811 protein-coding genes, 20 tRNA genes, 5 pseudogenes and 2 riboswitches (1 of these 838 only partly in view) are annotated in these 902,737 nt (G+C 62.9%); of the genes and pseudogenes, 465 read left to right on the plus strand and 371 right to left on the minus strand.

The window, feature by feature from the left end; translation table 11 throughout:
• Positions 1–62: the final stretch of a PEP-CTERM sorting domain-containing protein gene (locus tag MRBLMS1_RS10745; RefSeq protein ID WP_485879403.1), read on the plus strand. 535 nt of this gene lie to the left of the window's left edge; 62 of the gene's 597 nt are visible here — the last part of the coding sequence; the start codon falls outside the window, past its left edge; it ends in the stop codon at positions 60–62.
• Positions 63–158: 96 nt separating this feature from the next.
• Here the strand turns inward: MRBLMS1_RS10745 and MRBLMS1_RS10750 are convergent, their stop codons facing one another.
• The 3 genes from MRBLMS1_RS10750 to MRBLMS1_RS10760 form a co-directional block, all read right to left on the minus strand.
• The gene (locus MRBLMS1_RS10750; RefSeq protein WP_034758768.1) at positions 159–671 is read right to left on the minus strand and encodes a YgjP-like metallopeptidase domain-containing protein; all 513 of its coding nucleotides are present in this window, start codon (positions 669–671) and stop codon (positions 159–161) included.
• A gap of 178 nt (positions 672–849) precedes the next feature.
• The gene (locus MRBLMS1_RS10755; protein ID WP_128139969.1) at positions 850–1,230 is read right to left on the minus strand and encodes a KGG domain-containing protein; all 381 of its coding nucleotides are present in this window, start codon (positions 1,228–1,230) and stop codon (positions 850–852) included.
• A gap of 47 nt (positions 1,231–1,277) precedes the next feature.
• Positions 1,278–1,790 carry a phasin family protein gene (locus MRBLMS1_RS10760; RefSeq protein ID WP_139090957.1) on the minus strand — a complete coding sequence of 171 codons (513 nt, stop codon included), beginning with the start codon at positions 1,788–1,790 and terminating at the stop codon, positions 1,278–1,280.
• 344 nt (positions 1,791–2,134) lie between these two features.
• On the opposite strand from MRBLMS1_RS10760, the gene purU reads away from it, so the two are divergent.
• Both purU and MRBLMS1_RS10770 read left to right on the plus strand, forming a co-directional pair.
• Positions 2,135–3,016 (plus strand): formyltetrahydrofolate deformylase, encoded by an 882-nt coding sequence (gene purU, locus MRBLMS1_RS10765; RefSeq protein ID WP_034758753.1) that lies wholly within the window; start codon positions 2,135–2,137, stop codon positions 3,014–3,016.
• 39 nt (positions 3,017–3,055) lie between these two features.
• A complete protein-coding gene (locus MRBLMS1_RS10770; protein ID WP_070291303.1) occupies positions 3,056–3,598 on the plus strand; it encodes a YaeQ family protein in 543 nt (180 codons plus the stop codon).
• A gap of 60 nt (positions 3,599–3,658) precedes the next feature.
• On the opposite strand, the gene MRBLMS1_RS10775 is transcribed toward MRBLMS1_RS10770, so the two are convergent.
• Complete coding sequence (locus MRBLMS1_RS10775) at positions 3,659–4,444, minus strand: head GIN domain-containing protein (protein ID WP_485879404.1); 786 nt, start codon at positions 4,442–4,444, stop codon at positions 3,659–3,661.
• A gap of 185 nt (positions 4,445–4,629) precedes the next feature.
• On the opposite strand from MRBLMS1_RS10775, the gene MRBLMS1_RS10780 reads away from it, so the two are divergent.
• On the plus strand, positions 4,630–5,265 hold the full coding sequence (locus tag MRBLMS1_RS10780; RefSeq protein WP_034758744.1) for a class I SAM-dependent rRNA methyltransferase: 636 nt from the start codon (positions 4,630–4,632) through the stop codon (positions 5,263–5,265).
• Positions 5,266–5,317: 52 nt separating this feature from the next.
• On the opposite strand, the gene MRBLMS1_RS10785 is transcribed toward MRBLMS1_RS10780, so the two are convergent.
• Both MRBLMS1_RS10785 and MRBLMS1_RS10790 read right to left on the minus strand, forming a co-directional pair.
• Entirely contained in the window at positions 5,318–6,592 is a 1,275-nt protein-coding gene (locus tag MRBLMS1_RS10785; protein ID WP_485879405.1) for a c-type cytochrome, read from the minus strand.
• Positions 6,589–7,311 (minus strand): c-type cytochrome, encoded by a 723-nt coding sequence (locus MRBLMS1_RS10790; protein WP_181877870.1) that lies wholly within the window; start codon positions 7,309–7,311, stop codon positions 6,589–6,591. Before MRBLMS1_RS10790 ends, MRBLMS1_RS10785 begins: the two co-directional genes overlap by 4 nt.
• A gap of 156 nt (positions 7,312–7,467) precedes the next feature.
• Between MRBLMS1_RS10790 and MRBLMS1_RS10795 the strand changes: the two genes are divergently transcribed.
• Together MRBLMS1_RS10795 and MRBLMS1_RS10800 are read left to right on the plus strand one after the other, a co-directional pair.
• A complete protein-coding gene (locus MRBLMS1_RS10795) occupies positions 7,468–8,889 on the plus strand; it encodes an aminotransferase-like domain-containing protein (RefSeq protein ID WP_485879406.1) in 1,422 nt (473 codons plus the stop codon).
• A gap of 90 nt (positions 8,890–8,979) precedes the next feature.
• The gene (locus tag MRBLMS1_RS10800) at positions 8,980–9,327 is read left to right on the plus strand and encodes a DUF4870 domain-containing protein (RefSeq protein ID WP_139090962.1); all 348 of its coding nucleotides are present in this window, start codon (positions 8,980–8,982) and stop codon (positions 9,325–9,327) included.
• Positions 9,328–9,348: 21 nt separating this feature from the next.
• Here MRBLMS1_RS10800 and MRBLMS1_RS10805 read toward each other — a convergent pair whose 3' ends face one another.
• From MRBLMS1_RS10805 to MRBLMS1_RS10815, 3 genes are read right to left on the minus strand one after another with little or no spacing between them, the layout of a single operon-like run.
• Entirely contained in the window at positions 9,349–9,774 is a 426-nt protein-coding gene (locus MRBLMS1_RS10805) for an SMI1/KNR4 family protein (protein WP_485879407.1), read from the minus strand.
• A gap of 20 nt (positions 9,775–9,794) precedes the next feature.
• The gene (locus MRBLMS1_RS10810) at positions 9,795–10,442 is read right to left on the minus strand and encodes a 3'-5' exonuclease (RefSeq protein WP_485879408.1); all 648 of its coding nucleotides are present in this window, start codon (positions 10,440–10,442) and stop codon (positions 9,795–9,797) included.
• Between the two features lie 9 nt (positions 10,443–10,451).
• Positions 10,452–10,961, minus strand: coding sequence for a ProQ/FINO family protein (locus MRBLMS1_RS10815; protein WP_485879409.1), 510 nt, complete (start codon positions 10,959–10,961; stop codon positions 10,452–10,454).
• A gap of 580 nt (positions 10,962–11,541) precedes the next feature.
• Between MRBLMS1_RS10815 and rpoD the strand changes: the two genes are divergently transcribed.
• Positions 11,542–14,100 carry an RNA polymerase sigma factor RpoD gene (gene rpoD, locus MRBLMS1_RS10820; protein ID WP_485879410.1) on the plus strand — a complete coding sequence of 853 codons (2,559 nt, stop codon included), beginning with the start codon at positions 11,542–11,544 and terminating at the stop codon, positions 14,098–14,100.
• Between the two features lie 65 nt (positions 14,101–14,165).
• Here the strand turns inward: rpoD and MRBLMS1_RS10825 are convergent, their stop codons facing one another.
• From MRBLMS1_RS10825 to ppc, 3 genes are all read right to left on the minus strand, one after another.
• Positions 14,166–15,305, minus strand: coding sequence for an HAF repeat-containing protein (locus MRBLMS1_RS10825; protein ID WP_485879411.1), 1,140 nt, complete (start codon positions 15,303–15,305; stop codon positions 14,166–14,168).
• Between the two features lie 55 nt (positions 15,306–15,360).
• Complete coding sequence (locus MRBLMS1_RS10830; protein ID WP_485879412.1) at positions 15,361–17,157, minus strand: PAS domain-containing sensor histidine kinase; 1,797 nt, start codon at positions 17,155–17,157, stop codon at positions 15,361–15,363.
• A 181-nt stretch (positions 17,158–17,338) separates the two neighbouring features.
• Entirely contained in the window at positions 17,339–20,188 is a 2,850-nt protein-coding gene (gene ppc / locus MRBLMS1_RS10835) for a phosphoenolpyruvate carboxylase (RefSeq protein WP_485879413.1), read from the minus strand.
• Positions 20,189–20,431: 243 nt separating this feature from the next.
• Between ppc and hemC the strand changes: the two genes are divergently transcribed.
• From hemC to MRBLMS1_RS10855, 4 genes are read left to right on the plus strand one after another with little or no spacing between them, the layout of a single operon-like run.
• Positions 20,432–21,436, plus strand: a complete 1,005-nt coding sequence (hemC, locus tag MRBLMS1_RS10840) for a hydroxymethylbilane synthase (protein WP_485879414.1) — start codon at positions 20,432–20,434, stop codon at positions 21,434–21,436.
• Positions 21,429–22,211, plus strand: coding sequence for a uroporphyrinogen-III synthase (locus tag MRBLMS1_RS10845; RefSeq protein ID WP_485879415.1), 783 nt, complete (start codon positions 21,429–21,431; stop codon positions 22,209–22,211). Before hemC ends, MRBLMS1_RS10845 begins: the two co-directional genes overlap by 8 nt.
• The gene (locus tag MRBLMS1_RS10850) at positions 22,208–23,356 is read left to right on the plus strand and encodes a uroporphyrinogen-III C-methyltransferase (protein ID WP_436484055.1); all 1,149 of its coding nucleotides are present in this window, start codon (positions 22,208–22,210) and stop codon (positions 23,354–23,356) included. Before MRBLMS1_RS10845 ends, MRBLMS1_RS10850 begins: the two co-directional genes overlap by 4 nt.
• 4 nt (positions 23,357–23,360) lie before the next feature.
• Positions 23,361–24,557 carry a heme biosynthesis protein HemY gene (locus MRBLMS1_RS10855; RefSeq protein ID WP_128139954.1) on the plus strand — a complete coding sequence of 399 codons (1,197 nt, stop codon included), beginning with the start codon at positions 23,361–23,363 and terminating at the stop codon, positions 24,555–24,557.
• A 73-nt stretch (positions 24,558–24,630) separates the two neighbouring features.
• Here MRBLMS1_RS10855 and MRBLMS1_RS10860 read toward each other — a convergent pair whose 3' ends face one another.
• Entirely contained in the window at positions 24,631–27,057 is a 2,427-nt protein-coding gene (locus MRBLMS1_RS10860) for a membrane-bound PQQ-dependent dehydrogenase, glucose/quinate/shikimate family (protein WP_485879416.1), read from the minus strand.
• A gap of 611 nt (positions 27,058–27,668) precedes the next feature.
• On the opposite strand from MRBLMS1_RS10860, the gene ppa reads away from it, so the two are divergent.
• On the plus strand, positions 27,669–28,211 hold the full coding sequence (ppa, locus tag MRBLMS1_RS10865) for an inorganic diphosphatase (RefSeq protein WP_034786159.1): 543 nt from the start codon (positions 27,669–27,671) through the stop codon (positions 28,209–28,211).
• 52 nt (positions 28,212–28,263) lie between these two features.
• On the opposite strand, the gene MRBLMS1_RS10870 is transcribed toward ppa, so the two are convergent.
• Positions 28,264–29,397, minus strand: coding sequence for a GNAT family N-acetyltransferase (locus tag MRBLMS1_RS10870; RefSeq protein WP_485880068.1), 1,134 nt, complete (start codon positions 29,395–29,397; stop codon positions 28,264–28,266).
• A 91-nt stretch (positions 29,398–29,488) separates the two neighbouring features.
• Here MRBLMS1_RS10870 and MRBLMS1_RS10875 point away from each other — a divergent pair, with 91 nt between their 5' ends.
• Positions 29,489–31,105: an NAD+ synthase gene (locus MRBLMS1_RS10875; RefSeq protein WP_485879417.1), complete on the plus strand. Its 1,617-nt coding sequence runs from the start codon at positions 29,489–29,491 to the stop codon at positions 31,103–31,105.
• Positions 31,106–31,279: 174 nt separating this feature from the next.
• Complete coding sequence (locus MRBLMS1_RS10880; protein ID WP_034758685.1) at positions 31,280–31,618, plus strand: P-II family nitrogen regulator; 339 nt, start codon at positions 31,280–31,282, stop codon at positions 31,616–31,618.
• A gap of 151 nt (positions 31,619–31,769) precedes the next feature.
• On the opposite strand, the gene MRBLMS1_RS10885 is transcribed toward MRBLMS1_RS10880, so the two are convergent.
• From MRBLMS1_RS10885 to trxB, 3 genes are all read right to left on the minus strand, one after another.
• Positions 31,770–32,399, minus strand: coding sequence for a trimeric intracellular cation channel family protein (locus MRBLMS1_RS10885; RefSeq protein WP_034758680.1), 630 nt, complete (start codon positions 32,397–32,399; stop codon positions 31,770–31,772).
• Between the two features lie 135 nt (positions 32,400–32,534).
• Positions 32,535–33,209, minus strand: coding sequence for a Smr/MutS family protein (locus MRBLMS1_RS10890; protein WP_485879418.1), 675 nt, complete (start codon positions 33,207–33,209; stop codon positions 32,535–32,537).
• Between the two features lie 7 nt (positions 33,210–33,216).
• Complete coding sequence (gene trxB, locus MRBLMS1_RS10895; protein ID WP_034758671.1) at positions 33,217–34,170, minus strand: thioredoxin-disulfide reductase; 954 nt, start codon at positions 34,168–34,170, stop codon at positions 33,217–33,219.
• A 215-nt stretch (positions 34,171–34,385) separates the two neighbouring features.
• Here trxB and MRBLMS1_RS10900 point away from each other — a divergent pair, with 215 nt between their 5' ends.
• The 3 genes from MRBLMS1_RS10900 (at position 34,386) to MRBLMS1_RS10910 (ending at position 38,787) form a co-directional block, all read left to right on the plus strand.
• A complete protein-coding gene (locus tag MRBLMS1_RS10900) occupies positions 34,386–36,746 on the plus strand; it encodes a DNA translocase FtsK (protein ID WP_070304042.1) in 2,361 nt (786 codons plus the stop codon).
• 6 nt (positions 36,747–36,752) lie between these two features.
• Positions 36,753–37,409, plus strand: coding sequence for an outer membrane lipoprotein chaperone LolA (gene lolA, locus MRBLMS1_RS10905; RefSeq protein ID WP_485879419.1), 657 nt, complete (start codon positions 36,753–36,755; stop codon positions 37,407–37,409).
• A 70-nt stretch (positions 37,410–37,479) separates the two neighbouring features.
• Complete coding sequence (locus MRBLMS1_RS10910) at positions 37,480–38,787, plus strand: replication-associated recombination protein A (RefSeq protein ID WP_139090973.1); 1,308 nt, start codon at positions 37,480–37,482, stop codon at positions 38,785–38,787.
• Between the two features lie 2 nt (positions 38,788–38,789).
• Here MRBLMS1_RS10910 and MRBLMS1_RS10915 read toward each other — a convergent pair whose 3' ends face one another.
• Positions 38,790–39,527, minus strand: coding sequence for an NAD-dependent epimerase/dehydratase family protein (locus MRBLMS1_RS10915; RefSeq protein ID WP_485879420.1), 738 nt, complete (start codon positions 39,525–39,527; stop codon positions 38,790–38,792).
• Positions 39,524–39,814, minus strand: a complete 291-nt coding sequence (locus MRBLMS1_RS10920) for a DUF2917 domain-containing protein (RefSeq protein ID WP_157808911.1) — start codon at positions 39,812–39,814, stop codon at positions 39,524–39,526. Before MRBLMS1_RS10920 ends, MRBLMS1_RS10915 begins: the two co-directional genes overlap by 4 nt.
• Positions 39,815–39,994: 180 nt before the next feature.
• On the opposite strand from MRBLMS1_RS10920, the gene MRBLMS1_RS10925 reads away from it, so the two are divergent.
• The 6 genes from MRBLMS1_RS10925 to hisC all read left to right on the plus strand — a co-directional run bounded on the left by MRBLMS1_RS10925 (position 39,995) and on the right by hisC (position 45,315).
• Complete coding sequence (locus MRBLMS1_RS10925; protein ID WP_485879421.1) at positions 39,995–41,416, plus strand: aminotransferase-like domain-containing protein; 1,422 nt, start codon at positions 39,995–39,997, stop codon at positions 41,414–41,416.
• Positions 41,417–41,565: 149 nt separating this feature from the next.
• Positions 41,566–41,769, plus strand: coding sequence for a hypothetical protein (locus MRBLMS1_RS10930; protein ID WP_128139947.1), 204 nt, complete (start codon positions 41,566–41,568; stop codon positions 41,767–41,769).
• Positions 41,770–41,904: 135 nt separating this feature from the next.
• Entirely contained in the window at positions 41,905–43,194 is a 1,290-nt protein-coding gene (serS, locus tag MRBLMS1_RS10935) for a serine--tRNA ligase (protein WP_072454834.1), read from the plus strand.
• A 76-nt stretch (positions 43,195–43,270) separates the two neighbouring features.
• A tRNA-Ser gene (locus MRBLMS1_RS10940) sits at positions 43,271–43,360 on the plus strand.
• 267 nt (positions 43,361–43,627) lie between these two features.
• Positions 43,628–43,717: transfer RNA gene (locus tag MRBLMS1_RS10945), tRNA-Ser, on the plus strand.
• 539 nt (positions 43,718–44,256) lie between these two features.
• Entirely contained in the window at positions 44,257–45,315 is a 1,059-nt protein-coding gene (hisC, locus tag MRBLMS1_RS10950) for a histidinol-phosphate transaminase (protein WP_485879422.1), read from the plus strand.
• A 48-nt stretch (positions 45,316–45,363) separates the two neighbouring features.
• On the opposite strand, the gene MRBLMS1_RS10955 is transcribed toward hisC, so the two are convergent.
• Positions 45,364–46,017: a PEP-CTERM sorting domain-containing protein gene (locus MRBLMS1_RS10955; protein ID WP_485879423.1), complete on the minus strand. Its 654-nt coding sequence runs from the start codon at positions 46,015–46,017 to the stop codon at positions 45,364–45,366.
• Positions 46,018–46,275: 258 nt separating this feature from the next.
• Between MRBLMS1_RS10955 and MRBLMS1_RS10960 the strand changes: the two genes are divergently transcribed.
• The 10 genes from MRBLMS1_RS10960 to MRBLMS1_RS11005 all read left to right on the plus strand — a co-directional run bounded on the left by MRBLMS1_RS10960 (position 46,276) and on the right by MRBLMS1_RS11005 (position 58,046).
• Positions 46,276–47,145 (plus strand): NAD(P)-dependent oxidoreductase, encoded by an 870-nt coding sequence (locus MRBLMS1_RS10960; protein WP_485879424.1) that lies wholly within the window; start codon positions 46,276–46,278, stop codon positions 47,143–47,145.
• A gap of 205 nt (positions 47,146–47,350) precedes the next feature.
• Positions 47,351–48,415 (plus strand): YeiH family protein, encoded by a 1,065-nt coding sequence (locus MRBLMS1_RS10965; protein ID WP_080698798.1) that lies wholly within the window; start codon positions 47,351–47,353, stop codon positions 48,413–48,415.
• A 16-nt stretch (positions 48,416–48,431) separates the two neighbouring features.
• Positions 48,432–49,814, plus strand: a complete 1,383-nt coding sequence (locus MRBLMS1_RS10970; RefSeq protein WP_485879425.1) for a D-amino acid dehydrogenase — start codon at positions 48,432–48,434, stop codon at positions 49,812–49,814.
• Positions 49,811–50,626: a thiazole synthase gene (locus tag MRBLMS1_RS10975; RefSeq protein WP_485879426.1), complete on the plus strand. Its 816-nt coding sequence runs from the start codon at positions 49,811–49,813 to the stop codon at positions 50,624–50,626. Before MRBLMS1_RS10970 ends, MRBLMS1_RS10975 begins: the two co-directional genes overlap by 4 nt.
• A 70-nt stretch (positions 50,627–50,696) precedes the next feature.
• On the plus strand, positions 50,697–51,707 hold the full coding sequence (locus MRBLMS1_RS10980) for a porin (RefSeq protein ID WP_485879427.1): 1,011 nt from the start codon (positions 50,697–50,699) through the stop codon (positions 51,705–51,707).
• 225 nt (positions 51,708–51,932) lie between these two features.
• Positions 51,933–53,747 (plus strand): sulfoacetaldehyde acetyltransferase, encoded by a 1,815-nt coding sequence (xsc, locus tag MRBLMS1_RS10985; protein ID WP_128139940.1) that lies wholly within the window; start codon positions 51,933–51,935, stop codon positions 53,745–53,747.
• Between the two features lie 215 nt (positions 53,748–53,962).
• Entirely contained in the window at positions 53,963–54,964 is a 1,002-nt protein-coding gene (gene pta / locus MRBLMS1_RS10990) for a phosphate acetyltransferase (RefSeq protein ID WP_485879428.1), read from the plus strand.
• A gap of 1 nt (position 54,965) precedes the next feature.
• A complete protein-coding gene (locus MRBLMS1_RS10995; RefSeq protein WP_485879429.1) occupies positions 54,966–55,727 on the plus strand; it encodes a TSUP family transporter in 762 nt (253 codons plus the stop codon).
• A gap of 292 nt (positions 55,728–56,019) precedes the next feature.
• On the plus strand, positions 56,020–56,907 hold the full coding sequence (locus MRBLMS1_RS11000) for an RNA ligase family protein (RefSeq protein WP_485879430.1): 888 nt from the start codon (positions 56,020–56,022) through the stop codon (positions 56,905–56,907).
• The gene (locus MRBLMS1_RS11005; protein WP_485879431.1) at positions 56,904–58,046 is read left to right on the plus strand and encodes an AAA family ATPase; all 1,143 of its coding nucleotides are present in this window, start codon (positions 56,904–56,906) and stop codon (positions 58,044–58,046) included. The genes MRBLMS1_RS11000 and MRBLMS1_RS11005 overlap by 4 nt, the downstream gene beginning before the upstream one ends.
• Before the next feature lie 4 nt (positions 58,047–58,050).
• Here MRBLMS1_RS11005 and MRBLMS1_RS11010 read toward each other — a convergent pair whose 3' ends face one another.
• From MRBLMS1_RS11010 to MRBLMS1_RS11020, 3 genes are read right to left on the minus strand one after another with little or no spacing between them, the layout of a single operon-like run.
• Positions 58,051–59,781 (minus strand): cobaltochelatase CobT-related protein, encoded by a 1,731-nt coding sequence (locus MRBLMS1_RS11010; RefSeq protein ID WP_485879432.1) that lies wholly within the window; start codon positions 59,779–59,781, stop codon positions 58,051–58,053.
• Positions 59,778–60,752 (minus strand): AAA family ATPase, encoded by a 975-nt coding sequence (locus MRBLMS1_RS11015; RefSeq protein WP_485879433.1) that lies wholly within the window; start codon positions 60,750–60,752, stop codon positions 59,778–59,780. The genes MRBLMS1_RS11010 and MRBLMS1_RS11015 overlap by 4 nt, the downstream gene beginning before the upstream one ends.
• A gap of 40 nt (positions 60,753–60,792) precedes the next feature.
• A complete protein-coding gene (locus MRBLMS1_RS11020; RefSeq protein ID WP_374106902.1) occupies positions 60,793–61,629 on the minus strand; it encodes an IclR family transcriptional regulator in 837 nt (278 codons plus the stop codon).
• A gap of 213 nt (positions 61,630–61,842) precedes the next feature.
• On the opposite strand from MRBLMS1_RS11020, the gene xsc (MRBLMS1_RS11025) reads away from it, so the two are divergent.
• The 11 genes from xsc (MRBLMS1_RS11025) (at position 61,843) to MRBLMS1_RS11075 (ending at position 76,537) form a co-directional block, all read left to right on the plus strand.
• On the plus strand, positions 61,843–63,651 hold the full coding sequence (gene xsc / locus MRBLMS1_RS11025; protein WP_485880070.1) for a sulfoacetaldehyde acetyltransferase: 1,809 nt from the start codon (positions 61,843–61,845) through the stop codon (positions 63,649–63,651).
• A gap of 242 nt (positions 63,652–63,893) precedes the next feature.
• Positions 63,894–64,310 (plus strand): nuclear transport factor 2 family protein, encoded by a 417-nt coding sequence (locus MRBLMS1_RS11030; RefSeq protein ID WP_072454822.1) that lies wholly within the window; start codon positions 63,894–63,896, stop codon positions 64,308–64,310.
• Positions 64,311–64,335: 25 nt separating this feature from the next.
• Positions 64,336–65,775 carry an NAD(P)/FAD-dependent oxidoreductase gene (locus MRBLMS1_RS11035; protein ID WP_485879434.1) on the plus strand — a complete coding sequence of 480 codons (1,440 nt, stop codon included), beginning with the start codon at positions 64,336–64,338 and terminating at the stop codon, positions 65,773–65,775.
• Positions 65,776–65,889: 114 nt separating this feature from the next.
• Positions 65,890–66,939: a taurine ABC transporter substrate-binding protein gene (gene tauA / locus MRBLMS1_RS11040; protein WP_485879435.1), complete on the plus strand. Its 1,050-nt coding sequence runs from the start codon at positions 65,890–65,892 to the stop codon at positions 66,937–66,939.
• 84 nt (positions 66,940–67,023) lie between these two features.
• Complete coding sequence (locus tag MRBLMS1_RS11045; protein WP_035828937.1) at positions 67,024–67,839, plus strand: taurine ABC transporter ATP-binding protein; 816 nt, start codon at positions 67,024–67,026, stop codon at positions 67,837–67,839.
• Positions 67,840–67,918: 79 nt separating this feature from the next.
• Entirely contained in the window at positions 67,919–68,713 is a 795-nt protein-coding gene (locus MRBLMS1_RS11050; protein ID WP_051959683.1) for an ABC transporter permease subunit, read from the plus strand.
• Positions 68,714–69,013: 300 nt separating this feature from the next.
• Positions 69,014–70,441, plus strand: coding sequence for an amino acid permease (locus MRBLMS1_RS11055; RefSeq protein ID WP_338681561.1), 1,428 nt, complete (start codon positions 69,014–69,016; stop codon positions 70,439–70,441).
• Complete coding sequence (sorA, locus tag MRBLMS1_RS11060; RefSeq protein WP_485879436.1) at positions 70,434–71,660, plus strand: SorA family sulfite dehydrogenase catalytic subunit; 1,227 nt, start codon at positions 70,434–70,436, stop codon at positions 71,658–71,660. The genes MRBLMS1_RS11055 and sorA overlap by 8 nt, the downstream gene beginning before the upstream one ends.
• Before the next feature lie 10 nt (positions 71,661–71,670).
• Positions 71,671–72,285 carry a SorB family sulfite dehydrogenase c-type cytochrome subunit gene (sorB, locus tag MRBLMS1_RS11065; RefSeq protein WP_485879437.1) on the plus strand — a complete coding sequence of 205 codons (615 nt, stop codon included), beginning with the start codon at positions 71,671–71,673 and terminating at the stop codon, positions 72,283–72,285.
• A 300-nt stretch (positions 72,286–72,585) separates the two neighbouring features.
• Positions 72,586–74,043: a glycoside hydrolase family 19 protein gene (locus MRBLMS1_RS11070; protein WP_485879438.1), complete on the plus strand. Its 1,458-nt coding sequence runs from the start codon at positions 72,586–72,588 to the stop codon at positions 74,041–74,043.
• 103 nt (positions 74,044–74,146) lie between these two features.
• A complete protein-coding gene (locus MRBLMS1_RS11075; protein ID WP_485879439.1) occupies positions 74,147–76,537 on the plus strand; it encodes a chitinase C-terminal domain-containing protein in 2,391 nt (796 codons plus the stop codon).
• A 120-nt stretch (positions 76,538–76,657) separates the two neighbouring features.
• Here MRBLMS1_RS11075 and MRBLMS1_RS11080 read toward each other — a convergent pair whose 3' ends face one another.
• Positions 76,658–77,959, minus strand: a complete 1,302-nt coding sequence (locus MRBLMS1_RS11080; protein ID WP_485879440.1) for a carbohydrate porin — start codon at positions 77,957–77,959, stop codon at positions 76,658–76,660.
• A 309-nt stretch (positions 77,960–78,268) separates the two neighbouring features.
• Here MRBLMS1_RS11080 and MRBLMS1_RS11085 point away from each other — a divergent pair, with 309 nt between their 5' ends.
• From MRBLMS1_RS11085 to MRBLMS1_RS11120, 8 genes are all read left to right on the plus strand, one after another.
• Positions 78,269–79,573: an ABC transporter substrate-binding protein gene (locus tag MRBLMS1_RS11085; protein ID WP_278318369.1), complete on the plus strand. Its 1,305-nt coding sequence runs from the start codon at positions 78,269–78,271 to the stop codon at positions 79,571–79,573.
• A gap of 115 nt (positions 79,574–79,688) precedes the next feature.
• On the plus strand, positions 79,689–80,549 hold the full coding sequence (locus MRBLMS1_RS11090) for a carbohydrate ABC transporter permease (RefSeq protein WP_070306090.1): 861 nt from the start codon (positions 79,689–79,691) through the stop codon (positions 80,547–80,549).
• Positions 80,550–80,559: 10 nt separating this feature from the next.
• On the plus strand, positions 80,560–81,378 hold the full coding sequence (locus MRBLMS1_RS11095; RefSeq protein ID WP_034758454.1) for a carbohydrate ABC transporter permease: 819 nt from the start codon (positions 80,560–80,562) through the stop codon (positions 81,376–81,378).
• 15 nt (positions 81,379–81,393) lie between these two features.
• Entirely contained in the window at positions 81,394–82,440 is a 1,047-nt protein-coding gene (locus MRBLMS1_RS11100; RefSeq protein ID WP_485879441.1) for an ABC transporter ATP-binding protein, read from the plus strand.
• A 1-nt stretch (position 82,441) separates the two neighbouring features.
• Positions 82,442–83,917, plus strand: coding sequence for a mannitol dehydrogenase family protein (locus tag MRBLMS1_RS11105; RefSeq protein ID WP_485879442.1), 1,476 nt, complete (start codon positions 82,442–82,444; stop codon positions 83,915–83,917).
• Positions 83,918–83,932: 15 nt separating this feature from the next.
• Positions 83,933–84,850, plus strand: a complete 918-nt coding sequence (locus tag MRBLMS1_RS11110) for a helix-turn-helix domain-containing protein (protein ID WP_485879443.1) — start codon at positions 83,933–83,935, stop codon at positions 84,848–84,850.
• 55 nt (positions 84,851–84,905) lie between these two features.
• Positions 84,906–85,832, plus strand: a complete 927-nt coding sequence (locus tag MRBLMS1_RS11115) for a helix-turn-helix domain-containing protein (RefSeq protein ID WP_314607816.1) — start codon at positions 84,906–84,908, stop codon at positions 85,830–85,832.
• A 71-nt stretch (positions 85,833–85,903) separates the two neighbouring features.
• Positions 85,904–87,955: an esterase-like activity of phytase family protein gene (locus tag MRBLMS1_RS11120; protein ID WP_485879444.1), complete on the plus strand. Its 2,052-nt coding sequence runs from the start codon at positions 85,904–85,906 to the stop codon at positions 87,953–87,955.
• 160 nt (positions 87,956–88,115) lie between these two features.
• Here the strand turns inward: MRBLMS1_RS11120 and MRBLMS1_RS11125 are convergent, their stop codons facing one another.
• Positions 88,116–90,200 carry a S9 family peptidase gene (locus tag MRBLMS1_RS11125; protein WP_485879445.1) on the minus strand — a complete coding sequence of 695 codons (2,085 nt, stop codon included), beginning with the start codon at positions 90,198–90,200 and terminating at the stop codon, positions 88,116–88,118.
• Positions 90,201–90,318: 118 nt separating this feature from the next.
• Entirely contained in the window at positions 90,319–91,026 is a 708-nt protein-coding gene (locus tag MRBLMS1_RS11130) for a glutathione S-transferase family protein (RefSeq protein ID WP_485879446.1), read from the minus strand.
• Positions 91,027–91,141: 115 nt separating this feature from the next.
• Here MRBLMS1_RS11130 and MRBLMS1_RS11135 point away from each other — a divergent pair, with 115 nt between their 5' ends.
• The 3 genes from MRBLMS1_RS11135 (at position 91,142) to MRBLMS1_RS11145 (ending at position 94,042) form a co-directional block, all read left to right on the plus strand.
• The gene (locus MRBLMS1_RS11135) at positions 91,142–91,507 is read left to right on the plus strand and encodes a winged helix-turn-helix transcriptional regulator (protein WP_436481695.1); all 366 of its coding nucleotides are present in this window, start codon (positions 91,142–91,144) and stop codon (positions 91,505–91,507) included.
• A gap of 61 nt (positions 91,508–91,568) precedes the next feature.
• The gene (locus MRBLMS1_RS11140; RefSeq protein ID WP_485879447.1) at positions 91,569–92,159 is read left to right on the plus strand and encodes a hypothetical protein; all 591 of its coding nucleotides are present in this window, start codon (positions 91,569–91,571) and stop codon (positions 92,157–92,159) included.
• A 239-nt stretch (positions 92,160–92,398) separates the two neighbouring features.
• Complete coding sequence (locus MRBLMS1_RS11145; RefSeq protein ID WP_485879448.1) at positions 92,399–94,042, plus strand: methyl-accepting chemotaxis protein; 1,644 nt, start codon at positions 92,399–92,401, stop codon at positions 94,040–94,042.
• Here the strand turns inward: MRBLMS1_RS11145 and MRBLMS1_RS11150 are convergent.
• From MRBLMS1_RS11150 to MRBLMS1_RS11160, 3 genes are all read right to left on the minus strand, one after another.
• Positions 94,014–94,862, minus strand: coding sequence for a DUF2071 domain-containing protein (locus MRBLMS1_RS11150; protein ID WP_485879449.1), 849 nt, complete (start codon positions 94,860–94,862; stop codon positions 94,014–94,016). The two genes, MRBLMS1_RS11145 and MRBLMS1_RS11150, sit on opposite strands and share 29 nt — an antisense overlap.
• Positions 94,863–94,924: 62 nt before the next feature.
• Positions 94,925–95,707, minus strand: a complete 783-nt coding sequence (locus tag MRBLMS1_RS11155; RefSeq protein WP_070306111.1) for a 3-hydroxybutyrate dehydrogenase — start codon at positions 95,705–95,707, stop codon at positions 94,925–94,927.
• A 92-nt stretch (positions 95,708–95,799) separates the two neighbouring features.
• Positions 95,800–96,861, minus strand: coding sequence for an AraC family transcriptional regulator (locus MRBLMS1_RS11160; RefSeq protein ID WP_485879450.1), 1,062 nt, complete (start codon positions 96,859–96,861; stop codon positions 95,800–95,802).
• 139 nt (positions 96,862–97,000) lie between these two features.
• Here MRBLMS1_RS11160 and MRBLMS1_RS11165 point away from each other — a divergent pair, with 139 nt between their 5' ends.
• The 5 genes from MRBLMS1_RS11165 (at position 97,001) to MRBLMS1_RS11185 (ending at position 104,622) form a co-directional block, all read left to right on the plus strand.
• Positions 97,001–98,611, plus strand: coding sequence for an FAD-binding oxidoreductase (locus MRBLMS1_RS11165; RefSeq protein WP_485879451.1), 1,611 nt, complete (start codon positions 97,001–97,003; stop codon positions 98,609–98,611).
• Complete coding sequence (locus tag MRBLMS1_RS11170; RefSeq protein WP_485879452.1) at positions 98,608–100,176, plus strand: glycerol-3-phosphate dehydrogenase/oxidase; 1,569 nt, start codon at positions 98,608–98,610, stop codon at positions 100,174–100,176. Before MRBLMS1_RS11165 ends, MRBLMS1_RS11170 begins: the two co-directional genes overlap by 4 nt.
• Before the next feature lie 116 nt (positions 100,177–100,292).
• Positions 100,293–100,520 (plus strand): hypothetical protein, encoded by a 228-nt coding sequence (locus MRBLMS1_RS11175; protein ID WP_485879453.1) that lies wholly within the window; start codon positions 100,293–100,295, stop codon positions 100,518–100,520.
• 3 nt (positions 100,521–100,523) lie between these two features.
• The gene (locus tag MRBLMS1_RS11180; protein WP_485879454.1) at positions 100,524–102,101 is read left to right on the plus strand and encodes an FGGY-family carbohydrate kinase; all 1,578 of its coding nucleotides are present in this window, start codon (positions 100,524–100,526) and stop codon (positions 102,099–102,101) included.
• A 247-nt stretch (positions 102,102–102,348) separates the two neighbouring features.
• Complete coding sequence (locus MRBLMS1_RS11185) at positions 102,349–104,622, plus strand: TonB-dependent hemoglobin/transferrin/lactoferrin family receptor (RefSeq protein ID WP_485879455.1); 2,274 nt, start codon at positions 102,349–102,351, stop codon at positions 104,620–104,622.
• 206 nt (positions 104,623–104,828) lie between these two features.
• On the opposite strand, the gene MRBLMS1_RS11190 is transcribed toward MRBLMS1_RS11185, so the two are convergent.
• The 3 genes from MRBLMS1_RS11190 to MRBLMS1_RS11200 form a co-directional block, all read right to left on the minus strand.
• Positions 104,829–106,187, minus strand: coding sequence for a diguanylate cyclase domain-containing protein (locus MRBLMS1_RS11190; protein WP_485879456.1), 1,359 nt, complete (start codon positions 106,185–106,187; stop codon positions 104,829–104,831).
• 290 nt (positions 106,188–106,477) lie between these two features.
• The gene (locus MRBLMS1_RS11195) at positions 106,478–107,671 is read right to left on the minus strand and encodes an aminotransferase-like domain-containing protein (protein ID WP_128139910.1); all 1,194 of its coding nucleotides are present in this window, start codon (positions 107,669–107,671) and stop codon (positions 106,478–106,480) included.
• A gap of 176 nt (positions 107,672–107,847) precedes the next feature.
• Positions 107,848–108,759, minus strand: coding sequence for a DMT family transporter (locus MRBLMS1_RS11200; RefSeq protein WP_485879457.1), 912 nt, complete (start codon positions 108,757–108,759; stop codon positions 107,848–107,850).
• Positions 108,760–108,896: 137 nt separating this feature from the next.
• Between MRBLMS1_RS11200 and MRBLMS1_RS11205 the strand changes: the two genes are divergently transcribed.
• The 3 genes from MRBLMS1_RS11205 to MRBLMS1_RS11215 all read left to right on the plus strand — a co-directional run bounded on the left by MRBLMS1_RS11205 (position 108,897) and on the right by MRBLMS1_RS11215 (position 113,111).
• Complete coding sequence (locus MRBLMS1_RS11205) at positions 108,897–110,330, plus strand: aminotransferase-like domain-containing protein (protein ID WP_485879458.1); 1,434 nt, start codon at positions 108,897–108,899, stop codon at positions 110,328–110,330.
• 89 nt (positions 110,331–110,419) lie between these two features.
• Positions 110,420–112,339 carry a molecular chaperone HtpG gene (htpG, locus tag MRBLMS1_RS11210; RefSeq protein WP_485879459.1) on the plus strand — a complete coding sequence of 640 codons (1,920 nt, stop codon included), beginning with the start codon at positions 110,420–110,422 and terminating at the stop codon, positions 112,337–112,339.
• Positions 112,340–112,547: 208 nt separating this feature from the next.
• On the plus strand, positions 112,548–113,111 hold the full coding sequence (locus tag MRBLMS1_RS11215) for a TetR/AcrR family transcriptional regulator (RefSeq protein WP_485879460.1): 564 nt from the start codon (positions 112,548–112,550) through the stop codon (positions 113,109–113,111).
• A 15-nt stretch (positions 113,112–113,126) separates the two neighbouring features.
• On the opposite strand, the gene MRBLMS1_RS11220 is transcribed toward MRBLMS1_RS11215, so the two are convergent.
• Positions 113,127–113,543 (minus strand): hypothetical protein, encoded by a 417-nt coding sequence (locus MRBLMS1_RS11220; protein ID WP_485879461.1) that lies wholly within the window; start codon positions 113,541–113,543, stop codon positions 113,127–113,129.
• An 80-nt stretch (positions 113,544–113,623) separates the two neighbouring features.
• Here MRBLMS1_RS11220 and MRBLMS1_RS11225 point away from each other — a divergent pair, with 80 nt between their 5' ends.
• Positions 113,624–114,253 carry a TetR/AcrR family transcriptional regulator gene (locus tag MRBLMS1_RS11225; protein WP_485879462.1) on the plus strand — a complete coding sequence of 210 codons (630 nt, stop codon included), beginning with the start codon at positions 113,624–113,626 and terminating at the stop codon, positions 114,251–114,253.
• Here MRBLMS1_RS11225 and MRBLMS1_RS11230 read toward each other — a convergent pair.
• The 4 genes and pseudogenes from MRBLMS1_RS11230 to MRBLMS1_RS11245 all read right to left on the minus strand — a co-directional run.
• Positions 114,250–114,951 (minus strand): DsbA family oxidoreductase, encoded by a 702-nt coding sequence (locus MRBLMS1_RS11230; protein WP_485879463.1) that lies wholly within the window; start codon positions 114,949–114,951, stop codon positions 114,250–114,252. The genes MRBLMS1_RS11225 and MRBLMS1_RS11230 overlap by 4 nt on opposite strands.
• A 61-nt stretch (positions 114,952–115,012) precedes the next feature.
• Complete coding sequence (locus MRBLMS1_RS11235; RefSeq protein ID WP_139092567.1) at positions 115,013–115,345, minus strand: carboxymuconolactone decarboxylase family protein; 333 nt, start codon at positions 115,343–115,345, stop codon at positions 115,013–115,015.
• 63 nt (positions 115,346–115,408) lie between these two features.
• Positions 115,409–115,729: pseudogene (locus MRBLMS1_RS11240) on the minus strand (OsmC family protein); the annotation flags it as partial.
• A gap of 12 nt (positions 115,730–115,741) precedes the next feature.
• A pseudogene (locus MRBLMS1_RS11245) lies at positions 115,742–116,836 on the minus strand (alkene reductase); the annotation flags it as partial.
• A gap of 165 nt (positions 116,837–117,001) precedes the next feature.
• Between MRBLMS1_RS11245 and MRBLMS1_RS11250 the strand changes: the two are divergent.
• Positions 117,002–117,367: a hypothetical protein gene (locus tag MRBLMS1_RS11250; RefSeq protein WP_485879464.1), complete on the plus strand. Its 366-nt coding sequence runs from the start codon at positions 117,002–117,004 to the stop codon at positions 117,365–117,367.
• Here MRBLMS1_RS11250 and MRBLMS1_RS11255 read toward each other — a convergent pair.
• Complete coding sequence (locus MRBLMS1_RS11255; protein WP_485879465.1) at positions 117,344–118,075, minus strand: alpha/beta fold hydrolase; 732 nt, start codon at positions 118,073–118,075, stop codon at positions 117,344–117,346. The two genes, MRBLMS1_RS11250 and MRBLMS1_RS11255, sit on opposite strands and share 24 nt — an antisense overlap.
• 134 nt (positions 118,076–118,209) lie before the next feature.
• Here MRBLMS1_RS11255 and MRBLMS1_RS11260 point away from each other — a divergent pair, with 134 nt between their 5' ends.
• The gene (locus tag MRBLMS1_RS11260) at positions 118,210–119,247 is read left to right on the plus strand and encodes a hypothetical protein (protein WP_485879466.1); all 1,038 of its coding nucleotides are present in this window, start codon (positions 118,210–118,212) and stop codon (positions 119,245–119,247) included.
• A gap of 1 nt (position 119,248) precedes the next feature.
• Here the strand turns inward: MRBLMS1_RS11260 and MRBLMS1_RS11265 are convergent, their stop codons facing one another.
• The 5 genes from MRBLMS1_RS11265 to kynU all read right to left on the minus strand — a co-directional run bounded on the left by MRBLMS1_RS11265 (position 119,249) and on the right by kynU (position 125,141).
• Positions 119,249–120,274, minus strand: coding sequence for a leucine-rich repeat domain-containing protein (locus MRBLMS1_RS11265; RefSeq protein WP_485879467.1), 1,026 nt, complete (start codon positions 120,272–120,274; stop codon positions 119,249–119,251).
• 2 nt (positions 120,275–120,276) lie between these two features.
• The gene (locus MRBLMS1_RS11270) at positions 120,277–122,331 is read right to left on the minus strand and encodes a hypothetical protein (protein ID WP_485879468.1); all 2,055 of its coding nucleotides are present in this window, start codon (positions 122,329–122,331) and stop codon (positions 120,277–120,279) included.
• 102 nt (positions 122,332–122,433) lie between these two features.
• Positions 122,434–122,979 (minus strand): RBBP9/YdeN family alpha/beta hydrolase, encoded by a 546-nt coding sequence (locus MRBLMS1_RS11275; protein ID WP_485879469.1) that lies wholly within the window; start codon positions 122,977–122,979, stop codon positions 122,434–122,436.
• Positions 122,980–122,994: 15 nt separating this feature from the next.
• On the minus strand, positions 122,995–123,882 hold the full coding sequence (kynA, locus tag MRBLMS1_RS11280; protein ID WP_485879470.1) for a tryptophan 2,3-dioxygenase: 888 nt from the start codon (positions 123,880–123,882) through the stop codon (positions 122,995–122,997).
• An 8-nt stretch (positions 123,883–123,890) separates the two neighbouring features.
• Entirely contained in the window at positions 123,891–125,141 is a 1,251-nt protein-coding gene (kynU, locus tag MRBLMS1_RS11285; protein WP_485879471.1) for a kynureninase, read from the minus strand.
• A 607-nt stretch (positions 125,142–125,748) separates the two neighbouring features.
• Between kynU and flhD the strand changes: the two genes are divergently transcribed.
• The 15 genes from flhD (at position 125,749) to MRBLMS1_RS11360 (ending at position 139,364) form a co-directional block, all read left to right on the plus strand.
• On the plus strand, positions 125,749–126,066 hold the full coding sequence (gene flhD, locus MRBLMS1_RS11290) for a flagellar transcriptional regulator FlhD (RefSeq protein ID WP_034758381.1): 318 nt from the start codon (positions 125,749–125,751) through the stop codon (positions 126,064–126,066).
• 60 nt (positions 126,067–126,126) lie between these two features.
• A complete protein-coding gene (gene flhC, locus MRBLMS1_RS11295) occupies positions 126,127–126,687 on the plus strand; it encodes a flagellar transcriptional regulator FlhC (RefSeq protein ID WP_128139896.1) in 561 nt (186 codons plus the stop codon).
• Between the two features lie 81 nt (positions 126,688–126,768).
• Positions 126,769–127,575 carry a class I SAM-dependent methyltransferase gene (locus tag MRBLMS1_RS11300; protein ID WP_485879472.1) on the plus strand — a complete coding sequence of 269 codons (807 nt, stop codon included), beginning with the start codon at positions 126,769–126,771 and terminating at the stop codon, positions 127,573–127,575.
• Between the two features lie 218 nt (positions 127,576–127,793).
• A complete protein-coding gene (motA, locus tag MRBLMS1_RS11305; RefSeq protein WP_128139895.1) occupies positions 127,794–128,654 on the plus strand; it encodes a flagellar motor stator protein MotA in 861 nt (286 codons plus the stop codon).
• 58 nt (positions 128,655–128,712) lie between these two features.
• A complete protein-coding gene (motB, locus tag MRBLMS1_RS11310; RefSeq protein ID WP_128139894.1) occupies positions 128,713–129,678 on the plus strand; it encodes a flagellar motor protein MotB in 966 nt (321 codons plus the stop codon).
• Between the two features lie 46 nt (positions 129,679–129,724).
• Positions 129,725–130,273 (plus strand): hypothetical protein, encoded by a 549-nt coding sequence (locus tag MRBLMS1_RS11315; protein WP_034758366.1) that lies wholly within the window; start codon positions 129,725–129,727, stop codon positions 130,271–130,273.
• Between the two features lie 83 nt (positions 130,274–130,356).
• Positions 130,357–130,722 carry a response regulator gene (locus tag MRBLMS1_RS11320; RefSeq protein ID WP_034758362.1) on the plus strand — a complete coding sequence of 122 codons (366 nt, stop codon included), beginning with the start codon at positions 130,357–130,359 and terminating at the stop codon, positions 130,720–130,722.
• A gap of 43 nt (positions 130,723–130,765) precedes the next feature.
• On the plus strand, positions 130,766–132,967 hold the full coding sequence (cheA, locus tag MRBLMS1_RS11325) for a chemotaxis protein CheA (protein ID WP_128139893.1): 2,202 nt from the start codon (positions 130,766–130,768) through the stop codon (positions 132,965–132,967).
• Between the two features lie 30 nt (positions 132,968–132,997).
• Positions 132,998–133,504 (plus strand): chemotaxis protein CheW, encoded by a 507-nt coding sequence (locus tag MRBLMS1_RS11330; protein WP_034758356.1) that lies wholly within the window; start codon positions 132,998–133,000, stop codon positions 133,502–133,504.
• 195 nt (positions 133,505–133,699) lie between these two features.
• The gene (locus tag MRBLMS1_RS11335; RefSeq protein ID WP_485879473.1) at positions 133,700–135,427 is read left to right on the plus strand and encodes a methyl-accepting chemotaxis protein; all 1,728 of its coding nucleotides are present in this window, start codon (positions 133,700–133,702) and stop codon (positions 135,425–135,427) included.
• A 70-nt stretch (positions 135,428–135,497) separates the two neighbouring features.
• Positions 135,498–136,370, plus strand: coding sequence for a CheR family methyltransferase (locus MRBLMS1_RS11340; RefSeq protein WP_092712375.1), 873 nt, complete (start codon positions 135,498–135,500; stop codon positions 136,368–136,370).
• 9 nt (positions 136,371–136,379) lie between these two features.
• Entirely contained in the window at positions 136,380–136,988 is a 609-nt protein-coding gene (gene cheD / locus MRBLMS1_RS11345; RefSeq protein ID WP_034758343.1) for a chemoreceptor glutamine deamidase CheD, read from the plus strand.
• A gap of 108 nt (positions 136,989–137,096) precedes the next feature.
• Positions 137,097–138,167, plus strand: a complete 1,071-nt coding sequence (locus tag MRBLMS1_RS11350) for a protein-glutamate methylesterase/protein-glutamine glutaminase (RefSeq protein ID WP_035826603.1) — start codon at positions 137,097–137,099, stop codon at positions 138,165–138,167.
• Between the two features lie 147 nt (positions 138,168–138,314).
• Entirely contained in the window at positions 138,315–138,713 is a 399-nt protein-coding gene (gene cheY / locus MRBLMS1_RS11355; protein WP_026132837.1) for a chemotaxis response regulator CheY, read from the plus strand.
• Between the two features lie 198 nt (positions 138,714–138,911).
• On the plus strand, positions 138,912–139,364 hold the full coding sequence (locus MRBLMS1_RS11360) for a hypothetical protein (RefSeq protein ID WP_485879474.1): 453 nt from the start codon (positions 138,912–138,914) through the stop codon (positions 139,362–139,364).
• 39 nt (positions 139,365–139,403) lie between these two features.
• On the opposite strand, the gene panC is transcribed toward MRBLMS1_RS11360, so the two are convergent.
• The 5 genes from panC to metG all read right to left on the minus strand — a co-directional run bounded on the left by panC (position 139,404) and on the right by metG (position 144,217).
• Positions 139,404–140,243 (minus strand): pantoate--beta-alanine ligase, encoded by an 840-nt coding sequence (gene panC / locus MRBLMS1_RS11365; protein ID WP_070219724.1) that lies wholly within the window; start codon positions 140,241–140,243, stop codon positions 139,404–139,406.
• A 54-nt stretch (positions 140,244–140,297) separates the two neighbouring features.
• Positions 140,298–141,230, minus strand: a complete 933-nt coding sequence (locus MRBLMS1_RS11370; RefSeq protein ID WP_034758323.1) for a segregation and condensation protein A — start codon at positions 141,228–141,230, stop codon at positions 140,298–140,300.
• Between the two features lie 17 nt (positions 141,231–141,247).
• Positions 141,248–141,457 carry a DUF3460 family protein gene (locus MRBLMS1_RS11375; protein WP_035826611.1) on the minus strand — a complete coding sequence of 70 codons (210 nt, stop codon included), beginning with the start codon at positions 141,455–141,457 and terminating at the stop codon, positions 141,248–141,250.
• Between the two features lie 107 nt (positions 141,458–141,564).
• Positions 141,565–142,044, minus strand: coding sequence for a GNAT family N-acetyltransferase (locus MRBLMS1_RS11380; RefSeq protein ID WP_034758490.1), 480 nt, complete (start codon positions 142,042–142,044; stop codon positions 141,565–141,567).
• Positions 142,045–142,063: 19 nt separating this feature from the next.
• Complete coding sequence (metG, locus tag MRBLMS1_RS11385) at positions 142,064–144,217, minus strand: methionine--tRNA ligase (protein ID WP_485879475.1); 2,154 nt, start codon at positions 144,215–144,217, stop codon at positions 142,064–142,066.
• 160 nt (positions 144,218–144,377) lie between these two features.
• On the opposite strand from metG, the gene apbC reads away from it, so the two are divergent.
• The 3 genes from apbC (at position 144,378) to MRBLMS1_RS11400 (ending at position 147,845) form a co-directional block, all read left to right on the plus strand.
• Positions 144,378–145,466, plus strand: coding sequence for an iron-sulfur cluster carrier protein ApbC (apbC, locus tag MRBLMS1_RS11390; protein WP_034758315.1), 1,089 nt, complete (start codon positions 144,378–144,380; stop codon positions 145,464–145,466).
• Between the two features lie 148 nt (positions 145,467–145,614).
• Positions 145,615–146,022 carry a DUF4399 domain-containing protein gene (locus tag MRBLMS1_RS11395; protein WP_485879476.1) on the plus strand — a complete coding sequence of 136 codons (408 nt, stop codon included), beginning with the start codon at positions 145,615–145,617 and terminating at the stop codon, positions 146,020–146,022.
• 140 nt (positions 146,023–146,162) lie between these two features.
• Positions 146,163–147,845 (plus strand): alkaline phosphatase family protein, encoded by a 1,683-nt coding sequence (locus tag MRBLMS1_RS11400; protein ID WP_485879477.1) that lies wholly within the window; start codon positions 146,163–146,165, stop codon positions 147,843–147,845.
• A gap of 221 nt (positions 147,846–148,066) precedes the next feature.
• Here the strand turns inward: MRBLMS1_RS11400 and MRBLMS1_RS11405 are convergent, their stop codons facing one another.
• Positions 148,067–149,629 carry a phospholipase D family protein gene (locus MRBLMS1_RS11405; RefSeq protein ID WP_485879478.1) on the minus strand — a complete coding sequence of 521 codons (1,563 nt, stop codon included), beginning with the start codon at positions 149,627–149,629 and terminating at the stop codon, positions 148,067–148,069.
• Positions 149,630–149,701: 72 nt separating this feature from the next.
• Positions 149,702–150,946, minus strand: a complete 1,245-nt coding sequence (gene lysA, locus MRBLMS1_RS11410; RefSeq protein ID WP_485879479.1) for a diaminopimelate decarboxylase — start codon at positions 150,944–150,946, stop codon at positions 149,702–149,704.
• Between the two features lie 148 nt (positions 150,947–151,094).
• Between lysA and MRBLMS1_RS11415 the strand changes: the two genes are divergently transcribed.
• From MRBLMS1_RS11415 to aqpZ, 17 genes are all read left to right on the plus strand, one after another.
• Positions 151,095–152,006, plus strand: a complete 912-nt coding sequence (locus tag MRBLMS1_RS11415; protein ID WP_139092551.1) for a LysR family transcriptional regulator — start codon at positions 151,095–151,097, stop codon at positions 152,004–152,006.
• 153 nt (positions 152,007–152,159) lie between these two features.
• Positions 152,160–153,566 carry a glutamate--tRNA ligase gene (gltX, locus tag MRBLMS1_RS11420; RefSeq protein WP_128139883.1) on the plus strand — a complete coding sequence of 469 codons (1,407 nt, stop codon included), beginning with the start codon at positions 152,160–152,162 and terminating at the stop codon, positions 153,564–153,566.
• A 124-nt stretch (positions 153,567–153,690) separates the two neighbouring features.
• Positions 153,691–153,766, plus strand: a tRNA-Ala gene (locus MRBLMS1_RS11425).
• Between the two features lie 67 nt (positions 153,767–153,833).
• A tRNA-Glu gene (locus MRBLMS1_RS11430) sits at positions 153,834–153,909 on the plus strand.
• Positions 153,910–154,042: 133 nt separating this feature from the next.
• Positions 154,043–154,118 (plus strand) — tRNA-Ala (locus tag MRBLMS1_RS11435).
• 36 nt (positions 154,119–154,154) lie between these two features.
• A tRNA-Glu gene (locus tag MRBLMS1_RS11440) sits at positions 154,155–154,230 on the plus strand.
• Between the two features lie 47 nt (positions 154,231–154,277).
• Positions 154,278–154,353, plus strand: a tRNA-Ala gene (locus MRBLMS1_RS11445).
• A 393-nt stretch (positions 154,354–154,746) separates the two neighbouring features.
• Positions 154,747–154,822, plus strand: a tRNA-Glu gene (locus tag MRBLMS1_RS11450).
• A gap of 124 nt (positions 154,823–154,946) precedes the next feature.
• Positions 154,947–155,022, plus strand: a tRNA-Glu gene (locus tag MRBLMS1_RS11455).
• A 56-nt stretch (positions 155,023–155,078) separates the two neighbouring features.
• Positions 155,079–155,154 (plus strand) — tRNA-Glu (locus MRBLMS1_RS11460).
• Positions 155,155–155,249: 95 nt separating this feature from the next.
• Positions 155,250–156,419, plus strand: a complete 1,170-nt coding sequence (gene earP / locus MRBLMS1_RS11465; RefSeq protein WP_485879480.1) for an elongation factor P maturation arginine rhamnosyltransferase EarP — start codon at positions 155,250–155,252, stop codon at positions 156,417–156,419.
• A gap of 135 nt (positions 156,420–156,554) precedes the next feature.
• Complete coding sequence (locus tag MRBLMS1_RS11470) at positions 156,555–157,130, plus strand: elongation factor P (protein WP_034758247.1); 576 nt, start codon at positions 156,555–156,557, stop codon at positions 157,128–157,130.
• A gap of 200 nt (positions 157,131–157,330) precedes the next feature.
• Positions 157,331–158,437, plus strand: coding sequence for an amidase family protein (locus MRBLMS1_RS11475; protein WP_485879481.1), 1,107 nt, complete (start codon positions 157,331–157,333; stop codon positions 158,435–158,437).
• Between the two features lie 29 nt (positions 158,438–158,466).
• On the plus strand, positions 158,467–158,877 hold the full coding sequence (locus MRBLMS1_RS11480; RefSeq protein ID WP_219329826.1) for a hypothetical protein: 411 nt from the start codon (positions 158,467–158,469) through the stop codon (positions 158,875–158,877).
• A gap of 65 nt (positions 158,878–158,942) precedes the next feature.
• Positions 158,943–159,401, plus strand: coding sequence for an Ivy family c-type lysozyme inhibitor (locus MRBLMS1_RS11485; protein WP_189396718.1), 459 nt, complete (start codon positions 158,943–158,945; stop codon positions 159,399–159,401).
• The gene (locus MRBLMS1_RS11490) at positions 159,401–159,826 is read left to right on the plus strand and encodes a GNAT family N-acetyltransferase (RefSeq protein ID WP_485879482.1); all 426 of its coding nucleotides are present in this window, start codon (positions 159,401–159,403) and stop codon (positions 159,824–159,826) included. The genes MRBLMS1_RS11485 and MRBLMS1_RS11490 overlap by 1 nt, the downstream gene beginning before the upstream one ends.
• Positions 159,827–160,039: 213 nt before the next feature.
• A complete protein-coding gene (gene aqpZ / locus MRBLMS1_RS11495; RefSeq protein WP_485879483.1) occupies positions 160,040–160,729 on the plus strand; it encodes an aquaporin Z in 690 nt (229 codons plus the stop codon).
• A gap of 159 nt (positions 160,730–160,888) precedes the next feature.
• Here aqpZ and MRBLMS1_RS11500 read toward each other — a convergent pair whose 3' ends face one another.
• Entirely contained in the window at positions 160,889–161,719 is an 831-nt protein-coding gene (locus tag MRBLMS1_RS11500; RefSeq protein WP_485879484.1) for an AraC family transcriptional regulator, read from the minus strand.
• Positions 161,720–161,936: 217 nt separating this feature from the next.
• Here MRBLMS1_RS11500 and MRBLMS1_RS11505 point away from each other — a divergent pair, with 217 nt between their 5' ends.
• The 4 genes from MRBLMS1_RS11505 to MRBLMS1_RS11520 all read left to right on the plus strand — a co-directional run bounded on the left by MRBLMS1_RS11505 (position 161,937) and on the right by MRBLMS1_RS11520 (position 165,859).
• Positions 161,937–163,088 carry an MFS transporter gene (locus MRBLMS1_RS11505; RefSeq protein WP_252866992.1) on the plus strand — a complete coding sequence of 384 codons (1,152 nt, stop codon included), beginning with the start codon at positions 161,937–161,939 and terminating at the stop codon, positions 163,086–163,088.
• A gap of 238 nt (positions 163,089–163,326) precedes the next feature.
• On the plus strand, positions 163,327–164,703 hold the full coding sequence (gene cysS / locus MRBLMS1_RS11510) for a cysteine--tRNA ligase (protein ID WP_485879485.1): 1,377 nt from the start codon (positions 163,327–163,329) through the stop codon (positions 164,701–164,703).
• 42 nt (positions 164,704–164,745) lie between these two features.
• Entirely contained in the window at positions 164,746–165,315 is a 570-nt protein-coding gene (locus MRBLMS1_RS11515) for a hypothetical protein (protein WP_485879486.1), read from the plus strand.
• Positions 165,308–165,859: a hypothetical protein gene (locus MRBLMS1_RS11520; RefSeq protein WP_485879487.1), complete on the plus strand. Its 552-nt coding sequence runs from the start codon at positions 165,308–165,310 to the stop codon at positions 165,857–165,859. Before MRBLMS1_RS11515 ends, MRBLMS1_RS11520 begins: the two co-directional genes overlap by 8 nt.
• Here MRBLMS1_RS11520 and dbpA read toward each other — a convergent pair.
• From dbpA to MRBLMS1_RS11550, 6 genes are all read right to left on the minus strand, one after another.
• Positions 165,846–167,270, minus strand: coding sequence for an ATP-dependent RNA helicase DbpA (gene dbpA / locus MRBLMS1_RS11525; RefSeq protein ID WP_485879488.1), 1,425 nt, complete (start codon positions 167,268–167,270; stop codon positions 165,846–165,848). The genes MRBLMS1_RS11520 and dbpA overlap by 14 nt on opposite strands.
• A 110-nt stretch (positions 167,271–167,380) precedes the next feature.
• Positions 167,381–167,617, minus strand: coding sequence for a hypothetical protein (locus MRBLMS1_RS11530; RefSeq protein ID WP_034758223.1), 237 nt, complete (start codon positions 167,615–167,617; stop codon positions 167,381–167,383).
• A gap of 212 nt (positions 167,618–167,829) precedes the next feature.
• Complete coding sequence (locus MRBLMS1_RS11535; RefSeq protein WP_072454770.1) at positions 167,830–169,494, minus strand: acid phosphatase; 1,665 nt, start codon at positions 169,492–169,494, stop codon at positions 167,830–167,832.
• Positions 169,495–169,599: 105 nt separating this feature from the next.
• A complete protein-coding gene (locus MRBLMS1_RS11540) occupies positions 169,600–172,095 on the minus strand; it encodes a TonB-dependent siderophore receptor (RefSeq protein WP_485879489.1) in 2,496 nt (831 codons plus the stop codon).
• Positions 172,096–172,196: 101 nt separating this feature from the next.
• A complete protein-coding gene (locus MRBLMS1_RS11545) occupies positions 172,197–173,207 on the minus strand; it encodes a FecR domain-containing protein (RefSeq protein WP_485879490.1) in 1,011 nt (336 codons plus the stop codon).
• 1 nt (position 173,208) lies between these two features.
• Positions 173,209–173,727: a sigma-70 family RNA polymerase sigma factor gene (locus MRBLMS1_RS11550; protein WP_128139868.1), complete on the minus strand. Its 519-nt coding sequence runs from the start codon at positions 173,725–173,727 to the stop codon at positions 173,209–173,211.
• Positions 173,728–173,955: 228 nt separating this feature from the next.
• Here MRBLMS1_RS11550 and MRBLMS1_RS11555 point away from each other — a divergent pair, with 228 nt between their 5' ends.
• Positions 173,956–174,624, plus strand: coding sequence for a hypothetical protein (locus MRBLMS1_RS11555; protein WP_456149163.1), 669 nt, complete (start codon positions 173,956–173,958; stop codon positions 174,622–174,624).
• 68 nt (positions 174,625–174,692) lie between these two features.
• Here the strand turns inward: MRBLMS1_RS11555 and MRBLMS1_RS11560 are convergent.
• From MRBLMS1_RS11560 to MRBLMS1_RS11585, 6 genes are all read right to left on the minus strand, one after another.
• Positions 174,693–174,769, minus strand: a tRNA-Met gene (locus MRBLMS1_RS11560).
• A gap of 62 nt (positions 174,770–174,831) precedes the next feature.
• Complete coding sequence (locus MRBLMS1_RS11565; protein WP_485879491.1) at positions 174,832–175,323, minus strand: hypothetical protein; 492 nt, start codon at positions 175,321–175,323, stop codon at positions 174,832–174,834.
• Between the two features lie 107 nt (positions 175,324–175,430).
• Positions 175,431–175,507 (minus strand) — tRNA-Met (locus tag MRBLMS1_RS11570).
• A gap of 56 nt (positions 175,508–175,563) precedes the next feature.
• Positions 175,564–176,775, minus strand: a complete 1,212-nt coding sequence (locus tag MRBLMS1_RS11575) for a methyltransferase (protein WP_485879492.1) — start codon at positions 176,773–176,775, stop codon at positions 175,564–175,566.
• A gap of 25 nt (positions 176,776–176,800) precedes the next feature.
• The gene (locus MRBLMS1_RS11580; RefSeq protein WP_485879493.1) at positions 176,801–177,658 is read right to left on the minus strand and encodes a hypothetical protein; all 858 of its coding nucleotides are present in this window, start codon (positions 177,656–177,658) and stop codon (positions 176,801–176,803) included.
• Between the two features lie 60 nt (positions 177,659–177,718).
• Complete coding sequence (locus MRBLMS1_RS11585; RefSeq protein ID WP_034755039.1) at positions 177,719–177,928, minus strand: hypothetical protein; 210 nt, start codon at positions 177,926–177,928, stop codon at positions 177,719–177,721.
• Positions 177,929–178,104: 176 nt separating this feature from the next.
• On the opposite strand from MRBLMS1_RS11585, the gene MRBLMS1_RS11590 reads away from it, so the two are divergent.
• Positions 178,105–178,272, plus strand: coding sequence for a hypothetical protein (locus MRBLMS1_RS11590; protein ID WP_166449232.1), 168 nt, complete (start codon positions 178,105–178,107; stop codon positions 178,270–178,272).
• A 4-nt stretch (positions 178,273–178,276) separates the two neighbouring features.
• Here the strand turns inward: MRBLMS1_RS11590 and MRBLMS1_RS11595 are convergent, their stop codons facing one another.
• The 3 genes from MRBLMS1_RS11595 to MRBLMS1_RS11605 all read right to left on the minus strand — a co-directional run bounded on the left by MRBLMS1_RS11595 (position 178,277) and on the right by MRBLMS1_RS11605 (position 186,402).
• Positions 178,277–182,035 carry an AAA family ATPase gene (locus tag MRBLMS1_RS11595; protein WP_485879494.1) on the minus strand — a complete coding sequence of 1,253 codons (3,759 nt, stop codon included), beginning with the start codon at positions 182,033–182,035 and terminating at the stop codon, positions 178,277–178,279.
• Positions 182,036–182,051: 16 nt separating this feature from the next.
• Positions 182,052–183,278 (minus strand): exonuclease SbcCD subunit D C-terminal domain-containing protein, encoded by a 1,227-nt coding sequence (locus MRBLMS1_RS11600; RefSeq protein ID WP_485879495.1) that lies wholly within the window; start codon positions 183,276–183,278, stop codon positions 182,052–182,054.
• Between the two features lie 103 nt (positions 183,279–183,381).
• Positions 183,382–186,402: a PAS domain-containing protein gene (locus tag MRBLMS1_RS11605; RefSeq protein WP_485879496.1), complete on the minus strand. Its 3,021-nt coding sequence runs from the start codon at positions 186,400–186,402 to the stop codon at positions 183,382–183,384.
• 282 nt (positions 186,403–186,684) lie between these two features.
• Here MRBLMS1_RS11605 and MRBLMS1_RS11610 point away from each other — a divergent pair, with 282 nt between their 5' ends.
• Both MRBLMS1_RS11610 and MRBLMS1_RS11615 read left to right on the plus strand, forming a co-directional pair.
• Complete coding sequence (locus MRBLMS1_RS11610; RefSeq protein WP_034755042.1) at positions 186,685–187,056, plus strand: YajD family HNH nuclease; 372 nt, start codon at positions 186,685–186,687, stop codon at positions 187,054–187,056.
• 21 nt (positions 187,057–187,077) lie between these two features.
• Complete coding sequence (locus MRBLMS1_RS11615; RefSeq protein ID WP_128139862.1) at positions 187,078–187,746, plus strand: response regulator; 669 nt, start codon at positions 187,078–187,080, stop codon at positions 187,744–187,746.
• Positions 187,747–187,809: 63 nt separating this feature from the next.
• On the opposite strand, the gene MRBLMS1_RS11620 is transcribed toward MRBLMS1_RS11615, so the two are convergent.
• On the minus strand, positions 187,810–189,954 hold the full coding sequence (locus tag MRBLMS1_RS11620) for a TonB-dependent receptor domain-containing protein (RefSeq protein WP_485879497.1): 2,145 nt from the start codon (positions 189,952–189,954) through the stop codon (positions 187,810–187,812).
• A 170-nt stretch (positions 189,955–190,124) separates the two neighbouring features.
• Here MRBLMS1_RS11620 and MRBLMS1_RS11625 point away from each other — a divergent pair, with 170 nt between their 5' ends.
• Positions 190,125–191,480 carry a sensor histidine kinase gene (locus MRBLMS1_RS11625; protein WP_485879498.1) on the plus strand — a complete coding sequence of 452 codons (1,356 nt, stop codon included), beginning with the start codon at positions 190,125–190,127 and terminating at the stop codon, positions 191,478–191,480.
• A 33-nt stretch (positions 191,481–191,513) separates the two neighbouring features.
• Here the strand turns inward: MRBLMS1_RS11625 and MRBLMS1_RS11630 are convergent, their stop codons facing one another.
• Positions 191,514–194,726: a di-heme oxidoredictase family protein gene (locus MRBLMS1_RS11630; protein WP_485879499.1), complete on the minus strand. Its 3,213-nt coding sequence runs from the start codon at positions 194,724–194,726 to the stop codon at positions 191,514–191,516.
• Positions 194,727–195,010: 284 nt separating this feature from the next.
• Positions 195,011–195,979, minus strand: a complete 969-nt coding sequence (locus MRBLMS1_RS11635; RefSeq protein WP_485879500.1) for an IS1595 family transposase — start codon at positions 195,977–195,979, stop codon at positions 195,011–195,013.
• A 188-nt stretch (positions 195,980–196,167) separates the two neighbouring features.
• Between MRBLMS1_RS11635 and MRBLMS1_RS11640 the strand changes: the two genes are divergently transcribed.
• From MRBLMS1_RS11640 to MRBLMS1_RS11675, 8 genes are all read left to right on the plus strand, one after another.
• Positions 196,168–197,445 (plus strand): winged helix-turn-helix domain-containing protein, encoded by a 1,278-nt coding sequence (locus MRBLMS1_RS11640; protein WP_485879501.1) that lies wholly within the window; start codon positions 196,168–196,170, stop codon positions 197,443–197,445.
• Positions 197,442–198,434, plus strand: coding sequence for a DUF2804 domain-containing protein (locus MRBLMS1_RS11645; RefSeq protein WP_485879502.1), 993 nt, complete (start codon positions 197,442–197,444; stop codon positions 198,432–198,434). Before MRBLMS1_RS11640 ends, MRBLMS1_RS11645 begins: the two co-directional genes overlap by 4 nt.
• A 106-nt stretch (positions 198,435–198,540) precedes the next feature.
• Positions 198,541–201,207 (plus strand): bifunctional acetate--CoA ligase family protein/GNAT family N-acetyltransferase, encoded by a 2,667-nt coding sequence (locus tag MRBLMS1_RS11650; RefSeq protein ID WP_485879503.1) that lies wholly within the window; start codon positions 198,541–198,543, stop codon positions 201,205–201,207.
• Between the two features lie 116 nt (positions 201,208–201,323).
• Positions 201,324–201,956 (plus strand): hypothetical protein, encoded by a 633-nt coding sequence (locus MRBLMS1_RS11655; RefSeq protein ID WP_485879504.1) that lies wholly within the window; start codon positions 201,324–201,326, stop codon positions 201,954–201,956.
• Between the two features lie 190 nt (positions 201,957–202,146).
• Positions 202,147–204,726 carry a DUF349 domain-containing protein gene (locus MRBLMS1_RS11660; RefSeq protein WP_485879505.1) on the plus strand — a complete coding sequence of 860 codons (2,580 nt, stop codon included), beginning with the start codon at positions 202,147–202,149 and terminating at the stop codon, positions 204,724–204,726.
• On the plus strand, positions 204,723–205,196 hold the full coding sequence (moaE, locus tag MRBLMS1_RS11665) for a molybdopterin synthase catalytic subunit MoaE (protein WP_070304178.1): 474 nt from the start codon (positions 204,723–204,725) through the stop codon (positions 205,194–205,196). Before MRBLMS1_RS11660 ends, moaE begins: the two co-directional genes overlap by 4 nt.
• 121 nt (positions 205,197–205,317) lie before the next feature.
• A complete protein-coding gene (gene clpB, locus MRBLMS1_RS11670; protein WP_070304179.1) occupies positions 205,318–207,924 on the plus strand; it encodes an ATP-dependent chaperone ClpB in 2,607 nt (868 codons plus the stop codon).
• A gap of 185 nt (positions 207,925–208,109) precedes the next feature.
• Positions 208,110–209,225 (plus strand): polyamine ABC transporter substrate-binding protein, encoded by a 1,116-nt coding sequence (locus MRBLMS1_RS11675; protein WP_139091292.1) that lies wholly within the window; start codon positions 208,110–208,112, stop codon positions 209,223–209,225.
• A 71-nt stretch (positions 209,226–209,296) separates the two neighbouring features.
• On the opposite strand, the gene MRBLMS1_RS11680 is transcribed toward MRBLMS1_RS11675, so the two are convergent.
• The 3 genes from MRBLMS1_RS11680 to ppk1 form a co-directional block, all read right to left on the minus strand.
• A complete protein-coding gene (locus MRBLMS1_RS11680; RefSeq protein ID WP_256267160.1) occupies positions 209,297–209,425 on the minus strand; it encodes a hypothetical protein in 129 nt (42 codons plus the stop codon).
• 246 nt (positions 209,426–209,671) lie between these two features.
• Positions 209,672–210,130, minus strand: coding sequence for a phosphohistidine phosphatase SixA (gene sixA / locus MRBLMS1_RS11685; RefSeq protein ID WP_034755059.1), 459 nt, complete (start codon positions 210,128–210,130; stop codon positions 209,672–209,674).
• 25 nt (positions 210,131–210,155) lie between these two features.
• Complete coding sequence (gene ppk1 / locus MRBLMS1_RS11690) at positions 210,156–212,249, minus strand: polyphosphate kinase 1 (RefSeq protein ID WP_485879506.1); 2,094 nt, start codon at positions 212,247–212,249, stop codon at positions 210,156–210,158.
• A gap of 271 nt (positions 212,250–212,520) precedes the next feature.
• Here ppk1 and pstS point away from each other — a divergent pair, with 271 nt between their 5' ends.
• From pstS to MRBLMS1_RS11765, 15 genes are all read left to right on the plus strand, one after another.
• Positions 212,521–213,570 (plus strand): phosphate ABC transporter substrate-binding protein PstS, encoded by a 1,050-nt coding sequence (gene pstS, locus MRBLMS1_RS11695; RefSeq protein WP_128139855.1) that lies wholly within the window; start codon positions 212,521–212,523, stop codon positions 213,568–213,570.
• Positions 213,571–213,779: 209 nt separating this feature from the next.
• Complete coding sequence (gene pstC / locus MRBLMS1_RS11700; protein ID WP_223278949.1) at positions 213,780–214,751, plus strand: phosphate ABC transporter permease subunit PstC; 972 nt, start codon at positions 213,780–213,782, stop codon at positions 214,749–214,751.
• Positions 214,748–215,635 carry a phosphate ABC transporter permease PstA gene (pstA, locus tag MRBLMS1_RS11705; protein WP_139091291.1) on the plus strand — a complete coding sequence of 296 codons (888 nt, stop codon included), beginning with the start codon at positions 214,748–214,750 and terminating at the stop codon, positions 215,633–215,635. The genes pstC and pstA overlap by 4 nt, the downstream gene beginning before the upstream one ends.
• A gap of 38 nt (positions 215,636–215,673) precedes the next feature.
• Entirely contained in the window at positions 215,674–216,456 is a 783-nt protein-coding gene (pstB, locus tag MRBLMS1_RS11710) for a phosphate ABC transporter ATP-binding protein PstB (protein ID WP_373631409.1), read from the plus strand.
• Positions 216,457–216,504: 48 nt separating this feature from the next.
• Complete coding sequence (phoU, locus tag MRBLMS1_RS11715; protein ID WP_034755071.1) at positions 216,505–217,215, plus strand: phosphate signaling complex protein PhoU; 711 nt, start codon at positions 216,505–216,507, stop codon at positions 217,213–217,215.
• 5 nt (positions 217,216–217,220) lie between these two features.
• Positions 217,221–217,910: a response regulator gene (locus MRBLMS1_RS11720; protein ID WP_034755074.1), complete on the plus strand. Its 690-nt coding sequence runs from the start codon at positions 217,221–217,223 to the stop codon at positions 217,908–217,910.
• 11 nt (positions 217,911–217,921) lie between these two features.
• The gene (gene phoR, locus MRBLMS1_RS11725) at positions 217,922–219,238 is read left to right on the plus strand and encodes a phosphate regulon sensor histidine kinase PhoR (RefSeq protein ID WP_128139852.1); all 1,317 of its coding nucleotides are present in this window, start codon (positions 217,922–217,924) and stop codon (positions 219,236–219,238) included.
• 76 nt (positions 219,239–219,314) lie between these two features.
• Positions 219,315–220,511: a selenoneine synthase SenA gene (gene senA / locus MRBLMS1_RS11730; RefSeq protein WP_485879507.1), complete on the plus strand. Its 1,197-nt coding sequence runs from the start codon at positions 219,315–219,317 to the stop codon at positions 220,509–220,511.
• 35 nt (positions 220,512–220,546) lie between these two features.
• Positions 220,547–222,493, plus strand: coding sequence for a UvrD-helicase domain-containing protein (locus MRBLMS1_RS11735; protein ID WP_485879508.1), 1,947 nt, complete (start codon positions 220,547–220,549; stop codon positions 222,491–222,493).
• Between the two features lie 93 nt (positions 222,494–222,586).
• A complete protein-coding gene (locus MRBLMS1_RS11740) occupies positions 222,587–223,501 on the plus strand; it encodes an NAD-dependent epimerase/dehydratase family protein (protein ID WP_485879509.1) in 915 nt (304 codons plus the stop codon).
• Positions 223,502–223,609: 108 nt separating this feature from the next.
• A complete protein-coding gene (locus MRBLMS1_RS11745) occupies positions 223,610–223,891 on the plus strand; it encodes a hypothetical protein (protein WP_175560504.1) in 282 nt (93 codons plus the stop codon).
• 2 nt (positions 223,892–223,893) lie between these two features.
• A complete protein-coding gene (locus tag MRBLMS1_RS11750) occupies positions 223,894–224,277 on the plus strand; it encodes a LiaF transmembrane domain-containing protein (protein ID WP_485879510.1) in 384 nt (127 codons plus the stop codon).
• Entirely contained in the window at positions 224,267–225,082 is an 816-nt protein-coding gene (locus MRBLMS1_RS11755) for a LiaI-LiaF-like domain-containing protein (protein WP_219329801.1), read from the plus strand. The genes MRBLMS1_RS11750 and MRBLMS1_RS11755 overlap by 11 nt, the downstream gene beginning before the upstream one ends.
• 6 nt (positions 225,083–225,088) lie before the next feature.
• Positions 225,089–226,165 (plus strand): sensor histidine kinase, encoded by a 1,077-nt coding sequence (locus tag MRBLMS1_RS11760; RefSeq protein WP_485879511.1) that lies wholly within the window; start codon positions 225,089–225,091, stop codon positions 226,163–226,165.
• 11 nt (positions 226,166–226,176) lie between these two features.
• Entirely contained in the window at positions 226,177–226,914 is a 738-nt protein-coding gene (locus MRBLMS1_RS11765; RefSeq protein WP_485880074.1) for a LytR/AlgR family response regulator transcription factor, read from the plus strand.
• Here MRBLMS1_RS11765 and MRBLMS1_RS11770 read toward each other — a convergent pair.
• From MRBLMS1_RS11770 to MRBLMS1_RS11780, 3 genes are all read right to left on the minus strand, one after another.
• Positions 226,900–229,155, minus strand: coding sequence for an ATP-dependent DNA helicase (locus tag MRBLMS1_RS11770; protein WP_485880076.1), 2,256 nt, complete (start codon positions 229,153–229,155; stop codon positions 226,900–226,902). The two genes, MRBLMS1_RS11765 and MRBLMS1_RS11770, sit on opposite strands and share 15 nt — an antisense overlap.
• 5 nt (positions 229,156–229,160) lie before the next feature.
• Complete coding sequence (locus tag MRBLMS1_RS11775; RefSeq protein ID WP_485879512.1) at positions 229,161–230,813, minus strand: VRR-NUC domain-containing protein; 1,653 nt, start codon at positions 230,811–230,813, stop codon at positions 229,161–229,163.
• Between the two features lie 95 nt (positions 230,814–230,908).
• A complete protein-coding gene (locus tag MRBLMS1_RS11780) occupies positions 230,909–231,613 on the minus strand; it encodes an SMI1/KNR4 family protein (protein ID WP_485879513.1) in 705 nt (234 codons plus the stop codon).
• Positions 231,614–231,769: 156 nt separating this feature from the next.
• Between MRBLMS1_RS11780 and MRBLMS1_RS11785 the strand changes: the two genes are divergently transcribed.
• Positions 231,770–232,999 carry an MFS transporter gene (locus MRBLMS1_RS11785; protein ID WP_456149187.1) on the plus strand — a complete coding sequence of 410 codons (1,230 nt, stop codon included), beginning with the start codon at positions 231,770–231,772 and terminating at the stop codon, positions 232,997–232,999.
• 175 nt (positions 233,000–233,174) lie between these two features.
• Here the strand turns inward: MRBLMS1_RS11785 and phaP (MRBLMS1_RS11790) are convergent, their stop codons facing one another.
• The 4 genes from phaP (MRBLMS1_RS11790) to MRBLMS1_RS11805 form a co-directional block, all read right to left on the minus strand.
• On the minus strand, positions 233,175–233,786 hold the full coding sequence (gene phaP / locus MRBLMS1_RS11790) for a TIGR01841 family phasin (protein WP_128139842.1): 612 nt from the start codon (positions 233,784–233,786) through the stop codon (positions 233,175–233,177).
• A gap of 108 nt (positions 233,787–233,894) precedes the next feature.
• The gene (locus MRBLMS1_RS11795; RefSeq protein WP_034755105.1) at positions 233,895–234,089 is read right to left on the minus strand and encodes a hypothetical protein; all 195 of its coding nucleotides are present in this window, start codon (positions 234,087–234,089) and stop codon (positions 233,895–233,897) included.
• 47 nt (positions 234,090–234,136) lie between these two features.
• Positions 234,137–236,377 (minus strand): ATP-binding protein, encoded by a 2,241-nt coding sequence (locus MRBLMS1_RS11800; RefSeq protein ID WP_485879514.1) that lies wholly within the window; start codon positions 236,375–236,377, stop codon positions 234,137–234,139.
• Positions 236,378–236,479: 102 nt separating this feature from the next.
• Entirely contained in the window at positions 236,480–236,908 is a 429-nt protein-coding gene (locus tag MRBLMS1_RS11805; protein ID WP_485879515.1) for a winged helix-turn-helix transcriptional regulator, read from the minus strand.
• A gap of 116 nt (positions 236,909–237,024) precedes the next feature.
• Here MRBLMS1_RS11805 and MRBLMS1_RS11810 point away from each other — a divergent pair, with 116 nt between their 5' ends.
• Positions 237,025–237,876 (plus strand): SDR family oxidoreductase, encoded by an 852-nt coding sequence (locus MRBLMS1_RS11810; protein WP_485879516.1) that lies wholly within the window; start codon positions 237,025–237,027, stop codon positions 237,874–237,876.
• Positions 237,877–237,967: 91 nt separating this feature from the next.
• On the opposite strand, the gene MRBLMS1_RS11815 is transcribed toward MRBLMS1_RS11810, so the two are convergent.
• The 4 genes from MRBLMS1_RS11815 to MRBLMS1_RS11830 all read right to left on the minus strand — a co-directional run bounded on the left by MRBLMS1_RS11815 (position 237,968) and on the right by MRBLMS1_RS11830 (position 238,758).
• A tRNA-Leu gene (locus tag MRBLMS1_RS11815) sits at positions 237,968–238,052 on the minus strand.
• A gap of 82 nt (positions 238,053–238,134) precedes the next feature.
• Positions 238,135–238,219: transfer RNA gene (locus MRBLMS1_RS11820), tRNA-Leu, on the minus strand.
• A gap of 67 nt (positions 238,220–238,286) precedes the next feature.
• Positions 238,287–238,371 (minus strand) — tRNA-Leu (locus tag MRBLMS1_RS11825).
• Between the two features lie 302 nt (positions 238,372–238,673).
• A tRNA-Leu gene (locus MRBLMS1_RS11830) sits at positions 238,674–238,758 on the minus strand.
• Positions 238,759–239,178: 420 nt separating this feature from the next.
• Between MRBLMS1_RS11830 and rnr the strand changes: the two genes are divergently transcribed.
• From rnr to MRBLMS1_RS11850, 4 genes are all read left to right on the plus strand, one after another.
• Positions 239,179–241,740, plus strand: a complete 2,562-nt coding sequence (gene rnr, locus MRBLMS1_RS11835; protein WP_485879517.1) for a ribonuclease R — start codon at positions 239,179–239,181, stop codon at positions 241,738–241,740.
• Between the two features lie 14 nt (positions 241,741–241,754).
• On the plus strand, positions 241,755–242,498 hold the full coding sequence (rlmB, locus tag MRBLMS1_RS11840) for a 23S rRNA (guanosine(2251)-2'-O)-methyltransferase RlmB (protein WP_128139836.1): 744 nt from the start codon (positions 241,755–241,757) through the stop codon (positions 242,496–242,498).
• Positions 242,499–242,670: 172 nt separating this feature from the next.
• On the plus strand, positions 242,671–243,420 hold the full coding sequence (cysE, locus tag MRBLMS1_RS11845) for a serine O-acetyltransferase (RefSeq protein WP_034784004.1): 750 nt from the start codon (positions 242,671–242,673) through the stop codon (positions 243,418–243,420).
• Between the two features lie 10 nt (positions 243,421–243,430).
• Positions 243,431–244,141 (plus strand): YceH family protein, encoded by a 711-nt coding sequence (locus tag MRBLMS1_RS11850; protein WP_485879518.1) that lies wholly within the window; start codon positions 243,431–243,433, stop codon positions 244,139–244,141.
• Between the two features lie 14 nt (positions 244,142–244,155).
• Here MRBLMS1_RS11850 and MRBLMS1_RS11855 read toward each other — a convergent pair whose 3' ends face one another.
• Positions 244,156–244,524, minus strand: a complete 369-nt coding sequence (locus MRBLMS1_RS11855) for a tetratricopeptide repeat protein (RefSeq protein WP_485879519.1) — start codon at positions 244,522–244,524, stop codon at positions 244,156–244,158.
• A gap of 315 nt (positions 244,525–244,839) precedes the next feature.
• Here MRBLMS1_RS11855 and udk point away from each other — a divergent pair, with 315 nt between their 5' ends.
• Positions 244,840–245,484 (plus strand): uridine kinase, encoded by a 645-nt coding sequence (gene udk / locus MRBLMS1_RS11860; protein ID WP_070303044.1) that lies wholly within the window; start codon positions 244,840–244,842, stop codon positions 245,482–245,484.
• Between the two features lie 12 nt (positions 245,485–245,496).
• Here the strand turns inward: udk and MRBLMS1_RS11865 are convergent, their stop codons facing one another.
• The 7 genes from MRBLMS1_RS11865 to MRBLMS1_RS11895 all read right to left on the minus strand — a co-directional run bounded on the left by MRBLMS1_RS11865 (position 245,497) and on the right by MRBLMS1_RS11895 (position 260,245).
• Positions 245,497–246,666 carry an HlyD family type I secretion periplasmic adaptor subunit gene (locus MRBLMS1_RS11865; protein ID WP_485879520.1) on the minus strand — a complete coding sequence of 390 codons (1,170 nt, stop codon included), beginning with the start codon at positions 246,664–246,666 and terminating at the stop codon, positions 245,497–245,499.
• Complete coding sequence (locus MRBLMS1_RS11870) at positions 246,663–248,795, minus strand: ATP-binding cassette domain-containing protein (RefSeq protein WP_485879521.1); 2,133 nt, start codon at positions 248,793–248,795, stop codon at positions 246,663–246,665. Before MRBLMS1_RS11870 ends, MRBLMS1_RS11865 begins: the two co-directional genes overlap by 4 nt.
• Positions 248,796–248,823: 28 nt before the next feature.
• Complete coding sequence (locus MRBLMS1_RS11875; RefSeq protein WP_485879522.1) at positions 248,824–250,095, minus strand: TolC family protein; 1,272 nt, start codon at positions 250,093–250,095, stop codon at positions 248,824–248,826.
• 135 nt (positions 250,096–250,230) lie between these two features.
• A complete protein-coding gene (locus MRBLMS1_RS11880; RefSeq protein ID WP_485879523.1) occupies positions 250,231–257,238 on the minus strand; it encodes a hypothetical protein in 7,008 nt (2,335 codons plus the stop codon).
• Between the two features lie 759 nt (positions 257,239–257,997).
• On the minus strand, positions 257,998–258,999 hold the full coding sequence (locus MRBLMS1_RS11885) for a hypothetical protein (protein ID WP_485879524.1): 1,002 nt from the start codon (positions 258,997–258,999) through the stop codon (positions 257,998–258,000).
• On the minus strand, positions 258,996–259,868 hold the full coding sequence (locus tag MRBLMS1_RS11890) for an ABC transporter ATP-binding protein (RefSeq protein ID WP_485879525.1): 873 nt from the start codon (positions 259,866–259,868) through the stop codon (positions 258,996–258,998). Before MRBLMS1_RS11890 ends, MRBLMS1_RS11885 begins: the two co-directional genes overlap by 4 nt.
• Positions 259,865–260,245: a GntR family transcriptional regulator gene (locus MRBLMS1_RS11895; RefSeq protein ID WP_485879526.1), complete on the minus strand. Its 381-nt coding sequence runs from the start codon at positions 260,243–260,245 to the stop codon at positions 259,865–259,867. Before MRBLMS1_RS11895 ends, MRBLMS1_RS11890 begins: the two co-directional genes overlap by 4 nt.
• A gap of 225 nt (positions 260,246–260,470) precedes the next feature.
• Between MRBLMS1_RS11895 and MRBLMS1_RS11900 the strand changes: the two genes are divergently transcribed.
• The gene (locus MRBLMS1_RS11900) at positions 260,471–262,747 is read left to right on the plus strand and encodes an NHL repeat-containing protein (protein ID WP_485879527.1); all 2,277 of its coding nucleotides are present in this window, start codon (positions 260,471–260,473) and stop codon (positions 262,745–262,747) included.
• On the opposite strand, the gene MRBLMS1_RS11905 is transcribed toward MRBLMS1_RS11900, so the two are convergent.
• The 4 genes from MRBLMS1_RS11905 to MRBLMS1_RS11920 form a co-directional block, all read right to left on the minus strand.
• Positions 262,744–263,493 carry a DUF72 domain-containing protein gene (locus MRBLMS1_RS11905; RefSeq protein ID WP_485879528.1) on the minus strand — a complete coding sequence of 250 codons (750 nt, stop codon included), beginning with the start codon at positions 263,491–263,493 and terminating at the stop codon, positions 262,744–262,746. The two genes, MRBLMS1_RS11900 and MRBLMS1_RS11905, sit on opposite strands and share 4 nt — an antisense overlap.
• A 69-nt stretch (positions 263,494–263,562) precedes the next feature.
• Entirely contained in the window at positions 263,563–264,309 is a 747-nt protein-coding gene (locus MRBLMS1_RS11910) for a UDP-2,3-diacylglucosamine diphosphatase (RefSeq protein ID WP_485879529.1), read from the minus strand.
• A gap of 86 nt (positions 264,310–264,395) precedes the next feature.
• A complete protein-coding gene (locus tag MRBLMS1_RS11915; protein ID WP_034756945.1) occupies positions 264,396–264,887 on the minus strand; it encodes a peptidylprolyl isomerase in 492 nt (163 codons plus the stop codon).
• Between the two features lie 73 nt (positions 264,888–264,960).
• Positions 264,961–265,590: a peptidylprolyl isomerase gene (locus MRBLMS1_RS11920; RefSeq protein ID WP_181877859.1), complete on the minus strand. Its 630-nt coding sequence runs from the start codon at positions 265,588–265,590 to the stop codon at positions 264,961–264,963.
• 278 nt (positions 265,591–265,868) lie between these two features.
• Between MRBLMS1_RS11920 and cysS (MRBLMS1_RS11925) the strand changes: the two genes are divergently transcribed.
• From cysS (MRBLMS1_RS11925) to MRBLMS1_RS11950, 6 genes are all read left to right on the plus strand, one after another.
• Positions 265,869–267,266, plus strand: coding sequence for a cysteine--tRNA ligase (gene cysS / locus MRBLMS1_RS11925; RefSeq protein ID WP_485879530.1), 1,398 nt, complete (start codon positions 265,869–265,871; stop codon positions 267,264–267,266).
• Positions 267,266–267,979, plus strand: coding sequence for a DNA-3-methyladenine glycosylase family protein (locus MRBLMS1_RS11930; protein ID WP_128140838.1), 714 nt, complete (start codon positions 267,266–267,268; stop codon positions 267,977–267,979). Before cysS (MRBLMS1_RS11925) ends, MRBLMS1_RS11930 begins: the two co-directional genes overlap by 1 nt.
• Before the next feature lie 54 nt (positions 267,980–268,033).
• The gene (locus tag MRBLMS1_RS11935) at positions 268,034–269,008 is read left to right on the plus strand and encodes an acetyl-CoA carboxylase carboxyltransferase subunit alpha (RefSeq protein WP_034784047.1); all 975 of its coding nucleotides are present in this window, start codon (positions 268,034–268,036) and stop codon (positions 269,006–269,008) included.
• 151 nt (positions 269,009–269,159) lie between these two features.
• Positions 269,160–270,578, plus strand: coding sequence for a tRNA lysidine(34) synthetase TilS (gene tilS, locus MRBLMS1_RS11940; protein ID WP_485879531.1), 1,419 nt, complete (start codon positions 269,160–269,162; stop codon positions 270,576–270,578).
• A gap of 196 nt (positions 270,579–270,774) precedes the next feature.
• A complete protein-coding gene (locus MRBLMS1_RS11945) occupies positions 270,775–272,022 on the plus strand; it encodes an aspartate kinase (protein ID WP_034756957.1) in 1,248 nt (415 codons plus the stop codon).
• Between the two features lie 110 nt (positions 272,023–272,132).
• Positions 272,133–272,225, plus strand: a tRNA-Ser gene (locus tag MRBLMS1_RS11950).
• Between the two features lie 280 nt (positions 272,226–272,505).
• On the opposite strand, the gene MRBLMS1_RS11955 is transcribed toward MRBLMS1_RS11950, so the two are convergent.
• Genes MRBLMS1_RS11955 through tssK form a run of 4 tightly spaced genes read right to left on the minus strand, consistent with a single transcriptional unit; the run spans position 272,506 to position 278,959 of the window.
• Complete coding sequence (locus tag MRBLMS1_RS11955) at positions 272,506–272,958, minus strand: hypothetical protein (RefSeq protein WP_485879532.1); 453 nt, start codon at positions 272,956–272,958, stop codon at positions 272,506–272,508.
• A 41-nt stretch (positions 272,959–272,999) separates the two neighbouring features.
• Positions 273,000–276,821, minus strand: coding sequence for a type VI secretion system Vgr family protein (locus MRBLMS1_RS11960; protein WP_485879533.1), 3,822 nt, complete (start codon positions 276,819–276,821; stop codon positions 273,000–273,002).
• Entirely contained in the window at positions 276,821–277,603 is a 783-nt protein-coding gene (icmH, locus tag MRBLMS1_RS11965; RefSeq protein WP_139091268.1) for a type IVB secretion system protein IcmH/DotU, read from the minus strand. Before icmH ends, MRBLMS1_RS11960 begins: the two co-directional genes overlap by 1 nt.
• Before the next feature lie 9 nt (positions 277,604–277,612).
• The gene (tssK, locus tag MRBLMS1_RS11970) at positions 277,613–278,959 is read right to left on the minus strand and encodes a type VI secretion system baseplate subunit TssK (protein ID WP_485879534.1); all 1,347 of its coding nucleotides are present in this window, start codon (positions 278,957–278,959) and stop codon (positions 277,613–277,615) included.
• A gap of 290 nt (positions 278,960–279,249) precedes the next feature.
• On the opposite strand from tssK, the gene MRBLMS1_RS11975 reads away from it, so the two are divergent.
• From MRBLMS1_RS11975 to tssH, 8 genes are all read left to right on the plus strand, one after another.
• The gene (locus tag MRBLMS1_RS11975; RefSeq protein WP_485879535.1) at positions 279,250–279,825 is read left to right on the plus strand and encodes a hypothetical protein; all 576 of its coding nucleotides are present in this window, start codon (positions 279,250–279,252) and stop codon (positions 279,823–279,825) included.
• 73 nt (positions 279,826–279,898) lie between these two features.
• The gene (gene tssB, locus MRBLMS1_RS11980; RefSeq protein WP_058047866.1) at positions 279,899–280,408 is read left to right on the plus strand and encodes a type VI secretion system contractile sheath small subunit; all 510 of its coding nucleotides are present in this window, start codon (positions 279,899–279,901) and stop codon (positions 280,406–280,408) included.
• Position 280,409: 1 nt separating this feature from the next.
• Entirely contained in the window at positions 280,410–281,894 is a 1,485-nt protein-coding gene (gene tssC / locus MRBLMS1_RS11985) for a type VI secretion system contractile sheath large subunit (RefSeq protein ID WP_139091264.1), read from the plus strand.
• Positions 281,895–281,927: 33 nt separating this feature from the next.
• Entirely contained in the window at positions 281,928–282,419 is a 492-nt protein-coding gene (locus tag MRBLMS1_RS11990) for an Hcp family type VI secretion system effector (RefSeq protein ID WP_035817450.1), read from the plus strand.
• Between the two features lie 95 nt (positions 282,420–282,514).
• On the plus strand, positions 282,515–283,006 hold the full coding sequence (tssE, locus tag MRBLMS1_RS11995) for a type VI secretion system baseplate subunit TssE (protein ID WP_058047868.1): 492 nt from the start codon (positions 282,515–282,517) through the stop codon (positions 283,004–283,006).
• A 2-nt stretch (positions 283,007–283,008) separates the two neighbouring features.
• Positions 283,009–284,853, plus strand: a complete 1,845-nt coding sequence (gene tssF, locus MRBLMS1_RS12000; RefSeq protein WP_139091263.1) for a type VI secretion system baseplate subunit TssF — start codon at positions 283,009–283,011, stop codon at positions 284,851–284,853.
• Positions 284,817–285,902: a type VI secretion system baseplate subunit TssG gene (tssG, locus tag MRBLMS1_RS12005; protein WP_485879536.1), complete on the plus strand. Its 1,086-nt coding sequence runs from the start codon at positions 284,817–284,819 to the stop codon at positions 285,900–285,902. Before tssF ends, tssG begins: the two co-directional genes overlap by 37 nt.
• A gap of 53 nt (positions 285,903–285,955) precedes the next feature.
• Positions 285,956–288,616: a type VI secretion system ATPase TssH gene (gene tssH, locus MRBLMS1_RS12010; protein ID WP_485879537.1), complete on the plus strand. Its 2,661-nt coding sequence runs from the start codon at positions 285,956–285,958 to the stop codon at positions 288,614–288,616.
• A gap of 13 nt (positions 288,617–288,629) precedes the next feature.
• Here the strand turns inward: tssH and tssA are convergent, their stop codons facing one another.
• From tssA to MRBLMS1_RS12045, 7 genes are read right to left on the minus strand one after another with little or no spacing between them, the layout of a single operon-like run.
• The gene (gene tssA / locus MRBLMS1_RS12015) at positions 288,630–289,661 is read right to left on the minus strand and encodes a type VI secretion system protein TssA (RefSeq protein ID WP_485879538.1); all 1,032 of its coding nucleotides are present in this window, start codon (positions 289,659–289,661) and stop codon (positions 288,630–288,632) included.
• A 48-nt stretch (positions 289,662–289,709) separates the two neighbouring features.
• On the minus strand, positions 289,710–290,519 hold the full coding sequence (locus MRBLMS1_RS12020) for an OmpA family protein (RefSeq protein WP_485879539.1): 810 nt from the start codon (positions 290,517–290,519) through the stop codon (positions 289,710–289,712).
• A gap of 2 nt (positions 290,520–290,521) precedes the next feature.
• Entirely contained in the window at positions 290,522–291,505 is a 984-nt protein-coding gene (tagF, locus tag MRBLMS1_RS12025; RefSeq protein ID WP_139091258.1) for a type VI secretion system-associated protein TagF, read from the minus strand.
• Positions 291,502–295,254 (minus strand): type VI secretion system membrane subunit TssM, encoded by a 3,753-nt coding sequence (gene tssM, locus MRBLMS1_RS12030; protein ID WP_485880078.1) that lies wholly within the window; start codon positions 295,252–295,254, stop codon positions 291,502–291,504. Before tssM ends, tagF begins: the two co-directional genes overlap by 4 nt.
• 53 nt (positions 295,255–295,307) lie before the next feature.
• Entirely contained in the window at positions 295,308–296,741 is a 1,434-nt protein-coding gene (locus MRBLMS1_RS12035) for a hypothetical protein (RefSeq protein ID WP_485879540.1), read from the minus strand.
• A 31-nt stretch (positions 296,742–296,772) separates the two neighbouring features.
• On the minus strand, positions 296,773–297,042 hold the full coding sequence (locus tag MRBLMS1_RS12040) for a PAAR domain-containing protein (protein ID WP_456149211.1): 270 nt from the start codon (positions 297,040–297,042) through the stop codon (positions 296,773–296,775).
• Between the two features lie 11 nt (positions 297,043–297,053).
• A complete protein-coding gene (locus tag MRBLMS1_RS12045) occupies positions 297,054–297,896 on the minus strand; it encodes a M15 family metallopeptidase (RefSeq protein WP_485879541.1) in 843 nt (280 codons plus the stop codon).
• A gap of 217 nt (positions 297,897–298,113) precedes the next feature.
• On the opposite strand from MRBLMS1_RS12045, the gene MRBLMS1_RS12050 reads away from it, so the two are divergent.
• The 5 genes from MRBLMS1_RS12050 to MRBLMS1_RS12070 are packed head-to-tail and all read left to right on the plus strand — an operon-like array spanning position 298,114 to position 305,061.
• A complete protein-coding gene (locus MRBLMS1_RS12050; RefSeq protein WP_485879542.1) occupies positions 298,114–298,911 on the plus strand; it encodes a hypothetical protein in 798 nt (265 codons plus the stop codon).
• The gene (locus tag MRBLMS1_RS12055) at positions 298,908–301,817 is read left to right on the plus strand and encodes a type VI secretion system Vgr family protein (RefSeq protein WP_485879543.1); all 2,910 of its coding nucleotides are present in this window, start codon (positions 298,908–298,910) and stop codon (positions 301,815–301,817) included. The genes MRBLMS1_RS12050 and MRBLMS1_RS12055 overlap by 4 nt, the downstream gene beginning before the upstream one ends.
• Before the next feature lie 2 nt (positions 301,818–301,819).
• Positions 301,820–302,755, plus strand: coding sequence for a DUF4123 domain-containing protein (locus tag MRBLMS1_RS12060; RefSeq protein ID WP_485879544.1), 936 nt, complete (start codon positions 301,820–301,822; stop codon positions 302,753–302,755).
• The gene (locus MRBLMS1_RS12065; protein WP_485879545.1) at positions 302,752–303,414 is read left to right on the plus strand and encodes a hypothetical protein; all 663 of its coding nucleotides are present in this window, start codon (positions 302,752–302,754) and stop codon (positions 303,412–303,414) included. Before MRBLMS1_RS12060 ends, MRBLMS1_RS12065 begins: the two co-directional genes overlap by 4 nt.
• Positions 303,415–303,417: 3 nt before the next feature.
• Positions 303,418–305,061 carry a T6SS phospholipase effector Tle1-like catalytic domain-containing protein gene (locus tag MRBLMS1_RS12070; protein ID WP_176390242.1) on the plus strand — a complete coding sequence of 548 codons (1,644 nt, stop codon included), beginning with the start codon at positions 303,418–303,420 and terminating at the stop codon, positions 305,059–305,061.
• Between the two features lie 18 nt (positions 305,062–305,079).
• Here MRBLMS1_RS12070 and MRBLMS1_RS12075 read toward each other — a convergent pair whose 3' ends face one another.
• The 12 genes from MRBLMS1_RS12075 to MRBLMS1_RS12130 form a co-directional block, all read right to left on the minus strand.
• Positions 305,080–306,183, minus strand: a complete 1,104-nt coding sequence (locus tag MRBLMS1_RS12075; protein WP_485879546.1) for a hypothetical protein — start codon at positions 306,181–306,183, stop codon at positions 305,080–305,082.
• Positions 306,184–306,194: 11 nt separating this feature from the next.
• Positions 306,195–307,016, minus strand: coding sequence for a PoNe immunity protein domain-containing protein (locus tag MRBLMS1_RS12080; RefSeq protein ID WP_485879547.1), 822 nt, complete (start codon positions 307,014–307,016; stop codon positions 306,195–306,197).
• Between the two features lie 2 nt (positions 307,017–307,018).
• Positions 307,019–307,936 (minus strand): PoNe immunity protein domain-containing protein, encoded by a 918-nt coding sequence (locus MRBLMS1_RS12085; protein ID WP_485879548.1) that lies wholly within the window; start codon positions 307,934–307,936, stop codon positions 307,019–307,021.
• Complete coding sequence (locus MRBLMS1_RS12090; protein ID WP_485879549.1) at positions 307,933–309,009, minus strand: type VI immunity family protein; 1,077 nt, start codon at positions 309,007–309,009, stop codon at positions 307,933–307,935. The genes MRBLMS1_RS12085 and MRBLMS1_RS12090 overlap by 4 nt, the downstream gene beginning before the upstream one ends.
• Positions 309,009–310,034, minus strand: a complete 1,026-nt coding sequence (locus MRBLMS1_RS12095; RefSeq protein WP_485879550.1) for a PoNe immunity protein domain-containing protein — start codon at positions 310,032–310,034, stop codon at positions 309,009–309,011. The genes MRBLMS1_RS12090 and MRBLMS1_RS12095 overlap by 1 nt, the downstream gene beginning before the upstream one ends.
• On the minus strand, positions 310,031–311,353 hold the full coding sequence (locus tag MRBLMS1_RS12100; protein WP_485879551.1) for a type VI immunity family protein: 1,323 nt from the start codon (positions 311,351–311,353) through the stop codon (positions 310,031–310,033). The genes MRBLMS1_RS12095 and MRBLMS1_RS12100 overlap by 4 nt, the downstream gene beginning before the upstream one ends.
• Complete coding sequence (locus MRBLMS1_RS12105) at positions 311,340–312,494, minus strand: PoNe immunity protein domain-containing protein (protein WP_485879552.1); 1,155 nt, start codon at positions 312,492–312,494, stop codon at positions 311,340–311,342. The genes MRBLMS1_RS12100 and MRBLMS1_RS12105 overlap by 14 nt, the downstream gene beginning before the upstream one ends.
• Positions 312,445–313,470, minus strand: a complete 1,026-nt coding sequence (locus tag MRBLMS1_RS12110; protein ID WP_485879553.1) for a PoNe immunity protein domain-containing protein — start codon at positions 313,468–313,470, stop codon at positions 312,445–312,447. The genes MRBLMS1_RS12105 and MRBLMS1_RS12110 overlap by 50 nt, the downstream gene beginning before the upstream one ends.
• 90 nt (positions 313,471–313,560) lie before the next feature.
• Positions 313,561–314,586: a PoNe immunity protein domain-containing protein gene (locus MRBLMS1_RS12115; protein WP_485879554.1), complete on the minus strand. Its 1,026-nt coding sequence runs from the start codon at positions 314,584–314,586 to the stop codon at positions 313,561–313,563.
• 137 nt (positions 314,587–314,723) lie between these two features.
• A complete protein-coding gene (locus tag MRBLMS1_RS12120) occupies positions 314,724–315,977 on the minus strand; it encodes a type VI immunity family protein (RefSeq protein ID WP_485879555.1) in 1,254 nt (417 codons plus the stop codon).
• The gene (locus MRBLMS1_RS12125; protein ID WP_485879556.1) at positions 315,974–316,864 is read right to left on the minus strand and encodes a VRR-NUC domain-containing protein; all 891 of its coding nucleotides are present in this window, start codon (positions 316,862–316,864) and stop codon (positions 315,974–315,976) included. Before MRBLMS1_RS12125 ends, MRBLMS1_RS12120 begins: the two co-directional genes overlap by 4 nt.
• Positions 316,864–320,061, minus strand: coding sequence for a type VI secretion system Vgr family protein (locus tag MRBLMS1_RS12130; protein WP_485879557.1), 3,198 nt, complete (start codon positions 320,059–320,061; stop codon positions 316,864–316,866). Before MRBLMS1_RS12130 ends, MRBLMS1_RS12125 begins: the two co-directional genes overlap by 1 nt.
• A gap of 401 nt (positions 320,062–320,462) precedes the next feature.
• On the opposite strand from MRBLMS1_RS12130, the gene MRBLMS1_RS12135 reads away from it, so the two are divergent.
• Positions 320,463–320,999: a DUF2325 domain-containing protein gene (locus tag MRBLMS1_RS12135; protein ID WP_485880080.1), complete on the plus strand. Its 537-nt coding sequence runs from the start codon at positions 320,463–320,465 to the stop codon at positions 320,997–320,999.
• On the opposite strand, the gene MRBLMS1_RS12140 is transcribed toward MRBLMS1_RS12135, so the two are convergent.
• A complete protein-coding gene (locus MRBLMS1_RS12140; RefSeq protein WP_485879558.1) occupies positions 320,992–322,002 on the minus strand; it encodes an alpha/beta fold hydrolase in 1,011 nt (336 codons plus the stop codon). The two genes, MRBLMS1_RS12135 and MRBLMS1_RS12140, sit on opposite strands and share 8 nt — an antisense overlap.
• Positions 322,003–322,176: 174 nt before the next feature.
• Here MRBLMS1_RS12140 and MRBLMS1_RS12145 point away from each other — a divergent pair, with 174 nt between their 5' ends.
• From MRBLMS1_RS12145 to MRBLMS1_RS12165, 5 genes are all read left to right on the plus strand, one after another.
• Positions 322,177–323,001, plus strand: coding sequence for a redoxin family protein (locus tag MRBLMS1_RS12145; protein WP_485879559.1), 825 nt, complete (start codon positions 322,177–322,179; stop codon positions 322,999–323,001).
• Between the two features lie 76 nt (positions 323,002–323,077).
• Positions 323,078–323,353, plus strand: a complete 276-nt coding sequence (locus MRBLMS1_RS12150; RefSeq protein ID WP_034784058.1) for a metal/formaldehyde-sensitive transcriptional repressor — start codon at positions 323,078–323,080, stop codon at positions 323,351–323,353.
• A 10-nt stretch (positions 323,354–323,363) separates the two neighbouring features.
• Entirely contained in the window at positions 323,364–324,335 is a 972-nt protein-coding gene (gene dmeF, locus MRBLMS1_RS12155) for a CDF family Co(II)/Ni(II) efflux transporter DmeF (protein ID WP_485879560.1), read from the plus strand.
• 91 nt (positions 324,336–324,426) lie between these two features.
• Positions 324,427–324,768: a zinc ribbon domain-containing protein YjdM gene (locus MRBLMS1_RS12160; protein ID WP_034756972.1), complete on the plus strand. Its 342-nt coding sequence runs from the start codon at positions 324,427–324,429 to the stop codon at positions 324,766–324,768.
• Positions 324,769–324,831: 63 nt separating this feature from the next.
• Positions 324,832–325,860, plus strand: coding sequence for an RNA methyltransferase (locus MRBLMS1_RS12165; RefSeq protein WP_485879561.1), 1,029 nt, complete (start codon positions 324,832–324,834; stop codon positions 325,858–325,860).
• A gap of 84 nt (positions 325,861–325,944) precedes the next feature.
• Here MRBLMS1_RS12165 and MRBLMS1_RS12170 read toward each other — a convergent pair whose 3' ends face one another.
• The gene (locus tag MRBLMS1_RS12170) at positions 325,945–326,349 is read right to left on the minus strand and encodes a hypothetical protein (RefSeq protein ID WP_485879562.1); all 405 of its coding nucleotides are present in this window, start codon (positions 326,347–326,349) and stop codon (positions 325,945–325,947) included.
• 220 nt (positions 326,350–326,569) lie between these two features.
• Here MRBLMS1_RS12170 and MRBLMS1_RS12175 point away from each other — a divergent pair, with 220 nt between their 5' ends.
• The gene (locus MRBLMS1_RS12175; RefSeq protein WP_485879563.1) at positions 326,570–327,247 is read left to right on the plus strand and encodes a phosphoribosylanthranilate isomerase; all 678 of its coding nucleotides are present in this window, start codon (positions 326,570–326,572) and stop codon (positions 327,245–327,247) included.
• On the opposite strand, the gene MRBLMS1_RS12180 is transcribed toward MRBLMS1_RS12175, so the two are convergent.
• From MRBLMS1_RS12180 to MRBLMS1_RS12210, 7 genes are all read right to left on the minus strand, one after another.
• Positions 327,244–328,140, minus strand: a complete 897-nt coding sequence (locus MRBLMS1_RS12180; protein ID WP_139092418.1) for a LysR family transcriptional regulator — start codon at positions 328,138–328,140, stop codon at positions 327,244–327,246. The genes MRBLMS1_RS12175 and MRBLMS1_RS12180 overlap by 4 nt on opposite strands.
• 198 nt (positions 328,141–328,338) lie before the next feature.
• Positions 328,339–328,854, minus strand: coding sequence for a 4'-phosphopantetheinyl transferase family protein (locus MRBLMS1_RS12185; protein ID WP_485879564.1), 516 nt, complete (start codon positions 328,852–328,854; stop codon positions 328,339–328,341).
• A gap of 21 nt (positions 328,855–328,875) precedes the next feature.
• Positions 328,876–332,931, minus strand: coding sequence for a Pls/PosA family non-ribosomal peptide synthetase (locus MRBLMS1_RS12190; protein ID WP_485879565.1), 4,056 nt, complete (start codon positions 332,929–332,931; stop codon positions 328,876–328,878).
• Positions 332,932–333,079: 148 nt separating this feature from the next.
• Positions 333,080–333,787, minus strand: a complete 708-nt coding sequence (locus tag MRBLMS1_RS12195; RefSeq protein WP_485879566.1) for an anaerobic ribonucleoside-triphosphate reductase activating protein — start codon at positions 333,785–333,787, stop codon at positions 333,080–333,082.
• Entirely contained in the window at positions 333,777–333,977 is a 201-nt protein-coding gene (nrdD, locus tag MRBLMS1_RS12200) for an anaerobic ribonucleoside-triphosphate reductase (protein WP_092610345.1), read from the minus strand. The genes MRBLMS1_RS12195 and nrdD overlap by 11 nt, the downstream gene beginning before the upstream one ends.
• Positions 333,974–335,722: a ribonucleoside triphosphate reductase gene (locus MRBLMS1_RS12205; RefSeq protein WP_485879567.1), complete on the minus strand. Its 1,749-nt coding sequence runs from the start codon at positions 335,720–335,722 to the stop codon at positions 333,974–333,976. The genes nrdD and MRBLMS1_RS12205 overlap by 4 nt, the downstream gene beginning before the upstream one ends.
• A 118-nt stretch (positions 335,723–335,840) precedes the next feature.
• Entirely contained in the window at positions 335,841–336,257 is a 417-nt protein-coding gene (locus tag MRBLMS1_RS12210; RefSeq protein WP_456149239.1) for a hypothetical protein, read from the minus strand.
• 162 nt (positions 336,258–336,419) lie between these two features.
• On the opposite strand from MRBLMS1_RS12210, the gene ubiU reads away from it, so the two are divergent.
• The 3 genes from ubiU to ubiT all read left to right on the plus strand — a co-directional run bounded on the left by ubiU (position 336,420) and on the right by ubiT (position 339,034).
• Positions 336,420–337,457, plus strand: a complete 1,038-nt coding sequence (gene ubiU, locus MRBLMS1_RS12215; RefSeq protein ID WP_436835957.1) for a ubiquinone anaerobic biosynthesis protein UbiU — start codon at positions 336,420–336,422, stop codon at positions 337,455–337,457.
• A 127-nt stretch (positions 337,458–337,584) separates the two neighbouring features.
• A complete protein-coding gene (gene ubiV / locus MRBLMS1_RS12220; RefSeq protein WP_485879568.1) occupies positions 337,585–338,487 on the plus strand; it encodes a ubiquinone anaerobic biosynthesis protein UbiV in 903 nt (300 codons plus the stop codon).
• Positions 338,488–338,506: 19 nt separating this feature from the next.
• Positions 338,507–339,034: a ubiquinone anaerobic biosynthesis accessory factor UbiT gene (ubiT, locus tag MRBLMS1_RS12225; RefSeq protein ID WP_456149241.1), complete on the plus strand. Its 528-nt coding sequence runs from the start codon at positions 338,507–338,509 to the stop codon at positions 339,032–339,034.
• An 18-nt stretch (positions 339,035–339,052) separates the two neighbouring features.
• Here the strand turns inward: ubiT and MRBLMS1_RS12230 are convergent, their stop codons facing one another.
• On the minus strand, positions 339,053–339,316 hold the full coding sequence (locus MRBLMS1_RS12230; RefSeq protein ID WP_485879569.1) for a heavy-metal-associated domain-containing protein: 264 nt from the start codon (positions 339,314–339,316) through the stop codon (positions 339,053–339,055).
• A gap of 249 nt (positions 339,317–339,565) precedes the next feature.
• On the opposite strand from MRBLMS1_RS12230, the gene MRBLMS1_RS12235 reads away from it, so the two are divergent.
• The 8 genes from MRBLMS1_RS12235 to MRBLMS1_RS12270 all read left to right on the plus strand — a co-directional run bounded on the left by MRBLMS1_RS12235 (position 339,566) and on the right by MRBLMS1_RS12270 (position 350,677).
• The gene (locus MRBLMS1_RS12235; RefSeq protein WP_485879570.1) at positions 339,566–340,435 is read left to right on the plus strand and encodes a substrate-binding periplasmic protein; all 870 of its coding nucleotides are present in this window, start codon (positions 339,566–339,568) and stop codon (positions 340,433–340,435) included.
• Between the two features lie 273 nt (positions 340,436–340,708).
• Positions 340,709–342,391: an aspartate-alanine antiporter gene (aspT, locus tag MRBLMS1_RS12240; protein ID WP_485879571.1), complete on the plus strand. Its 1,683-nt coding sequence runs from the start codon at positions 340,709–340,711 to the stop codon at positions 342,389–342,391.
• A 44-nt stretch (positions 342,392–342,435) separates the two neighbouring features.
• Positions 342,436–344,124, plus strand: a complete 1,689-nt coding sequence (gene aspT, locus MRBLMS1_RS12245; protein ID WP_485879572.1) for an aspartate-alanine antiporter — start codon at positions 342,436–342,438, stop codon at positions 344,122–344,124.
• A gap of 45 nt (positions 344,125–344,169) precedes the next feature.
• Positions 344,170–345,780 (plus strand): bifunctional aspartate transaminase/aspartate 4-decarboxylase, encoded by a 1,611-nt coding sequence (locus MRBLMS1_RS12250; protein WP_070304267.1) that lies wholly within the window; start codon positions 344,170–344,172, stop codon positions 345,778–345,780.
• A 177-nt stretch (positions 345,781–345,957) separates the two neighbouring features.
• On the plus strand, positions 345,958–347,367 hold the full coding sequence (locus MRBLMS1_RS12255) for a TolC family protein (RefSeq protein WP_485879573.1): 1,410 nt from the start codon (positions 345,958–345,960) through the stop codon (positions 347,365–347,367).
• A 2-nt stretch (positions 347,368–347,369) separates the two neighbouring features.
• On the plus strand, positions 347,370–348,344 hold the full coding sequence (locus tag MRBLMS1_RS12260) for an HlyD family secretion protein (RefSeq protein ID WP_485879574.1): 975 nt from the start codon (positions 347,370–347,372) through the stop codon (positions 348,342–348,344).
• Between the two features lie 6 nt (positions 348,345–348,350).
• The gene (locus MRBLMS1_RS12265; protein WP_485879575.1) at positions 348,351–349,532 is read left to right on the plus strand and encodes an ABC transporter permease; all 1,182 of its coding nucleotides are present in this window, start codon (positions 348,351–348,353) and stop codon (positions 349,530–349,532) included.
• On the plus strand, positions 349,529–350,677 hold the full coding sequence (locus MRBLMS1_RS12270; protein WP_485879576.1) for an ABC transporter permease: 1,149 nt from the start codon (positions 349,529–349,531) through the stop codon (positions 350,675–350,677). The genes MRBLMS1_RS12265 and MRBLMS1_RS12270 overlap by 4 nt, the downstream gene beginning before the upstream one ends.
• A gap of 59 nt (positions 350,678–350,736) precedes the next feature.
• Here the strand turns inward: MRBLMS1_RS12270 and MRBLMS1_RS12275 are convergent, their stop codons facing one another.
• Complete coding sequence (locus tag MRBLMS1_RS12275) at positions 350,737–351,600, minus strand: LysR family transcriptional regulator (RefSeq protein ID WP_485879577.1); 864 nt, start codon at positions 351,598–351,600, stop codon at positions 350,737–350,739.
• Positions 351,601–351,699: 99 nt separating this feature from the next.
• Here MRBLMS1_RS12275 and MRBLMS1_RS12280 point away from each other — a divergent pair, with 99 nt between their 5' ends.
• From MRBLMS1_RS12280 to MRBLMS1_RS12320, 9 genes are all read left to right on the plus strand, one after another.
• On the plus strand, positions 351,700–352,557 hold the full coding sequence (locus MRBLMS1_RS12280) for an alpha/beta fold hydrolase (RefSeq protein WP_485879578.1): 858 nt from the start codon (positions 351,700–351,702) through the stop codon (positions 352,555–352,557).
• Positions 352,554–353,159, plus strand: a complete 606-nt coding sequence (locus MRBLMS1_RS12285; RefSeq protein ID WP_485879579.1) for a glutathione S-transferase — start codon at positions 352,554–352,556, stop codon at positions 353,157–353,159. Before MRBLMS1_RS12280 ends, MRBLMS1_RS12285 begins: the two co-directional genes overlap by 4 nt.
• Before the next feature lie 74 nt (positions 353,160–353,233).
• Positions 353,234–354,814: an AAA family ATPase gene (locus tag MRBLMS1_RS12290; protein ID WP_485879580.1), complete on the plus strand. Its 1,581-nt coding sequence runs from the start codon at positions 353,234–353,236 to the stop codon at positions 354,812–354,814.
• The gene (locus MRBLMS1_RS12295; protein ID WP_139092402.1) at positions 354,811–355,278 is read left to right on the plus strand and encodes a hypothetical protein; all 468 of its coding nucleotides are present in this window, start codon (positions 354,811–354,813) and stop codon (positions 355,276–355,278) included. The genes MRBLMS1_RS12290 and MRBLMS1_RS12295 overlap by 4 nt, the downstream gene beginning before the upstream one ends.
• Positions 355,279–355,287: 9 nt before the next feature.
• Entirely contained in the window at positions 355,288–356,259 is a 972-nt protein-coding gene (locus MRBLMS1_RS12300; RefSeq protein WP_485879581.1) for a hypothetical protein, read from the plus strand.
• Positions 356,256–358,013 (plus strand): VWA domain-containing protein, encoded by a 1,758-nt coding sequence (locus MRBLMS1_RS12305; RefSeq protein ID WP_485879582.1) that lies wholly within the window; start codon positions 356,256–356,258, stop codon positions 358,011–358,013. Before MRBLMS1_RS12300 ends, MRBLMS1_RS12305 begins: the two co-directional genes overlap by 4 nt.
• Before the next feature lie 83 nt (positions 358,014–358,096).
• Positions 358,097–358,690: a hypothetical protein gene (locus MRBLMS1_RS12310; protein ID WP_485879583.1), complete on the plus strand. Its 594-nt coding sequence runs from the start codon at positions 358,097–358,099 to the stop codon at positions 358,688–358,690.
• Positions 358,687–360,066: a phenylacetate--CoA ligase family protein gene (locus MRBLMS1_RS12315; RefSeq protein ID WP_485879584.1), complete on the plus strand. Its 1,380-nt coding sequence runs from the start codon at positions 358,687–358,689 to the stop codon at positions 360,064–360,066. Before MRBLMS1_RS12310 ends, MRBLMS1_RS12315 begins: the two co-directional genes overlap by 4 nt.
• On the plus strand, positions 360,063–361,103 hold the full coding sequence (locus MRBLMS1_RS12320) for an AAA family ATPase (RefSeq protein ID WP_485879585.1): 1,041 nt from the start codon (positions 360,063–360,065) through the stop codon (positions 361,101–361,103). The genes MRBLMS1_RS12315 and MRBLMS1_RS12320 overlap by 4 nt, the downstream gene beginning before the upstream one ends.
• A gap of 77 nt (positions 361,104–361,180) precedes the next feature.
• Here the strand turns inward: MRBLMS1_RS12320 and MRBLMS1_RS12325 are convergent, their stop codons facing one another.
• Positions 361,181–361,738 carry a TetR/AcrR family transcriptional regulator gene (locus MRBLMS1_RS12325; protein ID WP_485879586.1) on the minus strand — a complete coding sequence of 186 codons (558 nt, stop codon included), beginning with the start codon at positions 361,736–361,738 and terminating at the stop codon, positions 361,181–361,183.
• A gap of 165 nt (positions 361,739–361,903) precedes the next feature.
• On the opposite strand from MRBLMS1_RS12325, the gene MRBLMS1_RS12330 reads away from it, so the two are divergent.
• A complete protein-coding gene (locus MRBLMS1_RS12330; protein ID WP_485879587.1) occupies positions 361,904–362,713 on the plus strand; it encodes an SDR family NAD(P)-dependent oxidoreductase in 810 nt (269 codons plus the stop codon).
• Here the strand turns inward: MRBLMS1_RS12330 and MRBLMS1_RS12335 are convergent.
• The 11 genes from MRBLMS1_RS12335 to MRBLMS1_RS12385 form a co-directional block, all read right to left on the minus strand.
• Complete coding sequence (locus MRBLMS1_RS12335) at positions 362,710–363,996, minus strand: O-acetylhomoserine aminocarboxypropyltransferase/cysteine synthase family protein (RefSeq protein ID WP_139092394.1); 1,287 nt, start codon at positions 363,994–363,996, stop codon at positions 362,710–362,712. The two genes, MRBLMS1_RS12330 and MRBLMS1_RS12335, sit on opposite strands and share 4 nt — an antisense overlap.
• 93 nt (positions 363,997–364,089) lie before the next feature.
• Positions 364,090–365,001 carry a carbohydrate kinase family protein gene (locus MRBLMS1_RS12340; protein WP_139092393.1) on the minus strand — a complete coding sequence of 304 codons (912 nt, stop codon included), beginning with the start codon at positions 364,999–365,001 and terminating at the stop codon, positions 364,090–364,092.
• Complete coding sequence (locus MRBLMS1_RS12345; protein ID WP_485879588.1) at positions 364,998–366,632, minus strand: alpha-amylase family glycosyl hydrolase; 1,635 nt, start codon at positions 366,630–366,632, stop codon at positions 364,998–365,000. The genes MRBLMS1_RS12340 and MRBLMS1_RS12345 overlap by 4 nt, the downstream gene beginning before the upstream one ends.
• 1 nt (position 366,633) lies before the next feature.
• Positions 366,634–367,524, minus strand: coding sequence for a maltose ABC transporter permease MalG (gene malG, locus MRBLMS1_RS12350; RefSeq protein WP_034757081.1), 891 nt, complete (start codon positions 367,522–367,524; stop codon positions 366,634–366,636).
• A gap of 9 nt (positions 367,525–367,533) precedes the next feature.
• Complete coding sequence (gene malF, locus MRBLMS1_RS12355; protein WP_072454706.1) at positions 367,534–369,045, minus strand: maltose ABC transporter permease MalF; 1,512 nt, start codon at positions 369,043–369,045, stop codon at positions 367,534–367,536.
• A 162-nt stretch (positions 369,046–369,207) separates the two neighbouring features.
• On the minus strand, positions 369,208–370,428 hold the full coding sequence (malE, locus tag MRBLMS1_RS12360) for a maltose/maltodextrin ABC transporter substrate-binding protein MalE (RefSeq protein WP_051991836.1): 1,221 nt from the start codon (positions 370,426–370,428) through the stop codon (positions 369,208–369,210).
• Positions 370,429–370,537: 109 nt separating this feature from the next.
• Complete coding sequence (locus MRBLMS1_RS12365) at positions 370,538–371,623, minus strand: ABC transporter ATP-binding protein (RefSeq protein ID WP_128139790.1); 1,086 nt, start codon at positions 371,621–371,623, stop codon at positions 370,538–370,540.
• Between the two features lie 84 nt (positions 371,624–371,707).
• Positions 371,708–373,345, minus strand: a complete 1,638-nt coding sequence (locus MRBLMS1_RS12370; RefSeq protein ID WP_485879589.1) for an alpha-amylase family glycosyl hydrolase — start codon at positions 373,343–373,345, stop codon at positions 371,708–371,710.
• Between the two features lie 330 nt (positions 373,346–373,675).
• Positions 373,676–374,686 (minus strand): substrate-binding domain-containing protein, encoded by a 1,011-nt coding sequence (locus tag MRBLMS1_RS12375; protein ID WP_485879590.1) that lies wholly within the window; start codon positions 374,684–374,686, stop codon positions 373,676–373,678.
• Between the two features lie 411 nt (positions 374,687–375,097).
• Entirely contained in the window at positions 375,098–376,318 is a 1,221-nt protein-coding gene (locus MRBLMS1_RS12380) for a maltoporin (protein ID WP_128139788.1), read from the minus strand.
• A 222-nt stretch (positions 376,319–376,540) separates the two neighbouring features.
• The gene (locus MRBLMS1_RS12385) at positions 376,541–378,100 is read right to left on the minus strand and encodes an MFS transporter (protein WP_485879591.1); all 1,560 of its coding nucleotides are present in this window, start codon (positions 378,098–378,100) and stop codon (positions 376,541–376,543) included.
• Between the two features lie 115 nt (positions 378,101–378,215).
• Here MRBLMS1_RS12385 and MRBLMS1_RS12390 point away from each other — a divergent pair, with 115 nt between their 5' ends.
• From MRBLMS1_RS12390 to MRBLMS1_RS12400, 3 genes are all read left to right on the plus strand, one after another.
• Positions 378,216–379,142: a LysR family transcriptional regulator gene (locus MRBLMS1_RS12390; RefSeq protein ID WP_485879592.1), complete on the plus strand. Its 927-nt coding sequence runs from the start codon at positions 378,216–378,218 to the stop codon at positions 379,140–379,142.
• Positions 379,143–379,455: 313 nt separating this feature from the next.
• Positions 379,456–380,574: a patatin-like phospholipase family protein gene (locus MRBLMS1_RS12395; protein WP_485879593.1), complete on the plus strand. Its 1,119-nt coding sequence runs from the start codon at positions 379,456–379,458 to the stop codon at positions 380,572–380,574.
• 84 nt (positions 380,575–380,658) lie between these two features.
• Positions 380,659–382,305 (plus strand): methyl-accepting chemotaxis protein, encoded by a 1,647-nt coding sequence (locus tag MRBLMS1_RS12400; RefSeq protein ID WP_319992694.1) that lies wholly within the window; start codon positions 380,659–380,661, stop codon positions 382,303–382,305.
• Between the two features lie 23 nt (positions 382,306–382,328).
• Here MRBLMS1_RS12400 and MRBLMS1_RS12405 read toward each other — a convergent pair whose 3' ends face one another.
• On the minus strand, positions 382,329–382,766 hold the full coding sequence (locus MRBLMS1_RS12405) for a GFA family protein (protein ID WP_338681791.1): 438 nt from the start codon (positions 382,764–382,766) through the stop codon (positions 382,329–382,331).
• A 40-nt stretch (positions 382,767–382,806) separates the two neighbouring features.
• Positions 382,807–383,223 (minus strand): hypothetical protein, encoded by a 417-nt coding sequence (locus MRBLMS1_RS12410; protein WP_485879594.1) that lies wholly within the window; start codon positions 383,221–383,223, stop codon positions 382,807–382,809.
• 133 nt (positions 383,224–383,356) lie between these two features.
• On the opposite strand from MRBLMS1_RS12410, the gene MRBLMS1_RS12415 reads away from it, so the two are divergent.
• The 6 genes from MRBLMS1_RS12415 to phaP (MRBLMS1_RS12440) all read left to right on the plus strand — a co-directional run bounded on the left by MRBLMS1_RS12415 (position 383,357) and on the right by phaP (MRBLMS1_RS12440) (position 387,950).
• A complete protein-coding gene (locus MRBLMS1_RS12415; protein WP_485879595.1) occupies positions 383,357–383,827 on the plus strand; it encodes an SRPBCC family protein in 471 nt (156 codons plus the stop codon).
• 142 nt (positions 383,828–383,969) lie between these two features.
• Positions 383,970–384,863, plus strand: coding sequence for a creatininase family protein (locus MRBLMS1_RS12420; RefSeq protein WP_485880082.1), 894 nt, complete (start codon positions 383,970–383,972; stop codon positions 384,861–384,863).
• A gap of 54 nt (positions 384,864–384,917) precedes the next feature.
• The gene (locus MRBLMS1_RS12425; RefSeq protein ID WP_331777747.1) at positions 384,918–386,189 is read left to right on the plus strand and encodes a YncE family protein; all 1,272 of its coding nucleotides are present in this window, start codon (positions 384,918–384,920) and stop codon (positions 386,187–386,189) included.
• 115 nt (positions 386,190–386,304) lie between these two features.
• On the plus strand, positions 386,305–386,676 hold the full coding sequence (locus MRBLMS1_RS12430; protein WP_485879596.1) for a VOC family protein: 372 nt from the start codon (positions 386,305–386,307) through the stop codon (positions 386,674–386,676).
• A 27-nt stretch (positions 386,677–386,703) separates the two neighbouring features.
• The gene (locus tag MRBLMS1_RS12435) at positions 386,704–387,039 is read left to right on the plus strand and encodes a hypothetical protein (RefSeq protein WP_051991844.1); all 336 of its coding nucleotides are present in this window, start codon (positions 386,704–386,706) and stop codon (positions 387,037–387,039) included.
• Between the two features lie 275 nt (positions 387,040–387,314).
• Positions 387,315–387,950, plus strand: a complete 636-nt coding sequence (phaP, locus tag MRBLMS1_RS12440; RefSeq protein WP_034757122.1) for a TIGR01841 family phasin — start codon at positions 387,315–387,317, stop codon at positions 387,948–387,950.
• A gap of 118 nt (positions 387,951–388,068) precedes the next feature.
• On the opposite strand, the gene MRBLMS1_RS12445 is transcribed toward phaP (MRBLMS1_RS12440), so the two are convergent.
• Entirely contained in the window at positions 388,069–389,097 is a 1,029-nt protein-coding gene (locus MRBLMS1_RS12445; RefSeq protein WP_485879597.1) for an alpha/beta hydrolase, read from the minus strand.
• Positions 389,098–389,202: 105 nt separating this feature from the next.
• On the minus strand, positions 389,203–390,093 hold the full coding sequence (locus MRBLMS1_RS12450; protein ID WP_485879598.1) for a LysR family transcriptional regulator ArgP: 891 nt from the start codon (positions 390,091–390,093) through the stop codon (positions 389,203–389,205).
• A gap of 202 nt (positions 390,094–390,295) precedes the next feature.
• Between MRBLMS1_RS12450 and MRBLMS1_RS12455 the strand changes: the two genes are divergently transcribed.
• From MRBLMS1_RS12455 to MRBLMS1_RS12480, 6 genes are all read left to right on the plus strand, one after another.
• Positions 390,296–390,901, plus strand: coding sequence for a LysE/ArgO family amino acid transporter (locus tag MRBLMS1_RS12455; protein ID WP_034757131.1), 606 nt, complete (start codon positions 390,296–390,298; stop codon positions 390,899–390,901).
• Positions 390,902–390,988: 87 nt separating this feature from the next.
• A complete protein-coding gene (trxC, locus tag MRBLMS1_RS12460) occupies positions 390,989–391,438 on the plus strand; it encodes a thioredoxin TrxC (protein WP_485879599.1) in 450 nt (149 codons plus the stop codon).
• 70 nt (positions 391,439–391,508) lie between these two features.
• On the plus strand, positions 391,509–392,018 hold the full coding sequence (locus tag MRBLMS1_RS12465; RefSeq protein ID WP_485880084.1) for a MarR family winged helix-turn-helix transcriptional regulator: 510 nt from the start codon (positions 391,509–391,511) through the stop codon (positions 392,016–392,018).
• Positions 392,015–392,761: a HEAT repeat domain-containing protein gene (locus MRBLMS1_RS12470; protein WP_485879600.1), complete on the plus strand. Its 747-nt coding sequence runs from the start codon at positions 392,015–392,017 to the stop codon at positions 392,759–392,761. Before MRBLMS1_RS12465 ends, MRBLMS1_RS12470 begins: the two co-directional genes overlap by 4 nt.
• A gap of 16 nt (positions 392,762–392,777) precedes the next feature.
• Positions 392,778–393,113 (plus strand): DUF6616 family protein, encoded by a 336-nt coding sequence (locus tag MRBLMS1_RS12475; protein ID WP_485879601.1) that lies wholly within the window; start codon positions 392,778–392,780, stop codon positions 393,111–393,113.
• Between the two features lie 62 nt (positions 393,114–393,175).
• The gene (locus MRBLMS1_RS12480; protein WP_485879602.1) at positions 393,176–393,766 is read left to right on the plus strand and encodes a DUF1287 domain-containing protein; all 591 of its coding nucleotides are present in this window, start codon (positions 393,176–393,178) and stop codon (positions 393,764–393,766) included.
• On the opposite strand, the gene pdxR (MRBLMS1_RS12485) is transcribed toward MRBLMS1_RS12480, so the two are convergent.
• Positions 393,735–395,207, minus strand: coding sequence for a MocR-like pyridoxine biosynthesis transcription factor PdxR (gene pdxR / locus MRBLMS1_RS12485; RefSeq protein ID WP_485879603.1), 1,473 nt, complete (start codon positions 395,205–395,207; stop codon positions 393,735–393,737). The two genes, MRBLMS1_RS12480 and pdxR (MRBLMS1_RS12485), sit on opposite strands and share 32 nt — an antisense overlap.
• 105 nt (positions 395,208–395,312) lie before the next feature.
• Here pdxR (MRBLMS1_RS12485) and MRBLMS1_RS12490 point away from each other — a divergent pair, with 105 nt between their 5' ends.
• Both MRBLMS1_RS12490 and MRBLMS1_RS12495 read left to right on the plus strand, forming a co-directional pair.
• Positions 395,313–395,753 (plus strand): carboxymuconolactone decarboxylase family protein, encoded by a 441-nt coding sequence (locus MRBLMS1_RS12490; protein WP_485879604.1) that lies wholly within the window; start codon positions 395,313–395,315, stop codon positions 395,751–395,753.
• 80 nt (positions 395,754–395,833) lie between these two features.
• On the plus strand, positions 395,834–396,130 hold the full coding sequence (locus MRBLMS1_RS12495) for a hypothetical protein (RefSeq protein WP_128139773.1): 297 nt from the start codon (positions 395,834–395,836) through the stop codon (positions 396,128–396,130).
• A gap of 80 nt (positions 396,131–396,210) precedes the next feature.
• Here the strand turns inward: MRBLMS1_RS12495 and MRBLMS1_RS12500 are convergent, their stop codons facing one another.
• Positions 396,211–397,386 carry a multidrug effflux MFS transporter gene (locus MRBLMS1_RS12500; RefSeq protein WP_034757161.1) on the minus strand — a complete coding sequence of 392 codons (1,176 nt, stop codon included), beginning with the start codon at positions 397,384–397,386 and terminating at the stop codon, positions 396,211–396,213.
• Between the two features lie 188 nt (positions 397,387–397,574).
• Between MRBLMS1_RS12500 and epsC the strand changes: the two genes are divergently transcribed.
• Positions 397,575–398,528, plus strand: a complete 954-nt coding sequence (epsC, locus tag MRBLMS1_RS12505; RefSeq protein ID WP_128139772.1) for a serine O-acetyltransferase EpsC — start codon at positions 397,575–397,577, stop codon at positions 398,526–398,528.
• A gap of 69 nt (positions 398,529–398,597) precedes the next feature.
• Here epsC and MRBLMS1_RS12510 read toward each other — a convergent pair whose 3' ends face one another.
• The 9 genes from MRBLMS1_RS12510 to MRBLMS1_RS12550 form a co-directional block, all read right to left on the minus strand.
• Positions 398,598–399,077: an META domain-containing protein gene (locus MRBLMS1_RS12510; protein WP_485879605.1), complete on the minus strand. Its 480-nt coding sequence runs from the start codon at positions 399,075–399,077 to the stop codon at positions 398,598–398,600.
• Between the two features lie 72 nt (positions 399,078–399,149).
• Complete coding sequence (gene bla / locus MRBLMS1_RS12515) at positions 399,150–400,040, minus strand: subclass B3 metallo-beta-lactamase (protein WP_485879606.1); 891 nt, start codon at positions 400,038–400,040, stop codon at positions 399,150–399,152.
• A 65-nt stretch (positions 400,041–400,105) separates the two neighbouring features.
• Positions 400,106–400,864 (minus strand): hypothetical protein, encoded by a 759-nt coding sequence (locus tag MRBLMS1_RS12520; protein WP_485879607.1) that lies wholly within the window; start codon positions 400,862–400,864, stop codon positions 400,106–400,108.
• Between the two features lie 76 nt (positions 400,865–400,940).
• On the minus strand, positions 400,941–401,675 hold the full coding sequence (locus MRBLMS1_RS12525; RefSeq protein ID WP_485879608.1) for an ABC transporter ATP-binding protein: 735 nt from the start codon (positions 401,673–401,675) through the stop codon (positions 400,941–400,943).
• 15 nt (positions 401,676–401,690) lie between these two features.
• The gene (locus MRBLMS1_RS12530) at positions 401,691–402,515 is read right to left on the minus strand and encodes an ABC transporter permease (protein ID WP_485879609.1); all 825 of its coding nucleotides are present in this window, start codon (positions 402,513–402,515) and stop codon (positions 401,691–401,693) included.
• Between the two features lie 6 nt (positions 402,516–402,521).
• Entirely contained in the window at positions 402,522–403,511 is a 990-nt protein-coding gene (locus tag MRBLMS1_RS12535; protein ID WP_485879610.1) for an aliphatic sulfonate ABC transporter substrate-binding protein, read from the minus strand.
• A 28-nt stretch (positions 403,512–403,539) separates the two neighbouring features.
• Positions 403,540–404,931: an LLM class flavin-dependent oxidoreductase gene (locus MRBLMS1_RS12540; RefSeq protein WP_128139764.1), complete on the minus strand. Its 1,392-nt coding sequence runs from the start codon at positions 404,929–404,931 to the stop codon at positions 403,540–403,542.
• 3 nt (positions 404,932–404,934) lie between these two features.
• Positions 404,935–405,762 carry a MetQ/NlpA family ABC transporter substrate-binding protein gene (locus MRBLMS1_RS12545; protein ID WP_456149285.1) on the minus strand — a complete coding sequence of 276 codons (828 nt, stop codon included), beginning with the start codon at positions 405,760–405,762 and terminating at the stop codon, positions 404,935–404,937.
• Between the two features lie 148 nt (positions 405,763–405,910).
• Positions 405,911–407,125, minus strand: coding sequence for an acyl-CoA dehydrogenase family protein (locus tag MRBLMS1_RS12550; RefSeq protein ID WP_485879611.1), 1,215 nt, complete (start codon positions 407,123–407,125; stop codon positions 405,911–405,913).
• Between the two features lie 254 nt (positions 407,126–407,379).
• Here MRBLMS1_RS12550 and ssuE point away from each other — a divergent pair, with 254 nt between their 5' ends.
• The 5 genes from ssuE to MRBLMS1_RS12575 are packed head-to-tail and all read left to right on the plus strand — an operon-like array spanning position 407,380 to position 411,866.
• On the plus strand, positions 407,380–408,000 hold the full coding sequence (ssuE, locus tag MRBLMS1_RS12555; RefSeq protein ID WP_128139761.1) for an NADPH-dependent FMN reductase: 621 nt from the start codon (positions 407,380–407,382) through the stop codon (positions 407,998–408,000).
• Positions 408,001–408,024: 24 nt separating this feature from the next.
• A complete protein-coding gene (locus MRBLMS1_RS12560) occupies positions 408,025–409,035 on the plus strand; it encodes a sulfonate ABC transporter substrate-binding protein (RefSeq protein ID WP_485879612.1) in 1,011 nt (336 codons plus the stop codon).
• A 21-nt stretch (positions 409,036–409,056) separates the two neighbouring features.
• Positions 409,057–410,217 (plus strand): FMNH2-dependent alkanesulfonate monooxygenase, encoded by a 1,161-nt coding sequence (gene ssuD, locus MRBLMS1_RS12565; RefSeq protein ID WP_070279091.1) that lies wholly within the window; start codon positions 409,057–409,059, stop codon positions 410,215–410,217.
• A gap of 1 nt (position 410,218) precedes the next feature.
• Entirely contained in the window at positions 410,219–411,010 is a 792-nt protein-coding gene (gene ssuC / locus MRBLMS1_RS12570) for an aliphatic sulfonate ABC transporter permease SsuC (protein ID WP_485879613.1), read from the plus strand.
• Positions 411,011–411,035: 25 nt separating this feature from the next.
• Positions 411,036–411,866: an ATP-binding cassette domain-containing protein gene (locus MRBLMS1_RS12575; RefSeq protein ID WP_139092365.1), complete on the plus strand. Its 831-nt coding sequence runs from the start codon at positions 411,036–411,038 to the stop codon at positions 411,864–411,866.
• Here the strand turns inward: MRBLMS1_RS12575 and MRBLMS1_RS12580 are convergent.
• Positions 411,823–412,533 carry an HAD-IA family hydrolase gene (locus MRBLMS1_RS12580; protein WP_485879614.1) on the minus strand — a complete coding sequence of 237 codons (711 nt, stop codon included), beginning with the start codon at positions 412,531–412,533 and terminating at the stop codon, positions 411,823–411,825. The two genes, MRBLMS1_RS12575 and MRBLMS1_RS12580, sit on opposite strands and share 44 nt — an antisense overlap.
• Before the next feature lie 132 nt (positions 412,534–412,665).
• Here MRBLMS1_RS12580 and MRBLMS1_RS12585 point away from each other — a divergent pair, with 132 nt between their 5' ends.
• Complete coding sequence (locus MRBLMS1_RS12585; protein ID WP_485879615.1) at positions 412,666–413,085, plus strand: hypothetical protein; 420 nt, start codon at positions 412,666–412,668, stop codon at positions 413,083–413,085.
• Positions 413,086–413,104: 19 nt separating this feature from the next.
• Here MRBLMS1_RS12585 and MRBLMS1_RS12590 read toward each other — a convergent pair whose 3' ends face one another.
• Positions 413,105–413,560 carry an META domain-containing protein gene (locus tag MRBLMS1_RS12590; protein WP_485879616.1) on the minus strand — a complete coding sequence of 152 codons (456 nt, stop codon included), beginning with the start codon at positions 413,558–413,560 and terminating at the stop codon, positions 413,105–413,107.
• Positions 413,561–413,702: 142 nt separating this feature from the next.
• Between MRBLMS1_RS12590 and MRBLMS1_RS12595 the strand changes: the two genes are divergently transcribed.
• From MRBLMS1_RS12595 to MRBLMS1_RS12615, 5 genes are all read left to right on the plus strand, one after another.
• Positions 413,703–414,653: a hypothetical protein gene (locus tag MRBLMS1_RS12595; RefSeq protein ID WP_485879617.1), complete on the plus strand. Its 951-nt coding sequence runs from the start codon at positions 413,703–413,705 to the stop codon at positions 414,651–414,653.
• Positions 414,650–416,119: a MocR-like pyridoxine biosynthesis transcription factor PdxR gene (gene pdxR / locus MRBLMS1_RS12600; protein WP_485879618.1), complete on the plus strand. Its 1,470-nt coding sequence runs from the start codon at positions 414,650–414,652 to the stop codon at positions 416,117–416,119. The genes MRBLMS1_RS12595 and pdxR (MRBLMS1_RS12600) overlap by 4 nt, the downstream gene beginning before the upstream one ends.
• 122 nt (positions 416,120–416,241) lie before the next feature.
• Positions 416,242–417,420, plus strand: coding sequence for a benzoate/H(+) symporter BenE family transporter (locus MRBLMS1_RS12605; protein WP_456151062.1), 1,179 nt, complete (start codon positions 416,242–416,244; stop codon positions 417,418–417,420).
• 85 nt (positions 417,421–417,505) lie between these two features.
• Entirely contained in the window at positions 417,506–418,237 is a 732-nt protein-coding gene (locus tag MRBLMS1_RS12610) for a CPBP family intramembrane glutamic endopeptidase (RefSeq protein WP_485879619.1), read from the plus strand.
• 35 nt (positions 418,238–418,272) lie between these two features.
• Positions 418,273–418,812 carry a gamma carbonic anhydrase family protein gene (locus MRBLMS1_RS12615; protein ID WP_485879620.1) on the plus strand — a complete coding sequence of 180 codons (540 nt, stop codon included), beginning with the start codon at positions 418,273–418,275 and terminating at the stop codon, positions 418,810–418,812.
• A gap of 4 nt (positions 418,813–418,816) precedes the next feature.
• Here MRBLMS1_RS12615 and MRBLMS1_RS12620 read toward each other — a convergent pair whose 3' ends face one another.
• The 9 genes from MRBLMS1_RS12620 to MRBLMS1_RS12660 form a co-directional block, all read right to left on the minus strand.
• On the minus strand, positions 418,817–419,176 hold the full coding sequence (locus MRBLMS1_RS12620) for a hypothetical protein (RefSeq protein ID WP_485879621.1): 360 nt from the start codon (positions 419,174–419,176) through the stop codon (positions 418,817–418,819).
• A complete protein-coding gene (locus MRBLMS1_RS12625) occupies positions 419,158–419,553 on the minus strand; it encodes a helix-turn-helix domain-containing protein (protein WP_485879622.1) in 396 nt (131 codons plus the stop codon). Before MRBLMS1_RS12625 ends, MRBLMS1_RS12620 begins: the two co-directional genes overlap by 19 nt.
• Positions 419,554–419,635: 82 nt before the next feature.
• Positions 419,636–420,550, minus strand: coding sequence for an acyl-CoA desaturase (locus MRBLMS1_RS12630; RefSeq protein ID WP_485879623.1), 915 nt, complete (start codon positions 420,548–420,550; stop codon positions 419,636–419,638).
• Positions 420,550–420,867 (minus strand): DUF3144 domain-containing protein, encoded by a 318-nt coding sequence (locus tag MRBLMS1_RS12635; protein WP_034782889.1) that lies wholly within the window; start codon positions 420,865–420,867, stop codon positions 420,550–420,552. The genes MRBLMS1_RS12630 and MRBLMS1_RS12635 overlap by 1 nt, the downstream gene beginning before the upstream one ends.
• Positions 420,868–420,938: 71 nt before the next feature.
• A complete protein-coding gene (locus MRBLMS1_RS12640; protein WP_485880086.1) occupies positions 420,939–421,433 on the minus strand; it encodes a gluconokinase in 495 nt (164 codons plus the stop codon).
• 7 nt (positions 421,434–421,440) lie between these two features.
• Positions 421,441–421,944, minus strand: a complete 504-nt coding sequence (gene yfiB / locus MRBLMS1_RS12645) for an outer membrane lipoprotein YfiB (protein ID WP_485879624.1) — start codon at positions 421,942–421,944, stop codon at positions 421,441–421,443.
• A gap of 16 nt (positions 421,945–421,960) precedes the next feature.
• Positions 421,961–423,220 (minus strand): diguanylate cyclase DgcN/YfiN, encoded by a 1,260-nt coding sequence (gene dgcN, locus MRBLMS1_RS12650; RefSeq protein ID WP_181877856.1) that lies wholly within the window; start codon positions 423,218–423,220, stop codon positions 421,961–421,963.
• A gap of 8 nt (positions 423,221–423,228) precedes the next feature.
• Positions 423,229–423,810 (minus strand): regulatory sequestration protein YfiR, encoded by a 582-nt coding sequence (gene yfiR / locus MRBLMS1_RS12655; RefSeq protein WP_485879625.1) that lies wholly within the window; start codon positions 423,808–423,810, stop codon positions 423,229–423,231.
• 195 nt (positions 423,811–424,005) lie between these two features.
• Positions 424,006–425,658 (minus strand): Na+/H+ antiporter, encoded by a 1,653-nt coding sequence (locus MRBLMS1_RS12660; RefSeq protein WP_046683790.1) that lies wholly within the window; start codon positions 425,656–425,658, stop codon positions 424,006–424,008.
• A gap of 190 nt (positions 425,659–425,848) precedes the next feature.
• Here MRBLMS1_RS12660 and MRBLMS1_RS12665 point away from each other — a divergent pair, with 190 nt between their 5' ends.
• The 4 genes from MRBLMS1_RS12665 (at position 425,849) to MRBLMS1_RS12680 (ending at position 430,745) form a co-directional block, all read left to right on the plus strand.
• On the plus strand, positions 425,849–427,147 hold the full coding sequence (locus tag MRBLMS1_RS12665; RefSeq protein WP_485879626.1) for a cytochrome c: 1,299 nt from the start codon (positions 425,849–425,851) through the stop codon (positions 427,145–427,147).
• Between the two features lie 15 nt (positions 427,148–427,162).
• Positions 427,163–427,630 (plus strand): (2Fe-2S)-binding protein, encoded by a 468-nt coding sequence (locus MRBLMS1_RS12670; protein WP_034757277.1) that lies wholly within the window; start codon positions 427,163–427,165, stop codon positions 427,628–427,630.
• Positions 427,623–429,941 (plus strand): xanthine dehydrogenase family protein molybdopterin-binding subunit, encoded by a 2,319-nt coding sequence (locus MRBLMS1_RS12675; RefSeq protein ID WP_485879627.1) that lies wholly within the window; start codon positions 427,623–427,625, stop codon positions 429,939–429,941. The genes MRBLMS1_RS12670 and MRBLMS1_RS12675 overlap by 8 nt, the downstream gene beginning before the upstream one ends.
• Positions 429,942–430,079: 138 nt before the next feature.
• Positions 430,080–430,745, plus strand: coding sequence for a dienelactone hydrolase family protein (locus tag MRBLMS1_RS12680; RefSeq protein WP_139092353.1), 666 nt, complete (start codon positions 430,080–430,082; stop codon positions 430,743–430,745).
• 36 nt (positions 430,746–430,781) lie between these two features.
• On the opposite strand, the gene MRBLMS1_RS12685 is transcribed toward MRBLMS1_RS12680, so the two are convergent.
• From MRBLMS1_RS12685 to MRBLMS1_RS12720, 8 genes are all read right to left on the minus strand, one after another.
• Positions 430,782–432,026 (minus strand): hypothetical protein, encoded by a 1,245-nt coding sequence (locus MRBLMS1_RS12685; protein WP_485879628.1) that lies wholly within the window; start codon positions 432,024–432,026, stop codon positions 430,782–430,784.
• A 72-nt stretch (positions 432,027–432,098) separates the two neighbouring features.
• The gene (locus tag MRBLMS1_RS12690; protein WP_485879629.1) at positions 432,099–432,482 is read right to left on the minus strand and encodes a hypothetical protein; all 384 of its coding nucleotides are present in this window, start codon (positions 432,480–432,482) and stop codon (positions 432,099–432,101) included.
• A 298-nt stretch (positions 432,483–432,780) separates the two neighbouring features.
• Positions 432,781–433,653 carry an S-formylglutathione hydrolase gene (gene fghA, locus MRBLMS1_RS12695; RefSeq protein ID WP_485879630.1) on the minus strand — a complete coding sequence of 291 codons (873 nt, stop codon included), beginning with the start codon at positions 433,651–433,653 and terminating at the stop codon, positions 432,781–432,783.
• A 56-nt stretch (positions 433,654–433,709) separates the two neighbouring features.
• On the minus strand, positions 433,710–434,573 hold the full coding sequence (locus tag MRBLMS1_RS12700; protein WP_485879631.1) for an NAD-dependent protein deacetylase: 864 nt from the start codon (positions 434,571–434,573) through the stop codon (positions 433,710–433,712).
• 48 nt (positions 434,574–434,621) lie between these two features.
• Positions 434,622–435,293 carry a signal peptidase I gene (gene lepB / locus MRBLMS1_RS12705; protein WP_070304325.1) on the minus strand — a complete coding sequence of 224 codons (672 nt, stop codon included), beginning with the start codon at positions 435,291–435,293 and terminating at the stop codon, positions 434,622–434,624.
• A gap of 172 nt (positions 435,294–435,465) precedes the next feature.
• On the minus strand, positions 435,466–435,708 hold the full coding sequence (locus MRBLMS1_RS12710; RefSeq protein ID WP_070304326.1) for a hypothetical protein: 243 nt from the start codon (positions 435,706–435,708) through the stop codon (positions 435,466–435,468).
• Positions 435,705–435,956, minus strand: coding sequence for a hypothetical protein (locus tag MRBLMS1_RS12715; RefSeq protein WP_034757293.1), 252 nt, complete (start codon positions 435,954–435,956; stop codon positions 435,705–435,707). Before MRBLMS1_RS12715 ends, MRBLMS1_RS12710 begins: the two co-directional genes overlap by 4 nt.
• A gap of 131 nt (positions 435,957–436,087) precedes the next feature.
• Positions 436,088–436,627, minus strand: coding sequence for a GNAT family N-acetyltransferase (locus MRBLMS1_RS12720; RefSeq protein WP_485879632.1), 540 nt, complete (start codon positions 436,625–436,627; stop codon positions 436,088–436,090).
• An 83-nt stretch (positions 436,628–436,710) separates the two neighbouring features.
• Between MRBLMS1_RS12720 and MRBLMS1_RS12725 the strand changes: the two genes are divergently transcribed.
• Positions 436,711–437,103, plus strand: a complete 393-nt coding sequence (locus tag MRBLMS1_RS12725; protein ID WP_485879633.1) for a VOC family protein — start codon at positions 436,711–436,713, stop codon at positions 437,101–437,103.
• A gap of 1 nt (position 437,104) precedes the next feature.
• On the opposite strand, the gene MRBLMS1_RS12730 is transcribed toward MRBLMS1_RS12725, so the two are convergent.
• Positions 437,105–437,689 carry a DinB family protein gene (locus MRBLMS1_RS12730; protein ID WP_485879634.1) on the minus strand — a complete coding sequence of 195 codons (585 nt, stop codon included), beginning with the start codon at positions 437,687–437,689 and terminating at the stop codon, positions 437,105–437,107.
• A gap of 151 nt (positions 437,690–437,840) precedes the next feature.
• On the opposite strand from MRBLMS1_RS12730, the gene MRBLMS1_RS12735 reads away from it, so the two are divergent.
• A complete protein-coding gene (locus MRBLMS1_RS12735) occupies positions 437,841–438,836 on the plus strand; it encodes an HDOD domain-containing protein (protein ID WP_456149300.1) in 996 nt (331 codons plus the stop codon).
• 27 nt (positions 438,837–438,863) lie between these two features.
• Here MRBLMS1_RS12735 and MRBLMS1_RS12740 read toward each other — a convergent pair whose 3' ends face one another.
• From MRBLMS1_RS12740 to MRBLMS1_RS12790, 11 genes are all read right to left on the minus strand, one after another.
• The gene (locus tag MRBLMS1_RS12740; RefSeq protein ID WP_128139739.1) at positions 438,864–439,565 is read right to left on the minus strand and encodes an ABC transporter ATP-binding protein; all 702 of its coding nucleotides are present in this window, start codon (positions 439,563–439,565) and stop codon (positions 438,864–438,866) included.
• Positions 439,558–440,271, minus strand: coding sequence for an ABC transporter ATP-binding protein (locus MRBLMS1_RS12745; RefSeq protein ID WP_456149301.1), 714 nt, complete (start codon positions 440,269–440,271; stop codon positions 439,558–439,560). The genes MRBLMS1_RS12740 and MRBLMS1_RS12745 overlap by 8 nt, the downstream gene beginning before the upstream one ends.
• Entirely contained in the window at positions 440,264–441,226 is a 963-nt protein-coding gene (locus MRBLMS1_RS12750; protein ID WP_128139737.1) for a branched-chain amino acid ABC transporter permease, read from the minus strand. Before MRBLMS1_RS12750 ends, MRBLMS1_RS12745 begins: the two co-directional genes overlap by 8 nt.
• A complete protein-coding gene (locus tag MRBLMS1_RS12755) occupies positions 441,223–442,095 on the minus strand; it encodes a branched-chain amino acid ABC transporter permease (RefSeq protein ID WP_034757323.1) in 873 nt (290 codons plus the stop codon). The genes MRBLMS1_RS12750 and MRBLMS1_RS12755 overlap by 4 nt, the downstream gene beginning before the upstream one ends.
• 109 nt (positions 442,096–442,204) lie before the next feature.
• Positions 442,205–443,371: an ABC transporter substrate-binding protein gene (locus tag MRBLMS1_RS12760; protein ID WP_034757328.1), complete on the minus strand. Its 1,167-nt coding sequence runs from the start codon at positions 443,369–443,371 to the stop codon at positions 442,205–442,207.
• 60 nt (positions 443,372–443,431) lie between these two features.
• Complete coding sequence (locus tag MRBLMS1_RS12765; RefSeq protein WP_485879635.1) at positions 443,432–444,970, minus strand: class I adenylate-forming enzyme family protein; 1,539 nt, start codon at positions 444,968–444,970, stop codon at positions 443,432–443,434.
• 11 nt (positions 444,971–444,981) lie between these two features.
• A complete protein-coding gene (locus MRBLMS1_RS12770) occupies positions 444,982–446,136 on the minus strand; it encodes an acyl-CoA dehydrogenase family protein (RefSeq protein WP_485879636.1) in 1,155 nt (384 codons plus the stop codon).
• Between the two features lie 52 nt (positions 446,137–446,188).
• A complete protein-coding gene (locus MRBLMS1_RS12775) occupies positions 446,189–447,013 on the minus strand; it encodes an IclR family transcriptional regulator (protein ID WP_035817702.1) in 825 nt (274 codons plus the stop codon).
• A gap of 285 nt (positions 447,014–447,298) precedes the next feature.
• Positions 447,299–448,228 (minus strand): alpha/beta hydrolase, encoded by a 930-nt coding sequence (locus MRBLMS1_RS12780; protein WP_485879637.1) that lies wholly within the window; start codon positions 448,226–448,228, stop codon positions 447,299–447,301.
• On the minus strand, positions 448,225–449,085 hold the full coding sequence (locus tag MRBLMS1_RS12785) for an alpha/beta fold hydrolase (protein WP_485879638.1): 861 nt from the start codon (positions 449,083–449,085) through the stop codon (positions 448,225–448,227). The genes MRBLMS1_RS12780 and MRBLMS1_RS12785 overlap by 4 nt, the downstream gene beginning before the upstream one ends.
• A gap of 13 nt (positions 449,086–449,098) precedes the next feature.
• Positions 449,099–450,160 carry a sugar phosphate isomerase/epimerase family protein gene (locus MRBLMS1_RS12790; protein ID WP_485879639.1) on the minus strand — a complete coding sequence of 354 codons (1,062 nt, stop codon included), beginning with the start codon at positions 450,158–450,160 and terminating at the stop codon, positions 449,099–449,101.
• Positions 450,161–450,300: 140 nt separating this feature from the next.
• On the opposite strand from MRBLMS1_RS12790, the gene MRBLMS1_RS12795 reads away from it, so the two are divergent.
• Positions 450,301–450,909 (plus strand): TetR/AcrR family transcriptional regulator, encoded by a 609-nt coding sequence (locus tag MRBLMS1_RS12795; protein ID WP_485879640.1) that lies wholly within the window; start codon positions 450,301–450,303, stop codon positions 450,907–450,909.
• Positions 450,910–450,925: 16 nt separating this feature from the next.
• Here MRBLMS1_RS12795 and MRBLMS1_RS12800 read toward each other — a convergent pair whose 3' ends face one another.
• Entirely contained in the window at positions 450,926–451,297 is a 372-nt protein-coding gene (locus tag MRBLMS1_RS12800) for a flagellar basal body protein (RefSeq protein ID WP_034757354.1), read from the minus strand.
• 266 nt (positions 451,298–451,563) lie between these two features.
• Between MRBLMS1_RS12800 and MRBLMS1_RS12805 the strand changes: the two genes are divergently transcribed.
• The 4 genes from MRBLMS1_RS12805 (at position 451,564) to MRBLMS1_RS12820 (ending at position 455,913) form a co-directional block, all read left to right on the plus strand.
• Positions 451,564–452,652 (plus strand): dienelactone hydrolase family protein, encoded by a 1,089-nt coding sequence (locus MRBLMS1_RS12805; RefSeq protein WP_485879641.1) that lies wholly within the window; start codon positions 451,564–451,566, stop codon positions 452,650–452,652.
• Between the two features lie 111 nt (positions 452,653–452,763).
• Positions 452,764–454,236, plus strand: a complete 1,473-nt coding sequence (locus tag MRBLMS1_RS12810) for an NYN domain-containing protein (RefSeq protein WP_485879642.1) — start codon at positions 452,764–452,766, stop codon at positions 454,234–454,236.
• A gap of 86 nt (positions 454,237–454,322) precedes the next feature.
• The gene (gene trhA, locus MRBLMS1_RS12815; protein ID WP_128139727.1) at positions 454,323–454,940 is read left to right on the plus strand and encodes a PAQR family membrane homeostasis protein TrhA; all 618 of its coding nucleotides are present in this window, start codon (positions 454,323–454,325) and stop codon (positions 454,938–454,940) included.
• Between the two features lie 91 nt (positions 454,941–455,031).
• Positions 455,032–455,913 carry a LysR family transcriptional regulator gene (locus tag MRBLMS1_RS12820; protein ID WP_128139726.1) on the plus strand — a complete coding sequence of 294 codons (882 nt, stop codon included), beginning with the start codon at positions 455,032–455,034 and terminating at the stop codon, positions 455,911–455,913.
• Positions 455,914–455,929: 16 nt separating this feature from the next.
• On the opposite strand, the gene MRBLMS1_RS12825 is transcribed toward MRBLMS1_RS12820, so the two are convergent.
• On the minus strand, positions 455,930–458,815 hold the full coding sequence (locus MRBLMS1_RS12825) for a bifunctional diguanylate cyclase/phosphodiesterase (protein ID WP_485879643.1): 2,886 nt from the start codon (positions 458,813–458,815) through the stop codon (positions 455,930–455,932).
• Between the two features lie 154 nt (positions 458,816–458,969).
• Positions 458,970–459,746: a spermine/spermidine synthase domain-containing protein gene (locus MRBLMS1_RS12830; RefSeq protein WP_485879644.1), complete on the minus strand. Its 777-nt coding sequence runs from the start codon at positions 459,744–459,746 to the stop codon at positions 458,970–458,972.
• Between the two features lie 157 nt (positions 459,747–459,903).
• Between MRBLMS1_RS12830 and MRBLMS1_RS12835 the strand changes: the two genes are divergently transcribed.
• Both MRBLMS1_RS12835 and MRBLMS1_RS12840 read left to right on the plus strand, forming a co-directional pair.
• The gene (locus MRBLMS1_RS12835) at positions 459,904–460,179 is read left to right on the plus strand and encodes a hypothetical protein (protein ID WP_034757372.1); all 276 of its coding nucleotides are present in this window, start codon (positions 459,904–459,906) and stop codon (positions 460,177–460,179) included.
• A 37-nt stretch (positions 460,180–460,216) separates the two neighbouring features.
• Positions 460,217–461,368 carry a GGDEF domain-containing protein gene (locus MRBLMS1_RS12840; RefSeq protein WP_485879645.1) on the plus strand — a complete coding sequence of 384 codons (1,152 nt, stop codon included), beginning with the start codon at positions 460,217–460,219 and terminating at the stop codon, positions 461,366–461,368.
• 21 nt (positions 461,369–461,389) lie between these two features.
• On the opposite strand, the gene MRBLMS1_RS12845 is transcribed toward MRBLMS1_RS12840, so the two are convergent.
• Positions 461,390–461,734 carry a hypothetical protein gene (locus MRBLMS1_RS12845; RefSeq protein ID WP_485879646.1) on the minus strand — a complete coding sequence of 115 codons (345 nt, stop codon included), beginning with the start codon at positions 461,732–461,734 and terminating at the stop codon, positions 461,390–461,392.
• A 305-nt stretch (positions 461,735–462,039) separates the two neighbouring features.
• Here MRBLMS1_RS12845 and MRBLMS1_RS12850 point away from each other — a divergent pair, with 305 nt between their 5' ends.
• The 4 genes from MRBLMS1_RS12850 (at position 462,040) to fdhD (ending at position 466,416) form a co-directional block, all read left to right on the plus strand.
• Positions 462,040–463,122 carry a calcium:cation antiporter gene (locus tag MRBLMS1_RS12850; protein ID WP_485879647.1) on the plus strand — a complete coding sequence of 361 codons (1,083 nt, stop codon included), beginning with the start codon at positions 462,040–462,042 and terminating at the stop codon, positions 463,120–463,122.
• 163 nt (positions 463,123–463,285) lie between these two features.
• Positions 463,286–464,743, plus strand: coding sequence for a Ppx/GppA phosphatase family protein (locus MRBLMS1_RS12855; protein ID WP_139092521.1), 1,458 nt, complete (start codon positions 463,286–463,288; stop codon positions 464,741–464,743).
• A 100-nt stretch (positions 464,744–464,843) separates the two neighbouring features.
• A complete protein-coding gene (locus MRBLMS1_RS12860; RefSeq protein WP_485879648.1) occupies positions 464,844–465,521 on the plus strand; it encodes a hypothetical protein in 678 nt (225 codons plus the stop codon).
• Between the two features lie 67 nt (positions 465,522–465,588).
• Entirely contained in the window at positions 465,589–466,416 is an 828-nt protein-coding gene (gene fdhD / locus MRBLMS1_RS12865; RefSeq protein WP_485879649.1) for a formate dehydrogenase accessory sulfurtransferase FdhD, read from the plus strand.
• On the opposite strand, the gene MRBLMS1_RS12870 is transcribed toward fdhD, so the two are convergent.
• Positions 466,392–468,716 (minus strand): FdhF/YdeP family oxidoreductase, encoded by a 2,325-nt coding sequence (locus tag MRBLMS1_RS12870; RefSeq protein WP_485879650.1) that lies wholly within the window; start codon positions 468,714–468,716, stop codon positions 466,392–466,394. The two genes, fdhD and MRBLMS1_RS12870, sit on opposite strands and share 25 nt — an antisense overlap.
• A gap of 144 nt (positions 468,717–468,860) precedes the next feature.
• Here MRBLMS1_RS12870 and MRBLMS1_RS12875 point away from each other — a divergent pair, with 144 nt between their 5' ends.
• Entirely contained in the window at positions 468,861–469,622 is a 762-nt protein-coding gene (locus tag MRBLMS1_RS12875; protein WP_034757395.1) for a GNAT family N-acetyltransferase, read from the plus strand.
• Here MRBLMS1_RS12875 and MRBLMS1_RS12880 read toward each other — a convergent pair.
• From MRBLMS1_RS12880 to MRBLMS1_RS12890, 3 genes are all read right to left on the minus strand, one after another.
• Positions 469,555–475,020 (minus strand): DUF7379 domain-containing protein, encoded by a 5,466-nt coding sequence (locus MRBLMS1_RS12880; protein ID WP_485879651.1) that lies wholly within the window; start codon positions 475,018–475,020, stop codon positions 469,555–469,557. The two genes, MRBLMS1_RS12875 and MRBLMS1_RS12880, sit on opposite strands and share 68 nt — an antisense overlap.
• A 271-nt stretch (positions 475,021–475,291) precedes the next feature.
• The gene (locus tag MRBLMS1_RS12885; RefSeq protein WP_034757399.1) at positions 475,292–475,579 is read right to left on the minus strand and encodes a hypothetical protein; all 288 of its coding nucleotides are present in this window, start codon (positions 475,577–475,579) and stop codon (positions 475,292–475,294) included.
• A 180-nt stretch (positions 475,580–475,759) separates the two neighbouring features.
• On the minus strand, positions 475,760–476,452 hold the full coding sequence (locus tag MRBLMS1_RS12890) for an ABC transporter ATP-binding protein (protein ID WP_070219534.1): 693 nt from the start codon (positions 476,450–476,452) through the stop codon (positions 475,760–475,762).
• A 323-nt stretch (positions 476,453–476,775) separates the two neighbouring features.
• On the opposite strand from MRBLMS1_RS12890, the gene egtD reads away from it, so the two are divergent.
• Complete coding sequence (gene egtD, locus MRBLMS1_RS12895; protein ID WP_485879652.1) at positions 476,776–477,768, plus strand: L-histidine N(alpha)-methyltransferase; 993 nt, start codon at positions 476,776–476,778, stop codon at positions 477,766–477,768.
• Between the two features lie 7 nt (positions 477,769–477,775).
• Positions 477,776–479,008 carry an ergothioneine biosynthesis protein EgtB gene (gene egtB / locus MRBLMS1_RS12900; RefSeq protein ID WP_485879653.1) on the plus strand — a complete coding sequence of 411 codons (1,233 nt, stop codon included), beginning with the start codon at positions 477,776–477,778 and terminating at the stop codon, positions 479,006–479,008.
• Between the two features lie 5 nt (positions 479,009–479,013).
• On the opposite strand, the gene MRBLMS1_RS12905 is transcribed toward egtB, so the two are convergent.
• From MRBLMS1_RS12905 to MRBLMS1_RS12920, 4 genes are all read right to left on the minus strand, one after another.
• Entirely contained in the window at positions 479,014–480,615 is a 1,602-nt protein-coding gene (locus MRBLMS1_RS12905) for a methyl-accepting chemotaxis protein (RefSeq protein WP_485879654.1), read from the minus strand.
• A gap of 169 nt (positions 480,616–480,784) precedes the next feature.
• Positions 480,785–482,491 carry a 2-isopropylmalate synthase gene (gene leuA / locus MRBLMS1_RS12910; RefSeq protein ID WP_128139714.1) on the minus strand — a complete coding sequence of 569 codons (1,707 nt, stop codon included), beginning with the start codon at positions 482,489–482,491 and terminating at the stop codon, positions 480,785–480,787.
• A 353-nt stretch (positions 482,492–482,844) separates the two neighbouring features.
• The gene (locus MRBLMS1_RS12915; RefSeq protein WP_485879655.1) at positions 482,845–483,132 is read right to left on the minus strand and encodes a barstar family protein; all 288 of its coding nucleotides are present in this window, start codon (positions 483,130–483,132) and stop codon (positions 482,845–482,847) included.
• Positions 483,133–483,188: 56 nt separating this feature from the next.
• Entirely contained in the window at positions 483,189–483,632 is a 444-nt protein-coding gene (locus tag MRBLMS1_RS12920; protein ID WP_456149322.1) for a hypothetical protein, read from the minus strand.
• Positions 483,633–483,816: 184 nt separating this feature from the next.
• On the opposite strand from MRBLMS1_RS12920, the gene MRBLMS1_RS12925 reads away from it, so the two are divergent.
• From MRBLMS1_RS12925 to MRBLMS1_RS12950, 6 genes are all read left to right on the plus strand, one after another.
• Positions 483,817–484,728: a patatin-like phospholipase family protein gene (locus tag MRBLMS1_RS12925; protein ID WP_034757417.1), complete on the plus strand. Its 912-nt coding sequence runs from the start codon at positions 483,817–483,819 to the stop codon at positions 484,726–484,728.
• A gap of 59 nt (positions 484,729–484,787) precedes the next feature.
• Complete coding sequence (locus tag MRBLMS1_RS12930) at positions 484,788–485,192, plus strand: GlcG/HbpS family heme-binding protein (RefSeq protein ID WP_034757420.1); 405 nt, start codon at positions 484,788–484,790, stop codon at positions 485,190–485,192.
• A 295-nt stretch (positions 485,193–485,487) separates the two neighbouring features.
• Positions 485,488–486,666 (plus strand): glutamine-hydrolyzing carbamoyl-phosphate synthase small subunit, encoded by a 1,179-nt coding sequence (gene carA / locus MRBLMS1_RS12935; protein WP_034757422.1) that lies wholly within the window; start codon positions 485,488–485,490, stop codon positions 486,664–486,666.
• Positions 486,659–489,889, plus strand: a complete 3,231-nt coding sequence (carB, locus tag MRBLMS1_RS12940) for a carbamoyl-phosphate synthase large subunit (protein WP_034786033.1) — start codon at positions 486,659–486,661, stop codon at positions 489,887–489,889. Before carA ends, carB begins: the two co-directional genes overlap by 8 nt.
• A 163-nt stretch (positions 489,890–490,052) precedes the next feature.
• Positions 490,053–490,529: a transcription elongation factor GreA gene (gene greA, locus MRBLMS1_RS12945; protein WP_485879656.1), complete on the plus strand. Its 477-nt coding sequence runs from the start codon at positions 490,053–490,055 to the stop codon at positions 490,527–490,529.
• Complete coding sequence (locus tag MRBLMS1_RS12950) at positions 490,529–490,978, plus strand: DUF4149 domain-containing protein (protein ID WP_485879657.1); 450 nt, start codon at positions 490,529–490,531, stop codon at positions 490,976–490,978. Before greA ends, MRBLMS1_RS12950 begins: the two co-directional genes overlap by 1 nt.
• Before the next feature lie 180 nt (positions 490,979–491,158).
• On the opposite strand, the gene MRBLMS1_RS12955 is transcribed toward MRBLMS1_RS12950, so the two are convergent.
• A complete protein-coding gene (locus MRBLMS1_RS12955; RefSeq protein WP_010397237.1) occupies positions 491,159–491,629 on the minus strand; it encodes a YhbY family RNA-binding protein in 471 nt (156 codons plus the stop codon).
• A gap of 42 nt (positions 491,630–491,671) precedes the next feature.
• On the opposite strand from MRBLMS1_RS12955, the gene MRBLMS1_RS12960 reads away from it, so the two are divergent.
• The 6 genes from MRBLMS1_RS12960 to MRBLMS1_RS12985 all read left to right on the plus strand — a co-directional run bounded on the left by MRBLMS1_RS12960 (position 491,672) and on the right by MRBLMS1_RS12985 (position 497,102).
• Complete coding sequence (locus MRBLMS1_RS12960) at positions 491,672–492,355, plus strand: RlmE family RNA methyltransferase (RefSeq protein ID WP_128139708.1); 684 nt, start codon at positions 491,672–491,674, stop codon at positions 492,353–492,355.
• 202 nt (positions 492,356–492,557) lie between these two features.
• Positions 492,558–494,438: an ATP-dependent zinc metalloprotease FtsH gene (gene ftsH, locus MRBLMS1_RS12965; RefSeq protein WP_034757438.1), complete on the plus strand. Its 1,881-nt coding sequence runs from the start codon at positions 492,558–492,560 to the stop codon at positions 494,436–494,438.
• Positions 494,439–494,553: 115 nt separating this feature from the next.
• Complete coding sequence (gene folP / locus MRBLMS1_RS12970; protein WP_485879658.1) at positions 494,554–495,387, plus strand: dihydropteroate synthase; 834 nt, start codon at positions 494,554–494,556, stop codon at positions 495,385–495,387.
• A gap of 39 nt (positions 495,388–495,426) precedes the next feature.
• The gene (gene glmM, locus MRBLMS1_RS12975; RefSeq protein ID WP_070304355.1) at positions 495,427–496,764 is read left to right on the plus strand and encodes a phosphoglucosamine mutase; all 1,338 of its coding nucleotides are present in this window, start codon (positions 495,427–495,429) and stop codon (positions 496,762–496,764) included.
• A gap of 93 nt (positions 496,765–496,857) precedes the next feature.
• Positions 496,858–496,934 (plus strand) — tRNA-Pro (locus MRBLMS1_RS12980).
• A gap of 93 nt (positions 496,935–497,027) precedes the next feature.
• Positions 497,028–497,102: transfer RNA gene (locus tag MRBLMS1_RS12985), tRNA-Arg, on the plus strand.
• Between the two features lie 81 nt (positions 497,103–497,183).
• Here MRBLMS1_RS12985 and MRBLMS1_RS12990 read toward each other — a convergent pair.
• The 3 genes from MRBLMS1_RS12990 to MRBLMS1_RS13000 form a co-directional block, all read right to left on the minus strand.
• A complete protein-coding gene (locus tag MRBLMS1_RS12990; RefSeq protein ID WP_034757449.1) occupies positions 497,184–497,363 on the minus strand; it encodes a hypothetical protein in 180 nt (59 codons plus the stop codon).
• A gap of 160 nt (positions 497,364–497,523) precedes the next feature.
• Positions 497,524–498,090 carry a PEP-CTERM sorting domain-containing protein gene (locus MRBLMS1_RS12995; protein ID WP_485879659.1) on the minus strand — a complete coding sequence of 189 codons (567 nt, stop codon included), beginning with the start codon at positions 498,088–498,090 and terminating at the stop codon, positions 497,524–497,526.
• A 320-nt stretch (positions 498,091–498,410) separates the two neighbouring features.
• Complete coding sequence (locus tag MRBLMS1_RS13000; RefSeq protein WP_175560510.1) at positions 498,411–498,962, minus strand: GbsR/MarR family transcriptional regulator; 552 nt, start codon at positions 498,960–498,962, stop codon at positions 498,411–498,413.
• Positions 498,963–499,101: 139 nt separating this feature from the next.
• Here MRBLMS1_RS13000 and cydD point away from each other — a divergent pair, with 139 nt between their 5' ends.
• The 5 genes from cydD to cydX all read left to right on the plus strand — a co-directional run bounded on the left by cydD (position 499,102) and on the right by cydX (position 505,409).
• Positions 499,102–500,778 (plus strand): thiol reductant ABC exporter subunit CydD, encoded by a 1,677-nt coding sequence (cydD, locus tag MRBLMS1_RS13005; RefSeq protein WP_485879660.1) that lies wholly within the window; start codon positions 499,102–499,104, stop codon positions 500,776–500,778.
• Positions 500,775–502,457: an amino acid ABC transporter ATP-binding/permease protein gene (locus MRBLMS1_RS13010; RefSeq protein ID WP_485879661.1), complete on the plus strand. Its 1,683-nt coding sequence runs from the start codon at positions 500,775–500,777 to the stop codon at positions 502,455–502,457. Before cydD ends, MRBLMS1_RS13010 begins: the two co-directional genes overlap by 4 nt.
• 67 nt (positions 502,458–502,524) lie before the next feature.
• Complete coding sequence (locus tag MRBLMS1_RS13015; protein ID WP_128139704.1) at positions 502,525–504,102, plus strand: cytochrome ubiquinol oxidase subunit I; 1,578 nt, start codon at positions 502,525–502,527, stop codon at positions 504,100–504,102.
• A gap of 13 nt (positions 504,103–504,115) precedes the next feature.
• Positions 504,116–505,270 (plus strand): cytochrome d ubiquinol oxidase subunit II, encoded by a 1,155-nt coding sequence (cydB, locus tag MRBLMS1_RS13020; protein ID WP_485879662.1) that lies wholly within the window; start codon positions 504,116–504,118, stop codon positions 505,268–505,270.
• A 22-nt stretch (positions 505,271–505,292) separates the two neighbouring features.
• On the plus strand, positions 505,293–505,409 hold the full coding sequence (gene cydX / locus MRBLMS1_RS13025; protein WP_034757467.1) for a cytochrome bd-I oxidase subunit CydX: 117 nt from the start codon (positions 505,293–505,295) through the stop codon (positions 505,407–505,409).
• 67 nt (positions 505,410–505,476) lie between these two features.
• Here cydX and MRBLMS1_RS13030 read toward each other — a convergent pair whose 3' ends face one another.
• Positions 505,477–505,701, minus strand: a complete 225-nt coding sequence (locus MRBLMS1_RS13030) for a hypothetical protein (RefSeq protein WP_034757471.1) — start codon at positions 505,699–505,701, stop codon at positions 505,477–505,479.
• A 182-nt stretch (positions 505,702–505,883) separates the two neighbouring features.
• On the opposite strand from MRBLMS1_RS13030, the gene MRBLMS1_RS13035 reads away from it, so the two are divergent.
• On the plus strand, positions 505,884–506,852 hold the full coding sequence (locus MRBLMS1_RS13035; protein WP_485879663.1) for an IS1595 family transposase: 969 nt from the start codon (positions 505,884–505,886) through the stop codon (positions 506,850–506,852).
• A gap of 213 nt (positions 506,853–507,065) precedes the next feature.
• Here the strand turns inward: MRBLMS1_RS13035 and MRBLMS1_RS13040 are convergent, their stop codons facing one another.
• Positions 507,066–507,257: a hypothetical protein gene (locus MRBLMS1_RS13040; RefSeq protein WP_485879664.1), complete on the minus strand. Its 192-nt coding sequence runs from the start codon at positions 507,255–507,257 to the stop codon at positions 507,066–507,068.
• Positions 507,258–507,421: 164 nt separating this feature from the next.
• On the opposite strand from MRBLMS1_RS13040, the gene MRBLMS1_RS13045 reads away from it, so the two are divergent.
• Positions 507,422–508,141, plus strand: coding sequence for a hypothetical protein (locus tag MRBLMS1_RS13045; protein WP_139092481.1), 720 nt, complete (start codon positions 507,422–507,424; stop codon positions 508,139–508,141).
• A gap of 2 nt (positions 508,142–508,143) precedes the next feature.
• Here MRBLMS1_RS13045 and MRBLMS1_RS13050 read toward each other — a convergent pair whose 3' ends face one another.
• Both MRBLMS1_RS13050 and MRBLMS1_RS13055 read right to left on the minus strand, forming a co-directional pair.
• Complete coding sequence (locus MRBLMS1_RS13050) at positions 508,144–508,518, minus strand: DUF1294 domain-containing protein (protein ID WP_139092482.1); 375 nt, start codon at positions 508,516–508,518, stop codon at positions 508,144–508,146.
• A gap of 59 nt (positions 508,519–508,577) precedes the next feature.
• Complete coding sequence (locus tag MRBLMS1_RS13055) at positions 508,578–509,144, minus strand: methylated-DNA--[protein]-cysteine S-methyltransferase (protein WP_128139698.1); 567 nt, start codon at positions 509,142–509,144, stop codon at positions 508,578–508,580.
• A 93-nt stretch (positions 509,145–509,237) separates the two neighbouring features.
• Between MRBLMS1_RS13055 and MRBLMS1_RS13060 the strand changes: the two genes are divergently transcribed.
• Positions 509,238–509,987 carry a nucleotidyltransferase domain-containing protein gene (locus tag MRBLMS1_RS13060; RefSeq protein ID WP_485879665.1) on the plus strand — a complete coding sequence of 250 codons (750 nt, stop codon included), beginning with the start codon at positions 509,238–509,240 and terminating at the stop codon, positions 509,985–509,987.
• On the opposite strand, the gene MRBLMS1_RS13065 is transcribed toward MRBLMS1_RS13060, so the two are convergent.
• A complete protein-coding gene (locus MRBLMS1_RS13065) occupies positions 509,984–512,218 on the minus strand; it encodes a TonB-dependent siderophore receptor (RefSeq protein ID WP_485879666.1) in 2,235 nt (744 codons plus the stop codon). The genes MRBLMS1_RS13060 and MRBLMS1_RS13065 overlap by 4 nt on opposite strands.
• A 325-nt stretch (positions 512,219–512,543) precedes the next feature.
• On the opposite strand from MRBLMS1_RS13065, the gene MRBLMS1_RS13070 reads away from it, so the two are divergent.
• Entirely contained in the window at positions 512,544–513,404 is an 861-nt protein-coding gene (locus MRBLMS1_RS13070) for a hypothetical protein (RefSeq protein ID WP_485879667.1), read from the plus strand.
• A 3-nt stretch (positions 513,405–513,407) separates the two neighbouring features.
• On the opposite strand, the gene MRBLMS1_RS13075 is transcribed toward MRBLMS1_RS13070, so the two are convergent.
• The 4 genes from MRBLMS1_RS13075 to MRBLMS1_RS13090 all read right to left on the minus strand — a co-directional run bounded on the left by MRBLMS1_RS13075 (position 513,408) and on the right by MRBLMS1_RS13090 (position 517,222).
• Entirely contained in the window at positions 513,408–513,806 is a 399-nt protein-coding gene (locus MRBLMS1_RS13075; RefSeq protein WP_070304367.1) for a bacteriohemerythrin, read from the minus strand.
• Positions 513,807–514,104: 298 nt separating this feature from the next.
• Positions 514,105–514,260 (minus strand): hypothetical protein, encoded by a 156-nt coding sequence (locus tag MRBLMS1_RS13080; protein WP_161781522.1) that lies wholly within the window; start codon positions 514,258–514,260, stop codon positions 514,105–514,107.
• 151 nt (positions 514,261–514,411) lie between these two features.
• Positions 514,412–514,597 carry a hypothetical protein gene (locus tag MRBLMS1_RS13085; protein ID WP_485879668.1) on the minus strand — a complete coding sequence of 62 codons (186 nt, stop codon included), beginning with the start codon at positions 514,595–514,597 and terminating at the stop codon, positions 514,412–514,414.
• A 111-nt stretch (positions 514,598–514,708) separates the two neighbouring features.
• Positions 514,709–517,222, minus strand: a complete 2,514-nt coding sequence (locus MRBLMS1_RS13090) for a PepSY domain-containing protein (RefSeq protein ID WP_485879669.1) — start codon at positions 517,220–517,222, stop codon at positions 514,709–514,711.
• A gap of 195 nt (positions 517,223–517,417) precedes the next feature.
• Between MRBLMS1_RS13090 and MRBLMS1_RS13095 the strand changes: the two genes are divergently transcribed.
• From MRBLMS1_RS13095 to MRBLMS1_RS13105, 3 genes are all read left to right on the plus strand, one after another.
• Positions 517,418–518,518: a branched-chain amino acid aminotransferase gene (locus MRBLMS1_RS13095; RefSeq protein WP_139092487.1), complete on the plus strand. Its 1,101-nt coding sequence runs from the start codon at positions 517,418–517,420 to the stop codon at positions 518,516–518,518.
• A gap of 67 nt (positions 518,519–518,585) precedes the next feature.
• A complete protein-coding gene (locus MRBLMS1_RS13100; RefSeq protein WP_485879670.1) occupies positions 518,586–519,302 on the plus strand; it encodes a ribonuclease T2 family protein in 717 nt (238 codons plus the stop codon).
• Between the two features lie 81 nt (positions 519,303–519,383).
• A complete protein-coding gene (locus tag MRBLMS1_RS13105) occupies positions 519,384–520,790 on the plus strand; it encodes an MFS transporter (protein ID WP_485879671.1) in 1,407 nt (468 codons plus the stop codon).
• Between the two features lie 4 nt (positions 520,791–520,794).
• Here MRBLMS1_RS13105 and MRBLMS1_RS13110 read toward each other — a convergent pair whose 3' ends face one another.
• Entirely contained in the window at positions 520,795–522,429 is a 1,635-nt protein-coding gene (locus MRBLMS1_RS13110; protein WP_485879672.1) for an acyl-CoA synthetase, read from the minus strand.
• 114 nt (positions 522,430–522,543) lie between these two features.
• On the opposite strand from MRBLMS1_RS13110, the gene MRBLMS1_RS13115 reads away from it, so the two are divergent.
• From MRBLMS1_RS13115 to bla (MRBLMS1_RS13170), 12 genes are all read left to right on the plus strand, one after another.
• Positions 522,544–523,245 (plus strand): Crp/Fnr family transcriptional regulator, encoded by a 702-nt coding sequence (locus MRBLMS1_RS13115; RefSeq protein WP_485879673.1) that lies wholly within the window; start codon positions 522,544–522,546, stop codon positions 523,243–523,245.
• 62 nt (positions 523,246–523,307) lie between these two features.
• Positions 523,308–523,901, plus strand: a complete 594-nt coding sequence (locus MRBLMS1_RS13120) for a helix-turn-helix domain-containing protein (RefSeq protein ID WP_139092492.1) — start codon at positions 523,308–523,310, stop codon at positions 523,899–523,901.
• 35 nt (positions 523,902–523,936) lie between these two features.
• Entirely contained in the window at positions 523,937–524,323 is a 387-nt protein-coding gene (locus tag MRBLMS1_RS13125; RefSeq protein ID WP_436482020.1) for a DUF2946 domain-containing protein, read from the plus strand.
• Positions 524,324–524,385: 62 nt separating this feature from the next.
• Entirely contained in the window at positions 524,386–524,982 is a 597-nt protein-coding gene (locus MRBLMS1_RS13130; RefSeq protein WP_485879674.1) for an SCO family protein, read from the plus strand.
• A 19-nt stretch (positions 524,983–525,001) separates the two neighbouring features.
• Complete coding sequence (locus MRBLMS1_RS13135; RefSeq protein ID WP_485879675.1) at positions 525,002–525,472, plus strand: copper chaperone PCu(A)C; 471 nt, start codon at positions 525,002–525,004, stop codon at positions 525,470–525,472.
• Positions 525,473–525,595: 123 nt separating this feature from the next.
• Positions 525,596–526,270, plus strand: coding sequence for a TetR/AcrR family transcriptional regulator (locus MRBLMS1_RS13140; RefSeq protein WP_485879676.1), 675 nt, complete (start codon positions 525,596–525,598; stop codon positions 526,268–526,270).
• Positions 526,267–527,475 (plus strand): multidrug effflux MFS transporter, encoded by a 1,209-nt coding sequence (locus MRBLMS1_RS13145; protein ID WP_485879677.1) that lies wholly within the window; start codon positions 526,267–526,269, stop codon positions 527,473–527,475. Before MRBLMS1_RS13140 ends, MRBLMS1_RS13145 begins: the two co-directional genes overlap by 4 nt.
• A 121-nt stretch (positions 527,476–527,596) precedes the next feature.
• Positions 527,597–528,943, plus strand: a complete 1,347-nt coding sequence (locus MRBLMS1_RS13150) for a DUF3422 family protein (RefSeq protein ID WP_128139682.1) — start codon at positions 527,597–527,599, stop codon at positions 528,941–528,943.
• A gap of 73 nt (positions 528,944–529,016) precedes the next feature.
• The gene (locus tag MRBLMS1_RS13155) at positions 529,017–530,537 is read left to right on the plus strand and encodes a hypothetical protein (protein ID WP_485879678.1); all 1,521 of its coding nucleotides are present in this window, start codon (positions 529,017–529,019) and stop codon (positions 530,535–530,537) included.
• A gap of 62 nt (positions 530,538–530,599) precedes the next feature.
• Entirely contained in the window at positions 530,600–530,992 is a 393-nt protein-coding gene (locus tag MRBLMS1_RS13160) for a BlaI/MecI/CopY family transcriptional regulator (protein ID WP_034757543.1), read from the plus strand.
• Complete coding sequence (locus tag MRBLMS1_RS13165) at positions 530,989–532,746, plus strand: M56 family metallopeptidase (RefSeq protein WP_485879679.1); 1,758 nt, start codon at positions 530,989–530,991, stop codon at positions 532,744–532,746. Before MRBLMS1_RS13160 ends, MRBLMS1_RS13165 begins: the two co-directional genes overlap by 4 nt.
• Before the next feature lie 57 nt (positions 532,747–532,803).
• Positions 532,804–533,766, plus strand: a complete 963-nt coding sequence (gene bla / locus MRBLMS1_RS13170; protein WP_485879680.1) for a subclass B3 metallo-beta-lactamase — start codon at positions 532,804–532,806, stop codon at positions 533,764–533,766.
• Positions 533,767–533,771: 5 nt separating this feature from the next.
• On the opposite strand, the gene MRBLMS1_RS13175 is transcribed toward bla (MRBLMS1_RS13170), so the two are convergent.
• Positions 533,772–534,095: a tetratricopeptide repeat protein gene (locus MRBLMS1_RS13175; protein ID WP_046683746.1), complete on the minus strand. Its 324-nt coding sequence runs from the start codon at positions 534,093–534,095 to the stop codon at positions 533,772–533,774.
• Positions 534,096–534,166: 71 nt separating this feature from the next.
• Positions 534,167–535,153, minus strand: a complete 987-nt coding sequence (locus tag MRBLMS1_RS13180; protein WP_485879681.1) for a zinc-dependent alcohol dehydrogenase family protein — start codon at positions 535,151–535,153, stop codon at positions 534,167–534,169.
• 118 nt (positions 535,154–535,271) lie between these two features.
• On the opposite strand from MRBLMS1_RS13180, the gene MRBLMS1_RS13185 reads away from it, so the two are divergent.
• From MRBLMS1_RS13185 to MRBLMS1_RS13195, 3 genes are all read left to right on the plus strand, one after another.
• On the plus strand, positions 535,272–536,192 hold the full coding sequence (locus tag MRBLMS1_RS13185; RefSeq protein WP_485879682.1) for a LysR family transcriptional regulator: 921 nt from the start codon (positions 535,272–535,274) through the stop codon (positions 536,190–536,192).
• A gap of 54 nt (positions 536,193–536,246) precedes the next feature.
• On the plus strand, positions 536,247–538,349 hold the full coding sequence (locus MRBLMS1_RS13190; RefSeq protein ID WP_485879683.1) for a TonB-dependent siderophore receptor: 2,103 nt from the start codon (positions 536,247–536,249) through the stop codon (positions 538,347–538,349).
• Between the two features lie 178 nt (positions 538,350–538,527).
• On the plus strand, positions 538,528–539,691 hold the full coding sequence (locus MRBLMS1_RS13195) for an acetyltransferase domain-containing protein (RefSeq protein ID WP_485879684.1): 1,164 nt from the start codon (positions 538,528–538,530) through the stop codon (positions 539,689–539,691).
• A 6-nt stretch (positions 539,692–539,697) separates the two neighbouring features.
• Here MRBLMS1_RS13195 and MRBLMS1_RS13200 read toward each other — a convergent pair whose 3' ends face one another.
• The 3 genes from MRBLMS1_RS13200 to MRBLMS1_RS13210 all read right to left on the minus strand — a co-directional run bounded on the left by MRBLMS1_RS13200 (position 539,698) and on the right by MRBLMS1_RS13210 (position 543,173).
• Positions 539,698–541,569 (minus strand): transthyretin-like family protein, encoded by a 1,872-nt coding sequence (locus tag MRBLMS1_RS13200; protein ID WP_485879685.1) that lies wholly within the window; start codon positions 541,567–541,569, stop codon positions 539,698–539,700.
• Between the two features lie 105 nt (positions 541,570–541,674).
• Positions 541,675–542,205 carry an isochorismatase family protein gene (locus tag MRBLMS1_RS13205; protein WP_230519502.1) on the minus strand — a complete coding sequence of 177 codons (531 nt, stop codon included), beginning with the start codon at positions 542,203–542,205 and terminating at the stop codon, positions 541,675–541,677.
• Between the two features lie 50 nt (positions 542,206–542,255).
• Entirely contained in the window at positions 542,256–543,173 is a 918-nt protein-coding gene (locus MRBLMS1_RS13210; RefSeq protein WP_034757572.1) for a LysR family transcriptional regulator, read from the minus strand.
• Between the two features lie 122 nt (positions 543,174–543,295).
• Here MRBLMS1_RS13210 and MRBLMS1_RS13215 point away from each other — a divergent pair, with 122 nt between their 5' ends.
• The 3 genes from MRBLMS1_RS13215 (at position 543,296) to mmsB (ending at position 547,041) form a co-directional block, all read left to right on the plus strand.
• Entirely contained in the window at positions 543,296–544,510 is a 1,215-nt protein-coding gene (locus MRBLMS1_RS13215; protein WP_485879686.1) for an ABC transporter substrate-binding protein, read from the plus strand.
• A gap of 113 nt (positions 544,511–544,623) precedes the next feature.
• Complete coding sequence (locus MRBLMS1_RS13220) at positions 544,624–546,138, plus strand: CoA-acylating methylmalonate-semialdehyde dehydrogenase (RefSeq protein ID WP_485879687.1); 1,515 nt, start codon at positions 544,624–544,626, stop codon at positions 546,136–546,138.
• A gap of 9 nt (positions 546,139–546,147) precedes the next feature.
• Positions 546,148–547,041 (plus strand): 3-hydroxyisobutyrate dehydrogenase, encoded by an 894-nt coding sequence (gene mmsB / locus MRBLMS1_RS13225; protein ID WP_485879688.1) that lies wholly within the window; start codon positions 546,148–546,150, stop codon positions 547,039–547,041.
• Here mmsB and MRBLMS1_RS13230 read toward each other — a convergent pair.
• The gene (locus MRBLMS1_RS13230) at positions 547,038–547,430 is read right to left on the minus strand and encodes a DUF1090 family protein (protein ID WP_230519499.1); all 393 of its coding nucleotides are present in this window, start codon (positions 547,428–547,430) and stop codon (positions 547,038–547,040) included. The genes mmsB and MRBLMS1_RS13230 overlap by 4 nt on opposite strands.
• A gap of 134 nt (positions 547,431–547,564) precedes the next feature.
• Here MRBLMS1_RS13230 and MRBLMS1_RS13235 point away from each other — a divergent pair, with 134 nt between their 5' ends.
• From MRBLMS1_RS13235 to MRBLMS1_RS13255, 5 genes are all read left to right on the plus strand, one after another.
• On the plus strand, positions 547,565–548,191 hold the full coding sequence (locus MRBLMS1_RS13235) for a tetratricopeptide repeat protein (protein WP_485879689.1): 627 nt from the start codon (positions 547,565–547,567) through the stop codon (positions 548,189–548,191).
• Positions 548,188–549,189: a tetratricopeptide repeat protein gene (locus MRBLMS1_RS13240; RefSeq protein WP_485879690.1), complete on the plus strand. Its 1,002-nt coding sequence runs from the start codon at positions 548,188–548,190 to the stop codon at positions 549,187–549,189. The genes MRBLMS1_RS13235 and MRBLMS1_RS13240 overlap by 4 nt, the downstream gene beginning before the upstream one ends.
• Positions 549,190–549,257: 68 nt before the next feature.
• Positions 549,258–550,472 carry an AGE family epimerase/isomerase gene (locus MRBLMS1_RS13245; RefSeq protein ID WP_485879691.1) on the plus strand — a complete coding sequence of 405 codons (1,215 nt, stop codon included), beginning with the start codon at positions 549,258–549,260 and terminating at the stop codon, positions 550,470–550,472.
• Positions 550,469–551,389 (plus strand): carbohydrate kinase family protein, encoded by a 921-nt coding sequence (locus MRBLMS1_RS13250; RefSeq protein WP_485879692.1) that lies wholly within the window; start codon positions 550,469–550,471, stop codon positions 551,387–551,389. The genes MRBLMS1_RS13245 and MRBLMS1_RS13250 overlap by 4 nt, the downstream gene beginning before the upstream one ends.
• 199 nt (positions 551,390–551,588) lie before the next feature.
• The gene (locus MRBLMS1_RS13255; RefSeq protein ID WP_485880089.1) at positions 551,589–552,041 is read left to right on the plus strand and encodes a hemerythrin domain-containing protein; all 453 of its coding nucleotides are present in this window, start codon (positions 551,589–551,591) and stop codon (positions 552,039–552,041) included.
• 19 nt (positions 552,042–552,060) lie between these two features.
• On the opposite strand, the gene MRBLMS1_RS13260 is transcribed toward MRBLMS1_RS13255, so the two are convergent.
• Positions 552,061–553,119: a LacI family DNA-binding transcriptional regulator gene (locus MRBLMS1_RS13260; RefSeq protein WP_485879693.1), complete on the minus strand. Its 1,059-nt coding sequence runs from the start codon at positions 553,117–553,119 to the stop codon at positions 552,061–552,063.
• Positions 553,103–555,016 carry a glucokinase gene (locus tag MRBLMS1_RS13265; protein WP_230519493.1) on the minus strand — a complete coding sequence of 638 codons (1,914 nt, stop codon included), beginning with the start codon at positions 555,014–555,016 and terminating at the stop codon, positions 553,103–553,105. The genes MRBLMS1_RS13260 and MRBLMS1_RS13265 overlap by 17 nt, the downstream gene beginning before the upstream one ends.
• A 346-nt stretch (positions 555,017–555,362) precedes the next feature.
• On the opposite strand from MRBLMS1_RS13265, the gene MRBLMS1_RS13270 reads away from it, so the two are divergent.
• The 5 genes from MRBLMS1_RS13270 (at position 555,363) to MRBLMS1_RS13290 (ending at position 561,281) form a co-directional block, all read left to right on the plus strand.
• Entirely contained in the window at positions 555,363–556,682 is a 1,320-nt protein-coding gene (locus MRBLMS1_RS13270; RefSeq protein ID WP_485879694.1) for a carbohydrate porin, read from the plus strand.
• 357 nt (positions 556,683–557,039) lie between these two features.
• Positions 557,040–558,293: an ABC transporter substrate-binding protein gene (locus MRBLMS1_RS13275; RefSeq protein ID WP_034757604.1), complete on the plus strand. Its 1,254-nt coding sequence runs from the start codon at positions 557,040–557,042 to the stop codon at positions 558,291–558,293.
• 112 nt (positions 558,294–558,405) lie between these two features.
• Positions 558,406–559,290, plus strand: a complete 885-nt coding sequence (locus tag MRBLMS1_RS13280; protein WP_034777935.1) for a carbohydrate ABC transporter permease — start codon at positions 558,406–558,408, stop codon at positions 559,288–559,290.
• Positions 559,287–560,162: a carbohydrate ABC transporter permease gene (locus MRBLMS1_RS13285; RefSeq protein ID WP_034757607.1), complete on the plus strand. Its 876-nt coding sequence runs from the start codon at positions 559,287–559,289 to the stop codon at positions 560,160–560,162. The genes MRBLMS1_RS13280 and MRBLMS1_RS13285 overlap by 4 nt, the downstream gene beginning before the upstream one ends.
• A 9-nt stretch (positions 560,163–560,171) precedes the next feature.
• Entirely contained in the window at positions 560,172–561,281 is a 1,110-nt protein-coding gene (locus MRBLMS1_RS13290; protein ID WP_070303050.1) for an ABC transporter ATP-binding protein, read from the plus strand.
• Between the two features lie 65 nt (positions 561,282–561,346).
• Here MRBLMS1_RS13290 and MRBLMS1_RS13295 read toward each other — a convergent pair whose 3' ends face one another.
• The 6 genes from MRBLMS1_RS13295 to MRBLMS1_RS13320 form a co-directional block, all read right to left on the minus strand.
• The gene (locus MRBLMS1_RS13295) at positions 561,347–562,375 is read right to left on the minus strand and encodes a ParB/Srx family N-terminal domain-containing protein (RefSeq protein ID WP_485879695.1); all 1,029 of its coding nucleotides are present in this window, start codon (positions 562,373–562,375) and stop codon (positions 561,347–561,349) included.
• Positions 562,376–562,474: 99 nt separating this feature from the next.
• Positions 562,475–563,710 (minus strand): carbohydrate porin, encoded by a 1,236-nt coding sequence (locus MRBLMS1_RS13300; RefSeq protein ID WP_456149364.1) that lies wholly within the window; start codon positions 563,708–563,710, stop codon positions 562,475–562,477.
• Between the two features lie 91 nt (positions 563,711–563,801).
• A complete protein-coding gene (locus MRBLMS1_RS13305; protein WP_485879696.1) occupies positions 563,802–564,935 on the minus strand; it encodes an ABC transporter ATP-binding protein in 1,134 nt (377 codons plus the stop codon).
• A gap of 10 nt (positions 564,936–564,945) precedes the next feature.
• Positions 564,946–565,785, minus strand: a complete 840-nt coding sequence (locus MRBLMS1_RS13310) for a carbohydrate ABC transporter permease (RefSeq protein ID WP_046684851.1) — start codon at positions 565,783–565,785, stop codon at positions 564,946–564,948.
• Positions 565,786–565,793: 8 nt separating this feature from the next.
• Positions 565,794–566,708 carry a carbohydrate ABC transporter permease gene (locus MRBLMS1_RS13315; RefSeq protein WP_485879697.1) on the minus strand — a complete coding sequence of 305 codons (915 nt, stop codon included), beginning with the start codon at positions 566,706–566,708 and terminating at the stop codon, positions 565,794–565,796.
• Positions 566,709–566,822: 114 nt separating this feature from the next.
• Entirely contained in the window at positions 566,823–568,085 is a 1,263-nt protein-coding gene (locus MRBLMS1_RS13320) for an ABC transporter substrate-binding protein (RefSeq protein WP_485879698.1), read from the minus strand.
• Between the two features lie 355 nt (positions 568,086–568,440).
• Between MRBLMS1_RS13320 and MRBLMS1_RS13325 the strand changes: the two genes are divergently transcribed.
• Genes MRBLMS1_RS13325 through MRBLMS1_RS13335 form a run of 3 tightly spaced genes read left to right on the plus strand, consistent with a single transcriptional unit; the run spans position 568,441 to position 571,913 of the window.
• Positions 568,441–569,769 (plus strand): ABC transporter substrate-binding protein, encoded by a 1,329-nt coding sequence (locus MRBLMS1_RS13325; RefSeq protein ID WP_485879699.1) that lies wholly within the window; start codon positions 568,441–568,443, stop codon positions 569,767–569,769.
• Positions 569,744–570,457, plus strand: a complete 714-nt coding sequence (locus tag MRBLMS1_RS13330) for a response regulator (RefSeq protein ID WP_072454592.1) — start codon at positions 569,744–569,746, stop codon at positions 570,455–570,457. The genes MRBLMS1_RS13325 and MRBLMS1_RS13330 overlap by 26 nt, the downstream gene beginning before the upstream one ends.
• Entirely contained in the window at positions 570,450–571,913 is a 1,464-nt protein-coding gene (locus MRBLMS1_RS13335; RefSeq protein WP_139092695.1) for an ATP-binding protein, read from the plus strand. The genes MRBLMS1_RS13330 and MRBLMS1_RS13335 overlap by 8 nt, the downstream gene beginning before the upstream one ends.
• 6 nt (positions 571,914–571,919) lie before the next feature.
• On the opposite strand, the gene MRBLMS1_RS13340 is transcribed toward MRBLMS1_RS13335, so the two are convergent.
• Entirely contained in the window at positions 571,920–573,146 is a 1,227-nt protein-coding gene (locus MRBLMS1_RS13340; protein WP_485879700.1) for a hypothetical protein, read from the minus strand.
• A 248-nt stretch (positions 573,147–573,394) separates the two neighbouring features.
• Between MRBLMS1_RS13340 and MRBLMS1_RS13345 the strand changes: the two genes are divergently transcribed.
• Both MRBLMS1_RS13345 and MRBLMS1_RS13350 read left to right on the plus strand, forming a co-directional pair.
• Positions 573,395–573,772, plus strand: coding sequence for a type II toxin-antitoxin system RelE/ParE family toxin (locus MRBLMS1_RS13345; RefSeq protein ID WP_436835955.1), 378 nt, complete (start codon positions 573,395–573,397; stop codon positions 573,770–573,772).
• Positions 573,773–573,779: 7 nt separating this feature from the next.
• Positions 573,780–574,076 carry an addiction module antidote protein gene (locus MRBLMS1_RS13350; protein ID WP_185982153.1) on the plus strand — a complete coding sequence of 99 codons (297 nt, stop codon included), beginning with the start codon at positions 573,780–573,782 and terminating at the stop codon, positions 574,074–574,076.
• Between the two features lie 15 nt (positions 574,077–574,091).
• On the opposite strand, the gene MRBLMS1_RS13355 is transcribed toward MRBLMS1_RS13350, so the two are convergent.
• The 3 genes from MRBLMS1_RS13355 to MRBLMS1_RS13365 are packed head-to-tail and all read right to left on the minus strand — an operon-like array spanning position 574,092 to position 577,000.
• On the minus strand, positions 574,092–575,114 hold the full coding sequence (locus MRBLMS1_RS13355) for a Gfo/Idh/MocA family oxidoreductase (RefSeq protein ID WP_485879701.1): 1,023 nt from the start codon (positions 575,112–575,114) through the stop codon (positions 574,092–574,094).
• 34 nt (positions 575,115–575,148) lie between these two features.
• Positions 575,149–576,141, minus strand: coding sequence for an inositol 2-dehydrogenase (gene iolG / locus MRBLMS1_RS13360; RefSeq protein ID WP_485880091.1), 993 nt, complete (start codon positions 576,139–576,141; stop codon positions 575,149–575,151).
• Positions 576,134–577,000 carry a MurR/RpiR family transcriptional regulator gene (locus MRBLMS1_RS13365; protein WP_034757651.1) on the minus strand — a complete coding sequence of 289 codons (867 nt, stop codon included), beginning with the start codon at positions 576,998–577,000 and terminating at the stop codon, positions 576,134–576,136. Before MRBLMS1_RS13365 ends, iolG begins: the two co-directional genes overlap by 8 nt.
• Positions 577,001–577,248: 248 nt before the next feature.
• Between MRBLMS1_RS13365 and MRBLMS1_RS13370 the strand changes: the two genes are divergently transcribed.
• From MRBLMS1_RS13370 to MRBLMS1_RS13445, 16 genes are all read left to right on the plus strand, one after another.
• Entirely contained in the window at positions 577,249–578,298 is a 1,050-nt protein-coding gene (locus MRBLMS1_RS13370) for a sugar ABC transporter substrate-binding protein (RefSeq protein ID WP_034757655.1), read from the plus strand.
• 174 nt (positions 578,299–578,472) lie between these two features.
• The gene (locus MRBLMS1_RS13375; protein WP_139092705.1) at positions 578,473–579,606 is read left to right on the plus strand and encodes an ABC transporter permease; all 1,134 of its coding nucleotides are present in this window, start codon (positions 578,473–578,475) and stop codon (positions 579,604–579,606) included.
• 3 nt (positions 579,607–579,609) lie between these two features.
• A complete protein-coding gene (locus MRBLMS1_RS13380) occupies positions 579,610–580,395 on the plus strand; it encodes an ATP-binding cassette domain-containing protein (RefSeq protein WP_070303058.1) in 786 nt (261 codons plus the stop codon).
• Between the two features lie 8 nt (positions 580,396–580,403).
• A complete protein-coding gene (locus MRBLMS1_RS13385) occupies positions 580,404–582,350 on the plus strand; it encodes a bifunctional 5-dehydro-2-deoxygluconokinase/5-dehydro-2-deoxyphosphogluconate aldolase (protein WP_485879702.1) in 1,947 nt (648 codons plus the stop codon).
• Positions 582,347–584,179 (plus strand): 3D-(3,5/4)-trihydroxycyclohexane-1,2-dione acylhydrolase (decyclizing), encoded by a 1,833-nt coding sequence (gene iolD, locus MRBLMS1_RS13390; protein WP_485879703.1) that lies wholly within the window; start codon positions 582,347–582,349, stop codon positions 584,177–584,179. The genes MRBLMS1_RS13385 and iolD overlap by 4 nt, the downstream gene beginning before the upstream one ends.
• Positions 584,176–585,096 carry a myo-inosose-2 dehydratase gene (gene iolE / locus MRBLMS1_RS13395; RefSeq protein ID WP_456149375.1) on the plus strand — a complete coding sequence of 307 codons (921 nt, stop codon included), beginning with the start codon at positions 584,176–584,178 and terminating at the stop codon, positions 585,094–585,096. Before iolD ends, iolE begins: the two co-directional genes overlap by 4 nt.
• Positions 585,093–585,890: a 5-deoxy-glucuronate isomerase gene (gene iolB / locus MRBLMS1_RS13400; RefSeq protein WP_485879704.1), complete on the plus strand. Its 798-nt coding sequence runs from the start codon at positions 585,093–585,095 to the stop codon at positions 585,888–585,890. The genes iolE and iolB overlap by 4 nt, the downstream gene beginning before the upstream one ends.
• A gap of 14 nt (positions 585,891–585,904) precedes the next feature.
• Positions 585,905–587,404 carry a CoA-acylating methylmalonate-semialdehyde dehydrogenase gene (locus tag MRBLMS1_RS13405; protein ID WP_485879705.1) on the plus strand — a complete coding sequence of 500 codons (1,500 nt, stop codon included), beginning with the start codon at positions 585,905–585,907 and terminating at the stop codon, positions 587,402–587,404.
• 74 nt (positions 587,405–587,478) lie between these two features.
• A complete protein-coding gene (locus MRBLMS1_RS13410) occupies positions 587,479–588,117 on the plus strand; it encodes an ANTAR domain-containing response regulator (protein WP_070303064.1) in 639 nt (212 codons plus the stop codon).
• A 157-nt stretch (positions 588,118–588,274) separates the two neighbouring features.
• Complete coding sequence (locus tag MRBLMS1_RS13415; protein WP_485879706.1) at positions 588,275–589,453, plus strand: CmpA/NrtA family ABC transporter substrate-binding protein; 1,179 nt, start codon at positions 588,275–588,277, stop codon at positions 589,451–589,453.
• 14 nt (positions 589,454–589,467) lie between these two features.
• A complete protein-coding gene (gene cobA, locus MRBLMS1_RS13420; RefSeq protein ID WP_485879707.1) occupies positions 589,468–590,247 on the plus strand; it encodes a uroporphyrinogen-III C-methyltransferase in 780 nt (259 codons plus the stop codon).
• Positions 590,248–590,389: 142 nt separating this feature from the next.
• Positions 590,390–593,422: a CHASE domain-containing protein gene (locus MRBLMS1_RS13425; RefSeq protein ID WP_485879708.1), complete on the plus strand. Its 3,033-nt coding sequence runs from the start codon at positions 590,390–590,392 to the stop codon at positions 593,420–593,422.
• Positions 593,423–593,497: 75 nt separating this feature from the next.
• Complete coding sequence (recC, locus tag MRBLMS1_RS13430) at positions 593,498–596,929, plus strand: exodeoxyribonuclease V subunit gamma (RefSeq protein ID WP_485879709.1); 3,432 nt, start codon at positions 593,498–593,500, stop codon at positions 596,927–596,929.
• On the plus strand, positions 596,926–600,585 hold the full coding sequence (gene recB, locus MRBLMS1_RS13435) for an exodeoxyribonuclease V subunit beta (protein WP_485879710.1): 3,660 nt from the start codon (positions 596,926–596,928) through the stop codon (positions 600,583–600,585). The genes recC and recB overlap by 4 nt, the downstream gene beginning before the upstream one ends.
• Complete coding sequence (recD, locus tag MRBLMS1_RS13440) at positions 600,575–602,548, plus strand: exodeoxyribonuclease V subunit alpha (RefSeq protein WP_485879711.1); 1,974 nt, start codon at positions 600,575–600,577, stop codon at positions 602,546–602,548. The genes recB and recD overlap by 11 nt, the downstream gene beginning before the upstream one ends.
• A gap of 149 nt (positions 602,549–602,697) precedes the next feature.
• Positions 602,698–604,617: a methyl-accepting chemotaxis protein gene (locus MRBLMS1_RS13445; protein ID WP_485879712.1), complete on the plus strand. Its 1,920-nt coding sequence runs from the start codon at positions 602,698–602,700 to the stop codon at positions 604,615–604,617.
• A 7-nt stretch (positions 604,618–604,624) separates the two neighbouring features.
• Here MRBLMS1_RS13445 and MRBLMS1_RS13450 read toward each other — a convergent pair whose 3' ends face one another.
• The gene (locus MRBLMS1_RS13450; protein WP_139092679.1) at positions 604,625–605,524 is read right to left on the minus strand and encodes a LysR family transcriptional regulator; all 900 of its coding nucleotides are present in this window, start codon (positions 605,522–605,524) and stop codon (positions 604,625–604,627) included.
• Between the two features lie 119 nt (positions 605,525–605,643).
• On the opposite strand from MRBLMS1_RS13450, the gene MRBLMS1_RS13455 reads away from it, so the two are divergent.
• Positions 605,644–606,579 (plus strand): DMT family transporter, encoded by a 936-nt coding sequence (locus MRBLMS1_RS13455; RefSeq protein WP_485879713.1) that lies wholly within the window; start codon positions 605,644–605,646, stop codon positions 606,577–606,579.
• 67 nt (positions 606,580–606,646) lie between these two features.
• Here the strand turns inward: MRBLMS1_RS13455 and MRBLMS1_RS13460 are convergent, their stop codons facing one another.
• Positions 606,647–607,525 carry a serine hydrolase gene (locus MRBLMS1_RS13460; RefSeq protein ID WP_139092677.1) on the minus strand — a complete coding sequence of 293 codons (879 nt, stop codon included), beginning with the start codon at positions 607,523–607,525 and terminating at the stop codon, positions 606,647–606,649.
• Positions 607,526–607,941: 416 nt separating this feature from the next.
• Here MRBLMS1_RS13460 and MRBLMS1_RS13465 point away from each other — a divergent pair, with 416 nt between their 5' ends.
• Positions 607,942–609,201 carry a sensor histidine kinase gene (locus MRBLMS1_RS13465; protein WP_485879714.1) on the plus strand — a complete coding sequence of 420 codons (1,260 nt, stop codon included), beginning with the start codon at positions 607,942–607,944 and terminating at the stop codon, positions 609,199–609,201.
• Positions 609,198–609,947: a LytR/AlgR family response regulator transcription factor gene (locus MRBLMS1_RS13470; RefSeq protein WP_485879715.1), complete on the plus strand. Its 750-nt coding sequence runs from the start codon at positions 609,198–609,200 to the stop codon at positions 609,945–609,947. The genes MRBLMS1_RS13465 and MRBLMS1_RS13470 overlap by 4 nt, the downstream gene beginning before the upstream one ends.
• A gap of 23 nt (positions 609,948–609,970) precedes the next feature.
• On the opposite strand, the gene MRBLMS1_RS13475 is transcribed toward MRBLMS1_RS13470, so the two are convergent.
• Entirely contained in the window at positions 609,971–610,189 is a 219-nt protein-coding gene (locus MRBLMS1_RS13475; RefSeq protein WP_034757699.1) for a TOBE domain-containing protein, read from the minus strand.
• Between the two features lie 173 nt (positions 610,190–610,362).
• Here MRBLMS1_RS13475 and MRBLMS1_RS13480 point away from each other — a divergent pair, with 173 nt between their 5' ends.
• On the plus strand, positions 610,363–610,848 hold the full coding sequence (locus MRBLMS1_RS13480; RefSeq protein WP_128139639.1) for a hypothetical protein: 486 nt from the start codon (positions 610,363–610,365) through the stop codon (positions 610,846–610,848).
• 56 nt (positions 610,849–610,904) lie between these two features.
• On the opposite strand, the gene MRBLMS1_RS13485 is transcribed toward MRBLMS1_RS13480, so the two are convergent.
• Positions 610,905–611,960 (minus strand): sulfate ABC transporter substrate-binding protein, encoded by a 1,056-nt coding sequence (locus tag MRBLMS1_RS13485; RefSeq protein WP_485879716.1) that lies wholly within the window; start codon positions 611,958–611,960, stop codon positions 610,905–610,907.
• Between the two features lie 301 nt (positions 611,961–612,261).
• Between MRBLMS1_RS13485 and MRBLMS1_RS13490 the strand changes: the two genes are divergently transcribed.
• Entirely contained in the window at positions 612,262–612,792 is a 531-nt protein-coding gene (locus MRBLMS1_RS13490) for a GNAT family N-acetyltransferase (protein ID WP_485879717.1), read from the plus strand.
• A 65-nt stretch (positions 612,793–612,857) separates the two neighbouring features.
• Here the strand turns inward: MRBLMS1_RS13490 and MRBLMS1_RS13495 are convergent, their stop codons facing one another.
• The gene (locus tag MRBLMS1_RS13495) at positions 612,858–613,682 is read right to left on the minus strand and encodes a class II glutamine amidotransferase (protein ID WP_485879718.1); all 825 of its coding nucleotides are present in this window, start codon (positions 613,680–613,682) and stop codon (positions 612,858–612,860) included.
• 232 nt (positions 613,683–613,914) lie between these two features.
• Between MRBLMS1_RS13495 and MRBLMS1_RS13500 the strand changes: the two genes are divergently transcribed.
• A complete protein-coding gene (locus tag MRBLMS1_RS13500) occupies positions 613,915–614,751 on the plus strand; it encodes an EAL domain-containing protein (protein ID WP_485879719.1) in 837 nt (278 codons plus the stop codon).
• A 100-nt stretch (positions 614,752–614,851) separates the two neighbouring features.
• Positions 614,852–615,601 carry a YcbK family protein gene (locus tag MRBLMS1_RS13505; RefSeq protein ID WP_436481138.1) on the plus strand — a complete coding sequence of 250 codons (750 nt, stop codon included), beginning with the start codon at positions 614,852–614,854 and terminating at the stop codon, positions 615,599–615,601.
• 132 nt (positions 615,602–615,733) lie between these two features.
• Here MRBLMS1_RS13505 and MRBLMS1_RS13510 read toward each other — a convergent pair whose 3' ends face one another.
• Positions 615,734–615,937 carry a DUF3460 family protein gene (locus tag MRBLMS1_RS13510; protein WP_485879720.1) on the minus strand — a complete coding sequence of 68 codons (204 nt, stop codon included), beginning with the start codon at positions 615,935–615,937 and terminating at the stop codon, positions 615,734–615,736.
• A gap of 81 nt (positions 615,938–616,018) precedes the next feature.
• Between MRBLMS1_RS13510 and MRBLMS1_RS13515 the strand changes: the two genes are divergently transcribed.
• Positions 616,019–616,900, plus strand: a complete 882-nt coding sequence (locus tag MRBLMS1_RS13515) for a LysR family transcriptional regulator (protein ID WP_485879721.1) — start codon at positions 616,019–616,021, stop codon at positions 616,898–616,900.
• Here MRBLMS1_RS13515 and MRBLMS1_RS13520 read toward each other — a convergent pair.
• On the minus strand, positions 616,876–617,343 hold the full coding sequence (locus MRBLMS1_RS13520; protein ID WP_034757742.1) for a PACE efflux transporter: 468 nt from the start codon (positions 617,341–617,343) through the stop codon (positions 616,876–616,878). The genes MRBLMS1_RS13515 and MRBLMS1_RS13520 overlap by 25 nt on opposite strands.
• 182 nt (positions 617,344–617,525) lie before the next feature.
• On the opposite strand from MRBLMS1_RS13520, the gene MRBLMS1_RS13525 reads away from it, so the two are divergent.
• Both MRBLMS1_RS13525 and MRBLMS1_RS13530 read left to right on the plus strand, forming a co-directional pair.
• On the plus strand, positions 617,526–617,975 hold the full coding sequence (locus MRBLMS1_RS13525) for a hypothetical protein (protein ID WP_485879722.1): 450 nt from the start codon (positions 617,526–617,528) through the stop codon (positions 617,973–617,975).
• A 108-nt stretch (positions 617,976–618,083) separates the two neighbouring features.
• Entirely contained in the window at positions 618,084–620,258 is a 2,175-nt protein-coding gene (locus tag MRBLMS1_RS13530) for a putative bifunctional diguanylate cyclase/phosphodiesterase (protein WP_485879723.1), read from the plus strand.
• On the opposite strand, the gene MRBLMS1_RS13535 is transcribed toward MRBLMS1_RS13530, so the two are convergent.
• From MRBLMS1_RS13535 to flgB, 13 genes are all read right to left on the minus strand, one after another.
• The gene (locus MRBLMS1_RS13535) at positions 620,243–621,343 is read right to left on the minus strand and encodes a glycosyltransferase family 9 protein (RefSeq protein ID WP_485879724.1); all 1,101 of its coding nucleotides are present in this window, start codon (positions 621,341–621,343) and stop codon (positions 620,243–620,245) included. The genes MRBLMS1_RS13530 and MRBLMS1_RS13535 overlap by 16 nt on opposite strands.
• A 151-nt stretch (positions 621,344–621,494) precedes the next feature.
• Positions 621,495–622,538 carry a hypothetical protein gene (locus MRBLMS1_RS13540; protein WP_485879725.1) on the minus strand — a complete coding sequence of 348 codons (1,044 nt, stop codon included), beginning with the start codon at positions 622,536–622,538 and terminating at the stop codon, positions 621,495–621,497.
• Positions 622,539–622,543: 5 nt separating this feature from the next.
• A complete protein-coding gene (gene flgL, locus MRBLMS1_RS13545; protein ID WP_485879726.1) occupies positions 622,544–623,455 on the minus strand; it encodes a flagellar hook-associated protein FlgL in 912 nt (303 codons plus the stop codon).
• A gap of 10 nt (positions 623,456–623,465) precedes the next feature.
• Entirely contained in the window at positions 623,466–624,827 is a 1,362-nt protein-coding gene (gene flgK / locus MRBLMS1_RS13550; protein WP_139092667.1) for a flagellar hook-associated protein FlgK, read from the minus strand.
• Between the two features lie 81 nt (positions 624,828–624,908).
• Positions 624,909–625,301 carry a rod-binding protein gene (locus MRBLMS1_RS13555; protein ID WP_485879727.1) on the minus strand — a complete coding sequence of 131 codons (393 nt, stop codon included), beginning with the start codon at positions 625,299–625,301 and terminating at the stop codon, positions 624,909–624,911.
• Positions 625,298–626,410: a flagellar basal body P-ring protein FlgI gene (locus MRBLMS1_RS13560; protein WP_034757769.1), complete on the minus strand. Its 1,113-nt coding sequence runs from the start codon at positions 626,408–626,410 to the stop codon at positions 625,298–625,300. The genes MRBLMS1_RS13555 and MRBLMS1_RS13560 overlap by 4 nt, the downstream gene beginning before the upstream one ends.
• A 9-nt stretch (positions 626,411–626,419) precedes the next feature.
• Positions 626,420–627,082, minus strand: a complete 663-nt coding sequence (gene flgH / locus MRBLMS1_RS13565) for a flagellar basal body L-ring protein FlgH (RefSeq protein ID WP_230518686.1) — start codon at positions 627,080–627,082, stop codon at positions 626,420–626,422.
• An 11-nt stretch (positions 627,083–627,093) separates the two neighbouring features.
• Positions 627,094–627,882, minus strand: a complete 789-nt coding sequence (gene flgG / locus MRBLMS1_RS13570; protein ID WP_170846442.1) for a flagellar basal-body rod protein FlgG — start codon at positions 627,880–627,882, stop codon at positions 627,094–627,096.
• Positions 627,883–627,914: 32 nt separating this feature from the next.
• Positions 627,915–628,643, minus strand: a complete 729-nt coding sequence (locus MRBLMS1_RS13575) for a flagellar basal body rod protein FlgF (RefSeq protein ID WP_485879728.1) — start codon at positions 628,641–628,643, stop codon at positions 627,915–627,917.
• Positions 628,644–628,669: 26 nt separating this feature from the next.
• Complete coding sequence (locus tag MRBLMS1_RS13580) at positions 628,670–629,848, minus strand: flagellar hook protein FlgE (RefSeq protein WP_230518684.1); 1,179 nt, start codon at positions 629,846–629,848, stop codon at positions 628,670–628,672.
• A gap of 58 nt (positions 629,849–629,906) precedes the next feature.
• On the minus strand, positions 629,907–630,560 hold the full coding sequence (locus tag MRBLMS1_RS13585; protein ID WP_230518683.1) for a flagellar hook capping FlgD N-terminal domain-containing protein: 654 nt from the start codon (positions 630,558–630,560) through the stop codon (positions 629,907–629,909).
• Between the two features lie 3 nt (positions 630,561–630,563).
• Positions 630,564–630,980, minus strand: a complete 417-nt coding sequence (gene flgC, locus MRBLMS1_RS13590; protein ID WP_034757795.1) for a flagellar basal body rod protein FlgC — start codon at positions 630,978–630,980, stop codon at positions 630,564–630,566.
• An 8-nt stretch (positions 630,981–630,988) separates the two neighbouring features.
• The gene (gene flgB / locus MRBLMS1_RS13595; protein WP_034758109.1) at positions 630,989–631,351 is read right to left on the minus strand and encodes a flagellar basal body rod protein FlgB; all 363 of its coding nucleotides are present in this window, start codon (positions 631,349–631,351) and stop codon (positions 630,989–630,991) included.
• A 281-nt stretch (positions 631,352–631,632) separates the two neighbouring features.
• Here flgB and flgA point away from each other — a divergent pair, with 281 nt between their 5' ends.
• Complete coding sequence (flgA, locus tag MRBLMS1_RS13600; protein ID WP_485879729.1) at positions 631,633–632,253, plus strand: flagellar basal body P-ring formation chaperone FlgA; 621 nt, start codon at positions 631,633–631,635, stop codon at positions 632,251–632,253.
• 5 nt (positions 632,254–632,258) lie between these two features.
• On the opposite strand, the gene MRBLMS1_RS13605 is transcribed toward flgA, so the two are convergent.
• From MRBLMS1_RS13605 to fliE, 17 genes are all read right to left on the minus strand, one after another.
• Positions 632,259–633,011, minus strand: coding sequence for a glycoside hydrolase family 73 protein (locus MRBLMS1_RS13605; protein ID WP_128139626.1), 753 nt, complete (start codon positions 633,009–633,011; stop codon positions 632,259–632,261).
• Positions 632,998–633,438 (minus strand): flagellar export chaperone FlgN, encoded by a 441-nt coding sequence (gene flgN, locus MRBLMS1_RS13610; RefSeq protein ID WP_485879730.1) that lies wholly within the window; start codon positions 633,436–633,438, stop codon positions 632,998–633,000. Before flgN ends, MRBLMS1_RS13605 begins: the two co-directional genes overlap by 14 nt.
• The gene (gene flgM, locus MRBLMS1_RS13615) at positions 633,435–633,725 is read right to left on the minus strand and encodes a flagellar biosynthesis anti-sigma factor FlgM (RefSeq protein WP_034757812.1); all 291 of its coding nucleotides are present in this window, start codon (positions 633,723–633,725) and stop codon (positions 633,435–633,437) included. Before flgM ends, flgN begins: the two co-directional genes overlap by 4 nt.
• A gap of 16 nt (positions 633,726–633,741) precedes the next feature.
• Positions 633,742–634,803 (minus strand): flagellar motor protein MotB, encoded by a 1,062-nt coding sequence (locus tag MRBLMS1_RS13620; protein WP_128139624.1) that lies wholly within the window; start codon positions 634,801–634,803, stop codon positions 633,742–633,744.
• Entirely contained in the window at positions 634,730–635,644 is a 915-nt protein-coding gene (gene motA / locus MRBLMS1_RS13625; RefSeq protein ID WP_034757817.1) for a flagellar motor stator protein MotA, read from the minus strand. The genes MRBLMS1_RS13620 and motA (MRBLMS1_RS13625) overlap by 74 nt, the downstream gene beginning before the upstream one ends.
• A 56-nt stretch (positions 635,645–635,700) precedes the next feature.
• Complete coding sequence (locus tag MRBLMS1_RS13630; RefSeq protein ID WP_046684903.1) at positions 635,701–636,444, minus strand: FliA/WhiG family RNA polymerase sigma factor; 744 nt, start codon at positions 636,442–636,444, stop codon at positions 635,701–635,703.
• Positions 636,445–636,477: 33 nt separating this feature from the next.
• Positions 636,478–636,942 carry a flagellar basal body-associated FliL family protein gene (locus MRBLMS1_RS13635; RefSeq protein WP_317617251.1) on the minus strand — a complete coding sequence of 155 codons (465 nt, stop codon included), beginning with the start codon at positions 636,940–636,942 and terminating at the stop codon, positions 636,478–636,480.
• A gap of 11 nt (positions 636,943–636,953) precedes the next feature.
• Entirely contained in the window at positions 636,954–638,120 is a 1,167-nt protein-coding gene (locus tag MRBLMS1_RS13640) for a flagellar hook-length control protein FliK (protein ID WP_485879731.1), read from the minus strand.
• Entirely contained in the window at positions 638,117–638,395 is a 279-nt protein-coding gene (locus MRBLMS1_RS13645) for a hypothetical protein (RefSeq protein WP_223279150.1), read from the minus strand. Before MRBLMS1_RS13645 ends, MRBLMS1_RS13640 begins: the two co-directional genes overlap by 4 nt.
• A 31-nt stretch (positions 638,396–638,426) precedes the next feature.
• Positions 638,427–638,816, minus strand: coding sequence for a flagellar export chaperone FliS (gene fliS / locus MRBLMS1_RS13650; protein WP_035818009.1), 390 nt, complete (start codon positions 638,814–638,816; stop codon positions 638,427–638,429).
• Positions 638,817–638,867: 51 nt separating this feature from the next.
• Entirely contained in the window at positions 638,868–640,295 is a 1,428-nt protein-coding gene (gene fliD, locus MRBLMS1_RS13655) for a flagellar filament capping protein FliD (RefSeq protein ID WP_485879732.1), read from the minus strand.
• An 89-nt stretch (positions 640,296–640,384) separates the two neighbouring features.
• Positions 640,385–640,822, minus strand: coding sequence for a flagellar export protein FliJ (locus MRBLMS1_RS13660; RefSeq protein ID WP_051991901.1), 438 nt, complete (start codon positions 640,820–640,822; stop codon positions 640,385–640,387).
• Between the two features lie 8 nt (positions 640,823–640,830).
• On the minus strand, positions 640,831–642,141 hold the full coding sequence (fliI, locus tag MRBLMS1_RS13665) for a flagellar protein export ATPase FliI (protein WP_128139619.1): 1,311 nt from the start codon (positions 642,139–642,141) through the stop codon (positions 640,831–640,833).
• Positions 642,138–642,827 (minus strand): flagellar assembly protein FliH, encoded by a 690-nt coding sequence (gene fliH, locus MRBLMS1_RS13670; RefSeq protein WP_034787861.1) that lies wholly within the window; start codon positions 642,825–642,827, stop codon positions 642,138–642,140. The genes fliI and fliH overlap by 4 nt, the downstream gene beginning before the upstream one ends.
• Complete coding sequence (locus tag MRBLMS1_RS13675; RefSeq protein WP_128139617.1) at positions 642,824–643,864, minus strand: flagellar motor switch protein FliG; 1,041 nt, start codon at positions 643,862–643,864, stop codon at positions 642,824–642,826. Before MRBLMS1_RS13675 ends, fliH begins: the two co-directional genes overlap by 4 nt.
• Positions 643,842–645,575 carry a flagellar basal-body MS-ring/collar protein FliF gene (gene fliF, locus MRBLMS1_RS13680; RefSeq protein WP_485879733.1) on the minus strand — a complete coding sequence of 578 codons (1,734 nt, stop codon included), beginning with the start codon at positions 645,573–645,575 and terminating at the stop codon, positions 643,842–643,844. Before fliF ends, MRBLMS1_RS13675 begins: the two co-directional genes overlap by 23 nt.
• A 60-nt stretch (positions 645,576–645,635) precedes the next feature.
• Positions 645,636–645,974, minus strand: a complete 339-nt coding sequence (gene fliE, locus MRBLMS1_RS13685) for a flagellar hook-basal body complex protein FliE (protein WP_139092657.1) — start codon at positions 645,972–645,974, stop codon at positions 645,636–645,638.
• 551 nt (positions 645,975–646,525) lie between these two features.
• On the opposite strand from fliE, the gene MRBLMS1_RS13690 reads away from it, so the two are divergent.
• From MRBLMS1_RS13690 to MRBLMS1_RS13720, 7 genes are read left to right on the plus strand one after another with little or no spacing between them, the layout of a single operon-like run.
• Positions 646,526–647,404, plus strand: coding sequence for a FliM/FliN family flagellar motor switch protein (locus MRBLMS1_RS13690; RefSeq protein WP_456149408.1), 879 nt, complete (start codon positions 646,526–646,528; stop codon positions 647,402–647,404).
• Position 647,405: 1 nt separating this feature from the next.
• The gene (locus MRBLMS1_RS13695) at positions 647,406–647,771 is read left to right on the plus strand and encodes a FliM/FliN family flagellar motor switch protein (protein WP_034757866.1); all 366 of its coding nucleotides are present in this window, start codon (positions 647,406–647,408) and stop codon (positions 647,769–647,771) included.
• On the plus strand, positions 647,768–648,538 hold the full coding sequence (fliP, locus tag MRBLMS1_RS13700; protein WP_485879734.1) for a flagellar type III secretion system pore protein FliP: 771 nt from the start codon (positions 647,768–647,770) through the stop codon (positions 648,536–648,538). The genes MRBLMS1_RS13695 and fliP overlap by 4 nt, the downstream gene beginning before the upstream one ends.
• A gap of 3 nt (positions 648,539–648,541) precedes the next feature.
• Complete coding sequence (locus tag MRBLMS1_RS13705) at positions 648,542–648,814, plus strand: flagellar biosynthetic protein FliQ (RefSeq protein ID WP_034757874.1); 273 nt, start codon at positions 648,542–648,544, stop codon at positions 648,812–648,814.
• An 11-nt stretch (positions 648,815–648,825) separates the two neighbouring features.
• On the plus strand, positions 648,826–649,626 hold the full coding sequence (locus tag MRBLMS1_RS13710) for a flagellar biosynthetic protein FliR (protein WP_128139614.1): 801 nt from the start codon (positions 648,826–648,828) through the stop codon (positions 649,624–649,626).
• Positions 649,616–650,755, plus strand: coding sequence for an EscU/YscU/HrcU family type III secretion system export apparatus switch protein (locus MRBLMS1_RS13715; RefSeq protein ID WP_128139613.1), 1,140 nt, complete (start codon positions 649,616–649,618; stop codon positions 650,753–650,755). The genes MRBLMS1_RS13710 and MRBLMS1_RS13715 overlap by 11 nt, the downstream gene beginning before the upstream one ends.
• Entirely contained in the window at positions 650,752–652,839 is a 2,088-nt protein-coding gene (locus tag MRBLMS1_RS13720) for a flagellar biosynthesis protein FlhA (protein ID WP_485879735.1), read from the plus strand. Before MRBLMS1_RS13715 ends, MRBLMS1_RS13720 begins: the two co-directional genes overlap by 4 nt.
• A gap of 48 nt (positions 652,840–652,887) precedes the next feature.
• Here the strand turns inward: MRBLMS1_RS13720 and MRBLMS1_RS13725 are convergent, their stop codons facing one another.
• The 12 genes from MRBLMS1_RS13725 to MRBLMS1_RS13780 form a co-directional block, all read right to left on the minus strand.
• Positions 652,888–653,988 (minus strand): hypothetical protein, encoded by a 1,101-nt coding sequence (locus MRBLMS1_RS13725; protein ID WP_485879736.1) that lies wholly within the window; start codon positions 653,986–653,988, stop codon positions 652,888–652,890.
• Positions 653,989–654,028: 40 nt separating this feature from the next.
• Positions 654,029–654,883 (minus strand): flagellin N-terminal helical domain-containing protein, encoded by an 855-nt coding sequence (locus MRBLMS1_RS13730; protein ID WP_485879737.1) that lies wholly within the window; start codon positions 654,881–654,883, stop codon positions 654,029–654,031.
• 191 nt (positions 654,884–655,074) lie between these two features.
• The gene (locus MRBLMS1_RS13735; protein ID WP_139092766.1) at positions 655,075–655,926 is read right to left on the minus strand and encodes a flagellin N-terminal helical domain-containing protein; all 852 of its coding nucleotides are present in this window, start codon (positions 655,924–655,926) and stop codon (positions 655,075–655,077) included.
• A gap of 164 nt (positions 655,927–656,090) precedes the next feature.
• Entirely contained in the window at positions 656,091–657,110 is a 1,020-nt protein-coding gene (locus MRBLMS1_RS13740) for an aromatic ring-hydroxylating oxygenase subunit alpha (protein WP_139092767.1), read from the minus strand.
• Complete coding sequence (locus MRBLMS1_RS13745; protein ID WP_485879738.1) at positions 657,107–657,739, minus strand: NeuD/PglB/VioB family sugar acetyltransferase; 633 nt, start codon at positions 657,737–657,739, stop codon at positions 657,107–657,109. The genes MRBLMS1_RS13740 and MRBLMS1_RS13745 overlap by 4 nt, the downstream gene beginning before the upstream one ends.
• A gap of 8 nt (positions 657,740–657,747) precedes the next feature.
• Positions 657,748–658,503: an SDR family NAD(P)-dependent oxidoreductase gene (locus MRBLMS1_RS13750; RefSeq protein ID WP_411268350.1), complete on the minus strand. Its 756-nt coding sequence runs from the start codon at positions 658,501–658,503 to the stop codon at positions 657,748–657,750.
• A gap of 6 nt (positions 658,504–658,509) precedes the next feature.
• Positions 658,510–659,565: a ketoacyl-ACP synthase III gene (locus MRBLMS1_RS13755; protein WP_485879739.1), complete on the minus strand. Its 1,056-nt coding sequence runs from the start codon at positions 659,563–659,565 to the stop codon at positions 658,510–658,512.
• Between the two features lie 2 nt (positions 659,566–659,567).
• On the minus strand, positions 659,568–659,786 hold the full coding sequence (locus MRBLMS1_RS13760) for an acyl carrier protein (RefSeq protein WP_121669196.1): 219 nt from the start codon (positions 659,784–659,786) through the stop codon (positions 659,568–659,570).
• A 44-nt stretch (positions 659,787–659,830) separates the two neighbouring features.
• The gene (locus MRBLMS1_RS13765; RefSeq protein ID WP_139092771.1) at positions 659,831–660,847 is read right to left on the minus strand and encodes a ketoacyl-ACP synthase III; all 1,017 of its coding nucleotides are present in this window, start codon (positions 660,845–660,847) and stop codon (positions 659,831–659,833) included.
• Between the two features lie 43 nt (positions 660,848–660,890).
• Positions 660,891–662,006, minus strand: coding sequence for a DegT/DnrJ/EryC1/StrS family aminotransferase (locus tag MRBLMS1_RS13770; protein WP_139092772.1), 1,116 nt, complete (start codon positions 662,004–662,006; stop codon positions 660,891–660,893).
• A complete protein-coding gene (locus MRBLMS1_RS13775; protein ID WP_485879741.1) occupies positions 662,003–665,215 on the minus strand; it encodes a tetratricopeptide repeat protein in 3,213 nt (1,070 codons plus the stop codon). The genes MRBLMS1_RS13770 and MRBLMS1_RS13775 overlap by 4 nt, the downstream gene beginning before the upstream one ends.
• 268 nt (positions 665,216–665,483) lie before the next feature.
• On the minus strand, positions 665,484–667,160 hold the full coding sequence (locus MRBLMS1_RS13780; RefSeq protein WP_175444538.1) for an electron transfer flavoprotein-ubiquinone oxidoreductase: 1,677 nt from the start codon (positions 667,158–667,160) through the stop codon (positions 665,484–665,486).
• 264 nt (positions 667,161–667,424) lie between these two features.
• Between MRBLMS1_RS13780 and MRBLMS1_RS13785 the strand changes: the two genes are divergently transcribed.
• Complete coding sequence (locus MRBLMS1_RS13785) at positions 667,425–668,201, plus strand: SDR family oxidoreductase (protein ID WP_034752351.1); 777 nt, start codon at positions 667,425–667,427, stop codon at positions 668,199–668,201.
• Between the two features lie 7 nt (positions 668,202–668,208).
• Positions 668,209–669,084, plus strand: a complete 876-nt coding sequence (locus MRBLMS1_RS13790) for a class I SAM-dependent methyltransferase (protein WP_485879744.1) — start codon at positions 668,209–668,211, stop codon at positions 669,082–669,084.
• A gap of 163 nt (positions 669,085–669,247) precedes the next feature.
• Here MRBLMS1_RS13790 and MRBLMS1_RS13795 read toward each other — a convergent pair whose 3' ends face one another.
• On the minus strand, positions 669,248–669,808 hold the full coding sequence (locus MRBLMS1_RS13795; protein WP_485879746.1) for a LuxR C-terminal-related transcriptional regulator: 561 nt from the start codon (positions 669,806–669,808) through the stop codon (positions 669,248–669,250).
• Between the two features lie 147 nt (positions 669,809–669,955).
• On the opposite strand from MRBLMS1_RS13795, the gene MRBLMS1_RS13800 reads away from it, so the two are divergent.
• From MRBLMS1_RS13800 to MRBLMS1_RS13810, 3 genes are all read left to right on the plus strand, one after another.
• Complete coding sequence (locus MRBLMS1_RS13800; protein WP_070303098.1) at positions 669,956–670,657, plus strand: CoA transferase subunit A; 702 nt, start codon at positions 669,956–669,958, stop codon at positions 670,655–670,657.
• Between the two features lie 20 nt (positions 670,658–670,677).
• Positions 670,678–671,328, plus strand: coding sequence for a CoA transferase subunit B (locus MRBLMS1_RS13805; RefSeq protein ID WP_072454554.1), 651 nt, complete (start codon positions 670,678–670,680; stop codon positions 671,326–671,328).
• 155 nt (positions 671,329–671,483) lie between these two features.
• Positions 671,484–672,695, plus strand: a complete 1,212-nt coding sequence (locus MRBLMS1_RS13810) for a phospholipase effector Tle1 domain-containing protein (RefSeq protein WP_485879748.1) — start codon at positions 671,484–671,486, stop codon at positions 672,693–672,695.
• Positions 672,696–672,704: 9 nt separating this feature from the next.
• Here MRBLMS1_RS13810 and MRBLMS1_RS13815 read toward each other — a convergent pair whose 3' ends face one another.
• Both MRBLMS1_RS13815 and MRBLMS1_RS13820 read right to left on the minus strand, forming a co-directional pair.
• Positions 672,705–673,118, minus strand: coding sequence for a DoxX family protein (locus MRBLMS1_RS13815; protein ID WP_485879750.1), 414 nt, complete (start codon positions 673,116–673,118; stop codon positions 672,705–672,707).
• 233 nt (positions 673,119–673,351) lie between these two features.
• Positions 673,352–674,689, minus strand: coding sequence for a dicarboxylate/amino acid:cation symporter (locus MRBLMS1_RS13820; RefSeq protein WP_252866964.1), 1,338 nt, complete (start codon positions 674,687–674,689; stop codon positions 673,352–673,354).
• 248 nt (positions 674,690–674,937) lie between these two features.
• Here MRBLMS1_RS13820 and MRBLMS1_RS13825 point away from each other — a divergent pair, with 248 nt between their 5' ends.
• Genes MRBLMS1_RS13825 through MRBLMS1_RS13835 form a run of 3 tightly spaced genes read left to right on the plus strand, consistent with a single transcriptional unit; the run spans position 674,938 to position 678,509 of the window.
• Positions 674,938–675,819 (plus strand): alpha/beta fold hydrolase, encoded by an 882-nt coding sequence (locus MRBLMS1_RS13825; protein ID WP_219328396.1) that lies wholly within the window; start codon positions 674,938–674,940, stop codon positions 675,817–675,819.
• A gap of 47 nt (positions 675,820–675,866) precedes the next feature.
• Positions 675,867–676,217 carry a RidA family protein gene (locus MRBLMS1_RS13830; RefSeq protein WP_034752339.1) on the plus strand — a complete coding sequence of 117 codons (351 nt, stop codon included), beginning with the start codon at positions 675,867–675,869 and terminating at the stop codon, positions 676,215–676,217.
• Positions 676,218–676,256: 39 nt separating this feature from the next.
• Entirely contained in the window at positions 676,257–678,509 is a 2,253-nt protein-coding gene (locus MRBLMS1_RS13835; protein ID WP_034752338.1) for a RelA/SpoT family protein, read from the plus strand.
• A 60-nt stretch (positions 678,510–678,569) separates the two neighbouring features.
• Here the strand turns inward: MRBLMS1_RS13835 and MRBLMS1_RS13840 are convergent, their stop codons facing one another.
• The 3 genes from MRBLMS1_RS13840 to MRBLMS1_RS13850 all read right to left on the minus strand — a co-directional run bounded on the left by MRBLMS1_RS13840 (position 678,570) and on the right by MRBLMS1_RS13850 (position 681,187).
• A complete protein-coding gene (locus MRBLMS1_RS13840; protein WP_485879753.1) occupies positions 678,570–679,520 on the minus strand; it encodes a cation diffusion facilitator family transporter in 951 nt (316 codons plus the stop codon).
• A gap of 116 nt (positions 679,521–679,636) precedes the next feature.
• The gene (locus MRBLMS1_RS13845) at positions 679,637–680,512 is read right to left on the minus strand and encodes a pirin family protein (RefSeq protein WP_485879755.1); all 876 of its coding nucleotides are present in this window, start codon (positions 680,510–680,512) and stop codon (positions 679,637–679,639) included.
• A 75-nt stretch (positions 680,513–680,587) separates the two neighbouring features.
• Entirely contained in the window at positions 680,588–681,187 is a 600-nt protein-coding gene (locus MRBLMS1_RS13850; RefSeq protein WP_139092782.1) for an FMN-dependent NADH-azoreductase, read from the minus strand.
• A 115-nt stretch (positions 681,188–681,302) separates the two neighbouring features.
• On the opposite strand from MRBLMS1_RS13850, the gene MRBLMS1_RS13855 reads away from it, so the two are divergent.
• Entirely contained in the window at positions 681,303–682,208 is a 906-nt protein-coding gene (locus tag MRBLMS1_RS13855) for a LysR family transcriptional regulator (RefSeq protein ID WP_485879757.1), read from the plus strand.
• A 17-nt stretch (positions 682,209–682,225) separates the two neighbouring features.
• Here MRBLMS1_RS13855 and asd read toward each other — a convergent pair whose 3' ends face one another.
• The gene (asd, locus tag MRBLMS1_RS13860; RefSeq protein ID WP_128139596.1) at positions 682,226–683,074 is read right to left on the minus strand and encodes an archaetidylserine decarboxylase; all 849 of its coding nucleotides are present in this window, start codon (positions 683,072–683,074) and stop codon (positions 682,226–682,228) included.
• 374 nt (positions 683,075–683,448) lie between these two features.
• Here asd and MRBLMS1_RS13865 point away from each other — a divergent pair, with 374 nt between their 5' ends.
• The 6 genes from MRBLMS1_RS13865 (at position 683,449) to MRBLMS1_RS13890 (ending at position 690,685) form a co-directional block, all read left to right on the plus strand.
• Complete coding sequence (locus MRBLMS1_RS13865) at positions 683,449–685,530, plus strand: TonB-dependent receptor plug domain-containing protein (RefSeq protein ID WP_485879759.1); 2,082 nt, start codon at positions 683,449–683,451, stop codon at positions 685,528–685,530.
• A 119-nt stretch (positions 685,531–685,649) separates the two neighbouring features.
• Complete coding sequence (locus MRBLMS1_RS13870; RefSeq protein WP_485879761.1) at positions 685,650–686,888, plus strand: DEAD/DEAH box helicase; 1,239 nt, start codon at positions 685,650–685,652, stop codon at positions 686,886–686,888.
• Positions 686,889–686,954: 66 nt separating this feature from the next.
• Entirely contained in the window at positions 686,955–687,572 is a 618-nt protein-coding gene (locus tag MRBLMS1_RS13875; RefSeq protein ID WP_485879763.1) for an LON peptidase substrate-binding domain-containing protein, read from the plus strand.
• 142 nt (positions 687,573–687,714) lie between these two features.
• Positions 687,715–688,458, plus strand: coding sequence for a DNA-binding protein (locus MRBLMS1_RS13880; RefSeq protein ID WP_034752328.1), 744 nt, complete (start codon positions 687,715–687,717; stop codon positions 688,456–688,458).
• A 231-nt stretch (positions 688,459–688,689) separates the two neighbouring features.
• Positions 688,690–689,682: a chemotaxis protein CheB gene (locus MRBLMS1_RS13885; protein WP_456149423.1), complete on the plus strand. Its 993-nt coding sequence runs from the start codon at positions 688,690–688,692 to the stop codon at positions 689,680–689,682.
• A 52-nt stretch (positions 689,683–689,734) separates the two neighbouring features.
• Positions 689,735–690,685, plus strand: a complete 951-nt coding sequence (locus MRBLMS1_RS13890) for a cupin-like domain-containing protein (protein ID WP_485879765.1) — start codon at positions 689,735–689,737, stop codon at positions 690,683–690,685.
• Here the strand turns inward: MRBLMS1_RS13890 and MRBLMS1_RS13895 are convergent.
• Positions 690,677–691,588, minus strand: coding sequence for a DMT family transporter (locus MRBLMS1_RS13895; protein ID WP_485879767.1), 912 nt, complete (start codon positions 691,586–691,588; stop codon positions 690,677–690,679). The genes MRBLMS1_RS13890 and MRBLMS1_RS13895 overlap by 9 nt on opposite strands.
• 51 nt (positions 691,589–691,639) lie before the next feature.
• Between MRBLMS1_RS13895 and MRBLMS1_RS13900 the strand changes: the two genes are divergently transcribed.
• Positions 691,640–692,197, plus strand: coding sequence for a helix-turn-helix domain-containing protein (locus MRBLMS1_RS13900; protein WP_485879769.1), 558 nt, complete (start codon positions 691,640–691,642; stop codon positions 692,195–692,197).
• 119 nt (positions 692,198–692,316) lie between these two features.
• Here MRBLMS1_RS13900 and MRBLMS1_RS13905 read toward each other — a convergent pair whose 3' ends face one another.
• The 3 genes from MRBLMS1_RS13905 to trpS all read right to left on the minus strand — a co-directional run bounded on the left by MRBLMS1_RS13905 (position 692,317) and on the right by trpS (position 696,422).
• On the minus strand, positions 692,317–693,558 hold the full coding sequence (locus MRBLMS1_RS13905) for a voltage-gated chloride channel family protein (protein ID WP_485879771.1): 1,242 nt from the start codon (positions 693,556–693,558) through the stop codon (positions 692,317–692,319).
• A gap of 36 nt (positions 693,559–693,594) precedes the next feature.
• Positions 693,595–695,184 (minus strand): pyridoxal-dependent decarboxylase, encoded by a 1,590-nt coding sequence (locus MRBLMS1_RS13910; RefSeq protein ID WP_485879773.1) that lies wholly within the window; start codon positions 695,182–695,184, stop codon positions 693,595–693,597.
• Between the two features lie 161 nt (positions 695,185–695,345).
• Positions 695,346–696,422 carry a tryptophan--tRNA ligase gene (gene trpS, locus MRBLMS1_RS13915; RefSeq protein ID WP_223279169.1) on the minus strand — a complete coding sequence of 359 codons (1,077 nt, stop codon included), beginning with the start codon at positions 696,420–696,422 and terminating at the stop codon, positions 695,346–695,348.
• Between the two features lie 317 nt (positions 696,423–696,739).
• Here trpS and MRBLMS1_RS13920 point away from each other — a divergent pair, with 317 nt between their 5' ends.
• Positions 696,740–698,692 carry a CocE/NonD family hydrolase gene (locus MRBLMS1_RS13920; RefSeq protein WP_485879775.1) on the plus strand — a complete coding sequence of 651 codons (1,953 nt, stop codon included), beginning with the start codon at positions 696,740–696,742 and terminating at the stop codon, positions 698,690–698,692.
• Here the strand turns inward: MRBLMS1_RS13920 and MRBLMS1_RS13925 are convergent.
• The 4 genes from MRBLMS1_RS13925 to MRBLMS1_RS13940 all read right to left on the minus strand — a co-directional run bounded on the left by MRBLMS1_RS13925 (position 698,689) and on the right by MRBLMS1_RS13940 (position 702,565).
• Positions 698,689–699,546, minus strand: coding sequence for an EamA family transporter (locus MRBLMS1_RS13925; protein ID WP_485879777.1), 858 nt, complete (start codon positions 699,544–699,546; stop codon positions 698,689–698,691). The two genes, MRBLMS1_RS13920 and MRBLMS1_RS13925, sit on opposite strands and share 4 nt — an antisense overlap.
• Before the next feature lie 6 nt (positions 699,547–699,552).
• Positions 699,553–700,338 (minus strand): substrate-binding periplasmic protein, encoded by a 786-nt coding sequence (locus tag MRBLMS1_RS13930; RefSeq protein ID WP_485879779.1) that lies wholly within the window; start codon positions 700,336–700,338, stop codon positions 699,553–699,555.
• 136 nt (positions 700,339–700,474) lie between these two features.
• Entirely contained in the window at positions 700,475–701,758 is a 1,284-nt protein-coding gene (locus tag MRBLMS1_RS13935; protein WP_128139585.1) for a TCR/Tet family MFS transporter, read from the minus strand.
• A 156-nt stretch (positions 701,759–701,914) separates the two neighbouring features.
• On the minus strand, positions 701,915–702,565 hold the full coding sequence (locus MRBLMS1_RS13940) for an HD domain-containing protein (RefSeq protein WP_485879781.1): 651 nt from the start codon (positions 702,563–702,565) through the stop codon (positions 701,915–701,917).
• A 177-nt stretch (positions 702,566–702,742) separates the two neighbouring features.
• Here MRBLMS1_RS13940 and MRBLMS1_RS13945 point away from each other — a divergent pair, with 177 nt between their 5' ends.
• From MRBLMS1_RS13945 to MRBLMS1_RS13960, 4 genes are all read left to right on the plus strand, one after another.
• Positions 702,743–703,279, plus strand: a complete 537-nt coding sequence (locus tag MRBLMS1_RS13945; RefSeq protein WP_485879783.1) for an energy transducer TonB — start codon at positions 702,743–702,745, stop codon at positions 703,277–703,279.
• Positions 703,280–703,483: 204 nt separating this feature from the next.
• The gene (locus tag MRBLMS1_RS13950) at positions 703,484–703,975 is read left to right on the plus strand and encodes a chemotaxis protein CheW (protein ID WP_034752308.1); all 492 of its coding nucleotides are present in this window, start codon (positions 703,484–703,486) and stop codon (positions 703,973–703,975) included.
• A 322-nt stretch (positions 703,976–704,297) separates the two neighbouring features.
• Positions 704,298–705,905 (plus strand): methyl-accepting chemotaxis protein, encoded by a 1,608-nt coding sequence (locus tag MRBLMS1_RS13955; RefSeq protein ID WP_485879786.1) that lies wholly within the window; start codon positions 704,298–704,300, stop codon positions 705,903–705,905.
• Positions 705,906–705,986: 81 nt separating this feature from the next.
• On the plus strand, positions 705,987–707,624 hold the full coding sequence (locus MRBLMS1_RS13960; protein ID WP_485879788.1) for a methyl-accepting chemotaxis protein: 1,638 nt from the start codon (positions 705,987–705,989) through the stop codon (positions 707,622–707,624).
• On the opposite strand, the gene MRBLMS1_RS13965 is transcribed toward MRBLMS1_RS13960, so the two are convergent.
• From MRBLMS1_RS13965 to mgtA, 3 genes are read right to left on the minus strand one after another with little or no spacing between them, the layout of a single operon-like run.
• Positions 707,621–708,088 carry a ribonuclease HI family protein gene (locus MRBLMS1_RS13965; protein WP_485879790.1) on the minus strand — a complete coding sequence of 156 codons (468 nt, stop codon included), beginning with the start codon at positions 708,086–708,088 and terminating at the stop codon, positions 707,621–707,623. The genes MRBLMS1_RS13960 and MRBLMS1_RS13965 overlap by 4 nt on opposite strands.
• Positions 708,089–708,129: 41 nt before the next feature.
• Positions 708,130–708,483 (minus strand): hypothetical protein, encoded by a 354-nt coding sequence (locus MRBLMS1_RS13970; RefSeq protein ID WP_485879792.1) that lies wholly within the window; start codon positions 708,481–708,483, stop codon positions 708,130–708,132.
• 36 nt (positions 708,484–708,519) lie between these two features.
• Positions 708,520–711,204 (minus strand): magnesium-translocating P-type ATPase, encoded by a 2,685-nt coding sequence (gene mgtA, locus MRBLMS1_RS13975; RefSeq protein WP_485879794.1) that lies wholly within the window; start codon positions 711,202–711,204, stop codon positions 708,520–708,522.
• A gap of 480 nt (positions 711,205–711,684) precedes the next feature.
• Here mgtA and MRBLMS1_RS13980 point away from each other — a divergent pair, with 480 nt between their 5' ends.
• Complete coding sequence (locus tag MRBLMS1_RS13980) at positions 711,685–712,023, plus strand: hypothetical protein (RefSeq protein ID WP_485879796.1); 339 nt, start codon at positions 711,685–711,687, stop codon at positions 712,021–712,023.
• Positions 712,024–712,069: 46 nt separating this feature from the next.
• Here the strand turns inward: MRBLMS1_RS13980 and MRBLMS1_RS13985 are convergent, their stop codons facing one another.
• Complete coding sequence (locus MRBLMS1_RS13985) at positions 712,070–712,675, minus strand: TetR/AcrR family transcriptional regulator (RefSeq protein WP_485879798.1); 606 nt, start codon at positions 712,673–712,675, stop codon at positions 712,070–712,072.
• 25 nt (positions 712,676–712,700) lie between these two features.
• The gene (locus MRBLMS1_RS13990) at positions 712,701–713,918 is read right to left on the minus strand and encodes a Bcr/CflA family efflux MFS transporter (protein WP_485879800.1); all 1,218 of its coding nucleotides are present in this window, start codon (positions 713,916–713,918) and stop codon (positions 712,701–712,703) included.
• Between the two features lie 145 nt (positions 713,919–714,063).
• On the opposite strand from MRBLMS1_RS13990, the gene MRBLMS1_RS13995 reads away from it, so the two are divergent.
• Positions 714,064–714,231 carry a hypothetical protein gene (locus MRBLMS1_RS13995; RefSeq protein ID WP_189396736.1) on the plus strand — a complete coding sequence of 56 codons (168 nt, stop codon included), beginning with the start codon at positions 714,064–714,066 and terminating at the stop codon, positions 714,229–714,231.
• Positions 714,232–714,457: 226 nt separating this feature from the next.
• On the opposite strand, the gene gcvP is transcribed toward MRBLMS1_RS13995, so the two are convergent.
• The 3 genes from gcvP to gcvT form a co-directional block, all read right to left on the minus strand.
• Positions 714,458–717,358, minus strand: coding sequence for an aminomethyl-transferring glycine dehydrogenase (gcvP, locus tag MRBLMS1_RS14000; protein WP_485879802.1), 2,901 nt, complete (start codon positions 717,356–717,358; stop codon positions 714,458–714,460).
• Positions 717,359–717,476: 118 nt separating this feature from the next.
• Positions 717,477–717,857 carry a glycine cleavage system protein GcvH gene (gene gcvH, locus MRBLMS1_RS14005; RefSeq protein WP_034752282.1) on the minus strand — a complete coding sequence of 127 codons (381 nt, stop codon included), beginning with the start codon at positions 717,855–717,857 and terminating at the stop codon, positions 717,477–717,479.
• 69 nt (positions 717,858–717,926) lie between these two features.
• On the minus strand, positions 717,927–719,048 hold the full coding sequence (gene gcvT, locus MRBLMS1_RS14010) for a glycine cleavage system aminomethyltransferase GcvT (protein ID WP_485879805.1): 1,122 nt from the start codon (positions 719,046–719,048) through the stop codon (positions 717,927–717,929).
• 74 nt (positions 719,049–719,122) lie between these two features.
• Positions 719,123–719,228, minus strand: a riboswitch (glycine riboswitch).
• A gap of 27 nt (positions 719,229–719,255) precedes the next feature.
• Positions 719,256–719,342, minus strand: a riboswitch (glycine riboswitch).
• Positions 719,343–719,511: 169 nt separating this feature from the next.
• Between gcvT and MRBLMS1_RS14015 the strand changes: the two genes are divergently transcribed.
• From MRBLMS1_RS14015 to def, 7 genes are all read left to right on the plus strand, one after another.
• Positions 719,512–720,084, plus strand: coding sequence for an ATP-dependent Clp protease proteolytic subunit (locus tag MRBLMS1_RS14015; protein ID WP_223279162.1), 573 nt, complete (start codon positions 719,512–719,514; stop codon positions 720,082–720,084).
• Between the two features lie 143 nt (positions 720,085–720,227).
• Positions 720,228–720,863 (plus strand): phosphatase PAP2 family protein, encoded by a 636-nt coding sequence (locus tag MRBLMS1_RS14020; RefSeq protein WP_485879807.1) that lies wholly within the window; start codon positions 720,228–720,230, stop codon positions 720,861–720,863.
• Positions 720,864–721,047: 184 nt separating this feature from the next.
• Positions 721,048–724,575: a chromosome segregation protein SMC gene (gene smc / locus MRBLMS1_RS14025; protein WP_485879809.1), complete on the plus strand. Its 3,528-nt coding sequence runs from the start codon at positions 721,048–721,050 to the stop codon at positions 724,573–724,575.
• Complete coding sequence (locus MRBLMS1_RS14030) at positions 724,572–725,732, plus strand: cell division protein ZipA C-terminal FtsZ-binding domain-containing protein (RefSeq protein WP_485879811.1); 1,161 nt, start codon at positions 724,572–724,574, stop codon at positions 725,730–725,732. The genes smc and MRBLMS1_RS14030 overlap by 4 nt, the downstream gene beginning before the upstream one ends.
• A gap of 14 nt (positions 725,733–725,746) precedes the next feature.
• Positions 725,747–728,098 carry an NAD-dependent DNA ligase LigA gene (gene ligA / locus MRBLMS1_RS14035; RefSeq protein WP_485879813.1) on the plus strand — a complete coding sequence of 784 codons (2,352 nt, stop codon included), beginning with the start codon at positions 725,747–725,749 and terminating at the stop codon, positions 728,096–728,098.
• A 24-nt stretch (positions 728,099–728,122) separates the two neighbouring features.
• Positions 728,123–729,016 (plus strand): UTP--glucose-1-phosphate uridylyltransferase GalU, encoded by an 894-nt coding sequence (galU, locus tag MRBLMS1_RS14040; protein ID WP_485879815.1) that lies wholly within the window; start codon positions 728,123–728,125, stop codon positions 729,014–729,016.
• The gene (def, locus tag MRBLMS1_RS14045) at positions 729,013–729,549 is read left to right on the plus strand and encodes a peptide deformylase (protein WP_034752265.1); all 537 of its coding nucleotides are present in this window, start codon (positions 729,013–729,015) and stop codon (positions 729,547–729,549) included. The genes galU and def overlap by 4 nt, the downstream gene beginning before the upstream one ends.
• A 177-nt stretch (positions 729,550–729,726) precedes the next feature.
• On the opposite strand, the gene MRBLMS1_RS14050 is transcribed toward def, so the two are convergent.
• The 4 genes from MRBLMS1_RS14050 to map all read right to left on the minus strand — a co-directional run bounded on the left by MRBLMS1_RS14050 (position 729,727) and on the right by map (position 734,844).
• Entirely contained in the window at positions 729,727–730,491 is a 765-nt protein-coding gene (locus tag MRBLMS1_RS14050) for a flagellar brake protein (protein WP_139092745.1), read from the minus strand.
• Positions 730,492–730,636: 145 nt separating this feature from the next.
• Positions 730,637–731,386, minus strand: coding sequence for a pseudouridine synthase (locus MRBLMS1_RS14055; RefSeq protein ID WP_034752263.1), 750 nt, complete (start codon positions 731,384–731,386; stop codon positions 730,637–730,639).
• Positions 731,387–731,427: 41 nt separating this feature from the next.
• The gene (locus tag MRBLMS1_RS14060; RefSeq protein WP_456149449.1) at positions 731,428–733,995 is read right to left on the minus strand and encodes a [protein-PII] uridylyltransferase; all 2,568 of its coding nucleotides are present in this window, start codon (positions 733,993–733,995) and stop codon (positions 731,428–731,430) included.
• Between the two features lie 36 nt (positions 733,996–734,031).
• On the minus strand, positions 734,032–734,844 hold the full coding sequence (gene map / locus MRBLMS1_RS14065; RefSeq protein WP_035826955.1) for a type I methionyl aminopeptidase: 813 nt from the start codon (positions 734,842–734,844) through the stop codon (positions 734,032–734,034).
• Positions 734,845–735,243: 399 nt separating this feature from the next.
• Here map and rpsB point away from each other — a divergent pair, with 399 nt between their 5' ends.
• The 17 genes from rpsB to MRBLMS1_RS14150 all read left to right on the plus strand — a co-directional run bounded on the left by rpsB (position 735,244) and on the right by MRBLMS1_RS14150 (position 752,223).
• Positions 735,244–735,996, plus strand: a complete 753-nt coding sequence (gene rpsB, locus MRBLMS1_RS14070; protein ID WP_086137733.1) for a 30S ribosomal protein S2 — start codon at positions 735,244–735,246, stop codon at positions 735,994–735,996.
• A 158-nt stretch (positions 735,997–736,154) separates the two neighbouring features.
• The gene (gene tsf, locus MRBLMS1_RS14075; RefSeq protein ID WP_034752260.1) at positions 736,155–737,066 is read left to right on the plus strand and encodes a translation elongation factor Ts; all 912 of its coding nucleotides are present in this window, start codon (positions 736,155–736,157) and stop codon (positions 737,064–737,066) included.
• 148 nt (positions 737,067–737,214) lie between these two features.
• Positions 737,215–737,931, plus strand: coding sequence for a UMP kinase (gene pyrH, locus MRBLMS1_RS14080; protein WP_076569768.1), 717 nt, complete (start codon positions 737,215–737,217; stop codon positions 737,929–737,931).
• 169 nt (positions 737,932–738,100) lie between these two features.
• Entirely contained in the window at positions 738,101–738,661 is a 561-nt protein-coding gene (gene frr / locus MRBLMS1_RS14085) for a ribosome recycling factor (RefSeq protein WP_034752256.1), read from the plus strand.
• Positions 738,662–738,760: 99 nt separating this feature from the next.
• Positions 738,761–739,528, plus strand: coding sequence for a polyprenyl diphosphate synthase (uppS, locus tag MRBLMS1_RS14090; protein ID WP_456149450.1), 768 nt, complete (start codon positions 738,761–738,763; stop codon positions 739,526–739,528).
• Positions 739,528–740,361 carry a phosphatidate cytidylyltransferase gene (locus MRBLMS1_RS14095; RefSeq protein ID WP_485879822.1) on the plus strand — a complete coding sequence of 278 codons (834 nt, stop codon included), beginning with the start codon at positions 739,528–739,530 and terminating at the stop codon, positions 740,359–740,361. Before uppS ends, MRBLMS1_RS14095 begins: the two co-directional genes overlap by 1 nt.
• An 8-nt stretch (positions 740,362–740,369) precedes the next feature.
• Positions 740,370–741,554, plus strand: coding sequence for a 1-deoxy-D-xylulose-5-phosphate reductoisomerase (gene ispC / locus MRBLMS1_RS14100; RefSeq protein WP_485879824.1), 1,185 nt, complete (start codon positions 740,370–740,372; stop codon positions 741,552–741,554).
• On the plus strand, positions 741,551–742,912 hold the full coding sequence (gene rseP, locus MRBLMS1_RS14105; RefSeq protein ID WP_485879826.1) for an RIP metalloprotease RseP: 1,362 nt from the start codon (positions 741,551–741,553) through the stop codon (positions 742,910–742,912). The genes ispC and rseP overlap by 4 nt, the downstream gene beginning before the upstream one ends.
• Before the next feature lie 83 nt (positions 742,913–742,995).
• Positions 742,996–745,332: an outer membrane protein assembly factor BamA gene (bamA, locus tag MRBLMS1_RS14110; RefSeq protein WP_139092751.1), complete on the plus strand. Its 2,337-nt coding sequence runs from the start codon at positions 742,996–742,998 to the stop codon at positions 745,330–745,332.
• Positions 745,333–745,384: 52 nt separating this feature from the next.
• Positions 745,385–745,903 (plus strand): OmpH/Skp family outer membrane protein, encoded by a 519-nt coding sequence (locus MRBLMS1_RS14115; protein ID WP_046684967.1) that lies wholly within the window; start codon positions 745,385–745,387, stop codon positions 745,901–745,903.
• A gap of 149 nt (positions 745,904–746,052) precedes the next feature.
• The gene (gene lpxD, locus MRBLMS1_RS14120) at positions 746,053–747,108 is read left to right on the plus strand and encodes a UDP-3-O-(3-hydroxymyristoyl)glucosamine N-acyltransferase (RefSeq protein WP_485879829.1); all 1,056 of its coding nucleotides are present in this window, start codon (positions 746,053–746,055) and stop codon (positions 747,106–747,108) included.
• Entirely contained in the window at positions 747,105–747,599 is a 495-nt protein-coding gene (gene fabZ / locus MRBLMS1_RS14125) for a 3-hydroxyacyl-ACP dehydratase FabZ (protein ID WP_034752234.1), read from the plus strand. The genes lpxD and fabZ overlap by 4 nt, the downstream gene beginning before the upstream one ends.
• Position 747,600: 1 nt before the next feature.
• Positions 747,601–748,392, plus strand: coding sequence for an acyl-ACP--UDP-N-acetylglucosamine O-acyltransferase (gene lpxA / locus MRBLMS1_RS14130; protein ID WP_485879831.1), 792 nt, complete (start codon positions 747,601–747,603; stop codon positions 748,390–748,392).
• Positions 748,376–749,551: a lipid-A-disaccharide synthase gene (gene lpxB, locus MRBLMS1_RS14135; RefSeq protein WP_485879833.1), complete on the plus strand. Its 1,176-nt coding sequence runs from the start codon at positions 748,376–748,378 to the stop codon at positions 749,549–749,551. Before lpxA ends, lpxB begins: the two co-directional genes overlap by 17 nt.
• Positions 749,552–749,588: 37 nt before the next feature.
• On the plus strand, positions 749,589–750,227 hold the full coding sequence (rnhB, locus tag MRBLMS1_RS14140; RefSeq protein WP_139092755.1) for a ribonuclease HII: 639 nt from the start codon (positions 749,589–749,591) through the stop codon (positions 750,225–750,227).
• Positions 750,224–751,009 (plus strand): TrmH family RNA methyltransferase, encoded by a 786-nt coding sequence (locus MRBLMS1_RS14145; RefSeq protein ID WP_139092756.1) that lies wholly within the window; start codon positions 750,224–750,226, stop codon positions 751,007–751,009. The genes rnhB and MRBLMS1_RS14145 overlap by 4 nt, the downstream gene beginning before the upstream one ends.
• A gap of 11 nt (positions 751,010–751,020) precedes the next feature.
• Positions 751,021–752,223 carry an aminotransferase class V-fold PLP-dependent enzyme gene (locus MRBLMS1_RS14150; RefSeq protein ID WP_485879835.1) on the plus strand — a complete coding sequence of 401 codons (1,203 nt, stop codon included), beginning with the start codon at positions 751,021–751,023 and terminating at the stop codon, positions 752,221–752,223.
• 34 nt (positions 752,224–752,257) lie between these two features.
• Here the strand turns inward: MRBLMS1_RS14150 and ppsR are convergent, their stop codons facing one another.
• Positions 752,258–753,106, minus strand: a complete 849-nt coding sequence (ppsR, locus tag MRBLMS1_RS14155; protein ID WP_072453992.1) for a posphoenolpyruvate synthetase regulatory kinase/phosphorylase PpsR — start codon at positions 753,104–753,106, stop codon at positions 752,258–752,260.
• A 152-nt stretch (positions 753,107–753,258) separates the two neighbouring features.
• On the opposite strand from ppsR, the gene ppsA reads away from it, so the two are divergent.
• The 5 genes from ppsA (at position 753,259) to MRBLMS1_RS14180 (ending at position 758,742) form a co-directional block, all read left to right on the plus strand.
• The gene (gene ppsA, locus MRBLMS1_RS14160) at positions 753,259–755,691 is read left to right on the plus strand and encodes a phosphoenolpyruvate synthase (protein ID WP_034752367.1); all 2,433 of its coding nucleotides are present in this window, start codon (positions 753,259–753,261) and stop codon (positions 755,689–755,691) included.
• Positions 755,692–755,836: 145 nt separating this feature from the next.
• On the plus strand, positions 755,837–756,334 hold the full coding sequence (locus MRBLMS1_RS14165) for a Dps family protein (protein ID WP_046684974.1): 498 nt from the start codon (positions 755,837–755,839) through the stop codon (positions 756,332–756,334).
• A 176-nt stretch (positions 756,335–756,510) separates the two neighbouring features.
• Complete coding sequence (locus MRBLMS1_RS14170) at positions 756,511–756,927, plus strand: NfeD family protein (protein ID WP_034752222.1); 417 nt, start codon at positions 756,511–756,513, stop codon at positions 756,925–756,927.
• A gap of 15 nt (positions 756,928–756,942) precedes the next feature.
• Positions 756,943–757,887 (plus strand): SPFH domain-containing protein, encoded by a 945-nt coding sequence (locus MRBLMS1_RS14175; protein WP_034752220.1) that lies wholly within the window; start codon positions 756,943–756,945, stop codon positions 757,885–757,887.
• 546 nt (positions 757,888–758,433) lie between these two features.
• Positions 758,434–758,742 carry an H-NS histone family protein gene (locus tag MRBLMS1_RS14180; protein WP_035818192.1) on the plus strand — a complete coding sequence of 103 codons (309 nt, stop codon included), beginning with the start codon at positions 758,434–758,436 and terminating at the stop codon, positions 758,740–758,742.
• Positions 758,743–759,048: 306 nt separating this feature from the next.
• Here MRBLMS1_RS14180 and smpB read toward each other — a convergent pair whose 3' ends face one another.
• On the minus strand, positions 759,049–759,498 hold the full coding sequence (gene smpB / locus MRBLMS1_RS14185) for an SsrA-binding protein SmpB (protein WP_034752217.1): 450 nt from the start codon (positions 759,496–759,498) through the stop codon (positions 759,049–759,051).
• 93 nt (positions 759,499–759,591) lie between these two features.
• Here smpB and MRBLMS1_RS14190 point away from each other — a divergent pair, with 93 nt between their 5' ends.
• Positions 759,592–760,023: a type II toxin-antitoxin system RatA family toxin gene (locus MRBLMS1_RS14190; RefSeq protein ID WP_034752216.1), complete on the plus strand. Its 432-nt coding sequence runs from the start codon at positions 759,592–759,594 to the stop codon at positions 760,021–760,023.
• Positions 760,016–760,312: an RnfH family protein gene (locus tag MRBLMS1_RS14195; RefSeq protein ID WP_436481055.1), complete on the plus strand. Its 297-nt coding sequence runs from the start codon at positions 760,016–760,018 to the stop codon at positions 760,310–760,312. Before MRBLMS1_RS14190 ends, MRBLMS1_RS14195 begins: the two co-directional genes overlap by 8 nt.
• Here MRBLMS1_RS14195 and MRBLMS1_RS14200 read toward each other — a convergent pair.
• From MRBLMS1_RS14200 to MRBLMS1_RS14245, 10 genes are all read right to left on the minus strand, one after another.
• Positions 760,309–760,605, minus strand: coding sequence for an addiction module antidote protein (locus MRBLMS1_RS14200; protein WP_072453990.1), 297 nt, complete (start codon positions 760,603–760,605; stop codon positions 760,309–760,311). The two genes, MRBLMS1_RS14195 and MRBLMS1_RS14200, sit on opposite strands and share 4 nt — an antisense overlap.
• Positions 760,606–760,614: 9 nt before the next feature.
• On the minus strand, positions 760,615–760,905 hold the full coding sequence (locus tag MRBLMS1_RS14205) for a type II toxin-antitoxin system RelE/ParE family toxin (RefSeq protein WP_485879841.1): 291 nt from the start codon (positions 760,903–760,905) through the stop codon (positions 760,615–760,617).
• Positions 760,906–761,098: 193 nt separating this feature from the next.
• Positions 761,099–762,208 (minus strand): Arm DNA-binding domain-containing protein, encoded by a 1,110-nt coding sequence (locus tag MRBLMS1_RS14210; protein ID WP_485879843.1) that lies wholly within the window; start codon positions 762,206–762,208, stop codon positions 761,099–761,101.
• A gap of 5 nt (positions 762,209–762,213) precedes the next feature.
• Positions 762,214–762,549 (minus strand): hypothetical protein, encoded by a 336-nt coding sequence (locus MRBLMS1_RS14215; RefSeq protein ID WP_485879845.1) that lies wholly within the window; start codon positions 762,547–762,549, stop codon positions 762,214–762,216.
• Positions 762,546–763,562, minus strand: a complete 1,017-nt coding sequence (locus MRBLMS1_RS14220) for a hypothetical protein (protein ID WP_485879847.1) — start codon at positions 763,560–763,562, stop codon at positions 762,546–762,548. The genes MRBLMS1_RS14215 and MRBLMS1_RS14220 overlap by 4 nt, the downstream gene beginning before the upstream one ends.
• Positions 763,562–763,795, minus strand: a complete 234-nt coding sequence (locus MRBLMS1_RS14225; RefSeq protein WP_485467012.1) for a hypothetical protein — start codon at positions 763,793–763,795, stop codon at positions 763,562–763,564. The genes MRBLMS1_RS14220 and MRBLMS1_RS14225 overlap by 1 nt, the downstream gene beginning before the upstream one ends.
• 112 nt (positions 763,796–763,907) lie before the next feature.
• A complete protein-coding gene (locus MRBLMS1_RS14230) occupies positions 763,908–765,662 on the minus strand; it encodes a DEAD/DEAH box helicase (protein ID WP_485879849.1) in 1,755 nt (584 codons plus the stop codon).
• Positions 765,659–766,030 (minus strand): hypothetical protein, encoded by a 372-nt coding sequence (locus tag MRBLMS1_RS14235; RefSeq protein WP_485879851.1) that lies wholly within the window; start codon positions 766,028–766,030, stop codon positions 765,659–765,661. Before MRBLMS1_RS14235 ends, MRBLMS1_RS14230 begins: the two co-directional genes overlap by 4 nt.
• The gene (locus tag MRBLMS1_RS14240) at positions 766,027–766,461 is read right to left on the minus strand and encodes a hypothetical protein (protein WP_485879853.1); all 435 of its coding nucleotides are present in this window, start codon (positions 766,459–766,461) and stop codon (positions 766,027–766,029) included. The genes MRBLMS1_RS14235 and MRBLMS1_RS14240 overlap by 4 nt, the downstream gene beginning before the upstream one ends.
• Positions 766,458–767,189 carry a hypothetical protein gene (locus tag MRBLMS1_RS14245; protein ID WP_485879855.1) on the minus strand — a complete coding sequence of 244 codons (732 nt, stop codon included), beginning with the start codon at positions 767,187–767,189 and terminating at the stop codon, positions 766,458–766,460. Before MRBLMS1_RS14245 ends, MRBLMS1_RS14240 begins: the two co-directional genes overlap by 4 nt.
• A gap of 38 nt (positions 767,190–767,227) precedes the next feature.
• On the opposite strand from MRBLMS1_RS14245, the gene MRBLMS1_RS14250 reads away from it, so the two are divergent.
• Positions 767,228–767,788: a hypothetical protein gene (locus MRBLMS1_RS14250; RefSeq protein WP_485879857.1), complete on the plus strand. Its 561-nt coding sequence runs from the start codon at positions 767,228–767,230 to the stop codon at positions 767,786–767,788.
• Positions 767,789–767,799: 11 nt separating this feature from the next.
• On the opposite strand, the gene MRBLMS1_RS14255 is transcribed toward MRBLMS1_RS14250, so the two are convergent.
• From MRBLMS1_RS14255 to MRBLMS1_RS14360, 22 genes and pseudogenes are all read right to left on the minus strand, one after another.
• The gene (locus MRBLMS1_RS14255; RefSeq protein ID WP_485880093.1) at positions 767,800–768,216 is read right to left on the minus strand and encodes a DNA translocase FtsK; all 417 of its coding nucleotides are present in this window, start codon (positions 768,214–768,216) and stop codon (positions 767,800–767,802) included.
• Positions 768,217–768,351: 135 nt separating this feature from the next.
• Positions 768,352–769,275: pseudogene (locus tag MRBLMS1_RS14260) on the minus strand (recombination-associated protein RdgC); the annotation flags it as partial.
• 9 nt (positions 769,276–769,284) lie between these two features.
• Entirely contained in the window at positions 769,285–769,698 is a 414-nt protein-coding gene (locus MRBLMS1_RS14265) for a recombination protein NinB (RefSeq protein WP_485879859.1), read from the minus strand.
• Positions 769,699–769,726: 28 nt separating this feature from the next.
• The gene (locus tag MRBLMS1_RS14270) at positions 769,727–770,413 is read right to left on the minus strand and encodes a hypothetical protein (protein WP_485879861.1); all 687 of its coding nucleotides are present in this window, start codon (positions 770,411–770,413) and stop codon (positions 769,727–769,729) included.
• Positions 770,410–770,658 (minus strand): hypothetical protein, encoded by a 249-nt coding sequence (locus tag MRBLMS1_RS14275; protein WP_485879863.1) that lies wholly within the window; start codon positions 770,656–770,658, stop codon positions 770,410–770,412. The genes MRBLMS1_RS14270 and MRBLMS1_RS14275 overlap by 4 nt, the downstream gene beginning before the upstream one ends.
• Positions 770,655–771,365, minus strand: a complete 711-nt coding sequence (locus MRBLMS1_RS14280) for a KTSC domain-containing protein (protein WP_485879864.1) — start codon at positions 771,363–771,365, stop codon at positions 770,655–770,657. Before MRBLMS1_RS14280 ends, MRBLMS1_RS14275 begins: the two co-directional genes overlap by 4 nt.
• 27 nt (positions 771,366–771,392) lie before the next feature.
• Positions 771,393–772,664 carry a hypothetical protein gene (locus tag MRBLMS1_RS14285; RefSeq protein WP_485879866.1) on the minus strand — a complete coding sequence of 424 codons (1,272 nt, stop codon included), beginning with the start codon at positions 772,662–772,664 and terminating at the stop codon, positions 771,393–771,395.
• Positions 772,661–773,308, minus strand: a complete 648-nt coding sequence (locus MRBLMS1_RS14290; RefSeq protein ID WP_102293746.1) for a lambda exonuclease family protein — start codon at positions 773,306–773,308, stop codon at positions 772,661–772,663. Before MRBLMS1_RS14290 ends, MRBLMS1_RS14285 begins: the two co-directional genes overlap by 4 nt.
• Positions 773,305–774,444 carry a RecT family recombinase gene (locus MRBLMS1_RS14295; protein ID WP_485879869.1) on the minus strand — a complete coding sequence of 380 codons (1,140 nt, stop codon included), beginning with the start codon at positions 774,442–774,444 and terminating at the stop codon, positions 773,305–773,307. Before MRBLMS1_RS14295 ends, MRBLMS1_RS14290 begins: the two co-directional genes overlap by 4 nt.
• Before the next feature lie 124 nt (positions 774,445–774,568).
• Positions 774,569–774,802, minus strand: a complete 234-nt coding sequence (locus MRBLMS1_RS14300; RefSeq protein WP_485879870.1) for a hypothetical protein — start codon at positions 774,800–774,802, stop codon at positions 774,569–774,571.
• Positions 774,799–774,930 (minus strand): hypothetical protein, encoded by a 132-nt coding sequence (locus MRBLMS1_RS14305; protein WP_485879872.1) that lies wholly within the window; start codon positions 774,928–774,930, stop codon positions 774,799–774,801. The genes MRBLMS1_RS14300 and MRBLMS1_RS14305 overlap by 4 nt, the downstream gene beginning before the upstream one ends.
• A complete protein-coding gene (locus MRBLMS1_RS14310) occupies positions 774,927–775,358 on the minus strand; it encodes a hypothetical protein (protein ID WP_485879874.1) in 432 nt (143 codons plus the stop codon). Before MRBLMS1_RS14310 ends, MRBLMS1_RS14305 begins: the two co-directional genes overlap by 4 nt.
• 481 nt (positions 775,359–775,839) lie before the next feature.
• Positions 775,840–776,019 (minus strand): hypothetical protein, encoded by a 180-nt coding sequence (locus MRBLMS1_RS14315; protein ID WP_485879876.1) that lies wholly within the window; start codon positions 776,017–776,019, stop codon positions 775,840–775,842.
• 145 nt (positions 776,020–776,164) lie between these two features.
• Entirely contained in the window at positions 776,165–776,398 is a 234-nt protein-coding gene (locus MRBLMS1_RS14320) for a hypothetical protein (RefSeq protein WP_485879878.1), read from the minus strand.
• Positions 776,395–776,619: a hypothetical protein gene (locus MRBLMS1_RS14325; RefSeq protein ID WP_485879880.1), complete on the minus strand. Its 225-nt coding sequence runs from the start codon at positions 776,617–776,619 to the stop codon at positions 776,395–776,397. The genes MRBLMS1_RS14320 and MRBLMS1_RS14325 overlap by 4 nt, the downstream gene beginning before the upstream one ends.
• Positions 776,620–776,854: 235 nt before the next feature.
• Positions 776,855–777,133, minus strand: coding sequence for a hypothetical protein (locus MRBLMS1_RS14330; RefSeq protein WP_485879882.1), 279 nt, complete (start codon positions 777,131–777,133; stop codon positions 776,855–776,857).
• Between the two features lie 99 nt (positions 777,134–777,232).
• Positions 777,233–777,739, minus strand: coding sequence for a hypothetical protein (locus tag MRBLMS1_RS14335; RefSeq protein WP_146012317.1), 507 nt, complete (start codon positions 777,737–777,739; stop codon positions 777,233–777,235).
• Positions 777,736–778,071: an STAS-like domain-containing protein gene (locus tag MRBLMS1_RS14340; RefSeq protein WP_102293741.1), complete on the minus strand. Its 336-nt coding sequence runs from the start codon at positions 778,069–778,071 to the stop codon at positions 777,736–777,738. Before MRBLMS1_RS14340 ends, MRBLMS1_RS14335 begins: the two co-directional genes overlap by 4 nt.
• On the minus strand, positions 778,043–778,957 hold the full coding sequence (locus tag MRBLMS1_RS14345) for a hypothetical protein (RefSeq protein ID WP_485879885.1): 915 nt from the start codon (positions 778,955–778,957) through the stop codon (positions 778,043–778,045). The genes MRBLMS1_RS14340 and MRBLMS1_RS14345 overlap by 29 nt, the downstream gene beginning before the upstream one ends.
• Positions 778,958–779,203: 246 nt before the next feature.
• Entirely contained in the window at positions 779,204–779,527 is a 324-nt protein-coding gene (locus MRBLMS1_RS14350) for a hypothetical protein (protein ID WP_102293740.1), read from the minus strand.
• Entirely contained in the window at positions 779,524–779,835 is a 312-nt protein-coding gene (locus MRBLMS1_RS14355; protein WP_485879887.1) for a hypothetical protein, read from the minus strand. The genes MRBLMS1_RS14350 and MRBLMS1_RS14355 overlap by 4 nt, the downstream gene beginning before the upstream one ends.
• Positions 779,832–780,617: a LexA family transcriptional regulator gene (locus MRBLMS1_RS14360; protein WP_485879889.1), complete on the minus strand. Its 786-nt coding sequence runs from the start codon at positions 780,615–780,617 to the stop codon at positions 779,832–779,834. The genes MRBLMS1_RS14355 and MRBLMS1_RS14360 overlap by 4 nt, the downstream gene beginning before the upstream one ends.
• Positions 780,618–780,700: 83 nt before the next feature.
• Between MRBLMS1_RS14360 and MRBLMS1_RS14365 the strand changes: the two genes are divergently transcribed.
• The 8 genes and pseudogenes from MRBLMS1_RS14365 to MRBLMS1_RS14400 all read left to right on the plus strand — a co-directional run bounded on the left by MRBLMS1_RS14365 (position 780,701) and on the right by MRBLMS1_RS14400 (position 785,739).
• Positions 780,701–781,036, plus strand: coding sequence for a helix-turn-helix domain-containing protein (locus MRBLMS1_RS14365; protein ID WP_485879891.1), 336 nt, complete (start codon positions 780,701–780,703; stop codon positions 781,034–781,036).
• Positions 781,037–781,233: 197 nt separating this feature from the next.
• Positions 781,234–781,521, plus strand: a complete 288-nt coding sequence (locus tag MRBLMS1_RS14370; RefSeq protein WP_485879893.1) for a hypothetical protein — start codon at positions 781,234–781,236, stop codon at positions 781,519–781,521.
• 17 nt (positions 781,522–781,538) lie between these two features.
• Positions 781,539–781,754 (plus strand): hypothetical protein, encoded by a 216-nt coding sequence (locus MRBLMS1_RS14375; RefSeq protein WP_485879895.1) that lies wholly within the window; start codon positions 781,539–781,541, stop codon positions 781,752–781,754.
• A gap of 76 nt (positions 781,755–781,830) precedes the next feature.
• Positions 781,831–782,070, plus strand: a pseudogene (locus MRBLMS1_RS14380) (helix-turn-helix domain-containing protein); the annotation flags it as partial.
• A gap of 20 nt (positions 782,071–782,090) precedes the next feature.
• A complete protein-coding gene (locus MRBLMS1_RS14385; protein ID WP_485879897.1) occupies positions 782,091–782,258 on the plus strand; it encodes a hypothetical protein in 168 nt (55 codons plus the stop codon).
• A gap of 27 nt (positions 782,259–782,285) precedes the next feature.
• Positions 782,286–783,068, plus strand: a complete 783-nt coding sequence (locus MRBLMS1_RS14390; RefSeq protein WP_485879899.1) for a KilA-N domain-containing protein — start codon at positions 782,286–782,288, stop codon at positions 783,066–783,068.
• Positions 783,065–783,499 (plus strand): hypothetical protein, encoded by a 435-nt coding sequence (locus MRBLMS1_RS14395; RefSeq protein ID WP_485879901.1) that lies wholly within the window; start codon positions 783,065–783,067, stop codon positions 783,497–783,499. The genes MRBLMS1_RS14390 and MRBLMS1_RS14395 overlap by 4 nt, the downstream gene beginning before the upstream one ends.
• Positions 783,496–785,739, plus strand: coding sequence for a DNA cytosine methyltransferase (locus MRBLMS1_RS14400; RefSeq protein ID WP_485879903.1), 2,244 nt, complete (start codon positions 783,496–783,498; stop codon positions 785,737–785,739). The genes MRBLMS1_RS14395 and MRBLMS1_RS14400 overlap by 4 nt, the downstream gene beginning before the upstream one ends.
• A 2-nt stretch (positions 785,740–785,741) precedes the next feature.
• Here the strand turns inward: MRBLMS1_RS14400 and MRBLMS1_RS14405 are convergent, their stop codons facing one another.
• Complete coding sequence (locus MRBLMS1_RS14405; RefSeq protein ID WP_485879905.1) at positions 785,742–786,341, minus strand: hypothetical protein; 600 nt, start codon at positions 786,339–786,341, stop codon at positions 785,742–785,744.
• 14 nt (positions 786,342–786,355) lie between these two features.
• Between MRBLMS1_RS14405 and MRBLMS1_RS14410 the strand changes: the two genes are divergently transcribed.
• Positions 786,356–786,781 carry a hypothetical protein gene (locus tag MRBLMS1_RS14410; protein WP_485879907.1) on the plus strand — a complete coding sequence of 142 codons (426 nt, stop codon included), beginning with the start codon at positions 786,356–786,358 and terminating at the stop codon, positions 786,779–786,781.
• 14 nt (positions 786,782–786,795) lie between these two features.
• Here MRBLMS1_RS14410 and MRBLMS1_RS14415 read toward each other — a convergent pair whose 3' ends face one another.
• Positions 786,796–787,449, minus strand: coding sequence for a DUF4145 domain-containing protein (locus MRBLMS1_RS14415; RefSeq protein ID WP_485879909.1), 654 nt, complete (start codon positions 787,447–787,449; stop codon positions 786,796–786,798).
• A 29-nt stretch (positions 787,450–787,478) separates the two neighbouring features.
• Between MRBLMS1_RS14415 and MRBLMS1_RS14420 the strand changes: the two genes are divergently transcribed.
• Positions 787,479–788,471: a phosphoadenosine phosphosulfate reductase domain-containing protein gene (locus tag MRBLMS1_RS14420; protein WP_485879911.1), complete on the plus strand. Its 993-nt coding sequence runs from the start codon at positions 787,479–787,481 to the stop codon at positions 788,469–788,471.
• 110 nt (positions 788,472–788,581) lie between these two features.
• Here MRBLMS1_RS14420 and MRBLMS1_RS14425 read toward each other — a convergent pair whose 3' ends face one another.
• Positions 788,582–789,205 (minus strand): hypothetical protein, encoded by a 624-nt coding sequence (locus MRBLMS1_RS14425; protein ID WP_485879913.1) that lies wholly within the window; start codon positions 789,203–789,205, stop codon positions 788,582–788,584.
• A gap of 71 nt (positions 789,206–789,276) precedes the next feature.
• Between MRBLMS1_RS14425 and MRBLMS1_RS14430 the strand changes: the two genes are divergently transcribed.
• The 3 genes from MRBLMS1_RS14430 (at position 789,277) to MRBLMS1_RS14440 (ending at position 791,567) form a co-directional block, all read left to right on the plus strand.
• Positions 789,277–789,750 (plus strand): nuclease domain-containing protein, encoded by a 474-nt coding sequence (locus MRBLMS1_RS14430; RefSeq protein ID WP_485879915.1) that lies wholly within the window; start codon positions 789,277–789,279, stop codon positions 789,748–789,750.
• A 105-nt stretch (positions 789,751–789,855) separates the two neighbouring features.
• On the plus strand, positions 789,856–790,755 hold the full coding sequence (locus MRBLMS1_RS14435; protein WP_485879917.1) for a hypothetical protein: 900 nt from the start codon (positions 789,856–789,858) through the stop codon (positions 790,753–790,755).
• Entirely contained in the window at positions 790,752–791,567 is an 816-nt protein-coding gene (locus MRBLMS1_RS14440) for a hypothetical protein (RefSeq protein ID WP_485879919.1), read from the plus strand. Before MRBLMS1_RS14435 ends, MRBLMS1_RS14440 begins: the two co-directional genes overlap by 4 nt.
• A 42-nt stretch (positions 791,568–791,609) precedes the next feature.
• Here MRBLMS1_RS14440 and MRBLMS1_RS14445 read toward each other — a convergent pair whose 3' ends face one another.
• Both MRBLMS1_RS14445 and MRBLMS1_RS14450 read right to left on the minus strand, forming a co-directional pair.
• Positions 791,610–791,849 carry a hypothetical protein gene (locus tag MRBLMS1_RS14445; protein ID WP_485879921.1) on the minus strand — a complete coding sequence of 80 codons (240 nt, stop codon included), beginning with the start codon at positions 791,847–791,849 and terminating at the stop codon, positions 791,610–791,612.
• Between the two features lie 5 nt (positions 791,850–791,854).
• The gene (locus tag MRBLMS1_RS14450) at positions 791,855–792,097 is read right to left on the minus strand and encodes a hypothetical protein (RefSeq protein WP_485879923.1); all 243 of its coding nucleotides are present in this window, start codon (positions 792,095–792,097) and stop codon (positions 791,855–791,857) included.
• A 95-nt stretch (positions 792,098–792,192) separates the two neighbouring features.
• Here MRBLMS1_RS14450 and MRBLMS1_RS14455 point away from each other — a divergent pair, with 95 nt between their 5' ends.
• From MRBLMS1_RS14455 to MRBLMS1_RS14475, 5 genes are all read left to right on the plus strand, one after another.
• Entirely contained in the window at positions 792,193–792,624 is a 432-nt protein-coding gene (locus tag MRBLMS1_RS14455) for a RusA family crossover junction endodeoxyribonuclease (RefSeq protein WP_485879925.1), read from the plus strand.
• Positions 792,621–793,046 (plus strand): hypothetical protein, encoded by a 426-nt coding sequence (locus MRBLMS1_RS14460; RefSeq protein WP_485879927.1) that lies wholly within the window; start codon positions 792,621–792,623, stop codon positions 793,044–793,046. The genes MRBLMS1_RS14455 and MRBLMS1_RS14460 overlap by 4 nt, the downstream gene beginning before the upstream one ends.
• Positions 793,047–793,123: 77 nt before the next feature.
• Positions 793,124–793,666 (plus strand): hypothetical protein, encoded by a 543-nt coding sequence (locus MRBLMS1_RS14465; protein WP_485879929.1) that lies wholly within the window; start codon positions 793,124–793,126, stop codon positions 793,664–793,666.
• A gap of 612 nt (positions 793,667–794,278) precedes the next feature.
• On the plus strand, positions 794,279–794,473 hold the full coding sequence (locus MRBLMS1_RS14470) for a hypothetical protein (protein ID WP_485879931.1): 195 nt from the start codon (positions 794,279–794,281) through the stop codon (positions 794,471–794,473).
• A 569-nt stretch (positions 794,474–795,042) separates the two neighbouring features.
• A tRNA-Gly gene (locus tag MRBLMS1_RS14475) sits at positions 795,043–795,116 on the plus strand.
• Positions 795,117–795,155: 39 nt separating this feature from the next.
• Here the strand turns inward: MRBLMS1_RS14475 and MRBLMS1_RS14480 are convergent.
• On the minus strand, positions 795,156–795,782 hold the full coding sequence (locus tag MRBLMS1_RS14480) for a DUF6988 family protein (RefSeq protein WP_485879933.1): 627 nt from the start codon (positions 795,780–795,782) through the stop codon (positions 795,156–795,158).
• 195 nt (positions 795,783–795,977) lie between these two features.
• Here MRBLMS1_RS14480 and MRBLMS1_RS14485 point away from each other — a divergent pair, with 195 nt between their 5' ends.
• The 12 genes from MRBLMS1_RS14485 to MRBLMS1_RS14540 all read left to right on the plus strand — a co-directional run bounded on the left by MRBLMS1_RS14485 (position 795,978) and on the right by MRBLMS1_RS14540 (position 806,341).
• Complete coding sequence (locus tag MRBLMS1_RS14485; RefSeq protein WP_485879935.1) at positions 795,978–796,223, plus strand: hypothetical protein; 246 nt, start codon at positions 795,978–795,980, stop codon at positions 796,221–796,223.
• Positions 796,224–796,488: 265 nt separating this feature from the next.
• Positions 796,489–796,659 carry an HNH endonuclease gene (locus MRBLMS1_RS14490; protein ID WP_485880095.1) on the plus strand — a complete coding sequence of 57 codons (171 nt, stop codon included), beginning with the start codon at positions 796,489–796,491 and terminating at the stop codon, positions 796,657–796,659.
• Positions 796,660–796,665: 6 nt separating this feature from the next.
• Positions 796,666–797,307, plus strand: coding sequence for a putative metallopeptidase (locus MRBLMS1_RS14495; RefSeq protein WP_485879937.1), 642 nt, complete (start codon positions 796,666–796,668; stop codon positions 797,305–797,307).
• A gap of 30 nt (positions 797,308–797,337) precedes the next feature.
• Positions 797,338–797,799, plus strand: coding sequence for a DUF2280 domain-containing protein (locus tag MRBLMS1_RS14500; RefSeq protein WP_139089442.1), 462 nt, complete (start codon positions 797,338–797,340; stop codon positions 797,797–797,799).
• Positions 797,786–799,066, plus strand: a complete 1,281-nt coding sequence (locus MRBLMS1_RS14505) for a terminase large subunit domain-containing protein (protein WP_338678927.1) — start codon at positions 797,786–797,788, stop codon at positions 799,064–799,066. The genes MRBLMS1_RS14500 and MRBLMS1_RS14505 overlap by 14 nt, the downstream gene beginning before the upstream one ends.
• A gap of 14 nt (positions 799,067–799,080) precedes the next feature.
• Positions 799,081–800,448, plus strand: a complete 1,368-nt coding sequence (locus MRBLMS1_RS14510) for a DUF4055 domain-containing protein (protein WP_485879939.1) — start codon at positions 799,081–799,083, stop codon at positions 800,446–800,448.
• Positions 800,449–801,633, plus strand: coding sequence for a structural protein (locus tag MRBLMS1_RS14515; protein ID WP_485879941.1), 1,185 nt, complete (start codon positions 800,449–800,451; stop codon positions 801,631–801,633). It begins immediately after the preceding gene.
• A gap of 14 nt (positions 801,634–801,647) precedes the next feature.
• Positions 801,648–801,944 carry a hypothetical protein gene (locus tag MRBLMS1_RS14520; RefSeq protein WP_485879943.1) on the plus strand — a complete coding sequence of 99 codons (297 nt, stop codon included), beginning with the start codon at positions 801,648–801,650 and terminating at the stop codon, positions 801,942–801,944.
• 148 nt (positions 801,945–802,092) lie between these two features.
• Positions 802,093–802,902, plus strand: coding sequence for a DUF6651 domain-containing protein (locus tag MRBLMS1_RS14525; protein ID WP_485879945.1), 810 nt, complete (start codon positions 802,093–802,095; stop codon positions 802,900–802,902).
• 161 nt (positions 802,903–803,063) lie between these two features.
• Positions 803,064–804,236, plus strand: a complete 1,173-nt coding sequence (locus MRBLMS1_RS14530) for a P22 coat - protein 5 family protein (RefSeq protein ID WP_485879947.1) — start codon at positions 803,064–803,066, stop codon at positions 804,234–804,236.
• Between the two features lie 72 nt (positions 804,237–804,308).
• Positions 804,309–804,710: a hypothetical protein gene (locus MRBLMS1_RS14535; protein WP_485879949.1), complete on the plus strand. Its 402-nt coding sequence runs from the start codon at positions 804,309–804,311 to the stop codon at positions 804,708–804,710.
• 62 nt (positions 804,711–804,772) lie between these two features.
• Positions 804,773–806,341, plus strand: a complete 1,569-nt coding sequence (locus MRBLMS1_RS14540; RefSeq protein WP_485879951.1) for an SGNH/GDSL hydrolase family protein — start codon at positions 804,773–804,775, stop codon at positions 806,339–806,341.
• A gap of 62 nt (positions 806,342–806,403) precedes the next feature.
• Here the strand turns inward: MRBLMS1_RS14540 and MRBLMS1_RS14545 are convergent, their stop codons facing one another.
• A complete protein-coding gene (locus tag MRBLMS1_RS14545; protein WP_485879953.1) occupies positions 806,404–807,231 on the minus strand; it encodes a hypothetical protein in 828 nt (275 codons plus the stop codon).
• 60 nt (positions 807,232–807,291) lie between these two features.
• Here MRBLMS1_RS14545 and MRBLMS1_RS14550 point away from each other — a divergent pair, with 60 nt between their 5' ends.
• The 17 genes from MRBLMS1_RS14550 to MRBLMS1_RS14630 all read left to right on the plus strand — a co-directional run bounded on the left by MRBLMS1_RS14550 (position 807,292) and on the right by MRBLMS1_RS14630 (position 824,557).
• Positions 807,292–807,807, plus strand: a complete 516-nt coding sequence (locus tag MRBLMS1_RS14550) for a DnaT-like ssDNA-binding protein (RefSeq protein WP_485879955.1) — start codon at positions 807,292–807,294, stop codon at positions 807,805–807,807.
• On the plus strand, positions 807,804–808,175 hold the full coding sequence (locus tag MRBLMS1_RS14555; RefSeq protein ID WP_485879957.1) for a hypothetical protein: 372 nt from the start codon (positions 807,804–807,806) through the stop codon (positions 808,173–808,175). The genes MRBLMS1_RS14550 and MRBLMS1_RS14555 overlap by 4 nt, the downstream gene beginning before the upstream one ends.
• Positions 808,175–808,549 (plus strand): hypothetical protein, encoded by a 375-nt coding sequence (locus MRBLMS1_RS14560; protein ID WP_485879959.1) that lies wholly within the window; start codon positions 808,175–808,177, stop codon positions 808,547–808,549. Before MRBLMS1_RS14555 ends, MRBLMS1_RS14560 begins: the two co-directional genes overlap by 1 nt.
• A 20-nt stretch (positions 808,550–808,569) precedes the next feature.
• Positions 808,570–809,046 (plus strand): HK97 gp10 family phage protein, encoded by a 477-nt coding sequence (locus tag MRBLMS1_RS14565; RefSeq protein ID WP_485879961.1) that lies wholly within the window; start codon positions 808,570–808,572, stop codon positions 809,044–809,046.
• Positions 809,043–809,444, plus strand: coding sequence for a DUF4128 domain-containing protein (locus MRBLMS1_RS14570; protein ID WP_139089428.1), 402 nt, complete (start codon positions 809,043–809,045; stop codon positions 809,442–809,444). The genes MRBLMS1_RS14565 and MRBLMS1_RS14570 overlap by 4 nt, the downstream gene beginning before the upstream one ends.
• Positions 809,445–809,511: 67 nt before the next feature.
• Positions 809,512–810,714, plus strand: coding sequence for a phage tail tube protein (locus MRBLMS1_RS14575; protein ID WP_485879963.1), 1,203 nt, complete (start codon positions 809,512–809,514; stop codon positions 810,712–810,714).
• Between the two features lie 133 nt (positions 810,715–810,847).
• Positions 810,848–811,321, plus strand: coding sequence for a hypothetical protein (locus MRBLMS1_RS14580; RefSeq protein ID WP_139089426.1), 474 nt, complete (start codon positions 810,848–810,850; stop codon positions 811,319–811,321).
• An 80-nt stretch (positions 811,322–811,401) separates the two neighbouring features.
• Positions 811,402–811,668, plus strand: coding sequence for a phage tail assembly chaperone (locus MRBLMS1_RS14585; RefSeq protein ID WP_485880097.1), 267 nt, complete (start codon positions 811,402–811,404; stop codon positions 811,666–811,668).
• A complete protein-coding gene (locus MRBLMS1_RS14590) occupies positions 811,668–817,394 on the plus strand; it encodes a phage tail length tape measure family protein (RefSeq protein ID WP_485879965.1) in 5,727 nt (1,908 codons plus the stop codon). The genes MRBLMS1_RS14585 and MRBLMS1_RS14590 overlap by 1 nt, the downstream gene beginning before the upstream one ends.
• A complete protein-coding gene (locus MRBLMS1_RS14595; RefSeq protein ID WP_485879967.1) occupies positions 817,391–818,860 on the plus strand; it encodes a hypothetical protein in 1,470 nt (489 codons plus the stop codon). Before MRBLMS1_RS14590 ends, MRBLMS1_RS14595 begins: the two co-directional genes overlap by 4 nt.
• Positions 818,857–819,915, plus strand: a complete 1,059-nt coding sequence (locus MRBLMS1_RS14600) for a hypothetical protein (RefSeq protein ID WP_485879969.1) — start codon at positions 818,857–818,859, stop codon at positions 819,913–819,915. The genes MRBLMS1_RS14595 and MRBLMS1_RS14600 overlap by 4 nt, the downstream gene beginning before the upstream one ends.
• A 318-nt stretch (positions 819,916–820,233) precedes the next feature.
• Positions 820,234–820,932 (plus strand): hypothetical protein, encoded by a 699-nt coding sequence (locus MRBLMS1_RS14605; protein WP_139089421.1) that lies wholly within the window; start codon positions 820,234–820,236, stop codon positions 820,930–820,932.
• A gap of 4 nt (positions 820,933–820,936) precedes the next feature.
• The gene (locus tag MRBLMS1_RS14610; protein ID WP_485879971.1) at positions 820,937–821,767 is read left to right on the plus strand and encodes a hypothetical protein; all 831 of its coding nucleotides are present in this window, start codon (positions 820,937–820,939) and stop codon (positions 821,765–821,767) included.
• A complete protein-coding gene (locus tag MRBLMS1_RS14615; protein WP_485879973.1) occupies positions 821,767–823,011 on the plus strand; it encodes a tail fiber domain-containing protein in 1,245 nt (414 codons plus the stop codon). The genes MRBLMS1_RS14610 and MRBLMS1_RS14615 overlap by 1 nt, the downstream gene beginning before the upstream one ends.
• Before the next feature lie 174 nt (positions 823,012–823,185).
• On the plus strand, positions 823,186–823,515 hold the full coding sequence (locus MRBLMS1_RS14620; protein WP_485879974.1) for a hypothetical protein: 330 nt from the start codon (positions 823,186–823,188) through the stop codon (positions 823,513–823,515).
• A complete protein-coding gene (locus MRBLMS1_RS14625; protein WP_485879976.1) occupies positions 823,512–824,036 on the plus strand; it encodes a glycoside hydrolase family 19 protein in 525 nt (174 codons plus the stop codon). Before MRBLMS1_RS14620 ends, MRBLMS1_RS14625 begins: the two co-directional genes overlap by 4 nt.
• Positions 824,033–824,557 carry a hypothetical protein gene (locus MRBLMS1_RS14630; protein ID WP_485879978.1) on the plus strand — a complete coding sequence of 175 codons (525 nt, stop codon included), beginning with the start codon at positions 824,033–824,035 and terminating at the stop codon, positions 824,555–824,557. The genes MRBLMS1_RS14625 and MRBLMS1_RS14630 overlap by 4 nt, the downstream gene beginning before the upstream one ends.
• Positions 824,558–824,587: 30 nt before the next feature.
• Here MRBLMS1_RS14630 and MRBLMS1_RS14635 read toward each other — a convergent pair whose 3' ends face one another.
• Entirely contained in the window at positions 824,588–824,959 is a 372-nt protein-coding gene (locus MRBLMS1_RS14635; RefSeq protein WP_485879980.1) for a hypothetical protein, read from the minus strand.
• Between the two features lie 202 nt (positions 824,960–825,161).
• On the opposite strand from MRBLMS1_RS14635, the gene MRBLMS1_RS14640 reads away from it, so the two are divergent.
• Positions 825,162–825,863, plus strand: a complete 702-nt coding sequence (locus MRBLMS1_RS14640) for an SOS response-associated peptidase (RefSeq protein ID WP_485879981.1) — start codon at positions 825,162–825,164, stop codon at positions 825,861–825,863.
• 666 nt (positions 825,864–826,529) lie between these two features.
• Here the strand turns inward: MRBLMS1_RS14640 and MRBLMS1_RS14645 are convergent.
• Positions 826,530–826,709, minus strand: a complete 180-nt coding sequence (locus MRBLMS1_RS14645; protein WP_485879983.1) for a hypothetical protein — start codon at positions 826,707–826,709, stop codon at positions 826,530–826,532.
• Between the two features lie 364 nt (positions 826,710–827,073).
• On the opposite strand from MRBLMS1_RS14645, the gene guaB reads away from it, so the two are divergent.
• Positions 827,074–828,534, plus strand: a complete 1,461-nt coding sequence (guaB, locus tag MRBLMS1_RS14650; protein ID WP_034752206.1) for an IMP dehydrogenase — start codon at positions 827,074–827,076, stop codon at positions 828,532–828,534.
• Positions 828,535–828,600: 66 nt separating this feature from the next.
• Positions 828,601–830,211 (plus strand): glutamine-hydrolyzing GMP synthase, encoded by a 1,611-nt coding sequence (gene guaA / locus MRBLMS1_RS14655; protein WP_485879985.1) that lies wholly within the window; start codon positions 828,601–828,603, stop codon positions 830,209–830,211.
• Between the two features lie 220 nt (positions 830,212–830,431).
• Here the strand turns inward: guaA and MRBLMS1_RS14660 are convergent, their stop codons facing one another.
• Complete coding sequence (locus MRBLMS1_RS14660; protein ID WP_485879987.1) at positions 830,432–830,869, minus strand: helix-turn-helix domain-containing protein; 438 nt, start codon at positions 830,867–830,869, stop codon at positions 830,432–830,434.
• A 113-nt stretch (positions 830,870–830,982) separates the two neighbouring features.
• On the minus strand, positions 830,983–831,591 hold the full coding sequence (locus MRBLMS1_RS14665) for a DUF4291 domain-containing protein (RefSeq protein WP_485879989.1): 609 nt from the start codon (positions 831,589–831,591) through the stop codon (positions 830,983–830,985).
• Positions 831,592–832,059: 468 nt separating this feature from the next.
• Here MRBLMS1_RS14665 and MRBLMS1_RS14670 point away from each other — a divergent pair, with 468 nt between their 5' ends.
• The 3 genes from MRBLMS1_RS14670 to MRBLMS1_RS14680 all read left to right on the plus strand — a co-directional run bounded on the left by MRBLMS1_RS14670 (position 832,060) and on the right by MRBLMS1_RS14680 (position 855,527).
• Positions 832,060–833,832, plus strand: a complete 1,773-nt coding sequence (locus tag MRBLMS1_RS14670; protein WP_485879991.1) for a ShlB/FhaC/HecB family hemolysin secretion/activation protein — start codon at positions 832,060–832,062, stop codon at positions 833,830–833,832.
• Positions 833,833–833,935: 103 nt separating this feature from the next.
• A complete protein-coding gene (locus MRBLMS1_RS14675; protein ID WP_485879993.1) occupies positions 833,936–854,311 on the plus strand; it encodes a two-partner secretion domain-containing protein in 20,376 nt (6,791 codons plus the stop codon).
• 430 nt (positions 854,312–854,741) lie between these two features.
• Positions 854,742–855,527, plus strand: a complete 786-nt coding sequence (locus MRBLMS1_RS14680) for a hypothetical protein (RefSeq protein WP_485879995.1) — start codon at positions 854,742–854,744, stop codon at positions 855,525–855,527.
• A gap of 496 nt (positions 855,528–856,023) precedes the next feature.
• On the opposite strand, the gene MRBLMS1_RS14685 is transcribed toward MRBLMS1_RS14680, so the two are convergent.
• A complete protein-coding gene (locus MRBLMS1_RS14685) occupies positions 856,024–856,557 on the minus strand; it encodes an ankyrin repeat domain-containing protein (RefSeq protein WP_485879997.1) in 534 nt (177 codons plus the stop codon).
• Positions 856,558–856,784: 227 nt separating this feature from the next.
• On the opposite strand from MRBLMS1_RS14685, the gene MRBLMS1_RS14690 reads away from it, so the two are divergent.
• Complete coding sequence (locus tag MRBLMS1_RS14690; RefSeq protein ID WP_223279024.1) at positions 856,785–857,144, plus strand: cupin domain-containing protein; 360 nt, start codon at positions 856,785–856,787, stop codon at positions 857,142–857,144.
• Between the two features lie 23 nt (positions 857,145–857,167).
• On the opposite strand, the gene MRBLMS1_RS14695 is transcribed toward MRBLMS1_RS14690, so the two are convergent.
• Positions 857,168–858,367 (minus strand): YbfB/YjiJ family MFS transporter, encoded by a 1,200-nt coding sequence (locus MRBLMS1_RS14695; protein WP_485879999.1) that lies wholly within the window; start codon positions 858,365–858,367, stop codon positions 857,168–857,170.
• Between the two features lie 264 nt (positions 858,368–858,631).
• Between MRBLMS1_RS14695 and MRBLMS1_RS14700 the strand changes: the two genes are divergently transcribed.
• The 4 genes from MRBLMS1_RS14700 to MRBLMS1_RS14715 all read left to right on the plus strand — a co-directional run bounded on the left by MRBLMS1_RS14700 (position 858,632) and on the right by MRBLMS1_RS14715 (position 861,098).
• A complete protein-coding gene (locus MRBLMS1_RS14700; RefSeq protein ID WP_128139521.1) occupies positions 858,632–859,306 on the plus strand; it encodes a CsgG/HfaB family protein in 675 nt (224 codons plus the stop codon).
• 17 nt (positions 859,307–859,323) lie between these two features.
• Entirely contained in the window at positions 859,324–859,683 is a 360-nt protein-coding gene (locus tag MRBLMS1_RS14705) for a DUF4810 domain-containing protein (RefSeq protein ID WP_205602385.1), read from the plus strand.
• Positions 859,680–860,342, plus strand: coding sequence for a DUF799 domain-containing protein (locus MRBLMS1_RS14710; protein ID WP_436481012.1), 663 nt, complete (start codon positions 859,680–859,682; stop codon positions 860,340–860,342). The genes MRBLMS1_RS14705 and MRBLMS1_RS14710 overlap by 4 nt, the downstream gene beginning before the upstream one ends.
• Before the next feature lie 126 nt (positions 860,343–860,468).
• Positions 860,469–861,098, plus strand: a complete 630-nt coding sequence (locus MRBLMS1_RS14715) for a hypothetical protein (RefSeq protein WP_139091931.1) — start codon at positions 860,469–860,471, stop codon at positions 861,096–861,098.
• Here the strand turns inward: MRBLMS1_RS14715 and MRBLMS1_RS14720 are convergent.
• Positions 861,095–862,201, minus strand: a complete 1,107-nt coding sequence (locus tag MRBLMS1_RS14720; protein WP_485880002.1) for a tryptophan 7-halogenase — start codon at positions 862,199–862,201, stop codon at positions 861,095–861,097. The genes MRBLMS1_RS14715 and MRBLMS1_RS14720 overlap by 4 nt on opposite strands.
• Entirely contained in the window at positions 862,198–864,063 is a 1,866-nt protein-coding gene (locus tag MRBLMS1_RS14725; RefSeq protein WP_485880004.1) for a LodA/GoxA family CTQ-dependent oxidase, read from the minus strand. The genes MRBLMS1_RS14720 and MRBLMS1_RS14725 overlap by 4 nt, the downstream gene beginning before the upstream one ends.
• 186 nt (positions 864,064–864,249) lie before the next feature.
• On the opposite strand from MRBLMS1_RS14725, the gene MRBLMS1_RS14730 reads away from it, so the two are divergent.
• Together MRBLMS1_RS14730 and MRBLMS1_RS14735 are read left to right on the plus strand one after the other, a co-directional pair.
• Entirely contained in the window at positions 864,250–864,915 is a 666-nt protein-coding gene (locus MRBLMS1_RS14730) for a response regulator transcription factor (RefSeq protein ID WP_034754799.1), read from the plus strand.
• Positions 864,909–866,219 (plus strand): ATP-binding protein, encoded by a 1,311-nt coding sequence (locus MRBLMS1_RS14735; protein WP_485880006.1) that lies wholly within the window; start codon positions 864,909–864,911, stop codon positions 866,217–866,219. Before MRBLMS1_RS14730 ends, MRBLMS1_RS14735 begins: the two co-directional genes overlap by 7 nt.
• A gap of 57 nt (positions 866,220–866,276) precedes the next feature.
• Here the strand turns inward: MRBLMS1_RS14735 and MRBLMS1_RS14740 are convergent, their stop codons facing one another.
• Together MRBLMS1_RS14740 and MRBLMS1_RS14745 are read right to left on the minus strand one after the other, a co-directional pair.
• A complete protein-coding gene (locus tag MRBLMS1_RS14740) occupies positions 866,277–866,915 on the minus strand; it encodes an NAD(P)H-dependent oxidoreductase (RefSeq protein WP_070306009.1) in 639 nt (212 codons plus the stop codon).
• A 123-nt stretch (positions 866,916–867,038) separates the two neighbouring features.
• A complete protein-coding gene (locus MRBLMS1_RS14745) occupies positions 867,039–868,037 on the minus strand; it encodes an aldo/keto reductase (protein WP_485880008.1) in 999 nt (332 codons plus the stop codon).
• Between the two features lie 102 nt (positions 868,038–868,139).
• Here MRBLMS1_RS14745 and MRBLMS1_RS14750 point away from each other — a divergent pair, with 102 nt between their 5' ends.
• Positions 868,140–869,024, plus strand: a complete 885-nt coding sequence (locus MRBLMS1_RS14750; RefSeq protein WP_485880010.1) for a LysR family transcriptional regulator — start codon at positions 868,140–868,142, stop codon at positions 869,022–869,024.
• Here MRBLMS1_RS14750 and MRBLMS1_RS14755 read toward each other — a convergent pair whose 3' ends face one another.
• Together MRBLMS1_RS14755 and MRBLMS1_RS14760 are read right to left on the minus strand one after the other, a co-directional pair.
• The gene (locus MRBLMS1_RS14755; protein ID WP_034754789.1) at positions 869,025–870,110 is read right to left on the minus strand and encodes an ATP-binding protein; all 1,086 of its coding nucleotides are present in this window, start codon (positions 870,108–870,110) and stop codon (positions 869,025–869,027) included.
• A complete protein-coding gene (locus MRBLMS1_RS14760; protein WP_072453865.1) occupies positions 870,110–870,865 on the minus strand; it encodes a response regulator in 756 nt (251 codons plus the stop codon). The genes MRBLMS1_RS14755 and MRBLMS1_RS14760 overlap by 1 nt, the downstream gene beginning before the upstream one ends.
• A gap of 134 nt (positions 870,866–870,999) precedes the next feature.
• Between MRBLMS1_RS14760 and MRBLMS1_RS14765 the strand changes: the two genes are divergently transcribed.
• The 3 genes from MRBLMS1_RS14765 to MRBLMS1_RS14775 are packed head-to-tail and all read left to right on the plus strand — an operon-like array spanning position 871,000 to position 876,709.
• Complete coding sequence (locus MRBLMS1_RS14765; protein WP_485880013.1) at positions 871,000–872,163, plus strand: efflux RND transporter periplasmic adaptor subunit; 1,164 nt, start codon at positions 871,000–871,002, stop codon at positions 872,161–872,163.
• Positions 872,164–872,189: 26 nt separating this feature from the next.
• On the plus strand, positions 872,190–875,336 hold the full coding sequence (locus MRBLMS1_RS14770; RefSeq protein ID WP_485880015.1) for a multidrug efflux RND transporter permease subunit: 3,147 nt from the start codon (positions 872,190–872,192) through the stop codon (positions 875,334–875,336).
• A complete protein-coding gene (locus MRBLMS1_RS14775; RefSeq protein WP_485880017.1) occupies positions 875,336–876,709 on the plus strand; it encodes an efflux transporter outer membrane subunit in 1,374 nt (457 codons plus the stop codon). The genes MRBLMS1_RS14770 and MRBLMS1_RS14775 overlap by 1 nt, the downstream gene beginning before the upstream one ends.
• A gap of 12 nt (positions 876,710–876,721) precedes the next feature.
• Here MRBLMS1_RS14775 and MRBLMS1_RS14780 read toward each other — a convergent pair whose 3' ends face one another.
• Both MRBLMS1_RS14780 and MRBLMS1_RS14785 read right to left on the minus strand, forming a co-directional pair.
• Complete coding sequence (locus MRBLMS1_RS14780) at positions 876,722–877,291, minus strand: Hcp family type VI secretion system effector (RefSeq protein WP_485880019.1); 570 nt, start codon at positions 877,289–877,291, stop codon at positions 876,722–876,724.
• A 21-nt stretch (positions 877,292–877,312) separates the two neighbouring features.
• Positions 877,313–877,600 (minus strand): 7(1) septoil knot domain-containing protein, encoded by a 288-nt coding sequence (locus MRBLMS1_RS14785; RefSeq protein WP_034754781.1) that lies wholly within the window; start codon positions 877,598–877,600, stop codon positions 877,313–877,315.
• Positions 877,601–877,794: 194 nt separating this feature from the next.
• Between MRBLMS1_RS14785 and MRBLMS1_RS14790 the strand changes: the two genes are divergently transcribed.
• The 9 genes and pseudogenes from MRBLMS1_RS14790 to MRBLMS1_RS14830 all read left to right on the plus strand — a co-directional run bounded on the left by MRBLMS1_RS14790 (position 877,795) and on the right by MRBLMS1_RS14830 (position 886,119).
• Positions 877,795–879,444: a DUF4394 domain-containing protein gene (locus tag MRBLMS1_RS14790; RefSeq protein WP_485880021.1), complete on the plus strand. Its 1,650-nt coding sequence runs from the start codon at positions 877,795–877,797 to the stop codon at positions 879,442–879,444.
• Between the two features lie 118 nt (positions 879,445–879,562).
• Positions 879,563–880,843 carry an arsenic transporter gene (locus MRBLMS1_RS14795; protein ID WP_485880023.1) on the plus strand — a complete coding sequence of 427 codons (1,281 nt, stop codon included), beginning with the start codon at positions 879,563–879,565 and terminating at the stop codon, positions 880,841–880,843.
• 59 nt (positions 880,844–880,902) lie between these two features.
• Positions 880,903–881,487, plus strand: a complete 585-nt coding sequence (locus MRBLMS1_RS14800) for a TetR/AcrR family transcriptional regulator (RefSeq protein WP_252866954.1) — start codon at positions 880,903–880,905, stop codon at positions 881,485–881,487.
• A 73-nt stretch (positions 881,488–881,560) separates the two neighbouring features.
• Complete coding sequence (locus MRBLMS1_RS14805; protein WP_485880025.1) at positions 881,561–882,661, plus strand: alkene reductase; 1,101 nt, start codon at positions 881,561–881,563, stop codon at positions 882,659–882,661.
• A 31-nt stretch (positions 882,662–882,692) separates the two neighbouring features.
• Complete coding sequence (locus MRBLMS1_RS14810; protein WP_128139507.1) at positions 882,693–883,076, plus strand: nuclear transport factor 2 family protein; 384 nt, start codon at positions 882,693–882,695, stop codon at positions 883,074–883,076.
• Between the two features lie 58 nt (positions 883,077–883,134).
• A complete protein-coding gene (locus tag MRBLMS1_RS14815) occupies positions 883,135–883,764 on the plus strand; it encodes a Rossmann-fold NAD(P)-binding domain-containing protein (RefSeq protein WP_485880027.1) in 630 nt (209 codons plus the stop codon).
• A gap of 47 nt (positions 883,765–883,811) precedes the next feature.
• Positions 883,812–884,234 (plus strand): annotated as a pseudogene (locus MRBLMS1_RS14820) (GNAT family N-acetyltransferase); the annotation flags it as partial.
• A 3-nt stretch (positions 884,235–884,237) separates the two neighbouring features.
• Positions 884,238–884,834 carry a flavin reductase family protein gene (locus MRBLMS1_RS14825; RefSeq protein WP_485880099.1) on the plus strand — a complete coding sequence of 199 codons (597 nt, stop codon included), beginning with the start codon at positions 884,238–884,240 and terminating at the stop codon, positions 884,832–884,834.
• A complete protein-coding gene (locus MRBLMS1_RS14830; RefSeq protein ID WP_485880029.1) occupies positions 884,818–886,119 on the plus strand; it encodes a glycosyltransferase in 1,302 nt (433 codons plus the stop codon). The genes MRBLMS1_RS14825 and MRBLMS1_RS14830 overlap by 17 nt, the downstream gene beginning before the upstream one ends.
• Positions 886,120–886,128: 9 nt before the next feature.
• Here MRBLMS1_RS14830 and MRBLMS1_RS14835 read toward each other — a convergent pair whose 3' ends face one another.
• The 7 genes from MRBLMS1_RS14835 to MRBLMS1_RS14865 all read right to left on the minus strand — a co-directional run bounded on the left by MRBLMS1_RS14835 (position 886,129) and on the right by MRBLMS1_RS14865 (position 892,454).
• On the minus strand, positions 886,129–887,076 hold the full coding sequence (locus MRBLMS1_RS14835) for a DUF2145 domain-containing protein (RefSeq protein ID WP_485880031.1): 948 nt from the start codon (positions 887,074–887,076) through the stop codon (positions 886,129–886,131).
• Entirely contained in the window at positions 887,073–887,504 is a 432-nt protein-coding gene (locus tag MRBLMS1_RS14840) for a hypothetical protein (protein WP_034754765.1), read from the minus strand. The genes MRBLMS1_RS14835 and MRBLMS1_RS14840 overlap by 4 nt, the downstream gene beginning before the upstream one ends.
• A 92-nt stretch (positions 887,505–887,596) precedes the next feature.
• Positions 887,597–888,394, minus strand: coding sequence for an HDOD domain-containing protein (locus MRBLMS1_RS14845; protein ID WP_485880033.1), 798 nt, complete (start codon positions 888,392–888,394; stop codon positions 887,597–887,599).
• A 170-nt stretch (positions 888,395–888,564) separates the two neighbouring features.
• Positions 888,565–889,662: an acyl-CoA dehydrogenase family protein gene (locus MRBLMS1_RS14850; RefSeq protein ID WP_485880035.1), complete on the minus strand. Its 1,098-nt coding sequence runs from the start codon at positions 889,660–889,662 to the stop codon at positions 888,565–888,567.
• Between the two features lie 61 nt (positions 889,663–889,723).
• A complete protein-coding gene (locus MRBLMS1_RS14855; RefSeq protein WP_485880037.1) occupies positions 889,724–891,280 on the minus strand; it encodes an FAD-dependent monooxygenase in 1,557 nt (518 codons plus the stop codon).
• 285 nt (positions 891,281–891,565) lie between these two features.
• Positions 891,566–892,180: a glutathione transferase GstA gene (gene gstA / locus MRBLMS1_RS14860; protein WP_485880039.1), complete on the minus strand. Its 615-nt coding sequence runs from the start codon at positions 892,178–892,180 to the stop codon at positions 891,566–891,568.
• 112 nt (positions 892,181–892,292) lie between these two features.
• Positions 892,293–892,454, minus strand: coding sequence for a hypothetical protein (locus MRBLMS1_RS14865; RefSeq protein WP_485880041.1), 162 nt, complete (start codon positions 892,452–892,454; stop codon positions 892,293–892,295).
• Positions 892,455–892,478: 24 nt separating this feature from the next.
• Here MRBLMS1_RS14865 and MRBLMS1_RS14870 point away from each other — a divergent pair, with 24 nt between their 5' ends.
• Positions 892,479–892,688 carry a hypothetical protein gene (locus MRBLMS1_RS14870; RefSeq protein WP_128139501.1) on the plus strand — a complete coding sequence of 70 codons (210 nt, stop codon included), beginning with the start codon at positions 892,479–892,481 and terminating at the stop codon, positions 892,686–892,688.
• A gap of 338 nt (positions 892,689–893,026) precedes the next feature.
• On the opposite strand, the gene MRBLMS1_RS14875 is transcribed toward MRBLMS1_RS14870, so the two are convergent.
• A complete protein-coding gene (locus tag MRBLMS1_RS14875) occupies positions 893,027–893,887 on the minus strand; it encodes a LysR substrate-binding domain-containing protein (protein ID WP_485880043.1) in 861 nt (286 codons plus the stop codon).
• A gap of 146 nt (positions 893,888–894,033) precedes the next feature.
• On the opposite strand from MRBLMS1_RS14875, the gene MRBLMS1_RS14880 reads away from it, so the two are divergent.
• The 8 genes from MRBLMS1_RS14880 (at position 894,034) to MRBLMS1_RS14915 (ending at position 901,767) form a co-directional block, all read left to right on the plus strand.
• Positions 894,034–895,551: an MFS transporter gene (locus MRBLMS1_RS14880; protein ID WP_485880045.1), complete on the plus strand. Its 1,518-nt coding sequence runs from the start codon at positions 894,034–894,036 to the stop codon at positions 895,549–895,551.
• Between the two features lie 60 nt (positions 895,552–895,611).
• Positions 895,612–896,412, plus strand: a complete 801-nt coding sequence (locus MRBLMS1_RS14885; protein WP_485880047.1) for a TOTE conflict system archaeo-eukaryotic primase domain-containing protein — start codon at positions 895,612–895,614, stop codon at positions 896,410–896,412.
• 53 nt (positions 896,413–896,465) lie between these two features.
• The gene (locus tag MRBLMS1_RS14890) at positions 896,466–896,915 is read left to right on the plus strand and encodes a VOC family protein (protein WP_034754749.1); all 450 of its coding nucleotides are present in this window, start codon (positions 896,466–896,468) and stop codon (positions 896,913–896,915) included.
• 109 nt (positions 896,916–897,024) lie between these two features.
• Positions 897,025–897,465 (plus strand): hypothetical protein, encoded by a 441-nt coding sequence (locus MRBLMS1_RS14895; protein ID WP_485880049.1) that lies wholly within the window; start codon positions 897,025–897,027, stop codon positions 897,463–897,465.
• Between the two features lie 200 nt (positions 897,466–897,665).
• Entirely contained in the window at positions 897,666–898,643 is a 978-nt protein-coding gene (locus MRBLMS1_RS14900; protein WP_485880050.1) for a hypothetical protein, read from the plus strand.
• Between the two features lie 455 nt (positions 898,644–899,098).
• Entirely contained in the window at positions 899,099–900,340 is a 1,242-nt protein-coding gene (locus tag MRBLMS1_RS14905; RefSeq protein WP_485880052.1) for a hypothetical protein, read from the plus strand.
• Positions 900,341–900,805: 465 nt separating this feature from the next.
• Positions 900,806–901,162: a hypothetical protein gene (locus tag MRBLMS1_RS14910; protein WP_485880054.1), complete on the plus strand. Its 357-nt coding sequence runs from the start codon at positions 900,806–900,808 to the stop codon at positions 901,160–901,162.
• 347 nt (positions 901,163–901,509) lie between these two features.
• Positions 901,510–901,767 (plus strand): hypothetical protein, encoded by a 258-nt coding sequence (locus tag MRBLMS1_RS14915; protein WP_139091907.1) that lies wholly within the window; start codon positions 901,510–901,512, stop codon positions 901,765–901,767.
• A gap of 257 nt (positions 901,768–902,024) precedes the next feature.
• Here the strand turns inward: MRBLMS1_RS14915 and MRBLMS1_RS14920 are convergent.
• Positions 902,025–902,737 (minus strand): hypothetical protein (locus tag MRBLMS1_RS14920; RefSeq protein ID WP_485880056.1); only part of this gene is annotated, 713 nt, incomplete at its 5' end.

The raw sequence follows: 902,737 nt of genomic DNA on the forward strand, positions 1-902,737 counted from the left end.
GCATGCTGCTGGGCGGTCTGGGCCTGCTGGGCTTCATGCTTCGCCGCAAGAACGCCGCCTGAGCTTGAACATGGTGCCGGTCATGCCGGCGCATCAGTAAAAATGCCGCCCAGTTGTATGCCGGGCGGCATTTTTACGTGGATGTCATGACCAGGACTTCATGACCACAGGCGCTGGCCTGACAGGTCGAGCTGTGTCAGGTACAGGCGCACGTCGAATTCGTACTGGTGGTACTGCGGTTCCATATACGTGCACAGCTTGTAGAACGCCTTGTCGTGCTGCTTTTCCTTGACGTGCGCCAGTTCGTGCACGGCGATCATGCGCAGGAATTCCAGCGGCACTTCCTTGAACATGGTGGCCACGCGGATTTCATGCTTGGCCTTGAGCTTGCCGCCCTGCACGCGCGAGATCGAGGTATGCAAGCCCAGCGCATGCTGGATCACATGGATCTTGCTGTCGAACGCCACTTTGTTGATGGGCTCGGCATTGCGCAGGAATTCATTCTTCAAATCCTGCACGTACTGGTATAAAGCCTTGTCGTTGCGCACATCGTGCGCGTTCGGATAGCGTTTCAACAGGACGTCGCCCAGCTTGTCTTGTGCGATCAGTTGCTGCACTTGCGCTTGCGTTTGCTCGGAATAGGCGCTCAGGTATTTCAGGGATGGCTGCATGCGGGGAAGGGCGGGGCGTGGCGCGGAGGTGTCGGTAAGGCGAGAATGTACCATACCGCCGTGCCACGCGCTGCGCCAGCCCTTGCACGGGGCCGCCAAAGCCGCCCCGTGCCTTCCTGCGTCAAGCCGCGCGCTGCCGGGCCAAGCCGCTCAGCCCGGCCATTCGCGCCAGTCCCGGTCAGCCCTTGTCGTCTTCGTCCTTGCCACCTTGCCGGCCAGTGCTGCCGCCGCGCGCCGCCGTGCTGCGGCTTTCATTGGCGCGCTGGGCCGATTGCCGGCTTTCGCCGCCTTTGCGGCCGATTTCCGCCATGTGTTCGCGGTTGCGGCTGACGGCTTCGCCGCCTTTCTGCCCGGCCCGGCGTGCTTCTTCCGAATCGAATTCATGCGCCGTGCCCTTTTGATGGGCTGCCTGGCCGCCCTTGCTGGCAATTTCGCGTTGCTGCTCCTCATTCATGGCGGCGAAACCGCGTTTGCTCGTGCCTTTGGCGCTGCCCGATTCGCTGGTTTTCTGGCTGCTGCCAGCGCCTTTGCCCTGTTCATTACCTTGATTGCTAGCCATGTCGCTCTCCTTGCTGTCGAGTGGGGTCAAGTGGTCAATGCAGACGCTCAATGCGCCTGCTCGGATTGCCTGCTGGTATCGCGGCTGCTGCCCGAACCGTTGCGGTGGCCCGTGGCATGCATCTTTTCAATCATTTCACGCTGGCGCTGCGTGGCTTTTTCCGTTTCTTCCGCCGTTTTTCGCACCAATTCGTCAGCGAAGGCCACGGCCGTGCGGCCCGCTTCGGGCAGGTGATTTTCTGCCGTGCGGTTCATCTCGACATTGGCGTTGGCGACGAGATTGCCGAGTTGCTGCTGGTACTGGCGCAGCTTGTTGCCGCTTGGCTGCAACTGGCCGGCGGCCATCGACATGAACTCGCCCGTGTCGCGCGCACACAGCAGTTGCTGGCTGGCGCTGCTCCATTCTTGCAGCAGGTCTTGCGCCAGCCGCAGATGCAGCTCGCTCAATTGCTGCACCGTATCGAACATCTTGCGCGATAGTTCCGTGGCGAAATTGCACTGGGCCTCGAGATGGGACTTCAGGGCGGGGCTGAGACTGGGGGAAATACTGTTTGGGAACATGTTCTACCTCAATGAAAAACTGATCCGGGAAACACCCGGTGCACCGGGTGCGACGTATGGTGAAACAAGCAAAGAGATAGACGCCCAATGGCGTGCCAGGTTCCACGCCTGATGCCGGTTTGACGCGAGAATGGGGCCCGTCAGGTGAGAAAAAGAGATGACTTTGTGTCAGATCAAATGAACGTCAATTGGCTTGCCGCCGCCAGCAGCCATGCCGCTTGTGTGGAAAATGCATGTTTACAGGCCCGGCCGTGCGACAATAGCCGGCTCGCGGCAGCGCAGCCGATGGCCGGCGCGCGTGGCTGAGCCGAGCATCGCCTTACTTTTTACCTGATTCCGCGACCATGACGCATCCCGAATACATCCTGACCCTGTCCTGCCTGGACCAGCGCGGCATCGTGCACCGCGTCTCCGGCTTCCTGGCCGAACACGGCTGCAACATCCTCGATTCCGCCCAATTCGGCGACCAGGAATCCCAGCTGTTCTTCATGCGCGTGCATTTCGCGCTGGAAGACGGCGCCGTCAGCGACGCCCAGTTGCGCAGCGACTTCGCCGACTTGTCGCAAGCCATGCAGCTGAACGGCGCCTTCCATGGCCAATTGCACGATGCGCGCGTCAAGCCGCGCGTCATGCTGATGGTGTCGAAGATCGGCCACTGCCTGAACGATTTGCTGTTCCGCTACAAGAGCGGCTTGCTGAACGTGGAAATTCCCGCCATCGTGTCGAACCACATGGAGTTCTACCAGCTGGCGGCCAGCTACAACATCCCGTTCCACCACCTGCCGCTGGCCACCGGCGCGCCGGAAGCGGCCAAGCTGGCCCAGGAAGCGAAGATCATCGACCTGATGGACACGCACAAGATCGACCTGGTGGTGCTGGCGCGCTACATGCAAATCCTGTCGCCAGGCCTGTGCCAGGCGCTCGATGGCCGCGCCATCAATATCCATCACTCCTTCCTGCCCAGCTTCAAGGGCGCCAAGCCGTATGCGCAGGCGCATCACCGCGGCGTCAAGCTGATCGGCGCGACGGCCCATTTCGTCACGGGCGACCTCGACGAAGGCCCGATCATCGAGCAGGACGTCGAGCGCGTCGACCATGCGATGGATGCGGAAACCCTGACGGCCATCGGCCGCGACGTCGAGTGCGTGGTGCTGGCGCGCGCCGTGAAATGGTTCGTCGAGCACCGCATCCTGAAAAATGGCGACAAGACGGTGGTTTTCCGCTGATACCGACTTCACTATTCACTTTACCGAGACAGAAACACGATGGCCCTCAAAGCAACAATTTTCAAAGCCGATCTGCAGATCGCCGACATGGACCGCAATTACTACCAGGATCACGCGCTGACCCTGGCGCGCCACCCGTCCGAAACGGACGAGCGCATGATGGTGCGCCTGCTGGCGTTCGCCATCCATGCCGACGAGGCGCTGACGTTCACCAAGGGCCTGTTCGACACGGAAGAGCCCGACCTGTGGCAGAAAGACTTGACGGGCGCCATCCAGCTGTGGATCGAAGTGGGCCAGCCAGACGAAAAGCGCATCCTCAAGGCGTGCGGCCGTTCGGAACAGGTCATCGTCTACAGCTATGGCGCAACCAGCCACATCTGGTGGAAGCAGATTGCCAACAAGCTGGAGCGGGCGAAGAACCTGACCGTGATCAACCTGCCATCCGAGGCGGCGCAGGACATGAGCAAGCTGGCGCAGCGCACGATGCAGCTGCAATGCACGATCCAGGATGGCCAGATCTGGCTGACGGACAGCGTCAACACGGTCCTGATCGACCGCGAACCGGTCAAGCCGGCCCGCTGATTTGACTGTTGGAAATGCAAAAAGCCCGGAGCGTTCCGGGCTTTTTTTCCTTGTGAATGATTAGTTCGGTGCCGCGCCGAGGCGGCGGATGCTGCTCGAACGCTGCATGCTGCGGCTGATGCGCGGGTCGCCGTAGTAGCTCACTTCGCCAGAACCGCCGATGCTGATGGCCAAGTCTTGCTTGGCCCACACGGTGGCTTCGCCCGAGCCGCCGATGCTCACCTGCACCTCGCGCGCGGCCAGGCGGCCCGCCTCGATATTGCCGGAGCCGCCGATCGATGCCGTCAGCTGCTCCGTCTTGCCGCTGGCCTTGAAGCTGCCGCTGCCGCCGATGGCGATGGACACCTGGCGGCTGTCAAGGTCGCGCGCGTGGATGGAACCGGAACCGCCCACGTCGAAGCGCAGGTTCTCGGCGCGCAAGCCCGTTGCCGTGATGTTGCCCGAGCCGCCCACGCTGACGCGCTCCACCTGGCGCGCCTGGATGACGATGGTCAGGCTGCTCTGGCGGAAGTTGGCGTTGCGCTTGGCGGGGCGGATGCGCAGGGTGCCGTTTTCCACGGCCGTGTCGATCAGCGGCAGGATATTGTCGTCCGCTTCGATGGTGACGCTGTCCGTGTTGCCGATGCGCAGTTCGACCGTGCCCGGCACGTTCAGCGCCACGGCATGGAAGCTGCCCACGTCGCGCGTCTGCTTTTGCAGCTTGCCGCTGCCCTGGATGCTGTTGCCGGAAATCCAGTCGAGCGGCGACGCCAGCGCCGGCGCGGCCGGAATGGCCAGCGCGCAGGCGGCCAGCAGCAGGGCGGTCGCGACGCTGGCATGGCGACGGTGGAAAAGTATCGGTGTCATTCTTGCTCCCTGTTGGAATTGGTATGAGAGCATGGTATGCCAGCCGGCCGCGTCTGCGTACCGTCCTGCGACAGACTGCGCCAGCAGCGGCATGGAATGCAGGAGGCTGCGACAGGATGGCATGAGGTATCATGTCGGTGGGACATACGACGAGCGGCACGTGCCGCTCACACTACTGGAATTACATGCTGATCATCACCATCAAACAGGGCAAGGAAAAGAGCTTGCTGGGCCAATCGTGGATTTACGCATCCGCGATTGAAAAAGTCGAAGGCAAGCCGCAGGAAAAAATGAAGCCCGGCTCGACGGCCATCGTGCAAAGCTCCTCGAAGCAGTTCATCGCCCGCGCCGCCTATAATTCGAAGTCGCAGATCCGCGCGCGCATCTGGAGCTTCAAGGAAGACGAACCGGTCGACCACGCGCTGATCAAGCGCAGGGTCAAGGCCGCCATCGAGAAAAAACTGCCAGCCATCAAGAAAGCGGGCGAAAACCAGCTGCTGACCCTGATCAAGGGCGAGGACGAGGGCTTGCCGGGCCTGGTGGTGCAGCTGTTCGGCGGCGTGCAAGGCTATCTGATCTGCGAATTCAACGCCGGCGGCGTCGACGCGTGGAAAGTGGCCATCGTGCAATCGCTGATGGCGTCCACCGGTTGCGCGAACGTGTACGAGCGCTGCGACGACCTGATGCGCAAGGGCGAAGGCTTGCCTTTGATCGACGGCGCCCTGGCCGGCGAAGAGCCGCCCGATGAAGTCATGCTGACGGACAATGGCGTGCGCTATGCGCTGGATTTGAAGACGGGGCACAAGAGCAAGTTCCGCTGAGGATGGCTGTGGTTCATGAAAAAGCCGGCGCGAGCCGGCTTTTTCATGTCTCCTATTCCAGCGGCACGCTGCGGTATTTATTGACTTCCAGCGCAGAAACCGCCGGCGCATCATTGCCCCACGACGCCCGCAGATAGGTGACCACGGCTGCCACTTCCGCATCATCCATGACGGGGCCGAACGGCGGCATGCCGTAGGGACGCGGGTTGCCGCGGGTGCCGGGCGCGAAGCCACCGTTGAGCACGAGGCGGATGGCGTTCACGGCCGACTGCGTCGTCAGCGCGCGGTTGCCGGCCAGCGGCGGGTAGCCGGGCGGCACGCCCTTGCCGTCGGCCTGGTGGCAGCTCGCGCATTGCGCCTCATACAGTTTCGCGCCCAGCGCCAGTTGCTGCCTGGCTTGCTCCGACGTGTCGCGTGGCGCCCGTTGTGCGGGCTGCGCGGGGCCGGGCAGGCTTTTCAGATAGACGGCCATCGCCTGCACATCGGCTGTGCTCATGTGCTGCAAGCTTTGCCGCACGACTTCGGCCATGGGGCCGAAGACGGTGGCGCGCGGCGACACGCCCGTTTGCAGCAATTCCACGATATGCGCCGTATCCCAGTCGCCGAGGCCCGCTTCCGCATCCGACGTCAGCGACGGCGCGTACCAGCCCAGCACGGGGATCAGGCCGCCCGACAGGCCATCGTCGCTGCCGCCCAGGGTGGTGCGGCTGCTATGGCAGGCGCTGCAGTGGCCCAGGCCTTGCACCAGGTAGGCGCCGCGGTTCCATTCCATGCTTTTGTTTGTGAGCGGCTGGTACACGCCCGGCTTGAAATACAGGGCGCGCCAGGCGGCCAGCGCGATCTGCTGGTTGTAGGGGAAGCGCAGCGCGTGCGGCGCGTTCGCCTGCTTGTGCGGCGGCACGCTCTGGAAATACGCATACAGGGCGTCGCTGTCTTCGCGCCGCACCTTGGTGTAGCTGGTGTAGGGGAAGGCCGGATACAGCAGCCGGCCATCTTTCGACTTGCCGTTGTGGATGGCGCGCCAGAAATCGTCGGCCGTCCAGCTGCCGATGCCCGTTTCCTTGTCCGCCGTGATGTTGGGCGAGAGCACCTTGCCGAACGGCGTCTGCAAGGCCCGTCCGCCCGCGTAGGGCACGCCGCCGCGCGTCGTGTGGCAAGCCATGCAGTCGCCCGCCTTGGCCAGGTAGGCGCCGCGCGCGACCAGCTGTTCCTGGCTCAGGGGGCTGGCCACGGCGGGTGGTCCCAGGTCGTCCGCTGGATACAGCAGGAATGTGGCGCTGCCGCCGGCAATCAGCAGCAAGCCCGCCGCGATCATCCATTTTTTCATGGCGCCACCTGCGCGCTGGAACCTGGCACGCCGCCGCAATGCAGCGGCAAGGGCACGGTGATGCTGCTGGCGGGACGTGCGTCGGCGCTGGCCACCTGCGTACCCAGCCAGGCCGAGACGGCGCCGACATCCGCGTCCGACAGGCGCTGCGCCACTTGCGCCATGCAGTCGGGAGAGTGGGCGCGGCGGACGCCGTTCTTCCACGCGCCCAGCTGGGCATTGATATAGTCACGCGGCAAGCCCAGCAAGCCGGGGATGGCGGGCGCCACGCCGGCCAGCTGCTGGCCGTGACAGGCGATACAGGCGGGAATCTTTTTGCCGGCGTCACCGCGCAGCACCAGTTGCTGTCCCCGCGCCAGGGCCGTCGCGCCGGCGCTGCTGGGCTGGGCCGGCGGCGGGGCAGGGTGCTGTGCCGCAAAATACTCGGCAATTTCGCGCAGGTAATCGTCAGGCAAGTGTTCAACCATATAGTTCATCAGCGGATACTGGCGCCGTCCCTCGCGAAAGTTCAGCAGCTGGTTGTACAGGTAGCCGGCAGGCTTGCCGGCGATGCGGGGAAAGAAGGCGTCGTGCTTTTCCTCTTGCGCATGGCAGGAGGTGCACGCCTTGATGCGCTGCTCCAGGCTGTCGTGGCTGGCGGAGATGGCAGCGGGCGCGGCCAGTGCCATGCCGGGCAGCGCGAGGGTCAGCACCAGCACGAGGGGGGAATGCAGTAGCATGGAGAGTTGCATGGGAAAATAGCCTGTCTCGTCGGTCGGTATTGTGTGCCGGTGTTGCTGCCCGGTTAATTTTTATGAGCCTAGCATATACCGGGCGCTGTCACTGTGACAGGATCAGTTGTGCAATAAAACTACGGATCAGTTTGAGGAGCAGGGTTGAAACGATATGAGGAGTTGGCGGAAGAAGTCGCCGCCATGATCAGCGCGCAGCTGTTGCTGCCTGGCGATAAGTTACCGTCCGTGCGCCAGCAGCATGCGCGCAGGGGCGTCAGTCCGTCGACGGTGTTCCAGGCCTATTATTTGCTCGAAGCGCGCGGCATGATCGTCTCGCGCCCCCGCTCCGGCTATTACGTGGCGCCGCAGCGCGCCGCGCTGGCGCCCGAGCCGGACAGTTCCCATCCGCTGGCCGCCAGCACCACCGTCGACGTCAGCGACCTCGTGTTCGAAGTACTGGGCGCCGTCGGTGCGCGCGATATCGTGCCCTTCGGCTCGGCGTTTCCCAGCCCGCATCTGTTTCCCATGGAACGGCTGGCGCGGGCCGTGTCGGCCAGCATGCGCCGCCTCGACCCGTGGAGCACCGTCACGGATTTATCCTTGGGCAATGCGGAACTGCGCCGCCAGATCGCGCTGCGCTACCAGCTCGACGGCGTGCCCGTGTCCAGCGACGACATCGTCATCACGAATGGCGCGCTGGAAGCGCTGAACCTGTGCCTGCAAGCCGTCACGCGGCCCGGCGACACGGTGCTGATCGAGTCGCCCAGCTTCTATGCCTGTTTGCAGGCGCTGCAGCGGCTGGAACTGAAGGCCGTGGAAATTGCCACCAGCCCCCGCGATGGTGTAGACCTGGCCGCGCTGGAAGAGCTGTTGCAGCGCCACCAGCCCAAGGCGTGCTGGCTGATGACGAGTTTCCAGAATCCCCTGGGCAGCCTGATGCAGCCGGAAAAGAAGCGCGCGCTGGTTGAGCTGCTGGCGCGCCATGGCGTGCCGCTGATCGAGGATGACGTGTATGGCGAGCTGTACTTTGGCAAGCAGCGCCCGGGCCTGACGAAAAGCCACGACAGCGCGGGCTTGGTGATGCATTGCAGTTCGTTTTCCAAGACCCTGGCGCCCGGCTTTCGCCTGGGCTGGGCCGTGGCGGGCCGCTATGCGCGCCAGGTCGAGCGCCTGAAACTGACGACCAGCCTGTCGGCGCCCATTCCCCTGCAGATGGCGCTGGCCGATTACCTGGCGCAGGGCGGTTACGACCGCCATTTGCGCCAGCTGCGCCTGACCCTGGCGGCGCAGCAAAACACCATGCTGCAAGCCATCGCCGTGCATTTTCCGCCCGGCACGCGGGTGACGCGGCCGCAGGGCGGCTATTTTGTCTGGGTGGAAATGCCTGTGGGTATCGATGCGCTGGCCTTGCACCGCAGCGCGCTGGTGGCCGGCATCAGCATCGCGCCCGGCCCCATCTTTTCCGCCACGCGCGCGTTTCGCCATTGCATCCGCCTCAATTACGGCCACCCGTGGAGTCCGCAACTGGAAGAGGCGATTGCCACCCTGGGGCGGCTGGCGCAGGCGGCAACAAGCGGTACATGAAAAAAAGTCCCTTGCGGTAGCACATGTTTCATTCCAAAAAGAAATATTGCTGTTATATTGAAGTATCTATAACTAATGATGGGAATGATAATGGATAACACGCAGCCGGAAGTGGGTCGTACGCAAGATACGACGATCGCCATTCTGTCCCATGTTGGCGGCCTGTTCACCAGCTGGGTGGCGCCGCTGATCATTTACTTGATCAAGAAAGATGATGCGGATAAATTCTCGGCCGAGAACGCCCGCGAAGCGCTCAATTTCCAGATCACCCTGATTATCTGGTATTTCGCCTGCTTCATCCTGTCGTTCGTGCTGATCGGCCTGTTCCTGTTCTGGATCGTGGCGCTCGCCAATCTGGTGTGCTCGATCGTCGCGGCCGTCAAGGCCAGTAATGGCATCACTTACCGCTATCCGCTGACCTTGCGCCTGGTCAAATAAGGCTGCGCCGGCCGCCGGGTTTCAGTCCGGCCGGCCGGGCAGTATGAGGAATGACGCAAAGTCGGGTGCCACCGTGCTGGTGGCGCCTGTTTCATGCGACCACAGCACGACCACCGGTTCGCCCGATGGCCCCGTTTGCGCATAGTCAAAACAATAGTAATCGCCCGTGCCGAACTGGGCGAAGGGCAGCAGGGCGCTGGCCTCGTTGCCGCCACCCACATTCCCCAGCCATTCCTGCCAGCCCGTGTTGTAGTGGCGCTCGATTGATTCCCACGTCTTGCGCGCATTGGCCGCGTCGTAGACGGGAAATATGCTCAAGGCGCCCAGCGCGCGGCCATTGTTGACCAACAACCATTGCACGTAGGACGCGGGCAGCGAACGCCCCAGCGCCTGTTCGGCGGCGGCGATCGCCTCAAGCGTGGTGCCGATGGACTTGTTCTTGTTCATGCTGCGGAAAGGCGCCAGCTTCAGGCAGGAGCGGGCGGCGGGGCCGGTGGCGTGCTGGCGCGCGGGGCTTTTTGCGGCGTGACTTTACCGCCTTCGGCGATCCAGCGGCGGTACACGCGCAGCGCCACTTGTGCATCGTCGGCTGCGTACAGGATCTGCTTTTCCGTCAGGCGCGACGTGGCCCAGTTGGTGGTGGAGATCTTTTTCGATTTTTGCAGGTGCAGGCCGAAGAACTTGGCCACGGCCGTCTTCGCGCCCAGGTCGTTGCGCTGGCCGCCGCGCAGGGCGACGGACAGGTCGAGCACCTGGGCTGGGGCGATACCAAGCTTGTTGCGCAGGCGCTTGACGTCGTCGGACAGGCCAAAACCCACCTTCAGGGTGGTGGTCGATTCGAGGATGGCTTTGAGTTCGGCCAGGGCCGGCGCCGGCGTGCTGCCCACCTGGAACAGGTAGGCGATGTCGTCGGTGGCCAGCTGGATCAAATGCGGTCCCGTGGAAGACTCGCCCTTGACGAACGTCGGCTTCGATTCCGTATCGAAGCCGATGGCGTCCGCTGCCAGCAGGGCGGCCATGGCCGCTTTTGCATCATCGATGGTGCGTACCAGCTTGACGTGCTCGAGGGCGATGCCTTGATACGGGGGGAGTGGCGGTGCGGCAGCTGTGTCCATGAAACCGGATCAGCCTTTGCGCGAGAATTTCGCGGTCAGCAGATTCAGTTTTTCCAGGCGCAAGCGGTTCGCTTCTTCGGCGGCGGCCGCATCGCGCTCGGCTTTCTTGCGCTCGGCTTCTTTCTTGAAGCGCTGCTGCAATACTTGCGTGGCGTGGTCGCGGTGGGTTTGCGTCACTTCCGCGCCGGCGGTGCCGTCGAGGTCGTAGCGTACCTTGGCTTTTTCCATCACGCGCAGGTAGCGCAATGAACCCGTGTGGATGCCCAGCGCCGTGCGCATCAGCTTGCGGTCCAGGTCCGGCAGGCGTGCCAGGATCTGCTTGTCGATACCGATCGACAAGGGCAGGCAATCGCGGAATGGCGGGAATTGCTCCTGGAACTGCTTCAGCAGGGCGCGCGCGGTCAGGCCGGCAGGCGCCGGCGTGGTCGCTGCGGCCGGTGCCGCCGCTGGGGCTGCATCGACTGGCGTGTCAGGAGTGGTGGCTTGCTGGTCTGGCGTGGAGCTGGTCATCGACATCATTGGTTGGGCTATAAAAGGGGAGCATAGCACGCGCCACAGGCAAGTGCATTGTCTTTTTTGGCAACTTGACCTGCGATAAACGGCTTCGCGCTACAGCGTGCGCAGCGCGAAATGCGGGAAATGTGTATAATGTCGGCTTGCGCTGATGACTGGGCCCTGTTTTTGACGGTCTGGCTCAGGTGTGCAGGGGATAGGAGCAGTGCGGTACAGGCCATCACTATTAGTATTTTTGATATCGGATATTCCGCTTATCAATTATCCAGATAACTGGCCTTCGTGCATAATCTTGCTCTCCGCTGTGTCTTCACTGAACAACAATAGATTCAAGCCCGTTCTGGTACGGGCTTTTTTTCATTCCGCAATGTACATCGCTTATTTATCTGACCCGGCTCCGGCCTCGCCGTACGGTCCGCCGCTCCGCATGACGGATGCGCGGGCTTTGAACGTCCCGATAGACAGGCGCCGCTGCCGTTAACACGGCAGCCGCAACAATACGCTCCATCGAGTCCGGTTTCGCAGGCTTAGGTGGAATCATTCACTTCGCGCCGACACCATCTGGTCTCGCATTAAGAGATATCTCATGAAGAATACGCCAAAAACTTTAACGTTGTCCGCCAAGGCGCCACGCCCAGCCGCGGCACCACTTGCCGTACCCAAAACGACTTTATCTTACTTCATCGATAATGCGCAAGCGAATCCGGAAGCGACCGTCACGACGGCGCCGACCGTCGTCACCGTGGTGAAGAAAAGTCGCTCGCGCCTGGCCGCCGTGCCACCGGCCGATACGGCTGCGGAAGCGGACGTCAGCGCACCAGCCGCCGAGGCTGTTGCCGACGTGACCGAGGCCGCTGAAGCTGCCCCGGCGAAGACGCCAAGCGTGAAGATCGCCCCCGGTGCCAAGGCCCCGGCCGCGCCGCGCAAGGTCAGCGAAAGCGCCGCCACGAACAAAGTGGTGACGGCAGCCCGTTCGAAAGTCGTGCGCGCCAAGCCGGAAGCGGCGCCCGTGACCATCATCACCGGCGCGCAAGTGGTCAGCAAGACCACTGACGCCGATGCCCTGGCCGCCATCGATACCTCGAATTACTTCCTGCCAACGGTCAAGGTGCCAGGCCGCCGTGGCCGCAAACCAAGCGAATTCACGCCGGAAAACGATGAAGTGGCAGCACTGAACGCCGTCGAACGCGCCGAACTGAAGGCCGTGTCGAAAGCGCGCGACCGCAAGGCCAAGGGCGGCCTGGCCGATGCATTGGGCGATCCGGAAGCATCGGCAGCGGACCTGGAACGCCGCCGCAAGCAGATCACGGGCTTGATCAACATGGGCAAGGAACGCGGTTTCCTCACCTATGCCGAGATCAATGACCAATTGCCGGAAAACATCATCGATCCGGAAGCGATCGAAGGCATCATCGCCACTTTCAACGACATGGGTATCGCCGTCTACGAGCGCGCTCCTGATGCGGAAAGCCTGTTGTTGACTGACAACGTCGCCACCGTCACCAGCGACGATGAAGTGGAAGCGGCTGCCGCGACCGCCCTGTCGACCGTCGACTCCGACTTCGGCCGCACCACCGACCCCGTGCGCATGTACATGCGTGAGATGGGCGCCGTGGCGCTGCTGACGCGCGAAGGCGAGATCGAGATCGCCAAGCGCATCGAAGGCGGCCTGAAAGACATGATCCAGGCCATTTCCGCCTGCCCGACCACGATCGGCGAAATCGTTGCGCTGTCGCAAAAAATCGCGCGCGACGAAATCAAGGTCGATGAAGTGGTCGACGGCTTCGTCGATCTGAACGAAAGCAATGCCCCGGCGCCCGCCGCTGCCGCCGCGCCTGCCGCCGCCAGCGGTGACGACGAGGAAGAGGAAGAGGAAGCCGAGGAAGAAGACGGCGACGCCAATGGCGGCGCGGCCGGTTTCTCGAGCGAGCAATTGGCGCAGCTGAAAAAGAATGCGTTGGAGAAATTCAACGTCATTTCGACGCAGTACGACAAGATGCGCAAGGCGCCCGAGGGTTACAACTCGAAAGCCTACATCAAGGCGCAGGAAGCCATTTCGCAGGAATTGCTGGGCATCCGCTTCACGGCCAAGGTCGTGGAAAAGCTGTGCGACACCCTGCGCGGCCAGATGGAAGAAGTGCGCCACATCGAGCGCGCCGTGCTGGAACTGTGCGTGAACAAATGCGGCATGCCGCGCGCCCACTTCATCAAGGTGTTCCCGGGCAATGAATGCGACCTGGAATGGGTCGACCGCGAAGTCGATTGCAAGTATCCGTACAGCGCCATCCTCAGCCGCAACGTGCCTGCCGTCAAGGAACTGCAAAAGAAGATGATCGACCTGCAAGCGCGCGTGGCCTTGCCGCTGGCTGACTTGCGCAAGATCAACAAGCAGATGGCTGCCGGCGAAAAGCGTGCCCGTCACGCGAAACGCGAAATGACGGTCGCCAACTTGCGTCTGGTCATTTCGATCGCCAAGAAATACATCAACCGCGGCTTGCAATTCCTCGATCTGATCCAGGAAGGCAACATCGGTCTGCTGAAGGCCGTCGACAAGTTCGAATACCGCCGCGGCTACAAGTTCTCGACCTACGCCACCTGGTGGATACGCCAGGCGATCACGCGTTCGATCGCCGACATGGCCCGCACCATCCGCGTGCCGGTGCACATGATCGAAACGATCAACAAGATGAACCGCATCTCGCGCCAGATCATGCAGGAAACGGGCAGCGAGCCGGACCTGGCGACCCTGGCCGTCAAGATGGAAATGCCGGAAAACAAGGTGCGCGAAATCATGAAGATCGCGAAAGAGCCGATTTCCATGGAAACGCCGATGGGCGAAGATGGCGATTCGCAATTGGGCGACTTCATCGAAGACAACACGACCCTGGCGCCGCTGGACGCCGCGCTGCACGCATCGATGCGCAACGTGATCAAGGAAGTGCTGGACTCCCTGACGCCGCGCGAAGCGAAAGTGCTGCGCATGCGTTACGGCGTGGAAATGTCGAATGACCACACCTTGGAAGAAGTGGGCAAGCAGTTCGACGTGACGCGCGAGCGCATCCGCCAGATCGAAGCGAAAGCCATGAGCAAGCTGCGCCAGCCTTCGCGTTCGGACAAGCTGAAAACCTTCCTGACGCAAAACTAAGCGTAGGGCAAGCAACAAAAAAAGAGGCGCAAGCCTCTTTTTTTTCGTCCATCCCCAGCGTTGGCTTACATGAAATACGTACGCTGGCCTTGCAGGCCGGCGCGGTGATGGCGCTGCAGCTTGTACAGCGCCACGCCGCTGGCGCCGACGATGACGGTCATGAAGAACCAGTCCAGCGGGTTGCGGCGCGGCGGCGCCGGCGACGCTTGCGACGGCACGGCGAAGGCCTGGAACTTATGCCCCGTGTAGACGGCGCCCACCACCAGCCCGGCGTCCGTGATCTTGTTGGTCAGGTACAGGCCGTCGTCGCGGCGGCGCACCGTCATCACGCCTTCCTTGTAGACAAAGGTCATCGGTTCAAAGCCGTTGATGTTGACGCTGCCGACCACGTGTCCGGCCGCATTGACTGCCGTGGCGTAGCTGTCGCCCTGGCCGATCATGGCGCCCAGGTCGAGCATGCGCTTGCCGTCCCAGGCAAAAGCGTGCCAGCGCCGTTTCTCCGTTTCCGAGGCGCCCACGATCAGGCCTGCGTCATTGATGGCGGTGGCCGAGCTGATGCGTCCGCCGGGCAAGGTGCCGATTTCCTGCATGCCCGCGCCGGGGCGGTAGACGAAGGCGCGGCGGTAGCCGTCGTCGCGCTGGGCCGTACCCACCACCACGCCATGGCTGTTCAGGCCGCTGGCATAGCTGCTGGCGCCGCCCAGGGTGCCCAGGTCTTGCAGGCTGTGGTCGGCTTTCGTCACAAAGGCGTGGAAATCGCCGCCGCTCGTATCGGCGTAGCCGGCCACCTGGCCGCCGCGCGCGATGGCCGTGGCATAGCTGCTGGTGCCGCCCAGGGTGCCCAGGTCGCGCATGCCGCCCGCCGCGTCGTAGCGGAAGGCGTGCCAGGCGCCGCTGGCCGTCTGCGCCGAACCGACCACCACGCCATGGATATTGATGGCCTTGGTAAAACCTTCATCGCCGCCCAGGGTGCCCAGCTCGCGGATGCGGCCATGCTGATATGTCACGGCGCGGCGTCGTCCTTCTTCTTCCATGATGATGCCGGCCACGAGGCCCGCCGGGTTCAGGTCGGACGCGATGCTGCCGTTGCCATCCCTTTCACCAAAGCCCCGTTCGGCATAGATGGTGGCGCTGGCGATGGGGGCGGCGGCCAGCAGGCACAGGCCAAGCAGTGGGGAGCGGAAGCGGGAGAACCGTGGCAGCATGATAGTTTCCTCAAAGAAAAAACTTGCTATACTTTTTAATGTTGAAAATGCATACTTAATTTTCTACTGTTTTTGCCAATTCTTGTGTTGCGTCATGGTTGACTGGCGCGCCTTTCCTGGCCCGCGACAGGTGGATGGCCAGCACCGTGCCCTGGCCGGCCTGGCTGTCGATACGCAGTTCGCCGCCCAGCGCGTGGACACGTTCGCGTATGCTTTTCAGTCCGAAGGCGGCCCGCTTGCCATGGTCGCCCGGCTGCATGCCGATGCCGTTGTCGCTGATGCGCAGCACGATGGCGTCCGCGTCCTGCGCCAGCGCCACTTCCACTTCGCTGGCCTGGGCATGGCGCACGATGTTCGACAGCGATTCCTGCAGCACGCGGAAGATGGCCGACGTCTGGCGGTGGTCCAGGCCCAGGTCGGGCGCTTCACTGTCGAGCGTGAGCCGGTAGCGGATGGCGCCGCGGCCCTCCATCTGGCGGATCAGCCATTCGGCCGCCGGGCCCAGTCCCAGTTCGAGGGTACTGGGATGCAAGTCATTGATGATGGTGCGCACGGAGCGGATGGTCGTATCGATGGTGTCGAGCACGCGCTGCGCGTGGCGGTGCAGGCGCGAGTGGCCCTTGGCCGTGCGCGCGTGCAGCAGCGATACATCGATACGCAGCACCATCAGGTTCTGGCCCAGATCGTCATGAATGTCGAGCGCGATGCGGCGGCGCTCTTCTTCCTTGATGGTTTGCTGGTGGTCGGTCAGTTCGCGCAGCTGGGCCAGGGTGCGTTCCAGGTTTTCCTCGTTGCGCTTGCTGTCGGTGATGTCGATGGCCATGGCGATGATCATCTGCGGCCGGCCGTTGGCGTCAAACACGGGTTTCTTGTGCGTCTGCACCAGGCGGTTTTCCTGCAGCTGCGCGTTCCATACCAATTCTTCGCGGATCACCACCTTGCGGCTGGCAAACGCTTCCCGGTCCGCCGCGTGGAAGCCCACGTTCTGATCGCTGGGGAAGTGCTGCAGGTCGCGTCCTTCGGCGATGTCCTGCTGGCGCACGCCCCATTGCTGTTCGCAGGCCTGGTTCATCAGCAAAATGCGCGAATCGGCATCCTTGAGGAACAGCGACAGGGGCATCATGGAAATGATGTCCTGCAGCCGCTCTTCGCTGCGCGCCAGGGCCGCTTCCGTTTGCGCGCGCATGGCGATTTCCGCGGACAGCTGGAGATTCACGTCGAGCAACTGGGCCGTGCGCAGGGCCACGCGGCTTTCCAGTTCCGCATGGGCGACGCTCAACGCGAGTTCGGCCCGCTTTTGTTCCGTGATGTCGTTGGCCAGCACGAGCGCGCCCGTCAAGGTGCCCAGCTGGTCGTACAGGCAGCGGCCGCTGATCATGGCCCAGCGTTCCGAGCCGTCGCTGTGCCAGTACTGCAGTTCGCCCATGCAGCTGTGTTCCTGCGTGCGCCTCAGCGGGCACAGGCGCAGCAAGGTCGCTTCATCGTGGAATTCGCTCATCTTGTGGCCCAGCAGCTTTTCCGCCGGGATGCCCAGCATGTCGCACAGGCGCTGGTTGAGATGCAATATCGTGCCTTCCGCATCCGTTTGCCACATCCCGTCCTGCGCCGTCTCGCTCAGGTCGCGGTAGCGCATGACGCTGGCGTCGAGCTGCAGTCGCGTGCTGGCCAGGTGGTTGCGCAGCACGCGCAGCAGCCACAGTGCGATGCCGCCAGCGGTCGCCAGCAGCAGCGACAGCCAGACATGTTCCCAGAAGTTGAGTTCCTGCCAGGCCGCGCCCGCCAGCCAGCCCAGCACGACCAGGATGAGGGCGGCGCATGCCGCACCCAGCGTTTCAATCGACCATTTGCTCATCCGCGTTCCTGGCGTCGTGGTTGGCCGCTGCGGTGCGCCTGGCGCCGGAGTGGGGGGGGAGGATATTCCACGCTAGTGTAATACCAAATGTTGCTTTCTTGAGAATATTTTTCCATTGAGCAAGCAAAAGGGCCGGCCCTTGCGGTGCCGGCCCCTGTCTGCCGATGGCAATGTGGTGCGATCAGCCCGTGTTGCGCAAGCCTGCCGCCACGCCATTGATCGACAGCTGGATGCCGCGGTGCACGCGTTCATCGACTTTACCGGCGCTGGACAGGGCGCGGTTGCGCTTGATCAATTCCACCTGCAAATGGTTCAGCGGGTCGAGATAGGCGAAGCGGTTCTGGATCGAGCGGGCCAGCAGGGGATTGCCCGCCAGGCGCTCGGTATTGCCGGTGATCAGCTCCAGGCAGCGCAAGGTGTTGCCATGCTCGTCCGTGATGCGCTTGTAGATGCGTTCGCGCAAGTCCTGGTCCGCCACCAGTTCCGCATAGCGCGAGGCGATCGCCAGGTCCGTCTTGGCCAGCACCATGTCCATGTTCGACAGCAGGGTGGCAAAGAATGGCCATTCGGCGTACATGGCGCGCAGGGTGGCGATTCTGTCATCTTTCGCGGCCCCTTCGGCTTGATTGATCCAGGCTTCGATGGCGCTGCCGAAGCCGAACCAGCCCGGCAGCAGCAAGCGGCACTGGCCCCAGGAAAAGCCCCAGGGAATGGCGCGCAAGTCTTCGATACGCTGGTTGGCCTTGCGCGAGGCGGGGCGCGAGCCGAGGTTCAGTTCGGCAATTTCCGCAATCGGTGTGGCCGAGAAGAAATACTCCGTAAAGCCCGGCGTTTCATACACGAGGTGGCGGTAGGCGTGGTAGGCGAGGTCCGACAGTTCCGCCATCACGGCTTCGAACTGCACCAGCTGGCTGTTGCGGGCCGGATTGGCTTCGTGCGGCGCCAGGCTCGCTTCCAGGGTGGCGGCGACCAGCAATTCCAGGTTGCGCCGGCCGATTTCCGCGTTGGAAAACTTCGAGGCGATGATCTCGCCCTGTTCCGTCAGGCGGATCTGGCCGTTGACGGTGCCCGGCGGCTGGGCCAGGATGGCTTCGTAGCTGGGTCCGCCGCCACGTCCTACGGTACCGCCGCGGCCGTGGAACAGGCGCAGTTTGACGCCGGCCTTTTGAAAGTCGGACACGAGCGCCAGTTCCGCCTTGTACAGTTCCCAGTTCGACGTGAGGAAGCCGCCATCCTTGTTCGAGTCGGAATAGCCGAGCATGACTTCCTGCAACTGTCCCTGTTTGGCGATCAATTGTTTTACCAAGGGCAAGGCCATGACCTGGCTCATGATGCCGGCCGCGCGCTGCAGATCGGGTATCGTTTCGAACAGGGGGATGACCATCAGCTCGCACGTGCTGTCGCCGTCGCCTCCGGCCTTCCAGTCGGTGCGCAGCAAGCCTGTTTCTTTTTGCAGCAGCAATACTTCCAGCAAGTCGGACACGGTTTCCGTGTGCGAGATGATGTAGTTGCGGATGGCCCGCGCGCCGTAGCGCTGGCGGATGTCGCGCGCCGCGCGCAGGATCGCCAGCTCGGAATCCGTCTCCGTGGCGTAGGCAATGTAGGGCGAGTACAGCAAACGCGGCTGGGCCAGTTCGTTCAGCAGCAGCGCTTGCTTGTCTTCCTCGGACAGGGACGTGTAATCGGCGGCCACGCCGCTTTTCGCGAACAGGTCGGCCAGCACGCGCTCGTGTACGTCCGAGGTCTGGCGCATGTCGAGCGACGCCAGGTGGAAGCCGAAGATGTCGGCCGCGCGTGCCAGGGTCGCCAGGCGCGGGCGCACGAGGGCAGCGCCGTGGTGCGATTCGAGCGAGGCGACGATGGTGCGCAGGTCGGCCACAAAGGCGGCCGCGTCAGGGTAGGCGGCCGCCGCGCCCACTTCCTTGCGCAGGATGTTGGTGGCGCCCAGCGCGCGGGCCGTGGCGGCCAAGCGCGCATAGATGCCGATCAGGGCGCGGCGGTAGGGCTCGTCGCTGCGGTGCGGCGAAGCGTCCGGCGACTGGTCGGCCAGCGCCTGCAGTTCGGCGCTCACGCCCACCATCAGGGTCGAGACGGACAATTCCGCGCCCAGCGCGTGCACTTCGTCGAGGTAGAAATCGAGGATGGTGGTGGCGTGGCGCGCCAGTGCGTGCTGCATGGTGCCCGCGTTGACGTTCGGGTTGCCGTCACGGTCGCCGCCGATCCAGCTGCCCATCTGCACGTAGGCGGCATTGATCGGTTCTACCGTACCGTCGCCGTTCGGGTACTCGGCGGCGATGTCGTCCTCGATATCGTCATACAGGCCCGGCAGTTCGCGCAGGAAGGTGATGCGGTAGTAGGACAGGGCGTTTTCGATCTCGTCGGCCACCGTCAGCTTCGAGTAGCGCAGCATGCGCGTCTGCCACAGGGTGGCCACGCGCGAGCGCAACAGCTGCATGTTGGCTTGCCGTTCTTTTGGCGTCTGCGGCAGGTCGCGCTCGGCCAGCAGGCGGGCGATGTCGTGCTCGGCGTCGAGGATGCTCTTGCGCTGCACTTCCGTCGGGTGGGCCGTCAGCACGGGCGCGATCAGGGCGTCCTGGAAGAAGGTGTCGACGGTCTTGCGCGGCACGCCGGCCATGCGCAGTTTTTTCAGCGCGAAGCTGACGCTGCCCTTTTGCGCTGGCGAGCCGGCCAGCAGGTGGGCGCGGCGGCGGCGGATGTGGTGCTGGTCCTCGGCAATGTTGGCCAGGTGCGAAAAGTAGGAAAAGGCGCGCACGACGGAAATCGTCTGTTCGCGGCTCAGTTCCTTGAGCATGGCGTCCAGTTCCAGGGCCGCGTCCGCGTCCGCTTCGCGGCGGAAGCGCACGGAAGTCTGGCGTATGGTTTCCACCACATTGAAGACGGCGTCGCCTTCCTGCTCGCGCAGCACGTCGCCCAGCAGGCGGCCCAGCAGGCGGATGTCTTCTTTCAGCGGCGCGTCCTTGTCGGAGCCGGCCGCTGGAACTATTTCTGGTGCTACTGCGTCATTGAGCATAATAAAGAACCAAAGTAAGTGTAAAAGCAAGGGAATGTGGATCGCACCGGGCGTTTGGCCGCAGAGGGGAGGGGGCGCATGATAAAATTTGTGGTCTTCAACATGGACGCTAGCCTGACTTGGCCTTCTAGGCCAAGGGATAACGATTATAGCGACGCCGGGCACCATTCCGATACAAATTGATATCGGACGGGCGAATTGGCAACGATAATGACAACGACAGCCACAGCGAAAGAACTTGTTTTGAAAGCATCCGAATTGACCCCGAACGAATTGAATATTCCTGCCCGCCTGGTGATCGCCACGCGCGAGAGCCGTCTGGCCATGTGGCAAGCTGAACATGTGCGTGCGCGCCTGGCCGCCCTGTATCCGCAGTGTAGCGTTGAAATTCTCGGCATGACCACACGCGGCGACCAGATTCTGGACCGCGCCCTGTCCAAGGTAGGCGGCAAGGGCCTGTTCGTCAAGGAACTGGAAGTGGCGATGGAAGAGGGCCGCGCCGACCTGGCCGTGCATTCGCTGAAAGACGTGCCGATGGAGTTGCCTGAAGGCTTTGCCCTGGCCGCCATCCTCGAACGCGAAGACCCGCGCGACGCGTTCGTGTCGAACGATTACGCCAGCCTGGCCGAGCTGCCGCATGGCGCCGTCGTCGGCACCAGCAGCCTGCGCCGCCAGTCGCTGATCGCCGCGCGCTATCCGCACCTGACGATACTGCCTCTGCGCGGCAACCTCGATACGCGTTTGGGCAAGCTCGACCGTGGCGACTATGCCGCCATCATCCTGGCCGCCGCCGGCCTGAAGCGCCTGGGCCTGGCTTCGCGCATCCGCGCCGTGCTGGCGCCGGAAGACAGCCTGCCGGCGGCGGGCCAGGGCGCCATGGCGATCGAAATCCGCAGCGGGCGTGCGGACGGCGCCGACCTCGTGCGCCTGCTGGCGCCGCTGAACCACACGGCCACGGCGCAAGCCGTCACGGCCGAGCGCAAGGTGTCGAAGATTTTCGGCGGCAGCTGCCAGATCCCGCTGGCCGCGTTCGCCACCGTCGAGGGCGAACAGATGCGCTTGCGCGCCATGGTCGCCACGCCGGACGGCGCGCGCATGGCCAACGCCGACGTCAGTGGTCCGGCTGGCGCGCCGGAACTGCTGGGCGAACAGGTGGCCGAACTGCTGCGCGGGCAAGACGCCGCCGGCATCCTCGCCTCGTGCGCCGTCACACCCGACAACCATGAAGGCCTGGCGCCGCATGCCTGACACCGTGGTGATCACGCGGCCCGCGCAACAAGCGGGGCCGCTGGCCGCCCACATCGCGGCGCTGGGCTTGCCCGTGCAGTTGCTGCCGCTGCTGGAAATCCACGCGCTTGAGGGCGAGGACGAATGCGCGCACTTGCAAGCCGTACTGGCGCGCCTGCGCGATTTTGACCTGGTGGCCTTCGTTTCACCGAACGCCATCGACTGCGTCTTTGCGCACTTGCCCGCGTGGCCGCCAGGTGTGCCGCTGGCCGTGGTGGGCGAGGGCAGCAAGATGGCCCTGGCCGCGCATGGCGTGACGGACGCCAACGCTACCATCACCAGCCCGCTGGACACGGCGCGCAGCGATTCCGAACATTTGCTGCTGGCGCTGGACTTGCCGGCCCTGCGCGGCAAGCGCGTGCTGATCGTGCGCGGCGATGGCGGACGCGATTACCTGGCCGACGGCTTGCGCGCGGCCGGCGCCGAAGTCGAGTTCGTCACGGCCTACCGCCGCAAGGTGCCGACGCTGACGCCGGCCTTGCGGGCGACCCTGGAAAACCTGTTGCAGCATAATAATGACTGGATCATCACCAGCTCGGAAGCGCTGCGCGGTTTGCTGGCGCTGCTGGGCGAAATGGATGCTGAAAAGACGGCTGTTGTGAAAATGCAACAGCAGCATCTGATCGTGCCGCACGCCCGCATTGCACAAACGGCGGCGGCCCTGGGTTTTGCCCGTGTCACCCTGACAGGATCAGGCGACGCAGGAGTGCTCGCCGCGTTACAATCACGACCATGAACGAAATGCCTACACTCTCCGAACCGAATGCAACGCCTGGCGGCGCCGTGAAGACGGCGCCGCAGGCGGCCGACCAACCTGCCGGCCGCGCGCCGACCTTGCTGGAACAGCTGCAAAAGCCCATGAGCATCGCCGTCATCGTGCTGGCCGTGCTGCTGGCTGCGCAAAGCTGGTCGACCAGCAAGCAGATCCGCAACCTGCGCGAAGAAGTGGCCAAGCGCCTGCAAAAGGGCGATGTCAGCAATGCCGAAACGGGCGTGCTGGCGCGCAACGTGCAAGAAGGCACGAAAGAGCTGGAAATCAAGGTGGGCGCGCTGGAAAACCGCCAGAGCGAAACGCAAAGCCAGCAGCTGGCGCTGGAACAACTGTATAACGACTTGTCGAAGAACCGCGACGAGTGGGCGCTGACGGAAATCGAGCAAGTGCTGTCGACGGCCAGCCAGCAGCTGCAACTGGCCGGCAACGTGCCCGGCGCGCTGATCGCCCTGCAAAACGCGGACCGCAGCCTGTCGCGCTCGGACAAGCCGCAATTCATCACCATCCGCCGCGCCATCGGGCGCGACATGGAAAAACTCAAGGCCCTCCCTAGCGTCGATTCGACGGGCGTGGCCCTGCGCCTCGACGCCGTGATCGCCCAGATCGACTCCTTGCCGATGCTGTCCGACGAAACGCCGGCCTTGCCGGCCGCGCCGGAAAAACCGGGCAAGGCCAAGCCCGTGCGCGATGCCGCCGGCAAGCTGGTAGGTCCACCTGCGCCGGAACCGATGCTGCAAAAAGTACGCGACGGCTTCAATACCTGGAGCGGCGACATGTGGGCCGACGTGCGCCAGTTGATCCGCATCCGCCGCGTCGATACGCCGGAAGCGCTGATGCTGTCGCCGACGCAATCGTATTTCTTGCGCGAAAACGTCAAGCTGCGCCTGCTCAATGCCCGCATGGCCTTGTTGTCGCGCAATGAAACGGCTTTCCGTAACGACTTGATCGCTGCGCAGGATGCGCTGGCCAAGTATTTCGACACCCGCGCCAAGAGCACGCAGACGGCGCAAGCGCTGCTGCGCCAGGTGCAGGGCAGCAACCTGGCCATCGAAATGCCAACCTTGTCCGACAGCCTGACGGCTGTGCGCAACTACAAAGCGAAGTCCTGAGCCCATGCGTCTATTTCTCTGGTTACTCGCCCTGATGGCCGCGGCGATCGGTATCGCCGTGACGGCCCGTTTCAACCCTGGCAACGTGGTGCTGTTCTATCCGCCATACCGCATCGACTTGTCGCTGAACTTCTTCCTGCTGCTGCAGGTCGTGCTGTTCGTGCTGCTGTACCTGCTGGTGCGCGCCGTGCGCGCCACCGTGCGCATGCCGGCGCAAGTGGCGGCCTACCGCCAGCGCAAGCGTGAGCGCGATGGCAACAAGGGCTTGCGCGAAGCCTTGAAAGCCCTGTTCGAAGGCCGTTTCGGTCATGCGGAAAAAGCTGCCTTGCGCGCCGCCGAGCTGGAAGAAAACGCCGGCCTGGCCGCGCTGATCGGCGCGCGCGCCGCGCACCGCATGCGCCAGTCCGAACGCCGCGACAGCTGGCTTTCCCGCGTCGAAGGCGATGCCAGCCTGAAGACGGCCCGGTTGATGACGGTGACGGAATTGCTGGTCGACGACCACCAGCCTGAAGCGGCGCTGGCCGCCGTGCGCGAACTCAATGCCAGCGGCACGCGCCATATCCACGCGCTGCAATGGTCGCTCAAGGCCGAGCAGCAGGCGAAGAACTGGCCGGAAGTGCTGCGCCTCGTGCGCTCGCTCGACAAGCACCGCGCCCTGCATCCGGCCCTGTCGTCGCGCCTGCGCGAGCTGGCCTACGATCATTTGCTGTCCGACCCGTCGCATGACGCGGAATCGCTGATGCGCGTCTGGTCCACCGTGCCGAGCGCGGATCGGGTCAAGCCGTACATCGCCTGCCGCGCCGCCACGGCCCTGAATGCGCGCGGCCTGCATGATGAAGCGCGCCTCGTGTGCGAAGAGTCGCTGGCCGCCGACTGGGACGACAGAGTCGTGCGCGCCTACCGCGAAGCGGCGGCGCCAAGCGGCACGCCGGCCTTGCTGCTGCAGATCGAGCATTGCGAGCAATGGATGAAACAGCGTCCGCTCGATGCGGAACTGGCGCTGACCCTGGGTACCTTGTGCCTCAAGCAAAAACTGTGGGGCAAGGCCCAGCGCCACCTGGAGCAGGCCTTGTCGGACGCGAACGAGCCGCAAATGGTGCGCGACGCCCACCTGAAGCTGGCGCAGATGCACGACGCCTTGCAGCAGACGGAACAGGCTGCCGCCCATTACCGGCAGTGCGCTTTGGCAACCATCCTGTAAACTGTTTCTCCAGACGTAAAAAAGCCGTTCAGTGCAGACTGAACGGCTTTTTTTTGCGCTGCTACTTTGCTATTTACTTCTTCGGTGCGGCGGCGCCTTCCGGCAAGGCATACGCGACCAGGGTGTCGCTCATCTTCGTGCCCAGCGAACCGTGGCCGCCGGCCATGACGACGACGAACTGGCGTCCCGACTTGTTCGACACATAGCTCATCGGCGTAGCCTGGCCGCCGGCTGGCAAGCGGGCTTTCCAGATCACTTTGCCGTTGCTGACGTCGTAGCCGCGGATGTAGTAGTCGAGCGTGCTGCTGAGGAAGGTCACGCCGCCACCGGTGGTGACCATGCCGCCCAGGCTGGGGACGCCCAGTGGCAGCGGGATCGGCACGGGGCCGCTGTCGCGCGTGGTGCCATTTTTGTGCATCCACACTTTTTTCATGGTGCGCAGGTCGACGGCGGCCACATAGCCCCATGGCGGTGCCTGGCACGGGAAGCCCAGCGGCGACAAGAAGGCTTTGATTTCCACGGCGAACGGGACGCCCGTCTGCGGCTGCAAGCCCATTTCGCCGCCGGTGCCGCCCTTGGCCGTCGTTTCCGCGCGCGGTACGAGTTTTTCCAGGAAGCCCATGTAGTCGGGGTTGACGATCAACAACTGGCGCACGGGATCGATGGCCGCGCCACCCCATTCGAAGATACCCAGTGGGCCCGGGGAGATGACGGCGCCCTTGCCAGCCGTTTGCGGCGTGAACGGGCCTTCATAGCGGCGTTCCTTGAAGATGATGCGGCAGGCGAGCTGGTCGAACGGCGTCGTGCCCCACATGTCCGCTTCGCTGATATTGCGCTCTGGCAGGAAGGTCAGGGCCGAGAACGGCTGCGTGGGCGACAGGGTGTCGCCGGCGGCAGGATTGCTCGTCGGCACGGGTTTTTCCGGCGCCGGCACGACCAGGCTGCCGTCGCGGCGGTCGATCACGTAGATGTCGCCGCGCTTGGTGGTGGCCACGACGGACGGCACTTTGCCTTTCGGTGTGTCGATGTCGACCAGGCTAGGCTGGCCGCCGATATCCATGTCCCAGATATCGTGGTGCACGGTCTGGTAGACCCAGCGCACTTTACCCGTTGCCAGGTCCAGCGCGACGATGGCGCTGTTGAATTTCTCGCCATTCTTGTTGCGGTTGCCGCCCCAGGTGTCGGGGGTTTCATTGCCCATCGGAATGTAGACCATGCCCAGCTTTTCATCGATGCTGGCCACGCCCCACGAGTTGGGCGAGTTGTTGGTGTAGTTCTTGCCTTCAGGGAAGGGCTGCGTATCTTCCGGCGTGGCAGGGTCCCAGTTCCACATCAGCTTGCCGGTGACGGGATCGTAGCCGCGGATGACGCCCGATGGCTCTTCCGTCGAATGGTTGTCCGTCACGCTGGCGGCGATCACGGCCATTTTCTGCGACACGGCCGGCGGCGAGGTCGGCATCAGGAAACCGCGTTTGATCATCGCCATGTTCTTGTACAGGTTGACGACGCCATTGTTGCCAAAGCTCTTGCACGACTCGCCCGTATCGGCGTTGACGGCGATCATGGTGCCGTCCATGGTTGGCGCCAGGATGCGGCGCGGACATTCCATGCCGGCAGCTTCGGGGGCGGGATTGTTCTTCGCGCGGCCCGCGTTCACGTCCCAGTACGCCACGCCACGGCAGATCATGTGCTGGTAGCTGGCCGCGTCGCGGTTGATCTTTGGATCGTGGCGCCAGATTTCCTTGCCCGTGTCCGGGTTCAGGGCGATGACGATATTGTGCGGCGTGCACAGGTACAGCATGTCATTGACCTTCAGCGGCGTCACTTCGTTGGCGATTTCACCCGGGTCGTTCGGTCCCTTGAAGTCGCCCGTGTGGTAAGTCCAGGCTTCTTTCAGGCCGGAAATATTCGCAGGCGTAATCTGCGCGGCCGGAGCATAGCGGTCGCCATAGCCGGAACGGCCATATGCGGACCAGTCATTGTGCTCGACGCCGGGCGCCAGGTCGCCCGTGGCGGTGGCGGCCATGTTTTCGGCAGGTACGTCGCCATGCAGGTCATCGTAGTCCTGGAACAGGGCAATGACGCCGGCGATGACGGTCAGGGCCACGGCGGCGGAAAGCGCCGTCTTGCCCGCTTGTCCCTGTTTCGCCGCGGCGGCTGGCGCCAGGCGGCGGTTGACGAAGGGCAGCAGCAGCCAGACGGCGGCGGCAAACCAGATGTCGAGGCGCGGCAGTAATTGCCACCAGTCGAATTTCACTTCAATGACGGACCAGATGAGAGTGGCGATCAGCAGCAGCGCCATGAAGGCTTGCGCGCTGCGCTTGCCCTGGAACACCAGAGCGCCGGCAACGAGCATGCCGATACCGGCCAGCAGGTAGTACCAGGAGCCGCCCAGAGAGGCCAGCCAGATGCCGCCGCCCAGCAGGGCGAGGCCAAACAGAATGAAAATAACGCCGGTGACCTTTAATAAAGGCCCGGGCCGGAAAGAGGGAATCATCATATTCCTTTTTGCAAGGATTTATCGGTGGCGCGTGATGCGCCATATTGAATCTAGCGAAGGCTTTGTTTGCAGAGTATGCGAAGTTTTGGAAACACCAGAATGTGACAGTTTATCAGAATTGATGAATGTCTTCTGGTCGCGCCATTTTTTGGCAGGGCCGCCATTTGAATAAATAAATGCTTCAAATAAGCGCAAATATTATGCTGGAAGAGGGAATTCCCGGGCTGGAGGAGTGTGTTGATGCGGCGACGTCGTCATGCGCCCGCATTGCGGGGAGAATAAGATTGACGCTGTTGTTATAAGTGGCTGCATAAAATGCAATATCAAATATAATAACCATGTTTGCCGCATGGTGATATTGAAATGAAAATAGGCGGATATTGATGGTATTAACTCGGGACTGACCGTAGTAATGCTTAAGTGTTTCTACTTATTATTTCCGGCGACCTTTTTATACTCTCGACGGCAGGCTGCGCAGGCCAGCGGGCCGGGCGCGCCACTGTTGCTGGCAGGACGCGCAAAACGCCGGCGGGCCGCTGCTGCGTCGCACAAGCGGCCTGTACTTCGCTATAATTGCGCGGTTAAAACACCACCCGCTAATGAGGAATCCCATGAGTTTGAATAACGTCTCTTCCGGCCGCGACCTGCCGAACGATTTCAACGTCGTCATCGAAATCCCGATGAATGCCGATCCGATCAAGTACGAAGTCGACAAGGAAAGCGGCGCGATCTTCGTCGATCGCTTCATGGGTACCGCCATGCATTACCCGTGCAACTATGGCTACGTGCCGAACACCCTGTCGCCGGACGGCGACCCGGTTGACGTGCTGGTCATCACCCCGTTCCCGCTGATCCCGGGCGTGGTCGTGCGCTGCCGTCCTATCGGCGTGCTGAAAATGACCGACGAGTCGGGCGAAGACGCAAAAGTGCTGGCCGTGCCTGTCGACAAGGTCCTGTCGATCTACAGCCACTGGCAAAAGCCGGAAGACTTGAACGAACTGCGTCTGCGCCAGATCCAGCATTTCTTTGAGCACTACAAGGATCTGGAAAAAGGCAAATGGGTCAAGATCGATGGCTGGTATGGCCCTGAAGTGGCCAAGGAAGAAATCCTGAACGGCGTTGCAGCGTTCAAGACCGACGCCGCCAAAGCCTAAGAACACCGAGTAAGAAGAACGCTCCCCGCCAGTCATGGCCGGGAGCGTTTTTTTATGCGCGAAACGGACTGTGCTCGTTCAATTCATCGAGGTAGGCATCGATGCCGCCCCGTTCGCGTTCGAGGAAGCGCTGCACGGCGTCGGCAAAGGCAGGGTGCGCCAGCCAGTGGGCGGACCATGTCTTTTGCGGCAGGAAGCCGCGCGCCATCTTGTGCTCGCCCTGGGCACCCCCTTCGAAGGTGGCGATGCCATTGGCGATGCAAAACTCCAGCGGCTGGTAGTACGCCGTCTCGAAATGCAGACAGGGCACGTGCTCGAGCGCGCCCCAGTAGCGGCCATACAGGGTGTCAGCCGTGTGGATCACCAGCGAGGCGGCAATGGCCCGGCCCTCGCGCTCGGCGATCACCAAGAGAATGTTTTCCGGCATGCTGGCGCCTATGCGCCGGAAGAAGTCCAGCGACAGATAGGGCGAGGAGCGGTGTTCCGCATAGGTATTGCTGTAGCAGCGGTGGAACAGTTTCCAGTCCGCGTCCGTGGCGTTCGCTCCGCGCACCTGGCGCATGGTGACGCCCGCTTCCCGCACCTTGCGCCGCTCGGCGCGGATATTCTTGCGCTTCTTGTGTTCCAGGGTGGCGAGGAATTGCTCGAAATCCGTGTAGCCGGGATTGAGCCAGTGAAACTGCACGCCACTACGCATCAGGTAGCCAGCTTCCTCCAACTGGCGCGCTTCGCTTTCCGGCGGGAACAGGATGTGGCATGACGAGACGTCGGCCGCTTGCTGCTGGGCTTGAAGATAGGCCAGCAGGGCGGTGCGCGCCTCGCCATCGCGGGCCAGCAGGCGCGTGCCGCTGACGGGCGTAAACGGTATCGCGGACAGCAGTTTCGGGTAATATTCAAGGCCATGTTGCCGATAGGCGTCGGCCCAGGCCCAGTCGAACACGTATTCGCCATACGAGTGCATTTTGAGGTACAGGGGCAGGGCGGCGGCCAAGGTTTCGCCTTGCCACAGCACCAGGTAATTCGGCTGCCAGCCCGTATCCGCGCTGGCGCAGCGGGACTCGTGCAGCGCGTGCAAGAAGGCGTAGGAAAGGAAGGGAGTGGCGTCCGCCTGGCTTGCCAGCAGTTCAGACCAGGCCGCTTCGCCAATTTCAGCCAGGGTAGTGACGATAGCCGTGCGATAATTCATTGTTGTAGTGTGCATTCATCACTCTCGGGGCGCCGCCACCGGCCTGCGCGCCCCTGTCTTGTTTAATAGAACGAAAATATCCATCATCATCATGACAGTCAAAGTCGCAATTGCTCAAATGAATAGTACGGTCGGCGATCTGGCCGGCAACCGTGCCAAGATCTTCGACCTTTCCCGCCGCGCCTTTGAAGCGGGCGCCGATATCGTGCTCACGCCGGAACTGTCGCTGGTCGGCTATCCACCCGAGGACTTATTGCTGCGCAATGCATTCTACGCAAAAACGCAGGAAGCGTTTGCGGGACTGGCTGCCGACCTGGCCCAGTTCAAGGATCTGCACGTGGTGGTGGGCTTGCCCCTGCAAGACGAGAAGGGCGTGCGCCGCAACGCCGCCTCCGTGTTGCTGAACGGCGAAGTGCTGGGCACCTACCGCAAGCATGATTTGCCGAACACGACCGTGTTCGATGAGAAGCGTTACTTCACGTCGTCGGACCAGGCATTCGTGTTTGGCGTGAAAGGCGTGCGTTTCGGCATCAATATCTGCGAAGACACGTGGTTCGAGCACGCGCCGATGCGCGCCCGCGCGGCCGGCGCGCAAGTGCTGCTGGTGCCGAACGGCTCGCCGTACCATATGAACAAGCAGCATCTGCGCTATGACACCATGCGCAAGAATGTCAGTGCGCAAGGCATGGCCTTGGTCTACGCCAACCTGGTCGGTGGCCAGGATGAACTGATCTTCGATGGCGACTCGTTCGTCATGGATGCGGCCGGCACGATGTGCGCCCAGCTGCGCCACTTCGAGGAAGACTTGCAACTGGTCGAGTTCGACGGCGCCACGCCCGTGCCGCAGCCGCTGGCCGCGCCGTTGACCACCGAGGCGCAGGTGTACCAGGCGCTGGTGCTGGGCGTGCGCGACTATATCGGCAAGAACGGTTTTCCTGGCGTGCTGATCGGCATGTCGGGCGGTGTCGATTCCGCCCTGACCCTGGCGATTGCCGTCGATGCGCTGGGCGCCGACAAGGTGCGCGCCGTCATGATGCCATCGCAATTTACGGCCGATATCTCGTGGATCGATTCGCGCGACATGGTAAAACGCCTCAATGTGCGCTACGATGAAATTCCGATCAAGCACACCTTCGATGCCTTCCGCGCCACCCTTGCTGACGAGTTCGCCGGACTGGCGGAAGACGCGACGGAAGAAAACATCCAGGCGCGCATCCGCGGCACCTTGCTGATGGCCCTGTCGAACAAGCATGGCAGCATCGTGCTGACGACGGGCAACAAGAGCGAGATGGCTGTCGGTTATTGCACCCTGTACGGCGACATGGCGGGCGGCTTTGCCGTGATCAAGGATATCGCCAAGACGCTCGTGTACCGTTTGTGCGCCTGGCGCAACAGTGTGTCGGACGTGATACCCGAGCGCATCCTGACGCGCGGACCGTCGGCTGAATTGCGCGCCGACCAGCTGGACCAGGATTCCTTGCCGCCATACGACGTACTCGACGGCATCATGCAGCTGTACATGGAAGAAAACCGGCCGATCGCCGACATTATCGAGGCTGGCTACCCGCCGGCCGACGTGGCGAAAATCACGCGCCTGATCAAGATCAATGAATACAAGCGGCGCCAGTCGCCGGTGGGCATCCGCGTCACGCACCGGGGCTTCGGCCGCGACTGGCGCTACCCGATCACCTCCAAGTTCTACGAATAACGAGGGGAACCCCGCCAAACCTGCTGCGCAGCTCACTACCGGGCATCCGTTGCTCACCGTACTTAAAGTACGGCTCCGCTACTCAGCCCGGTATTGAACTTGCTCGCTACGGTTTTGCGGGGTCCCGTTAAGCCAGTTGGTGAAGAATTGTCGATTATCAATAAGGAGAAAGCCATGAAACAGATTACCGCCATCATCAAACCATTCAAGCTCGACGAAGTACGCGAGGCCCTGGCCGATGTGAACGTGACGGGCTTGACCGTGACGGAAGTGAAGGGCTTTGGCCGCCAGAAGGGGCATACCGAGCTGTACCGCGGCGCCGAGTACGTGGTCGACTTCCTGCCGAAAGTCAAAGTCGAAGTGGTGGTCGACGACAGCGTATCGGAACTGGTGGTCGACGCCATCATCAAGGCAGCCCGCACGGGCAAGATCGGCGACGGCAAGATTTTCGTGCGCGACGTGGAGCAGGTGATACGCATCCGCACGGGTGAGACAGGTCCGGACGCGGTGTAAGTCTGGGCCAGCAATGGTGTCGGATTACGGCTCTTTGAGCCTAATCCGACCTACGCGTAGCAAGGTGTCATGCCGTAGGTCGGCTTAGCGCGCCAGCGCGTAAGCCGACGCTGCTGAGCCAAAAAACCGCCGAATTAGCCCTCAGCGCGCTTCAGCGTCCCAGCCGCATATCGAATTTCCAGCAAATCAGGCGCAGAATCGTGATGCCGCTGGCGCTGGTCCACAGCGCGAAGTCATGCTCGGCGCCGAAGTGCATCTGCAGCAGATAAGCCCAGCAACCGAAAAACGCGCAGATCGCGTACGGTTTCCCGTCGCGAAACACCATCGGCACTTCGTTGCAGACGATGTCGCGCATCACGCCGCCAAAAATCCCCGTAATCACCCCCATCATCGATGCGATGAACAGCGGCATGCCGGCGCGCGTAGCTTCGGCCACGCCCGCGATGGCGAACATGCCCAGGCCGATGGCGTCGGCGATGACGATCAGGCGTTCCGAGACGATCTGGCGCAAGTGCTGGATCAAGGGCGCGGCCGTCAGGGCCAGCACGAAGATGAGAATCGCGTATTCCTGGTGCGAAACCCAGAACAATGGCCGCTTGTCGAGCAGGATGTCGCGCAAGGTGCCTCCGCCGAATGCCGTGATGAAGGCCACGACGAACACGCCGACCAGGTCCATGCGCTTGCGGCGCGCTTCGATGAAGCCGGAAAACGCGCCCACCAGGATGGCGATGACCTCAATGATCTTGATCAGCGAGCCAGGCGGCAATTGGGGTGGCATCATGGGTGGAGCGCGTGCACGAGACGCTAAGCAGGAAATAATTGTCACAGGTTAACATGACACGGCCCCGAATGGTGACAAACGGGGCCGTGTGCGTGAGCTAACTTGTTACTGAATTGTGATTTCTTGCTGCGGTGCTCAGCGGATGGGCTGCAGGGCGGAAGAAAGCAGTACGACGAGCGCGCCATCGCCCCCTTCGGAACGGCGCGCCTGGCAAAAGGCGATGACTTCATCCTTTTGCACGAGCCAGCTGTGCACCATCGATTTCAAGACCGGTTCCTGGCCTTTCGAGCCGAAACCCTTGCCGTGGATCACGCGCACGCAGCGCAGCTTGCGCCGCGTGGCCTGGTTCAGAAAGGCGCCGATGCCGTCGCGCGCCTCGTCGCGGCGCAAGCCGTGCAAGTCCAGCTCATCCTGGATGGGCCAGTGGCCTTTGCGCATCTTTTTGATCACGTCCGGTCCCACGCCGGGACGGGCGTAGTTCAGGGCCGGATCGTTTTCCAGGTAATGGTCGACTTCGAACAAGTCCGACAGCGACTCGCGCAGCACGGCCGCATCGTCCTCTTCCGGAGACAACTTGCGGGCCGGTTGCTGGGCCGCCATGGTGCCCGTCTTGGGCAGGCTGGGCACGTAGCGGTCCGACTCGGGCAGGCGCTTGACGCCGCCGATGCTGGCCTTGAACAGATTGCTCTCCACGGCCTGCACCTTGACCTGTTTGGCGCGCTCAGCTTCAGCCTGGGCGCGCGCATCGGCCTGCTCCTTGAGTTGCTTGCTGACCGCTTTCAGGTCGGCAAAGTCTTTCATCGACGCCATGCGACGCTTACTCCTGGCCTTCCAGGTAGCGCTGGGCGTCCAGTGCTGCCATGCAACCCGTGCCGGCGCTGGTGATAGCCTGGCGGTAGATGTGGTCTTGCACGTCGCCGGCGGCAAACACGCCCGGTGCGCTGGTGGCCGTGGCCATGCCTTCCAGGCCCGTCTTGGTCTTGATGTAGCCGTTGTGCATGTCCAGCTGGCCTTCGAAGATGCCCGTGTTCGGCTTGTGGCCGATGGCGATGAACACGCCATGCACGGAGAGCGCCTCGACCTTGCCGTCGATGGTCGACTTGATGTTCAGGCCCGTCACGCCGCCTTCGTTGCCCGTCACTTCGTCCAGGGTGTGGTTATATTTCAACACAATTTTGCCTTCGGCAACCTTGGCGTTCAGGCGGTCGATCAAAATCGCTTCCGCGCGGAACTTGTCGCGGCGGTGGATCAGCGTGACTTTATTGGCGATGTTGGACAGGTACAGCGCTTCTTCGACGGCCGTGTTGCCGCCGCCGACAACGGCCACTTCCTGGTTGCGGTAGAAGAAACCATCGCAGGTGGCGCAGGCGGACACGCCCTTGCCCATGAATTCCGCTTCCGATGGCAGTCCCAGGTATTGCGCCGATGCGCCCGTAGCGATGATCAGGGTGTCGCACGTGTATTCGTGGCTGTCGCCCTTCAGGCGGATCGGTTTTTCATTGAGGAACGTCGTGTGGATGTGGTCAAACACGATTTCTGTATTGAAGCGCTCTGCGTGCTGCAACAAGCGCTGCATCAGGTCCGGGCCTTGCACGCCCATCGGGTCGCCAGGCCAGTTTTCCACGTCGGTGGTGGTCATCAACTGGCCGCCTTGTTCCACGCCGGTGACCAGCATCGGGTTCAGGTTGGCGCGGGCGGCGTAGACGGCGGCGCTGTAGCCGGCTGGGCCGGAGCCGAGGATCAAAACGCGGGCGTGTTTGGTAGTGGTCATGGGAGGCTTCTCTATGAGTGGGGTCTATCCGAATTGGGGGCATACGCGCGAAGAACAAGGGCGTATTGCGCTTGCGCAAGCAATCCACGATTATAGACCAAGCCGCCTGTAGCGACGAATCGTGGGGCCGTCCGGGGCATATATGGCTTAGAATACTTCCTTATTATGGGAAATTCCCTTTCAGAAACATTTTTCACCTTGCAGCGCTTCCCAGAATGACTAAACCAGCCCAGGCCAATCAAAATAGCTACACCCGAAAACCGGTCGAACGCCGGCCCCTGCCCAACCGGCTGGTGCGGCTGCTGTCCGAGGCGCGCTGGTTCGCGCTGGCCGCGTTTGCCTTGTATTTCGTGCTGATCCTGGCCAGCTTCAACAAGCTCGACCCCGGCTGGTCGCACGCCACCAATGTCGACAAGGTGGCCAACCTGGGCGGCAAGCTCGGCGCGACCTTCTCCGATTTGCTGCTGTATATCTTCGGCTTTTCCGCCTGGTGGTGGTGCGTGTGGCTGCTGCGCACGGTGTGGCATGGCTATCGCCGCCTGAGCAAGCGCTTCCTGCTGGAAGAGGAAGAGGTGGAGCGCGAGCACCATGTCGAGATGCTGATCCGCATCGTCGGCTTCTCCATCATGCTGATCGGCAGCATGGGGCTCGAATACCTGCGCATGGCAAAAAGCTTGCACGTGCAGCTGCCGCGCGATCCGGGCGGCGTGCTGGGCCAGCTGGTCGGGCACTCGGCCCACGTGGCCTTTGGCTTCACGGGCGCCACCTTGCTGCTGTTGCTGCTGTTCGGCCTGGGCTTTTCCCTGTTCTTCCATGTGTCGTGGCTGCAAGTGGCCGAGCGCATCGGCGGTGCCATCGAAGACGCCGTCAACTGGTTCGTGCTGCGCTACCAGGACCGCGAAGACCGCCGCCAGGGCGAAGTGGCCGCCGTGCGCCGCGACGAAGTGGTGGTCATCGAACGGGCCAAACACGTGGAGAAACATGTGGCCGCGCCGCCCGTGAAGATTGAACCGCAGGTGGTGACGGTGGTGAAATCGGAGCGCGTGGAAAAGGAACGCCAGGCCCATCTGTTCGAGAACCTGGGCGATGGCAAGCTGCCGCCGCTGTCCTTGCTCGATGAAGCGCCGCCCGTGGTGGAAACGGTCTCCGTGGAAACCCTGGAGTTTACGAGCCGCCTGATCGAAAAGAAATTGTCGGACTTTGGCGTCGATGCCAAGGTAGTGGCCGCTTACCCCGGCCCCGTCGTCACGCGCTATGAAATCGAGCCGGCCACGGGTGTCAAAGGCAGCCAGATCGTGGGCCTGGCGCGCGACCTGGCCCGTTCGCTGTCGCTGACTTCCATCCGCGTGGTGGAAACCATTCCCGGCAAGAATTACATGGCGCTGGAGCTTCCGAACACCAAGCGCCAGATCGTGCGCCTGACGGAAATCCTCGGTTCCAAGGTCTACAACGATGGCGTCTCCAGCCTGACGATTGCGCTGGGCAAGGATATCGCGGGCAAGCCCGTCGTGGCCGACCTGGCGAAGATGCCGCACTTGCTGGTGGCCGGTACCACCGGTTCCGGTAAATCCGTGGGCATCAATGCGACGATTTTGTCGCTGCTGTACAAATCCGACCCGCTCGACGTGCGGCTGATCCTGATCGATCCGAAGATGCTGGAAATGTCCGTCTATGAAGGCATCCCGCACTTGCTGGCGCCCGTGGTGACCGACATGCGCCAGGCCGGCCACGCGCTGAACTGGGCCGTGAACGAGATGGAGCGCCGCTACAAGCTGATGAGCAAGATGGGCGTGCGTAACCTGGCTGGCTACAACGCGAAGATTGCAGACGCGAAAAAACGCGAAGAACATATTCCGAATCCGTTCAGCCTGACGCCGGATTCGCCGGAACCGCTGGAAAAACTGCCGACCATCGTCATCATCATCGACGAGCTGGCCGACTTGATGATGGTGGTGGGTAAAAAAGTCGAGGAATTGATCGCGCGTATCGCGCAAAAGGCGCGCGCCGCCGGCTTGCACTTGATTCTTGCCACGCAGCGCCCATCTGTAGACGTGATCACGGGCTTGATCAAGGCGAACATCCCCACGCGTATCGCGTTCCAGGTGTCGTCGAAGATCGACTCGCGCACCATTCTCGACCAGATGGGCGCGGAAACCTTGCTGGGCATGGGCGACATGCTGTACATGCCGCCCGGCACCGGTTTGCCGATGCGCGTGCACGGCGCGTTCGTGTCCGATGAAGAAGTCCACAGAGTCGTCAGCCATTTGAAGCTGCAGGGCGAACCGAATTACATCGAGGGCATCCTCGAAGGCGGCACCCTGGAAGGCGACGGCGCCGAAGGCGGCGTACCGGGCGAGGGCGGCGGCGAGGCCGATGCCCTGTACGACCAGGCGGTGGCGGTGGTGCTGAAAAACCGCCGTGCCTCGATTTCGCTGGTGCAGCGTCATTTGCGCATCGGCTACAACCGCGCCGCCCGTCTGCTTGAGCAGATGGAGCAGAGCGGGGTGGTATCAACCATGCAATCCAATGGCAACCGGGAAATCCTGGTGCCGGCGGCCAGTAGTGAACAAGGGTAAAACAGAATGAAGAATACGACTTTCGCAGCAAAAATGATGATCGGCGCGGCCAGCGTCGCCTGCGGCCTGCTGTTCGCGGCCAGTGCCTCGGCCAGCGCCCTCGAACAATTCAAGAGTTTTGCGGCCGGCACCAAGTCGGCCAAGGGCGAGTTCGTGCAGCGCCAGGTCAAGAAGGCTGACGCCAGCGGCAAGGCCAAAGTGTCGACGCCAGCCAGCGGCACGTTCGAGTTTGCCCGCCCAGGCAAGTTCATCTGGACCTATCTGAAGCCGTACGAGCAGCTGCTGCAAGCCGATGGCGACAAGCTGTACATCTATGACAAGGACTTGAGCCAGGTGACGGTCAAGAAACTGGGCGACGCGCTCGGCTCCTCGCCAGCGGCGATTTTGTTCGGCAGCAACGACCTGGAAAAGAATTTCACCTTGGCCGAAGCGGGCACGCGCGATGGCCTGGAATGGCTGAAAGCGACGCCGAAAGCCAAGGACACGACGTTCGACGAAATCACCATCGGCCTGCGCAATGGCGTGCCGGAAGCGATGGAGTTGCGCGATTCGTTCGGGCAGACGTCGGTGCTGGCGTTCAAGAATTTTCAGAAAAACCCGGCCCTATCTGCCAATCACTTTCAATTTGTCATGCCCAAGGGCGCGGATGTCATCAATAATTGATTCTTGACGTTTTGTTTTTGACCGGCCTCGCAGCGATGCGGGGCCTTTGCATTCTTACCCGGTAAATATTATGGCGGATCTCTTTTCCACCGCACCGCGCCAGCCGCTGGCCGAAGCCTTGCGGCCGGCTACCCTGAATGAAGTCATCGGCCAGACGCATCTGCTGGGCGTGGGCAAGCCGCTGCGCCTCGCGTTCGAGGCGGGCAAGGCCCATTCGATGATCTTGTGGGGGCCGCCTGGCGTGGGCAAGACGACTCTGGCGCGGCTGATGGCGAACGCCTTCGACAGCGAATTCATCGCCCTGTCGGCCGTGTTTGCTGGGGTAAAAGATATCCGCGCGGCCATGGATCAGGCACGCCACAGCCTCGACCAGTTTGGCAAGCACACTTTATTGTTCGTTGACGAGATCCACAGGTTCAACAAGTCGCAGCAGGATGCCTTGCTGCCCTTCGTCGAATCGGGCCTGGTGACGTTTATTGGCGCCACCACTGAAAACCCCAGTTTTGAAGTGAACTCGGCGCTGCTGTCGCGCGCGCAAGTGTATGTGTTGAAATCGCTCAACGAAGACGAGATGAAACAGTTGCTGGCCAAGGCGCAGTCCACGGCCCTGACGCATCTGACGTTTGATGAGGCTGCCGCCGACACCCTGATCGGCTATGCGGATGGCGATGCGCGCCGCTTTCTGAACTTGCTGGAACAGGCCGAGACGGCCGCCAGCTCGACGGGTACGACCAGGATCGACGCGGCCTTCGTCGACAACGCACTGACCCTCAATTCGCGCCGCTTCGACAAGGGTGGCGACAATTTCTATGACCAGATTTCCGCGCTGCATAAATCCGTGCGCGGCTCGAACCCTGATGCGGCCCTGTACTGGTTTTGCCGCATGATCGACGGCGGCGCCGATCCGCGCTATTTGTCGCGGCGCATCGTGCGCATGGCCTGGGAAGACATCGGCCTGGCCGATCCCCGTGCCTTGACCATGGTCAATGACGCGGCAGAAACGTATGAACGCCTGGGTTCGCCCGAAGGCGAGCTGGCGCTGGGCCAGGCCGTCATCTACCTGGCCATCGCCGCGAAAAGCAATGCCGGCTATAACGCGTTCAATACGGCCATGGCGTTTGTGAAGAAAGACAAGTCGAAGGAAGTGCCCGTGCACTTGCGCAATGCGCCGACGAAGCTGATGAAGGAACTCGGCTACGGCCACGCCTACCGCTACGCGCACGATGAGCCCGATGCGTATGCGGCTGGCGAAACCTACTTTCCGGACGGCATGGCCGAACCGGGCTGGTACCAGCCCGTGCCGCGCGGTCTGGAAAGCAAGATTGCCGATAAATTGGCCTGGCTGCGCGAGCTGGATCGCAAAGCGGGAAAAGGCTGAGGTTATAAACCCAGTAAGGTAAAACCGTCATCCTGCGGTGCGTAGCCGACCAGCTGGCGCGTCGCCGCGATCGACAGCCGCTTGTAGCGGTTGTCCGACACCCCATGCACGACGTGGTAACCGGCCGGTACGTCCGCCGTCACGCAGCGGGCCAGCAATTGCACCACGTCACGCTCGCTGATGAAGGCGGCGATGTCGCGCGCGCTGTGCTCTTGGCCTGGCGCAAAGTCGGCCACGTTGGCGATGCGCACGGCAATCGCCGTCATGCCATGCTGGTGCGCAAAGGCCGAGGCCACGCCTTCGCCAAAGGCCTTGCTGGCGCCATACATGTTCGCGGGGCGCGCCGGCATGCTTTCCTGCACTTGCACGTCCAGCGGATAGCCTTCGATGGCTTGCGCGCTGCTGGCAAGCACGACTCTTTTCACTCCCTGTTCCTGTGCCGCGCGGAAGATGTTGTGCGTGCCGACGATGTTCGGCTGCAGCAGTTGTGCATCGAAATCGGCGCTGGCGTGCGGCACGCCGGCCAGGTGCAGCACCACGTCGATATCCATGCAGGCAGCCAGGCAGGCGGCATAGTCGGCGACATCGAGCTGAATCGCGGGACAGGGTGCTTCGGCCAGCTTGCCTGTGTGCAGGTCGGCCAGGCGCAGGGAGAATTCCCCGTGCCGGCGCTTCCAGAAAGCGGTGCCGATGATGCCGGCGGCGCCCGTGACGAGGACGCGCAGTGGAGCTTGTGTCATGTATTCCTTGTGATCAGTGTGTGAGGCAGTGCCAGGTTCAGCCAGCGCAGCAGGGCAGGGCGCGGAGCGGCGGTCCCATGCACGCGGATGTGTCCGCTACCCACGGCTTCGACGAGCACCAGGCCGTCGTTCGGTATCGTATAGCGTTCGCCGCTGCGCAGCACGCAATCCTCGAACTGGGCGTAGGCCGTGATCCACGCCGTGCCGGACAGGCATTCGATGACCCTGGCGTGCGCGTTTTCCAGGCGTAAGGGCCGTTCGCTGCGTAATTCGTGGTCGGTATGCATGGCATCGCTCCTGTTGTGCTGACAGGAACAGCTTAGGCGCTTGCCGTAAACCATGACAGATGCAGGAAAACGAAATTGTCATGAGCACAGTGTCCCTTGTCGTACACTGTGCTTGTCAAAAAAATCGGCAACTGTATCTGTGCCGGCCACGCGCGCCGGCCGCATACTGAAGGGATGAACATGAGCGCGCATTTGAATCTGTACGAGCACCTGGCCAACGAGCTCGGCGCCTTGATCGACGCGCGCGTCTTCGCGCCCGGCGACCGCCTGCCATCGATCCGCCACCTGGCGCAGCAAAAGCGCATCTCCGTCAGCACGGTGATGCAAGCCTTGCGCCTGATGGAAGACCGGGGGCAAGTCGATGCGCGGCCCCAGTCCGGCTATTTCGTGCGCCACCGCGCGCCGCGCCGCCCGTGCAGCGCGGACGCCCAGCATTTGAAGGAGCCGGCCTTTGTCGGCATCAACAACCTATTGATGCGCGTGCTGAAGGAAAACGAGGCGCCCGATATCGTGCAGCTGGGCACGGCCTGGCCGCCCGACGAGATACTGCCCATCAAGCGCATGCAGCGCACCATCAGCGCCGTGGCGCGGCGCGAGCCCGCTTTATTGAGCAAGGTCAGCTGTTACGACGTCAGCGAAAGCAATTTCCTGCGCCAGGTGACGCGCCGCGCGCTGGACTGGGGCAAGCTGGACCCGCACGAGATCGTCGTGACGAATTCCTGCACGGAAGCGATCAGCCTGTGCCTGCGCGCCGTCGCCAAGCCCGGCGACACGATCGCCATCGAGTCGGCCACGTATTTCGTGCTGCTGCAGATGATCGAAAGCCTGGGCATGAAGGCGCTGGAAATTCCCACCGACCCGAAGACGGGGCCGTCGCTCGACGCGCTCGAGCTGGCCCTGCGTGCCGGCCTCGTGCAAGCGTGTTTGTTCGTGCCGAACGCCAACAACCCGCTCGGTTGCGTCATGCCGGAAGAAAACAAGAAGCGCCTGGCGGGGCTGCTGTCGGAATTTAATATTCCGCTGGTGGAAGACGATGTATATGGCGACCTGTGCTTTGCCCCGCAGCGGCCGTGGCCCGTGAAAGCCTACGATACGAGCGGCAATGTGTTGTTGTGCTCCTCGTTTTCCAAGGCGATTACCCCTGCGTCGCGCGTCGGTTACGTGCTGGCCGGGCGTTTCGCGCAGGAAGTGGCCTTGCTGAAAACCGTGTCGAGCGGCGCCACCAGCCATTTCTTCCAGGCCGTGCTGGCCGATTTTCTGGAGGGCAGCAGCTACGACCAGCAATTGCGCAAGATGCGGCGCACCCTGGTGCAGCGCATCGCCCGCATGTCCGACGCCGTGGCGGCCAGCTTTCCGGCGGATTGCATGCTGTCCGAGCCGCAGGGCGGTTTCGTGCTGTGGGTGCAGATGCCGCCGCAAATCGATGCGCTGGCCTTGCATGGCTCAGCCATCGCGGAAGGCGTGGCGTACATGCCTGGCCAGCTGTTCTCGGCCTCGGGCAAGTTCGGCAATTATCTGCGCCTCAATTGCGGCAATCCGTGGACGCCGCGCATTGAGCAGGCTATCAGCCGGTTAGGGCGTCTCGTCAAGGACGCCTTGTAACTATTCTGCGCGCTTCAGTCCCCGTTTTTCACCGTTCGCTCCCTGTTTTTCGCCGCTGGTCGCAAGCCGGTGGCCTTGTTCGCGGCCGTTGGCTAAAGTAGCACCATACCAGCAGCAGTCAACGAAACAAACCAACCAGGAGTCACATCATGCACGCACTGAAAAACATGGAAATCACCTTTGTCGCCGCCGCCATCATCGCCATCGGCGCCAGCTTCGCCACCGCCGGCGCGAACACTCTGGAAGTGAGCGCCAGCAGCACCGTGATCGCCCAGGCTGCCGACAGCACGATGCCTGTCGTCACCGTCAGCGCCCGCCGCCTGACCGCTGCCGAAAAAGCCGCCTTTATCTAAGCGCTGGATGTAAAGCGGGCGCGAGTGCCCAGCCATGCCGCCATGACGATGGCCGGCCATGTGCAAAACTCATAAAGAACTGAACGGGTCTTGGTACAATGAGTGCTTTCGATACATCGGCACCGCCATCCACCCATGATAGATATCCAACTTCTCCGTAAAGACATCGCCACCGTCGCAGAACGCCTGGCGACGCGCAAATTCCAGCTCGACGTGGCAGGTTTTACCGCCCTCGAAGCCGAACGCAAGGCGATCCAGACGCGCACCGAAGAGCTGCAGGGCAAGCGCAACGCGCTGTCCAAGCAAATCGGCATGTTGAAAGGCAAGGGGGAAGACACCTCGGCCGTGATGGCACAAGTGGCCGGCCTGGGCGATGAGTTGAAAGCCGATGAAGCGGCCCTGACCGTGGTGCAAGCCAAGCTGAGCGATTTCATCATGGCCGTGCCGAATTTGCCGCACGAATCGTCGCCCTTGGGCACGGACGAGTCCGGCAACGTGGAAGTGCGCAAGGTCGGCACGCCGCGCACTTTTGACTTTGAAGTCAAGGATCACGTCGACGTGGGCGGCCCGCTGGGCCTCGATTTCGAAGTGGCCACCAAGCTGACCGGTTCGCGCTTCTCCGTCATGAAGGGCGGCATCGCCCGTCTGCACCGCGCGCTGGCGCAATTCATGCTCAACACCCACGTGGACGAGCACGGCTACACGGAATGCTATACCCCGTACATGGTCAACGCCGATTCCTTGCGCGGCACGGGCCAGCTGCCGAAATTCGAAGCCGATCTGTTCTCGGTGAAAAAAGGCGGTGCGGAAGGCGAGGGCGAGACCTTCTATCTGATCCCGACGTCGGAAGTATCGCTGACGAATATCGCCCGCGATGAAATCCTTGCGCTCGACCAATTGCCGCTGAAAATGACGGCCCATACGCCATGCTTCCGTTCGGAAGCGGGCAGCTATGGCCGCGACACGCGCGGCATGATCCGCCAGCATCAGTTCGATAAGGTGGAAATGGTGCAAGTGGTGCATCCGGATACCTCGTACCAGGTGCTGGACGAAATGGTCGGCCATGCGGAAACGATTTTGCAACGCCTGGGCTTGCCATACCGCGTGATGTCGCTGTGCACGGGCGACATGGGTTTCGGCGCCACCAAGACCTTCGACCTGGAAGTATGGCTGCCGGCGCAAAACACCTACCGCGAAATCTCGTCCCTGTCGAACTGCGAGGCCTTCCAGTCCCGCCGCATGCAGGCGCGTTTCCGCAACGCCGCCGGCAAGCCGGAACTGGCGCACACCCTGAACGGCTCCGGCCTGGCAGTAGGCCGCACCCTGGTGGCCGTGCTGGAAAACTACCAGCAGGCAGACGGCAGCGTCGAGATCCCGGCCGTGCTGCGCCCGTACATGGGTGGCCTGACGCATCTGAAGGCCTAAAATAGTCCTTTTCTTTTCGCTGCGGGCTGCTATAATCTTGCCTTCTCGCAGCAATGCGGGAAAGACCGCAGCAAATGGAGAGGTGGCAGAGTGGTCGAATGTACTTGACTCGAAATCAAGCGTACGTTAAATCGTACCGTGGGTTCGAATCCCACCCTCTCCGCCAGAACAAATAGAGAAAGCTCCCGCAAGGGAGCTTTTTTTATTTGTGGCGGCGGAAAGGAGTACGCCCCCTGCGGGGCGTACGCGTGGGATTCGAAGACGAGCGCGTACTTGCGCGAGGCTCCCCGAATCGTCAAATTGGGTTTGGTTCTAAATGCCAGCCTCAATTGCAAATCACCAATAAACCCCTACCCAACCCAACAACACCCATGCTAAAATAGCGCCTCGTTCAAACCGGCACGCCAGTTTGAATGAATAGACCGCAGTAAACGGAGAGGTGGCAGAGTGGTCGAATGTACTTGACTCGAAATCAAGCGTACGTTAAATCGTACCGTGGGTTCGAATCCCACCCTCTCCGCCAGAATACATAGAAGAAGCTCCCGCAAGGGAGCTTTTTTTATACCCACCACATATGCAAGCCACCAGCCCAACAAGGTCAGGTAGAAAAACCGCCCAAAGCGCGCAGCGCAAGGCGTTTTTTCCTCCATTCAGCATTGAAAGCCAGCGTCCCCGTTAACGCAAGCCAGTGGCAAGCTAGTGCACTAGCCTAGCCACCGCAAACGCCGCGACCGACATGGCAATTATCGTCCCCACGCACCATAAAATCATGGCCGATCTGGCCGCAGCCACATCGCTTTTGGTCGCGTAATCGGCATGCTCCATTTTCATAAAGCCGTATCCCGCTCCTGTGTGTCGCGCCGTCCGCTCATGACCGCATCTCCTCGTTGTCCACCCCATGCTCCGCGCTTTTTTCAGCGCTGTCAAACCGTATCCCGACGGTATCGTGCACTATCGGCTATTGCGCTGTAGCATATCTGGCTTCAACACCTTCGTCCCACCTTGACCCTGCTCAGCCTATGGTAATCTACCCCTCCTATCCCGACCCCACCAATAAAAGCAATGAGCCGATTCTGGAGCAACATCGTCAGCGAGCTGACCCCCTATATCCCTGGCGAGCAACCGAAACTGCCCGACTTGGTCAAACTCAACACCAACGAAAATCCCTACGGTCCATCGCCCCACGTCTTGGCCGCACTGCACGAAGCCAGTAACGACAGCCTGCGCCTCTACCCCGATCCCTCTGCCAGCGAACTGAAGCAAACCCTGGCCGACTACCACGGCTTGAACAGCGCGCAAGTGTTCGTCGGCAACGGTTCCGACGAAGTGCTGGCGCTGGCCTTCATGGCCTTGCTCAAGCACGATGCGCCGCTGCTGTTCCCGGACATCAGCTACAGCTTCTATCCCGTGTATTGCAAGCTGTACGGCATCGATTACCGTACGGTAGCGCTCGACGAATCCATGCGCATCCGCCCGCAAGACTACCAGGGGCCGTGCGGCGCCATCATCTTCCCGAACCCCAATGCGCCGACTGGCGTCGACTTGCCGCTGGCCGGTGTGGAAACCCTGCTGCGCGACCATCCCGACGCCGTGGTGGTGGTTGATGAAGCGTATGTGGATTTCGGCGGGGAAAGTGCCGTGGCCCTGGTCGAGCGTTATCCGAACTTGCTGGTGGTGCAGACGTTCTCGAAATCGCGTTCGCTGGCCGGCTTGCGCGTCGGCTGTGCCTTCGGACATCGGGACCTGGTCGAGGCGCTGGAAAGAGTGAAGAACAGTTTCAATTCGTATCCGCTGGACCGGGTGGCGCTGGCCGGCGCCGTGGCGTCGCTGCACGACGAAGCGTATTTCCAGCAGACGCGCCAGGCCGTGATCGCCAGCCGTGAGCAGCTGACGGCGGACCTGGAGGCGCTGGGTTTCGAGGTGCTGCCGTCGGTGGCCAACTTTGTCTTTGCCCGCCACCCGCAGCATGACGCGGCGCAACTGGCGGCCGGCTTGCGCGCCCGTTCCGTGATCGTGCGCCATTTCAATGCACCGCGCATCAGCCAGTATCTGCGCATCAGCATCGGTAACGTGGGCGAGTGCGCGGCCTTGATGGCGGCCTTGCGCGAGATATTGTCGTGATGGCAGGCCTGGTACGGCTGCCGGCAGCCGTACCAGGCGCCAGTTTGCTTACTGCTGGCTGGCCCGGCGGCGGCGTGCCATGAAGCCGAGCAAGCCCAGGCCGCCCAGCAGCATGCCGTAGGTGGCTGGTTCCGGTACGGCCGACACGGACAGGTTATTGATGGTTGGCCAGATGCCGACCTGTCCGGCCGTGCTGACGGCCAGGTCCGAGAAGGCGCCCGTCGACAGGAAGCCGACAAACGATGCCTGTGTCGGTAAGGCCAGTTCATAGGTGAGCAGCTCGCCCAGTGCATTGCGCGCTGTCAAAGTGATGCTCTGAGCGTTGGCATAGCCACCGGCAGAGTTCGAGCCGAAGAAGAATCCCCCCACACCGCGTACGGCGCTGGAAAAGTTGGAGAACACCACGCTGTCATTGCGGTTGTTCGTGCTCAGCCAGTTGTCGCTGCCCGTGCCTGCGCCATACAGGATGGGCGAGGCGCCAACGCTGCTTGCCGTGTAGGCATAGCTGCCGGCATTGCGGAACAGCGGGCTGTCGAGCGCATCGATGGGCAAATCATCAAAGGTATCGACGCTGGTATTGCCTGCCGCTGCCAGATAGGCGGACTGGCTGGTGAAGACCGTGATGTCGGCGTGGGCAACGCTGGCGGCGAGCAGCAAGGCGGCGGCGCTGATGATTTTCATGCGGGTGAGTGAGGTTTGCAAGATCGACTCCTTAACGAGGGTTGGGAAAAGGATGTGGCAAAAGTTTCCTTATTTGTAATGCCAGTTCAATGTAATATTAAATAGAAAAAAATACAACATAAATCATTTATGATAATTTTGATCTTGCATATGTAAATCGCTGATGTTTGCCAATTGCTAATGTATGGCGACCAGAGTTGGCGTCTGGCGGCACGATGCTGCTGGCGCGGGCCATTTGTGCAACAATAATCGGATTCATTCATCGACAGGACGGACAATATGGCAAAAGTGGCATTCATCGGTTTGGGCGTCATGGGTTTCCCCATGGCAGGCCATCTGGCGGCGGGCGGGCACGACGTCACCGTGTACAACCGCAATCCGGCCCGCGCGGCCGCCTGGCTCGAGCAGCACAAGGGCAGCAGCGCCGCCACGCCGGCCGCCGCCGCTGCCGGTGCCGAGTTCGTCTTCACCTGCATCGGCAACGATAACGACCTGTACCAGGTCATTTTGGAAGAGGGCGGCTTGCTGTCCGCCATGGCGCCGGGCAGCATCCTGATCGACCATACGACGGCCTCGGCCGAAGCTGCGCGCACCATCCACGCGGCGGCGGAAGAGAAGGGCGTGTTCTTCCTCGATGCCCCCGTGTCCGGCGGCCAGGCTGGTGCGGAAAACGGCAAGCTGACGGTGATGGTGGGTGGGGACGCGGAAGCGTATGCACGCGCCGAGCCCGTCATCGCCCTGTTCTCGCGCGCCGTCACCTATATGGGCGCGTCCGGTTCCGGCCAGCTCACAAAAATGGTCAACCAGATCTGCATCGCGGGACTCGTGCAGGCCTTGAGCGAAGGCATCGCCTTCGCTGAAAACGCGGGCCTGGACGCGGCCCTGGTGGTTGACGTGATTTCCAAGGGCGCGGCGCAGTCGTGGCAGCTGGAAAATCGGGGCAAGACCATGATAGAGCGCAAGTTCGACTTCGGTTTCGCCGTCGACCTGATGCGCAAGGATCTCGGTATCTGCCTCGCTGAGGCCAAGCGCAACGGGAGCGACTTGCCCGTGACGACCTTGACGGACCAGTTCTATGGCGAAGTGCAGCAGGCGGGCGGCAACCGTTACGATACGTCCAGCCTGATTACCCGTTTGAATAAAAAGTAAAGTTTAACTCGTCATTAGCGAGCGGCGCGTCCCTGCAAAGGGCCGCGCCGCTTGTCGTTTACGGTGCTGGAAAGTAAAAAACGTCAGTTTCCGGAACATCAGGTTTCGATTTTCATGGAAAAGCATGGACTTCGCGAGCTCATCGTGTATTATTAAAAAACGAGATGAAATGTCCCAATTTTTAAAACATTATGAGTGGACCCGCATGAAAACCAACTCCTCAGCGATAACACGCGTTGTCGACAAGAACATTCCCTACCTGTCTTCCGCCGTTGCCATCTGGCGTCCCCGCGCCGTGCTGCGCAGCTGGCCCGGCGTGGCCATCGCGCTGGTGATCGCCCTGTCGGCCACCTTCATTTCCAGCAATTACGGCGGCCCCCAGTTGCTGTACGCGCTGTTCTTTGGCCTGGCTTTTCACTTCCTCGCGTCGGACCCTACCTGCAAGCCCGGCATCGAGTTTTGCAGCAAGGTGCTGCTGCGCACGGGCGTGGCCCTGCTGGGGGCGCGCATCACCTTCAACCAGATCGCCTCGGTCGGTGTGACGCCGTTATTGATCGTCGTCGGCGGCCTGGTGGCGACTTTGGGCTTCGGCTATCTGCTGGCCAAGTGGCTCAAGCGGCCCATCACGGAAGGGATTTTGTCGGGCGGTTCCGTCGCCATCTGCGGCGCGTCGGCCGCGCTGGCCATTTCCGCCGTGCTGCCGCAAACCAAGGAAAACGAAAAATTCACTTTGCTGACGGTGGTGGGCGTGACGACCCTGTCGACCCTGGCCATGATCGTCTACCCGCTGCTGGTCAAGCTGCTGGGCTTTGACCCGACCGAGGCGGGCGTGTTCATCGGCGGCACCATCCATGACGTGGCGCAAGTGGTGGGCGCCGGCTACCTGGTCAGCAACCATACGGGCGACGTTGCCACCTTCGTCAAACTGACGCGCGTGGCTTGCCTCGTGCCTGTCGTGCTGGGCCTGTCGATCATGTTCAAGCGCAAGGAAGGCAAGAGCGAAGTCGATGCGCCGCCGCTCGTGCCCTTTTTCCTGATCGGCTTTGTCTGGCTCGTCATTACCAACAGCCTGGGCCTGATTCCGCAGGAAGTGAATGGCTGGATCAACAATGCTTCGCGCGCCTGCCTCGTCATCGCCATTGCCGCGCTGGGCGTCAAAACGTCGTTCCAGTCGCTGGCCTCGCTGGGCTGGCGCCCCGTGATCATGCTGGTGATGGAAACCGTGTGGATCGCCGCTTTTGTCGCCATCGCCGTCCTGCTGACCCGTTAAGCGAGCCGAGCCCGCCATGAAGATCCTTGTCCTCGGCGCCGGCGTGGTCGGTACGGCATCGGCCTGGTATCTGCGCCAGGCGGGCCACGACGTGCGCGTGCTCGAGCGCCAGGCGGGCGCCGCGCAGGAAACGAGCTTCGGCAATGGCGGCCAGATTTCCGTCTCGCATGCGGAACCGTGGGCCAATCCCGCCACCTTGCGCAAAGTGTTGACCTGGCTGGGCAAGGACGACGCGCCGCTGCTGTTCCGTCCCCGTCTCGATACGCTGCAATGGCAGTGGGCGCTGCATTACCTGCGCGAATGTTTGCCATCGCGCGTGTCGCGCAATATGCGCCAGATCGTCGCCCTGGCCGAGTACAGCCGCCAGAGCCTGCAAGCCTTGCGCCGCGAAACGGGCATCGAATATGACCACCTCGAGCGGGGCATATTGCATTTCTATACGGACCAGCAGGAGTTTGACAAATCGCAGTCGGGCGCCGCGCTCCTGCGCGAGCTGGGCTGCCCGCGCAATACGGTCAGCGCCGATGAAGTGATCCGACTGGAACCGGCCCTGCGCCACGCGCGCAGCCAGATCGTCGGCGGCGATTTCACGGCCAGCGACGAGTCGGGCGACGTGCATTTGTTTACCACGGCGCTGGCGGCCCGCGCGGCCGCGGCCGGCGTGGATTTTCAGTATGGCACGACGGCGACGCGCTTGCTGGCCGATGGCGAACGCATCACGGGCGTGGAATGCATCGATGTCTACGGCCGTCACCGCCTGGAATACGCGGACGCCGTGGTGGTAGCCATGGGCAGCTTTTCCGCGCCCTTGCTGCGGCCGCTGGGTATCCGCCTGATGCTGTATCCGGGCAAGGGTTACTCGGCTACTTATCCGATCCTCGATTCCGCTGCCGCACCCACCGTCTCGCTGACGGACGATGGCCACAAACTGGTGTTTTCGCGCCTGGGCGAGCGTCTGCGCGTGGCCGGCACGTGCGAGCTGAACGGCTACACGCGCGAACTGAACCCCGTGCGCTGCGCCGCCATCACGCGCAGAGTGCAAGCGCTGTTTCCTGATGCCTGCGATTACAGCGACCCCGTCTACTGGGCCGGCTTGCGTCCCCTGACGCCATCGAACGTGCCGTACATTGGCGCCACGCGCTACCGCCAGCTGTTCCTCAACACGGGCCACGGCACCCTGGGCTGGACCATGGGCTGTGGCGCGGGCAGGGCGATCGCCGACCTCGTGTCGGGACGGCGGCCGGAAGTCGATTTTGCGTTTTGCGGGGAAACCCAAGGAAAAAGGCTGGGGTCGGTCCCACCGGGAGCGGAATGTGGCCCATTGGGCCACGTTCCCCCTCAGGGTCCGACCCCGGATTTTGCTTCTGGTTTAAATGAATTGCACAGGAGATCAAGATGAGAGACGACGCCACCCCCAGCCAACCACCGGCCGGCCTGACCCTGGCTGGTACCACCTACCAGTCGCGCCTGCTGGTGGGCACGGGTAAATACAAGGATTTCGAGGAAACGCGATTGGCCATCGAAGAGAGCGGCGCCGAGATCGTCACCGTCACCATACGGCGCGTGAATATCGGCCAGGAAAAGGGCGAGCCGAACTTGCTCGACTTCATCCCGCCGTCGAAATACACGATCCTGCCCAACACGGGCGGCTGCTACAACGCGCGCGACGCCGTCTACACCTTGCAGCTGGCGCGCGAGCTGCTGGGCGGGCACCAGCTGTGCAAGCTGGAAGTGCTCGGCGATGAAAAGACCCTGTTCCCGAACATGCCGGAAACATTGAAGGCGGCGCAGGAACTGGTGCGCGACGGCTTCCAGGTGATGGTGTATTGCAGCGACGACCCCATCCAGGCGCGCATGCTGGAAGACATCGGCTGCATCGCCGTCATGCCGCTGGCATCCCTGATCGGCTCGGGCATGGGCATTCAGAATCCGTGGAATTTGTCGCTGATCATCGAGCAAGCCAAGGTCCCCGTGCTGGTCGACGCCGGTGTCGGCACGGCGTCGGACGCTGCCATCGCCATGGAACTCGGTTGCGACGGCATCCTGATGAATACCGCCATCGCGGCGGCGCGCGAACCGGTGCGCATGGCGCGCGCCATGAAATTGGCAGTGCAGGGCGGACGCGAGGCCTATCTGGCCGGGCGCATGCCCCGGAGAGCAGGCGTCATGAGCGCCTCGCCGTCGTCGCCGATGGCCGGGCTGATCGCCTGAGCCCGATTTGTAGCAAGGCAGTTGATGATTGTTTCAAGCGTTTATAAAAACCACAATACCTGGAGATGACATGAAACACACACTCGTAGCGGCAGCCATCCTGGCCTCCTTCTTCGCCGGCAACGCCAGCGCCCAATCGTCCGTCACCGTGTACGGCTTGCTCGACGCGGGCCTGACGTCCGAACACGGCGGCGCTGACGGTTCCGTCACCAAGCTGGCCACCGGCGTGCAGTCGGGCAGCCGCATCGGCTTCAAGGGCACGGAAGACCTGGGCAACAACCTGAAGGCCAATTTCGTGCTGGAAAATGGTCTCGACGTGGATACGGGCGCCAACCGCCAGGGCGCGCTGTTCGGACGCAAGGCTTACGTGGGCCTGTCGGGCGGCTTCGGCGCCGTGAACCTGGGCTTGCAGCACAACCCGCTGTTCACCGCGCTGGACAATATCGACCCGTTCGAGACTGGCATGACGGGCGCCTCGATCAACCTGATGAGCGTGGCCAGCCTGCGCACGAAAAATTCCATCATGTACGAGACGCCGAAGGTGAACGGTCTGTCGGCCGCCGTGATGTACGGGCTCGGCGAAAAGCCGGACAGCAACACCCTGGGCCGCACCATCGACTTTTCCATCGATTACGCCAACGGCCCGCTCGTGCTGACCCTGGCGCATGACAACCGCAAGGACACGCCGCTGAACACGGCCAAGGTCACCTTGCTGGGCGGCACCTACGACTTCGGCCCCGCCAAGCTGCACGCCGCGTATGAAACGGACAAGGATGACGCGGGCACGGATTTCCGCAGCTACATGCTGGGCGCGTCGGCCCCCGTGGGCGCGGCGGGCAGCGTAATGGCGTCCTATATCAAGAAGGATGACCGCACGAATGCGCGCCGCGGCGGGCGCCAGCTGGCCATAGGCTACACCTACGCCTTGTCCAAGCGCACGAATCTGTACACCTCGTACGGACGCATCAACAACGATGGCGCTGGCACCAATTTCGTCGGCGACGCATCGAGCGGCGGCAGCGTGCCTTTGCCTGGGCATAACTCGAGCGCCTTCACGGCCGGCATGCGTTTGAAGTTCTAAGCACGGCGGGGCAGGGAACGATGGCGGCTTGTCTGTTGCGGATAAGCCGCCATTGTTGTTTCAGCAGCGGTGCACATGAATGGATTCCGGATTCAGGAATGAAACAGTCCGATTTTTCATGAATTTTCATTGACAGCGCATTTCGCAACCGTTAAATTGAACACGTATTTCAAATATCGGAACAAAATATACCGATTTTTTATAAAACCGTAAGGAGACTGAGCCATGACCGATTTGTCCGACCAAAAAGCCGCCGCAGCCGCGATACCTGTTGGCCCGCAAAAGATGACGCCTTCCGAAGCGTTCGTGGAAACCCTGGCCGCCAATGGCGTGACCGACATGTTCGGCATCATGGGCTCGGCCTTCATGGACCCGATGGATATCTTTGCCCCGGCCGGCATCCGCTTGATTCCCGTCGTGCACGAGCAGGGCGCCGGCCACATGGCCGACGGCTATGCCCGCGTCTCTGGCCGCCATGGCGTGGTCATCGGCCAGAACGGTCCCGGCATCAGCAATTGCGTCACAGCGATTGCCGCCGCCTACTGGGCGCACACGCCCGTCGTGATCATCACGCCGGAAACGGGCACCATGAGCATGGGCCTGGGCGGCTTCCAGGAAGCGAACCAGCTGCCGATGTTCGAGGAATTCACGAAGTACCAAGGCCACGTGACCAATCCGGCCCGCATGGCCGAGTTCACGGGCCGCTGTTTTGACCGCGCCATGTCCGAAATGGGTCCGACGCAACTGAACATCCCGCGCGACTATTTTTATGGCGAAATCAAGGCGGAGATTCCAAAGCCGAACCGCCTGGACCGTGGCGCCGGCGGCGAGCAAAGCCTGAACGATGCGGCCGAATTGCTGGCCAAGGCCAAGTTCCCCGTCATCATCTCGGGCGGCGGCGTCGTCATGGGCGAAGCGATCGAGGAGTGCAAGGCCCTGGCCGAGCGCTTGGGTGCCCCGGTCGTCAACAGCTATCTGCACAACGACTCGTTTCCTGCCAGCCACCCGCTGTGGTGCGGTCCGCTCGGCTACCAGGGTTCCAAGGCAGCAATGAAACTGATCGCCAAGGCCGACGTCGTCGTCGCTTTGGGTTCGCGCCTGGGCCCGTTCGGCACCTTACCGCAGCACGGCATGGATTACTGGCCGAAAAACGCCAAGATCATCCAGATCGACGCCGACAACAAGATGCTGGGCCTGGTGAAAAAGATTTCGGTGGGCATCTGCGGCGACGCCAAGGCGGCCGCCAAGGCGATTCTTTCCCGCCTCGATGGCAAGACGCTCGACTGCGACGCCACGCGCGACGAGCGCTATGCCACCGTGCAAGCCGAGAAGGCGGCATGGGAAGAGGAGCTGACCAACTGGACGCACGAAAAAGATGCGTACAGCCTGGACATGATCGAAGAGCAAAAGAAAGAGCCGGGCAACTATCTGCACCCGCGCCAAGTGCTGCGCGAGCTGGAAAAAGCCATGCCGGAAGACGTGATGGTGTCGACCGACATCGGCAACATCAACTCGGTGGCCAACAGCTATCTGCGCTTTGAAAAGCCGCGCAGCTTCTTTGCGGCGATGAGCTTTGGCAACTGTGGTTACGCATTCCCGACCATCATCGGCGCGAAAGTGGCCGCGCCGCACCGTCCGGCCGTGTCGTATGCGGGCGATGGCGCCTGGGGCATGAGCCTGATGGAAACGATGACGTGCGTGCGCCACAACATTCCCGTGACGGCCGTGGTCTTCCACAACCGCCAGTGGGGCGCGGAAAAGAAAAACCAGGTCGATTTCTACAACCGCCGCTTCGTTGCCGGTGAACTCGACAACCAGAGCTTTGCCGAGATCGCGCGCGCCATGGGCGCCGAAGGCATCACGGTCGACAAGCTGGAAGACGTGGGGCCAGCGCTGAAAAAGGCGATCGACATGCAGATGAATGAAGGCAAGACGACCATCATTGAAATCATGTGCACGCGCGAGCTGGGCGACCCGTTCCGCCGCGATGCGCTGAGCAAGCCTGTGCGGCATTTGGATAAATATAAAGATTACGTTTGATTTGCTGGTGTTGTTGGATTACGCCCTCTGGGCTAATCCAACCTACGCACACGGATGGCGCGTGTGTAGGTCGGATTAGCCGGGCGCAAGCCCGGCGTAATCCGACACCACCCTGACCGATCCTTGTATGACCCCGGCCATGCCGGGTTTTATGTGCCGGAACCATGCCTCATGCTTCCATGGTTCCGGCATTTTTTTACCGAATTGGAGTCGCCATGAAAGCCCTGCACCGCATCATCGCGCAAGCCCGCGCCGTGCCGAAACATATCGTCTTGTGCGAGGGCGGCGATGCGCGCGTATTGCAGGCGGCCGCGCGTGCCGCTGCCGAAGGCCTGGCGCATATCACCATCGTCGGCCAGCCGGCCGCCATCTTGGCGTTGGCGCAGGAACACGCGCTGGACCTGGACGCCGTGCGCCTGGTCGACCCGGCACAGTCCAGCGAGTCGGAACATTACGCCCAGCAATTATTCGTGTTGCGCCAGGCCAAGGGCATGACGGTGGAGCAGGCGAGAAAAGCCGTTCAGGATCCGCTGTGCTACGCCAACCTGATGGTGCGCCTGGGCGACGCGGATGGCTGCGTGGCGGGAGCCGTGCACACGACGGCCGACGTGGTGCGCAGCGCCATCCAGATCATCGGCGTCGATCCGGCCTTTAAGCTCGTATCGAGCTTTTTCCTGATGATGCTGTGCGAACCTTTCCACAGCCTCAAGGGTGGTTTCATCTTTTCCGACTGCGCCTTGGTGGTCGATCCGAAAGCCGAGGAATTGGCCGACATCGCCATGGCCGCCGCCGACAGCGCGCAAGCCTTGCTGATGGAAGAACCGCGCGTCGCCATGCTGTCGTTTTCCACCAGCGGCAGCGCCCACCACGCGGCCGTCGACAAGGTGCATGCGGCAACAGACCGGGTCAAGGCCCAGCGTCCGCTGCTGGCCATCGATGGCGACGTGCAGCTGGACGCGGCCATCGTGGCCGAGATTTCCCAGCGCAAGGTCAAGGATTCCGTCGTCAACGGCCGCGCGAACGTGCTGGTGTTCCCGAACCTTGACGCGGGCAATATCGGCTACAAGCTGGCCGAGCGCATGGGCGGCGCCGTCGCCATCGGCCCCTTGCTGCAAGGCTTGAAGAAGCCGGCCAACGATTTGTCGCGCGGCTGCAGCGCCGACGATGTCTATAACGTGATTGCCGTCACGTCGGTGCAGGCCCAGGGTGGACGCTGAGTTGTTCAGCTTGCCCGTGCTGGCGCTGCTGGGCGTGGTGGCGGCGGGCACGTACTTCCAGACCGTCACGGGCTTTGGCCTGGGCATGATCGTCATGGGCGTGGCCAGCGGCCTGGGCCTGGCGCCCGTGCCGGCGCTGGCGGCCCTCGTCAGTTTGCTGTCCCTGGCCAATTGCCTAGTGGCCTTGCCGGGCGCCTTGCACCACCTGGACTGGCGCGCCATCCGCGCGGCCAGCATCGGCTTGCTGCCGGCCATGGCGGCCGGCGTCTTGCTATTGGGATACCTGGACCAGGCGTACGCGCCGCTGCTGCATCTGTTGCTGGGCGCGGCCATCGTGTATGGCGGCGTCAGCATTTTGCTGCAGGCGCCGCCTGGCCCCGGCGCGGCCGACAGGCGCAGCTTCTTCATCAGCGGCGTGTGCGGCGGCCTGTTCTCGGGCCTGTTTTCGCTGGCCGGGCCGCCGCTCGTGTACCAGTTCTACCGCCAGGAAATGAGCTTGAAAACCATCCGCTACAGCCTGATCTTTTTGTTCGCCATCAGCGCGGGCGGACGTTCGCTGATGGCGGGCAGCCAGGGCCAGCTCGACGCGAAAGTGCTGCTGCTGTGCGCACTGGCCTTGCCCGTGGGCGTGCTGGCCACGATGGCCGGCAAGCACTACCCGCCGCCGATCGCCCAGCGCGGCATGCGCCGCATCGCGTTTGCCGTGCTGACCCTGATCGGCATTTCGCTGATGGCGGCGGCCGTGCCGCAATTGCTCGTCTAATCGTGCTGCGCTTGCAAAATAGTCAAACAGCCGTTATATTTCCCGTTCTTTCTCGAACCTCTTCCTTATTGGAGCCAAAAGTGCCTCGCTTCTTCGCCATCACCTGCTAACGCTGACGAAATGCTCTTTGCAGCATCGTTCGGCGCGTTGACGCCCCCGATTGCTGCGGCACTGCTCTTGCTCTTCCCGCACACGTATCCGAGACCCTGGTCTTGATCGTCCACGCCCGAACACGTCGTCAGCACCCCTGACCCTGTATGGACACGCCCCGGTGAACGCGGCGTGGGACGCTATGTTTTTACAATCTTTACCCTTATTCAAATACCCGCGCACGCCGCACCTGGAAGGCTCGCGCCTGCAGGATGGCGACGACGGCTCGGACCAGATGCCCCTGAAAAAGCTGGCCGGCCAGTACGTCGTCATCGAGGAAAAAATCGATGGCGCCAACTCCGCCGTGTCGTTCAGCGACGCGGGCGAGGTGCTGCTGCAGTCGCGCGGCCATTACCTGGCGGGCGGCGGCAGCGAACGCCAGTTCAACCTGTTGAAACCGTGGGCGCATGCGCACGAACACGCCTTGCTGCACCTGCTGGAAGACCAGTATGTGCTGTTTGGCGAATGGTCCTACAGCAAGCACTCCGTGTTTTACGACCGGCTGCCCCATTACTTCAACGAGTTCGACGTGTATTGCCGCCGCAGCCAGATGTTTTTGTCGACGGCGCGCCGCCACGCCATGCTGGCCCGCTCGCCCGTGCTGTCCGTCCCCGTGCTGTATGCGGGATTGATGCCGGCCACGCCGAAGCAGTTGTGGCAGCTGCTGCGCCATTCGCTGGCCAAGTCCCGGCTGTGGCGCGACGCCTTTGAGCACGCGGTGGCGCGCGAGCGCCTGCCGCTGGACCTGTGCTGGAAGCAGACGGACAAGTCCGACCACGCGGAAGGCCTGTATCTGAAAGTGGAGGACGACGAGCAAGTGCTGGCCCGCTACAAGCTGGTGCGCCATGACTTTACGCAAACCATCCTCGACAGCGGTTCGCACCACAGCACGCGGCCCTTGATCCCGAACCAGCTGGCCGAGGGCGTGGACTTGTACGCGCCGCAGCCGCTCGTCACGTGGGAAAGCCTGGGTTTGCATACCTGCCGTTCGCTCGACGAACTGGCAGCTTTCTCAAGGAGTACAAAATGATGCACTGGAAAACCCTGCAGCAACTGGTGCCGCCAGCGGGCCAGTCGCCCGATTTCAACGCCTGCCTGGCCGCCTTCCCGCAGCTGGAACTGGCCAAGACGACGCCGCAAAACCCCGTGTACCACGCGGAAGGCGATGTGTGGACGCATACGATGATGGTGGTGGAGTCCTTGCTGGCCATGCCCGACTACCAGCAAGCCACGCGCGCGGAACAGGAAATCGTGTTTCTCGCCGCCTTGCTGCACGACGTGGCCAAGTGCAGCACCACGGTGATCGACCCGGTGACGGGCGCCATCGGCCAGCCCGGCCACTCGCGCAAGGGCGCGCTCGATGCGCGCATCGCCTTGTGGGATTGCGACGTGCCGTTTGCCGTGCGCGAGGAAATTTGCCGCCTGATCAATGTGCACCAGGTGCCGTTCTTTGCGCTGGAGTCGTCGCGGCGCGGCGTCACGCCCGAGTTCACCGTGCGTGAGCTGTCGTGGCAAGTCGATATCCGCTTGCTGGCCATGCTGGCCGAGGCGGACATACGCGGGCGCATCTGCCCCGATCCGCAGCGTATTCTGGATGCCATCGAGCTGTTCCGCGAACTGGCGCGCGAGGAAGGATGTTATGGCCAGCGACGCGCTTTCGTTGACGATCACACGCGCGTCAAATATTTTCGCGGCGCCGAGGCGCATCCCGACTATCCGCTGTTCCAGGAAGCGGGCTCGCGCGTGATCGTCATGTCGGGCTTGCCTGCGTCGGGCAAGAATACGTGGGTGGAGAAGCACCATCCGCGCTTGCCCGTCGTGTCGTTTGACGATGCACGGACGGCCCTGGGCTTGAAGCACGGCAAGAACGAGGGGCAGGTGGGCGACTATGCGGAAGAGCGGGCGCGCGAATTGTTGCGCAAGGGCGAACCGTTCGTGTGGAACGCCACGCATCTGTCGAAACTGATGCGCGAAAAGACGCTCAACCTGCTGTACAAATACCATGCGCAGGTGGAGCTCGTGTACCTGGAACAGCCGCGCAAGGAGTTACTGCGGCGCAACGGCCAGCGCGACACGTCGCTCAGCAACAAGAAGCTGCAAGCGATGCTGTGGAACTGGGAAATCCCGCTGCCGATGGAGGCGCACGCGGTGCGCTACGAAGTGAGCTGAAGGCTTAGCGCTTGCGTCCACCGAGCAACTGCGCGATTTCGCTGAACAGCTCATTGTTCAGCGAGGCGGGCAGGGTGGTAGCCAGGCTGCGGCTGTAGTAGGCACCCAGGTCCAGGCCCAGTCCCAGCCCGCAAATTTCCACGGCGCCCTGCGCTTCGCGGCGCGCCACCACTTGTTTCAGATGTTGCGCCAGGTAAAACTCGTCGTTGGCGAGATTCGTTGCTGTATCCATCGGGCAACCATCGGACACGACGAGCAGGATGCGCCGCCGTTCCGGGCGTGCCAGCATGCGCGTGCACGCCCAGTCCACGGCTTCGCCATCGACGCCTTCGCGGTACAAGTCCGCCTTCAGCAGGGCCGCGATGTCGGGCCGCGCGCGGCGCCAGCTGGTATCGCCATCCTTGAAGACCATGTGCACGAGTTCATTCAAGCGGCCTGGATTCGCGGGCGAGCGGGCTCGTAGCCAGTCGCGCTTGACTCTTCCCCCGTTCCACGCGCCCGTCGTAAAACCCAGCAACTCCGTGGCAACGCCGGCCTGGTCCAGTGCGCGCAGCACAATGTCGAGTAGCACGGCCACGGATTCCGCATGCGTCTTCATGGAGCCGGAGCAGTCGACGAGGAAGGTGACGAGGCAGTCGGCTTGCGGCAGGAATTGTTCCTTGCGAAACAGCCTGCGCTCGGATGGTGAGCTGATCAGTTGCGCCAGCCGCCGGCCGTCGATATACCCCTCTTCTTCGCCAAACGACCAGCCGTCGCGCTCGGGCACGGCCAGCAATTGCGTGAACCGCCGCGCCAGGCGGGCCGTGTTGATGCCCAGGCTGGCGATGCGGGCATCCATGCGTTCGCGGTATTCGAGCAGCAGGGCGCGGCGCACGAGTTCGCCCGCTCTTTCCTCTCGGTCATACGCCGTGGAATAGGCGCGGTAGCCGCTATCGCCATCGCTGAAGGCGCGGCTCTCGCCCAGCGGGGCGGCATCGGGTAGATTGTCGTTATCGCTGTCGAAATCGAGCAGCAGTTTGAAGGCGGCCTGCGCCTTGGCGTCGCCTGCCTCGTCCTGGCCGCCATCGCGCGCGGCCTGCGCGTCTTTCAGCATGGCGTCGACGGCGTGGCTGATGGCCAGTGCATGGCGCGCAAAGGCGGCCTGGTCGGCGCGGTGGCGGCGCAATCCCGCCAGGTCGCCGCTCAATTGCGACGACACCGACCAGCGTGTCGCCTCGATAAAATCTTCCGTCTTTTCCAGCACGGGCCTGGCCGTCAGGCGCGACCAGCACATCTGGAATACCGTGTACAGCAGCAAGCCCGACGCACCCTCGGCCAGGCCGGAATCGTAGAACGCGTGCGACCATGCGGTAAAACGGTGGCGCAGGTTGCCGATCACGCCAGCTTGCTGCTCGGGCGCCAGCGTTTCCACCCTTAACTGTTCCAGCAGTTCGAAGACGAGGCGCGCCACGGGTTCGAGCGGGCAGAGTGACTTGTGCAGGGCCGCATCCGTATGCAGCAGGCGCAGGGCCACGCTGTCGGCCGCACCGCGCAAGGACGGCAAATCCTGCAGCGCTGCATCGGGCTGCAGATGGGCTGCGTGGATGGGCAGGGGACGGTGGCCGTCGTGCAGGCGCCGGCCCCGGTAGCGTATCGAGGGAGAACCGCTGAGGGCGCGGATGGCGCCTGCGCACAGTTCATCCGTTTCCTGCTGCTCGCGCGTGTAGGCGGCAGGCGCCGTCGTTTCCGTACTCATGCCTGGCTCGCCAGCAACTCCTCATTGAAGCAGCGCTGATAGTACTCGGCCACCATGGGCCGCTCGGCCTCGTCGCATTTGTTGAGGAAGGACAGGCGGAAGGCCAGCGCCGGGTCGCGGAAGATCTGGCAGTTCTCGGCCCAGGTGATCACCGTGCGTGGCGACATCAGACAAGCCAGGTCGCCCGCCGCATAGCCGTGGCGCGTGAGGCTGGCCACGGCCACCATGCTGCTGGCCAGTTGGCGCCCCGCCTCGTCGTTCATGGCGGGAACACGCGCCAGGACGATCTGCGTCTCTTCCGCCTGCGGCAGATAGTTCAAGGTGGCAACGATGTTCCAGCGGTCGATCTGCGCGTGATTGAGCACTTGCGTGCCGTGGTACATGCCGTTCAAGTTGCCCAGGCCCACCGTGTTCGAGGTGGCGAACAGGCGGAAGTGCGGATGGGGCGTGATGACCCGGTTCTGGTCGAGCAGGGTGAACTTGCCGTCGCGCTCGAGGATGCGCTGGATGACGAACATCACGTCGGGGCGGCCCGCGTCGTATTCATCGAAGATCAGGGCCACGGGCCGTTGCAAGGACCAGGGCACGATGCCTTCCTGGAATTCCGTCACTTGCTGCTGTTCGCGCAGCACGATGGCGTCCTTGCCGACCAGGTCCAGGCGGCTGATGTGGCCGTCCAGGTTGACCCGCACGCAAGGCCAGTTCAGGCGCGCCGCCACTTGCTCGATATGCGTGGACTTGCCCGTGCCGTGCAAGCCCTGCACCATCACGCGGCGGTTGTGGGTGAAGCCGGCGAGGATCGCCAGGGTCACATCCTTGTTGAAGCGGTAGGCGGGATCGATGTCGGGCACGTGCGGATCGCGCTCCGTGAAGACGGGCACGAGCAGGTCGCTGTCGATATCGAACAGGCTGCGCACGGACTGCAAGGTTTGCGCCGCTGCGGCGGGGGGATGTTGGCGTGAATCTGGCACCTTGTTCTCCTGTGAAACCGCAGCATGGGCGCTACGGCGGTTATGAATGACCGGTTTGCAACGCGTCGTCGTCCCCGCCCGTCGTCGGCATGGTTTCCGATTCGATGGCGGCCAGGGCTTGCGCGGCGCGCTGCAATGCTGGCAAGAAATGTAAAGCCTTGTCGTGCGTCAAACGGATGATGGGTGCCTGGATGGCCACGGCCAGATTCGAGCGGCCGTTCGGGTTCGGCACCAGCACGGCCACGCACAGCAGGCCGGGCAGGAATTCCTCGTCGTCCAGCGCATAGCCGTTGCGGCGCACCAGTTCCAGTTCGCGTTCGAGCTTGACGGGGTCCGTTTCCGTCTTGTCCGTAAAGCGCGTCAATTCCATGTGGCCCAGCAGGCGGCGCCGTTGCACGGGCGTCATTTGCGCCAGGAACAGCTTGCCGCTGGACGAGCAGTGGGCCGGCACCCGCGAACCGGGATGCAGATAGAAGCGCAGCGGGGCCGCCGTTTCCACGCGGTCCAGGTACACCACTTCGCTGCCGCTGAAGGCCGTCAGGTTGCAGCTTTCGCCCACTTCCTCGACCAACTGGCGCAAGACCATGCGGCGGGCGCCATGGAAAGTGTTGTTAATTAGCAGGTTCGACGCCAGGCGGCGCAGGCGCACGCCCGTGCTGTAGTGGCGGCCATCGCTTTCGCGCTGCAGCACGCCCACGCTTTCCAGCTGCTGCAGCATGCGGTGCAGGGTGGGCTTCGGTAGCCCCGTTTCTTCCACCAGCGCCTGCAGCGACAGCAACTGGTCTTTTTCGGCAATCACTTCCAGCAAGGCAAACAAACGCATCGTGGGCGTGTCGCCTTCCAGTTTTTCCGGCTCAAGTTTTGGGGATGAAATCATGTCCATGGTGGCCTCGGTTGTCTGTCTGAGTGTTATTTCATTTTCGAACTCAAATTGTACCGTTTCCTCGAAATTCTGTTTGACTTTTGATTGCCGAACGCTTAAATTGAATTGTATATCAAATTTCGGAACAAAATATACCGATTTTTGATAAATAAGTTGCTCACTACACTGCAGTTCATTACAACAGACCAGGAGACACCCATGAATGACATGACCGACCAAAAAGCCGCCGCCGCAGCGGCCATCCCCACCGGCCCGCAAAAGATGACGCCTTCCGAAGCGTTCGTGGAAACCCTGGCCGCCAATGGCGTGACCGACATGTTCGGCATCATGGGCTCGGCCTTCATGGACCCGATGGACATTTTTGCGCCGGCCGGTATCCGGCTGATTCCCGTCGTGCACGAGCAGGGCGCCGGCCACATGGCCGACGGTTACGCCCGCGTCTCGGGCCGCCATGGCGTTGTCATCGGCCAGAATGGCCCTGGCATCAGCAATTGCGTGACGGCGATTGCCGCCGCCTACTGGGCGCACACGCCTGTCGTGATCATCACGCCGGAAACGGGCACCATGAGCATGGGCCTGGGCGGCTTCCAGGAAGCGAACCAGTTGCCGATGTTCGAGGAATTCACGAAATACCAGGGCCACGTGACGAATCCGGCCCGCATGGCGGAATTCACGGGCCGCTGCTTTGACCGCGCCATGTCCGAAATGGGCCCGACGCAACTGAACATCCCGCGCGACTATTTTTATGGCGAAATCAAGGCCGAGATTCCGAAACCGAACCGCCTGGACCGTGGTGCCGGCGGCGAACAAAGCCTTAACGATGCGGCCGAGCTGCTGGCGAAAGCCAAGTTCCCCGTCATCATCTCGGGCGGTGGCGTCGTCATGGGCGAAGCGATCGAGGAGTGCAAGGCCCTGGCCGAGCGCCTCGGTGCGCCCGTCGTCAACAGCTACCTGCACAACGACTCCTTCCCCGCCAGCCATCCGCTGTGGTGCGGCCCGCTCGGCTACCAGGGTTCCAAGGCAGCGATGAAACTGATCGCCAAGGCCGACGTCGTCGTCGCTTTAGGCTCGCGCCTGGGCCCGTTCGGCACCTTGCCGCAGCACGGCATGGATTACTGGCCGAAAAACGCCAAGATCATCCAGATCGATGCGGATAACAAGATGCTGGGCCTGGTCAAGAAAATCTCCGTCGGCATCTGCGGCGACGCCAAGGCAGCCGCCAAAGCTATCATTGCCCGCCTGGACGGCAAGACGCTCGACTGCGACGCGACGCGCGACGAGCGCTATGCCACCGTGCAAGCCGAGAAGGCCGCGTGGGAAGAGGAGCTGACGAACTGGACGCATGAAAAAGATGCGTACAGCCTGGACATGATCGAAGAGCAAAAGAAAGAGCCGGGCAATTACCTGCACCCGCGCCAGGTCTTGCGCGAGCTGGAAAAAGCCATGCCGGAAGACGTGATGGTGTCGACCGACATCGGCAACATCAACTCGGTGGCGAACAGCTATCTGCGCTTTGAAAAGCCGCGCAGCTTCTTTGCGGCGATGAGCTTTGGCAACTGCGGTTACGCATTCCCGACCATCATCGGCGCGAAAGTGGCCGCGCCGCACCGTCCGGCCGTGTCGTATGCGGGCGACGGCGCCTGGGGCATGAGCTTGATGGAAACGATGACCTGCGTGCGCCACAACATTCCCGTGACGGCCGTGGTCTTCCACAACCGCCAGTGGGGCGCGGAAAAGAAAAACCAGGTGGATTTCTACAACCGCCGCTTCGTTGCCGGTGAACTCGACAACCAGAGCTTTGCCGAGATCGCGCGCGCCATGGGTGCCGAAGGCATCACGGTCGACAAGCTGGAAGACGTGGGCCCGGCCTTGAAGAAAGCCATCGACATGCAGATGAATGAAGGCAAGACCACCATCATTGAAATCATGTGCACGCGCGAGCTGGGCGACCCGTTCCGCCGCGATGCGCTGAGTAAACCAGTGCGGCATCTGGACAAGTATAAAGATTACGTTTGATTGCTTGAGCCAGCGACAAAAAGCTGGGGTCAGACCCGGCGGGTCTGACCCCGGAATTTGCGACTTTGGTGTTGTGACGAAATTCTCACACATTGTCACGGAAGTATCATAATTTCACTAAAGAATACAAGGCGTCCCGTTTTTTGGATTATTTGATTTGACAAGCCCATGCTTAAGGCTTAAATTCAATAAAAGACAAAAAACGGAACGTAGCGTATCAAAAACGATTTACGGAGACCACCATGAACCACCCTGTACCGCACACCGACGCCGTCACCACTGACTTCCTGCAAGCGTTCGGCGATGCCTGGAACCGCCACGATATCGAGGCCCTGATGGCCGCCATGGCCGACGATTGTGAATTCCATGCCGTGGCCGGCCCTGACTTGCTGGGCAAGAGTTTTATTGGCCGCGACGCCGTGCGCGCCGGCTTCGAATTGGCCTGGCAAACCTTCCCCGACGCCGCCTGGCTGAATCCAGAACACTTCGTCAGCGGCGAGCGCGGCGTGACGGAATCGACGTTTGCCGGCACCAAGGCGGACGGCACGCGCATCGAAGCGCGCATGGTCGACATCTTCACTTTCCGCGACGGCAAGATCGCCGTGAAGAATGCCTTCCGCAAGGATCGCCCACCGGTTGCTACCGGCAACAAAGCCTGAGCCAGTACGTTCACCAGGAATGATCATGAACAAACCTGTCGACACCCCATCTGACGTATTGGGCAACAGCACCGCCGCCCGCACGTCCTACGATCCCGCCTACGATCCGCTGGTAGCCCAGCGCCCCGGCCACGGCAATGCCTACGCGCCCACCTACTGGATCGGCACGGCCGGCGAGCCGCCCGCCGACGACGGCCCCATCACGCATGATATCGACGTCGACGTGGCCATCATCGGCTCGGGTTTTACCGGCCTCTCCTGCGCCATCTTCCTGGCCCAGGAACACGGCATCAAGGCGACCGTGCTGGAAGCGAACCGGGTCAGCTGGGGCTGCAGCACGCGCAACGGCGGCCAGGCGCAATGCACGACGGGCCGCCTGAAACGCTCGCAGTGGATAGACCGCTATGGGCCGGACACGGCCCTGAAACTGCACGCGGAAGTGTGCGACGCGATGCAAACGTTCAAGAAGATCACGGCCGACATCGATTGCGAGCCGCAGCCGGGCGGCCATCTGTACATCGCCCACAAGGCGAAAGCCATGCCCGCGCTGGAAAAAGAAGCCAAGATCATGCGCGAGATATTCAAGTACGACGCGCGCATCCTCGACGCCGACACCGTCAAGCGTGAGTATGTGGACGACAAGGAAGCGGCCGGCGCGCTGCACGAGCCGGAAGGCATCGGCATCCACGCGGGCAAGCTGGCGTTCGGCTACCTGCGCAAGGCCCGTGCGCTGGGCGCCAAGGTGCACCCGTCCAGCCCCGTGATGGGCTGGGAAACGCGCAACGGCGTGCATTATCTGCAAACGCCGGGCGGTGTGGTGCGTGCGCGTTCCGTGGCCGTGGCCACGGGCGGCTACACCTCGCCCCATCTGCATCCGCAAGTGAAGAACCGCCTGCTGCCGATTCTGTCGAACTCGCTCGTCACGCGTCCGTTGACCCCGGCGGAAATCGAGGCGTGCAACTTCCGCACCCACCAGGTGATCACCGATACGCGCATTCTGCGTCACTACTACCGCCTGATGCCGGACAACCGTGTGCAGATCGGCAGCCGCAGCGCCATCACGGGCGCCGACGCGCCGGACGACAAATACAAACAGTTTTTGATCAACGATCTGCACCGCAAGTTCCCCGCGCTGACGGGTATCGCCATCGATTATTCGTGGTGGGGCTGGGTCGACGTCAGCCACGACATGATGCCGCGCATCGTGCAACCGGACCCGAAGCAATCGATCTTCTATTCGCTCGGTTACGGCGGCAACGGCGTCATGTACTCGGCGCAGGCGGGCCGGCGCATGGCCGAGCGCATCGCGGGCAAGGCCAGCGACACGGGCTTGCCGATCTTCAATTCGAAACTGCCGTACCCGAACATGATGGAACTGGTCGAGTCGCAAGCGTTCGCCCCGTTCCGCCGCCTTGGCCAGCGCTTCCTGTACCGCTGGTATCACTTGAAAGATGAAGTTTTCTAAAAGCAGCACTGCAGTTCAAGTCGTCGCATGAGCTGGCATAGACCGGCCAGCGGCGCCATCCGCAAGGATGTTATTGCCCGAACGTTCACACATAACAATAACTTGGAGTGAGACATGAACACTAATACGAGCAAAACAGGTTTTTCATCGATGCGCCGCGCCGTCCTCGGCACCCTGGTGCTGGCCGCCGCCCTGGCTTCCAGCGGTACCGCCTTTGCGCAAAGCAAGGAAGTGACGATTGCCTACCAGGAAATCAACGGTCCCTTCCTCGTGGCCATCGCCAGCGGCGAAGTGGAAAAAACCACGGGCTATAAAATCAACTGGCGCAAGTTCGACTCGGGCGCCAAGGTAGCCACCGGCATGGCGTCCGGCGACGTGCAGATCGGCGTCATCGGTTCCAGTCCCCTGACGGCGGCCGTCAGCCGCGGCGTCGACCTGCAGCTGTTCTGGATCATCGACGACATCAATGAAGCGGAAGCGATGGTGGCCCGCAATGGCGCCGGCATCGCCAAGCCCACGGACTTGCGCGGCAAGAAGATCGCCGTGCCATTCGTGTCCACCACGCACTTCCACACCATGTTCGCGCTGGAAACGTGGGGCATCAAGCCGACGGAAGTGAAACTGCTCAACATGCAGCCGAACCAGATCGCCGCTGCCTGGGAACGGGGCGACATCGATGCGGCCTTCGTGTGGGACCCGGCCTTGAGCAAGCTCAAGCAAAACGGCAAGGTGCTCGTCACGTCCGGCGAGCTGAGCAAGAAGGGCAAGGCCACGTTTGACGGCATGGCCGTCGAGCGCGCCTGGGGCGAAGCGAACGCCGACTTCATGGCCAAGTTCGTCAAGGTGATGGCCGCTGCCGACGCCGACTACCGCGCCAATCCGAAGGCGTGGACCATCGATTCCCCGCAAGTGAAAGCCAACGTCAAGCATTCGGGCGCGGCCGCCAAGGACGTGGCCGCTTCCGTGGCCCTGTACGCCTACCCATCGCTGCAGGAGCAGGCGTCGCCAGCCTGGCTCGGTGGCGGCGCCAAGGGAGGCGTGGCGCAAGCTTTGCTGGCCACGGCGCAATTTTTGAAGGGCGAAGGCAAGATCGACACCCTGGCAACAGATTACGCCAAGTATGTGACACCCAGGTATGCACAGGCCGCCGGCCTGCTGAAGTAAACGTTGTGCGATGGCGCGCCTGCGGGCGCGCTGACTGAACAGAATGCGTTGAACTGAAGTGACTACACCTATGCGGGGCACATGATGGAAAATCTCTACGTCAAGGATGTCAGCGTGATTTATCCGGGCAAGACGGCCGGTGAACGCGTACATGCCTTAAATAATATCAATCTCACCATCAATAGCGGCGACTTCGTCGTCGCGCTGGGCGCCTCGGGCTGCGGCAAGACCACCTTGCTGAGCCTGATGGCGGGCTTTATCGCCCCATCCAAGGGCGAGATCATGTTGGGCAGCAACAAGGTGGAAGGGCCGGGCGCCGACCGTGGCGTCGTATTCCAGAAACATGCCTTGCTGCCGTGGCTGAACGTGATGGAAAACGTGGAATTCGGCCTCAAGCTGCAAGGCGTGGCCAAGGCCGTGCGGCGCGAACAGGCGGCCAAGAACCTGGCGCTGGTCGGCTTGAAGGACTTTCACGACAATATGATTTATCAATTGTCGGGCGGCATGCAGCAAAGGGTGGGCATCGCCCGCGCCCTGACCAGCAATCCCGCCATGCTGCTGATGGATGAACCGATGGCCGCGCTCGACGCGCTGACGCGTGAAACCATCCAGGAATTGCTGCTCGATATCTGGGCCAAGTCCAGCACCATGTTCTTCTTCATTACCCACAGCGTCGACGAGGCGCTGTTCCTGGCGAACCGGCTGATCGTCATGTCGCCCCGTCCGGGCCGCATCACGCACACGTATGAACTCGATTTCAACAAGCGCTTCCTCGAATGCCGCGATGCGCGCGCCGTGAAATCGAGCCCGGACTTCATCAAGATGCGCGAAACGGTGCTCAACATCATTTATGGCGACGAGCGCGCTGTCAATAAAGAGCTGGAGGTGTCCCATGCATAGCCCATCCGCCGTGGGATTTCCTCCCGCTGCCGCCAAGCGCGCCGGCTTCTTTGGCCGCCTGTTCGCTCCCCGCTGCGCCATGCCCGGCGAAGCGTTCGGCGCGCCGGGGCAGGGCAATTCCAGCCGCATCGCTACCGTCACCGTCATCGCTGTATTGCTGTTGTGGTTCGGCGTGACGGCCAGCGGCATGGTCAAGCCGCTGTTCCTGCCGTCGCCGCAAGCCGTCTATGAAAAGTTCATCATGGCGGCGACCACCGGTTTCGGCGGCGCCACCCTGTGGGAACACACCGTCGCCAGTCTGGTGCGTGTGTTCGGCGCCTTTGGCCTGGCGTGCCTGTTCGCCATTCCCATCGGCGTGATGATGGGCGTCAACCGCGTGGCACGCGGCATCTTCGATCCCTTGATCGAGTTCTACCGCCCGCTGCCGCCGCTCGCTTATTTGCCACTGGTCATCATCTGGTTCGGCATCGGCGAGTTTTCGAAGGTCTACCTGATCTTCCTGGCCATCTTCGCACCGATGGCCATCGCGGCCCGCGCCGGCGTCAGCTCCGTGTCGCTGGAGCAAATCCACGCGGCGTACTCGATGGGCGCTACCCGTTTCCAGGTCATCGTGCACGTGATCCTGCGTGCCGCGATTCCGGAAATCCTCACCGGCATGCGTATCGGCATCGGCGTGGGCTGGACCACCCTGGTGGCCGGCGAAATGGTGGCGGCCACGCGCGGCCTCGGCTACATGGTGCTCAGCGCTTCCGAGTTCCTGGCCAGCGACGTGGTGATCATGGGCATTATCGTGATCGGCTTCTTCGCTTTCCTGTTTGATTTGATGATGCGTTACCTCGAACGTACCCTCGTGCCATGGAAGGGCAAGGTGTAATACGTTCCCGGGAGTGGCGCTTACGCCACAAGTGTTGCCGCCGCTCCCATTTTTTAAGCAGCAATAGATCAGCAATACCCAGCAATACCCCGTACTTACTCTCCAGCGCGCTTGCCCCTTGGCGACCGCGCCGGGCCGCTGCATTTCCAGATTGACTTATGGCATGCAGCCAACCAGACTGATTTGATGATGTATCGATGCTGCTTGACGGTGTTGCCTAAATAAAACAAAGCCGCGCGGCAGAAACATGCCGCAGCAGGCCAGGGCGCACCGAGCTTCAGATATTACTAGGAGACACACATGATTAGCGACAACCACAACAATACCGGCTTGCAGCACTCGCTGAAGCAACGCCACATGAGCATGATCGCCATTGGCGGCGTGATCGGCGCCGGCCTCTTTGTCGGCAGCGGCGTCATCGCCAAGGCCGCCGGCCCGGCCGCCATCCTATCCTTCCTGCTCACGGGCGGCCTCGTCGTCCTGATCATGCGCATGCTGGGAGAACTGGCTTCGTCCCTGCCCGTGGTCGGCTCCTTTTACGAATATGCGCGCCTGGCCTTCGACGACAAGCCGAAGGTCTCGAAATTCCTCGGCTTCATGAGCGGCTGGATGTACTGGTATTTCTGGGTCGTTGTCGTCGCCCTGGAAGCCATCGCCGGCGCCAAGCTCGTCAACTTCTGGCTGCCCGACGTGCCGTCGTGGTCGATCAGCCTGGTGCTGCTCGTCTCGATGACTATCCTTAACCTGTTTTCGGTCAAGGCGTTTGGCGAATTCGAATTCTGGTTCGCCTCGATCAAGGTGGTCGCCATCATCGTCTTCCTGTTCGTCGGTGCCCTGTTCATCACGGGCAGCTTGCCCAACAGCATCCCGACCCTGGGCTTTTTGACCAGCAACGGCGGCTTCATGCCCCACGGCTGGGGACCGGTGCTCAGCGGCGCCGTCGCCGCCACGGCCTTTTATTCGGGCGCCGAGATCGTCACCATCGCCGCCGCCGAAACGTCGGACCCGGCCAAGGCCATCGCCCGCGCCACCAATTCCGTCATCACGCGCGTGCTGATGTTCTATGTCGGTTCCATGTTTGTCGTCGTCTGCATCGTGCCCTGGGATTCGCCGGCCATCGCCACGCCCTTCGTCAGCGCCCTGACCGTCATGAACATCCCGTACGCGGCCCACATCATGAACGCCATCATTTTGACGGCCGTGCTGTCGGCCCTCAATTCCAGCCTGTACGCCTCGTCGCGCATGATCTTCGCGCTGACGCGCCGCGGCGATGCACCGACGGGCCTGGTCAAGCTGAGCAAGAACGGCGTACCGATCCGCGCCATCCTGTTCAGCACCTTGTTCGCCTATTTCGCCATTGCCGTATCGTATGTGTCGGCCGACCTCGTGTTCCCCTTCATCGTCAATTCCTACGGCATCCTGATCCTGTTCGTCTACCTGCTCATTGCGATATCTCAATTGCGTTTGCGCCGCCGCCTGGAACGCGAATGCCCGGAACGCATCAAGGTGCGCATGTGGCTGTTCCCCTACCTGACGTATTTCACCATCTTCGCCATGCTGGTGATCCTCGGCGCCATGAGCGTGTCGTCCGATACGGAACAGCGCGTGTCGTTCTGGTTTGGCCTGTTGAGCGTGGTCATCATGAGCGTCATGTACTACATCAAGAAGCTCGTCAACGACGACCGCAACGGCGACAACGAAGCCAAGGTGGAGCTCAAACATGTCTGACACGACCTTGTTGCCCGCAGGCCGGCGCCGCTTCCTGCGCACGACGGCCGCCCTGGGCGTCGCCGCCGTGGCGGGGCCATCCTTGGCGGAGTCCGCCTCAGTGACTTTGCCGTTTGAAAATGGCGAGCGCGAACTGGTGGCTTTCCCGCAAAAGCGTCCGCTGATCCTGCTGACCAGCCGTCCGCCCCAGCTGGAAACGCCGTTCAGCGTCTTCAGCGAGGGTGCGATCACGCCCAATGACGCGTTCTTCGTGCGCTACCACTGGAGCGGCTTGCCCGCCAGCATAGACGGCGGCAGCTACCGCTTACGCATAGCCGGCCTTGTCAAAACGCCGCTCGAGCTGTCGCTGGCCGAACTGAAGCAGCTGGCCGAGCCCGTCGATGTGGTGGCCGTGACCCAATGTTCGGGCAACAGCCGCGGTTTCTTTTCCCCGCGCGCCAATGGCGGGCAGCTGGGCAATGGCGCCATGGGCAATGCTCGCTGGACGGGTATCCCACTGAAAACCGTGCTGGAAAAGGCCGGTATCGCGGCCAGTGCCGTGCAGGTCGCCTTCAATGGCCTGGAAACGCCGCCCGTGGGCGACGGTCCCGACTTTCAAAAAGCCTTGTCCGTCGAGCACATCATGGCTGGCGACGTCATGCTGGCCTGGGCCATGAATGGCGAGGACATTCCTTTCCTCAACGGCTATCCGTTGCGCCTGATCGTGCCGGGCTTCTATGGCACCTACTGGGTCAAGCACCTGAGCGAGATCACGGTGCTCGACAAACCGTTCGACGGCTTCTGGATGAGCACGGGCTACCGCATCCCCGACAACGGCTCCGGCTTCATCGAACCGGGCACGCCCGTGGGCAAGACGACGCCGATCAGCCGCCTCAACGTGCGCTCCTTCATCACCAGCGTGCACGATGGCGCGCAAGTGAAAGCGGGGCGCGACCTGGCTCTGCGCGGCATCGCTTTTGACGGCGGCCAGGGCATCAGCGAGGTGACCGTGTCGGTGGACGGCGGCCAGACGTGGCAGGAGGCGAAGCTGGGCAAGGACCTGGGACGCTTTTCGTTCCGCGAATGGACGATGGTCATGAAGGCGCCGCGCAAGGGCAAGCACCTGCTGATGGTGCGCGCCGTCAACCGCATCGGCCAGAGCCAGCCCATGAAAGCCCTGTGGAATCCCATGGGTTATATGCGCAATGTGGTGGAAACCACGCGCATCCAGGCAGTCTGAGGAGAACCATATGAAGATATTGTTTGCCGCGCTGGCACTGTCGGCGGCGGGCGGCGCGTGCGCGCTGGAAATCCATTTACCGCCGGAAACGGCGACCTATAAAGCCAGCGAATTGCCCGGCTACCAGCTGGTGCAGCGCAATTGCATGACGTGCCACGCGGCCCAGTATGCATCGAGCCAGCCGCCCGCTTCGCCGCGCGCCTACTGGGAAGCGACCGTCAAGAAGATGAAAAAGCCGTTTGGCGCCCAGTTTGACGACGCGGACGTGCCGGCCATGGTCGATTACCTGGTGAAAACCTATGGCGTGGAGCGGGGCGCCGCAGCAGCGGGCGCGGCCGCCGCCAAACCCGTGGCAGCCGCTGTCCCGGCCGCCAGCGGCAAGGATGTCAAAACCTTGCTGGCGGCGAACGGCTGCATGGCTTGCCATGCGCTTGACCAGAAAGTGGTCGGCCCCGGCTTTGCGGAAGTGGCGGCCAGGTACAAGGGCAAGGACGGAGTCGCCGCCGTGGCGGCCAACATCCGCAGTGGCGGCACTGGTAAATGGGGGCCCGTGCCCATGCCGCCATTCAGCCAGCTCAGTGCAGCCGACGCGGCGGCCCTGGCGAAGTACGTGCTGAACCGATAAGTTCGTCCCGGACGCGCGGCAACCCTTAATACCACTTGCCGCCACCCATACTGCGCGGTATTGCCCGCTGCCATGACGCAGCGGGCTTTTTTTTACCTGTCCCATTCGCCGCCGCATTGCTTGCCAATGCAGCGCTCACATGCACTGGTACTGTAAAAAACACCGTTATATAAAACCACTTGACTACCAATTTAGGGCGTCGCATTCTCTGTGCAGAAAGCCGATGCTTCGCTGTGCTTTCTTTACGTACAACATAAAAAAGCTACTTCGATAGTTTTCGTATAACGTTCAGGAGACATTGTGAAGACACGGCAAATTAGCCGGCTGGCCTCGCCTTTGATGGCTGGCCTGCTGGGCAGCGCGCTGCTCGCTTGCGGCGGCAATTCCACCACCGAACCCCCATCGACCCTGCTGGCTGCCACGGCCGCCAGCGACAGCTGCGCGGCCTGGAGCGCCAGCGCCGTCTACACGGCGGGCCAGTGCGCCGTCTACGACGGCAAGGTGTACCGGGCCAAATGGTGGGTGCAGGGCACGGCGCCCAACAACGACCAGTGGGGACCATGGAGCCTCGATACGACCACTCCAACCCCGACACCCACGCCCACGCCGACACCCACGCCGACCCCGACCCCAACACCGACCCCAACACCCACGCCGGCGCCAGGCGTGCCCACCAAGGCCCAGGCCGAGGCGAACGAAGCGGCGCTGACGAACAACGATTTCTTCCGCAAGGTCAAGGCGTCGATCCGCACCCTGGGCAATACGGCCGTCGAGGCCGTGCAGCCGGGACTGGCCAGCAACCCGCTCAACGTCAAGCGGGTCGAGCGCCTGCTGCCGGCGGCGAAGTGGGATTACTATTTTGCCGCGCGCGATGCCAGCTATACATATCAGCGCTTCCTGCAAGCCGTGGCCAAGTTTCCCGCCGTGTGCGACGACTACAGCGACGGGCGCAATGCTGACGCCATCTGCCGCCACAGCCTGAGCACCATGTTCGCCCACTTCGTGCAGGAAACGGGCGACCATAACGCCAGCAGCCCGCTGCCGCAATGGCGCCAGGGCTTGAAGTATTTACGGGAGCTGGGCTGCGACGAGACGGGCGCCGGCTGCGGCTACAACGTCGAGTGCGCCGACCCCGTCTTCAACAAGGTGTGGACCTGCGGCAAGAACGCTGATGGCAGCTTCAAGAAATATTTCGGCCGCGGCGCCAAGCAGCTGTCCTATAACTACAACTACGGCCCCTTCTCGCAAGCCATGCATGACGGCGACCAGTCCGTGCTGCTGAAGAATCCGGACCTGGTGGCCTCGACGTGGCTGAACCTGGCGTCGGCCACGTTCTTCTTTGTCTATCCGCAACCGCCGAAACCGTCGATGCTGCACGTGCTTGACGGCACGTGGGTGCCGAACGCGGCCGATACGACGGCTGGCGCCGGCAATAATTTCGCCACCACCATCATGATCATCAACGCCGAATGCGGGCAGGGCACGGAAAAACAGGCCGCGCAAAACCGCATCGATTACTACAAGCAGTTTGCCGCCGACATGGGCTGGGATTATTCCGGCGAACAATTGTCTTGCGCCAACATGCAGCGCTTCACCCCGGCCAGTTCCGCTTCCTACAACATCTATTGGGAAAAGAACTGGAGCGCTGGTGGCGAGAACCAATGCCAGCTGGTCAGCTATCAAACCCCGTACAGCGCATTGCTGGCCGGGAACTACGTGAAATGCGTGGAAGCCAACTGGAATGTGAAGTTGCAGTAGCAGTAAAGGAAGGACCAGCCAGCCAGGGATAACAGTTGACAAGAGCCCCTCGAGGGGCCTGCAACAGCTCTCGATGTAAAACCATAACGGAGACCAATACAACATGAAATCGAATGCATTATTGATGGCCCTGCTCAGCGGCGTGCTCGTCGCTTGCGGAGGCGGCGGCCAGGACGGTACGACCGCCACCCCGAACACCTTGCTCGCCGCCGTCGAGGCGTGCGCCGTCTGGGATGCCGCCACCGTCTACACGGGCGGCCAGTGCGTGCTTTACCAGGGTGTCACCTACAAGGCCAAGTGGTGGACGCAGGGCAATGTCCCCAGCGCCACCGACCAGTGGGGACCCTGGGCCGTGATGGATACGACGCCAACGCCGACCCCGACCCCGACCCCGACCCCGACCCCGACCCCGACGCCGACGCCGACGCCGACGCCGACGCCGACGCCGACACCGACACCGACACCGACACCGACACCGACACCAACCCCGACCCCGACGCCCACGCCCACGCCCACGCCAACGGCTTGCCGTCCGGACGGCCTGATTTCGGCCGTGCCGAATGTGCCGTATTGCAAGGTGTACGACGCGAATGGCCGCGAAGTGCTGAGCAATGGCTTGAACCGGCGCATCGTCGGCTACTTTGCCAGCTGGCGCACGGGCGTCGATGGCAGCCCAACGTATCTGGTGAATAACCTGCCGTGGGACAAGATCACCCACCTGAACTATGCGTTCGCCACCGTCGATCCGGCCACGTCAAAAATCGCCATCGGCAGCGGCGCCGCCAATCCCGATACGGGCCTGACGTGGCCAAACGTACCGGCCGCGGCCATGGACCCGTCCTTGCCGTACAAGGGCCACTTCAACTTGCTGTCGCAATACAAGAAGAAGTATCCAGGCGTGAAACTGATGATTTCCGTGGGTGGCTGGGCCGGCAGCGGCGGCTTCTACACGGCCACGACGAACGCGGACGGCAGCATCAACACGGCCGGCATCAATACCCTGGCCGATTCCATGGTGGCCTTCGTGCGCCAGTACAACTTCTTCGATGGCGTCGACGTCGATTACGAACACCCGACCACCAACAATGAAGCGGGTAATCCGAACGACTTCGCCGTCTCGAAGCCGCGCCTGGCCGGCTTGATGACGAGCTACAACGTGCTGCTGAAGGTGCTGCGCCAGAAGCTCGACGAAGCGGCCGTGCAAGACAATAAATACTATCTGCTGACCATCGCCGGCTCCGCCTCGGGCTGGGTCTTGCGCGGCGAGGAAAATATGTCGGGGTTGAAATATCTCGATTACGCCAGCCTGATGAGCTACGACTTGCACGGCGCGTGGAACCAGTACGTGGGACCAAACGCGGCGCTGTTTGACGACGGCAACGATGGCGAACTGCGGGCCGGCAATGCCTACCAGTTTCAGAACATCGGCTATCTGAACACGGACTGGGCTTACCGCTACTACCGGGGCGCCATGCAGGCGGGACGCATCAATATCGGCGTGCCGTTCTACACGCGGGGCTGGAAGGATGTGACGGGCGGCACCAACGGCCTGTGGGGCACGACGCCGCTGATCAGTTCTACGGTCACCTGCGCCGGCACCAAGACGTGCGGCACGGGCGCAACGGGCATTGACAACGTGTGGTTCGATCTCGATTCCCAGGGCAAACCCACGCCGGGCGGCGGCAATCCGATCTGGCATGCGCTGAATTTGCAGAACGGTATCGTGCCTAGCTATCTGGACGCCTATAAAGTCACGGACAAGGCGCTGGTGGGCACCTATGTGCCGCATTACAGCAGCACCATGGTGGCGCCGTGGCTGTGGAATGCAACCAAGAAAGTGTTCATTTCCACGGAAACCACGCAGTCGATCGCGGCCAAGGCCCAGTACATCGTCAACAACAATATCGGCGGCGTGATGATCTGGGAAATGGCGGGCGACTATGCCTGGGATGCCACGCGCAACGGTGGCAAGGGCGAGTATTTCATGGGCACCACCCTGACGGACGTGCTGTACCAGGCCTTCCGCACGGCTGGCGCGTATGGCAACAAGCGCGCCGAAATCGCCATGCCGGGCACGGCGGCCAACGTCAGCATCACCCTCGGTGGCTGGAAGCTGGGCGACAGCAACTTCCCCATCAACCCGGTGATGACGGTGAAGAACAACACGGCCACGACCTTGCCGGGCGGCACCGTGGTGGAGTTCGACTATCCCGTCTCGGCGCCATCGGACATGAGCGACCAGTCCGGCTTCGGCTTGACGGTCATCAATGCCGGCTACACGGGCCCGAACAATATCGGCGGCTTCACGAAGAACTACAACCGGGCCCGTTTCGCGATTCCCGCTTGGCAATCGCTGGCGCCGGGCGGCTCCGTGGCGCTGACCTTGAACTACCGCCTGCCGATCTCGGGACCGGCCAACTACACGGTTACCGTGGGCGGTACCAAGTACGCGCTGACGCAGGAGTACCCGGAACTGCCGGTGGCCTTGCCGTAAGTTGAATCCTGCAGGGTAAAAAAAGAAGGGCGGAACCGAGGTTCCGCCCTTCTTTGACCCGAATGCAAGTACTGGGGTCGGACCCTGAGGGTCCGACCCCGGCGTGCTTTTGGGTTTAGCTTAGAACCAGGTTTCTACCTGGAAACCGTAGGAAGTGCCGCTGGTATTGTTGTTATAGATCGGGCCGCCATTGTTCGACGCATTGACCGAGGCGGTGGCCGCATCGTTCCATTTGCCGTAGGTAACAAAAGCGCGCAGTTCAGGACGCGACCACAGGCCAGGACCGGCCGAGATCGTCGGTGCGATGGTCAGCTTGGTCAAGCGCTTGGCCGGCTGGCCGCCCGATTGCGTCACGCGGTCCGTGCCCAGTTCGCCCACCAGCTTGAAGTTGTCGGTGAACGCGTACACAGGACGCACGCCGACCGAAGTCCAGGTCGAGGAACCGGTAGCTTTCGACTCGTCTTTTTGCCACAGGGCGACAAATTCCATGCCGAAGTTGGCCATCGGCTGGATCGCCATGTCATTGAAGACGCGTGTACGCTTGCGGTCCGAACCGAAACCGGTGTCGCCCGAGGCGCCGAACTGGCCGTTGCCGGCGCCGCCGACACCAGGACCGACGCCGTACTGCACGCCGAAGGTGTTGCCGCCGCCGAAGACTTTCGCCTGACGGTGGAATGCCGACAGCTGCCAGCCGTTATTGCGCTTGCCCAGGATGGCGTCATCCTTGCCTTCGCCGACAATGTAGGTCGCGGCCAGGTCCAGGGTGCCGTTTTCATTGACGGGAATTTCGCCGTAGATGAAGTTCTGGCGCACGGCCGATTTCGTGCCCAGGTAGGCGCCAGGTACGCCGCTGCGCGAGCCTTTGTCGTCATCGCGCTGGGCGATGTCGTTGTCCTTGAAGAAGGCGTACGAGAATTTACCGGGGCCCGCAGGAATGCGGTCCAGGCCGGCGCCCGTGCCGTTCATGTTGATGTATTGCAGATCCAGCATGTGGATGTCAGGACGGTAGTAGAAACGTTTACCGATCCAGGCCGTGCCGCCGTTGAGGAAATCGAGTCCCTGCGCTTCGACGTAGGCTTTGACGATGCCCAGCTTGTTGTCGCCGAAATCGGAGTTTGGCGCGTAGGCGTTGACCCAGATGGTGGCCAGGTAGTTGACGCCGCCGGACTTGGCGACGGACTTGGTGTAGCCGAATTCCGTGTAGGCGTCGCACTCATTGCCCAGACGATATTTCATGGTGTTGCCGCCCAGACCGAAGCAGCCTTGCGAACCGCCGCCGCTCGAGGTATTGCTGCCGGCGCCAGCGCGCAGGTAGCCGTGGAAGCCTTCGGCGTCGCTTGGGTACATGGGGTCGGCCATGGCGGAAGCGCTGGCGATGGCCAGCAGCAGGGCAGGTAAAGTTTTCAATGCAGTGCGATTCATGCGGTCTCCAGAAGAATGTTGGTGGTAGCGGTGGCGCCCCGGAAGGCGGCACCGCACACGGTCTAATGCCGAAAACCAAGTCTAGCAGCGCTTTTTTGACCACCCTGATACAAAACGTGCAAGTACTGATACTTTCTTTCAGAGTGTTGTTTTTGCTACATATCGATACTCTTGCGCATGATGGGCTTGCAAAAGAGTATCGAATTGCGGTTTTGGAGTATCAGAAAGTATCAAAGTCCGGTGCTACATTGTGGTCGTGGTGCCAAGTAATCGGGCATTGCCAACGACAAAAAACACTGGAGACACACAATGAAACGTTCCGCCATTGCCGCGCTGATCGCCGGCTGCCTCAGCTCGTCCGCTTTTGCCGCCACCGACCTGGTCATCGCCACCGTCAACAACGGCCACATGATCGAAATGCAAAAGCTCAGCAAGTTCTTCGAGCAGGCCAATCCCGACATCAAGCTCAAATGGGTGACCCTGGAAGAGGGCGTCTTGCGCCAACGCATGACCACCGATATCGCCACCAAGGGCGGCCAGTTCGACGTGATGACCATCGGCCTGTATGAAACGCCTATCTGGGGCAAGAAAAACTGGCTGATTCCCATCAAGCCGGACGCCAAATACGATATCGACGACTTGCTGCCCGCCATCCGTGAAGGCCTGTCCGGCGACGGCAAGCTGTACGCGTCGCCGTTCTATGGCGAAAGCTCGATGATCATGTACCGCAGCGACCTGGTGAAAAAAGCGGGCGTGACAATCGAGGACCGCCCGTCCTGGAACCAGCTGCGCGACGTGGCGGCCAAGCTGCACGATCCGGCCAACGGCGTGTACGGCATCTGCCTGCGCGGCAAGCCGGGCTGGGGCGACAACATGGCGCTGATCACCACCATGGCCAATTCCTACGGCGGCCAGCTGTTCGACATGAAATGGAAGCCGCAATTTACCAGCAAGCCGTGGAAGGACGCGGTCACCATGTATGTCGACCTGATGAAGAAATACGGCCCGCCGGGCGCGGCCGCCAACAGCTTCAATGAAAACCTGGCCCTGTTCAACCAGGGCAAGTGCGGCATCTGGATCGACGCGACGATCGCCGCCTCTTTCATCACGGATCCCAAGCAAAGCAAGGTGGCCGACAAGGTGGCGTTTGCCCAGTCGCCCGTCGGCGTGACGGAGCGGGGCGCCAACTGGCTGTGGATCTGGTCGCTGGCGATTCCTGCAAGCTCGAAGCACCCGAATGAAGCGCAGCGCTTCATCAACTGGGCCACCTCGCCCGACTACGTGAAACTGGTGGCCAAAGAAACGAGCTGGGCCAACGTGCCGACGGGCACGCGCAAGTCGACGTATGCGAGCCCCGAGTTCCAGAAAGTGGCGAAATTTGCCGCCGCCGAAGGCAAGGCCCTGGCCACCACGCGCGCCGTGCAAAGCACCTTGCCGCCATCGCCATATGTAGGCGTGCAATTCGCCTCGATTCCCGAATTCCAGGTGATCGGCGTGGCGGCAGGCCAGCAGATGGCGGCAGCGCTGCTGGGCAAGGTGACGGTGGACCAGGCGCTGGAGTTGTCGCAGCAGACGGCGGAGCGGGAGATGCGCAAGGGCGGGTACTACAAGTAGGCCTGCTGCATAGTTTGCGTACCCCAATAGCGTAAATCTGGGGTCGGACCCTGAGGGTCCGACCCCGGTACTTTAGCTTTGCGGGTTATCGGTTCACCTGCCCCAAGAGAACACTATGAAACGCATTATCCCCCGGACTTTGCTGACGCCGGCCGTGGTCGCCGTCTCCGTCATTTCCGTGATCCCGCTGCTGATCACCCTGTACTACGCGTTCGTGCGCTATTCCATGCTCGATCCGAGCGGCCATCCTTTCCATGGGCTGGCCAATTTCCACTTTTTCTTTACCGATGCCTCGTTCCTGCCGGCCTTGCAGAACACGTTTACCCTGCTGTTTTCCGTCATGCTGGTCACGGTGGTGCTGGGCACGGCGCTGGGGCTGTTGATCAATGAAGCGTTCCCGGGGCGCGCCATCGTGCGCGTGCTCCTGATTTCGCCTTTCCTCATCATGCCGGCCGTGAATGCCCTGATGTGGAAGAACATGCTGCTCAACCCGATCTACGGCCTGTTCGCGCAAATCAGTCTGTTCTTTGGCGCCACGCCCGTCGACTGGCTGTCGGCGCATCCCCTGTTTTCCATCATCATGATGGTCTCGTGGCAATGGCTGCCGTTTGCCTGCCTGATCTTCATGACGGCCCTGCAATCGATGGACCGCGAGCAGCTGGAAGCGGCGCGCATGGATGGCGCCACGTATCTGCAGCAGTTGCGCTACCTCTACATTCCCCACCTGGGCCGCGCCGTCTCGGTGGTGCTGATGATCGAAATGATTTTCCTGCTGTCGATTTTTGCGGAAATCTTTACCACGACGGGCGGCGGTCCCGGCTTCGACACGACCACCATCACCTTCATGATCTATCAGCAGGCGCTGCTGTCGTATGACGTGGGAGCGGCCTCGGCCGGCGCCCTGTTCGCCGTGCTCATCGCCAACATCGCCGCCTTCTTCCTGATGCGCGTCATCGGCAAGAATCTGTCGAAATAAGGAGACCTTGATGCATAGCAAACTCAATCTATACGGCCGCACAGCCGCCGCCTGGCTGTTCGCGCTGCTGCTGTTCTTTCCCATCTTCTGGCTGGGCCTGATGGCCTTCAAGACGGAAGGGCAAGCCATTTCCACGCCGCCGCTGCTGTTTTTCACGCCGACCCTCGACAGCTTCCGCGAAGTGCTGGCGCGCGACAATTACTTCGGCTACGCGTGGAACTCGCTGTTTACCAGCGTGCTGTCGACGGCCATTGGCCTCTTGATCGCCATTCCGGCCGCGTATTCGATGGCTTTCTTTCCCACGAGCGGCACCATCGGCTTGCTGAAATTCATGCTCAGCTCGCGCTACATGCCCGGCGTGGGCGCCCTGATGCCCATCTATATCTGCTACCAGTACTTCGGCCTGCTCGATACGCGCATCGGCCTGACCATCATGTTCATGCTGATGAATTTGCCCATCATGATCTGGCTGCTGTACACGAGCATGAAGGAGCTGCCGCGCGAAATCCTCGAAGCGTCGCGCATGGATGGCGCCACCGTGTGGGATGAATTCCGCCACGTCGTGCTGCCTTTGTCCGTGGGCGGCATCGCGTCCACGGCGCTGGTCTGCATGGTGTGGTCGTGGAATGAATCGTTCTGGTCGCTGAACCTGGGCGCGTCCAACGCGGGCACCCTGGCCTGGCTCATCGCCTCGTATTCCAGCCCGGAAGGCCTGTTCTGGGCCAAATTGTCGGCCGCGTCGCTGATGGCCATCGCTCCCATCATGGCGCTGGGCTGGTTCTGCCAGAAACAATTGGTCCAAGGGATGACCTTTGGCGCTGTCAAGTAAATTTAGGATCACATCATGGCTTACCTTCAACTGAGCAATATCGAAAAATTCTTTGGCGAGCACCGCGCCATCAAGGGCATCGACCTGGAAATCCAACAGGGCGAGTTCGTCGTCTTTGTCGGGCCGTCCGGCTGCGGCAAGTCCACCCTGCTGCGCCTGATCGCAGGCCTGGAACCGATCGACGGCGGCAAGCTGTCGCTCGACGGGCGCGACATCACGGCCCTGCCATCGTCCAAGCGCGACTTGGCGATGGTCTTTCAATCGTATGCGCTGTATCCGCACATGACGGTGTTCCAGAACATGTCGTTCGCGCTGAAACTGGCCGGCGTCGATCCGGCCATCATCCGCGAGAAAGTCGACAAGGCGGCCGCCATCCTCGACCTGGGTAAATACCTGGAGCGCACGCCGAAGGAGCTGTCGGGCGGCCAGCGCCAACGGGTGGCCATCGGCCGCGCCATCGTGCGCGACCCGAAAGTGTTCCTGTTCGATGAACCGCTGTCGAACCTCGACGCGGCCCTGCGCGTGCAGACGCGCATCGAGATCGCCAAGCTGCACCGCGAACTGGGCGCCACCACGATTTATGTGACCCACGACCAGGTCGAAGCGATGACCCTCGCCGACCGGGTCGTGGTGCTGCGCGACGGGCAGATCGAGCAGCATGGCTCGCCATTGGAACTGTATGACCGTCCCGCGAACCGTTTTGTCGCACAATTCATCGGCACGCCCAGCATGAACGTGGTGCCGGCCGATGCGGCGCCGCGGCTGCTGGCGCAGGCGGGCAGCGCGGCGCAGGCGGACGGTTTTGTCGGCATCCGCCCTGAGCACGTGCACCTGGGCGTGGCGCAGCCGGGCAGCGTGCCCGTCACCGTCGACCTGGTGGAGTCCCTGGGTGTGGAAACCCTGACCTATGTGCGCTTGCCGAACAATGTGCAGGTGGTCTCGCGCGGCGCCGAGCGCAGCAGCCTGCAGCCGGGCCAGCAGACGCATTTGACGTTCGAGCCGGGCTTCGTCCATTATTTTGACCGCGCCGGCAAGACCTATGCCGCCGCCAAGGGAGTTTGAAATGAGCGCCATTGAACTGAAACAGACGAACCTGGCCAAGCTGGCAGGGAACGTGGCCGTGCCCGCGTATGTGCGCGAGACGCTCGTGCCCAGCATCGTGCATATCGGCGTGGGCGGTTTTTTCCGGGCCCACCAGGCCGTCTACCTCGACGATTTGCTGGCCTTGCCCGGCAACGTGGAATGGGGCTATTGCGGCGTGGGCTTGCTGGCGATTGATGCGGCCATGCGCGACGCCATGCGGGCGCAGGATGGCTTGTACGCGGTGGTCGAGCGCAGCGCGGCCGGCGATCGCGCGCGCATCATCGGCTGCATCGGCGACTACCTGTATGCGCCCGACGACCCGCAAGCCGTGCTGGAAAAGCTGGCCGACCCCGGCACGCGCATCGTCGCACTGACCATCACCGAGGGCGGCTACTATGTGAACCAGGGCACGGGTGAATTCGATGCGCAACACCCCGACATCGTGCATGAACTGGCGCATCCCGAAGCGCCGCGCTGCTCGTTCGGCTACCTGGCCGCCGCGCTGGCCCTGCGCCGCCAGCGGGGACTGCCGCCGTTTACCATCATGTCCTGCGATAACCTGCAAAACAATGGCGACGTCACGCGCAAGATGCTGCTGGCCTTTGTCGCCCTGCGCGACCTCGATCTGGCGCGCTGGCTGGCCAGTGATGGCAGCTTCCCCAACAGCATGGTCGACCGCATCACGCCTGCCACCACGGATGAACACCGGGCGCTCGTGCGCGACAGCTTCGGTATCATCGACGCCTGGCCCGTCGTCTGCGAGCCGTTCCGCCAGTGGGTCATCGAAGACGAGTTCCCGCAGGGCCGGCCGGCCTGGGAAAAGGTGGGGGCACAGATGACGCACGACGTGCTGCCGTACGAGAAAATGAAGCTGCGCCTCCTGAATGCCAGCCACCAGGCCCTGTGCTACATCGGCATGCAGCTCGGTTACACGTTTGCGCACGAAGCGATGAATGATCCTGGCATCCGCGCGCTCGTGCGGCGCATGATGGATGACGAGGTCACGCCTTTGCTGGATGAAGTGGAAGGCATCGATCTGGCCCGCTATAAAGATACCCTGATCGTGCGCTTCTCGAATCCGGCCGTGCGCGACCAGCTGGCGCGCATCGGCACGGAGGGCTCCGCGCGCATCCCGAAATTCGTGCTGCCGTCCGTGCGCGAAGCGCTGGCGCAGGGCGGCGCCATCAAGCTGCTGGCGTTTACCGTGGCCTGCTGGTTCCGCTACCTGGAAGGCCATGACGAGCAGGGGCGCGAGATGCCCTTGAACGACCCGTATGCGGTGCGCTTGCGCGTGCTGGCGCTGCAGGGCGGGGCGGATGCTGCGGCGCTGCTGTCCCTGCGCGAGCTGTTCGGCGACTTGAGTGACACGCCAGCGTTCACGCAGGCGGTGGCGCAAGCGCTGGCCAGCCTGTACGGGCTGGGCGCACGCGGGGCGCTGGAACAGATTGTGGCCTGACGGGGAGGGCGCGCCATGCCACGCAAAGCCGGCGCTTGCTTGCCGCAGATGGAGCTGGAACAGCAGCGCGACGCCACGCCCGGCTTCGAGCCGAAAGGCAGTTTCGGCTTCATCCGCTACCTCGAGCACGGCTTTCCGAATGCGCTGGTGCGCTGGCATTACCACGATGAGTACGAACTGCACCTGATCGTCGAGAGCAGCGGCAAGGTCTTCGTCGGCGACTACATCGGCCAGTTTACGCCCGGCCATCTGGTGCTGACGGGGCCGCGCGTACCGCATAACTGGGTCTCGCTCGATACGCCACCCGAAGGCGTGGTCTTGCGCGACATGGTGGTCCAGTTTTCGCATGCGCCGCTGGCGTCGATGGCCGCCGCCATTCCAGAGCTGAAGGATGTTTTTCCGCTGCTGCAGCGGGCCTTGCACGGAGTGGAATTTTTTGGCGTCAGCGAACAGTCGCTGCGGCGCTTCCGGCGCATCCGCGACAGCAGCGGCCTGCCGCGCTTCATTGAATTTTTGACCTTGCTGGGCGAGCTGGCGCAGACCAGCGACTACCAGCTGCTGTCGACGGTGCCCATGCAGTCGAGCGACGACGACGTGGCGCTGGCGCGCATCAGTTCCGCCATCAACTTCATCGTGCACAATTACAGCAGCCAGTTCTCGCTGAAGCAGCTGGCCGAGCAGGTGGACATGCCGGAGCGGACGTTTTCGCGCTTCTTTCGCCACGCCACGGGCAACAGCTTTACGGACTTTGTCAACCGCCTGCGCATCAACAAGGCGTGCCAGCTGCTGATGGAGACGGAGCGCTATGTCAGCAACATCTGCTACGAGGCGGGGTTCAATAACGTGGCCAATTTCAACCGTCGCTTCCTGGAGCTGAAGGGCATGACGCCGAAGGAATTTCGCCAGCAGGCGCTGGGCCGCTTTGGCGAGTGACGCTTTTTGAGGTACATTGGATGGCACAGGCGGGGACAGCCTGGGAGAGACGAGCATGGAATACCGATGGCAGAAGGACGGCGAGCGCAAGGCTCCCGAACTGGAACGCGAAAGCTACGACGGCATCATCAATTACCTGGAACATGGTTATCCCAGCTCGCGCGTGCGCTGGCACTGCCATGAAGAGTATGAGCTGCACCTGATCGTCGCCACCAGCGGGCGCTTGTTCGTGGGCGACTATATCGGCGAGTTTTCACCGGGCCACCTGGTGCTGACGGGGCCGCGCCTGCCGCACAACTGGATATCCAACGTCATGCCGGAAGGCGGCGTGGCCCTGCGCGACATGATCGTGCAATTCGCCCATGCGCCGCTGGCCGGCGCCGCGCGCGTCATTCCCGAATTGCGCGAGCTGCTGCCGCTGCTCGAACGCTCCAGCTATGGCGTGGAGTTTTTCGACATGGGCCACGAGGCCGAACAGCATCTGGCGCGCATCCGCGCCACGCACGGCGCCGAGCGCTTCGCCGAATTCGTGCAATTAATGAGCAAGCTGGCGCGCACGGCCAATTACCGCTTGCTGTCGAGCGCCTCCTTGCGTTCGTACGACGATGACGCCACCCTGGCCAAGGTCAATGCCGTCCTCAACTACATTACGGACAATTACCGCGAGCCGATTTCGGCGGAAATGCTGGCCGAGCAGGTGGGCATGTCGCTGAGTAAATTCTCGCGCTTCTTCCGCAAGGCGACGGGCAACAGCTTCACGGATTTCATGAACCGCCTGCGCATCAACAAGGCTTGCCAGCTGCTGATGGACACGGATCAATACGTATCGAATGTCTGCTACGACGTGGGTTTCCAGAACGTGGCCAACTTCAACCGGCGCTTTTTGCAGGTGAAAGGCGTCACGCCCAAGGAATTCCGGCGCCAGGCCGATGGGCGCTTTGGCGGCATCGGCGGGCCTGTTGCGGATACGCCACCACCGTAATGCCTGTCATGGGCTTGTCACTTTGAACAGTTATCCTCCACGGCTTCAACCCCACCCTAGCCGAGGAATGCATGAAGACTGCCGTAACGTCCACCCCGAAACTGACCCTGCTGGCCATCGCCGCCGGCCTGGCCCTGGCCGCCTGTGGCGGCAGCGACAGCCACAATGAGCAGGCCAAGCCCGTGGCGCAGACGGGCGTGTTCCTCGACGGCGCGGTGGAAGGACTCGATTACGTGGCCGGCAGCGCGGCCAAGGCCAGCACCAATGCCAAGGGCGAGTTCATTTGCAACCCGGGCGATACGGTAGCCTTCAGCGTGGGCGGCCTGGCCCTGGGTTCGGCCCCATGCGGCGCCGTCGTCACGCCGCTGGCGCTGGCCGCCAGCACCAACGTGGGGGACGACAAGGTCGTCAACCGCCTGCTGGCGCTGCAACTGCTCGATGAAGACAGCGATCCGTCGAACGGCATCAAGCTGACGGCGGAAGTGAAGGCCGCGCTGGCCGGCAAGACCCTGGACTTTGCCGCCGTCCCGGCCGTCTTCAACGCGGCCCTGTCCGCGCATCTGGCGGCCGTGGGCGCGAAGTTCGCCGGCCGCACGGTCGATGCGGAACGCCGCGCCCTCGCGCGCGAGCATTTCGAAGATACGCTGGCATCGAAAGCGGGCGCGCCCGTCAACGAGGCGCTGACGCAAGCCAACCCGGTCGGCGAAGTCAAAGTGACGGTGACGCGCTACCAGATCCAGGCGGACAGCAAGTTCTACGTGCAGTACGAAGGCGCGAACGCCAAGATCAAGGGTGAATTCCCGAACGGTTTTTTGCCATCGTACGGCTCGGGCCTGGCCTACAAGGGCAAGAACGCCAACGGCGACCTGGAATTCTATGGATTGACGGACCGCGGCCCGAACGGCGATGGCCCGCTGGTGCCAGATCCATCGGGCAAGGGCACGATCGGCAGCAAGATATTCCCGTCGCCGAGCTTCACGCCCTCGTTTGGCGTGCTCACGGTGGGCAAGAACGGCGCCGTCCTGAGTTCGTCGACGCCGATCAAGGTGTCGGCCACCGTCAACAGCTCGGGCTTGCCCGTGCCAGTGGGCGCCGTCGGCAATTCGGCCGAGATTCCCGTCATGGATGCGATGAAATTCGACGCGGCAGGCAAGGCCGTCTTCAATGCGGGCGGTCTCGATTCGGAGTCCATCGTCGTCGATGCCAAACGCAACGCGCTGTGGGTGTCCGACGAATACGGCCCGTTCATCGTCAGGATCGATGCGGCCACGGGCATCATCCAGGCCAAATACGAGCCGGGCAAGGGCTTGCCGGCGCTGTTCGCCAAGCGCCGCGCCAACCGCGGCATGGAAGGCATGACGCTCGATACGAGCAATGACAAGCTGTACGCGTTCCTGCAAAGCCCCCTGTCCGACGGTACTGCGCCGTACTCGGTGACGAAGAAGAATGAACAGGTCGAGCGCTTCGCCCGCTTCACGCGCTGGATCGAATTCGACCCGTCGACGGGCAGCAGCGGCAAGATGTATGCGTATCCGCTCAATGCGGCCGACTACCAGGATGGCCGCACGGGCAACGCCAAGCTGGGCGACATGGTGGCGCTGGGCGGCGGCAAATTCCTCGTCATCGAGCAGGGCGCCGCGCCGTCGGGCAAGGTGTTCAATAAACTGATGCTGGTCGAACTGAAGGGCGCCACGGACATCGCGGCCGCCGCCTTCAATGCGGCGACGTCGGATCTGGAAAAAAGCAGCATGGGCGGCGCGGCCGTCAATGGCGCCGACTGGGCCGCCGTCACGCCGCTGAAGAAAACCGTGCTGCTGGACTTGAACGCCATTGGCTGGGCGGCTGAAAAAGCGGAAGGACTGACCCTGATTGACGACTCCACCATCGCGCTCGCCAACGACAATGACTTCGGCCTGAAAACCAAGGTCTTTGACGCGAATGGCGTGGAAGTCGATGGCGCCGACGTGAGCAAGTGCACGGTCGATGCGAACGGCACCATCGTCACGAGCAGCACCGCCGGCTGCAACGCCGCCAACACCATCCGCGTGGCGCGCGGCGACGACCGCGAGCGTCCAAGCCGCTTGTGGATCGTGAAGTTTGCCAAGGCGCTTAATACGTATTGATGTGTTGCTGTGTCGGATTACGCGGCGCTGCGCGCCGCTAATCCGACCTACATGAAAAAGCCGCGCGGTGCATCTCTGCACCGCGCGGCTTTTTTAACCCCTGAAGGCGAAATACCGGGGTCGGACCCTGAGGGTCCGACCCCAGCCCTTTCGCTTGGGTTTACTTCTTCGTGTAGGTATTCAACCAATCCAAAACGGTGTGATGCCACAGCAGCGAATTGGCCGGCTTCAGTACCCAGTGGTTTTCGTCAGGGAAGACCAGCAGCTTGCTCGGGATGCCCTGGCGCTGCAGCGCCGTGAAGGTGCCCAGGCCTTGCGCGGTCGGGATGCGGAAATCGAGGTCGCCCTGGACCACCAGCATCGGCGTCTTCCAGTTTTTCACGAAGTTGACGGGGTTGAACTGCTCGTGCTTGGCCGGTGCGTCGTAGTACGGGCCGCCGTTTTCCCATTCCGTGAACCACAGTTCTTCCGTCGCGTACGCCATGCCGCGGTTGTCGAACACGCCGTCGTGGTTGACCAGGCACTTGAAGCCGTCCGGCCAGTTACCGGCGATCCAGTTCATCATGTAGCCGCCGTACGAGGCGCCCAGCGCGCAGCTGCGCTCGCGGTCCAGCCATGGGAACTTCTTGGTGGCCGCTTCCAGGCCCTTCTGCAAGTCGACCAGCGGCTTGCCGCCCCAGTCGCCGCTGATGGAGTCCGTGAACTTCTGGCCATAGCCGGTCGAACCGTGGAAGTCGATGAAGACGGTGGCGTAGCCGGCGCCCGCATACACTTGCGGGTTCCAGCGGTAGCTCCAGCTGTTGCCAAAGCTGCCTTGCGGGCCGCCGTGAACGAGGAAAGCGATTGGATACTTTTCACCGGCCTTGGCATTCCACGGCTTCATGACGTGGCCGTAGACGGTTTCGCCATTCGCGCCGGCGAACGAAAACTGTTCATATTCGCCGAAACGCACGTCGGCCAGGGCAGCCGCATTCTGTTTCGTCAGCTGCACCATCGGCGCGTTTTCCGACTTCGGGTCGAGTTTGCGCGTGTACAGCTGCGCGCCCGATGCCAGGTTGGCTTGCGCCAGCACGATGGTATTGCCGCGTACGTCGAAGTCGCCCACGGCGCCCTTGCCCGTCAGCGCATTGACCTTGCCGCTGGCAGCATCGATGTGGAACAGACGGTGCTGGCCCACGTCATCGGCGGCGACGAGGAAAGCCTTGCCGTCCGGCGTCCAGCGGAAGTCGGCCACGGAACGGTCCCAATCGTCGGCCACGGTGCGCTTTTTGCCGGTGGCGACATCCATCAGCACCAGATGAAAACGGTCCGCTTCGAAGCCCGGCTTGGTCATGGCGACATAGGCGAGGGTGCGGCCATCGGGCGACCAGGTGGCTTTCGCGTCCCAGGCCGGATTGTCGGCCGTGAGGTTGCGCGGCGCCTGGCCGCCGGCGGCGGGAATCGTGTAGACGTCGAAGTTGGTCGACCACGATTCCGTGCGGCCGGCCACGCGCACGGAGAAGGCGACGGTCTTGCCGTCGGGGCTGAAATGGTATTCGCCGTTGTCGCCGAACGGTTTCGATGGCGCGTCGCCATCGAGGGTGCCGCTCAGGCTCACGGGCGCGGCGCTGACCTTGCCGGTCGAATCGATCGGCGCCGAATACAGCGCGTTGCGGCGGCCATCGGCCCAGGTATCCCAGTGGCGCACGAACATCTGGTCGTAGACCATGCCGCTCGCCTTGTTCCTGGCTTTTTCATCGAGGCGCTTTTTCGTGCAGGCGAGGTCCGCGCAATCGAGGAAGACGCCCATGCTGAAGGCCAGGCGGTCGCCCTGCGGCGACAAGCGGTAGGTGTCCACGTCCAGCGCCAGGTCGGTGACCTTGGCCGCTTCGCCGCCGTTCAGGGGCAGCTGCCACACTTGCGAGGAGCCGGAACGGCCGGACAGGAAGAAGATGGCGTCGCCGTTCGGCGACCATTGCGGATCGCTGGCGCTGGCGTCGCCGCGCGTGAGCTGGCGTGGCGCCGCGTTCGGCGCGCGCAGGTCGATCATCCACAACTGCGTGTTGCCACGGTTTTTGTCCAGGTTAGTGGTGCGTACCGTGTAGACGACGCGCGTGGCGTCCGGCGACAGCACGGGGCTGCCCACGCGTTCCATGGCCACCATGTCTTCCACGGTGAAACCGCGTGGCGCGGCCAATGCCGGCACGGCGGCGGTGGTGGCCATGGCGGCACTGAATGCTCCCAAGAGCAGCAGACGTAAACTCATTCAAACTCCCGTTTTATATTGCGACGTTATCGATATGGTATTGACGTGGCCGGCTGTACCGCCGGCAACCCGACATCATAGCAATAAAGACGCGTCTGCTGCGGGAGTTGACCGCCGGTTAGCCGGCCTTTGCTGCCAGTTGGTCGAGCGCCACGTGGCCCAGGAAACCGCCCCGGCTGGTGGCCGGCAAGCCGTCTTCGATGGCGTGGGCAAAGCGGATGCCGGGGTCTTGTTCCAGCGCGGCCAATACGCGCGCCGTGTTCGGGTAATCGGCCAGGCTGGCCAGCTGCAGCGGTTCGGCCCAGCGCGCCGTGGCGGCCAGGTAGGCGTCGGCGATGGTCGGTGCGGCATCGGAGGCGAGCCATGCGCGGCCCTCGAGCAGGCGCTCCAGGTGGGCCAGGCTCTTGTTCACCTTCTCGACGGCCATCTCGCGCCAGATGGCCGCGCGCGCATCGCTGGCGGGCGCGCGCGAGGCCTGGAAGGCGGGCATGAAGGCCGCGTGAAACGTCGTGTGCAAAAAGGACAGCACGCTGTTCAGGCGGTCGTAGTCTGGCGTGCCTTGTGCAAAGCCCAGGTTGCTGCTTGGCGCACGAGCGGCCAGGTGCAGCAGGATCGCCATGCTTTCCAGCAGCGGCATGCCCGTGTGCGTGAGCAGGGCCGGCGTCTGGCTCAGGGGATTGATGGCGAGAAAGGCCGGATGCTGCTTGCTGGCCGGGTCGCGTGCTTCCACGCGAGCCAGACGATACGGCAGGCCGCTCCATTCGAGGGCGGCGATGGCGGCAAACGAGCAGCCGAACGGCACGCTGTAGATCAGGGTGGTTTCCAAGTCAAGACTCCAAGTTGGGTGAGGGAAGGGCAGTCTAATCGCGATGGTTACTATTTGGAAGAAGACAGAATAATGTGGTATAGGTACATTTTTTATACCAAGTGGGAAGCGAAGCATGAAAGACAATGTCTCCGGCTGCGCCGTGGAAGAGGCCATGCGCTTGCTGGGCGGGCGCTGGCGGGTGGTGCTGCTCAGCTATCTGATGGCGGGGCCTAAGCGCTTCAGCGAAATCCGCCGCGCCGTGCCGAATATCTCGCAGCGCATGCTGACCCTGGACTTGCGCGCGCTGGAAGAAGCGGGCTTGTTGACGCGCACGATCTACGCGGAAGTACCCGTCAAGGTGGAATACCGGCTGACGGACGAGGGCTTGCGCTTGCGCGAACTGGTCGAAATGTTGCGGGCCATCGGCTTACGCCTGCGCGGACAGGCGGACGCGGGCGGCGCCTTTCTCGCGCCCGATGTCGTGGATAATTCCCTATAGAAACAGCTGTTTTTATGCAAAGTGCTAGACTGCCGGCCTTTGATCACTACTTTTGATACTCATGCGCCTGACTTCCATCGCCCTGACCGCCGCCGCCCTGTTCGCCGCCCTGCCGGCCCATGCCGCCACCATGCCCACGCTCGAGCAAATCCACGCTGCCGTGCAGGCAGGCGTGGCCAAGACACAAGCGAAGACGCAGTCAAGCATGCCGTTCGTCATCAAGGTCACCAGCCTGGCCGGCTGCCAGGACTCGCAGGAAGTGCCGGGCGAAGTGGTGTGCCTGGTGGGCATGAGCGCCGGCATGCGCGATGGTTTTAATGTCCTGCCCTTGCGGAAAGAGGGCGATACCTGGGTCGGCGTCGAACGCAAGAACGCCAAGTTCGCAGGACCGTCGCCGGCCGAGGCGCAAACGATGATACGCGCGTGGGCCAAGGAAGAAGTGGCGCGCAATCCGGAAGCGGCCAAGGACGTGCAGATGCAGGAAGCGCAAAGCACAATGCAGGTCAAGGCCGTCAACGAATGCGACGTCAAGCGCAAGACGGGCTACCTAGCATGCGATACGGAATTGAGCGTGCCGAGCCGTTCGGAAGCCATCAAGACGGAACTGACGTTCATGCTCGAGAGCGGCAACTGGCGCTACGTGCCCCGTTAAACGTTTTTCTGCCGGGACAGCCACGCTGTTCCGGCATCATTCCTGCCATTCCCCGCGGCCACGCCGCCGTCTGCAATATTTGCAGATCCACAAGGCAATCTCCTCCGTGAAAATTGCCGATTTAAATTAATAATTAAATATTAAAATTAATGTATCGGTGCAGATTGCAGCCGGCTTGCTGCCGTGCCGCATTTGACCGTTCCCCCGTGCCAGCAAGGGCTACAGCCAAGGATCCGACCATGCGACTCAATCTTCCCGTCAGCGATACCGAAATCAATTTGAGCGATACCGAGACCATCGTCTCGACTACCGACTTGCAAGGCAATATCACCTATGCCAACCCGTATTTCATCGCCGTCAGCGGTTACAGCGCGGAAGAATTGATCGGTGCTCCGCAAAACATCCTTCGGCATCCGGACATGCCGGTCGAGGCGTTTGCCGATTTCTGGGCCACCATCCGCTCGGGCCGTTCGTGGAGCGGCATGGTGAAAAACCGCTGCAAGAATGGCGATTACTACTGGGTGCTCGCGAACGTCACGCCCGTGGTCGAGGATGGCGTGGCCGTCGGCTACATGTCCGTGCGCACCAAGCCCACGCGCCAGCAGGTGGCGCAGGCATCCGCCCTGTACGCGCGCATCAAGGCGGGGCAGGCCGATGGCATCGTCATCAGCCAGGGCGCGGCCGTGCGCACGGGCTGGCTGGCCAGGCTGGCGAGCTTGCGCGACCTGCCGCTGGGCAAGCGCATCGGCTGGAATCTGGGCTTGCTGAGCCTGGTATTGTTGCTGCAACTGGCGTGGAATACGGGCGTGCTGCCGGCCGGCGCGGGCGGCTGGCTGACGGGCCTATCCGTGCTGGCCTTGGGCGCGACCCTGTATTTCTGGCACAGCCTGCACCGCGCCGTGCTGCAACCGTTGCAGCAGGCGCGCCAGGCCTGCGACGTGATGGCGGGCGGCGACCTGACGGGGGAACTCGACACCACGCGGCGCGACGAGATGGGGCAGCTGCTGCGTTCCTTGCGCCAGCTGCGCGTGAATTTGCATTCCATCGTCGGCGACGTGCGCGGCAATTTCCTGCGCATCAGCATGGCCAGCCAGGAAATCGCCGCCGGCAATATGGACTTGTCGGGTCGCACGGAAGCGCAGGCGTCGGCCCTGCAGCAGACGGCGTCGAGCATGGAGCAACTGGCAGCCACGGTGCAGCAAAACAGCGGCAACGCCGTGCAGGCGAGCGACATGGCGGGCAAAGTCCACGGCCTGGCCGGGCGCGGCGGCGAACTCGTCGGCCAGATGGTGAGCATGATGGCGGACATTAACGCGTCATCGAAGAAGATCGGCGACATTACGGGCATTATCGAAGGCATCGCCTTCCAGACGAATATCCTCGCCCTGAACGCGGCCGTGGAAGCGGCGCGCGCGGGCGACCAGGGTCGCGGCTTTGCCGTCGTGGCCGGCGAAGTGCGCAGCCTGGCCCATCGCAGCGCGGCGGCGGCCACGGAAATCAAGCAATTGATCACGGCGTCTTTGGCGCAGGTGCAGGCGGGCGCGAAGCTGGCGCAGCAGGCAGGCGCCAGCAGCGCCGAGATGCTGGGCGCCGTGCAGGGCGTGCACGGCATCATGGAAGAGATCGCCTCGGCTTCGCGCGAGCAAAGCCACGGCATCGGCCAGGTCAACATGGCCGTCACGCAGATGGATGAAGTGACGCAGCAGAACGCGGCGCTGGTCGAGGAATCGGCGGCCGCCTCGGCGTCGCTGCAAGACCAGACCTTGCAGCTGGAGCAGGCGATGGCCCTGTTCAAGCTGGAACGGCGGCGCGGCGGCCAGGCCGCGCCTGTACGCCCACCCGAGCGCCGCCGCGCTACAGCAGGCGCTCTGACAGCGCCTTGAAGGCAACCTCGGGTACGACAAAGGCAAATGGTGCTGACAGGGGCGGCAACTGCCCCAGCAAGCCGCAGTCGGCGCGCAAGGCCGTCAGCGCTTGCACTTGACCCACATCGACGGGCAAGTCGATTTCGCCAAAGACGAGCTTGCCGTTGCGCGGCACGTGGGCGATGGCCGCATCCTGGCAGGCGAGAAAGGCGACGGCGTCGTGCCAGTTGCCGAACAGCTGCTGCCAGCCGGCATCGAGGCCATGCTCCGCCATGATGTCCGCCTGCACATCGAGCAGCGGGGCGCTGCCGGCGCCGCTGGCAATGGTGCAGCGGGCCTGCGTGGCCGTGACCTCATGCGTCATGCCGGCGGCCAGGTGCGTCGGAAGGATGTCGCTGAACAGCCGCGTCCCCAGCGCGTGCGGCAGGCTGTCCATGATGTTTTTCAGAAAATACACGCAGGGCACGGCGGGCGCCCCCGGCGGCGTGTGGTCCAGGTACAAGCGCCAGTTGCTTTGCAGCGGAGACGGCAGCAGCTTGCGTAAGGGACCGAGCAGGGCCGGGCCGAAATGCCCGTGGCGGTAGGTCAGCACCGTGAATGGCGTCTTGCCGCCGCGCTGCCACAGGGTCACGCCCGCAGGCAGCAGCCGCTGTGCGGCCTCTGCGTCGACCAGCCAGCTCACGTAGACGACGTCGCGCACGTCGCTGTGCAAAGTGAGGAAGGGCAGGCGCGACATGACGGCCTGGCGCACCTTGGCTAAGCGCGTGCAATTGGCGAGCGCGGCAAAGAGCCGCCCCGGCCAGCCCGCGTTTGGGTGGCGGTAAGTGTTGTCTTGCAATTGGGAACCTTCAGATGCGGTGATGCAGGCGGACGGCGCCGCCTGCCGGAGACGCTGCGTGTTTACTGCATATGCCAGCCGTGGCTGACCACAATCGATTGGCCGCTCAGTGCCGTCGACGGGAACGCCGCCAGGAAGACGGCAGTTTGCGCCACGTCTTGCGTGGTGGTGAATTCGCCGTCGATGGTGTCTTTCAGCATCACTTTCTTGATCACGTCTTCTTCGCTGATATTCAGCTGGGCCGCCTGTTCGGGGATTTGCTTGTCGACCAGCGGCGTACGCACGAAGCCCGGGCAGATGACGTTGGCGCGGATGCCGTCTTTCGCGCCTTCCTTGGCCACCACCTTGGCCAGGCCCAGCAAGCCGTGCTTGGCGGCCACGTAGGCGCTCTTGAACGGCGAGCCTTCGTGCGAGTGCACGGAACCCATGTAGATGATGGCGCCGCCGCGGCCCGCCTTGATCATTTCGCGCATGCAGGCGCGCGTGGTGAGGAAGGCGCCGTCCATGTGAATGGCCAGCATCTTTTTCCATTGCTCGAACGGATAGTCGACGACGGGGCTGATGATCTGGATGCCCGCATTGCTGATCAGGATATCGATGCCGCCGAAGTGGGCCACGGCATCGGCCACGCCCTTGTCGACCTGTTCTTCGCTCGAGACATCCATGGCGACGGCAAACGCCTGGCCGCCCGACTGCTTGATTTCCTCGGCCGTCTTGCTGGCCGCTTCCAGGACCAGGTCGGCGATGACGACCTTGGCGCCCTGTTTTGCGTATTCGATGGCCATTTCCTTGCCGATGCCACTGGCGGCGCCGGTAATCAGTGCGACTTTGTCTTTGAGTTGCATATTAATCCTTTGCATTGCGGGTTGGAGTGATCGTGGAAAACCTGACTTTGCCAGTATAGCGAGAAAACGGGGCGTGCATGCCCCGCGCACGTCTATGAGGCTTGCTGCCTGTCAAGGATTTCCTGTAGCCGCCAGGCGCCGGGATTGGTGCCCGCCCACGTGCGAAACGCGTGGTTGAACGCGCTTTGTTCCTGGTAGCCGAGCAGGAAGGCGATGTCGACCAGCGACAAATGCGGCTCGCGCAGATAGTCGCGTGCCAGGCCGTACCTGGCCTGGTCCAGCAGGGCCTGGAAGCTGGTGCCCGCGTCGGCCAGCTTGCGCTGCAAGGTGCGTGGCGTCACGGCCAGGCTGGCGGCAACGGTGGCCAGCCGCGCAGAACCCTGGCGCAAGCCTGCCACGATGGCCGCGTGCACTTGCGCATCGATGGCGCCGCCAGTGTCCGTTTCAGCCTCGCGCTGCGCCAGCAATTGTTCCGCATGCTGGCACAGCACGGGGTAGAGGCTGACGTCGGCGTTCGGCACTGGCCAGTCCAGCAATTGCGCGTCGAAAGTGGCCGTGTTGGCACCCGCGCCAAAGGCGGGCAGGCTGCCCAGCACGCGCACGTATTCGTCGCGGTGGGCCGCGTGGCGCAGCAGGTCGCCGCCGCCATCGTGGGTGAATGCCAGCCGGGCCGGCGGCAGCGGCATGCCGGCCAGCCAGTCGCCGCTGACACGGATGCCGGCAAAGACGCTGTCGACCAGGTGCCGGCTGGCGCCCGGGTAGTTGCTGGTCCAGCGGTAATGTGCGACGGCGCCATCGCGCTGCAGGGCCGACTGGCCCAGGTCGTGCGCCAGCCGTTCATAGCGGGCCGTCTGTTCCAGCACCTGGCCCACGTTGCTGCAACTGAGTAAGATCAAGCCATATGCGCTGTACGTGCCCATGCGCACCCGCTGGCCCACGTGCAGGCCGAAATGCGCATCGCCCGCCAGCATCGCGCCCGCATCGAGCAGGCGCACATAGTCGCGCGCGGCCAGGTTGGGTGCGGACGCTTCCAGGCTGTGCGGCGCCACGCCGGCCGCTTGCGCCAGAGTGGCTGCTGCGATGCCGTGCGCGCCGGCCGCTTCGAGCAGCGGCAGCAGATAGGCGCCGGCGACCCGGCCTTCAGTGCTTGTCATGATGGAACAATGCGATTGTCATGAAAAACCAATACCCTTCGTCTGTGGCGGCATATGCTATTGATCTAGCAAGAAAATCAGGCAAGCACAGTATAGCAAGCCGCCGTGGCGCGCAACTGGCCGAATACAGGGGATGTCGATGCAACGCTGGAATGGCTGGGGAGACGAGAGCATCACGTATGCGCTGAGCGGGGACGCGCTGGCATTCCTGCGCGAGCGCCTGGGGCCGGGCAGCGGCATCGTCGATGCCACCTTCGACGACGCCTGCGCGCAAGTACCGGTTTCGCGCCTGGCGCCGCATCCGCTGATCGACACCCAGCCTGCCACGCGCGTGCGCCATGCGCTCGGCCAAAGCCTGCCCGACTGGTTCAAATTGCGCCATGGCCGCATCGGCGCGGTGCCCGATGGCGTGGCCTTTCCCGACAGCGCGCTGCAGGTGCGCCAGCTGCTCGCGTATGCGCGCCAGGCCTGCGTGGCCGTCATCCCGCACGGCGGCGGCACCAGCGTGGCCGGGCATTTGACGGTAGCGGCGGGACCGCGCCCCGTGCTGTCGGTCAGCCTCGCGCGCCTGTGCGCGCTGGGCCACCTGGACCGCGAAGCGCAGCTGGCCACTTTCGGCGCCGGCGTGTATGGCCCCGACCTGGAAGCGCAGCTGCGCGCGCATGGCTACACGCTGGGCCACTATCCACAGTCGTTCGAGTATTCGACCCTGGGCGGCTGGATCGCCACGCGCTCGTCGGGCCAGCAATCGTTGCGCTACGGCCGCATCGAGCAGCTGTTCGCGGGCGGCGAAGTGGAAACGCCGGCCGGCACCTTGAGCATCCCCACGTTTCCCGCTTCGGCGGCCGGCATCGACCTGCGCGAAATGGTGCTCGGCTCCGAAGGGCGGCTGGGCATCCTGACACAGGCGACGGTGCGCGTCTCGCCGCTGCCACCCTACGAAGCATTTCACGCCGTGTTTTTCGTGGACTGGGGCCAGGCGCAGGCGGCCGTGCGGGCGCTGGCCCAGTCGCGCCTGCCCCTGTGCATGCTGCGCCTGTCGAATGCCCTGGAAACGCAAACCATGCTGACCCTGGCCGGCCACAAGAAACTGGTGGGACTGCTGGAACGTTATTTGTCGCTGCGCGGCTGCGGCGACGGCAAGTGCATGCTGATGCTGGGCGTCAGCGGAGAGGAAAAACTGGCCCGCGCGGCCCTGCGCGGCGCCCTGGCGCTGGCGCGGCGGCACGGGGGCGTGCACGTGGGACGGCACATGGGCGACAAGTGGAAGCAGGGGCGCTTTCGCAATGTCTACCTGCGCAATGGCGCGTGGGAGCACGGCTATGTGATCGACACGGTGGAGACGGCCGTCGACTGGCCCCGCGTGGCCCCGATGATGGCGGCGCTCGAGCAGGCGGGCGCCAATGCGCTGGCCGCGCACGGCGAGCAGGTGCACGCGTACACGCATCTGTCGCACGTGTATGCGCAGGGCGCCAGCGTCTACACCACCTATGTATACCGGCTGGCGTCCACCTTTGAAGAAAACATGGCGCGCTGGCGTGCCCTGAAAGACGCGGCCGGCGCCGCCATTGTCGCCAACGGCGGCACCATCAGCCACCAGCATGGCGTGGGCACGGACCACGCGCCGTGGCTTGCGGCGGAAAAGGGAGAGCTGGGCATCGCCGCCATGCGCGCGCTGCTGCGCCAGTTCGACCCGCAGGGCATGATGAACCCGGGCAAACTGCTGCCTGACGCGGGAAGCGGATTGTGAACAGGGAGGATTTGCCCGGCATCCTGGCGCGCGAGTGGGACGTGCTGATCGTCGGCGGCGGCATCACGGGCGCCGGCATCTTGCTCGAAGCGGCGCGGCGCGGTTTGACGGCGCTGCTGGTGGAGCAGCGCGATTTCGCCTGGGGCACGTCGAGCCGCTCATCAAAGCTCGTGCATGGAGGCTTGCGCTACCTGAAACAGGGCCAGTTCGCGCTGACGCGCGAGTCGGTGCACGAGCGGGTAGCCTTGCTGACGGATGCGGCGGGGCTGGTCGAGCCGCAAGGATTTGCCTTTGGCGACTATACGGGCAGGAAGCCGGGGCGGCGCCAGTTCATGCTGGGGCTGGCCATCTACGACGTGATGGCGGGCCGGCGCACGCGCCGCTATGTTGATGCGGCGGATTTTGCCATGCTGGCGCCGCACATCCGGCGCGACGGCCTGCAGGGCGGCATGCTGTACCAGGATGCCAAGACGGACGACGCTCGCCTGGTGCTGCGCGTGCTGCAGGAAGCGCGCCGCCATGGCGGCGTGGCCGTCAATTACCTGGGCGTGGCGTCCTTGCTGCGCGACGGTGGCAAGGTCGCCGGCGCCAGCTTGACCGATGTGCTCGATGGCAGGGCATTCACCGTGCGCGCGCGCCTGGTGATCAGCGCCACGGGCGCCTGGGCCGACGCCTTGCGGGGGCAAGTGGGAGAAAAGCCGAAACTGCGGCCCCTGCGCGGCAGCCATCTGCTGCTGCCCGCCTGGCGTTTGCCGCTGGCGCAAGCCGTCAGCCTGATGCACCCGCACGATGGTCGCCCCGTGTTTGCGTATCCGTGGGAGGGTGTGACCCTTGTGGGCACCACCGATGTCGACCACGGCGCCAGCCTGGACGTGGAGCCGGCCATCACGCGCGGCGAACTTGCGTATCTGCTGGCCGCCTTGCAGTGGCAGTTCCCGCAGCTGGCGCTGGGCGAGGGCGATGTGCTGGCCACGTTTGCCGGCGTGCGTCCCGTGATCGGCAGCGGCCAGCTTGACCCGTCGAAGGAAGCGCGCGAACATGCGCTATGGCTGGAAAACGGCTTGCTGACGGTGGCGGGCGGCAAGCTGACGACGTTTCGCGTGATCGCCCTCGACGCATTGCGCCGCGCCGCGCCGCTGCTGCCGGGCTGGCAGGCGGATTTGCGGCCCTTGCCGATTTTCGATGCCACGCCGCCCTTGTCGGGCAAGGCCCTGGTGCTCGATGGCGAGCAGCGCGAACGCTTGCTGGGCCGTCATGGCGCGGGGGCGCAAGCGCTGTGCGATGCGGCGCAGGACGGCGAGCTGGCACCGATTCCCGGCACGCAGACCCTGTGGGCGCAGCTGCGCTGGGGCGCGCGCACGGAAGACGTGCAGCACCTGGACGACTTGCTGCTGCGGCGCACGCGCCTCGGTTTGCAACTGGCAGGCGGCGCGCTTGCTATCATGCCGCGCCTGCGCGCCATCTGCCAGCGTGAACTGGGCTGGGACGACGCGCGCTGGGAAAAAGAGCAGCAGCGCTACCTGGCCCTGTGGCGCCGCCATTACAGCGTGCCGCAAGGCGAATGAAACAACCATAAAATAAGGAGAGCATCATCGAGACCATCCTGTTTGGCCAGCCCCTGGCACTGGGCGACGCGCGCATCACCTATGACAGCCTGTCGCCGCTGGACTTGCGCCAGAGCGTGGACGTCCTCGTGGACGACCTGGGCGAAGACCTGCTGCAAATCACGTGCGCGAATGGCGACATCGTCGACGTGGGCTGGTATCCGGCGTGGAACGAACAGGGGCGCTTGCGCGTGGTGGCAGTGCGCGGGCAGGACTGGGAAGCGCCTGTCTTCAGCGCCCGGCCGGAAAAAGATCCGCAGGCGCTGCTGCAGGCGCTGCGCGCCGCGCTGGCCAGCCTGGCATAAGCCATGGCCAGCGCAGCCGGCCCCGGGCCGTACATTCTCGCCATCGACAATGGCACGCAAAGCGTGCGCGCGCTGCTGTTCGACCGCGATGGCAATCTGGCGGCGAAGGCGCAAGTGTTCCTCGAAGCGTATTACTCGGAGCACCCCGGCTGGGCCGAGCACGACGCCGACGGCTACTGGCAAGCCGTGTGCGCAGCGTGCCAGCAGCTGTGGCGCGGCACGGACATAGTCAAATCGTCGGTAGCCGGCGTGGCCGTCACGACGCAGCGCGGCACGGTCGTCAACGTGGATGAAGAGGGGCAGCCCTTGCGGCCCGCCATCACCTGGCTGGACCAACGCAGCACGCGCGACATCCCCCAGTTGGCGCCATGGTGGCGCGCCGCCTTCCGCGCCACGCGCCTTGATGGCACGATCACGTACTTCCGCCGCGAGGCCGAGATCAACTGGATCAGCGCGCACCAGCCCGACATCTGGCGCCGCACGCACAAATTCCTGCTGCTGTCGGGCTTTTTGAACCACCGCCTCTGCGGAAAATACATCGATTCGACGGGCTCGCAAGTGGCGTACATCCCGTTCGACTACAAGCGCCATGCGTGGGCCGGGCGCTTCGACTGGAAGTGGCAGGCGCTGGCGATCAAGCCGTCCATGCTGCCCGAGCTGGTGACGCCGGGCACGCGCATGGGCGCCATCACGGCATCGGCCGCCGCGGCGACGGGCATCCTGGAAGGCACGCCCTTGCTGGCGGCGGCCGCCGACAAGGCCTGTGAAGTGCTGGGCGCCGGCTGCGTCGAACCGCACGTGGCGTGCCTCAGCTACGGCACCACGGCCACCATCAACACGACCAACCGCAAGTACGTGGAAGTGACGCGATTCATTCCGCCGTATCCGGCCGCCATGCCGGGCGCCTACAGCACGGAAGTGCAGATCTTCCGCGGCTACTGGATGGTCAACTGGTTCAAGGAGCAGTTCGGCGACCGCGAACGGGCGGCGGCGGCCGAAGATGGCACGGGCTTGTCCGCCGAAGCGCTGTTCGACCGCCTGGTCGACGCCGTGCCGCCCGGTTCCATGGGCCTGATGCTGCAGCCGTACTGGAGTCCCGGCATCAAGGTGCCGGGGCCGGAAGCGAAGGGCGCCATGATCGGTTTTGGCGACGTGCATACGCGCGCGCATATCTACCGCGCCATTCTCGAAGGCCTCGCGTATGCGCTGCGCGAAGGCAAGGAGCGCATCGAGCGGCGCAGCGGCATTGCCATCACCGAGCTGCGCATCGCGGGCGGCGGTTCGCAAAGCGACGCTGCCATGCAGTTGACGGCCGACATCTTCGGCTTGCCGGCCGCGCGCGCCCACGTGTATGAAAGTTCGGGCCTGGGCGCGGCCATCGCCGCTGGCGTGGGCCTGGGCTGGCATGCGGATTTCCCCGCCGCCGTGCTGGCGATGACGCGCAAGGGCAAGGTATTCCAGCCCCATCCCGAGCACCGCAAGATCTACGAGCAGCTGTACCGGCGCGTGTACCAGAAGATGTATGCGCGGCTGCAGCCCCTGTACCGCGAGATTGCCGACATCACCGGCTATCCGGAATAGCTGGCCATTAAATCGTATTGCGAATCATTCGCATCCAGTATATGATGTGTTCCGCATTTCACTAAGGCAACTTATCCGGTGACTGCAGTGCGCCGCCGGCCATGCGCCGGCGGCGTGTCCGCGCGGGCAGAGTTCGCCGCAACGCTTCCTTCAACGCCGCCGCTTGATCGTGCACCGCTGTCCTCTGCCCCTGCATTTTTTCATTCCACAAGCATCGAGCAGCAAGCAAACCCAGGCAAGGATAGCGATGAAGAGCAGCAGCAAACAACGATTGACCCCGCTGGCGGCCGCGCTGGCGCTGGCATTGGGCGGCGCGCACGGCCACGCGTGGGCGGCGGCGATGGCCGACAAGGCCGAGAAGGCCGACGCCGTGCAGATGCCGGCCATCAGCGTGTTCGGCGACGCCATCAGCGCCGGCACGGCCGGACGCTCGTATATCAACAGCGCCGACATCGAACGCCAGCAGGCCGACAATGTCGCGTCCCTGCTCGACACCTTGCCCGGCGTGGACCTGGCCGGCACGGCCCGTCCCAGCGGCCAGAGCCTCAATATCTGGGGCTTCAATAAAGTGCAGGACGTGAAAGTCATCCTCGATGGCGTGCCCAAGGGCTTCGAGAAATACCGCCAGGGTTCCATCTTCATCGAGCCGGAACTGATCAAGCAGATCGAAGTGAACAAGGGTGCGCATACGAGCTTGTATGGCAATGGCGGTTTCGGCGGCGTCATCACGGTCGAGACCAAGGATGCGCAGGACTTGCTGGAAGACGGCGAGAAAGCGGGCGCCATGCTCAAGTACTCGCGTCACTCGAACAATGGAGAAAACGATGCCACCGTGGCCGTCTATGGCCGCACGGAAGATGGCCGTTTCGATGCGATGGCCTTCACCACGCAGCGCAAGTCCGACGATTTGCGCAAGCCCGATGGCAAGCCATTCCGCTTTTCCGCCATCGATGCGCCATCGAGCCTGGCCAAGCTGAATATCCGGCTGACGCCGGAGCAGCTCTTGACCCTGACGGCGATGAAGAGCGGCAGTTCGGGCTGGGGCCCGTTCGCCGCCATGGGCGAGGACGTGCCCACGCCGACCGAGGCGGAAATCAAAAAATATGGACTGGAAGAGGCGTGGCAGCGCAAGGCCGTGTACCGCGACCAGGACGACGATACCTATTCCGTGAAGTGGCAGTACGCGCCGCAGAACAACCGATGGATCAAGCTGACGGCCAGCGCCGGCTATTCGCACACGGACCAGCATGACAAGCGTTTGCCGTCCGCTTCGCTCGGTTCCTACCTGGGGTCACTGGGCAACGAGAGCTGGGCTTCGTACGTGGACCGCATCGCCGAGGTGCGCAACGAAAGCGTGTTTAGCACGGGCGCCGTGTCGCACGTGCTGCTGACGGGCCTGCAATGGCACAAGAACGTGCGCGACACTCTGATGTACTACCCGTCGTCGACGGCGCTGAAGGACCCCAGCTACAACTATGGCTACTTCCAGCCCTACTACATGCCGGCCGGGCGCCAGGAAACCACGGGCCTGTATCTGCAGGATGCGATGACGTATGGCGACGTGACGGTGACGGCGGCCCTGCGCCACGACAGAGTCGTTTCCGAGGGCGTGCCGAACAAGGCATCGCGCTACAACAGCACGCTGGCGGCGGCTGGCCACGACTTCAGCGAAAAGGCGCACGAAGACTGGTCGCCCCGCCTGGGCCTGTTCTGGAAGGCGTCCAGCACGCTGGCCTTGTTCGGCGACTTGAGCCGCAGCTGGCGCGCGCCGACGATCGACGAGATGTATTCGAATGAATACTATGTATCGGCCAGGCAGGGTTCATCGACGCCGGGTACCAGCCGCGACCTGGCCGTCGAGCGCGTGACGGCCGTGCGCACGGGCGTCATGCTGCACCGGCAAAACGTGTTCATGGAACGCGACGACGTGCAGTTGCGCCTGACGGCGTACCAGAACCGCGTCAGCGACAATATCGGCCCCCGCCTGGGTATCCTGATCGAAGGCTATGTGCCGGGATCGGGCAAGGTGCCGCCGGCCCTGTCGTCCTACCGCAACCTGGCCGGTTTCCGCACGCAGGGCGTGGAGGTCGAGTCTTACTACAATTCGCCGCGCCTGTTTGCCAGCGCGTCGCTGTCGAAGCAGCGCGGCACGCGCACCGGTTCCCAGCGCGACCCGTGGGGCCAGGACGAAGCCGTGTCGACCATCGCGCCCGATAAATTGATGGCGGGCCTGGGCTGGCGCATGCCCGACCTGGGCGCCAGCATCGGCTGGCAGGGCCGCTTCGTGGCGAAGCAGGAGCGCGTCTTGCCGGTGGGGAATGTGTACCGCCTGCCGCCATCGAAAGGCTATGCGCTGCATACCGTGTTTGCGTCGTGGAATGGCCGGCAAGGCATGTGGCGCGGCACGGAGGTGCGGCTGACGGTTGATAATGTCTTCAACCGCAATTACATGCCCTATTTGAGCGAAGCGGTTACCGGCGTGGGGAGGAATGCGAAGTTGAGCGTGTCGCGTAAGTTTTGACCAGTTTTAAGAATGGCGGGCCGGAGACGCGGGCCTGACAAAATGCCGATGGCGGCGTTGCAGCTTCCTTGCCGTACTTGCGTACTGTCTGCGTCGCTGCGCCTTGCCCTCGACATTTTTCAGGCTCGCTTGGCCCGGAGTGCCTTTTTTTGTGACTTGGGCCTACTCTTTGTTCGCTGCATGTTCAGTTAGACTTCCTTCAAACGTCAACGTAACACCAACGCCTTGACCGTTTCCCAGGCCGTGCTGCCCGAGTGCGTGGCGCGGACCTGGTTGCGGCCCGCTTCCTTGGCCACGTACAGGGCGCGGTCGGCGGCGACGAACAGGGCTTCGCGGTCGTCCAGCTGGTGCGGGCGGATGGTGGCCACGCCGATGCTGACGGTGATCCATGGGGAAGTGCTTGAGCGCGGGTGCGGCAGTTGCAGCGCCTCGATGCCGGCGCGGATGGCCTCGGCCAGGTGCAGGGCGCTGTCGGCATCCGTGTCGGCGAACAGCAGCACGAATTCCTCGCCGCCGTAGCGGGCCGCCAGGTCGCCGGAGCGGCTGGCGTGGGCGGCGATCGCTTGCGCCACTTGCTGCAGGCAGATGTCGCCGGCCGGGTGGCCCAGGCTGTCGTTGTACAGCTTGAAGTGGTCGACGTCGAGCACCACCAGCGACAGGGCACCGCCGCCGCGCACGGCGCGCTGCCACTCTTTTTCCAGGAAACTGTCGAAATGCCGGCGGTTGGCGATCTGCGTCAGCGGGTCGAGATAGGCGGCGCGCTGCAGCGCGTCTTCCGACTGCTTGTGGTGCGTGATGTCGTGCAGCAGGCCGATATACAGGGGCTGGCGCAGATACATGGGCGTGAGGGTCAGGTCCATGCTCAGCGCCGCGCCGTTGCGGTGGCGGATCGCCACTTCGCGCGTGCCGTGGTTGTGCGCTTTTTCCGGATTGGCTGCGTGCATGGCGAAGTAATCGAGGTATTCCTGCGTCACGAGGGGGCTGAGCAGCTCGCCGATGAAGCGCCCGGCCAGTTCGTTTTCGCGGTAGCCCAGGTACTGGTCGCAGGCCGGGTTGGTGTACTGGATGCGGCCATCGGCCTCGATGATCAGCAAGCCCTCGGCCATGTTGTTGACGATGGTGCGCAGGCGCTCGGCCTGTTCCTGCTGGGTTTCATTATTGCTGCGGATTTTCAGCTGGGCGCGCACGCGCGCGCACACTTCGGCCATGCGCAGCGGCTTGCTGATGTAATCGACGGCGCCGCAGTCGAGACCGGCCACCACGTCTTCCGTTTCCGTCTTGGCGCTCATGAAGATGACGGGGATGCGCTGCGTCAGCGGATGCTGCTTGAGGCGGCGGCATGTTTCGATGCCGTCCATGTCCGGCATCAGCACGTCGAGCAGGATCAGGTCGGGCTGGGCGCGCTGGGCGATCGCCAGCGCCCGCTCGCCGGACGTGGCGACATAGGTTTGATAACCCTGTTCGCTCATCAGCTTGCGCAGCAGCTCAAGGTTGGCCGGCGCATCGTCGACAATCAAAATGGCGGCTTCATACCGCTGGGAATGCTCCACACTGCCTGGACTCATTGCTTCCGGCCTTCTCGATGTACTCTGCGCTGCCTGCGTTTGCTGCATATTCGGTGATGCTGACCGGGTTCAAATCTGATACAGCGGTCAAATCATACCGCCTCGCCATTTTTTTGGGTGAAAAAATCGATGTTGCACGAGCAATGAAAGTATTATTTTTATGATATTTTTAAAAATAAATACACGCAATTGCTATCATGAAAGCGGTTTTTAGGCGGAAAAGACGCGTGCCCCTGGTGCAGGGGCAGCGGGGGAGACGCCCCGCGTCAGGCGGGGCGTGGAGAGTGCAATTACATTTTTGCGGCGATCAGTTTGCCCAGGATGGCGATGCCCTCGCGGATGCGTTCCGGCGGCACCGTGACGAACGACAGGCGCAGGGTGTGCGTGTCCGGCGTGTTCGCGTAGAACGGCGCGCCCGGCACGAATGCCACTTTATTGGCGATGGCTTCGTCAAGCAGTTTCATCGCGTCGATGTGTTTCGGCAGGGTGACCCAGATGAACATGCCGCCTTCCGGCTTCGTCCACGTGACGCCGGCCGGAAAGTGTTCTTCCAGCGCCGACAGCATGGCCTGGCACTGGTTGCCATACAGGCTGCGGATGCTGGGAATATGCCGGTCCAGGAAGCCATCCTTGATCACTTCATGCACGACCATCTGCGTCAGCTGCGACGTGTGCAGGTCGGCCGCCTGCTTGGCCAGTTCCAGACGGCGCACGAGCGGCATCGGCGCCACCACGTAGCCGAGGCGGATGCCGGGCGTGAGCACCTTCGAGAACGAGCCCATGTAGATGACGCCGTCCGGGTTCATGTTGATCATCTTCGGATACGGCTCGCCGCTGTAGCTGAGGGCGCCGTACGGATCATCCTCGATCAGCGGCAGGCCGTGGCGGGCGCAGGTTTCCACCAGTTCCACGCGGCGCGCCACGGAAAGGCTGCGGCCCGTCGGGTTCTGGAAGTTCGGCAGCGCGTACAGCAGGCGCGCGCCATCGGCGACGGGGTTGATCGACGCCGGCACCAGGCCTTCGTCATCGGTATCGACGGAAACGAATTCGGGACGGTAGACGGAAAACGCCTGCAGGGCGCCCAGGTAGCTGGGGGTTTCCACCAGGACCTTGCTGCCTTCGTCGATCAGGACCTTGCCCAGCAAGTCCAGCGCCTGCTGCGAGCCGGACGTCATCAGCACTTGCTCGGGCAGGATGGTGCTGCCATTACTGGAGAGCGAGTCGGCGATCCACTGGCGCAGCGGCAGGTAGCCGTCGGTGGGGCCGTATTGCAGGGCCACCTTGCCATTGTTCGACAGGACCTTGTCGAAGGCGGTCTTCATTTCTTCCACGGGGAAGGTGGCGGGCGAGGGCAGGCCGCCGGCAAACGAGATGATCTCGGGACGCTGCGTGATCTTCAGGATTTCGCGGATGAACGAGCTTTGCAGCTGTTCCGCGCGTTCGGCAAAGCGCCATTGGATCGGATTCGGATTTTCAATTTTCATACGAGTCTCACGGAAGATGCCGAGCTGCGCCGGCTGGATTTGTTGGCCCGCTTGTGGCGGTGCGTTCGCAAGCGGCGCCGGATAGGCGCCGCCATGGTGCTGCGGTATTGTACGGCTTGCACGCCGCTGTGCCCATCCGCACGCGCCACGGCGTTGCAAATGGGCGTCAAGAAACCTTACTTGAGCTTGCGTCCGATGGCCACCACGGCGATCACGGCGCCGGCAAACAGCAGGCTTTCGCCCGTCAATGGCTCGTGCAACAGCACGGCCGCGCCCACCAGGGTCAGGAAGGGCTGCAGCAGCTGCGTCTGTCCCACGCGCGCCACGCCCCCCAGCGCCATGCCCCGGTACCAGAAAAAGAAGGCGATAAACATGGAAAACACGGAGATGTAGGCAAAACCCAGCCAGGCCGCGCCGCTGGCCTGCGCCATCAGCGCGCGCTGGGGCCACGCGTTCCACAGGACCACGGGCAAGACAAAAGGCACGGCCAGCAGCAGCGCCCAGCAAATCACATGCTGGCCCGGCATGGCTTGCGCCAGGCGTCCACCTTCCGCATAGCCGAGTGCGGCCAGCAGCACGGCGGCAAAGATCAGCCAGTCGGCCACGTGGAAGCTGCCGCCGCCCTGGCGCAATGCGAACGCCACCACCAGCGCCGTGCCGAGCAGGGCCATCAGCCAGAAGCCGACCGAGGGGCGTTCCTTGCCGCGCAGTACGGCAAACACGGCGGTGGCCAGCGGCAAAATGCCCACCAGCACGGCGCCGTGCGAGGCGGGCAGGCTGCGCATGGCGATCGACGTCAGCCACGGGAAGCCCACCACGCAGCCCAGCGACACCAGGGCCAGCGGCAGCCATTGTTCGCGGCGCGGCAGCGGTGCGCGCTGCTGCCACAGCCACAGGCCGGCCAGGCAGGCGGCGACCAAGGCCCGGCCCAGGGCGACAAAGGTGGGATCGAGTTCGGCCACGGCCAGCCGCGTAAAGGGCAGGGTCAGGCTGAAGAGGGCGACGGCGATCAAGCCCAGCAGCAGGCCTTTGCGGTCGGCGCCGAGGCGCAGGGAATGGCTGGGGGAAGGTGTGGCGTGCGATGGCATGGCTGTCCTGGTGCGGGTGGTGTGGAATAAAGGCGGGCAGATGTGGATGAATGCGCCCGGTACTGCTATCCTAGGGTGCAATAGCAATACAGTACAAATACACTTTCACGCATAATTCCACATACTGTCATGGTCATATGAGCAATACACCCGCCTCTCCGTCCCTGCCCTTGCTGTCGCGCGCCTCGGGCGAAACCCTGATCGACCAGATCGCGCGTTCGCTGGCGGCGCGCATTGATGACAAACTGCTGCGCGGCGGCGCCCGCATGCCGTCGATCCGCCAGTGCGCGGCCAGCCTGGACGTGTCGTGCGCCACGGTGGTGGCCAGCTACGACAAGCTGGTGGCGCGCGGCTACCTGGAATCGCGGCGCGGCGCGGGCTTTTTCGTGCGCGAGCGCTCGCCCCTGAACACGCCGGCGGCGCCCGCTGGCGCGCAGGAAGCAGCGGCGCAGCCGATGGACGTCGTGTGGCTGATCCGTAATATGTTCCGCCAGACGCCGGCCATTCCCGCGCCCGGCATCGGCATGCTGCCCGCCGAGTGGCTCGATGGCGACCTCGTGGCGCGCGCCTTGCGCGACGTCAGCCGCCAGCCCGGCAGTTTGCTGCTGGGCTATGGCATGCCGCAGGGTTTCTTGCCGCTGCGCCAGCAATTGCAGCTGAAGCTGGCGGGGCTGGAAATCGCCTGCCCGCCCGAGCAGATCGTCACCACGGTGGGCGTGATGCAGGCGCTGGACCTGGTGGCGCGCGAGTTTGCCCGCCCCGGCGACACCATTTTCGTCGACGACCCCGCGTACTGGCTGATGTTCGGCGCCTTTGCCGCCATGGGCGTGAATGTCATCGGCATCCCGCGTCTCGGCGATGGCCCCGATATCGCCGTGCTGGCGGAACTGGCGGCCCTGCACCGTCCCAAGCTGTACGTGATCAACTCGGTGCTGCACAACCCCAGCTCGACGTCGCTGTCGGCGGCCAAGGCTTTCCAGGTGCTGCGCCTGGCCGAACAGCACGATTTCCTCATCGTCGAAGATGACATCTATTGCGACATGCACCCGGGCGGCGCGGTGCAGCCGGCCACGCGCCTGGCCGCGCTGGACCAGCTGCGCCGCGTGATTTACCTGGGCGGCTTTTCCAAGAGCCTGGCGGCGAACCTGCGCGTGGGCTTCATCGCCACATCAAATGAGCGGGCGCAGCGCCTGGCCGACCGCAAGATGCTGGCGACCCTGACCACCAGCGACATCGGCGAAAGGGTCGTGTATAAAATCCTCTCGCAGGGGCTGTACCGCAAGCATGCGGAGCGCCTGCGCGCGCGGCTCGACAAGGTGCGCGAGGGCACGTACCGCAAGGTCGAACAGGCGGGCTTGCGCTTCGATCCCGCGCCGGCCGGCATGTTCGTGTGGGCCGATGCGGGCTGCGACACGAATGTATTGGCCGAAAAGGCGCTGGCCGAGGGGCTGGTGCTGGCGCCGGGCAGCCTGTTCTCGCCGCGCCAGCTGCCGTCGACCCGCATGCGCCTGAACCTGGCCACGGTGCAGGACGAGCGGGTGTGGGCGTTTTTCGCCCGCGCGCTGGGCTAACACAGCACATTTTCCGGGTGCTCTTGAAATCGCATGTACCATCCCCAACTCCGTAGAATCCGTCCCATCCACAAGACTATGAGGTAAAAATGGCTGTCTCCGAAAAGCAAACCCTGGGTTTTCAGACCGAAGTGAAGCAAATGCTGCACCTGATGATCCATTCCCTGTACTCGAACAAGGAAATCTTCCTGCGCGAATTGATTTCGAACGCGTCCGACGCGGCCGACAAATTGCGCTTTGAAGCGATCGATAACGACGCCCTGTATGGCAACGATCACGAATTGAAGATCGAGGTCAGCTTCGACAAGGATGCGCGCACCATCACCATTTCCGACAACGGCATCGGCATGACCCGTGACGAGGCGATCTCGCACCTGGGCACCATCGCCAAGTCGGGCACCAAGGAATTCTTCGGCAAGCTGTCGGGCGACCAGCAGCAGGACGCGGCCCTGATCGGCCAGTTCGGCGTGGGCTTCTATTCGGGCTTCATCGTCGCCGACAAGATCACCGTCGAAACGCGCCGCGCCGGCGCGGACGCCTCCGAGGGCGTGCGCTGGGAATCGGCCGGCGAAGGCGATTACAGCATCGAGAACATCGAAAAAACGGGCCGTGGCACGGACATCATCCTGCACCTGCGCGAAGGCGAGGACGAACTGCTGTCGAGCTGGAAGATCAAGTCCATCATCCGCAAATACTCGGACCATATCTCGCTGCCGATCGTGATGCAGAAAGAAGAGTGGGACGACGAGAAAAAAGAAACCGTCCTGAAAGACGAATTCGAAACCGTCAACCAGGCCAGCGCCCTGTGGGCCCGCAACAAGGCCGACATCACGCCGGAACAGTACGACGAATTCTACAAGCACGTGTCGCACGACTTCCAGTCGCCGCTCACGCACACGCACAACCGCGTGGAAGGCCGCAGCGAATACACGCAGCTGCTGTACATCCCGGCCAAGGCGCCGTTCGACATGTGGGACCGCAACAAGCGCGGCGGCATCAAGCTGTACGTCAAGCGCGTCTTCATCATGGACGATGCCGAGCAGCTGATGCCGACCTACCTGCGCTTCGTGCGCGGGGTGATCGACTCGGCCGACCTGCCGCTGAACGTGTCGCGTGAAATCCTGCAGGAGTCGCGCGACGTCAAGGTCATCCGCGAAGGCTCGACCAAGCGCGTGCTGGGCATGCTGGAAGAACTGGCGAACGCGGACGAGCAGGACAAGAAGGACAAATACGCCGTCTTCTGGAAAGAATTCGGCCAGGTGCTGAAAGAAGGCATCGGCGAAGACGCGGCCAACAAGGAACGCCTGGCCAAGCTGCTGCGCTTTGCGTCGACCGCCAACGACAGCGACGAGCAAATCACCTCGTTCGCCGACTACGTGGCGCGCATGAAGGAAGGCCAGGACAAGATCTATTACGTCACGGCCGACAATTACGCGGCCGCGAAAAACAGCCCGCACCTGGAAATCTTCCGCAAGAAGGGCGTCGAAGTGCTGCTGCTGACGGACCGTGTCGATGAATGGATGCTGTCGTTTATTCAGGACTTCGAAGGCAAGGAACTGGTCTCCGTCGCCAAGGGTGGCCTGGACCTGGGCGCGCTGGAAGACGAAGCGGAAAAGAAAGAGCACGAAGAAACGGAAACCTCGTACGCCGACCTGGTTGGCAAGATGAAGACCGTGCTGGCCGACAAGGCCAAGGACGTGCGCGTCACGTTCCGCCTGACCGATTCGCCAGCCTGCCTGGTGGCCGATGAAAACGAATTGTCGGGCAACCTGCTGCGCATGCTCAAAGCGGCTGGCCAGAGCGCGCCGGAATCGAAGCCGATTTTGGAAATCAACCCGAACCACCCGCTGGTGACGCGTCTGAAATATGAAGATGCGGAAGGCGGCAAGTTCGGCGATTGGGCCAACATCCTGTTCGACCAGGCCATGCTGGCCGAAGGCGGCTCGCTGGCCGACCCGGCCAGTTTCGTGAAACGCCTCAACGAATTGCTGCTCAATTCGGCGAAGTAATTCCTTTGCCGTGGTACGTAGGTCGGATTAGCGCAAGCGTAATCCGACACGGCGGCTGATGTATCCAGGCCGGCCCTTTCCTCGTGAAAGGGCCGGCTTTTTTCATGCGCATGCCCCAAGCCCTGGCCGCGGCGACTTCAGGCATAATTGCCCCTTGTTGAATTTAATCCATCAATGGCCGGCATGGCCGTTGATGCAGGAGCCTGTCATGTCAGTGAGTACCCGCGACGCCCTTTTGAAAAGTGCAGAGATCCACCTGCGTTCGAAAGGCTACGCCGCTTTCAGTTATGCCGATTTGTCGGAAGAAATCGGCATACGCAAGGCCAGTATCCACCATCATTTCCCCACCAAGGAAAACCTCGGCGTGGCCTTGATCACGCAATATATCGAGGTCTTTACCGCGAAGCTGCAGGCGATCGATGCGGCGCATGCCGATCCGGTCGAACGCCTGCGTGAATTCGGCGGGCTGTTCCTGGCCAGCGCCAACGACCATTTGCTGCCGCTGTGCGGCGCGCTCGCGGCCGAAATGGCGGCGCTGCCCGAATCGCTGCAGGCCCTGGGTAGGCAGCTGATGGCGCAGCAGCTGGACTGGATGGAAAGCAATCTCGTGCAGGCGGCGCAGCTGCATGGCTGGACCTTGCGGAAAGCGCCGAAGGATTACGCCTTCATGCTGCTCAGCGCTCTGGAAGGCGCCAGCTTTATCGGCTGGGCCCTGGGGCCATCGACCGATCCGCTGGCCGCTTTCCATTACATGCTCGACAATCTGGCGTAGCGCGGGCCAGCCCGCTCAGGAAAACAGGGCGGGCTTGGCGATCATGAGCGCGCAGATGCTTACAAACACGGCCAGCTTGATGCACAGCCAGGTTTTCAGCCTGGCGCCCGCCTGCGCGTATCCCTGTTCCACTTCTTCTTCCACCTTGTCCGCCCAGAAATGGTCGATGGCTTGCGCGCCGATAAAAAGCGCGAGGGACAGCTGCATCCAGCCCATGTGCAGCCAGGCCCATTCTTGCTGGTACAGCAGGACCAGCCCGCCGGCAAGCAGTATCCAGCCTGCGACGGCGATCTGCTGATGGAGCTTATGCAAGGTGTCGCGGCCGGCAGGCTCGCATATCAGGTTCAGCAGGCGCGGCGTCAGCATCATCGGGCCGATGAAGGCGATGGCGGCGACAACGTGCAGTATCAGCAGGAATGTGTAGGTGTGCATGGCGTTCTCGTATCGGCAAGGACGGTTGTTTGTGGAACGTTTAGAATAAGTTTTACTACCCACTTCCGCTACTCGCATTCATGGCAAAAACTGCAGCGCATGCGGAACCCCGCAAGCGGCCATCCCAGGCCAGATCGGCTGCCACCGTCGCGGCGATGGTGGAGGCGGCTGCTCGCATTATCGAGGTGCGGGGCTGGGCCGCGTTGACGACGAATCACGTTGCCGAGCTGTCCGGCGTCAGCATCGGCTCCCTGTACCAGTACTTCCCGTCGAAAGAGGCGCTGCTGGCCGAACTGGTACGCCGCGAACGCGCAGTGCTGCTGCACGACGTGGGTCTAGCCATGGCGCTGGAGGGTGAATTGCCGTTCGCGATAGAGCAAGGTGTGATGGCCGGCCTGGCGCACCAGTTCAGGCGGCCCGCGCTAGCCCTCGCGCTGGAATCGGCGCCGTCGTCGCCATCCTTGCAGCGTGAGGACGAGGCCTTGCGGCAGGCGCTATCGGGCCAGCTCGCAGGGCTGCTGGCGCGTCATGGCATAGCCGATCCGGATATGGCCGCCGCTGACGTGATTGCGCTATGCCGCGGCATCATCGACGCCGCGGCGTTGCGGGGAGAAACGGATATGGCGTCGCTTGCGCGGCGCCTGGGGCGCGCGGTCCACGGCTACCTGGACACGGCGGGATCTGCCAGGGAAGCCGCCGCCAGCGCTTAAGGCAGGATGCAGCCGTCCAGGCCACACATTTCCCCGGCCGATGCGGCCAGATTCTCCTGGGACCTGGCATGCATTTTTTCCAGTGCCTGCAGGAATACCTCTTGCGGCTGTGCGCCGGAAATGTGCGCTCCATTGCCGAAAACGAACAGCGGCACGCCGGAAGCGATGCGCGAGGCGCTGCGCTCATCGTCCTGCACCTGCTGGCGCAATTGCGGTGTCGACCACGCGCGCTGCACCGCCTCGGCAGGCACGCCCGCCTGCGCCGCGAGCAGGGCGAGGGAATCGCGGTCGAACAGCGATTTTCCGTGCGAAATACTCTGCGCATACAGCACTTCGACCAGGCGCTGTTGCAAAGCCTCGTCGCTGACGGCCTTGACGAGCATGTGCGCGTCCATGGTGTCGCCAAACAGCATGCTGTCGAAGCGGTAGTCCAGGCCTTCGGCCGTTCCATGCGACTGCACCGAATACAGCATGCCCTCGGCGGCCATCGGATCGCGAAATTTTTTCAGCAAGGCTGCCTTGATCGGTTCGGCCTGATGGTTCGGTGCGATGCGGTAAGCGCGCAGCCTGACCTGCACGGCGTCCCTGTGTTCGAAAGCGGCAAGGGCCTTCTCGAAGCGGCGCTTGGCGATCCAGCACCAGGGGCAGACGAAATCGGACCAGATGTCGACGACCAGCGCTTGTGTGTTGTTTTTCATGGTTGCTCCTTGAGTGGCCGGCCCGGCGTGCACGCATGCCAGGCCGGCTGATGCGGCAGTATCAAGCCTTGTCGAACGCGTCCAGCACGTGGGTGCTGTACACAACGGCGGCGCCGGCATTGAGGTTGATCGCCACGCCGAGCGCCTCGCCAATTTCTTCCACGGTCACGCCCAGTTTCTTGGCGGCGGCAGCGTGGAAGGCGATGCAGCCGTCGCAGCGCGTGGTGACGGCCACTGCCAGCGAGATCAGTTCCCGCGTTTTCGCATCGAGATGGTTGGTCTTGTCGCCGGCGCCGCCCAGTGCGGCGATGCCTTTCATGGTGTCGGGCGTCAGTGCGTTCAATTGCAACGCACGTGTGTTGATGTCTTGCCGAGCTTGTTTCCAGTCTTCCATGATTTCCTCGCTATGTAGGCGCTTGCGCGCGGGTTGGTGGCTAGATGATTCCCGGGATGGGTATCAGGCCTCGATTACTTCCAGGGTGGGCAGCATGCGGATGGCCTTCGAGAAATTGGCCAGGTTGACCGACGTTTTGGTGACGGCCTGGTGCAGCGCCTCGACGCGCTCGCGCGAGGCATCCGTGCGCAGCCGCACCACGTAGCTGACTTCGTCGTAGCCGGGATTGACGTTCTCGTCCAGGCCGAGGAAGCCGCGCAGGTCCAGCTTGCCGTCCGTTTCGATTTCCAGGCTGTGCACGGTGATGCCCATGGCCGCCGCATTGGCTGCGTAACCGACTGACAGGCAGGCGTTGAGGGCGGCCATCAGCAGTTCTTGCGGATTGGGCGCCGCGCCATACGCGGGATAGTCGGTATAACCGTGGGACGGGGCGCCGCTGGCGCCGTAATAGGTCGAACGGTCGCTGTCGGCCAGCGGCCAGTTGTTTTGCATGCGCTCCACCAGATCCGGGTTGGAGATGAACGGCATGCCGAAGGCGATCAGGTCGAGGTCGCCTTTTTCCAGCTCGCTGCGCGCCAGTTCCTGCGTGAAGCCGCCCGCGCCGATCAGGGTGCCGTGATAGTCCTGGCGGAATTGCGCGCCAAAGCCGGCTGGCACTTCCGCCGCCGTGATGGTCGGCTGGTAGTTCAGGTGCACATAGGCCAGCTGCCTCGTATCGAGTGCCTGCGCCACGCTGCTCCACACCTGCGCTTCATCGGCATAGGCGCGCATGTCGTACAGGCGGCCGAATGGGGAGATGCGCACGCCGACCTTGCCGCTGCCGATGGCGGCCGACAGGGCGTCTATGGTCTCGAGCAAAAAGCGCTGGCGGTTGGCGATGCTGCCGCCGTACTGGTCGGTGCGCGTATTGACGGCGCTGCTGAGGAACTGGTCGAACAGGAAGCCGTTGGCCGCCATGATCTCGATCCCGTCAAAGCCAGCGTCGATAGCGACTTTTGCCGCATGCACGAAGTCGGCGGTGACGCGGGCGATTTCGTCGACGCTCAGCGCGCGCGGCACGCTGGGCAGCACCGGTCCCGCCTTGCCCGGTTCGATCCAGGCGTAGACGGTGGTGTTTTCCGCCGCCACGTCGCTGGGGCCCACGGGCGCCGCGTTGCCAGGCTGGATCGATACGTGCGACATGCGGCCCACATGCCACAGCTGGGCGAAGATCTTGCCGCCCTTGGCATGCACGGCATCGGTGACCTGGCGCCAGCCCTGGCCCTGCGTGCTGCTGTAGATGCCGGGCGTGTACAAATAGCCGCGGCCTTCATCGGAGACGGGCAAGCCTTCGGTGACGATCAGGCCGGCCGAGGCGCGCTGGGCGTAATACAGCGCGGTGAGCGCATCGGGATTGTTTTCGAGCGTGCGCGTGCGCGTCATCGGCGCCATGACGACGCGGTTGGCCAGGGAAATGCCGGACAGGTCATAAGGGGTGAACAGTTGATGCATGTGATGCCTCGCAAAGGTCGAATGCGCCGTGGCGCGGAAGGATTGCCGGGTGAAATACCGGGTTCGAAATAAGTCTACCATCTAGTAGGTAGACAAGTCAACCGGTCGCATTGCCGGCAAAATCGCTATGATGCGGCTTTGCACGGGACGATACGGATGATGGCCATGAAGAAGCGCCTGATGGCGGGCCTGGGCGCGCATGCGCTGGGCTGCCTGTTGTTTATTGTGTTGAGCTGGCTGGGATTTTTCCTGTACACGCAGCTGTTCGGCAGCCTGGGCTCGCGCGGCGTTGCCGGCGGCCTGGCCCTGCTGCTGGTGTTTTACGTGTACGCGGGCACGAATCTGCTGCTGGCGCTGCTGCCGCCCGGCTGGTGGAAGCCTGCGTTGTGCGCCTTGCTGGGCGCGGCCGTGCTCGCGTATCTGCTGCCCCAGCATCCGCTGCGGGCGATCTACTTCAGTGTGCTGGCGGGCGGCTTGAGCTGGCTGGCCGTGCTGGCCAGCGCGCGGTTAAGCGGGTATCTGCGCGGCTGACAGGCCCGTAATAAAAGCGGCGACGGCGATGGCGGCCGCTTCCGGCGCCGCCTGCAGCAGCATGTGCGGCGCGGCGATGTCGACCAGTTGCGCGCCCGGCGCCTGCCGCAGTATCTGCACGGCGTTCGCGGGCGGCACCAGGCGGTCGTGGCGGGCGCGCAGATACAGCACGGGCAGGCTGCCGCGCGCGAAGCTGCGCGTGGCGTCCGTTTCCAGTACGGCGCGCAAGCGTTGGCGCAGCGTTGCCGGTGGCACTTGCGCCAGCGCAGCGGCCAGTTCATTCTGCAACTGCGGCGTGGAGAAGGGCGCCAGCAGCGCCTGGCGCAGGGCGAAGCCGGGCATCGTGCCGAAGGGCACGAGGCCCAGCAGGTGGCGCAGCGGCGCCAGCACCGGGCGCGGATTGCGCACGAACGAACAGCACAGGACCAGGGCGCGCATGCCGGGCGGTGGATCGGCGCGCAAAGCCGCCCCCAGCGGTCCCGAAAACGATTCGGCCAGCACGACGAAAGGGCGGTCCCGCGGCAAGCGTTCGCGCACGAATGCTTCCAGCGCCGCATAGTCGAGTGGCGCGGCCGGGTAGGCGATGGCCAAGGTATCGATGGCGCTGTGCGCGCGCAAGGCGGCGTCGAAATGGTGGAACAGACTGGCCGTGCCATCCATGCCGGGCAGGAGGACAAGCAGGGGCGAGGCGTGGGTTGATGTCGTCATTGCGGCCATCATAACAGCCGCGCCGGCGCACGCGCCGTCCGCCAGCCGCACGGCATGGGGGCTGGCGCCATGCTAGAATCGCCGGCGCGCCATGCGTGGCCGCAAGAGCGGCCAAATCCCCGACAGACAGAATCATGCATATCATTTTTTCGAATTACCGCACCCTGGGCGGCGCCTTGCTGGCAGCGGCCTGCATCCTTTCCCAGCCCGCCCGCGCCACGGCGGCGCCCTCTGCGCCGGCCGGGAAAAGCCTGTCGTCCTTGCTGGCCGGCGGTGCCTTGCCGCGCCTGAGCGAAGACCCGCAAGTGCGCGCGGCCCTGTTCGATTTCTTCGGTTACGCGCGCGGCAGTTACACGGAGGACGATGAATTGCTGCTGGCGCAGGCGCTCGAAGCGATCAGCGAAAAGCGCGACGCCACGCGCACCGTGCTGGCCGATGGCCGCCAGTTGCTGGCGTCGATGAATGACCGCAAGCAGGGCCGCGAACGCGGTGCCATGCTGCTCGACAAGCGCGGCACCATCATCGCCTTTGGCCTCGTCAATGGGCATTGCCGCCTGGAGGGCCAGCCGCTGGCGAAAGTCTGCAATCCCGATCCGAATGCGGTGCTGACCGTGTTCCACCGCAAGGGCATGCTGGTCGGCGATGCGGCGCCCTTGCTGGCCTGGGCCCGGCAATTGCCGCCCATGCTGGCGCTGATCGCGGGCGACAAGGAAGCGGGCGCCGACGGGCAAAAGATCGCCACCGTCGAATATGTGCTGGCGCAGCCGGCCCTGCCGGGCTGGAACCGCACCCAGTTGCCGCCCGCGTATCCGCCGGCGCTGCTGCCGCTGCTGCTCGATAAATCGACGGTGCTGACGTCGGCCGGCGCGGGCGTGTTTGCCTATCCGCTGACGCTCAAGGGCAAGAAACAGAACAATGTGCTTGACCATGCCGAAGGCCGCCCGCCGCGCGACCTGGAAGTGGCGCTGCGCAGCTATGCCAGTTTCGACACGGTGGTCGAGCGCTACCGCCAGCTGGCCAAGGGCGCCAGGCTGCAGCGCAACGAACGCACGGCCTACCTCGATGGCAACATGGGGCAGGGCAGCTACCGCGTCTACATCCGCAACACGGGCGCCGATGGCGTGATGATCGACGTGGCCTTGTGGCAGCGCAAGCTGGCCGCCAGCCGCTGATCTAGCAGGGGCCTGGCTGCTCGTAGCCCAGTTGCGCCAGCTGCGCGGCGATGGCGTCGTCGCGGGTTTTTTTGCCCGTGCGCAGGCGCGCATGCGTGAGGGACGCGGGCAAGCCATGCGCCAGCAAGGCGTCTATGTCGAGCATGGTTTCGGATGCCGACAGCTGGCGCAGGGCGGGCAAGGCGGCGAGGCCGGGCAGGCTGTCGAGCGTCTTGCAGGTGTGCAGATGCAGGCGTTCAAGCACGGGATTGGGCCCCAGCGCGATCTGCCGCAGCTTGATCTGGTCTTCCACCCATAGCGCCTGCAGCAGCGGGAAACGGCCGATGTCGCCCAGGGTTTCCAGGCCGCGCACGCGTATCACTTCCAGTTTCCGCAACAGGGGCGCCTCGATGTGCGCGAGCGATTCGCGCCCGCCCAGCTGCAACAGCAGCCGGTCCAGGCGGGCCATCTCCGAGATGAAATCGAGCGCTACCTTGTTCTTGATGCGGTACAGCGACAGCTCGTGCAGCGCCGGCAGGCCAGCCACAGTGTCGATATGCTGGTCGTGGCCCTCGATGACCAGGCTGGCCAGCTGCGTGTAGTGGCGCAGCGGGGCCAGGTCGATATTGTTTTTGGCCGACTCGCCCAGGTTCAGGTATTCGAGGCCGCGCAAATTATCGAGCTGCAGGATGTCGGCCTGCGCCAGCTTGTACACGCCCAGGCTCAGGCGCTTCAGGTGGCGCAGCTCGCCCAGGGTTTCCAGATGGATGGCTTGCCAGTGGCAATCGATGGACAGGCTGGCCACATGCGGCAGCGCGCGCAGGATGCGGGCATCGAACACCCTCGGGTCGTAACCGTAGATGCGGATGGTCAGCGCCGTGCCGCAGGTGGCGGCCAGGGCGTCGAGGTCGGCCAGCAGCGGCTCCGGCTCGCCCAGGGTATCGAACTGCACCAGTACCTGCTGGCCGCCCGCGATGGCGGTGCGGATCGCCCTGGCGTCGATGCGCCCGGGGTTCTGGATGCGTAGCGGCTGTGTTGCTTGTGTCATGCTCATAGTCCTATCGGATAGTCCACTTTCCTGGGGGGAGGGCAGCCTTCCGGCCCCGGAAACGTCTGCTTGCCCGTGTCGTCGTAGCGTTTGCCGCACTCGACGAGCACGCGCTTGCGGAAGGTGTAGATGCTGGCCACCTTGCCATTCGGGTGGTAGCAGATATTGTCGCCGTCGCGGTCGGCCGAAGCGTAGCTGATCATGGTCTCGCCGTTGACCGTGCGCGTGCTGTGGCCGCTGCGCGGCTCCGTGCATTTGAGCTGGCCGCTTTCGTAATAGACGTTCAAGACCGAGGTGTCGGCGGCGCGGTCGACCAGCAGTTCATCCTTGCGCTTGCCGTTCGGGTAGTTCGAATAGCCTTCCTGGCGCTGGCCGTACTGGAAGGCGTAGTAATACTGCGGCTTGCCGTCCGGGTAGTACATATGGTGGTACTCGCATACGTCGTCGCGCGTGCTGCCGTATTCCTTGAAGGTGCAGCGGTGGATGTCGTTGAGCAGCTGGCCGTCTTCATAGTACTCGCGCAGGTGCGTGAGCAGGCGGCCCTGGTCGATGACGGCCAGGCGCTCCGGCTTGCCGTTCGGGTAGTAGCGCGCGTCCAGGCCCTGCTTCTTGCCCATGTCCCACAAAGTATCGAGGCGCAGGATCTTGCCGCTGTCGTCGAACGCCTGTTCACGCCCATCGAGCTGGCCGTTGCGGTAGGTGGCCGTGTAGACCACGTATTCCTTGCCGGCCGGGCCCAGATAGCGCGTGCGGCTGCCTTCGAGCACGCCGGCCTGGTAATGGTCGCGCAGGCGCAGCGCGCCCTGCGCATCCGTGTCGATCGCTTCGCCCTGTTTTTTGCCTTGCACGAAAGTGACGCGTTGCGTGGCCTTGTCCTTGAGCTTGAGCTTCCACGGCCCGTCGCGCAAGCCTTCGATGAAGCTGCCGTCGCCGTCTTCCGTGATCCACGCGCCATGGCGCGAGCCGTTCACGTAGTTGCCGCGCGTTTGCAGCTTGCCGCCCATGCTGCGTTCGTGCGGGCCGTTCAGCTGGCCGCCCGCGTAGGTGTCGAAGCCCGTCACTTCCTCTGCATCGGCATAGTTGACGACCGTCCAGCGGCCTTCGCGCTTGCCGGCCCGGTACATGCCGCTCTCGTTCTGTTTTGGATAATTGAAGTACCACATGCCTTCCTGCAGGCCGTCGACGAAATGGCCTTTTTCGCTGCCTTCGTGCATGCCTTCGCGCACCCACAGGCCCTGGCGCTTGCCTTTCGCGTACTGGCCCCGCTCGACCACCGAGCCGTCGTCCCAGGCCAGGCTGTAGATGACGGAAGGGCCTTCCTGGCTGCCCGTGAACTGCTTCGGCGCCGTTTCCCACGTTACTTGCCACAGGCGGTAATTGCGCAGGATGCCGGCGCCCGCATCGCTGTACAGGGTGTAGCTGGCGGTGAGAAAACGCTCGCCTTTTTTCTCGAAGGTTTTCTTGTAGATGATGGCGTCCTGGCTGCCAGCCTCCACGGGCTTGCCCTCATCGCTGTAGTAGCCGACGATGGTGCCCTGCGTATGGTCGATGGCGTCGAAGTCCGCATTGCCGCTCTTGCCGCGCGCGACGCTGTAGTCCATCGGCGCCAGCTTGGCCAGCGCCGCCTTGACCTGGCCCGCGTTGGGCGCGGCGCTTTGCGCCACGATGCGGTTCAGGGCCGGCTGCAAGCCGTCGAGGCGCCGGTACTTGCCGGAACTGCGGTGGTAGCGGTAGGCGCGCAAGCCGTTCTTGCCGTCCTGGCGGAACAGCACCAGCATGGTTTGCACGCTGTCGTCCGATTCCTTGTCCAGCGAGGCGTAGAAGACGGAACGGATGACGGCGTTGCCGAACTGGTCGAGCAAAATGGGCTTTGAATTGCTGCCCTTGCACTCGCAGTAATAGCCGTTGACGCCTTCTTTTTCCTTGAGAAAGGCGATGTCGAAGCCGCTGTCCTGCGAGGCGGTGATGGCGGGATGGGCGAGGGTCTTGCCTTCGTAGAAGGGCGCGCCGTGGGCGAAGGCGGAGCAAAGCAGCAAGGGCAGAAGCAGACGTTTCATCGTGATACTGGCGCCGGGGCGCCGCAATGGAAAGGCCACGATTCTGCCTGCGTTCTTACTTGTGGGCAAATGGGCGCGCGTCTATCGTGTGCGCGCCCTGGTTCAGGGCTGGTGCGCGGCGCAGAAGTCCAGCAGCAGCTGCTCACCGTCCGGCCACGGGCCGTAGCCGGCGTCGCCGTTGATATGGCCGGCGTCGCCGATCATGGTGAAATCGCTGCCCCAGGCGGCGGCAAACGCGCGTGCCCGCGCGAAGCTGACGTAGGGATCATCGCCGCTGGCGACCACCAGGCTGGGAAACGGCAAGGCTTGCAGCGGCATCGGCGCAAAGCCCGTCGTGCCGGACGGGTAGGAGGGCGCTTCCACATCGCTGGGGGCGACGAGGAAGGCACCGGCGATCTTGTGCGGCGAGCCGCTGGCCGCCCAATGGGCCACCAGCGTGCAGGCCAGGCTGTGCGCTGCCAGCACGGGCGGGCGCTCGCAGCCGGCGATGGCACGGTCGAGCTCCGCCACCCATTCGTCCTTGTCCGGCGTCTGCCATTCCCGGTGCGGCACGCGCGACCATTGCGGGTGGCGCGCTTCCCAATGGGTTTGCCAGTGCTGCGGCCCGGAATTCCACAGGCCGGCCAGGGTCAGGACGAGAGGCGACATCAATGCTCCTTAAAGTTATAACTCCGTGCGTAGGGCGAATAGCTCGGGGAACAATACCACGTCGAGCATCTTGCGCAAATAGCTGACGCCCGCCGTGCCGCCCGTGCCCGTCTTGAAGCCGATGATGCGCTCGACCGTCGTCACGTGGCGGAAGCGCCAGAAGCGGAAGGACGTTTCCAGGTCGACCAGCTTTTCGGCCAGCTCGTACAGGGCCCAGTGTTTCGACGGGTCGCGGTAGACTTCCAGCCACGCCGCCTTGACGGAGGCGTCGGCGCTGGTCGGCAGGGTCCAGTCGGCGTCCAGGCGCTCGGGGGCGATATGCAGGCCGCTGCGCGCCAGCAGCTTGATCGATTCATCGTAGACGGAGGGCGTGCGCAGGGCGGCGTCGAGCACCTTGTAGGTGTCGGGCGCCGTCGTGTGCACGTTGAGCAGGGCCGCGTTCTTGTTCCCCAAAATGAATTCGATCTCGCGGTACTGGAAGGACTGGAAGCCGGACGAGGCGCCCAGGTAGGGACGGATGGCCGTGTATTCGGGCGGCGTCATGGTGGCCAGCACGTCCCAGGCGTGCACCAGCTGGTCCATGATGCGCGCCACGCGTGCCAGCATTTTAAAGGCGGGCGCCAGGTCGCCGCTTTGCAGGTTGGCGCGCACGGCGTGCATTTCGTGCAGCATCAGCTTCATCCACAATTCGCTCGTCTGGTGCTGCACGATGAACAGCATTTCGTTGTGGTTCGGCGACAGCGGATGCTGGGCCGTGAGGATGCGGTCCAGCGCCAGGTAGTTGCCGTAGCTCATCGATTCACTGAAATCCATTTGCGCGCCATGCCATTGCGCATCCTGGCCGCCCGCATGCATGGGGCAGCCGCTGGTGTTTTCCTTGTTCATATTCTTGTCGTCGCTCATGGGGTGATTCAGGTGACGGCATCGCGCTTGGCGGCGATGTCGTAGGCTAGTGTGTCGAGGATGTCGCGCAGGATTTCCACGGCATCCCACACGTCGGCAAAGCTCGTGTACAGGGGCGTGAAGCCGAAGCGCATGATGGCCGGTTCGCGGTAGTCGCCGATGACGCCGCGCGCGATCAGTGCCTGCATGACGGCATAGCCATGCGGGTGCGTGAAGCTGACCTGGCTGCCGCGGCGCGCATGCTCGCGCGGCGTGACGAGACCCAGCGGATGGCTGGCGCAGCGCTGCTCCACCAGCGCGATGAACAGGTCTGTCAGGGCCAGCGACTTGCGCCGGATGGCTTCCATGCTTGTTTGCGCAAAGATATCGAGGCCGCATTCGACGAGGGCCAGCGAGAGTATCGGCTGCGTGCCGCACAGGGCGCGGGCGATGCCGTCTGCCGGCGCAAAGCCCGGGTCCATGGCGAACGGTGTGGCGTGGCCCCACCAGCCGGACAAAGGCTGGCGGAAGCGCGCCTGGTGTTTTTCCGGCACCCAGATGAAGGCGGGCGAGCCGGGGCCGCCATTCAGGTATTTGTAGGTGCAGCCGACGGCCAGGTCGGCGCCGGCGCCGCTCAGGTCCAGCGGCACGGCGCCGGCCGAATGGGCCAGGTCCCACAGTGCCAGCGTGCCCTGCGCGTGGCAATGGCTGCTGATGGCGGCCATGTCGTGCTGGTAGCCGGTGCGGTAGTTGACGTGCGTGAGCATGGCGACGGCGCAATCGGCATCGATCGCTTGCGCCAGTTCCTCGGGACTGTCGACCAGACGCAGCTGGTAGCCGCGGTCGAGCCAGGCGGACAGGCCTTGCGCCATGTACAGGTCGGTGGGGAAGTTGCTGCGTTCGCTGACGATGATGCGCCGCGCGGCATGCGCGGGATCGCTGGCCTGCATCTGCAGGGCGGCGGCCAGGGCCTTGAACAGGTTGACGGACGTGGTGTCGGTGATCACCACTTCGCCCGTGCCGGCGCCCAGCAGCGGGGCCAGGCGGTCGCCCAAGCGCTTGGGCAGGTCGAACCAGCCGGCCGTATTCCAGCTGCGGATCAGGTCCGTGCCCCATTCTGCCGTGATGACGTGCTGGGCGCGGGCCAGGGCCGCTTTCGGCCGCGCGCCCAGGGAATTGCCGTCGAGGTAAATCACGCCTTGCGGCAAGTCGAACTGCTGGCGCAAGGGCGCCAGGGGATCGTCGAGGTCGCGCGCGCTGCAGTCATGTCGAGAAATCATGGTGGCTTTCATGTTGGTACTTGTGTCAATGGCACGATATTGCTTGAAGCTTAAAGTATTGTGCGGAAGCAGGCAGTGTAGCAAATCCACGCCGGAAAGCGGAATTTCCGCGCTCGATGAGGCGCGCGAAGTGCCTGCCTGCGGGGCGTCAACGAAAAAAATCACGATTTTTAAAAATATTTTTCAAATAGCCCTAAAGTTTTCCCAGACACCGCCGTCAACGAATACATGAACGGTGTCAAACCGGCCGAAAAAGAATGCGGATCTTTGAAATATTTTTCAAAAAAGCCCTAAAGTTCCTGTCCAGGCAGCCGTTATCTAGGTAGACAGGCTTGATTCCGATCAAGTTGTTGTAAAAAAGTGATATTTTTTACAGGCCAAAAATTGGCTAAATCCGGCATGCAGCCAACCACTCACATCCGCGCCGTTACTGGCGTGCGACCATGATCGAGCAGTGTTTGTCAGACAAACACCTACGATCGCATCCGCCATTTCCCGACCAAAAATACAGCGCTGCGCCTCTGTTGCGTTTAATGTTGCTCCTGCAGAATGTATCTCACTGGCAACAAACAATGCCAGCTGAATTCAACGGATTGAGGAGATGGAAATGACTGCTAACGACATGATGGCTGAGATTCGCGACGCTAACCTGAGCTACCTGATGCTGGCCCAGCAAATGATTCGTGCGGACAAGGTAACGGCCATCTTCCGTTTGGGCATTGCCGCCGAAATCGCCGAACTGATCGAAGGCATGAGCAATGCGCAGATCCTGAAGCTCGCTGGCGGCAACATGATGCTGGCCCGCTTCCGCTTCGACGACAGCGCCATCCTGGGCATGTTGACGAACTACAATAAAGACCGCTCGCTGGCCCAGTCGCACGCAGCCATTCTGATGGCAGGCCAAGGCGTCGAAGAAATCGCTTGATTCAGCAAGCTTTCAGTCAGTAGCAGTTAGTTAGCATCAGTCAGTCGCGGAGTACACAGCATGGCCAAGAAAAGTGTCGTATCGGAAGCGCAGGAAATCCAGCTGGCCATCGAATTGATACAGCTGGGTGCCCGTTTGCAACTGCTGGAGACGGAAGTCTCGCTGTCGCGCGAACGCCTGCTGAATCTGTACAAAGAATTGAAGGGCGTATCGCCGCCCAAGGGCATGTTGCCGTTTTCTACCGACTGGTTCATCACCTGGCAACCGAATATCCATTCCTCGCTGTTCATCAATATCCACAAATTCCTCGTTGATCACGCCGGCGCCACGGGCATCGAAGCCGTGATGAAGGCCTATAAACTGTATCTGGAACAGATGCCGCCCGAAGCGGGCGAAGAGCCGCTGTTGTCGCTGACGCGGGCCTGGACCCTCGTGCGCTTTTTCAGCAGCAAAATGCTGGACATGGCGCCCTGCGGCAAGTGCGGCGGCAAGTTCGTCGTCAACTGCCTCGACCTGAACGCCGATTATGTATGCGGCCTGTGCCACATGCCTTCGCGGGCCGGCAAGACCAAGAAGGCGCGCGATGAAGCGGCCGCTGTCGCGCCGGGCGCGCTTGCCTGAGTCGTAGATCTGAGTCGTACATATATATATAAGACAGAGAGCAAGCCGGAGCCGGTCGCCTGACCGCACTCCGGCTTTTTCATGTCTCCATCGCTTACACTGGCGTTTTCCTCCTTCGACTACCCCATGCTGCAACAAATCCTGCGCGCGCCCGCGCTCAAGGCCATCCTGATCCAGGTGCTGGCCTTTCCCTTGATGTTGCTATTGGTATATGGCCTGGCGCGCGCCGGCGTCGCCATGTCGCTGCCGGCCGTGGCGCTGGTGCAGGGCGTGCTGGCGGCGCTCATCACGTGGCGCGCGGGACTGGCGCGCTGGTGGTGCGCCATCGGCCTGCTGTTTGCGCCCGCCTTGCTGGCCGCCAGCCTGCTTGATTTGCCCCCGGCCGTGTTCCTGGCGGCCTTTGTTTTCCTGCTGAGCCTGTACTGGTCCACATTCCGCACGCAAGTGCCGTTTTATCCGTCGGGGCCAAAGGTATGGCAGGCCGTAGCCGGGCTGATCGCGGACCGTCCCGGCGTGCGCCTGATCGATATCGGCAGCGGCCTGGGCGGCCTGGTGCTGGACCTGGCGCGGCGCCGGCCCGACGGACAGTTTTCCGGTATCGAACTGGCGCCGCTGCCGTGGCTGGCAAGCCGCTTGCGCGCGAAGCTGGCGGGCAGTCGCGCGCGCTTCCTGCGCGGCGACTACGAAGCGCTCGATTTCGGCCGCTACGATGTCGTGTTTGCCTACCTGTCGCCGGCGGCGATGGCAGCCCTGTGGAGCAAGGCGGAAAGGGAAATGTTGCCCGGTAGCATGCTTTTTAGTTACGAATTCCAGATTGCGGCACGCAAGCCCGATAAGACCATCGCCGCCACAGAGGGTGGTCCTTTGCTTTACATATGGTGCTTTTAAGCAATTGTCTGCGTTATTTGCTTGCCCGTGGGGCAATCTCACGTTATTGTAGTTCCACACGGCATTTTCTCGGAATTGCGTTGAAAAGCAGAGCATTTCAATTAACTTTCAGTTACTTTTTTGCCACTGTCCTTGCCGGCGGCGCAGCCGCCAGGAGACAGGAACAGGTTTGAACATGCCGGGCACACAGCCCCGGCCATTATTGGGAGTCAGGGCACTTGTTAGTCATAATCGGATACATCATCGTTTGCGCCTCGGTCTTTGGCGGCTTCGCAATGGCCGGCGGCCATCTGGCGGCGCTGTTCCAGCCGCTGGAGTTGCTGATGATCGGCGGCGCCGCCCTGGGCGCCTTCCTTGTTGGTAACAATAACAAGGCCATCAAGGCAACGATCGCCGCCTTGCCCAGCCTGTTCAAGGGTTCGCGCTATACCAAAGAGCTGTATATGGAACTGATGTCCTTGCTGTTCGAAGTGCTCAGCAAGGTGCGCAAGGAAGGCTTGATGTCGATCGAAGGCGATATCGACAAGCCGGAAGAAAGCCCGCTGTTTTCCAAGTACCCGGCCGTGCTGGCCGACCACCACATCGTCGAATTCATGACCGATTACCTGCGCCTGATGGTGTCGGGCAATATGGATGCGTTCCAGATCGAAAACCTGATGGACAACGAAATCGAGACGCACCATCACGAAGGCGCCGTGCCGGCCCACGTGATCGCCAAGGTGGGCGATGGCTTGCCTGCGTTCGGTATCGTCGCCGCCGTGATGGGCGTGGTGCACACGATGGAATCGGTGGGCCTCCCGCCGGCAGAACTGGGCATGCTGATCGCGCACGCGCTGGTCGGCACCTTCCTCGGCATCTTGCTGGCCTATGGTTTCGTCGGCCCGCTGGCCAGCCTGCTCGAACAGAAGCTGGAAGAGTCGAGCAAGATGTTCCAGTGCGTGAAAGTGACCTTGCTGGCCAGCCTGAACGGCTATGCGCCGGCGCTGGCCGTGGAGTTCGGCCGCAAGGTGCTGTTCTCGACCGAGCGCCCGACGTTCAATGAGCTCGAAGACCACATCAAGAAATCGAAAACGAAGTAAGCAGTGAATATACGCCTGGATACCATGAGTCATTTGCAGCACACGGAAGGGGGACGCCATGGCCGATGAAGGCATGCGCCCGATTATCGTCAAGCGTATCAAGAAGACAGCTGGCGGCCACCATGGCGGGGCGTGGAAGATCGCCTACGCCGACTTTGTCACGGCCATGATGGCCTTCTTCCTGCTGATGTGGCTGCTGGGCTCCACGTCGAAGGGCGACTTGAACGGCATTTCCGAATTCTTCAAGACGCCGCTGAAAGTGGCGATGGCGGGCGGCTCAGGCAGCGGCGAGAGCAATTCCGTGATCCAGGGCGGCGGCCAGGACTTGTCGCGCCAGGATGGGCAGGTGCGCAAGGCGCAGGAAGAGCAGCAGCGCAAATCGTTCGACCTCAATTCCGCCAAGGCCGCGCTCGAACGCGAAGAGGGCAAGCGCCTGCAGGCGCTCAAGGCACGCATCGAAGCGACCATCGACGCCAATCCCCTGTTGAAAAAATACAAGAACCAGTTGCTGCTCGATATCACCAGCGAAGGCTTGCGCATCCAGATCGTCGACGAGCAGAACCGTCCAATGTTTGCGCTCGCCAATGCGAATCTGCAACCGTACACCAAGGAAATCCTGCACGCGATCGGCTTCGTGCTCAACGAAGTGCCGAACCGCATCGGCCTGTCCGGCCATACGGATTCGACGCCTTACATGAGCGATGCCGGCTACAGCAACTGGGAATTGTCGGCCGACCGCGCGAATGCGTCGCGGCGCGAACTGGTGATCGGCGGCATGAAGGAAGAAAAAGTCTTGCGCGTGGTGGGCCTGGGCTCGGCCGCCCACCTGGACAAGCTCGACCCCTTCAATCCGATCAACCGGCGCATCAGCATCATCGTCATGAACAAACGCACGGAAGAAAATGTCCTGCGCGATGGTTCGGCGATAGAGCTGCCGGTGACCGATGCCGCTTCCGCCGCTGTCGCGTCAGGGCTGGCGGCCGGTGCGCCGCCCGCTCCCGCCCCGGCAGCGGCGAAAAAATAACACGCAAGGCTGTCGACGCGTGGTGTACTGAAACAATGAGACCTTTATGACAAGAAAGAAAATACTTGGCTCGCATGTAAAACGCCTGCTGTCTGGCGTGTCGGACCATGGCCGCAAGCACTTGACGGAGGTGGAAACCGACCTGGTGCAGACCGGCATCTTGCTGGAAGAGGCGATCGAGAAGCTGTCCTTCAATTTCATGGCGATACACGCAGCCGTTGCTGCGCAGCAAGACACCATCGCCTTGCTGCTCGACGGCGGTATTCCGGCCGAGCAGCAGCGCGAAAAACTGCTGGCGTTGCAGGATGAGGTGGGGGGCTATGTGAATGCGGCCATCACCAGCCTGCAATTCCAGGACATGACCAGCCAGCTGATCGAGCGCACCTTGAAGCGCGTGACGGGCTTGCGCGAGTTCCTCGGGACCCTGGGCGAGCATGGCGCGGAGATGTTGCCGGAGAGCGACAATGAAGAAATTGTCGCCTTGCTGGGACGGGTCAGCATGGCGCTGGCGATTCAAAGCCTGGAGTTGCGCAGCGTGCTGCGCAAGGCTGTCAGTCAACAGCATTTGGAAAGTGGCGACATCGAGCTGTTCTAGCATGCCAGTGCGGAGCGCTTGTGGTTGCATGGATTGATTAATCAAATACTCGGGCAGGATGCCCGGAATAAGTGGGAGCAAAGATGGCCAAAACGATACTTGCAGTGGACGATTCCAGCTCATTGCGCCAGATGGTGGCGTTCAGCCTGAAAGCCGCCGGTTACCAGGTGGTGGAGGCCGTCGACGGCCAGGACGGACTGGAAAAAGCCAAGCTGCAAACCGTGGACCTGGTATTGACGGACCAGAATATGCCGCGCATGGATGGCCTGGAACTGATCAAGCTGCTGCGTGAACTGCCGACCTACCAGAAGGTACCCATCCTGATGCTGACGACGGAGTCGTCGGACGAGATGAAATCGAAAGGACGTGCCGCCGGCGCCAATGGCTGGCTGGTCAAGCCGTTCGATCCGCAACGCCTGATCGAAGTGGTCAAGAAGGTGATCGGCTGATGCCAGCCGCGCAGTGCAATGATGCAATTGACGGAGTCACCCTATGACCATCGATATTAGCCAGTTTTTTCAGGTCTTTTTCGATGAGGCCGAAGAACTGCTGGCTGAAAAGGAACGGCTGCTGCTGGCCGTTGATATTGCGGCGCCCGACGCCGAAGACCTGAATGCCATTTTCCGCACCGCCCATTCGATCAAGGGCGGCGCGTCGACGTTCGGCCTCTCCGACATGAGCGAGGTGACGCACATCCTCGAGTCGCTGCTCGACCGCATCCGCCAGGGCCAGATGGCGCTGACGGCGGAACACGTCGACGCCTTCCTGGCGGCCAAGGATATCCTCAAGATGCAGCTCGACGGCCACCGTCTGGGCAGCGCCGTCGACCAGGATGCCGTGGCCAATGTGCGCATGATGCTGCAGTCGTTCTCGCAGGACGTGCCCGTGGCTGCGCTCACGCCCGTCGCGCCGGCCTTCCATACGGCGGAAAAAGCCGCCGTCAGCCATGCCGGCGGCCATCGCATCCGCCTGGAGCTGCCAGCCATGGAGCCGCGCGAAGTCGATGCGCTGGCGGCCGAACTGGGCTTGCTGGGCGATGTCGCCGTGTCCGCCTTGCCCGACGCGCGCAAGGTGCTGGAAGTGACGACGCATGAAAGCCTGGACGATATCCTGGCCATCTGCTCGTTCGTGCTCAATCCCGACGACATGGTCATCACGCAGGCGCCGCCACTGGCGCCAGGCGAAGCCGAAGCGGCCCGCGCGGCGCAGGAAAAAGCCCAGGGCTACGGTTTCTTCGACCCGCTGCCAGGCACGCCAGCCGCGCAGGGCGCGACGGACCCCGGTTATGGCTTCTTCCAGCCGCTCGAGGATATCCGCGCCGCCGCCGGCGTGCAGAGCGACGCCGAACAGGGCTACGGTTTCTTCCAGCCCCTCGAACAGATACGCGCCGACGCCGCCAAGGCGGGCAACGCCAGCGCTGCCGCCGCGCCGGCCGTGGCCAGCGCCGTGGCCGAAGCGGAGCAGGAAAAGAAACCGGCCAAGAAAGAAGGCGACAAGGCCGGCGCCGAATCGTCGTCGATCCGCGTCTCGATCGAGAAAGTCGACCAGCTGATCAACCTGGTGGGTGAACTGGTGATCACGCAGGCGATGATCGAGCAGCGCGCCAGCGCGCTCGACCCGATGCTGCATGAAAAGCTGCTCGACAGCGTCAGCCACCTGACGCGCAACACGCGCGACTTGCAGGAAGCGGTGATGTCGATCCGCATGATGCCGATGGATTTCGTCTTTTCGCGCTTCCCGCGCATGGTGCGCGACCTGGCCACGAAACTGGGCAAGAAGGTCGATTTCATCACGAATGGCGCCGCCACGGAACTGGACAAGGGCCTCATCGAGCGCATCGTCGATCCGCTCACGCACCTGGTGCGCAACAGCATCGACCATGGCGTGGAAATGCCGGCCGCCCGCGTGGCCGCCGGCAAGACCGAAGCGGGCCGCTTGTTCCTCTCGGCCAGCCACCAGGGCGGCAACATCATCATCGAAGTATCCGATGATGGCGCGGGATTGAACCGTGAACGCATCCTGGCCAAGGCTGCGCAGCAGGGGCTGGACGTGTCCGAGTCGATGAGCGACGCCGACGTGTGGCAGCTGATTTTCGCACCCGGCTTTTCCACCGCCGAAGCCGTCACCGACGTATCGGGCCGCGGCGTGGGCATGGATGTCGTCAAGCGCAATATCAGCGCCATGGGCGGCGTCGTCGACATCCGTTCGGCAAAAGGCTTCGGCACGACGATTTCCATCTCGCTGCCGCTGACCCTGGCCATCCTCGACGGCATGTCGATCAGAGTCGGCGACGAAGTGTATATTTTACCGCTGGGCTTTGTCATCGAATCGCTGCAGCCAGCCGTTGAAGATATCAAGGACATCAGCGGCAAGGGGCAAGTGGTGAAAGTGCGCGGCGAATACCTGCCATTGATCCCGCTGTACCAGATGTTCGACATCGCGCCGCGCTTTACCAGCCCTTCGGAAGGCATCTGCGTGATCCTCGAGACGGAAGGACGCAAGGCGGCCCTGTTTGTCGACGACCTGGTGGGACAGCAGCAAGTCGTGGTGAAAAACCTCGAATCGAATTACCGCAAGGTGGTGGGCATTTCCGGCGCCACCATTCTGGGCGATGGCGGCGTGTCGCTGATTCTCGATGTCGCCGCCCTGATCCGTTCCTCGCGCCAGCTGGCTGACGAGTCCATTTTTTCGTAATACCGATAGATAAAGATAGGAAAACGCACCATGTCAGATACTCAACAAACATCCGGAAGCAATGCGGGCGACGGCAAGGATATCGCCGGCCGTGAATTCCTGGCCTTCACCCTGGGCTCCGAAGAGTACGGCATCGATATCCTGAAGGTCCAGGAGATCCGCGGCTACGAAGCGGTCACCCGCATCGCCAACGCGCCTGAATTCATCAAGGGCGTGATCAACCTGCGCGGCATCATCATTCCCGTGGTCGACATGCGCATCAAGTTCAACCTGGGCACGCCCGTGTACGACCAGTTCACGGTGGTGATCATCCTGAACATCGGCGGCCGTATCGTCGGCATGGTGGTTGACAGCGTTTCCGACGTCACCACCCTGACGCCGGAGCAGGTGAAGCCGGCGCCGGAAATGGGCACCGCCTTCTCGACCGACTACATGATCGGCCTGGGCACCATCGACGAGCGCATGCTGATCCTGGTCGACATCGACAAGCTGATGTCGAGCAGCGAGATGGGCCTGATCGACAAGCTGGCGGCGTAAGCCTCCGCATGGCAGCAAGGCGGCGCCCGGTGCGCCGCCGTTTTACCACGCAAAGAATCACTACAGATATGCATGTACCGGCGCGAGCAGTCGCTAGAGGCGCGCCGGCAGGCTGCAAGGTCCGACAGAGACCAGGCCATAACACGGCGCCGTCCGGTTGAACGGGCGCCGTTCACATAAATATTGGAGACTGTAATGAGTTTGCGCGATTTCAAGATAGGCACCCGGCTGGGGATAGGTTTTGGCAGCATTCTCGCCATCCTGGTGGTGGTGATCGTTTCGGCGAATGCACTGAATTACCGTAACAAGGCCCAGCTGCTCACGGGTCTGGAGCTGGCAAGCGAAAAGAATACGCAGGCGTCGCTGATGAAAAGCGCGATGCTGGAAACGGGTATCGCCATGCGCAATATCGGCTTGCAGGGCGATGTGGCCCTGATGCAGGCGGAAGAGGGCAAGGTGCGCGAGCAGCGCAAGCTGTACGACGGCGCGCGCGGCAAGCTGGCCACCCTGGGCCTGTCCGATGGCGAGAAGGCGCTGCTGGCCAATATCGCCAAGGTCGACGGCGAAGTCGATGCCGCCTTCAAGGAAGCGATGGGGCAGGTGCTGGCGTTTAACAGCGAGGGCGCGGCGAAGGTGATCGCCACCCGCATCGATCCCTTGAACAAGACGACCCTGGCCGATATCAACAAGCTGCTCGACTTGCAGCACGTGGCGCAGCAAAGCTTCATGGACGACTCGCTGGCGGCCGATGCGCGCCTGATGACTGTATTGTTCATCCTGGGCGGCGCGGCGGTGGCGATCGGCGCCTGGTGCGCCATCTTCATCACGCGCTCGATCACGGTGCCGCTGTCCGGCGCGGTGGCCGTGGCGCAGAAGGTGGCGGCCGGCGAACTGACGTCGCGCGTGGTGGTCGAAGGCAAGGATGAAACGAGCGCGCTGCAGCAGGCGCTCAAGGACATGAACGAGAGCTTGGTGCAGACGGTCAGCGACGTGCGCAAGGGAACGGAAACCATCACCGTGGCCTCGCGCGAGATCGCCAGCGGCAATGCGGACCTGTCGGCGCGCACGGAAACGCAGGCCAGTTCGCTCGAAGAGACGGCCTCGTCGATGGAAGAGCTGACGTCGACCGTGAAGCAGAACGCGGACAACGCGCGCCAGGCCAACCAGCTGGCCGTGTCGGCGTCGTCGGTGGCGGAGCAGGGCGGCAAGGTGGTGGCGCAAGTGGTCGATACCATGGGTTCCATCAAGGACAGCTCGCGCAAGATCGTCGACATCATCGGCGTCATCGACGGCATTGCGTTCCAGACGAATATCCTGGCATTGAATGCGGCCGTCGAAGCGGCGCGCGCAGGCGAGCAGGGACGCGGTTTTGCGGTGGTGGCGTCGGAAGTGCGCAATCTGGCGCAACGATCGGCTGGCGCAGCGAAGGAAATCAAGGGCCTGATCGGCGACTCGGTCGACAAGGTCGATGCCGGCAGCCGCCTGGTGGACGAGGCGGGGCAGACCATGGGCCTGATCGTCACGTCGATCCGGCAGGTGGCCGACATCATGGGCGAGATCACGGCGGCGACGCAGGAACAGAGCCACGGTATCGAGGAAGTGAACCAGGCCATCGCGCAGATGGACCAGATGACGCAGCAAAATGCGGCACTGGTCGAGGAAGCGGCGGCGGCCGCCGAAAGCATGCAGGAGCAGGCGCAGAATCTCGGCAACGCCGTCAGCATCTTCAAGCTCGACGGCGAGAGCGCGGCGCAGGCGGCCATGCCCGCACCCGCGCCAGCGCCGGTAGTAAAAGCGGCGATACGGCCGGCAACGAGTGTGGCGGCAAATACACGGCGATTGGCACAGACGGCGCAAGCCGGCTCGCCACCGCCCGCGAAAAAGCTGGCGGCGGCCGGCGGCGACGATTGGGAAGAGTTCTAACGCCAACCCGGTCCCGCTAGTTATACTTGCAAAGGCATTGGTCAGAGTAGTCATAGAGAGGTAAAAACAAATGCCGCAAACTAAAACGGATTCGGTCAAGGAATTTGATTTCACTGGCAAGGACTTCGAACGGGTCCGCGCCATGATTTACAAGCGGGCCGGCATCGCGCTGGCCGACAGCAAGCAGGAAATGGTCTACAGCCGCCTGGCCAGGCGATTGCGCGCGACCGGCATCTCCTCGTTCGTCCGCTACCTGGACGACCTGGAAGCTGGCCGCATGGGCGACGAGTGGGAAGCGTTCACGAATGCGCTGACGACCAACCTGACGTCGTTCTTCCGCGAGGCGCATCACTTCCCGCTGCTGGCCGAGCATGTGAAAAAACTGAGCGGGCCGATCACCATCTGGTGTTCGGCCAGTTCCACCGGCGAGGAGCCGTACTCGATCGCCATGACGGTGTGCGAGGCGTTCAATACGCTCACGCCGCCCGTCACCATCATCGCCACGGACATCGACACCAACGTGCTGGCCACGGCCGCCAATGGCGTCTACAACCTGGACCGGCTCGACAAGATGCCGGCCGACCGGGCGCGGCGCTTTTTCTTGCGCGGCAAGGGCGACCGCGAAGGACAGGTGCGGGTGCGCCCTGAACTGCGCCAGATGATCACCTTCAAGCCGCTCAACCTGCTGGCCGACAGCTGGCCGGTGACGGGGCAGTTCGACGTCATCTTTTGCCGCAACGTGATGATTTATTTTGACAAGGCGACGCAGCGCAAGATCCTGTCGCGCTTTGTGCCACTGATGAAGCCCGATGCCCTGCTGTTTGCAGGCCATTCGGAGAATTTTCTGTACGTGTCGGATTCATTGAAGCTGCGCGGTAAAACAGTCTATGAGCTCGACCAGCCCCGGGGCGCCGCGCCCAAGGCAACGTCGCATCGTACATGAGAGTGAAATATGAGCCTGGAATCCAAAGAGCAATTCGCCACTAACGTCTATTACGACAGGACGTTCAACTGTGACGCCGCCAAGATCTTGCCTGGTGAGTACTACTTTACCAACAAGGACATGCTGATCGTCACCGTGCTCGGCTCCTGCGTCTCGGCCTGCATCCGCGACCGCGTCACGGGCCTGGGCGGCATGAACCACTTCATGCTGCCCGATGGCGGCAGCGATCCGAACAGCCCGATTTCCGCGTCGATGCGCTATGGCACCTACGCCATGGAAATCCTGATCAACGATTTGCTGAAGGCGGGCGCGCGGCGCGAGAACATGGAAGCGAAAGTGTTCGGCGGCGGCGCCGTGCTGCGCGGCTTCACGGCGATCAACGTCGGCGAACGCAATGCGGCCTTCGTCATCAACTACCTGAAAGCGGAAAAGATGCGCGTGGTGGCCGAAGACCTCAACGACATCCACCCGCGCAAGGTCTACTTCTTCCCCCGCAGCGGCAAGGTGCTGGTGAAAAAGCTGATGCAGACGCATAACGATACCCTGGTACGCCGCGAACTCGATTACGCCAGCCGCCTCAAGGTCGCGCCGGTCGGCGGCGAAGTCGAACTGTTCTGACAAACACCATGCCAAACCTGCTGCGCGTCGCGCTGTGCGGCTTGCGGCGGTTTGTCCGGTGTACTAATTTAATAAAGAATACGGGCCGCAAGGCCTGGAAGGATAACTATGAAGATCAAGGTATTGATCGTGGATGACTCGGCGTTGATCCGCAGCGTCATGACGGAAATCGTGAACAGCCAGCCCGACATGGAAGTGGTGGGTGCGGCGCCCGATCCGCTGGTGGCGCGCGAGATGATCAAGCAGACCAACCCCGACGTGCTGACCCTCGACGTCGAGATGCCGAAGATGGATGGCCTCGATTTCCTGGAAAAACTGATGCGCTTGCGCCCGATGCCGGTGCTGATGGTGTCGTCCTTGACCGAGCGCGGTTCGGAAATCACCATGCGCGCGCTGGAACTGGGCGCCGTCGATTTCGTCACCAAGCCGAAGATATCGATCCAGAGCGGCATGCGCGAGTACACGGACATGATCGCCGACAAGATCCGTGCCGCCTCGAAAGCACGCATCCGCGCGCGCACCCTGCCGTCGGCCGGCGACAAGGTGGCAGCACCGTTGCCTGCCCTGCGCAGCCCATTGACGTCGAGCGAAAAGCTGATCATCGTGGGCGCCTCCACGGGCGGCACGGAAGCGATCCGCGAATTCCTCATGCAGATGCCGTCCGATTGCCCCGGCATCCTGATCACGCAGCACATGCCGGAAGGCTTTACGCGCTCGTTCGCGCGCCGCCTCGATTCGCTGTGCAAGATTTCGGTGCAGGAAGCGGCGGGCGGCGAACGCGTGCTGCCCGGGCACGCCTACATCGCGCCCGGCCATTCGCACCTGACCCTGACGCGCAGCGGCGCCAACTACATGACCAAGATCGACCAGGGCGAACCGGTCAACCGGCACCGTCCGTCCGTCGATGTGCTGTTCCGTTCAGCCGCGCAATCGGCCGGTAAAAACGCCGTCGGCGTGATCCTCACCGGCATGGGCAAGGATGGCGCACAAGGCATGTTGGAGATGAAGGCCGCAGGAGCGTATAATTTTGCGCAGGATGAAGCCAGTTGCGTGGTGTTCGGCATGCCGCGCGAGGCGATCGCTGTCGGCGCTACGCATGAGGTCGGCGCTTTGACGGCGCTGCCTGGCATGGTGCTGGGACACCTGGCGGCGCACGGTATGCGTGCTTTGCGCGTGTAAGCCACGTTTTATATGATCTCAGGCAAGTTTGTTCGCCTAAAAGCAACGAAAATGCTATCCTACAACTTGCTGCCGTAGTGTCGACCATAATGTCGGCATTCATGTCGATATTATTAACAAACCGCTACAGAAACAACGGAGTTATTCATGGCTGATCCAAAGATGAAATTTTTAGTCGTTGACGATTTTTCGACGATGCGCCGCATTGTCCGGAATCTGTTGAAGGAACTGGGTTATGCCAACGTCGATGAGGCGGAAGACGGCGTGATGGGCCTGGCCAAGCTGCGCGCGGAATCGTTCGATTTCGTCGTGTCGGACTGGAACATGCCAAACATGGATGGCCTGACGATGCTGCAGCATATCCGCGCCGATCCCGCACTGGCCAAGCTGCCTGTGCTGATGGTCACCGCCGAAGCGAAAAAAGAAAACATCATCGCCGCCGCGCAAGCTGGCGCCAGCGGTTATGTCGTCAAGCCGTTCACGGCCGCGACCCTCGATGAAAAGCTGAACAAGATTTTCGAGAAGCTGGAAAAAGCCGGCGCCTGATCCAGGCTTGACCGTTATCAAGAAAAACGCTGCCCGTGCAAACCGGCAGCGTTTTTTTCGTCCGCTTGCGCCGATCACATGAGATTGCGCAAAAGAATGAAATATTTCCTAAAGTTAACTTTACACGTCAAATAATTTGGCCCATGATCGCTGCAGTATTTCCCCTTTGTCCCCGACCCCGACAAGAAGGAGCGCGCGATGCGCCGAGCACCCGTATTATTTTTCGCCCTGAGCACGGCCCTGTTGGCGGCCTGTGGCGTGAGCCTTGAACAAACCGCCGTTGCGCCTGTCGCGTCTGTCGAGATGCAGGAGCCGGCCGCGCAGGCGAAAGCCGAAGGTGATGACAGGCATGCCTATCTGCACCGCGTGGGCGGCCATGATTATGTCAGCCTGAGCCAGCACGGGCCCGAGGGCGGCTTGCCCATCCTCACGGGCACGCAGCGCCACGCGCGCGCCATCCGCCTGCTGGCGGCCGATCCGGCCCAGGCAAGGGCCATCCTGCGCAGCCTGAGGCTGCCTGCGAGCCAGCGCAAACTGTGGGCAGGAGAGGAAATCGTGCTCGACACGGCCAGCTACGACATGTTGCAAGCGGCCCGCGGCAGCAACAAGCCGCTGTTTGCCGAACTCAAGCTGGTAGGGATGGAGAAGTAGAGAAAGAAACGGGGCCGAATGGCCCCGTTGTGATTGCGCTTAGATTTCCAGGTTGTCGATGAGTCGGGTCTGCCCCAGCTTGGCGGCAGCCAGCACCACCAGCGGTTCGCCGGCGGCCAGCTCGGCGGCGCTCGGTGCTTGCAGGTTGGCGCGCTTGCGCACGGCGATGTAGTCCGATTTCCAGCCGCGGCTGTTCAACAGCTGCATGCTGGCCTGTTCCAGTTCGCCCACGGCCAGATTGCCCTTGCGCACTTCCTCGGCCACGAAATTAAGTCCCTTGAACAGTTCCGGCGCTTCCGCGCGTTCGCTTTCCGATAAATACATATTGCGCGACGATAAGGCCAGGCCATCGTCCGCGCGGTAAGTTTCGGCGGCGATGATTTCCGTCGGCAGGGCGAACTGGCGTGCCATGTTGCGGATGATCATCAGCTGCTGGTAATCCTTCTTGCCGAACACGGCCACGCGCGGACCCACGCACGAGAACAGCTTGGTGACGACCGTGCACACGCCTTCAAAGAAGCCGGGGCGGAATTCGCCTTCCAGGGTATTGCCCAGGTCATCGGGCGGGCGTACGCGGTATTCCTGCGGTTCCGGGTACAGTTCCTTTTCCGTCGGCGCGAACAGCACGTACACGCCTTCCTTTTCCAGCTTGGCGATGTCGGCCGCCATGGTGCGCGGATATTTTTCGAAGTCTTCGTTCGGGCCGAATTGCAGGCGGTTCACAAAGATCGAGGCGACGACGGGGTCGCCATGCTTGCGCGCCAAACGCATCAGCGACAGATGGCCTTCGTGCAGGTTGCCCATGGTGGGGACGAACGCCGTACGCAGCTGTCCGCTGAGCTGGTCGCGCAATTCTTCGATGTCGGAAATAATTTTCATGGATTGCTTTCGCTAAAACCCCGTTGTACGGTGGTCAGTGACAAAGGGAAGGGGTCAGGCGGGCGAATAGGCCAGCCGGACGTAGATGGGGGCAAACGGTTCTGCCTGCGTGATTTCGATCAGGGTTTCCTTGGCCAGTTCCAGCAGGGCCACGAAGTTGACCACCACCACGGGCACGCCGCCGGCAATGTCGAACAGTTCGCTGAACTCGACGAAGCGCGATGATTGCAAGTGGCGCAGGATGCTTGACATGTGCTCGCGCACGGACAGTTCCTGGCGGCTGATGCGGTGGTGCTGGGTCAGCTTGGCCCGCTTCAGCACGTCGAGCCACGCCTGCTGCAAGTCCACCGGTTCCACGTCGGGCCAGGTGGGCGTCAGGCTTTGCTCGATGAAAATCTGCGTGCGCACGAAATCGCGCTCGAACTGGGGGATGGCGTTCAGGTCGTAGGCGGCCAGCTTGATCTGCTCGTACTCGAGCAGCCGGCGCACCAGTTCGGCACGGGGGTCACCACCATCTTCCTCGACGTCGCTTTTGCGCGAAGGCAAGAGCATGCGCGACTTGATCTCGATCAGCATGGCCGCCATCAACAGATACTCGGCGGCCAGTTCCAGGTTGCGCACGCGGATCTGGTCGACATATTTCAGATATTGCAGGGTCACCTGCGCCATCGGGATATCGAGAATGTTGAAGTTTTGCTTGCGGATCAGGTAGAGCAGCAAGTCGAGCGGGCCTTCGAAGGCTTCGAGGAAGATTTCCAGCGCGTCCGGCGGAATGTACAAATCCGTCGGCATGCGCATCATCGGCTCGCCATACAGGCGGGCGATGCCCAGCGGGTCGGCGGCGGGCGCCGCGTCCGTTACTGCCGTGGCGGATGCTGCAGGGTCGCCGCTGCCGTCGCCGTCAGCGACAGGTGGGGGCGACTCGATGACTGCGCCGGCACCGGAAGCGTCGGCTTCCGGCGTGACTGCAGACTCTTCAGGCAACATCGTGCCGGTTCCAGATCTTAGTTCTTGTTCTGGTAAACGTAAGCCTGTTGCTTGACGGCCGACGCCAGCTGGCGTTCCTGCTCATCGATGCTGACGGCCGGCTTGTCCCACAGCAGGGCGCGGCCCGCTTGCTGGCCCGCTTCCATGCCAGGATTCTTGGCCTTCAGTTCGGCGATGAACAAGGTGTGATCGGATACGTAGTTGGTGTGTTTTGCAGGCAGTTTCATATTCTTTTCTGAGTGTCTTATGGGTAAGGTCAGCCGGCCGTATTTTACCGCGCCGTGCGGCCTGGCGGGTTGTTGTATCGGCAAGTACGGGGCGAAATTGCTAAAAATCAATAACGCAGCAAACGCCGCATCACCATCGGTGCCGGTTCTGCGGGGTTGGCGTGCGAATATTCCAGTTCTTCGGCCAGGTCGAATTCGAAGGCCGCATAAAAATCGATCAGCTTGCGCTGGTCGCGCCGCACGGCCAGGCGCAATTCCTCGGCCTGGCATGACAGGCCATGATGAATGATGGCTTCGAGCAAGTGCTGCGAGACGTGGCTGCCCCGGTAGGCGGGCAGCACGCCCATGCGTGAAATCTTCCAGATGGCGGGGTCGCTGTCGAGCGGCATCCAGCGCAGCGAACCGGCTGGAATGTCGTCGATCAGCAACAGAAAGCCGCCGCCGTGGCGCAATTGCTCCGCCACTTGCTCTGCCGTCTCGTGGTGTCCGCTAGACGAGGCGGCCACCTTGCCGGCCCACGCGGCGCGGGTCAGCTCGGCCATCAGCTGTGCATCGGCATTCGTTGCTTCGCGCACCACGATATTCATCATCGGTCCTTGTGGAGGCTTAGCGGATGCGCATGCCAGGTTCGGCACCCGGCCACGGGTTCAGGATGTAGATGCCGGGATTCGCCTTCTCGTCTGCGGCGGACGCGGCCATGACCATGCCTTCCGAAATACCGAATTTCATCTTGCGCGGCGCCAGGTTGGCCACCAGCACCGTCAGCTTGCCGATCAGTTCTTCCGGCTGGTAAGCCGAGCGGATGCCGGAGAACACATTGCGCAAGCGGCCTTCGCCCGCATCCAGGGTCAGGCGCAGCAGCTTGTCGGAGCCGTCGACCAGTTCGCAGTTGACGATTTTCGCGATGCGCAGGTCGATCTTGAGGAAGTCGTCGATCTTGATTTCGGGTGCCAGTTCCTCGATGGCGGCAGCGGCTGCCACTGGAGCGGCGGCGTCATTGGCGGCGTCGCCGGCCGGCGCGGCAATGGCAGCAGCTTGCGGCGCGTCGAACAGCGCTTCGATCATCTTCGCATCCATGCGCGTCATCAAATGGCTGTAGGCGCCGATGGTACGGCCCAGCATGCTGTTCGAGACGGCGTCGCCGAACACTTGCGTGTCGGCCCAAGTAAACTCGGCGTCGTTGAGGAACGATGCCACGTTCTTCGCCACGCCCGGCAGGACCGGCGACAGCAAAATCGTCAGCTGGCGGAACAGGATCAGGGCCGTGGTGCACACGTCGTGCAGTTCCGCCGTCTTTTCGGCGTCCTTGGCCAGAATCCACGGCTTGTTTTCATCGACATACTGGTTGGTGATGTCGGCGATTTCCATGATTTCGCGCAAGGCCTTGCCGAATTCGCGGTTCTCGAAGTGCGCAGCGATGCTGGCCTGGCGCTCGACGATGACGCCGTTGACGTCCACCGTCAGCGCGCGGTTGATCCAGCTTTGCGCGCCTTCAGACAGCGTCGATGCCAGCTTGCCATCGAAACGCTTGGCGATGAAGCCGGCGCAGCGGCTGGCGATGTTCACGTATTTGCCGATCAAGTCGCTGTTCACGCGGGCAACAAAATCTTCGCCGTTGAAGTCCAGGTCTTCCACTTTCGAGTTCAGCTTGAAGGCGATGTAGTAGCGCAGCCATTCCGGGTTCATGCCCAGGTCCAGGTAGCGCAGCGGCGAAATGCCCGTGCCGCGCGACTTCGACATTTTTTCGTTGTTGACCGTCAGGAAGCCGTGGACGTTGACTTTCAGTTTGTCGATCACCGGGTGATTGGCGAACTTCAGCATGGCGGGCCAGAACAGCAAATGGAAGGAAACGATGTCCTTGCCGATGAAGTGGATCTGTTCCGTCGACGGGTCATTCAGGAAGGCGTCAAAATCGATGCCTTTCTTGTCGCAATAGTTTTTCAGGCTGGCCAGGTAACCGACGGGCGCATCCATCCACACATAGAAGAATTTACCCGGTGCATCAGGAATCGGGATGCCGAAGTAGGGCGCGTCGCGCGAGATATCCCAGTCGGCCAGCTTTTCACCGGCTTCGCCCAGCCATTCGCTGACCTTGTTGACCATTTCCGGCTGCAAGCGGCCTGGCGTGTTGAGCCAATCCTTGAGGAATTCGAAGCAGCGCGGATCGGACAGCTTGAAGAAATACTGTTCCGACGGCTTCATCACGGGCGTCGCGTTGGTAAACACCGAGAACGGGTTGACCAGGTCGGTCGGCTGGTAAGCGGCGCCGCACACTTCGCAATTGTCGCCGTACTGGTTCTTGGCGCCGCATTTCGGGCATTCGCCCTTGATGTTGCGGTCGGCCAGGAACATGCCTTTGACCGGGTCGAAGAAGCGGTCGACGGTTTTCGTGACGATCAGGCCCGTATCGCGCAGCTTGCGGTAGATCGATTGCGACAGGTCGACGTTTTCCGGCGAATCGGTCGAATACCAGTTGTCGAAGGCGATATGGAAGCCATCGAGGTACTGGGCGCGGCCGGCCGCGATGTTGGCGACGAATTGCTGCGGCGTGATGCCTTCCTTTTCGGCGGCGATCATGATCGGCGTGCCATGCGTATCATCGGCGCCCACAAAGTGCACTTCACGGCCGGCCGCGCCATCGCGTTGCATTCGCTGGAACCGGACCCAGATATCGGCCTGGATGTATTCCATGATATGGCCAATGTGAAAAGCGGCGTTTGCGTAAGGCAGGGCAGTGGTGACGAACAGCTTGCGAGTCATGATTGATGCACTTTTGGGATGGATAATAGGACATTTTAACAGCGGAAAGGCAATGTGAGCAGATGCAGGGCCGGCAAGTGATGCTTTTGCCGCCATCGCACCATGCAAATTTGCGCTAGACTGCGCGTATTGCACATATGTAGTACACACGGAGATTTACATGAGCATCACAGTAGAAGACGTCAAGGCCGCGCTGGCCCAGGTTATTGATCCAAATACACATAAAGATTTCGTTTCCAGTAAAACCGTCAAGAATCTGAAGGTCGATGGCGATGATATTTCGCTCGACATCGAGCTCGGCTACCCCGCTAAAAGCCAGATCGACCTGATCCGAAAATCCGTGCTGGCCGCCCTGCGCGTGCTGCCGGGCGTGGGCAACGTCAGCGTGGGCGTGTCGTCGAAAATCATTTCGCACACGGTGCAGCGCGGCTTGAAGCCGATGAGCAACGTGAAAAACATCATTGCCGTCGCTTCCGGCAAGGGCGGTGTTGGTAAATCGACCACAGCCGTCAACCTGGCCCTGGCCCTGGCGGCTGAAGGCGCCACCGTCGGCATGCTCGACGCCGATATCTATGGCCCGTCACAACCGATGATGCTGGGCATCAGCGGCCAGCCGAAGACGCTCGACGGCAAGAGCATGGAGCCGATGGAAAACCACGGCCTGCAAGTGTCATCAATCGGCTTCATGATCGATCCGGACGAGCCGATGGTGTGGCGCGGCCCCATGGTCACGCAAGCCTTGCAGCAATTGCTGGACCAGACCAACTGGCGCGACCTCGATTATTTGATCGTCGACATGCCGCCAGGCACGGGCGACATTCAATTGACCCTGTCGCAGAAAGTGCCCGTCACGGGCGCCGTGATCGTCACGACGCCGCAGGACATCGCACTGCTGGATGCGCGCAAGGGCTTGAAAATGTTCGAGAAAGTCGGCATTCCTATCCTCGGCGTGGTGGAAAACATGAGCACGCACATCTGCTCGAACTGCGGCCATGCGGAAGAAATCTTCGGCGCCGGCGGCGGCGCGAAGATGTGCGCGGACTTCGGCGTGGAATTCCTCGGCGCCTTGCCGCTGACCATGGCGATTCGCCAGCAGACGGATTCGGGTACGCCCACCGTCGTGGCCGAGCCGGAAGGCCCCGTCGCCGTGATCTACAAGCAGATCGCCCGCACCATCGCGATCAAGGTGGCGGAAAAGGCGAAGGATATGACCAGCAAGTTCCCGAGCATCGTGATCAAGAACGATTGATCGATAGCCAGCTTAAGCCCAAGGCAAAAACTGGGGTCGAACCCTCAGGGTTCGACCCCGGCCCTTCATGGGTTAACAATCCTGCGCCATGGTCGCCAGGAATATGGTTTCATGCAGTCCGTGTTGTTATTTAACAAGAGGAGACATCATGCAATTGACCACCGTATTCCTGCGTAAAACCGCCTTCGTGATCGCCGGCAGCCTGCTGGCCGCCAGCGCGTTTGCGCAATCCGTTTCCTTCGTCGAGCCAGCCGATGGTGCGACAGTGACGAGCCCGTTCAAGGTCAAGTTTGCCATCAAAGGCATGGACGTCAAGCCGGCCGGCGACATGACGGCCAAGACGGGCCACCATCATCTGCTCATCAATACTGGGCCGATGAAGGAGGGCGAGATGATACCCATGGACGAAAAGCATTTGCATTTCGGCAAAGGACAAACGGAAACGGACGTCACCTTGCCGCCGGGCCAGTACACCCTGACCATGCAGTTCGCCAACGGCGCGCACCAGTCGTATGGGCCGGAGCTGGCCAAAAGCATCAAGGTGACGGTCAAGTAAGCCAGGCATCGTCATCTGTTTCGGCATCAGGCCGGGTTCCAGCAATGGGGCCTGGCCTTTTTCTTGTTATTGCTTTTTGTCATTATTGTGTCATATAGTCGGCGTATGCTGCCCGGTGGCCTAACTTTTGATGAGCGGATATGACGAAACATTTCTCCCTTTCCCGACAACTGGCGCAGGCGCTGCTGCTGGTCGCTGGCGTGGCGGCGTGCCAGGCGCATGCGGCCAAGGCGGTGCCTGCTGCTGCCTCTGCGGCGCAGCCGAAGCTGGTCGTCGTGTTGGTAGTGGACGGCTTGCCGCAAGAGCAGGTGACGCGCTACCGCGACCAGTTCGGCCAGGGCGGGTTCCGCCGCCTGCTGGAGCAGGGCGCGTGGTTCAGCGATGCGCACCAGGCGCACGGCATCACGGTCACCGCCATCGGCCACTCGGCCGTGCTGTCGGGCGCCTATCCTTACCAGCATGGCGTGATCGGCAATAACTGGATCGATCCCGTCACGAAAAAATCCGTGTACTGCACCGAGGATGGCAATTTCCATTACATCGGCGAAGAAACGCAACCCGACGACGGCACGGCGCCGACCAGGCTGCGCGTGAGCACCCTCGGCGACGAACTGCGTTATTCCACGGGCGACAAGGCCAAGGTCGTCACCGTGTCGGGCAAGGACCGGGGCGCCATCCTGCTGGCCGGGAAAACGGGCACGGCGTACATGTACATGGAAAAGACGGGCAATTTCGCCAGCAGCACCTACTATATGCAGCAGCATCCGCAATGGGTGCAGCGCTACCAGGCCGCCAAGCCGCAGGGCCGCTATTACGGCAAGAGCTGGACGCCGCTGCTGGCCGATGCGGCCTATGTCAATGATGCCCGCGATGACATCGTGGCGGCCAAGCCGGGCACGCGCAACACCTTCCCGTTTGCCTACTACAGCGACAGCGGCAAGCTTGATGGCGAGTACTACAGCCGCCTGAAATCCGGTCCCTTCCTCGATGAGCTGACCCTGGAATTCGCCCGCGCCGCCATCGATGGCGAGAACCTGGGCCGCAACCCGGCCGGCGTGCCCGATATCCTCGGCGTGAGCCTGTCTGCGCACGACTACGTGAACCATGCCTACGGCCCGGAAAGCAAGATGTCGCACGACCACCTGCAGCGCCTGGACCGCATGCTGGCCGGCTTCTTTGCCGACCTGGATAAAAAAGTCGGCATGGATAACGTGCTCGTGGTGCTGACGGCCGACCATGGTTTTGCCAACGTGCCGGAATTTTCCGAAACGCGCGGCTTCTCCGCCAAACGCATCGACGGCGCCAAACTGGTCGATGCGCTGAACCAGCACCTGGCCGCAACCCTGGGCATCGACAAGCTGGTGACGGCGTCGTCACTGCCGAATATCTACCTCGATTACGCGCTGGCGGAAAAGCGCGGCGTCCATCGCGCCGCCCTGGAAGACGCGGCGGCCCGCTTTCTGATGCAGCAGGACGGCCTGGCCCAAGTCTACACGCGCACGCAGATGGAAACGGGAGCCGTCGCCACGCGCATGGACACCCTGATGCGCCGCGCCTGGAACCGCCAGCTGTCGGGCGACCTGATGCTGGTGACAAAACCGGCCTGGTACTTCGGCAAGGGCAGCGGTGGCACTTCGCACGGCACGCCCTACACGTATGACACCAACGTGCCGCTGATGGTCTTCGGCCCCCGCTGGATCAAGCCGGGCGCCTATGGCCAGTACGCGGAAGTGGTCGACATCGCGCCGACCTTGGCCCACCTGCTGCGCATACGCCAGCCGTCGGCGTCGGAAGGGCGGATTTTGACGGAAGCGGTGCGGTAAAAGGGAGGTGCTACGCGCTTGTCGGGTTACGCGCTTTGCGCTAACCTGACCTACGATGACCTTGCGTAGAGCGTAGGTCGGATTAGCGGGGCAAAGCCCCGCGTAATCCGACAACAAAGTTGGCCAGGTTTGTGGTGTTGTCGGCTTACGCGCTGCGCGCTAAGCCGACCTACAATGACCTTGCGAAGAGCGTAATCCGACAACAACGTTGGCAAAACCGCTTACAGCAACCAGTCGATCGGCAGCACCGACAGGATCGCCACGCCCATGCGCTTCCACACGCTGGTGCCTGGTTCCGTGTCGTAGCGCGTGGTGGCGCCGCTGGCGTCGCGGGCGAGCCAGTACAGCGCGCCGTCGTCGCCCAGCAGCACCTGGTAGGCGCGCTGCGGGATCGTGGTGCGCATGGCTAGCCCCAGCTGGCTGGCCAGCGCGGGGCTGTCGATGACGAGGCCCATTTCCGTATTCAGCTCGATCGAGCGCGGGTCGAAGTTGAACGAGCCGACAAAGATGCGCTGGTCGTCGACGGCAAAGGTCTTCGCATGCAGGCTCGATGCGGAACTGCCGAAGCGGCCCGTCTGTTCGCGCGCATCGCCTGCTTCCCACGAGCGGCGCGATTCATACAGCAGCACGCCCGCTTCCAGCAGCGGTTTCCTCCACTTCGCATAACCGGCATGCACGGCCGCCACGTCGGTCGCTTCCAGCGCATTCGTCAGGATGCGCACGCCCACACCCTTTTTCGCCAGGTCGGCAAAGGCTTGCGTGCCCGATTTGCCGGGCACGAAATACGGCGACACCAGGTCCACTTCCTTTTCCGGCACGCCCAGCAGGTTTTGAAGGTTTTCCGCCACGCCCGTGCCGGGCCTGGCCTTGTCCAGCACCTTGGCCGGGTCGTCGCTGACCATGCGCGTCCTGGCCCATTCGAAGGGCAAGGTGCGTTCCATCATCTGCTTGACGAAGGGCGAGGTGCGCAGCGCCTGCACGTATTCCTCGGCCGCCTTGGTGTCGTCGATGCGGTCCGCCTCGGCGGCGATGGTGGCCGCGTCGCCTTCGACTGGGCTCGTCAGCAGCAGCCTGGCCGGGTAGGCCGAGGCACTGTTCCAGTAGCGGTCGAAATCGTGCGAGACGTCATCGACGACGGGGCCGATGGCCAGCACGTCCAGGTCGGCGAACAGCACGTCGCCGGCCGCGCCAAAATATTCGTCGCCCACATTGCGCCCGCCAACGATGGTGGCCTGGTTGTCGGCCGTGAACGATTTGTTGTGCATGCGCCGGTTGAGGCGCGAAAAATCCGTGGCAAATGCCAGCGCGCGCGGCGTGCGGGGAATAAAGGGATTGAACAGGCGGATTTCCAGATTCTGCTGCTTGCCCAGCATGGTCAGGGTCTGGTCCAGTCCCCCCGTGTTGTTATCGTCGAGCAGCAGGCGCACGCGCACGCCCCGTTCGGCCGCCTGGCGCAAGGCATCGAACAGCAAGGTGCCCGTGATGTCCTTGTGCCAGATGTAGTATTGCACGTCCAGGCTGCGCTGCGCCGCGGCGGCCAGCAGGGCGCGCGCGGCAAACGCATCGCGCCCGTCCACCAGCGGATAGATGCCGGACACGCCCGGATGCTGCGCCACCATGGGCGCAATGGCCGTGGCCAATTGGGTATGCTTTGTGTCGGCGATGACGTTGGAGGGGATGCGGCTTTCCAGCGAGGGCAGTGAAGCGCAGCCGGCGAGGATGGCGGACAGCAGCAGGGGCAGCAAGAAACTGCCGCTGCGGCGGGCAAGGGTGGTGGCGGGCATGGCGGGCTTTCATCGAGTTGCCCCGATGTTAGCAGATGCGCATGCCCGCACGCGGCGCGCTGTTGAAGCCGCTTAGAGTTGTTCCAGCGCGATCAGCTCGGCCACCGTCTGGCGGCGGCGGATCAAGCGGGACTGCTCGCCATCGACCAGGTATTCGGCCGCATGGGGGCGGCTGTTGTAGTTCGACGACATCGACGCGCCATACGCGCCCGCGCCTTCAAAGACGACGTAGTCGCCCACCTGCGCTGCTGGCAGCAGACGTGTTTCGACCACGCCGCCATCACGCTGGGTAAACACGTCGCCCGATTCGCACAAGGGGCCGCCGACGACGGTGGCGCATGCGGGGCTGGCGTCCAGTGCGCGGCCATCATGCGCGATCACCGACATTTCATGGTAGCTGCCGTACATGGCGGGGCGCATCAGTTCATTGAAGCCCGTATCGAGCAGGGTGAAGTGGTTGCCGCCCATTTGCTTGGTGGCGCGCACTTCGGCCACCAGCAGGCCCGCGTCGGCCACGAGGAAGCGGCCCGGTTCGATTTCCAGGTGCACGGGATGGCCCAGGTGCGCCTCGATCTGCTTGCGTGCCGCATCCCACAGCTCGAAATAATGATTCGTGTCGACGGGCTGCTCGCCTTCGCGGTAAGGCACGGACAGGCCGCCGCCCGTGGAAATGGCTTCCAGGTCGTGGCCCATGTTCTTGACCAGGTCGACCATGGTGCCGCAGACGGTTTCCAGGTGGCTGTAGTCGACGCCCGAGCCGATGTGCATGTGCAGGCCCACCAGGTGCAATCCATGCGCGCGGATGACGGCCAGCGCCTCCGGCAGCTCTTCGTGCCAGATACCGTGCTTGCTGTTTTCGCCGCCTGTGTTGGTCTTGTTGCTGTGGCCATGGCCATAGCCGGGATTGATGCGCAGCCAGACGCGGTGGCCTGGCGACACGGGGCCCAGCTGGCGCAGCATGTCAACGGAGCCGCAATTGACTTCAATTTTTGCTGCCGCCACGCGCGCCAGGGTGGCGCGGTCGAACAGGTCGCAGGTAAACACCACGCCAGCGGCGCCATGCGTTTGCGCCGGCGTAAAGCCTGCCTGCAGCGCGCGTTCGATTTCGCCCAGCGAGACGGCATCCACGTGCACGCCCGCTTCGCGCATCAATGTCAGCAGGTGAATGTTCGAATTGGCCTTTTGCGCGAAGCGCACGGTGTCAAACTGCGCCAGTTGGGCGATGCGCGCGCGGATGGTGGCCGCGTCATACACCCACAATGGCGTGCCGTGTTCCTGGGCGAGTTGGGCGAGGGAGGCGTCTGGCACTGGTTTCATGGTGGTTGTCTTTGTCATGTTGTGGGGTGGTGTCGGATTACGCGGGCTTTGCCCGCTAATCCGATCTGCGAAGCTGGCCATGATGCGGTTTTTTTGGTTAAACATAAAATATCCATTTAAGCTGACCTTATTCATTTATGATATGGCCATGACTATCTCCCTGCGCCATATCGAAGTCTTTCGCGCCATCATGACGACGGGCAGCGTGACGGCCGCCGCCGCCATGCTGCACACGTCGCAGCCCACCGTCAGCCGCGAGCTGGCGCGCCTCGAGCATTTGACGGGCTTGACCCTGTTCGAGCGCGAGCGGGGACGGTTGCGTCCGACGGCCCAGGCGCTGCAGCTGTTCGAGGAAGTGCAGCGCGCGTACTTCGGCCTCGAACGCATCGTCAGCACGGCGGCGGCCTTGCGCCAGTTCGACCAGGGGCAGTTGTCGATCGCCTGCCTGCCCGTGTTTTCCCAGTCCTTGCTGCCGCAGGCGTGCAAGCGCTTCGTCGCCGATTTTCCCAAGGTGAGCATCAGCATCACGCCGCAGGAGTCGCCGCTGCTGGAAGAGTGGTTGTCGGCGCAGCGCCACGATATCGGCCTGACGGAAGTGGGCAATGCGCCGCCGGGCACCGCGCTCGCCACCCTGATGTCCGTCGATGAAGTGTGCGTGCTGCCCGACGGCCATGCGCTCGCCGGCAAGGCCGTGCTGCAGCCGGCGGACTTCGCGGGCCAGCCTTTCATCAGCCTGGCCGCCGTCGACCCGTATCGCCAGCAGATCGACGCCATCTTCGCGCAGGCCGGCGTGGAGCGGCGCATGGCGCTCGACACGCACAGCGCCGCTTCCGTGTGCGCGATGGTGCGCGAAGGCGTGGGGCTGGCCATCGTCAATCCGCTCACGGCCCTCGACTATGCGGGGCAGGGCTTGCAGATCCGCCGCTTTGCCGTGTCCTTGCCGTTCACCGTGAATCTGGTCAAGCCTTTGCACCGGCCCTTGTCGCAACTGGTGGCCCTGTTCGAGCAGGCGCTGCATGCGCAGGCGGACGAGGTGAAAAGGCGGCTGCTGGCACTATAAGACAAGCCCCTTGAAGGACCGGGGTCCGACCCTCAGGGGAAATGGGACCCAGTGGGCCCCATTTCGATCACGAAGTGACTGACCCGGGGTTTGCCTTAGGGCTTTGCTTAGGTAGTAAAATGGCGTTTTACTTATTCAAGCCTGATTACTTCGATGACCACAACCGCTACTCCCGTCCGTACCCGTTTCGCTCCCAGCCCGACCGGCTATCTGCACCTGGGCGGCGCCCGCACCGCTTTATACAGCTGGGCGTATGCCCGCCACTTCGGCGGCACCTTCGTGCTGCGCATCGAGGACACGGATGTGGAGCGTTCCACGCCGGAAGCCGTGCAAGCCATCATCGAAGGCATGAAGTGGCTGGGTCTGGACCACGACGAAGGCCCGTTCTACCAGATGCAGCGCATGGACCGCTATCGCGAAGTGGTGGCGCAGATGCTGGCCGAAGGCACGGCATACCACTGCTACTCGTCGCCGGAAGAAGTCGAAGCGATGCGCGAGCGCATGCGCGCCGCTGGCGAAAAGCCGCGCTACGACGGCACCTGGCGCCCGGAGCCGGGCAAGACCCTGCCGGCCATTCCTGCCGACCGCAAGCCCGTCGTGCGTTTCAAGAATCCGCTCGATGGCGACGTGAGCTGGGACGACGTGGTCAAGGGCACGATCACGATCTCGAACCGCGAGCTGGACGATCTGGTGATCGCGCGTCCGGACGGCACGCCGACGTACAACTTCTGCGTGGCAGTCGATGACTGGGACATGCAGATCACCCACGTGATCCGCGGCGACGACCATGTGAACAACACCCCGCGCCAGATCAATATCCTGCGCGCCATCGGCGCACCGCTGCCGCTGTACGGCCACCTGCCGATGATCCTTGGTGCGGATGGCGAAAAGCTGTCGAAGCGCCACGGCGCCGTCAGCGTGATGGATTACCCGGCGCAAGGCTTCCTGCCGGAAGCGATGCTGAACTACCTGGCGCGCCTGGGCTGGAGCCATGGCGACGATGAGGTGTTCTCGACCGAGCAGTTCTGCCAGTGGTTCAACCTGAACCACCTGTCCAAGTCCGCCGCCCAGTTCAACAATGAAAAACTGGCCTGGCTGAACAATCACTATATCAAGCAGGCCGACAACACGCGTCTGGCCGACCTGGCCCGTCCGCAAATGGTCGCTGCCGGCGCCGTCTTCGAAGGCGCGCCGGACCTGGCACAAGTGCTGGGCATGATGAAAGAGCGCGCCAACACGGTCAATGAACTGGCTGCCGCTTCGATGTTGTTCTTCCGCGAGCCGCAGCCGGAAGCGGAACTGGTGGCGCAGCACATCACGGATGCCATCAAGCCCGTGCTGGCGCAGTTTGCCGAGCGCATCGCCACGGTGGAGTGGAGCAAGGAAGCCGTGGCCGCCATGATCAAGGAAGTGCTGGCCGCCAATACCATCAAGATGCCGCTGCTGGCCATGCCTTTGCGCTTGATTTTGACGGGCCAGTTGCAGACCCCGGCCATCGACCAGGTAGTGGTGATCTTCGGCCGCGACACCGTGCTGGCGCGCCTGGCAAAGTGGCTGTAATCGCCGCTCTTAAATACGCGTAAAAATACGGTGCGGAAACCGCCCCTATGAAAAGTTGCTCATAGACGAAAAAGGGTATTTGCAGAGTGAAACTTCTTTGCTATACTCTTGTTTCTGCACCAACGGGGGTATAGCTCAGCTGGGAGAGCGCTTGCATGGCATGCAAGAGGTCAGCGGTTCGATCCCGCTTACCTCCACCAGCAGCAAAATCGCAGTCAGGTTTTGTTAGTCGTTGAAGTGGTGCAGATGTTGTTTGGAAGTTCCGCGGTCCCCATCGTCTAGAGGCCTAGGACATCACCCTTTCACGGTGAGTACAGGGGTTCGAATCCCCTTGGGGACGCCAGGTTGTTGTGGTATAGTAGTGGCAGTTGTTTGTACTGATTGTTGTAAGTTCAGGCCCGTAAAAACGGAATCTGGATGGAAAGCAAGTAGTGGAACAAAGTCGCCAAGTGCGGCTTTTATTATTTCTGCGCCCGGGGGGTATAGCTCAGCTGGGAGAGCGCTTGCATGGCATGCAAGAGGTCAGCGGTTCGATCCCGCTTACCTCCACCAACAGCGCAGAGGTAAAGAAGTAAATGTAGTGCCGAGGTCCCCATCGTCTAGAGGCCTAGGACATCACCCTTTCACGGTGAGTACAGGGGTTCGAATCCCCTTGGGGACGCCAGTTCAGTCTGGTGTTGTAGTAAAGAAGTAGCAGTGTTTCTGCGCCCGGGGGGTATAGCTCAGCTGGGAGAGCGCTTGCATGGCATGCAAGAGGTCAGCGGTTCGATCCCGCTTACCTCCACCAACAGCGCAGAAACAGGTAGTGAATAAATCAAAGTCGCCTCGAGCGGCTTTTTTTATTTTGGCAAAGTATTTCCACCATACCCTCGGGGGAATGTGGCGTAGGTCGGATTAGCGCAGCGTAATCCGACAACACCGTCGACCCAAATCAACATCCATATTCATGTCGAGTCGCTTATGCGGCTTTTTTTGCGCCTGCTGAAATCGCAATAACGCAGTATTGCCATATCGCACGAGCATCTTCTGCCTCATAGCGAGATCCCTGCAAATAAGATGCAAAATAAAACCCTTGGCAGTTGATTTCGTGAATCACCCCATGCTATACTTCGCGCACGCTTTTTTGAGGGGCTAAGCAAAGCCTTCAACGAAGAGTCCGCTGAGAGTAAAGCCAGCACAGGTCCCCATCGTCTAGAGGCCTAGGACATCACCCTTTCACGGTGAGTACAGGGGTTCGAATCCCCTTGGGGACGCCAGGATTTCGTTGTAAAGTAAGAGTGCAGTGCTGAACGGGCCTGACAAGTCAGGCTTTTTTTGTTTCTGTCATATCGCTGCAGTACCGGGTCAGGATGCGAAGTAGTGCATTCAGGACAGATTTCTGTCCCCATCGTCTAGAGGCCTAGGACATCACCCTTTCACGGTGAGTACAGGGGTTCGAATCCCCTTGGGGACGCCAGATTCGCGTAGTAACAAGGTCGGGATGCAGAGCAGCGCATTCAGGACAGATTTTCTGTCCCCATCGTCTAGAGGCCTAGGACATCACCCTTTCACGGTGAGTACAGGGGTTCGAATCCCCTTGGGGACGCCAGACCGGCTGAATCAGCCAACAACAAAGCCGCCTGGTAACAGTGCGGCTTTTTTGTTATGGGCTGCCATGTCACGTTTTTCTCTTCTCCTTTGAATATGCCATTAGCTACCGATCGCGCGCCATCCCTGGCCATCTTCTGCAAAGTCGTCGACAACTACGGCGATATCGGCATTTGCTGGCGCCTCGCGCGGCAGTTGGGCGGCGAGCACGGCGTGGCCGTCACCCTGTGGGTCGACGATCTGGCCAGTTTCCAGCGCATTTGCCCCGCGATCGACGTGGCAGCCGAAGCGCAGCAGGTGTCCGGTGTTATGGTCCGCCATTGGCGCGGCCAGGATGGCGTGTTTGCGCCAGCCGATATCGCCGACATCGTCATCGAATTCTTTGCCTGCGACATTCCGCCCGGCTATATCGCCGCCATGGCGCAGTGCGCGCCCCAGCCCGTGTGGCTGAACCTGGAAGGCTTGACGGCGGAAGAGTGGGTCGAGGGCTGTCATGCGCTGACGTCGCCGCGCCACGGCATGATCAAGCATTTCTTCTTCCCCGGCTTCACGGATAAAACGGGTGGCTTGCTGCGCGAAGCGGCGCTCGACGAGCGGCGTCTGGCGTTCCAGTCCGATGCGTCCGCCATGGCGGCATTTCTCGGGCGATTCGGCGTGACGGCGGCGGAAATGCGCGCCTTGAAAGTGTCGCTGTTCTGCTATCCATCCGCTCCCGTCGCCGAGCTGTTTGCGGCTTGGCAGGCGGGCAGCGAACCCGTGACATGCCTGGTGCCGGAAGGCGTCGCGTTCGATGCCGTTCAAGCGTTTATCGGCGACGATGCGGCGATGGCCGGGGCGGCGCGCACGCGCGGCGCGCTTACCGTGCGCGTCCTGCCTTTCGTGCCGCAAGACGATTACGACCGTCTGCTGTGGGCTTGCGACGTGAACCTGGTGCGTGGCGAAGACTCGTTTGTACGCGCGCAATGGGCGGGCCAGCCGTTTCTCTGGCACATCTATCTGCAGGATGAAAACTTGCATCACGTGAAATTGCGCGCCTTCCTGCAGCGCTATGCCGTGGACGCGGACGGCCCCATCGACAGCCTGGTGCAGGCGGCGCTGGCCTGGAATGGCGCCAGCGCGGACGCCTTGCCATGGGCCCAGCTGTGGCACGCATTGCAGGCCGATCTGCCGCGCATCCGGGCGCGTGCACATGATTGGCAGCGGCAGATGCAGGCTAATGGCGATCTGGCAAGTAACCTGCTGGCGTTCGCTGGCGCGACGAGATAGGCGCTTGCCCAAAATTAAGGTAAAATGCCCGGTTATTTCTAACGTATTTTTAACCGATCAAACGCAAGCTTGCGGCGCTGATGGCGCACAGGCGGCAGATGGTCTTCATGCAACCCACTTTTTACGTACATTCCTATGAAACCCGCAAAAGAAATTCGTGTTGGCAATATCATCATGGTCGACAGCAAGCCTATGATCGTGTTGCGTTCTGATGTCAACGGTTCGAGCCGCACGGGCTTCACCTACAAATGGAAGATGAAAAATCTTCTGACGAACACCCCGATGGAAAACGTGTTCCGCGGCGACGACAAGTTCGACGTTGTTGTTCTGGATAAAAAGCCAGTGACGTATTCGTACTTCGCCGACCCGCTGTTCGTGTTCATGGACACCGAGTACAACCAGTACGAAATCGAAGAAGAAAACCTGGGCGAAGCGCTGAACTACCTGAAAGATGGCATGGAATGCGAAGCCATTTTCTACGACGGCAAAGCTATCTCCGTTGAACTGCCTACGACCATCGCCCGTCAAGTGGTGTACTCGGAGCCAGCGGTCAAGGGCAACACTTCGGGCAACGTCCTGAAAGAAGCCAAGATCGAAAACGCCATCGACGCGCACCGCCACACCGTGCAAGTGCCACTGTTCGTGGCACAGGACGACGTCATCGAAATCGACACCCGTACCAACGAATACAAGCGTGTCGTACGCAACTGATTTGCTCCAGTACTGGACCATCAAGAAACGCTGCCTTCGGGCGGCGTTTTTTTTTGCTTGGAAAATAATTCCTTATCACAACTATTAGCTTGCAAGGACTGCTATGCTATGGCTAGCACATTATTGCGGTAGAAACATTGAAGTTTCTTGGAGATACGATGCAGCGCAGTCAGATGTTACGCAGTGGCGCGTCCCGGAGCGTGTCGCGCCCCGTACTGGCCCGAGCCACGGCGCCGGCCAGTCCCATGGCCCATCTGCTCGACGCCGGCGTATTGCCGCAACAGCAGATGATGCAGGCAGGCAAACTCAGTTCCCATGCGCTGACGTCGCAATACCTGGCCCGCATCCGCTCCCTGTGCAGCATCGGCGCGCGCGCCTATCCCGGCATTGAAATCAATCCCGACGCCTTGAAAATCGCCCTGGAAATGGACCGCGAGCGGCAAGTGCACAAGGTGCGCGGCCCCTTGCACGGCATCCCCGTCGTCTTGCGCGACAACATCGCCACGGGCGACCGCATGAAGACGCGCACCCAGGCGCCCCTGGCCACGCACGCCAGCTGCGATTCCTTCGTGGCGGCGCGCTTGCGCGCGGCCGGCGCCGTCATCATCGGCAAAAGCAATTTGCGCCAGTGGGCGGCCGTCAGCGTGCCGCATGCCAGTGCCAGCTGGGCCGGGCTCACCATCCTGGCCGTCGACAGCGCGGCGGATGGCTCCATCGTCGCGCCTGCTTCAAACTGCGGCCTGGTTGCCATCAAACCCACGGGCAGGGCCGCTGGCGGGCAGGGCGGTGAGCCAGCCACTGCCGGACCGATGGCGCCCAGCGTGCGCGAGGCGGCCTGGCTGCTCGCTGCCTTGAGCGGCGAGCGCCTGGCCGATGGCATGGTGTTTGATGCCGCCGGCCTGCACGGGCGCCGCATCGGCGTGGCGCGCAGCCTGTTCGGCCTGTGCGCCGGGACCGATGCCGTGATCGAGCAGGCGCTGAACGTGCTGCGCGAGCAGGGCGCGGAACTGATCGAATTGCCTCCCGCGCCCGGGCCGGGCGGCATCGACGCGCTGCTGCGTTCGCATGGGTTTGATGCGCTGGTGGGGCCGACTTGCCACGGCGTAGCGCAGCCGCAGCCCGACTTGCCGCACATCACGGTGCCCGCTGGCGTGGCCGGGGGCTTGCCGGTCGGCTTGTCTTTCATCGGCCCTGCCCACGGCGAGAAGCCGCTCATTGCGATGGCATATGCCTATGAGCAGGCGACTTTGCACCGGCGCACGCCCGCACTGCCATCGAGCATCACCCTGGCGCTGCGCCGACCATGATGATTCCTTTCGTTTTCTTTCGATAAACTATGCTTGCAACCTTGCTGCTGAGTGCCGCCGTGGCCGCCACCCCGACTCCTTTCGATGCCGAGCAATTGTCCGGCAGCTGGTCCGACAGCGTGAATACGAATAGTGTGTGCGAAGAAGCACGCCACTTCACGCGCATGCAGCTGTCTGACGACCATCAGCGGCTGGCGATCTTCAACGACCGCACGTGGAAAAGCAAGCTGGGCGAAACCAACCGCTTTGCCGCGACGGTCGTGGCGGAAACGGAGCATAGCCTGACGCTACGCTATGACAATGAAACCCGCCTCAATGCCGCTGGCAAGCTGGTGGAATGGCAATTGATCATCGTCGCGCCCGGCGTGTACCGCTGGCGCGAGACGGGCTGGCCGGAAGGCAAGGTCAACGGGGTGGTCGGCATCCGCTGTTCTCCCTGAGGCGCGCACACAAGCATGCCATTCTGCTATGCTTTCGGCATTACCCGATGTTTTTAGGAGATTGCATGTCCGCACGTTTGCTCTTGCCCCTGTTCCTGGGCGCTGCCGTGGCGCTGGCCGCCATGCCGGCGCAAGCGCGTACGCCCAGGCTGTCGCTGATCGAGCAGGCGCAAAGCTGTGACGGCGGCGCTACCTGTCCTTATTTCCCCGACGTCTACAAGGCGGACTACGCCTTTCGCAAGGCCTTCAATGTGGGCTTGAAAAAGGCGGGCCTGAAGCGGCAGCGCTGGGTGCCCGATGGCGTGGCCAGCCCGCTCAAGCCCGTCGAGATCGACGGCAAGGCACGCCTGCTGAGCAGCGTCTGCGAACCGCACAATTGCGGCCACCATTACACCATCCTGTACGACCCGGCCGCGCGCAGCATGACGGGCGTGTACATGGGCAGCGATGCCAAGGGCGTCGCGCGCACCGTCTACTTCGGCGAGCCCAGCATCGCCGAAGCCGACTTGCTGTCCAAGAACTGATGCACGCGCCACTGCACATTTCCAGCGAGCGCGACGAGCTGGACGTGCCCATGATCCACCGCTACCTGAGCGAGCAGTCGTACTGGAAGCGGGGCGTGGCGATCGAAACCGTACGCAAGGGCATCGCCAACGCGCTGTGTTTCGGCGGCTATGTGGATGGGCAGCAAGTGGCGTTCGCCAGGGTCGTCACCGACTACACGGATTTTGCGTACCTGCGCGACGTGTTCGTTCTGCCTGCCTTCCAGGGCAGGGGATATGGCAAGCAGATGGTGGCCGCCGTGCTCGGCGATGAGCGCTTGCGCGATGTCGCCTGGATGCTGGGAACGGATGATGCGCACAGCCTGTATGCGGACTTTGGTTTTACGCCGCTGGAGGCGCCGCAAAAGTACATGCGCCGCCCAGCGCCAGTAAAATTATCAAAATAATAGTTGATTCCATAAAAACTATTGATATTGTCGTATCATATTAATATTGCCTTGATAATGACAATATGTCATTATGCGCGCTCTGCTGCGATTGCGCAGCCGTACTTTGCTGGTGTTTTGCCTTGCCATCGCCATACGGTGAGGGCGAGCTCAATGAGCGGTCTGACTGGTCGTCCCCTGGGTACGTTTTTTCGACAATGTAAAGGAATAATCATGAAACAATATGGCGCCGAATTTCTCGGCACGTTCTGGCTGGTACTGGGCGGTTGCGGCAGCGCCGTGCTGGCTGCGGCCTTCCCCGGCCTTGGCATCGGCTTTGCCGGCGTGGCGCTGGCGTTTGGCCTGACGGTGCTGACCATGGCTTACGCCATCGGCCACATCTCGGGCTGTCACCTGAATCCCGCCGTCTCGATCGGCCTGTGGGCCGGTGGCCGTTTTCCCGCCAATAAACTTTTGCCGTACATCATCGCGCAAGTGTTGGGCGCCATCGTGGCCGGTGGCGTGCTGTACGTGATCGCCAGTGGCCAGGCCGGTTTCGACGTGAGCAAGGGCTTTGCCTCGAACGGCTTCGGCGCCCATTCGCCGGGCGGCTATTCGATGCTGTCGGCGCTGGTCATTGAAATCGTGCTGACGATGTTCTTCCTGATCGTCATCCTGGGCGCCACCGACAAGCGCGCGCCAGCCGGCTTCGCCCCGCTGCCGATCGGCCTGGCGCTGACCCTGATCCACCTGATCAGCATCCCCGTCACCAATACCTCCGTCAACCCGGCCCGCAGCACGGGCGTGGCCCTGTACGTGGGCGATTGGGCGACAAGCCAGCTGTGGCTGTTCTGGCTGGCACCGATCATCGGCGCCTTGCTGGGTGCGCTGGCCTACCGCCTGATCGCCGGCGAGAAGGAATAAGCGTAAGCCGACAATGCCGGCAACGCAGCTTGTCGGCTTACGCGCGCCGTTGCCACGCTAAGCCGACCTACGTGGCGCCCGTCATTGGCGCCTTGCCCGGTGTGTCGACAATGCCGGCAAACGCCTTGACGAAAGCAGCCCACGGGCTGCTTTTTTCGTTTACTCGGCGGCGCGCCACTCGCTCAGGTAGTGCTGCGGCGTGCGGCCCAGGATGCGGCGGAACATGGCGCTGAAGGCGCTGGGGCTGGCGTAGCCCAGCGCATAAGCGATGGCCGCCACGCCTTCGCCCCGGTCCAGGCGGCAGAAGGCCTCGGCCAGGTGGACTTGCTGCAGCCATTGACGGTAGTGCAGACCCGTTTCCTTGGGAAATAAGCGGATCAGGGTGCGCGCGCTGGCGCCCGCGTCCTGCGCCCAGTCCTCGATACTGCGCCGGCTGCCGGGCGCGTCCATGATGGCCGAGCAGACTGCCACCAGGCGCCGGTCGCGGGGCCAGGGGATGGCGAGGGGGACGGTATCGGCCGCCGCCAGTTCCGACAGGATCAGGTGCGCCAGCCAGTCGCCGCGCCCCTCTAGCGCATATTCGACCGGTTCGGCCAGCAAGGCCAGGATCAGCTCGCGCAGCAGCCGGCTCACTTCCAGCACCTTGCAATCGTCGCCATATCGGGCCGCCACCTGCGCATCGATGTACACGGTACGCATGCTCAGTTCGCTCAAGATGTGGACTTCGTGCACGACGCCCACGGGAATCAGCAGGGCGCGCCGCGGCGGCAATATCCACACGCCATGCTCGGTGGACACGCGCATCACGCCTTCCGTCGCATACAGCAGTTGCGCCCGCACGTGGCTGTGCGGCGCCGTATAGTCGCCCGCCGCATATTGCCTGGACATGGCCGTCACGGGGCGCGGCACGTGCTGGTAATCGTGCGAGCTGGTGCTGCGGCTGAACGGCACCCCATCAGGGTGAGTCTGGATCAGTGGTTGGGTGTACATGCTGGTCGTTGGATTGTCACTTGGTTGTCACTTGGGCGACGATTATTGGAAGTTATCAGTTCAGTGACCATACTATACTGGCTTCTTTGCCGGGCCGCCCGCCGAGCCCGATTATTGCGGATGACACATGCACACAACCACAACTGCTCCAGCATTGGCCAAGTCCGTGCCGGCGGCTCCTTCGCTTCATAGTTCCCAACAACAATCCGGTCTGGCCATGCACATCCTGGGCGCCGTCGCCTTCGTGCATTTGCTCAATGACTTGATCCAGGCATTATTGCCGTCGATTTATCCGATGCTGAAAGCCGAGTTTTCACTCAGTTTTACCCAGGTCGGCCTCATAACCCTGACGTTCCAGTGCACGGCCTCGTTGCTGCAGCCATGGATCGGCTTGTACACGGACCGCCGTCCGCTGCCATTTCTGCTGCCCGTCGGCATGTGCTTTACCCTGGCTGGCGTGCTGATGCTATCCGTCGTGTCGACCTTCCCGACCCTGCTGATCGCCTCGGGCCTGATCGGCGTCGGCTCCTCGACCTTCCACCCCGAAGCGTCGCGCGTGGCGCGCATGGCCTCGGGCGGACGCTACGGCTTCGCCCAGTCGCTGTTCCAGGTGGGCGGCAATGTCGGATCCGCGCTGGGTCCGCTGCTGGCGGCCGCCGTCATCGTCAACCGTGGCCACGGCAATATCGCCTGGTTCGGCCTGCTGGCCGTGCTGGCCATCGGCGTGCTGTACAAGGTCAGCCACTGGTACAGCGGCCACCTGGCCAGCTTCAAGCCGAAGGCGGGCGGCCACGGCCCTAATTTGTCGCGCAACAAGGTGATGGGCGCGCTGGGCGTGCTGGCCCTGCTGGTATTTTCCAAGTACATCTACATGGCCAGCCTGTCGAGCTACTACACGTTTTACCTGATCGACAAATTCCACCTGTCGCTCGGCGATGCCCAGCTGTATTTGTTCCTCTTCCTCGCCGCCGTGGCAGCAGGCACCTTCATGGGCGGCCCCATCGGCGACCGCATCGGCCGCAAGCGCGTGATCTGGATTTCCATCCTGGGCGCCGCGCCATTTACCCTGCTGCTGCCCTACGTCGACCTGTTCTGGACGGCCGTGCTGACGGTGATTATCGGCTTCGTGATTTCATCCGCGTTTTCCGCCATCGTCGTCTTCGCGCAGGAACTGGTGCCGGGCAAGGTGGGCATGATCGCGGGGATTTTCTTTGGCCTGATGTTCGGCGTGTCCGGCATCGCCGCCGCCGCGATGGGTCACCTGGCCGACGTGGCGGGCATCGCCTATGTGTACAAAATATGCTCCTACCTGCCGCTGCTGGGCATCCTGACGGTGCTGCTGCCGCATATCGAGCAGGCGAAAAAGTAAGCCAGCGCCGCGGGAGGGCTTGACGGCCCGCCCGCGCGCATGCGATATTGTCTCCATGATCTCTTCCATCCTCCCTCCAGTCCTTGCATACCGCGCCGCCGCTGCGCTGTGTCCGTGTACCTGGCTTCGCGAGGATGCGGCCCGGCGCCGTTAAACTTTTTATTCCTCATTCCGATGGCCACAGCGTTGAAAAACCTGTGGCCATTTTCTTTTTCCGCAACGCGCATGAAAGTCCCGCATGACACTTCATTTGTACGACACGTATAGCCGCAGCTTGCGGCCCTTCGAGACCATCGCCCCGGGCCAGGCGGGCCTGTACGCCTGCGGGCCCACCGTCTACGACTACGCGCATATCGGCAACCTGCGCACCTATCTGTTCGTCGACGGCTTGCGCCGCGCGCTCGAATTCAACGGCTTGCAGGTGCGCCACGTGATGAACATCACGGACGTCGGCCATCTGACGTCGGACGCGGACAGCGGCGACGACAAGATCGAGGCGCGCAGCGCCCGCAGCGGCAAGTCGGCCTGGGACATCGCCGCTGAATTTACCCGCGCGTTCGAGGGCGATCTGCGCCAACTCAATATCCTGCCGCCCACCGTCTGGTGCCGCGCCACCGACCACATCGCCGAGCAGATCGCCTTCATTCTCGACCTGGAAGCGAAGGGCTATACCTACCGCACGGACGACGGCATTTATTTCGACACGACGCGCCAGGACAGCTATGGCAAACTGGCGCGCCTGAACCGCGACGGCCTGCAGGCGGGGAAAAGGGTGGACCTGGGCGAGAAGCGCGACATCTGCGACTTCGCGCTGTGGAAGTTCAGCGGCGTGCCTGGCCAGCGGCAAATGGAATGGGACAGTCCGTGGGGCCTGGGTTTCCCCGGCTGGCATATCGAATGCTCGGCCATGGCGGAAAAGCACCTGGGGACATATTTCGACATCCATTGCGGCGGCGAGGATCACGTGGCCGTCCACCACAGCAACGAGATCGCACAAACGGAAGCGCGCCACGGCACGCGCCTGGCCAACTTCTGGCTGCATGGCGCCTTCCTGAAAACACAGGATGCGAAGATGTCGAAATCGTCGGGCGAATTTTTACGCCTGCAAAGCCTGGTGGAGCAGGGCATCGATCCGCTGGCCTACCGCTACCTGTGCCTGGGCGCCCACTACCGCAGCAGCCTCAATTTCACGGACGAAGCGTTGCGCGCCGCCAGCAGCGGCCTGGCGCGCCTGCGCGTCAGCGTGCATGGCCTTTGCGAAGCACAGGGGGAGGCTGATCCCGCGTGGCTGGCGCGCTTTGCGGCGCAGGTCAACGATGACCTGAACTTTCCGCGCGCGCTGGCCGTGGCCTGGGAGCTGCTGAAAAGCAGCCTGCCGGACGCCGTGAAAAAGGCCACCATGGCCCGTTTCGATGTGGCCCTGGGACTCGATCTGCTGGCCTGGCAGCCGGCGCAGGTGGCCGTGCCGCAGCCGGTGCAGGCGTGGATGGCGGAACGGGCCATCGCCCGCGCGCAGCGCCAGTGGGCCGAGGCGGACCGCTTGCGCGCACTGGCGCGCGCGGCCGGCTATGACATCGACGATACGCCGCAGGGGCAACAGGCACGGCCTTTGTGACGATGTCCGGCATAATGGCCGCCTGATGAAACTGGAGATGCCGTGAAGCGCCGTTTGCTGATACTGAGTTGTTGCCTTGTCTTTTCTGCCGCCCGGGCGGCCAGTGAGTGTCCGGGCTTTCCCGCGCTTGCCACCTCCGGCGAGGCGCTGCTGGCGCAAGTGCGCGCGCTGCCGCCCGTCGGCATCGACCGCGAACGGCAGGCGTGCGCGCCGGCGACCGTGATCGATTTCGCCTACAGCGGCGGGGTGCTGTGCAGTTTTGGCAGTGAAGTGGATGCGGCGACATCCGCCGTCACGCGCCTGGCCGATGGCGGTGAACTGGTCGAATACCTGTATCTGTTCCCGTATGCGCCGGCCACGCACGCGCGCTTGCTGGCGCTGCTGGCCGCGCGTTTCACGCCAGTGGGCAAGGCAGCCTGGCCCGCCTTCCTGCAAGCCGCCAGGCCGGGCAAGGAAACCACGGCCCTGTTCACGCATGGCGGCTTTTATATTTCGCTGGGCAAGCCCACCGAAGGCGATCCTGCCGAATGGTATTCGAATGTGATCTTTGAAAAGATGGACAAGCCCGCGCTGGGCGTGCGCAAGGTGTGCAAGGAAGCTCGCGATGGCTGAAGCGGATGCCTTTCCGGCCGCGTTGGCCGGCACTGTGGCGCAGCTGCTGCCCGTGCTTTCATCAGGCCAGCTACATGCACCGTCGGCACCGTTTGACGTGCATCAGGATGGCAGGCTGCTGCGCATCCCCGTGCGCACGTATTACGACGGCAAGCAATTGTTGGCCTGTACGCAGCTGCCCGGCGACGCGGGCGTGATTGCCCTGTGCCTCGGCACGCGCCACCATGACGGCCATGTGCGCGAAGCGTGTGCAAGGCAGCTGCTGCTGCAGGAGCGGGCGTGGACGGTGCCTTTCGTCGTGCACCTGTGCGGCGAATACGTGCTGGAGATTATCGAGGCAATTGGCGCGGCGCTGCCGGCCTGGAATGCCGATGCGCTGGCGGGCTACCTGCGGGAGAACCCCGCGTATGTGGACACGCTGGAGCGGCGCAGCATCAGTTACTGGAGCTGCTACTACCGCCGGCGCCATCCCGCGTGGGATAGCTACCCGGGACGCAGGACCATGGCGGCCCTGCGTGCATTGCAGCAGCTTACGCCTCGATAAAGCGCATCTTGAAGCTGCGGCCCTTGATGTTGCCGAAGTCGCGGCCCAGGGTATTGCCCGCGTTCAGGCGCTTGAACGCGGCTTCGGCCACCTTGCGGTCCAGCGCCACGTAGGTCATGAACTCGAACACGTTGATCTTGCCCACTTGCTCCTTGGTGAGGCCAGCGTCTCCCGTCAGCGCGCCCAGCAAGTCGCCCGGGCGCAGCTTGTCCTTCTTGCCGCCCATGATGCACAGGGTGACCATCGGTGCCGGCAGCACCTCCATGCCGTCATCTTCCGCCAGCTCCTTCAGGTCGTGCCATTCGGCCGCGCTGTTCTGGTATTGCTCGATCAGCTTGACCCATTTTTTCTCGTTCGGCGCGCACAGCGACAGGGCCAGGCCCTTCTTGCTGCCGCGGCCCGTGCGGCCGATGCGGTGGATGTGCACTTCCGTGTCCTTCGACACGTCGACGTTGATCACGGCACCCAGGTCGGAAATATCGAGGCCGCGCGCGGCCACGTCGGTGGCCACCAACACGGAGCAGCTGCGGTTGGCGAACAGCACGAGGATTTCATCGCGCTCGCGCTGTTCCAGCTCGCCGTACAGGGCCAGCGCGGAAAAGCCTTGCTGGCGCAGTTCGTCGGCCAGCTCGCGGCAATGCACCTTGGTGTTGCAGAAGGCCAGCGTGGATTCCGGCTTGAAGTGTTTCAACAGCTTGCCGACGGCGCTATTGCGCTCATCGAAGCCGATTTCATAGAAGCGCTGCTCGATCTTGTCGTTGTCGTGCTGCGCCTCGACCGTCACTTCCAGCGGATTGACGAGGAACGACGCCGTGGCGCGGCGGATATCTTCCGGGTACGTGGCCGAGAACAGCAGGGTCTGGCGACGCGCCGGGCAGGCGCTGACGATGCCGGCGATTTCCTCGTAAAAGCCCATGTCCGTCATGCGGTCCGCTTCATCGAGCACCAGGGTTTGTACGTGGTTCAGGTTGATGGTGCCGCGCCCCAGGTGGTCGCGCAAACGGCCCGGCGTGCCCACGACGATGTGCGCGCCGTGTTCCAGCGAGGCGATTTGCGGGCGCATCGGCGCGCCGCCCGTCAGGGTCAGGATCTTGATGTTGCCGGCCGCGCGGGCCAGGCGGCGCAGCTCATTGGCCACCTGGTCGGCCAGTTCGCGCGTGGGGCACAGCACCAGGCCCTGCACGGCAAACCAGGCGGGATTGAGCTTGTGCAGGATGCCGATGCCGAAGGCAGCCGTCTTGCCGCTGCCCGTTTTCGCCTGGGCGATCAGGTCGCGGCCATCGAGTACCGCCGGCAGGCTTTGCGCCTGGATGGTGGTCATCTCGTGGTAGCCGAGCGAATCCAGGTTGGCCAAAAAGGCGGGCGTCAGCGGCAGGCTGGAAAAAGAAGTGGTGGCGGATGTGGTGTTCATAAGGGCGGAGCCGGTAAAAAGCGGGTGGATGGGCACAGTCTACAGGCGTTATACGCCCTTGTGCGGATGGTTGTGGAAGCTGGCGGCAAACGGCCGCCGGCGTTGGGATACTAGTTGTCGGGCGCCCAGATGGGCAAGCCGGTCAGATCGAGGCCAGCGTCGCGCGTCCATACGGGCAAGCCCGTGGCGTCGGTCGGCTCCAGCAATTCAAGCTGCACCTGCTTCAGCGCCACCTTGCGCGCGCGCGTGCGGCGTTGCGGTTCCGGCGCCGGCTCTGGCGCCTCGTGCGCTGGCGGCGGGCCGAAACCGGGCAAGTCGATGGTGGCGTTGTCTTTTTTATCTCTCATTTCTGAACCTCTGGTCCCCGGCCGCGAAAACATGGCGCCGGGGAGCGGGCAAAAAGCTGTCCGCGGTGTGAATACTCTGTACGCTTCGTCCACAAAACAAAAGCCCGGCTACTGGAGTCGGGCTCATTGTTGGAACAACCGTCAGGAATACCTGTCCTGCGGATTTAAGTGCGGCACGCAGTGTATCACAGGCGTGCCGCATTGTGGGTGGCTTAGCGGAAGCTCAGAGCGCCCGTCAGGTCGCCCGGCGGCAGCGCACCGCGCGACGCAAACGCGTCGTTGCGCACCTTCAGGCCCTCGAGCAGCGGCAGGTCGTGCAGGCGCGTGATCAGGCGCAGGATCGACGTCGTGTCATAAAAACTGTGATCGACGGCGCCTTTCTTCGCGTACGGCGAGACGACGATGGCGGGAATGCGCGTGCCCGGGCCCCAGCGGTCGCCTTTCGGCGGCGCCACGTGGTCCCACCAGCCGCCGTTTTCATCGAAGGTGATCACGACGATCATGTCCTTCCACTGCGGCGATTCCTTCAAATGCTGGATGACGTTGGCCACGTGCTGGTCGCCCGATTCGATATCGGAATAGCCGGCGTGCAGGTTCAGATTGCCCTGCGGCTTGTAGAAGGTCACGGCCGGCAGCTTGCCCGCCACGGCGGCGGCGAGGAATTTGTTCGAGATCGGGCTGTCGCCTGTGCCACCGTCGCGCAGGTGCTCGGCGCGCGCAGCCGTGCCGGGCGCGAACTGCTTGAAGTAGTTCAGTGGCTGGTGGTGGAACTGGAAGTTCGGCTTGCTGCCGCCGCCTTTTTGGTCGAGCGCCGCTTGCCAGCCGCCGCCATACCACGCCCAGCTGACGCCCTTGCGCGACAGCAGGTCGCCGATGGTGTCATAGGTTTGCGGCGGCAGGGTGTTCGCGTCGGCCGGGTCGGCATGCAGCGGGTCGCCGTCGAAGGCGGGGCGGATGTAGCTCGGTTGATATGGCGGGGCCATGGTGTTGACGGCATAGCCGTCCGGCGTGATGGCGCCGTCGTTCACATATTTCGGCTTGCCGTCCAGCGCGGAGGCGGGGCAGTCGGGCGAGATCGCCAGGCGCACGCCTTGCGGGCCGTCGGACAGCACGGCGATCTTTTTCTTCGCCGCCGTTTCGGATGCATTGAAATATTCGTTGGCGCGGCCCGTGACGAGGAACTGGTGGTTCATATAGGAGCCGCCGAAGGCCGCCATGAAGAAGTTGTCGCACAGCGTGTATTGCTCGGCGATCTGCCACAGGTTCAGGTTTTTCGACGTTTCGCCGTAATGGCCCATCACCAGGCCGCCGCTGTCGGCCCACGCGGCAAAGCCGTCGTTCTTGCCGCCGTTGATCTGCATCTGGTTGTTATAGAAGCGGTGCACGAGGTCGCGCGTGATGATGCTCTCGGGCAGGGGCTTGCCGGCCGCGTCGCTCAATTTGTAGGGCGCGTTGGGCAGGCCGGAAATCTGGTCTTCCTTGATCAGGTAATCGGTGCCGCCGATATTTTGCTGGTTCGGCACGAGGCCGCCCCAGATCTTCGGCAGCGTGGCCAGCGGCTTGCCGTCGCGGTCCAGCTGCTGCGCCTGTTCGGCCGTGACGGCGGACAGGGGCGCGCTGGTGCCGGGGAAGTTGGCGAACAGGTTGTTGAAGCTGCGGTTTTCCAGGTAGATCACGACCACGTTCTTGACGTGCGCCTTGAGTTTCGCGTCGAGCGAACCCTTGGCGATGGTCTTTTTGGCGGGCGCGGCGTCGGCCAGCGCCGGCAGGCTGGCGGCCAGGCCGACTGCGGAAGCAGCCTGGAAAATGCGCCGGCGCGAGGGATTGGCGGGTTGGTCGGCCGGATCGGCTGGCAGGGCGGGGGCGAGGTCCTTCACACATTCTCCTTGGGTGTCTCTATGGGCACGGGCGTTGGCGGCAATGGCCGGCAACGCCCGTGAAGCGGGAAAATTGTATCACCGGCCCTGCGCCGGTGTGAAATGCTAGAACTGGTAACGCACGCTCAACGCCACCTTGCGCGCCGGACCATACATGCCCGAGTACCACCAGTCCGACACGGACGCCGTGTATTTTTTGTCGAACAGGTTGGCCACGTTGACGGTGGCAGACAGCTTCTCGTTGACGTCGTAGCGCGCCATCAGGCTGGCCACCGAGTACGCCTTCTGTTCCCAGTGCATGGTGCTGTTGATCTGCCACGCGTCGATGTCCGAATACACGCGGCTTTGCCAGTTCACGCCGCCGCCGATGGTCAGGCGATTGAGGTCGCCGGGCAGGCGGTAAGTCGTCCACAATTTCACCAGGTGGCGCGGGAAGGTGGTCAGGATGGCCTTGCCGGCATTGTTTTCCGTCTGGCTGTACGACCACGAGGCAGACACGTTCCAGTCCGGCGTGATGGCGCCCGTCGCTTCCACGTCCACGCCCTGGGTCTTGGCGCCCTTGATGGTGCGGTTGGCAGGATTGTTCGTGCCAGGCACGGTGTAGCCGGGGTCCGATTCGGACAGATTGCTCTGGCGGATCTGGTACAGCGCGGTAGAGGTGTTCAGGCGGCCATCGAGCCAGCCGCTCTTGATGCCCGCTTCAAAGGTCTTGCCTTCGCGCGGCGCCAGCAGCTTGCCGTAGCGGTCTTGCGATGCTTGCGGCTGGTAGATGGTGGAGTAGCTGGCGTAGGCGCTGTGCGTGCCGTCGATATCGAATACGAGGCCGCCATACGGCGTGAAGACACGGCTCTCCGAGGCGGGGGACGCGCTGTAAAAATTCACGGAAGGCGCGTCCGAGATGTAGTTCTCGCTGTAGCGCAGCACCTTGGCGCCGGCGATCAGTTTCAGGCGTTCGGAGAGGTTGAAGCGGCTGGCCGCGTAGGCGCTGGCCTGGCGGCGCGTGCTGTCGTAGATGACGGTGGTACCGCCAAACACGGGTGTTGCCGTGCGATTCCAGCTGTACAGGTTGACGGGCGTGTTTTCGACGCCCCTGTCGAAACGGCCATCGGTCGTGCTTTGAAATTCGCTGTAGTCCATGCCCAGCACCAGCTCGTGCTGGCGGCCGAATGCGCTGAACGGCCCGCGCACATTGACGTCCACGCTGTTGACCTGAAGCTGGTAGTCGCGGTAGTCGGCGTTCAAGCTCAGGCCATCGCCCGTGGCCTGGTCGGGAAAGCCGCCACTCACGCTCAGGTAGACGGCGCGTTCTTCCTGCGACGATTGCACGCGGTTGGCCGAGATTTTCAGTTTCCAGTCGTTGGCCAGCGCGTGCTCCACGGTGGCGAAGAGGTCGGTCGAATTGGTGTCGAAGCGGTTCGACTTGGCGGCCGGGCTGAAAGAGCGCGGCAGGTCCGTCATGACGCCATTGCTGTAGAAGAGGGGGAAGCCCAGGTAGGACAAGGATCCGTTCGAGCGCTTGCGCTGGTGCGTGACGCCGGCCGTCAGCTTCGTGTCGCGTGACAGATCCGCTTCGACCACGCCGTAGACCACTTTCTTGTTGCGGCTGTAGCCGTCGATGATGCTGTCGCCTTCTTCGTACACCGTCACCAGGCGGCCGCGCACGCTGCCAGTCTCGTTCAGCGGACCCGAGACGTCGGCCATGGCGCGCCGCTCATCGTAGGAAGCCAGCTCGCCCTCGACGGAGGCCTGGAACTGCGCCGTCGGCTTCTTGCGCACCATGTTGATGGCGCCCGAGGCGTCGCCCGCGCCCGTCATCAGGCCCGAGGCGCCGCGCAGCACTTCGATGCGGTCGTACAGCGCCATGTCGGCCAGGCTTTGCGACGGTATCGCATTGAGGCCCAGGTTTTCCGAATGCGTGCTGACGCCATCGAGCTGGTAATTGGTGATCGAATAGCCGCGTGAAGTAAAGCCCGTGCGTTCGCTGCCCAGCGAGAACAGCGTGATGCCCGGCGTCTGTGCCATCACTTGCGCGATCGTGTTCAAACCCTGGTCCTGCATGCGCTGCTGCGTGATGACGCTGACCGACTGCGGCGTTTCCCTGATCGACAGGCCCAGCGGCGTGGCCGTGGCGATCGGCAGGGGGGAGACATACGCGCCCGAGCCTTCCGTCGCATCCTGCTGCGCCTTGACCGACACTTCCGGCATCATCGCCATCGCTTCGCCACTCGCCGCCGGGTCGGCCGGGCGCAGCACATAGCTGCCGTTGGCACTGCGCTCGGCCTTCAGGCCCGTGCCGCGCAGCACGCCGTTCAGGGCGGCCAGCACGTCGTGGCGGCCGCTCAAGCCGGCCGAGGTCTTGCCGCGCGTCTGCTCCGGCGTGAAGCTGAGGATGACACGCGACTGGCTGGCGACCTGGCGCAGCGCGGTGGCCAGGTCGCCGGCGGGCACCTGAAAGTCGAGGCTGGCCGCAGTGGCGGCCGCGCTTTCCTGCGCCAGGGCTGGCGCCTGGACGTTCAGCAGCAGGGCCGAACCGATGAAGACGAGCTCGATGGCATACGCCATGGGTTTGATACGCGGCTTGGAATGAATGGCAGGAGACATGGTTACCTTGTGTTGTAGTCGTCAAAAAGAACGTTGCCTACACAGGTCACGCGAGAATCGAAAGCGGGTACTTTTTTTTGCGCCGGCGTCAAAATATATTTTCAGCGCGGCTGGCGCGCCTCGACCTGCACCCAGTAGCGAGTGCGCAGGCGCACGTCCACGGGCAGGGAATCGGGCAGCGACAGCAGCACGGCATCCAGGTCTGCCAGCGGGAAGACGCCGGAGATGCGCAGGCCGGCGACGGCGTCGTCGCAGCCCAGCAAGCCGTGGCGGTAGCGGCTCAGTTCATGCAGGAAGTCGCGCAGCGGCATGGCGTCGGCCAGCAGCAAGCCCTGGCGCCAGGCCCAGACATCGGGCGAGACGGCGTGCGCGGGCAAGGTATTCTGCGCCGTCATGCCGCCGCCCTGGCCCGCGCGGAGCACCGGGCTGGCGTTGCCATGGCGCGGCATCAGCCGCACGGCGCCTTCCTCGACGGCGACCAGGGTGCTGCCGTCCGCCTGGCGTACCGAGTAGCGCGTGCCCAGCGCCTGTGCGTGGCCTTGCGCCGTTTCGACGAGGAAGGGGCGGTAGGGCATGCCCGTTTCGCGGGCCGTGGCGATGAACACTTCGCCCTGCACCAGTTGCAGCAGGCGTTGCGTGCCCGTGTAGCGGATGTTGACGGCGCTGCCGCTGTTCAGGTGCAGGCGGCTGCCGTCGGGCAGGGTCAGCTCGCGGCGTTCGCCCACGCCGGTGGACAGGTCGGCCAGCGCGGCGCGGGCCATGTCGGGCGCGTATTCCGAGCGCGCGCCGAACCAGCCCGTGAGGCCGATGGCCGATACCCACGCCAGCAACTGCAGGCTGCGGCGGCGCGAGATGGTCGAGGCAGGGCGGGAGCGCTGTGTCAACGCCGTGCGGCTGGCCTGCGCATCGAGTTCGCGCAAGCCGCCGCTGACGCTTTCGATGTGTTTCCACGCCCGTTCATGGTCGGGGTGCGCCTGGCGCCACTGCTGCCAGGCCGTTTTTTCCGCCGGCGTCGTTTCGCCGCTCATCAGGGTGGCCAGCCATTCTGCTGCCTGCATGGCGATGACCAGATCGATGGGCTGGCCCTGTGCGTAGACGGTGGCGCCGCGCATGTCAGGAGGCGGCAAAATCGGGCACGGCAAAAAAGCACAGCAGGTTGGCCTTGCTCAGGTATTTTTTGACGGAATGCGTGGTGGTGCCCAGCTCGGCGGCGATCTCGGCGTAGGTCATGCCGTCCAGGTGGGCCAGCAGGAAGGCGGCCCTGGCCTTGGCGGACAGCTGGTCCAGCGCGCGGTCGACCAGTTGCAGCGATTCGAGCAGGATGGACATCGCTTCCGGCGACGGCGTGCACGCTTGCGGCTGGTGCAGCAGGGCGTCGAGATAGGCCCGTTCCAGCTCTTCGCGCCGGCAGTGATTGGCCAGCAGGCGCTTGGCGATGGTGGCCAGGAAGGGGCGCGGCTGCGCGATCCCCGCACTGCTGCGCGCAACGAAAATCTTGATGAAGGTATCCTGCGCCAGGTCGCCGGCCAGCCCCGCATCGTGCAGGCGGCGCTTCAGCCAGTGCAGCAGCCAGGAATGGTGCTCGGCATACAGGGCCTGGAAGTCGGATGGCGGGGAAGGGGCGGACAGCATGCGAAGAGGGTGGGATAGCTTAATCTAAATGAGAATTGTTCTCATAATAACGCAGCGGCGTGCGCCAGGCAATCAGGAAAACGCGGCGTTGCTGAAATGCGACTGCGCGCCCGGGCCACGCGCGGTGCCGGATTTGCGCCTGCGCACGGCAGATGTAAAAGTTTCCTTTACGCAAGCTTTCATGTGAGAAAATGCGGCTTGTCGATGTGGTGCGGAGCGGAGCGAAAAATGATGTGGATGGTTGGCGGTGCCCTGGTTCTATTGGTCGCCAGATTTTTATGGCTGGCCTATTTTCATCGGGTCAACGCGATGTCGCGCCAGGCGGAATTGATGAACTGGCTCGATATCGGCCGGGTGTCGAACCCCGATGGCGGCAAGGATATTCTGTTGGCGAGAAACGAACGCGGCGCGCGGATAGACTGGCGCACGGGCGAAGTCTGGCTGATGAATCCCAAGGTGGCCGAGCCGTTTGCCGATTTCCTCGCCGTCGAGCGCTGGCTGACGATGCGCGACATGCCTGCGGCGGGCAAGCCGGCCGCAGCCACGCCTGCGCCAGTGGAGCCGGAACCGGAAGCGGCGCCGGACGCCGGACCCGTGCGCGATACCTTGCCGGCCTTCCAGCAAAAAGTCGATGCCTGCCTGGCCAAGGCCGAAGGCGGCCAGGAATTGCTGGAAACCAAGCAGGCGTTCGAGGCGGGCAGCGAGCCCTATCTCGAGGCGTCGACGGAACTGAGCAAGACGGCGCTCGAGCTCGAAGTGTCGCCAGCCATGGTGGCGACGTTTCATATCAGCGCCTTTGCCGCCCTGTCCGAAACGGCGGGCGCCGACAAGCTGGAACGGGTAGCGGCCAGCCTGCACGCGGCGGCCAGGCAGATCAGGGCCAGCGTCGCCGTGTAAAAAGCGGGCCTGACCCGGAATGAAAAAAACCGCTGACTCCCTTGCAGGAATCAGCGGTTTTTATGTATTGGTTGCGGGGACAGGATTTGAACCTGTGACCTTCGGGTTATGAGCCCGACGAGCTGCCAGACTGCTCCACCCCGCAGGCGAATTATATACCAGTTTGCTGCGCTGCGGGAATGATCTTCGGCATGCCTGCCGCACCGCTTACTTTTGCTTGAAAACCGTGGCCGTTCCCTGGCGTGCAAACGGCGTGCCCATATGGACTTTCTTGCCGCGCACTTCGTATGGCAGGAAGGTGATGATCGAATAGCCATCGCGGTGGTCGAGCGCCACGGCTATCGCATCCGATTGTTTGCCGGACGAGGGCAGGGGGACGGTAGCGTCATATGCGAGGGCGGTTGTCTTGTATTCGCCATCGGCGGCGCCTTGCACAAGGGCTTCCTGTATCAGCTTGATCATGTCGGCCGGCAGTAGCGACATCGCAGCTGTGCTTGCGGGCATGAGGACGAATTTGTCGGTCTGCTTCAGGGCCGCGCCCAGCGGGAGGAAATGGCCTTGCCTCTCAAGTTGCAGCTTGGCCAAAGGAACGATGAACTCTTGCAGATATTCGACATCTCGCTGCGCCTGGGACTGGGCTTGTGCCGTGGCGGAAAAGCACAGGACGGCAAGCAGGGTAACAGTGTGGCATGATTTCAAGGTGTGGCCCTTGTACATTTAAAGTATGAATTTAACATGGCTGTACAGAATGGACCAGAATGAAAAAGCCGCTGATCCCTTTGCAGAAATCAGCGGCTTTCAGATATTGGTTGCGGGGACAGGATTTGAACCTGTGACCTTCGGGTTATGAGCCCGACGAGCTGCCAGACTGCTCCACCCCGCAGGCGAATTATAGCGGGGTTTGCTGCAATGCGCAATGGCGGGGTTTCAGACCCTCGATTACGCCGCCGCCAGGCGCCACAGCGAGGTGACTTCCTTCGAACGGGCCGCATGCAGGCTGTCGGTGGCGTCCTGTGCGCGCGGGTGCGTGGGTTTCACATCCAGGCGGTCGATGACTTTCAGGCCCGCCTGTTGTATCCATTCCAGCAATTGCGCGCGAGGGCGCAAGCCCAGGTGCTCGGCCAGGTCTGACAAGATCAGCCAGCCTTCGCCGCCTGGTTCCAGGTGGTCGGCCAGGCCGGTGAGGAAACCGCGCAGCATGCGGCTGTCCGGATCGTAGACGGCGTATTCGATCGGCGAGCTTGGACGGGCTGGCAGCCATGGCGGATTACACACGACGAGCGGCGCGCGGCCCGCAGGGAACAGGTCGGCCTGCACCACGTCGACCTTGTCGATCACATCGAGGCGCGCCAGGTTTTCGCGCGCGCAGGACAGGGCGCGCGGGTCCTGGTCGGTGGCGACGATGCGGGCGACGCCGCGCTGCGCCAGCACGGCGGCCAGCACGCCCGTGCCGGTGCCGATATCGAAGGCCAGGCTGGCGCGCGCGGGCAGCGGCGCTTCCGCCACCAGGCCCACGTATTCGCCGCGGATCGGCGCGAACACGCCGTAGTGCGGATGGATGCGCTGGCCCAGGGCCGGCAGTTCCACGCCCGTGCGGCGCCATTCGTGCGCGCCGATCAGGCCCAGCAGTTCGCGCAAGGAGGCGATAAACGGCTCTTCGCCGCGGCCATACGCTTCATTGCACGCCAGTTTCACGTCCGGCGCGCGGCGCAGCGGGATCGTGTAGTCGGCGTCGAACGGCAACAGAAGCATGGCCAGGGTGCGGGCGCGTTGCGACTGGGCCTGGCGGTGCAGATGGAACGCTTCTGTGGCGGTCGGTTCCGGCTTGGCCAGCTTGGCGGCCTTGGCCTTCTTGCTTGGCTTGTCGTTCTTGTGGTCGGCGCGGCGCGCCAGCGCCTGCAGCAGCTGGCGCGCGTTCTGGAAGTCGCCGCGCCACAGCATGGCCGTGCCTTCGCAGGCCAGGCGGTAAGCCTGGTCGGCCGTCGTGCGGTCATCGGCGATGACGACGCGCTTGGGCGGCGGCATGCCGCTTTCCGAGCGCCAGCGGGCCGCGTGTTCGGCGCCGTTTTCGCTCCAGTGGATCTGCGGATGAACGGTAGGTGAAGAAGTGTCGGACATGGGATTCAATCGATAGAAGGGGGCGCGCGGCATGGTCGCCTGCGCAGGCCGTCTTCCATTATACGTTGCTGGCCGTGCCGTCTGTGCTGCCGGCGCTGTCCGTGCCATAGGCGAGTGCCAGCGCGCGGGCGCGCGCCTGGTCTTCCGGCGTGGCTTCCACGGTTTTCTTGCCGGTTTCGACCGCTGCGTCCGGCTGCACCAGCTTGAGCAAGCGCAAGCTCAGGCTGCCCGCCAGGTCGCCATCGTTGCCGCTGGCGCTGGAGCCATCGGACATGTCCTGATAGAGATTGCTTTGCAACTGCTGGCCCAGCAGCTTGAACAGGTCGTGCAGATTGCCGCCGAAATGCGTGTCGGGCAACTGTTTGGCGGGCAGGACGCCGTCATCGGATGCCGGGGCTTCCGGCGTTTCGTTTTGCGTTTGCTCAAGCACGCCCGCGCTGATGTTCGATTGATATTGCACTTCCACTTCGAAGTCGAAGGTCTGGCCGTCGGCCGTCGTGATCTTGCCCTTGCCGATGAAATGCGCGTTTTCATCGAGGCTGAAGGCGGCTGCGCGGCTGCTGCCATTGGGGCCCGAGACGCTGGCGCCGCCGCTGCTGAAACTGGCTCCCGCCTGCAGGTCGACGGAATCGAAGGCAATGGTGGCGCCGTCGCCGAACAGCTGGCGCGTCATGTTGCTCAGAAAATCTTGCGCCACGTCGACGGTGGCGTTGCCCAGCGCATCGGTCCGTTGCGACAGCCCCTTGGCCGACAGGTCCAGGCCATTCTTCGACAGGGCCACGACGTCTTGCGCCGTGCGCTGCATCAGCGGTGAGCCGGCCAGGCCCGTGGCGCCGTTGCCCGTGCGGGACGGCTGCTGGCCAGCCAGCGTATTCGAGGCGGGTTGACGGCTGGCAAGGGCGGGAAGCTGGGACATGGTCGGTTCAAATGGGGAAGATATGCGAATTAACGGCAATATCTTCCCATTCTTTAACCATTAGTGGTGGTGCGACCAGCTACCGTCCGCCGACTCCAGGTAGGACTTGACGGCATCGGCCTGGCCCGTGGCGTGGCGCTTGAGTTCGCCGCATGCGCAAATGCCCTGGTATGGCTGGATATGCGAGCAGGCGGAGACTTTTTGCAGGTAGACCTGCATGGATTTGTGACATTTGACGCACTTGAAGGTGAGGCTGCGGGCGGCTTTCATGGGCTTCCTTGAACTGTTGCGGGGCATACGGGAACATATGCGAAGGGCGGGATTTTACCCCACTCCGCCTGCTGTTACATACTGTTGCAACTGCGCCACGCGGAAGTCAACTGAATCAGGTCTATCACGTTGAGAGAGTACGGAGGCCATCTGGTATCCATTGACGAGGTAGCACCATGGACAAGCATGACAAGGAAAAGCCTGCACAGCCCGCCAAGGAGCTGGTCAGAAAATGGCTGAAAGCGGAGCTGGAACAGCGCCGGCCGCCGCCCGACCCCGAGCAGATCCGCCGCGAGCTGGGCTGGGATATGCTCAGGCTGTGCCGGGAGCCGGCCAGCCGTTAGCGACCTAACGTACCGTCACCACGCTCTTGCCGCCGGATCCCGGCTGCACGAGGATGCGGGTGGCGATGCGCTCCGTCATTTCCTGTACGTGCGAGATGACGCCCACCTTGCGGCCCATCGCTTGCAAGCCGTCGAGCGCATCCATGGCCACGCGCAGGGTTTCCGTGTCCAGGCTGCCGAAGCCCTCGTCGATGAACAGCGATTCCACGCGCACGCGGTTCGATGACAGCGAGGCCAGGCCCAGCGCCAGGGCCAGCGAGACGAGGAACGATTCGCCGCCCGACAGTGAGTGCACGGAGCGCAGCTCGCCGCCCATGTCCTGGTCGCGCACCATCAGGCCCAGCGATGGATTGTTCGGGTTGTCGATGCGTTCCAGCTGGTAGCGGCGCGCCAGGTGGTTCAGGTGCGCGTTGGCATAGCCGAGCAGCACTTCCAGGGTGAATTGCTGCGCGTAGTTGCGGAATTTCTTGCCGTCGGCCGAGCCGATCAACTCATTCAGGCTGGCCCAGCGCCGCTCGATGACGGCTTGCGCCTCGATCTGTGCCAGCATCGCTTGCGCGCTATGGCGCCGGGCGTCGTCCTGCGCGATGGCCAGGCGCAAGCGCGTCGCTTCCTCGTTCGCGGCCTGGCGTTCTTGCAGCAGGGCGTCGAGCGCGGCCTGCAGCGTAGCCACGTCCATTTCCAGCGCTTCGGGCGGCTGCTGCACGTGCGCTGCCAGCTGCTGCCGCCGTTCGGCCAGCACGGAAACGGCCGCCGTGTGGCGGTCGGCGATCATTTGCAGGGCGTCGCGTTCGGCACGCATGGCGTCCGGCGCGATGGCCAGGCGCGCGCGCAAGCCGGCCATGTCGGCGGGCGCTTGGGCCGGATGGGCATCCTGGAACTGGCGCAGCCAGTCGTGCAGGGCGGCGGCGGCGCCGTGTTCCTGTTCGCGCAAGGCGGCCAGGCGCTGCGACAGCTGCGCGCACGCTTCGTCCAGGCGCGTGCGCTGTTGGCTGGCCGATTGCGCTGCCGTTTGCTGCTGCGCCAGCTGTTCTTTGGACTGCGCGATGGCCGCTGCCAGGCTGCGCTCGACCTCGGCCACGCTCTGGCCCTGCCATAGCGCGTTGCGCTGCGCTTGCAGCGCCGTGCGTTGTTTGTCGGCGGCGGCAAAGGCGGCATGGGCTTCCTGCGCCGTGTGCTGCGCCTTGCCGGCGGCCAGCAGCGCCGCTTCCAGTTGCGCGGCCAGGGTCGCCAGCGCGTGGCCGCGCTTGTCCTGGTCCGCCTGCTGCTTCAGCCATTGCCGGCTTTCCGATTCACGCGCGGCGCGGAAGGCGGCCGGGCCAGCGCGCCAGCCCTCTTTCCAGTCCTCGGCGCCGTCGGCGTCGGCAAAGGCGCCATCGAGCTGCGCCAGCAAGGCATCGAGCGCGGCGCGCGCCGTCTCGCCCTTGTCGGCGTTGCCCGCTTGCTGCGCCTGCAGCTGGGCCAGCCGCGCTTGCGCATCGGCGACGGCGCTTGTGCAGCGCGCGTGCTCGCTGGACGCCAGTTCGTGCGCCGCCTGCGTCTGCTCGCGCCGCGCGCCGGCCTGGCGCAGCGCCGTTTCCTGTTGCGCCAGCGCCTGCAAGCCTGCCGCATTGGCCGCCAGCTGCCGCGTGAACCAGTCCGTGCGCTCGTCTTCCTGCGGCAGCTGCAGGGTATCCGCATGCGGTTGCCACTGTGCGTTCAGGCTATCGATGGCGGGCGGCAGGGCAGATAGTTCTTCCGCCGTTTGCGCCTGTTCGCGCATATGGGCTGCCAGTGCCGCCTTGTGCGTGGCCAGTCGTTCCAGATTGCCGCGCACCTGCGTGCGGCAGGCCAGCACGTCATCCTGCAAGCTGGCCAGCATCGCCTGCAAGGCATCGTCGGCGTGGCTGTACGGGTGTTCCAGCGCGCCGCAGACGGGGCAGGGCTGCTCGTCCTGCAAATTGGCGCGCAGCTGCTCGACGCTGGCCGCGCATGCCGCTTCGGCGCCCTTCAACGATTTTTCCGCCTGCGCCAGGCGTGCTTCCAGCAGCGCCGTTTGCGCCGCTTCCGCCGCCAGTGCCGTGCTTTCCGTTTGTGCGGCCTGCGCCAACTGGGCCGCCTTCGCTTGCCAGTGCGCCAGCGCCTGCCGCTGGCGTGCCAGTTCGCTCCAGGTTTTTTCCGCGCTGCTCAAGATGCGCGCGTGCGCCTCCAACTGGCCGCGCTGTTCCTGCAGCCCCTGGCCATCGATGGCTTGCACGGCCGCCAGTGCCTCGCGCCGTTCGGCATCGCGCAGCGCCAGCGCGGCAGCGGCGCTGGCCAGCGCTGCTTGTGCCGCCTGTGTGGTGTCAAGGGCCTGGCGCACCTGCCGCGCCGATGCGGCCATGCTGGCGTCGGCCGCATCGGCTTGCGCGGCCGCTTGCCCGGCCTGGACAAACAATTGATCCCACAACTGCCACGATTGCGCCAGTGCCTGCCACTGCTGATGCGACGCCAGCCACTGGCGACCCGCTTCCTGTTCCCCCTGCGCGGTCTGCTGGCGCTGCTGCAGCGCGTGCAGCGCGGCGCGCGCCGCCTCGTTGGCCTGGTCGGCACCTTGCGCCGCTTGCTTTGCCTGCTCATGCGCGGGCAAGTGTGCCGCAATGCCGGCATCGAGCGCCTTGGTCTGGTCGAGCAGGGGCGCCGCATCGCGCTGCGCCGCTTCCTTCGCCAGCAAGTCCGCTGCGGCCAGCTGCACGGCCTGCGCCAGTTGCGCTTCGCTGGCCACTGCCTGCGCCGCCTGCGCGCGCGACGCTTCCAAGGCCGCGTCCGTGCTGGAGATCTCGCCGGCCAGACGCGCCACGTCGTCGATCAGGGGCCGTGCCGGCTGCAGCAATTCCCACTGCGCCAGCGCCGCACGGCGTTCTTCGGCGGCGGCCCGTTCTGCATCCGCGCTGTCCAGTGCTTGCTGCGCGGACGCCACCTGGGCTTGCAGCTTGTGCGTTTCCTGGTGCCAGCGCTGCTGCAGTTCCAGCACGGCCTTGCGCAAGTCGATGGTGTGCAGGACGGTGTCGGCCGCGCTGCACAGCGCTTCGGTCTCCGCCCGTTCTTCCGGCGACAAGGGCCGCTGGTCGGCCAGTTTTTCACCCAGGCGCTCGAGGACCTGCTTTTCCTTTTTCGCCCGCTCGAAGGCGCGCATGGAGATATCGGTATAGATGCTGCTGCCCGTCAGGGTTTCCAGCAACTCTCCCCGTTCATTGTCTTCCGTCTTGAGGAAGGTGGAAAACTCGTTCTGCGCCAGCAGCACGGCGCGCGTAAACTGGTCGAACGACAGGCCGATGCGCTTTTCGATCTCTTCCTTGACTTCCGTCTTGGTGCCGCCGATGGGCTGCAGCGCGGGCAGCTGGTGCAAGCTCATGGCGGTGGCCTGCAGCGCGCCTTCCGCCTTGGTGCGCGAGCGGCGCACGCTCCAGCGCGCGCGGTAGCTTGCGCCATCGTTGCCGACGAAGTCCACTTGCGCGTAACCGTCAGGCGTGCCGCGGCGCAGCAGGGTGCGCGTATCCTGGGCGTTGACGGTTTCCTTGCCCACGTCGGGCAGGGCGCTGCCCCGTCCCAGCACTTTCAGCAAACGCGGCGTGGCGTCGTACAGGGCCAGGCACAAGGCGTCGAGCAAGGTGCTCTTGCCCGCGCCCGTGGGGCCGCTGATGGCGAACAGGCCGGAAGACGCCAGCGGCTCCTGCTGGAAGTCGACTTCAAATTCGCCGGCCAGCGAGGCCAGGTTCTTGCCGCTGATTTTCAGTATTTTCATGGTTCTTCAGTTGCGCTCACGCGCCGGGCAGCAGCAGTTCGGCCAGGGCCGACAGTTGTTCGGGTGGCGCTTCCTTGCCATATTTTTGCAGGTACAGGCGGCGGAAGATATCGTCGGGCTGTAGCTGGGCCAACTGGTCGAGCGTCAGGTTCTCGGGCGCGCTGCTGCGCGCGGCGCTCGACGTTTCGATTTTCGCCAGGCGCACGGGCTTGCCGTCGAGCGCCGTTTCGATGCGCGTGCGCAAGCCCGGTTCCGGTGCATCGAGACGCACGCGCACTTCCAGGAAGGGCTGCGCTTCCGGTGGCGCGGCGGGCACGTCGAGGGCGGCCAGCTGCGCCAGTACTTCGTTGATGGGCGCCGGCGTGGCGGGCACGCGCAGCAGGGGCACGGCGCGCGGCACTTCGATGGCGCGCACGGATTGCAGCGCTTCGCCGTCGATATCGAGGCACAGCACCTGGTGGCGGTAGTGTACTTCGGCGAACGACAGGGGAATCGGGCTGCCGCAGTAGCGGATGTGCTCCTGGTCACCCACGGCCTGCGCCTTGTGCAAATGGCCCAGCGCCGCATAGGCGATGGCGGTATCGAAAATACCTGAGGGCAGCATTTCCGTGCCGCCGATGACGATGCGCCGTTCGGAGTCGTTCGACATTTCGCCGCCCACCATGTGGCAGTGGCCCATGGCGACGATGGCTTGCCCTGGCTGGCGGCGCGCCAGCGCCAGGTCCGTCAATTGCCGGTACAGCAGGGCGATGCCGCCCAGGTAGGCGTCCTGCGTGTCGCCGGCCGGGAGTTTCGGCACGTCGCCAGGGCGCAAAAAGGGCATGGCCAGACACCATGCCTGCACTTGGCCATCGCTGCCGGCGAGCGGCAGCAGCAAGCGCTCCAGGTCGATATTGCCCGCCTCGTCGCGCAGCAAATGGCCGATCACGTGTGTGCCGTGCGCGGCCAGCAGGGGGCCGGGTGCTTCGAGACGGCCGGCCGAATCGTGGTTGCCGGCGACGACGACGAGCTGCAGCGCGGGCAGGCGCGCGCGCGCCTGCTGCAGGAAGACATATAACTGCTTTTGCGAGGCGGCCGACGGGTTGGCGTTGTCGAATACGTCGCCCGCGACCAGCAGCACGTCGGCCTGTTCTGCCACGAGCGTGTCGAGCAGCCAGTCGAGGAAGCGCTGGTGTTCGTAGCCCCTTTCAAAATTGTGCAGGGTCTGGCCCAGATGCCAGTCGGAAGTGTGCAGCAGGCGCATGGTGTGGCAACGGTAGGGAGGACAGGCGCCAATATAGCAGGAATGATAGGGGTCAGACCCGTTGGGTCTGACCCCAGCCTTCAGTTGGGCTTGCTCTCAGCCATCAAGCCGTCAATGCGCCAGCTCTGTATGTATTGCGCCCATCCTGCTTGGCCTTGTACAGCAGCACGTCGGCGCGCTGCAGCAGCACGGCGGGGGAAATGTCTTCGTCGCGGTAGAAGGCCAGGCCGATGCTGGCCGAAATGCGCACGGTGATGCCATCGAGTTCGAACGGCTGCTGCATGGCGGCGACGATTTTTTCCGCCAGCACGGCCGCGTCGTCGGGGCGGGTGATCTGTTCCATGATGATGGTGAATTCGTCGCCGCCCAGGCGGGCGATGATGTCGGTGGCGCGCATGGTGTGCGTCAGGCGCTGGGCGAACGCGCGCAGCAGGGCGTCGCCGGTGCCGTGGCCGTGCGTGTCGTTGACGGGCTTGAAGCGGTCGATATCCATGTACATGACGGCCATCAGGTGCTGCTGCTGGCGGCTCGCGTGCATGGCGTCGCTGAGTTTTTGCTGGAAACCGGCGCGGTTCGACAATCCCGTCAGCGCATCGACCTGGGCCAGCTTCAGCAAGCGCTGTTTTTCGCGCTTTTGCACGGTGATATCCTGGCGCATCACGTGAAAGCCCACCACCTGCAGCTTGTCTTCGCCGATTTGCGGGATGTAGATCACTTCCATACAGCGCTCGATGCCTTCCTTCTCGTCTTCTTCCTCGAAGCTCAAGGTTTCGCCGGCCAGCACTCTTTCGATATACGGCGCCACGGTGCGGTAGCGCGCCTCGCCCACCGTGTCGCGCACGCGCTTGCCCAGCGCCTGGCGGCCCGTCAGGCCGAATTCGCGTTCATAGGCGATGTTCAGGAAGCGGTAGACCTGGTCGGCGTCGATGTAGGCGATCATGGCCGGCAAGGTGTCGGCGATGGTGCGCAGGCGCGCTTCGCTTTCCAGCAGCGCCACTTCCGATTCGCGCAAGGTGGTAATGTCGTCCAGGGTTCCCACGTAGCCTTCGATCTTGCCGTCGATGAGGATGGGGGCAATTTTGACGGATACCCACACCAGCCGGCCGTCGCGCTGCAGGCAGCGCAGGGTCGACTGGAATGGCGCATGGCTGCGCGTGAGCTGTTCCAGCGCCACGTGCATCAGCGGATAGTCGTCCGGATGCAGGGCGCTGGTCCAGCCGGCGCCCAGGGCGGCCGCGCGGGGCAGGCCCGTGATCGATTCGAAGGTGCGGTTGACGTAGGTGCAGCGGCGCTGGCGGTCCAGGCGCACGAGCCCCAGCGGCGAGGCGTCGTTGACGGCGGCCAGCTCGGCCTGTTTCTGGCGCAGTTCCAGTTCCTGCTGGCGGCGCTGCGAGATATCCTCGGCGATGCACAGGATATGTTCGATCTGCTGGCGCTCGTCGAACACGGGCACGGAGACGGCGCGCAGGTAGCGCAGGCTGCCATCCGCCAGGCGCAGCGGCTTTTCCGTATGGTCGATGACGCCGTGCTCGGCCAGGATGGCGCGGTCGTCCTCGGCGTCGTGCAGGCCGAAGTCGGGCGGGAATGCCTGGCAATCGGTCTTGCCGATGACGTCGGCGGCCAGGTGGCCGGTGATGTCCTCGGCCGCCTTGTTCCACACTTCCATCTGGCCGAAGTTTTCCGGCCGTGCGCTTTTCACGTAGACCAGCACGGGCAAATGGTCGATCAGCGACTGCAGGAAGCTGCGGTTGTCCTGCAGCGCCAGTTCGTCGTGCTTGCGCGCGCTGATGTCGCGCGAGGTCACGGCCACGCCGTCGGTGATTGGCACCACCTGGTGGCGCAGCCAGCGCGTGGCGCCCGAGGCCAAGGTCAGTTCGAATTCATCCTCCAGCGGCTGGCGCGTTTCCATCACCAGCACGAAGCGCTGGAAGAAACGCTCGCCGCGCAGCAGCGGCATGTGCGCCAGCACGCGCTGGCCCAGCAGTTCGGAGCGCGGCTTGCCCAGCATATCGGCGGCCCGCTCATTGACGTCGGCGAAAATGAAGTCTTCCACCGGCTTGCCCTGGGCAGGGCGCCAGGCTTTCAGCAGCAGCACGGAGTCGAGGCTGCCGTGATGCGCCGCGCGCAGCAGCGCCTGCGTTTCCGTGGCCTGGCGGATGCTGCGGCGCAGGCGTGCGCTCTGGCGCATCAGCAGGGCCGTAAAGCCGGCAATGAGCACGGTGGCGGCGAGCAGCGCGCCCACATACAACAGGCGGCGGTGTTCGAAGCGGGCCAGGGCGGCGGCGCGGCTCACGCCCACCACGGCCAGCAGCGGGTAGCGCGGCAGCTCGCGGTAGCTGTAGATGCGCGGCGTCGCGTCGACGGGCGGCTCGATCAGCAGTTCCTCGGGGGCGTGCCGCGGCGGACCCGGCATGCGGAAGTCGATGCGGTCGCTGAGGATCAATTGCTCGCCGATGCGCCCCACCGTCAGGCCGCTGTCGCGCGCCACCAGCATCAGCGCGCCATGCTCGTCGAGGTTCAGGCGGTCGTAGTCGTCGACAAAATACGTGGGGTCGACGTGGATGACGATGGCGCCGGCGAAGCGGCCCCGCGCATCGTTCAGGCGGCGCGCCAGGCGGATGGTCCAGCGCTTGCCGTCCGCGTCGAGCATCGGTGTGTCGACCAGGGCCGTGTCGGATGCGTTGGCGGCCAGTGCCCTGAAAAATGGCTGCGTGGCCAGGCTTTCCGGCAAATAGGCGTGGGCGCTGTCGATTACATTGCCCTGCGCGTCGATGAGGGCGATCGGCAGTTCCAGCTTCGATGGCAGCACGCTGTCGAGCAGCCCCTGGCGGCGTGTGAATTCATTGAGGCGCAGGCCGCCGTCCGTTTCCTCGTATTTGAGCTTGAACAATTGCGTGGCATGGTCCGTCTGGCGCAGGGTGAAACTGGTATGGTCGGCCAGGGTGCGCGCCAGCGACTGGCTGACGGCCACGGCGTCGCGCACGGCGCTGGCCCGCTCCTGGCCCACCTGATAGTAGACGGCCGCCCACAGTGCCAGCAGCAGGACGAGCGCGAACAGGGGCACCAGACTGATGCGGTACAGGCGGCGGGCAAGGCGTTGCAGGGGTCTCGTTATCGCTATCACGGGCGCTTGCAGGCTAGATTCATGGAAAAAGGGAGGGGCGGCGTGGCGCGCATGATAGCCGAAATCGGCTGCCTTGCGCATAAGCCCGTCGCCGCCACGCCCATCGTCTGTTCGCGGTCTGTCGCTGGGCTTATTTTGCGTTAAATCAAGCATCTGTGGCGCGGTGCATGCTAAAAAAAACACGCCGGCGGCGACACGGGCTAGCGGCGTGGCAGAAAAAGTACAATTGCGCCCCCATCCTCATTAAAATGGATGCTTCCACCTCCCATATCGAAAGTTGTCATGCAGAGTAAAAAGCCCGACGCGGCAAGACTGGACAAGATCGTGGCCGAAGCGCGCCGCGCCGCCGACCAGCGCGAGAGCGGCTACCGCGAGCGCTCGCTGAAGATGTATCCGTGGGTCTGCGGCCGCTGCATGCGCGAATTTACGCGTGCCAACGTGCAGCAGCTGACCGTGCATCACCGCGACCATAACCACGACAACAACCCACCCGATGGCAGCAACTGGGAACTGCTGTGCCTGTATTGCCACGACAATGAACACTCGCGCTATCTGGAAGCGGACCGTGGCGCCGGCCTGCTGTCGGCCGAGGTGGCGCCGGCCACGCATAATCCGTTTGCCGCGCTGGCGGGCCTGATCAAGAAGAAGGACTGAGCGGGCTGCGCCGCTTTCCCCATGCGCATCTTGCTGACCGAAGACGACCCGCAGCTGGGCCGCGCCACGCAGATCGGCCTGGAACAGGGCGGCTACGCCGTCGACTGGGTCACGAGCGCCGAACACGCGCACACGGCCGTGCGCCTGCACGACTATGGCTGCATCCTGCTCGACCTGGGCTTGCCCGGGCAGGACGGCATGCAGGCGCTGGGTGTGCTGCGCGATAACGGCTACAGCGGCGCCGTGCTGGTCGTCACGGCGCGCGACAAGGTGGGCGAACGCATCGCCGGCCTCGACGCGGGCGCCGACGACTTCATCGTGAAACCGTTCGACCTCGACGAACTGGCCGCGCGCATCCGCAGCGCCTGCCGCCGCGCCGCCGGCCGCCTGCGCGAAAACCTCGTGCACGGCGACCTGGTGCTCGATATCGCGGACCGGCAGGTGACGCAACGGGGCTTGCCCGTGACCCTGACGGTGAAGGAATTTCGCATCCTGCAACTGCTGCTGGAGCACGGCGGCCGGGTGCTGAGCCGGGAACAGCTGGAGAAAAACCTGTACAGCTGGGGCGGCGAGGTGGAAAGCAACGCCGTGCAAGTGCACATCCATCACCTGCGCAAGAAGCTGGGGCGGGACTTGATACGCACCGTGCATGCGATCGGTTATTGCATCGACAAGCCCAAAGCGGCCTGACAAGGAAAACGGGCCGCCCTGAGGCAGCCCGCTGTGCTCTATGGCTGGTCAGCCATCAACTCATCAGAAATCGACGGTGGCCGACAGCCACAGACGGCGTCCGTCCAGGCTGTTGACATAGCGGTTGGCGTAGTTCAATGCCGGTGCGCGGTACGGCTGGTAGTCGATGAAGTCCTTGTTGAGCAGGTTGTACACGGCCGCGTTCAGGGTCACGCGCTTGTTCAACTGGTAGCTGGTGCCCAGGTGCAGCATGGTGTAGCCCTTGTAGTCGCCCAGCGCAGCCTTGGCGGCGCGCGTGGAAGCCGAGGTGCCCGGATCGCGGAAGCGCTCGCTGCGGTACTCGGCGCGCAGCCAGCCGTTCCATTCGCGCGAGATATCCCACGACAGGCGCGCATTGACGGCGTGCTTGGGCGTGTCGCTCAAGGGTTTGCCCGCGTTGCTGCCACTCTTCTGTTCGCTTTCCGTGTACGTGTAGTTGGCGCTGGCCGACAAGGTCTTGCCCAGCGGGAAGCGCGTGTTCAGCTCGACGCCGCGTGTGACGGCCTCATCCACGTTGACGGACTGGCCAAACGCATCGACGTTGGGCCAGTTGCCGAAGCTGACGCAGCCTGGACGGTTCGGCGACGGACGATAGTCGCAATTGACGAGGCCGGTGCCCGTCGTGATCTTGTCCTTGAATTCGTTGTTGAACAGGGAGCCGCTGGCCGTCCAGCCGGCCAGGTTGTCGAAGTAGGCGCCGATTTCCGTCGTCGTGCTCGTTTCCGGCTTCAAGTCCGGGCTGCCGACGAGGGGGATCGTGCCCTGGCCGCCGAAACCGTTGATGCCTGGCGACAGTTGCTCCACGCGCGGCGTCTTGTAGCCCTTGCTGATGCCGCCTTTGACGGTCCAGCTCGGCGTCGCGTTCCACACGGCATACGCGCGGGGGCTGGTCTGGCCGCCGAAGATGCTGTGATCGTCATAACGGGCGCCGAAGGTCAGCGTGACGTTCTCCAGCACCTGCCATTCGTCTTCCACGAACAGGGCTTTTTGCGTGAATTCGAATTTTTTCGGCGCCACGCCATCCGTCATTTCCGCCTTCCACCATTGCGCGCCGACGGTCGCCATGTGCTTGCCTAATGGCATGACCAGCTTGGTGTCGAATACCTGGCTTTCCACTTCCAGCGTACGCGCGCTGCCAGCGACGGCGCCGGGCGTGCCTGGCGGAATCGTGCGGCCCAGGGTTTCCGTCTTGTTCACCATATAGCTGCTGTCCAGGGTGCCGAAGCCGAAGCGGCCCGTGTGCGACAGGGTCCACTGGTCACGGTTATATTTTTGTTCCGGGCCGTAGCCGCCCTGTACGGTCTTGGTGCCGAGCTGGCCGTTCGAATTGTCGTAGGTCTGGCGGCCCGCGTCCGCGTCGAGGATGACGGTGTGGTAGCGGTTCGGCGTGAAGGCCAGGCGCGCGCCAAAGTTTTCAATGTCCGCACGCACGGGGTTCGCGCCCATGCTGGCTGCCGTACTCCCGCCGGCCGCATTCGGGGAGCGGATATCGGCCGCGTCGCGGCGCTGCTTGCTGCCGCGCAGGGACAGGCCCAGCAGGTCGGTGGCGATGGGGCCGCTCAGGTAGAAGCGGCCAGCCTTGACGTCGCCAAAGTCCGATTCCTGCTGCACGGTGTAATCGGCTGAAACGGAACCCATCCACTGCTTGCCCACCTTGCGCGTGATGATGTTGATCACGCCGCCCATGGCGTCCGAGCCGTACAGGGTCGACATGGGGCCGCGGATGATCTCGATGCGCTCGATGGCAGCCAGCGGCGGCATGAAGCTCGTTTGCGTGCCGCCGAAGCCGTTCGGCGTGACGTTGCCGGCCGCGTTCTGGCGCCGTCCGTCAATCAGCACCAAGGTGTAGTCGCTGGGCATGCCGCGGATGCTGATATTCATGCCGCCCGTCTTGTCGCCCGCCGCGCCCACGTCGATGCCTTCCACGCTTTCCAGCGCCTGCGTCAGGTTGCCGAAGCGCTCCTTCGACAGTTCCTGGCGCGTCAGCACCGTGATCGAGGCGGGCGCCTGCTTGATGTCCTGCTCGAAACCGGAGGCGGAAACCACCACTTCCGGCATGCTGGCAGGCGCGCCCGTCTGGGCGTGCGCCGGCAGGCAGGACAGGGCGGCCAAGGCCAGGGCCAGGGTGGTGGGACGCGGCAGGCGCGCGCGGCGGGTGCTGTTGGACATGCAAACTCCTGAGGGTGGATGAGTTATTGGCGTATGTTGCTGGTGCAGGCTAATGGGAATCATTGACGCAATAAGAATCATTTACAATTGCGCCCATGGCTACCCAAAAAATATTTCGCTCCGGATCTTGCGCAGAAGTTCTTAAGAGATTCTTAACGGCTGGCGGCGGCGTGAAAACCTGGTCCTTGCGGCGCACCCTGCTGGCCGTGCTGCTGGGCCTGACCCTGGCCCTGTGGGTGGGCAGCGCCGCCATCGTGTACGTGGAAGCGCGCCGTGAAAGCCAGGAATTGTTCGACCAGTCGCTGATCGAGACGGGTCATCTGCTGCTGTCGCTGGTGGAAAAGGATGCGCGCAAACACGGCTTGACGGGGCCCATCGACGTGCCGCTGCGCGGCCATCCGAATCCCCACCAGTATTTGCTGTTCAAGGTGCGCGACGCGCAGCAGCGCGTGCTGTACCGCAATGACGCGGCGACCGACATCGCCCTGTCGCGCAGCGCGCCGGACGGCCTGTCCTGGACCAGCATAGCCGGCCAGCGCTGGCGTCTGTTTTCGCTGTGGGACCCGCAGCGCAGCCTGCAGCTGCTGGTGGCCGAGCCGACCAGCCACCGCGACGACATCAGCCGCGGCTTCTTTTACCGCATCGCGCTGTTCGGCCTGCTGCTGGTGGCGCTGGCCACGATTGCCATCTGGTGGAGCATCCACCGCGTGTTTCGCGTGCTGCAGGCGTCGGCCGATGAAGTGTCGGCGCGCACGCCCGATGAACTGGCCGACGTCAGGCTCGCGGGCGCGCCCGCCGAACTGCACCCGCTGCTGCTGGAAATTAACCGCCTGTTTGGCAGGGTGCGTCAAAGCCGCGACAACGAGCAGCGCTTCACGGCCGATGCGGCGCACGAATTGCGCACGCCACTGGCCGCCATCAAGACCAATCTGCAAGTGCTGCAGCGGGCTCGCAGCGCGGACGAACGCGAGGAATTCATCGCCGCCCTGGGCGCCAGCGTGGAGCGCGCCACGCGCCTCGTCAACCAGTTGCTGGCGCTGGCGCAGCTCGATCCCCAGTCGCAGGCGCAGGATACCGTACTGGCGCTGGCGCCGTGGGACCTGGCGCACTTGCTGGCGCAGCAGGGCGCCCAATGGCAGGCGCAGGCCGCGCCGTATCGGCTGTCGCTGAGCGTGAACATGGCGCCGGCGCCGTGCGCGCTGCATGCGGACAGCTTGCACATGCTGCTGCGTAACCTGGTCGAGAATGCGCTGCGCTACACGCCTGCACCGGGCTTTGTGGCCGTCAGCTGCGGCGTGGAGGAGGGGCGCAGCTATTTGCGCGTGGCCGACACGGGGCCGGGCATCGCCGAAGACCTGCATGAGCGCGTGTTCGAACGCTTCGTGCGCCTGGGCAGCGGACAGCTGCCCGGCAGCGGCCTGGGGCTGTCCATCGTGCGCCGCATCGCCGAACGGCATGGCGCGGACATCGTCCTTGGCGAAGGCCTCCAGGGGCGGGGGCTGGCGGTGACCGTCGTGTTTCCATGACGGCCCCGCCAGGGCAAGGTGCTTAGACCGACTTTATAGCGACTTCAGGAAAGCCAGCAGTGCGTCGCGGTCCGTCTTCGACAGGTTCTCGAAACGCTGGCGCGCCTTGGTCCCTTCGCCGCCGTGCCACAGGATCGCTTCCGTCAGGTTGCGCGCGCGGCCGTCATGCAGGTAGCCGGCCTTGCCGCCATTGCCCATGACTTTTTCCGTGTAGCCGATGCCCCACAGGGGCGCCGTGCGCCACATGCTGCCTTGCGCCTGGCCTTCCGTGAAGGTGTCGGCCAGTTCGGGGCCCATGTCGTGCAGCAGCAGGTCGGTGTACGGGCGGATGGTCTGGTTGCGCAGTTCCGCAAACAGATGTCCGGCGCCCGTCTTCATTTCCACCGTGTGGCAGGCGGCGCAGCGCATGCCCTGGAACAGCTTCGAACCGGCGGCCACTTGCTGCGGGTCGACCTTGAGTTCCTCGATCGGCGCCACGCCTTTCGGGAAACCGCTGGCGATGCTGCGCTGTGCCGGCACGGCCACCAGGGCCAGGTATTGCGTGATCGACTGCAGGTCCGCTTCCGAAATGCCCGGTTGGGCGCCGCCCGCCGCGCAGGCCACCGGCCCCGCCATGCAGGCGCGGTTGCGGTACACGGGCGAGGTGACGGCCATGTCCAGCAGCAGCGCGTCGGCGGCCTGGTGGCGCAAGGTGGCTTTCGCTGCTTTCCAGCCGAAGCGGCCCAGGCGCACGGCGCCCGTCTCCGGTTCATACACATAGTTGGGCAGGCCCATGACGCCGTCGGCATCCGGCGTGCTGCGCGCGCGCGCCAGGATGTCGGCTTCCGGCACGGCTTCCAGCAAGCCCGTGCCGATCATCGGCGGCGCCGCGCGCAGCGAGACGATTTGCGGCACCGGCCCTTCGAAGGCCAAGGTCGGCTTGCGCAGTTCGACCTGCGTGCCATCGGCCAGGGTAGTCTTGCGTGTCGTAAAACCGCCCACGCTGACGCTGTTGCCCCAGTTTTGCGGCACGCCGGACGGCGACACGGCATTCATCTGGATCGCCGTGCCGTATTGCGGGTGCGGCACCTGCTGTCCCGCCGCATTGATGCTGGCGACGCGCACGGCCATCGTGTCGAGGCGCTGGTTCACGGCCATCGGCGCGGGGCTGCGGCCATTGTTGACGTGGCAGGCGATGCAGGCCGACTGCCCGTAGCGCTGTCCCTGCAGCCCGATGGCGGGCGCGTAGCGGTCGTTGCCGCCTTCGTTGTGGTCACCGGTGGTGAAGTTGGTGTGCACCAGGCGGCGGCCCTCGACGAAGCGCTGCATGTTCTGCATGCCGATGTTGTTGTGCGGCTGCTGGAACATGAACAGGGCGTTGTCCGAGTAGTTATACGACACGGAACCGAGGCCGCCGGACAGCGTTTCTTCCGGCAGGGGCACGCCATTGAGGCGCGGTTGCACGCCATACCACGGCCGCAGTCCCGCGCCCACGACATACGTCCATTCGTACGAGTAGTAGCGGATGCCGCCATCATCGCCTTTCGATGCCATCGACGCGGTGGTGGAAAACATCGATGGCGACACTTCGATGATGTCGCCGGCCGTCAGCGCGCGCGCCTTGACGTCGGTGCCGTTCGGCATGCCGCCGGCATCGAGGCCGCCATGGCCCGGGTACTCCTTGATCAGCAAGGTGCAGGCGCCGTTGATGCCGTTGGCGTTCGTCAGCCTGTCGTTGGCCGGATAGGCCATGGGCTTGCAGACGGGGACGTTGCGGTCCACCAGTTCGCCGGGCGACATCCAGCCATAGCCCGTCACGCCGGGACGGTCGAAGCCACGGAAGAAAGCCACGCCGCCGGAGAGGAAATCGACGGTGGTGTACTGGTTGACGATCAGGGTGGGCTTGGTGACGCCGCTTACCTTGCTGTTGTCGATGATTTCCACGCCCCAGGTGCGGTTCTTGAAGTACTGCGGCACGAAAGTCAGGTAGTTGCCCGGACCCTTGTCTTGCGGCAGACCCGTGACGGGATCGACCGTTTCATTCGGGCCGTAGCCGATCTCATTCCATTCCTCGCCCCGCTCGCGGCCATGGCGCGCCAGGCCGCGCGCGCCGAAGCGCGTCACCAGGGTGCCGTCGGCCAAGGTGAATTGCAGGCTTTCCAGCGGCTGGGCGGCGGCGGGCAGCGGCGTCCAGCCGGCGCCGTTGGCGGGGAATTTCAGCGCCGACGTCGCGGTCGACGGCAGGCTGTTGTCGCTGCCCGGCGTCTTGAAGCTTACTTCCAGCAGCGAGTAGCCATACTGCGTGGCGCGCGCCACGCCCTGCAGGCGGATGTAGCGGGCATGGATGCCCAGGTTGAAGAATTCCTCGGTGCCGCCGTGGCCATTGCTCACGTAGCGCACTTGCGACCAGTTCTGCCCGTCGTCGGACACCTGCAGCGCGTACTGCTTGCCGTACGCGTTTTCCCACAGCAGTTTCATGTAGCCGACGGGCGTCTTCGCGCCGAAGTCGAACTGTATCCAGGCGCCGTCCTCGAACTTGCTGGCCCAGCGCGTACCCGTCTTGCCGTCGATCGCCATGGCGGCCGACATGCCGTTGTTTTCCACGGGAGAGGAAGTGGCGGCCACGGGCGAGATGGCCACGCCGGGCTGGCCCGGATCGATGGTGACCGGGGGCGGTTCGGTGACGGGCGGCGTCACGGGCGGCAGTATGGGGGTGCCCGAAAATGCCTGGATTTCAAAGATGGAGTAACCATACTGGCCCGCGCGTTTGAGGCCCTGCATGCGCAGGTAGCGTCCTTGCGCGTCGAACCCCGTGATGTCCTCGATGCCGCCCTTGCTGTCGCTGACGTTCTGGATGGTGGTCCAGTGCGTATTGTCGTCCGATACCTGCAGCAGGTAGGCGCTGGCGTGCGCGTTTTCCCAGGCGATATGCACGCGGGTGATGCGTTGCGAGGTGCCGAAATCGAGGGTCAGGTATTCATTGTCGGAGAACGCGCTGCCCCAGCGCGTGCCGTCGTTGCGGTCGATCGCGGCGCTGGCCGACAGGTCGCCCCGTTCCGCCGAGCTGGCCGTGGCGGCGACTGGCGTCAGCGCCGTTTCGGCCGATGTCTGCGCCAGCAGGTGCTGCGCCATGGCGGGCGTGGCCGGTTTGTCGCCGCCACCGCCGCACGCCGCCAGCAGCAGGGCCAGGGCCAGTGGCAAGCGCCGCCTGGAAAAGTGGATAAAGCCGGCCTGGTGCTGCCGGGGCCGAAGCAGGGATGTGTGCATGCGATCTTCCTTGTTTTTATTGATGATGCAAGATTGGACTGGCTATCTCCGCATCCCCGCCTGTGGTGTTGCGTTTGCCTCACCGCCACGGCAGCGCCTTGCGGGCAAAGATAGGGGAGTGGTTTAATTGCTGTGCGGCAATATTGTTCTTAAGTTATAGAAGCACATACGGCATGTCAAGAAGTCTCGTGCGCTTGTCATCAACTGTTCATATAGCCCGGGTTTTTTGCACCTTGCTGGTGCGCAAGGTGAGTAAAAATGTGCGATGGCATGAATAAAATTGGCTATGTCACCGTTAGATGTGGAAATGCACCCAGCGTTGCTTTCAACAGCGTTTCCGGTGAACGGATACGCCTGGCGTCGAGTATCCAGCGCCATCCCAGATAGTTCGGCAGGTAGCGCGTCGCCACGCCGTGAAACGGCCCCATCCATTGTCGCAAACGGCTGTGATAGGCGTTGACGTTCTGCACGTGGGCGGCGCCCTGCACGCGGATGCCGGCGCGCAGGTTGACGGCCTGGTGGCTGATCCCCGCTTCCCTGGCGAAGGCCCGATAGGCTGCATGACCATCGGTGACCAGCAGCACATCCTTGTCGATGACGGGCAACAAACAGTGATGCAACTGCGCCTTGGTTAGCGCTCCTTTTCCCGTGACGAAATCGAGGGTCTGTCCCGTACGGTCGCGCGCCACCAGGATGCAGACCTGTTCGTTCGATATGCCGCGTTTATGGGCATGGCCGCCCCGGCGGCGGGGTGGACGCGTCATGTCTCTGGATCCCTTTTCCGATTCCAGCAGATATAACTCGTCTGCCTCGGCGATGCCGTGCAGGCCATGCGGCCGGTCCGTCTTTGCCAACGATAAAAAACGGTGGCGCCAGCGAAACGTGGTATTGCGGTGTACGCCCAGATGTAACGCCGCCTTGCGCACGGAATCCGATGCCAGCAGACAATCGGCGTAATCGAGCCACAGCGATTTATGGCGCAAGCGCGCCAGCGGCGTGCCGGTGAGTGCATTGAAGGTGCGGCCGCAGGGCACGCAACGGTAGCGCTGCAGTCCGTGCGCATGACCATGCCGGTGCAGGTGCGCCGAGTCGCAGGCGGGACAGGCCAATCGCGGCTGCGCCACATTTTCCAGCAGCGCGACGGTCGCGTCGTGTGGCGCGTTGCCACGCAGCAGGGCTATGCCTGCCTGCCGCTGGCGTCTGCTCAAACGAGCAAACTGCGCAATCAAGGTGATCCATTCGGCTGACCGCATGATCTGCTCCTGCAGGGTAAGTATGCAGAGTCAGACAAGACATCCGAGGGAAGATTCCGGCATTTCCCCTACTTGCCGATGACAGAGCCATAAAATTCAAGAAAAAATGCATGGCGCGCGACGGGAATGCGGTATCTTCCTGAAATGTCTGCCGCCGACGCGTCCCCTTTTTTGAGGAAGAACTGACCTTGCCGATTCCGCCCGCCGCACCGATACTCGCGCCGCTCTCCCTGGCCGCCGCGCGCGCCTTGCACCTGGCCGCGCAGGGCTTGCTGCAGGCGAGGCGTAAAAAGGCCGTGAAGGCCGACGTGCTGGCCGCCATCCGCCAGATGGGCGTGCTGCAGATCGACACCATCCATGTGGTGGCGCGCAGTCCCTACCTGGTGCTGTGGAGCCGGCTGGGCGACTATCCGCAGCCGTGGCTCGAGCAATTGCTGGCCGAGGGCGCGCTGTTCGAATACTGGGCGCATGAAGCGTGCTTCGTGCCCATCGAAGACTATGGCTTGTACCGCCACCGCATGCTGGACCCGGCCGCCATGGGCTGGAAGTATTCCGTCAAATGGATGGCCGAGCAGGGCGACGCCGTCGCTTCCGTGCTCGAACATATCCGCGCCAACGGCGCCGCGCGCTCGGCCGATTTCGAGCGCACGGATGGCAAGGCCGGTGGCTGGTGGAGCTGGAAGCCGGAAAAGCGCTCGCTCGAAGTCTTGTTTACCTCGGGCGTGCTGATGATCGCCAAGCGCCATCAGTTCCAGCGCTATTACGACCTGGCCGAACGGGTGTTGCCGGGCTGGCACGACGGCTTGCTGCCGCCCGAAGAACAGGTGCGCCGGCGCCTGCTGCTGGCCAGCGTGAAGGCGCTGGGCCTGGCGCGCGCCAGCTGGATCAGCGACTACTTCCGCACCAAACAGCCGCGCGCCAGCCTGGCGCACGATTTGCAGGCGCTGGTGGACGAGGGGGCGCTGCTGCGCTGCACGGTAGCTGGCTGGGACGATGCGGTTTACGTACATGCCGATCACGCGGAACTGGCGCGCGCGGCGGCCGCCGGCAAGCTGGCGCCCACCCTGACGACGATTTTATCTCCGTTCGATCCCGTCGTCTGGGATCGGCGCCGCGCGCTGGAATTGTTCGGCTTCGACTACCGGCTCGAATGCTATACGCCCGCTGAAAAACGCCGCTACGGCTACTTCACCTTGCCGATCTTGCGCCGCGGCGCGCTCGTGGGGCGCCTGGACGCCAAGGCGCACCGCGCGCAGGGGCGCTTCGAGATCAAGTCGCTGGCGCTGGAAGACGGCGTGCGCGTCAGCCCCCGCCTGGTGCAGGACGTGGCTGGCGCCGTGCGGCGCCTGGCGCTCTGGCATGCCTGCCCGGATATTGCGATAGCCCAGGCGCAGCCGGCCGCTTTTGGCGCGCTGCTGACCGAGGCGCTGCACGACGGCGGCGCCGCCGCAAGGCAGGCCGCATGATGCTGCCGCCGGCTCCTTCCCACCTGCTCGACGCCGGTGGCCAGCCATGTTTCGGCCGCTATACAGGCCAGCTGGACGCCTTCGACTGGGCCGCGCTGGCGCCGCCCTATGCGCGCGGCGGCCTCTGGCGCTTGTTCCACCACAAGTGCTGGCATTACGTGGCCCTGTCGACACCGGCCGTATTTTGCGGCGTGGCCATCGTCGACCTGGGCTGGACCAGCACGGCCTTCGCGTATGCCTTCGACCGCCACAAGGGCAAGATCGTGGCCAGCTTTTCGCAGGATGGCATCCCCGGCCTGTGCGCATCGGTGGCGCCGCATGCGGGCGCCAGCAGCCGTTTCCGTTTTTTGTCGCAAAAAATCAGCATCGAGGCCCAGCCCCAGCAGCGTTACCGTTTGCGGCTCGATTGCGGTCATTTCGGCATCGATGCGGAATGGGGCCCGCCCGTCGCGCCCACCTTGCTGGCCATCGGCCCCGTAGGCGAGGGCGGCAGCGTGCATGCGACGCAAAAGTCGGGCGGTTTGCCCTTGTGGGGCACCGTGCGCTGCGGCGCCGTCGGCTACAGTTTGGACGATGGCGTGGCCAGCTTCGATTATTCGAACGGGTTGCTGGCGCGCGAGACGGAATGGCGCTGGGCTTCGGCGCACAGCCTGGACCTGGGATTCAATCTGCAGGCCGGCTATTTCGGCGCGCATGAAAACGCGCTGTGGCTCGATGGCCAGCTGTATGCGCTGGGCCGCGCGCATTTCGACTTCAATCCCGACAACCCGCTGGCGCCGTGGCATGTGTGGACGGACGACGATTTGCTCGACCTGCACTTCAAGCCGGAAGGCGCGCGGCGCGAGGACAAAAACCTGTGGATCGCCGCCAGCCGCTACATCCAGCCCATCGGCACTTTCAGCGGCTGGGTGCGCACCAGCGCGGAGTCTCCCAAGCGCATCGTGGCGCAGCTGGCGGGCGTCACGGAAAGCCACCGCTCGCGCTGGTAGGCGCGTGATTTTTTGCGAAACGCGTGACAAGGTCAAGTTTTTTTGGCAACGCATCCTATACACTGGGACGTGACCAAGCCGCTCCGGCAAACCATGAGGCCAGAACATGAGTATCCGTAATCTCGACAAGCTGTTCAAGCCGGCCTCGGTGGCCCTGATCGGCGCCACGGCGCGCGAGCGCAAGCTGGGCGCCATCGCCCTGTACAACCTGCTGGGAGGCGGCTACCAAGGGGAGATTTGGCCCGTCAATCCCAAGTACGACGAGCTGATGGGCCTGAAATGCTACCGCAAGCTGGCGCACTTGCCGAAGGCGCCGGACCTGGCCATCATCTGCACGCCGCCCGCCACCATCACGGCGCTGATCCGCGAACTGGGCGCGCTGGGCACGCGCGCGGCCATCGTCATGACGTCGGGCCTCGATCCCGTGCGCGAGCAGTCGCTGCGCCTGGCCATGCTGAAGGCGGCCAAGCCGCATTTGCTGCGCATCCTGGGCCCCAAAAGCATGGGGCTGCTCGTGCCGAAACTGGGCTTGAACGCCAGCTTCGCGCATGTCGGCGCGACGAGCGGCAAGATCGCCTTCGTGTCGCAATCGGGTGCGCTGGTGTCGGGCGTGCTTGACTGGGCCAACGCGCACGGCGTGGGCTTTTCCAAGTTCATTTCGCTCGGCGCCAGCTACGACATCGATTTTGGCGACCTGCTCGACTACCTGGCCGGCGACATCGACACGGCCGCCATCCTGCTGTACATGGAAGACATCCAGGCCGCGCGCAAATTCATGTCGGCCGCGCGGGCGGCCGCGCGCAGCAAACCCGTGATCGTCCTGAAAGCGGGGCGCGAGGCGGAAGGCGCGGCCATGGCGGCCTGGCACACGGGCGCGCTGGCCGGTTCCGATGCCGTCTACGACGCGGCCATCCGCCGCGCCGGCATGCTGCGCGTGTATTCGGCCGAAGAACTGTTCGACGCCGTGGAAACGCTCACGCACATCCGCTCGCAGCGCGGCGAGCGCCTGGCGATCCTGTGCAACGGCGGCGGCCTGGGCGTGATGGCCACCGATGCGCTGGTGAGCAGCGGCGGCAAGCTGGCCGAGCTGTCGCCCGATACCGTGATCGCGCTGGAAAAGGCGCTGCCACGGGGCTGGTCGCACGACAACCCCGTGGGCTTGCCCGGCGACGCGGCCGTGCAGCGCTATGCCGACGCCATCAAGCCGCTGCTCGACGAGCCGCAGGCGGACGCCTTGCTGTTGCTGCACGCGCCCACGGCCATGGTCTCGTCGATCGACATCGCCGAAGCCGTCACGCCGCTGATCAAGGCCACCTCGCGCACGGTGCTGTCATGCCTGCTGGGCGGCACCACCGTGGCGCCCGCGCGCCAGGTCTTCAACCGGGCCGGCATTCCCACCTACGACACGCCGGAAAAGGCCGTGCATGGCTTCATGCAGATCGTGCAGTACCGGCGCAACCAGGAAACCCTGATGCAGGTGCCGGCGCAGCTGCCCATGTCGGCTACGCCGCGCCGCGCGCGCGTGCGCGAAATCGTCGCCGCCGCGCTGGCGGCCGGCCAGACGGTGCTCGGTGAATGCCGCTCAAAAGAGATTTTGGCCGCCTACGGCATTCCCGTCGCCATCACGCGCATGGCGGCCGACGTGGAAGAGGCGCTGGCCGTGGCGGCCGACATCGGCTATCCCGTCGCGCTGAAGATCCATTCGCCCGACATCGCCCATAAATCCGACGTGGGCGGCGTGGCGCTCGACCTCGACACACCCGACATCCTGCGCACGGCCGCCGCCGCCATGCTCAAGCGCGTGCGCCGCATGCGCCCCGATGCACTGATCGACGGCTTCACGGTGCAGCAGATGGCGCGCCGGCCGCAATCGCATGAATTGATCGTCGGCGTGACGACGGACGCCGCTTTCGGCCCCGTGATCCTCGTGGGGCAGGGCGGCATCGCCGTGGAAGTGACGGCCGACCATGCGATCGGCCTGCCGCCGCTGAACATGGTGCTGGCGCGCGACATGCTGGCGCGCACGCGCGTGTCGAAACTGCTGGCCGGCTACCGCAACCAGCCGCCGGCCGACATCGACGCCATCTGCTACACGCTGATACAGGTGGCCGAACTGGTGGCCGACATCGGCGAACTGGCCGAACTCGACATCAATCCGCTGGTGGCCGACGCCGATGGCGTGATCGCCCTTGACGCGCGCATCCGCTTGCAACCGGGCCAGCAGCGCGACCGCCTGGCCATCCGCCCGTATCCGCAGGAACTGGAAGAGCAGGTGACGTGGATGGACCAGCCGATTTTGCTGCGCCCCATCCGCCCCGAAGACGCGCCGCAGCACATGGACCTGTTCCACGCGCTGGACCCGGACGACGTGCGCCTGCGCTTCTTTACGTCCATGCGCGAGCTGCCCGTGTCGCAGCTGGCGCGCCTGACACAGATCGATTACGACCGCGCCATGGCCTTCATCGCCACGCACACGGGGCCGGACGGCAAACCGGAAACCCTGGGCGTGGTGCGCGCCGTGGCCGACCCGGACAACATCCACGCCGACTTCGCCATCGCCGTGCGCTCGGCCCTGAAAGGCAAGGGCCTGGGCCACATCCTGTTTGAAAAGCTCGTCGACTACTTCCGCAGCCGCGGCACGGAAGCGCTGGTGGGCGAGGCCATGGCGCGCAACAAGGGCATGCAGCGGCTGGTGAAAAGCTTTGGCGGCGAGGTCACGCCATCGGAAGAGCCTGGCGTTGTCAATCTGCATATCGGCTTGCACGCGCCGTAAAAGAAAGCGCGGCTGGCCCGCCGCGGGTTTGTGCAGGATCAAACCGGCCGCTGTCGGTAGTCTTTACACTTTCACTTCCAGGATCAGACATCCAGCCCATTTTCGGGAGTGAGTGCATGCTTACGGCAACATATATATTGGTTTCCCTGTCGGTGGAACAGGCCAGCATCCGCATGAGCCTGCTGGCTTTTCAGAAATACATGCATGTGCAGCTGCGCCACCAGAGCAGGCTCAATCTGGCCCAGCTGCAGTATGCGGGCGACTGGCTGAGCCGGCTGTACCAGGGCGGCTACTGGCGCAAGGTGGAGATGTATCTGATCCCCGCCATCCGCCAGGCCGCGCCGCATGCGGACGGTTTGCTCAATGAGCTCAACGGCTTGAACCATGCGGCGCTGGAAAGCATCAACGTCGTGCAGCAGCGCGCGGGCGCCGCCATCGACCATTCCGAATCGCAGGCCGAGCAGCTGTGCGCCGCCATCGACGCCTTTTGCGCGGCCTTGCTGCAGCGCCTGGAAAAAGAAGAGCGCGAGCTGTTCGCGCTGGCGCGCAAGGTCATCGTCGGCGAAACATGGTTTGCCATCGCCTACCAGTTCCTCGCCCACGATGCGCGCGCGCAGGAAGCGCGCCGTGGCAAGGCGCAGGTGCTGCCCTTTGTTTTGCCGGCAGCCGGCGGCAGCGCCGAAACGATAGCGGATGGCACAGAGTCCGCGTCGCCCGTGCCGCCGCAGCCTCTGCGCGCGCAGGCTTGAACGCGGAGCGAGCGCACACCCCGTTCACCCGTTTGCGCCGGGGCCGCGTCCGTGGTTTTGCACTGGCGCTCTCATAGGAGAAATGCCAGCTTGCTTACTATGTTACTGATTTGGTAACTTGTACATACCTGTCCGATGCAATACCCCGGGCTTTGTTATGATGGTGGTTTTGATCCACGCGAAACCCGTCATGTTCGAATTTCTCTTCAAGCGTTCTGCCAGCAAGACTGCCGCACCCGATCCTGCCGTGGCAGAACAGGCCGCCGCCTCGGCGCAGAGCGCATCGCGCCGCGCCGAACAGGTTGCGCGTGCCCATGCCGTGGCCGGCGACGAAGCCGCCGCTGCCGATTTCATCATGTCCAGCGAATTTGCCGATGCCCGTCTGATCGCGGCCGAACACGTCTATGCCTTGCCCCTGCTGGAAAAAGTCCACCACGCCATGCGCAACACGGATCGTCGCGTGGCCAAGCTGATGCAGGGCCGCATCGACCTGATCCGTCACCAGGCCGCCGAGACGCAACGCGCCCAGGCCAGCATCGCCACGGCCCAGCGCCTGTTGAACGATGAAAAACTGAGCCCGAACCAGGTGGCCGAGCTGGACCGCCAATGGCAAGTCATCAAGGCCACGCCCGAGCTGGCGACGGCGTTTGCCGCCGCGCGCGCCGCGCTGGCCGCCCGCCTGGAAGCGCAAGTGGCGCTGCAGCGCGCCGTGATCGACGCCGTCGCCGCCGCGCGCGCCTTGGCTGCCAGCGGCCAGTCCGCCGGCGAGCTGGCGCAGGCGCTGGCCCGCCTCGATGCGGAACATGCGCAGCATGCGCAATCGCCCGAGCGCGCTTCCGTGCCGAAACACCTGGAAACCGATTTCACGCAGGCGCGCGAGCAGGCGCAGTCCGCCTTGCAGGCACTGCAGCAGCACCAGACCGTGTTCGACGCGCGCCAGGCCGCGCTGGCCGAATGGCAGGCGCAGGACGCCGCCACTCTGGACGTGGATCTCTTGAAACGCGCATGGCAAGCCTTGCCGCGCCTGCCCGAGTCGCCATTGTCCGACAGCTTGCAGCAGCAATTTGTGGCCGTGCTGGCCAGCGCTCCGGCGCCCGTGCACGCGGTGCCAGAGGCCGCAGCGGCCCATGCCGAGCCTGTACCTGTACCGCGCAAGCCGCGCCAGGAACACGCGCCCGTGTCGAAAGAAGCGACGGAGCAATTCTTCAAGACGCTCGACGCCATGGAAGCGGCCCTGCAGGATGGCTTGCTGCACGTGGCGTCCGAGCACGACAAGACTTTGCGCGACACCAAGCACGGCCGATTGACGCCGGCGCAAGCGGATCGCCTGGCCCACGTGCGCGCGGAGTTCAAGCGCCTGGCCGATTGGGCGCGCTGGGGCGGCAACGTGTCGCGCGAGGAACTGGTCAAGGCGGGCGAGGAATTGCCGGCGCAGCAACTCCCCATGGCCGAGCTGGCCAAGAAAGTGGGCAGCTTGCGCGAGCGCTGGAAGTCGCTCGACACCTTGTCCGGTCCCGCACCGAAGTCCCTGTGGGAGCGTTTCGACGCGGCATGCAGCGTGGCCTATGCGCCGGCGGCCCAGCATTTCAAGCAGCTGGCCGAAGAGCGCCACGGCAATGCGGCCAAGGCCCAGGAATTGATCGCGGAAACGGCGGCCCTGGCGGCCGAGGAGAGCACCGACTGGAAACACGTCGCCTCCGCCTCGCAGCGCTTGCGCCAGGCGTGGACGCGACTGGGCACCATCGACCGCAAGGAAAAGAAACGTCTGGACGCGGAATTTGGCGCCGCGCTGGATGCCCTGTCGAAGCCGCTCGATACGCAGCGCCAGATCGAGACGGCGCGCCGCGAACAATTGATCGTCGAAGTGGGCTTGCTCAAGCCGTCAGAGCGCAACACGGTCGACATGCTGAAAGCCTTGCAGGATAAATGGCAGGAACTGGCGAAAGCCTTGCCGCTCGAGCGCCGCGCGGAACAGGCGCTGTGGCAGCGCTTCCGCGCCGCCTGCGACGACATCTTCGCCAAGCGCAAGGAAACGGCCCACGCGGCCGACCACGAGCGCCGCGAACACCTGCATGCGCGCGAAGCGCTGTGCGCCGCGCTGGAAACGGCCGTCGTGCCCGAGGGCGACGACAAGAGCCGCACCGCCTTCATCAACCACTTGCTGCGCGACACGCGCGCCGCATGGAACGCCACGGGTCCCGTGCCGCGCGCCAGCGAAGCGAAGATCGAGCAGCGCTACCAGGCGGCCGTCGCCGGCGTGCAGGCGCAGGCGGACGCCATCGCCGAACGGGCTGGCGCGGCCCAGGCCAATGCCCTGCGCGACAAGCTGCGATTGGTGCAATCGCTGGAAGTTTCACTGGCTGATGGCGCTGGCACCGATGCGCAAGCATGGAGCGAGCGCTGGAGCGCCTTGCCGCCGCTCGACGCGCAATACGAACGCAGCCTGCAGCAGCGCTTTGCCGCCGCCCAGGCCGCGCTGGGCGAGGGCAGCGCCGCCTACGTGCGGCAATTGCAGGCCAACCAGGAGCGCTTGCTCGATGAAGTGTTGCGCCTGGAAATCGTCGCCGGCGTCGACAGCGGCGCCGAATTTGCCCGCGATCGCCTGAAAATGCAGGTGGAGGTGCTGCAATCGTCGCTGAAATCGGGCCAGAAGCCGCTCACGCAAGCGTCGCAGCTGATGCAGCTGTGCGCGATCGCGGCCGCCACCGATGCGCGCACGGCCAGCCGCATCGAAACCTTGCTGCGCCGTATCGGAGGAAACGTCAAATGAGTACCACCGTCCGCGTCCAGCAAGCCGATTTTGACTTGAGTCAAGAAATCGCACAATTGCGTGCAGGCAATCCCAAGGTGGGCGCCGTCGTCGGCTTCGTCGGCACGGTGCGCGACATGAACGAAGGACTGGACGTGGCGGCCATGGAGCTCGAGCACTATCCGGGCATGACGGAAAAGTCCATTGTAGCCATCGTCGAACAGGCGCGGGGCCGCTGGCCGCTGTCCGGCGCGTTGGTGATCCACCGCGTGGGGCCCCTGCTGCCGCAGGAGCAGATCGTGCTGGTGGCGGTCTCGTCCGCCCACCGGGGCGAGGCCTTCGCCGCCTGCGAGTTCATCATCGATTACTTGAAGACGGAAGCGCCATTCTGGAAGAAGGAAGACACGCCCGAAGGGGCGCGCTGGGTCGATGCGCGCGACAGCGATGAGACCGCGTTAAACAAGTGGGCCGCAAAAGCAAGCGCCATTTGAATCGTACGGGGCCCGCACCGTAGCTTTTGCCCAAATGCATCGGTTTTCTGCTTTGTGTATGCTTGAAAAGTACTCTCTCACCCCAATTTGGTTAACAACTAATTAACCGGGAGCGCTTTTCATGCGACAAGACAAACTCACTACCAAATTACAGGAAGCCCTGGCCGATGCGCAAAGCTTGGCCGTGGGCAACGACAACCCCTATATCGAACCAGTCCATTTGCTGACGGCCCTGTTGAACCAGGACGACGGCGGCGCCCGCTCGCTGTTGCAGCGGGCCGGCGTCAACGTGGGCGGCCTGTCCAAGGCCCTGGGCGCCTCGATCGAACGCTTGCCCAAGGTATCGGGCACGGGCGGCGACGTGCAGGTCAGCCGCGAATTCGTCGCCTTGCTGAACCTGGCCGACAAGGAATCGCAAAAGGCGGGCGACCAGTTCGTCTCCAGCGAAATGGTCTTGCTGGCGATGACGGACGACAAGTCCGACTGCGGCAAGCTGGCGCGCGAAAACGGCCTGACCCGCAAGGCACTGGAAGCGGCCATCGACGCCGTGCGTGGCGGCAACAAGGTCGACTCGCAAGAGGCCGAAGGACAGCGCGAAGCCCTGAAAAAATATACGTTGGACCTGACGGAGCGGGCGCGCAAGGGCAAGCTCGACCCTGTCATCGGCCGCGACGATGAAATCCGCCGCACCATCCAGATCCTGCAGCGCCGCAGCAAGAACAATCCCGTGCTGATCGGTGAACCGGGCGTGGGCAAGACGGCCATCGTTGAAGGCCTGGCGCAGCGCATCGTCAATGGCGAAGTGCCCGAGTCCCTGAAAGGCAAGCGCGTACTGTCGCTGGACATGGCCGCCTTGCTGGCCGGCGCGAAATTCCGCGGCGAATTCGAGGAACGCCTGAAATCCGTGCTGAAGGAACTGGCCATGGATGAAGGGCAAACCATCGTCTTCATCGACGAGATGCACACCATGGTGGGCGCGGGCAAGGCCGAAGGCGCGATGGACGCGGGCAATATGCTCAAGCCGGCGCTGGCGCGCGGCGAGTTGCACTGCGTGGGCGCCACCACCTTGGACGAGTACCGCAAGTACATCGAGAAGGATGCCGCGCTGGAACGCCGCTTCCAGAAAGTGCTTGTCGACGAGCCGACCGTGGAAGCGACGATTGCCATCCTGCGCGGCTTGCAGGATAAATACGCGCTGCACCACAAGGTGGAGATCACGGACGCGGCTATCATCGCGGCCGCCGAGCTGTCGCACCGCTACATCACCGACCGTTTCCTGCCCGACAAGGCGATCGATCTGATCGATGAAGCGGCGGCGAAGATCAAGATCGAGATCGATTCGAAGCCGGAAGTGATGGACAAGCTGGAACGCCGCTTGATCCAGCTGAAGATCGAGCGCGAAGCCGTCAAGAAGGAAAAGGACGAAGCGTCGTTGCGCCGCTTGGGCCTGATCGAGGAGGAGATCGTCAAGCTGCAGCGTGAATACAATGACTTCGAGGAAATCCTGAAGGCGGAAAAAGCCGTGGTGCAAGGCAGCACGCACATCAAGGAAGAGATCGAAAACGTCAAGCTGCAGATGGAGCAGGCCACGCGCGAGAGCAACTGGCAGAAAGTGTCGGAGCTGCAGTACGGCAAGCTGCCGCAGCTGGAAGCCCAGCTCAAGCAGGCTGACAGCGGCATGCCGAAACTCGACCCCGACCAGCCGAAGCTGCTGCGCACGGAAGTGGGCGCCGAGGAAATCGCCGAAGTGGTGTCGCGCGCGACGGGCATACCCGTGTCGCGCATGATGCAGGGCGAACGCGACAAGCTGCTGCACATCGAAGAGAAGCTGCATGAGCGCGTCGTGGGCCAGGATGAAGCGATCACGGCCGTCGCGGACGCCATCCGCCGCTCGCGCGCCGGCTTGAGCGATCCGAACCGTCCGTATGGTTCCTTCATGTTCCTGGGACCGACGGGCGTCGGCAAGACGGAATTGAGCAAGGCGCTGGCCACCTTCCTGTTCGATACGGAAGAATCGATGATCCGCATCGACATGAGCGAGTTCATGGAGAAGCATTCCGTGGCCCGTCTGATCGGCGCGCCACCGGGCTACGTGGGCTACGACGAGGGCGGCTACCTGACGGAAGCCGTGCGCCGCAAGCCGTACAGCGTGATCCTGCTCGACGAAGTGGAAAAGGCGCATGCCGACGTCTTCAACGTGCTGCTGCAAGTGCTCGACGACGGACGCATGACGGATGGCCAGGGCCGTACGGTGGACTTCAAGAATACCGTCATCATCATGACCTCGAACCTGGGTTCGCATAAAATCCAGGCCATGGAAAGCGATGATCCCGGTGTCGTGAAGCTGGCCGTGATGGCCGAGGTACGCTCGCACTTCCGTCCCGAGTTCGTCAACCGTATCGACGAAATCGTCGTGTTCCACGGCCTCGACGAGAAAAACATCGGCGCGATCGCGAAGATCCAGCTGAAGATTCTCGAAGAACGCCTGGCGCGCATGGACATGCAGCTGAGCCTGACCGACGCGGCCTTGCAGCAAATCGCCGAAGCGGGCTACGACCCGGTGTATGGCGCCCGTCCATTAAAACGGGCGATCCAGCAGCAGATCGAAAATCCGCTGTCGAAGCTGATCCTGGAAGGCAAGTTCGGCCCGAAAGACGAGATCCGCATCGACGCCCAGAACGGCAACCTGGTGTTTACGGGCGCGCAGGTGGGGCTGGATAAGGTGTAATTTTTACCCCAACGGCAAAGTGCCGGGGTCAGACCCGTCGGGTCTGACCCCAGTTTTACGCTGTGGGGTGTTGGCACAAGCTAACATCGGGATAATCTAAAGCAAGGGCGCGATCAGGCTAGACCTGATCGCGCCCTTCTTGCTATCATCGTCACTATTTTCTGACTAATTCCGGAGGCGGTACGATGGCAAACACATGGCAAGCAGGGCGGCGCATTGGAGTGGGATTGGCCTTGGCGGCGGCCGTACTGGCCTTGCCTGCGCACGCTCAGGAAGAGAAAGTCCTGAATATCTATAACTGGTCGGACTATATCGGCGACGATACGATCAAGAATTTTGAGAAGGAAACGGGCATCAAGGTGCGCTACGACGTTTTCGACAACAACGAAATCCTCAATGCGAAACTAGTGGCGGGCAAGTCCGGCTACGACATCGTCGTGCCGACGGCCCAGTGGGCGCGCTTGCAGATCGATGCGGGCCTGCTGCGTAAACTCGACAAGAGCAAGCTGACGAACCTGGGCAACCTCGACCCGAACCTGCAGGCCAAGCTGTCGAAGATCGACCCGAACAACGATTACCTGGTCGACTGGCTGTGGGGCTACACGACGGTGGGCATCAACGTCAACAAGGTCAAGGCCGCGCTGGGCGGCATGCCCATGCCCGACAATGCGTGGGAACTGATCTTCGACCCGAAATATGCAGCCAAGCTGAAATCGTGCGGCGTGTCCTTCCTCGACTCGCCGTCGGAAGTGCTGCCGGCCGCCCTGCAATACCTGGGCAAGCCCGCGTACTCGAAAACGGCCGCCGATTACCAGGAGGCGGGCAAGGTGCTGCAGGCGATCCGTCCCTACGTGACCCTGTTCAGCTCGTCAGGCTACATCAATGACATGGCCAACGGCTCTGTCTGCGTGGCGCTGGGCTGGTCGGGCGACATCAATATCGCGCGCCAGCGCGCCATCGACGCGAAGAACGGCAACGTGATCCAGGTGCTGGTGCCGAAGACGGCCGCCTTGATGTTCGACACCATGGCCATCCCGGCCGACGCGCCGCACCCGAACAATGCGCACCTGTTCATCAACTACATCCTGCGCCCGCAAGTGCATGCCAGCCTGAGCAACAAGGTGTTTTATGCGAACCCGAATCTGGCCAGCATCAAATATGTGCGCAAGGACATCGGCGAGAACAAGGCCATCTTCCTGTCGGACGCGGACAAGCAGCGCATGGCTGCGCCGGAAGCGACCACGGCCGATATCCGCCGCTTGATGACGCGCATCTATACGAAGTTCAAAACGGGAGTATAAAAACGATGATGGCGCGAGGGACGGGCCTGTTTGGCCGTCGCTGGCGCCATGCGATAGTGCCGGGGTGAGCGCTACTCGTGATAGCGGTCCATCAGCTTATGGTGGCTGCCGCGCATTTCTTCGACCAGTTCAAAGGCGACAAAGCCGATGATGGCGGCGAAGATGGCGATGAAGAGAAAAACGAGGAAGGTGATTAACATGGTCTTTCAGCCGCCGTTGGACGGCTGTCCGCTGGGTTGCTCAATGTGCGGGAGCAGGGCTCTTGCACGTAGTTGATGCAATTAAACTCTAGCAGATCGGCAGCGCTTTACAAGGCTGCTGAGTTGCGAACGCCACTAGTATTTGTCCCAGCGCACTTTATGCGCATTTCAATCCGGGGTCTGTCACTGCGTGATCGGAATGCGTCCCATTGGGACGCATTCCCCCGGCGGGTCTGACCCCGTGGCCTATTTCACCACCAGATCATGTGCCATCACCGCCTTCAAATAGATGCTGACGGGGTCGCCTGGCTCGCGCTGTGAAAACCACCAGGCGCTGGCCTTGCGCATTTCCCATTCCTGTTCCTCGCCCGTCAGCAGCAGGGCGGCGGCCTGGCCCAGGGTCGGCTGGTGGCCGACGATGAGTACGGTTTCCTTGCCGCCGGGCCAGTTGGCCGCCTTGAGGATGTCTTCCGCCTCGGCGCCGGGTGCCAGTTCCGGCATCAGCTTGAACTTGCGCCCTAGCGCTTCCGCCGTTTGCAGGGTGCGCAGGGCGGGGCTGACGAGGATGCGGCAATTTTCCGGTAGTTGCGAGGCCAGCCATTCCCCCATGCGGCGCGCCTGTTTCTGGCCTTTGACGGTCAGGGCGCGTTCGAGGTCGGGGACGCCCGGCTCGGCTTCTGCGTGTCGCCACAAGATGAGATCCATGCTGTACTCCTCTGTGTAGAATTGCCTATTCGCCGACCTCCGCGCCCGGCGTGCCCAGTGTGTGCATCAGGTATTGCTGGGCGCTGAACGGCGTTTGCTTGCCGCGCGGCTTGCGGCGCGCGTAATGGCCGGTCGGCTCCAGTTCCCATGCATTTGTATTATCCTTCAAATACGGATTCAGGCCCTCGGCGATCACGCGCCGTTTCAGCGCCCGGTCAAGCACGGGGAACGCCACTTCCACACGGCGGAACAGGTTGCGGCTCATCCAGTCGGCGCTGGCCAGGTAGACATCGTGCGCCAGGTCGTTGCGGAAGTAATAGATGCGGCTGTGTTCGAGGAAGCGGCCGATCACGGAGCGCACCTTGATGTTTTCCGACAGGCCAGGCACGCCCGGCTTCAGGGTGCAGGCGCCGCGCACGATCAGGTCGATCTTCACGCCATCGGTCGAGGCTGCATACAGGGCGCGGATCACGGATTCGTCGACCAGCGCGTTGACTTTCACGATGATGCGTCCGCGCCGGCCCGAACGGGCGATCTTCGCCTCGTTGCGGATGGCCTTGATGATCTCGCTTTGCAGGCCGAACGGCGCCAGCCACAAGTGGTTCAGGTTGTGCGGCTTGGTCAGGCTCGTCAGGTGGATGAAGACTTCATTGACTTCCACGGCCAGGTCCTGGTTGGCCGTCAGCAAACCGAAGTCCGTGTACAGCTTGGTGGTCGTCGGGTGATAGTTGCCGGTACCCAAGTGGGCATAGAAGCGCAGCGCACCTTCTTCGCGGCGGATGACGAGCGCCACCTTGGCGTGGGTTTTCAATCCCACGACGCCGTACACGACTTGTGCGCCCGCCTGTTCCAGCTTGTCGGCCCAGTTGATATTGGCTTCTTCGTCGAAACGCGCCATCAATTCCACGATGACGGTCACTTCCTTGCCCATCTTCGCCGCCGTGATCAGCGACTCCATCAAGTCCGAGTTCATGCCCGTGCGGTAGATCGTCTGCTTGATGGCGACGACGGACGGATCGTAGGCTGCGCTGCGGATGAAGTCGATCACCGTCTGGAACGACTGGTACGGGTGGTGCAGCAGGATGTCGTGTTTGCTCAGCGCGGCAAAGATGTCGTTGCCGATGGCTTTGTGTGCGAGGCCGGGGAAGAACGGCGGGAAGCGCAGCTCGGGCTGCTTGACGTGGTCGATCATTTCCGACAGGCGCACCAGATTGACGGGGCCGTTGACACGGTACAGCCGGCTTTGATCCAGGCTGAACTGGTCGAGCAGGAATTGCGACAATTCTGGCGGGCAATTGCGCGCCACTTCCAGGCGTACGGAAGTGCCGAACTGGCGGCCGACCAGCTCGCCTTTCAGGGCCTGGCGCAGATTCTTGACTTCGTCCTCGTCCACCCACAGGTCGCTGTCGCGCGTGACGCGGAATTGCGAATAGGCAATCACTTCGCGCCCGGCGAACAGGTCGGAAATGTGCGCATGGATGACGGACGACAATAAACAGAAGGACACGCCATCGCCGGAAATGTCGTCCGGCAGCTTGATGACACGCGGCAAGACGCGTGGCGCCTTGACGATGGCGATCGCCGTGCCGCGCCCGAACGCATCCTTGCCGCTCAGCGAGACGATGAAATTGAGGCTTTTATTGACTACCTGCGGGAACGGGTGGGCCGGGTCGAGGCCGATGGGCGTCAGCAGGGGCCGTACTTCGCGGTCGAAATACTGCTTGACCCACGCGCGCTGCGCCTCGTTGCGGTCGCTGTCGCGCAGCAAATGCACGCCCGCTTCGCGCAGGGCCGGCAAGACCTCGCTATTTAATATCTCGTACTGGCGTTCCACCAGCGCATGGCATTCCTTGCCGATACGCTCCAGATTGGCCGCCAGGGCAGGGTGGCCGGCCAGCGAACCGCCGATGCTGCCGGCCGCCAGGAGGCTGGCCACGCGCACTTCGAAGAACTCATCCATATTGCTGCTGACGATGCACAGGTAGCGCAGGCGCTCGAGCAGCGGAATGTTCGGGTCTTCCGCCTGGGCCATCACGCGCCGGTTGAAAGTCAGTTGCGACAGCTCGCGGTCAAGCAGGATGCCCGATTTGGTCACTTCCGTGTGCAGTTCAGGTTTCATATTCTTTTGTCTTTGCAGATAGTTAATTCTAGCCGTATTTCATCATGTATGACGCGTTGTGAGTGTAATCATGAAATATGACGTAAGCGTGACATAAGCTGTCATAAAGCGTCGCCCGCGCTGTCATTTTTCGCGCCGAAAATGGCAATTCCCCGGGCGTAGGCAATTATTTCAGGATTTTTTACCCATGTCATAAAGCTGTCATATTCGCTTGCTAGACTGCGCAGCATTCAACCGGGACTTTGAGCCCTAACAACCCTGAGGACTTGATATGCAAATGAAGCAAATGTTCAAATTTATCGTCGTGGGTGCTTCGGCAGCGATGGCATTTTCTTCCGCTTCCGTCATGGCGGCAGATATGACAGGTGCTGGTGCAACCTTCCCGTACCCGATCTACGCCAAATGGGCCGAGACGTACAAAGCCAACACGGGCAATGGCCTGAACTACCAGTCCGTCGGTTCCGGCGCTGGCATCAAGCAAATCAAGGCCAAAACTGTTGAATTCGGCGCTTCGGATATGCCTTTGAAGGCGGAAGAGCTGGAAGAAGCGGGCCTGATGCAGTTCCCGGCCATCATGGGCGGCGTGGTCACCATCGTCAACCTGGACGGCGTGGCCCCAGGCCAGCTGAAAATGACGGGTAAAGTCGTTGCCGACATCTACCTGGGCAAGATCACCAAGTGGAGCGCGCCTGAAATCGCCGCACTGAACAGTGGCGTCAAGCTGCCTGACTCGGAAATCACCGTGGTGCACCGCGCCGACGGTTCGGGCACCTCGTTCCTGTTCACCGACTTCCTGTCGAAAACCAACCCGGAATTCAAATCGAAAATCGGCGCTGGCTCGGCTGTGAAATGGGCCGTGGGCGTGGGCGGCAAGGGTAACGAAGGCGTCGCCGCCAACGTGCAGCGTATCAAGGGTTCGATCGGCTACGTCGAGTGGGCTTACGCCAAGAAAAACAAGATGTCGCACACCCAGCTGCAAAACAAGGACGGCAACTTCCTGCAACCTGACGACGAAAACTTCAAGGCAGCAGCCGCTTCGGCACCTTGGACGCAAACCCCAGGCTTCGGCGTGGTCCTGACCGACCAGGCTGGCAAGAACAGCTGGCCTATCACCGGCGTGTCGTTCATCCTGATGCACAAAGTCCAGGCTGACGCAGCCAAGGCCAAAGAAGTCCTGAAATTCTTCGACTGGGCCTACAAAAACGGTGGCGCCGCTGCCGTTGAACTGGACTACGTGCCTATGCCGGCATCGGTCGTGAAACTGGTGCAGGAATCGTGGAAAGCCAACCTGAAAGACGCATCGGGCAAAGCCATCTATTGATTCGATAGCTTGACCATGTAAGTTCCTGACATCCTTGGCCCGCCAGCAGCACGGCGGGGCAGGGAGTTAGCCAGGACCGCCCGCAAGCCCTTGCAGGCGTTCCCGGCTAAAAGAGCACGATAAAAATAGCAGTACCTGCAGTACCACCCATATGGCACACTATGAGCGCACAATCTACCTCCTCCACGATCCCCATGCCAGGCGGCACCATGACCGATTCCATCAGTCACGCGCAAATGCTTTCCACCATGCGCAAGCAGCGCTTCCAGGATTTCATGTTCCACAAGGTGACGATGCTGTTCGCCCTGTCGGTGCTGATCGTCCTGGTCGGCATCATCATTTCGCTGATCATGGAATCGATACCGGCCTTCAAGACCTTCGGCCTGCATTTCATCGTGTCCGCGGAATGGGACCCCGTCAATGACCAGTACGGCGCCCTGATCCCCATCATCGGCACTCTGGTGACGTCGATCATCGCCTTGCTGATCGCCTTTCCCGTCAGCTTCGGCATCGCCCTGTTCCTCACGGAAATCTGCCCGGCCTGGCTGCGCCGCCCGCTGGGCACGGCTGTCGAGCTGCTGGCCGGCGTGCCATCGATCATCTACGGCATCTGGGGCCTGTTCGTGTTCGCGCCCCTGTTTGCCGACCACGTCCAGCCCATCCTGAAAGCCACTTTGGGCAACGTGCCCGTCATCGGCCAGCTGTTCAGCGGCCCCATGATGGGCATCGGCTTGCTGACGGCCGGCCTGGTGCTGGCCATCATGATCATCCCCTTCATCGCTTCCGTGATGCGCGACGTGTTCGAGATCGTTCCTGCCGTGCTGAAGGAATCCGCATACGGCCTGGGCTGCACTCGCTGGGAAGTGGTGCGCAAGATTGTCTTGCCATACACTAAGACCGGCGTCGTCGGCGGCGTCATGCTGGGCCTGGGCCGCGCGCTGGGCGAAACCATGGCCGTGACCTTCGTCATCGGCAACGCGAATAAACTGTCGTGGTCGCTGTTTGCCGCCGGTAACAGCATCACCTCCTTGCTGGCGAACGAATTTGGCGAAGCGCAATCGGCACTGCACGTATCCTCGCTGTTCTCGCTGGCCCTGATCCTGTTCGTCATCACCTTTATCGTCTTATCCGCCGCCAAGCTGATGCTGGCTGGCATGTCCCGCAAGGAAGGCACGAAATGAGCCAAGTAAGCACTCTCGACGTTCCGGCCAAGCCGGCCATGAACCCCGTCTACCGCAAGCGTTTGCTGATGCACCGTGTCGGCATCGCCCTGTCGGTGGCCGCCATGGCCCTGGGCCTGGCCGTGCTCGTGTGGATTCTGTTCACCCTGGTGATCAAGGGTTTCGGCGCCTTGTCCATCGACCTGTTCACGCAAACGACGCCGGCTCCCGGCAGCGAAGGCGGCGGCTTGATCAATGCCATCGTCGGCAGCGCCCTGATGGTGGGCCTGGCGACTGTTGTCAGCACCCCGATCGGCATCCTGGCCGGCATCTACCTGGCCGAATACGGCGAAGAAAACAAGCTGGCGCAAGTGACGCGTTTTGTGACGGACATCATGCTGTCGGCGCCATCGATCGTCATCGGCCTGTTCGTGTATGCGCTGTACGTGGCACATGTGAAACACTTCTCCGGTTACGCGGGCGCCATCGCGCTGTCGCTGATCGCCGTACCCGTGGTTGTGCGCACGACGGACAATATGCTGCGTCTGGTGCCTAACAGCCTGCTGGAAGCCGCGTTTGCCCTCGGCGCGCCGCGCTGGAAGGTCGCCACCCTCGTGCGCTTGCGCGCCGTCAAGGCTGGCGTGATCACCGGCGTACTGCTGGCATTGGCCCGCATCGCCGGCGAAACGGCGCCGCTGCTGTTCACGGCCCTGAATAACCAGTTCCAAAGCTTCAACATGAATGCACCGATGGCCAACCTGCCATCCGTCATCGCATCGTTTGCGATGAGCCCGTACGACAACTGGCGCTCGCTGGCCTGGGGCGGCGCACTGCTGATCACCTTCAGCGTGCTGGCCTTGAATATCCTGTCGCGCACCGTGTTCAGCCAAAAAGTCCCTAATTAAACAGATACCGAGCGAAGCGAACCCATATGAATACGCAAATGAATCCAGCACAAGACCTGGCACCAAAGAAAAAAACCATCGAGATTTCGGGCCTGAACTTTTTTTACGGCAAAACGCAAAGCTTGCATAACGTCAACCTGGACATCCACGAGAAGAAGGTCACGGCCTTCATCGGCCCGTCCGGTTGCGGCAAGTCGACCCTGCTGCGCACGCTGAACCGCATGTACGACCTGTACCCGGGCCAGCGCGCGGAAGGCTCGATCCTGTACCGCGGCCGCAACGTGCTCGACGCGGACCAGGACGTCAACATGCTGCGCGCCAAGGTCGGCATGGTGTTCCAGAAACCGACGCCGTTCCCCATGTCCGTCTACGACAACATCGCCTTCGGCGTGCGCCTGTATGAAGACCTGTCGAAGGGCGAGATGGACGAGCGCGTCGAGTGGGCCCTGAAAAAGGCCGCGCTGTGGGGCGAAGTCAAGGACAAGCTGACCAAAAGCGGCCTGTCACTGTCGGGCGGCCAGCAGCAGCGCTTGTGCATCGCGCGCGGCGTGGCCGTCAAGCCTGACGTCTTGCTGCTCGATGAGCCGACCTCGGCGCTGGACCCGATCTCGACCTCGAAAGTGGAAGAACTGATCAGCGAACTGAAACAGGATTACACGATCGCCATCGTGACGCACAATATGCAACAAGCGGCGCGCTGCTCCGACTATACGGCCTATATGTATTTGGGCGAGCTGGTGGAATTCGGCGAAACGGACCAGATCTTCATGAATCCGGCCCGCAAGGAAACGCAGGATTACATCACGGGCCGCTTCGGCTGATCCGCCCAGAATAACGACATACAAGACAACTGAATACGGAGAGACAGCATGATAGGCGAACATTCATCCAAGCAATACGACAACGAACTCGAAGCGATCCGCTCGAAAGTGCTCCTGATGGGCGGCATCGTTGAAACCCAGTTCCTCGACGCGATGACCTGTTTCCGCATCGGCAATGCCGAGCGCGCCGACCGCGTGATGCGCGAAGACGACGTCGTCAACCAGCTCGAAGTGTCGCTCGACGACGCCTGCAGCCATCTGATCGTGCGCCGCCAGCCGGCCGCCAACGACTTGCGCACCATCATGGCCACCATCAAGGTGATCACCGACCTCGAGCGCGTAGGCGACGAGGCGACGAAAATTGCCCGCGTGGCGAAGAATCTGCACAAGCGCGGCAACGGCGTCGTCAATCACTACGAGATGGTGCGCGGCATTGCCAATACGGCCACCGACATGCTGCACGACGCGCTCGACGCATTCGCGCGCAACGATGGCAAACAGGCATTACAATTAATTGCGCAAGACGCCATCATCGACCACGAGTTTCGGTCTATCATGCGCAACCTGATTACCTTTATGATGGAAGACCCGCGTACGATCTCGGCGGCGCTCGACACCCTGTGGGTGGCCAAGGCCATCGAACGGATCGGCGACCATGCGAAAAACATCGCCGAATACGTGATTTACGTGGTTGAAGGCAAGGACATCCGCCACACCAAGGTGGCTGCTCCCGCCATTTCCGAGGAGCTCCCTGAGTAAGCTTTATGGCATCTGATAAAACCACGGTATTGATTGTTGAAGATGAGCCGGCCATCGTTGAACTGGTGACCTATTCGCTGCGCGAATCCGGCTGGAATTGCTGTTCCGTACAAAACGTCGCCGATGCCTGGGAATTCATCCAGCACCGCACGCCGCACCTGATCCTGCTGGACTGGATGTTGCCGGATCAAACAGGCTTGCGTCTGCTGTCGCGCATCCGCGCCGACCGCAATTTCGCCGCCATCCCCGTCATCATGCTCACCGCCAAGAGCATGGAAGAAGATAAGCTGGCCGGCCTGAACAGCGGGGCCGACGATTACGTCACCAAGCCGTTCTCGCCGCGCGAGCTGCTGGCCCGTGCCAAGGCTCTCTTGCGACGCAAGAGTCCGGAACACGCGCAGGCGCCTATGCGCGCTGGCAACGTGGCCCTGGATCCCGTCAGCTGCACGGTGATGATGGATGAACAGAAGATCGATATCGGCCATGCCGAATACAAGTTGCTGAAATTCCTGCTGGCCCATCCGGAGCGCGTGTTTTCGCGCAGCCAGCTGCTCGACAAGGTGTGGGGCGACCATGTGGTGATCGAGGAACGCACGGTCGATGTCCACGTATTGCGCTTGCGCAAAGCCTTGAAAGAGGCGGAAAGCCTGATCAAGACGGTGCGCAGCGTCGGCTACATGTTGTCTGAAAAGTAAAGCTTGACTCTATGAATCCGAAATTGCTGTTCTGGGTACCGGCCGCCTTGCGCATGGTGCTGGCGCTGCTGGGCGTGGCCGTCGTCTGGTATCTGTTTGGCGCCACGTATGCGCTGGGCATCGCCTTCGTGCTGATGGCCATGATGGTGTTCGTGCAGCTGTCGTATCTGTTCCAGCTGAGTAACTGGCTGGACAATCCGCAAAGCGCCAAGCTGCCCGACGGCTGGGGCGCCTGGACCAGCATTTTCGCGCGCCTGTACCGCATGCGCCGCGACGACGAGAAAAACCAGGCCGAGCTGACGGAATGGCTGGCGCGTTTCCGCCAGGCCATGCACCTGTTGCCCGACGGCGTCGTCATTATGGACGACGTGCTGTTCCTCGAATGGTGCAACCCGGCCGCCGAGAAACACCTGGGTCTCACGCACGAGCGCGACAAGGGTATGCGCGTGACCAACCTGATCCGCAGCCCCGAGTTCATGGATTACATCATCCTGGGCCGCTACGACCAGCCGCTGACGATCACTTTCCGCAACCGCAAGCTGATCGTGCAAATCATTCCCTTCGAGAACCGCCGCCAGATCCTCGTCACGCACGACGTGACGGAGACGGAACGCATCGAAATGATGCGCCGCGACTTCATCGCCAACGCCTCGCACGAACTGCGCACGCCGCTCACCGTCATCGTCGGCTTCCTGGAAATCGCTTCCGCCGAGCTGGATCTGGACGCCACCACGCGCGCCTCCCACCTCAAGCTGATGACGGAGCAGGGCCATCGCATGCAGCATCTGATCGAGGACATGCTGACCTTGTCGCGCCTGGAATCGGTCGACTACCCGCTGCGCCCCGAGCCCGTGGATATCAAGAAACTGATGCAGCAAGTCTTGCGCGATGCCAAGGGCTTGTCAGCCGGCAAGCATGAAGTGACCATGGAATGCGACGGTCCCGACGTGCTGGGCAGCTACGACGAGCTGTACAGCGCCTTCGGCAATCTGGCGTCGAACGCCGTGCGCTACACGCCGGCGGGCGGCACCATCACCCTGCGCTGGCAGGATGGTCCGGCCGGACCGCAATTCATCGCGCAAGATACGGGCATCGGCATCAGCCAGGAGCATATTTCGCGCCTGACGGAACGTTTCTACCGCGTCGACAAGAGCCGCTCGCGCGAAACCCAGGGCACGGGCCTGGGCCTGGCCATCGTCAAGCACGTGCTGCTGCGCCACGGCGGTTCCCTGGCCATCCAGTCCGTGGCCGACAAGGGCAGCAGCTTTATCGTCAGCATGCCCAAGTCCGTCGTCACGCCGCTGCAGGGCGAATTGCTGGTCAAGTAGGCCGCAGGGGGACCAGTTTCCCCCTTGTTTCCCCGGCGACTGGTGCAAGATTGGCATAAGTCGTTACAATCAGGCCATGACTTTAATCAACGCCTCTTTTCGCCACGCCGGCGCGCAACAACTGGCCCAGTCGCTGCAGGCTGCGCGCCATGCTACTTTATCGCTGTTCGACTGTTACGTTACTGCCGGCCTGGACGTGGTGGCAGGCATGCCCCGTCATCCGCGCCTCAATCCGCCCTTGTGGCAACTTGCGCACATCGCCTGGTTTGCCGAGTGGTACATCCTGCGCGAAGCCGCTTCCAGCCATCCGGCCGACGCCATTTATAACTCGCTGCTGACCCGCGGCGACGATTTGTTTGATGCCAATATGGTGGGGCACCGCGTGCGCTGGAAGCTGGAACTGCCCAGCCCGGGCGCCGTGAAGACGTATTGCCGTGAAGTGCTCGACCGGGTGCTCGATAAACTGTCGCGCGAAGCCAATGTCGACAGCGCCCTGGCGCCGTACCGGCTGGCCTTGGCGCATGAAGACTTGTGTGGCGAGGAAATGCTGGCCGGTTTGCAATGGCTGGGCCTGGAAGCGCCGGAATCGCTGGCGGCCAGCCCGGCTTTGCCGCCGGGGGCGGGCGAGATCGCTTTTCCAGGTGGCACCATTGAACTGGGCTCGCCGCGTGGGGCCGGGTTTGCCTTCGACAATGAATCGCCGCCTTATGCCTGCTACGTGCCGCCATTTTCCATCGATGCCTGCGCCGTATCGAACGCCCAGTTTGCCGATTTTGTCGCCGACGGCGGCTACCAGAACCGCCAGTTCTGGAGTGCGGCCGGCAGCGCCTGGCTGATGCAGCAGGAGCGCTCGTCGCCCCTGTACTGGCTGCGCGAAGCAACACAGTGGCGCACCATGCGTTTCGGCCAGCGCACGACCTTGCCGCCGAATGAAGCCGTGCGCCACATCAATCTGTATGAAGCGCAGGCCTACTGCGCCTGGGCGGGGCGCCGCCTGGCGACCGAGGCGGAATGGGAGTATGCTGCGCTGTCCGCCCATCCGCGCTTCCACTGGGGCCAGGTGTGGGAGTGGACGGCGACGCCGTTCGAACCGTATCCGGGCTTTGCGGTCGATGCCTGGCGCGAATATTCGGCGCCGTATTTCATGCAGCACCAGGTGCTGCGCGGCGCCGCCTTCGCCACGCCGCCACGCCTGCATTCGCCCCGCATGCGCGCCTTCCATGCGCCCGAACGGGGCGACGTCTTTGCCGGCCTGCGCACTTGCGCCTGGTAACGGCGCAGAGAGTAGCAACCATTTCAGGAATTCTTTTGAGTACAGATAACGCCCCGCAGTTCATTCCCAAACGCATCACGCCCACGCCGGAACAGGTGGCCATCCAGACGGCGCAAAAGAAAGTGGTCTTGATCGACGCCAATGCCGGCGCGGCCAAGACGACGACCCTGGCCCTGCGTCTGGCCGAAGCCTTGCACCGGGGCCGCGCGCCCGAACGCATGCTGGCCCTCGTCTTCACGGAAGCGGCGCGCGTGGCCCTGCGCCAGCGCCTGCTGGAAGTGGGCGTGCCGCTCGGTGTCGTCAAGCGCCTGACCATCGACACCTTCGACGCCTTTGCCGCCAAGGTGCTGCTGCAGATGGAAAACATGCAGGTGGCAGCCATGCGCAGTGATGAAGAGCTGCGCCCGGTGGCCTGGGAAGCGCTGGAAGTCGTGTCGGAAAAGTATGCTCACCGCTATCCGCTGGAAATCAACACGACGAACGGGGCGATTGCCGAGTTTTTGAAATTGCAGCTGCGCACCAAGGCGCGCCTCGATTTCCAGAATCCTGACTTCGAAAGCAATTCCCTGGACGACAACCTGGAAATGCTGGGCATGTCGCGCACGCATTATCTGTGGCTGCGCGAATACGAAGGCTTGCGCGGCGCCGACACGGGCGATATCCAGTTCCGCGCGCCGTTCGATGCCACCTACGACCTCGTGCGCATGCTCGATGGCGACGAGCCGCTGCGCCAGCAATTGCCGGCCTTCCAGATCATCGTGGCAGATGAATTGCACGATTTGAATGAAGCATCGTTCCGCCTGCTGACCATGCTGATACGCCGCGGCAACGCGTTTTTCTGCGGCGCCGGCGACAAGGATCAAGTGATCTACACGTGGTCGGGCGCCGACCACCGCTTCCTGCGCCAGCGCTTCGAGCAGGAATTCCCCACCTTGCAGCGCTTGCCGCTGACGGCATCCTACCGCTACGGCCCGCAGCTGGCGCAGGCCGTGGGCGTGTTGAAAAACAAGGCCAGCGTGTCGGCTCTCACGCGTGCCACCCACATCGAGCTGCTCGAGTACGACCACGCGCAGCCGCAGGCATGCAGCGCCCAGCTGATCGCCGCGCTTGAACACGCGCATGCGGGCACGACGGCCATCTTGCTGCGCGACCGCGACCAGGCCATCCGCGTGGAAACGGCGCTGTTCCAGAGCGGTATCGCTTATGGCCTGGTGGACATGAACAGTTATCTGCTGAGCCTGGAAGTGCTGATGCTGCGCGGCATGGTTGCCATCGCCCGCAAGGATTTGCACGCGATCAGGAGTGGCCCGCGCCGCGGCGAGATCCTCGAAGCCCTGGTGGCGTTCGCGGAAATCCCTTTTACGCGCGCGGAACTGCAGCAAGCCAAGGCTGACGTGGCCAACTATCCGGACTTGCTGGAAGGCTTCTTGACGAACCAGCTGGCCAAATCGCAGAACCAGGACAAGGCGGCGCTGACCCTGGCCGCCGTCGATTACCTGCGCGCGCTGCCTTCCGATGCCCTGGCGGGCGACGCGCTGCGGCACATCTTTGGTCTGATGCAGCTGGAACAGACGGCGCGCCGCATCTACGTCGACCCAGCCCAGGCGCGGGTCGTGGCCCGCTCCCTGCACGGTTTTATCGCCGTGTGCAGCGAAGCGGGCGTGGCGCTGGGCGGCTTTGCGGGCTGGCTGGGCGAGATGGAAGAAGCGGTGACGGTCTCGACTGGCAAGGCCAAACTGCTCATCGCCTGCATCGACCAGATCAAGGGCCTCGAATACAACCACGTGATCTTGCCCTACCTGGCAGTCGATGAATTCCCGCGCAGCAAGACCGACCCGCTGGAAGAAGAGAACCGTTTCTATGTGGCCGCCACGCGCGCGCGCGACAGGCTGACCTTGCTCACGCCGGAAGACCCCGCCTACCGTAGCCGCTACATCGCCGTCCTGCAGCTCAAGCAGAAGATTGTTGCGCCGAAGTCATAGATCTTTTGCTGTGTGGCCGCTTTTTGCGAAAGACGAAAGCGGGCATACTGGACTGGTGTGATTGACAGCAATCTAACCAGACAGGAGCAAACAATGAAGATATTTGTGACGGGCGCAGCGGGATTTATCGGCAGTTCCATCGCGTCAGGCCTCGTGCGGGCCGGCCATCAGGTGACGGGGCTCGTGCGCAAACCGGAGCAGGTGGCCGAGCTGGCCACCATCGGCGTGTTGGGCGTACACGGCGATTTGAACGACCGCGAGCTCATCATCGAGCAGGCGAAGGCGGCGGACGCCGTCATCAATGCGGCCAGCAGCGACCACCGGGGCGCCGTCGAAGCCATCCTTGAAGCGCTGGCCGGCACCAACAAACCTTTCCTCCACACCAGTGGCTCGTCCATCGTGGGCGACGCGTCGGGCGGCGAGGGCACGGAACAGATTTATTTTGAAGACAAGCTGCCGGCACCGACGGCCGACAAGGCGGCCCGGGTCGCCATCGATGACCTGGTGCTGGCCAGCGCAAGCCAGGGCGTGCGCGCTAGCGTGCTGTGCAACACCCTGATCTACGGCCACGGCGCCTTGCCGCGCGACAGCGTGCAATTGCCCCGCTTGTTGAAACAGGCGCGCAAGAGCGGCATCGTGCGCCACGTGGGGCCGGGCCGCAATGTTTGGTCCAACGTGCACATCGACGACGTCGTCAGCCTGTATCTGCTGGCGCTGGATAAGTCGCCCGCCGGCACGTTTTACTTCGTCGAATCGGGCGAAGCGGTTTTCCGCGACATGACGGCCGCCATTGCCACCGCACTGGACCTGGGTCCCGCACAGGACTGGCCATTGCCGGAAGCCATTGCCGAATGGGGCTACGAGATGGCTTCCTACGGCCTCGGTTCCAACAGCCGCGTGCGCGGCGAGCGGGCACGCAAGCTGCTGGGCTGGCAGCCGCAGGGGCCGTCCGTGCTGGCATGGATCGAGAACGATATGCTCAATCCGCCGCACGCCACCGCCGGTTGATGCAGCTCAGCAAAACCGCACCAGTGTGCGCTAGCGAACGGTGCTGTTTTGCGATCGGGAGTATGATTGCTTTGCTTGGTTGAGACGCACTGCCGTGAAGTTGGCGGCATGTTCGATCTTCCAGCAGGTCAGCCGGTCGCCTCAAGGATCGGCACCAGATTTCCGCCGCCGGCGCCGTTTGCGCTCTGCGGCTGTGCACTGCAACTCCAGGTCGCGGTGTGTGCTGCGAACCCCTTCAAGGCCGGCCTAGCCGGTCTTTTTTTTGCCTGTTTTTGGCTGTTGTTTCTGCCGTTGCGCCATTCACCGCCACCTGTCCGCCATTCGCCGAAGCGCTGTTTTCGCGCGCCCGAAATCCGCGTATCTTTACGATCAACCAACTTCAAGGGGTGACCGTGAAACCTGAACCAGCGTATTACCGCCGTACCCAGCTGCTGTGGGGCGTGCTGCTGATCGCCATCGGCACCATCATCCTGCTGGACCGGCTCGATGTGATCTATCTCCATGACTACTATGCACTATGGCATTATTGGCCGGTGATACTGGCCGTCTTCGGCCTCAACAAGCTGCTCACGCCCGTGTCCGCCAAGCAGGTGCTGAGCGGCCTGTGGCTGATCTTCTTCGCCGCCTGGTGGTATGTGTCGTATGAAGAACTGTGGAACTTGAATTTCTACAATAGCTGGCCCGCCTTGCTGATCGCCTGGGGCGTGGGCCTCGTGCTCGAACCGCTGCTGAACAAACATTTTATTGCCTACCGGGAGTCCGAGCATGAAAAATAGACCGCCGCTGCACTCGCCATCGCAGATCGTGCTGGGCGTCATCGTCATCGGCCTGGGGCTGCTGTTCCTGCTCGATAACCTCGGCTTCATCAATGTGCGCTATACCTTCCGCTTCTGGCCCACCATCCTCATCATTTTCGGCTTGCTGAAAATATCGCAAAGCCATTCCCGCTCCGGCTACATCGTCGGCGGCGTGATGGTCTTGCTGGGCCTGAGCTGGACCTTGAAAGCCATGGGCTTGTTCTATATCAACTGGAGCATGCTGTGGCCGCTGCTCATCATTGCCGCCGGCGTGGCCGTCGTGTCGAAATCCCTGCCCGGCGGGCGGCAGCGGCAGCGCCGCCGTCACTTTGCCGCGCCGCCCGATGCCAGCGCCGCGCCTGATGCATTCGGCCAGGCCAGGAATGGCGCCGTATCGCTCGACAAGGAAGTCGCTGGTGCCACTGCGGCGCCCGGTACCGGCGCCCAGGCGGACGACGACAGCATCATCGAAGTGACGGCCATCCTGGGCGGCTATGTGCGGCGCGTGTCGTCGCAGCGCTTCAGGGGCGGCGATATCAACGTCATCATGGCCGGCTGCGAAATCGACTTGCGCCAGGCATCGATCGAAGGCGAAGCCGTGCTCAACGTATTTGCCCTGTGCGGCGGCGTCACCATCAAGATCCCGCCCGACTGGAGCGTGGTCCTGCAGGGCACGCCGATCCTTGGCGGCTTCGAAGAAAAGACCATCGTGCCGCCGAACCAGAACAAGCGTTTGTACGTGACGGGCTACGCCATCATGGGCGGCCTGGAAATCCGCAACTAGGCGCGCATGTCCGGACCCTTGTCGAAGCGGCGCGGCGCCGTGGTGGTGTTCCTGGTCTGCATCGCGCTGGGCCTGGCCCTGGCCTCCATCCTGGCCAGGGTGGCGCACGCGCCCTGGCTCAATGCGATGCTGTTGGTGGTGCCTGCCACGCTCGTGTATGCGATCGGCTCGGGGTTTTCCGCGTTTTATTTGTGCCGCGCCTATCCCTTGCACGCCCGCCATCCGCTCGCCATTGCCAGCGTGATGGGCGTGGCGGCCCTGTTCGCGGGCTTGCTGTGGGCGACCCTGCTGCAATTTTTGAACAGCGTCAGCCTGTTGATGGAGCAGCACTGGCTGGGCGTGAACCTGACGCCATCGCTGCTGGCCCTGTTCTTCGGCCTGGGGGCGCTGCTGTATTGCCTGGCTGCCGCCGTCCATTACCTGCTGCTCGAATTCGTGCGTGCCAGGATGGCCGAGCAGCGAGGCCTGGAAGCGCAGCTGATGGCGCAGGAAGCGCAACTGCGCATGCTGCGCACGCAGATCGATCCGCATTTCCTGTTCAACAGTCTGAACTCCATCAGCGCCCTGACGTCTATCGATGCGACGGGCGCGCGCCAGATGACGGTGCAACTGGCCAGTTTCTTTCGCCAGAGCCTGAGCCTGGAAGCGCACAAGCACATCACCGTGCAAGAGGAACTCGTGCTGATCCGCCACTTTCTCGCCATCGAACAAGTGCGTTTCGGCGCGCGCCTGCAGGTGGCGGAAAGCATCGACACTGCCGCGCTGGCGTGTCTGTTGCCGCCCATGCTGATACAGCCGCTCGTGGAAAATGCCGTCAAGCATGGTATCTGCGGCTTGACGGAGGGCGGCCTGATCGTCATCGAGGTCCGGCGCGCAGGCAGCCTGCTGCAGATCGCCGTGCGCAACCCCGTTGATGCGGATCAAGGGCCGGCGCGCGGCAACGGCGTAGGTCTGGAGAATGTGCGCCAGCGACTGGCCGGTGCGTATGGCCACGAAGCGGGCGTGCACTGGACGCGGCGCGGCGCGACGTTTGAAGTAGTGCTATCGATGCCGGCACAGACCGGCGACACGGAGGAAGCATGATACAGGCAAGAATGCGGGTGGCCATCGTCGATGACGAATTGCTGGCGCGCAGCGTGCTGCGCGAATATCTGGCGCGCCACGACGATATCGAGATCGTCGCCGAGTGCGCCAATGGCTTTGACGCCGTCAAGGCCATCGCGGAACTGGAACCGGAGCTGGTGTTCCTCGACATCCAGATGCCGCGCCTGGACGGCTTTGAAGTGGCCGAGCTGATCGGCGCGAAGACGCGTTTGATCTTTGTCACGGCCTACGACCAGTACGCCTTGAAAGCGTTCGAATGCCATGCGCTCGACTATCTGTTGAAACCGTTCAGCGAACAGCGCTTCGACCAGGCGCTGGCCCATGCGCGCACCAACCGCAGCACGCCCGCCGCGTCCACTGCTGTGCAAACGCTGGCGCGCGAGGCGGCCACGCGCGCCGCGCCTTTGGACCGCGTGCTGATCCGCGACGGCGCCAAGGTCCACGTCATCGCCAGCGCGCGCATCGACTACATCGAGGCGCAGGACGATTACATCAGTATCCGTTCCGAAGGCAAGTCCTACCTGAAAAGCCAGACTTTAGCAGAACTGGAAACCCAGCTCGATCCCGCCAAGTTCCTGCGCGTGCATAGATCATATCTGCTCAATATCGACGGCATCCGCCGCATCGAGGCGGCAACGAAAGACAGCCACGTGGCCATCCTGCGCGATGACACGCGCATTCCCGTGAGCAAGGCGGGCTACCAGAAGCTGAAGTTACTGGTTGGCTAGCTGCACATCCCACCACGTGGGCAAGAGTTGCCGGATTTCCGGGCGCGAAAAACGGTCGTCGATCAGGTAGACGACGCCCTTGTCCGACTGCGTGCGGATCACCCTGCCGGCAGCCTGCACCACCTTCTGCATGCCCGGATACAGATACGTGTAGTCGTAGCCTGCGCCGAAGATGTCGCCCATGCGCTGGCGGATCTGCTCGTTGACGGGATTGATCTGCGGCAAACCCAGGGTGGCGATGAAGGCGCCGATCAGGCGTGCGCCGGGCAAGTCGATGCCTTCGCCGAACGCGCCGCCGAGCACGGCAAAGCCGATGCCGCGCGTGTCCAGGCCGAAACGTCCGAGGAATTGTGCGCGGGCACTGTCATCCATGCGGCGCGGCTGTTGCCACAGGGGCACGTCCGGATAATGCTGGGCGAACAAGTGGGCCGTCTTTTCCATGTAGTCGAAGCTGCTGAAGAAGGCCAGGTAGTTGCCCGGCGTTTCCGCGTATTGCTTCGCCATCAGCTGGGCGATGGGCAGCAAGGAGGCGGCGCGGTGCTGGTAGCGCGTGGAAATCGTGTCGGCCACGCGCACGGACAATTGTTCCGCCTGGAATGGCGATTCCACGTCGACCCAGGCCGTGTCGGCCGGCATGCCCAGGGTGTCGCTGTAGTAATTCCACGGACTCAGGGTGGCGGAAAACAGGGCCGTGCTGTGACTGGCCGCGAAGCGTTCCTTGAGAAACGGTGCCGGCACGATGTTGCGGATGCAGACGGTGGAGCCAGTGTCTGTTTTGCTGACGTCGAACAGCGAATGCTCGCCGAAACTTTCCGCCAGGCGGTTGATCAGCAGCACGTCAAAGTAAAAGCGCTGCAAGTCCTCGTCCAGGGCCGTAGCGTGTTCGGCCATGTAGTCGCCGATGGCCGTGGCCACGCCTTGCAGGGCGCCAAAGAATTTGTCGGGCAAGGCCGCATGCACGTGGTAATCGCCATCCTGCTCTTTCAACAAAGCCGTCCACTGGCGCGAGAGGCGGTCGAGCGGTTTTTTCAACGCTTCGGGAGCGAACTTGCGCAGCATCTTCAGGTCGATCTGCGCCAGCTCGGCCGAATACATGCTGCGCGCGCGCGACACCATATTGTGCGCCTCGTCGACCAGCACATTGACTTTCCAGTCGTGGACCAGGGTCATGCCGTACAGCATGGCGCTGAGGTCGAAATAGTAATTGTAGTCGCCGATGACGACGTCGCTCCAGCGCGCCAGCTCCATGCCCAGGTAGTAGGGGCAAATACCTTGCTGCAAGGCGACGGCGCGCACGGCTTCCTTGTCCAGGATCAAACCGCTGGCCAGCGCCACTTCGCGTGCCAGCGGCAGGCGGTCGTAAAAACCCTTGGCCAGCGGGCACGATTCGCCGTGACACGCTTTGTCCCGATGTTCGCAGGCGCTGGTCTTGGCGCTCAGTTCCAGCACGCGCAAGGGCAGCAGCGGGGCGCTGTCCTTGAGGATGGCACAGGCGTCGAGCGCCATCTGGCGGCCGGGCACCTTGGCGGCCAGGAAAAACAGTTTATCGAGGCCATGCGCGGCCGTCGCTTTCAGCATGGGGAACAGGCTGCCCACTGTCTTGCCGATGCCGGTCGGCGCCTGCGCCAGCAAGCCGCAGCCGCGGCTGCTGGCCTTGTACATGGCTTCGGCCAATTGTCGCTGCCCCGGGCGGAAGTCCGCATGGGGAAAGGCCATGGCCGCGAGCTGTGCGTCGCGGCTGGCGCGGTGCGCCATTTCCTGCTCGGCCCAGTCGAGGAACAGGGCGCAATGCTGTTCGAAGAACAGACGCAGCGCCTCGGCCGTGCACTCCTCGTGCATGACGGTTTCCTTCTGGCTCACGATATCGAAATACACGAGCGCCACGCGCAGCATGGGCAGGTTCAGCTGCTGGCACAGCAAGTGGCCGTAGATGCGCGCCTGCGCCCAGTGCAACTGGCGATGGTTGGCGGGCATCGTGTCGAGTTCGCCCCGGTAGGTCTTGATCTCTTCCAGCTGGCGCCGCGCCGGGTCGTAGCCATCGGCGCGGCCCCGCACGTGCAGGGGGCCGAAGTCGCCGGACAAGCTGATTTCACGCTGGTAATTATCGTCGCGCCGGCTCGTCACGGTGGCGTGCCCGGCCATGCCTTCCTGCGCCGTGGGGGACGGTGTGAAACGCAAGTCCAGGTCGCCCACCTTGGCCGTGAATTCGCACAGGGCGCGCACGGCGATCGTGTACTTCATGCCGCTCATGTGGCCACCTGCCATTGCAGGTAGCACACGCTGACGGGCATCGTATGTTCGGCGCAATACGCGATCCAGCGCAGCTGGTTGTCTTGCAAGCGGTCGCCCGGACCCTTGACTTCGATCATGCGGTAGCGCCGTTCGGCCGGCCAGAACTGGATCAGGTCGGGAAAGCCGCTGCGGTTGCTTTTGATGTCGAGCAAGATGCGCTCGAACGCCTTCTTCAAGTGCGCGGCCGGGATGCAGGCCAGCGCCAGGTCCAGCAAGCCGTCGTCCAGCACCTCCCAGCTGACGAAGGGCGAAACGATGCCGTGCTTGGCGGCAAGCGTGGCGCGGATGGCCGCGTGGTAGCTGCCGTCGTCCAGTTGCGCCAGGCAGGCGGCAAAGTCCTTGCTGCGGCGCTGGTAAAAATCGGCGCTGTGCAAGTCGGCCGGGCCACGGTGGAACGGGTGGAAGAAGGCGCCCGGCATGGGCTTGAAGATGGCGGGCCAGCACAGCAGGCCGAACAGCGAGTTGATCAGGGTGTTTTCCACGTAATACACGGGCGCGCCGTCCTGCATCAAATGCTGCTGCACCACGCCTTCCACGTAGCACGCCTGTTCAGGATAGGGCAGCAGCAGGTCGATGCGCTCCACGGCGGCGGCCGCATTGGCCGCCTGTTTGGCATGGCCCAGCTTGCGCCGCAAACGGGGCGCCATGCGCAGCAGCAATTGCTGTTCCGCTTCGCTTTCCGGCGCCGCCAGGGCGATCAGCAGGCGCTCATAGGCCGCTTGCGGCTGTTCATCTTTTTCCAGCACGCGGATGGCGCGGCCCCGCGCGCCCGGATAGCGGCAATCGGCGTAGGCGCGGTAGGCAGCCGGCCAGTCCTGGCATTTTTCCAGGTGCTGGGCGATCTGGAAGCGCAGCTTGTCGCGCCGGCTGGCCAGCCAGGTATTGTCCTCGGACAAGGGCAGCGCAGCCAGTTCCTGCAGCACCTCGTCGGCTGGCGCGCTGTCGTTGTAGCGTTCGCGGCACTGGTGCAGCACTTCATAGTGCTCGATATCCTGGCGTGTGCGAAAACCGCGCGACTGCGGCGAGAATTCCACTTTTTCATATTGATACACGCCGAGGTCGGACAGCACGAATTCCGACCAGTCCTGGTGGTAGTTGCCAAAGTAAATCAGCCGCAGGCGGTCGCACAGCGCTTGCAGGCCGATGCGGTACAGCACGTCAGTGCAGGCCGGATGCCATGCTGAGAATGGTTTACTTTCCGTATGCTGCTCGCGCAAGGCGTCCAGTTGCTCGGCCTTGCGCGCCGTCTTCAGCGGTGCGGCGAGCTCGAAGGCCTGGATGATCTCCGCTTTTAGCAGCAAGTCGAACAGTTCGTCGAGCGCAATGGCGGGATCGGCATCGACCCATTCCAGGGCCAGCAAGGGCAGGGCGGCCGCACGCGTGTCGCCGATTTCCGGGTAATTGAGCTTGCTGGCACGAAACAGGCACCCTTTGCGCATGACGAGGCGCACGAACAGGGCGCGCGAGGGCTGCGGCAATGCGCCGAAGGCGGCAATGAACTGCGTTTCTTCAGGACTCAGCAGATCGGCGTAACGCGCGCTGATCCAGCTCAGCACGTCCTGGAAATTATCCAGATAGTACAGGGGATTTTCCAGGACTCTCAACATGGGGATGGCAATAGGGCAAGATGCAAGGTGATGGGTTTTACTGTGTTTATATACAGTTTAAACCTTCAGCCGCCGCTTGCCCAGTGATTTTATGTTCAGTCAGCCGTGCTGTAGGCAAAATAGCTGTCGAACTTTTCACAGGGAATCAGTTCTGCGCGCAGACTGGCCAGTTCGATATCGGTCAGCAATCCCCTGTGCGTTTCCGTGCGTCCCTTCGGCAGCGCCACCTCGTAATCGATGATGTCCCTGGCCAGCAAGGCGTGCAACACTTCGGCTTGCCGCGCCGTCAGGTAGCGCGCGTGCGTGCCCAGGGTTTTTGCCAGTTGCTCCTTGAATGCCTCGTCGCTGACGTCGTTGTATGTATCCTGGTCGGCCATGCTGTTCAACAACATGTGAACCATGAAATCTTGCAGGTTTTTCGCCAGGTACTGGGCTTCATTCTCGTCATGCCACAGCAGCACGATGGGCATCTCGCCGTCTTGCGCGCTTGACGCGAAAAAGCAGTAGTGGTCGCCTGCGCCCGTTTGCGCAAACGGGATGAACTGGAAGGCCGGATCGATCTGGCGGTAATCGTCCGTATCCAGCAACGCTTCCACTGCCGCGGCGACGGCTTCGATGTTGAGCAATTCGAAATCGTCCGCATGCAGCAGCAGGGTGGGCCGGTCCGTCAAGGTGGGATAGACGAGCTTGTACCAGTCGGGGCCGTATTCGCCCACGGCCAGCATGCCGTCGCGCTCCAGCTGCCGATACAATGCGGGATAGGTGAAGCCGTGCTGCTGTTCAATTTCTGACAGTGTCATGTTTGCCCCGTTCAACGTGATTCGTGTGGGCATGATAGCCGAGGCCGTGCCTCGCACGCTTCACGGCAGCAATGATGGACATCATTAATAAACATTTAAGTTTGCTTATGTGGCATGGTCACGTATGCTTGCCAGACTAACATCCGCCGAACCCGCATGAAAAACATCATCCTGATTTCTGCCGCCTGTCTGCTGGCGCTGCTGTCGACCATCGGCGCCTCGCTGCCATACCCGATCCTGCCGCCCCTGTTCGCGGCCGAGGCGCCGAATGCCTTCAACAATTTCCTGGGCTTGCCGTCGAAATTGCTGTTCGGCCTGGCGCTGACCATCAACCCGCTGGGCTTGCTGATCGGCTCGGCCTTGCTGGGCCCCTTGTCGGACCGCTATGGCCGCCGTCCCTTGCTGATGCGCACGGCCGTGGGCGCCGCCATTGGCCACGCCATCACGGCCTGGGCGCTGGTGATCCAGTCCTATCCTCTGTTCATCGTGGCTCGGTTCATCACCGGTTTGCTGGAAGGGAACGGCGCCGTGGCGCGCGCCATGCTGGCCGACCAGCTGACGGGGCCGCTGCGCCTGCGCGCCATGTCGTGGCTGAACGGCGCGTTTTACCTGGGCTGGCTGGTGGGCCCGATCCTGGCGGGCGCAACTCTGCATTGGGGCGTGACGGTACCGTTCTGGATCGCCGCCGCCGCCCTGATGCTCGTCGCCGTGCTGGTGGCCGTGGGTTTGCAGCGTGAAACGCCCTCGCTATTGACAACGTCGTGGTGGCAAGTGGCGCGCGACCGCCATTCGCTCAATTTGCTGCGCCATGAGGAGCTGCGCACTCTGTTCATCGTGCAATTGGCATTTACGTGCGGTGTGGCCAGCTTTTATGAGTTCTATCCGCTGTGGCTGGTCGAGACGGCCAATTACCATGCACAGGAGATTGCCTGGGTGAATGTGGGCCTGTGCGGCACGATGACCATCACGTCCTTGCTGGCGGGCGGTCCCAGCCGCCATGCGCCGCTACTGCGGGCCTGCTGGTATGCGTGCGGCGTGGCGCTGGCCGTAGGGATCTTGGCGTTGGGTAATATCTGGGTGGGCATCGCCGCCATCGTGCTGTTCGGCATTCCGAATGCGTTGTACAACACGGTGATACAGGGCTGGTGCGCCGAGCGCTTCAGCGCACACGGACAGGGCGCCGTGATGGGTTTGCTGGCCACGACGTTTTGCATCGCCAACATCGTCGTCGCCCTCAGTGGTTCCGTGCTGACCCTGATCGACACGCGGCTGATACTCGTCGCGGGCGCCTTGTCCGCCGCCTGGGCCGCGTGGCGCATGATGGCCTGGCGCCGCCAGCTGGACGGCGCCGTCGAGGCGAAGGCGTGCCAGGATTTCTGCAGCTAGGCTCAGGCTATTTCGGGGGTATGGGAGGGTGGCGGTGCGTGTACCGGATACGGCCGGTGAATTCTTGTAGGTCGGTAGGCCGGATTAGCGCGCAAGCGCGTAATCCGACATCACCATGAGCGCCAACAATGCGTCGGATTACGCGCGGCCTTGCCGCGCTAATCCGACCTACGGCTTACTTTTTGGCAGCCTTCGGCTTGGCGGCCGGCGCCGCTTTTTCAGCCGCGGCGGTGGCGCCGTTTGTCGCCTTTTCCGTGGCCTGCGCCACTTGCGCGCTGGCCTTGGCGATCTGCTCTTCCACGGTCTTCACGGCCTGTTTCGTGGCCTTGGTCACTTGTTCGTAGCCGAGGAAGGCATTGTCGATGGCGGCCTTGACGATGGCGACGGCGTTTTCCGAGCCTGGCGGCACGTTTTTCGTGACGTCGTAGATCAGGGCGCTCAGATTGCTTTTCGCTTCGGCCACGTGGGCTTCTGCGGCCGTGGTGAATTCCGTGTGGATTTCCTTGATGATGTCGTCGAGTTGCTGTTTATACGCTTTGGCGCCGGCCACGCCCGGTTGCAGCTGGGCAGCGGCGGCGGCCATGGCGGCCTTCGGATCCTTGGCCTGGCTGATTTCCTTGCCGGCGGCGATGCCATCCTCGATGCCGGACTTGGCGGTGGCCATGTTCAATGCCAGCACCTGTTCCACGCCTTGCACGGCCTTCGAGGTGAGGGTGTTGAAGGTCATCAGCTGGAATTCAAACAGGGCCTTGGTGGCCGTTGCGAATTGTTCGGGATTCGTAAACATGTGGTCTCCTCGGTTTGAATAGATACGTTCTTATCGTTCCATACTCTTTCGACGCCGCAATGCCATCGCTTGCAATCAAGCCGGTGCCCCCGTGTGGTCATGGCCCCATTATTTAACAAGCGCCGGTTTTTCGCAACGGCTATCTTTGTACGGTCCCGAGGCCAGTTCCCAGCCAAATCCCAGGGTGGATTGGGCGCACGACAGCGTGCCGTCGATCTTGCTGCGCCATTTGTACCAGGGGGCAGGTCCGGCCATTGCGCAGGCGCACACTGCCAGCAGGGCCGTGGCGATCAGGTATTTCATGGGTGCTCCGAAAGAAATGCTTGAGGGCATTGTAGCGCGCTTGCCGTTCAGGGCGCGGGCGATTGCGGCGCCACGGCGGGCAGTTGCAGGGTGAAGGTGGTGCCGCTGGCGTCGCCCGTGCTGCTGGTGGCGTCGATATGGCCGCCCAGCACGCCCGTGATGATGTTGTGCGCCACATGCAGGCCCAGGCCCGAGCCGCCGGAACCGAGCTTGGTCGTGAAGAAAGGGTCGTAGACGTGCACGAGATCGTCGGCGGCGATACCCACACCCGTGTCGGCGATGGACATGGTGATCGTCTTGCCGTCGTCGCTGCCGCGTGCCCTGATGTGAATGGTGCCGCTGCTGCGGCCCTCGAAGGCGTGGCGCAGGCAGTTTTCCAGCAGGTTGCTCAGCACCTGGCCCAGCGGACCCGGATAGCTGTCCATGGCCAAGCCCTCGGGCACGTCCTGCGTCAGGCTCAGGCCGGCGGCCTTGAGCTGCGTGCACAGGGGCAGCATCAGCTCGGCCACGAACTGGCGCAGCAGGAAGTGGCGACGCTGCGAACTGGCGCGGTCGACGGCGATCTGCTTGAAGCTCGAGACGAGGTCGGCCGCGCGCTGCAGGTTGCGCAGCATGATGGCGTCCGCCTCGCTGGCCTGGGTCAGGTAGGCGCCCAGTTCGGAACGGCGCAAGCCATCGAGGAAGCTGGCCTGGATTTCGCGCGTGCGTTCGGCCATCGTGGTGGCCACCACCAGGCCGTTGCCGATCGGCGTATTGAGTTCGTGCGCGATGCCGGCCACCAGCGCGCCGAGCGCGGCCAGCTTGTCGCGGCGCACCAGTTCTTCCTGCGTGATGGACAGGTTTTCCAGCGCGGAGGCCAATTCGCGGTTCGTTTGCTCCGATTGTTCCTTGGCCTGCGTCAGGGCCGCCGTGCGTTCGGCCACCAGCTCTTCCAGGTGGGTGCGGTGGCGCTGCAGCTCGCGTTCGTGGCGCATGCGGCCAATCGCGATGCCGGCCAGGTCGGTCGCCGTGTCGATCAGCTCCAGGTCGCGCGCATCGGGCTTGCGCACCTCGCGGTAGTACATGGCGAACGAGCCGAGCACGGTGCCATCCTGGCCGAAGATGGGCTGCGACCAGCAGGCGCGCAAGCCGAATGGCGCGGCCAGTTCGCGGTAGGGCGCCCACAGCGGATCGCACATGATGTCGCTGACCACCACCGGTTCGCGCAGGGACATGGCCGTGCCGCAAGAGCCTACGCCGGGGCCGATGGCCACGCCTTCGAGCAGGGCCATGTATTCGGGCGGCAGGCTGGGGCCGGCCGCGCTGTGCATGTGGACGCCGTCGTCGTCGAGCAGCATGATGGAGCAGAGCACGCCGCGCGACTGGCCTTCAATTAACAGCAGCAGCTGGTTCAGGGTGGGGATCAGGGGCGCGCCCTTGGCGACCATTTCCAGCAGGGCGCTCTGGCCCGAGCGCATCGCTTCGGCGAGGTTGCGTTCGGTCAAGTCGATGATGCGCGCATGCACGAGCTGGCGGCCCGGCACGGACAGGCGCATCAGCCGGATTTCGCAGGCGATCGGGCGGCTGTCTCGGTGGCAGCAGCTGGCGCGGAAGACGACGATCTTGCCTTGCAAGGTATCGCGGATCTTTTCTTCCAGCAGCTGCGGCGAGGCGCGGCCATCGCTCTGATGCTGGGGGAACAGCGGTTCCATGCCGCCTTGCAGCAGCTCGGCCAGCGGCATGCCGAACAATTCTTCGGCCAGGTGGTTGGCGTCGATCAGCAGGCCGTTGTCGATATCGAACAGCAGCACGGCGTCGGGCGAGCCGGCCAGAATCGAGTGGTAATTGACTTCCAGCGTTTGCGGATGCAGGGGGCGCGGCGGCGTGGTGGCGCGCGGCGCGGGCGTCTCTGCCTTGTGCAGCGCCAGTTCCATGAGGATTTTTTCCGCCACGTCGCGCGCATTGAAGGGCATCTTGATGTAGTCGGAGGCGCCGGCGCCCACGCTGCGGCCCTGTTCCTCGGCGCTTGGCGTGGCCGACATCAGCAGCAGGGGCACGCCGTGGCGTCCGCCCGCATTGCGCAGGCGCATGCAGGTGGCGCCGATATTCGAGCCCGCCAGGGCCGCGTCGAGCAGGATCAGGTCCGTGCCGCCGGCCGCCAGTTCCACCCCTTCGTCGATATCGCCCGCCAGTCCCGTGCCCAGGTTATGCCTGTCCAGCACATACAGCAGTTCGCGCACATCGTTCGGCGAATTGCTGACCAACAGCACATTGGCCCGGTCGGTGATGGAAGAAATCAACTGGTTCATGGTGTCGCGCCCTTACGCGTTTCATGGGGCTAGTATTACATCAAGGCAAGTAGGAGTAAACGATAATTCTTGATGATTAAAAGCAATGCGGATGGGTCTCGTTTACGCGGCGTTTTGCGCTGCGGGCGCCGTGGCCAGCTCGGCGCGCGCCTGTTCGATGCGCGGGTAGTTATCTTCGATCCAGTCGACCAGCACGGCCAGGCGTTCGGCCGCCTCGCGTCCCAACGGCGTGAGACTGTATTCCACCTTGGGCGGTATCACCAGATACGCCTGGCGCAGCACGAAGCCGTCGCCGGCCAGCGCTTCCAGCGTTTGCGCCAGCATTTTTTCGCTGACGCCGCCCACTTCGCGGCGCAGCTCGCTGAAGCGCCGCGTGCCGCTCAGCAGCAGTACCAGCACCAGCACGGCCCAGCGGCTGGTCAGGTGGCTGAGCACGGCGCGCGACGGGCAGGTGGCCGCCAGCAGGTGGGCGTCCTGGGTTTGCCGGGCGAGGGCGGCGCGCAGGTTGGCGCCGGGAGTGTCTGTGGACATGATAGTTGGCCTTGTTAAGGTGGATTGCATTCATACTTACCAAAAGGTACGTACTTACAATAAGTAAGTAATAGTCCTATTATAGGGTTTTACCACCCGCGTACCAAGGAGAAATCATGATCGTCATCACCGGCGCCACAGGCAATCTGGGCCAGCACGTCATTGCCAGCCTGCTTAAATCTGTCCCCGCAGCCAATATCATCGCCGCCGTGCGCAACCCGGCCAAGGCCGCCGACCTGGCCGCCCGGGGCGTGCAAGTGCGCCAGGCCGATTACAACGATGGCGCCAGCCTCGACGCGGCATTCAAGGGCGCGACGAAGATACTGCTGATCTCGTCGAGCGAAGTGGGCCAGCGCGCGCAGCAGCACCAGAACGTCATCGATGCGGCCAAGCGCGCCGGCGTATCTCTGCTGGCCTATACCAGCGTCTTGCGCGCCGATACGTCGCCGCTGGGCCTGGCCGCCGAGCACGTGATCACGGAAGCAGCCATCCGCGCGTCCGGCCTGCCGTACAGTTTCCTGCGCAACGGCTGGTACCTGGAAAACCATACGGAACACCTGGCGCCCGTGCTCGAGCATGGCGTCGTGCTGGGCGCGGCGCAAAACGGGCGTTTCTCGTCGGCCGCGCGCGCCGACTACGCCGCGGCCGCCGCTGCCGTCTTGACAGCGGATAAACCGCAAGCCATCTATGAACTCGCTGGCGACCAGGGCTTTACCCTGGCCGAGTACGCTGCAGAGGTGGCGCGCCAGTCGGGCAAGGCGATTGTGTACAAGGATTTGCCGCAGGCGGATTTCAAGGCGGCGCTGGTGAGCGTGGGCGTGCCGGAAGGCTTTGCCGATCTGCTGGCCGACTCCGATGCGGGCACGGCCAAGGGCGGCCTGGAAGATAATGGCAAGCAATTGAGCGCGCTGATCGGCCGTCCGACGACGAGCCTGCTTGACGCCGTCAAGGCGGCGCTGGCCAAGTAAGGCGAGGGAGGATGCCGTGGCAGCACGGCATCCGGAAATGAAAAAAGCCGCAAACTCGTGAAAGTTTGCGGCTTTTTTGCGAATTAGGTAATGGTGCCCACGAAGGGACTCGAACCCCTACACCCGAAGGCACATGGACCTGAACCATGCGCGTCTACCAATTCCGCCACGTGGGCACTGATGCTGCTTGTTGCTTACTGCTATATCTCACTACTTACTACTGTACTGCGGACTACAACGAAAACAACTCGTTGCTGGTGGTGCCCACGAAGGGACTCGAACCCCTACACCCGAAGGCACATGGACCTGAACCATGCGCGTCTACCAATTCCGCCACGTGGGCATTGTGCTGCTTTTGCTGCTATTTACTACTGTACTGCGGATCACAACAATCGACAACTTGTTGCTGGTGGTGCCCACGAAGGGACTCGAACCCCTACACCCGAAGGCACATGGACCTGAACCATGCGCGTCTACCAATTCCGCCACGTGGGCATTGTTACTGCTTGCTGCTTGTCGCTGCGTGTTCTGCAGCGAGGACAAAATCATAAGGGCTGGCGCGCATTCGGTCAATCAACATTTTGCACTTTTCTTCAAGAAACATGTTTTTTCGCCTGAAAAGGGCTGTTCCCTATGAAAAAGGGCTGAACTTGCCTCTTTTTTCAGCGGTTTTCAGTCGCTTTCCATCCGCAGGCATGTCAGGTGAGTCGGCTGCCGGGAGGGGAGGGCTTTTCGCTGCGGAAATGAAAAAAGCCGCAAACTCGTGAAAGTTTGCGGCTCTTTTGCGAATTAGGTAATGGTGCCCACGAAGGGACTCGAACCCCTACACCCGAAGGCACATGGACCTGAACCATGCGCGTCTACCAATTCCGCCACGTGGGCACTGATGCTGCTATTACTTACTTTACTGCTTACTACATTGCTGCTCGAGTACTTGTTGCCAAATAACTTAGCAACAATTCTGCTATTATAGCGACTTGAAGAGTTTTGCGCCAGATGAGCTTTCGCTCCATACTGCACATCAACCCTGTACCGCTTTCCTGCAACTGCATTCCCGTGAAGGTTTGTCGCTGCAAGAGACCGAGATTATAGAGCAATATTTGCCGAAGTCAAATGCATTGCGCAGCTTTTCTGCTTTTTTTCATCGGCGGGGCACTTGTTCGGTTTCCGCTACGCTGTCCGTTAGGCAAACCAAGGCGTCCTCCGGTACACTACCGGACATCACCGTGTCAATATTGACGGTGATGTCATCGGTCTTTGTCTTCCGTTTGATCACTGTCAATAACAACTATAGAAATACTTTTGAGCCAAAATACCCACACCATCCCCAGCCGGGAGGACATTCTCGGCATATTCCGCAGCGTCAACGCGCCTCTCGACCCGCAGTCTCTCGGGAAAACGCTGCAAGTGCATGCCGATTCCATGGATGTCCTGGTCCGTCGCCTGAAGGCGATGGAGCGCGACGGCCAGCTCAAGTCTGACGCCAGCGGTGTTTTCAGCCTGGCCGACCAGAGCGCGCTTGTCGCCGGTCGCGTCACCAGCCACCGCGATGGCTTCGGCTTTGTCATTCCCGATGACGCCAGCGCCGACCTGTTCCTGCCTGAGAAAGAAATGCAGAAAGTACTGCATGGCGACAAGGTCATGGCCCGCATCGTCGGCACGGACCGCCGCGGCCGCCCGGAAGGCACGATCGTCGAAGTCACCTACCGCGCCAATACCCACGTCATCGGCCGCCTGATCCAGGAAAACGGTACCTGGGTCGTGGCGCCGGAAGACCAGCGCATCGGCCAGGATATTCTCGTCACCGGTTCGGTGGGCAAGGCAAAAGCCGGCCAGATCGTCAGCGTCGAGCTGACCGAGCAACCGATGCGCTTCAAGCAGCCGGTCGGCAAGATCGTCGAAGTGCTGGGCGCTTTGGATGATCCCGGCATGGAAATCGAAATTGCCGTGCGCAAATTCAACGTGCCGCACATCTTTTCCGCCGCCGCCCTCAAGCAAGCTGAAAAGCTGCCGTTCGAAGTGCGCGCCGCCGACCTGAAAGACCGGGTCGACTTGCGCGACGTGCCTTTGGTGACCATCGATGGCGAGGACGCGCGCGATTTCGACGATGCCGTGTATTGCGAGCCCGTCAAGATCGGCCGCGCCAACTGCTTCCGCCTGATCGTGGCGATTGCCGACGTCAGCCATTACGTGAAACCGAACGACGCGCTCGATATCGACGCGCTCGAGCGCAGCACGTCCGTCTACTTCCCGCGCCGCGTGATCCCGATGCTGCCGGAAAAGCTGTCGAACGGCCTGTGCTCGCTGAACCCGGCCGTCGACCGCCTGACCCTCGTCTGTGATGCCGTCGTCAGCGACAAGGGCGAGCTGAAGGCTTACCAGTTCTACCCGGCCGTCATCCATTCTGCCGCGCGCCTCACGTATGACGAAGTCGCTGCCGTGCTGGGCAACACCAAGGGACCCGAAGCGGCACGCCGCGCGGACATCCTGCCACACCTGCAAAACCTGGAAGCCGTCTACCGCGCCTTGCTGAAAGCGCGCACTGAGCGGGGCGCCATCGATTTCGAGACGACGGAAACGTATATCGTCTGCAATAGCGCGGGCAAGATCGAAAAGATCATTCCCCGCACGCGCAACGAAGCGCACAAGATCATCGAAGAGTGCATGCTGGCGGCCAACGTTTGCGCGGCCGATCTGTTGCTGCGTAACAAGCACCCAGGCACCTACCGCATCCACGCCAGCCCGACCAAGGAAAAGCTCACGCAAGTGCGCACTTTCCTGAAACAGGTTGGCCTGAACCTGACGGGCGGCGACACGCCATCGGCATCCGATTACCAGACCCTGATGCAGCAGATCAAGGAGCGTCCCGACGCGGCCCTGCTGCAAACGATGCTGCTGCGTTCGATGCAGCAAGCCGTCTACAGCCCGGACAATATCGGCCACTTCGGCCTGGCGTACGAGGCGTATGCCCACTTCACCAGCCCGATCCGCCGCTATCCCGACCTGCTGACGCACCGCGCCATCAAGGCCATCTTGCAGGGCAAGAAATACGAGCCGAAACTGTCCGACAAGGTTGTGCTGAACACCAATGTGTCGAACGCCACGCGCAAGCAGCAGGCGAAGGACAAGGCCGACGGCAAGCCGAAGAAGACGGACCTGACGATATGGGACGCACTGGGCGTGCATTGCTCGGCCAACGAGCGCCGCGCCGACGAAGCATCGCGCGACGTGGAAGCCTGGCTGAAGTGCTACTTCATGCAGGACAAACTGGGCGAAGAGTTTACCGGCACGATCACCGGCGTGACCACCTTCGGCGTCTTCGTGCAACTGGACACCCTGTTTGTCGAAGGCCTGGTGCACGTCACCGAGCTGGGCACCGACTACTTCCAGTACGACGATGCGCGCCATGAATTGCGCGGCGAACGTACGGGCAAGCGTTATCAATTGACCGACCGTCTGACGGTGCAAGTGGCGCGTGTCGACCTGGAAACGCGCAAGATTGACCTGCGCCTGGTCACCGATGCGGAACTGGCGGGCGAAGATGCGCCAGCCAAGCAAGCTGGCGGCAAGCGCAAGGGCGAAAAGAAATCGATGGTCAAGCCCGGTCCCGCGACCGAGCAGCGCCACGAGATCAAGGCCAGCGTCAACACCGGCGGCAACAACGGTGGTAAACCCGGCAAGGGTTCCGGCGGCCGTTCCAACGGCGCCAAGGCGCAAGCCAAGCCTGCAGCCAAGGAAGCCCCCAAGGCGGCAGCCCCCAAGGCCGCCGCGCCGAAGCGCAGCAAGAAACCAGCCGCGGCACCCGCTGCGGCGGCACCACGTGCAGCAAAAACTGTATCAAAATCAAGCAAGAACAAGCGATAAGCGATAGATAGATAATGAAGAATAAAATGATTTTCGGCTTCCACGCCGTCACCTCGCGTCTGCGTCATGAAGCGTCGTCCGTGGAAGAAATTTTCGTCGATGCCAGCCGCGTCGACGGCCGCATGAAGGACATGATCGCCACCGCCAAGGCTGCCAACGTGCGCGTCATGCCCGTCGACTCGTCGCGTCTGGACAAGATCGTCGGCACGCGCCGTCACCAGGGCGTGATCGCGTTTGCCTCGCAACTGTCGCTGGCGCGCAATCTCGATGAGCTGCTGGACGCCATCGACGGCCCGCCGCTGCTGTTGATACTCGACGGCATCACCGACCCGCATAACCTGGGCGCCTGCCTGCGCGTGGCCGATGGCGTCGGCGCACATGCCGTCATCGTGCCGAAGGACCGCGCCGTGGGCTTGAACGCCACGGCCGCCAAGGTCGCCAGCGGCGCCGCCGAAACCGTCCCGTACATCACGGTGACGAATCTGGCGCGCACCATGCGTGAACTGAAAGAGCGCGGCATCTGGCTGATCGGCACCTCGGACGACGGCGAAAAAGGCTTGTACGAAGCCGATTTCACGGGCCCGACGGCTCTCGTCATGGGTTCCGAAGGCGAAGGCATGCGCCGTTTGACGCGCGACACCTGCGACATCCTCGTCAGCATCCCGATGTTCGGCTCCGTCGAGAGCTTGAATGTGTCGGTCGCTTCTGGTGTATGTCTCTACGAAGCCCGCCGCCAGCGGATTGCTTTAGAAGCATAAGTTAGCGTCACTTGGGGTCAGACCCGTCGGGGTGATGCGTTCCAATGGAGCGCATCACGATTCCGAAGGAACTGACCCCAGCTTGCCGTTGAGGGGCCTCTCGACGTCAGCCCCTCCAGCATTCCCCCGCCGAATACGCTACCATTTGCGTTCCACCTTATCCATTTTCATTATGTTCCACCACCTGCGCGAAGACATCAACAGCATCATCGAACGTGACCCGGCCGCCCGCAATGGCTGGGAGGTGCTGACCTGTTATCCGGGCTTGCACGCCATCGTCATGCATGGCTGGGCGCACTGGTGCTGGACGCGGCACATGAAGTGGGTGGGGCGCTTCATTTCCTATATCGCCCGCATCATCACGGGCATCGAGATCCATCCGGGTGCGGTCATCGGCAGGCGCGTCTTCATCGACCATGGCTTTGGCGTGGTGATCGGCGAGACGGCCGTCGTCGGCGACGATTGCACCATCTACCAGGGAGTGACCTTGGGCGGCACGTCGCTGCACAGTGGCGCCAAGCGCCATCCGACCCTCGAACGCGGCGTCATCGTCGGCGCCGGCGCGCAGGTGCTGGGCAGCTTCACGGTGGGCGAGTACGCCAAGGTGGGTTCGAACGCCGTACTGCTCAAACCCGTGCCGTCCGGCGCGACGGCCGTGGGCAACCCCGCGCACATCGTGCAAAAGGATGTCAGCGCCTTGCGCGAGGGCAGCACGGCCCATTTGTTCGCCGCGTATGGCGTCACGCCCAACGGCGACGATCCGCTGTCGAAAGCCCTGCAAGGCCTGATCACGCACGCCGTGGCGCAGGAACAGCGCATCGAAACCATCCTCGCCACCCTGAAGGCGGCGGGCATCTGCTGCCAGGGCGTGCCCGAGTGTGATAAATTCGATTCCGAGCAAATGAACAAGCTGGTTGATTAAGGATACAGGCATGACTACAGACGTACACATAGCTGAAAACGCAGCAGAAAAAAGCAGTGACAATCCGAATCTGCTCGACCCCTTCGAGATCCGCGTGCTGGCCGTGCTGGCGGAAAAGGAAGCGCTGACGCCGGACAGCTATCCGCTCTCGCTCAACGCGCTGACGAACGGCTGCAACCAGCTGTCCAGCCGAGATCCCGTCATGGCCCTGTCCGAAGAAACCGTCTACGACGTGCTGCAGCGCCTGATGCAACGCAAGTTCGTCAACGGCATCACGCAGGCCGGCGCGCGGGTCGCCAAGTACGAACACCGCATGCGCATCAAGTGGTCGCTGGAACAGGACAAGCTGGCCATCCTGACGATCCTGATGCTGCGCGGCTTGCAGACGGCGGGCGAAATCCGCAGCCGCAGCGGCCGCGTACATGAATTCAAGTCCGTGGCGGAAGTGGAGTCGGGCCTGCAGTTCTTGATCGACAAATATCCGCCGCTGGTGGCCAAGCTGGCCGTCGCACCCGGTGCCAAGGAGCCACGCTACGGCCACTTGCTGGGCGGTGAAGGGGCGCTCGCGCAGATCGAGACGGCGGCAGGCTACGCCGGCGCCGTCAGTGCGCCGCAGCAGGGCAGCAGGGTGGCCCAGCTGGAACAGGAAGTGCTGCAATTGCGCAGCGACTTCGATGGCCTGGCGGCGCAGTTCGAGGCGTTCCGCAAGCAGTTCGAGTAATTTTCCGGATACGCCTATTGGGCTTGCGGGTCGAAATAGGCGGTCCAGCTCAGGCTGGATGCGGCAAGGTCCTGCGCCTTGCCAAATTGCGCCATGGCCTTGCGCGGTTTTGCCAGTCCCGCCAGAGCCACCCCCAGGTTGTAATGGGTATGGCTGTCCGTCGAGCCCAGCGTGAGCGCCGTTTCCAGCACGTTGACGGCTTCCCTGTACTTGCCCTGGTCACACAGTACGGCGCCCAGGCAAGTGAGCAGGGTGGTATCTTGCCGATCCGCTTGCAGGGCGCTGCGCAGCACGGCTTCCGCTGTCGCCATGTGCGCATCCCATTGCCCGGCATCGCTTTCGGCCAGTTTGATATATGCCTTGCTTGCGGCGATGGCGTCCATTGCCGTTAGCTGGGCCAGGCGGTGGAATTGTTTCCGTCTTCCAGGGCTTCACGGCCGATTTGCTCTATCAGTTGCCAACATTTTTCTTCGTTCATTGTTCATTTCTCGTCAATGGCCAATCGATGCTGAAAGAGGTCAGGCATGCAATGCCGGCGCGATGCGTCCCGTCCGCGTACCTTGAGCTTGTTGAGAATACCATCTTGCCAAGCGTTCGCCTATCGGCCCCTTCTTCGGCTGGCTTGTGCCTGCCGCGTGACAGGCCCGGCTTTGCCGCCGTTCCCTGTCAGTCCGGCCCCGTTTCCGGTATCATTCGGCATGAATAATATTTCCTTCCAACCGTTTGTTATTGGTGTCGCTGGCGGAAGCGGCAGTGGCAAGTCCACCGTATCCCAACAAGTGCTCGCGTCTTTCGGTGCCGACATGGTCTCGGTCGTGATGCAGGACGACTACTACTGCGACCAAACCCATCTTTCCCCTGAAGTCCGGCGCCAGCAGAATTACGACCATCCGCAGGCGTTCGAGTGGCCATTGCTGGTGCAGCACATCCAGGCCTTGCGCAATGGCGAAGCGATCGAGATGCCCGAGTACGACTTCACGCTGCACAACCGCTCCAACCGGACCATCCCCGTCAAGCCGGCGCCCGTGATCGTGATCGAAGGCCTGTTTGCCTTGTATGACGAAGACTTGCGCAACATGATGTCGCTGAAGATCTTTGTCGACACGGCTTCCGACGTGCGCTTCATCCGCCGCATGCAACGCGATATCACGGAACGCGGCCGCTCGGTGGAAAGCGTCATCGAGCAGTATCTGGAAACGGTACGCCCGATGCACAAGCAATTCATCGAGCCGACCAAGCGCAATGCCGATGTCATCTTGCCGCATGGCGCCAACGGCCCCGCGGTCGACATGATCACGGCCAAGGTGGCCAGCGTCATCGGCCGCCTGAAGCCTGCCGGTTAACAGCCCGCCAGCTTACCGCTCTCCCATCGATTCCGAGAACGTCTTGGTGATCGGTTTCGTCAGGTAGCGCAAGACCGTCTTGCGGCCCGTGTTGATTTCCACGGTGGCCGTCATGCCGGGCTGGATCAGGATCGGCTCGCCATTCTTGCCCATCAGATTGCGCCCGCTGGTCTTGATCTGCACGCGGTAGTAGGGCTGTTCGTTGCCCTTGTTGTCTTCATTTAAGGTGTCCGCGCTGATGTAGCTGACGGTGCCGCGCAGGCGTCCGTAGATGCCGTAGTCGTAGGCATCGAGTTTCACGGCCGTGGGCAGGCCGGGCTTGATGAAGGCGATGTCGGCCGGCTTGACTTTCGCTTCGATGATCAGGTCATCGTCCGTCGGCACGATCTGCAGGATTTCCTCGCCCGGCTTGGCCACGCCGCCCAGCGTAGTGAGGCGCACATTGCGCACGATGCCGTCCGTGGGCGCGTAGATATCCGTCGAGCCCAGCTGCTCTTTGCGCTGGGTCACCGTCTGCAGTACGCCGGCCAAGTCTTCCTGGGCTTTCACCAGGTCCGTCTGGCTGTCTTGCAAATATTTGTTGCGCCGGTTGGTGATCTGCGCCTGGATGTCGACCACTTGCCGCCGCAGTTTCAGCACTTCGGCGCGGCTGACGTCTCCCGTTTCCAGCAGCGGCAGATTCATTTCCAGTTCTTCCTTGATCAGCTTCATGGCGCTTTCCAGCGAGCCCACCTCCGCTTGCACGGCGCCCTGGCGCTTGCTGAACAGGGCCAGCTGGTTGGCGCGAAATTCCGGAAACGCCTGCAGTTCGGGCGGGAACTTGGGCGCGCCGCCAAACACTTCCGCCTGCAGGCGCGCCACGGCCGCCTTCAGGCCGGCCGCCTTGGCCGTGCTTTCCAGGTAGCTCGTCTCGGCCCGCGTGCGGTCGAAGCGCGCCAGCAATGCTCCTTTTTTTACCATGCTGCCTTCGTGCACGCGCAGTTCGGCCAGCACGCCGCCATCGGCCACCTGGATGATCTGGTTGCGCGAACTGGCGATCACCTGGCCGTTGGCGCGCGTGACCTGGTCCAGCTCCGCCCACGAAGCCCAGGCGATGATACCTGCCAGGGCCGCCGTGCAGCTCCAGATCAGCACCCGTCCCCGTTTCGCTTCCTCTTTCGCTTCGACCTTGGCCAGTTTCATGCGACGGCTCCTTGCGCTACCGGCGCCGTTGCGGAACTGGGCACGGCCTGCGGCTTGCCCGACAGCTTGGCCAGGACAAAGTCGCGCGGGCCGTCGAGCAGCGCCCGTCCCGCCTGCAGCACCACCAGGCGGTCGAGCAGGGGCAAGAGGGCGTTCTTGTGCGTGGTGGCGACCATGGTCACGCCTTCGGCCGCCAGTTCTCCCAACAGTCCCACGATGCGCGCCTCCGTCTTCGCATCCATGGCGCCCGTCGGTTCATCGAGCAGCCAGATGCGCGGCTTGGCCAGCAGCAGGCGCGTGACGGCGATCAATTGCCGCTGGCCGCCAGACACGCCGCGCCCGCCTTCGGTGATGCCCAGTGCCAGGCCCCTTGGCTGGCCCAGTATCAGCTCGATCAGGCCCGTGCGCCTGGCCGCCGCCAGGATCGCTTCCTCGCCCGGGTCGGCCAGTCCCAATAACAGGTTGTCGCGCAGGGTGCCGCTGAACAGCCGCGTTTCCTGCGGCAGGTAGCCGACCATTTCGCGCACCACTGCCGGCGCCAGCAGGGCCATGTCGACGTCGCCCAGGTACACCTTGCCCTCGGCCGGCTGGTACAGGCCCGAGGCCAGCTTCAGCAGGGTGCTCTTGCCCGAGCCGATGGCGCCCACCAGGCCGACCCGTTCGCCGGGGCGGATGGCCAGGTTTTCCACTTCCAGCGCCACCTTTTGCGCGCCGCCATACGTAAAGCGGATGCGCTCGAAGCGCAACCCCGTGTCGAGACTGCGCGGCGTCAGCGCGAACTGCGCGGTGTCGGCTTCGTTGGGCAGGCTGATGACCTGTTCCAGGCCGTCGATCGAGGCGCGCGCGTGCGCCCACTGCACCATCACGGCGGGCAGCTGCACGATGGGCATCAGCGCGCGGTTGCTGATGATGGTGCACGCCATCAGGGCGCCCATGGTCATCTGGTTCTCGGCCACGAACCACGCGCCCATGGAGATCAGCGCCACGTTGGTCAGCTGCTGGAAGGCGGCCGTGATGTTTTGCGACAGGGCAGCATAGTCGCGGATATTCTGTTCCGCGTGGCTCGTTTCGGCCACCAGTTCTGCCCAGCGCGCCTGCATCATCCATTCGGCGCTGCTGCCCTTGAGCGTTTCCACGCCATCGACGGCTTCGACCAGCAAGCCCGCCTTGCGGTTGCTGGCGTTGAGGTTCTTGCGCGTATGGCTCTGGATGGCGCGCTGGAACATCAGCCCGCACACGAGAGCCAGCGGCAGGGCCACCAGCGGCACCACCACGAGCCAGCCGCCGATGATGGTGATCATGCCGAGGAAAATCAGGGCGAAGGGCACGTCCGTCAGCACGAACAGCGAGGTCGACGTCAGTACGCCTCGCACCATTTCAAAGCCCTTCACTTGCGCCGCCAGGGTGCCGACGGAAGCGGGGCGCGCCTCCATGCGGATGCCCAGCATGCGCTGGAAAAACCATTCGGACAATTCATGGTCGACGTCATTGCATGAGTGGTCAACGATGCGGCTGCGCACCTGCTTGAGGATGAATTCCAGGCCGATCGACAGGGCCACGCCTACCACCAGCACCCACAGGGTGCTGAAGCTCTGGTTCGGGATCACGCGGTCGTACACCTGCATGGAAAACAGCGAGGTGGCCATGGTCAGCAGGGTCACCAGCGCGGTGGCCAGCACGGCATCGACGAACACGCTTTTCTTCAGCCACAGGGCCTTGCGCACCAGGCTTAGCGCGCCGGGGCGGGCATCGCTTTTTTCGCTGCGGCGCGGCAGGCCCACGCATGCGAGGCCTGCCAACGAGGCCAGTTGCAGGGCGCGCCCGTCGATGCCTTCGCCGCGCCAGGCGCCGTCGGCGCCGCGCGACTGCAGCAAGCCCCAGCCCGTGCTGGCGCTGTAGACAGCGAACGGCAGCTCGCCCGGCGTGGGCTCGTGCAGCGGGCGCGCCGCGCCTTCCAGCCCGGCCGCCTGCCAGATGGCGGTAAGCACCATGGCGGGCGCGCCGCTGTCGTCGATATCTTCGAGCTGGCGCTGCAGGTCGGCCAGGCGCGCAGCCGCCAGATGCTGGCCTGTCAGGCGGGCGGCCCGTTCGACGAGTGTCAGCAAGCCATGTTTGATGGAGTTATCCACGCTGTCTCCTGTGTGCATCATGTCGGTGTCAATTCGCGCGCGCCAGGCCCGGCGGCGCCGTGCGCCCGGCCAGGGTGCCCGTCTGCGCGGCCAGGCGCAGGCTGGCGGCAATCGCCTGCGCGCGCGTGTCTTCCAGCGAAAACCGCGCCTGGGTTGCTTCGCGCACGGCGTTGAGCACGTCGTTCCAGCTCTTGCGGCCGATCACGTACTGGCGCGCATACGATTCGAATACCTGCGTCGAGGTGGTGCTGGCCTCGCCCGCATTGTCCAGGCGCTGGCGGCTCGCTTCGGCCTCGTTCCAGTCCAGGGTGAAACGCTCGCGCACGTCGCGCTCGGCCGCATCGTGCGCGGCGCGCGCGCCTTCGCGCCGTGCCACGGCCGCGTCCACGCCGGCCTTGGCCGACAAGCCGGCGCCCGGCTGCGCCTGCAGCACCAGCATGGCGCGCGCGCGGTTGTCCGCATTGATGCCGCCGCCCGTGGGCTTTTCCATGCGCAGCACCACCTTCGGCATGTAGGCCGAGCGCTGCATGGTGATCTCGGAATCGGCTGCCTGCGCCTCGAAATCGAGGCGCTGCAGGGTGGGGGAGTAGCCGATGGCCTGGCGCATGACCCGTTCCAGGCTGGCGTCGGGCAGCGGTTCGCCCACGCCGATGCCGGTGGCAGTGACGAGGCGCACGGGTTTGCCGGCCAGCTGCGACAGCTGCGCCAGCGCGTTTTCCTGCGCCTGGCGCGCATTCGACACGTCGTTGGCCGCCTGATAGGCGCGCGATTCGGCCAGGCGCTGGTCCGTTTGCGAACTGACCGACTGCGCCACGCGGCGCTTGATCATTTCCAGCAGGCGCTGGTGCTCGGCCAGCCCCTCTTCGGCCGAGCGCATGCGCGCCGTCTGGCGCAGCGCTTCCGTGTAGGCGGCGATCACGCGCAGCGAGAGGGTCAGGCGTTCTTCCTCGATGGCGGCGCCGGCCGCGTCGACCCGGCTGCCGGCCGCATCGATGCCGGCGTCGATGCGCCCGCCGCTCCACAGCGGCTGCTCGATGCGCACCACGCCGCCCGTTTCCTGCGAACCGGTGGGGACTTCGGCCGACAGGCTGGGGAAGCGCTGCCACTGCGCGCCATCGAGGTCGGCGCGCGCGGCCGCCTGCGCCGAACGTTTGCCCTGCACGGCGGGATGGCTTTGCAGCGCCTGCTGCAAGACCTGGTCGAAGCTCCAGGCGGTGCTGCCCTGGGCCTGGGCGAAAGAGTTGATGGATGCCATGGCCATGGCCGCCAGTACGGCCGCGATGCGTGGCAGTGAAAACAAGGCTGGGGAACCGCGTAATCTCATCCCGTATTTTTCCGGCACCAGGCCTGACGCATTTCAAGGTAGGGGCGGGAGCGCGCTGCCGCACGCTCCCGCTGCCGTGCCAGGCGCGGCGCCTGGCGTGGGTGGCCTGCTTCAGACGACGAAGTTGGCGCCCGTCAGCTGCGTGATGTTCACGCCGCTGAGCAGCACCAGCGCCGTGTCGATGGCGTTGGCGTTGCTCAGGTCAGTCGAGTGATACACGGTCACGGCGCCGCTGTTTTGCGCATCGGCGATGACGATGTAGCCCTGTCCCGACAAGACGCTGTCGTCGGCCGCGATGGCGCTGGCGGCCGCGCCGATCGACACGGACGTGCCGTCGAAGATGAACAGGTTGTTGTTGCCAAAGTCCGTGCTCACGTTGACGCCCACGGCCACCGATGCCGTCAGGTCGGCGATGGCCGACATGTCGATCACGTCGCCGCCGGCGGCCGGCAAGCCCGTGCTGAAGTCGGCCACCGTCAACGGGTTGTGCAGGGCATTCTGGCTCAGCACGAACAGCTGGCTCGCGTCCGTCAGGTCGGCCTGGGCCTGGGCCGCCGCTGCCGCCGCGGCATCGGCATTCGCCGCCACCGTCAGCGAGCCAGCGTCCGTCAGATCGGCCTGTGCCTGGGCCTGCAGGGCGGCGGCCGCGGCCGCGTCGGCTGCCAGTTGCAGGGCGCTGGCGTCCGTCAGGGCCGCTGCCTGCGCCGCTGCCAGCGCCGCTGCCGTTGCCGCATCGGCGGCCTGCGTGAGGGCCACGGCATCGGTCTGGTCGGCGATGGCTTGCACGGCGGCGGCGTTGGCCGCATCCGCATTCGCCACGACGGCCAGGGCGCTGGCGTCGGTTTGCGCGGCGATGGCGTTTGCTTGCACCAGGGCGGCATCGGCTGCCTGCGCATCGGCATTGGCCTGAGCTGCCGCCGCGTCGTCCGCCTGCGCGGCATCCGCATTGGCATGCGCTTGCGCCGCAGCCGCTGCCGCGCTGGCGGCGGCCGCATCGTCGGCTTGCGCCGCTTGCAGGGCCAGCAGCGAGGCCGCGGCCTGCGCCTGCGCCAGCGGCGCGGCCGCATCGGCCGCATGGGCTGCCGCTGCCGCTGCTATCGCATTATTGGCGTTGACGGTGGCCGCCGCTGCCGCCGCATCGTCGGCCTGCGCCGCCTGGGTGATTGCCAGCGAGGCTGCGGCCTGGGCCGCTGCGGCCGCGGCCGCATCATCGTCGTTCTGCGCTGCCGTGGCCGCTGCCAGTGCGCTGGCAGCTGTTGCCGCCGTGCTGACGGCCAGCGCGTCGGCGGCGATGGCCGCCGTGTGCGCGGCGGTGGCGGCAGCGGCATTGGCCGCTGCCTGGTTGGCGGCCGTGTCGTCAGCCTGCGCCGCCTGGGCTGCAAGCAGCGATACCGCCGCTGCTGCGGCGCTGGCGGTGGCGGCAGCATCGGCGGCTGCCGCTGCCGTGGCAGCCGCTTGCGCCAGCGCGGCGGTTGCGGCGGCATCGGCGGCGGCCTGGTCGTCGGCGACGGCGGCATCGTGCGCCGCCTGGGCGTTGGCGGCGTTGGCTGCCGCCAGCGCGGCAGCCGCGTCATCGGCCTGCGCCGCCTGCGTGGCGGCCAGGGTGATGGCAGCCGCAACGGCTGCTGCCGCTGCCGCAACATCGGCGTCATGCGCGTTTTGCGCCGCCAACTGGGCTGCCGCTGCCGCGGCGGCCGTGGCGGCGACGTCGGCGTCGGCTGCCAGCGCTGCATCGAGCGCCAGTTGCGCATTGGCGGCGGCTGTGGCGGCTGCTGCCGCGGTGGCGTCGTCCGCCTGGGCATTGAGAGTGGCGGCCAGGGAAATGGCCGCTTGCGCCGCTACCGCTGCCGCAGCGGCATCGGCGTTTTGCGCCGCGACGGCCGCTGCATGCGCGGCAACCGCATTGGCGGCAGCGGTGGCTGCCGCCGCATCGTCCGCCTGGGCCGCCGCCAGCGCCGCATGGGCGGCAGCCGCATTGGCATTGGCCTGGGCCGCGTCATCGGCCGCACTCTGGGCGGCAAGGAGGAGGTTCAGTTTCAGGGTCTTGTCATTGTCCGCATCCGTGGCATTGACATCGGCCGTGACGGCTGCAGTCAGATTGGCGATGGCCACGTTGAGCGCGATCTGGGCATTGGCGGCTGCCGTGTCGGTCAATTGCGCCGCCAGCGCAGCCGCCGCGGAGAGGGCGGCCGTGTGCGCGGCATTGGCGGCCGCATCGTCAGCGGCCAGGGCCAGGCTGGCCGCGTTCAGTGCGTTGTTGGCCGCCGTGGCGAGGGTGGCCAGCGCGCTATCGGCCGCCAGCGCCGCGTCGGAAAGAAGCTGTGCCGCGGCCGCGGCCGCTGCCGTGCTTGCCGCCGTGGCGTCGTCGGCCGCGGCGGCATTGGCGGCAGCGAGCGAGGCGCTGGCCGTCACTATCGCCGCGTTGAGTGCGGTCGTGGCGTCATTCAGGGCCGTTTGCGCGTTGGCCGCTGCCGTGGCTGCCGTAGCGGCGAGGCTGTCGTCGTTCAGCGCCTGGTTCAGCGCGGCCAGTGCGCTCGCTGCCGCTGCCGCAGTCGTTCCAACGGCGGCATCGGCGGCCAGGGCGGCCTGCGTGGCGGCCAGCGAGATCGATGCCGTGAGGGCGGCAGTGGCAGCGGCAATATCGTCCGCTTGCGCGTGCTGCGTGGCGGCGGCCGAGATGGCAGCAATGGCGGCGGCCGCCGCAGCGGCCGTGTCGGCGGCGGTGGCGGCAACGGCGGCGGCCGTTGCATTGGTAGCGTTCAGCGCAGCCGCAGCGGCCGCCGTATCGTCGGCCAGGGCCGCATTCAGGGCGGCCAGCGCGTTGGCGGCGATGGTAGCGGCGCTGGCGGCGGCGTTGTCGGCCAGTTGTGCCGCCTGCGCGGCCGCTTGCGAGACGCTGGCAACGGTGGCGGCCGTTGCAGCGGCCAGATCGTCGGCGACGGCGGTGGCAGCGGCCGCGCTTGCCGTCACGGCGGCAGCGGCCGTGGCGGCCGCGTTCGCGTCCGCCTGCAAGGCCGCATTCAGGGCGGCCAGGGCATTGGCCGCTGTTGCTGCCGTTGCGGCGGCGGCGGCATCGGCCGCCTGTGCCGCCTGGGCCGCGGCCAGCGAGGTGGCGGCCACCCCGGCGGCGGTGGCCGCGAGCGTGTCGTCCAGCGCCGCCGCCGTGGCCGCCGCCTGGGAAGTCAGGGCCAGGGTCGCGGCGGCGGTGGCTGCACTGTCGGCCGCGAGCGCATTGTTCAGGGCAGTCAGGGATGCCGCCGCTGCGGCTGCTGTTGAAGCGGCTGCAGCATCATCGGCCTGCGCCGATTGTGCGGCGGCGAGCGACAAGGATGCCGTGGTGGCGGCGACCGTGGCCGCCAGCGCTGCCGTCACGTTTAATGGATGGGCCTGCGAATAAGCGGCCAGGGCGGCCGCATTCGCGGCGTCGGTGTTGGCGATGGTGGTCAGGGCGGCAGCATCCGTCAGGGCGGCCTTGGTGGCCGCCACGGTGGCGGCCGTGACGTTGAGCGTGTGGGCGGTACCGAGCAGGACGGCATCCGTGAGGCCGGCGACGGTGGCAGCGGCCGTGGCGGCGGTGGCATTGACGGTCGCAGCCAGGCCCAGGGCGACGGCGTCCGTCAGGTTGGCTGTCGTCTGTGCTGCCGTGGCGGCAGCGGCGTCGACGGTCGCTACCAGGCCCAGGGCGACGGCGTCCGTCAGTGCGGCGGTGGCGGCAGCTGTGTTGGCGGCACCCGTGGCGGCCGTCGACACGGTGCCCAGGGCCACCGCATCGGTCAGGTTGGCAACAGCGGCGGCGGTGCTGGCGGCCGTGTTGGCGGCCGTCGAGACGAGGTTCAGTGCCACGGCATCGGTCAGGTTGGCCGTCGTTTGCAGGGCGGCAGCGGCAGCCGCATCGGCCGTGGCGACCAGGCCCAGTGCGGTGGCGTCCGTCAGCGCGGCGGTGGCGGCAGCCGTATTGGCGGCCGTGGTGGCCGCTGTCGACAGCGTGCCCAGGGCCACCGCATCGGTCAGGTTGGCAACATTCGTCGCCGTATTGGCGGCTGCTGCGGCGGCCGTGGCGAGCAGGCCCAGGGCGGCGGCGTCCGTCAGGTCGGCCGTTGCCTGCAGGGTGGCGGCCACGGTGGCGTCGGCGGTCGAGATCAAGCCCAGCGCCGTGGCGTCCGTCAGCGCCGCCAGGCTGGCGGCGGAGCTGGCGACCAGCGCATCGGCATTCGAGATGAGGCTCAGCGTGGTGGCATCGGTCTGGCCCGCCGTCGTGACGGCCAAGGCTGCGGCCGCGTCGGCTGCGGAAGAGACCAGGCCCAATGCCACGGCGTCGGTCAGATTGGCAACGGATTGTGCCGCCGTCAGCGCGTTTTGTGCCAGCGTATTGGCAGCCGTCAAGGTGCTGACAGCCGTTTGCGCGGCAAGTTCAGCGGCGGCGTCGGTGGTGGAAATGAGGCCCAGCGCGCCGGCATCGGTCAGTGCGGCCGTGGCGGCGGCGGCGGTGGCGGCGGCTTGCGCGGCCGCGGCGGCACTCACTGCCGAGATATCGATCCCGCCAAGGGCGGCAGCGGCTTCTGCCGCCGAGACGGCGGAAGCGGCCGCCGCGGCGAGCGCTACTGCATCGGTCAGGTTGGCTGTCACTTGCAAGGCGGCTGCCGCCGCCGCGTCGGTGGTGGCGGTCGCGGCAAGGGTGATGGCATCTGTCAGGCTGGCAGTGATTTCGGCGTTATCGGCATCGGTCTGCAAGGCATTGACGGTGGCCGTCAGATCGAGCACGCTGGTCTCGCCGGCCGTCACGTTGGCGGCCAGGGCGGCGAGGTTGGCGAGGTTGAAGGCGTTGAGTGCAACGTTGACGTCCAGCAAGCTGGCTTGCGCATTGGCGGCCGCCGCGTCGGCATCGGCCTGGTCGGCCGCTTGCTGCAGGGCGACGACATCGGTCTGGTCGGCCACTGTCTGGGCATTGGCGGCATCGCTGGCTGCGGCTGCGTCGGCAGCGGCCAGGGCCGCCGCATCCGTCTGGTTGGCCGTCGTTTGCGCGGCCAGCGCGGCGGCCGCATCGGCGTCGGAAACCACTTGCAGGGCGGCCGCGTCCGTCAATGCTGCCTGCGCGGCGGCGGCGATGGCGGTATTGGCGGCCGCATCGGCCGTGATTTGCAGGGCTGCCGCGTCGCTCAGGCTGGCTGTGACGACGGCGTTGGCCGCCACAGTGGCGGCAAGGGCTGCTGCGGCGTCGAGCGCGGCGGCATCGCTACTGGCGGCCAGGGTGGCGGCGGCCGCCGTGGCAGCGTCGGCATCGGAAATCAGGGCCAGCGCAGCCGCATCCGTCAAGCCGGCCTGCAGCTGCGCCGCGTCCGACGCCAGAGTGGCGGCATCGGCGATCAGGCCCAGGGTGGGCGCGTCCGTCATGTTCGCTTGCGTCTGGGCATTGGCGGCGTTCGTCGCGGCGGCATTGGCGGCCGCTTGCAGGGCGACGGCGTCCGTGGCATTGGCGATGGCGGCGTCCTGGGCGGCAACGCCGGCGTCGGCGTCCGCTGCCATCGTCAGGGCGACGGCATCGGTGAGGTTTGCCTGTGCATCGGCGGCAATGGAGGCATTCGCGGCGGCGGTGGCGGCAATGCCCAGTGCCGTGGCGTCGCTGGCATTGGCAGCGGTCGCTGCATCAGCCGCAGCGGTGGCCGCGGCGTTCGCGGCGGCAGCCAGGGCGGCGGCATCGGTGACATCGGCCAGTTCGGTCGCAGCGGCAGACGCGGCGGCATCCGCATCCGAGACGAGGGCCAGGGCAGCGGCATCGGTAAAGCTGGCCTGGATGCCGGCCGAGACGGCGGTGTTGGCGGCGGCGGTTGCCGCCAGGTCCAGCGCGGCAGCGTCCGTGGCATTGGCCAGCGCCGTGGCGGCGGCGGCAGCGGCGGCATCATTGGCCGAAATGACGCCAAGTGCTGCCGCATCGGTCAGTGCTGCTTGGGTGTTGGCTGCGGCGGCGACCACGTCGGCCGCATCGGCGATGGCTTGCAGGGCAGGGGCATTGGTCTGGTCCGCTTGCGTTTGCGCCGCATCGGCGGCGGCCTGCGCGGCGGCGGCGTTGGCGGCGGCCGTGGCGGCAGCCGCATCGTCATTTTGTGCCGAGGTGGCGGCAGCCTGGGATATGGCGGCGGTAGCAGTCGCCGCAGCGGCAGCGTTGTCGTCATTCGTGGCGGCGTCAGCGGCCGCTTGTGCGCCGGGGACGACAGCGGCCGTGCTGACCGCCAGCGCATCGTCGCTGGTGGCGCTATTGGCGGCGAGCAAGGCTGCGGCAGCGTCAGCGGCCGCTTGCGCCGCCAGCTGGTCGGCCAGGAGGGCCGCATTTGCAGCGGCCAGCGAAGCTGCGGCCGTGGCCGCTGCAGCCGCCGCCGCGGCGTCATCGGCCAGGGCATTGGCGGCGGCCGCGGCGGCGGCGGCGGCGGCCAGCACGGCTGCGTCGGTCACGACGGTGGTGGTGGATTGATTGCCAGTGCCACCGCCGGTCGAGCCGCCTGTGCCACCGGTACCGCCCGTGCCGCCTGTCCCCGTGCCGCCTCCGGTGCCGGAACCGCCAGCCGCAGCGCCACCGCCTCCGCCACCGCCTGCCGCTGCGGCAACGAGGCCAAGGCCGCCGAGCGCGCCCAGCACGCCAAGTCCGCCCAGGCCGCCCGCAGCGCCCGCGCCGGCGCCGGCACCGCTACCGGCGCCAGCCGACGCTCCGGCAACATCCACGACACTGCCGCTGGGGATGCCGGCCGCGCCCGCCCCCGCGCCTGTGCCCGTCGCGCCTGCGGCGCCACCATTGTTATCGCTTTGCGGCGTGCCGAGGTCGGCACTGCCATTGCCGGCCTGGCCTGTGGCCGCGCCACTGCCACCGGCTGCCAGGGCGGCTGCCGCCACAGCGGCCGCCGCGCCCACGGCGCCGGCATTGCCGCTGGCGGCGCTTCCCGTGACTTCCACGACATTTTCAGGCGGCATGGTCGCGCTGGCATCGTCCCCCTTGATCAGTTCATCTTCGTCATACTGCTTGCGGTCACCGTTTTTCGGGTCGACGGTTTTTTTTACAGGCGTCGCGAGCTTGGCGCCAGCGCCTTCGGCATTGACGGGAACTTGTGCTGGATTTTGGGTGGTGGCCATTTGAAAAGTCTCCGGAAAAGGTTAAGTATTCGTGCAATTTTCTAAAATAATAAAAAATCAATAATCTGCTGCGATTCCTTGCTTGCTCCGGCGAGGCTTGGGCCGTGGTTGAATGCTGGTGTTTCCGATGTTGATAGTGGCAAGTAAAACATAATTGGGAAAAAAACGCTGGGGCAAAAGAGCGCTACTTCGGCAATATTTAAAATGTTATTTTCATATTTGTTTTATGCGTCGACGCTTTCCTGTGTTTTGTTGCACCGGCAACTGGCTTGTCCGGCGGGACGCAAGGGCAAGGTACAGCCTTTGCACAAAATGGGCAGCGCCTCTCACTCTGAGGATAGTTTCAATTTTGAAACTTCCAATTTCATTTTGATCACGTTCTATGACATTATTTTCTCTGGCGTCATGCAGCTGAATAATCACGAATTGTCACGAAGCAGGTGTTTTCGGCTGAGTCTGCTGTCTTGCCCGCGTATTTCTGCGTCTTTTATCCAAAAAACCACCTTGCTATCGAATTGCTAGTTGTTGTTTTTTGAATGCCGATTATCAAATATGATTGGTAATAAAATACGATAGAAATAATTATTTGTAATTTTAGTATCGAATTAATGCTATCGAGTGAATAGTCTTGTTGTGGCGGGAGGGGATTTTTATAATAACTATCGCTAAGGTAGTTATTATCTTGGGGGCTGAATGGAGTAGAAATGAAAAACGCCCCGGCGGGCGGGGCGTTTCGTATGGGGCAGTGAAATTGCGCTGTCAGCCTTCCTCGCGCCAGCGGCGCAGGCGGATGGCGGCGTAGATCAGCGCCGCGCCTGCCGCCGCACCCAGCCAGACGGCTGGCAAAGCCAGGCTGGACCAGGAATTGCTGAACACATCGATGCGCGTCATGTGCGATCCCCCCTCTGCCAGGGCGTGCATGTGCGACAGTAGTTGCGGCTCGAACAGATACCAGCTGCCGGGAAGGGTGCCCAGCAGGGCGCGTCCGATGACATTCATCTGTATCCAGCTGACATTGCTTTCCGTCTGCGTCAGCTTGCCGGCCCACACTGTCAGGATGAGCAGCAGCAGCGGCACGCCGACGGCCCACAGGAAGACTTTCGATTTGGCCCAGCTCGAGACCATCAGCAGCCAGCCGACCGTCGGCAAGGCCCACAGGCAATACACAGGCAGCAAGCCGAACACGCGCAGCGGTCCCAGGTACAGACCGGGGGTGGCGAGCAGTTCGGCAAACACGTGGATGCCGTTGGCCGCCAGCACGCCGCTGAGTATCAGGATCAGGGCCAGCGAAGTCAGGCTGGCGGCGGCGGCCACGATCAACGGCGCGACCAGCAGGGCGATGGCCGCTTTCGACAGCACTGTCTGCGCATCCGAGATGGGCAGCGATTTCCAGAACAGCACGCTGCGGTCGCGGCGGTCGTCATGCAGGGCGCTCAGGCAATAGAAGAACACGAGGAAACCCAGCGCCAGGAACAGCGGCGCGGCCGCGTACGTGTAGTTGTTGGCGACGGCGTCGATGATTTCCGTGCGGCGCGGGCCGAAAGTGCGGGTATTGAAGACGGTGCTCCAGGACACTTCCTCGCCATTGACGATGAGCGCCGTGCGCATCTTGGTCTTGGCGATGGTGCCTATCGTCATCAAGGCGCCCAGCACAGTCATGACGATGCCGATCAGGGCGGGTGTCCATACCAGCATGCCCTTGTGTTCCCACAGTTCACGCCGGATCAGCCATTGCAGCTTGTTGGCAGGGGAAATACTCATTGGTACGATCCTTTCATGGTCGCGACAAACAGGTCAGCCAGGCTGGGTGTGCGTACTTCGCCCAGGGCGGCCAGCTGGGTGCGGGCGACGCCGTCGAACAGCATCACCGACTTGCCGAATACGCTGCGTTCGCTGATCGGCTGCAGCGCGCGCGCCGGATTGACGTGCTGCGGGCCCACCATCACTTCGATATAGCGCTCGCCCACTTCTTCCATGCTCGAGGCCAGCACGATCTTGCCGTCGCGAATGAACATCAGGTCGCTGAGGATGTGTTCCACTTCCTCGATCTGGTGCGTGGTGATGACGATGGTCTTGTTTTCATCGAAATAGTCTTCCAGCAAGTTCTGGTAGAACTGCTTGCGGTACAGGATGTCCAGGCCCAGGGTCGGCTCGTCGAGCACCAGCAGTTTGGCGTCGATGGCCATCACCAGCGCCAGGTGCAGCTGCACCACCATGCCTTTCGACATGGCCTTGACCTTCATCTTCGGCGACAGCTTGGTGTGGGCCAGGTAGCGTTCGGCCTTGCTGCGGTCGAAACGTGGATGCACGCCAGCGACGAAATCGATGGCGTCGGCCACGCGCAGCCAGCCCGGCAGGATGGCCACGTCGGCGATGAAGCACACGTCGTCCATCAGCGCATCGCGCTGCACACGGGGATCGCGCCCCAGCACCGACAAGTCGCCTTCGAAGCCCGTCAGGCCCAGGATGGCTTTCAGGGTGGTGGTCTTGCCGGAACCGTTCGGCCCGATCAAGCCGACGATGCGTCCCGGCGCGATATCGAAGCTGATGCCAGCTATGGCCACCTGCTTGCCATATTGCTTGTGCAAGCCGCGCGCGCTGATGACGCTGTCCTTGTTCAATGCATTCATGCGTTCTCTCCATGTGCGCCGCTGTCGCGGCTCGCTTGCAGTAGTTGTTCGAGGTTCAGGCCCAGTTGCGAGATGCGTTCCAGCATCGCTGGCCATTCTTCGCGCATGAAGCGCTCGCGTTCACTGGCCAGCAATTTGTCGCGGGCGCCTTCCAAGACATACATACCGAGTCCTCTGCGTTTTTCCACCAGGGCATCGTCGACCAGTTCCTGATAGGCGCGCGACACGGTGATGGGATTCAATTGATAGTCGGCCGCCACCTGGCGCACCGAAGGCAGGGCGTCGCCCGACTGCAGCACGCCATCGAGCATCATGCCCACCACCCTGGCCTTGAGCTGGCGGTAGATGGGGCTATTGTCGTTCCATTCGGCGCTCATGGGATGCGCTCCCATAAGGGTGGTGCGGCGCGGCGCGTGAAAAATGCGGTAGGCATTGAAGCTCCGTGATGTATTGAGTTGGTGTTGTGGTTAACTATAACAGTGAAAATCAAAATGTCAACATATACATGTTTTTATATCCACAAGGAAATTATAATGTTGCGTGTTTGAGAAACTTACTTGATAACTTTTGGCGAACATGTCGCCACAACCATGAAAGCAGAAATGATAAATTGCTTTGGAGAAGTACAAAACCTGTTCAGGCGTGCTGGTAGCGGCGCCGCCCTGTTGGCGCTATTGAGCGCCTGCGGCGGCGGTTCCGGCGGCGCGTCCACGCCGCCACCAACGCCGGTGGCGCCGGTCGAGACGCCGCGCTATCTGCTGGGCGGCACGGTCAGTGGCTTGTTGCCTGGCGCCAGCGTCGTGCTGGCAAACGGCACGGATAAAGTGACCGTCACTGCCAACGGTGCTTTCAGTTTTGCCGGCAAGCTGACGGTGGGCGCCAGTTACGAAGGCAAGGTCGACAGCGCCTCCGCGGGCCTGGGCTGCAGCATCGCGCAAGGCGCGTCGACCATGGGCACTGCGGACGTCAACACCTTGGCCGTGCGTTGCCTGCCCATCGTACTGGCCGGCGTGCAGGAACATATCCAGCGTGTCGATGGCATGGTGCGGGATGGCGCGGGCAATTATTACATCGCCGATGTTCCCTCGCAAGTGATCCACAAGCTGGCCCCTGACGGCAGCCTGAGTATCTACGCCGGGATGCCAGGCAAGGCTGGTGCCGTTGATGGGCCTGCTGCCAGCGCGACTTTCTACATGGGGGGCGGCCGCGCACCGCTGGCGATCGACGGCGAGAAGAATCTGTATGTTTCCGACAGCTGCAATGGTCAGATAAGAAAAATTACGCCGGCTGGCGTGGTCAGTACACTGGCCGGCAAGCGCCGCGCCAATTGCAGTGCAACACAGGCCGAGCCGGATGGCGTGCCTGTGTATGCCGACGGACCGGGGGCGCAAGCCCGGTTTGGCGTGATCGCCAGCATGGCCATGGATCCGAACGGTGATTTGCTGCTCGTCGATGATGGACAGCTCCAGGTTCGCCGGGTGACGCCAGCTGCCGTGGTCAGTTCCTACAAGGTCATGTTGGCCGAGCCGAATGGCCTGCCGCGCGCAGGACGAGTGAGCCAGATGGCAGTCGATACCAGCGGCGTCATTTACTTGAGCAACAGTAACGGCAGCAAGATATATCGCCTTGATAATAATGGCGTGGCCTCCCTGGTTGCCGGAAATACGAGGACGACTGGCTATGACGGCAAGGGCGTCAATGCCAGTTTCAGTGGCGTGCGTGGCATGGTGTTCGAGCGCAGCGGCAATTTGTTGCTGGCCGACCGCGATGCCATCCGCCGCATGACGCCCGGTGGCGAGGTGACGACGGTGGTGGGCCGGTATGTGCCTGACGCGGGAGGGAATTATCTCGACTGGAAAAACCTGGCCCAGATATTGATCGGCGATGCAGGCAGCATGCTGGTCTACGATTCCACCTTGCAGCGCCTGAGCTGGGTGGATGCCGGCAACAGGATTGCGACTATCCCTGTCATGCTGGGCAATACGGGGCAGGCGGATGGCGTGGGTGTTGCGGCTCGCGTGGGCAATGTCAAGGCATCGGACATGTGCAGCGATCCCGCCGGGAATGTCTACCTGCTCGATGCGGCCAGCAAGGTGCTGCGCCGGCTGGCGCCCAATGGCAAGCTCGAAGTCTATGCGGGGATTGCCGGCCGCGCCGGCAGCGATGACGGCCCGCGGCTCAGCGCGACCATGCAAAGCCCCGTGGCGATCGCTTGCGGCGCGGATGGGGCCGTGTATGTGGCGGACAGGGCGGCGACTTCCTCTTCATTGAATTTGCGCAAGATCAATGCTGAAGGGGCCATGTCCACCGTCGAGCCATTGCCGGCAGGTAGCTTTGGCCTTCAGCAGTATATCCTGGCGGTTGACAAGGATGGCTATATCACATGGACGGAGGCTTTGGGCGAAGGGATTTATCGTCGCCCGCCCGGTGGCGTATTTTCCCTGTTTGTGTCCTTTGAGACGCTCGCGCGCTCCTTCGGTGACAGCGTTCTCGGCTTGCAAGATATTCTGCCCTACAGCATGGTGTTTGACAGCAAAGGCAATATGTATTTTGATGATTTCTATCATCAAGTGATCTTCAAGGCGGATCGTGCCGGCGCCGTGACCGTATTTGCCGGCACCTTGTACTCGACTAAAAATGCCGACGGTGCGCCTGGCGTAGGCAGCCTGTCCTTTGCCGGCATGCCCAGCCTGGCCATCGACAAGGCCGACAACCTGTACCTGAGCGGCCAGGATGGCGTGCGCAAGATCGATACGGCCGGGGTCATTTCCACGCCGCAACTGGCATGGGGCAATCCCATCGTGGAGGTCCTGGCTTTTGGCAACGGTACCTTGTATGGCTATACCGCCCGCGCCATTGTCCAGACGCCTGTGCCTTAAGTGGAGCGATGCGCAGGCGCGGCTGGCGACTCCCTCAGCCACGCCTGCAAGTCCAGCGCATTGAACAGGGCGGCCCCGGCCGCCGTGTTATCGAAGATGCACCAGTTGTCCGCCTGCACCGATGCGTGCAATTCAGCGGCCAGCGCCGCCAGGTAGTCGGCCGGGTAGTCGGAATAATATATTTTCGGGCTGCCGTGCAGGCGCACGTAGGCCACGTTGGTCGTTGGCACGTGCGGTCCCGGCTGGCCGGCAGGCGGGTCGGCGCGCACGCGTGTGATGCGCTGCATTGTTAACAGCTCGGTCGCCCCTTGCTCGAACCAGCTGGGATGGCGCGCCTCACACGCGAGCATGCCGTCGAAGCGCTGGCGCAGGGCGGTGAAAAATGCGGCAGCCACGTCCGCTTCGAATCGCAGGCTGGGCGGCAGCTGCACCAGTACGCAGCCCAGCTTGCTTCCCAATTCCCCCACTTCCGATGCAAAGCGATCGAGTTCGGCCTCACCATCGCGCAAGCGCCGCTCGTGCGTGATGCTGCGCGGCAATTTCACGCTGAAGCGGAAATGCTCGGGCACGCTGGCGGCCCAGCGCGCATAGGTGGCGGGCTGGTGCGGGCGGTAGAAGGAGCTGTTGATTTCCACGCAGTCCAGTACCTGCGCATAGCGCTGCAGGTGGCTGCCATCGAGGGGGAAGTGGCTGGCGGCGGCGCTGGAAATACTCCAGCCGGCCGTGCCGATGTAAACAGTATGCATGGCGCCATTACAGCAAGGCCAGGCGGGCCCGGCTATCGGACAAATGCCCGTGCCGCCGTCGGCGCAGACCTAGTCGATGATGTTGCCGTTCAGGTCGTGGCGCGTGATGTTGCCGCGCGCATCGATGGCGATCCAGCCGCCGCGCGGCGGCGTGACATCGCATTCCCAGTCGGGCAAGACGTAGCGCAAGGTATTGTCGACCCGGTGCAGGGCAGGGCGGTGCGTGTGGCCGTGGATCATGACGGTGCTCGCGTGTTCGGCAAACACTTGCGCGACAGCATCGGGCGTGACATCCATGATGTCCATGGATTTTTCGCCATTATGCTCGCGGCTGCTCTTGCGCAAACCGTCGATGATGGCCTTGCGCTGCGCCAGCGGCATGGACAGGAACTGTTTTTGCCAGGCGGGCTGGCGCACCATGGCGCGAAACTCCATGTATTGCACGTCTTTCGTGCATTCGGCGTCGCCATGCAGCAGGACGATGCGCTGGCCCGCGATCGTGGCCACGTGCGGTTCGCTGAGCAGGGTGGCGCCAGCGGCGGCGGCAAAGCCGGAGCCGACAAGAAAGTCGCGGTTGCCGGCGATCCAGTAGACGTGCACGCCAGCATCGCTGACGGCGCGGATGGCGGCCGTCATGCGCGCATTGAACGGGTCTTCCAGATCATCGTCGCCGGCCCAGTATTCGAACAGGTCGCCCAATAGATACAGCGCTTGCGCATATTGCGCATGGTGTTCCAGGAAAGAAAGAAACGCCGCGCTCGTGCGCGGGTGCGAACTCTGCAGATGCAGGTCGGAAATAAAGAGTGCGGCAGGCATTGTCATCGTTCAACGCTCCCAAAAAGTGATGTGCATGGAAAAGCGCAAACGCGGCAATGCCTGTTATTCATGATGCTGAAGCCTGATTACGCGGCTTCTACCTTCTCGATGATCACGTCCGTCACTGGTACGTCGGCGAACATGCCGGCGCGCGAGGTTTTGACGGCGCGGATGGCGTCGACGACTTCCTTGCCTTCGGTGACTTTGCCGAACACGGCGTAGCCCCAGCCGTCCTGGCCTGGATAGTCGAGGAAGCTGTTGTTCTTGATGTTGATGAAGAACTGGGCCGATGCCGAGTGCGGATCCGACGTGCGGGCCATGGCCAGCGTGTAGGTATCGTTTTTCAGGCCGTTCTTGGCTTCGTTTTCCACGGTGGTGTCGGCTGGCTTTTGTTTCATGCCTGGCTCGAAACCGCCGCCCTGGATCATGAAGCCGTCGATGACGCGGTGGAAAATCGTGTTGTCGTAGTGACCGGCTTTCATGTAGGCCAGGAAGTTGGCAACCGTTTTCGGCGCTTTTTCGGCGTCCAGTTCAGCGGTGATCTTGCCCAGATTGGTGGTGATGATGACGGAGGTCATGATGATCCTTAATAAATTGGATGAATAATTGATTCAGCGGCGCCAGGCAGGCCGGCGCCGCAAAAACGCTATTTTACAGTTTTGCGGGCGCGGATTTGAGTAAAGTCGCCGATTCGATCACCACGGGGGTGACCGGCACGTTCTGGTGCGGGCCCTTGTCGGCAACGGGCACGGCCTTGATCTTGTCGACCACGTCCATGCCGCTGACGACTTTGCCGAACACCGTGTAGCCGAAACCGTCTCGGCCAGGGTAGTCGAGCGCGCCATTGTCGTTGACGTTGATAAAGAATTGCGCGGTGGCCGAATGCGGGTCGCCCGTGCGCGCCATGGCGATGCTGTAGGTGACGTTTTGCAAGCCGTTTTGCGCTTCATTCTTGATCGGCGCCTTGGTGGCTTTCTGCTTCATGTTCTTGTCGAAGCCGCCGCCCTGTATCATGAAGCCGTCGATGACGCGGTGAAACACCGTGCCCTTGTAGTAACCGCTTTTGACGTACTGCAAGAAATTGGCCACGCTGTGCGGCGCTTTTTCCTGGTTCAGTTCCAGCACGATCTCGCCCATGCTGGTTTTCAGGGCCACGTGGGGCGTGGGGTCGAGGGCGGTCGCCGGAGCGGCTGCCACGACGGCGCTGCCCAGGGTCAGGCCGGCAAACAGGGTGCAAAAACGGGCCAGGAAAGACAGGCGTTTCGATTTGATTTCTTGCATGAAGGCGTCCTTGATCGTTATTTTTCTCTAAACTTGCTTTAATTGTAAAGAAATGAAAATTCGGTTGAACATCGTAAAAACCTGATTCATATCGGGCCAGTATGGTTTTTATCAATGTTATACTTGACCGCTAACGCCCTAATTCTAACAAACAAGAACAACAATACAGCGGGTCGTCCCGTCTCGGCGCACACGGCAGTTCTGTGGCGCGGCACCCCCGGTGTCCGCGCCTGTCTGTCGTTTTGCCAGGCTGGCGGCCGCTCCACTTGCAAAGTACGATGAGCAATCTAAAGATTTACAACACCCTGGCGCGCGAGAAGCAGGTATTCGTTCCGATGGAAGCGGGCAAGGTACGCATGTACGTGTGCGGCATGACCATCTACGATTATTGCCATATCGGCCATGCGCGCATGATGATGGCCTTCGACGTCATCTACCGCTGGCTGAAAGCGTCCGGTTTCGACGTTACCTATGTGCGCAACATTACGGACATCGATGACAAGATCATCCGCCGCGCCGTGGAAAACGGCGAGACGATTTCCCAGCTGACGACGCGTTTCACCCAGTACATGGATGAAGACACGGCCGCGCTGGGCATCCTGACGCCCGACCACACGCCGCGCGCCACCGAATACGTGCCGCAGATGCTGCGCCTGATCGAGCAGCTGGAAGCGAAGGAACTCGCTTACCAGGGCGCGGATGGCGACGTGAACTATGCCGTGCGCAATTTCCCCCATTACGGCAAGCTGTCGGGCAAGTCGCTCGACGACCTGCGCGCGGGCGAACGGGTCGACGTGAACACGGGCAAGCGCGATCCGCTCGACTTCGTGCTGTGGAAGTCGTCGAAGGATGCCGAGCCGGAAGAAGTCAAATGGGATTCGAAGTGGGGCAAGGGCCGCCCGGGCTGGCATATCGAGTGCTCGGCCATGTCGTGCGCCTTGCTTGGTGAACAGTTCGACATCCATGGCGGCGGCGCGGACTTGCAATTCCCGCACCACGAAAACGAGATCGCCCAATCCGAGGGCGCGTTCGGCCACACCAGCGTCAATTACTGGATACATAACGGTTTCGTGCGCCTGGACAATGAAAAGATGTCCAAGTCGCTCGGCAATTTCTTCACCATCCGCGAAGTGCTGCAAAAGTTCGATGCCGAAGTCATCCGCTTCTTCATCCTGCGCGCGCACTACCGCAGCCCCCTCAATTACTCGGACGTGCACCTCGACGATGCGCGCTTGTCCCTGACCCGTTTGTACACGGCGCTGGCCGACGTGGCGGTGGAAGAGGGCGCCATCGACTGGAACGAGGCGCACGCCGTGCGCGTGCGCGAAGCGATGGACGACGATTTCAACACGCCGCTGGCCGTGGCCGCCCTGTTCGACCTGGCAACGGAAGTCAACAAGAGCAAGTCGCCAGCCCTGGCGCGTCAATTGAAGGGCCTGGCGGGCGTATTCGGCTTGCTGGAACGCACGCCGCAGCAATTCCTGCAAGCGACCGTCGGCGCCGCCGCTGGCGGCCAGGACGAAGCGGCCGGCATCGAAGCGGCCATCGCGGCGCGCAGCGCAGCGAAAAAGGCGCGCGACTTTGCGCAATCCGACAAGATCCGCGCCGACTTGCTGGCAGCGGGCATCATTCTCGAAGACAAGCCTGACGGCTCGACCAACTGGCGCCGCGCATGATGCCAACGTCCAGGGAAAACGGGGAAGCGCCGGTAATAGCCGCGCAGGTGATCCAGGTGCCACATTACTGGGAAGAGGCGAAGATCGAGCTGATGAAGCGCGACCGCATCATGAAAAAGCTCATCCCGCAATTTGGCGACCTGCACCTGGTCGGCCACAGCGACCCGTTTACGACCCTGGCCCGTTCGCTGGTGGGGCAGCAGATCACGCCCAAGGCGGCCGACGCTGCCTGGAAAAAGCTGCTGCTCGCTTGCCCGAAATGCACGCCGTCGCAAGTATTGAAGGCGGGCGCCGAGCAGTTGTCCGCCTGCGGCTTGTCCAAACGCAAGACCGAATACATCCTCGACCTGGCCGACCATTTCAAGGCCAAGCGCGTGCACGCGAGCCAGTGGGACCAGATGGATGACGAAGCCGTCATCGCCGAGCTGGTGCAGATCCGCGGCATCGGCCGCTGGACAGCCGAGATGTTTCTGATATTTAATCTGCTCCGGCCGAATGTCTTGCCGCTCGACGACCCCGGTTTGATTCAGGGCATCAGCGTCAATTATTTCTCCGGTGAACCAGTTTCCCGCAGCGATGCGCGCGAAGTTTCCGCCAATTGGGAACCGTGGCGCACCGTGGCGACGTGGTATTTGTGGCGCAGTCTCGACCCTGCAGCCGCCCCTGCCGCACCCGATGCAGCCCCCGGCGCAGCAGCCGGTACGGTAAAATAAACATAGATGACGCCGCGCGCCCTGGCGCCGTGGCCGGTAAAACCTGGAGGTACAATGACTAAAACGACTTTCCTCAATTTTGAACAGCCGATCGCGGAACTCGATTCCAAGATCGAAGAGTTGCGCTTCGTGCAAGACGATTCGGCCGTCGACATCTCGGAAGAGATCGACCGCCTGGCCAAGAAGAGCCAGCAGCTGACCAAAGATATCTACGCCAAGCTGACCCCTTGGCAAGTGGCGCAGATCGCGCGCCACCCGCAACGCCCCTACACCATGGATTACGTGAATGAAATCTTTACCGATTTCCACGAATTGCATGGCGACCGCAGCTACGCGGACGATCTGTCCGTCGTCGGCGGCCTGGCCCGCTTCAACGGCCAGCCGTGCATGGTCATCGGTCACCAGAAGGGCCGCGACACGAAAGAGCGCGCCATGCGCAATTTCGGCATGCCGAAGCCGGAAGGCTACCGCAAGGCCATGCGCCTGATGAAAGTGGCTGAAAAGTTCAACTTGCCCATCTTCACCTTCGTCGACACGCCAGGCGCCTTCCCCGGCATCGATGCGGAAGAGCGCGGCCAGTCGGAAGCCATCGGCCACAACCTGTACGTGATGGCCGAGCTGAAAGTGCCGCTGATCGCCACCATCATCGGTGAAGGCGGTTCCGGCGGCGCGCTGGCCATTGCCGTGGGCGATGCCGTGCTGATGCTGCAATACTCGACCTATGCCGTGATCTCGCCGGAAGGCTGCGCCTCGATCCTGTGGAAGAGTGCCGAGCGCGCCTCCGACGCGGCCGAAGCGCTGGGCCTCACCGCCCACCGCCTGAAAGCCATGGGCCTGATCGACAAGATTATCAACGAACCATTGGGCGGCGCCCACCGCGATCCGAAACAGATGGCGACCTTGCTCAAACGCGCACTGGCCGACACCCTGCGCCAGTTCCAGGGCATGAAAACCAAGGACCTGCTGGCCGCGCGCCATGAAAAACTGCTGAGCTACGGCAAGTTCAAGGAAACGACGCCGAGCGAGTAATATTTAAACCCAACGGCAGAGTCTGGGGTCAGACCCTCACGGTCTGACCCCGGCTTTTCAAGGTCTTGGGTTAAAACGACACCAGGGACAGTCCGCTAAACGACACCATCCGTTTAGCAGCCTGTCCCTCTTTGCATTCCCGGAGTCCTGATTGAAAAAGCAACAAACCGCCACCGTCGCCGACATTTTCGCCAGTGCGTTGGACGCCTGCGCGCCGCCAGCGGGCGGCCCCATCGCCATCGCCCTCAGCGGCGGCCTCGATTCCTCGGCCCTGCTGCACCTGGCGCATGCCTGGGCGCAAGAGCACGGCGTGGCTCTGCACGCCTTTCACGTGCACCACGGTCTGAGCCCGAATGCTGATGCGTGGCTGGCCCACTGCGAACAATTGTCCGCCGGCATGGGCATCGCTTTCGAGGCGCGCAAGGTCACCCTGGAGAAAAATGCGAAGACGGGCACGGAAGAGGCGGCCCGCAAGCGCCGTTACGCGGCCCTGGGCGAGCTGTGCGCCGCGCACGGCGTGCGCCTGCTGCTGACGGCCCACCACCAGGATGACCAGGCCGAGACGGTGTTGCTGCAATTGTTGCGCGGCTCAGGCACGGCGGGCTTGTCCGGCATGGATGGCGCCAACAGCGCGCCCGAGCTGCTGGGCAACCCGGGCCTGGTGATGGCGCGCCCCTTGCTGCCCGTGTCGCGCAAGCAGCTGGAAAGCTACGTGGAAAAACATGCGATCACGCACATCCATGACGAATCGAACGACGATCCCCGCTTTGCCCGCAATGCCCTGCGGCACCAGGTGATGCCCGTGCTGGCGCAGGCCTTTCCCGGTTTCCAGGAACGTTTCGCCCGCAGCGCCCAGCATGCGCAATCGGCGCAGCGCCTGCTGACGGAACTGGCGACGCAGGATTTGGCGGCGTGCCTCGATGGCGACTGCATCGAGCTGGCGAAATTGCGCGAGTTGAGCGCGGACCGCTGCTACAACCTGCTGCGCCACTGGTTCGGCACGCGCGGCTTGCGCATGCCGTCGACGGCGTGGCTGGCGGAAATGCTGGCGCAATTGCTGGAAGCGCGGCCCGATGCGCAACTGCTGGTCACGCATCCCGAATGCCACGTGCGGCGCCACCGCGACCGTTTATATCTGACGCCGAAGCTCGATGATCTGGCCGGCATGCGCGACAAGAGCGACGCGGGCATTCCCGGCCTGGAAAAGGCCAGCCAGGAATTTACGTGGCAGGGCGAAGCGAGCCTGGCCTTTCCCGCGTATGGCGGCGTGCTGCATTTCGATGCGGTGGAAGAGGGCGGCCAGGGTATCGACATTGCCTGGTTGCAATCTCAAACCTTGACCATCGATTTCCGCCAGGGTGGCGAGCGCCTGAAACTGGCCTTGAACCGTCCCACCAAGAGCTTGAAATACCATTACCAGGCGTTTGACGTGCCCGCCTGGGAGCGCGAACGCCTGCCGCTTGTCTGTGCGGCGCGACAATTGCTGTTCGCGGCCGGTATAGGCCTCGATTGCCATTGCCTGAGTCTGCTGGATCGCCCCCGCGTCGCCTTGCGCTGGCTCTCCTGCTGAGCGTAGGGGCAGCTGCCACGGCCACTCCCGGGGTGGCTGGCAAGTGGCTGTCCAAGCCAGCTGGACTGCATGGATTGGTTATTTCCATATGCGCAATCGGTATGAGCTAATGCGCTTTTTAGCTTGTTATTTTGCATTGCGGCATGTAGAGTAAAGCCCTCCTTTTTTATTCTTCTTGAGCGGAAACTTCACTCTTATGGCTTTAATCGTCCACAAATATGGCGGTACGTCGATGGGCTCGACTGACCGTATCAAGAATGTCGCCAAGCGCGTTGCCAAGTGGCACGACGCTGGGCATCAAATCGTGGTGGTGCCATCCGCCATGTCGGGCGAAACCAACCGCCTGATTGGACTGGCCAAGGAAATCATGGATCAACCCGATCCCCGTGAACTTGACATGATCGCCTCGACAGGCGAACAAGTGTCCGTCGGCCTATTGTCGATGGCACTGCTGGCGATCGGCAAACAAGCCGTATCCTATGCTGGCTGGCAAGTCGCGATCAAGACCGATTCCGCCTTTACCAAGGCACGCATCCAGTCGATCGATGACGAAAAAGTCAAACGCGACCTCGATGCGGGCAAGATTGTCATCATTACCGGTTTCCAGGGCGTCGACGAACACGACAACATCGCGACCCTGGGCCGCGGCGGTTCGGACACGTCGGCCGTGGCGATCGCCGCCGCCATGAAGGCGTCCGAATGCCTGATCTTCACGGACGTCGACGGCGTCTACACGACCGACCCGCGCGTGGTCTCCGAGGCGCGCCGCCTGAAGACCATCACCTTTGAAGAAATGCTGGAACTGGCTTCGCTGGGCTCCAAAGTGCTGCAAACGCGTTCGGTGGAATTCGCCGGCAACTACCGCGTTCCCACGCGCGTGCTGTCGTCGCTGACCGACCCGATGTTGCCGCTGGAAATAGAAGCCAATTCAGGCACCCTGATTTCGTTTGAGGAAGATACAAACATGGAACAAGCAGTCATCTCCGGCATCGCCTTCAACCGCGATGAAGCCAAAATCACCGTGCTCGGCGTGCCCGACCGCCCAGGCGTGGCGTACCACATCCTGGGACCGGTGGCGGACGCGAACATCGAAGTCGACATGATCATACAGAATCAGTCGGTCGACGGTAAAACGGACTTCACCTTCACCGTCTCGCGCGGCGAATACACGCGCGCGCTGGCCGTGCTGGAAGCGAACCGCGAATCGCTGGGCGCGGCCAGCATCACGGGCGACGCGAAAGTGTCGAAACTGTCCGTCGTCGGCGTGGGCATGCGCAGCCACGTTGGCGTCGCATCGCAAATGTTCCGTACCCTGTCGGAAGAGGGCATCAACATCATGATGATCTCCACTTCCGAGATCAAGATCTCCGTGCTGATCGATGAAAAGTACATGGAACTGGCCGTGCGCGCGCTGCATAAAGCGTTCGAGCTGGAAAAAGCTTAAATATCCAAAAATATTGCCCCGCGCCCTTGACCAAAGGGGGGGCAATCGATATTATGACGTTCGTCGCTGCAGCGCAGTTAGCTACAGAGACATAGTTGAGTAATCAGCTAGGAGACGTGGCCGAGTGGCCGAAGGCACATCCCTGCTAAGGATGCATACGGCTTATACCTGTATCGTGGGTTCGAATCCCACCGTCTCCGCCAGAATCAAATAAAAAAGCCTCCCCTGCGGGAGGCTTTTTTATTTGTCTGGACGGAACGGTGGGATTCGAAGACGGAGCGCCCTAAGGGGCGCGAGGCTATTCGAATCGCCATTCTGCCGCGCCCCGCGCGGCCCCGCTGGCCGCGCAGCGGCCAGCGCCGTCCCCTCATCTCAAGCCGTAGCGGCCAGCGCCTACGCATCGCCTCCCACAGCCAGCATAGCCAGCATCACGCAGTCCCCCCGGCATCACCCAGAGGACAAACATCACCCAGAGGACAAACATCACCGCTTCGCCTCCCGCTCCAGCGTATCCCTGCCAATAATCTTCAAGCTTGTCCCTCCCTTGAAGGGCAGCGCTTCCTCGCTGCCAGCCGTCCGGATCCCCGCCGAGACGCCGATTTCAGCCGTCACATCGACGAATTCCTTGCGGAACAGCAGCAGCTCCGTATGCTTGATGATGGTTTGCAGCGCCACCGACTGCCCCGGCGCGATGGTGGTGAAGGCGCGCTTGAGCGCATGGTCCGCCAGGCTCGTCTTCAGGACCTGGCTTTGTTCGCTCACGTTGTCGATCAGGCGCAGGTTGGGTCCGCGCTGCTGGATGTAGTCGAGCGGATAGCCGACGGCCGCGGTGCCGGTATTCTTGATGACGACCTCGATGCGCATGTCGCTGCCCGTGAAAATGCAGGCCGGGTTGTCGAGGCAATGGGCGCTGACGGAAAGTACGTCGTTCGGCATGGCGTGTCCTGTGAGGTGTAGGGAGGTTGCAAACAGCCCGGTCACGAGCCATTGAGGATGATATCGCATTTGATTTTCCGTCCTATTTTCGCCCGCAGCAATTCTTGCACTTCGATCGCGATTTGCCAGCCGTGCCGCTTGAGGACAATCACGGAGCCGTAGGCACTCATGATGTTGGCCACTGCCGGGTCCGGTTCCGTGCCGTCCGCCAGGGCCGGCACGGGCGCATCCCAGCTGCCGTCTGGCTTCATGTACTTGACGGTTTCGTCATCGCCGTCGACATAGGAATATTCGTCCGGTATGCCATAGCAATGGCCGAATTCATGCGCATGGGTTTGCCCGTTGGTGGCCATCGATACGTCGATCACGGTGCCGGTCACGCCTTCGCGGTCGTAGCGCTTGTGGATCTGCATGGTGTAGTGCTCCCTGCTTTCCACGTACTCCACGCGGTAGACGATGGGCAGTACGCGCGTGCCGCATTCCGGATCGACGATCTCCATGCGGAATTTATTGTTCCAGTGTTGTTCCAGGCCCGTCCTGGCGACTTCCTTGACGTACTTGATGACGGCGGCGCGCTGCTTGGCTCGTGTGGCGGCCTGTGGGGTGCCTTTCTCGCGGTCTTCCAGCGCCTGGTCTTCGGCCGACAGCACCGTCACCACCTTGACGCGCAATTCGGCGATGATGCTGGTATTCGACTTGACGGGCACGTAGATCTTGTAGCGCACGGTGTCGAAATAGTTATGCGGCGCGCCATTGGCGCCGAAGGTGTTGTTGTAGCGCGGCACGCTGGAGACGTCGATCTCCTTTTCATAGTCGTCGATCCAGCAGGCGGGGCGCTTGATCAGCACTTCCTTGCGCTGCTTGTTGTCGACGGGGCTGGTGCTCGACGTACCCGTTTCCTTGAATTTCGGCTCGGGCTTGGGCGGCGCCTTGGCCGTCGTGCCGCGCGCTGGCGTCTTGGCGCGCGTGTCTGGCGCGGGGGCAGGCGCGGGCGCAGGGCTGTCCGGCGTCTCGGGCAACTGGCCCGGCGATTTGAGCAGTTCGATCACGAGCGCTTCGACGGCGGCGGCGGCCACGACGTGGGTCAAGCCCCTGGCGTCCGTCATGCCCGTTTCGATACTGCCATCGGCGCGCTTGATGCGGTAGGGCTGGCGCGGCATCAGTTCGCCCGTGTCGCGGTCTTTCAGCACGAAGCCTTCGTCGAACAGTTTCAGGCGGCTGTCGGGCAGCGGCGGCAGGCCGGCGGCGGCGCTGGCGCCGCCATTGAAGACATGCTGCCCGCCCTTGACCGTAAAATGGCCCGGGCAGCGGAAGGTGATGTCGCCGCCCTCGAGCGTGATCGACGATTGTCCCGCCTGCAGGACGATCTTCTGGTTGGCCTTGATGTCGATGCTGTCGCTCACGGAGATCACCGTGATGGCTTGATCGGCGAGGATTTCCAGCTGGTCGGTATGCGCTTCGAGCGAGACGGGGCCGTTGCCCGCGACAGCCTTGATGCCGCCTTCCTGGCTGAACAGCGTGGCCGCGTTGGCTGCCACCGAGGCGACCGTCTGGCCGGCCATCATGTGCAGGTCGGCCTGCGCCGTCCAGTGCAGCTGCTGGCCCGCGAACAGCACGGTCGAAGCGGGCGTGGCCCAGTTGATGCTGCTGGGCGACTCCATCAGCACGAGCGGCTGGGCGTAGCGTTCCACGGGCTGCGCCGTATCGGGCGCGCGCGTGCCGCTGCCCGCCTTGCTGGCTTCCTGGCCGCCGACTGCGGCCTGGTACTTGCCATCCTGCTGCGGGTCGATCTGCGCCGCCATGTCCAGCTGCGCCTGGTTCGCATCCTTGCTGACGAGGGCTTTTTGCTGGTTTGCCGACGTCGCCACCGTCTTGCTCAGCTCACAGGCGCCGCGCAGCAGGGCCAGCGCTTCCTTCGTGTCGAGCTGGCTCGACGCCACGCCGGCGCCCTGGCGCGCGCGCGCCGTGGTCGAGATCAGCATGCCTTCGCCGGCGCGCAGCATGGCCCAGGCATCGGTGCGCAATTCAAAGCCGCTGCCGCGGTAGCTGCCCCGTTGCGCCGTGGTGGCGTCTTGCTGCACCAGGTAGCCCAGATTGAGCTCGGTGGCGGCGCTGCTCGAAGCGAGCCGGGTGCGCAGCTGGCCCTGGGTATCGTCGAGCACCCACTGGTTGTAGCCGGCGCCGTCGAAATTGTGGCTGTGCATGCCCGACAGGACGCCTGCATGGTTGACGCCCGACTCCTCGCCGGCCGCATACGGCGGCGTGTCGCTGCCCGTGTAGAGCTGGGCGACGACCAGCGGGCGGTCCATGTCGCCTTCGATGAAATCGACCAGTACTTCCGTGCCCAGGCGCGGCGTGAATTGCGAGCCCCAGTTCGGGCCGGCCAGCGCTTCGGCCACGCGCACCCACGCGCCGGACGCCTCGTTGCCGGGCGCGTTGCCCTGCTGGTCGGTGTTGTGCGCCAGGCCGCCCGGATTGGCGGCGCTGCCGCGCTGCCAGGCAAACTGGATGCGCACCTGATGGTCGCGGCCTGTGGTGGCCACGCTGTCGGCCAGACCCACCACCAGCGCCGTCTGCGGACCCAGCGCCACGGCCGGTGCGCGCGCGGCGGTGGCGCGCGGCACGATGGCCACGCTGGCGCGCACGCAGCCGAAGCGGTTGCGGTAGGTGCCCGGTTCGATCTGGCCGGCGATCCAGTCGGCCACGCCGCCCAGGCCGGCCGTTCTGGCCAGCTGCGACAGCATGCCGCCCAGGCTGGCGCCGGCCGGTCCCGCATTGTTGCGCGCCTGATGCTCGGCCCACAGCACGGTGAATGCGTTGGCGCCATCGGCATGCTGCTCGTGCTGCAGCAGGCGCATGGCGTGGCCGGCGGCCAGGCGGCGCACGGCGCCGGCGCCGTCGAACTGCTTGTTGTCCAGTTCCAGCGCTTGCAGCATGCGCTCGCTGTGCGGCCCCGCCGCCGCGCGGTCGGCATGCAGGCGCTCGCCGGCGCCGTCATACACGGCCAGCTGCGGCAATTGCCCGGCCTCCAGGCTGGAGACTTGCTCGGCGGCGGGCGCCGTCACCTGTTCCGGGTGCCAGCTGCTGATGCTGACGGCATTCGACTGCACCTGGCGGCGCGCGCCGAAGCGGTCGATGGCGTCGTCCGTATCGGTGGCGCGCACGCCGTGAAAGCGCATGTCGGCGCCGCCCGGCGTCTGCGGCGCCGTGGCCTTGCTGTCGAAGATCACCAGTTTGTGCCTGGCCTGCGCCTGGCCGTCGCCGCCTTCCTGCGCGCCGCCAGGCTGGTCGTGCTCGAAACGCCAGCTCAGGCCTTCGGCGGCCAGCAGGCGCGCGAAGAAATCGAAGTCGCTTTCGCGGTACTGGGTACAGATGGCGCGCGTGGCCAGCGCCTGGCTGACGTCGAATTCGAAGCGCAGCTGCGGGTAGTCGGCCAGCAGCTCGGTGACGATGTCGCGCGCATGCTTGTCCTGAAAAATATAGCTGTCGCGGCGCAGCCGCAGCAGGGCCAGGGCCGGTTCGAGGCGCAGCCGGTAGCGCGCCACGCCGCCGTCGGCGCCCAGCCAGGCGCAATCGGTGCAGATGCCGTGCCAGGCGCGCTGGCTACCGTCGGGCTGAAGCAGGCACAGCGTCATTTCCTCGCCGATGAAGGAGGCCAGGTCCAGGCTGGCCGCAGTGCTCAGGGCATCGACTTCGAAGCGGAACAGTTCATTGACGGCCTCGCGGCCCTCGAACTGTTCCGCCATCAGCGATTCCGGCTGCCCCGACTGCTGCGCCGTGGCCAGGGTGATGAGCCGCGCATGCTGGCTCAGGCCGGTGCCGAACTGGCCCGTGTCGGCGGGGGCTTGTTGTGCGCCGCCCATCACGGCAGGGTAATGCTCAGGTTGGCCACGCGCGGCGCCAGCTTGACGATGTCGTTGTAGGCATTGATCTGCGCTTCCGTCTGCTTGGCCAGCATGGTGCGCAGCCCCAGGTAGCCCAGCGCGCAGATCAGGGCGAACACCGAACACAGCACCCATGGAGGCACGTTGTTGCGCAGCTTGTGGATGATCTGGTCGGGCCGCTCCGCATGCGGGGCGAAGCCGGTTTTCTTGCCCTTCATCTGGGCGATTTCGTCGCCCAGGCGCGCCGTCAGGTAGTTGAGTTTTTCCGGGCCTTCCAGGATGTAGCGGCCCTGGAAACCCAGCAGCAGGCACATGTGGAATACCTCGAGCGCCTGCAGGTGCGCGCTGCCGCGCGCGCGCAGCGCTTCGAGGCGGATGAAGAAGTTTTCGCCGGCCAGCTGGTCGCCGAACAGCACCAGCTGCAACGGCCGCCGTGCCCATTCGTCGCGGATGCTGTAGGGCGAGCGCAGGATGATTTCATCGACGGCTGCGCAGAACGCATATTTTGCGGCGTCGATATCGTCCGCCGACGCGCCCTGTTTTTTCGCTCCGCGGCTGAACTCATCGAGGAAGTGCGTCATCTTGCTGATGAAATCGGCATTGTCTTGCGGCCCGCTGCCGTTCTTCAGCATGAACAGGGCGTAAAACCCGTCGTACATCAGGTCCATCAAGGTGTGTTCCGTGCCGGGACCGGCAGCCATGCTGGAGGCATAGGCGGCCTGGCCGCCGGACATCAGGGAAGGAGGAGCGCTGGAATGCATCGTTGGACCTCAGGAAGTGACGGCGACAAGTTCGAGTTTCAGTTCACGCATGCCGGAAGGGACATAGACCAGCAGCGACTGCGCCTGCAGCATGCGTTCGTACATCTGGCCCTTGGCCTCGATGGTGAAGTAAAACATGTCGGGGCGCACCGGCACGGCGGCCGGCACCTGCGGCGCGTGCTGCAGGCGCACTCCGGGCAGGGCGGACAGGACGAACTTTTCCACGTCGTCCGGCGCGCCCACCTTGAAGCGCAGCGGCACCACGTCGACCAGTTCCACACCGGCCATGTCGGCCGACACGCCCAGGTAGAACGCCGTCTTGGCGTCGATCTTTTCCGAGTCCAGCTTGCCGTGGTGGTAGGACGGCTTGGTTTCCGTCAGCGCGATGGCGAAGTATTTCGACGAGATCACGGTGTCGAGCAATTCGCGGATCATGGCGTGCAGCTGGGCGAACGGCGGGCCGGGATCGGCATGCCGGTATGGCGGCAGGTCGGCCAGCGCATGGCTTCTTGAAAATGTCATCAAGCCGCCCGCCAGGGCCAGCAGCTGTTCGTACAGCCGCTCCGGATGCAGCGCCGGATGATGGTAGTAGTGGCTGAGCGAGGCGTAGGCCGCGCTGGCCGTATGCAGCAGCCAGAACGAGGACATGTCGCCCGAGCGGAATTCGATCACGCTCTTGCTCGGCTCGCGGTGATGCCCGTACAGCGCATTGACCTTGGCTTGCAGCGCGTCGATCAGGCGGCGCAATTGCAGGAACAGCAGGGGCGCGCTGCGGATGGACAGGCTGGGGGGCACGAAGGCCGGATCCTGCTCGAAGCCGCCCGTCGACAGGCGCCGCAGGCGCAGCAGGGGGAAGCTGACGTAGGAATCGCGCGGTTCGGAATCGGCCACCAGGCGCAGGGTTTTTTTCAGGTAGGTCAGTTCGGCCTGCGCGGCCTGGGTGTACAGGTCCGGCGTGCTGAGATTGGCCTGGGCGTAGCGCGCCGCGTTGTTGGACTGGCCGCTGGCGGCGAAGTTGCCGCCGAATGGCTTGAAGGCCGGCAAGGCGGCGTGGAAGGTCACCGATTGCAGCGACGACGGCAAGTTGCCCAGGTCGAGCGCCTCGGGCAGTTCATCGCCGCCGGCCGCATTGTAGATTTCGCCGTCCTGGAAGACCAGCGACAGTTCCAGCAGGCGCAAGCTGTTGTTGGCCAGCGCATCGCGGTCGATCTGCAGCTGGTTCACCCCCCACGCATACGGGTGCAATGCCTTGACGCTCTCGTGCAGGCGCTGTTCGTGGTACTGGTCTTGCTGCTGGAAATGCTGGGGCCGCAGGAACAGGCCTTCGCCCCATAACAATTTGTTTGCCATGCTCATGAATTGCCCTCTATGCCAGACACAGTGAGGCGCGCGGCGGCGACTGAAAAACATGCTTCGCATCGCGCAACTTGGTGCTTTTTTCGCAACTGCAAGAACCTTAACATTATCTTGAGGAATGGTGCGTACTGTACGTTTTTAGCCTCAGTAGTGTGAGTTTTCGCGTATTTTCTATTGAACGCAGTAAATTTTCAAATCATGCTACGCTCCGAAAAATAAACAATTAACAACTATAAAAAGCAACTTTTCAGTCGTCAAAAACGGTCTTCTTTTTTGAAGGAACGCTCAACATGACACGCTCGGTTTCGCTACGCACTCTTGCCGTTATCACCTGTGCTTTTGCCCTCGGCGCCTGCAGTACGGCGCCGGTGGCCAAACCGCCAACCGTCGTGGCGCCGCCGACGCTGGAGGAGCTGATGGCCAAGGCCACGCAGGCGGTGGATACGGGCAACAAGGCGGCGGCGCTGGCGCTGTGGCAGGAGGCCGCCGCCGCCGCGCCCGCCGACAAGCAGCCCTGGGTACGCATGGCGCAAAGCCGCTACGATGCGGGCCAGTATGGCGAAGCCATTCTCAATGCCCAGGAAGTGCTGGTGCGCGATCCTGCCGACAAGCTGGCCAACAGCGTGATCGCCATCAGCGGACTGCGCCTGTCGACGCGGGCGCTGGCTGACCTGAGCCGCCAGAACAACCTGTCCGGTCCGCTGCGCGCGGAATCGCAGGATCTGGCCAAGCTGCTGCGCGAGAGCCTCGGCGAAACCGTGCTGGTGCCGCCGCCGGACAAGCCGCCCGTGCGCCAAGCCCGCAAGCAGCCAAGCAAGCGCGCTGCCGATGAGGGCAGCGCCAATCCATTCAATGCCCTGAAGTAGTCAGCCAGGCACAGGTACGCCGCAGTTCAACAGGCGCATCGCCGATGCCGCCAACATTTGGGAAGGGGATGTCATGTCGAAAAAAGATAGTGTGCAGAAGCGCTTGCAAAAGGTACGCCCGCCACGCGTGCAGATGACCTATGACGTCGAGATCGGCGACGCCATCGAAAACAAGGAGCTGCCCTTCGTGGTGGGCGTGGTGGGCGATTTCGGCGGCAATTCGGAACTCGAGCAGAAGCGCCTGAAGGACCGCAAGTTCGTCGATATCGACCGCGACAATTTCGATGAAGTGATGAAGGGCATCGAGCCGCGCGCCACCTATCGCGTGCCCAATGAACTGGGCGCCGGTGGCGGCCAGTTCGGCGTCGAGCTGAAATTCCGCTCGATCGCCGATTTCCGCCCGGAAGCGGTGGTCGAGCAGGTCGAGCCGCTGCGCAAGCTGCTCGAGGCGCGCACCAAGCTGGCCGACCTGCGCAACAAGCTGGCCGGCAACGACAAGCTGGAAGACATCCTGAATGACGTGCTCAACAGCACGGAAAAACTGGCCCAGCTGGAACAACATTCCCACGTCAGGAAAGATTGATATGTCCGCACAACTGACCCCCGCATTGAGCGCTGCCGGCACCGCCGAAATCGACTTGCTCGACCAGATCGTCGAGCAGAGCAAGGTGGCCAAGTCCAGCGTCGAACACGCCCGCGCCAAGGATCTCATTTCCGAACTGGTCAGCCAGGTCATGGATGGCACGGTGGTGGTGTCGAACAACCTGGCCGCCACCATCGACGCCCGCGTGGCCGAACTGGACCAGCTCATTTCCGCGCAGCTCAGCGCCATCATGCACGCGCCCGAATTCCAGAAGCTGGAAAGCAGCTGGACGGGCTTGCATTACCTGGTGAAGAACACGGCCACCGGCACGAACCTGAAAATCAAGCTGATGAACGCGACCAAGCGCGAACTGGTCAAGGATTTCCAGAGCGCGCTGGAGTTCGACCAGTCGACCATGTTCAAGAAGGTCTACGAAGAGGAATTCGGCACCTTTGGCGGCGCGCCGTTCGGCACCTTGCTGGGCGACTTCGAATTCAGCCGCCAGCCCGAAGACATGTATTTCATCGAACAGATGTCGCATGTGGCCGCCGCCGCGCACGCGCCGTTCATCTCGTCCGCGTCGCCGGAACTGTTTGGCCTGGAAAGCTACAGCGACCTGGGCAAACCGCGCGACCTGGCCAAGGTATTCGATACGGTCGAGTATGCGAAGTGGAAATCCTTGCGCGAATCGGAAGACGCGCGCTACGTGGGGCTGACCTTGCCCCGCTTCCTGGGCCGGCTGCCGTTCAATCCGCTCGATGGCGCCACCGTCGACGGCTTCAATTTCGTCGAGGACGTGGATGGCACCGATCACCAGAAATACCTGTGGTGCAACGCCGCCTACGCTTTCGGCACCAAGCTGACGGCCGCCTTCGAGGATTACGGCTGGTGCGCGGCGATCCGCGGCGTGGAAGGGGGCGGCCTGGTGGAAGACTTGCCGACGCATACCTTCAAGACGGACGAGGGCGAGGTGGCGCTGAAATGCCCGACCGAAATCGCCATCACGGACCGCCGCGAAAAGGAATTGAGCGACCTGGGCTTCATCTCGCTCGTGCACTGCAAGAACACCGACTATGCCGCGTTTTTCGGTGCCCAGTCGGCGCAGAAGGCGAAAAAATACAATACGGACGCGGCCAACGCGAACGCCGTGCTGTCGGCGCAGCTGCAATACATCTTTGCCGTCTCGCGCATCGCCCATTACATGAAGGCCATGATGCGCGACAAGATCGGCAGCTTTGCCGCCGCCTCCAACGTGGAAGATTTCCTCAACCGCTGGCTGACGCAGTACGTGCTGCTCGACGATAACGCCAGCCAGGAACAGAAAGCCCAGTTTCCGCTGCGCGAAGCTTCGGTGCAGGTGGCGGAAGTGCCGGGCCGGCCCGGCGTGTACCGCGCCGTGTCCTTTTTGCGTCCGCATTTCCAGCTGGACGAATTGTCCGTTTCACTCCGTTTGGTCGCGGAGCTTCCGCAGTCGACCAAATCGTAATGTATTTTTCTTTACACTATTGAAAGGAATAACATGGCAATCGACGTATACTTGCAAATTGATGGCATCAAGGGCGAATCCACGGATAACAGCCACAAGGATTGGATCGAATGCAAGTCGGTCCAGTGGCAAGTGCTGCAACCCAAATCGGCGACCGCCTCGACGGGTGGCGGCCATACCGCCGAACGTACCGAGCACAAGGATATCGTCATCGCCAAGATGGCCGATCTCGCCAGCCCCTTGCTGCTGCAAACTTGCTCCTCCGGCAAGACCATCCCGAAAGCCAAGCTCGAGTTCCTGCGCGCCGATGGCCAGGGCGAACGCATCAAGTACTTCGAAATCGAACTGGAGAACGTGATGATCAGCAGCGTGGCGCCATCGGTGGCCGCGGGCGACATTCTCGGCGAAGACCTGGCGCTCAAGTATTCGAAGGTCAAGTGGAAGTACACCCAGCAAAAAGTGGGTGGCGGTTCGGGCGGTAACACCTCTGGCGGCTGGGACCTGTCGGCCAACAAGACGGCTTGATCGTATCCGACCGCGTACGCCAGCGGCGCGCTGCCGCCGCTGGTTTTCCTGGCCGCCGGCCGCAGTGTCCACGCCACCCATGAAACGGAAAGCCCATGAAAGGTTTTACGCCGGGCCTGTTCGACCGCCTGATGGATACGCCCGTGCACGGCGCCTCCAGCGGCACCGTCTCGCGCCTCTCGCTCGAGGATTTGAAGGACACCGTGGCGCGCGATCTCGAAGCGCTGCTCAACACGCGCGCCGTGCTGCCCGAGGCGCTGCTCAAACCCTTTCCCGAGTGCGGCAAGTCGATCATCACGTACGGCTTGAACGATTTCGCCGGGCTTAGCCTGTCGAGCACGGACGACCGTGCCCATATCTGCCAGTGCCTGGAAAAGGCCATCGCCCGCCACGAGCCGCGCTTGCGCCAGGTGCGCGCATCGCTGGAAATCGAGGAGGGCTCGATCAACCGCCTCAATTTCGCCATCAGCGCATTGCTGGTGGTGCATGCGGCGCACGAACCGGTCAGCTTCGACGCCATCCTGCAGCCTTCCAGCCTGCATTACACGATCAGCAAAGGGCGCCGCGCCGCGTCCACGGGAGCCTGACCTTGGAAGAATTGCTGCCCTACTATGAGCGCGAACTGGGTTTCCTGCGCCGCTATTCGCGCGAGTTTTCCGAGCGCTACCCGAAGATCGCCGGCCGCCTGCTGATGGGCGGCGAGGTGTGCGAGGACCCGCACATCGAGCGCATGATCCAGTCGTTCGCGCTGCTCAATTCGCGCATCTCGAAACGCATCGACGACGATTATCCCGAGTTTACCGAAGCGCTGTTCGAAGTGCTGTACCCGCATTACCTGCGGCCGTTTCCCTCGTGTTCGATCGCGCGCATGGATAGCGGCGCCGCGGCGGCGCAGCTGACGGCGCCTGCCGAAATCGCCCGCGGCACGGAGCTGACGACGCGTCCCGTGAAAGGCGTGGCCTGCACCTTCCGCACGGCCTACCCCGTGACGGTGGCGCCGCTGGCGCTCACGCACGCGGCGTTTTGCGCCATCATCGAGGCGCCGGAACAGGTGCTGCTGCCGGCGAATGCCACCTCGGGCGTACGCATCACCATCGAGTCGAGCGCCGCCCAGCTGGCGCTGGGCCAGCTGGGACTGGCCTCGCTGCGCGTGTTCATCGATGGCCAGCCTTCGTTTTGCGCGGCGCTGCGCGACGCCCTGTTCATGCGCACCGTGAAAGCTTACGCGGAGGCGGACGGCAGCGGCAGCTGGGTCCCGCTCGACGGCATTCCCGTGCGCAGCGCCGGCTTTGCCGAGGACGATGCGCTGATCCCGTTTTCTGCCCGCTCGCATCCGGCCTACCGGCTGCTGACCGAGTATTTCTGCTTTCCCGAGAAATTCAATTTTTTCGACATCGACCTCGGCGCGCTGTGCGCCGCGCTGCCGGCCGGCTGCCGCCGCATCACCTTGCACCTGGCGCTGAGCGGCCTGCGCACCGATTCGAACACGGCGCGCCTGCTGGGGACGATGAACACGCACAACCTGCTGCTGGGCTGCACGCCGGTGGTCAACCTGTTCCGCCAGCGCGGCGAGCCTATCCGCCTCACGCACACGGCCGCCAGCTATCCCGTGCTGGCCGATGCGCGCCGCGCCTATGCGTTCGAGGTGCAGTCCATCGACTCGGTCAAACTGGTGCGGCAGACGCCGCAGGGCGAATCCGTGGTGGAATTCCGTCCGTTCTATTCGCTGCGTCATGGCGAGTCGCCGGCCAGGGATGGCCACTACTGGGTCATGCGGCGCGACGAGATCATCGCCGGCAAGAGTCCCGGCTACGAAACGCAGATCTCGATCGTCGACATCGATTTCGATCCGGCCGCCGTGGAAACGGACACGCTCAGCCTGGAGCTGAGCTGCACCAACCGCGACTTGCCGGCGCAGCTGACCTACGGCTTGCACGGCGGCGACCTGTTCCTCGAAGGCGGTTCCAGCGTGCGCAGCATCAGCCTGCTGCGCAAACCCAGCGAGTCGCACCGTTTCGAACGGGGACGTGGCGCCCACTGGCGTCTGATTTCGCATCTGTCGCTGAATCACCTGTCGCTGGCCGGCAGCGGCCTGGAAGCGTTCCAGGAAATGCTGACCCTGTACGATTTGCCGCGCTCGGCCACGTCGCAGCGGCAAATCCGCGGCATCACCGCCATCGCCCACCAGGCCGTCAATGCCTGGCTGCCGGGCAATCCCTTCGCCTGCCTGGTGCGCGGCGTCGAAGTGCGGCTGACGATAGACGAAGAGGCCTTCGTCGGCAGCGGCATCCACGCCTTTGCGCACGTGATCGAGTGCTTCCTGGGCTTGTATGTGCATGCGAACAGCTTCACGCAGCTGGTGGTGCTGGCCAAAAAATCAGGAGAGGAGCTGTGGCGATGCAAACCACGCAGCGGCGATTCGAGCCTAGTGTAATCGAGCGCCTGTTTGCCCAGCCGTGCCGCTTCCAGTACTTCCAGGCGGTGCGCATGCTGGAGCTGTGGCTCAGGCGCAATGGCTTGCCGCACGATGATGCGGTGGCCAGTTTCCTGCGCTTCCAGAATTCCATCTCGCTCGACTTCGCCCCCAGCCAGCTCGAAGCGCTGGCGCCCGAACCGCGCGAACTGGCGACAGACGCCAGCGCCCTGGGCGCGGCGCTGCGCGGCGGGCAGCTGAAATACGTGCGCGTCACGCCGGCCTTCATGGGCTTTCTCGGCGTCGCCGGCGCGCTGCCGCTGCACTATACGGAACGCATCGCCACGCACCAGCTGTATGAAAAGGACGAGGGGCCGCGCGCCTTCCTCGACACGTTTTCGAACCGTGCCCTGGCCCTGTTCTATGAAGCGTGGCGCAAGTACCGGCTCGAGCTCAAATACCAGCTCGACGGCAAGGACCAGTTCCTGCCGCTGCTGCTGTCGCTGGCGGGACTGGGCAACGCCTCGCTGCGCCAGCGCCTGGCCGGGGACGGCGCCGGCGTGCTCGATGAATCGGTGGGTTTTTTCGCCGCCGCCATGCGCCACCGGCCGCCGTCTGCCGTGCTGATCGGCCAGGTGCTGTCCGAGTATTTCGGCCAGCGCATCGCCGTCAGCCAGTTTGTCGGCTGCTGGTACGACGTGCCGCGCGAGCAGCAAAGCACGCTGGGCGGCAGCAACGCCTTGCTGGGCGCCACCGCCATGGTCGGCGCACGCGTGTGGCAGCGCGACCTGCGCCTGCGGCTGACCATCGGCCCGCTGGCACGCTGCCACTTCGACGCGTTCCTGCCGGGCGGCGCGGCCGCCCTCGCGCTCGAGAAGATGCTCGCCATGTTTACCGGCTTGACCCTGGAATACGAAGTGCAGCTGGTGCTGCGCGCCGCCGACGTGCAGGGCATTGCGCTGGCAGTGCCGGGCAGCGGCGGGCGGCTGGGCTGGGACAGTTTTCTGATCACCGGCGGCGAGGCGCGCGACCGCGCCGATGTCCGCTATGAACTGCATGCGCTGGCTTGAGCGCGCCACTTCACCGATTTCGCCAACCATCACCCGACAAGGACCGCCTCCCCATGAGCATCAACCTGAAAACATTGATCAGCAAGTTGAACGACACCTGCCGCACGGCCGCCACGCGCGCGGCCAGCCTTTGTGTCGGCCTGGGGCAGTATGAAGTCGACTTGGAGCACGTCTTCCTCGCGTTGCTGGAGCAGCCGCGCAGCGATTTCGTGCTGATTGCCCGCAGTAGCGGCGTCAGCGTGAGCATGCTGGAAGCGGATTTGCGCGCCGAAGTGGCGCGCCTGCAGACGGGCAACACGCGCACGCCCGTGTTTTCCGTGCGCCTGCCGAAGCTGTTCGAGCATGCCTGGCTGATCGCTTCGCTCGATTTGCGGGCCGGGCGGCAGGTGAGCATCCGCAGCGGTCACCTGCTGCAGGCGCTGCTGACCGAGCCGGAACTGGCGCAGCTGGCTTACCGGGGTTCGGCGCTGTTCCATGAATTCAAGCTCGACGAGATCAAGCACGGGCTCGACAAGCTGACCGAGGGTTCGCAGGAAGCCGGCGTGGCGGCCGCAGGGCAGGAGGAAGCGAGCGATGCCGGCGGCGATCCCGTTGGGGAATTGGCCGGCGCGGCGGCGGCGTCGAAAACGCCGGCGCTGGACCAGTTCACCGTCAACCTGACGGCGCGTGCGCGCGCCGGCAAGGTCGATCCCGTGATCGGGCGCGACATGGAAATTCGCCAGGCGATCGACATCCTGATGCGGCGGCGCCAGAACAATCCCATCCTGACGGGCGAGGCCGGGGTCGGCAAGACGGCCGTGGTCGAGGGCCTGGCCTTGCGCATCGTGCAGGGCGACGTGCCCGACATCCTGCGGGGCGTGGAGATCCATACGCTGGACATGGGTCTGCTGCAGGCCGGCGCCAGCGTCAAGGGCGAGTTCGAGAACCGCCTGAAAAACGTCATCGCTGAAGTGGGCAAGAGCGCGCACGCCATCATTCTCTTCATCGACGAGGCACACACGATGATCGGCGCCGGCGGCAGCGCCGGCCAGAACGATGCGGCCAACCTGCTGAAACCGGCGCTGGCGCGCGGCGAGCTGCGCACCATTGCCGCCACCACCTGGGGCGAATACAAAAAATATTTTGAAAAGGATGCCGCGCTGGCGCGCCGCTTCCAGGTCGTCAAGATCGAGGAACCGAGCGAAGAACTGGCATGCGCCATGCTGCGCGGCATGGCGCCGCTGATGGAGCAGCATTTCAAGGTGCGCATCTTCGACGAGGCCATCACCGAGGCCGTGCGCCTGTCGCACCGTTACATCGCGGGCCGCCAGCTGCCGGACAAAGCCATCAGCGTGCTCGATACGGCCTGCGCCAGGGTGGCGCTGGGGCAGAGCGCCACGCCGGCCCTGCTCGACAGCGTGGCGCGCCGGCGCGAGCGCATCGATGCGGAAGCATCGGCCCTGGCGCGCGAGGAGAGCGGCGGCGCCCGCCATGGCGCGCGGCTGCAGCTACTCGACGCCGAACGCGGCGCCGCCACGCAGGAGCACGCGCAGCTGGCCGCGCGCTGGGACAGCGAAAAGACGCTGTCGGAACAGATCCAGGCGATCCGCCGCCAGCTCGAGGACGGCACGCCGGCCGACGCGGGGCAGGGGCGCGAGCTGCTGGCGCTGCAGGCCGAACTGGCGTCGCTGCAGGGCGAGACGCCGCTGGTGCCGGTGCAGGTCGACGGCCACGTGGTGGCGGAAATCGTCGCCGGCTGGACCGGCATCCCGCTGGGCAAAATGGTCAAGGATGAACTCAAGACCGTGCTGCGGCTGAAAGATTTGCTGCAGGAGCGCGTGCTGGGCCAGCCCCACGCGATCGAGGCGGTGGCGCAGCGCGTGCGCACGGCGCGCGCCAACCTGGACGACCCCGACAAGCCGAAAGGCGTGTTCCTGTTCGTCGGCCCGTCCGGCATCGGCAAGACGGAAACGGCGCTGGCGCTGGCCGACGTGCTGTACGGCGGCGAACGCAAGCTCATTTCCATCAACATGAGCGAATACCAGGAAGCCCACAGCGTGTCGGGGCTGAAGGGTTCGCCGCCCGGTTATGTCGGCTATGGCGAGGGTGGCGTGCTGACCGAGGCGGTGCGCCGCAATCCGTACAGCGTGCTGCTGCTCGACGAGGTGGAAAAGGCGCATCCCGATGTCATGGAGCTGTTCTTCCAGGTCTTCGACAAGGGCGTGATGGACGATGCCGAGGGACGCGAGATCGATTTTAAAAATACCATCATCATCCTGACCTCGAACGTGGCGTCGGCCACCATGATGCAGGCGTGCCTGAACTTGCCGCAAGAGCAGCTGCCGACGCCGGAGCAGCTCGAGCTGGCCATCCGCCCGCAACTGCTGAAGGTCTTCAAGCCCGCTTTCCTGGGGCGCCTGAAGGTGATTCCCTATTATCCGATCGGCGACGACGTGCTGGCCCGTATCATCGGCTTGAAGCTGGGCCGCATCGCCGCCCGCATCGCCGCCAATCACCAGGCCGAGTTTATCTACGACGAGGCGCTGGTCGAGGCGGTGCTGGCGCGCTGCACCGAAGTCGATTCGGGCGCGCGCAATGTCGACAATATCCTCAATGGCAGCCTGCTGCCGGAGATCGCCGAAGCCGTGCTGGCGCGCATGGCGGAAGGGCAGGGCATCAGCCGTATCAAGGCCAGCGCCGGCAAGCAGGGGCAGTTCCGGTATACGATCAAATAGGCGCCAAACCGGTTCAGTGGCCGCTGCCGGGCGCGATGCCCAGCAGCTCCTCGATGTGGGCCAGCGAGGCGCCGTCCTTGACCACGCCGCGTAGCCATTCGTGCAGGTTCTGCTCGCCCGCGTTGGCGGCCTTGTCGGCGAAGTACGAGACGGGGCTGTGCGGCTCCGTCTGGCGGAAGTACTGCGCCACCTGGCGCAGCTGCGCCAGCGCCTGGGCGCGGCTGTGCAGCTCGCCGGGCGCCGCCGGCGGCAGCGCCGGCACGGCGGCCACCGCCGCCTGGCTGCCAGCGGGCACCGGTGCGGCCGCGACGCTGGCGGCAGGGCTGGCCGCGGCCGGCAGGGCCAGCTGCATCGTTTGCAGCGCTTCGCGCGCCATGGAAAAGCCCGGGCTGTCCTTGCCCAGGCGGCTATCGGCGGCCTGTTCCAGTTCGGCCAGCGCGTCCAGGCAGAACTGGGCATCGGCCGCAAAAGCGGCGCGGAACTGCGCCGACGTGCCGCGCCGCGCCGCCTCCATGTCCACCAGCCTGGTGCCGTTGACGCCGTCCTGGTTGCTGGCGGCCCGCTTGCGCGCCGTCTCGAAGTCGATCGTCGACCAGCCGCCCGACTGCTTGTCCGTCAGCGCCATGGCGCGCACGAGCGACGGCGTGCGCGCCAGGATCCAGCTCAGGTTGCCGATGCGCTGCTCGTGCTCGTCGCCATCGGGCTGCGGGTACAGGCCCAGGTCCCAGTACTGGCGCAGCAGGCCCGCCAGCAGCCGATAGCCTTCGCCCAGTCCGCGCAGATGGTCTTGCCTGGCGCTGGCTTCGGTCAGCCAGGCGGCGAGCCGCAAGTCCTTGCTCTTTTCCCCCAGCAGGGCGGCGCAGCGCTGCAGTACGAAGGCCCAGTCGGCTTCCTTCAAGTCGGTGACCCACTCGCCCTGGTCGAGGGTGGGGTCGTCGAACTTGCGCGCCTGGCCGATGGCGTCGAAGTCGGTGGAGAAAGACAGGTCGACGCCGCATGGCTGTTCGGCGCTGATGGGAAGCAGGAGCTGGTCGGCTGAAATCATGTGTGTTCTCGGCAGTGGGGCGGATGGTTTGCTCGGGGCGGCGCGGTCTTACTGGACCATGCGAAATTCGATGCGGCGGTTGCGCGCGCGGCCGTCGGCGCTGTCATTGCTGGCGATGGGACGGTCCGGGCCCTGTCCGGAAGCGCTGAGCAGGTCGCCGTCGATGCCCTTGCCGGCCAGGTAGGTCTTGACCGCCTCGGCACGCGCCTGGCTCAGGTTCTGGTTGCTGGCGCGCAGTCCCAGGTTGTCGGTGTGGCCGATGATGTCGACCTTGCGGCCCGCCAGCTTGTGCAGCGCCGCGCTCATTTCGTCGAGGATGGCGCGGCCCGACGGCGTCAGCGTGGTCTTGCCGCTCTCGAATTCGATGGTGCGGTTGGCCAGTGCGCCGTCGAGGATGTTCTGCTCGGAGGCGGACACGCGCAAGCCGTTGTTGACGGTGTACGTGGGATTGAGGCTGGTGGCGAAGTCGCTGGCGATCTTTTGCCGCTGCGCCTCGTTGGCCACTTCGCCGCGCACGCTGACTACGCTGCCTTCGATCTTCAGCTGGCCGCGGCGGATCTGCTTGAGGTCCGCCGTCAGCAGCTTTTGCACATAGGCGTTCCAGTTTGCCGGCTGCGCGACCTGGCCGACGGCGATCTGGTCGACTACCTTGTCGGCGCCATACAGTTCGCGCAGGCGCACCAGCACCGCCGCCTTGGCCGCTTCGTCCGGCACCGTGCCGCTGGCCAGTACCTGGCCCGGTTGCGGCGTGGCGGCGGCCGGTACCGAGACAGCGGCCGCCGGCGCGGCGGCGTTTTGCGCATTGGCGCCGGCCAGCGCGCATGCGAGGCCGAGAAGGAGGGCAAGGCGGATGTGCATGATCAGCTCCCGATGAAGGCCGCACGGAACGTGTCGTGCGCCGATTTGAGTGACAGGTTGGCCTGCGCCAGATAGGTCGAGGCTTTCTTGATGGCGTAGTCGCTGTCGGCCTGTTCCTCGACCCAGGCCAGGTCGTCGAAGGCGATATGGTGCTCCAGCGCCGCCTGTGGTTCCATGATGGCGTGCAGGGTTTGCGCCGAGGCGCCGCAAAAACCCAGCACCAGCGCATGGCGGCCGCGGATGCGGGTGATGAACAGCGCCAGTTCGAAGTCGGCGCGCGCCAGGAACGGGGCGATCAGGTGCATCCAGAAGGCCGCCACCAGGTTGCGGTAGAGCGGATCGGCCGGCAGCGGCAGTTCCAGGCTTTTTTCCAGCCGGCTGGAGCTGCTGGCCATGACGGGCTGCAGCAGCATGCCCAGGGCCAGCAGCACCTGGCGCACGGAACCGCCAAAACCCGTGGGCGCCAGCAGGGCGTCGAGCGCGCCCACCGTCTGCAGGCCGAGGAAGTCGTCGAAGGCGGCCTCGTAGGCGCTGCCGCGCAAGTCCAGTTCGATGCTGGCGCCCGCGGCGGCGGCCGGCAGCGCGGCGCCGGCCGCCGCGCCGCACATCTCGGCGCTCATGGCATCGAGGCGGTTCCACAGGCGCGACAGTACCAGCGGACTGGTCGGCACGAAGCCGGCCGGCTGCGCCACTTCCATGGCGCCCATCATCAGGAAGGGAAAGCGGCGCGACGAGGCATCGCTGCTGGCGGCGATATGCCCGGCGATGGCGCGGCCGCGGCGCGGGCCGATGAAGGCGAAATGCAGCGGCGGCAGCGCATCGTAGGTGAGCTTCCAGCGTGCATCGGCCGTCATCAGCTCCATGGCGTTGGCCAGCCAGTCGTCGAGCATCTTCAGCAGGGCCGGGTTGTCGCCGTGCTTGATGAAGTCGCCGCGGCTGGGAATCTTGCCGAAATAGCCGATCTGGGTAGCGGTAGGGCGGCTCATGGCGTGTTCCCGGCGATGGCGGTGGCCGTTTCGGGCGCGCCGATGGCTACCGATTCCGGCAGTTTCAGGCCACGGAAACCCTGGTTGCCGGCGGAGGCGGGCGCCGGTGCGGCAGCGGCCACGATCTTCAGGTTGGCCGTCACGGTGACGCCGCTGTTTTCCCAGCTCAGTTCAAATACGCCGCCCTCCTTGCGCGTGCGCCTGGCCGAATCGATCATCTTCTTCAGGCCGAAATGCCCGGGTTCGTTCAGCAGCACCACGGTGCGTCCTTCCGGCGTGATGGCGCTGATGCGCGAGCCTGGCACGCCCTGCGGGTTGGGCCAGACCATGTGCACCCAGGGCTGCGGCTGGCCGCGCCAGCGCAGCGCCTGGCCGTCGATCTCGATCGTGTATTCGGTGGCGCCGGGCGCGCTCAGCGCCTGCAGGTCGAAGCGCGTCTGCGCTTCGGCGGCGCCAGCCGCCGTGGCCACGCCGTTGGCGCTGAGCGGCGCGACCCAGCCGGGCAGGCTGGCCACCACCGGCGGCGCCAGGGTGATGCCCATCGCGGCCCAGGTCCTGGCACTGATGGCGTCGCCGCGCCGCACCACCAGCGGGCCGATGGTGGTGTTGAAGAACTTGGCGATGGCGCCTTCCGGGCCGAATACCTGGCCGATGTCCGCATTGCTCGCCTCGATGCGCGAGTCGGGCGCGAACGGATATTTCGGCGCCAGGGTTTTCTGGAACGGTTCGAGTACCTGGGCCAGCCATACCTTGTTGATCTCCGTCTCGGTGGGTTTGATGATGACGGCGAAGGTCTGCATCAACGGGCGCACCAGCAGCGGGCGGATGGCCTGCTTTTGCTGGTCACTCATGCCGGTCAGCATCTGCTCGTCCACGTATTTCAGCGCGTCGGCCAGTTCCGAACCGCTGCCGTCGAGCGTCTGCTGCATCAGCTGCTTGGCGCCGGGACCCGTGTCGCCCTGGTTCTTGATCTGGTTGAAGCGCACGCGCAGCTTCGACAGGGCCGCCAGGTAGCCGCGCATGGGCGACGCTTCCTTGTCGCGCGCCACCACCAGGCGCGCCACGCCGGAAAATTCGCGGCCGACAGGGCCCATCGGCATGGCGCCGCCGGCCTGGCCCGCCACCGTGGCGGCGGGTTTCTGGCGCAGCACCGTTTCGCGGAACCAGTCCATTGCCCCGCGCTGTGCCCGCTGCAAGCCCTGGCCCAGCAGCGAAGGGTTGTCCCACGAGGTTTCCTGGTACACCGTCTCGATCAGCTTGTTGAGGGGCGAGGCTTGCGGATCGCCGAGGCGGTTCATCGCCTGCGCCGCATTGTCGAAACCGTTCAATTCGCGGATGCTGACGCCCTGGATGAATTTCTGCCACTCCCTGGCGTAATCGGTCTTGTACAGTTCCACCAGCGCCTTCTGGATCTGTTCCGGGCTGCCTTCCAGGGTCAGGTCATCCTTCGACGCCGTCTTGAGCACCCAGTCGGCGCTTTGCAGTTCGCGGTTGGCCGCTTCCTGGAATGCCTGCTGGATGTATTTTTCCCAGGCGTCGCGCGTGAAGGTGCCGGGGATGGCGTAGCTGCCCAGCACCAGTTCCTTGTCCTGCTCGCCGACGATGCGCGCCACCGTCATCGACGGAAAGCGCGTGGCGGCGCGCGCCTTCACGTCCGCATACACGCGGTCGCGCGCCGGCATGCCGCGCACCACGCGGCGCAGGCTGTCGCGCGACTGGTCGGCCAGGGCCCGCTGGTTCTCGATCTGCGGCCAGGACGGGTCGTCGATCTGCGTCAGGTAGAACGAGATCAGGCGCTCGGCGCTGCGGATCATCTGTTCGCGCGGCATGTTGCCCCGGTTGGCGTCGAGCCAGCCGCGCCAGTAGCGGGTCAGCTGGTCGTTCAGGTGACCGGCTTCGGCGCGCGACTTGTCGCCCAGCATCAAGTAGGTTTTCAGGGCATTGTAGGCATCTTCCACGTTCGTCGGCGCGGCATCCTTGAAGGGCTGGCCTGTGGTGCTGGCCGCCGGGCTGACTGTGGTGGTGGCCGTCGTGCCGGCCGGCACTGCCGCCAGCGGCTGCAGCCGGTCGGCGCCCGCGTTCACTTCCGCGAGGAACGATTCCAGCGACTGCGCCACCGGCGCGAGCATGACTTCCTTGAGGCCGGAAAAATACTCTTCGCGCAGTTTGCGTTCCAGCAAGTCACCCTGGTACAGGCCCAGGCTGAGCGCCAGCGGCCGCTTGCTGCGGTACGATTCCAGCTGCTCGATGCGGTCCTGCAGGATTTCCAGGGCCTGGAAGCGCGACTGCAGGTCCAGCCGCTTGTCCTGCACCTTGATGGCCTGCTCCAGGTCGGCCTGGACATTGGCCGCCAGCTGGCGGTTGGCCAGGTAGGACCAGCTCCAGCCGCCCAGCGCCAGGCCGGCCAGCGCGATGGCGGTGAAAAACGTGGCATAGCGCAAGCGCGTCTTGCGTGGACTGGCGTATTGCGCCACCAGCTCCCTGTCGGCGAAGATCACCTTGCGAAACAGGTTCAGCAGGAAGTAGCCGTGCTGGTCCTGCACCTGGACCGTCTTGTGTTCCTGCTGCTGCGGTTTGAGGTCGAAGCGCTGCGCCACCCGTTCCGACGAGGCGGAGACGGAAGCGCCTTCCTGCAGGGCGCTGGTGAAATAGAAACCGCGGAAGACGGGCTTGAACTGGAACGGGTTTTCCTCGAACAGCGTGGCGATGAAGGCGCGCAGCGGCCCCTTCACGGAACTGAATTCCAGCGGGAAGGTGAAGACGCCGGGCGGCATGCGCTCGCGTCCCAGCAGCGACATGTTGGCCAGGCTGAGGTCCTTCAGGCCATCGTACAGCTCGTCGAAGCGCTGGTCGAACTGCTCCAGCACGTCCTGCTTCGAGCTGTTGACGCTGTAGGGCAGGGTGGCGCCCCAGACCTTGTCGCGTTCGCTGCGCTCGGCATCGTGGAAAAATTCGCTGAAGCCGGTGATCAGGTCGGCCTTGGTGAATACCACGTACACGGGCGCATGGACTTCCAGCTTCTCCGTCAGTTCCTGTACGCGCTGGCGCAGGTTCTTGGCCAGTTCGATGGCGAATTCGGGCTTGCTGCCGGTCAGCTCGGCAATGCTGACGGCGATGATGATGCCGTTGATCGGCGCGCGCTTGCGGTGTTTTTTCAGCAGGGCGAGGAAGCCGAACCACTCGGCGCGGTCTTCATCGCTGATGGCGTAGCGCCCGGCCGTATCGAGCAGGATGCCGTCGGTGGTGAAAAACCAGTCGCAGTTGCGGGTGCCGCCCATGCCTTGCACGATCTTGCTGTCGACAAAAGGAAACTGCAGGCCCGAATTGGCGATCGCCGTGCTCTTGCCGGCGGCGGGATTGCCGATGATCATATACCAGGGCAGTTCATACAGCGCCGCATCGCCCGACAGCTGGCCCAGGCGCGATGTCTTGATGGTATTGATCGCTTCCAGCATGCGCTTGCGGATGGCTTCGGTTTCCTCGCGCTGCACCAGGCCGGCCTTGGGCGCGGCGCCGGCCGCCTGCTGCTCGAGCATGCTGTTGAAGCTGGCGCCCTCGCGCCGGCGCCGGCGGCGTCGCAGCCACCACACGATGGCGCCCAGCAGCGCCGCCGCAGCCAGCAAGGGCAGCAGCCGGGCGGCCGGCCAGTCGAAAATGACGGCGCAGGCGAACACCAGCAGGACGGCGGCCGCGATGCCGAGGATGATCAGGCTGGTGCGTGAGGTCAGGGAGTGCCAGAATCGTTGCATCATAATTTTGTAGTGTGCAAACCGTTAATGTGCGTGGAGGGGACGTCGCCGTATCAGGTGGTGCTGTGACTGCTTTCCGCAGGCGGACCAATGACGAGGGCGCCGCGCTGGAGTGGATCGAGGTTGCTGAGACATAAGACTTGCGCGCCATCGTCGGCCGCCGCTTGCCGCGCCATGGCCAATGCGGCCAGTGTCGTGACGGCGCCGCACTGGCCGCATGCGGCGCCGACGCCCAGCACCTGTTCGCCAAGGTCGAGCTGGGGCAAGAGGGCGCCGGCGCATTGCATCAGTTCGAGCATGCGGGGGGCGCGCTGGTCGGTATCGGCACTGACCAGCACGATGCCGGCCGCCGCATCGTCGCCGGCTGCGGCCAGCGCCTGCCGGCCCAGGTCCGCCAGCAGGTTCTTGTCCGTTTCGCCGCGCCGGCTGGCGCCTTGTGGCAGTTCGCCCGTGGCGGCGCGGTGCAGCAGCACTGGCGCCGCCTCGTCCAGCGGCGCCGTTGCGTCAGGGCCGGCCAGCAGCAGGCCGGCCGCGCCTTCGCCGGGGATCTGTCCGTTCGCCTGAGCGGCGCTGAACAGCTGGCCCTGGCTTGCCAGTGCATGCACGCGCAGCTCGCCCAGGTGCGAATCGCAAGCCAGCACGATGGACAGGCAGGGCCGCTGCGGTGGCGCGTCTCCGGCAAGCGCATTCAACAGCGCAAACGGCGCCGGCTGCCCTGTGGCTGGTTCGGCGGCCGGCAGCAATTTCTGCGCCGGCCAGCCCTGCTCGCGCGCCAGGTGGCGCAGCCAGGCGTCGCCGGCCTGGCGCTGGGCGGCACTCCACGAGGCCGGCGTCAGCAGGTGCAGCCGCAGCATGGGCAGCGCGCTGGCCGGCGAGGCCGGTGCGCCTGCCGACAGCGCATGCTGCAGGGCTTCGTCCACCAGTTCGGCCAGCACCACGGCGCCCAGGGCCAGCGCGCGCAAGTCTTCCGGATTGAAGGGAAACGGTTCGCTGGCCAGGCCGGCCTGCGGATGCTCGCGCAGCCAGGCGGCCAGCAATTGCTGCTGCAGTTCTTCGTCGATGCCGTCTACCCTGGCGCACAGCAGGGGATAGCCGTCCGCATCGAGCAACTGGCCGTCGAGCGCTGGACGGCATTGGCGCGAGCGCATGGCGGCCAGCAATTCTGACGGCGTGGCGCCGCCCGGCATGCGCAGGCTGGCGGCCACGATATGCAGCGGCACCGCCGCCGCGGGAGGTGTCGCCGCATCGGCCTGCAGGGGCGCGGCAGGGCCCGGCGCCGCCAGGACTGGCCCGGCCAGCAGACTGGCCAGCACTTTTTTACTCAGCCATAGCATGAATAGCAGGGCCAGCGGCAGCGCCAGCATGGCGCCGGCCAGCTCGCCCGGCGTCGGCATGCGCGTGCTGTCGCGCCAGTAGGCGATGGCGCCCGTCCAGCTCAGCGCAAAGACGGACACGGTCAGCAGGCAGCGCCGCAGCCAGGGGCGCATCAGCGGTCTCCTCCGCATACGGGCAGGGCCGTCATGCCTGGTCGGTGGTGGCTTGCTGGCTGGCGATCAGCAGCGCACCGCAGGCGGTCTTGTCGCCGTGGCGCGCCACGGGCTTGCCATCGACGATGAGGCTGGGGTCGCCGCTGACGATGGGGCAGACGCCATGGCCGGGCAGGGGACACGCTACCTTGTCGCCGACCCGAGCCATGCCGATGCCGCCGCTGTCGCTCACCGCCGATGCTTCCAGCACGGTGCCGCCATGCGATGTCTTGTCGCCTAATCTGATTACGGGACCGGCCATATGCGCTCCTCTCAGTGTTTTTTCATTACGCCGGGCAGGCGCAGCTCGGTATGCCCGAAATCCATCATTTTCCAGCGTCCGCCCCACGTCATGCCGACCGATTCGGCCACTTCGCCATACAGCTGGTAGCCGCGCATGGCCCACGGATCCTTCTCGGAAATGATCAGCTTGCCATTGCGCAGGAAGGCGCAGTCGGCCGCCAGGCCGTACTGGTGCCAGCTTTGAAAGGCGGCCGCGTTGCTGACGTTGGGCCCCATGCCCGCCAACATGGTTTGCCGCTCGGGGCTGCGGTAGCCTTCCAGCAGCGCCATCTCGTAGCCATGTTTTTCCTTCATGATCTTGAAGACCAGCAGCAGGCGCTGCGCATATTCCACATTCAGCAAGGTCCAGTTGCGGCTGGCCGATACCAGCAGCGGGCGCTCCTGGCGCACTTCTTCCGTGGCAAACACGAGCGGCGGCAGGTCGACGGGGGGCACCAGCTGTTCGCCCTGCAGCAGGCTGGCCACCTGCGTATTCATTTCACGCGTCGATACATCGTAGGCGCCCAGCATGGATTTGCTGTCGGCCATCAGGGCCAGCAGGGTCGGCAGGCTGATCGCGGCCACGCCCGCGAGACACAGCAGGTAATGACGGCGCAGCAGGTCGGCAGTGCGGGCCAGCAGCGTGGCGATGCGCTGTCCCAGGCTGGCCATGCCCGTCTGCTGGCGCCTGGCCACGCGCTGCAGGCAGGCGGCGAGGCGCTGCTCCGCGCCATCGACGGCGTGCAGCACGAAATCGCGCCCGGCAGGGAACAGGACCAGCCAGCTGATCAGGCATGCCAGTATGAAATACAGCGCTACCGCGAGTAGGAACACGCTAACCTCAATCAAAAATGTTTGGCTGCGGAACGGTGCTGTCCATCGGGCGAAAACAGGGAATCGATGGATATTGCCTGGAAGTATATCTTACAAAACTGATAATTAAGGCGGGCGTTTTTCAATTGTGCGGGGGGGCGCACTGTTGATTTTATGGCACGCGTCATGATTTTGTTGAATAGCGTAAAGTCTTGCAAATATTACAGGAGCGCACATTTTGCGAACTCATGACGATAGCCCCCGGCTCCCGGCCCGGCCCAGCCTGTTGACGCAGGCGCAGCAGGCGGAGGCCGACCGTAACCGCATCCTGACCACGCTCGAGGGTGGCAATACCGGCTCGTCCGCCAGGAGCAGGCGTGGCAGGCTGTCCCTGCGCAAGGGCATGGGAGCGGGGGCCGCGCTGCTGCTGTTGGTGGCCGCTGGCGTCTGGCTGGGACAGCGCGGAGAACGGGCTGGAGACGACGATGGGCTGGCGGCGCCGGTTGCCCTGCCCGTCGCCACCACCGCGCCCGCCATCGTGGAAGCGCCGCCGGCGGCCGCCAGCATCCATGACGAGGCGCCGTCCGCCGCCGTACCGCAGCAGAGCCTGAGCGACATGCTCGATGCCGGCGCGGCAGCCACTGTCGCCACTGCCGCTGCCAGTAACGCGAGTGCCGCGCACCCCGGCGATGTGCTGAGCAAGGCGCTGGAAACGCCATCGCCACCGGCCGCTGCGGCGAAACAGGTGGCCAGGGCGGCTCGCCCCACGGCCAAAAAAACGCCGGCGAAAGTGCCTGCGGCAACGCCCGCCCGCCGCGCGGAAGACAGCGATATCGCCTTGCTGTCGGCCCTGCTGGCCCATGCGCAGGCCGCGCCGGCGCCAAAGAAAACCGCTGCGGGCCTGCGGGCCCAGTTGCGGCAATGCGCGGCGCTCAAGCGCGATGCCGCCGTGGCGTGCCACGCGCGCGCCTGCCAGGGCCATGGCGACAACGCGCAATGCCAGGCCGGGCAAGCTGCCGCGAAAGGCGGGAAATGAGTGCGGCAAGCGCCGATCAGGTCAACGCCTCCCTGGCTGGTTTCAGCAGCGTGACGCGGCTGTACGAGCTGTCGCTGGACGGCGGCGAGGGCGGGACGGCACAGTGGCTGGTGGAAGCGTTTGCCGCCGACGAGCAGTTGCAGGCGGTGGGCGTGCGCGACATCATCGTGCTGTCGACAGATGCCAACGTGGCGCTGGCGCCGCTGCTGGGCAAGCCGGCCGCGCTGCACGCCAGCCTGGCCGACGGTAGCCGTGCCGTCTTCAGCGGCTATATCAGTGAAGCGGCGATGCTGGGCAGCGACGGCGGACTGGCCCGTTTCCGGCTGCGCCTGACGCCGTGGCTATGGCTGTTGAGCCAGGTACGCAACAGCCGCGTCTGGCAAGACAAGAGCGTGATCGAGATCGTCGACAGCGTGTTCCAGGCCTACGCGCCGCAAGCCGACTGGCGCTGGAGCGGCGACACGGGGCCGTTCATGGCCGAGGCGCAGCCGCGCAGCTATTGCTGCCAGTACCGCGAGTCGGACCTGGCCTTCGTCACGCGGCTGCTGAGCGAAGAAGGCCTGGCCTGGCGTTTCGAAGAACACGATGGCGGACATTGCCTGGTACTGTTCGCCGACAGCAGCGCCTTGAGCGCGGTGCCGGAAGACGCCAGCAGCGCGCAAGGCGGCGGCATCCGATTTCATGGCGCGCGGGCCATGGAACAGGCCGACTCCATCCAGGCGCTCGGCCGGTCACGCGCTTTGTGCACGGCGGTGGCGACAGTGCTCAGCTATGACTACAAGGCCAAGAAAGCCGTCAGCGCCAGCGTGCCGACGCGGCTGGCGCCGGGCGGGAAAAACGCGCCCGCGCTGGAAAGCTATGATGCGCCAGGCCAGTATTTCTATGCCGATGCGGCCCAGGCCGAACGCTATGCCTTGCTGCAGATGCAGGCGATCGAAGCGCGCGGCGAACGCTGGCACGCCCGTTCGACCGTGCGCACCTTGCGTGCCGGCACTCGCTTTACCTTGACGCAGGGACCGCTTCAGCAGGACGGTGCCGAGGCGCCGGCGCTGGTCGTGCTGCGCGTGTGCAGCGTAGGCGTGAATAACTTGCCGGCGCCCGCCAGGCAGGGCCTGGCTGAACTGTTCGGCCCGATCCCGGAACTGTTGCAGGAAACCTTGCAAACAGCGTTCGCCGGCCTGGCCTCGCCGTCGATGGGCGTGGCGCCTCTCGCCCAGGTGATCGCGCAGGCCTTCGAGAGCGGCTATGCCAATCATCTTGACGCCATCGCGGCCGACACGCCATGGCGGCCGCTGCAAGATACGGACGATATACGCCATCACCCGAAGCCGACGGCCTGCGGCAGCCAGAGCGCCATCGTCGTCGGCGCCGACGGCGGCGCCAGCGCGAGCGGCGGCAGCGAAATCCATTGCGACAAGCTGGGCCGGGTGCGCATCCGTTTCCACTGGCAACTTGACGGCAGCGCCACCTGCTGGGTGCGCGTGGCGCAGCGCGCGGCCGGCGGCGGCATGGGCAGCCAGTTCCTGCCACGCATCGGCCAGGAAGTGCTGGTGCAATTTCTGGAAAACGATATCGACCGGCCCATCATCGTTGGCGCCCTGTACAACGGGCAGGGCGAGGGCGGCGTCGCGCCCACGCCGGGCGGCATCACGGATAAACCCGCGGACGCCAGCGTGTTCGAGCCGGCGCGCGACCATGCGCCCTCGGCCCAGGGCAACGTGGCGGGCGGCAACAGCCCGCTCTGGCATGGCGCGGCCGGCGGCAGCGCCGGCCACCGCAACGGCGCCGCGCAATGGGGCATCCGCAGCAAGGAATTCGGTACCGCCGGCTCCGGCTCTGGCTATAACCAGCTGCTGTTCGACGATACGGACCAGCAAGGGCGCATCGAGCTCAAGAGCAGCCATGCGGCCAGCGCGCTCGGTCTTGGTCACCTGATCCATGCGGCCGACAATTACCGGGGCAGCCTGCGCGGCCTGGGCGCCGAACTGCGCACCGACGATTACGGCGCCGTGCGGGCCGGGGCCGGGCTCTTGATTTCCAGCTACCTCGTCAACCACGACGCGCAGGCGCGCGATCCGGCCGGCGACAATGCGCCGGGCATGGTCCTGCTCAAGCAGGCGGCCAAGCTGGGCGAAACCTTCAGCGCCGCCGCCGTCACGCACAAGACGGTCGCATATGCCAGCCACCTGGGCCCGGCCAAGGCGAACACCAGCGTGCTGGACGAAAAGGCGGCGCCCCTGCAAGCCTTTCTCACCACCGCTTCCGGCATGCTGAGCCAGGACAGCACCGCCGCCGCGCGGCGCGACGCGGCGGGCAAGCCGACCAGTCCCGGCGACGACAAGCTGCCGCACAGCAGCGACGCCATCATCGCCATCGCCGCGCGCGCCGGCCTGGGCGTGCTGGCGGGCCAGGATATTCAGTTGGCGAATGGCGAAACCACTTCCCTGATGAGCGGTCAGGACACCCAGTTCGTCGGCGGCGGCCAGCTGCGCGTGCACAGCGGCCAGGCCATCGGCGCGCTGGCTGGCGTCGTCAAGGCGGGCGAGAACAATATCGGCCTGCAACTGATCGCCGCCAAACAAGCCATCGACCTGCAGGCGCAGGCCGACGTGCTCAACGTGCAGGCGCGCGAGGAAGTCAATATCATCAGCGCCGCCGCGCACATCGACTGGGCGGCGGCCAAAAGCATCCGCCTGTCGACGGCGGGCGGGGCGAATATCACGATCGAGGGCGGCAACATCACCGTGCAGTGTCCGGGCAAGATCACGGTGCATGCTGGCAAGAAGAGTTTTGACGGGCCATCCCGTGCAAGCTATCCACTGCCGGTAATGCCTCGCAGTATTTGCAAGGAATGTCTGTTAAATGCGGCCAGGAGCGGCTCGCCCTTTGCCGCGAAGGGGGAGTGATCATGCGCGAAAACGATGGCGGGACCCCCGCGTGTGGTTTGCAGTTGCTTGCGCTGCTCGATAGTCCTGCTCTCGACAAGGGGGAGTCCCTCTACAGCTTGATTGATGGCGCCAAGTTGGATGGTGTGGCCCGTATCCGCTTGCCTGGCGATCACAGCGTTGAGTTGTATTCCCTGTTGGGTGAATTGGCTGAGCCGGACGCCCTGTACGCTGGCCCGATATTGTTGCGGCATATGCAGCGCGAGAAATGTCCCTTGCTCGCCAAATTGCTGTGCACTGCCGGCAGCGCCAATTTTATGTCGCTGATTGTTTCTGGCCAGCCCCTGCAGCAATTGTTAGAACGGCTGACCTGGTTGACAGAGGTGGTGCACGATGATGGTACCGAGTGGATCATGCGCTACTACGATCCGCTTATCCTGCCGCACTGGCTGGACGTGCTGAAAACGGCGCAGCGCAAGATTGCACTCGCAGGCATCACGGGCTGGTTGTACAAGGACGTGCGTGGGGTGCTACAAATTGTACATGGAGAGAAAAATGAGGCGCCTGCCCCGCCTGGCAGTGAATGCATGCTTTTGACACAACATCAATATCTCGAACTGATGAATAGAGCATCGCCGTACATGCTGATGAAGCAAATGGAGAGCGATGATCCGCAGGCGCTCGATGGTTTGCCTCCGGATCAGCGCTACGACTTTTTTTTTGAACAACTGGGCAGGGCGCAGGCATATGGATTAAGTTCGCCCACAGACTTGAAAAGTTACTGCATGTTGTCGCTCATGTTAGGCGCCGATTTTCATCTGGCGCCACTCGCCGCCATCGCTTTGCAGGCCGAAGGAACGGCGCAGTCCTTCAGTGACCGGATCCTGGCCTGGACTCCTGGGCAATGGGCTGCGCTCGAAGAAGTTTCCGCTTCCAATATGAATGCGATCCCGACATGAAAAAACTGACCTCCATCGTATTATGTCTATTTATTTTGGCCGCTTGCGATTCCAGGGCGAAGGAAGAACGCTTGCAACAGGAATTAAACGAGAAAACCTTCACTACCACGTCATATAACTACACGCCGTACGATATTTATTCGATCGCATTCAAGGGCATTTCACTGCCATTCAATGTCGATGAAGCGCCCAGCGGTGGTTCCATTTTTTTTCGCGACGCAAGCGAGGCGGAAATGGACAATGGTGAAAAAGTCAGTTTCAGCAGTGGAAATTGCTGTTTCATCTGGGATAGTCCTGTGGATAAACCGCTGCGCGTGCGCGTGGTTTGGAGCGTGGTTTTCGATACTACCTACCACGATGGAAAATCGAGTGTCGACTATGACGAACGCACTTCCAGGATGAGTGCTCCTGGAAGCCGCTGGTGTCAGGCTACTGTTGACATCCTGCCCGCCAAAGGGCCCGAGCGCCCAACCATCGTGCTTTTGCACTTTCTTGCCGATGGTACGGTTCAGGCACATCTGGGCACATTCAAGACGCAGGCGCCGCTTGCTGCCGAGCAGGTAAAACTGCATTCGGCGCACCTTCCCCAAGGCCAGTTCTGCAAGCAGGAAATCGAGAATCCTTTTTATGGCATACCGCGGACACCGCACAGGGAATAGACCATGAGCAATCCAACGATACGCCGGCTTAGCGACGTCACGAAGAGTGAGCGGCTTGCGCGAGGAATATATCGCAAGGAACTGGAAAAATGTGCGAAGGAATCGGATTGCCGAAAGCCCGTCTGGATCAGTTGTTTTTTTGACGGAACTGGAAATAATTTCAAAAAAGATGGTAATGGCTCGCTGGCTTCGTCGAAGGTGAAGTACAGCAATATTGCGAAATTGGGAAAATTTGCGCATACGGCTGAAGATGAAAAAAACAAGACCTACGCGATATATGCGCCAGGGGTCGGCACGCCGTTTCCAGAGGTTCAGGATAGTGGTGATGGAATCGATGGGGCGCTCGGCATGGCATCTGCTGCAAAAGGGCAGGCCCGGATCAGCTGGATGCTGAAGGAGTTCAAGATGCGGGTGGACAAACACATGCCGCATGTAAATCAAATCAATGTTGCGGTGTTTGGCTTCAGCCGGGGGGCAGCCCAGGCGCGGGCCTTTGTACGTCAGTTGGCTGGACAATGTTATCAGCAAGGAGATGGGCTGATCTGGACCAAAAGTGGCGGATTTATTCAGCCGCGTCTGGTGATCTACTTCCTCGGCATTTTTGATACCGTGGCCTCGGTGGGGTTTGGCGGCAGTCGCCTTGAGTCCGATCTCAAATATTACCTGGGGCCTGTGTGGGGGGGCGTGATGTATTTGGCAGACGAGGGCGGCCATGCGGAATGGGCCGCCGATCTGCGTATTCCACCATACGTGCGCTTCTGCGAACATTATGTCGCAGCGCATGAAGTGCGGGAGAAATTTCCATCCGATTCTATTCGAATCGATCAGGCCACTGACTCAAACTGCCGGGAAACCCTTTATCCCGGGGCACACTCCGACGTGGGCGGCGGTTATGACGACATGAATCAGGAGGGACGCTCAAACGAGTTGTCGCGCATTCCGCTGTGCAATATGTATCTGTCGGCATATGCGGCGGGGGTGCCGTTCAAGTCTCCCGAAGAGGTTCTTCAGGATTATGGCTCGCTGTTTAACATCAGCAGCGAATTGCAGGGATGCTTCGACACCTACATGAAGCACGTCAGCGCAGACAAGCGGCTCGAGAAACAAGTCATCAGCCACATGAACAATTACTATCATTGGCGCTGGGGGCGCACGGAACGCCAGCGCGCGGCGCGCAAAGAACGCGAAGCCATCATCGCAAAGGGGCAGTCCGTCATGTATGCCACGCCGGATAAATACATGACCACGACGGACAGCGAATGGGAACGCGACGTGCAGAACATCGCAGAAAAGAAGACAGGCTTTTTTCGTAGTGCGACGGAACCGCTGGAAGACGCGATCTACGATGCCTGGAAAGGCAAGCTCCGAAAGTCGATGTCGGTTGCGGAGCGGACTTTATTTGACAAATTCTTTGATCGTTATGTGCATGATTCTGTTGCGGGATTCAAGAATCAGATGACTGACGCCAGTATCGGCTTTGTTGAAGCCAGTCGCTGGTCCCGAAACCGGCAGTATTTCATGGGGAAACGAGGCAAGAAATATCTTTACTGGCGATATGAGGGTTCAAAACCGGAATTGGGCGGCGTAAAAGAGGCGATGCTGGTGCCGAAAGAAGCGTCGGCAGGTGGCGATACGGCGATAGCCTAGCAGAAACGGGCTTTGCCGCTATCTGGCGCGGACCGCCGCCCTGGCTTGCTTGTCGCACTCGCGCACGGCCGCTTTGCATGCGGAAAACGCTTCCAGATAGGTCACGGCGCTCTGCCGCTCTGCGACCTGTTCAGCCACCTGCTGTGTGAGCTGCATCGCTGTCGTCGCGGGCATTTTCTCCAGTTTCCTGGTGATGTCTTGTAGCGAATTTTTTTGACGCGCCAGTTCCGCGGCCAGCACGGCCTTGCGCTCGGCGGCGGGCAGGGCCGGATACAGCCGGCCATTGCCCGCCTCGACACTGCCATCGGCCGTCATCGACAGCGACGCGTGCGGGGCGCGAAATTCCAGCGCCAGCTTGCCATCGGCCTGCACGATGACCAGCAGTTCCTCGGTGGCAGTGCCGGCCGGCAGCGGCAAGGTGCGCGTTTCCGGCTTGCCGTCCGGCAGCCAGCGGTACTCGATGTTGAGCTGTACCGGCTTCTGTGGGGCGGCTGGCAGGTAGAAACAGCAATTGGCGGCGCTGCTCATGTAAGGGTTCAGGGGATCGGTATCGACGGCGTTGGCCGGATTGCCGGCATCGCTGACGCCGACCTGGATGGAGCGGGCGCTGTAGTTCAAGGTGCTGACCGCTATCTTTGCCTCATTGGCCCCGGGCCGGTAGTCATGCTGGCCGCGCTCGCCCCGTTCGGCATGGCCTGCCAGCAGCGGACGGCGCTGCATGAACTTGATGCCGATGGCAAAGATATGGCTCAGGTAGCCGGTATCCGAGCGGCCGTCGCGCGAATAACTTCCTCCGGGCGTGTAGTAGAGGTAGCCGATGTCCTCTATCGCCAGGGCGCGCACCTTGCCGTCCTGAGGGAATAATGGTTCCGCCAGGTAGCGATCCTTGGCGCCCATGACCTTGGCGGAGAGCACTCCGGCCCATGCCCGTTCGCCCGCGAAACGGGGAAAGACGTTGAATTCGCCATCGATGAAGGGTTTGATCTTCAGCACATCCTGTGTCATGCCCGTGACGGGATCGATGACGGAGTAAATGCCGGGGAAAGGCGTGTCGGCGGCGAGCGACAGCGCGGGCGTGGCGAAGATGAGGCAGGCTGCGATCACGGCGGGTTTGCTGCGCATGCTGGCTCCAATCATATAGAGAGTGGCTGACGGTGGAATGCCACCAGGTCGGCGGGATAGAATTCGGCATCGCGATAGCAGCTGTCGTCGATATCGAGCAGGCAGGTGATGGCTGCCGCTTCCCATGACCAGTAGCCTGAAAATGACGTGTCACGCTCGTGGCTGCCATAGTAGGGTTCGCGGCGGCTGGCGTTATACCATTTGTCCAGATAGTCCTGCATCAGCGCCGGACGCGCCTGTTTTTCTGCCGCGAATATCTTGAGTGTCTTGAAATAGGGCAGGCGGCGCGTGCATGCTGGCCAGGCGGTCTCCCTGCCATCGACGGAAAATGCCAGCAAGCGTTCGACCAGCCCATCTTTTTCAGGGTTGTTGAAATCGATGACAGGCGCCAGGCGCGGTAGCAAATTGCCCCAACCCAGGAGAATGCCAAGGCAGATCATCCGGTTGACCTGCTCGTAGCCGTCACCAGGCAGGGCGAAGTGGGGAAACCCCCGTTCCGCAGCGCCGGCCTGCACGTCAAAAGCCCTGTCATAGCTGGCATACTCTTCCCAGTATTCCAGTACCGTGGGGTACAGCGCGCGCAGATCGGCTGTCGTATGGCCAGCGCTGTAAGCCAGGCTGAGCAGGTCGATGCCATCCCATGCCCGCTGGCGCGTGGCCGTCATGAAGTTTTCTGGCGGGATATTTTGCAGTACTTCAGCAGGCTGTTGCAAGCCTGCCTCCACCATGTCGAAGCACTCGTCCTGGCTGTCTTTGCTTTCAAGGTAAATCGCGTAGGACAGCAGCGGTTCCCTGCGCCTCGCCAAAAAAGTGTGTTCGTCCAGAGTCTGCATGCTTACTCCCGAAAATCCGTGTCATGGCAGGGCTGTTTGCTTTCGACATGTCCGACATCGTCCGCCGCATTCATATCTATGCTGGTATAACGGTTTTCCTCGCGCAGTGCACGCCCATACGCAACGATATCTGTCGGGTAGGCGAAATGATCGATACCGCTGTCATCGAGGTCAAGTAAAAAAACCGTCGCACCCGCTTCAAATGCCCAGTAACCGTAATAGGGAGCGTAGCCTTCGTCGCTAATGCGCAGATGGCCGTTGTACCAGCGTGGATGATCCTTCATGGCAGGGTACCACTGCTTCAAATATTTTTTAATGAGAGTTTGTGCCGCACCTTCATCGCTTTCATATACCGTCTGCAGCAACGTCTCGTAGGGCTGGCCCAGTACGCAGGTATCGAGGGGCATCTCATCGTCCACATATGCGCCAATTAGTTGTTCAAACAGGCCGTCCTGTCCTCGGTGACTGCGAAATATGCGGATGATGCGCATGACCGAGCGCTGATCGCGCAATAATATCGCAATGCTGAGTAGTTGTAGCGTGTTCTCGTAATTTGCAAGGGTGGAAAAGTCCGGCGCTCCGTTGTATTCGTACGGTCCATAATCCGGAAACTCAAGCGCCGCTTCCTGTTGACAGAATTGATCGATCTCATTCCATCCTTCAAACCTGTCCACGATGCTGGGGATACGCGGCGCCAGTGCATCGATCGGTTCACCCGCTGTGTAGTCCAGCATCCAGATCAAGAACGCTTCCAAATACAGAAACTGATGCGCCACAGAGTTTTTCAGCGTTGATTCCACTATCTTTTTATTTGCAAGTCGGACTTCAATTAATGCGAGCAGATTTTCCCGTGTTTTATGGTAGAGATCTTCGTAGAGAAATTTCTGCCGGCGCCGCACGTTGAACGTGGCGGTGATCATTGTTTTTCCGTCGTTTTTGCTGCTCGCTGGCGCAGTTCGACGCTGGGCCAGTCGCTGTCGGCGTCGAAGCGCCGCATCCAGCGCAGCGAGTCGGCGTCATTGAAGCGCTCGTTGGGGTCGCCATCCCATTGGGCGCCACTTAGCAGGCCCATATGATCATGACGTATCGGCTTGAGCAATTTGTTGAGTAATACCGGCAGTGCCGGGACACCATCTTCAACCGGGTAAAGCGACGGCTCTTCGCCCAATTCAATCCATAGCCCCACGCTGAGTTCTTCTATTTTGATGTTTGGATGATGGAGGCTGAGCTTGACCTGGCCGCGGGTGATATCCAGTTTCTCGCGCCAGGTGTCCGACAGCAGAAAGCCCCACGTGGGGGGACGGATACCTACCGCCAATTCACCGTGCATGCCGAGATAATCATCGATATCAAGTCCGTAAAAATGGGTTGTCAGAGAACGTTCCCAGACTGAGACTTCCGATCGGGAGCCATACGCCAATGGCGTCGCCATGGCAAAGCCGCTGTATACCTGTGCAGCATCAAGGATTCCAGCCGTTTGAAGGACAAATTGTCTCCAGGCGTCTTTATTTTCGAGCCACCATGACCAACGATAGTAAAACTGAATCGACGAATAGGTTCTGTTTGAAGGCACCGCGTCGTCGTTCATATAGTCCCGAACTTTCCAAAAATATCCTGCCGTGGCAGGTGAGGAAATATGATTTTTCTGATCGGTAAAATTGAAGGCGAAATAGTCTTCTTTTTTTGTTTTTCGGGCAAATTCACGCAGATCTGGCAAACGCTTTGAGCCGTAAGGGTGAGGACGTTCCGAATCGGGATGCGTGCCGACAAGATAGGGGTTTCCCGTCAGGTGCTCAAATTTCTCATGTATATCCACCATCAGCAATGACGTATCAAGATGATGCTTGCTATCGTAGAGAAAATAAAAGCTGACGAAAGGGCTGACATTATGTGTGACCTGGTCATTTCCATAAGATGAATTCGGCCACTCCTTGAGATCGGAAACAAATCCTTCGATATCGTCATTGCCAAGAAAACTGTCCCTTGTACTCATTATTGTTCTTCACTCCAGTACCAGATGGTTTCGCCATGTGCCGCATCGTCAAAAACAGGCATGATTTGGCCTTGCTCAAAATGGCTACGGCTGTGCAACTTTGATGGGGTTTCCCAGAAACCGGTTTGCGGGCAGGTCAGGCCGCCCTCGACATGCCCCTTGCGTATCAGTGGCTCTGTATCCTGACTGGTATAGCGGCCTTCTTCCCATAGTTTTCGCGCATAGTCGACCAGGTCTTTGGGGTAGACCAGATGGCCGATCTGGCTGTCGTCCAGGTCGAGTATAAAGACGGTCGCCCCCGCTTCAAAGGCCCAGTAACCGTAATACGCGGCATAGCCTTCCTCGTTGATGTGGAGATGCTCATCGTACCAGCGCGGATGATTTTTCATGGCCGGATACCACTGTTTCAAATACTTCTGGAGCAGGGCTAAGGCAGCGTTGTCGTCTTCCTCATAGAATACTTGCAGCAGCGTGTCGTAGGGCTTGCTGATAATGCAGGTGTCCAGGTCTTGACTGTCCTCGACATATGCGCCAATCAATTGCTCGAACAGCCCATCGTGGCCACGGTGGCTGCGCAGCACGTGGATGATGCGTCGCACCGACCGCTGATCGCGTAGCAGGATGGAGATGCTGAGCAGTTGAAGTGTATCTTCATAATCGGAAAGGGTGGAAAACTGCGGCGCACCCTCGTATTCATATGGCCCATCTTCTGAAAAATCGAGCGCCGCTTCCTGCTGATAGAGTTGATCGACTTCATTCCATTCTTCAAATTTATCCACGATACCCGCGATGCGCGGCGCCAGTGCCTCGATTGGCTCACCAGCGGTATAGTCGAGCATCCAGATCCAGAATTCTTCTAAATGCAAAAAATGATGGACGGAAGCATTTCCCTGCATTGAGTCGGCTATTCTTTTATTTTCGAGTTCAACATCTATTATCGCGAGTTGATTTTCCCGCGTTTTATGGTAAAGATCTTCGTAGAGAAATTTCTGCCGGCGCCGCACGTCGAACGGGGCGGTGATCATTGTTTTCCCGTCGTTTTTGCTGCTCGCTGACGCAGTTCGGCGCTGGGCCAGTCGCTGTCGGCGTCGAAGCGCCGCATCCAGCGCAGCGAGTCGGCATCGTTGAAGCGTTCGTTGGGATCGCCGTCCCATTGGCCAAAGCCCAGCAGCGCCATGTGATCGTCGCGAATCGGCTTGAGCAGCTTGTTGAGCAGCGCCGGCAATTCCGGCACGCCGTCCCCTACCGGGTAGAGCGCCGGCTCCTCGCCCAGTTCGATCCATAGGCCGGAGTCGAGCTCGTCGATCCGGATTTGCGGATGCTGCAGGCTGAGTTTTATCTGGTTGCGGCTGAGGTCCAATTTTTCACGCCACGTATCCGATAGCAAAAAGCCCCAGGTTGGCGGGCGGATGCCGTCTGCCAGCGAGCCGCTCATGGAAAAAGGGTAATCAATGTCCAAACCAAAAAATCGAGGTGCCAGAGAGCGTTCCCACACGGTCACCTCCGAGCGGGTGCCGAAAGCAAGCGGATTGGCCATCGAAAAGCCGCTGTAAACCTGATCAGGTTTTAGTTTTACCATGGTTTCCAGAACAAACTGCCGCCATGCATTCTTGTTATCCTTCCACCATGACCAGCGATAGTAGAATTGAATGAATGAGTAATCCCTGTTTGATGGATCTGAATCATCGTTCATATGATCTCGCATTTTCCAGAAATATCCAGCAGTAGAAGGAGACGAGTTATGTTTTTTCTGATCGGTAAATTTGAAAATGAAATAGTCTGTTTTTTTTGTTTTTCGAGCAAATTCACGCAGATCTGGCAAACGCTTTGAGCCGTAAGGATGAGGACGTTCCGAATCGGGATGCGTGCCAATAAGATAGGGATTCCCTGTCAGTCGTTCAAATTCCTCATGAATACCCACCATCAGCAGTGACGTATCAAGGTGATGCTTAGTGTTGTAGAGGAAATAGAAAGTAATAAATGGAGACACACCTAGATCTTGATTTCCATCGTCACAGGACATGTTTGGCCATTCCTTGAGGTCCGCAACCATTCCCTCTACATCTTCGGCAGTAAAAAAACGTTCCGTTGTGCTCATCTTTTCTCCTCTCACGTCGTTGTTTTTTATACCTTCAGAAAATGCCACACCGTCAAGCCACAGGCAGCATCCAGATTGCTCATGATCTCGCCCTGTTCCAATCTGCGGGTTAGCAGCCGAATGTCCAGTGCTTGCCGCTGACCGGCCTGCGTAGGTGCGCCGTTCCAAAGGCTCATGCGCTGACGAAGCTCGGCGCTGGGGCAGTCGCTGGCTGTGCCAGATGGGAAATTGGTTATTGTTCTTCACTCCAATGCCAGATGGTTTCACCGTATGCCGCATCATCAAAAACAGGCATGATTTGGCCTTGCTCAAAATGGCTACGGCTGTGTAATTTTGCTGGGGTTTCCCAGAAGCCAGTTTGGGGGCAGGGTTGGCCGCCCCCGACGCGTCCCTTGCGCATTAGCGGTTCTGTGTCCAGGCTGGTATAGCGGCCTTCTTTACGCAACTGGCGTGCGTAGTCGACCAAGTCCTTGGGATAGACAAGATGGTCGATCTGGCTGTCGTCCAGGTCGAGTAAAAAAACCGTCGCACCCGCTTCAAATGCCCAGTAACCGTAATAGGGCGCGTTGCCTTCGTCCCGGATTCTTAGATGTCCGTCGTACCAGCGGGGATGATTTTTCATGGCCGGATACCACTGTTTCAGGTATTTTTGGAGCAGGTCGAGCGTGGCCTTCTCATCTTCCTCATAGAACACTTGCAGCAGGGTGTCATAGGGCTTGCCGATGATACAGGTGTGGAGGGCTTGTCCATCTTCAACATAGCCATCAACTAGTTGCTCGAATAATCCATCGACGCCACGATGACTGCGTAGGATGTGAACGATACGTTTGACCGTATGTAGATCGCGCAGCAAGATGGCAATACTGAGCAGTTGCAGTGTGTCCTGATAGTCGGAAAGAATGGAGAAATCTGGCGCTCCACTGTATTCGTAAGGCCCATAATCTGGAAATTCGAGCGCTGCTTCCTGTTGACAGAATTGATCGACCTTATTCCACTCTTCAAACTTATCCACGATGTCTGCGATGCGCGGCGCCAGTGCAGCGATCGGCTCGCCCGCCGTATAGTCGAGCATCCATATCCAGAACGCTTCTAAATATAAAAACTGATACACTGAGGAATTTTCCAGCGTCGAGTCGGCTACTTTTTTGTTTTCAATGCCCGCATTAATTAACGAAAATTGATTTACCCTCGTTTTGTTATAAAGATATTCGTAGAGAAATTGCTGTCGGCGACGCATGTCGAACGGGGTTGTCATCATTGTTTTTCCGTCGTTTTTTCTGATCGCTGGCGCAGCTCGGCGCTGGGCCAGTCGCTGATTGTGCCAGATGGAAAATTGGCTATTGTTCTTCACTCCAATGCCAGATGGTTTCACCGTATGCAGCGTCATCAAAAACAGGCATCACTTGGCCTTGCTCAAAATGGCTACGGCTGTGCAACTTTGCTGGGTTTTCCCAGAAGCCTGTTTGCGGGCAGGGCAGGCCGCCCTCGACACGCTCCTTGCGTATCAGTGGCTCTGTTTCCTGACTGGTGTAGCGGCCTTCTTCCCATAATGTTCGCGCATAGTCGACCAGATCTTTGGGGTAGACCAGATGGTCGATCTGGCTGTCGTCTAGGTCGAGTATAAAGACGGTCGCACCCGCTTCAAAGGCCCAGTAACCGTAATACGCGGCATAGCCTTCCTCGTTGATGTTGAGATGCTCATCGTACCAGCGTGGATGATTTTTCATGGCCGGATACCACTGTTTCAAATACTTCTGGAGCAGGGCTAAGGCAGCGTTGTCGTCTTCTTCATAGAATACTTGCAGCAAGGTGTTGTAGGGCTTGCTGATAATGCAGGTGTCCAGGTCTTGACTGTCCTCGACATTTTCGCCAATTAATTGCTCGAACAGCCCATCGCGGCCACGGTGGCTGCGCAGTACGTGAATAATACGTCGCACCGATCGCTGATCGCGCAGCAGGATGGCGATGCTGAGCAGTTGTAGTGTGTCCTCATAGTCGGAAAGGGTGGAAAACTGCGGCGCACCCTCATATTCATATGGCCCATCTTCTGGAAAATCGAGCGCCAATTCTTGCTGATAGAGTTGATCCACCTCGTTCCATTCTTCAAATTTATCCACGATGTCTGCAATGCGCGGCGCCAGTGCATCAATCGGGTCACCTGCCGTATAGTCGAGTATCCATATCCAGAACGCTTCCAAATACAAAAACTGGTAAATGACAGTTTGACTTTGTGCCGACTCAGCGATATTTTTTTTGAGAAGTTGTCCTTCGAATAATTTGAGTTGGTTTTTTCGCGTGTTATGGTAAATGTCTTCATGGAGAAATTTTTGCCGGCGCCGCGCATTGAATGGACTGGTACTCATTGTTTCCCTGTAAGCTAAACACCTTGGAACGTTAATTTATCTCAGCGCCGACGAATTTCGAGGGAAGCTTCTCCCATGCTGTAATGGCGGCTACTGTTCCGTACTCCAATACCAAATGGTTTCTCCATATTTAGAGTCATTGAAAATTGGCAATCTGTCACCTTGCTCAAAATGGCTACGGCTGTGTAACTTTGCTGGTGTTTCCCAGAACCCAGTTTGCGGGCAGGGTTGGCCGCCCTCAATACGACCGGCCTTATTTATTAAGTCTGTATCCATACTGGTGTAACGGTGTTCCGCGCGTAACTTGCGGCCATAATTGACCAGGTCTTTGGGGTAGACAAGATGATCAATAGCGCTGTCGTCCAGGTCGAGAATAAAGACCGCCGCTCCGGCTTCAAATGCCCAATAGCCATAATAGCCGGCATAGCCCCCTTCGCTGATTCTAAGATGCTCGTCATGCCAGCGTGGATGATCCTTCATTGCCGGATACCACTGTTGCAGATATTTCTTGAGCAAGGTGAGTGTGGCCGTCTTGTCTTCTTCATAAAACACACGTAGCAAGGTGTCATAAGGGGCGCCAAGTACGCAGGTATCGCGCTCGACGACGTTGTCGGTATAAGCACTGATCAATTGCTCGAACAGGCCATCTTGACCGCGATGGCTACGTAGTACGTGGATGATGCGTTGGACAGAACGCTGATCGCGCGCCAAAACGGCAATGCTCAGCAGTTGCAGCGTGTCTTCGAAGTCGGAAAGTATCGAGAAATCGGGCGCCCCCGAATATGTATGCGGCCCATATTCAGGCAGCTTCAGCGTACACTCCTGCTGATACTTTTGATCCACTTCGTTCCACTCTTCAAATTTGTCCACAATATCGGCGATTCGAGGCGCCAGTTGATCGAGGGCTATGCCTGCCGTGTAGTCAAGCATCCATATCCAGAGCAATTCCAGATACAGAAAATGATGAACGGAGGAACTTTCGCCAATCGAATATGCATCCTTTCTGTTTTCCTCTCCTCCCCGGATCAAGGAAAGTTGATTTGTCCGTGTTTTTTGATAAAGTTCTTCATGGAGAAAATGCTGTCTACGTCGTTGATGAAACGGTAAATCTTCCATGGCTACGTGCTTTTTTCTTGCGTAAATTGTATTCGTGTCAAAGAAGGTATGCGCATGCTCGAACCGCAATGCATGATTGCCTTTTCCAGTCGAGCATCAGGTCGATGGTCTCGAACATCACTACTGTCGCTGTTTCTTCATGCGTTCAGGAAGCGCCACACCGTCAAGCCATAGGCGGAATCGAGATTGCTCATGATCTCGCCCTGTTCAAATCGCCGGGTTTGCGGTGGAATGTCCAGCGCTTGCCATTGTCCGGCCTGCGGGCAGGCCTCGCTGGCGTAGGCGCGCAATTCCAATGGCTCCTGTGCTGACGCGGCGTCATCCGGGCCGCCGTCATCGCGGCGCTGACGCAGCTCGGCGCTGGGCCAGTCGCTGTCGGCATCGAAGCGCCGCATCCAGCGCAGCGAGTCGGCATCGTTGAAGCGTTCGTTGGGATCGCCGTCCCATTGGCCAAAGCCCAGCAGGGCCATGTGGTCGTTGCGGATCGGCTTGAGCAGCTTGTTGAGCAGCGCCGGCAATTCCGGCACGCCGTCCTCTACCGGGTAGAGCGCCGGCTCCTCGCCTAGTTCGATCCATAGGCCGGAATCGAGCTCGTCGATCCGGATTTGCGGATGCTGCAGGCTGAGTTTTATCTGGTCGCGGCTCAGGTCCAATTTTTCACGCCACGTATCCGATAGCAAAAAGCCCCAGGTTGGCGGGCGGATGCCGTCTGCCAGCGAGCCGTTCATGGAAAAAGGATAATCAATGTCCAAACCAAAAAATCGCGGCGCCAGAGAGCGTTCCCACACGGTCACTTCCGAGCGGGTGCCGAAGGAAAGCGGATTGGCCATCGAAAAGCCGCTGTAAACCTGATCAGGTTTTAGTTTTTCTATGGTTTCCAGAACAAACTGCCGCCACGCATTCTTGTTGTCCTTCCACCATGACCAGCGATAGTAGAATTGAATGGATGAGTAAACCTTGTTTGATGGTTCGGGATTGTCATTCATATAGTCCCGCATTTTCCAGAAATATCCAGCAGTAGAAGGAGACGAGTTATGTTTTTTCTGATCGGTAAAATTGAAGGCGAAATAGTCTGTTTTTCTTGTTTTTCGAGCAAATTCACGCAGATCTGGCAAACGCTTTGAGCCGTAAGGGTGAGGACGTTCCGAATCGGGATGCGTGCCAATAAGATAGGGATTCCTTGTCAGTCGTTCAAATTCCTCATGAATACCCACCATCAGCAGTGACGTATCAAGGTGATGCTTAGTGTTATAGAGGAAATAGAAAGTAATAAATGGAGACACACCAAGATCTTGATTTCCATCGTCACAGGACATGTTTGGCCATTCCTTGAGGTCCGCAACCATTCCCTCTACATCTTCGGCAGTAAAAAAACGTTCCGTTGTGCTCATCGTCTATTCCTCAATCTGGTTTCCTGTTCGTTCTTTTTCTCTTTAGGTTCCTTCGCTGCGACGCCTATGCAGTCTTCCGGTACACGCAGCAATGCGACCCGGTCCTGGCCGATTTTTTCCCTGGCGATGCCGCTCTTGGGCGTCATTAGCTCCACATAATCTCTCATCTGCTTTACCTGCACCCAATCATTCGGAAACTTGATCTCCACCGCCGCGAATACATTGTCGATTTCCCATGGCATTTGCCGGTATTCCGGAATCACGAGGTCGGGCGCCAGGCTGCCGCGCGGGCGGGGCCAGAATGGGAAGACTTCACTGAGCCGCTGCGGGCGCGTGGGTGGCGTGCCCAGATACGCCTTCTGGGTTGCGCGGCTGTAGTTCGGCTCGGCTTTTAAAGGGCTTTTCCAGTCGAGCATCAGGTCGATGGTCTCGAACATCAGCGACGCCGTGGTTTGCTTCAAGGTGACTTCAATCATACCTTCGGGAATGGCCCCTCCAAGCTTCCTGCGCATACGCCGCGGCACTTTGATCGGTGACTCCAGCGCCAGCTGGCACACGATGCTGATAGCGGGACGGAAAGGGATCTTGCGCTCGATGTATTCTTTCCACTCGATATTTTCGCCGCCCCTGCGCGATACGGTGCTTTTTCCGCCGGGATCGACCAGTGCAAAGGTCGAACACTTGACGTCGATTTCTTGCGACATGCTATCGATGACGCCGCGAATCTTCTGCTTGATCAGTTCCTTGCTCTGCGCAATCGACTTGGCCATTTCGGCGGCCTCCAGCGCCGTTTGCACCGTCTCATAGGCCCGATAGCCGCGCCACGCCCATGCGCCGGCCTGCAATGCGATTTCACCCAGCGCAACAACAACGAGTGGGATTGGCATCAGACGTCCTCTCCGTACTGGTCGAGATAGTCGTCAGCCAACGCATCTGCCGCACCGCCGACATCGTCAGGCCGGGTGGCGGTTGCACGCTCCAGTGCTGCGGCCCACGGCTCATGAATTTTCTGATCGTCGCGCATGATGGCCTTGTAGACTTTCACCATGCTGCGCTGTGCGGTATCAACGAACGAGGTGTATCCCGCCTTGTCCGTCTTCCCTTGAGCCAGCAGTTGTTTATTCGATTCGATCTTGTAGCGATATCCCTGGAACGTATTATCGATATTCTTGTTCAGGGCATAACGGCCGGTGTAGGGGCCGGCGGCATTGATGGAGGACATGGCCGACAGGCTGGGCATCGCCGGCAAGGTGAGCTGGCTGCTCGCCGGCCCCGTCAATTCCTTCATGCTGGCGTTGAAATCGATTTTTCCGGGGCCATGCAGCATGATGTTGCCGCCTTCGAGGCGGATGTACGCGCCCTGGGCCGTCATCAGGATGTGCTGCTTGGCCGCCGCCGTGACGCTCTTGGCAGTGCTGCTGACGGTAACGGCCTTGTCCGCCGTCAGCCGTGTCGCATCGGACTGGCTTTGGCTGCTGACCTTGCCGCTTGCCGCATGCAGGCGGATGCCCGTTTCCTGGTTGGGCTTGTCCTTGCTGTTGGCCTTGCCGTAGGTGAACAGGCTGATGCCCTTGCCCAGCGCGTACAGGCTGTTGCCCTGCGCGGCAAAGTTGAGATCTGCGCCCGCCGCCAGACTGCCATTGCCGCCCGCGACCAGCACGGCGCTGGCCGGCGTGGTGGCGGCGATGCCGGACGGGCTGGATAATTGCAGCAGCGGGTCGCCATACGCGCTGGCCTGGCCTTCGCCGCCCGCCGCCTGCTGGTCCTGGCCCGCAGCGGCGGCGCCCTCGGCCGTCGCGCCCAGGGCCTCGATGCTGTGCTGCATCTGGGCGAGGGCGGGGAGCTGGGCGGCTGGCGACGGCGTCTCCGGCGTCTCCGGCGTGGCCGGGGGGGGCGGGGCGGCTGTCCCGGCGGTATCCGGGCTGGCCATCTCGAGCGCGAAATGTTTTTGCGCCTGCTCAGCCAGCGAGGTCTGCAGCTGCAAGCTGTGCGTGAGCTGTTCCAGCGCTTCCTTCGCATCCATGTGGCTGCCGCTGGCATCGCGGCCATGGGCCGACAGCAGCATGCCCGCTCCCGCGCGCAGGGCGGCGCTGTGTTCCGTTTTCAGCTCGGCGCCGAAGCCGGCAGGCGCCAGCCGCTGGTTGTCGCTCTGGTGGCGCAAATGGCCCAGGTTCAGTTCGGCCGTGCCCTGATGGGGGCCGGCGTGGCGCTGCAGGGCGACGCGGCCCTGGCCCGGGCTGTCGTCGAATACCAGCTGGCTGTAGGCGCCGCCGCCGCCCTGGCTCGTTGGCAATGCCTGCGTCTTGATGCCCGACAAGGCCGCCGGATGGGCATGGGCGCCGGCCTGGCCGGGAAACCAGGCCGGCGCGTTGCCCGTTGCCGCGCCCGTGCCTTGGCTGACCTGGTTGTTTTGCGCGTCCGCCTGGCCGCGGCCGTTGTACAGCGTGCCGATGACGACGGGGCGGTCGATATTGCCTTCCAGGAAGTCGACGAGCACTTCCTGGCCCACGCGGGGCAGGGCGTTGCTGCCCCAGTTGGCGCCGGCGACGGGCGCCAGCGGCGTGGCCACCCTGACCCAGGTGCCGGCGCTGTCGTCGCCGGGCGCGCCCGTGTGGCCGTCGGCGGCCGGATGCGCCAGCCGGCTATGGCTTTGCGCCCCGCGCTGCCAGTGGAATTGCACTTTGATGCGGTGGTCGCGGTCCGTATGCAGCTGGGCGCCGGCCGGGCCGACGACTATGGCCGTCTGCTGGCCCATGATGACGGGGCGCGGATGCAGCAACTGGCCGTGGCCGTTGGCATAGGTGCTGCGGTAGGGGATTTTGCTGCGGATGGCGTCGATGCGGTTGCGGTAGGGCGGGCGTTCGCTGATGGAGTCGCCGACGGCGTGCAGGCTGCCGGCCGCCTCTTCGCCGATCAGCGCGTCGAGCAAGCCCCGGCCGAAGCGCTGCAGCATACCGCCGCCCAGTTCCGCATCGAGGTTGTTATGCATCAGGTGCACCGTGCGGGTGACGAGGAAGCTCGCTGCGTCGCCACCGCCCGCCGCATCCGTTTGCGCCTGGCCGCTTAGAGTAAACGTGGTGCCGGGCGCCAGGGTGCGTACGGTGCCGGCGCCGGTAAACACTTCCCTGGCCGCCGTCAGCGCCTGCAGCTGGCGTTCGGCCAGCCGTTGGCCGTGCTCGCGCGACGGGTAGGCATAGGCGCCGGGCGCGTCGCGGCTGACCAGTGCCATCGTTCCGTCATGGGCGCCAGTGGCGCTGATGGGCCGTCCGCCCAGCGCGCGGTAGTCCCAGCTGGACAGTTCGATGCCGTTGGTTTGCTGGCGCAGCTGCATGCGCCAGCGGTCCATCGTGTCTTGCGGCATGACGGCGCCGGGCTGGCTGTAGGCGATGCTGGCCTGGGCGTTGGGCTTGAAGCTGCCGTTGTGGTCGGCGATGACGAGGGTATGGCTGCCCAGGCTGGCGCTGCCCGCGTCGCCCGTGTGTTCGGCATAATAAAAAAGGCCTTCCTCGCTCATCAGCCGCTCGGCAAAGGCCCAGTCGCTTTCCTGGTACTGGCTGCAGATGCTGCGTTTCGGATAGGCCGCGCGGTCGAGCAGGTCGAAGCGCCAGGCTGGCGCCAGCATGCCCTGGCCCTGGTAGCGGGTAAAGACGACTTCGAGGATGTCCGGTACCGCCAGGTCCTGGAAGACGCGGCTGTCGCGGCCGTGTGCCAGGAAGGCCGTCCACGGCTGCATGGTCAGGTTGTAGCGGGCAAAGCCGCCGTTCGCGCCCGCCAGTTCGGCCGCAGTGACATGGCCATGGAAAGGGCGCCAGTTCTCGGCGCCAGCGGCCGTGCGCAATTCCAGCAGGATGGGCTGGCCGATCAGCGACTTGAGAGGAATGGCCGCATCGAGCGACAGGGCGGCGATGTGGAAGACATAGCCCAGTCCCAGGCCTTCCTCGCCGCGCACGCATTCGGCCAGCAGCACATCCTGGCCCAGCGGCGTGCTCAGCTTCAGCAGGCGCGTGGCCTGCGAAAAGCCGCCCGCCGGCGACGGCGAACTGGATGAGGAGGATGCTGCGCTTGCGTGGGTGGTATCGGACATTGCCTGGCGCTCCGTGTGGCGGATGATACGGATTTGCAGTGGACGCGATGATTTATTTGTAAGATTACACCCTAGAAATAATTATTTAACAAGCGCGATTCGATTGAAATGCATATATGCAAGGATGGGTATCTCACTGGCTATACCCATGCCAGCAGCGCGGCTCAAGCACAAATAGAAATGATTCTCATTTATAATTCAGGCAAGGTCGTGAACGATGGGCGGGCGCCAGCGCGCCGCGGGCAGTGGAGGAGGGCACAATGGACAGTTTGTATGGTATCGAGGAGAGCATCGCGCACGAGCATCGCGTGCTGATGGGGGAGTACGGCCGCGCGCAGGCGCGTTGCAGCTCGATGCAGGCCGAACAGGCGACCCGCATCGCGCAGCTGGAGTCGGAATTGATGCGCGCGCGGGCGCAGGTGGTGATCCGCGATACACAGCTGGCGCTGGCGCGCGACGAGCTGGCCGAACTGGCGGCCAGCGTGCCGGGCTTGCCGACGCGGGCACGGCTGGCGCGCAAGGTCGAGTGGCTCAGCGAGCGCGTGCAGGACCTGATGCGCGAGCTGCTGCGCCTGCAGTGGCTGCCCGTGCCAGCCATGCAGGCCGACGTGCGCGAAAAAGCCGTGCTGTATGTGGGCAGCTATCTGGACCCGAATGCGGGCCAGCAGGCCGCCGGCGCCAACGTGGCGCAGCAGGCCATCGAGCAGGCCGGCGGGCGCTTCCTGCACCATGCGGGCGGCGACGACGGCGCCGATGATGTGGCCGCCCTGGAAGCGGGCCTGGTGGCGGCCGACCTGGTGATTTGCCAGACGGGCTGCGTCAGCCACGACGCCTATTGGCGCGTGCACGACCACTGCAAGCGCACGGGCAAGCAGTGCGTGCTGGTGGACCAGCCGCAAGCCATGCATTTCGTGCGCAAGGAGGCGCTGCTTACCTGACGCCTGTTGCTTCCTGGCCGAGTCCGATGCCGGCGTCGTATCCGACGCGCGCCGTTTCGCGCAGCAGGGTGGGTTGCGACAGGTGCTGGATCATGTGGCCTGCGCCGGGCAGCAAGGTCAGTTCGCTGTTGTCCAGCTCATCGTGCAGGCGCGCGGAGTGGTAGCTGGCGCTGACGATCGCATCCTCGCGTCCTGCCACGATGGACACGGGCATGCGCAGTTCCGGGTAGTGTTTGCGCAGCACCGCCGCGCTCGGGATCATCATGGCCGTTTCTTCCGCCTCGGCGCGTAGCTGGCCGGGACGCAGCATCATCCACGGCGACAGGCGTTTGAAACTGTCCGGCACTGCCGAGGGTGCGAACGCGCGTTTGACCAGCAGGGGCCACATCAGGCGTCCCAGCAGCGGCGATACGGTATGGCTGAGCACATCGCCGATGACGGGGATGGCCGGCGTTGCCGTGAGTACATCGAAGCGCACGCTGGGATAGTAGTAGCCGGAAGCGAGCACCAGGGCTTGCACCAGCTGCGGCTGCTGCAGGGCCATCGAGATCGCCACCAGGGTGCCCCACGAGTGCGCCAGCACGACGGCGCGGTGTACGCCCAGCTGCTCCAGCGCGGCCGCCAGCAGCGCGGCCTGGGCGGCCGGCGTCCACAGCGTGCCGCGCGGCCGGCTGCTGTAGCCGAAACCGGGCCGGTCGAAGGCGATTACGCGGTGCGTGCGCGCCAGCTGCTCGAACAGGCCCGCATGGCGAAAATCCTCCGCGATCACGCCGTTTCCATGCAACAGCACGATGACGGGACCTTCACCCTGGCTCAGGTAGTGCAGGCGGGTGCCGTGCACATCGAGAAATTGGCCTGCCGGCGGATGCGCGCGCTCCGCCTGCCGGCTGCGGCTGCGGACCAACAGCCACGCCGCGCCCAGGGCCAGCGCACCGAGGGTCCAGCCCGTATGTGCCGACGCCGGCGCACCCTTCGCCACCACCTTGTTGATGTCTTTGTTCATCTCTTGCTCCCGTGCGAGTGTGCCAGGCATCCATGATGCCCATGGCAGCCCGCCGGCACGGTAGGCGCGCTGCGGTGCATGGCGTAGGAAAAAGGCCCGCTCGTCTTTGCCGCGTGGCGCTGCCCGGCGGAGCTTGATGCACAATGGGCGCCTTGACTGTTGATGAAAGCGCCCATGCTGTCCCTGCAAATCGGTCCCCTGGCCCTGCCCACGGGCCTCGTCCTGCTGTTCGTTTCCCTGTGCGTCGCCTACGGCGTGGCGTGGTGGTTGCGCAGATCCCGCCAGTTGCTGGACGCCGGTCCCCTCGTTTCCGACATGCTGATCGCCGGCCTGCTGGCGGCGCGGCTGGCATTCGTCTTGCGCTGGCACGAGCAGTACCTGGCGGCGCCCTGGTCCATCATCAATATCCGCGATGGCGGCTTCCTCGCGCCGGCCGGCATCGCGGCCGCGCTGGTCATTGCCGCGTGGCGCTGCCGGCGTACCGCCATGGCGGCCATGCGCCGTCCGCTGGCCATCAGCGTGGCGGCCGGCGCAATGGCCTGGGGCGTGTTGAACGCGGGGATCTCACTGGCCTACGACAAGCCGACGGCCTTGCCGGCCGTGGCCCTGCATGCGCTCGACGGTGCGCCAACGAGCCTGGCCGCGCTGGCCGGCGGGAAGCCGTTGGTGGTGAACCTTTGGGCCAGCTGGTGTCCGCCATGCCGGCGCGAGATGCCCGTGCTGGCCGCCGCGCAGCAGGCGCGCGCCGATATCTCCTTCGTGTATGCGAACCAGCGCGAGGATGCGGCTGCCGCCAGCGCTTTCCTGGAGCGGAGCGGCGTGACCCTGCGCAATGTGGTGCTCGACAGCGGGGCGGCGCTCGGCAAGGCGGCCGGTTCCTCGGCCCTGCCCACCACCCTGTTCTACGACGCGCGGGGGCGCCTGGTCGATACGCATCTGGGCGAACTGTCCGATGCCTCGCTGGCCAGCAAGCTGCAAAAGATCGCGCCTGCTCCTTGAGGCGGGCATGCCTTGTCGATGTAGTGTGGTGCTTTCTGATAGTATACCCCCCTATAGTATTTATCAGGGTGGAATCATGGGACACACGGCGCACAACAAGACGAAGCTGCTCAATCGCGTGAAGCGTATTCGGGGGCAGGTGGAAGGCCTGGAGCGGGGCCTGGAAGAGGGGCGCGACTGCGGCGAAGTGCTGCAGCTGATCGCCGCCGTGCGCGGCGCCGTCAATGGCCTGATGGCGGAAGTGATCGAAGAACACTTGCGCGAGCACGTGGCCAGTCCCGATATCTCCGGCGACGAGCGGGCCAGGGGCGCCGACGACATCGCGGGCATCCTGCGCACCTACCTCAAATAAGGAGAACGTCATGAAAACACAATCCCTCGGCGAAGACCTCTCCGTCTGGCAACACGAACACGTTTTTGACAGCAGCAATGGCAAGGCCGAACGTCGCGCGCGCATCGTCATGTGGATCACGCTGGCCACCATGGTGCTGGAAATCGTCGCCGGCTGGTGGTACAACTCCATGGCCCTGCTGGCCGATGGCTGGCATATGAGTTCGCACGCGCTGGCCATCGGCCTGGCCGCGTTTGCGTATGCGGCCGCGCGCCGCTATGCGCGCGACCCCCGCTTTGCCTTCGGCACGTGGAAGATCGAAGTGCTGGCCGGCTACACGAGCGCCATCCTGCTGCTGGGCGTGGCCGTGCTGATGGTCGTGGCCTCGCTCGAGCGCCTGTTCTCGCCGCAACCCATCCACTATCCGCAGGCGATGGCGGTGGCGGCCTTCGGCCTGGCCGTGAATCTGGTGTGCGCGCTGATCCTCGGCGGGCACCATGACCACCACCATGGCCATGGGCACGATCATCACGATCATCACGGCCACCACGACCACCATGGCCATGGCGAAGACTTGAACATGAAAGCTGCGTACATCCACGTGCTGGCCGATGCCGCCACATCCGTGCTGGCCATCGTCGCGCTGGGCGGCGCTTGGGCTTACGGCTGGCAGTGGCTCGATCCCCTGATGGGGATCGCGGGCGCCGTGCTGGTGGCCCTGTGGGCGAAAAAGCTGATGCAGGAGACGGGCAAGGTCTTGCTGGACCGCGAGATGGACCACCCCGTGGTGGATGAAATCCGCGAGGCCGTGGAAGTGGAAAGCGCCGGCGACACGCCGCGTATCGTCGACCTGCACGTCTGGCGAGTTGGCAAGCAGCTGTATTCGTGCGCCTTGTCCGTCGTCAGCCGCGATGCAGCATTGACGGCCGCCGAGCTGCGCGCGCGCATCGGCATCCACGAGGAAATCGTCCACAGCACCATCGAGATTATTCGCCGGCCTTGACAATGATGGTGAAACAAGCCCGCTGATGCGGGGCGTAGGCAGTATAATGTCGGCTTTTACAGCACGCGCTGTTCACCAGACAGAGAAGAAAATGAGCACATTACCTCCATGCCCGCAATGCAAATCCGAATTCACGTACGAAGATGGCAGCCAGTTGATCTGCCCTGAATGCGCGCATGAATGGTCGGCCACGGCCGGCGAAGCGGTGGAAGAGGGCGCCAAGGTGTACCGCGATTCGGCCGGCAACATCCTGCAGGACGGCGACACGGTCAGCGTCATCAAGGACTTGAAATTGAAGGGCGGCGGCGGTGTCGTCAAGATGGGCACCAAGGTCAAGAACATCCGCCTGGTCGACAGCGACCACGATATCGACTGCAAGATCGACGGCTTCGGTTCCATGAGCCTGAAAACGGAATTCGTCAAGAAGGTCTAAAGCTTTTACCCGTAACACGGCGCGCTGGTTTCATTCCGGCGCGCCGTTTTTTATTCAGACGCCATGCAAATCGATACCATCCGCCAGCGCCTGCGCGCCCTGGGCGCCAAGCCTCTGCACGAACAGCGCGTGCTGCGCGACTGGATACAGGGCCAGCCGCACGACCAGGGCCGGCGCCGCGCCGAGGATTTTTTGCCGCTGCCCGTGCGCGTGGCCTTGCCCGCGCTCGACCTGGAATTGCAGGGCATGCTGAAGCTGCTCAGCACCCATCCGGGCGCCGACGGTTCCGCGCGCCTGCTGGTGGGGTTGCACGACGGCCAGACGGTGGAAAGCGTGCTGCTGCCGCGCGACGGCCTGTGCGTATCGAGCCAGGTTGGTTGCGCCGTCGGCTGCCAGTTCTGCATGACGGGCCGCGACGGCTTGATCCGGCAAGTGACCAGCGGAGAAATTGTCGCGCAGGTGGTACTGGCGCGCACCCTGCGCCCCGTGAAAAAAGTCGTCTTCATGGGCATGGGGGAGCCGGCGCATAACCTGAACAATGTGATGGAAGCGATCGAGTTGCTGGGCACCGAGGGCAATATCGGCCACAAGAATCTCGTGTTTTCCACGGTGGGCGACCCGCGCGCCTTCGAGCGCCTGCCGCAAGGTCGTGTCAAGCCGGCGCTGGCCCTGTCGCTGCACACGACCAAGCCGGAGTTGCGCGAACAGTTGCTGCCGCGCGCCCCCAAGCTCACTCCGCGCGAACTGGTGGACTTCGGCGAGTCGTATGCGCGCCTGACCGCCTACCCGGTGCAGTACCAGTGGACCCTGATGGAAGGCGTCAACGATGGCGAGGACGAGATGGATGGCATCGTGGAACTCCTGAAGGGCAAGTACGCGGTGCTCAACATGATCCCGTATAACACCATAGCCGACTTGCCGTTCAAGCGCCCCAGCTGGGAAAAGGCGCGCGCCATTGCCGCCGCCCTGCACGCGCGTGGCGTGCTGACGAAGCTACGCGATTCGGCCGGGCAGGATGTGGAGGGCGGCTGCGGGCAGTTAAGGGCGCGCGAAGCGAAGGGCAAGAAAGTGATCGAGATACACGCAGCGTAGAGCCGGGGTCAGACCCCCGGATACGTTGGCACTGAGCTTGACGCTAACAGTGTTGAGGGTCTGACCCCAGCCTTTGCCCTCGGGTTAAATCCCACCGAGCAAATCGTTTTCATTCAAGATCGCAAACGCGATCTCGGGGTGCGCGGCCAGGCAGCGGCGCACGGCGGCCGGAATGGCGGCGCGCGTCTTGCGGCACAGGCCGGGCCGCTCCAGCAGGCGGATCTGGAAGCCGCGCACGGTGCGCACTTCGGCGCTGCCCGGCGTAATCTGCAGTTCCACGCCCAGGTTTTTCTTCAGTAGCAGTTGCAGCTTCCGCAACTGCGCATGGGTGGCGATGTCCTCGATGTGCGCGAGCAGGCGCTTTTCTTCCGTCAGGTTCAGGCGCAGGATGGACAGGTCCGCCTGCGCATCGCCGAGCAGGCGCTCGCGTTCGCAGTCGCACAACTGCGGCGGACACTCCTTGCGGACTTCAAAGTCGACGATACGCATGTACGGCTTCCAATGGCGATTCCGGATAAATCAAGTATCGTCCGCCGCCTGGCGCATGTCAATCAGCGCGGACTGGCGATCAGGCGCGTCACAGGATCGGCCCTTGTTCGCTGCCGTGCGGCGGCATGGCACACAATCGTGCGCGGCCTTGACCGCGTGTCTTGGCGCGCGTGCCGCCCTGTGTTGTAATGTTGATCATCCCGACTGAGCACGCAAGGCCATGAGAACCCGCATCAAGATCTGCTGTATCGCTTCCATCGACGAAGCGCAACTGGCCATTGCCGCGGGCGCCGACGCGCTGGGCCTGGTGGCGGCCATGCCGTCCGGCCCCGGCCCGATTCCCGACGCGCGCATCGCACAGATCGCCGCCTGGACGCCGCCGCCCGTGGCCACGTTTCTGCTGACGTCCGAGACGACGGCGCAAGCCATCGCCGAACACGTGCGCGCCACGCAGCCGTCCACCGTGCAGATCGTCGGCCATATCGACCCGAGCGAGGTCGAGAAACTGGCGCGCTTGCTGCCGCACGTGCGGCGCGTGCAGGTAATCCACGTGGAGGGGCCGGAGGCGCTGGATCTGATTCCCGCCTACGCGCCCCACATCCATGCTTTCCTGCTCGATTCGGGCCGTCCTGGCGCGGTGGTCCCGGAACTGGGCGGCACGGGCCGCACGCACGACTGGTCCGTCAGCGCGCGTTTCGTGCGCGCCAGCCCCCGTCCCGTTTTCCTGGCCGGTGGGCTGGACGACACCAATGTGATGGAAGCGCTGCGCCAGGTGCGCCCCTACGGTATCGACCTGTGTTCGCGCGTGCGCACGGATGGCCAGCTCGATGTCATGAAGCTGGCCTTGCTGATGGCGGCCGTGCGCGACGTCGATGCGGCGCTGTATGCGGAAGGCTAGAGTGTATTCATCTCGCGCACGAACGCTTCCGTAAACGCGGCCACCATGCCGCTGGCCGCGCGCGGCGAGATCAGGCCGACGGCGGAATGTGATTCCTCGTCCGGCAGCGCGATGAAACGCACGCCGGGCGGCGCCACCAGGCGCATGCTGTCGGGGACGATGGCGATGCCCATGTTGGCCTCGATCAGGTTCAGCTGCGACGTCTTGCGCGACAGGGCGCGCGCCGCCTTCGGAAAGAAACCCTGCGCCAGGCACAGGCCCGCCACCAGGTAGCTGAGGCCTCCCCGGTCCTTGTGCGGGATCGAGACGAACGCTTCGTCGCGCAGGGCGGCAATCGTCGTGCGTTCCAGCGCGGCCAGCGGCGACGCCGCCGACACGGCCACCACCAGCTTTTCCGCAAACAGTTCGCGCACGACGATGTTGGCGTGCTTGCGCAAGGTGGGCAGGCGTACGAGACCCAGGTCGGCGCGGCCTTCCTCGATGTCGGCAGCCTGGTTTTCCGACGATCCCTTCGACACATCGAGCGAAACGCCGGGGAACTGCGCCAGCAGGCGGTTCAGCACGGCGCCGATGGCGGGCGTGAGGGTCACCGAACTTGAATGCAGCAGGCGGATGATGCCTTGCGCGCCTTGTCCCACGTGGCGCGTCTGGCGCACGGTTTCGTCGATGTCGTCGAGGATGCGTTTTGCTCGCTCATAAAAGACTTGTCCCGCGGGCGTGAGCTCGATATGGCGAGCGTCGCGCGTCAGCAGCAGCGCCTGCACTTCGCCCTCGAGTTCCTTGATTTGCCGGCTCAGGGCCGACTGCGCGATGTACAGCTTTTCCGCCGCGCGCGAATAGCTGCCCGCATCGACGACTTCGACAAAGTAGCGGAACTGTCTGATGGAAATCAATCGTATGCCTTTTCGAGATCGGAGACTGCCTGATTTGATATTGGCCCGGCACTGCCATTCGCGCTACAGTGGCCTGGTCTGCTGCCATTGCAAAGGAAAAGCCATGCTGGAATTGATCGGGGTGCTGGGACTGCTCGTCAGTATTATCGTAAAACTGATTTTCGTCCAGATCGGCGGTAGCGATAAAGGGAAAGAAGATTAATATGCCAGGGTCGCGACGTAGGGTGCAGGCAGGGGCAGGGCGTGCGAGCGGCAAGCCGGTGCTGCCCCATCCCACTCCATCAATTGTAAACCCGCGCACTTGAGCGCCGCCTCGCGCGCCGTCCACGCTTGCGCCAGCGCCGATGGGCGCTGCGCATCGGGGTAGGCGGCCAGCTCCTCGGCCACCAGCGGCCCCAGATAATCGCGCGCTAGATGGAACCAGTCGCCAATGTCCTGCACGCGCATCACGTCGATGCCGACAGGACCATGCAGGCTGATGGCGGCCAGCGACAGTCCCTCGTCATGGCTGAACGACAGACTGGCCGCGCGTCCGGCCAGCAGCAAGCGGGGAGGGGCGCCCGGCGTCGACTCCACCGAGATCGTCTCGATATCCAGCGCCAGCCACTGTGCGACGGCCTCGCGCGCGGCAGCGCGGATGCGTAACCGGGCCTCCAAGCGCGGCAGCACGGCGGCGACGCCGATCACCAGCACGCCATCCCCGGACCAGAGCACCGTAGAGTCCATCAGCTGCGATCAGTTGCGCAAAGGCGCGGCCGGGCAGCCCGCCCAGTTGCTGCCGGCGGGGATGTGCTCGCCCTTCATCACCAGGGTCAATGGTCCCAGGCGCGCATTGTCGCCCACCTTGGCGCTGTACAGCACGGAGCTGCGCGGCCCCATGTAGACGCGCTGGCCGATCTCCACGTGGTCGATCTTCATCACGCGGTCTTCGAACAGATGCGTTTGCGGGCAGGTCAGCGCGTTCAGTTCGCTGTAGTCGCCGATGTGCACGCAGTCGAATTCCGTGATGTCCGTCGTGTCCATGTAGACGCCGCGACCGATCTTGCAGCCGAACAGCCGGAAGGCCAGCGGCAGCCACGGCGTGCCGCGCAGGTAGCGCATGAAGTTGGGCACGGCGATGCCTTCATACAGATTGGTCACGCCTTCGGAAATCCATACGAACGGCGTCCACATGGGCGCCGCGTGCTTGCGGTAGCGTCCCAGCAGCAGCCACTTGAACAGCACGACCACCAGGAAATTGCCGATGCCGTAGGCCAGGCCGGCAATCGCCAGGTCGCTCACCACTTCACCCCAGCGCCCGGCACCCGCGATCGGCATTACGTCCAGCACGAGGGTGTAGCCGACGGCGATCACCACGGCGTGCGGCGCGACGATGCGGAACGCTTCGATCAGGCTGCGGCCCAGGCGGCGCAACAGCGATGGCTTGAACGTCAGGTGCTCGGCAAAGCCGCTGACCTGTTCGCGCGCGGGCAAGTGCATGGGCGGGGAGCCCAGCCACGTATCGCCGCTGTGCATCTGTTCATTGCGCGGCGCATGCGTGTGCACGCCGATCAGCACGTGCTCGGGCAGGGTGGTGCCGTCCGGGATATAGCTGCCGTTGCCGACGAAGCTGCGGTGCGAGACGACGGTGGGGCGCATGGTCATCCAGCCGCCGTCGATCTGCTCGTCGCCCAGCATGACGGCATCGGCGATGAAAGTGTCGTCGCCCAGGGTCAGCATGTCAGGCACCACGCCCAGGGCCGTGGAAATCTCGGCGCCCTTGCCTACCTTGGCGCCCAGCAGGCGGTACCAGTACGGCGCGTACACGGTGGCGTAGATGCCGTGCAGGACGTTCAGGCTCGATTCCTGGATATGGCTGACCAGCCACTTGGCGCAATAGATATTGCTGTGCACGGGTGAGCTGCCTGGCTTCAAGCGGGGCAGCGCGCCCCAGCGGATGGCGGCCGACAGCAGGGCGGTGAGCACGATCAGCACGGCGCTGGCGGGGAAGGCCAGCAGGAAGTAGCGGGCCAGCTGGGTCGTCACGTCGCGTCCCTGCAGCCACGGCATCATTTCGCGCTCGTCGAACCAGTCGATCAGCACGAAGCTGGGGAAGACGGGCATGAAGAACAGCACGGCGATCAAGACCATGCCGAAGCAGAAGAACACGGTTTCGCTTGTCAGGCGCAGGCGCGAGACGGCGGGGCGCGGCGGCTGGCTGGCCACGTTAAACGCGCCTGTGTCGCGCGCGGGCGAGCCCGTGTACACGCGGCCAGCCGGTACCGCGGCGCCATCGGCCAGTGCGGACTGGCCTTCCAGGTGGCCAAACGCGCCCACCGTGGTATTGCCTTCCAAAATCGCGTAAGAGCTGATGCAGGCGTCGTCGCCGATGTCGATCTGGCCCAGCAGCAAACGGCCCCGCTCGACCCGGGCGTTTTCAAAGTTGACGGCATTGCCCACGCTGACGTTGTCGCCGATGACCAGCAGGTCGGGCGCGCGCAGGGTCATCGAGCCGATGACGACTTCCTTGCCCACTTTCGCGCCGAGCGCGCGCAGCCACCAGCTGTTCAGGGACGAGCCGCTGAGCAGGTAGGCGGGCGCCGATTCGACCAGTCGGTCGGCCAGCCACCAGCGGTAGTAGGTGACACCCCACAGCGGATAGCTGCCTGGCTTCAAGCGTCCGGCGATCAGCCACTTGCCGGCAATCGCAATGGCAAATTCGGCCAGGGTCGCCAGCAGGAACACGGCGATCGAGGCGGCGATGGCGCGCGGCACGGTGTCGCCCGTGTCGCCCGTGAAGAAGTGATAGGTGAAGAAGGGCGCCATCCACTGCGCCATGCGCAGGGTGACGAGGCCCGGCACGGCCGCCGCCTGGGCCGCGCCGCAGGTCCAGCGCTTCAGGGTCGACGGCGGCGTCCATTGCGCTTCCGGCGTGGCCAGCGCGGGCGCCTCATTGAGCACGGCGGCGATCTTGCCGATCTGGCGGTTCTGGTAAATGTCGCGCACCGTCATGTGGGCGTAGGCCGGATCGGCGCGCAGGGCAGATGCCAGGCGCGCGGCCAGGAAGGAGTGGCCACCGAGGTCGCTGAAAAAGTCCAGCTGGCGCAAGATCGCCTGGCCCGGGAACAGCTTGGCCAGCGCCGCGAACAGGGCCGCTTCGGCCGGCGTTTCCGGCACGTCTGACTCTCCCGCTTCGCCCGGCGGCGGCGCGGACAGCGGCATGGCCTTCAGCGCCTTCCTGTCGATCTTGCCCGAGGTCAGGCGCGGCATCAGCGGCAGCAATTCAAAACGGCCCGGCACCATGTAGGGCGGCAGGCGCAGGTTCAATGCCGCGCGCAGGGTTTTCGCGGCCAGGGCGTCGGCGGGCGCCTCGTCGCTGCCGACGATGTAGGCCACCAGCTGGTCGATGCCGTCATCCTTGCGCAGCAAGACGGCCACCGTGCCCACGCCAGTTTGCTGCGCCAGCACGGCTTCGATCTCGCCCAGCTCCACGCGGAAGCCGCGGATTTTCACCTGGTCGTCGGCGCGGCCCAGGCACAGCACCTGGCCATCAAGATCGATGCGGGCCAGGTCGCCCGTACGGTACAGGCGCGCATCGTCGGGGCCCGTGCTCCAGGGATTGGGCAGGAATTTTTCCACCGTCAGGTCGGGTCGGCCCAGGTAGCCCTCGGCCAGGCCCGGGCCGATGATGCACAGCTCACCCGTCTCGCCGCGCGCCAGTAAAGTCAAGGGACGGTTTTCTCCCGGCTCGGCCACCTGCAGCACCAGCAAGCCGTAGTTGGGCAGCGGCGTGCCGATGGTCACCGGCTCGCCGGGCCGCAGGCGCGCCAGGCTGCACGAGACGGTCGCCTCCGTGGGACCATAGGTGTTGAACATGGCGCGGCCCGGGCGCGACCAGCGCTCGACGAGCGATTCCGGGCACATTTCGCCGCCCAGGTTGATCAGGCGCAGGCTCGGCACTTCTTCCGCGAACAGGGCCAGCAAGGTCGGCACGGCGTGCAGAACGGTGACCTTGTTGTCGGCCAGCGCGCACGGCAAGGCTTCCGGGTCGCCCGACATCTCCTTGGGCCCCAGCCACAGGGTGGCGCCCACCAGGTAGGCGATCCAGATTTCCTCGAACGACATGTCGAAGGCGACGGAAAAGCCCTGGTAGACGGTGTCGGCTTGCGTCACTTTCAGCACGGCGTTTTCGCTGCGCAGGAAGTGGCAGATGCTGCGCTGGTTAATCAATATGCCTTTGGGTTTGCCCGTGGAGCCGGATGTGTAGATCACGTAGGCCGGGTGTTCGGGCAGCACGGCGCCGCGCGCGGGCAGCACTTCTCCCGGTGCGGCGGGGGCCAGCAGGCTTTCCGCCGTCCACACGGGACGTTTGACGCCGGCGTCAAACAGGCGCGGCGCGAACTGCGCGCAGCTGACGACACCAAAGCCATTCGCATCATCGAGGCACACCTGCAGGCGCTCGACGGGCGTATCTTCATCGACGGGCAGCCAGGCGGCGCCCGCCTTGGCGATGGCTGCCTGCATCAGCAGCAGATGGGCGCCGCGCGGCAGCCACAGGCCCACGATGTCGCCGGGCTTGACGCCGGCCGCCACCAGGCGCGCTGCGGCCAGGCTGGCTTGCGCATCGAGCTGCGCATACGTGATGCGGCGTTCGCCATCGATCAGGGCAATTTGCTCGGGACAGCGGCGGGCCGTCGCTTCCAGCAGGTCGGCCAGTACTTCCTCGCGCAGCAGATCCGGTCGCGGCGGGCCGTACAGGATGTCGGCGTGGGTGGAAGGGATGCCTGGACTGACTGCGGTGAAATCGTTCATGGATGACGCTTATCTGTAATGCGGAGTGAGGAATCTGATGGGCTGCGCATGGCGCGCGGCACAGTTGATACATTACAGTACGCAAGACATTTCAGCGTTGCAGAACGGGGAATTTTGTGAAGCTTTGAGCAATTTTTGGGCCGCAGAATCAACTGCCATGATTACGGAATGTAAATCGCGGAAACATGGCGCCGATTTGCGCCAAAGTCGTCGCCGCCGGATAGCCGTGCAGGGGGCGGCCGGACAGCGCCGCGTCCGCGCAGCCTTCGGCGCGGAACTGCTGCAGCACGTAGTTGTCGACGCCTTTCGCGGCCAGGGTGCTGGCCAGGGCCAGCAACTGCTCGTCCGGCAGCAGGTCGGGGTGGGTGGTGGTACGGCATTCGTAGGCCACGCCGCTGGCGAGGATGGCATCGAGGCAGGCGCGCGCCGGGTCGCCGCTGCCGGCCACGCGGGTCACATGACGATAGTCGGCGAACGGCGCCTTGATGTCGAAGCCGACCCAGTCGACCAGGGGCAGCACTTCCCGCAGGCGCTGCGGATAGATGCAGGCCGTGTGCAGGCCGATGCCGAAGCCCAGCGCCCTGACGTCCTGCATGGCGCGCGCCAGCGCCGGATCCATGCACGCCTCGCCGCCGCTGAAGACGACGGCGTCGACCAGGCCCGTTCTGCGGCGCAGCCAGGTCAGTACGTCCTGCCACGGCATGGCGCCTTCCGGCGTGCGCGCCTGCAAGTGCGGATTGTGGCAATAGCCGCAGCGCCAGGGGCAGCCCTGCACGAACACCACGGCCGCCAGCTTGCCCGGGTAGTCTGTGGCGGAAAAGGGCGTCAGGCCGCCCACTTTCAGTTCAAGCGCCATGGCAGGCGGGCTGGCCCACGCGGGCGCTCGCTTCCGTAAAATACTGGCGCTCGTGGAACTCTCCCTGTTTGCCGATGTTGAACGAGGCGACGGGGCGGTGATAGCCCATTACGCGCGTCCAGATTTCGCAGCGCTGGCGTTCCGTGTCGAGCAGGGTGATGGCGGGAGTGAAGTCGGGACGTGCGTTCATGGCGTTTCCTTGAGTGGGTGAGCGAGATCGGACTGCTTGCGGGCGATCAGTTCCGCGTCGCAGGTGGGACAGAATTCATGTTTGCCGGCCAGGTAGCCGTGGCGCGGGCAGATGGAAAACGTGGGCGTGACAGTGATGTAGGGCAGCGAAAAGCGGCTCAGCGCGCGTTTCACCAATTCGCGGCAGGCGTTGGCGTCGGACAGCGCTTCCGTCATGTACAGGTGCAGCACCGTGCCGCCCGTGTACTTGCGCTGCAGCGCGTCCTGCAATTCCAGCGCTTCGAACGGGTCGTCCGTATGGCCGACAGGCAGCTGCGACGAATTCGTGTAATACGGATTGTCGACCGTGCCCGCCTGCAGGATGGCGGGATAGCGCTTGCGGTCTTCGCGGGCGAAGCGGTAGGTCGTGCCTTCGGCCGGTGTCGCTTCCAGGTTGTACATATGGCCCGTCTCTTCCTGGAATTGCACCATGCGGGCGCGCACGTGGTCGAGCAGGCGCACGGCCAGCGCATGGCCTTCCGGCGCCGTGATGTCGTAAGCGTCGCCGCTGAAGTTGCGGATCATCTCGTTGATGCCGTTCACGCCCAGGGTGGAAAAGTGATTGCGCAGGGTGCCCAGATAGCGTTTCGTGTATGGGAACAGGCCTTGCTGCATCAGTTCCTCGATGGTGCGGCGCTTGATTTCCAGGCTGGTCTTGCCCAGTTCCAGCAGGCGGTCCAGGTCCGCCATCAGCGCTGGCTCGTCGCCGCGCCACAAGTGGCCCAGGCGCGCGCAGTTGATGGTGACCACGCCCAGGGAACCCGTCTGCTCGGCGGAACCGAACAGGCCATTGCCCCGTTTGAGCAGTTCGCGCAAGTCCAGCTGCAAGCGGCAGCACATGGAACGTATCATGTTCGGCTTGAGTTCCGAATTGATGAAATTCTGGAAGTAGGGCAGGCCGTAGCGGGCCGTCATCTCGAACAGGCGTTCCGCGTTGTCGCTGTGCCAGTCGAAATCCTCGGTGATGTTATAGGTGGGGATGGGGAAGGTGAAGACCCGGCCCTTGGCGTCGCCCGCCATCATGATCTCGATATAGGCGCGGTTGATCATGTCCATTTCCGCCTGCAGCTCGCCATAGCTGAAGGCCATCTCCTGGCCTGCGATGACGGGAATCTGCTCGCGCAAGTCGTCCGGGCAGACCCAGTCGAAGGTGAGGTTGGTGAACGGCGTCTGCGTGCCCCAGCGCGATGGCACGTTGAGGTTGAAGATCAGCTCCTGCATGTACTGGCGCACGTCTTCGTAGCGCAGGCTGTCCTTGCGGATGTAGGGCGCCATGTAGGTGTCGAAGGAGCTGAACGCCTGCGCGCCGGCCCACTCGTTTTGCAGGGTGCCGAGGAAATTGACGATCTGGCCGATGGCGCTCGACATGTGTTTCGGCGGGCCCGATTCGATCTTGCCCGGCACGCCATTCAAGCCTTCGTGCAGCAGGGTGCGCAGCGACCAGCCGGCGCAATAGCCGGCCAGCATGTCGAGGTCGTGGATGTGCAGCGCCGCTTCGCGGTGCGCCGCGCCCACTTCCGGCGGATACACCTGGTCCAGCCAGTAGTTGGCGATGACCTTGCCCGACACGTTGAGTATCAGGCCGCCCAGCGAGTAGCCCTGGTTGGCGTTGGCGTTGACACGCCAGTCGCGCCGGTCCAGGTATTCATTGATGGACGCGGCGACGTCGACCTGGCCGCGTGTGGGGGAAACTGCATTTTTCGTCATGAAACCTCCAATAAACACAACATGCGGTGTTTTTATGGAGATTAATCACTAAATATAGTGGCGTCAAAGGGCGCGTGCAGTTGCGTGATGAATCCTTGATGCAGGTGAAGAAAGCGCGTCAGCGGCTTTTTTTTGCGCGGCCCAGGCGCGGGATGAAGCAGCTCAGGCCAAAGTACATGGCGCCGCAGACGGCGATGCTGACGACGGAGGCGGGCAGCACGTGCGCCCAGATTTCCCGCGCCGAGAAGGTGCTCCAGCTGGCCACGCGCGCGTCGAACGTGACGTAGTTCGCCAGCAGCCAGTAGACGGCCAGCAGGCCCGTGCAGATGGCGGCCTGGCGCAGCACGGGCATGGCGCGGCGGGCGAAGACGGCTTGCAGGAACAGCAGCAGCACGCCGGCCCAGACGCCCAGCGCCTCGGGCGAGAGCACGGAGAGCGTTTCTTCGACATAGCCGTCGGCGGGCGAAGCCCACTGTATTTGCAGCACGGTGAGGAACAGGGTGAGCAGGAATAGCAGCAGCGGTTTGCGGGGCATGGCGGGCAATCGGTGAGGAAGAAAAGTGGGGCATTTTACAGCCAGGTCAAGCAAGTTGAACGCGCGCCAGCCATGCATGCATTCCTTCACCTGCGTCAAGGACTGGGCGGTAAGGGCGGGGCTATAGTCTGCACCCTGAGCCGCTACAGGACTGTGAACACCATGATGCTTGAATCAACCACCGCCACCCGCGTGGCCGGACCGCTGGAACTGGTCTGCCCCGCCGGCAGCCTGCCTGCCTTGAAAGCGGCCGTCGACAATGGCGCCGACACCGTGTACCTCGGTTTTCGCGACGCCACCAATGCGCGCAATTTCGCCGGCCTCAATTTCGACGAGAAGGCCATCGCCGAGGGCGTGCGCTATGCCCACCAATATGGACGCAAGGTGCTGCTGGCGCTGAATACCTATCCGCAGCCGCACAACTGGGCCGTGTGGCGCAGCGCCATCGACCGCGCCGCGCAGGCCGGCATCGACGCCATGATCGTGGCCGATCCGGGCCTGATGGCGTATGCAAGCGAACACCACCCGCAACTGCGTTTGCACCTGTCCGTGCAGGGCTCGGCCACCAACTATGAAGCGATCAATTTTTACCATGAACACTTCGGCATCGCCCGCGCCGTGCTGCCGCGCGTGCTGTCGATGGCGCAGGTGGAGCAACTGATCGCCAAGACGGAAGTCGAGATCGAAGTCTTCGGCTTCGGCAGCCTGTGCGTGATGGTCGAAGGGCGCTGCGCGCTGTCGTCATATGCGACGGGCGAGGCGCCGAACACGCACGGCGTGTGCTCGCCGGCGAAATCCGTGCGCTGGCTGGAAACGCCGAACGGCCTCGAATCGCGCCTGAACGGCGTGCTGATCGACCGCTATGCGCCAGGCGAAAACGCCAGCTATCCGACCCTGTGCAAGGGACGTTTCGAAGTCAACGACGAAGAGTATTACGCGATCGAGGAGCCGGCCAGCCTGAACACGCTGGCGCTGCTGCCGCAGCTGATCGCCATGGGCGTGCGCGCGGTGAAGATCGAAGGACGCCAGCGCAGCCCCGCCTACGTGGCGCAGGTCACGCGCGTGTGGCGCGAAGCGATCGACGCCTGCCGCGAAGGCAATGCGCGCTACGCCGTCAAACCGGCCTGGATGGCGTCCATGGACAAGCTGGCCGAGGGCCAGCAGCACACATTAGGTGCCTACCACCGCTCCTGGAAATAGCAAAACCTGCTGCGCGTCACGGGGCGCGGCCTGCGATGCTCGCTGTGCTCTGGCACAGCTGCGTTTCTCGGCCTCGCCGCAGGCCGCTCGCTACAGTTTTGTCAACTTTAAAAATACTGGAAAAGGCATGTTAAAACTCTCTTTGGGCCCCTTGCTCTACTACTGGCCGCGCGCCACCGTTTTCGAGTTTTACCAGCAGATCGCGACCACGGCCGTCGATATCGTCTACCTGGGCGAAACCGTCTGCTCGCGCCGGCACGAGGTGCGCCTGGCCGACTGGCTCGATATCGCCGACATGCTGGCCGCCGCCGGCAAGGAAGTGGTGCTGTCGACGCAGGCGCTGATCGAGGCGGGCGCGGAACTGGCGACCCTGCGCCGCATCACGGGCAATGGCCGCTACGGCGTCGAGGCCAACGACATGGGCGCCGTGCACTGCATGGAAAAGGGCACGTCCTTCGTCGCCGGCCCCCATCTGAACCTGTTCAATGGCCCCAGCTTGCAACTGCTGGCGCGCCTGGGCGCGCGGCGCTGGGTAATGCCGCTGGAAATGGGACAGACGGCGCTGGCCGAGATGCAGCGCCAGAAACCGGAAGGGCTGGAGACGGAGGTATTTGCCTACGGCCGCATGCCGCTGGCGTTTTCCGCGCGTTGCTTCACGGCGCGCAACCGCAACCTGCCGAAGGACGATTGCGGCTACAGCTGCCTGGAAGAGCCGGACGGCCTGCTGCTGCGCACGCGCGATGAAGTGCCGTTCCTCGTGTTGAATGGCACGCAGACGCAGTCGGCACTCGTCTACAACCTGGTGCGCGAACTCGACGCCATGCGCGACATGGGCGTGTCCGTGGCGCGCATCAGCCCGCAAGCCATGCATACGGAACAAGTCATCGCCATCTTCGACCGCGCCCGCCGCGGCCAGGTCAGCGGCATCGGCGCCCAGGCCCAGCTGGCGGCTTGCCAGCCGGCCGGCGCTTGCGACGGCTACTGGCACGGCCAGCCCGGCATGGAACAGCACCAGCACGCCGCCCATTGAACGCATCGAAAGGAAGCACATGCAAGACCAACTGGAAAGATTGCCCGTCCCCGCCAAACCCGGCACGAGCAAGCCCGCCGCGTCATACCGGCTGCCCGAACCGCTGGCCGAATTGCTGTCCAAGCTGCCGCCGTATCCCGCCTCCTGGCTGTTCGTGCAGGGCTTGAACCGCCTGCTGGCGCCGCAATTGCCCGACGACGTGCGAAGCAGCCTGGAAGGGCGCAGCCTGCGCCTGCGGTTGCTGGACGCGGGCATCGCCTTCGATTTCGAGTGGCAGGGAACGGTGTTCGTGGCCGAGCGCTATGTGGACGTGCCGGATCTGTGCATCGCCGCCAGCGTGCATGATTTGATGCTGCTGGCGCGGCGCCAGGAAGATCCGGACACCCTGTTCTTCAGCCGCCGTTTGAGCCTGGAAGGCGATACGGAGCTGGGCTTGCTGTTCAAGAATACGCTCGACGCCATCGAGCTGCCGCCGTTCGACCTGCAGGCGCTGGGACCGCGCCGCGTGCTGGCGCATTTGCGCGACCGGGGCGCGCGGGGAGGGTAAGTTGGAAGCTGGCGGGCTTCAATGACGGCAGTGGCCGCAGGCGCCGCTGCACGAGGCCAGCTGTACTTCATCCGTCGCTTCGCCCATGAAGCCGGCGTCGTTGACGGCGGCCAGCAGGCGTTCCTGCGTGGCCAGGCGTTCGTCGAATTGCACCTTGGCGCCGTGGCGCGCCAGCGAGACGCAGACGGTCGCCACGCCCGTGACGGCTTCAAGCGCGCCCGTCAGCCTGTCGGCGCAGCCTTCGTGATCCATTCCAATGATATTCAAGCGCGCTGTCTGCATGGGTTCCTCTTGTTTTTCAGATAAAAAAAGAGCGTAGGCGAGGGGCAAGCATGCCGTCCAGAGCCGCACGCAAGATTTATTTTCTATTTGCGGTTTTATTGATCTGGATTAATTTCAACCGCTGCTGGCCAGCCTGAAAGTGCTGTTGTTTTATACACAGTTGCCGTATTCCAGTCGACAAGCGTACTCTGCTGCGCGATACTGTCATTCTGATAAGAACGCTGATGAAAGCGCTGGAAAGGAGGGGCCATGCAGCGCCGCCCCCTGCTCAAGCTTGCCGCCCTGTGGCCGTTGGGCGCTGCCGCCGCCGGCAAGTCGTCGCCGCTGCCGCTCGTGTATCCGCGCCACCAGGCGATCGATGATCCGCAGCAAGGCTATGTGACGGCCCTGCTGCTGCAGGCGCTGGCCCGTTCGGGCCAGGCCTATGCCTTGCGCCGCTCCGCGCTGCGCATGGTGCAGACGCGCGCCATGCAGGAGATCGCCACGGCGTCGGGCAGCGTCGACGTCGTCTGGACGATGACGAGCCGCGCGCGCGAAACGCAATTGCTGCCGGTGCGCATCCCCATCGACCGCGGCCTGATCGGCTGGCGAGTGGCCCTGATCCGGGCGCGCCAGCGGCAGCTGCTGCGCGACGTGCGCAGCATCGCCGCCCTGGCGCGGCTGTCGGCCGGCCAGATGAGCGACTGGCCCGATTCCGCCATCCTGCAGGCGAACGGCTTGCGCCTCAATACCTCGAGCACCTATGAAGGCCTGTTCCAGCAACTGGCGGCGGGGCGCATCGATTACTTTCCCCGTTCCGTGATCGAGGCGCAAAGCGAGCTGGCCAGCCATGCGCAATTGCCGCTGGCGCTCGATACTCACCTAGTCATCCGCTACCCGGCCGCGCTGTACTTTTTTGTCGGCAAGCACCGGCCGGAACTGGCGCGCCATATTGAAATCGGGCTGGAGAAAATGCTGGCCGATGGCAGTTTCGCGCAGCTGTTCCAGCGCCATTTCGGCCGCTTCGCCGATGGTTTGAAATTGTCCCGGCGCCACGTGCTGGAGCTGGTCAATCCGGACCTGCCCGAAGAGACGCCTCTGGCGCGCAAAGCACTTTGGTATCGTCCAAAACATTACTAATAGTTTTATTGATCAGTGTCAAACAGGCGCTTCAATCGTGCGCATGATGTTTGATGAAACGCAAAGCGAGTTCAACAGAACACCTGTTGACACTTATAAAATTTTCGCCGAACATAATTCCACGTTGCAACACTTTTGCAATACGTTCCCAGCACAAGCGGTGATACGCCGGTGCCGTGCCGGATCCGTGCGCCCGTTCAACAGCCAGCTGCCGCCAGCCGCCGAACGCTCTGTTCCCTTGTAACCATCCGTTATCTTTTCGAAGGTTTGCCCATGCTCGAGTCGATCACGTCGGTATTGCACCAGGTGCCGGAACTGGCCCTGTTCCTGGCGCTGGCGCTCGGTTACGGGGTAGGGCAGATACGCTTCGGTCCCATCCAGCTGGGCGGCGTGTGCGGCACCCTGATCGCCGCGCTGCTGATCGGCCAGCTGGGCATCACCCTGGACGCCAGCGTCAAGAATGTCTTCTTCATGCTGTTCATCTTTGCCCTCGGCTATGCGGGCGGTCCCCAGTTCTTTGCCAACCTCAACGCCAAGGGTTTGCGCCTGGGCTTGTTGTGCCTGATCGAAGTGGTGGTGGTGCTGGCGCTGGTGCTGCTGGCCACGCGTTTCCTGGGCCTGGACCAGGGCACGGCGGCTGGCATGATGGCGGGCGCGGCGACGGAATCGGCCGTCGTCGGCACGGCCACGGACGCCATCTCGAAGCTGGCGCTGCCGGCTGCCCGCATCGCCGAGCTGCAGGCCAACGTGGTCACCGCGTATTCGATCACGTATATCTTCGGCCTGATCGCCATCGTCATCGTCACCAGCCAGATTTTTCCACTGCTGCTGCGCGTCAATTTGCGCGAGGAAGCCGATAAATTGTGGGAAAAGATGGGCGGCGCGCAGACCGATGGCGACGGCGTGCAGGCGACGCCGGAAATGGTGGGCCGCGCGTACCGCATCAGCCGCGGCGCGGGACGCCGTCTCGACGCCTTGCAGCATATTTTCGCGGGCCGCGCCAGCATCACGCGCGTGCGCCGGCATGGCAAGGTATTGGCTCTGGAGCCCGAGCTGCGCCTGCGCAACAACGACGAAGTGCTGGTGATCGGCCACCGTCCCGCGCTGGTGGCGGCCGAAGCCATCCTGGGCGAGGAATTTGCCGACACGACGGGCTTGAACATGGCGGTCTCCGCCGTCGAAGTGGTGCTGCAGAAAGCATCGCTCGTGGGCCAGCCGCTGCGCCAGCTGGACTTGCCTTCGGGCGTGCACGTGGCGGCCGTCGTCCGTGGCGAGCACAGCATGCCGCCGCTGCCCGACCTGGCATTGCAGCGTGACGACGTGCTGCGCCTGTATGGCACGACGGAAGGGCGCGAACTGAACACGGCGCTGGCCGCCATCGGCAAGCGCGTGCCCACGGGCGACCGCAGCAATATCGTCTACGCCAGCATCGGCATCGTGCTCGGCGTGTATATCGGCGGCTTCAGTGCCAAGCTGGGCGGCATCCCGTTTTCGCTGGGCACGGGCGGCGGCGCCTTGCTGACGGGCCTCGTGTTCGGCTGGTACCAGGCGCGCAAACCGGGCATGCCGGGCATCCACCCCAGCGCGCTCGACATGATGAAGGATATCGGCCTGGCCACCTTCATCGCCTGCGTGGGCCTGGCGTCGGGGCCGCAGGCGATCGATCTGATCCGCCAGTACGGCCTGTCGCTGCCGCTGATGGGCGTGCTGATCGCCGTCATCCCCGCTTCGCTGTCGCTGCTGGTGGGCCACTTTTTCCTCAAGCTGGAAGCGCCCGTGCTGCTGGGCGCCATCGCCGGCCAGCAGTGCAGCACGCCGGCCCTGTCCGCCGTGCAGAACGCGGCCGGCAATTCCACGCCCTTGCTGGGCTACACGATTACCTATGCCATTTCGAACGTGGTGCTGCCCCTGTTGGGGCCGCTGATCGTGGCCCTGGCCGGCTCGGTGCACGCATGAGGCAGATGCAGTAAAGAATTCCTTCAACATGAAAGGCGGTCCGCATGGAATGGTTGCATGAGTTATTCAAGAAGTCGCCTGAAATTGCCTTGTTTCTCTCCCTGGCAGTGGGTTACTACATCGGCAAGATCAAGTTCGGCTCGTTTCAGCTGGGCGGGGTAGCCGGTTCATTGCTGGTGGCGGTACTCGTCAGCCAGGTGGGCGTCGCCATCGATCCTGGCGTCAAGTCGGTGCTGTTTGCGCTGTTCATTTATGCGGTCGGCTATGAAAGCGGACCGCAGTTCTTCAATTCCCTGGGGCGCCAGTCCGTGCGCGAAATCATCCTGGCCGTCGTGCTGGCCGTGACGGCGCTGCTGACGGTAGTCATCCTGGCCAAGATGTTCGACCTGGACAAGGGCCTGGCGGCCGGCGTGGCGGCGGGCGGTTTGACGCAGTCGGCCATCATCGGCACGGCCGGCGACGCGATCACCAAGCTGGGCCTGGCGGCCGACGAAGTGGCGCGCTTGCAGGGCAATGTGGCCGTCGGCTATGCCGTCACCTATGTGTTCGGCTCGTTTGGCGCCATCATCGTTTGCGTCAACATCTTGCCGAAACTCATGGGCCGCACCATCCGCGAAGATGCGATCAAGGCGGAAACGGCGCTGCAGGCGGGCGTGCAAGTACTGGGGCCGGGCCAGACGCCGGCCGCACCGGACTTGATCGGCCGCATCTATGAAGTGGGCCCCGGTGCCGGGCGTTCCGTGGAGGAGATCGAAAGCGCCCATCCGAACATGGCCATTACCATCGAGCGCGTGAAACGCAATGGCCAGATCATCGACGTCAGCCCGGACCTGGTGCTGGCGGCCGACGATATCGTGCTGCTGGTGGGCCGGCGCGAAGCCATGCTCAGCGTCTCTTCCCAGCTGGGCAAGGAATTGCTTGCCGTCGAAGGCATGGAACTGGTGATGCAGCGCCGCGACATGGTGCTGACCAACAAGGCTTACCACAACAAGACGGTGGGCGAAATCCGCAGCGCGACGGCGCCAGGCGTGCGTCACGGCATCTTTGTCGTGCAGCTGAGCCGCATGGGCAAGATTCTGCCCATGCAGGCGGAAACCGTCGTGCAGACGGGCGACGTGGTGACCATCTATGGCGCCGAGCAGGACGTCAAGCGCGTGGCGGCCGAAGTGGGCTACATGATCGTGCCGAGCGCCAAGACGGACTTCGTCTACATGGGCGCCGGCCTCGTCGTCGGCCTGCTCGTGGGCTTGCTGGTGGCGCGTATCGGCTCGATTCCGCTGACCCTGGGCAGCGGCGGCGGCGTGCTGCTGTCGGGCCTGGTATTCGGCTGGTTCCGCGCCAAGCGCCAGACGTTCGGCTACATGCCCAGCGGCGCCGTGCAAATCCTCAAGGATCTGGGCTTGGCCGGCTTCGTTGCCGTCGTCGGCCTCACGTCCGGCCTGCAAGCCGTGCAAACCGTGCGCGAACATGGCCTGACACTGTTCGGCGTCGGCGTGGTGGTCACCATCCTGCCGATGATTTTGACCATGCTGATCGGGCGCTACATCTTGCGTTATGACAACGTGGCCGTGTTCGCGGGCGCCTTGTCCGGCTCGCGCAGCGCCAATCCTGCGTTCGGCGAAGTGCTGAACGCGGCGCAAAACTCGATTCCCACCGTACCGTTTGCCATCACGTATGCCTTGGCCAACGTTTTCCTGACTTTGCTGGGGCCGCTCATCGTGGCCTTCGTTTGAGTCTGCAAGAACCCTGCACATTGTCTGTCTAAAGGAGTAGCAAAAATGGATTTCAGTAACCCAAGCAAACTCGCCCTGTTGAGCCCATTCGAATTGAAAGATGCGCTGATCCAGACGGCCAAACAAAGCAACCGTTTGATGCTCAATGCGGGCCGCGGCAACCCGAATTTCCTGGCCACCACGCCGCGCCACGGCTTCTTCCAGTTCGGCCAGTTCGCCATGACGGAAGCGGAACGTTCCTATGTGTACATGGACGACGTGGGCGGTTTCCCCACGCGCGACGGCATCGAGGCGCGCTTTGAAATCTTCGTGCGCAAGCATGAAGGCAACCCTGGCGTGCATTTCATCGAGGCGGCCGTGTCGTACGTGCGCGACCAGCTGGGCTTGAGCGCGGGCGACTTCCTCTACGAGATGTGCGAAGCCATCCTCGGCTGCAACTATCCCGTGCCGGACCGCATGCTGCGCCTGTCCGAGAAAATCGTCGGCCAGTATATCCACCGCGAAATGGTGGGCGACCATCCCTTCGTCGGCAACTTCGACATGTACGCGGTCGAAGGCGGCACGGCCGCCATGACGTATCTGTTCGCCAGCCTGAAATCGAACCACATCATCCAGGAAGGCGACACGATCGCCCTGGGCATGCCGATCTTTACGCCGTACATCGAAATTCCCCAGCTGAATGATTACAAGCTGAACACCGTGCACATCGATGCGCCGCAATCGAACAACTGGCAATTCACGAAGAAGGAACTGGACAAGCTGCTGGACCCGAAAGTGAAAGCTTTCTTCCTCGTCAACCCCAGCAATCCGCCATCCGTCAAGATTGATGACGACACCCTGGAATACATCGCCAAGATCATCAAGAAGCGCCCGGACCTGATCATTTTGACCGATGACGTGTATGGCACTTTTGCCGACAATTTCGTCTCGCTGTTCGCCATCTGCCCGTTCAACACCATCCTCGTGTATTCGTTCTCGAAATACTTCGGCGCGACGGGCTGGCGCATGGGCGTGGTGGCCACGCATGAAGACAATGTGCTCGACGCCAAGATTGCCAAGTTGCCGGAAACTATCAAGAAGCAGCTCGATGCGCGCTATCACTCGATCACGACGGAGCCGCGCGCGCTGAAATTCATCGATCGCCTGGTGGCCGACAGCCGCACCGTGGCGCTGAACCACACGGCCGGCCTGTCCACGCCGGTGCAGGCGCAGATGACCTTGTTCTCCCTGTTCTCGCTGATGGATGAAGAGCAAAAGTACAAGCAGTCGATGAAGCGTATCGTGCTGCGCCGCAAGGAAGCGCTGTACCGCGAGCTGGGCTTGCCGATGGTGCACGACGCCAATTCCGTGCGCTACTACCACTTGCTGGACATGGAATCGCTGGCCGCGCAGATGCATGGCGTGGAATTTTCGCAGTGGCTGCTGAAAAAACTGAAACCCAACGAAGCGCTGTTCCGTCTGGCCGAGGAAACGGGCGTCATCCTGCTGCCGGGCCGCGGCTTCGGCACGACGCACCCGTCCGGCCGCGTATCGCTGGCCAACCTGAACGAATACGACTACGCCAACATTGGCCGCGCCATCCGCAACATGGCGTCCGAGTTCTTTGCCGTGTTTGAAAAGGAAAAAGAGAAGGGCGGCAAAAAGGCCAAGAAATAACTAGCTTGGTAGAGGCTTGACCGCAACGGGTGCCCCGCAAGAGGCGCCCGTTTTTATATGCCAGTCCCGGTAACCAATAGTGCAGGCTGGAATGGACATCCGTAGATATAATTGCTATTGTGAAAGTATAAACATGGCAACCCCGTGCTTTCCCCTCATTCATTGACTGGACGCTACATGGGCAGATTGCAAGGACACTTATCATTATTGCTGGCGGGCGCGCTGGGCGCGGCCATGCCCGCCCAGGCGGAACCGCTGACCTTTAACGAAGCGCTGCAGCAAGCGGCCAGGGCTTCGGGCGCCGTGCAGGGCGCCGCGCTCGACGTGCGCGCAAAAACACTGAAGGCGGAAGCCTTGTCGAATATCGATGGTCCTTCCGTCGACTTGACGGCGTTTCGCGGCCGTTTGTCGACGGACTTGAATATCGATACGAGCGGCCTGGCCGGCGTGGTGGGCGGCATCGAATCCGTGCTGCCGCCGATTCCCGGCTTGCCCACGCCGCACATTCCCAATTCCCTGAACCGCGAAGTGGTAACGGACCTGACGTCGTTCGGCTTGCTGGGCATGTGGCCCATCTACACGGGCGGGCGCCTGGACGCCGTCAAGGGCCTCGCATCGAGCCTGACCCTGGCCGCGCAGGCCGAGCGCACGGAAGCGGAAGAGCAGCTGGCCACCCTGGTGGCGCAGCGCTATTTCCAGTTGCTGCTGGCAAAAAGAGTGGTGGCCGTACGGGCCGAAGTGACGGCCGGCGTGACGCAGCACCAGCGCGACGCGGCCAGGCTGGAAAAGGGCGGCCTGATTTCACGGGCAGAACGCCTGCGCGCCGACGTGGCCCTGGACAGCGCCCGCAGCGACGAAGCGCAGGCGCGCAGCGACGAGGAAATCGCCCAGGTGGCGCTCGACCGCTTGCTTGCCGTCAATACACAAGTGCTGCCCAGCACGCCGCTGTTCGTCAACAGCTTGCCCGTCGGCACCTTGCAATCGTTTATCAGCACGGGCATGCGCGAAAACGCGAACTGGAAAAAGATCGACAGCAAGCGCGTGCAGGCCGAGCAAGCGTTGAAGCTGCATGGCAAGGAATACGCACCCACCGTGTTTGCCATCGGTAACTACAACTTAAATCGCGGCAACGAAAAGCTCGTGCGCTCGAACTGGGCCATCGGCCTGGTCGTGTCCGTGCCGCTCGTGCACCGTATCAATACGGGCAAGATGATCGCCGCCGCCAAGCTGGACCAGGAGCGGGTGGAAGTGGTGGCGCGCCAGGCCGAGCGCGACATTCCCACCCTGATCGAGAAGAACTGGCGCGCGCTGGAAAACGCCCGCATCCAGTATTTGTCAACGGCCTCGTCGGTTGAACTGGCGCGCGAAAATATCCGCTTGCAAACGGTGGCTTTCCAGCAAGGGCAAGTGACGTCGCTGGAAGTGGTCGACGCGCGCCTGAACCTGGCCAAGGTCGAGACCCAGCGCGCGCAGACGGCTTATAACTATGTGATGGGGCTGGCGCAATTGCTGGAAGCGACGGGCGAAACGCAACGCCTGGGCAGCCTGGCCGCCGCGGCCGATATCCAATTACCTGTGGACAAATAATAATGAGTACCTCCAAAAAACCATTGGCCATCGGCGCCGCCGTCATTGTTCTTGCCTTCGTCGGCTGGGGCTTGTACCAGGCATTCCAGCCGCAGCGCCTGCCTTTGCAGGGACAGATGGATGCGCAGGAAGTCAATGTCTCGTCGAAAGTGCCGGGCCGGGTGGGCGAGCTGTACGTCAAACTGGGCCAGACGGTGCCAAAAGGTGAGCTGCTGTTCCAGCTGACGAGCCCGGAAGTGGATGCGAAGATCGCTCAGGCGACGGCCGCCACGCAAGCGGCCGATGCCGTGGCGCAAAAGGCGCAAGCGGGTGCGCGTCCGGAAGAAGTCGCGGCCGCGAAAGCCAACTGGGAGCGGGCCCAGACGGGGGCGACCATCGCCAAAACGACGTACACCCGCGTCAACAATATGTACGAGCAAGGCGTGATCGCCCAGCAGAAACGCGACGAGGCGCAAGCGCAATGGCGCGCCGCCGACCAGCTGGCGCAGGCTGCCCGCGCGCAATATGACATGGCGCAAAAGGGCGCCCGTCCGGAAGACAAGACGGCCGCCGCCGCCCAGGCGCGCCAGGTGGGCGCCGTGCTGACGGAAGCGCAGATCGCCCTGGCCGAAACAAAGATCGCCGCGCCTGTAGCGGGCCAGGTCAGCAAGATCCAGATACAGCCGGGTGAACTGGCGCCGCAAGGTTTTCCCGTGATCACCCTGGTGAACCTCGATGACGCCTGGGCCGTGCTGCAAGTGCGCGAAGATGAAATGGCCGCGTTTGGCATGGGCAGCACCCATACGGCCAATGTGCCGGCGCTGAAACAGCAACTGAGTTTCAAGGTCAGCTCCGTGGCCGTGCTGCCGGACTTCGCCACGTGGCGCGCTGCACGTCCGGGCGGCACGGATTTGCGCACGTTTGAAATCCGCTTGCGTCCCGCCATCAAGGTCGAGGGTTTGCGCCCGGGCATGTCGGTCGTGTTTCCACCGCTCTGATACTAGATGAACGAAGCGGATAAAGAGCCGGTTTCGGCGCTGGCACGCGAGTGGCGACGCTTGCGCGGCGACTTCTGGGACTTTGGCATGCTCAGCTGGATTCCGGTCGTGCTGTGCGGCATGCTGTGGCTGGTGTTTTCCGCCGGCATCGCGCGCGACTTGCCCATCGTCGTCATCGACAACGATAACTCCACCTTGTCGCGCCAGCTCACGCGCTGGCTCGACGCCTCGCCCGGTGTCCAGGTGGTGGCGAAAGTGGCGTCCAGCGACGAAGCCTTGCATCGCTTGCGCGAGCGCACGGCGTTTGGCTACCTGCTGATCCCGAACGATTTCGAGCAGAAATTACTGGGCGGACGCCAAGCCACCGTGCAATGGCTGTACAACGCGCAATTTTCCTCGCACGCGGGTGCCTTGCTGCGCGACGTGCGCACGGTCAGCACGACCTTGTCTGCCGGCATCAAGATGACGGCGCGCGCGAAAAAAGGCATGTCGGGCGTGCAGGCGGCCGCCCAGTTCGAACCGATACGCACGACCTTGAACAGTTTGTACAACGAAAACATCAGCTATGAAGCGTTCCTGACCCTGGCCCTGATGCCGGCCATGCTGCAGATTTTCATCGTCGTCGCCATCGTCACGAGCATAGGACGCGAGTTGCGCGACGGCACGGTGCCGCAATGGCTGGCCTCGGCCGATGGCAGCTGGCTGCGCGCCATCGGCGCCAAGCTGCTGTTTCCCCTCATCGCCTACTGCGCGCTGGCGCTGCTGTACTTGCTGATCTTCAGTCTGGCGCGTGGCTGGGCCGTGGCGGGCAGCTTGCCGGCTTTGCTGTTGAGCATGCTGCTGCTGGTACTGGCCTATTGCGGCCTGGCCACCTTGCTGATCGCCGCCACTTTGTCTCTGCGTCTGGCCCTGTCGGGCGCGGCCTTCATCACGGCGCCGGCGTTCGCGTTTGCGGGCCAGGCTTTTCCCTTGATGGCCATGCCGGCGCTGGCGCGCGCTTGGGCGGAAGCCTTGCCGCTCACGCATTATCTGCAATTGCAAACGAAGTACTGGCTGGCCGGCGCGCCGTGGCGCTATGGCGTGCAGGAAATGCTGATCTTGGCCGGTTTTGCCATCGGCTGCGGCGCCATCGGCGCCTTCCTGCTGGCGCGCCGCGCGAATGCGCCTGCCGCCTGGGGGCGCACATGATGTGGTCTGCGTTTACCTCCACCTGGCGCGCCATGCTGACGGACAAGGGCGCGCTGACCTTGCTGTTCATCGGCGGCATCATCTATTCCTTCTTCTATCCTTTGCCGTACTCGACGGAAATCGTCCAGCGCGTGCCCGTGGCCGTCGTCGACCAGGATCGCAGCGCCATGTCGCGCCAGTTGACGCGCTTTGCCATGGCCCATCCGTCGCTGCAGGTGATCGCCGTCACGCCGGACCTGCCCGTGGCGCAGGACCTGCTGTGGCGCGACAAGGTCATGGGCGTGCTGATCATTCCCGACGGCTTGCAGACGGACGTGCTGGCCGGCCGCGCCGCCCACGCGCAAGTGGCGGGCAATGGCTTGTATCTGATGCTCAATAAGGTGGCCTTGAACGGCCTGGCCGAAGTGGTGGGCACGGTGTCGGCTGGTATCGAATTGAAACGTCTGGGGGCGGGTACGCCATCGGGCATCCAGGCCAATGCGCAGCGCTCGCCCATCGCCTTTGACGCCGTGCCCCTGTTTAACGTCAAGGAAGGCTATGGCGCCTATGTCGTGCCCGGCGTGGCGACCTTGATCGTGCAGCAGACCTTGCTGATCGGCATGACCATGCTGTTCGGCACCTGGTACCAGCGCAAGAGTTTCCCTGTGGCGGGCAAGCGCACGGCGGGTGGATATATGGGCATGCTGCTGGCGTTTGCTTGCGTGGCTTTCCTCAACTGCTGCTATTTCTTCGGCTTTGTCTTCTGGTTCCAGGATTACCCGCGTGGCGGCAACTTTGGCGGCATGCTCCTGCTGCTGGTACTGTTTTCGCTGGCGGAAGCGGCTTTCGGCATGCTGCTGGGCATGTTGTTCCGCACGCGCGAGCGGGGTACGCAGCTGATGATCGCCACCTCGATGCCCGTGCTGTTCCTCGCGGGCCTGACCTGGCCCGTGTCGTCCATGCCCGTCGTGCTGCAATGGCTGCGCTGGCTGCTGCCATCGACGGCCGGCATCCAGGGCTTTGTCGCGCTCAACCAGATGGGGGCCTCGCTGTATGAAATCCGCCATGAAGTGGCGGGCTTGCTGGCCTTGCTCGTGGCCTGCGTGGCGCTGGGCTGGTGGCGCTGGCGCGCCGAGGCGCCAGCGCCCGTCATCCAGCAAGGATGAGCATGAAACCAGGGAAAGAGCTGGAGCCCCAACTGCCGCATCGTTAGCGACGGGCTCCATCACGCTTTCTGCAATGCCGCCAGCAGCAGCTGGCAAAAACCGTCACGCACCGGGTCGGGCAAGTTGTCATTGGCCCGCAGCAGGCTGTCGACGCGAGGCAGCGGTGCCAGCCGTTCCAGTGCCGCGTGCCGGTGCACGCCCGGGCCCAAGTTGCGTTCATTGACCACCGCCATGCCCAGGCCGGCGGCAATCGCGGTCAGCATGCCCGCCACCGATGGGCATTCCAGGCCCACGCTCCAGGCCATGCCGGCCTGGCCCAGCTTTTCTTCGGCCAGCCGGCGGTAAAAACAGTGCGGCCCGTAGGTGATCAGCTTGACGGTCTCTCCCGGCAAAGCCTGCTCTGCCGTGGCTGCGCACCAATGCAGCGTTTCTGTCCATAACAGCGTGTCGCCCGGCGCCGCCTTGCCGGCAAAATCCTGGTGCAAAATCACATCAAGCACGCCGTCGGCAAAGCGTTCGCGCAATACCTGGCTTTGCTCCACCACCAGTTGCACATCGACCTTGGGGTGGTGATGCGAGAACTGCGACAGCACCGCGCACACGTCGGCCAATGAAATCTGCTCCGTCACGCCGATGCGCAGCCGGCCTTGCATCGCCGATGGCGAAAAATGGGCGACGGCGTCATCGTGGGCGTCGAGTATGTTGAGCGCATGCCGCAGCAGCACGGCTCCCTGGTCGGTCGTGCCAAACAGCCCGCCGCTGCGCGCCAGCAGCTGGCAATCGAGCTGCTGCTCGAGCCGCTTGATTTTCCAGCTGACGGCCGACTGGCTCAGATGGAGCAGGCTGGCGGCCTGGCTCATGCTGCCGGTTTGTACCACTGCCCTGAACACACGCAGGGCGTCGACGGATAGACGTAAATTCATGGGTTATGACAAAAGTTGGATTAAAAGTAAAAAGAATGTCACTGGCGTCATGTTCAGTCTAGCCTTAGCCTGCAGGTTCTGCAAACAAAAGGACATCTGATGACGAGTCAAGAATCGCTGTTGAATGGCCACGCCCTGATCCACGGCCAGCGTATCGCCACCGGCATCCATGGCGCAGGCGCGCCGCTGGTGCTGGTGCATGGCACGCCGGCGCACAGCATTATCTGGCGCGAACTGGTGCCGCTGTTCGTCGATGCCGGTTTCCACGTGCACCTGTATGACTTGCTGGGCTTCGGACGATCCGAGCGGCCCGTCGAGGCCGATACCTCGGTAGCGGCGCAGGTGACCGTGCTGGCGGCCTTGCTCGACCACTGGCAACTGCCGACCACCCACTTGTTCGGCCACGATATCGGCGGCGCCATTGCGCTGCGCCTGGCGTTCGACCATGCGGCGCGCCTGCGCAGCTTGAGCATCGCCGACGCGCCCAGCTACGATTCCTGGCCATCGCCTACCTGGAAGCATCTGCGCGATGACTTCGCCCGGTGTGCGTTGATGCCGGCCAGCGAGCATCGCGCCACGATGGCGCGCCAGCTGGGCATGGCCGTTTTTCACAAGGACAGGATGCAGGGCGAGCTTCTGCGGTGTTACCTGAAGCCGCTGTGCGGCGTGGTGGGCCAGCCCTCGTTTTACCAGCACCAGGTGGCGCACTATAACGCCTGCTATACGATGGACTTTACCGAAAAACTGCCGCAGTTGACCTTGCCGGTACAGGTCTTATGGGGCCGGCAGGACGAGTGGCAGCCGGTCGCTTATGGCCATCGCCTGCAGCGCGATATTCCCGGCGCCACCTTGCACCTGTTTGACGAGGCCGGGCACTTCCTGATGGAAGATGCGCCAGCGGCCGTCGCGGCACAAGTGATCGCGTTTATTCATCAGATGGAGAGGAGGGGGCCATGATATTGATCGGAATGCTCGATTCGCCTTACGTCAGGCGCGTTGCCATTGGCATGAAAGTGCTGGGCCTGGAACATGAACACCGGCCCTTGTCGGTGTTTTCCGATTTCGACCAGGTACAAGCGATCAATCCTGCCGTCAAAGTGCCGACCCTGGTCACCGGCGACGGCCAGGTGCTGATGGACTCGACCCTGATCCTCGCATATCTGGAGGAGCTGGCCGCGCATGCGTCCCGCATCAGGCCGGAGCCGGAGCCTGCACGCCTGCGCGCGCTGTGCCACACCAGCTATGCTTTGGCGGCATGCGACAAAGCCGTGCAGATCGTCTATGAGCGGCGCTTGCGCCCGCAGGAAAAGCAGCACCAGCCCTGGCTGGACCGGATCCAGCTGCAGTTGCATGGGGCCTGGCGGCAGCTGGAAGCGTCATTGCGCGAAGAGGCGCCGGACTGCCTGAGTATGGCCGGCATCACCGTTGCGGTGGCCTGGAGTTTTGCTCAGCAGATGGTGCCCGACGTGATGGCGGCCAGCGACTGTCCGGCCGTGGCCGCGCTGACGGCGCTGGCCGAGCGGCAGCCGGTGTTTCTGGCTACGCCGATGGCGGGCTAATCTGCTTTCATCCGAACCGGTAATTGCAGGCGGCTTGTGCAATAATTTCATTTCCTTAACGGAAGAGTATTGCCATGCCGTCTTTTAATCTGTTCCAGCGCCTGTCCCAGGCCCCCACCAAACCCAAGTCCGCGCCCGTTGCGCGGCAGTTCGACGTGGCGGACCTGTACCAGGGACCCATCGCGCTGGGAGCGGAAGGCGAGGCGCAGGCGCGGCCTTTCGATGAAAAGCTGCGCCAGGCCTACTTCTGGATCGTCAACCACGCCATCATCAGTCCCCATTACGACATCGAGTACAACGATGGCCCGTCGCAGACGTATTCCGTGGGCGACAGCCGGCGCACCCTGAATCTGCCGTCGGCGCAAAGCTATTCGAGCTTCATTTTGCTGCCGCTGCTGACGTTTGCTACGCGCCGCAAATGCCTGTTCGTTGGCGGGCCTGGACGGGGCAAGACGGCCAGCGCCCTGTTGATGGGCGTGCTGGCCGGCTCCACCGTCAAGGAAGTCAAACGCGCCATGCAGCATGGCCATCCGCAGATGACGGTGGCCGACTTGCTCGGCAATCCGCTGCCGGCCGATCTGGTCAACGCGCAAAGCATGGACGATATCCGCATCGCCTGGCGCGCCTGGCTGGGCATGCGCGTGAAAATCGTCGATGAATACAACCGCATCCCCACGCGCACGCAAAGCGCGCTGCTCACCGTCATGGGCGACAATTATGCGGAAGTGCTGAACCATATTTACGAATGTCCGGAGGCTGCCTGGTATCTGACGGCCAACGACGACCAGGGCGGCGGCACCTACCAGGTGATCGAGGCGCTGCGCGACCGGGTCGACGTGACGGTGCAGGCGCTGGCCTTCAACCCGCGCTTCCTGAACGAATTGCTGCTGCGCGTGGAAGAAAACGTGCGCCCCGAAGAATTGGTGCCGCCCGATATCATCTTCACGGAAGGGGAGGTGGACCAGATCGGCGAAGCGATCCGCCAGGTGGGCATACCCGACGAAGTGCGCCGGCGCCTGGAATTCTTCGCCAGCCAGTTCGAGCTGTTCGAGACGGCCGGCGGCCAGTTCGAATACATGACCAAGGACACGGCCCGCCTGGCCGGCGCCGACCGGGGGCAGGCGCAGGCCGCCGACAATGGGCGTGACCGTCTGAAAGACCTCGGTTGCCAGACCCTGAACGGCATCTCCGTGCGCACCTTGATGGCGCTCATGATCTACGCCAAGGCCATGGCTTACTTCCGCGGCAATGGCGAGGTGGAACTGGAAGACTTGCGCCAGGTGCTGCCATTCGTCCTGCATAACAAGCTGCAGCCGGACCCGGACGCGCCATTTTTCGCGCTGCCGGAAAACGCCGCCTACCGCAGCGACAGGCTGGGCTGGCTGCGCCGTTTGTTCGATCTGTCGAACGATGAATTCAACCGCCTGGACCTGGACCGCGACGATCCTGTCGGCGTGCTGTCGGCCGAATTCGACCTTGGCCTCGACGGCGTCAGCGAACGCGAAACCCTGGCGCGTTTGAACCGCATCGAAAAGCTGATCGCCGAACGCACGAAAGGAAGAAAACTATACGGTCCCCTGTACGACGACCTGTTGAAACTCAAGTACCTGCACCAGCGCTATACCAACTACCGCAGCTGGCTGCGTTCGCAATGAGCGTCCTGCGTTGTCAAGGCTTCCTGGAAGCGCTGGCCCTGCTCAATGGCGAAGCCAGTGACCTGTGCGCGAGCTACGAGTTGCAGCGCCTGCCCGATGCACCCGATCTCTCCACGGCGCTGGGCTTGCGCGTCGAAGACTATGCCTTGCACGTCATCGCACCCGCGCGCGACTTGCCGGCCGCCCTGTGGCATATCCACGCGGCGCCGTGCGCGCGCGCGGAATTGGAACAAGTGTGCCAGCGCTGGTTTTTCTCGTCGCGGCACATGCAGGCGGCACCACCGGGGCGCTTCCGCGCGCAGCTGGTGGCCGCCTTCCTCGAGTCGCTCGACGACGCGCTCGGTGGATTTTCCCTGCACGCCGTGACGATGACGCCACCAATGTGGTACGCAATCCACTGGGACGAGATCGCGTTCGAGCGCGATGGCGAACGCTATCTGCTGCACTTTTCGCACAGCGACTGACGGGCCGCGATGATTTCTCCTGCTTTTGCCTCGATACTTGCCAGCGGCCGCGCCCAGTTCAATGCGCGCGCGGCGGAAGCGCGCCGGCGTTTTCCCTCGCTCGACATGGCCGCCTTCGGCGCCTTCTTGCACGACGGCGTCGATCCGCTGGTGCTGGGCGTGGCCGCTGCCGCACCCGAGCGCGTGGGCGGCGTCACGCTGGCCGCCTACGACATGGCACTGGAACTGGTGGGCCATGGCCTGGCCGGCCCGGCCGCGAAAAATACCTTCTTGAATACCGTGTGGCGCGAACTGGCGCCGCTGTTTGCTCCGTTGCTGGTCACCGCGCCTGTCGACGTGCTGGGCATGCTCAGCAACGCCGCCATCCACCTTGGCGCCTTGGCCGGGGCGCGGCCCGCGCAGTGGCAGGCCGGGATGGCTGCCGTGGCGCCGCAAGTGGGCAGCGTCGCGCAGCTGCGCGCCGTGGGCCAGGTGCTGGCCTGGCGCGCTGGCGTCGCGCATTTCCGCCAGGGCGCGCTGGCCGCCGCCGACACCTTGCCACCGGCGCTGGCGCTGGCCGCGTTTGACGAGCCGGGTGCGCAATGGCCGCAGGTGCATGCCCAGTTGCTGGACTATCCCTGGCGCGGCAATGCCGAGGGCAGGGAGTTCGGCAGCTTCAGCGGCCTCGGTGGCGATTTCGGCACGCCGCCGCAAGTGCGCGCAACAAACGACGGTTTTGTCGTGCGCAGCGCCGAGCGCCATTACCTGCTGGTGGCCGACGCCTATGGCGCCGTGCTGCACAGCGCCACGGCGCAGGAGTATGAACAGGCCACTACCGGCATGCCATCGTCCGTGCGCCTCGATGGGGCCACCGTGCACGTCGGCGCGCGCAGCATCGCGCTCGACCTGCCGGCCGGTGACATCGCCATCGCCGCGAATGCGCATACGCTGGCCATTACTTCACCGTGGACGCACGCGATCCGCCTGTTGCCGCTCGCATGAAGACGACCGCCGATACCGCGCTGATTGATAGCTGGCGCGCCGCCTGGCCCGAGGCCCTGGCCGTGTGGAGCAAATTTACGCGCTTGCGCGACCCGAACCTGTGCGCCAGCCGTGTCGAAGCCAGCAAGCAGGGCTTGTCCGGCAGTTTCGCCATGATCCGGCTGCTCGATCAGAGCGTCGTGGTGGACTTGCCGCTGGTGACGGAGCTGGGCCTGGACGACTATGCGCTGGAAGTGCTCGCCCATGAAATCGGCCACCACATCCTCGCGCCGGGCAGCGCCAGTGACCAGTTCCGCCTGCTGGCGCGCATGCGCCGTGCCTTGCCCACCCTGGAGCAGCACGCGCCCATGGTGGCCAATCTGTACACGGACCTGTTCATCAACGACCGTTTGCAGCGCCAGGCGAACCTGCGCATGGCCGACATCTACCGCAAGCTGGAGCAGGGACGCACTGTGGAAGCCAAGGCCAGCGGCGGTGTATGGACCTTGTACATGCGCATCTATGAAAACCTGTGGCAGCTGGAAAAGGGTGAGCTGGGCGGCGGCGAGGCCGACGAGCGGCTGGACACGGATGCCTGGCTCGGTGCGCGCCTGATCCGCGTCTACGCGAACGACTGGATGCTGGCGGCAGGCCGCTTCGCCACCTTGCTGCTGCCTTACCTGGTCGAGGATACGGATGCATTGAGCCCGAGCCGCTATCTGCTCGACACGCGCGATGCGGCCCGTGGCTGCCAGACGTATGGCGCGCAGCAGATCGAGGATGACGAAGAGGACGGCGCCATCCATCCTGTGCACGACAAGCGCATCTCGGGTCTCGATGGGGATGAGCCGCCTGCCGAGGCGCCGGCCAGGCAGGGCGGCGGCCAGCTGCGCGAACCGTTCGAGCTGGGCGACATTCTAAAGGCGTCGGGCGTGAACCTGAGCGACCATGAAATCGCCATCCGCTACTACCGCGAGCGGGCCTTGCCGCACCTGGTGGCGTTCCCCAGCCGCCCCGCGCCCGAATCGCAGGAGCCGCAGATGGAAGGGCTGGAACCGTGGGAAATCGGCGACCCGCTGGAAGACATCGACTGGCTGCAATCGGTGATGCAGTCGCCGCGCCCCGTGCCGGGCGTGACCACCGTGCGCCGCGTGTATGGCCGCGAACCGGCGCGCGCCATCGATGCCGTGCCCGTCGACCTCGATATGTACGTGGACAGTTCCGGCTCCATGCCGAACCCGCAGGCCCATACTTCGTTTTTGACACTGGCTGGCGCCGTCATCGCGCTATCGGCCTTGCGCGCCGGCGCGAAAGTGCAGGTGACCCTGTGGAGCGGCAAGAGCGAAGTGATGCAAACGCCGGGTTTCGTGCGCGATGAAGACATGATCCTGGGCGTGCTGACGGAATTTTTTGGCGGCGGCACCTGCTTTCCCATCCACCGCCTGCGCCAGACCTATGCGGCAAAGCGCGAACGGCCCGCGCACATTCTGATGATTTCCGACGACGGCATCACCACCATGTTCGACAACGATGAGCTGGGCAACAGCGGCTGGGATATCTCGGCGAAAGCGCTGGCCCAGGGCGGCGCGGGCGGCACCATGGCCCTGAACCTGGAGCGCGAATGGGAGGGCACGGCGGCCAACAAGTGGCTGCAGAAAACCTATGACGATTTAAAGCGCGCGCGCCGCGAGCAGGGCTGGGACATCCACGCCGTCGAGCGCTACGAGGACTTGCTGGACTTTGCGCGGGCGTTCAGCCGGCGCCACTATGTTTAAATCCGGGGTCAGACCCGCCGGGTCTGACCCCAGCCTTTGCTTTTGGGGCTAAATTTGCGCATCACTGTATTAAGAAAAGGCCCATGAATATCTCTGGTCCCCACCTCGAAATATTAACCCACCGCCTGGCCGATACGCCCGTCGAATTCCTCGCCGAGCCCCGCATCGCCGGCGTCGCCAATGCGCAGGCCGTGGCCGTTGCCGCGCTGGTCAACGACATTTTGCTGCTGCATGGCGCCCGTGCGCCGGCCGCGTCCCTGCACGGGTTTATCGGCGCGCAAGTGAAGGCGGACCGCAACCGGCTGGCGCTGGCCATGATCGTGTGCTGGCTGCTGGCCGACGACTGGTTCACCGGCCAGCAGTTGCCGCAGCCGGCCTTGCTGCAGGTGCTGGGCGAGGCGGCGCGCGAACTGGCGGCCGCCACGCCGGCCCACCAGTTCACGCAAGACCCCGAGCGGCGCGAGGAACTGGCGCGCATCGTGCTGGCGCGCCTGGGCTTTCGACCGCGCGACGAAAGCATGGCGCAGGCGACGGACAGATTGTCGGCCATCAGCGGCACGGAACGCCGACGCCTGCTCGAAGCGAGCCGGCTGGCCGAGCAGCGCGCGCGCGAAATCCGCGAAGCGCTGGCGAAAAAGGCGGCCGAGGAATCGGCCGACAAGTGGTCGCGCGAATGACGCTCGCTGGCAAACCTGACGTCAACCTGCCTGGCGGCGCCTGGGAATCGGACCGCGACTACTGTCCCACCCTGACACCGGCCGGCGCGCGCATGCTCGCGCACTTGCGCAATCATCCTAGCGCCCCTGTCTACCGCAACCGCAGCGGCAACAAGCTGCTGGCAGCGGAGGTCGAATCACTGCGCGCCTACGAGCAGGAAGTCATGGACGCGGTAGTCGCTTGGGGCGCCGATGCGCCGCCACCCTGGCTGTCGGATTTTCTTAGGACGGTCTACGCCACGGTGCCCCATTACCGCGCCTGCGGCTCGCCACCCGCGCGCCTTGTGGACGTGGCGCCCATCAGCCGCGCCGAACTGGCGCACGACATCGCCGCCTTCGTGCCCGACGATGCGGACCTGGCGCGCATGATCAATTTCCAGACGACGGGCACCACGGGCCACCCGCTGCTGATCGCTTCGCACCCGCTGGTGGCGGGGCGCTACCTGGCCTTCCACAAGCGCGCGCTGCGCCGCTTCGGCGTGACCTTGCGCCATGGGGCGGGACAGGTGGGCGTGATGCTGCTGGGGCACCAGCGCCGCTGCTTCACTTATGTTTCCGTCACGCCCACCATGAACGAATCGGGCCTGGCGAAGATCAATCTGCACGTGGACGACTGGCGCGACCCGGACGACCGCGCGCGCTACCTCGATGCCATGGCGCCCGAGCTGATCGCGGGCGACCCCATCTCGTTTGCCGAACTGCTGACCCTGCCCATGACGCACAAGCCGGCCGCGCTGATGTCCGTGTCGATGATGCTGTTGCCCGGCATGCGCGCACGCCTGGAAGCGCGTTTTGGTTGTCCCGTGCTCGATATCTATTCGCTCAATGAAGTGGGGCCCGTCGCCGTCTACGACGAACAGGCGGGCGGCCATGTGCTGCTGCAGCACCGGCTGTACGTGGAAATCCTCGATGGCGCGGGCCAGCCCGTGCCTGACGGTGCGCGCGGCGAAATCACGGTGACGGGCGGCTTCAATTTCTGCCTGCCCCTCGTGCGCTACCGCACGGGCGATTACGCTTCGCTGGCGCATGGCCCGCACGGCCCCGTCCTGGTGGGGCTGGCGGGACGCAGCCCTTTGCGCTATCGCACTATCAACGGCGAATGGATCAATAATATCGACATCACGCATGCCTTGAAACCGCTGGCCATCGCTCTGTTCGGCGTGCATCAGCATGGCGACGGCGCCATCGCGCTGCGCCTGGCACCGGGCGCCATGCCGCAGGCTGACCGGGCGCGCGCCTTGCTCGCGCCTTTTTTTGGCGCCATCACGGTCGAGACTTTGCTGGCGGAAGACAAGATCATTCAATACACCTCGGATTTGCAGGAAGCGGCAGCATGAACCTTTACAAGCGCGGCCTCGTGGTCGGCAAATTTTGCCCGCTGCACCAGGGCCACGAACTATTGCTCCATCGTGCGCAAGACGCCAGCGAAGAACTGCTGGTGGTCAGCTACACGAAACCTGAATTTCCCGGCTGCGCGCCGGCGCGCCGGGAAGGCTGGCTGCGCGCGCAGTTCCCCCAGGCGAACATCGTCGTGCTGGACGATGCGCGCCTGGCTGCGCTGTGTGCCGCGCGCGGCGTGCCTGCGCGGACCTTGCCGCACAACGATGCCGATGGAGACGCGCATCGCCACTTCATGGGCTGGCTGTGCTGGACGGTGCTGGAGCGGCCCGTCGATACCGTGTTTACCAGCGAAGATTATGGCCCCGGCTTTGCGCGGGTGCTGGAACGGCATTATGCGAGCGGGCCTGTGGCGCACGTGAGCGTGGATCAGGCGAGAACGTTGGTGCCCGTGTCCGGCACCGTGGCGCGGCAAGATCCACATGCGCACAGCGCCTTCCTGTCGCCCATCGTGCGCGCCGATTTTGTCACGCGCGTGTGCGTGCTCGGTGGCGAATCGAGCGGCAAGACGACCTTGGCGCAAGCGCTGGCGGCCCATTTCGAGACGGCCTGGGTGGCCGAGTATGGCCGCGAATTGTGGGAAAGCCAGGATGGCGTGTTGGCGTATGATGATTTGCTCAAGATCGGCCGCGAGCAGCTGCGCCGCGAAGCGCAGGCGCTGTTGGCCGCGCGGCGCTGGCTGTTTTGCGATACCTCGCCCATGACCACGTATTTCTACTGCGTCGAGATGTTCGGCAAGGCCGAACAGGAACTGGCGCAACTGGCCGAACACCGTTACGACCTGGTTCTGTTGTGCGCCCCCGACTTCCCGTTCATCCAGGACGGCACGCGCCGCGACGAGGATTTCCGCGCGCGCCAGCACGCGTGGTACCAGGCCGAACTGGCGCGCCGGGGGATCGCCTATGTCAATGTGTCAGGCATGGTCGCAGACAGGGTCGGACAAGTCGCCCAGTTGCTCGCGCGTAGGTCGGATTAGGCCCGAAGGGCCGTAATCCGACAACACCACATACGTCAACAATGTTGTCGGATTACGCGCTCGCGCGCTAATCCGACCTACGTCGTAAAAGCTGTGTTCACGGTTTTCAGGATTTCATCGGAAAACGCGTCATCATCGACGGCGCGCGCCAGCGCCACGGCGCCGACCATGGCCGACAGCATGACGATGGCGTCCTGGCGCGCGTTGCGCTTTTTCTGCCACGGAAAATGCGCTGCCAGCTTGCCGATGATGGACTTCAGGTGGAAGGTGAAGGCAGGGCGCACGGCAGGCTGCTTGCGCGCGTCGCCGGCCAGCGCCGCCAGCAGACAGCCATCGCCCGGTGCGTCGCGGTGGGCCGCGCTCACGTAATCGCGCACGTACTGGCGCATGGCTTCCGGGCTGATGGTCGCCGCATCGAGCGCCATGCGCGAATGTTCCGAGCCGTGCAGGGTGCTTTCCGCCATCAGCGCTTCCTTCGAGGCGAAGTGGTTGTAGAAGGGGCCGTGCGTGAGTCCCGTCGCCTGCATGATCTGCCCCACGCTGACACCGTCGTAACCCTTTTCACGGAATAGCCGCGCCGCCTGCGTCAGGATGCGCTGGTGCTTTTCGGCGGTTTCTTCGGCGGGATAACGCATGGCAGGCTCCTGATCGCGATTCAAAAAATAATGGTTGACATCATACATGATGTTCGTCATGCTTCAACACATTAAACATGATGACCGTCATATTTAATGTGTTGAAGCATGATGGCTGTCATGTTTGATGGCCTCAACCTACCCCATACTGAAGAAGGAATGATCATGAATGCAGTTACTACCCAAGGCACGGCCCTCATCACCGGCGCATCGTCGGGCCTGGGCGCCGTGTATGCCGACCGTCTGGCCGCGCGTGGCTTCGATTTGATCCTCGTGGCGCGCCGGGTCGAGCGCCTGGGCACCCTGGCTGCCTCGCTGGCGGAAAAATATGGCGTGGCCGTGCGCGCCATGGCGGCCGACCTGGCCGCACCGGCCGACCTGCAGCGCGTGGCCGAAGAACTGGCCGGCAACCCTGCCATCACCATGCTGGTCAATAACGCGGGTGTCTCGACCCTGGGTGCCGTGGTGGACTCGCCGCGCGAAGGCATCGCGGCGATGGACAAGGTCAACGTGGCGGCGCTGGCGCAACTGACGTACGCCGTGCTGCCGCAGTTCAAGCAGCGCAACAGCGGTACCATCATCAACATCGGCTCCGTGCTGTCCTTCCACATCCTGCCCGTCAGCACGATCTACAGCGCCACCAAGGGCTATGTGATGAATTTCACGCGGGGCTTGCAGCAGGAACTGGCCGGCACGGGCATCACGGTGCAGCTGGTGCTGCCCGCGTCGACGGCGACGGAGATCTGGGAATTGAGCGGCGTGCCGCTGTCGCAGCTGGATCAGGCTACCATCATGCGCGCGGAAGATTGCGTCGATGCGGCGCTGGCGGGCCTGGACCAGGGCGAGCTGGTGACTTTGCCTTCCGTGGAAGACCAGGCCTTGTGGGAGCAGTTCGATGCGGCCCGCCTGGCCCTGTTCGCGGGCGCGATGCGCGGCAAGCCGGCATCGCGCTATGGGGTCAAAGCCAGCGCTTAAGCGGCATTGAGCGCCTGTTCCAGGTCTTCGCGCAAGTCGTCGATATGCTCGATGCCGACGGACAGGCGCAGCATGTCTTCGGACACGCCCGCCTTGGCCAGTTCCTCGGGATTGAGCTGGCGGTGCGTGGTGGACGCCGGGTGGGTGGCCAGCGACTTGGCGTCGCCGATGTTGACCAGGCGCGTGAACAGCTGCAGGGCGTCGAGCACGCGGGCGCCTGCCGCGCGCGGATCCTCGCCAGCCGCCAGTTTCAGGCCGAAGGACAAGATGCCCGAGGCGCGCCCGTGCATGTATTTTTTCACCAGCGCGTGGTCCGGATGGTCTTCCAGGCCCGCGTAATTGACCCACGCGACCTTCGGATGCTGTTTCAGGTGCTTGGCCAGCGCCAGGGTGTTGTCGCAGATGCGGTCCATGCGCAGGGCCAATGTCTCGATGCCCTGGATCAGCTGGAAGGCGGATAGGGGCGAAATGGCCGCGCCCATGTTGCGCAGCGGGACGACGCGCGCGCGGCCGATGAAGGCGGCGGGGCCGAACGCTTCCGTGTAGACGACGCCGTGATACGACACGTCCGGCTCGTTCAGGCGCTTGAAGCGCTCCTTGTGTTCAGCCCACGGGAACTTGCCGCTGTCGACGATGGCGCCGCCCACGGTGGTGCCGTGGCCGCCCAGGTATTTGGTCAGCGAGTGGACGACGATGTCGGCGCCATGCTCTATGGGGCGGAACAGATAGGGGCTCGGCACCGTGTTATCGACGATCAGCGGGATGCCGTGCGCGTGCGCGATTTCGGCCAGCTTCGCCACGTCCGTTACGTTGCCCAGCGGGTTGCCGATCGATTCGCAGAAGATGGCCTTGGTGCGCGAGTCGATCAGGGCGGCGAAGGTCTCGGGCTGGCGCGCGTCGGCGAAGCGCACCTCGATGCCGATCTGCGGCAGGGTGTGGGCAAACAGGTTGTAGGTGCCGCCATACAGCTGGCTGGCGGAGATGAAATTGTCGCCCGCTTCGGCAATCGTCTGGATCGCATAGGTGATCGCCGCCATGCCCGAGGCCACGGCCAGCGCGGCCACGCCGCCTTCCAGCGCCGCGACGCGCTTTTCCAGCACGTCCTGCGTGGGGTTCATGATGCGCGTGTAGATATTGCCTGCCACCTTGAGGTCGAACAGGTCGGCGCCATGCTGGGCATTGTCGAAGGCGTAGGCCACCGTCTGGTAAATGGGGACGGCGGCTGCCTTGGTGGTCGGGTCGGGGGTGTAGCCAGCGTGCACGGCCAGGGTTTCGATTCTCATGTGGTCTCCGGTTTCAATAATCTGTGTGGTGAAATCCGCAGCCATTGTGCCATGCGCCCCTTGGCGCGTTGCTACGCTTGATAGAATATTAAGTCATAAGCTAGTGCGGACTTGATATAAGTCATGCAGCTCCGCCGGTCCGATGAAACGTTCATGCGTGCCATGCTGGGCGCAGGCAAACGCGCCGCCGATGGCGCCGCGGCGCATGGCGGTGTCGATGCCCGCGCCATCGAGCCAGGCGTGCAAAAAGGCGGCGACAAACGAGTCGCCGGCGCCATTCGTGTCCACCACGGGCAGCGTCAAGCCTGCCGTCGGATAGTGGCGCACTTCGCCGCTGGTGCGTTCCAGCAGGTAGGCGCCGTGCGCGCCCGCCATCGCGATCACGGCCTGCGCGCGGCCTTCCGAAATAATCGCGTGCATCACGTCGTCCCGACGCTCGCCCAGCGCCGCCGTGCTGAGGAAGACCAGGTCGGCGCGCAGTGCGAATTTCCTGTGGTGCGGGTTGACGCCATCCCAGTCGTGCAGGTCGGTCGACACCGTGGTGCCGCATACCTGCGCATCGTCAAACAGTTCGGCCACCCAGCCCATGATGGAAAAGTGCGCGTGGCGAGCCGGGCCCAGGTAGGGCAGATAGAAGGCGGCCGGCATGCGCACGTCTTCCGGATGGCGGCCGTCGTACAGCGACAGCCGGCGCCCTTGCGGATCGACGAGGTTGACGCTGCGCCGCGTGCCCGAAGGCTCGACGATGTGCGAGAAATCGAGTTTGGCTTCCTTGTAACGCTGCAGGATGGCCGCGCCTTGCGCATCGTCGCCGATGAAGTCGATGAACTTGCAGCGCAAGCCCAGCGCGTGGCAGCCGAGCGCCACGCCATTGCCAGTGTGCGCCACGTAGTCGCGGATGGGCGGCACGTGGACGGAGTCGGCGACGGGCAATTGCAGGTCGGGGACGCGCACGATGGTGTCGATGCCGGCGCCGCCGACAACCAGAATGTCATAGGTACTCATGGTGCTGCCTTTTCTAACAGGACGGTGCCGGCCGCGCTCACGGCGACGGCACCCTCCTTGACGATATAAGTTTGATGCGTGTAGGCGTCGCGCAGTTGTGTGCCATCGGCGAAGACGCCGTGCACCTTCAGTTCGAGCGCGCCTTGCGCTTCGGGCACGGCGATGACGGCGTCACCATCCATTACGCGGGCGAATGCATACGGCTTGTCGTTGATGAACCGGTGTTCGCCGCGCGCCAGGGCAGGGTGGCGCAGCCGGAACTGGCCCAGCTTGCGCGCATGCGCCAGGGTGGCCGTATCGAGCTTGTCCCAATTCATGTCGGAGCGGGTCGCCTGCTGTTCGTCGCCGATGGGCGCCGCACCAGGCTGGCGCGCGCTTTCATCGCCATAGAACAGCTGCACGCCGCCCGGCGCCAGCAGCAGGGCGGACAAGCCATGCTTCAATTGATCGCGCGGGAACAGGCTGGTGTCGTGCGACGAGATATACGACAGGATGTCGTAGCGGGGCCCCGAGGCTTTGTTCAGCAAGCCCGCGTACTGGCGGTATACGCCATCGATGCTTTTCCAGTCGCCGCCTGCGCGGTTCTGGAAATCGAAATTGATCATCGAGTCGAAGCCCGCATCATGCCAGCTGCTGCGCTCGGGGCCATGGCCCCACGCTTCGCCCGTCATCCAGAATGGTGCGTCGTCGATTTTCTGCTGCGGGTGGCGCGCCTTCCAATCCTTGAGGGCATCGGTGGCCGCCGCGCGCAGGGCCAGCCAGCTGGCCGGCTCCACGTGCTTGACGGTGTCGGCCCTGAAACCGTCGACGCCGAATTCGCGCACCCAGTCTGCCAGCCAGTGGACCAGGTAACCGCGCACGGTGGTGTCGGGCAGGGCCACGGCGCGTGTGTCGGCTTTGTGTTGCAGGATGGGCGGCAAGCCCACGGCCTTGCCGCTTTCCGTGCGGAAGTCGGGCAGGTAGGCCAGCTGCATGGTGAAATCATCTTTGCCGCCGTCCGGGTAGCCAGGCAAGCCCGCGCGCACCCAGTCCGGACCCCACCATTGCTTGAATTCGAAGTTGTTGTAGTCGATGAAGCTGTGATAGTCGCGCAGCACGGCCTTTTCGTGGCCCGGCCACAGCACGGGCACTTTGTATTCGGACAGGGTGCGCAGGTCCGCATAGCCGGGGTGGTTCAGCACCACGTCGAACAGCACGCGGATGCCTTGCGCATGGGCCGTATTGATCATTTCGCGCAACTCGTCGCGCGTGCCCATGTTGGCGTCCATCGTCGTGTAGTCGAGCGCCCAGTAGCCGTGGTAGGCGTAATGCTGGAATTGCTGCTTGCCGCCCACCACCCAGCCGTGTATCTGTTCGTACGGCGCCGTGATCCACAGGGCGTTGACGCCCAGTTCCCTGAAATAGCCGGCTTTGAGCTGCTGCGTGATGCCGGCGATGTCGCCGCCGTGGAAGCTGCCGACGTCGCCGCCTGCTGGGTCGGCGGCGCGGCCATAACTGTGGTCGTTGCCGGGATTGCCGTTGGCGAAACGGTCCGTCACGGCGAAGTAGACGATGGGATTCTCTGCAAAGCTGCCCGCTTGCGCCGGCAGGCTGACGAGCAAAGCGGCGAGGGCGGTCAGCATGGTCTTCATGTCAGCCCTTCACGCCGCCAGCCGTCAGGCCGGAGATCATCCATTTTTGCGCCAGCAGGAACACGGCCGTGATGGGCAGGCCGGACAAGATGGCTGCCGCGGCGAAGTCGCCCCACAGGTATTTTTGCTCGTACAGGAACAGCTTGGAGCCGACGGCCAGGGTCAGGTTGTTCTGCTCATGCAGCAGCACGGACGCGATCGGGTACTCGATGATGGCGCCGATGAAGGACAGCAGGAACACCACCATCAGAATGGGCACCGTCATCGGCAGCAGCACGTAGACGAAGGCCTGCCACTGCGTGGCGCCGTCGACCTTGGCCGCTTCCTCGATCTCGATGGGGATGGTTTGATAGTAGCCCTTGATGGTCCAGATATGCAGGGCGATGCCGCCCGTGTAGGCCAGCACCAGGCTGCCGTGGTGGTCGATGCCCAGCCACGGCACGTAGCTGCCCAGCACGTCGAAGATGGCGTAGATGGCCACCAGGGCCAGCACGGCGGGGAACATCTGCAGCAGCATCAGCGCGGACAGCGTCTGCGACTTGAAGCGGAACTGCATGCGCGCGAACGCATAGGCGCAAGTGGTCGACAGCAGCACGGTGACGGTGGCGCTCATGCTGGCCACCTTGATGGAATTCCACAGCCACAGCAGCACGGGGAAGTCCGGCTCGACGAGGGCGCCGTTGGGCGCCTGGTAGGACATGCCCAGCGCCAAACGCCAGTGCTCGAAGCTGATCTCGGGCGGTATCAGACTGCCCGAGGCGAAATTGCCTGGCCGCAGGGAGATTGACAAGATCATCAGGAAGGGAAACATCACCAGCGCGATCAGTGCGATCACGGCGACGTGGGCCGCCAGGATGCGCCAGCGGTTGGAACGGTCGACAACGATAGCCATGGCTGTCCTTTATGCTTTGTTCATGCGCGTCAGGCGCATGTTGACCAGCGAAATCGCGGCCACGAGGAAGAAGATCAGGGTCGAGATGGCGGCGGCCAGGCCAAAGTTCTGGCCGGAATCCTCGAACGCGATGCGGTAGGTGTAGGACACGAGCAAGTCCGTCGTGCCGGCCGGCAAGGTGGTGTCGAGGAAATCGGGACGCCCGCCCGTCAGCAAGCTGATCAGCACGAAATTATTGAAGTTGAAACCGAGGCTGGCCACCATCAAGGGCGTCAACGGCTTGATGATCAGGGGCAGGGTGATCTTGAAGAAATTCGTCAGCGGTCCCGCGCCGGCCAGGGCCGAGGCTTCGTACAGGTCCGACGGAATCGCCTTGATCAAGCCCATGCACACCACCATCATGTAAGGGTAGCCGAGCCAGGTATTGACGATCAAAATCATGGCCTTGGCCAGGGTGGTGTCCGAGAACCAGGCGGGCTTGATGCCGAACAGGGCATCGAGCACGAGGTTGATTTCGCCAAAGTTGTTGTTGAACAAGCCCTTGAAGACGAGGATGGAAATGAAACCGGGCACGGCGTACGGCAGGAACAGCAGGGTGCGGTACAGGCCGCGGAAGCGCAGCGCATCCCAGTTCAGGAGCACGGCCAGCACCATGCCCAGGCCCGTCGTCGTGGCCACGCTGATCAGGGCGAAAACGATGGTCCAGACGAAAATGCGCAGGAAGGGGCCGCGGAACGCTTCATCGGAGAAAATCTTGACGAAGTTGGCGAAGCCGACGTTCACCTTGAAGCCCGGTTCCAGTTTCGTGCCGTCCGGCATTTCATAAAAGCCCGTCTTGAAGTTCGGCGTCACCAGTTCGCCCGTGGCGATCTTTTTCAGGGTCTTGTCCGGCAGTTGCTTGTAGACGTGCGCGACGGGGCCGAATTCGCGCAAGCCCACCATGCGCAGCTCGATCTTGTTCGGCAGCACGAGGGTGAGCAGTTTCAAATCCTTTTGCAGGGCGATGATGTCCTTGATGCCCAGCGGCGCGGCCAGCACGGGCGCCTGCACGGGATCGACCGGTGCGACCTCCACGTTCAGGGGCACGGCGCGCTTCAGGGCCAGCGGCTGCGTCAAGAGCACTTCGCCCGTGTCCGGGCTTTCCAGGCGCAAGCGGTATTCCTTGTTGTCGGCATGCACGGTCATCGCATAGCCGGCGCTTTCCACCCGCTGCGTTTCGTCCAGCAAATATTGCGTGGCCCGTTCATAGGTGAGCAGGTTGCGCGAACTGAAATTGGTAAAGCCGATCGACACCGTGTACACCATCGGCAGCAGCACGAAGACGATGACCGCCGTGATGCCGGGAAACAGATAACGGTAGGCATAGGCGCGCGGCGACGTGAAGACAAACGTCGTCAGGGTCAGCAAGCCGAGGAAAACGGCGGCCAGCATGGTCTGGCCGGAAATGTACAACATGAAGAGCAGATACAGACCCAGCGCCATGCTGATGGTCAATACCGTAGGGCCGATAAACTTGCGCACGATGGATACCTGTGAAGATGGATGCTGGATGAGGGCGTTGTGGTGTAGGTCGGATTAGGCCCAAAGGGCCGTAATCCGACAACATTGTTGGCTGCACATGTCGGATTACGCGCAAGCGCTAATCCGACCTACGCGAAGTTACGTGATGCAGCGCGACATTGATTAATTCGCCGTCGTAATCCGCTTCGCCGCCGCATCGAGGCCATCCTTGGTCGTCTGGCGGCCTTGCGTGATGTTTTCCAGTGCCGATTGCATCGACGACCAGAAGCGGCCCATTTCCGGGTTGTTCGGCATCGGGCGGCCCGCTTGCGCGCTTTCCATCGTCGCCTGGATGTTCGGGTTGGCTTTCAGCTCCGCGAACAGCACCTTGTTAGCTGGCGTGCCCAGCGGGACGTCGGCGTTGATGGTTTTCAAGCCATTGAGCTGCAGCATCTGGTTTTCCAGGAATTCCGTGGCCAGGTCCTTGTTCGGGCTGGCCTTGGAAATCATCGCGCCCAGCACGCCCACGAATGGCGTAGCCGTCTTGCCTGCCACGGTAGGGATCGTTGCCACGCCGAAATTGATCTTCGACTTGCGCGCATTGTCCCACGACCATGGGCCGTTGATCATCATGGCGATCTTGCCCTGGTTGAAGCCCGCTTCCATCTCGGCATAGCCGGCGCCCTTCGGCATGGCGCCGCTGTTGATCAGGGTCATCAGCGCATTCACGCCTGCCTGCGAACCGGCATTGTTCACGCCCGTTTTCGCTGCATCGTAGCGGCCGTCGGACTTGACTTCAAACGGGAAGCCGCCGCCCGCGCCCAGCAATGGCCACGTGAAATAGGTATTCGTGTAATCCCACAGGATGGCTTTCTTGCCTTGTGCGGACAATTTCTTGTCCAGCGCGGCGATTTCCTCGAAGGTTTTTGGCGGCGTCGGCACCAGGTCCTTGTTGTAGACGAGGGCGACGGCTTCGATGGAGATCGGGTAGCCCCAGGTCTTGCCGCTCACCGTAAAGGCATTCCAGGCCAGCGGCAGGATGGCGGCGCGCGCTTCTTTGCTTGGCGTCAATGGTTGCAGCAAGCCGGCGTCGATCCAGGTGCCGATGCGGTCATGCGGCCAGATCCAGATGTCCGGGCCCTTGCCGGCGGCGGCCGCTTGCTGGAATTTGTTTGGCGCATCTTCCGGATGCTCGACGACGACCTTGATGCCCGTCTTCTTGGTGAATTCTTCGCCGACCTTGGCCAGGCCCTTGTAGCCTTTGTCGCCATTGATCCAGATCAGCAGGGTGCCTGCTTCGGCCGCGTTCGCCATGCTGACGGCGGCCAGGTTGCCGATGCCGGCCAGGGCGGCGGCGATCAGGGTGGTTTTGATGAAGCTGCGTTTCGGGTGCGTGAAGGACATGTCAATCTCCAGTATCTTTTTTTATGCTAAGTTTATGTTGAGTATCAAGGCTGAAACGATACAACCAGGCCAGGCGGCGCCTGTAGCGCCTGGCCCTTTAAATGCGGAATCAGGTACGGGTCTGGCCGTGCTCGTCGAACACGTGGACGCGGGCGGGTGCCACTTGCAGTGCCACGGATTGGCCAATGGCCCAGTCCGTTTCCGCATCGGCGCGCACCACCAGCGGCTCGTCGCCGCCTGCTACGTGCACGTACAGATAGCTGATGTCGCCGAGTTTTTCGACGGCCTGCACGGTGGCCGTGATGGCTGCCGTGGCGCCGGGCGCGCATGCCTGCACGTGTTCGGGACGCGCGCCGACGGTGACGGGGGTGCCGCTGGCCAATGGCTGCGTCAACACGGCTTGCAGCATGCCGCCCGCGTTGGTGGCGATGGTGGCCACGCCGTCGGCGTAGCTGTGGATCTTGCCCTTGAGGAAGTTCATGCGGGGCGAACCGAGGAAGCCGGCCACGAACAGGTTGGCGGGGTGGTGATACAGCTCGAGCGGCGCGCCCACTTGCTCGATGCGGCCCGCGTTGAGCACGACGATGCGGTCGGCCAGGGTCATCGCTTCGACCTGGTCATGCGTGACGTAAATCATGGTCGAGCGCAATTCGCGGTGCAAATTCGCCAGTTCGATGCGCATCTGCACGCGCAGCGATGCGTCCAGGTTCGACAGCGGTTCGTCGAACAGGAAGACGTCGGGCTTGCGCACGATGGCGCGGCCGATGGCCACGCGCTGGCGCTGGCCGCCCGACAAGTCTTTTGGTTTGCGCTCCAGCAAAGGTTCGATGCGCAGGATTTGCGCAGCGCGCTGCACGGCGTCGGCGATTTGCACCTTGCTCATGCCGGCCAGTTTGAGACCGAAGGCCATGTTCTGCGCCACGCTCATGTGCGGGTACAGTGCGTAGCTCTGGAACACCATGGCGATGCCGCGCTTGGCGGGCGGCACGTCGTTCATGCGCGTCTTGCCGATGAATAAGTCACCGCCGCTGATTTCTTCCAGGCCGCAGATGCTGCGCAGCAAGGTGGATTTGCCGCAACCCGACGGGCCCACGAAGACCATGAATTCGCCATCGGCGATCTCCAGGTCGATGCCGTGCAGGGTTTGCACGTCGCCATATGCCTTCTTCAGCCCTGCTAATTTCAGTCCTGCCATGTCGTCCTCATCATCTCAATTTGGCCCCGCTGATGCGCGGGGCTCGTTATTGTAATTGGCGGCATGGCCGCCAAAGCCTGCGATTTACACCAGGGTGCCGAACCAGCCGCCATGCGGGGGCAGGCTGAGCTGTTGGTTATCTTTACTACCCGGCAAACCATGACCTGCCAGGTCGGCCGCTGGCGCCGCGTCTGGCCAGGTGAAGGTGACGGCCTCCGTGCCCAGGTTGAAGGCAGCCAGGACCGACGGTTGGCCGGGCAAGTCGCGGCGCAGGGCCAGCACGGGTTCCGGCGCATCGAAGAAACTGATGTCGCCGCGCAGCAATTGCGGCAGGGTGCGGCGCCAGGCGAGGATGTTTTGCGCAAAGCGCAGCGCCGAGCCGCTATCGTGTTCTTCCACGTCAGCGGCGCGCGCCAGGTGTTCCGGCGGCACGGGCAACCACGGCGTGGTGGTGCTGAAGCCGCCATGCGGCGCTTCGGCCACCCACGGCATCGGCGTGCGGCAGCCGTCGCGGCCCTTGAACTGGGGCCAGAACGGGATGCCGTACGGATCTTGCAGCGCCTCGAAAGGAATGTCCGCTTCCGTCAGGGCCAGCTCGTCGCCCTGGTACAGGCACGGCGTGCCTTTCAAGGCGGCCTGCACGGCCAGCACGACCTTGGCCAGCGAGGGGGATGGGTTATCGCCGCCCCAGCGCGTCATGACGCGCACGCTGTCGTGGTTGCCCACGGACCAGGAAGCCCAGCCGTCGGCCACTTGCGCTTCGAACTCTTCCACTTGCTTGCGGATGTGCGCGGCGGAAAACTCCGCCGTCAGCAAGTTGAAACTGTAGGCCATGTGCAGCTTGTCGGCCCCCGTGTAGGCCGCCATCGTGGCCAGCGCATTGTCGTCGCCCACTTCGCCGATGGAAACGGCCTTGTATTCGTCGAGCACGGCGCGCACGCGCTGCAGGTAGGCGATGTTTTCCGGCTGCGTCTTGTCGTACACGTGCGCTTGCATGCCGTAGGGGTTGATGGCCGACACGCTGCTTGCATCGCGCTGCGCGGCTGGCGGATTGTCGCGCAGCAACTGGTCGTGATACGGGAAGTTGCAGGAATCGAAGCGGAAGCCGTCGACGCCGCGTTCGAGCCAGAAGCGCAGGTTGTCCAGCTGTGCCTGCTGCACGGCCGGATTGTGAAAGTTCAGGTCGGGCTGGCTGACGAGGAAATCATGCAGGTAATACTGGCTGCGGCGCGGCTCCCATTGCCAGGCCGAACCGCCGAACACGGACAGCCAGTTGTTTGGCGCCGTGCCATCCGGTTTCTGGTCGGCCCACACATACCAGTCGGCCTTGGGATTGTCGCGGCTTGAGCGGCTCTCCACGAACCACGGGTGGTTGTCGGACGAGTGCGACAGCACCTGGTCGATCATCACTTTCAAGCCCAGTTCATGGGCGCGCGCCACGAGGCGGTCGAAGTCGGCCAGGGTGCCAAACATCGGGTCGACGTCGCAGAAGTCGGCCACGTCGTAGCCGAAGTCTTTCATCGGCGACGTGAAGAAGGGCGATATCCACACGATGTCGGCGCCCAGGGCGGCGATGTAATCGAGTTTGGAGGTAATGCCGGGCAAGTCGCCGATGCCGTCGCCATTGCTGTCGAGGAAGCTGCGTGGATACACCTGGTAGATGACGGCGCTGCGCCACCAGTCGGCGGGCAGGTGGGCGAGATTGTTCTGGATGGTCGGCATGAATGATTTCTTAAAAGGTGCCTGTAGCGTTGGCTATCAGGGCGGCGCTGCTGGTTGGTAGGCGAACGTCTTATTTTAAAATTCAAAGCGCTTTGGGTATGAAATGAGTATAGTTCAAAGCGCTTTGAAAAGTAAAGCGATACACGCGCCAGACATACGATTTTTTTATGAGGGTGATTCAGGAAGGGAAAAACTGCGCGAAGAGGGCGTTTACGACCCCCCCAGCGGAGGCTGGGGTCGGACCCTGAGGGGGAATGGTCCCAGTGGGACCCATTCCGATCACGCAGTGACTGACCCCAGCTTTCTGCTGCGGGCCAATGCAATATTTAGCTACCTAATTACCGGCCCCGCCGACTCGCCCGGCAACAGTTCGCACGGCCACAGTTCCTGCAAGTCGGTGACGGGCGTGCCATCCATCAGGGCCAGCAGCATGTTGATCATTTTTGCTCCTGCGCCGCGCGGGTCGGGCTGGACGATGGTGGTGACGTTGTGGCCGGCCAGGGAATCTTCCATCACGCCCCAGACGATCAGCGACATCTCGCGGCCGATGCTGATGCCCGCGTCGAGCAGCGCGCGCACGGCGCCCACGCCCGACATGTGATTGTCGACGATGACGGCGGTAGGGCGGGGCGAGCGGGCCAGCAGGCGCTGCATGGCCTGATAGCCGGCGCGGCGGTCGTGGGCGTTGTCGACCAGGTTGTCGGGGTCGACGGCCAGGCCGCTCGCCTGCATGGCGTGCTGAAAACTCTCGACGCGCTGGCGCACGAAGTTCAGGTCCGGCGTGGCGCTGATCAGGCCGATGCGCTGGTGGCCCAGCTGCGTCAGGCGCTCGACGGCCAGGCGCATGCCCGCCTCGTTGTCGTAATCGAACCAGGCGTGCGGCTGGTTCAGCTGCGTGCGGCCATGGGCGACAAACGGCATGCCCTGCTGCGCCAGGTAGGCGATGCGCTCGTCGAACGGTTTCGTGCGCCCGACGATCAGACCGTCGATACGGCGGCCCTTGACCATGCGTTCATACGTGTGGAATTCATTGGTGGCCGAGGCGGGCGCGATCATCATGTCCATCTGCTGAGCTTCCAGCGCTTCCGACATGCCGCCCACGATGTCGATGAACATGGGGTCGGCCAGGTCGTTAGGCATCAGCGGGTAGATGATGCCGACGATATTCGTGCGCCCCACGGCCAGGCTGCGCGCCATGGGATTGGGACGGTAGCCGGCCGCCTGCGCGGCGGCCAGCACCCGCTCGCGCGTGCGTTCGCTCACTTCCGGATAGCCATTCAAGGCGCGGCTGACGGTGGTTTCGGATATTCCTAGCGTTTTGGCGAGATTTTTGAGGTTCATGAATGCTGCAGTCGGGGTCTATCCAGGGTGGGTCGGGGGCGGTGCGATGACGGGTAGTTTATCTGATAAATGCCGGAATGATCAGGGGTCTGACAAGCGGCGGCAGCGCCCAAAAAAATACGCGGGCAAACCCAGGGGCGCCCGCGCTAAAAGAGGATACTGCTGAATCACTACATTGAAGCTGCCGGCCATCGCGTGCAGCGGCGAAATGGTGGGTCCGGTTACTACCTGCCCCGAAATGCGGGCGGTGCTGCTGCCAGTGGCTGGCGCCTTGCGGCATCAGCCAGTGTTGGATGCCTCTGGTCAATAAAGAGCGTCTGATAAAACGTTCAGGGCAAGGCGCACGGTCGCAGACAGTACGCTAGTACGGCAAGACCGTGCAACGCCGCCATGGACGTTTTTCAGATGCTCTTACCACCACGACTCGACCTGGAAACCGACCGAGCTGCCATTGGTCTTGCCACCAAACACGCCCGTCGACGACAGCGCCGTTTCCGCGGCGGCGGCCGACTGGGCTGCCTTGTTCCATTTGGCGTAGGTGTAGAAGGCGCGCAGTACGGGACGCGACCAGAAGCTGTTGCCGGCCGACAGTTGCGGCGCGAACGTCAGCTTGGTCAAATTGCGGCTCTCGCCGCCTTCCGGCTTGACGATGTCGTGGCCCAGTTCCACGGCCAGGCTGTAGTTGTCCGTGAAGTGGTAGATGGGGCGTGCGCCGATCGACGTCCACTTGCTGCTCACGCCTGCCGTTTCCTTGTCTTCGTAGACGAAGGTGCCCATGCCCGACCACGCGCCTTTGGGCTGGATCATGATCTGTTCCGTCAGACGCACGACCTTGTCATCCTTGCTGGCGCCCAGGCTGAAGCCGCCCGTGTTGGCGGCGCTGCCTTTGCCGTACTGCAATGCCACCTTGTTGAAGCCGCCCAGTAGATTGCCTTGCGTATGCATGATGGTCAGCAAGTGGCCGCTGGCGATGGGGGCCGCGCCTTGCGCGTTGCGTTTCTGGTTGAATTGCAGGCCCAGGGTCAGTTCGCCATCGGGGTTGACCTTGATGCCGGAGAAGCGCAAGTCGTGGGACAGGCCCATGCGCTTGCTGTCGCCGTCATCGGCCGTGCGCACGATGGCGTAGGCCAGCTTGGCGGGGCCCAGGTCGATGTTTTCCAGGCCGGCGCCAGGGCCGCTGTTATTCCAGAAGTAGTAATCGGTGATGTGCACGTCCTGGCGGTCGTAGTAGCGCTTGCCGACCCAGGCGCGCGCTTCGGCGAAGGCGCCCGTGCCGATCTTGTCGGCCACCACGTTCATTTCGCGCCACGCCGGATCCGATTGTTCCCAGTCCTGGTTCTGGTTGACGGAAAACGCCACCAGAGTGTTGATGCGGAAAGTGGTGCCGTTGGCTGCCTTGAAGGCTTCGCCGCCGAATTTCAGCTCGCCGTAGGTTTCGCACTCATTGCCCAGACGATACTTGGACGAGGCGCCAGCCAGGCCGAAACACGCTTCTTTGCCGCCTTCGCTGCTGGTGCCGAGGCCCGAGCGGATATAGCCGCCGAAGTCGATTGGCAGGGCGGCCTGGGCGGCCGAAGCGCTCAAGGCCAACGCCACGGCGGCAGGCAAAGTTTTCAAGAAATGTTTGTTCATTGCGTCTCCAGTGTTTTTATAGGTGTGGGATCGGTGCGCATAACTTTGCACAACCAAAGCGCTTTAGTTATGTTTCAAAGCGCTTTGAGTATAGTTCAAAGCGCTTTGATAAGTAAACTCGTTTTATTCTTGAAAATTTTGCGGATGTTGCGGAGAAACATCAGGGAGGGCAGGCGGCGCGTGGGCGCCGCCGTGTACGGCAGACGGAATGATGGTCGTGAATTATTGCTGCGCCTTGCAGGCGGGCAGGGCGGCCGTGTCCGTTGTCACGGTCGCCGGATGACGCAGGAAGGCCAGTATCAGCAGGGCCGAGGCCGTCGTAATGCTGGCAAGCACATACAGCAAGTGGCGGAAAGCGGCGCCATACGCTTGCGCCAGTTCGGCGGCGCCGGCCTGCGGCAACAGAGCGCCTGCATGGCGTAATTCTCCCAGCGCCAGGAAGGGCGCCGCCAGCGCCGCCTGCTCCGTGGCGAGGCCGGGCACCTTGCCCAAGGCCGCCATCGTGAGCGTGCCCAGCAGCGCGCTGACGATGGCCAGCGCCAGGCCTTCACCCGCCACGCGCGTCGTATTGAAGATGCCGGCCGCCATGCCGGCCCGCTCGACGGGCACGACGCTGATGGCCAGGCCATCCATCAAGCCCCACGGCAGACTGATGCCGCAGCCGATCAGCAGCAGCGGCCCGATCAAGGTAGCGGGCGCCTGGCCCGGTGCGCAGGTCGATAGCCACAGCAAGCCGCCCGCCGCCAGCAGCAAGCCGCTGGCGCAGATGTGCGCAGCGGCCAAGCGCTGCGCTGCCATGCCGGCCAATATCGGCAGCACCAGCATGGGCGCCGACAGGGCGATCATCATGCGTCCCGCCTCCAGTGCGCTGTAGCCTTCGATGCCGATGAAGCGGGCCGGCAGCAAGACCAGCAGCACGACAAAGGAAAACGCGGGCGCGGCAGCCAGCAGTTGCACACCGGCAAAGGCCGGCAGGCGGAACAGGGTCAAATCCAGCATGGGCCGCGCCGCGCGCCGCTCCACGCGGATGAAAACGGCCAGCAGCAAGGCCGCGCCACCGAGCAGCCCCAGGCTGGCGGCGCTGCCCCAGCCACTATCAGGCGCTTGCAGCAAGCCATAGGTAAACAAGGAGAGTGCTCCGGTAAACGTCAGGGCGCCGGGCCAGTCGACGCCTTGCGCCTGCGGGTCGCGCGATTCGCGCATGGCCCGCGCGGCGGCCAGCAGGGCGGCCAGGCCAGCCGCGGCCGTGGCCGCAAAAATGGCGCGCCAGCCCGTGTGGGCGATGAGCGCACCCGCGAGGAAGGGGCCGAAGGCCAGGCCCACGCCGAAGGCCGTGCCGATCAGGCTGAAGGCGCGCGCACGGGCGGGGCCGTCGAATTCCTGCGCCAGCGCTGCCAGTCCGCTCGACAGGGCCATGGCGCAGCCCAGGCCCTGGACGGCGCGCAGTATGTCGAGCCACACAATGCCGGGCGCGGCCGCCAGTGCCAGCGCGGCGGCGGAAAACACGGCCATGCCCAGCAGGAACACGCGCTTGCGGCCATAGCGGTCGGCCAGCGCGCCGGCCACCATCAGGCAGCCGCCAAAGCTGAGCATGAAGGCGTTCGTGATCCACGCCAGCGCCAGCGGCGTGCCGTGCAGGTCGGCAGCGATGGAGGGAATGGCGATGGCCGGCCCTGTAAAACTGAGCGGCATGCATAGCGCGGCCAGGCAGACGGCTGCCAGCACCAGCGTACGCCGTGCAGTCGCTGGTTCCGGGGCTTGCGCGGGGAGATTCGTATCCATGGGAATGATTCCAGAAAGAGGGAATCCGATGATAATATGGACGTAATCTGTGAAAAAGTGGCTGAAAATCCGCTCATAACGGACAAATATTCCCTAATAGAGATGACGAGGTCGCATGGATAATCTGAATGGCATTGCCGCCTTCGTACGCGCGGCGGAAACTTCCAGCTATGTGGCGGCCGGGCGGCTGCTCGGCGTGTCGGCTTCGGCCGTGGGCAAGAGTGTGGCGCGGCTGGAAGAAAAGCTGGGCGTGCGCCTGCTCAACCGCAGCACGCGGCGCATCAGCCTGAGCAACGAGGGCGCGCTGTTTTACGAGCGTTGCCAGCGCATCCTGGCCGACCTCGGTGATGCCGAGGCGGAACTGTCGCACCTGGCCGAGGCGCCGCGCGGCAAGCTGCGCGTCAGCCTGCCCGTGATCGGCTACCGCATCATCCTGCCCCTGCTGGCCGAGTTTACGCGGCTGTATCCGGAGATCGAACTCGACCTCGATTTCAACGACCGCCTCGTCGACGTGGTGGCCGAAGGCGTCGACGTGGCCGTGCGCAGCGGTACGCTCACCGATTCGCGGCTGATGGCGCGCGAACTGGGGCCGTTTGCCTTTGCCATCGTCGGCTCGCCCGCGTATTTCGCCCGCCACGGCGTGCCGGCCACGCCGCGCGCGCTGGAAGGGCACGCTTGCGTGCGCTATAAATTTCCCACCACGGGCAAGCTGCAGGAATGGGCGCTGCGGCGCGCCGAGGGCGACAGCGGCGGCGAGTTGCGCTTGCCGACCGCCTTGACCTGCAACAATATCGAAGCCTTGATCGGTGCCGCCACGCAGGGCGTGGGCCTCGCCTATTTACCTGACTTTATCGTGCGTGACGCCATTGCCCGCGGCGAACTGCAAGCCGTGCTGGCGAGCTACTTACTACATTCGAGCAAGTTCTGGGTGCTGTGGCCGTCAAGCCGCCACCTGTCGCCCAAAATTCGCGTCTTTGTTGACCATTTGTGTACCCACTTGCATTTTTCCTCGTCCCCTCCCGACCCTGTATCTATCGCTTGATGTCCCTGGCCGCCGCCCTGGCGGCTGTTTGGGGAATATTCCTACCCCAAAGCGATTAATCCTAATGCCGCCGAATTTATATTTGCTGCACCGCATCAAGCTATGCCGCACGGCGTCAACTTATACCCTTTCTGAATACCCATCATTCGTTATGGAAATTGCCATAAGGAATTTATTTATGTTAATTTCATATCTGTTTCTGCAACGTTGCATCGGCTGGTCGCTGGCGGGGACCTGTGCAGAATTAGGCGCCATAAGCGTGTAGTAACCAACAATTAAGGGATGGTAACCCCGTTCCGTTCAGGGAGTGTGCATGAAGACAGTCACGACGACGCCGGATCCGGCGCCAGCTACGACAGCGAAACCGGCCCGCAAAACGGGGCTGCTGCTTGGTGGCGGCGCACCAAATTCCACCCTGATCGCCGGTGCCTTGGCCGCTTTTCTCGACGAGGGCATCGAGTTCGACGTCATTTCCGCCTCGGGCGCCGGCGTGTTGATGGGTTTGCTTTACACGACGCCGCACGAGGCCACGCCGCGCCAGGCCTTGCAAAGCTGGGCCGACACGGGCGTGGCCGACAGCATCTACAAGATGATCCCGATCAACTACAAGGTCTTCCAGAAGCCGGGCATGCACGCGAGCACTTTCCGCGACGCCTTCCAGCCGCCAGCCAACAATCCTTTTTTTCAGGCCTTCCAGCAAACGTTTGCGGGCGTGCCCACGGCCTGGTCCGACTGGGGCAAGCTGATGGTGTCGTCGCTGTCGCCATCGGACTTGTCGGCGAAAAGCTTGGGCCTGTGCGCGCATTTGCCTTTCCTTGAAAAAGCCGTGGATTTCTCGGGCGTGGCGCGCATGCGCCCCGATTTCTACATCAATGCCTACAACCTCAGCGAGCACCGCATGCAAATCTGGGGCAAGCACGAGATCGAACCGATCCACGTGCGCGCGGCCCTGTCGTTCCCGTTCCTGTATGCACCGACGACCATCGCTGGCGACGACTACATCGAAGGCGCGGCCCTCGATACGCTCAATTTCGACCCGTTTATCGAAGGCAAGGGCGAGCACCATGACGCCGATACCCTGGTCATCCTCGATATCCTCGGTGACGAACGCTTGCTGCGCAAGCCGCGCAACCTGTACGACGCCTGGGTGCGCTCCATCATCACGCCGCTCGTGAAAATTTCCAAGAGCGAGCTGCGGCTGTTCGAACTCGAGCACAACACAGATGCTCGCACGGGCCAGCCCAAGCGGCGTTTGCTCAAGCTCGACCTGATGGGCGGCATCCCGGAGCAGCACTGGCCCGACACCCTGGACTGGTCCAGTTCGAACATGCAGCTGCTATTCGACGTGGGCCACAAGGCGGGCCTGGCGTTTTGCCGCCAGCATGGCGACTTGCTGCGCCGCGCGCCTGACGCCGCCCCAATGGCAGCTTAGCCGCTTGCAAGCGATCCCGGCCACCTGATCGGCAGCTCTTATCCCGCCTGGCCTTGCCAGGCTACCTTTTTACTGTGACACACCATGAATCTCACCAAGCAATTAATTCTGACCCTCACCATCGCCTTGCTGGCCCTGCTATTGCTGGGCGCCGGCGGCGCCATCCAGCTGCAGCGCGCCCAGGAGCGTTTTGACACCGTGCAAAACCGTATCATTCCTAGCATCCAGGGCTTGAATGCGGCCAAGGGTTTCCTCGCCGATTCGCGCCTGGCCGGCTACCGCCTGTCCGTGTTCTCGAACCTGGCCGACAAGACGGCGCTGGACAAGGCCGTGGCCGATGCCAACACGAATTTCGACAAGGTCATCGCCACCTACCGCGCCGAGCGCCTGTATGACGCGACGGACAGCAAGATGCTCGACGCCGACCAGGCCGCCATGGAAGCCTACCGCCGCGCGCTGGCGCCATTCTTTGCCGCCGCCTACGCGGGCGACATGGATGGCGTGCGCGCCACCTTGCTGGCCGGCACGCCGCTGGCCATCACGGCCGCCGCCGCGAAAAAGAGCATGGATGACCATATCGCCTACAACAACAAGCTGGTCGATGACGTGAAGGCGGAAAGCCTGGCCGCCTACGACACGGCGTTCAGCACCATGCTGGCCGTGCTGGGCCTGGCCGTGCTGCTGACGGGCGCGCTGGCCTGGCATATCTACCGCACCATCAGCGGCGGCCTGGGCAATATCGAACATACATTGGAAAGAGTCAGCGCCTCGCTGGACCTGTCCGCCGCCATGCCCGTCGAGCGCATGGATGAGGTGGGCCGCACGGCCACGGCCTTCAACAAGTTCCTCGAGCGCATCGTCGGCGTGATCGCCACCGTGCGCGCCTCGGCCGATACGGTCAGCGTGGCGGCCGCGCAGATTTCCGCCGGCAACGCGGACTTGTCCGTGCGCACGGAACAGCAGGCGTCATCGCTGGAAGAAACGGCGTCGAGCCTGGAAGAGCTGACCTCGGCCGTGCGCCAGAATACGGACAATGCGCGCCAGGCGAACTCGCTGGCCGTGTCCGCCTCGGACGTGGCCCGCAAGGGTGGCGCCGTGGTGGCGCAAGTGGTGGGCACGATGGGGTCGATCAACGAATCGGCGAAGAAGATCGCCGACATTATCGGCGTAATCGACGGCATTGCCTTCCAAACCAATATTCTGGCGCTGAACGCGGCCGTGGAAGCGGCCCGTGCAGGCGAGCAGGGCCGTGGCTTCGCCGTGGTGGCCACCGAGGTGCGCAACCTGGCGCAGCGCTCTGCGGCTGCCGCCAAGGAAATCAAGGGCTTGATCGAGGATTCCGTGGATAAAGTCAACACGGGCAGCGCGCTGGTCGACCAGGCGGGCGCGACGATGGAAGAAATCGTCGCCAGCATCCGCCGCGTGACGGACATCATGGGCGATATCGCCAACGCCAGCCACGAACAAAGCGCCGGCATCGAACAGGTCAACCAGGCCATTTCGCAAATGGACCAGGTCACCCAGCAAAACGCGGCCCTGGTGGAAGAGGCCGCCGCCGCCGCATCCTCGCTGCAAGACCGCGCGGTCGAGCTGGTCGACGTGGTGGCCGTGTTCCGCCTGCGCGGCGACGCCCAAGGGACGGCGTTGAAAGTGGCGGGCGGCTTGCCGGCCCCGGCAACAACTGCCGCCAGCCGGCGGGTGGCGCTGCCGGGACGTAGTGCTCGCGGCTAAATCTTTTGACCGCTCCGGTTCATTTAAGGGGCGGTATTAGGAAAAAAGCGCAGGTATCCAGCGATGTCAGGTCCGCCTCCAGCACTTTTGTCTTTTGGATGGAGTCGGCCTTCGTTGACTGCTACCTCTTCAAAGTCAAACGGACTGATTCCTTCCAGGCAGGCTACATTGATCCCGAATTGATCGGGTTTTGACCGGCGTTGGTGATGTGTGTATATCCCGCATTTTGAGCAGAAATAGTGCTTCGCTTGCATGGTGTGAAACTGATAGAGGGTGAGTAATTCCTCTCCAGAAGTGATCTCTATATCCTGAAGCGCCGCAGAAACCGCTATCGCACCGCGCATGCGGCAATAGGAGCAGTTGCAGCGCCGTGCTGTCTTGAGTCCGTCGCTAAGTCGAACTTGAAATCGTACAGATCCACAATGGCATGAACCTTGTAACTTCCCATCCGTGCTGTTCATTTTTTTCCTTTCAATGACGGCTTCTGGTCGAACACGGCCTTCAATCAAAGACAATCCGCTGCCCCAGCTCGAATTGATTCTCATGGCAATAAAACAGGATAAGCGGCGTGTCCTTCGAATAGATCATCGCGTCGTCACGTGACGGCACAAAAATATCCGGCCAGTTCTCGATCAGGAACGCACTGCTGCAGACGAAGCATGCGTCTTCTCCAAACACCACGACGACCTGCTGAATTCCCGGCACACGAGCACGTAACCAGCTGCTTGCGACGGCCACATCGTCTCCGGAGGCGAGCCGCTCGATTGAATCGACGGTGTCAACGTTCAGGCCCGGATGCGTCTTCGAGTCATGAAGACCGACCAAATCATAGGCACGGCGAGCTTCCTCGGCATCCAGCCAGGCAATATCGGCCGAGTGATGCTGTAGCTCCTGAATCCTCCAATGTGTTGCATTCATAATTTTCAAAATCTAAGGGCTCTTGGTCAGCGTTTCTAGGGTAGCATCGTGCCCAGGTGTGGATACATGCCTTGTCATTTGTTTGTACAGCCAGAATGCAATTATATTGATATTAATAGGGAGATACCCACTGATGCAAATTGAAGAAAGCATCCACATTGCAGTCCCGCCCACGGTCGTCGATCAGATTTGGAGCGAGGTCGACCGATGGCATCAGTGGGATCCGGACACCAAGCAAGCCCGGCTCAATGGGCCATTTGCGGTGGGCACACATGGCCGTATCGTTCCCAGCAAGGGGATGGGCATTCCCATGCTCGTCACGGAGCGCTCTGCAGGCCGTTCGTTCACCGTCGAAGGCTACATCCCTTTGTTCCGCATCCATTTCGAGCACACGGTGGTTGCCGCAGATGGCGGATCGGAAGTCGTTCACCGCGTGTGGTTTACGGGAGCGCTTGCCTTTTTGTTCGGGCCAGGCGTTGCCAGGCAAGTCCGGGACGGGCTTCCCAGGACAATGCGCTCGCTCAAGGCCTATGCCGAGAAGCGCAACGAGACTCCCCATGATGGTGAAGCGGCGGGGCCAGCGCGACAACAGCCTGATGGATAGTTTCCCCTCGTCAATTCCTTGCAAACTGCCGCGTCAAATTAACGTGCCGTTCCCCTCATGATGGAATACAATTCTTGCGTGGCAGCCAGCTTGCCTGGCAATGCCGGGCACGGCGCCTTTGACCTCGGAAAGATGTTTGCTTATGACTCTGCAGTTCCCCCTGCCGAATGTACCTCTTGCGCCTTGCGCGCCATCGAGTCGGTCCCAGCCACTCGGCTCCCTGTTTGCCCTGACCCTGTTCTGCCTGATTCCAGCCGCGTCCGTGATGGCGGCTGCGCCCGCCAGCAGCAGCGTGATGCTGGAAGAGCTGACGAGCACGGAGTTGCGCAGCCGTATCGACCACGGCGCCACGACCGTGTTGGTGCCGATAGGTGGCGTCGAGCAGAGCGGGCCGTATATCGCGCTGGGCAAGCATAATGTGCGTGCCGGGCTGCTGGCGCGGCAGATTGCGCAAAAGCTGGGCAATACCATAGTCGCGCCCGTCGTTTCCTATGTGCCCGAAGGCGCGATTGTTCCGCCGGCCGGCCACATGCGCTTTGCCGGCACGATCTCGATACCGCCAGCCGCCTTCGAAGCCGTGCTGGAGGGGGCGGCCGCCAGCCTGCGCCAGCATGGTTTCCGCGACATCATCTTCCTTGGCGACCATGGCGGCTATCAAAAGAACGAGCAGAACGTGGCCAGCAAGCTCAACCGTGCCTGGGGCAAAGCCGCCACCGCCAAGGATGCGCGCGCTTACGCCTTGCTCGACTACTATGACATCACGCAATCGGCGTATATTGCCGAGCTGCAAAAGCGCGGCCACAGCAGCGCCGAGATCGGCCTGCATGCGGGCTTGGCGGACGCGGCGCTGATGCTGGCGACGGACCCGTCGCTGGTGCGCAGCGAGGCCATGGCGCACGGGCCGAAGCCTGGTGTGGCGGACGGCGTGCGCGGCGATGCCTCGCGGGCGACGGCGGAGCTGGGCCAGATCGGTATCAAGCTGCAGGTGGACACGTCGGTGGCCGCCATCAAGCAGCTGCTGCAACGTACTAAATAATTCCGCTGGAAGTGCTGAACTTCCAGCTTTTGCAACGAAACGACGCGAAATTACATGAAAAAATCTCAACGACGCACCATCGTCACCTTGTCCGCCCTGGCTGCCGCATTGGCCGGCCTGGGCGTGGCCAGCCAGGTCATCGGCGCCAGCACGCCGGCCCCGGCCGCCGTAGCGCCGGCCGCCGCCTATTCGCCGCTGCCGGGCATGCCGCCGCTGGTGGATCCGAAAAACGTGTACGGCAGCATCGCCAGCAGCAATATGAGCCCCGTCGTCAAGGATCATTTGCGCCGCGTCTATGTGCCCAATCTGCGCTCGAACGATGTGTACGTGATCGACCAGGAGAGCCTGAAAGTGGTCGACAAGTTCAAGGTCGGCAGCGGCCCGCAGCACGTCGTGCCGTCGTGGGACTTGCGCACCCTGTGGGTGGCGAACAATGCCGAGCGCACGGACAAGGGCAGCTTGACGCCAATCGACCCGTTGACGGGCAAGCCGGGCAAGGAAGTGCCCGTCGATGACCCCTACAATATGTACTACACGCCCGATGGCAAGTCCGCCATCGTCGTGGCCGAAGCGCGCCACCGCCTCGATTTCCGCGATCCGAAGACCATGGCCGTGCAGTATTCGATCGACACGCCCCAGTGCGGCGGCATCAACCATGCGGACTTTTCGAATGACGGCCGCTACGCCATGTTCACCTGCGAGTTCGACGGCACCATCGCCAAGATCGATCTGGTGGGCCGCAAGGTCGACGGCTACCTGAAATTGCAGATGCCGGCCAAGCGCTTTGCCGAGTCCGGTCCTGTGGGCGGCCCGGCGAATGAAATCTGCAGCGTCAAGAAGGGCATGCCGCAAGACATACGCATCTCGCCAGACGGCAAGAAATTCTTTATCGCCGACATGGACGCCGACGGCGTGCACATCGTCGATGGCGCCACCCTGAAGGAAATCGGCTTCATCCAGACGGGCGTGGGCGCGCACGGCCTGTACCCTAGCCGTGACGGCAAGAAATTGTACGTGGCCAACCGCGGCACGCACCGCATCCATGGCAAGCCGAAGGGCAAGGGCAGCGTCAGCGTGATCGATTTCGCGACGGAAAAAGTCGTGTCGAACTGGCCAATTCCCGGCGGCGGCAGCCCGGACATGGGCAATGTGTCCGCCGACGGCAAATACCTGTGGCTGTCCGGCCGTTTCGACGACGTGGTCTACCGCATCGATACGAACAGCGGCGACGTTGCCAAGGTCAAAGTCGGCCAGGAGCCGCACGGCCTGACCGTGTGGCCGCAGCCGGGCCGCTATTCGCTCGGCCATACGGGCAACCTGCGCTAGGCTGGCGCATGGCGCTTCCTGGAGTAACTGCGGCGGATATATAGTCGTGATTGCCTAAAAGGCAATATTGGCGCATACTGTATTTTCTATTCCACTACCTCCAGGGAGCGCCACCATGATTCTTGATCACATCGGTTTGAATGTCAGCGATGCACAGGCCAGCAAGGCCTTCTTTTCGGCCGCCCTGGCGCCACTGGGCGTATCGGTGGTGATGGAAGAGCAGGGCTGGGTTGGCATGGGCAAGGATGGCAAGCCCGATTTCTGGTTCGGCGTGGGCGACAAGCCGCATGCCGGCATGCATCTGGCCTTCGCGGCGGACAACCGTGGCCAGGTGGACGCATTCTACAAGGCCGCGCTGGAAGCGGGCGGCAAGGATAATGGCGCGCCAGGCATCCGCGCCCTGTACCACCCGAATTACTATGGCGCTTTCGTGCTGGGGCCCGATGGCCACAATGTCGAAGCCGTCTGCCACCGTCCCGAGTCTTGACGCCGGGCATTACCTGAAGAGAGCAGCATGAAGCACAGCGCCACCCTGTTTGCCGACGATGCCGGCCGCTATGCCTACGTCAAAGCGGGTTTTTCCTGGCCGGCCCTGTTCCTGGGCTCGTTCTGGGCCGTCGCCAAGCGCCGCTGGTGGCTGTTGCTGCTCATGCTGGCGATGGATGCCTGCCTGTGGTTTGGCAGTCATCTCGCCACCGGAATGCGCATCGGCCCGATGATGCTGCTGATGGCCGGCGCGGAACTCAGTTACCTGCTGGCGCGCGGCTGGTATGGCAACCGCTGGCTGGAAGCCTCGCTGCGCAGCCATGGCTACAAGCCCGTCGTGCCAGGCACGGGCGCCGTTGGCTGAGCCTGCCTGGCACAAATATCTCCCTCTGTTACTGACGTTTGCCAAGGGCAAGCTGTCCAGTACAAACTTTCTGCGCTGCCTGGCGCACCTTTGATCCAGATCATCCCTCACCTGCGGTGCTCACGTAGCCTTGGGACTCGCGTTGCAAAGCATCTTCCCACCAACCGGATATGTTTTTTCGCGTTTCGTGGCGTAGCCCGGCCGTCTGCCTCACCCGTTCGACAGCCGGTGGTGCCGCCATATGTCCACCCAACCGCTATTTAATGAGGAACTCCATGTATCCATATTCCCGTAGTGTTACCCCCGCCGCCAAAAACCACCTGGAAGCACAACTGGCTTTTTTCAATGGCCTGTCGAAGTCGCTGTTTCAATCGATGCAGCAGTTCAGTGACCTGAACATGCAGCTGGCGCAAGGCTTGCTGGAAGAAACCACGGTTACCAGCCAGAACCTGCTGACGGTCGAGCGCGCTGAAGATGCGTTCCAGGTGGCTGCCGCATCGGGCCAGCCAGCCGCCGAGCAATTGCGCAAGTACCAGCAACAGGTGTCGCGCCTGGCCGCCGATACGCAGGTCGAACTGGCCAATGTGGCAGAGCGTCATGTGAATGAAACGAGCCGTACCGCCAAGGCCCTGGCCGAAGAAGTGGCCCGCACCGCTTCGGAAGAAACGGAGAAAAACGTGCGCAAGCAGCAGGAAGCGATGCAGCGCATGGCCGAACCGTTCCAGGCTTATCAGCAAAACGGCGCCAACCGCGACCAGCAACGTGGTGCGCAAAGCCGTGACGGTCAAAGCCTGCAAAGCGCCAGCCACCAGGGCAGCCAGCAGTCGGCCGGCAGCGAAGGCTCGGCCAGCGGCAGCGCCTCGCAAGCGGGCTCTGCACAAAGCAAGAGCGGCGCCAGCCGCAAAGAGTAAGCACGAGGCTGCTTGCAGCTGAGCTGCATCGCGAGGGCCGAGCCTTGCTTTGCGGCTGGCTATGCGGCCAGCCAGCACGCGGCATCGTGCGTATTGGTTCGGGCAGAGCGCCCGTCCTTCACGGGGCGGGCGTTTTGTCGTAGGCGTGCGGCTCAGGCGCCGGCGTGGCCGCGCCAGGTGCGCGTGGCTGCAAGGCCATGCCTGCCGGCAAGGCTGTATCTGACAAGACCGCGGGCAAGACCGGGGACGAGACCGCGTCACCGCTCCCGGTCCCGCTGTTCGCATCGATGAAGGCGCTGACGGCATCCAGGGTGGGCGCCAGCCTGCGCAAGGGGCCGGCCAGCGTAGCGACCAGGGTGGCGTGGCCCACGTGGTCGAAATAGGTTTCCGTCACGGGCCGGTGCAGCGCCCGCAAGGCGCTGGCCAGGCCGCCCGTGTTGCGTTGCGGATTGACCAGCTTGTCCTTGCCGGGCAGCGGGGCGATCAGCAGAGCGGGCGGGGCGTCGGCCGTCACATGGTGAATCGGCTGCGAAGCGGCGGGCGTGTCCGGGTAAAAGAAAACGGGCCGGGTGGTGGTGTTTTCGATGGGCAGGAAATCATAGGGGCCGGCCAGGCCTATCCAGCCCCGCAAGTCGTGCGGGCGCATGCCGTGGCGCGCCAGCAGGCTGGCGTCGAGCGCCAGCATGGCCGCATTGTAGGCGCCGGCGCTATGGCCCATGACGAACAGGCGCGTCGGGTCGCCGCCATGGCGGCGCGATTCCATCGCGGCCCAGGCCACGGCGCGGGCCGCATCCTGCAAGATCTCGGGGTAGTGCACGTCCGGATACAACCGGTAATCGGCGATCACGGCCAGGTAGCCGCGCGCAGCCAGCGCGTGGCCGACGAAGGCATAGTCGGCGCGCTTGCCCGTCGTCCAGTTACCGCCATAAAAGAACACCACCACGGGCACGGGTCCGGTGCGGGTCTTGGGGGCATACACATCGAGTTTCTGCCGTGGCAGGGGGCCGTAGGCCAGGCCCCGCGTCACTTGCGAGGCACCGCCGGACGACAGGGCATTGATGGCGGTCAACGGCGAGCAGGCGGCCAGGCCGGCAGCGAGCGGGATGGCCGCCAGCACGCCGAGCAGGGTGGTACGCAAGATCGTCATGCAAGCTCCCGGTGGTGATGGCTGATGCTTGCAGTGTAGGCCAGGCAGGGCAGGGCGCACACGGGGAAGTTGCTTTCTAACATAGATAAATGTTGCATACGTCAATCAATCCTGTAACAGCCATTTGCGCGCCGTGGCGATGACGGCGTCCGACAGGGTGCGCGTGAGGGGCGTCTGAATATCCCAGGCATGCCAGGTCAGGGGCACGTCGAGCGCCTGCCCGGCCGCCACGTCGATGAGCCTGCCGGCGGCCAGCGCCGTTTCCGCCTGCAGCAAAGGCACCATGCCATAAGCATAACCCGCTTCGATGAAGCGCACGAAGTCGCGCGCCGAACCGAGCACATGGTGCGGATAGCGGCCCGTGTAGCCGAGCCGGTGCTGCAGGTAGCGTTCGTGCAGTGCATCCTTGCTGCCGAACGTGATGGCGGGCGCCTGGCTGACGGCTTCCACCGTAAAACCATGGGGAAACCATTGCTGCGCGAAGCCTGGCGAGGCCACGCACAGGTAGCGCATGCCGCCCAGCGGCGTGGCCGTGGTGCCAGCCACCAGATCGTTGGCGCTGGTGACGCAGGCAAACACGCGCCCTTCGCGCAGCTGGCTCAGGGTATGGTCCTGGTCGTCGAGGCGGATATCAAGCAGGCAGGACGGCGGCGACAGCAGCGGCCCCAGCGCTTCCGGAATCCAGGTGGCGGCGCTGTCGGCGTTCACGGCGATGGCCAGGGCCGGCAATTGCGTCGTGGGGCCGGGCTGGGCGTCGAGCGCCGCTTCGAGCAGCTTGACTTGCCGGTAATGGGCGATCAGGCGCTGGCCCGCTTCCGTCGGCATGGGCGGGTGGCTGCGGATGATCAACAGGGTGCCTTCCAGGTTTTCCAGGGTGCGGATGCGCTGCGACACGGCCGGCTGGCTGATCGCCAGCGCCTGCGCGGCCTTTTCAAAGCTGCCCAGGCCGATCACGGCGTCGAGGGCGGCCAATCCACGGTAATCGACGACGCGCATAAGTTTCTCTTATATATGGTTAGAATCATTCATTATACTTATATTTACTTTTTCTTTACACTGTTGAAATAGGGTAACAACTCCACTCTGCCGCGCGGTCCTCCTGGTTCCGCACCACCCTCCACCTACCTCTGATGACTTTGCCGTTGCCGGCAGAGCGTGGGCGGCCGTGCGCGTGATGGAAAGCAATAAAGGAATCGATATGGACAGCGCAATCTTCTTGAAAGGCATGGGGCTCGGCGCGAGCCTGATCGTGGCCATCGGCACGCAAAACGCATTCTTGCTCAAACAGGGCTTGAAGCGCCACTACGTGCTCACCTGTATCCTGGTTTGCCTCGTGTGTGACGCGATGTTGATCACGGCCGGCGTGGCCGGCATGGGTACTTTCATCGCCGACAACCCGAATTTCCTGCTGTGGGCCAAGGCCGGCGGCGCCACCTTCCTGATCGCTTACGGCTTGCGCGCGGCCAAGTCCGCCTGGCGCCCAACGGCCCTGACGGTGTCGGCCGCCAAGTCGCCCGAAGGCTACTGGGCCGTGATCGGCGCGGCGCTGGCGTTCAGCCTGCTGAATCCGCACGCCTTCCTCGACACAGTCATCCTGCTCGGCTCGATCGGCGGCCAGCATGAAGGCGTGGGACGCTTCTACTTCGCCGGCGGCGCCATCATGGCGTCGGCCCTGTGGTTCTTCCTGCTGGGCTTTGGCGCCCGCTACCTGGCGCCCGTGTTTGCCAAGCCCATGGCCTGGCGCGTGCTCGACGGCATCATTGCCCTCGTCATGTGGGCCATCGCCGCCTCGCTGTTCCTGTAAGCGGGACAAGCGCCGCAGCCTGCCTGCGGTGCGCGGCAATTCCCCGTAGAATAGCCGTCAACTTGACGCTATGCTTTCAGGAATGCCATGACCACCACGCCAGACTCCCTGCACATCGTGTGCCCCCATTGCGACGCCGTCAACCGCTTGCCGGCTGCGCGGCTCGCGGAACAGCCCACTTGCGGCAAGTGCCAGAAGGATTTATTCACGGGCCAGCCCGTGGACCTGGCCAGCGCCCGTTTCCTCAAGCATATCGAACGCAGCGACATTCCTGTGCTGGTCGATTTCTGGGCGCCCTGGTGCGGCCCGTGCCGCAGCATGGCGCCATTTTATGTTCAGGCTACCAAGACCCTGGAGCCGGCGTTTCGCGTCGTCAAGGTGAATACGGAAGCGTCGCCAGACTTGGGCAGTCGTTTCAATATCCGCAGCATTCCCACTCTGGCCCTGTATCGCAAGGGCGTGGAAGTGGCGCGCCAGCCGGGCGCCATCGATGCCAATGCCATCGTCGCGTGGGCGAGGGACAAAGCCCGCCTTTGAGCCGACAGGAAAACCAGTACGGTTTTCCATTTGACATTTAATATGGCGCCATATTATATTGCGCCATATGATAAAACTCGAACAGAAATACACGGCCTTGCTCGGTGACGTGCAGCGCCGCGCCAGCGGTCTCGACATGATCCAGTCCACGGCGCGCTTGCGCCTGTGCTTTGAAGTGCTGGGCCTGGCGTCCGCCATCGATGGCGATTGTGCCGCGCGCCTGGGCCGGCATGGCTTGTCGGAAGGGAAATTTGTGCTGCTGTCTCTGTTGCGCGACGTGCCCGACGGACTTTCGCCGCACGAACTGGCCGAGCGGGCAGGCGTGACGCGCGGCACCATCACGGGCTTGCTCGACGGCCTGGAACGCGACGGTTTCCTCGCGCGCCATGCTGACCAGCTTGATAGGCGCAAGCTGCTGGTGCGCCTGAGCGCCAAGGGAGAAGCCGCCGCCGCGACCCTGGTCGATGAGCACGCGCAGTGGATCGCCAGCCTGTTTGCCGATTTCACGCCGGCAGAAATGCAGCTATTGAGTGCGCTGCTGGAAAAAGCCTGGCGCAAGACGGACCGGGGTGCCGCATGAGCCGCGGCGTCGCCGACATCGCGCCAGCGCGCCTGGCCCTGCTGAACGGGGGCAATGTGCCCAGCGCCACCCTGACGGAAGGGCTGGCCATCGATTTCGCCCAGCTGCTTGCCGCGGCCGTGCCTGGTATTGGCGCCGCCCACCTGGAGCAGATGCGCGCGCAGGCGGCAGACGGCATCACCAGGCGCATGGCGCTGGCGGCGCAATTGCTGCTTGACGCCAAGGCCGATCTGGCTGTGCTGCAAGCCCACCCATCCGACATGGTACGGGGCTGGGCCTGCTTTGCCATCGCCGCCCAGGCTGGATTGAGCTTGCCGCAGCAGCTGGCAGCCATGCGGCCGCTGGCCGACGATGGCCACTTCGGCGTGCGCGAATGGGCCTGGCTGGCGCTGCGCCCCCATCTGGCGGCGCATCTTGACGAGGCCATCAGCTTGCTGGCGCCGTGGACGGCGGACCCGTCGGAACGAGTGCGCCGCTTCGCCTGCGAAGCGCTGCGCCCGCGCGGCGTGTGGTGCGCGCATATCGCCCAGCTAAAAGCGCAGCCGCAGCTGGCCTTGCCCGTGCTGCAAGCCTTGCGCGCCGATCCGGCCGTCTATGTGCAGGATTCCGTGGCCAACTGGCTCAACGATGCGGCCAAGACTCAGCCGGACTGGGTGCGCAGCCTGTGCGCGCAATGGCTGCAGGAAAGCCCTGCTGCCGCGACGCAACGCATCTGCAAGCGCGCCCAGCGCTCGCTTTCTTAATTCTTGGGAGGAAAACATGCATTATCTGTTAGAACTGTACAGCCCGAAACCGGCCTGGCTGGCCCTCGATGGCGCAGCGCGCCAGGTGTATTTCGACAGGGTCGGCGCCGACATGGCGGCTTTGTCCGGCATGGGCGCCGAAGCGCTGGCCATGGGCGCTATCGATGGCGGCAAGCTGCACGCGGCTGCCCGGCAATTCTATGCCGTCTGGCGCTTCCCGGACGAGGCGGCACTGGACGCCTTGCTGGCCGGCATCGCCGCCACTGGCTGGCATGATTACTTCGACACCATCAACGCGGCTGGCACGGCCGTGGATTTCCCTGGCCACCTGGCGCAGCTGGCGGCGGTCTAAGTGTACGGCGTTTTCCTTGCCACTGAGGTAAAGTTGGCATTTCCATCCGAACACTGACGTTGATGCCGACCAAATTGCTCTCCACCCTGTTGCTTGCCCTGGCGCCCATGCTGGCGTCGGCAGTCCCCGCCACCCCGCAAGCCCTCGTCGTCGCCGCCCGCAAGCAGGTGGGCGTGACCGTGCAGTACGATCCGCGCTACGAACGGCTCGCCTATCCGGGCGGCGACGTGCCGATGGAGCGGGGCGTGTGTACGGACGTGATCGTGCGCGCCTACCGCCAGCTGGGGCAGGATTTGCAGGTGCTCGTGCACGAAGACATGCGCAAGGCGTGGCAGGTGTACCAGCAGCAGGGACGCTGGCAGATGAAGGGTCCGGACCGCAATATTGACCACCGCCGCGTGCCGAACCTGAGCACCTACTTTGCCCGCCACGGCACCAGCCTGCCGCCAAGCAAGGAACAGAAGGCCTACCGCGCGGGAGACATTGTCACGTGGCGCCTGCCGGGCAACCTCACGCACATCGGCATCGTCAGCGACAAGCAGTCGTGGGGCGGCGTGCCGCTGATCATCCATAACATCGGCGAGGGCGCGCGCGAGGAAAATATTCTGTTCAGCTACCCGATTACGGGACACTACCGCTGGCAGCCCCGTTGATGGCCAGCGGCGCTATTTCCTGCAGAATCGCCAGCACCTTGGCCAGCGCCGTGTCGATATCGAGCTTGTCGATGGCACCATAGCCGAGGAACAGGCCTTCATGGCGGGCGGGGCCATGGTAAAAGCTGGCCAGCGCATACAGGCTGATGTCGGCCAGGCGCGCGCGGCGCTGCAATTCGGCGATATCGAGCGGCGCTTGGGCCAGCGCCGCCACGTGAAAGCCGGCGCTGGCCGGCACGAGGCGGAACCATGGCGTCAGCGGGCCGTTGAACCAGTGCAGCAGCCGCTCTCGCCGCCCCGCATAGATGTCGTGGCAGCGGCGGATGTGGCGCAGCAAATGGCCGTCGCCGATGAACTTGGCCAGCGCATGCTGGCCCAGGCTGGCCGTATGGCAATCGCTCAGGTATTTCACCGTCTGCACGGCGGCCACGATGGCTTGCGGCAGCACCACATAGCCGAGCCGCAGTTCCGGCAGCATAATCTTGGAAAAGCTGCCCACGTGCGCGACGATGCCGTAGCGGTCCATGCTTTGCAGCGCATCCTCGGGCCTGCCCTCGTAGCGGAAGGCGCTGTCGTAATCGTCCTCGATGATGATGGCGCCCAGTTGCTGCGCCCGCTCCAGCAAGGCATGGCGGCGCGCCATGCTCATCGGCATACCGAGCGGAAATTGATGCGCGGGCGTGACATAGATCAGCCGCGTGCCATCCGGGATTTGCCCGACGATCAGGCCATCCTCGTCCACTTCGATGCCCACCACGCGCGCGCCCTGGCTGGCGAACACGGCGCGCGCCACCGGGTAGCCGGGTTCTTCCACGGCAACCATGTCGCCCGGTTCCAGCAGGGTTTGCGCCAGCAGGTGCAAGCCTTGCTGCGCGCCGCTGGTGACGAGCACCTGTTCTTCTGTGCAATGGATGCCGCGGCTGAAGGCGGCATGGCCGGCAATCGCCGCGCGCAAGGCGGGCAAGCCTTCCACGGGGCCATAACGGCCGCGCGCCTGGCCACCCTGGCGCAGCGCGTGCAGCATGCAGGCGCGCCATTCATCCTGCGGGAAGTGCGCGGGCGTGGCGCGCCCGCCGATGAAGGCGTAGCGCGCCGGCGTTTCCTGGCTGGCGCGGCGCAAGGGTGTGGGCGTCGCTTCCCAGCGGGCGATGCGCTGCGCGCTGGCCAACGGCGTGCTGGCGTGGCGCCGTTGCGGCGAGGCGTGCGGCGTCTGCACGAAGCTGCCCACCCCCACTTTGCCGACCAGCAGCTTTTCATAACCGAGCTTGTCATACACGTCGGACACCGTCTTGCGCGACAGGCCCAGCTGGCTGGCCAGCAGGCGCGAGGGCGGCAATTGCTGGCCGTCCGCCAGCCGGCCCGAGCGGATGGCCTCGCTGAGCTGGCGGTACAGCTGGCCGCCCAGGTCGCGCGTGCCGTCGATCAGGATATGTAATTCCATGGTGTGCCTGCTGGTGGTCTGCTGTTTTTCGGGGAGATTGGCCTGCCGCACGTACTTCTTGCGCTTCTACAATGATGCATCTCTACTTTATCAAGGAATGCCATCATGACACAGCAACGACTCGATTTCATGCAAGCCTCGCCCGATGCCATCAAGGCCATGTACGCGCTGGAAGCGGCGATTGCCAAGCTGGGCGTGGAACACTCGCTGCTCGAGCTGATCCGCCTGCGCGCCTCGCAAATCAATGGCTGCGCCTTTTGCGTGGACATGCACACGAGCGACGCGCGCAAGGCGGGCGAAACGGAACGCCGCCTGTATGCCGTGTCCGTCTGGCGCGAAACGCCGTTCTTCACGCCGCGCGAGCGGGCCGTGCTGGCCTGGGCGGAAGCGCTGACCCTGCTGCCGCAGAATCACGCGTCCGACGCAGACTATGCGGCGCTGGCGGAACAATTGACGCCGGCGGAAATGGTCAACGTGACCCTGGCCATCGGCTCCATCAATACCTGGAACCGCCTGGCCGTGGGCTTTCGCAAGATGCCGGAATAAGTTCTTTGTTCGTTCGCGAACAGACGCATGGCTTGTCCCTGCGTAGGCTGGCAGGACGATTGATCAGCCAGGGAGCAGCCATGCAAGTACCTATCGGGGAGGGCGCCGACAAGACGCCCGAGCAACAGGAAGAAGCGCGCCGCGAATTCATCGCCGAACTGTGGCGGCGTTTCGAAGCCTTGCAGGAGTGGGCCGTCAGCCACTGGCCAGACCAGCAGCACCCGCTCAGTTCCGCCGACTTCGTCGAAACGCGCAAGGAGATCTTGAGTTTGCGTTCGCCGGCCGGGTCGTTGAACCAGCCGTCGCAAAAGGATGAAGCGGAACCGGAGCAGGGCGGGGCACAATATGTTGACGTCACCCCTGCGCCGTGGCCGTAGGTCGGATTAGCGCTTGCGCGTAATCCGACGCCACCCGCCAATAATGTTGTCGGATTACGGTCCTCCGGGCCTAATCCGACCTACGCGTTGCTCTTCCCTTGCGCAAACACCCAGCAAACCAAACTCACCAGCAATCCCGCCATCACGCCATACGCCAGGTTCAAGGCGCTGTCGAACAGCAGCGGCGCCACCAGGCCCGAGACCAAGGCGAACAGCAGCATCTGGATGAACGATTGCATCGACGAGGCCAGGCCGCTGTTGTTAGGGAAGTGGTTCAAGGCCATCAGGGTCATCGGCGGCATGGCGATCGACAGGGCGAATGAATAGAAGAACAGCGGCAGCACGGCCCACGGCACTTCGGCGGCAAAGACATAGTTGTAGCCGATGTTGGCGGCGGCCGCCACCAGCATCAAGATGAAGCCGGCCCAGATCATCTGGCGCTGGCTATAGCGGTGGGCGATTTTCGCCGACAGGGCCGAGCCGAACACCATGCCGCTGATCAGGGGAATGAACAGCCAGGCAAACGCCGTTTCCGGCAGGTGCAGGATGTTGATGATGAAGTAGGCGGCCGAGCCGATGTACAGGGCGAAGCCGCCAAAGGCGGCGCCGATGGCCGTCGACAGCAGCAGGAACTGGCGGTGGCACAGTACTTTCCAGTAATTGACGGCGATGTCGCCCAGGTGGAAGGCTTGGCGCTGCTCCTTAGGCAAGCTTTCCGGCAGCGCGCGCCAGACGACGACGAACATCAGCACGCCGAAGGCTGTCAGGAACCAGAATATCCAGCGCCAGCCCAGGCCCACCTGCAGCCAGCCGCCCAGCACGGGCGCGATGGCCGGCGCCAGCGCGAACACCATCATGATGTGCGAGAGGATTTTCTGCGCGGCGGCGCCCGAATAGCGGTCTTGCACGATGGCGCGGCCGATCACGGAACCGGCACCCGCCGAGAGTCCCTGCAGCACGCGCCAGGCCAGCAGCCAGCCCAGCGACGGCGCCAGCGCGGCGCCCACGGAGGCGATCACGTACAGCACCAGCGAGACGAGGATCACAGGACGGCGGCCGAACGAGTCGGACAGGGTGCCGTAAAACAGCATCATGAAGGCGAACGTGAACAGGAAAAAGCTCAGGGTTTGCTGCACCAGCAGGGGGCTGGCATTGAAATCTTGCACGATGGCGGGGAACGACGGCAGATAGGTGTCAATTGCAAGCGGTCCGACCATCGCCAGGCCCGCCAAGATCCATGTTAATAATTTAGTCATGTTAAACAGTGTTTTTGTTAGTCCGTCATTTTACGCTAGTGGCAACAATCGGGTTTGATCGCTGGCCGCCACGTGGTCGATATTCGTTTTTCGTATATGTAATCTTGGAATTCTTCGTTGGAATCGCAGTGCCTGGCCGCTAAGCTGGGGCGACCCGGCTTGTTTGCCGTTTTCTGGAAGCGATACCCATGCACAGCATTTATCCCGCGGCGCCCGCCGACGACACGGCCCAGTGGAACCTGGGGCCCGTGATCCAGGCCTTGCGCAGCTCGCGCGAAGACAAGCACAAGATCCGCCATAACGGCAGGGTGCGCGAACTGCCGTCGCGCGAAGCGCTGACCACCATCGTCAACGGCCTGTCGGCGGCCTTGTTCCCCACCCATTACGGGCGCCCCAACCTGACGGACGAAAGCATCGACTACTTTGTCGGCGACACCCTCAACACCACTTTGAACCGCCTCAGCGAACAGGTGCGGCGCGGCCTGCTGTTCTCGGCTCCGGCTCACGCCGTTCCGGCCGGCGATGAGGGCGATGCCGCCAGCGACGATGCGGCCCTGGCGCAGCAGGCGCGCGACATTACGCGCGCCTTCGCCGCCAGCCTGCCCGATATCCGCGCCTTGCTGGTGTCGGACGTGCAGGCCGCCTACGCGGGCGACCCTGCCGCCACCTCGGTGGCCGAGATCATGCTGTGCTATCCGGGCACCATCGCCATCCTGTACCACCGCCTGGCGCACCGCCTGCACGCGCTCGGTGCGCCATTCCTTGCGCGCCTGATCGCCGACATCGCGCATACCCTGACGGGCATCGACATCCATCCGGGCGCGCACATCGGCGCCTCCTTCTTCATCGACCATGGCACGGGCGTCGTGATTGGCGAGACGGCCATCATCGGCCAGCGGGTGCGCCTGTACCAAGCCGTGACATTGGGCGCCAAGCGCTTTCCGGCCGACGCAAGCGGCGCGCTGATCAAGGGCACGCCACGCCACCCGATCGTCGAGGACGACGTGGTCATTTACGCGGGCGCGACGGTGCTGGGGCGCATCACCATCGGCGCGGGATCGACTATCGGGGGGAATGTGTGGCTGACGCAAAGCGTGCCGCCGGAGAGTAATGTATCGCAGGCGCAGATGCGTAATGACTAGGTGCGGCGGAAGGGGTGTAACCCCAGAGTTAGGGCTGGGGTCAGACCCGACGGGTCTGACCCCACAGTTTTACTTCACCGTCAAGACTTCATACCGCGCCACGGGCACGCCATCCTTCAGCAGCAGCAATTCCTGGTCGGCGTAGCGGTAGCCGTTGACTTCGCCCAGAGTGGCCAGCAGCAGGCGCTCGAGGTCCATGTCCTGCGGCTGGCACATCATCATGGTGCCGGCCATCTGTCCAAAGTTCAAGGTGCTGATGCCATCGCTGGTGTAGCCGCCCATCATCTGGTTGCAGCCGCTGTTGCCGCTGGCGCGGCCTTCGGCCAGCTGCAGGGTCACTTCGCGCTGCTCGGGCGCCTTGCGTACCACTTGCTTGCCCTTCAATTCCTTCAGCTTCCACTGCGTGCCCGTCAGCTTCGGCGCCGGCTTGGCGGGCGAGGTGGCGCCTGGCGCGGCGGCGGCAGCGTCGCTGCGCACGGGCGTTTGCGCGCAGCCGGCCGTGATGGCGACGATGGCGGCGAGAGGAATCAGTCTGGCGAGTGTGAACATGGCAATCCTTCTTCAATTGAATGGCGCCAGCGTAGCAGATCGGCGCCATGCCAGCGTGCACGGTTGACAAGCTCACTGCTGTTTTTCCTGCTCCAGGCGGGACTCGAGCACGGAGCGCGCCGCCGCCACATAGGCGCGGCAAGCCTGCGGGTCGATGAACGCCTCGCTGCCGGCCGTGGCACTTGCTTCCAGCCTTTCCCACAGCTGCGACGCTTCCGGGTGGGACGAGATCAGCACGTCGCACGGCAGTTTTTCCAGGGTCTCGAAGCTGTGGCGCAAGTCCGCCACCGCGTTCGGATACTCGCTGCTGGCGCTGAACTTGAAGCCGGGACGCGAGACGGCGTTGAGGCTGTCCGCGTAGACCATGTTCAGGCAACGGGGGCCGTCGCACGATTGCCATGTCCAGCTCAGGCCTCCGGGCGTGTGGCCCGGCGTGGCGTGCGCCGTCACGTTGACGGGACCGACATTGAACTGGCCGCCGTCGCGCGCCAGGCGCATGTCCTTGACGGGCGGGTACTTGGGCAGCGCGTGGTATTGCGGATCGTCCGGGCCCACTTCGCCCGACGCCAGGTCCAGCGCGGCCGACGGGCTGGCCGCCACCAGCGCATCGCTGCGCCGCTGCAGTTCGGCCAGGCCGCCCGCATGGTCGATATGGCCGTGCGAATTGAGGATCAGTTTCACGTCCTCGATGCGAAAACCCAGGGCGGCGATATTGGCGATGATCTTGGGCGCCGATTCCGGCAAGCCGCCGTCGACCAGCACGTGGCCTTCCGGCGACGTCACCAGCACGGAGCTGAGGCCCTTCACGCCCACATAATAGGTATTGCCGAAGATGCGGAACGGCGCCTGGTCCGCGTTCCAGGTGGCGCAGACGTCGCAGCCCGGCGTCTGCGCCTGGGCGACGGGGCCGGCCAGCAGCAGCGCCAGTGCCAGCGCCAGCGCGCGTGTAAGTGTGAGGGGCATTGCGATTCCTTATCCGTGTTGCCAGGGTGGCATATGCTGACATGGAACGGGGCTGGACGCAAACGTCACAACGATGCGGGCGGCGCATCGCCAGTGTCCTTGTACACCAGTTCGATCAGGGTATCGTCCGCATAGCGGGTATCGCCGACGGGCGCCAGGAAGGACGTGCCGCCATTTTTTACCTGCAGCGCGACGCGGCGCTCCCCATCGAGCAGGGTGGCGCTGGCGATGGCAGGATCGCTGTGCGTGCCCATCTTGAGCGCGTCGGCGGAACACCAGTCGGTGGTGCGCAGCTTGGTGGCGACCAAGGTGCGTATCAAGAAGGGCGTCTCTTTCTTTGCAATGGCGACCATCACCTGGCATTGCAGGCGCAAATCGCCCAGGCGGCGCATACCGGGTGGCACATCGTCGCTGCGGACGCTGGCCTGCCAGCGGAACTGGCCTTGCTTCCTGTTGGTGACCAGGTCCGCATCTTCGCTGTCGGCTTGCGCGCTGCGGGGCAGCACAAAGCTGCCATCGGCCGACAGGGGCACGGTGATCGTGGTGTCGTTGCCGGCGATGCGCAAGGCCACGTCCTGCATGATGTCCGCCGGAGTGCCGGGGCCCGGAATCAGCTGGAAGCGCACTTCGCGCGCCTTGGGCGCGAGTGCATGGTGGTCGTCAAAGGCATCGAGGCCGGCCGTCATCACGCGATATGATTTCAATTCCGGATTGCGAATGCTGTTGACGTGGATGGACTGGCCGGTGTCGGCCGGCGCGTCGGCGTGCGCCGCGCTGTGGCCGAGGGCCAGGATGGCGAGGACGGTAAGTAAGGAAAAGTGCACGTAGCCGCCTGTTTGTTTTTACCATGGCAAGCTAACATGAATAACAAGGCTTGTCACTGGCGGCGGCGCGCCAGCGTCAGATCGCGTGCGCGGCGTGCAGTTCGCCGAGGATGGTCTCCTTCAATGCGGCCTGCGCTGCCGGCGTGCGCAGGCGGGGGCGGGGTGCGGTTACGTCGTAATGGGCGCGTGGCGGTCCGGCGCGCGTATCGAGCATGACGATGCGGTCGCTCAGATACAGCGCTTCGTCGATATCGTGCGTGACCAGCAGCACGCTCAAGCCATGGCGCGCGGCGACGGCGGCCAGCAAGTCCTGCAGCTTCATGCGCGTAAAAGCGTCGACGGCGGAAAACGGTTCGTCCAGCAGCAGGATGCGGGGCTGGCCGAACAGGCCGCGGGCAATCGCCGCGCGTTGCGCCTGGCCGCCCGACAGCTGCTTGGGCAAGCTGTGGGCATGGCCTTGCAAGCCCACTTCCTCGAGCAATTGCGCGACGCGGGGATCGTTTTCGCCACCGGCACCAAGGCCGAAGGCGATGTTTTGCGCCACCGTCAGCCAGGGAAACAGGCGCGGTTCCTGGAAGATCAGGCCGATGTCCGCGTGTACCCCGGCCAGAGGCTTGCCGTCGAGGCGCAGCGTGCCGCGAAAGTCCGTATCGAGACCGGCCACGATGGACAGCAGGCTGCTCTTGCCGCAGCCGCTGGCGCCGATCAGGCTGACGATTTCGCCCCGGTGCAGCTGCAACTGCAGATTGTGCAGCACGCGCCGCGCGCCATAGGATTTGTCGTGGATGGCAATGTCAAGCAGGGCAGTCATGCGTGGGGGCTTTCGTCAGGGAGTGGCATAGCTGTCGCGCCAGGCGAGCAAACGGCTTTCCAGGCGCTGCATCAGGCTGTCGCTGGCCTTGCCCAGCACGGCCAGCAGCACGATGGCGGCCAGCACGATGTCGGCGCGGCTCGTTTCGCGCCCGTCGCTGAGCAGATAACCGAGGCCCCGGCTGGCGGCGATCAGTTCAGCCGCCACCATGAACATCCAGGCCAGGCTCAAACCATTGCGCAAGCCCGTGAAGATGGCCGGCAGTGCGGCTGGCAGCAGCACGCGCCACGCCAGCGCGGGACGGCTCAAACGGTACATGCGGGCTGCGTCGATCAACTTGCGGTCCACGTCGCGAATGCCCGACGCCACGCCCATGTAGACGGGGAAGAAGGCGCCGATACCGATCAGTACCAGCTTTGGCGCCTCATCGATGCCTAGCCATAGCAGCAGCAAGGGCACCCAGGCCAGCGAAGGAATGGCGCGCAAGGCCTGGAACGTGGGGTCGAGCAGCGCCTCCATCGTGCGGTTCAAGCCCACGGCCGCGCCGAGCATGATGGCCAGCAGCGCGCCGCCCGCAAAGCCGATGGTCACGCGACCGGTACTGGCCAGCACATGGCCAGCCAGGCCCTGGCGCGCCAGATCGGCGATGGTGGCGCCAATGTCGCTGGGCGCCGGCAGCAGGTTGGCGGGAATGGCGCCCGTGCGCACACCCAGTTCCGCCGCCAGCAGCGCCAGGGCGGGCAGTAGCAGGCCAAGCGCCGCGCGCGGCAAGGGAGGAAGCTTGCGCCGGACGCCGGTTTCGTTGGCCTGTACCGGCGCGGCGAGCGTATCTCTGGCCATGGCCGCTTACGCCTTGCCGATGAAGGGGGCGGCAAAGCGCGTGTCGACCAGGTCCGCGATGGCGCGGTTCAAGTCGGTGCCGGGCTTGACCAGCGCTTCATCGACGAGGATGGGCGCGGCCACCAGCAGGGCCTTCACATGTTCGTTCGACGGCCGCGGATTGCTGAAGTCACTGCGCAGTTTCACCTGCAGCAGCGCCACCGGCAGGCTGACCTTGGCTTCCTCCGACAGGATCTTCGCCGCCTCGGCCTGATTGGCGCGTATCCAGGCGCGCGCCCGTTCGTAGGCCTGTATCACCTTGCCCACTTCGGCGGGGCGGCTGGCGAGGAATTCCTCGCGCACGTTCAGGAAGCCGTAGGTATTGAAGGCGACGTTGCGGTAGATCAGGCGCGACCCCGCTTCCAGTTCGCTGGCGGCCATGTGCGGATCGAGGCCGGCCCAGGCATCGACCTTGCCTTGCTCCAGTGCCGCGCGGCCATCGGCATGCTGCAGGCTCACGTGTTCGATATCGCCGCGTTTCAGGCCCGCCGTCTTCAATGAGCGCAGCAGGAACAGATACGGGTCGGTGCCCTTGGTGGCGGCCACCTTCTTGCCCTTCAAGTCGGCGAGGCTGCGGATGGGGCTATCCTTGCGCACCACCAACGCCGTCCATTCGGGACGCGAAAAAATATACGGCGCGCGGATAGGGTTGCCATTGGCGCGGGCAAGCAGGGCGGCCAGGCCGGCGCTCGAACCGATGTCGATGCTGTTGGCGTTCAGGTATTCGAGCGCGCGGTTGCTGCCCGCGCTGAGCACCCACTTGATGCTGGTGCCGTCCGGCTTGAACGCTTCTTCCAGCCAGCCGAAGCGGCGCAGCACCAGGCTGGTGGGCGAATAATAGGCGTAGTCGAGGCGCAGCTCCTTCAGCGGTGCTTGCGCGGCGGCGCTGGTGAGGCCGGGCAAGGCGGAGAGGGCGGCGCCGCTGGCGGCCAGTTGCAAGATGGTTCTGCGTTTCATGGTGTCCTTGAATGGGAAATTGGATGTGTCAGGCCGCCGCCAGGGCGGCGTCTGCGGGCGCGATGCTGACCAGGCGCCCCGCGTGATCGGCGGGCAGGCGCGGGCCTTGGCCGAAGACTTTGTGGCGCAAGCTGCCTTCCTCGTACTGGGTGCGGTAGCGGCCGCGCCGCTGCAGTTCCGGTACGATGTGGGCCACCACGTCTGCCATGCTGTCGTGGGCGACGGCGAAGGCGAGGTTGAAGCCGTCGATGCCCGTTTCATCGAGCCAGCTTTCCAGCTGGTCGGCCACCTGGCGCGCATCCCCCACCAGCACGGGGCCGCGCCCGCCCAGGCCGATGTATTCGGCTGCTTCACGCACCGTCCACGTACGGTCCGGGTCGGCCTGGCTGAACGAGGCCAGCGCCGAGCGGCCGGCGGGGGAATCGATGTAGTCGATGGTGGCGTCGAGCGGGTAGCGGCTGAAATCGACGCCCGTCCAGCCGGACAGCAGCACGAGCGCCGCCTCGATATTCACGTGGCGCAGGTAGCCGGCATGCTTGGCGCGCGCTTCTTCTTCCGTGGCGCCTGTGATCACGAGCGCCTGCGCGTAGATCAGCAGCGCGTCGCCATCGCGCCCGCTTTGCCGCACGGCGGCGCGCAAATCGTCGGCGTAGAGCTTGACCACCGTCTTGCTGGGGCCACTGACGAAGGTCGCTTCCGCATGGCGCGCCGCGAAGCGCGTGCCGCGCGGAGAGGTGCCCGCCTGGTACAGCAGCGGCGTGCGCTGCGGCGACGGCTCGCACAAATGGATACCGGGCACCTGATAGTGGCGCCCGGCATGGTTGATCGGATGGACTCTGGCCGGATCGGCGTAGATGCCGCGCACCTTGTCGTTGACGACGGCGTCGTCGTCCCAGCTCTTTTCCCACAGCTTGTAGACGACATCGAGGTATTCGTCGGCCAGGTCGTAGCGCTCGTCGTGGCCCAGTTGCTGGCTCAAGCCCAGGTTGCGCGCCGCGCTATCGAGGTAGCCGGTGACGATGTTCCAGCCGATGCGCCCACCCGTCAGGTGGTCGAGCGTGGAGATGCGCCGCGCGAACGTGTACGGGTGTTCATAGGTGAGGGCGCAGGTGACGCCGAAACCCAGGTGCGTGGTCGCCTGCGCCATGATGGGCACGAGCGCCAGCGGATCGTTCAGCGGCACTTGCACGCCGTGTTCCAGGGCCGCATCGAGGCTGCCCCGGTACACGTCGTACACGCCCAGCACGTCGGCCAGGAACACCGCGTCGAACAGGCCCGCTTCCAGCAGCTGCGCCAGTTCCGTCCAGTGTGCGGGATCCGTGTAGCGGTGGCTGCGGTCGCGCGCATGCGTCCACAGCCCCGGCGACTGGTGGCCGACGGTATTCATCTGGAAGGCGTTGAAGCGTATCGTCTTTGCCATGGTTTATTTGGCTGCCGTCTGCAACGCTTGCTGGTAATCGGGTTTCGAATAGCCGGCAAAGTGCTTGTTTGTGATGTCGAGGAACTCGCGCGAGCGGTAGGCGGCCGCCAGGTCCTTCGCGAACTGCTTGTCCTTGTCGGCCGTGCGGATGGCCACCAGGTTGATGTAGTTGGGCGAGATTTTCTCGGCCACCAGCGCCTCCGTCAGTTTCAGACCTGACGCCAGCGCGTAATTGCCGTTGATGAAGGAGTAATCGGTGTCGCCCAGCGAACGTGGCAGCTGCGCCGCTTCCAGCGGCAGCAGCTTGATTTTCTTCGTGTTGACGGCGATATCCTTTTCCGACGCGCGCACGGGGTCGAAGCTGGCGCGCAGCTTGATCCATCCCAGCTGGTCGAGCAGCACCAGCGCGCGAGCCTGGTTGGTCGGATCGTTCGGCAAGCCCACCGTCGTGCCTTCCTTCACGTCGTCCAGGGTCTTGTGCTTCTTGCTGTAGATGGCAATCGGCGCCGTGGGGATCGTGATCAGGTCCGTCAGGGCCAGCTTGTGCTCCAGCGCGAATTTCTTCAGGTAGACGATGTGCTGGAACACGTTGGCGTCGAGCGAACCCTCGGCCAGCGCGAAGTTCGGCTGGATGTAGTCATTGAACTCGACCAGCTTGACCTTGTAGCCCTGCTTTTCCAGGATAGGCTTGATGCCCAGCTTGATCTGGTCCGCGTACGGCCCGGCGCTGGTGCCGATGGTGATGTCTTTCGGGTCCTTGGCGTGGGCGCAGCCGCCAGCCAGGGCGAGTGACAGGGCGGTGAGGATGATGCTGCGGCGGGTGATGGACATGTTAACTCCTGCTTAGTGAAGAACTGGGGTCAGACCCGCCGGGGGAAATACGTCCCAATGGGATGTATTCCGATCGCGAAGCGACTGACCCCGGAAGTCCGCTGAATAGCCTACTGCGTAAATGTATCGATTCGCCCAAGCCGTGGTTTTACGAGTACGCCGTCGGCTCGGGTACCGTGCCGTTCAAGGCAAAGCGTCCCAGGTCGCGCAGCTTGTAGTCGATGGGGTCGTGCAGGGTATGCACGCGCACGTTGCGCCAGTAGCGGTCGAATCCATACTGGGCCGAGGTGGAACGGGCGCCCGTCAGTTCGAACATCTGGCTGCTGATCTCGAGTCCCGCCTTGTGCGCCAGGCATTTGGCTTCGGCCACGGAGACGGCCAGCAAGCCCCGTTCGCGCGCCGTCACCAGCGCGCCTTTGCGAAATACCGTTTCCAGCTCCTGCGCTGCCAAGTCGGCCAGCACTTGCGCGGGGCGCAGCAACAGCCATAGCTGGCCATAGCGGTGCTGCACCAAGGGGTCGTCCGTTGCCTTGGCCACGCCCGAGGCAAACCAGGCTTTCGTCTGTTCGTCCGTGTACTGGCGCGCCGCCTCGAACGCGCCTTCGGCGATGCCCAGATAGAGGTTGCTCATGATCAGCTGCGCGATCTGCGAGCGCACGGTCGCTTGCGGCGTGGGGGCCTGCGCGGGCGCCTGCAGCACGAGGTCGCGCGGCAGGGCGACATTCTGGAAGTGCACGTTGCCGCTGTCCGTCTGGCGCTGGCCGAAGGCGTCCCAGTCCGCCTGCACGGTCACGCCGTCCTGGCGCGTGGGCAGGGCGGCGATCAGCGCCGTCTGCGTGGGCGCGTGCCAGGCGGAGACGGTCAGCCAGTCGGACCCCACGGAACCGGAGGAAAAACTCTTGATGCCGTCGAGGATATAGCCGTCGCCGCTGTCGGCGGCCGTGACCCGTTTGTCGAGGGGATTCAAGGCATTGCCCCAGAACAGGCGCTCGTCGACGGTCAAGGTGAGCAGGCGGCGCTGCTGCTGCGCGCTGCCATACAGCTGCAAGCCGGCCAGCTGCAAATGGTGGAAGCCGAAGACGTGCGCCAGTGCGCTGTCGGCGCGCGCCAGGATGCGGATCACTTGATAGACGAGAGGCCACGACGCGCCCTGGCCGCCGAATTCCACGGGAATCGACAGGGTCAGCAAGCCCGACTCGCGCAGCCATTCGCGTTCCTGCGCCGCATGGCCGCCGGCCTGGTCGCGGGCATTGGCCGTTTCAGCCAGGCGTGCGGCCAACGACGTGGCGATGCTGATGGCGTCCTGCAGGGGTTCCGGCACAGGCGGCTGGGGACGGGCGGCATGGAGAAAAACGCTAGACATGAGTGAGGTTCCAGAAAGACGATGACGCCGATATTGCACCGCCCCGCGTGCGCCGTACACGAAGAAAACCGCGCATGGATATGCGAAAAAAACCATGCGGGGATGAGCGCCTTCGCTTGCGGGGCGTCAGGCCCGGATAGTCAAAAAACGCATATCGAAGCGCGAAAGCATTCGTTTTACTGGGCTTCTGATGGCGATAGGCTGCAAGCATCCGAGCAACGCCACTTTCGACAACCTACAGGGACGGGCATCACATGAGCATCTTGTTATTGGGCGGTAGCCCGCAACTCCCATCGAGTTCCAGCCGCCTGCTGCTGCATATCGGCGAACAGCTGGTGCTGCAAGGCCACAGCTACGCCCAGCTGCATGTGCGCGACTTGCCGGCGAGTGCCTTGCTGCTGGCCGACTACGACGATGCGGCAATCGCCCGCGCCGTGCGCGCCGTGGCCGACGCCGACGCCATCGTGATCGCCACGCCCATCTACAAGGCGTCCTATACAGGGCTGCTGAAAGCCTTCCTCGACTTGCTGCCGCAAGATGGCCTGGCCGGCAAGCTGGTGCTGCCGCTGGCCACGGGCGGCGGCCATGCCCACACCCTGGCGCTCGACTATGCGCTGCGTCCCGTGCTCCATGCGCTGGGCGCCAAGCAAGTCTTCACCAGCATCTATGCCAATGCGCAGCAGCTGGCGTGGCGCGAAGAAGGGGGCCTGAGCCTGGACGCGCCGATCGCCGACCGCGTGCAAGCCGGCATCGAGGAACTCTCCACGGGCCTGTTCGTGCTGCAGGGGCAGCGTCCGCCCGCGCCAGCCGAGATCCCGCACCCCGTGCGTTCGCTGCAAGACCAGCCGTATGCGCCCCACTATCAAGCCGCCTGATTATTCACCGACCAAGGAACTGCCATGACACACCGCCACGCACAACGACTTTCGCGCCGTACCACCCTGGGCCTGCTGTTTGCCGCCGCTGCCGGCGTGATGGCGGCCGGCATGCCGGTCGCGGCGCAGGCGCAGGCCAAAGGGGAGGTCCAGGTGCAGGTGCGTATCGGCTACCAGAAATACGGCACCTTGACCCTGCTGAAAGGGCGCGGCACCCTGGAAAAACGCCTGGCCGAACAGGGCGTGGGCGTGAAATGGACGGAGTTCCCGGCCGGCCCCGTGCTGCTGGAAGGCTTGAACGTGGGCAGCATCGATTTCGGCACTGTGGGCGAGGCGCCGCCGATCTTTGCCCAGGCGGCCGGCGCCAACCTGGTCTACGTCGGCAATGAGCCGGCGTCGCCGGCCAGCGAAGCCATCGTCGTGCCCAAGGGTTCCGGCCTGCGCACCCTGGCCGATTTGAAGGGCAAGAAAATCGCCTTGAACAAGGGTTCGAACGTGCATTACCTGTTATTGAAGGCGCTGGAAAAGGCCGGTGTCGCGTACGCCGATATCCAGCCCGTGTTCCTGCCGCCGGCCGATGCGCGCGCCGCCTTCGAGCGGGGCAGCGTGGATGCGTGGGCCATCTGGGACCCGTTCCTGGCGGCCGCCGAAAAGCAGCTGGGTGCGCGCGTGCTGGCCGATGGCAAGGGCCTGGTGGCGAACTACCAGTTCTACCTGGCTTCGCGCACGTATGCGGAAAAAAATCCCGAGATCCTGCGCATCGTGCTCGATGAAGTGGCCAAGGTCGATGACTGGGGCCGCAACAACCCGGACGAAGTGGCGACGATCCTGTCGGCACAGACGGGGCTGGGCAAGGATGTCGTGGCGCTGGCCGCCTCGCGCTATGCGTATGGCGTCAAACCCGTGTCGGTCGACGTCATCGCTTCGCAGCAAAGGGTGGCCGATGCGTTTTCCAGCCTGAAGCTGATCCCGAAACCGATCGTCGTCAAGGACGCGCTGCTGCCGGCGCGCCAGCTGGCCACCAGCACAAAATAAACAAGCAAAGGAAAGCGCACCATGTCATTGAATGTCTTCTGGTTTATCCCTACCCACGGCGACAGCCGCTATCTGGGCACGTCGCAGGGCGCGCGTCCCGTCGATGCCGATTATTTGCGCCAGGTGGCCGTGGCCGCCGACACGCTCGGCTACGACGGCGTGCTGCTGCCGACGGGCCGCTCCTGCGAAGATGCGTGGGTGGTGGCGTCGTCGCTGATCAGCGTGACGCAAAAGCTCAAATTCCTCGTCGCCATCCGTCCCGGCCTGTCCACGCCCGGCCTGGCCGTGCGCATGGCGTCCACGTTCGACCGGCTGTCGAACGGGCGCCTCCTGATCAACGTCGTCACGGGCGGCGACCAGGGCGAACTGGAAGCGGACGGCCTGTTTGCCGACCACGCCAAGCGTTATGAAATCTCCGATGAATTCATCAAGGTGTGGCGCGCCACGCTGGCGGGCGAGGGCGGCGCAGCCGGCTACGATTTCGAGGGCAAGCATATCCAGGTGAAGGGTGCAAAAACCCTGTATCCGCCCGTGCAAAAGCCGTATCCACCGCTGTATTTCGGCGGCTCGTCGGAACCGGCGCATGAACTGGCGGCCGAGCAGATGGACGTCTACCTGACGTGGGGCGAGCCGCCGGCCGCCGTCGCGGAAAAGATTGCCGACATCCGCGCGCGCGCGGCAAAAAAAGGCCGCACGGTCCGGTTTGGCATCCGATTGCACGTGATCGTGCGCGAAACGAACGAAGCGGCCTGGCGCGCGGCCGATGAACTGATCAGCCACCTGGACGACGACATCATCGCCAAGGCGCAGGCGGCGTTCGGCAAGATGGATTCCGTGGGCCAGCAGCGCATGGCGGCCCTGCATGGCGGGCGGCGCGACAAGCTCGAAGTGTCGCCGAACCTGTGGGCCGGCGTGGGCCTGGTGCGCGGCGGCGCGGGCACGGCCCTCGTCGGCGACGGCCCGACCGTGGTGGCGCGCATGCAGGAATACGCGGACCTGGGCATCGACACCTTCATTTTCTCGGGCTACCCGCATCTGGAAGAGTCGTACCGCTTCGCCGAACTGGTGTTTCCGCTACTGGGCAAGGGCAAGGCCGTGGGTGAGCAGTCACTGACGGGTCCCTTCGGCGAAGTCATGGCCAGCAATATCGTGCCTGCCGCACCGCAGAAAAAGGCGGCCTGAGATGGCGGCCGGCTCCATACGACGGGCAGGCGGCGAGCCGTGGCGTGATTCGCTGGCGCCGTGGGCCTTGCCCGTGGCGCTGCTGCTGGCCTGGCAACTGGCGGCGCAGTGGGGCTGGCTGTCGAGCCGCATCCTGCCCGAGCCGTGGGCCGTGGCGAAAGCGTTCTGGCACCTGGCCGTGTCGGGCGAACTGTGGCTGCACCTGAAAACGAGCTTGTGGCGCGCGACGGTCGGTTTTGCCGTCGGCGCGGGACTGGGCTTGCTGCTGGGGCTATTGACGGGCAGTTTCCGCCACGCGGAAACCCTGCTCGACACAACCCTGCAAATGGTGCGCAACATCCCCGCGCTGGCCCTGATTCCGCTGGTGATCCTGTGGTTCGGCATCGACGAAACGGCCAAGCTGTTTTTGCTGGCCGTCGGCGTCTTCTTTCCCGTCTACCTGAATACCTTCCACGGCATCCGTTCGGCCGACCAGGGCTTGATCGAAATGGCGAAAAGCTATGGCTTGTCCGGCTGGCCTTTGTACCGCGACGTGATCCTGCCGGCCGCCATGCCCTCGATTCTGGTCGGCGTGCGCTTTTCGCTGGGCCTCGTGTGGGTGCTGCTGATCGTCGCCGAAACCATCTCGGCGCAGGCCGGCATCGGCTACATGACCATGAATGCGCGCGAATTTTTGCAAACGGACGTGGTGCTGGTGGGGATTTTGCTGTACGCCTTGCTGGGCAAGCTGGCCGATCTGTTCTCGCGCCGGCTGGAGCGCCACTGCCTGCGCTGGAATCCCGCTTACCGATAGTGACGAAATGACGAAGGAAGACACCATGCTGCTTGCCCCCATCCAGATCGAAACGGATTTTTTGTCGCACTTCGTGCAATACGACCCGGCCAGTGCGCCGCCGCAGGCCAAGGCCGCGCCGCAAGCTCCCTTGGCGCGCCGTGGCGTGCCTTTGGAGCTGACGCAATTGAGCAAGGCCTATGGCGAACGTCCTGTTTTGAAGAACGTCGACCTGCAGCTGGAAGCGGGAGAATTTGTCGCCATCGTCGGGCGCAGCGGCTGCGGCAAGAGCACCTTGCTGCGCTCGATCGCAGGACTGGAAAGTGCCGATGACGGCAGAATCGCCATCGGCAGCGGCGTGGGCGCGCCCGATATCCGCATCATGTTCCAGGAATCGCGTCTGCTGCCGTGGAAAACGGTGCTCGATAACGTGGCCCTGGGCCTGCCCCGTTCCGTCGGCGCGGCGGCCGCCTCGCTGTGGACGGTGGGCCTGGCCGAACGGGCCGACGACTGGCCGTCGGCCCTGTCGGGCGGGCAGAAACAGCGGGTGGCGCTGGCGCGCGCCCTCGTGCACGAGCCGCAACTGCTGCTGCTCGACGAACCTTTGGGCGCGCTCGACGCCCTGACGCGCATCGAGATGCAGCAACTGATCGAGTCGCTATGGCTGGCGCGCGGTTTCACGGCCGTGCTGGTGACGCATGACGTGGCCGAAGCCGTGGCCCTGGCCGACCGGGTGCTGCTGATCGAGGATGGCCAGATCACCATGGACGTGCAGGTGGACTTGCCGCGCCCGCGACAGCGCGGCCATGCGGCCTTCGCCGCGCTGGAGCAGGCTATCTTGTCGCGCGTACTGCAGCCGTCTCGGCCAGGACAATAAAGCCGTCGCCATCGACGCTTGCCACGATGGCTTCATAATTGTCGATGGCCGGGTGGCGCGTGGCCAGCGGGTGCGCATGCGTGGCCGTGACGACGATGACCTTCGCACCGGCCGCTTCGCCCGCCTCGATGCCCACCGACGCATCTTCGAACACGAGGCAGTCGGAGGGCGCCACGCCCAGTTTTTCAGCCGCCAGCAGGTAGCAATCGGGTTTCGGCTTGCCCGCCTTGACGTCTTCCGCCGTCACCATGATGGCCGGTATCGGCATGCCGGCCGCCTTCAGGCGCGCCGTGGCCAGCGCGCGCGGCGCCGAGGTGACGATGGCCCATTGCGCGGGCGGCAGCGATTCCAAAAAGCGCAGCGCACCCGCGATTTCAATGATCCCTTCCACATCGATGATTTCCGCATCCGTGATGCCCTGCGACTCGCGCTGCGCGTCGACGCCGGGCAAGCGCAGTTTGGCGATGGTGTCGACCGAGCGCGCGCCGTGGATGGTGGGCAAAAAGGCCGCCACGTCGAGGCCCTGGCGCTGCGCCCACGTGCCCCAGATGCGTTCGGCGGCGGCGATGGAATTGATGACGGTGCCGTCCATGTCGAACAGAAAAGCGCGGTAGCGGCCAGCGGCCGATGGTGTCGGGGATGAAGACGGCGAGGGCAGTGCGGACATGGCTTCCTTCCAGGCAGGTTGGTCGAGGCTTTTTTGCAAGCGCCCATTGTAAGGTGAAAGCGCAATATGCGTGCTGTGCTACATTCAGCGCACCGGTCATCGTGGCCGGCAAGATACGGACAAGGACAGATAGTGGCAATCGAGTTTTCGTTGGAAGCGGATGCGCAGCTGGAGCAATGGGTATTGACCGACGTATTGATGCGCTGCGGGGCGCAGGACGTCGAGCCGAGCGACAGGGGCTTCAATGGCTGGTTCCCCGAGCCAGGCCTGAGTTTTTATGTCCGTATCAGGAGCATTGAGCAAGGTATGGGAAGCGCCAGCCCTGACTGCGTGCTTGCCGAATTTCTGCCGTCGCCGCAGGACTGGCGGGTGGAATACAGGATCAATTTCCGCTACAACAGCGATGAATACGATGCCTGCAGCAGCACCTTGCGCGAAGTCGTTGCCTGCCTGGTGGAATCGAGCCCCTGCAAATTTGTCGTCTCATTTCAATCTGAGCAAGTGTACTGCTTGCGCAATCAGCGGGGGCTGGAAATCTTCAAGGTCATCTGACCTGCTGCCGGATGACAGCCTACAGGTACACCGATTCAAACCTGGCCACGGGCGCGCCATCCTTGAGCAGGATCAGCTTCTCGCCTTCGAGCTGGTAGCCCGTCACGCTGTTCAAATTGGCCAGCACGGCGCTTTCCAGCTGCATCAAAGGGGGCGGGCAGGCCATGCGCGTGCCGGCCAGCTGGGTGAAGCGCAGGGCCGTGCCGGCCACGGTATAGCCGCCCATGACGCGGTTGCAGCCCGTGAAACCGGTGACTTTGCCATCGGCGGTAAGGGTGATGCGCACTTCGCGCTCCTGCTGCGGCGCCATCGCCACCGGCGCGCCATCGAGCTGTGTGAGCTTCCAGTAGGTGTTCGTCAGGCTGGCCTGCGGCGCCAGGCTGGCGTTCGGCTTGGCGCTGTCGCTGGTGGCCGCGCAACCACCGGCCATGGCGATGGCGGCGGCAAGAGGAAGGTATTTCAGGCGATGCGGCATGGGATGCTCCTGTGAGGGGGAATGCCTGCAGACTAGCAGGTTTTTCGCGCCGCTCAGCGCACGGCAGCGGTGATTGTTTCCATTTTGCCAGTCCTGGCATTAAACTCATGCTTTCTTTAACGTTGATCGGGGAGCCGGGCCGATGCTGCAAGCGCAAGCGCTGGATAATCGACTGGTCGCCACCACTGACGACGACGTGCTGGTCGACCGCATCGTGCCCGGCGCGCCGCTGGTGATCGCCTTCGGTTTCGTCTCGTGGACCACGCGTCCCGCCTTCGATTTTTACGGGCGCCTGAGAAAGCTGGAGCAGGCCAGCGGCCAGCACCTGAACAAGATCTTCGTACGCGATTCGGGCAATGCCTGGTACCACCGCCGCATCGCAGGCCTGGGCAATCATGTCGACGAGACGGCGCAAGCCTTGCGCGAACTCGTGCGCCGCATCGCGCCCAGCCAGGTCACGACCATCGGCCAGTCCATGGGCGCGTACGCGGCCGTCATGTATGGCTTGCTGCTGGACGTGCAGCAGATCGTCGCCTTCGGACCGCTGTCCTTCCTCGACGTGCAGCAGGCGCGCTTGTACCATGAGCTGCGCTGGCTGCCCGTGATGGAATCGCTGGCGCAAGACCCGCCAGCCTCCGGCTATTACGACCTGGCGGCCCTGTGCCGCGCCAGGGCAACCGAGCATACGCAGCTGCACCTGGTGTTCGGCACGCGGCCTGACGCGGCCCGACCGGATGTAGCTAACCCTGGCGCCAGCGCCAGCGAATCGGTCAACCTCGACGCCATGCACGCGCAGCGCCTGGCCGCCTATGGTCAATGCACCCTGCACCCGTTTCCCCAGTCGGGCCACGCCGTGGTGCAGCACCTGATCGACACGAAACGCATCAACGGCTTGCTGGCCAAATGCATACTCGGCCTCACGTTGGCGCCCGAGCCCATGCAGGAGATCGGTGCGGCCTGGCAGGACTGGGTGGCGGAAAACCTGCGTTTGGGCTGCGCCGGCGAACAGCTGGTGGCCGTGCTGCAGCAGCACGGTTTTTCGTTGGACAGCAGCATGGCCGCCGTGGATGCCGTCCGCGCCAAGGCCCTATGACGCCGCAGTTCGAACTCGACACGCTGAAAATCCGCATCGCCGCGCCCGAACTGGCGGCGCTCGATTTGCGCGTGCGCGTGCAGCGCGCGCTGCGCCAGCTGATACTCGATGGCGTGCTGCCACCGGGCCTGCGCCTGCCGGCCACGCGCGCGCTGGCGCAGTCGCTGGGCGTGTCGCGCGATACGGTGGAAATGGCGTACGCGCAGCTGCGCCTGGACGGTTATATCCAGCGCCAGGCGGGATCGGGCAGTTTTGTCTCGCCGACGATAGGCGCGAGCTTGCTGGGCAAGCCGGCGGTGGCGCCGTTGTCCATGCCGGCGCAGCCGGTGGCGCTCAGCACACGCGGCGCGCAGATTCTCGCCAGCGGCGGCGTGGCCGACCAGCAGAGCGTGAAGGCGTTTGCCACGGGCTTGCCGGAAACGCGGGCTTTTCCGCTTGACGTGTGGGAGCGCTTGCGGCGCCAGGCGGCCAGCGAACACCATGTGCTGCTGCACGGCGACCCGCAAGGGGCCGAGCCTTTGCGCCAGGCCATCGCCGACTATGTGAACCTGGAGCGGGGCGCGCGGGCCACGGCCGGCCAGGTGCTGGTGCTGAGCAGCACGCGCCAGGCCCTGTACCTGTGCGCGCAAGTGCTGGCCGATGCGCATGGCCCCATCCTGATGGAAGACCCCGGCTATTTCGGCGCGCGCAAGGCGTTCGAGATGGCGCAGCTGCGCGTCGTGCCCGTGCCCGTCGATGCGCATGGCTTGTCCATCGCACACCTGCGAGCGGACCGCAGCGGGGCCAACACGGTATACGTCACGCCGTCGCATCAATACCCGACGGGCGCCACCCTGGCGCTCGAGCGCCGCCTGGCCCTCACTGCCTGGGCGGCCGAGCGCCAGGGCTGGATCATCGAGGACGATTACGACAGCCAGTTCCACTACGCGGGCATGCCGACGGCGTGCGTGCAGGGGCTCGACACGCAGCAGCGCACGATTTACCTGGGCACCTTCGCCAAGTCGCTGTATCCGGGCCTGCGCATCGGCTACATGGTGCTGCCGCCCGCGCTGGTGAAACCGATGACCCATGCGCGCAGCATTCTCGACGGCCATACGCCGCAACTGGACCAGCTGACACTGGCCCGTTTCATCGCCGATGGCCATTTCGCGGCCCATGTGCGCGCCATGCGCAAGGTCTATGCCGTGCGCCGCGATGCGATGGCGCAGGCCGTGCAGCGGCACCTGCCGCACGTGGTCACGGCGCAGCTGCCGCCGGGCGGCTTGCAGATGCCCTGTCTGCTGCACGAGGGCAGGGTGGAGCTGGACACGATACGCCTGGCGGCGCAGGCGGGCATCGTGCTGCCGGGCCTGAGCCGCTTGTACGCGACGCCGCCGGCGCGCGGCGGCTGGCTGCTGGGTTTTGCGGCCTTGACCCCGCACGAGATCGACAGCGGCATCGTCCGCCTGGCCCGCGCGCTGGGTTGATTATCCAAGTGGTCTGTTGGATGTGAATAAATTGGCATGCTTGAGCAGTCCATACAACCATTAATATGCTGGCTTTCAATGGCAGAGGCATATACATGACAACAACCACAACAACCGCCGCCATGGCCGACCGGGCGCGCTGGCGCGACCTGGCGTCCCCCGCCATGGCTGCCTTCATTTCCGTCCTCGTCAACTATGGCGGCACCTTCGTGCTGGTGTTCCAGGCGGCCCAGCTGGCCCAGCTGAGCGCGGCGCAGACGGCATCCTGGGTCTGGTCGCTGAGCATCGGCGTGGGCGTGACGGGCATCTGGCTCAGCTACCGCTACCGCGCGCCCATCATCACGGCCTGGTCCACGCCCGGCGTGGCTTTTCTCGCCACCGTCATGCCGCATACGCCGTATGCCGAGGTGATCGGCGCCTATATCATTTCCGCCATCGCCTTCATTCTGCTGGGCATGTCCGGCGCCTTCGAACGTCTCGTGCGGCTGATCCCCGGTGGCATCGCGGCCGGTCTGCTGGCCGGCATCCTGCTGCAGTTCGGCGTGAACGCGTTCGGCGGCGCCAGCGCCGATCCCGTGCTGGTGGTGGTGTTGCTGTTGTCGTACGCGGTGCTGCGCCGCTTTACGGCACGCTTTGCCGTGGTCGGCATCATGCTGATCGGCCTGGCCCTGCTGCTGGCGCAGGGGCGCATCGATGCGCAAGGCATCGAACTGGCCTTGGCCGCGCCCGTGTTCGAGATGCCGCGCTTTTCCGTGGCGTCCCTGCTGGGCGTGGCGCTGCCCCTGTTCCTGATCACCTTGACTGGGCAATACATGCCCGGCATGCTGGTGCTGCGCAATGACGGCTACCAGGTCAGCGCCAATCCCATTCTGACGGTGACGGGACTCGGTTCGCTGCTCATGGCGCCATTTGGCGCGCACGCTTTCAACGTGGCCGCCATCACGGCCGCCATCTGCACGGGCAAGGATGCCCATGCGGACCCGTCGAAGCGCTATGTCGCAGGCCTGGCTTGCGGTGTGCTGTATATCCTCGTGGGTGTCTTCGGCGTCACCCTGGCCAGCCTGTTCATGGTCTTGCCGCGTCCCTTCATCACGGCGCTGGCGGGCCTGGCCTTGCTGGGCGCCATCGGCAACAGCCTGGCGCAGGCGATGGCGGACGTGCGCATGCGCGAAACGGCCTTGATTACTTTCCTGGCGACGGCTGCGAACGTGACCCTGCTGGGCGTGGGCGGCGCCCTGTGGGGGCTGGCGGCGGGACTGGCGGCACACGGGCTGATGCATTGGGGGCGCAAGGCGGCATAGCCTGGATATTTGCCCATTTTGCCAGCCGCCGCATACAATTGCTGCGCCCGTGCCCGTTGGCACCGTCCTTTTCCCGATGTGAACGATGGCCGACCTGACTTCCCTGGCGCAGTATCTGCTGGCGATCACGCCCGCCTTCCTCGTCTGCGCCGCCTTGCTGCTTGCCGTTCCCCGGACGGTGCCGCTGCTGCGCGTGCTCGTGCACATCATGTTTTTCGTGCTGGCACGCGACGCGATGACGGCGCACGGCTACTGGCAAGTGGCGGCGGGCGGCTTGCGCTTCACGGCACCGCCGCTGGTCTTGCTGGCGCTGGGCGCCATGTCGCTGGGGCTGGTGACCAGCACGTGCTGGCTGGAAAGCGAGGCGCGCCGCCAGATCCACTGGCTGGGCATGCGGCCGGTCCTGTCCGTGCTGCTGGGCGTGGCGGGCGCTTGCGTGATCATCGCGCTGGCGACGGGCTTGAAAGCGCTGTTTGGCTTGCCGTCCCTGCCGCCCGTCGCGCCATCCATGCTGCCCTTGCTGCTGGGCTTTGCGCTGGCGGCCAACTGTTATGAAGAATTGCTGTTTCGCGGCTTGCTGCAGCAGCAATTGCGCGCCTGGCTGCCGGCCTGGCGCGCGGCGCTCGTGTCGGGCCTGCTGTTTGGCCTGTGCCACGCTTTTCTTGCCACCACCGTCACGCAGGTGGGTGCGCCCATCGTCGTCTTTACCGTGATCGAAGGCGTGGTGGCGGGGCTGGTATATTGCCGTGCCGGTTTGTTGGGCGCGTCCCTGGCCCATGGCCTGGCGATTTTTGCGCTGGCCGCCGGCTGGGTGTGAATCCTGTTGTTTAATATTGAAGAAACGAGAAGACTATGCCCATAAGTTCCTATCTGAATACCCGCCCCGTCGTGGGCGAGCGCGTCTACCTGCATGACACGGCGCAAGTGATTGGCGACGTACAGATCGGCGACGACTGCTCGATCTGGTGCAACAGCGTGCTGCGCGGCGACGTCAACCGCATCGTCATCGGCGAAGGCAGCAATATCCAGGACTTTTCCATGGGTCACGTGTCGCACAGGAATGCGGCCAAGCCTGACGGTTCACCGTTGACCATCGGCAAATACGTGACCATCGGCCACTCCGTCATCTTGCACGGCTGCACGATTGGCGACGAGTGTTTGATCGGCATGGGCAGCATCGTCATGGATGACGTGGTGGTGGAAAAACACGTAATGCTGGGCGCGGGCAGCCTCGTGTCGCCGGGCAAGGTGCTGGAAAGCGGCCACCTGTACGTGGGCCGCCCCGCCGCCAAGGTGCGCGCGCTGACGGAAGCGGAAATCGCCTACCTGCGCTATTCGGCCGAGCACTATGTGCGCGTGAAGAACAACTATCTGGTTGGCGAACCGGACTGATGCTTCAGGCTGGCGCCATGGCCAGCGCATTGATGCGCGCCGCCATGGCGCGTGCATCAGGCACGCCCAGCACCAGGCGCGCCCATTTTTCGCCTTGCAATTCGATGACCAGTGGCTGCATGCCGCGCGTCATGAAGACGAACTGGCGGTCGCCGCCCTTGTGATAAGTGCCTGCCGAAATGACTCCCGGCAGGTTGGTGCCCGGTGCGCGCAAGCCAAGGGCCGCGCCGCGGAATCCGTCATCGTCGGTGGCTCCACGCACATGCTGCAGGGGAATGCACAGGTTGCCCTGAAAGGACGCCAGTTTTTCCCGCAGGGCCAGGCGGATGGTCAGTGCATCGTCGTTCAATTCGAGGCTAGGCATGGTGTCTCCTTCGGTGGTTGATCCAGATGGCTTAACAGGCGTTCGCCCAGCAGGCGGGACGTATCGGCGCCCGTGTCCAGTACGGCGGCACGGCACAGCGCCGTGATGGCGGCGTCAGAGGGCGCCAGTTCCTTCAATGCGATGATCAGCAAATCGACCGCTTCTTCCCGCGCCGGCCAGCCAGGCTGCAGTGCTTGCGTCAGCACGCGCTCAAACAGATGGCGTTTGGAGCCGAAAGCCTTGTACAGGCTGCCGCGCAGCAAACCCGTAGCCTTGACCAGGTCATCGACCGACGCGGCGTTGTAGCCCAGGCTGCCAAAGACGGCGGCGGCCTGGCTGGTGACGGTGGCTTCATCAAAATTGCGCGGTCTGGCCATGGTAGGTAGGCGATGGGTGCGACGGGGCGGGATGCCCTGTTTCTGGCACCACTATATGCATTGGTGAACGATTGGTCAATAACTATCTGCGGCCAGCGGTTTCGCGCAGTTCCGGCCGCGGCGCCAAGTCATCCGGCAGGCGCAGGGCGGAGACGAGGCCCAGGCGCCGCAACAGCAGCAGCATCCACCAGCCCGGGTCCCATTCCCCCGGCAGCAGGCCCAGCCTGGCTGAGCCCGGATACGCGTGATGGTTGTTGTGCCAGCATTCGCCCATGGTCAGCAGCGACGTCAGGCGGATATTCCGGCCTTGCACGGCGGCGCCGTCGACGTGGAAGTGCATCTGGCCATGGTTGTGGGCGAAGTAGCCGATCAGCCAATGGCCGAGCACGCCGGCGCTGACCCGCGCGCAGACGCCCCAGCAGACCAGGCCCCAGCCGCCCCAGGCGAAGAACAGCACGGCCCATGGCAGTTGCTGCAGCATCCAGCTTCTTTCCAGGAAACGGTAAAAGCGGTCGTGCGCGATGCGCGGCTCGATGGCGATGTGCGGCGGGTGGTCGAGTTCCAGGCGGCAGAATAATTGCCACCAGGCATCACGCCAGAAGCCGGCGCCGTGGCGCAAATAGGGGTGGCAATCGGGCAGGCGCTGCGCATAGTCGCGCAGTTCGTGCTGGCGCAGCAGGCCCAGCGGGCCGCTGAGGCCCACCAGCACGCCCAGGTAGACGAGCGCATATTCCAGCCATTGCGGGCATTCAAAGCTGTCATGGATCAGCTTGCGGTGGCTGCCCAGCGAGTGGCCGAACAGCAGGACGATGGCCGTGCCGGCCGCAAACAGCAGCAGGCCGGTCCAGCTGAAGAAGCACAGGGCGCCCGTCACGGCGCCGGCCAGCATGGCCGTCAGCCATAGCGATGGTAAAGGCGCAAAGCGCACCGTGCCGTGCAACACGCTATCGGCGTGGGTGGCGCGGGCGCGGTGCCTGTCCAGGCTGGCCGCCGTCATCAGCCCTTGGGAGCCGACGACGGTTGCGTGTATTTGTCGAAGTTGGTGATGTAGTCGTTGAAGTTGTCGGTCAGCATGCGCTTGTACTGTTCCGTGAAGAAGGCCACGGCGCCTTCCTTCTCTTCCTGCATCTTGGCCACGTCGTTGCTCTTGCTGGCGACGAGGAAGGCGTTGAAGCGGGCAGCTGCGTACAGCAGCGAGGTGGCCACTTCATTGCCGCCGCTGTGCATGCATTGCTCATTGGCCAGGGCGATGACCTGGTCGGCGCGTTCCCAGAATTCCGGGCCCGGTGCTGGTTTTGTCGTTGGTGTGCTCATAAAAATCCCTCATGAAAGTGCGCGCCAGTCTACACAGGGGGCCGCGGGCTGTCCAGCCGCGCGGCTGCCTGTCAGGGCGCCTGCAGGATTTGTTCCAGCAAAACGGGCAGCGGCTGGCGGATGTCGAGCACCATGCCGGCCTCGTCCGCCTGCAGTGGCTGCAGGGTGGCCAGCTGGCTGTCGAGCAGGCTGGCCGGCATGAAATGGCTGGGGCGCTGCAAGCGGCTTTCCAGCACGGCACGCGGGCCGTCCAGGTGGATAAAGCGCAGGGCCGGGTCGCCCTCGCGCAGCACGTCGCGGTAGGCGCGCTTCAGGGCCGAACACGAGACGACGAGGCCGCTGCCTTGCGCGCGGGCCGTGGCGATGCGCTCGCGCAGGGCGGCCAGCCAGCCGGCCCGGTCGGTATCGTCGAGGGGTATGCCGGCCGCCATCTTGGCCACGTTTTCCGGCGGATGCACCTCGTCGCCTTCCACGTAGGGTACGTGCAAGGCGTCGGCCAGCAGGCTGCCGACGGCGCTCTTGCCGCAGCCGGACACGCCCATCACGACCCAGCGCACGGCGGGCACGCCCACCTCAAGGCGCCGAAACGATGACGGTGACGCGGCGGTTTTCCGCCTTGCCCGTCTTGCTGGCGTTCGAGGCCACGGGCTTGCTCATGCCCAGGCCCTTGACCGTGATGTTCTCGCGCGGAATGCCCGATGCGCTCATGGCGTCGGCCACCACGTTGGCGCGCGCCAGCGACAGCTTGTTGTTGTACGCTTCCGTGCCTTCGTTATCCGTATGGCCTTCCACGCGCATGTGCGTGATGCCCACTTTCAGCAGGGCGGCGCTGATTTTCTGGATGGCGTTGCGGCTGGGCGGGACCAGCTTGGCGGCGTCGAATTCGAACAGCAGCTTGTCGGTAAAGCTCAGTTCCCAGCCTTCGTCCGTCTGGTTGAAGCCTTGTTCCTTCAAGGTGGCCACTTGCTCGGCGTTGAACAGCGGTTTGATTTCTGGCGTGCTCTGGCAGGCGGCCAGCAGGCCCAGCATGAACAAGCCGAGTAAGCCGCGGCGTAATTGCGTGTAGATGAATTGCATGGTGTTGCTCCTTGGTTCAGGGATGAATATGGGGTTGTGGCAGGCGCGCCACCTGGCGCGTGCCGCGCTGCGCCTGCTTGGCGCGGTACATGGCTTCGTCCGCCGCGCCGACGAGCGAGATGGCGTCGATGGCGTGATCGGGAAAGACGGCCACGCCGATGGTCAGCGAGCTGACGATGCTGTTGCCAGTGGGCAGTTCAATGGCTTGCGCCATGGCGGCGATGATGTTGTCGGCGATGTGCATGGCGTCGCTGCTGTTGCGCAGCGGCTTGAGCACGATGGCGAATTCGTCGCCGCCCAGGCGCGCCACCAGGTCGCCTTCGCGCAATTGCTGCTTGATGCGCGCGGCGATCGTCACCAGCACGCGGTCGCCCGAGGCATGGCCGAAGGTGTCGTTGATGTACTTGAAGCGGTCGCTGTCGAGGAACAGCACGGCCACCTTGCCATTGCCGACCCGCGCGTCGAGGATGGCGCGTTCCAGTTCCGCTTCCATGAAGGCGCGGTTCGACAGGCCCGTCAGGCTGTCGTGGTTGGCGCGGTGCGACAGCGAGGCGTGTTCCTTCTGCAGATGGCTTTGCCATGCTTCCAGTTCGTCGAGCAGGGCGTTGAAGTCGTCATTGATCTGGTTCAGTTCGGCAATATTGGCCGGCGGCACGCGCAGTTCGAACGAGCGGTCGCGCCGCACGCGGTGGGCCGTTTCCGCCAGGTGGCGCAGGGGCGACGTGATTTCCGTTTCCATGCTGCGCGACAGGCGCACGGCAACGACCAGGCTCAGCACCAGGCAGGCGAGCAGGCAGGAGAGGCCGCTGAGCAGGAAGGGCAGCAGGCTGCGGCTGTGCGGCACCAGCTTGATGCTGCCGATGGCCTGGTCATTGCGCATGATGGGGAAGGTCAGCGAATCGGGCAGCATCCAGCCCGTCAACGCACGCTCGATGTAGTAGCGCGTGCCGTGTTCGCCCCGTTCCCAGCGGGCCAGCACCTTGCCGTCCTGGTCGCTCACCTGCGCCTGGTCGATATCTTCATTGACGCCGATCAGGGCCAGCGCTTCCCTGGCGGCCATGGAGTCGCCAAAGACGACGGCCCCTTCCACCGTATAGCTCATCGAACGGGCCACCAGGCGCAGGTTCTGGTCCGAATACACGCGCAGGGCCAGCAGCGCCACGGCCGTCAGGGTCAGGCCGGCCGCCAGCACGGCGATCAGCGACACGCTCAGGTGGGCGCGCCGCAGCACGCTGTCGAGCGTGCGGCGGGGTTGGCGGGCAGGCTTGTTGCTCATGCGGGCGCTCATGGCGGCGGTCCCTTGCGACGTGCAATTTGCAAGGCGTTCGGATGCACGCGCAGGCCGCTGCGGGCAATGGCGTCGAGATTGACGTCAAAACCAATCTGCGCCTCGGTCAGGCGCAGGCAGAACATGGTGCCCACGGTACAGGACGTGCCCGGTTCGGCGACCGATAGAATCGGTTTGCCGATGATCTGCGCCAGCAGGTGCTCGCGTTCGCTCTCGGGCAGGCTGCCCAGGTAGACGACGTCGCATTCGCTGGCCGCGCTGGCCATCGCCGGGCTTTTCACGCGGATGCGCTGGCTCAGGCTGGAAGCGGGCGTGTCGACGATGGCCGCGCCGTAGCGGGGTGCGCCGAGCATGCAGATGCGCACTTCCTGGCGCGCCACGGGCCAGCGCACATAACTGATGATGCCAAACAGGACCTGGGCCACTTCGGCGGGGCGCCTGGCATCGGCAGCCGCGCCCGTTTGCGCCCCCGCCGCGCACGGCGCCAGCGCAGCGCAGGCGAGCAGCGAGGCCAGCAGCACGACAGCGAGCAGGACGGGCGGCGCGGGGCGCTGCCGGTGGCGGGGAGAGAAGGGCACGGCGTCGGTGTCTTTATGCAGGTCGGGTGGCTATTCAAATAGTTACTCTGCAACACATACTCTACGGAAGTCCATGTTGAAAGTAAATCACGGCATGACGCCATAAAACCTTGCATTATAAACACGAATGTGGAAACTTGCATTCTTTGCCATGAGAATTACCTGATCAACATTGTTTCCTGCAACAGATCGTTGTTATTCTTCCAATGTCGCTTCCAGCAAGTCGATTTCGCGCAGCAGGCGCAAGTGGATGGTGTCGTCCAGCTCGCCCGAGATGCGGCGGCGGAACAGCTCATCGCGCTCCGCATTGAGCGCTTCCAGGCGCAGCGAGCGCTCGGCCCTGGCCAGTTCCTGCAGCCGCATCGCCTCGTCGTTGCTGCTCTCGCCATACGCGAGGCGGCGCCGGTAGGCTTCGATCAGGCGGTTGGCCGCTTCCGTGACGACTTGCTGCTTGTCATTCTTGTCGATGCCTTCGCACACTTTTTCCAGCCGCGCGATGGCCGCTTCGGCGGCAGCGGCGCGGGCATTGCGCTCTTCCGTTGAACGGCGCGCGGGCGGCGCGAAGACGAGGCCCTTGGTCAGCAGGGGCAGGGTGACGCTGGCCAGCAGCAGCGACAGCAAAATCACGCCCATGGCCAGGAAGATGACGAGGTCGCGCGCGGGAAAGCGCGTGCCATCGGGCAGGAACAAGGGCAGGGTCAAAATGCCGGCCAGGGTCAGCGCGCCGCGCACGCCCGCGAACGACGCCACCAGCAGCAATCGCAGGCTGGGGCGGGCCAGCAGCGCCGCGTCCTTCGGTTCGCCGGCCACCTTCTTGTGGTGCTTGAACAGGGTCAGTTTCATGGAAATGAAGACCCAGAGGAAGCGCATGAAGGTCAGCCCCACCGTGATGGCGATGACGAACAGCGGCAGTTTCCAGGCGCTGCCGGCGCCGATTTCGGCCGATGCGGCCGGCAAGCCGGCAACGGTGGTGGGCAGCTGCGCGCCCAGCATGACGAAGATCACGCCATTCAAGACCAGCTGCACCGTATCCCACACGGCCTTGCGCTGAGTGCGCGTGGCGGCCAGCGGGCGGCCGATCAGGTCGGCGTAATGCATGGACACGCCCGCCGTGGCGGCGGCCAGGATGCCCGAGCCGTGGATTTGCTCGGCGCCCAGGTAGGCGGCAAACGGGATCAGGATGCTGATGAGGATTTGCAGGCCCGGCTCTTCGCCCACCTTGCTCACCAGCCACTTATTCGCCAGGCCCACGCCCCACGAGATGGCCAGACCGATGACGATGCCGCCACCCGCTTCCTGCAGGAAACTCAGCGAGGCGGCGCCGATGGAAAAGCCGCCCGTCATCATGGCGCCCACGGCAAACGTGAAGCAGACGAGGCCCGACGCGTCGTTGAGCAGCGATTCGCCTTCGAGGATGTGCATCAGGCGCGGCGGGATCGGATTGCCTGCGGCGATTGCCGAGACGGCCACGGGATCCGTCGGCGACAGGATGGCGCCCAGCGCGAAGGCGACGGCCAGCGGCACGCTGGGAATCAGCCAGTCGATGAAAAAGCCCATGCCCAGCACGGTAAACAGCACGAGGCCGATGGCCAGCATCAGGATCGAACGCGCGTCGGAAAAGAAGGCGCCCTTGGGAATGCGCCAGCCATCGAGAAACAGCAGCGGCGGAATGAAGAGCAGGAAGAAGATGTCGGGATCGAGCGGCACTTGCACGCCAAACACGGCCAATCCCGTGCCGCCGGCGATCTGGATCAGTGGCAGCGGCAGTTTGACCCAGCGCGAGCGGGCGAGAAAGCCGCACAGGACGACGGTCAACACGAGGATGAGGATGATGGTAACGGTATGCATGAAGGAGCGGCGGCGTGCTGAAACGCTGATTATAAGGCGCAGCCCGCCTGCAGGCGGCACCTGCGTGTCATTGCGTACATACAACAAGTCACAATCGCGGTAAGATTCTCCCATTCATTGCCACAATCTGCCCTGCTGCTGCCGTCCGTGCGCGGCAGGCGCGTGCCTGGCCTTTTACCGGACTCCTGTTTTGCTCAAGAAAATCTTCACCGGCCTGCTGCTGTCGCTGGCATTGCTCATCGTGGCGGCCCTGGCCGCGTATCTGTATTACTGGCGACCAGCGCTGGCGCCCATCGATCCTCCTGCCGTCACGGCATTTTCCCCGCAAGTGGTGGAGCGGGGCCGCATCCTGGCCGGCATGGGCAATTGCGCCGCCTGCCATATGGCCAAGGGCGGCGCCGAGTACGCGGGCGGCCACGGCCTGGCCACGCCGTTCGGCACCATCTATGCGACGAATATCACGCCCGACCGGCAAACGGGCATCGGCCGCTGGTCGCAGGCTGCCTTCCAGCGGGCCATGCGCGAAGGCGTGGGCCGCGACGGTGCCCATTTGTATCCCGTCTTTCCGTACACCCATTTCAACCTCGTCTCGGATGCGGACCTGGCGGCCTTGTACGCGTATTTCATGACGCGCCCGCCCGTGTATGCGGTGGCGCCCGCCAACAGCGTGCCTTTCCCGTTGAACTTGCGGCCGCTGCAGGCAGGCTGGAAGGTGCTGTTTTTCAAGCCGGCCAGCTATCAACTCAATCCCGCGCAAGGCCTGGACTGGAACCGGGGCCGCTACCTGGCCGAAGGCCTGGCCCATTGCGCCGCCTGCCACACGCCGCGCAATGCGCTGGGCGCCGAGCTTGCCGGCTCATCCTATCTGGGCGCGGCCATCGACCACTGGTATGCGCCGGCCTTGACCAGCGCCAACACGGCCCCGCTGCCGTGGACGCAGGACGAGCTGTACGCCTTTTTGCGCACGGGGGCGACGTCCCTGCACGGCGTGGCGGCCGGGCCCATGTCGTCCGTCGTGCACGAAGGCATGGGCGTCTCGCCCGATAGCGATATCCGTGCCTTGTCCGTGTATTTTGCGGACCTGGCCGGCGCCGAACAACGCCAGGTCGATACCGATACCGTGGTAAAAGCCGGCATCAAGCGTTCGCAGCGCGTCAGCCTGGTCGACAACGACCGTGGCGCCAGCCTGTACGTGGCCGCCTGCGCGTCGTGCCATTCGAACAGCGATGGCCAGCCTGCGGCGCTGCGGCCGGAACTGAGCCTGAACAGCGCCGTCAGCGCGCCCGATCCCGCCAACCTGATCCAGGTGATATTGCACGGCTTGAGCAAGGACGAAGCCATGCCCGGCGTGCTGATGCCCGGCTTTGCCGCCTCGCTGACGGACAACGACGTGGCTCAGCTGGCCGCCTATTTGCGCCGCAGCCGCAGCCACCAGCCGGCCTGGACGAATCTGGAAGCGGCCGTGGCACGCGCCCGCGCTGGCAAGTAATTACTGAAAGACTCTATGTACAACATGACCGTGAATGGCCAGCCCTTCGGCACCGAGGTTGACGCCGAGACGCCCCTGCTGTGGGTGCTGCGCGACGAAGTTAAATTAAAAGGCACGAAGTTTGGCTGCGGCATCGGCATGTGCGGCGCCTGCACCGTGCACGTGGATGGCCGCGCCATGCGCTCGTGCATCACGCCGATTGCCGCCGTGGCCGGCTGCGCCATCACCACCATCGAAGGCCTGTCGCCCGATGGCACGCACCCGTTGCAGCGGGCGTGGCTCGCCACGCAGGCGCCCCAGTGCGGCTATTGCCAGTCGGGCCAGATCATGCAGGCGGCCACCCTGCTGAAAGATTACCCGCAGCCGACCGATGCGAATATCGACGCCGTCATGAGCGGCAACCTGTGCCGCTGCATGGCGTATGTGCGCATCCGCAAGGCGATCAAACTGGCGGCCGGCATGCAGGAGGCGCCCGGTGTTTAAGTTACCGAAAGAAAATTCAGCTGCCCGCCCCAGCGCGCTGGGCCGGCGCGGTTTCCTGATTGCCGCCGCCGGCACGGGGTTTACGCTCGCCTTCTTGCGCGCCGACAGCACCCTGGCCGCAGGCAAGGCGGCGCCCGTGCAGTCTAAGCAAAGCGCCGCGCCCGTGTTCGATCCCGGCATCTGGTTCCAGATCGGCCGCGACGGCATCGTCACCGTCAACATCGCCAAGGCGGAAATGGGCCAGCACATTGGCACGGCCCTGGCGCGCATCGTGGCCGAGGAGCTGGAAGCGGACTGGAGCAAAGTACGCCTGCATTACGTGGACACGGACCCGAAATGGGGCTTGATGGTGACGGGTGGCAGCTGGTCCGTCTGGCAGAATTTCGATCCGCTCAGCCGAGCCGGCGCGGCCGGGCGCCTCGCGCTGGTCGAGGAAGGCGCGCGCCTGCTGCGCGTGCCCGTGTCGGCCTGTCACGCGAGGCTGGGTGTCGTGCATGGCCGGGGGCGGTCGATCAGCTATGGCGACATCGTGCGCCGTGGCAAGCTGGCGCGCCAGTACACGCCCGAGCAACTGAAAGCCATCGTGCTGAAAACGCCGCAGCAGCGCAGCCTGGTCGGCCAGCACGTGCAGGCGCTCGACATCCCCGCGAAAATCAATGGTACGGCCGTGTACGGCATCGATGCGGAAGTCGAGGGCATGCTGTTTGCGCGCCCGAAGATCCCGCCGACCCGCTACGGCTCGAAAGTGGTCTCCATCGATGATACGGCCGCGAAAAAGGTGCAAGGTTATCTGCGTTCGTTCGCCTTGCAGGATCCCAGCGGCACGGTGCCCGGCTGGGTCATGGTGGTGGCCGAAACGTATGCGGCCGCCATGCGCGCGGCCGAGCTCGTGCAAGTGAAATGGCGGGCCGGCGCGGCGGCCCACGTGGCGGAGCAGGATATTGTCAACTACGCCGGCAAGCAGTTGGCCGATGCGAGCCTGGGCGCCCGCGTCGTCGATGACGATGGCGTGGAGCAAGCGTTCAACGATGCCAGCCTGCAGCTGGAGCGCCACTACACGACCAGTACCGTGTTGCATTTCCAGCTGGAACCCGTGAATGCCCTGGCGCAGGAAATCGACGGCGTCTGGCACATTCATGCGGGCAACCAGTGGCAATCGTTGATACTGCCCGTGCTGGCGCAGGCGTTGAAGGTGCCCGAGAGCCATGTCATGCTGCATACCTATCTGCTTGGTGGCGGTTTCGGGCGGCGCCTGAATGGCGATTATTGCGTGCCGGCCGCGCTGGCGGCGCAAGCTGTGGGGCGGCCCGTCAAGATGATTTGTACGCGGGCCGACGACACCCGTTTCGATTCGCCCCGTTCGCCATCGGTGCAGCACGTGCGCATGGCGTTCGACGACGCGGGCAAGGTGTCGGCGATGGTGCACGAGGCCAGCGCGGGCTGGCCCACGCAAGTGATGATCCCCGCCTTCCTGGCCAAGGATAAGCAGGGCCATCCGTATGACACGTTCGCCATCGCCGGCGCCGACCACTGGTATTCGGTGGGCGCGCAGCGCGTGCGGGCCGTGTCGAACGACCTGGCCAACAGCAGTTTCCGCCCCGGCTGGCTGCGTTCCGTGGGGCCCGGCTGGACGAATTGGGCTGTGGAAAGTTTCATGGATGAGGCGGCGCAGGCGGCCAAGGTCGATCCGCTGGCGTTCCGTCTGTCGCTGTTGCAGGCGACGGGGCGCAATGCGGGCAGCGCGCCGAACGCCGTCGGCGGCGCCGCGCGCCTGGCCCATGTGCTGCGGCGCGTGGCGGACAAGGCAGGCTGGGGCACGGCCATGCCGCCCGACACGGGCCTGGGCATTGCCGCCACGTTTGGCCAGGAACGCGACATGCCGACCTGGACGGCCTGCATTGCCCGGGTGAAAGTGGACCGCAGCACTTGCATGGTGAAAGTCGAAAAGCTGTTCATGGTGATCGACGCGGGCAGCATCGTCGACCCTGATGGCGCGCTGGCGCAGGCGGAAGGGGGCGCCCTGTGGGGCGTGAGCATGGCCTTGCATGAAGGCACGGCCTTCCTCAACGGCCAGGTGAAGGATACCAACCTGAATAGCTACACGCCGCTGCGCATGGCCGACGTGCCCGAGCTTGACATTGAATTTGTTGCCAGAACGCAAACATCGACGGGCATGGGCGAGCCGCCCACGACGGCCGTGGCGCCGGCGATCGGCAACGCCATCTTTGCCGCCGTGGCCTCGCGCGTGCGGCATTTGCCGATCCGCCCGGAAGCCGTGCTCAAGGGGCTGGACCGGCACGGCGCCGTCTGATGGGCGCGCGTGGCGAATTTGACGTGCGCCGCGCGGGAACTGGCGCAGGCTGGTACACTGATGATTGCCGATCAGCGCATTAGCAGCGTGATTTCAGCTTGATGTCAGCGTCATTCCAGCTCGATAGCGGAGGCAGCCATGCAAGAACAATTTGTCAGCATCACGGCCGATGAACTTCAAATGGACGGCGTGCTTGAAATGCCCGAGCGGCCTGTGGGCATCGTCCTGTTTGCCCACGGCGCGGGCGCCGATAGCGACTATCTGGGCGCTTCCAGCCACGCCACCTCCCAAGATTTTTTGCGAGCGGGCATCGCCACCTTGCGCTTCGACCAGGGTGGTGTCGAGCCTGGCGGCGGCAGCAATGGCCACGCGTATTTCGTGCGCAGCGATATCGTGCTGCTGGCGCGCCAGCTGGAAAAAGCCCTGGGCTGGCTGCAAGTGGACCCATCCACGCGGCGCTTGCCCTGCGGCCTGTATGGCTATGGCACCAGCGCGGCCGTCGTGATGCAGCTGGCGGCCTGGCGCAGCGCGGAAATCGCTGCGCTGGCCGTCTGCGATGGCCAGGTGGAAATGGCCGGCAAGGCGGCGCTGGAAAACGTGCGCGTGCCGTCGCTGCTGATCGTGGGCGGACGCGACCCCGACGTGGCCGGCTTGAACCGCATGGCATTTGCCACCTTGCGTTGCGACAAGCAATTGGAACAGATCGCCGCACCCAGCGGCCCCGACACGCGCCACCAGGCGGCGCTGCTGGCAACAGACTGGTACACGCGCCATTTCAACGGGCATACCAGTACGGCGCAGTAGCGATCACTGTCCGCTTGCTGTGGAGGCAAGGCCTTGTCAGCTTGGCGAGCCGGCATTGCGCCGTGGGGTGGGCGTCAGGCATTCACATTGCCAGGAAACCGCTTCGTAGGTCAGATCCTTGACGTCGGGAGGAAGAGCCGCGTTTTCGAAAAGTTTCATCTTGTAGTAAATCGTGACTGCCCGCAGCGCTGTTTCCTTGAAGTCACGGTGGCGATCGTATATGGCACGCGGTGTGATCTCGAAGCCGCGCTTGCTCATCTGCTCGTAAACTTCTTGCGTCGAGGTCCCTTCATTGAACTCACCCGTAAAGATGGGGGTTTTTTTATCTTGAGATTGCTGCAAGACTTCCACTGTGCCGCCACATAGCATGCCTACCCAGCTAGCCAGGGAGCCTTGAAAAACCCGGAATCGTACGGTGTATGCATGCAAACGGGCAAAAAAAAGATGTACCTTGGCTGGGTTTTCTATTTCCGCAAGATCAATGATGGCAAAGCTGTTTTTCGTACTGGCCATGTTATTGACATCCGTTTCTTTCCTCTTATTTTCGGATAACAAGCGTATCGTCTTATCAGAGATTTCCACGATTTTTCTGATGTTTTCCACGCTCACGTCTGCCGCTTGCGTGCCCAGTTTTACCTGGCGCCGTATGTGGTCGCGCAGCACATTGAATTCGCAAAGCAGTGCGAGGCGTGGCAGGAATTCCGGCGCATGGCAGGATGTCAAGGCGGCACCGGGATGCTTGACGCTTTTCAGCACGCCCATCCTGGACAGCCAGGCAAAGCAATCGATGGGCGCGGCAATAAACTCAAAAGCAAACATGCGCTCCATCAAACGGTAGCGCACGGTGGATGGTGCCGGTGCGTATTTTTCCAGCAAATTGTTCGTGATGTCGATGATCACGTCCTTGTCGCACGCATGGGCCTTGCTCAGAACGGCGAGTACATACCCTTCAAAAAAGTTCAGCTTGTATCTTTCGCTTTCCTCAAGCCGCTCCATGGTGGTGTCTTCGGGCAGTGGCGGAACATTGTCCGGATAAGTCTCTTTCAGTAAAAATAGCGAGTCGGACAATTCTGCTTCCATCAGGCACAAGACGCCATGTTTGACGACCTGCCGTTGTACGCCGGCCATGCCCTTGTCCGTAAGCTCACGATCCAGATCCTCGGCGAGACTCCTCAGCCAGCGACGTTCCTGGTTAAAAAGGCAATGCACCAGAATCTGGTTGAAGAATAATTGATCCAGCAGATCCAGGCCAGCCGTGTGAGATGCCGATATGCGGCCCATGCCATGCTCCAAAGTGAAGGCGGCTCAGTGTCCGCCCTGATTGTATTTCATGAAGGTTTGGCGCGGTACAGCTCAGGTGGCAGCGGCCGCCACCGCGCCGGAAGCCGCCGCTCCCAGCGTCGCTCCGCCTGCGCCGACAACCAGCGTGCCCGCCGCCATGCCTCCGCCACCAGCAGCGAGAGCACCGCCGCCCAAGGCTGCCAAGGACCCGTTGACCAGTGCGGCGCCAGCCGTGGTGCTGATGAGCGTTCCGGTACTGGCGGCCCCCAGCAAGCCTGTCGTGCCGATCACGCCGGCAATCGGGCCGGCAAACGCCAGCGCGGTACCACCGGTGGCGACCGTGGCGACACCGATCGCAATGGATTTGACGGGATTTTCCGCGATTGTGTCCACGGCAGAGCCTATGGCATCCACGGTTGCATCCATGATCTCGCCAATAAAATCAAACATACCCATGACCTTCTCCTATGTAGTGAGCAGAATATCGAGCAGAAAAAGACGGTCTTTTCCTGAACTGCTGCTCGCATTGTAGGAGCGGAGGTATTGCCGGTCTATTTGCTATTCGGGTGTACCGTTTTACACAATCGGGCATCTTGAAAACAGCTTGCGGCACCCGAATCGGTCCCTGCAGTCTGGCGTGCAAGTTTGCTTCGACTAGCCAGGCTCAAGCTGATCCGATTCGTCACGGGCCGTGAGCGAGGAATCGAAAAAATCAGGTATTGATGGCATTAACGTGTTCCGGCGCCTTGCTGGCTTATGCCATCAGGGCGCGCAAGTTGCGTGCATGGAAGCGCACATGCTCTTCCATGAAGCTGGCGATGAAGTAATAGCCGTGGTCGTAGCCGGCATGGCGGCGCAGCCTTAATGGCTGGCCGGCGTCGCGGCACGCCGCTTCGAAGATGTCGGGGTGCAGTTGTTCGGGCAGGAATTTGTCGGCCAGGCCCTGGTCGATCAGGATGCCTTCGGGGAACAGCGGCGGCTGGCCCTGCAGGCCGCGCATCAGCGCGCTGGCGTCGTACTGCTGCCAGCTGGCGGCATCGCTGCCCAGGTAGCCCGCGAATGCTTTCTTGCCCCACGGACATTGGCTCGGTGCGGCGATGGGGGCGAAGGCGGACACGGAGCGGAACAGTTCCGGGTTGCGCAAGGCCAGTACCAGCGCGCCATGGCCGCCCATCGAGTGGCCGAAAATGCCCGTGCGTTGCGCATCGATCGCCAGTTCCTGCTCCAGCAGGGCGCGCAGTTCCAGCAGGTAGCTGTACATGCGGTAGTGGCTGTTCCATGGCGTTTCGGTGGCGTCCACGTAAAAGCCGGCGCCCACGCCGAAATCCCACGAGTCGCTTTCGCCTGCGATGTTCGCGCCACGGGGGCTGGTGTCGGGCGCGATCAGGATCAGGCCTTCCTCGGCCGCCACGCGCTGCGCGCCGCCCTTGATCATGAACGTTTCTTCCGTGCAGGTCAGGCCCGCCAGGTAAAACAGGGCGGGGCGCCTGGTGGTGACCGTGGCGCCTGGCGCCGTGTCGGGAATGAAGGCCGAGAAACGCATGGGCAAGCCGATGGCTTGCGCGTCGTGGCGATAAAAGCGTTGTACGCCGCCAAAACAGGCGTGTTCACTCAACAGTTCCAGCATGAATTCTCCTCGTTAATGCCACAGTATAGCCAGAGCGGCGCAGGGCCGGCGCGGGATCAGCCCAGCATGGCCGCTAATGCAGGCAAGATGTCTTGTGCCGGGGCATCGGTCTTGAATGCCAGCAAATGGTCGGCGCGCGTCTTGCCCATGTTGATGGCGGCCACGGGCTTGCCCGTTTCGGCCGCCATGCGGCACAGGCGAAAGCTCGAATACACCATGACGGACGAGCCCACCACCAGCAGGGCGCTGGCCGCGTGCATCTTGCTTTCGGCCTCGGCCGCGCAGGCGGCGGGGACGCCATCGCCGAAAAACACCACGTCGGGCTGCAGGGGGCCGCCGCAGCGGGGACAGACGGGCACGTGGAAAGTGGCCAGCTGAGACGGCTCGAGCAAGGCGTCGCCATCGGGCGCCGGCGTGGCCGTGGCGCCCAGCAGTTGGGGATTGTCGCGTTCGAGCTGCTCCTGGATCAGGCGGCGCGTGTGGCGGGTACGGCAATCGAGGCAGACGACGCCATGTATGCTGCCGTGCAACTCCGTGACGGCGGCGCTGCCGGCCTGCTGATGCAGGCCATCGACGTTTTGCGTGACCAGGCCGCCGACTTGCTGGCGCTGGGCCAGTTGCGCGATGGCCAGGTGACCGGGATTCGGCGTGGCGCGCGCCAGGGTTGGCCAGCCCACCATGCTGCGCGCCCAGTAGCGGCGGCGCACGGCTTCCTGGCGGCGAAAATCGGGTCCTTGCACGGGGGCATTGCCGCGCCGCACGCCTTCCGTATCGCGGTAGGCGGGTATGCCGGACGCCGTGCTGATGCCGGCGCCCGTCAGCAGCAGCACGTCGGGATGGCGCTGGAGGAACTGCGCCAGCTGCTCGAGGGGACGATTGTCGCTGGCGGACTGCTGGCTGGCTGAGGGAAAGTTTTGCATGATGCGCCATGCTAACCGAAAAGCATGGCGCCGTTGCAAGGGTAACGTTTATTCCAGCTTCATGCCGAAACGCTGCAGCCGCGGCTGCCAATGCTCCTGGATATTGGCTGAGACGAGGATGCGCTCGGCCTTGCCGATCAGCAATGCGCGTGGCACGAAACCGAAGTAGCGCGAATCGGCGCTGTTGTCGCGGTTATCGCCCAGCATGAGGAAATGGTCGGCCGGCACCGTCACGGGGGCAAAGCTGCGGGCCGCGCCTGCGATTTGCGGCAAGACCTGGATGCGGTGCTGTTCCGTCTGGTTGCGTTCGCTGATCCGCTGGGCCGTCAGCTGACCCACGTGGGCGATGGTTTCAGGCGCCGTGTCGAGCGCCGTGTACTGGGCGGGCTGGCCATTGATGACCAACTGTTCATTGCGCATTTCCACCGTGTCGCCGGGCAGGGCGATGATGCGCTTGATCAATCGTGTGCCGTCTTTCGGCGAGGAAAAGGTGACGATGTCGCCCCGCTGCGGTTCGCCCAGGCGCTGCAGCACGATATCGGTGAGCGGCACTTTCAGGTTGAAGGCGAGGCGGTTGACGAAGACGACATCACCCTCGAGCAGGTTGGGGCGCATGGATGCCGACGGGATAGGATTCCAGTCTGCCACGGCCGTGCGGAACACGCCGAACAGCAGGAGAAACATCAAAAAACCTTTGTTGGCGCGCATCCATGTGCTCATGTCGGCTCTTTCGCTGGGCTGTGCCCGTGATGGTGAAGGGAAACGCCATGGCTGCTGGCGACCTGTTCACGATGCATGGCGAGGCTGAAGCCAGTCTTAAATAGAAGCACTGCGCAGGCAAATGGCAGGCATGGCGTGACTGCTGTTGCGTGTACGCATCACCATGGCGGTCTCAAGGATGGCGGCACGGTGACTGCGTATCGTCGCCATTGTGCAGGCGCTTGCCGTGCATGTCATCCCACAGCTCACCGAGCGCCACCAGCAAGCCGCCACCGACGAAGGGGATGGCCACCAGCCATGGAATGCTGTCGAGCCAGGGACCCAGCACGATGGCCGAGGCCACGGCGATGACGATGGCGCTGCACCAGAAGCGGCGCGGATGCCGGAGCGTCAGCAGGTAGTGAAGATCATTCATAAATCCTCCTTGGTGAGCATGCGGAACAGCCGGGCGGCCAGGATGCTGCTGACGGCGATGACGATGCAGCCGTCCAGGAAAAACAGCACCTTGCCCACCAGGTGCATGCCCTGCACGAGATAGGCGGGCAACTCCCGCGCTTCCGCCCACTGTGTCATGCGCGCCAGCACGATGGCGGCGGCAAAGATGACGACGGCCAAGGCCAGCACCAGCAGCACATGTTCGAACAGGCGTAGCCGCAGTTTCATGTTGGACTTGGCAAGGTTGGGAAGATTCCCGAGCTTTGACGTTATCAGTCCATCATGGTGCGGCTTTGCGCTGTGACAAAGTCGCCCCTGATAGGAGAAAAGTCGCGTTGCTGCCGGAAAAATGCGGCATCTCAGGCCATGGCTTGCGTGTTGCGCCGCTCAAAATACAGCAAGTCCGACCAGGCATTCTGGAAAAACATGGCTTGTTCCGACTTGCCATATTGATGAAAACCGTTGCGCTGCATGACCGCGACCGAGCCCAGGTTTTGCGGCCGCGCCGTCGCTTCCAGGCGCCACAGGTCCAGCGCGCCAAACGCTTCATCCAGCAGCAGGGCCACCACGCGCGTGGCGTAGCCGCGTCCGCCGAACCGTTCGCCGATGCGGTAGCCGAGCGCTGCCTTGTTGAAATAGGGGCGCGTGATGCCCGTCAGGTTGACCCTGCCGATGATCTGCCCGTCCAGCTTGGCCAGGTACTGGTAGGCGCGGTCCTGTTCGCGCTCGCGCTGCGCCTGCTCGATGGCGGCGGCGATGGCTTCCTGGTGATAGTAGGACGGCGCGCGCGCCGTGACCCAGTGTTCAAAATACGCGCGGTTTTCCAGTTCGAAGGCCAGCAAAGCGGGAAGGTCGGCGCTGGAGGGTGGGTGCAGCTGAAGGCGGTCGAGGTCTGGCATGGGAGCGTGTCGGAAAGCGATGCGCCATTATAATCAGCTCGCGCATTGCGCCGCACACCCGTTTGAACTCATGAAGGAGCAGCATGCTATCCCATATTTGTCTCGGCACCAACGATTTTCCCCGCGCCTACGCTTTCTATACGGCCCTGCTGGAAGAACTCGGTCTGATCGAAAAATTTCATGACCCTGCCAAGCCCTGGGCGGGCTGGATGGCGCAGCAGGCGCCGCGGCCGCTGTTCGTGCTGACGGCGCCGCATGACGGCTTGCCGGCCGCGCCCGGTAATGGCCAGATGACGGCCTTGCTGGCCGCCAGCCGTGCGCAGGTGGATCGCTGCTACCAGGCCGTGCTGGCGCTGGGCGCCGCGTGCGAAGGGCCGCCCGGTTTGCGCCCGCATTACCACGCCCATTACTATGGCGCCTATTTCCGCGACCTCGACGGCAACAAGCTGTGCGTCTGCTGCCACGCCGAGGAATAACTCAGCGCGGTCCCCAGACGTCGTCTTCCGTCCAGCCCAGTTCCAGGAAATCCTGCGCCCGCTCGCTTGCCTCGCCGGCGCAATAAAATTCATCGAGCTGGGGCGGCGCGATGCGCGTGCCGGCCAGCATGGCATGCACTTGCCCCCGGTGGTGGATCTGGTGCTGGAACAGGTGTGCCAGCAGGCGCTGGCGCGTGTCGACTTGCGGCGTGTCGCGCAATATCGTCACGGGCCGCGCCAGGTCCGTGTCGCACAGGCTGCGGCAATGGGCGATCAGGCGCTGGTCCGACGCGCGCTGCGCCGCATGCAGGGCCGCGAAATCGGTGAACGGTTCATCGTGTTCAAAGAAGACGTAGCAGTCGGCATGCGGTGCTTCGCCGCGCAGCTCGCGTTCGAGCGCATCGAGATAAAACCAGTCGCAGGTGAGAATGTGGTTCAGGGTGAACTGGATGGTGGGGAAAAAACTGACGCGCTTGGCCTGGAATTCGGCCTGGGTCAGCTGTCCGCAAGCCTTCAGCAGGCGGTGGTTGGCCCAGCCGTTGTTATACGCCTGGCTGGTGAGGTAGTGCGCAAGTGGATTGTTCATGATTGATCGCTTGTCGGGCAGGGCAGGGGGCATTCAATGCCACTTTAGCATGTTGCGGCAGATGGACAAAGCGCTCACGCCAGCCGCACCAGCGCTGCCATCATCAAGTAAAATCATGGAGCGGATTGCGCGATAGTGATGCAGATAGGGCTTGGATAGCAATATGGGCTGGATAGGAAAATTACTGAACGGCGGCGACGAAAAAAGCAAGCCTGCGGCAGTCGCGGCAGCGGCCGCTGCCGAGGCGGCACGGCAGCCAGCCACCATCACCGAAATCGATGCCATGTACTACCGCTGGCTGGCGGCCGCGAGTGCGGCGCAGGCGCCGGATGAGACCGAACAGCAGATTCTGGACGAATTGGCGCGCCTGACCCGTGAACCGATCGCTGGCGCTGCGCTGGTACCGCGCATTCCTGCCATCATTCCGCAGTTGATGCGTACCTTGCAAGATGAAAACATGAGCGCGGCCAAGCTGTCGGCCCAACTGGCCCAGGACGTGCTGCTGGTCGCCGAGGTCTACCGCGAAGCGAACCGGCCCTGCTACCAGTCGCGCTATAACGCCAGCCCGTCGATCAGCAATATGGAAGGCGCCATCATGCTGCTCGGGCAAAACGGCATGCGCATGCTGCTCGCCCGCGTCGCCTTCCGTCCCATCGTCAGCATGCAAAGCGGTGGGCTGACCGTGCGCACGGCGCCGCTGATCTGGCGCCAGTCCGAGAAATGTGCGCTGGCGGCCAGCCTGGTCGCGCCGGCCATGCATGCCAACGCATTCGACGCCTATCTCGCGGGACTGATGGCCAATGTCGGCCTGGTGGTGGCGTTCCGGCTGATCGACCAGATGCATGCGCCCGATGTCTTTCCGCAATCGGACGCCTTCATTGCCCAGGTGTTTGCGCAAGCGCGCATCCTGTCGGTGCGGATCGCCGAATTGTGGGAGTTTCCCCAGTCCGTGACCCGCGCGATCGGACAGGTGGGGCAGGCCGATGCCGATCCGCAGGCGCAAGCGCTGGCACTGGGCGAGCGCTTGAGCAAGCTGCGCATGCTGGCCGATACGGGCCGCTTCCCCGCCGACGATCCTTTCGTGACGAGCGGACTCGACAAGAGTGCCTTGCTGGCGTTTGGCAAACTGGCCGACGACGAGGACTGATGGCCGGCCGCGTGCGGCCGATATCGCTCAGCGCGCAAAATACAGTTCGTGCAGGTGCTCGAGGTCGACCTCATCGGCTTTTTGCGACAGCGCCACCTTACCGCTTTGCATCAGGTAGACGTGATCGGCCACGCCCACGGCCCGCGCCGTGTTTTGTTCCACGAGGATGATGGTGCGCTTGCCGTCGTTCAGGCGCGCGAGGATCTCGAACAGTTCGTTGACCACCAGCGGCGCCAGGCCCAGCGATGGCTCGTCGATGATCAGGAGCGACGGGTCCGACATCAGGCCCCGCGCCATCGCCAGCATCTGCGCCTCGCCGCCGGAGAGCGAGCCGGCCAGCTGCTTGCGCCGTTCGTGCAGGCGCGGGAACATGGCGTAGGCTTCGGCCAGGCGCGCCGGCATGTAGCTGCGGTGCTCTTTCGGAAACGCGCCCATGATCAGGTTTTCTTCCACGCTCATGTCGCGGAACGTCATGCGCCCCTCGGGTATCATCGTCACCCTCGCATCGCTCATCTTCCACGTCGGCGTGCCGTTGATGGGCCTGCCATCGAGCGCGATGCTGCCCGCGCCCACGGGCAGCAAGCCCATGATGGCGCGCAGCAGGGTCGTCTTGCCGGCCCCGTTCGGGCCGATGATGGTGGTCAGCTTGCCCTTCTGGATAGCCAGCGACACATCCCACAGCACATTGATGGCGCCATAGCCGGCGCGCAGGTTTTCAATTTTAAGCATGGGCTGCCCCTGTATAGCTTTCGATGACGGCCGGGTCGCGGAAGACGGCGTCGGGCGTGCCGTCGGCGATCAGCTGGCCAAAATTGAGCACGGCTACGCGCTGGCACAGATTGCTGATGGTTTCGATGTCGTGCTCGATCATGACGATGCCCACGCCAAAGGCCGCGTGCAAGTCCTTCAGCATGCCCATGAAGCGGCGCTTGCCGTTCGTTTCCAGGCCCGCCAGCACTTCGTCGAGCAGCAGCAGTTTCGGGTTCGTCGCCAGCGCCTTGGCCACTTCCAGCGCTTTCAATTCCGTCAGCGCCAGTTCGCTGGCCGCGTCGCGCTCGGCCTTGTCCGCCAGGCTCGTGAAATCGAGGATTTCATCGATCTTGCGCTGGTCCACCTTGCCCGTGCCGAAGCGCTGCGCCACGACGAGGTTCTCGCGCACCGTCAATTCATGCATCGGTTGCGGAATCTGGAAGGTGCGGCCCAGCCCCAGGCGTGCGCGCTGGTACATGGGCGTGGCCATGATGTCGCGCCCCTCGAAGCGGATGCCGCCGCTGGTGGGGCGCACGAGGCCCGAGATCGCATTGAACAGGGTGGTCTTGCCGGCGCCATTCGCGCCCACCAGGCCGATCACGTCGTGGCTGGCCACTTTCAAGGTGACGGAATCGACGGCCGTCAGGCCGCCGAAGCGCACGGACACATTATCGAGTTCAAGCATGTGCTTTCTCCTTCGCTTTGAACGTCTTGCGTAGCAGCGGCAGCAAGCCGTTCGGACTGAAGACGATCATCGCCACCAGCAGCACGCCCAGCACCAGCTGGTGGCCCGTGGGGATCAGCGACTTGAAAATCAGCTGGTCGACCAGGTAGACCACCACGGCGCCCAGCACGGGGCCGAGTATCGTACGGTAGCCGCCGAAGATGGCCGCCACGATCGGCAAGGTCACCCACAGGCTGTTGAAGGCGTAGTCCGGTTCCAGGAAGTTGATGTAGTGGGCGTTGAAGGCGCCGAACAGGCCAGCCATGAAGGCCGACACGAGCAGCATCGCGCCTTTCAGCAAGGTGCTGTTGACGCCGACGACGCGCGTGGCGTCTTCGCTGTCGTGCATGGCGCGCAGGGCGATGCCGTAGTGGCTGGCGCGGATGCGGCTGTAGGCAAACGCGCACGCCACCACCAGGGTCAGCACGACCAGGTAGGCGCCCGTCTTGCTGGCCAGATCGAAGCCGAAGACGGTGGGCAAGGTGGGAATATTGTTGATGCCGCCGGCGCCGCCCGTCACCGAGCTCCATTCTGTCGCCAGGATGCGGAAGATGTGGGCGTAGGCGAGGATGGCCAGCGCAAAATACGGCCCGCGCAGGCGCAGCACGGGCAGCATGATGACGGCGGCGATGGCAGCCCCCGCGCCGCCCAGCAGCATGGCGGCAAACACGGGCAAGCCCAGTTTCACGGTGGCCAGCGCGGAAACATATGCGCCCACGCCGAAGAAGGCCGCATGGCCGAAGCTGACCATGCCGCCCAAGTTACCCAGCAGGGCCCAGGACATGGCCACGCCGCCGATGACCAGGGCCGCCACCACCATGCTCATCACATACTGGTTTGCGCCCAGGGCCAGCGGCACGGCGATATAGGCGGCCAGCAGCAGGCCCGCCGTGGAAATCAAAGTCGAGCGCTTCATCCGCGCCTCCGTTGTGCGCCGAACAAGCCGTTCGGCATGATGAACAGCACCAGCAGGAACAGCACCATGCCCGACAATTCCTGCAGCGCGGAGCTGGCCAGGGTGACGGTCAAGGCTTCGGCCACGCCCAGCAGCACGGCGGCCAGCAGCACGCCGGGAATCGAACCGATGCCGGCCAATACCGTGATGATGAAGGCTTTGACCGTCAGCGCGCCGCCGTAGGCAGGCTGGATCACGCCATAGCTGAACAGGGCGACGCCGGCGAAGGCGGCCAGGATGCCGGCGACCAGAAAGGACACGAGTTCCGTGCGGCCCGGGTCGATGCCCATCAGCTTGGCCGCGTCGCGGTTGCTGGAAACGGCGCGCACGGCGCGGCCATACCAGCTGGTCGACAGCCAGCGCCACAGGGCCGCCATCAGCACCAGGCTGACGCCAAAGAAAATCACTTCGCTGCGCATGCTGAAAAACGGGCCGATCTCGATGCCTTCCTGCAGCCAGCTCGACGACGTCGAGCGGATGTCCGCCTTCCATACGAGCAGGATGAAATTGGTGAGGATCACGCCGATGCCGTAGGTGAGGATCAGCGAATTGATTTCGCGGTCTTTCTTGATGCGGCTGACGATCAGGTACACGCCCACGGACGTGAGGCTGACGATCACCAGCGCGATGGGAATGGCGAACATGGGACCGAGTCCCAGGCCTGATTCCACGCTGTAGGCGATGTAGGCGGCCAGCAGCACCAGTTCGCCGTGCGCCAGGTTGATCACTTTCATGGTGCCGAAGACCAGCGCCAGTCCCAGTGCGATCAGAGCGTAGGAGCCGCCCTGCAGCAAGCCCGAATACAGGGCTTGCAAAATTAATTCTGTCATGTCGTCATCCCGTCAGGCCACCCTGGCGCATCGCGAAGCATGCGCCATGGCCGCCGTTCATCGGTGCGCGTCCGTGCGGGCGCGCGCGTGTGCAGCGGGAGGCTGCCGTTTACCAGGGCAGGGCTGGATAGGCCAGCTTGCCCGTCGCGTGTTCCTTCGGCCAGACGATGACCACTTTCTTGTCCTGGTGCTGCGCCATGCGGTGCACGAAGTTCTGGTTGTCGCCATTGGCGGCAAACTGCACGCGGCCGATCAGGGTTTCGCGGTCCGTCTTGCGCATCTCGTCGGCCACGCCGCCTTTCTTGATGGTGCCCTTGTCGGCTGCGCGCGCGATCGCTTCGAACAGCAGCATCGATTGCACATAGCCGAACTGGCCCAGGTAGTCCGGCTCCTTCTTGTACAGCTGCTTGTAGGCGTCGCTGAAGGCCTTGCCGTCGGCTGTCTTGAATTCCGTGGGGAAGGGCAGCAGTGCCGTGCCGAACACGTTCGGCATCAGGTCGGGGAAGTCGGCCGCCATCTTCGGCGTGGCCAGCGACCACACGCCCACCATGGCCTTGATCTTCGGTTTCAGCACGCGCGCGGCGCGGATGATGCCCACGTAATCGTTTTCGTAGCCGACCATGGCCACGACTTCCGATTTGTCCTGCAGCTTGATCTTGTTGATGATGGGCTTGAAGTCGGTAATGGCCGGGTCGAACGAGTGCGTCGTCACTTTCACGCCCTTGGCAGCCAGGGCTTTTTCCACGTCTTTCGCCAGGCCCGTGGTGGCGTCCTTGGTCGAATACACGATGGAGACGGACTTGGCGCCCACGTCCTGCAGCAATCCCAGCATGGCTTTTTCGTAGCCTGCCGTGTTATTGATGCGGAAAAAATTCTTGCGCCCGCTGGTCACCAGGCTGTCGTCCACGCCGCCCGAAGTGATGTAGACGAGGCCCAGTTTATTCGCCGTGTCCGAGGCGGGCGAGATATTGTTCGAGCCGTAGCCGCCCGTGATGGCCACCACACCCTGGCTGGCCAGCTTTTCCACGGCGGCGATGGCCTTGGCGGGGGCCGATTCGTCGTCGACGGTGATGATCTTGATCGTGTGCTTGCCGTTGGTCTTGTTGAATACCTCGGCCGCGACCATGATCCCTTCCTGCATGCCGGCGCCGACGCGCGCCAGGTTGCCCGTCAGCGGGATTTCCGCGCCGACCAGGAATTCGTCGGCGCTGGCGTTTGCCATCCAGGCGCTGGCAACCAGCGCTGCCATGGCGATGCGTGTGTAGGTGCGTTTCATCGTGTCTCCTCCGGTGATGTGGCTTGGTTTTATTGTCGGGTCTGGTACAGCAGGGTTAATTCACAGGGTATTCTGCGCCATTTGCCGCAGCTGCCCCTTTAAAATCTTGCCCGTGGCGGCGGCCGGCAGCGCTTCCATGACGATGATGGCGGACGGGCACTTGTACGGCGACAGCGTTTGCGCCAGCCAGGCCTGCAATTGTGCCACGCTGGCGGGCTGGCGCGGGTCGAGTTCCACGTAGGCGATGACGTCCTCGTTGCCATCGGCGAGGGTGCGTCCCACCACGGCCGACTGCACCACGGACGGGTGGGCGTTCAGGGCCGTTTCCACTTCCAGCGGATACACATTGAAGCCGGAGCGGATGATCAGTTCCTTGGTGCGTCCCACGATGAACAGCGCGCCGTCGGGATCCTGGCGCGCCATGTCGCCCGTGTTCAGCCAGCCGCCGTCGCGCATGGTGGCCGCCGTCATGGCCGGTTCGCGGTAGTAGCCGGCCATGATGTTCGGCCCGCGTATCCACAATTCGCCCGCTTCGCCTGGCGCCATGTCCAGGCCAGCGACGTCCACCACGCGCACTTCCACGCCGGGGATCGGCATGCCGACGGAATCGTCGCGGCGTGGCGTTTCCAAGCGCGTCTGGCTGATGGTGGGCGCGCTTTCCGTCATGCCGTAGCCATTGTGCAGCGCGGTGCCCAGCAGTTTTTCCACCTCGTGCTTGAGCGACGGCGCCAGCGGCGAGCCGCCCGCATACGCAAAGCGCAGCCGCGTGGGCAGCGGCGTATCGGCCCCGCCCAGGGTTTGCAGCAGCTTGGCGTACATGGCGGGCACGCCCTGCACGATGGTCAATTCATCGTCCTTCAGTGCCGAGAGCAGGCCGTCGACGGAAAAGCGCGGCACCAGATATAAGGCGGCGCCCGCATACAGCGTGCCCAGCGCCACTGAAGCGAGGCCGTACACGTGCGAAATCGGCAGCACGCCGTAGGCGCGGTCGCTGCGCGTCAAGCCCCGCAAGGTGCTGGAGACGGCGGCGATGAACAGCAGGTTGCGGTGCGTGAGCATCACGCCTTTCGACTGGCCCGTCGTGCCCGTCGTGTAGATCAGCGCGGCCACCTGTTCGTTGCCGGGGACCGTGTCTTCCGCGATGGCTGCCGCGTTCAATTCACCTGCCAGCAGCTCGCCCATGCCATCGACGGTGACGGCGCTGGCCCCGCGCCGCGCCGCATGCGCGGCCGCTTCCGGCGAGGCGCCGGCCAGGAACAGCACGCGCCGTGCGGAACTGTGCGCAGCGATGGTGTCGATTTCGCGCGCCGACAGGCGGGCATTGACGTTGACGATCCACGCGTCGATGCTGGCGGCCGCGAAGATCAGCGCCACCTGCAGCGCGCCATTTTCGCCCACCACCATCAGGCGGTCGCCGGCGCGCACGTCCAGCTGGTGCAGCAGCAGCGCCGCATGTTCCACACTGTGTTGCAGCTGCGCATAGGTCCAGAGGCGACCACCTTCATGCAGCGCCGGCGCATCGGGCGCGCGCGCCGCCCAGTAGGCGGGGATGGCCGACAGGCGCACCGGCAAGCCGGCCAGCAGGGCGGGGATGTCCATCGCGGCCTCCTTCACTTTTGCGCCGCCTTGATCATGTTGCGGGCGATGACGATCTGCTGGATCTGCGTCGTACCTTCGTAAATACGGAACAGGCGCACGTCGCGGTAGAAACGCTCAGCCGCATATTCGCTGATGTAGCCGGCGCCGCCGTGGATCTGCACGGAGCGGTCGGCCACGCGGCCGCACATTTCGGAGGCGAACAGCTTGCAGCACGACGCTTCCGTCGAAATGTCTTCCTTGTTGTCGCGCCGGCGCGCCGCGTCGAGTACCATGCTGCGCGCCGCATAAATCTCGGCCTTGCTGTCGGCCAGCATGGCCTGAATCAGCTGGAATTCCGCGATGGGCTGGCCGAACTGCTGGCGCTCCATGGCGTAGGCGAGGGCATCGGCCAGCATGCGTTCGGCCGCCCCCACGCAGACGGCGGCGATGTGCAAACGCCCCTTGTCGAGCACTTTCATGGCTGTTTTAAAACCCACGCCTTCCTTGCCGCCGATGATATTCGCGGCCGGGACACGGCAGTTTTCAAAGATGACGTCGCAGGTATGCGCGCCTTGCTGGCCCATTTTTTTATCGATTTTTCCCAGCGAGAGGCCTGGCGTATCCTTTTCCACGATGAAGGCGGAAATGGCCGAGGCGCCGCGCTTGACGGGGTCCGTGCGGGCCATCACCGTGAAGATGCTCGCTTCGGGTGCGTTGGTGATATAGCGCTTGCTGCCGTTGAGGATATAAAAGTCGCCATCGCGCACGGCCGTCGTGCGCAGCGAGGCCGCATCGGAACCGGAACCCGCTTCCGTCAGGGCGAAGGAGCCGATGATCTCGCCGGCCGCCAGCTTGGGCAGGTAGTGCTGTTTCTGTGCTTCAGTGCCGTCGATGACGATGCCTTGCGAGCCGATGCCGTTGTTGGTGCCGATCAGCGAACGGAAGGCGGGCGAGGTACGGGCGATCTCGAAAGCGACGCGCACTTCCTCTTCCATGCTCAGTTCCAGGCCGCCGTACGCTTCCGGAATCGACAGGCCGAACAGGCCCAGTTCGCGCATCTGCGCCACGATGGCCGGCGGTATCGTATCTGTTTCAGCCACCAGCGCCTCGTTCGGCACCAGCACTTCGCGCACGAAACGGGCGATGCTGTCGAGCAGGATGTTCAGGGTTTCTTCGTCGCGTATCATCGGTTTCCTCGGCGCTTAGATTTGAGCTGTCGTTGAGAGGGGGGCGCGCAGTCTAACCGCGGCCCAGGTTTTTTTCCACTGTCTTGACGAGGGCCACCAGGCGCGGTCCCAGGTCCGATTCGAGTTTTTCACGCGACAGCAAAAAGGCGGGGCCGCCGCAATTGAAGGCCATCACCTGTTCGCCATCGGCGCCCAGCATGGGCACGCCCACGGCATGCACGTCGTTCTGCCACTCACCGGCCGAGATGCAAAAGCCCCGGTCCTGGTAATCCTTGAAGCCTTGTTCGATGCCGGCCTTGATGCGGGGCCAGCGTTCCGTCTCGTGCACCCTGGCGTGGTCCATCAGGTAGTCGCGTTCGGCCTGCGGCAGGATGCACAGCAGGGCCTTGCCCATGGCCGTCGTCATCAGCGGAATGCGCGAGCCGACGTCGAGGCGCAAGGTGACGTTGGCGCTGCTGCGGCACGTTTCCACGTAGACCATGCTGAGACGGTCGCGCGTGCCCAGCGAGACTGACGCCTGCGCGTGTTCCGCCAGTTCCTCCATCAGCGGGCGCGCCATCTTGCGCACGTCGAGATTCGACAGCATGCGGTAGCCGAGGGCCAGCACGCCGGCGCCCAGCTGGTACTTGCCCAGGCTGTCCGAATAATTGAGGTAGCCGAGTTTGGTGAGGGTGTAGGTCAGGCGCGAAATCGTCGGTTTCGGGATGCCCGTGCGCTTGGCCATGTCCGCGTTCGACAGATAGACTTCGCCGGGACGAAAGCAACGGAGCACTTCCAGTCCACGCGCCAGCGCGTTGACGAACTGGCGGTCCTTGCCTTCCTCGTCATCGCCAAAGACGATCAGTTCCGGATCTGCCGCGGTCTGAATATTGGTCATATTTGCATTCATTGTCAGGCTCCCTGGAAACCAGTTTGCCTAGCCAAATTGTGCGTGTCAATCGTTTTGTGAAACATTCGTTCGCACAGCGAAATGCTGCGGTGCATGAAATGGTGCGGGAAAAATGTCTGAAAAATTGACGTGCGCAAGCGTTTCGGCGCTTGTGCTTGAGCATCGCCAAACAAGACGATATGCGGCGGAAGAGAACACCATGGCTATTGGAGACGCCGTGATGCTCGCGCAGCAGGCCGCCGCCGTGGAGCCATCCCCGGCGGCGGATTTTTCTTACATTGCCAGCGCTATTCGCATCGCCTGGCCTGCCACGTCGAACAATCCCCGCGCCGTCGGCGTCAAGCCCGGCATGTGCATAGCCGCATGGATCATGCCGTCGAGCTGCACGCATTCGGCCTCCACGTCATTGTCGCGCAGGCGCTGCGCATATGCGACGCCTTCGTCATGCAGCGGGTCGTACTCGCATACGAGCACGGTTGCCGGCGGCAAGTCCTTGAGCGAAGCTGCCCGCAGCGGCGCGGCATAAGGCTGCATGCCGTCGGCCGGCTCGTTCAGGTAGGCCGACCAGCAAAAACGCATGGCTTCCCGGGTCAGCGAAAAACCTTCCGCATGGCGCTGATACGAAGCTGTGTCGAAGGCGAAATCGAGCGCCGGGTACAGCAGCAACTGGTGCGCCAGTGCGGGCCCGGCCTGGTCGCGCGCCATCAGCGCCGCCGCCGCGGCCAGGTTGCCGCCCGCGCTGTCGCCTCCCACGGCCAGCCGTTTCGCATCGATGCCCAGCGCCGCCGCATGCTCGGCGACCCAGCACACTGCCCGGTAAAAATCGTCGAGCGGCACGGGAAACTTGTGCTCGGGCGCCAGCCGGTAGTCGACGGAAAAGATCACGCAGCCGGTGGCGTTGGCCAGCGCGCGGCACGGATTGTCGTACAGGTCCAGCGAACACAGACACCATCCACCGCCATGCGCAAAGACGATGGCCGGCAAGGGCTGGCCAGTCTGCGCGCCGGCCGGTACATAGGCGCGCACGGTCAGTGCGTGCTCGCCCGGCAGCACGTAATCCTTGATGGCCGCGACGTCTTCCAATGGCCCGTGCAGCTGGCGCAAGCCCGTTTCCGTGGCCGCCCGCAGCGCTGCCAGCGAGGCGGGCGGCGGCGCATCTTTTGTCTGTTCCAGCCAGGCGGCGATCAGCGGATCGAGGCTCACGCCACCTCTCCTGCCAGGAAGGGCAGCAAATGGGCGATGAACGCTTCCGGCTGTTCTTCCATGATGAAGTGGCCGCATTCGGCGACGATGGCGCCTTGCAGATTGTCCGCCTTGCCCTGCATGGTCAGCAGGGGCGCGTCGTTGGTCGCATGGTCGGCGCCGATGGCCAGCACGGGCATGGCCAGGCTGCGCTTGGCCCGCTCGAGGTTTTGCTTGATGGTTTCGGGGATGGCGCGGTAGTAGGCGAAACCGGCGCGCAGGGCGCCCGGCGTGGCGTAGGCGTCCGCATACACGTCGACGGCCACCTTGTCGCGGCGGTACGACCAGCGGTCGAAAATGAAGCGGATGTACTCGCGCTCCTTGCCCGCCGTGAGCATTTCCGGCAAGTCCAGCACCTGGTTGAACATGAAGTGCCACAGGAATATGTTGTCGGACGGCGCGACAAAAATCGGCGGCGCGGGTGCCAGGCCGGGAATGACGGCTTCCGTCAGCGCCAGTTTCGTCACGGCTTGCGGGAAATCGCTGGCCAGCGCATAGCCGACCCACATGCCGATGTCATGGCCGACGACGTCGTACTGCGCATGGCCCAGGGCCAGCATGGCGCGATGCAAGGTGGTCGCCACGGCGCCCGTGTCGTAGCCGCCGGCCGGGCGATCCGAATGACCGCTGCCCGGCGGATCGATGGCGATGGCCTGGTAGCCGCTGGCGGCCAGCGCCGCCATCACGTGGCGCCACGCATACCAGGTCTGCGGCCAGCCGGGGATCAGCAGCACGGGCTTGCCGTTGCCGGTACCCGCGATGACGCAATGGAGGCGCTGGCCGTCGATGCGGACGTAGTCGTGAATGAAGTCGTTCATATGGTTTCCTTGATTAGTTGTGCCGGATGCCCAGCAATTGATGGATCTGTTGCGCGCTGACGGAGGCGCCGGCGAAGTCGTCGAAGATTTTGTCGGTCACGGGAATGATGTGGGCATTGATGAAGGCCACGCCTTCGCGCGCGCCCACTTCCTGGTCTTTCAGGCAGCACTCCCATTCCAGCGTCGCCCAGCCCGCGTAGTCGTTCTGCGCCATCTTCGAGAAGATCGCCTTGAAGTCGACCTGTCCGTCGCCGAGCGAGCGGAAACGCCCGGCGCGGTTTTCCCACGACTGGTAGCCGCCGTAAATGCCTTGCCGTCCCGTCGGATTGAATTCCGCATCCTTCACATGGAACATGCGGATGTGGTCCTTGTAGATGTCGACGAATTCCAGGTAGTTCAGTTGCTGCAGCACGAAGTGGCTGGGATCGAACAGCATCTTGCAGCGCGGGTGGCGGCCCACGCGTTCATAAAACATCTCGAAGCTGATGCCGTCATGCAGGTCTTCGCTCGGGTGGATTTCGTAGCACAGGTTGACGCCCTGTTCCTCGCACACGTCGAGGATGGGCAGCCAGCGGCGCGCCAGTTCATCGAAGGCCGTTTCGATCAGGCCGGGCGGGCGCTGCGGGAACGGGAACAGGTAGGGCCAGGCGAAGGAACCGGAAAACGTGCCCATGTCCGTGAGGCCCAGGCGTTTCGACGCCATGGCCGCCAGCTTGACTTGCTCGATGGCCCACGCCGTGCGCGCTTCTGGCTGGCCATGCAGGTGTGCCGGCGCGAAGCTGTCGCACAGCGCGTCATAGGCCGGGTGCACGGCCACCAGTTGGCCGAAGATGTGCGTCGTCAGTTCGCTGATGACGAGGCCATGGCCGGCCAGCATGGCGACCAGATCGTCGCAGTATTGCTGGCTGTGCGCGGCCTGCGCCACGTCGAACAGGCGCGCATCCCAGGCGGGAATCTGCAGGGCCTTGAAGCCCATGCCGGCCGCCCATGCGGCGATGGCTGGCAGGGTGTTGAAGGGCGCCGTGTCGGCGGCGAATTGGGCCAGGTGCAGGCTCGGTCCTTGGATGGTTTTCATATCGGCTCCTATTGTTTGTCGATCGACAAAGAATAGGCGAAATTTTTTGCGCGGTCAAGGCGGCCATGCAAAATAAATCGCGAATGCGCTGCGGGTGCCAGGCGTTATACTGGCCGCCAGTTCGCAAGCAGAGGATAAAAATGGCAGGAAGACCGAGGGAATTCGACCGCGCGCTGGCGCTGGCAAAGGCGCGCGACGCGTTCTGGACGCGCGGCTACGAGGGCGTGTCGATGGCCGACCTGGTGGCGGCGCTGGGCATCGCCTCGGCGCGCATCTATGCGGCGTTCGGCTCGAAGGAGCAGCTGTTCCGCGAAGCCGTGGAATTGTATGAAACGGGCGAGGGCGCGTTCGCCGTGCACGCGCTGGCGGCCAGCCTGAATGTGCGCGACGCGGTGGCGCGCATGCTGGAAGAAGCCGTGCTGCTGTACACGCGCAGCGGCCAGCCGCAAGGCTGCATGGTGGTCACGGCCGCCACGAATACGAGCGCGGAAAACGCGGGCATCGCCGACTGGCTGGCGCAGCACCGCCGTGCGCGGACGCAAGCCCTCATCGAGCGCCTGCGCGCGGCGCAACTGGCGGGAGAGTTAAAAGGAGAAGCAGACGTGCAGGCGCTGGGCGACTACTATGCGGCCTTGCTGCATGGCTTGTCGGTGCAGGCGCGCGACGGTATTTCCGCCGAACGGCTGCTGGCGCTGATCCGGCCGGCCATGGCGCCGCTAGCGCTGGAAATGAAAAACCAGGCTACCTAGTCGATAGCCGCTGCGGTCAGGTCTTGACGTCGATCAGGCTGCCCAGGGCCTGGTCGGCTGCCTTGACGACATTCGCCGACAGGTTGAAACCAGCCTTGTAGACGAGGTTATCCGTCAGTTCGGACGCCAGGCCCACGCCGTTTGGCCGGCTTTCGGCCGCCTTGGCCGCATTCGCATTGGCGCCGCTGACGCTTTCGCTGGCAGCCAGCTTGCGTCCTTCGACGGACAGGGTGACGCCCGTGCCGGCCGGGCTGGCTTCCTGGAACTGGGCTTGCTGCGGCTGGAAGCCCGGCGTATTCGCATTGGCGATATTGTTGGCGGCCACATCCAGCGCGCGCTGGTTGGCGGTCAGCCCCGAAGTACCGGTGGTAAGGGCGGATATGGACATGGCAACTCCTTCAGTATGCGCCTAGTGTACTCCCGTCAACAGGAAAAGTGGTTGGTGCAAGGCAACAATTTGCCCGCAGGTGATTGCCGCAAAAAATATGTGCCTCACGTAATTTTTTTATATTGCCCTGTGGCATTTCACTGTCTAGACTGGCAGGGAAGTCATCCACGGAGCCCGCTATTTTTCACCTGTTTCGCCCCATTTTGCTGGGTTTGCTGCTCAGCCTGCCTTGTCTGCCACTGAAAGCCCAGCTTGTCCCCTCGCCGTTGCCGCTCGACGCTCGCCTGAACGAGCAAGTCATCATGGTGCCGGCCGGCGACGGTTTGCGCGAGGTGCTGGAGACGACGGTGTTTCGTCCCGCCGGCCCCGGCCCGTTCCCCCTGCTGCTGATGAATCATGGCAAGCAGGTCGGCCCGGCCCGGCTGCAGCAGCGCGAGCGCTTTATCTATATGGCCACGGAATTCGTACGCCGCGGCTATGCGGTGATGCTGCCCATGCGCGCCGGCTTTGCCCGTTCCACGGGGGCCTACCGCGATTTCGGCTGCGACATGCTGGGCAACGCCCAGGGCCAGGCGCGCGACATGCTGGCCGCGCTCGCATATGCGCGCCGCCAGAGCTGGGTCGACCCGCAGCGCATCGTCGTCGCGGGCCAGTCGTATGGCGGCATGGCGGCGCTGGCGCTGGCCACCCGGGTGGTGCCCGGCGTGCGCGGCGTGCTCAATTTTTCCGGCGGCTTGCGCGTCGACATGCCCGGCTGCGACTGGCAAGGGGCGCTGGCGAAGACCTTTGCCACCCTGGGCGCGTACAACCATATTCCCAGCCTGTGGCTGTATGGCGCCAACGATTCCTATTTCGGGCCGGTCCTGGCGCAGCGGCTGTTTCGCTCGTTCACGGGTTCCGGCGGCCAGGCGCAACTGGTCGCCTATGGCCCGTTCAAGCGCGATGCCCACCTGACCCTGGGTAGCCGCGACGGGGTGGCCGTGTGGCTGCCGGCCACCGAGCGCTTCCTGCAGAAAATCGGCATGCCGGTGCGCCAGGTCTACCGCGTGGCCGATGCGCCGTCGCCGCCCGCCACGCATTTCGCGCCGCAGGACGATATCGCCGCCGTGCCCTATCTGGAAGAGCAGGGGCGTGCGGGCTACCGCGACTTCCTCGAGAAAACCGCGCCGCGCGCCTTCGCCCTGTCGGCCAGCGGTGCCTGGGCCTGGGCCGAGGAGGGCGAAAGCCCCGATGTGCGTGCGCTCGCTTCGTGCCAGCGGCGCAGCAGCGTGCCGTGCCAGCTGTATTCGGTCGATGAAAGCGTCGTTTGGCCCGTCGACGGCGCCAGCGCGAGCGCCGCCGGCGGCGCGCAATAGGCTGCCGCGCACGATAGTTGTCGCCGAAACGGGGGATGGGCGAATATACTAGGGGAAAAGGGAGGCGTTGCGCTTCCCGTCCGCCCTTATCATCAGCGAGAATTCACCCTTATGGCGTCATCCCCAGAAAACCTCAGCATGGCCGTGTTTTGCGACTTCGAGAACGTTGCGCTCGGCGTGCGAGATGCAAATTACGAAAAATTCGATATCAAGCCCATCCTCGAACGCTTGCTGCTCAAGGGCAGCATCGTTGTCAAGAAGGCATATTGCGACTGGGACCGTTATAAAAGTTTCAAGGGCACCATGCACGAAGCGAACTTCGAGCTGATCGAAATTCCCCACGTGCGCCAGTCGGGCAAGAATTCGGCCGACATCCGCCTGGTGGTCGATGCGCTGGACCTGTGCTACACCAAGGCTCACGTCAACACCTTCGTTATCATCAGCGGCGATTCCGACTTTTCGCCGCTCGTGTCGAAACTGCGCGAAAACGCCAAGCAGGTGATCGGCGTGGGCGTCAAGCAGTCGACTTCCGACCTGCTGGTGGCCAACTGCGACGAATTCATTTTCTACGATGACCTGGTGCGCGAGAGCCGCCGCACGGCCGCCAAGCGCGATGCGCGCGAAACCCCGGCCGCCAAGCGTTCGCCCGACGAAGAAGTGCGCCGCAAGGAAAAATACGAGTCGCGCAAGACGGAAGCGATCGAAATGGCCGTTGCCACCTTCGATGCGCTGGTCTCGGAGCGCGGCGACAGCGGCAAGATCTGGGCCTCGATGCTGAAAGAAGCGATCAAGCGCCGCAAGCCGGACTTCAGCGAATCGTATTACGGTTTCCGCACCTTCGGCAACCTGCTGGAAGAAGCGCAGACGCGCGGCTTGCTGGAATTTGGCCGCGATGAAAAATCGGGCGCCTATGTCTACCGCAGCAGCGGCCTGGTGCCTGTCGCCGCGCCCGTGAACGGGGAAGTCGCCAGCGAAGCCATCGTCACCGGCGAGACCGGCGTGGCGGCGGAAGAGGGCAATCAGCGCGAAGGCGGCAGCCGCCGCGATTCGCGCCGCAATGGCCGTGGCGGCCGCAAGCAGAATGAACAGCGCCGTGGCGAGTCCGCGCCACAGGCCTTCGTGCCGGTGGCCGATGTCGAAACAGTCGTCGAGCAGTATGCGCCGGCGCCGCAGCCGGAAGTACAACACGAAGTAGCCGAAGCCGCCGCCGAGGTGGTGGCGGAAGAAGGCAACGCCAAGCGCGGTTCGCGCCGCAATGGCCGTGGCGGCCGCAAGAATGGCGATGGCGCCCGCGAAGCGCGCGCCGAAGTTGTCGAAGTCGCTGCTGTGGAAGCCATGCCTGAGCCGGTAGTTGAAGCGATCGTGGAAGCCGTCGCCGAAGCGAAGCCGAAGGCCAAGCCGCGCACGCCGGCCCGCAAGGCGGCAGCGGCGAAGAAGCCTGCCAAGAAGGCGGTCGATGCCGTGGTCGAAACCATCGAGCCTGCTCCGGTCGAAGTGGCTGTCGTGGCCGAAGACAAGCCGGCCAAGGCGCCACGCAAGACGCCAGCGCGCCGTCCCGCGCGCAAGAAGGCGGAAGCGGCTTGATTGAACCCCGCAGAGTAAAGCTGGGGTCAGACCCGGCGGGTCTGACCCCGGGTGTCTGCTGTGTCTTGGCAAAGCGGTATTAAGCCATGTACCACGGCGAACGCTTCAACAGCATTTCCCATACGGTGGGCGCCGCGCTGGCGGCCATCGGCGGCGTCATCCTGATCGTCGTGGCGGCCCGCACGGGCGACCCCTGGAAAATCGTCAGCTGCAGCGTGTATGCGGCCATGCTGCTGACCTTGTACCTGACGTCCACCCTGTACCACAGCGTGCGCGGAAAGGCCAAGGCCGTGCTGCAGCGGCTCGACCACTGCGCCATCTACCTGCTCATCGCGGGCACCTACACGCCCTTCATGCTGGTGACCCTGCGCGGGCCGTGGGGCTGGTCGCTGTTCGGCGTCGTCTGGGGCCTGGCCCTGTTTGGCATCGTGCAGGAATATGTGTACGCGAAAGGCGCGCGCATCCTGTCGCTCGTAATTTACGTGGCCATGGGCTGGCTGATCGTCGTCGGCATCAAGCCGCTGCTGGCGGCGCTCGAGTGGAACGGTTTCCTGTGGCTGGTGGCGGGCGGCCTGTGCTACACGGGCGGCATCGCTTTCTATGCCACCGACCACAAGCTGCGCCATGGCCACGGCATCTGGCATCTGTTCGTGCTGGCCGGCAGTAGCTGCCATTTTGTCGCCATTTTGTTCTACGTTGCCTGACGTTGTTGCCTGCCCTCACTGTTGCCTTGGTTCCATTATAATGGCGCGATATGTGAAGATCGCGCAACAATGCGACAATAATAAGGCAACAATGGATATCAATTCGGACGACCTGAAAATCTTCGTCACCGTCATCGACAGCGGCACCCTGAGCGCGGCCGCCGTGCACCTGGGGCAAACCACGTCGGGCGTCAGCCGCGCCCTGTCGCGACTGGAAGACAAGCTGGCCACCTCGCTGCTGACCCGCACCACGCGGCGCATGGAGCTGACGGAAGAAGGGCAGCTGTTCCTGGACAAGGCGCGCGCCATTCTCGCCTCGATGGAAGACGTGGAAGAGTCGATCCGCATCCGCCGCCAGAAACCGGCCGGGCGTCTTTCCGTCGATGCCGCCTCGCCCTTCATGCTCCATTGCGTGGTGCCGCACGTGGCCGAATTTCGTGCCATGTATCCGGACATCCGCCTGGAGCTGACCAGCAACGACCAGATCGCCGACCTGCTCGAGCACCGCACCGACATCGCCATCCGCATCGGCGCCCTGGTCGATTCGACCCTGCATGCGCGCGCCTTGACTGCCAGCCCGCTGCACGTGCTGGCCACGCCCGCCTACCTGGCGCGCCATGGCGAACCGGCCACGCCGGAACAGTTGTCCGGCCACGCGCTGCTGGGCTTTGCTCAGTATGACCTGGGCAACAACTGGCCGCTGCGCCACGAAGCGGGCAACAGCCTGCAGATCGTGCCCGCGCTGGCCGCCTCCAGCGGCGAAACCCTGCGCCAGCTGGCCCTGCAGGACCAGGGCATCGTCTGCCTGTCCGACTTCATGACGAAGGACGACATCGCGGCCGGCCGCCTGGTGAAAGTGCTGCAGCCGTTCTATACAGGCTACCGCCAGCAGATTCACGCCGTCTACTACCGCAACACGCAGCTGGCGCAGCGCATCAGCTGCTTCCTCGAATTCCTGCAGCAGAAGCTGTAAGGCCCGCGCCGTACGCTCAGGACAGGACGCCGCTGTCCTGCACCGCCGTATGCAGCAGCGCTTCCACTTCGTGCGCCGGCAGCGGGTGGCTGAAGTAATAGCCTTGCGCCTCGTCGCAGCCATGGCGGCGCAGGTAATCTAGCTGCTCGGCCGTTTCCACGCCTTCGGCCACCACGCGCAGTTTCAAGTTGTGCGCCAGAGCGATGATGGAGACGACGATGGCCGCGTCGTCCGCGTCGCGCGCCACGTCGCCGACGAAACTGCGGTCGATCTTCAGCACGTCGATGGGGAAGGTGCGCAGGTAGGCGAAGCTGGAATAGCCGGTGCCGAAGTCGTCGATCGACAGCTGCACCCCCAGCGCCTTCATGTCGTGCAGCTGGCTGACGGCCAGCGCCACGTCGTGCATGAACAGGCTTTCCGTCAGTTCCAGTTCCAGGCAGGCGGGCGGCAAGCCCGTTTCCAGCAGCACTTCGGCGATCGTGGCGACCAGGTTCGGTTCGTTGAACTGGCGCGCCGACAGGTTCACGGCCAGGCGCAAGGTATCGAGTCCCGCCGCATGCCAGCGTTTCACCTGCGCGCACGCTTCGCGCATGACCCAGGCGCCGATCGGCACGATCAGGCCCGTGTCTTCCGCCAGCGCGATGAAGCGCTGCGGCGCCACCATGCCCAGGTCCGGATGCTGCCAGCGCAGCAGCGCTTCCACGCCGACGATGCGCCCGCTGGCCAGGTCCACCTGCGGCTGGTAATGCAGCACGAACTGTTCGCGTTCGAGCGCGTTGCGCAGCGCCGTCTCGATGCGCAGGCGCTCCAGGGTGGCCTGGTTCATGGCCGTCGTGTAGAACTTGATGTTGTTGCGGCCCTGTTTCTTGGCGCAGTACATGGCGATGTCGGCCTGCTCGATCAGGTTCTGCGTCTCGCCATTCAGGGTCACGTCGCCGGGCACGTCGTAGCGCGAGATGTCGTAGACGGCCACGCCGATGCTGCAGGTGACGAAGAATTCCTTGCCATCCAACAGTACCGGCTGGGCCACGGCATCCATCACGCGCTGCACGATGGCGCTGCTGAGCACTTCGTCCGCCTGTTCGCACAGGATGGCAACGAATTCGTCGCCCGACAGGCGCGCCACCGTATCGCTTTCGCGCAGGCTGGCCTGCAGGCGCGTGGCGATGGTTTTCAGCAGCAGGTCGCCAGCCTTGTGACCGAGGCTGTCGTTAACGAACTTGAACCGGTCGAGGTCGATCAACAGTACCCACAGCGCGCGGTTCTTGCGGCGCGACAGAGCCATCGCTTGCGCCAGGCGGTCGCGCAGCAGGGCGCGGTTGGGCAAGCCCGTCAGCACGTCGTGGTGGGCGATGTGCTGGATTTGCTGCTCGGCCAGCTTGCGTTCCGTGATTTCGGAACCCGTGCCCCGGTAGCCGCGGAATTCACCGAGTTCGTTGAACAGCGGCTCGCCATTGATGCTGAACCAGCGCAGCTGACCATCGCGGTCGTGCATCGCATATTCGAGGTTGGAAAAGGGCAGGTGCGCTTCCAGGTTGGCGATATGCTGCTTGCCCCAGCGCGAGTTGCGCATTTCCGGGTTGTTGTCCCAGCGCGTCATGCCGATGAAGCGTTCCAGCGGCATGTTCGACTTGTCCGTGAAGCCGCTGGTGATGTGGGTGAAGCAGAAGTTGGCATCCTGTTCCCAGTACCAGTCCGAGGACAGGGCCAGCAGGCGGCGGAAGCGCTTTTCGCTTTCCTGCAGGGCGCGCTCCGTGCGCTGGCGCGCCCGTACGTCGGCACTGAGCAGCTCGTTGCTGCGCTTGAGGTCGGCCGTGCGCTGCTCCACCAGCAGCTGCACGCGGCGCGAGCGCTGCGTCAGCGATTGCACGAAGGCGGCCGTCAGTGTGCTGAACAGCAAGCCCGTGATCAGGGTGAACAGGGAGCCAAGGTGGTCGGCCAGGAAGGGGCGCGGATGGGCCACCACGCGCACGTGCCAGGGCCGGCCGGCGGAAGCAAAGGCCCGGTCATAATGGTTGTGGTAGGCAAAGTGCAGCCAGCGGGGCAAGGATTCCCAGGCGCCGCCCCGTTCATCGGCGGGCGCCTGGCCATGCCGGAAGATCAATTGGCGCGGGTCGGCGCTGGCGTCCGCGTAGACGCTCAGTTCGAGTTGCGGGTCGCCCAGCAGGTCGGCGCCGGCGAGGATTTTCTGCACCAGTTCCCCGGCCAGGATGACGGCCGCCGTATCGCCGATCAGCGCCGCGCGCCGCTGCTGCACCGTCTGCAGGGGCATGCCGTGGCGGTACACGGGATGCACCATGACGAAGCCTTGCTGCGGTCCCTGCGCCAGGGCCAGCAAGCCGGTGGCGGTGGTCTGGCCGCTGATGATCGCCTGTTCCAGCGCGCGCGCCAGCACCCCGTTCGGGCTGACGTTCAGCCCGAAGGCGGGGCCGTTGCCCTGCAAGGGTTCGAGGTAGTCCACCACCAGGTAGCTGGCGCGCGTCGTTGCGGGCACGACGACGCCATCGCGCATTTCCGTCATGGCGTAGTCGGGCACGATGCGCCGCAGCTCCGCTTCGAATGCGGCGCGCTGCGCATGCGGCACGACGCGGTGGAAATTGAAGGCCTGGATGAACGGGTGGCGCCGCAGCAGCGGCGTGGTGAAGTCGTGGAACTGTTCGCGCGTGACGGGCACGACGGCGGCAAACAGCTGGTTCGTCGTGGTCAGCACCTCGACCGCATCGTCGAGTCCCTGCTCGATGGCGGCCACCCTGGCGCCGGCGCGCTGCTGCAGGCTCAGGCTCATCTTGTCGTATTCGAGCTGGCTGATGGCGGCGAACAGCACGGCCGTCACGCTGACGCCGCAGGCAAAGGTCAGCGCGGCCGCGGCGGAAATCGACAATGGCAGGCGGCCACGCAGCATGGTTTTTCCTATCTCACTTCATGGACACTTGGGTTCGGCGGCGCCTGCCGGCCCCACGCAGGCCGTAGTTTGTCATAAACCACATCCAGCATGCTGATTTTGCACCAAAACACTGCAAATAAGCAACAATATCTATGGCCGGGGAAGACGACTTTCAGTCGCTTCCGGCGCCAGACTGGCGGCGCAAACGCCACAATTGCCATGCCGGCAGAAAGCGGTTCAGGAATGCCAGGCCGGCCATCCGGCGCCAGCGCACCAGGCGCACCACGCGTACGGCGCGGCCGTCGGTACCTTGGCCTTGCCCGGGCTTGGCGGCGAAGACGATGCGGTTATTGCCGGCGATGCCGTCGAAGTGGCAGACGGCGCCGCGGAAGGTGAGCATCAGCCGCGCCAGCATGGCGGGGTAGTGCTCGTCATAGCTGAACAGGTTGGCCACCAGCACGCCTCCGGGCAGCAGGGCGCGCAGGCAGTCCGCATAGAAGCGCGCGCTGCCGAGGGCGGGCGGCAAGCCCGTTTCGTCATAGCCATCGAGCAGCAGCACGTCGGCGCAGCCCGGATGCTGGCGGATGTAGCTGACGGCATCCGTCTCGATGATGCGCAGGCGCGCGTCGTCGGGCGGCAGCATGAACTGCTCGCGCAGGGCAATCACGTCGGCGCGCAGTTCCACCACCGTGATGCGCGTGTCGGGCAGGTGGCGGTGGCAGAATTTCAGCAGCGAACCGCCGCCCAGTCCCACCATCAGGATGTGCCGCGGGCGCGGCACGAACAGGGTAAAGCACATCATGGCGCGCGCATAGCGCAGCAGCAGATGGTCGGGGCGCGACAGCAGCATTTCGCTCTGGATCATGCCGGGCTGGAATTCCAGGCGGCGCCGGTCGCCACAGGTATGCACCTGCGGGGCAAGTGGGGTGGTGCTTTTGTTTTCCGGCATGGGACGACTTCGCTGAGTAGGCTGGGGGAGATGCTTTGTTGCATTCAGAGAAATCTGATAAGCTCCCGTGAGCATACCCGATTAATCCGCGCCGAGCATGCGTATATGTACGGCGCGCGGCGGCACGGCCGCGCAGTCGGGCACCATGGAGACAAGCATGTTTTTGGATCACCCCATCATTACGGCGACGAACAGTTTCACGGAGCCTGACCGCATCGAGCGGCTGACGCGCGTGTATGGCTACGCGGCGGCGCTGGCCGACCAGGCCGCCAATGTCGGATTCATTGAAAAAGTGGCGCAGATTCACGACCACAAGGGCACCCTGATCGTGTTCTGGCACGAGGCGCCCAGCGAAGTGGAAAAGCAGTATTTCGTGCAGGCGTGGGCCAGCAAGATCGGCGACGGCAGCACCAATGTCGAACACGAAATCTGATCTGGCGCGCCGCGCCTGCGCATCGATCGCGTAGCCCATGGATATCAAGACCCTGGTACTGGCCCTGGCGCTCGGCAACCTGAGCCTGTGCGCGGCCCTGTTCTTCTTCGAGTACGAGCGCAAGAAGTCGCTCAGCATGTCCACCTGGGCGGTGGCCAAGCAATGCCAGGCCGTGGCCTGGTGTCTGCTGTATTTCCGCGGCGTGCTGCCCGATTTCCTCTCCATCCTGCTCGGCAACAGCCTGCTGTTTGCCGGCATGGCGCTCGATGCGGGCGCGCTGTGGCAGGCGGCCGGGCGCAGCGGCTGGCGCCGCACCGTTCTGCCGGCGCTGGGCCTGTCGGTGGCGCTGTTTGCCGCTTGCTACCTGTTCGACGTGGCGCCGCTGCTGCGCAGCGCCGGCGGTTCGCTGATCGTGGCCGGCTTCTTCCTCTCCGGCGTGGCCGCCCTGTGCCTGAAGTGGCGCGAGGCGAGCATGCTGCGCCGCTTCCTCGTCGTCAGCATGGGCATCCTGTCGCTGCTGATCGCCGCGCGCGGTGTGCTGGCCGCCGCCGTCCCCGGTTTTGACGCGGAGCTGATGCAGCTGGCCGGCTTCGGCGCCCTGTACCTGATGATGCTGACGAACGCCTTCGGCTATCTGCTGCTGTCGCGTGAAAAACTGGGCGGCGAGCTGGCGCGTCTGGAAGTGCTCGATGCGGCCACGGGCGTGCCGAACCGGCGCGGTTTTTACCAGGCGCTGGCGCCATGGATGGCGCTGGCGCGCCGGCCCGGTTTGCCGACGGCGCTGGTGGTGCTCAATATCGACCACTTCAAGCGAGTCAACGACAGCTATGGCCATCCCGTAGGCGATGCGGTGCTGAAAACCATCGTCGACACCTGCCGTCAGCAACTACGCGACAGTGACCTGATGGGCCGCCTGGGCGGCGCCGAATTCGCCATCCAGCTGCCGCGCACGACCCTGGTCGATGCGATGATGGTGGCCGAGCGCATTCGCGCCGCCGTCGAAGCGCTGCCCGTCAAGACGGAGCGCGCCGTGCTGCAGCTGACGGCCAGCCTGGGCGTGACCACCATCCGCGCCGAAGACAGCACCGTCAGCCTGTTCAAGCGGGCCGACGAGGCGCTGCAATCGGCCAAGCAGGCGGGCCGCAACAGGATAGTGGAAGCGCAGGGCGCCAGCACCCTGGACGTGTAAATCAGCTTACTTTTTATCAGCTTACTTTTTGCGCGAGCCCAGCCAGCTCGGTTCCTTGCCGCATTCCTTGGGCAGGAACAGGGCATCGAGGCCCGGATCGCAGCGCCGGTCGGGCGCCTTCATCGGCTCGACGGTCAGCCATTCGCTCTTGGGCAGTATCTTTTCTTCGCGTGGCGCCACGGGCGGCGCGGGCGGGAGGCTGTCTTGCCAGCGTGACTCTGACGCTGTTGCCGGCGCGGCCGCAGTGGCCCAGTCCGCGTCAACTTGCGCGGCGTCCGCTGGCGGCGTGTCCGCGTGCGCGGCGGCGCACAGCAAGCTGCCCGTGAAGAAGAACGCGCGCATGGCTGTGCTGTTTAGGGAAATCATGGTCTGTCCTTGGTCGGTGCCGGGAAGGCGGACCCTGCATTATGACGGCAGCCGGAAGCAAAAAGGCAAGGAAATTGCAACGGCATGTTACCAAAGGGACTATAGTTGCTGGTATCAGGCAGGTGCACCGCGGCAAGGTGATTGAATGGTGAACCAGGCGCGGGGGCGCCGTCACCGGAACATGTGTATCCCCTAACTTTCATTTAAGCTAGGCAAGTTATGCTGTGGCATGCACGCCAGGCTGCCCTTGTTGTCCTTTGCTGTCCGCACCGCAGTTCCCCTTTTTTACTCTTGCCAGGCCCATAATGAAAATACTTAAATCCCTGCCTGTATGGCCGCTTGCCGCCCCGCTTGCCGGCTGGCTGTTCCTGTTCGGTTCCACTTTCAATGTCGGCGGCGCCTACCAGATCCTGCTGGTCGCTGGCCTGATCGGCAGCGTGCTGGCCGCCGTGTACCACGCGGAAGTGGTGGCGCACCGCATCGGCGAACCGTACGGTACCCTGGTGCTGGCGCTGGCCGTGACCCTGATCGAGGTGGCATTGATCGTCTCGCTGATGCTGGCCGGCGGACCGGAAACGACGGGCCTGGCGCGCGACACCGTGTTTGCCGCCATCATGATCATCCTGAACGGCATCGTCGGCATCTGCCTGCTGCTGGGCGCCGGGCGCCACCGCGAACAGACCTTCGGCCTGCTGGGCGTGAGCGCTTCGCTGGCCACGCTGGCGGCCATCGCCATTCTGACCCTGGTGCTGCCGAACTACACGTCGAGTGCCGCCGGCCCGTACTACAATTCGAGCCAGCTGATCTTCATTGCCGTCATTTCGCTGGTCCTGTACGGCACCTTCGTGCTGGTGCAGACCGTGCGCCACCGCGATTACTTCCTGCCCAAGGAAGCCGTCGGCGACGAGGAGGTGCATGCGGCGCCGCCCACGCCCGCCGTCGCCTGGATCAGCGCCGGTGCGCTGCTGGTGTGCCTGGGCGCCGTGGTGCTGCTGGCCAAGTCGCTGGCGCCCGCGCTGGAGACGGCGATTGCCGCCATGGGCGCGCCGAAAACCCTGGTCGGCATCGTCATCGCCGCCATCGTGCTGCTGCCAGAGGGCCTGGCCGCCGTGCGCGCCGCACGGGCGAACCGTTTGCAAACGAGCTTGAACCTGGCGCTCGGTTCCGCGCTGGCCAGCATCGGCCTGACGATACCTGCCGTGGTCGTGGTGTCGCTGGCCACGGGCCTGACGATTACCCTGGGGCTCGATATCAAGTCGACGGTGCTGTTGCTGCTGTCGCTGATGGTGGCTACCCTGTCGCTGGGCACGGGCCGTACCACGGTCATGCAGGGCACGGTGCATCTGGTGATTTTCGCGGTATATTTATTCACCACCATCGTGCCGTAAGCTGCCGCACGGCTGCCGTTTTGTCACAATCCTGTCACGCCGCTGTCATACGATGGCGGTAGTGTGGTAGGATTTTTAAATCGTTTAAATGATTTATATAGTTTAGCAACTGAGTTCGCCAATTTTTCCAGTTGGCACAGCAATGACAAGACAAGAGGCCAGTATGTATGCAGCGGTGGACCTGGGGTCCAACAGTTTTCGTTTACACGTCGGCAAGCATGATGGCGACACGATCCGCGTGGTCAAGAGCGTGCGCGACCCGATACGCCTGGCCGCCGGCCTGGACGCCAATGGCGACCTGACCGACGCGGCCATGCAGGGCGCGCTGGCCTGCCTGCAGCGCTTTCGCGCCATCCTCGCGGGCTTCGAACTCGATGCCGTGCGCGTGGTGGCCACGTCGGCCATGCGCGTGGCGCGCAACGGCGCCGTCTTCCTGCCGCTGGCCGAGCAAGCCATCGGCTACCCGATCGAGATCATCTCGGGCGAGGAAGAGGGGCGCTTGATCTACATGGGCGTGGCCAATGCGCTGGCCATACCCGGCGAACGCCGGCTGGTGATGGATATTGGCGGCGGCTCGACGGAACTGATACTGGGGCGCGGCAACGATATCGAGCGGGTCGAGTCGTTCAGCCTGGGCACCGTCAAGCAAAGCCTGTCGTTCTTCATCGGCGGGCGCATCGACGCGCCGTCGTTCGAGGCGGCCATCCTGTCGGCGCGCAGCCATTTCGAGGATGCCGCGCCGCCATACCATCCGCAGCACTGGAAGACGGCCTACGGCTCTTCCGGCACCATCCGCACCATCGCCGACATCATCGCCCGCAACAAGCTCGGTGACGGCTTGCTCACGAGCGCCAGCCTCGACGCGCTGGCGCGCCGCTTCATCGAACTCGGTCACACGAGCCGCATCGACATGCCCGGCTTGCGGCCCGACCGCGCCAGCACCATCGTCGGCGGCCTGGCCATCTTGATCGGCCTGTTCCGCGAACTGGCCATTCCCGCCATGACGCCGATCGAGGCGGGTTTGCGCATGGGCGTGATGTGGGATTTGTACCTGCGTTCGACCAAGCGCGACCGCCGCGAGCAGTCGGTGCAGGGCTGCATGGAGAAATTCCATATCGACCAGCAGCGCGCCGGCAGGGTGGCCGAGCAGGCGCTGGCCATGTATGCGCAGCTCAAGCCCACGTCCGACGCTCTCGTGAAATGCCTGCGCTGGAGCAGTCTGCTGCACGAAGTGGGCCTGGCCGTGTCGCAGACGGGCTACCACAAGCATGCCTCCTACATAGTGGAAAACGCGGACTTGCCCGGTTTTACCACGCGCGAACAGAAGACCATGAGCCGGCTGATCCTGGCGCAGAAGGGCAATTTGCGCAAGATCGGCGAAGTGCTGTCCGACCCCGATTTCGCCAAGGCCGTGCTGGCGCTGCGCCTGTCGATTTTGCTCATGCATGCGCGCATTGAAGCCGATTTCAGCGAACTGCGCCTGCGCATGAAGAACCGCATCGAGCTCGATATCAAGCGCGGCTGGGTGGCGCACCATCCGACCGTGTCGTTCTGGATCGAGAAGGAGCAGGAGTTCTGGGACGAGGTGGGGGTCGATTTCACCATCCGCGCCAGCGCGTAAGGGGTCATTGGGTCATGCCATTGCATGACTTGATGTGTGGCAAGCAAGTTTTCAAAAAACAGTATATATTGTTTATATTATTTACTAGATTGGAAAATCCATGAGCAAAACCGTCCCGGCGAAAAAAGCCGACACCGCGTCCGTTTCGATGTTCCCCACCAGCGCCTCGATCAACGCGGCAGCGGCCAAGGCCGCACCGGCCGCCAAGCCTGCAGTAAAGCCCGCAGCCAAGCCGGTGGCAAAAGCCGCCGTCAAGCCAGTGGCCGCCAAACCTGCCGCTGCGAAGCCGGCAGCAGTGAAGCCAGTAGCAGCGAAGCCAGTAGCAGCGAAACCTGTCGCCGCCAAGCCTGCCGCTGCCAAGGCGCCAGCCGCCAAGCCGGCGGCCAAGGCCGTCGTCGCCAAGCCAGCGGCCAAAGTCGCTGCGAAACCCGCCGCAAAGCCTGCCGCCAAGCCGGCAGCGAAAGCCGCCGTCAAACCGGTAGCCAAACCAGCCGCCAAGCCTGCGCAAGCGAAAAAAGCGCCGGCCGCCAAGGTCGCCGCCGTCAAGGAAAAAGCCCGCAAGCCGAAACTGGTGCGCGACAGCTTCACCATGCCGGAAGCGGAATACGAAGTCCTGGGCCAGGTGAAGAAAGCCTGCCTGAAGGCCGGTTTCGAAATCAAGAAAAGCGAATTGCTGCGCATCGGCGTGGCGCTGATCAGCCAGATCGACCTGGCCACCCTGCAAAATGTGCTGGCCGGCTTGCCGCAGCTGAAAACGGGCCGTCCGAAGAAGGATTGATGGCGCGGGCAGGGGCCGCCCCCTGCCTGGCCGTTCTGGTTTACCATGGGGCCTGTGAAAGTTCCCCATGGTTGCCATGTCAGAAGATACAGAGATCGAACGCGCCGGCTTCGTCGAGCGCGCCATCGTCCGCCACCAGGCGGGCGCTGCTACCCCCGCCATCGACCACGTCGCCGAGGAAATCCCCGTCGCGCTGGTCTTCAATGGCATTTCCCACGTCGTCATGATGGCCACGCCGCGCGACCTGGAAGCGTTTGCCTACGGCTTCGCGCTGACGGAAGGCGTGGTCGCTTCCGCCGATGCCATCTTCGATTGCGAAGTATTTTTGCGTCCCGACTCCGCCGAAGTGGCCTTGCGCATCGCCCAGGAAGATTTCGTGCGCCTGAAGGACCGGCGCCGCCAGCTGACGGGCCGCACGGGCTGCGGCGTGTGCGGCATCGACAGCATCGACATGCTCGACTTGCAGCCGGCGCCGCTGCCGCCATCCCTGATCCGCGTCGACCTGCCGGCCGCGCTGGCGCGTGCCTCCGCCGGCTTGCGCGAGCACCAGACGCTGATGCGGGAGACGGGCGGCGTGCACGCGGCCGCGTGGTGCACGCCCGATGGCGATATCGTGCACGTGTTCGAGGATGTCGGCCGCCATAACGGCCTCGATAAACTGATCGGCCACCTCGCGCTGCACGGTATCGACATGCGGCGCGGCTTCGTCTTCCTGTCCAGCCGCGGCAGCTACGAGCTGGCGCGCAAGGCGGCGCGCATGCAGATTCCGCTGCTGGCGACGATCTCCGCCCCCAGTTCGCTGGCCATTTCCATCGCCACGCAGGCGGGCATGAAGCTGGCGGGTTTCTGCCGCCAGGATGCCTACGTCGATTACACACCCGGCGTCACCTTGTAGCTTCCGCTGCGTTCCAGCAGCACGGGCACGGACTTCGACGTGGGCGTGCCGGCGCCGTCGGCCGTGCTGGCCAGCGGCACCAGCGCGTTCGTCTCCGGGTAATATGCGCCCAGGCAGCCGCGCGGGATGTCGTAGGCGACGAGACGAAAGCCGTCGGCGCGGCGCGCCACGCCATCGTCCCAGGCGCCGATCAAGTCGACCAGCTCGCCATCGGCAAAGCCCAGCATGGCGATATCGTCCGCATTGGCGAAGACGACCTTGCGCGTGCCGTACACGCCCCGGTAGCGGTCATCCATGCCGTAGATCGTGGTGTTGTACTGGTCGTGCGAACGCGTGCTCATCAGGACCATCAGGCGCTCGCCGTGGCGCGCTCTAGCGCGGTGCAGCGGCGTATCGAGATCCAATGGGGCGACGAGGAAGCTGGCCTTGCCGCTGGCCGTCTTCCATACGCGCTCGCGCGACGCCACCGTCAAGTGAAAGCCGCCCGGCTGCGCCACCCTGGCGTTGTAGTCGTAAAAGTCGTCAAACACCTTTTCGATGTCGTCGCGGATGCGCGCATAGTCGGCCGCATAGGCGCGCCAGTCGACCAGGCTGTTGCCCACCGTTGCTTCCGCCATGCCGGCCACGATGGCCACTTCCGAGCGCAGCTGCGGTGAAGCGGGCGCATTGCGGCCGTACGAGATATGCACCATGCTCATCGAATCTTCCACCGTCACACCCTGCGCCACGCCGCCTTGCACGTCGATTTCCGTGCGCCCCAGGGTGGGCAGCAGCAGCGCTTCCTTGCCGATGACCAGGTGGCTGCGATTGAGCTTGGTGGCCACCTGCACCGTCAGCGCGCACTGGCGCAGGGCGGCAAAGGTCAGCGGCGTGTCGGGCGTGGCGGCCGCGAAATTGCCGCCCAGCGCAATGAACACTTTTACCTCGCCGCGCTGCATGGCTGCGATGGTGGCCACCACGTCGTGGCCATGCGCGCGCGGCGGCGCAAAACCATACACCTGGCCCAGGCGGTCGAGGAAGGCCGCCGTCGGCTTTTCCTCAATGCCCACCGTGCGGTCGCCCTGCACATTGGAGTGGCCGCGCACGGGACATAGCCCGGCGCCCGGCTTGCCGATTTGTCCGCGCAGCATCATCAGGTTCGACAGCATGCGGATGGCCGCCACGCTGTGCTTGTGCTGCGTCAGGCCCATGCCCCAGGTGGCGATGATGCGCTGGCCTTTGACGAAGATGTCGGTCAATGCCTCGATCTGCGCGCGCGCCACGCCCGACTCCCGCACCAGCAGTTCCCAGTTTTCCGCGCGCAGGTCGTCGCGGAAGGCGTCGAAACCGCTGCAGTGTTCAACGATGAAAGCATGGTCGATGACGGCGGGCGCGCTGGCCGCCTGCGCCGCATCGTCATGCTCGACGACGCGTTTGGCGACGGCCTTGATCAGGGCGAAGTCGCCGCCCAGCGTCGGCTGGACGAACAGGCCGGCCAGGCGCGTGCTGCCCAGGGTCGCCATTTCCAGCGCGCTTTGTGGGTCCATGAAACGCTGCAAGCCCCGTTCGCGCAGGGGATTGATGGAGACGATGCTGCCGCCGCGGCGCGCGCAGTCGCGCAGTTCGCCCAGCATGCGCGGGTGGTTGGTGGCGGGATTCTGGCCGAAGATGAGGATGGTGTCGGCCAGTTCGAAGTCGGCCAGGGTCACCGTGCCCTTGCCGATGCCCACGGTGGCCGGCAAGCCGCGGCTGGTCGCCTCGTGGCACATATTGGAGCAGTCGGGGAAGTTGTTGGTGCCGTACAGGCGCGCCATCAGCTGGTACAGAAAGGCGGCCTCGTTGCTGGCGCGCCCCGACGTGTAGAAGGCGGCCTGGTCCGGGTCGGGCAGGGCACGCAGGTGGCGCCCCACGAGGGCATAGGCGTCGTCCCAGGAAATCGGCACATAGCGGTCGCTGGCAGTGTCGTACACCATCGGTTCCGTCAAACGGCCGTGCTGTTCGAGCGCGTAGTCCGATTGCTCCAGCAGCTGCGTGACGGTATGGCTGGCAAACAGCTCGGGGCCGGCGCGGCGGCTGGTCGCTTCGGCGGCGACGGCCTTGGCGCCGTTTTCGCAAAAGGCAAACGTGGACGCGTGGTTGCGGTCGGGCCAGGCGCAGCCGGGGCAATCGAAGCCGTCCGGCTGGTTTTGCGCCAGCAGCGCCTTCAGATTTTCGGGCGCGACCCGCTCCTGGCGCAGGCTGATGGCCACGTGTTTCAGGGCGTCCCAGCCGGCGGCCGGCTTGGTGTAGGGCGTGATGTGCGGTGCGTCCTGGTCTTTCATGGGCTCTTTCGGCTGGGCGAGTGTGGTAATTATGCACGATCCCCGAATGACATTGACTTGCGTCACGGAAATGACATTCGGCTGTCATTTTCCTGACATATTAGGCAAGTACGCTGGAGTCGTCTTGATCACAGGGATGAAACCATGCAAAACATAATCGCATCAAACGAAGCCAAGGCCCGTCCGGTCCAACTGGTGCTGAGCCAGGCCACGACAGCGTCGGAATTGCGCGAAGTGCAGCGTTTGCGTTACAAAGTGTTTATCGAGACCATGGGGCTGACGTCGCTGGCCAACGCCGATGGCCTCGACAGCGATGAATTCGACGCGCACTGCGATCACCTGATCGTGCGCGACGCCGATACCCTGAAAGTGGTGGGCACCTACCGCGTGCTGAGCGCGGCCAAGGCGGCCAAGATCGGCCGGCTGTATTCGGAAAACGAGTTCGACCTGAGCCGCCTGAAGAACCTGCGCGGACGCATGGTCGAAGCGGGCCGCGCCTGCATCCACCCGAAATACCGGGGCGGCAGCGTGATCATGCTGCTGTGGTCGGGCCTGGCCGAGTACATGCGCCGCGAGCGCTGCGACTACCTGGTCGGCTGCGCCAGCATCAGCCTGGCCGATGGCGGCCATAACGCCGTCGCCGTGTACCAGGCGCTGGCCGAAAAGCACATGGCCCCAAGCGAATACCGCGTCACGCCGCACCTGCCTTTCCCCATCCACCAGGTGGAAGCGGCGCACAAGCCGCAAGTGCCGCCGCTGATCAAGGGCTATCTGCGTTCGGGCGCCTGGATTTGCGGCGAACCGGCATGGGATCCTGATTTCGAAAGCGCCGACATGTTCATGATGATGCCGCTGGCGAATCTGGACGAACGCTATGCGCGCCACTACGGGGTAGTACCTGGCTGATAGCGGGGAATGATGCCTGCAGCTGGCCGGCCAGCGCCTGCACGGCGCTGCGCAAGGCGGTGTCCGGGCTGTCGGATGGCAGCAGTTCGAGCAGGAAGCGCAGCGGCGTCGTGATCGTTTCGGGTTCGCCGATGCTGCCGTGGCGCCGCACGGCGTCGTGGTACAGGGCCAGAAAGGCGGCGCGCGCGGGCGCGTCGAAGGGCTGGCCGTCCGGCACCTGCCACAGGGCCGCCAGCAGGGCGGCGCGCACGGGGGCGCCGGCATCGATGGCGCGGTGTTCGTCCGCGTGGCGCTGGCGCGCATAGGCGATGGCGTCGTGCAGCAAGTCGCCCAGCTGCGGGTCGAGCGCGCGCCAGGCGCCGCCGTCGCCATGGGCTTTCAGCAGCAGGGCACCCGCCAGCACCTGAAAAATCAGGTCGCAGTCGGCCACGCCGCTGCGCCGCCGCGCTTCTTCCAGCGCGGCCAGGCAGGCATCCGTCATGGCGCGCAGGGCCGGCGCGCCCGAGTTCCCTTCACGGCAGGCCAGGCGCGCCTGCAAGGCCCAGTAGCGTCCCAGCAGGGCCAGGCGCTGTGCCGTGGGCGCCAGCGCCACCAGCAGGTCGATATGCTGTTTTCCATCCTGCAGCAACTGGCGTCCCTGCGCCATATCGGGCACGGCCGGCACCTCGATGCCGGCACCCGCATCGAGGCCGCACAGGGCCGCGCCCTGGCGTATTTCCAGTTCCGCCCAGTGCGCCAGCGCGCGCAAGCCCACCTTGCCGTCGGCCGCGCTGTGCGCCGCCCGGTAATGTTCGATGGCGCGCAGGGTGTTCTCCAGACCACCGAGGCCGGCGCGCGTGGCGGCCATGTTTTCGCGGATGTCGGCGCAGCCGAAGAAGCGCGCGCGCACGGCTTCCTCGATGCTGCCCAGCTTTTCCTCGATGGCCGCGCGGCGCCCAGGATCGGCGCCGGCCAGACGCGCGTGCAGGGTTTCCAGGTCGGCCAGCAAATGGCCGTGGTAGTGGTAGTCGGGCGCTTGCCAGGGCCGGCTCTGGGTGTTCGGAAAGCGGTAGCGGTCGTCGCCATACGCCTGGTAGGCGCCCCAGGTGTTCGACGCGGGGAACTGCAGGTATGCCGCTTCGCGCGCCAGGCGCACGGCGTCGCCGAAATATTCGCCGCTCAGCATGGCGTGATAAAAGCTGTGCGCAAAGATGCTGGCGGCCTGGTCGTCGATGCGCCAGCCGGCCGCGATCACGGCCTGCGAGCCCATTTCAATGAAGGCCGTGGCCAGGCTGGCGGCCAGTTTCGACCATGGCGCGATGGCGTCCGGGCGCATGTCGCCCAGGTGGCAGCAATTGATGAAGACGAATTGCGGCACGCGCTTCAATTTGCCCACCTGCGCCGCCGTCAGCCGCGTCTTCGGTCCCAGCACCAGGCCCGTATGGGCGATGCCGGGGCCGGCCACTTCGCCATGGCCGGCCAGGTGGATGGCGAAATAGCGCTCGTCGAACAGGTGCACGAGCACGCGCTGGGCCTGCGGGCGCAGCAGCTCGCGCACCTGGTAGCCGTACGTGCCGAACATGTGCGCCACGTCCTGCGCCTCGGCCTGCGCGGCGGGCAGTTCGGGCAGGCCGGAATCGGTGTCGCCGATCACCAGCACGCTGTTGCTGGGCGGGCTGACGGCGGACGGCTGTTCGCGCAGGCTGGCCAGCTGGCGCACCATGCCGATGCGCGTCGACAGCGGGCTTTCCTCGCTGCCCGCCTCGTCGCGCATCAGTTCCCACGGATAGATGGCGGCGCTCTGGTCGACGGCCAGGATCAGGCCGCGCATTTCGGGAATGGCCGCCTTCAGGCCATTGGGCAGCATCAGTTCGTACAGGGCGCGCGACAGGCCCGGCTGGTCGGTGGTGTTGTCGGTGGCATCCATGATCAGGCCATCGACGGCTTGCCGCTGGTTCGGCTCCTCGTCGACGCTGTTGTGGGCGCGGTCCGTCAGCACGGTGAAGCGCAGGGCGCCGGAGAGGTCGGCGGCGACGATCTGCACGCGGCGCCAGCCATTGTCGCCGCTCAGGCTGGGCAGGATGCGCCGGTAGCCGCCCGGGCTGTGACGGATGCGCCGCTCGAACGTGAAGCTGCCCTGGTAGCGCGCTTCGGCCATGATCTGCTCGATGGCCACGGCGGCGGCGATGGCGCGCGCCTCGGACTGTTCATAGATGGCGATGTGGCCGATGCGGCACGCCATGCCCGCGTCTTCCAGGCGCCGGTTGGCGCTGCGCGCGCCGTCGATCAGGGCCCGCGCGCACAGGGCGATGCTCAAGCCGCCGTAGCCGGAACCGGATAGCAGGCTGGCCACGCGCAAGCCGTGTTCACCCATCGGCGGCGCGGCCACGTGGCCGGCGGCGCGCACCTGCAGGCAGACGCACGCGTATTCGAGCAGGCCGCCGGCAAAGGCACGCGCCAGTTCGCCCGGCGTCAGTTCGCCCAGCGCGCCCAGGCCGATGACGATGGCGCCGCCGGGACGGCGCGCCGCATCGGGCTGCAGCACCACGAGGGCGGAGTCGGGGCGCTGCGGAAAGCGGCCCAGCGCGTGGATTTCCTGCAGCTTGCCCGCCAGCAGGCGGTCGAGAAAACTCATGCTGCCGCGCAGCGATTCGGACGCGTAGCAGCCGCTCATGACGGGCGCGTCGGCCGAGGCCATGCTGCCGTGGATGACGGATAGGCTCAGCTGCGGCGCGCGGCTTTCCGGCGCGCTGGCCGGGCCGGCGGCGCCGATGGCCGCGTCGAGCAATTCCTGCGGCTGCGGGTACAGCGGCGTCGCCTCTGGCACGTAGGGATGAAAGCGGGGCGGGGCGCCGCCGGGCGCGTGCGGCGGGTGGCGCGGCAGGGTGGCGGCATGGCCGTTGTCGAGCAGCTGCGCGATGGCCGGATAGTAGTCTTTTTGCAGCAGCAGATCGCCATGCGCGACCGGCAGGTAGCAGGCCGCCACGCCGTCGGGCACCGCGCCTTGCCAGGCCGTGCGGCCATCGCCGTCCGGCGACCAGGCCGTCTCGATGCCGCCGTCGCGCAGGCGCAGCGCCACCGGCGTGGCGGCGCAGCCGGCCAGGTAGCTGCAAAGGCGGGCCTCGAGCGGTGCCGCTTCCAGCAGGGCCACGGTGGCGCGCGCCGCCGCCAGCGCTTGGGCCTCGGGCGCCTGCCAGCCGCCGGGCAGGTTCGCTTGCGCGTCGCCGGCGGCCAGCTGCGCCCATGTATTGGCGTCGAAATAATCGACACCGCCTGCCGTTTGCGGCCACGGCAGCATGTCCAGCACGCCGGGAAAGGCGCGCACGAAGCCGAGAAACTGGCGCCGCGTGTGCTTCCAGCCTATCCAGCACGCCAGCATCTGCACCAGCCGGTCGCGCCCCAGCAGCACTTGCACCATCGCCTGCGTGCCGCGGTTGGCCGTGCCCACCTGCAGCAATCGGCTGCCGGGCAGGGCGCCGAAGCGCTGCCAGCGGTCTTTCAGGGCCAGGCGCGCCACCAGCCCGCCCATGCCGTGGGCAACGATGCGCAACGGTTGGCCGCGCTGTTCCGCGTCGCGCATGGCGTCGTCGAGCACGGGCAGGAAGGCGCGGCACGACTCCTGCAGCGAGAGGCGCCAGTCATAGGTAAAGGGCCGCACTTCCTGGCTTTGCGCGAGAAAACGGGCAAACGGTTCATAGCAGGACTCGATCCAGCCGGCGCTGACGATGTGCGGCTGGCCCACTGCCAGGCGTTCGATGCGCCCTTCGACGAGGTTGACGGGGTCGAACCAGATGCGGTTGCTGCCCACTTGCAGATGGCTGCCCATGATGTCGGGCAGCAGCAGCACGATGGGCGCGTGCGCGCGCCGTTTCGGCACTTCGCCGCCGCGCGCCAGCGGGCCGTGCTCGATGCCGGGCAGCGGCTGGTAGGCTGCCTCGTCGCCGGTCAGCGCCCGCACGGCGGCCTGGCTGGACGGCGCGCGCTCGAAGTAGTTCATGTGGTGCGTGTGCGGCCCGCGCAGCAGCAGTTGCCGCACCGGCGTGCTGCGCGTGGCGCCGCCGGCCATCGAGGCGCAATTGACCACCAGGTCGTTCTGCCCGCCGTACAGCTGGTCGCCGAGGCAGTCGCCCAGCCAGCCCAGCAAGCCATCGCCGCTGCAGGCGCCGGCCAGCACGTGCAGCGGACTGGCCACGCGCACGTCGGGCGCGTTGAGCAGCGCCACCAGCGGCGAGTCGGGCATCATCGCTTCCAGGCCGGGCAGGATGCGCGCGTCGCAGCGCTGCCGCACCACGGCCAGCAGGAAGGCCATGGCGCCATCGGGAACGCCGCCGTGCAGCAGCAGGTTGAACATCACGCTGGCCCAGCGGTCGAGGCGGCCCGACATCAGGGTGGTGCCGCGCGCCGGGCAAGCCACGCGCACGAAGCGGGCGATGCGGATGGCGCGCGTCTTCAGTTCCACGCTGAGTGCGCGCAGGCGCGCCGCATCCTCGTCGTAGCCGCCGCGTCCGCCCAGCCGCGCCTGCGCCGTGAAATGTTCGATATCGTGGCTGTTGAACGCTTCGCCGCCCACCGTGTTTTCGCTCAACCGCTCCAGGCCGTCGCCGGCCAGGTCGACGGCGCCGCGGCTGTCGATGCGCTGCGCGCGCGCCAGCAATTCGCCCACCAGACCGCCGCGCGAATGGGCCAGCAGGTGCAGCACGGCGCCGTGCGGCAACTGGCGCACGAGGGCCAGCGCATTCTCGATGGGGCTGTCGCTGAGGCTGCGGTGTTCATAGCCGTAGATGCGGTTGCCGTACTGCGCCGCCAGTTGCGGCGCCAGGCCGTTGTGCCACAGGCCGCCAAAGCTGCGCTGAGTCGACGAGGCTGTGCCGTGCAACAGCAGCAGTACCGGTTCCGGCCCGGCGGGCAGGCTGGCGACAGACGTCATGCTGCCCGCCTCGATGCCGCAGCGGTACAGGCCCAGGCGCTGTTCCAGCTGGCGGTCCTGGAAGGCGCCCGCCGCCGCCAGCGCCGTCATGGCGGCGGCGCCGCAGCGGTACACGCGCACGGCCCGCAGCATCCAGGCGCCCAGGCCGTCGCGGCTGGCGCCGGGCGGCTGGCGCGCCGCCTGCGGGCGCAGGGCCAGCCCCACTTCGATGCTGGCGGGCGCACCGTCGCGCGCCACCGTGGCCGGACCCAGGTAGCGCGGCAGGTCGAGGCTGCCCGCCAGCAGCGAACTGCCGTCGCACAGCAGCAGTTGCACCACGTCGTCGGGGCCGATGTCGAGCACGGTGCGGCAACTGCCGATGCCGCGCGCGCTGGACAGCACGTGGGTTTCGGCGTGCCAGCCGGGCGCGGCGGGGCAGTCGCCGGCGCTGGCGAGAGGGTCGCGCGTGAGCGTCAGGCGCAGCACGGGCGGCGCAAGGGGATCACTGGACATGCGGTTGGGATCGCTGGTTAAAAGCTGACCTTGATGCCTGCGGGGACTATGCGTGTTGTGTCAGATCAAGTTTGAGTGGAAATGCAGGGGGGGGGAGAAGCCGGGAGGGCTGGAGCGGCAGGGCAGAGAAACGGTCAGCATGGTTTGGGCTGGGTCTCTTCGCTATCGTGCTCGGATGTTGTGCGGTGAGCGAACTACGCGAATTGTATGGCAAAAGTTCATTGCGCCGGGAACCTGGGGTACCTGGCATGGCATTACAACAGCGGGCAAGTTAATGGACTGGCGTGGCGGACAGTTCCTTCAGTTCGCGGATGGTGATGTCCGATTTTTCATGCATGCGCAATAAAATCGTTGCACCGACCGACAGTTTGCCGTGTCGAATCTTGCTGATGATGGGAGGCTGAACTTCCAGGACACGGCACAATTCCGCATCATTTTTCAAGTTCAACTTCTCGATCAAGGTATCGAGCAGCTTGTTGGGGACAAAACTCGATGGTTCGAGCGCACGCGCCCGGTTCATCGCTTCAATCATTTCCAGCTTCTTTTGCCGAACGTTCATTTACTCCTCCTTCAGGTTATGCAAGGGACGAGACCACTGTATGCGGTCCCGGCTAAAGTTCGTCATCGCAGTACGGCTGTCTGAGGTGACGTGACAACATGCGCGTTACAACATTGATAACCAGGCAAGTGTTTTCAATAATACTACGATAACAAAACTTGTGACAGATGGTCAGTTAAATTAACTGATTGTTTGATCAATTTGGTTGACCGTTGTTGTATTTTGTAAGCCGCTTTTCGTCAGAATCATGGTCCGGTCCGCCATTTCAGCGGCGGCCAGCGAATGCGTGACCATGATGGCGCAACTGCCGTTGGCCTTGATTTCGGCGCGCAGCAATTGCAGGATGCTGTGCGCCGTGTCAGGGTCGAGGTTGCCGGTGGGCTCGTCGGCCAGCACCAGCGCCGGTTTGTGCACGAGCGCGCGGGCAATGGCCACGCGCTGCATTTCGCCGCCCGACAACTGCTGCGGAAAATCGCCGCCGCGTCCGCCCAGACCGACGGCCTCGAGCATGCTGGCGGCACGCTCCTGGGGCAGTCCGTTGAGCAGCAGCGGCAGGGCCACGTTTTGCAGCAGGGTCAGGTGCGGCAAGACGTGGAAGGCCTGGAAAATAAAGCCCATGCGGGCGCGACGCAGCCGGGTCGCGGCGGCGTCATCGAGGCTGGACATGGCAATGCCGTCCACCAGGATAGGGTGCGCTTCGGCACCCGCATCGGGCGTATCGAGGCCGGCGATCAGGTTCAGCAAGGTCGACTTGCCCACGCCCGAATCGCCCATGATGGCGATGAATTCCCCGGCCTTGAAGCGGCAGGAAATGTTGGCCAGCACGGGACGGGCGTTGGCATAGGACTTCGACAGATGGCGCAATTCGAGCATGGTTGATCTTGATTAATAACGGCTATCGTAAAGGGAGGCACGCGGGGGAGAGGGGGGCCTGGGAACTGCAATGGCGCGCGGATTGTTTGGCCGGCAATGTGTAGTATACGACAGGCTTATGCTTTTTGCTTGGTAATACCAATTTTGTGTGCACGCTGCCGGTTTGACCTTAAGTTACCTGCCGCACGGCTGGCTTGTGCGGATTCCGTTATGATGGAAAAAAGTCATCGGCAAGGCGCCTGCAAACCGCTATGGCAGGGGCGGCGCGCCCGTTGGCTGACCGTGCAAGCCCTTCGTGAACCTAACATTGACGACGCCAGCCCATGACCATGCCACTTGCGCAACAGCAGTCCAATTTGTATCCCGCCAGCAACGCAGAAGCGGCCAGCGCCACTCCTGCCACGATAGCCGAGATCAGCAGCGGCCTGCTGGCGCGCGATGCCTGGACCTCGCCCAAATACCTGTACGACGCGCTCGGTTCGAAACTGTTTGAAGCCATCTGCGCCTTGCCCGAGTACTATCCGACGCGCACGGAAGCGGCCATCTTCGCTCGCCACGGCGCCGAGATCGCGCACGCCGTGGGGCCGGGCAGCACCCTGATCGACCTGGGCGCGGGCAATTGCGCCAAGGCTGCCAGCCTGTTCCCTTTGTTGCACCCGGCCCAGTACGTGGCCGTGGATATTTCCTACGATTTCCTCAGCGAATCGCTGAGCCGGCTGCAGCAGCGCTTTCCGCACATCGAGATGACGGGCCTGGGCCTGGATTTCTCCAGCCGCCTGGACTTGCCCGACAGCGTGCGCGACGCGCGGCGCCTGTTCTTCTATCCGGGCTCGTCGATCGGCAATTTTGCGCCCGAGCAAGCGATCGCCTTTTTGCGCCGCCTGCGCGCGAATGCGGACGGCGATGGCGGCCTGCTGATCGGCGTCGACCTGATCAAGGATGACGCCATCCTCGACGCCGCCTATGACGATGCGCTGGGCGTCACGGCCGCCTTCAACCTGAACATGCTGCGCCACGTGAACGGTCTGATCGGTGCCGATTTCGACGTGCGCGCGTGGCAGCACCATGGCTTTTTCAACGCCGACGAGCGCCGCGTCGAAATGCACCTGGAAGCGCGCAGCGAGCAGTTTGTGCATTGGAAAGGCGGCCAGCGGCGCTTCGCGAAAGGCGAGCGCATCCATACAGAAGACAGCTACAAATACACGCGCGCCACCTTCGTTGGCTTGCTGGAACAGGCCGGATTTTCCACCGTACAAGTCTGGACGGACCCGCAGCAGTGGTTTGCCGTCATCTACGCGCGGGTTATCAGGGATTAAGAAACAGATGCTCATCGATCACTATAACAAGGTGCGCCAGCACTCGCTGCTGCTGGCCGAACCGCTGTCCGACGAGGATTGCGGCGCCCAGTCCATGCCGGACGCCAGTCCCGTGAAATGGCATCTCGCGCATACGACCTGGTTTTTCGAAACGTTTATTCTGGAAAGCATGGAAGCGGCGTTCGCGCCATTCCACCCGGCCTTCCGCGTGCTGTTCAACTCGTATTACAACGGCGTGGGCGAGAAGCACCCGCGCGCCCAGCGGGGCTTGCTGACGCGCCCCGGCATGGCCCAAGTGCGCGCTTACCGGGCCGATGTCGATGCGCGCATCGCGCGTTTGCTGGCGGGCGAACTGGCGCGCGACGAGCGAGAACGGCTGACCATGCTGCTGGCGCTGGGTCTCGAGCACGAACAGCAGCACCAGGAGTTGCTGTTGACGGACGTCAAGCACCTGCTCGCGCAGAGCGCCCTGTTTCCCGCTTACCTTGACACTGCGCCTGCGCCTGCGCAAGAACACGCGCAGCCCACGGCCTGGCTCGCGTTCGATGGCGGCCTGGCGCAGATCGGTCATGCGGGCGATGGCTTCTGTTTCGATAATGAATTGCCGCGCCACCCGCAATACGTGGCGCCGTTCGAACTGGCCAGTGCGCTCGTGACGAATGGGGAATTTCTCGCCTTCATCGAGGCGGGCGGTTACCGCACGGCGCATTTGTGGCTGGCCGAAGGCTGGGACTGGGTACGCAGCCAGCAGCTGGCATGCCCGCTGTACTGGCAGCGCGATGACGCCGGACACTGGCAGGAATTCACCTTGTTCGGTTTGCGCCCGCTCGACCTGCGGGCGCCGGCCACGCATCTGTCCCTGTTCGAGGCGGACGCCTATGCGCACTGGGCTGGCGCGCGCCTGCCGACGGAAGCGGAGTGGGAGCTGGCGGCGCAAGGCATCGCCGTGGAAGTGGGTCAGCTGCATCCGGAGGCGGGCGCCCCAGGGGCTGGATTGCGGCAAATGTTCGGCCACTGCTGGCAATGGACCAGCAGCAGCTACGCGCCGTATCCGGGCTACCGCACGGCGCCCGGGGCGCTCGGTGAATACAACGGCAAGTTCATGCTGAACCAGTATGTGTTGCGTGGCTCGTCCTGCGCCACGCCGGCCGGCCATGCACGCGCCAGCTACCGCAATTTCTTCCCCGCCGGCGCGCGCTGGCAATTTTCCGGCATCCGCCTGGCACGCCAGGTGGAGTAATCGGCTTAGTTTAAGCGCGGGGCGGACGGAGCAGGGCGGGGCGGAGCCTTGTCCTTGCCGCCTTGTTCCAGCTTGAACTGGCTGACGAGGGTTTCCAGTTCGCCCGCCTGTTCATGCATGGCCGCCGCAGCCGCGGCCGCTTCCTCGACGAGGGCCGCATTTTGCTGCGTCGTCTGGTCCATCTGCATGATGGCGGCATTGATCTGTTCGATACCTTCGCTTTGCTCGTGGTTGGCGACGCTGATTTCACCGACGATGGCGCTGACCCGGCCCACGCTGGCCACCACTTCATCCATCGTGGCGCCCGCCTGGCTGACCAGCTGCGCGCCCTGGCCGACCCGGTCGACGGAGTCGGCGATCAGTTCCTTGATTTCCTTCGCAGCCGCGGCCGAGCGTTGCGCCAGGTTGCGCACTTCGGAGGCCACGACGGCAAAGCCGCGTCCCTGTTCGCCGGCACGCGCTGCCTCGACGGCCGCGTTCAAGGCCAGGATATTCGTCTGGAAAGCGATGCCGTCGATGACGGCGATGATGTCGACGATCTTGCGCGACGATGCATTGATGGCGTCCATGGTGCCGACCACTTCCGCCATGGCCGAGCCGCCGCGCTGCGCGATGGCCGACGCCGAGCGGGCCAGGCTGTCGGCCTGGCGCGCATTGTCGCTGTTGCTGCGCACGGTACCCGTCAATTCGATCATCGACGAGGCCGTCTCTTCGAGCGCACTGGCCTGTGCTTCCGTGCGGGCCGACAGGTCGGCATTGCCGCTGGCGATCTGGCTCGACGCCACGGCAATCGTGCCCGTGCCGCCGCGCACTTGCCCCACCAGGGTGGCCAGGTTGGTGTTCATGTCGCGCAGCGCCTGCAGCAGCTGGCCCGCTTCATCCTTGCCGTCGGCCACGATTTTGCTGCTCAAGTCGCCTCCGGCCACGGCTTGCGCCACGCGCAGGGCATACGCGATCGGCGTGGTGATCGAGCGCGTGACCCGCCACGCAAAGAGCACGCCCAGCAGCAGGGCGGCCGCGCCCAGGCTGGCCATCAGCACATTGGCTGCGGAAATATTTTGTTTGATTTGCTGGCCGCCCTGCACGACCACTTCGCGCTGGAGTTCATTGAGGCGGTTCACGGACTTTTGCAATTGATTCAGGGCGGGCAGGGTATCGTCGCGCACGTGCGTGGCCGCTTCCGCCCGCTGTCCTGCCACCAGCAGCTTGTCGGCCTGGCTGAACGAGACGACATAGGCCTTGCGCTGCTGCTTCAGCGTGGCCAGCAGTTCCTTGCCTTCAGGCAGCACGATCAGGCGGTCGAGGATGACCAGCGCATCGGTGATGGTGGCCTTGTTGGCGTCGATTTCACCGTGGATGGCGTTGGCGCGGGCCGGATCTTCATGGATGAACAGTTCCAGCACCAGTGCCGCGTTCGAACGCGTGGTGCTGCGGATGGTGGCGATGGCGTCGGCCTTGGCCCAGTCTTTCTCGATGATGGCTTCGCTGAGCGCACCGATCTTGTCCAGGCGCAGCAGGCCCGTGCCCACCAGCACTGCCATCAGCAGCAGCACCACGCCAAAACCGGCGCCCAGGCGCACGCCTATCTTCATATCCGTCAATTTCATACTGATTCCCTCGGTAGCTAATGATCTGTCTCCGGTGGTCTTGTTATGAAACAATTATACGGCTGGCGATACCTGATTTGCACTACTAATTGCCTTATAGAAATGAAAAAGCGGCACGGCGATCAAGCCGTACCGCTTTTTCTCCCTATGAGGGATGCTTGATCCGTGTTCAGGCGGCGCTGGCAGCCACGTCGGTTGCTGTTGTTTTTTCGGCGTCCGTCTGCTTGATGCGGCGGTTCACGGCCGACAAGACAGCCTTGAACGAGGCAGTGACGATATTGCTGTCGATGGCGGCGCCGAACAGGGTCGGACCGTTATCGAGGCGCAATTCCACGTAGCAAGCCGCTTGCGCGTTGGCGCCGGAACCGATCGAGTGCTCATGGTAATCCATCAGCTTGATGTCGAGACCGAGTGCGTTGACGAAGGCATCGATGGGGCCGTTGCCGCCGCCTTGCAGGGCCAGCGGCGTCTGGCGGTGCGACAGGCTGATGTCGATTTGCACGGATTCGTCGCTGCTCGTGTCTTCCACCATGCGGTGCGAAGCGTAGGCGTACGGCGCCGTCTGCTCCAGGTATTCCTTCTGGAAGATTTCATGGATATCCTGCGCGGCGATTTCGCGGCCCGTGGCGTCGGCCACCGCTTGCACGGCGCGCGAGAATTCGATCTGCAGGCGGCGCGGCAAGACCAGGCCGTATTCCTGTTCCAGCAAGTACGCCATGCCGCCCTTGCCGGACTGGCTGTTGACGCGGATCACGGCGTCGTAGCTGCGGCCCAGGTCGGCCGGGTCGATCGGCAAGTACGGCACTTCCCAGATGCTGTCCGGTTGTTGCTTGGCGAAACCTTTCTTGATCGCATCCTGGTGCGAGCCGGAGAAGGCCGTAAATACCAGGTCGCCCGCATACGGGTGGCGCGGGTGGACGGGCAACTGGTTGCACTCTTCCACGCATTTGCGCACGCTGTCGATGTCGGAGAAATCGAGGCCCGGATGCACGCCTTGCGTGTACAAATTCATCGCCAACGTTACCAGGTCGACGTTGCCCGTGCGCTCGCCATTGCCGAACAGGCAGCCTTCCACGCGGTCGGCGCCCGCCATCACTGCCAGCTCGGCCGAGGCGACGGCCGTGCCGCGGTCGTTATGCGGATGCACGCTGATGATGATGGAATCGCGGCGCGCCAGCTTGCGCGACATCCATTCGATCTGGTCCGCATACACGTTGGGCGTGCTGCATTCCACGGTCGATGGCAGGTTGATGATCATCTTGTTGGCCGGCGTCGGCTTCCAGATGGCGCTGACGGCGTCGCAGATATGCTTGGAGAAATCGAGTTCCGTCGTCGAGAACGATTCCGGCGTGTATTCAAAGCCCCATTCCGTTTGCGGATGCTGGGCCACCAGCTGTTTGACGAGGGTGGTGCCGGTGGTGGCGATATTCGTGATTTCTTCACGCGACATGCCGAACACGACCTTGCGGAACACGGGCGCCACGGAGTTGTACAGGTGGACGATGGCGCGCTTGGCGCCGACGACGGATTCCACCGTGCGGCGTATCAGTTCTTCACGCGACTGTGTCAGCACGATGATGGTGACGTCGTCCGGGATGCGGCCTTCATCGACGAGCTTGCGCACGAAATCGAAATCCGTCTGCGATGCCGATGGGAAACCCACTTCGATTTCCTTCAGGCCGATGGCGATCAGCATCTCGAAGAAACGCAGCTTCTTTTCCGCGCTCATCGGCTCGATCAGCGACTGGTTGCCGTCACGCAAGTCGGTGCTCATCCAGATAGGCGGTTTGCTGATGATCTGGTTCGGCCATTGACGGTCGGTCAATTTAACTGGAGGAAAGGCGCGGTATTTGGAAGCTGGGTTTTGCAACATCATGATCGGGTACTCCTGAAGATAGGGGGGAAATCAATGGTTGTGGCGCAAGCTTGCCGGGCGGCCACGAGACACTAGGCCAGGCAAGCGATCGGTAGCGGTAGCAGAGCGGCTGCGATGCCAGCGGGGGCGGTCGCAGTGGGGATTACGTGTACGAATGGGGATGGTGCAAACATCATCAAACCTTCCAGGGTTTTTGAAACACGCCGGCGTGTGGCCAGGCGAAGCAAAGCGGCAAACTTATGCGCGTGCTAGCAGTAGTCGCGATAGCGACAGCAGGGAAGGGGATGGATGTTTGAAGGAGGACATGCACTTAATGTAAGGGAAGTCGGGCCGGGCTGTCAAGCGTTTCCGCTTTACATGTAATGCACATGCGCTGCCTCGTCTGGCATTTCCTGCGTCATGCGCGCCAGGATGCGCTGCAGGATGGCGGCTTCGCCGGGCAGCCGTGCCGCGAACGCTGGCCATCCGCGCAGCTCGATCTGTTGCGGCATGTCCACGAGGCCCGTGATGGCATCCCAGAACGCATCCCAGTTCATGCCATAGAAGGAAGGGAAGCCCAGTGCGGCCGCCAGGGCCGCATGCAGCTGGCGCGGCGAGTTGATCTCGCTCAAGTCGATTGTCACGAGGGCTTGTTGATTCATGCTATTTCCTTGAGCAAGTTCCGCAGGTCCGTTTCGGTAAAATGGACTGGACACCGCTACGGCGCCGATTTTTGGCAGCGTGCGGAAAATTGCATGGCGGCGCTGTTTTCAAACGGGGAATTGAACTCGCCCTTTACCTGCGTCAAGTTGCTGCTAAAGCGCATGGTCAGCGGTCCGCTGGCGGGCCCCGCGTCGTATGTGCAAGACAGGCTGTCGCCGCTTTGCCGGCAGCCGTAGAAGTTCCCCGCTTTGCCGCGCCCGTCAACCAGGTGGGTGCCTTGCGCGCCGTGCCGGTCGGGAGCGTCGAAGCTGAGCTCAATCGTGTGCTCCTCCTGATCATTGGGAATCTGCAGCTTCCCCGTACACGTAAATCCCTCCATTTTTGCCGCGATGCTATCCGGGTGCTCCGTCGCCGCGGCGGCGTTGGCGCAGCTTGCAGTCAGCAGGGCGGCAGCGAGCAAGCATGGGGGCGCGATGAGGCGGAACAGGTCTGTTTTCATAAGCCGCTAGTAGAGGTGGGGGAGGAGGAAGCCAGGCGCCAGTTTAGCAGCCGCAGGGGCGCGCACGGTTCGGAACATTGTCATTTGTAAACATTTAAGACCACCTTCAGTGCGGGCGGCCCCGCTTGCGCTACAATCGGCTCTCCTTTATTGCCACTGCCGCGCGCGGTTTCCCCTCTCCACCATGTTCCCTAAACGCCTGACCCTGCTTGCCCTGGCCGCCTTCGTGCTGGCCGGTTGCGATACCACCGCCCCGAAACCGATACAAGTATTGACGCCGCCCGAACCCATCGTCGTCACGCCGCGCAAGATCAAGATCGGCCTTGCTCTGGGCGGCGGCGCGGCGCGCGGTTTCGCGCATATCGGCGTGATCAAGGCGCTCGAGTCGCAGGGTATCCAGGCCGATATCGTCACCGGCACCAGCGCCGGCAGCGTGGTGGGCGCCATGTATGCGGCAGGCAATTCCGGCTTTGCCCTGCAAAAGATGGCGTTCGACATGGACGAGGCGGCCATTTCCGACTGGGCCTTGCCCCTGTTCGGCAAGTCGTCCGGCGTGCTCAAGGGCGAAGCACTGCAAAGCTATGTCAACAAGGCCGTCGGCGGCGTGCCGCTGGAAAAACTCAAGATTCCATTCGGCGTGGTGGCGACCGATCTGAAAAATGGCCAGCCGATCCTGTTCCAGCGCGGTAACACCGGCATGGCCGTGCGCGCTTCGTCGGCCGTGCCCGGCGTGTTCCAGCCCGTGACGATTGCCGGCCACACCTATGTCGACGGCGGCCTCGTCGCTCCCGTCCCCGTGCGCTTTGCGCGCGACATGGGCGCCGATTTCATCATCGCCGTGAATATTTCGTCGCAAACGGATACCCAGAAGGCCATCAGCTCGATGGAAGTGCTGATGCAGACGTTCGCCATCATGGGCCAGCGCATCAATCAGTTTGAATTGAAAGATGCGGACGTGGTGATCCAGCCCAGCCTGGGCACCATGAAGGGCAACGATTTCAATAGCCGCAACCAGGCCATCCTGGCGGGCGAGCAGGCGACCTTTGCCGTGATGGCGCAGCTCAAGCAAAAGCTGAAAGCGAAGCGCGAGCAGTAAGCGATCGCGCCGCTGCGCATTTCGTATACAATTTTGTTTCAACATAACAAGGATGCACCATGCAATCGAAACCGATTTTGACCCTGGACGACGTAAAGAAAATCGCTGCTGCCGCCGAAGCGGAAGCGGTCAAGAATAACTGGGCGGTCACGATCGCCATCGTCGACGACGGCGGCCACCTGCTGTGGCTGCAGCGCATGGATGGCGTGGCGCCGATCTCGTCGCACATCGCCCCATCGAAAGCCAAGACGGCCGCGCTGGGCCGCCGCGAATCGCGCATCTATGAAGAGATGATCAATGGCGGCCGCGTGTCGTTCCTGAGCGCGCCGGAAATCGACGGCTTGCTCGAAGGCGGCGTGCCCATCGTGTTCGATGGCCACTACGTGGGCGCCGTCGGCGTTTCGGGCGTGAAATCGGCGGAAGATGCGCAAATCGCGAAAGCGGGCATTGCAGCCTTAGTGTAAGTAGTAACCGATATTGCTTTGCAAGCCGCTCCGCGCAAGCCGGGCGGCTTTTTTCATGGGGCAGGGGATTTATGCTGCTGCGCAAAAAAATGCCGGGGCTTCTGTATTTTCTTCCTTGTGGAAAAGCTTCCTTTTGGTTATAATTCAAAGGTTTAGCCAATCACACATATACCGTAGCGACTACCCATCCCCTCATTCAAAATGACCGTTGAAACACCCTGAGTGCATCTGGCTCGGGTATCTAGGCGGTCGGTCTGACGTGGCGCAGCTACGGTAACTTTATCAGGAGTTGCCCTTGCCGCCATTTTTTTCTGGCCCTGCCGTTCCAGCCATATTAGCGCTTGCTGATGGAACGATCTTTAAAGGTTTTTCGATCGGTGCCGCCGGTCATACCACGGGCGAGGTTGTTTTCAACACCTCGATGACCGGGTATCAGGAAATCCTTACCGACCCAAGCTATTGCCGCCAGATGGTCACCCTGACCTATCCGCATATCGGCAATACCGGCGTCAATCCGGAAGACGTCGAATCTTCCAAGGTACACGCCGCTGGCCTCATCATCCGCGATCTGCCATTGCTGGCATCCAATTTCCGTTCCACCCTCTCCCTGTCCGATTACCTGAAAGCTGAAAATATCGTCGCCATCGCCGGCATCGATACACGCAAGCTCACGCGCATCCTGCGTGAAAAAGGTGCGCAGGGCGGCGCCATCCTCGTCGGTACGCAAGGCAACGAGCCATCCGCCGCGCAAGCGCTGGAACTGGCCCGCTCCTTCCCCGGCCTGGCCGGCATGGACCTGGCCAAGGTAGTCTCAAGCAAGGATGCCTACGAATACCGCGAAACGGAATGGACGCTGGGTGCAGGCTATGGCCAGCTGGCTGACGCGGACGCGAAATACCACGTGGTCGCCTTCGACTACGGCGTCAAGCGCAACATCCTGCGCATGCTGACGGCACGCGGCTGCAAAGTCACCGTGCTGCCCGCGCAAGCGACGGCCGCCGACGCCCTGGCCCTGAACCCGGACGGCATCTTCCTGTCGAACGGCCCCGGCGACCCGGAACCGTGTGACTACGCGATCGCGGCCACCAAGGAACTGATCGAGAAGGGCATTCCGACCTTCGGCATCTGCCTCGGCCACCAGATCATGGCGATCGCTTCCGGCGCAAAGACGCTGAAGATGAAGTTCGGCCACCACGGCGCCAATCACCCGGTGCAGGACCTGGAAACGAAACAGGTCTTGATTACCTCGCAAAACCACGGTTTCGCAGTCGACGCGGCAACCTTGCCCGCGAATTGCCGTGTGACCCATGAATCGCTGTTCGACGGTTCCCTGCAGGGCTTTGCCCGCACGGACAAGCCGGCCTTCTGCTTCCAGGGCCACCCTGAAGCGTCGCCGGGCCCGATGGATGTTGCTTACCTGTTTGACCGCTTCATCAACTTGATGGCTGCGGAGGAGAAAAAGAAAAATGCCTAAACGTTTAGATATTAAAAGTATTCTGATTATTGGCGCTGGCCCGATCGTGATCGGCCAGGCCTGCGAATTCGATTATTCCGGCGCGCAAGCGTGCAAGGCCCTGCGCGAAGAGGGCTACAAAGTCATCCTGGTCAACAGCAATCCTGCGACCATCATGACGGACCCGGAAATGGCCGACGTCACCTACATCGAACCGATCACCTGGTCGGTCGTTGAACGCATCATCGCCAAGGAGCGTCCTGACGCGATCCTGCCGACGATGGGCGGTCAGACTGCGCTGAACTGCGCGCTGGACCTGTTCAACAATGGCGTGCTGGCGAAATACAACGTCGAGCTGATCGGCGCGTCGCCGGAAGCCATCGACAAGGCGGAAGACCGTTCGAAATTCAAGGACGCGATGACCAAGATCGGCCTCGGTTCGGCCCGTTCCGGCGTGGCGCACTCGATGGAAGAATCGTGGGCCGTGCAGCGCACCTTGGGCTTCCCGACCATCATCCGTCCATCGTTCACCATGGGCGGTTCCGGCGGCGGCATCGCCTACAACGAAGAAGAATTCGAAACCATCTGCAAACGCGGCCTGGAAGCGTCGCCGACGAAAGAACTGCTGATCGAAGAATCGTTGCTGGGCTGGAAAGAGTACGAGATGGAAGTGGTGCGCGACAAGGCGGACAACTGCATCATCATCTGCTCGATCGAAAACCTCGATCCGATGGGCGTGCACACGGGCGACTCGATTACCGTCGCTCCTGCACAAACCCTGACGGACAAGGAATACCAGATCATGCGCAATGCCAGTCTGGCAGTGCTGCGCGAGATCGGCGTCGACACCGGTGGTTCGAACGTGCAATTTTCGATCAACCCGGTCGATGGCCGCATGATCGTCATCGAGATGAATCCGCGCGTCTCGCGTTCGTCGGCTCTGGCATCGAAAGCGACGGGTTTCCCGATCGCCAAGATCGCCGCCAAGCTGGCCGTCGGTTTCACCCTGGACGAGCTGCGCAATGAAATCACGGGCGGTGCCACGCCGGCATCGTTCGAACCGTCGATCGATTACGTCGTCACGAAGATCCCCCGTTTCACGTTCGAGAAATTCCCGACCGCCGACCACCACCTGACGACGCAGATGAAATCCGTCGGCGAAGTGATGGCCATTGGCCGTACCTTCCAGGAATCGTTCCAGAAAGCCTTGCGCGGCCTGGAAGTGGGCGTGGACGGCATGAACGAAAAGACCAAGGACCGCGAAAAGATCGAAGAAGAACTGGGCGAGCCTGGTCCTGAGCGCATCTGGTACGTGGGCGATGCATTTGCCCAAGGTTTCACTTTGGAAGAAGTGCACCAGCTGACCAAGATCGACCCATGGTTCCTGATTCAGATCAAGGAAATCGTCGATCTGGAACTGTGGCTCGATACGCAGAAACTGGAAAACCTGGACAAGAACACCCTGTACAAGTTGAAACAGAAGGGCTTCTCCGACCGCCGCCTGGGCTTTTTGCTGCAGACGACCGACACGGCCGTGCGCCAGCAGCGCCATGCGCTGAACATCCGTCCCGTCTACAAGCGCGTCGACACCTGCGCGGCCGAGTTTTCGACCGACACGGCGTACATGTATTCCACGTACGACGAAGAGTGCGAATCGAACCCGACCGACAAGAAAAAGATCATGGTGCTGGGCGGTGGCCCGAACCGTATCGGCCAGGGTATCGAGTTTGACTATTGCTGCGTCCACGCTGCCCTCGCCATGCGCGAAGACGGCTACGAAACCATCATGGTCAATTGCAACCCGGAAACCGTGTCGACCGACTACGATACCTCGGACCGTTTGTATTTCGAATCGCTGACCCTGGAAGACGTGCTGGAAATCGTCGCCATCGAAAAACCGGTCGGCGTGATCGTGCAGTACGGCGGCCAGACGCCTTTGAAACTGGCGCTGGACCTGGAAGCGAATGGCGTGCCGATCATCGGCACCTCGCCCGACATGATCGATGCGGCCGAAGACCGCGAGCGTTTCCAGCAAATGCTGCACAAGCTGGAACTGCGCCAGCCGCCTAACCGCACCGCGCGCACGGAAGCCGACGCTCTGGCGCTGGCGCAGGAAATCGGTTACCCGCTGGTCGTGCGTCCATCGTACGTGCTCGGTGGCCGCGCCATGGAAATCGTCCACGAGCAACGCGACCTCGAGCGCTACATGCGCGAAGCCGTCAAGGTCTCGCACGATTCGCCGGTGCTGCTGGACCGCTTCCTGAACGACGCCATCGAGTGCGACGTCGATTGCATCTCCGACGGCGAAACGACGTTCATCGGCGGTGTGATGGAACACATCGAACAGGCTGGCGTCCATTCGGGCGACTCGGCTTGCTCGCTGCCACCATACTCGCTGGCACCGGAAACGATTGAAGAACTGAAACGCCAGACGGCGCTGATGGCCAAGGGCTTGAACGTGGTTGGCCTGATGAACGTGCAGTTCGCGATCCAGAAGCAAGAGATCGATGGCGAAATGAAAGACGTCGTCTTCGTGCTGGAAGTCAATCCGCGCGCGTCGCGCACCGTGCCTTTCGTCTCGAAAGCCACCGGTCTGCAACTGGCGAAGATCGCCGCGCGCTGCATGGTCGGTCAATCGCTGGCCTCGCAAGGCATCACGCAGGAAGTCGTGCCGCCTTACTTCAGCGTCAAGGAGGCCGTGTTCCCGTTCGTCAAGTTCCCTGGCGTGGACACCATCCTGGGCCCTGAAATGAAATCGACGGGCGAAGTCATGGGTGTAGGCCTGACGTTCGGCGAAGCGTTTGTGAAATCGCAATTGGGCGCCGGCGTCAACCTGCCAAAATCGGGCAAGGTCTTCATCAGCGTGAAAGCGTCGGACAAGCCACGTGCCGTGCAAGTGGCGCGTGACCTGGTCGAGTCCGGTTTCACCGTGGTCGCCACCAAGGGTACCGCCGCCGTGATCGCTGCTGCCGGCATCGCCGTCACGCCAGTGAACAAGGTGATCGAAGGCCGTCCGCACGTGGTCGACATGATCAAGAACCATGAAATCGTGCTGGTGATCAACACCGTGGAAGAAAAACGCAGCGCCATCGTCGATTCGCGGGCCATCCGCACCTCGGCACTGGCGTCGCGCGTGACGACCTACACCACCATCGCGGGCGCGGAAGCGGCCGTCGAAGGCATCCGTCACCTGGATGAGCTGCGTGTGTACGATTTGCAAGGCCTGCACAAGACCTTGAACTAAGTGCGTTTGCAGTGACCGCCGTTAGGCGGTACACTGCATGCTTATCAACCACAGAGTTCCGTGCAGAGCAGCGCGCGGCCTCTGTGGTTTTCACTTGGTAAGTCCGTTAACCGTGGCACAACACGGACAACGGCGCCGATAACTAGCAGATAGTAGAGATAACATGACCTCAGTCCCATTGACCAAATACGGCGCAGAACTCTTGAAAGAAGAGCTGCATCATTTGAAGACCAAGGAACGCCGCATCGTCATCGATGCGATCGCCGAAGCGCGTTCGCACGGAGATTTGTCGGAAAACGCCGAGTACGATGCCGCCAAGGAACGCCAGGCATTCGTCGAAGGCCGCATCGCCGAACTCGAAGGCAAGCTGGGCGCAGCGCAAATCATCGACCCGACCGCGCTCGACGCGGAAGGCCGCGTGGTGTTTGCCTCGACCGTGAACCTGGAAGACCTGGAATCGGGCCAGAAGGTCACGTACCAGATCGTCGGCCTCGATGAAGCGGACCTGAAAATGAACAAGGTTTCCGTGACGTCCCCGATCGCCCGCGCGATGATCGGCAAGTACGCTGGCGACGTGGTGGAAGTGCAGGCGCCGTCCGGCCCGCGCGAATACGAAATCCTGGAAGTGCTGTACATCTGATGCTTGCCCGCGTGCGCATCCTCGTTGCCACCCTGTGGGCTGGCAGCTTGTGGACCATCGGCTTCATCGTGGCGCCGACCTTGTTCGCTACCTTGAGCGACCGCGTGCTGGCAGGCAATATCGCGGGCAGCATGTTCCGTGCCGAGGCCTGGCTGTCGATCGTTTGCGCCTTGATACTGCTGGCCCTGCTGCAATGGGCGCCCGGCGCGCTGGAACTGAAACGCCGTCGCCTGCTGGGGGCGCTGGTGCTGTCGATGCTCGTGTGTGCGCTGCTCAGCCATTTTGGCATCTCGCCGCTGATGGCCGAACTCAAGGCGCAAGTACAGGGTTCATCCGGCATCATGGACGAGGCCATGCGCAGCCGCTTCGGCATGCTGCATGGCGTGTCGACCGTGATCTTTGCCGTGCAGAGTGTGCTGGCGGGCGTGCTGATCTGGAAGCAGCAATAAGCGTTGGCGGTGTTGTCGGATTACGCGCGGCGCGCTAATCCGACCTGCCGATCGATGCCGCAGGTCGGATTAGCGGCGCCCTGGCGCCGCGTAATCCGACAAGCAATAAAAAAGCGGAGCAGGGAAGATCCCGTGCTCCGCTTCTTGTTTCAACAGCCTTGCGGCTGCTGAACGACAGGCTTACTTGCTGCCCAGTGCGCTTTTCTTGGCGCTTTTCTGACGTGGCTTGGCACGCTTGATGGAACCGCCTTCGGTAACGCGCTCATTGCCCTTGATCATGACTTTCGTCACGCTCGGGCGCTTGGTGCCGCTGGCGCTGGCCTTGACGATGGTCACTTCGCGCATGCCTTTGCCGGCGCTGACCTTCTCCTTAACCACTTCTTTTTTCGGACGGTAGATTACCAGCAGTTTGCCAATATGTTGTACCGGGGCGGCGCCGAGATTGCCGCAAATCGTATCGTACATTCCGACGCGGGCTTCGCGGTCGTCGCCGAACACGCGGACTTTAATCAGGCCGTGCGAATCCAGGCCAAGGTCGATCTCTTTGAGGACAGCAGGTGTCAAGCCCGCTTCGCCAATGATGACGATAGGCTTCAGCGCGTGTGCTTCGGCGCGCAGTGCGCTGCGCTCTACGGGTGTAAGTTTTAGCATAATAATATTTAGTAATTCCCTTAAAAGCAGTATTCTACGCGAATGGCAAAGAAGAAATTAAACAAAAACTGGTTGCACGACCACATAAATGATCCTTATGTGAAGTTGGCGCAAAAAGAGGGCTACCGCGCCCGGGCAGCATACAAGCTCAAAGAAATCGATGAAGACGAGAAACTGATCAAACCTGGCCAGGTGATCGTCGACCTTGGTTGCACTCCTGGCAGCTGGGCCCAGTACACGCGGCGCAAGCTGGCCGGCAAGGACGGCGGCGGGGTCAATGGTACCCTGATTGGCCTGGACATGCTGGAAATGGAACCGATCGCCGATTTCCACTTCATCCAGGGTGACTTCCGCGAAGCGCGCGTGCTGCGCCAGCTGGAAGTGGTGCTGGAAGGGCGCAAGGTCGACCTGGTCCTGTCGGACATGGCGCCCAACCTGTCGGGCATTGCCACGGCGGACGCCGCGCGCATGGAGCACTTGATCGACCTGGCCATCGAATTTTCGCAATTGCACCTGAAGCCGTCTGGCGTGCTGCTGGTGAAATGCTTCAAAGACATGGGTTTCAGCCAGATCGTGGAGAAATTCCGTGCTGAATTCAAGGTCGTGGTGCAGAAAAAGCCGAAGGCCAGCCGCGATAAATCGTCGGAAATTTTCCTGATGGGGCGTGGAATCAAGAATCCGCTGAAAAATGCCGTTGAAGAAGATGATTCCGCCCTTGATATTTAAGAGGGAATCCGCACATGGGAACGAGAAGTGCAGTAGCGTCTGATGGTATAAAAGCCTAAATTGTTTATACTGCATTTTTTTGCGTGAACGCGATTTTTTCGCGCGCACGGATCGGCGGGCTTTGGCACGGCCCGCTTATTGCGAGTAAAATCGTGTTTCTAGCTATAGGTAAAGAGATGCGCACTGCATCCAAGGAGTCTTCGTGAATAACATGTTTTCCAAATCTGCCATCTGGGTAGTCGTATTGCTGCTGTTGTTCATGCTGTTCAAGCAATTCGACAGTCATGGCGCCACAGGCGGCAGCAAGGCCATCGCTTATTCCGATTTGCTGGATGAAGTCAAAGCCAAGCGCGTCAAGGATGTCGTGATCGAAGGTTCGTCGATCACCGCCAAGCTGATGGACGACACCAAGGTGCGTACCACCGCCACCAGCCTCGACAAGGGTCTGATCGGCGACCTGCGCGACAATGGCGTGCATTTCGATGTGCGTCCGCCTGAGGAAGCGTCTTTCCTGCAAACTATTTTTGTTTCCTGGTTCCCCATGCTGCTGTTGATCGGCGTGTGGGTATTCTTCATGCGTCAGATGCAAGGCGGCGGCAAGGGCGGGGCATTCTCGTTCGGCAAGTCGAAGGCGCGCATGATGGATGAAGCCAGCAACACCGTCACCTTCGCCGATGTCGCCGGTTGCGACGAAGCGAAAGAAGAAGTTAACGAAGTGGTCGACTTCCTCAAGGATCCGAGCAAATTCCAGAAACTGGGCGGCCGCATTCCCCGCGGCGTGCTGATGGTCGGTCCTCCTGGCACGGGTAAAACCCTGCTGGCGCGCGCCATCGCCGGCGAAGCCAAGGTGCCGTTCTTCTCGATTTCCGGTTCCGACTTCGTGGAAATGTTCGTCGGCGTGGGCGCCAGCCGCGTGCGCGACATGTTTGAAAACGCGAAAAAGCATTCGCCATGCATCATCTTCATCGATGAGATCGACGCTGTTGGCCGTCACCGCGGCGCCGGCATGGGCGGCGGCAATGACGAGCGCGAACAGACCTTGAACCAGTTGCTGGTCGAGATGGACGGTTTTGAAGCGAACTCCGGCGTGATCGTCGTGGCCGCCACCAACCGCGCCGACGTGCTCGACAAAGCGCTGCTGCGTCCGGGCCGTTTCGACCGTCAGGTGTCCGTCGGCTTGCCCGATATCCGCGGCCGTGAACAGATCTTGAACGTGCACATGCGCAAAGTACCTATCGGTACCGACGTGAAGGCTGATATCCTGGCCCGCGGCACCCCTGGTTTCTCGGGCGCGGACCTGGCCAACCTGGTCAACGAGGCAGCCCTGTTCGCGGCACGCCGCAGCAAGCGCCTGGTGGAAATGATCGACTTCGAAGATGCGAAAGACAAGATCTACATGGGTCCTGAACGTAAATCGATGATCATCCGCGAGGAAGAGCGCCGCAATACGGCTTACCATGAGTCCGGTCACGCCGTCGTCGCCAAGCTGCTGCCGAAGGCCGATCCCGTGCATAAAGTCACGATCATGCCGCGCGGCTGGGCCCTGGGCCTGACGTGGCAGCTGCCGGAACACGACAATCTGTCCGCCTACAAGGACAAGATGCTGGAAGAAATTTCCATCCTGTTCGGTGGCCGTATCGCCGAAGAGATTTTCGTGGGACAAATGTCCACCGGCGCGTCGAACGACTTCTCGCGTGCCACCAAGCTGGCCCGCTCCATGGTGACCCGCTTCGGCATGTCCGACAGCATGGGCGTGATGGTCTACGAAGACAGCGAAAACGAAGGTTTCTTCGGTGGCGCCACCAAGACGATCTCGGAAGCGACCCAGCAAAAGGTCGACGCTGAAATCCGCAACATTCTCGACAAGCAATATGCTTTGGCGCGTACCTTGCTGGAAAGCAACCGCGACAAGGTGGAAATGATGACCAAAGCCTTGCTGGAATGGGAAACCATTGATGCAGAGCAAATCAATGACATCATGGCCGGCCTGGAGCCGCGTCCACCGAAAGTCATTCCGCCACGCCGCAATGCGGGCGACAGCGGCACGGGCGGCATCTCGCCAAACGTGACGGCGCCAGCCTGATAAGGGCCGCCCCGACCGGCGGCGCGCAAGGGTATGGCAAGAACGAGGGTAAGGAGCAATCCTTGCCCTTTTTCGTTGCCGCAGCAGTTTTTTCCTGACGACTACAAAGATTCACATGCGACACTATTTGCAATTCGGCCGTTTCGGCTTCAACCTGCAGGGCACGCAGGCGCTGGTGATGGGCATCCTGAACATCACGCCCGATTCGTTTTCCGATGCGGGCCAGTACCAGCACCTGGAGTTTGCCATCTCGCGCGCCGAGCAGATGATTGTTGACGGCGTCGACATCATCGATATCGGCGGCGAATCGAGCCGCCCCGGCGCGCCACCGCTGCCGCTGCAGGACGAGCTTGCGCGCGTCATGCCGGTGCTGTACGCCTTGCGCGACTGCGGCAAGCCCCTGTCCGTTGACACGTACAAGCCCGAAGTGATGCGCGAAGCCATCCTGGCGGGCGCCGACATGATCAACGACATCAACGGTTTCCGCGCGCCGGGCGCCATCGAGGCCGTGCAGGGCAGCGACTGCGCGCTGTGTATCATGCACATGCAAAGCGTGCCGCAAACCATGCAGGACCAGCCGCAGTATGAAGACGTGGTGCGCGAAGTGATTGCCTTCCTGCGCGAGCGCATCGACACGATGACGGCGGCCGGCATCGCCCGCGAACGCCTGTGCGTCGATCCCGGTTTTGGCTTTGGCAAGACGGTGGAGCAGAATTACGCCTTGCTGCGCGCCACGCGCCAGTTGCGCAGCGAACTGGACCTGCCTGTGCTGGCCGGGCTGTCGCGCAAGTCCATGATCGGCGCCGTCACGGGGCGTCCCGTCGAGCAGCGCCTGGCCGGCAGCGTTGCCGGTGCGCTTGCTGCGGTAGCGCAAGGTGCGGAAATCATCCGTGTGCATGATGTGGCGGAAACCGTCGATGCACTGAAGGTCTGGCGCATGGCGCACTGAGCCTGTAAGATTTATTATAAACAACAAAAAGAGAAAACTATGACGCGTAAATATTTTGGCACCGATGGCATCCGCGGCCTGGTGGGCACGGCTCCGATCACCCCCGATTTCGTCATGCGCCTCGGCTATGCGGCCGGCAAGGTGCTGGCCAAGTCGCAAGGCGGCAAGGCGCGCCCGACTGTGCTGATCGGCAAGGACACGCGCATTTCCGGCTACATGCTGGAAGCGGCGCTGGAAGCGGGCCTGTCGGCCGCCGGCGTGGACGTGATGCTGGCCGGCCCCATGCCGACGCCGGCGATCGCTTACCTGACGCGGGCGCTGCGCCTGGCGGCCGGGGTCGTCATTTCCGCCTCGCACAATCCGTACCACGACAACGGCATCAAGTTCTTTTCCGGCCAGGGCACCAAGCTGCCGGACAGCGTGGAACTGGAAATCGAGGCGGCGCTCGACGAACCCATGGCTTGCGTGCCATCGGACAAGCTGGGCCGCGCCAAGCGCCTGGACGATGCCCAGGGCCGCTACATCGAATTTTGCAAGAGCACCTTCCCGAACGAGCTGGACTTGCGCGGCCTGAAGATCGTCGTCGATTGCGCGCACGGCGCCGCCTACCATATCGCGCCGCACGTGTTCCATGAGCTGGGTGCGGAAGTCATCGCCATCGGCAACAAGCCCGACGGCTTCAATATCAATGCGGGCTTCGGCGCCACGGCGACCAAGGCCATGGCCGAAGCCGTCATCGAGCATGGCGCGGATCTGGGGATCGCGCTCGATGGCGACGCCGACCGCCTGATCATGTGCGACGCCACGGGCCGTATGTACAACGGCGACGAGTTGTTGTACGTCATGGTCAAGGACCGCCTGGCGACGGGTCCCGTGGCCGGTGCCGTCGGCACCTTGATGACGAACATGGCGCTGGAAGTGCTGTTCAAGCAGCAGGGCATCGGCTTTGCGCGCGCCAAGGTGGGCGACCGCTACGTGCTGGAAGTCATGAAGGAAAAGGGCTGGATACTGGGCGGCGAAGGCTCGGGCCATTTGCTGTGCCTGGATCGCCACACGACGGGCGACGGCATCGTCTCCGCGCTGCAAGTGTTGTCCGCGCTCAAGCGCAGCGGCCAGAGCCTGCAGCAATGCCTGGCCGAACTGGTGCTGTTCCCGCAAACCCTGATCAACCTGCGCGTGGCGCCCGGTTTCGACTGGCAGAAAAATGCCGCCATGGTGGCCGAGAAAGAGCTGGTCGAGGCCGAGCTGGGCGACACGGGCCGCGTGCTGATCCGCGCTTCGGGCACGGAACCGCTGATCCGCGTGATGGTGGAAGCGAAGGACAAGGAAAAGGCCGAGAGCATGGCGCGGCGCATCGCCGATAAAGTCGGCGCTTAAAGGGGCAGGCACGGGGCAGCGCCGATAGTTATTTCCATCTAATTCGTCTATGGCAATTGACGAAATTGGGTGGGGGCGTTATTATCTTGTCTTCGGAGTGTGGCGCAGCCCGGTAGCGCACCTGGTTTGGGACCAGGGGGTCCAAGGTTCGAATCCTTGTACTCCGACCAAAGTCATAAGCGGGCTGTCAGAAATGACAGCCCGTTTTCTATTTCGCGCTGGCATTTCATTGCTGGCGCGCATGGATTAAAATACTGCACCTTCCGCCCATCGTTCAACGGATAGGACAACGGTCTTCTAAACCGTGAATGGGGGTTCGATTCCCTCTGGGCGGACCAGCTCATGCTGGCCATGCATGCGACAGCCTGTCGCATTGCCATCACTTTTCATCTCTGTTCATCGCTCGCCTGCAAGCCGTGTCACGGCTGCGCAAACAGCACCACGCTCAGCAAATACAACAGCGGCGCCGCGCACAGCAGCGCCGAGCATGCCGAAATGATTTTTCTGTTGGCCAGTCGGGCCAGGCGCAGCCGTTCCCGCACGGGCAGGTGCTGGCGGATCACGCTGCGCGCGCGTGGCTGAAACGGTTGTTCATGCATGAGTACTCCCTCGTCGGTCAGCAGTGGATGCCGTCGAGCATAGCGAGGGGCGTCTAAAGATAGTGTAAAAAGCGGGACTTTCGCCGCAAGCGCGGCGTAAACGGGCCGCTGGCGTTGAGGGCGGCAGCGGGCGCCGGTGCGCCGCTGCCGCAGATGAGGCTTACTTTCCCTGGCGACGGCGTGCCATAAAGCCCAGAAGGCCCAAGCCGGCGAGCAGCATGGCATAGGTTCCAGGTTCCGGCACGGCGGAAATGAAGGCCCGGTAGTTGCTCAGGTCCTTGGGCAGGCCCGAGATCGTGAAGGTGGTGCCGGCAGCCACGGGAGCGGCCCAGTGGAACACCAGTTCGCCCTGGCCGAAGTGGATGGCCAGGTAATCATAGGCGGCCGCACTCGTATACGAATTGACGCCGCCGCTCACGTCTGCCGTGGTGCCGGCAGTGCAGCCCGCGGTGGCGCTTTCGCAAAACGACACGGCGGTGCCCAGGCTGGTACCGAACACGCCATTGATATAACCTTGGATGTCCGAGGGATCCTGTGGCACGAGATTATCGTCATAATATTTCACCTGCAGTGCCGGCGATGGCGAATAAGTGACGGTGCTGCCGGCGATGACGAAACCGCTGGCCGGGCCCACATCCACCCAAGTGGCGGCTTGGGCCGCACTTGCCAGTACGGTCATTGCGGCCAGCATGGATGCCCTGATGGCAATGCTCTTTATGCTTTTCATGAAAATCCCCTTGTGCTTGAGACAGTCGCTTCATAGTGTTGGGAGGCGTCCCTGCATACCGGGGAAGTCATCCCATTGCCCGTTTTTAGCTGCTTTTAGTTCTTTCCTGCACGTAGCGAGTACGCAAATGCAAGCTTACTCTTGATATAAATTAATACAATTTAAATAATACTATTGGTTTTGTTGACAACATCGCATACGGCTATGTCCGCTTGTGTTAACGACAGACAACATGACGTCAGGAAATGGCGTGACAAGACGCGCCAGCTTGTGCTAGCGGCGTCTCGGCTTTTTGTGGGAGGTGAGGGGAGGCGGGTGCTTCAGTCGTTGTTGTTGCTGACGCCAAACAGGCGATCCTTAGCGTTGAGCAACTTTTGTACCTTGGCGCCCATTTTCATCAGCTGCGCCATCGATTCGGGCGACAGGCGCTGCAAGTCGTCGAACCAGGTATTGGCCAGGTCGACCAGTTCATACATTTCGCGCATGCGTTCCTGCGCATATTGATCCACGGGTTCCGTGGCCGGCGCCAGCAGCGATTCGCGCAGCACCGTCAGGGTAGGCGCCACTTCGCGGCGGCGGCGCTCGGCGGCCACCACGCGGAAGATTTGCCACACATCGCCCAGCGAGGAAAAATATTCGCGCCGGTCGCCAGGGATGCGTGACTGGCGGATCAAGCCCCAGCCCTGCAGTTCCTTGAGGCCGATGCTCACGTTCGAGCGTGAAAAACTCAGGTGCTCCGCGATTTCATCCGCGTGCAAAGGGTGCTCCGCGACAAATAACAAGGCGTACACTTGCCCCACTGTACGGTTGAAGCCCCAGCGGCTGCCCATCTCGCCGAAATGGCTGACGAAGGTCAGGATCAGCGGCGTCATTTGGATATGTTGAGTTTTCATAATTATCTGAATTTTTTCACGCCATACTGGTGGGGTCAATTGATATATGTCATGTTTCGCAGTATTATACAAAATATCGAATTTACAGAAAATTCTGAAAACTCAAGAAGTATAAAAGATGCCGACCACGCCCTTGTCCTTGCCCCGCTTTATTCTTCCCCGTCTCCCCAGCCTGGCGCAAGGCGGCGCCGCCTTGCTGTGGTTGCCGCAAGCGGCTTTGCTGGCCTGGGCCGTGCAAGCCATGCAGGGCGGCGCACCCTGGCGCGCGGCCCTGCTGCCGGCCGCTGGCGTGCTGCTGCTGGGCGTGCTGCGCGCCGGCTGCGAAGCGTGGGGCGCGCGGCGCATGTATGCGGCGGCGCGCGCACACCTGTCCACCTTGCGCGCGCAAGTGGCGCAGGCGCTGGCGCAGCGTTCGCCGCTGGACCGCCAGCGTGCCCAGTCGGGCCAGGCGGCCAGCGTCATCGCCGAGCAGGCCGAAGCCATCGTGCCGTATCTGGTGCGCTACAAGCCTGCGCGCTGGAAAGTGATGCTCGTGCCGCTCGTGATCCTCGCCGTGGTGACGCCGCTGTCGTGGATCGCCGCCTTGATCCTGCTCATCGCCGCCCCCTTGATTCCTGTCTTCATGGCCCTCGTCGGCATGGGCGCGCAAGCGGCCAGCCGCGCGCAGATGGTGGAAATGGGCAGCATGAATGCCTTCCTGCTGGACCGCCTGCGCGGCCTGGCCACCTTGCGCGCGCTCGACGCCGTCGACGCCACGGCCGAACGGCTCGATGCCTCGTCGCAATCCGTACGCCGGCGCACGATGGTGGTGCTGCGCATCGCCTTTTTGTCGTCGGCCGTGCTTGAACTGTTTTCCGCGCTCGGCGTGGCCATGGTGGCGGCCTTCATCGGTTTCTCTCTGCTGGGCAGCATCAATTTCGGCACCTGGGGCCGCGAGCTGAGCCTGGGGCAGGGCTTGTTCATCCTGCTGCTGGCCCCCGCGTTCTTCGAACCGCTGCGCGAACTGGCCGCCGTCTGGCACGACAAGGCGGCCGGCGAAGCGGGCCTGGCCGGTTTGCACGACCTGGCGGCTGATGGCGTGCCCCTGCCTGGCGCCAGCGTGGAAGTCGCGGCCGTTTCCGCCGCCGCCATGGCCGTGGCGGCGGCGCCCGCCGTGGAACTTCGGCAATTGCGCTTTGCCCATCCCGGCGAGGCGCCCGTGTTCGACGGCTTCGACCTGTCCGTGCATGCCGGCGAGCACGTGGCCCTGCTGGGCGCCAGCGGCGCCGGCAAGACCACCTTGCTGTCCCTGCTGGCCGGCTTGCTGCCCGCCAGCGGCGGCGACATCCGCATTGGCGGCGTGCGCCTGACCGACAGCACCGTTAATACCTTGCGCCAGCGCATGGCGTGGATGGGCCAGCGTCCGCACGTGTTTGCCGCTTCCGTCAGCCAGAACGTGACCCTGGGCCGCGTGGGGGCGAACGCCGCGCAGGTAACGCAGGCGCTGCACCTGGCCGACCTGGCCAAGGTGGCGCAGGCGCAGCCGGCCGTCATGCTCAGCGATGGCGGCCAGGGCTTGTCCGGCGGCGAAGCCGTGCGCCTGGCCCTGGCCCGCGTGGCCCTGCATCCGCATGCGGATTTGCTGCTGGTCGATGAACCGACGGCCCACCTGGACAGCGAAACGGCGGCGCGCGTGACGGATGCCCTGCTGGCACTGGCAAAAGGCAAGACGATGATCGTCGCCACGCACGACCCCGTGCTGGCGGGCCGGCTGCAGCGCACGGTGCATGCCCAAGTGCAGGAGTTGCGCGCATGAAAAACTCACTTGGCTTGAACCCCGTCCTGCGGCAATTGCTGCTGGCCCAGCCCCGCAAGCTGATCGTGGGCGCCTTGCTGGCGGCCCTGACGGCGGTGGCCGGCATGGCCTTGCTGGGCTTGTCCGGCTGGTTTATCACGGCCACGTCGATTGCCGGCCTGCACGCCTCGACGGCCATCGTCTTCGACGTCTTCGGCCCGTCGGCCGGCATCCGCCTGCTGGCCATCGGCCGCACGGGTTCGCGCTATGCGGAGCGGCTCGTCACGCACGATGCCACGTTCGCCGCGCTGGCCAGCATCCGCGTGCGCCTGTTCCGTGGCTGGTCGCGTCCGGAAGCGGCCAGCCGCTTGCTGCGCCAGCCCGCCAAGCTGCTGTTCCGCCTGACGGCCGATATCGACGCGCTCGAATCGCTGTACTTGCGCCTGCTCGTGCCCGCCTTTACGGCCTTGTGCGCGGCCTTGCTGGCCGGGGTGGCGCTGGGCGTCATGCAGTGGCAGCTGGGCCTGGGCCTGGCCGTGTGGCTGCTGGCCGCCGGTGGCGGCATTAGCTGGCTTGTGGCGCGTGGCGCCCGCCGTCCCGCCATCGTGCGCTCGCGCGCCATCGAAAAACTGCGTTCCGGCACCATTGACCTGGTGGCGGGCCAGACGGACCTCGTGATGGCGGGCCGCATCGACGCCCAGTGCGCGGCGCTGGGGCAGATCGACCGCTCGCTGGCGCAAGCCGATTTTGCCCTGCTGCGCCTCGAGACGGCGGCGGGCGCCGCGTATGGCGTGGCCGGCAGCGCAACCCTGGCTGGCGTGCTGCTGGCCGTGGCCGTGCTGGTGGAGCAGCAAACGATGAGTTTGCCGCTGGCGGCCCTGGCCTTGCTGATCGCCCTGACGGCCGTGGAACCATTTGCCGGACTGCGCCGCGGCGCGCTGGAAGCGGGGCGCATGCTGCTGGCCGTACGGCGTCTGGCGCCGCGCCTCGATGGAGAATATGTGCCTGCGCCGCCTGTCGACGCCGCACCGGGCTTGCGCCTGGAACACGTCAGCGCCGCGCATGCGGGCAGCAATAATGCCATCTTGCATGACGTATCGCTGCACATCGCGGATGGCGAGCGCGTCGCCTTGATCGGCCCCAGCGGCGCGGGCAAGTCCACCTTGCTGGCCATCGCCGCGCGCGAACTGGCGCCCTTGTCGGGCACGGTGGCCGCGCCGCGCGCCTGCCTGTTTACGCAGAAGACGGAATTGTTCCAGGACAGCTTGCGCGACAACCTGCGCCTGGCCGACCCGTCCGCCAGCGATGCACAGCTGTGGGAAGTGCTGCAATCGGCTGGCCTGGACGACGAGGTGCGCGCGTTTGCGGGCGGCCTCGACACCATGCTGGGCGAGGGCGGTCTGGGCTTGTCCGGCGGCCAGGCGCGGCGATTGGCGCTGGCGCGGCTGTTCCTGCATGAATCGACCTTGTGGCTGCTGGACGAAGCGACGGAAGCGCTCAATGCGCAGACGGCGATTGACGTCTTGCAGCGCCTGCGGGCCCGCAGCGCAGGGCGCAGCTTGCTGATCGCAACCCACTTGCGGCGCGAAGCGGCGCTGGCGGACCGGCTGGTCAGCCTGCGCGATGGCCGTATCGTGGGCGATGCACGCCGTGGCACGGATGCCTTCGAGACTGCTCTGGCGGGCTTGCGGGGGGACTGACGGGCAACCGGTCAGTATTGGAAAGGTAGCAAATTTACACACAGTAGGGTAACACCAAGGAAATCATATGGACTTCGATATTGTCGCTTTATCCAGACTGCAGTTCGCGCTGACAGCTCTGTACCACTTTATATTTGTTCCGCTGACGATAGGCCTGTCAGTGCTGCTCGCCATCATGGAGACGGTCTACGTGATGACGAACCGTCCCATCTGGCGCGACATGACCAAGTTCTGGGGTGTCTTGTTTGGCATCAACTTCGCCATGGGCGTGGCGACGGGTGTCGTCATGGAATTCCAGTTCGGCATGAACTGGAGCTATTACAGCCATTATGTGGGCGACATTTTCGGCGCGCCGCTGGCCATCGAAGGCTTGATGGCTTTCTTCCTGGAAGCGACCTTCGTCGGCCTGTTTTTCTTCGGCTGGGACAAGCTGTCGAAGCGGGGCCATCTGGTCACGACCTGGCTGGTGGCCATCGGCTCGAACTTCTCGGCCCTGTGGATTCTGATCGCCAACGGCTGGATGCAAAATCCCGTTGGCGCGGCCTTCAATCCGCAGACCATGCGCATGGAAGTGACGGATTTCGGTGCCGTGCTGACGAACCCGGTAGCGCAGGCGAAATTCGTGCACACGGTGTCGGCCGGTTACACGGCAGCATCGATTTTCGTGCTCGGTATTTCCGCCTGGTATCTGCTGAAGGGCCGCCACGTGCAGCTGGCCAAGCGCTCGATGACGGTGGCCGCCTCATTCGGCCTGGCCGCCACCTTGTCGGTGGTGGTGCTCGGCGATGAAAGCGGCTATCTGTCGTCGGAGCATCAAAAGATGAAACTGGCCGCCATCGAAGCCATGTGGACGACGGAGCCGGCCCCTGCCGCCTTTACGGCCATCGGCTTCCCCGACGCGAAAGCGCGCGAGACGCATTACGCCGTGCACATCCCGATGGTGATGGGCTTGATCGGCACGCGTTCGCTGACGACAGAAATTCCCGGCATCGAGCAGCTGGTCGACCGTGGCGAACTGCTGATCCAGGATGGCATCAAGGCGTATGACGCGTTGCAAACCATCCGCAGCGTGGCGCCGGGCAGCCCCGTGCCGCAGGACGCGAAGGACGTGTTTGAATCGAAAGGGCAGTCCATGGGCTATGCCTTGCTGCTGAAACGCTATGTCGACGACCCGCGCCAGGCCACGCCCGAGCAGATCCGCAAGGCCGCGCTCGATACCGTGCCGCCCGTGGGGCCATTGTTCTGGTCCTTCCGCGTGATGGTGGGCCTGGGCATGTTCTTTATCCTGTTGACCGGCACGTTCTTCGTGCTGTCGACGCGCCGTACGCTGGACAAGCACCGCTGGCTGCTGAAGCTGGCAGTGTTCGCCATCCCGCTGCCGTGGGTAGCGATCGAGGCGGGCTGGATCGTGGCCGAAGTGGGCCGCCAGCCGTGGGTCATCGAAGGCGTGCTGCCGACGGCCGTGGCCGTCTCTAATCTGGGCGCGACGACCTTGCTCATCACCATTGCCGGCTTTGCCGCCATCTATACCGTGCTGTTGATTATCGAAATGAAGCTCATGCTCAAGGCCATCCGCAAGGGGCCGGAAGAGACGGCGCCGGCCCCCGTGCCAGCGGCCGCAGCCATTCATACTCAACGCGCCTGAGGAGGACCAGACCATGATTTTGCATGAAATGATTTCTTATGAAACCCTGCGCCTGATATGGTGGCTGCTGATCGGCATCTTGCTGGTGGGCTTTGCCATCACGGACGGCTTCGACCTGGGCACGGGCATCTTGCTGCCGTTCGCCGGCAAGACGGACCTCGAGCGCAGAGTCATCATCAACAGTATCGGCCCCGTGTGGGAAGGCAACCAAGTGTGGCTGATCCTCGGCGGCGGCGCCATCTTTGCCGCCTGGCCGCAGCTGTACGCCGTCTCGTTCTCGGGCTTTTACCTGGCCATGTTCGTCATCCTCGTGGCGTTGATCGTGCGTCCCGTGGCGTTCAAGTTCCGCAGCAAGCGCGAAGATCCGCGCTGGCGCGCCCGCTGGGATGCGGCCCTGTTCGTGGGCGGCTTCGTGCCGGCCCTGATCAGCGGCGTGGCGATCGGCAACGTGCTGCAAGGCGTGCCGTTCCGCTTCTCGCCGGACATGCACATCTTCTATGACGGCAGTTTCTTTGCGCTGCTCAACCCGTTCGCCTTGCTGTGCGGCCTCGTCTCGGTCGCCATGCTGGTGATGCACGGCGCCACCTGGCTGCAAGTGAAAACGGACGGTGCCGTGGCTGAACGCTCGCGCCGCTACGGCAGCGTGGCGGCAATCGCCACCGTCGTGCTATATGCGCTGGCCGGCGTGGCCCTGTGGCTATGGGTCGATGGCTACCGCATCACCAGCGCCGTCGTCGTCGACGGTCCATCGAACCCGATGCTGAAAACGGCGCAAGTGCACGTGGGCGCCTGGTTCCTCAACTTTACCGCCCATCCATGGACCTGGATCGCCCCTGCGCTGGGCTTGCTCGGCCCCTTGCTGGCGTTCGCCTTGCTGCGTGCGCGCCGCGAAGTGCCCGCCTTGCTGGCCAGCGCGGCCGGCATCGCCGGCATCATCCTCAGCGTGGGCGCGGCCATGTTCCCGTTCATCCTGCCATCGTCGATCGACCCGCGCGCCAGCCTGACGGTGTGGGATTCCTCGTCCAGCCACATGACCCTGTTCATCATGCTGGTCGTCACGGCCGTCTTCATTCCCCTCATCGTGGCCTACACGACGTGGGTGTATAAAGTGCTGTGGGGTAAGGTTGATGCAAAAGCCATCAACGACGACAGCGGTCACGCCTACTAAGAATTTACGAAAGGAATTAACTATGTGGTATTTCGCCTGGATACTGGGTCTGCCGCTGGCGGCGACCTTCGCCGTACTCAATGCGATGTGGTATGAAATCGCTGATGGCGACACGACGCCCGAGCAGTACCGCGACTAGATCTACTGGCCGCAGTACGGACTGAACAGCCCCGCCTGGCGCAATGCCCGGCGGGGCTTTTTGCTTGCTATAGCAAGATGAATTCGCCACGGATGCGCAGTTTCATGCCGCGCGGCGCGTCGGCACCCGCCGCCACGGCCCAGGCGGTAATCCAGCGTGCACAGCGTTCGCGCGCCGCCGCATCGGCCAGCGCCTCGTTCAGTCGCCGCAGGCGCGCATCGGCACGGTCGATGCGCTGGGCCAGGTACAGGCGCTGGTCCATGGGATCCGTCTTTTTGCTGTAATGCTGCATGGCTTCCTCTTTCCGGGTGGTAACAAATCAGGTGATGGCATAGCCATCTACGCACGGGAGCGTCATTTGGATGTGGTGCAGGCATAAAAAAAGGCTCTGTCATCGACAACTAGGGGAAATACCGGAATTTTCCTGTGGTTGTGCTGTCTGACTCTGCATACTCACCACGCAGGGAGCAGATCATGCAGCCAGCCGAATGGATCACCTTGATTGCGCAGTTTGCTCAGTTGAGCCAGCGTCAGCGGCAAGCAGGTATTGCCCTGCTGCGTGGCAGCGCGCCACACGACGCGACCGTCGCACTGCTGGAAAATGTGGCGCAGCCGCGATTGGCCTGTCCCGTCTGCCATTCAGACCACTTGCACCGACATGGTCACGCGCACGGCTTGCAGCGCTACCGCTGCGTGCCCTGCGGACGCACCTTCAATGCGCTCACCGGCACGCCGCTGGCCCGCTTGCGCCATAAATCGTTGTGGCTCGACTATGCCGATTGCCTGCTGGCATCGGATTCCGTGCGCAAGGCGGCCAGTCAGTTAGGAGTGCACCGCAACACCACGTTTCGCTGGCGCCACCGGTTTTTATCGCTGGCAAAGACCGACCGGCCGCATGGCCTGCACGGTATCGCCGAGGCCGACGAGTTATATCTGCTGGAATCGGAAAAGGGAGCGCGGCAGATGACGCGTCCGCCCCGCCGCCGGGGCGGTCATGCCCACAAGCGCGGCATATCGAATGAACAGGTCTGCATCCTGGTGGCGCGCGATCGCACGGGCCAGACCCTCGATTTCGTCACGGGCAAAGGGGCGTTGACGAAGGCGCAGTTGCATCACTGTTTGTTGCCCGTCATCGACAAGGACGTGCTGCTGGTCACCGACGGCCATCCCGCCTATCGGGCCTTCGCCAGGGAAGCTGGCATCAGCCACCAGGCCGTCAACTTGCGCGCCGGCATCCGCGTGCAGGGCGCCGCCCACGTGCAGAACGTCAACGCCTATCACAGCCGCCTGCGGCAATGGCTTGGTCCGTTTCATGGCGTGGCGACGCGTTACCTGCCGAACTACCTCGGATGGCGCTGGATACTCGACGCCAGGCGCATCCGCTCCCCTGAAACGCTGTTGAAAGCAACTTTGGGCGCATTCCCCCATCTGACGGTGACATAGCCTAAAAAAACCACCATGGCGGTGGCTTTGCGAGCTTGCACTGGTGGCGTCGTCGGCTTACGCGCTGCGCGCTAAGCCGACCTACGGGCTGGCGGACGGGCTGCTGCCGGTGGGGAGGTAGGTCGGATTAGTGGGGCCGCCGAGGCGCGCAAGCGCGTAATCCGACAATATTGTTGACCGCGACGCTGGTGTCGTCGGCTTACGCCCTGCGGGCTAAGCCGACCTACCGGCAGGTGGCTTGCTCGGCGTTTTGGGTGTTGCAATGGCAATCGGGTCGCTGGCCGGAAAGCTTTCCTTGAGTGCTTCATCGAGGACTTCCTCGGCGTGGCTTTCGTTGGCCGGCGTAGGTGAATCCCGCTCAGGCGGCGGGGCGGGTGCTGTCGCGGCGTTGGTGCTCGAATGCATGATGATCTCCTCGCGGTGGTGCGCCACGCTGCCGAGGTGGCCGTGGCGCGTGCTGCTGTTTCCAGCCTAGCACATCGCGCAGGAATGGCGCGCTGGATGCGCCTGCCGAAGCGATGATGGCGGCGTCTGCTACACTGCGCTCCACTTTTATCGATGGAACCGCCATGACCTCCCTTTCCCTGCCATACCGCGCTACCGCACTTGAGGCCTGTGCCTGGCTGGCGCAACAGACGGGCACGCCGTGGACGCTGGCGCGTCTGCTGGAGCAGGGCGGCTTGCCGTACGTCTGGCTCGATTACAGTGTAGCGTGGGCCGAGCTGTTCCATGACGGCGTGACGCGCTATGCGGCGCCCGTCGTGTTCATCGGCGACAAGCAGCACCTGGCGTCCGGCGCCGATGACGTGTGGCTGCGTTTTACGCGCGATTCAAGCAACATCGCCATCGAACTGAAGGCGCCGGGACTGCGCGTGCCGCTGGACGGCCTGCATTTCCAGGAGCGCGATCTGTTGCGTTTGCTCAAGGACTTGCAGCACCCGCAGCCGGCCGAAGCGGAAGCGGAGAAGGCGCCCGTCGTTCTGCCCAGCGCCCTGAAGGGTCTGGGGCGCGAACAGATTCTGATTGCCTTTGCCGGCGTGGGCAAGGTCGACCTGGAGCAGGGGCTGGCCAGTGGCGTGGGTATCTTTGGCGACGATGGCGCGCGCGTGCGCAAGAATTCGCGCGGCGGCAAGAATAGCCACCTGTGGCATCCGGTGACCCTGGCATTCGGCTTGCACGACGTGCACCGCGTACCGATGGCACATTTGAAAAAGGCGTTCGCCACGCAACCATTGCTGCGCGAGTGGAAGGCGGACTGGCTGGAATCGCTGCGCCTGCTGGGCGAGTAGGTCTACAGCTCGATCGGTGCGACTTCCGTGCCGATATCGGGCGCCGCGTAATGCATGCTGAAATACACGAAGGCCCCGATATTGATGGCGACCGTGAGCCAGAACAGTACGCGGAACGAGCGCTTGCTGGATTTGTGGCGCAGCCATTGCTGGGCCAGTACGGCGCCGGGCCAGCCGCACAATAAGCCCAACAGCAGCAAGGTGCGCTCCGATGTGCGCCAGCGGCCCTCTTTGGCGGCCGACTTGTCGATCGCATAGGCAACGAAGCAGCTCAGGCTCAGCACGCCATACACGAGGGCGACCAGGACGGGGATGTGGAAAAAGAACGTGGCCAGTAAATACAGAACGACAAAGAACAGGATGACAAGGTAGGGCATAGGATGTGTTTGCTTGAGCGAAGGGCGTGAGTATCCCACAAGGGGCGCCATGCCGCAGCCTAAAACAGACAGCCTTGCGCCGTATCTATTTGAACAGCGCGGCGCCGGGCATGGCCCGTCTTCAGCGCTTCGCGGTCGCTGGACAGGGAAATGCCTTCCAGCGCCAACAAGGTTTCCTTTGCATGCAGGCCGCCCGCAAAGCCCGTCAACTCGCCCGTGGCGCCGATGACCCGGTGGCAGGGGGCGATGATGGAGATGGGATTCTTGCCGTTGGCGGCGCCCACCGCGCGTACGGCGGCGGGGCGGCCGATCTGGCGCGCGATCTCGCCATAGCTGCGCGTCTGGCCGTACGGTATCGTCAGCAGCGCGCGCCACACTTCCTGCTGGAATGGCGTGCCGGCAAAGTCGAGCGGCACGTCGAATTGCTGGCGCGTGCCGGCGAAATATTCAGCGAGCTGGCGCGCCGTTTCCTGCAGCACGGCGCAACCGTCATCGACGCGCATGGCGCCCAGACGCACGCGGTTCGGCTTGTCATTTTCCCACAGGATGGCGGTCAGGGCTTCCCCACGCGCCACCAGGGTCAGCTCGCCCACGGGCGAGGGCACCACGATGCAGTCGTATTCCATGTTTGTTCCTCGGTCAGATGACGCCAGTGTAGCAGGATGGCGGCATGCCGCATATTGCGTGTAGGATGGCGTTTTCGGCATGGAGCACAGGCTTTGACGACGATCCCCACTTATGACGCCATCCGCGCGATTGCCCTGCGGCTGGTGCACGAACGCTATCCCTCGGCCATGGCGGCCATCATCGGCGGCTCGTTCGCCACGGGCCGGCAAACGGCCACGTCCGATATCGACTTGCTGCTGTTGTTCGACCACGTCGACTGCGCCTGGCGCGACACGCTCGTGGCCGAAGGACGCACGGTGGAACTGTTCGGGCATGACATGGCCACGTTCACGTATTTTTGCCATGAGATGGATGCGCCTCGCGGCACGGTGCCGCTGGCGATGATGGTGGTCGAAGGGGAAAACATCGTCGCTGCCGGCGATGCCTACGCCCGGCTGCATGCGCTGGCGCACGCCATCGATACGGCCGGACCGCCCGTGCTCGACGTGGAAAACCTGCAGCGCCGCCGCTATGCGATCACCACCGCGCTGGAAGACCTGGTCGACAGCACGCATTCGGGCGAGGCGCTGGCCGTCGCTTGCCAGCTGTACGAAGCGCTGGCCGACCTGCACTTGCGCGCGGCCGGCGAATGGAGCGGCGGCGGCAAGCATTTGTTCCGGCGGCTGCAGACATTTGACGCCGCCATCGCCGCGCAGCTCGACGGCGCGCTGCGCCTGGTCGCCAGCGACTTGCCGGCCGGCCAGCGCGCCTTCGAGCAAGTCGCCGCCGCCGTGCTGGCGCCGGTCGGCGGCCCCTTGCTCGCAGGCTTTACCTTACCCGCGCCTGCGCACTGGCGTACTTAAAACGCCGTGCGCACGTTCAGGCTGATGTTGCGCGGTTCGCCCCAGAACACCCCGTCAAAGAAGCCCACGTTGCGGTAGTACTTTTTGTCGAGCAAGTTATTCACGTTCAGCTGCACGCTGGCATGCCGGTTGAGCGCGTAGCTGGCCATGGCGTTGACCAGCGCGTAGCCGGCTTGCGGGATATTCGTGATCGCGTTCGATGGCGGGCGGCCATACCACGATTCGCTGTAGGTGGCGCTTTGCGCCGTCATGCTGGCGCCCGCCCTCAAGCTGGCCAGCTTGCCGTCGAAACGGTAGCTGGTGGCCAGGCGCAGCAAATGGCGCGGCTGCGTGGTGGCGGCGCGGCGGCCATCGGCCTCGGCCGCGTGCAGATAGGTATAGCCGCCGCTCGCTTCCCAGGCGGGCGTGATCTGGCCGGCAACGTCGAACTCGACGCCCTTGGCCGTCACGCCTTTGCCGTTGGCCACCATGGCCTGGCCGCCGTCGGGCAGCAAGAAGCCGGGTGGCACCGTGCGGTCGAGTTCTGCCAGGTTCTTTTTCTTCGTGTGGAACAGGGCGGCCGATGCGTTCAGCTTGCCTTCATAGAATTCGCCCTTGATGCCCAGTTCCGCGTTGTCGCCCGTTTCCGGCGGCAAAAACTTGTCGTTGCGGTCCTTGCTCGATTGCGGGTTGAACAGCTGCGTGAAGCTGGCGTAGGCCGCATACTGCTTGTCGATGTCGAACACGGCGCCCACATAGGGCGTCACTTCATTGCGCGTCTCGGCAAAGTCGCTATTGTCCGTGTGTACGCCGCGCGTATCGTAATTGCGCGTGTCGGTGCGGTAAGTGCTCGTGCGCGCGCCGATGATGACGTGCAGCGGGTCGGCCAGGCTCAAACGCGTGGCCACGTAGCCGCCCGTCAGGCGCGTGACGGTTTCCGAGTGCGAACCGTCCGGATGGAAGACGGGGCGGGGAATGTTGCCCGTCCAGCTGCGGTAATCGGGAACGAAGGCCTGGTAATCGATGTCCGCCTCGCCTCCCAGCGAACGGGCGCGCTGGTTGCCGCCGTTCCAGCCGACGATGGCCGTGTGCTTGCGCCCCAGCAAGGTGAACGGGCCGCTGGCGTACAGGTCGAAGTTGTCGTTGGTGGTCTTGCCCGGACCATAGGCGCCCGTCCACAGGAGCATGCCTGCGCCCGTGGCCGGTTCTGGATGGCCGCCACCCGCATAGGCGACCGTGGTGCGGTTCGTGCTTTCCGTGCGCGCGTAGCCCAGATGCATATTCCAGTTGCCGGGCAGGCGCTGGTCCAGCGAGGTGAACAGCGTGTGCTGCTTGTTGGCCCAGGTGCTCCATGGTGTCGTGAAACTGGTGTTGCGCGGCAAGTTTGCCAGGCTGCCATCCGCATTCCAGTACGGCACGGCGCCCCAGGTGGCGCCCGTGGGCTTGTTGTCCTGGAAGTCGACGCCGGCCGTCAGCAGGGTGCCCGGGCGCAAGTCCGCCTCGACGATGACCATGCCTACCGTCTTGCGCTCGTGATACATGTCCAGGTAGGAATCGCGTTTTTGCCAGGCCAGGGCCGTGCGCGCCCGCACGCTGCCCTCCGCGTTCAGCGGCGTGGACAGGTCGGCCTCGAAGCGCTGGTCGTCCCAGCGGCCCATGATCAGGCCGGCGCTGGCCTGGAACTCCTTCGTGGGCCGCTTGCGTATCATGTTGATGGTGGCCGACGGGTCGCCCGTGCCGCCCATCAAGCCCGTGGCGCCGCGCACGACCTCGATGCGGTCGTACAAAATCGTGTCTTGCAGCGGCGCATTGCCGCCGCGCGCCATGCCGTCGATCTGGAGATTGTTGATGCCGAAGCCGCGTGCATAAAACCGCGTGCGTTCCGTGTCGTTCTGGCCCACCTGGATACCCGTCGTCTGCGCCAGCGCCTGGTCCAGCCGCACGGCGCCCAGGTCATCGAGCAGCTGGCGCGTGATGACGCTGACCGATTGCGGCGTCTCACGCAAAGTCAGCTCCATGCGCGTGGCGCTGCGCGCTTCGCCTGCCGTGTACGACTGCGTACCTTCCGTCGTCGCCGTCGACTGGCCCAGCACGGTGACGGCCGGCATGGTGACGTCGGCCGCGGCGGCGTCAGTTGCGTGTGCCGGCAGGGCCACGCCGGCCGCAAGGCTCAGCAGGGCAAGGTGTAACAGATGGGGGAGGGGGCGCAAGGCGGGCTGGCGCGAAGAAGGGAGGACTGTCGTTGATTGCATCATTTTCCTGGAATATTTTTAGTCGTGAGTGTTCCTATCTCGTCTGGCGAGGTGCGCAGTAGCTGGGGGGATGGCGTGACGCTGGCCCGTGGTCTGGCTTGGATAGCAGTTCCACCGCAAGGCCCGGCGCGGACGGGCAGTGGAAAGGAAGGGCGCGCGATTCCCGTTAATTTCTTGAATAGGAATCATTATCAATATAGGTGGTATTTGCCAAATAATCAAGCGTGCGCACCAAAACTGTGCAGAAAGCCCATGGCGGCGTAAGGTCTGGCCTTCTGCGATAATGCAGGCGCTGACAAAATATTTTCCTCATTGAAAGAAATGCATGCGTACATGGATCGCTTGTGCCGGATGGTTGTGTGTAGCGTCGCTGGGCCAGGCTCAGGAACACGCGACGCCGCCGGCTGTTCCCGCGCCGCTGCAGAGCGCCAGCGTGCCGCCCGCCGCCGATACCGTGTCGCCACCCCTTGCGCCAGCCATACCCGCAGCGTCAGCGCCCGAGGTAACGGCGCCCGCCGAGGAAGCCTCGCCTGCGCAAACGGTGACGATCACGGCCAGCAGCGACGCCAAGGCGCCGCGCGTGCGCTTCACGGCTTACCGCGAAAGCTATCTGACGGCCAGGAAAGTGTGGCAAGTGTCGAGCGGCAGCGTGGTCATGGCCCTGCGCCTGATTCCTGCCAAGCTGAGCGCTACCATCGACGACGTGCGCGTGGCCTTGCAAGGCAATGGCGCGCCCATGCCGATCAAGGTATCGGACGGCGGCGTGTTTGTCGTGCCTCTCAATGACGATATCGCCGCGCAGGATGGCACTTTCCTGGTGAACAAGGGCAGGGGCGAGCTGACGGCGAATATCGTCCTGCAGCCCGCCGTGGCGCGCGATGCGTGGAACGTCACGCGCGTGGGGCAAGTCTTGCGCGACGCGCGGCGCGCCGTGCGGGCCATCACGCCGTGGTACAAGCGGCCGTTCGCCAGCGACGTGCAATCGCTGGCCTTTTGCGCGGCCGAGCGGGGCAGCGCCTTGCAGTTGATGGATGGCGAGCAATTGATTGCTACCTTGCCCATGAACGAGCAGGCCGTCAACGACATCAACCAGCCCGTGTTTTGCAAGATTTTCGATGGCGAAGACAAATACCCGGGACACTACCGCGTGGTCATGCCCGAGCAGGCGACGGTGCTGTTGTTGTAGAGGCTAATTGGGCTGGCGCTGCACCAGTTCCAGCGCCGCCGCCAGGGCCAGGTCCATGGTGGCCTGGTGGAAGATCAGCCATTGCGGCAACAGCGACAGCGCATGGCGTCCCTGTTCCAGGTCGCCTTCATCGACGGCGGCCCAAGCATGGTGCAGGCCGCTGAGCACGCGCGCATGCTGTTCGCGGTGGTTGGCCAGCGAGGGAAAGGCGATTTGTTCCATCAAATCCTCTTCCTCGCGGAAATCGCGTTCGACGGCCGCAATCAGCTCGCGAAACGCCACGCTGAAATGCTGGTCGCCCAATTGCTGCAGCCGCGCCAGCTCCTGAAACAGCGCCTCATGCGCCTCGTCGATGACGGGAACACCCAGCGCCATCTCATCCTTCCAATGCGATTTACCCATGCCGATGCTCCCGGTTAAGTCCGTCGCGGTGCGAAGCGGACTGTTCCAGTGTGGGCGCAGCGAAGAGGGAAATCCATGACCTGGATCAAAAGTATGGTGAAGAGGGGGCGAGGAAAACAAAGCAAAAACAAATGGATGTAGGAACCAATTTCCCCTCCGTAATAAAGCGATTTCAGCGATGCGCCGCGTTACCGAGCGCCGCTGAAAAACGCCGCTGGCAAGGCGCCGTGCCGAAGGCAGTACGAATGTACGACGAGGCACTGCAACGCGGTCAGCGGTGTTTTCTCAGCCACGCGTCTTATTGCCGAGGCCAATGGCTCCACATGGCATGCGCATCGACATTGGGAACCTGCAACTGCTGCCCGGCGGATAGCTGCATCGTATCCCTCAACACGAGGGGGGCAAGCATCAGGGCCGACAGGGCAAGGCAGGCCAGCACTTTGAGCGTCAACATGGTCGTCTCCCGGTGTCCCGGCGGCGGCGCGGGGATGCGGCGTCTGCCGGTCACTTCCTTATGTACTACCATGCTTGCAGTTTAGTTCATCTGGTCGTAACTTCAACTTATTGCTGTGGTGCACTGCACCAGTTCGCCTGCTGTCAGGGGCCTATTTGCCCTTGCGGCTGCGCCGTGGCTTGCTTGCGGGAGGCAGCAAGGAATCGAACCACACTTGCGTCAACTGCCGCGTATTTTTCGCCGCCTCGCGCTTGACGGCGGCCGTGGCGTGGCCGCGCGCCGTGTTGGCGATGCGGTTGGCGGCGCTCAGGTACATGCTCATCCAGGGGTTTTTCATGGCTAGCCTCGCAGGCAGTGGGTGGGAATGCCTCCACTCTAGTCCGATGGCTGGTGCTGACCGTGCGCCTGCCCACATAGTCGGGCGGCGCGGGCGGCAGGCTGATCTAAGTCAATACACGTCGCGGCGGTAGCGTCCGGCCGCCAGCAGGGTGTCGAGGCCGTCCTGTCCCAGCACTTCTTGCAGTACAGCATCGATTCCTGACGCCATGCCTTGCAGGCTGCCGCACACGTAGACGATGGCGCCTTGCGCCAGCCACTCGCGCAGCTCGTCAGCGTTGGCGCGCAGGCGGTCCTGCACGTATTGCCGGGTTTCACCATCGCGCGAAAAGACCCTGTCCAGGCGCGCCAGGTGGCCAGCGTCTAGCCAGTCTTGCAACTCTTTGCCGCAGACGCTGTCAAAAGCTTGCTGGCGCTCGCCGAACAGCAGCCAGTTGCGGGCCAGCCCCGCCCGCTGGCGCGCGCGCAAATGCGCACGCAGGCCGGCCAGGCCGGAACCGTTGCCGATATAAATGCAGGGCACGTCGACCAGGGCGGGCGCGAAGGCGGGATTGGCTTGCAGGCGCAAGCGGATACTGGCGCTTAGCGGGGCGAAGCGCGTGAGCCAGCCGGAACAGACGCCAAATCCCTGGTTCTCAATGCCCGCATGGCGCTCCTGGCGCACCAGCAACTGCAGTTCGCCATCGGATGGCAGCGAAGCGAGCGAATAGCTGCGGGGCGCGTGGTGGGTATGGTCCGCATCGCCCTCGCTGCCATCCGCGTTGCAGGCGATGATTTCGGCCAGCGCGCCCGCTTCCCAGGTAGCGCCGGACGGGCCCGTCAAGGTGATTTCATGCAATTCTCCACCCAGGCTGCCCGGGTTGAGCAGCACGCGCCGCGCCAGGCGCCACTCGGCATACGACGCTTCTTCCTGCACGCCGATGGCGTCGATGGCGCTGCCGCTGCAGCGGGCCAGTGCTTGGGACCAGCCGGCCAGGGCAGCGGGGTCGTGCTTGTCCACTTCGATCAGCGGGAATAATGGATGGGCGCCCAGCGTTTGCAATTGCTGCGCCAGCGCATGGCCAAAGCCGCAGAAGGCGCTGTAATGGCGGTCGCCCAGGGCCAGCATGCCGAATTCCAGGCCCGCCAGCGGCGTGCCCGATGTTGCGTGCAGCAGGCGCGCGAAGCGGCGCGTGCCGTCCGGCGCCTCGCCTTCGCCAAAGGTGCTGGCGATGATCAGGGCCCGTTCGTACTGGCGCAATTGCGCGGGGTCAAACCGGTCCAGCGACTGCACGTCGACGGCGACCCCGGCCTGCTGCAGGGCGCGCGCGCTTTCCAGGGCGAGGCGCTCGGCCTGTCCCGACTGGCTGGCGTAGGCGACGAGGGTGGGCAAGCCGGTATTTTGCTTGTCCGCTGCGCCGGCGCCCAGCATGGCGCGCTGCGCCTGGACAGCTCGCTTGGCCTTGCGGCGGCCCAGGTACAGCATCCAGCCCGTGATGGCGAACAGGGGCAGGCCCAGGCTGGCCAAGGTAACGATGATGCGGCCCGGCAAGCCGAAATACGTGCCCATGTGCAGCGGATAAATGATGTTGACGAGGCGCGCACCGAGACCCTGCTGGCCGTACGGTTCGTTTTCCGTGACCGTACCGTCGGCCGGTGCAATGCTCATGCGGCTGCGCGCCCGCTCGTGCGGCGCGTCGCTGGCCAGCCACGTGAATTGCACGGCTTCGCCGGCGCGCGTGGGCAGGCGCACGCTGGCCAGGGTCCAGCCGGCGGCGTGCTGCTGGAAGCTGGTCCAGGCCAGGCTGATGTCGGCGGCGGGCTCCTTCTCCTTGCCACCACTTTTTTTCAGGGGCGCCTGTGCCATCCTTGGCGGCTTGCCGGCCCAGGCATCGATATTGTCGCGCACCACGTCATAGCTCCAGTAAATGCCCGTCAGGGTCAGCGCCACGTAGACGACCAGGCACCAGGTGCCGGCCACGGCGTGCAAATTCCACAAAAAGGAGCGGCCCTTCAGGGCGGGATCGAAGGTCAGCCATGTGCGCCAGTCCAGCGGACGGCGGGGCCAGCGCAGATACAGGCCCGACAATGCCAGGCCCAGCAGGCACAGGGCCAGCGCACCCGCCACTTGCCGGCCCGGATCGCGCGGCAGCAGCAGCCAGCGGTGCAGCGATTCCGTCCACTCGAAAAATTCCGCACCCGCCAGCGCAGGCTGGGTCGCGCCCGTGTACGGATGCACATAAATGGATACACCGCGCCGCTGGCCGTTCTTCGGCGCGAAGAACAGCCGTGGCGCCGTGCCCGCTTGCGCATACATGGCGATCGATGCCACGCGCTGGCCGTGTTCGGCAGCGGCAATGTTGCTCAGCTGGGCCGGCGTCAGCGGCGCCCGCGTTTCCACGGGCACATGGCGCACGCCGGGGTTCATGACATCGAGCAATTCATCCTTGAAGGCCAGGGTGGCGCCGCTCAGGCCAATGATCACCAGCACCGTGCCGGCCGTGATGCCGATAAACCAGTGCAATTGAAACCATACCTGCTTCCAGGTCCAGTGCCAGCGCCGTTGTTGCGGGGCCGCGCTTGGCTGGCGCACTGCGGACACGGCGTCGGTGCTGGCGCGCAGCTGGGGGAGGGAGGAAGTGGTCATGGCGGCTTTCGATAGCGCCGCCATGCAGTGCGTCAGGCATGGCGGGAAGAAGGAAGGCTGACATTTTAACGCAAACGAGAATCATTCGCAAATGATGGCAGCCTGTGCTCACGTGGCGGGGGCCATCCCCGTTTGCCTGATCAGGCACCATAGGCGCTACAATAGGAATACTGTTCACTAGTTCCCATTGCTGCCATGACCACTTCCACACCGAATCTCGTCGTCACTCCATCCGCCCACCCCTTGTCCGACGCCGAGCGCGCCGCACGCATGGTCAATCCCGCCTTTGGCCGCATCTTCACCGATCACATGGTGGTGATTCCTTACCGTGACGGCAAGTGGCAGCAGGGCGAACTGAAGGCTTACGGCCCGCTGATGCTGGACCCATCCGCTTCGTCCCTGCACTACGGCCAGGCCATCTTCGAAGGTTACAAGGCGTTTGCCCAGCCGGACGGCAGCATCAAGACTTTCCGCCCGGAACAAAACGCGGAGCGCTTCAACCGCAGCGCCGCGCGCCTGGCCATGCCGGCCATTCCTGTCGAGCTGTTCCTGGAAGCGGGCGATGCGCTGATTGCGCAAGACCGCAACTGGGTGCCGAAGAACACGGGCGAGAGCCTGTACATGCGTCCGCTGATGATCGCCACCGACCCTTACCTGGGCGTGCGCCCATCGGAAGAATACCTGTTTGTGCTGTTCGCCTCGCCGGCCGGCGCCTACTTCCCGAAAGGCGTGAAACCTGTCACCGTGTGGATCAGCGAAGACTTCGTGCGCGCCGCGCCGGGCGGCACCGGTGAAGCCAAGTGCGCGGGCAACTACGCGGCCAGCCTGATGGCCCAGTCGCAAGCGCAAGAGAAGGGCTGCGACCAGGTCGTGTGGCTGGACGCCGTGCACCGGGAATTTATCGAGGAAATGGGCGGCATGAATTTGTTCTTCGTCTACAAGGATGGCGAAAAGATCACGGTGGTGACGCCGGAACTGACGGGCACCTTGCTGCCAGGTATCACCCGCCGCAGCCTGCTGGAAATGGCGAAAGACCTCGGCTATGCCACGGAAGAGCGTAAATTGTCCGTCCAGCAATGGCGCGACGACATCGCCTCGGGCCGCATGACGGAAGTGTTCGCCTGCGGCACGGCCGCTGTCATCACGCCGGTGGGCGTGGCCAAGGCCAATGGCTTTGAAATGACCATCAACAACAATGAAAACGGCGCCGTCACCCTGGCCCTGCGCGAAGCGCTGCTGGGTCTGCAGCATGGCACGGCGGCCGATACGCATGGCTGGATGCACAAGGTCTGCTGATCAGCTTGTTTGATTGATACCGCGCCGGCACCCAGTTGCCGGCGTTTTTATATCCTGAAGGAATATGATGAAAATTCACTCTGTCCTGCCCGCGCTGGCCGCCGTTTTCCTCAGCCTGTCCGCTGGTGCCGTCCATGCGGCAGACGCCAGCTGCGCCATTCCCCGCAACGTCAGTTACTACGATTACGACGTCAAGCCGTCGGACGAGAAAAACACGTGCTACAAGCAAAGCACCAACGTGCCCACCGATTACTTCATGCTGGCGCTGTCGTGGTCGCCAGGCTTTTGCGACAGCCAGCGCCGCCGTGGCGCCGTGTCGAAAAAAGCCGCCTTCCAGTGCGCCGAGAGCAACCAGTTCGGCTGGATCGTGCATGGCTTGTGGGCGCAATCGAACAATCCCGCCACGTGCGAAGACATTTCCGTGACGCCGCCGCGCAAGACGGACATGCATCCGCGCTACTGCAAGGGCAATTTGCCGAAACTGGCGCCGTCGGAGATTCTGCCCTACATGTGCATGCAGCCGGGCGAAGCCTTGCTGCAGGGCGAATGGGAAAAGCATGGCGCCTGCGATTTCGATACGGCGAAGGAATATTTCGAGAAGGAACGCGAACTGTTCCAGGCCTTGAAGCTGCCAGACTCCACCATGCCGAAAAACGAGCTGTTCCAGTGGATGAAGCAGCACAACCCACAGCTGAAAGGCCGCTGGCTCGGCTATGAAAAGCATTCGGGCGAATTGCGCATCTGTTATTCGAAAGATTTTAAAGTGATCGACTGTCAGAAGTGATGGACCTTGCCTGCCCGGCAGAGTCCGCCCATCCATGCTAGTGTATTGCCCGGATCAGCAAGATGAACAGGTAGTGTATTTATGCAGAAGCAGCACACGCAAGCCGTCATGGTAGGCGAGGACGGCTTGCCGCCCGGCGCCCGTTTATGGGCCATGCTGGCGCTGGCCATCGGCGTGGGCATGGCCTCGCTCGATACGGCGATTGCCAACACGGCCTTGCCGGCCATCGCCAGCGAGCTGCACACGACGCCGGCCGCCTCCGTCTGGATCGTGAATGTCTATCAACTGGCCATGGTGGCGACCTTGCTGCCGTTCTCCGCACTCGGCGAAATCGCCGGCTACCGGCGCGTGTTTATCTCCGGCATGTTCCTGTTTACCTTGGCCTCGCTCGCCTGCGCACTGGCCTGGTCCTTGCCGTCGCTGGTGGTGGCGCGGCTGTTTCAAGGCGTCGGCGCCAGCGCCATGATGAGCGTCAACACGGCGCTGCTGCGCGCCCTGTATCCGAAACATTTGCTGGGCCGCGCGTTTGGCAACAATGCGCTGGTGGTAGCCGTCGCGTTCGCCATCGGGCCCACGGCCGCGTCGCTGATCCTGGCGACGGCCTCGTGGCCGTGGCTGTTCGCCATCAATGTGCCGCTGGGCGTGGCCGGTTTTTTCCTCGCCAGCCGCATGCTGCCGGCCACCAGGTTGTCTGGCCACATCCTCGATGCGCGCACGGCGCTGTACAACGTGGGCGCCTTCGGTTTGCTGATCCTGTTGTTTGGCGACGCGGCCCATCACGCGGCCCTGTCGACCTTGCTGCCGGAACTGGTGGCCGTGGCGGTCTTCTTTGTCTTGCTGCTGCGCCGCCAGGCGGGGCATGCGGCGCCCATGCTGCCGATCGACCTGTTCCGCCGTCCATTATTCCTGCTGTCGTCGCTGACGGCCATCTGCACGTTTGCCGCGCAGGGGCTGGCGTTCGTCTCGCTGCCATTCTATTTTGAAGTGACACTGGGCCGCTCGCCCGTCGAGACGGGCTTCCTGATGACGCCATGGGCCGTGCTGGTGGCCGTGATGGCGCCTGTCGCCGGGCGTCTGAGCGACCGCTATTCGCCGGGTGTGCTGGGCGGCATCGGCCTGGCGGCGCTGGCTGGCGGCTTGCTGACCCTCGTGTGGATACCGGCGCACCCGAGCGTCTTTGACATCGGCTGGCGCATGGCCTTGTGCGGCATCGGTTTCGGCTTTTTCCAGGCGCCCAATTTGAAAGCCATCATGGGCAGCGCGCCGCCCGAGCGGGCAGGCGGCGCCAGCGGCGTGGTGGCCACGTCGCGCCTGATCGGGCAAGCCACGGGCGCGGCGCTGGTCGCATACTGCTTCACCGTTTCGGCCAGCCGGGGCACGACGTATGCGCTGTGCCTGGCGGCAGGGTTCGCCGCCGTGGCCAGTATCGCCAGCTTCTCGCGCCTGGTGGTGGCGCAGCCGGCGTGGCTGAGCGGCAAGGGCAGTTAAGCGCCTAGACGTCGATGGCCTTGTCCGACTGCATGCGCTTGCGCAGTTCGAACTTCTGGATCTTGCCCGTCGACGTGCGGGGCAGGGGGCCGAAATAAATGGCTTTCGGCACCTTGAAACCGGCCAGGTTGTTCTTGCAAAAGGCGATCAATTCCGCTTCCGTCACGGTGCCACCTTCGCGCAGTTCGACGAAGGCGCACGGCGTCTCGCCCCACTTCTCGTCCGGCTGAGCGATGACGGCGGCGGCCAGCACTTGCGGGTGGTGGTACAAGGCGTCTTCCACTTCCACGCTGGAAATGTTCTCGCCACCGGAAATGATGATGTCCTTGCTGCGGTCCTTCAGCTTGATATAGCCGTCCGGATACATGACGCCGAGGTCGCCCGTGTGGAACCAGCCACCGGCGAACGCTTCCTGCGTCGCCTTTTCATTTTTCAGATAGCCCTTCATGCAGATATTGCCACGGAACATGATCTCACCGATCTGCTCGCCATCGGCCGCCACGGGCTCCATCGTTTCCGGATCAAGCACGGCGACGGCGCTTTGCAAGTGGTAGCGCACGCCCTGGCGCGATTTCAATACGGCGCGCTCTTCCTGCGACAGCGCCGCCCACTCGTCCTGCTCGGCGCAGATGGCGGCCGGGCCATACACCTCCGTCAAGCCATACGAGTGGATTAAGTCAAAGCCCATGGCTTCGATCTTTGCCACCATGGCCGCTGGCGGCGGTGCACCGGCCACCATGCCGCGCACGGTCCAGGCTATGCCGTCGCGCCAGTTGGCGGGCGCGTTGGCCAGGGCCGCATGCACGATGGGCGCGGCGCAATAGTGGGTGATGCGCAATTCGCGCATCAGGTCGAACACGAGTTTCGGTTCGAACTTGCGCAGGCACACGTTCACGCCGGCGCGCGCGGCGATCGTCCACGGGAAGCACCAGCCATTGCAGTGGAACATCGGCAAGGTCCATAGATACACGGCGTGCTTGGGCATGTCCCATTCCAGGATGTTCGATAGCGCGTTGAGGGCCGCGCCGCGGTGGTGGTAGACGACGCCTTTCGGATCGCCCGTGGTGCCGGACGTGTAGTTCAATGCAATGGCGTCCCACTCGTCCGCCGGCGGCTGCCAGTCGTAATCGGGGTCGCCGCTGGCCAGCAAGCTTTCATAGTCGAGGTCTGCAAATGGTTCCACTTCAGGTCCCAGCACGTCGTTGACCTGGATCACGCGCAAGCCGGGAATCTGCGCCGCCATCTGGCGCGCCAGTTCGGCAAATTCCGTGTCGGCCAGCAAGACTTTCGCCTGGCCATGGCGCAGCATAAAGGTCAATGAGGCCAGGTCGAGGCGGATATTCAAGGCATTGAGGACGGCGCCAGCCATGGGGACGCCAAAGCTCGCTTCCACCATGGCGGGCGTGTTCGGCAACATCACGGCCACCGTATCGCCCGTGCCCACGCCCAGCTTGATGAGACCGGAGGCGAGGCGGCGCGTGCGCGCATACGTCTCGCGCCACGTCTGGCGCAGGCTGCCATGTGCAATTGCCAGGCGATTGCCATATACTGCGGCTGCCCTGGCGATATAGTCGAGCGGGGTGAGGGCGGCGTAGTTGGCGCTGTTTTTGCCGAGGCCGGTGTTGAAATCAGCTGTCATGCTTGTCTCCTGGTAAAAGAATCTTGTAGCTCCCTGTTTCGGGATTGATACCGGTTAGCATAGCACCGGTGCTGGAAAATCACTGTCATCTTAGTGACAGGTCTGAAGGATGGAATGGATAGCAACGATAGTGTAGAACGTGCGATGCCGGAACTCGACAGCCACGACTGGTTCGCGGCCCTTGATCCCCGGCATCAGACCCTGTTGCGTGCCGGCAGCGTGCTCCGGCATTACGAGGCGGGCGCCGTCATCACGCGGCGCGGCGAACCGTCCGCGCACTGGATCGGCGTGCACACGGGCTTGATCAAGCTGGCCGTCTACAACGCCGATGGGCGCGGCGCCACCTTTTCCGGCGTGCCGGCCGGCGGCTGGTGCGGCGAGGGCAGCGTGCTCAAGCGCGAACTGCGCCGCTACGACGTGGTGGCCGTGCGGGCTGCGGACATCCTCCTCGTGCCGGTGGACCTGTTTCATCTGCTGCTGGCCGAGAGCCTCTCCTTTAACGCCTTCGTCATCCGCCAGCTGAACGAACGCATGGGGCAATTCATCGCCACCATCCAGAACCAGCGCCTGCTGGCCGTCGATGCGCAAGTGGCGCAAGCCATCGCGCAGCTGTTCCACCCCATGCTATATCCGCGCACCTCCAGCGTGCTTGAGCTGTCACAGGAAGAAATCGGCTTGCTGACCGGCATTTCCCGCCAGCGCGTGAACCAGGCGCTGGGCCATCTGGCCGAATTGAAACTCATCAGTATTGCCTACCAGTCGATCCGCGTCGTCGACCTCGACGGCTTGCGCCGTTATGGCGTAGCGTCGCTGTGATGACAGACCGGCCGCGCGATGTGTGGCATCCTGGCGGCTCGTTCACCATATTGACCTGACGCATGGCCCTCGTTTCCGATCATCCCTTGCACTTGCTGGGCTTGCGCTTTCCGCTCCGGCTGCGCGTCACCGTGCGCCAGGGTTTTGTGACCTTGCATAATGAAATCACCACCAAGAAACTGGCCAGCGGCGACAGTTTCGTCGTGCCCGCCTTCTTGCGCTTCGCCTGCGACGTGATGCCGGGGCGGGGCAAGCCTGCCGTGTTCACCCTGGCGCTGGAAGACGATGAGCCTGATGGCGGCCACGGCGGCGGCAAGCGCTGGAGCCAGGCGCTTGCCCAGCATATCTTTGATACGCCGCAAGGCAAATGGACGGCGGCGCGCCTGGCCACCCTGTGGCAAGTGACGCCGCACAAGGCCAGGGCGCGCCTGTTTGCCGAGGGCGAGGCATTGCTCAGCCTGGTGCGCGAGCAGCGCCTCGCGCACGCGCTGCACACGGCGGCGCAAGCGGGCGCCGATGGCGAAGATGGCGAGCGCGACCTGGCACAAGTGGCGGCCGGCTCCGGTTTTGCCTCGATCCCCGCGTTTTGCGACGCCTGCGTGGATGTGGCCGGGGTGCGCCCCAGCCTGTTCCTGCGCGGCCAGGCGCCCGGATAGCCAGACTCCGTTATAATCGGGCCATGGGATATTTATTGAAGCGCAAACAGTGGCACATGTGGTTCGCCTGCCTGGCGATACTGCTCAATGCGCTGTCGCCGTCCCTGTCATATGCGTTTGCCTCGCAGCATGCGAACGCGAACAACGCCGCCGTCGACATCTGCTCGGCCAGCGGCGCCGTCTATACGCAGGCCGATCTGGCGCCTGCCGCCACATCCACCACCGGTTCCGTGCTGCACCACATCGAGCATTGCCCGTTCTGCATCAGCCATGCGGGCAGCGTGGGCCTGCCGCCGCCGTCTTCATCGCCGCTGCCCGTCATCACGGGCCACGACGACTATCCGCCCTTGTTTTACCAGGCGCCGCGAGCCCCGTTCGCGTGGCTGGCCGCCAGCCCCCGCGGTCCGCCTTCGGCTGCCTGAACACACCAGTCACGCCTTCCCCGTCTTACCTGTCTCCACTACGCCCCTCGGGCCAGAATGCCATGAAACGTCGTCTTTTCCTTCTCGCCGGCACGGCGGGATTGCTCACGCTTGCCGCTTGCGAACAAGCGCCGAAACCCCATTACAACGGCCTCGACTTGACGGGAGGCGATTACAAGCCCGACTTCAAATTGAGCGGCCCCGACGGCAAGGTGTATACCCTGGCCGACTTCAAGGGCAGGTATGTGATGGTCTTCTTTGGCTTCACGCAATGTCCGGACGTGTGCCCGACAGCCCTGTCGCGCGCGCTGGAAATCCGCCAGAAGCTGGGGCCGGACGCCGATAAGCTGCAAGTGATCTTCATCAGCATCGACCCCGAGCGCGATATACCAGAGTTGCTGGGAGAGTACATGCGCGCCTTCGACCCCAGCTTCCTCGGATTGCGCACGGACCCGCAGGCGACGGCGCAGACGGCCTTCAATTACAAGGTCTTCTACCGCCGCGTGCCCAGCGGCAGCTCGTACACGATGGACCACACGGCCATCAGCTATGTGCTCGACACCGAGGGGCGCATGCGCCTGGGCTTGAAGCACCAGTTGACGGGCGACGAGTGCGTGCAGGACATCAAGACCCTGATGAAATCGAAATACACCTTATAACCATTGCGAGGAAATAATCATGACCCATCTGAAAACCCTGCTGGCCACGGCCCTGGCCGTGCTGTCCTTCTCCGCCGCTGCCCAGACTTCCGTGCAGATCACCGACCCGTGGGTGCGCGCCACCGTGCCGCAGCAAAAAGCCACGGGCGCCTTCATGCAGATCACGGCGCCAAAAGCCATGCGTTTGCTGGAAGTGCGCTCGCCCGTGGCCGGCGTGGCGGAAATCCATGAAATGAGCATGGCGGACAATATGATGCGCATGCGCCAGGTCAAGGAAATCGCCTTGCCAGCCGGAAAGGCCGTCGAACTGAAGCCGGGCGGCTACCACGTCATGTTGCTGGACCTGAAAGGGCAGGTGAAGGCGGGCGACAAGATTCCGCTGACCCTCGTCGTCGAAGGCGAGGACAAGCGCCGTGAAACCATCGAAGTCCATGCCATGGCCCGTCCGCTGGGCGCGACTTCGGCTCCGATGCCGGCGATGAAGCACTAAGCTTTTCCGCTACCCCCTTGAAAGCCCGGTTCGCCGGGCTTTTTTGCGCCCGCCTGAAAGTTAAACGACTGTTTGATATAATTTCGCACAATATTAAACAGATGTTTAAACGATGGGGATGGCATGAGGCAAGACAAGGGAAATGAAAGAGAAAGCGAACCGGCGCGCACGCGCATCCTGCAGGCGGCCGTCCAGCTGTTTGCCGATGAGGGCTACAAGCTCGCGTCCGTGCGCAGGATCTGCGAGGCGGCCCACGTCAACGTGGCGATGGTTAATTATTACTTTCATGGCAAGGAAGAGCTGTATCTGGCCGCCTTCGACCATGCGCGCGCGCTGGCGCGTGCCTCGGCCGCTGCCGCGCCGGATGCGGGCCCAGCGGTGGCCGTGACGCCCGTGGAGCAGTTGCGCCTGGCGATAGAAGCGATGGTATGCGACATGCTGCGCCCGGGCGCGGCTTCGCTGTTCAGCCGCCTGGTGGCGCGCGAACTGATCGAGCCGACGGCCGCCATCCACCTGCTGGCCGAACGCGATGTGCGCGCGCATCATGCGCTGTTTACTGGCTTGATCCGTGGCGTGGTGGGGGAGGCCTTGCCGGACGACGTGGTGCAGAAATGCGTGTTCAGCGTGATCGGCCAGGCCGTGTTCTATGCCCGTTCGCGCATCGTGCATGAGCTGGTGGCGCCCGAGATCACCTATTACGAGGCGGGCACCGCCAGCATCGCGCGGCATGTCGCCGCGTTTTCGCTGGCGGCCCTCGACGGCTTGTGCCGCCAATATGCTGCGCAGGCGGACGCATGAAGACGAGAAACCTGACCCTCGTGCTGGCCGGGCTGGCCATGCTGGGCCCGTTCGCCACCGATACCTTCTTGCCATCGTTCCCCGCGATCGGCACGCATTTCGACGTCAGCAGCGTCCTGGTGCAGCAGACCCTGAGCGTCTACCTGGCCGCCTATGCCTTCATGACCTTGTTCTACGGCACCTTGTCCGACTCGTTTGGCCGCCGTCCCGTGATCCTCGCTTCCCTGCTGATCTTTGCGGCCGGCTCCATCGGCGCCGCGTTCGCGCCCAGCTTTGGCTGGCTGCTGTTCTTCCGCGGCATGCAGGGCGCCTCGGCGGGGGCGGGCAGGGTGATCGGCCAAGCCATCGTGCGCGACAGCCTGTCGGGCGCTGCCGCGCAAAAGATGCTGGCCAATATCATGATGGTGTTCGGCATCGCGCCCGCCATCGCCCCCATCATCGGCGGCTGGCTGCATGTGGCCTACGGCTGGCAATCGACGTTCGTGTTCACCTTTTCCGTCACGGTGCTGCTGTTGCTGGCCTGCCTGAAAGGCTTGCCGGAAAGTTTGGCCGTCGAACAGCGCCAGCCTTTTCATCCGGGCAACATCGCGCGCAATTACTGGCTGGCCTTGCGCCACCGGGCTTTCCTCTTGCGTTCGCTGGCCGTCGCCTTCGCCTTTGGCGGCTTCGCCCTGTACATCGCGTCGGCACCGCATTTTATTTTGGAACTGCTGCGCCTGCCGGAAACGGCGTTCGGCTGGATGTTCATCCCCATGGTGGCGGGCCTGGTGGGCGGCTCGGCGCTGTCGGGCAAGCTGGCCCACGCGGTGAAAAGCACCGTGCTGGTGCGCTGGGGCTTGCTGGCCATGGCGGCCACGGGCGCGCTCAATATTGCTTACAACCACTGGTTCGCGGCCAGCATCCCGTTCGCCGTCGTGCCCGTGATGCTGTACGCGTTCGGCATGTCGCTGGCCTTGCCGGGCATGACCATGTCGACGCTCGACATATTTCCGCAGATGCGGGGCCTGGCCGCCTCCTTGCAAAACTTCGTGCAAATGCTGGTGTTTGCGCTGGTGTCCGGTTTTGTCGCACCATTGCTGTTCGACAGCGCATTCAAGCTGGCGCTGGGGCAAGCCTCGGCCGTGGCGCTGGCCGCGTTTTTCTGGTGGCTGGGCACGCGCCAGAACGCGGCGCACGGTGCGACTGGGGTTGCCAAAGCGGCATGATCGGGGTTTGAAAAGGTAGGCATGCTTCCTGCTTTGTTACACTGTGACAATCAGACTCCTGCTGCGGCAGCGCAGCACCCGCGTGGGTCTAAGCAGTTTTGCAACTTTACCTTTGGCTATCATGCACTTGATTAACTCCAGTTTGAACCACGCCTTGCGCGTGCCGCTGGCTGCGGAAATCCACTCGCGGCCGTTTTTGCAGCTCGACGCCCCCGAGCTGATCACCCATCTGGCCGTGTATAAAGATGACAGCGCGGCGCCCGGTGCGTCGAATATGGCGGCTCAGCACGCCACCCTGGCGGCCCTGTGCACGCATTTTGGCGTCACGCCGCCCGCTGCCGAAGCCAAGTACTTCTATTACGACTTTGGCCGCTTCCGCCTGAAATGGGAATGCCACACGGAATTTGCCACGTTTACCTTTGCCGAGCATCCTGGTGCCGCCTTGCCCCTGGAACAGGCGTTCGAGCGCATGCCCCTGGAGCAATTGCCGCAGCAGTGGCTGGTGGGCTTGAAGGGCAAGCTGATGGTGGCGGCCCACGTGGTGCTGGAGCAGGCGACAGAGCCGGCCGAGATCTTCATGCAGGGCTTGTCGCGCGTGTTCGAGGGCAATACCCTGGCCGGCAGCAAAGTGCTGCAGGGCGGCGAATTGTGGACGGATTTCACGATCCAGTCGGACGGCTTCAGCCGTTTCGTCATCCGCGACGCGGGCATGCGCTCGCAGCAGTCGGGCCGTTTGGTGCAGCGCGTGCTGGAAATCGAAACCTACCGCATGATGGCCTTGCTGGGCTTGCCCTACGCCATGCAGGCCGCGCCATCGCTGAACGCCATCGAAAATGAGCTGGCCACCCTGGCCGCCGCCATGGTCGACACGGACGACGCACCGGGCCTGGCCAAGACGGACGACGGTGTCTCCGAGCAAGGCTTGCTCGACCGCATCACGCGCCTCGCCGCCCGCATTGAAAAGCTGTCACTCGATAATAGCTACCGTTTTTCCGCGTCGAAAGCCTACATGGGCCTCGTCAAGGCGCGCATCGACGAGTTGCGCGAAGTGCGTATCGAAGGCATCCCGACGGTCGAGGAATTCATGGACCGCCGCCTGACACCGGCGATGAACACGTGCGAAGCGATGGCCAGCCGCCAGGAAGCGATGGCGCAGCGCATTGCCAACACGAATGACTTGCTGCGCACGCGCGTGGGCATCGTGCAGGAATTGCAGAACCGGCAAATCCTGCAATCGATGAACGCGCGCGCCGCGCAGCAGCTGCGCTTGCAGCAAGCCGTGGAAGGCCTGTCGGTTGCCGCCATTTCCTATTACGTGATCGGCCTGTTCAGCTATACGGGCAAGGCGGCCAAGGTGATGGGACTGCCCGTGAATCCGGAAATCCTCGTCGGCGCCCTGGTGCCGTTCGTGGCGGCCGCCGTCTGGCTGGGCCTGCGCCGCATGCACCACAAGCTGCACGCGGACTGAACAGGACGACGCTGCGCTGTCATATTTGCTATCTTTCAACATTCGACCGTCAGGTGTTTTGAAAGGAAGTTGCGTGCTACCGAATGTTGGCGATGTTTACAGTGTGTTTTCGTCCGAGCTGCAGCAGTATGTGGCTTGCCAGGTCACTCGCATCAAGGATGCGTCCTCGTCTCGGCCCGTAGCTGCCGTGCTGGAGCTGGACTGGACCGGCGACGCCTTGCCCGATGCGTCGGCCGTGCAAGCCATGCGGCCGCTGCTGTGCGATTATTTCTTCTGGAATAATCGCCACGACCACTGCTATGCCACGGCAAACGTGCCGCCTGGCCATACCCTCGTGGGCAATATCGCGCCGCTGGTCGATGTGGAAGTCAACAGCTACCGCAGCGGCTGGAACGTGGGCGACAGCGTGCTGCGCCAGCGCAACTGGGAGCGCATCGACCCGTTGCGGCGCCAGCAATTCAAGGCTGCATCGGACGAGCGTGAAGTGACGATCGGCGGCCAGGTCTTGCGGCAGGACGCGACGAAAATCGATGACAGCATCTTGCAGGCGCTGGACGACATGTCCGAGCTGGAGCAACTGCCTTGCCTGATGTCGATCGAGACCGCCGATGGCTCGCAAGCCTTGATGGAGTTTATCCAAGGCAACCCCTTCATCAATGAGCTGCACTGGCAGTCATCGACGGTGCATGCGCTCGATTTCAGCGGCAGTGGCTTGAACCGGCTGATCCTGCAGCCCGATGGCGTTACCAGCCTGGTCTTGAACAAAGGCTTGAGCCTGCTCGCGTTGCGCGGCGCGCCATCGCCGGCGCTACGCATCGACGATGGCGCCGATGGCCGCCATCTGACACTGCAGTGCACGCAGACGCTGGCGCCATTCCACGGTCTCGGCCAGCTGGGCGGCCTGTCGCTGGTCAGCATGAAGGAAGTCGACCTGGCGCAAGTGGCGCAGCGCTTTCCCCATCTGACGGCCTTGCGCATCTGGGGCAAGCCGGGGCTGGCGTCGCAGATAGCCAGCCTGGCGCAGCTGAGCCAGCTGCAGATGTTCACCGCCTATGACCTGTTCGGTTACACAGCGGAGGAGTTTCCATCGGCCACGCAATTGCCGCAGCTGTCGGCCTTGTGGCTGACCAGCTTGCCGGCCGATGTGGCCAAGGCCATCAAGACCGGCTACAAGAGGGCGGCGGCGCTGGGACTGGACTTGTCGGTGACCAAGGCGCGCAAGCCGGAATGGCTGGCGGACAACCTGCTCAACCCGTTTCGCGACTGGGATGGCCGCGAACATATCTCTCCTGCGTATGCAAAAAAGGCGGCGCTGGCCTACAAGAACATGCTGGCCGTGACGCGCGGCATCGATGCCGCCATGGACGTGACGGTGGCCGCCACCGCGCTGGAGGCGATGGTCGCCGCCTATGTCGATGCATTCAACAAGATCGAGCGGCGGGCCAGCATCATCGAAACGGTTGAGCGCGAGGAAATCTACGCGGTGCTGGCGGAACTGCTGGCGCAGCTGCGGCAGCAATTGGGCGGGCAGGGGGCGGCGCTCGTCGATGAGGCGGCCTTGCTGGAGCTGTTCGACCGCTTGCGCGAATTTTAGTTTTTTCACGAACTAGAAAAAAAGTTCTAGACATAGAGTTCTAGAATCGGTATTCTGGCTGCATGTTAAAAAATACCTCCACTCCCCATCCCACTGCCGCCGAACTGGACCTGCTGCGCATCCTGTGGCAGCGCGGTCCGTCCGACGCCCGCGCCGTGTATGACGCCCTGGCCGCCGAGCGTGCCGACGCCAGTTACGCCACCGTGCTGCGCCAGTTGCAACTGATGCATGGCAAGGGCTTGCTGAGCCGCGATGAAAGCCAGCGTCCGCAACTGTATGCGGCCGTCGAAGCGCAGGAAAAGTTGCAGACCAGCTTGCTCAAGGACTTGATCGGCAAGGTGTTTTCCGGTTCCGGCAAGGCGCTCGTGCTGACGGCGCTGCGCGAGCACGTGAGCGACGCGGAACGCCTGGAAATCGAAAAAATCCTGCGCAGCAAGGACGGCGGCGCGCCATGAGCCTGGACATGGGCTTGGGCATTGAGTTGGGCAAGCTTGTCCCTGCGCTGGGCTGGGTCTTGCTGTATTTTGTCTGGCAGGGCGTGATCGTCGGCGCCGTGTCCGCCGTCCTGCTCTGGCTGCTGCGTCACGCCAGCGCCCGCTGGCGCTATGCCGTGTGCGCGCTGGCGCTGCTGCTGTGCCTGTGTATTCCCTCGCTCCACCTGTTGTCTCTGCTGTCGGGCACATCACTGGCCCAGCTGCCGGTGGCCGCGCCGCCCGCCTGGCGCGCCGCGCTGCAAGCGTGGATGCCGGCCCTGGTGCTGGCCTGGAGCGCCGGCGTTGGCTTGATGAGCTTGCGCCTGTGCCTGGGCCTGGCCTGGGTCGGCAAGCTGCGCCGCCAGGCCGTAGCCGCCCCGGCCGTCTGGCAGGCGCGCCTCGATGCGCTGGCGCAGCGCATGGGCTTGCACCGGCTGCCGCCGCTGAAGCTGCATGCGGGCTTGTCCAGCCCCGTCACCGTAGGCTTCTGGCGCCCCGTCATCCTGCTGCCGGCCGCCTTGCTGAGCGGCATGCCCGTCGCCTTGCTCGAAGCGCTGCTGGCGCATGAACTGGCCCACGTGCGGCGCTGGGATTACCTGGTCAACTTGCTGCAAAGCGTGGCCGAGGCGCTGCTGTTCTTTCACCCCGTCGTGTGGTGGCTGTCGGCGCGCATGCGGGCCGAGCGCGAACAGGTGGCCGACGCCCTGGCTGCGCAAGCACTGCAGGATCCGCAGCGGCTGGCCACGGCGCTGCATGCGCTGTCCTTGCGCACTGCCGCGCCGCAGCATGAAGGCTTGCTGATGTCGGCCCGGGGCGGGGCGTTGCTCACGCGCATAGAACGCTTGATGGCGCCCGGCCTTGATACCGGCAGCTGGAAGATGGCCGTGCCCGCCTTGCTGCTGGCCTGCGCCACCTTGCTGCTGCAGACGCAGGGCAAGCCCGAAGTCAGCGGGGCGACCCTGGCCGAAGCCGCCGCCGGCATGCTGGACTTGCCCGTCAGCGCCAAACACATGCTGGTGTTTGATGACGCCAGCGGCAAGGTATTGATGGCGAAAGACGCGGACGCCGTCGTGCCCATCGCCTCGATCACCAAGCTGATGACGGCCATGGTGGTGCTCGACGCGGGGCAAGATAGGGATGAGCAGGTGCGCATCGTGCGCGCTGATGGTGGTGCGTCCTTGCAACGCCGCAGCCTGCTGGCCGATGGCGTTGCCGTGTCGCGCGGCGCGCTGTTGCAACTGGCGCTGCTGCCGTCCGAAAACCGCGCCGCCGCCGCGCTGGCGCGCACTTATCCTGGCGGCAGCGCGGCTTTTAATGACGCCTTGCAAGCGAAGATCCGCAGCCTGGGCTTGCGCCATACCACCTTGCTGGACCCCGTCGGCAGTTCGCCCGCGAATAAGTCCACGGCCAGCGAGGTGGCGAAGATCGTCGCGGCCGCCGCACGCTATCCGGACATCGCGCGCATCACCAGCCACCCGCAAGCGAGCGTGGCCGTCAATGGCAAGGTTCGCACCTTGCACAACACCAACCCGCTGGTCGGTGGCAAGGGCTGGGACATTGTGCTGTCGAAGACGGGCAGCAGCAGCGAGGCGGGCAGCTGCCTGAGCATGCGCATGCGCAGCGGCGGCAAGCACGTCACCGTCGTGCTGCTGGACGCCGACGGTGCGCAGCGGCGCTCGCTCGACGCGGGACACATCCGCGACACCCTGGCCGACAGGACCGGCCGCATGCATTGATACCCCCCCCGGGCGCGCCAGTGCGGGCGCCTTTCTTTTTACACTCTGGAGATGAAGATGACATTATTGGCGAAGTTGATGCTGGCTACGGTTGCGGCCATGGCGGCTGGTACGGTGCAGGCGAAGACGCCAGCGACTGTGCAGGATAAACCGGTTAATTGCGATAATTGCAAGGAATGGAACGCGCCCGTCAAGCCGTTCAATGTCTTTGGCAATACCTGGTATGTGGGCACGGCCGGCCTGTCCGCCGTGCTGGTGACGAGTCCGCAGGGCCATATCCTGCTCGACGGCGCGCTGCCGCAATCGGCGCCGTTGATCATCGCAAACATCAAGGCGCTGGGCTTTCGTATCGAGGACGTGAAATACATCCTCAATTCGCATGCCCATTGGGACCATGCGGGCGGCATTGCCGCGCTGCAGCGTGCCAGCGGCGCCACCGTGATGGCCAGCGCAGCGGCCGCTCCCGTATTGCAAAGCGGCACCAACGGCAAGGACGATCCGCAGTACCAGGCCGATCCCGTCGTGCATGTCGCCAAGGTAAGCAAGGTCAGCCTGGTGGGTGAGGGCGATACCGTCAAGGTTGGACCGTTGACCCTGACGGCCCACATGACGCCGGGCCACACCCCCGGCGGCACGACGTGGACGTGGACGTCATGCGAAGGCCAGCGCTGCCTGGACGTCGTGTATGCGGATAGCCTGAACCCATATGCGAGCGGCGATTTCCGCTATGCGGGCAAAGGCGCGGGCAAAGGCGGCACGCCCGATATTTCGGCCTCGTTCGAAGCGAGCATCGCCAAGGTGGCGGCCTTGCCATGCGACATCATCATCCCCGTGCATCCGGGCACGACGGACGTGCTGGGCAAGGCCGCCAGGCGCAGCGGCTCGGACAATCCCCTGATCGACGCCAGCGCCTGCCGCGCCTATGCGGCCGAAGCGGGCGGTTTGCTGGCCAAGCGCCTGGCGAAAGAACGGGGCGAGGCGTTACCAGCCGAAGCCAAAGGCGCGGCGCACACGCATTAAGTTTTTTACTCCGCCGCCTGCCGCTGTTTGTGCAGGCGTTTCAGAAACACCGTCATTTCCTTGACGGCTTGCAGGTCGCCTTGCTGCTGGGCCACCGTCACGCCGGTGGTCCAGGCGGCCTGCGCTTCGTCCAGCCGGCCCAGCTGGTGCAAGGCCTTGCCCAGCAGTTTCCAGGCGGCGGAATATCCGGGCTGCTGCACGGTGGCTTGCGCCAGGTGCAGGGCTGCTTGCTCGGCGTCATGGTCTTTCAGGCAGGCATCTCCCAGGCCAAAGCGCAGCAGGGCGTTGTCGCGTCCCTGCGCCAGCAGTTTTTCCAGATTTTCACGCATCAAGAGCTCCGTTAATATGCAAGTTTATTCTTGCATATTAACGTTTCCGCTTGCAAGTAACAAGCCCGCGTTCAATCCCGCACCTTCACCACGAGCTTGCCGCGCGCGCTGCCATCCGTTTGCGCCGCATGTGCATCGTGCGCCGTGCGCAAGGTAAAACGGCGTGGATCGAGCCGCACTTGCAGCTTGCCCGCCTCGATCAGCTTGTTGGCTTCGCGCAGGATGGCGCCATGGTGCGCATGATGCTCACCGCTCAACAGGGGCAGCAGGGTGAACACGCCCGAGTACGTCGCCGCGCGCGCCGTCAGCGGGCTCAGCGCGAACGTGCCCCAGCCCAGGCAGCTGACGACGTGACCGCCATAGAGGCGTGCCGCCTGGAAGCTGGCGTCCAGGGTGGCGCCGCCCACCGTGTCGTAGACGATGTCGAAGCCGGCGCCGCCCGTATGTTCGGCCACGTAATCGTCCACCGTGCTGGTCCGGTAATCGATGAAACGGGCGCCCAGCGCCTCGATGGCGTCGCGGCTGGCCGCGCTGCCCGTGGCAAAAACCGTGGCGCCAAGGGCCACGGCGAGCTGCACGGCCATGTGGCCCACGCCGCCCGCGCCACCATGCACGAGCACACTGTCGCCCACCTTCACGTGGGCACGATCGACCAATCCTTCCCAGGCCGTGATGAAGACGAGGGGCAGGGCGGCTGCTTCGCGCATGCTCAGCCCAAGCAGCACGGGCGCCAGCAGCGCGGCGTCAAAGACGCCGTACTCGGCCAGCGAGCCCTGGATGCCGCCGATGCCGCCCGCCATGCCATACACTGTTGCGCCAACGTGAAAAGTCGTCACGCCATCGCCGACGGCTTCCACCGTGCCGGCCACGTCGATGCCGAGGATGGCAGGCAGGCGGGGCCGGGCGTGCGGGGCGGCGCCGGCGGCGATTTTCGTGTCGAGCGGATTGACGCCGCTGGCAGCGATGCGCACGAGGACTTGCCCGGGGCCGGGCTGCGGCACGGGAACGTTTTCGATGGTCATGGGGGCGGCAAAGCTGGTGAGGACGAGGGCTTGCATGGGATTCTCCTGTGGTTGATGCCCCAGTCTAGGCGGGGGTGGTGCAAAGAAAAACGGATCCCGGCCCCATGCACTATTTCGATATCGTGGATAATCGTAGTCAAACAGGAGGGAATGCATGGACAGGCTGGAAGCGATGCAGGTGTTTTGCGCCGTGGTCGAGGCGGGCGGCTTCAGCAAGGCGGCGCAGCGCCTGGGCATCTCGACCTCATCCGTGACGAACCAGGTGGCGGCGCTGGAAAAACACTTCGGCGTGCGCCTTTTGCAGCGCACCACGCGCAGCATGTCGCTGACGGCCGAAGGCCGGCAATGCCACGCGCAGGCGCGCCAGATGCTGGCCGATATGGCGGCGCTGGAGTCCAGTCTTGAACAAGCGGCCGGGAAACCATCGGGCAGCTTGCGCGTGGATATGCCCAGCAGCATCAGCCGCAACCTCGTGGCGCCCGCCTTGCCCCGCTTTATGGCCGCCTATCCCGACATTTCCCTGCGCCTGACCGTCAGCGACCGCCTGGTCGACATGGTGGAAGAGGGCATCGACGTGATGCTGCGCATCGGCGAACCGCAGGATTCGTCGCTGGTCGCGCGCAGCCTGCTGAACATGGATTATCTGTGCTGCGCCTCGCCCGCCTTTGTCTCCCGGCATGGCCTGCCGCGCACGCCGCAGGAGCTGGACCAGTTTGCCTGCCTGCATTTCCTGTATCCGAAATCGCGCCAGGTGCGGCCTTGGCTGTTCCAGGCCAAGGCTGGAGAGGAGGGCGACGCGGCATATGCGCATACGCCGCCGGCCGCCCTGGCCTTCGACCATATCGAATCGATGATTGCCGCCGCCCAGGCCGGCTGCGGTATCGTGCAGGCGTTGTCCGTTTCCGTGCTGCAGCCGCTGCGTGAAGGCAGCCTCGTGGCCGTGCTGCAACCGTTCCGCACGCGGGGGCCGGACCTGTGGGCGCTGTTCCATCCGCGTCAGCTGCGCGCGGCCAAGGTGCAGGTGTTCGTGGAGTTTTTGGCGCAGATGTTTGAAGAAGGCTTTAATGAGAATTGATTATCAATTATAATGCAAGCCTATTGCATTGAATTGCCCATTGTCAGGAATCCCATGTCCGTGTTTTTACGCCGCCCCGTGGCGCTTTTTCTGGCCGCCGCCAGTCCCCTGGCGCTGGCAGCCGACCCTGCCGCCGACCAGCTCGACGCGCAGGACGTCGTCACCGTCAAGGCGGAGCGCCAGCATTACCGCAGCCTGTCCGCCACGGGCGCCACCAAGACGGACGCCTTGCTGATGGACTTGCCGCAAAGCGTGCGCGTGCTGACCGGCGACCTGCTGCGCGACGCGGGCGTGACGACTTTGGCCGGCGCGCTGGACCTGGCCAGCGGTATTTCCAAACAAAGCCCGCTGGGCGGCCTGTGGGACAGCTACGCCATGCGCGGTTTCACGGGCGACCCGAATTTCGGTTCCGACTATATGGTCAACGGTTTCAGTTCCAGCCGCGGCTACAACGGCATGCGCGACGGCGGCAATACGCAGGCAGTGGAAGTACTGAAAGGTCCTGCGTCGGCCCTGTACGGGCGGGGCGAACCGGGCGGTACGGTGAACATCACGACGAAAAAGCCGAAGTTCGCGCCGGAATACAGCGCCGATGTCTCGCTCGGCAGCTTCCAGACGCGCCGCGCCGCCGTCGACTTGACGGGACCCTTGAGCGGCACCATCGCCTACCGCCTGAACGCGGCGCATGAAGCAGGGCACAGCTTCCGCGATACGGTGAAAGTCGAGCGCAGCCTGTTTTCGCCGTCCTTCCTCTGGCTGGTGGGCGAGCATACGACGGTGTCGTATGAAATCGAGGCCGTGCGGCAGCGCGCGCCGTTCGACCGCGGCGTCGTCGCCGTAAATGGCCAGCTGGGACTTGTCCCCGTGTCACGCTTTCTGGGCGAACCTGGCGACGGTCCCATGACGGTCAAGTCGCTGGGGCAGCAGCTGTTCATCCACCACGCCTTGTCCGACGCCTGGACGGTGCAGGCGGGCGCTTCCTACCGCGACAGCGAATTGACCGGCTATTCGACCGAGGCGAACAGGCTGCTGGCCGATGGCCACACCCTGCAACGCCAGCGCCGCCACCGCGATTTCTCGGCCACCGACGTGTCGGCACGCGTTGAAGTGCTGGGCAAGTTCGGGACGGGCGCGCTGGCGCACGAAGTGCTGGCCGGTGTCGACGCCTATCATTTCGACGACCACCGGGTGCAGCTGCGCCGCAATCCCTCGGCCGCGAATGGCTATGCCATCGATATTTTCAATCCCGTGTATGGCGGCAAGGCCGATCCGCTGGCCCTGTCCATCGACACGCAGGAAGGGCAAAGGGCGCGCGGCCTGTATGCGCAGGACCAGATCGACCTGGGCGCGCAATGGAAGGCGCTGGTCGGCGTGCGCCACGATAGCTACACGCAGGACGTGAGGAACAATCGCCTGCACGTGAGCAACCGCCAGTCGCTGTCGGCCACCAGCCCGCGCGCGGGCCTCGTCTACCAGCCGACGAAAGCGTGGTCGCTGTATGCGAGCGCGGCCAAGGGCTTCCGGCCCAACAGCGGTATCAGCATAGCCAACCAGGCGTTTCCCGCAGAGCGCAGCCGCTCGTATGAGCTGGGCGCCAAGCTGGAAACGGGCAAGCTGACGGGCACCGTGGCCGTGTACGACATCCGCAAGAGCAATGTGCTGACGACCAATCCCGCCAACACGGACTTCGCCATCGCGGCGGGCGAGGTGGGCAGCCGGGGCCTGGAGCTCGACGTGTCGGGCGAAATGGCGCGCGGCTTGCGCGTCTCGGGCGCCTATGCCTACACCAATGCCACCGTCACACGCGGCGACAATACGATCGTGACGGGCAGCCGCTTCGCCAACGTGCCACGCCACAGCGCCAACCTGCTGGCCACGCAGCAATTCGCACTGGGCACGGGCACGGCCAGCGTGGGCGGCGGTCTGCAATACGTGGGCGAGCGTCTGGGCGACGTCGCCGTCAGCAGCAAATTTACTCTGCCGGCCTACACGACGGCCAAGCTGCTGGCATCGTACTCGCCGACGGCGAAACTGCGCCTGGCGCTGAACGTGGAAAACCTGTTCAACCGCAGCTACTATGCGAGTTCCTACAGCCAGCTGTGGGTGGCGCCGGGGGCGGAGCGCACGGTGACGTTGAATGCGCATTACAGGTTTTGACTGTGGCACTCTGTACATGCCACAGAATTGTTCGAACCCAGCAGCGTAGAGCCGGGGTCAGTTCCTTCGGAATCGGAATGCGCCCCACTGGGGCGTATTCCCCCGGCGGGTCTGACCCCAGTTTTTGCCTGTGGGTTGAAATAATACTGTCGACTCACTAAAGTTTTTACATCAACCAATGACTGTTTCCCTGACTTCCCCCGCCACCCTGCGCACCCGCATCGCCGTCATCGACGTCATGCGAGGCCTCGTCATGCTGATCATGTTGTTCGACCATGTGCGCGAAACGTTCTTTTTGCATCACCAGGTCAGCGACCCGATGGATGCGGCCCACGTCGACCCGGCACTATTCTTCACGCGCCTGGCCGCCCACGTGTGCGCGCCCATGTTCGTCTTTTTGACGGGTTTGTCGGCCTGGCTGTATGCGCATCCGGCCGCCGGTCCGCGCAGTGCTACCGGCTTTTTGTTCAAGCGGGGCTTGCTGCTGGTCGTGCTGGAACTGGTGTTCGTCAACTTTGCCTGGATGGGCACTTTCACGCCGGCGATCCTGTATCTGCAGGTGATCTGGGTCATCGGCCTGGCCATGATGGCGCTGGCCGTGCTGCACAAGCTGCCGTTGAAAGTGCTGGTCGTGCTGGGCGTGGCGATTGTCGCCGGCCAGCATTTGTTTACCTGGCTGCACGCGGAAGAGGGCAGCCTTGGCTACTATCTGCTGACGGTGCTGCTGCAACGCGGTTACCTGGTCGCCGATGGCGCCATGAAAATCAAGGTCAGCTATCCGCTGCTGCCGTGGATAGGCGTGATTGTGCTCGGCTATGCGGCCGGGCCCCTGTATGCGCGCGGGCTGTCTGCTGAAGGCCGTCGCCGCCTGCTGCTGGCGCTCGGCGGCGGCAGCTTGCTGCTGCTGGCCGTGCTGCGCGGCTTCAATCTCTATGGCGAGACCTTGCCATGGGTGGCCGGCGACACGGCCGTGCGTACGGTCATGAGCGTGCTGAACTTCACCAAGTATCCGCCGTCGCTGGACTTTCTGCTGTTCACCCTGGGCCTGGGCTTGCTGGGCATGGCCTGGCTGGAAAGCGTCGATAACTGGTTCACGCGCGCTTGCGCCACCTTTGGCGGCGCGCCCATGTTCTACTATCTGCTGCACCTGTATCTGCTGCTGCTCATCGGCACTACCTTGACGGCCGTGCTGGGCGCCAATCACGGCGCCCGCTATGGCGTCGAGCACATCTGGCAAGTGTGGCTGATCGCGCTGGCCCTGATGCCCGTGCTGTACTTTCCTTGCCGCGCGTTTGCCAATTACAAGCGCGCGTCGAAGCAGGCGTGGGTGCGCTACTTCTGAGCTCGCCTATTTGCAGTACAGCCTGTCAATGCTGTGCGGCGACGCCAGGTAATGGCGCGTCTGCCAACCGATGGCTACCCGGTAGGCGCATGGCGGATCGAGCGCCACGTTGACGGGGAAGCCGCCATTGTTGCCCGATAAATGCGGCCCGCCCGCGCCGCCACGGAACAGATAATTGCTGGACGGTGGAGGAGGCGTGAAGCTGGCGGCCGGCAGCGGTGGCGGCGGATGCGTGATGCCGTTGTTGTTGGAAATCGTGACATTGAAATAGCGCAGATGCGGGTGGTCGATCGTGTACAGGATATGCACGAGGCCGCCCGCGATGGGATTGCAGGCATTGCTGCGCAACTCTTCCAGGTCCAGCGCCACGATGACGGGCGAGTTGTCGAAGACGATGGAATCGAGCCCGTCCGTGGCCACCAGCGCCAGGCTGATGCCGTCGCGCACTTCGAAGCCCAGGCGGTAGCGGCGTATCGGTTCGCTCTCGGCCGCCGTCAAGCTGCGCCCCGCGTCGAGGATGGGCAAGCCGCCCGGCAGCTTGGCCGGATGCAGGCTCGTGATGGCCGGCGTATTCACGGTCAGCAAGTCAAAGGTGCGCAGGAAGATGTTGGGCGCCACGTTGATGATGGCCGTCGTGCCGTCGCGCATGTCCACGGTGACGGGCTTGCCGTCCACCCGTATCCAGCCGCCCGGTTTCAGATCGCCCGCATCGATGATGACGGGCGCCGAATCGCCGAGGCCCAGCCCGTTCGTATAAAACACATAGCCGACGTGCGTGCCGAGGATTTGCGTCAACGGCGCCAGGCTGGCGGGCGCCACCGAAGGGATGACCGTCGGGTCGTCGCTGCCACCGGGCCAGGACCATTCGCCGATGAGGAAACGGTATTCGAGCGGGTTGGCGGGAATGGCGCTGTTGCGCAGCGGACAATTGCCCTTCAGGGTGACGCCGCCGGCGAATACATACGAGGCGCCGGGGCCGCCCGCATAGCCTTGCGCGGAAAAGCCGGCCAGCGAGGGAAACGGGTGGATGTCGAAGATTTCCACCTGCTGCCAGTGGGGCACGCCTTCCACGTCGGGCGGCAAGACTTCTTTCGAGCACAATTCCACGCAGAAACAGTGGCCCACGTTTTCGCGGCCCGGCTGGCGGCCGTTGGCCTGCGTTTCCGACAGAATGGTCACGCTGCCCAGTTGCGCCGTGAAATACACGTCGGGGCCGCTGGCGAACTCCACGTTGATGAAAGGAGAGAAAGGCGTCAAGGTGAAGTCCGACGTCAGATAATCGATGCGGAAGCGCCCGCTGGCGTCCGTCACCGCGACGCCGAGCGCATCGTCCTGCAGCCAGTCGGCGTCGAAGGCCCGCACGGTGGCGCCGGCGATGGGCGCGTGGGGAGCATCGCAGGTGCGCAGGCGGCCGCAGATGGTCCAGGCGCCGAAGCGGGCGCGCACGAGGCACCAGAAGCGTTGCGGCAGGCAATAGTCCCAGATGGCGAGGAAGTCGTTCTCTACCTGGCGCCAGCGGGGCTGGATGGTGGTGATGGAAAACTGCAGCGGCACGGGGTCTTTCGGCCCCGGTTTCAACCGCGGCACGGTAGGGCACAGGATATCGACTTCCACGGCCTCGCCCTGGTAATCGCCTGCCAAGGTGAAACTGTAGTTGCCGTCCTCGTCCGTCCGCGCTTCGGCCAGCAGGAACGGTGCTTTCGCCTGCACCTCTTCTTCCGTGAGGATGGCGAAGGTTTCCTTGGCGCTGGCCATGGCCAGGGCCGTGACGTTTTGCGACTCGCGCGGCCGGTACAGGCGCACGATGACGTGGGACAAGGCTTCAGGACACTCGGCACAGATCAAGCCGCATAGCTTGCCTCGCAGGATGTAGGCCATGATCGCTCCCTTGCTGATGTGGACGGCGCGTCGCCCGGAATGGTGGCGCTGTTACCAAGCTAGCAAATGAGCAGCGGTCGGGCTTGATCCTGCGTAAAAGTATGGCTATTTGATCAGCGCCAGCACGTCGCGGAAGCGCGGGTGCTTGCAGTCTCGCAGCCACTCGAAGGCCAGCATCTCCACCGTCACCAGATGCGCACCGAGCTTGCCCAGGCGGGCCAGCGCCGCGTCGCGGCTGGCTCCCTGGCGCGAACCGACGGCGTCGATGGCGATGATGACCTCGTACCCCAGCTCCAGCAGGCCGATGGCCGTCTGCAGCATGCACACATGGGCTTCGCACCCCGTGACGACGATCTGTTTGCGCCCGGCGGGCAGCATCTGCTGCAAGCCGTCAAAACAGGCGCCGAAATGTGTCTTGTGCAAGGTCCGTTCGCATAGGGCGGCGATCTCTTCCACGTTCGGCCCCAGTCCCTGGCGGTTCTGTTCCGTGCCCAGCACGGGCACGTCGAGCAGGCGGGCGATCTTTGCCAGGCGCAGGTTCTGTGCCAGCACGAGGCCCGCATCGTGGATGGCCGGCATCAGGCGGCCTTGCAGGTCGACAATGACCAATACGGCCTGGTTCGCATCCATCAGCATGGCGTTCTCCTTATTAGTATGTGGCGACAGTGTAGCGCGCCGCAGTGTGCTCAAGCTGGCCAGCTGGGCGTGGCCGTTTCGCCCATCAGGTAGGCGTGGTTCAAATCGATGGCGCTGCGCAGGTAATTCCACAGGGCGCTGACCCTGGCGATATTGCGCCGCTCGCTCGGTGAAATCATCCAGAAGGCGCGCAGCAGGTCGATCTCGCCGTCGAGCACGGGCACCAGTTCGTTCGATTGCTGGGCAACGAAGCAGGGCAGGATCGCCAGCGCCTGGCCCGCGCGCGCCGCATGGTACTGGGCGATCACGCTGGTGCTGCGAAACGCGCGCAGGGAATCGGGCGCCACGTTGTCCATGTAGCGCAGTTCCGAACTGAAGACCAGGTCGTCCACGTAGCCGATGATCGGGTGCTGCGCCAGTTGCGCCACGCTGGTGATTGGCGCGTGGCGCGCCAGGTAGGCTGGCGTGGCGTACAGTTTTAATCGGTAGTCGGACAATTTGGTCACCACGTACGGGCCGGACAGGGGGCGTTCGATGGAAATGGCCACGTCCGCCTCGCGCTTGGACAGGCTGACGAAACGGGGCACGGCGATCAGGTCCACGCTGATGTGCGGGTACCGCCCGCAAAACTGCGCCAGGTGGGGCGCCAGCACGATGGCGCCGAAGCCCTCGGTGGCGCCCAGGCGCACCTGGCCCGACAGCAGCCGATTATGTTCGCCCAATTCCTCGGTGGCGGCAAACACCGTGCTTTCCATGGTTTCCGCGTATTCCATCAGGCGATGGCCCTCGGGTGTCAACTGGTAGCCCACGTAGTTGCGGTCGAACAGCTGCGTGCCCACCTGCTCCTCGAACTTGCGCATGCGCCGCGACACGGTGGAGTGGTCGATGCCCAGCTTTTTCGCCGCATCGACAAGGCCGGCGCTGCGCGTCAGTTCCAGGAAGACCCGTACATTGTCCCAATCGAGCATGGCAAACCCTCTCTGTGCATTTTTGCAAAGGAATTATGCATTAATTTCACTTGAGTGCATATTTTTACACATGCAGAATGCATCTACACATATAAGAAAAACCCATCCACCTGGAGACACGCATGAAAAAAACCGTTCTGGCCATGGGCGCGCTGGCGCTTACCCTGTCCTTTGGCGCGCAGGCGCAGATTTCCGATGGCGTCGTCAAGGTCGGCATCCTGACCGACATGTCCGGCCCGTATTCGGCCATGGGCGGGCGCGGCTCCGTCGTCGCCAGCCAGATGGCCGTCGAGGATTGTTTGAAGGCCGAATGCAAGGGCATGAAGATCGAGATCCTGTCGGCCGACCACTTGAACAAGGCCGACATCGCCGCCTCGAAGGCGCGCGAATGGATAGACCGCGACAAGGTCGACGCCATTGCCGATCTGACCAATTCCTCGGTGGCCCTGTCCGTGCAAAAGCTGATGAAAGAGAAGGGCGGCATCGCCATGTTCAGCGGCCCGGCCACGGGGCGCCTGACCAATGAAGACTGCTCGCCGAACGGCTTCCACTGGATGTTCGACACGTATTCGCAGGCGGCCGGCACGGCGGCGGCGCTGACCAAGCTGGGACAAAAGTCGTGGTACTTCGTCACCGTCGATTACGCGTTCGGCCACTCGCTGGAAAAGGATGCCAGCGATGTCGTCAAGCGCAATGGCGGCACCGTCGTGGGCGCCGTGCGCCATCCGCTGAACGCTTCCGATTTCTCATCCTTCCTGGTGCAGGCGCAAGGCTCGAAAGCGCAGGTGATCGGCCTGGCCAACGGCGGCGCGGACACGGTGTCGGCCATCAAGCAGGCGCGCGAATTCCGCATCGGCAGCGGCAAGGACCAGCGCCTGGCCGCCTTGCTCGTGTTCCTGTCGGACGTGCACGCGCTGGGGCTGGACACGGCCCAGGGCCTCGTCTACGCAGACGGCTTTTACTGGGATTACGACGACCGCAGCCGCGCATTTGCCAAGCGCTTCGAGGCGCTCAACAAGGGCGCCAAGCCGACGATGGTGCAGGCGGGGGTGTATTCCAGCGTCTACCACTACCTGAAATCGGTGGCGGCGGCCAAGAGCGACGACTCGAAGATCGTCGCCGACAAAATGCGCCAGCTGCCGATCAAGGATGCCGTCATGAACAACGCCTCGATCCGCCCTGATGGCCGCGTCATCCACGACATGTACCTGGTGCAGGTGAAGACCCCGGCCGAATCGAAAGGCGCGTGGGACTACCTGAAAGTGCTGTCGACCATCCCCGCGGACCAGGCGTTCAAGCCGATGGATGCGGCGGCTTGCAACCTCGTTAAAAAATAATTTTAGTCTATCGACGGAGCAGCATAAGGCCGGGGTCAGACCCGCCGGGTCTGACCCCAGATTTCTGCTGCTCCGCCGAGTCCTATGAACATCGCACACCCGGAGCCTCAACCATGAACCAAGCCCTCACCCAAATCCCTGCCATCCCCCTGCACATAGGCGGCAAGCACCACGCTTCGACCAGCACCGAATGGCGCGACGTCATCAATCCGGCCACGCAGGAAATCGTCGCCAAGGTGCCGTTTTCCACGCCCGACGAAGTCAACCTGGCCGTGGCCACGGCCAAGGAAGCATTTAAAACCTGGCGCAACACGCCGCTGGCGGCGCGCATGCGCATCATGCTCAAGTACCAGCACCTGATCCGCGAAAACATTGGGACTTTGGCCGAACTGATCACGCGCGAGCACGGCAAGACCCTGCCCGACGCGGAAGGGGAAGTGATGCGGGGCCTGGAAGTGGTCGAGCACGCGTGCTCGATCGCCACCTTGCAGCTGGGCGAGATCGCGGAAAACGCGGCCACCGGCGTCGACGTGTACAACATCTACCAGCCGCTGGGCGTGGGCGCCGGCATCACGGCCTTCAACTTCCCCGTCATGCTGCCGTGCTTCATGTTCCCGATCGCCATCGCCTGCGGCAATACCTTTGTATTGAAACCGTCGGAGCAGGATCCGTCCTCGTCGATGTACCTGGTCGAACTGATGTACCAGGCGGGCTTGCCGGCCGGCGTCTTGAACGTCGTGCATGGCGGCGCCGACGTCGTCAACATGCTGTGCGACCATCCCGACATCAAGGCCGTGTCCTTCATCGGTTCCACCCACGTGGGCACGCATGTGTACCGCCGCGCCAGCGAATCGGGCAAGCGCGCGCAATCGATGATGGGCGCGAAAAACCATTGCGTGGTGCTGGCCGACGCCAACAAGGAACAGGCGATCAATAACCTGATCGGCGCCGCATTCGGCGCGGCCGGCCAGCGCTGCATGGCTAATTCCGTCGTGGTGCTGGTGGGCGAAGCCCGCTCCTGGCTGCCGGAAATCGTCGCCCGCTCGCAAGCGCTGAAAGTGGGGCCGGGCAGCGACCGCACTGCCGACCTGGGACCGATGGTGTCGAAAGCGGCCATGCAGCGGGCGGAAAAGCTGATCCAGGCGGGCGTGGACGAAGGCGCGCAACTGCTGCTCGATGGCCGCGGACACAAGGTGGCCGGCTACGAAGGCGGCAACTTCATGGGGCCGACGATTTTCTCGAAGGTGGCCGCATCGAACTCCGTCTACACGCAGGAGATTTTCGGCCCCGCCATGTGCGTCGTCGAGACAGACACGCTGGACCAGGCCATCGCCTTCATCAACGCCAACCCGAACGGCAACGGTACGTCGATCTTCACGTCGTCCGGCTGGGCGGGGCGCAAGTTCCAGAACGAGATCGACGTGGGGCAGGTGGGCATCAACGTGGCCATTCCCGTGCCCGTCGCCTACTTCAGTTTCACGGGATCGCGCGCATCGAAATTGGGTGATCTCGGCCCGAACGGCAAGCAAGCCTTGTACTTCTGGACGCAAACGAAGACCGTCACGGCGCGCTGGTTCGCCCCGGACGATGGCGGCAGCGGCGTCAATACCACCATCTCGATGAAATAAGGGGACGCCATGGGCACCAATATCGTTTTCATCGGCCTGGGGAACATGGGCTTGCCCATGGCGCAAAACCTCGTGCGGGCAGGCCATGCGGTGACGGGTTTTGACCTGGTGCCGGCCAGCGTGCGGCAGTTCGCCGACGGCGGCGGCCTGGTGTCGGATGACCAGGCGGCGGCGATAGGCCAGGCCGACATCGTCATCACCATGCTGCCTGCCAGCCGCCACGTGCTGGGCGCCTACCTTGGCGACGCGGGCATCCTGGCGCAGGCGCGGCCAGGCACCTTGCTGATCGACTGTTCGACGATTTCCACCGAGGCGGCACGCCAGGTGGGCCGCGCGGCGCAGGAGCAGGGCATGCCCATGCTGGACGCGCCCGTCTCGGGCGGCACGGCGGGCGCCACCAACGGCACCTTGACCTTCATGGTGGGCGGCGAAGAATCCGCATTGGCTGCGGCGAGGCCCTACCTGGACGTCATGGGCAAGGCCATCTTCCATGCGGGCGGCTCGGGCTGCGGCCAGACGGTCAAGATCTGCAACAACATGCTGCTGGGGATACTGATGATCGGCACCAGCGAGGCGATCCGCCTGGGCGTGGCCAATGGGCTCGATCCCAAAGTGGTGTCGGACGTGATGGCGAAAAGCTCGGGCCGCAACTGGACCCTGGACGTGTACAACCCGTGCCCGGGCGTGGCCGAAAACGTGCCCGCGTCGCGCGGCTATACGGGCGGCTTCGGCGTCGACCTGATGCTGAAAGACCTGGGCCTGGCCGTGGAAAGCGCGCTGGCCAGCGGAGCGAGTGTGCCGCTGGGCGCCTTGTCGCGCAATTTATACAGTTTGCACAGCAAGGCAGGATCTGGCGCGCTGGATTTTTCCAGCATTTATCAGCTATTGGGCGATAAAGCTTAAGGTTGCTGTGCCTGCAGGGCGGCCAGTTCCGCCCTGGCTTTCTCCAGCTTGCCTTCCAGCTTGGCGATTTTCTTCGGCTGTTTATTCGCTTCCTGGGCCAGGCGCAGCGAACGCTCCGTCTGGTTGACTTTCGCCTGCGCCTTGACGATTTTCTTGTTGTGGCGTTCGACCAGGGTGCTGTCACGGCAGTGGGCATTGACTTCGTCAAGCGCACGCGTGAGGCCCGCGACCTTGTCGGACAAGCCCTGTTCTTTGGCCTGGCGCAATTCGCTGCGGATGCTTTCGCGCTTGGCGGCGCAGCCGGCCAGCTGGGTGTCGGCGGCGCTGGCGGCTCCGCTTGCGGCGATGGCAAGGAGCAAGGTCAGGGCGGTTTTCGATAGATGGTTCATAGTGTTCCTGTATCAGTGGCGGGCCCGTGCAATGTAAGCCCGCCGGGGTGCCCTGTCAAACTTCCCGTACCGTGCGCGCCTTCCTGGCGTGGCATCGGCTACCATGCGTGTTTTCTTCTTTTCGACACCGTCGCATGCCCAAGAAATTACTCTGTCTGATTCCTTTTCTGCTGCCGCTGCCCGTCCTGGCGCAAACTTCGCCCACCTTGCTCGACCTGCAGCTGATCGCCATCAAGGCCAGGGCGGATGTGGCTAGCCATAGCCCGGAAAGTATCGCCGAATTTGCCGAGACGCGGCGGCTGGCGGAAACGGGCGACGTCGAAGCACAACTGGAACTGGCGCGCATGCTGCAGCTGGGCGCCGGCACGCCGCAAGACACGGCGCAGTCGATGGCCTGGGTACGCAAGTCGGCCGAGGGCGGCTATGCGCCGGCGCAATCGGCTTTGGGCCTCGCCTACACCGTGGGTGGCAAGGTGCCCATCGACCGTGTGCAGGGCGAATACTGGCTGCGCAAGGGCGTGGCGCAGGGCGACGCACTGGCGCAAACCATCCTGGCCCTGGAATTCATCAATGGCGGCAGCAGTGCCGAAGAACAGGCGCTGGCCATCACCTGGCTGAAGGCGGCGGCGAACGAGCAGCACTTTGTGCCCGCCATGCGGCGCATGGTCGATGTGTACGTCAACGGTGAACTGGGACAACAGGCGAATGCCGAAGATGCGGCCGAATGGCGCGGCAAGCTGGCGGAAAGCGAAAAGAAATGAAGACCATCGTGTTTGTATTAAGCCTGGCGCTGGCGCTGCCCGTCCTGGCGCAACAAGTGTCCACCAAAGCACCGCGCCAGCATCCGGCACTGGCCGAATTCGACACACGCGGTCTCGATGACATGCGCGCAAAGGTGCAGGCCGTGCTCAGCCGCCCGGCCGACCTGTCGCCGGACAAGGTCGCCGTCTTCGAGAAGGCGCGTATCGCTGCGGAAGCGGGCGACAGCGCCGCCCAGCTGGAACTGGCGCAGATGCTGCATGAGGGCGAGGGCACGCCGCGCAACCTTGACGCCGGTCTGGCGTGGATGAAGAAATCGGCCGAAGGCGGCTATGGTCCGGCGCAGGCTTTCCTGGGCGTGGCCTATACCTTGGGCCAGGGCATGGCCATCGACCGCAAGCTGGGCGAATACTGGTCGCGCAAGGGCGCCGCGCAAGGCGTGGAACTGGCCAACTTCATGGTGGCGCAGCACTTTGAAAATATTCACAGCAGCGCGGAAGAGCAGGCGCACGCGCTGCACTGGCTGAAGTTTTACGCCGAGAATGGCTTCATCCCCGCCTACAATGAAATCGGCTACCGCCTGATGATGACGGCGAAGGACGACGCGCAGCGCAAGGAGGCGTTCGGCTGGTACATGAAGTCGGCCAAGGCGCTCGATCCGTCGGGCTTGAACAACGTGGCCTATTCGTATGAAGTGGGGCAGGGCGTGCCGCAGAGCGACGAGGCGGCCCTGGGCTGGTACGAGATGGCGGCCATCGCCAAAAGCCCGCCGGGCCAGACGGGCTTTGCGCGGCTGCTGGAGCAGGGCCGTGGCGGCCCGACCCGGCAAGGGCCGGCGCCCGAACCCTTTGCCTTGTATCTGCTGGCCGCAAAGCAGGGCGACCTGGAAGCCATCGAACGGCTGGTCAGGGTGTACGATAAGGGCGAGCTGGGACAGGCGGCCGACCCCGCGCAGGCCGCACTGTGGCGTGAAAAGCTCAAGCTGGCCAAGACGCCTTGACCGGGCATGACGGCGCGGAAACGGCATGCTATCATCATTGTTATCGATAACAATATCATGAGAGAACCATGAATCCCGATTTCCGCTCCAAGGCGATGCTCGAAGCGCATATCCTGCACACGATGCACTTTTATCACCCGCGCGCCATTGACCCCAGCGGCGGCTTCTATCACTTCTTCCTCGACGATGGCACCGTGTACGACGCCAGCACGCGCCACCTGGTCAGCAGTACGCGCTTCATCTTCAATTACGCCATGGCGTACCGCCGTTTCGGCGGCGACGATTACCAGGCGGCCCTGCGCCATGGCGTGGCCTTTTTGCGTGACGCGCACCGCGACCCGGCCACGGGCGGCTACGCCTGGCAACTGTCATGGAAAGACGGCGTCAAGACGGTCGAAGACGGCGCCAACCACTGCTACGGCCTCGCTTTCGTGCTGCTGGCCTATGCCCACGCCTTGCAGGCGGGGATGCCGGAAGCGCGCGCCTACCTGGACGAAACGTTCGAATTGATGGAGCAGCGCTTCTGGCTGCCCGAACATGGCCTGTACGCGGACGTGGCCAGCGCCGACTGGTCTGCTCTGGATGGCTACCGTGGCCAGAACGCGAACATGCATGCGTGCGAAGCGATGCTGGCCGCGTTCGAGGCGACGGGCGAGGCGCGCTACCTGCACCGCGCCGAAACCTTGGCGCACAACATCACCGTGCGCCAGGCGGGTCTGGCCAACGGCATGATCTGGGAACACTACACGCCCAGCTGGGCTATCGACTGGGATTACAACCTGCACGACAAGAGCAATATCTTCCGCCCTTGGGGCTACCAGCCCGGCCACTTCACGGAATGGGCCAAGCTGCTCTTGATCATGGAACGTCACGCCAAGTTCATGGCCGGTCCGTCCGACTGGCTGCTGCCGCGCGCGCGCGAACTGTACGACACGGCCCTGGCAAAGGCCTGGGATGGCACGCATGGCGGCATCCACTACGGTTTCGGCCCGCACGATGAAATCTGCGATGGCGACAAATACTTCTGGGTGCAGGCGGAAAGCTTCGCCGCGGCCGCCGTGCTGGCCGCACGCACCGGGGACGAGGCCTACTGGCAAAGCTACGACAAGATCTGGGACTACAGCTGGCAGCACTTTGTCGACCATGAGCACGGCGCCTGGTACCGCATCCTGACGCCCGGGAACCAAAAAATCAGCAACGAGAAAAGCCCGGCCGGCAAGACCGATTACCACACCATGGGCGCCTGCTATGAAGTGCTGAACGTGATTGGCGGTGCGGCATGAGCACCTCTTTTCCAACTTTTGTCTCGGCCGGTGAAGCGCTGACGGACATGCTGCGCACGGGCGCGGACACGTGGAGCAGCCAGGTGGGCGGCTCGACCTGGAACGTGGCGCGCGTGATGGCGCGCCTGGGCGTGCCCAGCGCGTTTGCGGGCGCCGTCAGCCGCGACGTCTTCGGTGATGCGCTGGCCGCTGCCACCGACGTGGCGGGTCTGGACATGCGCTTCCTGCAGCGCCATGCGAAGTCGCCGCTGCTGGCCATCGTGCATGAACTGCATCCGCCCACGTATTACTTCATCGGCGACGACAGCGCCGACCTGCATTTCGACGCGGCGCTTTTGCCGGCCGGCTGGATGCAGGGCGCGCAATGGGTGCATTTCGGCGGCATCAGCCTGGCGCGCGAACCGCTGGCGGGCAAGCTGGTGGCCCTGGCGCAGGAACTGAAGGCTGCTGGCGTGAAAATCAGCTACGACCCGAATTTCCGCATCATGATGGATGAACGCTACGACGCCACTCTGCGCCGCATGACGGAGCTGGCCGACGTGATCAAGGTGTCCGATGAAGACTTGGCGGGCCTGTTCCGCCACGGCGACATCGATGGCGCGTTTGCCATGCTGCGCAGCTGGAATCCGCACGCCACGTATTTGTATACGCGCGGCGCGCAGGGCGCGGCGCTGTACCAGGGCGAACAGACATGGCAGGCGGCGCCGCCCGTCATCGAGGTGGTCGACTCGGTGGGGGCGGGCGACGCCAGCATCGGCGGCTTGCTGTACAGCCTGATGTACCGCCCGGATGCCGACGGCGGCCAGCACTTGCGCTTTGCCGTCGCGGCCGGCGCAGGGGCCTGCCTGGCGGCTGGAGCAGCGCCTCCTTCGGTGGAGCTGGTGCAGTCGCTCGAGACACGCACGGTCGTCAGTTAAGTCAGGCTTGGCCTGATCTGCATCAACAAGGTAGCCGCATTTACGCTTGGCCTACCTTGTTGTAAGCAATGCTCCTACATGGCTACCGCAGGGTGCTGCCTACAATGTCTACTTCGTGCTGACATTTGGAGACAACATCATGGCCACCCAATCACCTCAGGCAGCTTCCGTTTCCCAAACACAGGCAGGCATGCCGGACATGGACGCGATCGAGCTGCTGACGCAAGACCATCAAACCGTAAAAGAACTGTTCGAACAGTATGAGGGCCTCAGCGACCGTTCGCTCGTCAGCAAGCGCAAGCTGGCCCTGAAAATCTGTGAGGAACTGAGCAAGCATGCGATGGTGGAAGAAGAAATCTTCTATCCCGCCGTGCGCGACGCCAGCCGTTCGAACGAAGACTTGATCGATGAAGCCATTGTCGAGCACGCATCGGCCAAGGAATTGATTGCGCAAATCGTCGCCATGGCGCCCGGCGAAGACTTGTACGACGCCAAGGTCAAGGTACTCTCCGAGCAGATCGATCACCACGTGCTGGAAGAGGAGGGCGAGATATTCCCGCGCGCGCGCGACGCGGAAATCGACCTGCAAGCCATCGGTAGCCAGATCGCGGCGCGCAAGGCGGAAATCGAGCTGCCCGACATGCAGGCCTGAGCCCCATGGATGCGCGTGCCTAGCGCGCGCGTCCCGTCGACGCGCGTTCCATCAAGGTAAACGCCATCAAATGATGTGTGGCCGTCGCCGTTTCCCCGGCGCGGCGCTGGCGGATTTCGTCGATGACGAGGCTGACGGCGGCGCGCGCCATGTCGGCGATGGGTTGGTGAATGGTGCTCAGCTCGGGCCAGACGGTGGTGGCGACGGGCGTATCGTCGAAACCGCACACGCTCAATTCCGCCGGCACCTGCAAGCCCATGCCATGCGCCACGGCCAGGGTAGCGGCGGCCATGTCGTCGTTGCTGGCGAAGATGGCGCTCGGGTGCGGTGCTTGCGCCAGCAGCTGGCGCGCCGCGTCGAGCCCCGAACGATACGTAAAGTAGCCTTGCGCCACCCTGTGCGGCGCCACTGGCAAGCCCGCTTCCCGCATGGCGTCCTCGAAGGCCTGGCGGCGCAGCAGGGCTGGCGTGTGCGCCGGGTCGCCTTCGATGAAGCCGATGTCGCGGTGGCCCAGCGCGAGCAAGTGGCGCGTCATGGCCAGCGCGCCTTCGTAGTCGTCGATGCGCACGGCCGAGACGCCGGGCGAAGGGCGCGCGGTGGCCACGGCGATGGCGGGGATGCCCATCTGGTTCAGTTGCGCCAGCACGGCGGGCGAATCGCACAGCGGTGGCGGCACGAGGATGCCGTCCACGCCGGCGGCCACCAGGCAATCGATGCCGGCGCGCTGGCTGCCCTGGTCTTCGCAGCGTTCAAGCAGCAGCTGGCCGCCGCCCTGGCGGCACTGGTCCATGGCGCCGACGAGGAATTCGCTGAGAAAAGCGGCGCTGGGGTTGCTGTATAACAGTCCGATGCGCAGGGTGCCCGTGCGGGCGGCTCTGGCCGCCAGGTTGGGCTGGTAGCGCAGGCTGGCGATCGCCGCCTCGACCTTGTCGCGCGTGGCCGTGCTGACGCTGGCGCGCCCGTTGATCACGCGCGATACCGTCATGGCCGACACGCCGGCCACGCGCGCCACGTCGTGCACGGTGGCTCCGCTGGCGGCGTCTGGTGCGGCGTGCGCCGCCTTATTCGAGGTGACCACCGAATTTCAGCTTGCCGCTGATGCGCATGCCGTGCAATTGACCTTCTTCCAGCTCGGCGGCGCTGGTGCGCTGCGCCGTGTCGCGCCGCGCCAGTCCCACCGACAGGATATCGAGCATCATCAGCTGCAGCAGGCGCACGATCATGGGCACGAAATTGAGGTTGCCTTCCGGGTGGTTCAAGGTCAGCAGCACGTCGGCCAGCTTGGCCAGCGGCGAACCGCTGGCCGTGATCGCCAGCACGCGCGCGCCGCAGCCCTGCGCCACCTTGACGGTGCGCAGCAGGTCGGGCAGGGCGCCCGAGCGGGAAATGACCAGCGCCACGTCGCCCGGTTTCAGCATGGCGGCGCTCATTTCCTGCGCCTGCGGATCGGCAAAGAAGCTGCTGACGATGCCCAGGTTGAGCAGCTTGTGCTGCATGTCGTCGGCCACCACGCGGGCGCTGCCCACGGCCAGCAGTTCCACGCGCTGCGCGCCGCGCAGCAGTTCGATAGCCGCCGTCAGCGCTTTCACGTCGAGCATGTCACGCATGGCCAGCGCGGCCGAGGCATTATTGCCCAACACCTTGCGCGCCAGTTCCGCGTCGGAGTCCGAGATTTCGACGTGGCAGTGCGCCACCGTGATGGCGCCGCCCGTCAGGCCGGACGCCAGCTTCAATTTGAAGTCGGCCAGGCCCTGCACGCCGATCGAGCGGCAAAAACGCATCACGGTCGGCTGGCTCACGCCCACCCGCTGGGCGATTTCGGCGATCGGCAGCGTGAGCATGGCATTCGGTTCCTTCAGCACCCAGTCGGCCACCTTGCATTCCGATGGGCTCATGCGCCCGCGCGCCTGGCGCACGGATTCGAGCACGGGCGCGCCGGTGTGGGCGCGCTTGAGCTTTTGCGCCAGGATGGCAGCGATGCCGAGGAATGTCGGCAGTTCGGCCGTGATCAGGAAGGTGGGAATCTGCGCCAGGTATTCGTTCAGGCGGCCCTTTTGCTCGAAGCGGGCGCGGAACTGCGACTGTTCGAACAGGGGACCCAGGCGCGGCACGATGCCCCCGCCTATATAGATGCCGCCCAGCGCGCCCAGGGTCATCGCCACGTTGCCGGCGATGGAGCCGAGGATGGCGCAAAAGCAGTCCACCGCTTCCAGGCACACGTCGCATTCATTGTTCAGGGCGCGGCTGGTGATGTCGGCCGCCAGCAGCGTCGGCGCATCGGGTTTGCCTGCGCGCTCGGACAGGGCGCGGTAGATCAGTTCTAGCCCCCGTCCGGAAGCGAGGCGTTCGGCCGAGACGTGCGATAGCTCGCGCCAGGCGAAGGACAGCACGTCCATTTCGCGCTGGTCGCACGGAGCAAAGCTGACGTGGCCCCCTTCGCTGCCCAGCGCGATCCAGCGGTCTTCCGCGGGGATCATGCCCGACACGCCCAGGCCCGTGCCCGAACCAAGCAAACCGATGACGCTGTCGGCGCGCGCCATGCCGCCGCCGATCTGCTGGCGCTGGTCGGGCCGCAGATAGGGCAGGGCCATGGCCAGCGCCGTGAAGTCGTTCACTACCAGCAGGGTGTCGAGGCCCAGCGCGGCGCGCATCGCCTCGATCGAGAAGAACCAGTGATGGTTCATCATGCGGATATTGTCGTCGTCGATGGGGTTGGCGATGGCGATGGCCGCATGGCGCACGCGCGCCGAACCGGCGGCGCGCGCCTCGTCGCTGTCAATATATGCGGTGATGGCGTCGAGCAGCGACGCGTAGTCGTCGCAGGGCAGTACGGCTACCGCTTCCAGGTGGCCCTGGCGCGTTTCCAGCACGAAGCGGGCATTGGTGCCGCCGATGTCCGCCAGCAGGCGGGGGCCTTCACTGAAACGCTCCGCCGGATCGCTGCCTGCTACTTCCATTTTTTCATCAATTTTCATGGCGGTGCCTAGTCTCGTATGCGTGCACGGTCGTGGCCGCGCACTGTCGTTATGGCAAAAACCAAGGATTTTAATTCGTATACGTGCCGCGTGCCGAAAAATGCGGGGTGCTTGCCCAAATGCCCGTCCACAGTGCCGGATGCTGCGGTTGTCGGCGGAAAAAAACAGGGCAGTCAACCCGTATATCGGTACGCAAATAAAGTGTCGCAGAGTAGTCGTAGGATTACAACATAATATGTTGATATTTGTTCGTAGTATAGTTACTATGTCCCTGCTGGAAAGAATTCTGGCCAGTACATTCGGCCACGAATGACTAGATAAAAAATAACTACTGAGGAGACTTACCATGCTGCATCGCAACATGTTGAAGGCCGTGTTGAAGACACTGCCAGCTGCCATCGTCTTGGCCATCGCCAGCGGTTCCGCTGCCGCCGATCCAATGTACCCATCCGACTCTGAAGGCTTCCACGGCTACCTGCGCGCTGGCGCCGGCAGCAATACCTCGAGCGGCGGCGGTTCGCAAGGCTGCTTCGGTCTGGGCGGCAATACCATGAAATATCGTCTGGGCAATGAGTGCGACGCCTACACGGAATTCGGCTACACCAAATCCGTCGCCAAGTCCGGCGGCGTGAACTACCTGGCCACCATCTGGGTCAACGCCTACGCGCCAAACTCCGATTTCGGCGACAACAAGCTGGGCATCGTCAAAGCCTACGTCGAAGCGCAGGGACTCGATTTCCTGAACGGCGGCACGGCCTGGATCGGTAAACGTTTCTACTACCGTCCTGACATCCACATGCTGGATCTGCAATACATCAACATGAACGGCACGGGCGCCGGCCTGGACCGCATTCCTGCGGGCCCCGGTAAATTCTCGTACGCCTTCTTCAAGGACAACGACATCGCCCAGCGCGATGACGACAAAGGCTCGCGCAGCGGCGTACCTGGCGCCTACCTGGGCACGAAATCGGCCGTGCGCCAGAACTTCATCTACGGCGAAATTCCCGTCAATGAAAACGGCACCCTGGACCTGGCCGCGACCTACATTGTCGGCGAAGGCAAGGATGACGCCATCCTGGGCAAGCGCAATAACGGCTGGCAGCTGTCGGCATTCCACCGTCAGGCGAAAGTCTTCGGCGGCGGCAATACCTTCGGCGTGCAGTACGGCGTCGGTCCTGGTGTCGGCGGCGCCGGCAACGGCCAGTTCGGCGCCTCGGGCGACACCGGTTTCGGTTCGGACCGCAAGCGTACACGCGTCTTCAATGACATGGCGATCCAGCCGATGGCCAACTTCGGCATGGAATTTGTCGCCCTGTGGCAAAAAGACGAGTCGAAAGCTACCGGTTCCTCGACCTGGACTTCGGTCGGCGTGCGTCCTGTGTACGCGTTCACCGACAACTTCAAGCTGGTGGGCGAACTGGGCACGGACCGCGTGACGCAATCGGGCGGCCAGCCAGCCAAGCGCTTGACCAAGCTGACCATCGCACCGACGATCTCGGCCGGTCCTGGCCTGTGGTCGCGTCCTGAACTGCGCGCTTTTGTTACCTACGGCAAATGGAACGATGCGGCCACCGCTTCGGTCAATGCGTCGAACAACGGCGGCCCGATCTATAACAACAATACCAGCGGCACTTCGTACGGCTTCCAAGTCGAAACCTGGTTCTAAACACCGAACCAAACCTGCTGCGCGGCGCGCTTTGCGGCCTGCGATGCTCACCGTGCTCCAGCACGGCTGCGCTTCTCGGCCACAAATCACTGCCGCTCGCGACGGTTTTGTTCAGTGTTGATGTTTGTAAGTGCAGATCAACCTGGCGCATCCTTCGCGGATGCGTTTTTGGCGCCGTCCCGTGATATAAATACGCAGTAAGCATGTCATGGATCACGGCGCCGTCTTTACACCAAGATGATGCCCGTTTGCAAGCGGGTCTGAGCACAAGAGCGCCGGTACAGGCGCAGATTTCACCTTTTTCGGCCCTCGTATGCCGAAGCCCCCTAAAAGCTTGATCAAAAAAGGAATGTGGAGATGAAACTGAAATTCAAGATTACCCAACTGGCCGCATTGACCACCCTGGCATTCGCTGGCAGCGCCTTTGCGACCGACGTGGAAGTGTTGCACTACTGGACCTCCGGCGGCGAAGCGAAGTCCGTGGGCCAGTTGCAGCAAATCGTGAAGGAAAGCGGCTTCGGCTGGAAAGACTTCGCCGTGGCTGGTGGCGCTGGCGAAAACGCCGCGACCGCGCTGAAAACCCGCGTCATTTCCGGCAACCCGCCGACGGCCGCCCAGATCAAGGGCCCATCGATCCAGGAGTGGGGCGCTGAAGGCGTGCTGGCCAATATCGATGATGCCGCCATTCCAGGCAAATGGGATGCCGTGCTGCCGAAAGTCGTCGCCGACATCATGAAGTACAAGGGCCACTACGTTGCCGCTCCCGTCAACGTCCACCGCGTCAATTGGATGTGGGTCAATCCGGAAGTGCTGAAAAAAGCCGGCGTGGCCACCACCCCGACCACCTGGGATGCGTTCTTCGACGCGGCCGAGAAAATCAAGAAATCGGGCGGCATCGCGATCGCCCATGGCGGCCAGCCTTGGCAGGACGCCACCGTGTTTGAATCCGTCGCGCTGGGCGTGGGCGGCACGGAGTTCTACAAGAAAGCCATCCTCAAGCTGGACCAGAAGGAATTGACCGGCCCGACCATGCTCAAGGTGTTCGACACCCTGGGCAAGGTGAAGACCTACATCGACAAGGATGCGGCAGGCCGCGACTGGAATCTGGCGACCGCCATGGTCATCAACAACAAGGCCGGCTTCCAGTTCATGGGCGACTGGGCCAAGGGCGAGTTCACGGCCGCTGGCAAGGTGCCGGGCAAGGACTACCTGTGCGTGGCAGCGCCTGGCACGGACAAGGCCTACACCTTCAACATCGATTCGTTTGCCATGTTCACGCAAAAGGATGCGAATGCGAAGAAAGGGCAGATCGCCCTGGCCAACGCCATCATGAATCCGAAGTTCCAGTCGATCTTCAACTTGAACAAGGGTTCCATCCCCGTGCGTTCCGGCGTATCGAAGGACAAGTTTGACGCTTGCGCCCTGAAATCGATGGAAGACATGGACGCCACCAACAAGTCCGGCGGCCTGGTGCCATCGTTCGCCCACGGCATGGCGCTGCCATCGGCCACGCAAGGCGCCGTGACCGACGTCATCGCCAAGTTCATGAACACCAACATGAGCTCGAAAGACGCGGTTGCAGCCCTGGCCAAAGCGGCAAAAGTGAAGTAATCACGACGGCGCCGGCACGCTCGCCGGCGCCCGCTGCATTGCATGCATCGCAGGCGTCCGCCCTGGCTTCGACCAGGCCGGCGCCACACGCAGTTCTCTCTACGGCTCTTCTATGTCCATACGCAAGCAATTCGACCGATGGATACCGCAGATGGTGTTGGGCCCCACGCTCATCGCCAGCTTGGTATTCGTCTATGGTTTTATCTTTTTGACCGGTTGGCTGTCGCTGACCGAATCGCGGCTGATGCCGAACTACGAGTTCGCCGGCCTGGTGCAATACTATGAGCTGTTCGACAACGAGCGCTGGTGGACCTCGCTCAAGAACCTCGGCATCTTCGGTGTCCTGTTCATCGGTTGCAGCATCGCCATCGGCCTGTTCCTGGCCATCCTGCTGGACCAGAAAATCCGCGCCGAAGGCGCGCTGCGCGCCATCTACCTGTATCCGATGGCGCTGTCCTTCATCGTCACCGGCACGGCCTGGAAATGGATGCTCAATCCCAGCCTGGGCCTGGAAAAGGTTATGCACGACTGGGGCTGGACCTCGTTTACCTTCGACTGGCTGGTGAACTCCGACATGGCCATCTACACGGTGGTGATCGCCGGCGTCTGGCAATCGTCGGGCTTTGTCATGGCCCTGTTCCTGGCCGGCCTGCGCGGCATCGATGACGAGATCATCAAGGCGGCGCAAGTCGATGGCGCGTCCTTGCCGACGATCTACTGGCGCATCGTGATTCCCGCCATGCGTCCCGTGTTTTTCAGCGTTCTGCTGATCCTCGCGCATATCGCCATCAAGAGCTTCGACCTGGTCATCGCACTGACGGCTGGCGGACCTGGCAACTCGTCGTCCGTGCCGGCCATCTTCATGTACCAGTTTTCCTTCACCCGCGGCCAGCTGGGCCTGGGCTCGGCATCGGCAATGATGATGCTGGCCACCATCGTGGCCGTGCTCGTGCCGCTGATGTACCTGGAAACGCGCAGCGCAAAGGCGATGAGATGACACACACTCCTACACGTAACAACAAACTCACCCTGGGACGGGTGGTGTTATATCTGCTGCTGATCCTGTTCGCGGTGTATTACATCGTGCCCCTGTACGTGACCCTGTCGACGTCGTTCAAGTCGCTCGACGAGATCCGCAGCGGCAACCTGCTGGCCTTGCCGCACGTGTGGCAATTCGATTCCTGGTCCAAGGCCTGGTCTTCGGCCTGCACGGGCGTCACCTGCGACGGCATGCAGCCGTTCTTCTGGAACTCGATCAAGATGGTGATTCCCGCCGTGCTGATCTCGACCTTCCTTGGGGCCTTCAACGGCTATGTGTTCGCACACTGGCGCTTCCGCGGTTCGGAAATCCTGTTTGCCGCCTTGCTGGTGGGCTGCTTCATTCCGTTCCAGGTGGTGATCCTGCCGATGGCGCGTTTGCTGGGCGAATTCGGCCTGGCCAATACCACCACGGGCCTCGTCTTCGTGCACGTGGTGTATGGCACGGCGTTCACGACCCTGTTCTTCCGTAACTACTACATCGGCGTGCCGGAAGAACTGATCAAGGCGGCGCGCATCGACGGCGCCGGCTTCTTCCTGATCTTCCGCAAGATCGTGCTGCCGATTTCGGGTCCGATTTTCGTCGTCTGCATCATCTGGCAATTCACGCAGATCTGGAACGACTTCCTGTTCGGCATCGTGTTCGCCAGCGGCGATTCGCAGCCGATCACGGTGGGCTTGAACAACCTGGTCAACACGTCCACGGGCGTGAAGGAATACAACGTCAACATGGCCGCCGCGGTGATTGCCGCGCTGCCGACCCTGCTGGTCTATCTGGTCGCAGGCCGTTATTTTGTGCGCGGTCTGACCGCAGGCGCAGTCAAAGGTTAAGGAAAGAATATGTCCAGTTTATCGATACGCAGCATCCGCAAGGTGTACACGAATGGCGTCGAAGTCCTCAAGGGCATCGACATCGAGATCAAGGATGGCCAGTTCCTGATCCTCGTCGGCGGCTCCGGCTCCGGCAAGTCGACTTTGCTCAACATGGTGGCCGGCCTGGAAAGCGTTACGTCCGGCGAGATCCTCATCGACGGCAAGGTCGTCAACGACTTGCCGCCGAAGGACCGCGACATCGCCATGGTGTTCCAGTCCTACGCGCTGTACCCGTCGATGACGGTGCGCGAAAACATCGCGTTCGGCCTGAACGTGAAAAAAGTGCCGAAGGCGGAGCAGGAAGAAATCGTCGCCCGCGTCGCTGAAACCCTGCAGATCACGCACTTGCTGGACCGCCGTCCGGCGCAGCTGTCGGGCGGCCAGCGCCAAAGGGTCGCCATGGGCCGCGCCATTTCGCGCAAGCCGTCGCTGTTCCTGTTCGACGAACCGCTGTCGAACCTGGACGCCAAGCTGCGCGTGGAAATGCGCGCCGAGATCAAGCTGCTGCACCAGCGCCTGAAGGCCACCATCGTCTACGTCACGCATGACCAGATCGAGGCGATGACGATGGGCGACCTGATCGCCGTGATGAAGGATGGGGTGGTGCAGCAACTGGGCACGCCGCAGGAAATCTACGACAATCCGGCCAACCTGTTCGTGGCCGGTTTCATCGGCTCGCCATCGATGAACTTCATCACCGTCAAGCCTGTCATCGAGGGCAACGAGGTGTTTGTTGCCATCGAGAACGCAGGCAAGAGCTTGCGCCTGGCCTTGCCGTTCGCCGCCGACAAGCTGCGCAGCTATGCGGGCCGCGACGTGATCCTGGGCGTGCGTCCGGAACAGATCACGGACATGAGCAGCGCGCACGGCGACGTGGGCCAGGAACTCGGTTGCCTGATCGACCTGGTCGAGCCAACCGGTCCCGACACCTTGCTGACGACGCGTTTGAACGGCGCGGCCGTGACTTGCCGCACGCACCCGCGCGAAGCCGTGCTGCCGGGGCAGACCATGCAGTTGTCGTTCAACCTGTCGAAAGCGGCCCTGTTCGATCCGGCCAACGGCGAACGCATCGCCTAAGCGTTGTATCCAAAAAACGGCCCGCTTGTCGGATGACAGGCGGGCCGTTGTCGTTTACGCAGCGATTATTTTGTCAGCGATTTTTTATGGGCGATGGCGTGGCGCAGCTTGCCCTTGTCGTCGATCAATTCATCGAACGCTTCCCGGTTGACTTCCCGCAGGGCACCCAGCTCGCGCGCGCTCTTGCCGCCGCTGACGATATCGTCTGGCCGCAGCGCCACCATCGCCTGCGCGGCCAGCAGGACCGCATTCGCATACGCGGTGGCATCGTGCAGGTCGACGCGCGCCAGGTCCAGCGCCGGCATACCGCGCAGCCAGTCGGCCCAGTAAAACTCGAGAAATTCCGTGGCGTGCTCCGGCGGCTCGTAGCCGATCCCGCGCGTAAAGTAGACGAGCGAGCGGTACGGGTCGTCGCCCAGGGACTGCAGGCCGATGGCGGGCGGCAGCTGCTGCGGAGTGATGGCCTGGTGGCGGCCGTTTTTCAGCCATACCTTGTTTTCCTCGCGCATGCGGGTCCAGAACGCCGCTTCGCCCAGCGCGCTGAAATTGTCGCTGACCTTGACCCAGACTTTCATTTGACGATTGCGCCCGCCGTCGGCCTCCCAGAAGGTGGAAAACGTGTGGTGGCCATCGGTCAGGTACACGATGCCGCGCGGGCCGATGACGACGGTCTTCATGTCGCCCGGACGGCTGCCCACGGCCGCCTTGCAGCGGTAGCCGGCCGGTGGCGCGGCCAGGGTGGCGCCGGCCACATTGGCCGTGTTGGGCAAGACGTCGCCCTGGCCATTGGCTTCGCACAGGTCGGCGAATTTCTTTGGCTTGGCGATGTCGGCGATGTGTTTTTCTTCGACCGCATAGCGTCCCAGCTTGTAATACACCTGGTCGTAGCCGATGGCCGGCTGGGTCGGATGCAATTCATCGAGGCGTACCTGCAGGATGCGCGGATGGGCGGCGCTGCCCACGACGGTCGCCATCAGCGCCTGCTGGCGCGCGCTGAGGACCGGCGCCGGCGCGACGGCGGCGTCGCGGGCCCAGGCCATGCTGGCGAAAGCGAGGGCCAGCGCGGCGGCGGCCCGGGGAAATGCGGCGTGCATGCGGCCTCCGAAGTGAGCGGTATGGCGTGCAGCATAGCGCGGCACGCGATTTCGCGCAGTCCGACAGGCGCATGCACTGCGCCATATCAAGACAGCTTGTTAAAACCACGTCTCCACTTGCAGGCCGAACGAGGTGCCGCTGGTGGCGTTGCCGTACACGGGCCCCGATTCATTGGCCTTGTTGACGGCGGCCGTGGCGGCGTCGTTCCATTTGCCGTAGGTGACGAAGGCGCGCAGCTCGGGACGCGACCAGTAACCCTTGCCCGCCGTCAGGGTAGGCGCGAAGGTCAGCTTGGTCAGGCGCTGCGCGGCGCCGCCCGTGGGCGAGGTCACGCGGTCCGTGCCCAGTTCGAACTGCAGCTTGAAGTTGTCGTTGACGGCATATACGGGGCGCACGCCCAGGGTGGTCCAGGTCGAGCTGCCGCCCGTGGTGTCGGACTTGTCGCGCTGCACGATGGCGATCATTTCCGCGCTCCATTCCGGCGTCGGCTGTATCCACAGCGAATTGAAGATGCGCAAGCGCGTGACGTCGCTGCCGTTGCGGATCGAGCCCGTCGTGCCCATGCGGTTGCAGCACTGGCCGCCGGCGCCCGTGCCCGGCCCGACGCCGTACTGGATGCCGAAGGTGTTGGCGCCGCCCCATACCTTGTCCTGCTTGTGCAGCACGGTGGCTTGCCAGCCGCTGTGCGAGGTGCTGTCCTTCTTGTCGGGCGTGATCAGGGTGGTCAGCACTTCCAGCGTGCCATCCTGATTGATGGGGATGCCCTGGTAGACGAGGTTTTGCCGGATGGCCGAGTTGCCGGGCTTGTCGTTATCCTTGAAGAAACCATAGCTGATGCGGCCCGGTCCCAGCTTGTACTGGTCGATGCCGCCGCCCGTGCCGTTCATATTGATGTATTGCAAGTCCAGCATGTGGATGTCGGGACGCATGTAGTAGCGCTTGCCGATCCAGGCCGTGCCGCCGTTGAGAATTTCGATGTTTTTCGCTTCCACGTACATCTTCGACATGCTCAGGTCCGAATCGCTGACGGCGGAGCTGGGCGTGTAGGCGGCTACCATGATATGGCCGACGAAGCTGACGCCGTTGGCCGACTTGGCCATTTCCTTCTGGTATTCGAATTCTCCATAGGTGTCGCATTCGTTGCCGAGCCGGTAGCGCATGGTGTTGCCGCCCAGGCCGTAGCAGCTTTGCGGGCCGCGGCTGTCCGTGCTCGAGCCGAGGCCGGCGCGGAAGTAGCCGTGGTATTCGCCTTCGGCATCGCTGGCGTGGGCGGCGCCGCAGGCCAGCAGCATGGCGCAGGCCAGTGCCAGCGAGGTCTTCATCGGGTGTTGCATACAATCTCCTTGTCGTTATCAAAATGCGTGCTTGGGCACGTCGTACCGGATCGCTGCCGATCCAATCGGGGAACTGCCTGGGCGGAAAGGCTCAGGCGGCCAATATCTGTTTCGATGAAATCAGGTTGCCGGGCTGGCGCCGCGTGCGCGCCACGCCTTGCGCGTCGAACAAATGGAAGGCGCTGCTGGCGGCCGAGACCGTGAATGGCTGGCCCAGCGGCACGCGGTTGTTGCCGTCGCCGCGTATCACCAGTTCCTGGCCGTTGTCCAGCGCCAGGTAAATGAAGTTGGCTTCACCCAGGTGTTCCACCAGGCTGACGACGCCCTGGAAGCGGGCGCCGCCGTCGCCGTTTTCCAGGATGTGTTCGGCCCGCAGGCCCACCGTGACGGCGTCGCCCGGCAGCAGGCCGGCCGGATCGACGAGGGCCGTGACTTCCTGGCCGCTGGCCAGCGCCACGCGCACGCCATCGTCCTGCGCGGCGATGACCTTGCCTTCGAAGAAATTCATCATCGGCGCGCCGATGAAGCCTGCCACGAAGCGGTTCGCCGGCTGCTGGTACAGTTCCAAAGGCGTGCCCGCCTGCTGGATATGGCCGCCATGCATGACGACGATCTTGTCGCCCAGGGTCATCGCCTCGACCTGGTCGTGCGTCACATACACGATGGTGGCGTTCAACTGGCGGTGCAGCTTGGCAATTTCCAGCCGCGTCTGCACGCGCAGGGCCGCGTCGAGGTTCGACAGCGGCTCGTCGAACAGGAACAGCTGCGGTTCGCGCACGATGGCGCGGCCGATGGCCACCCTCTGGCGCTGGCCGCCCGACAGTTCGCGCGGCAGGCGTTCCAGCAGGTGGTCGATCTTCAGGATGGCGGCCGCGTGGCGCACGCGCTGGGCGATGGCGTCCTTGCTGGCGCCGGCGATCTTCAGGCCGAACGCCATGTTGCGGTACACGCTCATGTGCGGATACAGCGCATAGCTCTGGAAGACCATGGCGATGCCCCGTTCGGCCGGCGGCAAGTCGTTGACGACCTTGCCGCCGATGGACAAGGTGCCTTGCGAAATGCTTTCCAGGCCGCACAGCATGCGCAGCAAGGTCGATTTGCCGCAGCCGGAAGGGCCCACCAGCACGACGAATTCACCGTCGCGGATGTCGAGGTCGATGCCGGCCAGCACATTGTGGTGGCCGTCGTAGGATTTGGTCAGTTGTTGCAGGCTTACATGGGCCATGGCGCACCTATTATTTGACCGCGCCGGACGTCAGGCCGCGGATCAGTTGACGAGAGAAAATGACGTACATGACGAGCACGGGAATGACAGCCAGCGACAGCGCCGCCAGCACGGAGTTCCAGTCCGTCACGTATTGCCCGATGAATTGCTGCACGCCCAGGGTGACGGTCTTGGTACGGTCCGATGGCGCCAGGATGAGCGGGAACCACAGGTCGTTCCAGGCGGGAATCATGGTGAACACGGCCACCGTGGCGATGGCGGGACGGATCAGGGGCAGGATCACCTGGAAGAAGATGGCGAATTCGCCCACGCCGTCGCAGCGCGCCGCATCCTTCAGTTCGCGCGGCACCTGGCGCACGAATTCGGACAGAATCATCACAGCCAGCGGCAGGCCCTGCGCCGTATACACGAGCACCAGCGCCGTCAAGGTGTTGATCAGGTCGAGCCGCACCACCAGTTCCAGGATGGACACCGTACCCAGGCGGATGGGGATCATGATGCCCAGCGCCAGGTACAGGGTCAGCAGGCGGTTGCCCGTAAACGTGTATTCGGACAAGGCCCAGGCCGCCATGGCGCCGAACAGCACGATCAGCAGCAGCGACAGCAGGGTGACGAACAGGCTGTTGCCGAAGTACAGCAGGAAGTCGGAATTGGCCAGCACCTTGTGAAAGCCCACGAGCGAAAAGGTGGAAGGCGTGGGCAAGGCCAGCGGATTGTCGAAGATGGCGGCCCGCGTCTTGACTGAGTTGATCAGGATCAAGACGATTGGAAACAGGGCGATGATGGTGTAGCCGGCCAGGATCGCATGCACGGCGGCGCGGCCCAGGGGGCGGGTGGAAACGTTGCGCATGGCGGCCCTTACAGTTCGTAGCGTGTCAGCTTGCGCTGCACGAAAAAGAAATACACGCCCACGCCCACGAGGATCACGAGGAACATCATGGTGGCCACGGCGGCGCCCATGGTGGGGCTGCCCAGCTGGGCCTGGTAGCCGAAGAAGGTGCGGTAAAAGAAGGTGCCGAGGATGTCGGTGGCGTAGTTCGGTCCCGCCAGCGCGCCTTTCACGGAATACACGAGGTCGAAAGCATTGAAGTTGGCGACAAAGGTGAGGATGGTGACCAGCCCCAGGGTGGGCCAGATCAGCGGCAGCTTGATTTGCCAGAAGATGCGCATGGCGCCGGCCCCTTCCGCGTGGGCCGCCTCGATGATTTCCTCGGGCACGGCCAGCAGGGCCGCATAGATCAGCATCATGGGGATGCCGATGTATTGCCAAACGGAAATGAGAGCGATGGTCAGCAGGGCCGTCGATTCCTGGCCCAGCCACGGCGCGAAGTGGCTGCCAATGCCCACGCCATCCATCAGCGACTGGCCCACGCCCCACAGCGGCGACAAGATCAGCTGCCAGATGAAGCCGATGATGACGACGGACAGCAGGGTGGGCAGGAAGATCAGGGTGCGGTAGCTGCGCTCGCCCTTCAAACCCTTGAGGCTGAAGAGGGTGGCCAGCAGCAGGCCGATGGGATTTTGCAGCAGCATGTGGATGAGGAAAAACTTGCAGTTGTTCCACATCGCATTCCAGAAACTTTGCGACCATTGCGGGTCGAACAGGATGGTGGCGTAGTTGGCCAGGCCGGCAAAATGGTGCTGGCCGCTCTCATCGGTCGTGTACAGGCCCAGGCGCAGGGTATCGGCCAGGGGCAGGGCGCTGAACAGCGAGTAAATGACCAGCGCCGGGGCCAGGAACACGAGCACGTGCCATGGGAAAGTTTTTTTCACGGCGAAACTCCAGACGAAGAAAAGCACCGGCGGCGTGGCCGCCGGCAAAACCGTGCCACCGGCTGCCGCATCGCACTGCTCAGGCCGGTTGCTCGGGGAGGGTAGACGTGGTGATTACTGTTGCGGCTTGTACCACTTGGCAAAGCCGGACTGGATCTGGCGCGCTGCGTCTTTCGGCGCCAGCTTGCCGTTCAGGACCTGGGCATTGACGTTCCACAGCTCGTTTTCCATGCTCGGCTCGCCACGGTTGAGGATTTGCGCGTTCAGGCGGATGGTCGAGGCGCAACTGGCGCGCCAGCCGTTCATTTGCTTGGCCAGCGGGTCCTTGATGGAGATCAAATGGTTCGACAGCGAAAAGAAGCCCGTCACCTTGTTGGTGTAGATGTCGGCGAATTCCTGCGAACCGAGCCAGGCGAGGAATTTGTAGGCGTCTTCCTTGTTCTTCGACTTCTTGTTGACGCTCATGCCGATGTCCGTGTGGTCCGAGATGTAGCATTTGTCGCCGGCCTTGCGCACGGGCGGGTTGAAGGCACCCAGTTCCAGTTCCGGGTCTTGCTTGAAGTAGGCGATATCCCAGGAGCCGGATGGGTAGATGGCGGCCTTGCCCAGCGCGAACTGGTTCTGGCTGTCGCCATAGGTTTGCGCGCTGGCGCCCTTGGACAGATAGCTGCCCAGGCGGGCCTCATATTCCCATGCGGCGACGAACTGCGGGTCGGTAAATTTGGCCTTGCCGGCGATCAGCGCCTTGCGGCCCTCTTCACCTTTCCAGTAATTGGCGCCGATGCTGGTGAACACCACCTGGTTCGCTTCCCACTGGTCGGCCGTGCCCAGGGCCAAGGGCGCATATTTGCCGCTTTTCTTGACCGTTTCCAGCACCTTGAAGAATTCCTCTTCCGTGGCGGGCGGCCGCAGTTTCAGTTCGCGGAAGATTTTCTTGTTGTACAGGAAGCCATGCATGACGGACGCGATCGGCATGCAGAAGGTGTCCTTGCCATCGTCCGTCTGCCACGCCACCTTGGCCGAGGCGGGGAAGTTGTCCATGCCGGCCTTGCCGTCGAGTTTTTCCAGCTGGCCCCGCTTGTACAGGGCCAGCGAGACGTCGAACGGGCGGCAGGCCAGCAAGTCGCCGGCCGTGCCGCCGCTCAGGCGCGCGTTCAGGGTGGAATCGTATTCGGTGGGGGCCGTGGGCGAGAACTTGATCTCGATGCCCGGATGTTTTTTCTGGAAGGCGGGGATGAGCACCGTTTCCCACAGGGTCTTGTCATCCACGCGCCAGCTTTCGATGGTGAGCGTGCCCGCCTGTGCCGTGCCGCTGGCCAGCAGCAGGGCCAGCAATGTATTGCGCGCGGCCACGCCGCCTTTTGCATGCAGTTGCATGTCGTCTCCTTGTTGGTGTTGGTCTTGTTTGGCTGCCTGTTACGCTGCAGTTGGCGGACAGTAGCATCGGGGGAAATGTGACGCCAGCGTCCGGCATTGCACCGGCGACTATCGCCTATCCTGTTGATTTGAAAGAATAAATTCATACTGTGCACATCTGCCTGCTTACCTTTCCTTACCGATGTCCGCTGCCGTGGCGCGCCGCGCGGGGCGTCGGGCGCGCGGCGCTCCTTGTGCGGTGCGCAAGGTAGCGCAACAAAAGCTCACGTTTCTTTACAAATCAGGGGACTAAATTACCAACCTGCTGTTTTGTAGTTGGGCTATAGTTTGTCGCGACAAGAACAAGGGGACAGGATTGAAGACGCCGCCGCACAGCACCGCCGACCGCCATGCCGGGGCCGCCCGCCGTCGCGGCGTGGCGGCGCTGGCGCTGCTGGCCTTCATGTGCAGCAGCGTGCCGGCGCGGGCCGAAGCGCTGCAGGTGCTGCACTGGTGGACCTCCGCTGGCGAACGCCGCGCCGCCGACGTGCTGGTGGCGCGCCTGGCGCAGGAAGGCGTCGAATGGCGCGATGCGGCCATCGCGGGCGGCGCGGGCGTCGGCGCGGGCAAGGTCTTGAAGAGCCGCGTGCTGGCCGGCAAATCGCCGGAAGTCATGCAGCTGATCGGCTATACCCTGGGCGAGTGGAGTGACCTGGGCTTGCTGCTGCAGCTCGACAGCGTCGCCGCCAGCAACAACTGGCGCGCGACCATGTATCCCACCGTGTGGGGCTTGCTGCAAAACCGCGGCCATACGATGGGCGTGCCGGCCGGCATCCACCGCATCAATACCCTGTTTTACAACCGCAAGATCTTCCAGCGCCTGGGCCTGGCCGCGCCGCGCAGCTGGAGCGACTTCGAGCGCATGGCCGGCAAGCTGCGCCAGGCCGGCATCACGCCGCTGGCGCAAAGCAGCGAAGCGTGGCAGGTGGCGACCTTGTTTGAAACGCTGGTGCTGGCTGAATCGGGGCCCGCGTATTACCGCGCCCTGTTTGTCGACAAGAAAGCCGAGGCGTATGCGGACCCGCGCCTGCGGCACGCCTTGCAGCGCTTGAGATCGCTGAAACAATGGATGGGCACGCCGCTGCGCGAGCAGGGCTGGCCCGAAATGGCGCGCCAGGTGGGCGACGGCGAGGCGGCCATGTACATCATGGGCGACTGGGTCAAGGGCGAGCTGAACGCCTGGGGCCGCGCCACGGACGAGGTATTCGGCTGCGCCGCCGCGCCCGACACGGGCGACTACCACCTGTACAGCATCGATACGCTGGCCATGTTCGCCTCCGACTACACGCACCAGGGCGCGCAGGAAAAGCTGGCGCAGGTGGTCGCTTCGCTGCCCGTGCAGCTCGAATACAGCCAGGTGAAGGGCTCGATTCCCGCCTTGCGCCAGGCCGACCTGTCGCGCCTGGACAGCTGCGCGCGCGCCTCGGCGCAGGCATTCGCGCGCGGCGCCGCGTTCCAGGCGCCCAGCCTCGTGCACCGCATGGCCACAGATGAAACCAGCAAGGATGCCATCATCGCCGAAGTGCATCGCTATTTCCTCGATGAGACGATCAGCGCGGCCGACGCGCAACGCCGCATCGGCAGCATGTTGCAGGCGCTGAATAAAAAAGGACGAGACCATGTCACGCAAAATCCTCGTCGTTGACGACGATCAAAAGACCCGCATGCTGTTGAAGGCCTACCTGGAAAAGAACCAGTACGAGGTGGGCTTGGCGCACGATGGCGCTACCTTCCTGGCCGAATTCCACCGTCACGTCGACAGCCTGTCGCTGGTGATCCTCGACGTGATGCTGCCCGACACGGATGGCTTTGCCCTGTGCAAGGTGGTGCGCGCCCGCTCGAACGTGCCCATCATCATGCTGACGGCCAGCTCCGACGAGACGGACAGGGTGGTGGGGCTGGAACTGGGCGCCGACGACTACATCGCCAAGCCCTACAGCCCGCGCGAATTGCTGGCGCGCATCAAAGCCATCCACCGCCGTACGGGCATCGACGCGGCCGCGCCGCCCCGCTATTACCGCTTCGTCGGTTTCACGCTCGACACGCTCGAGCGCACGGTGACGGATGCCGATGGCGAAGCGCTGCAGCTGACGGGCCTCGATTTCCAGCTGCTGCGCTACTTTGTCGAGCATCCGGGCGATATCCTCGACCGCAGCGTGTTGTGCGAACAGACGCGGGGGCGCGACGCGGGGCCGCTCGACCGCTCGCTCGATGTGCAGGTGAGCCGGCTGCGGCTGCGCCTGAAGGACGATGGCAAGCAGCCCATGCTGATCAAGACGGTGCGCGGCGCCGGTTATGTGTTTTCTGCCGACGTGAACAGTGGGCATGCCTGAGCGGGGCGTGCGCCGGCTGCTCGAGCGTCTGCTGCCGCCATCGCTGCTGGGCCGCCTGTCCGTGGTGATGGTGGCCGGCGTGCTGGCCACGCAACTGGTGGGCAACCTGATCTGGGCCACGCAGCTGCGCCGCGACTCGGCCGTGGAGGCGCGCATGGCGTCGCAGCACCTGGCCCGCAGCGCCGCCAGCACCATCCGTTTCTTCCTCAGCCTGCCGGCCAACTACCGCCCCATCCTGATCCAGCAATTTCGCGAGATGGGCGGCACGCGCTTCTTTGTCAACGTCAACCAGGGGCCGCTGGCCATCCGCGAAATCGCCCCGCACGCGCTGGCCGATACGGTGGTGGCCACGGTGGGCGCGGCGCTGAAGAGCGACTTGCCGCAGCTGGCCGGCTACCGCGTGGGCTTCGCCTGGCCGAGCGACCTGGTGGTGGCCGACAGCGGCGCGCACATCGGCGACTTGCCGGAAAACTGGGTCCAGCACATCTTGCTGCTGAAACCGAATCCCGCGCCCGTCCTCGTGATCCAGGCCGAGCTGGAGCCGGGCAACTGGCTGTACCTGGCGGCCCTGATGCCCAACCCGTATTTCTTGCAAAGCAGTAATCCGTGGACACTGGACCGGGTATTGCTGCAAGCGTTGTCGCTGGCGGCCGTGCTGCTGCTGTCGATCCTCGTCGTACGCTGGACAACACGGCCGCTGGCGGCCCTGTCGGACGCGGCCGAAGCGTTTGGCCGTGGCGAGACGCCGCCGCCCTTGCCGCAGACGGGCAGCCGCGAGTTTGTGCAGACGGCGCGTGCCTTCAGCGGCATGCGCGAACGCATCCAGCGCTACCTGGAAGACCGCGAACGGCTGTTCGTCTCGATTTCGCACGACTTGCGCACGCCCATCACGCGCCTGAAATTGCGCACGGAATTGCTCGACGACGACGTGCAGCGCAACGAATTCCACGATGACCTCGATGAGCTGGACATGATGGTCAAGGGGGCGCTGCAATGCGTGAAGGATAGCGATATCCATGAAAACGCCACCGAGGTGCGCCTGGACCCTTTGCTGCAGCGCATGGTGCGCGGGACCCAGCTGGCCGGCCATGTCGTGCACTACGTGGAGACGGACCTGAGCGTGAAGGCCAAGCCCCTGGCCCTGAAGCGTGCCATCGGCAACTTGCTCGACAATGCCCTGTTTTACGGCAAGACTGCCCATTTGTCGGCGTGCCGCGAGGGCGCCAACGTGGTCATCCGCATCCGCGATGACGGCCCCGGCGTGGCCGAAGAGGCGTTCGCCAGCCTGTTCCAGCCCTATGTGCGCCTGGAACATGGCCGCGAGCAAAACGCGCATGGCATGGGATTGGGGCTCGGTATCGCGCGCAGCATCGTCCAGGCCCACGGCGGCGAGCTGACCCTGGCGAACCACCGCGATGGCGGCCTGGAAGCGACCATTCGCCTGCCGGCCCAGTAAGCGACGTCAGCTTTGTCCGGCCAGCAGCGCACTGGGCACGCGCGGCGAGGACATCAGGTCGCGGAAGGCGGCCCAGTGTGCTGCGCGCGTCGCGCCCTGGCGCTCGACATAGGCTTTCGCCATGTCCTGGCCCAGGTTGTAATTGATGACGTAGGCGCCCATGGCGTCGTAGAACTGCAGGCGCTGCGCGGATTTCTCGGCCGGGTACAGGCGCACGTTGACCAGCCATTCCAGCGCTTCTTCGCGGCTCAGGCTGCCTTCGAGGTATTGGCGCGCGATGTCGTTGTCGGCATAGCCGAGTTTGGCCAGCAGCCGGTTCAGCTGGGCATAGCGTGGCGCCAGCGCCGGGTCGAGGCCGGCCAGCGGGTACAGCACCTGCTGTTCGAAAGCCAGCCGTTCTTCATCCGTAAAACTCAGTTCGATGCCGTAATTGGCCGTGCCTTCGGCGATCAACGATTGCGGCGAATACAGCGGATAGATGCAGTATTCCATCCAGCCCTTGCCACGCACCAGGTCGCGCTCGAGCAGCACGTTGTAGACGTGGTGGCCCGGATAGGCTTCGTGGCAGCCGAGATCGACGGCGCGATCGATATACACGGGCAAGTCCGTATTGATCTGGATCACGCTCTGGTAGTTGCCCTTGTACCAGTTGTAGCCGCTCCACGGCTTGTCGGTGACAAATTCCAATATGAAATCTTCGCCTTCGGGCAGGGCGATGTAGCGCAAGGTACGCTCGCGTCCCGCGCGGATGGCCGCATCCATGACGGCGTGCAGCTTGTCGGCGGGAATGATGAGCTGTGCGCGCAAGGCGTTGACCCTGTCGCTGACCGTGCCGTCGCCAGGCAGCAGCGCGTCGATCTGCGCCACCAGTGCTGCATAGTATGCGCGGCTGTGATGGGGCGAGACGGCGTCGTACAGGCGCGCGCTTTCCGTATCGAAATCAAGGCGCGATCCCTGCAGCATCTCTGTGCGCGCCATGACGGCTTGCAGCTGCTTGCGCAGGTTGGCGGCGCGCAGGCAGGGGGCGTCGGCCAGCAGGGCCAGCGCCTTGTCCGTCGACGCCTTGATGTCGCTCAAACTCAGTTGCTGTTCTAGCGCCTCCTGTTGCCATGCGGGCGGGCCGTAATAGGCGTCCACATACGAGGCATCGTGCTGGCCCATGGCCAGGACCAGCTTGACGTAGCGTTCGGCCACGCCGGCGAGAGTAGGAGAGTTGCTGTCGTTGTTTGTCATGGTGGCCTGGTTGTGCGGTTGGGCAGGCGCTTATTGTATAGCGCAACAGGCTGGAGCGAGGCACGGACACGGAGCACGGACGGGCGGCCTCATTTCCCTATAACAATTAGAAAAATGCATCTTGATATAGCTCAGTGAACCCGGCGTTCGCGGCCTGCGCGTGCGTTTTTGGCAGCAAGATGGCGTGGTCTTCTTTTTTTCGCATATACGTGATTTTCTTCTTGATTTTTCTTCGTTTATGGACGAATATGATGTACGAGATCCGGCACTATCTGACGTCATCGGGCAGGGATTTATATACGGAATGGCTGAAGCGCCAGCGCGACAATACGGCCAGGGTGGCCATCGTACGACGCGTGCTGCGCATGATGCCCGGTAATTTTGGCGACCATAAATTTTGCCACGATGGCGTGTGGGAATTGCGCATCGACGTGGGTCCTGGCTACCGTATTTACTATGCCATCGACGAGGGCCAGATTATTTTGTTGCTGTGTGGTGGCGACAAGCGCACGCAGTCGAAAGATATCGAATACGCCTGTGCCTGCTGGCACGACTGGAAGGAGAGAGGACATGAAAGAGGACGTGAAACAGGTCATGAGCAAACCACCAAGAGACCGCTCACATGATGAAGCGATGGCAGAACTGTACCGCGATGATCCCGCCTTCGCCCTTGAACTGATCAACAACATCCTCGTCGATGGCGACCACGGCGAACTCCTGAGCGTGCTGCGCCAGCTGACGCGTGCCTTTGGCGGCGTGCCTGCGGTGGCGCAGGCGGCCAAGCTCAATCCTACCCAGCTGTACCGCACCCTGTCGCCCGATGGCAATCCATCCCTGAGCACCTTGACGGCCATCCTCGATGCCATGGGCTTGCGCCTGGCCGTGGAACCCAGGCAGCCCGAACGTCCATTTCCCGCACCGGCTGCCTGAGTTCTTGGCACGCGGCTAGAATTCCACCGGGCGCGCTTCGCGCATCGCTTGCGTCATGGCCAGGCCGATGCGTGTCGCTTCCGTCGCATCGTGCAAGGTCAATGACAAGGTGCGCCGGCCCAGTGCCGCATCCGTGAACTCCTGCGCCTCGATCAAAAAGGCGTCGGCGAAGCGGGCATAGAAGTCCGGCGTGCACTCATTGCGCACGCCATGGGCATCCGAAATTTCCACCCGGTTCAGGCGCGGATTGCTGCCCACGGCCAGGCGGCCGCCCGTGCCGAACACTTCCGTCAGGGTTTCATGGCCATGCGCCATGGTGCGCGAGGCCATGAAGCTGGCCATGCTGCCATCGGAAAATTCGACCGTTGCCAGCCCGTTGTCGACGTCGCCAAATGCCTGCAAGCCCGTGTGGATGGCGTTGGTGCCGCTCGCATACACGCGTTTGGGTGCGGGGTTGCCCAGCAGCCAGCGCGCCAGGTCGATATCGTGCACGCTGCAATCGAGGAAGATGCCGCCGCTGGTGGGGGCGAAGCGCATGAAGGCGCCGCTGGGGTCGTTCTGGTCGCAGGTTTGCGAACGCACCAGATACGGTTTGCCGATGAGTCCCTGGGCAATCTTTTGCTGCGCGTCATGATAGCTGGCGTCGAAACGGCGCACGAAGCCGATCATGATCGTCAACTGCGGGTGGCGCGCCGCTTCCGCTTCCACCTTCAGGCAGTCGGCCAGGTCCAGCGATAGCGGTTTTTCGCAAAACACGTGCTTGCCGGCGCGCAGGGCGGCGATGATCTGGTCCGCATGCAGCGAGGTGGGCGTGACGAGGAAGACGGCGTCCAGGCCCGGGTGGGCCAGCAGGGTCTCGTAATCGGCATAGCCGGTGGTGATGCCGAGCTGGCTGGCTGCCCAGTCCAGTTCGGCCGGCACGGGGCTGCAGGCGGCCACGACTTCGGCATTCGGCACGCGCTGCGCCAGGTTGATGGCGTGGCGCTGGCCCAGCCGGCCCAGGCCGACGATGCCGACTTTTAATGTTGGGGATGACATGGTGTCTCCAGATTTTTTATTGTTGTTTATAAAGTTACGACGCCAGGGTCACGACACGACCCTCGCGCCACGACAGCGTCGCCGCTTCGGCCAGTTCCAGCGCCTTCAAGCCATCGTGGACGGTCGTGCGCAGCGACGTGCCATGGGTGAGGGCGTCAAAGAAATGCGCCATTTCCTGCGCGTAGGCCACGCGGTAGCGTTCCAGGAAAAAATCTTCCGGCCTGTCGACGCTGACGTTCACAGCACCATAGGCCGTCACTTCCGTCGGCTTGTGGTTGCCCGCCTGCAGCATACCGGCGCTGCCCAGCACTTCGAAGCGCTGGTCGTAGCCGTAGGCGGCGCGGCGCGAGGCATTGATCTGGCACAAGCGTCCCTTGGCCGTGCGGATGGTGACGACGGCCGTGTCCAGGTCGCCCGCTACACCGATGGCCGGGTCGACGAGGCAACTGCCCGTGGCATGCACGCTGACGGCTTCATCGTCGAGTATCCAGCGGAAGATGTCGAAATCGTGGATCAGCATATCCTTGAAGATGCCGCCCGAGACCTTGATGTAGCTGACCGGTGGGGGGCCGGGGTCGCGGCTGGTGACGACCAGCAATTCCGGCGTGCCGATCTCGCCCGCTTCAATGCGTGTCTTGACGGCATTGAAAGTGGGATCGTAGCGGCGCTGGAAACCCAGCATGCACAGCACCTTGGCTTCCTTGACGGCGGCGGCGCAGGCGCGTGCACGATCGATGGTCAGGTCGACGGGTTTTTCGCAAAAGATGGCTTTGCCGGCGGCGGCCGAGCGCAGGATCAGGTCCGCGTGCGTGTCCGTGCTCGAGGCGATGACGACGGCCTTGATGGCCGGGTCGGCCAATGCCGCCTCGACCGTGGCGCTGCTGCCGCCATGCAGGCCGGCCAGCGCGGCGGCCGCTTCCTGGTTGACGTCGACCACGTACTTGAACTGCACGCCGGGTTGGGCGGCCAAATTGGCCGCGTGGATTTTGCCGATGCGTCCGGCGCCGAACAACGCTACTTCAATCATCATGTTCTCCTGGGGTGTGGATTTCTTCGATGTCGAGCTCTAATTTGTAGGCCAGCGCGATGAACAGCGCCTGGCACAGGCAGATGGTGCTGGTCAGCGAGCGGAAGGCGAAGGCGCTGCCCTCGGTGACGGTGAGCAGCGCGTCGGCGGCCCGCGCGAGCGGGGCCAGCTTGCTGTCGGTAATCACGAGAACCTTGGCGCCCTTGTCTTGCGCCGCCTTGATGCACTGCTGGGTTTCCTTGCCGTAAGGCGAGAAACTGATGGCGATCGCCACATCGCGTTCGCGCACGCTGCGCATCTGTTCGCGGTGCATGCCGCCCAGTCCGCTAATCAGGTGCACGCGCTTGTCCGTGTGTTCGAGCGCGTAGGCGATGTAGGAGGCGATCGGGAAGGACCGGCGCACGCCGATCACATAGATATTTTCCGCTTTCAGCAGCAGGTTGACGGCCGCTTCCAGCTGCGCGTCGTCGAGTCCTGCCGCCAGGTCGTCGAGACCGGCGCGGCTGGCACCGACGAATTCGCGCGTCAGGTCGCCTGCGCTCAGGGCGGCGTCGCGTGTGGAGATCAGCTTGCGGATGCGCTGCTGGTAGTCGGGCGTGGCGCCGGCCTGGTCCGTGTAAGCCTGGCGGAACACGTCTTGCATTTCGGAAAAGCCCGTGTAGCCGAAGCGCTGCGCGAAACGCACGATGGCGGACGGCTGCACGTCGCAGGCGGCGGCGATGTCGCTGATGCGCTCGAGCATCAGGCTGGCCCGGTGCTTTTCAATGTATTGCGCGATGACTTTCAACTGGCGCGACAGGTTGTCGTACTCGGCGGCAATGTGCTGCATCAGTTGTTCGATGGGGGCGGTGGCTGCCATGATTTTTTCCTTGGTGTACTTGCCGGGCCGCTGTCTCCGTGCGGCTGGTTCTGACGAGAATTATAGGAGGGAATCTTAAAAATAGAAACGAATTTCTATTTAGATTTATTTTGAAAATTTTATTGCATTTGTCTTTTTTGTGGCCTAAGCTGTGCGCAGTGCATCGGTTCGTGTGCCGCAAGGCCAGGCCGGTGACACCCTTCATAAAAGCTCGCAACTATAAAAATTAATCCGTCTAGGAGACATTCATGCATAGCAATAAAAGCAAGGGTTTGATGAAGTGCCTGGCCATCGCCAGCCTGGGCCTGAGCCTGGGTTTGAGCACGGGCGCCAGCCATGCTGCCGGCGAGAAATTCGTCATGGTCAGCCACGCGCCGGACTCCGATTCCTGGTGGAATACCATCAAGAACGCCATCAAGCAAGCCGGTGAAGACTTCAACGTGTCCGTCGACTACCGCAATCCGCCGAATGGCGACCTGGCCGACATGGCGCGCCTGATCGAGCAGTCGGCCGCGCGCAACTATGATGGCTTGATCGCCGACATCGCCGACTTCAGCGTGCTGCAAAAACCGCTGGGTACGGTAGTGGCCAAGAAAATCATGCTCGTGACCATCAATTCGGGCACCATCGCGCAAAGCGAACAGTTGAAAGCCATCATGCACGTGGGCCAGCCCGAGTATGACGCGGGCCTGGGCGCCGGCAAGCGCGCCAAGGAAGCGGGCATCAAGTCCTTCGTGTGCGTGAATCACTATGCGATGAATGCGTCGTCGTTCGAACGCTGCCGCGGTTTTGCCGATGCGCTCGGCGTCGACTTCAAATCGTCCACGCTCGACACCAATGGCGTCGACCCTGGCGTCATCGAAAGCAAGGTCAGCGCCTATCTGCGCAGCAATCCGAAGACCCAGGCTGTGCTGGCGCTGGGACCGGATTCGGCGCCAGCCGCCATGCGCGCCGTCGAGAAGCTGGGTCTGAAAGGCAAGATGTACTTCGCCAGCTTCGACTTGTCGGAAGAAATCGCCAAGGGCATCAAGGATGGCAGCATCCAGTTCGCCATCGACCAGCAGCCCTACCTGCAAGGCTACATTCCTGTCGCCGTGATGGCCATCATGAAACAGCAAAAGATCACTGACCTGGCCAAGGTCAAGGAAATCCTGATCGCCAATCCGAAATACCAGGCGCGCCTGGCGGAATACGGCCTGACCCCGATCTACGGCCCACGCCATATCAGCTCCGGCCCCGGTTTCGTAACCAAGGAAAACATTTCCAAGGTCGAAAAATACGCCGGCCAATACCGCTAATCCACACAGTCGCCACCGGGCTTGCCCAGCGCCGCACCGCTACCTGCGGGCGGCGCATGAGAGGAACACGCCTGGCGCCAGCGATGCTGGCAGGAAAGTAATTGAAATTGGTAACAAGTATCACTGAAAGGACATCGTATGACTGCGCTCAAAACCAGCCTGGCCAGCCCCGGCATGAATCCTCCTCCGCCTCCCGGCGCCGCCAGCAAGCCAGTTGCCGCCGCCGACGAGCGCGTGGGCACGACCAGCTGGGTCAAACGGTTTTTTGGCCGCCCCGAGTTCGCCTCGATTTCCGGCGCGGTGCTCGTGTTTGCCTTCTTCGTCATCACGGCCGGCGACTCCGGCATGTTCAACCTCGATGGCGTCGTCAACTGGATGCAAGTGGCGTCCTACCTGGGCATCATCGCCATCGGCGCCTGCCTGCTGATGATCGCCGGTGAATTCGACCTGTCGATCGGCTCCATGATCGGCTTTGCTGGCATGATGATCGCCATTCCGACCATCTATTTCCACTGGCCGCTGTGGGCCGCCATCCTGTTCGCCTTCGCCGGTTCCATGGCGCTGGGCTGGCTCAACGGCTACATCGTCATCAAGACGCGCTTGCCATCGTTCATCGTTACCCTGGCATTCCTGTTCATCCTGCGCGGCCTGACCCTGGCCCTGTCGATCATGTTCGCCAACCGCACCATCGTCAGCGGCGTGGGCGACCTGGCGGCGCAGGACTGGCTGGCCAGTCTGCTGTTCCACGGCAATGTGGCCACTGGCCTGTTCCAGTGGATGGGCGCGCATGGCTGGATCGCCGTGCTCGACGACGGCTCGCCGCTGGTCAAGGGCATTCCGAAAGTCATCGCCTGGTGGCTGGTGCTGGCCGCCGGCGCCGCATTTGTCCTGTCGCGTACTCGCTTCGGCAACTGGATGTTCGCCGTGGGCGGCGACGCCAACGCGGCCAAGAATGTGGGCGTGCCGGTGCGCAAGGTAAAAATTTCGCTGTTCGTCTTCACGGCCTTCTGCGCCTGCCTGTTTGCGACCTTGCAAGTATGCGACGTGGGGTCGGCCGCCGCCGACCGGGGCATGCAAAAGGAATTCGAAGCCATCATCGCGGCCGTCATCGGCGGCGCCTTGCTGACGGGCGGCTACGGTTCCGTCGTCGGCGCCTGCTTCGGCGCGCTGATCTTCGGCGTGGTACAGATCGGCATCACTTATACCAACATCAATTCGGACTGGTTCCGCGTGTTCCTCGGCGTCATGCTGCTGATCGCGGTGCTGTTCAATAACTTTGTACGCTCACGCGTCACGGAAGCGAGATAAATCATGAGCGAGCATATTCTTGCCCTGGAAAATGTCAGCAAGCGCTTCGGCTCCGTGCTGGCCTTGCAAAACATCACCATGCGCCTGAAGGAAGGCGAAGTGCACTGTTTGCTGGGCGACAACGGCGCCGGCAAGTCCACCCTGATCAAGACCCTGGCCGGCGTGCACAAGCCCACCGATGGCCAGTACCTGGTCGATGGCAAGCCCGTCGTCTTCAATTCGCCCAGCGAAGCGCTGGACATGGGCGTGGCCACCGTCTACCAGGATCTGGCGCTGGTGCCGCTGCTGTCCGTGGCGCGCAATTTCTTCATGGGCCGCGAGCCGATGAAAAAGCTGCTGGGCCTGGTGCCCGTGATGGATATCGACTATGCGGCCGAGACGGCGCGCGACAAGCTGGCCGAGATGGGCATCATGGTGCGCGACCCGCACCAGGCCATTGGCACCATGTCGGGCGGCGAAAAGCAGTGCCTGGCCATCGCCCGCGCCATCCACTTCGGCGCCAGGGTGCTGATCCTCGACGAGCCAACGGCGGCCCTGGGCGTCAAGCAATCGTTCAATGTGTTGAAGCTGATTTACAAGGCGCGAGAGCGGGGCATTTCCGTGATCTTTATTACGCATAATGTGCACCATGCGTATCCGGTCGGCGACTCGTTCACGTTGTTGAACCGGGGCAAGTCGCTGGGCACCTTCACCAAGGATACGGTGAGCAAGGAGGCCTTGCTGGACATGATGGCGGGCGGCGCGGAAATGCAAACGCTGATGAGTGAACTCGACGGTGTCACGATTTAAGGATAGCCATGAATAATTCCACACAATTCGCCCAGGGCCGCGCGCTCGACGTGATCTGCCTGGGCCGCCTGGCGGTGGATCTGTACGCGCAGCAGATCGGCAGCCCCCTGGAAGACGCGACCAGTTTCGCCAAGTACCTGGGCGGCTCGTCGGCGAACATCGCCTTCGGCACGGCCCGCCTGGGCTTGAAGTCGGCCATGCTGTCGAAAGTGGGCGACGACCACATGGGCCGTTTCCTCACCGACACCCTGTCGAAAGAGGGCTGCGACGTCAGCCACGTGGGCATCGACCGCGACCGCCTGACGGCTTTAGTCATGCTGGGCATCAAGGACAAGAACACCTTTCCCCTGATTTTCTACCGTGAAAATTGCGCCGACATGGCCATCGACGCCGCGTCGGTGGATGCGGCTTTCATTGCGTCGAGCAAAGCGCTGTTGATCACCGGCACGCATTTCTCCACGGCTGCCACGCACACTGTCAGCACGCAGGCATTGCAGCTGGCCCGTGCCAACAATGTGCGCACCGTGCTCGACATCGATTACCGGCCCGTGCTGTGGGGTTTGTCGGGCAAGGCCGATGGCGAAACGCGTTTCGTTTCGAACGAAGGCGTGACCAAGCATCTGCAAAGCATCCTGCCGCAATTCGACCTGATCGTCGGCACGGAAGAGGAATTCATGATCGCCGGCGGCGGCGCGGACATCATGGCGTCCTTGCGCGCCGTGCGGGCCGCCACCCTGGCCACTTTGGTCGTCAAACGGGGCCCGCTGGGCAGCGCCGTCATCGACAATGTGGTGCCGCACAGCCTCGATGATGCATATAACTACCGTGGCGTGCGCGTGGAAGTGCTCAACGTGCTGGGCGCGGGCGACGCGTTTCTGTCGGGCTTCCTGAAAGGCTGGCTGCGCGGCGAGGATTACGAAGCGTGCTGCCGCTACGCGAATGGCTGCGGCGCCCTCGTCGTGTCGCGCCACGGCTGTGCGCCGGCCATGCCGTCACCCGTCGAGCTTGACTATTTCCTCGCCAACGCGGCCAAACTGACGCAGCCGGACCAGGACGCCACCTTGTCGCGCCTGCACCGCACGACGGTGGCGCGCAAAGAGTGGGATGAGTTGTGCGTATTTGCCTTTGACCACCGCACGCAATTCTTTGAGCTGGCGCAACAGACGGGCGCGCCCGAGTCGGCCATTGCGGCCTTGAAACAATTGATGGTGCAAGCCGTGGCACAGACGGAAACGGCCTTGCAGCTGGCCGGCAAGACGGGCGTGCTGATCGATGGCCGCTATGGCGTCGATGCGCTCAACGATGCGACGGGACGTGGCTGGTGGATAGGCCGTCCCGTGGAATTGCCGGGATCGAATCCGCTGCAATTCGACTGGGGCCGTTCCATCGGTTCGCACCTGCTCAGCTGGCCCAAGGAACACGTGATCAAATGCCTGGTGCAATTGCACCCGGACGATGCCGTGGAAAACCGGCTGGAACAGGAAGCGCAGATCAAGGCACTGTACGATGCGGCGCAAGTGAGCGGTCACGAACTATTGCTCGAAGTCATACCGTCGGAAGCCTTGCCGCACGGCGACGATACGGTCTTGCGCGCCGTCAAGCGTTTGTACAACCTCGGCATTTACCCGGAATGGTGGAAGCTGGAAAGCATGTCAGCCCAGCAATGGCAAGCCATCGATGCCCTCGTGCACGAGCGCGATCCGTATTGCCGTGGCGTCGTCCTGCTGGGTTTGAACGCGCCGATTGCGGCCCTGGCCGACAGTTTCGAGCAAGCCAGCGCCAGCACGACGTGCAAGGGTTTCATGGTGGGGCGCACCATCTTCCAGGAACCGAGCCGCCGCTGGCTGGCTGGCGAACTTGACGATGCCGGCCTGATCGCCGCCGTGCGCGCCAACTTCGAGCAGCTCATTACCTTGTGGCAGCGTACGCGCAACCGTCTGGAGCGTGCGGCATGAAGACCACCACGATCCGTTTGACCATGGCCCAAGCCCTGGTGCGCTACTTGGCCGCCTTGCGGGTGGAAGGGGGCGAACCTTTGTTCGGCGGCGCTTTTGCCATCTTTGGTCACGGCAACGTGGCGGGCCTGGGCGAGGCGCTGTACCAGTACCGCGACAGCTTCCCGACTTACCGCGCGCACAACGAACAGGCGATGGCGCATTCGGCCATCGCCTATGCCAAAGCCCACATGCGCCGGCGCATGATGGCGGTGACCAGTTCCATCGGCCCGGGCGCCACCAACCTGCTGACGGCCGCCGCGCTGGCGCACGTGAACCGCCTGCCCGTGCTCTTGCTGCCCGGCGACGTCTTCGTCTCGCGCGCGCCCGACCCGGTGCTGCAGCAACTGGAAGATGGCACGGATGGCAGCGTTTCCGTCAACGATGCGTTCAAGCCGCTGTCGCGCTACTTTGACCGCATCGTCTATCCGGAGCAGTTGCTCACCGCCTTGCCGCGCGCCATTGCCGCCTTGACGGATCCGGCCGCCTGCGGCCCCGTGACCTTGTCCCTGCCGCAAGACGTGCAGACGATGGCGTATGACTATCCCGTGGATTTCTTTGAACCGCGCATCGTGCGTTTCCGCGCCGTGCCGCCTGTCGAGCAGGAACTGGAAGAGGCGGCAGCGTTGTTGAAGCACGCGAAGCAGCCGCTGATACTGGCCGGTGGCGGCGTGCTGTACGGAAAAGCCAGCGCCGCCTTGCAGGCGTTTGCCGAGCGCCATGGCATACCCGTGGCGGAAACCCAGGCCGGTAAAAGTTCTCTGCCATGGAACCATCCGCTGCAGCTGGGCGCCATCGGCGTGACGGGCTCGCCTGCGGCCAACAGCCTGGCAGCGGACGCGGACGTGGTGCTGGCCGTCGGCACGCGCCTGCAGGATTTCACGACCGGTTCCAACTCCCTGTTTGCGCAGGCGCAACTGGTCAGCCTGAACGTCAACAGTTTTGACGCCCTGAAACGCCGCGGCCTGGGCTTGCAGGCGGACGCGACACTCGGTTTGCAAGGCCTGTCGCGGCTGCTGGGCAGCTGGAATAGCGCGGGCCAGTGGATGGACCGGGCGCAGCAGGCAGGGAACGCGTGGCGCGAGACAGTCAAAAGCATCACGGGCCGGCGCGACGTGGCCGGCTTGCCGTACGACGGCGAAGTCATCGGCGCCGTGCAACGTTCTTCAGCGGACTCGACCAGCAACGATATCGTCGTCTGCGCGGCGGGCACCTTGCCGGCCGAGCTGCACAAGCTGTGGCGGACAAGCACGCCGGGCGGCTACCACATGGAGTACGGCTACTCGTGCATGGGTTACGAGATCGCCGGTGGCCTCGGCGTCAAGATGGCGAAACCGGAATCGGAAGTCATCGTCATGGTGGGCGACGGCAGCTATCTGATGATGAATTCGGAAATCGCCACGTCCGTCATGCTGGACAAAAAACTCATCATCGTCGTGCTCGACAACCGGGGCTATGGTTGCATCAACCGCCTGCAGCAGGCCTGCGGCAACCCTTCGTTCAACAATATGTTGCCCGACAGCGCACCGCATATCGACTTTGCCCTGCATGCGCAATCGCTGGGCGCGCTGTCCGAACACGTGGCAAACATTGCCGAGCTGGAGCAGGCGATGCTGCGCGCTCGCGCCGCACCACGCACCTATTTGATTTGCATCGATACAGACGACACGCGCACGACCGAAGACGGCGGTTGCTGGTGGGAAGTGGCCGTGCCCGAGGTTTCCACGCAGCCAGCCGTGCAAGCTGCGCGTGCCTGTTATGAACTTGAACGCCAAGGACAACAACAATGAACGCACCGACATGGAATGTGAAGATCGGCATCAACCCGATCTCGTGGATGAACGACGACTTGCCGAGCCTGGGTGGCGAAACGCCTTTGGAAACGGCGTTGAAAGAGGGCGCCGAGATCGGCTACGTGGGTTTTGAGCTGGGCAACAAGTTTCCGAAAGATGCCCCGGCCCTGAACGCGGTGCTGGGCAAATACAATCTCGCCTGTGTTTCCGGCTGGTATTCGGGCCGGCTGGCGCACCGCTCGGTCGAAGACGAGATCGCCGCCGTCGGCCCGCATTTGCGCTTGCTGGCCGACAGCGGCGCCACCGTCATGGTCTACGGCGAAGTGGCCGACGCCATCCAGGGCGAAGCGCGCCCGCTGTATAAACGCCCGCGTTTCCAGTCGCAGCAGCAATGGCAGGACTACGCCAACAAATTGACGGCCTTTGCTGCCCATCTGCTCGCGCATGGCGTGCGCCTCGCGTATCACCATCACATGGGCGCCTACGTGGAAACGCCGGCGGACGTGGACCAGTTGATGGCTTTGACGGGAGCCGAGGTCGGCTTGCTGTTCGACACGGGCCACATCACGTTTGCGGGCGGCGATGCGCTGGCGGTGCTCAACAAGCATATCGACAGGATTTGCCATGTGCATTGCAAGGACGTGCGCCCCAACGTGGTGAAACTGGCGCGCAATGGCCACTGGAGTTTCTTGCAGGCAGTCATCAATGGCGCCTTTAGCGTACCGGGCGACGGCAGCATCGACTTTCCCGCCATCCTCACGCGTTTATATCTGCACGGCTACGAAGGCTGGCTGGTGGTGGAGGCGGAGCAAGACCCGGCCGTCGCGCCCAGCTACGAATACGCGAAGATGGGCCATGACTACCTGGCCAAGCTCGTCGAGGCCATTCCGCGCCTGGGCCGGGAGGCGGCATGAGCCCGCTGCTGGTGAAAGCGGCCAAGGCCGGCGGCAAGATCGTCGAGGTGACGCCCGAGTCGGCTGGCTGGACGCATGTCGGTTTCGCCGCGCACCGGCTTCAAGCGGGCGAATCGCTGAGCCTGGACACGGGCAAGCGCGAGCTGTGCATCGTTGTGCTGACGGGTACGGTCACCGTACAGGCCGGTGGACAGCAGTGGCGCGAGATCGGTCACCGCCAAAGCGTCTTTGAGGACCGCTCGCCGTACGCCGTGTATGTCCCGCTGGATACAGCGGTCGGCATCACGGCAGTGAGCAATGCCGAGGTCGGACTTTGCAGCGCGCCCGCCACGACCCGCCGTCCGGCGCGCCTGATCGAGCCAGCTTCCATGACGCGCTCCGTGCGCGGCAGGGGCGCGAATACCCGCTATGTGTGCGACATCCTGCCGCAGACGGCCGAGGCCGATGGCTTGCTGGTGGTCGAGGTGGTCACGCCATCGGGCCATTCGTCGAGCTATCCGCCGCACAAGCACGACAGCGACAACGTGCCGCTGGAAAGCTCACTGGAAGAAACCTATTACCACCGCCTCAATCCCGAGCAGGGCTTTGCCTACCAACGGGTCTACACGGATGACCGTTCCATCGATGAAGCCATGGCCGTGGAAAACCACGACGTGGTAATGGTGCCCAGGGGCTACCACCCCGTGACCGTGCCGTATGGCTACGATGGCTATTACCTGAACGTGATGGCGGGCCCCAAGCGGGTCTGGCATTTCAAGAACGACCCGGCCCATGACTGGCTGATGACGAAATAACCTAGGACAAGACAATGACGACCCCGATGATTGGCCACTTTATTGGTGGCAACCCGATGGCTTCGCGCTCCGAGCGCACGAGCGATGTGTTCAATCCCGCCACGGGCGCCGTGACGGCCAAGGTGGCGCTGGCCACGCCTTCCGAACTGAACGCGGCCGTGGCCGCCGCCCATGCAGCGTTTCCCGCCTGGTCGCAAACGTCGCCGCTGCGCCGCGCCCGGGTCATGTTCAAATTCAAGGAATTGCTGGAAGAGCACTCGGATCAACTGGCCGCGCTGATCACGGCGGAGCACGGCAAAGTGTTTACGGATGCCAAAGGGGAAGTGACGCGCGGCATCGAAGTGGTGGAATTTGCCTGCGGCATCCCGCAAATGATGAAGGGGGAGTATTCGGAACAGGTGGCCGGCGGCATCGATGCCTGGTCGATTCGTCAGGCGCTCGGCGTGTGCGTCGGCATCACGCCATTCAACTTTCCCGTCATGGTGCCGATGTGGATGTTCCCGATGGCGATTGCCTGCGGCAATACGTTCGTATTGAAACCGTCCGAGCGCGACCCGTCGGCCAGCCTGCTGCTGGCGCAATTGCTGACGGACGCGGGCTTGCCCGATGGCGTCTTCAATGTGGTGCAGGGTGACAAGGAAGCCGTGGACGGCTTGCTGCATCACCCGGACGTGCGCGCCGTCAGTTTCGTCGGTTCCACGCCGATTGCCGAATATATCTATGCGACCGGCTGCGCGCAGGGCAAGCGTGTGCAAGCCTTGGGTGGCGCGAAGAACCACATGGTCGTCATGCCCGACGCGGACATTGCCCAGACGGTCGACGCGCTGATGGGCGCGGCATTTGGCTCGGCCGGCGAGCGCTGCATGGCCATTTCCGTCGTCGTGGCGGTGGGCAATGTGGCGGACCAGCTGGTCGAAGCCTTGGTGCCGCGCATTGCCGCCCTGAAAATTACGCAGGGCATGGATCTGTCGGCAGAGATGGGCCCCGTCGTGACACAAGTGCACAAGGAGAAGATCGCCGGCTACATCGCCAAAGGGGTGGAAGAGGGCGCCAAGCTGGTCAGTGATGGGCGAGGTTTCGTGCTGCCCGGCCACGAGCAAGGGTTCTTCCTCGGCGGCAGCCTGTTCGACCACGTCACGCCGGACATGACGATCTACAAGGAGGAAATCTTCGGGCCCGTGCTGTGCATCGTGCGCGTGCCGGACTTTACGACGGCGCTGGACCTGGTCAACGCGCATGAGTACGGCAATGGCACGGCCATCTACACGCGCGATGGCAACACGGCGCGCGAATACACGCACAGGGTGCAGGTGGGCATGGTCGGCGTGAACGTGCCGATTCCCGTGCCGATGGCTTTCCACAGCTTCGGCGGCTGGAAGCGCAGCCTGTTTGGCGACCATCATGCGCATGGCCCGGAATCCGTGCGCTTCTACACGAAACAGAAGGCCGTCACGCAGCGCTGGCCCGCATCGACGGCCGCCGGCGCCGAGTTTGCCATGCCGACCCTGAAGTAAAGTACCGTGTAAACCCGGCTGGTTCGCTTCTTGCTTACTGCAATGGTTGTGTTTAGCCATTGCAGATCGCTCCCATGACGTCCAGCCGTACCCAGCCTTTGCGCATCGTTGTCGTCAACACCATTGTCGAGCACGGCGTGCACGAGAATGCGGCCTTGGCTGCCCAGGTGCAGCGCGGCAATGCCTTGCGCATCGGCTTGCTGGAATCGGGCTTCGACATCGTCGCCTCGCTGCCAGCCGACCTCTACCTTCCCGAGCGCATCGCGCAACTGCAGCCTGACCTCATCATCATCGATGCCGAATCGGACGCGCGCGACGTTCTCGAGCACATCGTCATCGCCACGCGCGACGAGCGCCGCCCCATCGTGCTGTTTACCGAAGACGGCGCCACGGCCAGCATCGATGCGGCCATGGCGGCCGGCGTGTCCGCGTATATCGTGGCCGGCCTGCATGCCGAGCGCATCCTGCCCGTGCTGAACGTGGCCCTGGCGCGCTTTCGCCAGGAAGAAAAACTGCGCGCCGAATTGCTCGACACGCGGCACAAGCTGCTCGAGCGCAAGGTGATCGAACGGGCCAAGGGCTTGTTGATGACGCATCACGGCTTGACGGAAGACCAGGCTTACCAGCGCTTGCGCAGCATGGCCATGAACAAGAAACTCAAACTGGCGGACATTGCCCAGCGTATCCTCGACGTGGAGGACTTGCTGGGATGAAACGCGCATTTCCTGACACATGCTGGTGCAGCGCACCATTCCAGTGCATTTTCAGCTGCCTGGGACCGGCCATGCACAGGCACGGTCCTTGCTGCTGGATGGCTATGGCCTTGCCCATGTCGGCGCGGCAAAACAGTACTTATCAGCAAGGAATGGTATGACACAGCAAGCGGGCACGAGTGCCCACGCGATGCGCTCCATGCATCCGGAAAAACAGACGATACGCATCGGCTACCTGCCGCTGACCGATTGCGCCTCGCTGGTGATGGCGTCAAAACTGGGCCTCGATGAAAAATACGGCATCAAGATCGAACTGAGCCGGGAGATGTCGTGGGCCGGCGTGCGCGACAAATTGAACAGCGGCGAACTCGACGCTGCCCACGTGCTGTACGGTCTCGTGTATGGCGTGCAGATGGGCATCGGCGGGCAACAGCACGACATGGCCGTGCTGATGAACCTCAATCACAGCGGCCAGGCCGTGACCTTGTCGGCGGCGCTGGCGCGCGAGGGCGCCCACGATGGACCATCGCTGGCGCGGCACATGCGCGCCGCGGCGCGGCCATTTGCGTTTGCGCATACTTTCCCGACCGGCAACCACGCGATGCTGCTGCAATACTGGCTGGCCGCGCATGGCATCGATCCGCTGCGCGACGCGCGCGTGATGACGGTGCCGCCGTCGCAAATGGTGGCCGCCTTGCGCGCGGGCCAGATGGATGGCTTTTGCGCCGGGGAACCGTGGGGCTACAAGGCCATCGTCGATGGCGTGGGCGTGACGGCCACCACCAGCGGCGCCATCTGGCCCGACCATCCGGGCAAGGTGCTGGGCACCAGCGCCGCGTTTGCGCAGCGGCATCCGAACAGCTGCCGTGCCCTGATTGCCGCCGTGCTCGAGGCGGGGCGCTGGATCGACGCCAGCGACACCAACCGGCTGGCCATGGCGGCCGCCCTGGCCGAGCCCGCTTATCTGCATACGCCGCAGGAAACCCTGGCGCCGCGCATCCTCGGCCATTACCAGGATGGCCTGGGCAAGACCTGGCACGAGGCGCACGGCTTGAAGTTTTACGGCGATGGCGCCGTCAATTTCCCGTATTTGTCGGACGGCATGTGGTTCATGACCCAGCACCGGCGCTGGGGCTTGCTGCGTGACGAACCCGATTACCTGGCCGTGGCGCGCCAGGTCAACCGCATCGACCTGTACCGCCAGGCGGCGGAGATGACGGCCACGCCATTGCCGGCATCTCCGATGCGCAGCTCGACCCTGTGCGACGGCGTCGTGTGGGACGGCAGCGCGCCGGAAGCGTACGCGGCATCGTTTGCCATCGGCCACTTTTTCTGATTGGAGAGTGCATCATGGCGCAATGTGGTAGCGTGACCCTGGTCGGCGCCGGTCCCGGCGACCCGGACCTGCTGACCCTCAAGGCGGTGAAAGCCATCGCGCGGGCCGACGTGGTGCTGATCGACGACCTCGTCAATCCAGCCATCCTCGCGCATGCGGCACACGGCGTGCGCGTGGTCGAGGTGGGCAAGCGGGGCGGCTGCGCGTCCACGCCGCAGGCGTTCATCGAGCGCCTGATGCTGTCCGAGGCGCGCGCCGGCCTGCACGTGGTGCGCCTGAAAGGGGGTGACCCGTATTTGTTCGGACGGGGCGGCGAAGAGCGCGCCTACCTGCGCAGCCACGGCGTGGCCGTCGAGGTGATACCCGGCATCAGCAGCGGCCTGGCCGCGCCATCGTCCATCGGTGTGCCGCTCACGCACCGTGGCTGGAGCCAGGGCGCCATCTTCGTCACGGGCCACGGCAAGGATGCCGCGTCCGAGCCGCACTGGTCTGCGCTGGCGCAAAGCGGCTTGACGCTCGTCATCTACATGGGCGTGGCCAGGGTGGCGACCATCCAGGCCGGCTTGCTGGCCGGCGGCATGGCGCCCGGCACGCCCGTGGCCGTGGTGCAATCGGCCAGCCTGGCCGCCCAGCGCCAGTTGCTGAGCACCTTGCAACGCTTGCCGGATGATCTGCTGGCCAGCGGCCTGGGCAGTCCCAGCATCATCGTCGTCGGCGACGTGGTGCGCTGCGCCGATGCCTGGGATGACCATGGCGCCGGCGCCTTGCTGGCCGGGGCACTGCGGGAAGCTTGAGCACCCGGTGTTTCCAGTGCAAGCAGCGTACGCGCTTTTTTTCTTCCACAAGCGCGTCGGGCATGAGCTTTGATAGTATCCTCGTACTTGCTGGGCGGCCGCAGCGCCGTCCATTCGAGGAAACCGGAATAAGCGATCGACAATGCACACTTTGAGCAAGGGCGGGGCGGGATCAGGTATCAGGATATGGGCGGGCGGCCTGTTGCTGGCCCTGGCGGTGGGCGGCGCCCTGTATGCGGGCGCGGCGCGCACAGTCAATGACGACGCCGAACAGCGTTTCGACAATCTCACGCATGGTGCCCAGCACAGCCTGATCACGCGCGTAAAAAGCTATTCCGACCTGCTGCGCGGCCTCGAAGCCCTGTTTCGCACCAGCGAGCATCTGACGCGCCGCCAGTTCCACGATTACGTGACCGGCCTCGATATCGTGCGCCAGTTCCCGGCCATCGAATCGGTCAACTACGCGACAGCCGTCCCGTCGGCACAGCGCGCCGCCTTCATCGAAGCCGTGCGCAAAGACACCAGTCTGGCGCCGCGCGGCTATCCCGGCTTCACCATCCGGCCCGCGGGGGAGCGTCCGGAATACACGGTGCTCACCTACCTGGAACCCGATTCCCTGCTGTCCGAACGCATGGGCGTCGACATCGGCGCCAACCCGCTGGTAGCGCAGTCGCTGGCGCAGGCGCGCGACAGCGGCAAGGTGAGCGCATCGGGGCAGGTGATCATGATCAAGGGGCCACCCGCGCACGTGGGCCTGGGCATGCGCCTGCCCGTGTACCGCAATGGCATGCCGCAGGGCAGCGTAGCGGAGCGCCGCGCCGCCTACCAGGGTTCCGTCGGCATCGGCTTTGGCGTGGCGCAGCTGGTGCACAGCGCGCTCGAACGCAGCGCCCTGGAACCGCTGCACCTGACTCTGTACAGCGCGGCCGGCCCTTTGCCGGCCAGCGGGGCCCTGTCCATCACGCCGCAGGACCGCCTGCTGTTCAACGATGATGGCGACCTGGCTGCGGCGCCGCCGCAACCGGGCAGCGATGCCGATTATTTCGACCAGGTGCTGCCCGTCGCTTACCAGGGCGGCCTGTGGAAAGCCCATTTCCGCGTGCGCAAGGCGGAGCTGTACAGCCCCTTCGACCGCTACTTCCCATGGCTGGCGCTGGCCGTCGGCGTGGCCGGCACCTTGCTCATTTATGGCTACATCTTTACCCTGTACCGTTCGCGCCGCAACGCCGTGGCGCAGCGCACCCTGCTCGATACGGTGCTCGATAGCGTCGATGCCTACGTCTACATGAAGGATGCCGACCTGCGCTACCGCTACGTGAATGCGCGCACGGCCACCATCCTGGGCCGTCCGGCGGAGCAGCTGATCGGCCGCCAGGATGGCGAGTTGATGCTGGGCGACGCGGCCGCCGCCGCGCAGCTGACCGAGCGCCAGGTGTTCGACAGCGGCGCCAAGTTCGTCGGCGAGGAGCGCTTCGTCGATGCGCAAGGGCAGGTGCATCACCTGTGGAGCGTGAAGGTGCCGCTGGGCTTGCCCGGTCCCGTCACGGGCCTGATCGGCCTGTCCACCGACGTGACGGAACTGCATCGCCTGAAAGAGCAGGCCGACGCGGCCAGCCAGGCCAAGAGTGACTTCCTGTCGAACATGAGCCATGAAATCCGCACGCCGATGAATAGCATCATCGGCATGGCGCACCTGGCGCTGAAATCGGTGGCCGACGCGCGCCAGCGCGACTACCTGCAAAAAATCTATCATTCGGGCCAGCATTTGCTGGGCCTGATCAACGATATCCTCGATTTTTCCAAGATCGAGGCGGGCAAGCTGGAACTCGAGGTGCTGGACTTCCGCCTCGACACCCTGCTGGCGAACATCGCCAGCCAGCTGGGCGACGCGGCCGCCGTCAAGGGCCTGGCGCTGCAGTTCGATATCGCGCCGGAGCTGCCGCAGCGCTGGCGCGGCGACCCGCTGCGCCTGGAGCAGGTCTTGCTGAACCTGACCAGCAACGCCATCAAGTTTTCCGACAATGGCAGCATCTTCGTGCGCGTACGCCAGTCCGAGGAGCGCGGCAGCCACGCCATGCTGCGCTTCGAGGTGCAGGACCGCGGCATCGGCATGAAGCAGGAAGAGGTGGCGCAGCTGTTCCGCTCCTTCCACCAGGCCGACCCGTCGACCACGCGCAAGTATGGCGGCAGCGGCCTGGGGCTGGTGATCAGCAAACAGCTGGTGGAGCTCATGGGTGGCAAGGTGGGCGTGTACAGCCAGCCGGGCCTGGGCAGCACCTTCTGGTTCACGGCGCGCCTGGAGAAAAGCGCGCAGGCGTCCGACGAGCACATTGCCGAAGTCGAGCCGGAAGTATTGGGCGTGATACGCGGCGCATCCATCCTGCTGGTCGAAGACAACGTCTTCAGCCAGCAGGTGGGTTGCGAATTGCTGGAAGACGCCGGCGCCACGGTCTGCGTCGCCGGAAATGGCCGCGAAGCGCTGGAATTGCTGGCCCGCCAGCGCTACGACTGCGTGCTGATGGACGTGCAGATGCCGGAGATGGATGGCTTCGAAACGACGCGCCGCATCCGCGCCGACCCGAAACTCACAGGCCTGCTGGTGATCGCCATGACGGCCAACGCGGGCAGCGAAGACCGCGCCCGCTGCCTGGCGGCGGGCATGGATGAATTCGTGACCAAGCCGATCGCCCCGAATCTGCTGTTTCACCTGCTGGCGAAATGGTTCCGTCTGCGCGGCGGCATCGGCAACATCGGCCGCATGCGCGCAAGCGACAGGCAGGCACCGGCAGCGCCGTCATCGGCCGCGACGCCGGAATTGCGCGACACGGCCATCCTCGACCTGGCCACCCTGGCCCTCACGTTCAGCAATGACGCCGTGAAGATGCGCAAATACACCCAGCTGTTTCTCGACACGGCGCGCGACGGCATCGCCGAAATGGAGCAGGCCATGGCGTTGGAAGATCTGGGGCGCCTGGCCGACCTGGGCCACCGCAGCAAATCGTCGGCGCTGGCCGTGGGCGCCCATGCCTTTGCGGGCCTGTGCACGTCGATCGAAGGCTTGCGCGTGGGCGGCGACCTGCAGCAGGCGCGCGTCTTGCTGACGGCCCTGAGGCCGGCGCTGGCGCAGGTGGCGGAACAAATTTCCGTCGAATTTGCCGCCAGCGACACCCCCTGACGCAAGCAGCGGCGATAATAGGCGTTTGACGTCTCCGGCCACCGGGCCGGAGGCGCGGCAACCCATCGGATCAGCATGCATACACCCGTCACGCCCGGCCTCCTCATCCTGCACGGCAACCAGCTGGAACAGCTGCGCGCCGCCGTCTTCCAGTGGCTGCGCCAGCATCCGCTGGCGCCGCTGGAAACGGACATCTTCCTGGTGCAGTCGAACGGCGTGGCCGAATGGCTGAAGATCGCCCTGGCCGAGGAAATGGGCGTGTGCGCCGCCACGCGCATCGCGCTGCCGGCGCGCCTGCTGTGGGAAAGCTACCGGGGCATGCTGGGGCGCGACAGAGTCCCGCGCGTGTCGCCGTTCGACAAGTCCCCGCTGACGTGGCGTTTGATGCGCCTGTTGCCATCGCTGCTGGCCGACCCCGTGTTCGCGCCGCTGCGCTACTTCCTGGCCGACGGCGATTGCGAACGCCGGCTGCAGCTTGCCGAGCGCCTGGCCGACCTGTTCGACCAGTACCAGGTCTACCGCGCCGACTGGCTGGCCGATTGGGCGGCCGGGCGCGACCAGTTGCGCACGGCGCGCGGTGAATCCATCGTTTTGAAGGACGACCAGCGCTGGCAGGCGCAGTTGTGGCGCGCCGTGGCGGCCGACGTCGAGGAGTTCGAGCGCGACACGGGCCGTGCCGACATTCACGACGCCTTTCTGGCGGCGATCGCCGCCGGCGCCGCGCCCGTAGGCAAGCTGCCGCGCAGGGTCGTGCTGTTTGGCGTGTCTGCCTTGCCATACCAGACCTTGCAGGCGCTGGCCGCGCTGGCGCGCCACACGCAGGTGGTGCTGGCCGTACCCAACCCGTGCCAGTTCTACTGGGGCGACATCATCGATGGGCGCGACTTGCTGCGCGCGGAAAACAAGCGCCAGCGCCAGCGCAACGGCACCGACCTGGCCGGGATTCCGCTCGAGGAACTGCATGCGCACAGCCACCCGCTGCTGGCCAGCTGGGGCAGGCAAGGGCGCGATTTCATCCGTATGCTCGACGAATTCGACGAACACGCGCAAGCCGAGGGGCGCGACGACAGCCTGCGCATCGACCTGTTTGGCGAGGAAACGGGCGAGACCCTGCTGCAGCAGGTGCAGGTGGCCATCCGCGAACTGCGTCCGCTGGCCGAGCATGAGCAAACGCCGCCCGATGCCGGCGACCGCTCGGTCGAATTTCATGTGGCGCACAGCGTGCAGCGCGAAGTGGAAGTGCTGCACGACCAGCTGCTGGCCATGTTCGCGCACAGCGCCGACACGGGTTTGCGTCCGCGCGACGTGGTGGTGATGGTGCCCGACATCGACACGTTTACGGCCGCCATCCACGCCGTCTTCGGCCAGTACCGGCGCAACGACGAGCGTTTCATCCCGTTCGAGATCGGCGACGTGAAGGACCGCAGCGTGAACCCGCTGCTCGTCGCGCTCGAGTGGCTGCTGCAACTGCCGCAGCAGCGCTGCCGCCAGAGCGAAGTACGCGACCTGCTCGACGTGCCGGCGCTGGCCACCCGCTTCGGCTTGCAGCCGGACGACCTGGTCACCCTGGGCGCCTGGATCGAAGGGGCGGGCGTGCGCTGGGGCCTGGACCAGCATCACCGCAGCGGCCTGGGGCTGGGCGCGGCCGGCGAACAGAATGCGTGGATCTTCGGCGTGCGGCGCATGCTGCTCGGCTATGCCAGCGGCAGTGGCGCCAGCTTTGGCGGCATCGAGCCGTATGCGGAAGTGGGCGGCCTCGATGCGGCGCTGGCGGGCTCGCTGGCGCTGCTGGTCGAGGCGCTGCTGCACTGGCGCACCGTGCTGGCCGGCACGCGCACGCCAGCCGAGTGGGGCGTGCAGGCGCGCGCGCTGCTGGCCGCCTTCTTTGACGCCGACGACGAGGGCGACCGCCTGACCCTGGCGCAGCTGGAAGGCGCCTTGCAGGGCTGGCTGGAAACCTGCGAGCATGCTGGCTTTGTCGAGTCGGTGCCGCTGTCCGTGCTGCGCGTGGCGTGGCTGGGTGCACTGGACGAACCGACCCTGAACCATCAATTCGTCTCCGGCGGCGTGACGTTTTGCACCCTGATGCCGATGCGCGCCGTGCCGTTCCGCGTCGTGTGCCTGCTGGGCATGAACGATGGCGACTTCCCGCGCCGCGCGCAAAAGGCCGATTTCGATTTGCTGGCGCTGCCCGGCATGGCGCGCCCGGGCGACCGCTCGCGCCGCGACGATGACCGCTACCTGATGCTCGAAGCCTTGCTGGCCGCGCGCGACAAACTGTACGTGAGCTGGGTGGGGCGCAATGTGCGCGACAATTCCGAGCAGCCGCCATCCGTGCTCGTGTCGCAGCTGCGCGATTACCTGGCCGCCGGCTGGTCGCTGGACCGGCACCTGGTCTCGCTGACCACCGAGCACGCGCTGCAGCCGTTCAGCCGCCGCTATTTCGAAGCCGATGGCTTGCTGACGTACGCGCGCGAATGGCGCGTCGCGCATGCCGATGCCGATGCCGATGCACAGGTGCAGTCCGGGGAACTGGCGCTGGGTCCCTACGAACTCGATCCCGGCACGCGCTTGAAACTGGGCGAGCTGGCCAGCTTCTTGCGCCAGCCCGTCAAATACTTTTTCCGCCGCCGCTTGAGCGTGCACTTCGCCGATGCGGCCATGCTGGGCGAGGATGAAGAACCGTTCGGCCTGAATGCGCTCGAGCGCTATCTGCTGGAAGACACCATGCTGGACGACGGCGGCGCCGTGGAAGCCTTGGACGACGTGCGCCCCAGCCTGGAAGCGCGCGCGGAAAAGCTGGCGCGCGAAGGCGTGCTGCCGATCGGCCTGATCGGCCGGCAAGTGCAGGCGCAGCTGGTCGAGGCGCTGGTGCCCGTGCGCAGCGCATGGCTGTCCTTGCGCGCCTCGTTCCCGCTGGCGGCAGACAAGCGCGCCATCAACTTGCCGTTTGGCGAAGTGCAGATCGACGACTGGCTCGACAAATTGTGCAGCAACGGGCAGGAAACGGCCTGGCTGATGCAGATTTCCTCGAAAGTGACGGACAAGAGCGGCCTGGCGCGCGGCGACAAGCTGATGCTGATGTGGCTGCGCCAGCTGGCTGCCGCGGCCCTCGGTTTTCCCGTCACCGGTTACCTGGTGGCGCGCGACGCCATCGTCAGCATGGCGCCGCTCGATCCGGCCACGTCGCGCGACGCGCTGGCCACTTTGCTGGCGCTGTGGCGCGAAGGCATGAACCATCCGCTGCCCACGGCGTGCAAGACGGGCCTGGCGCTGGTGCAGCAGGGCGACCCGCGCGCCGTCTACGATGGCGGTTTTGACATGACTGGCGAGCGCGCGGAACTGTGTCTGGCCCGTCTGTGGCCCGAGTTTTCCGCGCTGGCCGCGGAGGAAGCGTGGGAAGACTGCACGCGCGAGCTGTATGGTCCGCTGGCCGGCTGGCTGCAACAGCACATCACGATCGACCCGATCAGCGCGCCCGATGATGGCGCGGGAGAAGAACAATGACGAGCCATTTGCTCAACCCCCTGGCATTCCCGCTTCACGGCTCGCGCCTGATCGAAGCGTCGGCCGGTACCGGTAAAACCTGGACCATCGCCGCGCTGTACGTGCGTCTCGTGTTGGGGCATGGCGACGACGACAGCCGCTTTACGCGTCCGCTGCTGCCGGCCGACATCCTCGTGATGACGTTTACCCGCGCCGCCACGCGCGAATTGTCGAACCGCGTGCGCGAGCGCCTGATCGAGGCGGCCGCTTATTTTCGCCACGAATCCGGCGGCAGCGACCCGTTTCTCGACGCCTTGCTCGAGTCCTATCCGGACGAGAGCGAGCGGCAAAAGGCCGCGCACCGGCTGATGCTGGCCGCCGAGACGATGGATGAAGCGGCCATTTTCACCATCGACGCCTGGTGCCAGCGCATGCTGCGCGAGCATGCGTTCGACAGCGGCAGCTTGTTCGACGAAGAACTGGTCAGCGACGAGCAAGCCCTGTTCGAGGATGCGGCCCACGATTACTGGCGCCAGCAAGTCTACCCCTTGCCGCCGCAGGCGCTCGACGTGCTGCTGGCCTGCTGGCCCGACGTCGGCGCGCTGAAGAAGGGCGCGCGCGAGCTGGCGCGCCGCGCGGACATCATGCGCATGGCGGACGAAGAGCCGTTATCCATGCTGATCGCGCGCGAACAGCGGGCGCTGGCCGCGCAGCTGGCCACCCTGAAGGCGGGCTGGGTCGAGCGCGTGGACCAGATGGCCGTGTGGATCAACGACCACCGCGCGGCCAATCCCAAGTGTTTTAATGGCGTCAAGATGAAGCCGGAGAACCTGGCGAAGTGGTTCGACGGCTTGCGTAAATGGGCGCAAGACCCGCTGTTGCTGCTGCCGACCATCACGGCCAAGGCGTGGGAACGCCTGACACCGTTCGGCATCGAGGATGCGTTTGCCAAGAGTTTCACGGCCCAGGTACCCGAGTGCTTCGAGCATACGGAGGCGCTGGGGATCGCCCTGGCGGGTATCACGCCGCTGGCGCACAAGCTGCACCTGCATGCGGCGGCGGCCATCGCGCGGCGCATGGATCAGTTAAAACGCCAGTCGCGCCAGTTCGGCTTTGCCGACATGCTGCAGCGCCTGCACGACGCGCTGGCCGGCGAGAATGGCGCGGCCCTGCGCCAGCGCATCATCGACCAGTATCCGCTGGCCATGGTCGATGAATTCCAGGATACGGCGCCGGCCCAGTACCAGATTTTCAACCTGCTGTACCGGATTGCCGACAACGATCCGGCCCTGGGCCTGTTCCTGATCGGCGACCCGAAGCAGTCGATCTACGGTTTTCGCGGCGCCGACATCCAGAGTTACCTGGCGGCGCGGCGCGCCACCACCGGGCGCCACTATCAGCTGGGTACCAACTACCGCTCGACGGCGCCGCTGGTGGCGGCCGTCAACCAGCTGTTCCTGCACGCGGAGCGCAACGAGGTGCCGGCCGGCGCCTTCCGCTACCGTAAAGGGGGCGAGAATCCGCTGCCGTTCGAGGCCGTCGATGCCAAGGGCCGCGCCGAACACCTGGTGAACGCCAGCGGCCCGCTGCCGGCCCTGCTGGCCGCCTGTGCCAGCGATGAAGCGCTGCGCGGCGACAGCTACCGCGAGTATTTCGCGCAGCACTGCGCCGAACATATCGTCGCCATGCTGGGCGATCCGCAGGCCGGTTTTACGGGCCCCGATGGTTTTGTGCGCTTGCAGCCGGCCGACGTGGCCATCCTCGTGCGCGACCGCAAGGAGGCGGCCGCCATCCGCCGCGCACTGGCGCGCCGCCGTGTCGCCAGCGTCTACCTGTCCGACAAGGATTCCGTCATCGACAGCGAGGAAGCGCAAGACGTGCTGCGCTGGCTGGCGGCGCTGGCCAATCCACTCGACGGGGGACTGGCGCGCGCCGCGTTTGCCACGCGCACCATCGGCCTGTCGCTGGGCGAGCTGGCGCGCCTGTCGAGCGACGAATTGGAATGGGAACGCCGGGTCGAGCAACTGAAGGCCCTGCACCTGATCTGGCAGCGCCAGGGCGTGCTGGCCATGCTGCGCCGCTTCATCCACGAATTGCAGCTGCCCGCCATGCTGCTGCAGCAGACGGGCGGCGAGCGGCGTTTGACGAATCTGCTGCACCTGGCCGAACTGCTGCAATCGGCCAGCCGCCAGCTCGATGGCGAGCAGGCGCTGATACGCTGGCTGGCCGAGCAGATCGCCGGCGAAGGCGAAAATGGCGACGAGCGCGTGCTGCGCCTGGAAAGCGATGCGGAACTGGTGAAAGTCATCACCGTGCACAAGTCGAAAGGGCTCGAATACCCGCTCGTGTATCTGCCGTTCGCCGTCACGGCGCGCAAGGTGGATAAGCGCAACCGCAGCTTCTTCGAGTATGCGGGCGACGATGGCGAACGCCGCCTCGACCTGTCCTTGTCTGACGAGGCCATGGCGTTTGTGGAAGAGGCGCGCATCGAGGAAGACTTGCGCCTGCTGTACGTGGCCCTGACGCGGGCGCGCCACTTCCTGTGGCTGGGCGTGGCTGCGCAAGCCGCACGCAAGGCGGGCGAGAACACCTTGCACGAATCGGCGCTCGGCTATCTGCTGACGGGCGGCGACAAGCTGCCGTTCGAGCAGTTGCTGCTGCGCTGGCAGCAGGTGGCGGGCGATTGCGACGCCATCTATGTCAGCACCTTGGGGCAGCCCGACGCCTGCACGGTGCTGGACCGCATCGAGCGGCGCCCCGAACTGCGGCCCGCGCCCGTGTTCACGGGCGAATTCGAGCGTGACTGGTCGGTGGGCAGCTTTACATCGCTGACGCGCCAGATCGGCGCCGTGACGGCCGCGCACGTGCCGCAGCGGGCGCTGGAAGAAACCTTGCTGGAAGATGGCACGGCTGTCGCCGTGACCTCGCCGATGCACATGGGCGACGCGCCCTGGCACCGCTTCCCGCGCGGCTCCGTGCCCGGCAATTTCCTGCACGAGCAGCTCGAGTGGATGGGCAGCGAAGGGTTTGACAGCGTCCACGATGACAACTTCGACACGCGCCTGGCCGCGCGCTGCGAGCGCTCGGGCTGGGGCCACCGCCAGGACGACGCCATCGCCTGGCTCAGGGAAATCGCCATCACGCCGCTGCCGCTGCTCGATGCCTCGCTGTCGCAGCTGGACAGCACCCTGTCCGAGATGGAGTTCTGGTTCCCCAGCGAGCATCTGTCCACGGCCGCGCTCGACCAGCTGTGCACGCGTTTGCTGCTCGACGGCGCGCCGCGTCCCGTGCTGCCGCGGCGCCAGCTGCACGGCATGCTGAAGGGTTTTGCCGACCTGGTCATCGAACACGATGGCCGCTACTGGGTGCTCGACTACAAGTCGAACGCGCTGGGCGCCAACGACGCGGCCTACCACACGCAGGCGCTGGCGGCCGGCATGGCGCAGCACCGCTACGATATCCAGGGCGCCATCTACATGCTGGCCCTGCACCGGTTGCTGAAAAGCCGGCTCGGTGACGCCTACGACCCGGCCGAGCACCTGGGCGGCGCCATTTTCCTGTTTTTGCGCGGCATCGCGAATGCGGACACGCATGGCTGCTACTGGCTGGCGCCGCAGCTGGAACTGCTGGACGGCCTCGATCAACTGTTAGAAGAAACGGAACACCATGCAGCATAACGCGCAGTTGGATACCCTGCAGATGGATGCCTTGTTCAGCCATATCGATGGCGTTGCCGAGGGTGGCCACCTGCGCCGCCTGAGCGCCGCCTTTGCCCGCTTCATCGGCACGCTGGACGAGGGCGCGCCGAATGCGTCCGCCGTGGCCGTGGCCTGCGTCGTGCTGTCCGAGCTGGAAGGACGGGGGCACAGCTGTTTGATGCTGTTTGAGCTGGCCAGCGAACCGTCGCAGTTGCTGGGCTGGAGCGAGGAGCTGTGGCATGCGGTGCTGGCCGTCTCCGGTCCGCTGCCGGACAGTGTCGAGGGCTGGCGCGCGCTGCTGGCCGGCGCGCCGCAGGTGTGGCAGGTGGGCGCGGCCGACGTGCGCCAGCCGCTGGTGCTCGATGGCGACCGTCTGTATTTGCGCCGCTACTGGCGCGACGAAAGCCTGGTGGGCGAAAAAATCGCTGCGCGCGCGCAGGATTTGACCAACCCGCCTCTGGCGCAGGTGCGGCAATGGCTCGACATCCTGTTCGACCAGCCCACGCAGGACGGTGGCCCGGACTGGCAAAAAGTGGCGTGCGCCATCGCCCTGCGCGGCAAGGTGGCCATCATCACGGGCGGCCCGGGGACGGGCAAGACGTACACGGTGGCCAGTTTGCTCACCTTGCTGTTTGCCGTTTCGCCGCAGCCGGAGCAGTTGCGCATCGCGCTGGCCGCGCCGACGGGCAAGGCGGCCGCGCGCCTGAAGCAGTCGATCGACAAGGCTTTGGAGGGGCTGGCGGCCAAGGCGGGCGATGCGTTGCCCCTGCTGGAACTGGCGCGGCGCATGGGCGCGGCGCGTACCCTGCATAGCTTGCTGGGCGCGCGGCCCGATACGCGCGCCTTTGCCCACCACGCGGGCAATCCGCTCGATGTCGACGTGCTGATCGTCGATGAAGCGTCGATGGTGCACCTGGAGATGATGGCGTCCGTGCTCGACGCCTTGCCGCCCACGGCGATATTGATCCTGCTCGGCGACAAGGATCAATTGGCGTCCGTGGAAGCGGGCGCCGTGCTCGGTGACTTGTGCCACGACGCGCAGGCGGGCGGCTATACGGCCGCCACCATCGCGTATGCGCAGGCGGCCAGCGGCGTGGCCATTCCGCCCGACTTCGCGGGGGCGGCCGGCGCGCTGGCGCAGCAGACGGTGATGCTGCGCCACAGCCACCGTTTCAGCGGTCCGATCGGCGAACTGGCCTTGGCCGTGAATGGCGGCAGGCCCGATCTTGCCAAAGCCTGTTTTGCCGGCGACAGCGGCGGCCAGCTGGCGTGGAGCGTGAGCGCGCAGCCGGACGAGGTGCTGCGCCTTGCCTTGCGCGGGCGGGCCGATGCGCCGGGCGGCTACCAGCCCTACCTGGCGCTGGTGAATGCCGGCGAAGCGGCGTACGCGCAGCATGACGACTGGGTGCGCGCCGTGCTGCACGCTTTCGAGTCGTTCCGCATCCTGTGCGCCGTGCGCGAAGGCGAGTGGGGCGTGGCGGGCTTGAACACGGCCATCGAGCTGCGGCTGGAAAAGGAAGGCTTGATACGCCGCAGCGAATGGTATGTGGGCCGTCCCGTGATGGTCACGCGTAACGATTACGGTACGGGTGTGTTCAATGGCGACATCGGACTGACCTTGCGCGACCCCGCGCGGCCGGGATCATTGCGCGTGTACTTCCTGGAAGGCGAGAACGTGCGCAGCGTGCTGGCCACGCGCTTGCGCCACGTGGAGACGGCGTTCGCCATGACCGTGCATAAATCGCAGGGTTCGGAATTCCGGCACACGGTGCTGGTGCTGCCGCAGGAAGGCGGCGCCATGCTGGCGCGCGAACTGGTCTACACGGGCATCACGCGCGCGCGCGACTTCTTTACCCTCGTCTCGCCCACGCAGGCCGTGCTGTTCGACGCGATTCTGCGCCGTACGCAGCGGGCCAGCGGCTTGAGGGGGCTGATCGGCTGATAGGGCTCGACAGGTTTCTGCACAGAAATATATGTGTTGTATTCCGAATATTGATGATAATTGTTCCGATTTTTGTGTGAGAATGCTTTCATAGAGAAATAGTGCAGAGCACTGTTTCTCGTCACTAACATCGAAACGAGGAGTCCATCATGTTGTCTTCCCTTCGCACGCGGCTGGTGCTCATCTGCGTGGCCATCGTCGTACTGTCCATGCTGGCCTTGTCGGTCGCCAATTACGTCACCACGCGCAGCAGCATGCTGGCGTCGTCGGACCAGCAGATGCAGCAGCTGCTGCAAAGCCAGTCGGCCGTGTTGGCGCAATGGGTCGATGGCAAGAAAAAGGTCATGGCGTCCGTCGTCATGTCGGCCGAGACGCCCGATCCGCTGCGCGCCTTCGAGATCGCGGAAAAGGCTGGCGATTTTGCTGAAGTGTTCATCGGTTACGCGGACAAGCGCTCCGTGTTTACCCATCCGGGCCGCCCGGCCGATTTCGACCCCACGGCGCGCGCCTGGTACACGGACACGGTCAAGGCGGGCGTGCCGATGCTCACGCCGCCGTACGTGGACGCGGCCAGCCACAAACTCGTGGTGTCGTTCACGGCGCCCGTCGGGCCGAAACAGGCATTGGTGGGCGTGGCGGGCGCGGACGTGCTGCTCGATACGGTGATTGCCAACGTGGTGGCGATCAAGCCGACGCCGCACAGCTTTGCCTTCCTCGTCGACCAGAGCGGCACCATTATCGCCCACGCAAACAAGGACCTGAGCCTGCAGCCGGTGGCGAAACTCGATGCGTCGCTGTCGGCCGCGCAGGTCAACCGCCTGGAAATCGCGCGGACCAGCGAGGCCGTGCGCCTGAATGACCGCGACGGCAAGCTGTACGTCACGCGCGTGGCCGGCACCGACTGGCTGCTGGCCGTGGTGCTCGACCAGCAGGAAGCCATGCAAGCCTTGCAGACGATGCTGACGACGGCCACCGTCACGGCCGCGCTGCTGACGGGGCTGGCTGCGCTGCTGCTGTCGCTGCTGGTGTTCAAGATGCTCAAGCGCCTGGAACTGGTGCGCGACGCGCTCGACGACATCGCCTCGGGCGAGGGCGATCTGACGCGACGCCTCGATGCTTCCGGCGTGGATGAACTGGCGCAGATCGCCGGAGCCTTCAACCGCTTCATCGACAAGATCGCCGCCGTGCTCGTGAAAATCCGCACGGCCAGCGAATCGGTCAAGGTATCGTCATCGGAAATCGCCGCCGGCAACCAGGACCTGTCGTCGCGCACGGAACAGCAGGCGAGCTCGCTGGAAGAGACGGCCGCCTCGATGGAGGAGCTGACCAGCACGGTGAAACAGAACGCGGACAATGCGCGCCAGGCGAATCAGATGGCGCAATCGGCGTCCGGCGTGGCCAGCAAGGGCGGCCAAGTGGTGGCGCAGGTGGTCGATACCATGGCCTCGATCAACGATTCGTCGAAGAAGATCGTCGACATCATCAGCGTCATCGACGGTATCGCTTTCCAGACGAATATCCTCGCGCTCAATGCGGCCGTGGAAGCGGCGCGCGCGGGCGAGCAGGGACGGGGCTTTGCGGTGGTGGCGACGGAAGTGCGCAGTCTGGCCCAGCGTTCCGCAGGCGCGGCGAAGGAAATCAAGCTGCTGATCGACGATTCGGTGAGCAAGGTTGATTCGGGCGCGCGCCTCGTCGACGAGGCTGGCGCGACGATGCAGGAAATCGTCGACAGCGTGCGCCGCGTCACCGACATCATGGGCGAGATCACGGCCGCCAGCGTCGAGCAAAGTGCCGGCATCGAACAGGTGAACCAGGCGATTGCGCAAATGGACCAGGTGACGCAGCAGAACGCGGCCCTGGTGGAAGAGGCGGCCGCCGCGGCGGAAAGCCTGCAGGACCAGGCCAGCACCCTGGCGCAGGTGGTGGGCGTGTTCAAGCTCGATGAGGGGCAGGCGCCGGCGCCTGTCAAACCCGTGGTGCGGGCCGCCATCGCACCGCGCATCGCCAGCCGCCCAGCAACGGTGCACGTCGCCAAGCCGGAACGCAGCGAAGAGTGGGAGACTTTCTAAGTAGCGTTCAAGCGCGCCGGGGCGCCAGGGTCGGCGCCATCTGTTTCGCCACGTCGAAAAAAGCGTTGGTGGCCGGCGTGTTCTGGCGCCGGTCGCGCACGGCCAGGCCCACCTTGCGGCTGACGGGCGGATTCAAGGGCAGGGCGACCAGCTCCGGATACTGCTCGCGCAGCCGCTGCGGCAGCGCCAGTTCGGCGACGATGGACAGGCCGTCGCCGCGGCTGACCATGTCGAGGATGGTGATCACCTGGCTGATACGGTACGGTACCTGCGGCTGCAGCCCCGCGTTGGCGAACAGCGGCTCGATCAGGCAGGCGCAGCCCGCCTCGGACATGATGAACGGCCCTTCGCACAATTGGGCCAGGGTGATGGCCGTTTCGCTTGACAGCGGGTGGCTGCGCGGCACCAGCGCCATCATCTGGTCTTCCACCAGCGGCGCCGTATCGAAACGTTCGTCTGGCAGCACGACGAAGCCCACGTCGACCCGCCGCTCGCGTATCCACTGCACCACTTCATGGTCGGCGCCTTCGTCGATGCGCAAGTCGATGCCCGGATAGCGCAGGCGGAATTGCGCCGTGATGGCAGGCAGCAGATTCAGGGACGACGTCGGGCCGAATGAACCGATGCGCAGGCTGCCCTGGCGCTGGCCCAGCACGTCGGCCGCTTCCTGGCGCATGGCTTCGGACAAGCCCAGGATTTCGCGCGCGCGCACGAGCAACTGGCGGCCCACGTCGGTCAGCTCGGCCGAGGCCTGGTGGCGCACGATCAGGTCCACGCCCATTTCCTTTTCCAGCGCCTTCAAGGCATGCGAGACGGCCGACTGGCTGATACCCAGCTGCGCGGCGGCGGCGGAAAAGCCGTGCAGTTCGGCCACCAGGGTAAAAATTTCCAGTTGCGTGAAGGTCATGGTGTGGTTTCTTTGTGTTATGAGTATTTACTCATTATTTCATGAGTTGATATTAGTATTAATATATAAGTGTACAGCAACACACCACCCGCCGCGCAAGCGGTCAAACAGGATATCCCATGTCTTCTTCCGCCATACCATCAGCCGCTTTGCCTGCCGTGCAATCGCCGCTCGTCTACCTCAAACTGATTTTCGTCGCCCTGTTCTGGGGCGGTACCTTTATCGCCGGGCGCGTACTGGCGCAGCAGATGCCGCCCATGACGGCCGCCAGCGGACGTTTCGGCGTGGCCGTGCTGCTGCTGCTTGTGCTGGCCTGGAAACTGGAAGGGGGCTTGCCGCGCCTGGACCGCAAGCAATTGATGACGACGGCGGCCCTGGGCCTGACGGGCATCTTCTTGTACAACCTGTGCTTCCTGGCCGCGCTGTCGCGCATGCCGGCGGGGCGCACGGCTTTATTTGTCGCGCTGAACCCCATCGTCACGGCGCTGGCCTCGGCCATGCTGTTCCGCGAACGGCTCGGATCGTTCAAGTGGCTGGGCATCATGCTGGCGTTCTGCGGCACGGCTATCGTCATCACGCGCGGCGATCTGGCCGGCGTGCTGCATGGCACGGGTGGCGGCATCGGCATGGGCGAAGTGTTCATGTTCTGCGGCATTTCCAGCTGGGCCGCCTACACCCTGATCGGCCGGGTAGCGCTGAAGGGCTTGTCGCCGATTGCCGCCACCACGTATGCGTCGATGTGGGGCCTGGCCTTTTTGCTGGTGGGGGCGGCCGTGGAATTCCCGAGCGTGCCATGGCACAGCTTCGGCTGGCAGGTGTGGGCCGCCATCGGCTACCTGGGCGTGTTTGGCACGGTGATCGGCTTTGTCTGGTATTACGAGGGCGTGAAGGCGCTTGGCCCGTCGCGCACGGCCGTGTTCAACAACCTCGTGCCCGTGTTCGGCATCGTGCTGGCGGCGGTGCTGCTGGGCGAGCCGGTGCTTGCCTCGATGCTGGTGGGCGGGGCGGTGACGATTGCCGGCGTCATCATGACCAACCGGCAAATCAAGGCTTAACCCTAAGCAAGGACTGGGGTCGGACCCTGAGGGTCCGACCCCGGCAGTTCAAGGGCTAACTAAGTAATCAGCGGGCGCGGCGGCGTTTACTTGGCTTCGCCGGCGCCTTCTTGTGCCGGCTGACCGAGGCGCGCATCACCTTCGGCTCTTCGATGCCGTTCTCTGCCGCCAGCATGCGGCGGATGTTGACGGCGTCCATGGCGCGCACGGAATTGGCGCGCGCGTTGAGCAGGATCATCGTGGCGAACTTGCCGGCTGACTTGATGCGCATGATCAGGCAGCGGCCCGCTTCATTCGTGTAGCCCGTTTTCGACAGGCCGATGTCCCAGCCCTTGGCGCCCACCAGGCGGTTCGTGTTGTGGTATTCCACGTCGCGGCCCTTGATCTGGATCACGTCCTTCGAATCCGTGGTGATGCGGCTGATTTCCGGGTAGCGCGAGGCGGCCACGGCCATCTTGACGAGGTCGGCCGCCGTCGACTGGTTATTCGGCGACAAGCCCGTCGGTTCTTCGATGACGGTCTGGCGCATGCCCAGGGCCTTGATCTTGGCGTTGACGGCCACGGCAAACGCCGTCGGGCCGCCGGGGAAGGTGCGTGCCAGCGAAGCGGCGGCGCGGTTGTCGGACGACATCAGCGCCAGTTGCAGCACGTCGTGACGGCTCAGGCTGGCGCCCACGGGCACGCGCGAGGTGCTGTGCTTCAGGGTATCGACGTCCTCGCGGTCGATGCTGATCTCTTCCTCCATGTTCGCCTTGGAGTCGAGCACGACCATGGCTGTCATGAGTTTGGTCAGCGAGGCGATGGGCACCACCACGTTGGAATTTTTTTCAAGCAAGACTTTGCCTGTGCCGTCTTCGACCACCAGTATCGACTGGGAACCGAAAGGCACGGCGATGGCCGCTGTCGAAAGCGTCATCAGCACCGCGGCGAACATTTTTTTGAGCATGGGATTGTATGTGGAAAAGCAGTTTTGGGGCGCCATCGTGGGCGCTGCGCGCAAATCCGGAACGGGGCCGCGCGGGGACGCGGCGTGTATCTCGGAGGCAATATTTGCCAAGCTTAGACAATACCATTAAAGTTCAAGCGATGTCTACGGTACAGGCCCGCAACAGGCGGCGTTGCGGCCAATTTGGCAAATAAAAACGGCTATTCTTGCCGTAGTGAAAATTGTTACGCAATTATTGATTTCATCTTGGAAACTTCGTATGATTTGAGCAATATTGGCAACGGGGGTACGGCGGGCGCCGCGCGCTTCGTCGTTGATGCCTGCCGCTTCGTGCTTCGTCGCCCCGCGCTATGCCCCGCAACAGGGGCGCCGTAGACTGCGTTCATGCCTGAATCACAGACCACGGAGAACGCATCGTGTTAAAAAAATATACGGACTGGTACCGCAGCGTCGATGAGGAATCGCTGCTGGTGTTGAAACACCCCGAGATGGCGGAGCAGGTGCAAGGACGGATGCGCCGCTACATCGCCATGAAGCTGGCCAAGCTGACGCCGATCGAGCGCCAGCAGTTGCACGATTTCCTGCTCAAGTATCGCGGCGCCGGTTTTTACATCGCCGCGTGCAAGCTGATGCTGTTGTTCAGCGCCATCGGCGTTGCACTGCACTTGCTGCTGCCGGCCAAGTTCGAATTGCTCAAGGCCCTGGTCTTCAGCAACGGCCTGGGGTTTGCGCTGGTGTGGGGCCTGGTGGGTGTCTGGTTCAATTACCGCAGTTCCGTGCGCAACAAGCTCAAGAAACTCTTGCTGATCGTGTCGACCTGTGTGGCCGGGGTGGCCGTTGGCGTGCTGCTGGCCGGCTTGAGCGATACCGGTTCCATGGACATGGCCTTCGAGCGCTTGTTGCGCGTGGGCGGCACGGCCTTGCTCGTAGCTTGCCTGTTTTACATGGTGCCGCTGGCGATCGTGACCACCTGGCGCAACCGGCAGTACGAAGCGCTGACCCTGCAGCTGCAGCAGGATGCCGAACGCGACCGTCTGGCGCGCGAACTGAGCGAATCGCAGCTGCGCCTGCTGCGCGCGCAGATCGAGCCGCATTTCCTGTTCAATACCTTGGGCGCCGTGCAGCAGCTGGCCGAGCAGGGCGCGCAAGGTGCCGGCAAGGCCGCGGCATTGACGGCCGACCTGATCGCCTTCTTGCGCGCCAGCCTGGCGGAAATGCGCAGCGAGCAAGTGCCCTTGCAAAGCGAGTTCGACATGGTGGCTGCTTATTTGCGCGTGATGCAGGCACGCATGGGCTCGCGCCTGCGCTATGCGTTGGACTTGCCGGCCGAGTTTGCGCACGCGACGATTCCCAGCATGATCTTGCTGACCCTGGCGGAAAATGCCATCAAGCACGGTATTGAACCATCGTTGCGCGGCGGCGAGATCCGCCTGTCGGCGCTGCGGGTGGGCGGCATGCTGTGCCTGCGCGTGCAGGATACGGGCATGGGTTTGCCGGAAAGCGGCACGGGCAGCGCACAGGGCGGTGGCCTGGGCCTGGAAAACGTGCGCAGCCGGCTGTTGCTGTCCGATCCGTCCGCCAGTTTGATCCTGCGCGATGGCGAAGAGGGCGGCGTGATCGCTGAAATATTGCTACCCATTAAAATTGCATCGAGCCTGAAAGACCCTGCCGCATGAATACCACCATCCTGATCGCCGAAGACGAACCGCTGATGCGCGAGCGCCTGCAAATGCTGCTGGCGCAAGCCTGGCCCGAGGCGCACGTCGTGCTGGTGGCGGAAAACGGCAACGATGCCTGGGACGGTTTCCTCGAGCATGAGCCGGACGTGGTCTTTCTCGACATCCGCATGCCAGGCCTGTCGGGCCTGGAAGTTGCCGAACGCATCGGCAAGCGCGCCCACGTGGTGTTCGTCACGGCGTACGACCAGTACGCCGTCGATGCGTTCGACGCAGGCGCCGTCGACTACCTGTTGAAACCCGTGCAGCCCGAGCGCTTGCAGCGGGCGCTGGCGCGGCTGCGCGACAAGCTCGGCGCGCAGCCGGCCGACATGGCCAATTTACTGCAGTCGCTGCGCGCGGCCTTGCCGGCGCCGCCGCGCGACAAGTTGAAATGGATCAAGGCCAGCGTGGGCAAGCAGATCCGCCTGATCAACATCGACGACGTGCTGTTCTTCCAGGCCGACACCAAGTACACGCGCGTCGTGCTGGCCGGTTCGGAAGCGCTGGTGCGTACGCCATTGAAGGATTTGCTGGGCGGCCTCGATCCGGAACAGTTCTGGCAAATCCACCGTGGCACCATGGTCAACGTGAAAGCCATCGAGGCGGCTGAACGCATCGACGCCGAGCGCATGCAGGTGCTGGTGCGCGGCAGCACGGAAAAGCTGCCCGTCAGCCGCACGTTTACATATCTGTTCCGCGATTAGCTGGCAAGGCAAACGCCGCGCGCTTACTGGATCTTGGCGATCGACACTTCCGTCGATTTGACCAAGGCGATGACTTCGCTGCCCACCTTCAAGTCCAGGTCCTTGATCGAGCGCGAGGTGATCACCGACGTGACGATGCCGTGCGGCGTTTCCACATCCACTTCCGAGACCACGGGCCCAAAGATGATTTCCTTGATCTTGCCGCGAAACTGGTTGCGTACATTCACTTCCGAGATAGCCATGATATTTCCTTTGTGCCCGTAATACGCCATGCGGCGCGACAAGGCCAGAGTACGGCCCGCGCGCGCTTTTGACCACGAATCGATGCGCATATCGATATGCGCAAAGCGTGCGTCTGCGCTGACGCAAGCACATTATTCGCCTATACTTGGCTGCAACATCCTGGAGGTTGGCCATGCGTCCATTGCCCTTGTTGCTGCTCTTGCCCTCATTTGCCGCGCTGGCGGAACCGGCTGCGGCGCTGCAGCCGATGGCTTTCCTGGCCGGCCATTGCTGGAAGGGTGAGTTCCCTGGCGGCAAGCAAACGGATGAGCACTGTTTCCAGTGGCTGTATGGCGGCCGGATGCTGCGCGACGTGCACACGGTGCGCAGCCCCGGCAAGCCTGACTACATGGGCGAAACCACGTATTACCACGATCCCGCCGCAAACAAGGTCGCCTTCCTGTATCTGGAAAACAGCGGCGGCCACAGCCGTGGCACGATGCTGTCGGCGGACGGCGGCCTCGACTTTCCCGCTACCGAGTACGTGGGCGCCAAGGGCAAGACCTTGACTTACCGCGTGCGCTGGACGCCCTCGGACGATGCCTATGAGGCGGCCAGCGAGATGCTGGTGGACGGCCGCTGGGTGCCGCAGTTCAAGCTGGTACTGAAGAAACAGTGACCTTTTCTCCATAAAAAAAACCGGGACATGTCCCGGTTTTGCTGATACGGCAGAGATTACTTCTGATAAATCTTGTCGAACTCGCCGCCATCGTCAAAGTGTTTCTTTTGCGCTTGTTTCCAGCCGCCAAACACGTCATCGATGGTGAACAGGGTGATCGGCTTGAAGCTGGCCGCGTATTTCTTCGCGACTACGGCCGAACGGGGGCGCAGATAGTGCTTGGCGACCAGTTCCTGGCCTGGCTCCGAGTACAGGTATTGCAGGTAGGCCGTGGCTTCCTTGCGGATGCCGCGGCGGTCGACGACCTTGTCGACGACGGCCACGGGCGACTCGGCCAGGATGGAGATGCTTGGATACACCACTTCGAAGTTGTCGCCGAATTCGGCGCGCACCAGTTGCACTTCATTTTCAAACGTCACCAGCACGTCGCCGATTTCACGCTGCGTGAAGGTGGTCGTGGCGCCGCGGCCGCCGCCGTCCAGCACAGGTACGTTCTTGAACAGCTTGTTAACGAGGTCGCGCGCCTGCGCTTCGCTGCCGCCTTTTTTCACGGCATAGCCCCAGGCCGCCAAGTAAGTATAACGGCCATTGCCCGAGGTTTTCGGGTTCGGCACGATGACCTTGATGCCGGGCTTGGCCAAGTCGTCCCAATCCTTGATGCGTTTCGGGTTGCCTTTGCGCACCAGGTACACCATGGTCGAGTAAAACGGCGCCGCATTGTTCGGGAATTTCTTGGCCCAGTCGGCCACCACAAGGCCGCGGTCGACGAGGATATCGATGTCATTGGCCTGGTTCATGGTCACGACGGACGCTTCCAGGCCATCGGCGACGGAGCGCGCCTGCTTGCTCGAGCCGCCGTGCGACTGCTTGATGGTGATGGTTTCGCCCGTTTTGGCTTTCCAGTCAGCAATAAATGCGGGATTCACATCCTTGAACAGTTCGCGCATCACGTCGTACGAGGCGTTCAGCAAGACCACGGGTTCGGCGGCGCCAGCTGTCATCGGCAGGCTCAGGGCGGCGGCGGAAGCGGCCAGGGCGCTAGCCAGGAACCAGCGGCGCGAGCGTTGGGTGAGCGTCGCTGCGGTAGTCGATACGGCGTTGGAATGGGGCATGTTGAACTCTTGTTGTGAGAATAGATAGACATAGTCTAAAATTCCGGCCGGAAAAGAAACGAATTTTTCGTAATATGCTTAGATTTGATTCCCGTTTACGCTAAAAAACAGATATCGATTTTTGGAAACATTCGTGGGCAAGGCGCGCACCAGCACTTAGTCTGCAGGCATGGCGCCATAGGCAAAACCGGTCTGTGGCGTGCGGCAAAAAACCCGATTGCGCCGCTTGGTGTATAGTCGAATCGCACGATACAGGGGTGAAACCGTCTGCATCGGCAACTGGAATATTTTGTGAGCGTACATGAGTCTTGAAATTCGTATTGCAACATCGACCGACGCTTTCGAGGCGTGCAACGTATTACGACGCTCCATCGTCGAATGCTGCAGCCTCGATCATCGGGACGATCCGGCCATCCTGGAAGCCTGGCTGGGCAATAAAACACCGCAGATGGTGGCGTGCTGGTTTGCGTCGCCCACCAATTTTTCGCTGGTCGCAGTCGAGGCGGGCGCCGTGGTTGGCGTCGGCTTGCTGACGCGCGCCGGCAAGCTGGCCCTGTGCTACCTGCTGCCCGAGGTGCAAGGCCGCGGCGCCGGCAAGGCGCTGGTGGAGCAGCTGGAAGCGCAGGCGCGCGAGTGGGGCATCAAGGCCTTGCAGCTGCACAGCACGGCCAGCAGCCAGGCTTTTTTCGTCAAGCGGGGCTATGTCGAGGCGGGCAATGTGCGTTCGCCATATGGCGTGGAAACGATTTTTTGCTGGAAACAGATTGATCCCGCAGGCATTGCCAGTGGCGACCCCAAGCGCAAGCGCTTTTGCAACTGCAATTCGGCTTGACGGCTATCCTGCATTTCAGCCCGCCTATCCGGCGGCGGGCCTTTCCTCCCTTTGAGTAATTCCCCTCAGTAACTGATCTGGATATACACGCCTGGTTGCATGCCTTGTTGCGCGCTATCGTTTGCTGGCAGCAAGGTGCCGCCGGCAAACAGTTTCAGCTCGCCGGGCGCGAAGGCCAGCCAGTCCTCGTTTTGCGTCAGCGGATGGGTGGCGATGACGGCGATGCGGTCGTCCAAGTGGTTATGCTGGCGAAAGTCGATGCTGCGCTCGCAGTCGATCAGTTGCGCGACGGAAAACGGGTATTCGCGTATCACATAGTGCAAATGCGTGGAACAGTGGGCAAACAGCAGTTCGCCGTCCGACAGGATGAAATTGAAAGTGCCGTGCGCGGCGATGTCCGTGGCGACCTCGGCGATGGCGGCGCGCAAGTCGGCGCGCGCGGGTTCACCGAGCGGAAACTGCGTGTGCAAGTGGGCCAGCAAGTGGCAAAACGCCTGCTCGCTATCCGTGTCGCCGCTGGCGCGATAGTGCGCATTGGCGGGCGCGCGCCACGTTTTCAAGTCGCCATTGTGGGCGAAGGACCAGGTCTTGCCCCACAGTTCGCGGGCGAACGGGTGGGTGTTTTCCGGCGCGATGCGGCCCTGCGTGGCCTTACGGATGTGCGCGACGATGTTTTTCGCCTTCACGGGATGCTGCTGCACCTGCGCCGCCAGCGGCGAATCGATGGCGGCCAGGTGATCCGTCAGCAAGGTGCAGCCGCTACTGGAATGATAGGCGATACCCCAGCCGTCGCGGTGCTCGTCCGTGCGTCCGCCCCGCTCGGCAAAGCCGGCAAAGGAAAATCCCAGCGCTGCCGGCTTGCTGCTGTTCATTGCGAGTAACTGGCACATGGCGGCCCTTCCTGATGGTATCGGTACATGCCCACAGTAAAGGCGGGTGCCGGGCGCGGGAACGAATGTTTCCGACTATCGTTATGCGCTGGCCGTCGCATGTCTTATGTGCTGGGCGCATATCAAATGGCGAAACCATTCGTTCTCCTTTGCTTTGCGCTGCCTTAGTCTGCACACTTTGGCGCCGTCTTCCCCACGAGGGCAGCCGGCGCAGCCCGATGAAGGAGCACGTATGCCATTTCCCGTCCTGAAAAATTACCTGGCCCGCCTGTCGCACCAAACCCAGGCTGGCACCAGCGTCTGGCTCGACGGGGAGGGCAGGGCGCTGGGGCGCTTTTTCAATTGCACCATGACGAGCGCCTTCCAGCCGCTGCGCGAACTGGGCAGCGGCAAGCTGGTGGCGTTCGAGGGCCTGGCGCGCAGCGTGTCGAAGGCGGACGAGGGCTTGTCGCTGTGGCGCTTGCTTGACCACGCGGCCAGCGACGACGAATCCGTGGAGCTGGACCGGCTGTGCCGCATGCTGCACGCGATCAATTTCTTCCGCCAGGGCGAAGCGGAGCAGTCGGACCTGTACCTGAACGTGCACGACCGCCTACTAAGCGCCGTCAGCAGCAATCACGGCCACGCCTTCCAGCGCATCCTCGACGCGCTGGGCTTGCCCATCGAGCGCATCGTGCTGCAATTGCCGACGGTTACGACTAACCAGGGCTGGCTGCTCAATTACGTGGCTGACAATTACCGGCGCAACGGTTTCCGCTTGGCCATCAACGTGGCCAGCGTGCAGGAAGCAACAGGCATGCTGGAGCGTTTGCACCCGCATGCGTTCAAGCTCGACGCGGGCAACCTCAGCGACGAGCAGGCCGTCGCCAGCTTCGTCACCGTGTGCCATGCGGCGAAAATCCGCGTCATCTTCAAGCGCCTCGACACGCCGGCGGCGCTGGCCGCACTGCAGCGCATCGCCGCCATCACGGGCTTGCCCATCGTGGCCCAGGGTTATCTGCTCGACAAGCCTTTGACGGCGCTGGCGAAGGCGAAAGAAGGCGTCGCGTTCGTCGCGGCCGCCGCATAGGGCGCCCAATACTGAAATGAGGGCGACACGATAGGCAATGGAGGGTTTTTCTTCGCAGCACAATACGCTATAGTATTCCCATCGTTAAATTGGACTGACTATGGCATCGCGCAGAAATTTTCTACATCACGGTATGGGCCTGGCCGCGCTGGGCCTGGTAGCCACCCCTCTCATCGGCTGCGCCTCGCGCACGGCCGCTCCTGCGTCGGCTTCGGCCAGCGCCAAGCCGCGCGCGCCGCGCACGGCCGTGCCACCGCAGCCGACGCAATTGGCCAGCGTCGACCGCTCGATCACGTCGCAGTCGCGCCAGGCCATCACCGAGATGGAACCGCCTCCCGATATCTTCGACGCGCAGGCGCTGGACCTGGAATTCTGGCTCAAGCCCCGCACCCTGGAAGTGGTGCGCCCGGCCAGCAATGAAAAGGCCAAGCTGCTGTACTGGAAAGATGGCGAAGTCATCGATTCGGCCTACCAGGAACTGTGCCACTTGCTGCGCGACGTGAACGGCAAGAAGACGGCGCCGATCGACCCGAAACTGCTGGAAACCCTGTGGGGTACGCAGGCGTTCGTGGCCCGTTACGGCATCGAGCAGCCGCTCGAGATCCTGTCGGGCTACCGTACGGCCGAGTCGAACAGCCGCCTGCGCGAAGCGGGCGTGCCGGCCGCGCGCCAGTCGCTGCACATCTCGGGCCGCGCCGCCGACATCCGCGTGGCGAATCTGAACGCGGAAGTGCTCGGTTCGCTCGTGCGCAGCTTCAAGCAGGGCGGCGTGGGCTTTTATTACCGCAACGGCCCGCGTGGCGGCTGGATTCATGCGGATACGGGCCTCCAGCGCACCTGGAAAGGTTAAACGAAAGATTAAACACCTGACAAAACCGTCGCGAGCGGTAGTGATTTGTGGCCGAGACGCGCAGCCGTACGAAGGTACGGCGAGCATCGCAGGCCGCAAGGCGCACCGCGCAGTAGGTTTGGTCAGGCGTTTTTAGTCGTAGTGGTAGGGCGGCTCCGGCACGCTGTCTGCGTGGATCAGTTCCAGTTCGCGCGGCTTGGCCGGGCGCTCCCACCAGATGCGCCAGCCGCGGCGCTGGCTTTCCAGTACTTCCGGGTGCGTCTGCAGATAGCCGTCGATAAAGCGGGTAAAGTCCGAGACATAGCCGCTGCGGCGGTACGGTAGTCGATGGCGCATGCGCGTCCTCCCATGGTTTTTCTTTTTGACCGCCCTGGCGCGTAAAAGTGCCGCACTTTCCACCGCACTTTCCACATTCCCATGAAACTGTCCAGCCATAACATCGAACTGTTCCTGGCCGTCGTCGACGGCGGCTCGTTCTCGGCCGCCGCGCGCACCTTGCGGCGGGCGCCATCGGCCGTCAGCATGGCGATGGCCAATATCGAGGCGGAACTGGGCATCGCCCTGTTCGACCGGGGCGCGCGCGAAGCCGTGCCCACGCCGGCCGCCACGGCGCTGATTCCCCATGCGCGCCTGATCGCCGAGCAGTTGAAGCAGTTGCACCTGCACGTGCAGGAATTGTCGCAGGGACTGGAAAGCCGCATTTCGCTGGGCATCGCGGCCGAGCTCGACCATGCGCCCTTCCTGGCCGCCGTGCGCGCGCTGTCGCAGCGTCATCCCTTGCTCGACATCGAGGTGCTGACGGCGCCGCAGGACGATGTGCTCGACATGCTGCACCGGGGCCGCATCAGTGCCTGCATGGCTTTCGCTGGCGGGCGCATCAATCACGAAGAACAGTTCCAGCTGGTGGGCAGCGATGCCTTGCTGGCGATTATCTCCACCCAGCATCCGCCCGACGTGGCGGGGCGGCCCTTGTATATCGAGGAATTGGTGAATTTGCGCCAGATCATCGTCGCCAGCCGCGAACTCGACCTGGCCGATGCGCGCCCCGTGGTGGGGCTGTCCTATTGGCGCACGGACAGTTTGCCGATGGCGTTATCGATGGTGGAGGCGGGACTAGGCTGGGGCAACTTTGCCGCCTCGGCCATCAAGGATTCGCTGGCGGCGGGGCGGGTGCGCTGCGTGGCGTTCAAGAATACGGGCAATGGCCTCGTCGTGCCCATCCACCTCGTGTGGATGAAGGACCGGCCGCTGGGCATGGCGGCGCGGTCCTTTCTTCAGTTGCTCAGCGAAGCGGCCTGAACATTCGCTGGCTCTTCCTTCGGCTGCTGCGCCGACAGGGGCACGCCGAACAGGCCGTCGAAGAAGTAATTGAAGATGAAGCTGTAGCACGGGATGATCAGCATCAGCGCGAAATCGAGCACGAACGCTTGCCACAGGCTGATGTCGAGCCACCAGGCGATCAGCGGGATCAGGTAAATGACGAGCGTGATCTGGAAACCGATCGCGTGCAGGATGCGGCGCCAGACGGTGCGCGTGCGCGACACTTGCCGGATTTCCCAGTATTCGAACGCCGTGTTGTAGAGCAGGTTCCAGATCACGGCGATGGTGGTGATCATGATCGCCAGCGGTCCCGTGCTGGTGGGCGATTCGCCCGAAAGCAGGGTGAGCCAGGCCGTGGAAATGGCCATGCCGATGATTTCAAAGGCGGTGACGTAGACGATTTTGCGTTTGATGCCTTGCATGTAAAGCCTGTAAAGAAGAGATGGCGGCCATTTTAAGTCAGGTACACTGATGTTTGAAGTCGATAGCTGTCAGTTTTTCTGATCGATTCGTCGTGGGAATACCATGCGCCCCGCGAACGGTGGATAATGGCGGCTGGCGGGCAACCGGTCCCGCCGCATCACCGCAGAAAAGGTCAACGAGCATGCAAGGCGCAGCAGACAGCAATATCCCCGATACCCCCGCTAGCCCGGAAGAACGTCCCCGTTTCCGTCCCCGTCCATGGGAGCACCTGGAAACGCCGTACGACGTGGAAGTGTGGATCGAGGAACATAACCGTAGCATGCAGGACAATATCCGCGCCACGGAGACGGGCGTGGGTATCTGCTTTACCCTGGCCGAAGGGGGCGATATCTATATGCAGACGAGCGCCGACGGCGCCGTCGTATTGGACGTCACGCCGGACGCGGCCTGGGTGTCTCCGCTGATCAGCGCGGCCACGGGCTGCGAGGCTCCGGACTCGTCCTTGTGGATATTGCCGGACGATAAATTGATCCAGCTGATCGTGGGGCTGTCGAGCCTGGTGGCTAGTACTTTGCTGGTGGTCGGTCATGATTTCGGCTTGCGCCGGCACCGTATGGGCATGGGGCGCTAAGCGGCCCTGTTGCAGAAACGGCATCCATGGCTCGACACTGCGCGTGGCGCGTGCTAGTCTCGCTACTGCACCCACCTGTTTTCCAGGGCGGCCGTGCCAAGGACAGCCATGGATACACCACCGCAAGCGGTACCTGCTCTGGATTCCTCCCCGCCCGGCCACGACGGCGCGCCGCGGCATGTCGCGCCCCTGCTTGACGATGGCGTCTTCAGTCCGGAACGGATGAAGGCCGAACGCGAACAAGCGTATTTCAACGATTTATACCTGCTGGCGCCCGTCGCCTATTTCGTGCTGGGCCTCGATGGCGTGATCCTGCAGGTCAACCTGGTGGCGGCCGAGCTGTTCGGCCTGGCGCGCGGGCGTCCCGGCCACGTGCTGTTCCGTTCTTTTGTGCACGAGGCGTTCCGCCGAGATTACGAACAGTTCGTGGAGCGCGTGCTCAATAGCAGCGAGCCCGAGCGCATCCAGCTGCAGGTGCAGCTGCCCCCGCCGCGTCCCGGCGTGCGCGAGGCGGGCTTGCCCGTCAGCCTGCTGGGCAGCGCCGACCCGAACGGCCAGGCGCTGCGCCTGGTGCTCGAGCAAGCCGAGGGCAAGCTGGCCGCGCTCGAACGCAGCGAAGAGCGCTTCCGGCGCATCGTGCACAGCGCCGAGGAAGGCATCTGGGAAATCGATGCGCAGGCGCTGACCAGCTTTGTCAATCCGAAGATGGCACACATGCTCGATTGCCAGATCGAGGATATGCTGGGCCAGCCGCTGGCGGCCTTCATGGATGAGGAGGGGCGCGCCATCCTCGAGCGCAACATCGCGCGTCGCCAGGACGGCATCGTCGAGCGCCACGAATTCAAGTTCCTGCGGCGCGACGGCAGCACCTTGTGGGCCACCCTGGCCACCAATCCCATCTTCGACTCCAGCGGCACCTACCTGGGGGCGCTGGCGCTGGTCAGCGACATCACGGCGCAGCGCGCCGCGTCCGAGCGCATCTGGCGGCAAGCCAATTTTGACCAGCTGACGGGCTTGCCGAACCGCCACATGTTTCTCGACCGCTTGCAGCACGAGGCGGCCCATGCCAAACGCGAGGGCGCTTGCCTGGCCCTGCTGTTCATCGACCTCGACCATTTCAAGCAGGTGAATGACAGCCTCGGCCACGAGAAGGGCGACATGCTGCTGCGCCAGGCGGCGCGTCGCATCAGCGAGCGCGTGCGCGCCACCGACACGGTCGCGCGCCTGGGCGGCGACGAGTTCACCGTCATCCTCGCAGGCGTGGGGCAGCTGGGCGGCATCGAGCGCGTGCTGCAGGAATTGACGGCCGCGCTGGCCCTGCCGTTCGTGCTCGACGGCGACACGGCGCAAGTGTCGGCCAGCGTGGGCGTGGCCCTGTATCCGGCCGACGCCGAGTCGCCCGACACCTTGCTGCGGCACGCCGACCAGGCCATGTATGCGGCCAAGAGTGCGGGGCGCAACGGCTACAGCTATTTCACGCCGGCATTGCAGCAGGCGGCCGAATTGCGCCGCAGCACGGTGCGTGAAATGCGCCTGGCGCTGGCGCAGGACCAGTTCGAAGTGCATTACCAGCCCATCATCCGCCTGTGCGATGGCAGCATCGAACGGGCCGAGGCGCTGCTGCGCTGGCGCCATCCGCTGCGCGGCTTGCTGGCACCGGCCGATTTCATCGGCTTTGCCGAGGCGAACGGCCTGATCATCGATATCGGCGAGTGGGTGTTTCGCCAGGTCGTGCGCCAGGCGCGGCAGTGGCAGGACGAGCATGGTAGCGCGTTCCAGATCAGCATCAACAAGTCGGCCGTGGAATTTCGCTGCGACGCCGCGCTGTACCAGGACTGGGGCGGGCATCTGGCGCGCCACGGCCTGGCGCCGGGCGCCATCGTCATCGAAACAACGGAAGCGGTGCTGCTCGACGAAGCGCGCCAGGTGGTCGACCGGCTGCGCCAGTTCCGCGCCATGGGCCTGGCGCTGGCGCTCGACGATTTCGGCAGCGGTCAGGTGTCGCTCGCGTGCATACAGAAGGCCGATATCGACTTTCTCAAGATCGACCGTTCGCTGGTCGGCGAACTGGGAGGCGATGGCGCCGGGCAGGGCTTGTGCGAGGCGATCATTGCCCTGGCGCAGCGCCTGGGCTTGAAAGTCGTGGCCGAAGGCGTGGAGACGGCGTCGCAGCGCGATTTGCTGCGCGCCGCCGGCTGCGACTATGCGCAGGGGTATTTCTTTTCCCGCGCGCTGCCGGTGGGGCAGATGGACCGCCTGCTGGCGTCTCAGCCGGCGGCTTGAACTGTCTCCTGCGCCGGGCCGGCGCCCTCCATCAGTTGTTCCACGGCGGCCAGTGTGTCGACATCGCTGACGGTGGCCAGGGTCAGACCGGGCGCCAGGATGACGCGGTAGTGGCGGCTGGCCGGATAAAACCAGCGGTAGTTGTCGGTGCGGATGTAGTAGCCGACGATTTTCTTGTCATACGCCGAAGCGATGTGGATCACCGACGTGTCGGGCGACAGCACCAGCTCGCAGCGGCGTATCAGGGCCGCCAGCTCCAGGATGTGGCCGGTGGGCGGCGCGCTCATCACGTTGGCATGGCCGGCGCCGCGCACGATCTCGGCGGCGCGCGCTTCGGTGCCCGGCGCGGCGATCACCAGCAGCGCATGGCGCGGATAGCGTGCCGCCAGGGCGGCGCAGCAGCGCTGTGCATCGGCCACGCTGACCGTGCGTTGCGCATTGCTGCCCTGGAAATTGAGGCAGAACAAGCCTTCATGGGTGCGCAGCAGGCTGTCGCAGGCGGCGTCGACCCGTGCCGCATGCGCATCCACGCCGAACAGTTCATAGCGCATATCGATGTCGCGCAGGCCAAACTCCTCGAACGTGGCGAAAAAGCTGTGCAGGATGTGGCGGCTGCGATCGCACGGTACCGTATGGTCGAACATGCCCAGCTTCGCCGTCGAGGTGCCGTACTTGGGAATGGCAAAACCCGTCAGATAGCGCGCACCGAGCCATTTGATACGCAGCAGCAAGGGAATCGAAAAGCGGTTGTAGGGGTTGAAGATGACGTCGTAGCGGCGCCGGCGCAGGTCGGCGATGGTGGTGCGCAAGTCGCGCAGCAGTGGCTGCTTGTCCCAGATGAGGATCTCGTTCACATGCGGATTGCCGGCGATGACATCGCGGTTGGCGCTGCTGGCGGCCACGTCGATCTGCCAGTGCGGATAGTTTTTCTTCAGTTCGCGCAGCAGGGCCGACGTGACGATCATGTCGCCGATCTTGTCGTTGCGCAAAATCAGCACCTTGCGCACCTTGGCGATATCGAGGGGCTGCTTGCCGGATTTGCCCAGCAGGGCATAGCTGATCAGCCGGGCGGCGGTTTTTATCAAGGGAACTCCGGAGGTGGATGACGGGATGCGCCGGCGTATTGGTGAATCAGCCAGCGACAGCAGCATCTTACGGATAGGCTCTGTCATCGGCAAGTAGGGGCATGCCCCATTATTGCCGCGTGCGCCAGGGCGGCGCACGCGCGGGAAGCGGTTATTCCAGGCCCAGCAGGGCGACGACTCTCTCTCGGCTGATGCCGACCAATGCCGAGCTGATCGCCAGCAGCGATTCATAGCCGGGTTCGCTGGCCTTTTGCGTGAAGTTTTCCGCCAGGGTATCCATGCTGACGTTCACTTGCACCGGTTGCGCACGGGCGACCCGTCCTGTTGCTTGCGCCAGGGCCAGGCTGACGGAACTGCGCGCCGCCTGCAACTGCGCCAGCGCCTGCACCACTTGCTGCAAGGTGGCGCGCAGGGCTTCCACGTCGCCGGTATTCCATTCTTCCGGGGCGATGGCGGCCGGTTCCGCATCCGTGCGCACGCGGCTCATCTGGCCGGTCGGGTAGCGGATACCGCTGCCGCGCACGGACAGGCTGTCGCGCACGTTGGCCCAGGCCGCTTCCGACGTACTGAACACCAGTTCGCCATTCTCGCCCAGCTTGACGCCGATGCCCGATGGCATCAAAGCGCGGTCAAAGCGCGAGACGATTTCGTTCGTGCTCAGGCCAGGTTCGATATTGACCGAGCGCAAGGCCTGGTTCGCGCCGCCGACGGAAAACGCCAGCACTTCCTGCGGGCCTTCCTGCAGGCTGGCCATGGTCAGGCCGCGGATGCTGAAGTTCTGCTGTGCCGCTTGCGGGCTGGTATAGCCGAGCTGTGCGTCGAGCGTGCCGCCCGAGGCGCTGGCGCGCTGGCGCCAGGTATTGCTGAACTGGCGTACTCTTGCCTCGACTTGCCCTTCGCGGCCCTGGCGCGCGGCCAGCTTGGCCGCCAGTTCGCTTTTCAGCGCTTGCAACTGGCTGCTGCTGCGTTCCAGGTAGTCGAGTGTTTGCTGCGCGTTGGAAATCTCCCCCTGCAGCTGGTGATCCCAGTTGCTCAGGCCACGTTGCAGGCTCGCCGTTGACCTCTTCGCCGCTGGCGCATCGCTGCGCGCACTGGCGCTGCCGTTGATGGCGGCGGACGCGTCATCGACGGCGCGGGCTGTGCCGGCGCCTTTGGCATTGACGCCGGAAGAGGAGGAGGTCTGAACGATTTGCATGATGGTCAGAGAAGATCAAACAGGGAAATGGTGCCAACCTTGGCGTATGCCTTGTATGTTGCCTGGAGGGCAGTCTGGTAGCCGGTCAGTTCGATGGCGGCCGCGCCCATGTCGGTTTTTTTTAAATCGGACAAGGCCATGTCATTCGACAGCGCCACATTGGCCAGGTTGCCGGACAAAGTGGACAGAATGTTCTGCGCGCCGCCGAAGATGGCGATCTTGCCCGAGAGCAGATCCATGCCGTCATCCGTGCCGTTCAGGCCTGCGCCCACCACGGCGCGCACGGCCGGGTCGTTCGGACTGACGCCCGGGGTGCCAAGGGTGGTGATGACCTGGTCGATCTTGTTGAGCCATACTTCCAGGTTCTTCACGTCGACGTTGGCCGCCTGCGTCACGCCATTGCCCACCACCACGGTTTGCGTGTCGGTGTTGCCGATGTAGCTGTAGCGCGAACCGGCAGCCGCCGTCGCGTCGTACTTGATCGCCGGTTGGTCGGTAGCGGTGCCGGAAAACATGTAGCGGCCTTCCTGGTCCTTCAGATTGGCCGTGTACAGCACGCTGTCGCGCATGGCGACCAGCGATTGCGTCATTGCATTCAGGTCGTCGGGGGCATTGCTGCCGTCGGCCGCCCACACCAGCAGGTCGCGCGCCTGGCCCATGTCGGTAACCATGCTCGACAGGTAGTTTTCGTTTTTCAGCAGGCGCACTTTCACCGTGGCGATATTGTCCTGATATTGCGAGACCATGGCTTGCTCGCGCGTCAGGCGAGAAATGCGCACGTTGCCGATCGGATCGTCCGATGGCAGCTGGATGCGCAAGCCCGAGGCCATCTGCTGGGTCAGGTAATTGATGCGTTCCTGGTTTTGCTGAAGCGAAATATTGATCAGCGATTGGTACTGGCTACTGGCGATACGCATGATCTTCTCCTTAACCCATCATTTGCAAAGTGGCATCAAACAAGGTATTCGCCACGGAAATGACTTTCATGTTTGCCTGGTACATATTCTGGAATTCGACCAGGTTCATTGCTTCCTCGTCCTTGTTCACGCCGCTCGTGGATTTCCAGTCGTCGATCGCTTGCGCGCGCACCGTGTTGGCCGTCTTCAGCAAGGACTGGTTCTGCTGGCTGTAGATAGCCAGCTTGCCGACAAGCTGCGTGTCCGCGTCGCTCATCAGGACGGAACCCACCCAGCTCACGGTGATCGGCTGATTCTTGATGTCGATCAATTTCTGCAGGTTGCCGCTGTCGCCAGCCTGGCCCGTCAGCGACAGGGCCAGGTCCTTGGCGTTGAAGCCCGGGGTAATGCTCAGCTTGCCATTCGCGTAGGCCAGCAGTGGGGCACCGGGAGTGCCGGCCATGGTTGTTCCCAGCGCCAGCTGCGCGTTGACCTTGCTGGTCAATTGGGTAGCCATGTCTTGCAGCGACTGTTGCAGCGGTTTCAGGGTATTTTTCTCGAATTCGCCGAGGCCGCCCATCTGGCCGCCGATGGCGACCAGATCGAGCGTGTACGAGGACTTGGCGAAATCGAGGCTCAGGGTTTGGTCGCCCGTGTTCGTCATGCTGCTGGTCAGCGTGCCAGCCAGGCTGCCGATGACGAGCGGCTGGCCCGACTTCAGCGAAACATTGCGCGAGCCATCCGGCTGGTCGAGTACCTCGATGCCCATTTGCGCCGCCAGGCCATCGATCAGCTGGTCGCGCGCATCCATCAGCGACGACACATTCGTGCCAGACGCCGTGGAGGTGCTGATGCGCTGGTTCAACGCGGCGATATTGGCCAGCGCGGTATTAGCTTGCGGCACGATCGCTGCCCGTTGCTGCTGCAGCGACAGCAACTGGTTGCCCATGACGGTGCTGATGCTGTTGAAGCGCTGCGCCATGGCGTCGGCCGAGGTGACGATCTGCTGGCGCAGCGGCGTCGACGTCGGGTCGACGGCGGCCGCGTTCAGGGCCTTGAAGAAACCGTCGATGCCATTGCTGATGCTCGACGCATCGTCGCCCATCACGCGTTCGAGCTGGGTCAGGTAAGGCTGGGTCTGCGAACGGGCGCCCTGGTCGGACGCGGCGCGCCACATTTGCTGGCTTTTATAAGCATCGGCAAAGCGCAGCAGGGCGGACACTTCCACGCCATTGCCGGCCGAGCGCACACCGGCGGTGGCGCCAAGCGACGACAGCAGTACACCCTGGCGCGTGTAGCCCGCCGTTTGCAGGTTGGCGATGTTCTGGCTTGCCGCATTGAGTGCGGCCTGGGCGGCGATGCTGCCTGACAATGCATTGCTGATGATGCTCATTGGGCAAGTTTCTTTCGTGAAGAGTGTGGCGCGTGCGAGTGGGCGGGCATTGAGTCCTTGTTACCTTGTACAGGCGACACTTCAGACGGATTTATTAAGCGGCGTTGCAATATCGTCGGTCTTGGCGGCGCTTTTGGCTGCCACGGGGGCACCGGCCGCCGGCAGCAGCTGGCGCAGGATGGCGTCGGCGATGCCGAAGGCGCGCTGGCCGGCCATTTTGTCGGCCACCAGGTTGTCGGCCATTTCCAGCATGTCGCTGTTGACCGGGTCCTTGAAGACGCTGTCTTCGCCCGCCATCTCGCGCGTGCCCGAACGCATCTGGCGCAGCATGTGCGAGATGAAGAAGGCTTCGAACTTGACGGCCGCCTCGGTGGCCTTGGCCGCATAGCGGGGGTCGGCCGGCGTGGCGGCTGCGGGAGAGCGGTCGTCGAGTGCCGAGGGCAGGGCGCTGCTGCTGTCGTTGATATTCATCATATAACCACCAGTTCGCCTTCGATGGCCCCGGCTTGGTCCAGGGCTTGCAGAATTGCCATGATGTCATCGGGCGAAGCGCCCAGACTGTTGACGACGTCGATGATGGCCTGCAGCTTGGCGCCGGCCGGCCATTTGAACATATTGCCGTTGCCCTGGTCGACGGACACCTTCGATTGCGGCGTGACGGTGGTCTGGCCGCGGCCGAATGGCGCCGGCTGGCTTACTGCCGAGCTTTCGGAAATGACCACTTTCAGCGAGCCGTGCGTGACGGCGGCCGCCTTCACGCGCAAGCCTTCGGCGATGACCACGGTGCCGGTGCGCGAATTGAACACCACTTTCGGCGTGTCGACGCCGACGTCGACGGAGAGCGCTTCCAGCTTGGCCATGAAGGCAACGCGCTGGGTCGGGTTTTCCGGCGCCAGTACTTCCACGCTGGTGGCGTCGCGCGTGGTGGCGACGGCGCCAAAGCGGCGGTTGACGGCTTCGACGATATTGATGGCCGTCTCGAAATGCGGGTGGCGCAAGTTCAGGGTGACGGTCGGCTTGGTCGAGAAATCGCTGAGGATTTCGCGCTCGATGTTGGCGCCGTTGGGAATGCGGCCCGAGGTGGGCGTGTTGACGGTGACGGACGAGCCGCTCTTGCCTGTGGCGTTCAAGCCGCCGACGACGACGTTACCTTGCGCCAGCGCATACGTTTCATTGTCGGCCGCGCGCAATTGCGTGAGCAGCAAGGTGCCGCCACGCAAGCTTTTCGCATCGCCAAGCGACGAGACGGTGACGTCGATGGCCTGGCCACGGCGGTATCCCGGGGGGAATACGGCGCTGACCATGACGGTGGCGACGTTCTTGCTTTTCGATTCGGCGCCATCCGGCATCTTCACGCCGAACTGCTTGAGCATGTTGACCACGGACTGGCTGGAAAATTTTACCTGGGTGGTGTCGCCGCTGCCGTTCAGGCCCACGACGAGGCCGTAGCCGACCAGCGGATTGTCGCGCACGCCCTCGATGCTGACCAGGTTGCGCAGCACTTGCGCGGCGCTGGCGGGCAGGGCAAAGCCGGACAAGGCAGCGAGCATGGCTGCCAGGGGCAGGGCGGAACGAAATTTCATGAGCTCACCTTAAAACGGCATCCATGGGCCGACGAAGAAGCGCGTCAGCCAGCCTGGTTTGTTGGCTTCGGCCAGGGTGCCCTGGCCGGAATAGGCGATCTGCGCATTGGCAATGCGCAACGATGACACCTGGTTGTTCGAATCGATGTCGGCCGCGCGCAGGTAGCCGCGCAGGCGCACGAATTCCTCGCCCTGGTTCAGGGTCAGGGTTTTCTCGCCCTGCACGCGCAGCAAGCCGTTCGGCAGCACTTCCTGCACGATCACCGTGATGGCGCCGGACAGCGCGTTTTGCTGCGTGCTGGTCGAGTCGCCGGCGAAGTTGCGGTCGGCCGACAGGTCGATGCCCGTCTTGGGGAAGGTCTTGCCGAGGAGATTGGCCGCCTGCACGCCGACGGACGAGCCCTTGTTGAACGAGGTGCCCGCCTTCTTGCTGGCCTGCGTGGTTTCCTGCAGTGCCACCGTGACGACGTCGCCGACGCGGAAGGCGCGGCTGTCGGAAGTCAGGGCCAGGCCCGCGTCGGGATTGAAGACGCCGCCGCCCACGCCACCTTGCGCAGCGCTGCGCGGCGCCACGGGCAGCGGCGTATCGGAAAAGCTGGGCGCCAGGGGCGCCATCGGCTGGCTGGCGCAACCGGCCATCAACACCAGCAGCATGGCTGCCGTGGCTTTCATGGCGGCTGTCATCAGCGTGCCGCTTGCGCCAGGTATTGCAGCATATTGTCGGCGGCCGACAGCACCTTGGTGTTCATTTCATAGGTGCGCTGGGCAGCGATCATGTCGACCATCTCTTCGACCACCTGCACATTCGAGCCTTCCAGCGCGAACTGCTTCAGCTTGCCCAGGGCGCCTTCGCCGGGACGGCCTTCCGTCGGCGTGCCGCTCGATGCCGTTTCCTGGAACAGGTTTTCACCGAGTGCCAGCAGGCCCGTCGGGTTGACGAAGCTGGAAAGGTTCAACTGGCCCAGTTCGGTACCGGCGACATTGCCCGGCACGGTGGCCGTGACCATGCCGTTTTCACCGATGGTGATCGCCGTGGCGTTGTTCGGCACGGTGATCTGCGGCACCAGCGGCAGGCCTTGGGCGTTGACCATCACGCCGTTTTCATTCAGGCTCAACTGGCCGGCGCGCGTGTAAGCCGCTTCGCCGTTCGGGCGCAGCACTTGCAAAAAGCCGTTGCCGGTGATGGCGACGTCGAATTCGCGGCTCGTCGTTTGCAGGCTGCCGGTGGTAAACACCTTTTGCGTGCCCACCATGTGGGTACCGTTACCCAGCTGTACGCCCGATGGCGAGAGGGTATTGTCGGCGCGCTGCGTGCCCGGCTGCTGCTCGACCTGGTAAAACAGGTCTTCGAAGACGACGCGGTCGCGCTTGAAACCAACGGTATTGACGTTGGCCAGGTTATTCGCGATGGCTTGCAGTTTGGCATCTTGTGCTTGCACGCCGGTCTTGCTGATCCACATTGCTGGATTCATGATGTACTCCTGGTAATTGGTTGGCGTTGGGCTTAGGCGCCCAGCAGGCGGTTGCCGGACTCAGTCATCGCGTCGCTGGCCTTGAAAATTTTCATCTGTATCTCGAAACTGCGGTTCAGGCTCATGGTGGCGACCATTTCCTCGACGGCCGAGACGTTGCTGCCTTCCAGATGGCGGTCGCGCAGGCGTACCGCCGGATCGGCCTGCAAGTCTTCGCCGCTGCGCGCCACGATCAGGCCTGCCTCGTTCTTCGTCAGCTCGCCCGATTCCGCATTGACCAGCTTGAGCTTGTCGACGGTCTGCATTTGCGCGGTGCCCGGCACCTGGATGGAAATCGTGCCATCGCCGCCGATCGACAGGCTGGTGTGCTCGGGAATCGTGATGGGTCCGCCTTCGCCCAGCACGGGCCGGCCGTTGATGGTCAGCGCGCCCGTTTCATCGAGGTCCATGGCGCCGGCGCGCGTGTAGGCTTCGCCGTTTTGCCATTGCACCGCGAGAAAACCGGGGCCCGTGACGGCCACGTCGAGTTCGCGTCCCGTTTCCTTGATGGCGCCCGTGCGCGTGCCGATGGCGCTCGACTGTGTCTGCGTCATGTGGCGGTCGTCGTAGCCATAGCCGTTTTGCAGCGGCTGGGCAGTGGACACTTCCAGGTTGGCGCGAAAGCCGCCCGTCTCGATATTGGCCAGATTGTTGGCGTGTACCTGCTGTGCCCGCAGGGCACGGTCGGCCCCGCTCATGGCGGTATAAATCAGCGCATCCATTGCTCTTTACCTTTGCGTATCGTGAATTACAGCGCTTGCATCAGCGATTGCAGCATGGCGTTTTCGGTCGAGATGACCTTCGAGTTGGCCTGGTAGTTACGCTGCGACGTCATCAGACCCACCAGTTCGGAGGTGATGTCGACGTTCGACTGTTCCAGCGAGCTCGTCACCAGTTTGCCGGCCATGCCGACGCCCGGACGGTCATAGATGGCGGTGCCGGACGTGGTCGAAGCGACCCAGCTGGTATCGTTGACGGCCGTCAGCGCGCCTTCGTCGGGGAAGGTGGCCAGGGCGATCACGCCGATGCTTTGCTTCTGGCCGTTCGTGTATTTCGCCACGACGGAGCCATCATCAGCCAGTTCCACGCCCGTGTAGGTGCCCGAGGCATAGCCGTCGGCGCGGTCGGTCGAGGTCGTCGCTTCGCCGGCGTACTGGGTGGTGCCCGTGTAGTCGATGGCGATCGCAAGCGCTGCCGCGCCAGCCGGCGTCGGCAGCACTGGCGTGGCGGCCGTGCCCGTTACCAGCTTGCCGTTCGTGTCGAAGGTCATGCTCGTCACCGGCGTTACATCGGCGTTGTCGAAGGTGTAGTGCACATCCACGCCCGTTGCCGTCTTGACGAAGTACTGGCCCAGCGAGTGCTTGGCGCCCAGCGAATCGTAGACGATCGAGGTCTTGGCGCTGTTGTAGCTCAGTTCGTTGGTCTTGTTGAAGGGCACGGCCTTGATGGTCCATTCGGACGACATGTTGGCCGCATACGCGAGCTTGGTCGACGCCACGGCGGGAATCTGGCCCGTTGGAATGTTCATGTCGCCCATGGTGCCCAGGGTGGTGCTGCCCTTGACGGCGGCATAGCCCTGTACCAGGCGGCCGTTCGAATCGATCAGCTTGCCTTCATTGCTGGCCGAGAAGATACCGACACGGCTGTAGCTCATGGTGTTTTGCGCATCGCGCGCGACGAAATAGCCGCGGCCATCGATGGCTGCGTCGAGCGCGCGGCCCGTGTTCAGCACGCCGCCATTGAGCGACATGCTTTGCGTGATCGAGCCGATTTCCGTGCCCGTGGCGCGCGAACCGGCGTACATGGCCGAAAAGTTGGCGCGGCTGCTCTTGAAGCCGTAGGTGCCGGCATTGGCGATATTGTTACTGGTGCTGTTCAACTGTTGGTTGATGGACTGGATACCGGACAGGGCGATGTCGAAACTCATGTTGATTTCCTTTAGTGAAGGACGAGATTAGTGTGCAGGAAACGAAGGGGCGAGCGGATCAGGCCGTCTTGCCGTTAAAGCCGGTGATCGCGCCAGGGTTGACTTCGCCCAGGTTCGACACGCTCAGTATCATGCTGCCGCCGGACGACAGGCGCACGCTGTTGAGTTTGCCTGCGATATCGACCGATGGTTTTTCGGCGCCGCTGGTGGTGACCTTCATGCTGTAGGTACCGGCAGGCAAGCCCAAGGCCACGGGATCGATGGTGAACGGCACCGTGCCGGCCGACTTGGCGCCCAGTTCGATCTTGTATTCCTTGTCGTCCAGCCCTTTCAGGGTCACCGTGGTCTTGGTGGTGCTGGCGGCCAGCGCGATGCTGCCGCTGACCTTGCTCTTGTCGAGCTGCACCGTTTCACTGTTGACCATCACTTCGGAACCCACTTGCGCACCCAGCGCCAGTACTTGCATCGATTGCAGCACGCTGGCATTGGCGCTGGTCAGCGCCGACAGGTTTTGCATCGCTTCCGTCTGCGCCTGCTGCGTCAATTGATTGACGAACTGGCTCGGATCGGTCGGTGCCAGGGGATCCTGGTTCTTGATCTGGGCGACCAGCAATTTGGTGAACATATCCTGGGTGGCATTGCTTTGCGACTTGACTGCATTGCTGTTGCTGCCGCTGCCGCTGGTATTGTTTGTAAAGAGATTGGTTTCCATGGATTATGCTTCACCTAATTTGAGGAGCGATTGCTGCATCGACTTGATGCGGCCCAGAACTTCGACATTGGTTTCAAAGGCGCGCGACGCCGACATCATGTCGGTCATCTCGGCTACCTGGTTGACGTTGGGGTAGAACACCATGCCATCGGCATTGGCCATCGGGTGGCCCGGCTCGTACACCTTGCGCAGGGGCTCGTCGCTTTGCACCACGTCGAGCACCTGTACTCTTCCGCCGGCACCGCTGGCGCCAGGGCCATCCATCACGGCCGCAAACACGGGTTTGCGCGCGCGATAGGTTTCGCCTTCGGAACCGGCAACGGAATCGGCATTGGCCAGGTTGCTGGCGATGGTATTGAGGCGCACGGTTTGCGCGGCCATCGCCGAACCGGCGATCTTGGAGATATCCTGGAAGCTCATGCTGATCCTTATTGTCCGGAAATGGCCTTGGACAGACCCTTCAGTTTCATGTTGACGAAAGTGAGGCTGGTCTGGAAGTCGGTGGCATTCTGCGAGAATGCCGCCTGCTCGACGCCAATTTCGACGGTATTGCCGTCGCGGCTAGGGTGGTAGGGGACACGGTACAGGGCGCTCGCATCGTCATCGGTCGACAGCAGGCCGGCCTCGTTGTCCTGCAACTGTTGCAGGGCGCTGCCGAAATCCATGTCCATGGCCTGGAAGCCGGGCGTGTTTTCATTGGCGATGTTGGCCGCCAGCACGCGTGTACGGTCGGCACGCAGCGCGAGTGCATCGGCGTGCACGCCCAGCGCATCCTTGAAATTAATCCCCATGGTCATCCTTTGTGTTGAATTCGATCGTGCTTTTTGCGGTTCGGGCCAGAAAACAGGTGGTGCAGAGGTAAAATCTCAGCCAGGTCATGTTGACGCATGGTAAGGTCATGCCGCTTCAGTATCTTTGATTAAGGTTAGCAATGATTTACTTTGAGAACTATTTCGTGATGTGGAACAAGGCGCAATGTCGTCAAATACTGCTTCCAGGCCTCTTTTTACTGGCCAGCCTATATAGTAGTGCAGGTCGCGCAGAATTGCCAGCCGACAATATATTTTCACGTGTGGAACAGTTGGCGCGTGAGCAATTGGCGCAGCAGGCGGCCAAGGCGGGGCTGCTGGAACCCCAGTTTCAGGTGACCGTCGTGAAAAGCACGCGCCCAGTGCCAGCGTGCGCGGCGCCCGTGGCGCTGGAGACGGCGGACAGCCGCTCGGCGCAGCGCATGCGCTTTGTCGCGGTGTGTCCTGGAAGCAACGGTTGGCGTTACGAAATGCTGGCGCGCGGCAGCATCACGGCCCAGGTGGCCGTTACCAGCGTGCCCGTCACGGCCAATACACCGTTGCAATCGGGCGACGTAACGTTGGCGCGGCGCGACGTGACGATGGTGCCGGACAGTATTGCTTCCTTGCCCGGCGCGATTGGCTTGTCGAGCCGGCGCAGCTTGCGTGCCGGCGAAGTGCTGCGCCAGGGGCAGCTCGCGTCGCCCGTGCTGATCAAGCGGGGTAGTGCGGTCAGCATCGTGGCGCGCAAGGAACAAGTGGAAGTGAGCATGGCCGGCGAAGCGATGGATCCGGGCGCGCTGGGTGAGGTGATCCGCGTGCGCAACGCCACCAGCGGCACGGTGATACGCGCCAGGGTGGTCGATGCGGGCGTGGTGGAACCGGCCGATATTCCCGGCCGTTAAGGAGATCAGTCTGCGGCGGCCGTGCGCTGCAGACGTGTCGCCAGCTGTGTCAGCTTGGCGGCGTAGTTGGGATCGGTGGCATAGCCGCCGCGCGCCAGACCTTGCGCAAAGGCGCCCGCGTCGGCGCCCGTGTTCAGGGCGGCGCGGTAGCGTGGGTTGTCGAGCAACACTTGCGCATAATCGCGGAAGGCGCTGGCCTGGTCCGGGTAGCTGCGGAAACGCTCGGTTTTCTTCAGCGCCGTACCGCTGCCCGCTTCGTACTCTGTCGTCATGTTGCTGGCCACGTCGCCCTGCCATTTGCCGCCTGCCTTGATGCCGAACAGATTATTCGTGTCCGCGCCCGTGCCCTGGCGCAGCGGACGCTGGCCCCAGCCCGATTCCAGCGCCGCGTGGGCGGCGACGATTTCCGGCGCCACACCCAGGCGTGCGCCCGTTTCTTCCGTCCACGGCTTGATCGAGGCGAGGAATTGCTGTTGTGTCTCGCCGATCTCGCCGCCCTGGTTGATGCTGCCCAGCACATTGACGGGCTGGCTTTGCTCCAGGTAGGCGCGTCCTTGCGGGCTCAGGCTGGTGGCGTTGCCGCCACCCTGTTCGATGAAGCGGGCCACTTCGCCCTGCACTTGCCGGAACACGCTGCTGAAGCTGCCGCTGGAGCCGGTGGCGTCGGTGGCGCGCATATTGCTTTGCACGGCGGATGTGGCCGCCGTCGATGGCGTTGCCGCCGTGGCGCGGGTGGTCAGGAAATCAGCCTGGCGCATACGTATCTTCCTCGCCATGCAGCACGCGCTGCATGATGCTGTACTGCTCTGTTAATAAATCGCTGTTGCGGGCATTCAGGCGCTTGCATTCGAGCACCATCTGCTCGAGCGCGGCCCAGTCGCGCTGGGCGGCCGTACGCGCGTCTTCTTGCAACATCGCAAACAGTTGCGCCATATCGCCTTGCGGGCCCAGCAGGGCAGTGACGAGGCTGACCCGCTGGCGGCGGCGCGCATCGAGCGGTTCGACGGCGGCGACGACCTGGTCGGCCAGCGCCGTCAGCCGGGCGCTCTGGTGGTGCAAGGTGGCCTGGAATTGCTCTTCCAATAAGGTTTGCAGGGCCGCATAGCCAGCGCGGTCCTCCGTCATGCCTTGCAGTACGCGGCGCACGGCTTCCTGGCGCGTGATGCCCTTGCGCGGCGCGGTCACGATTCACCGCCGTGGAAACGCTGGATCAAGCCTGCCAGTTTCGATGGATCGAACGGCAATTCGCCCTTGGCCAGCGCATCGCGCAGCATGGCCACTCTTTCATGGTCGATCTCGGGCATGGCGCGCAGGGCGGCCATGGCCGGTTGCAGCACGGCCGATTGCAGTTCCGCCCCGGCCGACGAGCCGCCCATGGCGCCTGCGGCGCCCGCGTTCTCGGCGATCGCCTCGGCAGGCGCGACGGCGCTGCTGCGCACGGCAGCACCGGTATTGCCGGAGGAGATTTTCATACGTTGTCCCTTGCCCTTAATTTGCATGCTCGTCCCGATCTTTCTTTGCGGGCAGGCCCAGTTTTTCGCGCAGCCGTTGCAGGGTACCGGAGTCCGGTTCACCCACCTGCAATTCGTCGCCTTGCGGCTTTTGTCCGGCCATGCCGAACATGGCGGCGATGCTGTCGGCCTGGCCACGCGTCAATATTAACAGTTCGATGCGGCGGTTGATGCCGGCGCTGGCATTTTTCACGTCCAGCGGCGCGCGGTCGGCCATGCCCACCACTTGCAGCACGCTGTCCGGACTCATGCTGCCGATCAACAATTGCGCGCGCGCCGACATGGCGCGGTTGGCCGACAGGGTCCAGTTCGAAAAGCCTTCATAGCCGGTATTGGCGTATTGCATCGAATCCGTGTGGCCGACGATCAGCATCTGGTTTTCCATTTGCGCGAACACGGGGCCCATCTGGCGCAGCAGCTTGCGGAAACGGTCGGTCGGCACGGCGCTGCCGCGCACGAACATGCCTTGCTTGTCCGTATCATGCAGCATGACACGCAAGCCGTACGGCGTGATCACCGATTGCAGGTTGCTCTTCAGTCCAGCTTCGTCGCTGAGCTTGTCGAGCGCGCGCGACAGCGACAGCAAGTCTTCCGGCGACTGGTAGCTGACCTTGGTCTGATTTTGCGGCGCGGCGCCGGCCTTGCCGTCCTGCATCTGCTTGCCTTCCGTGCGCGTGTCGCCCGAGCCCTTGCGGGGCATGGGGAAGCGCTCGATCAGGCTGCCGCGCGTACCGCCGCTCTGTTCCGGCATGACGCCCTGGCCTTCGCCCTGGCGGCTGCTGGCCGACGCATCCATCATGATTTCCTTCATCGCCTGCTGCTCGCGCGCGGCCATCAGCCACAACACGAGGAACAGCGACAGCAGGGCCAGGCAAAAGTCGGCGAACGCTACTTTCCAGGCGCCGCCATGGCCATCGTCGTCGTGCTTGCGTCCCGCACGCTTGATGATGGCCTGTTCATGTTTCTCATGCGGCTTTAGCACGGCGGCCTCCCCGGCCTTGGCCTTGCTCTTGTTCGGCGCCGCCATCTTCCAGCGCATTGATCCAGCTTTCCAGCTGGGCGAAGCTCGGCTTGATGTTCAGCTGCACCAGGCGGCGACCCGCATCGATGGCCAGCAGCGGCGGTTTGCCCGCCACGTGCGTGACCAGCACGACCTTCACGCATTCCATGGTCGAGCCTTCCTCGCCCACCAGCTGCTTCATCATGTTGCACATCGGATCGAGCACGCCGTAGCAGAAGAAAATACCGATGAAGGTACCGACCATGGCGGCACCCACTTTTTCCGAAATTTCCGCCGCATCGGCGCCGTCGGCCACGGAATTCATGGCCATCACGATACCGAGAACGGCGGCCAGAATACCGAAACCGGGCATCGCTTCGGCGATCTTGTGCAAGGACTTCGACGGTTGCAGCAATTCATCGTGGATGGCTTCCAGTTCCTGCTCCAGCACGCCTTCGAGTTCATGCGCGTTGATCTTGCCCATCGCCATCAAACGGAAGTTGTCGACGATGAAGGCCAGCAGTTTCGGCTCTTCCAGCACCAGCGGGTAGCGCTGGAACAGGGCGCTTTCGCGCGGCGCCTCGACGTGGGCGTCGAGCGCCTTCAGGCCGCCGGCGGCCGTTTGCAGCAGTTCATACATCAGCAGCAGCAACTGGCGCTGGAATTCCGAGCCTTGCTTCTTGTGCGTGACGATCTTGCGCATCTGGTGCAGCATTTCACCGAGTACATGCTTCGGGTTGCCCAGCACCAGGGCGCCGACGGCGGCGCCGATGATGATGATCAGCTCGACCGGTTGCCAGATCGCGTGGACGGTGCCGCCCATCAGGGCGAAGCCTCCGAATACACACCCCATCACGATTAAGATACCGATAATTACCATGTCAACTGCCTTTCTGCGTCATTGTGCTGCGTCAATTTGATGGATAGTGCTGAAACTTATGCGTCTTGCAGCATGGCTTTCATCTTGCCCAGCGCCGTCTTGTTGAGCTGGCAGACGCGGGCGTCGCTCAGGTCCAGTACGGCGGCTATTTCTTTGTAGCTCAGTTCGAATTCGTAATACATCTGGATCACGCGCTGCTCGCGTTCGTCCAGCGCGCGCAGCGCCTGCTCCAGGCTGCGCCGCACCATCAATTGCTCTTCCGGGCTCGGTGCGCTGTCAGCCTGTCCCAGGCTTTCCTGCAGCACTTCGTCGAAACTGGCGATCAGCTCGGCGTTTTCCGCCAATTGATATTCCTGGAAGGCTTCCGGCGTCAGCTTCAGGGCGGCCATGATTTCCGCGTCCAGCGGCTCGCGTCCAAGGCGGCGGGTCAGGGCGCGCACGCTGTCGCGCAGGCGGTGGCTTTCCTGGCGCACGGCACGCGGACGCCAGTCCTGGCGCCGCAGTTCGTCGAGGATGGCGCCGCGGATGCGCAGGCTGGCATAGCTGCCGAAAGACTGGTCCGGCACGCCGTAGCGGCGCAAGGCTTCGAGCAAGCCCATCAGGCCAATCTGTTCCATATCGTCGCGGTCGATGGCGCCCGACACCTGCGAATTAAGCTGGCGCACGATGCGTTTCACCAAAGGGGAGTACGCCACCAGATGTTGTTGCTCTTCAGCAACGCTGAGCACGGCCGCGCAAGCGCTGGCGGCGGCATATTCGCCGGCGCCGTACGCTTCCTGGTATTGCTCTACATAGGCCAAGGGATCTCCCACTAGGTCGGCTGGCGTGTTGGCTTATTCAATGATCAGCTTGCCGACCATGACTTCGGTGAACGGTTTTTCCATCTGTTCGCGCTCGTAGCTGACGTTGAAGGCCTTGTTGATCTGCTCCGCATATTGCTCCACGGTCATGGTCTGCGCCTTGTCCAGCGGAAAGCTCGACAGGGTGCTGACGGCGATCGAGCGCATCAGCGGCAAGTGGTCCTTCGTCAGTTTTTCCTTTTCCTCGGTGGTGGCAATCACCAGGTCGGCCGACAGATAATGCGTTTCGCCTTCGCCGGGGCCACGGCGCAGCATCACGATGACTTTGTCGAGCGTGAGGAACTTGCGCGCCTTCTTGCCCGTGGCCGGCGGTGGCGGGGCTTTCGCTTCGGCTGCATCGGCATGGCCGGCGACCGGCTTGGCCAAATACCACATGGCGCCGCCAGCCGCACCGGCGGCCAGCACGGCCACGCCGACAAAGCCGGCTATCAGTTTCATTTTCATATTCATCAGGCGGTCTCTCGCTCGTGCATGGCGTAAGTGGTGGCGGCAGTGCTGCCGTCGGACAGGGCGCGGCCCGGCTCGGCATCATCGTGCTGGCGGCCCGGTTGACGCTGGCCGCGCGCATCGCCTTCGGCAAACGCCTGGGCGGCGGGGCTGCGCGGGGTGGCGCTGATATTGACGGCCACGTCGGTGTACTGGCGCTGCGCCAGGTCGCTGCGCATGTTTTCGCCGATGCCTTGCAACTGGCGCAATACTTCCGAGTTCGACGCCGTGACGTTCACCTGCAGCGCACCGGCCGTGTGGCGGATGGAAATTTCAATGCGTCCCAGCATGGGCGGGTCGAGGCGGATTGTCGCGTGTTCGCTGTTGCGGCCGATCTGCGTCTGCAGGCGTTCGCCCAGCGCTTCGCGCAGCGGTTCCTGCCATTGCTGGGCTGGGCCGTTGAGCTTGATGGTGTCGCCGGCCGGGGCCGCTGTGGCTGTATTGCCGACGGCGCCCGTCAGGCCCAGGTTGGGCGTGGCCGGTGCTGCGGCGCCACGTTCGCCCTCGCGCGCGGCAACCGCGGCAACGGCAGGGGCGACTGTGCCAGGAGCGCTTTGCTGCAACAGCGATTCGAACGGCTGTGCCGGCGCGCTGCCTTTGGCGGGCGTCGCCGGATTGGCGGCGGCCAGCGGCTCGCGCGTGTCGCGGCCTGGCGCTGGCGCCGTTGCCGGCGCATTCAAGGTGATCGCCGCCGGATGCAGGCTGATGTTGAGTGCCGGGTTGGCTTGCGCCACATTCGCCTGCACTTGTGTCTGTGCTTGAGCTTGTGTCTGTAACTGCGCCTGCGCGTAGGCGCGTGCTTCGGCCGCAGCGACGTCCGCCGGTGGCAGCATGTTTACCGGCAAGCCGATGACGGGGGCGGCCATGGCTGGCAGGCTGCTGTCGGCCGGGCTGTCGGTATCGCCGTCCTTGGCGGGCGCGGGCGTGTCGGCGTCGGGCGTTGCCACGCCGCTCACATCGAGCACCTGCGCAAACAGGGGCAGGGCGGAGGGGGCGGCGCCATTGCCGGCATAGCCTGGCATGCCGGGCAATGCGGCGGCTTGTGACGGCGCTGTCGCCGGAGTTGGTGCGGATGCGGCTGGGGCCGCTGGTGCCGGAGCGGCCGGCGCCGTGTTGAAGTTCATGATCATGCTTGATTCCCGTCCGAGTCGTATTCGCCGAGCGCGGCGTAGGCGACCCAACCTTCCTTATTTGCCTGTAATGCACCCAGGTGTTGACCCAGGCGTTCTTTTTCCTCAGAGCAAATTTTAACCGCTTGCGCGTGAATTTTGCGCAAATGCAACAATTCTGTTTGTTCCTGCGCATTCCATGCGCCCCGTTCGGCCAGCAGCGGGATGTTTTTCGCCAGGCTGGCCGAGAGTTTTTCCATCGCATCCCAGTCCGGCTGAGCGACCGCCGCGCTCAATTGCCGGCTCAGCTGCTGCAGCGCCGCGCGCCTAGGCATTGTTGGCCTGGACGCCCACCCAGCCGCGCTTGATGGTCGTCATCAAGGTCGTCACTTCGTCGATCAGGGTGGGGTCGAGCTTGATGCCGGCCGTGTACAGGCGCGCCACGCAATAGTCGTACAGGCGCGCCAGGTTGACCACCACTTCGCCGCCATTGTCGAAATCGAGCGAGCTCGACAAACCGTTGATGATTTGCGTGCACTTGTCCAGGCTGACAGCCTTTTGCTCGTAGCGCTTGCCCACGATGTGCCCGCGCGCGCGCGCCAGTTCTTCCAGCAGTCCGTCCGTCAGCACCAGTACCAGCTCGACCGGTGTAGCGCGGGCGGTCTGGGCATCCAGGTTGACGGCGTGGTAGTTGCCGTAAGCTTCATTGTTTAACATGTTTTATTTCTCACTGTATAAACTTGCGGCGGCGCGGCAGGCACGCTCGCCTTAGGATTTGTCGTTGCCGAACATGGCGTCGAACATGTCGACCGTCTTGTACATTTGCTCCTGCATCACCTGCAGGCGCGTGAACTGGTCCAGGAAACGCTTGTAGGCCGTGTCGTATTGCGTTGTCAGCAGGGCAGTGCTCTTGCCCAGCGATTTCTGCAGGCTGGTGTTCGCATCAAGGCGCTGCACCAGCTGACCCTTGGTAATGTTGCTCCATTGGCTCAGGGCCTTGTCCAGGCTGCCGAGCACGCCGGAAGGCGCCGACAGGCTGTTGTTGCCAAACAACTTGTCCAGGTCGCCCGGGTTCGACGCCAGCTTGGCGGTCAATTTGGCCGTATTCAGGCTCAGCGTGCCATCGCGGTTGGCGGTAACGCCGTATGACACCAGCGACACGCCGCCGACGCTTTGGCGCAGTAGGTTGTTCATGTTGCTGCGCAGGGCGTTCAAGCCCGAATCGTGGGCAAAGATGCCTGCCGCTACATTCTTGTCCGGGTCGCCTGAGCTGGCCAAACCGTCCAGTACGCTTTTCAGCTTGTTGTAGGCATCGACGAAGGCTTGCACATTGGTTGCCGTGCCGCCGCTGTCGGTAGCCACGGTGACCGTGACTGGCGCGTCGCCCGTGTTCATGGCCTTCGTGAACGTCATCTTCACGCCCGTCACGTTGGTGAAGGTATTCGAGGCTTGCGTGATTTGCGTGCCGGTGTCTTTCGCGCCCAGCCAGACGATGGCGTCCTGCGCCTTGACGACTTCCTTGACGTTGACGGCCGCGTCCGTTACCAGCGCCTTGGTCAGCGTGGTGTTCGTCACGCTCGATGCATCCAGGGTGACGGCGTTATCCTTGCCCGTCAGGTTGGAGGTCATGACGAGCTGCGACTGGTTGCCGATGGTGACGATGGAGGCCGTTACGCGTGAATTGTTCTTGCTGTCGCCATTGATGGCGGCGGCGATTTCCTGTGGCGTCAGGGTGCCGTCGGCATCCTTGTCGGCGGCGGTCAGGTCGATCTGGAAGCTGTTGTCCGGCGTGGCGGCGGCCAGCGGGTCACCGATGCGGACGGTCAGGGAACCGCTGCCGGCGGCCGGGCTGCTGGTCAGGCCGCCGTACGACGTCTGGCTTGCCGTGGCAAGTTGCTGTACAAAAAAGGAGTAGCTGCCGGCAACAGCCGTGGCATCGGCCGAACCGCTGCCATAGGTCGTATTGCTGAAGGTGGCGGACTGGCTCAGCAGCGACTTGGTGCTGCTGCTCATGGTCGACATCGAACTCTGGAAGGCGCTCATGGCCAGTTTCAGGTTGTTCAGCGCCGTGGCCGTGTTGTTTGCCAGTGCGGTCTGCTTTGTCAACTTGTCCTGCTGCGCCGCAACCGCCTTGGTGGCCAGATTCTTTGCGGTGACGATCGGATCGTATTGCGGTGCAGTAATTACGTTTGCCATGCCAGACTCCTGAATAAAGGGATATACCGGTACAAGGCGACCCCTATTCCCGTTTTGTGAAGTTTTCCTGAAAGAAACTTACACACACCTCATTTTACCTGCCCGCGGAACCAGAATTGCGTCGCCAGTTCGTCTTGTCGCTTGGCATCGACACGTTGTTGCTCGTTCGCAACATGCTTTTGTTTTTGTGTCAGCACTTGGTCCAGCACCTCGCGCTTGGCCCAGGCCGTATTCAGGGCGCGTTGCGAAACGGCCATGTTGGCTTCGTGCAAATGCAAGTCGGTACGGTGCTGGTCGGCCATCTGCATGACCGCCTGCTTGAAGTTGCCGCAGTTGACGGACAGAGCCAGGGGCAGGGCGCCGCTGGGGCCGCTATCCGTATACAGGCCCGTCAGGCGTTCCAGGTTTTTCTGGTAGCGCTCGCGCACGGCCGTCTGCGCCGCCATTTCGCTTTGCAGGCGTTCCACTTCGGTGCTGCGCAGGCCGACCAGGGTGGTCAGGTTGCGGATGGTATGCGCGTTGCTCACGTATGCTCCTAGCCCATGATCTGTTCAAGTTGTTCGATGCACGGCGCCATCGGCGCTTCTTCCTTGGTGCCCTGGCACAGGAACGCTTCGATGGGCGCGTGCAACTGCACGGCGCGGTCGGTGATCGGGTCGGCGCCGGGCACGTAGGCGCCCAGCGGGATCAGATCGCGCACGCGCGCATGGCGCGCCATCGACGCTTTCAGCGCGCGCGACGCCTGCATGTGGGTGGGCGTGATCACCTGGGCCATGCAGCGGCTGATCGAGGCGGCGATGTCGATGGCGGGGTAGTGGCCCCGCTCTGCCAGTTCGCGCGTGAGTACGATGTGGCCGTCGAGAATCGCGCGCGCCGTGTCGACCACCGGGTCCTGCTGGTCGTCGCCTTCGGCCAGCACCGTGTAGATGGCGCTCATGCTGCCTTCCGGGTGGGCGCCATTGCCGGCGCTTTCCACCAGTTGCGGCAAGTTCGAGAAGACGGACGGTGGATAGCCGCGCGTGGCCGGCGGCTCGCCCAGGGCCAGCGCCACTTCGCGTAAGGCCATCGCATAGCGCGTCAGCGAATCGACCAGCAGCAGCACGTGCTTGCCCTGGTCGCGGAAATGGGCGGCGATCGAATGGCACAGTTCGGTTGCCATGATGCGCATCAACGGCGATTCATCGGCCGGCGCGATCACCAGCACGGCTTTCTTCAAGCCTTCGGCGCCCAGCGACTTTTCGACGAATTCGCGCACTTCGCGGCCCCGCTCGCCGATCAGGCCGACGACGACGACATCGGCCACCGTCTGGCGCGTGATCAGGCCCAGCAGTACGCTCTTGCCCACGCCGGAACCGGCCATCAGGCCCACGCGCTGGCCCTTGCCCAGGGTCAGCATGCTGTTGATGGCGCGCACGCCCACGTCGAGCGGCTCGACCACCGGTTGTTTCTTCAGGGGATTGACCTTCGGCGGCGTCACTTCCAGGATGTGTTCGCCACCGAGACGGCCCAGGTCGTCGATCGGTTCGCCGAGGCCATTGACCATGCGGCCCAGCCACGACGGGCCGATTTGCAGGCTGGCCTTGTCGGGCAAGGGCAGTACGCGCGCGCCAGTGGTCAGTCCCGTCGCCTTCTTGAACGGCATCAGGTAAGACAGTTTTTCGCGAAAGCCGACGACTTGCGCATCGAGCCACTCGCCGTTCACAGTTTCAATTTGACAACGCTGGCCCGTGTGCAGGCGGCAGCCGGCGCTTTCCAGCAGCAGGCCGGAAGCGCCGACCAGGCGGCCGGTCGGTGTCGCGACCGGGATATCGCCGATCTCGAAGCTGCGCAGCGTGTCGGCGATCATGCAGGCGCGCCTTGATCCGCGTGTTCGGCGGCCAGCGCCAAGTGGCTGCTGACCTGTTCCATGCAGGCCGACAGGCGCTGATGGCAGCCCGCGTCGACTTCATTGTCGCCCGCCTTGATGCGGCATTCGCCCGCGTCGAGGCGCGCGTCGGCGATCAGGTTCCAGCGCTTGGCGCGCTTCGGATCGAGTTCGCTGATGCGTTTCAATTCTTCCGGATTGAGGAAGACGTCGATTTCCTCGCGCGTGGGCGGCATCGAGGCCAGGGTCTCGTCGACCAGGGCCAGCAATTGCACCGGCTGCAGCGCCAGTTCCGCGCGGATCACCTGGCGCGCCACCTTGGCCACCAGGTCGACCACTTCCTTGCGCTGCGCTTCGCGGTAATCGGCGCGCACTTTTTTCAGGTCGCGCAAGATGGCGTCGACGGGGCGGGCCAGGCGGTCCAGCGCCACCAGGGTTTCATTGCGGCCTTCTTCGCGGCCCTGCGCCATGCCATCGTTGCGTCCGGTGTCGTAGCCGTCTTGCTGGCCTTGCACCAGGCCCACTTCGTAGCCGTCGCGCTGGCCCTGCTCGAAGCCTTCCGAGACGGACGCTTGCCACTGGCCATCCGTGTCCTCGTTGGAGGCACGCTGGCCGGCGGCGATGAATTGCGACAGCGGCGGGAAACGATACGAGCGGAAGTGTTTCATTCGATCACCGCTTCAGCAAACAGTTGCACTTCGATCTCGCCCGCATCGGCGAGGCCCTTGACGGTGGCCATGATTTCCTGGCGCGTCTGTTCGATACGCGACAGCGGCACGGGGCCCGAGCGGCGCATCATGTCTTCGAAGCTCTGCGCCTGGCGGCGCGGCATGGTTTTCAGCACGGCGTCGCGGATCGACGGTTCCGCGCCCTTGAGTGCAATCGCCCACTGTTCCATCGGCACGTCTTCCAGGATGCGCGTGAGCGTGACATCGCTCTGCGTGGCCAGGATCAGGAAGTCGTACATGCTCAGTTCGATTTCCGAGACGACGTCCGGGTCGTGCGCGCGCAGCAGTTCGACCAGCGCGGCGCGGTTGCCCGGCATGCGGTTGAGAATCTCGGCCGCCTGGCGGATGCCTTCCACGCTGGTGCTTTGCGTGTCGAGCGTGCCCAGGCAGCGGCCCACCAGTTCGTCGAGCTCGACCAGCAGGTCGCGGTCGATCTCGTCCAGGCGTGCCAGGTTCAGCAAGACCAGGTCGCGGCCTTCGACGGGCAGGGCGTCGAGGATCTGCCCAGCCAGCGCGGGTGGCAAAAAGGCCAGGAACACGGCTTGCATCTGCACGTGCTCGTTGACGATGTATTCGGCCAGCCACTTTGGCGAGGCCCACTGCAGACGCGCCATTTTGGGGCGGATCGCATCGCCATAAATATTGTTCAGGACGCTATTCGCGATATCGCTGCCCAGCGCCATGTCCAGCGAGCGCTTCAGGTAGCTGCGCGAGGCGCCATGCACGCCACTTTGCTGGCGGTAGTCGTCGAAGAAGGTCTGCATGGCCGTTTTCACGGATTCGACCTTGATGCCGCTCATGCGCGACATCACTTGCGTGACTTCCAGCAATTCTTCACGCGACAGGCAGCGCAGCACGTTGGCGGCCTGCTCTTCGCCGATGCTCAGCAGCACGATGGCGGCCTGTTCCACGGGATTCAGACTGGCGCTTTCGTATTCGGCGCCGTCGGAGGGATTACTGTTGTTGAGTTCGGCCATTTTTCTGCATCCATTGTTTGACGACTTCGGCGACACGCTCGGGTTCTTTTTCCGCCAGCACTTTCAGGTGGTCGACCATCACGTCGACCGCCGAGCCTGGTGGCGGCAAGTCATAGTTTTCCAGCAGCGGCACGACCGGCATGCTGCCGCTGGCGGCAGCGGCGCCTTCCAGGGCCGGCAAGCCGTTCACGCCCAGGGCCGGCGCACCGGCAGCGGCCGCGCCATTGGCGGCGGCAGCGGCGTTGCTGCCGCCCAATGCCAGAGCCGGATCGAGCTGTTTCAGTGGCGGCGGCGCCAGGCGCGTGGTCAGCAGGCGCAGCAGCGGACGCAGGATCAGGAAGTAGCCGAGCACGGCGCCCAGCGCGTACAGCAGCCAGCTGCTGAAATCGACGACGGTGTCGCGCTCTTCCCACCATTGCGCCACAGGCGGCTTGGCAGGGAAGGCCAGTGCCGTCAGGCTCAGGCTGTCACCGCGCTGGGCGTTGATGCCCAGGCCGCTGGTCAGCATTTTTTCAATATTGCCCAGTTCGGCAGGGGTCCAGCCGGTTTTCGGATTCGGTGCGGCAGCGCTGTTGAGGACGACGGCGACGCTGAGTTTTTCCAGGCGGCCGCGGCTGCGCTTGATCTGCGTGATGCTGCGGTCATACGCGTACTGGCGCGTGGTGGCGTTCTTGCGGGCCGTGCCATCGTCGGACGGCTTCGGTGCGCCATCGGCGGGTGCGGCACCGGCGGCGTCGGCCGGTGCCGGCACGGCGGCCGCTGGCGGACGGTTCGACAAGCTGCCGGGAATGCCGGCCACGGTGCGGTTGCGTTCCTGTTCTTCGCGCATCGCCTCGCTCGTCACTTTCGGGGCCTCGCCGTATTTTTCCAGCGTTTCGTCCACGCGGTCGTTGTTCACGGCGGCCGTCACGCTGAGCTTGAAGTTGTCTTCGCCGATGACGGGACCCAGCAAGCCCGTGACGTTGCGGCGGATGTCATCCTGGAAGCGTTTCGCGCCTTCATTGCCGGCGGCCGACGCGTCGAAGCCATCCGTCAGGTCGACGTGCGAGGACAGCAGGTTGCCGCCCTGGTCGACCAGACTCACGCGCGTGGGCGCCAGGCTGGCGACGCTGCCGGCCACCATGTTGATGACGGCGGCGATCTGTTCCGGCGCCAGGGTGCGGCCCGTTTTCAGTGCCACGACGATGGAAGCCGACGATTTGTCGCCGTCGCTGGCGACGAACGACGTCGACTTGGCAATCGACAGATGGACGCGCGCCGAAGCGATCGCGTCCATCGTCATGATGCTTTGCGCCAGTTCGCCTTCCAGGCCGCGGCGGAAGCGCACGTCCTGCACGAATTGCGACACGCCCAGCGGGTCATTCTTGTCCATCAGCTCCAGGCCGGCCGGCAGCTGCGCCGTCACGCCTTTCGAGGCGAGCAGCATGCGCACCTTGCCCAGCATGGCGTCGGGCACCAGCACCTGGCCGCTGTCCGGATGCAAACGGTAGGGGATGTGCTCGGCATCCAGGGTGGCCATCATGTCCGTCACGGCCACTTTTTCGCGCGCGCCAAACACCGGCTTGTAGTTGGCCTGGTCGCGCCACGCGTACATGGTCACCATGGCGGTGATGCCGATGGCCAGCACGACGATGGGAACCAGGTTTTTCAGCAGGGCGGGCGGGATGGCGGGCTGGGCGCCAGGGCGCCAGCGCGCAAATGCGGACTTCATGGTGGTAATCACTTGGGGTAACTTTCGCTGGGAGGCTGGGCGTGGATCAGGACGTGAAGATTACAGAGGCAGTTTGATGAGTTCGTCGACGGCGCCCATGACCTTGTTGCGCACTTGCATCAACATGGAGAAGGACAGGCTCGCTTCCTGGCTGGCCAGCATGGCGCCGACCATGTCGTCGCTCTTGCCGCTGTCGACGTCGCTCATTTTTTGCGCGGCCAGGCGGTCGTCGCCGTTGACCTTGCCGATGGCGTCTTTCATGCTTTGCGCAAACGAGAAGCCGGATTGTTCCGGTGTGCCGAACTGGGCGGCGGGCGCGATACTGGCGCCCAGGGCGCGCGCGTCATTACTCAGTGCTGCCAGATCGGCCTTGATCAGACCTGCGAGTTCGTTGCTCATCTTGCCCTCTACTTTCAATATGCGGTGACGTATCAATCAGAAATTACTGTTTGCCATTCCGGCAGGCATTACATCCAATGCCATCTTGCCCGGCCCGATTTCAATTGGGCTCATCAGTTTTATCAGTTGCCACACCATCCGCTCAGCAGATTCAAACAAACCCGGCAGACTTGCGCCGACATGATTTACATGGCCATGACAACTAATAATTATCTGATAAAAGTTTCTTCTGGTGGCAATAAGAGGGGCTGGGAACTGCCATAAAAACCGGAATCAGGTAAGCGGAATGGCGCACTGCAAATCACTATTTTGTCGCTATAAGCTTACCTCGGGGCAACTATAAAGTAAAGAGAGAATTGCCTCAAGGAATATTGATACATGGCAATATTTGGCTTTTTCATGTATTGTTCAGCACCGTAGTCATCGAGCATGCGATACGATGCGCAATCGTTTGCTTGCAGACCTGTTTGCAAAGCCAAGATGATGCTGTATTTAATTCCGGGCGATCCGTATAATTTGTTCTGCCACCGCAATACCGACATGACCACTACATGACAATCATTACCAAGACAGATCAAACTGTGCGCCATCAAGTCCTCGATTCCTGTCTGCTTGGACGTCCTGTCCATTTGCTGCATGTATTCGGCGCCCAGCTGCGCGACGACCTGGCCGTGGCCCTGCGCCAGCCCATGAACCGTCGCTACTGGGGCAATTTCCAGATCGACGCCGTGACTTTGTCGCGCGTGGACAACGAAGACAGCGTGAACCGCTGGCTGAGTTTTTCCACGCCGGCCGGTCAGCCGGGCTTTGCGCTCGAACGGCAGATACTCTTGAGCGTGCTGAACTATCGCTACGGTAGTGCCGGCGCCAAGGGCGCGCTGCCCGATCCGGCGCAAGTGCGCGTGACGGCAACGGAAGAGCGCCTCGCTGTGGTGCTGGGACAACAGCTGGTGAACAGTTTGTTCACCCGCATCCACAAGAACCTGCAAACCCTGGGCAAGAGCAGCGACATCGACACCAGTGCCGAGGTCGCCGTGCAGTCCGGCGTGCATCCGGCGCGCGGCAGCTGGATCGTCACCGTGGCGCTCAGCGACGTCGAGGCGGGGCAGAGCGGCCAGTTCTGGTTCTCGCTGGACAAGCGCCTGATGGCCGACGTGCTGCGCGGCCTGCTGCCCGAGCGCGCGCAAGCGAAGAAAGCCTTGCGTGGCAGCGTACGCCCGCTCGCTTCGCGCCTGCAAGTAACCCTGGAAGGCCGGCTCGTCAGCAAGCAGGTACAGCTGGGCGCCTTGTTCGACCTGCGCGTGGGCGACGTGATTCCCGTCAGCCTGAGCCGTACCGACGTCATGCTTGACGACTCCCGTTTATTTACGGCGGCTGTTTCCGAACACAAGGGCAAGCTGTGTTTAACCTCATTTGAAGATGTCGAATAATATGAATATCACCGATACCAACCAGAGCGAAACCCTGCTGGAAGACCTGGGCGATGACATGATCATCGACCAGGGCGACGTCTCCGACGTGGCCAGCACCCGCGCGCGCCGCGACATTCCGCAGATGATGCGCAAAATTCCCGTCACCCTGACCCTGGAAGTGGGTTCGGCCCGTATTTCACTGGAAGAGTTGATGGCCATCGGCCCGGAAAGCGTGATCGAACTCGACATGCTGGCCGGCGAACCGCTGGTGATCAAGGTCAACGGCACACCGATCGGCCGTGCCGAAGTGGTGGTGGCCGGCGAGAACTATGGCCTGAAAGTCATCGACCTCGACGGCCTCAATCTCGACCTGATGACAGCATGAAGCTGGCGGTACCCGGCTTGAGCCGGCGCCGCGGCGCGCTGGCTGCCGCGCTGGCTGTCCCTGTCCTGACGCTGTGCTGCAGCGCGGCCGGCGCGCAGGACCTGCTCGCTGGCGTGGTGCCGGGCGCGAAGACCGACCTGTCGGTGAAGATGCAGATCCTCGTCGTCATGACCCTGCTCGGGCTGCTGCCCGTGATGGTCATGATGATGACCAGCTTTACCCGTTTCGTCATCGTGCTGTCCTTGCTGCGCCAGGCTCTGGGCCTGCAGCAGGGCTTGCCCAACCGTATCGTCACCGGCATCGCCCTGATTCTCACCTTGCTGGTCATGCGTCCCATCGGCGACCAGGTGTGGAAGGAAGCGTTCGTGCCTTATGACCGCGATCAGATCGGCATGCAGGAAGCCTTGAAAATTGCCGAAGTGCCGATTTCGCGCTTCATGCTGGCGCAGACGAGCAAGGCCGCGCTGGCGCAGATCGCGCACCTGGCCGGCGAACCGCCGAGCACGCGTCCGCAAGACCATAGTTTCACGGTCAAGCTGGCCGCGTTTGTATTGTCCGAACTCAAGACGGCGTTCCAGATCGGCTGCATGCTGTTCATCCCCTTCCTCATCATCGACCTGGTGGTGGCATCCGTGCTGATGGCCATGGGCATGATGATGCTGTCGCCGCTCGTCATCTCGCTGCCGTTCAAGCTGCTGCTGTTCGTGCTCGTCGATGGCTGGACCCTGACCGTCAACACCTTAGTTACCAGCATACAGGGCTATTGACCGATGTTTACCCCTGAAGTCGCCGTCGACCTGATCATCGAAGCATTGCATGTCGTCATGCTGCTGGTGGTGATCCTGGTCGTGCCGGGTTTGCTCATGGGCTTGCTGGTCGCGCTGGTGCAGGCGGCCACCTCGATCAATGAACAGACCATGAGTTTCCTGCCGCGCCTGCTGGTCACCCTGCTGGCCCTGATCCTGGCCGGACGCTGGATGGCCGGTTACCTGATGGATTATTGTGTGTCCATTTTTCAGCGCGCGGCCACCCTGGTCGGATAGCGCCGCGCGCCATGGATCAGATTTTCAATCAGGTGCTGCCGTTTCTGCTGGCCGTGTGGTGGCCGTTCTGCCGCATCCTGGCCATGCTCAGCGCCTCGCCCGTGATCGGCGACGCCATGGTGCCCGTTCCCGTGCGGGTGCTGCTGTCGCTGGTGCTGGCGATCCTGATGCTGCCCGTGATGCAGGCGTCTGGCGTGTCGCAGGAATTGCTGAAGATCGATCCGTTTTCCCTGCACGCCCTCGTCGCCACCCTGGAGCAGGCCATCATCGGCTTCGTCCTGGGCCTGGCTTTCCACTTCGCCATGTCCGTCATGTCGGTGCTCGGCTACCTCGTGTCGAGCCAGGTGGGCTTTTCCATGGCCGTCATGAACGACCCGCTGAACGGCACGTCGTCTGACGTGATCACGGGTTTGCTCACCATCATGTGCATGATCGTATTTTTCGCCATCGACGGCCACCTCGTGCTGACGGGCGTGATCGGCGCCAGTTTCACGGCCTGGCCCGTGGGGCAGGGCTACGGGCCGATGCTGCTGCAGACGGTGGCGTACAACGTGGCGTGGATCTTCGCCGCCGCCATGCTGCTGGCCTTGCCCATCGTCTTTTCCACCATGGTGGTGCAGCTGGGCTTTGGCTTCCTGAACCGGGTGGCGCCGTCGCTGAACCTGTTTTCGCTGGGTTTTTCCATGATCACCATGTTCGGCCTGCTGATGCTGATACAGATCGTGCGCTTTATCCCGGAGCACTATGTCGCCATGACGAACCGCGTGCTCGACATGATCGCCGAACAAATGCGGGTGGCCCATGGCGGATAGCAGCACTGGCGACAAAACAGAAAAGGCTTCAGCGCAGAAGCTGAAGAAATCGCGCCAGGAAGGGCAGGTGGTGCGTTCGCGCGACCTGTCGACGGCGCTGGGCATCCTGATCAGCATGAAGGTCTTCATTTACCTGCTGCCCGGTTATCTGCTCAGTTTTCGCGAGCTGTTCGCCATGGCCTTCATGCCGCTCGACAGCAAGGGCGCGCTGGAAAATGCCATGTCGATGGCGTTTACCACGTCGGTGGGCTTGCTGATCAAGATGATCGTGCCACTGTTCTGCGTACCGTTGTTCGTCGTGCTCGGTTCCTTGATCCCCGGTGGCTGGGTCATCAGCACGAAGAACTGGGCGCCGAAGATGGAGCGCCTGAGTCCGGCCAAGAACCTGGGCCGCCTCGTGTCGCCCAAGCACGGCTTTGAATTCGGCTTGTCGATTGCCAAGGCCGCCGTGCTGGGCATGGTGCTCGTGCACGTGAGCCGCTCCAGCCTGACGCAGTATGTGGATTTGCAGCACCGGCCCTTGCAGCAGGCCATGCTTGATGGTTCGGCGCTGATGCTCGACGGCTTGATGGCGCTCATTTCCGTCTTCGTGCTGTTTGCCATCATCGACGTGCCGGCGCAGGCATTTTTCTTTGCCCGCAACCAGCGCATGAGCAAGCAGGACGTCAAGGAAGAACATAAAAGCAGCGAGGGGCGGCCCGAAGTGCGCCAGCGCATCCGCCAGCTGCAGCAGCAGATCGGCCGGCGCAGCGTGCGCAAGACCGTGCCCGACGCCGACGTGGTGATCGTCAACCCCGAGCATTATGCCGTCGCATTGAAGTATGACCAGGACCGCGCCGAGGCGCCGTTCGTCGTTGCCAAGGGCGTCGACGAGATGGCGCTGTATATCCGGCAAGTGGCGAAGGAACACAATATCGAAACGCTGGAGTTGCCGCCGCTGGCGCGCGCCATCTACAACACCAGCCAGGTCCAGCAGCAGATTCCCGTGCAGCTGTACCAGGCCGTGTCGCAGGTGCTCAACTACATACTGCAGCTGAAAGCATTCCGTACTGGGCAGCGCGCTGCCCAGCCCCCATTTCCCACCGAGGTGGTCGTGCCATCTCATTTGAGCGAGGTAGTACCTTCATGAATTTCCTGAACCGGTTGGTTGCCGAAATGCGCCGCCACAAGTTCGCCACGCCGCTGTTCCTGCTGGTGATCCTGGCGATGATCATCTTGCCGCTGCCGCCCGTGCTGCTCGATATCTTGTTCACTTTCAATATCGTGCTGGCACTGATCGTCATCCTCGTCAGCGTGTCGGCCAAGCGGCCGCTCGATTTCTCCGTCTTCCCGACGGTGATCCTGGCCACCACCATGCTCAGGCTGACCCTGAACGTGGCGTCCACGCGCGTGGTGCTGCTGCACGGCCATACGGGCGCGGATGCGGCCGGTAAGGTGATCGAGGCCTTCGGTAACGTGGTCATTGGCGGTAACTTCGTCGTCGGTATCGTGGTCTTCGTGATCTTGATGATCATCAACTTCGCCGTCGTTACCAAGGGTGCCGAGCGCATCTCGGAAGTGTCGGCGCGCTTTACCCTCGATGCCTTGCCGGGCAAGCAGATGGCGATCGACGCCGACCTGAACGCCGGCCTGATCAACCAGGAAAAAGCCCAGATCCGCCGCAAGGACGTGGCCGCCGAAGCGGATTTCTATGGCGCCATGGACGGCGCGTCGAAGTTCGTGCGCGGCGACGCTGTCGCCAGTATTTTGATTTTGATCATCAACATGGTCGGCGGCGTGGCCATCGGCTCGCTGATGCACGACCTGTCGTTCGGCGACGCCTTCCGCCAGTACGCACTGCTGACCATCGGTGATGGCCTGGTGGCGCAGATCCCGGCGCTGCTGCTGTCGGCCGCGGCCGCCATCCTCGTGACCCGCATCAGCGATTCGGGCGATTTCGAACAGCAGGTGGCAGGCCAGGTGCTGACCTCGCCAACGGTAATCTACAGCGCGGCCGGCATGATGGTGGCGCTGGCTTTGATTCCTGGCATGCCGTGGTTCATGTTCATGACCTTTGCCGGCGTGCTGGCCTTTGTTGCCTGGCGCCTGACCAAGCGCGTGAAGGCGCCCGACGCGGCCGGTTTGGCCGCCATCGAGGCGGCCTTGCGCGACGACAAGCCGGCTGAACTGGAATGGCAGCAATTGCCCGCCGTGCAGCCGCTGATGGTGATGCTCGGTTACAAGCTGGTCGGCATGGTGGATAAAACCCAGGGCGAACCGTTGAACAAGCGCGTCAAGGGCGTGCGCCAGAGCCTGTCCGAATCGATGGGCTTGTTGCTGCCGAATATCGGCGTGCGCGACGACCTGGCCCTGAAGCCGTCGCAGTATGCGATCGTGCTGTCGGGCACCGTGGTGGCGCAGGCGGAAGTGCAGGCCGACCGCCTGATGGCGATCCCGTCGCCGAACGTGTATGGCCAGCTCGACGGCATTCCCGGTATCGAGCCGGCCTACGGCATGCCCGTCACGTGGATCGAACCGGGCGAAAAGGCGCATGCGTTGGGCCTCGGCTACCAGGTCATCGAGGCGCCCAGCGTGATCGCCACGCACTTGTCGAAGATGGTGCGCGAATACCTGCCGGAACTGTTCCGCCACGAAGATGTCTCCAACATGATGGAGCGCCTGACGGCCCTGTCGCCGAAACTGGCCGGTGCGCTGGACAAGGCGCTGACGCACACGCAGCTGCTGCGCGTGTTCCGCGTCTTGCTGGCGGAAAATGTGTCACTGAAGGATATCGTGCCCATCGCCACCACCTTGCTCGACAGTTCGGAAACGACCAAGGATCCGATTTTGCTGGCCGCTGAAGTGCGCTGCGCGCTGCGGCGCCAGATCGTCAGCGGCCTGTTCGGCCAGAAGATGGAGATGCAGGCGTTTAACCTGGGTGGCGAGCTGGAAAACATGCTGCTCGGCTCCCTGAACCAGGCGCGCCAGTCGGGCAAGGTGACCCTCGATAACTATCCGATCGACCCGCATCTGCTGTCGCAGCTGCAGGTGAACATGCCGGTGGCGCGCGAGCAGATGAAGCAGCAGGCCACGCCGCCGCTGCTGCTGGTGCTGCCGCAGATCCGTCCGCTGCTGGCCCGCTACGCGCGCCTGTTCGCGCCTGGCTTGCATGTGCTGTCGTACAACGAAATCCCGGAAAACCGCGAAGTGAGCATCATCGGCACGGTGGGGTAGTACGGTGAAATGAAAACGGCGCTTCGGGCGCCGTTTTTTTATGCCGCGTCAATCCTGCTCGTCGATGGGCGGCAGCAACTCGTGCTCCTGGCCGTCGGCCAGCAGCAGCACGGTGGCGCCTTGCGCCGACTCTTCCTCGTCGCCATAGTCGTAACCGAACGGCGCGGCCACTTCCTTCGAGACGATGATGGGCTCTTCTTCGGCTTCGGCGGCGGGTGCTGCGGGCGCATCGGGATCGGCCGCCGCTTCCGCTTCCGGCTGCGTCAGCAGCAGGGCTACCTCGGCCATGGCGCGGAACAGGGGCAGCGACAGCGAAGCGGCGCCCGCCTGCATCGGGTAGTTGCCGTGCACGCGCTGCGCATGCAGCTGGCGGTTCAGGCGGCAGCGCACCAGGCGCAGGCCCGCGCGCCGCACGGCGTCGGCGATCTCGGGCAGGGCCAGGCGCAAATGGCGCAGCGCCGCTTCCTCGTCGGCGGCCAGTTCCAGCAGCACGCCGTCGCCGGACGGTTCCATCTGGATCACCACCCGGCCGATGCCGATGATGATCAGTTCGACGCGCAACGCCACCTTGCCGCGCCGCCTTGGCGTTGTCTCTTCGTCTTCATCGCTGGCCAGCACGCGCAGCAGCAGGCGTTGGCCGCCCCAGCCATACACGGCAAAGCGCCACGCTTCGCTGTCGACCGTCAACGGTGGACGGACGCCTTCGCGCAGCAGGGCCGGCTGCTGTTCGGCCATGAACAGATTGCCCGGCACGTGCTGGCCGCGCGCCTGTTCCTGCAGGGCCGCATATTGTTCGCCATAGGTCCTGACCATCACGCGCCACGAGGCGGCCAGCTGCGCCGCGTTGGGCGGTTGCCAGATCAGCTGGCGCGTGAAGAACAGCTGGTTGACCTGCATGGCGCTGCTGTCGCGCGGCAGGGCGCCGCCCGTACCTTCGGCATTGGGCTTGATGAGGGATGCCAGGCTGTCCTGTCCCTTCTGCTGCAGCTGGGCGGGCAGGGTGCCGGCGTCGGGCGCGGGCGCCATGTAGGGGCCGATCGGCACCAGCGGCTGGACCACGCCCGGCACCATCGGCGTAGCGGGGCTGACGTCGAAGCGCTGGGTAATCAGGGGCACCGGATTGCCCGATGCAATGCGGTCTATCGCCATGCCATTGTGTCCAGATCGAGGTCCATAAAAAAGCTAGCTGTCATGGCTGCAACAGGGAGAGTATCATTTTCTGCATGCTCTGGCTTTGCTTGAGCATGGCCGTGCTCGCTTGCAGCAGCATTTGCGCCGACGTCATGTTCGCGCTTTCGGCCGCGTAGTCGACATCCATGATGCGGCCGATGGCGGCCTTGGTGTTGGTGACCATGTTCGACAGGTTGTTGTGCACGTGGTCCAGGCGGTTGCCGGCGGCGCCCAGGGCCGAGCGCACGCCGCCGACATCGTCGATGGCCGTTTCCAGCAGGGCGATGGTGGCATTCGCGCTGCCCGTCAATTCGGTCCCGGTGGCGGGTGTACCGAAGTTGGCGCTGGCCGCGCCGAGCGAGGCCAACACGCCGGCCATTTTGCCCGAGACGTCGAACCCCATCGTTTCGCTCTGGCTGGCGCCGATCTGGAAGGTCATGGACGACGCCAGCGTGCCGCCGGCCAGCAGTTTGTTGCCGCCATAAGTCGTGTTTTTCATGACGTTGGCCAGTTCCAGGCCCAGGGCGTCGTATTCGGCCTGCATGGCGACCTTGTCCTTGGCGCCCGACGATGCATCGGCGGCCTGGGTAGCCAGGTCCTTCATGCGGATCAGCATGGTGCTCACTTCGTCGAACGCGCCTTCCGCCGTCTGCAGCATCGAGGTGCTGTTTTGCGTGTTGCGCATGGCGACGGTCATGCCGCTCGCCTGTGCCCGCAGCCGCGTGGCGATTTGCAGGCCGGCGGCGTCATCCATGGCCGAATTGATGCGAAAGCCGGTGGAGAGGCGCGTCATCGACGTCGACAGCCGCGATTGCGCGCGTGCGGCGGCATTTTGTGCGGCTAGTGCGGCGGTATTTGTATGAAGGCTGAGCACTCGGCGATTCCTGAGGATGACGGCTGTTGGATGGGCTTGCCCTTCAAACAGGCGACCATGCGTACCATATCGTTAAAGATTGCCAGGAAATAGTTTCCCTGCGAGCAAAGGCGGGGAGAGTACGGACGAAAAAAAACCAGGCCAAGGCCTGGTTTTCAGCGACTGGCCGCGAACGGCCAGGCAGCGACATATTATTGCAGCAGGGACATGACCATCGAGGACATGCTGTTGCTTTGTTTCAACATTGCGGTGCCAGCTTGCAGCAGCATTTGCGACGACGTCATGTTCGAGCTTTCGGTAGCGAAGTCGACGTCCATGATGCGGCCGGTAGCGGCTTTGGTGTTGGTGGCGATGTTGGACAAGTTGGTGTTCACGTGGTCCAGACGGTTTGCAGCAGCACCCAGTGCCGAGCGAACGGTGCCGACGTCGCCGATTGCCGTTTCCAGCAGAGCGATGGTGGCGTTGGCGGAGCTGGTCAGCTCGGTGCCGGTTGCGGAAGCAGCGTAGTTGGCGGTAGCCGACGTCAGCGATGCTGCCAGGCTGGTCATTTTGGCCGAAACGTCAAATGCCATCGTTTCGGTTTGGCTTGCGCCGATCTGGAACGTCATCGACGATGCCAGCGTGCCGCCTACCAGCAGCTTGTTGCCGCCGAAGGTGGTGTTTTTCATCACGTTCGACAGTTCCAGGCCCAGTGCATCGTATTCCGACTGCATGGCGACCTTGTCTTTGGCGCCCGACGAAGCATCGGCTGCCTGGGTTGCCAGATCCTTCATGCGGATCAGCATGTTGGTGACTTCGTCAAACGCGCCTTCAGCCGTTTGCAGCATCGAGGTGCTGTTCTGGGTGTTCGACATTGCAACGGTCATGCCGCTGGTTTGTGCTTTCAGACGGGTTGCGATCTGCAGGCCTGCTGCGTCATCCATTGCCGAGTTGATGCGGAAGCCGGTGCTCAGGCGCGTCATCGAGGTCGACAGTTGGCTTTGGGTACGGGTGATCGAATTTTGTGCGGACAGTGCAGCGTTGTTAGTGTGAAGGCTCAGCATGGTGTAACTCCTGGTTTGGTGGGTTCAGTCCGGAGCAACGGTTCTTTGTGCTCTCCCAAGTACAAGACGACCATCCGCATAAGCTTATTAAATGCTTTGTGGAAATTTTTTGAAATTCTTTTTAAAAAAGTTTCACATCGGCCTGGAGGGCCGCCGCCAGCCCCTTAAGACTGGCTTGCCGCCGCGATGCACGCCCGGAAATGCGCGATCTTTGCCTCGTCGCTGGAAAGGATCTTGAAGCGCGCGCTATCGGCTGCCTGGACGGCGATGCGTTTACAGATGGCATGGTCTTCCTCGAATACCTGGCGGTTCATCTGCGCGCTCGAGTCGAAAAAGCCCTGCAGCGTAGCGCTGGCGGCGGGCTTGGCCGCGGCCATGAGCAGGCGGCTGGAGAAATGCGTGCGCTGCGCTTGGGTTGACGGAAAGAAATGCTGCAGCGAATAGGAATACGAAAACGTCGACGAGAGCATGGTAAACGGGAACAGGTACAGGCTCTGGTAGCCTTCGAACTGGTTGTCGAGCTGGAACAGGCGCTTGACGGAGCGCAGTTTCCTGGCCATGCCGGCGTTGCCCAGGCATGCTTCCCATATCGACGTCCAGTCCGTGAACCGGTTTTCGCCGTCGTCCAGTTGCAGTTGCGCCAGCGATTCCGGGTGCACGAATGGAACGTGCAGCGGCTCGAGTGCATTTTCCAGCGCGATGCGCCAGTCGCACTCATAGACATAGGCGTTGAAATCGCCCAGGCCCGCGACGTTGAAGGAAATGTTTTCCAGCGTGGCCTGGGTCTCGCCCAGCTGCGCATCGAGCGACATGCGCGGCTGTGGCGAGGCGAACAGGAAATCGGCGCACCAGTCCAGCTGCAGCACCTGCAGGCGGGCATTGTCCAGTTCGGCAGGGGCGTAGCGCTCGCGGCAGGGGATGTGCATGGCGCCGGCCCGGTAGGCCCAGCCATGGTAGGGGCAGGCCAGCGGCGCATTGCCGCGTTTTTCGGTGAAGAAGCGCGTGCCGCGGTGCGGACACAGATTGTCGAAGGCGATCAGCTCGCCCTGGTCGTTGTAGACGACCACTTCCTCGCCCAGCCAGTCGAGTTTCAGATAGTCGCCGCTGGCGGGCAGTTCGCTGCGGTGGCACAGCAGGTGCCAGAACTGGTCGCGCAGCTGCCGCGTTTCGGAGATGGTGGTCATAATGTTTTTGCAGGTGGAGCGTACACGGTGGCGCCAGCGGCCACACGGCGCATGACGACGGCGCCGGCGCCCACGGTGGCGCCGGCGCCGACGCTCACGCGTGGCAGGATGGATGCGCCCGAGCCGACCATGACGGCCTGGCCCAGACGCACGCCGCCCGTGATGTCGACGTGCGAGCTGAGCGTGCAGCCCGCTTCCAGCACTGCATCATGGCCGACGCTGGCGTAGCTGTTGATGGTGACATAGTCGCCCAGTTCGCTGCCTGCCGAGACGAGGGCGAACGGGCAGACGACGGCGCCCTGGCCAATACGGGCCGTGCGCGCGACCACGGCGCTGGGGTGGATCAGCGTATGGAAGCGGGCGCCGCGCGCGGCCAGCGTCTGTGCCACTTCCAGCCGGGCTTTTGGTGCGCCGATGGCCAGCAGCAGCGCCTCGCCGGCCGCGGGCTGGTAAGCGCTGATGCTGCCCAGCACGGGGTACGGGTAGTCGGCGTCGAGCATGGGCGCGGGCGGCAGCGTGTCGTCGAGCAAGCCACCGATGCGGGCCGTGGCCGGGTCGAGGCTGTCTTCCAGCCAGCACAGCAATTCTCGGGCGAAGCGTCCAGCGCCGACGATGAGGATAGTTTGCATGAACACTCCTAACGGGCCAGGTAGCCGCCGTCGACGGCCCAGGTGGCGCCGCTGACCCAGCGCGCCGCCGGCGACAGCAAAAAGGCCGCCGTCTGCGCGATATCGCTGGCGCTGCCGAAACCGAGCGGATGGCGCTCGGCGTAGGCTTGCATGGCCTCGTCAGGCAAACCGCGGCTCAAGCGCGCGTGCATTTCCGTTTCGACGGCGCCGGCGGCAATGCTGTTGACGCGCATGCCGCGCGGCGCCAGTTCCACGGCCAGGGCGCGCACCAGGCCATCGATGGCGGCCTTGGCCGCCGAATATACGCTCATGCCGGACTGGCCGCTCTGGCCCGCGACGGACGACATGAAGAGCAGGGCCGCGCCATCGCTGAGTACGCCACGCAGGGCTGCGCCGCGCGCCAGCGCCAGCGCCGTCTTGACGCTGGAGGCAAAGACGTCGTCAAACTGCTGGGCCTTGGACAATTTGACCGGGCGCAATAATTCGATGCCGGCCGCATGGAAGATGCCGCTCAGGGGCGCTTCCTGTGTGGCTTGCTTGAGGAAGTCGACGATGTGGTCGCCGCCGTCGAGTTCGAGCACTTCTGCGCGGTGGCCGCCGCCGTCGAGGGCCTGCAGGGTTTGCTCCAGGCGAGCCGGGTCGCGTCCGCTGATCAGCAGTTGCGCGCCGCAGCGCGCCAGCAGCAGGGCCGTGTCGCGGCCGATGCCGGACGAGGCGCCGGTGACGAGGATGCGCTGGCCGGCCAGCATGTCGGGTTGAAAGATCATGGTTCAGACTTCGATAAGGCGGTTGACGGTCAGCGATTGCAGGCCCAGCACGGCCGCCGACCAGGAGTAGCCGACGCCAAAGCCGAACATGGCGATGGTCTGGCCCCGTGCCGCCGCGCCCAGACTGTCGGCGATCAGCAGGGGGATGGAGGCACTGGACGTGTTGCCGTAGCGGTCCATATTGATCGGTGCGCGCTCGGCTGGCAATTTGGCTTTTTTGATAATGTGCTTGAGCATGAAGGTATTTGCCTGGTGAAACAGGAAGGCATCGATTTCGTCGCTCGTGCGGTTTGCCAGGCGCAACAGGTCCGCCACCAGCGGCGGAATGCTCTTCAATGTGAAATTGAAGATTTCGCCGCCGTCCATGTACAGCTTGGCGGGATCGCGCTGCGCCAGGCGCGCATCGTCGCCGGCGTAGGGCCGGCAGGCGCTGGCGGCCATCATCAGGTGGCGTTCGCCGCCGCCGTCGCTGCCGACGATGAAATGGGCGGGCGCCGCCGCCGCATCGAATTCCAGCGCGGTGGCCGTGCCGGCGTCGCCAAACAGCAGTGCGGTGGCGCGGTCGGTCTCATCGACGGTCTTGCTGATGGTGTCGCCCACCAGCAGCAGGATGCGGCACATGGATTGGCCGTCGAGCATCTTCGCCGCCAGCCACAGACCATACGCGTAGGCCGAGCAGCCGAGGTTGATGTCAAAGGCGGCACAGGCCTTGTGCAGGCCCAGCCGTCCATGCAGGGCGCAGGCCGTGGCCGGCAGCACGTAATCGGGGGTTTGCGAGATGAAGATCAGGGCGTCGATGCTGTCGCGCTCCCAGCCCAGGTCGTCTAGCAGGGTGTGGGCCGCCGCCTGGCACAGGTCGGCCGTCGTCTGGCCATCGGCGGCGCGGCGGCGCGACTGCACGCCGATCATCTTGCTCACGTCGGCCACTGCCTCGGCGCCGAAGCGCTCGGCCAGGTCGGCATTGGAGACTTGTGTGCGCGGCAGCGCGCACACCACGCCGCGCATGGACAAATGGGCGGTGCTGAAGGGCAGTCCCGATTCCAGGCGCTGGCTGGACATGGTCAGACCTTGACGGCGATCAATGCGAGCACGTCGGCCAGGGTCTCGCAATTGGCCAGGGCCTGGCCTTCGAGCATCTGGTCGAACAGCTCATCGGCCAGGGCGATGGTGGAAATGATGGCCAGCGAATCCCAGGCGTAATCACCCAGTTTCAAAGCTGGCACGACTTTGTCGGCATCGATTTCCAGGATGTCGGCCATGCCGTTGAAAAATTCTTGCATTGTGTTTCCTTTCAGAGAAGTTCAGTACGCAGACGCGCGGGCGCCTACAGCCGCGCCAGCGTGCCGGCCCACGAATAGCCGACGCCAAAGCCCAGCAGCAGGGCCGTGTCGCCCGGCAGGATGCGCCCCGAGGCGCGCGCGCGGGCAATGGCGATGGGAATGGTCGAGGAGACGGTATTGCCGACAGTATCGATTTCAATCACAAATTTGTCTTCCGGAATGCGTATTTTGCGGCGCAAGGCGTCAAGCATGAATTTGTTTGCCTGATGGAAGATGACGTGGTCGATGTCATCGAGGGTCTTGCCGGCCTTGTCCAGCAGTTCCTGCATTGTACGCGGCACGGCGCCCAAGGTGAACTGGACGATCTGCGCCCCATCCATGAACAGGTCGTCCTGGCTGCGCCAGTTGCCGGATGCGTCCTCGACGGGTATGGCTGTGGCCGCGCTGCGGGCCGTGCGCATGCCGCCGGTCGGCACGATCAGGTTGTTCGCGCCGCTGCCATCCGTGCCCAGGACGAAAGGCCCCAGCGCCAGTTCTGGCGCGCCGCCGGCGATCACGCTGGCGGCGGCGGCGTCGCCGAACAGCGTGCGTACGCTGCGGTCACGCGCGTTGATGTACTTGGAATAGGTATCGGCCGTCAGCAGCAGTACTTTCTTGCAGATGCCGCTCTCGATCAGGCCCTTGGCCATGGCCAGCGCGTAGACGTAGCCGGAACAGCCGAGGTTGATATCGAGCGCGCCGCAGGAGGTCGGCAAGCCGAGCCGTTGCTGCAGCACGCAGGCGCTGCTGGGCAGCAGGTAGTCGGGCGCCTGCGTGCACAGGATCAGGAAATCGATGTCGCCGCGCGCGATGTCATGCGTGGCGAACAGTTTTTCCGCGGCATGGAACGCCAGGTCGCTGGCCGTTTCATGTTCCGCAGCGATATGGCGCTGCGCAATGCCCGTCTTGTCGAGGATTTTTTGCGCCGGCCAGTCGATGAACTCCTGCTCCAGCGCGGCATTCGTCAGGATCGCCTGCGGCAGGTGGTAGGCGATCGCGGTAAGGTGGGCGTAGTGGGACATGCGGTGGCCGTTTGGTCTGGGTCAATAGGGGCGGGTGTAGCGCTCAGGCCGGCCCGGCGATCAGGGCGGTGATCGCGTCCACGCTCGACAGCTCGAGGGCCGGGTAAATCGGCAGGCAGATCACCTGGGATGCGGCCAGGCGCGCCACCGGCAGATTGGCATGCACGGCGGACGGCATGCCGCGGTACATGGGGAAATCGCTGATGAGCGGGTAGAAATAGCGTCGCGCGTAGATATCGTGATCGCGCAGCCGCTGGAACAGGGCATCGCGTGCCAGCGGATACTCGGGTCCGACGAGAATGGGAAAGTAGGCGTGATTGGCCGCTTCGGCGTCGGCCGCTTCCAGGCAGGTGATGCCCGCGATGCCCGCCAGACGCTGGCGGTAGTGGGCGTCGATGCTGCGCCGCTGCTGCCGCGCCTGGTCGATACCCTTCAGCTGCAGAAGGCCGAAGGCGGCATTGATTTCGCTCATCTTGCCATTGATGCCTGCGGCGACGACCGTGACTTCGTCGACAAAACCGAAATTTTTCAGGTGGTCGATGCGCTGCTTGGTCTTGGCGTCCGGGCAGACGATGGCGCCGCCTTCGAAGGTATTGAAGATCTTCGTCGCATGAAAGCTGATCACGGACAGGTCGCCGTAATTGAGGACGCTGGTGCCCCGGTGGCGCACGCCGAACGCATGCGCGGCGTCATAGATGACCTTCAGATCGTAATTGTCGGCAATCTTCTGGATAGCGTCGACATCGCAGGGATGGCCATAGCAGTGCACGGGCATGATGGCCGTGGTCTGCGCCGTGATGGCCGCCTCGATGCGCGCCGGATCGAGGTTCAGCGTGCGCGCATCGATGTCGGCGAAAACGGGCTTGATGTCATTCCACAGCAGCGAATGGGCCGTGGCAACGAAGGAATACGGCGTCGTAATGACTTCGCCCTTGACGCGCAAGGCTTGCAAGGCCGTCATCAACGCCAGCGTTCCATTGGTAAACAGGCAGATATGCCGCACGCCCAGGTAGTCGCACAGCGCTTTTTCCAGCTGCTGGTGGAAGGGGCCGCCATTGGTGAGGATCTTGTTTTCCCAGATGCTTTCCAGGTACGGCAGGAAATCCTGCAAGTCCGGCAGCAGCGGCTGCGTGACGTAGATGGGTTTGGAATCGCTCATGCCGCTATCTCCCCGGGCAACTGGCTGTCGAGCGGCGCATCGAAGCTGACTGGCGGCAAGTCTTCGCACCAGCGCTGCCAGGCCAGGCGCAGGCTGTTGGCCAGGCCTTCCGCAATCAACTTCGGCTGGCCCAGCGCCGTTTGCGCCAGGCGGTGCCGGGTGCTGAAGCGGTAGGCGCCCAGCAGCATGGGGTTGGCCGCCATGTACAGGGCCTTGCTGACAAATTCCTCGTCGTTGCGGGCGATGAATTCTTCCAGTTGCACTTGACGCAGAATCGAGGTGCCGGCGCGGCTCGGTGCTGTCGGTCCTGCAACGGTGAGGGTGGGCACGCCCATCCACAAGCCGTGGAAGGTGGTGGTGCCGCCACCGTAAGGCGCCGTATCGAAGCACATGTCGACGCGGTGATGCATGGCCAGGAAATTGGCCATGTTGGCGCGCGGTTCGAAGATCAGGCGGTCGGCGCTGATGCCTTCCTCGGCGAACCAGGCCGTCAGCCCTGGGTGCGGACCGGGCGCCGGCATGGCGGCCAGCAGCATCCTGGCGTCCGGGATGGCGCGCAAGACCTTGGCCCAGCGCGCGATGGTCTGGCGGTTGAGCTTGTTAGGGCGGTTGAAGCTGCCGAAAGTCAGGTATTTGTTCTTCAGCACGGGCGCCGGCAGGATGCCGTCCGCATTTTCGGATGGCAGGAATGGGGCGATGGTCGGCAGGAAGATCAGTTTTTCCGTGAAATGGCTGGCGAACGTCTCGGGCGGCGAGAAATGACGATCGCTAAGGTAGTAATCCATGGCCTGCAAGCCCGTGGTCAGCGGATAGCCGATCCAGCTCATCTGTATGGGCGCCGGCTTGCGGGCAAAGGCCATCAGGCAATTCCTGGCCGTATGTCCGGACAGGTCGATCAGGATGTCGATGCCGTCGGCGCGGATGCGCTCGGCCAGTTTTTCCTGGCTCAGGTGGGTTACTGGCAGCCAGTTGGGCACTAGTTGCGCGAGGCGCATGGTGACATTGTCGACACGGCTATTGTTGTAGTACGCATACAGCGAAAACTGCGGCATCGCCACCAGTTCCTCAAGCAGGGGCGTAATGAAATGCGCCACCGCATGGTTACAGAAGTCGCCCGAGACCAGGCCGATCTTCAGCTGGCGCTGCGGGTCGCGGTCGTTCGCGTGCGGCTGCCACGCGGCGCGCAGTGGCGTTTCGTAGCGCTCGCCGAAGCCGAAATGATCGGCCACCATGGCGGCAGGGTCGTCGGCATGCATGTGCGACAGGCCGAACAGCATGTTGCTGTAGACCTCATCGTATTGCGGATACCTGGCCAGAGCCGTGCGGCACGCCTGGACGGCGTCGTCGGTGCGCCCCATCTCGCTGTAGGTCGCGCAGATGTTCAAATGGGAGCCGATGAAGTCGTCCTGGATTTCCAGCGAGCGCGCATAGCTGGCCAGCGCTTCCTCGTAACGCTTCAGTGAGCGCAGGCAATTACCCATCGTAAAGTGAACGCGGCTGGAGTCGGGCGCGATGTCGCGTGCGCGCTGCAGATACGCGAGCGCCTGTTCCGACTGGCCGCTATCCTCGAACGCCACGCTCAGGTTGCAATGGATCAGCGATGAGCGCGGGTCCAGTTCCAGCGCGTGCTGGTAGATGCGGATCGCCTCGGGATAATCGCCGGCGTCCTGCACGGCGATGGCCAGGTCGTTATGCAGGCTGGCGACATCGGGCGCCAGGGTGAGCGCTTGCCGGTAAGCTACTTGCGCTTCCTCAAAGCGGCGCATTTGCTTGAGGCAATGTCCTAGGCAGGTGTAGGCCTGCAGCTTGTCTGGCGCCAGCTGCACCGCGCGCTGGTGCAGGGCCAGCGCTTCGTCGAGTTCGCCGACCGATTGCAGGCCCAGACCCAGCTGGGTGTGTGCGTCGGCGCTGTCCGGCTGGAGCTTCAGGGCCAGGCGATAGCTGGCGATCGCCGCATCGAATTCGCCCAGGCTCACCAGTACGCCGCCCAGGTTGGACTGGGCCTGAGAATAGTCGGGCTGCACGGCCAGCGCCTGGTGATAGGCGTCGGCGGCGGCGTCGAGCCGCTGCTGCGACTGCAGACTGTTGCCCAGGCCATTCCACAGGTCGGCCTGGCGCGGCGCCAGCGACAAGGCCGTGCGGTAACTCTCTTCCGCCTGCGCGTACTGCTCCAGATTCTGCAGCGCGGCGCCGAGGTTGCTGTGCGCCATCACCAGGCGGGGCTCAAGCGCCAGCGCGCGGCGATAGCTGTCGGCCGCTTCCTCATTGCGTTCCAGCCCTTGCAGGGCATTGCCCAGATTGCAGAACACTTCAGCGTCGCCGGGCATGCTTGCCAGGGCGGCCTGGTAGGCGCCGACGGCGCCGTCGAGGTCGCCACGCGCCTTGCGCGTATTGCCCAGGTTAAAGTGCGCCATGCCATAGTCGGGCCGCAGGGCAATGGCCTGCAGGTAGGCGTCTTCCGCTTCCGCCAGGGAGCCGAGCGCCAGCAGGGCACCGCCCATGTTGCTGTGCGCTTCGGCGAAAGCAGGATTGAACTGCAGCGCCTGCTGATAGGACTGGACCGCTTGCGCATATTCCCCGCGTGCCTGCCACGCATTGGCCAGGTTGCAATGGGCTTCGGCGTCATACGGGGTCAGCTGGACAGTGGTTTGCAGCACGTCGAGGGCGTCCTTGCCCTGCGCCTGCAGGACGGTGCCGAGTACGCTCCAGGCAAAATCGGAGGTGGGGTAGCGCGCAATCAGCGCCCGGGTGGCCGTTTCCATTTCCGCATACCGTGCCGCCTGGTACAGCTCCACCACGTGCTGGCATTCGTCGGCCGTCGGCGCGGCAGCAATCGCTGCGGCGATACGCGCGCGTAACGTTTGCGCCTGCTCGGTATTGAGGCCGCGGCCGATGGCCGTATCGATGATGTCGAGCGCCTCGTCCCGCTCACCGGCCTTGAGCAAGCCGTCGGCTAGCGATAGCCAGAACTGGCCTTCGTCGGGATTGACCGACAGCGCCTTGTGCAGATACGGCAGTCCTGCCCGGAACTGGCCGACCTGGCCGGCCAGCAAACCCATATTGTGGTTGGCGATGGCATGGTAAGGCTGGGCTTGCAGGATGGCGACATACAGGTCTTCCGCCTCTTCCAGGTGGCCAGCCTGATGCGCTTTCAGCGCCAGCGCCAGTTGGGTGTCGAGTTGCGTTTCCACGGTGGCGTCAGCGTTCATAAGAGGGAAGAAAAGTGTACCAGCGGCAATTGTAACTGCTAGGAGTGGCGAATAGAAAATTTCCCGGTGGAATTTTGCCCCAGAGCATCATTGAGCAAATTTTCGTGTTCCTGGCAGGCCACAGCGGGAAGAAAGGTTGCAATAAAAATAAAAGTCTCTGTCCAGGACGTCAACACCTATTCCCACATCTGATGGTGGCATCGCCAATAAAAAAAAGCGCGGCTCCCGGAGGTGCCGCGCTGTTGTCGCCAGCTACGCGCGATGACGATTACATGTTGGGATAGTTCGGTCCGCCGCCGCCTTCCGGTGTCACCCACACGATGTTTTGCGTCGGATCCTTGATGTCGCAGGTCTTGCAGTGCACGCAGTTTTGCGCATTGATCTGCAGGCGTTCGGCGCCGTCGTCGTTTTTCACGAACTCGTACACGCCGGCGGGACAGTAACGCGCTTCCGGACCCGCATAGGTGGCCAGGTTGACGTCGACGGGCACGCTGGCGTTCTTCAACGTCAGGTGGATGGGCTGGTCTTCCGCGTGGTTCGTGTTCGAGATGAAGACGGACGACATCTTGTCGAAGGTCAGCTTGCCATCGGGTTTCGGATACACGATCTTTTTCGACTGGGCTGCCGGTTTCAGGCATTCGTGGTCGCCATGCGAGTGGTGCAGGGTCCATGGCGCCTTGCCGCGGAAGATCAACTGGTCGATGCCAGTCATCAGGCTGCCCAGGTACAAACCTTTCGACAGCCATGGCTTGACGTTGCGCGCCACGTGCAGCTCTTCATGCAGCCAGGATTTTTCAAAGGCGACAGGATAGCTCGTCAGTTCGTCGTGCTGGCGCTGTTCGCCGAGCGCGCCAAAGGCCGCGTCCGCCGCCAGCATGCCGCTCTTGATGGCCGCGTGGCTGCCCTTGATGCGGCTCATGTTCAAAAAGCCCGCATCGCAGCCGATCAGCGCGCCGCCGGCAAACACCAGTTTCGGCAACGATTGCAGGCCGCCGGCCGCGATCGCGCGCGCGCCGTAGGAAATACGCTTGCCGCCTTCGAAGAACTTGCGGATTTCCGGATGCGTCTTGTAGCGCTGGAATTCTTCGTACGGCGACAAATACGGGTTTTCGTAGTTCAGGCCCACCACGTAGCCCACCATCACCTGGTTGTTTTCCAGGTGGTACAGGAAGGAGCCGCCATAGGTTTTCGTGTCCAGCGGCCAGCCGCTCGAGTGGATCACCAGGCCCGGTTTGTGCTGGGCCGGGTCGATTTCCCACAATTCCTTGATGCCGATGCCGTACGATTGGGGATCCTTGCCTGCGTTCAAGTCATACTTGGCCATCAATTGCTTGCCCAGGTGGCCGCGCGCGCCTTCGGCGAACAAGGTGTACTTGGCGTGCAATTCCATGCCCAGCTGGAAGTCGGGACCCGGTTCGCCATCGCGCTTGACGCCCATGTTGCCGGTCGCCACACCTTTCACGGAGCCGTCGTCGTTGTAGAGGATTTCCGCGGCAGGGAAGCCGGGGAAAATTTCCACGCCCAGGTTTTCCGCCTGCTGGCCCATCCAGCGCACCACATTGCCCAGGGAGACGATGTAGTTGCCGTGGTTTTCAAAGCAGGCCGGCACGGCGAAGCCCGGCGTTTTATACGCTTTCGTTTCGGTCAGGAACAGGATGCGGTCTTCCGTCACTTCCGTGTTCAGGGGCGCGCCCAGTTCTTTCCAGTTTGGGATCAGTTCGGTCAGCGCTTTCGGATCCATGATGGCGCCCGACAGGATATGCGCGCCCAGTTCGCCGCCTTTTTCCAGCACGCAGACGGACACTTCCTGGCTCTTTTCAGCGGCCAGCTGCTTCAGGCGGATCGCCGCGGCCAAGCCTGCGGGGCCACCGCCGACGATCACCACGTCATACTCCATGGTTTCGCGCGGTCCGTACTGTTCAACTAAGTTATTAGGCTGTGTCATGGTCTCGATTGTCAGTCACTCAATTAGGTAGCAAGGATAGGGAATAAAGCATCATCGGGGAAATTTAAGCACGAGTGTGCTTGTTTTTGACGAGGATTGCAACTTTGGCGCCATTTTGCGTGACATTGCCCCTCGCCGCAATCTAAATCCGGCCATTTTGTGTAATGATGGCGTTTACTTTTGCTCGAGTGCGCTGCGGGGGAATTTGCCCGATTGCCATAGGCACGGCGTAAAGTGTTGTCTAAAATAAAACAGGAGTAGCTCGTGGGCATAGAAGTCAATTTCGAGGGCAAGATTGCCCTGATTACCGGCGCATCGAGCGGCCTCGGCGCGCGCTTTGCAAAAGTGCTGGCCCAGGCCGGCGCACAGGTCGTGCTGGCGTCGCGCCGCACCGAACGCCTGAAGGAATTGCGCGCCGAAATCGAGGCGGACGGCGGCGCCGCGCACGTGGTGTCGCTCGACGTGACCGACTTCGCCAGCATCAAGTCGGCCATCGCGCATGCGGAAACGGAAGCGGGCCCCATCGATATTCTCGTCAACAATTCAGGTGTCTCCACCACGCAACGCCTGGTCGACGTCACGCCCGAAGATTACTCGTTCGTGATGGACACCAATCTGCGCGGTTCGTTCTTCGTCGCCCAGCAAACGGCCAAGCGCATGATCGCGCGCGCCAAGGGCGACCCGAAGAAACAGCACCGCATCATCAATATCGCCTCGATGGCGGGCTTGCAGGTGCTGCCGCAGATCGGCGTGTATTGCATGAGCAAGGCGGGCATGGTGCACATGACGCGCGCCATGGCCGTGGAGTGGGGCAAATACGGCATCAACACGAACGCCATCTGCCCTGGCTACATTTCGACGGAAATCAATGAAGATTACTTTGCCACCGAGCAGGGCAAGAAGCTGATCGAAATGCTGCCCAATAAACGTCCGGGCAAGCCGGAAGACCTTGATGGGCTATTGCTGCTGCTGGCGGGCGAGGATTCGCATTTCATCAATGGAGCGATTATCTCCGCCGATGGCGGAATGAGTACCTTTTGAGATCCAGATGAATAAAATGACAAATAGCGAGGCTGGCAGCAGTGTGGAACATGACAGCTGCATCATCTGTAATTCAAAAACTGATTATTTTTTCTCAAAAAGCTATCCTGTCTATCCAGGCAGTCCTTTTTCTGATGCACTCAAGGTAGATTATTGGAAGTGCGAGCACTGCGGTTTTGTGATCTCGAAGACGCATCAACAAATGTCGCCGCAGATATGGTCTGAGCTCAATAGTAGCTGGCATCATTTTTTTGAGCGAAATATCGAGGAAAGTATTTCGAATCAGCCGCCGTACGCCGATCAAGCCCTTGCACTTACCATGCTGGCAAAAAATGATGTGCTCAGCCTGGAGGATACTCTCGACTATGCTGCGGGCTACGGCACCTTATCGCGTTTTTTGACAAAATATTTCCAGACCAGCATAAAGATTTTTGATCGTTACGTTCGTAGCGACGACCAGGCACTGAACTATGTGACGGAACAAGATATTGGCACATATCGGCTCGTGATTAACAGCGCCATGTTCGAGCATGTGCTCAGCAGGGAAGCGCTTGACGAAGTCAATGCTCTCGTCTCGGAGGACGGTGTATTAATGTTACATACCGTGGTGTGCGAGAATATCCCAAAGAATCCCGATTGGTTTTACATTACGCCCATGGTGCATACAGCGTTCCATACCAACAAGAGCATGTCGCTTTTGATGGAACAATGGGGTTATGCAGCGTCGGTCTATTCCCCGCAAGCCAAAAGCTGGTTTCTGTTCAAGAAGGATTGTGCGCAGTTGCGTAGCCTGGAGGCCAGCGTCGAATGTATAAATCGAGAAATACAAACGACCTACTTTCACTACAAAGCCGGTTTTGTAGACTATTGGAAGGGTTTCTAAGTAATCCACAGGAAATTATTGTGAATTTATGACGAACAGAACCAGATGTGATACAAGGCGCCCGCTGCGACGCAGTGTGAGCACTGCGAGCAGCGGGTAACTCCGCAGAGCGCCGGTTAAGGACGTCACAAATCACAATAATTTATTGTGGGGGTGACTTAGACTACAGGCCTAAGCCCACCAGCTTGTGCACGAGCTCGGACGACGTCGATGCGGCGAACTTGCGCATCAGCTTGGCGCGGTGCATTTCCACCGTGCGGGGGCTGAGGTCGATCTGGCGGGCGATGACCTTGCTCGTCTTGCCTTCCACCAGCAGGGCGGCGATTTCGCGCTCGCGCGGGGTCAGTTCCGCCGTCACGGGACGTTTCTCGCTGACATCCTCGAACGTCCAGATGCCCGGCCCCAGCGGTTCCTGCGGCAGCATGGCGTGGCCCGTGACGTGGCACCAGAACAATTCTCCATTACTGCGGCGCATGATGCGCTCGTCCGAATAGCGTCCCTTGGCGTTCATGATGGGAATGATGCGGTCACCGGTGCGCAGGAATTCGTCATGCGTGGGGTAGAGTACTTCGAAGGACTGGTCGTCCAGCTGGGCGCGCGCATAGCCGAACATGGCCGCCAGCGCTTCGTTGCAGCTACGCATGATGCGGTTTTCCGACATGCACATGCCCACGGGCGCGTGCAGGAAGATGCTTTCATAATCGATGGCTGACGCGGCGTTCATCTGATACGTATCACTCTCACAGGGGGATTGCTGGCACGGCGCCGGTAGTTCTACGGTATTGTACTTTCCACTCGCGTATTTTATGCTGAGTCGCTGCCTGAGTCATGGACTCAAGACCAAAGCTTAACAAAAGATAGAGGGACACCCATGAATAAAGTTTATCCTGACGCCGCCTCGGCGCTGGCCGGTATCGTCCAAGATGGCCAGACCATCGCCGTCGGCGGCTTCGGCCTGTGCGGCATTCCCGAAGCCCTGATCGGCGCCTTGCGCGATTCGGGCGTGACGGGCCTGACCGCCATTTCGAATAACGCGGGCGTGGACGGCTTCGGCCTGGGCCAGTTGCTCACCACGCGCCAGATCAAGAAAATGATCGCCTCCTACGTGGGCGAAAACAAGGAATTCGCGCGCCAGTACCTGGCCGGCGAACTGGAACTGGAATTCACGCCGCAGGGCACCCTGGCCGAAAAACTGCGCGCCGGCGGCGCCGGCATCCCGGCCTTCTTCACCAAGACGGGCGTGGGCACCATCGTTGCCGACGGCAAGGAGCTCCGCGAATTCGACGGTGAGCAATACGTGATGGAACGCAGCCTCGTGGCCGACGTGGCGCTGGTCAAAGCCTACATGGCCGACCGCGCAGGCAATTTGGTTTACCGCAAAACGGCGCGCAATTTCAACCCGAACGTGGCCATGGCCGGCAAGATCACCATCGTCGAAGTGGAAAAACTGGTCGAAGTGGGCGAGATCGACCCGGACCAGGTCCACACGCCGAGCATTTTCGTGCACCGCATCGTGGTCAACGCGAACCCGGAAAAACGCATCGAGCAGCGCACCGTGCGCACTGAAGCATAAAAAAGAATACGGAGATTATTATGGCTTGGACGAGAGATGAGATGGCCGCCCGTGCGGCGAAAGAGCTGCAGGATGGCTTTTATGTGAACCTGGGCATCGGCTTGCCGACCCTGGTCGCCAACTATGTGCCGGACAACATCGAAGTATTCCTGCAGTCGGAAAACGGTTTGCTGGGCATCGGCCCGTTCCCGACCGACGCGGAAGTCGATGCCGACCTGATCAACGCTGGCAAGCAGACGGTGACGGCCTTGCCCGGCGCCGCCTACTTCAGCTCTGCCGATTCGTTCGGCATGATTCGTGGTGGCAAGATCAACCTGGCCATCTTGGGCGCCATGCAAGTGTCGGAAAAGGGCGATCTGGCGAACTGGATGATTCCAGGCAAGATGGTCAAGGGCATGGGCGGCGCGATGGACCTCGTCGCTGGCGTCAAGCGTGTCGTCGTGCTGATGGAGCACGTGGCCACCGCCAAGGATGGCACGACGTCGCACAAGCTGCTGAAACAGTGCGACTTGCCGCTGACGGGCGTGGGCGTGGTCGACGTCATCATCAGCGACCTGGGTGTCATCGACGTGACGGAAAACGGCCTGAAGCTGGTGGAACTGGCGCCGGGCGTGACCAAGGAACAGGTACAGGCTGCCACGGGCGCGGAACTGGACGTCTCCGCCGTGTAAGCCAGGCGGAGCGTCGTATCAAAGCAGGGCGGACAGCGATGTCCGCCTTTTTTTTGCCTGATGCACCTCATCTCTGCGCCATGTCTAATGCGGTCCCTGGAGTTTGCCTATGCTGAAACGATGCAGGGCACACGAAGTCACGACAAGGAGCGGTCATGAAGGCAAACTGGTACGCATCGCCTCTATTGAGGCGCATGGTAGGGAGTGTGTTGACGGCGGGCTTGGCGGCGTTGCTGTCCGCCTGCGCTGCCGCCGGCGGCGAGCACGTCGACCCAGTGGTGACGGAAAAAATGTTTACGGGCGATCCCGCCGTGGCAAAAAACATTTTTGTCTTTCTGGATGGAACGCGCAATGATAGCGCCTCCGGGACCAATGTACGCAGGGTCTTTGATGCGGTGCTCAATGCTGGCGATGCGCAGACCAGCGCCATCTATATCGAAGGTGTGGGCAGCGTCGAAAGTCCCGTGCTGGGGGCCAGTCTCGGCCTTGGCATGGAGCCGCGCATCCTGCGCGGCTATGACTTCATCGCGCAGGCATTTCGCCCCGGTGACAAGCTCTATATTTTGGGCTTCAGCCGTGGCGCCCACCAAGCCCGCGCACTGGCTGGCCTGATCGCCTACGCGGGCGTGCCGGCCAAGTCGGAAGACGATATTCAACAGCGGCTTCGGCGTGATAACGCCATCCTGGAATTGGTCAAGCACAAAAATGATGACGCCTATGTGGATACGTGGAAGGCGTGGCGGCCGGGACAGGAACCGATCGCCGGTAAAGAGCTGCGTGAACGTTTAAAGGTAACCGTGGTGCCGGTGGAAATTCAATTTCTCGGGCTGTGGGATACCGTGCCCGGTTCGCTGTTCAAGGACTTCGGTGCGTGCAAGGAAATGAGTGACGGCAGGGACGGCGACCGCTACAAGTCCGATTCGTATCCGCCGATCCGCCGCATCCTGCACGCTGTGTCGCGCGATGAAAAGCGCAGCCGCTTCCATCCTATCTTGTTGTGTCCGCCTATTAATGCGGACTACACGAGCGTTAGCGAACTCTGGTTTCCCGGATCGCACGCCGATATCGGTGGTGGTTACGCCGATTCACGGGCCTTGTCCGACCTGTCGCTGGCGTGGGTAATGGCGGGCCTGGCGCAGGACTATGCGCTCCCGCCGGTGCAGCTGGCTGGTGATCCGCTGGGCCTGGCACATTGGTCAATCGGCGACCGGCCAGCCAATTTGTTCAGCCATTGCGAGGACAGGATATTGCCCGAGGGCGCCATGCAGGCTCCGGCCCTGCAAGTCAGGACCGTTGCTGGCAGCGCGCCGTTGCGCATGCAGGGTGTGATCGAGCAACGGCCCTATCCTTTGGAATGCTCGCGCTAGCCCAGCCGCTTATGCGGCGCCAGCCTTGCCGCGCAGCCCGTCCAGGCTGTAGGCGCCGGCGCCCGCTGCCGCGAAGTAGAGGAAGGTGAAGCAATACATCACGGCCATTTCGCCGCCGTTCAGGATCGGCAGGAATCCGGCTGGCGCGTGCGCCATGAAATAGGCGGCCGCCATCTGGCCCGACAGGATGAAGGCGACGGGGCGCGTGAAGAGGCCCACCAGCAGCAAGGTGCCGCCGACCAGCTCGATGACGCCGGCCGCGCCCATCACGGAAAACAGTTGCAAGCCATCGAACATGGCCACGTGCGGCGCGCCGAACAGCTTGGCCGTGCCGTGTTGTAGGAAGAGAAAGCCGAGGATGATGCGCAGCACGCCCAGCAGGCGTGGGCTCCAGGTGGCGTAAAAGGCGGGCGAGAGGGACATGCGTGCTCCATTCAAAAGTGAAGATGGTTCGGTGTCAGGCTTGCATTAACGCAATGTCATTATGCGGGAGCTTGACGGCGAACAGGTGACAGTACTGTAATAGTTTTTCATTCATTGATCATCGTGCTAAATATTGATGCATGATTTACTGTGTGTTGATGATGCGAGAAGCGCGCGCACAACGAAAAAGCCCCGCAGATCGCTCTGCGGGGCTTTGCAATGGAGAGTACGGCTTACTTGACGATATTCACGGCTGGCGCGACATACGCTTCTTCGGTCGGGTGGGTGGGGTGGGCCAGCTCGCTATGCAGCTTGTCCATGTCCAGTTCTTTTTCCCATTTCGACACGACGATGGTTGCCACGCCGTTGCCCACAAAATTCGTCAGCGCGCGGCATTCGCTCATGAAGCGGTCGATGCCCAGGATCAGCGCCATGCCGGCCACGGGGATCGTCGGCACCACGGCCAGGGTCGCGGCCAGGGTGATGAAGCCGGCGCCAGTGATGCCGGACGCGCCTTTCGACGTCAGCATCGCCACGCCCAGGATGGTCAGTTCCTGCCAGATGGTCAGTTCCGTGTTGGTCGCTTGCGCCACGAACAGGGCGGCCATGGTCATGTAGATATTGGTACCGTCCAGGTTGAACGAATAGCCGGTCGGCACGACCAGGCCGACGACTGGCTTGGAGCAGCCCAGGCGCTCGAGTTTTTTCATCAGGGCCGGCAGGGCCGATTCCGACGAGCTGGTACCGAGCACGATCAGCAGTTCTTCCTTGATGTACAACAGGAAGCGGCCGATCGAGAAGCCCGTGTACTTGGCGATCAGGCCCAGCACGATGAAGACGAACAGGAAGCAGGTCAGGTAGAACGAACCCATCAGCTTGGCCAGCGGAATCAGCGAAGCCAGGCCGTATTTGCCGATGGTAAAGGCCATCGCGCCGAACGCGCCGATGGGAGCGACTTTCATGATGATGTTGACCATGCCAAAGATGGCATGCGACAGTTCGTCGATCAGCTTGGTGACCGGACGGCCGCGCTCGCCCAGCAGGGACAGCGAAAAGCCGAACAGGATGGCGATCAGCAGCACTTGCAGGATGTCGCCCTTGGCGAAAGCGTCGACGAAGGTTTTCGGGATGATGTTCATCACGAAGTCGATGGTCGACATGCCTTCCGCATGCGTGTATTGCGCGATCGACTTGGCGTCCAGGTGGGCCGGATCGGCGTTGAAGCCGGCGCCCGGTTTGAGGATATTAGCAACCAGCAAGCCGATGGCCAGCGCGAAGGTGGAGACCACTTCAAAGTACAGCAGCGCCTTGCCGCCCACTCGGCCGATTTTCTTGACGTCCTGCATGCCTGCGATGCCGGAGACCACGGTGCAGAAGATCACCGGGGCGATGATCATCTTGATCAGTTTGATAAAGCCGTCGCCCAGCGGTTTCATGTCGACGGCGTTGGAAGGGTAGAACACCCCCAGCAGCACGCCGGCCACGATGGCGAACAGCACCTGTACGTACAGGATTTTATAGAATGGTTTTTTCACGAGTGGTCTCCTCTTGCGGGTTGATGCTGCGATCATCCGCGCATTGCCAGGCCGGCTCAATTGTGGATAACCGCAGATATGCATTTTCGCTATATCGGGTATTGCGCCATGGCGGGCGTGCTGCGACGCAGCATTTCAGGCGCGCGCTTGGAGCATTGCCCGCGCTGCGCTACACTGCCGTAGCGTCGCGCGCAAGGCAACCGGCAAATCGCCGGTTTCTTTATTTTTTACTACCAAATAACGACGCCGGACAAAACCGTAGCTCCGGTGTTATAAGGAATCGCATGATCGAAGCGAGCATCAAATCCGTGCAGTGCATCTCCCCCGCAGGCTTGCATACCATGTCGTACAAGGAGTGGGGCGCTGCCGATAATCCGAACGTGCTCGTCTGCGCCCACGGCGTGACGCGCGTGGCGGACGACTTCGATAACCTGGCGCGCGCCATGGCCAGTGATTACCGCGTGATCTGCCCCGACGTGGTGGGACGCGGGCGCTCGGGCTGGCTGGCCAATCCCCAGTTCTACCGCGTGCCGCAATATGTGAGCGACATGGTGACCCTGCTGGCGCGCGTGCTGGCCAACGGTGAACGCCAGACGGTGGACTGGTTCGGCACGTCGATGGGCGGCTTGATCGGCCTGGGCCTGGCATCGTTGCCGCACAGCCCGATCAGCAAGCTGGTCCTGAACGATATCGGCCCGACCCTGGCGCCCGAAGCCTTGCAGCGCATCGGCGATTACATCGGCCAGGACTTGCGTTTCGAGACCTTCGAGCAGGGCGCCAAGTTCGTGCGCGACGTGTCCGCCAGCTTCGGTCCGCACACGGACGCGGAATGGCATAAACTGGCGGTGGATGTGTTGCGGCAAGATAAGGATGGCCACTGGCGCCGCCACTATGATATGGGACTGGCCATGCCGTTCCGCTCGGCTACGCCGGAATCGGCGGCCAGCGACGAAGCCATGCTGTGGGCCGCGTATGATGCCGTGCGCTGCCCGACTCTGCTGGTGCGCGGCTCGGAATCCGATTTGCTGTCGCACGAAACGGCCACGCGCATGCTCGGTCGGGGTCCGAAGGCGGAACTGGTGGAAATCGCCGGCGTGGGCCATGCGCCCACTTTCGTCCACGACGACCAGATCGCCATCGCCCGCAAGTTTTTGCTGGGCAAGTAACACAAGTAATACGCTGTACAGATTTTGAAACAACCGAAAGAAGAAGCATGGAAATTACACGACTGCACGTAGGCAAACGCCTCTCCGAAGTAGCGATACACAACAACACCATCTACCTGGCTGGCCAGATCGCGGAAGACACCACGCAAGGCATCGTCGGCCAGACGCGCGAAGTGCTGGGCCACGTCGACCGTTTGCTGATGGAAGCGGGCAGCGACAAGACTTGCATCCTGTCGTGCCAGATCTACATCGCCGACATGAAGGATTTCCCCGGCATGAATGAAGTGTGGGACGACTGGGTCGCCTCCGGCCACACGCCGCCGCGCGCCACGGTGGAAGCGAAACTGGCCAATCCGGCATGCCTGGTTGAAATCGTCGTCATCGCTGCAGAACGTTAAGTTTTCAAGTTGTTCAGTCATCAAGTTTAAAGGTAATACATGGTTTCCATCTCGGCCCCGAATAGCGCCACATCGGAACAACTGGTAGAGGGCTTGAGTGCGCCGGACTGCGCGCGCGTGCTGGACGCGCTCGCGTATGCCACCGAAGCATATGGCGACAAGCAGACCTTTGCCGGCCGCTCCGCGCTGGAGTTCGCCATCGGCGTGGCCACCACCCTGGCTTTCCTGCGCAGCGATGCGGAAACGCGCATCGCCGGCCTGATGTTCGAGCTGACCTTGCTGGAACCCGATACGGCGGCCGACATCGAACCGCGCTTCGGCAAGCAGGTGTGCGACCTGGCAACAGGCGTGCGCCAGCTGATCCGCTTGCGCGCGCTGACCCAGGCGCAGCACGGCAGCGCTGGCGGGCGCGGCAAGAATGCGGCGCAGCAAGCCGTGGCCCAGGTGGAAACCCTGCGCAAGATGTTGCTGGCGATGGCTTCCGACATGCGTGTCGTGCTGGTGCGCCTGGCCGCCTGCGTGACGACCTTGCGTTACTTTGCCGACTTGAAGCTGTTCAACGAAATGACGTGTGAGTACGGCAAGGAAACTCTGGATCTGTACGCGCCGCTGGCCAACCGCCTCGGTATCTGGCAGCTGAAGTGGGAACTGGAAGACTTGTCGTTCCGCTTCATCGAACCGGAAGCGTATAAACGCATCGCCAAGATGCTGGAAGAAAAGCGCATGATGCGCGAGGGCTTCGTGTCCTCGGCAATTTTGCGCCTGCAGACGGAACTGGCTTCGGCCGGTATCCAGGCGGAAGTATTTGGCCGCCCGAAACACATTTACAGCATCTGGAACAAGATGCGCGGCAAGGAGCTCGATTTTACGGCCCTGTATGACGTGCGTGCCTTCCGCGTCATCGTTGCCGACGTGAAAACCTGCTACACGGTGCTGGGCGTGGTCCACAATATCTGGACCCCCATCCCGAAAGAATTCGACGATTACATTTCGCGGCCGAAACCCAACGGTTACCAGTCGCTGCACACGGTGGTGACGGCCGAGGATGGCCGTCCGCTGGAAGTGCAAATCCGCACGAATGAAATGCACAGCTTTGCCGAATACGGCGTGGCCGCGCACTGGCGCTACAAGGAAGAGGGCGGCTCGAACTTTGCCGGCCAAAAATACGACGAAAAGATCGCCTGGCTGCGCCAGTTGCTGGCCTGGAAAACGGAAGTGGCCGACGCCGTCGTGGGCCAGGAAGAAATCCAGCGCGAGTGGGTGGAAAAGTTGAAATCCGCCACCCTGGACGACCGCATCTTCGTCATGACGCCGCAAGCGCGCGTGCTGGAGTTGCCTGTGGGCGCCACGCCCGTCGATTTTGCCTACCACCTGCACACGGACGTGGGCCACCGCTGCCGCGGCGCCAAGGTCGACGGCATCATGGTGCCCTTGAATACCCAGCTGAAAAACGGCCAGACCTGCGAAATCATCACGGCCAAGGGCGCGCCGGGCACGGCCGGGCCGTCGCGCGACTGGCTCAGCGCCGGCTACGCCGTCAGCACGCGCACGCGCTCGAAGATCCGCGCCTGGTTCCACGCGATCGACATGCAGGAAACCCTGGCCCACGGCCGCGCGCTGGTGGAGAAATCCCTGCAGCGCGAAGGCAAGACGGCCGTCAACCTTGAGGCGCTGGCGCAAAAGCTGGGCTTTGCGAAAGTCGACGAGCTGTTCCTGTCGGTGGGCAAGGATGAATTCAGCCTGCGCCACGTGGAGCAGGCGCTGCACGACAATGGCGAAGTGGTGGTGCCGGAAGACGCCGTGCTGGTCGGTAAAAGCCGCGCTTCCAGCGTGGAGCAGGGCGCCAAATCCGGCGTGCTGGTGGTGGGCACGGAAGGCTTGATGACCGTGCTGGCCAAGTGCTGCAAGCCGGCACCGCCGGACAGCATCGTCGGTTTCGTCACGCGCGGCAAGGGCGTCTCGATCCACCGCGCCACGTGCAAGAATTTCGAGGAAATGCGCGCCAAGTCGCCCGAGCGCGTGATCTTCACGGAATGGGGCAGCACGGGCGGGCACGACACCGTGTATCCGGTCGACATCTTCATTCTCGCCGGCGACCGCCAGGGCTTGCTGCGCGACATCTCCGAAATCTTCTCGCGCGAAAAGATCAACGTCATCGGCGTCAACACCCAAAGCGCCAAGGGCCAGGCCCGCATGACCTTTACGGCCGAGATCAGCTCGACGGCGCAGCTGTTGAAGGCGCTGAATGTGATCAAGGATGTCAGTGGCGTGCTTGAGGCTCGGCGTAGCTAGTCTTTGCACTCCAAGGACAGATGCTGGGGTCGTACCCTGAGGGTACGACCCCAGTCCTTGCTAGTGGGTCTTGTCACCCGCATGTAACCCCGCCATCGCCGCCGTCTCCGGCTGCAGAGTGATGTGGTCTATCCCATGCTTACTCAGTAACATCTTCTTGATCGCCCGCAATACCTTTGGCCAATGGTCGAGGTGTTCGATTTCCACGTGGCCGATCAGGGCCGGTTGGCCTGGCGACATGTCCCACACATGCAGGTCGTGCACGGCAATCACGCCGTCCACCTGTTCCACGTCCGCACCCACCTGGATGTAGTCGATGTGCACGGGCACGCCTTCCATCAGGAAGTGATAGGACTCCTTCAATACCCCGAACGTGGATTTCAGGATCAGCAGGGACACCAGCACGGACAGCAATGGGTCGATCTGCATCCAGCCCGTGAAGTAAATCACGGCGCCGGCGACGATGGCGGCGACTGAGCCGAGCAAGTCGCCCATCACGTGCACGAGGGCGGCGCGCGTGTTCACACTTTGCTTGTCTTTCGACAAGACCCACGCCACCACCAGGTTGATCGCCAGGCCGATGAAGGCGACGATGAAGACCATGCCGCCTTGCACGGTTTGCGGGGCGGAAAAGCGCAGTACGGCTTCATAGCAGATCCAGCCGACCACGCACAGCATGGCCAGGCCGTTGACGAAGGCGGCCAGCGCCTCGGCGCGGCCAAAGCCGAACGAGTGGCGCGGCGAGGGAGGGCGTCGCGCGATCAGCTGCGCCAGCAGGGCCAGGCCCAGCGCGGCCGCGTCCGTGACCATGTGGCCCGCATCGGAAATCAGGGCCAGCGAATTGGACAGGAAACCGGCGATGACCTCGATGCCGGCAAACGACAGGGTCAGCCCCAGCGCCCACGCGAGGATGCTCTGGCTGCGCCCCTCGAACGAGTGGGTGTGCTTGGCGTCGCCTTTCAGGTGGGCGTGCAAATGGGTGGCGTCGTGTTCGGTGTGCGTCGGCTGCATGGAATGCTTTGTTGAATGAACTTGCCGTCAGTGTAATTGAAAAGCAACAAAATAGTCGGCACGAAAAAAACCTGCAGGCCGCGAGGCACTGCAGGTTTTACCTGGAGCAAATAATTTTACTGTGCCGCCGTCTCGCCAAACTTTCCTTCGCGGAAATCCTGCACGGCCTGGAACACTTCCGCCTGGGTATTCATGACGAACGGGCCATATTGCGCGATCGGCTCGTTCAAGGGCTGGCCGGCGACAAGGATCACGCGTCCGCCTGCGGGCGCCTCGATGCGCACGCCGTCGCTGCCTGGCGTGTTGGCGAAGATGGCCATGCGCAGGGCGGGCACGGCCTTGCCGTCGACCTGCACTTCGCCACGGAACGTGTAGATGAAAGCGTTATGCCCTGGCGGCAGCGGCTGCTCGAAGCTGGCGCCGGCCGGCAAGTCGATATCGAGGTACACCGGTTCCGTCAGCTCGCGCTGCACGGCGCCCGTCACGCCATGGCTCTCGCCGGCGATCACTTGCACGGCGACACCTGCGTCCGTCGTGTAGCGGGGGATTTCACTGCTCGTGAAATCGCGGTACCACGGCGTGCGCATCTTGTCGCGCGCTGGCAGGTTCAGCCACAGCTGAAAACCTTCCATCACGCCTTCCTCCTGCTCCGGCATTTCCGAGTGGATCACGCCGCTGCCGGCCGTCATCCATTGCACGCCGCCCGACGTCAGCAAGCCTTCGTTGCCCGCGCTGTCCTTGTGGCGCATGCGCCCCGTGATCATGTACGAGACCGTTTCAAAGCCGCGGTGCGGATGCTCGGGGAAGCCGGCGATGTAGTCGTTCGGCTTGTCGCTGGCGAAATTGTCGAGCATCAAAAACGGGTCGAGACGGCGCTGCAGCTGCTGCGTCAGCACGCGGTTGATCTTCACGCCGGCGCCATCCATGACGGCCTGGCCGGCGATCACGCGCTCGACGGTGCGTGGCTTGTTGACGGTGGTGATGTCGCTCATTGTGTTCTCCTGTTTGGGGTCAGACCCGCCGGAACTCGGCGTCCCCGTCTGACCCCTTGTTGCGGCAGTCAGCTATTACACCAGGATGGCGTTGATCTCGGCGTCCGCCTGGGCTTGCGCCTTGGCCACGGCTTCCGGACCCATGCCCATGCCTTCCGAATACACGTATTGCACGTCGGTCATGCCCAGGAAACCGAACATGGTGTTCAGATAAGGCACCTGGCTATCGTTGGCGCTGTCGCGGTGCAAGCCGCCGCGGGACAGGCCCACATAGACTTTCTTGCCGCTCAGCAGGCCAACAGGGCCGTTTTCCGTGTACTTGAAGGTGACGTTGGCGCGGGCAATCGCATCGAACCAGCTTTTCAGTTGCACGGTGATGCCGAAGTTGTACATCGGCGCGCCGATGACGATCACGTCAGCTGCTTGCACTTGCGCAATCAGCGCGTCGTCCAGGGCGATGCGGGCCGCTTGCTCCGGCGTGCGCTTGTCGGCTGGCGTGAACAGCGCTTGCAGGGTCGGCTCGTCGAGCACGGGGTGCGGTGCGGCAGCCAGGTCGCGGCGGACGAGGGCGGCGCCAGGGTTGGCCGCTTGTACGCGGGTGACGATGGCGTCAGCCAGGCGGGTCGAGGCGGAACCGGTGCTGCGGGCGCTGGAATTGATTTGCAGGATGTTCATCTTGTTTTCTCCGTTGTGAGGTGTCTTGCGATGGATGAACTATAGCAATTCCAAAAATGATGCGGAAGCCGTTAAAATGGATAACATTAATCCACCAATGGAACAATGAGGTTTTATGGATATCGATCCCGGAGATTTGCTGCTGTTCGCCAGAGTCGTCGAATGCGGCAGTTTCAGTCGTGCCGCCGTGCGCGTGGACTTGCCCAAATCGACCCTGTCGCGGCGCATCTCGCTGCTGGAATCGAAGTTGGGCGAACGATTGCTGCTGCGCACGACGCGCAAGCTGGCGCTGACGGAGTTTGGCGCCAGCCTGCTCGAGCATGCGCGCAAGGTGGTGGAAGAAACGGAGGCGGCCGGCGCCCTGGCGCAGCACCGCCAGGCCGGGCCCAGCGGCTTGCTGCGCATTTCCATGCCGGCCGACTTTGGCGACACCTTGATGCGCCAGGTGCTGGCCGAGTTCGTGCGCCGCTATCCGGCCATTTCGCTGGAGCTGGACTTGTCGGCGCGCCGCGTGGATTTGCTGGAAGAAAATTTCGACCTGGCCATCCGCATGGGCAACTTGCCCGACGACGCCAGCCTGTCCGCGCGCCGCGTGGCCTTCAGCACCCTGGCACTGTATGCCTCGCCGCAATACACGAGCGTGCACGGCTTGCCCGAGCACCCCGACGATCTGTACGGTCATGATTTACTGAGCTTGCCGCGTGCCGTGCATGGCCTCGTGCATTGGACTTTGATCCGCGGCAAGACCACGTGGGAGCGCGATCTGCCCGTGCGCCTGCTGGCCAATTCGCCGGAGTTGCTGGTGCGCATGGCGTGCACGGGCGTGGGCATCGCGGCCAGCACGGACCGCTTTGCCAAGGCCTATGTGGCGACGGGGGAATTGGTGCGCGTGCTGCCGGAGTGGAGTTTTCCGCTGGTCACGGGCTGGGCCGTGTTTCCCGGCCGGCGTTTGATGCCGGCCAAGACGCGCGCGTTTCTCGATCTGATGGAGGAGATGTATCGCACGGACGCACCCGTATAGGCGCGCGTCCGGATGTCTTACTTGGGCAGGTTGCCCATGACTTCGCCCAGCTGCACGGGGCCGGCCGGTTGCCAGCTGGCGTTGAATTGCACGGTGTCTTTCGGGAACAGCATGACGACGGTGGAGCCGAGCAGGAAGCGGCCCAGTTCTTCGCCCTGTTTCAGCACGACATTGTCGTTCGCATAGCTCCAGTCGCGCACCTGGCCCGTGCGGGGCGGGTTGACCACGCCGTGCCAGACGGTGGCCATGCTGCCGACGATGGTGGCGCCGACCAGGGTCATGACGAAGGGGCCGTTGGCCGTGTCGAACACGCAGACGACGCGCTCGTTGCGGGCGAACAGACCGGGAATGCCGCGCGCCGTCGTCGGGTTGACGGAAAACAATTCACCGGGCACATAGATCATGCGCGTCAGACGGCCGTCGCACGGCATGTGGATGCGGTGGTAGTCGCGCGGGCTCAGGTACAGATTGGCGAAACTGCCGTGTTCGAACTGGGCCGCCAGGGCCGCATCGCCGCCGACCAGGGCCGTGGTGCTGAAGTTGTGGCCCTTGGCCTGGAAGATCTGATCCTTGTCGATGATGCCGAACTGGCTGATGCGGCCATCGACGGGGCAGATGTAGTCGGCCTGGGCCAGCGGACGGGCACCGGGGCGCAGCGCGCGTGTGAAAAAGTCGTTGAAGCTCGTGTAGTGCGTGATGTCCGGGTCCAGCGCCTCATCCATGTTGACGTTGTAGCGGCCGACGAACCAGCGGATCAAACGCGTGGTCATGGCGCCGCCTTTGGCGCCGGCGATCCGGCCGGCAAAGTTGGTCAACGCTCCTTTTGGAAGCAGATATTGAGGCAGGACGGCAAGACGGTCAGACACGATGGGAAGCCTTTGACGGGATGATGGGAACAATGGTGAAAACGCATTATAGCGGCGATGTGGCGCGCAATGATATGCGCCGTATGCAAGGGTGCGTATCGCATTCCGCCGCCGAATTTAATTTGCTGTAAGAAATATTTTCAGGAAACTGCGCCGCTCGGAAAAAATTGCAGCACAATACAGCGGCCTGTTTTTTAGCTTTTAGCCATTTTTATTCAGCCAACTTTTTCAGCCAGGTCATGATGCCACGCCGTTGCCTCCGCCTTACCGTTCTTTGTTCCGCCGTTTTACTTGCCTGGAATGCCCAGGCCCAGCAAGCCGAAGCGCCAGCCGACGCTGCTGTCACCGCCGCACCGCTGAAGACTGAAAAGCCCATGCAAACCGTCGAAGTCAAGGGCAGCGGCTATGATCCGCGCCGCGACGATACGGCCAGCAAGATGGTCGTCGGCAGCGAGGAAATTCTCAAGTATGGCGACACGAATGTTACCGACGTGCTCAAGCGCTTGCCCGGCATTACCGTCTCCGGCGCGGCCGGGCGCTCGGGTGGCGAAATCCGCATGCGGGGGCTGGGCAGCGGCTACACGCAGATACTGCTCAATGGCGAGCGGGCGCCGGCCGGGTTCTCGCTCGACACCCTGTCGCCGGACGTGATCGAACGCATCGAGATTCTGCATGCGGCCAGCGCCGAATACAGCACGCAATCGATCGCCGGCACCATCAATGTGGTGCTCAAGAAAGCCGTGAAGACGGCGCAGCGCGAGCTCAAGCTGGGCGTGCAGGGCAGCGACGTGAGCTTCTCGCCCAGCGTCAACGTGCAACTGTCCGACCGCGACGGCAATTTTTCGTATTCGATGGCCGGCTCGCTGTTCCGCTACGACTACCATTACGACAATCCCGGACTGGAACTGGGCTACGCGCCCGATGGCCGGCAAAACCTGTTGCGCCGCACGAATGGCACGGGCGACGGCCGTCCGGAAGGCATCAATCTGTCGCCGCGCCTGAACTGGGTGCTGGCCAACGGCGACAATGTGACGGCGCAATTCTTTTTCAATGGCGGGCGCTCGAATCACCGCAATTTCAGCCGCGCCGAAACGGAGCAGGGCGTGCGCCCCGACTACGACACCAATACCGGCAGCTCGAGCAACCACAACGCCTTCGGCCGCAGCGACCTGACATGGATGCACAAGCTGGCTGGCGGCGCCAGACTGGAACTGAAAATAGGCGCCTCGGCTGCCCGCAATACGTCCGACAGCCTGCAGCAAGGCTTTATCGACGGCAGCGGCCTGTCGCTTGAGCGCAAGGTGGGCGTGAAGGCGACGGAAAACGGCGTCAGTTCGACGGGCAAATATTCGTCGCCTTTGCTGCCCGGCCATGCCTTGTCGATGGGCTGGGATGGCGCCTACACGGAGCGCGACGAAACGCGCCGGCAGCGTGAAGCGGCGCTGGCTGCCTTGGGCGCGCTTCCGCCCATCAACAGCGACGAAGGTTTCGACGCCACCATCAAGCGCCTGGCCCTGTTTGTGCAGGATGACTGGGAAATCACGCCGCGCTGGTCCATGTATGCAGGCGTACGCTGGGAAGGCATCGATACGCGCAGCGCGGGTGATACCTATGACGAAGTGAACCAGCGCACCAGCGTGTGGAGCCCGCTGCTGCAAACCCTGTGGAAGCTGCCCGATACCAAGGGCGACCAGCTACGTCTGGCCCTGACGCGCACCTACAAGGCGCAGCCCACGGCGAGCCTGATACCGCGCCGCAATACCTCGACCAACAATAGCCAGACGGACCCTGACCGCGAAGGCAATCCCTACCTGAAACCGGAGCTGGCGCTGGGCATCGACGCCTCGTATGAGCACTACTGGGCGGAAGGCGCATTGCTCAGCGCGCGCGCCTCGGCCCGCCGTATCGATGGCTATACGCGCCAGGGATTGCTATTCATCAATGACCGCTGGGTATCGACGCCCGTCAACGATGGCCGCGCCAATACTCAGACATTGGAACTGGAAGCGAAGTTCCCGCTGCGTGCCGTGATGGCCGCGCCCGTGCCAGCCATCGACTTGCGCGCCAGTATCAGCCGCAACTGGTCGCAGGTGGACCAGGTGCCGGGACCGAACAACCGGCTCGACCAGCAAACGCCCGTCAGCGGCAACTTCGGTCTCGATTACAAGACGCCGGACGGCGTGCTGACGACGGGGGGCAGCTTCAACTTCCGCAATGGCGGCCCCGTGCGCATCACCGAGCGCCAGAGCGCCTACACCTCGCCGCGGCGCGACGTCGACATATATGCGCTGTGGAAATTCGATGCAAAGAACCAGCTGCGTCTGGCCGTGTCGAACTTGCTGGCGCAAGACTTCGAAAGCACCACCACGTATGCGGACGCCAGCGGCACGATAGCGCGCAACAGCATTTCGCCGAGTTCGCCGCAGGCGCGCGCGACCCTGGAAATGAAGTTCTGAGCGCGCTGTTTCTATACTGAAAACCCCGGCCGGCATCCCCGCTGGCCTATAATCTCGGCAATCGCGCGCACGGCCCGTCCGTGCGCGCCACCTTTTACTTTGCCAAGATTGCTTTCCCCATGACGTTTTCCTCCCTCGGCCTGATCGATCCCCTGGTCCGCAAACTTGACGAGCTCGGCTATGCCAAGCCCACGCCCGTGCAGGCGCAAGCGATTCCTGCCGTGCTGGCCGGGCGCGACCTGATGGCCGCCGCCCAGACGGGTACGGGCAAGACGGCCGGTTTCGCCGTGCCGCTGCTGCAGCGCCTGACCCTGGAAGGCGTGGTGGCGCCACAGTGCGTGCGCGTGCTGGTGCTCGTGCCCACGCGCGAACTGGCCGAGCAAGTCTATGCCAGCTTCCGCAGCTATGGCGGCAATTTGCCGCTGCGCAGCTTTGTCGCGTATGGCGGCGTGCCCATCGAGCCGCAGATCAGCAAACTGCGCAAGGGCCTCGACGTGCTGGTGGCCACGCCGGGCCGCTTGCTGGACTTGCAGACGCAGGGCGCCGTCAAGTTCGAGCAAGTGCAAACCCTGGTGCTGGACGAGGCCGATCGCATGCTAGACCTGGGCTTCGAGCGCGAGCTCGATATATTGCTGATGACCATGCCCAAGCAGCGCCAGACCCTGCTGTTCTCGGCCACCTTCTCGGACGCCATCCGCGCCATGGCGAAAACCATGCTGAAGGATCCCGTCTCGGTCGAGGTCAGCGCGCGCAACAGCACGGTCAAGGCCGTGAAGCAATCGGTGGTCGTGTGCGACAAGAAACGCAAGCCGGAACTGTTTTTGCACTTGCTGAAGAAAAAGCGCTGGGGCCAGGTCCTGGTCTTCGTCAAGACGCGCAAGGGTGTCGAGCTGCTGGTGAACACTTTGCTGGAGCAGGGCGTGCGCGCCGATTCGATTCACGGCGACAAGACGCAGCCGAACCGCCTGCGCGCGCTGGCCCGTTTCAAATCCGCCGAAGTGCAGGTGCTGGTGGCTACCGACGTGGCTGCCCGCGGCCTCGATATCGACCAATTGCCCGTCGTCGTCAATTTTGACTTGCCCACCGTGGCGGAAGACTATATCCACCGCATCGGCCGCACGGGCCGCGCGGGCGCCTCGGGCGAAGCGATCTCGCTCGTTTGCGCCGACGAGGTGGAATTGCTGTCGGCCGTCGAAGCGCTGACGCGGCAAACCTTGAAACGCAATGAGGAACCCGGTTTCGAGGCCGAACACCGCGTGCCGGGCACGTCCGCCGGCGGCACGATCCAGAAAAAGGCCGTGAAAGTGCTGGCGCCAAAAGCGGCGGAGCGAGCCAAGAAAAGGCGCTTCTACAAATAATCGGCGCAGTTAAGCTGACAAGGCAAAGCGCGCTGCACGGATATGCCATTCGTGCCATCATGCGCCATGACCTCGATACCTTTGTTCCCGCTCAATACGGTGCTGTATCCCGACGGCTATCTGCCCCTGCAGATCTTCGAGGTACGCTATCTGGACATGATACGTCAGTGCATCATGGGCGAGCAGCCGTTCGGCGTGGTGCAACTGCTGGACGGCACGGAAGTGCGCAAGCCGGGCCAGCTGGAAACCCTGGCGCCCGTAGGCACGTTGGCGCGTGTCGTCGACTGGGCCGCGCCCTTGTCGGGTTTGCTGCAAATCAAATGCATGGGCATGCAGCGTTTTCACATCGTTTCCAGCGAACAGCTGAAGCATGGCTTGTGGGTGGCGCAAGTCGATACCTTGCCGCCCGATAAAGCCATCCCCATCCCGCAAGAGCAGCAGAACGTGGCCGACGCGCTCGGCGCCCTGATCCGCACCTTGCAAGAGCAAAAGATCCCGCCCGATCAGATGCCCCTGCAGCCACCGTACCGCCTCGACGAGTGCGGCTGGGTGGCGAACCGCTGGTGCGAGCTGCTGTCCTTGAGCGCCATGCAAAAACAGCTATTGCTGAGCCAGGACAATCCCGTGCTGCGCCTGGAACTGGTGCAAGATATGCTCACGGAAAATGGTCTGCTTGAAGAGTAAAACATCCCAGGCCGCATGTTTGCACAACGTTCTGTTGTGCAATTGCAATCACTATTGAGAAATACTTTACGCTTTGCCGCCGCTGGCATAAGATAATGCCCCTGGGCAAGATTGCCCTGGGCAACATTCAAGAGCACACGACATGGCAAAAGTAAGCGCGGAACAGATCAATGCGGCAATGGAAGCGATGGCGGGCGAAGGCCAGTCCATCACGGTGCGCGCCTTGCGCGAACGGCTGGGCAACGGCGCCTGTCTGGGCACCATCAGCAAGCTATTGCAGCGCCGCAAGGCTGGTGCGCAGCGCCAGATCGCTGCTGCCGCCGAACTGTCGCCCGTGCTGCAGCAAGCCATCCTCGATTATGTAGGACAGGAATTAAGCGCCAGCCACAGCGCGCATGAAGCCGAGATGAACGACAATCAACAGGAATTGATGGACCTGGCCAGCGAGAACGAGCGCCAGCAAGAACTGCTCGACCTGCAGGCGGGCGAGCTGGAAACCTTGCGCGAGGAGCTCGAGCGCGAGCGGCAAGTGGCGAACCAGGCCCGCACGGACCTGGCCAAGGCGCAGCTTCGCCTGGAAGGCTTGCCGCGCCTGGAAGAGGCGGCAGAGCAGGCCCGCATGGACCTGGCCAAGGCGCAGTTCAAGCTCGAAGGCATCCCCCGTCTGGAAGAGGCCGCCGAAGCGGCGCGCGCGGAACTGATCCAGGCCCAGTTGAAGCTGGAAAGCCTGACGCGCGTGGAAACGGAACTGGCGGCCGCGCGCCTGGAACTGGAAGCGGAACGCGAAGAGCTGGGCGAAACGCGCGCCGAGCTGGACGAGGAGCGCACACTGCGCATCAAGGCGCAGCAGTTCATCGTGGACCCAATATTCAAGACGCCAGTCTGAAGACGCCTGACCAAACCTGCTGCGCGTCGGCATAGGTGGCTTGCGATGCTCACCGCACTTCAGTGCGGTTGCGCTTCTCGGCCACCTCTCCCTTCCGCTCGCGACGGTTTTGTCAGGTGTCGTGACGTCTCTGTTCTAAGCTAACGCTGCGTACAGTGTTAGCCGGCGCACGGAATCGTATTATCAGGCGCGGCAAAATAGTTCAGTGATCCGGGCGCGAAAGGGGCAGGCATGGAAACGCTGATCGTCATGGGGGCTTCCGTGGGCGGCGTGAGCGCGCTGTCCACCATCTTCGCCACCTTGCCGGCGGACCTGCCTGCGGCAATCCTGGCCGTCATGCACGTGGGGGCGCGCAACAGCGTGTTGCCCGAGATCCTCGGCAAAACCTCCGCCTTGCCCGTGCGCTTTGCCGAAGAGCGCGAACCCGTACGCGCGGGGCGCATCCTGCTGGCGCCGCCGGACCGGCACATGCTCGTTGCCAACCTGGCCGGTCAGGCGATGGTCGAGCTGACCCGGGGACCGAAGGAAAACCATACGCGTCCCGCCATTGACCCCCTGTTTCGCACCGCGGCCGCCGCTTTTGGGCCGAAGGTGGTGGGCGTGATTCTCAGCGGCTACCTCGACGATGGCACGGCGGGCTTGCAGGCCATCAAGGCCTGCGGCGGCAAGGCGCTGGTGCAGGAGCCGCAGGACGCGGTGGCGCCGTCGATGCCGCAAAGCGCGATCGACCATGCCGGAGTGGACTGGCGCCTGCCGTGCGCCGAGATCGGGCCGGCCCTGCTGGCGCTGGCCAGCGGCGCGCCGGCGCCAGCAGGCGCCGCGCAATCCTCGCCGCCCGTGCCCCAGTGGGTTGCCGTGGAAAACCGTTTTGCCCGGGGAGTGGGAAATATGGAGCAACTGGAAAAAATTGCCACGCCATCGACGTTCACTTGCCCCGAATGCCAGGGCACGCTGTGGGAGCTGCATGGCCAGAAGCCGCAGCGTTTTCGCTGCCATACGGGCCACAGTTTCACGGCGCAGACGCTTGGCGAGTTGCAGCATGAAAAGGCGGAAGACGCCATCTGGGCCGCCGTCAGGGCGCTGCAGGAAAAAGAAAAGCTGTACCTGAACCTGGCCGCCAAGGCCCAGGCCTGGTTGCATCCGGGCACGGCCAGCGAGTATGCAGCCAAGGCGCGCCAGGCAGGCGAGCAGGCCGATATGTTGAAACGGGCCTTGCTGGCTTAAAATAGCGCACTGTCGCGCCATGCCGCGCGGCGCCTGATCGCAAAGAAGGTTTATGTCCGTAGAAAAAAAAGAGCCGCTCCCGCTTGCGGCAACCCCCGTATTGCCGCGTGCACTGCCGCCCAGGCCGCCAGCCGAATTCAGTTCGCCTGAAGCGGCCCTGGCCCGCAAGCAGGCGCGCGAAGACAAGGATGCGCAGGTGCGTGGCGTTACCTCTATCGACGCCATGCGCGAGGCCATCAAGCAGGCGGCGCGCGACTTGCCTGCCATCACCGAGGTGCCGCGCCTGGCCATGCTGGACGCCGCCGCCTTCCGCGCGCGCGCCGCGCAGGGCTTGCCTTTCCTGATGCGCGGACTGGTGCAGCGCTGGCCCCTGTCGGCATTGGGCCCCGAAGTCTTGCGCGAGCAGTTCAGCCATGTGCCCGTGCGCGCACGGGTGGGCGACTACATCAACACGGCCTTTGCGGTCGACCGCGCCATGCAGGACATGTCGATGGGGCAATATCTGGATTTGGTGGCAGAGGGCAAGTACGTGCTGCCGCCGTATCTGGGCAATCTGGAATTGCGCGAGCTGAACCGTTTGTGCCACTGGCCCACGTATTTCGACAAGATGGGCCCGCCGCGCTTCTGGGTGGGGCCGGTCGGCACGGTGACGCCCTTGCACTGCGATTACGATGACAATATCTTCGCCCAGGTGTGGGGCCGCAAGCGCATCATTTTGTCGCCGCCGCACCACGATGCCTACCTGTATCCGAGCGAAGCGAACGCCATCCTGTTCGGTTCGCCATTTGATCCGGAAGCACCCGATTTTCAGCGTTTTCCCCTGGCACGCCAGGCGACGATGATCGAATGCATCGTCGAGCCGGGCGACATGTTGTACGTGCCCGCCGGCTGGTACCACCAGGTGCGTGCGCTGACGTTTTCGCTGTCCTCGAACCGCTGGGCCAGGGCCGTGCCGCTGGCCTTGCATGGGGATACGGCGCTGCGGCGTACCGAATTAATCTGATGGCATGACGGCCTTGCCGTCGGCACGCAAGCGCCTGGGCCGCCACTCGCTGAGGATGCCCGCACAAATAATCAATATCGCGCCGACGATGGCCAGGGCCGGCAGCCGTTCGCCGGCGATGCGCCCGATCACGCCCGCCCAGACAGGCTCGCCCGCATAGATCAGGGTCGCCTTCGTGGCGGAGATGCGCTTTTGCGCCCAGTTCATCACATACTGGATCAGCGCGCTGGCGCAGCCCAGGGCCAGTACGCTGAGGATGAAGGTCTTGCTGAGAACCGGTGGCGCTTCGCCCATGACGGGCATCAGCAGCAGGGCGATCAATGATGCCGTCGCCAGTTGCACGATGGTCACGCGCAGGATATTCATTTGCGGCGAGACGCGGCTGATGAGGATGATTTCCAGCGCGATCGCGATGGCGCCCACGGCCGTGATCAGTTCGCCCGTGCCGAAGGCCATGCTCAAGCCATCCGTGCCGGTGAGCAGCAGCAAGCCGACGAACGCCAGCACCACGGCCGCCCACACGGCAGGGTGGGGCCGTTGCTTGAAGACCAGCCACTGCACCAGCGGCACGATGGGCACATAAAAGGCCGTGATGAAGGCCGATTTGCTGCTGGATATATGCATCAAGCCATAGGTTTGCAGCGCATAGCCGCCAAAGATGCTCACGCCGATGGCCATGCCCGTCAGCAACTCCGCCTTCGTCAAGTGCCGCAACTGGCCCCGGCAAATCACGGCGCCGATGCTGGCAGCCACGGCAAAGCGGGCGGCGACGAAGGCCAACGGGCCGCTGACCGTCACGGCATGTTGCACGACGAGAAACGTCCCGCCCCAGATGAAGGTGATGGCGATCAGGGCCAGTTCGGGCAGGCCGAGGGCGGGCGGGGGACTTGCGTATGTTTTCATGGGGCGCTATGCTATGAGCAAAATATTTCCCATCATCATAGGAGCAATATATTGCGCAGTCAAGCCGAGGCCGGTGGCGTGCTGGCACACTTGGCCACCAATCTGCGGCGCTTGCGCCTTGCCGCCGGCCTCAGCCAGGAGGAACTGGGGCGCAAGTCTGGCCTGAGCCGGCGCATGGTCAACGGCGTCGAGGCGGGCAGTACCAATATCAGCCTGGCCAACCTCGACCATGTGGCGGCCGCCTTGAATGTGGCCTTTGTCGACCTCGTCCAGCCGCCGCAGCAGCCGCACGACAGCCTGCGGGTGCTGATGTGGCAAAGCGAATCGCAAGCCAGCCAGGCCGTGCTGTTGGGCGCGGCGCCCGCCAGCCGCCAGGTCGAGCTGTGGTCGTGGACCTTGGCACCAGGCGAGCGCTACGATGCGCAAGCCGATCCGGCCGGCTTCAGCGAAATGCTCTACGTGCTGGAAGGAACGCTGCAGCTCGTGCTGGCGGCGGAAACCAGGCAGTTGGCCACGGGTGAATTTTTTGTCTTCAGCAGCGCGCAAGCGTATAGCTATGTCAATGCTGGCGCATCGACCTTGCGTTTTACGCGCAATGTGGCCAGCTGACGGCGCAATCAGGGCAGGCTACATCCTCCGGCAACAGTATCGGCTGTTCATTGCGGGGACGCTGTCGAGACCGCCGATGGCGTGGGGTTGAAAAAGCGTCGTTATTTAGATGTTCTGTGTCATGCGTCGATATCCTTGGCAGGGTGGCGCTTGGCATGCCCGCCCCGTTGCGCCCGGTAAATGCCCGCGTGGCCGGAAAACAGGTAGGCCACGACGCAGGCGATGGCCGCGTACACGCCGATCTCGGCGCCGAACAGTTCCATGGCCATCAGGGTCGAGGCGATCGGCGTGTTGGCCGCGCCCGCAAAGACGGCAACGAAGCCGATGGCGGCCAGCAGGGTGACGGGCTGGTGCAGCACAGGTCCCAGCGCATTGCCCAAGGTCGCGCCGATGAAGAACAATGGCGTCACTTCGCCGCCCTTGAAACCTGTGCCCAATGAAACAATGGTAAATGCCATCTTGCCGAGGAAGTCGTATGCGGGCAGCGGTTCCTTCAGCGCATCGGCGATGGTGGGAATGCCCAGGCCGATATACTTGTCTGTGCCGATCAGCCACACGGCGACGGCGATGATCACGCCGCCGGCCAGCGGACGCAGCGGGGCGTAGCTGATCCAGCGCTTCATCAGGCCGCTCAAACCGTGCGTGGCTTGCGCAAACAGTTTGCCGGTCACGCCGAACAGCACGCCGGCAAGCACCATGGCGCACAAGGTCCAGGCGGAGAGGGCGGGGATCAATGGCACGGCGTAATGCGTATGGTGGACTCCCCACAGCAAGCCCACCTGGTCGGCGATGATGGCGGCTAGCAGGCAGGGCAGCATGGCTTCGTAGCGCAGGCGGCCGATGGCCAGCACCTCCAGGCCGAAGATGGCGCCCGCCAGCGGCGTGCCGAAGACGGAGGCAAAGCCGGCGCTGATGCCGGCCATCAGGATGATGCGGCGGTCTTCGTTGTTCAGGCGGAACAGGCGCGTGAGCTGGTCGGCCAGCGCGCCGCCCATCTGCACGGCCGTGCCCTCGCGTCCGACGGAGGCGCCGAACAGATGCGAGATGACGGTGCCGCCCAGCACCAGCGGCGCCATGCGCAGCGGAATGATTTTTTTCGGGTCGTGGACTTCATCGATCAGGAGGTTGGCGCCACCTTCGACGCTGCTGCCGTAGCGCAAATACAGCCAGCCGACGGCAAAGCCCGCCACGGGCAGCAGCCAGATCAGCCAGGCGTGCGCCATCCGCGTGCGCGTGGCCCAGTCGAGGGCGAACAGGAAACCGGCCGAAGCCGTGCCGGCCAGCACGGCCACGACCAAGGCCAGCAGCAGCCATTTCAACAGATGCTGTAGTAGATCGGTGAGGGCGCTAAGACGCTGCATCGTGCATCCAGTCAAGGCTGATGGGTGGGGGATTCCTTACAGGCCCAGTTCCGCCACCAGCGCCTGGCCGATGGCGCGCTGCTCGGCCAAGATGGCGCGCAAGTGATGGGGGCGTGTCTTGACGTTGGTCATGACCACGCGCAGCACGTTGGTCGGGCCAGGGTAGCGCGTCGATTCCAGCACCGTGCGCGACACGAAGCTGTGGCCCTGCGCCTTTTGCCGGTTTTGCAGCTTGGCGTTCAAGGTGTTCAGTTGCTTGTTCAGTTCGGTGGCAGCGTCCACCTGGCCGCCGGCCAGCAAGGCCTCCATGCGCTGGCGCAAGTGCACGGGCACGTAGCGGTAGGTCAGAATGAACGTGTCCGAGCGCGTGACCAGTTCGAAATCCTGCTGGTCGGCCAATAAATCCTGCAACTGGCCGGACAGGGTGGCCGCCTGCTGCAGCAAGGTCGTGTAGCCGGACACGCCCAGAACCTTGAACGAGGTCCACAGTTTCAAGGCATCGAAGCGGCGCGAGCCTTCCAGCGACGTCTGGCCCAGGTCGCCCGAGTTGTCGCGCAAGATGTAGTTGGCATTGTGCTTGAGCAAGTTCAGGCTGGCGCTATCCTTGAACAGCACCATGCTTTGCGCCATCGGCACCCATAGCAGCTTGTGTCCGTCGATGACGACGGAATCGGCCAGGGCAATGCCGTCGTACAGCGCGCGGTACTGTTCCGCGATCAACAGGGCGCCGCCCCAGGCCGCATCCACGTGGAACCAGATGTTTTCCCGTGCCGCAATCGCCGCCATGGTGGCCAGCGGGTCGATGGCGCCCGTTTCCGTCGTGCCGGCGATGCCGATCATGGCGACGACCTTGATCCTGCGCAGTTTTAAATCGGCAATGGTCGCTTCCAGCGCGGCGATGTCGATGCGGTTGTCGCGGTCGACGGCCACCAGCTGCAAGGCGTTTTCGCCGAGGCCCAGGGTTGCCAAGGCCTTTTTCACGGAGTAATGGCTGCGGGCCGAGCCGATCACGGCCAGCCCCGCGTGGCTAGAATCCTGCATGGCGGCAAACAGGCCCCGTTTGCGCGTGCCGGGCAGCTGCTGCTCCAGCGCCACGGCCAAGGCCGTCAAGTTGCCCATGGTGCCGCCATTGACGACATTGCCCAGCGCACCGCTGGTGGCGGCCATGGCCTGCGAGTAGACGGCATCGGGCTGCTGGTACACCTGGCGGTGCAGCCAGCCGAGGATCTGCTTTTCGATCAGGGTCGACACATATGCCGTCTCGATCTTGACCTGGTTCTGGTTCAGGGTGGCCGTAAACGCTTCGGCCAGCACGCTGATCCAGGGCAGGGCCTGCGTCATGTGGCCGATGTATTGCGGGTGGTTCAGCTGGGCCGTATTGGCCAGCACGGTGGTGTCGAGTTCTTGCAGGAAATCCGCCACGGGCATGCCGTGTGCGGGCAGGCTGGTGTCGGACAGTTGCGTCAGCAGTTCCGCATACGGTGTGTGCGGATAGGCCGTGTCGCGTTCCGCGGCCAGCCAGCCGCCCAGCATGCCCAGCGCCTGGCGCAGGGGCGCGGGTGCCTGCTGCAGCGCATCGATGGAAAAATGCTGCTGCAGCAGCTGTTCGATAGCGGAATCGGTCATTGGCTATGTTTCAATTATGGTGACCCTAATAAAAGTACTGGGGTCGGACCCTGAGGGTCCGACCCCGGACTTTGTTGTTGGGTTAGGCAAAAAAATGGCCCGGCGGAGACGGGATTCTACCCGACTCCGCCTGAGCGCATCAGTTTGCTGACTGTCTGTGATCAGAAGTAGTTGAGGCCCAGCGCCGACTTGACTTCATCGGCCGTACGGGCCGCCACTTCGCGTGCCTTGAACGTGCCTTCTTTCAGCATCTGGATGACTTGCCCCTTGTCCTTGGCGAACTCTTCGCGGCGGGCGCGGATCGGCGCCAGCATTTCCTGCAAGACCACGTCCAGGCGTTTCTTGACGATGCTGTCGCCCAGGCCGCCACGCACGTAATGGGCCTTCATTTCGGCCAGCGCCGCTTTTTCCGGATCGAAGGCGTCCAGATACGTAAAGGCGATATTGCCTTCCAGGTGGCCCGGGTCTTCCACGCGCAAGTGCAGCGGGTCGGTATAGACTTTTTTCACGGCGGCTGTGATTTCAGCCGAGGTCGCGCCCAGGTTGATGGTATTGCCCAGCGACTTGCTCATCTTCGCCTTGCCGTCGATGCCGGGCAGGCGGCCGATGTCCGGTACCAGCGCCTTGCATTCCATCAGCACTTCGCGGTTGTACATGCGGTTGAAGCGGCGCACGATTTCATTCGTTTGCTCGATCATCGGGATCTGGTCTTCGCCCACGGGCACCACGCCCGCCTTGAAGGCCGTGATGTCGGCCGCCTGGCTGGCAGGGTAGGTCAAAAAGCCCGCCGGAATGTCGCGCTCGAAGCCGCGCAGGCGGATTTCTTCCTTGACGGTGGGGTTGCGCTCGAGGCGCGCCACGGTGACGATATTCAGATAGTAAAAGGTGAGCTCGGCCAGTTCCGGGATCTGCGACTGGATGAAGACCGTGGTTTTCGTCGGGTCGATGCCGACGGCCAGGTAGTCGAGCGCCACTTCGACGACATTGCGGTGCACCTTGTCGATGTCTTCCATATTGTCCGTCAGCGCCTGCGCATCGGCCAGCATGATGAATTGCTTGTAGCTGTTCTGGTAGCGGACCCTGTCGCGCAGGCTGCCCACGTAGTGGCCCAAGTGCAAGGGGCCGGTCGGGCGGTCGCCCGTCAGGATCACGGATTGCGAAGCGATGGCGGCGGGCGACAGCGGTGCTGCCGGTGCGTCATTCTGGTCTTGGGTATCTGGGGTGTTAGGCAAGCTCATCAAGTTTCCTTTTGAGCCGCCTGCATCGGGGATGATCCAGGCTGAGCCTGTTACGCCACCGATCGAGGCGGCGTGGATCAGATTCACATCACTATGCAGTGGCCGCGCGAAAGTGAGCAGGACCACCAATTCAAGCAGGCGTGTTGTGAAGGGATAAATTTCATGGCGTTATGGTTGCAGTTCGGGCGCGTTCTGTCAAGTTTGCGGCCCGATTTATCTGCTGCGCTGCGTCAGAGGCCAGCCTACTGCAGGACTTGCTTTCCGGGTACTATTGCTATTCGGCCACTTTTGCGTGGCATGAATCATTGGAGAACAGTATGCACGTGTCGTCCCCCGTCCGGCTCACCGGCCTGGCCTTGGTTATCAGTTCCCTCTTTGCTGCGCCCGTGCTGGCGCAAACGCCGAAAACGCCGCCCATGACGCCCGATATCGGCGCCAAGCTGGTGATGCCCGACGTCAATGATTACGTCAAGCGCGTGGTGATGATTCCCATGCGCGACGGCGTCAAGCTGTACACGGTGATCGTCGTGCCGAAAGACGCCAAACGGGCGCCCATCATGCTCACGCGCACGCCCTATAACGCGACCCGCCGGGCCCAGCGCGCCACCAGCGCCAGCATGCTGGCCACCTTGCCGCAAGGCGACGACACCCTGGTGGAAAACGGCTACATCCGCGTATTCCAGGACGTGCGCGGCAAGCATGGCTCCGAAGGCGATTACGTGATGACGCGCCCCGTGCGCGGCCCGCTCAACAATACCAAGGTCGACAACGTCACCGATGCGTGGGACACCATCGACTGGCTGTCGAAGAATATTCCGGAAAGCAATGGCAAGGTGGGCATGCTCGGTTCCTCGTATGAAGGGCATACGGTGCTGATGGCGCTGGTCGATCCGCATCCGGCGCTGAAGGTGGCCATTCCCATGAGCGCCATGGTCGATGGCTGGCGCGGCGACGACTGGTTCCATAACGGCGCCTTCCGCATGCCCAGTTTGTCTTACCTGGCATGGCAGACGAGCGTGCGCGGCAGCGCCGAATCGCCCGTGCTGGGCGTCTACGACGATTACGAAGCGTATCTGCGCATCGGCTCGGCCGGCGACTATGCGAAGAAATTCGGCATCGACAAGCTGACGTACACGAAAAAGCTGTTCGAACACCCGGCCTACGACAGTTACTGGCAGGAACAGGCGCTCGACAAGATCCTCGCCAAGCGTCCGCTGATCGTGCCCACCATGCACGTGGTAGGGCAGTGGGACCAGGAAGACATCTATGGCCCCTACGCCAGCTACTGGGCGATGGAAGGACGCGACAAGCGCAACAACCTCAACTACCTGGCGGTGGGACCGTGGCGCCACAGCGGCGTCAACTATGAAGGTTCCAGCCTGGGCGCCCTGAAGTTTGACGGCGACACGGCGCGCCAGTTCCGCGAAAAAGTCATGCAGCCATTCCTCAATCAATACCTGAAGGATGGCGCGCCGGAAGCGAACACGGCGCCCGTCGTGTCGTACCAGAGCGGCACGAATCAGTGGCAGCGCTTGCAGCAGTGGCCGCTGGCCTGCGAGACGTGCGACACGAAGCTGACGCCGATCTATCTGCAGGATGGCTACAAGCTGGGCTTTGCCGCGTCATCGGCCACAGCCGATGCAGCCAGCGGCGCGTTCGATGAATACGTGGCCGATCCCGCGAAACCCGTGCCCTTCGTGGCGCGTCCCGTGCGCCTGAACGATGGCGACGTGTGGAAGCCATGGCTGGTCAGCGACCAGCGCGGCTATGCGGACCGCACAGACGTGCTCAGCTATGTCTCCGAACCGTTGAAGACGGCCGTGCGCATCGCCGGCGCGCCGATGGTCAACCTGTTCGCCGCCACCAGCGGCACGGATGCCGACTGGGTGGTGAAGCTGATTGACGTGTATCCGGATGAAGTGCCGTCGCAGCCGGCCATGGGTGGGTATCAATTGGGCGTGGCGATGGACATCTTCCGCGGCCGCTACCGCGACAGCCTCGAACACCCGACGGCCATTCCTGCGGGCAAGGTCGAGCGCTACCGTTTCGCCTTGCCGAACGCGAATCACGTCTTCTTGCCCGGCCACCGCATTGCCGTGCAAGTGCAGTCGAGCTGGTTCCCCCTGTACGACCGCAATCCGCAAACCTTCGTGCCGAATATCTTCCTGGCCCAGCCCGGCGATTATAAAAAGGCGACGCAGCGCGTGTACCACGCGGCAGGGGCGGCCAGCGCCATCGAGTTGCCGATCGCGCCGCTCGACGCCCGCTAGCCGGCGCGCATGAGCACAGCTCCCGCCGCGATCAGGCCGATGGCCAAGTAGCGGCGGGGGCTAATTTTTTCTCGCAGGAACAGGGCTGCAATGGCGATGGCGAACAGGATCGACGTTTCGCGCAAGGCCGCGATGGCGGCCACGGGCGCCTGCGTCATGGCCCACAGGGCCAGGCCGTATGAAGCGAGCGTGCCGAAACCGCCAAAGGCGGCCAGGCGCCATTGCGTTTGCGCATAGGCGAGCAAGTCGGCAGGGCGGCGCAACGCCGTCCACAGCAGCAGGCCCGTTCCGTTCAAGACAAAAATCCACATGGTGTAGGCGGCCGGCGCGCCGGACAGGCGCACGCCGATGCCGTCGATCAGGGTATAGCTGGCGATGACGCAGGCGTTGCACAGCGCAAAGGCCGTGGCGCGCCCCGTGTGTTTCGCGGTCCCAGGCGTGGCGGGTAATCGCGCGGCAACATACAGGCCGAGGATGCCCGCGCAGATGCAGGCGACGGCAGCCATCTGCATGGCGGACAGGCGCTCGCCGATCAGCGGCCAGCTGGCCAGCGCCACGATGAGCGGCGCGCTGCCGCGCATCAAGGGGTAGGCATGGCTCATGTCGCCCGCCTTGTAGGCGGCCGCCAGCAGAGAATAGTAGGCCAGCTGTGCCACGGCCGAGGCGGCCAGCCAGGGCCAGCTGGCGGGCGCGGGACTGTTGACGAAGGGCAGCACGGCCAGCGAGATCAGGGCCGCGCCCACGGAGACGAGCACTGTGCTGAGAAAGGTATCCTTGCCCGACTTGACGATGGCGTTCCAGCTGGCATGCAGCAAGGCGGCAAACAGGACGACGGCGACGACCAGACCGGACATGTGGCCTTAGCGGGGACGTATGCTCAGCGACAGCAATTCCTGGCGATGGTGGCGCTGAAAGCCTTCCATCAGGGTGCCCGAGCGGCCCGCCTTATCCAGCAATTCGCGCAAGGTGGCCTGGTCTTCCGCCGTCAGCGACTTGCGCGACAGGTAGACGCCGCTCATGCCCCACGGCAATTCCGGCAGTGCTTCCAGGCGCAGGCGGTCGGTCAGGCCATACACGCGCGCATCGTTTTGCGCCACGCCGGCGAGGATGGTGGGGGCCATGATGGTGGCATCGATGAAGCCGCTTTGCATCAGGCGCGCCACGGAGAGCGCGTCGACTTCGTAGAACAGGCGTCCCTGGCTGCTCAGCTCCTTCGCCAGCGCCTGGTACGGTGCGCCATAGTCATAGCCGCGCACGAGCGCCACGCGCAATTCGCGCCGCTCGATCAGTTCCTGCATGGTGTTGATGGGCGCGCGCGCGCCTTGCAACGAGATCAGCAGGGGACGGCTGCCCAGCATGGGGATGAACAGGCCATGCTGGTCGCGCCGCGGCGTGCTGCTGGCCGGAATCAGCAAGTCGGCCTTGCCCGCCTCGAACATCGCTTCCAGGCGCGCGCGGGGCACGGCCGTGAAGATAAAATTGCAGCCGAGCTTGGCGCCCATGCTGCGCAGCAAGTCGGGATAGATGCCGCTGATCGTGGCGCCATTGACCACCACGCTGGCGCCGACCGCCGAGACGGGCACCTGGATGTCGCGCGAGCATTGCGCGCCCGCCAGCGTCGGCAACGCCAGCGCCAGTATGGCCATGCTTCGGCGCCAGGCGCTGGAATAAAAGTCAGTCATACCCATCCTTGCTTGCCAACGAATGCCGGACGTTGGTAACGCCCCGCTGATTATCCCATTCTCGCCTATTTATTTCTCGAATGCAATATTACGCCGTCGACTACTTTGTGGTGGAAACCGCAAGTCTGGCCAGTCGCTGCGCCTGGAAGTAACGCCAGGCCACCACGATGCCCAAGGTTTGCATGATGGCGCACAGATAGAAGGTGCTGCCGATGCGCCAGTCCTGCGGCGGCAAATGGCTCACTTCGCCGAGGATCATGCTGCCGAGCAAAGGCATGAGGATGATGCCCAGGCTGCTGATCGATTGCAGGGAACCCATCAATTCTCCCTGTTCGCCGGCATTCGATGACTTCGAGATGATGCCTTGCAGGGCCGGGCCGGCGGCAAAGGCCAGCAGGTTGCACAGGATCAGCGCATACATCATCCAGCCCTGCGTCGCCAGCCCGTACAGCAAATAGGTGAGGGCGCCCGAGGCCATGCCCAGCAGGGATAAACGCACTTCGCCAAAGCGCTTGATCAGTATGCCCAGCAAGCCCGCCTGCACGACGGCCGCGCACAGGCCCACGCAGAACAGGGCGATGCCGTTCTGGCGCGGCGTCCAGTCGAAGCGGAAGTGCGTGTACAGCACCCACGTGGTGTTGAGCATCATTTGCGCAAACGTCATCAGGCCGAAGGCCAGCACCAGGCCGCGAATTTCCACGCGGCGCACCAGTTTCAGCAGGGCGGCGAACGGGTTGATACGGGCCAGGGTGAACGGTGCGCGCGGACCCGGCTGCAGCGATTCGGGCACGCAGAAATAGCCGTAGATGAAATTGGCCGCCGACAGGCCCGCCGCCACGTAAAACGGCAGGCGCAGATCGATTTCGCCCAGCAGGCCGCCCAGCATGGGGCCGCAAATGAAGCCCAGGCCGAAGGCGGCGCCGATCTTGCCGAAGCTCTTGGCGCGGTTGTCGGGCGTGGAAACGTCGGAGGCGTAGGCGGACGCGACCGACATGCTGGCTGACGAGACGCCGCCGATGACCCTGCCGATGAACAGGCAGGCCAGGTTCGGCGCCCAGCCCGTGGCGAGAAAGTTGATGCCCATGCCAGCCATCGAATACAGCAGCACGGGACGGCGTCCCACGCGGTCGCTGATGGCGCCCAGCATGGGCATGAAAATGAATTGCAGCAAGCCGAAGAGGGCCGCCATGATGCCGTACCAGAATGCCTGGGCATCCTTGCCGTCGACAAAGTTGCCGATCAGGATGGGCAGGACGGGCACCACCAGGCCGATGCCCAGCATGTCGATGAAGACGCAGACGAGGATGAAATTGAGATTGCCGGCGCGCGCGGGCGCGGCGGGCGAGGACGGGGAATGACTGTCGGGGCTGGTTTTATCGGACATGCATGCTTTCGGCGCGCACCCCGCGCCGCCGTGCGGCTAGCGGGGTTCAATTGTTGGCGTTGCGCCGGCGCATTGCAGGATGCTGCTGACGCGCGGCGCGATAGCTGAGGCTTGCATTATAGACAGCATGCGCGCTGCTGGCTATCGCCACCAGGCTTATGCGCTCATTCCCCATTCGTCCGCAAAGGCGGCGCGGAAATCCGTCAGCACGGCCAGCCGCTGTTCGGCCAGCGCGCGGCCCGCCGCCGTCTGCATCTTGCCGGGCAGCTTGTCGAGCTTGGTGACGATATGGTCGAGTGCGTAGGCCTTGTCGTCGAGCGGGCGATGCCGGGCCAGCGGATCCGTGCCATGCGCGAGCGCGCTATCCATGCGCGCGGCCGTATAGAACAGGCGCGCCAGTCCCACGGCGCCCAGCGCGTCAATGCGGTCGGCGTCCTGCACGATCTGCGCTTCGATCGTGTGCGGCGGCAGGTTGGCGGAAAAACTGTGCGTCTCGATGGCGTGGGCCACGCCGGCCAATTTTTCTGCAGAGAAATCCAGTTCCGCCAGCTGGCGGCAAGCCAGCGCCGCCGCCTGGCGCGAGGCCAGATGGCGCTCGGGATGGTTTTTCGGCAAGTTGACCAAGTCGTGCAGGTAGCACGCTGCCATCACGGTGAGGGCGTCGGCCTGCGCATATTCTTCCAGCAGGACGCTGGCATTGCGCCAGACACGGTGCAGGTGGTTGATGTCGTGGGCGCTGTCATCGCCCAGGCCGGCCGTGGCCAGCGCCAGCAGGCGTGGTTGCCATTGGGAAAGCAAGGAATGCATGGTTCAAAGTCGTAAAAAGCAGGGGCCGCCAGTGTGGCATAAAACGCGTCTACGCAGGCATTCATTGCTTTAAAGCACTTGCTTTTTTGTTTACTCCTGAGCAGAATGCGCGCCTTGGTGTTTTATTGCCTATCAAATATTTTCAAAAATAATTAGTCCACCTTGCAAAGGATACCCATGCGCCGCCATTGGCTGATATTCGGTTTGTTAGTTGCCTGCGGTCACACAGCCGCCTGGGCCCAGGAAGCTCCCCGCTATACCTTGACGGAGGATATGGCGCAAACGGGCACTGCCATTAAGCACAAGGGTGTGAAAGCCGCTATTCCCTTGAATTACAGCTATGCGCAACTGAGTGAGGAGCAGAAGCTTGCCGTACGGGACCAGTACGAGGGCATGCCCGCGACGGACGAGCCGCCCTATCCGCTCAAGGGGCTGGCACCGTTCTTGCGCGAAGTATATGCGGCGCAGCGCATCTTGCAAGTGCGGGGCAAGCTGGTCCTGGCGGTGCAAGTGAACAGCAAGGGGGAAGGCAAGGAAGTGTCCATCTTCGAGTCGCCGGACGACAAGATGGCGAACTTTGCCGCCGCTGCCGCCATCAAGCAGCGCTACAAGCCGGGTGTGTGCGGAGGCGTGCCATGCACCATGGATTTTGTGTACACGGTGACGTTCAACCTGCCGTCGGACGAGGCAGGCGGGGAGAACGCGGCACAATAAGGGCTGGCGTGCAGGCGTGATGCTTTTGCGACAAAGTCAGGTAATCGCTATCCAGCGGAAAGAACGATGCTCTTTTTTAGTGCACCGAAAATTTACATGCGGTAACATTGCTGTATTGCAATTTCAGTGCATTATTTAATAAATTCCATATGGGCGTCCAAGGCCGGTGACAGGCGCGCCCTGCGACATTTCTAAAGGATCATCATGAACACCAATTCCAGCGATACTGGCGCAACCGTTGCCAAGGCTGCCGAATACCTGGCCTTTACCCTGGGCCAGGAAGAATATGGCATCGACATCCAGAAAGTCAGCGAAATCCGCAGCTATGAAACGCCGACCCGCATCGCCAACGCCCCCGAGTTCGTCAAGGGCGTGGTCAACCTGCGCGGCATCATCGTGCCGATCGTCGACATGCGCATCAAGTTCAACCTGGGCACGCCCAGCTATGACCAGTTCACCGTCGTCATCATCCTCAACATCGGCAACCGCGTCGTCGGCATGGTCGTCGACCGTGTCTCCGACGTCACCACCCTGATGCCGGAACAGATCAAGCCGGCGCCGGACATGGGCCGTTCGATCAATACGGAATACGTGATCGGCCTGGGTACCATCGACGAGCGCATGCTGATACTGGTCGATATCGACCAGCTGATGTCCAGCGCCGACATGGGCTTGATCGAAAAATTAGCAGCCTAGGCCGCCAGGAAAAGTCCAGGACGGCGTTGCATTGCCTCGCCGTACATTCGTACTGTCTTCGGCAACGCGCCTTGCCCTGAACATTTCCTGACACCCTAGTGTTGAGAGGGTTTTTTAGAAACAATTGACCCCAAGCATTGTTTGCTTTTTCTGCAAGGCGCACGCTAGCGCCTTTCCTGGCGCACGGTTCAGCCGAACCGTGCGCCAGTTTCACTTTGGTTTCACTTTTCACGCCCACTTTGATACCGCAGCCACTCAGCGCTCCAAAGGGATGCCGCCAGCCGTTCGGCGCGTTGGCATCAGGGCTTTTTAGGATAGTCACATGAATGTATTACGCAACGTCAGCATCGGTGTCCGCCTCGGACTCGGTTTTGCCGTGATCTTGCTGTTTTCCATGCTCATTACGGGCATCAGCGTCTGGCGCCTGCACGACGTGGCCAGCGCCACGCGCGTCATGATGGAGCAGCCGCTGGCCAAGGAGCGCTATATTTCTGACTGGTATGGCCGCATCGACAGCGCCGTGCGCCGCACCATCGCCATTGCCCGCAGCAGCGATACTTCGCTCAGCGGCTATTTCGCCGAAGAATCGAAAGTCTCGTCGTCCAGCTCGGCCGAACTGCAAAAGAAGATCGAGGCACTGATCGACTTGCCAGCCGAAAAAGCCATGTTCGCGGGCTTGCTGGAACAGCGCAAGGTGTACATCAGTTCGCGCGACCAGGTCTACAAGCTGAAGGGCGAAGCGCAGGTCGACGCCGCCAATGAAGTGTTTGAAAAGACCTTCGTGCCGGCCGCCGCCAAGTACCAGAAGATGGTGCTGGACTTGCTGGAACACCAGCGCGCCAGCATCGACAAGACGGCGCGCGAGATCGACGCCGTCGCCACTACCAGCCGTAACCTGCTGCTGGTGCTGGCCGTGCTGGCGCTGGGCTTTGGCGTCGTCTGCGCCTGGTTGTTGACGATGGGCATTGTGCGCCCCCTGCGCACGGCCGTGGACATTGCCCGCAAGGTAGCCGATGGCGATTTGACGGCGCAGATCGATGCCAGCGCCAACGATGAAACCGGGCAATTGCTGCAAGCGTTGAAGGACATGAACACGAGCCTGCTCAACATCGTGGGCGAAGTGCGCAGCGGCACGGACAGCATCGCGACGTCGTCGACGCAGATTGCCGCCGGCAACCAGGATCTGTCTTCCCGCACGGAAGAGCAGGCCGGTTCGCTGGAAGAAACGGCGTCGTCGATGGAAGAGCTGACCAGCACCGTGAAACAGAATGCGGACAATGCGCGCCAGGCGAACCAGTTGGCGGCGTCGGCCGCGCAAGTGGCCGTCAAGGGCGGCGAAGTCGTGGCGCAGGTGGTGGGCACGATGGAATCGATCAATGCTTCGTCGAACAAGATCGTCGACATCATTTCCGTCATCGATGGCATCGCTTTCCAGACGAATATCCTGGCGCTGAACGCGGCCGTGGAAGCGGCCCGTGCCGGCGAGCAGGGCCGTGGTTTTGCCGTCGTGGCATCCGAAGTGCGCAACCTGGCCCAACGTTCAGCCAGCGCCGCGAAAGAAATCAAGACCCTGATCGGCGCCTCCGTGGAGCAAGTCAATGCGGGCAGCATGCTGGTGGCGCAAGCCGGTTCGACCATGAACGATATCGTCGACAGCGTGCAGCGCGTGAGCGACATCATCACGGAAATCACGGCGGCCAGCAGCGAGCAAAGCGTGGGCATCGACGAGATCAACCGGGCCATCGGCCAGATGGATGCCGTTACGCAGCAAAATGCGGCGCTGGTGGAAGAATCGGCGGCGGCTGCCGAATCCATGCAGCACCAGGCGCACAACCTGGCGCAAGTGGTCAGCGTCTTTAAACTCAATGGCCACCAGGCGCTGAAACGCCCGGCAGCGCCGCAAACCGCCTTGCGCATCGGCACACGCTGATGTGGCCGCGGCTGCCCCGTGCAGCCGCTTTCTGCTGTTCCCCTTTTATATAGTCTGGTTCCGCTTTTTTAGGATATTCACATGAATTTGTTAAGAAACGTCAGTATTGGTGTGCGCCTCGGCCTGGGTTTTGCCGTGATCTTGCTGTTTTCCATGCTCATCACGGGCATCAGCGTGTGGCGCTTGCATGACGTGGCCACGGCCACGCGTTCCATGATGGAATTGCCGCTGACGAAGGAACGCTATATTTCCGACTGGTACGCGAAAATCGACAGCGGCGTGCGCCGCACCACGGCCATCGCGCGCAGCAGCGACACGAGCTTGGGTGCATATTTTGCGGAAGAGGCCAAGCAATCGTCGGTGGTCTCGGGCGAATTGCAAAAGAAGATCGAAGCCTTGATTTCCAGCCCGGAAGAAAAGGAACTGTTCCGCCTGGTGAGCGAACAGCGCAAGGTCTACCTCGATTCGCGCGCGCAAGTGTCGAAGCTGAAGGCGGATGGACAGGAAGCGGAAGCTGAGCAAGCTTTCAGTGGGATCTTCGTGCCCGGTTCGACGAAATACCTGAAAGTGGTCAACGACATGCTGCAGCACCAGCGCGCCAGCATCGATAAAACCGCGCGCGAGATCGACGAGGTCGCCAAGACGAGCCGCAACTTGCTGCTGACCCTGGCCGTGCTGGCGCTGGGCTTTGGCGTCGTGTGCGCCTGGTTGCTGACGATGGGCATCGTGCGCCCCCTGCGCACGGCCGTGGAGATTGCCCGCAAGGTGGCCGATGGCGACTTGACGGCGCAGATCGATGCCAGCGCCAAGGATGAAACCGGGCAATTGCTGCAAGCGTTGAAGGACATGAACACGAGCCTGCTCAACATCGTCAGCGAAGTGCGCAGCGGCACCGATAGCATCGCCACGTCGTCGACGGAAATTGCGGCCGGCAACCAGGACCTGTCTTCCCGCACGGAAGAGCAGGCCGGTTCGCTGGAAGAGACGGCGTCGTCGATGGAAGAATTGACGTCGACCGTGAAACAGAATGCGGACAATGCGCGTCAGGCGAACCAGTTGGCGGCCTCGGCCGCGCAAGTGGCCGTCAAGGGTGGCGAAGTCGTGGCGCAGGTGGTGGGCACGATGGAATCGATCAATGCTTCGTCGAACAAGATCGTCGACATCATTTCCGTCATTGACGGCATCGCCTTCCAGACGAATATCCTGGCGCTGAACGCGGCCGTGGAAGCGGCACGCGCCGGCGAGCAGGGTCGCGGCTTTGCCGTTGTGGCGTCCGAAGTGCGCAACCTGGCCCAGCGTTCCGCTTCGGCGGCAAAAGAAATCAAGACCCTGATCGGTGCCTCCGTGGAGCAAGTCAACGCAGGCAGCATGCTGGTGGCGCAAGCCGGTTCGACCATGAATGACATCGTTGACAGCGTGCAGCGCGTGAGCGACATCATCACGGAAATCACGGCAGCGAGCAGCGAGCAAAGCGTGGGCATCGACGAGATCAACCGGGCCATCGGCCAGATGGATGCCGTCACGCAGCAAAATGCGGCCCTGGTGGAAGAGTCGGCGGCCGCCGCCGAATCGATGCAGCATCAGGCGCATAACTTGGCGCAAGTCGTCAGCGTGTTCAAACTGAATGGGCAGCAGGCCAGTGTCAGCGGTTTGAAAGGGATGAAACGTCCGGTGGCGAAAGAGCAGAAGGATGCGTTGCGCATCGGTCGCGCCGCTTAATCTTTCTCGACCCAGCCGGTAATCGCCAGTTGCGATAGCCGGTCCGCCTCGCCATTTCTGTGGCGCGGCAGCCAGCGCAAGCTCACATCAGTAAATTGTTCCAGCAGGGCCACTACGGTGGCCCTCTGCGTTTCCAGTCCCTTGGCGCCGACCGGCGTCGTTCCCAGCACGTCGTTGATCACCACCTGGCTGTCGCCGTACAGCAGCAACTGCACGGGCTGCGGGCGCACCTTGAGTGCCGCTTGCAGCACGGCCGTCAGGGCCGCATATTCCGCGTCGCTGCTGCTGCCATAGCCAGCCGACTCGCTCACTTCGATACGTTCGCCGTTCGGCCCCAGCAGCAGCGCGCCTATGCCCAGCTTGCCCGGGTTCGGGTGGGCGGAACCATCGAACCAGCCGCGCCAGGCCAGCGGGCCGCCATGGTCCTGGCGGCTGAGCGCCAGTTGGGCGCGGCGCTCCAACATCTTGGCTTCCTTGCGTGCTTTGCGCGCCTGCGCCTCCGCCGTCATGGCTTGATCAGGAAGGTGTCGACGAGGCTGCCTATCCAGCACGCCACCAGCACACCAACTGCCACCGTCATGGCGGGCCCGTCATTGGCGGACAGCGCATCGACTTTTTCCACGATCAGCTGCACGTCGAGGGGCAGGGCGCCGCTGTCGATCTGTGCCATTACCTGGTCCAAACGTGCCATGATCTGGCGCAATACGAGCACGAGCGCGGCCAGGGCCGGCACGAGGAAGAGGCAGCCACGGGCCTTGCGTTGCAATACAAAATGCCCGCTGCCGGGGAAGACGAGGGCCGACAGCAGCAAGGCCTGCGTGCGTTTGGAGATTGATGAAGATGAGGAAGAGCCGCTCATGCGCGCCTTTTGTAGGGGAAAGAGCGGCTCATCATACTATTGCCAGCCGAATTTGCGCAGATACACGCGTTTCATGAACGTCGTCAGCACCGTGTAGCAGACGAGGATGCCCAGCAGCCATGGGAAATATCCCAATGGCAAGGCTTGCAGCTTGAAGTAGGTCGCCAGCGGTCCCATCGGCAGGAACACGCCCACGGCCATGATGGCGGTGGTAGCCACCAGCAGGGGCACGGAAGCGATGCTGTCGATGAAGGGCAGCTTGGGCGTGCGGATCAGGTGCACGATCAGGGTTTGCGTCAGCAGCCCCACGACGAACCAGCCGGACTGGAACAGTGTCTGCTGCTCGGGCGTATTCGCGCCAAACACATGCCACATCAAAATAAACGTGCTGATGTCGAAGATCGAGCTGATGGGACCAAAGAACACCATGAAACGGCCGATATCGCGCGGATTCCAGCTCAGCGGCTGCTGGATCAGTTCGGCGTCGACATTGTCGAAGGGGATGGCGATCTGCGACACGTCATACAGCAGGTTTTGCACCAGCAAGTGCAGCGGCAGCATGGGCAAAAACGGTAAAAAGGCGCTGGCCACCAGTACGGAAAACACATTGCCGAAGTTCGAGCTGGCCGTCATGCGGATATATTTGAGCATGTTGCTGAAGGTGCGCCGGCCTTCCAGCACGCCTTCTTCCAGCACCATCAGACTCTTTTCCAGCAGGATGATGTCGGCCGCTTCCTTGGCGATATCGACGGCCGAATCGACGGAAATGCCAATGTCGGCCGCGCGCAGGGCGGGCGCGTCGTTGATGCCGTCGCCCATGAAGCCGACGATATGGCCATTGCCGCGCAGGGCGCGCACGAGGCGCTCCTTGTGCAGCGGGCTGAGCTTGGCAAACACGGTGTTGTCTTCGGCCGCGCGGGCCAGGGTGGCGTCGTCCATGTCGTCGAGCTGCGGGCCTTGCAGCACGCCATGCACGGCCAGGCCAACTTCGCGGCAAATCTTTGCCGTCACGAGGTGGTTGTCGCCCGTCAAGACTTTCACGGTGACGCCGTGTTCCGCCAGCGCGCGCAGGGCGGGCGCCGTCGATTCCTTGGGCGGGTCCAGAAACGCCACATAGCCGATCAGGGTCAGCGCCGTTTCATCGGCCACGCCATACACGGTTTTGTGCGGCGGCACTTCCTTGACGGCCACGGCCACGACGCGCAAGCCCTCCGCATTGAGGCCATGCGTGGTTTCCAGCACCTTGTCCAGCAGGGCAGGATCGAGCGGAATGTTCACGCCGCCGAGGCGCAGATGGCTGCAGGCGGCAAGGATTTCCTCGACGGCGCCCTTGCAGATCAGCTCATGATGATCATTCTTTTCGGAAACGACGACGGACATGCGGCGGCGCACGAAATCGAACGGGATTTCATCGACCTTGACGTAATCGCGGGCCAGCTGCATTTCCGTCTGCAATTCCACGTGGTCGAGCACGGCGCGGTCGAGCAGATTCTTCAAGCCCGTCTGGTAGTGGCTATTCAAGTAGGCGAATTGCAGCACCTCATCGGACGGCTGACCGAAGACGTCCGTGTGGCGCTCGAGCACGATCTTGTCTTGCGTCAAGGTGCCCGTCTTGTCCGTGCACAAGACATCCATGGCGCCGAAGTTCTGGATGGCGTCCAGGCGTTTGACGACGACTTTCTTTTTCGACAGTTTCACGGCGCCCTTGGCCAGGGTGCTGGTGACAATCATGGGCAGCATTTCCGGCGTCAGGCCGACGGCCACGGACAGCGCGAACAGAAACGCTTCCATCCAGTCGCCCTTGGTCCAGCCATTGATCAGGAACACGAGCGGCGCCATCACGAGGGCGAAGCGGATCAAGAGCCAGCTGACGCTGTTGACGCCCGCCTCGAACGCCGTTGGCGTGCGCTCCGTGGCCGTCACCCGCGTGGCGATGGTGCCGAAATACGTGCGGTTGCCGGTCGCCAAGACCAGCGCCGTGGCCGCGCCCGAGATCACATTCGTGCCCATGAACAGCAAATTGGCCAGGTCCATCGGGTCGCGGCCTGCGCTGTCGGCCAGTTCGGCCATCTTTTCCACGGGCAAGGATTCACCGGTCATGGCGGCCTGGCTGACGAACAGGTCTTTGGCGGAAAGCAAACGGCAATCGGCGGGGATCATGTCACCGGCCGACAGCACGATGATGTCGCCTTGTACCAGCTGGCGGATCGGCAGCTCGATCTGCTGGCCATTACGCAGCACGGTGGCCGTATTGCTGACCATGGCTTTCAGGCGTTCGGCGGCCCGGTTCGAGCGACCCTCCTGCACGAAGCGCAGCAGGGTCGAGAGAATCACCATGGTGCCGATGACGATGGTGGCCTTCGGGTCTTCTGTCAGGTAGGAAACGATGGCCAGCACGGTGAGCAGCAGGTTGAACGGATTCTTGTAGCACAGCCACAGGTGCTGGTACCAGGCCAGCGGTTTTTCATGCTCGACCTCGTTCGGGCCCGTTTGTGCGCCGATAACTTGCGCCTCGGCATCGCGCAAGCCTTCGATGCGCGTGTGCAGGCGGTTCAGCGCGCTGTCGAGCTCTTCATGGGCGGCGGCCAGCAGCTGGCGCGCCAGATGGTCGGGCACGGGGCGGGCCGTGCTGTTTTCCAGCGGCATGGCGCGCCGGCGGAAATGGCCGGCCGTATGGCGCTTGCGCAGGAACGATTCGAATAAGCGGGTGAAGAGGTTCATGGCTCTTCCTTTCACGGCGAGGTGTTGACGGGCGGCGCAGCCGCAGGCAAGACTTGCGTGCCGCCAGCGCAACATGGCGAACCATGACGCTGGCGGGCAATCCGGGTCAGTAGCCGGTCGCGATCGGAAAGAGGGGGGAGGCGCGCAGCCGGACTGGCCGCGCGAGACACCGCACCTTGCTCAGCAAGGCACGGAGGAAACAGAGTTCCGCGTTGCTTGCTGCTTAGCTGCCGAGGCAATCACCGATACAAGATCGGCTACTGTCACTAGAACAAGTACCCACGTGGGACTCCGTAAATGAATAATGAGGGCATCTTATGGATGGGCTGCCAGGGTGTCAACTGAAGAAATCTTAGGTTTCCAAAGTGTAATGTGACAATCTGTGATTTTTGCCGCTTGGCAATCCATTATGCTCGAGTACGTTGATTGGCTGGAAGTAGCCACGGTAAACCCTATGCATATACAGAAAAATAAATATCTATGGAAGTGATCGTTGGGGCGGTAATCGCCGGCCTTGTCGTCATCTTCTTTGTTGGCAAGCACTTGTCTAAAAAGCTGCCCAAAGAAACACATTTCGAATGTGCCCGTTGCGGCACGGTTGCATGCCACACCGATCGAACGATTGAAGCTTGGCGCAACAACAAAACGACATTCTTCTGCCAGTCCTGTCATATCAAATGGCTACATGCCAGGGCGCCACGCGAGCGTGAGCGTGGCGCTTCTCCTGCGGGTTCCAGACCTGGATCCAGATCAGGATGCCTTGGCGTTGTTGTGCTGTTTGCCGTCGTTCCGCTTGCTGGCTTTTTACTCGTGCTGTGAATGTGGCAAACCGGTGCTTTCGAAGCATCGATAGCGTTATAGCGTATCAGGCCGTTTGCGCCATCGCCAGCGAATCTGACAGGATGTGCCACAGGGCTGCATGGCGCTGCTGCAGCGCGGCGCCGCCCGCGTAGATCAGTTCCACGTGCAGGCTGTCGACGATGCCCAGGTAGGCTTGCGCATACAGCTCGATGCGCTGCGGCGCCAGGGCCGGCGCCATGCGGCCCAGGCTGGCCACGTAATGCTGCTGCAATTGCGCCAGCAAGGCTTCATAGCCCGTGCCGACTTCGATGCGCAAAGGCGCGGGCGGCAGATACGCCGTACGCAGCAAAAAGCGCAGGTGGGCCGACTCCGCGTAGCGCTGCGCCATGCGGTCGCAGTACAGGGCGCCGGCCAGCTGGCCGCCGGGCGCCGTCAGTGCCGCCTCGTCGGCGAAGCAGGCGTCCATGAACGCTTGTTCTTCGGCCAGTGCGTCGGCAAACACGTCGAGGAAGAGGGCATCCTTGCCAGCGAAGTGCGAATACAGCGAAGCCTTGCGCATGCCCGCCTGTTCGGCGATGTCGCTCAGCGACGATGCGTCGTAGCCGTGTTCGGAAAAATGGACGACGGCGACGGCGCAGATGTTATCGGCCGAGGCCGAGCGTTTCTTCATATGAGGCTAGTGGTTGGGTGAAGCGTCAGTGCGCTCCCAGGCTGCCGGCATGGACCGGATGGATGCGCGCAGTGGCCAAGGTCAGCCATGATACCAGCAGGCCGGCCGCGGTCAAGAACAGCAGCCAGGGCAATGGCCCCCATTCGGACAGGCTTGCCGCCAGCGGCGTGGCAAAGGACGACAAGGTCATCTGGATGGCGCCCAGCAGGGCGGCCGTGGAACCGAGCGCACGCTGCTGTGAACCCATGGCCATGGCCATCAACGCCGCTTCCGCGATGCCCAGGCCAAACAGGGCCACGAACATGCCGGGCACGACGGCGGCGATGCCCGCTCCCGCCCACGCGCCGAGCAGGGCCAGTACCGCGCCGCCCAACATGGCTACGCTGCCCGCCACGCTCAGGCGCGCCACGCCGTGCTTTTCCACCATCCGGCCGCTGGCCATGGCACCGAGCAGCACGGCCACGCCCGTCGCGCCAAAGACGAGGCCGAAGTTGCTGGCAGACAGGCCGAAGTCGCGCTGGTACACGAGCGACGCGCCGCCGATATACGCAAACAGGAAAAAGAAAGTGGCGGACAGGGCCAGCGCGGGCAGCAGGAAGCCGTGGTCCAGTGCGATGCGGGCATACGTGCGGTGCATGCCTTGCGGCGAGACGCGGCGCGCGCGCGGCAAGGTTTCCGGCAGGAACAGCACGCTGTTGAGCAGGGTCAAGGTACCCAGCGCGGCCAGGGCCAGCATCACGGCGCGCCAGCCATAGTGCGCATCGAGCAAGCCGCCCACGGCGGGCGCCAGCACGGGCGCCAGGCCGACGATGGTCATCAACAGGGCAAACAGCTGCGCCGCTTTGACCCCATCGGCCACGTCGCGCACCATGCTCATCACGATGACCAGGGTCAGCGCCGCGCCCAGGCCCTGCAAGGTACGCGCCAGCAACAGGGTGCTCAATTGATCCGCCTGCGCCGCCCACACGGCCGCCGCGATGTAGATGGCGATGCCGGCCAAGAGCGGATGGCGCCGGCCCAGCATGTCGGTGAGCGGCCCGCACAGCAGTTGCCCGCCGCCCAAGGCCAGCAGGAAGACCGTCAGGCTCAGTTGCACGTTCGCATACGAGGTGTGCAGCTCGCGCGCCATGGCCGGCATCGAGGCCAGGTACATGTCGATACCCGCCGGACCAAGCACGGCCACGAGAGCCAGGGAAGCCGCCAGCCCGAGACCGGCGGCGGAAACAGTGGTTTGCTGCTGCATTGCGATTCCTTTTATCGTCAAAAAACGGGGGCATGGACGCCGCCGTGTTTTTTATTGTACACTTACTGCCTACCGGTAGGTAGCTTATTCAATCAATGAAAAGGATGAGAGCGATGAAAGAAACAACAATGGCGGGAGAACTGGCATGACGGAAGTGGGAATTTCGCTCAGCGGCGTTGCCGTGGCGCTGCTGTTCGCCGCCTGGAGTTCGCACCGCGCCCGCTGCGAGCGGCGCGATGTCGTGTGTTTGACGATACTGGGCACCGTGCTGGGCTTGCCTGGTGCGGTCTTGCTGGCGTTGCCGATCGCGTAGGTCGGATTAGCGGAGCGTAATCCGACAACATGGTTAGCGCGGCCGGTGGTGAGGTCGGATTACGCGCTTGCGCGCTAATCCGACCTACGCAGCTGATTGCAGAGTTTCGACGCCTGACAAAACCGTAGCGAGCGTCAGTGATTTGTGGCAGAGAAGCGCAACCGTACTCTAGTACGGTGAGCATCGCCGGCCGCAAAGCGCGACGCGCAGTAGGTTTGGTCTGGCGTTATTCCTCCTCGTACGAGCTGATCGGTGCGCAGCCGCAGAACAGATTGCGGTCACCGTACACGTTGTCGGCGCGGCCGACCGGTGGCCAGTATTTGCGCTGGCGCAGCGAAGCGACCGGGTAGGCCGCGATTTCACGGCTGTACTTGCGTTCCCAGCTGTCCGACATCAAGACTTGTGCCGTGTGCGGTGCGTTTTTCAAAGGGTTGTCGTCGTGGTCGAATTCACCGCTGGCGACCTTGGCGATTTCCGCGCGGATGGCGATCATGGCGTCGATGAAGCGGTCGATCTCCACTTTCGATTCGCTTTCCGTCGGCTCGATCATCAGGGTGCCCGGCACGGGGAAGCTCATGGTCGGCGCATGGAAACCGAAGTCCATCAAACGCTTGGCCACGTCTTCGTTGCTGATACCGGTGGCGTCCGTGATCGGGCGCAGGTCCAGGATGCACTCGTGCGCGACCAGGCCGTCGTGGCCCGAGTACAGCACGGGGTAGTGCGGCGCCAGGCGGCGCGCGATGTAGTTCGCCGCCAGGATCGCCGTCTCGGTGGCTGCCGTCAAGCCTTCCGCGCCCATCATGGCGATGTACATCCACGAAATCGGCAGGATGCTGGCCGAGCCGAATGGCGCGGCGCTGACGGCGCCAATGCCGGCGGCATCGCGCTGGTAGCCCGACGAACGCTGGTTCGGCAGGAATTTCGCCAGGTGGGCGCCGACACCGATCGGGCCGACGCCTGGTCCGCCACCGCCGTGCGGGATGCAGAAGGTTTTATGCAGGTTCAGGTGCGACACGTCGCCGCCGAACGAGCCGGGAGCGGCCACGCCGACCAGTGCGTTCATGTTGGCGCCGTCGATGTAGACCTGGCCGCCGTGCGAGTGGATGATCTCGCACAATTCCTGGATGCCTTCTTCAAACACGCCGTGGGTGGACGGGTAGGTGACCATCACGCAAGCCAGGTTGGCGCTGTGCTTTTCCGCTTTCGCTTTCAGGTCGGCCAGGTCCACGTTGCCGTTGGCGTCGCAGCTGGTGACGACGACCTGCATGCAGACCATGTTGGCCGATGCCGGGTTGGTGCCGTGCGCCGACGATGGAATCAGACAGATGTTGCGGTGGCCTTCGCCGCGCGATTCGTGGTACGCCTTGATCACCAGCAGACCCGCATATTCGCCCTGCGAGCCGGCGTTCGGCTGCAGCGAGACGGCCGCGTAGCCCGTCAGCGCGCACAGCATTTCTTCCAGCTGTGCGATCATTTCACGGTAGCCGACCGTTTGCGCATCGGGCGCGAACGGGTGGATGTTCGAGAATTCGGGCCAGGTGACGGGAATCATTTCCGACGTGGCGTTCAGCTTCATCGTGCACGAGCCGAGCGGGATCATGGTGCGGTCCAGCGCCAGATCCTTGTCGGCCAGGCTGCGCAGGTAGCGCAGCATTTCGTGTTCCGAGTGGTAGCTGTTGAAGACGGGGTGGGTCAGGTAGGCGCTCTCGCGTGCCAGCTGTGCCGGCAGCGCGCTAGTCACATTCGCTTCGACTGCGTCCAGGTCCGGGGCGGCAGGCGCGTTGGCCAGGCCGTGCGCGAACACCTTCCACAGCAGCGCAATATCGTCGCGCGTGGTGGTTTCGTCGAGCGACACGCCGACGTGGGTGTTGTCGATCTTGCGCAGGTTGACGCCGTGGTGCATGGCCGTCGCGTGCAGCTGCGCCGCATCGGCGACATTGATGGTCAGGGTGTCGAAGTAGCTCGCGTTGACGACGCCATAGCCGAGGGTCTTCAGGTTGGCGGCCAGCACGCCCGTAAAGCGGTGCACGCGCTGGGCGATCTGCAGCAGGCCGGCAGGGCCATGGTAGACGGCGTACATCGAGGCCATCACGGCCAGCAGCACTTGCGCCGTGCAGATGTTCGACGTCGCTTTTTCGCGGCGGATATGCTGTTCGCGCGTTTGCAGGGCCAGACGATAGGCCTTGTTGCCTTGGGCATCGACGGTCACGCCCACCAGGCGGCCCGACATATTGCGCTTGAATTCATCGCGCGTGGACAGATAGCCCGCGTGCGGGCCGCCGAAACCGAGCGGCACGCCGAAGCGCTGGCTGTTGCCGACGACGACGTCGGCGCCCCATTCGCCCGGTGGCGTGAGCATGGTCAGGGCCAGCAGGTCGGCCGCGACGATGACCATGGCGCCGTTCGCGTGCAGTTTTTCCACGCCGGCGCGGTAGTCGCGCACGACGCCGTTCACGCCAGGGTATTGCAGCAGCACGCCGAAGCAGGCGTCCAGCGACTCGATTTCCGCCGGGTCGAACGTGCGCACCTCGATGCCGATCGGCTGGGCGCGCGTCTGCACCACTTCCAGGGTTTGCGGCAGTACGTCGTTGGCGACGTACAGCACGTTCGACTTCGACTTGCCCACGCGCTGGATCAGCGTCATTGCTTCGGCGGCGGCCGTGCCTTCGTCCAGCATCGAGGCGTTCGAGATGCCCATGCCCGTCAGGTCCGTGATCACTTGCTGGAAGTTCAAAATCGCTTCCAGGCGGCCTTGCGAAATCTCTGGCTGGTAAGGTGTGTAGGCCGTGTACCAGGCCGGGTTTTCAAAGATGTTGCGCAACACGACGCCAGGCGTAAACGTGTTGTAGTAGCCCTGGCCGATCAGGGACTTCAGTACCTGGTTCTTGCCGGCGATGGCTTTCAGGCGCGACAGGGCTTCCTGTTCCGGCATCGGCTGCGAGTACGCGCCCAGGGGCAGGGCGCCCTTGTTGCGGATGTTGGCCGGTACCAGGGCGTCGATCAGCGCGGCGCGCGATGGATAGCCGAGGGTCGCCAGCATGGCTTGCTGTTCGGTGGCGGAAGGGCCGATGTGGCGGGCGATGAAGGCATCGCGTGCTTCGAGTTGGGTCAGGCTGGTGCGGGTCATGATATAGAGGCCAAAAAAGACTGAAAAACCGGGATGCGGCGCGCGGGCGCGGCGCCGGGGCATAGCTACAAAATTAAATGCAAACGGGCCGCAAACGCGGCCCGTGAGTCAAACGCGATTACGCGCTGGTGGTGGCGCCATAGGCGGCAGCGTCGAGCAAGCCGTCCAGGGCCGACACGTCGGCTGGCTTGATCTTGAACAGCCAGTTGGCGTAGGCGTCTGCGTTGATCGATTCAGGCGCATTGACCACGTCGTCGTTCACGGCCACGACTTCGCCCGACAGCGGCGCATAGATGTCGCTCGCTGCCTTGACCGATTCCACCACGGCGGCGTCGTCGCCGGCGGTGAAGGTGGCGCCGACGTCAGGCAATTCGACGAAGACGATGTCGCCCAGCGCGTCCTGCGCGTACTCGGTGATGCCGACGGTGATGGTGCCGTCGGCTTCCAGGCGTACCCATTCGTGGGAAGCGGTGTACTTCAGGTCTGCAGGAATGTTCATGTGTGGCTCCAGATGGTAAATGTTCGTTATTGATTATGGTTGTTCGGTCTTGCGGGCGGCTCTAATCGCTTACGCAACCAGGATTTTACCGTTACGCACGAAAGGCAGCTTGACTACCGAGGCGGCCAGCTGCTTGCCGCGGATTTCCACGTGCACGGTGTCGCCTACAGCTACGCCGTTGGGCACGCGCGCCAGGGCGATTGCTTCCTGCATCGTCGGGCTGAAGGTACCGCTGGTGATTTCGCCTGTTTGCTCGTTACCGGCGATGATGACTTTTTGATGGGCGCGCAGCACGCCGCCTTTTTCGCGCAGGATCAGACCGACGAATTGCGCGTTCTGGCCTTTGGCCAGCAGGGCGCTCTTGCCGATGAAGTCGCGCTCGCTGACCAGGTCGATCGTCCACGCCAGGCCCGCGTCGAGCGGGTTGACGGTTTCATCCATGTCCTGGCCGTACAGATTCATGCCCGCTTCCAGGCGCAGGGTGTCGCGCGCACCGAGGCCGGCCGGCTTGACGCCCGCCGCTGCCAGGGCGTTCCACAGCGCTTCCACCTGGGTGGCGGCCACGCCGATTTCAAAACCGTCTTCGCCCGTGTAGCCGGTGCGCGCCAGCATGACTTCGCCAAATGGCGTGTCCTTGACGATGACAACGTTGAAGGGCTTGATGGCTTCGGACGCGGCTTGCGTTTGCGGCAGCACTTGCCACACCTTGGCGCGCGCGTTCGGGCCTTGCACGGCCACCAGGGCCATGGCGTCATTGCCGTCGCGGCGCTGCGTGATCGTCAGGCCGCTGTTGGTGCTGGCATTTTGCTGCTGCATCCAGGCCACGTCTTTTTCAGCCGTGCCCGCGTTGACGACGAGGCGGAACCAGTTTTCGTTGAAGAAGTAGACGATCAGGTCATCGATGACGGTGCCTTCGGCATTCAGCATGCACGAGTACAGCGCCTTGCCCGACACTTGCAGCTTGTCGACGTTATTGGCCAGCAAGCCGCGCAGGAAGGCGCGCACGTTCGGTCCTTCGATATCGACCACGCACATATGGGACACGTCGAACATGCCGGCATCGCCGCGCACGGCGTTATGCTCTTCGATTTGCGAGCCGTAGTTGACAGGCATGTCCCAGCCGCCGAAATCGACCATGCGGGCGCCGAGGGCACGGTGGGCGTTGTTGAGTGGGGTCGCTTTGAGCGTCATGGATTCCTCGGGACGAAGGTAATAGGGGAGTTAACAAAACATAGAATAGCCAAACACGGCTTTCCAGCGTGATCACTGACCCCCCTGTCCTTTGTACCTGAGAGATTACGGGGGCTTGCCCCGTGCGCCCCTTCGGTGGGCCGCCGGCAATAGCCGCGGCCGCTCTCCAGAGTTGAGCTAAAGATGTCGCCAAAGCAACAACTTCAGTCCGCCTGATCGGTCCTTTTGCCTGAGAGTTTTTGGGTAGTGCCCCTTCGGCGGCAACGCTGGGTTGCCCTCTCCCGATCAAGTGGGAGGAATATATGCCAGCGGGGTGGTTCTGTCAATCTGTAAAGACGTTGCCAAATTGCAGCAAAAGCCCCGGTTTGCGGGGCTGGGAGCGGTGCTGGCCCGTTGCAAAAGGGCGCCCGGCCGCGCGGGAATGCGCTATGATGAAATCCTGGCTTTCTTGCGGGTGCCTGCCATGAACACGACACAAAGCGAGACACAAAACAACACCGAGCAGCACGGTTACTTTACCCTCTCGGGCGACGTCAACAGTGACATGGTGCGGCGCGTCTTCAACGCCGTGGCCGACATCACGGAAGACAAGCTCACCACTGCGCATATTTTGATCCAGTCCAACGGCGGCTATGTCAGCGATGGCATCTGTCTGTACAACTTTCTCAGCAAGTTGCCGCTCGACATCATTACCTATAACGCGGGCGCCGTGGCGTCCATCGCCGTCACCCTGTTCCTGGCGGGACGGCAGCGCCACGCCAGCGACACGGCCCGCTTCATGGTGCACAAGTCGCATGCGACAGCTTCGCCCGGTTCGCGTCCCGATGCGCTCAGCATCATCGTCGAGGGCTTGCGCGCCGACGACATGCGTACCGAGCGCATCCTGCGCGGCCAGGTCAACCTGACGGAAGAGCAGTGGCAGGTGCATGCGTATTCCGACCTGCACCTGACGGCCGACCAGGCGCTGGAGGTGGGCCTGATCGAATCGATCCGTGACTTTGCGCCGCCCAAGGGCAAGCGCCTGACGAATATCTGACGCCCGGGAGCTGGTCAAGCCGATGGTTTTGCGCGGAAATTTGTAATCGAATGTAATTCTTCGCTGCAGCACAGCAAAAGCCGCGCGGAACAGGGCAGAGTCGTGGCATAGTGCAAGCTGATCATGAAATAAGCGCATGCACGATGACTTGGTGGAACGGGATTTCTTTTGCGGCCGACATGTCCGTGATGGGGCCGGCTGGTGTGGCGATTGCCTTGTGGCTGCTGGTGTCGCGCCAGTGGCGTTTGGTGCTCAGCTGGAGCTTGTGGTACGGCTGCGGCCTGGCCCTCGTGGTGCTGTCGAAGCTGGCGTTCATGAGTTGGGGCGTGGGCAGCAGCGCGCTCGATTTTACGGGTTTCAGCGGCCACGCCATGCGCGCCGGCGCCGTGTTTCCCGTGCTGATGTATGTGCTGTTGCAGCGGGCCGAACCGCGATGGCGCCATGCCGGCGTGCTCGTCGGCGTGGCCTTTGCCGTGCTGGTGGCCATTTCCCGCGTGGTCGTGCATGCGCACAGCGTGTCGGAAGCCGTCAGCGGTTGCGTGCTGGGCTTGGCGGTGGCGCTGGGCTTCCTGTGGAATGCCCGCGGCGCCGTCAATTTCGCCGTCAGCCATGCGCTGGCCCTGGCCAGCCTGGCGCTGATGGTGGCGCTGAGCTTCAAGGCCGAACCCATGCCGACCGAGCAATGGCTGCAAAAACTGGCCATCGTGCTGTCCGGTCACGAGCGCGTTTTTTCCCGCGCGGACTGGAAACTGGCGCAGGATGGCCGTCCGGCCCGTTAAGATGGCGCCCGCTGGTGCTTGACGCCGCTGTTTTTTGGCCAGAAAAGCATCAGGAAATGGTATGATGAACCACTTTTTTTGCGGTGCATGGCCAGACAGCCGTCGCGATGCTGCATCTGAACTGAATATGAACCGGGTTCACCCATAATATAACCGCCAGCATAGGCCAGGAACTCTAAAACACGTGCGTCTCTCTTCCATCAAGTTGTCGGGATTTAAGTCTTTCGTCGATCCCACCAATTTCCAGGTGCCAGGCCAGCTCGTGGGCGTGGTCGGGCCGAATGGCTGCGGCAAGTCGAACATCATCGACGCCGTGCGCTGGGTGCTGGGCGAATCGAAAGCGTCGGAATTGCGCGGCGAATCGATGCAGGACGTCATTTTCAATGGCTCCACCCACCGTAAACCAGCCGGGCGCGCTTCCGTGGAACTGGTGTTCGACAATAACGATGGCAAGGCGTCGGGCCAGTGGGGCCAGTACGCCGAGATCGCCGTCAAGCGCACCCTGACGCGCGACGGCACGTCCACCTATTACATCAATGGCCAGCCCGTGCGCCGGCGCGACATCCAGGATATCTTCCTCGGCACGGGCCTCGGTCCGCGCGCCTACGCCATCATCGGCCAGGGCATGATTTCGCGCATCATCGAATCGCGCCCCGAAGAATTGCGCGTTTTCCTCGAAGAAGCGGCTGGCGTGTCGAAATACAAGGAACGCCGCCGCGAGACGGAAAACCGCCTGCAGGACACGCGCGAGAATTTGCTGCGCGTGGAAGACATCTTGCGCGAACTCAACGCCAACCTGGAAAAGCTGGAAGCGCAGGCGGCCGTGGCCACCCGTTTCCACGCCTTGCAGGCGGACCAGGAAGAAAAGCAGAAACTGTTGTGGCTGCTGCGCAAGAACGAGGCGCAAAACGAGCAGACGCGCTATTTCCGCGAAGTGGAACAGGCGCAGACGGACCTGGAAGAGCAGACGGCCAAGCTGCGCAACGTGGAATTGACCCTTGAGCAGATGCGCCAGGCGCACTTTGCCGTGGGCGACCGCCTGCATACGGCGCAAGGCCATCTGTACCAGACGAATGCGGAAATCGGCAGCCTGGAAGCGCAGATCAAGTTCGTCATCGAATCGCGCGCGCGCCTGCAGGCGCAGCTGGCGACCCTGACGGCCCAGCGCGACCAGTGGAACAGCCAAGGCGGCGAATACCAGGAACAGATCGAAGAGGCGGAATTCCACCTCGAAGAGCTGGCCGCGAAGGTCGAACAATCGCAAATGATGGCCGAGCAGAAGGGCGAGCAATTGCCCGAACTGGACGCCGCCTGGCGCGCCGCGCAAAACAAGAGCACGGAATCGCGCGCACGGATTATGCAGGCCCAGCAGCAGCTGGAACTGGAATCGGCGCACCAGCGCAACGCCTCGAACATCCTGGCCAGCCTGTTGACCCGCCGCGAGCGTCTGCAGCAGGAAAAGAACAGCCTCAGCTTGCCCGACAGCAGCCACTTGGAAAACCTGAAACTGCAGCTGGAAGAAAAGCAGCAAACCCTGGAAGAGCAGGGTTTCTACCTGGAAGAAGCGCTGGAGCAGCAGCCCAAACTGGAGCAGGAACGGGCCGAAGCCCAGGCGCAGGTGAATGCCGAAACGGCCGCCAACGCCCAGCTGGAAGCGCGTCTTTCCGCCTTGAAACAATTGCAGGAGCGGGTACAAACCCAGGGCAAGGTCCAGCCATGGCTGAAAAAGCACGAGCTCGACACCTTGCCGCGCCTGTGGCAAAAGCTGCAGATCGAAGCGGGCTGGGAAGCGGCCATGGAATCGATCTTGCGCGAGCGCACGTCGGCTCTGCAACTGTCGAACATCGACTGGGCCAAGGCTTTCTTTGCCGATGCGCCACCAGCCAAGCTGGCCCTGTACGCGCCATCGACCGTGGCGCCGCTGCCCTTGCCGGAAGTGCCGGGCCTGAAGCCTTTCCTGAACTTGCTCAAACTGAACGATCCGGGCTTGCGCGGCTTGCTGCAGGATTGGCTGTACAACGCCTACGCCGTGGAAGACGCGGCCGAAGCGCTGGCCGAACGGAGTAAATTGCCGCCGGGCGGCTATTTTGTCACGCGCGCCGGTCACGTGGTCACGGCCACCAGCGTGCGCTTCTATGCGGCCGATTCGGAGCAGGAAGGCATGCTGGGCCGCCAGCAGGAAATCGACAATATCGGCAAACAGTTGCGCGCACAGCAATTGCTGGCCGAAGAGGCGCGCGCCCGTTCCGTGCGGGCCGACGCGGCCGTCGCCACCTTGACGCGCAACTTGTCCGACTTGCGCCTGCGCATACAGCAGCTCACTTCCTCCGTGCACACCTTGCAGCTCGACGTGGTCAAACTGTCGGAAGTGGAAGCGCGCTTCAACCAGCGCAGCACGCAGATCGGCGCCGATCTGGCGGAAATCGCCGCACAGGAAGCGGAGCAGCAGCAGATCAAGGCGGAGTCGGAAGAGAAATTCGAACAGTTGGACATGGAACTGGGCAACTTGCAGGAAGCCCACGAAGACGGCCATACGGACTTCCTGCAAAAGGAACAGCGCCTGGCCGAAGCGCGCGAAGCCTTGCGCGACCTGGAGCGGGCCGCCAAGGATACGGAATACGCGGAAAAAGCCCACCGCGCGAAGATCGAGGAGTTGCGCCGCAATATTGCCACGGCCAGTACACAGGCCCAGCAAGTGACGGCCAGTCTGCAGGCGGGCGAACTGGAACTGGCCAACCTGGAAAGCGGCGCGGCCGCCGACGGCTTGCAGGATCTGCTCGAGCGCCGCACGACGCAGGAGCGGGCGCTGGCCGATGCGCGTCACGAACTCGATCAAATTACGCAGCAGCTGCGCCTGTCCGAAGATGCGCGTACGCAATCGGAACGCAGCTTGCAGCCGCAGCGCGACAAGATCATGGAAATGCAGCTCAAGGAACAGGCCGCGCGCCTGAACCAGGAACAATTCGCCCAGCAACTGCTGGAATCGGGCGCCGATGAAGCGGCCCTCACGGAAAAGCTGCATCCGGACATGCGCCCGTCGTATCTGCAGGGCGAAGTGACGCGCCTGACCAATGCCATCACGGCCCTGGGCGCCGTCAACCTGGCCGCGCTGGACGAACTGGCGCAGGCATCGGAGCGCAAGAATTTCCTCGACGCCCAGAATGCCGACCTGACGGAAGCGATCAATACTTTGGAAGACGCGATCCACAAGATCGACAAGGAAACGCGCGACTTGCTGCAAGACACGTTCGACAAGGTCAACCATCACTTTTCAGAGCTGTTCCCGATTCTGTTCGGCGGCGGCCAGGCGAAGCTGACCATGACGGGCGACGAGATTCTCGATTCCGGTGTACAAGTCATGGCGCAGCCTCCCGGCAAGAAAAATGCCACCATCCACCTGTTGTCAGGTGGAGAGAAGGCGCTGACCGCGACCGCATTGGTGTTTTCCATGTTCCGCCTGAATCCGGCGCCGTTCTGCCTGCTCGACGAAGTCGATGCACCGCTCGACGATTCGAACACGGAACGCTTCTGCCGCATGGTCAAGCGCATGTCCGACCAGACCCAATTCCTTTTCATTTCGCATAACAAGATTGCGATGGAAATGGCCCATCAATTGATCGGTGTGACGATGCAGGAGCAGGGCGTATCGCGCATCGTGGCGGTGGACATGGAGTCCGCCGCAAATTTTGCAACCGAGGCACAAGCAGCATGACAGACCTTCAAATTACCTTGTTCGGCGCCGGCGGCGTCTTTATTGTCGGCGTTTTCTCGTACAACAAATGGCAGGAATACAAGGCCAAAAAAAGCGTGGAACGGGCCTTTTCCACCGACCACGACGACGTGCTGATGCGCGAAGGCGATACGCCAGCAGTGGAAGCCCAGGAACCCGTCCTGCGCCAGGAGCCGCGCTTTGACGCCGCGCCCGCCGCCAAGGCCGAACCGTCGTTCGGCGCGCCGCCAGCGGCGCCCGTGCCCGACGCCCCCGTGCATGCGGAACCATCATTGGGTGGTGCGGGCATGGACGCGCCTCCCGCCGCGCCGGTGCAGCAGGAAGTCAGCGCCGCCAGCGAACAGGCGACCAGCCTGGTCGATCCGCTCATCGATTGCCTGCTGCCTTTGTCGCTGGAAGCGCCCGTGCGTGGCGACAAGATCCTGCCCGTGCTGCAAACCCTGCGCCTGGTGGGCAACAAGCCCGTGCACTTCATTGGTTTGCACGTGAATGGCGATTGGGAACCGATCACGCATGGCGGTGTCTATACCAAGATGCAGGGCGGCGTGCAGCTAGCCAGCCGCAGCACGGCCTTGAATGAATTGGAATACTCGGAACTGGTCACGCGCCTGCGCGGTGTGGCCGACGAGATCGGCGCCGAGCCGGAAGTGCCGGACATGATGGAAGTGATGGCCGAAGCGCGCAATCTGCACCGCTTCGTTGCCGGCCACGATGCCCAGCTGGGCGTGAACCTGCACACGAATGGCGCGCCATGGGCCATTTCCACCTTGTTGTTCGCGCTGGAAAAACAGGGCTTTGACGTGCGTCCGGACGGCCGCTTCGTCATGCCCGATGGCGAAGGCGGTTATCTGTTCTCGCTGTCGACGAATGTCACCCTGGCCGAGGAAACGACGCCGCGTTTGACCCTGCTGCTGGACGTGCCATGCGTGGCGCCCGCGCGCGACGGTTTCGGCGCCATGGTCGCTTGCGCCAAGGCACTGGTGGGCCGCCTCGACGCCACCATCGTCGACGATTACAACCAGGCCCTGTCCGATGCGGCGCTGGCCGAGATCGCCGGCCAGGTGCAAGAGTTTTACCAGGAAATGGACGCGGCCGACATTCCGGCCGGTTCCACCCGCGCCCTGCGTTTATTTAGCTGAAGAATCCCGCAACAATGACTGATCCGATCAACCAGGACGCCGCCCAGCGCGTCCTGGCACTTACGGCCGAACTCAATCGGCATCTGCACGCCTACCACGTGCTCGACAATCCCACCATCCCCGACGCCGAGTATGACAAGCTGTTTGTCGAACTGCAGGTGCTGGAAGCGACCCATCCCGACTTGCGCACGCCCGACTCGCCTACCTTGCGCGTGGGCGCGGCGCCCTTGCCGCAATTCGAGCAAGTCACGCACACGGTGCCGATGTTGTCGCTGAACAATGGTTTCTCCGATGACGATATCGTCAATTTCGACCGCCGCGTGCGCGAAGGCCTGGACCTCGATGCGCAGGACGTCGCGTATGCGGCCGAAGTGAAATTCGATGGCCTGGCCATCAACTTGCGCTATGAAAACGGCCTGTTCGTGCAGGCGGCCACGCGCGGCGACGGCGCCACGGGCGAAGACGTGACGGCCAATATCCGCACCATTTCCGGCATCCCTTTGCGCTTGCATGGCGACAAGATTCCGGCCCTGCTCGACGTGCGGGGCGAAGTGATGATGTTCAAGGGCGATTTTGCCCGCCTGAACGAACGTCAGCGTGTAGCGGGGCAGAAGGAATTCGCCAACCCGCGCAATGCGGCGGCCGGCAGCCTGCGCCAGCTCGATTCGCGCATCACGGCGCAGCGCAAGCTGCGTTTCTATGCATATGGCATCGGCGCCCTCGATGGCGCCGCCATGCCGGCCTCGCATTCGGCCTTGCTGGACTGGTACGAGACCTTGGGCATCCCCGTGTCAAAAGAGCGCAAGGTGGTGCGGGGCGCGCAGGGCTTGCTTGCCTACTATGCCGATATCGGCGCGCGCCGTCCCGCCTTGCCGTATGAAATCGACGGCGTCGTCTACAAGGTGAACGCGACGGAAGACCAGCAGGAGCTGGGTTTTGTCTCGCGTGCACCGCGTTTTGCGCTGGCGCACAAGTTCCCCGCCGAAGAAGCGCTGACGCAAGTGCTGGGCATCGATATCCAGGTGGGCCGCACGGGCGCCATGACGCCCGTGGCGCGCCTGGCGCCCGTCTCCGTGGGCGGCGTGACAGTGACGAACGCCACCTTGCACAATGAAGACGAAGTGCTGCGCAAGGATGTGCGCGTGGGCGATACCGTCGTCGTGCGCCGCGCCGGCGACGTGATTCCCGAAGTGCTGAGCGTGGTGCTGGAAAAACGCTTGGCGCCGCCGCCGCTGCCGTTCAAGATGTTGGAAGCGTGCCCCGTCTGCGGCTCGCACGTGGTGCGCGAAGAGGGCGAGGCCATCGCCCGCTGCTCGGGTGGCCTGTTCTGCTCGGCGCAGCGCAAGGAAGCGTTCCGTCATTTCGCGGGCCGCCGCATGATGGATATCGAAGGCCTGGGGGAACGTTATATCGATACCTTGGTCGAACTCGAATACGTGCATGGCTTGGCTGACCTGTACAGCCTGACGCTTGATAAATTGTTGGAAATGAAGCTGCGTGCGGACGAGCGTGACGGTTCGACGCCAGAGACAGTGCAACAAGGCAAGATCCCCACGAAATGGGCGGAAAACCTGCTGGCCGGCATAGAAGCAAGCAAGCGCCCGCCTCTCGAACGTTTCCTGTTCGCGCTGGGCATCCGTCACGTGGGCGAATCGACGGCGAAGACTCTGGCCGAGTGGCTGGGCAGCCTGGCCTATGTGCGGAAGGCGCCGGCGGCCTTGCTGCGCGTGCTGCCCGATATCGGCGGCACGGTGGCGGAATCGATTGCCGATTTCTTTGCGGAAGAAAAGAATCAGCAGGCGTTGCAGGCATTGCTGGACGCTGGCGTCACGCCGCAGGGTGAACACGCACCCAGCGCCAAGCTGCGCACGCAGCTTGAGGAAACCAAATTGCTGGCGGCCATTGGCATCCCGAAACTGACGGAGCCGCGCAGCAAGCAATTGGTGGAGCGCGGCGTGACCCTGGCCAGCCTGGCCGCGCAAGGTGCCAGCTTCCACGCGGGCTTGCCTGCCGCCGTGGCCGAAGCGCTGGCGCAATGGCTGGCCGATGAGAGCAATGTCAAGCTGCTTGCTCAACTGGACGCCCTGCGAAATGAATTAATGTCACAATTGCCTGAAATGCCAGCCGCTGGCGGCAAGCTGGACGGCAAAACCTTCGTCTTGACGGGCACTTTGCCCAACATGAGCCGCGACGAGGCTGCCGAGCTGATCGAGGCGGCCGGTGGCAAGGTCAGCGGTTCCGTGTCGAAGAAGACAGCTTATGTCGTGGCTGGTTCGGACGCTGGCAGCAAGCTGGTCAAGGCCCAGGAGCTGGGCGTGGCCATACTCGATGAAGCGGGTTTGCTGGCCCTGCTGGCGCAAGACTAACCATTCAAAATATTGCAGAGGCCCATGAAAAAAATCAGAAAAGCAGTCTTTCCCGTCGCCGGCCTGGGCAGCCGTTTCTTGCCCGCGACCAAGGCGCAACCGAAGGAAATGTTACCCATCGTTGACAAGCCGTTGATCCAGTACGCGGTGGAAGAAGCCGTGGCGGCAGGCGTCACGGAAATGATCTTTATCACGGGCCGCAACAAGCGCGCCATCGAAGACCATTTCGATACGGCCTATGAACTCGAGTCGGAACTGGAAGCGGCCGGCAAGCGCCAGTTGCTCGAGATGGTGCAAAACGTCATTCCCAAGCACATCAATTGCATTTACATTCGCCAGTCGGCGCCGCTGGGCCTGGGTCATGCCGTGCTGTGTGCCCGTCCCGTGATCGGCGACGAGCCGTTTGCCGTCTTGCTGGCCGACGATTTCATGGATGTGGAAGAGGGCGTGCGCCCCGTGCTGGCGCAGATGGCCGATGTCTTCCAGTACGAAAATTGCTCGCTGCTGGCGGTGCAGGATGTGCCGCGCGCGGAAACCAGGCAATACGGTATTGTCAGCGCGCAACATTATCAGCCTGAGCTGGAGCTGGTTTCGGGAATCGTGGAAAAGCCCATGCCGGAAGAGGCGCCGTCGACCCTGGCCGTGGTGGGCCGCTATGTGCTGACCAGCCGCATCTTCGAGCACCTGGAAAACATCGGTACGGGCGCCGGCGGCGAGATCCAGCTGACGGACGGTATCGCCGCCCTGATGCGCGAAGAGCGCGTGCTGGCTTACCGTTACAAGGGACAGCGTTATGATTGCGGCTCCAAGCTGGGTTATCTGAAGGCAACGACGGCGATGGGCATGAAGCATCCGGAAACGGGCGCGGCCTTCCGCGCTTACCTGCAAGAACTGCAATCGGCACTGGAAGCAAAATGACGGTACGTGAAATCCTCAAGATGGGCGATCCGCGCTTGTTGCGGATGGCCGAACCCGTGCGCGAATTCGATACGCCCGAATTGCATGCCTTGATCGCCGACATGTTCGACACCATGCATGCGGCCAATGGCGCGGGCCTGGCGGCGCCGCAGATCGGCGTCAACCTGCAACTGGTGATCTACGGCTTCAAGCAGAATCTGCGCTATCCGGACGCGCCGCAAGTGCCGGAAACCGTGCTGATCAACCCGGTGCTGACGCCTTTATCGGAACGCAAGGAAGAGGGCTTCGAAGGTTGCCTGTCCGTGCCCGGCTTGCGCGGCAGCGTGCCGCGCTGGAGCGAGCTGCACTATGAAGGCGTGGACCAGTTCGGCCAGCCCATCAGCCGCGACTGCGACGGCTTCCATGCGCGCGTGGTGCAGCATGAAGTGGACCATTTGCACGGCATTCTGTATCCGATGCGCATCGTCGACTTCACGCAGTTCGGCTATACAGAAGTCATGTTCCCGGACCTCGATCCAAACGACGACGACTGATCGGCACCTGAGAAAACGCCCATGGCTGCGTTGCATTGCCTCGCCGTACTATTTGTACTGTCTTCGGCAATGCGCCTTGCCCTGAACGTTTTTCAGGTGCCTCGTACTTGTGACTATCACACATAAAAATGGCCGCGCAGCATAAGCTGGGCGGCCATTTTTATGTGTGAGGCGAACCTAGCGCACCTTGCGGTTGCTGCCCAGGTTATCGAGCAAGTTCTTCAATTCATCCTGCATGGCATCCGTCAGGTTCAGGAAGCGGCAGCCGATCTGCACCTGCTCGCCCAGCAGGAAGGAGCGGAAGGTGCGCGACAGGCGGATTTCCAGGTCGGCGATCATGACCTTGTTTGGCCCCAGTTCCAGGCGCACGCGCGACAGCTTGCGGCCCACGTATAGACCGACCGTGTCGCGCGGGTGGGCGCGCATGCCGATGCCGCCGGCCGAGAAATCATACAGCTGCAATTCATACGGCCGCCCCTCGAGCACGAAGGCGGCCAGATAGTACACGCCCAGCGGCGTTTCCAGGCGCGTCGATTCGCGCCGTTCCAGTACCAGGCAATGACTGGGGAAGTTCGTTAGGTAGACGTTGGGGCGGTCGGGATACGCTTGCCATTCGCCATTGATGGTAAATTGCAGCTTGGCGCTTTGCACCCACGACACGAACGTGGCGCCACCGGGCGGCAGGGTCGCACCTTCATTGAGCTCCAGCACGAATTGCGGCAGGTCATCGTCGACGGACAGGATGCGCCCCAGGATGACGTCTTCGCCGCCCGTCGGGTAGATGGAAATGGCGTCGCCGTTGTCAGCCAGGCTGCACAGGGTTTCGCCGATATCCCACGGATCGCTCATATGGTGCGGCTTGGTGCCGGGGGCCATCGGTTCGGCCACGTCAGCCAGACTGGGCGCGCCCTTGCGCAGGGGATTGGGGATGGGATCGTTCACGACAGCGTATCTCTTTTGTTCTGATGGGGAATAGTGTATAGGTTTAAGGCAATATTTACTAAGTAAATCACAATAATTGATTTTATATCACTATATTCCTGTTGCTTATGTGTCTTGGCGTGGCATGCGACCTGGACGCCGCCGCTTAAAATTGCTCGTCCGCACTCAAGTAACGCCATTGGCCCGTCGGCAAGTCACCGAGTTTGACCTTGCCGATGCGTACGCGTTTCAATCCCAGCACTTTCAGCCCCACGGCTTCGCACATGCGGCGGATCTGGCGTTTCTTGCCTTCACGCAGGGTAAAGCTCAGCTGGTCTTCGTTTTGCCAGCGCACTTTGGCCGGCAGCAGCGGTTTGCCATCGAGCCACAGACCGTGGTTGAGCTTTTTCAGCTCGCTGTCGGGCAGGGTGCCGCCCTTGGTGTAGCTCACGCGCACCAGGTATTCCTTGTCGATATCGGTATCGTGGCCGATCAACTGTTTGGCCACGCGGCCATCCTGCGTCAAGACCAGCAAGCCGACGGAATCGATGTCCAGGCGGCCGGCGGCCACCAGGCTGCGCAGCTGGGTCGGATGGAACTGTTCCGGACTGCGGTCTTCGGCCCAGCGGTTTTCCGCCTTGATCAGGGCCACGGCGGGCGTGTAGCCGTCTTCGGCCTGGCCGCTGACGTAGCCGACCGGTTTGTTGATCAGCACGGTGACCCGCTTCGATTGCTCGGCCGCCGCCTGGCGTTCCACGGTGACTCTCTGGCTTGGGTAGACCTTGCTGCCCAGCTCGGACACCACCTTGCCATCCACGCGGACCCAGCCGCGGGCGATCCATTCATCGGCTTCGCGGCGCGAGCACAGGCCCAGTTCGGACATGCGTTTGGACAAGCGTAATAATTCTTCGGTCATGTTGTTCAGTTTCAGTAAGGGTAGGCGCTGCGCGGAAGGCATTACACCTTCAGCGCATCGAGTAAATCGGTTTCCAGCAATATCTGGTTGCGGGCATTGTTGAGCGCGGGGCCGTCGACGAGGAAGACGTCTTCGACCCGCTCGCCCAGGGTCATGATTTTGGCCGTGTGCAGGTTGACGCGGTACTTGGTCAGCACGTTGGCGATCGCATACAGCAGGCCCGTGCGGTCGTTGGCCGCCACCGACAGCAAATAGTATTGGCCTTTTTCATCGGGACGCAAATCCACGGTCGGCTGGAAGGGGAAGGTGCGCGACAGGCGCGACAGCCGTCCCTTGCCTGGCGGCGGCAGCGGCGTTTGCGACTGCAGCAGCTCGCCCAGCTCATGCTCGATCAGGCTGATGATGTCGCGGTAGCTCTTGGCAAAATTCTGCTCGGTGACGAGGAAGGTGTCGAGCGCATAGCCGTTTTTCGTCGTGTGGATCTTCGCGTCGAGGATGCTGAAATTCTTGCGATCGAAATAGCTGCAGATGCGCGCGAACAGGTCGGGCTGGTCGGGAATGTACACGGCCACCTGCAAGCCTTCGCCGATGGGCGCCAGCCGGCATTTTACCACCGGCAACTTGCTGTCGAGCTTGTCATACAGCGAGCGCGTCTGCCAGGCGATGTCGGACGCGTCGTGGCGCAGGAAATATGCCACGTCCAGCTGTTGCCACAGTTTCAGGTGGGCATCCGGCGGCAAGCCGTACAGGCGCAGGGTGGCCAGCGCTTCCTGCTGGCGATTTTTCAGCTCGCGGTCGGCCGTGTGCGGTTCGCCACCGAGCACGCGCAGGGTGATCTTGTACAGGTCTTCCAGCAGCTTGCCCTTCCAGGCATTCCACACTTTCGGGCTGGTACCGCGGATGTCGGCCACCGTCAGCAGGTACAAGCCCGTCAGGTGGCGCTCGTCCTTGACCACTTTCGCAAAGGCGGCAATGACGTCGGGATCGGACAAGTCCTGCTTTTGCGCCACTTGCGACATAGTCAGGTGATTTTCCACAAGGAATGCCACCAGTTCCGTGTCTTCTTGCGTCAGGCCGTGGTCCTGGCAGAACTGGGTGGCGTCGGCCACACCCAATTTGGAATGGTCGCCGCCGCGGCCCTTGGCGATGTCGTGGAACAGGGCCGCCACGTACAGCAGCCACGACTGCGAGAAGTCGGCCATCAGCTGGCTGCAGAACGGATATTCGTGCGCGTGTTCGCTCATGGTGAAGCGGCGCATATTGCGCACCACCATCAGAATGTGCTGGTCGACCGTGTACACGTGGAACAGGTCGTGCTGCATCTGGCCCACGATGCGGCGGAAATTCGGCAGGTAGCGCCCCAGGATGCTCATCTCGTTCATGCGCCGCAGCGCGTGGATGATGCCCACAGGCGCCTGCATGATGCGCAGGAAGAGGGCGCGGTTGACGGGGTCCTGGCGGAAGGCGGCGTCGATCTTGAAGCGCGCATGCCACAGGGCCCGCGTGGCGCGCGACGTCATGCCCTTCAGGGCCGGGCGCTCCGTCATCAGGACAAAAATTTCCAGCATGGCCGACGGATATTGTTCGAACGTGTCGTCGGCGCTGATGTCTATCAGGCTGTTGACTTCATTGAAGCGCTCGTTGATGGGCACGGCCACGTCGTCTTGCGGAAACAGCCGTGCCTCGATGTTTTGCAGCAAAATCGTGTTGAGCTGGGTCACCGTCTTGGCGGCCCAGTAGTAGCGCTGCATGAGGAATTCGCTGGCGCGGCGCATGTGCGGCCCGCTGCCCGTCGCTTGCAGGCCCAGCGATTCGGCGATCGCCGTCTGCACGTCGAACACGAGGCGGTCTTCGCGCCGTCCCGCGTGCAGGTGCAGGCGTACGCGGATATCCTTGAAGGCGCGCTCCTTTTCCATCAGCTGGCGCGCTTCCGTCAGGGTGATCAGGCCGCTCGTGGCCAGGGTGCGCCACGAGTTCGCCAGGCCGGCCGCCTTGGCAACCCACAGGATGACCTGCAAGTCGCGCAGGCCGCCCGGGCTTTCCTTGCAATTCGGTTCCAGGCTGAAGGCTGTGTCTTCGTACTTGGCATGGCGCTGGCGCATTTCCGCCGTTTTTGCCTGGAAGAAGGCTTGCGGGTCCATGGCCGCGTCATAGCGCTGCTGCAATTGCGCGAACAGGTCCGCGTTGCCACACACGAGGCGCGCTTCGAGCAAGCTCGTTTGCACGGTGATGTCGGCCTTCGATTCGACCAGGCATTCATCGACCGTGCGGATGCTGTGGCCGATTTCCAGGCCCAGGTCCCACAGCAGTTGCACCAGTTCCTCGAGCTTTTCCTGCGTGGCGGCGTCCGGCGCCTGTTGCAGCAGGATCAGCAGGTCGACGTCGGAATACGGAAACAGTTCGCCCCGGCCATAGCCGCCCACGCCCACCAGGGCCGTGCCGGGTGGCAAACCCGCTTCCTGCCAGGCACGCGCCAGCACGCCATCGACGCTGTGGCGCAGGCTGCGCAGCAGTTTTTCAGGCTTGCCGTCGGCCTGGAAGGCCGCAATGACGACCTGGCGGTCGGCTTTCAGTTGCTGTTTCAGCTGTTCCCGAACTTGCTTTTTCATCTGGGCCCTGGGGTGGCGGTGCGTGGTATGGAAGGATCAGGCTTTGTTCAGGATCAAGGCGGGCGGTGGCGGCATGCCGGGCGAGACGGTCAGCACTTCATAGCCTGTTTCCGTGACCAGCACCGTGTGTTCCCATTGCGCCGACAGGCTGCGGTCCTTGGTTTTGATGGTCCAGCCATCGTTCATTTCGCGGATTTCGCGGCGGCCCGAGTTGATCATCGGTTCAACGGTGAAAATCATGCCCGCTTCCAGGCGCTCCAGGGTGCCTGGTTTGCCGTAGTGCAAGACCTGCGGTTCTTCATGGAAGACCTTGCCGATGCCGTGGCCGCAGAATTCGCGCACCACGCTGTAGCCGGCTTTCTCGGCGTGCTGCTGGATGGCGTGGCCGATATCGCCCAGGTGGGCGCCCGGCTTGATCTGGTCGATCCCCAGCCACATGCACTCATAGGTGATTTCCGACAGGCGCTTGGCCAGGATGGTCGGCGTGCCGACGAGGAACATGCGGCTGTTGTCGCCGTGGTAGCCATCCTTGATGACGGTGATGTCGAGGTTGACGGAGTCGCCGCTTTTCAGGACCTTGTCGCCCGGAATGCCATGGCAGATGACGTCGTTGACGGAGGTGCAGATGGCTTTCGGATAGGGCGTATAGCCGGGTGGGCAATAGTTCAGCGGGGCAGGGATGGTGCCTTGCACGTTGACCATGTATTCGTGGCACAGGCGGTCCAGTTCGCCCGTCGTGACGCCGACCTTGACGAAAGGAGTGATGTAGTCGAGAACTTCGGCGCCGAGCTTGCCGGCAACGCGCATGCCTTCGATGTCGGCGGCGGTATTGATACGGATGGTGGACATGGTGTAATTCGCAATCTGCAAGAATTCAGGTGAAAAGCACAGACGATTCCTGCTGTACGGGAAAAGTCTGCAAATATGTCGAAATTATAAACGAGGCGCCCTCAATCCGCCGCCTCCTTCCTATGGCCGGAAGGGGATTTGTGGGGAGAAGGCGGATGAAAAGACGGTGTTGCCACGCCTTGCACCATTGTGGTGCGACGGGTGTTTCCGCAGGGCGCGCGATTTGCAGCGCGGACTTGATGCTGCAGGCATTTCAGTGTAGAATCCCGGGTTGCTTGAATTCTCTTTTAAGCAATGCAGTAAAACAGTGTCTTTAATTTATATAAACACGCGAATCCGGTCGACAAGGGTGCCTGTATGGTGACTGATCGGATTCCAGACCCAACCCTGGAGTTAATAATGTCCGTAACAATGCGCGAAATGCTGGAAGCCGGTGTCCACTTTGGTCACCAAACCCGTTTTTGGAATCCAAAAATGGCACCGTTCATCTTCGGCCATCGCAACAAGATCCACATCATCAACCTGGAAAAAACCATGGCGATGTACCAGGACGCAATGAAGCACGTGCGTCAACTGGCTGCAAACCGTGGCACCATCCTGATGGTTGGCACCAAGCGTCAAGCTCGCGAAATCATCGCTGCTGAAGCACAACGCGCTGGCGTGCCTTTCGTTGATCAACGTTGGTTGGGCGGCATGCTGACCAACTTCAAAACGATCAAAACCTCGATCAAGCGTCTGAAAGACATGGAAGTGATGATCGAAGACGGTTCGATCGAGAAGCTGTCGAAAAAAGAAGCGCTGATGTTCTCCCGCGAAATGATCAAGCTGCAAAAATCGATCGGCGGCATCAAGGACATGGGCGGCGTTCCTGACGCAATCTTCGTCGTCGACGTCGGCTACCACAAAGGTGCGATCACCGAAGCAGCTAAACTGGGTATCCCGGTCATCGGCGTTGTCGATACCAACCACTCCCCAGAAGGCGTGAACTTCGTGATCCCAGGTAACGATGACTCCTCGAAAGCCATCATGTTGTACGCTCGCGGTGTTGCTGATGCAATCATCGAAGGCCGTGCAGCTGCCGGTAACGAAGTTGTTGAAATGGTTAAAGCAGCCGCTGGCGACGAATTCGTCGAAGTTAACGAACAGGCTTAATGGCCAGGCTATCGCAGGATAGCCGTTTGTAAGCACAGCAGTAAGGGAAAAGGGGTGGCAGCAGCTCCCCCTTTTTTTTAACAAAAAAACGATAGTGACCGCTGGCGAGGCATGCATGCCCGGCCGCGACTATCGACTCACCGAATCAGGAGAAACACATGGCAGCGATTACAGCAGCGATGGTAGGCGAATTGCGCGGCAAAACCGACGCACCAATGATGGAATGCAAAAAAGCACTGACCGAAGCCGAAGGCGACATGGCTCGTGCGGAAGAGATCCTGCGCGTCAAACTGGGCGGCAAGGCATCGAAAGCATCGGCACGCATCACCGCTGAAGGCGTCGTGGCAACCTACATCGCCAATGGCGTAGGCGCCCTGGTCGAAGTGAACTCGGAAACCGACTTCGTTGCGAAAAACGACGATTTCCTGGCACTGGCCAACAACGCTGCCCGTCTGGTAGCGGAACACAACCCGGCTGACGTAGCTGCCCTGCTGGCCCTGCCACTCGACGGCAAGACCCTGGAAGACGTGCGCGCTGCCCTGATCGGCAAAATCGGCGAAAACATGACCATCCGCCGCTTCCAGCGTTTCGAAACCAGCGCCAAGCTGGCTTCGTACCTGCACGGTTCGCGCATTGGCGTGATCGTCGAATTCGACGGCGCCGATGAGCAAGTGGGCAAAGACGTGGCCATGCACATCGCTGCCATGAAGCCAGTGTCGCTGTCGTCGAACGAAGTGCCAGCGGAATTGATCGAAAAAGAGCGTTCGGTTGCACAACTGAAAGCCGAAGAAGACGCAGCCAAAGCGGCCGCCGAAGGCAAGCCAGCGCAATCGCCGGAAATCCTGGCCAAGCGCCTGGAAGGTTCCGTACAGAAGTTCCTGAAAGAAGTTTCCCTGCTGAACCAAGCTTTCGTGAAAAACGACAAGCTGTCGGTTGAGCAAATGCTGAAGGCGGCTAACACCAGCGTCAAAGGTTTCGCCATGTACGTAGTGGGCGAGGGCATCGAGAAGAAGCAAGACGACTTCGCAGCAGAAGTCGCAGCACAGATGGCTGCCTCCCAGGGAGCGTAAGTAAAGCGGGCCGAGAGGCCCGTTTTTTTGGCCCGCCCGCACCTGTCGTGCCGGGCGGCGGCATGGGCAGCTTCCTCCCGCCTATCCGGCGCTGCAAGGCGCTGCGCCATGTCATACTCGAATAACCTCATTTATGGAGCCCCAGCTCATGTCAAAACCAGCCTACAAGCGCGTCCTCCTCAAGTTGTCCGGCGAAGCCCTGATGGGCGATGATCCCTACGGCATCAACCGCGCCACGATCGAGCGCATGGTGGCCGATGTGGCCGAGGTGGCGAAGTTGGGTGTGGAACTGGCAATCGTGATTGGCGGCGGCAATATCTTCCGCGGCGTCGCGCCTGGCGCGCAAGGCATGGACCGTGCCACCGCCGACTACATGGGCATGCTCGCCACCGTGATGAACGCACTGGCCCTGGCCGATGCCATGCGCCACGTCGGCATTACCGCGCGCGTCATGTCGGCCATCGGCATCGAACAAGTGGTCGAGCCGTATGTCCGCCCGAAAGCCCTGCAATACCTGGAAGAAGGTAAAGTGGTCGTCTTCGCCGCCGGTACCGGCAATCCGTTCTTCACCACCGACACGGCAGCGGCCCTGCGCGGTTCCGAGATCAGCGCCGAGATCGTCCTGAAGGCCACCAAGGTCGACGGCGTCTACACGGCCGATCCGAAGAAGGATCCGAACGCCACCCTGTTCCACACGATTACGTTCGACGACGCCATCGCCAAGCACCTGCAAGTGATGGACGCCACCGCATTCGCCCTGTGCCGCGACCAGAAACTGCCAATCAAGGTGTTTTCGATCACCAAGCCAGGCGCGCTGATGCGCGTAATTCTCGGTGAAGACGAAGGTACCTTGGTTCACGTGTAACAGACGCAATTTTAATAGTAGTTATCATTAATAACGCCTGACAAAACCGTCGCGAGCGGAAGGGGGTTGTGGCTGAGAAGCGCAACCGTACGAAGGTACGGTGAGCATCACAGGCCGCAAATACCGACGCGCAGCAGGTTTTGACAGGCGTCACTACAGGAGTACAGTAATGTCCTTAGCTGACGTTAAAAAGAACGCCCAGGAACGTATGACGAAATCGCTGGAAACACTGCGTGCCGACCTGGCCAAAGTGCGTACCGGCCGCGCCCATACGGGTATCCTGGACCACGTGATGGTCGATTACTACGGTTCGCCGACGGCGCTGACCCAGGTCGCCAACGTGACCCTGATCGACGCGCGCACCATCGGTGTGCAGCCGTATGAAAAGAAAATGGCCTCGACCATCGAAAAAGCCATCCGCGACGCCGACCTGGGCTTGAACCCGTCGGCACAGGGCGACCTGATCCGCGTTCCGACACCGCCGCTGACGGAAGAGCGCCGCAAGGAAATGGTCAAGCTGGTCAAGAGCGAAGCGGAAGACGCGAAGATTGCCGTGCGTAACATTCGCCGCGATGCGAACGAGTCGCTGAAGAAGCTGGTCAAGGAAAAAGCCTGCTCCGAGGACGATGAGCGCCGCTCGTCGGAAGAAGTGCAGAAACTGACGGACAAGTTTATTGCCGATATCGACAAGATGGTTGTCGACAAAGAAAAAGAAGTGTTGACCGTCTAGTTTTCAGTCCTTTTGACGCTGCCCGGGAAAGCATGGCTTTTCCGGGCAGTGCTATTTGGAGCATAATAGTTATCTTTTATTTTTGGTATTCGTGTTTTCATGATCTATTCGAGTTCGACAACGGCAGTGCCTGAAGTGGGTACGGTGCCGCGCCATGTGGCAATCATTATGGATGGCAATGGTCGCTGGGCAACCAAGCGCTTCCTGCCGCGCGTGGCTGGCCACGTCAAGGGCGCGGACGCCGTACGCGGCATCGTCGAGACTTGCCTCGAGCGCGGCGTCGAATACCTGACCCTGTTTGCCTTCAGCTCGGAAAACTGGCGCCGCCCGGAAGAAGAGGTGTCGATGCTGATGCGCCTGTTCGTCACCATGCTGGAGCGCGAAGTGGTGAAGATGCATGCGAACGATATCCGCCTGAAAGTGGTGGGCGACTTGTCGCGCTTTAATGAACAACTGCAAACGCTGATTGCCGATGCCGAACGCAAGACGGCGCGCAATACGCGCCTGACGGTGTCCATCTGCGCCAATTACGGCGGCCGTTGGGACATCATGCAGGCAGTCAATAAAATGACGGCCGAGGCCGCTGCCAATGGCCAGTCTGCCGGGCACGCTTATACGGAAGAGCAACTGGCGCCGCACCTGGCCATGGCGTACGCGCCCGAGCCCGACCTGTTCATCCGCACGGGCGGCGAGCAGCGCATTTCCAATTTCCTCCTGTGGCAACTGGCGTACACTGAGTTGTTTTTCACCGAGACTTTCTGGCCCGACTTCAATGACGAGTGCCTCGACGCGGCAATCGCGTCTTACCAGCAGCGCGAACGGCGCTTTGGCCGTACCAGCGCGCAATTAACTGAAAAGACAAACTGATGCTGAAAACACGGATAATCACCGCCCTGGTCCTCCTGGCGGTCTTGCTGCCCGTTCTGTATCTGAATTATTTCCCCGCCTTCGCCGTGATCGCCACGGCGTTCTTCGGCGCCGCCGTCTGGGAAAGCTTCCGCATCTTTAAAAATCGCCAGGCGCTGCTGATCGCCGCCGTCTGGACTGCCGCCTTCGCGTATACGTTCTTTGTCGGTAACGGCATGGCGCAGCTCAATTTCTGGTTCGCCCTGTGCGTGGCCATCTGGCTGATCCGCTTCGTGCCTTCGCTGGCGACGGGCTTGCCACCGACCGAAGGCCTGGGCAATACCTTGCTCAGCCTCGTGTACCCGGTGACCATCGTCGGTTGCTTCGTTGCCATCATCGCCTTGTTCCTGCATAGCCCTTTGTATCTGCTGTCCGTCATGGCCCTCGTGTGGATCGCCGATATCGGCGCCTATTTCTCGGGCAAGGCGTTCGGCAAGCGCAAGCTGGCGCCAAGTATTTCTCCAGGTAAATCCTGGGAAGGCGCCATTGGCGGCGGCATCGCCGTGCTGCTCATCGCCGCCATCACGATTATCGCCGCGCCATCGCTGCCGGTCCTGCAAGACACCTTCGCCGTGCAGCTGCAATTGCGCCGCGGCTGGCTCGTGGCCTTGCTGGTGCTGCTGCTGGTCGTTGCCGCCAGCATCGTCGGCGACCTGTTCGAATCCCAATTGAAGCGCCGCGCCGGCATCAAGGACAGCAGCAATCTGCTGCCTGGCCATGGCGGCGTACTTGACCGTATCGACGCGTTGATCCCGGTCCTGCCATTTGCCGCCCTCGTGGCCAGCTGGCTTTAAGGAAACACATGCAATACATCACTATCCTTGGCGCGACCGGCTCGATCGGCGTGTCCACCCTGGACGTGCTCGCGCGTCATCCCGAGCAATACAGCGTGTATGCGCTGAGTGCGCACAGCCGCGTGGCCGAACTGGCCGCCCAGTGTTTGCAATTTCGTCCCCAGCGCGCCGTCGTCGGCACGGCGGATGCCGCTCTTGAACTGACGCGCTTGCTGCGCGGGCAGGGCGTGTCTACCGAAGTCGAGTATGGCGTGGAGGCATTGTGCGCCATCGCCAGCGCACCGCAAGTGACGGGCGTGATGGCGGCCATCGTCGGCGCGGCCGGCCTGGCGCCGACCCTGGCGGCGGCGCGTGCTGGCAAGAAGGTATTGCTGGCCAATAAAGAGGCGCTGGTCATGTCCGGCCAGCTGTTCATCGATGCCGTGCATGACAACGGCGCCGTGCTGCTGCCGATCGACAGCGAACACAACGCCATCTTCCAATGCATGCCGCACGCCCATGGCCGCGCACCAGGCGCCGCGGGCGTGGCGAAAATCGTGCTGACGGCGTCGGGCGGTCCCTTCCTCACGCGCGACGTCGAGACGCTCGACACGGTCACGCCGGACCAGGCGTGCAAGCATCCGACCTGGGCCATGGGACGCAAGATTTCCGTCGATTCGGCCACCATGATGAACAAGGGCTTGGAAGTGATCGAGGCGCACTGGCTGTTTGGCGCGCCAGCGGACCAGATCGAAGTGCTGATCCACCCGCAAAGCGTGATCCATTCGATGGTCTCCTACATCGACGGTTCCGTGCTGGCCCAGCTGGGCAATCCGGACATGCGCACGCCGATCGCCCATGCGCTCGCGTATCCGCAGCGCATCGCTTCGGGCGTGGCGCAGCTGGACCTGGCCCAAGTGGCCACACTGCAGTTCGAACGTCCCGATTTCCGCCGTTTCCCTTGCCTGGCGCTGGCCTTCGATGCCTTGCGCGCGGGCGGCACGGCGCCGGCTTTGCTGAATGCAGCCAATGAAGTGGCCGTGCAAGCGTTTCTTGACGAGCAGATCGGCTTCCGCCAGATCGACCGGGTCATCGCGCACGTGATCGAGACGGTGCCGCACGGCGCCGCTTCCAGCATCGAAGCCGTGATGGAGCAGGACCGCCTGGCCAGAGTGGCCGCGCAAGCATACATCGCGCAAAGGCTGGCTGCATGACCTTGATTACGACATTGCTGGCGTTCATTGTTGCGCTGGGTTCACTGATTACCTTGCATGAGCTGGGCCACTACCTGGTGGCGCGCTGGTGCGGCGTGAAGGTGCTGCGTTTCTCGATCGGCATGGGAAAAGTGGTGTATTCGCGCAAGTTTGGCAAAGACCAGACGGAATGGGCGATTTCCGCGCTGCCGCTGGGCGGTTATGTCAGCATGCTCGACAGCCGCGCGCAAGACCTCAGCGACTTGCCGGAAAGCGAATTGCGCCGCGAATTCACGCGCCAGAGCGTGTGGCGCCGCATCGCCATCGTGGCCGCCGGCCCGCTGGCCAATTTCCTCGTCGCCATCGTGCTGTACGCGGGCCTGTTCATGTATGGCATCGAAGAGCCGTCGAGCAAGCTTGGCCCCGTGGCCGAACAGACTGCCGCCTATGCGGCCGGCCTGCGCAGCGGCGATACCGTTGAAACCGTCAACGGCAAGGCCGTGGCCAGCTGGTCCGAGCTGCGCTGGGAAGTGATCCAGGCCACGCTCGACAAGCAGCCGGCGCGCATCGAAGTGCGCCGTCCAGACCGTGGCCAGCAGGAAGCGACGTTGCCGACGGCCAGCCTGACGGAGACGGACCTGGAAGGCGACGTGCTGGGCAAGCTGGGCCTGACCCTGGCCCGTTCCGCGCCCACGCTGATGGAAATCATGCCTGAGGGCGCCGCCGCGCGCGCCGGCCTGCAGAAAAACGACCAGATTCTCGCCATCGACGACCAGCCCGTGCACGACGTGGCTGCCGTCATCGCCACCCTGAGCCAGGCGCCGGGCCGGACCTTGCAATTGCAACTCTTGCGCCAGGGGCAGGACCTGACCCTGTCCATTACGCCGGATGCCGTGCCGGGCGCAGGGGCAGAGGGAGCTGTAACAGTTGGTAAGATACAAGCGAAGCTGGGACAAGTGCCGGATATGATCACCGTGGCATCGGGACCGTTCTCTGCCGTGGGCAAGGCGTCCGCCAAGGTCTGGGATACCAGTGTCATGAGCCTGAAAATGCTGGGCAAAATGATCACCGGCCAGGTGTCGCTGAAGAATGTGACGGGACCCATTACCATTGCCGATTACGCGGGCCAGACGGCGCGCATCGGCCTGGTAAGCTACCTGAGCTTCATCGCCTTCATCAGTATCAGTCTGGGCGTGATGAATTTGCTACCCATTCCTGTTCTGGATGGCGGGCATTTGCTGTATTATTCGCTGGAAGTTTTGACCGGACGCCCCTTGCCGGAGCGCGTAGGCGAGATTGCCCAGCGTCTGGGGATCGGTTTGTTGCTGACCTTGATGGTGCTTGCCGTCTTTAATGACGTGTTGCGATTGCTGAATTAGGGCGGTGGTTGATGCCATTGCGTGAGTCGCACAAGCAATCTTTTGTGTATGTTGTCCATTGATTTACCCATTGAATAACCCCAATGAAATTACATTCTGCTCGTTTTGCCTTGCCTTCCTTTCGCCGCAGCCTGATCGGCGCCGCCGTCATGGCTTTCTGTTCCGGCCACGCGCTGGCCGTCCAGCCATTTACTGTCAAGGACATCCGGGTCGAAGGGATCCAGCGTACTGAAGCGGGCACCGTGTTTGCCTACCTGCCGGTGCGGGTCGGCGAAACGTTCTCCGACGAGAAGAGCGTTGCCGCCATCAAGGCCCTGTATGCGACGGGCATGTTCAAGGATGTGCGCCTGGAAGCCGATGGCGACGTGCTGGTGGTGCTGGTCGAGGAACGCCCGGCCATCGCGACCGTGGAGTTTACCGGTACCAAGGAATTTGAAAAGGACGTGCTGGTCAAGGCGCTGAAGGAAATCGGCGTCGGTGAAGCCAAGATTTTCGACAAGGCGTCCGTCGACCGCGCGGAACAGGAACTCAAGCGCCAGTACCTGTCGCATGGCCTGTACGGCGTGAAGATCACCACCACCGTCACGCCGATCGAGCGTAACCGCGTCAACGTGGTGTTCGCCGTCGACGAGGGCGATGTGGCCCGCATCAAGCAGATCAACATCGTCGGCAACAAGGCTTTCACCGACAAGGAACTGCGCGAGCAGCTGGCCCTGAACACGGGCGGCTGGTTCAGCTGGTACACCAAGGCCGATCAATATTCGAAGACCAAGCTGACGGGCGACATCGAGTCGCTCAAGTCCTACTACCTGGACCGCGGCTATATCGAGATGCAGGTCGACTCGACGCAAGTGTCGATCACGCCCGATAAAAAAGATATCTACCTGACGATCAACATCACCGAAGGTGAAAAGTACAAGATCGCCGGCACCAAGTTCGAAGGCGAGATGTTCGGCCGCGAAGAAGAGCTCAAAGCGCTGAACCTGATGCGCGAAGGCGAAATCTACTCGGGCGCCCGCTTGACTGCCACGAACAAGCGTATCCAGGACCGCCTGGCCACGTTCGGCTACGCGTTTGCCAACGTCAACGCCAATCCCGAGATCAACCGCGAAAAGCATGAAGTCGGCTTTACCTTCTTCATCGATCCGGGCAAGCGCGTGTACGTGCGCCACATGAATATCGCCGGCAATACGACCACGCGCGATGAAGTCATCCGCCGCGAATTCCGCCAGTTCGAATCGTCCTGGTACGACAGCAACAAGATCAAGCTGTCGCGCGACCGTGTCGACCGCCTCGGCTACTTCAAGGACGTGACCATCGACACGCCCGAAGCGCAGGGCACGACCGACCAGGTCGACGTCAACGTGACGGTGGTGGAAAAACCAACCGGTAACTTCCTGATCGGCGGTGCCTTCTCGCAATCGGAGAAGTTCACCCTGTCGGCATCGATTTCGCAAGCCAACTTCGCCGGTAGCGGCAACACGGTCGGCATCGAACTCAATACCAGCCATTACAGCCGCACGATCGCGTTTTCGCAGACCAATCCGTACTACACGGACGATGGCATTTCGCGCAGCTTTGAAGTCTACCTGCGTACGACGGAACCGCCGGCGCTGAACATCGGCAGCTACAAGATCAAGCAGACCGGTGGCCGCGTCAGTTTCGGCGTGCCGTTCTCGGAAGTCGACACCGTCTTCTTCGGCATCGGCGCCGAGCGTTCGCGCATCGAAACCGACGTCACCAGCCCGATCCGCTTCAAGCAGTACGTGGTCGACAATGGCGGCCCGTCCGACGGTATCGGTTCGGCCACGACGAATTCCATCCCGCTGACGGCGGCATGGCAGCGCGACAGCCGCGACAGCGCCCTGACGCCATCGATCGGCCGCTACCAGCGCGTCAACCTGGAGGCTGACCTGATCGGCGACCAGAAATACTTCCGTGCCATTTATGAGCACCAGTATTTCCGTCCGCTGTTCAGCAAGGTCACCCTGGCGCTGAAGGGCGAGCTCGATTACGGCCACGGCATCGGAAAGCACGTGTATCCGGTCTTCAAGAACTTCTACGGCGGCGGCATCGGTTCGGTGCGCGGCTACCTGAGTTCCTCGTTGGGCGCGGTCGAACCGAGCACCAACGATGCCTTGGGCGGCGCTTCGCGCCTGATCGGTAACGCGGAACTGCAGATGCCATTCCCCGGTTCGGGCAATGACCGCAGCTTGCGCTGGTTCGGTTTCCTTGACGGCGGCCAGGTCTACCAGGAAGGCGAAAAAATGCGTCTGTCGCAATTGCGCTATTCTGCTGGCCTGGGCATCAGCTGGATTTCACCGGTGGGCCCGCTCAAGCTGAGCTATGCCAAGCCGCTGAACGCCAAGCCGACGGACCGCCTGGAGCGCTTCCAGTTCCAGATGGGCACCGGTTTCTGACCGGGCCATCTGAACTTGGGCGACAGCTTTTACTTTTTGACCATGGAGTATCATGAACACCGCATCCGCTACCCTGCCCAAGACCCTTGCCGTGATCGCATTGTGCTGGAGTTCGCTGTTGCCGGTGCAGGCGCAGGCTCAGGAGTCGAAGATCGCCTGGATCAGCAGCGAACGTATTTATAACGAATCGAGGCTGGCCAAGCTGGCCAGCGCCAAGCTGGCCGAAGAGTTCCGCTCGCGCGAAAAAGCCGTGCAGGAACTGGCGGCCCGCTTCAAGGTGGCCAATGAAGCCCTGGAAAAGGACATGCCGACCCTGAGCGAGGCGGAGCGCGCCAAGCGCCAGCGCGAGTTTTTCGAGCTGGACAAGGAATTGCAGCGCCGCCAGCGCGAGTTCCGCGAAGACCTGAGCCAGCGCACGAACGAAGAGCGCAGCGCCATCGCGGAAAAAGCCAACACCATCATCCAGCAGATGGCGCATATCGAAGGATATGACATCGTGCTGCAGGAAGCCCTGTGGGCTAGCCCGCGCATCGACATTACCGACAAGGTTTTGAAGGCGCTGGACAAGTAATCGAAACGGTTTCAAGCCTGGCAGTGCCGTAGCGAGCGGATGTGAGTTGTGGTTGAGAAGCGGAGCTGTGCTGGAGCACAGTGAGCATCGGAGACCGCAAATCGCGCCGCGCAGTAGGCATAGTCAGGCGTTTTTATAAGGGTATATCGATGGGCACTCGACTAGGTGACTTGGTCGAACGCTTCGGCGGGCAATTGACGGGCGATCCGAACCTGGAAGTTTCAGGGATCGCGCCGCTGGCCGACGCCGGCGCTTCGCACATCAGCTTTCTCAGCAATAGCAAATTCCGCGCACAGGCGGCCCAGAGCGGCGCTGCCGCGCTGATACTCACGCCGGCCGACGACGCGCTGATCGGCGGCGACTACGCCGGCGCACGCATCGTTACACCGAATCCCTATGTGTATTTCGCGCGCGCGGCGCAGTACTTCGCCGCCCTGGCCGAGATCAAGGCGCCCGTGGGTATCCACGCCAGCGCCATCGTCGATGCCAGCGCGCAGGTCGACGCCACTGCCTCGGTCGGGCCGCGCGCCGTGATCGAAGCGGGCGCCGTGATCGGCGCCGGCTGCGTGATCGGTGCCGGCTGCGTGGTGGGGCGCGACGCCGTCATCGGTGCCGGCACCCAGCTGTTCGCCAACGTGACTTTCCACGCGCGCTGCGTGATCGGCCAGCGCGGCATCATCCATTCGGGCGCCGTGATCGGCACCGACGGATTCGGCTTCGCCAACGAAGGCGGCGTGTATATCAAGATTCCGCAGACGGGCAGTGTGGTGATCGGTGACGATGTCGATATCGGCGCCAACACCACCATCGACCGTGGCGCACTGGCCGACACCATCATTGAAGATGGCGTCAAGCTCGATAACCAGATCCAGATCGGCCACAACTGCCATATCGGCGCGCACACGGCCATGGCCGGCTGCGTCGGCGTGGCCGGCAGCGCCATCATCGGCAAGTACTGCACCTTTGGCGGCGCCGCCATGGTGCTGGGCCACCTGACCATCGCCGACCGCGTCCACGTGGGCTCGGGCAGCATGGTCTCGCGTTCGATCGCGGAGCCGGGCCAGTACACGGGCTTCTATCCGCTGGCCAAGAACGCCGACTGGGAAAAGAGCGCCGCCATCGTGCGCAACCTGTCAAGCATGCGCGAGAAAATCCGCGCGCTTGAAAAAACAATTAAAACACTGACCACGCAAGACGAAAAATGACTACTGAAAAAAAGACCCTCGACATCCTCGCCATCAAATCGCTGCTGCCGCACCGCTACCCGCTGCTGCTGGTCGACCGCGTGCTGGACTGGGAAGCGGATAAAACCATCACCGCCATCAAGAACGTGACGGTCAACGAAGAGTTCTTCCAGGGGCATTTCCCGCACAAGCCGGTCATGCCTGGCGTGCTGATGATCGAAGCGCTGGCGCAGACGGCGGCCCTGCTGTCGTTCCTGTCGATGGGCGTGAAACCGGACGAAAATTCGGTCGTGTATTTCGTCGGCATCGACAATGCGCGCTTCAAGCGTCCTGTCGAACCGGGCGACCAGCTGAAGATGGATGTGGAAATCCTGCGCGTCTCGCGCGGCATCTGGAAATACAAGGCCGTCGGTACGGTTGACGGCAAGCTGGCGGTGGAAGCGGAACTGATGTGCACCATCCGCAGCGCGCAAGATGCCAGCCAGTCTGCGAGCCAGCCAGCGGGGCAGTAACATGGCGGCCATCCACTCCACGGCAGTCATCGATCCGAAGGCCGAGCTCGACAGCTCGGTCGAGGTGGGTCCGTACACCATCATCGGTCCGCACGTGCGCATCGGCGCTGGCACCAAGGTTGGCCCGCACGTGGTCATCGATGGCCACACGACGATCGGCAGCGACAACCACCTGTTCCAGTTTTCCTCCATCGGCGCGCAGCCGCAGGATAAAAAATGGGCGGGCGAGGCGACGCGCCTGGAAATCGGCGACCGCAACACCATCCGCGAATTCTGCACCTTCAACACGGGCACCGTGCAAGGCGGCGGCGTCACGCGCCTGGGCAACGACAACTGGATCTCGGCGTATGTGCACCTGGCGCACGACTGCCTGGTGGGCAACAACACTATCTTTTCGAACAACGCGCAGCTGGCGGGCCACGTGGAAATCGGCGACTGGGTCATCATGAGCGGCTTTGCCAATGTGCACCAGTTCTGCAAGATCGGCGCGCACGCCTTTGTCGGCATGAGCACCAGCCTGACGCAGGACGTGCCACCGTTCGTCCTGTTGAACGGCAATCCGGCGCAGGCGCATGGCGTCAATATCGAAGGCTTGAAACGCCGCGGCTTTACGCGCGAGCAGATCAACGGTATCCGCACCGCGTATAAACTCATCTACCGCTCGGGACTGACCCTGGAAGAATCCAAGGCAGCTCTGTTCGAAGAAGAGACGGCAGCGGCGCCCGAGGTGGCGGAACACATTCGCGCCATGCGGGAATTCCTTGGCGTGGCGTCGCGTGGCATCGTCCGCTGACCATTCCAGCGGCCTGTCGGTCGCCATCGTCGCTGGCGAGGTGTCGGGCGACCTGCTGGCCAGCCGGCTGCTGTCAGGCCTCGTGCCGCAGCTGCCCGGCGCGCGCTTCCACGGCATCGGCGGCGAGCACATGGCCAGGCAGGGTTTTGTTTCCGACTGGCCGCTCGACAAGCTGACCGTGCGCGGCCTGTTCGAGATCATTCCCCGCTACCGCGAGATCAAGGGCATCCAGAACGCGCTGCGCGACCAACTGCTGGCCGAGCGTCCCGCCGTCTTCATCGGCGCCGACTATCCGGGTTTTAACCTGGGACTGGAACAGCAGCTCAAGGAAGGCGGCATCCCCACCGTGCACTACATCGGGCCGCAGATATGGGCCTGGCGCGGTGGACGCATCAAGAAAATCATCAAGGCCGTCTCGCACATGCTGGTGATCTTCCCGTTCGAGGAAGAGATCTACCGCAAGGCGGGCGTGCCCGTCACCTACGTCGGCCATCCGCTGGCCGAGATGATTCCCTTGCAGCCCGATGAAGCGGCCGCGCGGCGTGTCCTGGGCTTGCCGGAAGACGCGAATGTCGTGACCCTGATGCCGGGCAGCCGCATGGGCGAACTCAAATACAATACGGTGGCTTTCGTGACCGCCTGCAAATTGCTGCTGGCCCGCGACCGCTCCTTGCGTTTCGTCGCGCCCATGGCCGGCGAAAAGCAGCGCCAGTACTTCCTGCAATTGATAGCGGAAGCGGGCTTGCAGGACGTCGAGATACTGCTCACGGACGGCGGCTCGCACACGGCCATCTGCGCCGCCGATGCCGTGCTGGTGGCATCCGGCACGGCATCGCTGGAAGTGGCGCTGTACAAGAAGCCCATGGTCATCGCCTACAAGATGATGCGCGCCTCGTGGGAAATCATGCGCCACATGGGCTACCAGCCGTGGATCGGTTTGCCCAACATCCTGGCGCGCGACTACCTGGTGCCCGAGCTGCTGCAAAACGCGGCCAGCCCGGAAGCGCTGGCCGAGGCCATGTGGCAGCAGCTGAGCGACGTGCCGGGCCGTTTGCGCCTGGTGCAGCGCTTCACGGACATGCATCACAGCCTGCTGCGCGACAGCGCGCAGGAAAGTGCGAATGCCGTCATGCAGGTCATCGCCGCACACCGCAAGTAAGCACCGTTTCAATCGCAGTTCCTACCAAAGATTCAACGTGAAAAATATCTATCCCGGCCTGTTTGACGACTTGCCATTCTCGCTCGATGAAATCATCTGCGGCGTCGACGAGGCAGGCCGCGGTCCGCTGGCCGGCCCCGTGTTCGCCGCCGCCGTGATCCTCGACCCGCACCAGCCCATCGACGGCTTGCGCGATTCGAAAAAACTCAGCGAAGCGAAACGCGACCTGCTGGCACCGCAGATCAAGGCCAAGGCCCTGGCCTGGGCCATCGCCGAAGCGTCGGAAGAAGAGATCGACCGCCTGAACATCTTGCAGGCGTCGATGCTGGCCATGCGCCGCGCCGTCGAGGCCCTGGCGACCGTGCCGACCCTGGCCCTGATCGACGGCAACCGCTGCCCCGTGATGCCGATACGCGGCATGGCCATCGTCGGTGGCGACGACAAGGTCGATTCGATTTCCGCCGCCTCCATCCTGGCCAAGACGGCGCGCGACGCGGCCCTCGTGCACCTGCATGCGGCCTATCCCGAATACTGCTTCGATCAGCACAAGGGTTATGGCACCAAATTGCACCTGGAGCGCCTGCACCTGCACGGCGCCTCGCCCGTGCACCGCCGCTCGTTCGCACCCGTGCGCAATGTGATCGCCCTGTTTGGCGGACAGGAGGTGGCGGCATGAAGACGATCACTTCGCGCGACAATGCGCAATACAAGGATTTGCTGAAGCTGGCGGGCAGTTCGCAGGCGCGCCGCAAGTCGGGCCGCACCTTGCTCGACGGCGTGCACCTGTGCCAGTCGTATCTGCAGCTGCGCGGCATGCCGGAGCAGTGCATCGTCAGCGAAAGCGCCTTGCAGAACCCGGAAGTGGCGGAGATCGTCGGCCAGCTGGAAAGCCAGCGCGCGCATGTACTGGGTTTGCCCGACGCGCTGTACAACGCCGTGAGCCAGGTCGAACATGGCGTGGGCGTGATGTTCCTCATCGAGACGCCGGAACGGGCCGTTACGCAACCGCTGAGCGTGTCGGCCGTGCTGCTCGATAACCTGCAAGACCCGGGCAACGTGGGGTCGATTTTGCGCAGCGCGGCCGCCGCCGGCATCACGCAGGTCTACTGCAGCGCCGGCACGGCCTTCTGCTGGTCGCCGAAGGTGCTGCGCGCGGCCATGGGCGCGCACTTCGTGCTCGACATCTTTGAAAACGTCGATCTGGCCGCGCTGGTTGCGGGCGCCAAGGTGGCGACCCTGGCCACCAGCGGCTACGCCACGAAGCAGCTGTACGACGTCGACCTGCGCCAGCCCGTCGCCTGGCTGTTCGGCCATGAAGGGCAGGGCGTGGCCGATGACCTGCTGTCGATGGCGACGCACCAGGTGGTCATTCCCCACCTGGGCCAGATTGAATCGCTGAACGTGGCCGCCTGCGCCGCCGTCTGCTTCTTCGAGCAGCTGCGTCAGGGCCGGTCCTGAACAGGGTAGCCATGTCTTTTCCTCCGCTTGCCGATGGTGCCGCACGTGACGAGGCCTGGTGGCGCCAGGTGGCCGCGTTTTATCCCGCGCCGCCGGACGCCATCGTCAATCTCGAACATGGCTATTTCGGTGCCATGGCCGCGCCCGTGCAAGCGGCGTTCGAGCAGGCCGTGCGCTACACCAACGAGCAACTGAGTCCTTTCGTGCGCGGCGAGTTCACGCGCACGCATGTGGATATCCTGCGCCAGCGCGTCGCCGCGCTGATCGGCGCGCAGCCGCACGAGATCCTGCTGACCCGTAGCGGCACCGAGTCCATGCAGGTCCTGATCACGCAATACCACGGCCTGGCGCCCGGCGATACAGTTCTATGGAGTAATCTCGATTATCCGGCCATGCGCACGGCCATGCGCTGGCTGGCGCAGCGTCGTGGCGTCACCAGCACGCAAGTCACACTGAGTTTGCCCGTCAGCGATGACGAGATAGTCGCCCGTTACGCGCAAGCCATGCGCCAGGCCGTCAAGCCCAAGTTGCTGCTGCTGTCGCAGGTGGCGCCGGCCAATGGCCAGCAACTGCCGCTCAAGGAAATTATGACGCTGGCGCGCGAACACGGCATCGACGTGCTGCTCGACAGCGCCCATGCGCTGGGGCAGGTCGACGTGGACGTGCAGGCCATGGGCGCCGATTTCGCCGGTTTCAATCTGCACAAATGGCTGGGGGCGCCGGCGGGACTCGGTGTCGTGTATATCCGCGCATCGCAGCTGCACAAGATCGAGCCGCATTGTGGCGACGACGATTATCCGCTGGACGATATCCGCAGCCGCCTGCACATGGGCATGCCGCCGATCGCCGCCATCCTGGCCGCGCCTGCCGCGTTGGATTTCCATGCGCGCCTGGGCGGCACGCCGGCCAAGAACGAACGCCTGGCCTGGCTACGCGATTACTGGGTCAGCCGCGCCGCGCAACTGCCCGGCGTGCATATTCTGTCGCCGCTCGATGCGAGGCGCGGCACGGCGCTGGTCGCCTTTGCCGTCGACGGCATGAGCGCGCGCGAGTTGCAGCAAGCCTTGCTGCAGCGCTTCGGCGTCTTTACCGTGCAGCGCAATATCGGCGATACCGATGTCGTGCGCGCCACGGTGGCCATCACGTCGACCACCAGTGAACTCGATCAGCTGGTGGCCGCGCTGACGGTGCTGTCTACAGAAACGAGCACCTGACAAAACCGGCGCGCAGCAGGTTTGGCCAGGTGTACTAGTACTCGCGGCGGTTCGGCTTGATCTCTTGCAAAATGGTCGTGGAGATCTCCTCGATCGACTTGGTGGTCGACGACAGCCAGCGGATACCTTCGCGTTTCATCATTTTTTCCGCCTCGTTGACCTCGTAACGGCAATTTTCGATGGCCGCATACTTGCTGCCAGCGCGTCTTTCGTTGCGTATTTCCGACAAACGTTCGGGCGTAATGCTCAATCCGAAAATTTTATTCTTAAATTCCAGCAAGGCCGATGGCAGCTTGTCGCGCTCGAAATCGTCGGGAATCAGCGGATAATTGGCCGCCTTGATGCCGTATTGCATGGCCAGATACAGGCTGGTCGGGGTCTTGCCAGAGCGCGAAACACCCACCAGAATGACATCGGCCGAGGACAGGTTCTTGTGCGACTGGCCGTCGTCGTGCGCCAGCGAATAGTTGATCGCCTCGATGCGGTTCTTGTACTCCTCGCTGTCGACGATGTTGTGCGAGCGGCCGATGGTATGGGTCGACATCACGCCCAGTTCCTGCTCCAGCGGGGCGACAAAGGTCTGAATCAGATCCATGTGCATGCCGCTGGACTTGCGGATCACGGCCGACAGGTCGTTCTTCACCAGGGTGGAGAAAATGATCGGGCGCTGGCCGTCGCTGGCGAAAGCTTCGTTGATCTTGCGCGCCGCCTCGTAGGCCTTGTCCATGGTATCGATGAAGGGCAGGCGGATCTGGCGGAAGCGCAGATCGAACTGCGTGAGCACCGAGTGGCCGAACGTCTCGGCGGTGATGCCGGTGCCGTCGGAAACGAAGAAAACGGTGCGGGCCGCGGAGGGCAGAGGAGGGCGTGGATCTTGTGTCATGGGTTTTCGGATCAAGATTGTGCGTCGTCAATTTGCGCCGCACAAGGTAAAATGGCTGTAACGGTATGATTGTGCTGCACGACGCCAAGAATAACAAGAAGACTGTCTGTGCGCCGCGCGTAAAGATTTCTATCATCAGTAAGGGTGTCATTATGACCAACGCAGTATCGCAACAGCAGGAAGACAAGGACGCGGTGTATGTTGCCTCGTTCGAGCATTTGCGCATGACGGATGTCGAATCCGTCGGCGGCAAGAACGCCTCCCTGGGCGAAATGATCAGCCAGCTGGCGGAAGCCGGCGTGCGCGTGCCCGGTGGCTTTGCCACCACGGCGCAGGCATTCCGCGATTTCCTGTCGTATAGCGCCAATGGCGGCTTGCCGCTGGCCGAACGCATCGCCCAGCGCCTCGAAGGGCTGAACATCGATGACGTGCGCTCGCTGGCGCAAGCCGGTGCCGAGATCCGTCAATGGATCGTGGAAACGCCATTCCAGCCACGTCTGGCCGCCGAAATCGACCAGTTCTACGCCAAGCTGGTGGCCGATTCCGACACGGAAATGTCGTTTGCCGTGCGTTCCTCCGCCACGGCGGAAGATTTGCCCGACGCGTCTTTTGCTGGTCAGCAAGAAACCTTCCTGAACGTGGTCGGCATCGACAATGTGCTCGAGGCCATGAAACAGGTGTTTGCGTCGCTGTACAACGACCGCGCCATCTCGTACCGCGTACATAAAGGCTTTACGCACGCGGAAGTGGCCTTGTCGGCCGGCGTGCAGCGCATGGTGCGTTCCGACTTGGGCGCGGCTGGCGTGATGTTCACCATCGATACGGAATCGGGCTTCAAGGACGTGGTCTTCGTCACCTCCAGCTATGGCCTGGGCGAAACCGTGGTGCAGGGCGCCGTCAACCCCGACGAATTCTATGTGCACAAGCCGATGCTGGAAAAAGGCAAGTCGCCTGTGATCCGCCGCAATATCGGCTCGAAGCTGCTGAAGATGGAATTCACGAACGAAGCGAAAGCTGGCCGTTCCGTGAAAACCGTCGATGTGCCCGTCGAAATGCGCAACCGCTACTCGCTGAACGACAGCGAAGTGGTGGAGCTGGCGAAGTACGCCGTCATCATCGAAAACCACTACGGCCGTCCGATGGACATCGAGTGGGGCAAGGATGGCCGCGACGGCAAGCTGTACATCCTGCAGGCGCGTCCCGAGACCGTCAAGTCGCAGCAAAAGGCGACTGACGTGCAAGAGCGCTTCAAACTGAAAAGCACGGGTACCGTGCTGACGTCCGGCCGCGCCATCGGCCAGAAGATCGGCGCCGGCCCCGTGCGCGTGATTCACGACCCGGCCGACATGGAGCGTGTGCAGCCAGGCGACGTGCTCGTTGCCGACATGACGGACCCGAACTGGGAACCGGTCATGAAGCGCGCTTCGGCCATCGTCACCAACCGCGGCGGTCGTACTTGCCACGCTGCAATTATTGCCCGTGAACTTGGCGTGCCGGCCGTCGTCGGCTGCGGCGACGCGACCGACGTGCTGAAAGACGGCACGTTTGTCACCGTCGTGTGCTCCGAAGGCGACGAAGGCAAGATCTACGATGGCTTGCTGGAAACGGAAGTGTCGGAAGTGTCGCGCGGCGAATTGCCGAAGCTCGACACCAAGATCATGCTCAACGTGGGCAATCCGCAGCTGGCGTTCGACTTCCAGTCCGTGCCGAATGCCGGCGTGGGCCTGGCGCGCCTGGAATTCATCATCAATAACAATATTGGTGTGCATCCGCGCGCGATCCTCGAGTACCCGAACATCGATGCCGACCTGAAAAAGGCCGTGGAATCGGTGGCGCGCGGCCACGCTTCGCCGAAGGCGTTCTACATCGACAAGCTGGCCGAAGGCATCGCCACCATCGCCGCCGCGTTCTGGCCGAAAAAAGTCATCGTGCGCCTGTCCGACTTCAAGTCGAACGAGTACAAGAAGCTGATCGGCGGTTCGCGTTACGAGCCGGACGAGGAAAACCCGATGCTGGGCTTCCGCGGCGCGGCGCGCTACCTGTCGGCCGACTTCTCCGAAGCGTTCAACATGGAATGCGAAGCGATGAAGCGCGTGCGTAACGACATGGGCCTGACGAACGTGGAAATCATGGTGCCATTCGTACGTACCCTGGGCCAGGCCGAGAAAGTCATCGACCTGCTGGCAAAGAATGGCCTGAAGCGCGGCGAGAACGACTTGCGCGTCATCATGATGTGCGAAGTACCGTCGAACGCCATCCTGGCCGACCAGTTCCTCGACCATTTCGATGGCTTCTCGATCGGTTCGAACGACCTGACCCAGCTGACCCTGGGCCTGGACCGCGATTCCGGCATGGAATTGCTGGCCGCCGACTTCGACGAGCGCGACCCTGCCGTGAAAGCCCTGCTGGCCCTGGCCATCAAGGCTTGCCTGGCACGCGGCAAGTACATCGGCATTTGCGGCCAGGGTCCTTCGGACCACCCTGACTTCGCCGTCTGGCTGATGGAGCAGGGCATCGAATCGATGTCCCTGAATCCCGACTCGGTGATCGATACCTGGCAAAAGCTCGCTGCGCTGAAAGCGTAAGCATCTTTATCGCCGTCTGAAACCCGCTGCCGCTCACCCGGCAGCGGGTTTTTTTACGCCTGCCATGCGGCGCACGGCAGTATCCGATGGGCTTGCGCCAGATCAGCTAAAATGATTCCACCAATACATTGAAACGGGAGTTCACATGGCAAGCAAGAAACCGAGCAAAGTTGCAAAGATCGACATCGGCATTTCCGAGGCGGACCGCGCGAAGATTGCGGAAGGCCTGTCCGGCCTGCTGGCCGACAGCTACACCTTGTACCTGATGACTCATAATTTTCACTGGAACGTCAAGGGGCCGATGTTCAACACCCTGCACCTGATGTTCATGACGCAATACACGGAGCAGTGGGCCGCGCTGGACCTGATCGCCGAGCGCATCCGCGCCCTCGGCTATCCGGCGCCGGGCACCTACAAGGAATTCGTCAAGCTCGCTTCGATCAAGGAAATCGACGGCGTGCCGCCGGCGCTGGAGATGGTCAGCCATCTGGTGTCGGCACAGGAAGCGACCGCGCGCACGGCGCGCCGCCTGTTCCCGCTGCTGGAAAAAGCCAATGACCAGCCGACGGCCGACCTGATTACGCAGCGCCTTGATTTGCATGAGAAGACGGCGTGGATGCTGCGCAGCCTGCTCGAGGAATAAATCCCCTATGGCGGTGCTAATTCCCCCGTGGCTATTGACGCCATCCGGAATTGCGTTAGACTGCTTGTATATAGGTGTTTGGCAAGAATAATATCAGGCAGTACAGCGCATTAAACCCCGTCGCTTATATAGGCTGCGGGGTTTTTTATTTTCGGATTCACAAAGATGGAGGCATCATGGCTGAATGGGTAGGCTGGTTTGTAGCGGCTGGCGCGGTATTGATCCTAGAGCTGTTTACGGGCACGTTTTATTTGCTGATGATCGCCATCGGCGTCAGTGCCGGAGGATTGGTGGCGCTGGCGGGCGGAAATGGCAGCTGGCAGGCCCTGACGGCCGCGATTGTCGGCGTGGCGGCCACGCTGTTATTGCGGCGCAGCCGTTTTGGCAAGGCGGCGCGGCGCGATGCGGCGCAGGATCCGAATGTGAATCTCGATATCGGCCAAAGCGTGGCGGTCGCGCATTGGGTTGATGGCGCGGCGCGCGTCATGTATCGCGGCGCCTTGTGGGATGTGGAACTGATACCCGGCAGCGATACGCAGGCCGGTCATTACACCATACGTGCCGTGCGTGGCAGCCGTTTGATAGTTGGATAACCTGGAGAATAGATTATGGAAGTAAGCATCGGAAGCGTATCGCTGATCTTGTTATTGCTGGCGTTGGTATTTGTCTTCAAGACGGTCAATGTCGTGCCGCAGCAGCATGCCTGGGTGGTGGAACGCCTGGGCAAGTTCCATGCGGTATTGGGTCCTGGCCTGAATATTGTCGTGCCTTTTGTTGACCGTATCGCTTACAAGCATGTGCTCAAGGAAATTCCACTCGATGTGCCGCCGCAGGTGTGCATTACGCGCGACAATACGCAATTGCAGGTCGATGGCATTCTGTATTTCCAGATTACCGATGCCATGCGGGCTTCCTATGGTTCGTCGAATTATATTGCCGCCATTACGCAACTGGCGCAAACGACCTTGCGCTCGGTGATCGGTAAAATGGAACTCGACAAGACATTTGAAGAACGCGACCATATCAATACGGCCATCGTGAATGCCATCGATGAATCGGCGGCGAATTGGGGCGTCAAGGTATTGCGCTATGAAATCAAGGATTTGACGCCGCCCAAGGAAATCTTGCATGCGATGCAGGCGCAGATTACGGCCGAGCGCGAAAAGCGCGCGCTGATTGCCGCGTCGGAAGGGCGCAAGCAGGAGCAGATCAATATCGCCAGCGGCGAGCGCGAAGCGGCCATCGCCCGCTCCGAAGGCGAAAAGCAGGCATCGATCAACCGCGCCGAAGGCCAGGCCACGGCCATCGTCGCGCTGGCGCAGGCCAGCGCCGAGGCGCTGCGCCAGGTGGGCGCCGCCATCCGCGAGCCGGGCGGCGAAGATGCCGTCAATCTGAAAGTAGCCGAGCAGTATGTGGGCGCCTTTGCGCAATTGGCGAAAACGAATAACTCGATTATCGTGCCGGCCAATCTCGGTGATATGAGCGGTTTGATCGCCACGGCGATGCAGGTGGTGAAAACCCAGAAGCCGAAAGGCGGCGTGGCTATTCCCTGATTGCCTGCTGACCGGGTCAATAGCAAGTTGCTTGTCAATACTGCCCGCTGTATAGCGGGCAGTTTTCATTTGCGTCGCCCTGATTATCTGGCAGCAGCGGAGTGGGGAGTATCTGTGGCTGAGTGTGTAACGCTGAAAATATTTTCTTCATGCTATGCTATGCGCACTTTCGGGATTATGTGCTCTCGCGCGGCGCTTGGAGGTGATGCGTGATAGGCGATAGTATTGGCCCTGTGTATATTTTGAATTGCTATTTTTAATTACTATAAATTGCAATGAAACAAAAAGTATTGCAAAATAAATGCGGCCGATGACGTTGTATTGAATCGTTGCCGCACAAAGCAGGGCTACTTGCGCAGACGGCCCATGTGCGATGTCCGCCCCCTTGATTGAAGACTTGCATCGCTTGAAAGCCGGGGAAGTGGGGCTTGGAGTAAAAGAATTGTAAAAAACAATCAAATCTTCAGAAAAATCACCTCAGTCGCGTTACAATTGGATAGAATTTAACTGTTCAGTTATATTTTTCAACTCACACAAGGAAATATCATGGATCTGTCCAGCTTATCCCTGTCCGAACTGCGTACCTTGCAGGACGACATCAAGAAGCAAATGAAGAAACGCGAACAGGACGATCTGTCCAAAGCGCGCGAGCAAATCCTGGCAATTGCCCAAAGCGTTGGCGTTTCCGTCAAAGATCTGGTTGGCACGGGTATCCGCGCTAAAACCGGCACGGTCGCAGTACGCTATCGCAATCCTGATGATGCGACGCAGCAATGGACTGGCCGTGGCCGTCAACCGAAATGGGTCAAAGAGTGGACCGATGCGGGCAAGTCGCGTGATCTGCTGAAGGTGTAATGTAATACGCCATTCATTCGGATGCTTGTCCTGTGGAGTAGTACAGGTGTAGTACAAGGCAGCATGCAAGCATCCGGAACTTTCCTGATTTATCGTCTTTGGCCAGACAGGCAAAGCGGATTCGCATCACTTATCTTCCCGGTATTTTCGCCCATACCAGTCTTATTTCCGCCGTATCTCTTTCCTTCTCCTGTTTGCATCCCGTCGCGCCATGCTTTTCATTTGCCGCAGGCAATCGGCAAAATAAAACCCGGCATATAGCCGGGCTTGTTGGTATTGGCGCAGCACGCTGCGCGCAGTGCCGGATCAGCGGCGGTGCGATTTCATTGCCGCTTGCACTTCGCGCGCGCCATCGCGGTCGCGTTCCGCAGCCCGTTTGTCGTGCTGCTTCTTGCCTTTGGCCAGGCCGATTTCGCATTTCACGCGGCCGCCCTTGTAATGCAGGTTGAGCGGGACCAGGGTGTAGCCGGAGCGTTCCACCTTGCCGATCAGTTTATCCATTTCCGTGCGGTGCAGCAGCAGCTTGCGCGTGCGTACGGCTTCCGGATGGATATGGGTAGAGGCGGTCGGCAGGGCGCTGATATGCGCGCCGAACAGGAAGAGTTCATCGCCACGGACGACGACGTAGGCTTCCTTGATTTGTACGCGGGCGTCGCGGATGGCTTTAACTTCCCAGCCTTCCAGCACGATGCCCGCTTCGTAGCGATCCTCGATAAAGTAGTCGTGGAAGGCTTTTCTGTTGTCTGCTATGGTCATGAGATGGTAAATGTGCGCGGGTCGGTTAAACTACTGTCTCGCGCAAGCGCGATAAAATCAAATGTATCCAACATCATAGCAAATGGTTCTTCAATGGCAGTAGTACATAAATCAGTTTTTCTCGGCTATAGCGCCGAACAAATGTTCGCGCTGGTGGCGGCGGTGGAGGATTATCCCAAATTCCTGCCCTGGTGCGGTGCGGTCGAGATTCGCGAGCGGGGCGAGAACACGGTTGTCGCCAGCGTGGGCATACATTACCACGGCGTGCGCCAAAGCTTCACCACGTCCAACGAGAACGTGCCGCCGTCATCCATCAAGATGAAGCTGGTGGACGGTCCTTTCAAGACCCTCGATGGCGTGTGGACCTTCAAGGCCCTGCGCGAAGACGCCTGCAAGATCGAACTGGACCTGCATTACGAGTTTTCCAGCCGCGTACTGGAACAGATCATCGGCCCCGTCTTTGGCATGATCGCCAACAGCATGGTCGACTCCTTCTGCAAGCGCGCGGAGACCGTGTATGGCTGAGGCCAGCATTCACGTGCAAGTCTGCCATGCCTTGCCGGATAGCAGCTTCCTGCGCGCCTTGACGGTGCCTGCAGGCACCACCATCGAACAGGCGGTGGCGCAGAGCGGCTTGCTGCAGGCCATCCCCGGCATCGACCTTGCCGTCAATATGGTGGGCATCTACGGCAAGAAGAAGCCGCTCGATACGGTATTGCGCGAACATGACCGCGTGGAAGTGTACCGCCCCTTGCAGGCGGACCCGAAAGAGGCGCGCCGGCGCAGGGCTGGCGGCAAGCCTGCCAAGGCTTAGTTGCCGAGCGCATCTGCGCGCAGCTGCAAGCCCAGCGCGCGTGTCACCTTCAGGATCGTGGCAAAGCTGGGATTACCTTCGCCGGACAGCGCCTTGTAAAGGCTTTCTCTACCCAGGCCAGTATCCTTGGCCAATTGCGTCATGCCGCGTGCCTTGGCGATATTGCCAAGCGCCTTGGCGATAAACGATGCGTCGTCGCCAGCCTCTTCAAGGCAGGCTTCAAAGTAGGCGAGCATATCTTCTTCCGTCTTCAAATGCTGCGCGCTATCCCATTTGCTGAGTTTCTGTGTCATGGCAATCTCTTAGAGTTCTTGCGCCAGTCGCAGCGCGATCTTGATATCTTTCGCCTGTGTGGATTTATTTCCGCCCGCCAGGAGGATGACGATTTCCATGCCGCGCTGCGTGAAATAGACGCGGTATCCTGGGCCGTAATCGATACGCATTTCCAGCACGCCATGTCCGACAGGCTTGCAATCGCCAAAGTTGCCATCTTCGGCACGGTCGATGCGCGCCTGGATGCGAAAAAAGGCGCGTCTGTCCGTCAGATTGCTGAACCAGTTGTCAAAGGTCGCAGTGGTCAGGACGCTTTTCATATATCGAGTGTATTATTTGGGATACATAAAGGCAAGCAAATAAATCAAATTCAAGCAAAGTTATCGTGACTTTTGTAAAGGTTTAGGACAAGAACCAAGAATTTCCGTATAACTTGCTTCGTACAGCGAGGAGCTAGGATTTATGCGGGTTGCAGGCCCGCGCTTGTTTTTGTGGGCGAAACGTGGGCGAAAATCAAGCCGCGCCTGCTTTCCGGTCATCGGTCATTTTGAGGTATGGATCAGGCAACACTCCGCCTTCCTGCTCCAGCCAGCGCCCATAGGTTCGGGTGATCATCGTCGTATCTGTGTGCCCCATCTGCTTTGCCACATACATCGGATTGACCCCTGTCGAAAGTAATGTCGACGCGAAGGTATGGCGTGTTTGATACGGATTCCGGTACCGCACTTTTCCCTTTTTGATCATCTGCGCCCAAAACAGGCTCAAGCGCTGCGTATTGTCCCAGCCTTCGCCTGTGGCCGGATCCTGAAACACCAAACCACCAGCAAGGAAACTATGTTGTTTCTGCGCAACCAGCGCCTCAACGGCGCCGCGACGGAGCTCCACAAGGCGTCGGCCAGCGCGGGTCTTCAGTTCCTCGCGGGAAATGCCCATCACGCGAGACCGTTCAACCTTCGCCTTGAAGGCAGTCCAATCGATTGAATCCCAGCGTAGGGCAATGTATTCGCTTGGGCGCATACCCGTGTAAAAGGCAAACTGAAAGACATTTCTGGCTTGGCCTTGGGCAGCTCCGAGGATCGCCCCGATCTCTTGCGCAGAAAATGGGTCTACCTCGTATTCATTCCTGTAAGCGTCGCGGTCCAGTGTTTTGTGCAGTTTGACTCGGTCAAGCGGGTTGCTATCAATTAGATCATCGTTTATTGCAAGCTCCAGAGCGCCTCGTAAGGGGATTAGAACCTGGCGAACGGAAGTAGCCTTGAGCGAGAGATCAACGATCCAGGTGCGTAGTGCCGCAGGAGTAAGTGCAGAAAGTAAGGTATCCCCCCATTGCCCCAACAGAACTTTTTCATATACGCGCTTGTAGCTTTTCAAAGTGCTTGGCGCGAGGATACGCTCATAAATTTCGAATTGCTGAATAAGCAAGTCGCCAACGGTTATGTTCTTGCCCCGGGGTTGCAATCCGAACTTTTTCAACTGCATCGATTCGGGGAAGTACTTGGCATAGCTGAAATTGCCCAGCGCAATGGCGTTAAGGATCTCGCCGCGCAGCCGCTCGGCGTATTTGATGTTTGCCTTGCTGTGCGCGAGCTTCAGCGTTTCCCTGCACTCGGTGCCCCGGTACATAAATTTTATGCGGATTGATTCGCTTTGGACGCCCGACCGGAGTTCGACGCCTGGCGGGCTGGACTTGTTTGTTCCCATTTTGCTACCCATTCTTCTACTGCCGGCAGGTTGATCCACAGCCGGCCATCCACAATTTTGCATTGATTGCCGTCGAGCCATTTGCCTGCCTTACGGCGGGCCTGCACGGAATCGACGGAATCGCCTGATATTTCGACGTAGCGCTCGAGCTTTACCCAAGCAAGAGGCTGGCGCTCGGCCTCTGCCTTGGCGGCTGCCGCGCGCGCATTGCGCTCGATGGTCTCGACCAGCTTGGCCACCATGTCGTGCTCGCTCATGTTCATGGCACGCTCCCGGGCGCTACGTCGCCAGCATGCCCGCTGCCGCCGCACGCCGGGCAATCCAGTTCGCCGGTGCCCAGCTCGGCGCCATCGTTCATGAAGATCAAGCCGCTAGGCGTCGAGGCTATCGTCTGGCCAGCGGCGCGCGCGGCGGCGATGGCCTGCTGTGTCTCAGGGGAGAGCGGGGCGCGGCGGCGTTCGAGTTGGGCCTCCAGCTCTGCAATGCGCGCGTCGCGCTCCCGCACCAGGCTCTGGAATGCCGGCGCTTCGCAGCTGCTCGCGCATGGCGATTGGTGTGCGCCCAGGGCTTGCAGCTCTTGGCGTTGCCGCTGGGCATGCACGCAACTGCATTCCCCCATCCACTCGCCATCAGCACGGTGCACGTCGCCCGTGCCGCCGCAGGCACTGCACAGGGCGCGCATTTCGGCGCACGTATCCTTGGGGGCAGGCTGCGGCGCAGGGGCGGCAGAGAGGGCGGCTTGCTCGCGGCCAGCAGCGACCAGTACGCGGAACACGTCGCTGTTGCGCAGCAGCGCGCCCGGCTCATTCAGGCCCCACAGGACAGGCAGCGCCGAGATCTGATCCATCAGCCGCCCGATGATTGGCTGGGGCCCAGCAACCGGCAGCGGCGAGTGCTTCGGCTTGGCTGCTTGCTTGGCGCGGATCGCCTCGACCTTCGTCCAGATCCTGGCCCGCTCCGTCTCGCCGGCGGTTTGCATGTCCAGGCCCCGGGCCAAGCACAGCGCCGCCAGTGTGACCATGACACCGCCGACTTCCGGTGCGCGCTCGCCGACCGGGCGGCCGAAAACGTAGTCGACCAACTGATGTGCCTCGCTGGCCGTGCAGCCGCACGCCTGCACCAGTTCCAGCGATTCTTCCAGGAAGCGGTGATTGCGCTCGACGCCATCGGCCGAAATTTCAGCACCGAAGCACGCCATCATCCAGGGCTGCACGCGCGTCTGGAACGCTTCATCGGGCGCTGCGCTGGCAACGGGTATGTGTTGCTCGTTAGTCATCATTGTGGTTGCTCCAATATGGTTAATTCGGCGGGCGCGACCGGTTCGGCCAGGCCCTCGATGTACACGGTCATGTCGGCATCGCCCTTGTGCCAGCAGAAGCCAGCAATAAAGCAGTTGAGGCCTTGGTAGCCCACCGGCCTGGCCAGCTGCTTTGCGCGGTGCAGGCGCAGGTCGTGCTGGTCGGCCAGCTCGCGTGGCGATTCAGCCGGCGCCGGCGTGCGGGCGCTCATGTCGCCCACCAAGCGCCGGTCACGCTGGCGATCACGTAAATCAGGATCAGGGCCACCGCCACACGCGCGGCGCATGCGCTGCGTTCGCTGTTCGGGACTTCGTCGTTGTCGTTCATGGTGCAGCTCCCGGAGTACCTGGAAGCGCCGCTACCGTATCCACTGGCGTCAATGCCTCACCTCGCCGCGCCAGAAATTCCCGCGCCAGCCGCTGAATGTTGTTCTCGCCCGTGTTGATCCGTTCGGCAAGCGCCGAGTCTGGATTGCGCACCGATTCGATCTGCTCCCGCTTCACGCCCAGCACTTCGGCCATGATCGGGTCGGCGCCGCTGTCCGACACGAGGAAGTAGGCAGAGCAGGGCGCATCCTGGCCATCACGGTGCACGCGCCCGATACATTGCTCATGCACACCAGGTGACCAGTCCAGTTCACCGAACACGACGGTGTTGCAGTAGCCCTGGAGACCGTCAACACCGGCGCCCGAGCGCAGCGACATGATCAGCACCTGGGCCTTGCCGGTTAGGAACGCGCTGACTGCCTCGTCTTTTTGGTTTGCAGACTCGCTGCCCGTGTACAGCACGGGATTAAAGGCAGCCAGCGCTTCCATCCAAATGCTGTAGACCGCGCGGTGCCAGCCAAACAGCACGATTGGCTCGCCACTGTCGAGCAGCAGTTTGACGAATTCGGCGACGTACGGCGCCTTGGCGATGCCCGTGGCCTGGCGCATCAGCGCGTCGAATTCGCCGGCGGCCTGCATCTTTTCACCGCGGAACTGCTCGTTATGGCGCAAGACGATCTTGGCCAGCGAGATCGCATCGCTGTGCAGGGCGTCGAGCGCCTTCTCGTCGGCATCCACTTCGTGCACGATCTTCGACAGGTCGGGCAGTTCCCGGCCGACGTCGGCGCGCGTGCGGCGCAGCATGATGCCTTCGCGCCGGAGGTAGGCGCCGAATTCCTTCGCGTTGGCCAGCCTGGCCTTGCCGTCCACTTCGGTCGAGCACCACTCGCGCACGAATTCGTCGTACTCGCCCAGCGCCTCGGGCGCCACCACGTTCAGCACGTGATAAAACTCGTGGCCATAGTTGTAGATCGGCGTGGCGCTCAGGCCCATGCGTCGCGCGGCGCCGGCGCCAAGGTGTGCGGCTGCCTGGTAGATTGCTGTGCCGGGGCTGCGCAGCGCCTGGCATTCGTCGTAGACCACGTATTTCGCCACGCCGTGCAAAGTCTCGGCCCAGCCGCGCAGCTTGTGATACGAGGTGATGATCACGTCCGGCAGGCGCGGTGGAATCAGTTCAATCTGTTTTGAGCGCGAGCGCGGCATCAGGTCGTATGGCGAGCCTTTCTTGAGAATGTGCACGGTCAGGTCGGGCGCGAACTCTTTGATCATGGCGCGCCACTGGCGCGGCAAGTGCGCCGGGCAGACCACCACCACGGGCAGGTTCTCTGCGCGCACCATGCCGCAGATCGCTGAGACCGTTTTGCCCAGACCCAGGTCGTCGGCCAGCAAGAAGCCACCTTTCAGTTCAAGCATCTGCGCCGCGAAGGCCTGGTACTCACGCGCTGGCTTGGCGAGATTGATCTCGAAGGGCACCACATGACCGGCCATCAGGTCGGCCAGGCGCGTCTCGCTATCCCGATGCTGATCGGCCAGCCGGTCCATGATGTCGCGGCGGTCGACGTCCATCGGGTACCGGTCGATAAACCAGGCCAGCTCGCGCGTATTCTCAGGCGTCACCGAAATGCAGATGTGCTTGGCGGCGTGCTGGGGCACGCGCGGGAAAACGCGTTTGAGCCGCGCCCGCACGAACGGCTCGCCTTGGATCAGCCAGAAACGCTCGGTGTAGTTGATGGTTCCGTATGTCGAAGTCAAAACGATGCTCCTGTCAGTTTGATAATGCGCACTGGCTTGCCGTGCAGTTGGTCGACCTTGACACCTGCATTGCCCCAGAACCTGGTTGTTACCAGCACCACGGCTGTAACGTCGGGCCGGGCGGCGTATCGGGCGATTTGCGTCAGTGCCTGCGACAGCGAACCTTTAATCTTGGCCTCGATGACGATGCCTGGCGCGACAAGGAAGTCGAAGCGATCCTTCGGCCCGGCCACCACCTCGCGCTGGAACTCGATTCCGGCTTCGGTGAGTACCTGCGCCATGCCCTCGTGGAGGACCACTTCGTTCGCAAACCGATAGGCGAAGCGCGGTAGCGTTTCCGCCACGCTGCGCAGGATCATTGCGCTCATGTCGCCTCCCGCACAGCACGGCCGCCGCGCCACCGCCAACCAGTTGCGATCTGGCTGTACCGCCACATCCCCATGCGCTGGCTGGTGGTCATGCGCGGCCACGGCTTGCCGCCGCACTCCCATTCCGGCCCTTCCCAGTAATCTGCTGGCAAACGGGCGTGATCGTAATGGCGCTCCCAGCCTGTGCGGGAATCATGCCCATCCCATTCGCCATCGAAGTCTTGCCAAGAAACCTCTGGAATCGCGCCGATGCGTTGCCACAAGCCGTATTCGGCGGGGCGATGACGACGCAGCCACTTGCCGCGCTTCCACGGAAACGCTTCATCGGTGACGCCAGGATCGCTCGATGGCGTGTACTTCGTCGTGTCGCCATGGCTGTGTAGCAGCTGGACCGCGCGCTTTGCCTGCTTCTTGTAGATGCGCGGGTTCATGGAGTCACCCGTTTGAACTCGATCACCCACAGCCAAGGATTGCTATCCCAGTCGCCGCCGGTCGATTCCCACAGATCGCGCCAGGCCGAGCGCTCGGTTGCGCGACCGCTGGCGCCAGACCCTTTGCAAACGATGTCGTAGCGATCCTGCGATTCGGCCAGCGCTTCCATATCGATGCCCTCGGCCACGATGTCGGCATCGCTGATGTTCTGCAGGCGCTCGACGCGCACGGACACGATCTCCAACAGCATCCGGCAGGCCGCGCGAGGCATGAAAATAGCGGGACGCTTGAACCAGCCGGGCAGTGCGCCGCCGCGCCTGGTTTCCAGCGGCACGTCCGGTGAATCGGCGTCGTACTGGTACGCGCGATCACATTTGGCCGTCATGTCCAAGAAGTGCCATTCGTCGCGGCCCTTCTTCTGGCTGTAGCGCGTCACCCAGCGGCCGTAGGCGAAGAATGTTTCCCGTACCCAAATACGATCGCCAGGCTGGCCGTGCGGGCATTTACGGCCCGAGTCCGCCAGCAGGGAGAGGAGAGCGGCTGGATCGCCTTGCCACGGCTCGATATGCTTGTTGGTGACCATTTGCGGCTGCGGCTTCATGACGCGGCGTGTCTGCGTCTTGCTGCCGTCGAGCAGCGCGCGTACCATCGGCCCCGTGAAAATGATAGGGTGATCTCTCATGTGCGTCTCAGCGCTGTAGGAGATATTTTCTTTACGTGTGCTCATGCTAAGATTCTTCCTCGAAACTTCACAAGGGTTCTGCAATGGTTGATTGGCTCTGCTGGCTCGATAATCATTCCGGACTCGCTAGTTGGTTCGGAAGTGTCGCAACTTTGATTGCAGTAGTTGTTGCTTTGGCTGCAATCTACGTGCAATGGCGCCTGACTTTCCGTGCTGACGCCAAAAGAAGGGACGCGGATGAGGCATCCACGCTGCTCTCGCTCAAATATCTTGCGAACGAAATTCATCGCATAATGCTTCTTTCCGGCTATCAGGTTGATTCCGTGGGAAATCCAACCATTTACCCCGATATCTCTGCCGAATTTTCTGCCATGTCCGCGATGCTCGATCAACTGCCAATGGACCGCATTGCTTCTCGGCGCTGCGTTTCGCAGCTGCTCCATTTGCGGCGCATCGCTAAGGAGATGAGTGCGTTGTTTCATCCAGCACCGGCTCCCGGTGACGGCTTTTACCTGAGAAATCGTGTTCGGATTAGTAAACTTACCGACGATTGTTCGAGGACTACGGAGCAAATTGGAAGCGCGTTGCTTGAGTTTGCGCCGGCGCTGTACAGACAGCACCGAGCCGCGCTGGAGCGCCTGTAAGATTGATATGCTCATGCTGCCACTCCGGTCACGGCCGCCACCGTATAGACGCCTTGCGTGCCCTTGACCACGCCGGCGGTCCCCATCGACTCGATCAGCCGGGCCGCCCGGTTGTAGCCGATGTGCAGGTGGCGCTGCACCAGCGAGATCGACGCGCGCTGGTTTGTGCGCACCACATCGACAGCCTGGTTGTACAGCGGATCGCTCGCGCTGCCGTCACCGGGCGGCACGGCGCCTGCCGCTTCGCCGTTCAGCTTCAGCATCACGCGCTGCTCGCGCACGGGCTCGTGGCCCTTGGTTGGCCGTGGGCTTGGTTCCATGATCTCAACGGCGGCTACCAGCAGCAGGTCGGCGGATTGAGAGCCGCCAGGCAGCTCCTTGGCCAGCGTCAGCGCCGACTTAATCGCGCCCTCGGCGGTTTCCGCCATGTGTTCGCGCACGCGGGCAACGGCCGGCTGCACGGTGCTGTCATACAGCTCGTTGAGCACATCGCGATAACGGGCGCGCAGCTTGTAAAGATCGGCAGTCAAGTTCACGGCTCGCTCGACCTTCTGCTGGGCGGCAGCAGCCGGGTGCGCCGCCGGCGCCAGGTCCTCCACTTCACCGCCCAGCGCCTCGACCAGGTCGGCCATCATCTTGGACAGTTCGCCGGCCATCAGGGCGAAATCGCTGTCGAAGCGCTCTTCATTGTTTTTCGTGCCTGATTCCCGTTCCGCGATTACATCCAGCGGCTTCACCGATTTGACGGCCAGGCTCTCGTCCAGCACGAAGCTGATCTTGTCGCTCCAGGTCATTGCCAGGCGGGTGCACTGCTTGCCGGCGGCGATGTGGCGGCGAATATCGTCCGCTTCTAGGGTGTGGCGCTTGTACGCCACCTGGGCCTTGCTCTCGCCCGTGGCGCGCATGATCGCGTCCTGGTCGACCGTGAAGCCGGCAGGGGATTCGTCCGTCTGCAGCCATTCAGTCATGGCGCCGACCGGCGAACGCTGCACGCGCAGGCTTTCCAGCGGCAACTTGTCGACGGATTTCAGCAGCAGCTTGATCACTTCATCGGCCTTGGCCGGGCTGGCCGCGTCCACCACCAGCCAGCCATTTACCGAGTCGATCCAGATGGCCGTGGTGCTGAGGATGGCGAACGCGCGCGGCAGCAGCTCGTCGGTGACGCGCTCCTTCAATTCCTTCATGGCCTTCTTGCCGGGCGCGAAGCCCTGGGCTTCTTCCATTTCCAGCGCGCGGGCGGCGGCCACCTGGTTGACCACGGTCGACGGCAGCAGCTTCTTCTCGGTTTTCAGCTGCAGCAGGAACTGGCCGGCGATGGCGTGCACCAGCGGCTGGCCGGCGCCGCGTGGTGAGGCCCAGCCCTGGCGCACCAGGTCCATGCTGGTGGTGGGCGTGAACTGCTGCTGCGCCAGCGCCTGCTCGAGCGCGGCGGCTGTCATTGCCCACGGCGCAGGCAAGCGGTAAATCTGGAGGTTCTTGAAAAACATGGCGATTCCTTATTCTGAAAAAACGACACCGCGCGCGGCGCCAAAAGCGTAGAGGAACTCAATGAACTGCGCGGCCTCCTTCACGTAGAAGTCGCTGGTCTGGACGCCCAGCTGTACGATGCGGCGCCCGTCGAAGCTGGGCGTCACGCGCCCGTCGTGGTGCAGCGGCGTGCCGGCCACGCGCATTTCGTCGGCAAACTCGTCCACGAGCAGGCGCTTCATATCGTCGGCATCCCACTTGCGCCCGATGTGCTCGACCTGCTTGGCGATCTCGCCGATCATCGCGTGGTACTTTTCTTCCTGGGCGCGCTTCTTCTTCGGCTCGGAAAACACCACCATCCAGCCGGGCGGCGCGGTCTTGGCGAATTCAACCGCCCGGCGCCGCGCCTCGTCGTGTACGAGGAAGTAGGTTTGCTTCGTCATGGCGGTGCTCCCGCAGCGCGGCGCGCCGTCATGCTGGCACCGCCTTGACCGCCAGCCGCTGGGCCGCGTCGTATTGCTCGATGCCCCAGGCCAACGCGTAGCAGCACCAGAGGAAGCGGGGCGTGTATTCCTTCGTATCGACTTCCCAAAAATCGGTGAACTCGAACTTTGCATCCGGGCCATGGAATGCCTTCCAGGCATCGCCGGCGTGCGTGAAGTCGTTTGCGGCGTCGAAGCATCGCACCTCGTTGCTGTCCGCGCTCAGCACCTCCGACTCGACCTCGGCGCGCAGCTCGGCATAGGCCTCGGCCCACAGCGCAAGCTGTTCAGGCTCGTCGTCGCCCGGCTTGTCGCCCTCTGCTTGCTGGTCCACCCAGTCATTTATCTGGCGCGTGAACTCATCGTGGCTGTGTCTTGTCACGCCTGTGTTATCGGCTGCCTCGATTTTCTCGGCCCAGTAGCGCCGATCTATGCCGTCCAGGCGTCCGTTCTTGCGGAAGAAGCCAAACATGTCCTGCGTGCGCTGGAAAACGTAGGCGCCCATGTCGCCGCTGTAGCACAGGAAACCCGGCCAGGTGACCAGATCGAAGAACATGTTGCTGCTGTCCGGCTGCTTGAAGCGGATGTGGCGGTGCACGCCGTCATCGCGGATCACGGTCATTTCGTGCTTGGCTACGTCGCGCAGGAACCGTTCTTCGGAACAGGCGGCGCTCATGCTTTTGTCGCCTTCAAAGCCGTCACGCGTTCCAGGTCATAGCAGCCGCGAATGCCATCCAGCCAGATGACTGCTGTGTGGCCGCTGAGCACCTGCGCCTCACTGGCGGTGATCGTCTCGCGGACCTCGCCACTGTCCAGTTTTACGCTGACGGCGGCGCCGACCTGATGCGCAGCGTTAAACTTGTCGCATGCGGCCTGAAGCTTGGCGGTCACCTGTGCCTGGCGTTCGGCGCGGGTGGTCATGCTGCACCGCCCAGGTCAGCCACGTCGATCACGATGCCGCGGCAGTACGGCTCGCCGTCTTCCACGATTTCGAACGTGGCGTGCGGCACGTCGGTGCGGTAGGTCCAGCTGTAACCGTCTTCCTTGGCCCACAGGGCATCCACGGCACGCACTTGCGGCGCCCGGGCGAAATAGTCCTTGAGTGCGTCGTCGTCGTGCTGGATATCCTCGCGGAACGGCAGCAAGCCCTTGGCATCGAGCAGTGCGATGGTCGGCGCGCCGCGCTCGTCGTCCACGAAGCCACGGAACTCCATCAGGTCGTCGCTGGCGCCGAAGATCACGATCAAGCCGGCCGCTTTGGCCTGCAGTTCTTCTTCCTTCGCCATTTCCTTGCCGTATTCGCGACCCGTCAGCAGGCCCGCCAGCAGCTCCTTGCTCAGCTTGACGGGCGCCAGCTCGACGGCCGGCGTGCCCATGTTCGTGTATGGGTGCTTGTCGGCATGCGGCTTGATGTGCGCGTAGAAGTGCTTGCCGATGGACTCGGCGCTGGCGAAAGCTGCGTATTCGGTGGCCGAGACGTTGGCGTAGTGGTACACGTCCGCCGGCGCGCCCTTGCGGAAGAACTGCACGGCCAGGGTCTCGGTAGCCGGGCAGTGTCCGATGGCGGCAATCTGCGAGGATTGGATGGCTTGCAGGGTGATTTGTGATGCTGCGACTGCTGTATTCATAGTTTTCTCCAGGTGGTGGGCGGGCTGTTACGCGACTTCGGCGACCAGGCCGGCGCGCGCGGTGGCAAAGTCGAACTTGGCTAGGCGGTCGATGGCCTCGGCCGGCGTCAGGCCGAACTGATCGAAAAACACATCGAGGATGTCGATGTCGGATGGGTAGAGGTCATCAGCAGCGGCGTCGAGCAGGTCAGGTGCTGGCGCTGGGCGGCTCGAGGCCGGTGCGATGACGGCGGGCGCGCGGCGGATGCCGATAGGAGGGGAGGGCGCAGGCGCGGCAACCTGTGCGGCTTGCTCGGCGGCGCGCGCCACGGTGAGCTGTGCGGCTTGCTCTGCTTGCACAGCTTCATTGACCAATCGGTCGGCGTCGACCTGGGCCAGCCGTGCGGCTTCTGCTGCAGCGGTTTGCATGTCCAGCAGTTCCTGGCGCTGGCGTGCGATTTCCGCTTGCTCCAGCCGGTTCTGCTCCGCTTGGGCGTCTGCCTGCTTTTTCAATTCAGCGGCCTGGGCCTCGCGTTGGCGCAGCGCCTCGGCTTCCTGCTCGGCCACCAGCGCCGCGCGGCGGTCGTCTTCGGCTTGGCGTTCGGCAGCGATACGCTCAGCTTCCACCTGGGCGATGCGCCGGGCCTCGGCAGCCGCTTCGCGCAGCTGCGCCAGTTCGGCGCGCTCGGCGGCAATGCGGGCGGCTTCTTCTTCGTTCGCCACTGCTGCGGCATGCAGGCTGGCCAGCTTGGCGCTCACTTCGGCAACGACCTTGGCAGCATCCTTCTCGAATTCGGCAAAGCGCTCCTTATTCACGACGATGGCAGCCACGGTAGCTGCAGCCGCCTGAATATCGGCAGCGGACTTGCCCACCAGCTCCAGCGGCGCATCATGGATCGCCGCAATATCAGCCTGGATCGCAGCAATGCGCTCGCGCTCCTTCGCAATCGCAGCTTGCTTTTCGGCCTCCACCTTGGTGTCGTAGGCGTCGCGCAGCTCGAACACGCGATTCTCTTCTGGCGTAATCAGCGCAATCAGGTCTTTTTCCTTGGCAATCACTGCCTTGCTAAAGTCTGTCGCGTCTTTGCGTGCGGCCTCGCCAACGGCCTTGATGCCGGTGCGAAGTTTCAGCAGGTTCATTCCGATGCGGTGTGCCTGCTCGCGCCCGGCGGGATCGATTACGGCAGTGATATCGGTCGAGGCAGCAACCTGTTCCTTGATTTTTGCCTCGTAGTCCACGGCGCCCAGCGCGACGGCCGCGCGCTGCGGCAGGGTGAGGGCGGTGGCGGCTGGCGCGGCCTGGGTGGTTTCGGTGATCATGCTGCCTCCTTCATTCGTAAAATTGTTTCGTTTTCGGTAACCAGTTTTTCAAAGTCGACCAGATCGAGCACCATCGCGTCGATGTAGGCGTCGTCACGCTCGACGCGACGGAACCACAGCTCTTTGCCGACTGGAGCCAGAGCAGGGCAGTACAGGCAGAAATCCCACCAGCGGCGGCCCGTGATCCACATGCAGCCCTGCACTTGGTCCATGAATTCGCTGAAATCGCCGTTTATCAGAACGTCGCGGAGGCGTTCGGGTGAGATCAGGCATTTGTATTCGCTGCCTCCGTCATCGCCGATCAGCCCGTCCGCACTGGCTCCAAACAAGCGATCTTCGGTAAGGACAAAGCCAGCGCGTTCAACAACGTGACCGCTTTGCACCTCGTGCTCATGGCGTGCGGCCGGCTCCAGGTCATGGCCGCGTCGCATGGCATAGGTTTCGAATCCTTCGTCGAGCGGCATGCCGCTGATGCGCTCGATGGCCAGGCGGAAGGCGTAATCATTGGCTGCTGACGTGGGCTGCCCTTTGTTTGCACCCGATTTCAGCTTGGCGCGCGCCACCACGAACATGCTGGCGGTGATTACCCCGGCTCGGGCGGCATGCCATTCGGGGCTTCCTTGCTCGCAGGTAAGGATGATCATTTGCACACCTCGACAGCTTCTGCGCGTGCCTTCATTGCAGGGTAGGCGCCGACCAGCTTGTCCTGCGTGGTCTTGGAGAGCCGATCCCAAGCGCCAACAAATGCTTCCAGGCCCTCGTCAGCGACCGCACCAAGGTCGGCAGCCAACTCTTCCATTTCAGGCGAGAGTGGGGGAGGGCTTGTACTGGCCATCGGCGCCGCATCAACCGTACGGCTTTGATCGGCAGCCACAGCTTTTGCTTTCAGTCTTTCGTGATCGGCAGCCAGGGCTTTCCGGTTCGGTACGCCAGTGTCAGTCCAGAATTTTTGATACGCAGTTACGCCTTTGCCAGCGGCCGCTTCGGCCGCGTCGATCAATGCTTGCGATGCCTGGGCTGGCGCTGGTGCGCGCATGCCTCCGGTATCCGGCGTAATATCGCGCGCCTCGCGGTTGCCTTCATCCAGCTCGTCGGGGGTGTAGACACCCAGGATTACATCGGGGGAGTAGAGTCGGGTCCAGCGTTTCACGGCCAGGTACGCCAGCTGCTGTTTCGGGTCGGTCGCCCACAGCGGGGAATTACGCACGCTGGCCTGCACCAGCAGCAGTTCGAGCACGCGTGGCTCAGCCTCACCGCGTAACGTCGCCCAGATGCGCACGCCCAGGCCATCCTCGTCCTTGAGGTCGTAGTCCGGTACGCGGAACTGATATTCTTTCTTGTAGTCAGCAGCGCCCTTCGTGCCCTTCGCCGGCGCGGTGCAAACCTTGGATTTACCAATAATCTTTTCCCACGGGCCGTACCACTCGTAATTGAAGCGGTCGACCGTGACGCCGCTCGACTGGATCACGGCATTGACCAGCTGAGCTTCGTATCCCAGCGCGCCGTTGACCAGGTGTGTTTTCTGCGCCACCGCGAAGGGGTTCATGCGCCACTGGATGGCCTGCATAATGACGGCGGCGCAGTCGGCCGCGCTACCGCGCAAGTGCTCCGGGATAGTGGCGCGTCCTTTGGCCATGATGTCGGCCAAGCGCATCATGCTGTCCATACTTGCGCTGTCTAGGATCAGCGAGGCACTGCTGGTGGCCACCACGGGCAGATCGCCTTGCTCATACTGCGTCGTTTGCATGGCGGTGCGACTTTCTTGCGTAACTGCGTTCATGACTTTTTCCTTGTGAGTTTTATGATTTCTGCCTTCAACAGCGCCAGGCGAACGGCGTAGACGATGGCGTGGCCGGCATGCCAGTTGCGCAGGGCCTGGCTGGCCACGTCCATCACGGCTTGGCTTACGACGTCCACTGCGCCTCCCGGTGGGCGCGGCCCAGCTGCTTCACGCGCGCGGCGGACGCGTCCAGGTCGATCAGCGCTTCGATCTGTGCGGTGATCAGTTCCTTGCGCATTTCTTCGAGGCCTGCCAACTCGCGGCGCACGCCGGCCAAGCGCATCTTGTTCATGTGGTGCTGGTGCTGCGCCTGGTAGTGACGGTGGGCAACCAGGAGGCGGTGGAAGAGGGCGATCATTTGCGCACCATCGCCGTCACGCCCAGGGCGCCGCCGTCGTAGGCGGCATCGATCAGCGCGGCCAGGTTGCCGATGGCGGCGAAGATGTGCACTGTGCTGGCGGTGCGGATGGTGATGATGTAGCTCATGCTGCGCTCCCGGCCTTGGCTGCGAGGAAGTTGCGATACTCGCGCTCCGTAGGCACGCGCAGATCGAGCATTTTCCCCAGCTTCATCTGGTGCTTTGCTTTCGTATGCTGACCAATGCCCATGCTCGAAAAGTACTTGAGGCATACGCGGCACAGGGTGCGGTCATCATCGCCGGTGTCGATTTTCGAGTTGTCGTAAGCTCGCTTCTGCGCAATCTTCATGTCCTGCGCGCGCTTGACGCCATCATCAACGAACCGCTGGCCGTCTTCTGCATTGCGGAAGGTGGCGACCCACGCGCCGCTTACATCCCAGACCCCAACGCCGCTACCGATTTCAAAACCGCGCTTCGAGCCAACGTGCAACGGATAGCGCGGCACGTATGTGTCTGGGTCCGCATACCCGGCCCAAGCATGTCCATTGGTCAACATTCTGCTGCTCCCATTTTCGTTTCATTTTTCGGTGACGCCCCTGACGAGAATCGAACTCGTCCAGTTCCGGCCCTTGCTGTCCGGCCCTGAGCCACTCCGGGGCATTCGTTCCTGCGTACGCCAGGAAGCGCGGCCGGTGCGGGTCGTAACTCCGGCGCTTGGTACATCGCGTGCCCGCTGGCGCAATTTGTGGCGGCCGGTGCTGATCTCCGGCTTGAATACTCCAATCGGCTTTCGCCTGCATGGCCTCTCCGGGCTGGTTACCGGTTGAGAAGCGCCCCGCGTAGGGCGGCGCATCAGCCTGCGCATTCACCACACTGTCAGCGGCTGCTCACGCTTCACAGGCTTGGTACTGCGCCTCTGCGTTACGCCCCATGCGGCTGCGGCTACATGGAGCCGCCCAACCGCTGATAGTGTGGTTCCTGCGCTTGCCTGGCGCAGGGCAGGGGCGGCGGCCTGGGCGACAGGCCGCGCCAGTAAATCAGGCTGCCGACACCTGCGAAGGGCGGAAGCGCTGGCTTTGCGTCGAGCTATCCAGCAGCACTTCCAAGAAGTCGCCACGGACGCCCGGATGCGTCTGCACGAACTTGCCCGGGCGCGGCAGCGGCTCGGTCTTCGTGCCCTTCACGTTCACCTTCTGATCTTTTTTGAAATTCGACATGCTGTATTTCCTTCAAGGTTGGTTGTGGCGCCGGGCTTCCCCGAGCGCCTGATCCTCACGAAGATCAATCGGGGCATGCTGATCCCACAGGGCATTTATCCGGCCCGCCGGCCTGTCCCGCCTTGAACTACGGCGCGGGCGACCGCTAAACCTTTGCCAGCTCCGCAGTCCAGCCCAGCTCGCGGCCATAAAACGTGCCGGTGCAAGAAGCCATGCGCGCATCTACTCGCGCCAGCTCATGCGCCTGATTCGGGCTGCCTGCCCAAGCTGTCGCTTTAAAAATTCCGTCTTCAAACTTGATCGATACGTCGTACTTGCGCAGCGTTGCGCGCGCCGGTGGGGCATTGAACAGGCCGGGAAGGGCGTCGCGGGCGCTCATGTTGCTTCTATCCGCCAAGGGCCGGTGTAGTTGCGGTAGGCTTCGGCGCGCAGCGCGGCGGCAGCGCCGCATTCCAAATACTTCAACTGGCCACGCGGCAGGTTGGCGCCGAACGAGTTGCAAATTTCCAAGCGGCGAGGGCAGTCGATGCTGGCAACCAGGCCTGCGCAATGGCTGTCGTTGGTGGTTTTCGCGGCGCTGATGTTCGAGGCGATCTTCATGATGATCAGCCGCGCGCTGGGATTGCGATTGCCGGGATCACTTCGCCGTTGGCGACGAGGACCGCTTCGAGTGCTGCAAGTTCGGCTGGGGACATGGTGTACTCCTGTGTTTGCTTGTTCGATGACGAATATTAGTCCGACTGCTAAGTCCATGTCAACAGTCGGACTAATAAATATTGAAATATTTATCGACGGACGAAAAAAAGCCTCGAATCATCGAGGCTGGGATGCGTATTTAAAAAGGCAGTTCGGGTGGTGGAGGCGGCCGGTAGTCTTGCCAGACGATTTCGCCAGCGTTAATCTGGCTGATCAGCGGCGCGATATCGAACGCGGAGTAGCTGCGCGAGAAGCCGCCGACGCGCGGCGACAGCAGCAAAATAGGCAGGGTAGGGAAGAACCGTTGTGCATGGAGCAGGGCGGCCGGGCCAGTGGACGGCCAGGTATGCTCTGGCTGGACCTGGACCACGGCCAACTGAATTTGCTTGATGTTGATGATCGCTGCACATAGTTGCATGAATGCATTATGCGTCGAATATTGCTAAGTTGGAAGTGATCGGAAATTCTATGAGACTAAAAAGCCCGCTCGCAGCGGGCTTAATGTGACTTTTTGATGTCAAGGGCTAGGGTTCTTGATTCCGTCGAACTTCATTAGAAAAAGACTATGAAGAGATTCTATCAGGGTGAGGGCGTGTACTTGGGCTTTTTGAGCATGAGCGGCAATCAGCTCGCCAGGGATACGCTTACCTGTTTCAAAGTAGTCGCCGGTACAATGATCGAAGAGCATTGCAACGTTTGCAGAGCAAGGATCCATGTAAAGTCCTAAATCGCCACCTTTTTGACGCTTTTTAAGGCGATCCCAACGAAAAAAAAGCTCCTGAAACTTCCCTTTGATCTCGATCTCCAAGGAAACTGCATCATCATCACGACTAGGCTTCTTCAAATAGGTCATCAAGTTGGAAGTGATTTCCTTTACAACTTTTTCAATAAGATCTATTTCTGCACGAAATTCTTTGCGCTTTTCTCGATGATTCGAAGTCTTGTTGTTATAAAACAAGCTTCCAAATGCTAATGCCCAAGCAACCGGGGGGCCATAATCTTTAATTATGTCAGCGAAACTCATTTTCCTGCGCCGAACTTGCGCGATGAAGCTTCGTCAATATAGTGCCAAATACGACTTTTATACATAGAAGTTTTTGACAATATTTCAAGTTTGTCATGTAGGTCGCGCCCTTTGAAGCCCGCGCGGACCAATCCGCCAAACGCTTCCTCCAAAAAGGATGAGCCAAAACCCAGCGCGCCATCTAGATCCACTGTCACTCTGCTACTACTTTGCAGTGCTGGCAGTAGCCAGTCTTCCCTGAATCGCTGGCCTGAATTTGGGCCATCTGTGCGATATCTGCCAGCGGGGTTTTCTGAGAAATTTTTAGGAATTGATATCATCGTATCTTGCATTTTCTTGCTCCTTGCGGAACGGTATAGACCATAGGACGAGGGTGCCAGGCAATCTGCTTTTCATTTTGTGGCATCGCTCTACGCGCCGTTGTGCATTATAGGTCATGCCGCCATGCTGACTCCAAATCGAAAGGCCACCATCCTTAAGCTGCTCACTGAACTCTAACATTTCGGGAAGACCTTTGCCGCGATGCGGCAAACGTGTGCGTGTTAGCTTGCTGTCGATAGCTGCTTGAATGAGGATGCCGTCATTGTAAGTCCGACGCTTAAAGTACTCAAAAAATTTTGGTTTTCGCTTCAGTGAGCCAGGTATCCCAATGCCTTGGTCGTAGATTGCAACAAAAAGCTCATCATCCTTTAGGAGCGACAGCATCCACCACTTGCGCTGATCTTCCGGAGGCATGCCTTTGAACGGATGCTCGTAAGCATGGCCAACGGTGTTCGCAACCGCTTCGTTCAAGCAGTCTGCAAAAGTCTCTTTTGCGGGATGAACGATTCCTTCCCTTGTGGCGCGAGTTAGATCAGAGTACGTGGCTGAGTTGAGGTCTTTTCCATAGTGGTAATGCCAATGCTTGACTCTCTCATGGGCTATAGATTTGCGTGAAGTTAGGCCTAACTTTGACAATGCAGACACATGCTGCAGCAACTCTTCCACTACAGGGTCCTTGGGGTAATTACACGACACTCTTCCGGGATACCGATCTACCCAGAGATCAAGATGGGACAGGAAAATTAGTGTCCCGCATGGATGCACTTCTTCAGTGTTGTCGAAGTTGATCTTAACCCTAAAATTGGCGTCGAGTTTGCTTTTTACAAGAGATAAAAAGTCAAATAACGGTTTCTGATCAGCGACGCCGAGGAAATAGAACTTTTGAGGCGCAAGCACGCGGCATGACCTCAGCGTGGTCACTCTTGCCCGCTTCTTCATCGGAGGGCGCGATCTCGCATGCATAGTACGACAGCACTCGCGTATAAGCCATTGGCGTCTACGAGCAGATATTTTTTTCATTTATTGTAATTGGCTCAGGTGATGTGCATGTTGACAATGAGCATGGTGAGCGTGCTGCTTACCTCTGCGCCGTTTTATAATTTCAGCAGAGCGTCATTTGCCCATCCCTGCTCGTGAAAACGTTTACTTGAGCAGGCGAATTCCGTGCCCTGGAGACGCGATACCCATCAACTTGCCTTTGCGGTAGAACATGATCTCCCGGGCGGCGCCTCCCAGGCACGCATCCATATCAGCATAGGTTGTGATCATCTGCAGGCGCTTCGCCTCGGGTTGCTTCTCGATTGCGTAGACCCAATGCACGGCAAGGTGATCGCCTTCGATGTGCCACTTGGCAAATTCTCGGATGCCGAACTGCACGTCTTGGGCGGCTGCCTTGTTGCAAGGCTCTGCAGTGGCCGCGATTGGCAGCGCCAGCACAGCCGCAAAGAAAATAGATTTTAGGATCATGGCGTCAGGCGGTATGTTTGTTCGTAGTGTGTCTGCATAAGCTGGCAGGCATCTTGGGCAATTTTCGCTTCACTCGAACCGGCCGGCAACGCTGTGGCGCGGCTGCGGCACAATTCAACGGCATCCTTGGCGGCAGATTTCTCTTGGGCGAACACTTGCTGTTGGCTTGGAACTGCGCCTTCCGGCTCTCGGTGAACTGATCCATAAACGAAGAACAGCAGGGCTACCAAAGCCGCAGCGACAGCTGGGAAAAGGATCTTCTGTAAAGCGCCACGCGCCGAGTTGTTGCCGCCCGAAGATGGGCTCATAGACGATCCTTGAAATTGCGCGGCTCGAAGCGCACGACACGGCCGACGACATTGCATTCGCCGTTGCGGCAAGGCTCTTGTTTGAAGTCCGGATTTTCGGACGCAAGATACCACTCCCTACGCTCATATTTCAGCCGCTTCACCAGGGCCTGACCTTTGAAGTTGACGGCGAAAACACCGCCGTTGACTCGATTTCTGTCGTGCACGTTAATCACCGCAATGTCGCCCTCATACATCATCGGCACCATACTGTCGCCACGGATTTTTATGGCCAAGAGCCGCTGCGGATCGAGGTCATTCTCTTCAATCCACTGGCGAGGCACGTGCAGCTTGCCGCCATCTTCATAGCTTTCCTCAGTCTCAAACCCAGTGGCGCCCGCCTGGAGGTGTAGGGCAACCATTTTGATGGGAATCGTGATGGGCGCGTGATTATCGTCGTCGGTCACAGGACGTGCGCCAGGTAGGCTTGCTGCACTGACATCATCGGTATGCGGGGCGACAGCATCCGCGATCTTCCCGGCATGCTCTGCAAGCGCTGGGCTGAAATCGGAAAGCGACACGCCCAACAAGTTTGCAAGCTTTACGCCGGCAGTCACATTTAGTGGAATTTTTCCATTGAGATATTGCGTGAGCGCGCTTTGGCCAAAACCAAGCGCAGCTGCTGCTGCCTCTTGTGAGTGAGGGAGGTTGCTTTCTTTGCGCGAGCGCTGCCACTCCTGAAAGAGAGTTTTGAGCCTTGAGGCATCGGCGAGCTGTTCGTCTGATAAGGGGAGTGCGGGCATCGTAGGAGATTATAAGGAAAACTAATAATTTTCAAACAGTCAGACTGTTGACATATTCAAACAGTCCGACTAATATTCGTCGCATGAACCCAATTCAAACCATCCGTGGACGCCTGCGCGTCACCCAAGCGGCTCTTGCCAAAGAGCTTGGCGTCACGCAGGGCAACATATCTCACTACGAACAAGGTCAGGAAGTTCCACCGCCGGTCGCAAAGCTGCTGATTAAATTTGCCGCATCAAAGGGGGAGGCAGTTACCTATAACGACATTTACGGCGAGCCCATTCCAGCCTCGCGTCGCGCATCTGATCCGGCACAAGGACCAGGCCACGCCGGTCGGCAGCCACCTACCGCCAACGCTATCTTCGACACCGTGCCTGCGCGCGCCGCTGTCGGCATCGATGTGGGCGCGAAGCCATGATCCGCCTGATCCCAATTTCCGCGCCTCGCCCGGCGGATGCATTCGTGCGCATCCCGATCCTCGAGCCGCACCAGCTGACTCGCGGCGTGCCGCTCGAAGAGTGCGCGTCGCCCGCCAGCGAGCGCCCACCCTAAAACAGCACCGACCTGCATTTCGCTGTACCCAAACCCTGTAACACCGACCACCAGGAGAAAACCATGAAACAGAAGCAAAAACGTACCGCGCTCGTCAAGAGCTACATCACCGACGAGAACAAAGATGCATTGCAAGCCGCATGCACTTCGATGCGCAAGAGTGTCAGCGATGTGCTGAACGAATGCACGATCGTGATCATCCGCAATCACCTGGACGCCAGGCCGAAACGGAATGATACGCCGCCGTTTTCGAGCGGGGCTAGACCTAAATCACGGGAAAAGTTGGGCCCACTCCAGCCGCAGCGCCCCAGCTTCGGCCTGGTCCCGCGCGTCGTGCGGATGCGGGTTTAACGGCATGGAGGCAGCTATTGAATAAACCAGCCGAGGTCACCGCCGAGGAAAAGGAGCTGGTTTTCCAGCGTTCGATGATTTACCGCCAGGCCGAGAAAGACCTGCAGCGCGCCAAGGACGGGGAGGGCGAGATTGCCGCGAAAGCGGCGCACAAGGCAGCACGCCAGAAATGGCGCGATGCCACCGACAGGGTGGCGAAGAAATACGAGGTGCCGCGGCGCGAGCCGCCATAACGAACCCGCACCCGACAGCTACAGCATCGCACGGCCGGATTCGGCCTCTTTAATCACCATCAATTAGGAATATGACATGACGCAAACAACTGCAATCAAGCCGTACCGCTCGTTGGACGACGCCCACGGCAATAACGAATTGCTCGACATGCTGCTAGCCAAAGGCCCGAAGAACGACGCAGCTCTGGCCCGCGCGCTGGAAGTGGCGCCGCCCGTGATCTCGAAGATTCGCCACGGCCGCCTGCCAATCGGCGCCTCGCTGCTGATCCGCATGCACGAGGTGTTCGACGTGTCGATCCGCGAACTCAAGCGCATCGCGCGCGCCGAGGTGGCAGCTTGACCTGGTCGACCGCGCAGCCCGAGTCCGGCGCCAGTGCGGTGCTGGGCGAGGAGGGCGGCCAGCAGCAGGTGCACGTCGAGCGCGAATTGCCGGTGGACCCCGGCCACGTGCGGACGCGCCAGCACTACGAAGCAATGCTGCAGGAACTGCAAGGCCAGAAATGAAAAAAGCCCGCTGGCAGGCGGGCTTCCTTGAAACAACAAAAATTCGCGAAAGAATTTATGACCGAAATTGTACAACACAAAGGCATCTCCATAGCGAATACGCTGATTGCGACCGACGCCGAAGGGCGCTTTCGCCTCAACGACCTGCATCAAGCTGCAGGCGGTGAGCGCCGTCACGGTCCCTCATTGTGGCTGGAAAACGAGCAAACGAAGGCCCTGGCTCAAGAATTGGGCGATACAGGAATTCCTGTATCGGTTATTAAAGGTGGCTCGCACCAAGGCACATACGTCTGCCGCGAGTTGGTCTACGCCTATGCCATGTGGATCAGCGCCAAGTTCCACCTGGAAGTAATCCGCACCTTCGACGCCGTGGCTACCGGCCAGGCGCCAGTCGCTGCGCCGAAGCCCAGCGCAGTCTCGCCCGCCAAGGAATTCCGCGCCATCTTCGGCATTGCACGCCTGATCGGCCTCGACAAGAACGCTGCGGCGATCAGTGCGAACCAGGCCACGACCGCCCTGACCGGCGTCAACATGCTGCAGCTGATGGAACACACTCACCTGGCCACACCCAGCCAGGAGATTTATTACACGCCGACGGAACTGGGCAGCCGCTTCGTCAAGAGCGCCAGGGCTTTCAACCAGCTTCTGGTGGAGGCCGGCCTGCAAGAGAGTATCGCAGGCCATTGGGTGCCGACGGAGAAAGGGCGCGCGCATGCTTTCGTGGCGGATACCGGTAAGGCGCACGGCAGCGGCACGCCCATCCAGCAAGTGAAGTGGCGCGATTCCGTCCTGGCGGAGGTGGCATTGTGACTGACCAAGCTGACAATCGCACGCGCCCGCCTGCTGGCGTAGCATCTATCCGCAATTCCGCCAACGCCGACCGCGCCGCCGATATCCTGGCCACGGTCAAGCGCTGTGGCGCCGCAACCATTGGCGATATCGCCCTGGACCTGACGCTTCACCGCGAAACCGTGCGCAAGCGTCTGGCCAAACTGGTCAAGGCCGGCCAACTAGTGCTGATCGAGCCAGCAGCCGCCCACGTCCGAGCCCTGTACGGCATGCCCGACTTGGACGACCAGGACGAATTTGACCTGTACCGCAATCGAAGCAGCAACTGGCCGCGCGGCGAGCACGGCCGCGATCCGTTGGTGGCAGCTATTTTCGGCGCCCCGGTGACAATGATCACCTCCAGTCCGCCATGCGCTCATTTTGCACCTCAGTTTGCCGAGGTGCGCCCATGAAGCGCGACGCCTTCACCTTGTCCCTCGACCTCGGTAGCGAGCTCATCATCGACAACTTTGCCGGCGGCGGCGGGACCAGCACTGGCCTGGAGCAGGCATTCGGCCGCCCGGTCGATATCGCCATCAACCATGATCCCGAAGCGCTGGCCATGCACGCGGCAAATCACCCGCACACCACGCACCTGTGTGAAAGCGTGTGGGACGTCGACCCGATCAAGGTCACGAACAATCGTCCGGTGGGCCTGGTCTGGCTGTCGCCCGACTGCAAGCATTTTTCTAAAGCCAAGGGCGGCAAGCCAGTCGAAAAGCGCATCCGTGGCCTGGCCTGGGTGACGCTTCGCTGGGCGGCCAAGTGCAAGCCGCGCGTCATCATGCTGGAAAACGTCGAAGAATTTAAGACGTGGGGCCCGCTGCTGGTCGAAGCCGACGGCAGCGCCAAGCCGGACCCGGCCAAGAAGGGCAAGACCTTCGACAGCTTCATCCGCCAGCTGCGCGCACACGGCTACACCGTCGACTACCGCGAAATGCGCGGCTGCGACCACGATACGCCCACCATCCGCAAGCGCTTCTTTCTGGTGGCGCGCCGCGACGGCATCGCAATCAAGTGGCCAGAGCCTACCCATGGTGCGCCCGACAGCATCGGCGTGCGTGCCGGAAAGCTCCTGACGTACCGCACAGCCGCCGAGTGCATTGATTTCAGCCTGCCGTGCCCGAGCATCTTCGAGCGCGACAAGCCGTTGGCGCCGGCCACGCTGCGCCGCATCGCCAAGGGCATCATGCGTTACGTGGTAGACGCTGCCGATCCATTCATCGTGAACACGGCCAACAGCAAAACCACCGGTAGGGCCCCGAACGTGTGGGAAGCGGCCGAACCGCTGCGCACCATCACCAGCGCACCAGGGTTTTCCGTCGTGGCGCCGACTATCGTCCCGGTCACGCACCAGGGCGGTGATCGCACCGAATCCATCGGCGAACCGTTCCGTACCATCACCGGCGCACACCGCGGCGAGAAGGCGCTGGGCGTTGCCACGCTGGTACAGGTGGGCTACGGGGAGCGCGAGGGTCAGGCGCCGCGCGCACTGGATATCGAGAAGCCGCTGGGCACGGTGGTGGGCGAGAGCAAGCATGCGCTCGTGTCCGCGCTGCTGACCGGCGTCGGTGGCCGTGCTGGCCAGAGTCGCCCACGCGGCGTGGACGAGCCGACGGCAACAGCAACGTCGAAGGCTGACGCGGCGCTGGTCACGGCCGTGCTGGTCGACGCCGCTCACGGCGAAGTATCGCCTGGCGGTGTGAAGCGCTGGGGCACCGGTGCGCACGACGTCGAGGCGCCGCTGGGCACCGTTACGGCCAGTGGCAACAAGGCCGTGGCCACGGCATTCCTGGCCAAGCATTACACCGGCGTCGTAGGCTCGGACTTGACCGATCCTATCGGCACGGTCACCGCGTGCGACCACCACAGCCTGGTGACGGCATTCTTGACGGAGCACGCCAACGCAAGCAATCAGCGCGTGATGCCGGCCGACGAGCCGTTGCGCACCATCTGCGCCCAGGTCAAGGGTGGCCATTTCAGCATGGTATCGGCGCACATCACGAAGTTCCGAACTGGCGCCACCGGCAGCGACATGAACTCGCCGCTGCCGACGATCACGGCCGGGCCGAAAGAAAACCCTGCTGGCGCCCCGCACGCGCTGGGCATTGTCACGGCACACATCCAGCGCGACATGGGCGCCAGCGTCGGCCACGCTGCTGATGCGCCGCTCGGTACAGTAACGGCTAGTGGTGGCGGCAAGTCCGCCCTGGTCACGAGCAACATGATCAAGCTGCGTGGTACCAGCACGGCGGCCGGCACGGACGAGCCGCTGGGCACGGTCAGCGCCGGAGGCCAGCACCACGCCGAGGTGCGCGCTTTCCTGCTGAGCTACTACGGCACGGACCAGGCGCCCGAGATCGATGGGCCGCTGGCCACCGTCACGAGCCGCGACCGCTTCGGCCTGGTGACGATCCACGGCCAGGATTACCAGATCGTGGATATTGGCCTGCGCATGCTGCAGCCGCGCGAGCTGTTCCGGGCCCAAGGCTTTCCCGACGATTACATCATCGGCGATGACCCGGCCCAGGGCCTGAAACTGACGAAGAGCGCCCAAGTGCGCATGTGCGGCAATTCAGTTTGCCCGCCCATGGCCAAGGCGTTGATCCTCGCCAACTTCGCGCATGAGCGCGAGATTGCGAGGGTAGCGTGAAATTAAGCTTGAGCTTCAGCCGCAGCATCGCGAAGAGAGATTCTAAGCACGTTTGCCTCCAGGCTAATAACGAGCATAGCTTGCTCAAATCTCTGGTAACTAACCATCTGCTCAGTAAATCCGTGACCCAGTATTGCGATCTGGAACCCGTAGTTTTGAATCAACCAAGCCTGCTTGTTGATCTTTTTCAGTATTGCATTCAGCGCAGGGCGCACGGCCGCTGCGCGCAATTCAGCAATCCGGCTCAGCAGTTCAGGAAGGTGCTGCTGCACGTTCACATAATTAGCATTAGCAAAGCCTTTTGCGCTGACTATGAAATCAAGCAACTCATCAGCCAGATCCGCGATTTTCTGTGCTTGGGACGCTTCAGCGTCTTTAATTGCAAGAGCCTGTTCGCGTCGCTCAGTTTGTCGCTGGAGCGCTGGAATTGCTATTGCAATAGCTATACCCACGATAGCGCCGAATGCCTGAGCCCAAGCTGCCCAGTCATTTTTTTCGAGCCCGCAAAGCAGGCCAGTCGCTATCAGCGCAATAAAAAAGGTGATGGCAAGCAGGGAATAGCGAACATAGCGCGTCTTCCAGTATCTGAAATTTATTGTCATACAGGAATCTTATCATGATCGCCAACCCCGCCCAAATTACCCGTCACCACCTGGCGAACCAAGCAGCGCCCGCTTATTCGTTGATCCGCAAGGTCTGCGGCTGCGGCAAAGCCAGCACCGCCAAGCAACAGGCCCAGCACGGTAAATGCGCCGCCTGCGCGCTGGCGGCCGTCCGCGACGCAATCATGCCTGGCGACTTCGCCAAGCTCCAGCACATGCTGGGCGCGGTGAAGCAATACCCGAAATCCAAGTGGGGCTGGCGTAACTACTATGCCGCCGGCGGCGGACAGGCGCACGAGGCCATGCAGCGCCTGGTGGCTGCGGGCCTGGCCACGGCTGGCCGGGCCGCCAACGAAATGACCTACTTCCACGCCACCCGCCTGGGCTGCAAGGCTGCTGGCCTTGATGGCGCTGGCATCAAGCGCGCGATGGAGGATTGACCATGTTTAATAGCTCATTGAGCCTCCGCCCGGCGCTGTTTGGCAACCTCGACTTGCGCGGGCAAAGTGTAGAGATAAATAAGCAAGAACTTACAAAGCTCATGCATCTGGCTGGCCATTTCTTCGGTCGCTTCAGTGTCGCTATGTACGGCATCGTTTCCATCAAGCCTAAGTTCGTGCGCCCAAGCCTGGATCTCAGGGGTAATTCTGTTTTCTTTAGCCAGTCGGTCGATCCGCTTCTCGATCTTCCAGGCTTCGATATCTGGCGAAAACGCCTTCAGAGCGAGCTCCATTGTCTTGCGATACATGCTACATGCGGCGTCGAAGTGTTGCCCTCTAAGAGAGGCGGCGGCCTGAAAAAATACGCGTGCAACTGGCTCAGGAATATCCGCAGGCGCTTCGTTCGAGGTGCTGGCTGGAAATACTTGATAGGGACGAAGGCGATGTCCCGTCGCCATCAAGTTTCCAGAGTAACTCGCAGTCTTGTAGCCGAGCATAGTCAGGTTTTCAGAACAGTTAAACATGGCCGTAATTGGCATATTGCAACCACCACATGTTGCACCGACAATAAGCTGCTGAGGATTTGTGGGGCGAACATACTCCGTTTGAATGGCGAAGCTCATTTTATTAGCCCCGCAATGCGGGCAATCGTAAACGATGGTAGCCATAGATTTCCTTGTCAAAAGGAAATCTTATCATGAGCCTAATCCACTTGGTTTCGCTTTCGGGCGGCAAGGACAGCACTGCAACCGCTATTCTCGCGCTCGAGCTGCACGGTATAGCCGCGTGCCGTTTCGTCATGGCCGATACCGGCAATGAGCACGAGAGCACGCTGGAATATGCACTGGACTACTTGCCAGCGGCCCTTGGCATCAAGGTCGACGTGGTGCGTGCTGATTTCGCTGATGAATTCGCCACCAAGCGCGCCAACCTGGCGCGCATCGCGGCCGGCGAACCGGAGTCTGCCGTGTATGGGAAGCGCAAGTTCATGTATCACTGGACGGTCGAGGCAGCACAGCGTGCGCTTGAGCTGCTACACCCATCTGGAAACCCATACCTGGACCTATGCATGGTGCGCGGCGGCTTCCCATCGCGCAAAAGGCAGTTCTGTACGGAATATCTCAAGACCAAGCCATTGACGGAGTTCGCAATGGATTTGATCGATCATGAATGCGATGCGATCTGGTCCTGGCAGGGAGTGCGGATCGACGAAAGCCAGTCGCGCCGCGAGCGTCTGCAAGGCACTGGTGCGTGCGTCAAGCACTTCGAAGTGGTTGGCGGTGGCCTGTTCACTTACCGGCCAATCTTGCGCTGGAACGTCGGTGATGTGTTCGAGGCCCATCGGCTGGCCGGCATCGAGCCGAATCCGCTCTACAAGCAAGGGATGTCGCGCGTCGGCTGCATGCCTTGCATCAACTGCAGCAAAGGGGAGCTGCACGAGGTGTCGCGCCGTTTCCCCGAACACATTGCTCGAATCGCGGAATGGGAGGCTCTGGTGTCGGAAGTATGCCGGCCGCGCTCGCCCGTATCGTTTTTCCACATGGGCACCAAGGCGCACGCGGGACAAGCTTCAACCATCGAATCGGTGGTCGAGTGGTCGAAGACGAGCCGCGGCGGCAAACAATTTTCGCTGCTCACTGCGTTGGACGAGCCAACGGCGTGCAGCTCTGCTTATGGACTTTGCGAATGAGAGCATTCATTACCCATGCGTCTACAGGATCAGTACTGCCGGTGTGCCAAATGAGTCAAGGAATCGACGAGACAAGTTATTTACTTCGCGCTCGCGTATTTTGTAACTTCTCAAACATCGATGTCATTGCCAGAGAGAATGATTCCACGTTCGTTGCACTTCGAAATAAGGCGGCTTTTGTGATCAATCAGCCTATCGCGAAATTTCTCGGCCTTTCGGACTCGTTCAGCGCTGCGAGTGTGAATGTGATCAAGCATTCCATAGTTATGATTGTGGTTTTGAAAATCCGCTCGTGCCTGGGTAAGCAAAAGCCCCAGATGGAGCGACGCAGTTACACAAACGTGGTCCGTGGCTGGCGTTATAAACGAGTCAAGAACTGCTCGCAAATGATCAAGGCGCGTGGCGCTTTCTTCAAAGGCGCCATGCTCTGTGGCTGCCTCGTGCTCGTTCGCCGCGTCAGACATAGCCTGTACTGCTTGGAATGCTACCGACGTGACGTTTTGCGCGGCAATCGTTCTGCTTTGAAGGCGCGCATCCTCAGCCTTCTGGTCCTCGACTTCGCGCTGAAGCAGGAACAGCCCACCAGTAATCAACAAAGCAGCTATAGAGCCGACAGCCTGAACCCAAGCAGCCCATTCGCTCGGGGAAATTGTCTTCGAAATCAACACGGCGGAAATGCCGATGGCTCCGCAGATGGCAAACGCAGCAAGTTTCGTTTTCAGGGTAAGTTTCATGGAGTTTTTCCATTTAATTGGCGGAATCGTAACACGTTGACTCTTGGCGGTGGGAAATGAAGCGCTCACCTATGAAGCCCGGCAAACCCTTGGCGCGCACGCCCTTCAAACGCACCTCGCCCATGCCCAGCACCGGCATGCTCTCCGTGCAGTCGCACCAGCGCACGGCATCGAAGCGCAAGAGCGGCTTGAAGAACAAAGGCCCTCGCTCGACACCGATCCGGCGCGCCGCGCGCGGCCGGGACTGCACGCTGCGCCTGGCCGTCTGCAATTTCGACACTGACACCACCGTGCTGTGCCATTCGAACTTTCTGGCCGACGGCAAGGGCATGGGCTTGAAGGCGCCGGACACTGCCGCCGCGTTCGGCTGCAGCGCATGCCACGACGTGCTCGACGGCCGGCGCCCGCGCCCGGCTGAGCTGTCGCTGGCCGGCCTGGAGGCTGCGTTCCGCGCGGCCGTCGGTACCACACACAAAATTTTACGGTCGATGGGCCTGCTCGATGCAGCGCCCAGTGACCAAAAACATAATTTGGAACACACATGACGCGAATTAACTTCTGTGAATTTGTGCTGGGCGCGATTCCCGGTACCGTGCGCACCCCTCAGGTGGCCGCGCTGTTCGGCGCGGCGCGCGCGCAGGAGGGTGGCCATGCGTGACTATGGCAAGGTGCAAACCACTTTTTGGACCAGCGAAGACACGAGCAGCATGTCGGACACCGGGCGCATGCTTGCTCTTTATCTATTGACGAGTCCGCACTCAAACATCCTGGGCTGCTTCCATTTGCCAATCGGATACGTTTCCGAGGACCTGAAATGGTCGCCGGAAAGGGTTGAGAAAGGGTTTGCGGAACTGTTAGAGAAGGGTTTCGCAACCCGTGATAACGCCTCAAAATGGGTTGTCTTGCACGCCTACTTAAAGTGGAACCCAATCGAAAACCCGAACCAAGGCATTGCGGCTGGGCGCCTGTTTGAGCAGATTCCAAACCGCTCGACCGTGAAACCCTTGCTGGCTGCGGCTCTCCGGATACATTCGAAGCATTTTCCTCGCCAAATTCTGGAAGATTTTGGAACCGTTCCGGAACCGTTACCCCAACCGTTTCGAAACCAGGAACAGGAACAGGAACAGGAACAGAAGCAAGAACAGGAAAACCCCCTTGTCGAGCAAAACCAGCTCGACCCCGTGAAAACGATTTTCGCCTACTGGCAAAAAATCATGGACTCGCCCAAGTCGGTTCTGGATGACAAGCGCAAGCGGTTGATCACCAAGGCGCTCAAGGGCTACTCGCCGGCCGACATCTGCAAAGCCATTCGTGGCTGCTCGAAGACGCCGCACAACATGGGGCTGAACGATGCCCAAACGAAGTACAACGGCCTGGGCCTGATCCTGCGCGATGCCGACCACATCGACCGGTTCATCCGAAACGATGCTGGCCAGGCCCGCGCCAGCGCCGGCAACGAGTCGATCGAGCAGACGAATGCCCGCGTGATGCGCGAGCTGATGGGTACTGCCGCTCCGGCCGGCGACATCATCGATGCGGTGCCAGCATGAACGCCGCAGACGCGCCACGCTTCATGCAGCTGCTGGCCGAGACGCTGGCCGCCTACGGCAAGCCGCTGCCGGAGCCTGCCATGTCCCGCGCCTGGCTGGCCAACCTTGAACCCTATCCGCTGCGTACGGTGGCGGCTGCCATGCAGGCCTACCGCGACGAGAACGGCGAATTTGCACCGGTACCGGCCGGCATCGCCAAGCGCTGCAAGCTCATGGACGGCCGCCCGGGCGCCGAGGAGGCATGGGCAATCGCGCTGATCGGCCAGGACGAAATGGCCAGCGTGGTCTGGACGACCGAAATCGCCGAGGCCTTCCGCATCTGCCGGCCGGTGCTCGACTCCAGCGGCGCCATCAGCGCGCGCAAGCCGTTCCTGGAGGCGTACGAGCGCATCGTTGCCGCGGCCCGCCTGGAACTGCGCCCGGCCGAGTGGCTGGCATCCGTGGGCTGGGACAAGGCGCGCCACGTCGAGGTGCTGGGCAATGCGGTGAGGGCAGGGCTGCTGCCGGCGCCGGCTGTGGCGGGCCTGCTGCAGGGCAAGCAGGACCAGACGCCGGACGATGCCGCACGCGAGCAACTCGCTGCAATCAAAAAAATGATTGCTGACGGCGCGGCCGCAAAGGAGGCGGCGCGCTTGGAGCGTGTCGAGCAGCAGCGCCTGGCGGACGAAGAATTCAAGCGGTCGACCGCCGAGCGCATGCAGCTCTACCTGGCTGGCGGCAGAAATGCACCCGGCCCGACAAGCGCGAATGCCGCTCAGGATTTGCTAGAGGCACCGCCGCACTGCGCAAGGGCCATGGCCGCTACGAAGTGACGTCTTCGACCTATAAATCGAGTAGAGGGGCTGTGAGCGAATTTACGTCGCGAATTGACGGCGAAGCAATAAGTTCCTTTTTTCGTAGATCACAAGCATGGCGGCGCATACGAAGTCGATGTGTGATTGCAAGCCGATTGCCTTAATCCGATCACCATTAGCAATTGCAAGTTCGAACGGAGGCAGTGATTTGTCGAGATCACGGTAAAGACTGCGCAGCAACCCCTCAGTCTCGTACTTGAGGCCGACTGGTCGGCTGGATGTAAAAGGATGAATTTTCATGGGATTTATGCCGGCAGGGTTTCACCGAACTCCAAATCGAACATGGCACGCTGAACGGCGATATCGATTGCTACTTCACCGCAAAGGTAGCTGTCCGTTGAAAGAGGTCCACGCAGAGCAGGCTTGTGTTCACTTTTATGGCCAAGGATTCGGTACTGCGGATACCAAACTGATTCCAGTTTGAGAGCCGTAGCTTCGATGGTGAATTTTCCGTATTGCGCGAGGCGGGTAAGCAGTGTGTTGTCCATATATTTCCTTGTTGTTTCATAAATTTTGAGGTTAAAGCGTTTGATGGTCTGTGCGTTTCAACACATAGGCCGAGGCACTATTTTTTGAGGATTCTATGAACGTGACTTTTGTTATTCCCGGCCAGCCGGTTGCCAAGGGCCGCCCCAAATTTGCCAGGCACGGTAAAGCGGTAGTGGCCTACACGCCAGCCAAGACGGCTAGTTATGAAAATCTGGTCAAGATGGCTGCTACCGCAGCCATGGCCGGCGCGGCACCTAGTGCGGCGCCGATTGATTTAGTCATAAAGCTTGGCTTGCAAATACCGGCCAGCTGGTCGTCCAAACGACGTGCCTTGGCTTTAGCAGGCGCCATTCATGCCACGAAAAAGCCGGATGCCGATAACGTGCTCAAGGGCATAAAGGACGGCTGCAACGGCATCGTGTGGCGCGACGACGCTCAAGTGGTCAGCATTACTCTGCAGAAGAGGTATTCCGAAACGCCACAAGCGAGCGTGATGGCCCAGGAGCTGTCGGGGGCCGCAGCGTGAGCGCCAACAAGAAGCCGCGCAAACGGTACATCCCGAAGCCGGCCGTGCTGCCGCCTGGCGCGCGCCGAGACATTGCCTTCGAAATGCCAGGCTTCCAGGCCAGCGAGGCCATGGGCAAGGGCCACTTTCAGGACCAGCACGTCTACGACCTGCTGAGCAACGCCGATATGGCGCGCCGCATTGCGCCAGCAGGCCACGACATCCTGCCGGTGGCTCAGGCCATGGTCGAGGCAATTGCCGAGATCCAGGCGCGCGCCCAGCGCACGGGCAGCTTCGGCGTCAACGGCGATGAAATGCGCGTGCTGCGCGAGGGCGTCGGCAAGACCATGGTCTTCCTGCGTGGCGCGTCGAACGTCGACATTGCGCGCGCGTCGATGGCGGCCGTGCGCGAATTCAACCGGACCGGCGTGCTGCGCGTATGAGTGGCGGTAGTGATTGGCAGGGCTAGCACAGGGCAAAAAAGGGTGTTAACGTTCGCATACAAAATGAAAGGTAAGACATGGGCTTTACAGACCGCTACATTGCATCGATAGGTTCGAGCAACCTGATGGACGACGCGCTTCACCACCAGACGGATCCGCTGGCCGCCGCGGCGCTGGCTGGTGACATTGGCGCGCTGCTGTGCCGCGTGAAGTACGCCGACGGAACGCTCAACCGCATGTTCGAGGGCAACCAGCAGAACCTGGCCCAGCTGCTGCGCATCTGGACCGCCGAAGTTATCAAGCGCGGGCGGTTCCGCCGCTGGGTGCCAGAAAATACAGCTTGGGATGCGGCAGCGGCACAAGCGCTTTACCGGCGCGTAGCTGAGAAGTCGCTGGCGCACTGGCTCGACGGCACGTGCAAGGGCTGCAGTGGCACTGGTGTCAAGGTGCTGCTGGGGAATGGACTGTGCACGTCGTGCAAAGGAACCGGCGTCGCGGCAGTGTACGGTGTGGCTGGCCTGGAGCTGGAGCGCGTCAAGGATATGGTCAGCGAGCTGAGCTCAATTCACGACAGTCATTCTGGCCGGGCGGGCGGCTTGTTACGCGGCGGAGACATGTAGCGCAAGTTTTCTTTAAGCCTGTGTTTACAAACAGTATTTCTGCGGTATACTTCAATCCTCAGTTCAAGAAAATTCTTCCGGAAATCGTAATGTGCGCTTCGCGCCACCGATAGCTGGAACTCGCGACAGTACCCGGACCCAGCGCCGTACCTGCACGCCTTGAATTTGCCGCTCACTACGCGTTATAGTCGTGGGAGCAAAAAATAAGCCACCTCATGGGTGGCTTTTTCGTTTTTCGTTTTTCGTTTTACTGTTGACTTCGCGCATCGTTAGACCAAACGATTGGTTGTGGATGCAAAGCAGCAGCAAGATATTTCATGGAAGTTGAGTTTGGCTAAGAATGATTTTTAATTTATTTATTGATCAAATCTAGTAATTTAGATTTTTATCAAGGAATCGAATTGGTGGAGAAGTAGCATCCTCTAAGAGCGTTGCAAAAGCAATACTCGCGCTATCGCGAAGGCGCGCTTTCGCTAAATGTAGAGGTCTGCCATGTCAACATGTACTGCTCCTGGGCACTCCACATGCACCATTTCTTGCCCAAATGGCTGCGTTGCACTTTATCAAGAGCCATACGGCCCGTGTACTACTAGATGTAACGGTAGTGGTCGATTGGATATTAATCCAGATGAGAAATACTCAATTCAAGTTAGCGATATCTCAGTCGCAGAGTTAGGTAAAATTCTGGGCGAGGATTTTGCAGGAAGTCTGCAAGCAAGTCCATCGCCCCAGGATAAGAAAATTAACTTTTCAATTAGCGGTGTTTCAAAAAAAGAAATTTTCGATCACATTAATAAATTAATTTAATTGGCAATTATTTTATATTTGAATAATTGATAATGTATTATAAAATCAGGAGCTATTTTTATTTAAGTTGTACTCCCTAGGTCTCGCACTAAGCCGAAACTTGGCTCGCCATCTACAGTAAGAATAGATAAAAATTTCAACCCGCTCACAGCGGGTTTTTTTGAATTTTTTGTTTGTTAAACTTTGGCTCAAGCAACGAAAAACATAATTATTCCCTCTATATCATTGGCAGCGTTTAACCCAAATTTGCATATTGGGCGCCACTTTCGAGGCTTGGCTTGGGAATACTTGGTGCGCCGTACGCCGGCACCGGACCCCCTGCCCAGGCGAGAAGAGGTGCGCCGCGAGCTGGGCTGGACCTTGATTGCTGCGGAGCGCCAGACGCAGGCCGAGGATGACGAACGAAACTGAACTGGCCGGATGCGCGCGCGATCATGCCGCCGCAGGCCTGAAAAGGAGGTGCGCCGTGAAGTAGCGATCAAGCAACCAAGCAAACCAATCAGTCGGGTGCCGCCGCGAGGCTGCGCGCCAAACCGACTCCGGGACGCTGTAACCCGGCTCCAGATTTCGCGGGCGCAGCTCAATGGCAGAGCAGAAGCCTTCCAAGCTTTCCACGAGGGTTCGATTCCCGCCGCCCGCTCCAACTTACCCGCCCGGCATACTGGGCGCTACCACCGGTGCCTTACGGCGCTGCCGGAGTTGCTTTTGCGATGCGTGATCGCTCCAAGACGGTTTTAAGCAGATCAGAAAGAGGACCGATCGGACGGCCGAAGATTTTTTCGCGCTGAACTGCCGCTAATAGGCCGACTAAATCCGAGTGGTGAAGTGTCTCGATCATTTGACCCGCGTCATAACTAGGTCCCGCACAACCAGAGCTCAGCCATCTTGAGATCTGGCGGCTATGGCCGTGCGTATAGTCATTTAAAATCTTGTAATGACTTTTGAAAACCTCAAACCATTCTCCGAGGTGGTGAGAAGTTCGTAGTTTCTCTGCCATTCTCTCGAAAGGCGGCGGTGGGCGTTCAATCTTCAATACTTGGTCGACTTGATTATCTGATGCGCATAAATCGATCCATATGCCACTTACGGTAGCCTCAAGCAACGAGCGTTGTAGCGCGGTTGCGCTGGCGAAGGCACCGACCTTTACCAGCAGCAAGAGCGCTTCACGATGATCCAGTGCCAGGTTTAGGTAGGCCATTGCTAAATATTCACGGCGGTCGAGGTTGCCATGCTCGCCAAGCATTTCTTGCAAAGAAAGTGAGATTGCGGCGGACTGCTCGATTGCGAGCTCTAGATTTTTATCTTTCAAGGACAGACCTCCGCGGCGCCATTTGGCCGAGTATGTGTAGGGCCAAATCGTAACATCGAACACTAGCCAGCGCGCTCCAGTGGCAGGGCTTACAAAACGGGCGCAGCTCACCGACGTAGCAAAGATCCAGAGGACTCCAGCCGCGATGCACCGCGGCGCATGCTGGGGGCGGGCGGTGACACATCGAAAGCCGACATGCAGAAAATCCAGCACTCATCAAACAACGGCGTGCTCGGCGCGCCTGCAGGCTGGGATCAAGCCGAGCTGCCATGCAACGCGCTGCCGATCGCACGCACGCACGTGGGAGATCTGGCTGCCGTGGTGTCGTACTGGCGCCCAGATGCCGAAGAGTTGGCCGTGCTGAACGCCGGCGGCGCAGTCCAGCTGTGGGTAGTGGGCGCAACGATGCCGCCCGTGATGCTCGACGTCGACGGCGCTTAATTGGCCGGAAACATGAATTAGGCAGGGCCAAATGGCACGATCCCCGAAAAAGACGGACTACGAAAGGTGGTTCGAGTCGACTGGCGCAGCTCTTCGGGAGCGGGAAGCGCTGGCGAGAGCCGAGAACGCCAGGCGACTTGCGGGTATTCCAGCGCCGGAGGAGTGCCGCCCAGTACCTGCGCAGAAGAAACGCAGAACGACGATGAGCGAACGAGAGCGGTTCTATCGCAGTCCTGAGTGGCGAGCAGTCCGCGAGATGGTCTTCATGCGCGATGGTCGTATTTGCGTCAAGTGCAAGTCACAGGAAACTTTGAATATAGATCACATTCTGCCGCGCTCGAAGTACAGGCATCTTCAATTGGAGCCGTCGAACTTGCGTGTGCTCTGTTGGCCATGCAACAAGGCCAAGGCTGCCGGGATTGAGATAGCGGGGTAGGTCGGAATGAAGAAAAGCCGCAATTCCGCTGCGTCAACATCTGCGCGCCCGGTTCCGCCGGCAGAATTCACCGACCTGCTTCACAGTCGCTATCTGCCCGCGCCCGAGGTGCTCAAGTGGGCACGCGCAACCATCCTCACCGAAGGCGGCGCGCTCTACAACGAAGACCACGCCCACCTGGAATATGCAGATGTGCAGTTCCTGTGGGCACCGCACGGCTTCAGCAAAGCCGGCCGCACCGTGCTGGGCCAGTGCGAGGAGGTGACGTTCCGTTGCGGGCCGTGGCAAAAGGGCCGCCAGCAACAGCAGATGGCAGACTGGTTTGGCGCGGTGCCCGACTACCTGATTACCTTGGACGCCGCCTACTGCCTGACTTGCAGCGACGCAGAGTTTTGCGCGCTGCTCGATCACGAGCTTTATCACATCGCCCAAGAGCACGACGAGTTCGGCGCGCCGGCATTCAACAAGTACGGATTGCCGAAGCTGTGCATGCGTGCACATGACGTCGAAGAGTTTGTCGGCGTGGTCCGGCGTTACGGCGCAAGCGAGGACGTGCAGCGCATCATCGACGCAGCAAAGACGGCGCCAGAAGTGGCAAAAATCAACATAGCGAGGGCGTGCGGAACGTGTCTTCTAAAGGCTGCGTAGCCTTTACGTTGCTTTACAGGAAACTAAAACATGGCCGCACTCAAGGACGAGGTGAAGCTGTACGTCGTCACCGCGCTGGCATGTTTCGACTCGCCGACGCAGGTTTCGATAGCGGTAAAAGAGGAATTCGGTCTCGATGTGAGCCGCCAGCAGGTGTCCTGCTACGACCCGAACACGTACGTCGGCCGTAACCTGAGTCTGAAATGGCGCACGATCTTCGAAGAGACGCGCGCCAAGTTCCGCGCCACTGCCGAGGAAATCCCGATCGCCAGCAAGGCATTTCGCCTGCGCGGCCTGGCCCGGCTGGCGCAGAAGGCCGAGAGCATGCGCAACTTGCCGCTGGTGGCCAGTCTCTACGAGCAGGCTGCCAAGGAAGTGGGCGACATTTACGTCAATAAAGGCAAGGCCGAGCCGAACGATCAACTGCCAACACCCGTGCAAATCATCATCGGCGTCAAGGATGGGGCGCGAAAGAACGATGACCCAACTTGACCTGAATATCCCGCAGGCTGCATTCCTGAACCTGCCGCACAAGTACAAGGCGTATGTAGCGGGCTTCGGGTCCGGCAAGACCTTTGTGGGCTGCGTCGGCATCTGCATGCATTTTTGGCAGTGGCCAGGCATCAGCCAGGGTTACTTCGCGCCGACCTATCCGCAGATTCGCGACATCTTCTATCCCACGATGGACGAGGTGGCCTATGCGATGGGCTTGCGCATCAAGGTGAAGCAGGGTGACCACGAGGTCGAGGTCTACGAAGGGCGTCTATATCGCGGCACCGTCATCTGCCGCTCGATGGAGAAGCCGGAAACTATCGTGGGCTTCAAGATTGGCCACGCGCTGATCGATGAGCTTGACGTGATGCCGATGCTCAAGGCGCAGACGGCTTGGCGCAAGATCATCGCGCGGATGCGCTACAACGTGCCGGGCCTGCTTAACGGCATCGACGTGACCACCACGCCGGAGGGCTTCAAGTTCGTCTATCAGCAGTTCGTGAAGGCGGTGCGCGACAAGCCCGCGCTGGCGACGCTGTACGGTCTGATCCAGGCCAGCACGTTCGACAATGAGCTCAACCTGCCAGCCGACTACATCCCGTCGCTGCTGGCCAGCTACCCGCCGGCGCTGATCGATGCCTACCTGCGCGGCAAGTTCACCAACCTGACCAGCGGCTCGGTCTATCCGGACTTCGACCGCTTCAAGAACCGCACGACGCAGATCATCCTGCCTGGCGAGCCGCTGCAGGTAGGCCTCGACTTCAACGTGCTGAACATGACGGCGTGCATCAACGTGGTCCGCGAGGGCCAGCCGATGACACTGGCCGAGCGTGTGAAAGTGCGCGATACGCCGGCCATGGCTAGGATCCTGACGGAGGACTTCAAGGACAAGGGCCACCAGGTGAAGATTTTCCCGGATGCGTCCGGCCAGAACACCAGCAGCAAGAACGCGAGCGAGTCCGATCTGTCTATTTTGCGCCAGGCGGGCTTCCTGCTCGAAGTGAACCACTCAAACCCAGCGGTCAAGGACAGGGTCAACGCCTACAACGGCATGATCCTGAACGCCCAGGGCGAGCGCCGCTGGAAGATCAACACCGACCAGTGCCCGACGACCACCGAGGCGCTGGAGCAGCAGGTATGGGGCGCCGACGGCCAGCCGGATAAGAAGTCTGGCCATGACCACCCGAACGATGCGAATGGCTACTTCCTCGTGAAGCGCTACCCGATCGTGAAGAGCACGACGACCACCGCGCCGCTGCGCATGTAACAACAAGGATTTCCATGACCGACGCCGTACGCAAACAATCAGCCGAAGCCGCAAAGCTGAATGAGGATTGCGCCCTGGTAGCCGCGCTGCTGGGCGGCACCAAGGCTATGCGGGCCGCCGGCAAGACGTATTTGCCGCAGTGGCCGGGCGAGGACAGCGAGAGCTACGACCTTCGGCTGGCTGTGGCCACGCTGTTCCCGGCCTACGCCCGCACCATTGACGTGCTATCGGCCAAGCCATTCAGCAAGCCGGTGACGCTGGGCGAGGATGTGCCGGAACGGCTAAAGCCCTGGCTGCAAAATGTCGACTTGTCCGGCCGTGACCTTCATAGCTTTCTGTCGGAAATTACCCAAGAGGCCATGGGCTACGGCTTCTCGGGCATCCTGGTCGACTTCCCCAAGGCTGGCAACTTGGTCACGAAGGCAGACGAGCAAGCCGCCGGCGTGCGCCCGTACTTCGTCCAGGTGCACGTGCAGAACATCCTGGGCTGGCTGCCGAAGAACGCCACCAGCCTGGAAGGCTTGACCCAGCTGCGGTTGCTGGAAAGCGTGTCCGAACCGGATGGCGACTTCGACACCAAGGAAATTGAGCAGGTGCGCGTCCTGGGGCGCGGCACCTGGCAGACCTGGCGTCAGCGCGAGGCCAATGGGAAGAAAGAATGGTTCCTGCATGAGGAGGGCGTCACCACACTGAAGCGCATCGCGTTCGTGCCCGTCTACGGCAAGCGCCTGGGCTACATGCAGGCCACGCCGCCGCTGCTCGAGCTGGCGCACAGCAACGTCGAGCACTGGCAGAGCAAGAGCGACCAGCAGAACATCCTGCACGTCGCGCGCGTGCCGATCCTGTTTGCCAAGATGCTGGGCGAGGGCGGCATCACCGTCGGCGCCGGCAGCGCGGTCAAGTCGGAATCGCCCGAAGGCGACCTGAAATTCGTGGAGCACGGCGGCAAGGCCATCGAGGCCGGACGTCTGTCCATTCTCGATCTGGAAGACCGTATGCGCCAGGCCGGCGCTGAGCTGTTGGTGATCAAACCGGGCAATGTGACCGAATCGCAGACGCTGGCCGATAACGAGCAGGGCGCATGCGCGCTGCAGAAGATCGCGGGCAACGTCGAAGACGCAGGCGACCAGGCGCTGCAGCTGATGGCCGAATGGGTGAATGAAGCTGAAGGCGGTCACATCACCATTTTCAAGGACTTCGGCGCTGCGTCGCTGGCCGAGGCCAGTGCCGAGTTGCTGTTCAAGAGCGTGGCCAATAACCGGATTTCCGGTGAAACTTATTTCAACGAACTACAGCGCCGCGGCATCGTGTCGCCAGATTTGAAATGGGAGGATGAGCAGGAGCGCATCCAGTCCGCGCCACCTGACCTGACGGGGCAATAAATGGGCGCGCTCGAAGAGTGGATTGCCGAGATGTTCCTGACGCACTCCCTGAACCTGCTACGGTTCTCGGCCGGCACCCAGGATAAGATCCTGTTGCTGATGGCCGCCATGTCGAAGGAATTGACGGCCAAGCTGCACGAGGGCGAGATTTCGACCTACGGCAAGCAGCGCCTGGGCGCGCTGCTGCGCGAGTCGAATGCGCTGATTTCGTCTCATTACACCGGTATGCAGGCCGAAATGACCCGCAACCTGACCGGCATGGTGCGCATCGAGGCCGAATACACGGCCAAGGTGCTGACGCAGGGCCTCAAGATCGAGCTGGGCGCAAAGCTGCCGCCGGCCACCTACCTCGAAAAGCTCGTCGGCGACACCCTGATTAAGGGCGCCTCGTCAGCGGACTGGTGGAAGCGCCAGGCGCTCGATACGCAGTTTCGATTCGCCAGCCAGGTGCGGCTCGGCGCGGCACAGGGCGAAACGACGTCGCAGATTGTGTCGCGTGTACTGGGTAAGAGTGCGAAGGCGGCCGATCTGACGCCAAGCACGCCTGCCACGCCGCCGATGCCGGCCGGGACACCAGGTGCACCAGCGGCCCCGGCAGCCAAGGGGCTAGCGCCTGCGCCGGATCCTGTTGCGCCGGGCGAGCAGGGCATCTTGAAAACGTCAGCTGCAAATGCGCGTGCACTGGTGCACAGCTCGGTGCAGGCCGTGGCCAACGCCGCGCGCCTAGTGTCTTTTCAGCAGAACGACGACCTGATCGAGTGCCTGGTGTGGCTGTCGACGCTTGATTCGCACACTTGCCTGCTGTGCGCCATGCGTGACCTGCACGAGTACTCGCTGCACGAGCAAGAGCCGATCAACCATACCCACGAGTGGGCGGGCGGGCCTGGCGCCATTCATTTCAGCTGCCGCTGCGTGCTCAGCACGCGCACCAAGACGTTTGCGGACCTGGGCATCGAGCTGGACGAGCCGGGCGAGAGCACACGCCCGAGCGACGGCGGGGCGGTCAGCAGCAAGATGAACTTCAAGGACTTCCTGGCCAGCAAGGATAAGGCCTGGCGGGCGGAATACTTGGGTCCAGGCCGCGCCGAGATGTACGAGGCGGGCAAGATCACGCTGAATGACCTGATGAATCTCAAGGGGCGCAAGCTAACCTTGGAGGAACTGGCCGCCAAGTACGCGAAATAGCGTACGATCAGCACATGATATCGACACAAGGCATTCCCGCAAACTTGATACTCCTCGCCTTTGATGACGGGGAGTTTGAACAGCTCGAGCCAGAGGATGTGGTGCGAGATGGCGATCGGGTCATGTTTTCATTGATCGGGCTGAAGGATGTTATTGCTGTCGCAATGTGGCGACTGAGGCTGGATGCCAATTTCAGAGCATCCATTGATGGCGCCATGTATGACCTCGTGTCAGCAAGTCCCGTAAGCATTGAGGATCGGATTGATGGCACTCGAACCACCCGGTTTTGCGCGCCGTTCGTGTTGCCGTGAGAGGTCATCCCTAGAGTAAATTGCAAAAATTTCAACGAACTTTGAAGCCGCCCGGGCAACCAGGCGGCTTTTTTTATGCCGCAAGCGGACGCGACGCGGCGCACGGCCGGAAGGCCATTGATAGGGCGGATGCCCGGAAAGAACGACCATGCCATTCAAATTCAACGCAGACGGAACCATTGCAATCGACGGCGAGAAGAAGCTGCCGATCTTTATTCATCCCAACGGTACGGAAGCGCCATTCGACGCGGATACTACGCTGGGCACAATCACCCGCCTGAACGGCGAGGCCAAGACGCACCGCGAGGCGAAGGAGGCTGCCGAGCAGCGCCTGAAGTTGTTCGACGGCATCGAAGACGGCGTGGCTGCACTGGCCGCGCTGAATACGGTGAAGAGCCTGAGTTCCGGCGAACTGAAGACGGCGGCCCAGGTCAAGGAAATCCAAGACGCGGCTGCCAAGACCGCGCAAGAGCAGGTTGCCGCGCAGGCCAAGGCCAGCGCCACTCAGTTGCAGGAATTGACCGCGCAGCTGGATAAACGCACCAACGAATTGAACACCCACATGATCGGCGGCGGCTTCGCCAGCTCGAAGCTGTTGACTGACGACAAGCACCCGAGCCGCCTGGCGATCCCAACCGAGATGGCAAAAGCCTATTTCGGCAGCCATTTCAAGGTAGAGGACGGTAAGATGGTGCCGTACGACGCCGCCGGCAATAAGATTTTCTCTCCGACCCGTCCAGGCGAAGTCGCTGATTTCGATGAAGGCTTAGCGCAACTGGTGCAGGCTTGCCCGTTCAAGGACCAGATACTGAAAGGTTCTGGCGCCTCGGGCGGCGGGGCCCACGGCGGTAATGGCGGCGGCGCAGGTGCCAAGCAAATCTCCCGCGCTCAATTCGAGGCGATGGGCGTCCAGGATCGCGCCGCAGCAATGAAAGGTGGCGTAACGGTCGCCGGTTAAAGTTCGCAATTCAGGGCGTCGCCTTGACGCCCGACACGTGCCTTTTCGATGGATGTCGGAAGGGTGCTTTGGGCTGGATGGCCTCTCAGTTCTAAAACTCAAATCACCCCTCAATGGCTCGCTTTCGCGGGCCTTCTTCATTTTTGAAAGGCTTTACGACAATGGGCACTCTTACCCTGAACGGCTTGCTGCCGACTATCTACAACGCGATGGAGGTAATCTCGCGCGAGCAGATCGGCATGATTCCAGCTGTATCGCGCGACTCCAATGCTGAGCGTGCGGCAATCAATGAAACCGTGCGTTCGCCATCCGTCGGCCCTATGGTCGCCGAAGATTTGACGCCAGGCGCTTATGCTCCCGATACGCCGAATCAGACCATCAACTACGTTGACATGACGATCCAGAAGGCGCGCTCGGTGCCATTTGGCATCACGGGCGAAGAAAATCGCGGCTTGAACAATGCCGGCACGCTGGGCGACATCAACGCGCAGCGCATTACCCAGGCGCTGCGAACGCTGGGTAATGAAGTCGAGGCCGATCTGGCTGCGCTGCACATCTATGCCTCGCGCGCCTACGGTACCGCCAACTTGACCCCGTTCGGAACGGCGGCCGACTTCACCGATTTCTCGAACCCGCTGCGCATCCTGGACGACAATGGCGCGCCGTTGACCGACCGTCAAATGGTCCTGGGCTCTTCGGCTATCTCGAACATCCGTGGCAAGCAGTCCGGCCTGTTCAAGGCGAACGAAGCGAATAGCGATGAACTGCTGCGTCGCGGCATCATCGGCCAGGTCGAAGGCTGGGACATCCACAACTCGGGCCAGATCCGTTCGCTGGTACCTGCCGGCACAGCTGCCGCATCGACCACCAATGCTGCGGGCTATGCCGTCGGCGCCACGGTGATCAACCTGGCTGCTGCTGGTACCGGCGCCTACATCACGGGTGACATCGTGGCATTCGCTGGCGATGCTGACAACAAGTACTTGCTGGCGGCTGGCGATGCTGATACCTCGAACGGCGGCACTATCGTGCTGGCCGAGCCGGGCCTGCGCAAGGCAATCCCTGCCGCAGCCACTGCAATCACCGTGATTGCAGCCACCACCCGGAACATGTTCTTCCACCGCTCGGCCATCCAGCTGGCCTGCCGCGCGCCGGCCATGCCGGATGAAGGCGACTCGGCCGATGACGTGATGATGGTGACCGACCCGGTTTCCGGCATCACCTACGAGTTCTGCATCTACAAGCAGAAGCGCCAGGTCCGCTACGAGGTGAACTTGGCCTGGGGTGTGAAAGCAGTGGCACCACGCCACATGGGCATCCTGATCGGCGCGTAAGCGTCGCTGAGCTAACCATCAACCCGGCCCGGCCAGCACTGAGGTGCTGCCGGGCCTCACCTGGACTTCACCATGGATACCATCAAAATCGTATCGACGGACCCGCACACGCAGGGCCCGTTCGTCGTCATCAATAAATCCGACTTCAACCCCAACGTCCACGAGCTGTACGGCGACCAGGACCTGGGCGCGCCCACCGAGCGCGTGCCGACGATGGCCGAACTGCTCGCCGCGCGCGATCAATTGGCAGGACGCGGGCGTGAGCTGAATGAGCGCGAACAAAGCCTGATCGCCCAGATGGATCGCGTCGCCGAGCAGACCCGGGCCAACGAGGCCGAAGCGCAGCGCCTGCGCGACGAAGCGGTAAGCCTCCAGCTCGCCAAGGATGCCGCTGCAGCCGCCACGCAGACGCAAGCAGCATCGGCAACGGCCACTGCCACGGCCGAAAAGCCAGCCAAAGCCGCCAAGCCGTAGTCCCTGGCCAGCACCGCCCCGCACGCCGGGGCGCCAAATAAACCGCACTCCCGAAAGCCAATATGCCAACCATCACCGCCGGCGGCACGCCGCAAACCATCACGCTTCCCGAGGGCCAGGTTCTGAGCGTCAGCGGCACTGCCGGCACGGCTGGCGTCATCTACCGCCTCGATCAAGTGCTGGGAGGGACGAATTCGCTGCAATCATGGGCGGTTGGCGCTGGTGCGCTGGCGCCCATTGGACCGTATGCGGAGCTGCAGCGCTTTCTGCTCACATGTACGACTGGCGCCGTTCAGGTTGCCGTCCGAAATGGCGTTGTCGCAGCTCCACGCATGGCCGGGGGAGTGCAGGGTGGGACCGTATCCCGCTCAGCGCTCACAAGTCTGCGCTACGAGGCGCTGTCGAAGTCGTTACCGTCAGCAGCAAACTTGAAAGCGTTCAATCAGACGCTAAATCTGCAGCCCAACAAATTTACGTCGTGCGTAAAGAAGGAAGAAGAAGCCCCGTTCACTGCCATGCGGCTGGTCGCGGTCAATCGCGGCGCTGTGGCCATCAGCGCTGTTTCTGCTCTGGTGGGCACAAGCGAGACCGCGGACTTCTCTACTTCCCAGCGCTTGAGCGCCCCCACGATCAACGGTGTGTCGTACGCCGCCCTACAGGGGGCCACTGACGCGAATGGGTTAAGGCCTGTGACGTGGGCTGGTGCGGCTTCCGCTTCGATTGCTGCAGGTGACACGGCGCAGAAGCTGGCCCTTTCCGACTGGACCGCCAAGTTGTCCGTCCCACGTGCTGATGGCGGTGTACGGCCATTTTCCATCGTACGTCCGTCTATCGACGGCACTATTCAGGCAGTCCCGTACCAGAGCTACTACACATCGATCTTACAGACCCCTCAGCCCGCCATGCGTGGCCGCATCATCCAAGCTTCGAACGCGACCGCTGACGGAGTGGCAAATCCCGCCCAGGCGATGAACGCAGCCGTATTACCGTCCGCCATTTTATGCCTGGAGGTGTTTCCCATTCTCCGGTACTCGGTACCGGTCTGCTCGGTATGGATCAGTGCAGATTCAACCGGTGACAACAGTGGTTTGGTGACGGATCACATCAGCAACTGGATGACGCGTGCTGCGTACGATCTCAGCACGCCTGATCGCCCTGTGGTTCCGGCAAATATGGCGTGCAGCAACATCAATTCGCAGACCTACATTCAAGTGTGTCGTGATTGGTTGGCTGCGGGCGTGCCAGCTCCCTCGATCCTAATTATGGCGCCGGCGTCTGTAAATGATGCCGGTTATGACCTGAATTTCCAAGAGCGACACTGTTCTCAGGCCATTGAGGCCGCGAAGTTGTGCATGGACTACAAAATCCCATACCTATTTATGTACGGTCTGTTGCCAAACGACGGTGCGACGCTCTCTCAGGATAATGTCCGAAAGGCGACGAACGCACGACTCAAAGCAATCGCAGAAAGCATGGGCGCCACTTGGCTCGATTTCTCCGCGTTGGGTGACGGTGCCAGTCCGGAGCGTTTTGTCACGAAATACAAGTTCGATGCGCTCCACCCAAACGAATTGGCTATTGAGGAAATCATGGCGCCAGTAGCCCGGGCTGCCATTGCCGAGGTGCTCTAGAAAATGACTAAATTATTATTTATTTGTACAGACGCTCAAATCCGTTCAGTTGATGGCGTTGCTTATGCGCCTCTTCCATTGAGAAGCGCGCCCCAGCTCGAGCCTGAAAGTTCAAACCGAATTTGATCATCAACCCATACGTGGTAAACAAGGCCCAATGCCGCCAGGCGTAGGAGTCTTGCCAAAGCTTCGGGTTCATCTACTGAGTACACGAGTGCCGCGCGCTCCGTCGAGAACGGACCTGCTGCTCCTGGTGGCTCAAATATACGCACCCAAGATAACGGGATGCCAACCGTCTTCGCGAAGGTGTTTTGCTCGTCATTGCCAACAACTCTGGTGTCCGGCATTTTTACCATTTCGCCGGCCCATGTCGTAGCTTCTTGGGCGAGTCCTTTGAACATTAACGGGAGAGCTTCGTTAAGAAGTGAGCTTGTATTTTCGCCAGCTTTTTTAGAAAGGTCCAAGCGAGAAGTTGCTGCCGTGTGATTTTCTTGGGATAGCTTATTAAATACAGCTTGAAAGTCTTCCCTAAGTTCCCGCGACTGCTGAAGTGTTAAAACCCGTGTTCTAAGAACTTTTGCTTTGGCGAATTCGTTCAAGCTGTCGTATAAGCCGCTTGTTACCGTGGCCAAAGTGGTCATTAGCGGCATGAAAAGTACATAAATACCTGAAGCAATCAACGGGATTAAAATTAACCGCCAAATGGGGTCTGTGTCAGGGGCGTAAAGGACATTTTCTAGATAGGCGAATTTCACCTTGTAGTGCTCGTCATTCAATCCTACAAGAATCGCCTTCCAATTTGTCACGGCCCAAGAAATTGCAAATGACACTAAAAATGGATTACTTAGACGTTTGGTGACGGAATCGAGAATTTCGTAAAGCTTTTCCATATGTGGATCCAAACGTTAAATAATTGTCTGAATGGTATCACATTTGTTGATGGATTATAAATGACTTTGATCATCGAAACTGGCGCCGGACTGGTCGACGCCGAATCCTATGCCAGCATCGCCGCAGCAGACGCGCGCTGTGCCAGCCTGGGCCTGACTGCCTGGGCAGCGCTGGCCGAAGCTGACAAGGAAATCGCCCTGCGCAAGGTCATGATCTTCATGTCCACCTACCGCACACGCTGGGCCGGCCGCCGCGTCTATCAGCACCAGGCGCTGGACTGGCCGCGCTATGGCGTGGTGGTCGACGGCTTCACCGTGCCCAGCACCATCGTGCCAGCGGATGTGGTCAATGCCAGCATCGACCTGGCCGTGCGCGCTGGCAGCGGCGAGGATCTGCTGCCGGACCTCGACACTGGCTCGAACGCGATCAAGAAGGACAAGACCGGCCCGCTGGAAACGGAGTACTTCCAGAACACTACGGATGCGCGCGAGCGGTTCGTGGCCGTCGACGCGCTCCTGGCGCCTTACTTCGGCTCGGCTGGCGGCGGCAATTCGATCAGGGTGGTGCGAGCATGAGCACATTCCCGGTAGTGCAAATCGAGGGCTGCGCTGCGCACGAGAATACGTACAGCCATAACGGCAAGGTGTGGACAGTCACAAACCTCATCGCTCGCTCCAAGGATCTGGAGCCGTTTGACTTGCCACTGGCGGCTATCTATCTCGGCACCGAAGTCTGGACACCAGAGGCCTCGCCGTTCGGCATGGCGCACCACATGCGGCGCGCGCTGGACGTTGACACCCGTCATCCGGTGATTCTGAGTCAAGAGGGCTTCATTATGGACGGCTGGCATCGTGTGCTGCGCGCGCTGATCGACGGCAGGGCCGCCATCAAGGCGGTCCGCTTCAGCAAGACCCCGCCGCATGACTATTTGAAGGCTGACTGATGTTCGACTACGCCAAGACGGCCGCGCGCGCCGACCAGTCCCTGCGCCGCAAGGGCGGCATCGTGGTGCTGCGCCAGGTAGTGACCGACGAATATGACCCGGGCCTGGGCACGGCGCCGATCATCACCACGGACTACGAAGGCACGGGCGTTAAAATCAACTACGAAGGCGAGAACATCGACGGCACGCTGATCCAAGCGGGTGACCAGCAACTGCTGCTGTCGCCGCTGCAGCGCAACGGTGCGCCGATGCCGAGGCCTACCGCCGCCGACTTGGTGCTGTTTGGCGGCGCCAGCTACACGGTGAAGGCCGTCGAAACCACAGCTCCGGTCGACGTGGCCGTGCTGCACACGCTGCAACTCAGGGGGCTTTGATGACAGGTATGTCCTTTTCCATGCAGATCGCCGAATTCATCGCCAAGACAAAAGGCAATGTGGACCTGGTCACACGCGCCATCACCATGAAGGTCGACAACAAGGTGATGCATCGCTCGCCGGTCGGTGACGCCAAGTTCTGGAAGCACAAGCCGCCGCCTGGTTATTCCGGTGGCCGCTTCCGCGCCAATTGGCAGCTTTCCATCGGCTCGCCGGCCGCCGGCGTGCGCGACCTGATCGACAAAGATGGCAGCGCCACAATAGCCGCGCACGGTAGCACGATCAGCGCGGCAAAGGCGGGCGACGTGATCTACCTAGTTAACAACTTGCCATACGCGAAGCGTATCGAGGAGGGATGGTCGCGCCAGGCGCCCGTCGGCGTCGTGATGCTGACTGTCGTGGAATTCCGCACCATTGTGGACAACGCGGTGAACGGGGTGCGCGACGGCACCACTGCAAGCGAGTTCGCGCAAGGCTATTCGAGCTATAAATTATGAGCCAACCAACAATACGCTCGGCGCTGGAGGTGGCCTTGGTCAGCCTCGCGCCAGAAATCGACACAGCATGGCAAAACGTGCCTTACACGCCAGTTACTGGCCGCCCGTATCAAGCGGCCTATTTGCTGCCGGCGGAACCGGACAATCATTCCTTGGGCGACGGCTCGCGCCAAGAGCGCGGCATCTTTCAGGTCAGCCTGATGTATCCGCCAGGGCAGGGGACTGCTGCCGCCGGCGCGCGCGCTGAAATGATCAGGGAGCTGTTCCGCCGCGGCGCGGGCTTCACGAAAGGCGATGTGACCGTGCAGATCGAGCGCACGCCTGAAATCGCAGACGGCCGAGAGGACGGCGACCGCTGGATGGTCCCGGTCAAGATCCGCTGGTTCTGCAACCTGTAACCCGCATCACCCCACACAGATCGCCTCGGCGGTCTTTTTTTTCGACCAAAGAAAGGCAATCCACACCATGACCACTGCAAACGGCATCGACAGCCTGCTCGTTATTGGCAAGCAAACAGCGGAAGGCACGAAGGCGCTGGCGGCCGCCGGCCGCCTCTACCCGCGCGTGACCGCGACGTTCGACACGGACGCCGACAAGTACTCGAGCAACGAAATTGACCCGAGCCAGCAGCAAAGCGACACGCGCCTGGGCAACTTCCGTACTTCGGGCGCCATCAAGGGCGAAGCGAGCTGCGGCACCTACGCGGTGTTGCTGGCCGCGTTGCTGCGTCGTGACTTCACCGCAGGCGGCGTCACCACGGCACAGAACACCATCGCATCGGGCGCAACGGGCCTGACGCGCAGCGCCGGCTCATGGCTGGCCGACGGCCACCGCGCGGGTACCGTGGTGCGCATCAGCGGCTTCCTGACCACCGGCGCAGCCAACAACGGTAAGAATTTCTTCATCACTTCCGCTACGGCGCTGAAGCTGACGGGCCAGTTCATGGACGGCAGCGCCATGACGGTGAAGGTCGAAGGCGACCCGGTGACCGTGACCGCAACCGGCAAGCGCAGCTTCACGCCGTTGACCGGGCACACCACGGACTGGTTCACCGCGGAAGTGCAGGATCCGGGCATTGCCGTCAACCGCTGCTTCATTGACCAGCTGGTCAGCAAGGTCGATATTGCCGTGCAGCCGAACGGCATCACAAGCATGGACTTCACCCTGATGGGCAAACTGGAAGGCGCGACCACGCCAGCGGCGTACTTCGCGGCACCGGCTGCCACGCCCGGTACTGGCAAGTTCTCCGGTGCCACTGCGATGCTGTCGGTCGCAGGCATCCCGTCGCAAATCTGCACGGGCATGTCGCTGGCGCTGGACGGACAGGTAAAGATCGATCCGGTGATCGGCTCGAAGTTCGCCACGGCCGCCTCGCGCGGCAAGGTGCTGGGCAGCGGGCAGTTCACCGTGCTGATGCAGGATTCGGCATACATCGATTACTTCAAAGAAGAAATCGAACTGCCGCTGGCATACGCCATGGCGGCCAGCACGGCGCCGCTGGCCGACGTCATGGCGATTGCCATGGGCCGCATCAAGATCACCTCGGCTAAGGTCGATGATGGAGAGAAAAATAAGATTATCACCTGCGCCTTCGACATTCTGCGCTACCAGGGCGCCGACACCCAGCACGAAGCGACCACCGTAGCCTTCCAAGACACGAGCTTGTAACCATCCCGCCCGGCCTCGCGCCGGGTTTTCTTTTTGGCGCAAGCCAACCCCAGCACCGGCCCGCCCGCCGTCTCCATTCGCGTGGAGCGGTGGGCGCGCACGGGCATTTATGACCACGCGAAAGGCATTACCCATGAATACCACTCAAGCACCTGCAGTCCTGAACACCGCTCAAGCCATCGCCGTTGCCGGCTTCGACATTGCCAACCTGTCCGCGCCTGCCGCGCGTGTGACCTTTGACGTGCCCGTGATCTTCGACGCCGACGGCGAGCCCGTAGCCGGCCTCAAGATCGTCGGCAAGAATTCCGACGAGTATCGCAAGGAAAGCCACGCCGTGCGTGCCGAAGGCTACCGCAAGTCCGCAAAGCGTAAGACGGCCATCGACGCCTCGACCGATGAAGGCTCCAACCAGCTGGTGCACGTCATCGATGACAATCAGAAGCGCCTGGCGCTGGCTGTGGTCGTCGACTGGTACGGCTTCACCAGCAACGGCGCGCCGGCCGCGTTCGACAAGGACATGATCGCCGCGGCCTACGATAAGTACCCGACCTGGCAGGACCGCGTTACGACCGCCCTGGAAAACGACGCCAATTTTTTGAAGGTCTGACCCAGGATCTGCTGCTGTATGCCGATCATCTGTTTGATCGAGCGGCAGCGGCAGGCGATGGCAACGCCAAAGGCGATCACCTGGACACCGCCCGGCAAAACCCTCTCTACCGAGCGCCCGAGGCGCCGGCGGTACCGCAGCTGCCGCCCGAGCTGGCCTATATCTGGACCTGGTTCAGCCAGCTGAATCAGAAGCGTCAATGCGGCATGGCCGTGAATTCGCTGACCAGTGCCGAGATATTGGGCTGGCAGGCGCGCCACGGTGTCCGTTTCGATCCGTTCGAGGAAGTCATCATTGATCGCCTGGATGCGTTGTTTATTTATCACCAGAATAAGAAGGAAAAATAATGCCTGATATCGCCGAGCTTGGCCTTTCAATCGACACGCGTCAGCTGGAGCAGGGCGCCCAGGCCATGGATCGCCTTGGCGCCGCCAGTGAGAGTGTCGAGAAGAAGGTCGACAGCGCGACGACAGCCATTGACAAGCTTGGTAAGGCTAGTGCGGAAGCCAAGGGGAAAACTGCCGAAGGCGCGGCGGCCGTCGATGCCGTCGGCGAGGCCGGTGCACGCGTGGTGCAAAAGGTTGATGCAGCGACGGCCTCTATTGACGCAATGGGCGCCACCACCACCCGTATTCGCACTGTCTTCCTTGGCGGCAGCAACACGCTTGATGGGTTCATGGGCGCATCGATGGGGGTCTGGCGTAGCAGCGAAGCCGCCGCCAATGGAATTGATAGTCTCGGCAACTCCGCCGAACGCACATGGAAGAAGCAGGCTGATTACAACGGTGCCATGAACGATACTGCTCGTATCATGCGGCAGGCCGCCGATGCTGCGCGCACCCTGGAAGAGTCCAACCATTCCCTGCTTGTATCCCTGCAGCGCGAGATTGATACCTTTGGAATGGCGCGCGGCGAGCTGGAACGCTATCGCGCGGCCGAGTTGGGCTTGGGCAGCGCGGCCCAAATCAAGGCTGCGGCATTGGGCAATAGCATTGATGCCATGCACCGCGAAGAGCGGGCTGCTCGCGATGCCGCCGGAGCCCAGGATCGGGCCGCCCAGGCTGGCGACCGCTTTATTAAAAACCTCCAGGATCAGGTAGTCACGCTGGGCATGACGACCCAGCAGCTACAAGCATACCGCGCCGCTCAGCTGGGCGTTTCCGATGCGGCGGCGCCACTGATCAACAAGTTGGCCGAAACTGGCGAGGGCGCCAAGAAAGCCGGCGGGCACATGGAGGGCTTTAGCTTCCAGTCCGCCAGCGCAAAACGTGAGTTGCTCGTGCTCGCCCACGAATTGAGTCAAGGGCAATTCAGCCGTTTCGGCGGTTCGATGATGGTATTGGGCGAGCAGACTGGCGCCGCAGGCTTGCTGTTCAGTAGTACTGGCCTGGCCGTGCTGGGCTTTGCAGCCGCGCTGGGCACGGTGGCGTACGCAATGATCAAAGGCGCCAGCACGCAGCGAGAAATGAACAATGCCCTGATCTCGACCAACAACTACGCAGGAGTTACCAGCGACAAGCTGAATGAACTGGCGCATGCCGCGACTGCTGTGCACGGGAGTATTGGCGAGGCGAAGAAGGTTGTAACGGAATTGGCCGGCACTGGCAAGTTCACGGGCGACCAGATCGCATACATCACCGATGCTGTCATTGCGTTGGAGACTGCGACGGGCGAATCCGTCAAAAAGACCATTAAGGAGTTCGAGTCCCTGGCGGTTCAGTCGACAGGCAGCACCAATCGCGCCACCGAGGTGATTACCCGCGCAACCGTCAAACTGGATGATACCTATCACTTTTTGACGCTTTCCGTCTATGAGGCAATCCGCGCATTGGAAAAAGACGGCGATGCAAAAGGTGCGTCTGCCGTCGCTACAGCGGCTTTCGCAAAGGCGACCAAGGATGGTGCTGACCAGATGATTGCCAACCTTGGTGGTGTGGCGCGCGCCTGGCATGGCGTAAAGGAAGCAATCGGCGGCGCTATGGATGCCATCGGAAGCTACGGCGCCAAGGCCACGCCTGCGGCCGATGTAAAAAAATACAGTTTTCGTCTGTCGGAGTTTGATAAGGGGCTGGCCGATAGTAATCTGCGCTTGGGGCGGGCACCTGATGCCATTACACCTGAACTTCAGGCCGCCCGCACGCAGATTGTTCTTGGTCTGACGGACGCGGTAGATAAATTGAACAAGGCCGACGCTGTCGCGCTTGCCCAGGGTGAAGTCGCGACCAAGAATTCGCGTGCTGTTCATGCTGCTGCGATGATCCATGCGGAAGATATCCGCCTGCAGAAGAAGGGGATGGGTGAGCTTGCGGTCGCCTTGGATGCATACCAGTCGAATATTGATGCCATTCGAGCTGCTGACCCAAATTCACCTCTTATTACCCCTGACGCGATTGCCGCTGGTATTGCTGCTCGGAAAAAAGCACATACCGATCAGGCCAAGCCGAAATCTGACCCGGTCGAAAACACCGAGCTTGCCGATCAAATCAAGCAGTACGCGAAAGAATCTGCGACTGCAAAGGCGCACTACGACGCGCTCGGTCGGCTCGATGATATGTATCTGAAGGGTGGTGAATTGTCGGTCCAGCAGGCATATGAGAACAAGCGCAGCTACGCCCTCAAAACTTATGAGGCTGAAGTGGATGCATACGACCTCCAAATCAGCGCGCTGCAAGGCCACCAGAATGCGACCAAGGCTGAGGCCGCCAAGCATCAGAAGGAGCTGAACGAGATCTTGGGCAAACGCGATGCTGCCGAAAAGGCCTTCTTCGACGCAAGCTTCATCCGTGACGAGGAAGAGCGCCTGCGCCAAGCGGCAACCGCGACGGCCGCAGCCGATGCCGCGAACAAGGAAATCGCATCGATCAATGCGCAAGTCGCGGCTGTCGAAGAGCAGATCCGCACTTACGGCATGCTGCCAGCGGCCAAGACGGCACTGGCCATCGCAGACCTGGAAGAGCAGAGCGCCGCGCTGGCCGGATTTGCGAACAGCGAGAAAACGCTCGAGTTGAACGATCGGAAGATCGAGAGCCTGAACCGCCTGCGTGCCGCGCAGGGCATCGCGCAGGCGCAGGAAGCCGGGACGGACGTCGCCAAGGCCAAGGAACTGCTGGACATCCTAACGGCTGTCGATACCGCAACGAAGTCGGCAGCGCAAGGCATGACGGCCTCGTTCGGCGCTGTCGGCACGGCCATCGGCGGGCTGACGACAGCATTGTCTGGCTATGCCGTGCAGCAGCAGGCTATCACTGCACAATTGGCAGCGTCCACCAAGGATGCGCATGGCGATCCGACCAAAATCGCCAAGGCTCAAGCTACAGCAGCCCAGCAGGGCGCGCAGGCGCAGATCAAGTCTTATGGCGACATGGCCAGCGCCGCCAAGGGCTTCTTCAAGGAAAACAGTACTGGTTACAAGGTGATGGAAACCGCAGAAAAAGCATTTCGTGCATACGAAATGGCGATGGCCGTCGAGTCGATGATCAAGAAGGTTTTCTTCAAAGAAACGGAGGTAGCAGCCAATCTGGCCTTGAACGCCACCAAGCTGACCGGCGAGGCGACGACTACGGCCGCGTCCACCGGCCTGGCCGCAACCGAGGCGAGCGCCTGGGGCATTACGGCCGTGGTGAAAGCCCTGGCCTCGCTGCCGTTCCCGCTGAACTTGGCCGCTGGCGCCGCGACGCTGGCGGCCGTAGTGGCTATCGGGGCAAAAATGTTCGGTGGCATGAGCGGGGGCAGCGTCAGCCTGTCTGAACAACGCCAGGCTGCCAACGGTACCGGTACGGTACTGGGCGATTCGTCCGCGAAGTCGGAGTCGATCGCACATAGCCTGGCCATCATGGAGAAAAACTCCGGCCTGGGCTTGGCGCACACCATTTCAATGGATTCGTCGCTGAGGAAGATGGTGGCTGGCATTGGGAATTTGTCCAGCCTGCTGGCGCGCTCCGGCGTGACGGGTGCTGGCGGTGGCGCAGCAGCTGGCGTGCAAACCGGCTCGACGTCGACGCTGGGCAAAGGTGGGCAGTTGGCGTTGTCGGGCGCGGCGACTTACGGCGGCGCCATTCTGGGCGGGAGCATCGCCGGCGCGATGACGATGGGCACGATTGGCGGCAGCTTGACGATGATGGGCGCGGTAGCTGGTCCCATCGGCATGGCAATCGGTGCGGCAATTGGTTTTGCTGTGTCCAAATTGTTTAAGACTTCGACGTCGATTAAAGACCAGGGCATCACAGGCAATGCCATGTCGCTCGGTAATGTAGATGCGTTTGGCTTTACCGCCCAAGCGTATGCCGACATAAACGTCAAGAAGAAAGCACTTGGCATCAGTTATAGCAGCAAAAACAGCACGCAGACGGCACCGCTTTCGGATGAAATGAACGATCAGTTCACCATGATCATCAGCAGCATGGGGCAGACCATCCGCAACGCGGCAAATGTGTTGGGCATGGGTGGCGATACGTTTAATGCCCGCCTCAATTCCTTTGTGGTCGACCTGGGCAAGATCAGCCTCAAGGATTTGAAGGGCGAGGAACAGCAGAAAGCACTGGAAACCGCATTTTCCAAGATGGGCGATGACATGGCCCGCTGGGGAGTGGCCGGCCTGCAGCAATATCAGGCCGTGGGTGAGGGCTATCTGGAAACCCTGGCGCGCGTCGCCAATAACTTCGTGCAGGTAACAGACGTGTTGGCGGTGCTGGACAAGTCGTTCAGCACGACCGGCCTGGGCGCGGTAGCGCTGAGCGAGCACCTGATCGAGGTGTCTGGCGGCATCGACAAGCTGACCAGCGGCACCGGCTACTTTGTGCAGAATTTCCTGTCGGAGGCCGAACGCATGGCGCCAATCACCAAATCGGTGAATGAAGCCATGGGTAAGTTGGGCTTGGCTGGTGTGAAGACGACGGATGCCTTCAAGGCTGCCGTGCTGTCGGCTGCCGACGGCGTGGCGACGGGCAAGGCTGGAGCCGCCGAACTGTACGCATCTTTGCTGGCCCTGGCTGAGCCGTTCAAGACTGCGGCCGATTACGCTGCCGAGTTGGCAGCGGCAACTGGAGAATATGCGGTTGCGGCCAAGACGGCGAGCGAGGTGGCTACAGAGCGCCGCGACCTGCAGCAGCAGCTGAACGAATTGACGAAAAGCGAAACGGCACTGCTGGCCATCCAGCGCGCCGGTATCGCAGACGTCAACAAGGCGCTGTTCGACCAGGTGCAGGCGGCCAAGGCCGTGGTATCGGCCAAGGACGCGCTGTCCAAGGCTTACGAGACCGAATCGGCAGCGGCCAAGACGGCGCTGGAGAAATCGAAGTCGTGGGTGACGACCTTGAACAGCCTGAACGCCAGCATGGCCTTGGGTGGCCAGTCCATCCTCACTCCGGAGCAGAAATACGCCGAGGCGCGCGCCCAGTTCGAGAAAACCCTGGCCGCAGCCAATGCCGGCGACACGACCGCGCAGTCCGGCCTGTCGGCTGCCGAGCAGGCGTTCCTGACCGCCTCCCAGGTGGTCAATGCCTCGGATGCGAAGTATGCAGCCGACTATGCGCGCGTCATTGCAGCGAACCAGGACGCGGCGAAATGGGCCGCTGCGCAGGTCGACGTGCAGCAGGCCAGCCTGGATGCCCTCAAGGCACAGGTGTCGGGCCTGATCACCATCAACGACAGCGTGCTGACGGTGGCGCAAGCCATCGCCAACCTGCATGCGGCGATGGGCACGGCCGCAGGCCTGGGCGTGAAGTTCGACGGCTCCCATGCCGGCGGATTGGTCAGTACGCCGTACGACGGCTATATCGCTGAACTGCACGCCGGCGAGCCGGTGATTGACGCACCAGCGGCCGCTGCGCTGCGCCGCTACTTCGGCGGGACGGGGCCAAGCTCCGGCGGCGGCAACAACGACGCCCTGGTGGCCGAGATCAAGAGCCTGCGGGAAGAGGTTAAGGGCTTGCGCGCCGATCAGGACAAGCAGACCGGCGCCGCCATCCAGGCCACGGTCGAATCGAATGCCGTTGCCGCGAGAACCGTGGTCGAGGGCGTTGATAAATCTGCCCGGGCAGCCGCACGGGTCAAACAGGTGGAGTACAGTAAATGACAGATTCACAATTCCTGGAATGGCTGGAGACGCCCTCGGCCATTCGCATGGTGCTCATCGAGGTGCAAGTGAACGTGGCCGGCCAGGAGGTGACGCGTTATATCGCCTCCCGGCCGTACCTCACTGGGCCGCTTGAAGTGCCAGCGAATACCGAGTACTTGCCGCTGGCCACCGGCGGCCTGGCCTTCACCGAGCAGGTCAGCCTGACGGGCGAGGCGGGCTTGTCCGGCGGTGATATCGAGCTGGACAACGTCGATGGCGCGCTCGATAGCTGGCTCGCCGACGTCTGGCGAAACCGGGCGATCAAGGTCTGGTCGGGCGATCTGCGCTGGGCGCGCGCGGATTTCCGCCTGGTCTTCGACGGCATCATTGCCGACGTGGGCAGCACGGACCGCAATTCCATCAACCTTGCGCTGCGCGACAAGCTGCAACGCCTGGACACGCCGATTACCGAGGCCAAGCTGGGCGGCGTTTCGACAAACAAGGATGTAACGCTGCCGATCCCGCTCGGTGAATGCCACAACGTGGCACCGCTGCTGACGAACCCGGCGACGTTGGAATACGGGTTTCTCGGTGCTGTCGAGTCGATATTCGAGGTGCGCACCAACGGCAAGCCGGTGCCGATCATGGTCGACAACGCGACGGGCCGCTTCAAATTGACCATCAACCCGCTGGCCAATGTGGTGACGGCCAGCGTGCAGGGCGACAATGCCGGCGGCTATGCGCCACGCATCGCACCGCTGGTGCAGCGCATCGCCACCGGTTACGGCAAGGCGAGCGACCGTTTCACCGCTGCGGACCTGGACCTGGCCAACCTGGCCGCCTTCGATGCTGCCCATCCGCAACTGGTGGGCCTGTATGTCGCGGACCGGACCAACCAGGCACAGGCCATCCAGCAGCTCGCTGCCAGCGTGGGCGCGCAGGCGCTGATGTCGCGCACCGGTAAGCTGCGCCTGATCCAGATCGCGCTGCCGGCCGCCGGCGTGCCGGTCGAGATCGGCCCGGACCAGATGCTGGAGGGTTCGCTCCATCCAGCGCAGCGCCTGGCAGTGGTGGCGGCCGTCAAAATCGGCTACGACCGGAACTGGACCGCGCAGGCCAACCTGACGACCAGCATCCCGCCCGCGCATGCCGACCTGTACGCCACGGAATGGCTGACGGAGACGGTGATCGATGAGGCGGTCAAGGCGCGCTACCGCTTGACCGATGATCCGCCGCAGGTCGATACCTGCCTCAAAACCACAGAAGACGCACAAGCGGAAGCGGCGCGCCGCCTGGCGCTGCACAAGGTGCAACGCACGATATACGAGTTTGACGGGGAGCCGGAGATGATGCTGTTGGAGCTGGGACAGCCCGTGGTGCTGCGCGATGAGCGTTTTGGCTTGCAGGACGGCGCGCCGGGCGTAGTGGTGATCCTGTCGCCATCGTGGCTGACCGGCCGCGTCACCGTCGGGGTGCTGGTATGACCCCGATCGGCGGAACCCGTGACCGCTTGATCATGAACACCGTGCCGCGCTTCGAGCCGGCCAACGACCGCGTGCTGCTGCTGGCGGCAACGGCGCAGGCCTTCAAGGTGGCGGCCACGACAATCGCGGCGCCGGCCAGCATCGATTTCACGGCCGGGCTGGTGAATATGCAGGGCCAGGTGGCATTCGCCGCCAGCAATGCCAGCGTGCTGACGCGCGTCGGCAACGTGGCCACGCTGACGTATGGCGGCATGGTGGGCGAGAGCGTGACGGTCACGGCCAGCATCGTGGTCGACGGCCTGACCTATACGGCCAGCCAGACCGTCAGCAAGATATTTGACGGCGTGACCGGCAATTCCTCGCGCGTCTGCTACAGCAAGACCAGTCTCTCCTCGCTGGCCACCGCCCCGTCAACGATCAGCACGGAGGGGAGCGCGTCGTTCCCGCCGCTCAACACCTGGGGCGCGGGCACCGTGTGGGAGGGATCGCCGCAGGCTTTTGGCGCCGGCGAATCGTTGTACCGGTCCGACGGCATTTTCAATCCGGCCAGCGGCACCACCAGCTGGGCCGCGCCCTACCTCAACGCATTGAAGGTGGGGCAGCTGAGCGCGATTGCCATCGATGCGGGCAAAATCAAGGCGGGCGACTTCGAAGGCGTCACGCTACACGGAGGTTCTGGTTATGCGCACAGCACCTACACTTGGCCGCCAAATCTCGGCACCGGCTATCACTTGAGCGCCGCCGGCATGCTCCTGGGCAATCCACTGCTGGGTAAATACCTGCAGCTCGATGCCGACGGCAATATTTACGCGCCGGGTTTTTCTATCGTCAACGGCAGTGCCATTTTCAGTGGGGATTTGGGTGGCGCAGCAGGCACGTTTAAGGGCGAGTTAAAAGCCGCGACAGGCTCGTTTAAGGGAGAATTAATGGCTGCGACAGGCACCTTCGGCTTGATTCGTAGTGCCACGAGCGGCCAGCGGACGGAATACGACAGCAACGGCATCCGCATTTATAACGCTGCAGGCAATTTAATTGCCAGATTTGGAGTGTGGTGATATGCCTTGCGGACTGCAACTATGGGATGGCGTGAATGGTGCTCTATACCTCGACACAACGATGCTGATCGGGCGCCTGATTGGCCAAATCGATATCGGCACCGCGACCTCTGGATCGGCGACATTCCCTGGACTGGCATCTGGCACACCCTTTGCCATTCCGCTGATGGGCAAGGGTCAACCAGGCTGGTTTTATGAAAATTTCACTTTGCCTGTGTGCGTATTTTCTGGCGATTCGGTTTCATGGACGCGATACCGACCTGCAGAATATCCCAGCCCCAACCTGCCACCGTGCTCACTAATTTTGGGAATTAAATAATGACTGCCGGTTTCCAGTTGAAAAATGAGGGGCGTGATGACTATCAAATCGATGGCATGTATCGCTCTATGGTGCTAGCGCGCCACATCCAGGTTGTGACCAACACCGATCGAGGTGGTGACGAAGGGATTTACCAGGGCCCGGATCTTGTCAATGCCAGCTACGTTATTGTCCCTGTCGCGGCCGGTGAGGTTGTTGCTTGGCGCTGCGACGCGTATTGCGTTGTCACATCGGTCAGTGGGGGTACGGCGCTGATCATGTCGGGCGGCCCGGTTGGGACGACGATTGATCTCTATTTCTTCTTGCCCATTACGACCTCGAATGCGACGGCTGGTGCTCAAATATTCCGCGACGACGGGACGCTGGTTTTTTGCGCATCCAAGAAGCCGCTGGTTTTTGCTGGCGTCACCACTGGCGACGGCGTATTTAGCTATGCGCCTGGTCGCAGCTACGCAGCCATTTGCATCACCGCATATATGAACATGATGGTGACGGTGTTTGGCGCCCAACCTGCCGTTTCCGCACTGTATGCGGAAGTAATGGGCATGGCAAAGGCGGTTGCTGGTGGCGTGCAGGTTGATAAGCGAATGACATTCAGTTATTTCGCGGCAAACGCTGGGCAGGCTGTGTATTTTCCAGTGCGTGGCGAGACGCCACATGGAAATGTTTTTGCTGTTATTGACGTGACTGGATATTGAACCGATGGCAAATCTTCGCATCATCCACGACAACGCCGCAGACCGCGCGGCGCTGACGGCATCGAACCAGGCCGGCGCGCTGGGCCCGGCAAACCTGCAGCGCGAGCGCAAGTCCGCAGTGCTGCGCTCGGTCGGCACAACCCTGACCATCACCGCGACGCTGCCGCTGGGCGAGATCGTCGGCGGCGTGGCCCTTCCGTTCTGCAACCTGACTTCGAATGCCAAAATCCGCGTGCGCGGCTATACCGCGCCAGGTGATGCCGTACCAGTGATCGATACCGGCCTGATCCTTGCCTGTGCCTATGCGCCGCTGGGTGCCTGGGACTTTGGTGCCACGGCGCTGGCGGTCAATGCCTTTTCGTTTGGCGGTGGCGCCTATGCACGGGCCTGGTTCCCGCGCAAGACCGCGCGTCATTTTGTGATCGACCTCGCCGACCCCGGCAACCCCGCCGGCTACATCGAGTGCTCGCGCCTGGTGATGGGAAACTACTGGGAGCCGGAGAACAACGCCAGCTATGGCGCCAGCGTGACGCCGCTCGACACGTCGACGCTTTACAGGACGGCCGGTGGCGAGCAGCGGGTTGCTGCCGGCAGCACCTACCGCAAGTTGTCGTTGCCGCTCGAGCACATGACAGCACTGGATCGCGCCTCCGTGTGGCGCCTCGTGCGCGGCAGTGGCAAGCGCCTGCCGATTCTGGTGAGCCTGTTTCCCGACGATGCTGATCCACAGCTCGAGCAAACCCACCAGCTGTACGGCCGTCTTGCTGAACTGGCCGCCATCTCGACACCGTATTTCCAAACCTATGCAACATCGCTTGATATCGAGGAACTGTAATGGCAGACATTTTTTACCCAGAAATGAAGAATTGGCTCGACGCGCTTAATCAGTTGGCCAAGGGACAGCTGTTGCCAATTCAGGTCGACTGGGACGCTGCTCCTGGCTCCGTCAAGGAGATTCTGAACAAACCCGCGCTGGCGGCCGTAGCCACTTCGGGCAATAAAGGTGACGTGGACCTTGGGTCTGTCGACAATACCAGCGATGCCGACAAACCAGTGTCGATCGCGCAGCAGGCAGCGTTGGACGGAAAGGCAAATAAAGGCAGCAAGGCTGATGCCGGACTGCCCAATGCCGACAATACCAGCGATGCCAACAAACCGGTGTCGATCGCGCAGCAGGCAGCGTTGGACGGAAAGGCAAATAAAGGCAGCAAGGCTGATGCCGGACTGCCCAATGCCGACAATACCAGCGATGCCAACAAACCGGTGTCGATCGCGCAGCAGGCCGCACTCAATTTGAAGGCGAATTCGGCAAATCCGATCACCACTGGCACCTGGTTGCATAGCGGTGGGCCGCTATCGTTGAATTCCGGCGCGGCCAATTGGGGATCACTCGGTTCCGCTGCGGCGAGTTCGTCGTACCTCGCATTTATTCGGGGTGGAACAAGTACACCCGTCGGCTACATCGGGACAGATGGTGGAGCGGCAATCGGGAGCGGTAGCGGTGGTAATTTGGTGCTGAGAGCAGTTGGAAACTTGCATTTAGCAGCCGACGCCGGGATTGTGCTGCCATCCGCGGATGCGGTATTAGGTTTTGGTGCTACGAATTTCCGCTGGACGAATTCGTATTTCACGGTGTCGCCGACCATCACGTCTGATGCGCGCGAAAAAGATATGTTTCGCGCTCCCACGCCTTCGGAAATTGCGGCGGCCGCCGATCTGGCGCGGGCGATTGGAGTTTATCGCTGGAAAACCGCGATAGCATTGAAGGGGGATGGTGCCCGAGAACATATCGGGCCGACCGTCCAGGCCGCTATACAGATCATGGAATCGCACGGCCTCGACCCGTTCAACTACGGATTTATCTGCTACGACTCGTGGGTGGGTGAAACCATCGAGCATGCCGCCATCGAAGCGACAGACGACAGGGAAATGCAGGCAGCATGGACGGAAACGATTCCCGCCGGCGACCGGTACGCATTCCGCTACGACGAGTTGAATCAGTTTATCGCGGCTGGTTTCGAAGCGCGCCAAGCTGCGATCGAGGCCCGGCTCGCCGCCTTGGAAAGCGCAGTTTCGTAATTTTACGATGTTGACTTACAGCAATCCAGCCGCCTTCGGGCGGCTTTTTCATTTCCACCACCTGAAAGGCACTACATGGCCATCGAAACGACCGCCGCCGGCGGCGCACTGATTAAAATTTTTGGCATCCCGGTTCTGGCCGGCGCTGCCGCAACTTCACTGGGGTTCATGTTTATGTGGCCAAAAACTGCCAAGGAGGCGGGCGTGCGCTTCTTCGTCACCATTCTCTTTTCCGCCTTGATGGGCCCGGCCCTGGTCGTGGTCGTGCGCAACTGGATGCCGGGCCTGTTCGACAGCGCGCGCGCCGTCGCCGTGCTGTACGGCAGCGACCCGGCGCTGGGCTTCCTGTTCATCGCTGCGCCGCTGATGGTGGCTGCCGGCTTGCCCGCCTGGTGGGTGCTGGGCGCCACGGTGCGCTGGTTCGACAAACGCCGCGACAAGGACATCGGCGAGCTGGCTCGCGACGCGGTCGCCACCGTCAAGGACGTGCGGGGTGGCCTGTGAGCGCCGTCACGCTGGCCCAGCTGCTGGCCGTCATGCCGCTGGCCCGCAGCCGCGCGGCAGCCTTCTTGGCGCCGTTGAACGCGGCCATGGTGGAGTTCGGGATCACGACACTGGCGCGCCAGGCGTCGTTCCTGTCCCAAGTCGGGCACGAGTCCGGCCAGCTGCGCTATGTGCGTGAGCTGGCCAGCGGCCAGGCGTACGAAGGTCGTGCCGACCTGGGCAACACGCAGCGTGGCGACGGCGTACGCTTCCGTGGGCGTGGCCTGCTGCAGGTGACCGGCCGCGCGAACTACGCCGCCTGCGGCAAGGCGCTGGGCCTGGATCTGCTGGCCCAGCCTGAGCTGATCGAGCAGACCGTCAACGCCTGCCGTTCGGCCGGCTGGTTCTGGCAGACGCGCGGCCTGAATGCCTTGGCCGATGCTGGCGACCAGGAACGGGTGACGCGCCGCATCAACGGTGGAGTGAACGGCTTGGCCGAGCGCCTGACTTTGTATCGAGAAGCACGCAAGGTGCTGGTGTGATCGCGCTGACCAAGCTGGCGAGCGTAGTGCCTGGCTGGCTTTACGGTGCCGTGCTGCTGTGCATGCTGTCCGGCGCCGGCATGCTGCACCAGCGCGCACAAGGCAACGCCCAGGGGAGGGCGGCGGTGCAGGCGCTGTGGGATGCCGACAAGAAGACCCGTGCGGTAGCGGAAACGAAGGCGGTGGCGCAGCGCGCCGCCGAGAACTTGGTGCAAGCCAGGCAACAGGCTGCCAAGGCGGCGGCCGTCAAGAAAGTCTACGATGACGAAATCAACGATGTTCGCGCTCGCCTTGCTGCTGCTGAGCGCATGCGCAAGCCCGCCTTCTGTGCAAGTGCTGGACCTGCCGCCCCGGCCGGTGCCGGTAGCGCCGAAGGAGGCGCTGCAGCCGATCCCGCCGGCGGGCTACTTCCTGACGCGGTGGCGCGAGATATTCAAGCCCTGATCCTGCAGACGGAGGAGGTGGCGGCGACGGGACGGGCTTGCCAAGCGTTTGTGCTGGCAAGTGGTTTGAGAAAATGATAGAAATTTCTGCGGCACTCTGGCCCCAATTTACGCCCTGGATATCCACACTTGAAACGGAATTACAAAGAAACTGCGGACGCTATCGATAAATGGTTTTGATGGATATTCAATAGCCTCTTGACCCTTTTTTGATCGAATTCTGTTGGCTAACTCATGTATGTCGCCAACTTCTTTTCCGTCTAAAAAATTTCCTTTAGTCCCTCCCATCATTGACGCAGACTCAATGGTATCAAGGTCGTTAAAATATACTTTCAGTTGCGGTCGATTCATGTACAAGGTTTGTTTGTACATCGAATCCTTGACTGTAAGCTCACTCTCTGCATCCCAATCGACGTCAACAAAGGCAAGAATAGAGCACCAAATACAATAAATAGCGAAGACAGTCGTTAATCTTTTCATTGCCCTATCATTTTTCTTAGAGATTAAATTTCAATATTTATGTATTGAAATATTGTTAATTAAGGCCGGAAGTATAGCAAATTGCCAACAGGAAATACTCACACATTGTCACGAGGTGCGATTAGCGCAGCCAATTTCTCTCCCAGTGCTGCCCAAGCAGCTCGCTTCTCGTCCACGTAGTCGTGCAGCATGAGCCACAATTATGCATTACAGTAATGCTATGTGCGCCGACTACACCCCCAGCCGTAAAGAGCAAATCGAAGACCGCTTCGGCGTTCGATCGCCACAACTCGAGTTGCCTCCAGAAGCATGGCCCGGCTACATGGCGCCTATCCTGCGTGGTTCGCACGAAGCGCCCGGTAAGCTCGAAATCGCCCCTGCCATGTTCGGCATGGTCCCCCACTGGGCAGACCACAAGCTGGCTCGGCAGACCTACAACGCCCGCACCGAGACGGTGGCCAGCAAGCCATCCTTCCGCAGCGCCTGGAAGCGCAAGCAGTTTTGCATCATTCCTGCGGTCAACTTCTTCGAACCCAACTACGAAACCGGCAAGCCTGTGCGCTGGCGCATCGAGCGCGCTGACGGCGGGCCGGTGGCCATCGCCGGCATCTGGGAATATCGCCCGGCCGACCAGCTGTTGTCGTTCTCGATGCTCACGATCAACGCCGACGGGCATCTGCTGATGCGGCGCTTCCACAAACCAGACGACGAAAAGCGCATGGTGATGATCCTGGACCCTGACCAGTATCAAGGCTGGCTGGACGGCTCGCTGGTATCGGAAGAGGACGTTTATCGGCAGTATCCTGCAGAGCTGCTCGTTGCGCAGCCCGATCCGATGCAGCCGCGAACCCGTGCGAAAGCGCCTGGGCCAGTTACGCCTGTGGGGCAGGGCGGGCTCTTCTAGTTACAAATTTCGACTTCCCGACCCTCACTTTAGTTAATATACTGTATGCATGTACAGTAATGTTAAACAGGTGCGGCGCCGTGGCGTCCGCAAATCAGAGCGGGATCTCGCCAACGAACCGGGTGTTTTTGGTGAGATAACCCTATTTCGCGTTGGCGGCTACCCCGTCTTGCAAGTGCATGCGCCTGGTGGTTTTGCGGATGGGAAGGACCTTTACCCTTGTCTGCATGAGGCAGTTTGCACTGGAATGCGCGATTGCTTTCTGGTATGGCGGGGCTGGCAGCGCGAAGGTAGCCAGGAGGATAAAAACGGTCCGACTTACCTGCAGGAATGGCGTGTAGAGATTATTTCCATGCGGGCGCCGCAGGAGGCTATGCCATTTTCCGCGGCAACGGCAGGTGGGGGTTGATCATGGGCAGGTATCGTTCGCCCCTCAGCATCGAGCAGCTGAAAGAAATCCAAGATCGCAACGACTCGGCCGACGTGATCGCGCTCTTGTGGGAGGTGCGCCGTCTGCGCGAGATTGCCGCTACGGCCGACGAATTAGATCGAAGCCTGGGCCCGCGCGTAGGCATGTCTGGACTGATCCGTGCTTCGCTTCGGGTACAACTGGACGGCCAGCCATGCTTTGTTGTAATGCAGCCACCCGCATGAGCCGCCGGCCGCTCAGCGGGCCGGGCAAGATTTCCCCGCCGCTGCCCAGCCAGCTACGCGCTGCGCTTGGTCGACCAGCACGATAACTTGGCAGCCAACGGCCGCGCTGCCATAGTTCAGCTGCAGATATTCGCCGAGGTGTTGATAGCTGGCGGGCGTGCCGTAGCGGGCGGCGAGGGCGAAGCTGTTCATGCCCACCAGATCAATGTCGGCATGGCCAGTGCCGCCGCTGGTAACGCAGGCAGACAGAGCTGGTAAGATGAGCGCTATAAGTTGGCACTTCATTTCAGACCTATAGTTAGCGGAAGATAATTCTATTGTTGGGCGCGCCGGCCGGACTGCTCTTGCGGATGCTCAGCAAGGAGCGCTTCTGTCGGTGGAAGCGGTAAAAAACGCGGGCGGAATTTGGGCGAAAACGTAGACTTTTCCAGACTTTTCCAGACCACTCAATAAATGCGGTGGTCGCATTCCCACTATGTCTACAAAGGTTTGCCGAAGTTCAAGACAAAAGATGAGAATTTCCGTATAATCTGCTTTTGCGCCAATAGGAAATGCTATGCGTCTACTTCAAAAAGCACTCACATTCGATGACGTGCTGCTCGTCCCAGCCTACTCCAACGTTCTGCCCGCCGATACGTCCCTCAAAACTCGCCTGACCCGCAATATCACCTTGAATATTCCCTTGCTGTCCGCAGCCATGGATACGGTGACGGAAGCCCGTCTGGCGATCGCGATGGCCCAGGAAGGCGGCATCGGCATCATCCACAAGAATTTGAATCCGAAGGACCAGGCACGTGAAGTGGCCCGCGTAAAGCGTTTCGAAGCAGGTGTGCTGCGTGATCCGATCACGATTCCGCCGGAAATGAAAATCCGCGACGTGATCGCGCTGACGGAACAATACGGCATCAGCGGTTTCCCTGTCGTCAAGGGCAAGGAAGTCGTCGGCATCATCACCAACCGCGATTTGCGTTTTGAGCAGGAACTCGACGCGGAAGCTTCCGCCAAGATGACCCCGCGCGAAAAGCTGGTGGTCGTCAAGGAAGACGCCGATACGGCCGAAGCCAAGCGCCTGATGAACAAGCACCGCCTCGAGCGCGTGCTGGTCGTCAACGACGCATTCGAACTGCGCGGCCTGATTACCGTCAAGGATATCCAGAAATCGACTTCCCACCCGTTCGCGTCGAAAGACAGCCAGGGCAAACTGCTGGTCGGCGCTGCCGTCGGCGTGGGTGCCAAGGATGAAGAGCGCATCGACCTGCTGGTCGCTGCCGGCGTCGACGTGCTGGTGGTCGACACGGCCCACGGCCACTCGCAAGGCATCCTCGACCGCGTACGCTGGATCAAGACCAAGTATCCGCAAGTCGAAGTGATTGGCGGCAACATCGCTACCGCTGCTGCCGCCAAGGCGCTGGTGGAATACGGCGCCGATGCGGTCAAGGTCGGCATCGGTCCTGGCTCGATCTGCACCACGCGTATCGTCGCCGGTGTGGGCGTGCCGCAAATCACGGCCATCTCGAATGTTGCCGAAGCACTGGAAGGCACGGGCGTGCCATGTATCGCCGACGGCGGTATCCGCTTCTCGGGCGATATCTCGAAAGCGCTGGCCGCTGGCGCCTCGACCGTCATGATGGGTTCCATGTTTGCCGGTACGGAAGAAGCGCCAGGCGAAGTGATCCTGTACCAGGGCCGCAGCTACAAATCGTACCGCGGCATGGGTTCGCTGGGCGCGATGTCCGATGGTTCGGCTGACCGTTATTTCCAGGACGCCACCATGAAGGCCGACAAGTTCGTGCCTGAAGGTATCGAAGGCCGCGTCGCCTACAAGGGCAGCGTGCTGGCGATCATCTTCCAGCTGGTGGGCGGCGTGCGTCAATCGATGGGTTACTGCGGTTGCGCCACCATCGACGAACTGCGCGAAAAAGCGGAATTCGTGGAAATCACCTCGGCCGGCATGCGCGAGTCGCATGTCCATGATGTGCAGATTACCAAGGAAGCGCCGAATTACCGTTCCGAGTAAATAGCGACACACCAGACCGGCGCCTAGTGCGCCGGTTTTGTAATGACCTCAGATAAAGTCCCCATCATGCATTCTAAAATCCTCATTCTCGATTTCGGTTCCCAAGTCACCCAGTTGATCGCCCGCCGCGTGCGCGATTCCGGCGTGTTTTCCGAAGTCTTCCCGTATGACGTCAGCGACGAGTTCGTGCGCAACTATGGCGCCGCCGGCGTGATCCTGTCGGGCAGCCACAATTCCACCCTGGACGGCGACTCGCCGCGTGCGCCGCAAGCCGTGTTCGAGCTGGGCGTGCCCGTGCTGGGCATCTGCTACGGCATGCAAACCATGGCGGCCCAGCTGGGTGGCAAGGTGGAAAACGGCCTGGTACGCGAATTCGGCTACGCCGAAGTGCGTGCCCGCAGCCACACCAAGTTGCTCAACGGTATCGCCGACTTCGTTACCGACGAAGGCCACGGCATGCTGAAAGTGTGGATGAGCCATGGCGACAAGGTGCTGGAAATGCCGCCAGGCTTCAAGCTGATGGGCAACACCCCGAGCTGCCCGATCGCCGCCATGGCCGATGAAGAGCGCCAGTTCTACGGCGTGCAATTCCACCCGGAAGTGACGCACACGGTGCAGGGCAAGGCCATGCTCGGCCGTTTCGTGCATGAAATCTGCGGCTGCAAGTCGGACTGGAACATGCCCGACTACATCAGCGAAGCGGTGGAAAAAATCCGCGCGCAAGTGGGCATCGACGACGTCATCCTGGGCCTGTCCGGCGGCGTTGACTCCTCCGTCGCGGCAGCCCTGATCCACCGCGCCATCGGCGACCAGCTGACCTGCGTCTTCGTCGACCACGGCCTGCTGCGCCTGGACGAAGGCAAGATGGTGATGGACATGTTCGCCAAGAACCTGGGCGTGAAAGTCATCCGCGTCGATGCGGAAGACCAGTTCATGGGCCACCTGGCCGGCGTCACCGATCCTGAGCAAAAGCGCAAGATCATCGGCCGCGAATTCGTCGAAGTGTTCCAGGTGGAATCTGGCAAGCTGGTTAACGCCAAATGGCTGGCGCAAGGAACGATTTACCCGGACGTGATCGAATCGGCCGGCAAAGGTAAAAAAGGCCAGACCATCAAGAGCCACCACAACGTGGGCGGCTTGCCGGACACCATGAAGCTGAAATTGCTCGAGCCGCTGCGCGAACTGTTCAAGGACGAAGTGCGTAAACTCGGCGTGGCCTTGGGCTTGCCGCATGACATGGTCTACCGCCACCCATTCCCGGGCCCGGGCCTCGGTGTGCGCATCCTTGGCGAAGTCAAGAAAGACTACGCCGACCTGCTGCGCCGCGCCGATGCCATCTTCATCGAAGAACTGCGCAATACGCCGTATGAGCCTGTCGTGGTTCCTGGCTTCGACCAGGATAGCGTTCCGACCAACTGGTACGAAGCGACGAGCCAGGCATTCGCCGTCTTCCTGCCCGTCAAATCGGTGGGCGTGATGGGCGATGGCCGCACCTACGAATACGTGGTGGCCCTGCGCGCCGTGCAAACGCAGGACTTCATGACGGCCCACTGGGCGCACCTGCCGCACAGCCTGCTGGGCAAGGTCTCGAACCGCATCATCAATGAAGTGCGCGGCATCAACCGCGTCGTCTACGATATTTCGGGCAAGCCACCGGCGACCATTGAATGGGAGTGATGGGTTCGCTTTAACTGCTTGATTTAAAGTGAAAAATTGATGGCCGTTGATAATTCAAAAAATTATCAATGGCCATTTTTTTTGATGTGCGTGCGGTTGATCGTTCGCGTCAAGTAAATACTTGCATTGACGTCCACACCGTGATCCCAGGTCAACGACTCCATCTAGCCGTCAAGTGGCTTTCTGATCGCGAAGGTCGGTGAGCAGGGTAGTGATCCTGCTATTTCTCGCTCTTGCTTGCGGACTCGGCGCAAGGCAAGGCTTTTTTGCGCATGGCTTCGAGGCCTTGATGCGCGAGGTTCAGCAGCTCTATTTCTACGGTGCTGCCATTTTGTATGGACAGGCGCTTCACGGCGGAGGCAAGCACGGGGGGAAGTTCCAGAAAATTCAGGATTAGCTCCCCTCCGGCTGGCACTGGTGGGTCGATTTGCGTCCCTCTGGCGATGGGTAAAGTCCCATGCACAAGCCAGGCGGTGCTGACGCCGAGGGCCGCGGCAATCTTCTCCGCCGCGTCCATAAGCAGTTTGGCTTTGCCTGATTCATAGCGATACAGTTGCGTGGGATTGATGCCCGCCCGTTCGGCAAGCAGCACTTGTGAGATATGAAGATTCTCGCGGCAGCTTTTGAGGCGCTCAGAAACATGGGTGTTGCCAGACATACATATTGCATTTCAATATACAACGTTCGTGAATGACCGGCTGTGACGCGGCTGTCTCCACAATGACGGAAGGAACGAGAGCATCTTGCTAGCCACAGCCTGATTGTCAGCGCTCAGGATGGATGAAATACTGACGAATACGGTTTTTCTTGCGGAAGCATGTGCTTTGCTTCCTCAATTTTCCCTTGGGCGAGCAGCGCATGGATTGCGTGGGCCAGCGGCGTCACATCCGCCACCCTGGTTATCCATTGATGTACGTAAAGTTCTATCGCCTTTTTGCTGAGGCCGATCTGAATGGCTCTGTGAGCTTGCGGCCGCAACAGCAGATCCCGCTCCGGGTCCCATTGGATGCGCACGGGCGATGCCTCTTTCTTCGCCGACCATTCATCCTTGCTCATGGATGCATCCGCGTGGCTCAGGCAACCGTGCTCCAGTGCCCATTCAAATCCCGTTCTGCTGATATCGATCGCCAGTATGCGTTGCTGACCAGCGTCTTTGAATCCCCAGCCCGCGCGATACATCATCCATAAGAAAGACGGTTTAATCCAGGTCATGCGTTCCATTTTGAATGGGGGCGAAGTAAATGTACCGTTCGTTAATGCTCCATCCGCGATCGCATCCGGATAGGCTTGATAGACACGGATGGTCGATTCATCGTAGGTGGCCCTGATCTGACGTTCAGGGATGGTTGATGTTAGGTGCTGCTGATCATCTTGTTGCATTGTTACCTTGGTTGAAGCCAGAGAGAATTCCGGCGAGTTTGAACATGGTGCTGACCGTGCCGCCCGACTCCTGCGCGTGGCCTAAGCAATCCTTCTGCCAGCCATCCGTCGCCGGTTGATAGGCCATGCCGGTGGACCCATCAGAAGGGGGAGCAAGGTGGATGGCCTGACTGGCGAAAGTGGGGCATGGTCAGCTTCGTAAATCTTACACGACCTTGGCCTTGTCCCGCTGCATGCGCAGGGTGCGTAGCTTGCCGATCAAGACGGTGGGAAGGCTGGGGCATCCTGACGCGATCTGAGTTAATACGGTACGCATCGCCATCGCCTGTCCACCTGTTTTACTAGTGGTAATTGGATAGTTGAAAGACAGTTACCAAAGAGGTAAAGTTCTCAAGAAATAAATAAAATTGCTATGCGGAAATAATTATTTTATAATCTACTTAAGAAAATAATTACGTAAGGCAACATATGCACCTGCGCTTGACGCCATGGTGCGGTGTATTTTTGTTTAGCGGTACCTTGTGTGCCGCCGTGTCCGCGCAGACCCGTCCTGAAATCGCGCCGCCCCTTTCCACCACGCCTGGCATCAGCCAGCGCGACGATGCCAGCCAAGAATTGATACGCCAGCAAGAACGCGAGCGCCTCCTGCGCCAGCAGCAGGAGCGCAATCCCGACGTGCGCCTGCTCGAGGCGCCGGCGGCCGTGTCCGCCAACCGCTTGCCGGCAGGCGAGTCGCCGTGTTTTACGATTGACCACCTGGAATTGCGGGGCGAGGATGCCGCCCGGTTCCAATGGGCATTGGATGCCGCCGGGCGCGACGACCTGGGCGCGCCGGATTCTGCGCTGGGGCGCTGCCTGGGCACGCAGGCCATCAATGTGCTGATGGGCCGCATGCAGAACGCCGTGATCGCGCGCGGTTATGTCACCACGCGCGTGCTTGCCGAACCGCAGGACTTGAGCCGTGGCACCCTGGCGTTGACCTTGATACCGGGGCGCATCCGCCAGATCGGTTTTGCGCCCGGCACCAATCCCCGAGGTACCTGGTGGAATGCCGTGCCGGCCCGCCCGGGCGAGCTACTCAATGTGCGTGATACGGAGCAGGCGCTGGAGAATTTCAAGCGCGTGCCGACGGCCGAGGCCGATATCCAGATCATGCCGGCCGAGGGCGGCAACGCCAAGCCGGGCGAGAGCGATCTGCAGATCCAGTGGAAGCAGGGCTTGCCATTCCGGCTGGCGCTGGGCCTGGACGATGGCGGTTCGCGCTCGACGGGCAAGCTGCAGGGCAGCGTGACCCTGTCGTACGACCACTGGCTGACCCTGAACGACCTGTTTTACCTGAGCCTGAACCAGAACGTCGACGGCGACCGCAACGGCCCGCGCGGCACGGGCGGCATGGTGGCCCACTATTCGATTCCCTACGCCTACTGGTTGCTGGCTTTTACGGTGAGCGACAGCCATTACCACCAGTCCGTGGCCGGCATCAATCAAGACTACAACTACAGCGGCGCCAGCCAGAATCGCGAAGTGAAACTGTCGCGCCTGGTCTACCGCGACGCGTCGCGCAAGACGACGTTGTCCCTGCGCGGCTGGCAGCGAGCGGCGCAAAACTTCATCGACGACACGGAAGTGGAAGTGCAGCGCCGCCGCATGGCTGGCTGGGAACTGGGTATCGGCCATCGCGAATTCCTGGGCCAGGCGACGCTGGACCTGAACCTGCAATACCGGCGCGGCACGGGCGCGATGGACGCGCTGGCGGCGCCCGAGGAAGCGTTTGGCGAGGGTACGTCGCGTTTCAAACTGATCCTGGCCGATGCGGCCTTGTCGGCGCCGTTCAAGCTGGCCGGCCAGCCGCTGCGCTACACGGGCAGCTGGCGCATGCAGCACAACCGCACGCCGCTGGTGCCGCAGGACCGCTTCGCCATCGGTGGACGCTACACGGTGCGCGGCTACGACGGCGAAAGCAGCCTGTCTGCCGAGCGGGGCTGGCTGCTGCGCAACGAGCTGGGCGTGCCGCTGGGCAGCAGCGGCCAGGAAGCGTATGCCGGGCTGGACCACGGCGAAGTGTCGGGACCGTCCGCTGAATGGCTGATCGCGCGGCGCCTGACGGGCGGCTTTGTCGGTTTGCGCGGCCAGTGGCTGGGGGTGCAGTACGACGCCTTCGTCGGCTGGCCCGTGCGCAAACCCGAGCTGTTCCGTACGGCCAGCCATACGGCCGGTTTTAGCTTGAATGCCAGTTATTAAGAATTGGCAATGTAATTATGTTGTTTTAAAGAATTAAGTCACTAAACGCAGCCATCCGCCAGACGTTTCCCTTTATCTCTATTTGGCTGCAATTAGGACAATCATGAACAAGAACCTGTACCGCATCATCTTCAACAAACGCCGTGGCCAACTGATGGTGGTGGCCGAAAATGCTTCCTCGCAAGGCAAGGCGGCCAAGGGCGAAGGGGGGCTGAATAGTGGCGTGTTTGGCGGTGATGGCGGCGGGGTCAATGCCAAGTTGCGGCCGCTGGCCTTGGCGATATTTGGCGCACTGGGCATGGTGGCCTTTGTTGCCGGTCCGGCCATGGGGCAGATCGTGGCCGACCCGAACGCGCCGGGCCGCCAGCGTCCGACCGTGGTGCAAAGCGCCAATGGCGTGACGCAGGTGAATATCCAGACGCCGAGCGCGGCGGGCGTTTCGCGCAATACCTACAGCCAGTTCGACGTGACGGCAAATGGCGCCATCCTGAATAACAGCCGCGGCAACGTGCAGACGCAGACGGGCGGCTGGGTGCAGGGCAACCCATGGCTGGCGGGCGGCAGCGCGCGCGTGATTCTCAACGAAGTCAACTCGGCCAACCCGAGCCAGTTGCGCGGCTACGTGGAAGTGGCGGGCCAGCGGGCAGAGGTTGTCATCGCCAACCCGGCCGGCGTGGCCATCGATGGCGGCGGCTTCATCAATGCCAGCCGGGTCGTGCTGACGACGGGTACGCCAATTCTCAATGGCGGCAGCCTGGACGGTTACATGGTGCAGCGCGGCGTGGTCAGCATCAACGGGCGCGGCCTCGACACGTCGCTGAGCGACTATACGGCCATCCTGGCGCGCGCCGCGCAAATCAATGGCGGTATCTGGGCGCAGGAACTGAAAGTGGTGACAGGAACGAATCAGATCGATGCGGCGCATGGCGTGGCGGGCGCAGCGTCTGGCGTAGGTCCGGCACCAGCCTACGCGCTGGACGTGGCGCAACTGGGTGGCATGTACGCGGGCAAGATCACCCTGATCGGCACGGAAGCGGGCCTGGGCGTACGCAACGCGGGCGTCCTGGCGGCCACGGCCGGCAACCTGGTGCTGCAATCGAATGGCTGGTTAAGCAACAGCGGCAACATCCAGTCGGCCGGCGCGGGCAGCCAGACCAGCATTGCCGTGACGGGCGACGTGGTCAACAGCGGCACCGTGTATGCGGGCGGCGACAGCCAGGTGCAGGCACAGGGCAATATTGCGAACAGTGGCGTGATCGGCGCGCAGAACAATGTCGGCGTGCAAGCCACGGGCGCCGGATCGCGCATCGATGCCACGGCTGGCTCGGTGCTGGCGGCCGGCTTGAATCTGGACAATACATTGACCGCCAGCGGCAAGCTGAGTGTTTCTGCTGGCGACACCATTGCCGCCCACGGTACGGCCGTGGCCGGCGGAGATGGCAGCTTGGCGGCGCGCCGGCTGGACCTTGCTGGGGCGCAGGTTTCTGGCGCGAACGTCAGCCTGGGCGCCAGTGCCGGCGACCTCGACGCCAGCCGCGCGCAGGTCAGTGCCCGCGAGCGCCTGCAACTGGACGCTGCGCACACAGTGCGCAGCGATGCAGCGCAGCTGACTGGCCAGCAATTGGGCGTGAATGCGCACGACTTGTCGAACGTGGGGGGGCAGCTCATGCAACTCGGTTCGAGCGACTTGAGTATCCAATTGCCCGGCAGCCTGGACAACACACGCGGCGTTATCGCCACGAATAGCCAGGCCTTGCGCCTGCAGGCAGCCAGCCTGAGCAACCAGGATGGACAGATCCAGCATGCGGGTATGGGTGCTCTGGAGATCGGCGCGGGCCAAATCAACTTGCAGCGCGGCAGCATCATCAGCAACGGCGCCATGGCGCTGACGGGAGAGCAGGTTGACCACCGCGATGCTCGCACGGTGGCGGGGCAGCTCAGCATCAATGCCGGTACCTTGGACAACCGGGGCGGCAGCCTGGCGCAGAGCGGCCAAGGGGCGACCGGCGTGCAGGTGCGCGGCGGGCTGGACAACCGCGGCGGTGCACTGGAAAGCAATGGCACGATGACGGTACAGGCGGCCGGCGTGCAGAACCAGAAGGGCCGCATCGTGGCCAGCGGCGACCTGGCACTGTCAACAGGCGCGCTGGACAACACGGAGGCGACCCTGGCCGCTGGCGGCAAGCTGCGACTCGACAGTGGCGACGTCGACAATACGCGCGGCCAGATCCAGGCGCTGGCAGGCGATGCCAGCCTGTCCGTGGCAAAACTGAATAATACGGCGGGCAGCGTGTTTGCCGGTGGAAATCTTGCCACCAAGGCTAGCGAGGTACTGAACAGCGGCAACTTGTACGCGGCCGGCAGCCAGACGTTGCAAGTGCGCGGCGCCGTCAACAACAGCGGTGTGATCGCTGCGCAGGGCGACAACCGCATTGACGCCAGCCGCATCGACAGCGCCACCGGCAGCTTGCTGGGCGCCGGCCTCCGCGCCAACGGCAGCCTGGCCGACGGCGGTCAGTTGCAACTGACGGCCACGCAAGCGATCGCTGCCCATGGCCAGAACCTGGCCGCCGGCAAGACCAGCCTGCACGCTACCGCCATTGACCTGAGCGGCAGCCAGACGGGCGGCGCGGCCATCGATTTGCATGCCGGCACTGGCAACGTCGTTACCGACGGCGCACTGGTAACGACGACCGGCCTGCTGTCCGTGACGGCGGCCGACAGCGGCCAGGTCCTGTCGAACGTGCGCGGCACCTTGAGCGCGGGCCAGCTGGATATCCAAACGGGATCGCTCGACAACCGCAGCGGCACCCTGATTCAGACGGGTAATGGCGACACGACTTTGCAAGGCAGCACCCTGGACAACACGGGCGGACGCATCGCCGTCAACAGCGCCAAGCTGGCACTGCATGCCGACAAGGTGCTTAACCGCGACGGCAGCATTGAACACGCGGGCACGGGCAGCCTGAGTATTGAGGCGGCGCGCTTTGATGACGAACGGGGCAAGGTAACGGGCAATGGCCTGGTCGATATCCAGGCGGAAACAATCGATCACCGCCATGCCATCACCTCCGGGCAGCAAGTAACAGTGCAGGCCGGCCAGCTGGAAAATAGTGACGGCACCCTGCAGCAGACGGGACCGGGACAGATGCGCGTGGACGTGGCGCAGACCCTGGACAATACGCGTGGCAACATCGCCGGCAATGGCGGCCTGCAAGTGCAGGCCGGCGTGCTGGACAACAGCAAGGGCCGCATTACATCCGCTGCCTCGGCGGATATTGCCAGCAAGGGGGAGCTGAACAATACCGATGGCGTGATGGCGGCCACAAAAGACCTGCAAGTTGGCGGCGTGCATATCGACAACACGCGCGGCGTATTGCAGGCGGACACCTTGCGTCTGGATGCGTCCAGCTTGCTGAACCAGCAGGGCACGCTCAGCGCCGGCACGGACCTGACGGCGCGCATCAGCGCAGACTTGAACAACGCGGGCTTGCTGTATGCGGGCCGCAATCAGCAACTGACGGTGGGTGGCTTGCTGAACAACACAGGTTCCATCGCCTCCGTTGGCAACACCCATATTACCGCTGGCAAAGTGACCAGCAGCGGCTTGCTGGGCGCCGGCGTGAAGGCCGACGGCAGTCTGGGCATGGCGGGTGATTTGATCATCAATGCCGATGGCGTCTTGCAAGCGAGCGGCCAGAACCTGGCGGCGGGCAGCGCGGTGCTGGCGGGTGATTCCATTGATTTGTCGGGCAGCCAGACGGGGGCAAGCAACATAGCCATTACCGCGCACGGCGGCGATGTGCTGACGAACAAAGCCGTCGTCTCGGCCAGCAACGTGCTGGCCATCACGGCCAATGCAAACAACGCCCAGTCGCTGGTCAACAGCCAGGGGCAGCTGGTGGCAGGGCAGTTGCAGCTGAATGTCGCCAACCTGAACAACGCCAGCGGCGACATCGTGCAGACGGGTGCCGGCGATACCGTCGTCACCACCGGCAAGCTGGACAACACGGCCGGCCGCATCGCCGTCAACAGCAATAATCTTGCCCTGAACGCCACGGTGCTAACGAACATCAATGGCAAGCTGGAGCACGCGGGCAGCGGCCTGCTGGCCATCAATGCGGGCCAGTTCAACAACCAGTTCGGCAAGATCACGGGCAATGGCAAGCTCGACATCACCGCTGCAACGCTGGATCACCGCAATGCGACGACGGTGGCAAATCAGCTGACCATCAACGCAAACAGCTTGGACAACCGCAGCGGCAGTCTGGCGCAAACGGGTATGGGCCTCATGACGGTGGCCGCGACAGGCCAGCTCGATAACAGAGGCGGCAAGATCGAGGGCAACGGTGATGCGCTGGTGAAAGCCGCAACCTTGCTGAACAACACCGGCCGCATCGTGGCGGCGCAGGATGCCGCATTGAACGTGGGCAACCTGGACAACACGGAAGGCACGGTGGCGGCAGGGCGCAACTTGGCATTGACCGGCGGCGACATTGACAATGCCAAGGGCCAACTGCAGGCCGTGGCGGGCAACGCCACCTTGAGCATGGCGCACCTGAACAATGCGGCCGGCAGCGTGTTTGCCGGCGGCAACTTGAACACCACGCTCGATACCTTGAGCAATACCGGCAGTCTGTATGCGGCTGGCAATCAGACCCTGAACGCCAGCGGCGCCATCGTGAACACGGGCGTGATCGCGGCACAAGGCAACAACAACATCACGGCGAAGTCCATCGACAGCAGCGCGAGCAGCTTGATCGGCGCCGGCATCCAGGCCGATGGCAAGCTGGGCACGGCAGGCGACTTGACGATTAATACCGCGCAAGCGCTGGCCGCGCATGGCCAGGTCCTGGCCGCAGGCGGCGCCAATTTGACGGGTGCCAGCGTCGATATCAGCAGCAGCCAGACTGGCGCCGCCAACATCGGGATGACGGCGACACAGGGCGATGTCAACACCAGCAAGGCTGTCGTCACGACGCCAGGTACGTTGAATGTTACGACCAACGCCACCTTGCATAATACGGAGGGGACAGTGCAGGCAGGCCAGCTCGATCTGCACGTGGCGAACCTGGACAACGCCAAGGGAACGGTGTTGCAGACGGGCACGGGCGGCACCATTATCGAGGCCGACAATCTGGATAACACGGCAGGGCGCATCGCCGTCAACAGTAGCAATCTGACTCTCGATGCCATCACGCTGAACAACCGCGATGGCAAGATCGAACATGCGGGCGTGGGCATCTTGTCGGTCCAGGCCGGCTTGCTGGACAACAGCAAGGGCCGTATCACGTCCGCTGCTTCAGCAGATATGTCCAGCAAGGGGATGCTGAACAATACGGACGGCGTGATTGCCGGTAACAATGACCTGAAGCTCCATGCTACGACGCTGGACAATACCCGAGGCGTGTTGCAAGCGGATACCTTGCGTGTCGATGCGGCGACTTTGCTGAATCAGCAGGGCACGGTCAGCGCCGGCACGGATCTGACAGCGAACGTGAGCGGTGACTTGAACAACGCGGGCCTGCTGTATGCGGGCCGCAACCAGCAATTGACAGTGGGTGGTGTGCTGAACAATAGCGGCTCCATCGCGTCAGTCAACAACACTACGATTTTCGCTGGCAAGGTGACCAGCAGCGGCCTGCTGGGCGCCGGCGTGAAAGCCGATGGCAGTCTGGGCACGGCGGGCGATCTGACTATCAACGCCGATGGGGTCTTGCAAGCGAGCGGCCAGAACTTGGCAGCGGGCAGCGCGGTGCTGGCGGGTGATTCCATTGATTTGTCGGACAGCCAGACGGGGGCAAGCAATATCGCCATCACCGCGCGCAGCGGCGATGTGCTGACGAACAAAGCCGTCGTCTCGGCCAGCAACGTGCTGGCCATCACGGCCAATGCAAACAACGCCCAGTCGCTGGTCAACAGCCAGGGGCAGCTGGTGGCAGGGCAGTTGCAGCTGAATGTCGCCAACCTGAACAACGCCAGCGGCGAGATCGTGCAGACGGGCAGCGGCGATACCGTCATCACCACCGGCAAGCTGGACAACACGGCCGGCCGCATCGCCGTCAACAGCAATAATCTTGCCCTGAACGCCACGGTGCTAACGAACATCAATGGCAAGCTGGAGCACGCGGGCAGCGGCCTGCTGGCCATCAATGCAGGCCAGTTCAACAACCAGTTCGGCAAGATCACGGGCAATGGCAAGCTCGACATCACTGCGACCACTCTCGATCACCGCAATGCGACCACGGTGGCCAATCAACTGACCATCAATGCTAGCAGTCTGGACAACCGCAGCGGCAGCCTGGCACAGACAGGTAGCGGACTGATGACGGTGGCGGTCACTGGCCAACTGGACAACACGGGCGGCAAGATCGAAGGCAATGGCGATGCGCTGATAAAAGCTAACTCCTTGCTGAACAACACGGGCCGCATCGTGGCTGCGCACGATGCGGTATTGAACGTGGGCAGCCTGGACAATACGGAAGGGACGGTGGCGGCAGGGCGCAACTTGGCATTGACCGGTGGCGACATCGACAATACCAAGGGCCAGTTGCAGGCCGTGGCGGGCAACGCCACCTTGAATGTGGCGAACTTGAACAATGCGGCGGGTAGTATGTTTGCCGGCGCAAATCTGAACACTACGCTCGACACCCTGAACAACACCGGCAGTCTGTATGCGGCCGGGAGCCAATCGCTTACCGCGAAAGGTGCTGTTACGAATACTGGCGTGATTGCAGCGCAGGGCAATAACAGCGTCACGGCGAACGGCCTTGACAGCGGCGCAAGCAGTCTGATCGGCGCCGGTATCAAGGCCGATGGCAGCTTGGGCACGGCTGGCGACTTGACGGTAAGCACCATGCAAAGGCTGGCCGCACACGGCCAGTTGCTCGGGGCAGGCACCGCTAACTTGACAGGCGCCAGCATCGATATCGGCGGTAGCCAAACCAGCGCCGCGAATATTGGCCTGACTGCAACACTAGGCGATGTCAGTACCAGCAAGGCAGTCATCACGACGCCGGGCGCGCTCAACGTCACGACCAACACGACTCTGCACAACACGGAAGGGACATTGCAGGCAGGCCAGCTCGACCTGCACGTGGCAAACCTGGACAACGCCAAAGGCGCCGTCTTGCAGACGGGCACGGGCGATACGACCATCGTTACCGGCAATCTGGACAACACTACCGGCCGTATCGCAGTCAACAGCAGGAACTTGAACATCGATGCCGTCACCGTCACCAACCAGGATGGCAAGATCGAGCATGCTGGCACGGGTGCCCTGACGGTGCAAGTGGGTGTTCTGGATAACAGCAAGGGCCGCATCACGTCCGCTGCCTCGGCGGATGTGGTCAGCAAAGGACTGTTGAACAATACGGACGGCGTGATTGCCTCGACTGTTGACTTGCATGTCGGTGGCGTGCATGTCGACAACACGCACGGTGTGTTGCAGGCGGACACCTTACGTCTGGATGCGGCCAGCTTGCTGAACCAGCAGGGCACGGTCAGCGCCGGCACGGACCTGACGGCGAAAGTAAGCGGAGACCTAAACAACGCCGGTCTGCTGTATGCGGGCCGCAATCACCAACTGACGGTCGGCGGTCTGTTGAACAACAGCGGGTCGATTGCCTCCGTGAATTACACGACGATTACCGCTGGCAAAGTCACCAGCAGCGGCTTGTTGGGCGCTGGCGTGAAAGCGGACGGCAGCCTGGGCACGGCGGGCGATCTGACCGTCAATGCCAATGGCGTCTTGCAGGCGAGCGGGCAGAACCTGGCGGCGGGCAGCGCGGTGTTGACGGGCGCCAGCGTGGACCTGTCTGCTAGTCAGACAGGTGCGGCGAACATCGCCATCACGGCAAATACTGGCGATGTCGTGACGAACAAGGCCGTGATTTCCGCCAGCAACGTGCTAGCCATCACGGCCAATGCGACCAATGCCCAGTCGCTGGTGAACAGCCAGGGCCAGCTGGTAGCCGGTCAGTTGCAACTGAACGTGTCCAACCTGAACAACGCCAGCGGCGAGATCGTGCAGACGGGCACGGGCGACACCGTCATCACCACGGGCAAACTCGACAACACGGCGGGCCGCATCGCCGTCAACAGCGCTAACCTGGCCCTGAATGCGACGGTGTTGACGAACGTCAATGGCAAGCTGGAGCACGCCGGAGTCGGCGTGCTGGCCATCAACGCGGGCCAGTTCAACAACCAGTTCGGCAAGATCACGGGCAATGGCAAGCTCGACATCATGGCAGTCGCCTTCGATCACCGCAATGCGACGACGGTGGCGAATCAGATGACCATCAACGCCGGCAGCCTGGATAACCGTGCCGGCAGCCTGGCGCAAACGGGTAACGGCTTGATGAGCGTCAATGCTACCGGCTTGCTGGACAACGCGGGTGGCAAGATCGAAGGCAATGGCGATGCGTTGGTCAAATCCCAGGTATTGCTGAACAACACGGGCCGTATCGTGGCGGCGCAGGATGCCACATTGAACGTGGGCAGCCTGGACAACACGGATGGCACGGTGGCGGCAGGGCGTCATCTGCAACTGTCCGGTGCCGATATCGACAATACCAGGGGCCAATTGCAGGCCGTGGCCGGCAACGCCACCCTGAATGTGGCGAACTTGCACAATACCGCAGGCAACGTGTTTGCCGGCGCCAACCTGAACGCGACACTGGCTAGCCTGAACAACACAGGCAGCCTGTATGCGGCCGGGAATCAATCCCTGACCGCAACAGGTGCCGTCGTCAACACGGGCGTCATCGCGGCACAGGGCAACACCAGCCTGACGGCGAAAACTCTCGACAGCAGCGCAAGCAGCCTGATCGGCGCCGGCATGCAGGCCGATGGCAAGCTGGGCACGGTCGGTGACTTGACGATCAGCACAACACAAACGCTGGCCGCGCATGGCCAGACTCTGGCGGCAGGCGGCGCCAATTTGACTGGCGCCAGTGTGGATCTGTCAGGCAGCCAGACCAGCGCTGCCAACATCGGCCTGACGGCATCTGAAGGCGATGTCAGCACGAACAAGGCGGTCGTCACGACGCCAGGCACATTGAACGTTACGAGCAATGCCACCTTGCACAACACGGAAGGCTCTTTGCAGGCGGGCCAGCTCGATCTGCACGTAGGTAACCTGGACAACACCAAAGGCACCGTGATCCAGACGGGCACGGGCGACACTGTCATCCAAACGGGCAAGCTGGACAACAGCGCCGGGCGTATCGCCGTCAATAGCAATAACCTGACCCTGGGCGCGGCCACCTTGACGAATGCTGGCGGCAAGATTGAGCATGCGGGCAGCGGCACCCTGGCCATCACGGCAGCCACCATGCAAGGCGCAGGCGGCAGCATCATCGGCAATGGCGCCGTCGATCTGAAGGCCGGCCTGCTTGACCACGCCAACGCCACCACCACGGGACGGTCCCTGAATGTACAGGCCGACAGCCTGAGCAACCGGGGCGGCCATTTGCTGCAGACAGGCGCGGGCGGTATGACGGTTGCCGTGACCGGCCAACTGGACAATGCAAATGGCGAAATCGCCGGAAACGGCACCTTGTCGGTGCAGACCGGCAGCCTGGACAACAGCAAAGGCAAGATCACCTCGGCCACGTCCGCCGACATCGTCAGCAATGGCGCGCTCGTCAATATCGACGGCGTAATCGCGGCGGCGACCGATTTGCACCTGGGCGGTGCCATCGACAATACGCGCGGCTTGTTGCAAGCGGGCACCGGCGCCTTGAACCTGGACGCGGCCAGCGTGCGCAACGTACAAGGCACGCTCGGCGCGGGCACGGATATTACGGCCAAGGTCGCCGGTGACGTGCTCAACGCAGGCGTGCTGTATGCGGGGCGCAACCAGACCCTGGATATCGGCGGTTTGCTGAGCAATACGGGTAGCCTGGCGGCCCTGGGCAATACGGCGATCACGGCGGGCAGCCTGGGCGGCAATGGTTTGCTGGCGGCAGGCATGCGCGCCGATGGCAGCTTTGCCTCGGTTGGCGATCTGACGGTGAAAACGGCCGGCGCCTTGCAAGCTGGTGGCCAGAACATGGCGGCTGGCCAGTTGCAATTGACGGGCGGGTCGGTCGAGGTGACCGGCAGCCAGACCAGCGCAGCCAATGTCGGCTTGACGGCCTTGACGGGCAATGTGACGACCAGCAAGGCCGTCGTATCGACGAATGGCTTGCTGGCCATCACGGCAAATGCCGCCACTGGGCAGGCATTGGTCAACCAGGGCGGCAGCCTGAGTGCTGGGCAATTGTCCCTGCGCGTTGCCAACCTGGACAACACCAAGGGTACCTTGATCCAGACGGGCGCCGGTGACACGGTCATCGAAACGGGCAAGCTGGACAATACAGGCGGGCGCATCGCCGTCAACAGCGCCAATCTGCGCCTGCAGGCGGGCGACCTGACGAATATCGATGGCAAGATCGAGCATGCAGGCAAGGGTGTGCTGGACGTCCGCGCCACGAATCTGTACGGCCAGCGTGGCCAGCTCACGGGCAATGGCGCGCTGCAGGTGGCGGCCAACTATATTGATCACCGCAACGCCAGCCTGCTGGCGCAGCAAGTGGGCGTCACCGCCGGCATCCTCGACAACCGCCAAGGACAGATTACGCAGCTGGGCACGAGTGCGGCAACAGTACTGGCCAGCACGCGCCTGGACAACAGCGGAGGCAAGATCGAGGCAAATGGCAATGTGCGCGTGGAAACGGGCGAGTTGCTCAACGATCATGGCCGTATTGCCTCTGCGCAGGACGTAAACGTGGCGGCGACTGGCAAACTGGACAACACCAGCGGCGTGATCATTGCCGGGCGCGACCTGACCGTGGCCGGCGGCAAGGTGGACAATACCCTGGGACAGCTGCAGGCGGCGGGCGGCAATGCGCAATTGACGATGGACGAGCTGCTCAATGCGCAGGGCAGCATCGTTGCCAGCGACAATCTGACAACCACGGCGGGCAGCGTGCGCAGCAGTGGCAGCCTGTTTGCCGCCGGTGAGCAGGTGCTGAAGGTGAGCGGAGCGCTGGAGAACACGGGCGTGATCCTGGCCCAGGGCAACAACACCATCAGCGCCAATACCGTCAACAGCGGCGCGTCCAGCCTGATCGGCGCGGGCGTGAAAGCCGATGGCAGCCTGCAGGCGAGCGGCAATCTACAAATCACGGCGCAGCAGGCGCTGGGTACCCATGGCCAGGTGCTGGCGGCAGGCAATGCCGTTTTGAGCGGCGGTAGCGTCGACCTTGGCGGCAGCCGCAGCAGTGCCGGCAATATCAATCTGACGGCGACAGCAGGAGACGTCAGCACCAGCGGTGCCGTGGTCACCACGCCGGGCGCCTTGACGATCACGGCCGGTGCGAATAGCCAGACCTGGAACAACCAGCGCGGCGATATCAGCGCCGGCCAGCTGGCCGTTGGCGTGGGCAACCTCAATAACCAGCAAGGCAGCATCGTACAGACGGGCACGGGCAACACCGTCATCGAGCTGACATCGCCAGCAGGCGTGCTGGACAACACGGGCGGGCGCATCGCCGTCAACAGCGCCAACCTGGGCCTGAAGGCGGGTACCCTGACGAATACGGATGGCAAGATCGAACATGCGGGCAGCGGCACCTTGAGCCTGCAAGCCGCGCAGTTGAACGACCTGCGCGGACAGATCACGGGCAATGGCGCCCTGGTCGTCACGGCCGGCGCCATTGACCACCGCAACGCCAGTACCATCGCGCAGCAAGTGAGCGTGACGGGCGCGTCCCTGGACAATGCCGGCGGCAACCTGACGCAGCTGGGCAAGGGCGATACCAGCATTCAACTGACGACCAGCCTGGACAACCGTGGCGGCACCATCGCCAGCAACGGCAACACCAATATCGTCGCACCGACCCTGAACAACCAGGGCGGCAAGCTGCAGGCGGCCGGCACGGCCAACCTGACGCTGACGGCAAACAACGTGCTTGATAACAGCCATGGCGGCACCATCGCCGGCCGCGGCAATGTCGTGCTGGGTGCAGGAACTCTGCTGAACCAGGGCGGCAGCGCCACGGCAAGCGGACAGCTGACGGCAAATGTGGTGCAGGCATTGAACAATGCGGGCGGCTTGCTGGCCGCCACGGGCAGTATGACCGTGAACGCGGCCAGCGTCGACAACAGCGCTGGCGGCAAGCTGGCCTCGGTGCAGGGCCAGTTGCAGGTGATCACTACGGGTGCCACCGTCAACAGTGGCGGCACCCTGCAAGCGGGTGGCGACATCATCCTGCGCAATGGCGGCCTGTGGAACGGGCAAGGCACCATTGCCGGCGCGAACGTCACGCTCGACACGCATGGCCAGGTCTTCAACAACACGCAGGGCACCTTGGCGGGCACGGGAACCGTCAACTTGCAGACGGGTATCCTGGACAACGATGGCGGCCTGCTGCAGTCGGGCGGCGCCATGACCATCGATACGCACGGCAATGCTTTGCTCAACACGAATGCGGGCGCGTATGCGGTGCGCCATCCTGGCAGTGCCGGCGGCATCAGCAGCGGCGCCGGCCTCAACCTGCAAACGGGCAGCTGGAACAATGCGGGCGGCTACTTGGGCGCCGCTGGCAACATCACGGGCAGCGTGGGCCAGCTGGATAACCGTGGCGGCCAGATCGTCGGCAAGTCGGCGCTGGACCTGATCCTGAGCGGCTTGCAGAACCAGGGCGGGCAAATTCAGGTGCTGGGCAATATCGGCCTGAACGCGGGTGGCGGCAGTATTAATAACCAGCAAGGCTTGATCCGCTCCGGCGCGGCCGTCACCGTGACGGGCGGCACCATTGACAATGCCAACACGCTGGGCGCCAACCAGGGCATCGAAGGCATCCATGTGGCCCTGAACAGTGCCAGCGTCAGCAATGTGCAAGGCGCGGTGCGCGCGGACGGCAATCTGGCGATCAATAGCGCAGGCAGTATCAACAATACCCTGGGCATGTTGAGTGCCGGCAGCACGCTGTCGCTGCAGGATAACGGCCCCGGCCGTGGCCTGGCCGTGACAAACTCGGGCGGCACCATCATCGGCGGCCAGCGCACCGACATCCGTGCGGGCAGCCTGAGTGGCGACGGCAAGGTGTTGTCGCAGAAAGACATGGCGCTGGACCTGGCCGGCAACTTTACGCTGAACGCGGGCGCTGAGATCATGGCCAACGGCAATGCGGATATCACCATCGGCGGGCAACTGACCAATGCCGGGAAAATCCAGGCGCTCAGCATGCTGACCCTGGGCGCCGCCAATTTCGATAACACGGCCACGGGCGACATCAACGCGGGCACGACGCGCGTCAACGTCGGCGGTCTGCTGAACAACCGTGGCGTGATCGACGGCATCAGCACACAACTGAACGTCGGCACACTGAACAACATGGGCACGGGCCGCATCTACGGCGACCATCTGAGCATCGGCGGCGGCACCGTCAACAACGACGTGGAAGGCGGCGTGGCAGCCACCATCGCGGCGCGCGAGCGCCTCGATATCGGCGTCCTCACACTCAACAACCGCGAACATGGCCTGATCTTCAGCGGCGGTGATATGGCGATTGGAGGTTACCTGGACGGCAACCGCATCGCCACGGGCTGGGCAGGAACGGTGACGAATGCCAGCGCGACGATCGAGGCGCTGGGGAGCTTGAACCTGGGCGCGAGTCAGGTGAATGTGCTCAATAACCATCTGGTTTTTGAGGAAGGGCGGATGACTGCGGAGACGATAACTGAGTATCAACCAGAGGGGAGCGATATCACGTATGCAGAGGGTACGCCTGGAGTGATTATTGATCGTATTGGTTATAACGATCCCAGCGACCTTTCTATATCGTTGGTGACACCTGGTGATATCTATCATCCAAAATTTATCAAACGAGAAGTAATTCGCACATCCTATGAGAGCGTTGTCGTTAGTTCGGATCCAGGGCGAATTATTGCAAGCAATAATTTAAAAATTAGCTCCCGTTCGATTACAAATGACAATAGCCATATTATTGCCGGTGGGACATTGGACATGGACCGGGCGATTCTCGACAATAAGACAACAAAGGGGGAGAAAGTTGTACATGAGAAAGGAAAAATAACCCACTACAATGCGAGGAAGCAAAATGGTGTGATTATGACGGCGATACGTACCAGCTCCGTCGACATGACCAAGACTATTCCAGCCAGTTCTGTCAGTACGTCGCGCAATGAAGGAAATGCCAATACCGGTGGCCAAGGCACAAAACCAGGTAGTACCGTCAAAAATGGCGTTGGTGGTGCGGGCGAGCGCATAGGCGGTACGGAAACGCATGTGCGCACTTCGGCTTTTTCTGCGAATGCAACAGAAATTCGGAAAGCCGATGTCAGCGGTGAAGGAACTGCTCATATCAATGGCGGCAGTGTTGTCCAGAAGACTGACCGCGCTGGCAATCCCGTCACCGACGCGGCTGTTGGCGTCACGCCAGGCAGCAAGCTTGACGGCGCGACAAATGTCGCTGCGGATACCGGAGTGTCACTGAACCACGTGTCGGCAGGCGCGGCAGGTAGCGTTGCCGCACAAGGCGCAGCAGCGGTGTCGGGCGCTCACGGTGCGACTGGCAGTACGCGTACGGGCGATGCGGCCCGTACTGTTGCCGTTGACACGGTTTCCGGCGCGCGCGTTGATGCGGCCAGCGGTGCTGGCCAGCCTGGCGCGGGAGTCGATGCTGCCTTGCTGACGCGCTCGTCTGCGGGTTCTGTCACGGTCGTGTCCGGCGGCAATGGACCCGGCGGCGCGGCTCATGGTGGCGTCCTTGGCCAGGCAGGAGTTGTGGGCACGGTGAATTCTGCCCAGTTGAGTGGCATTGCCGGCAGCCACGCCAGCACCCACACGGGACTCGTTCCCGTCGCCGGGGCTGGCATTGCGGCAGATCAAGTGCAGGGCCAAAGCGGGCCAGGCGGTATCGCCAATGCGGGCATGCTTGGCCGGGCAGGCGAGATTGCAACGCTGGCGCCGACTGCATTGGCCGGTGTCAATGGCGCGCAAGCAAGCGCCGGAACCGGATTGAACCCGCTGAAAGACGTGGCGATCGCAGCCTCGACAGGCAGCGCGGCACACGCAGGTGCTGTCGGTGGCGTGGGGCAGGTGCGCATGAATGGCATTACCCAGGTGAAACTGGGTAACCCATCCACGCGTGCACAAGTGGTGCGGACCACTGGTTCATCGCTGCAGATTCCGAACGCCAGCCTGTATAAAGTGAGTTCTGCGCCATCGTCCCGCTATCTGGTGGAAACGGATCCGCGCTTTGCCAGCTATCGGGAATGGACGGGTTCCGACTATCTGCTCAGCCAGGTGAAAAGCGATCCGTCCGTGACGCAAAAGCGCCTGGGCGACGGTTTCTACGAGCAACGCCTGGTGCGCGAACAGGTGGCCGCGTTGACGGGACAGCGTTTCGTGGGTGACTACAGCAATGACGAACAGCAGTACAAGGCCTTGATGGATCAGGGCATTGCCTTTGCCAAGCAATGGGACCTTCGTCCCGGTATTGCGCTGACAGCGGAGCAAATGGCGGGGCTGACCAGCGATATCGTCTGGCTGGTGGAGCAGGAAGTCGTGCTGGCCGACGGCAGCACGCAAAAAGTGCTGGCGCCGCAAGTGTATGTGCGCGTGCGTGAGGGCGATATCGATGGTCAGGGCGGATTATTGGCCGGCAAGGAAGTCAATCTGAATCTCGAAGGCGATTTGACCAATAGCGGCACGATTGCCGGACGCACGATCGTCAAGCTGAATGCGGAAAATATCGACAACCTCGGTGGTCGCATCACGGGCGATGCAATTTCCGCCAATGCCAGGAAGGACCTGAATAACATCAGCGGCACCATTTCCGCCAACAGCGAACTGCAAATCACTGCGGGCAGAGATATCAACGTGAAGACGTCAACGCTGGCGTCCAGTGGAACTGATGGTAGAAACAGCGTCAGTCATACCAGCCTGGATAAGCTGGCGGGCCTGTACGTGACGGGCAACGACACGGCCGGCAGCGGCAATTTGCTGTTATCTGCCGGGCGCGACGTGACTATCGCGGGTGCTTCCGTCGTGAATACGGATGCTGGTGGTGGCATTGGCATTGCGGCGGGCCGTGATATTGCCGTCACGACGGTGAGCAGCGGTAGTGAGTTCACATTGGCGGGTCCTGGGCAGCGGCATATGACCAATACGTCCAGCAAAGAAACCGCCAGTACGATTGCATCTGACGGCGATATTCGCCTGATTGCCGGTGACAATATCCAGCTGAAGGCGGCAAATGTCCAGGCCGCGGAAACGCTGCAGTTATCGGCTGAACGCAATATCGACATTGCCACGGCGCGTGATACAGAAACGCGTCAAGGCTGGTATGGCAGTAGCTCGACTAAAAGCACTAGCCAGGGCAGCCAGCTGGGCGGCAAGCAGATCGTCATGCTGGCTGGCAATGACATTAATAATGTCGGCGGCCAGGTGATCGCGACAGACAAGCTCATCGCCAGCGCGGGCCGCGACATCAACGTGGTTACGACGACTGTCAGCAACGCCAGCTCGAAATGGGCAGGCAACAGCGAAACCAGCACCGTCGTCGACAAGGTGGCGGGGCTGTACGTCACCGGCACGGGCGAAGGCAATACGCTAATTGCACAGGCGGGCCGGGATTTGACGTTGACGGGCGGCGTCATCGCCAATGCCGGGATGAATGGACAGACCAGTTTAGTAGCAGGCAATAACCTGACTCTCAATACCGTCAACGTCGCGTCAACCCACGACGAAGTGCGCAACGCCAACAATTACAGCAAACAGAGCAAGACCGGCGAAGTGGGCAGCCAGATCATGGGTGCCGGCAATGTCAATTTGCAGGCGGGTCATGATCTGACAGCGCGGGCGGCGGATGTGCAGGCGGGTGGAACGCTGGGTCTGTTGGCGGGCAATGATATCAGCCTGGTCAATGGTTTCCAGAACGAAGTGACGGATGTCGCCAGCAAATCGACGAAGAAGGGCTTCTGGAACAAAACCACCACCATCAAGCACGACGTGGTCGATACCACCACGGCGATCGGCACCTCGCTTGGCGGCAGCAGCGTGACGGTGCAGGCGGGGCGCGATCTGCAGGTGACAGGTTCGAGCATCTTGAGTGACGATGCGACGAAATTATTTGCGGGTAATAACATCACGATCGATGCGGCCACCAATACCGTGTACGAGCTGCATCATTCCAGCACCAAGAAGAGCGGTTTCATGAGCAGCGGCGGCATCGGCTTCAGCTATGGCAGCAAGACCACGACGGTGGACCAGGAGCGCGACGCCACCTTGCAAAGCGGCGAAGCGCGCAGCTCGATCGGCGCCACAGGCGGTGCGCTGACGATGGTTGCCGGCAATAACGTGACGATAGGCGGCAGCGATATTCTTGCCGCGACGGATCTCGACATCATCGGCAAGAGCGTCACCATCAAGCCGGGGCAAGACAATGAGAAGGGCAAATTCGAAGTCAAGACGACGCAGGATGGCTTGACCTTGGCCTTAGGTGGCAGCGTGATCAGCGCCATCCAGACCTTGCAAACCATGAGCAAGGCAGCCAGCACAGCCAAGGATGGTCGTGTGACGGCGATGGCAGCCGCGACCACTGCCATGGCTGCAAGCGGAGCCGCTGCAGACATGATGAAGGAGGGCGGGCCAAGCATCAGCATCAGCCTGACGGCGGGGCATTCGGAAAGCATACAGACGCAAAACACGGCCAGCATGACGCATAGCGGCAGCGTTTTGACGGGTAACAATATCAACATCACGGCCTTGGGCGGCGGTAAGGATAGCAATATCAATATCCTGGGCAGCGACCTGAACGCGAAGAATGATATTCGCCTGCATGCCGACAACAACGTCAATCTGCTGGCGGCGCAGGATATGGAAAGCCAGCACAGCAAGAGTTCGAGTATCAGCGCTTCGGTAGGCGTGAAGGCCATTGTGAGCACACAGGGCATGTCGGCCGGTTTCACTGCCAGCGTCAGCGGCAGCAAGGGACACGAGGATGGCGATGGCACGACGCAGCTCAATACGCATGTAAATGCGGGCGACAAGCTGATCATCAGCAGCGGTGGCGATACCAACATCAAGGGTGCAGTAGCTAGCGCCAACCAGGTCATTGCCGACATCAAGGGTAATTTGAACCTGGAAAGTCTGCAGGATACGGCCAAGTTCGATAGCAAGAGCCAGAGCATGTCCGCCAGCGGTACCGTGGGCTTTGGCGCCAGCTTCAGCGGCAGCTATAGCCAGAGCAAGATGCACAACGACTACGCCAGCGTGCAGGAGCAAAGTGCCATCAAGGCGGGCAATGGCGGCTTCCAGATCAAGGTGGGCGGCAATACGGACTTGAAAGGCGCCGTCATCAGCGCCACGGAGGCAGGCAAGCTGGACAGCAGCCTGATTACGTCGACTTTGACGCACAGCGATATTGCGAATCATGCGATATCGAAGGGGAGCAGTGTGGGGGTGTCGGGTGGAATGTCCTTTGCTGGCACGGGAACACGAAATGAGAGCCTGACGGATGTCGCTGGCAAAAAAGATGCTACGACAGTGGGCCTACCAGCTATCGTTTCCCTCAGCGAAAATTCCACCAGCACGACCCGCAGCGGCATCAGCAGCGGCACAATCGTCATCACCGGTGATGCGGCTCAGCGCGCGGCGACGGGCAAGGGAGCGGATGAAACTATCGCCGACCTGAACCGCGATGTGACGACTGGGGTGGATTCCAGCGGCAAGATTGGTAATAACTTCGACAAGGCTGCGTTGCAGGCGACGATGGAGGTAGCCAAGGCTTTTACGGAGGCCGTTGCCCCACTGGCAGCAAAGGAAATTGGCGACTTTGCCGGGAAATATCAGGACGCGGCGCAAATTGACGCTGATAGTTTTACTGCCGCAGCGAAGAAGGCCGAGGCGGCTGGCGACCATGCCGCAGCAGCAGAGTTCACGGCATTGGCAAAGCAGTCGAAAGAGAAGGCAGCGGCATGGGGCGATGATGGCGCATATCGCCTTGCACTCCATGGTGCTACGCAGGGCATGATCGGCGCATTATCGGGCGGAGGAAGCGGTGCTATTAATAGTGTGGCAGGTGTCGCGGGTGGCAATCTTGGGCATCGTTTAGGTGCAGAGTTGGGAGCCAAGGAGGCTGAAAGACTAGAATTGACGGGTACGGCGAAGGATGAGTTGATCAATAGTTACCAGCAAATATGGTCGGCTGTTGGTGGGGCGGTGGCCGGGCTGGCTGCTGGCGCCGAGAGTGCTCAAGGCGGATCAGCTTTGGCGATGGTTGCAGCACAGGGAGCGGTTTCAGCCAGCACCGTGGATATATATAATCGTCAGTTGCACGATAAGGAAAAACGGAGACTAGAACTATTACAAAGTGGACAGAGTGAAAAAGCACAACAAAGATTAGCAGATGCCGCGTGTGCGTTGACGCAGTGTGCGGCTGAACTATCGGATGAAAATCCTAAAAAGGCAGAGTATTTAGCGCAAGAGGAGCGTGGAAAGTCATATTTGTCCGAGCAGCATCTGCTGCAATCAACAGGATTGTTCCAGTATGGGAAATTTGATTTTCTGACGGATAGTCTTTTCCGGGGTAGTGATTGGTTGGGCCGAAACATCGCAGGAGTTTTTAATGGTGCTATCAACTTAGCTAAATTGATTGGCACACATGGCCCTAATGCCCTACCAGCAACTCCTTTTGACTTGCCCAGCGATTTCGATAATACAAATGGACCAAGTGCTGGAGGCGGTGCTGTACTGGCTATACCTATACCAGTGTGCACGCCGACTATGCAATGTGTATTTGTAACAGCACCGCTTACCATCGGAATGCCTGGTTATCAACCTAAAGATGTCATTTTTTCTAGTAATGATGATAAATTTGAAGAGAGAGGAGCAGATTTATCCAGTGGGTCTACTGATGGGCAGAGTGTTGGCGAAAATGGAATTCCAAAAACAGGAAATCGTGTTACCAATGGAATTGTGCTTGATCCGCGCTTACCTGATCCTGTGGCTGGGCTAGAGTATCAGCCAAAAAAACTTGACTCCGCTAATCCAAATATCGTTGAGTCTCACAACTTTGGTTATCAAAGGGAACTGAGGCTGGCAAATGAAGTGGCTGATATTCCAAATGAACAAGTTATTAAGTATGGAGATGAAATCGGGAGGCGTGGCTCTGATATTGTTTCGGTAAATACTATTGGTGCGGATGTGACTTTGTGGGATAGTAAATTTCGAAGCTCAAATCGTTATATTGCGGATTCGCCAACATTTAAGACTGGATCAAATTCATTGGAAAATGCAGTAAATGAAGCCATAGTTGAAATACGAGCATCTAATTTAAGTCCTTCGGTTAAAGAGAATGCCATTCAAAAATTACTTGATGGTAATTTCAGTACGAAAACGGTAGGTTCTGGCTCTGCAAAAAATTCGCGAGTTACAAGATTCTGTTCCGGAAAGCCATGCTAAAAACGCAAAGGACTGCGCTGTCTTATATGTTAAATTTGGAAATTTTATACATCTTTTACTGATAAATTTCATGGATGGTATGAATTTTTACATGTGGAAGTTATTTAATTTTTTATGTGTTATAGCGTGCCATAGCAGAGGCTTCAGTATTGAGCGAGGTAGTAGGATTGCGTCGAAGTTCTTCAGTGGTGTCGATACCCTTGTACACTCAACTGTTGAGCTTGAAGATATGAAGAGAAACCGGTAGGATGGATTTCAGGAATTTTCCAATAGTTATCCAGTTGCGACAGGCTGTTTTTTGGTTCGGCTTTGCTTATAAAAATAGTGGCTGTAATTTTATATTTTTTATCTTTCAATATGTAATTTTTATTTTAAAATTCCATATTTTGTATAATTTCGGTATTATTTATTTAAATATGGTGGAGGGTTTATGGTTTTTGATCCGATTAAATTGAGGGAAAATGGATATAATGGCGAAATGATTCGGTATATTGTTTCTAGGGAATATGATGAAAAACGGCCAATGGGGAATGTCGCCTGTGGTGATTTAGATAATTTTATACTGGCTTCATTGCTTGGTTTGCATAATGAGGTGGCGGAAATTATCTCTAGTCGAGTACGGTGGATAGAAAGTGCAATTGTTAATGATGAAGATTTTGGTGTTAATAGAAATGCACATCGCGGAAAGATGCATTTTGGGAAGGCAATTGGTGAGTGGCTGCTGAATGGTGAAAATGATTTTGAGGCATGGAATAATGCTCGCGTCTATGAAGAAGCGAAATGGAATTGGGAGGGCGGGCCTTGGTCTATGCGTGAAATTTTAAAGGATGGTCTTGCTGACTATATGGCATTTTCATATCAAGGTGGAAAATATAATAAAGGGTATGAGGCAGGAATAGAGACTTATCAGCGATGTACTGGGAAAAATGGTCCAGTGACTTTGAAAAAAATTCTGAAGCCACATGAATTTGCTTATGCCTTATGCTTGCAGAATGCAGAAGTTTTTGAATTTGATGAACATGATTTGTTTAATGCAGGCTGCCGGATGTTGCAAGCCAATTTGCAAGAAAAATGGCTTGGTGCTGGACAGATAATGCGCGCTGCAATGTGGCTTAAAATTGTTTACTGGCACCACGATAAAGAATTGACGCCTTTGCAAACAATATTAAAAGCCTACGAAAATATGCCAGATGTGAAAAAGCCATATTTTTTGTGATTCTCTATGAGAATGCACGTCGGCACCAGTTATGCAATTTGTCGCGACCTTGATCCGTGCTGGTCTTATGCATAGCAAGTTGGATTTTCTAAAAGGTGGATACGGCTTGATTTGGCGCGGTGGCTGGTCCCCTATTCGTACACGATTTTAGCCTTCGCCGTCTCGGTCTGCGGCAAGTGGCGCTTTGCCAAATTTTCATCGCCGATAAGAATCTGGTGACAGGTGCGAGCGAGCGGACTAGTTTTTCCCATATCCTCCCGAGACAAACCGGCAATAGCGGATTTTGCAGGTGAGGGTATTTTTGAGGGTATCGGTAACTAAATGGTTTGGAAAATACTGAAAAATCAAGCGCTTAGCCAGCTCGTTGACAATTGAGTGGGAATAATCTCCCGTCCAGAACCGTAGGCTAATGCCGGGGCAATGAAACAGCTAAGCTCTGGCTATTAGGCTTTTTTGCCTAGTGGCTGTCGCAAACTACTGGCGATATCTGCATCGGCTATGCCATCTGCCCCAAGCTGATCAGCCGAGCCAAAGTCTCCTGCGCATTCATGCTCTTGGCCAGCTTGACGGCAGTCATGCCCCGGCTATCCACAGCATCGATGCGGGCGCCGTGCTGCAGCAGCAGGTCGAGGATGGCCAGACGGTTGAACATGGCGGCCATCATCAAGGGGGTCTTGCCGTCCGGGCTGGCGCCTTCCACATTCGCGCCGTGCTTGAGCAACAGCTCGGCGATGTCCAGGTAGCCTTTGTAGGCCACGCCGGCCAGCGGCGTCTGGCCCTGGTCGTTGGGGACGTTGGCGTCGGCACCCGCTTCGAGCAGCAGGCGCGATGTTTCCAGGTGGCCATGGTAGCTGGCCAGCATGATCAGGCTGTCGCCTTTTTCGTTGCGAAAGTTGACCGGCACGCCTTGCGTGACCATGGCGCCCAGTTGCTGCGTGTCGCCTTCGCGCACGAGGGCAAACAGGCCCTGGATGAATTCCAGGGTTTCGGCATCCATCGTTGGGGGGAGTTTTCGTGCATCGGTGTTCATCGTGTTCTTTCTGCGAAGGTTAAATGGATATTGAAGTAGTGGCCGGGAAGTGTCAATTGTACGAGTCCGACTGTCCATGTGAGCCAAATGCGGCAGGTGCTCTGCTTGTAAATTTCCATTATTAAACTATATTGGAAAATGATGTGATTTTTATATCATGTCAGTTATTCCGATTCGGAAATTGAATACTTCCAGAAATTCCAAAGGGGGGACGAGTCATGAGTGCAATGTTAGAAAAGAAATCCATGGATACGCCGGACGAAGTGCGTCCATTCAAGGACGGGGCAGGCCGGATGGCCGTCTTTACGCTAGGCGAACAGACCATGGGGCGCGGCGAATTTGAGCCTGGCTGGCGCTGGAGCCTGCATGTCAAACCGATTGCGGGAACCGATTCGTGCCAGGCGGCGCATACCGGCATGGTTCTCGAGGGGAGGATGGTGGTACGGATGAATGATGGCGCCGAAATGGAATATGGACCGGGTGACGTCTTCTATATGCCACCGGGGCACGATGCCTGGGTGGTTGGAGACCAGCGTTGTGTCCTGTTCGATGTCACCGGTGTCGCAAGGTATGCCAAACCGCAATAAGGGCGGCAGCTGAAGACAGCCGCTCACGCGCCCGCCGCCAGCGCCTTTTGCCGCGATGCCAATGCGGCGCCGATGAAGAGGGCGATGGCCGAGGCGATCAAGCCCCGCTCCAGTCCGGCGGGGCCGTCGGCGATCCAGCCGACGACGATGGGGCCGACGATCTGGCCCAGCGCGAATACCGTCGTGTAGGCGCTGATGCCGGCCGTCCAGGATTGCGGTGGCAAGTTATGCCGCACGAGGGCCGTGGTTGACGCCACCACCGACAGAAACACTGCGCCGAAGACGAGGCCCGAAATGAACACGACAGGCGCAAAGCTCGTCAGTGCGGGCAGGATCGTAACTGCGCCCAGCACGCCGTTCAATATCGCCAGCGATTCGCCGCCCTTGTAGCGGTCGAGCATGCGCGCCCAGATGCGCGACGACGCTACCACCGCCAGCCCCAGCAAGGTGTAGAACACGGTGATCAGGGTGGCGCTCATGCCTTGCTGCTTGAGCAGGGCGATGACGAAGGTCATGTAGCCGATGTAGCCGACGCCAAACATGAAGTAGCCGGCCAGACTGGGGGCAAAGTCGCGCCAGGCGAAGCGCCGCGGCGTGTCGACGGCGCGCGGCGCTTCGCCGATCGCCTTCGCCGGCACGGCCATGATGGCGGTGGCGGCCAGGCAGGCTAGCCCCAAGGCCAGCCACGGCCATTGCCAGGCATGCGCGGCGCCGTGGTCTTGCGCAGCGGCCAATGCGGCTGGCACCAGCAGGGCCGACAGTGCAATACCAAAACCCGTGCCGCCGTAATACAGGCCGATGTAGAAGCCGGCGCGCTGGCTGTGCATGGAACCGAGCCGTGCCGCCAGCACGCCGCCGGCGATGAAAATGAAGGCGCTGGCCACGCCCGCGCACACGCGCTGCAGGAACAGGGTGGCCGTGCCGCTGACCAGGCCCGACATCAGCATGAAGACGCTGGCCAGCACGGAACCGGCGATCAGCAGGCGCCACACACCCAGGCGGCGCATCAGCGCCGGCGTGGCTAGGGCGCCGAGAAAATAGCCGAGCGCATTGAAGGTGTTCATGGCCCCGGCCAGCAGGTAGGACCAGTCCAGGTCGTCGCGCATGGGCGGCAGCAGCAAGCCATAGGAAAAGCGCGACAGGCCCAGGGCGACGGCGGCGCCCAGCGATAGGGCCAGTGCGGTGAGCAGCGGATGGGACGGGGAACGATCGTGTGTCGGCATGGCCTGAGACCCATCCTGGTAGGGGAAAGCGTACGGTGGCGGCGGCTCTGGCGGCACGCTTTTTTGCTACCAAGTTAATGAATTGGGCGTGGGAAGTCAAGCCGGGCCGCACTTGTATGTGGCAGGCAACAATGCAATCTTTGTCATCGTTACTTTTGGAGAGAATTGTGAGACATGCAATCTCATATAATTGCAATTAGGAAATTAACTTGCCAAAATTCAATTTTGCGGGTTGCTCCTGATCCTCCATATCTTAAGGGCACTATGAACAAGAATAAACCTGGCGCGTTGTTGATTGCAGCGCTGATTGGTGCGGCGTTGGCTGGCTGCGCTTCCGAATCGTCGCAAGCCGTGGCTGTTCCCACAGTCGCCAGCGCGGCCCGACCTTACGTTGGTCCACGTACCCTGATCGCTGTCGGCAAGTTTGATAACCGTTCCAGCTTCATGCGCGGCATCTTTTCCGATGGCGTCGATCGCCTGGGTAGCCAGTCGAAAACGATCCTGATTGCGCACCTGCAGACGTCCAACCGTTTCAACGTCCTCGACCGCGACAACATGGCCGAGCTCAAGCAGGAAGCCGACTTCAAGAAACAAGGCCAGAACATCAAGGGCGCGGACTTCGTCGTCACGGGCGACGTGACCGAATTCGGCCGCAAGGAAGTGGGCGACAAGCAATTGTTCGGCATCATGGGCCGCGGCAAGACGCAAGTGGCGTATGCCAAGGTCACCTTGAACGTTGTCAACATCGCTACGTCTGAAGTCGTGTTTTCGGCCGGCGGCGCCGGCGAATACAGCCTGTCGAACCGTGAAGTGCTGGGTTTTGGCGGCACCGCCAGCTATGACGCCACCCTCAACGGCAAAGTCCTGGACCTGGCCATGCGCGAAGCGGTCGAGCGCCTGGTGGCCGGCGTCGAAGCGGGCGCATTGCGCAAACAATAAGGTATCCCATGAAAACAATGATGAACAAGGGTGCAGCCCTGCTGGCCATGCTCGCCTGTGCCGCCTTGACCGGTTGCGCCACGCAATCGAAGACCCTGTACCAATGGGAAGGTTACCAGCCGCAAGTGTATGAATACCTGAAAGGCGAAAGTCCGGAGCAGCAGATGGCCGCCATGGAAAAAGACCTGCAAGTGATCGCTGCGAAAGGCAATCATGCGCCGCCGGGCTTCCATGCCCACCTGGGCATGTTGTACTCGATCGCCGGCAAGCCGGAGCAGGTCGCCGCGCAATTCGAAGACGAGAAAAAACTGTTCCCGGAATCGACGCCATACATGGACTTCCTGTTGGGTAAATTGAAAAAAGGCGAGAAATTATGATGTCGCGCATGTTGAAAATGGCCCTGTGCCTGGGCCCCGCCATCTTCATGGTGGGCTGCGCCACCAAGCAGGCGGCATACGATTACACCGCATTCAAGGCGGCCAAGCCCCGTTCGATCGTGGTCTTGCCGCCGTTGAACAACTCGCCGGAAGTCAATGCCGGCAACAGCGTCTACGCACAAGTGACGTATCCGCTGGCCGAAGCGGGCTACTACGTGCTGCCGGTGGCCGTGGTCGGTGAAACCTTCAAGCAGAACGGCTTGACGAATGCCGCCGATATCCACGGCGTCGATGCGAAAAAGCTCAATGAGATCTTTGGCGCCGATGCGGGCCTGTACGTGACGATCTCCAAGTACGGCACGACGTACGCCGTGATCGACAGCGTGACGGTGGTGTCGGTCGATGCCAAGCTGGTCGACCTGAAGACGGGCACCTTGCTGTGGCAGGGCGCGGCCAGCGCATCTAGCAATGAAGGCAACAATAACAGCGGTGGCGGCCTGATCGGCGCCCTGGTGACGGCGGCGGTCAAGCAGATCATCAACACCAGCACCGATGCCAGCCATCCTATCGCCGGCACGGCGAATGCGCGACTGCTATCGGCCGGTGTGCCGAACGGCCTGCTGTACGGTCCTCGTTCGGAACGTTACCTGGCGCAGTAATTGTATTACCAGGCCCGGCGCTTTGCCGGGCCTGCCGCATGGCCTTCAACGCCCGAAGCAATCATGGACTCGGCTTTCGGCGCTGTTTTTCCTGAGTGCGTGCAGATTCCCGGCAAGGAGCAAGTGATGGCAACCCAATTCAACGTCCGCTACAACGTGGAAACGGACGAGTTGCAAGGCAGATCCGTGCTGGTCTTTCTGAAGCCACACCAGCCGCAGGGCCATTGCCAGATCCACGCATGGCAGGTGTTGACCGGCTCGGCCGGCGCCACCGAATCGTTCGATTACGAAGACCGGATCTCGACCGATGTGAGCAGTTTCGGCATCAACAGGAACAGGATACTGTCTGGCCGCCAGGGCATCGCGCCAGGCCAGCTGCTGTCGGCCATCAGTCCGCATGGCTTGTCGCCGCTGCTGCAGCCGGCGCCCATGTCGTTGGCCCAAGCCAAGCTGACGCCGGCGCAATGTGGCGTCATCAACCAGACCAACCCGTTCATCGAATTCAGCTGCAACTGGTATGTCAACGAGCGGCCCGTCGTGAGCATGCCCAATGTCGATGCCAACATGACGGTGAGTTTCGAATACCAGCCCAGCTTCTACTTCATGGTGGCCACGCCGCCGATGGTGGGACAGACCTACAGCCTGGAGAGTTTTCCAGACATGACGCAGTATGCGCGGCCGATCACGGCCACCAAGGTGGACGTCACCGTGAGCCGCCAGCAGGGCCTGTGGAGTTTCGACTTCAGCGCCAGCTAGCGCGCGCCGGCCTGCACCGGCCGGCGCCGGCTCCAGAAGGGCGCCATCGGCCAGCGCGTTTCCTGGCCATAGCAATATGTCAGGTGGCGTTCGTACGCCGCGCCGATGGCCGTCAGTTCCCCATTGTAGTCTTGACAGGCTTGCAGTTCGCCCTGCAGCGTGCGGTCGGCTGCCTCGGCGGCGGCCAGGCCCGTATACAGGGCGTTGAAGATGCCTTGCGACGACAGCGGATCGAAGCTCAGGGCGGCGTCGCCGACGGCGAACCAGCCTGGGCCGGCGCCGGCGTCCAGGCTGGCCGTATGCGCGGGCGTCGCCATGGCGAGCGTATCGGCCGCATAGCCTTGCTGCTCCAGCAATTCCCCCGTAGCGGGCTGCCGGCGCGCCGCCGCTTCCAGCCAGCCGGCGTCGCGCAAGGCGCTGCTGGCAAGCAAGTCCGCATCCGTATGCAGGGCCAGCACGCGGCGCTGGCCGGGCAGGGGCGCGCTGTACCACCAGCCGTATTCGCAAGCCTCGATGTGGGCAAAGCCCCGTGCCGATGGCGTGCGGTCGTGTCCGTATTGCCATACTGAAACCAGCCGGTCGCCGCGCTGGCGCCGCGCCCCGACTTTGCGGGCCAGCCGGGCGCTGCGTCCCGTGGCATCGATGACGATGCGCGCGGCCGCGTCGCAAGGGCCATGCCGCGTTTGCAGCCGTACTCTCCAGCCGCCATTTTCCGGCGTGATGCCCGCGAGTGTGGCCGAGGCCAGCAGGGCGGCGCCGCGGCGGCGCGCTTCGTCGCGCAGCCACAGGTCGAAGGTGCCGCGCGCCAGGTGCCAGCCATGCCCATCGGGATCGCTGAGGAAATGGTGTTCCGTCCATGCGCCGTTCCACCAGGCGCGGTTGCCGTGGTAGGGCGCATGGCCCTGCCGCAGGAAGGCGTCAAGCAAGCCCATGTCCTGCAGCAGGCGCGCGGCGGCCGGCGGCAACGATTCTCCGATGCGCGCCAGCGGCGCGGCCAGCCGGTCGACCAGCAACACCCGGTGCCGCCCCGCCAGGTTCAGGGCGGCCGTGGCGCCGGCCGGACCGGCGCCGACGATGAGCACGTCGGCCTGCAGCAAGGTCACAAGCGGTGCCGCTGCAGATGGCGCGCTTTTTCCGTGCCTTCCAGGTCGACGTCGACGAACTCGTCCGGTATGGCTGTCGCCGCGCGCAGCTGGTGCTTGCCGGCTATCGGCTGCGGCAGGTTTTCCACCTGCAGGAAGGCGGGGAAACCGGTCACGTCCGCAGGGCCGGGGCGCACCTCGACCACGCCCACTTGCGCCAGGTCGGCGATCATGTTGTTGATCTGCTCTTCATAGCTGATGTTGCCCAGCGGACGTATCCACGCGGCGCGCCGGGCGAAGGCGGCCAGGCGGTTGTCGACGGGCACTTCGCGGTTCATCACCGTGTCGTAGGCCAGCTTGCTCATCACCTGGTTCGGCACGCGCGCGGGCCAGAACGTGGGCACGTAGGGATCGTAATCGGACTGGTAGCCGGAGCGGCAGCTGGCCGTGTCCGTCTGCCATGGCACGGCCATCCAGCGCGTCACGCCGCCCGCGATCTGCGCCGAGCAGGGGCTGCCGATATTGTCCGGCGTCAGGACGGCGCCGTAGTCGGGCTCGACCCAGCCGGGCGGTCGGTGCGCCAGGCGGAACGGCGCGCTGTACATGCTGGCCTGGCGCATGGGCCAGGTCATTTCGCAGCCCGGGTGGAAGGCGTCGGCCAGGCAGAATTCCATGGCCGCGCGCAGCAGGGTGTCCGGTTGCTGCGCCACGTCCACGTCGGCCAGGCTTTGCGGCGGCGTCTTGCCGGGCGCGTAATCGGCCGTGAATTCACCGGCCGCCCATTGCTTCAGGAAGCGCAATTGCAGATTGCTCAGCGCGCAGTTCTGGCGCGGCGTGTCTGCCGGCGGGATGGCCATCGCATCGCCATACAGCCACGGCCACGGCGATGGCGCCCAGGCGTCGCGCTCGAACTGGCGGAACTGGTTATAGATGACGTTGCGCCACTCCCGGCGGTTTTCGGACGGGCTGGCCAGGCGCGCCATCCACTCGTCGCGGCTGAACGGCGTGCTGCCGTCCCAGCCGAAGGCGGCCGCGAAGCCGGCGTTGACCCATTGCAGGTTGGACAGGCGTTCGAATATGGGGCGGATATCGTCCTGGAACGAGGGAACGGCAGGTGCGGCAATTTTGCCTTCGGAAACAAACAAGTCGCGCATCAAGTCCCACATGGTGCGCACCGACTTTTGCTGCGGCGCGTAGTCGGGCGGCGCGACGACCACCCAGGCCATGTCGACGGACAAAGCCTGGCCCTGGTAGTGGACGGTGGCGCAGACGGGGCCGTCGGACGTGTCGTCATGCCAGCCTTCGTTGTTGGCAAAGGTGATGGCGCGCGCGCCATTCCACGAGGCCGACTTGCCATGGCCGCCCAGCACGATCAGCCGCCCCATGGCGTCCGTGCGCAATTCGCCCAGGTAGACGGGCGTGCCCAGAAAGCTGCCGCTGTCGAAGGCCACGGCCGGCTGTTCGCTGCCGCTGATCTTGCGCTCGCCCGGCGTGATGGACAATTGCGCGCGGTCGGTGACGGCCATATTGCGCAGGAAAGAGGGCTGAGTGACATGCGCCTCGGGAATGTCGAGCGCGATCTGGAACTGGTACCACGCCGCTTTCGTGTTGGCCAGGGTGACGGACCATTCGATGTCGGCATTGCCGGCGTTCAATTCGGCCACCGCCACGCCGGCGGCATTCAGGCCGTAGATGCGAAAGAGCGCCGCCTGGCGCTTGATGGCCCCGGACGCATCGCGGTAGTAGCCGGCCGGGCGCGCCGCCGGTTCCGGCACTTCCGGTCCCAGAAAGTATTCGCCGGGGCTGTTGCCCACGCGGGCAATGCCGATGGGCGGATAAATCGCCGCCTTGACGATGACGGTATCTTGGGTGGAACTGGACATGGCGTGCCTTTCCAGATGCGTGGAGGGAAGGAAAATATACCGCATAAAAAACGCGTCAAATGCGCACATAGTCACCGCATCGTGAATTCGTGCGAGGGGCGCCGGACACATGCAGATGCGGCTGCCAGGCCCGCTTTTTCCAGCCACGTTAAGATAGCGGTATTTTCAAGACTGCGAGAGGCCCAAGTGCGCGTGTTGCTGGTGGAAGACGATCCGATGATCGGGGAAAGCCTGGTCGAGGGCTTGCGCGGCGAGTGCTATGCCGTGGACTGGGTGCGCGACGGCCACGATGCGGAGCTGGCGCTGGCCGGTTTTGCCTACGATTTGATGCTGCTGGACCTGGGCTTGCCCGGCAAGCAGGGCATGGACGTGCTGCGCAGCATGCGCGCGCGGGGCGCCGAGTTGCCCGTGCTGATCATCACGGCGCGCGACGGCACGCCCGCCCGCGTCGACGGGCTCGACAGCGGCGCCGACGATTACCTGGTCAAGCCCTTCGACCTCGACGAGTTGCTGGCGCGCATCCGCGCGCTGCTGCGGCGCCGGGTCAGCCGTTCGCGCTCCGTCATCGAGCATGGCGCGCTGATCCTCGACCTGGCCAGCCACGACGTCACGTTCGAGGGAGAACTGATCAAATTGCCGCCGCGCGAGTTTTCCGTGCTGCGTGCCTTGCTCGACCATCCGGGCAAGGTGGTGTCGAAGCGCCAGCTGAGCGAAAAGCTGTACGGCTGGGATTGCGAAGTGGAAAGCAATACCGTTGACGTGTACGTGTACCAGCTGCGCAAGAAATTCGGCGCGGACTGCATCCAGACCGTGCGCGGGGTGGGCTACAAGATGCGGGTGGCGGCATGCTGACCATCCGCCGCCAGTTGCTGCTCGGTCTGCTGGCCGCCACTTTGCTGTGCGTGCTGGGCGCCGGCATTTCCTTGTTCCGCTCGCTGTTGGAGGAAACCAATGAACTGGCCGACTTGCAATTGCGCCAGTTGGCCGTGGCCTTGCCCGACGAGTTCGAGCCGCAGGCGGGCCTGGTCGCCGCGCAAGACCCGGAAGAAGCGTTCGTGCTGCAGGCGTGGGACGAGGACGGCCAACCCTTGCCCGTCCTGCAGGGCCAGCCGGCATTGCCGCGCTATGCGCTGGCCGGCTTTGCCGATGTCGTGCTGCACGGCGAGGACTGGCGCCTGTACGGCGAAACGCGGCGGGGCCGCTACGTGCAGGTGGCACAGGCGCAGGCCGTGCGCGACCAGCTGGCCTGGCAGATGACCATGCGCGCCGGCGCACCGTTGCTGGTGTTCGCGCTGATCCTGGCGCTGCTGATCGTCGTCGTCGTGGGGCGCGCGCTGGCGCCGCTGCACCGGCTGGCCGAATCCGTGGCGGGTCGCTCGCCGGATACGTTGACGCCGCTGGCGGCCGACGACATGCCGCCCGAACTGCGGCCCGTGGCGCTGGCGCTCAACAGCCTGATGGGGCAGTTCGAGGCGGCGCTGACGGCGCAGCGCACCTTTGTTGCCGATGCGGCGCATGAATTGCGCTCGCCGCTGACGGCGCTGAAACTGCAGCTGCAGGTGGCCGAGCGGGCCGGCAGCGAGGACGAACGCCGCGTGGCGCTGGCGCGCCTGCACGAACGGCTGGACCGCAGCACGCACCTCGTGCGCCAATTGCTCAGCCTGGCGCGCCATGAAACGGCGCTCACGGCCAGCCAGCTGCACACGGTGGACCTGGGGCAATTGCTGGAAGCGGCCGTGGCCGACCACAGCGCGCTGGCCGACAGCCGTGACATCGACCTGGGCGTGGTGGACGCGCCGCCGGCCAGAGTGCTGGTGCAAGCCGATCCCGACGGCTTGCAAGTGTTGCTGAATAACCTGATCGACAATGCCTTGCGCTACACGCAGCAGGGTGGGAGGGTCGACTTGCAGGCGGCGCTGGAAGAGGGCAGGCCCCTGCTGCGCGTGTCCGACAACGGCCCCGGCGTGCCGCAACAGCACCATGCGCGCCTGTTCGACCGCTTCTTCCGTCCCGACGGCAATGACGCCTGGGGCTGCGGCCTGGGCCTGTCCATCGTGCGCCACATCGCCGAGCACCACCAGGCCGACATCGCGCTGGCTGAAGGCGAGGCGGGGCGGGGATTGCAGGTGACGGTGCGTTTTCCGCAGGCGGCGTGAATGCAAAAAAGCGGATGCCGGTGAAGGCATCCGCTTTTTCAGTTACGGGCGAAGCGCTTAGGCCAGCTCGGTGATGAATTGCTCGCGCGCAGGGCGCACTTTTTTCAGGTCCACCAGCCAGTCGCCTTCGTCGGCGCGGTAGCCGAGCGGCAGCATGACGACGGAACGCAGGCCTTTTTCGCGCAAGCCCAGGATCTCGTCGACCTTGGCCGGATCAAAACCTTCCATCGGCGTCGAATCGACTTTTTCCTGCGCCGCGGCGATCAGGGCCGTGCCCACGCCGATGTAGGCCTGGCGCGCCGCGTGCTGGTAGTTGGTTTCCGCATCGCGCTGCGGGTAGGTGGCCAGGATTTGCTGACGGTACGCTTCCCAGCCTTCATTCTTGAAGCCGCGCACGGTATTGACCAGGTCAAACATCTTGTTGATGCGCTCGACCGTGTAATTATCCCAGGCGGCAAACACCAGCAGGTGCGAGGCGTCCGTTACTTGCGACTGGTTCCACGCATGCGGCTTGATCTGCTCGCGCAGGGCCGGATTCGTCACGACGAAGACTTCGTAAGGATGCAGTCCGCTGGAGCTGGCCGTCAGGCGCACGGCTTCCAGAATGCGCTCGACCTTGTCTTGCGGCACCGTTTTCGTCGGGTCCATTTTCTTGGTGGCGTAGCGCCATTGCAGTGTTTCGAGCAAATCGGACATGTAAATCCCTTTCATAATGAATAGTTCAGATTGGAAATGATAGCGGATTCCGCCATTTCAAGTGCACCGGGCCAAAAACAACTGGTATAGCGTACTCAACTTAGCGCATGCATGACACCTTGTCTACAGGCCAACCATGGCAAGTTCCACGTCCGGGTAGCGCGCGCCCTGCACGCTGGCGGGCGCGATGGCTGCGCCGATGACGGCCAGCTCGGTGTCGCTCAGTTTGATTTGCGCGGCGGCCACATTCTCTTCAAGGTGCGCCAGGCTGCGGGCGCCCGGTATCGGCACGATGTCGGTACCTTGCGCCAGCAGCCAGGCCAGGGCCAGTTGCGCCGCCGTGGCGCCGCGTGCGGCCGCCAGACGCTGCAGTTCGGCAACGAGATGCCCGTTGGCCGCCATCGCGGGCGGCTGGAAGCGGGGCAGGCTGTGGCGGTAGTCGTCTGGCGCCAGCGCGGCGCTGGAGTTCAGCTGGCCCGTCAGGAAACCCCGGCCCAGCGGGCTGTAGGGCACGAAGCCGATGCCCAGTTCCCGGCAGGCAGGCAGCACCTCGGCTTCCACGTCGCGGCTCCACAGCGAGTATTCGGACTGCACGGCCGTAATCGCATGCACGGCGTGGGCGCGGCGCAAGGTGGCTGCCGACACTTCCGACAGGCCCAGGTGGCGTACCTTGCCTGCCCGCACCAGACCGGCCATGGCGCCGACCACGTCTTCGATGGGCACGGCAGGGTCCACGCGGTGCTGGTACAGCAAGTCGATGCACTCGATGCCGAGCCTCGACAGCGACGCTTCCACGGCCCGGACGATGTGCTCGGGGCGGCTGTCGACACCCGCCATGCGTTCCACGCCCTGGCCGTGGGGCAAGATCTTGAAGCCGAACTTGGTGGCGATGTGGACCTTGCCGCGCAGTTCCTTCAGGGCGCGGCCTACCAGGTCCTCATTGGCGTAGGGGCCGTAGACTTCCGCCGTGTCGATCAGGGTCACGCCCAGTTCCACGGCGCGGTGCAGCACGCGCAGCGAGGTGGCCTCGTCCGCGCCGCCGTAGGCAAAGCTCATGCCCATGCAGCCCAGGCCGATGGGGGCGACGCGCAAGCCGGAGTTGCCCAGTGTTCTGTGTTCCATTGTCATTCCTTTTCAAAAAAAGATGCTAGGAGTATGGGCGAAGGAACTGCATGCGATAAGATAGCTTATCCTGCATGTATTGCTGAATGAAACTCATGAATAATGGCTGACCTCAATGAATTGACGGCTTTTGCCGCCGTCGCCCGCCTGCGCAGTTTTCGCAAGGCGGCCCTGGAGCGTGGCGTATCCGCCTCCGCCCTCAGTCACGCGTTGCGCGCGCTGGAAGAGCGGCTGGGCGTGCGCCTGCTGAACCGCACCACGCGCAGCGTCACGCCGACGGAGGCGGGACAGCAGCTGCTGGCGCGGCTGGCGCCGGCCATGCGCGAAATCGATGATGCCTTGCTCGACCTGAGTACCTTGCAGGATGTGCCGGCAGGCAAGCTGCGCCTGAACGTGCCCCGTCCGGCCGCCCGGCTGCTGCTTGCGCCCATGCTGGCCAGTTTTGTCGCCCGCTATCCGCGCGTGCAGGTGGAAGTGGTGACCGACGACGGCATGATCGATATCGTGCGCGATGGTTTTGACGCGGGCATCCGCTTCGGCGAGCAGGTGGCGGCCGACATGATCGCCGTGCCTGTCGGCGCGCCGCAGCCGTTCGTGGTGGTGGCATCGCCCGCTTACCTGGCCGTGCATGGCGCACCAAGCACGCCGCGCGCGCTGCTGACCCACGCCTGCATAGGCCGGCGCTTTCCCAGCGGGCGCCAGTATGCGTGGGAGTTCGAGCAGGCAGGCGAGGGCTTCAGCATCGCCGTCGGCGGCCCGCTGGTGTTCGACGACGATGAATTGATGCTACGCGCGGCCCGCGATGGCGCGGGGCTGGCCTATGTGTACGAGGCCGATGCGCGCGCCGATATCGCGGCGGGGCGCCTGGCGTGCGTGCTGGAGCGCTGCCTGCCGCCGCCGCCCCGTTACTTCCTGTATTACCCGAGCCGGCGCCAGATGCCGGCCGTCCTGCGCGCCTTTGTCGACATGCTGCGCGCGCCGGCGTAGTCAGCCGGCGGGCGGCGGCGCGGCATGCTCGACCGGCCACTTGATCGTAAACAGGCTGCCGCCCGCCTTGCCACGCGTGCAGACGGCGCTGCCGCCGTGGGCGCGCGCGATGGCTTCGACCACGGCCAGCCCCAGGCCGCTGCCCGCGTTCAGGTCGACCCTGGCGCTGTCGCCGCGGCGGAATGCTTCGAACACGTGCGGCGCCAATTCCTCGGCAATGCCGGGGCCCGCGTCCTCGACGCTCAGATAGTACTGGCCGGCCAGCACGCGGGTGCGCACGCGCAGCAGGCCCGGATGCGCATAGCGGCGCGCGTTGTCGAGCAGGGCCAGCACGATTTGCCGGATGCGCGCCGCGTCGCAGCAGACGGGATGGTCGGACAGGTGCAGTTGCAAGGTAAAACCGGCCGCTTCCATTTCCTGCGCCAGCAACCGGCCCACTTCCTCGATTTCCAGGGTCAGGTCCGTCCACGCCATGCGCAGTTGCATGTGGCCACTGTCGGCCAGGCTCAGGGTGCGCAAGTCCTCGATCAGGCGGCCCAGGTCTTCCACTTGCGCCAGCAGGCTGGAAAACGGCACTTCCTCGGGCTTGAAAACGCCATCGACGACGCCTTGCAAGGTGCCGCGCAGGATGGTCACGGGCGTGCGCAGTTCGTGCGCGATGGCCGCGTTCCACGTTTCGCTTTCCTGCGCTCCCCGCTGCAGGCGCTCGGCCATGCTGTTGAAATCGTCGACCAGCATGGCCGTCTCGCCCAGGCTGCGGTCGCCGGCAAACGCGCGCGCGGACAGGTCGCCATGGGCCACGCGGCGCACGCTGTCCATCACGGAATTGATCGGTTTCAGTATGCGCGAAGCCAGTTTGATGGCGAAAAACGCGGCCAGGCACAGGCCGAAGATGGTGATGGCAAAGATCCACAGCCACTCAACGGTGCTGGGCGACCAGTCGTCGGGCTCGGACAGCATGCCGGGATCGATCTTGAAGGCGATGGCGAAGAAGGTCCAGGAACCGATCCAGATGATCAGGATGCTGCACACCATCAGCACGGACATCGACAGGATGATCTGCCGGTTCAAGCCTGTGAAACGCATCAGAGCTCGCTTTCCAGGCGGTAGCCCACGCCGCGCAGGCTGGCCGGCATATTCATCACGCCCGCTTCTTCCAGTTTCTTGCGCAGCTTGCTGACGTGGCTGTCCACCGTGCGTTCCATTGAATTGCTCTCGGGCATGCACGACTCCAGCAATTCCAGGCGGCTGCAAACGCGCCGCGGCGTGCGCGCCAGGTGCGCCAGCAGGCGAAATTCCGTCAACGTCAGGCTGAGCATGAGAGGCTGGGCCATGCCATCCTGCAGCACGCTGGCCACATACGTTTCCTGGTCGATTTCGATGGGGCCACAGCGCAGGCGCTGGCCGCCCACCGGGTGGTGGCGCACGCGCGAGCGGCGCAGCACGGCCGCCACGCGGGCAACCACTTCGGCCGGATTGAAGGGCTTGATGATGTAGTCGTCGGCGCCCACGCGCAGGGCGGCCAACTTGTCCGCATCCTGGTCGCGGGCCGTCAGCATGATGACGGGCGTTTCGCCGCGCCGCCGTACTTCCGCCAGCACGCCCCAGCCATCGACACGGGGCATTTGCACGTCCAGCAGCAGCAGGTCCGGCGCCAATGCCAGGTGCTGGTTCAGCGCTTCCTGGCCATCGTGTGCGAAGGCCGTGCGGTAGCCGTCGCGCTCGAGGTAACCGGCGAGGATGCGGGCGATTTGCGGCTCATCTTCGGCGATCAGGACGAGGGCGGAAGGCGGCGTGGTGGCAAGGAAGGAGGGCTGGCTGGCACTGTGATGATAGTTCATGCAATTAGTCTAGCATTCTTCGCTGTCTCCATCGAATCTCCACATTTCTTTGACGGAACATCCACGCAAGGCTTTTATGCTGCGGCCTATCTGTCGACCGGACCGCCGGTTGGGATCTGCCATAGAGAAAGACCATGCATCCGAGCCACCTCACCAAGAAAAACATGTTGATCGCCGCGGCACTGCTCAGCCTTGCCGCCTGTTCCAAACCCGCGCCGGAAGAAGGCGCCGCGCCGCCCGCCGCCGTCACCGTGCTCAAGTTGCAAGCGGCGTCTGTCGTCCTTAGCGATGAATTGCCGGGCAGGGTGGCGGCTTTCCGCACGGCCGACATCCGCCCGCAGGTGGGCGGCATCGTGCTGCGCCGCCAGTTCGAGCAGGGCGCCGAAGTGAAAGCGGGACAGAAGCTGTTCCAGCTGAATCCAGCGCCATTCCAGGCGGACGTCGATTCGGCCGCCGCCGCCCTGCAGCATGCGGTGGCCACGGCGAACCGCGCCAGCAGCCAGGCCGACAGGTTAAAACCGCTGGTGGAAGCGGACGCCATCAGCCGCCAGGCGTATGACGACGCCGTGGCCCAGCGCGAGCAAGCCGTGGCCACCGTGGCGCAGGCGCGGGCCAGCCTGGCGCGCCGTCGCCTGGACTTGGCCTTTGCCAGCATCGAGGCGCCGATTGCCGGGCGCATCGGCTCCGAACTGGTGACGGAAGGCGCGCTAGTGGGCTTGGCCGATGCCACGCCGATGGCGCGCATCCAGCAGATCGACAAGGTGTACGTCGACGTGCGCCAGCCGGCCGCCGCGCTGGCCGCCTTGCAAGCCTCGGGCAACGGTGGCGCGGACAAGCTGCCCGTGACCATTTTAGGCGCCGATGGCCAGCCGCATCCCGTCACGGGGCGCATCCTGTTCTCGGGCATCAGCGTCGATGCGGGCACGGGCGACGCCGTCGTCCGCGTGCTGGTCGACAATCCGCAGCGCCAGCTCTTGCCGGGCATGTTCGTGCGCGCCCGCATCGCCCGTGCCGTGCAGGCAAATGGCGTGCTGCTGCCGCAGCAAGCCGTCTTGCACAGCAGCGGCGGCCAGGCGCAGGCCTGGGTGCTCGATGGCACGAACAAAGCGAGCCTGAAAACGATCGCCGTGGGCGACGTGATCGACCACCAGTACGTGGTCAACGGCGGCCTGAAAGCGGGAGAAACCGTCGTCATCGAAGGCCAGGAACGCTTGCAGCCGGGCGCCACGGCCGCACCGCAGCCATGGAAGCGCGCCGCCGCCGTTGCCACCGCACCTGTCGTCAGTGCCGTGCGCTGACTCGTACATATTGAAAGTTTAACGACATGCCTCAATTTTTCATCAACCGCCCCGTCTTTGCGTGGGTGGTGGCGGTCTTCATCGTCCTGTTCGGACTGATCGCCATACCGCAATTGCCGATTGCGCGCTTCCCCTCGGTGGCGCCGCCCAGCGTCAGCATCAGCGCCAACTACCCCGGCGCCACGCCGCAAACCATGAACGATTCCGTGGTGGGCCTGATCGAACGCGAACTGTCGGGCGTCAAGCACCTGCTGTATTTCGAGTCGTCGACCGATACGTCGGGCTCGGCCTCGATCACCGTCACCTTCCAGCCGGGAACGAACCCGGAAATGGCGCAGGTGGACGTGCAGAACCGCCTGAAAGCCATCGAGCCGCGCCTGCCGCAAGCCGTGCGGCAAAATGGCTTGACGGTGGAATCGGCGTCGTCCGGTTTCCTGATGATCGTCAGCCTGATTTCCGACAATGGCCAGCACGATGAAGTGGCGCTGGGCGACTACCTGGCGCGCAACGTGACGGAAGAACTGCGCCGCATTCCCGGCGTGGGCAAGGTGCAGCTGTTCGGCTCCGAGCGGGCCATGCGCATCTGGGTCGATCCGGCCAAGCTGGTGTCGTACAACATCGCCATGGGCGAACTGACGGCCGCCATCGCGCAGCAAAATGCGCAGATCGCCCCGGGCCGCCTCGGCGACTCGCCCGCCGTACACGGCCAGCGCGTGACCATCCCGCTGACGGTGCAGGGCCAGCTGCAGACGCCTGCCGAATTTGCGGCCATCGTCCTGCGCGCGAATGCGGACGGCTCGAAAGTGACGATCGGCGACGTGGCGAAAGTGTCGCTGGGCGCGCAAAGCTTCAACTTCAGCATCCGCGAAAACGGGCAAGCCGCGTCGGGCGCCGCCATCATGCTGTCGCCCGGTGCCAACGCCGTGCAGACGGCCAGTGCCGTGCGTGCGCGCATGGCCGAACTGGCGCATACCATGCCGGCCGGGATCAAGTATTCGGTACCGTTCGATACGGCGCCGTTCGTGAAGATCTCGATCGAGAAGGTCGTCATCACCTTGCTGGAAGCGATGGTGCTGGTCTTCCTCGTCATGTATCTGTTCCTGCAAAAGATACGCTACACGCTGATTCCCGCCATCGTCGCGCCGATCGCCCTGATGGGCACTTTTACGGTCATGCTGATGGCCGGCTATTCCGTCAACGTGCTGACCATGTTCGGCATGGTGCTGGCCATCGGCATCATCGTCGATGACGCCATCGTCGTGGTGGAAGCCGTCGAGCGCCTGATGGCGACCGAAGGCTTGTCGCCGAAGGAAGCGACGTCGAAAGCGATGCGTGAAATCACCGGGGCGGTAGTAGGCATCACCCTGGTGCTGACGGCCGTGTTCATTCCGATGGCGCTGGCCAGCGGCTCCGTCGGTGCGATCTACCGCCAGTTCACGCTGGCCATGGCCGTGTCCATCCTGTTCTCGGCGTTCCTGGCCTTGACCCTGACGCCGGCCCTGTGCGCCACCATGCTCAAACCGATAGGCCCGCACGACCATGACAAGAAGGGCTTCTTCCTGTGGTTCGACCGCGGTTTTGAACGCATGACGGCGCGCTATGAAAAGGGCGTGGTGGCGATGGTGAAACGCGCGGGCCGCTCGATGGTGCTGTATGGCGCCATCGTCGCGGCGCTGGGCGTGGCCTTCATGCAGCTGCCGTCGGCCTTTTTACCGGAAGAAGACCAGGGATACTTCATCACCTCGATCCAGCTGCCGTCCGACGCGACGATGGAGCGCACGCTCGACGTCGTCAAGCTGTACGAGCAGCACGTGGCCACGCGGCCCGGCATCGAAGTGAACCAGTCTATTCTCGGTTTCAGCTTTTCCGGCGCGGGCCCGAATGCGGGCCTGGCGTTCACCATGCTGAAGGACTGGAAGGAGCGCAACGGCGCCACGGCGCAGGAAGAAGTGGCGCTGGCGCAGGCCGCCATGTCGCAGGCGAAGGAGGGCATGATCATGAGCCTGATGCCGCCCGCCATCGATGAACTGGGCAACTCGTCCGGCTTTTCCATGCGCCTGCAGGACCGCGCCAACCAGGGTGTCGCAGCTTTGCAGGCGGCGCAGAACCAGTTGCTGGGACTGGCCGCGCAAAGCGGCAAGGTGGCCGGCGTGTATCCGGACGGCTTGCCACCGGGCGCCAGCGTGCGCCTCGATATCGACCGCACCAAGGCCGAAGCGCTGGGCGTGTCGTTTACGGCCATTGCCGACATGCTGACGGCGGCCATGGGCTCGACCTATGTCAACGATTTCCCCAACGCTGGCCGCATGCAGCAGGTGATCATCCAGGCCGATGCGCCGTCGCGCATGCAGTTGAACGACGTGCTGGCCCTGCGCATCCGCAATAACGCGGGCGGCATGGTGGCGCTGGGTGAACTGGTGCGCCCCGTATGGAGCGAATCGCCGCTGCAGCTGGTGCGCTACCAGGGTTATCCGGCGGCGCGCATTTCGGGCAGCGCGGCGCCGGGCGTATCGAGCGGCGACGCCATGCTGGAAATGGAGCGGCTCGTGAAACAGCTGCCACCGGGCTTTGCGCTGGCGTGGACGGGCCAGTCGCTGCAGGAGAAGGAATCGGCTTCGCAAGCACCGATGCTGATGGCGCTGTCGATGCTGGTGGTCTTCCTCGTGCTGGCGGCCCTGTATGAAAGCTGGTCGATTCCCGTCTCCGTGATGCTGGTCGTGCCTTTGGGATTGCTGGGCGCCGTGCTGGCCGTGATGTTGCGTGGCATGCCGAACGATGTGTTCTTCAAGGTGGGCATGATCACGATCATCGGCCTGTCGGCGAAGAACGCGATCCTGATCGTCGAATATGCGCGCCAGCTGCAGGCACAAGGCAAGGGGCTGGTCGAGGCGACGGTGGAAGCGGCGCGCCTGCGCTTGCGTCCGATTTTGATGACGTCACTGGCGTTTGCGCTGGGCGTCGTGCCGCTGATGCTGGCCACGGGCGCCAGCGCCGAGACGCAGCACGCGATCGGCACGGGCGTGTTCGGCGGCATGATCACCGCCACCGTGCTGGCCGTATTTTTCGTGCCCGTGTTCTTTGTCGTGGTGCTGGGCGCCGTCGACAAGATGGGCACGTACTTCAACAAACGCAGTAACCGCATCGCCGTCAAGGCGGTGGAAGGAGAGTTGTAATGCGTTTATTCTTTATGACGCCGCTGGCTGCGCTGGCCTTGTCGGCGTGTTCATTGACGCCGCCGCTGGTCAAGCCGGCGGCGCCGATCCCTGCCGCGTATGCCGAGGTTTCCGCGCCAGGCATGGGCGACACCTCAGCGGACTTGGGCTGGCGCCAGATGCTGCTCGATGCGCGCTTGCAGCGCCTGGTCGGCATTGCGCTGGAAAACAACCGCGATTTGCGCGTGGCGGCCCTCAACGTGGAAGCCGTGCGGGCCCAGTACCAGATCCAGGATGCGGGCCGTTATCCGGCCATCGGCGCGAATCCGGGCGGCGTGCGCCAGCGCGGCGCCGATGCGGTCACGCAAAACCAGTTCACGGCCGGCATTGCCATGAGCGCGTTCGAGATCGACCTGTTCGGCCGCCTGCGTTCCCTGTCGGATGCCGCGTTTGCCCGCTACCTGGCCACGCAGCAGGGCCAGCGCGCCGCGCACATGGCCCTGATCGGCGCCGTGGCCGACGCCTACCTGGAACAGCGGCTGGCGGAAGAACAGCTGGCGCTGGCGCGGCAAACTCTGCTCGACTGGCGCCAGGCGCTGGTGCTGACGCAGCGCCTGCACGGCGCGCAGCAGGGCAGCGGCCTGGATGTGGCGCAGGCGGAAGGGCAGGCCGCGACGGCGGAAGCGGACGTGCAGGCGCGCGAACGGGCCAGTGCCCTGGCGCGCAACAACCTGGAATTGCTGCTGGGCGTGCCGTTGCCCGCCGATTTGCCGGCTGGCCGCGCACTTGATGGCCAGCCCGTGCTGACGCAGCTGCCGCCCGGCCTGCCGTCGGACTTGCTGGCGCGCCGTCCCGACATCCTGCAGGCGGAATATGCGCTGGTGGCGGCGAATGCGGAAATCGGCGCCGCGCGCGCCGCCTTCTTCCCGCGCCTGTCGCTGACGGCGTCGCTGGGTTTTGCCAGCCCGGAGCTTGGTGACCTGTTCCGCGGCAGCGCGCGCAGCTGGTCGTTCGCGCCGCAAGTGACGCAGCCGCTGTTCCAGGGCGGCCAGCTGCGCGCGGAATTGCAGCTGTCGCGCCTGCGCAAGGACGTGGCCGTGCTGCAGTACGAGCAGGCGATCCAGACGGCGTTTCGTGAGGTGCGCGACGGCCTGGCCGGCAGCGCCACGTATGCGCAGCAGATCGATGCCCAGCAGCGCGTGGTGGTGGCGGCGCAGCAGCGCCAGCGCCTGTCGCAGCTGCGCTACGACGCGGGCCAGGACAGCCGCCTGGAATTGCTCGACGCGCAGCGCCAGTCGTATGCGGCGCAGCAAGCCTTGCTCGACGCACGGCGCGACCAGTTCAAGTCGGCCGTGGCCTTGTACAAGGCGCTGGGGGGAGGGCTGGAGGAGTAGGGCCTTGTATGCTTAGCCCGTGAAGGCGCCGATGGGCCGGTTGCGCGCCAGGCTCCAGCCCGTCGTGTGTTGTGGGCCGGGCTTGCCGTCGGCCTGCTGCACGCTGTGGCTCCAGAGGATTTCCGTGAAATTCAGCTTGAACTGCTCGGTCGGCATGTCATCGGGATGGGTTTGCAGCTGGATTTCGCTGATGATGGCGTCGCGTAGCCAAATGGTCATGATGCTGGCCGTCTTGTCGCCCGAGTTGCGGGCAATGTGGAGCTTGGTTGGCTGGTCCGTGCCGGTGCCCAGCGGCTTGGCTCGCAGGCACAGGTCGTACAAGTTGACCGAGATCCGGTCGACATATTTGACGCAGGTAAATTCCGTGATCACGGGCCGCCCCGACGTGCGCGCCGAATTGCTGACGTCTGTCGTTATTTGCTGCTTCATGCCCTGGTGCAGCGAGACCAGCTCGATGCATGGTCCCATGCCCTGCAGCGCAGCGGCGTCGCGCCAGATGGCGTCGATGCCGCCGTTGCCACCATCCGGCGTCTTGCCGAACACGAGTTCCCCGTTGCCGGGTTCCAGCAAAATCAAATCCATGACGAGCTCCTCCGCTTGATGTCAGCTGCCGCCGTGCGACAGGCAGCCCTTGAGTCGATGTGGCCGGGTCCAACCCGCTTCGCTGGCGTGGTCGACAAAACTGATGGTCAGCTGCGCGAAGCCTTGCGAGGTGAAATACACGCTGGCCGTTGCATCCTGGCGCTCTCGGGTGATGAACCACTGTGCGTCGCCATGCGCCAGGCCCCAGCTGGCCACGCGGTGCACCAGCAAGTCGGCATTGCCACGCTGCGCGATGGCCACCCGCACGTCGGCTTCGCCCATGTTGTTGGTCTGATAGATGCGCGCCACTTTCCTGCCCCCAGTGTCAATCGTGCCTGCGACTATACACCGATTAAGTTGCCTAAACACAAGCATAAATTGCACCGAAATAAATTTTTTTGCATCACTGCATCCAAACGCGGGCACGGCGAGTAGTACAGGGGTGCGCTCGCCGCAACGGCGGCATGAGCGGCACCTCCACTCACTCTATCGGGACCACGACCATGTCACCACTGCCAACCTTGCCATACGCCAAGCTGCTGCTTGTTTCCGCCGTCGCCATGACCCTGTCCGCTTGCGGCGGCGGCAGCGACCACGACGATGTTGTCGTCACGCCACCGCCGCCCGTGGTGGTGGCTGGCGACGTCTTCGTGCTCACCGCCAGCAACAAGCTGCTGTCATTCGACCGCGCCACGCCGGCCACCATCCGCACGACGGCCACCGTCACGGGCCTGCAGGCCGGCGAAAACCTGCTGGGCATCGATTTCCGTCCCGCCGATGGCCAGCTGCATGGCGTCGGCAGCACGGGACGGATCTACACCCTGAATGGCGTGACGGGCGCCGCCACCGTGAAAGCCACCCTGGCCGCCGATGCGGCCGATGCGACGGCCCCGTACACGGCGCTGGCCGGTACGGAGTTCGGCGTCGATTTCAACCCCGTCGCCGACCGCCTGCGCATCGTCAGCAACACGGGGCAGAGCCTGCGCATCAACGTCGATACGGGCGCGACCACGACAGATGGCAATATCAACGGCGGTGCAGCGAATACGGCCATCACGGCGGCCGCCTATACCAACAGCTTTGCCGGCACGGCCAGCACCACTTTATTTGTCATCGATGCGGCCAACGCCACCCTGTACACGCAAAATCCGCCCAACAACGGCACCCTGGCCAGCGCCGTGCCGCTGGGCGTGGCGGCCACCGGCGTGGCCGGCTTTGACATCGATGCGCGCACGAATACGGGCTACGCCGTCATGACGGTGGCCGGCGCGCGCAACCTGTACACCTTGAACCTGGCCGCGGCCACGGCGCCGGCGACCCTGGTGGCGGCCATCGGCGTGACGGAAGAATTGCGCGGCATCGCCCTGAAAGCGCCGGCAGCGCCCGTCGCCTACGGCTTGACGGACGACGCCCGCATCGTCACCTTCAAGACGGCGACGCCGAACACCCTGGACGCCAACGTGGCCGTGACGGGCCTGGCGGCAGGCGAGCGCCTGCTGGGCTTTGACATCCGTCCCAAGGATGGCTTGCTGTACGGGATATCGTCGACGGGGCGCATCGTCACCATCGACCCGGCGACGGGGGCTGCCACCGTCAAGGCGACGCTGGCCGCCGATGCGGCGGACGTCAGCGCGCCGTACACGGCCATCGCGGGCACGGCCTTTGGCGTCGATTTCAATCCCGTCGCCGACCGCCTGCGCGTGATCGGCAACGCGGGGCAAAGCCTGCGCATCAATGTCGACACGGGCGCCACCACCACCGACGGTAGCGTCAACCGCGCGGGCGCGGCGCCTAGCGTGACGGCCGCCGCCTATACCAACAGCTTTGCCGGCACGACGGCGACCATGCTGTTCGATATCGACACGGCCAGCGCGGCGCTCGCCCTGCAAAGTCCGCCGAATGACGGCACCCTGGTCAACATCGGCGCGCTTGGCGTGGCGGCGGCGGGCGATGTGGGCTTCGATATCGCGGGCGGCGCCAATGGCCTGGCCCTGGCGGCCTTGCGCACGTCGGCCACGGGGCCGAGCTCGCTGTACCGCATCGACCTGGCGACGGGTGTCGCCGTGCTGAGCGGCGGTGCGGCCACGCCGGCCGCTTCCGCCATCGGCAATGGGGCGGTGGGGCTGGTCGATATCGCCATCGCGCTGAAGTAAGGAAGTACGCCGCAGCTTTGCTTTGATTCAATAATTCCAGTATTATAGAATTGTTGATGATATTCAATGGCTGCGGCGCATGGTGCCCGCGATGCCGCATCGAACGGAATCTCGCCCCATGCTCACCGCTTTCCTCATCTTTCTCGCCACCTTAATCCTCGTCATCTGGCAGCCGCGCGGCCTGGGCATCGGCTGGAGCGCCGTCATCGGCGCCTGTGTCGCCTTGCTGGCCGGCGTGATCCACTGGGGCGACATTCCCGTCGTCTGGCATATCGTGTGGAACGCCACGGGCACCTTCGTGGCCGTGATCATCATCAGCCTGCTGCTGGACGCGGCCGGCTTCTTCGAGTGGGCCGCGCTGCACGTGGCGCGCTGGGGAGGGGGCAGCGGCAGAAAACTGTTCGTGCTGCTGGTCTTGCTGGGCGCGCTTGTCTCCGCCGTGTTCGCTAATGACGGCGCCGCGCTGATCCTGACGCCCATCGTCATCGCCATGCTGCGGGCGCTGAATTTTTCCGCCAGGGCCACCCTGGCCTACGTGATGGCGGCCGGCTTCATCGCCGACACGGCCAGCCTGCCGCTCGTGGTGTCGAACCTGGTCAATATTGTTTCGGCCGATTTCTTCAAGATCGGCTTTGCCGAGTACGCTGCCGTGATGGTGCCCGTCAACGTCGTCGCCGTGCTGGCCACCTTGACCGCCTTGCTGCTCTTTTTCCGCAAGGATATCCCCCGCGACTACGAAGTCGCGCAACTGAAACGCCCTGACGCCGCCATTCGCGACGTTGCTACCTTCCGCGCCGGTTGGCTGGTGCTGGCGCTGCTGCTGGTGGGATTTTTCTCGCAGGAGCACCTGGGCGTGCCCATCAGCCTGATCGCGGCCGTGGGCGCCGCGCTGCTGCTGGTGGTGGCCGGCAGGGGCCACGTGATTTCCACGCGCCACGTGCTGCGCCATGCGCCGTGGCAGATCGTCGTCTTTTCGCTGGGCATGTACTTGGTCGTGTACGGCTTGCGCAATGCGGGCTTGACGGCTTACCTGACGGGCATGCTGAACCACTTTGCCCAGTACGGCGTGTGGGGCGCGGCCATGGGGACGGGCGTGCTGACGGCCTTGCTGTCGTCCGTGATGAACAACCTGCCGACGGTGCTCGTGGGCGCGCTGGCCATCGACCCGACGACGGCGCAGGGAGCCGTGCGCGAAGCGATGATCTACGCGAACGTCATCGGCAGCGACCTGGGGCCGAAGATCACGCCCATCGGCAGCCTGGCCACCTTGCTGTGGCTGCACGTGCTCGACAGCAAGAATATCCACATTTCCTGGGGCTACTATTTCCGTGTTGGCATCGTGCTGACCGTGCCCGTGCTGCTGGTGACCCTGGCGGCGCTGGCGCTGCGCCTCGGGTGATGGCGGAGTAGGGGATAGTTTACTAGACGACCGGTCAGATTTTTTGCTATACTGGCCGCATGAGCAAAAAATCCTCCGCTGACATGCGCCAGCACCTGATCGACATCGCCAAGGCCCTGATGGCCGAGAAGGGCTATACGGCCGTGGGCCTGGCTGAACTGGTGGCGGCCGCCGGCGTGCCGAAAGGCTCGTTCTACTATTACTTCAAGTCGAAGGAAGAGTTTGGCCAAGCCTTGCTCGACGATTACTTCACTACCTATCTGCAGACGGTCGACGCCTTGCTGGACGGCCCGGGCACCGCCCGCGAGCGCCTGCTCGCGTATTTTGACTACTGGAGCGCGACCCAGGCCGGCAGTGCGCCGGAAGGCAAATGCCTGGTGGTCAAGCTGGGCGCCGAAGTGTGCGACCTGTCCGTGGACATGGGCGCCGTGCTGCAACAGGGCACAGGCGCCGTCCTCGACCGTCTGACGCAATGCATCGAAGCGGGCCACCTCGACGGTTCCGTGGCGGCGGCAACGCCGGCGCGCGTGCTGGCCGAGTCGCTGTACCAGCTGTGGCTGGGCGCTTCCCTGATGGTCAAGGTGGCCAGGAACGGCGGGCCATTCGACGCGGCCATGTCAACCACGCAACGGCTGCTGGCGTAGCCGTTTTTTTTAACTATTTAATAGACGACCGGTCAGTTATTTTCGGCCTCTCGCACAATATGAAAGCAATACGATGACCGAGCAGCATGAAAACGATTTATTTTCTCCAGTCGAGCTGGGCGCGCTGGCGCTGGCCAACCGCATCGTCATGGCGCCGCTCACGCGCAGCCGCATGGGCGACGATGGCGTGCCGAACGCCTTGCACGCCGAGTATTACGCCCAGCGGGCCAGCGCCGGCCTGATCATCAGCGAGGCGACGAATATTTCGCCGCAGGCACGCGGCTATGCCCTGACACCGGGCATCTGGTCGGACGAGCAGGTGGCTGGCTGGAAGCTGGTCACGGATGCCGTGCATGCGGCTGGCGGCAAGATCGTTTGCCAACTGTGGCATGTGGGGCGGTTTTCGCATACGAGTTTGCAGCCCGATGGCGCCGCGCCCGTCGCGCCGTCCGCCATCCGGGCCGAGGGCAGCACCTACACGGCCAGCGGCATGCAGCCCGTGTCGATGCCGCGCGCGCTGGAGACGCAGGAAATCGCCGGCATCGTTGCCCAGTATGCGCATGCGGCCGCATGCGCGCTGCGCGCCGGTTTCGACGGCGTCGAGGTGCATTCGGCCAATAGCTACCTGCTCGACCAGTTCCTGCGCGATTCCACCAACCGGCGCACGGACGCATATGGCGGCAGCATCGACAACCGCGCGCGGCTGACCCTGGAAGTGACGCAAGCCGTGGTGGACATCTGGGGTGCAGCGAGGGTAGGCATCCGTTTGTCGCCCGTCACGCCCGACGCGGGCAACACGCCCGTCGACAGCGACGTGATGGCCACCTATGGCTATTTGATCGGACAGTTGAACCGCCACGGGCTGGCCTACCTGCACTTCGTCGAGGGCGCCACGGCTACCTCGCGCGACGTGCCCGATGGCGTCGACCTCGATGCGTTGCGGGCGCTGTTCGATGGCCCCTACATCGGCAACAACCATTACGACCTGGCGCTGGCGCTGGCGCGCCGCGCCGAAGGCAAGGTCGATGCGGTGGCGTTTGGCCGTCCCTTCATCGCCAATCCGGACCTCGTGGCCCGCCTGCGCCATGGCGTGGCGCTGGCCGTGGCGCCGCGCGCGGCGTATTACGGCGGCGGCGCCGTCGGCTACACCGACTGGCCCGCCAGCCAGTCCTGATTTTTCTTTTCACCCACCCAAGGAGCGCAACATGAACAACACCACTTATGTGCAGGATTACCAGGCCATCGTCGCCGTGCTGAATCAATACAATGCAGGCGGGGCGCAGGCCGACAGCAGCATCATGCGCCCCGCCTTCAGCAGCGAGGCCACCATTTTCGGCGTCGACGGCGAAGACAAGCTGACGGGCGGGCCCATCGAAGGCCTGTTCGAAATCATCGACAGCGCCTTCCGGCCATCGCCGCAGGCAAAGGCGGCCATCGCGCGGATCGATATCGTGGGCACGGCGGCCAGCGCGCGCGTCGACACGGACGAACTCTCGGGCTTCCGCTTCACCGACTTTTTCAATCTGCTCAAAGTGCAGGGCGAGTGGACCATCGTGAGCAAGATCTATCACACGCACGCGGGCGCCTGATGCACTGCCTGGGCGCCCGATGCTGTATCGTGTGGCGTCCAGCATGCGGGGAGAATGAATGAAACTGATACTGATAGGCGCCACGGGCCTGGTGGGCCGCGAAGTGCTGCGCCTGGCGCTGATGGATGCGCGCGTCAGCCGGATTGTCGCGCCCGTGCGCAAGCCCTTGCCGGCGCATCCCAAATTGGACGCGCCCCTCGTCGACTTCGACCGCTTGCCGGCCGATGCCCCTTGGTGGCAGGCGGATGCCGTCATCTGCACCCTGGGCACGACCATGAAGGTGGCGGGCACGCGGCAGGCGTTCCGCAGAGTCGACCATGACTATCCGCTGGCCGCGGCGCGCCTGGCGCTGGCGGCCGGCACGCGCACGTATGCGCTCAATTCCGCCGCCGGCGCCAACGCGGCCTCGCGCTTTTTCTACAACCGCGTCAAGGGAGACTTGGAACGCGACCTCGAAGCGCTGGGCTTTGCATCGCTGACCCACGTGCGGCCGGGACTGATCGGCGGCGAACGCGAGGAGGCGCGGGCGGGCGAGGGCGCTGCCCTGCGCGTCCTGCGCGTGCTCGGTCCCGTGCTGCCGCGCCGCTGGCGCATCAATCCCGCGCCGCGCATCGCCAGCGCCTTGCTGGAAGCGGCGCTGGCCGGCACGCCGGGCGTGCACGTCGTCGGCCCGGAACAGCTGGCTTGAGCGCGCGCCCCTTATAATTGCCATTCATGTTTTTTTAAGTACAAAAAATGCAAACAGTGCGTCCTTACCAGGCCGGCGACCGCGATGCCTGCCTGGCTCTTTTCGACGGCAATACGCCGCGCTTTTTCGACCCGTCCGAGCGCGCGGACTTTGCCGCCTGGCTGGAAAATTCGACACATCCGTATCTGGTCATCGAACGCGACGGACGCATCGTCGCCTGCGGCGGCCATGCGCTGGACGCGGGCGGCACTGTGGCCAGCCTGTGCTGGGGCATGGTGGCGCAGGATCTGCACGGCCAGGGCCTGGGCCGCGCGCTGACGCAGGCGCGCCTGGACGCCATCCGCGCCGTGCCGGGCGTGGCCAAGGTGAGCATGAACACCAGCCAGCACACGCAGGCCTTTTATGCGCGTTTCGGCTTTGAGCCAGTCAAGGTGACACCGGACGGCTTCGGGCCCGGCATCGACCAGTGGGACATGCTGCTGTCGCTAAATGAACGGGACCATATCGCCGCCGTGCCGCTGGAAAAAGCCTATCGCCTGCTCAATCACGGCCCGTCCATCCTCGTCTCGGCCCGCCATGGCGGCATCGACAACGTGATGGCCGCCGCCTGGGCCTGCGCCCTCGATTTCGCGCCGCCGAAACTGACCGTGGTGCTGGACAAGGCAACGCGCACGCGCGCGCTTGTCGAAGGCAGCGGCACGTTCGTCATCCAGGTGCCGACGGCGGCGCAGCTGCAACTGACCCACGCCGTCGGCACGCACAGCCTCGATGCGCAGCCCGACAAACTGGCGCGCGCCGGCGTGCGGCTGTTGCACATGGATGGCTTTGATTTGCCGTTCGTGGCCGGATGTTCGGCCTGGCTGGTCTGCCGTTTGATCCCCGAGCCGCACAACCAGGCCGCATACGACCTGTTCATCGGCGAAGTGGTGGGCGCCTGGGCCGACACGCGCGTGTTCCGCGACGGGCACTGGCATTTCGAAGACGCCGATCCATCCTGGCGCAGCCTGCACTACATCGCCGGCGGGCGCTTCTATGCGATCGGCGAGGCGCTCGATGCTGCCCCGAGCTGACGCGCTGGCGGGCCAGGCCGCCGCCACGCCGCTCGTCATCGTCGCCAGCAGCGGCACGGGCGGCGACATCCAACCGTTTATCGCGCTGGCGCAGGGTTTGCAGCAACGGGGCCGGCGCGTGCTGCTGCTGGTGCCGGGCTGGCAGGACGCGGCAGCGCAGGCATCAAGGCTGCCATATCACACCTTTGGCAGTGCGGCAGAGGGCCAGGCCATGCTGGGCGACCCGGGCCTGTGGGATGAACGCAAGGGCTGGGGCTTGGTGTGGCGCGGCCTCGTGCCGCACCTGGGCGCCGTGCGCGACGTCGTGCAAGGCTTGCCGGACGGTGAAGATTGCGTGGTGCTGTGCCACCCCTTTCTCGTGCCGATGGCCGCCCTGGCACGCTCTGCACGCCCGGGCCTGCGCATCGTCGCGGCGTATCTGGCGCCATCGAATTTGTGCAGCAGTCATGATTTCCTGGCGGCCGGTTCGCTGCGCGTTCCCGCCTGGTTGCCGCTGGCCTGGCGCCAGGCCCTGTGGCGGCTGATCAACCGCAGCATGGTCGACCCGGTGCTGCTGCCTGGCCTGAACGGGGCGCGCGCGCAGCACGGACTGCCGCCCGAAGCGCATTTTTTTGCGCACATGCTGACTGCGCCGGATGCCTCGCTGGGACTGTTTCCAGCGTGGTTCGCCGCCCCGCAGGCGGACTGGCCGCCGCATTTCGTGCAAACCGGTTTCATGGGCGCCGCCACGCATGGCGCTGCGGCTCTGCCGCCAGCGCTCGAGCGTTTTCTTGGCGAGGGCGAAGCGCCCATCGTGTTCACACCGGGTACCGGCCATCAGCACGCGCAGCGCTATTTCAGCATCGCCTTGGAAGTGTTGCGGCGGCTGGGGCGGCGCGGCTTGTTCCTCACGCCGCATGCGGCGCAAGTGCCGCAGGATTTGCCGGCCAGCGTCATGTGGCAGGCGCACGTGCCGTTTGCGGCCCTGTTGCCGCGCGCGGCGGCCGTGGTGCACCATGGCGGCATCGGCACCAGCGCGGACGCCTTCCGCGCGGGCATTACGCAACTGATCGTGCCGTTCGCGTACGACCAGTTCGATAATGGCTGGAGGGTCAAACGGCTCGGCGTGGGGGATGTCTTGCTGGCCAGGCGTCTGTCGGCGGGACGCATGCGGCGGCAGCTGGCGCGCCTGCTTGCCGCGCCCGGGGTCCAGCTGGCGTGCGGCGAGGTGACCCGCCGGATGGGGCAGGGACTGGAACCATCGCGCCTGCTTGACCAGGTCGAAGCGGCGCTGGCCGCTGCTTAGGGACTGTCGTCAGGGACTGTCGTGCGGCGTATCGTCGAGGGCGATGACCCGGTCGTTCGCGCCGGGCACGCAGCCGTCGGCGATCGCATCCCAGCCCCGGTGCACCACCACCTGCTTGCCGTCGTGGCAGATTTCCACGCGCTCGCTGGCGGGCAGGCGCTGGCGCGCGAACGCTTCCAGGCTGGCCGGCAGGCTCACTGCCAGCTGCATCGTGCCGATGGCTTCCGGCGGGTGGTCATCCATGTGCACGAGGGGCACGAGGATGGAACCGAGCATCAGCCAGCGCGCACCCACGTCGACGGGGGCGGGCATATACGGCGCGGCACGCAGCCAGTCCTGGGCGCGCGCGCGCAAGTCGCCGCCTGCGGCCAGCTCGCCCCAGGCGGCGGCCAGCATTTCCGCTACCCACTGATTGCAATTCTGGTATTTCAGGCTGTAGGCATAGGCGTTGGCGCTGTAGCGGCCCGCCAGCAACTGCTGCACGCGCACAGGGTCGAGCAGGGCGCGGCGCAGGGGCGGCACGGTTTCGGCCGGCAGTTTCACGAGCGAGATGTAGCCGAGCGCAGGGTTTTCCGTGCCCATGGCGAAACCGGCCGTACCCTGGTCGAAGATGCGCGGGCGGCCTTCGTCGCAGGCGTAGTACAGCTGGCGCGCGGACCAGCCGCTGTCGTTGTCGTGGCGCCAGGCCAGCGCCGCGTGCGAATAGCGGATGCCGAAGCGGGCCAGGTCCAGGCCCGAGCGGCTGATCAGGGCCACGCTGCCTTCGCTGGCGGCCAGTTCTTCGCGCACGACGGCGGCAAAGCGCAACAGGCGATCCTGTTCCGTGGCCGTGAGTTCCTGCGCGCGGTCGCAAAAGCGTGATGTGGCGAGCGAAGTGCCCGCCTGCGCGGCGCCGGCGCTGAAGATGGCGCAAACGCCCAGCAGCAGTGCCGGGCGGCGCGGGAGAAAACGAATCAAAGGCTGACGGGACGCGTGGCCATTTCGCCGTACCAGTCGTCGGCCAGCACGAGGAAGAAGGCGGCGCGCGTGTCGTTGCGCGAGAATTCGATGCCGTAGGCGCGGTTTTGCGCATGCACCACGTCGCCCTGCGCCAGCTGCTGCTTGTCGAGCGCCGCTTGCGGCAAGTCCAGTACCAGCGGCGTTGCCGTGGCGTCAGCCTGCATGGTCAGGCGCGTCATGCCGTTGCGGCCGGGCAAGGCGGCCACGTCGATGATGCGGTAGGGGCCATTGGCCACCTTGTTGTCGCGCGAGGAGCTGTTGCTCGAACCGTTGAGCGAATCGGAAATGCTGCCGCTCGACTGGGAGCCGGCGCTGGAGGCCGAGGAAACGAAGCTGTCGGCGTTGGCGTTGCACGCCATGGTCAGAGCTGCGGCCAGGCCGAGCATGCGTAGGGAGGTAGTCAAGGCAGTTTTCCAGTGGACATCGATGAAAGCGGACCGGGTCCATCCCGGCCTGCGCCATCATAGCAGATCGGCCATCAACTGAGCAGCACCTCAATCAGGGCTTTCGCTTCGGCCGACGGCTGCGTGCGTAGCGCCTGCAGCACGGGATCATTGTCCAGGTAGGCTTGCAGCGGCGCGCTGACGGTGATGCCGGCCTGCGGCAGCGGCGAAGGCACGGGCGCCAGCGCCTTGGCCAGCATCAGGGTGTCGCGCAAGCCTTCGGGCGGCAGCATGATGGTCGAGCCGGGCAAGGTATTGACGGCGTCGGCCACCGCCTGCGGCACGCCCAGCTGGCGCATCAGCGCACGGCCGATCACTTCCAGGGCGGACGCCATCTGCGTTTCCAGGTGGGCGTACAGGCCAGGGGTCTTGTCGGCCTGGGCCAGCAGATAAAAGCCCGCCACTTCATGCACGATGCCGGCGAACAGCGCCGTATCGGCATCCGTCTGCGTGACGGCGCCCGCCAATCCATGCGCCAGCGCCGCCACATGCACGGTGTGCGCCCACAGCTGGGTGGCGCGGGCGCGCAAGGCTTCGTCGCGGATGCCCGCGTTCAGCTGGCGGATGACGGCCGCCGTCGCCAGCGCATACAGATTGCGGTGGCCCAGCCGCTCGACGGCGGCGCGCACGCTGGTGATGGCGGGCGTGTGGCCGGACGCGAACATGGCCGAATTGGCCAGCGCCACGGCGCGCGCCGACAAGGTCGGTTCGCACAGCAGCAGCCGGCTGATGTCGGCCGAGTGGCAATCGGGGTTGGCCAGTTCCTTTTGCAGGAGCAGGGCCGTATTGATGCTGGTGGGAAAGGCCAGGGTTTCCGTTTCGGCGCTGGCCAAAAGTTGCGCAAGGCTGCTGAGCGTGTTGACGTGCATGGATAGGGGGGGCGAGAAGTAGCAATGTCCCATAGTATCAGGCAATCCGATCTGCATGGCGTCCGCCAGCCTTTTCAGTCATGCTGTTGCCAGGGAGGGCAAGTTGTCGCGCGGCGAAGCCGCGCTTGGCAATGTCAGGGCAGCAGCAATGAATGCTGGCTGGCCGTATGGAAGTCGCGCCAGACGCGGTTGATGGTGCTGTCTTCGCGGGCCGCGTACAGGCCGCAGTACGGATACAGGCCATCGACTGCTGCGCGGCAGGCGGCGACCAGCTCCAGCGAACGTTCCTGCACCACTTGCATGTCTTCCGCGTCGAGCGCCGCGCCGCCCGCCACCTGGGCCCAGCTGTCGTCCAGCACGGCATAAAAACGGGCGCGGGCGGCCGTGCAGGCATCCTTTTTTCCTTGCAGCATGGCGGCCACTTCCGGCACGTCCAGCAGCGGCAAGCCGGCGCGCGCATGGCGGCGGTGGCGCATGCATTCCTCGGCCAATTGCATGAAATGCGCGGCCATGCCGGCCACGTTGGCGGCCAGGGTCACGTAGGCGAGCGAGTAAAACGGGTAGCGGTACAGGGGACCGCCGGCCGTCGCGGTGTCGGGACTGATCGTGAAGCCATGGTCTTTGCCGAGCCACTGTCCGTCGATCCGGTAGCTGTGCGAGGCGCTGGCGCGCATGCCGATGCTGTTCCACGAAGGCACCAGCCGCACCAGCGCGGCGGGGACGAGGAAGGCGCGGATGCGCGGTTTGCCGTCCGCATCGAGCAGGGGCTGGCCATCGCGCCGCAGCAGGGCGTTCAGGGTGAAGTGGGTGGCCATGGGTGCGCCGCTGGCGTAGTCCCAGCTGCCCGTGATGCGGTAGCCGTCGCCTTCTTCCTCCGCGTAGCCGGTGGCCGCGCCGCTGCCGCCCAGGCAGACGCGCGGCGTGCCGATGATGGTCCGCGCCATGCCGAGGGCCAGAAAGCCCGCGAACCAGCCCGCGCCCGCGCACAGGGTCAGCACCCAGCCCATGCTGCCGTCGACGGCGGCCACGGCTTCTTCCAGACGCACCACTTGCGGCAAGGGCAGCTCTGCGCCGCCCGCGCTGCGCGGCGCCAGCATCGTCAGCCAGCCGCGCCGGTGCAGCAAGGCTTGCTGCACCGGATGCAAAAAGCGGGCCGCATCGGCCGCCTGGGCATGGCGGGCGATACGGCGCGCGTCGCTTTCGGAAAGGGTAGCAATGGCAGCGTGCGGCATGGGCAATGTCCGGCAATGGTGAAGGCGGGCATTTTCGCACAGCACGGCGGCGCCGTTGCCGTCAGCCGTGCGGCAAGGCGATTTTTTCCATGACGGCGCGCAGCAGCATGGCATCCGGTATTGCCGCCGGGGCCGAGCGCCACGCAATGATGCCGTCGGGCCGGACGATCACGGCGCCGTCATCGCCTGTGCCGAAAGTATCGTTGAAGGCCTGGTCGGCGGGGAAAACCACGTCGGCGCCGGCCAGCAAGGTCTTCAACGATAGGTGCGCGGCGGCGGCGGACCAGCGCGGATCGGCTGTCAGCAGCACGAAATCCTCGGTCAACAGGTCGATGCTGGAGATGCTGTTGCCGCGATGCCGTACCCAGACGTGGGGCGCGCGCGTGCCGGGCTGGCCGGCCCAGTCGCGCGGATGGGCCGCCGGCGGCAGTGCCGCGTCCGCGCCGAGGATGGCGCTGGAGCGCGTCAGCTGGCCCAGTTCCATCGCCAGGTTGCCATACAGTGGCGCGTTCTGGTAGCCGTCGCCGACCCATTTCGCGTAGTCTGGCCGGGCGAAGGTTTGCTGATGCCGCAGCCAGGCGATGGGCCGGCGCTCATCCGTGTAAGTGTCGAGCAGGGCCGGGCGCGACTGCCGCCGCAGAACCCTTTGCAGCTTCCATGCCAGGTTGTAGGCGTCGTCGATGCCCGTGTTGGCGCCGTAGCCGCCACGCGTGGGCGGCAATTGATGGGCCGCATCGCCGGCCAGGAAAATGCGCCCCTCGCTGAACCTGTCCGCGATCAGGCCGGCCAGCTCCCAGCGCCCCGTCGTGATCAGCTCGAAGGCCATGTCCTTGCCCAGGGCCTGGCGGACCAGCGCCCGCAATTGCGCGTCAGTGCTCTCGCTTTGCTCTTCAAACATGAGGAACCAGCGTCCATCGGAATACGTGCCCAGGAAACCCTTGAAGCCTGGCTGGTCAATGTCGAACTGGCGGATGCCCCGTTCCAGAAAGGCGTCCGCCTCCGCGCAGCGGAACAGCACGCTGCGCAGCACGCGCAGGGGACCGGCGCCCTGGCGCGCGATGCCCAGCTGTTCGCGGATGGGGCTGGCCGCGCCATCGGCGGCGATCAGGTAATCGGCCGTGACGGCATAGCATGCGCCCGTGTCGCGCTGGCGCAGCTGGGCCGTGACGCGCTGCGCATCCTGCTGCACGGACAGCAGTTCCACGCCCGTGCGCAGGTCGGCGCCGCGTGCGCGCGCGGCCTCGCGCAGTATCGGTTCCAGCAAGTCCTGGGCGATGGCGGCACCGGCCATGGGCGAGGCCTTGCCGTCGCGCTCCTCCGGCTGGCCTGGCGTCCATGGCAATTCCTCGTAGTGCTGTCCCGCCAGGCTTTCCACGCGAGCGCGGCGCACGGTGGCGCCGGGCGGCACCTGGGGGATGCGCTCGGCGATGCCGGCGGCGCGGAAAAATTCCAGCGTATGTTCCGTAAAGCCCGTGGCGCGGGGATGCGCGGCGCTGCCGTGGTGTTTTTCAACGAGGATATGCGGCACGCCGCGCCATGCGAGGAAGAGCGAGGCTGAAAGCCCGACGAGGCTGCCGCCGATGATGAGTACAGGGGTGTGGATTGAAGCTGGGTTCATGATGTCGTCCTGGAGGTTGTGCAGAGCACACTTGGCAAGGACGTGGTGAATTTTCGCGACAGGCGGAACGCCGTTCAGGCAGCAGAGTGACGGAACGCACGCCGACGAAAAAACGGCGCACGTCCGCTTTTCGTCGTGGTCCGCGGCCCCCAGGGCTGGAATATGACCGTCCGCAGGCGGACGGCTGACCGGGGCTCACCACGCCGGTCCACCTTTTTCGACGCCACGATCTTAGCACGGGACTGTCGCGCGCCGCCAGCCCGGGGAAACCCCATGCGACGGCGTTCAGGCGGCCTTGGCCAGTCCTTCCGCTTCCAGCGCCGCCTTGACGCTGTCGCGCTCGGTCATGCGGCCCAGGAATGCCTGCACATTGGCCAGCTGCGACAGGTCCACGCCCAGCTGCGGCGCCCAGCCCGTCACGGCGAACAGGTAGGGATCGGCCACGGTCATCGTGTCGCCGGCCAGGTAGGCCTGGCCTTCCAGGCGGCTGTTGACCCACGCATATTTCTTGCCCAGCTCCTCGATGAACAGGGCCTTGGTGGCCGCGTCGATGCGCGAATCGAACAGGGGGCTGTACGACTTGTGCAGCTCGGACGTGATGTAATTCTGCCATTCCATCACCTTGTAGCGGGCAAAGTCGCCCACGGGCGGCAGCAGGTCGTGTTTGCCGGCTTGTTCGGCGATGTACTGGGCGATGACGGGGCCTTCGCTCAAGGTCCTGCCATCGTCGAGCGCCAGCAGCGGTACCTGGCCTTTCGGGTTGAGTTCATAGTAACTGCCGCCTTCCTGCGTCTTGTGCTGGCCCAGGTCGACCTTGACGAGCGTGAACGGCGTGCCCGTTTCGCGCAGGATGATGTGCGGTGCCAGCGAGCAGGCGCCCGGCGAGTAAAAGAGTTTCATGGCGATCCTGTCCTTGAAAAGGTGGGGAGATGCCACTATAGACCTGCGCCGCCGCGCGGTAAACGCGTGTTCGTGTGGTGATCATTGGCGCCCGGTGTCGCCTTGCGCTAGCTCAAACCCCACGATTGCGCAAGGTGTCGGGCAGCAAGGTAAACGCGGTAGGAGGGGCCGCCGTGCGCAGCCGCTGTTCGCCCGCTTGCGTCTGCGAGACGCTGCGCGTGCTGTGCACTTGCAGGCGCAGGTCATCGCGCTGCGTTTTGCTGTTATTCTGCAAGCAATCTTGTCGGACTATCGCGTGATGAAAACTTTTCTTTATTCGCTACTGGGTTTTGTCATTGCCAGCGTCATCGCATGGGGTGCCATGTTGCTGTGGGGCGGTCTGGTCTTGCAGCTGCCGCCCGGCGACAGCTATTGGGACCGCACGCCGTATGCGGCCGATATTTTCCTGGCCTGCTGGCTATGCTTTGCTACCGGGGCGGCAGTGCTGGTGGTTCGGCTGGCCCGTTGATACTGGCTCTACTCAATCATTAGTTTGGCTAATAAGTTCATGCGGACTTTGGCATTTCTTGCCATCATCTTCGTCAGCCAGGGGATGATCGTGCTCGACATGTCCATGGTGCAGCTTTCCTAAAATCCACCAGGAACTGGGCTTTACGAATAAAGGTATGGCCTGGGTGCAAAGCGCCTACACCCTGACTAGGCGGTGCGGTTCAAGGTGCCGTGGATGGCGCGGCTGCAAATATTCACGATCCGGCCCTACCGGTGCCGCTTCATCACCTCCATGAACTGCTGGGTCACCTGGATGGCGGCGCGTACGATCGCATGTATCGTGGCCTGGCGTTGCTGTCATGCCGCTGCGGCGGCTGACCATTCGCGCAGCAATTGTCCGAACGCTTCAGCCGCCGCCGTGGTGCTGGTGGCGCGCCAGACGAGCTGGAACTGGGCGGCGGGCAGGGCAGGCAAGCCATGCTGGCCATCGATGATCACCATGCCCGGCTCCAGGTCGCCTTGCGGCAGGGCCGTGATGGCCAATCCCGCCAGCACGGCGGCGCGCAAGCCTTGCTGGCTGGGCGAGGTGAACGCCACGCGCCAGTCCAGACCGGCGGCATCGAGGGCGTCGACGCCGACTTGCCGGTGCATGCACGGCGCGGGCGAAAACGCCAGCGGCAGGGGCAGCGCGCCATCGTGCCTGAAATCGTGCGCCGCCGCCCAGACGAAGCGCGTGCGGCGCAGCACGGCCGCCTCATCCTGGCCGCCGGCCAGGGCCATGACGACGGCCAGGTCCAGCGCATCGGCCGCTACTAGTTTCTGCAAGTCAATATAGGTGCCCACCGTCACATCCAGTCGCACGGCGGGAAACAAGTGCGCGAACTGCGCCAGCAGCGCGGGCAGGCGAGCGCCCATGAAATTTTCCGGCACGCCAAAGCGCACGGCACCCGCAATCGAGGAGCGCTGGAAGCGCCGCGACAGCGCATCCTGCGCGGCCAGGATCTGCCGCGCGTGGCGCAGGAAATCTTCGCCATCTTCCGTCAGGCGCAGGCTGCGCGTCGTGCGCAACAGCAGCGCGCTGCCCGCTTGCTCTTCCAGGCGGCGGATCTGGTGGCTGATGGCGGACTGGCTCAGGTGCAGCCGTTCGGCGGCGCGCGTAAAGCCGCCCGTGTCCGCTACGGCGACAAAGGCGCGCAGCAGGGCGGTATCGAAGTCCATGGGTGACGCTCCTGCGATTCATGATGAAAATGAATGAATTGTACAAAATTTTATCATTTCCCTCATGAGTCGAGCTTTTCTAGAATGGCCGCTTGCAGTGCCCCGGCACCACGCATCCCTCCATGACTACCGAAAGCAAGGCTTCGATGCTACTGACTACTTCGCAACAAAACGCACTCACCCTGGCCGCCGTCTGTCTGGCCTCGCTGATGTTCGGCCTGGAAATTTCCAGCGTGCCCGCCATCCTGCCCATCCTGGAAACCGTGCTGCATGGCGACTTCAAGGACTTGCAGTGGATCATGAACGCCTACACCCTGGCCTGCACCACCGTGCTGATGGCCACGGGCACACTGGCCGACCGCTATGGCCGCAAGCGCCTGCTGCTCGCCAGCCTGGCCCTGTTCGGGGCCAGTTCCCTGGTGTGCGGCTGGGCCGCCAGCACGGGCGTGCTGATCGCGGCGCGGGCGCTGCAGGGCGCGGCCGGCGGCGCCATGCTGATTTGCCAAGTGGCCGTACTGTCGCAGCAGTTCCCGGACGGCGCCCCGCGGGGCCGGGCGTTCGGCGCCTGGGGCATCGTGTTTGGCTTGGGCCTGGGTTTCGGACCCATCATCGGCGCCGCCATCGTCGCGCTGTCAAGCTGGCAGTGGGTATTTCTCGTGCACGGGCCGCTGGCGCTGGCGGCCCTGCTGCTGGTGGCGCTGGGCGTGAGCGAGTCCCGCGATCCGCAGCGGCGCAAGCTGGACGTGGCTGGCATCGTCACCCTGTCGCTGGCCGTGTTCAGCCTGGCCTGGTGCCTGACGCAGGGGCCGGCGCTGGGGTTCAGTGATCCGCGCAGCGTGGCCAGCCTGGCAGTGGCGCTGATCAGTCTGATGCTGTTTGTCATGATCGAACGGCGCCAGGCCGAACCGATGATCGACTTTGCGGTGTTCCGCATCCGCCGTTTCTCGGGAGCGCTGCTCGGTTCGGCGGGCATGAACTGCAGTTTCTGGCCGTTCATGATTTATCTGCCCCTGTACGTGCAGTATGGCCTCGGCTACAGCAGCCTGGACACGGGCCTGACCTTGCTGGCCTACACCTTGCCCACCTTGCTCGTGCCACCGCTGGCCGAGCGCCTGGCGCTGCGCTACCGGGCCGATGCCGTCATTCCTGCCGGCTTGCTGGTCATCGGCGTGGGTTTTTTGCTGATGCTGTGGGGCAGCCGTGTGGATGCCGCCAGCTGGCTGACGATCCTGCCCGGCTGCCTGCTGGCGGGCATGGGCCTGGGCCTGACCAACACGCCCGTCACCAATACGACGACGGGCGCCGTACCGGGCGAACGGGCCGGCATGGCTTCCAGCATCGACATCAGCGCCCGCATGATCAGCCTGTCGGTGAATATCGCGCTGATGGGCTGTATTCTCGTCGCAGCCATCCAGTCCGCCTTGCGGACGCAGTTGCCCGGCGGACTGGACGCGGCCACCTTGCGCGCCATCGCGGAAGGCTTGTCGGTAGGCAAGGGCGCCGGCGCACTGCCGGCCGGCGTGGCGAAGCTGGCGCTGGCGCAGGGATTTGGCGCCGTGATGCTGTATGGCGGCGTGGCCGCCTGCCTGTTCGCCGTGGCCAGCTGGCTGGTGTTTGGCGCCGGACGGACGCGGCAGGCAGCCAGGCTGCCGGTAAGGGAATAGCCAAAGGCTATAATCTGGGCACGTTGACAAGTCTTGCTCAACGTCATTACGAGGCCGCCCATGCATAAACTGATTTCCGAACTCACCCGCCTGTATCTGTTCGACGAGCAACAGCAATACGTCGATGCGGAGGGCGGCGCGCAGCCGCTGACGCCGGCCGTGCTGGCGCGCCATCTGTCGGGCGAACAGACGGTGGCCGTGCAACTCGTGACCCAGAGCGGCCTGACACGCGCGCTGGTGCTGGAATTTGGCGGCAAGGGCAGTGGTGAAACGCACTGGAGCGCGTTGTGCACGATCGCCAACGCCGTGCAGCACGAGCTGGACTTGCCGGCGCCCGCCGTCAGCATCTCGGGCACGGCGTTCCAGTTATGGCTGTCCCTGGCCACGCCCGTGCCCGTCGCCCAGGCGCGCCAGTTCGTGCAGCTGCTGCGTTCCACCTTTTTACCTGCCTCGACCGACATCCTCGCCACCGCGCCGCCCGCCGACGTGGAGCAGGTAGCGTTGCCGCCATGTCTGCAGCCATCGGGCAAGTGGGCCGCCTTCATCCACCCCAGCATGGGCGCGGCCTTTGTCGACGAGCCGGGCCTGGACATGCCGCCACCCCCGGCCGCCCAGCTGGGCTTCCTGGAAGGCTTGCGCAGCATCAACCCGGGACAATTCGCGCAGGCGCTGGCCAAGTTGCAGGGACATGCGGGGCTGGCTGATGCCGTGCCAGCTCCCGTCGCCGCTCCATTGCCAACGGTGGTGACCCAGTCACCGACGCAGCCAGGCCTGCTGCTGCAGGACGCCAGCCTGGAAGATATCGTGCGCTGGCTGCATGCGCGTAATATCGAGCCGACGTTCCGGCACCGGTTGCCGTAGCGGGGCGCTCCTTCTCCCTGACTGAAGGATACGTTAGACACCCAGGAGGCAACATGACAGTCAAGCGCATGGACAACGTCGGCATTGTGGTAGCAGACATCGATGCCGCCATTGCGTTCTTTACCGAACTTGGTCTCGTACTCGAAGGACGCGCCCCAATTGAAGGAGACTGGGCAGATGGCGTCACCGGTCTGCACGGCATGCGCGTGGAGATTGCCATGATGCGTACGCCGGACGGTCACAGCCGTCTCGAGCTATCCCGCTTCCTCGCGCCGCCCGTGGTCGCCGATCACCGCAACGCCCCGGTGAACGCTCTCGGTTACCTGCGTGTCATGTTTACCGTCGAGGATATCGACGATACGCTCGTCCGGCTCGTCAAACGTGGCGCGAAGCTGGTCGGCGAAGTAGTTCAGTACGAAAACATGTATCGGCTCTGCTATATTCGTGGTCCGGAAGGAATCCTCATCGGGCTTGCCGAACAGCTCGTGCAGAAAACATCCTGAGGGAATTCCACCGGATCGGTGTTCAGTCCGTTAGGGAAACGACGGTAACCGGCCAGCAGCAGTCGTTGAATATCCAATCAATCTTGTGCAAAAAACAGGGAGAACCACATTGGGAGTAATTGCAGACTTCTTTATCGCTGATCCAGCCGAGGCCATCCGATATGCAAATCGGATTGAAGAGCCTGACGAGGGCGAGGAAATTGCGCTTTTGTTGAATCCGGTCCAATTCAATGGCATCACAGACCTGGAAATCGGTACTCTTTGGGCCATTTTGGAGCGCAGCGAGTGGGATATCGAAAAACACATGCCTGAAGACATCTACGTTGAGGAGGATGGCGAGTCCTGGCTTCACCGTTTTCCGGACGAGCTGACGAGCCTTCTCGCAAATTCAAATGCGGACGGGTTGGAGAGCGCATCGGAGCAATGGGCAAAAACTGAAGAGATCGACTGTAATGCAGCAGATTTGCGTCCGCTCTTGAAGGATTTGCAATCGCTCGCACGGCAAGCCATCGCCACGGGGCAGTCCATTTATCTTTGGGGCTGTCTCTAAGGCTACTTCGTGGCAACCGCGTACCATCGCTGAAAGGTCCGCAATGGGGCGGGATCGGCCCTTTGTGACCGTTCGTGAATTTTGCTGCCGAGCAACCTACTATACTGTGCCGGACGGTCGAGCTCGGCCAAGACTTGACCTTGGACCAATCGAAAAAACCGAGCATAGTCCATTTGTAGATGCAAGATGAGGAGTTTTCTGTGTTGAAGCCAAATATGGTCACGCTGGCATGGTTCGGGATGGCGATCGCGTTGGCGAGTGCCGTGGCAGGAGCAACGGCCCAAAACCTCAAACGGTTCGAGTTTTCGACAAGCGACATGGCATCGGCGACGTGCGCGTTCACGTCGCCACTCCCGGCCGACTTTGTTGTTTTTGCTGCTGGCGAATACGGCGGTCGCCCTACCGATTTCCAGATCGATCAGTCCGGGCACGAAGCTACACGAATTGATGCCTTGGTCAACTCGAGCAACAAGCCCGTCATTCTGATGTTGGGGGCATACGAGCCCACCGTATGGAACATCGGGTGGACCCGCGGGACCGAAATTGTCGGCGTTCTCGTGAGCGGCTACCACCGGCAAGCGGTGGCTGGTCTGCCCAAGGGTACACCAATCATCAACAGCACCTACGACAACCGGGGTCCATGCGGTCATTTTTATATAAAAGCCGATCAATTGGACGGGCTCAATCCACTGGCACGACGTGTGTTCGGGCGGGCTGTCGACAAGGTATATTTGTCGAGAAAGGGCAAAGTCGTGATCGGCGAGTCCTTTGATGATCAAACTGAGCTCCTTACATCGGCCGATGTGACACCGGATTCGTTTCGCGATCAAAAGGCAGTTTTGGCTGGACCTGCCGGACTGTCGGATGCAGTCCGCAAAGGCATCCTGCGGGTGGCGACAGCAGCCGATGTCCGTGCCTGGGACGCGGCCACCAGGAAGACGGCATCTGCCGACACTCCGCCAGTCTCGGGCGGAAACCTGCTCGCAACGCGCGAAATTCATAACGGTTACGTTGTGCTGAAAGGGTTTGAGCTACCAGCCGGCTTATACGGTGCACACTCGGCGACTTTTATTGTGCCGAAGGGAGTGCCAGTTCCCACGGGTAAACTGGGTCATTCCAAGATGCTTGACTACAATTCCATGCACTGCACCGGCGCTCTCTGTCGTGCCGGCCGATAACTTCCGAGCTCAGCAGCGCGAATACGGTCAGCGAACCAGCATTCTGAAACCTTCACGATATTTCGCCCCGTGGGCAAAGTGACAGCGGTCGACAGAATCGCCGATCACTTGATCCTCGCATGTCCGCTTCGGGGCGATACTTGGCAACGACGGCAAGCGTTCATTCCAGCGAGTTTGCATTAGCTGCGCGGCTGTTCGTCTATGGCTTGCCAAGTGCCAGTGGCGCGATTGGAGATGAGATTCGAATGCTCCGCACTTTTCTCCGCGCGCTTGCGACAATGCGAAGCATCGAAGTTCAGATTGTGTTGCACGATTAAACATGTAGCGCTTTCTCCCACTCTGTGGGCGACAGTTGCCGTACACTGTATGGCTGAGATTGGCCAGAAGCCGGCCTTCCTGGCGACAGTTTAAACTGTTGACTCATTCACTGACCGCCCTGATCGGCCCACACCACTATGTTATTCCGTCTCGCCTTCCTTGCCGCCACCCTGACGCTCGGCTTCGCCGATTCGGCTGTCGCCGATACCCCCGTCCTTGAAAAACTCACAGCTAGCCGGCTCGCTATCACTGTTGACAAAGGCACCTTATCGGGACCCGGTGCGGCACTGCTGCTGCAGGCTTCGCGCCAGGCGCAGTACGTCCTCCTCGGCGAGGATCATGGTGTCGCCGAGATCGCCCAGTTCTCATCCGCCTACTTCAATGCCTTGCCCCCTGCCGGCTTCACGACCTTGGTAACCGAAAATGGTCCAGCCGTGACGAGTGCGCTCGAAGGGATACTCAAGGGCGACGACGCGGTTGCTGCTATCGCCAGATTCGACGCCATCTATCCGGACTCCGTTGCTTTCTACACCATGCGCCAGGAAGCAGAGATGCTCGCCGGCTTTGCTCTGGCCGCAGGACCGCGCTTCCAGCACTGGGGCATCGATCAGGAATTCGTGGGTGCGGCCAAATACCTGATCACCCTGATGCTGGCCCAGCCGGTTAATCCGGCCGCCCGCACGAAGCTGGAAGCCTTGCGTCAAATGGAAGCTGTCGCGTCTCAAAAGGCGGTAGCCACCGGCAATCCCTTAGAGTACTTTATGCTGTCGGCCTCAACCGAGGAACTGACCTCGTTGCGCCCGCTACTTGCCGGCCCCAAAGAGCAAACCGCGCTAGGCCTGCTCGATGCATTGCTGGCCACACGCGCCATCTATCAGAAAAGCGCTTCTCAAGTGCCCGGCGATCGTGACCTATCCAACCGCTTACGTTTGACGCTGTTAAAGCGGACCCTGGAAACCCGGCTCGGCATGCAAGAGCAAAAGCTGGTGGTCAAGGTCGGCGCAAATCACGCATACAAGGGCATTAATCCACTCAACAATCGTGACGTTGGCAACTTTCTGGCTGAACGCGCCGAAGGGCAGGGCCATACCACGCTGCACCTGATCGTGATGGCGGCGAAGGGTACGCAACTGAGATTTGCGGGAGCGGGCAAGCCATATCAGCCGGCACCAATCAAACTTGACAGCTCGGCCTTCAAACTGCTGGCCAGTGCAGGCGCCAACGACGGCAGTTGGTCTCTATTTGATCTGCGTTCACTGCGGCCAGGCTCGCGCAAACTGGCGGGGGGCGACATTGAAATGTTCAACCTGATCAACGGCTACGATTTTGCCCTGATTATCCCCGAAGGCAGCGCTTCTGCGCAGCTCGTGATACCGTAGAATGGGGAGGGAATTTCAATAATTGTAATTTTTCAATTGTACTGATTCCCCGCTGTGAAACGGCCAAGCGTGGAACAAGCATATAAATTCTGAAGTTCACATAACACTTACAGCTGACGAAGCCCTTGTGTTATTTGAGATTTTGAGCCGCTACTCTGATTCAGGCCGGTTGAATATAATAGACCAAGCAGAACAAAGGGCGCTCTGAAATCTATGCTGCATTCTTGAGAAGAAATCAGTAGCTCCATTTAATCTGGAATATGGTCAAGCGCTCTCAGAAGCTCGGACGCGATTGCGTGATGAGGAATAATTTCGAACTTCCGCTTTGGGGCGGAACCTGGCAAGGACGGCAACCGGCCAGAAGCAGACGGACTACTGGACGTCGATATCATCTCAACTGTAGTGGAGGCGAGAATTCAAAGCTATCTATTCGCATCGTCAAACGAACCAAGTGCAACAGCGTCTTTGTCGATTGAAGCCTTAATGGCGGCGGCCTGTGCCGAGCTTTTCTCGGTTACGCTCGCCAGTGACGAAGAATTGGAGTTGCTGATGGGTTTGCTCGGCATTGAACCATTGCGCTCAATATCGTTGCGGCCTAACACTGAGTTCCTTGCGCTCTTTGATTATTCCGATAAGTTTTTACCTCAAATGAATCAGGAAGACTTTGACGTATTTTATGAGAAATGGCTACGCTTGACTCACCGAGATTCAAATATGGATGAGTATGGACAGCTGTTATTTCTTCAAGGGCGGGCTGCTAGCTGGAACCAGATGGCGAGCAGGTTCATACTCCGCGAAGCCCCAATGACATTAGCAGAGTGACTCCAACCGGCCAAGAGCAGCCGTTCAATGATCGGTTCAATTATGAAATTTATGCAATACGATGTAGTTAAGATTGTGGCATTCAACGTGCAACAGGCCACATTTTCTGATGCATTCAATCTTCGGCGGCCTGCAATCGCTGACGTCGCAACCATCATTGAAATTTACTCATTACCTCCGGGTTACGAGTTGGAATGCAGTGATGCACACGGTATTACACAATGGCTAGTTGCGTTTCGACCTGAAGATGTAGTGCTCGAGTTGCATCGCTAATTCGACCGAGATCGGCCAGAAGCCGCCGTTCGCCGATGTAAAAACTGAAACATCCTTCTTCCTAGAGCATCGATTTGGACAAGATGATTGTTTTGCGAATTTCCGATAATAGTGGCGTAGACTTGAATGGCGTCAAACTACATTCAACAACTGAGGTCGCGGAAGCTCTTGAGAAAATCTCCGCCGAGAACCCGGACATGGCAGTTTCTGTCGAGGCCACCGATTCCAAATGGTATGAATCTCTCGGGAAGGCCATTTACGGTAGCCACCGGGCGGGGTTTTCAGGTGAACGGTTTCGCGTACTTATCGATGGCAAGCCTCTGGAAGCCTGACATGAACCTCGGTTACTCCACCGCCTGCTACCGGCCTATCGTGTTGAAAAACGCGGGTAGGTTGACGTTTAGTTAGAAATTCTGACAGCCTAGACTGGCCAGAACCGCCGCTATTGAACGATCTCCGACTGTTTGGAGGTCTGAGACCTCCCGAAATTGTTGCTGATCGACTTCTTCAACACAATAGGCCAAAAGCGGACGGTCAGTCGCCGCGGTTTTGCTTGAGCATGTCCTCGATCAGGACGGCAGGATATTGGTCAGACCTGCCGCTTTATCCCCGGTATTGCAGCGTAGACGTGCAGCACATCTCCATCAATATGTATCACCTGCGCCGGTGTTCCTTCGAACACGGGCGCAAGCAGCAAGGGGCGCAGGTCGCCACTTGCCACTGCCGCATCAAGAAATACCAGCAGCTCAGTGACGCTGGCCTGCGCCACACGGCCCTGGAAGATAACGCGCTTGCCGGCATGTGCGACCAGCTTGTGGGCCACGTAATATGCTGGCGCCGTCAACTGCATCCGCAAGTCGGTCATCGAATCGTATGCGACCAGCGGGCCGCCGCGCAGGACAGGCGCCAGCATGCTGAAAAACAGCGCATCGGCATCCGGTCCCGGCGCGACTTCCTGCTTTGCCAGCGCCGCAAAAGTGTACTCGTTCTTCATGCAGCCCTGGCCTGGTATGGGATGTGCCGACGAACGTCGATGTGTGCGGTTTTCATGGGCAAAGCATAGCACGGCGAGCAAGCATTCATTTGAATGCCGGTTGTGGCAGCCTTCAAGCATACGTGAGATCAAATGCTGCAATCCCACGCCAATTTCAACAGACCGCAAACGAACTTTGAAGGTCCGCTTTGGGGCCAGAGTGTGTGAAAACGCACCCCAATGTAAACGAGATTTTTTCTGAAGCGTTAATAGCTCATTTGACGTAATCAGGAGAGCAGGATGAAGCGTTTTGTCGAGGGAACCGACCG

Source organism: Massilia sp. LMS1-1-1.1, from assembly GCF_040815535.1.
Classification (GTDB): Bacteria; Pseudomonadota; Gammaproteobacteria; order Burkholderiales; family Burkholderiaceae_D; genus Janthinobacterium; species Janthinobacterium aestuarii.

What these genes read in the sequence shown, in the direction of transcription:
- MRBLMS1_RS10750 (WP_034758768.1), bottom strand. Translation starts at nt 671, where the DNA reads ATGCAGCCATCCCTGAAATACCTGAGCGCCTATTCCGAGCAAACGCAA.
- MRBLMS1_RS10755 (WP_128139969.1), bottom strand. Translation starts at nt 1,230, where the DNA reads ATGGCTAGCAATCAAGGTAATGAACAGGGCAAAGGCGCTGGCAGCAGC.
- MRBLMS1_RS10760 (WP_139090957.1), bottom strand. Translation starts at nt 1,790, where the DNA reads ATGTTCCCAAACAGTATTTCCCCCAGTCTCAGCCCCGCCCTGAAGTCC.
- purU (WP_034758753.1), top strand. Translation starts at nt 2,135, where the DNA reads ATGACGCATCCCGAATACATCCTGACCCTGTCCTGCCTGGACCAGCGC.
- MRBLMS1_RS10770 (WP_070291303.1), top strand. Translation starts at nt 3,056, where the DNA reads ATGGCCCTCAAAGCAACAATTTTCAAAGCCGATCTGCAGATCGCCGAC.
- MRBLMS1_RS10775 (WP_485879404.1), bottom strand. Translation starts at nt 4,444, where the DNA reads ATGACACCGATACTTTTCCACCGTCGCCATGCCAGCGTCGCGACCGCC.
- MRBLMS1_RS10780 (WP_034758744.1), top strand. Translation starts at nt 4,630, where the DNA reads ATGCTGATCATCACCATCAAACAGGGCAAGGAAAAGAGCTTGCTGGGC.
- MRBLMS1_RS10785 (WP_485879405.1), bottom strand. Translation starts at nt 6,592, where the DNA reads ATGAAAAAATGGATGATCGCGGCGGGCTTGCTGCTGATTGCCGGCGGC.
- MRBLMS1_RS10790 (WP_181877870.1), bottom strand. Translation starts at nt 7,311, where the DNA reads ATGCTACTGCATTCCCCCCTCGTGCTGGTGCTGACCCTCGCGCTGCCC.
- MRBLMS1_RS10800 (WP_139090962.1), top strand. Translation starts at nt 8,980, where the DNA reads ATGGATAACACGCAGCCGGAAGTGGGTCGTACGCAAGATACGACGATC.
- MRBLMS1_RS10805 (WP_485879407.1), bottom strand. Translation starts at nt 9,774, where the DNA reads ATGAACAAGAACAAGTCCATCGGCACCACGCTTGAGGCGATCGCCGCC.
- MRBLMS1_RS10810 (WP_485879408.1), bottom strand. Translation starts at nt 10,442, where the DNA reads ATGGACACAGCTGCCGCACCGCCACTCCCCCCGTATCAAGGCATCGCC.
- MRBLMS1_RS10815 (WP_485879409.1), bottom strand. Translation starts at nt 10,961, where the DNA reads ATGATGTCGATGACCAGCTCCACGCCAGACCAGCAAGCCACCACTCCT.
- rpoD (WP_485879410.1), top strand. Translation starts at nt 11,542, where the DNA reads ATGAAGAATACGCCAAAAACTTTAACGTTGTCCGCCAAGGCGCCACGC.
- MRBLMS1_RS10825 (WP_485879411.1), bottom strand. Translation starts at nt 15,305, where the DNA reads ATGCTGCCACGGTTCTCCCGCTTCCGCTCCCCACTGCTTGGCCTGTGC.
- MRBLMS1_RS10830 (WP_485879412.1), bottom strand. Translation starts at nt 17,157, where the DNA reads ATGAGCAAATGGTCGATTGAAACGCTGGGTGCGGCATGCGCCGCCCTC.
- ppc (WP_485879413.1), bottom strand. Translation starts at nt 20,188, where the DNA reads ATGCTCAATGACGCAGTAGCACCAGAAATAGTTCCAGCGGCCGGCTCC.
- MRBLMS1_RS10845 (WP_485879415.1), top strand. Translation starts at nt 21,429, where the DNA reads ATGCCTGACACCGTGGTGATCACGCGGCCCGCGCAACAAGCGGGGCCG.
- MRBLMS1_RS10850 (WP_436484055.1), top strand. Translation starts at nt 22,208, where the DNA reads ATGAACGAAATGCCTACACTCTCCGAACCGAATGCAACGCCTGGCGGC.
- MRBLMS1_RS10855 (WP_128139954.1), top strand. Translation starts at nt 23,361, where the DNA reads ATGCGTCTATTTCTCTGGTTACTCGCCCTGATGGCCGCGGCGATCGGT.
- MRBLMS1_RS10860 (WP_485879416.1), bottom strand. Translation starts at nt 27,057, where the DNA reads ATGATGATTCCCTCTTTCCGGCCCGGGCCTTTATTAAAGGTCACCGGC.
- ppa (WP_034786159.1), top strand. Translation starts at nt 27,669, where the DNA reads ATGAGTTTGAATAACGTCTCTTCCGGCCGCGACCTGCCGAACGATTTC.
- MRBLMS1_RS10870 (WP_485880068.1), bottom strand. Translation starts at nt 29,397, where the DNA reads ATGAATTATCGCACGGCTATCGTCACTACCCTGGCTGAAATTGGCGAA.
- MRBLMS1_RS10875 (WP_485879417.1), top strand. Translation starts at nt 29,489, where the DNA reads ATGACAGTCAAAGTCGCAATTGCTCAAATGAATAGTACGGTCGGCGAT.
- MRBLMS1_RS10880 (WP_034758685.1), top strand. Translation starts at nt 31,280, where the DNA reads ATGAAACAGATTACCGCCATCATCAAACCATTCAAGCTCGACGAAGTA.
- MRBLMS1_RS10885 (WP_034758680.1), bottom strand. Translation starts at nt 32,399, where the DNA reads ATGATGCCACCCCAATTGCCGCCTGGCTCGCTGATCAAGATCATTGAG.
- MRBLMS1_RS10890 (WP_485879418.1), bottom strand. Translation starts at nt 33,209, where the DNA reads ATGGCGTCGATGAAAGACTTTGCCGACCTGAAAGCGGTCAGCAAGCAA.
- trxB (WP_034758671.1), bottom strand. Translation starts at nt 34,170, where the DNA reads ATGACCACTACCAAACACGCCCGCGTTTTGATCCTCGGCTCCGGCCCA.
- MRBLMS1_RS10900 (WP_070304042.1), top strand. Translation starts at nt 34,386, where the DNA reads ATGACTAAACCAGCCCAGGCCAATCAAAATAGCTACACCCGAAAACCG.
- lolA (WP_485879419.1), top strand. Translation starts at nt 36,753, where the DNA reads ATGAAGAATACGACTTTCGCAGCAAAAATGATGATCGGCGCGGCCAGC.
- MRBLMS1_RS10910 (WP_139090973.1), top strand. Translation starts at nt 37,480, where the DNA reads ATGGCGGATCTCTTTTCCACCGCACCGCGCCAGCCGCTGGCCGAAGCC.
- MRBLMS1_RS10915 (WP_485879420.1), bottom strand. Translation starts at nt 39,527, where the DNA reads ATGACACAAGCTCCACTGCGCGTCCTCGTCACGGGCGCCGCCGGCATC.
- MRBLMS1_RS10920 (WP_157808911.1), bottom strand. Translation starts at nt 39,814, where the DNA reads ATGCATACCGACCACGAATTACGCAGCGAACGGCCCTTACGCCTGGAA.
- MRBLMS1_RS10925 (WP_485879421.1), top strand. Translation starts at nt 39,995, where the DNA reads ATGAGCGCGCATTTGAATCTGTACGAGCACCTGGCCAACGAGCTCGGC.
- MRBLMS1_RS10930 (WP_128139947.1), top strand. Translation starts at nt 41,566, where the DNA reads ATGCACGCACTGAAAAACATGGAAATCACCTTTGTCGCCGCCGCCATC.
- serS (WP_072454834.1), top strand. Translation starts at nt 41,905, where the DNA reads ATGATAGATATCCAACTTCTCCGTAAAGACATCGCCACCGTCGCAGAA.
- hisC (WP_485879422.1), top strand. Translation starts at nt 44,257, where the DNA reads ATGAGCCGATTCTGGAGCAACATCGTCAGCGAGCTGACCCCCTATATC.
- MRBLMS1_RS10960 (WP_485879424.1), top strand. Translation starts at nt 46,276, where the DNA reads ATGGCAAAAGTGGCATTCATCGGTTTGGGCGTCATGGGTTTCCCCATG.
- MRBLMS1_RS10965 (WP_080698798.1), top strand. Translation starts at nt 47,351, where the DNA reads ATGAAAACCAACTCCTCAGCGATAACACGCGTTGTCGACAAGAACATT.
- MRBLMS1_RS10970 (WP_485879425.1), top strand. Translation starts at nt 48,432, where the DNA reads ATGAAGATCCTTGTCCTCGGCGCCGGCGTGGTCGGTACGGCATCGGCC.
- MRBLMS1_RS10975 (WP_485879426.1), top strand. Translation starts at nt 49,811, where the DNA reads ATGAGAGACGACGCCACCCCCAGCCAACCACCGGCCGGCCTGACCCTG.
- MRBLMS1_RS10980 (WP_485879427.1), top strand. Translation starts at nt 50,697, where the DNA reads ATGAAACACACACTCGTAGCGGCAGCCATCCTGGCCTCCTTCTTCGCC.
- xsc (WP_128139940.1), top strand. Translation starts at nt 51,933, where the DNA reads ATGACCGATTTGTCCGACCAAAAAGCCGCCGCAGCCGCGATACCTGTT.
- pta (WP_485879428.1), top strand. Translation starts at nt 53,963, where the DNA reads ATGAAAGCCCTGCACCGCATCATCGCGCAAGCCCGCGCCGTGCCGAAA.
- MRBLMS1_RS11000 (WP_485879430.1), top strand. Translation starts at nt 56,020, where the DNA reads ATGTTTTTACAATCTTTACCCTTATTCAAATACCCGCGCACGCCGCAC.
- MRBLMS1_RS11005 (WP_485879431.1), top strand. Translation starts at nt 56,904, where the DNA reads ATGATGCACTGGAAAACCCTGCAGCAACTGGTGCCGCCAGCGGGCCAG.
- MRBLMS1_RS11010 (WP_485879432.1), bottom strand. Translation starts at nt 59,781, where the DNA reads ATGAGTACGGAAACGACGGCGCCTGCCGCCTACACGCGCGAGCAGCAG.
- MRBLMS1_RS11020 (WP_374106902.1), bottom strand. Translation starts at nt 61,629, where the DNA reads ATGATTTCATCCCCAAAACTTGAGCCGGAAAAACTGGAAGGCGACACG.
- xsc (WP_485880070.1), top strand. Translation starts at nt 61,843, where the DNA reads ATGACCGACCAAAAAGCCGCCGCCGCAGCGGCCATCCCCACCGGCCCG.
- MRBLMS1_RS11030 (WP_072454822.1), top strand. Translation starts at nt 63,894, where the DNA reads ATGAACCACCCTGTACCGCACACCGACGCCGTCACCACTGACTTCCTG.
- MRBLMS1_RS11035 (WP_485879434.1), top strand. Translation starts at nt 64,336, where the DNA reads ATGAACAAACCTGTCGACACCCCATCTGACGTATTGGGCAACAGCACC.
- tauA (WP_485879435.1), top strand. Translation starts at nt 65,890, where the DNA reads ATGAACACTAATACGAGCAAAACAGGTTTTTCATCGATGCGCCGCGCC.
- MRBLMS1_RS11045 (WP_035828937.1), top strand. Translation starts at nt 67,024, where the DNA reads ATGGAAAATCTCTACGTCAAGGATGTCAGCGTGATTTATCCGGGCAAG.
- MRBLMS1_RS11050 (WP_051959683.1), top strand. Translation starts at nt 67,919, where the DNA reads ATGCCCGGCGAAGCGTTCGGCGCGCCGGGGCAGGGCAATTCCAGCCGC.
- MRBLMS1_RS11055 (WP_338681561.1), top strand. Translation starts at nt 69,014, where the DNA reads ATGATTAGCGACAACCACAACAATACCGGCTTGCAGCACTCGCTGAAG.
- sorA (WP_485879436.1), top strand. Translation starts at nt 70,434, where the DNA reads ATGTCTGACACGACCTTGTTGCCCGCAGGCCGGCGCCGCTTCCTGCGC.
- sorB (WP_485879437.1), top strand. Translation starts at nt 71,671, where the DNA reads ATGAAGATATTGTTTGCCGCGCTGGCACTGTCGGCGGCGGGCGGCGCG.
- MRBLMS1_RS11075 (WP_485879439.1), top strand. Translation starts at nt 74,147, where the DNA reads ATGAAATCGAATGCATTATTGATGGCCCTGCTCAGCGGCGTGCTCGTC.
- MRBLMS1_RS11080 (WP_485879440.1), bottom strand. Translation starts at nt 77,959, where the DNA reads ATGAATCGCACTGCATTGAAAACTTTACCTGCCCTGCTGCTGGCCATC.
- MRBLMS1_RS11085 (WP_278318369.1), top strand. Translation starts at nt 78,269, where the DNA reads ATGAAACGTTCCGCCATTGCCGCGCTGATCGCCGGCTGCCTCAGCTCG.
- MRBLMS1_RS11090 (WP_070306090.1), top strand. Translation starts at nt 79,689, where the DNA reads ATGAAACGCATTATCCCCCGGACTTTGCTGACGCCGGCCGTGGTCGCC.
- MRBLMS1_RS11095 (WP_034758454.1), top strand. Translation starts at nt 80,560, where the DNA reads ATGCATAGCAAACTCAATCTATACGGCCGCACAGCCGCCGCCTGGCTG.
- MRBLMS1_RS11100 (WP_485879441.1), top strand. Translation starts at nt 81,394, where the DNA reads ATGGCTTACCTTCAACTGAGCAATATCGAAAAATTCTTTGGCGAGCAC.
- MRBLMS1_RS11105 (WP_485879442.1), top strand. Translation starts at nt 82,442, where the DNA reads ATGAGCGCCATTGAACTGAAACAGACGAACCTGGCCAAGCTGGCAGGG.
- MRBLMS1_RS11110 (WP_485879443.1), top strand. Translation starts at nt 83,933, where the DNA reads ATGCCACGCAAAGCCGGCGCTTGCTTGCCGCAGATGGAGCTGGAACAG.
- MRBLMS1_RS11115 (WP_314607816.1), top strand. Translation starts at nt 84,906, where the DNA reads ATGGAATACCGATGGCAGAAGGACGGCGAGCGCAAGGCTCCCGAACTG.
- MRBLMS1_RS11120 (WP_485879444.1), top strand. Translation starts at nt 85,904, where the DNA reads ATGAAGACTGCCGTAACGTCCACCCCGAAACTGACCCTGCTGGCCATC.
- MRBLMS1_RS11125 (WP_485879445.1), bottom strand. Translation starts at nt 90,200, where the DNA reads ATGAGTTTACGTCTGCTGCTCTTGGGAGCATTCAGTGCCGCCATGGCC.
- MRBLMS1_RS11135 (WP_436481695.1), top strand. Translation starts at nt 91,142, where the DNA reads ATGAAAGACAATGTCTCCGGCTGCGCCGTGGAAGAGGCCATGCGCTTG.
- MRBLMS1_RS11140 (WP_485879447.1), top strand. Translation starts at nt 91,569, where the DNA reads ATGCGCCTGACTTCCATCGCCCTGACCGCCGCCGCCCTGTTCGCCGCC.
- MRBLMS1_RS11145 (WP_485879448.1), top strand. Translation starts at nt 92,399, where the DNA reads ATGCGACTCAATCTTCCCGTCAGCGATACCGAAATCAATTTGAGCGAT.
- MRBLMS1_RS11155 (WP_070306111.1), bottom strand. Translation starts at nt 95,707, where the DNA reads ATGCAACTCAAAGACAAAGTCGCACTGATTACCGGCGCCGCCAGTGGC.
- MRBLMS1_RS11160 (WP_485879450.1), bottom strand. Translation starts at nt 96,861, where the DNA reads ATGACAAGCACTGAAGGCCGGGTCGCCGGCGCCTATCTGCTGCCGCTG.
- MRBLMS1_RS11165 (WP_485879451.1), top strand. Translation starts at nt 97,001, where the DNA reads ATGCAACGCTGGAATGGCTGGGGAGACGAGAGCATCACGTATGCGCTG.
- MRBLMS1_RS11180 (WP_485879454.1), top strand. Translation starts at nt 100,524, where the DNA reads ATGGCCAGCGCAGCCGGCCCCGGGCCGTACATTCTCGCCATCGACAAT.
- MRBLMS1_RS11185 (WP_485879455.1), top strand. Translation starts at nt 102,349, where the DNA reads ATGAAGAGCAGCAGCAAACAACGATTGACCCCGCTGGCGGCCGCGCTG.
- MRBLMS1_RS11190 (WP_485879456.1), bottom strand. Translation starts at nt 106,187, where the DNA reads ATGAGTCCAGGCAGTGTGGAGCATTCCCAGCGGTATGAAGCCGCCATT.
- MRBLMS1_RS11195 (WP_128139910.1), bottom strand. Translation starts at nt 107,671, where the DNA reads ATGAAAATTGAAAATCCGAATCCGATCCAATGGCGCTTTGCCGAACGC.
- MRBLMS1_RS11200 (WP_485879457.1), bottom strand. Translation starts at nt 108,759, where the DNA reads ATGCCATCGCACGCCACACCTTCCCCCAGCCATTCCCTGCGCCTCGGC.
- MRBLMS1_RS11205 (WP_485879458.1), top strand. Translation starts at nt 108,897, where the DNA reads ATGAGCAATACACCCGCCTCTCCGTCCCTGCCCTTGCTGTCGCGCGCC.
- htpG (WP_485879459.1), top strand. Translation starts at nt 110,420, where the DNA reads ATGGCTGTCTCCGAAAAGCAAACCCTGGGTTTTCAGACCGAAGTGAAG.
- MRBLMS1_RS11215 (WP_485879460.1), top strand. Translation starts at nt 112,548, where the DNA reads ATGTCAGTGAGTACCCGCGACGCCCTTTTGAAAAGTGCAGAGATCCAC.
- MRBLMS1_RS11220 (WP_485879461.1), bottom strand. Translation starts at nt 113,543, where the DNA reads ATGCACACCTACACATTCCTGCTGATACTGCACGTTGTCGCCGCCATC.
- MRBLMS1_RS11225 (WP_485879462.1), top strand. Translation starts at nt 113,624, where the DNA reads ATGGCAAAAACTGCAGCGCATGCGGAACCCCGCAAGCGGCCATCCCAG.
- MRBLMS1_RS11230 (WP_485879463.1), bottom strand. Translation starts at nt 114,951, where the DNA reads ATGAAAAACAACACACAAGCGCTGGTCGTCGACATCTGGTCCGATTTC.
- MRBLMS1_RS11235 (WP_139092567.1), bottom strand. Translation starts at nt 115,345, where the DNA reads ATGGAAGACTGGAAACAAGCTCGGCAAGACATCAACACACGTGCGTTG.
- MRBLMS1_RS11250 (WP_485879464.1), top strand. Translation starts at nt 117,002, where the DNA reads ATGAAGAAGCGCCTGATGGCGGGCCTGGGCGCGCATGCGCTGGGCTGC.
- MRBLMS1_RS11255 (WP_485879465.1), bottom strand. Translation starts at nt 118,075, where the DNA reads ATGACGACATCAACCCACGCCTCGCCCCTGCTTGTCCTCCTGCCCGGC.
- MRBLMS1_RS11260 (WP_485879466.1), top strand. Translation starts at nt 118,210, where the DNA reads ATGCATATCATTTTTTCGAATTACCGCACCCTGGGCGGCGCCTTGCTG.
- MRBLMS1_RS11265 (WP_485879467.1), bottom strand. Translation starts at nt 120,274, where the DNA reads ATGACACAAGCAACACAGCCGCTACGCATCCAGAACCCCGGGCGCATC.
- MRBLMS1_RS11270 (WP_485879468.1), bottom strand. Translation starts at nt 122,331, where the DNA reads ATGAAACGTCTGCTTCTGCCCTTGCTGCTTTGCTCCGCCTTCGCCCAC.
- MRBLMS1_RS11275 (WP_485879469.1), bottom strand. Translation starts at nt 122,979, where the DNA reads ATGTCGCCTCTCGTCCTGACCCTGGCCGGCCTGTGGAATTCCGGGCCG.
- kynA (WP_485879470.1), bottom strand. Translation starts at nt 123,882, where the DNA reads ATGAGCGACGACAAGAATATGAACAAGGAAAACACCAGCGGCTGCCCC.
- kynU (WP_485879471.1), bottom strand. Translation starts at nt 125,141, where the DNA reads ATGATTTCTCGACATGACTGCAGCGCGCGCGACCTCGACGATCCCCTG.
- flhD (WP_034758381.1), top strand. Translation starts at nt 125,749, where the DNA reads ATGACTGCTAACGACATGATGGCTGAGATTCGCGACGCTAACCTGAGC.
- flhC (WP_128139896.1), top strand. Translation starts at nt 126,127, where the DNA reads ATGGCCAAGAAAAGTGTCGTATCGGAAGCGCAGGAAATCCAGCTGGCC.
- MRBLMS1_RS11300 (WP_485879472.1), top strand. Translation starts at nt 126,769, where the DNA reads ATGTCTCCATCGCTTACACTGGCGTTTTCCTCCTTCGACTACCCCATG.
- motB (WP_128139894.1), top strand. Translation starts at nt 128,713, where the DNA reads ATGGCCGATGAAGGCATGCGCCCGATTATCGTCAAGCGTATCAAGAAG.
- MRBLMS1_RS11315 (WP_034758366.1), top strand. Translation starts at nt 129,725, where the DNA reads ATGACAAGAAAGAAAATACTTGGCTCGCATGTAAAACGCCTGCTGTCT.
- MRBLMS1_RS11320 (WP_034758362.1), top strand. Translation starts at nt 130,357, where the DNA reads ATGGCCAAAACGATACTTGCAGTGGACGATTCCAGCTCATTGCGCCAG.
- cheA (WP_128139893.1), top strand. Translation starts at nt 130,766, where the DNA reads ATGACCATCGATATTAGCCAGTTTTTTCAGGTCTTTTTCGATGAGGCC.
- MRBLMS1_RS11330 (WP_034758356.1), top strand. Translation starts at nt 132,998, where the DNA reads ATGTCAGATACTCAACAAACATCCGGAAGCAATGCGGGCGACGGCAAG.
- MRBLMS1_RS11335 (WP_485879473.1), top strand. Translation starts at nt 133,700, where the DNA reads ATGAGTTTGCGCGATTTCAAGATAGGCACCCGGCTGGGGATAGGTTTT.
- MRBLMS1_RS11340 (WP_092712375.1), top strand. Translation starts at nt 135,498, where the DNA reads ATGCCGCAAACTAAAACGGATTCGGTCAAGGAATTTGATTTCACTGGC.
- cheD (WP_034758343.1), top strand. Translation starts at nt 136,380, where the DNA reads ATGAGCCTGGAATCCAAAGAGCAATTCGCCACTAACGTCTATTACGAC.
- MRBLMS1_RS11350 (WP_035826603.1), top strand. Translation starts at nt 137,097, where the DNA reads ATGAAGATCAAGGTATTGATCGTGGATGACTCGGCGTTGATCCGCAGC.
- cheY (WP_026132837.1), top strand. Translation starts at nt 138,315, where the DNA reads ATGGCTGATCCAAAGATGAAATTTTTAGTCGTTGACGATTTTTCGACG.
- MRBLMS1_RS11360 (WP_485879474.1), top strand. Translation starts at nt 138,912, where the DNA reads ATGCGCCGAGCACCCGTATTATTTTTCGCCCTGAGCACGGCCCTGTTG.
- panC (WP_070219724.1), bottom strand. Translation starts at nt 140,243, where the DNA reads ATGAAAATTATTTCCGACATCGAAGAATTGCGCGACCAGCTCAGCGGA.
- MRBLMS1_RS11370 (WP_034758323.1), bottom strand. Translation starts at nt 141,230, where the DNA reads ATGTTGCCTGAAGAGTCTGCAGTCACGCCGGAAGCCGACGCTTCCGGT.
- MRBLMS1_RS11375 (WP_035826611.1), bottom strand. Translation starts at nt 141,457, where the DNA reads ATGAAACTGCCTGCAAAACACACCAACTACGTATCCGATCACACCTTG.
- MRBLMS1_RS11380 (WP_034758490.1), bottom strand. Translation starts at nt 142,044, where the DNA reads ATGAATATCGTGGTGCGCGAAGCAACGAATGCCGATGCACAGCTGATG.
- metG (WP_485879475.1), bottom strand. Translation starts at nt 144,217, where the DNA reads ATGACTCGCAAGCTGTTCGTCACCACTGCCCTGCCTTACGCAAACGCC.
- apbC (WP_034758315.1), top strand. Translation starts at nt 144,378, where the DNA reads ATGAGCATCACAGTAGAAGACGTCAAGGCCGCGCTGGCCCAGGTTATT.
- MRBLMS1_RS11395 (WP_485879476.1), top strand. Translation starts at nt 145,615, where the DNA reads ATGCAATTGACCACCGTATTCCTGCGTAAAACCGCCTTCGTGATCGCC.
- MRBLMS1_RS11400 (WP_485879477.1), top strand. Translation starts at nt 146,163, where the DNA reads ATGACGAAACATTTCTCCCTTTCCCGACAACTGGCGCAGGCGCTGCTG.
- MRBLMS1_RS11405 (WP_485879478.1), bottom strand. Translation starts at nt 149,629, where the DNA reads ATGCCCGCCACCACCCTTGCCCGCCGCAGCGGCAGTTTCTTGCTGCCC.
- lysA (WP_485879479.1), bottom strand. Translation starts at nt 150,946, where the DNA reads ATGAAACCAGTGCCAGACGCCTCCCTCGCCCAACTCGCCCAGGAACAC.
- MRBLMS1_RS11415 (WP_139092551.1), top strand. Translation starts at nt 151,095, where the DNA reads ATGACTATCTCCCTGCGCCATATCGAAGTCTTTCGCGCCATCATGACG.
- gltX (WP_128139883.1), top strand. Translation starts at nt 152,160, where the DNA reads ATGACCACAACCGCTACTCCCGTCCGTACCCGTTTCGCTCCCAGCCCG.
- earP (WP_485879480.1), top strand. Translation starts at nt 155,250, where the DNA reads ATGCCATTAGCTACCGATCGCGCGCCATCCCTGGCCATCTTCTGCAAA.
- MRBLMS1_RS11470 (WP_034758247.1), top strand. Translation starts at nt 156,555, where the DNA reads ATGAAACCCGCAAAAGAAATTCGTGTTGGCAATATCATCATGGTCGAC.
- MRBLMS1_RS11480 (WP_219329826.1), top strand. Translation starts at nt 158,467, where the DNA reads ATGCTTGCAACCTTGCTGCTGAGTGCCGCCGTGGCCGCCACCCCGACT.
- MRBLMS1_RS11485 (WP_189396718.1), top strand. Translation starts at nt 158,943, where the DNA reads ATGTCCGCACGTTTGCTCTTGCCCCTGTTCCTGGGCGCTGCCGTGGCG.
- MRBLMS1_RS11490 (WP_485879482.1), top strand. Translation starts at nt 159,401, where the DNA reads ATGCACGCGCCACTGCACATTTCCAGCGAGCGCGACGAGCTGGACGTG.
- aqpZ (WP_485879483.1), top strand. Translation starts at nt 160,040, where the DNA reads ATGAAACAATATGGCGCCGAATTTCTCGGCACGTTCTGGCTGGTACTG.
- MRBLMS1_RS11500 (WP_485879484.1), bottom strand. Translation starts at nt 161,719, where the DNA reads ATGTACACCCAACCACTGATCCAGACTCACCCTGATGGGGTGCCGTTC.
- MRBLMS1_RS11505 (WP_252866992.1), top strand. Translation starts at nt 161,937, where the DNA reads ATGCACATCCTGGGCGCCGTCGCCTTCGTGCATTTGCTCAATGACTTG.
- cysS (WP_485879485.1), top strand. Translation starts at nt 163,327, where the DNA reads ATGACACTTCATTTGTACGACACGTATAGCCGCAGCTTGCGGCCCTTC.
- MRBLMS1_RS11520 (WP_485879487.1), top strand. Translation starts at nt 165,308, where the DNA reads ATGGCTGAAGCGGATGCCTTTCCGGCCGCGTTGGCCGGCACTGTGGCG.
- dbpA (WP_485879488.1), bottom strand. Translation starts at nt 167,270, where the DNA reads ATGAACACCACATCCGCCACCACTTCTTTTTCCAGCCTGCCGCTGACG.
- MRBLMS1_RS11530 (WP_034758223.1), bottom strand. Translation starts at nt 167,617, where the DNA reads ATGAGAGATAAAAAAGACAACGCCACCATCGACTTGCCCGGTTTCGGC.
- MRBLMS1_RS11540 (WP_485879489.1), bottom strand. Translation starts at nt 172,095, where the DNA reads ATGTCTCCTGCCATTCATTCCAAGCCGCGTATCAAACCCATGGCGTAT.
- MRBLMS1_RS11545 (WP_485879490.1), bottom strand. Translation starts at nt 173,207, where the DNA reads ATGCGCGGCGCCACCGTCTACGCACAGGGCCAGCCCATCGATCTGGTC.
- MRBLMS1_RS11550 (WP_128139868.1), bottom strand. Translation starts at nt 173,727, where the DNA reads ATGCTGTCCGCCCCTTCCCCGCCATCCGACTTCCAGGCCCTGTATGCC.
- MRBLMS1_RS11555 (WP_456149163.1), top strand. Translation starts at nt 173,956, where the DNA reads ATGATGTGGATGGTTGGCGGTGCCCTGGTTCTATTGGTCGCCAGATTT.
- MRBLMS1_RS11575 (WP_485879492.1), bottom strand. Translation starts at nt 176,775, where the DNA reads ATGCCGCGCGCCCCCTTCTATCGATTGAATCCCATGTCCGACACTTCT.
- MRBLMS1_RS11580 (WP_485879493.1), bottom strand. Translation starts at nt 177,658, where the DNA reads ATGTCCCAGCTTCCCGCCCTTGCCAGCCGTCAACCCGCCTCGAATACG.
- MRBLMS1_RS11585 (WP_034755039.1), bottom strand. Translation starts at nt 177,928, where the DNA reads ATGAAAGCCGCCCGCAGCCTCACCTTCAAGTGCGTCAAATGTCACAAA.
- MRBLMS1_RS11590 (WP_166449232.1), top strand. Translation starts at nt 178,105, where the DNA reads ATGGACAAGCATGACAAGGAAAAGCCTGCACAGCCCGCCAAGGAGCTG.
- MRBLMS1_RS11595 (WP_485879494.1), bottom strand. Translation starts at nt 182,035, where the DNA reads ATGAAAATACTGAAAATCAGCGGCAAGAACCTGGCCTCGCTGGCCGGC.
- MRBLMS1_RS11600 (WP_485879495.1), bottom strand. Translation starts at nt 183,278, where the DNA reads ATGCGCCTGCTGCACACTTCCGACTGGCATCTGGGCCAGACCCTGCAC.
- MRBLMS1_RS11610 (WP_034755042.1), top strand. Translation starts at nt 186,685, where the DNA reads ATGCAGAGTAAAAAGCCCGACGCGGCAAGACTGGACAAGATCGTGGCC.
- MRBLMS1_RS11615 (WP_128139862.1), top strand. Translation starts at nt 187,078, where the DNA reads ATGCGCATCTTGCTGACCGAAGACGACCCGCAGCTGGGCCGCGCCACG.
- MRBLMS1_RS11620 (WP_485879497.1), bottom strand. Translation starts at nt 189,954, where the DNA reads ATGTCCAACAGCACCCGCCGCGCGCGCCTGCCGCGTCCCACCACCCTG.
- MRBLMS1_RS11630 (WP_485879499.1), bottom strand. Translation starts at nt 194,726, where the DNA reads ATGCACACATCCCTGCTTCGGCCCCGGCAGCACCAGGCCGGCTTTATC.
- MRBLMS1_RS11635 (WP_485879500.1), bottom strand. Translation starts at nt 195,979, where the DNA reads ATGCGGTCAGCCGAATGGATCACCTTGATTGCGCAGTTTGCTCGTTTG.
- MRBLMS1_RS11645 (WP_485879502.1), top strand. Translation starts at nt 197,442, where the DNA reads ATGATGCTGCCGCCGGCTCCTTCCCACCTGCTCGACGCCGGTGGCCAG.
- MRBLMS1_RS11650 (WP_485879503.1), top strand. Translation starts at nt 198,541, where the DNA reads ATGAGTATCCGTAATCTCGACAAGCTGTTCAAGCCGGCCTCGGTGGCC.
- MRBLMS1_RS11655 (WP_485879504.1), top strand. Translation starts at nt 201,324, where the DNA reads ATGCTTACGGCAACATATATATTGGTTTCCCTGTCGGTGGAACAGGCC.
- MRBLMS1_RS11660 (WP_485879505.1), top strand. Translation starts at nt 202,147, where the DNA reads ATGTTCGAATTTCTCTTCAAGCGTTCTGCCAGCAAGACTGCCGCACCC.
- moaE (WP_070304178.1), top strand. Translation starts at nt 204,723, where the DNA reads ATGAGTACCACCGTCCGCGTCCAGCAAGCCGATTTTGACTTGAGTCAA.
- clpB (WP_070304179.1), top strand. Translation starts at nt 205,318, where the DNA reads ATGCGACAAGACAAACTCACTACCAAATTACAGGAAGCCCTGGCCGAT.
- MRBLMS1_RS11675 (WP_139091292.1), top strand. Translation starts at nt 208,110, where the DNA reads ATGGCAAACACATGGCAAGCAGGGCGGCGCATTGGAGTGGGATTGGCC.
- MRBLMS1_RS11680 (WP_256267160.1), bottom strand. Translation starts at nt 209,425, where the DNA reads ATGTTAATCACCTTCCTCGTTTTTCTCTTCATCGCCATCTTCGCCGCC.
- sixA (WP_034755059.1), bottom strand. Translation starts at nt 210,130, where the DNA reads ATGGATCTCATCTTGTGGCGACACGCAGAAGCCGAGCCGGGCGTCCCC.
- ppk1 (WP_485879506.1), bottom strand. Translation starts at nt 212,249, where the DNA reads ATGAAACCTGAACTGCACACGGAAGTGACCAAATCGGGCATCCTGCTT.
- pstS (WP_128139855.1), top strand. Translation starts at nt 212,521, where the DNA reads ATGCAAATGAAGCAAATGTTCAAATTTATCGTCGTGGGTGCTTCGGCA.
- pstC (WP_223278949.1), top strand. Translation starts at nt 213,780, where the DNA reads ATGACCGATTCCATCAGTCACGCGCAAATGCTTTCCACCATGCGCAAG.
- pstA (WP_139091291.1), top strand. Translation starts at nt 214,748, where the DNA reads ATGAGCCAAGTAAGCACTCTCGACGTTCCGGCCAAGCCGGCCATGAAC.
- pstB (WP_373631409.1), top strand. Translation starts at nt 215,674, where the DNA reads ATGAATCCAGCACAAGACCTGGCACCAAAGAAAAAAACCATCGAGATT.
- phoU (WP_034755071.1), top strand. Translation starts at nt 216,505, where the DNA reads ATGATAGGCGAACATTCATCCAAGCAATACGACAACGAACTCGAAGCG.
- MRBLMS1_RS11720 (WP_034755074.1), top strand. Translation starts at nt 217,221, where the DNA reads ATGGCATCTGATAAAACCACGGTATTGATTGTTGAAGATGAGCCGGCC.
- phoR (WP_128139852.1), top strand. Translation starts at nt 217,922, where the DNA reads ATGAATCCGAAATTGCTGTTCTGGGTACCGGCCGCCTTGCGCATGGTG.
- senA (WP_485879507.1), top strand. Translation starts at nt 219,315, where the DNA reads ATGACTTTAATCAACGCCTCTTTTCGCCACGCCGGCGCGCAACAACTG.
- MRBLMS1_RS11740 (WP_485879509.1), top strand. Translation starts at nt 222,587, where the DNA reads ATGAAGATATTTGTGACGGGCGCAGCGGGATTTATCGGCAGTTCCATC.
- MRBLMS1_RS11745 (WP_175560504.1), top strand. Translation starts at nt 223,610, where the DNA reads ATGTTCGATCTTCCAGCAGGTCAGCCGGTCGCCTCAAGGATCGGCACC.
- MRBLMS1_RS11755 (WP_219329801.1), top strand. Translation starts at nt 224,267, where the DNA reads ATGAAAAATAGACCGCCGCTGCACTCGCCATCGCAGATCGTGCTGGGC.
- MRBLMS1_RS11760 (WP_485879511.1), top strand. Translation starts at nt 225,089, where the DNA reads ATGTCCGGACCCTTGTCGAAGCGGCGCGGCGCCGTGGTGGTGTTCCTG.
- MRBLMS1_RS11765 (WP_485880074.1), top strand. Translation starts at nt 226,177, where the DNA reads ATGCGGGTGGCCATCGTCGATGACGAATTGCTGGCGCGCAGCGTGCTG.
- MRBLMS1_RS11770 (WP_485880076.1), bottom strand. Translation starts at nt 229,155, where the DNA reads ATGAAGTACACGATCGCCGTGCGCGCCCTGTGCGAATTCACGGCCAAG.
- MRBLMS1_RS11775 (WP_485879512.1), bottom strand. Translation starts at nt 230,813, where the DNA reads ATGTTGAGAGTCCTGGAAAATCCCCTGTACTATCTGGATAATTTCCAG.
- MRBLMS1_RS11780 (WP_485879513.1), bottom strand. Translation starts at nt 231,613, where the DNA reads ATGACACTGTCAGAAATTGAACAGCAGCACGGCTTCACCTATCCCGCA.
- MRBLMS1_RS11785 (WP_456149187.1), top strand. Translation starts at nt 231,770, where the DNA reads ATGAAAAACATCATCCTGATTTCTGCCGCCTGTCTGCTGGCGCTGCTG.
- phaP (WP_128139842.1), bottom strand. Translation starts at nt 233,786, where the DNA reads ATGTTTACGAATCCCGAACAATTCGCAACGGCCACCAAGGCCCTGTTT.
- MRBLMS1_RS11795 (WP_034755105.1), bottom strand. Translation starts at nt 234,089, where the DNA reads ATGAAATACCTGATCGCCACGGCCCTGCTGGCAGTGTGCGCCTGCGCA.
- MRBLMS1_RS11800 (WP_485879514.1), bottom strand. Translation starts at nt 236,377, where the DNA reads ATGAACCAGTTGATTTCTTCCATCACCGACCGGGCCAATGTGCTGTTG.
- MRBLMS1_RS11805 (WP_485879515.1), bottom strand. Translation starts at nt 236,908, where the DNA reads ATGTCCACAGACACTCCCGGCGCCAACCTGCGCGCCGCCCTCGCCCGG.
- MRBLMS1_RS11810 (WP_485879516.1), top strand. Translation starts at nt 237,025, where the DNA reads ATGATCGTCATCACCGGCGCCACAGGCAATCTGGGCCAGCACGTCATT.
- rlmB (WP_128139836.1), top strand. Translation starts at nt 241,755, where the DNA reads ATGAAGAATAAAATGATTTTCGGCTTCCACGCCGTCACCTCGCGTCTG.
- cysE (WP_034784004.1), top strand. Translation starts at nt 242,671, where the DNA reads ATGTTCCACCACCTGCGCGAAGACATCAACAGCATCATCGAACGTGAC.
- MRBLMS1_RS11850 (WP_485879518.1), top strand. Translation starts at nt 243,431, where the DNA reads ATGACTACAGACGTACACATAGCTGAAAACGCAGCAGAAAAAAGCAGT.
- MRBLMS1_RS11855 (WP_485879519.1), bottom strand. Translation starts at nt 244,524, where the DNA reads ATGGACGCCATCGCCGCAAGCAAGGCATATATCAAACTGGCCGAAAGC.
- udk (WP_070303044.1), top strand. Translation starts at nt 244,840, where the DNA reads ATGAATAATATTTCCTTCCAACCGTTTGTTATTGGTGTCGCTGGCGGA.
- MRBLMS1_RS11865 (WP_485879520.1), bottom strand. Translation starts at nt 246,666, where the DNA reads ATGAAACTGGCCAAGGTCGAAGCGAAAGAGGAAGCGAAACGGGGACGG.
- MRBLMS1_RS11880 (WP_485879523.1), bottom strand. Translation starts at nt 257,238, where the DNA reads ATGGCCACCACCCAAAATCCAGCACAAGTTCCCGTCAATGCCGAAGGC.
- MRBLMS1_RS11885 (WP_485879524.1), bottom strand. Translation starts at nt 258,999, where the DNA reads ATGAGTATTTCCCCTGCCAACAAGCTGCAATGGCTGATCCGGCGTGAA.
- MRBLMS1_RS11890 (WP_485879525.1), bottom strand. Translation starts at nt 259,868, where the DNA reads ATGAATGCATTGAACAAGGACAGCGTCATCAGCGCGCGCGGCTTGCAC.
- MRBLMS1_RS11895 (WP_485879526.1), bottom strand. Translation starts at nt 260,245, where the DNA reads ATGAGCGCCGAATGGAACGACAATAGCCCCATCTACCGCCAGCTCAAG.
- MRBLMS1_RS11900 (WP_485879527.1), top strand. Translation starts at nt 260,471, where the DNA reads ATGATAAATTGCTTTGGAGAAGTACAAAACCTGTTCAGGCGTGCTGGT.
- MRBLMS1_RS11905 (WP_485879528.1), bottom strand. Translation starts at nt 263,493, where the DNA reads ATGCATACTGTTTACATCGGCACGGCCGGCTGGAGTATTTCCAGCGCC.
- MRBLMS1_RS11910 (WP_485879529.1), bottom strand. Translation starts at nt 264,309, where the DNA reads ATGCCTGCCGCACTCTTTATTTCCGACCTGCATCTGCAGAGTTCGCAC.
- MRBLMS1_RS11915 (WP_034756945.1), bottom strand. Translation starts at nt 264,887, where the DNA reads ATGACCTCCGTCATCATCACCACCAATCTGGGCAAGATCACCGCTGAA.
- MRBLMS1_RS11920 (WP_181877859.1), bottom strand. Translation starts at nt 265,590, where the DNA reads ATGCAAGAAATCAAATCGAAACGCCTGTCTTTCCTGGCCCGTTTTTGC.
- cysS (WP_485879530.1), top strand. Translation starts at nt 265,869, where the DNA reads ATGAGCAATCTAAAGATTTACAACACCCTGGCGCGCGAGAAGCAGGTA.
- MRBLMS1_RS11930 (WP_128140838.1), top strand. Translation starts at nt 267,266, where the DNA reads ATGCCAACGTCCAGGGAAAACGGGGAAGCGCCGGTAATAGCCGCGCAG.
- MRBLMS1_RS11935 (WP_034784047.1), top strand. Translation starts at nt 268,034, where the DNA reads ATGACTAAAACGACTTTCCTCAATTTTGAACAGCCGATCGCGGAACTC.
- MRBLMS1_RS11945 (WP_034756957.1), top strand. Translation starts at nt 270,775, where the DNA reads ATGGCTTTAATCGTCCACAAATATGGCGGTACGTCGATGGGCTCGACT.
- MRBLMS1_RS11955 (WP_485879532.1), bottom strand. Translation starts at nt 272,958, where the DNA reads ATGCCGAACGACGTACTTTCCGTCAGCGCCCATTGCCTCGACAACCCG.
- MRBLMS1_RS11960 (WP_485879533.1), bottom strand. Translation starts at nt 276,821, where the DNA reads ATGGGCGGCGCACAACAAGCCCCCGCCGACACGGGCCAGTTCGGCACC.
- icmH (WP_139091268.1), bottom strand. Translation starts at nt 277,603, where the DNA reads ATGCATTCCAGCGCTCCTCCTTCCCTGATGTCCGGCGGCCAGGCCGCC.
- tssK (WP_485879534.1), bottom strand. Translation starts at nt 278,959, where the DNA reads ATGAGCATGGCAAACAAATTGTTATGGGGCGAAGGCCTGTTCCTGCGG.
- MRBLMS1_RS11975 (WP_485879535.1), top strand. Translation starts at nt 279,250, where the DNA reads ATGACACGCTCGGTTTCGCTACGCACTCTTGCCGTTATCACCTGTGCT.
- tssB (WP_058047866.1), top strand. Translation starts at nt 279,899, where the DNA reads ATGTCGAAAAAAGATAGTGTGCAGAAGCGCTTGCAAAAGGTACGCCCG.
- tssC (WP_139091264.1), top strand. Translation starts at nt 280,410, where the DNA reads ATGTCCGCACAACTGACCCCCGCATTGAGCGCTGCCGGCACCGCCGAA.
- MRBLMS1_RS11990 (WP_035817450.1), top strand. Translation starts at nt 281,928, where the DNA reads ATGGCAATCGACGTATACTTGCAAATTGATGGCATCAAGGGCGAATCC.
- tssE (WP_058047868.1), top strand. Translation starts at nt 282,515, where the DNA reads ATGAAAGGTTTTACGCCGGGCCTGTTCGACCGCCTGATGGATACGCCC.
- tssG (WP_485879536.1), top strand. Translation starts at nt 284,817, where the DNA reads ATGCAAACCACGCAGCGGCGATTCGAGCCTAGTGTAATCGAGCGCCTG.
- tssH (WP_485879537.1), top strand. Translation starts at nt 285,956, where the DNA reads ATGAGCATCAACCTGAAAACATTGATCAGCAAGTTGAACGACACCTGC.
- tssA (WP_485879538.1), bottom strand. Translation starts at nt 289,661, where the DNA reads ATGATTTCAGCCGACCAGCTCCTGCTTCCCATCAGCGCCGAACAGCCA.
- MRBLMS1_RS12020 (WP_485879539.1), bottom strand. Translation starts at nt 290,519, where the DNA reads ATGCACATCCGCCTTGCCCTCCTTCTCGGCCTCGCATGCGCGCTGGCC.
- tagF (WP_139091258.1), bottom strand. Translation starts at nt 291,505, where the DNA reads ATGAGCCGCCCTACCGCTACCCAGATCGGCTATTTCGGCAAGATTCCC.
- tssM (WP_485880078.1), bottom strand. Translation starts at nt 295,254, where the DNA reads ATGCAACGATTCTGGCACTCCCTGACCTCACGCACCAGCCTGATCATC.
- MRBLMS1_RS12035 (WP_485879540.1), bottom strand. Translation starts at nt 296,741, where the DNA reads ATGCGCCCCTGGCTGCGGCGCTGCCTGCTGACCGTGTCCGTCTTTGCG.
- MRBLMS1_RS12040 (WP_456149211.1), bottom strand. Translation starts at nt 297,042, where the DNA reads ATGGCCGGTCCCGTAATCAGATTAGGCGACAAGACATCGCATGGCGGC.
- MRBLMS1_RS12055 (WP_485879543.1), top strand. Translation starts at nt 298,908, where the DNA reads ATGAGTGCGGCAAGCGCCGATCAGGTCAACGCCTCCCTGGCTGGTTTC.
- MRBLMS1_RS12060 (WP_485879544.1), top strand. Translation starts at nt 301,820, where the DNA reads ATGCGCGAAAACGATGGCGGGACCCCCGCGTGTGGTTTGCAGTTGCTT.
- MRBLMS1_RS12065 (WP_485879545.1), top strand. Translation starts at nt 302,752, where the DNA reads ATGAAAAAACTGACCTCCATCGTATTATGTCTATTTATTTTGGCCGCT.
- MRBLMS1_RS12070 (WP_176390242.1), top strand. Translation starts at nt 303,418, where the DNA reads ATGAGCAATCCAACGATACGCCGGCTTAGCGACGTCACGAAGAGTGAG.
- MRBLMS1_RS12075 (WP_485879546.1), bottom strand. Translation starts at nt 306,183, where the DNA reads ATGCGCAGCAAACCCGCCGTGATCGCAGCCTGCCTCATCTTCGCCACG.
- MRBLMS1_RS12080 (WP_485879547.1), bottom strand. Translation starts at nt 307,016, where the DNA reads ATGCAGACTCTGGACGAACACACTTTTTTGGCGAGGCGCAGGGAACCG.
- MRBLMS1_RS12085 (WP_485879548.1), bottom strand. Translation starts at nt 307,936, where the DNA reads ATGATCACCGCCACGTTCAACGTGCGGCGCCGGCAGAAATTTCTCTAC.
- MRBLMS1_RS12090 (WP_485879549.1), bottom strand. Translation starts at nt 309,009, where the DNA reads ATGAGTACAAGGGACAGTTTTCTTGGCAATGACGATATCGAAGGATTT.
- MRBLMS1_RS12095 (WP_485879550.1), bottom strand. Translation starts at nt 310,034, where the DNA reads ATGATCACCGCCCCGTTCGACGTGCGGCGCCGGCAGAAATTTCTCTAC.
- MRBLMS1_RS12105 (WP_485879552.1), bottom strand. Translation starts at nt 312,494, where the DNA reads ATGACGCTGCATACGGTGAAACCATCTGGCATTGGAGTGAAGAACAAT.
- MRBLMS1_RS12110 (WP_485879553.1), bottom strand. Translation starts at nt 313,470, where the DNA reads ATGAGTACCAGTCCATTCAATGCGCGGCGCCGGCAAAAATTTCTCCAT.
- MRBLMS1_RS12115 (WP_485879554.1), bottom strand. Translation starts at nt 314,586, where the DNA reads ATGGAAGATTTACCGTTTCATCAACGACGTAGACAGCATTTTCTCCAT.
- MRBLMS1_RS12120 (WP_485879555.1), bottom strand. Translation starts at nt 315,977, where the DNA reads ATGAGCACAACGGAACGTTTTTTTACTGCCGAAGATGTAGAGGGAATG.
- MRBLMS1_RS12125 (WP_485879556.1), bottom strand. Translation starts at nt 316,864, where the DNA reads ATGCCAATCCCACTCGTTGTTGTTGCGCTGGGTGAAATCGCATTGCAG.
- MRBLMS1_RS12130 (WP_485879557.1), bottom strand. Translation starts at nt 320,061, where the DNA reads ATGTCCGATACCACCCACGCAAGCGCAGCATCCTCCTCATCCAGTTCG.
- MRBLMS1_RS12135 (WP_485880080.1), top strand. Translation starts at nt 320,463, where the DNA reads ATGCGCGCGCGGGCGCAGGTGGTGATCCGCGATACACAGCTGGCGCTG.
- MRBLMS1_RS12140 (WP_485879558.1), bottom strand. Translation starts at nt 322,002, where the DNA reads ATGAACAAAGACATCAACAAGGTGGTGGCGAAGGGTGCGCCGGCGTCG.
- MRBLMS1_RS12145 (WP_485879559.1), top strand. Translation starts at nt 322,177, where the DNA reads ATGCTGTCCCTGCAAATCGGTCCCCTGGCCCTGCCCACGGGCCTCGTC.
- MRBLMS1_RS12150 (WP_034784058.1), top strand. Translation starts at nt 323,078, where the DNA reads ATGGGACACACGGCGCACAACAAGACGAAGCTGCTCAATCGCGTGAAG.
- dmeF (WP_485879560.1), top strand. Translation starts at nt 323,364, where the DNA reads ATGAAAACACAATCCCTCGGCGAAGACCTCTCCGTCTGGCAACACGAA.
- MRBLMS1_RS12160 (WP_034756972.1), top strand. Translation starts at nt 324,427, where the DNA reads ATGAGCACATTACCTCCATGCCCGCAATGCAAATCCGAATTCACGTAC.
- MRBLMS1_RS12165 (WP_485879561.1), top strand. Translation starts at nt 324,832, where the DNA reads ATGCAAATCGATACCATCCGCCAGCGCCTGCGCGCCCTGGGCGCCAAG.
- MRBLMS1_RS12170 (WP_485879562.1), bottom strand. Translation starts at nt 326,349, where the DNA reads ATGCGTATCGTCGACTTTGAAGTCCGCAAGGAGTGTCCGCCGCAGTTG.
- MRBLMS1_RS12175 (WP_485879563.1), top strand. Translation starts at nt 326,570, where the DNA reads ATGAGAACCCGCATCAAGATCTGCTGTATCGCTTCCATCGACGAAGCG.
- MRBLMS1_RS12190 (WP_485879565.1), bottom strand. Translation starts at nt 332,931, where the DNA reads ATGAACGATTTCACCGCAGTCAGTCCAGGCATCCCTTCCACCCACGCC.
- MRBLMS1_RS12195 (WP_485879566.1), bottom strand. Translation starts at nt 333,787, where the DNA reads ATGGCGCTTGAACTGAAAGTGGGCGGCCTGACGCCCTTTTCCGCCACA.
- nrdD (WP_092610345.1), bottom strand. Translation starts at nt 333,977, where the DNA reads ATGAACGCACGTCCCGACTTCACTCCCGCCATCACCCTGCTCGACACG.
- MRBLMS1_RS12205 (WP_485879567.1), bottom strand. Translation starts at nt 335,722, where the DNA reads ATGACGAAAAATGCAGTTTCCCCCACACGCGGCCAGGTCGACGTCGCC.
- MRBLMS1_RS12210 (WP_456149239.1), bottom strand. Translation starts at nt 336,257, where the DNA reads ATGCCCCGCAAACCGCTGCTGCTATTCCTGCTCACCCTGTTCCTCACC.
- ubiU (WP_436835957.1), top strand. Translation starts at nt 336,420, where the DNA reads ATGATGCTTGAATCAACCACCGCCACCCGCGTGGCCGGACCGCTGGAA.
- ubiV (WP_485879568.1), top strand. Translation starts at nt 337,585, where the DNA reads ATGTTAAAACTCTCTTTGGGCCCCTTGCTCTACTACTGGCCGCGCGCC.
- ubiT (WP_456149241.1), top strand. Translation starts at nt 338,507, where the DNA reads ATGCAAGACCAACTGGAAAGATTGCCCGTCCCCGCCAAACCCGGCACG.
- MRBLMS1_RS12230 (WP_485879569.1), bottom strand. Translation starts at nt 339,316, where the DNA reads ATGCAGACAGCGCGCTTGAATATCATTGGAATGGATCACGAAGGCTGC.
- MRBLMS1_RS12235 (WP_485879570.1), top strand. Translation starts at nt 339,566, where the DNA reads ATGCAGCGCCGCCCCCTGCTCAAGCTTGCCGCCCTGTGGCCGTTGGGC.
- aspT (WP_485879571.1), top strand. Translation starts at nt 340,709, where the DNA reads ATGCTCGAGTCGATCACGTCGGTATTGCACCAGGTGCCGGAACTGGCC.
- aspT (WP_485879572.1), top strand. Translation starts at nt 342,436, where the DNA reads ATGGAATGGTTGCATGAGTTATTCAAGAAGTCGCCTGAAATTGCCTTG.
- MRBLMS1_RS12250 (WP_070304267.1), top strand. Translation starts at nt 344,170, where the DNA reads ATGGATTTCAGTAACCCAAGCAAACTCGCCCTGTTGAGCCCATTCGAA.
- MRBLMS1_RS12255 (WP_485879573.1), top strand. Translation starts at nt 345,958, where the DNA reads ATGGGCAGATTGCAAGGACACTTATCATTATTGCTGGCGGGCGCGCTG.
- MRBLMS1_RS12260 (WP_485879574.1), top strand. Translation starts at nt 347,370, where the DNA reads ATGAGTACCTCCAAAAAACCATTGGCCATCGGCGCCGCCGTCATTGTT.
- MRBLMS1_RS12265 (WP_485879575.1), top strand. Translation starts at nt 348,351, where the DNA reads ATGAACGAAGCGGATAAAGAGCCGGTTTCGGCGCTGGCACGCGAGTGG.
- MRBLMS1_RS12270 (WP_485879576.1), top strand. Translation starts at nt 349,529, where the DNA reads ATGATGTGGTCTGCGTTTACCTCCACCTGGCGCGCCATGCTGACGGAC.
- MRBLMS1_RS12275 (WP_485879577.1), bottom strand. Translation starts at nt 351,600, where the DNA reads ATGAATTTACGTCTATCCGTCGACGCCCTGCGTGTGTTCAGGGCAGTG.
- MRBLMS1_RS12280 (WP_485879578.1), top strand. Translation starts at nt 351,700, where the DNA reads ATGACGAGTCAAGAATCGCTGTTGAATGGCCACGCCCTGATCCACGGC.
- MRBLMS1_RS12285 (WP_485879579.1), top strand. Translation starts at nt 352,554, where the DNA reads ATGATATTGATCGGAATGCTCGATTCGCCTTACGTCAGGCGCGTTGCC.
- MRBLMS1_RS12290 (WP_485879580.1), top strand. Translation starts at nt 353,234, where the DNA reads ATGCCGTCTTTTAATCTGTTCCAGCGCCTGTCCCAGGCCCCCACCAAA.
- MRBLMS1_RS12295 (WP_139092402.1), top strand. Translation starts at nt 354,811, where the DNA reads ATGAGCGTCCTGCGTTGTCAAGGCTTCCTGGAAGCGCTGGCCCTGCTC.
- MRBLMS1_RS12300 (WP_485879581.1), top strand. Translation starts at nt 355,288, where the DNA reads ATGATTTCTCCTGCTTTTGCCTCGATACTTGCCAGCGGCCGCGCCCAG.
- MRBLMS1_RS12305 (WP_485879582.1), top strand. Translation starts at nt 356,256, where the DNA reads ATGAAGACGACCGCCGATACCGCGCTGATTGATAGCTGGCGCGCCGCC.
- MRBLMS1_RS12310 (WP_485879583.1), top strand. Translation starts at nt 358,097, where the DNA reads ATGAATATCTCTGGTCCCCACCTCGAAATATTAACCCACCGCCTGGCC.
- MRBLMS1_RS12315 (WP_485879584.1), top strand. Translation starts at nt 358,687, where the DNA reads ATGACGCTCGCTGGCAAACCTGACGTCAACCTGCCTGGCGGCGCCTGG.
- MRBLMS1_RS12320 (WP_485879585.1), top strand. Translation starts at nt 360,063, where the DNA reads ATGAACCTTTACAAGCGCGGCCTCGTGGTCGGCAAATTTTGCCCGCTG.
- MRBLMS1_RS12325 (WP_485879586.1), bottom strand. Translation starts at nt 361,738, where the DNA reads ATGCGTTATCCCGCCGAAGAAACCGCCGAAAAGCACCAGCGCATCCTG.
- MRBLMS1_RS12330 (WP_485879587.1), top strand. Translation starts at nt 361,904, where the DNA reads ATGAATGCAGTTACTACCCAAGGCACGGCCCTCATCACCGGCGCATCG.
- MRBLMS1_RS12335 (WP_139092394.1), bottom strand. Translation starts at nt 363,996, where the DNA reads ATGAGAATCGAAACCCTGGCCGTGCACGCTGGCTACACCCCCGACCCG.
- MRBLMS1_RS12340 (WP_139092393.1), bottom strand. Translation starts at nt 365,001, where the DNA reads ATGAGTACCTATGACATTCTGGTTGTCGGCGGCGCCGGCATCGACACC.
- MRBLMS1_RS12345 (WP_485879588.1), bottom strand. Translation starts at nt 366,632, where the DNA reads ATGAAGACCATGCTGACCGCCCTCGCCGCTTTGCTCGTCAGCCTGCCG.
- malG (WP_034757081.1), bottom strand. Translation starts at nt 367,524, where the DNA reads ATGGCTATCGTTGTCGACCGTTCCAACCGCTGGCGCATCCTGGCGGCC.
- malE (WP_051991836.1), bottom strand. Translation starts at nt 370,428, where the DNA reads ATGTCCTTCACGCACCCGAAACGCAGCTTCATCAAAACCACCCTGATC.
- MRBLMS1_RS12365 (WP_128139790.1), bottom strand. Translation starts at nt 371,623, where the DNA reads ATGGCAGGACTGAAATTAGCAGGGCTGAAGAAGGCATATGGCGACGTG.
- MRBLMS1_RS12370 (WP_485879589.1), bottom strand. Translation starts at nt 373,345, where the DNA reads ATGCCGACCATCCAGAACAATCTCGCCCACCTGCCCGCCGACTGGTGG.
- MRBLMS1_RS12375 (WP_485879590.1), bottom strand. Translation starts at nt 374,686, where the DNA reads ATGAACCTCAAAAATCTCGCCAAAACGCTAGGAATATCCGAAACCACC.
- MRBLMS1_RS12380 (WP_128139788.1), bottom strand. Translation starts at nt 376,318, where the DNA reads ATGAACAAACATTTCTTGAAAACTTTGCCTGCCGCCGTGGCGTTGGCC.
- MRBLMS1_RS12385 (WP_485879591.1), bottom strand. Translation starts at nt 378,100, where the DNA reads ATGGATACGAATCTCCCCGCGCAAGCCCCGGAACCAGCGACTGCACGG.
- MRBLMS1_RS12390 (WP_485879592.1), top strand. Translation starts at nt 378,216, where the DNA reads ATGGATAATCTGAATGGCATTGCCGCCTTCGTACGCGCGGCGGAAACT.
- MRBLMS1_RS12395 (WP_485879593.1), top strand. Translation starts at nt 379,456, where the DNA reads ATGAAGACAGTCACGACGACGCCGGATCCGGCGCCAGCTACGACAGCG.
- MRBLMS1_RS12400 (WP_319992694.1), top strand. Translation starts at nt 380,659, where the DNA reads ATGAATCTCACCAAGCAATTAATTCTGACCCTCACCATCGCCTTGCTG.
- MRBLMS1_RS12405 (WP_338681791.1), bottom strand. Translation starts at nt 382,766, where the DNA reads ATGAACAGCACGGATGGGAAGTTACAAGGTTCATGCCATTGTGGATCT.
- MRBLMS1_RS12410 (WP_485879594.1), bottom strand. Translation starts at nt 383,223, where the DNA reads ATGAATGCAACACATTGGAGGATTCAGGAGCTACAGCATCACTCGGCC.
- MRBLMS1_RS12415 (WP_485879595.1), top strand. Translation starts at nt 383,357, where the DNA reads ATGCAAATTGAAGAAAGCATCCACATTGCAGTCCCGCCCACGGTCGTC.
- MRBLMS1_RS12420 (WP_485880082.1), top strand. Translation starts at nt 383,970, where the DNA reads ATGACTCTGCAGTTCCCCCTGCCGAATGTACCTCTTGCGCCTTGCGCG.
- MRBLMS1_RS12425 (WP_331777747.1), top strand. Translation starts at nt 384,918, where the DNA reads ATGAAAAAATCTCAACGACGCACCATCGTCACCTTGTCCGCCCTGGCT.
- MRBLMS1_RS12430 (WP_485879596.1), top strand. Translation starts at nt 386,305, where the DNA reads ATGATTCTTGATCACATCGGTTTGAATGTCAGCGATGCACAGGCCAGC.
- MRBLMS1_RS12435 (WP_051991844.1), top strand. Translation starts at nt 386,704, where the DNA reads ATGAAGCACAGCGCCACCCTGTTTGCCGACGATGCCGGCCGCTATGCC.
- phaP (WP_034757122.1), top strand. Translation starts at nt 387,315, where the DNA reads ATGTATCCATATTCCCGTAGTGTTACCCCCGCCGCCAAAAACCACCTG.
- MRBLMS1_RS12445 (WP_485879597.1), bottom strand. Translation starts at nt 389,097, where the DNA reads ATGACGATCTTGCGTACCACCCTGCTCGGCGTGCTGGCGGCCATCCCG.
- MRBLMS1_RS12450 (WP_485879598.1), bottom strand. Translation starts at nt 390,093, where the DNA reads ATGCGCGTCGTCGATTACCGTGGATTGGCCGCCCTCGACGCCGTGATC.
- MRBLMS1_RS12455 (WP_034757131.1), top strand. Translation starts at nt 390,296, where the DNA reads ATGGACAGCGCAATCTTCTTGAAAGGCATGGGGCTCGGCGCGAGCCTG.
- trxC (WP_485879599.1), top strand. Translation starts at nt 390,989, where the DNA reads ATGACCACCACGCCAGACTCCCTGCACATCGTGTGCCCCCATTGCGAC.
- MRBLMS1_RS12470 (WP_485879600.1), top strand. Translation starts at nt 392,015, where the DNA reads ATGAGCCGCGGCGTCGCCGACATCGCGCCAGCGCGCCTGGCCCTGCTG.
- MRBLMS1_RS12475 (WP_485879601.1), top strand. Translation starts at nt 392,778, where the DNA reads ATGCATTATCTGTTAGAACTGTACAGCCCGAAACCGGCCTGGCTGGCC.
- MRBLMS1_RS12480 (WP_485879602.1), top strand. Translation starts at nt 393,176, where the DNA reads ATGCCGACCAAATTGCTCTCCACCCTGTTGCTTGCCCTGGCGCCCATG.
- pdxR (WP_485879603.1), bottom strand. Translation starts at nt 395,207, where the DNA reads ATGGAATTACATATCCTGATCGACGGCACGCGCGACCTGGGCGGCCAG.
- MRBLMS1_RS12490 (WP_485879604.1), top strand. Translation starts at nt 395,313, where the DNA reads ATGACACAGCAACGACTCGATTTCATGCAAGCCTCGCCCGATGCCATC.
- MRBLMS1_RS12495 (WP_128139773.1), top strand. Translation starts at nt 395,834, where the DNA reads ATGCAAGTACCTATCGGGGAGGGCGCCGACAAGACGCCCGAGCAACAG.
- MRBLMS1_RS12500 (WP_034757161.1), bottom strand. Translation starts at nt 397,386, where the DNA reads ATGACTAAATTATTAACATGGATCTTGGCGGGCCTGGCGATGGTCGGA.
- epsC (WP_128139772.1), top strand. Translation starts at nt 397,575, where the DNA reads ATGCACAGCATTTATCCCGCGGCGCCCGCCGACGACACGGCCCAGTGG.
- MRBLMS1_RS12510 (WP_485879605.1), bottom strand. Translation starts at nt 399,077, where the DNA reads ATGTTCACACTCGCCAGACTGATTCCTCTCGCCGCCATCGTCGCCATC.
- bla (WP_485879606.1), bottom strand. Translation starts at nt 400,040, where the DNA reads ATGCCCCTCACACTTACACGCGCGCTGGCGCTGGCACTGGCGCTGCTG.
- MRBLMS1_RS12525 (WP_485879608.1), bottom strand. Translation starts at nt 401,675, where the DNA reads ATGACTGCCCTGCTTGACATTGCCATCCACGACAAATCCTATGGCGCG.
- MRBLMS1_RS12530 (WP_485879609.1), bottom strand. Translation starts at nt 402,515, where the DNA reads ATGGCCAGAGATACGCTCGCCGCGCCGGTACAGGCCAACGAAACCGGC.
- MRBLMS1_RS12535 (WP_485879610.1), bottom strand. Translation starts at nt 403,511, where the DNA reads ATGAAACGCAGAACCATCTTGCAACTGGCCGCCAGCGGCGCCGCCCTC.
- MRBLMS1_RS12540 (WP_128139764.1), bottom strand. Translation starts at nt 404,931, where the DNA reads ATGGCAAAGACGATACGCTTCAACGCCTTCCAGATGAATACCGTCGGC.
- MRBLMS1_RS12545 (WP_456149285.1), bottom strand. Translation starts at nt 405,762, where the DNA reads ATGTCCATCACCCGCCGCAGCATCATCCTCACCGCCCTGTCACTCGCC.
- MRBLMS1_RS12550 (WP_485879611.1), bottom strand. Translation starts at nt 407,125, where the DNA reads ATGTCTAGCGTTTTTCTCCATGCCGCCCGTCCCCAGCCGCCTGTGCCG.
- ssuE (WP_128139761.1), top strand. Translation starts at nt 407,380, where the DNA reads ATGAGCATCTTGTTATTGGGCGGTAGCCCGCAACTCCCATCGAGTTCC.
- MRBLMS1_RS12560 (WP_485879612.1), top strand. Translation starts at nt 408,025, where the DNA reads ATGACACACCGCCACGCACAACGACTTTCGCGCCGTACCACCCTGGGC.
- ssuD (WP_070279091.1), top strand. Translation starts at nt 409,057, where the DNA reads ATGTCATTGAATGTCTTCTGGTTTATCCCTACCCACGGCGACAGCCGC.
- ssuC (WP_485879613.1), top strand. Translation starts at nt 410,219, where the DNA reads ATGGCGGCCGGCTCCATACGACGGGCAGGCGGCGAGCCGTGGCGTGAT.
- MRBLMS1_RS12575 (WP_139092365.1), top strand. Translation starts at nt 411,036, where the DNA reads ATGCTGCTTGCCCCCATCCAGATCGAAACGGATTTTTTGTCGCACTTC.
- MRBLMS1_RS12580 (WP_485879614.1), bottom strand. Translation starts at nt 412,533, where the DNA reads ATGTCCGCACTGCCCTCGCCGTCTTCATCCCCGACACCATCGGCCGCT.
- MRBLMS1_RS12590 (WP_485879616.1), bottom strand. Translation starts at nt 413,560, where the DNA reads ATGCCGCATCGCCTGAAATACCTTCCTCTTGCCGCCGCCATCGCCATG.
- MRBLMS1_RS12595 (WP_485879617.1), top strand. Translation starts at nt 413,703, where the DNA reads ATGCTGCAAGCGCAAGCGCTGGATAATCGACTGGTCGCCACCACTGAC.
- pdxR (WP_485879618.1), top strand. Translation starts at nt 414,650, where the DNA reads ATGACGCCGCAGTTCGAACTCGACACGCTGAAAATCCGCATCGCCGCG.
- MRBLMS1_RS12605 (WP_456151062.1), top strand. Translation starts at nt 416,242, where the DNA reads ATGGCCGACCGGGCGCGCTGGCGCGACCTGGCGTCCCCCGCCATGGCT.
- MRBLMS1_RS12610 (WP_485879619.1), top strand. Translation starts at nt 417,506, where the DNA reads ATGGCCGACCTGACTTCCCTGGCGCAGTATCTGCTGGCGATCACGCCC.
- MRBLMS1_RS12615 (WP_485879620.1), top strand. Translation starts at nt 418,273, where the DNA reads ATGCCCATAAGTTCCTATCTGAATACCCGCCCCGTCGTGGGCGAGCGC.
- MRBLMS1_RS12620 (WP_485879621.1), bottom strand. Translation starts at nt 419,176, where the DNA reads ATGCCTAGCCTCGAATTGAACGACGATGCACTGACCATCCGCCTGGCC.
- MRBLMS1_RS12625 (WP_485879622.1), bottom strand. Translation starts at nt 419,553, where the DNA reads ATGGCCAGACCGCGCAATTTTGATGAAGCCACCGTCACCAGCCAGGCC.
- MRBLMS1_RS12630 (WP_485879623.1), bottom strand. Translation starts at nt 420,550, where the DNA reads ATGACGGCGGCCAGCCTGGACAGGCACCGCGCCCGCGCCACCCACGCC.
- MRBLMS1_RS12635 (WP_034782889.1), bottom strand. Translation starts at nt 420,867, where the DNA reads ATGAGCACACCAACGACAAAACCAGCACCGGGCCCGGAATTCTGGGAA.
- yfiB (WP_485879624.1), bottom strand. Translation starts at nt 421,944, where the DNA reads ATGCAATTCATCTACACGCAATTACGCCGCGGCTTACTCGGCTTGTTC.
- dgcN (WP_181877856.1), bottom strand. Translation starts at nt 423,220, where the DNA reads ATGAGCAACAAGCCTGCCCGCCAACCCCGCCGCACGCTCGACAGCGTG.
- MRBLMS1_RS12660 (WP_046683790.1), bottom strand. Translation starts at nt 425,658, where the DNA reads ATGCATACCGTTACCATCATCCTCATCCTCGTGTTGACCGTCGTCCTG.
- MRBLMS1_RS12670 (WP_034757277.1), top strand. Translation starts at nt 427,163, where the DNA reads ATGTACAACATGACCGTGAATGGCCAGCCCTTCGGCACCGAGGTTGAC.
- MRBLMS1_RS12680 (WP_139092353.1), top strand. Translation starts at nt 430,080, where the DNA reads ATGCAAGAACAATTTGTCAGCATCACGGCCGATGAACTTCAAATGGAC.
- MRBLMS1_RS12685 (WP_485879628.1), bottom strand. Translation starts at nt 432,026, where the DNA reads ATGGGCCGCATATCGGCATCTCACACGGCTGGCCTGGATCTGCTGGAT.
- MRBLMS1_RS12690 (WP_485879629.1), bottom strand. Translation starts at nt 432,482, where the DNA reads ATGGGTATGTTTGATTTTATTGGCGAGATCATGGATGCAACCGTGGAT.
- fghA (WP_485879630.1), bottom strand. Translation starts at nt 433,653, where the DNA reads ATGCTGGAACTGTTGAGTGAACACGCCTGTTTTGGCGGCGTACAACGC.
- MRBLMS1_RS12700 (WP_485879631.1), bottom strand. Translation starts at nt 434,573, where the DNA reads ATGCAAAACTTTCCCTCAGCCAGCCAGCAGTCCGCCAGCGACAATCGT.
- lepB (WP_070304325.1), bottom strand. Translation starts at nt 435,293, where the DNA reads ATGAGCACATGGATGCGCGCCAACAAAGGTTTTTTGATGTTTCTCCTG.
- MRBLMS1_RS12710 (WP_070304326.1), bottom strand. Translation starts at nt 435,708, where the DNA reads ATGAATGATCTTCACTACCTGCTGACGCTCCGGCATCCGCGCCGCTTC.
- MRBLMS1_RS12715 (WP_034757293.1), bottom strand. Translation starts at nt 435,956, where the DNA reads ATGAAACTGCGGCTACGCCTGTTCGAACATGTGCTGCTGGTGCTGGCC.
- MRBLMS1_RS12720 (WP_485879632.1), bottom strand. Translation starts at nt 436,627, where the DNA reads ATGCCAGACCTCGACCGCCTTCAGCTGCACCCACCCTCCAGCGCCGAC.
- MRBLMS1_RS12725 (WP_485879633.1), top strand. Translation starts at nt 436,711, where the DNA reads ATGCTATCCCATATTTGTCTCGGCACCAACGATTTTCCCCGCGCCTAC.
- MRBLMS1_RS12730 (WP_485879634.1), bottom strand. Translation starts at nt 437,689, where the DNA reads ATGAACAATCCACTTGCGCACTACCTCACCAGCCAGGCGTATAACAAC.
- MRBLMS1_RS12740 (WP_128139739.1), bottom strand. Translation starts at nt 439,565, where the DNA reads ATGCTTAAAATTGAAAACCTGCGCGCCGGCTATGGCGCCATCAATGTG.
- MRBLMS1_RS12745 (WP_456149301.1), bottom strand. Translation starts at nt 440,271, where the DNA reads ATGCTTGAACTCGATAATGTGTCCGTGCGCTTCGGCGGCCTGACGGCC.
- MRBLMS1_RS12750 (WP_128139737.1), bottom strand. Translation starts at nt 441,226, where the DNA reads ATGAAGCGCTCGACTTTGATTTCCACGGCGGGCCTGCTGCTGGCCGCC.
- MRBLMS1_RS12755 (WP_034757323.1), bottom strand. Translation starts at nt 442,095, where the DNA reads ATGACAGAATTAATTTTGCAAGCCCTGTATTCGGGCTTGCTGCAGGGC.
- MRBLMS1_RS12760 (WP_034757328.1), bottom strand. Translation starts at nt 443,371, where the DNA reads ATGAAACGCACCTACACACGCATCGCCATGGCAGCGCTGGTTGCCAGC.
- MRBLMS1_RS12765 (WP_485879635.1), bottom strand. Translation starts at nt 444,970, where the DNA reads ATGGACATCCCCGCCCTGCTGGCCGGCTTGCCGGTGCGCCTGTCGGCC.
- MRBLMS1_RS12770 (WP_485879636.1), bottom strand. Translation starts at nt 446,136, where the DNA reads ATGATACGCGACGAAGAAACCCTGAACATCCTGCTCGACAGCATCGCC.
- MRBLMS1_RS12775 (WP_035817702.1), bottom strand. Translation starts at nt 447,013, where the DNA reads ATGACCAATATTCAGACCGCGGCAGATCCGGAACTGATCGTCTTTGGC.
- MRBLMS1_RS12785 (WP_485879638.1), bottom strand. Translation starts at nt 449,085, where the DNA reads ATGAACGACTTCATTCACGACTACGTCCGCATCGACGGCCAGCGCCTC.
- MRBLMS1_RS12790 (WP_485879639.1), bottom strand. Translation starts at nt 450,160, where the DNA reads ATGAAAACCATCCAAGGACCGAGCCTGCACCTGGCCCAATTCGCCGCC.
- MRBLMS1_RS12795 (WP_485879640.1), top strand. Translation starts at nt 450,301, where the DNA reads ATGGCAGGAAGACCGAGGGAATTCGACCGCGCGCTGGCGCTGGCAAAG.
- MRBLMS1_RS12800 (WP_034757354.1), bottom strand. Translation starts at nt 451,297, where the DNA reads ATGTCCATATCCGCCCTTACCACCGGTACTTCGGGGCTGACCGCCAAC.
- MRBLMS1_RS12810 (WP_485879642.1), top strand. Translation starts at nt 452,764, where the DNA reads ATGGCGTCATCCCCAGAAAACCTCAGCATGGCCGTGTTTTGCGACTTC.
- trhA (WP_128139727.1), top strand. Translation starts at nt 454,323, where the DNA reads ATGTACCACGGCGAACGCTTCAACAGCATTTCCCATACGGTGGGCGCC.
- MRBLMS1_RS12820 (WP_128139726.1), top strand. Translation starts at nt 455,032, where the DNA reads ATGGATATCAATTCGGACGACCTGAAAATCTTCGTCACCGTCATCGAC.
- MRBLMS1_RS12825 (WP_485879643.1), bottom strand. Translation starts at nt 458,815, where the DNA reads ATGCTGCGTGGCCGCCTGCCATTGTCGATTTCCGCCGCGGCCGCGCTG.
- MRBLMS1_RS12830 (WP_485879644.1), bottom strand. Translation starts at nt 459,746, where the DNA reads ATGCCGGAAAACAAAAGCACCACCCCACTTGCCCCGCAGGTGCATACC.
- MRBLMS1_RS12835 (WP_034757372.1), top strand. Translation starts at nt 459,904, where the DNA reads ATGTTTTTGGATCACCCCATCATTACGGCGACGAACAGTTTCACGGAG.
- MRBLMS1_RS12840 (WP_485879645.1), top strand. Translation starts at nt 460,217, where the DNA reads ATGGATATCAAGACCCTGGTACTGGCCCTGGCGCTCGGCAACCTGAGC.
- MRBLMS1_RS12845 (WP_485879646.1), bottom strand. Translation starts at nt 461,734, where the DNA reads ATGATTTCCCTAAACAGCACAGCCATGCGCGCGTTCTTCTTCACGGGC.
- MRBLMS1_RS12850 (WP_485879647.1), top strand. Translation starts at nt 462,040, where the DNA reads ATGAAAATACTTAAATCCCTGCCTGTATGGCCGCTTGCCGCCCCGCTT.
- MRBLMS1_RS12855 (WP_139092521.1), top strand. Translation starts at nt 463,286, where the DNA reads ATGTATGCAGCGGTGGACCTGGGGTCCAACAGTTTTCGTTTACACGTC.
- MRBLMS1_RS12860 (WP_485879648.1), top strand. Translation starts at nt 464,844, where the DNA reads ATGAGCAAAACCGTCCCGGCGAAAAAAGCCGACACCGCGTCCGTTTCG.
- fdhD (WP_485879649.1), top strand. Translation starts at nt 465,589, where the DNA reads ATGGTTGCCATGTCAGAAGATACAGAGATCGAACGCGCCGGCTTCGTC.
- MRBLMS1_RS12870 (WP_485879650.1), bottom strand. Translation starts at nt 468,716, where the DNA reads ATGAAAGACCAGGACGCACCGCACATCACGCCCTACACCAAGCCGGCC.
- MRBLMS1_RS12875 (WP_034757395.1), top strand. Translation starts at nt 468,861, where the DNA reads ATGCAAAACATAATCGCATCAAACGAAGCCAAGGCCCGTCCGGTCCAA.
- MRBLMS1_RS12880 (WP_485879651.1), bottom strand. Translation starts at nt 475,020, where the DNA reads ATGTCCAGTGATCCCCTTGCGCCGCCCGTGCTGCGCCTGACGCTCACG.
- MRBLMS1_RS12885 (WP_034757399.1), bottom strand. Translation starts at nt 475,579, where the DNA reads ATGAACGTTCGGCAAAAGAAGCTGGAAATGATTGAAGCGATGAACCGG.
- MRBLMS1_RS12890 (WP_070219534.1), bottom strand. Translation starts at nt 476,452, where the DNA reads ATGCTCGAATTGCGCCATCTGTCGAAGTCCTATGCCAACGCCCGTCCC.
- egtD (WP_485879652.1), top strand. Translation starts at nt 476,776, where the DNA reads ATGACCATGCCACTTGCGCAACAGCAGTCCAATTTGTATCCCGCCAGC.
- egtB (WP_485879653.1), top strand. Translation starts at nt 477,776, where the DNA reads ATGCTCATCGATCACTATAACAAGGTGCGCCAGCACTCGCTGCTGCTG.
- MRBLMS1_RS12905 (WP_485879654.1), bottom strand. Translation starts at nt 480,615, where the DNA reads ATGAAATTGACGGATATGAAGATAGGCGTGCGCCTGGGCGCCGGTTTT.
- leuA (WP_128139714.1), bottom strand. Translation starts at nt 482,491, where the DNA reads ATGATGTTGCAAAACCCAGCTTCCAAATACCGCGCCTTTCCTCCAGTT.
- MRBLMS1_RS12915 (WP_485879655.1), bottom strand. Translation starts at nt 483,132, where the DNA reads ATGAATCAACAAGCCCTCGTGACAATCGACTTGAGCGAGATCAACTCG.
- MRBLMS1_RS12920 (WP_456149322.1), bottom strand. Translation starts at nt 483,632, where the DNA reads ATGAAAACAGACCTGTTCCGCCTCATCGCGCCCCCATGCTTGCTCGCT.
- MRBLMS1_RS12925 (WP_034757417.1), top strand. Translation starts at nt 483,817, where the DNA reads ATGTTCCCTAAACGCCTGACCCTGCTTGCCCTGGCCGCCTTCGTGCTG.
- MRBLMS1_RS12930 (WP_034757420.1), top strand. Translation starts at nt 484,788, where the DNA reads ATGCAATCGAAACCGATTTTGACCCTGGACGACGTAAAGAAAATCGCT.
- carB (WP_034786033.1), top strand. Translation starts at nt 486,659, where the DNA reads ATGCCTAAACGTTTAGATATTAAAAGTATTCTGATTATTGGCGCTGGC.
- greA (WP_485879656.1), top strand. Translation starts at nt 490,053, where the DNA reads ATGACCTCAGTCCCATTGACCAAATACGGCGCAGAACTCTTGAAAGAA.
- MRBLMS1_RS12950 (WP_485879657.1), top strand. Translation starts at nt 490,529, where the DNA reads ATGCTTGCCCGCGTGCGCATCCTCGTTGCCACCCTGTGGGCTGGCAGC.
- MRBLMS1_RS12955 (WP_010397237.1), bottom strand. Translation starts at nt 491,629, where the DNA reads ATGCTAAAACTTACACCCGTAGAGCGCAGCGCACTGCGCGCCGAAGCA.
- MRBLMS1_RS12960 (WP_128139708.1), top strand. Translation starts at nt 491,672, where the DNA reads ATGGCAAAGAAGAAATTAAACAAAAACTGGTTGCACGACCACATAAAT.
- folP (WP_485879658.1), top strand. Translation starts at nt 494,554, where the DNA reads ATGCGACACTATTTGCAATTCGGCCGTTTCGGCTTCAACCTGCAGGGC.
- glmM (WP_070304355.1), top strand. Translation starts at nt 495,427, where the DNA reads ATGACGCGTAAATATTTTGGCACCGATGGCATCCGCGGCCTGGTGGGC.
- MRBLMS1_RS12990 (WP_034757449.1), bottom strand. Translation starts at nt 497,363, where the DNA reads ATGCATGAACAACCGTTTCAGCCACGCGCGCGCAGCGTGATCCGCCAG.
- MRBLMS1_RS12995 (WP_485879659.1), bottom strand. Translation starts at nt 498,090, where the DNA reads ATGAAAAGCATAAAGAGCATTGCCATCAGGGCATCCATGCTGGCCGCA.
- MRBLMS1_RS13000 (WP_175560510.1), bottom strand. Translation starts at nt 498,962, where the DNA reads ATGACGCCGCTGATCCTGACCTTCGTCAGCCATTTCGGCGAGATGGGC.
- cydD (WP_485879660.1), top strand. Translation starts at nt 499,102, where the DNA reads ATGCCGACCACGCCCTTGTCCTTGCCCCGCTTTATTCTTCCCCGTCTC.
- MRBLMS1_RS13010 (WP_485879661.1), top strand. Translation starts at nt 500,775, where the DNA reads ATGAAAAACTCACTTGGCTTGAACCCCGTCCTGCGGCAATTGCTGCTG.
- MRBLMS1_RS13015 (WP_128139704.1), top strand. Translation starts at nt 502,525, where the DNA reads ATGGACTTCGATATTGTCGCTTTATCCAGACTGCAGTTCGCGCTGACA.
- cydB (WP_485879662.1), top strand. Translation starts at nt 504,116, where the DNA reads ATGATTTTGCATGAAATGATTTCTTATGAAACCCTGCGCCTGATATGG.
- cydX (WP_034757467.1), top strand. Translation starts at nt 505,293, where the DNA reads ATGTGGTATTTCGCCTGGATACTGGGTCTGCCGCTGGCGGCGACCTTC.
- MRBLMS1_RS13030 (WP_034757471.1), bottom strand. Translation starts at nt 505,701, where the DNA reads ATGCAGCATTACAGCAAAAAGACGGATCCCATGGACCAGCGCCTGTAC.
- MRBLMS1_RS13035 (WP_485879663.1), top strand. Translation starts at nt 505,884, where the DNA reads ATGCAGCCAGCCGAATGGATCACCTTGATTGCGCAGTTTGCTCAGTTG.
- MRBLMS1_RS13040 (WP_485879664.1), bottom strand. Translation starts at nt 507,257, where the DNA reads ATGCATTCGAGCACCAACGCCGCGACAGCACCCGCCCCGCCGCCTGAG.
- MRBLMS1_RS13045 (WP_139092481.1), top strand. Translation starts at nt 507,422, where the DNA reads ATGACCTCCCTTTCCCTGCCATACCGCGCTACCGCACTTGAGGCCTGT.
- MRBLMS1_RS13050 (WP_139092482.1), bottom strand. Translation starts at nt 508,518, where the DNA reads ATGCCCTACCTTGTCATCCTGTTCTTTGTCGTTCTGTATTTACTGGCC.
- MRBLMS1_RS13055 (WP_128139698.1), bottom strand. Translation starts at nt 509,144, where the DNA reads ATGGAATACGACTGCATCGTGGTGCCCTCGCCCGTGGGCGAGCTGACC.
- MRBLMS1_RS13065 (WP_485879666.1), bottom strand. Translation starts at nt 512,218, where the DNA reads ATGCAATCAACGACAGTCCTCCCTTCTTCGCGCCAGCCCGCCTTGCGC.
- MRBLMS1_RS13070 (WP_485879667.1), top strand. Translation starts at nt 512,544, where the DNA reads ATGCGTACATGGATCGCTTGTGCCGGATGGTTGTGTGTAGCGTCGCTG.
- MRBLMS1_RS13075 (WP_070304367.1), bottom strand. Translation starts at nt 513,806, where the DNA reads ATGGGTAAATCGCATTGGAAGGATGAGATGGCGCTGGGTGTTCCCGTC.
- MRBLMS1_RS13080 (WP_161781522.1), bottom strand. Translation starts at nt 514,260, where the DNA reads ATGTTGACGCTCAAAGTGCTGGCCTGCCTTGCCCTGTCGGCCCTGATG.
- MRBLMS1_RS13085 (WP_485879668.1), bottom strand. Translation starts at nt 514,597, where the DNA reads ATGAAAAACCCCTGGATGAGCATGTACCTGAGCGCCGCCAACCGCATC.
- MRBLMS1_RS13090 (WP_485879669.1), bottom strand. Translation starts at nt 517,222, where the DNA reads ATGACCACTTCCTCCCTCCCCCAGCTGCGCGCCAGCACCGACGCCGTG.
- MRBLMS1_RS13095 (WP_139092487.1), top strand. Translation starts at nt 517,418, where the DNA reads ATGACCACTTCCACACCGAATCTCGTCGTCACTCCATCCGCCCACCCC.
- MRBLMS1_RS13100 (WP_485879670.1), top strand. Translation starts at nt 518,586, where the DNA reads ATGAAAATTCACTCTGTCCTGCCCGCGCTGGCCGCCGTTTTCCTCAGC.
- MRBLMS1_RS13105 (WP_485879671.1), top strand. Translation starts at nt 519,384, where the DNA reads ATGCAGAAGCAGCACACGCAAGCCGTCATGGTAGGCGAGGACGGCTTG.
- MRBLMS1_RS13110 (WP_485879672.1), bottom strand. Translation starts at nt 522,429, where the DNA reads ATGACAGCTGATTTCAACACCGGCCTCGGCAAAAACAGCGCCAACTAC.
- MRBLMS1_RS13115 (WP_485879673.1), top strand. Translation starts at nt 522,544, where the DNA reads ATGGATAGCAACGATAGTGTAGAACGTGCGATGCCGGAACTCGACAGC.
- MRBLMS1_RS13120 (WP_139092492.1), top strand. Translation starts at nt 523,308, where the DNA reads ATGGCCCTCGTTTCCGATCATCCCTTGCACTTGCTGGGCTTGCGCTTT.
- MRBLMS1_RS13130 (WP_485879674.1), top strand. Translation starts at nt 524,386, where the DNA reads ATGAAACGTCGTCTTTTCCTTCTCGCCGGCACGGCGGGATTGCTCACG.
- MRBLMS1_RS13135 (WP_485879675.1), top strand. Translation starts at nt 525,002, where the DNA reads ATGACCCATCTGAAAACCCTGCTGGCCACGGCCCTGGCCGTGCTGTCC.
- MRBLMS1_RS13140 (WP_485879676.1), top strand. Translation starts at nt 525,596, where the DNA reads ATGAGGCAAGACAAGGGAAATGAAAGAGAAAGCGAACCGGCGCGCACG.
- MRBLMS1_RS13145 (WP_485879677.1), top strand. Translation starts at nt 526,267, where the DNA reads ATGAAGACGAGAAACCTGACCCTCGTGCTGGCCGGGCTGGCCATGCTG.
- MRBLMS1_RS13150 (WP_128139682.1), top strand. Translation starts at nt 527,597, where the DNA reads ATGCACTTGATTAACTCCAGTTTGAACCACGCCTTGCGCGTGCCGCTG.
- MRBLMS1_RS13160 (WP_034757543.1), top strand. Translation starts at nt 530,600, where the DNA reads ATGTTAAAAAATACCTCCACTCCCCATCCCACTGCCGCCGAACTGGAC.
- MRBLMS1_RS13165 (WP_485879679.1), top strand. Translation starts at nt 530,989, where the DNA reads ATGAGCCTGGACATGGGCTTGGGCATTGAGTTGGGCAAGCTTGTCCCT.
- bla (WP_485879680.1), top strand. Translation starts at nt 532,804, where the DNA reads ATGACATTATTGGCGAAGTTGATGCTGGCTACGGTTGCGGCCATGGCG.
- MRBLMS1_RS13175 (WP_046683746.1), bottom strand. Translation starts at nt 534,095, where the DNA reads ATGCGTGAAAATCTGGAAAAACTGCTGGCGCAGGGACGCGACAACGCC.
- MRBLMS1_RS13180 (WP_485879681.1), bottom strand. Translation starts at nt 535,153, where the DNA reads ATGCAAGCCCTCGTCCTCACCAGCTTTGCCGCCCCCATGACCATCGAA.
- MRBLMS1_RS13185 (WP_485879682.1), top strand. Translation starts at nt 535,272, where the DNA reads ATGGACAGGCTGGAAGCGATGCAGGTGTTTTGCGCCGTGGTCGAGGCG.
- MRBLMS1_RS13190 (WP_485879683.1), top strand. Translation starts at nt 536,247, where the DNA reads ATGTCCGTGTTTTTACGCCGCCCCGTGGCGCTTTTTCTGGCCGCCGCC.
- MRBLMS1_RS13195 (WP_485879684.1), top strand. Translation starts at nt 538,528, where the DNA reads ATGACTGTTTCCCTGACTTCCCCCGCCACCCTGCGCACCCGCATCGCC.
- MRBLMS1_RS13200 (WP_485879685.1), bottom strand. Translation starts at nt 541,569, where the DNA reads ATGGCCTACATCCTGCGAGGCAAGCTATGCGGCTTGATCTGTGCCGAG.
- MRBLMS1_RS13205 (WP_230519502.1), bottom strand. Translation starts at nt 542,205, where the DNA reads ATGCTGATGGATGCGAACCAGGCCGTATTGGTCATTGTCGACCTGCAA.
- MRBLMS1_RS13210 (WP_034757572.1), bottom strand. Translation starts at nt 543,173, where the DNA reads ATGCTCGATTGGGACAATGTACGGGTCTTCCTGGAACTGACGCGCAGC.
- MRBLMS1_RS13215 (WP_485879686.1), top strand. Translation starts at nt 543,296, where the DNA reads ATGAAAAAAACCGTTCTGGCCATGGGCGCGCTGGCGCTTACCCTGTCC.
- MRBLMS1_RS13220 (WP_485879687.1), top strand. Translation starts at nt 544,624, where the DNA reads ATGAACCAAGCCCTCACCCAAATCCCTGCCATCCCCCTGCACATAGGC.
- mmsB (WP_485879688.1), top strand. Translation starts at nt 546,148, where the DNA reads ATGGGCACCAATATCGTTTTCATCGGCCTGGGGAACATGGGCTTGCCC.
- MRBLMS1_RS13230 (WP_230519499.1), bottom strand. Translation starts at nt 547,430, where the DNA reads ATGAACCATCTATCGAAAACCGCCCTGACCTTGCTCCTTGCCATCGCC.
- MRBLMS1_RS13235 (WP_485879689.1), top strand. Translation starts at nt 547,565, where the DNA reads ATGCCCAAGAAATTACTCTGTCTGATTCCTTTTCTGCTGCCGCTGCCC.
- MRBLMS1_RS13240 (WP_485879690.1), top strand. Translation starts at nt 548,188, where the DNA reads ATGAAGACCATCGTGTTTGTATTAAGCCTGGCGCTGGCGCTGCCCGTC.
- MRBLMS1_RS13245 (WP_485879691.1), top strand. Translation starts at nt 549,258, where the DNA reads ATGAATCCCGATTTCCGCTCCAAGGCGATGCTCGAAGCGCATATCCTG.
- MRBLMS1_RS13250 (WP_485879692.1), top strand. Translation starts at nt 550,469, where the DNA reads ATGAGCACCTCTTTTCCAACTTTTGTCTCGGCCGGTGAAGCGCTGACG.
- MRBLMS1_RS13255 (WP_485880089.1), top strand. Translation starts at nt 551,589, where the DNA reads ATGGACGCGATCGAGCTGCTGACGCAAGACCATCAAACCGTAAAAGAA.
- MRBLMS1_RS13265 (WP_230519493.1), bottom strand. Translation starts at nt 555,016, where the DNA reads ATGAAAATTGATGAAAAAATGGAAGTAGCAGGCAGCGATCCGGCGGAG.
- MRBLMS1_RS13270 (WP_485879694.1), top strand. Translation starts at nt 555,363, where the DNA reads ATGCTGCATCGCAACATGTTGAAGGCCGTGTTGAAGACACTGCCAGCT.
- MRBLMS1_RS13275 (WP_034757604.1), top strand. Translation starts at nt 557,040, where the DNA reads ATGAAACTGAAATTCAAGATTACCCAACTGGCCGCATTGACCACCCTG.
- MRBLMS1_RS13280 (WP_034777935.1), top strand. Translation starts at nt 558,406, where the DNA reads ATGTCCATACGCAAGCAATTCGACCGATGGATACCGCAGATGGTGTTG.
- MRBLMS1_RS13285 (WP_034757607.1), top strand. Translation starts at nt 559,287, where the DNA reads ATGACACACACTCCTACACGTAACAACAAACTCACCCTGGGACGGGTG.
- MRBLMS1_RS13290 (WP_070303050.1), top strand. Translation starts at nt 560,172, where the DNA reads ATGTCCAGTTTATCGATACGCAGCATCCGCAAGGTGTACACGAATGGC.
- MRBLMS1_RS13295 (WP_485879695.1), bottom strand. Translation starts at nt 562,375, where the DNA reads ATGCACGCCGCATTTCCCCGGGCCGCCGCCGCGCTGGCCCTCGCTTTC.
- MRBLMS1_RS13300 (WP_456149364.1), bottom strand. Translation starts at nt 563,710, where the DNA reads ATGCAACACCCGATGAAGACCTCGCTGGCACTGGCCTGCGCCATGCTG.
- MRBLMS1_RS13305 (WP_485879696.1), bottom strand. Translation starts at nt 564,935, where the DNA reads ATGGCCCATGTAAGCCTGCAACAACTGACCAAATCCTACGACGGCCAC.
- MRBLMS1_RS13310 (WP_046684851.1), bottom strand. Translation starts at nt 565,785, where the DNA reads ATGCGCAACGTTTCCACCCGCCCCCTGGGCCGCGCCGCCGTGCATGCG.
- MRBLMS1_RS13320 (WP_485879698.1), bottom strand. Translation starts at nt 568,085, where the DNA reads ATGCAACTGCATGCAAAAGGCGGCGTGGCCGCGCGCAATACATTGCTG.
- MRBLMS1_RS13330 (WP_072454592.1), top strand. Translation starts at nt 569,744, where the DNA reads ATGTCACGCAAAATCCTCGTCGTTGACGACGATCAAAAGACCCGCATG.
- MRBLMS1_RS13335 (WP_139092695.1), top strand. Translation starts at nt 570,450, where the DNA reads ATGCCTGAGCGGGGCGTGCGCCGGCTGCTCGAGCGTCTGCTGCCGCCA.
- MRBLMS1_RS13340 (WP_485879700.1), bottom strand. Translation starts at nt 573,146, where the DNA reads ATGACAAACAACGACAGCAACTCTCCTACTCTCGCCGGCGTGGCCGAA.
- MRBLMS1_RS13345 (WP_436835955.1), top strand. Translation starts at nt 573,395, where the DNA reads ATGATGTACGAGATCCGGCACTATCTGACGTCATCGGGCAGGGATTTA.
- MRBLMS1_RS13350 (WP_185982153.1), top strand. Translation starts at nt 573,780, where the DNA reads ATGGCAGAACTGTACCGCGATGATCCCGCCTTCGCCCTTGAACTGATC.
- MRBLMS1_RS13355 (WP_485879701.1), bottom strand. Translation starts at nt 575,114, where the DNA reads ATGTCATCCCCAACATTAAAAGTCGGCATCGTCGGCCTGGGCCGGCTG.
- iolG (WP_485880091.1), bottom strand. Translation starts at nt 576,141, where the DNA reads ATGATTGAAGTAGCGTTGTTCGGCGCCGGACGCATCGGCAAAATCCAC.
- MRBLMS1_RS13365 (WP_034757651.1), bottom strand. Translation starts at nt 577,000, where the DNA reads ATGGCAGCCACCGCCCCCATCGAACAACTGATGCAGCACATTGCCGCC.
- MRBLMS1_RS13370 (WP_034757655.1), top strand. Translation starts at nt 577,249, where the DNA reads ATGCATAGCAATAAAAGCAAGGGTTTGATGAAGTGCCTGGCCATCGCC.
- MRBLMS1_RS13375 (WP_139092705.1), top strand. Translation starts at nt 578,473, where the DNA reads ATGAATCCTCCTCCGCCTCCCGGCGCCGCCAGCAAGCCAGTTGCCGCC.
- MRBLMS1_RS13380 (WP_070303058.1), top strand. Translation starts at nt 579,610, where the DNA reads ATGAGCGAGCATATTCTTGCCCTGGAAAATGTCAGCAAGCGCTTCGGC.
- MRBLMS1_RS13385 (WP_485879702.1), top strand. Translation starts at nt 580,404, where the DNA reads ATGAATAATTCCACACAATTCGCCCAGGGCCGCGCGCTCGACGTGATC.
- iolD (WP_485879703.1), top strand. Translation starts at nt 582,347, where the DNA reads ATGAAGACCACCACGATCCGTTTGACCATGGCCCAAGCCCTGGTGCGC.
- iolE (WP_456149375.1), top strand. Translation starts at nt 584,176, where the DNA reads ATGAACGCACCGACATGGAATGTGAAGATCGGCATCAACCCGATCTCG.
- iolB (WP_485879704.1), top strand. Translation starts at nt 585,093, where the DNA reads ATGAGCCCGCTGCTGGTGAAAGCGGCCAAGGCCGGCGGCAAGATCGTC.
- MRBLMS1_RS13405 (WP_485879705.1), top strand. Translation starts at nt 585,905, where the DNA reads ATGACGACCCCGATGATTGGCCACTTTATTGGTGGCAACCCGATGGCT.
- MRBLMS1_RS13410 (WP_070303064.1), top strand. Translation starts at nt 587,479, where the DNA reads ATGACGTCCAGCCGTACCCAGCCTTTGCGCATCGTTGTCGTCAACACC.
- MRBLMS1_RS13415 (WP_485879706.1), top strand. Translation starts at nt 588,275, where the DNA reads ATGACACAGCAAGCGGGCACGAGTGCCCACGCGATGCGCTCCATGCAT.
- cobA (WP_485879707.1), top strand. Translation starts at nt 589,468, where the DNA reads ATGGCGCAATGTGGTAGCGTGACCCTGGTCGGCGCCGGTCCCGGCGAC.
- MRBLMS1_RS13425 (WP_485879708.1), top strand. Translation starts at nt 590,390, where the DNA reads ATGCACACTTTGAGCAAGGGCGGGGCGGGATCAGGTATCAGGATATGG.
- recC (WP_485879709.1), top strand. Translation starts at nt 593,498, where the DNA reads ATGCATACACCCGTCACGCCCGGCCTCCTCATCCTGCACGGCAACCAG.
- recB (WP_485879710.1), top strand. Translation starts at nt 596,926, where the DNA reads ATGACGAGCCATTTGCTCAACCCCCTGGCATTCCCGCTTCACGGCTCG.
- recD (WP_485879711.1), top strand. Translation starts at nt 600,575, where the DNA reads ATGCAGCATAACGCGCAGTTGGATACCCTGCAGATGGATGCCTTGTTC.
- MRBLMS1_RS13445 (WP_485879712.1), top strand. Translation starts at nt 602,698, where the DNA reads ATGTTGTCTTCCCTTCGCACGCGGCTGGTGCTCATCTGCGTGGCCATC.
- MRBLMS1_RS13450 (WP_139092679.1), bottom strand. Translation starts at nt 605,524, where the DNA reads ATGACCTTCACGCAACTGGAAATTTTTACCCTGGTGGCCGAACTGCAC.
- MRBLMS1_RS13455 (WP_485879713.1), top strand. Translation starts at nt 605,644, where the DNA reads ATGTCTTCTTCCGCCATACCATCAGCCGCTTTGCCTGCCGTGCAATCG.
- MRBLMS1_RS13460 (WP_139092677.1), bottom strand. Translation starts at nt 607,525, where the DNA reads ATGCTCAAAAAAATGTTCGCCGCGGTGCTGATGACGCTTTCGACAGCG.
- MRBLMS1_RS13470 (WP_485879715.1), top strand. Translation starts at nt 609,198, where the DNA reads ATGAATACCACCATCCTGATCGCCGAAGACGAACCGCTGATGCGCGAG.
- MRBLMS1_RS13475 (WP_034757699.1), bottom strand. Translation starts at nt 610,189, where the DNA reads ATGGCTATCTCGGAAGTGAATGTACGCAACCAGTTTCGCGGCAAGATC.
- MRBLMS1_RS13480 (WP_128139639.1), top strand. Translation starts at nt 610,363, where the DNA reads ATGCGTCCATTGCCCTTGTTGCTGCTCTTGCCCTCATTTGCCGCGCTG.
- MRBLMS1_RS13485 (WP_485879716.1), bottom strand. Translation starts at nt 611,960, where the DNA reads ATGCCCCATTCCAACGCCGTATCGACTACCGCAGCGACGCTCACCCAA.
- MRBLMS1_RS13490 (WP_485879717.1), top strand. Translation starts at nt 612,262, where the DNA reads ATGAGTCTTGAAATTCGTATTGCAACATCGACCGACGCTTTCGAGGCG.
- MRBLMS1_RS13495 (WP_485879718.1), bottom strand. Translation starts at nt 613,682, where the DNA reads ATGTGCCAGTTACTCGCAATGAACAGCAGCAAGCCGGCAGCGCTGGGA.
- MRBLMS1_RS13500 (WP_485879719.1), top strand. Translation starts at nt 613,915, where the DNA reads ATGCCATTTCCCGTCCTGAAAAATTACCTGGCCCGCCTGTCGCACCAA.
- MRBLMS1_RS13505 (WP_436481138.1), top strand. Translation starts at nt 614,852, where the DNA reads ATGGCATCGCGCAGAAATTTTCTACATCACGGTATGGGCCTGGCCGCG.
- MRBLMS1_RS13510 (WP_485879720.1), bottom strand. Translation starts at nt 615,937, where the DNA reads ATGCGCCATCGACTACCGTACCGCCGCAGCGGCTATGTCTCGGACTTT.
- MRBLMS1_RS13515 (WP_485879721.1), top strand. Translation starts at nt 616,019, where the DNA reads ATGAAACTGTCCAGCCATAACATCGAACTGTTCCTGGCCGTCGTCGAC.
- MRBLMS1_RS13520 (WP_034757742.1), bottom strand. Translation starts at nt 617,343, where the DNA reads ATGCAAGGCATCAAACGCAAAATCGTCTACGTCACCGCCTTTGAAATC.
- MRBLMS1_RS13525 (WP_485879722.1), top strand. Translation starts at nt 617,526, where the DNA reads ATGCAAGGCGCAGCAGACAGCAATATCCCCGATACCCCCGCTAGCCCG.
- MRBLMS1_RS13530 (WP_485879723.1), top strand. Translation starts at nt 618,084, where the DNA reads ATGGATACACCACCGCAAGCGGTACCTGCTCTGGATTCCTCCCCGCCC.
- MRBLMS1_RS13540 (WP_485879725.1), bottom strand. Translation starts at nt 622,538, where the DNA reads ATGCAAATCGTTCAGACCTCCTCCTCTTCCGGCGTCAATGCCAAAGGC.
- flgL (WP_485879726.1), bottom strand. Translation starts at nt 623,455, where the DNA reads ATGCGTATCGCCAGTAGCCAGTACCAATCGCTGATCAATATTTCGCTT.
- flgK (WP_139092667.1), bottom strand. Translation starts at nt 624,827, where the DNA reads ATGAGCATCATCAGCAATGCATTGTCAGGCAGCATCGCCGCCCAGGCC.
- MRBLMS1_RS13555 (WP_485879727.1), bottom strand. Translation starts at nt 625,301, where the DNA reads ATGATGAATATCAACGACAGCAGCAGCGCCCTGCCCTCGGCACTCGAC.
- MRBLMS1_RS13560 (WP_034757769.1), bottom strand. Translation starts at nt 626,410, where the DNA reads ATGAAATTTCGTTCCGCCCTGCCCCTGGCAGCCATGCTCGCTGCCTTG.
- flgH (WP_230518686.1), bottom strand. Translation starts at nt 627,082, where the DNA reads ATGAAAGCCACGGCAGCCATGCTGCTGGTGTTGATGGCCGGTTGCGCC.
- flgG (WP_170846442.1), bottom strand. Translation starts at nt 627,882, where the DNA reads ATGAATCCAGCAATGTGGATCAGCAAGACCGGCGTGCAAGCACAAGAT.
- MRBLMS1_RS13575 (WP_485879728.1), bottom strand. Translation starts at nt 628,643, where the DNA reads ATGGATGCGCTGATTTATACCGCCATGAGCGGGGCCGACCGTGCCCTG.
- MRBLMS1_RS13580 (WP_230518684.1), bottom strand. Translation starts at nt 629,848, where the DNA reads ATGAGTTTCGACATCGCCCTGTCCGGTATCCAGTCCATCAACCAACAG.
- MRBLMS1_RS13585 (WP_230518683.1), bottom strand. Translation starts at nt 630,560, where the DNA reads ATGGAAACCAATCTCTTTACAAACAATACCAGCGGCAGCGGCAGCAAC.
- flgC (WP_034757795.1), bottom strand. Translation starts at nt 630,980, where the DNA reads ATGAGCTTCCAGGATATCTCCAAGATCGCCGGTTCGGCGATGGCCGCG.
- flgB (WP_034758109.1), bottom strand. Translation starts at nt 631,351, where the DNA reads ATGGGGATTAATTTCAAGGATGCGCTGGGCGTGCACGCCGATGCACTC.
- MRBLMS1_RS13605 (WP_128139626.1), bottom strand. Translation starts at nt 633,011, where the DNA reads ATGCGCCAGGCTGATTTCCTGACCACCCGCGCCACGGCGGCAACGCCA.
- flgM (WP_034757812.1), bottom strand. Translation starts at nt 633,725, where the DNA reads ATGAAAATCTCCTCCGGCAATACCGGTGCTGCCGTGCGCAGCAGCGCC.
- MRBLMS1_RS13620 (WP_128139624.1), bottom strand. Translation starts at nt 634,803, where the DNA reads ATGCGCTGGAAGATGGCGGCGCCGAACAAGAGCAAGGCCAAGGCCGGG.
- motA (WP_034757817.1), bottom strand. Translation starts at nt 635,644, where the DNA reads ATGGTAATTATCGGTATCTTAATCGTGATGGGGTGTGTATTCGGAGGC.
- MRBLMS1_RS13635 (WP_317617251.1), bottom strand. Translation starts at nt 636,942, where the DNA reads ATGAAACTGATAGCCGGCTTTGTCGGCGTGGCCGTGCTGGCCGCCGGT.
- MRBLMS1_RS13640 (WP_485879731.1), bottom strand. Translation starts at nt 638,120, where the DNA reads ATGATCATGAACTTCAACACGGCGCCGGCCGCTCCGGCACCAGCGGCC.
- fliS (WP_035818009.1), bottom strand. Translation starts at nt 638,816, where the DNA reads ATGTTAAACAATGAAGCTTACGGCAACTACCACGCCGTCAACCTGGAT.
- fliD (WP_485879732.1), bottom strand. Translation starts at nt 640,295, where the DNA reads ATGGCAAACGTAATTACTGCACCGCAATACGATCCGATCGTCACCGCA.
- fliI (WP_128139619.1), bottom strand. Translation starts at nt 642,141, where the DNA reads ATGATCGCCGACACGCTGCGCAGCTTCGAGATCGGCGATATCCCGGTC.
- fliH (WP_034787861.1), bottom strand. Translation starts at nt 642,827, where the DNA reads ATGAAACACTTCCGCTCGTATCGTTTCCCGCCGCTGTCGCAATTCATC.
- MRBLMS1_RS13675 (WP_128139617.1), bottom strand. Translation starts at nt 643,864, where the DNA reads ATGGCCGAACTCAACAACAGTAATCCCTCCGACGGCGCCGAATACGAA.
- fliF (WP_485879733.1), bottom strand. Translation starts at nt 645,575, where the DNA reads ATGAAGTCCGCATTTGCGCGCTGGCGCCCTGGCGCCCAGCCCGCCATC.
- fliE (WP_139092657.1), bottom strand. Translation starts at nt 645,974, where the DNA reads ATGAGCAACGAACTCGCAGGTCTGATCAAGGCCGATCTGGCAGCACTG.
- MRBLMS1_RS13690 (WP_456149408.1), top strand. Translation starts at nt 646,526, where the DNA reads ATGACAATCATTACCAAGACAGATCAAACTGTGCGCCATCAAGTCCTC.
- MRBLMS1_RS13695 (WP_034757866.1), top strand. Translation starts at nt 647,406, where the DNA reads ATGAATATCACCGATACCAACCAGAGCGAAACCCTGCTGGAAGACCTG.
- fliP (WP_485879734.1), top strand. Translation starts at nt 647,768, where the DNA reads ATGAAGCTGGCGGTACCCGGCTTGAGCCGGCGCCGCGGCGCGCTGGCT.
- MRBLMS1_RS13705 (WP_034757874.1), top strand. Translation starts at nt 648,542, where the DNA reads ATGTTTACCCCTGAAGTCGCCGTCGACCTGATCATCGAAGCATTGCAT.
- MRBLMS1_RS13710 (WP_128139614.1), top strand. Translation starts at nt 648,826, where the DNA reads ATGGATCAGATTTTCAATCAGGTGCTGCCGTTTCTGCTGGCCGTGTGG.
- MRBLMS1_RS13715 (WP_128139613.1), top strand. Translation starts at nt 649,616, where the DNA reads ATGGCGGATAGCAGCACTGGCGACAAAACAGAAAAGGCTTCAGCGCAG.
- MRBLMS1_RS13720 (WP_485879735.1), top strand. Translation starts at nt 650,752, where the DNA reads ATGAATTTCCTGAACCGGTTGGTTGCCGAAATGCGCCGCCACAAGTTC.
- MRBLMS1_RS13725 (WP_485879736.1), bottom strand. Translation starts at nt 653,988, where the DNA reads ATGGCGATAGACCGCATTGCATCGGGCAATCCGGTGCCCCTGATTACC.
- MRBLMS1_RS13735 (WP_139092766.1), bottom strand. Translation starts at nt 655,926, where the DNA reads ATGCTGAGCCTTCACACTAACAACGCTGCACTGTCCGCACAAAATTCG.
- MRBLMS1_RS13740 (WP_139092767.1), bottom strand. Translation starts at nt 657,110, where the DNA reads ATGACCACCATCTCCGAAACGCGGCAGCTGCGCGACCAGTTCTGGCAC.
- MRBLMS1_RS13745 (WP_485879738.1), bottom strand. Translation starts at nt 657,739, where the DNA reads ATGCAAACTATCCTCATCGTCGGCGCTGGACGCTTCGCCCGAGAATTG.
- MRBLMS1_RS13755 (WP_485879739.1), bottom strand. Translation starts at nt 659,565, where the DNA reads ATGTCCAGCCAGCGCCTGGAATCGGGACTGCCCTTCAGCACCGCCCAT.
- MRBLMS1_RS13760 (WP_121669196.1), bottom strand. Translation starts at nt 659,786, where the DNA reads ATGCAAGAATTTTTCAACGGCATGGCCGACATCCTGGAAATCGATGCC.
- MRBLMS1_RS13765 (WP_139092771.1), bottom strand. Translation starts at nt 660,847, where the DNA reads ATGTCCCACTACGCCCACCTTACCGCGATCGCCTACCACCTGCCGCAG.
- MRBLMS1_RS13770 (WP_139092772.1), bottom strand. Translation starts at nt 662,006, where the DNA reads ATGAGCGATTCCAAACCCATCTACGTCACGCAGCCGCTGCTGCCGGAC.
- MRBLMS1_RS13775 (WP_485879741.1), bottom strand. Translation starts at nt 665,215, where the DNA reads ATGAACGCTGACGCCACCGTGGAAACGCAACTCGACACCCAACTGGCG.
- MRBLMS1_RS13780 (WP_175444538.1), bottom strand. Translation starts at nt 667,160, where the DNA reads ATGACACAGCCTAATAACTTAGTTGAACAGTACGGACCGCGCGAAACC.
- MRBLMS1_RS13790 (WP_485879744.1), top strand. Translation starts at nt 668,209, where the DNA reads ATGAATAAAATGACAAATAGCGAGGCTGGCAGCAGTGTGGAACATGAC.
- MRBLMS1_RS13795 (WP_485879746.1), bottom strand. Translation starts at nt 669,808, where the DNA reads ATGAACGCCGCGTCAGCCATCGATTATGAAAGCATCTTCCTGCACGCG.
- MRBLMS1_RS13800 (WP_070303098.1), top strand. Translation starts at nt 669,956, where the DNA reads ATGAATAAAGTTTATCCTGACGCCGCCTCGGCGCTGGCCGGTATCGTC.
- MRBLMS1_RS13805 (WP_072454554.1), top strand. Translation starts at nt 670,678, where the DNA reads ATGGCTTGGACGAGAGATGAGATGGCCGCCCGTGCGGCGAAAGAGCTG.
- MRBLMS1_RS13810 (WP_485879748.1), top strand. Translation starts at nt 671,484, where the DNA reads ATGAAGGCAAACTGGTACGCATCGCCTCTATTGAGGCGCATGGTAGGG.
- MRBLMS1_RS13815 (WP_485879750.1), bottom strand. Translation starts at nt 673,118, where the DNA reads ATGTCCCTCTCGCCCGCCTTTTACGCCACCTGGAGCCCACGCCTGCTG.
- MRBLMS1_RS13820 (WP_252866964.1), bottom strand. Translation starts at nt 674,689, where the DNA reads ATGATCGCAGCATCAACCCGCAAGAGGAGACCACTCGTGAAAAAACCA.
- MRBLMS1_RS13825 (WP_219328396.1), top strand. Translation starts at nt 674,938, where the DNA reads ATGATCGAAGCGAGCATCAAATCCGTGCAGTGCATCTCCCCCGCAGGC.
- MRBLMS1_RS13830 (WP_034752339.1), top strand. Translation starts at nt 675,867, where the DNA reads ATGGAAATTACACGACTGCACGTAGGCAAACGCCTCTCCGAAGTAGCG.
- MRBLMS1_RS13835 (WP_034752338.1), top strand. Translation starts at nt 676,257, where the DNA reads ATGGTTTCCATCTCGGCCCCGAATAGCGCCACATCGGAACAACTGGTA.
- MRBLMS1_RS13840 (WP_485879753.1), bottom strand. Translation starts at nt 679,520, where the DNA reads ATGCAGCCGACGCACACCGAACACGACGCCACCCATTTGCACGCCCAC.
- MRBLMS1_RS13845 (WP_485879755.1), bottom strand. Translation starts at nt 680,512, where the DNA reads ATGAGCGACATCACCACCGTCAACAAGCCACGCACCGTCGAGCGCGTG.
- MRBLMS1_RS13850 (WP_139092782.1), bottom strand. Translation starts at nt 681,187, where the DNA reads ATGAACATCCTGCAAATCAATTCCAGCGCCCGCAGCACCGGTTCCGCC.
- MRBLMS1_RS13855 (WP_485879757.1), top strand. Translation starts at nt 681,303, where the DNA reads ATGGATATCGATCCCGGAGATTTGCTGCTGTTCGCCAGAGTCGTCGAA.
- MRBLMS1_RS13865 (WP_485879759.1), top strand. Translation starts at nt 683,449, where the DNA reads ATGCAAACCGTCGAAGTCAAGGGCAGCGGCTATGATCCGCGCCGCGAC.
- MRBLMS1_RS13870 (WP_485879761.1), top strand. Translation starts at nt 685,650, where the DNA reads ATGACGTTTTCCTCCCTCGGCCTGATCGATCCCCTGGTCCGCAAACTT.
- MRBLMS1_RS13875 (WP_485879763.1), top strand. Translation starts at nt 686,955, where the DNA reads ATGACCTCGATACCTTTGTTCCCGCTCAATACGGTGCTGTATCCCGAC.
- MRBLMS1_RS13880 (WP_034752328.1), top strand. Translation starts at nt 687,715, where the DNA reads ATGGCAAAAGTAAGCGCGGAACAGATCAATGCGGCAATGGAAGCGATG.
- MRBLMS1_RS13885 (WP_456149423.1), top strand. Translation starts at nt 688,690, where the DNA reads ATGGAAACGCTGATCGTCATGGGGGCTTCCGTGGGCGGCGTGAGCGCG.
- MRBLMS1_RS13890 (WP_485879765.1), top strand. Translation starts at nt 689,735, where the DNA reads ATGTCCGTAGAAAAAAAAGAGCCGCTCCCGCTTGCGGCAACCCCCGTA.
- MRBLMS1_RS13895 (WP_485879767.1), bottom strand. Translation starts at nt 691,588, where the DNA reads ATGAAAACATACGCAAGTCCCCCGCCCGCCCTCGGCCTGCCCGAACTG.
- MRBLMS1_RS13905 (WP_485879771.1), bottom strand. Translation starts at nt 693,558, where the DNA reads ATGCAGCGTCTTAGCGCCCTCACCGATCTACTACAGCATCTGTTGAAA.
- MRBLMS1_RS13910 (WP_485879773.1), bottom strand. Translation starts at nt 695,184, where the DNA reads ATGACCGATTCCGCTATCGAACAGCTGCTGCAGCAGCATTTTTCCATC.
- trpS (WP_223279169.1), bottom strand. Translation starts at nt 696,422, where the DNA reads ATGAGCTTGCCTAACACCCCAGATACCCAAGACCAGAATGACGCACCG.
- MRBLMS1_RS13920 (WP_485879775.1), top strand. Translation starts at nt 696,740, where the DNA reads ATGCACGTGTCGTCCCCCGTCCGGCTCACCGGCCTGGCCTTGGTTATC.
- MRBLMS1_RS13925 (WP_485879777.1), bottom strand. Translation starts at nt 699,546, where the DNA reads ATGTCCGGTCTGGTCGTCGCCGTCGTCCTGTTTGCCGCCTTGCTGCAT.
- MRBLMS1_RS13930 (WP_485879779.1), bottom strand. Translation starts at nt 700,338, where the DNA reads ATGGCCATACTGGCGCTGGCGTTGCCGACGCTGGCGGGCGCGCAATGC.
- MRBLMS1_RS13935 (WP_128139585.1), bottom strand. Translation starts at nt 701,758, where the DNA reads ATGTCCGATAAAACCAGCCCCGACAGTCATTCCCCGTCCTCGCCCGCC.
- MRBLMS1_RS13940 (WP_485879781.1), bottom strand. Translation starts at nt 702,565, where the DNA reads ATGCATTCCTTGCTTTCCCAATGGCAACCACGCCTGCTGGCGCTGGCC.
- MRBLMS1_RS13945 (WP_485879783.1), top strand. Translation starts at nt 702,743, where the DNA reads ATGCGCCGCCATTGGCTGATATTCGGTTTGTTAGTTGCCTGCGGTCAC.
- MRBLMS1_RS13950 (WP_034752308.1), top strand. Translation starts at nt 703,484, where the DNA reads ATGAACACCAATTCCAGCGATACTGGCGCAACCGTTGCCAAGGCTGCC.
- MRBLMS1_RS13955 (WP_485879786.1), top strand. Translation starts at nt 704,298, where the DNA reads ATGAATGTATTACGCAACGTCAGCATCGGTGTCCGCCTCGGACTCGGT.
- MRBLMS1_RS13960 (WP_485879788.1), top strand. Translation starts at nt 705,987, where the DNA reads ATGAATTTGTTAAGAAACGTCAGTATTGGTGTGCGCCTCGGCCTGGGT.
- MRBLMS1_RS13965 (WP_485879790.1), bottom strand. Translation starts at nt 708,088, where the DNA reads ATGTTGGAGCGCCGCGCCCAACTGGCGCTCAGCCGCCAGGACCATGGC.
- MRBLMS1_RS13970 (WP_485879792.1), bottom strand. Translation starts at nt 708,483, where the DNA reads ATGAGCGGCTCTTCCTCATCTTCATCAATCTCCAAACGCACGCAGGCC.
- mgtA (WP_485879794.1), bottom strand. Translation starts at nt 711,204, where the DNA reads ATGAACCTCTTCACCCGCTTATTCGAATCGTTCCTGCGCAAGCGCCAT.
- MRBLMS1_RS13980 (WP_485879796.1), top strand. Translation starts at nt 711,685, where the DNA reads ATGGAAGTGATCGTTGGGGCGGTAATCGCCGGCCTTGTCGTCATCTTC.
- MRBLMS1_RS13985 (WP_485879798.1), bottom strand. Translation starts at nt 712,675, where the DNA reads ATGAAGAAACGCTCGGCCTCGGCCGATAACATCTGCGCCGTCGCCGTC.
- MRBLMS1_RS13990 (WP_485879800.1), bottom strand. Translation starts at nt 713,918, where the DNA reads ATGCAGCAGCAAACCACTGTTTCCGCCGCCGGTCTCGGGCTGGCGGCT.
- MRBLMS1_RS13995 (WP_189396736.1), top strand. Translation starts at nt 714,064, where the DNA reads ATGACGGAAGTGGGAATTTCGCTCAGCGGCGTTGCCGTGGCGCTGCTG.
- gcvP (WP_485879802.1), bottom strand. Translation starts at nt 717,358, where the DNA reads ATGACCCGCACCAGCCTGACCCAACTCGAAGCACGCGATGCCTTCATC.
- gcvH (WP_034752282.1), bottom strand. Translation starts at nt 717,857, where the DNA reads ATGAACATTCCTGCAGACCTGAAGTACACCGCTTCCCACGAATGGGTA.
- gcvT (WP_485879805.1), bottom strand. Translation starts at nt 719,048, where the DNA reads ATGACGCTCAAAGCGACCCCACTCAACAACGCCCACCGTGCCCTCGGC.
- MRBLMS1_RS14015 (WP_223279162.1), top strand. Translation starts at nt 719,512, where the DNA reads ATGAACACGACACAAAGCGAGACACAAAACAACACCGAGCAGCACGGT.
- MRBLMS1_RS14020 (WP_485879807.1), top strand. Translation starts at nt 720,228, where the DNA reads ATGACTTGGTGGAACGGGATTTCTTTTGCGGCCGACATGTCCGTGATG.
- MRBLMS1_RS14030 (WP_485879811.1), top strand. Translation starts at nt 724,572, where the DNA reads ATGACAGACCTTCAAATTACCTTGTTCGGCGCCGGCGGCGTCTTTATT.
- ligA (WP_485879813.1), top strand. Translation starts at nt 725,747, where the DNA reads ATGACTGATCCGATCAACCAGGACGCCGCCCAGCGCGTCCTGGCACTT.
- galU (WP_485879815.1), top strand. Translation starts at nt 728,123, where the DNA reads ATGAAAAAAATCAGAAAAGCAGTCTTTCCCGTCGCCGGCCTGGGCAGC.
- def (WP_034752265.1), top strand. Translation starts at nt 729,013, where the DNA reads ATGACGGTACGTGAAATCCTCAAGATGGGCGATCCGCGCTTGTTGCGG.
- MRBLMS1_RS14055 (WP_034752263.1), bottom strand. Translation starts at nt 731,386, where the DNA reads ATGACCGAAGAATTATTACGCTTGTCCAAACGCATGTCCGAACTGGGC.
- MRBLMS1_RS14060 (WP_456149449.1), bottom strand. Translation starts at nt 733,995, where the DNA reads ATGAAAAAGCAAGTTCGGGAACAGCTGAAACAGCAACTGAAAGCCGAC.
- map (WP_035826955.1), bottom strand. Translation starts at nt 734,844, where the DNA reads ATGTCCACCATCCGTATCAATACCGCCGCCGACATCGAAGGCATGCGC.
- rpsB (WP_086137733.1), top strand. Translation starts at nt 735,244, where the DNA reads ATGTCCGTAACAATGCGCGAAATGCTGGAAGCCGGTGTCCACTTTGGT.
- tsf (WP_034752260.1), top strand. Translation starts at nt 736,155, where the DNA reads ATGGCAGCGATTACAGCAGCGATGGTAGGCGAATTGCGCGGCAAAACC.
- pyrH (WP_076569768.1), top strand. Translation starts at nt 737,215, where the DNA reads ATGTCAAAACCAGCCTACAAGCGCGTCCTCCTCAAGTTGTCCGGCGAA.
- frr (WP_034752256.1), top strand. Translation starts at nt 738,101, where the DNA reads ATGTCCTTAGCTGACGTTAAAAAGAACGCCCAGGAACGTATGACGAAA.
- uppS (WP_456149450.1), top strand. Translation starts at nt 738,761, where the DNA reads ATGATCTATTCGAGTTCGACAACGGCAGTGCCTGAAGTGGGTACGGTG.
- MRBLMS1_RS14095 (WP_485879822.1), top strand. Translation starts at nt 739,528, where the DNA reads ATGCTGAAAACACGGATAATCACCGCCCTGGTCCTCCTGGCGGTCTTG.
- ispC (WP_485879824.1), top strand. Translation starts at nt 740,370, where the DNA reads ATGCAATACATCACTATCCTTGGCGCGACCGGCTCGATCGGCGTGTCC.
- rseP (WP_485879826.1), top strand. Translation starts at nt 741,551, where the DNA reads ATGACCTTGATTACGACATTGCTGGCGTTCATTGTTGCGCTGGGTTCA.
- bamA (WP_139092751.1), top strand. Translation starts at nt 742,996, where the DNA reads ATGAAATTACATTCTGCTCGTTTTGCCTTGCCTTCCTTTCGCCGCAGC.
- MRBLMS1_RS14115 (WP_046684967.1), top strand. Translation starts at nt 745,385, where the DNA reads ATGAACACCGCATCCGCTACCCTGCCCAAGACCCTTGCCGTGATCGCA.
- lpxD (WP_485879829.1), top strand. Translation starts at nt 746,053, where the DNA reads ATGGGCACTCGACTAGGTGACTTGGTCGAACGCTTCGGCGGGCAATTG.
- fabZ (WP_034752234.1), top strand. Translation starts at nt 747,105, where the DNA reads ATGACTACTGAAAAAAAGACCCTCGACATCCTCGCCATCAAATCGCTG.
- lpxA (WP_485879831.1), top strand. Translation starts at nt 747,601, where the DNA reads ATGGCGGCCATCCACTCCACGGCAGTCATCGATCCGAAGGCCGAGCTC.
- MRBLMS1_RS14145 (WP_139092756.1), top strand. Translation starts at nt 750,224, where the DNA reads ATGAAGACGATCACTTCGCGCGACAATGCGCAATACAAGGATTTGCTG.
- MRBLMS1_RS14150 (WP_485879835.1), top strand. Translation starts at nt 751,021, where the DNA reads ATGTCTTTTCCTCCGCTTGCCGATGGTGCCGCACGTGACGAGGCCTGG.
- ppsR (WP_072453992.1), bottom strand. Translation starts at nt 753,106, where the DNA reads ATGACACAAGATCCACGCCCTCCTCTGCCCTCCGCGGCCCGCACCGTT.
- ppsA (WP_034752367.1), top strand. Translation starts at nt 753,259, where the DNA reads ATGACCAACGCAGTATCGCAACAGCAGGAAGACAAGGACGCGGTGTAT.
- MRBLMS1_RS14165 (WP_046684974.1), top strand. Translation starts at nt 755,837, where the DNA reads ATGGCAAGCAAGAAACCGAGCAAAGTTGCAAAGATCGACATCGGCATT.
- MRBLMS1_RS14170 (WP_034752222.1), top strand. Translation starts at nt 756,511, where the DNA reads ATGGCTGAATGGGTAGGCTGGTTTGTAGCGGCTGGCGCGGTATTGATC.
- MRBLMS1_RS14175 (WP_034752220.1), top strand. Translation starts at nt 756,943, where the DNA reads ATGGAAGTAAGCATCGGAAGCGTATCGCTGATCTTGTTATTGCTGGCG.
- MRBLMS1_RS14180 (WP_035818192.1), top strand. Translation starts at nt 758,434, where the DNA reads ATGGATCTGTCCAGCTTATCCCTGTCCGAACTGCGTACCTTGCAGGAC.
- smpB (WP_034752217.1), bottom strand. Translation starts at nt 759,498, where the DNA reads ATGACCATAGCAGACAACAGAAAAGCCTTCCACGACTACTTTATCGAG.
- MRBLMS1_RS14190 (WP_034752216.1), top strand. Translation starts at nt 759,592, where the DNA reads ATGGCAGTAGTACATAAATCAGTTTTTCTCGGCTATAGCGCCGAACAA.
- MRBLMS1_RS14195 (WP_436481055.1), top strand. Translation starts at nt 760,016, where the DNA reads ATGGCTGAGGCCAGCATTCACGTGCAAGTCTGCCATGCCTTGCCGGAT.
- MRBLMS1_RS14200 (WP_072453990.1), bottom strand. Translation starts at nt 760,605, where the DNA reads ATGACACAGAAACTCAGCAAATGGGATAGCGCGCAGCATTTGAAGACG.
- MRBLMS1_RS14205 (WP_485879841.1), bottom strand. Translation starts at nt 760,905, where the DNA reads ATGAAAAGCGTCCTGACCACTGCGACCTTTGACAACTGGTTCAGCAAT.
- MRBLMS1_RS14210 (WP_485879843.1), bottom strand. Translation starts at nt 762,208, where the DNA reads ATGTACCGGGGCACCGAGTGCAGGGAAACGCTGAAGCTCGCGCACAGC.
- MRBLMS1_RS14215 (WP_485879845.1), bottom strand. Translation starts at nt 762,549, where the DNA reads ATGAACATGAGCGAGCACGACATGGTGGCCAAGCTGGTCGAGACCATC.
- MRBLMS1_RS14220 (WP_485879847.1), bottom strand. Translation starts at nt 763,562, where the DNA reads ATGACTAACGAGCAACACATACCCGTTGCCAGCGCAGCGCCCGATGAA.
- MRBLMS1_RS14225 (WP_485467012.1), bottom strand. Translation starts at nt 763,795, where the DNA reads ATGAGCGCCCGCACGCCGGCGCCGGCTGAATCGCCACGCGAGCTGGCC.
- MRBLMS1_RS14235 (WP_485879851.1), bottom strand. Translation starts at nt 766,030, where the DNA reads ATGAGCGCAATGATCCTGCGCAGCGTGGCGGAAACGCTACCGCGCTTC.
- MRBLMS1_RS14240 (WP_485879853.1), bottom strand. Translation starts at nt 766,461, where the DNA reads ATGAACCCGCGCATCTACAAGAAGCAGGCAAAGCGCGCGGTCCAGCTG.
- MRBLMS1_RS14245 (WP_485879855.1), bottom strand. Translation starts at nt 767,189, where the DNA reads ATGAGCACACGTAAAGAAAATATCTCCTACAGCGCTGAGACGCACATG.
- MRBLMS1_RS14250 (WP_485879857.1), top strand. Translation starts at nt 767,228, where the DNA reads ATGGTTGATTGGCTCTGCTGGCTCGATAATCATTCCGGACTCGCTAGT.
- MRBLMS1_RS14255 (WP_485880093.1), bottom strand. Translation starts at nt 768,216, where the DNA reads ATGGCGGAAACCGCCGAGGGCGCGATTAAGTCGGCGCTGACGCTGGCC.
- MRBLMS1_RS14265 (WP_485879859.1), bottom strand. Translation starts at nt 769,698, where the DNA reads ATGACGAAGCAAACCTACTTCCTCGTACACGACGAGGCGCGGCGCCGG.
- MRBLMS1_RS14270 (WP_485879861.1), bottom strand. Translation starts at nt 770,413, where the DNA reads ATGAGCGCCGCCTGTTCCGAAGAACGGTTCCTGCGCGACGTAGCCAAG.
- MRBLMS1_RS14275 (WP_485879863.1), bottom strand. Translation starts at nt 770,658, where the DNA reads ATGACCACCCGCGCCGAACGCCAGGCACAGGTGACCGCCAAGCTTCAG.
- MRBLMS1_RS14280 (WP_485879864.1), bottom strand. Translation starts at nt 771,365, where the DNA reads ATGAATACAGCAGTCGCAGCATCACAAATCACCCTGCAAGCCATCCAA.
- MRBLMS1_RS14285 (WP_485879866.1), bottom strand. Translation starts at nt 772,664, where the DNA reads ATGATCACCGAAACCACCCAGGCCGCGCCAGCCGCCACCGCCCTCACC.
- MRBLMS1_RS14290 (WP_102293746.1), bottom strand. Translation starts at nt 773,308, where the DNA reads ATGATCATCCTTACCTGCGAGCAAGGAAGCCCCGAATGGCATGCCGCC.
- MRBLMS1_RS14295 (WP_485879869.1), bottom strand. Translation starts at nt 774,444, where the DNA reads ATGAACGCAGTTACGCAAGAAAGTCGCACCGCCATGCAAACGACGCAG.
- MRBLMS1_RS14300 (WP_485879870.1), bottom strand. Translation starts at nt 774,802, where the DNA reads ATGATCGCCCTCTTCCACCGCCTCCTGGTTGCCCACCGTCACTACCAG.
- MRBLMS1_RS14305 (WP_485879872.1), bottom strand. Translation starts at nt 774,930, where the DNA reads ATGAGCTACATCATCACCATCCGCACCGCCAGCACAGTGCACATCTTC.
- MRBLMS1_RS14310 (WP_485879874.1), bottom strand. Translation starts at nt 775,358, where the DNA reads ATGTTGACCAATGGACATGCTTGGGCCGGGTATGCGGACCCAGACACA.
- MRBLMS1_RS14315 (WP_485879876.1), bottom strand. Translation starts at nt 776,019, where the DNA reads ATGTCGAATTTCAAAAAAGATCAGAAGGTGAACGTGAAGGGCACGAAG.
- MRBLMS1_RS14320 (WP_485879878.1), bottom strand. Translation starts at nt 776,398, where the DNA reads ATGAGCGCCCGCGACGCCCTTCCCGGCCTGTTCAATGCCCCACCGGCG.
- MRBLMS1_RS14325 (WP_485879880.1), bottom strand. Translation starts at nt 776,619, where the DNA reads ATGAAGATCGCCTCGAACATCAGCGCCGCGAAAACCACCAACGACAGC.
- MRBLMS1_RS14330 (WP_485879882.1), bottom strand. Translation starts at nt 777,133, where the DNA reads ATGCAACTATGTGCAGCGATCATCAACATCAAGCAAATTCAGTTGGCC.
- MRBLMS1_RS14335 (WP_146012317.1), bottom strand. Translation starts at nt 777,739, where the DNA reads ATGAGTTTCGCTGACATAATTAAAGATTATGGCCCCCCGGTTGCTTGG.
- MRBLMS1_RS14340 (WP_102293741.1), bottom strand. Translation starts at nt 778,071, where the DNA reads ATGCAAGATACGATGATATCAATTCCTAAAAATTTCTCAGAAAACCCC.
- MRBLMS1_RS14350 (WP_102293740.1), bottom strand. Translation starts at nt 779,527, where the DNA reads ATGATCCTAAAATCTATTTTCTTTGCGGCTGTGCTGGCGCTGCCAATC.
- MRBLMS1_RS14355 (WP_485879887.1), bottom strand. Translation starts at nt 779,835, where the DNA reads ATGAGCCCATCTTCGGGCGGCAACAACTCGGCGCGTGGCGCTTTACAG.
- MRBLMS1_RS14360 (WP_485879889.1), bottom strand. Translation starts at nt 780,617, where the DNA reads ATGCCCGCACTCCCCTTATCAGACGAACAGCTCGCCGATGCCTCAAGG.
- MRBLMS1_RS14365 (WP_485879891.1), top strand. Translation starts at nt 780,701, where the DNA reads ATGAACCCAATTCAAACCATCCGTGGACGCCTGCGCGTCACCCAAGCG.
- MRBLMS1_RS14370 (WP_485879893.1), top strand. Translation starts at nt 781,234, where the DNA reads ATGAAACAGAAGCAAAAACGTACCGCGCTCGTCAAGAGCTACATCACC.
- MRBLMS1_RS14400 (WP_485879903.1), top strand. Translation starts at nt 783,496, where the DNA reads ATGAAGCGCGACGCCTTCACCTTGTCCCTCGACCTCGGTAGCGAGCTC.
- MRBLMS1_RS14405 (WP_485879905.1), bottom strand. Translation starts at nt 786,341, where the DNA reads ATGACAATAAATTTCAGATACTGGAAGACGCGCTATGTTCGCTATTCC.
- MRBLMS1_RS14410 (WP_485879907.1), top strand. Translation starts at nt 786,356, where the DNA reads ATGATCGCCAACCCCGCCCAAATTACCCGTCACCACCTGGCGAACCAA.
- MRBLMS1_RS14415 (WP_485879909.1), bottom strand. Translation starts at nt 787,449, where the DNA reads ATGGCTACCATCGTTTACGATTGCCCGCATTGCGGGGCTAATAAAATG.
- MRBLMS1_RS14420 (WP_485879911.1), top strand. Translation starts at nt 787,479, where the DNA reads ATGAGCCTAATCCACTTGGTTTCGCTTTCGGGCGGCAAGGACAGCACT.
- MRBLMS1_RS14425 (WP_485879913.1), bottom strand. Translation starts at nt 789,205, where the DNA reads ATGAAACTTACCCTGAAAACGAAACTTGCTGCGTTTGCCATCTGCGGA.
- MRBLMS1_RS14430 (WP_485879915.1), top strand. Translation starts at nt 789,277, where the DNA reads ATGAAGCCCGGCAAACCCTTGGCGCGCACGCCCTTCAAACGCACCTCG.
- MRBLMS1_RS14435 (WP_485879917.1), top strand. Translation starts at nt 789,856, where the DNA reads ATGCGTGACTATGGCAAGGTGCAAACCACTTTTTGGACCAGCGAAGAC.
- MRBLMS1_RS14440 (WP_485879919.1), top strand. Translation starts at nt 790,752, where the DNA reads ATGAACGCCGCAGACGCGCCACGCTTCATGCAGCTGCTGGCCGAGACG.
- MRBLMS1_RS14445 (WP_485879921.1), bottom strand. Translation starts at nt 791,849, where the DNA reads ATGAAAATTCATCCTTTTACATCCAGCCGACCAGTCGGCCTCAAGTAC.
- MRBLMS1_RS14450 (WP_485879923.1), bottom strand. Translation starts at nt 792,097, where the DNA reads ATGGACAACACACTGCTTACCCGCCTCGCGCAATACGGAAAATTCACC.
- MRBLMS1_RS14455 (WP_485879925.1), top strand. Translation starts at nt 792,193, where the DNA reads ATGAACGTGACTTTTGTTATTCCCGGCCAGCCGGTTGCCAAGGGCCGC.
- MRBLMS1_RS14465 (WP_485879929.1), top strand. Translation starts at nt 793,124, where the DNA reads ATGGGCTTTACAGACCGCTACATTGCATCGATAGGTTCGAGCAACCTG.
- MRBLMS1_RS14485 (WP_485879935.1), top strand. Translation starts at nt 795,978, where the DNA reads ATGCAGAAAATCCAGCACTCATCAAACAACGGCGTGCTCGGCGCGCCT.
- MRBLMS1_RS14490 (WP_485880095.1), top strand. Translation starts at nt 796,489, where the DNA reads ATGCGCGATGGTCGTATTTGCGTCAAGTGCAAGTCACAGGAAACTTTG.
- MRBLMS1_RS14495 (WP_485879937.1), top strand. Translation starts at nt 796,666, where the DNA reads ATGAAGAAAAGCCGCAATTCCGCTGCGTCAACATCTGCGCGCCCGGTT.
- MRBLMS1_RS14500 (WP_139089442.1), top strand. Translation starts at nt 797,338, where the DNA reads ATGGCCGCACTCAAGGACGAGGTGAAGCTGTACGTCGTCACCGCGCTG.
- MRBLMS1_RS14505 (WP_338678927.1), top strand. Translation starts at nt 797,786, where the DNA reads ATGACCCAACTTGACCTGAATATCCCGCAGGCTGCATTCCTGAACCTG.
- MRBLMS1_RS14510 (WP_485879939.1), top strand. Translation starts at nt 799,081, where the DNA reads ATGACCGACGCCGTACGCAAACAATCAGCCGAAGCCGCAAAGCTGAAT.
- MRBLMS1_RS14515 (WP_485879941.1), top strand. Translation starts at nt 800,449, where the DNA reads ATGGGCGCGCTCGAAGAGTGGATTGCCGAGATGTTCCTGACGCACTCC.
- MRBLMS1_RS14520 (WP_485879943.1), top strand. Translation starts at nt 801,648, where the DNA reads ATGATATCGACACAAGGCATTCCCGCAAACTTGATACTCCTCGCCTTT.
- MRBLMS1_RS14525 (WP_485879945.1), top strand. Translation starts at nt 802,093, where the DNA reads ATGCCATTCAAATTCAACGCAGACGGAACCATTGCAATCGACGGCGAG.
- MRBLMS1_RS14530 (WP_485879947.1), top strand. Translation starts at nt 803,064, where the DNA reads ATGGGCACTCTTACCCTGAACGGCTTGCTGCCGACTATCTACAACGCG.
- MRBLMS1_RS14535 (WP_485879949.1), top strand. Translation starts at nt 804,309, where the DNA reads ATGGATACCATCAAAATCGTATCGACGGACCCGCACACGCAGGGCCCG.
- MRBLMS1_RS14540 (WP_485879951.1), top strand. Translation starts at nt 804,773, where the DNA reads ATGCCAACCATCACCGCCGGCGGCACGCCGCAAACCATCACGCTTCCC.
- MRBLMS1_RS14545 (WP_485879953.1), bottom strand. Translation starts at nt 807,231, where the DNA reads ATGGAAAAGCTTTACGAAATTCTCGATTCCGTCACCAAACGTCTAAGT.
- MRBLMS1_RS14550 (WP_485879955.1), top strand. Translation starts at nt 807,292, where the DNA reads ATGACTTTGATCATCGAAACTGGCGCCGGACTGGTCGACGCCGAATCC.
- MRBLMS1_RS14555 (WP_485879957.1), top strand. Translation starts at nt 807,804, where the DNA reads ATGAGCACATTCCCGGTAGTGCAAATCGAGGGCTGCGCTGCGCACGAG.
- MRBLMS1_RS14560 (WP_485879959.1), top strand. Translation starts at nt 808,175, where the DNA reads ATGTTCGACTACGCCAAGACGGCCGCGCGCGCCGACCAGTCCCTGCGC.
- MRBLMS1_RS14565 (WP_485879961.1), top strand. Translation starts at nt 808,570, where the DNA reads ATGCAGATCGCCGAATTCATCGCCAAGACAAAAGGCAATGTGGACCTG.
- MRBLMS1_RS14570 (WP_139089428.1), top strand. Translation starts at nt 809,043, where the DNA reads ATGAGCCAACCAACAATACGCTCGGCGCTGGAGGTGGCCTTGGTCAGC.
- MRBLMS1_RS14575 (WP_485879963.1), top strand. Translation starts at nt 809,512, where the DNA reads ATGACCACTGCAAACGGCATCGACAGCCTGCTCGTTATTGGCAAGCAA.
- MRBLMS1_RS14580 (WP_139089426.1), top strand. Translation starts at nt 810,848, where the DNA reads ATGAATACCACTCAAGCACCTGCAGTCCTGAACACCGCTCAAGCCATC.
- MRBLMS1_RS14590 (WP_485879965.1), top strand. Translation starts at nt 811,668, where the DNA reads ATGCCTGATATCGCCGAGCTTGGCCTTTCAATCGACACGCGTCAGCTG.
- MRBLMS1_RS14595 (WP_485879967.1), top strand. Translation starts at nt 817,391, where the DNA reads ATGACAGATTCACAATTCCTGGAATGGCTGGAGACGCCCTCGGCCATT.
- MRBLMS1_RS14600 (WP_485879969.1), top strand. Translation starts at nt 818,857, where the DNA reads ATGACCCCGATCGGCGGAACCCGTGACCGCTTGATCATGAACACCGTG.
- MRBLMS1_RS14605 (WP_139089421.1), top strand. Translation starts at nt 820,234, where the DNA reads ATGACTGCCGGTTTCCAGTTGAAAAATGAGGGGCGTGATGACTATCAA.
- MRBLMS1_RS14610 (WP_485879971.1), top strand. Translation starts at nt 820,937, where the DNA reads ATGGCAAATCTTCGCATCATCCACGACAACGCCGCAGACCGCGCGGCG.
- MRBLMS1_RS14615 (WP_485879973.1), top strand. Translation starts at nt 821,767, where the DNA reads ATGGCAGACATTTTTTACCCAGAAATGAAGAATTGGCTCGACGCGCTT.
- MRBLMS1_RS14620 (WP_485879974.1), top strand. Translation starts at nt 823,186, where the DNA reads ATGTGGCCAAAAACTGCCAAGGAGGCGGGCGTGCGCTTCTTCGTCACC.
- MRBLMS1_RS14635 (WP_485879980.1), bottom strand. Translation starts at nt 824,959, where the DNA reads ATGAAAAGATTAACGACTGTCTTCGCTATTTATTGTATTTGGTGCTCT.
- MRBLMS1_RS14640 (WP_485879981.1), top strand. Translation starts at nt 825,162, where the DNA reads ATGCATTACAGTAATGCTATGTGCGCCGACTACACCCCCAGCCGTAAA.
- MRBLMS1_RS14645 (WP_485879983.1), bottom strand. Translation starts at nt 826,709, where the DNA reads ATGAACAGCTTCGCCCTCGCCGCCCGCTACGGCACGCCCGCCAGCTAT.
- guaB (WP_034752206.1), top strand. Translation starts at nt 827,074, where the DNA reads ATGCGTCTACTTCAAAAAGCACTCACATTCGATGACGTGCTGCTCGTC.
- guaA (WP_485879985.1), top strand. Translation starts at nt 828,601, where the DNA reads ATGCATTCTAAAATCCTCATTCTCGATTTCGGTTCCCAAGTCACCCAG.
- MRBLMS1_RS14660 (WP_485879987.1), bottom strand. Translation starts at nt 830,869, where the DNA reads ATGTCTGGCAACACCCATGTTTCTGAGCGCCTCAAAAGCTGCCGCGAG.
- MRBLMS1_RS14665 (WP_485879989.1), bottom strand. Translation starts at nt 831,591, where the DNA reads ATGCAACAAGATGATCAGCAGCACCTAACATCAACCATCCCTGAACGT.
- MRBLMS1_RS14670 (WP_485879991.1), top strand. Translation starts at nt 832,060, where the DNA reads ATGCACCTGCGCTTGACGCCATGGTGCGGTGTATTTTTGTTTAGCGGT.
- MRBLMS1_RS14675 (WP_485879993.1), top strand. Translation starts at nt 833,936, where the DNA reads ATGAACAAGAACCTGTACCGCATCATCTTCAACAAACGCCGTGGCCAA.
- MRBLMS1_RS14680 (WP_485879995.1), top strand. Translation starts at nt 854,742, where the DNA reads ATGGTTTTTGATCCGATTAAATTGAGGGAAAATGGATATAATGGCGAA.
- MRBLMS1_RS14685 (WP_485879997.1), bottom strand. Translation starts at nt 856,557, where the DNA reads ATGAACACCGATGCACGAAAACTCCCCCCAACGATGGATGCCGAAACC.
- MRBLMS1_RS14690 (WP_223279024.1), top strand. Translation starts at nt 856,785, where the DNA reads ATGTTAGAAAAGAAATCCATGGATACGCCGGACGAAGTGCGTCCATTC.
- MRBLMS1_RS14695 (WP_485879999.1), bottom strand. Translation starts at nt 858,367, where the DNA reads ATGCCGACACACGATCGTTCCCCGTCCCATCCGCTGCTCACCGCACTG.
- MRBLMS1_RS14700 (WP_128139521.1), top strand. Translation starts at nt 858,632, where the DNA reads ATGAACAAGAATAAACCTGGCGCGTTGTTGATTGCAGCGCTGATTGGT.
- MRBLMS1_RS14705 (WP_205602385.1), top strand. Translation starts at nt 859,324, where the DNA reads ATGATGAACAAGGGTGCAGCCCTGCTGGCCATGCTCGCCTGTGCCGCC.
- MRBLMS1_RS14710 (WP_436481012.1), top strand. Translation starts at nt 859,680, where the DNA reads ATGATGTCGCGCATGTTGAAAATGGCCCTGTGCCTGGGCCCCGCCATC.
- MRBLMS1_RS14715 (WP_139091931.1), top strand. Translation starts at nt 860,469, where the DNA reads ATGGCAACCCAATTCAACGTCCGCTACAACGTGGAAACGGACGAGTTG.
- MRBLMS1_RS14725 (WP_485880004.1), bottom strand. Translation starts at nt 864,063, where the DNA reads ATGTCCAGTTCCACCCAAGATACCGTCATCGTCAAGGCGGCGATTTAT.
- MRBLMS1_RS14735 (WP_485880006.1), top strand. Translation starts at nt 864,909, where the DNA reads ATGCTGACCATCCGCCGCCAGTTGCTGCTCGGTCTGCTGGCCGCCACT.
- MRBLMS1_RS14740 (WP_070306009.1), bottom strand. Translation starts at nt 866,915, where the DNA reads ATGTCCGATTTGCTCGAAACACTGCAATGGCGCTACGCCACCAAGAAA.
- MRBLMS1_RS14745 (WP_485880008.1), bottom strand. Translation starts at nt 868,037, where the DNA reads ATGGAACACAGAACACTGGGCAACTCCGGCTTGCGCGTCGCCCCCATC.
- MRBLMS1_RS14750 (WP_485880010.1), top strand. Translation starts at nt 868,140, where the DNA reads ATGGCTGACCTCAATGAATTGACGGCTTTTGCCGCCGTCGCCCGCCTG.
- MRBLMS1_RS14755 (WP_034754789.1), bottom strand. Translation starts at nt 870,110, where the DNA reads ATGCGTTTCACAGGCTTGAACCGGCAGATCATCCTGTCGATGTCCGTG.
- MRBLMS1_RS14760 (WP_072453865.1), bottom strand. Translation starts at nt 870,865, where the DNA reads ATGAACTATCATCACAGTGCCAGCCAGCCCTCCTTCCTTGCCACCACG.
- MRBLMS1_RS14765 (WP_485880013.1), top strand. Translation starts at nt 871,000, where the DNA reads ATGCATCCGAGCCACCTCACCAAGAAAAACATGTTGATCGCCGCGGCA.
- MRBLMS1_RS14770 (WP_485880015.1), top strand. Translation starts at nt 872,190, where the DNA reads ATGCCTCAATTTTTCATCAACCGCCCCGTCTTTGCGTGGGTGGTGGCG.
- MRBLMS1_RS14775 (WP_485880017.1), top strand. Translation starts at nt 875,336, where the DNA reads ATGCGTTTATTCTTTATGACGCCGCTGGCTGCGCTGGCCTTGTCGGCG.
- MRBLMS1_RS14780 (WP_485880019.1), bottom strand. Translation starts at nt 877,291, where the DNA reads ATGGATTTGATTTTGCTGGAACCCGGCAACGGGGAACTCGTGTTCGGC.
- MRBLMS1_RS14790 (WP_485880021.1), top strand. Translation starts at nt 877,795, where the DNA reads ATGTCACCACTGCCAACCTTGCCATACGCCAAGCTGCTGCTTGTTTCC.
- MRBLMS1_RS14795 (WP_485880023.1), top strand. Translation starts at nt 879,563, where the DNA reads ATGCTCACCGCTTTCCTCATCTTTCTCGCCACCTTAATCCTCGTCATC.
- MRBLMS1_RS14800 (WP_252866954.1), top strand. Translation starts at nt 880,903, where the DNA reads ATGAGCAAAAAATCCTCCGCTGACATGCGCCAGCACCTGATCGACATC.
- MRBLMS1_RS14805 (WP_485880025.1), top strand. Translation starts at nt 881,561, where the DNA reads ATGACCGAGCAGCATGAAAACGATTTATTTTCTCCAGTCGAGCTGGGC.
- MRBLMS1_RS14810 (WP_128139507.1), top strand. Translation starts at nt 882,693, where the DNA reads ATGAACAACACCACTTATGTGCAGGATTACCAGGCCATCGTCGCCGTG.
- MRBLMS1_RS14815 (WP_485880027.1), top strand. Translation starts at nt 883,135, where the DNA reads ATGAAACTGATACTGATAGGCGCCACGGGCCTGGTGGGCCGCGAAGTG.
- MRBLMS1_RS14825 (WP_485880099.1), top strand. Translation starts at nt 884,238, where the DNA reads ATGCTGCTGTCGCTAAATGAACGGGACCATATCGCCGCCGTGCCGCTG.
- MRBLMS1_RS14830 (WP_485880029.1), top strand. Translation starts at nt 884,818, where the DNA reads ATGCTGCCCCGAGCTGACGCGCTGGCGGGCCAGGCCGCCGCCACGCCG.
- MRBLMS1_RS14840 (WP_034754765.1), bottom strand. Translation starts at nt 887,504, where the DNA reads ATGCTCGGCCTGGCCGCAGCTCTGACCATGGCGTGCAACGCCAACGCC.
- MRBLMS1_RS14850 (WP_485880035.1), bottom strand. Translation starts at nt 889,662, where the DNA reads ATGCCGCACGCTGCCATTGCTACCCTTTCCGAAAGCGACGCGCGCCGT.
- MRBLMS1_RS14855 (WP_485880037.1), bottom strand. Translation starts at nt 891,280, where the DNA reads ATGAACCCAGCTTCAATCCACACCCCTGTACTCATCATCGGCGGCAGC.
- gstA (WP_485880039.1), bottom strand. Translation starts at nt 892,180, where the DNA reads ATGAAACTCTTTTACTCGCCGGGCGCCTGCTCGCTGGCACCGCACATC.
- MRBLMS1_RS14870 (WP_128139501.1), top strand. Translation starts at nt 892,479, where the DNA reads ATGAAAACTTTTCTTTATTCGCTACTGGGTTTTGTCATTGCCAGCGTC.
- MRBLMS1_RS14875 (WP_485880043.1), bottom strand. Translation starts at nt 893,887, where the DNA reads ATGGACTTCGATACCGCCCTGCTGCGCGCCTTTGTCGCCGTAGCGGAC.
- MRBLMS1_RS14880 (WP_485880045.1), top strand. Translation starts at nt 894,034, where the DNA reads ATGCTACTGACTACTTCGCAACAAAACGCACTCACCCTGGCCGCCGTC.
- MRBLMS1_RS14885 (WP_485880047.1), top strand. Translation starts at nt 895,612, where the DNA reads ATGCATAAACTGATTTCCGAACTCACCCGCCTGTATCTGTTCGACGAG.
- MRBLMS1_RS14890 (WP_034754749.1), top strand. Translation starts at nt 896,466, where the DNA reads ATGACAGTCAAGCGCATGGACAACGTCGGCATTGTGGTAGCAGACATC.
- MRBLMS1_RS14905 (WP_485880052.1), top strand. Translation starts at nt 899,099, where the DNA reads ATGTTATTCCGTCTCGCCTTCCTTGCCGCCACCCTGACGCTCGGCTTC.